We start from the raw sequence: 751,583 nt of genomic DNA, 5'->3' as shown, positions 1-751,583 counted from the left end.
GGCGGACTCCACTCGAACAAAGTCGATAAAAGACGAAGACTGAAACATTCATGATTGTTGACACATGCGGGTCAAACCCCGAAACGGGAGGCATGCGAACCGCTATTTGCGGTTTTAACCCGAGGCTGTCGATCCGGGGATCGCGATCGGGACCGCGGATCATAGCCTAAAGCGAGCCAGAGATCTTCTGTTTCTCACAGATTCTTCATGATTTATCCACAGGGACGCAACGGGCCGATTAAGTGTAAACGATCCTGTTGCCCCTGCGGCGCGATTTAGACGGCATATCGGAAAATTAAATGACGATCGCCAGAAAAAGCCTCGTCTGATCGCATTAAGATCCCGCTGGATCCTTGCGCTTTGCCCCTGAGGCCGTATAATTTGCCACCCGCTGCGGTTCCCGCAGCTTGAGGGCTTAATTTCTGCGCGTTTACTGCTCAAAAAACGGGCGCGACGGCGCGGGAAATAAGGAAAGTGAATTGACTCCGGAGTGTACAATTATTACAATCCGGCCTCTTTAATCATCCTTGACTTCGCCGCCAGACGTTCGGCTGTCCGTTCGCCCTTATGCAAAGTCAGTGAATTTATTCAAGTTTAGGTAGAAATCGCCATGAAACGCACTTTTCAACCGTCTGTACTGAAGCGCAACCGTTCTCACGGCTTCCGTGCTCGTATGGCTACTAAAAATGGTCGTCAGGTTCTGGCACGTCGTCGTGCTAAAGGCCGTGCTCGTCTGACCGTTTCCAAGTAATAAAAGCTAACCCACTAGTGGTTAAGCTCGCATTTCCCAGGGAGTTACGTTTGTTAACTCCCACTCATTTCACTTTCGTCTTCCAGCAACCACAACGGGCTGGCACGCCGCAAATCACCATTCTCGGCCGCCTTAATTCGCTGGGGCATCCCCGTATCGGTCTTACCGTCGCCAAAAAGAACGTCAAGCGCGCCCATGAACGCAACCGGATTAAACGTCTGACGCGTGAAAGCTTCCGTTTACGTCAGCATGAACTGCCGCCAATGGATTTTGTGGTGGTGGCGAAAAGGGGTGTCGCCGATCTCGATAACCAGGCGCTTTCGGAAGCGTTGGAAAAGTTATGGCGTCGCCATTGTCGCCTGGCTCGCGGCTCCTGATAGCCCTCATTCGGGTCTATCAACGATTTATTAGCCCCTTGCTTGGGCCACATTGTCGTTTTCAACCCACCTGTTCGCAGTATGGAATTGAGGCCTTACGCAGGTTTGGGGTGATAAAAGGCAGTTGGTTGACAGTGAAACGCGTATTAAAATGCCACCCTTTGAACCCGGGTGGAGACGACCCCGTCCCGCCAGGACCTTTTGATACCAGAGAACACTAACGATGGATTCGCAACGCAATCTTCTTGTCATCGCTTTGTTGTTCGTGTCTTTCATGATCTGGCAAGCCTGGGAGCAGGATAAAAATCCTCAGCCTCAGACGCAGCAGACCACGCAGACAACGACCACCGCAGCGGGTAGCGCCGCAAGCCAGGGCGTACCGGCCAGTGGCCAGGGGAAACTCATTACCGTTAAGACAGACGTTCTTTCTCTTACCATCAACACCCGTGGTGGCGATGTAGAGCAGGCGCTGCTGTTGACCTACCCGAAAGAGCTCGGCTCTAACGAACCTTTCCAGCTGCTGGAAACCACGCCGGAGTTTATCTACCAGGCGCAGAGCGGCCTGACTGGCCGTGACGGCCCGGATAACCCGGCAAACGGCGCGCGTCCGCTGTATAACGTTACCCAGGATGCTTTCACCCTGGCGGACGGTCAGAACGAACTGGCTATCCCGATGACGTACACCGACGCGGCGGGCAACACCTTCACCAAAACGTTCGTCCTTAAGCGCGGCGACTATGCAGTGAACGTGGGCTACAGCGTGCAGAACACCAGCCAGAAGCCGCTGGAAGTCTCCGCTTTCGGTCAGCTGAAGCAATCCATCAACCTGCCCGCTCACCGCGATACCGGCAGCAACAACTTTGCGTTGCACACTTTCCGCGGCGCGGCTTACTCCACGCCTGACGAGAAGTATGAGAAGTACAAGTTCGACACCATTGCCGATAACGAGAACCTGAGCATCAGCTCCAAAGGCGGCTGGGTGGCGATGCTGCAACAGTATTTCGCTACCGCCTGGGTTCCGCGTAACGATGTAGACAACAACTTCTACACCTCCAACCTTGGCAACGGCGTTGCGGCTATCGGCTACAAATCGCAGCCGGTACTGGTGCAGCCGGGCCAGACGGGCCAGTTGACCAGCACCCTGTGGGTCGGCCCGGAGATTCAGGACAAGATGGCCGCCGTTGCGCCGCACCTTGACCTGACGGTGGATTACGGCTGGCTGTGGTTTATCTCTCAGCCGCTGTTCAAGCTGCTGAAGTGGATCCACAGCTTCCTCGGCAACTGGGGCTTCTCCATCATCGTTATCACCTTTATCGTTCGTGGCATCATGTACCCGCTGACCAAAGCGCAGTACACCTCCATGGCGAAAATGCGCATGCTGCAGCCGAAGATTCAGGCGATGCGCGAGCGTCTGGGTGACGACAAACAGCGTATGAGCCAGGAGATGATGGCGCTCTATAAAGCAGAGAAAGTCAACCCGCTGGGTGGTTGCTTCCCGCTGCTGATTCAGATGCCTATCTTCCTTGCGCTGTACTACATGCTGATGGGCTCCGTAGAGCTGCGCCACGCGCCGTTCGCGCTCTGGATCCATGACCTGTCCGCGCAGGACCCGTACTACATCCTGCCGATCCTGATGGGCGTGACGATGTTCTTCATTCAGAAGATGTCGCCGACCACCGTGACCGACCCGATGCAGCAGAAGATCATGACCTTTATGCCGGTCATCTTCACGGTCTTCTTCCTGTGGTTCCCGTCCGGTCTGGTGCTGTACTATATCGTCAGCAACCTGGTGACCATCCTTCAGCAGCAGCTGATCTACCGCGGTCTGGAAAAACGCGGTCTGCACAGCCGCGAGAAGAAGAAGTCCTGACAGCGCACGCGCTAACGTGGAAGGCGGTCATCTGACCGCCTTTTTTATTTTCACCGGACGGGTAAGCGAAACCTGCCCGCCAGTAAGAACCAACAACAGAGAACGACCATGAGCCATAGCGATACCATCGTCGCCCAGGCCACCCCACCCGGACGCGGCGGCGTGGGCATTCTGCGCATTTCCGGTAAGCTTGCCCGGGACGTCGCGCAGGCCGTGCTGGGCAAGCTGCCTAAGCCGCGTTACGCCGACTATCTGCCGTTTAAAGATAGCGATAACACCCCGCTCGACCAGGGCATCGCGCTGTGGTTCCCGGGGCCGAACTCCTTTACCGGCGAAGATGTACTGGAGCTGCAGGGCCACGGCGGCCCGGTGATTCTGGATTTGCTGCTTAAGCGCATCCTGACGCTTCCCGGCGTGCGTATCGCCCGCCCCGGCGAGTTCTCCGAGCGCGCATTTCTTAACGATAAGCTCGACCTCGCTCAGGCGGAGGCGATTGCCGACCTGATTGACGCCAGTTCCGAACAGGCGGCGCGCTCGGCGCTTAACTCGCTTCAGGGCGCCTTCTCCGCCCGCGTTAACCACCTGGTGGAAGCGCTTACTCACCTGCGCATCTTTGTGGAAGCGGCCATCGACTTCCCGGATGAAGAGATAGATTTCCTCTCGGACGGCAAAATCGAAGCGCAGCTCAACACGGTGATTGGCGATCTCGACGCGGTGCGCGCCGAAGCGCGCCAGGGCAGTCTGCTGCGCGAAGGGATGAAAGTGGTTATCGCCGGGCGTCCTAACGCCGGAAAATCAAGCCTGCTGAACGCGCTGGCGGGCCGTGAAGCGGCGATTGTCACCGATATCGCTGGCACCACCCGCGACGTGCTTCGCGAGCATATCCACATCGACGGCATGCCGCTGCACATCATCGATACCGCAGGCCTGCGCGAAGCGAGCGACGAAGTAGAGCGCATCGGCATCGAGCGCGCCTGGAAAGAGATAGAACAGGCGGACCGCGTACTGTTTATGGTGGACGGCACCACTACCGACGCCGTGGACCCGGCGCAAATCTGGCCGGACTTTATGGCGCGCCTGCCGCAGGCCCTGCCGATTACCGTCGTGCGCAATAAAGCGGACGTTACCGGCGAAGCGCCAGGCCTGACAGAAGTAAACGGTCACTCACTTATTCGTCTGTCGGCCCGTTCCGGCGAGGGTGTGGAGGTGCTGCGCGACCATCTGAAAAGCAGCATGGGCTTCGACACCAACATGGAAGGCGGCTTCCTGGCGCGTCGTCGCCATCTGCAGGCGCTGGAAGAGGCGGCTAATCACTTGCAACAGGGCAAAGCGCAGCTGCTGGGCGCCTGGGCAGGCGAGCTGCTGGCGGAAGAGTTAAGGCTGGCGCAGCAAAGCTTAAGCGAGATAACCGGCGAGTTTACCTCTGACGACCTGCTGGGCCGTATTTTCTCCAGCTTCTGTATTGGCAAATAACGGCCTCAATAAAAAAACCCGCTTCGGCGGGTTTTTTTATGTCTGTTGATTGAACGCTTAGCGCTTGCTGAAAGCCAGCTTCGCGGCGAAAGCCATAAACAGCAGTCCGGTTGAGCGATCCATCCACTTCACCACGGCCGGTTTGCTGAGCGCGCCGGAAACCGAGCGCGTGGTGAGGATAAGCGTTAACGACCAGAGCGTGCCGATAAGCACGTGGATAGCCACCAGCAGAAAAGTCCACTCCATCGGCGCGTGGCCTGCCGGAATAAACTGCGGCAGGAACGAGACATAAAAGACGCCCATCTTCGGGTTAAGCACGTTGCCGAGCAGGCCGCGCAGAAACCAGTTCGTGCTCTTCGAACCGTTAGCCGCAGAGGTAGTAAAAGACGCTCGCGGGCGGAAAAGCAGCTGCACGCCCAGCCACAGCAGGTACGCCGCGCCGCACCATTTCAGGATGTTATAAGCCACTTCGGAAACGGCAATCAGCGCGCCCAGGCCAAACGCCACCAGCGCGCCCCAGACAAAGCAGCCGGCGTCGATGCCCAGCGCGGCATGAAACGCCTTTTTCCCGCCTTCGGCGGTCGCGGTGCGCAGGATAAGCGCGGTGTCGAGGCCAGGCGTTAGTGTTAAAAGGGTAGCGGCCAGGCAGTAGGCAAGCAGGGCGTCGGTTACGGACATGTTTCTCTCCTGAAAGAAGTGAAAAATGCCAAATGCCGCCGCGATGATCAATCCCTTTCGCCCTGCCCCGCCTGATTTTGGGGTAGCCTGGACGAATGAGATAAAATACGTTTCGTTAATAGCGCGCGATAAGGGCTATCCTTTCCGCCATCGTTAATTTCAGGGAAAGCATTATGCCGCACGCCGCTTTAACCACGCTTTATGAAGAGACCAGCGCGCGCACGCTGGCGCTCTGGCGCAACGCGCCGGGCATCGGCGAAGCCATGCAGAGCGACTATTACGACAAGGCTCGATTTGCGCCCGCTACCGGCATTCAGCCCCCGCTTTCGGCTGCGTTGCGGGTATTGCTTGAAGACGTCAATGCGCTTGCCGAAGGCGACCCGCTGGCGGATGCGATGCCGCTTAATGGCCTGCACTTTACCTTTCTGGCCGTTACCCTTCCGCTTTACCAGCGCCAGCAGCGGCCGGAAAAGCTTGCCGAGCTGCTTGAGATTTGGGAGGCGTACCGCGCTCGTCCTACCCGCATCAGCGAGCTGCGGCTGGTGGCGCTGCCGGGGCAGTTATTGCTGGCGGGCATTCCGGACAGCGACAGCGAGGCGGCGCGCAAGGCGCTGGCGCAGCGCCTGTTACGTTCCGGCTGGCGGGATGAAATCACCGCCCGCTACCACAACACGCCGCTGCCGCCGCCCTTCTGGCACAGCACCCTGCTGCGCTACCGGGCGCAGCGGCTGCCCGCGCAGTGGCGCGATTTTTTCTTAAACCGCCAGCGCCTGCGCTACGGCTCGGTCAGCGCTGCGCGCCAGCTGGTGATGGCGAACTATAACTGGACCCAGGTTGAGCCGCTCGCCTGACCTCCTGACCGCAGGCGACATAGCCGATACGGTAATAATCGCATTCCGCCTGTAATACTGCAGGCGGCTGGCTGAGAAATTGCGCGCTGAGCCACATCCAGCGGCTGACATCCCAGGCGCAGAGCGCGCCTTCCGGCAACCGCGGTTCGCTGAATGGCGCAATGGGCTGGCGCGTCAGGGCGATGATTTTCGCCGCTTTTACCTCTGTGAGCTCCGGCAACCGGCGCGCCAGCCAGACATCGATATGCGGCCAGCCAAACTGGCGGGTCAGCGCGGCAAAGCCCGGGCTTTCCAGAAAGCGCGCCATGGAATCCGCGTCGCGCCAGCAGTAAAGTGGCGCGTAACGGTTCTCACGGCTCGCCAGCGCCGCGTCATCTCGCCGTGACCAGAGGTACGTTTTAAAGATAAGACCGGGAAAGCCATCGAGCCTGGCCCCGTTATCGGCAATGCGCTGCTCGATTTTCGCCATTTCATAATCGGCGGGCAGGTTGAAGCGGTATTGCATGACTATCATAACGCCTCCGGAGTGAACATGCGGCCGCCGCCGAAGCTCCAGTCGTCAGCGGTGGTGAACTGAATCACGATCATCACATCATCAGAATGAATGCCCAGCGATTCGTGCAGACGCGACGCCAGCGCGCGATACAGATTTTGCTTCTGTTCGCGGCTGCGCGGTTTTCCGGCGGTAATCAGAAACAGGATAAAGTTATCGCTGCGCGTCCCGGTCAGGTAATGACGGTCATAAATCAGCCGCCCGGCAGGCAGCGTTTCAATCACCTGAAAGCAGTCATCGGGCGGTACAGCGAACTCCGCCACCAGCGTGTCGTGCAGCAGCGTCGAGAGGGTGCGCAGCGCCTGCTCGCTGCGCCCTTCCTGTAAAACGATACGGGTCAGCGGCATCAGCGCGGCTCCTCTTCAAGGCAGCCGAGCGCGGAAACCGCTGCCGGCCAGCCGGCATAAAAAGCCAGATGGGTAAACGCTTCGACGATTTGCTCGCGCGTAAGCCCATTACGGGCGGCGAACGCCAGATGCCAGGGAAGCTGCTGCGTACGGCCCAGGGCGGCAAGCGCGGCGAGCGTTATCAGGCTGCGTTCGCGGGGCGTCAGTTCCGGCCGTTGCCAGATATCGCCGAACAGCACCTGCTGGCTAAGCTCAGCGAGTTTCGGGGCGACATCCGCCAGCGTGTGTTGATCAAGGCGTTGCGGCATAGCTTTTCTCCTCTGCTTACGATGACGCCATTGTGCGCAGCTGATACGATTTAAAAAATCGCAATATTCAGAACCCATCATCCCGAAAAACAGGACCGTTATGGATAAGCTTCCCGTCGCGCTGGATACCGATGCCCTGCGCAGTTTCGTGACCGGCATTGAGCTTGGCAGCTTCGCGCTGGCGGCCGGGCGCCTGTGCCGCTCCACTTCCGCCGTCAGCGCGCAGCTACGCAAGCTGGAACAGCAATGCGGCACGACGCTTGTGACAAAACAGGGGCGCGGGCTTGCGCTTACGCCGGGCGGCGAGCTGCTGTTGAGCTACGCCAGAAGGCTGCTGGCGCTGAATGACGAAGCGTTGCTGGCGGTGAAAGGCGAACTGTTGCAGGGCGAGATAAGCCTGGGGATGCAGGAAGATTTTGGCGAAACGCTGATGCCGGAAATTTTAGGGCAGTTCAGCCGCCAGCACCCCGGCCTGCGTCTTACCGCACACGTGGAGCGCAATAAAGCGCTGGTGGAAGGCATAGCGCGCGGCGAGCTGGACCTGGCGCTGGCCTGGCAGCCGGAAACGCTGCCAGCCGGGGCTTGTCTGTTAAAACAGCTGGAGCTGCAATGGATAAGCCACCCGATGCTGGATCTTAGCGCTTACCTTAACGGAAACGCGCCGCTGCCGCTGGTCGTCTTTGACGCCCCCTGCCTGATGCGCAGCCGCGCCATCGCCGCGCTCGATCGGGCGAACATTGCCTGGCGCATCGCCTTCACCAGCCGCAGCCTGAGCGGCATCTGGGCGGCGGTGAGCGCCGGTCTTGGCGTAACGGTGCGCACGCGGCTGGGGATGCCCGCTTCGCTTATGCCGTTGCCTGCGTTAACGCTTCCTTCTCCGGGTTCGCTTGGCGTGGCTCTGTTGAAGGCGGATAACCGCGCTTCGCCGCCGCTCACTCAGCTAAGCGACGTGGTGAAAAAGGCGGTGCAAAGCAGCATCTGAAGCGTGTCGCGCGCCTCACGGCAAAGATATATTTGTAAAGATGGTGCAACTGGTCTGTTCAGCTTCCCTTTTTCGCATTAAAACCTAAGCATAAGTTTGCTGACTGGATTCTGATCTACCATTCACAGATTCTATGTTCTAAGCCTTATCATTATCTGACCATTATCACGGAGCGACGAATGGCAACGCATTTCGCACGAGGGACGTTTAACGCCGATCACCTTATCTCGCCCAGGCTCTCCGAGGAGTGCCATAACGAAGCGCGGGAGCTGCCTGAACATCGCCGTCACCGCTTTCTGGCTTCTCGCTCGCTGCTGGCGGAGCTCGTGTTCATGCTTTATGGCTTAAAAACGTTGCCCTCTTTAAGCCGCGACGAGCAGGGGCGTCCGCACTTCAGCGATGCGGGTCTTGCGGATTTTTCTCTCTCTTACGCCGGAAATCTGGTCGGCGTGGCGCTGACGACCGACGGGCGCTGCGGTCTGGGAATGGAGCTGCAGCGCGCCGCGCGCACCCTTTCGCACCCGCTCGCCTCGCGCTGCGAGCCCGGATTAACCAGCAATGAAACCATCTGGATAGCCAATCAGAACGATCCCGTCGAGGCGAAATCTCAACTGATGACGCTGCGCCGCAGCGTGCTGAAACTCACCGGCCAGCCGAAGCAGGAGCTGCAACTGCTGCCTGGCGCCGGCAGGCTGCGCGTGGCCGATACGCCCAACGTCGAAGCGGTCTGCGATGCGGAAGACGTGCTGGTCTGGGCGATAGCGGTATCGCCGACCACGGATAAGCTCAAAGTCTGGGAATTCGATATGCAACAAGGCTGGCGCGGCCTGCCGGATACGCAAAAGCGCACCCAGGGGGCCGACGCGCGCCTGATGCGCTTCACCAGCCTGCCCGCCGAGAAAGCGCTTATACTCAACTGATTGTTTATCGCTTACCGAAGGAGAGACCATGTCCGAAACGCTGAAAGTCGTCACGCTGCTGGGCAGCCTGCGCAAAGGTTCCTTTAACGCCATGGTGGCGCGCACGTTGCCGAAAATCGCCCCGGCGGGGCTGGAAGTAAGCGCGCTGCCCTCAATCGGCGATATCCCGCTGTATGACGCCGACATCCAGCAGGAAGAGGGCTTTCCGCAGAGCGTGGAAGCAATAGCGGAGCAGATCCGCCAGGCGGACGGGCTGGTGATTGTGACGCCGGAGTATAACTACTCGGTGCCAGGCGGCCTGAAAAACGCCATCGACTGGCTTTCGCGTCTGCCGGAACAGCCGCTGGCGGGCAAACCGGTGCTTATCCAGACCAGTTCCATGGGCGCCATCGGCGGCGCGCGCTGCCAGTATCATCTGCGCCAGATCCTGGTCTTTTTAGACGCCATGGTAATGAACAAGCCGGAATTTATGGGCGGGGTGATTCAGAACAAAGTCGACCCACAGACGGGCGAAGTGATAGATCAAAGCACGCTGGACCACCTCACCGGTCAGTTGACCGCCTTCGCCGACTATATCCAGCGGGTGCGCAACTAACAAAAAGGGCCAGCGATGCTGGCCCTTTTCTTTTAACGCTCAGGCTTTAGTGCGCGTCGATAAAGGCAATCTTCAACACGAACAGCAGCGCGACAACCACGACGCAGAGGCTGAGGTCTTTAAAGCGACCGGTGAAGATCTTCATGATGCAATAAGAGATAAAGCCCAGCGCGATGCCTTCGGTAATCGAGAAGCTAAACGGCATCATCACGGCGGTGATAAACGCCGGCACCGCTTCCGTCAGGTCATCCCACTTCACGCGCGACAGGCTGGAGGTCATCAGCACGCCGACGTAAATCAGCGCGCCAGCGGCGGCGTACGGCGGCACCATGCCCGCCAGCGGCGAGAGGAAAATTACCAGCAGGAACAGCAGGCCCACCACAATCGCCGTCAGGCCGGTGCGCCCGCCAATGGAGACGCCGGAAGAGGATTCGATATAGGCGGTCACCGAAGAGGTGCCGATAAACGACCCCGTTACGGAAGAGATACTGTCTACATACAGCGCCTGCTTCATGCGCGGGAACTTGCCCTGCTCGTCGGTAAGGCCCGCTTTGTCGGTCACGCCAATCAGCGTGCCGGAGGAGTCGAACAGGTTTACCAGCATGAAGGAGAAAATAACGCCCGCGAGACCAATATTCAGGGAGCCGGCGAGATCAACCTGGCCTACCACGGAGAGCACGCTCGGCGGCGCAGAAACAATGCCCGTGTAATGCACGTCGCCCAGCATCCAGCCCAGCAGGGTGGTGACGATGATGGAAACCAGCACCGCCGCATGAATGTTACGCGACGCGAGAATGGCGATAATGAAGAAGCCGAGCGCGCCCAGCAGCGTGCTATGGGACGTGAGGTTGCCGATGCTGACCAGCGTTTCCGGGTTTGCGACAATCACGCCTGCGTTTTTCAGGCCCATCATGCCGATAAACAGGCCGATGCCGCTGGTGATGCCGACGCGCAGGCTCAGCGGAATATTGGCGATCATCCAGTAGCGCACGCGGAAAATCGTCAGCAGCAGCAGGCCAACGGCGCCCCAGAAAATCGCGCCCATACCCACCTGCCAGGAGAGACCCATTGCGCCTACCACTACAAAAGCGAAAAAGGCATTCAGCCCCATCGCCGGCGCCAGCGCGACCGGCAGGTTCGCGAACAGGCCCATCAGGATGCTGCCGAAGGCGGCAATCAGACAGGTGGTGACGAAGACCGCGTGGGTGTCCATCCCCGCCGCGCCCAGGATTTGCGGGTTAACGAAGACGATGTAAACCATCGTCAGGAAGGTAGTAAAACCGGCAATTACCTCGGTGCGCGCCGTCGTGCCGTGCGCGCGCAGTTTAAACACGCGCTCAAGCAGCCCCTGGCCGGAGCCCTGGGCAGTGTGTTGTTGGCTCATTCTCAATTCCGTGCAAAAGGAGGGAAAATTCGTCGCTATCCTATACCAAAAATCGGCGATGTTGACGCCCGTCACAGACTTTTTTTCATTGATTTTGCTTATACGGCATCGATTGCGTGGCGTAAACCGCTTAGAGTAAACGTTCAACTTGCGATAACAGGAAACGGCATGTCCCGTATTGAAGCGATCTTTTTCGACTGCGATGGCACGCTGGTGGACAGCGAAGTCATCTGCTCACGCGCCTATGTTCATATGTTTGCGCAGTGGGGCATTCAGCTTGAGCTGGACGAGGTGTTCAAACGGTTCAAGGGCGTAAAGCTCTATGAAATCATCGATACCATCAATGGCGAATATGGCGTAAGCCTGCAAAAGGCGGATCTGGAGCCGGTTTATCGCGCCGAAGTGGCGCGGCTCTTTGAAGCCGAACTGGTGGAGATCCCCGGGGCGGCGGCGCTGCTTGATAAGGTCACGGTGCCGATGTGCATCGTATCCAACGGGCCGGTGAGCAAGATGCAACAGTCGCTTGGCAAAACCGGCATGTTGCGCCATTTTCCCGATAAGCTTTACAGCGGCTACGACATTCAGCGCTGGAAGCCCGACCCGGCGCTGATGCACTTTGCCGCTGACGCGATGCAGGTAGAGGTGAAAAACTGCATTCTGGTGGATGATTCCGCCGCGGGCGCAAAGGCCGGCATCGCCGCGGGCATGCAGGTGTTCTATTTTTGCGCCGACCCGCATAATCCGCCACTCGATAATCCCAACGTCACGGTGTTTACTGACCTGGCGGAGTTGCCTGCCCTGTGGCGGGCACGCGGCTGGGAAGTCACGCTTTAACTGTTTTCCCCCTCTTCTCAGTGCGAGGGGGAAAGGCGCGCTTATTAACGTGCCGGGCGGCTCCCTCTTGCGTGAGCCACCCGGGGGTTAGCGCAACAGCTACCTTAAAAGATCTTCTGCACCCACGCGGCGTAGGCCGGACGCCAGACATCCATTTCATGACCCAGCCCCGGGTATTCGACGTAATCAAACTTCACCTTCTGGCGCTCAAGCTCGGTTTTAAGCCCGGCGATATCCTTCCCGGTCACGCTGTCTTTATCGCCCACCACCAGCGTGAAGTTACGCAGCTGCTGGTTGATCTCGTCGGCGCGCGAAAGCTGCTTTGTTACCTCATCATTGGGCACCGTTGCGGTGGTCACGCCGCTGAAAGAAGCCAGCCAGCCGAAACTTTGCAGATGGCTCATGCCGGAGACCAGCGCCTGGTAACCGCCCTGAGATAGCCCGGCCAGCGCGCGGCCTTCGGCGTCTTTGCGCACGTTAAAACGCTGCCCGATCAGCGGAATGATATCGTTCATCAACTCGTTGTCCGCAGTCTGGGCGTTAATCGGGTAGAAATCCTTGCGCCGGTCGGCGGGCGGGAAATTTTCCGGCACCGCTTCGCTGATGTCCGTTTCGGTATCCGGCACCACGACCAGCATCGGTTTGATTTTGCCTTCAGCCAGCAGGTTATCCATGATTTGTGGAATACGCCCCTGGGTAATCGCCGAAAGCCCGGTATCGCCGAAGCCGTGATAGAAGTAGAGCACCGGCAGCGGGTCGCTCTCCTGGCTGTAGCCCGGCGGCGTCCAGACGTAGACTTTTCGCTCCGATTTCAACGCGCCAGAGCGGTAGCTTAGCGTGATGAGATCGCCGTGCGGCACCGCCCGGTCATCAATAATGCTGCCTGGCACCAGGATAAGCGAGGTATTGGGCTGGCGCTGGGGCTTAACGTAGGGGTTGCCGGTATCAATAGAGCGGAAGCCGTCAACGTCGAAAAAGTATTCATAAAGGTTGGGCTTCATCGGCTCGCTTTTCCATGTCCAGGCGCCGTTCGCCTCTTTTTTCATCTCATGGGACACCTGGCTGTCCGCCGTTGATCCAGTCACCACGGCGACGCGCTTCGCCGCAGGCGCGAACAGGCGGAACGTGACCGATTTGTCGTCATTGACCTGCGTGATGAACTGGTTTAGCGGCACCGCCTGGTCAGGCGCGGCGGGCAACGGCGACGCGTGCAGCGGCATAACGGCGGCAGCGATAAGCAAAGCAAGCGGGCTAATCAGACGTTTCACAAGCGTGTTCCTTTTCACAGGTAGCGGAGTGGCAGTAAAAGTATTGCGTAAAATCAGCCGCTTCGGGAAAAAGTTCAGCCTCATTTCCGCATAAGCAAACTGTATTCATGATAACAGTCGCCTTCCCGCTTCGTAGTGTCAGCTTTTCGCTTTTCTGTCGCTTCATTGTGCCAGGTTCCCGGTTTTTAGTGCCAACAACTCCATTTAACTCGCTGATAAATAATGATTTAAATTTATGGCACAGCTTTTGCTCTTTTTAGCTTAGCCCAACACGCTAACCCAAAAAGAGGATGAACAGGTGAAACATGTTTATGTAGCCAGCCACGGTAATTTCGCCACCGGCGTGGTGGAAAGTCTGGCGCTGCTGATTGGCGAAGAGCATGGCGTAAAGCCTGTGTGCGCCTATCAGGGTGAGATAACGACCACGGAGCAACTCGAACGGGTGTTCGAAGAGCTGGTGGTTCAGGCAAAAGGTGAAGACGTGGTGATTTTCACCGACCTGCTGGGCGGCAGTGTCAATAACAGCGCAGCCAGAACGGTGCTGCTCCACGACAACGTCTATGTCGTGGCGGGCGTTAACCTCACTCTGCTGCTGGAGTTTTTGCTCTGCGAAGCGCAGAGCGTTAAGGAAGCGATTAACTACGCCACGGCGACCGCCAGAGAATCCATCGTTTTTATCAATGCCGTATTGCAATCCCCCACTGAAATTGCCGGAGACCACCCATGATCAAACTCGTTCGTATTGATTACCGCCTGCTGCATGGTCAGGTTGTGTTCGCCTGGACGCGCGCGCTGGATATCGACTACATCATCGTCGCGGATAAAAAAGCCGCCAGCGATCCTTTTGTCACCATGTCTCTTAACCTCGCCAAACCTGCGGGCGTAACGCTGGATATCGCCACCGTCGACCAGGCGGCGGCAAAGCTCAACAGCGGCAAGCTGGACCACAAGAAAGTGATGATCGTACTGGGAAATACCCGCGAAACCCTGGAGCTGGTGGAAAAGGTGCCGGGCATCGACGCGGTGAATTTCGGCGGCATCGCCCAGAAAGAGGGGGCGCAGCAGTTCGGCAAGGCCATTTACCTGACGTCGGATGAGATAGCGGACAGCCGGCAAATGAAAGAGAGAGGCATCCGCATGGAGATGCGCCAGGTTCCGGCGCACTCTGCGGAGCTGCTCAACGAGAAAGTGTGAGGAGAAGACCATGTTGCTGACAGCAACCCTGCTGGGGCTTATCGCCGCGCTGGGCATTCTCGAAGGGCGTCTGCTGGGGGTGACGATGATCGATCGCCCGCTGGTAATGTGCACCCTGACGGGCCTGGTCTGCGGCAATCTGACGGAAGGCATTCTCATCGGCGCCACGCTTGAGCTGATTTTCCTCGGCAACGTGGCGATTGGCGCGGCCCACCCGCCCGATATCGTCACCGGCGCGATCCTGGCGACCGCATTTTCAATTATGTCCGGCCGTGGACCGGAAGCGGCGCTGGCTATCGCTATTCCGGTTTCCATGCTGGCCCAGACGCTGGGGATTCTGGTGCGCGTCGCCAATGCCCGCTTCGGCCATCTGGCAGACCGCTACGCAGAGCAAGGCAATACCCGCATGGTGGCCTTTATGCATCTTGGGGGACCGACGGCGCTCTATTTCCTGAGCGGCTTTCTGCCGGTTTTCTTCGCCATCCTGCTGGGTTCGTCTGCCGTCACCTGGTTTCTGGACGCTATCCCGCCGGTCATCACCAATGGGCTGGTCATCGCCAGTAAGATTTTGCCCGCGCTTGGCTTCGCCTTGCTTATCAACATGATGCTTAGCACCAAACTGATGCCCTACCTCGGTCTCGGCTTTCTTATCGCCGCCTATACCGGGCTGGATATCATCGCGATTGCGCTGTTCTCGGTGGTGCTGGCCTTCATCATCAGCCAGTTCCTCAATAACCAACAGCCAGAGGCATAACCATGAGTCAGTTAACGGAACATCTCGACGACAAGGCGACGGCAGAGACGCAAACGCCGGCGGACACCGAAGGGAAAGTCACGGCACGGGAGTTGCGCAGCGTCTTCTGGCGTTCATTTACCCTGCAGGGGTCATGGAACTACGAGCGTCAGCAGCATATGGGCTGCGCGTTTATCATGAGCCCGGCGCTGCGCCGCATTTATAACACGCGAGAAGCGCTAAGCCGGGCGCTCCAGCGCCATCTGGTGCTGTTCAATACCACGCCGCACCTCTCCACCTTTATCTTCGGGCTGGCGATTGCGATGGAAGAGGAGAACCGCCGTAATCCGGAGTTTAACGAAGAGTCGATTAACGCAGTGAAAACCAGCCTGATGGGGCCGCTGGCGGGCATCGGCGACTCTATCTTCTGGGGCTCGCTTAAGGTTATCGCCGCCGGGATGGGCATCTACTTCGCCCAGCAAGGCAGCATTCTGGGGCCTATCGTGGCGCTGCTGGTCTATAACCTGCCGCACCTTTTCTGCCGCTGGTACGGGCTGAAGCTTGGCTACCGCGCCGGCACCACCTGGCTTATGCGCATTTACCAGAGCGGGCTCATGGACAGGGTGACCTACATCGCCTCGATTGTGGGCCTGATGGTGGTCGGCGCCATGACCGCCAGCATGATTGATATTCACACACCGCTGAGCTTCACCACCGGCAATACCACCGTCAAGGTGCAGGATTTTCTCGACAAAATTCTGCCTTCGCTGCTGCCGCTGCTCTTCACGCTTGGGATGTACAAGCTCATCCGCAAGGGCGTCAGCATTAACTGGGTTCTGTCAGGCACCGTGGCGTTTGGCCTGCTGGCCAGCGCCCTGGGCATTCTTTAACTGAGGGTTTTGATAATGCAGATGGAAGATTACATGAACGAAGCGCCGCAGCGTCTGCTGGCGATGCTGGAACAACGCCGCGACGACCTGGCGCAGGCCGCACGCGCCGTATTGAACCAGGGGGTGACGCGAATCATTCTTACTGGTTCCGGCACCTCTTACCACGGCGCGTTGACCGCACGCCGCTTTATGCAGCAGTGGTGCCACGTGCCGGTAGAGGTCAGCTATCCGTTCTTGCTCGACAGCGCCACGCTGGCCCAGGGCGGCAAGGCGTTGCTGATTGGCATCTCCCAGGGCGGCGGCAGCCTCTCTACGCTTGAAGCGATGACCCGCGCCAGGGAGGCGGGACATATAACGGCGTCGATGGCGGGCGTAGAGAACGCGACGATTGACCGCGTCGCGGATCACGTGCTGACCGTGCCCTGCGGCGAAGAAAAAGCGGGAGCGAAAACCAAGGGCTATCTCTGCACCATGCTGAACCTGATGCAGCTGGCGCTCACCCTCGCCGAACAGCGCAACGCGATTACGCCAGCGCAACAGGAGGCGGTGAAAGCGCGCATGGCGAACACGTTCCGCCATCTGCCTGCGGTGATTGACGCCGCCGCCGCGTGGGCGCAGGGCCCGGCGCGCCCGCTTGCCGAAAGCCAGGATCTGCGGCTGGTGGCGCAGCCTGAGCTCTACGGCACAGTGCAGGAGGGCGCGCTGAAGCTGCTGGAAACGCTGCGCTGCCCGGTTTCCGGCTATGAATTCGAAGAATTTATCCACGGTATCTATAACGCCTTCAACAGCGGCTCGGCGCTTATCATGCTGGATAACCGTCCGGATGAGCGCAGCGAAAATCTGGTGGCGATTCTCTCGCAGTGGACAACGCATATTTACCGCATAGGCAGCCAGGTGGAAGAGAACGGGAAAAATATGCGCTTCCCGTTTATTAACGATAAAGACTTCAGCGTCTTTGAATACATTATTCCGCTGCAAATGCTGTGCGCGAAACTGGCGCCGGAAAAAGGCATTAACCCGGCCATTCCGAAAGATCCGCAATTTCATCAGAAAATGAAAAGCAAACAAGCCGCTTAATTAAATCAGAACGTTAACGCCATCCGCGCCGCGCGGAGGCCCCCCTACGCCCGAAGGAGAAGAAAATGTCACATCCTCATCAGCAGTCCCGTCAAATTATCAGCGCTATTTTGCAAAACAGGCCTGCGATTGAACGCGTCTATTTTGTTGGCTGCGGCGGTTCGTTAACCGGTTTTTATCCGGCGAAATATTTCCTCGATTGCGAAGCGAAAAAGCTGGCGGTGGGGTATATCACCAGCAATGAATTTGTTCACGCCACGCCGCAGGCGCTCGGTGAAAATAGCCTGGTTATCCTGGCTTCCCAGCAGGGCAATACGCCAGAAACGGTGGAAGCGGCGCGGGTGGCGCGAGCAAAAGGCGCCGCCACGGTAGGCCTGACCTTCGCGCCGGCCTCGCCGCTTTGCGAGCACAGCGATGAAGTTATCGAATATCGCTGGGCGCGCTACCCGGAAACGGTCAACCCGGCGCAGCAAAAGGCGGCTTACGGCTTATGGCTGGCGCTTGAGTTGCTGCAACAGACAGAAGGCTATGCCCATTACGAAGCCATGGTCAGCGCGTTTGAGCAGTTTGAAGGGGTGGTGCGCGAAGGGCAGCGCAAGGTGCAGGAGGACGCGCAGCGCTTCGCCCAGGCTTACAAAGATGACAAGGTGATTTATATGATGGGCAGCGGTCCATCGTTCGGCGCCGCGCATCAGCAGTCTATTTGCATCCTGCTGGAAATGCAGTGGATCAACTCCGCCAGCGTGCACAGCGGCGAGTATTTTCATGGTCCGTTTGAAATCACCGAGGAGGGCACGCCGTTTGTGCTGCTGCAAAGCGAAGGCCGCACCCGCGCGCTGGATGACCGCGCCATCCGCTTCATTCGTCAGTATGGCGGCAAGCTGCAGCTGATTGACGCCAGAGAGCTTGGCATTAGCGCCCTGCCGGAAACGGTGCGCGACTATTTCTGCGGCCTGTTCCACACCGCGTTGCTGGACGTTTATAACCTCGCGCTCTCGCAGGCGCGCCATCATCCGCTGACGACCCGCCGCTATATGTGGAAAGTCGAGTATTAAGGCTAACGGGGCGGTTCACCCGCCCCGCTTTTACTGGCTGAACTCCGCCACCCGCAGCTCAAAGATATCGTGGATATACCCTATTTCCGCCACCGGCAGGGCGATGTTATAGAGCGATTTAAAACGCTGGAAGGAGCGGTTCACCATCGCGATAAAATCGCCGTGCCGTTCGGTAAAGCTGTCCAGATTGCGGTAATGGGTTATCTCATTACGCATTACCAGCCGCTCAATCATGCAGCTCAGGTGCACGTAAAGGCCGATAATCAGGTTGTTAGAGAAGGTAAACCCCAGCGCCTGCTGCCACTCCGCAATAATCTCTTCGATATAGCTCAGCGTCTTGCTGGCGTTGAGAATGGTCAGCGAGTTCACCACATTATGCAGCGAAAACTCGCGCACCATGTTCTGGTTAATGGCGTTAATCTGTTTCTCGGTTAAATAGCCGCTCAGCAACTGCGTTAAATTGGCGTGACCCTGCTCGCCGAGCAGCTCCTCAATGCCCATATAGGGTACGCCTTCTACCTGCGGGTCGAGCGTGCCGATAATGGCAATCACATCATATTGTGTGAAAAGCGCGTTAGGCTGATGCTTCAGGCGGGTAAATTCGCAGGCGATGATATTGATGTTGAAATCGGCCAGCAGGCTTTTTTCCATCAAACTCTTAAACTTAAATGCCGTACCAATGCCGGTAATGCAGGTAACCAGCAACGCTTTCTCTTTTTTATGGCGCGGATAGTGAATGTCCCAGCTTGAGCGGTTAAGCGGCACAATCTCTTCGGCTATCGACTCAATGCTTTTCGACAGGGCGATTTCGCTGGCGATATTCAAAGCGAGGCGCGTCGTGACGTTATCAATCACCACCAGCGGCCCGTAAATAGCGTCAAGCAGCGTGTCCGCTATTTCGCGGCTGTAACCCATATCAATCAGGATCATCACCCCGGCGCTGGTGTCGGTGTGCTGTAAATAATCGAGAATGGCGCGGCTAACGTCGCTGAAGGCGACATCAACCGGCATATCTATCGCGTGATAAATCTTCTCGCCGATAAGCCGGTTCGCCACGCTTGCGATACTGCTGGCGGTAGAGTAACCGTGCGCCACAATCACCGCTTTGATTTTGCTGTTCACGGTGGCGTCGATGGCGTTGCTGACAATCGCGGTAATGGCCACGCGATCCAGCACGGTAATTAACAGATCGTATTTCGCCACAATCACTTCAATGAGCTTTTGCGCCACCCGGTGCGCGAGCCCCGCCTCCTGCGCAAGCCAGCTCGTCATTATCTGCTGTGAAGCTTCGTCCGGCTCACGCAGCGTCAGCGGCAGGCTGGTGAGATAGCGCCCGGTAAGAAAAGCGAATTCGCCGCTTAGCGACAAATCATAATTGGCGGCGATAAGCTTGCCGGCATCTTCAATAAAACGCAGCCGTTTTTCCTGCTGCGCCATTTCGCTCTCTTTGTTCATCAACGCGTCCAGGTACTGGGTGACGTTCTGATAAACCAGCTTGCCAAAAGCGCGCGAGCTGATGTTCTCACGCGTTAACTCAAGACAAAGCCCGCAGACATTGCGGGTTAGCCGCTCATATTCCTGCTGCCTGCCCGGAAGCGCCGGCACGCCCTGGCTGTCGCGCAGGATAATGACTTTTTCCTGGTTGAGCAGCGGCAGCAGCGGACGGCCCGGCAGCAGTTTATCCGGTATATGTCCGGCCTTTACCTCAAGTATCCCTTCCCGACGCAGCCCAAACGCCCAGGCGTTAGCGCAGACGTTTTTAATCAGGTTCTCCAGCCCGCCTACGTTGCCCTCTACCGGCTCCTCCAGCAGCAGTTGCATGATTTCGCCATCCACCGCGAGATCGTGTTTAAGCTGGCGCGCCTGGGTCTGGAAGAAGTGCCAGATAAAGGCCATGCGTTCATACTGGCCGCGCTCCGCCACCGGCAGGATTTTCACTATCATGGGAATACGGCGGATAAAGGTGGCGAGGAAATGTTTATCCGGCGCTTCTGTGGTGGCGAAAATAAGCCGCACGCAGGCCCGCCGTTCCTGGCTGCTTTCGCCAAGCCGCCGCCAGGTGCCGTTATCCATAAAGTGGAACAGCTTTTCCTGGCCTTCCGGCGTAAGCCTGTGCACCTCATCGATAAACAACACGCCGCCGTCGCTGGCCTCAATTAACCCCTCGACGTTCCTGTCGGCGCCGGTAAACGCGCCCTTAACGTGACCAAAAAGCTTGGAGGTGAGTAGCTCAGGGTTGTTGGCGTATTCCGCGCAGTTAAAAACCTGGAAGGGAGCGTCTGGCGCGAGGATGTGTTGTTCGATAGCGTAGCGCCAGAGGCGCCCGGCCAGAAAGCTTTTACCGGTGCCCGTCGGCCCTTTCAGCAGAACCGGCAGGCCGCTGCCAGGGTAGCTGATAGCCGCTTTACACTGGCGAATGGCCTCCTGCAGGCTGCCCTGCGCGCCAATCAGCGTCTCCAGGCAGTCCTGTCGGTCCTCCAGCAGCCCGGCAAGCGAGGCGTATTCCATCTGACGCACCGCCAGGCCGTGCCGCTCCCGAAGCTGGTTTACCGGTAGAAAAAGCACGGGACGACTGTTTATTTTAACGACCCGCTGCTCGCGGTGCAGATTATTCAGATGATGGCTGACGATATTGCGCTTCTGACGAAAGTGGCTGGCAATCTGCATGGCGCTGAAATCGCTGGTATCCGCCGCTGTTAATTGTCGCTGGCCGCACTCCTTTTCAAGCCATTGAAAGATCAAATCCTTGTTCATGGATCTGGAAACTCCGTTCACTAACAGGGTTTCCTAAAATAGCCACATTACTGCATGAAAAATAGCCTTCGCATGGTGAAAACGGGCGAACGGTCAAAGGAAAAATGCATGCTTGCTGTAACGGCGAACTTTTCGGGCGAGCGGCGGATAAAAAAACGCCTCTGGCCCGACAGGCAAGAGGCGTTCAGGTTGTTAACGCGCGCCGCTGTTTTGCAGCCGCGCTTGTTTACTCTTTCGGGTCTTTGCCCGCCAGCAGCTTGTCCAGCTCATCGCCGCCCACGTGGCGGAAATCCTGGCCTTTGACAAAGTAGAAGATGTATTCGCAGATGTTCTGGCAGCGGTCGCCGATACGCTCGATAGAGCGGGCGCAGAACAGCGCGGTGAGCACGCTCGGAATCGTGCGGGAATCTTCCATCATGTAGGTCATCAACTGACGCACAATGCCTTCGTATTCCTGATCCACTTTTTTATCTTCGCGATAAATTCGCACCGCTTCGTCGAGATCCATGCGCGCGAAGGCGTCCAGCACGTCGTGCAGCATCTGCACCGTATGGCGGCCCAGCGACTCCAGGCTCACCAGCAGCGGCTGGTGCTGCTGGGAGAATTTCTCCAGCGCCGTACGGCAGATTTTATCCGCCACGTCGCCGATGCGCTCAAGCTCGGCGATAGTTTTGATGATAGCCATCACCAGACGCAGGTCGCTCGCGGTCGGCTGACGCTTGGCGATGATGCGCACGCAGGCTTCATCAATCGCCACTTCCATCATGTTGACCTTCTGATCGCCTTCGATAACCCGTTTGGCCAGCTCGCTGTCCTGGTTGTGCATGGCGGTAATCGCGTCGGAGAGCTGCTGTTCAACCAGCCCGCCCATGGTCATCACCTGAGTACGGATGTACTCCAGCTCCGCGTTAAACTGACCAGAAATATGTTTATTAAGATTAAGGTTGTCCATTTAGCACTCCGCATGCCCGGATAGATTCAAAAGCGGCTTACCTGAAATATCAGGGCATATCAGCCGTAACGACCCGTGATGTAATCTTCAGTCTGTTTCTTCTTCGGCTTGGTAAAGAGATCGTCCGTGTTGCTGAACTCGATCAGCTCGCCGAGGTACATAAACGCCGTGTGATCCGAGCAGCGCGCCGCCTGCTGCATGTTGTGCGTGACTATCACCACGGTGTAATCCTGCTTAAGCTCGGTGATAAGCTCCTCGATGCGCCCGGTGGAGATCGGGTCCAGCGCGGAGCAAGGCTCGTCGAGCAGCAACACTTCCGGGCGAATAGCGATACCGCGCGCGATGCACAGACGCTGCTGCTGACCACCGGAAAGAGAGTACCCGCTCTGGTGCAGTTTATCCTTGGTTTCATTCCATAATGCGGCCTTGGTCAACGCCCACTGCACGCGTTCGTCCATTTCCGCACGGGAGAGCTTTTCGAACAGGCGCACGCCGAAAGCGATGTTGTCATAAATCGACATCGGGAACGGCGTCGGCTTCTGGAACACCATACCGACTTTAGCGCGCAGCAGAGCGATATCCTGCGCGTGCGTCAGAATGTTTTCGCCATCCAGCAGGATTTCGCCTTCCGCGCGCTGCTCCGGGTAGAGCTCAAACATTTTGTTGAAGGTGCGCAGCAGCGTTGATTTGCCGCAGCCAGACGGACCGATAAACGCCGTCACCTGGTTTTTGGCGATATCCAGGCTGATGTTTTTCAGGGCATGGAATTTCCCGTAATAAAAGTTCAAATCGCGAACCTGAATTTTGCCCGGGGCAGTGTCAACCATACTCATTGCAATCTTTTCCTTATCCGGCGCCGCGCTGTGCCGCGCCGCATCAATTAACCGTGTTTACGTTTAGCGAACAGCACGCGCGCCAAAATATTCAGCAACAGCACGCACAGCGTAATAATCAGCACACCGGCCCAGGCAAGCTGCTGCCACTCGGCAAACGGGCTCATGGCGAATTTGAAAATCGTCACCGGCAGGTTGGCGATAGGCTGCATCATGTCCGTGCTCCAGAACTGGTTGGAGAGCGCGGTAAAGAGCAGCGGAGCGGTTTCGCCTGCGATACGCGCCACCGCCAGCAGCACGCCGGTCAGGATGCCGGAAACCGACGCCTTCAGCGTAATGGCGGAAATCATCTTCCACTTCGGCGTCCCGAGCGCGTAAGCCGCTTCGCGCAGGCTGTCCGGCACCAGTTTGAGCATGTTCTCGGTGGTGCGGATAACAATCGGCACCTGAAGCAGCGCCAGTGCAATCACGCCCGCCCAGCCGGAGAAGTGCTCCATCTGCGCCACGACGATGGTGTAGACGAACAGGCCCACCACGATGGAAGGCGCAGAGAGCAGAATGTCGTTAATAAAGCGGATAACTTCGGCAAGCCAGGACTTGCGTCCGTACTCCGCGAGATAAATCCCCGCCATGATGCCAAGCGGCGTACCAAACACGGTCGCCCAGAGGATAAGCAAGCCGCTGCCCGCCAGCGCGTTCGCAAGCCCCCCGCCCGCCGTGTTGGGCGGCGGCGTCATTTCGGTGAACAGGGCAAGCGACATGCCGTCGAAGCCGCGCGCCACCGTTGAGAAAAGGATCCAGATAAGCCAGAACAGGCCGAACGCCATGGTCGCCATGGAGAGCGTCAGGGCGATGCGGTTTTTGTTGCGGCGCTTCGCCTGCATCTTACGGCGCGACTGCGCCAGCTCCTGGGAAGTTTGCAGTTCCAGAGTGGTCGCCATTATCGTGCCCCCTCGTTTTTCGCCAGACGCATAATCATGACTTTAGAAATCGCCAACACGATAAACGTGATGACGAAGAGGATCAGCCCCAGCTCCATCAGCGCCGCCACATGCAGGCCCGACTCCGCTTCGGCGAATTCGTTCGCCAGCGCCGAAGTGATGCTGTTGCCGGGCATATAAAGCGACGGACTGTCGAGCTGGTAAGTGTTGCCGATGATAAAGGTGACCGCCATGGTTTCGCCCAGCGCACGGCCAAGGCCGAGCATTACGCCGCCAATCACGCCATTTTTGGTGAACGGCAACACGATGCGCCAGATAACTTCCCAGGTGGTGCAGCCGATGCCGTAGGCTGACTCTTTCATCATCACCGGGGTTTGCTCGAAGACATCGCGCATCACCGCCGCAATGTAAGGAATAATCATGATGGCGAGGATGACGCCCGCCGCGAGAATACCGATGCCGAACGCCGGGCCGGAGAAGAGCGCGCCGACAAACGGGATAGTGGAGAGCACGTTGCCCACCGGCTCCTGAAAATACGTGGCGAACAGCGGCGCGAAAATAAACAGCCCCCACATGCCGTAAACGATACTCGGGATAGCGGCCAGCAGTTCAATCGCGATGCCGAGCGGACGCTTTAACCAACCCGGGGCCAGCTCCGTCAGAAACAGGGCGATGCCGAAACTCACGGGAACCGCAATCAGCAGCGCAATAAACGAGGTGACCAGCGTGCCGTAAATCGGCACCAGCGCGCCATAAATGTCGTTAGGGGCATCCCATTCTTTAGTCCAGAGGAAGGAGAAACCAAATTTCTGGATGCTGGGCCAGGAGGAAATAATAAGGGAGACGATAATGCCGCCCAGCAGCAAAAGCACAATCAGCGCAGCCAGACGAACCAGCGCGCTGAAGATCATGTCACCCTTTTTCCCCGGAGGGTTAAATGCAGGCTTTGTCGCAGCCATAAGTCACTCTTTCAGTTTGGGCCAGGAAGCGCGCATTTTATCGTTCTTCCTGGCTAACGTAATGCTATACCCTAAATAATTCGAGTTGCAGCAAGGCGGCAAGCTTGTGCATCCCCGGCAGCATAGACTCACTATGTGACTGGGGCGAACAAGCGCAGCCGACACGGCTGCGGCTCGAGTATGACGGGTATTTAGTACAACGCTTTACCGCTGCTGTCTTTCACGCTGGTCTTCCATGCCGCGCGAACTTGCTCAACCACGCTATCCGGCAGAGAAGCATAGTCCAGGTCGTTAGCCTGCTTCGCGCCTTCTTTATAAGCCCAGTCGAAGAACTTCAGCACTTCAGCGCCCTGCTCAGGTTTCTTCTGCTCTTTGTGGACCAGAATGAAGGTGGTGGAGGTAATCGGCCACGCATTGTCGCCTTTCTGGTTAGTCAGGTCCTGCGCGAAGGATTTGCTCCAGTCCACGCCTTTCGCCGCGTTGGAGAAGCTCTCTTCGGTCGGGTCAACCGGCTTGCCGTCGGCGGAAACCAGTTTGGTGTAAGTCAGGTTGTTCTGCTTGGCGTAAGCGTATTCCACATAGCCGATGGAGCCCGGCAGGCGCTGTACGAACGCGGCGATGCCGTCGTTGCCTTTACCGCCGAGACCGGTCGGCCAGTTAACGGTAGAGCCGGCGCCGATTTTGGATTTCCACTCGTCGTTCACTTTAGCGAGGTAGCTGGTGAAAACGAAGGAGGTGCCGGAACCGTCAGCGCGACGCACTACAGCGATATTCTGTGAAGGCAGTTTTTTGCCCGGGTTCAGCTTAGCAATCGCTTCGTCGTCCCACTTCTTGATTTTGCCAAGGTAGATATCGCCAAGCGTTTTGCCATCAAGCACCAGTTCGCCCGCTTTGAAGCCCGGCAGGTTAACCGCCAGCACCACGCCGCCGATAACGGTCGGGAACTGGAACAGGCCTTCCTGCTGCAGTTTTTCCTCAGACAGCGGCGCATCGGAAGCGCCGAAATCCACGGTGTTGGCAATGATTTGCTTCACGCCGCCGGAAGAGCCGATCCCCTGGTAGTTCACTTTGTTACCGGTGGATTTCTGGTAAGTGTCAGCCCACTTGGCATACACCGGCGCCGGGAAGGTTGCACCGGCGCCAGTCAGGCTTGCGGCCGCGTTAACGGCGAAAGCGCTCATCGATAAGGTCGCGGCGACAACAGTTGCGACGGTGGTACGCATAACTTTCATAATGTCTCCTGCATGAGGTAAACGTAATTCATTGTTAAGTGGCTACGCTCTGCAAAATAGGACAATTGGGTGACAGTTAAATGTACGAATTATGACAGTTTTATGACAAGGCGGAATCCGGGCGTTTGCGTTAAGTAATAGATAATAAATTCAATTGGTTAAATAACTTTATGACGAGGAGATGAAAGAAAAATTTTCTTTATATGACAGGGTAAACATAGCCCCGCAAGCGTAGTTTGTCATAGACGTCGGTCGTTTGGCCGGACGGGAATCGGGGGATGATCACTCATAAAAAAGCGTCTCAACGCCCTTTTTTAACGGCGCGGCGCTGAAGCTGACGCGCATGTTCTTGCTGCATTTTGAGCCGCAGACACCAGCGGACCAGGTTAGCCATCTCCCGGCTGTTTATCATTCGCCAGGCAAGCCATAACAGCACAACGCCTGCGGCCCAGCTCAGCCCAAAGAGAAGCGAGAGCGGCTGAAAAATCAGCCCGCAAACCAGCGTCGCCAGGCTTATCGCCAGGTGTAAAAACCAGCCATAAAACAGCGTAAGCAGGCCGCTGCGCCAGCCTTTTGTAATAGCCAACGTGCTGGTCATGAGCAGCGCCAGCCAGACGATGCCTGCGATTATCCACAAGAGAGAAAAAGCCGGACGCAGCGCGACGACGTTTGCCACTGCGCTGAAGAATAATGCGTAGCCGCTCGCCACCAGCACATGATAGTAAGACGATGTGCCGAAATAGCGGGATGTGGGCGCATCGCTACACTGCGCTATGTTCAGCTTCAGCTTGTGCAGCCTGCGATGCGAGATATCGTCTTCAACCTCGGCGCTGAACGCCAGCAGTTGCGAGAACCGCGAGCCGGAAATCCATGCAAACAGGGCCATAAAAGCGTGTTTTCCATTACGTGCTGAAAAAAAAGAGGTTGCCGTCTGGCAACCTCTTCAGAGGATAACACGAGTCAGAAGGGATTATTCTACCGTAACCGATTTTGCCAGGTTGCGCGGCTGGTCCACATCGGTGCCTTTAATCAGCGCCACGTGGTAAGCCAGCAGCTGCAGCGGCACGGTGTAGAAAATGGGGGCAATCACCTCTTCCACATGCGGCATCGGGATGATGTGCATGTTTTCGCTGCTGGTGAAACCGGCGTCCTGATCGGCAAAGACATAGAGCTGGCCGCCGCGGGCGCGCACTTCTTCGATATTAGACTTCAGTTTTTCCAGCAGTTCGTTGTTAGGCGCCACCACAATCACCGGCATATCCGCATCGATAAGCGCCAGCGGGCCATGTTTCAGCTCGCCTGCGGCATAGGCTTCCGCATGGATATAAGAGATCTCTTTGAGCTTTAACGCCCCTTCCAGCGCGATGGGGTATTGATCGCCGCGGCCCAGGAACAGCGCGTGGTGTTTCTCAGAGAAGCCCTCTGCAAGCTGCTCAATGCGTTTGTCCTGGGAAAGCATCTGCTCGATGCGGTTCGGCAGCGCCTGCAGGCCGTGAACGATGTCATGCTCAATGGAGGCATCCAGCCCTTTCAGACGGCTCAGCTTCGCCACCAGCATCAGCAGTACGGTTAGCTGGGTGGTGAACGCTTTGGTCGAAGCCACGCCGATTTCGGTGCCCGCTTTGGTCATCAGCGCCAGCGAGGACTCACGCACCAGCGAAGAGCCCGGGACGTTACAGATGGCGAGCGAACCGAGGTAACCCAGCTCTTTCGACAGGCGCAGCGCCGCCAGCGTGTCCGCCGTTTCGCCAGACTGCGAAAGGGTAATCATCAGGCTGTTGCGGCGCACTGCGGATTTGCGGTAGCGGAATTCAGAGGCGATTTCCACGTCACAAGGCACGCCAGCCAGCGATTCAAACCAGTAGCGGGAAACCATGCCGGAGTTGTAAGAGGTGCCGCAGGCCACGATCTGGATGTGCTCAACCTGCGACAGCAGCTTATTGGCGTCCGGGCCCAGCTCGCTGAGATCCACTTCGCCGTGGTTGATGCGCCCGGTCAGGGTGTTCTTAATGGCGTTCGGCTGCTCGTAAATCTCTTTCTGCATGTAGTGACGATAAATGCCTTTATCGCCCGCATCGTATTGCAGATTGGATTCGATCTCTTCACGCGTTACCTGGTCGCCCGATTTTTCAAAAATGGTCACGGAACGGCGGGTCACTTCGGCGATGTCGCCCTCTTCCAGGAAGATGAAGCGACGGGTCACCGGCAGCAGCGCCAGCTGGTCAGATGCGATAAAGTTCTCGCCTACGCCAAGGCCAATGACCAGCGGGCTGCCGGAACGGGCCGCCAGCAGTACGCTCGGGTCGCGGCTGTCCATAATGACGGTACCGTAGGCGCCGCGCAGCTGAGGAATAGCGCGCAGCACTGCTTCACGCAGCGTACCGCCTTTCGCCAGCTCCCAGTGTACGAGGTGCGCGATAACTTCGGTGTCGGTCTCGGAGATAAATTCGTAGCCGCGAGATTTCAGTTCTTCGCGCAGCGGTTCATGGTTTTCGATAATGCCGTTATGCACGACCACAATGTGGCCGGAAACGTGCGGGTGCGCATTGCCTTCAGAAGGCTCGCCATGCGTTGCCCAACGGGTGTGAGCAATACCGGTACCGCCACGCAGCGGTTGTTCTTCCGCCGCCTGAGCCAGCATCTGGACTTTGCCAAGGCGACGCAGGCGAGTCATATGCCCTTCGCTGTCAACCACCGCCAGCCCCGCAGAGTCGTAACCGCGGTACTCCAGACGACGTAAGCCTTCAAGCAAGATTTCAGCAATATCACGTTGCGCGACTGCGCCAACAATTCCACACATAGTTAATGGTTCCTGATTATGGCTTTTCGCCATACGTTGTCGACGACCTGTATTGCCCTTTTTGGGCGCCCCGAGCCTTGTAGAGAGTGGGGTTATTTTTATGTATCCCTTACGGGACAAGAGCGGGGGCGGTTTATTATGTGCCCCTCTGCCCGAACCGCTTCCCGCAGGAAGCGACAGAACTTACTTTTTCTTCACCGGGCGCTGCCAACCCTGGATATGGGTCTGCTTCACACGGCTGATAACCAGTTCATCTTCAGCGATATCACGCGTGACGGTCGTGCCCGCGCCGATAGTCGCGCCACGCGCCACGCTTACTGGCGCCACCAGCTGTGTATCGGAACCGACAAAGACATCATCGCCGATAATGGTTTTGTGTTTGTTCGCGCCATCGTAATTACAGGTAATGGTGCCCGCGCCGATATTCACATTGGCGCCGATTTCCGCATCGCCGAGATAGGTCAGATGGCCCGCCTTGGAGCCTTTCCCCAGACGCGCTTTTTTCATTTCCACGAAGTTGCCGACGTGGGCGCCCTCTTCAAGCTCCGCGCCTGGACGCAGGCGAGCAAACGGACCGATGGTGCATGCCGCCTCCAGACGCGCCTCTTCTACTACGGAGTAAGGACTGATTTCGCAGTCATCACCGATGATGCTGTTTTTAATAACGCAGCCCGCGCCGATTTTTACGCGATTGCCAAGCGTTACGCGCCCTTCGATAACGACATTCACGTCAATTTCTACATCGCGGCCGTGCTCAAGCTCGCCGCGCAGGTCAAAACGGGCCGGGTCGCGCAGCATTACGCCTGCCAGCAGCAGTTTTTCCGCCTGCTCGGCCTGGTAAACGCGCTCCAGACGCGCCAGCTGCAGACGGTTGTTAACACCTTCCACTTCGCTTAAGCGATCCGGATGTACCGCAGCGATATCGTGGCCTTCCTGATGAGCCATGGCGATAATATCGGTGATGTAATATTCGCCCTGCGCGTTGTTGTTGTTCAGCTTCGCCAGCCAGCGTTTGAGATCCGCACCGTTCGCGATCAGGATGCCGGTATTGATTTCATTGATCAGACGTTGCTGTTCAGTGGCATCTTTATGCTCGACAATGCCGGTGACGTTGCCGTTATCACGCGTAATGCGGCCATAGCCTGTCGGGTCTTCAAGCTTAACGGTCAGCAGGCCAATACCGCCTTGCGGTTTGGCTGCGCGCAGGCGCGCAAGCGTCTCCACGCTAATGAGCGGCACGTCGCCGTAGAGCATCAGGATGTCTTCGTCGTCGCTAAAAAACGGCGCCGCCTGCTGCATGGCGTGTCCGGTGCCCAGCTGTTCCGCCTGCAGTACCCAGTTCAGCGAGTCATCACGAAGCGTTTGCTTCAGCAGTTCGCCGCCATGGCCATAAACCAGATGTACGCGCTGCGCGCCTACCTGTTTAGCGGCATCGATAACATGCTGCACCATGGCTTTGCCAGCCAGTTGGTGCAACACTTTCGGAAGGTCGGAATACATGCGGGTGCCTTTGCCTGCTGCAAGGATCACCACGCTCATCGCACTGTTTGACATACACGTCCTGACTTTTAAAAGTGAATGAAGTAAAGCGAGTTAATACCGAAAATTCTACATATTTTTCAGCATAAAAAGGATCGCTGTTAAATCCCGCATTTTTCCTCTCGCTCAACGCGTTTGGGTTTATAAAAGTACTGCAAAAACGGCTTTCTGCTGATTTAACTTTTCTAAAAAGATGAATAATCAGCGAGTTAGTTGTTTTTTCATTTATAAAATAAAGCGATGCTTCATGTATCTCAGCTTTAGCGTTTCAGATCAGTCATTCTTCTGAAATTGTAAGCGCGACCGCGCATTCCGCGCCCCATTCTCTGAAGCGTTTTGAGTCTGGCAGACCGCAGAATTTGATCAATCATCCGAATGAACTAGTCACGATATTGAAACACAAGGAATTCATAGCGAAAGAAGCGGATTAACAGATAAAAAGTATAATAAATAATCAAAGACAGGCGGTACCAGTAAAATGCAGATAAAAAAATGCCAGTCATCAGACTGGCATTTTCAATTACAAGCCGGTGTTACATCGCTTTTTTGGTCAACTCGATAACGCGCAGTTTGGCGATAGCTTTAGCCAGCTCAGCAGAAGCCTGAGCGTAGTCCACGTCGCCGTGAGAGCTGCTAATGTGCTCTTCCGCCTTACGTTTCGACTCCAGAGCTCGCGCTTCGTCGAGATCCTGGCCACGAATCGCGGTGTCCGCGAGCACGGTTACGTTGCCCGGTTGCACTTCCAGCACGCCGCCGGAGAGATAAATAAACTCTTCGTGGCCGTGCTGTTTCACGATGCGGATCATACCAGGCTTAATGGCGGTGAGCAGCGGGGCGTGGCCCGGGTAAATACCCAGTTCACCTTCACTGCCCGTAACCTGGATTTTCTCAACCAGACCAGAAAACATCTGCTGTTCTGCGCTGACGACATCCAGGTGGTAAGTCATTGCCATATCACCCTCCGATTAAGGCGTTAAAGTTTTTTGGCTTTTTCCACGGCTTCGTCAATGGAGCCAACCATGTAGAACGCCTGCTCCGGCAGGTGGTCGTATTCGCCTTCCATGATGCCTTTAAAGCCACGGATGGTGTCTTTCAGCGAAACGTATTTACCCGGGGAACCGGTGAACACCTCTGCTACGAAGAACGGCTGGGACAGGAAGCGCTGGATCTTACGCGCGCGAGCCACCACCAGTTTGTCTTCTTCAGACAGTTCGTCCATACCGAGGATGGCGATGATGTCTTTCAGCTCCTGATAACGCTGCAGGATAGACTGCACGCCGCGAGCGGTATCGTAGTGTTCCTGACCTACCACCAGCGGGTCCAGCTGACGGCTGGTGGAATCCAGCGGGTCAACGGCCGGGTAGATACCCAGAGACGCGATCTGACGGCTCAGTACCACGGTTGCGTCAAGGTGCGCAAAAGTGGTTGCAGGAGACGGGTCAGTCAAGTCATCCGCCGGTACGTATACCGCCTGAACGGAGGTGATAGAACCGGTTTTGGTGGAGGTGATACGTTCCTGCAGAACACCCATCTCTTCCGCCAGGGTCGGTTGGTAACCTACCGCTGAAGGCATACGGCCCAGCAGTGCGGATACTTCGGTACCGGCCAGGGTGTAACGATAGATGTTGTCAACAAACAGCAGTACGTCACGACCTTCGTCACGGAATTTCTCAGCCATGGTCAGGCCGGTCAGCGCAACGCGCAGACGGTTTCCCGGCGGCTCGTTCATCTGGCCGTAAACCAGAGATACTTTGTCCAGAACGTTGGAATCGGTCATTTCGTGGTAGAAGTCGTTACCTTCACGGGTACGCTCGCCCACGCCCGCAAACACGGAGTAGCCGGAGTGCTCAATCGCGATGTTACGGATGAGCTCCATCATGTTTACCGTTTTACCTACGCCCGCACCGCCGAACAGACCAACTTTACCGCCCTTAGCGAACGGACACATCAGGTCGATAACTTTGATGCCGGTTTCCAGCAGTTCCTGAGAGCTGGACAGCTCTTCGTAAGTCGGAGCGGAGCGGTGAATCGCCCAGCGCTCTTCTTCGCCGATGTCGCCTTTCATGTCGATCGGCTGACCCAGCACGTTCATGATACGGCCCAGGGTCGCTTTACCTACCGGGACTTCGATCGGGTGCTCGAGGTCTGCTACAGGCAGACCGCGACGCAGACCGTCGGAAGAACCCATCGCGATGGTACGCACGATACCGCCGCCGAGCTGCTGCTGCACTTCCAGCACCAGACGCTCATTACCATTTGTTACCTCAAGGGCGTCGTACACCTTCGGTACGGCATCCTGAGGGAACTCGACGTCCACCACGGCGCCGATTACCTGGACAATCTTTCCAGTAGCCATCTTGAATCCTCTACGAAATAACCTGGTTAAACCGCGGCGGCCCCCGAGACGATCTCGGTGAGTTCCTGAGTAATGCTGGCCTGACGAGCTTTGTTGTATACCAACTGCAGCTCTTTAATCAGGCTGCCGCCATTATCGGTTGCGGCTTTCATCGCCACCATTCGTGCGGCCTGCTCGCTGGCCAGGTTTTCAACCACGCCCTGATAAACCTGCGATTCCACATAACGGCGCAGCAGGGTATCCAGCAGCGCTTTCGGGTCGGGTTCATACAGGTAATCCCAGGATTTACGTTTCAACTCTTCATCTTCTGAAGCCGGTAGCGGCAGCAGCTGAGTGATGGTTGGAGCCTGAGACATGGTGTTAATAAATTTGTTGCTGACAATGTAAAGCTTGTCCAGACGACCTTCATCGTAGGCCTGCAACATCACTTTAACCGGGCCGATCAGTTCAGACAGCGAAGGGTTATCCCCCATGCCTGTCACCTGAGCGACAATGTTGCCGCCTACGGAATTGAAGAAAGAAACGCCCTTGGAGCCGATCATTGCGAGGTCGCACTGAACGCCTTTATCGGACCATACTTTCATATCCGCCAGCAGTTTTTTGAACAGGTTAATGTTCAAGCCACCGCACAGACCACGGTCGGTAGACACCACCAGGTAGCCCACGCGTTTAACGTCGCGTTCTTCCAGGTAAGGGTGCTTATATTCCAGATTACCGGTAGCAAGGTGACTAATCACTTTGCGCATGGTATCTGCATAAGGACGGCTGGCCGCCATGCGATCCTGCGATTTACGCATTTTGGAAGCGGCGACCATCTCCATCGCTTTAGTGATCTTTTGCGTGTTCTGGACGCTTGCGATCTTACTACGTATCTCTTTTGCGCCGGCCATGAGCTTCTCCTCAATGCCTTGCGGCTTGCCTTACGGCAAGCCGCCAGACGTTACCAGGACTGGGTTGCTTTGAAGGAGTCGAGGAGGCTTTTCAGCTTGCCTTCGATCTCATCGTTATAGCCACCGTTCTGGTTAATCTCTTGCATCAGCGGAGCGTGGTCACGGTCAGCGTAAGCCAGCAGAGCGGCTTCGAAGCTACCGATTTTCGCCAGTTCCACATCTTCGAGGTAACCGCGTTCCGCCGCAAACAGTACCAGGCCCTGCTGTGCAACAGACATCGGCGCATACTGTTTCTGCTTGAGCAGCTCGGTCACTTTCTGACCATGGCTCAGCTGCTTACGGGTCGCTTCGTCAAGATCGGAAGCGAACTGAGAGAACGCCGCCAGTTCACGATACTGCGCCAGCGCGGTACGGATACCACCGGACAGTTTCTTGATGATCTTGGTCTGAGCTGCGCCACCCACACGGGATACGGAGATACCCGGGTTAACCGCCGGACGAATACCGGAGTTGAACAGGTTGGTTTCCAGGAAGATCTGACCGTCGGTAATGGAGATTACGTTGGTCGGAACGAACGCGGAAACGTCACCCGCCTGGGTTTCGATGATCGGCAGAGCGGTCAGGGAGCCGGTTTTACCTTTCACTTCACCTTTGGTGAAGTTCTCAACGTATTCCGCGTTAACACGGGATGCGCGCTCCAGCAGACGGGAGTGGAGGTAGAACACGTCGCCCGGGAATGCTTCACGTCCTGGCGGACGGCGGAGCAGCAGGGAAACCTGACGGTAAGCGACAGCCTGTTTGGACAGGTCATCGTAAACGATCAGCGCATCTTCGCCGCGGTCGCGGAAGTATTCGCCCATTGCGCAACCGGCATACGGCGCCAGGTATTGCAGCGCAGCGGATTCAGAAGCGGTCGCGACCACAACGATGGTGTTGGACAGCGCGCCGTGCTCTTCCAGCTTACGAACCACGTTAGAAATGGTGGACGCTTTCTGGCCGATAGCCACGTACACGCATTTGATGCCGGAATCGCGCTGGTTGATGATGGCGTCGATTGCCATCGCGGTTTTACCGGTCTGACGGTCGCCGATGATAAGCTCACGCTGGCCGCGGCCGATTGGAATCATGGCATCGACGGATTTGTAACCGGTCTGTACAGGCTGGTCTACGGATTGGCGATCGATAACGCCCGGTGCGATAACTTCGATTGGCGAGAAGCCATCGTGTTCAACCGGACCTTTACCGTCGATCGGCGCGCCCAGGGTGTTAACCACACGGCCCAGCAGGCCACGGCCAACCGGCACTTCCAGAATACGGCCAGTACACTTAACCTTCATGCCTTCGGCGAGGTCAGCGTAAGGACCCATGACTACGGCACCTACAGAGTCGCGCTCCAGGTTCAGTGCGATAGCGTAACGGTTACCCGGCAGGGAGATCATTTCACCCTGCATACAATCGGCCAGGCCGTGGATACGGATAACACCGTCACTTACAGAAACAATAGTACCTTCGTTATGAGCTTCGCTCACAACATTGAACTGAGCAATGCGCTGCTTGATCAGTTCGCTGATTTCGGTGGAATTCAGTTGCATGCTCCAGTCCCCTTAAGACTGCAAGACGTCTGCAAGGCGCTCAAGACGGCCGCGAACGCTGCCATCAATGACCATATCACCCGCACGGATGATGACGCCTGCCATTACAGACTTATCGATTTTGCAATTCAGCTTCACTTTGCGTGACAGACGTTTTTCCATCGCGGCGCTGATTTTCGCGAGCTGTTCTTCGCTTAACGCGCTGGCCGAGGTGACATCCACCTCAACAGTAGCCTCAAGGGCTGCGCGCAGTTGCATGAACTGCTCAAGAACATCAGGAAGGACCTTCAGACGACCGTTTTCCGCCATCACCCGAATCAGGTTCTGGCCATTTTCGTCCAGCTGGTCACCGCAAATTGCGATAAACGACTCAGAGAGCGTTTCCGGCGCCAACGCGCCGGAGAGAAGCTCTGCCATTTGTTCGTTTTTAGCCACCTCAGCGGCAAACGCCAGCATGTTCTGCCAGCGGTCGAGGCTTTGGTGTTCGACGGCAAAGTCAAAAGCTGCTTTGGCGTAGGGGCGAGCTACCGTTACAAATTCAGACATCAGCCCCTCCCTCCTTACAGTTCAGCGACAAGTTTATCCACGATGTCGCTGTTAGCAGCTTCATCCACGGAACGTTCGATGATCTTCTCGGCGCCAGCAACAGCCAGCGTAGCGACTTGCTTACGCAGCTCTTCGCGTGCGCGTTTGCGTTCGGCTTCGATTTCCGCCTGCGCTTGCGCGACGATTTTGTTACGTTCCTGCTCTGCTTCAGCTTTGGCTTCGTCCAGGATCTGCGCGCGGCGTTTGTTCGCCTGCTCGATGATTACCTGAGCTTCCGCCTTCGCTTTTTTCAGCTGGTCGGTCGCGTTGGCCTGTGCAAGGTCCAAATCCTTTTTAGCTCGTTCAGCAGAAGCAAGGCCGTCAGCAATCTCTTTTTGACGCTTTTCAATGGCAGCCATTAAAGGCGGCCATACATACTTCATGCAGAACAGAACGAACAGGACAAACGCGATGGCCTGGCCGAGGATTGTTGCGTTAAGATTCACAGCACAATGCCTCTTATCTGGTTAATGTTCTGATATTGCCCGTTAATTCCAGACAACTTCGTTTACTACGCGACAGCGAACATCACGTACAGACCCAGACCCACAGCGATCATCGGGATAGCATCCACCAGACCCATTACGATAAAGAACTGAGTACGCAGCAGAGGAATCAGATCAGGCTGGCGCGCAGCGCCTTCCAGGAATTTGCCCCCGAGGATGCCGATACCGATCGCAGCACCGATTGCCGCCAGACCCATCATCACAGCGGCAGCCATGTACAGCAGATCCATATTCAGGTTTTCCATGACAGTCTCCAGTTTGTTTCAGTTAAAACGCAGTAGTGTTGAGTAAAAAAATCAATGCTCTTCAGACGCCATCGACAGATAGACGATCGTCAGAACCATGAAAATGAAGGCTTGCAGCGTAATGATCAGGATGTGGAAAATAGCCCAGGGCACGTTCAACACCCATTGCGACCACCACGGCAGCAGACCAGCAATCAGAATGAAAATCAGCTCACCGGCATACATGTTGCCGAACAGTCGCAGACCGAGAGAAACCGGCTTAGACAGCAGGCTCACGCCTTCCAGAATCAGGTTGATTGGAATGAACGCCCAGTGATTGAACGGCTGAAGCGTCAACTCTTTCGTGAAGCCGCCGATGCCTTTCATTTTGATGCTGTAGAACAGAATGAGAATAAACACGCCAAGCGCCATGGACAGGGTGATGTTCACGTCCGCAGACGGCACCACGCGCAGCGCAGGCAAGCCGAACACATGCTCGCCGATATACGGCAGCAGGTCGATTGGCAGTAAATCCATCAGGTTCATCAGGAATACCCAGACGAAAATCGTCAGGGCCAGCGGGGCAATCAGCTTGCTTTTACCGTGGTACATGTCTTTCACGCTACCATGGACAAAGCCGATGACCAGCTCTACCGCCGTCTGGAATTTACCCGGTACGCCGCTGGTCGCGTTTTTAGCAACTTTACGGAACAGCACCAGAAACAACAGACCCAGCACCACCGAGAAGAACATGGAGTCGATGTTGAGCGTCCAGAAGGTGGCCGGGGGGTTATGCGGATCCACCAGCGAGAAGGTACGCAGGTCAATCTGAAGGTTATTCAGATGGTGACCTATATACTCCTGCGGCGTCGAGATTTCTCCTGCAGACATGATGCCTCTTACCCTTTGTTGTTGATTACAGCTGGTGCCAGTATCTGAACCACCAGCACCGAAACCCACGTCACTATGAGCGGTACAAATTCCGCTTTGAATACCGCCAGCGCCACCACCAGCAGAGTAAAGGTCGCAACCACCTTAATCGCCTCGCCGAGAGCGAATGTCCAGGCCACGCGGCCTTGAGCGGGTGTATGCGCCTGATGGCGCCAGGCAAAAATCATAAAAAACACATTCGGCAGCAAGACTGCCAGGCCTCCGCTTACTGCGGAAGCGCCCCAGAAGGGGTCTTTGAGGCAAAACAGCAATCCAATTGCTATTGCCGCCAGCAGTTGAATGAACAGAAGCTTGCGAGCAACGTTTCTACTCAAAAGCGACACCGGCATAACGATTCCACTCCTGCTCCCTTTGAGGTATGTCGCGTGTCGTATAAAACTGTCTTTGCGGCTTAGAGTCAAGCTTCAAAAAGCGCTCAAATTATACGGGGCGGCCTCGTGATTTCAAACAATAAGTAGCTAAAAGGTGAATAAATGTTTAAATAATTTTCGGCATAGCGATTTTCTCACTTTTTTATGAAACGCCAGCGTGAGAAGCGAAATCGGCGTAATGCGCGTAATAACGGCAATTAAAGCGTGCTTTGGATCACATTATTAACATTTGCGCTTACAGAAAATTTATTTCATTTAAGAATGTAAGCCACCCATCCCACTGAAATATAAACGCTTTAAATTCGCTATTTTTCAAAACAGCGAAAAACATGATAAAAACCTTTTATTGACATCCGCGACAAAAATTTAACATTTAAAACTTTGCTGACGCACACTTTTAGCAGGCTGATATTTTCACTGTTGATTATTTAAATTGGCATACAAAACGTGCGCCGTTAAGAAACAGAAAACCCACAGTAAATAAAGGGTAAATTCGCAACGGAGTAATTGCTTATTTTTAAAGCCCCACTTAACAAAATGGAAACATCCCTATTTCCACTTTTTTTGATAAAAATTAAATTTTGTTTGGTTTAATCGTAACCAGATGACGTTCGCCTTCAAGGGAAGGCACCTTCAGCGGCACAATTTCCTCAACGCTGAAGCCTGCAGGTAACGAAGCGATTTCATCATCGGGGCGAAGTCCTTTCAGGGCGTAAAAACGCCCCTCCCCTGCCGGCAGGTGATGGCACCAGCTCACCATATCCGATAACGAAGCGAAGGCGCGGCTGATAACGCCGTCAAACGGCGGCTCGGCGGGAAACGCCTCGACGCGGCTTTGTACCGGCGTGATATTTTCCAGCTTCAGCTCATGCTGCACCTGTTTTAAAAAGCGAACGCGCTTGCCGAGGCTATCCAGCAGCGTGAAATGCGCCTGCGGCATCACTATCGCCAGGGGTATGCCCGGTAGCCCTGGTCCCGTGCCGACATCGATAAAGCGAGAGCCTTTCAGGTAAGGCGCCACGACAATGCTGTCGAGGATATGGCGCACCAGCATCTCCTGCGGGTCGCGAACGGAAGTCAGGTTATAGGCCTTATTCCATTTGTTCAGCATATCGACATAGGCCAGCAGCTGTTCTTTCTGGCGATCGGGCAGCGAAATGGTCGCCGCATCCAGCAGACGATTGAGTGAATTGAGCACAACGGTATCCCAAAAAAAGGGCCAGCCTGGCGCTGGCCCATGTTTAACATGCTCAGGCGCTGCGGCGCAGCAGCCCTTGTTTTTTCAGCCAGACCAGCAGAATGGAGATGGCGGCAGGGGTGATCCCGGAGATGCGGGACGCCTGACCGATAGACGCTGGCTTATGGTCGTTTAGCTTGGCGATAACCTCATTGGAAAGGCCGTTCACCTGGCGGTAGTCGAGGGTTGCCGGCAGTAACGTGTTCTCATTACGCTGCTGCTTTTCAATCTCGTCCTGCTGGCGAGCGATATACCCTTCGTACTTGACCTGGATCTCGACCTGTTCGGCCGCCTCTGCATCAGCCAGACCGGGGCCGAAGTTTTCCAGTTTCACCAGCTGCGCGTAAGTCATTTCCGGGCGACGCAATAAATCTTCGCCGCTCGCTTCACGGGAGAGCGGCGCCGTTAAGTGAGCATTCACTTCGGCTACATTTTCTGCGTTCGGGTGTACCCAGGTCTCTTTCAGGCGCTGGCGCTCGCGTTCAATGTTCTCCAGCTTCTCGTTGAAGCGCGCCCAGCGTTCGTCATCCACCAGTCCCAGTTCGCGGCCAATAGTGGTCAGACGCAGGTCGGCGTTATCTTCACGCAGCATCAGGCGATATTCTGCGCGGGAGGTAAACATGCGGTACGGCTCTTTGGTGCCGAGGGTGCAGAGATCGTCCACCAGCACCCCAAGGTAAGCCTGATCGCGACGCGGCGCCCAGCCCTCTTTTTCCGCAGAGTAGCGGCCAGCGTTCAGCCCTGCCAGCAGACCCTGCGCGGCGGCTTCTTCATAGCCCGTCGTGCCGTTAATCTGCCCGGCGAAGAACAGCCCCTGAATGTATTTGCTTTCAAGCGTAGGTTTTAAATCGCGCGGGTCGAAGAAATCATATTCGATAGCGTAGCCCGGGCGAACGATGCGCGCGTTTTCCATTCCCTTCATGGAGCGGACAATCTGCATTTGTACGTCAAACGGCAGGCTGGTGGAGATGCCGTTCGGGTAAATTTCGTTACTGGTCAGCCCTTCCGGCTCGAGGAAAATCTGGTGCGCGTTGCGATCGGCGAAGCGCATTACTTTGTCTTCGATAGAAGGACAATAACGCGGGCCGATCCCCTCAATGATCCCGGCATACATTGGGCTGCGGTCGAGGTTATTGCGGATCACGTCGTGCGTTTTTTCGTTCGTGTGCGTGATGTAGCATGGCACCTGCGCCGGATGCTGGGAAACAGACCCCATGAACGAGAACACCGGCATCGGGTTATCGCCGTGCTGCTGCGCCAGCTCGCTAAAATCAATGGTGCGGGCGTCAATGCGCGGCGGCGTACCGGTTTTAAGGCGGTTTACGCGCAGCGGCAGTTCACGCAGGCGGCGGGCCAGCGGAATGGACGGCGGGTCGCCTGCGCGGCCGCCGCTGTAATTATCAAGACCAATATGAATTTTGCCGTCGAGGAAAGTGCCGACCGTCAGCACGACTGCTTTAGCGCGGAACTTCAGGCCCATCTGCGTAACCGCGCCGACAACGCGATCGTTTTCCACGATCAGGTCGTCTACCGCCTGCTGGAAGATCATCAGGTTGGGCTGGTTTTCAAGCGCAGTGCGCACCGCCTGCTTATAAAGCACGCGGTCTGCCTGAGCGCGAGTGGCACGAACCGCCGGCCCTTTGCTTGCGTTTAGTATCCTAAACTGAATACCGCCCCGATCGATCGCTTTCGCCATTAACCCGCCGAGGGCGTCCACTTCCTTAACCAGATGTCCTTTACCAATACCGCCGATCGCCGGGTTGCAGGACATCTGTCCCAGCGTGTCGATATTGTGTGTCAGTAGTAGGGTCTGTTGACCCATACGTGCAGCGGCCATCGCGGCCTCGGTACCTGCATGACCCCCGCCAATGATGATGACGTCAAAAGGATCCGGATAAAACATGGTGGTGTAACCTCGCGGTGTTGCGAATGAGGATGGGAAGTCCCGGGCCGTGGATTCTACTCAACTTTAGCGTATCGAGAAAGCATCGGGATCGTTGGTATTAAAAAGAAGATCTTTTATATAGGGATCTTTTTTACTGTGATCTCTTATTAAGATCGACCTGTCCTGTGGATAACCGTAAAGCCCCTTTCAGGATCAACGCGTTATCCAGGATCGCTTGCTGTGAATGATCGGTGATCCCACACCGTATAAGCTGGGATCAGAAACGAGGGTTATACACAACTCAAAAAGTAAACAAGGGTTATACTTTGGATAACTACGGCTTGATCCAAGCTTTTCAGCAGGTTTATCCACAGAAAAAATTCGATCTTTGTCGTAATCAGAGTAAATTTTTCCAGGATCCCAGCCAGATTTCGGCCGGATCTTCCGGAATGTCGTGATCGAGAATGTTGATTTTCAGCAGATCGCCGACGCGTTTTGCTCCACAGGCGGTAAGCAGTTCGTCCATTTTCTCAATGGCGCCGCAGAAGGTGTCATACTCCCGGCTGCCGATGCCAATAGCGCCGTAGCGTAGACCGCTCAGATCGGGGCGCTGCTCGTTCAGCTCGTCATAAAGCGGCTGAAGGTTATCCGGCAGATCCCCTGCGCCATGAGTCGAACTCACCACCAGCCAGACGCCTTCTTTATTTAGATCATCCAGCAGTGGTCCGTGGAAGGTTTCTGTAGAAAAGTTGGCCTCTTCCAGCTTTTCCGCCAGATGCTCGGCCACGTATTCCGCGCCGCCCAGGGTGCTGCCGCTGATCAGGGTAATGTCTGCCATGGTGTCCCGCCTTTAGTAAAACGATTTGCATTGTACGCTGTGAGCGGGCTGGGATCTACCTGTGGATAATATGGGTATCAAAAAAGAGGCCTATGGCCGGATAGTGCGCATGATGGGGTTTTGTAAGGAGATCAGCGTCTCCGTGGATTGAATTTCATCAATTGTCTGGATCTTGTTGATAAGTACCTGCTGCAGCGCGTCAATGGAGCGGCACATTACCTTAATAAAGATACTGTAGTGCCCGGTAGTGTAATAAGCCTCCGTGACTTCCTCCAGGCTTTCCAGCTTCGCCAGCGCCGCCGGGTAATCTTTCGCGCTCTTGAGAATAATGCCGATAAAGCAACAAACGTCATAGCCAAGCTGTTTCGGGCTTACGTCTATTCGCGCGCCAGTAATAATGCCTGCCTGCTTCATCTTCTCAACCCGTACGTGGATTGTGCCGGGGCTTACGCCGAATTGTTTGGCCAGTTCCGCATAGGCGGTGCGGGCGTTTGCCATTAAAGCGTCGAGAATGCCGCGGTCCAGATTATCGATCTGATAATTTTCCATCACTTTTTCCTATGACTAATAGAGAATCCCGATTTTTAAGCCATTCATTTTAGCGAAACGAAAACCTGAACGGCTTTTTTATTATTGATTATTGAATAGTAGCCGTTTTCTGTTGCTTAATCATTGGCATTGGACGCACAGGAGCCGCAAAAAAATGAAAACCGCTTATATCGCCAAACAACGCCAGATCAGCTTCGTAAAATCCCATTTCTCTCGCCAGCTCGAAGAAAAGCTAGGCCTGATTGAAGTCCAGGCGCCGATCCTGAGCCGCCTCGGGGATGGCACGCAGGATAACTTATCCGGCAGCGAGAAAGCGGTGCAGGTAAAAGTGAAGACGCTGCCGCAGGCGCAGTTTGAAGTGGTGCATTCGCTGGCGAAATGGAAGCGCAAGACGTTAGGGCAACATGACTTCAGCGCAGGTGAAGGGCTTTATACGCATATGAAGGCGTTGCGCCCGGATGAAGACCGGCTGTCGCCCGTGCACTCAGTCTATGTGGATCAATGGGACTGGGAGCGCGTAATGGGTGACGGCGAACGCCATCTCGGCACCCTGAAGCAGACGGTCGAAACGATCTGGGCGGCGATTAAAGCCACCGAAGCGGCAGTGAGCGAGCAATTTGGCCTGAAGGCCGCCCTACCGGAGCAGATCCACTTCGTACACAGCGAAACGCTGCAAAGCCGTTTCCCGGAACTGGATGCCAAGGGACGCGAGCGCGCCATTACCAAAGAGCTGGGCGCCGTCTTTCTTATCGGTATTGGCGGCAAGTTGGGCGACGGCAAACGCCACGACGTGCGTGCGCCCGATTATGATGACTGGACGACCCCATGCGAAGGCGGTTTCGCCGGGCTGAACGGCGATATTCTGGTCTGGAACCCGGTGCTGGAAGACGCTTTCGAAATCTCTTCTATGGGGATCCGCGTAGACGCCGAAGCCCTGAAACGTCAGCTGGCGTTGACCGGCGATGAAGACAGACTGGCGCTGGAATGGCATCAGGCCCTGCTGAAAGGCGAAATGCCGCAGACTATCGGCGGCGGTATTGGCCAGTCTCGCCTGACCATGCTGCTGTTGCAGTTGCCGCATATCGGTCAGGTGCAGTGCGGCGTATGGCCTGCCCAGGTGCAGGAAAGCGTCAGCGGTCTGCTGTAAAGTTTAACGCCGCCAGCGCCGAAGCAGGCGGCTGCGCAACCCGGTATCAAAGCGCCAGATATGGTCGAAGATGCGCATGATGCCGGGTTTGCCATGCGCCGACATCGCCACGGCATGAAACCGGTGCTGGTTTATCCGCTGCAGCGCTTTTACTTTATTCACCACTTCATCCGGCAACCGCTGGGCGATAAAGTCTGAAATGACTACCGCGTCGGCATCACGCCATTCGCCGCCGTGCATCTTCTCAATAATGGCGCGAAAGCAGCTCGCAAGATCAGTACCGCCGCGAAAACGCTGGCTTAAGAAGCGGATCGCCTGCTCAATGCCGTCGCGTCCCGCCAGCTCATAGCGCACCACTTCGCTGGAAAACAGCATAATAAAACAGCGCCGGTTATCAGCGAGCGCGATGCGCATCAGCGCCAGGCAAAACGCCTTAGCGCACTGTTCGTTAAAGCCGCCCATGGAGCCGGAGGTGTCCACGCAGACGATAAACGGGCCGCGCGGCTGCTCCTCAACATCCTTATGGGTGACGGGACGCTGCATTACTTTCTCCCGCCAGGCATCGCCCTGTAATCGGTAAGTAAGCAATTGCTTCTCTGCCAGTCTGCGATAGAAGTCAAACTCCAGTTCCGTCAGCCCGAGCGTTGCCAGCTCCGGCGGCAGCAGGCGAAGAATATCGTCGCTGTGCTGTAAGCCTTCCACCTGTTCCGGGACGGTCGCCGGTTCGCGGACCAGCGTGCGGAACGTCTCCAGCGGCGCATCGTTCTTCGGCACCGATTTGGCTTCCCGTGAGCGGCCAAGCTGCTCTGCCAGATGAAGAAGCTCCGGCTGCTGCGTCAGGAATTCGCCATAGTTGACGATAAGTTGATAGTCGCCGCGCTTGAGCTTGCCGGCGCTCATATCCCACAACCTGCCGGCGGAAGCGTCATTTTCCGTTAGCACCGGCGCAAGCTGCCCGCTCAGGGTGAGACGTTCCTGCATCTCAGTCAGCAGCTGTTCCCTTTCGTTTTCAAGCAATTGCTGATTCAGCGTGGTGGCCTGCACCACCAGACTCAAACGCCAGCGCTGGAGGAAAAGCGTATGCAGCGCTGGCGTGAAGGTGGTGTTTTCAGCCACCAGCTGCGCGGCTTGCGCGGCGAAAGGGGAGTTAACCGCGTTGAGCTGGCGAAGCGTCTGCGGCAGTTGGACAATAAACTGCGTGGTGGAGAGCAACTGGCTTTGCTGATAACAAACCACCTCCTGCGCCAGCTCAGGCGGCACATGCGCTTCTCGCAGCCGCGCTTTAAGCTGCTCCCGCCAGCGTGGGATATCCTGAGTAAGGGCATGCTTCAGACGGGGAAACTTTTCAAAAAAAATGGCGAGTTGCGGCGAGGCCAGCAGGGTGAGGATCAACTCCTCTATCATCTCCCCTTCGCTCACCGCCAGCATCACGTTGAGCGTATCAAGCGTCAGCATTGGCGCGCCTGTTTGATCTGAGCGCCCACGTCCTGCAGGCTCGCTTCAATCCGACCAAGCCAGTCGCTGTGAATAAAGAGGCACTTTTGCTGTTCGCTAAAGCGGTTGTGCTGCTGGTGCCATTCGTTATCGAGCGCGTCGAGCTGTTGCTTAACCTCTTCCGGCACGCTCTGTTCCTGCGCGCCCGGCAGCGCCAGCGCGGTGCCCTGCAGGCTTACGTCACGAATGATAAGGTGCTGGCGATTGTCCACTTCCAGGTTAAGCGGCTGAGCAAAACCAATGCCGTTAAGCTTGCCGCGGATCTCGCCGCCCTTTTGCAGCCAGGCGTCCAGCGTTTCGCGCGCCAGAGTGATATGAATAACATCCATATCGTGCAGCCGTAGCGGTTTTTGCAGCAGCAAGGTAAGGGTTTCGCCCTGTACGCCCTCCGGCAACTGATAATGCGGTCGGCGGCTGAACATGCTGCCCTGTTTTATCACCGTCAGCGCCTGTTGGTCGCTCTGCTGCTGTTGAAGCTGCAGACGGCGCTGTTCAATTGCGCCGAGTTTAGTCAGCATGGCGTGCTGCTGCCAGGCGTGGCCGGTCATCAGCGCTTCAATTTGCTGCTGCATCAGGGTCATGGCGCTGGCGTCGTGCCACAGACAATCTTTCAGCAGAATAATATCGATGGGAGCCACCGCCTCGCGACCGCTGAAAAAGGCGCTCGCCTGCAGCAGACGTATCGCTTTTTTCCAGCGGCGGTCGGAGACATACGGCGCCTGCGGCAGATTTTCCAGCTGCTGGCGTAAAAGGAAGACGAGTTCAAAGACGTTATCAGGCAGCGCGACTTTCCCTATCTCCTGCTGCCAGCGTTCATACTCTTCGTCGGTAACCTGAAGCCCTTTCGGCACCGGGTTTTCATTTTCATCCTGCTGGCTAATCAGCATAGCGCGGAAGTTATTCTTCTCATGCACTTTATCGAGCCACAGGCGAATCAGCATACGGTCGTAAAGCGCCTCCAGGCTGCTGTCGGCTTCCGGCAGTTCGTTGGAGGCGGTAACCAACAGGCGCATCGGGATTTTCTCTTCCCGCGCGCCGTTGCGAAAACGCCGTTCGTTGATGGCGGTCAGCAGCGTGTTAAGAATGGCCGGACCCGCTTTCCAGATCTCATCAAGAAAAACAATTTCCGCCTCGGGAAGATAGCCCTGCGTCAGGCGCTCGTAGCGTCCTTCATCTTTCAGCGCCTGAATGGAGAGCGGCCCGAAGACCTCCTCCGGCGTCGAAAAGCGGGTCATTAAATACTCAAACGCGCGGGCATGCTCAAAAGCGAATTTCAGGCGGCGGGCTATCAGGCTTTTGGCGATGCCGGGCGGGCCGAGCAGGAATACGCTTTCGCCGCTAAGCGCCGCCAGCAGGCAAAGACGAATTGCGTGGCTGCGTTCAAAGAGCCCTTTTTCCAGCGCTGCGCTGAGCCGCGAAATTCTTTCTGCCAGAAGATGTGTTTGAGCCATAATAGTTACTCTGATCCAGACGCTGCCATCCGATGAAAGGGCGAGTATAAACGTTCCGCTTATTCGCTAATAATAGATTGATGCTTCGGTTAATTCCGGTTGACGTAGATAAAGGCATGGCCATTTAGGGGTACGATTTTTTGGTGAATCGTGCATACTGTGCGCTTTTTGTGGGCCAAGGGACTAAGCACACCCATTTCTCCCAACGAAAGATTAGTCTATGAGCACTGACAATAAGCAATCGCTGCCTGCCATAACGCTGGCCGCAATCGGGGTGGTTTACGGTGATATCGGCACCAGCCCGCTTTATACCCTAAGAGAGTGTCTGTCAGGACAGTTCGGGTTTGGCGTTGAACGGGATGCCGTTTTCGGTTTTCTTTCTCTTATTTTCTGGCTGTTGGTTTTTGTTGTCTCCATTAAATACCTCACCTTTGTTATGCGGGCGGACAACGCCGGCGAAGGGGGGATCCTGACGCTTATGTCGCTGGCGGGCCGCAACACGTCGGCGCGCATGACGTCGGTACTGGTCATCCTGGGGTTAATTGGCGGCAGCTTCTTTTATGGCGAGGTGGTTATCACCCCGGCTATTTCGGTGATGTCGGCGATAGAAGGCCTGGAGATAGCCGCGCCCTCGCTGGACGCCTATATCGTTCCGCTTTCCATTATCGTTCTTACGCTGCTGTTTATTATTCAGAAGCATGGCACCGGCATGGTGGGCAAACTTTTTGCGCCGATTATGCTTGCCTGGTTTCTCGTCCTGGCGGTACTGGGCGCGCGCGGCATTATAGGCAACCCCGAAGTGTTGCAGGCGCTGAATCCGGTCTGGGCGGTACACTTCTTCCTGGAATATAAAACGATCTCTTTTGTCGCGCTGGGCGCGGTGGTGCTGTCCATTACCGGCGTGGAAGCGCTGTATGCCGATATGGGGCACTTCGGCAAACTGCCGATTCGCGTGGCATGGTTTAGCGTGGTGTTGCCTTCGCTGGTGTTGAACTATTTTGGCCAGGGCGCGCTGCTGCTGAAAACGCCGGAAGCGATTAAGAACCCCTTCTTTTTGCTGGCGCCGGACTGGGCATTGATCCCTATGCTGATTCTGGCGACGCTGGCTACCGTTATCGCTTCGCAGGCGGTTATCTCCGGCGTCTTCTCATTAACCCGCCAGGCGGTGCGCCTCGGTTACCTGTCGCCGATGCGCATCATTCACACCTCTGAGATGGAGTCCGGGCAGATTTACATCCCGGTGATTAACTGGACGCTCTATTTCGCCGTGGTGATTGTCATTATCAGCTTCGAACATTCGAGCAACCTCGCTGCGGCTTACGGCATCGCGGTGACCGGCACCATGGTGCTGACCTCGATTCTTTCCTGCACCGTGGCGCGTAAAAACTGGAACTGGAATAAGCTGTTCGTCCTGCTTATCGCCACCGCCTTTCTGTGTGTGGATATCCCGCTCTTCTCGGCGAACCTGGATAAACTCTTCTCCGGCGGCTGGCTGCCGCTGAGTCTCGGCATCGTGATGTTTATCATCATGACCACCTGGAAGAGCGAGCGTTTTCGCCTGTTGCGCCGTATGCATGAACATGGCAACTCGCTGGATGCGATGATCGCCTCGCTGGAGAAATCACCGCCGGTGCGCGTGCCGGGCACCGCGGTGTATATGTCCCGCGCGCTTAACGTTATTCCTTTCGCCTTGCTGCATAACCTGAAGCACAACAAGGTGTTGCATGAAAGGGTTATCCTGCTGACGCTGCGCACCGAGGACGCGCCGTATGTACATAATGTTCGACGGGTGCAGATTGAACAGCTTTCGCCGACGTTCTGGCGCGTGGTGGCAAGCTACGGCTGGCGCGAAACGCCGAACGTAGAAGAAGTGTTCCACCGCTGCGGGCTTGAAGGCTTAAGCTGCCGAATGATGGAAACCTCTTTCTTTATGTCGCATGAATCGCTGATTATCGGCGACCGGCCCTGGTACCTGCGGCTGCGCGGCAAGCTGTTCCTGCTGCTTCAGCGCAACGCCCTGCGGGCGCCGGACCAGTTTGAAATCCCACCTAACCGGGTTATCGAACTGGGCACTCAGGTTGAAATTTAACGTCTTTTTAACGCCTCGCTGCAACGCGGGGCGTTTTTCTTTTCCTTCCCCGCAAATTTACGTTAGCGAAACGTTTCGATAACGATCACAAATTCGCTACGTCGCGATTGTTTTCTGAACATGCTCTTCACTACACTGCCGACAGCGAAACGTTTCGCTAATGGAGCATAAAATGAAAAAAGGCACCGTACTCAACGCAGGCATCTCTTCCGTCATCGCCCGTCTCGGTCATACCGATACGGTTGTGGTGTGCGACGCAGGCTTACCCATTCCCGGCTCGACTGAGCGAATCGATCTTGCGTTAACGCAGGGCGTTCCTGGTTTCATGCAGGTTGTGGAAGTGGTCACGAAGGAGATGCAGGTCGAGGCGGCATACCTGGCGGAGGAGATTAAGCAGCACAATCCGCAGCTCCACGAAACGTTGCTTGAGCACATCAGGCAGCTGCAGCAGCACCAGGGAAATCATATTGATGTACGTTACATCACACACCAGCAGTTTAAAAAACAAACCGCAGACAGTCAGGCGGTCATTCGCAGCGGGGAGTGTTCCCCGTATGCGAATATCATTCTCTGTGCCGGCGTAACCTTCTGAGGCCGTCATGGAAGCGTTATTACAACTCAAGGGGATCGATAAAGCGTTCCCCGGCGTAAAAGCCCTCTCCGGCGCGGCGCTTAACGTTTACCCGGGCCGCGTAATGGCGCTGGTGGGGGAAAACGGCGCCGGTAAATCCACCATGATGAAAGTGCTGACCGGCATCTATACCAAAGATGCGGGTTCGCTGATGTGGCTTGGTAAAGAGACCGCCTTCAGCGGCCCGAAATCCTCGCAGGAGGCGGGCATCGGCATTATTCATCAGGAACTCAACCTTATTCCGCAGCTCTCCATCGCGGAAAACATCTTTCTCGGCCGCGAGTTCGTTAACCGTTTCGGCAAAATCGACTGGAAAACGATGCACGCCGAAGCGGATAAGCTGCTTAAAAAGCTTAACCTGCGCTTTAACAGCCACCGCCTGGTGGGCGATCTCTCTATTGGCGACCAGCAGATGGTGGAGATAGCCAAAGTGCTGAGCTTCGAGTCTAAAGTGATCATTATGGATGAACCGACCGATGCGCTGACCGACACCGAAACCGAGTCGCTGTTTCGCGTGATCCGCGAACTGAAAGCGCAAGGGCGCGGCATTGTTTATATCTCCCACCGCATGAAAGAAATTTTCGAGATTTGCGACGACGTGACGGTTTTTCGCGACGGCCAGTTTATCGCCGAGCGCGAGGTTGACACGCTCACCGAAGAGACGCTTATCGAAATGATGGTGGGACGCAAGCTCGAAGACCAGTATCCCCGTCTTGATAAAGCGCCCGGCGAAACCCGCCTGCGCGTATCAAACCTCTCCGGCCCTGGCGTGCATGATGTCAGCTTTACCCTGAAGAAAGGGGAAATTCTCGGCGTGGCCGGGCTGATGGGCGCCGGGCGCACCGAACTGATGAAAGTGCTTTATGGCGCCCTGGCGCGTACAGGCGGCCGCGTTGAGCTGGACGGACGCGAAGTGGTGACTCGCTCACCGCAGGACGGGCTGGCGAACGGCATCGTTTATATCTCTGAAGACCGCAAGCGCGACGGGCTGGTGCTCGGCATGTCGGTAAAAGAGAACATGTCGCTTACCGCGCTGCGTTATTTCAGTCGCGATGTCGGCAGCCTGAAGCATAAAGACGAGCAACAGGCGGTAAGCGATTTCATCCGTCTGTTTAACGTAAAAACGCCTTCGATGGATCAGGCGATTGGCCTGCTCTCCGGCGGCAATCAGCAGAAAGTGGCGATTGCCCGCGGTCTGATGACGCGCCCCAAAGTGCTTATTCTTGATGAGCCGACGCGCGGCGTGGACGTAGGGGCGAAAAAAGAGATTTATCAGCTCATCAACCAGTTCAAGGCCGAAGGGCTGAGCATCATCCTGGTCTCCTCCGAAATGCCGGAAGTGCTGGGAATGAGCGATCGCATCATGGTGATGCATGAAGGGCATCTCGGCGGTGAATTCACACGCGAGCAAGCCACCCAGGAAGTACTGATGGCGGCAGCCGTCGGCAAACTGAATCGCGTGACTCAGGAGTAAAAGACATGACTACCCAGACCGTGGCGACACGTCGCTATTTCAGCAAAGCGTGGCTGATGGACCAGAAATCACTGATAGCCCTGCTGGTGCTGATTGCGATTGTCTCAACCCTGAGCCCGAATTTCTTCACCCTGAACAACCTGTTCAACATCCTGCAGCAAACCTCCGTCAACGCCATCATGGCGGTGGGGATGACGCTGGTCATTCTTACCTCCGGGATCGATCTGTCCGTCGGTTCCCTGCTGGCGCTGACCGGAGCGGTGGCCGCCTCGATTGTCGGCATTGAGGTTAACGCGCTGGTGGCGATTGCCGCCTCGCTCGCCCTCGGTGCCGCAATCGGGGCAGTGACCGGCGTGATTGTCGCGAAAGGCCGCGTGCAGGCGTTTATCGCCACGCTGGTGATGATGTTGCTGCTGCGCGGGGTCACGATGGTTTACACCAACGGCAGCCCGGTAAATACCGGCTTTACTGAAAACGCCGATCTGTTTGGTTGGTTTGGCATCGGCCGCCCGCTCGGCATCCCGACGCCAGTCTGGATTATGGCGATTGTCTTTATCGCTGCCTGGTACATGCTGCACCATACCCGCCTTGGTCGTTATATCTATGCGCTGGGCGGCAATGAAGCGGCGACACGCCTTTCCGGCATCAGCGTAAACAAAGTTAAGGTGATTGTTTACTCTCTGTCCGGCCTGCTGGCGGCGCTGGCGGGCGTTATCGAAGTGGCGCGTCTCTCCTCGGCGCAGCCGACGGCGGGTACCGGGTATGAGCTGGACGCGATTGCTGCGGTGGTGCTGGGCGGCACCAGTCTTGCCGGCGGCAAAGGTCGCATTGTTGGGACACTGATCGGCGCTTTAATTCTTGGTTTCCTGAATAATGGTTTGAATTTATTAGGAGTTTCTTCCTATTACCAGATGATCGTCAAAGCGGTGGTGATATTGCTGGCGGTGCTGGTAGACAACAAAAAGCAGTAACTCATTACTCAACAGGACATCTGACTATGAACATGAAAAAGCTGGCTACCCTGGTTTCCGCCGTTGCGTTAAGCGCGACCGTTAGCGCGAACGCGATGGCGAAGGAGACCATCGCGCTGGTTGTCTCCACCCTTAACAACCCGTTCTTCGTTTCGCTGAAAGATGGCGCGCAAAAAGAAGCTGACAAGCTCGGCTATAACCTCGTGGTGCTGGATTCCCAGAATAACCCGGCGAAAGAGCTGGCTAACGTGCAGGACCTGACGGTGCGCGGCACCAAACTGCTGCTGATCAACCCGACCGATTCCGACGCGGTGGGCAACGCCGTGAAGATGGCTAACCAGGCGAAGATCCCGGTCATTACGCTGGACCGCATGGCGGCAAAAGGCGAAGTGGTAAGCCACGTCGCTTCTGATAACGTGGTTGGCGGCAAAATCGCAGGCGACTATATCGCTAAAAAAGCGGGCCAGAGCGCGAAAGTTATCGAGCTTCAGGGCATTGCCGGCACCTCCGCCGCGCGTGAGCGTGGCGAAGGTTTTCAGCAGGCCGTAGCGGCTAACAAGCTGAACGTGCTGGCAAGCCAGCCTGCCGATTTCGACCGCACCAAAGGCCTGAACGTGATGCAGAACCTGTTAACCGCGCATCCGGACGTGCAGGCAGTGTTCGCTCAGAACGATGAAATGGCGCTCGGCGCGCTGCGTGCGTTGCAAACCGCAGGCAAATCCGATGTGCTGGTTGTAGGCTTTGACGGCACAGCGGACGGCGTGAAAGCGGTTGAAGACGGCAAGCTGGGCGCAACCATTGCGCAGTTGCCGGAGCAAATTGGCGCAATCGGCGTACAAACTGCCGATAAAGTGCTTAAAGGCGAGAAAGTTCACGCTAAAATTCCGGTCGACCTGAAACTGGTCGTCAAACAATAAAGACATCATAAGAAATGCAGGGCAACGCGCCACAGGATGTGGCGCACTTTAACCAGACAAATAACGGTGAACAGCGTGGGCAAACTCGTCGTTCTCGGCAGCATTAATGCCGACCATATCCTTAATCTTGATGCTTTCCCCTCACCCGGAGAAACCGTAACCGGCAGCCATTACCAGGTGGCGTTTGGCGGCAAAGGCGCTAATCAGGCTGTAGCGGCCGGGCGCAGCGGCGCGGATATCGCTTTTATCGCCTGCGTGGGCAGCGATGATACTGGCGCCCGGGTTCGTCAGCAGCTTGTTCAGGACAAGGTCGACGTCGCGCCGGTTAGCGTCATTGAGGGCGAGTCCACTGGCGTGGCGCTTATTTTCGTTAACGGCGAAGGCGAAAACGTGATTGCCATCCATGCCGGCGCCAATGCGGCGCTGACGCCTGCGCTGGTAGAAGCCCAGCATGAGCGCATCGCCCAGGCTTCCGCCTTGTTAATGCAACTGGAATCGCCGGTAGAGAGCGTGCTGGCGGCGGCGCGCATTGCGCAGCAGAACCAGACCCGCGTTATTCTTAACCCCGCGCCAGCCCGCAAGCTTTCTGATGAACTGCTTGCGCTGGTGGATATCATTACTCCCAATGAAACCGAAGCGGAGAAGCTGACCGGCATCGCCGTAAAAAATGACGACGACGCGGCGAAAGCGGCGGCGGCGCTGCATGCTAAAGGTATTAGCACGGTTATTATCACGCTTGGCAGTCGCGGCGTCTGGGCAAGCGTTAACGGTGAAGGTCAACGGGTTCCTGGTTTCAAAGTAAAAGCTATCGATACTATCGCAGCGGGCGACACCTTTAACGGCGCGCTGCTTACGGCGCTGCTGGAAGAAAAACCGCTGGCGGAAGCTATCCGTTTCGCGCATGCGGCGGCGGCTATCGCCGTAACGCGACCTGGCGCGCAGCCTTCCGTACCGTGGCGCAAGGAGATTGACGACTTTCTTGCGCAGCAGGAGTAGCTTGTGGCGACCATGAAAGATGTCGCCCGCCTGGCGGGCGTTTCAACCTCGACCGTTTCACACGTCATTAATAATGACCGCTTCGTCAGCGAAGCTATTCGCGAGAAAGTCGAGGCGGCCATTCAAAGCCTGAACTACGCGCCCTCCGCGCTGGCGCGCAGCCTCAAAATCAACCAGACCCGAACCATCGGCATGCTGATCACCGCCAGCTCCAACCCTTTCTTCTCCGAACTGGTTCGCGGCGTAGAGCGCAGCTGCTTTGAGCGTGGTTACAGCCTGGTGCTCTGTAATACCGATGGCGATGAGCAGCGAATGAACCGCAATCTGGAAACGCTGCTGCAAAAGCGCGTTGATGGCTTGCTGCTGCTCTGTACCGAAACGCATCAACCTTCGCCGGAAATCATGCGCCGTTATCCTGCTATCCCTACGGTTATGATGGACTGGGCGCCGTTCGGCGGCGAGGGCGATCTGATTCAGGATAACTCGCTGTTGGGCGGGGATATCGCCACGCAGTATTTGATTGATAAAGGCTATACCCGCATCGCCTGTATTACCGGGCCGCTCGATAAAACCCCGGCGCGTCTGCGTGTGGAAGGGTATCGCAACGCGATGGCGCGCGCCGGGCTTGCCGTAAAAGAAGGATATGAAGTTAACGCAGACTTCGAGTTTCGCGGCGGTTTCGATGCCATGCAGGCGTTGCTGGCGTTGCGTGAACCACCGCAGGCGGTATTTATGAGTAACGATGCCATGGCTGTTGGCGCCTATCAGGCGCTCTACCAGGCGGGGTTACGCATTCCTCAGGATATGGCGCTGGTGGGTTATGACGACATAGAGCTGGCGCGCTACATGACGCCGCCGCTGACCACCATTCATCAACCGAAGGACGAACTGGGCGAGCTGGCCATCGATGTGCTGATTCATCGCATGGCGCAGCCCGATTTACAGCAGCAGCGGCTCCAGCTAACGCCGGAGCTGGTGGAGCGCGGTTCGGCTTAAGCCTTATGCCGCTCTCTTATCAGGTTGTTGCCATCTTTGGCGCGCAGCAGCATAAAGACCGCTGCGGAAATAACGGTTATCACGCCCATCGTAATAAAGGTGTAGTGGAATTGCTCGATGGTATTGGCGTTTTCAAACCCTTCATAAAAGCGTAGCACTGCGGCGCTGACCGCCACCCCAAGGCTGATGGAAAGCTGCTGCGTCACTGCCAGCACGCTATTGCCGCCGCTGGCGTTCTCATCTGAAAGGTCTGCAAGCGTAATGGTATTCATCGCCGTAAATTGGGTCGACATCGCCATACCGAGGATAAACAGCGGCAGGATCAGCATCCACACCTCTTTCCCCGGCGACTGGATAGCGAACTGCGCAATCATCAGACCGATAAAAATCGTAATGCCTACCAGTGTCTTACGATAACCAAAACCGCGCAGCACCTTTGTGACTACTGATTTCGCGAGAATCGAGCCTACCGCCGTCGGCGCCATCATGCAGCCCGCAATAAATGCCGGATAGCCGAACCCTACCTGTAACATCAGCGGCATCAGGAAAGGGACGCACCCTGTGCCGAGGCGTGAGGCAATATTACCGGCAATGCCAACTGAGAAGGTTCGCGTCTTAAACAGCGGCAGGGCGATAAGCGGCGTTGGGTGACGACGAGTGTGCCAGATATAAGCCAGCAAAAGCAGCAGCCCGCCCACAATGACCAGCAGCGCCAGCCAGGTGGCGACGATGCGCTCGCCAAAAAGCTCCATGCCGCTGGAGATAAAGACCAGACTCAAACCAAACAGGAAGAAGCCAGATAAATCAAAACGGCGGCGCGGCGTGGTGAAGTTCGGCATATACTTACGCGCGTACAACAACCCGGCGATGCCAATCGGAATATTAATAAGGAAGATCCAGTGCCAGCTCGCCCAGGTGACCAGCACCCCACCCAATAGTGGCCCCAGAATCGGTCCTACCAGACCTGGCATGGTGACGAAGTTAAGCACTGGCAAGAGTTCGCTGCGCGGGTAGGCGCGAAGCAGAGCCAGACGCGCGACTGGCATCATCATTGCTCCGCCAATCCCCTGCACTACACGAAAGATAACCAGTTCGCCTAGCGAACCAGAGAGGGCGCACGCCAGCGACCCCAGCGTGAAAAGCGTTACTGCCAACATAAAGACGCGACGGGTGCCGAAGCGGTCTGCCAGCCATCCGCTGACGGGAATCAGCATGGCGACGGTCAGGGTATAACTGATAATCGCGGACTGCATCGCCAGAGGGGAGCGGTTAAGGCTTTGGGCGATGGCTGGTAGAGCGGTGTTAAGAATAGTGGCGTCCAGCGCCTGCATAAAAAAGGCCATGGCCGCTATCCATGGCAGGCCTGCCATACTGCGCGCTTTTTTGGTCATGCGGATCCTGTTTTTTAGTTATTGCTCTTGAGTATCGTTATCCCGCAAAAGCGTCTGACAGGCGGTAGAAGCAGCTTCGCTCTTTCCTGTCAGTATCGCTTCGACAATGGTTTGATGAAGCTCAAGCTTAATCACCTCATTATGGGTAATCGCGGTAAAGTAGGTGTAATAGATGGAGCGAAACAGACTGGCGAAAGAGGTCATAAAAGGATTGCCGCTCATCTCGTAGATTTTCTCGTGATAAGCCATATCCGCTTCCACCCAACGTTCACGGTCGAACTTTGCTTTCAGTGAGAGCATTTCATCGAGCGTCGCTTTTAGGTCGCGCTTCTGGTTTTCATTGCCGTGACGCGCGGCAAGGGCGCAGGCTTGAGGTTCAAGACTGTGTCGCATGACAAGAAAGTCTTTCACCACATTATTGAAATCTTCCACGGTCATCCACCAGGCGAGCAGTTCTTTATCAAGGAAGTTCCAGTGGTTTTGCGGCATTACTCGTGTGCCGATACGCGGACGGGGTAAAACCATGCCTTTAGCGGTTAAGGTCTTAACCGCCTCCCTGACAGCCGTACGGCTAACGCCAAATTGCTCGCCCAGCTCTATTTCACCTGGCAATATGCTCCCCGGTGCGTACTCACCTTTTAATATGCGCTGCGCCAACTTCCCGGCAAGAACATAAGAGAGGTTTTTTTGGGCCGCCAGTTGTTGAGTGGATAACGACATGCGAGCAGTTCCTTTAGCTTTATCTCGCTAAGTAGTATGCCATTGGGCAGAGAAATGAGGTGCAAAAAACGGCAAATATCACAATATATAAGCAGTTATGATATGTTTTGGTTGAAAAGTGTGCGGTTGAGCGTTTTTTTTAAATTTACTCTTGTCAGTTCGCGAGAACTCCCTATAATGCGCCTCCACTGACACGGCACAACGGCATACACGCCGGCCTGACAGCAAGAATCAAAACGGAATCAAGCGTAAATTAACGCTTGACTCTGAAGCGGGAAAGCGTAGTATACGCAACCCGCGCCGCTGAGAAAAAAGCGAAGCGGCACTGCTCTTTAACAATTTGTCAGACAATCTGTGTGGGCACTCAGGGCTGCGATATCTTAACGTCTTCGGACGATAAATGATTAGCAAGTCTCATGAGTGAACACGTAATTCATTACGAAGTTTAATTCATTGAGCATCAAACTTTAATTGAAGAGTTTGATCATGGCTCAGATTGAACGCTGGCGGCAGGCCTAACACATGCAAGTCGAGCGGTAACAGGGATCAGCTTGCTGATTCGCTGACGAGCGGCGGACGGGTGAGTAATGTCTGGGAAACTGCCTGATGGAGGGGGATAACCACTGGAAACGGTGGCTAATACCGCATAACGTCGCAAGACCAAAGTGGGGGACCTTCGGGCCTCATGCCATCAGATGTGCCCAGATGGGATTAGCTTGTAGGTGGGGTAACGGCTCACCTAGGCGACGATCCCTAGCTGGTCTGAGAGGATGACCAGCCACACTGGAACTGAGACACGGTCCAGACTCCTACGGGAGGCAGCAGTGGGGAATATTGCACAATGGGCGCAAGCCTGATGCAGCCATGCCGCGTGTATGAAGAAGGCCTTCGGGTTGTAAAGTACTTTCAGTGAGGAGGAAGGCGTGATGTTTAATACACATCGCGATTGACGTTACTCACAGAAGAAGCACCGGCTAACTCCGTGCCAGCAGCCGCGGTAATACGGAGGGTGCAAGCGTTAATCGGAATTACTGGGCGTAAAGCGCACGCAGGCGGTCTGTTAAGTCAGATGTGAAATCCCCGGGCTCAACCCGGGAACTGCATTTGAAACTGGCAGGCTTGAGTCTCGTAGAGGGGGGTAGAATTCCAGGTGTAGCGGTGAAATGCGTAGAGATCTGGAGGAATACCGGTGGCGAAGGCGGCCCCCTGGACGAAGACTGACGCTCAGGTGCGAAAGCGTGGGGAGCAAACAGGATTAGATACCCTGGTAGTCCACGCCGTAAACGATGTCGACTTGGAGGTTGTGCCCTTGAGGCGTGGCTTCCGGAGCTAACGCGTTAAGTCGACCGCCTGGGGAGTACGGCCGCAAGGTTAAAACTCAAATGAATTGACGGGGGCCCGCACAAGCGGTGGAGCATGTGGTTTAATTCGATGCAACGCGAAGAACCTTACCTGGCCTTGACATCCAGAGAACTTTCCAGAGATGGATTGGTGCCTTCGGGAACTCTGAGACAGGTGCTGCATGGCTGTCGTCAGCTCGTGTTGTGAAATGTTGGGTTAAGTCCCGCAACGAGCGCAACCCTTATCCTTTGTTGCCAGCGGTCCGGCCGGGAACTCAAAGGAGACTGCCGGTGATAAACCGGAGGAAGGTGGGGATGACGTCAAGTCATCATGGCCCTTACGGCCAGGGCTACACACGTGCTACAATGGCGCATACAAAGAGAAGCGACCTCGCGAGAGCAAGCGGACCTCATAAAGTGCGTCGTAGTCCGGATTGGAGTCTGCAACTCGACTCCATGAAGTCGGAATCGCTAGTAATCGTGGATCAGAATGCCACGGTGAATACGTTCCCGGGCCTTGTACACACCGCCCGTCACACCATGGGAGTGGGTTGCAAAAGAAGTAGGTAGCTTAACCTTCGGGAGGGCGCTTACCACTTTGTGATTCATGACTGGGGTGAAGTCGTAACAAGGTAACCGTAGGGGAACCTGCGGTTGGATCACCTCCTTACCTTAAAGATACCTCCCTGAAGTGCTCACACAGATTGTCTGACAGATGTAAGAAGCAGGGTGTCTGCGAAAGATATATGTCCCTTTCGTCTAGAGGCCCAGGACACCGCCCTTTCACGGCGGTAACAGGGGTTCGAATCCCCTAAGGGACGCCACCTGCTTGGTTAACGCAAGTGAAAGGTGCGCGGCCACAATATCTCAAAACTGACTGTAAAGTCACGTTTGAGATATTTGCTCTTTAACAATCCGGAACAAGCTGAAAATTGAAACGACACACGAAAGTGTGTTCGAGTCTCTCAAATGCTTGCAGCACGATGATGATTCTCAGGAAACATCTTCGGGTTGTGAGGTTAAGCGACTAAGCGTACACGGTGGATGCCCTGGCAGTCAGAGGCGATGAAGGACGTGCTAATCTGCGAAAAGCGTCGGTAAGCTGATATGAGGCGTTATAACCGACGATGTCCGAATGGGGAAACCCAGTGCAATCCGTTGCACTATCGTTAGCTGAATACATAGGCTGACGAGGCGAACCGGGGGAACTGAAACATCTAAGTACCCCGAGGAAAAGAAATCAACCGAGATTCCCCCAGTAGCGGCGAGCGAACGGGGAACAGCCCAGAGCCTGAATCAGCTTGTGTGTCAGTGGAAGCGTCTGGAAAGTCGCACGATACAGGGTGAAAGTCCCGTACACGAAGGCACACAGGTTGTGAGCTCGATGAGTAGGGCGGGACACGTGATATCCTGTCTGAAGATGGGGGGACCATCCTCCAAGGCTAAATACTCCTGACTGACCGATAGTGAACCAGTACCGTGAGGGAAAGGCGAAAAGAACCCCGGCGAGGGGAGTGAAACAGAACCTGAAACCGTGTACGTACAAGCAGTGGGAGCCTTCGTAAGAGGGTGACTGCGTACCTTTTGTATAATGGGTCAGCGACTTATATTCTGTAGCAAGGTTAACCGTATAGGGGAGCCGAAGGGAAACCGAGTCTTAATTGGGCGTTAAGTTGCAGGGTATAGACCCGAAACCCGGTGATCTAGCCATGGGCAGGTTGAAGGTTGGGTAACACTAACTGGAGGACCGAACCGACTAATGTTGAAAAATTAGCGGATGACCTGTGGCTGGGGGTGAAAGGCCAATCAAACCGGGAGATAGCTGGTTCTCCCCGAAAGCTATTTAGGTAGCGCCTCGTGAACTCATCTCCGGGGGTAGAGCACTGTTTCGGCTAGGGGGCCATCCCGGCTTACCAACCCGATGCAAACTGCGAATACCGGAGAATGTTATCACGGGAGACACACGGCGGGTGCTAACGTCCGTCGTGAAGAGGGAAACAACCCAGACCGCCAGCTAAGGTCCCAAAGTCATGGTTAAGTGGGAAACGATGTGGGAAGGCCCAGACAGCCAGGATGTTGGCTTAGAAGCAGCCATCATTTAAAGAAAGCGTAATAGCTCACTGGTCGAGTCGGCCTGCGCGGAAGATGTAACGGGGCTAAACCATGCACCGAAGCTGCGGCAGCGACGCGCAAGCGTTGTTGGGTAGGGGAGCGTTCTGTAAGCCGTCGAAGGTGGACTGTGAGGTCTGCTGGAGGTATCAGAAGTGCGAATGCTGACATAAGTAACGATAAAGCGGGTGAAAAGCCCGCTCGCCGGAAGACCAAGGGTTCCTGTCCAACGTTAATCGGGGCAGGGTGAGTCGACCCCTAAGGCGAGGCCGAAAGGCGTAGTCGATGGGAAACAGGTTAATATTCCTGTACTTGGTGTTACTGCGAAGGGGGGACGGAGAAGGCTATGTTGGCCGGGCGACGGTTGTCCCGGTTTAAGCGTGTAGGTGGGTGTTCCAGGTAAATCCGGTTCACTTTAACACTGAGGCGTGATGACGAGGCACCACGGTGCTGAAGCAACAAATGCCCTGCTTCCAGGAAAAGCCTCTAAGCATCAGGTAACACGAAATCGTACCCCAAACCGACACAGGTGGTCAGGTAGAGAATACCAAGGCGCTTGAGAGAACTCGGGTGAAGGAACTAGGCAAAATGGTGCCGTAACTTCGGGAGAAGGCACGCTGGTGCGTAGGTGAAGCGACTTGCTCGCGGAGCTGAAACCAGTCGAAGATACCAGCTGGCTGCAACTGTTTATTAAAAACACAGCACTGTGCAAACACGAAAGTGGACGTATACGGTGTGACGCCTGCCCGGTGCCGGAAGGTTAATTGATGGGGTTATCGCAAGAGAAGCTCCTGATCGAAGCCCCGGTAAACGGCGGCCGTAACTATAACGGTCCTAAGGTAGCGAAATTCCTTGTCGGGTAAGTTCCGACCTGCACGAATGGCGTAATGATGGCCAGGCTGTCTCCACCCGAGACTCAGTGAAATTGAACTCGCTGTGAAGATGCAGTGTACCCGCGGCAAGACGGAAAGACCCCGTGAACCTTTACTACAGCTTGACACTGAACATTGAGCCTTGATGTGTAGGATAGGTGGGAGGCTTTGAAGCGTGGACGCCAGTCTGCGTGGAGCCAACCTTGAAATACCACCCTTTAATGTTTGATGTTCTAACCTGGCGCCGTGATCCGGCGTGGGGACAGTGTCTGGTGGGTAGTTTGACTGGGGCGGTCTCCTCCCAAAGTGTAACGGAGGAGCACGAAGGTCAGCTAATCCTGGTCGGACATCAGGAGGTTAGTGCAATGGCATAAGCTGGCTTGACTGCGAGAGTGACGGCTCGAGCAGGTGCGAAAGCAGGTCATAGTGATCCGGTGGTTCTGTATGGAAGGGCCATCGCTCAACGGATAAAAGGTACTCCGGGGATAACAGGCTGATACCGCCCAAGAGTTCATATCGACGGCGGTGTTTGGCACCTCGATGTCGGCTCATCACATCCTGGGGCTGAAGTAGGTCCCAAGGGTATGGCTGTTCGCCATTTAAAGTGGTACGCGAGCTGGGTTTAGAACGTCGTGAGACAGTTCGGTCCCTATCTGCCGTGGGCGCTGGAGAATTGAGGGGGGTTGCTCCTAGTACGAGAGGACCGGAGTGAACGCATCACTGGTGTTCGGGTTGTCATGCCAATGGCACTGCCCGGTAGCTAAATGCGGAAGAGATAAGTGCTGAAAGCATCTAAGCACGAAACTTGCCCCGAGATGAGTTCTCCCTGAGACTTCGAGTCTCCTGAAGGAACGTTGAAGACGACGACGTTGATAGGCCGGGTGTGTAAGCGCAGCGATGCGTTGAGCTAACCGGTACTAATGAACCGTGAGGCTTAACCTTACAACGCCGAAGATGTTTTGGCGTGATTTGAGAAATTTCAGCTTGTGACGGATAACCACTCATGGCGAAAGCGGTGGGTGAACAGAATCTGCCTGGCGGCCGTAGCGCGGTGGTCCCACCTGACCCCATGCCGAACTCAGAAGTGAAACGCCGTAGCGCCGATGGTAGTGTGGGGTCTCCCCATGCGAGAGTAGGGAACTGCCAGGCATCAAACAAAGCAAAAACCCGGTCATCAGACCGGGTTTTTTGCTTTTCAGCGGTACAGCCACGCCTTTTCCTGCCCGCTAACATCAGCTACTGAAAATATCCCACCCTCAGAACGAAAGGCCGTAGGTTTTTATGGATAGCTCGCTTTACCCGTGAAGCCCCGCAAGCTTCCCTCAAAGCCCCTGTTCCTCTCTCTGCGCCTTCAGCCATAAATGAATAAACCTGGCAATCTGTTCAACGTTATTAATATCAAATTGTGGAAGGGCGCTGTTAAGTTCAGTGTCTGTAGCAATAGCGATAACAAACTCATCAAGCCGCAGTTCATCAATCCTGTATCCGGCAGCTTGTCGAAACAGAAGTAGTTTTGGCAGAGCTTCCTGTTTAAACCCCTCCACCAGAATAAGATCTAATGAAGCGGCGTCCATACGACTGGCAAGATAGCTTAGATCAAGCTCCGGTAACTCCGGAGTTTCAGTCATCAACGCCCAGCGTTTTTGGCTGGCGACCAGCGTCTGATACGCGCCGGCATGACGTAATTCATAACTGTCTTTACCAGGCTTATCGACATCCATCTCGTGATGGGTATGTTTGATAATCCCAACGCGAATGTTCTGCTGACGCAGCAAGGGAATAAGCTGTTTGAGTAACGTGGTTTTCCCCGTCCCGCTCCATGCGGCAATACCCAGTAGTGGAACCATTATTTGTCCTGCCAGTAAGCCAGATCGTCAGTCGTATTAACGTTAATAAAACAGGCTGCTTCGTGATGAAAAGAGACACTATGTCCGCCTCTCTCGCGCAGGAACTGCATTACGCGACGTTCGCCTTTCACAAGATAATCGTAGAGCGGTTTTTCCAGTGAGCAATGAAGCAGTGCAAGAGTAGGATGATCTCGCTCTCCATCATGCACCCAGACGGCGCAAGCGTCCTGTCGCCCTTGCCATAACCTTTCGGCCAGGTCTGGCGGAATACGCGGCGTGTCGCAGGGGCAAAAGAGATACCATTCGCTTTTCATTTTTTGCATCGCAGCAAGCATGCCTGCCAGCGGTCCCGGGTAGTCTGGCAGCGTATCGCTGATAACCTGTAGACCGCTTTGTCGGTACTCTTCTGTATTACGATTGGCATTGATAGCGACTTGTGAAACCTGCGGAGATAAACGCTGAGCAACATGCTGCCAAAGCGGCATGCCTCTTAATAGCTGTAAACCTTTATCCTTTCCCTGCATGCGTCTTGCCTGCCCACCCGCCAGAATGACACCGGATATTGGGTTATTTCTCACAATGTATATCACCTCTTTTCTTGTGGGTTTGAGCCTGCTAACGTGTCATTCTTAAGCAAAAGGAGCCTATTATGAAATGCAAACGCCTGAATGAAGTTATCGAACTGCTGCAGCCAGCCTGGGAAAAAGAACCCGACCTCAACTTGCTGCAATTTTTACAGAAACTGGCGGCTGAGTCAGGCTATACCGGCGATCTCGTTGATCTCTCTGATGACATTCTGATCTACCATCTCAAAATGCGCGACAGCGCTAAAGACGCCGTCATTCCTGGCATTCAGAAAGATTACGAGGAAGATTTTAAAACCGCTCTGTTGCGCGCCCGTGGCGTAATTAAAGAGTAAAACCTTGTAAGCGGATCCACCACGAAGGTCACAAGATGCTATCCTGAGCCATTCGCTTTGCTTTGCGGCTTTTGGAATGACAGATAAAGCTTTTACTTTCCAGACATTACATCCGGATATGATCATGGACGCCCTGTTCGAACAGGGTATCCGTGTTGATTCGGGCCTGACCGCGCTTAACAGCTATGAAAACCGCGTTTATCAATTTCAGGATGAAGATCGTAAACGCTACGTAGTGAAATTCTATCGTCCGCAGCGCTGGAGTGCAGAACAGATAGGCGAAGAGCACCAGTTTGCGCTGGAATTGCAGCAGGATGAAGTGCCGCTCGCCGCCCCGCTGCGCTTTCATGGAGAGACGCTGCTTACCCATCAGGGATATTATTTTGCCGTGTTCCCAAGCCTTGGCGGACGTCAATACGAAGCTGATAACCTCGACCAAATGGAGTGGGTAGGACGCTATCTTGGCCGTATTCACCAGTGTGGACGGCGCATGCGTTTTCAGCATCGCCCTGATATCAGCACTCAGGAATATTTGATTGAGCCCCGGCAGGTTTTTGAACAACACGCGCTTATTCCCGCTTCGCTCAAAGCCGCTTTTCTTAATGCAACGGATAAGTTAATTGAGGCTGTGACAGCCCAATGGCATACCCGTTTTGAATCGCTTCGTTTGCACGGCGACTGCCATCCGGGCAATATCCTCTGGCGCGATGGTCCTTTGTTTGTTGACCTTGATGATGCGCGTAACGGTCCCGCTATACAGGATCTCTGGATGTTGCTCAACGGCGATAAAGCCGAACAGCGTATGCAGCTTGAAACCATCATTGAAGCGTATGAAGAATTTATGCCCTTCAGCCTTAACGAGTTGTCCTTGATAGAGCCTTTGCGCGCCATGCGCATGGTCTATTACCTGGCGTGGCTGCTCCGCCGTTGGGACGACCCCGCTTTTCCCAGAAGTTTTCCCTGGCTTGCCGAGGAGGACTACTGGCGCAGACAGACTGCCATTTTTACCGAGCAGGTCAGGGTTCTTGGTGAGCCCCCACTACAATTAACGCCAATGTATTAATCAGTAACATTCAGGAGAAAGTTGATTATGAAAAAAATTTGGCTGGCGCTGGCAGGCATGATCCTGGCTTTTAGCGCCTCGGCGGCGCAAGTTACCGATGGCAAAGAATATATTACTTTGCAAAAACCGGTAGCTGGCGAACCTCAGGTGCTGGAGTTCTTTTCCTTCTATTGCCCGCACTGCTACCAGTTTGAACAAGTGCTGCATGTCTCCGACACGGTGAAGAAAAAACTGCCGGAAGGCACCAAAATGACCAAGTACCATGTCGAGTTCCTGGGCCCGTTGGGTAAAGATCTGACTCAGGCGTGGGCGGTAGCAATGGCGCTGGGCGTGGAAGACAAAATCACTTCTCCGATGTTTGAAGCCGTACAAAAAACGCAGAGCGTTCAGACTGTCGCGGACATCCGTAAGGTGTTTGTCGATGCAGGCGTGAAGCCGGAGGAATACGACGCGGCATGGAACAGCTTTGTGGTGAAATCTCTGGTCGCGCAGCAGGAAAAAGCGGCTGCCGATTTACAACTGCAGGGCGTGCCGTCCATGTTTGTTAACGGCAAATATCAGCTGAACCCGCAGGGCATGGATACCAGCAATATGGACGCGTTTGTCCAGCAATATGCGGATACCGTGAAGTTCCTCGTCAGCCAGAAATAATCTTTATAACAAAACGCCGGTCAGTGACCGGCGTTTTTGTATTTCTCTGCAATGCGTTCCAGCATCGCATCCTTCTCATTCCACAGACTATTCAGCCAGAGCTGGAAACCACGCTTGAAATTTTTATCGTTTACATAGTCTCCATGTAATTCTTCAGCAATGGGCAGTAAATTTACACGTACTACGATCCGCGTAAGTTTACCGCTGAGCATGTCATAGAAAGGTCTGTCGTTATTTTCCGGATAGCTCAGCGTCACATTGAGTAATTTATCAAACTGCCTACCCAGGACATTCAACGCCATAGCGATCCCTGCCGCTTTCGGTGGGAGTAGGCGTTTATAAGGGGAACGTTGTTGCTGACGTTTTTCTTCCGTAAAGCGCGATCCTTCCACAAAATTAACGATAGTCGTGGGATGGTAACGAAATTTTTCACAGGAACGGCGAGTGGTTTCCACGTCCTTGCCACGCCTTTCCGGATGACGCAGGAGATAGCTGCGTGAATAACGGCGCATAAAAGGCATATCCAGCGCCCAGCAAGCCAGACCAATAAAAGGGACCCAGGCAAGCTGCTGTTTCAAAAAGTATTTATTCATCGGAATATGCTTACGGAATAATACGCACAGCACCACGATGTCGGCCCAGCTGTGATGATTGCAAATAAGCAAATACCAGTTCTTCTTGTTAAGCCCTTCTAATCCTTCTACATCCCATTTCAGATGCGGATTTAAATGGAGCAGTATGGCCAGCCCCTCGCACCAGCAATACATCATAAAATTGCAAAAAGCGGAGACGGAACGCCAGACCGAGGGAACAGGCAGAATAAGCTTAACGATGCCCGCCGTAATGATAGGGATAGAGCAGAAAATGGTTACCAGAAAGGTAAGCGCGATACTAAGAACCAGCGTTATCGCGGCGAGTAATCTCGGCATAATGGCTTTTTCAATGAGTAATAATAGAGAATATGGGCAGTAAGCAGGAGGGACCGATCTTACCAGAAAACCGCAGGCAGCAAGGCACCTAAACGTAACCGGGTTTAAAAGAGATAAATTTGTAAATGAAAATAGCAGCTTAATAATCCGCCTAATCTTTTTATATCCACATTAATATCTTACCTTACTGAGATAGTTAACTCATTTATTAATAACATAAACAATTGATCCACATGGATTTTTCGCTTGCGAAGCGGGAAAATTATATTTCTTTATTAATAGCTTAGAAAACTGTACACAAAGTTATCCACAGGCGGGCTCTGGAAGCGATCTCGCGGATCGACAATTCTTTCGCCTCCGGCGGCCTGAAAAGTTCATGTTTTTTGCCAGGCTATGGCATCCTTTATCCATAACTTGATAATCAGGCACGGACACATGGTTCAGATTCCAGAAAATCCCCTTATCCTCGTTGACGGCTCTTCTTACCTCTACCGGGCTTATCACGCTTTTCCACCGCTGACCAACAGCGCAGGCGAACCGACAGGTGCGATGTATGGCGTACTGAATATGCTGCGCAGCCTGTTATTGCAGTATCAACCAACGCATGCTGCGGTGGTGTTTGATGCTAAAGGAAAAACGTTCCGCGACGAACTTTTTGAGCATTATAAATCCCATCGGCCGCCCATGCCGGACGACCTTCGCGCGCAGATAGAACCGCTGCATGCGATGGTGAAGGCGATGGGGTTGCCGCTGCTCGCCGTAAGCGGTGTAGAGGCGGATGACGTTATCGGCACGCTGGCGAAAGAAGCTGCTGCTGCAGGCCGCGCGGTACTCATCAGCACCGGCGATAAAGACATGGCGCAGTTGGTTACGCCGCAGGTCACCCTTATCAACACGATGACCAACACGATCCTGGGTCCGGAAGAAGTACAGACCAAATATGGCGTGCCGCCGGAGCTTATTATCGATTTTCTGGCGCTGATGGGGGACTCCTCGGACAACATTCCAGGCGTGCCGGGCGTCGGTGAAAAAACCGCGCAGGCGTTATTGCAGGGGCTGGGTGGGCTTGATTCGCTTTATGCTAACCCGGAGAAAATCGCTGAGCTTTCATTCCGTGGCGCGAAAACCATGGCGGCGAAGCTTGAACAGAGCAAAGAGGTTGCTTATCTCTCCTATCAGTTGGCCACCATCAAAACGGATGTGCCTCTGGATCTGAACAGCGAGCAGCTTGAAGTGCAGCAACCGCTGGTGGATGACCTGCTGGAACTGTTCAAACGCTATGAGTTCAAACGCTGGACCTCAGATGTCGAGGCCGGGAAGTGGCTGCAGGCCAAAGGGGCTAAGCCCGCCGTTAAGCCGAAAGAGACTATCCAGATAGAGGCGGAGCCGGAAGAAGAAGCGGTAGCGCTCTCTTTTGAAAATTACGTCACCATTCTTGATGAAGATACGCTGCAGGAGTGGATTGGGCGTCTGAAAAAAGCGCCGGTTTTCGCTTTTGATACCGAAACCGACAGCCTGGATAACCTGACCGCCAGCCTGGTCGGTCTCTCTTTCGCCACCGAGCCGGGGCTCGCCGCCTATGTACCGGTAGCGCATGATTATCTTGATGCGCCTGATCAGCTCCCACGCGAGCGCGTGCTTGAGCTGCTTAAGCCGCTGCTGGAAGATGAAAAGCTGCTGAAGGTAGGACAGAACCTGAAATATGACCGGGGCGTGCTGCAGAACTATGGCATTGAACTGCGGGGCATCGCGTTCGACACCATGCTGGAGTCTTATATTCTCGATAGCGTCTCTGGCCGTCACGATATGGACAGCCTCGCCGAACGTTGGCTTAAGCACCAGACCATCACTTTCGAAACCATTGCCGGCAAAGGTAAAAACCAGCTCACCTTTAACCAAATAGCGCTTGAGGAGGCGGGGCGTTACGCGGCGGAAGATGCTGACGTTACCCTGCAACTGCATCTGAAGATGTGGCCGAAGCTGCAAAAATACGCGGGCCCGCTCAATATCTTCCAGAATATCGAAATGCCGCTGGTGCCGGTGATTTCGCGCATTGAGCGTAACGGCGTGAAAATCGACCCGGCCGTGCTGCATGCGCATTCGGAAGAGATAACGCACCACCTGGCGGAGCTTGAGCAAAAAGCGCATGAAATTGCAGGCGAGCCGTTTAATCTCTCTTCAACCAAGCAGCTGCAAACCATTCTGTTTGAGAAGCAGGGTATTAAACCTTTGAAGAAAACGCCTGGCGGCGCGCCGTCCACTTCCGAAGAAGTGCTGGCGGAGCTGGCGCTGGATTATCCATTGCCGAAAGTTATTTTGCAGTACCGCGGTCTCGCTAAGCTCAAGTCGACGTATACCGACAAGCTGCCGCAAATGATCAACCCAAAAACGGGCCGCGTTCACACCTCTTATCACCAGGCTGTGACAGCGACCGGACGGCTCTCCTCAACCGACCCGAACTTGCAGAACATCCCGGTGCGTAATGAAGAGGGGCGCCGTATCCGTCAGGCGTTTATCGCGCCAGATGACTATCTCATCGTCTCCGCGGACTACTCGCAGATTGAACTGCGTATTATGGCGCATCTTTCCCGCGATAAAGGTCTGCTGAAGGCGTTTGCCGAAGGCCAGGATATTCACCGCGCCACCGCCGCGGAGGTATTCGGTCTGCCGCTGGAGAGCGTTTCTGCTGAACAGCGCCGTAGCGCTAAAGCGATTAACTTTGGTCTGATTTACGGCATGAGCGCTTTTGGTCTTTCTCGTCAGCTGAATATTTCTCGTAAAGAATCCCAGAAGTATATGGATCTCTATTTTGAGCGCTATCCTGGCGTGCTCGAGTATATGGAGCGCACCCGTAAGCAGGCGAAAGAGCAAGGCTATGTTGAGACGCTGGAAGGGCGTCGCCTCTATCTGCCGGATATCAATGCCAGCAACGCCGCGCGGCGTGCGGGCGCGGAGCGCGCGGCTATCAACGCCCCTATGCAGGGCACGGCGGCGGATATCATTAAGCGCGCCATGATAGCTGTGGACGCCTGGCTGCAGGAAGAGCAACCGCGGGTGAAAATGATCATGCAGGTGCATGATGAACTGGTGTTTGAGGTGCATAAAGATGACCTTGAGGCGGTGTCGCAGAAGATCCATCATCTGATGGAAAGCAGTACGAAACTGGATGTGCCGTTGCTGGTGGAAGTAGGCAGCGGGGAAAACTGGGACCAGGCGCATTAACGGCGGTCGCGTTATAGCCGTTTTATGTAACTAAGCAACATAACTCATATCATTTTGTGATGATCATTAGAATTCGCTATGTAAAGAGTGAAAAAAAACTACAAAAAATGCTTTGTAGGTCCGTCAAAAAAGAGTAGAGTTAAAGACGTAGGGTACAGAGGTAAGATGTTCTATCTTTCAGACCTTTTACTTCACGTAATCGGATTTGGCTGAATATTTAGCCGCCCCAGTCAGTAATGACTGGGGCGTTTTTTATTGTCTGAAGAAAAGGCGGCGCGGGGCAAACCCGCACGCTATCACGCCTCTTCGGCGTCCTCGTCAGCCGTCGCGGGCGGCATCTCATTAAACCAGCTATCCAGCTTGTGACGCAGTTTATCGACGCCCATTTTCTTCAGCGAAGAGAACATCTCTACCTGCACGTCGCCGTTAAACGCGATAACCGCTTCGCGCACCATATTTAGTTGCGATTTTCGCGCGCCGCTCGCCAGTTTATCCGCTTTAGTCAGCAGCACCAGCACCGGGATCTGACTGTCCACTGCCCATTCAATCATCTGCTGATCGAGATCCTTAAGCGGATGGCGAATATCCATCAGCACAACCAGCCCCTTCAGGCACTGGCGTTTCTCCAGGTATTCGCCCAGCGCGCGCTGCCATTTGCGCTTCATCTCTTCCGGGACTTCGGCATAGCCGTAGCCTGGCAAGTCCACCAGCCGCTTGCCTTCTGCAACTTCAAACAGGTTAATAAGCTGGGTGCGCCCCGGCGTCTTACTGGTGCGCGCCAGGCTCTTCTGGTTAGTGAGCGTATTTAACGCGCTGGATTTCCCCGCGTTAGAGCGACCGGCAAAGGCGACTTCAATGCCGCTGTCGGCAGGAAGGTGGCGGATATCTGGCGCGCTGGTGACAAAGTGCGTCAGTTGATAATTCCAGTTAGTCAAAACGGTTTTCTCCGTCAGAGGATAAGCAATTGCCGGGATTATACCTGAACATGGCCGAAAGGCTGTGTTAATCCTGGCGGCAGGCTTACAGCGGTTCCCCGGCGGTTTGTAAGCGATCGGCTATTCCTGCTTTAAGATTTCTTAGGAAAAATCAGTAACATGCAAAATTTAAGTTAAGTAAAACAGCAGGTTATGCGTACAGAACTTTCTGAAAGTCCTCCCGTAATGGCTTCGCTTGCTTGTGAGACGGCGAGATCCTGGTAAAGTAGACAGCACAGGCAAGGCAGCCTCAGGGAGAGGATTTCCGCAAGAGGATGCTGATGCGTCAGGATGACGAGAAAAGGATTATGGCCAGGCTGGCCCGCCCAGGGAAGCGGCGTTAAAAGGGAAAAGGAAAGCAACACGGAGCGTTGCAGGCTTAGGGAAAGACAGGGGTTGTCGAAAAGCTACAGGGACGGGAAAACCGGTGACCGGTATAGAGTCAAGAAAAAGGGCGACAGGTAAATAACCTGTCGCCTTTTTTCTTTGCTTGCTTTCTGCTAGATTCCGCCGCAATTCTATACTGATCAAAACGGCTCAAGACGATATCCCATGAAGCAACCAACCTCTGCAGGGCGCAGCAAAAGCGGCGCAAAAGCGCATCGTAAGACACGCGAAGAAATTAACCAGGAAGCTCGCGACCGCAAGCGCGAGAAAAAGCACCGCGGCCATGCGCCGGGTAGCCGCGCCACAGGGGCGACCGCAGGCTCAAAAGGTAAAGGCGGCGCGCAGGCGAAAGATCCGCGTATCGGCAGCAAAAAGCCGATTCCTCTGGGCGTAACTGAAGCGCCTGCCAAAAAGCAGCCTAAACCGAAGAGCGAGAAACCGATGCTTTCACCGCAAGCCGAACTGGATATGCTGGAAAACGACGAACGCCTGGATTCCCTGCTGGAGCGCCTGGAAGAGGGCGAAACCATCAGCGCTGAAGATCAAGCCTGGGTGGATGCAAAACTCGATCGCATCGATGAGCTTATGCAGCAGCTTGGCCTCTCGTATGACGACGATGACGAAGAAGAGGAAGAGGGCCAGGAAGATATGATGCGTCTGCTGAAGGGCGGCAACTAAGATCCGATGGGCCTGCCGGTTCTGCTCATACTCCTTCCAATAGTATGTTATCTGGTGTGGTTATTCGTTAAACTACAGCGGCTGTCGCGGCGGCAAAAATGGCTGCGCAGCCGGCTTATCCCTCATCAGGCGGGTAGGCCAGTTCGCCGAACGCGTCGGCGACACCGTCGGAAGGAGTGAGCATGTCTGAGCAGTTAATCGACTGGGATCTGGCCCTTATCCAGAAATATAACTATTCCGGGCCGCGCTATACTTCGTATCCCACCGCCCTTGAGTTCTCCGAATCGTTTGGCGAGCAGGCGTTTGCCGAAGCGGTGGCGCGCTATCCAGAGCGCCCGCTTTCGCTCTATGTTCATATCCCGTTTTGCCACAAGCTCTGCTATTTCTGCGGCTGCAACAAGATAGTGACCCGTCAGCAGCATAAGGCGGACCAGTATCTCGATGCGCTTGAGCAGGAAATTGTCCATCGCGCGCCGCTTTTTGCTGGTCGTCGCGTCAGCCAGCTGCACTGGGGCGGCGGCACGCCAACTTATCTGAACAAAGCGCAAATCAGCCGCCTGATGGCCCTGCTGCGCGGCCATTTCCGCTTTAACGAAGATGCGGAAATCTCCATTGAAGTGGACCCGCGCGAAATCGAACTGGATGTGCTCGACCATCTGCGTGCCGAAGGCTTCAGTCGCCTCAGCATGGGGGTGCAGGACTTCAATAAAGAGGTGCAGCGGCTGGTAAACCGCGAGCAGGACGAAGCGTTTATATTCGCTCTGCTTAAACATGCGCGTGAGATTGGCTTCACTTCCACCAATATTGACCTGATTTACGGCCTGCCGAAGCAGACGCCGGAAAGCTTCGCCTTTACCCTGAAGCGTGTGGCGCAGCTCAACCCGGATCGCCTCAGCGTCTTCAACTATGCGCACCTGCCAAACCTCTTCGCGGCGCAGCGTAAAATCAAGGAAGCGGATCTCCCTTCCGCGCAGCAGAAGCTCGACATTCTGCAGCAAACTATCCAGTCGCTGACGCAGGCGGGCTACCAGTTTATTGGCATGGACCATTTCGCCCGTCCGGATGATGAACTGGCGATTGCCCAGCGCGAGGGCGTGTTGCACCGCAACTTCCAGGGCTACACCACCCAGGGCGATACGGATCTGCTGGGGCTTGGCGTCTCCGCCATCAGCATGCTTGGCGATTGCTATGCGCAAAACCAGAAAGAGCTGAAGCTTTACTACCAGCAGGTGGATGAGAAAGGGAATGCGCTATGGCGCGGCCTCGCGCTTACGCGCGACGACTGTATTCGCCGCGATGTCATCAAGGCGCTGATTTGCAACTTCCAGTTGTCGTTTGCTGAGGTTGAAGAGGCGTGGGCGCTGCACTTTGCTGAGTATTTTGCTGAAGATCTGGCGCTGTTAAAACCGCTGGCGCAGGACGGGCTGGTGGATATCAACGAGCAGGGCATCCGGGTGACGCCGAAGGGCAGACTGCTTATTCGCAACATCTGCATGTGTTTTGATATTTACCTGCGTCGCAAAGCGCGGCTTCAGCAGTTCTCTCGGGTGATATAAAAAAGGCGGGTTTAAAACCCGCCTTTTTTAACTAAAGAAATTGACCAGCGCCGCACAGAGCAAAGCCGCTATCGCCGTTTGCGGCGTATGGCTTGCTGCCGCGCCGGCTTCGGCGCTGTGCGACACCAGTTGAATTAATGATTCCAGCATGTTGATCCCCCCGCGTGAACGCGCACGATCATACTGAACTCATTATCACAGTAAAGTACAAAATTAACGCACTTTGCGCGAAGTGGCGGTTTTTTACACAGCGCCACCGCGTTACTCCATGCCCAGCTCTTTAAGCTTGCGCGTCAGGGTATTTCTTCCCCAACCAAGCAACCGCGCCGCCTCCTGCTTATGCCCCTGAGTATGACGTAAAGCGGTGGTCAGCAACGTACGCTCCATCTCCGGCTGCGCTTCTGAAAGCAAGTTTTGATGACCGGAACGCAACGCCCGATCGGCCCACTGCGCAAGCAGCGTCGCCCAGCTGTCCGGCAGGCTCTGGGAGGGGCTGTCCGGCACGCTGGTTTCAAACAGTTCGCTGGGCAGATCCTGAATCAGAACCTCCTGACCCGCCGCCATCACCGTTAACCAACGACAGGTGTTTTCCAGCTGGCGTACGTTGCCAGGCCAGGCGAGGCGGGTCAGCGCCGCTTCGGTTTCCTGATGGAGCTGTTTAGCCTCTACACCCAGTTCGCGTGCCGCCACCTGCAGGAAGTGGCGCGCCAGACGCGGAATATCTTCCCGGCGTTCGCGCAGCGGCGGCAAATGCACGCGGATGACGTTCAGACGGTGGAAAAGGTCCTCACGGAATTTCCCCTCCTGTACGCGCAGCTCCAGGTTCTGGTGCGTTGCGGCGATAATGCGCACATCGACCTTCACCGGCGCGTAGCCGCCGACGCGGTAAAACTGGCCATCGGCCAGCACGCGCAGCAGACGCGTCTGCACATCAAGCGGCATATCGCCGATTTCGTCTAAAAACAGCGTGCCGCCGTCGGCCTGCTCGAAGCGACCCTGGCGAATCTGGTTAGCGCCGGTAAACGCCCCTTTCTCATGGCCGAATAGCTCAGACTCAATAAGATCCTTCGGTATCGCCGCCATATTCAGCGCGATAAACGGCGCCTTCACTCGTGGGCTATGGCGATGCAGCGCGTGAGCGACCAGCTCTTTACCGGTGCCCGATTCGCCGTTAATCAGCACGCTGATTGAGGAGCGGGAAAGGCGGCCGATAATGCGAAACACATCCTGCATTGCCGGCGCTTCGCCGATGATATCCGTGGTAGGCCCGAAAACCTGCACGTTACGCGGCTGCTGTTGCTCCTGATAGTGGCTGATGGCGCGCTCTACCAGCGCCACCGCTTCGTCGATATCAAACGGCTTCGGCAGATAATCAAACGCGCCCTGCTGATAGGCACTAACGGCGGCGTCCAGATCGGAATGCGCCGTCATTATGATGACCGGAAGCATGGGATGACGCTGTTTGATCTGCTTGAGCAGCGCCAGGCCGTCCATGCCTGGCATGCGAATATCCGAAAGCAGGACGTCGGGCGTTTTGGTCGCCAGCGCGTCCAGCACTTCGCTTGCGCTTTCATACGTGGTGCAGCTTAAGCCTGCGCCGGTAAGCGCGCGTTCCAGAACCCAGCGGATGGAGCTATCGTCATCAACGATCCAGACTATCCCTCGTTGCATAGAGACCTCTACTTCCGAATAGGCAGGTAAACCGAAAACTCGGTATGACCCGGCCAACTGTTAAATTCGATTTTTCCCGAATGCTGATCGATAAGATTTCGGGCGATGGAAAGCCCCAGACCGGTGCCGCCTTCGCGGCCACTGACCATTGGGTAGAACAGCGTATCCTGCAAGTGAGCCGGGATGCCCGGCCCGTTATCTTCCACATCAATTCTGGCGGCAAGGCGATAGCGAACGCCGTGTAAAGTCAGCTGGAAGGCGGTGCGGGTGCGCAGCACGATTTCGCCGCCTTCCTCGCCCAGCGCCTGCAACGCGTTGCGCACAATGTTCAGCAACACCTGCTCAATCTGGTCCGGGTCATGGGCGAACTCGGGTAAGCTTGGGTCGTAATCACGTACCAGCGTTACGTTTTCCGGTAGCTCCATCGACACAAGCTTCACCACGCGCTCCGCGACTTTGTGGATGCTTTCCGTCACGTGCATACCGGGCTGCTGCGGGCCGAGCAGTCTGTCCACCAGATTGCGCAGGCGATCGGCCTGCTCAATGATCACTTTGGTGTATTCGGTTAACGTCGGGTCCGGCAAGGCTTTACTTAACAGCTGCGCCGCGCCGCGCAGGCCGCCGAGCGGGTTTTTAATTTCGTGCGCCAGTCCGCGGACTAAATCGCGAGCCGCTACCTGCTGCGCATGCTGCAGTTGTTCCTGGCTCAGGCGGCGCTGGTTATCCATCGGCGCCATTTCCAGCAGAATAAGTCCTTCCGGCAGCCGTTGCGCCGTGAGGGAGAGAATATGCGAGCGGCCATCAATCACCAGCGTGACTTCATTATCAGTAAAGCCCTGGCCTGCGTTCAGGCTCTCCTGCATCAGGCTGATGTTAAGAGAAAAATAGCTCAACAGCTCCGGCAGCGGGGTGCCGTAAAGCTTGCGGGAACTTTGCGCCAGCAGCTGTTGCGCCGCCGGGTTCGCGTAATGCACCGCGAGTTCGTCATCAACCAGCAAAATACTGTTGATGAGTGAATTGAGGATCTGCCCAGCATCGGGCAGCGTGCCTGTTGCCATTCAGCAGTCTCCCTGGTTGCACCAATTTAGTGCAGTATAACGTTTTGCGACATAAAATCGCCTGAAAACAGCGCCAGCATGGAGAAAAAAGCCCATCCGAAGATGGGCTGAAAGTTTCCACGGCAACAAAAAATGACTTCGGATTAAACGCTGTAATACAGTTCGAACTCTACCGGGTGCGGCGTCATGCGAACACGGTCGTTCTCTTCGATACGCAGCGCGATGTACGCATCGATGGCATCGTCGGTGAATACGCCGCCTGCGGTCAGGAACTCGCGGTCCTGATCCAGCGCCTGCAGGGCTTCTTCCAGAGAGCCAGCAACCTGCGGGATCTCTTTCGCTTCTTCCGGCGGCAGATCGTAGAGGTTTTTGTCCATTGCTTCGCCCGGGTGGATTTTGTTCTTAATACCATCCAGACCCGCCATCAGCAGCGCGGCGAAGCACAGGTACGGGTTAGCCGCCGGGTCCGGGAAGCGGACTTCGATACGACGCGCTTTCGGAGAAGCCACCACCGGAATACGGATAGAAGCGGAGCGGTTACGCGCGGAGTAAGCCAGCATAACCGGCGCTTCGTAACCCGGAACCAGACGCTTATAAGAGTTGGTGGTCGGGTTGGACAGGGCGTTGATCGCTTTAGCGTGTTTGATTACGCCGCCGATGTAGTAAAGCGCCTGCTCAGACAGACCCGCATATTTGTCGCCAGAGAACAGGTTGGTGCCGTTCTTGGACAGAGACATGTGGCAGTGCATGCCGGAGCCGTTGTCGCCGAACATCGGTTTCGGCATGAAAGTCGCGGTTTTGCCGAAGCGGTGAGCCACGTTGTGCACGACGTATTTGTAGATCTGAATTTCGTCCGCTTTTTTGGTCATGGTGTTGAAGCGGGTTGCCACTTCGTTCTGGCCAGCAGTTGCGACTTCGTGGTGGTGAGCTTCAACAACAAGGCCCATCTCTTCCATGGTCAGACACATCACGGAACGGATGTCCTGCGAAGAGTCGACTGGCGGAACCGGGAAGTAACCGCCTTTCACGCCCGGACGGTGACCTTTGTTGCCACCTTCGTATTTGGTGGAGGAGTTCCACGCGCCTTCGATATCGTCGATAGCCACGTGAGAACCAGAAATTGAGCTGCCGAAGCGAATATCGTCAAACAGGAAGAATTCCGGTTCCGGCCCGAACAGCACGGTGTCCGCGATGCCGGTAGAGCGCAGGTATTCTTCAGCGCGTTTCGCGATGGAGCGCGGGTCGCGGTCATAGCCTTGCAGGGTGCCCGGTTCCAGGATGTCGCAACGAATGATAAGCGTCGGCTCTTCATAGAACGGGTCAATGACAGCGGTGGAGGCGTCCGGCATCAGCACCATGTCGGATTCGTTAATGCCTTTCCAGCCACCGATGGAAGAGCCATCAAACATTTTGCCTTCTTCAAAGAATTCGGCGTTTACCTGGTGAGCAGGGATAGTGACGTGCTGTTCTTTACCTTTGGTATCGGTGAAGCGCAGATCGACAAACTTCACCTCATGCTCGTTCAGCATCGTCAAAACGTGTTCAGCGGACATACTTAACTCTCCCGGATTTGTCATTGTCGTCGTGGTAACGAGGTCTTCAAATACTGCTTAAAAAAGGCATTGGCGCCATGACTAAGATAAAGCGAAAAGTGTGCCAACTTTTAAAATGCCTGCAAAAGGCGCTATGATGCGCACCATAGTGCAAAAGGGATGCACCATTGTGGATAAATTGCACCAATATAGTGCTTGCATGTAAAAATAAAGCACTGTGTTGGTGCAATTTGCGTTATGTCTCCCTTTTATCGCTCCGTGAAAGCGATCACAAAGCCCGGCAGCTAAACTTGTTTGGGAAGGAAGTCTGTGATCCTGTTTAGTCCTTCGATTAATACGTGTACAATAACGCGCTATTTCTAATGCCTGAGGCAAAGTTGTGATCGAAAATCTGCGTAACATCGCCATCATTGCGCACGTTGACCACGGTAAAACTACCCTGGTTGACAAACTGCTCCAGCAATCCGGTACGTTCGACGAGCGTACTGAAGCACAAGAGCGTGTGATGGACTCCAACGATTTGGAGAAAGAGCGTGGGATTACCATCCTCGCGAAAAACACTGCCATCAAATGGAATGATTACCGTATCAACATCGTTGATACCCCAGGGCACGCCGACTTCGGGGGTGAAGTAGAGCGTGTCATGTCCATGGTTGACTCCGTGCTGCTGGTGGTTGACGCTTTTGACGGCCCAATGCCGCAAACGCGCTTCGTGACCAAGAAAGCATTTGCCCATGGCCTGAAGCCTATCGTCGTTATCAACAAAGTCGACCGTCCGGGCGCGCGTCCTGACTGGGTTGTCGATCAGGTCTTCGACCTGTTCGTAAACCTGGACGCTACCGACGAGCAGCTGGACTTCCCGATCGTTTACGCTTCCGCGCTGAACGGCATCGCAGGTATGGACCATGAAAACATGGCTGACGACATGACCCCGCTGTACCAGGCGATTGTCGACCATGTTCCGGCGCCGGACGTGGACCTTGACGGCCCGCTGCAGATGCAGATCTCCCAGCTTGATTACAACAACTACCTGGGCGTTATCGGCATCGGTCGCATCAAGCGCGGTAAAGTGAAGCCGAACCAGCAAGTCACCGTTATCGACAGCGAAGGTAAAACTCGCAACGGTAAAGTGGGCAAAGTGCTGGGTCACCTGGGCCTGGAGCGTATCGATACCGATCTCGCGGAAGCGGGCGATATCATCGCGATTACCGGCCTTGGCGAACTGAACATCTCCGACACCATCTGCGATCCGCAGAATGTCGAAGCGCTGCCGGCCCTGTCTGTCGACGAGCCGACCGTAACCATGTTCTTCAACGTCAACACCTCGCCGTTCTGTGGTAAAGAAGGTAAATACGTTACCTCTCGCCAGATCCTGGACCGCCTGAACAAAGAGCTGGTGCACAACGTTGCGCTGCGCGTTGAAGAGACCGAAGACGCTGATGCGTTCCGCGTTTCTGGTCGCGGTGAACTGCACCTCTCCGTGCTTATCGAAAACATGCGTCGTGAAGGTTTCGAACTGGCGGTTTCCCGTCCGAAAGTTATCTTCCGCGAAATCGACGGCCGTAAACAAGAGCCGTTCGAGAACGTAACGCTGGATGTTGAAGAGCAGCATCAGGGTTCTGTCATGCAGGCTCTGGGCGAGCGTAAAGGCGATCTGAAAAACATGAATCCGGATGGCAAAGGCCGCGTACGTCTTGACTACGTGATCCCAAGCCGCGGCCTGATTGGCTTCCGTTCTGAGTTCATGACCATGACCTCCGGTACTGGTCTGCTCTACTCCACCTTCAGCCATTACGACGACGTTCGTCCGGGCGAAGTGGGCCAGCGCAACAACGGCGTGCTGATCTCCAACGGTCAGGGTAAAGCGGTAGCGTTCGCGCTGTTCGGTCTGCAGGATCGCGGCAAGCTGTTCCTGGGTCACGGGGCGGAAGTTTATGAAGGCCAGATCATCGGTATTCACAGCCGTTCTAACGACCTGACGGTAAACTGCCTGACCGGTAAGAAACTGACCAACATGCGTGCGTCTGGTACAGACGAAGCCACGGTTCTGGTTCCGCCTATCAAGATGACTCTGGAGCAGGCTCTGGAATTCATCGATGATGACGAACTGGTGGAAGTAACGCCGCAGTCTATCCGTATCCGTAAGCGTCACCTGACGGAAAACGATCGTAAACGCGCTTCGCGCGGTTCGAAAGAAGACTAATAGCTGCGTAATGGTAGTTGCTATGAAAAAGCCGCTGAGTTTAGCGGCTTTTTTTATTGCTTCACGTCATTGCTTTTCAAACGTCGGTTAATAACTTCAGAAGGAATATCTCAATCCTAAACGAATACGATACTGTTCCTTGTTATACGCATTCCATCTGTCGAGCCACTGAAGCTCCAGGTAAGGCAGCCAGTGTTGATCCACTTTATATCTAAAACCATTGGTAATTTCCCAGTGATGATCTTTACCATTTTTGCTGTGGTAATCATTCACCCGCTGGAAGAAATGCGGCTCAAAGATATAAGTGAATTGATCGGTTAATTTAAAACTCCAGTAGTTTGCAAACTCATGGGTGTCATTTTTATCCATGTTCCCATTAAAGTCGGGCGTATCATAATTTGTGCGGTTGTAACGATAACGGAGCGTCAGATTAAACCAGTCAGTGAATTTATATTTAGTATCTAAATAGACAGCGCCACCTGAACCGCTTCGATTGTCATTAATAAGCGCGCCAGGCTGGAATGTTAATCTGTCGGTGGGTTTGAACAGCGGATACCATGCTTCTATCTCATTATAGCTGTGCTTCAGCTCATCCCATCGGCCGACATTATAGGCATTTGTCGCCATAATGCCTGCGCCCATGTCAAAGTTATAGCCAGCCCGAAGAATAACCTCATGTAAATCAGAGGCGGTGTTGTAAGCCTCGCGTGTTTCGACATATGCGCCTGCCAGAACAGAGCAGGACACGGAAGAAAAAAGCATAACGGTAACGACTCTTTTCATAGTTTTTCCATGTATAAAGTACAGAAAGGCCTCCCCTCCTGTTTAACAGGAGAGAATTCATGGCCGGGTTTATAGTTATAAAGTGACTGCTGACGCTTTATTTTCAGTATTAGTTGCAGATTGCTGGCACGATTTGTTTTTACGCGTACTTATCTCCTCAATAATAAAAGCGAAGCGTTTTTCATTAAGTTTATAAAAGAAGCCCATAGTTAATGCGGCTATTATCGCCAGGCCGCAGGGCCAAAGAAATATAAGCTGGCGCAGACCAAGCAACGTCGTCGCGCTTTGAAGCGTATTTGGAACATAACCAATCTGCGCCAGCATAATGCCGGGTAAAAAACCGGCCAGCGCTGCGGAAATTTTTCGAGAAAAAGTATAACCGGTGTAAACCGACCCTTCGGTGCGGATCCCGGTTTTCCATTCGCCATAATCAACCGTGTCTGGAACCAGCGCCCAGTTCAGGCTATTAACAAATGCCGTCCCGAAAAAAGCCATACAGGAAAAAAACACAAACATCAGCGAGCTGCTGCCCCAAAGAAAGTTCAGCACGTCGCCGGTTGCCCATAACGTTAGCCCGCCAAGATAAACCTGCTTTTTACCAAACCGCTTTGCCGCGCCAGGCACCAGGAAAACGCCGATCAGAATGCAGCCCATGCTGAAAAAGCCCATCCATGAAAGCAGATGAATATCATTCAGCACGTACTGGGTGTAATAAACCTGAATGGCGAGTTTGATATTAAAAGCAGCCAACGTACAGAGATTGGCGATACACAGCACCAACAGCGGCGGGTTACGGAAAATGGCGCAGAACGATTTAATCATGCTGGGTTTATGATGTTCAGGCGTTACCTCCACATAGCGCTCTTGCACCCCGTTATAGCACCACCACATGCAGAGTAATCCGCAGAGGGCGAACAGCAGCGCAGCGAAAAAATAGCCCTGCGAAGGGTTGGCGTTAAAAAGCGACTGCACTGGCATAAAACCTACCGTACACAACAATAACCCAAGCGTTGCGCCTCCCTGACGCCATGCAGCAAGCTGCGCGCGTTCGTCAGGGTTTTTAGTGATGGCGGGCACCATGGCGCCATAGGAACAGTTCATCAGACTGTAAAAAAGGCCAAACATCATAAACAGGACGGTAGCAATGGCGGTTTTTACCGTCAGGCTAAAGTCGTTAGCCATAAATTGCGCCGTGGCGACCAGCGCAACGGGTACGGAAGCATAAAGAATAAAGGGCCAGAATTTGCCGTTCTCACCAATATTGCGGCGGGAATCTAACAGCACCCCGGTCAGCATATCGGTAAAAGCGGTAAAAAACTTCGCCACCAGGAAGATAACTCCGCCATAAAATGCGGGCATGCCCAGTTCATCGGTATAAAACTTCAAAAGATAAAGCGTACCGATGCAAAGCATCAGGTTTGAGCCAAAATCACCCATTCCATAGGCGCATTTTTCACGCAGGCTCAGTTTTAGCGTCAGCGGATCAGCGTTACGGTTCATCATCGCCCCCACAGCGCCCTTGCGGGCGCTCTGTCAAAAACGTTCAGGCCATACGTTTACGCATTTGTATCTCTTCAACGATGCGGACATACATCTTCTCGTTGAGGTTATAGAAGCATCCCATCGCGACTATGGTGATAACCGCCAGCACGCAGGGGTAGATAAAAATCAGCTGTCGCAGACCTTCGACTGTGCCTGCGGATTGCGCCACATTAGGCACATAGCCTATCTGCGTGAGCATTATGCCAGGGAAAAAACCGGCCAACGCCTGAGAGACTTTGCGAAAGAAGGTAAAGCCGGTGTAAACCGTGCCTTCTGACCGTATGCCGGTGCGCCATTCCCCATACTCCACCGTATCGGAAACCAGCGCCCAGTTCAGGCTGTTGACGAAAGCCGAACCAAAGAATGCCAGGCAGGAAAACGCGACAAAGCTCACCGAACCGCCGCCCATCGTGTAGTTGAGCAAATCCCCCGCGATCCATATCAACAGGCCGCTGATATAAACTTTCTTTTTGCCGAAGCGGCGCACCGCGCCAGGCATTAAAAAGACGCCGATGAAAATGCATCCCATGCTGAAGAAACCCATCCAGGAAAGCAGTATCGGATCGTTAAGTACGTACTGGGTGTAATAGACCTGAATGGCCAGCTTGACGTTGAATGCCCCCAGCGTGCAGAGGTTGGCTATACAGAGAATGAAAAGCGGTCGGTTGCCCGCAATGGCGCGAAAAGATTGTAAAAGACCAGGCTTGTGCGCCGGGCTTGCAGGCTGCGCTTCTACGTAGCGCTCTTTCACCCCGGCATAGCACCACCACATAAAAAACAGGCCGCACAATGAGAACAACGTAGCGGCGAAGATATAGCCCAGTTGCTGATTGCCTTCGATAAGGTTCATTACCGGTACGAAGCCAACCGTACAGAGCAGCAGCCCAAGCGTCGCGCCGCCCTGGCGCCATGCCGCCAGCGAGGCACGCTCATTGGGATTTTTGGTTATAGCGGGCACCATCGCGCCGTAAGAGCAGTTCATCATGCTGAAAAACAGCCCATAGAGCATGAACAGCACAGTCGCCATCACTGTTTTGCCGGTGATTTCAAAAGGCGTGCCGACAAAATTAGCGATAGCCAGCAGCGTCACGGGAAAGGCCGCATACAGAACGAAAGGACGGAATTTGCCTTTAGGGCCGATTTTACGCCGCGAATCCAGCATGATGCCGGTACCCATGTCGGTAAACGCGGTAAAGAACTTGGCTATCAAAAAGATAATGCCGCCGTAGGTGCCAGGGAGTCCCAGTACGTCAGTATAAAATTTCAGTAAATAGAGCGTGCCGATATCCAGCAGGATATTGGAACCTAAGTCGCCCATGCCATAGGCGACTTTTTCCTTGAACGGCAGGCGCAGGGTAGCCGGGTCGGATACGTGTTGACTCATTATATTTCTCCTTCTGCCCGCAGGAGAGTGTCCTGCGGGCGAGCCTTATCAGATAAGACGTAACACATTGAACAGCGAAGCCCATTCGCTTTGCGCGCGGTAAAAGACCGGTGGTTGACCGAGAGGCGCGTTGACGGTGATCTCTCCGCCGCCGCACTCTTCGCCCGTCCAGAGGTTGACCCAGCTATCCTGAGGCAGGTAAAGCGTCCAGTCGCGTCGCCCTTCCTCATAAACGGGAGCGACCAGCAGATCGCGGCCAAAAAGATACTGGTACTTGATCGTATAAGCGCGAGGGTCGTTCTCGTAATGAAGGAACAGAGGCCGCATTACCGGCAAGCCGCTTTTGGCGTTTTGCGCAACCGCCTGTTTGATGTAGGGCTTAAGCGTTGTGAAGACTGTTGTCATTCGTGCGAAATGGGCAATAGTTTGCGCATCGCTGTCGAACTGCCAGTTGTCGCCCGGGCGGTTCCCTTCGTGGGTGCGCATCATTGGCGTAAAAGCGCTGAAATCACACCAGCGAAGCAGAAGCTCTTTGCTGCGTTTCATATCAAACAACGTGGTGTAGCCGCCAATATCGCTGTGGTGCAGGCCATGGCCGGACATGGCTAAAGAGAGCGCGGCCGGCACCACCGACGCCAGCCCGTCATCCAGGCTCCAGTCAACGTTCTGATCGCCTGCCCACATCATCAAGGAATGTTTCTGGCTGCCGGTGTAGCCTGCGCGCATGAAGAAAAGCACCTCACCAAGCTTGCCTGTCTCTTCCAGCGCTTCGTAGTTGCATTTTGCCCACAGCGCAGGCCAGGCGTTATGCATGATCTCCGCGCTCACGCCGTTATGCAGGAAGGTATCGGTGGGCAGATATTCGCCAAAGTCCGCCATCCAGCCGCCGCACCCCAGCGCAATCAGGTTTTGCTTGATAACGCCTTTGTACCAGTCGTACGCCTCTGGATTAGTCAGATCGATAACGCCTGCGTAAAATTCGCCAAACTCAACGTGGTAGTCTTTGCCCTGCGCATCCTTTGTCAGATAACCGCGTTTCGCCGCCTCCGCACATAAGTCGCGATCGCTTGCGACATAGGGATTGATATAAGAGAGAAACTGGACGCCTTCGCGGTTCCACTGCTGGATTCGTTCAGCAAGGTGCGGGTAAAGCTCGCCATTCCATTTCCAGTTCCACATCACGCGCTTACCAAAAGAGGTCATACGGATGCCCGACCAGTCCTGCGCCCATATGCCGTTAACTTTCACGCCGCCGTTGCGCATCGTTTCCAGCTTCTGCTGACAAACTTCGGTGCCGCCCTGAATGCCCAGCGTCACGCCGTCATAGACCCAGTCGGGTAGCTCCGGCTGGCGTCCCAGCAGGTTGGTCAGTTTTTCCAGAAGCGCAACATAGGTTTGCGCGCATTCGAAACGCAGCGTGGCGTTATCCTCCCAGAATGCCAGTTCGTGAAACTCCGGCGCGCTGAAGTCGAAGTTCATGTAACAGCTGTTATCAACGTGGCAGTAGTATTTTTGCGTGCTGACAAAGGTCGGCTGCGGAAAGAAGGTCCAGTAATAGTCGCCTCCCGCATTTTCCTTGCAGTCTGCAAGCCATGTTACATAGCTCTGTTTGTTGCGACCGACGCCCTGTTCGCTGGTCCAGAGCGGGAACGGCTTGCCGCGCAGGTCAAAGCAGGAGAACTGTTCGCCGCAGCCGTAAATATGATCTTCCGGCTGCGCCGCCAGACGCAGCCAGATGCGGTTATGGCTGCTGGCCTCATTTTGCAGGCGCAACTGAAGACGGCCTGCGGCATCGGTATCGATAATCAACGTCGCGCTGACGGCATCGCCGCGAGTAAAATGGATAGTCCAGCCTGTGCATTGTTTCGTGACAGACGCGTTAGTCAGGGCGATCTTTTCGTTTAGCTTATCTTTAATGCTGAAGTTGCCGCGAAACATCGCGATGTCCGCCTCGCCCGCGCCAGTCCACAAGCAGGGCGCCTGAGCGGTATGGCGCAAAATGAGACGCTGTTGCCAGATAAGCGTAAAGCCGTCGCTTTGTTCAATAAGCTCAAGGTCATCTGAACCCGTTTGTTGAGAAGTCATAACGATCTCCGTTGTAAGGTAGTTCGGTAAGTTGTTCGTTTCTGTTTTTGTTATTCGCCGCCGATGGAAAAACGCAGCTGATGCGTCTGGCCTGGCGCCAGCGAGAGTAAGTCCAGGCCGGAATTAAACGCGTCGGGCGGACAACTCATCGGCTCAACGGCAAGCCCAATCCGGTTTAGCTTGTCGCCGGTATAAATTTGCAGCCAGGGTTGATCGGAACGCAGAAAGGTGGACATGGCCTGACGCTGGCTGGTTAACCTCACCTCCCACGCCTTCCCATTTGCGAGCGTTTTAAAGGTATGATCGACAAGCGTCGCGCCGATTTTCCGGGGCGTTGAGAACAGCAAGCCCAGCTCATGCGCATCGACTAAATGCAGAGGATGACGTTGTGCATCCACACTGAACGCCTGTTCGGCGGGTATAACGACCGTGCAGCTGTCTACTTTTTCCAGATTGCAGGTTAAATAAGGGTGTGCGCCCGCACCGTAAGGCGCAGGCTCGTCCCCTAAATTTTGCGTAGCGATGCAGGCGCTCAGGCCCGCATGCGCGTCTAATCGCCAGGTCACTTCGCAGGCAAGCATAAAAGGGTAGCCATAGGTCGGCGGTAAGAAAGCCGTTAAGGTGACTTCAGAGGCCGACTGATGCGCAACCTGCCAGTTTTGCCACGCCAGCAGCCCATGTATCGCCGAGCCAGACTCGCTATCGTTAATCGCGGGCGTAAAGATTTTTCCCGCGTAGTGATAACGACCGCCAGCGATACGGTTAGGCCAGGGAAGTAAAACTTTTCCCATATGGGCCGGGGGCATCTCTTCCGGCTTATGCGGAACGACCAGATGTCGCCCGAGGTAAGTCAGCTCAGCGAGGCCTGCGCCCACCGTAACGATTTTTGCCTGATAGCGCCCGGCGTTCAGCACAAGGGTTTTTCCGCTTTTATGCATGCCTGTTCTCCCTGCGTGTTGCTTATTTAGCGTTCTTATCCAGCAGCCCGGCGGCAACGGCGGGCGCTAAGCCTGGCGCGAGGGGCAGGCGGGGGATAACAAGGCAGTGCAGCAGATGGTAAATATCCTGTTTTCCGTCCCAGACTTTAGTGGTGACCTGATTATTAGTGTCCAGCTCTTGCCACCAGGAGCCGTTTTCATAATCCATCAGGTACTTAATGCAGTAGTCCCACCATTTCTGATACCAGGCTTCGTATTGCGGATCGCCGGTTACGGTATAAAGGGCATAGGCGGTACCCATCGCTTCAACAATCGGCCAGCGAACACGTTCGCGAACAATAGGCGTGCCATCCCAGTCTACGGAATAGACGAAACCGTCTGCGCCGTCTGGCGCCCAGGCATCGCGAATAGTGGCGTGAAAAAGCCCTTTTGCATCTTCCAGCAACCATGCTGGCGGCGTTTCAAAACGGGCTTCGAGAGCAGCGCGAAGGTGCAGCATCAGCCGTCCCCACTCAATCCAGTGACCCGGCGTGCCGCCGTAAGCGCGAAAACGATGGGCGGGGTTTTCTTTGTTGTAATCGCGGATAGGATTCCAGCTGGCGTCAAAATGTTCGTTAACGCGATATTCGCCTTTGCGGGCTACGTCATGAATAATTACCGAAGCGATGCGTAATGCCCGGTCGAGCCATTTCTTGTCATGAGTAACGTCATAAACAATTAAAAACGCTTCCACGGCATGCATGTTGGCGTTTCCACCGCGGTAATCCTCCGTTTTGCTGAACGCCTCGTCCCATGACTCGAGGCACATCTGCTCCGTTTCGCTCCAAAAATAGTTTTCGATAACTTCGATGGCTTCATCCAGTAAAGGGCGGGCGGCAGGATGACCAGTGGTCACCGCGCTGGCGGCGCCAAGCAAGACGAAGAAGTGTTGGTAGCCCTGTTTTGAGGCGTCTACAACGCCTTCATCATTCACACAGGCATACCAGCCGCCGTATTGCTTATCTTTCAGCGCGCCGTTAAGGGCGTTGATGCCATGCTCCACCAGCGCCAGCGCGCCAGGGCGGCCCATCGCGGCGGCAACGGCGTAAACGTGCAGCATACGGGCAGTTATCCATAAATGCGTGCCCATATCCGTTCTGACCTGGCCGTTGTTGCCCAGCCAGCCGAAGCCGGTTGGCACCGCCGCCTTTTTGCCGAAATCAAAAATGCGATCCGTTTCCTGCTCCAGCCAACGGTTATGGCTCAGCGTATTAAACCATTTCATGTTCTGTTCCTTTTCTCAGCGGCCTGCCATCATTTCGTCAACAATCTCGCCTAAGCGCTGTAATTTCGGGACGGAGATATCTCGCAGCATTGCTTGCGCGTCGGGTAAGCCGATGACGGATGACCAGACGGCACGGCCTGCAAGAAAACCTGAGGCGCCAGCGGTCATCGCCACCCGGACGGCGCGTGGAAAGAGCTTTTCATCCACGCCCGAAGAGAGAATGACCCAGGGCATATTGATGTGTTCGTTGAGCCTTTGCGAAGCGGCGAGCAACGCCTGTTGAGGGCCTTTACCATAGAGCGGCATCTCGACTTTATAGAGATCCGCGCCGCTATCTCCCAGCTCTTTTGCCGCGTCGATAATCGCCTGCTCGCGATCAAACTTGTCGCCGCGACGCGGCGGACGAACAACGGGTTCGATGATGCTTAACAGACCGCTGGCGTGGCATAGCTGATTAAATGCGTTGACCATCTCCAGCCGCTGCTGCGGGTCCTCGTCGCTACGCCATAGCACCAGCAGTTTTAGCGCTTTCGCGCCATCGCGCTTCACCGTTTCCGGGTCGATCTTTTTATCAATAATCACGCTATCGACGGGAATCCCGTTGCCGGGAATAAACTCATCGGCGGCGACAATAGTGGCGCAGCTCTTCGCGATAGCCTTTTCCTCAATGACCTGGCGGTAGCAAAATTGCTGATCCACCAGAATTGCAGAGGCATAGGGCGACAGGATCCTGGCGGCGTTAACTTTAAAGTCGGTGAGCACCCGATCGCCTACAGGGGCAGGTTCGCCCGCCGCAGCAAACATTAAACGCATGGCTTCGCGCTGATCGACAGCCAGCATGGCGAAGCCGCCGGAAGGTCGGGTGATATCGTTAAGCGTGTAGTGGGACATATCTTGTTCCTTTTACTGGTTAAATTTTGCGGGCCAGGCCAGCTGACGTTCGCACCTGTTCAAGAATGGCTGTCCAGTCCTCGCGTCCGCGTCCGGCAGCACGCGCCTGGCTGTAGACTTCGCGAGAAGCGGCGCCGAGCGGCATCGGCACCTGCAGTTGATTGGCGACGTCCAGCGCGATCCCGAGATCTTTATGGGCGAGGTCGATCATGAAGGCGGGGGAAAGATCGCCTTTCAGCACTTTATTCGGCCAGGAGGTGGTGAAGTGCCCTTTACCGGCGGGCGTACCGCTCATGACTTTCAGCGCGACATCGAAAGAGAGACCAAGCGCCTCACACAGTACGGCGGCTTCTGCCGACAACGCGTTAAGCGCAATACTCATGTAGTTGTTGATAAGCTTGACGCGAATGCCCATCCCCGGTCCGCCCGCGTTAACCAGCTCGTTGCCCATCGCCATTAAAACCGGCCTGGCGCGTTCTACCTGCTCTGGTGTGCCGCCTGCCAACAGCAGCAGCGTGCCGGCGATAGCATGATCGGAAGTGCGGCCTACGGGCACATCCATCATGCTGAAACCGCGCTGCTTCATGTCAGTAATCAACCGATCGGTCTGCAAGGGATGAATAGTGGACATATCAATGACCAGCGCTTCGCGGGATAGCCCCTCGCAGACGCCGTTTTCATCAAACAGTACGGAGCGGACCAGGTCGCCGTTAGGCAGCATGGTGATAACAAATTCTGCATCGATAGCGGCCTGCGCCGCCGTAGGCGAAGCGGTTGCGCCTTGTTTTGCAAGCTGCTCGACCGCCTGTGGGTTTACATCAAACACCTTAAGCTGGTGGCCATGCTTAAGCAGGTTGCTCGCCATCGGCGCGCCCATCTGTCCAAGCCCTATAAAAGCGATTACCGGCATGTTTCTCTCCTGAAAGATGTTGATGTCAAATTGTGTCAATAATTGAGCGTTTGCTCTGGTTATTTTTGATCGTATTTGTAATTTATGGTCAAAAAATTGACAGTCGTCACTTTTTAAACATTTGATGAACTTAAAATGGCGACATTCGGAAAAGCAGAAAGGAAACCTTATGGCTCGTATCGCTTGTGTCGGTATTACCGTTTTGGATCGCATCTGGTATCTCAATGATTTACCAGGCGAAGGGGGGAAGTATGTCGCTAACAATTACAAAGAAGTCGGTGGCGGGCCTGCTGCGACAGCGGCCGTAGCCGCAGCAAAACTGGGCGCAGAGGTCGATTTTATTGGCCGTGTTGGTGACGACGACACGGGGAAAAGCGTGCTCAGCGAGCTGGAGTCATTGGGGGTAAAAACACGTTATACGCGCGTATTTTCCGGGGCGCGATCGTCGCATTCTGGCGTTTTTGTGGATGCCCATGGTGAGCGGATTATTGTCAATTATGCTGGCCCGGAACTTCCGGCCTGCGCCGACTGGCTGCAGGCGATTGACTTTTCTCAATGGGATGTGGTGCTGGCGGATGTGCGCTGGCACGATGGCGCGAAACAAGCTTTTACTCAGGCCCGCCAGCATCACGTTACCACGCTGCTGGATGGCGATACTACCCCACAGGACATTTCTGACCTGGTTGCTTTAAGCGATCACGCTGTCTTTTCTTCCCCGGGTTTACAGCGGCTGACCGCAAGCAAAGCGCCTGCGGAGGCGCTTAAAAGAGCGCAAACGCTCACAGAGGGTCTTGTTTATGTCACGCAGGGAAGTGACGGTTGCTACTGGCTGAAAAATGGGACGCTGTGTCATCAGCCTGGGTTTTCCGTCAAGGTTATCGATACCACTGGCGCGGGCGACGTTTTCCATGGCGCCATGGCCGTGGGGCTGGCGCAACAGGCGCCAACGGAGGAGGTCGTTCGCTTCGCCAGCGCAGTAGCGGCATTGAAATGCACCCGGCCAGGCGGACGTGACGGTATCCCTGATTGTGATCAAACCCGCTCTTTTCTGTCACTTTTTGTATAAAATGCGGGGCGTGATGGTTTTTAGAGGACAGCCTATGAGCCTTACCGAACTAACCGGTAATCCGCGACACGATCAATTGCTGACGCTGATTGCCGATCGCGGTTACATGAATATTGACGAACTGGCGCAACTTTTGGACGTTTCAACCCAGACGGTGCGTCGGGATATTCGCAAACTCAGCGAGCAGGGTTTAATAACCCGGCATCATGGCGGTGCAGGACGTGCGTCCAGCGTGATAAATACGGCTTTTGAGCAGCGCGAAGTCTCTATGACGGAGGAGAAACGCGCGATCGCAGAAGCCATTGCCGACTATATCCCTGATGGCTCGACGGTGTTTATTACCATTGGCACCACGGTTGAGCATGTGGCGCGGGCGTTGCTCAATCATAACCATCTTCGCATTATCACTAACAGTCTGCGGGTCGCGCATATTTTGTTTAAAAACCCCCGGTTCGAAGTGATGGTGCCGGGCGGCACGTTGCGCCCCCATAACGGCGGAATAATAGGGCCGGCCGCAACGGCGTTTGTGTCAGGGTTTCGCGCCGATTATCTGGTGACAAGCGTAGGGGCGATTGAGAATGATGGCGCAATGCTGGAGTTTGATGTTAACGAAGCAAGCGTTGCCAAGACCATGATGGCGCATTCCCGTCATATTTTGCTCGCCGCCGATCACACCAAATATCATGCTTCGGCAGCGGTAGAGATAGGCAATGTCGTGCAAGCCGCCGCGCTTTTTACGGATGAGCTTCCCGGCCCGGCATTGCATAACTTGCTCAAGGCGGGGCATGTTGAAATTGTGCAGGTCAGCGCCCTTGGCGAGCAGGAAAAGCGTTAATTTTTTATGCCGGAGAGCGTTATGCTATCCGGCCGCATGCGCCGAAAATTCCCCTTTATTCCTTTCTGTTTTGCAAGCCATGCGCTTGTGCGTAGTCAAATATCGCCTTTCCCGCTACAGTTACCTCTCCATGGCCGACAGGGGAGAGTGTCATGCTCTATATCTTTGATTTAGGTAACGTCATTGTCGATATCGACTTCAATCGCGTACTGGGTGTCTGGAGTGATTACAGCCGCGTGCCGCTGGCGAATCTGCAAAAAAGCTTCACCATGGGCGAAGCGTTCCATCAGCATGAACGCGGCGAACTCAGCGACGAAGCGTTTGCCCGTAAGCTTTGCGAAGAGATGGCGCTGCCGCTGAGCTTCGAGCAATTTTCCGCTGGCTGGCAGGCGGTGTTTGTCGCCCTGCGCCCGGACGTTATCGACATCATGCATAAGCTGCGCAAGCAGGGGCATCGCGTGGTGGTGCTTTCCAATACCAACCGTCTGCATACCACTTACTGGCCGGAGCAATATCCGGAAATTCGCGCTGCTGCGGATAATATTTACCTTTCACAGGAGATGGGCCTGCGTAAGCCCGAGCCTGCTATCTACCAGCAGGTGCTCGAACAGGAAGGCTTTCGCCCCAGTGAAGCGGTATTTTTCGACGATAACGCCGATAATATTAAAGGAGCCCAACAGGCTGGCATCACCAGTATTTTGGTGACGGGAAAAGAAACCGTGCCGGACTACTTTGCGAAGCTGTCATGTTAAAAACCGTTCATCAAAAAACCCGGCCCCTTGTGGCCTGGTTGAAGCTGCTCTGGCACCGTATCGATCAGGACAATATGACGACGCTTGCCGGTAACCTGGCCTATGTGTCGCTTCTGTCGCTGGTGCCTTTAGTGGCGGTTATTTTTGCGCTGTTCGCGGCGTTTCCGATGTTTTCGGATGTTAGCCTGCAACTGCGGCACTTTGTGTTCGCTAACTTTATGCCCGCGACTGGCGATATTATTCAGCGCTATATTGAGCAGTTCGTCGCTAACTCTAACAAGATGACGGCAGTCGGGGCGATTGGGCTTATCGTCACTTCTTTGCTGCTGATGTACGCCATCGACAGCGCGCTTAACACCATCTGGCGCAGCCAGCGGACGCGGCCGAAAATCTACTCTTTCGCTGTCTACTGGATGATCCTCACCCTTGGTCCTTTGCTGGCGGGGGCGAGCCTTGCCATCAGCGCCTGGGTGCTCTCCCTGCGCTGGGCAAGCGGCTTTGACAGCATGATTGACGAAGTGCTGCGTATCTTCCCGCTGCTGCTCTCGTGGCTCTCTTTCTGGCTGCTTTACAGCGTTGTTCCGACGACTCGCGTCCCGGCTAAAGATGCGCTGATAGGCTCGCTGGTAGCGGCGCTGCTGTTTGAACTGGGTAAGAAAGGTTTTGCCCTCTACATCACCATGTTTCCTTCCTATCAGCTTATTTACGGCGTGCTGGCGGTTGTCCCGATTCTGTTTCTTTGGGTTTACTGGACCTGGTGCATCGTCTTGCTTGGCGCGGAAATAACTGTCACTCTCGGCGATTACCGAAAATTAAAAGAAGCGGCAAAAGAAGAAGCTGAGGAGCCATGATTGCATTAATTCAACGGGTCACGCAGGCAAGCGTCAGCGTGGCGGGCGAGGTGACGGGGGAAATCGGCCCGGGACTTTTGGTGCTGTTAGGTGTCGAAAAGGATGACGACGAGCAGAAGGCGAACCGTCTGTGCGAACGCGTGCTGGGATACCGTATTTTCAGCGATGACGCGGGCAAGATGAACCTTAACGTGCAGCAGGCGGGCGGCAGCGTGCTGGTGGTGTCGCAGTTCACCCTGGCGGCGGATACGGAGCGCGGCATGCGCCCGAGCTTTTCGCGCGGCGCGCCGCCGCAGGAAGCGCAGGCGCTGTACGACTATTTTGTCGGTCGCTGCCGTGAACAGGGCATCACGACCCAGACCGGACGTTTCGCCGCCGATATGCAAGTGTCGTTGACCAATGATGGGCCGGTAACCTTCTGGTTGCAGGTATGAGCCAGATTGCCGCATGGCCGCGGGTAACCAGAGAGAGTACAGCTATGTATCACCTTCGCGTACCGCAGACTGAAGAAGAACTTGAGCGCTACTACCAGTTTCGCTGGGAGATGCTGCGTAAGCCGCTGCATCAGCCGAAAGGCTCCGAGCGCGACGCTTACGATGCCATGGCGCATCACCAGATGGTGGTGGACGAAGAGGGCAATCCGGTCGCCATCGGCAGGCTTTATATCAATGCCGACAATGAAGCGGCTATCCGCTTTATGGCGGTGCATCCTTCCGTTCAGGATAAAGGCCTGGGCACGCTGGTGGCGATGACGCTGGAGTCGGTCGCCCGCCAGGAAGGGGTTAAACGCGTGGTGTGCAGCGCCCGCGAGGATGCGGTAGATTTTTTCGCCAAGCTGGGGTTCGTCAACCAGGGCGAAATCACCACGCCGCAGACCACGCCGTTGCGCCACTTTCTGATGATAAAACCGGTGGCGACGCTGGATGATATTCTGCACCGCGCGGACTGGTGCGCCCAGCTTCAGCAAGCCTGGTACCAGCATATTCCGCTCAGTGAAAAGATGGGCGTGCGCATTCTCCAGTACACCGGGCAAAAATTTATTACCACCATGCCGGAAACCGGCAACCAGAACCCGCACCATACGCTGTTCGCTGGCAGCTTGTTTTCCCTCGCCACCCTTACGGGCTGGGGGCTTATCTGGCTGATGCTGCGCGAGCGCCACCTTGGCGGCACTATTATCCTCGCCGATGCCCATATCCGTTATAGCACCCCGATCACCGGAAAGCCGGGCGCCATCGCCGACTTAGGTTCCCTGAGCGGCGACCTCGACCGCCTGGCGCGCGGGCGCAAAGCGCGGGTGCAGTTACAGGTGGAGTTGTTTGGCGACGATACGCCGGGCGCGGTGTTTGAAGGTATTTACATCGTTCTGCCAGCCAAACCCTTCGGGCCGCTGGAAGAAGGCGGCAACGAAGAGGAGTAACGCTTTTCGTGCTTCGCCGTGAACTGAAGAGAGAACAGGGCCGGTGACGCGTTGCTTGCCGGCGCTGTTCGTCCATTCGTTGACGTCTCGCCTCTCCCCGTTGAAATGAGGCGCAAAGCGGCTTACGCGCCCGGCACCACGCCGCCCTGCATCACTTGCTGAACCTGTTGCCCATTGGCGCCTGTGATTTGTAGCTGACCGTTTACGCTCGGGCGCAGCGGCGAGCCCGCCGCCAGGCTGCCGCTGGCGGTCAGTTGCAGGTTGCCGTCGCCTTGCAGCGGCACCGGCGCCCATCCCCAGTTGCGCAGCACGTTTACCGGCACCGCGCGTCCGTTCAGGCTGAGTGTGACCTGGCGCTGCGGCAATTGCGAAATAGCGGCTGTGGCCTCCAGCATGCCTTGCCCGGCAAACGCGCTCAGTTCGGTAACGTTGATCGTTGAAGCGTTCGCGTTAAGCGTAATGGAAGGGCGACGCACGTCGATGCGGTTAAATGTGCCGGCGGCGGCGTTAAGCGTGGCGTTGCCGCCCCAAATTCCCCACTGGCTGTTGCGCGCCAGCTGCAAATTATTGCCATAGCCATCCAACGCCGTGAGCTGAAAGGGGAAGAGTGGGTCGATATCGATAATCAGGTTGCGGCTGGCGGCCAGCCTTTTTACCGTGATGCTGTTAAGCCAGTCAGGCAGCTTCTGCTGCCACTGCTTTTTCCAGTCTGCCGGCAGGGTGTATTCCAGCCCCGCCAGCGCCACTTCATCGAGCACCAGCGCGCGTCCATCGCGCAGCCAGTTGCCGGAAGCGCGCGCCATGCCCCCTTCCCAGCGGGTCGTAAACTGACGCAGCGCAATGCCCTGCGGCGAAAAATCAGCGTTAACTATCGGGTCGAAAAAGTGGAGCGAGCCGGAGATAAACTCGCTGGCGTTCATAGAAAGCCTGCCTTCTTCGCTCTGCCAGTCGCCCTTCGCAATCGTCAGGTTGCGCACGCTAACATCAAGATCCGTCGCCGCCCAGCCGGGGCCTTCCAGCCTCGCGTCGGTGATTTCAAGGCGGCCCAGCGCCAGAGAAGGGATTGTAGTGAGCGGTTTGAAAAAATCGCTCAGGCTTTTATCGCTCTGCAGCCGAACATCGCTGATACGAAGACTTTCCACCACCCAGCTGCCGTCGGCATTGCGCCGGGCGGTGCCGGTCAGCGCGCCGCGCGCCACGTCTGCGCCAATGTTGGAGAGCGTAACCTGGTCTTTATTAATCGCGCCCTGAATAAAAACGTTGCTGAACGGCACGCCGTTTAGCGTCATCGACCCCGCGCTTAATTGTATGTTCGCCTGAGTGCCCAGAATTTTACCGGCTTGCGGCAACCAGGGGCTGAGACCGCCGTTTACGCGCTGCGCGCTCAGGTCCCAGTCGGTATTAGGGCTGTTAAAGGCCATCTCGCTGAGCCGTAAGTTATCGGCGCGGAAAGGCAGCGGAGCGGTGGAGGGCGAAAAGTTCAGCGTGCCTTTTTGCAGCAGAATGGTGTCCACATGGGAAGGCTCCGTGAGCTGGCGACTGCTGAGGCCAATATCCACCCTCTGCGCCACTAGCGTGGCGGGCTGACCGTTGCGGCCAAAAGTGACGTTTTTCAGCACCAGATGCGAGGGCGAAGAGAAGCTGTGATCCATTTCATCAAAGGTGATGTGGTAGTCACTGTGGCCGTTAACCCAACTGGTTATCCATCCGGCGCCCCAGCGTGTCTGCAGCAGGATATAAAACGCCAGCAGAACAATCAGAACGGCCGCCAGCAGGGTAAGAATGAGCTTTCCAAGAAATTTCATTATCTTCCATCCTGTGAAGTTCCGGTGATGGAGTTATGCCCCATTTAGGCATATAGCTCAAGGCAGGGATTGTCAAAGAGGGTAACAGCGATGGCGGCAGGGCGCCGCCATCGGAAAGTATTACGCTTTTTCGGGCGGGAAAATCAGGTTCAGTACGATGGCGGTAATGCCGCCTGCGGCGATGCCGGAAGAGAGCAGGTTTTTCACCCAGTCCGGCGCGAACTGCAGGATAAGCGGCTGCTGGGAGACACCCAGACCCACCGCCAGAGACAACGCGATAATCATAATGGCGCGGCGGTTGAGCGGCTCGCGGGAGACAATACGCACGCCGGAGGCGGCGATGGTGCCGAACATCACAATCGTCGCGCCGCCCAGCACCGGTTCCGGAATATGCTGCACGAAACCGCTGACGGCCGGGAAGAGTCCCAGCACAATCAGCATCAGCGCCACCACAAACCCCACGTAACGGCTGGCAACGCCGGTCAGCTGGATGACGCCGTTGTTTTGCCCGAAACAAGAGTTCGGGAAGGTGTTGAAGATGGCGGAAACGCAGGAGTTGAGGCCATTCGCCAGCACGCCGCCTTTCAGACGCTTCATGTAAAGCGGGCCGGAGACCGGTTGCTCAGAGACATCAGACGTTGCAGTGATATCGCCGATGGTTTCCAGCGACGTCACCATAAAGACCAGCATCAGCGGCACCAGCAGGTTCCAGTCAATGCCGAGGCCGTAGTAGAGCGGCGTGGGCACCATAATGAGCGAGTCGTTCGCTGGCGCACTGCTTTGCGGCAACATGCCCATCGCCCACGCCAGCAGATAACCCACGGCCATGGCGATAACCAGCGAGGCGACGCGCAGATAGGGGTTGCGCTGGCGGTTAAGCAGGATGATCACCGCCAGTACCGCGCCAGCTAATAATAGGTTTTTCGGCGCGCCGAAGGTGTGATCGTTCATTGCCGCGTAGCCGCCGCCGATAGAGGTCAGCCCTACCTGAATCAGCGAAAGACCGATAATCATCACCACCACGCCGGAAACCAGCGGCGTGATAATGCGGCGCGCCAGGTGCAGTACGCGGGAAAGCAGCATTTCTGTGCAGCTTGCCAGCATCAGCGTGCCGAACAGCGCCGCCATCATCGTCGGCACATCCGCGCCGCCGTTTTTCAGCGCCAGACCGCCCATGATAAGCGGTGAAACAAAGTTGAAGCTGGTGCCCTGAATAGAGAGCAACCCGGAGCCCACCGGTCCCCAGGCTTTAATCTGGATAATGGACGCCACGCCGGACGCAAACAGGGACATGCTGATGATGTGCTGCGTATCCTGCGCCGGTAAACCGAGCGCCTGACAAATCAACAGCGCGGGCGTGATGACCGCGACAAACATCGCCAGCAAATGCTGACAGGCGGCGAACAGCGTTTGCGGCAGGGGCGGCCTGTCTTCAAGACGGTAAATCAGTTCACTGGCACGAGCAGGCGCAACCGATTGCGATTTTTCAGACTCTACGGTATCAACGGACATCAACGGCAATCCCACGGTGGAAAAGCGGCCATTTTATCGGACTGAATGGTAAAAGCAAACGATTGCATACAGGGCGTGGCTATATTTAAAAGCACCAAAAAGGGGTTTTATATAACGCTTTCACAGCCAGGAGAGGCAAAAGCAGAGTCACTGCTGGAGCGCCTAAAAAGCCAGCAGGGAAATCTGGTAAGAGAGGGGGCCGCAACGCTGCGCCTGCGGCGTAGTCATTCTTATTTTTTCCGGCTTGAATGCATAGCAACAAAAACGCCCACCTTGCGATGGGCGTGATGATTAAAGCCGTTCAATCTGGAAAGTCACATCACCTGTTACTTTGCCTTTTGTCGCCGTCTGCCCGTTAAGTTCAACGAGCTGGAGCCCTAAGTATTTCACAGCAACAGTTGACTTATCACCCAGCAGATAGGGCTGGTTAATATCAACAGGCGTGTTATTGGTTTCAAAGATACCGATACCGACGCCACCGGCGGCTTCCTCGCCAGTCGCTGTATTAGCAAATGTGGTGCCATCAGCGTTGTCGTGCGTGCCAACGAACCTGACCGCTATTTTGCCTTTCCACAATTTTTGAGCGCAGGTTGAGTTGTTATCCACGCCCCAGACAGACATTGAAAAGGGTGCAATAGAGGTAGATTTAGCGCCTTGCTTGATGATATTGCTGGTATCAGCAGTTAGATTGATGCTGCTTTTATTCAATTCAATCTGGCATGCCGTAGAGATTGCGGTCACCGTACCTGAGACAGAAAGCACAGAGCTCGAATCTTCGGCATGCGCCGTACTTAGAGCAATGAACGATATTAGCGAGAAACCGATAAGTTTATTTTTCATTTTGATCACCTTAAAATTGATAAAAGATAATAAATGCAGATCCGTATGGTTATGCCTGCCACCTCCTTGTTCGTTAATTGCGTTTTTTATTAAAATTTTGAATTGTTATTAAACAGGCTTTAAGTCTTTTTTGAGGCAAAGATAAATGTCCGGGCCGTCAGCTTTTAGCTAACAGATAACGTAATTGATTTTTTTGTTACATAACCGATAGCCAGCTTGCGGTAATAAAAAACCTTATTGAGCAAATCTATTAATAAACCTGATGGCCAGCTTGCGTCAGCCACGGGGAAATGCCTGTCCAGGACAGGCATGTGTTTTTAAAGACGCTCAATCTGCACAGTTACAGTGCTATTAATATTACCCGCAACCGCTTCCTGATTGGTTAACTGCACCATTTGCAGACCGAAAGTGCTTCCGCCTTGCGCACCCAGGCGACCTGTATTTAATGGCACCGGCTCATTCTGGCTATTAAAAATGCCGATTCCCACACCTTTTGCCGCGGTTTCATCAGTCAGAGAGTTTGCCAGCACCGTGCCGTCGGCATCGTCGGCAACCCCCATGAATTTGTAGGCAATTTTACCCTGATCCGCCAGTTTGTCGCATTCCGGGCCGCCATCAACGCTGGCCTGAACGGTAACGGGAGAGGTAGCATTGTCGCCTTGTTTAATGAGCGTATCTGAGTTTTCCAGCACAGATACGGAGCTCTCACTCAGCGCCACGCTACAGGTAAATTCGGCTGGTTTCAGCTTCCCAGAAATGATGATATTAGCCGACATATCTTTAGCCTGAGCTGTGCCAGCCATAAGCAGCGTTGCGCTTATCAGGCCCGACAATAATTTTTTCATATCATGATGTCCTAATTAATGAGTACGTACGGTCTGGTATTAATGGATTAACCCAAACCGCGCCCTTTACAGACGTTCAATTTGCACCGTCAGGTTTGTCGAGACGTTACCCTGCGTCGACTCCTGGCCTTTCAGACTCACCAGTGAAAGATAAAGCGGGAAAGAAGCCGTTAAGTTGCTTGCGTCACCGCTTTTATTAGCGCCTGGGAATGTGGCGACCGTCACGTTGGGCGTGATGAGTTTGTGCTCAAAGTCGGTGAGTTGAATGCCAATACCCTGTGCGGCAGTACTGCTGGTATCGGTATTCGCGAGGGTATTTCCTTCGACGCTATCCGCCGTGCCAAGGAATTTCAGGCCGATATTTTTATAGCCTTCGTCGGCATCGCAGTTTTTGCCGCCCAATTGCACATAAACATGGTCGTCTGCATTGAAGGGATTAATATCGCTGCCCTGCACAGGCAAACTTTCATTTTCATGATGAAGAGTAAGCACATATTTGCTCATTAATACGGTGCAGCCGCTTGCCGCTGTTTGTAGCCGACCGTAAATCACCATATCGTGCCCGATATCCTGCGCCTGCACCGGAACCGAACCGGCGATAAGCGTAGCGCCCAGAGCGAGTGTTAATGCCAGTTTTTTCATAAAAGTCTTCTCATTTAAAAAACCTGATAAACGTATTCAGCGGGTTTTTTATTTCAGAGGCGCACAACTTCAATCGTCAGTGCGCTATGAATATTGCCTGCTTCCGGCGTCTGGCCATTAAGCTGAACCATATGTAAGCCCAGGCTAATTGGCATCGCGCTATTTATAACTGGACGGTAAGTATTAATGTTGAGCGGACTGCCGTCAGTAGCATACAGACCAATCCCTACACCCTTAGCTGCGGCTTCGCTGGTATCCGTATTGGCAAGCACCGTTCCATTGGCATTATCAACTGTGCCTGTGAATTTAATCCCTACGCGCCCGGCTTGAATTTTATCGATGCAAACCAGGTCGCCTCCAACCGTAACGGTAAACGTACTGTTGATATGGGCCGCAGCGCCATCCTGTATGGGGAGTTTATCGATTGAATCTTCAAGCGCGATGGAGGTGGTTGAAGGAAGGACCGTACAATCCCCTTCGCTTGGCGCGCTTAACACACCATTAATATCCACCACAGCGGAGCGATCTTCCGCGTGCGCTGCGCCTGCCACGAAAAAGGAAGAGAGTAATAAACCCAGTATCGCTTTTTTCATTTAAATATCCTTATAAGTATTAATTGGATAAAAGTGAATTAATCCGAAAGCGCACCGGCTTACAGACGCACCAGGTCAAGGGTCAGGGTGCCATGAACGGTTCCTTCGGTCGGCGTTTGTCCATTTAATTTTACCAGTTGTAAATTAATTTCACTGATTGCTCCGTTAACCGGAATCACACCGCCGTTAATATTCAGCGGTGTTTTATTTTTATCAAAAACACCAATGCCAACGCCTTTTGCGCCATTTTCGCTTACATCATTATTGGCGATTACCGTCCCATCGGCATCATCCGCAACCGCATGTAATTGAATGGAAACCTTTTCAGGCGCCGGGCAATAACCCCCCACATTGCCGATGGAGATAGGCAAATTTTTCGGTGCTGTAGCATTGGTCCCTTGTGGAATAAGCTGATCAGTTTGACCACTCAAGGAGACAGACGATTCGACGTAAATATAGCAGTCAGAATTACCGTTCATAACGGTACCGCTAATCTGCAGCGAAGCTGAATTATCTTCAGCCCATGCAGCGCTGGCGGCGAATAAAGAAGAGAGCATCAAGGCCATTAATGCTTTTTTCATTTCCACTATCCTTATACAAAGCAAAAAAGCCTTCGTGACACGACGAAGGCTTTAGTTATGCTTACAGACGTTCGATCTGAACGGTCAGAGAGCCCTGAACGGCGCCTACGGTTGGTTCCTGGCCTGCCAGTTTCACCAGACCCAGTTGAAGTGTGTAAGCAGAAGTGGTTGCGGTTACGGTATCTTCATTAATATTCATCGCTTCGCCAGCAATGGTGTAAAGTCCGATGCCGACACCTTTTGCAGCCGTTTCCTGGCTGGCGCTGTTTGCAAGCGTAGTGCCGTCAGCATTGTCAGCGGTGCCGAGGAATTTATAAGCCAGCTTGCCCTGGGCCAGCATATCGGTGCAGTTATTATCGCCGCTGACGCTTAAATTAACGCCTTTCAGCGTGTTCGGTTTTTGCCCGGCTTCAACCATTGTAGAAATATCTTCGGTCAGGTTTACCGTTGCATTAGAGAGCGTTACAGAACAGGCAGACTCGGTTGCAGTAACGCTACCCGTAACAGCCAGGGTGGCAGAAACATCATTCGGATTTGTTGTTGCCTGAGCAGCGCCAACCATGAACAGTGCGGAAACAGCCAAACCTAATACAGTCTTTTTCATAATAAATATCCTTATATTTTCCTTGAATGTGAAATAGGCGAAGCGCACTCCCCCTTTATGAAAAAGGGTAATAGCACTTCCATATTTCTTATTTGGTTGTGAATCTTTTAAAGATAATTGATGCGTAGCGTTATTTGCGCCTTTACATTTCCCTTTGTGATTTTCTCATCGGTTTTGGCATAGCGCACAGCAAGGGGCAAAGCGAACCCGTTTTGCTGTTGCGGCAATATTATTTCCATCGGTCGGCCCGGGAACAGGACGCTACTGTTATAGAGCATCTCAATCCCGACGCCGGATGCCGGGTTATCTGGCGCAACATTTTTAAATATTGACGGTATTTGAGGGTCATTCGCGCCTTCAACATTAATGCTGGCCTTTTTGGTATTCAGGCATAACAAATTAACGCTCACGGGATAAGGCTTTTTAGCTCCGCTGCTGGCCAGTTCTTTCGCATCAATAGGCGGCAAATCAATTTGCGGATTTGGCACCTGAATAGCGCAGTGCGCTTTCGCCGTTAATACATTTACCGCCATATTCACTACCAGCGAGTTATCATTAAGGGAAAGCAACGATGGCAATCGCAGGTTCAGCGTTCCGCTCTGGATAGCACCCGTTTTCACTGCTTCAAAGCGAAGTGTTAAATCATCGGTAGTAATAGCGGCCTGGGATAAATCAGCAACCGGGGCGCTGAAAGGCAAAACCCATTCTTTGCGCGTGGCGCCCGGTTTGTTATAAATCACCGTCAGGCGCAGGCCCAGCCCGGGTAGAGCGGTGGCGAAAGTGTTAAACCCGCTCTGTCGCGCCGTCATTCTCCCGTTCAGCACTTTCCTGATTTTCTCCAGACATTCGCCGGTAATGGGGCGATGTGCGCCGGTTAATTGCGCCAGCGAAGCCTCTTTTTTATAAAGCACAGCTCCGGTCGGCTCTGCCGCCACGCGAGCCGGCAACTGCACCGTAACCGGCACGGTTAAATTAAGCGGTTCGCTTCGCTTTATGCCCTGGCAATCTCCCGCTATGGTCACGGCGCTGTGAAAAATCGTCGTTAAAATTGCTGCCTTAGCCAGGCGAGAAATGGTTTTCTTCATGATTATCAATGGCACTCCACAGCCAGTAAGGCGACCGGCAGTTTTGCGCCGCTTTTCGCGGGTAATTCCACGGGCGCGGAGCACTGTTGTTTATCACCCCAGGTAAAACGCACCACGCCTTTATCCGGCGCAGTGTTCAAATAGACTTGTCCCGCATCGCCGACATAATACGTTTCGTCATTACCTTCAATGCGCGCCCGGGCGCCAAAGGGCAAATAGTCGCCGTTGTGTTTAACCGTGAGCACCGCTTTACGCCCGCTTACCGCCGCAAACCGGGCCATTACAATCGCGTCTTTCGTCGGCACGACCTGGGTAGAGGTGCTGGTAAAATCGACCTCTTTACTGGCTCGTGTATCAATGCTTAACGGGTTGCGGTGATACGCGCGTAAATCCGGTACCAGCGCATAGCCGCGCGAATCGGTCGCGATATTCTGTCCGCCCTCCAGCGCCACATCCGGCGTGTCGGGAATGGCGACCAGCGCGAGGCTATTATTCGAGTAGCGGCCAGCGGTAATGCCATGACGATGGGCGACCAGACTGCCCGACGCGTTCCACGTCATGTACTGGTTCTCATCGGCGTTATAGGTGATGTTCATATCGCCGTATCGGCCCTGATAGTCGAGGCCTGCCGAACCGCTCTGGGTATCGCTCTGGTCATGCTGCGAAGCATAAGAAAGCTGCGTATTCCAGCTCAGATCCTGGCGATCGCCTACTTTTCCGGTGATCCCGACCTGGTTCGACAGGTCGCCCTGCAAACCGGATGTCGCCGTGTAGTTCACCATCGGCTGAGCGCGCGGGAACGCTTCGCTAAGCGGCAGCGAAAGCGTCAACGCCAGTTGTTTATCCCATTGCGGATCGCCTTCGTTACGCGTCATGCTGTAAGCCAGCGAAAAACTGACCATTTTATACGAGCCGTTCCAGCCCACCTGCCACATCCGGGAAACGGCGTTATCCCTGTTTTCGCTGCGGCTGAGGGTGGCGAAGAAACTGTGTTCGTCAGTCACCGACTGGTTAACCGTCAGGTTGTACTCGCGACGTTTGCGGGTGTCGGCAAACGGTGTTTCCGAATCCGCCCAGTCGCTGAACGACAGGTAATCACTCAGGTAGTAGCGATTGTCCAGTTGGATCTGCGTATCCGTTTCCGGGATGTCATTACGGTAAGTCAAACGCACCATATCGCCGGTATATTCCGGCGAGTTTTCCCGGCGCCCTCTACTGCGCGTAACGTCCAGAGCAATGCCGCCCAGGCTCTGGAAATCAAAGCCCAGGCCAAGACTGAAGGCTTTAAATTTATCCTGATACTGACTGCCGCCATACACGGTGGCGTTAAGCGGTAACCCCCAGGACAGCGCGGCCTGCAGAATTTCAGGCTTTTCATTGCCAGAGTCTGAAGACGAAAGGTAGCGGCCCGCCGTCAGGTTATATTTTATCTGCCAGGTGCGCAGCAGCTGCGGAACGCTGGAGTACGCAACGGTGCTGCGCGACTCGGAGCCATCCGCTTCTGTCACCACCACCTCGAGCTTACCGCCATTGGAAACCGATGACAGATCGCCAATCATAAAAGGTCCTGGCGGCACAGAACGCTGATAAATCACGTTGCCGTTTTCACGCACCGTTACGCGCGCATTGCTTTTGGCAATGCCGCGAATAATCGGCGCGAACCCCGTGAGCTGATCCGGGATCATGTCATTGTCAGAGCTTAGCTGCGCGCCGCGAATCAGCAGGCTGTCAAATATGTCACCAGGCGTGCTGGCATCGCCCAGCGTTAATTCGCCTTTAAGGGCATGGATAGCGGTTTCGACATAATTACTGATGCTCTTCCAGCCTTCATCTTTACTCACCGTTGCGTTATTACGGTAGCGCCAGCGGCCAATATTGAGGCCATTGGTCAGGTTGGCGTAGACCGAGTCCGATACGCTGTCATTACGCGAAAGGTATTGCTGACCAGAAAGCTGGTACATCGTGAGAAGCGCAGGAATACCGTCGTCCCACTCTTCCTGGGGAACGCCCATCAACGATTCATCACGCAATACCGTCTGGGGAATCGCAATCTCCAGCGCCAGTTTTGAAAAATCAAAACTGGCTTTTGTGCCGGGGATTTGCTCTTCCATGGACTCGCAGGTGTTCTTAAGCTCATTATCCTGCGCTTTTGAATCCACTTTGCTCATATCCACCCCCAGTTTCTGGTAAGTTTTAAAAGAGAGGCACGGAACCAGCTGCTTCTCTTTGTTCAACTCAAACCTGACGCTGCTAACCGTCACTACGCTGCCATTTACGCTGATGTGCACCCGATAAATGCCAGGCGGCTGATAACCCTGGCTCAGCAGGCTGGTATCGCTGATGGCTGCGCTGCCATTCACCGCCTGCAACAGACCCGGGTCAAAATATTCACCTGCTAATACTGAGCGAGCGAAAATCGCCGTTGCTACAAAAGAGGCAAGCCACTTAATCCTTGTGCCGCGCATAACGTCCTGTTAGTTAATTAAGACGTTGTGTAAATGTTTTGGACTCAACACCAAAGTCGTTAACAGCGCTCCATTCCACACCTGCGCCAGTCGACGGGGCGTGCTTAAGCCGATAAGTCTTGTTTCCAAAAGGCGGGATAACGGTGTTGTTGTCGATAACGGATACCGGTATGGCTTCTTTATCAACAGAAATATCACTCAGCACGACATAAAAAGGCGACGCGTTATCCACTTTCGCCGTATTACCGGAAAGCGACCAGTGCAGGTTTTTAACCGCGTCGCCCGGATCGCCTTTCAGGCTGGCAGGGCGGAAGAAAAATTTAATGCGGTTGTTAATCGCCAACACCATGCGGTTTTCAACTTTAGACTCTTCATCGTTTAAACCCGGCACCCCTTTCACATCCAGCCAGAAAAGGCTTTCGCGATCGGCAGGCAAACCATTTCCCAGATAAACAACACGAATGACGTTATCGCTTTTAGGCGCGAGGCGAAATAAAGGCGGTGTTACAACAAACGGTAAATTCTTTTTAACCGTGCTGTCGCCTGCATCCAGCCAGGACTGAATAAGATAAGCGCGGTCTTCATTACTGTGAACCGTAACAGAAGCATCGCCATCTTTTTCGTTGTAAATCAACCTGTCGGCATTTAAAGTTAATGCCGCATGAGACATTCCTGACCAGCAAGCCGCAGTCAAAAGAGTTGTCAGGAGTAATTTTTTCATTTTAAATCCATAAGAACGCAGTAAGAAATAACCTGCGAAGTAATTAAAAAATTACCTCACAGGTGGGTTTTTACATTAACTAAAATTAGAGTCTTTCAATTTGCACGGTTAATGACGATTGTACTGAGCCAGCACCAGGCGCCTGGTCTTTTAATTTCACCATACCCACCCGAAAGAGCAGCGGCCTTCCAGCGTCGGTTTCAGGGTAATATTGGGAACAATAACTTCACCTCCCATACCGTCATAAACGCCAACGCCTGCTGCTAATAGGTAATAATCATGTACTGCACATTATTTTTACATCCGGTCAATCTGCACGGTTACTGAACTTTGTACTGAACCGGGGGTAGGTTCCTGATTTTTTAACTTAACCATCGCCAGATGAAATGGGTAACTATTAACACCTTGCATAATGTATCTGGCGCTAACGTTCGGCGTAATAATTTCGCCTGACGCGTCATAAACGCCTATGCCCACGCCTGTTGCGGCGGCGCTACCCTCATCGGCATTGCTAAGCGCAGAACCATCTCCGGCGACGGTACCCATGAAATTGAGCGCAATGCCTTTACAGTTGTCTCCCGTTAAAAAGGCCGACACGGCATCCCGGGAAATGGCATCAGAAAGCGGTTGTCCCTGTTCCGGCAAAGCAGCAACATCCTGGCTTGCCAGATGCACCAGTGAACGGCTCAACTCAACGGCGCAACCACTGGTGCTGTCCTGTATTGACCCACTAATATCCAGCACGGCCGGAATATCATTAGCGGAAATAGCTGTAGCAGACGTTAATATGCTGCTTACAGCGATGATTAAGGCTAATTTTTTCATCATGGAACCCTATATTTTAGAATAACGAACATTCTGTCGCGTGAGTTATTTAATCCAGATGACAACGTAGAGCTTTCGCGGTTACCAGGTTATTTTGATCATAGAATGGCCGCTTAAAAACAGTCAAACCTCTGCCTGCGATGTTACTTTCCAGGTGGCTTTAATTTATTCTTTTTTTGAATGTGTTTTATTTTTGGTTTTTCGTGCGAAAGTTCTTTTATAGGAATATAGCCCGGGTTAATGGGCTGAGTTAACAATTAATAGGTCTGCATCATTTTAAAATATAATGGATGCAACAGATCCATTTATAGAAAAAATGAATAATATGATAAGTGGACAGAAGGTGATTGACGGAGTGAATTAATTCTTATGCCGAAAAAAGTGTAATTTATTATTTATGCATTAGAGTATTTTTCCGTTTCGGGCATCCAGCGCTCAATCAAAGCGGCAGCCTGCTCAGGGAAATACTCGTGAATATGGCGGGCGATGCGCTGCACTTCAGGAATAAGCGCCTGATCGCGCAGCAGATCCGCCACTTTAAACTCCGCGTTACCCGTCTGGCGGGTACCAAGCAGTTCGCCCGGACCGCGGATTTCTAAATCTTTTTGGGCGATGACAAAGCCATCATTGCTGTCGCGCAGCACCTGCAGGCGCACCTGCGCCGTTTTTGACAGAGGCGCTTTATAAAGCAGAACGCAATGCGAAGCGACGGCGCCCCGCCCAACGCGTCCACGCAGCTGATGAAGCTGCGCCAGGCCGAGGCGCTCGGGGTTTTCGATTATCATCAGGCTGGCGTTTGGCACATCCACGCCTACTTCAATGACCGTGGTCGCTACCAGCAGATCAACGTCGCCCTGTTTAAAAGAGAGCATCACCGCCTGCTTTTCCTGCGGCTTCATGCGGCCATGCACCAGCGCCACTTTTAGCTCCGGCAGGGACGTTTTTAGCTCTTCCCACGTCGCTTCAGCGGCCTGTGCTTCTAATAAGTCTGACTCTTCAATCAACGTACACACCCAGTAAGCCTGACGGCCCTCCTGAGTGCAGGCGTGCCGTACGCGATCGATAATATCGCTACGGCGCGTATCAGGAATGGCGACGGTGGTCACTGGCGTACGCCCTGGCGGCAACTCATCAATGACAGAGGTATCGAGATCGGCGTAAGCGGTCATCGCCAGCGTTCGCGGAATAGGCGTCGCGGTCATGATGAGCTGATGGGGATGAAAGCCCTGCTGCTGGCCTTTTTCCCACAGCGCAAGGCGCTGGTGAACACCGAAGCGATGCTGTTCATCAATAATAACCAGCGCGAGGTTTTTGAACTGGACCTGTTCCTGAAAAATGGCGTGCGTCCCCACGACCATCGGCACCTGCCCGCTGGCGATGGCTTCCTGTTGCGACAAACGCGCTTTCCCTTTCTGTTTGCCAGCCAGCCAGCCTACTTCGATACCGAGCGGCGCAAACCAGTTGCGAAAGTTATTCGCATGTTGTTCGGCGAGCAGTTCCGTTGGCGCCATCATGGCTACCTGTTGGCCATGAGATATAGCCCGCAAAGCGGCAAGCGCCGCAACCAGCGTCTTACCGGAGCCAACATCCCCCTGCACCAGGCGCATCATGGGGATATCGAGCGACAGGTCGTGTTCAATTTCCGCAACCACGCGGTTTTGCGCCGCCGTTGGGGTAAATGGCAGCGAGCTAAGGAACTGACTTTTTAGCTTATCTTTAGCATCAAGCGGCAGGGCGCGATAGCGCTGCGCGCCCGCCCGCAGCGCCAGCATGCTCAGGTTGTGCGCCAGCAGTTCTTCCAGAATCAGGCGCCGCTGCGCCGGATGTTTTCCGCTTTCGAGGTCGGTCAGCTGTAGCGAAGGTGGGGGACGATGCAGCGTGCGGATGGCTTCCGGCAGGCTCATTAAGCCTTGCGACAGCTCTACGGGCAGCAATTCAGCAACGGGACAGGTATCCAGCACTTCCAGCGCCTGGTCTGTGAGTTTGCGAAGCGTAGCCTGTCGAACCCCTTCGGTGGTCGGGTAAACCGGCGTAAGCGTCTCCTGCAGCTCGGTTGTTTCCAGATCGCCCTGAACGCGGTATTCGGGATGTATCATCTCCGCGCCGTACTGTCCGCGCTTCACTTCGCCATACGCCAGGACCCGGCGGCCATGCGCAAGGTTATTCTTCATGCCCGCGTTAAAGTTGAAAAAGCGCAGCGTCAGCACCCCAGTGCCATCGCTAAGCTGGCATACCATCATACGCTTACGGCCAAAGACAATATTGCAGTTCAGCACTTCGGCTTCTACGGTGGCGTATACCCCCGGCAGTAAGTCGCTAATAGTGGAAAGTTGAGTGCGGTCTTCGTAACGCAGCGGGAAATGGAACAGCAGATCCTGAACTGTATGCAGGCCGAGCTTCGCCAGCTTCGCGCTCTGGCTGGCGCCGACGCCGGTAAGCGAGCTTAACGGAACCGCATCCAGCAGACGGCCTTTCATGGTTTACTCCGCCGCCTGCATTGTCGCCCACCAGCCCGCGTCAGCTTCGATTTCACCATGCTGATTAACGTGGGGGTAAGCAAGTCCTTTGCGCTTAGCGACTTTTGCCAGCACCGGATAGCCGCCTTCAAACAGCAGGCGCTGTTGCTCTGATTGCGGCAGGGTACTGTTTTCACGTTCGTACATGCCGGCGTTTTGACGCTGGCGCTGCGCTTCATAAAGAATTAACGCGGAGGCGACTGAAACATTAAGCGATTGCACCATGCCGATCATCGGAATGATGATGTCCCGATCGGCAAGCGCCAGCGCTTCCTCGGTGATGCCCGTCTTTTCCTGGCCCATCAAAATACAGGTAGGCCGGGTATAGTCGATTTCACGAAAATCCACCGCTTTATCGGAAAGGTGGGTCGCCAGCACTTGCATGCCCTGCGCTTTGAGTTCGCCAACCGCATCGCCAATAGTGCGATGTGTTTTCACCTCTACCCAGCTGTTGCTTCCTGCGGCCGAAGAGGCCATGGTGCGCATCCGGCTGCTCGGCCAGACGGCATGTACCTCGTGCACGCCAACGGCGTCTGCCGTGCGGATAATAGCCGAGACGTTATGAGGTTTATGCACCTGCTCCATGCAAACCGTCAGGTCTGGCTGACGGAGGGCAAGCATTTCACGGATTCGCGCATAACGCTGAGGATTCATAACGCTAGTTTCTGTTGCGGTTAACTTTAATGACATCCGGCATCACGCGGATCTTGCGCATAATATTCGCCAGATGGATACGGTCGCGCGCCGTCAGGCGAATGAAAGCGCTGTAAACGCGGCCATCTTTCTCTTCTGTGTTCAGACTCTGGATGTTACTGCCAGCAGTATTGATTGCCGCCGTCAGGTTCGCCAGCGCGCCCTGGTGGTTGAACATGTCCACCTTAATTTCAGTGATAAATTCCTGCTCGGTCTCTTTATCCCACTCGACCGCCATGAATTTTTCTGGCTCTTTCTGGTAGCCGCGGATATTTCGACATGACTCATGGTGAATCACGAGCCCCTTGCCCGGGCTGACATGCGCCACTATGGGGTCGCCAGGAATAGGACGGCAGCATTTCGCAAAGGTGATAAGCACGCCGTCCGCGCCTTTAATAGGCAGGTGGCTGTGACTGGCCGAGCCGCTTTGCGAGCCTGTAGCCGACGTTTCGCCTTGCAGCAGATTCTTCGCTACAACGACGCTCATAGCATTGCCAAGACCAATCTCCGAGAGCAGATCGTCGAGGGTAGCGAGCTTCATACGCTCAAGCTCACGATGGATATTCTCTTGCGGGATTTCGGCAAGCTTGCGGCTGCCGCCGAGCGCATGGTTGAGCAGACGGCGGCCCAGGCTTACCGAATCGTCGCGCTTTAAGTTTTTCAGCATCTGGCGAATCTTGGCGCGCGCTTTTGAGCTCACGACAAAGTTCAGCCAGGCGGCGTTCGGACGAGCACCCGGCGCGGTGATGATTTCAACTGTCTGACCGCTGGAAAGCGATTGCGAAAGCGGATAAGGCTGGCGGTCGACGCGGGCGCCAACACAGGCGTGGCCAATATCTGTATGTACCGCATAGGCGAAGTCGACTGGCGTGGCGCCAGCAGGCAATTCGACAATGCGCCCTTCCGGGGTGAAAACGTAAATCTCATCCGGGAAGAGATCGGATTTAACGCTCTCAATAAATTCAAATGAGCTGCCGGCGCTCTGTTGAAGTTCCAGCAGGCTTTGCATCCAGCGCTGCGCGCGGATTTGCGCGGTGGTGCTGCTCTCGTTGCGCTCTTTATAAGCCCAGTGCGCCGCGACACCCATTTCCGCCATCTGGTCCATATCTTCCGTGCGGATCTGGACTTCAACTGGCACGCCGTGAGGGCCAATCATGGAGGTATGCAGAGACTGATAGCCGTTCGCCTTGGGGATAGCGATGTAGTCTTTCATGCGCCCCGGGCGCGGCTTATAGAGGCTGTGCATCTGTCCGAGCACGCGGTAGCACGTATCCACATCCTTAACGATTACGCGAAACGCGTAGATATCCATAATGGAGTGGAAACGTTGCTCTTTGAGCACCATCTTGCAATAGATGGAGTAAAGATGCTTTTCGCGACCGCTGACGCGGCACGGAATCCCCGCTTCCTGTAAACGTCCTTCGATCTCGGAGAGGATTTTCTGAATCATCTCTTTGCGATTGCCGCGCGCCGCTTTCACTACCTCTTTGATAACGCGGTAGCGGTTGGGGTAAAGCGCTTCAAAGCCAAGCTCTTCCAGCTCCGTCTTCAAATGATGAATACCGAGACGGTGAGCCAGCGGGCTGTAGATTTCGAGCGTTTCACGGGCGATGCGGCGACGTTTATCCGGGCGCAGAGAACCCAGCGTACGCATATTGTGGGTGCGGTCGGCAAGTTTGATGAGAATGACGCGGATATCCTGCACCATCGCCATAATCATCTTGCGAAAGTTTTCGGCCTGCGCCTCTTTCTTATCGCGGAACTTAAGCTTGTCGAGCTTGGAAACCCCCTCCACCAGTTCGGCAACGCTTTTGCCAAACAGCTGTTCCATATCCTGGTAGGTGGCAGGGGTATCTTCAATCACGTCATGCAGTAGCGCAGCCATCAGCGTTTCATAGTCGAGTTTCATCTCGGCCAGAATACAGGCCACCGCCACCGGGTGAGTGATATAGGGTTCGCCGCTTGAACGTGTTTGTCCCTCGTGAGCATCACGTGCAACGAGATAAGCCTGCTGCAGGCGCTTAATCTGGTCCTGCGGCAGGTATTGTTGAATCAGCTGATTCAGGCTTTCAAACAGATACAAGGGCTACCCGCAGCGTTATTAACGACGACCTTCAGCAATAGCGGTGACGGCCTGCAGTTCTGCGGCTTCCTGCTCCTGCTGCTCCTGGCGCTCACGTACGTCGAGGATCTGATTGTTAATCAGGCCTTCTTCGATTTCGCGCAGCGCGATAACGGTAGTTTTATCGTTTTCTTCCGGTACCAGCGGATCCTTGCCGCCTACCTGCATCTGACGAGCGCGACGAGCGGCGACCAGCACCAGATCAAAACGGTTACCAATTTTCTCTACAGCGTCCTGAACAGTTACGCGTGCCATACTAAAAATGCTCCACAGATGAAGAAATGACTGGGCATAATACTGAAAGTGGCTTCAGTCTGCCAATAGTTTGGTGATTAATGCGTCATGTCGCTGCTTCTGGCGGCTCATGCGCAGACGTTCCGCGCGAAGGATGGTTTTCAGATCGGCGAGCGCCATATCGAAATCATCATTCACAATAAGATAATCATATTCAGCGTAGTGGCTCATTTCCGCTACCGCCTGCGCCATGCGCTTTGCGATAACTTCTTCGCTGTCCTGACCACGACCGCGCAAACGTCGGTCCAGCTCTTCTTTTGAAGGCGGCAGAATAAAAATGCTGCGCGCTTGCGGCATTTTTTTACGGATCTGCTGCGCGCCTTGCCAGTCAATATCCAGGAATATATCTACGCCAGTAGCGAGCACCTGCTCAATCGACGCGCGTGAAGTTCCATAATAATTGCCAAACACTTCCGCATGTTCAAGAAAAGCATCTTCGGCGATCATTTTTCTAAATTCATCATGATTGACGAAGAAGTAATGTTCGCCGTGAACTTCGCCCGGGCGCGGGCCGCGAGTAGTGTGCGAAACAGAGACCTGCGAATCGTAAAGCGGTTGTGTCTTTAAAAAAGCCTGAATAAGACTGGACTTACCTGCGCCGCTGGGGGCGGAAATAATATAAAGCGTGCCTTGAGCCATGAGTGTGTTTACGTCCTGGTGTGCCAAAAGAGGAGGCGTATACGGGCTTATTATACACGTAGCGGCTGCGCGACGTAGCCTTTGTCACATTTTTCATCTTCAGCTTTTGATATTTGCGCGTTTTCATCCAGCACGGCGCAATTTTTGCAACTTCACGGCAATTTCTCTGAAAGCCTCTCCAGAAACGCGCATCACGCTATAGCGTGGGTTCGCCACCGGGCTTATGTTCCAGCGAAAGCGTACAGGAGAGCGGATGATGATAAGAAAAGCGAGCTGGCTACTGGCAGGGCTGGGGTGTTTTGGCGTTCAGGCGGCTTGCCCGGACTGGCCATTATCACGTGCGAAAGAGGAGATGGCGCAGCTACAGGCGCAGCTAAAGCGTTGGGATGAAGCCTACTGGCAGAAAGGCGAAAGCCAGACCAGCGACGCGGTGTATGACCAGCTCAGCGCGCAGCTAGCCCAGTGGCGACGTTGTTTTCATCATGAAACCATTCCTGCGCTCCCGCCTGCGCTGGCGAGAGGCCGCCTGCCTCATCCTGTTCCACATACCGGGGTGCGAAAACTAAGCGATGCGAACGAACTCAGTGAATGGATGCGCCAGAAATCGGCATTATGGGTGCAACCTAAAGTAGACGGCGTAGCCGTAACGTTGGTTTATCGTTCCGGCTTACTACAGCAGGCCATCAGCCGGGGTGATGGCCTGTATGGGGAGGACTGGACAGAAAAAGTACGGCGTATTCCGGCTATTCCTCGTCAGGTTTCCGGAGCCCTGGAAAACAGTGTCTTACAGGGTGAGATCTTCTGGCGGCGTAACGGACATCAACAAAAAGCGGCTGGCGGCATTAACGCACGAGCCCTGGTGGCGGGAGCGATGATGCGCCGTGAGGCTTCACCTTTGCTTAGCGAACTGGATATTTTTATCTGGGCGTGGCCGGATGGGCCGGCTGGCATGGAGAGTCGGGCAACCGCGTTGGCTGCGGCTGGTTTCACGCTGACCAGTGCGTGGACAAAACCTGTCGCTACCAGTAAGGAAGTGGCCCAGTGGCGAGACCGATGGTTTAATTCGCCGCTGCCCTTCGTTACGGATGGCGTTGTCGTACGCGCTGAAAAGGAGCCTTCCGGCAAAAACTGGCAGCCAGGACAAGGCAACTGGGTAGTCGCCTGGAAATATCCGCCAGTAAAGCAGGTCACAACGGTCAATAGCATTCGCTTCGCGGTTGGACGCACGGGGAAAGTGAGCGTAGTTGCGGAGCTGGAGCCCGTGTTGCTGGATGACAAATGGGTGCGCCGTACGAATATTGGCTCTGTTTCAAAATGGGACCAGTGGGATGTCGCGCCCGGCGACAGCGTGGCAGTGAGCCTGGCGGGACGGGGTATTCCTCGGCTGGATGAGGTCGTCTGGCGTGTAGCGAAACGCGATAAACCCCAACCGCCTGTTAAACAACCGCACGCAGCCGTAAGTTGCTTTTATGCATCCGCCGGGTGCGAAGCTCAGTTTCTCGCCCGGCTTGCGTGGCTAAGCCAGAAATCTGTGCTCGACCTGAGCGGGTTGGGCGAAGCCACTTGGCAGCAGTTGCACCGCGTTCAACGTTTCGAACACCTTTTCTCCTGGCTTGCGCTTACGCCCGAAGCTTTATCACAAACGCCTGGGTTTTCACCACAGCGCGCCGTTCAGCTCTGGCATCGTTTTTCGGTTTCTCGCAAATTACCGTTTCACCGTTGGCTAAAAGCGATGGGCCTGCCGCTGCCCGCCAACGCCCTGCGGACGTTGCCAGACCAAAACTGGCGGGAGCTTACCATGCGCAATGAAGCCAGTTGGCAGCAATTGCCGGGCGTTGGCGCTGGCCGCGCGCGGCTGCTTGTAAAATTCCTCCATCACCCCCAGGTAAGTTCGCTGGCAGAGTGGCTGGCAAAACAGCAGGTAACGGGGTTTACCGTTCCTGCGCTATAGGGAATTTTGGCCAGCCTCTTTTACGGCAATCTCTGGTTTAAGGTCATTAAAATGAGTCCTGAGCGTTTGATATTCAAAAATATGCCGTCCGCCGTCCATGACCGGGAACGTTTTATCCGGGTGAAAGCAAACGTCCAGTATTGACCGGCAGTTTTTCTCTGCTGTTGAAATACCCATCCAGCTCAGCATCAGGAAATAATTGTTGGCGGTAGACCACGGCGCCTCAACTTTTCCTGTATTACGAGGTTGGCTGCCAAGCGCTTTGTCGCTATACCAGATAAACTGAGGAACATCATAGGCTTCTTTACTTGGGAAGCGTGCGCCATGCATATAAATCGACTCAAGCTCAGCATTTTTTTCCAGCCCATGATCGGAAAAATAGAGCAATGACGCGGAGCGGTTAGCCAGGCGCGCCATAACTTCACCCAGAAAATAATCGGTGAAGCGAATAGCATTGTTATAACAATCTTCGTATTTATTGCCGGTATGATAATAATCATGAGTTTTGGGATAGCGCGTACAAGCCAGTTCATGGCTACCGTTGATATGCAAAAAAATGACTTTTTTGCCGGGCTGTTTTAGGGCGTTATCGAACCAGGGTAATAATTCATCATCGTAATGACTCTCCACCCAGTTCAGATGGTGGCTTGTGGCTGCAATCGCAGCCACATAATTGTTGCTTTTACCGCTGTTTCCTTGCGCGCTTATCCAGTAAGTATTAAAGCCCGCTCTATTCGCTGCGTTGACAATATTGTCTGAGAGGTTATCAATGGTGAAATGTTCCGCATCTGCGCGGCTTAAGATCATAGGCACCGCCAGTACGGTAGCCGAAGCAGGCGCGATAGCGTGTTCGAAAATGAGCGCATTATGGTTAAGTTTCGTTTCGACAGGCGTAGTGTCCAGCGAGAAGCCATAAAGTTGCATATTGTTACGTCGCGCGGATTCGCCAATGACCACGACATACGTCTCTATGCCTTGATCCTGCCAGGTCAGATGAGCGTCATTTTGCCCGCCCTGGCTGATTTTGGCTGCCAGTTGATTGTCCCGATTCGCGATAATGAAATCCGAGACGACGTAAAAAGGAGTATTAACTAATATACGCGATGCCAGAGGGTAATAGACTTCTTTATCCTTTTGCTTTTTGGACCAGCAAGCAAAAGAGAACCAGGCAATAAAAATAGCCAGCAGAGCGAAAGAGAGAATACCTTGCTTGCGGGTTAGCTTTTTCGACAGCAAATGTATTGCGGTAAGCGTAATAGCAAAGTGAGCAACCGCGACGGGCATATAATAAAGATAGATGCCCGCCATGCTTTTAACTTCACGTAGATGCGTGGTTAATATGCTCATCGCAAAGGCGACGTTAAATTCACTCTGGTAAATACTATAGGTACTAAAATCAATAGCAAAGTTGAGAGACAGAAAAGCGCAAAGCACCAGTGAAATAGCCTTCCCGGCCATACTTCTGTAAATTGCTGCAGCGCTGGCAATAAGCAAAACATTACAAACTGCAATGCGTAAAATGAAGCGGGGCGGCTGCGTGAACGCCACGGGCCACAATAACAGTAAAAGAGAAAGCACAGTGCACAGGAGAAATGCGCTACGTTGCTCTTCGCGTAACTTTGTAGTAATAATGCTGACAAAAGACATAATCTAAATTTTTGTGGCGACCACAAGTGGTCCTGAATTTAATGCGCTAGTTTACATAATCTGGCGATTAATGAGTAAACATATCCTGCTAAGTATAAATGCTGGCCGATTATTGAATGATTTTCATACGGTAACCCGCTTGTTTTTGAACGTTACCGGAATGGTAACATTTGTAACGAGTCTCGTTGACATTAATAATATTTATTAATTGTACGAAATTGGAGCATTATATTTATCACTATCCGAAACAGAACTCCATATTTTCAGTATGTACACGTCTATGTACACAGAAAACAGACGCTATGTTAAAAATGCCGCTTGGTTGAGCAACAAATTGTGACTTGCTGCCCTCAATTGCATCCTTGTTAAGTCATTCGCTCTCATGTTTAAAAATTATGCTAATAATCGCACTAAGCAAACGTGAGTAGAGTAAACCTGACATAACCTAACGGTATTGGCTGTGACGATTTGTATGCCTCAATTAGGTAAAATCATGAATATTTATTTTAAAAATCATGGTTATAGGTCTGGTGAGTTATATAGCGATGGTAGTGATGGGATATGTTAATGTAGTGAATAATGAGAGCATTTATTGTGCCTTTTTTATTTTCACTACTCTCTATAGTCTCTGATTTGAGCTTTCAATTACCATATCAGTTAATGGTACTTGGTGGTGGCTGGAGAAAGTTGCACGGAAGAGGTTTAGGCTATGTCATTCGAATGGACTGCTTTTATCACGCCAGGAGCTAGCGTTATTGCGGTCTGGCTTGGTGCTAGCTTTGCGATACGTAATGAGATTAAAAAGAAGGCTCTCGAACTCGAAACCGAGAGACTGGAGCGTTTGGCACAGGAATGCGACAGCTGTTTACGTAATCTGCATAAGTATGGCATGAGGTTGGCTACTCTGCTTCATGACTTGTCAGAAGGTTTTGAAAAAAGGATCACTCTTGCCGATGTTACAGATGCTCTAAGTAAATCGGCCAAATTCGGTATTGCAATAGATTTTGAAGCCGCTGGTAATTTACAGAACACACTGGAATTACACCGCCCAGATGATTTTCGTGTATGGGTAGGGCTTATAGCCCCACTGATGAAACACATTGATGAGCTAATCGCTTCCCCATCCTTGGCCACCGAGGACTGTACTGAAGAACTTACTCGCCTGTACAAGGAACCTGAACAGGTAAGGATTTATGTTGAAAAGCTTGCTAAACTTACTTCGCCACTCCCAGTCTATAGACAACAACTTTTTGAACGAGTAGCGACTGACTACCAAGCTTTACTCCATCCGGTACCATTGAATATTTGGATATTGCTTGAGCAAATTAAAGCTGGGGCTAAAAACTTCATTACCAAAAAAACAACTTCTCGCTCCTGACTCATTATCGATGGCAGTACCATTGTTTGGCTGGGATCTAAAAAAATGTATGGAAATAAAACGGGTCTATTTACAAGTGAAACTGGATGTGTTTCGAAAAAAATTTTACTGTAACTTCTTCGGGGCTGGTATCAAATATTTTAATGATTTCATTCATTCCAACATCTATTGTTATTAATTACTTTAAGGGCTGGCAAATATTTATGACAGAGCTAAATATGAGAAGGCATATAGACGTAAAGCCAACCAGATAATATATTCTATGTCTGATTGGTTTTATATTTACCCTAAATTTCATAACGGAAAAAGGACTTGTTTTGCCTAAACATTAGTCAACCATTCCATCGGAACCAATTTAATTCCATCACGCCACTCTGGTAATCCAAAAACACCATCAATTTCTCCCCAAACTTCGCGTGGTGCATGATCCAAAACGATTAGTTGAAGTTTACCTTTTTCCTTGATTACCACACTGCTCATTGCTTTAAATGCCTGTCTAACAGCTTCAACGTCTTCATCACGAAGTTTTGGCTCATCTTCATTAGCAATATTTGGAAACTGAGTAGATTTAGGGAAATAGACCTGGCTTGGTTGGTCAAGAATAAGAAAACTAGGAACTGGGTTATTTTTTTGACTTAAATAAAACTGGTGGAGGGAAAGCAACACTGCCAAATGGTAGGAGAGCCAATTTGACCCACTTCCTATCTCCGAAAGATAATCATCACGCTCATCTCCTAACACCTTTATTGTTAGATCATTAATTTCTAAAGAAATAGGTGCATTTGGGTCTTCAACATCTAAACCCTGAAGAATTTTACCGGCTTGAGCATTAATAACTTTTAATGCTTGTTTTTTACGCAATTCGATATCTTTTTCACGTAACTCTTTTTCCAAGGTCAGTACTATTTCTTTAAGTTTTCCTACTTCTTCAACAAGTTCACTGTCGCTGCCTAATTTTCTATGTAACTCTAGCGCAGCTTCGACATTGCCGATAAAACGCTCAGCACGCCTAGCAGAAAACTGCTGCTCACGAGCCTCCTTCGATCTACTCGTTAGGGTTCGCTTACGTGACTGTATGGATTTTAAATGCTCAGTAGCGTTAGCCACTTCAGTAGTTACACGTTGTAGCTCTCTATCAAATGCGGCTGGAACTTCCTTATAGGTATCAGCCCCTACCGTAGCCTCAACATCTGTCAGACGTTGGACAAGGCCTTGTAGTTTTTGCTTGGCAGAAGCAGTATGACTACCACACATGGGGCAATCCGACTCATCATTCGTATTAGATAATAGCCAGCCAGAAATTTGAAGCCGGTCTCGTTGCATTGATAGGGCATTTTCATATTGATGCATTCCAACTCGTAGACGATTCATCTCTTCAAGACGGTGACGCATTGTAGTTAATTCACGAGAAACTAATCGCTCTTCGCTTTCGAGAGTATTTAATTCACTCAAAGCATCTGAAATAGTTGATACTGTTACCTTCAATGTTAGATCGGTTCGCGAAATGACTTCTTCAAGCTGCCTAATCATCTGCTCTCGAGATAACTGTTCCTGTGGTTTAGGAACCAAGCCAAGTTCTTGGGCCTCACTATACTTAGATTTTAAATCAGCAAGCCATTGAGCTGATATATCCTGGGCATCTTTAAGCTCTCGCTCTTTGCGGCGTAAAAATAGGCGAGTTCTATTCAGTTCGAACTGTTTAGCCATTAATCCAGATGTTATTGCGCCAAGGACATAGGGAAAAATCTTCCGCAATTTTTCCCTATGCTCATAGGTATTGGTTTTGAAAAATAAAACATCTGGGTTGGCAACAACGTTTTGCGGTTGAAATGTGAAAGCAGCCAAATCGCGAAAAGCTGGGCGACCATCAAATCCTGAGTTTTCATCACCACCTGAAAAGTCAAGGTTAGAAAGGTTAGCCAAATCATCAAGCATTCTCTTTACCGCAATAACGTTAGTATTTTTTTCCAGTCGCCTAGGGATTGAGGTAATATTTTCAGCCTCTAGCACATACATATCAGTGGTATTACGTTGGTTTCCCGGTTCTTTTCGTGCCAACAGTTTTTCACCTTGCTCTGTTGCCACTACGATTCCAAACCATTCACAATATTTACGAATAGTCTTTACTGGAATTGAACAGGTATTGGCTCCCAAACAATAATCGATGATGGGGATAACTGCCGATTTACCAGTACGTGAGGCGCCACTAATAACATTTACTTTGCCGAGTTCAAAACGAATGGTATGAGGCTGAAAATTTTTATTTCGTGGCCAGAGTATGATACCTCGAATCTGGAAATACATTAGAGTTTCACCTTTAAAGTTGTTACAACTTCATGAACTGAGAGCTCGGCAAACCAAGACCCCAGTTTTTCTGCCAAATTTATGAGTGTCTTTACCTCGTCCGGTAACCCTCTCGCCTTTGGTTTCGATAAAGGAATTACATCACCCGCATCTTGTAGTTTGAGTAGATTGCCTGCGACTGCAAGCTCAATTGATTGCAGGCTGAGCTGACGCCAACGAATTGAACGTTCATGAATTTGGAACAGCAAATCCTGCTTACATACTGATGAGTCACCAAACTTTGCTGCAAATGCCCGTAGCCCTGAACTTTTATAGGTTCGTTTTACAAATTCAGAAGTCTCTTGATGCAGAATAATAGGAAGCACAAGAAAGAGAAAAGGAAGAGGAGGGGGAGAGCTTACGTGATGAGTTTCGACATAACCGCAACAAAACCGCCATATAAGTGCAGCACCTAACGCTGGGTTTTGAACATTTTGGACTTCTCTTGCCAGCATCTTATGCAACCTTCTTATTCTTCAGCTGTAACTCATAGTTTGGATGCCAACCTACGGCTAAGCTATCAGCCAAAATATGGTAGCAACCAGGGATAAAATGGCTTGGCGTAGACATTGCCTGCACTGGTGTATTGAACTGCATACATTCAAAGTACAGTATTTGACCTTGATCCTGTTCTGATCGTTCTTTATACGTTAATTTACATGTTCTCTGTTTATTCTTCCAAGTTCGCTGTAGCACAGCGTCCAAATCATCAAATGAGGTTTCGTCAATTTCTCCCCGTGCAGCCCAGTCAGTTCGGTCGAATGAAGCCATTAAATAATCGCTTACAGCGCCGAGTAAGTCTTCGTAAGGTAGGCCAATAATCTCTAATTGTTGCACGAATTTATCAGGTAAATACTCCCGGGAGATCTCCTCTACGGGAGCCTGAGCACGGCTAGAAAGGACTACCTGGCGATCAATTTTCTGAACATATGCTCTGTACCAGCTGTAAAAATCATCGCGGGCAATGACAGCAGGTTTTCCCGCCTCTAGAAGCATATCTATGTGGCGTTTCACTTTTCCGCAAAGATAATTAGTAATATCGCTAACCTTTGAAGGAGATACTGGATGACTTCTCACGCATGCTTCAAGGTCTGCTTGTGGGCTACCACTACCAAGTGTCAGTTGAAAGTTGCAAATAAGTTGTTGAAGAAGGTTTGGGTCTGCAGTAAAGACTTTTTCGACGTATTTTGAAATCTCTTTAGAAACTCCATTCTTCAAAGTGAAATGTGGTGACTCTCCCCATAATTCAGTTCGGGCTTGGGCAATGGCTTTCTGAGCATCCTTTAGCGTTTTAGCTTCATTAAGCTTTTTAACAATATCCCCTTCAACTGGGCGTGATACATATAGCTCAAAAATGGCTTTTTCTACTTCGAAACCCTGAGAGGTAACAAGATCGATCCAATTAGAAAGCGTTTTCCATAATGATTTTGCACGATCAGTTACAGGATTAGCTGTAAGAGCGCTTTTACTTTGGATGAATGTGATGTCACCTGAATTACTTTCTTGGGCAACATCATCAAGTAGCTCCAAACTGCATAAACTACCCTCAGGAGCTTCGAGCAACAAATGAGTCAGTCGTGTAAATTGTAGGCTGTAGCCTAGCGCTTGGCCCGGAACTTCAGTTTTACGCTTGGACTTAGATTGACCATTCGTTTTTGAAATTGCCATATGGTTCCATCCAAAATAGAAGGTGCTGTTTCACCCTTTTTGGCATATTACAAGAAGATAATGGTGAAAATCTAAACTATTATCCAGAATCCTGTGCCAGTTCACATTCGAAACCATTATCTTGAAATATCTAATATTTTTAACACAAAACTGGATGCGTTTTCCTTTATGCCATAGCTTTTCTCAACGGCATCACGTTATAGCTACAGCCCTGACCTCTTTTTAAGGATGTAAGCAAATTAGCCCACATCTCTAATGCATGCTTCCTCTCATCGAAGCACTGAGAAAGGTTGTAAGTCCCCTCAACACCTTTGATTCTATAATTCAGGCTGCGCTCTGCAACTACCGGCTCAACATATAACGCTGCCAGATGTGAGCGTGCAGTACGCCGAAAATCATGTTGAGTAATTCTTGGGGAAGCATAGATACACCCCCTTACCATCAGTACGCCCATCAAAATGTTCGCCCGACTTTATCCATGCTCTGATTTGTAGATCTGTCAGTTTTGCCATGCTTATCTTGTCTCATTGCTGTATACATAAACTTGCGTGTCATGAATGCCAATATGTACACGTCTATGTACACATTAAACACGCGCTTTAGTGATACGATATGAGACTACATAAAACAAAAAAGCCATGATTTACAATGGCCTTTTTGTCCTGATGTGACTTAGTGAGGCAATGCCAGATCGCGTGAAACGTTACTCAATATTCTGAATCTGTTCACGCATCTGCTCAATCAGCACTTTCAGTTCTATAGCTGAGTTGGTCACTTCGGCGTTAATTGATTTAGACGCCAGCGTATTCGACTCGCGGTTGAATTCCTGCATCATAAAGTCGAGACGGCGACCCACCGCCTCTTTTTTCTTCAGGATGTTGTAAGTTTCTTTAATATGCGCATCGAGGCGATCCAGCTCTTCGGCCACGTCGATGCGCTGCGCCATCAGCACCAGTTCCTGCTCCAGGCGGTTATTTTCAAGCTGTACCTGCGCTTCTTCAAGCTTCGTGACCAGCCTTTCACGCTGCCATTGCAGGACGGCGGGCATTTGCGCACGGACTTTAGTCACCTCCGCGCTTACCCCTTCCAGACGCTGCTCAATAAGCGTTTTGAGCGCCTGACCTTCGGTTTCACGCGCCACGATAAAGTCATCCAGCGCGCCGTCCAGCGCCGACAGGATATCAGCGGCGATAGCGTCCAGATCCTGTTCCTGCGCGGCCATTACGCCTGGCCAGCGCAAAATATCGAGCGGGTTTATCTCGCCTTCATCGCTTTGCATTTTCACCCAGTTCGCGGCGCTGACCAACTGCTTCGCCAGTTTTTCGTTGAGGATGAGTTCCCCTTGCGCGCTGGCGTCAGGCTCAAAGCGCAGCGTGCACTCAATTTTACCGCGAGTCAGACGATTACGGATGCGCTCGCGGGCTACAGGTTCCAGGCTGCGGAACTGTTCCGGCAGGCGAATATAGGTTTCCAGATAGCGCTGGTTTACCGAGCGTAATTCCCAGGCGGCGCTACCCCAGTTACCCTTAATTTCACGCCGGGCGTAGGCGGTCATGCTGCGGATCATAGTCATACCTGTTTTTAAAAAGAGTGATGCGATTATAGCTACCCCTGGCCTGCCAGGATAGGAATAAGCGCCTTAAGCCCGTATAATGCGCAGCCACATCTGTTACAAGCCGGAGAGAAATTCATGCGTCCATCAGGCCGTAGCGCTACCCAAGTGCGCCCAGTTACCCTGACCCGTCACTACACTAAACACGCTGAAGGCTCCGTGCTGGTTGAGTTTGGCGATACCAAAGTGCTTTGCACCGCCACCATTGAAGAAGGCGTGCCGCGCTTTCTGAAAGGGCAGGGGCAAGGATGGATAACTGCCGAATACGGCATGCTGCCGCGTTCAACCCATACCCGTAACGCTCGCGAAGCCGCAAAAGGCAAACAGGGCGGCCGCACGCTGGAAATTCAGCGGTTAATCGCGCGTTCGCTGCGCGCTGCGGTAGATTTAAAAGCGCTGGGCGAATACACCATTACGCTTGACTGTGATGTTTTGCAGGCGGATGGCGGCACCCGCACTGCCTCTATTACAGGCGCCTGCGTGGCGCTGGCAGACGCGCTTAACGCGATGGTCGCTGGCGGCAAGCTGAAAACCAACCCGATGAAGGGCATGGTGGCGGCGGTTTCCGTAGGCATCGTGAATGGCGAGGCGGTTTGCGATCTGGAATATGTGGAAGATTCCGCTGCGGAAACCGACATGAATGTCGTAATGACCGAAGATGGCCGCATTATTGAAGTGCAAGGCACAGCGGAAGGTGAGCCGTTTACGCATGACGAGTTGCTCTCGCTGCTGGCGCTGGCCCGCGGGGGGATTGAATCCATTGTCACGTCGCAGAAGGCGGCGTTAGCAAATTAATTTTTAAGGCGACTGTGAAGTCGCCTTTTTTATGCCTGAAAAAACGCTATTGAGGAGCAAAGCCATGAAACCGTATCAGCGCCAGTTTATTGAATTCGCCCTTAACAAACAGGTGTTAAAGTTTGGGGAATTCACGCTGAAATCCGGGCGCACGAGCCCCTATTTCTTCAACGCCGGGCTATTTAACACGGGGCGCGATCTGGCATTGTTGGGCCGTTTTTATGCAGAAGCGCTGGTGGATTCCGGCATTGATTTCGACCTACTTTTCGGCCCGGCTTATAAAGGCATTCCCATCGCCACGACTACCGCTGTGGCGCTGGCAGAGCACCATGAACGCGACGTGCCTTACTGCTTTAACCGTAAGGAGGCGAAAGATCATGGCGAGGGCGGCAACCTGGTGGGTAGCCCGCTGCAGGGGCGCGTGATGCTGGTGGATGATGTGATAACCGCCGGGACGGCTATCCGTGAGTCGATGGAAATTATTCAGGCTAACGGCGCCACGCTTGCTGGCGTGCTGATTTCTCTCGACAGACAGGAGCGCGGACGCGGTGACATTTCTGCTATTCAGGAAGTGGAACGTGATTACGGCTGCAACGTTATTTCCATCATCACCCTCAAAGACCTTATTGCTTATCTGGAAGAAAAACCGGAGATGGCGGTTCACCTGGCGGCGGTGCGCGAATATCGCGAGCAGTACGGGGTATAAAACAAAAAAGGGCCGAGCGGCCCTTTTTTGTTTATTGAAGCTGCGCGGCGAGCAGCGGCCAGCGAGAGTCAAACTCGTCGGTGGGGCTGTAGCGGAATTCGCTGCGCACAAAACGCGACAGCATGCCTTCACAAAACGCCAGCAGCTGGCTCGCCAGCAGGGTTTCATCGGTTACATACCCTTCGCCTTCGCGCATTCTGCGTTCACGCAAAACCTGCCTCAACTGCGCTTCGATACGTTCAAAAAGTTGATTAATGCGACCTTGTAAACGGTCCTGTTCAAACATCAAAGCATGACCGGTAAGAATGCGCGTTAGCCCCGGGTTGCGTTCGCCAAAGCCGAGAATGAGCTGCACAATCAGCCGCAGGCGTGTGGTCGTATCTTTCTCATCCTTCAGGATAAGGTTGATACGGGTAATAAGGCTGTCTTCGATAAACTCAATGAGGCTATCAAACATCCGGGTTTTGCTGGGGAAGTGACGATAAAGCGCCGCTTCGGAAACGCCAACGGAAGCCGCCAGTTTCGCCGTGGTGATGCGCTGACTGCCATCGCTGGATTCAAGCATCTGGGCCAGAGACTGAAGTATTTCTTCGCGACGATTCCTTTTCGCAGTTTGTTTTTCTGACATGTTCTGAAAGACCCCTGAGAATACATTCTTGCCAGGCGAGCATCCACAAGCGACCACAGGCGTAATGCCTGTGGTAATTTATTCGCTTTATTTTGCTTAAGGGATGCGTTTAAACCGGGGGCTTATCGCCGCCCGGAGTGACCGAAACCGCCTTCACCGCGTTCGGTCTCATCAAAGGCTTCAACCAGGTTGAATTCTGCCTGTACTACTGGCACAAACACCATCTGCGCGATGCGTTCGCCAGGTTCAATAATGAAGCTTTGTTGGCCGCGATTCCAGACGGAAACCATCAATTGACCCTGATAATCAGAATCAATCAAGCCCACCAGGTTACCCAGAACAACGCCATGCTTATGGCCAAGCCCTGAGCGCGGCAGGATGACCGCTGCGAGCGACGGGTCGGCGATGTGAATCGCAAGGCCAGTCGGCAGAAGCGTCGTTGCGCCAGGCGCCAGCTCTACAGCGTCATCCAGACAAGCGCGCAGGTCAAGGCCGGCTGAGCCGGCGGTAGCGTAAGTCGGCAGTGGGAACTGCTGGCCCACGCGCGGGTCCAGAATCTTAACGTCGATTTTTTTCATCATAACGGGTAACGATTTCGTCCAATAAAAGATGGCCAAGGCGTTCTTTCCGCTCAAGCGGTAAGCGTTTATCGCCCTCCTGCCAGAAAAGATGCAGAGCGTTGTTATCGCTGTTAAATCCTTGATTAGATTTAGAAACGTCGTTCGCGCAAATCAAATCAAGGTTTTTACGCTGGCGTTTTTGCCGCGCATATTCTTCCACATTATTCGTTTCGGCGGCAAACCCGACGACATAAGGGCGGTTAAGGGTAAGCGCAGCTACGCCCGCCACAATATCAGGGTTTTTCACCATGGTCAGGGTGAGTTCATCGCCCTGCTTTTTAATTTTTTCACTGGCGATTTCAGCCGCACGGTAATCCGCCACGGCAGCGCAACCAATGAAAATATGCTGCTGCTGCGCGCGTTTTTGCACTTCCGCTTCCATCTCCAGCGCGGTAGTGACATCCACACGCTGCACAAACGGCGGCGTAGATAACGATACGGGGCCTGAAACCAGCGTGACGTTGGCGCCTCGCGCCGCCGCTGCCGCAGCAATGGCGAAGCCCATCTTGCCGGAGCTGTCGTTGGTAATATAACGCACTGGATCCAGCCGCTCGCGGGTAGGGCCTGCGGTAATCATGATGTTGAGATGTTGCAGATCTTTGACAGGCGCGAAATGCAGCGCGGCCATTTCCACTATCGTCATCGGGTCAAGCATACGGCCCGGCCCTATGTCGCCGCAGGCCTGGCTGCCGCTGTCCGGCCCCCAGAGTTGCAACCCGCGCGAGGCCAGTACTTGCAGATTATGCTGGGTTGCGGCGTTGCGGTACATCTGCTGATTCATGGCGGGCACTACGGCAACAGGCGAAGGTGTGGCAAGACAAATAGTCGTAACCAGGTCGTTCGCCATACCGGCGGCTACGCGGGCGATAAGATCGGCAGTCGCGGGCGCAAGGATAACCAGGTCTGCCCATTTGCCAAGCTCGATATGGCCCATCGCCGCCTCGGCCGCCGGGTCAAGCAAACTGTCGGAAACGGGATAACCCGACACCGCCTGCAAACTCAGCGGCGTAATAAACGCCTTTGCCGCTTCTGTCATGGCGACTCTCACTTCCGCGCCGCGATCGCGCAGGCGCCGCACCAGCTCAGGCGCCTTATACGCAGCAATACCTCCGCTGACGCCCAGAACGATTTTTTTTCCGGAAAGCCCAGTCATGATTTTTTCCGCTAGCAACAAATAAGGCGGCCATTTTACCACAATCAAAAAAACGGCGGAGCAGTACAAAAAATCAACTTTGCGAGATGGCGCGCAAGCGTGGCAAACCAGCCTTCCAGCCAAACTTATCTGTGGCAGGATAACGCCGTCGTAACGCAGAGGAGGTGTGATGGAGGTTGAAAAGACGCAGCCGGCGGGGCCGCGCGAAAAGCTGCTTACTTATGGCGCAAAAGAGCTAAGCGATGCGGAACTGTTGGCGATTTTCCTGCGCACAGGCAAGCGCGGGGTTTATGTCGTTACGCTGGCGGAACAGTTGCTCGGGCATTTCGGCTCGCTGCGTCGTCTGTTATCGGCAACGCTTGAGGAACTGGGCGCGGTAGGGGGCATCGGCGTGGCGAAATACGCGCAGCTTAGCGCGATTGCTGAGTTAGGCAGGCGTTACGCCGCCTCCTGGGTGCAGGACGAACAGCCATTATTAAACCCTGATATGACGCGTGAATTCCTTATGAGCCAGCTTAGCGATGAGCAACGCGAGATCTTTATGGTGATCTTCTTAGACAATCAGCACCGCGTCATTAAAAACAGCCAACTTTTTTCAGGCACGCTTAATCATGTAGAAGTACACCCGAGGGAAATTGTGCGGGAGGCTATAAAAGTTAACGCGGCGGCGGTAATCCTTGCGCATAATCATCCTTCCGGTCACGCCGAACCCAGCAAGGCGGACAAAATGATTACCGAACGCATTATAAATTGCTGCCAGTTTATGAATATCAGAGTGCTGGACCATCTGGTTATTGGCCGCGGAGAATGCGTTTCTTTCGCCGAACGTGGCTGGATATAAGCCAGACGAGGCGATCCATGGCGATCTTTTCTGTTCGGGACTTGAGCAGACGGCCCCGGCAGCGTATACTACGCCACCTTTGAGAATCTCGGGTTTGGCATTTGGGCCTGGCATACGCGAGTTCACATTGAACCGCCAGACCGGGCTTTAGGCCTGACGAGGCGCCAATACCCTATACGAAGCTCGAGCTAATTTGATTTTTGGAGAATAGACATGTCCCGAGTCTGCCAAGTTACTGGCAAGCGTCCGGTGACCGGTAACAACCGTTCACACGCACTGAACGCGACTAAACGCCGTTTTCTGCCGAACCTGCACTCTCACCGTTTCTGGGTAGAGAGCGAAAAGCGTTTCGTTACTCTGCGCGTATCTGCTAAAGGTATGCGTGTTATTGATAAAAAAGGCATCGACGTTGTTCTTTCTGAACTGCGTGCCCGTGGCGAGAAGTACTAAGGAGCTAAATCATGGCTAAAGGTATTCGCGAGAAAATCAAGCTGGTTTCTTCTGCTGGTACTGGTCACTTCTATACCACCACGAAGAACAAACGTACTAAGCCGGAAAAACTGGAACTGAAGAAATTCGATCCGGTTGTTCGTCAGCACGTTCTTTACAAAGAAGCTAAAATTAAATAATTTTAGTGGATTGTACAAAAACCCCGCCTCGGCGGGGTTTTTTGTTTTCCGGCTACCCTCATATTAAGGTTATCCGATAAACACAAGGTCACGAGAGAAAGCATGCCTGAATTACCCGAGGTAGAAACCAGCCGTCGCGGTATTGAACCGCATCTGGTTGGCGAAACCATTCTTCACGCCGTGGTGCGTAATGGCCGCCTGCGCTGGCCCGTCTCTGATGAAATCCATGCCTTAAGCGATAAACCGGTTTTGAGCGTACAACGCCGGGCTAAATACCTGCTGCTGGAATTACCGGATGGCTGGATCATTATCCATCTGGGTATGTCCGGCAGCCTGCGCGTGCTGCCGGAAGAGCGGCCCGCCGAGAAGCACGATCACGTTGACCTGGTGATGAGCAACGGCAAAGTGCTGCGCTATACCGACCCGCGCCGCTTTGGCGCCTGGCTCTGGACCAAAGAGCTGGAAGGCCATAACGTCCTGGCGCATCTGGGGCCGGAACCGCTTAGCGAAGTGTTTAATGGCGAATATCTGCATGCGAAGTGCGTGAAAAAGAAAACCGCCATCAAGCCCTGGTTGATGGATAACAAGCTGGTGGTGGGCGTGGGTAATATCTATGCCAGCGAGTCGCTGTTTGCGGCGGGGATCCACCCTGATCGCCTTGCCTCGTCGTTATCGAAAAAAGAGTGCGAGCTGCTGGCGCAGGCGATCAAGACTGTACTGTTACGATCGATAGAGCAGGGCGGCACGACACTGCGCGATTTCCTGCAAAGTGACGGCAAACCTGGCTATTTTGCGCAGCAGCTACAGGTTTATGGCCGCGAAGGGGAACCCTGTCGGGTCTGCGGTACGCCGATACAGGCGGGAAAACATGCTCAGCGCAGCACCTACTGGTGCCGCCGCTGCCAGAAATAATCAGGCCAGTCTTTCGAGCAGGGCCTGATGCACATGCTGCGGAAGGAAGTGGGAGACGTCGCCCTGGTGGCGCGCCACTTCCTTTACCAGCGAAGAAGAGATAAATGACCACTCTTTAGCGGGCATCAAAAAGACGCTCTCCAGCTCCGGCATCAGATGACGGTTCATATGCGCCAGCTGCATTTCATACTCGAAATCACCCGAAGTACGCAGGCCCCGCACCAGAATAGTGGCGTTTTGCGCTCGCGCGAAGTTAGCCATCAGATCGCTGAATCCTGCTACCTGCACGTTTTCCAGATGCGAAGTCGCCTTCTGCGCCAGCGCTACGCGCTCTTCCAGCGTAAACAGTGTCTTTTTATGCGGGCTGGCGGCAATCGCCAGGATCACTTCGTCAAACAGGCGGGAAGCGCGGGTAAGAATATCGATATGGCCGTTGGTGATAGGGTCAAACGTGCCGGGATAAATAGCGCGAGTGGTCATAGCGGTCTCTTTTCCGTATAGCCATGGTTTAACGCCCACAGCTCGGTGTATTTGTTAAAGGTGTACTGTGCGTTCACGACGGCAAGCAGCCAGCCTTGTTTGCCATCCAGTACGCCGCCCCGCAATAACAGCGTCTTACAAAAGGCGCCCAGCGTGTGGCCGAAAATGGCCGCTGCCGAGACCTTCTTTCCTTTCTGATGGCGTTCCTGCGCCCAGGCGGCGGCGTACGCCAGCTGCTTACGCTGAAAGCCTGCGAAATCCCGGCAGGTCAGGTGCTCCAGATCGCCCTGTAGCGCTACCACGCGCGCGCCGGACGCTTCCAGCGATTCATGGACCCGGTTGTCATTATAGCGGTAACGCTCGCGAGCATAGAGACGGGTTACGCGATCGGGATACCAGCCGCTGTGACGCATAAAGCGTCCAAGGAACAGATTCCGGCGTGCGATGCTGTAGACTGTGTCAGGCTGCGGGTTAGCAAGCACCTGCCGAATGGCGTGCGCCAGTTCTGGCGTCACACGCTCGTCGGTATCGATCATCAAAACATAATCGCCGGTGGCGTACTGTTGCGCTCGCTGGCGCTGAATGCCGTAGCCTTGCCAGTCGGCTGAGGTAAATACGCGAACGCCCGCCGCTTCGGCCAGCGCGACGGTGTTATCTTCGCTGCCGGAATCCAGCAGCACAATCTCATCCGCCCAGCTTACCGAAGCCAGACAATCCGCCAGCACGTCCGCCGCGTTTTTGGCGATCATCACCACTGAAAGACGTGCGGTCATCAGTGGCTCCGCTGCGGCAGATAAGGCTGCAGAAGCTGCAAAAGACGTTGCAACGCGCCCTGATTCTGATGCAGAACCTCCACCGCGTGGCGGCCATACCAGAGGCGATAATCTTCGTCCGTCAGCAGCGTTGAGATCTCTTTTACCAGCGAGTCTGCACCAGTGACGGTGATAAGCCCGTCCGCTTCCTGCAGCTTCGCGCAGATATCTTTGAAATTGAACGTATGCGGGCCCATCAGCACCGGAATAGCGTGCGCCGCCGGCTCAAGCGGGTTATGACCGCCGCGCTCAACCAGGCTGCCGCCGACAAAGGCGAGGTCGGCAATACCATACAACAGCATCAGTTCGCCCATGGTATCGCCGATAACGACCTGAGTGCTGCCAGAAGGTATTTCGCCAGTGCTGCGCAGCGTGAAGCTGAACCCTGCTTTTTGCACCATCTCCCGCGCGTCTTTGAAGCGCTCCGGATGACGCGGCACCAGAATCAGCAGCAGGTCAGGAAAGGTTTCCAGCAGCGTGCGGTGGGCTTCAAGAATAATGGTTTCTTCGCCGTCGTGGGTGCTGGTGGCTATCCAGACTTTGCGGTGCGGCGCCCACTGCCGACGCAGCGTCACGGCGCGGGCCGCCAGCTCCGGCGTAACCGAGATATCAAACTTCAGGCTGCCTGTGACGGCCAGTTGATTGCGTTTGAGCCCAAGCGCAATAAAACGGCTGCCATCTTCCTCGTTCTGAGCGGCGATAAGCGTGATCTTGCTTAACAGGCGACGCATAAAGCCGCCCAGTTTCTGGTAGCCGCGCGCTGAACGTTCGGAAAGGCGCGCATTGGCGATGACCAGTGGAATTTTACGCTGATGCAGCGCCGAAACCATATTTGGCCACAGTTCCGTCTCCATGACGATAACCAGCTTCGGATTCACCGTGTTCAGAAAGCGGTTCATCGCGCCCGGTAGATCGTAAGGCAGATAGACGTGATGCACATCTTTGCCAAAAGCGGAGAGTACGCGCTCAGAGCCGGTCGGCGTCATGGTCGTGACGGTAATGGGCAGCCGCGGATAACGGTGACGCAGCGCGCGAACCAATGGGATCGCCGCAAGCGTCTCTCCTACGGAAACGGAATGAAGCAGAATGCCGTCTGGCTGGACTTTGCCCTGGCAATAGCCATAGCGTTCTCCCCAGCGCTTGCGGTAGGCCGGGGCTTTGCGGCTGCGAAGCAGCAGACGCAGCCAGACAAAAGGCTGTATAAGGTAGAGTAAAGCGGTATACAACGATTCCAAGCGAATATCCGTTATTTTCTTTATCGGCGGGCAAATTCTAAGCATTTAGCGTAGCTAAAGCTATCCTTTTGGCGTCGTGGGCGCGGTTTTGCCCCGCCAGGGCACAAAGAGAGCGGATTCTGATGATTAAGCGGGCAGCACAGGTCTGCCCGCAGTAAGAAAAGCGTCTGCTAAAGAGGTTATCAGCGCTTATTTTCCGGCAAGGAATCAAGATGATAGGTTATACGCTCCGACAAGCCGCGAATATCACCGCCGGTGATAAAGAAACTATCGTCTTTGAGATTAGGGTTGGTGACCTCAAAGCCCAACATTTTGTTGATGAGCGTCGCGAGCTGGAAATGGTTTTTCGGCTGCGCCGCCGCGATGTCATCAAAGCGATACGCTTTTCCGTTGCTGAAGTAGATAAACGGCACCTGAGCGATTGGCATTTCCACCACCGAGTGGCCAAACAAGCCGCCGTCGCCCACGCGTTCGCCATGGTCAGACGTGATAAAGACCAGCACCGGCAGCTTCGATTTCGCCATGACCGTGCGAATAGCCGAGGCCAGCTCTTTGTCGTACAGACGGATAGCATCGTCATACTCGTTTTTCTTCTGCGCAACGCTATCGGCAACCTTTGGCGTGGAGAACTTCGCAAAACCCGCCGGAATGTTACGCTCATAAGGAATATGCGGCGCGCGGCTGTTCAGCACCATGAAAAACGGCTTCGCGTAGTCGAGGTCCGCTTTTTCTACGGAAGGGGTCAGCACGCTGTCCGCGCCCACTTCCGGCGCAGGGCGAACCTGCGTGTCTTCCCACAAATTGATATTGTGCACGCCTATCCAGTTGCTCAGGCCTTCCAGCCCCTGGGCGGAGATAAACGCGGTCTGGTAGCCCTGTTTCTGCGCATTGGCAAACAGGTTAGTGGATTTTGATTTATAAGCGTAATAGTTATCCGGCTCACGCAGGTTGTTCACCAGCATCGGGATCGCCACGCGCGTAGAGACCGCGTTAGAAACGATAATGCGTGACGTGCCCTGATACTGTTTCATCAGCGCAGCGAGCTCCGGCGTCGTCTCACGGTCATAGCCAATGGCGCTGACGTGATGCGGATTCAGGCTTTCGCCAATGGCCAGAATGATGGAGTATTTACCGCTCTGGTAGCCCGGTACGGGTTTCACGGTGTAGGGATCATAATGCGCGATGTTCTGGTTTTCGCCGGAGATAGCCTCTGGAATAAGGCGAATAGCGCTAAAGCTCATCGCTGAAAGGCCGTTGCGCAGCAGCGAATGGCGCAAATCCGGGTTGAACTTATACATCTGGCCGTCAATGGCTTTATAAAACTGCCCGGCAAACATCACCACGATAGCCATCAGGCAGGGGATCGTCAGCCATTTTTTCCACGCTGGCGCAAAGCGGCGGGCAACGCCGAGCGAGAAAACCACCGCCGCCAGCATAAAGACAAAATAGATGCCAAGCGTGCCGATGCTGTCGCTTATGCCGCTGGCGATATCTTTGGTCTCGACAAATGCCAGCCACACCTCGCTTGGGCCATAAAACTGGCCATAGAAGGTGTAATAGATGGCTTCGCTGATCTGCACGATGAACGTCACGGCCAGCAACAGGCGCGTCAGGAAGAAGCGCGCGCTGGCGGCCGCCAGCAAAGAGATAATCACGTAGAGCAGCAGATCATCCGGCTTAGGATGATACACATTATCTTTCAGCAGGATGCTGATTTCAGAAAGCGAAAACAGCAGCATAAACGCAAGCGTCAGGCCCAGCGTACGCAGCAGGTTACTGCGTCCTGTTTTGGACGCAGTGAAGGTAGCAACAGACATGGAATAACCTTAAAACATTACATTTTTCGGGTAAGCGGACGGATCGCTTTGCCGAAACCAAAGCGCAGCGCGCGGACGGCAGCGGGGCGCTGGTGCAGCCCTTTTTGCCAGATAGATTCAAAAAGAGCGAACCAGCGTGCGGCCACCGCTTCACGCGAGTAAACCAACAGCCGTTTTTCTCCCTGCTCCAGCATGCTGCGAAACAGCGTCGGATCGTTTTTAAGACGCATAATCGCCGCAAAGGCTTCATCCGGATTTTTCGCAATTAAATAATCGAGTTCGCTTTCACGAATAGCGCGGAAAGAGGGCTCGTCATCACAGACCATGACCGTTTTGCCAAGCCAGCCGTTAATCAGTTTGCTGGCGGGTTTGCGTGCAAGCTTGTGATCGTGAGATTTGCGGAAACTCACGCAAACATCCACGTCGCGATAGTCGGTCCAGTTATTGAAAGAGATACGCAGGTCAATGCCTTCAGCCGCCAGGCGCTGTTTAAACTCCTCGCTGGCATATTCCGGCGGGAAGCTGTCAACGCGGCCAAAGTAGGCGACGGTGCGTACGGTGTTATCAGTGCGCTCGCGCGGCTGTACGCCCGGCTGCGGCCAGTAAGGCACGAAGAGTCGGTTGCCATGACCTGCCACTTCCGGATTCTGCTCAACGACGTAGTCTGCACCAATAATCGGCGGCCGATCGGCGCGTGCGACTACCGTTACCCCTTTCCAGGGCTTAACGCGGGAGCCAAAATCATCGTTGTGCATCAGGTTAATGGCGTCGGGGCGGCACTGCGCGCCGAACGAACACTCAATCAGATCCGGATAGTAATGATTAAGGGTTAACGCCGTCTGAAAGGTCCAGCCGCCGCGCCCGCCGCAATAAAAGCGTTCTGGAATGGTGTCCGGGTTCACACGGGCGTCAAGCAATGCCTGAAAGTCGGCATAATTTTTTGCGATAAAATCGGCGCGCGAGACAGCGTGCAGTTTAATTTTCTTCATCATGAGGCTTTATAAATCTTCTTAAGACGAAAATAACGACGACCCAGACGCCAGCGCTGCTTGAAGCCGCGCGCGTTACGCCAAATCATCTCCCAGATCCCCCGCTCAAACAGTTCGCGGGTAATTTCACGCTTCTTATCCGGATTTTCGATATTGTTGATGCTGTGCAAAATGCCCAGGCCCTCTTTAGCGATTTGCCAGTGGCAGGCCGGGACGCGTTTTACCTGTTCCGGGTAGCGCTCATTAATGGCGTTAAGCAGCTCCAGAATCTTCATGTAGTGACGTGCGGAACGCATACGTGTGTCATCGGTGCCGGGGGTATGCGAGACCGAAGCGGAGTGAATCAAATAGTCATACAGCGCTTCGTCAATATATTGCACCCGCTCGGCGGTAAGTAAGACTTCTGTCGTCCAGGGAATATCCTGGTGCCGCAAACCCGGTTCGAAAGTAAAACCCTGGCGTTTGATAAAATCATGCCGATAAATATTAAGCCAGGTGACGTGCAGGAATTTGCGGGAATCCAGCGCCATCTGCAGCCAGGTTGGGCCATCAATCACGCCGGTTGAAGCCAGACGGTCGGACGGAAATATCTTTTTGGCCGGGCGACCGTCGTCATAGATATAGGTGCCATTGCAGGTCGCTACATCAAGACGGTTCTGCGTGGCGATTTCCAGCAGCCGGTTGTACATGCCCGGGTAAATCACATCATCAATATCAGGGAAAGCAAGGTATTCGCCGTTCGCCAGCGCCAGTCCACTGTTGCGCGCCACTGACACGCCCTGATTTTCCTGAGTCACTACGCGAAAACGCGCAAACTCACTGGCATAGCGGCCAATGATTTCCGCGGAACGGTCCGTCGAGCCATCATCAACGACAATCAGTTCAACGCTGTTGAGATGCTGGTTTTTGATACTTTCAAAAAACGCGCTCAGGAACTTCTCGCCGTTATATACCGCGATAACGAGACTCAGAAGAGGGGTGTCAGACATACTTTCTCCGTAAAAACCGGGCCGTGCGAAAAATGCGTCAGTTTGACTGAATGGCCGTTGGACCGCAACGCTTAAGCAGAGTTCGCGCGCCAGCTTTTCCGACTGCAAGTGAAGAAAGAAAAGCTGGCTATCCGTGAAGGGGATTAAGAGACGTTGTGCGTACGGGAGTCGCGAGGACGCAGACAACAGATGCCGATAAGCAGGCCCGTCAGCATCATATACTGCTCCAGATAATGGTCCTTCAGGTTATGGTCAACCATGGTGCGCGAGAAGAAACCGATAGTGAAGAGCAGTAAAAACAGTCCCGGCATGGTCTTGTCGTGACGATAATGCCGCCAGCCGATATACCAGCATGCCGCAAGCAGCGCCAGCCAGCCCGCAATGCCCAGCACACCGTTCTGTAAGCCGAATTCAATCAGGCCATAATGGCTGTGTGGAATGGTGACTTTATCGGTTTGAAGGTCACGGCGTAAGATGAAGCGGAAAGCTTCTTTACGGGGGCCAATGCCAAAGGGGTGTTCTGCCACAATCTCCCAACCCCGATGGAAGAAGCTGGCGCGACACCCATTGGAATGGTTCATTGGTTGTCCTTCCGCATTAAGCGGGATAGCGCCGCCATTAACGTTATAGCAGTAGCTGGTAAAAGGCGCGTTCCAGCCCGTTTCGGCATCGCTTCTAAGACTTTGCCAGCGTGGGTCCGTTTTCCATGAGGCGATGCCCAGGGCGATAGCGGCAACCAGCAGCACAAGGAAAATAGAGCCTATTTTCAAAATGTTGCCGCGGCGCATTCTGTGCAGCCCCAGCAGGATAAAAGTGGAAAACAGGCTGCCTACCAGGCCAATCGTGCCCCAGCGGGTATCGACCAGCGCGGTACACACCAGGTTCGCCAGCAGCATAAAGGCCAGGAAGGGCGTTTTCAGGGTCAGAAAACGCTGGTGAATCAAGGCGCGAGCCAGCAGTTCTGCAATCAGAAAGCCGGTTATCATGTTGATCTGAAAGCTCATCCGCGTGCGGTTAAAAACAATGCGGGTTTCGCCCCAGTGAATAATCCCGTCACGCCAGTAGAGCCAGGCGGTATCCAGCAGATGAACGCAGATGACGCCCCAGAAGCAGAGCACAATCGCGGTAAACAGACGATCAGCAGTAATCGAAGGAAACTGGGATTGAATAACGGGCGCCAGCACCAGGCCACAGCAAAAAAGCAGCACCGGGCGCAGCCACTGGCCGTCCCAGGAATCCAGCATCTCTTTGATGTCTGGCGCAAAAATAAAACCGTTGATAAGAATAAACAGCGTCAATAAGAGCAGAATCAACAGCGTCGGGCGAGCCTGACGCTCATTAATCATTGCGCGAATCTGAGGCGTGCGGATAAATAAGCCCAGCGCCAGCAAAATGGCGGGATAAATAAAGCCGTTACGGTGAAAAAGCAAGAGGTCGTTAGGAATCGGCCAGACAAAACAGAGCCCCATAACGCAAAAAAGCAACAAACCCGCCAAAGACTTACGAATATTCATCATAAAATTTATAAAGCTAAAATGTACGCTTGTAATTTGCTGGAAAGAACAATCAGTAAAGCAGCTGAATGCTAAGCTGGGTCTAAGAATAAAGATGAAAACGCCCGGCAAATTACCATAATTGCCCCCTCTACAGAAGAATAAAGTTTGTAACGTCTTATAAAGCAAACGCTATAATTCCGCCTTTTCAGACGGGTTCGCGAAGGAATAAAAGCTATGCATATCGTTCATACAGAGGCGGATGGCGGAAAGGGCGGCCAGCCTCTGCGCATCATTAATGAATCGCTCGGCATGGTGGAGCGCGGCCATCAGGTGACGCTTCTGTGTCCGGAGGAGGCGCCGCTCAGCGAGCTTGCCCGCAAAGCGGGTCTCACGGTGGTTAACCTTCCGCTGAAACGTAAGAATATCAGCAACTTGATGGCCTTGCGCCGCTGGCTTAACAGCCATCAGGTTGACGTTATTAATAGCCATAATTCGGCGGATACCTGGCTCGTGGCGCTGGCGAACCTGTTCTTGCCCCGGGCCGTGCCGCTGGTGCGTACGCGCCACGCTTCCGGCAAACCGCGCAACAACCGCGGCACCCGCTGGCTGTTTGGCACCGCCTGTACGCATGTCGTGACCACGGGCGAAGCTTTACGCTATCAGTTGGTTGATATCGGCGTGCCGCTCGAGCACAGCACCTCGGTGCCAAGCGGTGTGGACACGGCGCGCTTTAAGCCTGGCGATAAAACCGAAGCGCGTCGTCACTGCGGGTTGAGCGTCGATGATTTCTGGCTGGGCGTGGTGTCTCATCTGCGACCTAACAAAGGGCACAGCGTGTTGCTGCAGGCGCTGGCGAAAATCGATAACCCGCGTATTAAGCTTGCTATCGTCGGCGAAGGCCCGCACCGCGAAACGCTGGAGCAAGAGATAGCGGCGCTTGGGTTGCAGGAGCGCGTCGTCATGGCGGGCCATCGCAGCGACCCGGAGCAGTGGTTTCCGGCCTTTGATATTGCGCTGAGCCCTTCGCACGATATGGAAGGGGTGCCGCAGGGCGTATTGCAGTCGCTCGCGTCACGCGTGGCGACTATCGCCACCGATGCCGGCGGCACGGGCGATGCGATTAAGAATAACGAAACGGGCTTGCTGATCCCTCAGCGTAATGCTGATGCGCTAATGGCGGCGATTGTACGGCTCTATAATGACGGCGCGCTGCGCAAACAGCTTGCGCAGCAGGGATATGATTTTCTGTGCCGCCACCTTACCCGTGAATGCATGCTGGATGCGATGGAAAACGTCTTTACCAACGCCTGCCGCGCGGGACAGGCGCGATAAACTAGCCCAGCAGTTCGCGGTAGAGCGCGTTTAACTCTTGCGCCATGCGGTCGAGCGTAAAAGGCTCGGCGGTATGGCGCGCCGCCTGACGATAATTTTCGCCGCGTGCGCGGCCCGCCAGCCAAAGCGAGATAGCCTCGCGATAGCCGTCTACATCCAGCGCATCGCGCACCCAGCCGTTTTTGCCTTCTTCAATCCATTCCGCCGCGCCGCACTGGGTACTGGTCAGCAGCGGCAGCCCGCAGGCCAGCGCTTCTACGCAAACGTTCGGAAAGGGATCGTAAAGCGTAGGCAGAATGAGCGCATCGGCGCTGCCATAGACCTGCTTAACGTCGGCGACCGGGCCGAGAAATTTTACCCGCTCCGCCACGCCAAGTTTCGCCGCCAGCGCCTCAAAACGCTTCGCATGTTTGTCGCGGCCCGCAACGACCAGCCAGACGGACGGATGCGCGGCGATAGCCTTGAGCGCCACGGCGATCCCTTTACGGGTGAAGCCGGAGCCAACATAGGCCAGCACGGGCGCCTGCGCCGGTATTCCCCATGCTTCACGCTGCGAAAAACGCTGCACGTCCGGGTGAAAAGCGGCGGTGTCGACGCCGTTATAAATTACCGTAAGCTTTTCAGCGCCCAGCCCAAAGCGACGGGCGATATCGTCCCGCACCAGCCTGGAATTACAGATGACTTTGCGCAGCTGCGGATGAGTAAACATCTCACGCTCCGCCTGCAAAATGTAGCGGTGGTAAGCGCTGAAGGCCTGCGTCCAGCGGCGCAGCGGCGAAAGGATACGGTTGTATTGTTCAAGCCAGGCGGCATGTACGCCGTCGCCGGCGCGAAAGAGAGTGGCGCCGGGAATGCGCTCGTGGCTTTGCACTATGTCGAACTGCGAAAATTGCTTCGCCGCTTCGCGGGCAAATCCCTCTTCACGCGCCCGGCGATTGCGAAACGGCGGATTTACGGTCAGCGTCTGCCAGCCTGCGGCGTCTTCCCACTGGCGGGCTATTAACGTGACGTCCAGCTCGCCGCTTTGCGACAGCACGTTCAGCGCGCGCGAAACAAAACGCTCGGCCCCGCCGTTGGGGTTGTAGGTCTGGCGAACGATCGCAAGCTTCATGGTTTGCTTTCCAGCAGCAGGGTATCGATAGCGCTCAGCACCTGCTGCGGCGTAATGGCCATGATGCAGTCGGAAACGCCGCTGCCGCCGCAACCATCTTTGCCGCACGGCTGGCAGGTAAAGCCAGCCGTAATAACGCGATGCGGCACGCCCCAGGGCGCCCATTTAATCGCCCCGGTAGGGCCGAAAATGGCGACCGTCGGCGTACCTACGGCGCTCGCCAGGTGCATCGGCATCGAATCGACGCCGAAATAAACACGGGCGTGCTTCATCAGCGCGCCAAGCTGCTTAAGGTTCAGTTTGCCGCTGAGATCGAACACCGGCTGGGTAATCGCAGCGCGCAGTTTATCCATATACTCCGTCTCTTCACGCGATGGCGCGGCGGAGAGAATAACTGGCAGCCCCCGGCTGGCAAGCGCGTCCACCGTGGCCGCAAGGCTTTTGATATCCCAGGATTTAAACATCCAGCGCGAGGTGGGATGGACAAGAATATAAGCCCCGCTGGTCAGGCCGAACGCTTTCAGGCGCTCCTGAACAAACGCTTCCGCTTCCTCACCCGGCACAAACAGCGTGCGCTTGTCGTCGCTGGTGGCAGGATGAATGCCGATACGGCGCAGCGCGTCGAGGTTGACCTCCACCATATGACGGGTGTTGTCCTGTATCGCCGGGTAAAGCGTGGTAAAGGAGTTGACCCATCGCCAGCGCGCCAGGCCGGTGCGCTTGTCGGGACGAAAACCCACCGAAATACGCGGTTTGAGACGGCGCGCGAGCCGTGCGCCGTGCCAGTGTTCGGTAAGGTTAATCAGCACGTCATACTCGCGCGCTTTCAGCGTTTTCACCAGGCCGCGATAAAGGCTGAACTGTTTAAAATAGCCCTGCTTGCGCCAGTTGCGCCCGATGGTATGCACCTGGTCGATATAAGGGTGACTGGTGAGCATCGCCTGCGTGTCGTCATAAACCAGCGCGTCCACTTCCACGTCTGGCCACGCTTTTTTCAGCACGGTGAACATCGGCGAGGTCAACAGGACATCGCCATGGTGGCGCAGCTTAATAATCAGCACCCGACGTGGCGGGCGCTCGGGAGTAAAAAATTCAGCCATGGACATCACCGGATTCAGAAGGCTTGTTGCCAAGCAACGGCGCAACGGCGGCGAAAACCGCCTCCGCGCTCAGATCGTTAAGTTGTTGAGAGTGCTCAGGCTTGCAGGTGTGTTGGTTTTGCCCGTAGCCGCCAATCAGCCCGGGGTCAGTCGGACCGTAAAGCGTGACGTTAGGCCTGTCCAGCGCGGCGGTCAGATGGCTTAACCCTGTATCAACGGAAACCACTGCGCGAGCGCCCGCCAGCACGTGAGCAATTTGCTCAAGGCTCATGCGCGGCAACACCTCGACCAGACTTGCGCCGTCAGCCAGGCGCCTGGCCCGCGCTTCTTCATGCGGTGCGCCCCACGGCAGCTTGATGCGCAGCCCTGTTGGCGCCATTAGCGCAATCAATTGCCGCCAGTGGCTCTCCGGCCAGTGTTTATCGTCGCGCGTGGTGGCGTGTAAAAACACCACATAACGGCCCGCATCGGCAGGCAAATGATGTAAAAAATGCTGAGCGATGGCGTAATCGCCTTTGGTTTGCGGTTTCGCATAACCCAGGCTTTTAGCGAACAGCTCTCGCGTGCGCTCAACGGCGTGCTGCTGTTTTTCAACAGAATGTCGCTTGCGGTAAAAAAGGCTCGCGAGCGGCTCGCGCGCGCTGCGCCAGTCCATGCCATGCTTGACGCCATGGGCCAGACGCGTCACCAGCGCGGCGCTTTTGATAAGCCCCTGGGCATCGATCACCGCATCGTAATGCACCGCCTGCAGCGCTTCGCGAAACGCGCGACGCTCGGCTTTTACCGGCGCGGAGAACCAGTCTTTGCGCCAGCGGCGAATCGCCACCGGCAAAACACGCTCTACCGCCGCATGCCAGGCGGGAATTTGCGCAAAGCCTTCTTCCACCACCCAGTCGAAATGGATGCCGGGAATAGCGCGCATGGCGTCCGTCAGCGCAGGCAGCGTGTGCAGCACATCGCCCATCGAAGACGTTTTAACGATAAGCACCCGCATCCGTCAGGCTTCCTCGTCCATCAGCAGCGCGTTTAGCGCTTCAAGCACGCGGGCAGGGGTAATATCGATCAGGCTCTGGTGATAACCTTCCGCTGCATCGCCTTTGCGCATTTTGTGATAGCCAGTGATCAAGCGAATGACCTTCGCCTTGTGCGACAGAGGCGGCGTAAAATCAGGGCTGCTGGGGCCGTACAGCGCCACTAACGGGCGGTTTAAAGCCGCCGCGACGTGCATCAGACCCGAGTCGTTCGTCACCACCGCTTTGCAGGCGGCAATCAGCACCACGGCTTGCTCAAGCTGGGTCTCGCCCGCCAGGTTGCGGCACCAGGCCTGCTGTTCGACGCTTAACGAGGCGAGGATTTCATTACCCGCTTCGTGGTCTTTCGCGGAGCCGAACAGCGCCACCTGATACCCCTCGTCAATCAGCTGCTTCGCCAGTTCCGCATAGTGATAATGCGGCCAGCGCTTGGCCGGCCCGAACTCCGCGCCCGGACAAAAACCGATAATGGCGCGCTCGGCAGAAAGCGAAAACGCGGCGCAGGTTTGTGCCTTCTCGCCTTCGTTTACCTGAAGCTGCGGCCACAGCAACGGCTGCGGCAGATCCTTCGCCGACTGCACCACGCCTTTGTCATAAGCCAACGCCACGTAGCGCTCCACCATCAGCGGCCAGGCCTGTTTATCAAGTACGCGCGCATCATTCAGCAGGCCGTAGCGCATTTCGCCGCGCCAGCCGGTGCGCTGAGGGATGCCGGCAAAAAAGGGCACCAGGGCGGATTTAAAGGAGTTGGGAAGCACATAAGCGCGGTCGTAACGCCGCTCGCGCAGGCTTTGACCTAGCTTGCGTCGTTCCGCCAGCGCCAGCGCGCCGTGGCCGAGCGGCATCGGGATCGCGTCGTTGACTTCCGGCATACGCGATAAAAGCGGACGGCACCACGCGGGTGCCATCACATCGATTATCGCCTGGGGATAGCGCGCCCGGAGCGTGCGGTAAAGACTTTGCGACATCATCATGTCGCCCACCCATGACGGGCCGATCACCAGTATCTTCATGCATTAACCTGCTTATGCATCGCGGTTCAGCCAGGCCATATATTCCGTTACCCCTTCGGCAACGGTTTTAAACGGCTTGTCATAGCCCGCAGCGCGCAGGTTGGTCAGGTCCGCCTGCGTGAACGCCTGATAGCGTCCTTTCAACTTATCCGGGAACGGGATGTACTCAATGCTGCCTTTCTTATGGAAAGCGAGCGTTGCATCCGCCACCGCCTGGAAAGATTCCGCACGGCCAGTGCCGCAGTTAAAAATGCCGGACACGCCATTCTGCCAGAACCAGAGGTTCACAGCGGCGACATCGCCTACGTAGATGAAGTCGCGCTTAAAGTTGTCGCTGCCTTCAAACAATTTCGGATTTTCACCGGCGTTCAGCTGGGTGTTCAGATGATACGCCACGCTCGCCATGCTGCCTTTATGGTTTTCACGCGGTCCGTAAACGTTGAAATAGCGGAAACCTACGATTTGTGAATCCGCTTCCGGCAGGATTTTGCGCACATATTCGTCGAAAAGGAATTTGGAATAGCCGTAAACGTTCAGCGGCTGTTCAAACTCGCGGGATTCTTTGAAATCGCTGGTGCGACCGCCGTAAGTCGCGGCGGAAGAGGCGTACAGGAAAGGGATCTGACGCTCAAGGCAGTAGTGGAGAAGCTCTTTGGAGTACTGATAGTTGTTATCCATCATGTACTTACCATCCCACTCGGTGGTGGAGGAGCAGGCGCCTTCATGGAAAACGGCGTCGATGTCGCCGAACTCTTCGCCTGCCATGACCTGAATCAGGAAGTCTTCTTTATCCATGTAGTCTTCGATATTCAGATCCACCAGGTTCGCAAACTTGGTGCCGTCTTTCAGGTTGTCGACCACCAGGATGTCGGTACGGCCGATATCATTCAGGGCCTTGATAATGTTGCTGCCGATAAAGCCGGCGCCGCCGGTAACAATGATCATAATCCTGTCCTTCAAAAGTGAGCCGGGCGCAATCTCCGGCATGAATGGTTCTAATCATACCATCACATCGGGTGCCCTTCAGCCATCCCCTGTTTTATCCGCCGCCGCGATGCGACGCCAAGCGTGATTTATGCTGCAAAACGGAGAATCCCTGAATCGTCGTCTCGTCTGTTTGGGAAGCTTTGGGTAATAATATGTGCCGAATTGGCCCCTGCCTGGAGAATCGCAATGCGAGGGAATTTTTACCAACAGTTAACTACCGAGCTGGAAAACGCCCGCTCGGAAGGGTTGTTTAAAGAAGAACGCATCATTACTTCTGCCCAACAGGCAGATATCACGGTGGCGGATGGCAGCCATGTTATTAACTTCTGCGCTAATAACTATCTTGGCCTCGCCAATCATCCGGCGCTTATCGACGCCGCGAAAGAGGGGATGGACAGCCACGGTTTCGGCATGGCTTCCGTGCGCTTTATCTGCGGCACGCAGGACAGCCACAAGCAGCTGGAAAACAAACTGGCTGCGTTTCTCGGTATGGAAGACGCCATTCTTTACTCTTCCTGCTTCGACGCCAACGGCGGCCTGTTTGAAACGCTGCTCGGCGCGGAAGACGCCATCATTTCGGATGCGCTGAACCACGCCTCCATCATCGACGGCGTGCGCCTGTGCAAGGCGAAGCGTTACCGTTATGCCAACAACGATATGCAGGAGCTGGAGGCACGCCTGAAAGAGGCGCGCGAAGCGGGCGCTCGCCATATTCTTATCGCGACTGACGGCGTTTTCTCTATGGATGGCGTTATCGCCAACCTGAAAGGCGTTTGCGACCTGGCGGATAAGTATGATGCGCTGGTCATGGTGGATGATTCTCACGCCGTTGGCTTCGTGGGCGCGAATGGCCGCGGCACGCATGAATATTGCGAGGTGATGGGCCGGGTGGACATTATCACCGGCACGCTCGGCAAGGCGCTGGGCGGCGCGTCCGGCGGTTATACCGCTGCGCGTAAAGAGGTGGTGGAGTGGCTGCGTCAGCGCTCTCGCCCTTATCTGTTTTCTAACTCGCTCGCTCCCGCTATTGTCGCCGCCTCCATCAAAGTGCTGGAGATGCTGGAATCCGGCGTGGAACTGCGCGAGCGCCTGTGGGCGAATGCCCGTCTGTTCCGCGAAAAAATGACCGCGGCGGGTTTCACGCTGGCGGGCGCCGACCACGCCATTATTCCGGTGATGCTCGGCGATGCGGTCGTGGCGCAAAATTTCGCCCGCGAACTGCAAAAAGAGGGCATTTACGTGACCGGCTTCTTCTACCCGGTTGTGCCGAAAGGGCAGGCGCGTATTCGCACCCAGATGTCGGCGGCGCATTCGCCGGAACAAATTGAACGCGCGGTGGAAGCTTTCACCCGCATCGGTAAACAGCTTGGCGTGATTGCCTGAGGGTGTGAGATGAAAGCATTAGCGAAACTGAAAGCGGAAGAAGGCATCTGGATGACCGATGCGCCGAAGCCGGAGATGGGTCACAACGATCTGCTGATCAAAATCCGTAAAACCGCTATCTGCGGCACCGACGTGCATATCTATAACTGGGATGAGTGGTCGCAGAAGACCATTCCGGTGCCGATGGTGGTAGGGCATGAATATGTCGGTGAAGTGGTCGGCATCGGTCAGGAAGTGAAAGGCTTCGAAATTGGCGACCGCGTTTCCGGCGAAGGGCATATTACCTGCGGCCATTGCCGTAACTGTCGCGGCGGGCGCACGCACCTCTGTCGCAACACCGTTGGCGTAGGCGTAAACCGTCCGGGCTGCTTTGCTGAATATCTGGTGATCCCGGCTTTTAACGCGTTCAAGATCCCGGACAACATTTCTGACGACCTGGCGTCGATTTTCGACCCGTTCGGCAACGCGGTGCATACTGCGCTGTCCTTTGACCTGGTGGGCGAGGATGTGCTGGTTTCTGGCGCAGGCCCGATTGGCATCATGGCTGCCGCTGTCGCGAAGCACGTTGGCGCGCGGCATGTGGTCATCACGGATGTGAATGAATATCGCCTTGAGCTGGCCCGCAAGATGGGCGTAACGCGGGCGGTAAACGTCTCTCAGGAAAACCTGAAAGATGTAATGGAAGAGCTGGGCATGACCGAAGGGTTCGACGTGGGTCTTGAAATGTCTGGCGCGCCGCCGGCGTTTCGTTCGATGCTGGATACCATGAACCACGGCGGTCGTATCGCCATGCTGGGCATTCCGCCTTCGGATATGGCTATCGACTGGAATAAGGTCATCTTCAAGGGACTTTTCATCAAAGGCATCTATGGGCGGGAGATGTTTGAAACCTGGTATAAGATGGCGGCGCTGATCCAGTCCGGTCTCGACCTGACGCCGATTATTACCCATCACTATTCTATTGATGATTTCCAGAAAGGCTTCGATGCGATGCGCTCAGGGCAATCAGGTAAGGTGATCCTTAACTGGAATAAGTAATTTTTATGACAAAGCGCCTGCGGGCGCTTTTTTAGCGTTAATTATGATTCCTGTCACAACCCATCCGTAATCGCACAAAATCAGCATCGCTTTTTAAGAAGTTGCTTAATATAGTCTGTTCAGGCTTTGTTTAAATTTGTTAAAACTATGTTTAAGCTATCCGTCTGTCTGCTCACTCATAATTCTGCCCGCTTATTGCGTGAGGTATTGCCTCCCTTAATCATCGTGGCTGACGAAATCGTGGTGCTTGACTCCGGCAGCACTGACGAAACGGTGGAAATATGTCGGGAATATGACATCACTCCCCATACACATCCTTACGCCATGCATGGTCAACAGATGAATTATGCTGTTGATCTTGCTAAAAATGACTGGGTTTTGTGTATGGATAGCGATGAAATTCTTGACCGGGAGACCGTGGATTTTATTCTCGCGCTTAAGGCAGGTGAAACGCCTGCGCCTGATAAAGCCTGGCGTATTTCCCGTTACTGGCATGTATTAGGCCAACCGGTAAAAACGATATATCCTGTATCGTCTCCCGATTATCCCGTACGCCTTTTTAATCGGCGCCAGGCGCGTTTTAACGATCGCCCGGTGGATGATAAAGTGGAAGGAAATATTGAAACCGTGAAAATACCCGGTTATGTTCGCCACGACACGTTTTACTCCATCCATGAAGTTTTTAACAAGCTAAACGGCTATACCAGCCGGCTGGTGAAATATAAATATGTTAAACCTTCGCTCTGGCGCGGAGTGATAAGCGCTATCGGCGCCTTTTTTAAATGGTATCTGTTTAGCGGCGCGTGGCGCGAAGGAAAAGTTGGCCTGGTGACCGGGCTGTATGCGACTTTTTATAGTTTTCTTAAATATTTCAAAGCCTGGTACGCATACGATAAAAAAAGCGCCAGAATAAAAACGGCTTCCGATTCTCAATTTATTCGCTAAAAAAAAGACCAGCATAAGCTGGTCTTTTTTTAATTTGCTTTAATTTTTCCCCAGCCTTGCCACTGGTGCCGGAAATAAGCCACTACATTGCTCTGGCTGACGCTTTCGCTAATCACGCTAAAGAAGCGCGTGGCGTAAATCGGCTCTGGCGTATGTTTAGGCTTGCATAACTTCACGCCGCGGAAAGGGTTTCTCGGCGCGGACTGGCCGGGGGGCGTGAGATTAGGCGTCGAGGTGTCCGTCTGCGGCTCATTAAGCAGGCTGCTCGGGCGCACCAGCGTGATGTCCGGCGGCAGGTTATAAACCATTTGTTGCAACACCCGCACGGTAGTCGGGTGCGGATGCCCGATAGCAATGGCCGAGCCGCTGCGCCGGGCAACGGCTATCGCCCGGTTAAACTGGAAGCGAATATCCGCCTCGTTTTGCGAATCGTCGAGAAAGACCTTGCGTTTGATGACTTTCACGCCCGTGCCTGCGGCGGCGCGCATCGACTGGCTGTTGCCGATGGTCATGCTGTCGAGGAAGTAAAGGTTATAGCGCTCAAGCGACTGCATCACTTTCTGCATGCCGAACAGGCTGGAGGTCATGGCGCTGCCCATGTGGTTGTTCATTCCCACAGCATAGGGCACTTTATTTACCGCTTCCCGGACGATGCGGTCGATCTCATCGCTGCTCATCTCCGGGCGCAGCGTATCTTTTTCCAGCGGCTGCTTGCTGAGCGGCGCCATGGGCAGATGGATTAACACTTCGTGGCCATCGTTATGCGCTTTGGTCGCCATTTCACGGGCATGAGGCGCGTTTGGTAAGACGGCGACGGAAACGGCAGGCGGCAGCGCCAGAACCTGATTTTCATTATGGGGACGATAACCGAAGTCATCGATAACGAGGGCGAGTTTACCGGCGTAAACCGGAGCGACGAGCGCCAGCGTACCGGCAAAAGCAACAACGAGACGACGCAAATAAAGCAAAACTTATCTTCCCAACCACGGTTGTGGATTGACTGCCTGACCCTGGCGACGAATTTCAAAATAGAGCGAAGGTCGGCCCTGACCGCCGCTGCTACCGACCAGCGCGATAGGTTGGCCGGCGCGCACCTGGGCGCCCACGCTCACCAGCGCGCTTTGGTTATAGCCATAAAGGCTCATATCGCCTTTGCCGTGCTCCACCACGACCACCAGGCCGTAGCCCTGAAGCCAGTCGGCAAGGATGACCCGCCCGTCCGCCACAGCTTTCACTTCCGTGCCTTCCGACGCGCCAATAACGATACCCTTCCACCGTAGCTCACCCTGCAACTGTTCGCCATAGCGATGCAGCAACGGACCGCGAACCGGCCAGAACGCCTGGCCATTGGGGGAGCCAAGACCGCCCGTGCGCGCCATAAGTGAGCGCTCGCTTTCAGAAGGCTTGTAGGTCGTGCCTTTGCGGGAGGCCTCTTGCTGGCGGCTTCGTACCTCTTCGGCTTCGCGCGCCTCCTTTTCTGCCCGGGCGCGGGCCGCCGCTTCAGCGCGGGCGAGGCGATCGCGCAGGCGCGATTCGTTCTGTCGCAATTCGCTCAGCTGCGCCTGACCCTGCTGTATAGAGGATTCCAGCCCTGACAGCGTCTTTTTACGCTCATTGCGCGCCTGCTCAAGCTTCGCCTGCTGCGCTTGCTGCTCATAAAGCAGCGTTTGCTGCTGGCTCTGCTTCTCTTCCAGCTCCGCTTTTTGCGAGGCGACCTCTTCGCGGGTTTGCTTTAGCTGCGCGATAGTCTCCTGACGCGCCTCGTTAAGGTAGCCGAAATAGGCCTGCAGCCGTTGACCGCGCTGGCTCTCCTCACCGCTCAGGATCATCTGTAAGCCGCTGTGCTGGCCCTGACGGAACGAAGCGTCAAGCTGGGCCGCCAGGTTGCGTTCCTGCGAGGCTTTTTGCTGTTCGAGTTTCGCTATGGAGGCGTTCATCTCGTCAATCTGGCGATTGAGCTGCGTCAGGGTGCTTTGCGTTTCACGCAGTTTGCGGGTTGCGGCGGCAATCGCCTGCTCCTGCTCTTTTAACTGGGCGAGCAGCTTAGCGCGTTGCTGCTGCTGTTGACGTACCGCGCGCTCTTTGGCGGCGATATCCTGCTGAATGGATTTAAGTTGATCGCGGTCATCCGCGTGGGCGGAAAGCGGACATGACAATACGCCAGCGCTGAGCGCGCTGGCGTAGATCAGAGACCGCAGCGAATGCCGTTTCGGCTGTGCGGTCCATGTTATTGAAAAAATCGCCTTTCCCCTCATGGGGAGGGATTATTCCACGATGAACAGCGGCTTGCCAGTCATCTCTTGCGGGATTTCCATACCCATCAGGGCGAGCATGGTCGGCGCGATATCGGAAAGCTTCCCGCCTTCCACTGCTTTCAAGCGCTTATCGCCAACGTAAATCAGTGGCACCGGCAGGTTTGTGTGCGCCGTATGCGCCTGGCCGGTAGACGGGTCGCGCATCTGCTCGGCATTGCCGTGGTCGGCAGTGATCAGTAACTGGCCCCCTGCGGAGCTGACAGCGTCAGTCACCTGCGCAATGCAGCGGTCCAGCGCCTCTACTGCCTGCACGGCGGCGTCGAATACGCCGGTATGCCCGACCATGTCGCCGTTCGGGTAGTTACAGATGATGGCGTCGTAGTTGCCGCTCTTGATGGCAGCGACCAGCTTTTCCGTCAGCTCTGCGGAACTCATCTCCGGTTGCAGGTCATAGGTAGCGACTTTCGGTGAATTGATCAGCGTGCGGTCTTCGCCCGGGAACGGCTCTTCCACGCCGCCGTTAAAGAAGAAGGTGACGTGCGCATATTTTTCCGTTTCAGAGATACGCAGCTGCGTTTTGTTATGCTTAGCCATCCATTCGCCAAAGGTGTTGGTAAGGGAGGCGGGAGGATAGGCGCAGGCGGTTTTGATATCCGCTGCGTACTCGGTAAGCATGACAAACTCGCTGAATTTGACCACTTTTTTACGGGCGAAACCGTCGAAGTTAGCGTTTACAAACGCACGGGTGATTTGTCGGGCGCGGTCGGCGCGGAAGTTCATGAAAATCAGCGCGTCGCCATCTTCCATGGCGGAATCGCTATCGCCTGCTTTGCGAATGACGGTTGGTTTAACAAATTCGTCGTTCTCGTCGCGGGCGTAAGCCGCCGCCAGTCCCGCCACCGCGCTTTCCGCCTGATACTCGCCCTGCGCCTGAGTCAGCAGGTCATACGCCAGTTCAACGCGCTCCCAGCGATTATCGCGATCCATCGCGAAGTAACGACCGATAATCGTCGCTACGCGACCTTTGCCCAGCGAGGCGAATTTCGCTTCAAACGCTTTCAGGGAGGATTCGGCGCTGCGCGGCGGCGTATCGCGTCCGTCCAGGAAGGCGTGCAGGAAAATTTTCTCTGCGCCGCGCGCGGCGGCAAGCTCCGCCATCGCCATAATATGATCTTCATGGCTGTGCACGCCGCCCGCCGAGAGCAGGCCCATGATATGCACCGCTTTGCCTGCGGCGACCGCTTTGTCCACCGCGCCGGTCAGCGCCGGGTTGCTGAAGAAGGTGCGTTCTTTGATTTCAACGTCGAGACGGGTCAAATCCTGATAAACGATGCGGCCCGCGCCGAGATTAACGTGACCGACTTCAGAGTTGCCCATCTGGCGGTCCGGCAAGCCCACTTCCAGCCCGGAGGCGTCGACAAGCGTATGCGGGCGAGTGGCCCACAGCGCGTCCATAACCGGCGTTTTGGCGTTAAAAATAGCGTTATCCTGCTGATCTTCACGGTAGCCATAGCCATCCAGAATCACCAGCACCATTGGTTTTTTAGAACCCGACATTGTGACAACCTCATGCGCTAAAGACAAAAATTGGCGTAACTTTACTACACCGCAACGCGCCGGATAGCCGCAGGAGATCAAAGAAAAGGGCGAGGCGACGAGCGCTTTTCGGCGCTTTTTGCCATTTTTTTCGTAACGCGCCGCAGAAAACGCAGAACCTCTCTTCCACTGGCTGTAATTGCCACAACGCGCAGGTATACTCCTCACCTGATTTTTTTTTCACTCACATCGGGAGTCCGTACCCCCCATGCAAGAAATTATGCAATTCGTTAGCCGTCACCCCATACTTAGTATCGCGTGGATTGCGTTACTGGCGGCGGTGATCTACACCACTTTCAAAGGGCTGACCTCCAAAGTGAAGGTCATCACCCGTGGTGAAGCCACACGTTTAATCAATAAAGAAGATGCTGTTGTGGTGGACATTCGCCAGCGCGACGACTTCCGCAAAGGGCACATCTCCGGCGCCGTTAACGTGCTGCCGAACGAGATTAAAGCCGGCAACGTTGGCGAACTGGAAAAGCATAAAGCTAAACCGATTATCGTCACTGACGCCAGCGGAATGGCGGCCCAGGAATCCGCTTCGTTGCTGAACAAAGCAGGCTTCGAGCAGGTCTACGTGCTGAAAGAGGGCGTAGCGGGCTGGAGCGGCGAAAATCTGCCGCTGGTGCGTGGTAAATAACTTACAAGAGGTAACGTCATGGCCAACATTGAAATGTACACCAAAGCCACCTGTCCTTACTGCCACCGTGCAAAGGCGCTGCTGACCAGCAAGGGAGTGACTTTTATCGAGTTGCCTATTGATGGCGATGCCGCAAAGCGCGAAGAGATGATTAAGCGCAGCGGACGCACTACCGTGCCGCAGATTTTTATTGACGCGCAGCACATCGGCGGCTGCGATGACTTGTATGCACTGGACGCACGTGGTGGACTCGATCCGCTTCTGCGCTGATGCGTTTTAGCCGTGACGGCAATTTTAAGGACATAACGTAAAAGGGTTCACTCATGTCAGAACAAAACAACACTGAAATGACCTTTCAGATTCAACGTGTTTACACCAAGGATATCTCTTTTGAAGCACCCAATGCTCCGCACGTGTTTCAGAAAGACTGGCAGCCGGAAGTCAAACTGGATCTGGATACCGCTTCCAGCCAGCTGGCTGACGATGTGTTTGAAGTGGTGCTGCGCGTCACGGTAACGGCTACGCTTGGCGAAGAAACCGCTTTCCTGTGTGAAGTGCAGCAGGCGGGCATCTTCTCCGTAGGCGGCATTGAAGGCACGCAGATGGCGCATTGCCTCGGCGCTTACTGCCCGAACATCCTGTTCCCGTACGCCCGCGAGTGCATCACCAACCTCGTTTCCCGCGGCACTTTCCCGCAGCTGAACCTCGCGCCGGTTAACTTCGATGCGCTGTTCATGAATTATTTACAGCAGCAGGCTGGCGAAGGTGCGCAAGACCATCAGGATGCCTGATGAACACCATTAATGCGTCAATGACAGTGATCGGTGCCGGCTCGTACGGCACCGCTCTCGCCATCACCCTGGCGAGGAACGGCCACCACGTTGTGCTGTGGGGCCATAACCCGGATCACATCGCTACGCTGCAGGCAGAGCGCTGCAACGCGGCTTTCCTTCCCGATGTGCCTTTTCCTGATACGCTCCACCCTGAAAGCGACCTGGCCGCCGCGCTGGCCGCCAGCCGCAATATTCTGGTGGTGGTGCCAAGCCATGTCTTTGATCAGGTGCTGCGCCAGATAAAACCGCTGATGCGCCCGGATGCCCGTCTGGTATGGGCAACTAAAGGGCTGGAAGCGGAAACAGGGCGTCTGTTGCAGGATGTCGCACGCGAAGCGCTCGGCGATGACATTCCGCTGGCGGTGATTTCCGGGCCGACCTTTGCAAAGGAGCTGGCCGCGGGGTTGCCGACCGCCATTTCTCTCGCTTCTACCGATGATGCTTTTGCAAACGATCTGCAAGAGTTGCTGCACTGCGGTAAAAGCTTCCGCGTTTACATCAATCCCGATTTTATCGGCGTGCAATTGGGTGGCGCGGTGAAGAACGTTATCGCTATCGGCGCCGGGATGTCTGACGGCATCGGCTTTGGGGCGAATGCGCGTACGGCGCTTATCACGCGCGGTCTGGCGGAAATGTCCCGTCTGGGCGAGGCGTTAGGCGCCGACCCGAGCACCTTTATGGGCATGGCTGGTTTGGGCGACCTGGTGCTGACCTGTACTGACAACCAGTCACGCAACCGCCGTTTCGGCATGATGCTCGGCCAGGGGATGGACGTGCAAGGCGCGCAGGCGCAGATCGGTCAGGTGGTCGAAGGTTATCGCAATACCAAAGAGGTGCGTGAACTGGCGGCCCGTTATGGCGTCGAAATGCCAATAACCGAGGAAATTTATCAGGTATTGTATTGCGGAAAAAATGCTCGCGAGGCAGCATTAACGCTGCTGGGTCGTGCGCGCAAGGATGAGCGAAGCAGTCACTGACGGAACGTCCGTAATTATAAAGCGCGCCGGTAACATAGCTTACCGGCCGCCGTTTGTTTGTCTGGAGAAAGCAATGCCGTGTGAAGAACTGGGTCTGGTCTGGAATAACATCAAAGCCGAAGCGCGCGCGCTTGCCGACTGTGAGCCGATGTTGGCCAGTTTCTATCATGCTACCTTGCTCAAGCATGAAAATCTCGGCAGCGCCCTGAGCTACATGCTCGCCAACAAACTGGCTTCGCCCATTATGCCCGCTATCGCCATTCGTGAAGTGGTGGAAGAAGCGTATGCCGCCGACCCGGAAATGATCGCCTCCGCCGCCTGTGATATTCAGGCTGTCCGCACTCGCGATCCGGCGGTAGATAAATACTCGACGCCGCTGCTTTATCTTAAAGGCTTTCACGCCCTTCAGGCTTACCGCATTGGCCACTGGTTGTGGAACCAGGGGCGCCAGGCGCTGGCGATTTTCCTGCAAAACCAGGTATCGGTTTCTTTCCAGGTGGATATCCACCCCGCAGCGAAAATTGGCCGCGGCATCATGCTCGACCACGCGACAGGCATTGTGATCGGCGAAACGGCGGTCGTGGAAGATGATGTCTCCATTCTGCAATCCGTCACGCTCGGCGGTACGGGTAAAACTACTGGCGATCGCCACCCGAAAATCCGCGAAGGGGTAATGATTGGCGCAGGCGCGAAAATTCTCGGTAATATCGAGGTGGGCCGCGGCGCGAAAATCGGCGCCGGTTCAGTCGTGCTGCAACCTGTTCCACCACACACTACGGCGGCAGGCGTGCCGGCGCGCATTGTGGGTAAACCGGAAAGCGATAAGCCGTCCATGGATATGGATCAGCATTTCAATGGCATCAACCACGGTTTTGAATACGGCGACGGTATTTGAAATTCAGTTCTGAGCGCCTGAAAGAAAAGGCGCTCATCCTTTACCGGCTAGCTGCGTAAAACCGCGCCCGGATAACCCATCTGGCGCCACGCTTCATAGACGACTACCGAAACCGAATTCGACAGATTCATGCTGCGGCTGTCCGGCATCATCGGAATGCGAATTTTTTGCTCTTTCGGCAGCGCGTCGAGAATCGTTGCGGGGAGCCCGCGTGTTTCCGGACCAAACAGCAGATAATCGCCTGCCTGATAGCTCACCGCGCTGTGCGCAGGGGTGCCCTTGGTTGTTAAGGCAAACAGGCGCTGCGGCTTTTCCGCGTCGAGAAACGCAGCATAATCGTGATGGCGGGTGACGGCGGTAAATTCATGATAGTCCAGTCCGGCGCGGCGCAGGCGTTTGTCATCCCAGGTAAACCCCATCGGCTCAATAATATGCAACCGAAAGCCGGTATTGGCGCACAGGCGGATAATGTTGCCGGTATTAGGCGGGATTTCAGGTTCAAACAAGACGATATTCAGCATACAACTCCCCTTTACGAGGGGCGCAGAATAACAGAATTGACGGGTGGGAGACACACGCGACGGCGAACGACCGCTTTCTTCAAAGGCAAAGGTTAATGGCTCCCTTCCGGCTTTGAAAGGGAGCTGCGCCTCAGGATCGTTGGTAGAGCGGTAGCCAGAGCGTCAGACGCAAGCCGCCAAGCGGGCTGTCGTCCGCTTTCACCCAGCCGCGATGCTGCTGAATCGCCGTTTCGACAATCGCCAGACCCAGACCGGTACCGCCCGATTCGCGGTCGCGTGCCTCATCGGTACGATAGAACGGCCGGAAGATTTGCTCCCTGTCTTCGGGGCTCACGCCAGGGCCATCGTCATCAACGTTAATGGTGATGCCCTGTTTATCTACCGAAAACGCCACGGCAATCTTGGTGTGCGAGTAGCGCAGCGCATTGCGGACAATATTTTCCAGCGCGCTTTCCAGCGCGTTCGGGTTGCCATAAAGCAGCCAGGGGCCCGGCGGGTAGGTCACTTCAAACGTTTTACCCATCTGTTCAGCTTCAAACGCCGCATTATCAAGAACTTCGTTCCAGAGCTGGTTCGCCTTCATGGTTTCGCTAACCAGCGCGTTCTTCTGCTGATTACGCGACATCACCAGCAGATCGTTAATCATGCTGTCGAGTCGCTGGGCTTCGGTCTCTATGCGCTCCAGCTCTTTGCTTTCGCCGCTGCGACGGCGCAACAGGGCGGTGCCAAGCTGCAGTCGCGTGAGCGGCGTACGCAGTTCGTGCGAGATATCGGAAAGCAGGCGTTGTTGGGTCGTCATCATGCGCTCCAGCGCCGTGACCATCTGGTTAAAGCTGGCCCCGGCAGCGATAAATTCCTGCGGGCCTGCTTCAAGCTCCGGATGCTGGCGCAGGTTGCCGCGGGCTACCTCGTCGGCTGCGTTTTTGAGCTTGCGAGCCGGACGCGCCAGGCTCCAGGCGAGCCATAACAGCAGCGGCGCGCTCACCAGCATCGTCACAATAAGCAGCAGCAACGGCCTGTCGAACAGCAAATTAATAAAGTCAGATTGCGAACTGCTTGCCGGGCGAATGAGGTAAAGCTGATAGTTATCTTCGCCATCGCGCACCGAAAACGGCCCAACCAGCTCAACGCGGCCATATTTTTTCTTTTGCGGATGATCGGCGTTATCCGACTGACCAATAAAGTTGCGAATTATCTGCATCTCATTGCGTTCTGCGCCGATGACGCGGCCTTCGCTGGTCACCAGCAACAGACGCTGCCCCGGTGGCGCCCATTTATCGATGGCGCGAAAAAGACGGCGCCACCACATCAGATCGTTCGGCGGGTCGTTTTCCAGCTCGGCTTCAACATGCTGCTCAATCATTACGCCCTGACGCTGTTCGCTTTCCAGCAGTTCCGTCATCTGACGGGTGTCCAGCTTTGGCAGCATCAATACCAGCATCAATACCAGCGCCAGCGTTAACCAGAAAATGGCGAAGATGCGGGCGGTAAGGCTGCCTATCATGAAGTCGCCACCATCAGGTAGCCGCGACCGCGCAGGGTTTTAAACCAGGGATGACCATCTTTGCGATCCGGCAATTTACGGCGCAGGTTGGAGATATGCATATCAATGGCGCGGTCGAACGGCGTCAGGCGCTTGCCAAGCACTTCCTGGCTTAAATGTTCGCGCGAAACCACCTGGCCCAAATGCTGAGCCAGCAGGTAGAGCAGGGTAAATTCGGTGCCGGTCAGCTCCAGGGTCTGGCCGTCGAAACTCGCTTCCTGGCGTCCAGGATTGAGGCTTAACGCGTCAACTTCCAGCGTCGGCGAGCCGCTGTCGCTGTTTTGCTGCTGCTCGCTCCAGTGCGAGCGGCGCAAAATAGCGCGGATGCGTGCGACCAGTTCACGGTCATTAAACGGTTTAGGCAGATAGTCATCGGCGCCGAGTTCAAGGCCCAGCACGCGGTCCAGCTCGCTGCCGCGGGCGGTGAGCATAATTACAGGAGTCTGGTGGGTCTGGCGCAGTTCTTTAAGCGTATCGATACCGTTTTTTTTCGGCATCATTACGTCAAGCAAAAGCAGGTCAATGCTGTCATCCAGGAGGTCGAGCGCCTGCTCCCCGTCATGGGCAACGAGTACGTTAAAGCCTTCCATGTCGAGCAATTCCTTTAACAGGGAAGTCAGCTCGCGGTCATCATCAACTAACAAAATTTTATTCATTGTTAAGTACCTCCGAGGCAGAAATTACGTCATCAAGGCTCGCTAATCCATGACTTTACGTTGTTTTACACCCCCTGACGCTTGTTTGCAGCCCAAATCGTAGACTCATTTTCGTGGAATCGCAGCACACACGTTTTTCAGGAGTCAGTGATGCGCAAAGTTACTATTGCCGTCATGGCCTCAACACTGGCGTTAGGTGCGTTAGCCAGCCAGGCTGCTGAAGTCGTAAACGGCGATAACTGGCATCCGGCTGAAGCGCTTTCACAACGTAATAGTGTGCAGAGCCATATGTTTGACGGCATCAACCTGACAGAGCAACAGCGTCAGCAAATGCGGGACCTGATGCAGCAGGCGCGGCACGAGCAGCCCCCTGTTAATGTTAGTGAAATGGACACCATGCACAGGCTGGTGACCGCAGAAAATTTTGATGAAAACGCTGTACGCGCTCAGGCAGAAAAGATGGCGCAGGAACAGGTCGTCCGCCAGGTCGAAATGGCGAAGGTGCGAAACCAGATGTTCCGCCTGTTAACGCCCGAGCAGCAAGCGGTTTTAAACGAGAAGCATAAGCAACGTATGCGACAGCTTCGTGAAGTGGCGCAGGTCCAGAGGTCCAATACGCCGCCTGACATTTTTAGTAGCAGTACCCGTAGTAACCAGTAACAACCCTGTTTTCCTTGCCATAGACACCATCCCTGTCTTCCCCCTCATGACGAGGGGGTTTTTTTTGTCTTTTTTCCGCACCCGGCATGGCCTTAGCCTGTTAAGTTCATAAAAGATCGCGGCGGCCGTGCGTCATAGATGAAAAATACAGCAAGAAGGGTATGTTTCCTTCGCAAGAACAGACGTACTGCAGTGCGCTTTTTTTCACCTTTGTTTGCAAGGCTATCCGTTATACTTGCCGCTTAAGGTGCTGGAGTCGTTATGGTTCATAATTATGCGCAACTGGTAAACCGGGCCGCTGTCGCCGCCACGGTCATGGCTTCGCTGTTGCTGATCATCAAAATTTTCGCCTGGTGGTATACCGGATCGGTCAGCATTCTGGCGGCGCTGGTGGATTCGCTTGTGGATATCGCCGCCTCGCTGACTAACCTGCTGGTGGTGCGCTACTCCCTGCAGCCCGCGGATGAAGAACATACCTTCGGCCACGGGAAAGCGGAGTCTCTGGCGGCGCTGGCGCAAAGCATGTTTATTTCCGGATCCGCCCTGTTCCTCTTTTTAACCAGCATCCAGCATCTGGCGCAGCCGGAGCCTATGAACGAACCGGGCGTGGGGATGGTCGTCACCCTTATCGCGCTCGTTAGCACCTTGTTGCTGGTGACGTTCCAGCGCTGGGTTGTGCGTAAAACCCGCAGCCAGGCGGTACGCGCGGATATGCTTCACTATCAGTCTGATGTTATGATGAATGGCGCGATTCTGGTTGCGCTGGCGCTGTCGTGGTATGGCTGGCACCGTGCCGATTCGTTGTTCGCGCTCGGTATTGGCATCTATATTTTGTATAGTGCTTTACGAATGGGGTATGAGGCGGTGCAGTCTTTGCTGGATCGCGCTTTACCCGATAACGAACGTCAGGCAATCATTGATATCGTCTCCTCCTGGCCCGGCGTCAGAGGAGCTCACGATCTTCGCACGCGGCAGTCAGGGCCGACCCGCTTTATTCAACTTCATCTGGAAATGGAAGATAATTTACCGCTGGTTCAGGCGCATCTGGTTGCTGAACAGGTGGAACAGGCGATTCTGACGCATTTTCCGGGGTCAGATGTGATTATTCACCAGGATCCTTGCTCGGTAGTACCCCAGCCGCAGCAGGGCCAGTTTGAACTTAAGTAAACCGCTGTTAACGCCTTCAGGCGCAGCCATTTTTGGTAAAAGTCAGAATCCAGTGGCCTGACCTGAATCAATTCAGCAGGAAGCGCTTAAGTTACTATTTACAGCATTGGTCGGCCGTTTCGCCTGAGCGCGGCGGTATTCGGCAACAGAATTCATTTTGTATTCTACGTTCAGAGGTAGTCATGATTAAGAAAATCGGTGTGTTGACGAGTGGCGGTGATGCGCCGGGCATGAACGCTGCTATTCGTGGCGTGGTCCGTGCGGCTTTAACAGAAGGGCTGGAAGTATTCGGCATTTATGATGGCTATCTGGGCCTGTATGAAGACCGTATGGTTCAGCTCGACCGCTACAGCGTTTCCGACATGATCAACCGCGGCGGCACCTTCCTGGGCTCTGCGCGTTTTCCGGAGTTCCGTGAAGAGCACGTCCGCGCCGTGGCTATCGAAAACATGAAAAAACGCGGCATCGACGCGCTGGTGGTCATCGGCGGCGACGGTTCCTACATGGGCGCCAAGCGCCTGACTGAAATGGGCTTCCCGTGCATCGGCCTGCCGGGCACCATCGATAACGACGTAGCGGGCACGGATTACACTATCGGCTACTTCACCGCGCTGCATACCGTTGTGGAAGCGATTGACCGCCTGCGCGATACCTCCTCTTCCCACCAGCGTATCTCCATTGTGGAAGTAATGGGCCGTTACTGCGGCGACCTGACGCTGGCGGCAGCCATTGCGGGCGGCTGCGAGTTTATCGTGTTGCCGGAAGTGGAGTTCAACCGTGAAGATCTGGTCGCGGAAATCAAAGCCGGCATCGCGAAAGGCAAAAAACACGCTATCGTCGCCATCACCGAGCATATCTGCGATATCGACGAACTGGCGAAGTATATTGAATCGGAAACGAAGCGCGAAACCCGCGCTACCGTGCTGGGCCATATTCAGCGCGGCGGCTCTCCGGTGCCTTACGACCGTATCCTGGCTTCCCGCATGGGCGCTTACGCTATCGAACTGCTGTTGCAGGGCCACGGTGGTCGCTGCGTGGGCATTCAGAATGAGAAGATGGTGCATCACGACATCATCGACGCTATCGAAAATATGAAGCGTCCGTTCAAAGGCGACTGGCTGGAGTGCGCCAAGAAGCTCTACTAAGTTAGCGAAAAGCCGGGGGAACCCGGCTTTCTTTTTCTTTGTGATATTCCTCGCAGTTATAGCCAATCTGTTTTTATTCTTTAATCAACGCAGCGCTTTCTGGCACGCTCTTTTCATCACAACATAACTTTTGAGAGAACGTGCGATGAACAAGTGGGGAGTAGGGTTAACATTACTGTTGGCGTCGACGAGCGTACTGGCGAAGGATATCCAGTTATTAAACGTCTCCTATGACCCAACTCGTGAACTGTACGACGCTTATAACAAAGCGTTCAGCGCGCACTGGAAGCAAGAAACCGGCGATAACGTCACTATTCGACAGTCGCACGGCGGTTCCGGCAAACAGGCGACGTCGGTAATTAACGGTATTGAGGCGGATGTGGTTACTCTCGCGCTGGCCTATGACGTAGACGCCATCGCAGAGCGCGGCCGCATTGATAAAAACTGGATCCAGCGTCTGCCGGACAACTCGGCGCCTTATACCTCTACCATCGTTTTCCTGGTGCGTAAGGGCAACCCGAAACAGATCCACGACTGGAACGACCTGGTTAAGCCGGGCGTTTCGGTGATTACGCCGAACCCGAAAAGCTCCGGCGGCGCTCGCTGGAACTATCTGGCTGCATGGGGCTATGCCCTGCATCAGAACAACGGCGATCAGGCCAAAGCGCAGGATTTCGTCAAAGCGCTCTATAAAAACGTTGAAGTGCTCGATTCCGGCGCGCGTGGTTCGACGAACACCTTCGTCGAACGCGGCATTGGCGACGTGCTGATTGCCTGGGAGAACGAAGCGCTGCTGGCGGCCAACGAGCTGGGTAAAGATAAGTTTGAAATCGTCACGCCGAGCGAGTCTATCCTTGCTGAACCGACCGTTTCCGTCGTGGATAAAGTGGTCGATAAAAAAGGCACCAAAGCGGTGGCGGAAGCTTACCTGAAATACCTCTACTCGCCGGAAGGCCAGGAGATTGCGGCGAAGAACTTCTATCGTCCGCGTGATCCGGCGGTGGCGAAGAAGTATGAAAATGAATTCCCGAAACTGAAGCTGTTCACCATTGATGATGTCTTCGGCGGCTGGACAAAAGCGCAGAAAGCGCACTTCGCTAACGGCGGCACCTTCGATCAGATCAGTAAACGTTAAGCATCACGGGCCACAGGGAAGTGGCAATCCAGAAAACAAGGCGGGTAAGCGTAGCGCTACCCGCTTTTTCTTGCCCTGCGCCCTGTAAAACCATCAATTGCCGCCTTAAGCGTTTATTTCGCTCATGCCTGCGCCGTTTTTGCGCTACGCTCTTTCTCTTAAAAAGAAAAAGGACGACGCATGAAGCGAACGCTGTACGTCGCCGGCGTGCTCTTTGCGCTACTGGCAGCAGGGGGTGCGCTGGCCTGGCATTTCTTCAAACCTGATAACCCCGATGTGCTGCGGCATATTGTGACCGCACAGTGCGTGCCCCATCAGCAGCACGAAAATAATCCGGCTCCCTGCGCGCAGGTCAATCTTGCGGATGGCTATGCGGTGCTGAAAGACCGCAACGGGCCGCTTCAGTATTTATTGTTGCCGACATATCGCGTTAATGGCGTGGAAAGCCCGCTGCTGCTTGAGGCGCAAACGCCTGATTTTTTCTGGCAAGCCTGGCAGGCGCGACGTTTCATGAGTGAAAAACGCGGCGAGAAAGTGCCGGATGAAGCGATATCCCTGACCATAAACTCCCGGTTGGGGCGCACGCAAAACCATCTGCATATTCATATCTCCTGCCTGCGCCCGGACATTCGCCAGCGTCTCAATGACAACCTTCACCAGATAAGCAGCCAGTGGCAACCCTTTCCAGGCGGCCTGCGCGGCCACGATTACCTGGCGCGGCGCGTGACGGAGCCTGAACTCTCAAGGCGCAGCCCGTTTATGATGCTGGCAGAAGAGGTGCCGCAGGCGCGAGGCCATATGGAGCGTTACGCGCTGGCGGTGGCGAAGCAGAACGATGGCTCGTTTATCCTGCTGGCGACGGCGCGTAACCTGCTCGACTTCAACCTGGCTTCGGCGGAAGAAATTCAGGATCACGACTGCGCCATCCTTAATTCTCAGGGGTAAAGCTGCATTTACTTAGCAGTGCGGCAGTGTAAACTTGCCTGAATTTTCAACAGGAGACAGGTATGTCGCACTGGTTTTCTCACCCTCTGTTCCTGCCCACGCTGGTTATTTTTATCACTATTATCCTGTGGGCGACCTCGCTGCTGGCGGAGTTTATTACCGCGCTGCTGTTTTTCACGGTAGCGATGATGTTAAAAATCGCCCCGCCGGAGACCATCTTCAGCGGTTTTGCCTCCTCCGCTTTCTGGCTGGTGTTCAGCGGCTTCGTGCTCGGCGTGGCTATCCGTAAAACCGGTCTGGCTGACCGGGCCGCGAGGGCGTTGTCGGCGCGGCTTACCGGCGAATGGTGGCAGATGGTCGGCAGCGTTGTGTTGCTGAGCTACGCGCTGGCGTTTGTGATGCCTTCAAACATGGGGCGCATCGCGCTGCTCATGCCGATTGTGGCGGCGATGGCGAAGCGCGCCGGCGTGGAAGAGGGTACGCGCGGCTGGTACGGGCTGGCGCTGGCGGTGGGGTTCGGCACTTTCCAGCTCTCCGCCACCATTCTGCCCGCCAACGTGCCGAACCTGGTGATGAGCGGCGCGGCGGAAGGCTCTTACGGCCTGCACCTTAATTATCTCCCCTACCTGCTGCTGCATACGCCGGTGCTCGGTCTTCTCAAGGGAATGATATTGGTTGCGCTTATCTGCTGGCTGTTTCCAGGGAAAGCGCAGCCTCCGCAGCGCTTGCCGCCCACGCAGCCCATGAGCGGCGCGGAAAAGCGGCTCGCCTGGCTGCTGCTGGTGGTATTAGCGCTGTGGGTGACCGAAAGCTGGCACGGCATCGGCCCTGCCTGGACGGGCCTTGCCGCAGCGGTTGTTACGCTGCTGCCGCGCGTGGGTTTTATTTCAGGCGAAGAGTTTTCCAGCGGCGTGAATATGCGCACCTGCATTTACGTTGCGGGCATTCTCGGGCTTGCTACCACGGTAACGCAAACCGGGCTTGGCCGCGCGGTGGGCGAAGCGCTGCTGCATGTGATGCCGCTTGATCCCGACAAACCTTTCACCAGCTTTGCGGCGCTGACGGGCATTACCACGGCGCTGAACTTCATTATGACTGCGAATGGCGTACCGGCGCTTTATACCACGCTCGCGCAAAGCTTTTCGCAGGCGACAGGTTTTCCGCTGCTGTCAGTGATTATGATTCAGGTGTTGGGCTATTCAACGCCGCTGCTGCCTTATCAGGCTTCGCCAATAGTGGTGGCGATGGCGCTAGGCAAAGTGCCGGCCCGGGCGGGCATGAAGCTCTGTCTGTGGCTGGCGGTCGCGACCTTTCTGATTCTGCTGCCGCTGGATTACGGCTGGTTTCAACTGCTTGGCAAGCTCTGAAATAAAAAGCCCGGCAGCGATGCGCTTGCCGGGCTTTAAGCCGTGGGGCGGATAAGCGACGCGCTTACGCTTGCTTAGCTTCCGCCGCGGCTTTCACGATGACGGCGAATGCATCCGCTTTCAGCGACGCGCCGCCTACCAGCGCGCCGTCGATATCCGGCTGCGTGAACAGCTCTGCGGCGTTAGCGGCGTTTACGGAACCGCCGTACTGAATGATGACCTGTTCAGCGATTTTAGCGTCGGCTTTAGCGATATGGTCGCGGATGAACTTGTGTACCGCCTGCGCCTGCGCTGGAGTAGCGGATTTGCCGGTACCGATAGCCCATACCGGTTCGTAAGCAATCACTACGCCTTCGAAAGCGGCTGCGCCCTGCGTTTTCAGCACGGCGTCGATCTGGCGAGCGCAAACTTCTTCGGTTTTACCCGCTTCGTTTTCCGCTTCGGTTTCACCGATGCACAGCACCGGCACCAGACCCTGCTCTTTCAGCACGGCGAATTTTTTGGCGATGAATTCGTCAGACTCCGCGTGGTAGGTGCGACGCTCGGAGTGGCCGATAATGATGTACTTCGCGCCGATATCTTTCAGCATTTCAGCGGAAGTTTCGCCGGTGAAAGCGCCGGACAGGTTTACGTCAACGTTCTGCGCGCCAAGGATGATATGGCTGCCTGCAGCGGCCTGCTTAGCCAGATCCAGGTACATCGCTGGCGGGGCGATTGCCACGTCGCAGCCGGTTACGCCCGCCAGTTCTTTACGCAGGTTGCCGATAAGCTCGTTAACCATGTGGCGGTTGCCGTTGAGTTTCCAGTTACCCATCACTAAAGGATGTCGCATTTTTATTCTCCACGCGCTAGGCGAATTAAGGAATATTGCTGCCCTTCAGGGCAGCGCGGTCTGTGAAACAGTATAGAGATTCGCGTACGGAAAGGCTTTGCTTTTTGTCATTTATTGTTCCCTTCGAGAGCATCCGTAAGCGCAAGCTTAATCGGTTCAACAGCGAAAGTTAGCCCCTTTTCGCCGCTATCTGAAACCACATAGCGAATCGCCCCTTCCGTCTGGCTAAAGTAGCGCTGGTTTTTTCCGGCGCTCAGCAAACGCGTCAGCCGCGCCTGACTTTGCGCAGCCGATAGCCCCGGCGTAAAGCTTCTTAACACCGCCGCCATATACTGCAACGCTTTCGCCCTGGCGGCTTTCTGTTCCGGCCCCTGAATCGGCAGCCAGGTTATCTGCATGCTTTTAATTTTTAACGTGCCGCGCTCAAGCGCCGTTGAGGCATACAGGTTTTCATTGATTTTGGTCGCCGCCCGGGTGAGGTTCGCTTTGTCGCGGCTGGTTTCAATGGCGCGAAATTCATTCAGCGGTAAACCAGGGTTGGTAGTATTGAAACTTTCCCGGAAGCGGGAGATGGTGATATCAAACACGGGCGCGCCTGGCAGCAGATAGGGCGCGGCGGGCGTCTCGCTTTCTTCCGGCGTTAGCGGATCGGCATGGCCTGCCGCCAGCGGCAGCACCAACAATAAGGCATAAGGCAAAAACTTCATGACACCCACTCCCGGTTGCTTGTCACAGCGATTAAAACGAGAAGCGGCGGCCTTGTCAAAAAGGCGTCGCGCCAGGGTAAACTACGCGGCATTACGATAAAAGGAAGATGGCATGACCTTACAGCAATGGTTATTTTCGTTTAAGGGCCGTATTGGCCGCCGTGATTTTTGGGTATGGGTCGTTTTATGGCTGGTCGCCATGACGGTGCTGTTTATGCTGGCAGGCAACGATATGCTGAATTCGCAAACGGCGGCGTTTATGCTGGTTTGCCTGCTGTGGCCAACCGCGGCGGTGATGGTAAAACGTCTGCACGATCGCGGGAAATCGGGCGCGTGGGCGTTTTTATTCATCCTTGCGTGGATGCTGCTGGCAGGCAACTGGGCCATACTGGCCGGCGTCTGGCAGTGGGCCGTGGGGCGCTTTATCCCCACGCTGATTATTGTGATGCTGGTTATCGAACTGGGCGCCTTTATCGGCACCCAGGGCGAAAACAAGTACGGTAAAGAGACGCTGGACGTGAAATACCGCTGAGATTACCAGTAATGCTCGGCCGTCATGTGGCCCGGACGACGACGCAAATGTTTGGTCATCTGCCGGGTATCTTTTAACAGCTGTTGGGTATCGCGCACCATTTGCGGATTGCCGCAGAGCATCACATGGCTGGTTTGCGTATCCATCGGCAGCCCGACCGCGTCTTCCAGCGCGCCGCTGCTTATCAGCGCAGGCACGCGCCCTGTAAGCGACCCGGCGACCTCTTCGCGGCTCACCACGGTCTGAATGCGCAGCTTGCCTTCATAGCGCTGCTGTAGCGCCAGCATCAGCGGCAAATAGCTTAAATCTTGCGCATAGCGCACCGCATGCACCAGCACGATATTGTTAAAGCGGTCTAGATCCTTGCCTTCCTGCAAAATAGAAAGATAGGGGCCGATGGCCGTCCCCGTGGCCAACATCCACAGCGTTTCGCATTGCGGCACCTCTTCCAGTACGAAAAAGCCCGCCGCGTCGCTGACCAGCATCACTTCATCGCCAGGCTTCATGGCGTGCAGGCGCGGACTGAGCTTGCCCTCCGGCACGGTGACCAGATAAAACTCAAGGTCCGGGTTGCCCGGCGCGTTGACGTAGGAATAGGCGCGCTGCACGCGTTCGCCGTCAATCTCCAGCGCCAGTTTGGTAAATTGGCCAGCAGTAAACGGCGCCACAGGCGCATGAACAATGAGAGAAAAAAGAGCATCGGTCCAGTGCTCAACCCGTACAACTTTACCGGTGACCCAATCCGCCATCTTGCACTCCTGTCATTACTTTTGCTTTATCTTCGCCAGGGGGGGCGGAGATTTCCAGCCCGCCGGGGCCGGAAAGCTCATTCAGACAAATGTCTTAAAGTATATGCGCTTGTACGTTCGGGTCTTTGCGATCCAGGTAATGGATTGATTTTATGCGGCGAATGGTGCGGGATTTGCCCCGGATCAGCAGCGTTTCGGTGGTAGCGATATTGCCCTTGCGGCTGATGCCGTCAAGAAGATCGCCTTTAGTGATGCCGGTGGCGGAAAAAATCACGTTGTCGCTGCGCGCCATCTCATCAAGCCGCAGTACCTTATCCGCTTCGATGCCCATCTGTCGGCAACGCTCCAGCTCCTGCTCGCCAATGGCGCGGTTTTCCGGCGTATCGCCTTTTACCTGATGACGCGCCAGCAGGCGGCCCTGCATATCGCCATCCAGCGCGCGGATAACGGCGGCGGAAACCACCCCTTCGGGCGCGCCGCCGATGCCGTAAAGCACATCCACTTCGCTGTCCGGCATACAGGTGAGGATAGAGGCCGCCACATCGCCATCGGGAATCGCGAAAACGCGCACGCCCAGCTGCTGTAGCTCAGCGATAACCGCATCATGACGCGGTTTCGCAAGCAGGGTGACGGTCAGTTCGCACAGCGGCTTATGCAGCGCGCTGGCGACGTTATAGAGATTTTGCGCAAGCGGCAGGTTAAGGTCGATAGCGCCTTTCGCGCCGGGGCCGACAACCAGCTTTTCCATATACATATCCGGCGCGTTCAGGAAGCTGCCTTTATCGCCCACCGCCAGCACCGCCAGTGCGTTAGACTGGCCCATCGCCGTCATGCGGGTGCCCTCGATAGGGTCGACGGCGATATCCACCGCGTCGCCTTTGCCGGTGCCCACCTGCTCGCCAATGTAGAGCATTGGCGCTTCGTCTATCTCTCCTTCGCCAATCACGATCCGCCCGTCGATGTTGACCTGGTTGAGCATAATGCGCATGGCGTGCACGGCGGCGCCGTCAGCGGCGTTTTTATCGCCGCGGCCAAGCCATTTATAGCCCGCCAGCGCGGCGGCTTCCGTAACGCGGGAAAATTCGATAGCAAGCTCTCGTCTCATAACTCATTCTCACAAAGTAAATTGCGACGGAGTGTAGCACAGCGTGGGAAAGGCCTGTCATTGGGCAGGACAAGCGCTGGGTGACGAGGTTACGCCACCGCCGGAGTCACTTTTTTTGAAATGCTTTTTTTAAGCTGATTTTAGAAATCAGCTCAGTCAGGGAGAGCACCATGGTGGAGCGCAGGATCTGCTGATAACGCTGCTTTTGCATCGCCAGCAATTCCGTGTCGCCGCCTTCAATCAGGGTCGGCGCTGGCGGCAGCGCGGCTACGCAGTGCAGCTCGCCAAAAGGGCCGAGGATCTCGTCATCGGTAAAGAGATATTCATTACCGTCATGATTCAGCTCTTCGCGCAGCGCCATCAGCAGCTCGCAATCTTCATATTCCGCGCGGCTAATCACGCCAAGACCATAGATGAGCTTAAGGCGAACGGAGAGATCGCCCAGCGGGCCATCGCCATCAAGCAGCGGTTCGACGGCATATTTCACCGCGTAGTCATCTTTGCGGAACACCTGAAGCACCAGGATATTTACCGCCTCGGTCAAAAGCTCCACGGCGGCAATCAACAGGCTTCTTACGGTTTTGCCAGCATTCAGACGCTCAAGCACTCGGTTTTCAAAGGCCTGTGTTTCTTCCATCTTTGCCTGCATATCTGACAATAAAACGCCGGGCGCAGACTCAGCCGCGCCCGGTACTCATTACGCTTTCGCGTTGTATTCTTTAATGATTTCAGCGACCACGTCGCTACCTGCGTCGAGGCCGGAAATCTGCACCAGCGTCTCTTTCGGGCCCTGTTTCTCGATAAGCTCAGCCAGCTCTTGCGCTTGCGGATCTTGCTCGCTGCGGTAGTGCATCGCGGCGGCAATCCCTTTCACCAGATTATGGTGAGGCAGATTGTATTCCAGCGTGCCGAGCAGCGGTTTAATTAAGCGATCCCCGGCGTTCAGCTTGCGCAGCGGCTGACGGCCTACGCGCTCCACATCATCTTTCAGATACGGGTTTTCGAAGCGGCCAAGAATTTTTTCGATATAGGCCGCGTGCTTCGCGTCGTCAAAACCGTAGCGCGCGATCAGCACCGCGCCGCTCTCTTCCATCGCGCCTCTGACCACAAGGCGAATTTTCTCGTCCAGGATGGCGTCGCGAATGGTCTGATGACCGGTCAGTTTTCCGAGGTACGCGGTTATAGCATGTCCGGTGTTTAGCGTGAAGAGCTTACGCTCGACAAAAGCCATCAGGTTCTCGGTGGGCTCCATACCCGCAATGGCCGGCAGTTGGCCTTTGAATTGCGTTTTATCGACAATCCACTCGCTAAAAGTTTCTACGGTCACTTCCAGCGGGTCGTTGCTGGCGGACGCGGCTGGCGGCACGATGCGGTCCACGGCGGAGTCGACAAAGCCTACGTGCTCTTCCATCCAGGCGATATCTTCCTGCGACAGCGCTTTCAGCACATGATCTTTTAACTGCGAAGTGCCGCGCACCATGTTTTCACACGCGATGATATTGAGCGGCTGGTTGTTGCCCTGCGCTTTGCGCTTCGTCAGGCCTTTGGCAATCGTCGGCGCGATACGCTCCAGGATTACCGGGCCGACGGCGGTCGTCACCAGGTCAACCTGCGCGATAAGCTCGACCACTTCTTCGCCCGCGCTGCTGACTGCGCTTACGCCCGATACGGTCTCGACCTGCTCCTGTTCGCCGACCACGTGAACCTGATAGCTGCGCCGTGCGTTCAACGCGTCCAGCACCGCCTGGTTTACGTCAGCGAAAGTCAGTTCAATGCCCGCGTCCGCTAACAGTTTGCCGATAAAGCCACGTCCAATATTACCTGCGCCGAAATGTAATGCTTTCATTGTCTGAACCCTTCTTAAACTTGAGTCGTTCGCCCGAGAGGGCTGGGGAAAGAGGTGTTGCAGAAACTCCCTTTCCCTTGCCCTCTCCCGAGGGGGAGAGGGAAGGGTTGCCCTGGTGCAGGCAAAACCTTCAACGCTAAAAGGGAGAGGGGCCGTCGCCCTCTCCCTGATACATCAGGCCGCTTTTTTACCGGCCAGCAGATCAAGCACTTCCTGAACGTTGGTGGTGTGCGCCAGACGCTCAATTACGCTCTCGTCATCCAGCGCGTTAGTCAGGCTGGTGATAACCTGGATATGTTCATTGTTACGCGCCGCGATGCCGATCACCAGACGGGCGATATCGTCTTCTTCTTCGCCGAAGCGTACACCCTGCGGATACTGGCAGAAGACGACGCCGGTTTTCAGTACGCGATCTTTCGCTTCAACGGTGCCGTGCGGAACGGCGATAGACTCGCCAAGGTAAGTCGGGGTCAGCTTTTCACGCTCCAGCATCGCCTCAACATATTCCGGCTGCACATAACCGCCTTTCACCAACTGCTCGCCTGCGAAACGGATGGCTTCTTCTTTGGTCGCCGCGGTACGGCCGAGGAAGATGTTTTCCGCGCCCAGCCTGAAGAGGTTGCTGCTGCTGTCGTCAAAGCTGTCCTGCAGACTGGTGCGCACTTTCGCTTCGTTGTCAGTATGGCGCTGCGCGGCAACCAGACGTTCGGTCAGGTTGGTGTACAGGCCGCTGTCGAGGAAGTTGGTCAGCGAAATGTGTTGCGCCTGCGGCGCCTGGCGCATAGCGCGCTCGGTCAAGTCGCGGTGGGTAATGACCACGTCCACGTCCGACGGCAGGCTGTTAATCGCGCTGTTGGTGACAGAGATATTGCTCAGGCCAGCATCCTGCACTTTCTTACGCAGCACGCCCGCGCCCATGGCGCTGGAGCCCATACCGGCGTCGCAGGCGACGATGATTTTACGCACGTGGCTCAGGTCGTTACTCACGTCGCCAGCCGCCAGCGGGGTGGCTGCCGTCGCGCCTTTGGACTGCGCTTTCATATCGTGCATGCGACGGGTCGCCGCTTCCAGATCGTCTTCTTCTTTCACCTTGCTGGTTTTCAGCAGGATAGCGGAGATAACGAAGGAAACCGCCATGGCCGCAAAGATAGCCGCGAGGTTCGCGAAGTAAGCGCCTTTCGGGGTCATCGCCAGCACCGCCAGGATAGAACCCGGAGAAGCCGGAGAAACCAGGCCGCCGTTCAGCACGCTCAGGGTGAACACGCCAGTCATACCGCCGAGAATAACGGCGATCAGCAGACGCGGGTTCATCAACACGTACGGGAAGTAAATTTCGTGGATACCGCCCAGGAAGTGGATGATAGCCGCGCCGCCAGCAGACTGTTTAGCGCTGCCGCGACCGAAGAAAATGTAAGCCAGCAGCACGCCCATCCCCGGACCCGGGTTAGCTTCAATCAGGAAGAAGATAGACTTGCCAAGTTCGTGAGACTGCTGAATGCCCAGCGGCGAGAAGATGCCGTGGTTGATGGCGTTGTTAAGGAACAGGATTTTCGCCGGCTCAACAAAGATGGACGCCAGCGGCAGCATGTCGTGAACCACCATGAAGTTTACGCCCGCAGCCAGCGCTTTGGAGAGAACTTCAACAGCCGGACCGATGCCAAGGAACGCCAGAATCGCCAGGATCATGCCGATGATGCCAGCGGAGAAGTTGTTCACCAGCATTTCGAAACCGGATTTGATTTTGCCGTCAACCCAGCTGTCGAAATGTTTAATCGCCCAGCCGCCCAGCGGGCCGGCGATCATCGCGCCGAGGAACATCGGCATGTCGGCGCCAACGATAACGCCCATGGTGGTGATAGCGCCTACTACGCCGCCGCGGTCGCCGCCAACCAGACGGCCGCCGGTATAACCGATAAGCAGGGGCAGCAGATAGGTGATCATCGGACCCACGAGCTTCGCCAGCGTCTCGTTCGGCAGCCACCCAGTCGGAATAAATAATGCGGTGATAATACCCCACGCGATAAACGCGCCGATATTGGGCATTACCATATTGCTGAGAAAACGACCAAAGCTTTGCACTTTGATCTTGATATCGGATGACATAAAACACCCCTTCTTATGGTTACGCGCAGGCCAGCAGCCCGAGGTTTATTGTTAACGTGGCGGCAGAGGTAGCCGGCCGAATGCTCTGGATGACGCGAATCTGGCACCGAATAAGGCAACTGTCCAGATGGTGGGTTTAAGTGTGATCCATATCACATGAAGCGAGGGGTATCAGGGGCTTATTTAGTGATGTCCATCACAAAACATTCGTGTAAAAAAAGAACGATGGCGAATTTATGAACGTAAAAACGATGAAAACGTGAATATAGTCACATTTTTATGTGGCGTTTTTGTTTTTATTTTGTGATCTGAATCACATGCGATTTTTCCTTCTTTTTATGCTCTGTGATCGACCGCAAACTGCCTGGCGGCGCATTGCCGCGCTGTAATTTTATTACGCATGTACCCGGCCTCCGTATAGCGCGTTCCCGCCCGCCTGCTTTTAACGTAACCTGAGCCATACTTAGCCACTGTCGGCGTTGACGCATAAAGGAGCAGGCCATGAAGCTTATCGGTAGTTACACCAGCCCGTTTGTCCGGAAAATCTCGGTCATTCTGCTGGAGAAAGGCATTACCTTCGAGTTTGTTAATGAATCGCCTTACGCGGAGCAAAGCGGAGTGGCGCAATACAACCCGTTAGGCAAGGTGCCTGCGCTGGTGACCGACAGCGGCGAGCAGTGGTTCGATTCGTCGATTATCGCCGAATACCTGGAACTGCTCGAGGCTGAGCCAGCCCTGCTGCCGCGCGACCCGCATGAGGCGTTGAAAGTGCGTCAACTGGAAGCGCTGGCCGATGGCGTGATGGACGCCGGGCTGGTCCATGTACGTGAACTGCAGCGCCCGGCAGCGCAACAGTCGGAAACGGAGCTGCTGCGCCAGCGGGAGAAAATCAGCCGTGCGCTTGATGCGCTGGAGCAGCATGCCGCCAACGGCACGCTGAGCGCGGATAACCTTTCTGTCGCGACCATCGCGGCAGGCTGCGCCATCGGCTATCTTAACTTCCGCCGCGTTTCGCCGGGCTGGTGCGTTAATCGACCTCATCTGGTAAAGCTGGTGGAAACCTTATTCCAGCGCGAAAGCTTCGCCCGTACCGAGCCGCCGAAAACCTGAAGCTCTCCTTTCCCTTACCTCCCGGCGTAAACGCGCCGGGCTTCGCGTAAAGCGCTACGGCAACTGAATCTCCCGTTATTTGGTGGTAGATTAGCGCTAAATTCAGCCAACCTACATTTTTCATGACAAGCCAGACTTCTTCACTTTACAGCCAGCTGCCCGCCACGGACCGGCTGCTGCGCGCTGCGGCGTTTCAACCCGTGCTCGACAGCTACGGACACAGCCAGGTCGTGGGTATCCTGCGCACATTGCAGGATGAAGCGCGGCAGACCATTCGCGAAAGCCAGACGCTGCCCGACTGGTGCGCCGACTGGGCGAAAGAGACGGTTGCTCGCCTCCAGAGCCGCACGCAAAGCGCGCTACGCCCGGTTTACAACCTCTCAGGCACGGTGCTGCATACCAATCTTGGCCGCGCTTTGCAGGCGCAGACGGCGGTAGACGCCGTTATGCAGGCGATGCAGTCCCCCGTTACGCTGGAATACGATCTCGACGGCGCCGGACGCGGCCACCGCGACCGGGCGCTGGCCGACCTGCTTTGTCAACTCACCGGCGCGGAAGACGCCTGTATCGTCAATAACAACGCGGCGGCGGTGCTGCTGATGTTGGCCGCCACGGCGGCAGGCCAGGAGGTGGTGGTTTCCCGCGGCGAGCTGGTGGAAATTGGCGGCGCGTTCCGTATTCCGGATGTCATGCGCCAGGCGGGGTGCAGGCTCGTGGAAGTGGGCGCCACTAACCGCACGCACCTGAAAGATTATCGCCAGGCGGTGGGAGAAAATACCGCGCTGCTGATGAAGGTGCATACCAGCAATTACGTTATTGAAGGCTTCACCAAAGCGGTGGAGGAGACCGAACTGGCGGCGCTCGGCGAAGAGCTTGGGGTGCCGGTGATTGCCGATCTCGGCAGCGGCTCACTTATCGATTTAAGCGAGTACGGCCTGCCGAAAGAGCCGATGCCGCAGGCGCTTATCGCGGCGGGGGTAAGCCTGGTGAGTTTTTCCGGCGACAAGCTGCTCGGCGGCCCGCAGGCGGGAATCATCGTCGGCAAAAGGGCACTTATCGAACGTCTGCAGGCGCACCCGCTCAAGCGCGCGCTGCGCGCCGACAAGATGACGCTGGCGGCGCTGGAGGCGACGCTTCGTCTTTATCTGCACCCTGAAACGCTGACGGAAACGCTGCCTACGCTGCGCCTGTTAACCCGCAGCGCCGACGCAATCAATGAGCAGGCGCGGCGGCTGTTGCCAGCTTTGCAGGCGCGGTATGAGGCGGAGTTCACCGTCCAGGCGGTGCCTTGTCTGTCGCAGATTGGCAGCGGTTCGCTGCCGGTTGACCGGCTGCCGGGCGCGGCGCTGGCTTTTACGCCGCGCGATGGGCGCGGCAGTCGTCTGAACGCGCTGGCCGAGCGCTGGCGCGCGCTGCCAAAACCGGTAATCGGCCGCATTTATGACGGCCGCTTATGGCTTGATTTACGCTGCCTTGAAGATGAGGCGGGACTGATGGAGATGTTGTTGCAATGATTATCGCCACCGCCGGGCATGTGGACCACGGCAAAACCACGCTGCTTGAACGGCTCACCGGGGTTAACGCCGACCGTCTGCCGGAAGAGAAAAAGCGCGGGATGACCATCGATCTCGGCTACGCCTACTGGGCGCAGCCGGATGGCCGCGTTATCGGCTTTATCGACGTGCCGGGGCATGAGAAGTTTCTCGCCAATATGCTGGCAGGCGTGGGCGGCATCGATCACGCGCTGCTGGTCGTGGCGTGCGACGACGGCGTGATGGCGCAAACCCGCGAGCATCTCGCGATTTTGCAACTCACCGGGCAACCGGCGCTGACCGTGGCGCTCACTAAAGCGGACCGGGTGGATAAGGCGAGAGTGGAAGCGGTACGTGAAGAAGCGCTCGCTACGTTGCGGGCGTTCGGCTGGCGGGAGGCGAACGTGTTTGTCACCGCCGCCACGCAGGGGAGCGGCATCGACGCGCTGCGCGCGCACCTGAGCCAACTGCCGGAGCGGGAGCGCCTGACCGCGCACCGATTCCGGTTGGCGATAGACCGCGCTTTCAGCGTTAAAGGCGCGGGGCTTGTGGTCACCGGCACTGCGCTTTCCGGCGAGGTTAACGTGGGCGATACCCTGTGGCTTACCGGCGCGGAAAAACCGATGCGCGTGCGCGGAATGCATGCGCAGAATCAGCCCGTTGAACAGGCGCATGCGGGGCAACGTATCGCCCTGAATATCAGCGGCGAGGCGGAAAAGGCGGATATTACGCGCGGCGACTGGCTGCTTTCGCAAAAGCCGCTGGCGGCGGTCGAACGGGTCATTGTTGAGCTACAGCGCCACGCCCCGTTGCAGCAGTGGCAGCCGGTGCATATTCATCACGCCGCGAGCCATATCACCGGGCGCGTATCGCTGCTGGAAAACGATCTGGCGGAGCTGGTGCTGGATTCCCCGCTGTGGCTTGCCGACAACGACAGGCTGGTGCTGCGCGATATCAGCGCTCGCGTGACGCTGGCGGGCGCGAAAGTCGTGCTGCTGGAGGCGCCAAAGCGCGGCAAACGCCAGCCTGAATTTTTAGGCTGGCTGGCAAAGCTTGCCCGGACGCAAAGCGATGCGGAGGCGCTGGCGCGCCATCTTGAGCGCGGCGCCGTTTCGCTTTCCGCCTTTGGCTGGGCGCGTCAGCTCACGCAGGCGGGGCTGCGGGACCTTATTTCCACGCAAAGCGTGCTCCAGGCGGGTGACTACGCGTTGAGCGAAGCGGCGGCGCAACGCTGGCGGGAAAAATTGCTCGCCACCCTTGCCCGCTATCATGAAAGCCACCGCGAAGAGCCAGGGCCGGGACGCGAGCGGCTGCGCCGCATGGCGCTGCCCTCTGAAGCGGAGCCGCTGGTGCTCGCGCTCATTGAACAGATGCGCCGCGATGGCGCGCTGGCCAGCCGCGAAGGGTGGCTGCACCTGCCGGGCCATGAAGCTGGCTTTAACGCCGCTCAGCAGGCCGTCTGGGAGAAAATCGCGCCGCTGTTTGGCGACGAACCCTGGTGGGTGCGCGACCTGGCGCGCGAGGCGGGAGAAGAAGAGCAGGCGATGCGTCAGCTGTTGCGGCTGGCGGCCCAGCAAGGGTTTATCACCGCGATCGTTAAAGATCGCTACTATCGCCACGATCGCATTGTGGCCTTCGCCGACATGATCCGCGATCTGGATCGGGAGAAAGGGACGACGGTTGCCGCTGATTTTCGCGATCGCCTTAATGTTGGCCGCAAACTGGCGATTCAAATCCTCGAATATTTTGACCGTATCGGCTTTACCCGTCGTCGTGGCAATGAACATCTGTTACGCGACAGCGCGCTTTTCCGCCTCGCGGAATAAACCTGAAAGTGTGGAAATAACGGCTTGTTTATTTTCACACTTTTTTGCTGTTATTACTGGAAATGCTATTGATTTTTATCGTTTTTATTTGAAGGCATACCGTTTTTCTATTCCTTTTTCCTAAAAGTCTCTTCTTTTCTTTTTCCCTGCTGATAACAGGGCTATTTTCGGCGGTGCTTACTTCACTACCAGGGAAAAGATGATGACTACTGCGACTTTTTATATCCCCTCCGTCAATATCATTGGTACGAATGCATTAGAGGAAGCGCTGGACGCGATGCATGGTTACGGCTATCGCAGCGCGCTGATCGTAACCGATATTATGCTCAGCAAGCTCGGCATGGCGGATAACGTGCAGCGCCTGCTGGCGGTCCGCGATATCAAAAGCGTTATTTTTGACGGCACGCACCCTAACCCCACCACCGCGAACGTAAAAGCGGGGCTGGATTTATTGAATCAGTATCGCTGCGACTGCGTGGTTTCGCTGGGCGGCGGCTCGCCGCACGACTGCGCGAAAGGGATAGCGCTGGTCGCCACCAACGGCGGCCATATTTGTGATTATGAAGGCGTGGACCGTTCCACGAAGCCGCAACTGCCGATGATAGCCATCAACACCACCGCAGGCACCGCTTCGGAGATGACCCGTTTCTGCATCATCACCGACGAGAGCCGCCATGTAAAAATGGCGATTGTCGATAAACACGTTACACCGGTGCTTTCGGTAAACGACCCGGCGCTTATGGTCGGCATGCCCGCCTCGCTGACGGCGGCGACCGGCATGGACGCGCTTACGCACGCCATTGAAGCGTATGTTTCCACCGCCGCCACGCCCATAACCGACGCCTGCGCGCTGAAAGCCATCGCCATGATTAGCCAGAACCTAACGCAAGCGGTAGCGCAGGGCAACAACATGCAGGCGCGCGAAGCCATGGCGTATGCGCAGTTCCTTGCCGGCATGGCTTTTAACAACGCGTCATTGGGCTATGTTCATGCCATGGCGCATCAGCTGGGTGGTTTTTACGATCTGCCGCACGGGGTATGCAATGCGATTCTGCTGCCGCATGTGCAGCGCTTTAACAGCGCGCTGGCGGCCGGGCGCTTGCGGGAGTGCGCGCAGGCGTTGGGATGCAACGTGACCGGGCTTTCAGATAAAGAGGGCGCCGCGCTTTGCATTGAGACCATCCAGGCGCTGGCGCGACAGGTTCACATTCCGGCTGGCCTGCGTGATCTGAACGTGAAGGAAGAGGATATTCCGGTGCTGGCGGCTAACGCGTTGAAAGACGCCTGCGGCCTGACCAACCCGATTCAGGCCACGCATGAGGAGATTATGGCGATTTTCCATGCCGCTATGTAAGTTCCTGGCCCCGCCGTTCGGGCGGGGCTACTGTTTGCGTACGGCCTGCCACACCGCGCCAAGACGCCCGGCCTGGTTGCCCAGTTCACACGGTTGAATTGGTACGCGCAGCGCATCCCAGAAGGTGTATTTTTCCAGCGCGCGCTCAAGCATGGGATAAAGCTTCTGCTGGTGACAGACGCCGCCGCCAATCAGCACCACTTGCGGATCGAACATCGAAACCACGCTGTAAATACCGCGCGATAAATAGCTCACCCATTTATCCACCACTTCGCGCAGGTGCACATCGTTCTCCATGCGCTCAAAGATCTCCTTACCGTGCAGCGGCGCGTCGGCCGGGAGCGACAGCGCCTGACGGCTCGCTTCAATCAGCCCGCGCGCCGAGGCAATCTCATGCATATTCTCGCCGTTATCCCCTACCGGCATAACGCCGAATTCCCCGGCGCGAAAGTGCGAACCGCGCAGCAGCTGGCGCTCCAGGATAATGCCGCCGCCGATGCCGGTGCCAATAGTCATGCAGATAAGCGATTCGTACTGCTTGCCCGCTCCGCGCCACATTTCGCCCAGCGCCGCGCAGTTGGCGTCGTTTTCAATAGTAATGGGCAGGTCGGTCAGCTCGCCAAACATCTCCAGCAAGTTGACGCCGTCGAGAAAATCGAGCGCGCCCGCTTTAGGCACATCGCCGGTATAAGGATTGATATAACCGGGAAAGCTGATGCCGATGCCCGCTATCTCCTGCTCTTTCTTATACGTTTCCACCACCTGTTTCCAGGCGCTTTTAAACGCCTCTTTGTCGTAGGACGTATCAAATTCGTCGCTGCTGAGTTCCTCGCCCTCTTCGGTAATCAGGCCGTGCTTAATATGTGAGCCGCCCACGTCAAAGCCAATGAAATGTCGCATCATCTTTCCTTATCTGACCCGTCTCTACTCTTGAGTATGGCTGAAAACAACGGGCGAAACGTAAAAGAACGTAATCCGTGAGGCGTGTCGTAAAGCAGGCAGAAGGCGAACATAAAATGAGCGGTCGCCGTCTACGCTTGAAGGGTACCCCGACCAGGAGAAAACCATGACTAATAATCCTCCGAACACCCGCATTAACCCCGCCGAATATGGCTACCCCCTGAACCTGAAAGCCCGCTATGACAACTTTATCGGCGGCGAATGGGTGGCGCCCGTGGAAGGCGACTATTACCAGAACCTGACGCCGGTGACCGGCCAGCTGCTGTGCGAAGTGGCAAGCTCCGGCAAAAAAGATATCGACCTGGCGTTAGATGCCGCCCACGCGGTGAAAGAGCAGTGGGGGAAAACCTCGGTGCAGGAGAGGGCATCTATCCTGCTGAAAATCGCCGACCGGATGGAGCAAAACCTGGAACGGCTGGCGACGGCGGAAACCTGGGACAACGGCAAGCCTATCCGTGAAACCAGCGCCGCCGACGTGCCGCTGGCGATTGACCATTTCCGCTATTTCGCCTCCTGCATTCGCGCGCAGGAAGGGGGCATCAGCGAGGTGGATAACGAAACCGTGGCGTACCATTTCCACGAGCCGCTCGGCGTTGTCGGACAAATTATTCCGTGGAACTTCCCGCTGCTGATGGCGAGCTGGAAAATGGCCCCGGCGCTGGCGGCAGGCAACTGTATTGTGCTCAAGCCTGCTCGCCTGACCCCGCTTTCGGTTCTGCTGCTGATGGAAATTGTCGGCGATCTGCTGCCGCCCGGCGTGGTTAACGTGGTCAATGGCGCAGGCGGCGAGATTGGCGAATATCTGGCGACCTCAAAACGCATCGCGAAAGTGGCGTTTACCGGCTCGACCGAAGTAGGCCAGCAGATCATGCAGTACGCGACCCAGAACATCATTCCGGTCACGCTGGAGCTGGGCGGGAAATCTCCCAACATCTTCTTTGCAGATGTGATGGACGAAGAGGATGCTTTTTTCGAAAAAGCGCTGGAAGGCTTCGCGCTTTTCGCCTTTAACCAGGGGGAGGTCTGCACCTGTCCGAGCCGTGCGCTGGTGCAGGAATCCATCTACGAGCGCTTTATGGAGCGCGCCATTCGCCGCGTGGAAGCCATACGCAGCGGCAACCCGCTCGACACCCTGACGCAGATGGGCGCGCAGGTTTCCAAAGGCCAGCTCGACACCATTCTTAACTATATCGATATCGGTAAAAAAGAGGGGGCGGATGTGCTGACCGGCGGGCGACGCAAGGCGCTGGAAGGCGAGCTAAAAGAGGGATATTACCTTGAGCCCACCATATTGTTCGGCCAGAACAGCATGCGCGTTTTCCAGGAGGAAATTTTCGGGCCGGTGCTGGCGGTAACCACTTTCAAAACCATGGACGAGGCGCTGGAAATCGCCAACGATACCCAGTACGGCCTGGGCGCAGGCGTCTGGAGCCGCAACGGCAACCTTGCCTATAAGATGGGCCGCGGCATCCAGGCGGGCCGCGTCTGGACTAACTGCTATCATGCCTATCCCGCGCATGCCGCTTTTGGCGGCTACAAGCAGTCCGGCATTGGGCGTGAAACCCACAAAATGATGCTGGAGCACTACCAGCAAACCAAATGCCTGCTGGTGAGCTACTCCGATAAGCCGCTGGGGCTGTTTTAATCGCATCGCAGGCTGCGCCCGCAGCCTGCTTTTTTCCTGTCTGATTACTCCACGACTTTAATATCCAGACGGCGGAAGCGGCTGTAAATCCACAGCCCTGCACAGGTCAGCGTGCCGATCAATGCCGTAAATATAACGGAGAAAAAGACGCCCATCGCCAGTGATGCTGGCAGCGCCAGCAAGCCATGTATCGGCTTATTATTCCAGTTCAGCGTGTCGTAGCCAAAGCAGGCCAGCAGACCAAAAAGCAAGCAGAGCAGCGTCAGAGAGGTGCCAAGTCCGGTTAACAAAATCCGGTAGATGCTGCCGGGCTTAATCTGCTTTACGCTGACAACGGCGGCGATGTCCTTATTCATAGGGAGGTCCAGAAAGGGAAAAAGTGCGCCGAGTATCGGACATCTTTATGTTAAGCGCCAGATTGCCCTACAAAAAATGGCGGGGCGTTGAAAATGAAAAAGCGCCGGCAAGCGGCGCTTTTTGGTGTGCTAAAGCGGCTTATTGCCCGGCTTCGCGCCAGGCCAGCTCTACTTCTTCCGCCAGGATCTTTACCCCCGCTTCGATTTTTTCCGGCTCCGGCACATAGTTCATGCGCATGCACTGATGCGTGTGCGGCCAGGGTTTATCAAGGCCCGGGAAGAAGTAATCACCCGGCACCATCAGCACGCCGCGCTTTTTCAGGCGCTGATAAAGCAGTTCGGTGGAAATCGGTAAATCTTTAAACCACAGCCAGAGGAAAATCGCGCCTTCCGGTTTGTGGATCAGGCAGCGCTCCGGGGATAAATAGCGGCGAATGGTCGCGATCGTTTCCTGAACGCGCTGCTGATAGAACGGCTTAATGACGGTTTCAGAAAGACGCAGCAGGTCATTACGTTTAATCATTTCGCAGGCCATCGCCGGGCCGATGCCGCCGGGCGCCAGGCTGATAATGCCGTTCATATTGCTGATAGCGGAAATGACTTTCTCATTGGCGACGATAATGCCGCAGCGACTGCCCGGCAGACCCAGTTTCGACAGGCTCATGCACAGGATAATGTTCGGGTTCCACAGCGGGCGCGCCTCGGTGAAAATAATGCCCGGGAAAGGCACGCCGTAAGCGTTGTCGATAACCAAGGGGATATCGTGCTGGTTTGCCAGCGCATCGAGCTTCATCAGCTCATCGTCTGTAATAACGTTACCGGTAGGGTTAGTCGGGCGGGATACGCAAATCATACCCGTCTCTTCACCGATATGCAGATGTTCGAAATCGACGTGATATTTGAACTGGCCATCCGGCAGCAGTTCGATGTTGGGCCGCGCCGAAACAAACAGCTCTTCTTCCAGCCCCGCATCCGCGTAGCCGATATACTCCGGCGCCAGCGGGAAAAGCACCTTGCGCGTCGTGCCGTCGGCGCGTCGACCCGCGAAGAGGTTAAATAAGTAGAAAAATGCGCTCTGGCTGCCGTTTGTTAGTGCAATATTTTGTGGTTCGATATCCCAGCCGGATGTTTCACGCAGCATCGCCGCCAGCGCCGCGAGAAGCTCGCTCTTGCCCTGCGGACCGTCATAATTACAAAGCGCGTCAGTCACTTTGCCGCTCTGCAGCATGTCGGTAAGCAGTTGCTGGAAGTAGTCATTCATGGCGGGAATTTGCGCCGGGTTTCCACCGCCCAGCATGATGGCGCCGGGAGTGCGCAAACCGTCGTTGAGATCCTCCATCAGGCGCGTGATGCCTGCATGGCGGGTAAATTTGTCGCCGAAAAGGGAAAACGTCATAACCGTATTGTGTCGCATTTCTTTTAAAAGAGGCTAACGATAACGCTACATATATCGCGGTGCAAATGGTCGTAAAGCCAGACGAAGCGGAGGATATGTTTTCCTGAGTTTAATTTTTAGTATGAAATATCGCTTCGCTGGCTTTCTTCATCACACCTGCCGGAGCGGCTTATTCAGGGTTGCCCGCCCAGACGACGATGACCTTGTCGTCGCCCTGTTCACGCGCGAAACCGTAGCCCTGACCCAATGCAAGCGTGGTTTGTTTGCCCGCGCCGATAGCGGGATGACGGGCGCGGAACTGGCTTATTCGCTGCCAGTGCTCAAGCATGGCTGCGTTTTTACCCAGGGCGTCCTGCCAGTTCATGTCTGAACGCGTCCCCTGTAGCGGATCGGAACCGGTCGGGCCGAAGGGGCGCGCCGTTTCATCGCCATAAAAAATCTGTACGGCGCCGGGCGCGAGCAGCAGCAATTCCGCGGCACGCTGCCCGCCTTCCCGGAACAGGCGCGTGTCATGCGAGGAGAGATAGCTCAGCACGTTGAATTGCTGCAGTTTTTCCGCCATCTGCTGCCAGGTGGTATTTATCTCCGCCAGGCAGTCCGCCGCCTTCGCCGCCTGCTCCTGATAATCGAAATTAATCATCGCGTCGAAGCCGTGCTGGTAGTATTCGCTCTGCATCACGCCGTGGCCCCAGGCTTCGCCGGTCATCCAGAAGGGGGCGTCATCCAGCTTTTTGTCCGGGTTGGCGGCTTTCCAGGCCTGTAGCGCTTCGCTGGCCTGGGTTTTGAGCTGCCGCCAGGCGCCCATCTCCACATGTTTTGCGGTATCTACGCGAAAGCCATCAATGCCGAACTCTTTCACCCAGCGGCTAAGCCAGTGGGTGAGATAGTCCCGCGGCGTGAAGTCCGCTAATTCCCGGGCGGCGGTATCGGGCTTGTGGCGGTAGAAGCCAGGCAGCCCGGAGGGCTCGACGGATTCGGTTTTCAGGTCCGGCAGAAAAGAGAGCGACATAGTGAGGTCGTCAAAGCCCGGGTTGTCATAGTCGCCAATATCGGTGCGGATCCATTTCTTACCCCACCAGTTTTCCCAGGCGGGGCCGTCATTGAAATTAATATAGTCGTTAAAGCTATGCCAGCTCTGGCCGGGCCCGGGCCGCCAGTCGGTCCAGCGGTCGCCCAGCGTCTTTTTTATTTCGTCATCTTTAAGGTAAAGCGCGCCAAATTGAAACTCCTGCATATCCGCAAGCGTGGCGTAGCCGGTATGGTTCATCACGATATCGAACAGAACGCGGATGCCGCGCTTATGCGCTTCATCCACCAGCTTGCGCAGGTCTTCTTCGCTGCCCATGTTGGCGTCAAGCTTCGTCCAGTCCTGCACGTAATAGCCGTGGTAAGCGTAATGCGGGAAGTCGCCTTTGGTGCCGCCGCCCACCCAGCCATGGATTTGCTCAAGCGGCGAGCTTATCCATAAGGCGTTTACACCAAGCTGCTGCAGGTAATCGAGCTTGCCGGCAAGGCCCTGCAGGTCGCCGCCATGGAATGTGCCAATCTCCTCCAGCCCGTCTTTGTGACGACCGTAGCTGTTGTCATTCGCCGGATTGCCATTGACGAAGCGGTCGGTCAGCACAAAGTAAACCGTGGCGTTTTGCCAGCTAAATGGCGCTTTACTGGCCGCTTGCGCGGGTTCGAGCAGCAGCAGGCCGTCGCTGTTAGCGGCAGGCGTCAGGGTGATGGCGCCATTCGTTACCGTGGCGGTCTGGCCGCTGTAAAAATCACGCACTTCGCTGCCTTCAGGGAAAACGCTGTTTACCTGCACCGTTAACGGCTTGCCGTCCCATTTCGGGCACTGGCGCGCGACTTCCTGCGTTGTGTCGTCCGCTTCCTGCTGCACGCTTAACATCAGCGTGGGCGTGCCGGAGCGGGTATCAATCTGCACGCGGTAATTGCCGTCGCGAAACAGGCGCCACTGCGGCGGCGAGCCGTCGCAGGGTTTTAGCGAAAGCATCTGGTTGAGTTTGATGGCGTCTGCCGGCTGCCAGCACGCCTGGTCAAACGTCAGGGTGAGAGGAAGCGTACCTTTTGCGAGCGTGGCGTCGCTGATAAATATCCCGGCGGGCTGTTCGTGAAATTCAGGCAGTCCTGGCGCAGACCAGTTGGCCCAGACAAGGCCTGGCATAGCCAGCAGGGCGAGGAGCGAAAGTTTCATTAAGCGGCGTCCTGTGCGGTTTTTTCTCCATTTTCGCCTGGCTGTCATGAAAGTAACTCATCCTTTATTCGTAGTGAAAGGGGAGGACGATCCGGGCTGAGTTTTGAGGTCAGTCATTGGTATTATCACGTAAAAAATTGACGACTTTTATTTTTAATAATCAAAGAGTTGTAAAAATCATACGTGACAGTTTTTAGGATTTGGACTATTTCTTTTGATGTTATCGACCGGTATTTTTGATACGATTTCAAATTCGTTTCTTAAATATTTGTGAAAAATAAGGTGTTGGAATGCTTATATCCGACCAGGAGAGCTGATGATATCGACTCGATTACACCGATTCGGGGCCGCGATATTCATGTTGATCACCCTTGGCATATCGGGTGAGGTGCTGGCAAAAGAGCACACAACTAAGAAGACCCACACAGCCCACGTAACAGCAATAAAAGACGGTAAAAATCTGGCGAGCAGTAAAAAAGAGTATTCTCGCAATAGTGAAAGCGGTTCACTTCCTGACTTGCGAAAATACCCTTCCGGGACACCAAGGAAAAAGGCGTTTCTCCGGACAGTAATGCCCTATATTACCAGTCAAAACGCGGCAATTACGGCAGACCGTAACTGGCTTATCTCTAAGCAGTATGAAGGTCGTTGGTCGCCGAGTGAACGCGCGCGCCTGAAAGATATCACGAAGCGCTACAAGATTAGCTGGAGCGGCAATACCAAACGCATTCCGTGGAATACGCTGCTTGAGCGCGTGGATATTATTCCAACCAGCATGGTAGCGACCATGGCGGCGGCGGAAAGCGGCTGGGGCACCTCTAAGCTTGCGCGCAGTAACAATAATCTGTTCGGCATGAAGTGTGCGAAACGCCACTGCAATAATGAGCCGGGCAAGGTGAAAGGTTATTCGCACTTTACTTCGGTAAAAGAATCCGTGAATGCTTATGTAGTAAATCTGAATACGCACCCGGCTTACAACTCCTTCCGTAAATCACGCGCCCAGCTGCGCAAAGCGGATCAGGAAATTACCGCGAGCAATATGATTCATAAGCTCAAGGGCTATTCGACGAAAGGTAAGAGCTATAACAATTACCTGTTTGCCATGTACCAGGATAATGCCCGGTTGCTTTCGGCAAACTAAGCGGGTAGATAAAACGCCTTCCAGCCGGAAGGCGTTTTGTATTGCTTAAATCAGCACTTCGCTATACCTGTCCCGATAATCTTTCGGGGTCGACTCGTAAGCCTTTTTAAACACCGAGTAAAAATATTGCAGCGAAGGGTAGCCGCACATTTGAGAGATCTCGTTAATGGTTAACGAGGTAGAAATAAGCAGGCTGCGCGCTTTATCCAGCTTTTCCGCATGAATAACCGCGTGAATGGTTTCGCCCACCTCTTCTTTAAAGCGCTTTTCCAGATTAGAGCGGGAGATGCCTACGGCATCCAGCACCTGTTCAACTTTAATGCCTTTGCAGGCGTGATTGCGGATGTAATGCATCGCCTGGATAACTGCCGGGTCATGCAGTGAACGGTAATCCGTGGAGCGCCGTTCTACGACACGCACGGGCGGCACCAGCACGCGCTGCAACGGCATCGGCTCATTATCGAGCAGGCGATGCAGTAACTTAGCTGCCTGATAGCCCATCTGTCGCGTACCCTGCGCCACTGAAGAGAGCGCCACGCGCGACAAATAGCGCGTCAGCTCTTCGTTATCAATGCCGATAACGCACAGCTTTTCCGGCACGGGAATGTGCAAATGTTCGCAAACCTGTAGAAGGTGGCGCGCCCGCGCATCCGTCACGGCGATAATGCCGGTCTGGGGCGGCAGGGTTTGCAGCCAGTCCGCCAGTCGGTTTTGCGCGTGTTGCCAGTTTTCCGGCGCGGTCTCCAGCCCCTGGTAGATGACGCCCCGGTATTTCTCCCGCGCCACCAGCTGGCTGAAAGCGTGTTCGCGCTCCGCCGCCCAGCGTTTGCCGCTGGAAGCGGGCAGGCCATAAAAGGCGAAGCGATTGACGCCTTTTTCTTTAAGGTGCAGGAAGGCGCTCTCTACCAGCGCCTGGTTATCGGTAGCGATGTAATGCACCGCCGGATAGTGCTCAGGCAAATGATAAGATCCGCCGACGCCGACAATCGGCACGTCAACGTCGGCCAGCAGCGTCTCTATCTCCCGGTCATCAAAGTCGGCGATGACGCCATCGCCTAACCACTCTTTGATATTGTCGATACGGGCGCGGAAATCCTCTTCGATAAAAATATCCCACTCCGATTGTGAAGCCTGTAAATACTCACCCACACCCTCAACGACCTGGCGGTCATACGCTTTATTCGCGTTAAATAACAATGTAATGCGGTGACGCTTCTCAAACATAGTGTTGATTTCCAGGCCCATAACCTGTGTCTGAATACCATATTCCGGCGGCGAGCGGCGAACCCCGCGCTGACATTGTGATCTGCCGCCGGGTTTGTTCAGGCGCGACGCTTGGTTGCCGAATCCATCCAGACGGCGAGCAGCAGAATGGCGCCTTTAACGATGTACTGCCAGAAGGTGGGCACATCCATCATGCTCATGCCGTTATCCAACGAAGCCATAATAAATGCGCCCATCACCGCGCCGGCCACGCTGCCGATACCGCCTGCCAGGCTGGTGCCGCCAATCACGCAAGCGGCGATGGCGTCCAGTTCCGCAATATTCCCGGCCGAAGGCGAGCCTGCGCCCAGGCGGGAGCTGAGAATTAACCCTGCGATAGCGACCATTAAGCCATTGATGGCAAAGACGGCAAGCTTGGTGCGCTCCACGTTAATACCGGAGAGGCGCGCCGCTTCCAGGTTGCCGCCAATAGCGTAAATGCGCCGGCCAAATGCGGTACGGGTCGCCATAAACAGGCCGCCCAGCAGCAGAAAGGCCAGGATCAGCACCGGGGTCGGCACGCCGCGATAGTCATTCAGCAGCCAGATAGCGCCCAGCACAACGATAGCGGTAATAGCCTGGCGTCCCACTACGCCGCCTGAGGCGGGCGCGCTGAGACCCAGCGCCTGACGACGCATACGTCCCCGCCACTGCCAGACGATAAACGCGCCTAAACCCAGCGCGCCTACCGCAAAACCGACGCCATCCGGCAGGTAGCTCTGCCCGATTTGCGACATCGCCGCGCTGGTGGGCGAGACAGTAGTACCGTTAGTGATGCCTATCAGCACGCCGCGAAACGCCAGCATGCCGGCGAGCGTGACGATAAACGAAGGGACTTTGCGGTAGGCGACCCACCAGCCGTTCCAGGCGCCAAGCAGCAGCCCCAGCAACAGAGTGACGACCACCGTCAGCGGCAGCGGCCAGCCCAGCCAGACGTCAAAAATCGCCGCCGCGCCGCCAAGCAGGCCCATCATCGAGCCCACAGAGAGGTCGATTTCGGCCGAGATAATCACAAACACCATCCCTACCGCCAGAATGCCGGTAATGGCGGTCTGGCGCAGCAGGTTCGAAACGTTCCGGGCGCTCAGATAAGCGCCGTCGGTCATAAAGGTGAAAAAGAGCATGATGGCGACGATGGCGGCAATCATGACAAAAACTTGTAGATTCAGCGCGCGCAAGTTGCCGAGCGGCGTCGCCAGCGGCGCGGCCAGTTTCATTTCAGACGGGTTGCTTTTCGACATGGCTGTCGCTCCTCAGTGCGGCTTCCATCACCTGCTCCTGGGTCAGGTTATGGTTGATAAGATTGGCTTTCAGGCGGCCTTCATGCATCACCAGTACGCGGTCGCTCAGGCCCAGCACTTCCGGCAGTTCGGAAGAGATAACGATGACCGCGATCCCCTGTTGCACCAGTTGGTTAATCAGTTTGTAGATCTCATATTTGGCTCCGATATCGATGCCGCGGGTGGGTTCATCCAGAATCAGCACCCGGGGGTTAAGCAGCAGGCAGCGCGCAAGAATCGCTTTTTGCTGATTGCCGCCGCTTAAGCGGCCGATAGCGAGCATGGGCGAGGCCGTTTTCACCTTCAGCCGCTGTAGCGACTGTAAGATGCACTGCTGCTCGGCCGCGTCGTCCAGCGCGCTTAGCGCGCCGGAAAAGTTATCCAGCGCCGCCAGCGTAATGTTCTGTCCGACCGCCATTACCGGCACAATGCCGTCTCTCTTGCGATCCTCCGGCACCATGGCGATGCCGTGCGCGATGGCCTGCTTGCAGTTAGCTATCGTCACCGGTTTGCCGTCGATAAAGATTTTGCCTTCATGACGGCCAGGCCAGACGCCGAACAGGCACTGCACCGCTTCTGTGCGTCCGGCGCCCACCAGGCCTGCGATGCCAAGAATTTCACCGCGGCGCAGTGAAAAAGAGACATTATTCACCCGTTTGATGTGCCGGTTAACCGGATGCCAGGCGGTCAGGTTTTCCACGCGCAGGATCTCTTCGCCCGCTGTGTGCGGCTCGTTAGGGTAGAGCGCTGTCAGCTCCCGGCCGACCATCATGGTGATGATATCCTCCTCGCGCATCTGTTCGGCTTCCCGCGTGCCGATGTGCTGTCCGTCGCGGATAACGCAGATGGTGTCGGAAATCGCCTTTACCTCGTTCAGCTTGTGGGAGATATAAATGCAGGCGATGCCGTGGTTTTGCAGGTCGCGGATAATCTCCAGCAGCACGGCGGTTTCCTGTTCGGTGAGCGACGCGGTGGGCTCATCCAGAATCAACAACCGCACTTGCTTATTCAGCGCCTTGGCGATTTCAACCAGCTGCTGTTGGCCGAGACCTAAATCGCCGACCCGGGTATCGGGTGAGATAGCGAGGCTGACCTGGGCGAGCAGCTTCTGGCAGCGCAGCGTCATGGTGTCGTAATCCAGTACGCCGCGGTGCGTTATCTCGGCGCCAAGAAAAATGTTTTCCAGCACCGTCAGGTGCTTCACAAGAGCCAGCTCCTGATGAATTATCGCGATGCCTTTACGCTCGGTATCGCGAATGTGGTTCGCCTCCAGTTTTTCTCCGGCGAACCAAATTTCGCCCTCGTAGCTGCCGTGCGGGTAGATGCCGCAGAGCACTTTCATCAACGTTGATTTACCAGAGCCGTTTTCGCCGCACAGCGAAAGCACCTCGCCCGGATTCAGCGAGAGCGTGACGTTATCCACCGCTTTCACCGCGCCGAACGCTTTAGTGATGTTTTTCATTTCGAGTAAGTAAGGCATAGCACCCTCGCCCGACGTTCATACAGCAGCAAAGCGCCCATGGCGAACCATGAGCGCCGCCAGGTTAAAGCTCGCTTTTCTTATGAAAACCATCTTTGATGACGGTGGTTTCGATATTGCTTTTATCCACTTCGATAGGCGTCAACAGGCGCGCCGGCACCTCTTTCAGACCGTTATTGAGCGTGGCGTCCGATTTCGGTTTTTGATCGTTGCCAAGCTCTACCGCTATTTCTGCCGCGGTATTAGCAAGTTGCGTAATAGGTTTATAAACCGTCATGGTCTGCGTGCCGGCGATAATACGCTTCACGCCCGCAAGGTCCGCATCCTGCCCGGAAATAGCCACTTTGCCCGCGAGCCCCTGAGCGCTCAGCGCCTGAATAGCGCCGCCCGCCGTGGCGTCGTTGGAGGCGACCACCGCGTCAATTTTGTTATTGTTCGCCGTCAGCGCGTTTTCCATGATTTTCAGCGCGTTTTCCGGCAGCCAGCCATCGGCCCACTGATCGCCGACAATTTTAATTTTGCCTTCATCGATATAAGGCTTTAATACTTTCATTTGCCCGGCGCGGAATAACTTCGCGTTATTATCTACTGGCGAGCCGCCCATCAGGAAATAATTTCCCTGAGGCACTTTGTCGACCAGGCTTTTAGCTTGTAATTCACCGACTTTTTCATTGTCGAAAGAGATATAGAAATCGATATCGGCATTATTAATCATGCGGTCGTAAGCGAGAACTTTAATTCCTTCGCGTTTCGCTTCCGCCACAACATTGCTTAATACCTGGCCGTTGTAGGGAATAATAACCAGCACATCCACGCCGCGGTTAATCATGTTTTCAATTTGCGACATTTGCGTCTCTTCGTTGCCGTTGGCCGACTGCACGAAAACTTTCGCGCCTAACGATTCCGCTTTGCTGACGAAGATGTCGCGATCCTTTTGCCAGCGCTCAAGGCGCAGGTCATCAATAGCCATGCCGATTTTGACTTCTTTAGCGATGCCGCTGAAGCTCGAAAGCATCAGCGAGGCGCACAGGGTAACGAGTAGGGTTTTCATTTTCATAGCGTTAATACCTGTAGTAGGGGTGAGAAAGGTCGTACAACCATTAAGGCTAAAGGCAAAGAGATACTTTCAGACGCTGGCAATTTTTAGCGCAGACTCGCCTGTTATCAATTACAGATTTTTATCTTCTGATTATGATTTTTTGTTTATTTTTGCTTTTATGACGGCGATCGAATTTCAATTTTCAATGCATAGCGCAGTTTCAAGAAAGTGGAATAAGCCTCGAAGATGTTTATTTCATTTTGCACGCTATTTTGCGAGCCGCCGCACATTTGCGCATTCTCTTAATCGCAGTGTGAAATAACGTAATTGAGCAGAACGAAAGGTAATTCCAGGATAAAGCCATCCTCGCTGGAACGGTCCCTGATTACGGAGTCAATTATGCAAAATTATTTCGACCAACTTGAGCGCGTGCGTTACGAAGGTCCGACGACCACCAACCCGCTGGCGTTTCGCCACTACAATCCTGACGAGAAGGTGATGGGCAAGCGCATGGAAGAGCACCTGCGCTTCGCGGCGTGTTACTGGCACACCTTCTGCTGGAATGGCTCGGATATGTTCGGCGTGGGCGCCTTCGACCGCCCGTGGCAACAGCCGGGCGACGCGCTGGCGCTTGCGAAACGCAAAGCGGACGTGGCGTTTGAATTCTTTCACAAGCTGAACGTGCCCTATTACTGCTTCCATGATGTGGACGTCTCGCCGGAAGGCGCATCGCTGAAAGAATACCTGAACAATTTTGCGCAGATGGTCGACGTGCTGGCGGAAAAGCAGCAGCAAAGCGGCGTGAAGCTCTTGTGGGGCACGGCGAACTGCTTTACTAACCCGCGCTACGGCGCCGGGGCCGCCACCAACCCGGATCCGGAAGTCTTCTCCTGGGCGGCAACGCAGGTTGTAACGGCGATGAACGCCACGCATCAACTGGGCGGGGAAAACTATGTGCTGTGGGGTGGACGCGAAGGGTATGAAACGCTGCTCAACACCGACCTGCGTCAGGAGCGCGAGCAGATTGGCCGCTTCATGCAGATGGTGGTGGAGCATAAACACAAAATCGGCTTTCGCGGCACGCTGTTAATAGAGCCGAAACCGCAGGAACCGACTAAGCACCAGTATGATTATGACGTCGCGACGGTTTACGGCTTCCTCAAGCAGTTCGGCCTTGAAAAAGAAATTAAGGTAAATATCGAGGCGAACCACGCCACGCTCGCGGGTCACGCCTTCCATCATGAAATCGCCACGGCTATCGCGCTCGGCATCTTCGGTTCGGTAGACGCCAACCGCGGCGACCCGCAGCTTGGCTGGGATACCGATCAGTTCCCCAACAGCGTGGAGGAAAACGCGCTGGTGATGTATGAAATCCTTAAAGCGGGCGGCTTTACGACTGGCGGGTTGAACTTCGACGCCAAAGTGCGCCGCCAGAGCACCGATAAATACGATCTCTTTTATGGCCATATCGGCGCGATGGACACCATGGCGCTTTCGCTGAAGATTGCGGCGCGGATGCTGGAAGAGGGCGAGCTGGATAAGCGCGTCGCTAAACGCTACGCGGGCTGGAATGGTGAGCTGGGCCAGCAAATTTTGAAAGGGCAGCTGACGCTCGCGGAGCTGGCGAAGTACGCTGAACAGCATAATTTCGCGCCGCGTCATCAGAGTGGCCACCAGGAGCTGCTGGAAAACCTGGTTAATCACTATCTGTTTGATAAATAAAAGCCAGCGCCGCCACGAGGCGGCGCTTTTTTAAGGAGTCGCCGCTATGTATGTCGGAATCGATCTCGGGACATCGGGAGTCAAAGCGATACTGCTGGATGAGCAAGGAACGCTGTTAGCCTCGCATACGGCGCCGTTAAGCGTGTCGCGACCGCATCCGCTCTGGTCTGAGCAAGATCCGCAGGCGTGGTGGCAGGCAACGGACGACGCCATGAAGGCGCTGGGCGCTAAGCAGAGCCTGCGCGGCGTTAAGGCGCTTGGTCTGACCGGGCAGATGCACGGCGCCACGCTGCTGGATAAGCAACAGCGCGTGCTGCGCCCGGCGATTTTATGGAATGACGGCCGCAGCGGCGAAGAATGCGCGCTGCTGGAAGCGAACATTGAAACTTCCCGCGCGATCACCGGCAACCTGATGATGCCGGGCTTTACCGCGCCGAAGCTGCTGTGGGTGGAGCGTCATGAGCCGGAAATTTTCGCTCAGGTAGACAAAGTTTTGCTGCCAAAAGATTATCTTCGCCTGCGCATGACGGGCGACTTCGCCAGCGATATGTCCGATGCGGCGGGCACAATGTGGCTTGATGTGGCGAAGCGCGACTGGAGCGACCTCATGCTGGAGGCGTGCCGGCTTACGCGCGACAACATGCCCGCGCTGTTTGAAGGCAGCGAAATTACCGGCGTGCTGAAAGCGGATGTGGCTGAGGCGTGGGGCATGCCAGCCGTGCCTGTGGTGGCGGGCGGCGGCGACAACGCGGCGGGCGCCGTCGGCGTCGGTATGGTGGATTCCGGCCAGGCGATGCTGTCGCTCGGCACCTCCGGCGTCTATTTCGCGGTGAGCGACGGCTTTCGCGCAAAGCCGGAAAGCGCGGTGCACAGTTTCTGCCACGCGTTGCCCAACCGCTGGCATCTGATGTCGGTCATGTTAAGCGCCGCTTCCTGCCTCGACTGGGCCGCAAAACTGACCGGGCTTCACAGCGTGCCGGCGCTGCTTGAAGCGGCGCAAAACGCGCGCGGCGATGCGGGCGTTATCTGGTTTTTACCCTACCTTTCCGGCGAGCGCACGCCGCACAACAACCCACAGGCGAAAGGGGTCTTTTTCGGTTTGACGCATCAGCACGGTCCGGCGGAGCTGGCGCGCGCCGTGCTGGAAGGGGTGGGTTATGCGCTGGCGGATGGCATGGACGCGGTGCATGCCTGCGGCATCGAACCGCAAAGCGTAACGCTTATTGGCGGCGGCGCGCGCAGCGGTTACTGGCGGCAAATGCTGGCGGATATCAGCGGCAAAACGCTGGATTACCGCACCGGTGGCGACGTGGGGCCAGCTCTTGGCGCGGCGCGGCTGGCGCAAATCGCCCTTTCGCCCGGACAATCCCTGCACCAGCTTCTGCCGCAGCTGCCGCTTGAGCAGCAACACCTGCCCGATAACGAGCGCTATCAGCGCTACGCCGGGCGGCGGGAAACCTTCCGCCAGATCTATCAGCAACTGCTGCCGCTGATGTCATAGCGAAGAGACTGCAAGCGTATCGCGCAAGGCGAGAGGTTAAAAATCCCTTTTTTTGTCGTATAAGCGCGCCAGCAGGCGCGCTTTTTCGTTGTCCTGAACCAGCCTGTTTCTGTCCTTTTCTGGTCTGCTCACGGCGGCGAACCTCGCGCACAATGGCTACGAATCCCCTTTACCGGAGTCCGAAAATGACACGTAGCGCATTGCTTAATATCGATACCCAGTGTTCCTTCTTTCACCGCCATTACTGGCAGGAAACGGAGTTTCCGGCCTTTCAGCAGGCGCTAAGCGAGCTTATTCGCGGCTGCGAAGCGCTTCAGGTGCCGGTAGTGGATATTTTTCACGTGGACGGTGACGATGTCTTTACGCTGGAGTCCGGCTTTGTCACGCCGATGCCCTTTTTAACCCATCGTCCGGCGGTCGCTTTTCATAAGCATGTGCATAACGCTTTTACCGACACCGGGCTGGATCGCTGGTTGCGCGGGCGTGATATTAATCATCTGATAATCGCTGGCATCCGCACCGAACAGTGCTGCGAAACCACTGCGCGAGTAGCTTCCGACCTTGGCTATAAGGTAACGTTTGTCAGCGAAGCCACGCTGACTTTCCCGATGACGTGGCAGGGTGTGACGCTGGACGCGCAAACCCTGCGGCATCGTACCGAAACGGTGCTGCAGGGCCGCTTCGCTTCCATTCTCACCGTAGCGCAAACGCTGGAGCAGCTTGCATGATGACAGATGTCTGGTTTGTGGTGTTGCCGGGTGTACTCGCGCTGGATATGACCGGCCCGGCGGAGACGCTGCGGCTGGCGGGCGGGCGCTTTCGTCTGCGCTACATTGGGCCGGACGCAGAGGTGGAAACCTCAATTGGGCTGAAAATAAGCGGCATTGCGCCGCTGCCGGAGCACCTGCCCGCAGGCAGCCTGCTGGTGGTGCCGGGCGCGGAAGATTCAGCCCGCTGGTTCGCCACGCCGCAGGCGGAAACGGTACGCCGCTGGCTGACGCGCCAGCAGCCGCAGATCCACAGCCAGCAGCTTACGCTGGTCTGCATCTGCTCGGGCGCGTTGCTGGCCGCCCGCGCCGGGCTAATGCACGGCGTCGCCTGCACCACGCACCACGACGTGCTGGAGCGGCTCAAAGCTGCCGCGCCGGGCGCGCTGGTGCGGGAAAACCGCATTTTTGTCGAGGACCGAGGGATCTGGACCAGCGCCGGCATTACTTCCGGCATTGACCTCTCGCTGCACCTGATTAACCGGATCTGCGGGCCGCAGACGGCGCTGGACGTGGCGCGAGAGATGGTGGTCTGGCTGCGCCGCTCCGGCGACGATCCGCAGCTTTCGCCCTGGCTGCGTTATCGCAACCATCTGCATCCGGCCATTCACCGCGCTCAGGATCTGCTGGCGGCCGCGCCGCAGCGCGCCTGGAGCCTGCCCGTATTAGCGGAAAAAGTACACGTCAGCCCGCGTCATTTGTCGCGGCTTTTTCAGCAGCACCTCGGCATTAGCGTGCGGGATTATCTGGAGCACCTGCGCCTCGCCGTGGCGGAACAGTGCCTGCTGCAAGGGCAGAGGACCGAGCAGGCGGCGCTGGCGGCCGGGTTCTCCTCGCCGCGCCAGTTTCATCGCGCCCGCGGTCGCGCTAGCTGACCAGCCGTCGAGTGTCGATGCGCTGCAACAGCATGGAAAGCAGCAGCGAGCCTGCCAGCGTTGCGCCGAATATCCACGCGAGATCCAGCACCGGCCAGGCGGTGAATTCAATATCATGCGTGCGCAGAAAATGAATAAACAGCGCATGAAAGCCGTAAATGCCCAGCGAATGGCGGGAAATAAAGCCGAGTACCGGCAGCGGGCGTCCATTGAGCGTATTTTTCACCAGCACCAGCAGGCTGATAGCGGCGATAAACACCAGCGGGCCGCAGTAGATGTAAAAGATATCTGAGAAATTGCCCTGGATTTCCAACTGCGTATGGGTGCCGGTTGAAATCATCACCACGCACAATACGAATAAAAACGCCGCCACCGCGCTGACCACGCCGTTTTTCGTCTCCAGCATGCCGATAGCCCGGCCAAGCAGACCATAAAGCACGTAGTAAAAGGTATCGCCGCGAATATAAAGGTTGATCGGCAGCCATTTCACATCGTGGATGACCTGCGGCACGGTATTCGGATTGGCGATGACCCCCAGCAACACCATCAGTCCCAGAATCGTTGTGGCGTTGACCGTTTTTACGCAGATAAGCGGCGAAAGCAGGTAGATGACCGTAATCGCGAAGAAAAACCACAGGTGATAAAAAACCGGCTTCTGAAACAGATAGATAAGCGAAAGCCGCGGGCTGATGGGCGTTAAGAGCGAAATGTAGATAAACGCGACCGTGCTATAGAACAGCAGACAGAGCGCGATGCGCAGAAAGTGGCGCTGTCCGGCGCTGCGCTCGCCGAAAAAAAGATAGCCGGAAATCATAAAAAAGAGCGGCACGCTGACGCGCGAAGCGGAGTTCAGCACGTTCGCTAAATCCCAGCTCCAGGCGCTGACCTGGCCTGAATTGGTGATGTACCAGGTGGTGGTGTGAATCACCACCACCATCAGGCAGGCGATGCCGCGCAGGTTATCTATCCAGTTAATTTTTTGCTGCATGCCATCCTCTGTACCATCTTTATTCTCTGGTGGCGTTATCCGCCCGGAACAATCTGAGTTTAGCGTTGGCCGGTTGCCTGCGGTTGCGGGGTTTCGCACAATGCGGCCCCTTTCTGTGACGGACCACGGCATAAACGCGGAAAAGTCGATACCTTAACATGGAGATAACAAGTAATGGCGAAGCGGTTTCTCTGTATGGTGCTGGCGACTTCTGTTCTGACGACGGGCTGCATGATGCAGCAATCAGAGCCGCAGCATGCCCAGAACGCGCAAAAGACGCACTTAACCGCGGCGCGTTCGCTGGATATGGAGCAACTGTGCAAAGGGGAAGCCGCGCACCGCTACAACACCGGGCCGCAGCAGGTTAACGTCGTCGGGTTCGATACTTTTCAGGGAAGCTATGAATTACGCGGCTATACCGCTCGCGAAGAAGGTTTTACCTGCTCTTTTGACGCTGACGGTCGCTTTTTACACCTTTCCATGCGCTAGCACCTCACTCTTCCTTCAACAGCCGGGTTTTGTACGCGGATCCGGGCTGTATATCTTGCGGTCAATGGGTATACTGACCGCTTCCCTATAAAACCACTCGTATCGCGTGCGAAATTATATGCAAAAGTTTGATACCAGGACCTTTCAGGGCCTGATTCTGACGCTTCAGGATTACTGGGCTCGCCAGGGCTGCACCATCGTTCAACCTTTGGACATGGAAGTCGGCGCCGGAACGTCTCACCCCATGACCTGCCTGCGGGCGCTCGGACCTGAGCCTATCGCGGCGGCCTACGTACAGCCTTCCCGCCGTCCCACCGACGGCCGTTACGGCGAAAACCCGAACCGCTTACAGCACTACTACCAGTTCCAGGTGATCATCAAGCCGTCGCCGGACAACATTCAGGAGCTTTACCTGGGCTCGCTGAAAGAGCTGGGCATGGACCCGACCATTCACGATATCCGCTTCGTTGAAGACAACTGGGAAAACCCGACGCTGGGCGCCTGGGGTCTTGGCTGGGAAGTGTGGCTCAATGGTATGGAAGTCACCCAGTTCACCTATTTCCAGCAGGTAGGCGGTCTGGAGTGCAAGCCGGTTACGGGTGAGATCACTTACGGTCTTGAGCGTCTGGCGATGTATATCCAGGGCGTCGACAGCGTTTACGATCTGGTGTGGAGCGACGGTCCGCTGGGTAAAACCACCTACGGCGACGTGTTCCATCAGAACGAAGTAGAGCAGTCCACCTACAACTTTGAATACGCGGATGTGGATTTCCTCTTCACCTGCTTTGAGCAGTACGAGAAAGAAGCGCAGCAGTTGCTGGCGCTGGAAACGCCGCTGCCGCTGCCAGCCTACGAACGTATTCTGAAAGCCGCGCACAGCTTCAACCTGCTGGATGCCCGCAAAGCCATCTCGGTAACCGAGCGCCAGCGCTACATTCTGCGTATCCGTACGCTGACCAAAGCTGTGGCTGAGGCCTACTACGCTTCCCGCGAAGCGCTGGGCTTCCCGATGTGCAACAGGAATAAATAAGAGGCTGCCATGTCTGAAAAAACTTTTCTGGTGGAGATTGGCACTGAAGAGCTGCCGCCAAAAGCCCTGCGCAGCCTTGCGGAATCTTTTGCTGCGAACTTCACGGCTGAACTGGACGCTGCGGGCCTGACCCATGGCGAGGTGAAATGGTACGCGGCGCCGCGCCGCCTGGCGGTGAAAGTGGCGAGTCTCGCCGCTTCTCAGCCCGACCGCGAAGTGGAAAAGCGCGGCCCGGCCGTGTCGGCGGCGTTTGACGCTGAAGGCAAACCGAGCAAAGCAGCGGAAGGCTGGGCGCGAGGCTGCGGCATTACCGTCGACCAGGCGGAACGCCTCACCACCGACAAAGGCGAATGGCTGCTTTATCGCGCCCATGTGAAGGGCGAAAGCGTGCAGGCGCTGCTGCCAGCGATGGTCAACACTGCGCTTGCTAAGCTGCCGATTCCAAAACTGATGCGCTGGGGCGATTCCGACGTCCAGTTCGTGCGTCCGGTGCATACCGTTACCCTGCTGCTGGGCGACGAGGTCGTGCCCGCCACCGTGCTCGGCATCGATTCTGACCGCGTGATCCGCGGCCACCGCTTTATGGGCGAGCCGGAATTCCCGTTGGATAACGCCGATCAGTATCCGGAAATCCTGCTGGAGCGCGGCAAAGTCATCGCGGATTACGAAGCGCGTAAAGCGAAGATTAAAGCGGATGCCGAAGCGGCGGCCCGTCAGATTGGCGGCAACGCCGACTTAAGCGACAGCCTGCTGGAAGAAGTCGCCTCGCTGGTGGAATGGCCGGTGGTGCTGACGGCGAAATTCGAAGAGAAATTCCTCGCGGTGCCTGCCGAGGCGCTGGTCTACACCATGAAAGGCGACCAGAAATACTTCCCGGTTTACGGCAACGACGGCAAGCTGCTGCCGCACTTCATCTTTGTGGCGAACATTGAGTCTAAAGATCCGCAGCAGATTATCTCCGGTAACGAAAAAGTGGTGCGCCCGCGTCTGGCGGATGCGGAGTTCTTCTTCAATACCGACCGCAAAAAGCGTCTGGAAGATCATCTGCCGCGCCTGGAAACCGTGCTGTTCCAGCAGCAGCTCGGCACCCTGCGCGATAAAACCGACCGCATTCAGGCGCTGGCCGGCTGGATTGCCGGGCAGACGGGCGCAGATGTCAACCACGCGACCCGCGCAGGCCTGCTCTCTAAATGCGACCTGATGACCAACATGGTGTTCGAGTTTACCGACACCCAGGGCGTGATGGGGATGCACTACGCGCGTCACGACGGCGAAGCCGAAGATGTGGCGGTTGCGCTGAACGAGCAGTACCAGCCGCGCTTCGCGGGCGATGACCTGCCTTCTAACCCGGTCGCCTGCGCGCTGGCGATTGCCGACAAAATGGATACCCTGGCGGGCATCTTCGGCATCGGTCAGCATCCGAAAGGGGATAAAGACCCGTTCGCGCTGCGCCGCGCCGCGCTTGGCGTGCTGCGTATTATCGTTGAGAAAAACCTGCCGCTCGATCTGCAAACGCTGACCGAAGAAGCGGTGCGCCTCTACGGCAGCAAGCTGACCAACGCTAACGTGGTGGATGACGTTATCGACTTCATGCTGGGCCGCTTCCGCGCCTGGTATCAGGAAGAAGGCCACAGCGTGGATACCATCCAGGCGGTGCTGGCGCGTCGTCCGACCAAACCGGCGGATTTCGACGCCCGCATGAAGGCGGTATCGCACTTCCGCACGCTGGAAGAGGCCGCTGCGCTGGCCGCCGCCAACAAGCGTGTTTCTAACATCCTTGCGAAGTCGACCGAACAGCTGAACGAGACGGTTCACGCTTCGGTGCTGAAAGAGCCGGCGGAGATTAAGCTTGCGGGTAACCTTGTTGTGCTGCGCGATAAGCTGCAACCCTATTTCGCCGAAGGGCGTTACCAGGATGCGCTGATTGAGCTTGCCGCCCTGCGCGAGCCGGTGGATGAGTTCTTCGACAAGGTGATGGTGAACGCGGAAGAGCACGAGGTGCGCATCAACCGCCTGACGCTGCTTGCAAAACTGCGTGAGCTATTCTTGCAGGTGGCGGATATCTCGCTGCTGCAATAAGCCTGATGAAACCCGCCGCAAGGCGGGTTTTTTTATGTGAGGGCTAACATGAAATTAGCGTTAACACTGGCGCTGGCAGGCATTTTCAGCGCGCCACTGTATGCGGCGGACGATGCCGCGCCCTTTATCAACCAGCATTACCAGCCTGCCTCTGCCGGGGAGTGGCGCAAAACCGATACGCCGGGTTTTGTTTATCGCCGCTGTCTTGATAAGCCCATCAGCGCGCAGCAGCGAATCCTTGTGATGTGCGGCGAAGGCGATAACGATAACAGCGCCGGCGCCGACAGCGGCTATTTCGATATCTGGTATCTGACCGGGAATGAAGCGATAAGCCTGCCGGGCGAGCAGGGCGCGGGGCGTTACGGCCAGTCTGGCGACGTGCAGGCGGTGCGAATGGGCGACCAGTGGGGCGTTGTGACGAAAACCGCCTATTCGCTTCAGGGCTTTACCCAGGATTTTGAGCGTTACTACGTTCGGCTTGGCGAGCGAATCGCCAACGTGGCGACCGTAACAGTGTACTCCGATAACCTTGGCTTCTGCGATCCCACGGAAAAAGCGGGCTGCAAGCCGGATGAGCTGGAGGTAAAGGTGACGTTTGGCGAAATGCAGCCCGGCAAACGCTTGCCGGACATGCAGCTTACGGCAAAAGGCAAACTTGCAGGCGAAGCGATGAATAAACGCTGGTCGCTGCCTTTTGATGAAAAAACGCAGCGCTATCCTGTTCCGGAAGTGCTGAATATCGGCTACTAAAAACAGAAAACCCCGCTTCAGATGGCGGGGTTTATTTTTTACTTTTTTTTAAACGTTAAAATCAAACAGACCGGATTATTCCATCAGTTGCTGACTTAGCTTCGGGTTGGCCTGAATCAGGCGCATCAGCTTAAGTTCAGTACTGGAAGGTTTTACTCGTTTTGATTCCCATTCCTGCACCATGGCGACGCTGACGCCCATCACACGGGCAAGTTCAGCCGTTTTCAGCCCCATGCTCTTACGCAGTTTTTCAAATTCTGAGAAGGCATTAGGTTTCTGCGCCGGGGTAACTTTTTGTGGTACGTCCTTAAATACAATCTGCTCAAGGCTGCTGAGCAGCTCAGCCATAGGCTCTTTATATTCCATTGAGAACTCCTCATACATCACACAGCGGGATCGTGAACTTCTAAGAAGCTTCTTAAGGATAGTTCGGAAAATATAAATTGCGCCTGCGTCTGCTAATTAATTTTGCAATTGATGCTTTTTTATGCTTATTGAACGACTGGTTAAGCACATCAGGTGGGGTTAACTGCCTGAATAATCAGTTAACCCGTTGAGCTAAGTATAATTTTGTAAATCGTTATGCGGGCGGCGAATAACCGCCCGCCGCGTTAGCGTTACGCTTTTTGCGCCGCTTTATTGAGTGGATTGTCAGCTACCCGCTCTTCTTTCGGGCGTCGCAGGCTGGCGTAATATTTCACCATCAGCGCCAGCGCGGAAAGCGCCGCCGGGATCGCCAGCAGCATAAAAATTGTGCGGAAAGCGAGTTCGGCCTGCATTAAAAATGCGCCGCTGAAAGCGCCCAGGATACCGCCGAAGCGGCCCAGACCGAGCATCCAGGCCACGCCCGTCGCACGCCCCTGCGTCGGGTAAAAGCCCGCCGCCAGCGCCGGCATGGAAGACTGCGCGCCGTTCATGATGGTGCCGGCGATAAACACCATGACGCCCATCAGCGCCAGGCTGCTCGTCGAGAAGCCCACCAGGCAGACGAACAGCCCGGTCAGCAGGTAACCCACCGCCACCACTTTGTTCGGGTTCAGCCTGTCCATCAGCGCGCCGATAATCAGCACGCCAATCCCGCCGCCAAGCGGGAAGAGGGCGGTAATGATCGACGCCTGGCTTAAGCTCGCGCCGGTTTCGCGGATCAGCAGCGGCAGCCAGGAGGTCAGCAGATAGAAAATCAGCAGGCCCATAAAGTAGGTGAGGCAGAGCATCAGCGTGCCGACCAGATAGCGCGGCGAGAAGATAACGCCGAGCGCCGATTTCTCCTTCACCTGGCCGGGCTCATGCAGCACGAAATGGCTTTGTTCCGGCAGGGGCGCGATGCGCCGGAGAATGGCGGCTACCTGCGGCTGCGGTTTATTGTGCGCCACCAGATAGCGCGCCGATTCCGGCAGCAGGAAAATCAGCACTACGGCGAGCATCAGCGGCATCACGCCGCCCAGCACCAGCACGCTTTGCCAGCCGTAATGGGGGATAAGCCAGGCGGAGATAAAGCCGCCCATCGATGAGCCTATCGGGAAGCCGACAAACATCAGGTTAACCAGCAACGCGCGTTTGCGCTCCGGCGCATATTCCGACATCAGCGTGGCGGCGTTCGGCATCGCTGCGCCAAGCCCGAGGCCGGTTAAAAAGCGCAGCAGCGCCAGCTGGTTAAGCGAACTGGCGAAGGCGGTGAGCAGGCTGAAGCCGCCAAACACCAGAATGGAGAGCACCAGCACCTTCTTGCGTCCGATGCGGTCCGCCATCGGCCCGGCGGTAAGCGCGCCGAAAGCGAGCCCGACCAGGGCTGCGCTCATTACCGGGCCGAGCGCCGATTTTTCCACCCCCCACTCCTGCACAAGGTCGGAGGCGATAAAGCCGATAATGGCGGTGTCGAAGCCATCCAGCGCCACGGTAATAAAGCAGAGCACGAGGATCATCCACTGGTAACGGGAAAAGGGATGCTCGTTGATAAACGTCTGAATATCAGTAGTCGTTTTGTTTGTCATAGGGCACGTCCTGCTGGGGCGGGCGCAGGCAACAGAGGTAAGGGTGTCGGGCGCCGCCGGAGTTGACCTGTTATGTTCGATTATCGAACAGTTATTCGTTAATCGTTCATTTAATCAAACCATTGCGCTGGCGTTCCGGCAATCATGCGCGCCGCGTAAGCGTGCGATAATCGTACGATCCGGCGCCTGAACGACGATGTTAAACGGTTATCCTGTTGATAACTAAAATATTAAAACATAAGCGAGGCGGTAAAACCGGGAGGCGGATTTGTGATGGACTTAACGAACTATTAACATTTTACGCCAGGCTTCCCTGCCCGGCGAAAAAGCGCGTTAGGCGGCGCGCTCAATCAGCATCAGCAACTGACCGGCCTGAACCTGATGCCCCTGCTGACGCTGGAGCGCATGCACCGTGCCGTCCACCGGTGCGGTGACGGGGATTTCCATTTTCATCGACTCCAGGATGCCGATAATCTGCCCCTCGCGCACCTGCTCGCCCGGCTGCACCAGCCACTGCCAGACGCTGCCCGCCACCTGGCTCTCCACGCCATGACAGCTTTCCGGGATAGCTTCATCGCCGAGCGGCTGCTCATCCAGCGTACTGTCGAAAGTGAACTGCCCCTCGGCGCGCCAGCGCGCCAGCTCCTCATCAAACGCCTGCTGGCGGCGCTGCTGAAAGGCCTCGATGGTCTGCGCCTCGTCCTGCAACATCTGCTGATAAGCGCTCAGGCTGAACTCGCCCTCTTCAACGCGCAACGGGTAATCGCCCCACGGGAAGCGCTCGCGAATATCGAGCAGTTCCTCATGGCTGACCGGGTAGAAGCGGATCTGGTCGAAGAAGCGCAGCAGCCACGGCTGGGTGAAGGCTGCGGTCTGGCGGTCGCGGTTCCACATCTGCATCGTGCGGCCGATAAACTGGTAGCCGCCTGGTCCTTCCATGCCATACACGCACAGATAAGCGCCGCCGATGCCCACCGAGTTTTCCGCAGTCCAGGTGCGCGCCGGGTTGTACTTGGTGGTGACCAGCCGGTGGCGCGGGTCGAGCGGCGTCGCCACCGGCGCGCCGAGATAAACATCCCCCAGCCCCATCACCAGGTATGAAGCCTCAAACACAATCGCTTTCACCTGCTCAACGCTCTCCAGCCCGTTAATACGGCGGATAAATTCGATGTTGCTCGGGCACCATGGCGCGCCCGGGCGCACCGACTGGGTATAACGGGTAATGGCTTCGCGGCAGGCCTCGTCATCCCACGAGAGCGGCAGCCAGACGGTGCGCGAAGGGACGCGGGCGTCATGCAGATCGCCAAGCGACAGATCCGCTTCGATCACCGCGTTTAACAGGATCGAACGCGGGCAGATCGTCGGGTCGAAATGAATCTGTAGCGAGCGGATCCCGGGCGTCATTTCCAGACGGCCCGGCTGTGGTTCGCTTTCAAGCCGTTGCATTAGCGCGTGTACGCGAAAACGTAGCGCGATATCCAGCGTCAGCTCGCCATATTCCACCAGCAGGAAGCTATCGCCCGCCGCGCGCACGGTCATGGCGGGCATGCCGTCACGCGCCGCGTCTTGCCAGAGAATGGGCGAGGGAAGGGAGGCGACGGCGACAGCCGGGGCGACTTCATCGGTGCTGTCGGCTTCTTCAAGCGTGACCGGCACAAACGTCAGCGTATCGCCCGCTTTCAGCTGGCCGAGCTTCCAGAGATCTTTTTGAATCACCGTCGCCGGACAGACAAAGCCGCCCAGCGAAGGGCCGTCCGGGCCGAGAATCACGGGCATGTCGCCGGTGAAATCGACGGTGCCGAAGGCGTAGGCGTTATCGTGAATATTGGAAGGGTGCATGCCCGCCTCGCCGCCGTCGGGGCGCGCCCACTGCGGTTTCGGGCCGATCAGGCGAATGCCGGTGCGGCTGGAGTTGTAGTGCACCTGCCAGCGCGCGGCGAAAAAGGCCTCAATGTCCTCTTCGGTAAAAAAGGCGGGCGCGCCGTGCGGGCCGTAAATCACCCGCAGCTGCCAGTGGTTCGTTATCGCCGGATAAGCCGTCGCAGGCAGCGAGGCCTGTGGACGCCGTTCCGGCGCCCCAAGGTGCAGCACATCGCCGGTGCGCAGCGCGCGCCCGACATGACCGCCAAATTTACCCAGGGTGAACGTGCTGCGGCTGCCCAGATAACGTGGGCAATCCAGCCCGCCGGCGAACAGCAGGTAGCTGCGACAGCCCGCGCCGCTAATCGCGCCGAGCTTCAGCGTCTCGCCTGCGGCGATGTCTACCACCTGGCCCATCGGCAGCGGCGCTTTCTCGCGCATCGCTTCGATGGGCGCGCCGGTTAACACGACCGAGCACGCCTGGTTGAAGCGCAGCGTCGGTCCGCGCAAGGTGATTTCAAGACCGGCGGCATCCGGCGCGTTGCCGAGCAGCGCGTTGCCCAGGCGAAACGCCAGGCTGTCGAAGGGGCCGGAAGGCGGCACGCCGACGTGCCAGTAGCCGGTGCGGCCTGGCAAATCCTGAATGGTGGTCATTGTGCCGCCGCCCAGCACGTCGAGCGTGGCGGGCCGCCAGCTGACCTGGCCTAACGTGGCGGTGATCACCTCGCCTTGCCGCACCTCTGGCAGCGTCAGCAGGTGGCGCAGCCAGACAAGGTTGTTCTCAATGCCGTAAAGACGGCTCTCATCAAGCGTCGTTTGCAGGGCCGCCAGCGCCGCCGGGCGATCGGCGGCATGAACAATCACTTTCGCCAGCATCGGGTCGTAGAAAGGCGAAATCTCGCAGCCGCTGGAAAGCCAGTGGTCGATACGCAGCTGCGCGCCATCCACCGACGTTGGGAATGCCACTTCGCTTAACGTTCCCGCCACTGGCTGGAAGTTTTTCGCCGGATCTTCGGCGTAGACGCGCACCTGGATGGCGTGGCCCTGCGGCGTAGTGCGAAGCGTTTCCAGCGGCGGCAGCGTCTGCGCGCCCAGCTCCACCATCCAGCGCACAATATCGACGCCATAAACCATCTCGGTGACGCCGTGCTCCACCTGTAAGCGGGTGTTCACTTCAAGGAACCAGAACTGCTGCGCCTGGTCGTCATAAACGTACTCAACCGTGCCCGCGCTGCGGTAGTTAACCGCCTGGCACAGGCGCACCGCCGTCTGCTGCAGGGCCTGACGGGTAGCGTCTGAAAGGCGGGGCGCGGGCGTCTCTTCAATCACTTTCTGGTTGCGGCGCTGGGCGGAACAGTCACGCTCGCCGAGCGCAATCACGTTGCCTTCGCCGTCGCCAAAGACCTGCACCTCAATGTGGCGCGCCCGGGCGATAAATTTCTCTAAGAAGACGCCATCGTCGGCGAAATTGTTGCCTGCGAGACGTTTTACGCGCTCAAAAGCATCCAGCAGCGCCTGCTCGTCGTCGCAGCGCTGCATGCCGATGCCGCCGCCGCCCGCCGTGCTTTTCAGCATCACCGGATAGCCGATTTCCTGCGCGGCGGCGGCGGCCTGCGCCACATCGCGAAGCAGACCGCTGCCGGGCAGCAGCGGCACGTTGTTCTGTTCCGCCAGCTCGCGGGCGCGGTGCTTAAGGCCGAAGGCCGCCATCTGCTCTGTGGTGGGGCCAAGGAATATCACCCCTTCGGCGGCGCAGCGTTCAACAAAGCGGGCGTTTTCGCTAAGAAAACCATACCCAGGGTGAATCGCCTGCGCGCCGCTTTCGCGCACGATGGCGAAAAGTTTGTCCTGATCGAGATAAGTTTCCCGCACGTTGCCTTCGCCCAGCGGGAAAGCGGCGTCGGCGAGACGGACATGCTCGGCATGTTTATCGGCTTCGGCATACACCGCGATGGCGGTAATGCCCATTTTTTTCAGGGTACGGATGATGCGCACCGCGATGGCGCCGCGGTTGGCGATAAGAATTCGGCTTAACATAACCGGCTCTCCGGCGGGCAGGTCGTCCTGCGTTAACGTTGCGCTCTGTTGCGGGTCGTCCCGCAGCGCCGGGTATTACCAGATGGCCACTTCAACCGGGGTCGGGTTGTAGCCGTTGCAGGGGTTATTGAGCTGCGGGCAGTTGGAGATAAGCACCAGAACGTTCATTTTCGCCACCATTTCCACATATTTTCCCGGCGCGGAGATGCCGTCGGCGAACGTCAGGCCGCCTTCGCCGGTAACCGGCACGTTCATGAAGAAATTGACGTTATGGGTGATGTCGCGGCGCGTCAGGTCATATTCCGGGTGCGCCGCCACCGCCAGCATCCACGAGTCGCGGCAGGCGTGCATATGGCGTTTTTCCAGGTCATAACGCACGGTATTGCTTTCACAGGAGCAGGCGCCGCCGAGCGTGTCGTGGCGACCGCAGGTATCGGCGACGATCTCCAGCATCGGTCGGTCTTCATTTGAGCGCAGCACCGTGCCGGTAGAAAGAAAGACGTTGCGCTGGCCGCGCAGGGTGTCGGTCATGCTGTAGCGTTCGGCGGTGTCGTCGGCGTTAAAGAAGAGGGTATCCGCCGCCTGGTTGCCTTCGAGATCGGTGATGCGCAGCGTCTGTCCTTCGCCAAGGCGATAAAGCCAGTAATCTCCGGCGTTAACGGTGGCGCGGTACAGGGCGTCCGTGGTCTGGCGTGGGCTTTCGGTCAGCATCGTCACACTCCTTCGCTCAGGTAGTAGAGGTGGTTATTGCGCAGGCCGCGCTGGTTCTCGGCGCGCGCGAGGCAGATTTCCGGCAGCGGCTCACGCTTACCGTCGAGGGTTATCGCCAGCGGCGCGGTGGGGTAGCGGCTGGCTTCGCTTAACGGATGAGGGCAGGTATGAAGCACCACCAGCGTATCCATCGCAAAGCGCAGCGTAACGCTCGCGCCGGGCTTGCCCTGCTCAATCAGCCGCAGCTCGCCTTCATCGCTGGCGGCCACTTTGGCGAAAAAGTTAATGTTTGCTGCGATATCGCGCTTACCCAGGCCATATTTCGCCAGTTCAGTCAGGAAACTGTCATAGCCGTTCTGATGGCGTGCGTTACGCGCCTGCTGGTAGTTGAGCGCGCCAAACTGTTGTTCTGTCAGCGACGCATTGCTGGTGCCGCAGACGGTGTCGTGCCAGCCGAACGTGTCTTTTTCGATGCCGCAAAAAATGCGGCCCATGTCCGAGTAGAGGCAGTGGCCTTCCGTCAGCCGGAAAGTGTGCTGGCACTTCAGCGTATCCGGCGCGTTATAGCGCTCAAGCAGGTTTTCCGGGTTATAGAAGAGGACGGCGGCGTTCGCGCCGCCCTCTGCGTCGGTGAGCGTCAGCGCCGTGCCCCGGCGCATCACCAGCGACCAGTGGCTGCCAGCGGGCAGGCGGGTTTCATAAACGGTTTCCATTGCGTCTCCTTGAGTTAGCCTTCGCTGATTAAGGCCAGCGGGCGTTGCGTGGGGTCTGAACCGGGAAAGGGGCGCACCACGCCGTTAATCGGCCTGACTTTGCCGGCGGGCGGGCGATCCAACGGAATGTCATAGGTGATGCAGGCGCCGTACGCGTCAGGGGCCTGCGGGTCGTGGCGTACTTTATCGAACACCCACAGCCGTGAGCCGAGCGAAAAGCCCTCTTTCAGGTCGTGGGTTATCATGAAAATCGTCAGGCGGTGGCGCTGCCAGAGATCGCTTATCAACTGGTGCATTTCACCGCGAATGCCGGGGTCGAGCGCGCCGAAAGGTTCATCCAGCAGCAGGATGCGCGGCTGTTTTACCAGCGCCTGCGCCAGCGCCAGACGCTGCTGCATGCCGCCGGAGAGCTGGTGCGGGTATTTATCCTGCGCCGCCAATAGCCCAACCTGGTCGAGCATAGCGCGGGCGCGTTCGCGAATGGCGTGGCGCTTGCGTCCCCACACCCGACCGAACCAGCGCGCTTCGCTAAACTCATCCGCCAGCATCACGTTGCCAAGCACGGTCAGGTGCGGAAAGACGGAGTAGCGCTGGAAGACGATGCCGCGCTGGGCGTCCGGCTCCTGGGCGAGCGGTTCGCCGTCGAGCAGCAGTTGCCCTTTGCTTTGCGCTTCGGTGCCGAGCAGCATCTTCAGAAAGGTGGTTTTGCCGCAGCCGGACGCGCCGACGATAGAGACAAACTCGCCCTCTTCCACCTGTACGTTCAGCCGCTCCAGCACCACCTGATTGCCGTAATGCTTTTCAAGGTTTTTCAGTTCCAGCAGTGGCATAACGGCCTCCTTATTTGGCGTAGTACCAGGGGAAACAGCGGCGGCTGAGCGTGCGCAGCAGCCAGTCGAGCAAGAAGGCGAGCAGCGTTATCCAGGCGACATACGGCAGAATGACGTCCATCGCCATGTAGCGGCGCATCAGGAAGATGCGATAGCCCAGCCCTTCGGTGGCGGCGATGGCTTCGGCGGCGATAAGAAACAGCCAGGCGGCGCCGAGCGACAGGCGCAGCGCGTCCAGCAGGCGCGGCAGCAGCTGCGGCAAAATCACCCGCACCAGGATTTGGCCGCTGTGGCCGCCGAGCGTTTGCGCTTTCACCAGCTGTTCATGCGGAATGGCCATCACCTGCATCTGCAGGTCGCGAATAAGAAAGGGGGTGATGCCGATAATAATCAGCATCACTTTCGACAACTCGCCAAGCCCGAAGCAGATAAACAGAATCGGCAGGATAGCCAGCGGCGGAACCAGCGCTACCAGGGTTACCAGCGGCGAGAGCACGGCGCGTACCGAGGGCAGCGCGCCGCAAAAGAGGCCCAACAGCAGCGCGGTGACCGCGCTCAGCAGCGCGCCTGTGAGCAGACGCAGCAGGCTTGCGGCGGTATCGGTCCATAACAGGTATTCGCCAGTGCGCGGGCTTGGCGTAAACGCCATGCGGTCAACGGCGGCGCGCATCGCGTCCAGGCCCGGCAGCAGCTTATCGGCGCTGTTGGCCGCCAGACGCGCGTCGGAGGCAATCAGATAAAACAGCGCCAGCGCCAGCAGCGGCAGGGCCCCCAGCAGCACGCGGCTCATCGGCTGCGGTTGGAAGTTAATCACTTTGCGCATCGCCCACCTCCGTTATCAGAGTTTGTTTTCTGCGGCGAGCCGGACAAACTCGTCGCTGAAGCGTAATTTCAGGTTGCCCGCGTCGCCCCAGCTGCCAGCGGGCGTCGCGATGCCCACCACATCGGCGGAAGGCGCGGCGTCGCCCAGCAGGCCGTGGGCGAAGGAGAACTCCGCCACCTTCTGCATGGTGGTTTTAAGCTGCGGACTGACGGTGAAGTCGAGCGCCGCTTGCGGCGTGGCGAAAAGGTGCGTGGCGGCGAGCTGGGCGTCAAAACCCGCCAGATCGGTGCCTGCCGCCTCACCCATTTGCTTGCGGGCGGCTTTTGCTGCCTCACTGTCGCCCTGCATGGTTTTCAGCGTTTCAAACCAGGCGCCGGTCAGCGCTTTGCCAAGCTCCGGGTGCTGTTTCAGCATGGCGGTGTTGACCACCAGCAGGTCGAGGATTTCGCCGGGGATTTGCGCTGAAGTGAAGAGCGTTTTGGCTCCCGCCTGCTTTTGCGCCTGCGCCAGCAGCGGGTTCCAGGTCACGATAGATTTCACATCCGGGGTGCCGAAAGCAGCCACCAGGTCGGCGTCCGCCGTGTTCACCACTTTCACATCCCTTTCGCTAAGCCCGGCTGTTTCCAGCGCGCGAGCCAGCAGGTAGTGGGAAACGGAAAGCTCGACGAGATTGATGTCCTGCCCTTTGAGCGCGGCGACGGACGGGACGGTTTTCGACACGATGCCGTCGTTGCCGTTGGAGTAGTCGCCGATAATCAGCGCAGTGCTGTCGACGCCGCCTGCGGCAGGCAGGGTCAGGGCATCCATGTTGGTCATGGTGCAGCCGTCGAAACCGCCAGCGGTGTACTGGTTAACCGACTCGATATAGTCGTTTACCTGCACGAACTGGATGTCGATGTTGTATTTGTCGGCCCACTTTTTGATGATGCCGCTCTGTTGAGCGTAATCCCAGGGCATCCAGCCTGCGTAAATAGACCAGCAAAGTTTGAAGGCGGGTTTTGCCGCATCGGCACCCACGCTAAAGAGCGCAAGGGCGATAAGCAGTATTCCTTTCCGGCAGGCGTTGAGCATGGCGTTTCCTCTGAGGTTAACGGGGAACAAAGCAGGAGGAGGCGCACCTTCGTCGCTTATCCTCCCGGGCTTTTGTCCCGCCGTGTAACCGCCAGAGGGCGGTCGGCCACTCTCGGACCAGCGTCTTGCGACCGGAACCCTAGTGACCCATTGAATTTGTCTGGCGACGACGGCGAAACGCCCGTCACCCCTGCGGGTTTGATAAAGCAAGCCGCGTGCCAGGTAAGGGATGCGCTTTGCATTCAGCGTCTTAAAAGAACGCGTAACAGAAGCGGCCTGCGCGTTTGTGCAACAACGGGGCAGTCGCACTCAGGGCTGCACTTCAATGGGGCAAGAAGGGCGGGGCGCGGTAATACAACGCGGATAGTTTCAGATTAAGGCTGCGGAAAAAGACGCGCTGCATCTTCTGAAAGTTGGCCGGGACTGGCTGGGCAAGGAACGCAGAGGCGTATAGTGGCGCTGGCGCTTGAGGCTTTTTGCCTCATGCGATCGGCATAAAAGCGGATGTGCGGTGAGGCAGAAAGAAGAAAGCCCCGAAGGTCAATTTTCATTAACCAACGAGGCCTACTCCGACGCCTAGACACCGTCAGCGTAGCCTCTTACCCGCCGCAAGGCAAGGAGAAGAAAGCGATGAAGCTGCCGCAAAACCCCCGGGTCTGGTACTTATTAATCGTCTGCAGCACGCTGTTAATAACGCTGTTCCTGACGAGAAATTCATTCTGTGAAATTCGCTATAAGGACGGGCCTCTGGAGGTTGTTGCGCTTATGGCCTACGAATCCGGTAAGTAAGCAACCTGAAGGCGGGGGAGCATTCCCGCCTTTCAGGCCTGAGGTGGACGGGCGTACCGCGAGCGCCTTTATAAGGGCTGTCAGCGCAGGCTGACAGCCCCTTTTTTCTCACGGACGTGATGTTAATAAAAGGCGCGCAAGCCTGCATTGCGAAGCAATAAAGGGTATCCTGCGAGGCGCGCGTGGACTATTCTTGTCAGCGTTGAAAGCACGCTGGTGGCAGGGTGCGTAATTCGTGGTGAAAGGAGTAAAAAAATGGCGACAGGTAAGTCCTGCTCTCGCTGGTTTGCGCCGCTGGCGGCGTTACTGATGGTGGTTAGCCTGAGCGGGTGCTTTGATAAAGAGGGCGATCAACGCAAAGCGTTTATCGATTTTCTGCAAAACACGGTGATGCGTAGCGGCGAACAGCTGCCGACGTTGACGGCGGACCAGAAAAAGCAGTTCGGCCCGTTCGTTTCTGATTACGCCGTGCTTTACGGCTATTCCCAGCAGGTGAATCAGGCGATGGACGCCGGCATTCGCCCGGTGGTGGACAGCGTTAACAGCATCCGCGTGCCGCAGGATTACATGACCCAGCGTGAAGCGCTGCGCCAGGCTAACGGCTCGCTCGGCGTGCTAAGCCAGCAGTTGCAAAACGCTAAAATGCAGGCGGATAACTCGCGCTCGACGCTGAAGCTCGCAGACGATCTGAAGCCGGTCTTTGATAAAGCCTATGAGAAAGTGGTGACCGGCCCGGCGAACGCGCTGCAGCCGCTGATCCCGGCCGCTCAGGTGTTCACGCAACAGCTGGTGCAGGTTGGCGATTTCATTGCTCAGCAGGGCACGCAGGTGAGCTTTGTGTCAAACGGCATTCAGTTCCCTACCTCTCAGCAGGCAAGCCAGTACAACTCGCTGATTGGCCCGCTCGCTTCCCAGCATCAGGCCTTTATGCAAGCTTACAGCGCCGCGACTAACGCGATGCAGTAATAAAAAACGGCTCTTACGAGCCGTTTTTTTTATTTCACCGCCTGTGGGTTTACGCAGTTCTTTTCTACGTTGCCGTTTAGCGCGTCAATCAGGTTATCCACCGCGCAGGCCGACATGTTGTAACGCGTTTCGTGGGTTGCTGAACCGATGTGCGGCAGCGCCACGACGTTTGGCATTGAAAGCAGCGGCGAATCCGCTGGCAGCGGCTCCTGCTCAAACACATCCAGACCCGCCGCATGGATTTTGCCTGCTTTTAGCGCGTCAATCAGCGCCGGTTCATCCACCACCGGGCCGCGTCCGGCATTGATAAGAATGGCGGAAGGCTTCATCAGCGCGATTTTTTCGGCGTTAATAAGATGATGCGTTTCCTCTGTTAACGGCAGCACGATGCAGACGAAGTCCGATTCGCGCAGCAGCGTATCCAGGTCGCAAGGACGTGCGTTGAAACGCTCTTCCGCCTCCTGGTGCTGGCGGCGGGCGTTATACAGGATGGGCATGCCGAAACCGAAGTGCGCGCGCTGCGCCAGCGCAAGGCCGATACGGCCCATGCCGACAATGCCCAGCGTTTTATGGTGTACGTCAATGCCGAACCAGTCCGGACCGATGCTCTTCGTCCATTCCCCTTTTTTCACGCGCTCCGCGACTTCCAGCGCGCGGCGTGCGGTGGTCAGCACCAGCGTCATCAGGGTATCCGCCACCGTTTCGGTCAGCACGGTTGGCGTATGCATCAGCGCGATGCGACGGGCGTTCAGCGCGTCAACGTCAAAGTTGTCATACCCCACGGAAACGGTGGAGGTAGCGCGAAGCTTAGGCATTTTCGCCAGCAGCGCTTCATCGACCTTTTCGCTCGAGCCCAGTAGCCCTTCGGCATTGGCAAACGCCTCGGCGTGCTGTTCTACCGTTTCCGGGCTTAAGTTTTTAACCTGAGTAACGGTGAAGCGGCTTTCCAGGCGGGCGAGCAGGTCGTCGGGGAGGGATTTATAGAGAATGACGGACGGCTTCATGCAAATCTCCTGCGTTTAGCGAAGTTTCAAGCGTAGACGAAAGGGCGGCATCATGCCGCCCTGCGCGTTATGCGTGGCGAGCGCCGGCTGGCATCCGCTGGCTCACCGTGGGTTTAACGATAAGCGTGAGCCATACGGAGGCAAAAAGCGCCACACCCATAAAAATGTAGGAGGCGGCCGGGCTGCCCGTGGCGCCGTTGAGATAACCCACCACCCAGGAGCCGACAAACGACCCGAGCGCCCCCATGCTGTTGATTAACGCCATCGCGCCGCCCGCGACGTTTTTCGGCAGCATCTCCGGGATAATCGCGAAGAACGGGCCATACGGGGCATACATCGCCGCACCGGCGATCACCAGCAGCGTATAGGACGCCCAGAAGTGGTTCGCGCCCAGCGCCCATGAGCCGATAAACGCCAGCCCGCCAATCAGCAGCAGCGGCCAGACAAACAGCTTGCGGTTCTGCATCTTATCAGACGCCCAGGAGACCACGATCATGGCGATGGTCGCCGCCAGATAAGGCACGGACGAAAGCCAGCCCACTTCCACCATGCCCATGTTTTCGCTGCCGCTGCGGATAATGGAAGGCAGCCACAGCACGAAGCCGTAAACGCCGATGCTCCAGGCGAAGTATTGCGCGCACAGCAGAACAACGTTGCGTGAGCGGAACGCTTCACTGTAGTTGCGCACCGCTTTAATGCCCTGCTGTTCCTGGTCGAGCTGCGCCTGCAGCGCCGCTTTTTCATCTTCCGCCAGCCATTTCACCTGGGTCGGTTTATCTTTCACCAGCACCCACCAGCAAAAAGCCCAGATCACCGCCGGCACCCCTTCGATGATGAACATTTCACGCCAGCCGAAAGACTGGATCAGGTAGCCGGAGACCACCGACATCCACAATACCGTGACCGGGTTGCCGAGGATAAGGAAGGTATTCGCACGCGAACGCTCCGATTTGGTAAACCAGTTGCTGATGTAAATCAGCATGGCGGGCATCACCGCCGCCTCCACCACGCCGAGGATAAAGCGGATGGCCGCGAGCATCGGGATATTGCTCACCACGCCGGTGAGCGAGGCGCAGGCGCCCCATAAAATCAGGCAGATAAAGATAAGCTTGCGCACGCTGCGGCGTTCGGCGTAGACCGCGCCGGGGATCTGGAAAAAGAAATATCCCAGGAAGAAGAGCGCGCCCAGCAGGGAAGAAACCCCTTTGGTAATGCCCAGGTCTTCGTTGATGCCCGCCGCGGAGGCGAAGCTGAAGTTAGCGCGGTCGAGGTAGGCCAGGCTGTACGTGATAAACACGATAGGCATGATGTACAGCCAGCGTTTTGATGCATTAGTCGGGCTTTTCATAAGCTTCCCTCTATGGTTGAGGTTAGGGCAACGCGTCGATGTAGGGGGCGACGGATGCTGTTAATACTGACTCGCTTTCAGGTGGGTGAGGCCTGCTCCCCTCACCCCGGCCCTCCCCCCAAAGGGGCGAGGGAGAAAACCACTTACTTTTTGCGTTCTGCTCTTTTTCTCTCGCCGGAACGGCGGAGGGAAAATCGCTTACTTTTGCGTTCTGCTCTTTCCCGGCGCAGGGGAGGGCGAGCTTACCTATGACCTGCCCGCTTTTACCCCCCTCTCTTGCAGGGAGAGTGGGGTAAAGGTGTTACTCGCCCAGTTGCTCACGGGTGGGCAATCCTTCGCTGTCGCCGGGCACCTGAATCGCCAGCGAGCCGATTTTATTGCCGCGGCAGACCGCCTGATGCAGGGTTTTGCCTTCCAGCAGGGCGCTGATTACGCCTACCGCAAAGCCGTCGCCTGCGCCGACGGTATCCACCACGTTATCCACCTTCACTGCTGCCACGGCGCCTTGCTCACCGCTGGCGGTTTTGAACCACGCGCCATCGGCGCCCGTTTTCAGCACCACCGCGTTTACGCCGCGCTCGAGATAAAAATCGGCGATGCCTTCCGGCGTGGTTTTCCCGGTCAGAATGACGCCTTCCTTCAGCCCTGGCAGCACCCAGTCCGCCTGGAAGGCGAGCTGGTTAAGTTTCTCTACCATCTCCGCTTCGCTTTTCCACAGCACCGGGCGCAGGTTCGGGTCGAAGGAGATAGTTTTGCCTTCGGCTTTCATCATGCGCACCGTGTGGTTAAGCAGCTCCAGCGAAGAAGCCGAGAGCGCCGCCGCCACGCCGCTGACATGCAGGTGGCGGGCGCTGTAAAACAGCGGCGCGTTAAAATCTTCTACGGAAAGGTGGCTGGCGGCGGAACCTTTACGGAAATACTCCACAGTGGGATCGGTTCCATCTTCAACCTTCGATTTCAACTGGAAACCGGTCGGATAGCGGTCGTCAATGGTGACGCCCTGGGCGCTAATCCCTTCTTTCGCCAACTGTTGCAGCACAAAGCGGCCAAAGGAGTCGTTGCCGACCCGGCTTACCCAGCTCACCTGCAGGCCGAGCCGGGCAAGGCCTGTCGCCACGTTCAGTTCCGCCCCGGCGACCCGCTTCATAAAGCGTTCAACGTCGGCCAGGTCGCCGGTTTCGGTGGCGACGAACATTGCCATCGCTTCGCCAATGGTGATGACATCCAGCGTGTTCGGCATGGCCTTTACTCCTCGCGTAACAGGTTGACGTAATGACGGGTGACGGCGGTGAGATCGCGCCCTTCCAGCGGGAACTCAATGCCGCGCGGCGCGTCGGCAGGCAGCTGATTCAGCAGCGCGCGCCAGCGCGGCTCTGCGTCATCCAGCGCAATGGCGCGGTAGTGATAGTGGTGCGGCACGGCGGCCTTCACGTGAATGTAGCTGACGGAAGGCGCCAGAAAGCGCGCGGCGTCTTCCGGCGAGTCGCCCACCCACAGCCAGTTCGCCATATCAAAAGTCAGTTTTACCGGCAGATTGAGCACCTTGCTGGCGGCCTGAAAGCGCTGCATCGGTTTAAGCTGGCCGCAGTCGGTCTGGTCGTTTTCCACCACCAGCGCCACGTTGGAGAGGGCGAGCAGGGAAAAGAGCGGCTCCGCCTGGCGGTTATGACGAAAGTGGCCAAGCGAAACCTTCAGCCAGCGGGCGTTCAGCTCGTGCGCTTCCGTCAGCAGATTGGGAAGCTGAGGGTTAAGTTTGCCGTCGGTATCGAAAAGCGGCTCTGGCGCGGAGTAGCAGGCGAACAGCCCTTTCTCTTCAATGGTGCGAGCAAGGGCGGGGAGGTTGTCGCGCTCTTCAGGGCTTAACAGTTCGCGGCGAATTTCCACGCCGTCGGCCCCGGCTTCGGCGATAATCGGCAGGACTGCCTGCTGCCCGCCGAGGGATTTAACCCGGTCGTTACCGTAAGCTGCGGTAACAACGATAATTTCTCTCTCCATCGATTTCTCCGGAGTGGTTACATCTGCATAACATAGTTATTACGCTAGATGGAACCGGTTCCAAAGAGAAGGCCAGGATGTTGAATTTATGATCGCCATCACGAACAGTCGATCAGCGCGCCGTGGAGCCCCGGACAATCAGCTCGCCGGAAAAAACCTGCTCCCGCACCGTTTCTTCATGCCCTTCAATACGTTTTACCACCTGCTCAAGCGCGGCGTAGCCAATCTGCCAGGTGGGCTGTTTTAAGGTCGTGATGCCAACGCCTGCGAGCTCCGCCCATTCCAGTTCGTCGAAGCCAAGCAGGCCGATGTCCGCGCCCCAGTGCAGGCCGATGCGCTTAAGCGAGCGGGCTACCTGCAGCGTCAGCGCGCCGTTGGCTGAGATAACCGCTTTGCGCATGCCGCGATACTGCTGGTGAAACTGACGCAGGATATTGTCCAGCCGCTCCGTCTCATGCAGCGGCGTTTCTTCATTCTGCGCCACAATGCCGGGATAACGCGCGGCAGTGTGGCGAAACGCTTTCAGCCGCTCCTGACGGGTGTTTACCGTACCGAGCGGCTCGCTGAGAAACAGCAGCGCTTCAAACCCCTGCTCGATTAAATGCTCCGTGGCGGTAGTGGCCGCCTGGTTGTTATCAAGCCCGACGACATCGCAGGCGAAGTCGGGGATCTTACGGTCAATCAGCACCATCGGCAGCGCCGACTGCTGCAGGCGGCTCAACCCCTCTTCACGCATTCCCACGGCGTTCACCACAATGCCTTCCACCTGGTAGCTGCGCAGCAGGTCCAGGTAATGCAGCTCCTGATCAAGCTCGTTATTGGTGTTGCAGACCAGCGGCGTAAAGCCTTTTTCCCGGCACGCGGCTTCGATGCCGCTCAGCACGTTAACGGAATAGGGATTGGTGATGTCCGCGATGATAAGACCAATAAGCCGCGTGCGCCCACGCTTGAGGCCGCGCGCCATCTGGCTGGGGCGGTAATCCAGGTCGGCTATGGCGCGCTCAATGCGCTCAAGCAAGGCTTCGGAAAGCAGGTGTTTTTCGCCGTTGAGGTAGCGCGAAACGCTGGTTTTGCCGGTATTCGCCGCTTTCGCCACGTCGCTGATGGTGGCGCGAGACGCTTTTATGGTCATGGAGCTTCCTTCTGAGTGCTGTAACGCCTGCCGGTCAGGTGGCTGTTTTTATTATTAGATTATTTAGGGGGCAGGCGTAAAGCGGACCGTTGCCGGGCGCGGCGCGTCATTCATCGCTTGCCGGTTGGTTATCGCGCTTGAGCGGCTTTGCAGAACCGTTAATTATTATGTTATAACGTATCAATTAATAACTATGCTTGCACAGGAGAGTGAGAGTAATGAATAAGTTAGCCTTGTTACTGGGAATAGGGCTTGTACTGCCTGGCGCTCAGGCGTTTGCCCATGCGCATCATCATGGCGCGCCGCTGACAGAAGCGGAGCAGAAAGCCAGCGAAGGTATTTTTGATGATAAAGCGGTTAAAGATCGCCCGCTAAGCGACTGGGACGGTGTGTGGCAATCGCTTAACCCTTATTTATTAAACGGCGATCTCGACCCGGTTTTAGTAAAGAAGGCGAAAGCGGCCAATAAAAGCGTGGAGGAGTATCGGGCTTATTATAAAAAAGGTTACGCCACGGATGTGGAGACAATCGGCATTGAAAACAATGTGATGGAATTCCACACCGGTAAAGCCGTAAACGCCTGCCAGTACAGCTATAACGGTTTTAAAATTCTGACTTATGCTTCCGGTAAAAAGGGCGTGCGCTATCTTTTTGAATGTAAAGACGCCGCGTCAAAGGCGCCGAAATATGTCCAGTTCAGCGACCACACCATCGCCCCGCGCAAATCACAGCATTTCCATATTTTTATGAGTAATACTTCTCACGAGGCGTTATTAAAAGAGATGGATAACTGGCCGACTTATTATCCCTACCAGTTAAGCAAAGCGCAGATTGTGGATGAGATGCTGCACCATTAACTTTTCTCAGCGAGTAAACCGGCTAAATACGCCTCACCGGAAAAGCGCGGTGAGGCGTGCTGCCTGTTACTGCAACGGGCTTAAGGTAATTTCTACGCGACGGTTCTGCGCTTTACCCTCTTCAGTGCTGTTGCTGGCGATAGGGTTCGCCGGGCCCATGCCGCTGGTGCGGATGCGGTTGGCCGCCACGCCCTGCGTAATGAGCGCGCTGGCCACGCTGTCTGCGCGCTGTTGCGACAGACGCATGTTGAGATCCTGGCCGCCAGTGCTGTCGGTGTAGCCCACCACGTTAACCGCGGTTTTCGGATACTCTTTGAGCACCATCGCCACACCGGTCAGGGTGTTGGCGCCCGCTGGTTTCAGGTTCGCCTGATTGCTGTCGAAGGTCACATTGTTAGGCATGTTGAGGATAATGTTGTCGCCGCTGCGGGTGACGCTTACGCCGGTGCCCTGCATTTTGTCGCGCAGCTTAGCTTCCTGCACATCCATGTAATACCCCACGCCGCCGCCAAGCGCCGCGCCCGCCGCCGCGCCAATCAGCGCGCCTTTGCCGCGATCTTTCTTCGAAGAGGAGAGCGCGCCGACGCCTGCGCCTACCAGCGTGCCGAGGCCGGCGCCGATACCCGATTTCCCTGCTTCACGTTCGCCGGTGTAGGGGTTAGTTGTACAGCCGGAAACGGCCAGTGCGCCGCTGACCAGAGCGGCAATCATCATTACGCGTTTTTTCATCGCATATCCTTATTCAATTTATTTCTTGGCCGCATACAACGGCGGTGATTGATTATGCCGGGTGTTTATGTTGAAAATTTCAGGAACTCTTCCGATTTTGTAAGCAATAGTGAGTCGAGTGGCGATAAAGTAAACACAATCACGCCACGTTATCTGCAAATGCCAGTCAGGAGCCCGTTTTGGCGAACTCATCCTCTTTAAAACAAATTGTCACGGCCGCCCACTGGGGACCGATGGTGGTGGAAACCGACGGTGAGACCGTCTTCTCCTCCACGGGCGCGCTTGAAACCCGCCACCCCAATTCCCTGCAAACGGCGGTGCCCGATCAGGTACACAGCAAAACCCGCGTGCGCTACCCGATGGCGCGCAAAGGCTTTCTCGCCTCGCCAGACAAACCGCAGGGCGTGCGCGGGCAGGATGAATTCGTTCGCATAAGCTGGGACGAGGCGCTCGCGCTTATCCATCAGCAGCATCAGCGCATTCGCACCAGTTACGGTCCGTCGGCGATTTTCGCAGGCTCCTACGGCTGGCGTTCTAACGGCGTGCTGCACAAGGCGGCGACGCTGCTGCAGCGCTATATGAGCCTTGCGGGCGGCTATACGGGCCATCTGGGCGACTATTCCACGGGCGCGGCGCAGGTGATAATGCCTTACGTGGTGGGCGGCAACGAGGTCTATCAACAGCAGACCAGCTGGCCGCTGGTGCTTGAGCACAGCGAAGTGGTCGTGCTGTGGAGCGCCAATCCGCTCAACACGCTGAAAATCGCCTGGAACGCCTCGGACGAGCAGGGCATCGGCTATTTCGAACAGCTGAAGAAGAGCGGCAAACGCATTTTCTGCATCGACCCGATGCGCTCGGAAACGGTGGAGTTTCTTGGCGACAGCGTGACGTGGATTGCCCCGCATATGGGCACCGACGTGGCGCTGATGCTCGGCATCGCCCACACGCTAGTGGAGAATGGCTGGCAGGATCGGGCGTTTCTGGAACGCTGTACCCATGGTTACGAGATTTTCGCCAATTACCTGACCGGCAAAAGCGACGGAACGGCGAAAACGGCGGAGTGGGCCGCGGAAATTTGCGGCGTTGAAGCCGCCGTCATTCGCGAGCTGGCGCAGCTTTTCCATGAAAACCGCACCATGCTGATGGCGGGCTGGGGCATGCAGCGCCAGCAGTACGGCGAGCAGAAACACTGGATGCTGGTGACGCTTGCCGCCATGCTCGGGCAAATCGGCCTGCCGGGCGGCGGTTTTGGCCTCTCTTACCACTTCGCCAACGGCGGCAACCCGACGCGCCGCGCCGCGGTGCTCGCCTCTATGCAAGGCTCGCTGGCGGGCGGCGTGGACGCGGTGGACAAAATTCCGGTGGCGCGAATCGTCGAAGCGCTGGAAAACCCGGGCGGCGCTTACCATCACAACGGCGAACAGCGCGCGTTTCCCGATATCCGCTTCATCTGGTGGGCGGGCGGCAGCAACTTTACCCATCATCAGGATACCAACCGGCTGATTAACGCCTGGCAGAAGCCGGAGCTGGTGGTGATTTCCGAATGCTTCTGGACGGGCGCGGCGAAGCACGCCGATATCGTGCTGCCTATTACCACCTCGTTTGAGCGCAACGACATGACCATGACCGGCGACTACAGCAACCAGCATCTGGTGCCGATGAAGCAGGTTGTGCCGCCGCAGTATGAAGCGCGTAATGATTTCGACGTTTTTGCAGCGCTCAGCGAACGGTGGGAAGAGGGCGGGCACGCACGGTTTACCGAAGGCAAAACCGAGCTGGAATGGCTGGAGACGTTTTATAACATCGCCCGCGAGCGCGGCGCGCAGCAGCAGGTGATGCTGCCGCCCTTCAACGATTTCTGGCAGGCGAACAACATTATCGAAATGCCGGAGAGCCCGCAAAACGCTGAATTCATCCGCTTCGCCGCGTTTCGCGACGACCCGGCGGCAAACCCGCTTAAGACGCCAAGCGGCAAAATCGAGATCTATTCTGAGCGCATCGCCCGCTACGGCTATGCCGACTGCCCGCCGCACCCAACCTGGCTTGCGCCGGACGAATGGCAGGGCAACGCGCGGGAAGGGCAACTGCAGTTGCTTTCCGCGCACCCTGCGCACCGCCTGCACAGCCAGCTTAACTACGCGAAACTGCGCGATCGCTACGCGGTGGCCGGGCGCGAGCCGCTGACGCTGCATCCGCAGGACGCCAACGCGCGCGGCATTGAAGATGGCGACCTGGTGCGCGTGTGGAACGAACGCGGCCAGGTGCTGGCGGGCGCGGTAGTCACCGACGGCATTAAGCCAGGCGTGATTTGCCTGCATCAGGGCGCATGGCCGGATCTCGATAAAACGGCGGACGGCATTTGCAAAAATGGCGCGGTTAACGTGCTGACGCTGGATATTCCTTCGTCACGCCTTGCCAACGGCTGCGCTGGCAACACGACCCTTGTGTGGATGGAAAAATACCGGGGACCTGCGCTTAACGTAACGGCGTTTGATCCGCCCACCAGCGCATAATCCACGTCGGGTGGTGAGTCTCTTCCTGCCAGGCGCTCGCTTCAATGCGAAAGCCCTGCGCGTGATAGAACGTCACCGCCCGCTCGTTTTGCTGGTAAACCTCAAGACTCAGGTTGTCGTAGCGCTGCTTAACATGGCTGAGCAGCGCGGCGCCGATACCCCTGCCAAGCTTTTGTGGCGCCACGAACAGCGCGCCGATAAACCGTTCGTCCAGCACGCTGATAAACCCCTCCGGCTCGCCGTTACGCTCCGCAATCCAGGTTTGCGCCCGCGGCAGCCAGGCGTCGCGCACCATCGGCAGGCTTTCCAGCCAATACTCTGCCGGGATAAAAGGATGCCCCATCGTCGTGCTGGCAAGCCACAGGGGCAGCAGCGTCGGAATATCGCGCTGGTTTCCCTCGCGGATCATCGCTGATAGTCCGGGTGGCAAAAGCAGCCGGTGAGGTGATCGTTCACCAGCCCGCACGCCTGCATGAAGGCATAACAGGTGGTGGCGCCGACAAATTTAAAGCCGCGCTTTTTTAACGCTTTTGAGAGCGCTTCAGAGGTGGCGGTGCTGGCGGGCACGTCAGCAAGGGTGGCGTAGTGGTTAATCTGCGGCTCGTTATTCACAAACGACCAGACGAATTTTGAAAATTTTTCTCCCTCGGCTTCCATCGCCATATACGCCTTCGCGTTATTGATGATGGCCTCAATCTTGCCGCGGTGACGAATGATGCCCGGCTCCAGTAAAAGTTTCTCCACCTCTTCTGGCTGTATCAACGCCACGGCTGAAGGATCAAAATCGTGAAAGCATCGACGGTAATGAACTCTTTTTTTCAGTACGGTTATCCACGAAAGGCCCGCCTGCTGTCCCTCCAGGCAAAGCATTTCAAAGAGTTTTTTACCGCTGGTTTGGGGTATGCCCCATTCTTTATCGTGATAATCAAGATAAAGGGGATCCTGGGTGACCCAACCGCAACGTTGCATAAATACGTCCTCTGTTTCTGGTGAAGTAAAGTCTTGCTTAACCCTGCTTGACGTAGCGGATAAAGAGACAATAGTTAACTCAGGGTTATACGCAAATCCGTTTATAAAGCGAACAACAATACGCCGGAACCGGCTCTCTCCTGGAGTCGCCTGATGATTATAACTTTACGCAGTGGGCGCCATGTTATTCAGCGCATGGCGTGGTTGTCGTGGTGTCTGGCTTTTTCACACACAGCGCAGGCCTGGCAACAAGAGTATATCGCTGAAGAGAGTTACACGCCTGGCTCGCAGCGTTATACCTGGGATAATGACAAGCGGCCCAGCTACAACGATATTCTTGCTGAACGTATTGAGTCTTCGCAGCGTCAGGGCGACGCTGCGGGGCTCGCTATACTCTCGTACCAGGAGAGCGCGGCGGAACCGGCGACGCTGGGCGTAGGCTGGAATATCACCCTGCCAGCGCACATCTCCACCGGTCCGGTGGCAAGCTGGCGCTGGGACGGCAGCAACCCGGCCAGCTACAACGACTATGGCGATAGCGCTATTGCGGCGGGCAGCAGCGATAAGCTCTGGCACGCCAGCGTCAGCACCTTCGGCTGGCGCGTCGACTCGCGGCTCGGCTACCTGCGGCCCTGGGCGCAAATCAGCTATAACCAGCAATACGGCGACAATATGTGGAAAGCGCAGTCCGGCATGCACATGACCGCTTCCAGCAACCAGGACGGCAGCTGGATGGACGTGACGGTGGGCGCGGATATGCCCATTAACCGGCATATGGCGGCCTACGCCTCGCTTTCCCAGGCCGATGGCATGGCGGAAGGCGAGGTTTACTTATATAGCCTCGGCGTTAATGCGCGTTTTTAAACGCTTAACGCGCGTCGATTTCATCCAGCGCCTTCGGGCGATAAGCAGTACATGTCGGGCATTCTTGTCCGCCCTATCACCTGTAAGTGAATATTGCTGAGGAAATCAGCGTTCTCTTCGCAGAGAGCCGTCAGCATGCCCTGCGGTCGTCGGGGCGTCACCATTCGCATAAAAGCGTGGAAAATGCCGCGCAATCTTTTTTCCGTGTTACGAATAGCGCACGAAATGGCATCAACCTGACTTCATTTTTGTTACCTGCGTTACAACATCATTTTACCTTTTGTTTACTGGAGTGACGCGGCTTGTAATAAGAGTGTGTACTCACATACGAGTTTTCTTACCAGGCGCGATGCAAGATTCAAGGCCGTTCATTCCTCCTGACAGGCATTTCATTCCACCCTGACTGCATTTCATGCCGTTTTCGATCCGCCATGAAATGCGCTTCGCTATTGTTTGAGGCAGTTAACTTCCTTAATTTTTCTGCGGGATTTCTGCCATGAACACATCACTTAACCACCGCACCCGCTGGCTAACGCTGGTCGGCACCATTGTGACCCAGTTCGCGCTGGGTTCCGTTTATACCTGGAGCCTGTTTAACAGCTCCCTGTCGCAGAAGCTGGATGCGCCCATCAGCCAGGTGGCGTTCTCCTTCGGCCTGCTGAGCCTGGGGCTTGCGCTCTCTTCCTCCGTCGCCGGGAAACTGCAGGAGCGTTTCGGCGTGAAGCGGGTCACGATGGCCTCTGGCGTGCTGCTGGGGCTTGGTCTGTTTCTGACCGCGCACTCAAATAACCTGATGATGCTCTGGCTGAGCGCGGGCGTGCTGGTGGGGCTTGCGGACGGCGCTGGTTATCTGCTGACGCTCTCTAATTGCGTGAAATGGTTCCCGGAGCGCAAAGGGCTTATCTCTGCGTTTTCCATTGGCTCTTACGGTCTGGGCAGCCTCGGTTTTAAATTTATCGACAGCCATCTGCTGGCGACCGTCGGCCTTGAGCACACCTTTATCATCTGGGGGGCGCTGGTGATGGTGATGATTGTGGCGGGCGCCACGCTGATGGTTGATGCGCCGAAACAGACGGTGGTTAACGCAAGCGGCGTGAGCGAGAGGGATTTCACGCTGGCGGAATCGATGCGCAAACCGCAGTACTGGATGCTGGCGGTCATGTTTCTTACCGCCTGCATGAGCGGCCTGTATGTGATTGGCGTGGCGAAAGATATCGCCCAGGGAATGGTGCGTCTGGACGCGGCGACCGCCGCAAACGCCGTGACGGTGATTTCCATCGCTAACCTTTCGGGCCGCCTGGTGCTCGGCATCCTCTCCGACAAAATCTCCCGTATCCGCGTGATTACGCTCGGCCAGGTTATCTCGCTGGTAGGGATGGCGGCGCTGCTTTTCGCTCCGCTCAATGAAATGACGTTCTTTGCCGCTATCGCCTGCGTGGCCTTTAACTTCGGCGGCACGATTACCGTTTACCCGTCGCTGGTAAGCGAATTCTTTGGCCTGAATAACCTCGCCAAAAACTACGGCGTAATTTATCTCGGCTTCGGTATCGGCAGCATTGTAGGCTCGGTGATCGCCTCGCTGTTCGGCGGCTTCTATGTCACCTTCTGCGTGATTTTCGCTCTGCTGATTGTTTCGCTGGCGCTCTCCACCACTATCCGCCAGCCGCAGCGTGAAGCGCTGAAACACGCCCACGCATAACCTTGTCCTGACCCATGCCGCCGCGCCTGCGTGGCGGCTTTTTTATTTGTCACGGCTAACAAGACCCCGGCGCATTGCGTCTATCCTTTGATAACACTCACAACAGAAGGAGAAAGCCATGTCCTTAGAAAAAGTGGTCTACCGCGCCAAAGCGAAAGCGACCGGTGGCCGTGACGGTCGTGCAACCTCTGATGATGGCGTACTTGACGTGAAGCTTGGCGTGCCGAAAGAGATGGGCGGTATGGGCGGCCAGGTGACTAACCCCGAGCAGCTTTTTGCGGCAGGGTACTCCGCCTGCTTCCTGGGCGCGCTGAAGCATGTCGCCGCGCAGGAGAAGAAAACCGTGCCGCAGGATGCCTTTATCGAAGGTCAGGTAGGCATCGGCCCCTTGCCGACCGGTTTTGGCATTGAAGCGCAGCTGGATATTCATCTGCCGGGTATGGAGCGGAGCGAAGCGGAAGCGCTGGTGCAAAAGGCGCATATCGTCTGCCCGTATTCCAACGCCACTCGCGGCAATATTGATGTGAAGCTCAACGTCATCACCTGACTTGCTTACTTCTTGACCGTTTGTGACAGCCTGTTTCCGGCCCGGGTATTTTGTAAATATCCGGGTCTGCCCGTGTAATTTTTCTAACTTTTTCCCGCCGCTATGGTCTACTAGCGCACGTCTGAGATAAGAATCTGTCGATTCCTCTTGTTTTTTACGAATGAGTTTTCTCTTTGAACGAGGGAAAGCGTTATTGCACCTGTGTTGCCGGGGCGGCTTGCATGAGATATATCCTCTCTATGACGCAGCAGAAAGTCAGCTTTCTGCTCGCGCTCTATATTGGTCTTTTTTTCAACTGCGCGGTGTTTTACCGTCGCTTTGATGGATATGCGCAGGATTTCACTGCCTGGAAGGGAATTTCCGCCGTGGTCGAGCTGTTCGCGACCGTTTTAGTCACCTTTTTCCTGCTACGCGTGCTTTCCTTATTTGGCCGGCGCGTATGGCGTATTCTGACAACGCTTATCGTGCTGTTTTCCGCCGCCGCCAGTTATTACATGACGTTCCTGAACGTGGTGATTGGCTATGGCATCATCGCCTCGGTAATGACCACGGATATCGACCTCTCAAAAGAGGTGGTGGGCTGGCAGTTCTTCGTCTGGATGATTGCCGTCAGCGCGCTGCCGATGGTGCTTATCTGGCGCAACCGCTGCAGCTTTACTCTGTTACGCCAGCTGCGCAGCCGTGAGCAGCGTTTGCGCAGCGCCATTGTGGTGGTGGTGGCAGGCGTGCTGGTCTGGGCGCCGATTCGCCTGCTCGACCTGCATCAAAAAAATGTGGAACGTACCTCTGGCGTGGATATGCCGAGCTACGGCGGCGTGGTAGCGAACTCCTACCTGCCCTCTAACTGGCTTTCAGCGCTGGGTTTGTACGCCTGGGCGCAGGTGGATGAATCAAGCGACAATAAATCACTGATGAACCCGGCGAAGAAATTTACGTACGACGCCCCAAAAGGCATTGATGATACGTACGTCGTGTTCATTATTGGTGAAACCACGCGCTGGGATCACATGGGCATGCTCGGTTACGACCGCGACACCACGCCGAAACTCGCGCAGGAGAAAAACCTGGCGGCGTTCCGCGGCGAGTCGTGCGATACGGCGACCAAGCTCTCCCTGCGCTGCATGTTTGTGCGCGAAGGCGGAGCGGAAGATAACCCGCAGCGCACCCTGAAAGAGCAAAACGTTTTCGCCGTGCTTAAGCAGCTCGGTTTTAGCTCCGATCTCTATGCCATGCAGAGCGAGATGTGGTTCTACAGCAACACCATGGCGGATAACATTTCGTACCGCGAGCAGATTGGCGCCGAGCCGCGTAACCGCGGCAAGCAGGTCGATGACATGCTGCTGGTGGAAGAGATGCAAAACTCGCTGAGTGAGCATCAGAAAGGCAAGCACATCGTTATTTTGCATACCAAAGGGTCGCACTATAACTATGTGCAGCGCTATCCGCGCAGCTTCGCTCGCTGGCAGCCGGAGTGCATGGGCGTAGACAGCAAGTGCAGCAAGCAGGAGCTGATTAACGCCTACGATAACTCGGTGCTCTATGTTGACAGCTTTATCTCGAAGGTGATTGACCAGGTGCGCGATAAGAAGGCCATCGTCTTTTACGCCGCCGACCATGGCGAATCGATTAACGAGAAAGAGCATCTGCACGGCACGCCGCGCAACATTGCGCCGCCGGAACAGTTCCGCGTGCCGATGATGGTCTGGATGTCCGATAGCTATCTGGCGGAGCCGGAGCACGCGCGCGCTTTCGCCCAGCTTAAAAAGCAGGCGCAGGATAAGACCGCGCACCGCCACGTCGAGCTTTACGACACCATTATGGGGTGCCTGGGTTACACCTCGCCGGACGGCGGAATCGACCAGAACAACAACTGGTGCCGCGCTCCCGCGACGCAGAAATAGCCAGCGGCGCTGGCTTTCCAGGCGATCGCGTGGCTTTTTGAAATAAGGTATTGACGCTGGGGTAGCACGGCAGTAATATGCGCCCCGCATTCGGTGATTGGCGCAGCCTGGTAGCGCACTTCGTTCGGGACGAAGGGGTCGGAGGTTCGAATCCTCTATCACCGACCAAATTCGAAAAGCCTGCTCAACGAGCAGGCTTTTTTGCATTTAACGCCTGCGAGGATGAGAACCTCCGGGGGTGGAGGTTCGACTCGAGCGCAGCGAGAGAACGTTGCTTGTGCAACGGCCCGCAGGGCGCGTCACGCAGTGACGTGTAATCCTCTGGCACCGACCAAATTCGAAAAGCCTGCTCAACGAGCAGGCTTTTTTGCATTTAACGCCTGCGAGGATGAGAACCTCCGGGGGTGGAGGTTCGACTCGAGCGCAGCGAGAGAACGTTGCTTGTGCAACGGCCCGCAGGGCGCGTCACGCAGTGACGTGTAATCCTCTGGCACCGACCAAATTCGAAAAGCCTGCTCAACGAGCAGGCTTTTTTGCATTTAACGTTCGCGCTTTTATCACAAGCGGCGAATAAAACCGCCAATAAAACAGGCGGCGAGACTTAAGCGCGAAAAATTCATTTCAATTCTCTTTTTTTATAAACGCTATTTGCCAGATTATTTGCGTTATTTAAACAGGGCTAAAAAAGCCTCGTTTTAAATACGCTATTTTTGTTTCTTTTATCTTTTAGTCCAACGCGCCAGCACGCAACGCATCCGTTCATAAAAAGCAGTTTTTAACCAAACGGCAGATGGCGACGAGAGGCTCTATTTTTTGCGGCGCTCTGACGGTTTTGTGAGATATTCCATTGAAAATAGTTATGAAAAAGGGTGGATACTTTTCCCTCCGCTTATAGATGCTGCCAGCATTTTTAGCTGAACCCCTACGCGTTTACAGCATGAATCGTTCATTACTTCGCCAGCTCGCCACTAATTTTACAGAAATGGCGCAAATCATAACCGCTGGATGTTGAAAATTATTAAGAGGATTATTCTGGCATCAGGGCAGTAGCATAAATTTCCCTGCTGGAAATAGCGGCTTGAACTTTTTTTAATCTTTGTTTGCGGTTTCTCACCCCGCTTGTAAATCCCGGTGACCTGTATTGACGTTTTCCTAATCTGTTGACAGATTGTAGGGCGTGAGGGGCCCTTTACGGACAAAATGCACTGCTTCCTGGTCAACCTTACGAAAGGAATCCCCATCCTCACAACGCCCAGCGGGCACCCCGATCGGACCGGGTAAAAAACAAAAAAAGGTCTGACGGATAACACAACACCCACCACATTGGAGCAGAAGAATGAGTATTTCCTTGAAAAAGTCAGGGATGCTGAAGTTTGGTCTGAGCCTGGTAGCCATGACCGTTGCAGCAAGCGTACAGGCAAAAACCCTGGTTTACTGTTCAGAAGGCTCGCCGGAAGGCTTTAACCCACAGCTCTTTACCTCTGGCACCACCTATGACGCAAGCTCAGTGCCAATTTATAACCGCCTGGTAGAATTCAAAACCGGCACCACCGAAATCATTCCGGGCCTGGCTGAGAAGTGGGAAGTCAGCGAGGACGGCAAAACGTACACCTTCCACCTGCGCAAAGGCGTGAAGTGGCAGGACAATAAAGAATTCAAACCGACGCGCGATTTCAACGCCGACGACGTCGTCTTCTCTTTTGACCGTCAGAAAAACGATCAGAACCCGTACCATAAAGTTTCTGGCGGCAGCTACGAGTACTTTGAAGGCATGGGCCTGCCGGCGCTCATTTCCGAAGTGAAAAAAGTGGACGACTCCACCGTTCAGTTCGTGCTGACCCGTCCGGAAGCGCCGTTCCTGGCTGACCTCGCCATGGACTTCGCGTCGATTCTTTCCAAAGAATATGCCGACAACATGCTGAAAGCCGGTACGCCGGAGAAAGTTGACCTGAACCCGATCGGCACCGGTCCGTTCCAGCTGCTGCAATACCAGAAAGATTCGCGCATTCTCTACAAAGCGTTTGAAGGCTTCTGGGGCACTAAGCCGAAGATCGACCGTCTGGTCTTCTCTATCACGCCGGACGCTTCCGTGCGTTATGCCAAGCTGCAGAAAAATGAATGTCAGGTGATGCCGTACCCCAACCCGGCCGACATCGCCCGCATGAAGCAGGACAAAAACATCAATCTGATGGAGCAGGCCGGCCTGAACGTGGGCTATCTCTCCTTCAACACCGAGAAGAAGCCGTTTGACGACGTGAAAGTGCGTCAGGCGCTGACTTACGCGGTGAACAAAGAAGCCATCATCAAAGCGGTATACCAGGGCGCGGGCGTTGCCGCGAAAAACCTGATCCCGCCGACCATGTGGGGCTATAACGACGACGTTAAGGACTACACTTACGACGTTGAGAAAGCAAAAGCGCTGCTGAAAGAAGCGGGCCAGGATAAAGGCTTTACCGTTGAGCTGTGGGCGATGCCGGTACAGCGTCCGTACAACCCGAACGCGCGCCGCATGGCGGAGATGATCCAGTCTGACTGGGCGAAAATCGGCGTTCAGGCCAAAATCGTGACCTATGAGTGGGGTGAATACCTCAAGCGCGCGAAAGCGGGCGAACACCAGGCGGTGATGATGGGCTGGACCGGCGACAACGGAGATCCGGATAACTTCTTCGCCACGCTGTTTAGCTGCGACGCGGCGAAAGATGGTTCCAACTACTCCCGCTGGTGCTACAAGCCGTTTGAAGATCTGATTCAGCCGGCGCGCGCCACCGACGACCACAACAAGCGTATCGAGCTTTACAAACAGGCTCAGGTAGTGATGCATGACCAGGCGCCTGCGCTGATTGTCGCTCACTCCACCGTTTATGAGCCGGTGCGTAAAGAGGTCAAAGGCTACGTTGTGGACCCGCTGGGTAAACACCACTTCGAAAACGTATCTGTCGAATAATAAGCAAGTAAGATACCCGACTCCCTCTCCCTGACCGGGCGAGGGGCGGGGTGGGGAGCCGCGGCGAAATCCGCCTCCTCACCCGCCCCTTTCCTGGCGGGGGAGGGGAAGGGTGTATTCCCTCCCGAACGGGAGCGTGAAACACATTTGTGAGCAATACAGACGTACTGTCACCAGGCCGTGCGTCATTACAGAGAATCCGGGTTATGTTGCAGTTCATCCTCCGACGTCTGGGGCTTGTCATTCCGACGTTTATCGGTATTACCCTTCTCACTTTTGCCTTCGTCCATATGATCCCCGGCGACCCGGTGATGATCATGGCGGGCGAACGTGGCATTTCCCCCGAGCGCCATGCGCAGCTGCTGGCTGAACTGGGCCTGAACAAGCCGCTGTGGCAGCAGTACCTCAATTACATCTGGGGCGTATTGCACGGCGATTTAGGCGTCTCGTTGAAAAGCCGCCTGCCGGTGTGGGAAGAGTTCGTTCCGCGTTTCAAAGCAACGCTGGAACTTGGCATTTGCGCCATGATTTTCGCCGTTGCGGTCGGTATCCCGGTTGGGGTTCTGGCGGCCGTGAAGCGCGGCTCTATTTTCGACCATACCGCCGTGGGTCTGTCGCTCACCGGTTACTCCATGCCTATCTTCTGGTGGGGCATGATGCTTATCATGCTGGTGTCGGTGCAGTGGAACCTGACGCCGGTTTCCGGGCGCGTCAGCGACATGGTGTTCCTCGACGACACGAACCCGCTCACCGGCTTTATGCTGATAGACACCGCTATCTGGGGCGAGGAAGGCAACTTTATCGATGCGCTGGCGCACATGATCCTGCCCGCCATTGTGCTGGGCACCATTCCGCTGGCGGTCATCGTGCGTATGACGCGCTCCTCCATGCTGGAAGTGCTGGGCGAGGACTACATCCGCACCGCGCGCGCTAAAGGGTTAACCCGCATGCGCGTGATTGTGGTGCATGCGCTGCGCAACGCCATGCTGCCGGTCGTCACGGTTATCGGTTTGCAGGTCGGCACGCTACTGGCGGGCGCTATCCTCACCGAGACGATTTTCTCCTGGCCGGGTCTTGGCCGCTGGCTGATTGACGCGCTGCAACGCCGCGATTATCCGGTGGTGCAGGGCGGGGTGCTGCTGGTGGCGACGATGATTATTCTCGTCAACCTGCTGGTCGATCTGCTGTACGGCGTGGTGAACCCGCGTATACGTCACAAGAAGTAAGGGGCCATCATGTCTCAAGTTACAGAAAACAAAGCCGTTGCGGCCCCGGTGCCGATGACGCCGATGCAGGAATTCTGGCACTACTTCAAGCGCAACAAAGGCGCGGTAGTAGGCCTGGTCTACGTCGTGGTGATGATTATTATCGCTGTGTTCGCCAACTTTCTGGCGCCGCATAACCCCGCCGACCAGTTCCGCGACGCGCTGCTCGCGCCGCCGGTGTGGCAGGACGGCGGCAGCTGGGCGCATATCCTCGGCACCGATGACGTAGGCCGCGATACACTCTCGCGTCTGATGTACGGCGCGCGCCTGTCGCTGCTGGTAGGCTGCCTGGTGGTGGTGCTGTCGCTCATCATGGGCATCGTGCTTGGACTTATCGCCGGTTACTTCGGCGGCGTGGTGGATGTCATCATCATGCGCGTGGTTGATATCATGCTGGCGCTGCCGAGCCTGCTGCTCGCGCTGGTGCTGGTGGCGATTTTCGGTCCGTCGATAGTCAACGCGTCGCTGGCGCTCACCTTTGTGGCGCTCCCCCACTATGTGCGTTTAACCCGCGCCGCAGTGCTGGTGGAAGTGAACCGCGACTATGTGACCGCCTCCCGCGTGGCGGGCGCAGGCGCCATGCGCCAGATGTTCGTCAACATTTTCCCCAACTGCCTTGCGCCGCTGATTGTTCAGGCGTCGCTCGGTTTCTCCAACGCCATTCTCGACATGGCCGCCCTTGGCTTCCTTGGCATGGGTGCGCAACCGCCGACGCCGGAGTGGGGCACGATGCTCTCCGACGTGTTGCAGTTTGCGCAGAGCGCCTGGTGGGTAGTGACCTTCCCGGGTCTCGCTATTCTGCTGACGGTGCTGGCATTTAACCTGATGGGCGACGGCTTGCGCGACGCGCTCGACCCCAAACTCAAGCAGTAAAGAGGCACGAGATGGCGTTATTGAATGTAGATAAATTATCGGTGCACTTCGGCGACGAAGACGCGCCGTTCCGCGCCGTAGACCGCATAAGCTACAGTGTGAAGCAGGGTGAAGTGGTGGGCATCGTCGGCGAATCCGGCTCAGGGAAGTCGGTCAGCTCGCTCGCCATTATGGGCCTGATTGATTACCCCGGCCGCGTGATGGCCGATAACCTGGCATTTAACGGCCAGGACTTAAAGCGCATCTCTGAAAAAGAGCGCCGCAACCTGGTGGGCGCCGAAGTGGCGATGATTTTCCAGGACCCGATGACCAGCCTGAACCCCTGCTACACCGTGGGCTACCAGATTATGGAAGCCATCAAGGTGCATCAGGGCGGCAACAAGAAAACCCGCCGCCAGCGGGCTATCGACCTGTTAAACCAGGTCGGCATTCCGGACCCGGCGTCGCGTCTGGATGTCTACCCGCACCAGCTCTCCGGCGGGATGAGCCAGCGCGTGATGATAGCGATGGCCATCGCCTGCCAGCCGAAGCTGCTGATTGCCGACGAACCGACCACCGCGCTGGATGTGACCATCCAGGCGCAAATCATCGAGCTGCTGCTGGAGCTTCAGCAAAAAGAGAACATGGCGCTGGTGCTTATCACCCATGACCTCGCGCTGGTGGCCGAAGCGGCGCACAAAATCATCGTGATGTACGCAGGCCAGGTGGTGGAGACGGGCGAGGCGAAAGATATTTTCCGCGCGCCGCGCCACCCTTACACGCAGGCGCTGCTGCGCGCGCTGCCGGAATTCGCGCAGGACAAAGCGCGTCTGGCCTCGCTGCCGGGCGTGGTGCCGGGCAAATATGACCGCCCGACGGGTTGTCTGCTGAACCCGCGTTGCCCGTACGCCACGGAACGCTGCCGCGTTGAAGAACCGGGCCTGAACCTGGTGGACAACGGTCGCCAGTCGAAATGCCACTATCCACTCGATGATGCCGGGAGGCCGACAAATTATGAGCACGCATGAGGCCACCTTACAGCCGCAGCCGCTGCTGCAGGCTATCGATCTGAAAAAACACTATCCGGTGAAGAAAGGCTTCTTCGCCCCGGAGCGTCTGGTGAAAGCGCTGGACGGCGTGTCGTTCACCCTTGAGCGCGGCAAAACGCTGGCCGTGGTCGGCGAATCGGGCTGCGGCAAATCGACGCTGGGCCGCCTGCTCACGATGATCGAAACGCCGACCGGCGGCGAGCTTTACTATCAGGGGCAGGATCTGCTCAAGCACGATCCGCAGGCGCAAAAGCTGCGCCGCCAGAAAATTCAGATTGTCTTCCAGAACCCGTACGGTTCGCTGAACCCGCGCAAAAAAGTGGGGCAGATTCTGGAAGAGCCGCTGCTTATCAACAGCGATATGAGTAAAGAGGCGCGCCGCGAGAAAGCGCTGGCGATGATGGCGAAAGTAGGGCTTAAAACCGAGCACTACGACCGCTATCCGCACATGTTCTCCGGCGGTCAGCGTCAGCGTATCGCTATCGCCCGCGGGCTGATGCTGGACCCGGACGTGGTGATTGCGGACGAACCGGTCTCGGCGCTGGACGTGTCCGTACGCGCGCAGGTGCTGAACCTGATGATGGATTTGCAGCAGGACCTGGGACTTTCCTACGTCTTTATTTCTCACGACCTCTCGGTGGTGGAGCATATCGCTGATGAAGTGATGGTGATGTACTTAGGCCGCTGCGTAGAGAAAGGGACGAAAGACCAAATCTTCAATAACCCGCGTCATCCGTACACCCAGGCGCTGCTGTCCGCCACGCCGCGTCTGAACCCGGACGATCGTCGCGAGCGCATAAAGCTGACCGGCGAGCTGCCAAGCCCGCTCAACCCGCCGCCGGGTTGCGCCTTTAACGCTCGCTGCCGTCGCCGCTTTGGCACCTGCACCCAGATCCAGCCGGCGCTGAAGAGCTACGGCGGGCAACTGGTGGCCTGCTTCGCGGTAGACCAGGATGAGAACGCGGAAAAGCGCTAACGCCTGACCCATAAAAAAGCCGACGCATGCGTCGGCTTTTTTTTATCTTCTGCCTTTATCTTCTGACTCAGTGCAGCCGGTCCTCTTCCACCAGCGAAGCCGGCACCGTTTCGCCGGCGGGCAGCAGAGGGAGCCTGCCTTGCTCGGTCGGCGCCGGCAACAGGCTTTCGCCGATAGCGCGGTTGACTTCCACATGGTCGATGCCGCCGTGGTCGTCGTGAAACACCGTCTGAACGCGTCCTTTGTTCATCTCCGTAACCAGTTTTGGCGTTATCTGGAAGCTCTCCGCGACCTCTTCATGCTCAAGGTCAGGGCGGCGTTTGCGCCGCTCCACGCGAAAGCGAAACTGGTTGTATTTTGCCCAGATAAGCAGCGCGACGCCGTTAAGCATCGCCATCAGAATATAGATAGCGATGGTGCCAAGCGTGGCGTAAAACGGACGCGGTCCGGTTGTCGCAGGCAGCATTAACTCTTTCATCAGATCAAAATAGATAAGGTAAGTAAATGCCGCCCAGGCCAGAATCGTCAACAGGACGTCGAATACGCGCGGCGCAAGGCGCTGCTCGGTGAAAATTAACGGCTGCATCATCACTAGATCCTCCCTATACCACGATCGGGGCTGACCCAACGCGCGCGGGCGCGCTGGCGTTTAAGCATCACTTTCGGGAAGGCGACCAGCGTGGTGAACAGGCTTAACATCCAGTACACCACCGGGAACCAGATAACCCAGAACAGTGAAGCGCCAATGTTCTTCTCATAGCGTCGCTCAATGAGCAGGCTCACCATAAACTGCAGCAAACAGACCACGGCCAGAATTAACCCGGTGAACTCTGGCGGGAACAACCGCTGGATGAGAAGTGAATCGGGCAGCGGGAAAATAAAGCCCAGCACGAAAAGCACGATGCTGGCGGCGTAGGCAAACGCCCACGTTGTCGAAAGACAAAACTCGGCAAACAGCGGCCACATGCGACGGTATTCCCACGACCACAGGCGACGCATGTTGACCAGGAACACTTCCGCGCCGCCCTGCGCCCAGCGCAGACGCTGCTTCCACAACCCTTTCATGGTCTCCGGCATCAGGATCCAGCACAGCGCGCGCGGTTCAAAAAATATCGACCAGTGACGCAACTGCAGCTTCCAGCTGATGTCGATATCTTCGGTGATCATATCCGGGCTCCAGTAGCCCACTTCCGCCAGCGCGCGGCGGCGGAAGGCGACAATCACGCCAGAGACGGTAAAGACCTGGCCGTAGATACGCTGGGTGCGTTTGATAAGGCCGATAATTGAGGAGAACTCGCCCACCTGCACGCGGCCCACAAGCGTTGAGCGGGTGCGAATGCGCGGGTTGCCCGTCACCGCGCCGACGCGCGGATGTTGCAGCAGCGGCGCCACCATGTAAGCGGCGGTATCGCGGTCCAGCAACGCGTCGCCGTCGATGCAGACCAGATACTCACTGCGGGCCGCCGCCGCGCCGGTTTTCAGCGCCACCGCTTTGCCCTGGTTTTCCGCCAGGTGAATCACGCGCAGCCGCGGATACTCTTCCGCCAGCTGGTTAAGCACGTCGGCGGTGTTGTCCTTCGAGCCATCGTTAATGGCGATGACTTCCGTATTGGCGTAACGCTGCGCCAGCGCCGCCTCTACAGTCTCCCGCGCGTTCAGCCCTTCGTTGTAGCAAGGGATGAGAATGGAGATAAGCGGGTTGCCCGGCAGCTCCGGCGGCGGCGCGTCGTCGCCCCATTTCCACTTGCGCTCCCGGTAAAACCAGAAGTAAAGCCCGCCCGTAATCCACAATGCAGACATAAACAGCGGCCAGAAGAAAACGAAGTTCAGCATCACTTCACCCGTGAAGATAGCGGCGACCCCCAGCGGGATACTGAACACCAGGCACAGAATTAAAAAAGCTATGATGCGATCGGTCATTTTTGCGGGTACCAGTATGCGGAGAATGCCGGTCGAACTTCGGACATCTCAGGTTGATCGTTAATGAAATCATCGGGGTAGTAGCCAAAGTTGAAGGCGCCGCTCATCTGGAGCTGTTGCATCCACTCTTTCAGCTGATCGCCGCTGATTTCCGCGTGATTTTCCTGTTTGCGCCAGTCGCGCGCCTGCAATTCAAAAACGGTTCTGTTTAACGCGCCCGGATGTTCCGCCACCGCATGCACCAGCTTCTCGAGCCAGGCGTTGCTTTCGTTGAGCGGCACGCCTTCCATCAGCGGCATCGCCATCGGCGCCGTCCAGTCATAGGTGGTAAGGAAGTCATTCAGGTTCTGCGCGAACCAGGATTCGCTTTTCGGATCCAGCACCGGCATGGCGTAGATATTGCGCGCCGTTCTGACTTGCGGGCCGCGAATCGTGCGCACGGTCTCGGTTAACGATTTCGTAAAGTCGATAAGTTCCCGGCTCTTGTAACGCGTCCAGCGTTCAAACTCCTGCGGGTTGTTGCGAATGTCCGTAATCGTCCCTTTAAAGCCCGCCTTGTGGTACGCCGCCATGGCGTCCGGGCTGGCGTCTTCAAAGTCCGTCAGCAGCGCGTCGTCATGGAACAGCACGCCGTTGAAGTTGGAATAACGGGCCAGGTCTTCATAGATTTCAGTGATGCGCTGGCGCGCCACCGGGTTCCACGGCGAAAGACGCTGATACTGTTTCGGGTCCACTTTCGCGGTGCCGCTTTCCGTGTCCCAGACCTGCACGCGCGGCAGGGATTTATCGAGATCGAAAGCCAGCACCGGCATCCAGGCGTACACCTTCACGCCGCCGCGAGTTTGCAACTGCCAGGCCAGGAAGTTAAAGAGATCGGAACGCACCGGCAGCCAGCGGTTCTTGAAGTAGAGCTCTTTGACGGTGCCGTCGCCGGTCGGGTCCGCGTAAGCCTGCAGGAAAACGTGGCTTATCTTCATGTCAAAGACGCGCTGGATAAGCTTGTCGATGTTCTTCTGCTGCTGTTTCGGGTCCTTGTCGTAGACGTAGTCCAGGTCCACGTGCATCACCCGCATTTTATTCGGCTCCTGCGCGTCGATAACCGCGTTGGCGAAGTTGTTGATAGACGGGTTGCCCGACACCAGATAGCGCGGAATGCTGTCGAGGTTGTTGACGTTGCCAAGGCCCTCGTTAAGGGTGAACACCATCTGATAGCCATGCTTTTTGATTATCGACAGCGACACGCCATTGGCCGCGCCATAAGGCCAGACCCAGGCGCGCGGCGCCTTGCCGGTCGTTTCCTTGAGTTTGGCGGTGATGGTGGCTACGTCCTTATCGATACGCGCCCGGAACTCTTCGTCCGTCTCATACTGGCCGGTCTTTTTGTTGAACATGCGGTTCGCGACCGCAGGCTGCGAGCTGCCCTGCGGGTTAGCCACGCCGCCATAGTGCGAAGCCCAGGTATGCGAACCGATTTCCACCAGCGGCGAGCGGCTCACTTCACGCACCATATCCCAGGTGGCGAACTTCTCGCGGGCGGTCGGCAGGCCGCCGAAGTCGACCTTTTTGTTCTCCGGCGTGCTGACCCAGATGCCGACCGGCGCCCACAGGGCGGGCCAGTTATAGGCTTTCAGCAGCGGCCAGACGCGGGTATAGAAACTGCTGTAGCCGTCATCGAAGGTCAGCAGCACCGCTTTCGGCGGCAGGGGCGCGCCGCCGTTGCGGGCATCCAGGATCTGTTGCACGCTCACCGGCCGGTAGCCGTTGCGCTTAAGCCAGACCATCTGATCGTTGAGCGCGCTGGTGCGCACTGACATGTAGCGCTGGTCCGCCCCGTCATCTTCCACATCGTGATAGGCAATCACGAGGAAGCTGTTGTGCGGCCAGGGTTGGTTAGATTCTGGCATAGGTCTTTCCGCAGGTGGCGTAAAGCGAGGGTTTTCCGCGTTGCCGCAAGCGGTCATCAGTAACCAACCAGCGAGCAACAGGCCCATACGCAGGAAATGTTTCAACATGAAAAGTCCTTAAAACCTGACGTTTAAATCGAAGGAGACGGAGATATTTCTTTCACGCTCGCCGTCGTAGGGACGTCTGTCCCAGGTGAGCATGAATCCGCCTTCCACCACGTTGTTCCACTGGACACGCTGTCCGTACCCAACAGTCGTAATCAGCCCGCTGCCCTGACCTTTTTGCATGTAGCTGCCGGCGCCTGCGTAAAGCTGCTGTGTCCAGGCGTTGTCATAGTGGTGATAGAGCAGGTGTTCGGCGGTAAGCCCCGGCACCAGCGAGAGATCCCGTTTCGGGTTGTAATAGTTCACGTCTTCTTTGTTGTTAAAGCTGCCGCTAATGCTGGGGGTAAAATCCAGCGTGAAGCGGGGGCGGGAAAAGAGACGTTCATGGCCGCTCAGGCTGTATTCAAAACGGTCGTTGCCGTCAGAGAACCAGGACGGCGCCACGCTTAGCTGGTATTCACGTCTTTCGTTTTGATACCAGCGCACAAACGCATCGCCGCCGTTGGCCGTTACGCCGCTACGCAGCGCACGCAGTGGCGTATTGCGCGAGATTCGCTCGGCTGAGCCGCCCACGCGCCAGTTGTCGTTGAAGTCGTGCCAGCCGGAAAGACGAGCGCCAATCTTCTGGCCGTCGTTAAAGTTACGCCCGGAGATCTCCGCTTCAGCCCAGTTGTCGCGCGAGCGCCACTCCACGCCGCCCAGCACGTCGCGGTTATAGCCTTTACCCTCTTCAAACTCGCCGGTGGCGAAGTTAAAACCAGCAAAGAGCCGCACGTTTTCGTTAATCGGCGGGCTATAAAGGGCGCTCTGGAAAGTAAAGTCGTGCTGACCGCTGATGGGGCTGTCAGAGTCGATACCCTGGCTGCCCGCGATGCGCAGTTCCATTTTGTCATGCACGTCGCGCAGGCGCGCCAGACGCTGCGAGTCCTGGTCTTGCGGGCTGCGGGCCATGACGTCGTCAATCAGCAGGCGTGCCTGTTCCCACTCATAAAGATCCATCGCCACGTAAGCCTGCTGACGCTCCAGCTCGAGGTTATTCGGCTCCAGCACTTCAGCGATTTTCAGTTCCCGCTCCGCCCGACGGGGCAGGCCGCGCGTTTCCAGCACGGAGGCGTAACCGATGCGCAAACCCTGGTTGCCGGGACCGGAACGGGCCAGGCGTTCAGAAAGCTCCTCCGCCGCCGGCAGGTCGTTGGTCATCGCGCGATACTGCGCCTGTAATGTCTGACCGAGCAGCCAGTAGTCGTTCGGTTCCGGCGTCGGCGAGCCGTAATAACGGCGCAGATAAGGGGTGTTCTTAACCAGCTCGTCTATTTGCGCCTTCGCCGCTTCGTAATCGCCGTTTTCCATCCGGGTGTAGAAGAGCGCCTGGGTGTCATCCTGTGAAAGCGAGGTGACGCTGAAGGCTTTCGGGTTGTCGCTGCGAAAGACTTCGTTCATCAGCACTTCCGCTTTGTCGGGGCGCTGTCTGGTCAGGTAGGCGGAAGCGACCCAGCGTTTGGCGTAGGCGGGCACCGGCTGGCCGTCGGCGCTGATCGCCTCATACTCGCTAATGGTTTCGTCAACCCTGCCGCGCGCCATCAGGGCGCCGAGGCGGTCAACGCGCGCGCGACGATAATCCGCCTGAGCGGCCGGATCGTTGCGCCAGGTATTGAGCAGGCGGTCATAGCGAGACAGCGCTTTGTCAGCCAGCAGGTAGCGCTCTTGCTCAGTGCGGGTAGGCATAAAGGCGGTGCGCACCATTTCGGCTGCCGCGTCGGTCTGCAAGCGGCGGCCCATCTCCGGGGAGACAGCAGCGCTTTCGGAAAGCTCCAGCGCAGGCGAAGAGACGCGGTTGGCCGAGAGCGAGCCGGTCAGGAACTGCGCGGTGCCTTTGTTCTGCGGGTTCTCTTCCTGCGCGCGCGAGGCGGCGAACAGCGCATCCCAGCTCTTGCCCTGAGCGCGGTAGGCGTAAGCCAGCGCTTCGTAGTTAGCCGACGTCGGGGCGCGGGCGACCATCTGACGCGCCTCCGACACCGCCGCGTTATAGTGGCGGGCGTCCGCCATGGTCATCACCCAGCCCGCGCGGATATCGTCGTTTTGCGGCTCCATCGCCAGCGCGGACTCCCAGCGCGCCAGCGAGGCGGGATATTGTTTAAGGTTGCGGTAAGACCGGGCGACCGCCACCTCACCGCGCGCCGGGATAGCCAGCGTGTCGTGATAGCGTTGCCAGACCTTAACGACTTCAGTATCCTGGCCGGCCCAGTTCGCTACCTGCAGCCAGTCGGCCACCTGGTTGGCGTTAAGGGGGTTTTGCTGCTCATGCTCACGCAGATAGCCAAGCAAGGCGGTGGTATTGCCACTGCGTGCTTCCTGCACCAGCGTGTCATAAACAGGGTCAGCGGCAAGTCCTGCCAGCGGAAACGCCATTGCCAGGCTGGCGGCAAGACAGGTTCTGAGCCGGATACGCAAAACGGCTTTATGATGTAGATGCGGGCTACGCATAACTCTCCTTAATATATCTACCCTGATTATTGAGCGGCCGATATCCTGGATTGCCTAAGCAATTCATTTCAGCGAGCCGTGCCAGGTAGTTTCTTAATATTTTGTTGCGACGTAACTCATGCGAAAGTCTGATTGGTCGGTAAATAAAAAATAATAAGCAATGAGCTCGGATTTAAACCTTGAGGCATATCGGTAACGCCAGCAGGGCAGTTACTGAATAAATCCTCAGGCAAAATAAATTAACGGTGTTCAGGCGTCTTGTGGTGAGCGCTTTTATTGCTTATTTAAGTCTGACCATTATGAATAAGTTGCCATCATGAATAAGTGCTAATTTGTCAGGGTGAAAGTGAAAATCTAATTCTTTCGTGTGGGTTTTATTTAATTTGATGATTTATATGGTTTTTAATGGCGGGGTGCGGCGGCTTCTTGAGGAGTAATCTGAAAGTTAGCCTGGAAACTAATCATTGTGCTTGTGGTCTCTGGCGTTTTACAGAATGATAGCCTTTAGCGTGCAGAAGCAACAAGTTAAACCATGGATTAAACCAACGGATATATATTTTTCTCACCCTTTTGCGGGAATAAAGAATGATAAAGATAATACTTCGCAAAGGAACATGAAATATCCGTTATAGCGGGGGCATAAGCGGTCATACGCGAATTAGTTAAATAAGAAAAATTAAAGCGGTGAAATAGCCCCGCGATATTATGCACAGCCAGATTGAACAAATAATGACGCTAATGAGACAGTTCATTGTTTCTTATGCGCTCTTGTTGCGTGCAAGAACTGAGCAGCGGGTTTGCGGGCGCCGTCTTTCACAGGGAAGAACGGCGCCCGGGAGAGGCGTCGCAGCGGTTACTGCGGGTAGGGCACCCAGTCGCCGCCGCTCAGGCGGACGTAGGGTTTGCCCTGGTACTGGATTACCACGGCGTTAGCGTTTTCAGACACCGGCGCGGTTTGCGGCAGATTTTTTGTCAGCGCGTCCCAGTCCACCTGGTCGGCGACAAAGTTTTTGCCATCCACTGAACGCGCCACCAGTTCCGAAATAGCCAGGAAGCTGCTGGGCTGATCGATTTCAATGGCGCTGCCCTGATGCGGCGCTTTCATGCCGACAAACTTCACCCCTACCGGCACGTGGGTGATGGCGGTGCCTGGAATATCACGCAGGCCGGAAACCTGCATTCTGTCGCCCTGCAGCGCCGCGCCATGTTCCGGCACGATAACCACCATCACCCGACGGTTCTCTTTTTCTATCTGCGTCAGGAACGCGTCCAGTTCATCAAACAGTTTCTGCGCCCGCAGCTTGTAATCCGCGGGTTTGCTGTTGCCAGGGAAATGGTTGCCGTCGTGCAGCGGCAACATATTAAAGAAGGTCGCGCTGCTCTTCGTATTATCGCGTCCCTCCTGTTCCAGCCAGCGGTTCAGTACGGCGGTATCGTTATAGACGGGCGAACCGTCGAAGGAGAGCAGGTTAACAGGCAGGTCCGCCTGGTTCATCAGCGGCGCTTTCATGCCGCCAAAGTCGCGCACTTCTTTAAGAAAATCGCCGAACAGGCCGTTATGGTCCATCATCAGATGCTGGGTGAAGCCCAGCTTCTCCAGGTTATCGAACAGATAACAGGCTTCGCTGGCAGGCTGGTAAAGGTTCTTATGCGATGGCTGGCCGCAGCTTGCGCGCAGCAGGCGAATCGCCGCCGGGCCGCTGTAAGAGGTGCCGGAGTTAAAGTTTTTAAAGACGATATCAAAATGCGACCACAGCGGATGGTTCATCAGCCCGGTGGCTTCAATGTCGGACCAGGCGAGCGAGCAGATGTTGATCACTAACAGTTCAAACGGCTGCGCGTCGGCAGGCAGGCTGGCCGGAAGCGGAGTCTGACGTTTGGCTTCGCTGGCGTAAAAGCTGCTGAGCCACGCATTCAGGTTGGCGGTGGTGGGCGGGCCGTCCTGGGCGGGAATATCGCCTGAGACCAGCGCGCCGCCCGTACTGGCGCGCGCGACCGTATTGTCCGCGCCGCCGCCGGTCGCGGTGACCGTGGCGGCGGCGTTCTGGCCTGCAGGCCACAGCGAGATAACCGGGCCGGTCAGCGTAAGTACGTTCAGCCAGAGCATTATCGCCACCACAAAAACGGTAACCCGCAACCACTGAGAGAGAAACAGCCAGGCGACCAGCAGCACAAACGCCGCGCCGACCATCTGCCAGTTAATAAAGCGCGTAATAAGGTCGAGAACATAGTCGCTGCTAAAGCCCGCGATTTGCGAGCCCTGGCTGACCAGGCTCTGCGGCCCCGGCAGCCAGGTATCCCGCCAGAACAGCGCGAAGCCCACAGGCAGCGCCAGCCAGTGGCGCAGGCGGTGCAGGTTGCGGTTCGGTATTGGGAACAGCAGGAAAGCCATAAAAACCAGGTTATCCAGCGCGTGGAAATTGAGATAACCGGCCCACAGCAGGCCAAACTTCAGTAAAAAATAGTAATTCCAGCCGGAAAGGCCGCGCCAGTATTGCCAGCCAGAGACCGACGCCGGTGCGGAAGAGATATGATTAGTCATGTCGTTGGTCTGCCTTGACGTCGGTGCGGCGGTGGAGCGTGCCGACCGGTTTCAGATAGCGGGGTTTAAAAAAAATCGGCCGTACCAGCGCCGTTAATCGCCTGACGGAATGGCGGGCCGCATAGCCCAGCGGGAAGAAAATGACGGCGCACAGCGCGACAAGCTGCAAAATATCGCTGACAGACATCATAAACGGGGCTCCCCTTCGGGCTCGCTTAATAAGATGATGGGCGTCGGAACGCGGCGCCGGGCGTTGTCGTCATGGCGCAGGCTGACGGCAGGGGCGGCGTCGGCGGTCATTTTTAACGGTTTGCTCCACTTTTCTGGCTGCATGGCGCGCATCTGGACGATTTCCGCGGTTATCTGCGCATCTTCATACCAGACCATTCGGTTGGAAAAAATATCGGCGACAGGCAGCGGGAAGATATGCTTCAGCGCGGTATCGAGATCGGGAAGGCGGCAAAAAGAGAGAAACAGCACCAGACGATTTTCGCCCAGCGTAACAATATCCCCCGCTCTCGGCGGACGGCATAACGTTAGCGCCTGCTCTACGCGGATCCCCGGCACCGGGCGCAGGGCCACCAGGATGCCCTTGCCGTCTTTCGGCAGAAGCGTGTTATTCATCAGTGCCGCGACCGAGTCACAAAACGTTTCCCACGGCTGATACCCTCGCAGCTTCAGCGGCTGCATCGAGTCCAGCAGGATGGCGATCTCTTGCGGCACCTGACGAGAAAAAGTTTGCCCCTGCACGCTTTCAATCAGCGTCAGACAGCGTGAAAGCGGCGCGTTCCACGGGATCACGATGTTGGCGCCGCAACCCAGCAGCAAACGCTCATCCGTCGCGCGCACGCTGCCCTGGCTCTCGCGTACAATGATTTTCATCGCCGAGCCGCGTTGCCGGCGCAGCGCATGGATTTGCCGCGCCACGCTCTCCACCTGGCTGTTGCTGGTCAAGGCGAAAATGACGGTAGCGGCCTGCGCCTGCCGCGCTTCGGTGAATAACGCGTCGTTGCTGTCGAACAGGCTCCAGTTTTCAGACAGCGGCGGGGCGCCTTCGAGTACGGAAAAGTGGCTCAGCACGCGGCGCTCATCGTTGCGCGATTGCGGCGCAATCTCCTGCTGCGGCGGCAGCGTCCAGTGCTGCCCGGTCTCAACCAGGCGCAACTGCTGACGCGCGCTCACGCCTTTCTGGTTGAACCAGAAAGCCACGTCATAAAGCCAGGTATCGCCCTCATAGCGCAGCGTAGTAAGTCCGGACAGCAGCGCATACTGATTCGCCAGCGCTGAAATATAGCGGTCGGGATCGGCGCTGGAATTCAATAAAAGCAAGGTACAGCGGTGATATTTCGCCCAGGCGTTAGCAGCTTTAACCCAGCGGCGCAAGTGAGCAGCTGATATATTTTGCAGGCTATTTTCGTCGCACAAGATAATAACCATGCAGTGATGCGGATGGAGACTGCATAATAAGTCCTGCGTCAATCCATCAAAGGCCTTAGAATCATGTGGTAATGCAAATAAAAATAATCTTTTTGGACCGTGATCGCCTTCTAATTTTATGTGCTGATGCTGCATTTCGCCTGTGGTAATAACCGCGACTTTTGCCCTTTCATTTTGTGCAGCGACAGTTCGATTTACCAGCTTTATGGCGTCTTCATACCTGTCTATGTTTACCCACCAGAGTCCTCCGGCGGGCAGCAGGCGCAATTCATCCCATAATGAGTTGATACCAAGATAAAAAACCGGATCCATCGCGCCCCTCATGAAGCAAATAGTCTCTTATTAGCTTACTAGCAAAATTCAAAAATATACCTACCATTGAAATTATAGGCAGCAGATTAGCAATGGGATTAATTTCGTTGCGCGACAGTATGTTTCTTCCCTTATTGACCTGAATGAGCTACAGGAGTTTATGCAAATAGCCGGGATAAATGCTAACCCTTTGTCGACGCCGGAGCAGGGGTACACTTTTCAGAATGATTTAGCGACGCTAAAACACGTATTTCATCTGCCTGAAATTAACTATTCGGATATTTCGCAGCAGGAAAACCTTAAAGCGGCAATTAATCGCTGGCCGCTGCTGGCTGAATTAGCTGAATTAAATAAACGTCAGTGACCGGAGCTGCGGATGACAATACTGGGATTACAAGGCGTGCGCGGCGGGGTTGGAACCACCTCTTTAACGGCGGCGCTTGGCTGGGCATTGCAACAGCTTGGCGAGACGGTACTGGTTGTCGACGCCTCCAGAGATAACCTGCTGCGGCATTTTTTTAACGTCGACTTTTCCCATGAGCAAGGCTGGGCGCGCGCCATGCTGGAAAAACAGTCATGGCGCGCCTGCGCGTGGCGTTATACCCCTCATCTTGATCTGCTGCCCTTTGGGCAGTTAACCCAGGCCCAACTGCAACGCTGGGCGGAAACAGAACACTCTCTTATTGAGTTTGCCGCTGCGCTGCAAATGTTAAAGGCCAGCGGGCGCTACCGCTGGATTCTGCTCGATTTGCCAGCGGATCACAGCCCGCTTACCCGCAGCCTGGTTAGCGTAACGGATAACGTGCTCAGCATCGCCGCGCCTGACGCCAACTGCCATATCCGTCTTCATCAACAGGCGCTGCCGGAGGGCGCGGATTTGCTGGTGAACGGGCGCGCCCTGAACAGTCAGCTGCAGGATGATATTTATCAGCTCTGGCTGCAAACCCAGCGTAACCTGCTGCCGGTAGTGATTCATCGCGATGAAGCGGTGGCGGAAGCGCTGGCGATAAAGCAGCCGCCGGGCGAATACCGGGCCGACGCCCTGGCCTCAGAGGAGATCCTGACGCTGGCGAACTGGTGCATTCTTCATTACGGCGAAGAGGCGTTGCATGAGGGTCGCTAATTGGCTACTCGTCCCGCCGGTCGGCGCCCGCCTGAGCGAGCGCTACAGGCTTTACCGCCGTCATGGCACGCCCGCCTTTAGCGCGGTCGTAGGCTGCCTGCTGTTTGTTATCGGCTGGATGTTTTTGCCGCTGGAAAATCGCCGCTGGCAGGCCATCCGCGCGCGGCATGATGCGCTGTTTCCTCATATTAATTCTCTGCGCCCGCGCCCGCTGGACTGCGCCCGTTATCTGTTGCAAAGCCTGTGGCTGCTGCTGGTTAAGCCGCAAGGGTTGCTGACGACGCCGCGCTGGCGTTCGGTGTCCGGGCTGCAACGATTACGCACCCGCTATCATCTGTGGCTGGAAAACCTGCCGCAGCGCTTTAGCGAAAACACGCAGCGCCATGACGACAAAAAGGAGCTTGGGCATCTTAGCGCGCACTGGCGGCGAATAATTCTTGGCGTGGTGATTGTTTTCTCCCTGCTGCTGGCGGTGCTCTGCATCACGCAGCCCTTTAACCCCCTGTCGCAGTTCATCTTCCTGCTGCTGCTGTGGGGCGTGGCGCTCATGGTGCGACGGCTGCCGGGGCGCTTCTCCGCGCTCATGTTGATAGTGCTTTCGCTCACGGTCTCCTGCCGCTACATCTGGTGGCGCTACACCTCGACCCTGAACTGGAACGATCCGGTAAGCCTGGTCTGCGGCCTGGTGCTGCTCTTTGCGGAAACCTATGCCTGGGTGGTGCTGGTGCTCGGCTATTTTCAGGTGGCCTGGCCGCTTAACCGCCAGCCGGTTCCGCTGCCAGAGAACATGGCGCAGTGGCCTTCCGTTGATATCTTTGTGCCGACTTACAACGAAGATCTCAACGTCGTGAAAAACACGATTTACGCCTCGCTTGGCATCGACTGGCCGAAAGACAAGCTCACTATCTGGATCCTCGACGATGGCGGAAGGGAGGCGTTCCGCCGGTTCGCCAAAGAGGTCGGCGTGAACTATATCGCCCGCACCACGCATGAGCATGCCAAGGCGGGCAACATTAATAACGCCCTCAAGCACGCCACCGGCGAATTTGTCTCTATCTTTGACTGCGACCATGTGCCCACGCGCTCGTTCCTGCAGATGACCATGGGCTGGTTTGTGAAAGACAAAAAGCTGGCGATGATGCAGACGCCGCACCATTTCTTCTCGCCGGATCCGTTTGAGCGCAACCTGGGCCGTTTTCGTAAGACCCCGAATGAGGGGACGCTGTTCTATGGTCTGGTGCAGGATGGCAACGATATGTGGGACGCCACCTTCTTTTGCGGCTCTTGCGCGGTTATTCGCCGCAAGCCGCTGGACGAAATCGGCGGCATTGCGGTGGAAACCGTGACGGAAGACGCCCACACGTCGCTGCGCCTGCATCGCCGGGGGTATACCTCTGCGTATATGCGCATTCCCCAGGCGGCGGGACTGGCGACAGAGAGCCTCTCGGCGCATATCGGCCAGCGCATCCGCTGGGCGCGCGGCATGGTGCAAATTTTCCGCCTTGATAACCCCTTATTTGGCAAAGGGCTGAAATTCGCGCAGCGGCTTTGTTACGTGAACGCCATGTTCCACTTTCTTTCCGGCATCCCGCGGCTTATTTTCCTGACCGCGCCGCTGGCGTTCTTAATGCTGCACGCTTACATCATCTACGCCCCGGCGCTGATGATTGCGCTCTTTGTCTTGCCGCATATGGTTCACGCCAGTCTCACTAACTCCAAAATTCAGGGTAAATATCGCCACTCTTTCTGGAGCGAAATCTACGAAACCGTACTGGCCTGGTACATTGCGCCGCCGACCTTCGTCGCTTTAATCAACCCGCACAAAGGGAAGTTTAACGTGACGGCGAAAGGGGGGCTGGTGGAAGAAGAGTATGTCGACTGGGTTATCTCGCGTCCCTACATCTTCCTGGTGCTTCTGAACGTGGTCGGGCTGCTGGTCGGCGTCTGGCGCTACGTCTATGGCCCGCAAAACGAAACGTTGACGGTTATCGTTTCCATGGCCTGGGTTTTCTACAACCTGATTATTCTCGGCGGCGCGGTGGCGGTTTCCGTAGAGAGCAAACAGGTGCGGCGCGCCCACCGTGTGGAAATGGTCATGCCGGCGGCTATCGCCCGTGAAGATGGCCATCTTTTCTCCTGTACGGTGCATGACTACTCGGACGGCGGGCTGGGGATAAAAATCCATGGCCAGGCGCAGGTGCGGGAAGGGCAAAAAGTAAAGCTGCTGCTTAAGCGCGGCCAGCAGGAGTACGCCTTCCCGGCCCGGGTAGCCCGCGTGTTCGGGGCGGAAGTAGGGCTGCATCTGGACCAACTGAGCACCCGTCAGCATATCGATTTTGTGCAATGCACGTTTGCGCGCGCGGATACCTGGGCGCTCTGGCAGGACAGTTTCCCGGAAGATAAACCGCTGGAAAGCCTGCTGGATATTCTCAAGCTCGGTTTTCGCGGCTACCGCCATCTCGCGGAGTTCGCGCCGTCCTCATTAAAAATGGTTTTCAGGGCACTCACTGCGCTGGTCGGCTGGGTAGTGTCGTTTGTTCCTCGCCGTCCGGCGCGTGTGGTTGCCGGGCAAGCTCCGGCCCCGGTTATGAGTCAACGATGATGAAAAGGCAATGAAAAGAAAATTCTTCTGGAGTTGTGCAGTAGCAATAAGCGCGCTATCGACGCTGACGGTTCAGGCGGCGCCCGCTGTGAATCCCCAGGCGACCGCCGCGCCGACGGTGCCGACGGTCGCGCCCGCAACGCAGGGCGTGGTGACGGCGCAGCCGACGCAGGCGGAGCAGGTCACGCCGGACGTGCCGCCGCCGGCCGGGCAGGCGCCGGTGCCTGCCGCAGGCGACCCCATCGTCGGCCAGGTGATGCCGGGCGTCAACGGCGCGGGCGCACCGGTTGCGCAGAGCGACACCCCTTCCCGGGAGGTCAAGCTCAGCTTCGCCTCTATTGCGCCTGCGCCAGGCAGCCTGGTGCTGCGCGGCGTCAAGCCTGACGGGGCGGTGGAGTTCGGCATGCGCAGCGATGAGGTGGTTTCTAAAGCGATGCTGAATCTGGAATATACGCCATCGCCTGCGCTGCTGCCGGTACAGTCCCAGCTCAAGGTTTATCTTAATGATGAACTGATGGGCGTGTTGCCCGTAACCAAAGAGCAGCTTGGCAAAAAAACATTCGCGCAGATGCCGGTCGATCCGCTCTATATCAGCGATTTTAACCGCGTGCGGCTGGAGTTTATCGGCCATTATCGCGATGTCTGCGAAAACCCGGCCAGCAGCGCGCTATGGATGGATGTGGGGCGCAACAGCTCTGTCGACCTGACTTTCCAGAAGCTTCAGTTGCAAAACGACCTGTCGCATTTCCCGGTGCCGTTCTTTGACCCGCGGGACACGCGCCCGCTGGTGCTGCCGGTGGTTTTCGCCGCCTCGCCGGGCCTGGCCCAGCAGCGCGCCGCAGCGATAGTCGCCTCCTGGTTCGGTTCGCGCGCGGCATGGCGCGGACAAAATTTCCCGGTGCTCTTTAACCAGTTGCCGCAAAGCAGCGGCATTGTTTTCGCCACCAATGATAAGCGCCCCGACTTCCTGCGCGATCGCCCGCCGGTAAACGCGCCGACTATCGAGATGGTAAACCACCCGCAGCACCCCTGGATGAAGCTGTTGCTGGTGCTCGGGCGCGATGACAACGATCTCCTGCAGGCGGCGAAAGGCATCGCGCAGGGCAATATTCTGTTCCGTGGTTCAAGCGTGGTGGTCGATAACGTTAAGCCGCTGCTTGCAAGGCAGCCTTACGATGCGCCGAACTGGGTACGTACCGACCGCGCTATCACCTTCGCAGAACTGAAAACCTATGAAGAGCAATTGCAGTCGAGCGGTCTGGAGCCAGGCTCCATTAACCTGACGCTGAATCTGCCGCCGGACCTGTACCTGCTGCGCAGCAACGGGATCGATATGCGGCTAAATTACCGCTACAGCGCGCCGGTAGCGCGCGACAGTTCGCGGATGGACATCAGCCTTAATAACCAGTTCCTGCAGTCGTTTAGCCTGCAACCCAAAGAAGAAACTAACCGACTGCTGCTGCGCCTGCCGGTGTTGCAGGGGCTGCTGGATGGCAAGACCGATGTCTCTATCCCGGCGCTGAAACTGGGCGCCGTTAACCAGCTGCGTTTTGATTTTCAGTACATGAACCCTATGCCGGGCGGGTCGGTGGACAACTGCGTTACCTTCCAGTCGGTGCGAAATAATGTGGTCATCGGCGATGACTCCACGCTCGACTTCTCGCGTTATCACCACTTTATCGCCATGCCCGATCTACGGGCGTTCGCCAATGCGGGCTTCCCTTTCAGCCGTATGGCCGATCTCTCCGATACGCTGGTGGTGGTGCCGTCTGAACCGCAGGCCGCGCAGGTGAGCGCGCTGCTCAACACGCTGGCGTCCATCGGCGCGCAGACCGGCTTCCCGGCGGTTAACGTCACGGTGACCGATAAGGGCGACGACATAAAAAATAAAGACGCCGATATTTTGATAATCGGCTCGCTGCCGACGCGCTTTAAAGACGATCAGCATCTGGATCTGCTGGTGCAGGCGAATGAAAGCTGGGTAAAAAGCCCGACGCGGGAGTATCAGTTGCCGACGGCGATACCGGATGAGCATGACCGGCAGGCGAAAAGCCAGTCCACTATTATCTCCAGCGCGCCGATGGCGGCCGTTATCGGCTTTCAGTCGCCTTACGATGACCAGCGCAGCGTCGTGGCGCTGCTGGCGGACAGTCCGCGCGGCTACCAGTTGCTTAATGATGCGCTGAATGACAGCGGCAAACGCGCGGCCATTTACGGCTCGGTGGCGGTCGTCAGGGAGTCCGGCGTCAATAGCCTGCGGGTCGGCGATGTTTACTATGTCGGTCATCTGCCGTGGTTTGAGCGGGTCTGGTACGCCTTCTCTGGTCACCCCATCATGCTGGCGATTTTCGCCGTGGTTATCGTGGTGCTGCTCGCGTGGGTGTTATGGCGTCTGCTGCGCATCCTGAGCCGCCGCCGTCTGGGCTCAGAGGAGTAAGCGCCAATGACGCGCCTGAGCAAAGGAGCGATAGCGGGACTGCTGCTGGCGGCGACCACCACGCACGCCGCCTGCGGCTGGCCTGCCTGGGAGCAGTTTAAAAAAGAGTATGTCAGCGAGGGAGGCCGGGTTATCGACCCGAGCAGCGAGCGCAAAATCACCACCTCTGAAGGACAGAGCTATGCGCTGTTCTTCGCGCTGGCGGCTAACGATCAAAAGGCGTTCGACAGGCTGCTTGCGTGGACCGAAAACAACCTCGCCGGCGGGTCGCTGAAAACGACGTTGCCTGCCTGGCTATGGGGCAAAAAGGCGGAAAACGACTGGTCGGTGCTGGATACCAACTCCGCCTCCGACGCCGATGTCTGGATAGCGTGGGCGCTGCTTGAAGCCGGGAGAATATGGCGAACGCCGCGCTATACCGAAACCGGCAAGGCGCTGCTTGCGCTTATTGCTAAAGAGGAAGTGGTTAAGGTGCCGGGACTCGGGTTGACGCTGCTGCCGGGCAAAGTCGGTTTCGCTGAGCACAACGCCTGGCGCCTCAATCCGAGCTACTTGCCGCCCCAACTGGCCCGTTACTTCGCCCGCTACGGCGCGCCCTGGGCCGCCGTTCAGGAGAGCAACTTTCGGCTGCTGACCGAAACCGCGCCGAAGGGTTTTTCGCCCGACTGGGTCAACTGGACAGGCGCAAGCTGGCAGATGAAGCCGGAAAAACCGCTGGTGAGCGGCTATGACGCCATTCGCGTCTATTTATGGGTCGGCATGCTGCATGACGGTGATAAGCAAAAAGCGGCCTTGCTGCAACGCTTCAAACCCATGGCGGCGCTGACGCAACAGCGGGGCGCGCCGCCAGAAAAAGTGGGCGTGACGGATGGCAAGCCGCAGGGGCAGGGGCCGGTGGGCTTTTCCGCGTCGCTGCTGCCCTTTCTTCAGGGTCGCGATGCCCAGGCGATTCAGCGCCAGCGCGTGGCCGATAACTTTCCCAAAAATGACGCTTATTACAGCTACGTCCTTACCCTGTTTGGCCAGGGGTGGGATGAGCACCGTTTCCGTTTTTCAGCCCAGGGAGAAGTAGAGCCTGGATGGGGAGAAGAATGTCGAAGTTCTCCATAAGCCTGCTCGGCCTGACGCTCGGCCTCGGCCTGATGCCGCAGGCCTGGGCGCAGGCTGACGTTCGTCAACAATTGCTTGAGCAGATCCGCCTTGGCGAAGCGACACAGCGCGACGATCTGGTGCGCCAGTCGCTCTATCGCCTTGAGCTGATGGACCCGGATAATCCGCAGACGATTAGCGCGCGCCTGCGCTACCAGTTGCGCCAGGGCGATATGGCGGGCGCGCAGAGGCAGCTCAACAGATTAGCGACGCTCGCGCCGGGGTCTGACGCGCTGCGCCAGGCGCAGTTAACCATGACGCTCGCTTCGCAAGAAGGCCGCCAGCAGCTTCAGCAAGCCCGCCTGCTCGGCGCCACCGGCCATGTCCCACAGGCGCTGGCGGCTTACCAGAAACTGTTTAACGGCAAGCCGCCTCAGGGCGATCTGGCCGTGGAGTACTGGTCGCTCGCGGCGAAGCTGCCCGCGCAGCGCAACGAGGCGTTAAGCCAGCTTCAGGCGATTAACCGCAAGGAGCCGGGCAACGTGCAGGTCGGCGGCACGCTGGCGCAGCTGTTTTTCGCCAGCGACCGCGATGAAGAAGGGTTCGCCGTTCTTGAACAGCTGGCGAAATCAGCCGCCGGCAGAGAGACCGCGTCGCGACAGTGGTATCAACGCATTCAGTCGATGCCGATAAGCGACGCCAGCGTAAAAGCGTTGCAGCGCTATTTATCGGTATTTTCTTCCGGCGACAGCGTCGCCAAAGCGCAGATCCAGCTGGCGGAGCAGCAGGCGAAGCTCGCCGACCCGGCGTTTCGCGCCCGCGCGCAGGGGCTGGCGGCGGTGGCTGGCGGCCAGGGTGGCGGCGCGCTGCCTGAGCTTGAGCAGGCGCGGCGCGCCAATCCGCAGGATAGCGAAGTGCTGGGCGCGCTGGCGCAGGCTTACGCCCGCCAGGGCAACCGGGCGAAGGCGGTGTCGCTGCTTGAACAGGCCATTGCTATCGACCCGGCCAGCGACAATCGCAGCAAATGGGACAGCCTGCTGCAGACTAACCGTTACTGGCTGCTCATCGAGCAGGGCGACGCGGCCCTGAAGGCCAACAACGTCACGCTTGCGAAGCGGAAATACCAGCAGGCGCGGGCGGTGGATAAGCGCGACAGCTACGCGGTGCTGGGGCTTGGCGATGTGGCGGTGGCGCAAAAGGATGACGCGGCGGCGGAGCGCTATTATCAGCAGGCGCTGCGCCTGGACAGCGGCAACAGCAACGCGGTGCGCGGCCTTGCCAATCTTTACCGTCGCCAGTCGCCGGTACAAGCCAGCGCTTTTATTGCAGGCTTAAGCGCCAGCCAACGGCGCAGCATTGATGATATCGAGCGCAGCCTGACTAACGACCGGCTGGAGCAGGAGGCTGCCGCGCTGGAAAACCAGGGGCGCTTTAGCGAGGCGGCGGCGCGTCACCGCGAACGGCTGGCGCTCTCGCCCGGCGATGTCTGGATAACATACCGGCTGGCGAAAGACTTGGCGGCGTCCGGTCGGCAAACAGCGGCTGACGCCGCTTTTGCCGACCTCGCCCGCCTTAAGCCGCAGGACGCTGAACAGGTATACGCTCGCAGCCTCTATCTTTCCGGCCAGGACCGCGACCAGGAGGCGCTGGCGCAAATCGCCGCGCTGCCGCAGGCGAAATGGAGCCCGTCTGTCCGTGAACTGGCGCAGCGGCTTGCGAGCAACAGGCTTATTAACCAGGCTAACCGTCTGCGCGACGCAGGCCAGGAGCGGCAGGCCATCACGCTGTTGCTAAGCCAGCCGCCCGCCACCCGCATTGATTTAACGCTGGCGGACTGGGCGCAGCAGCGCGGCGACGATGCCGACGCGCGCGCGCTGTATCAGAAAGTGCTGCAACGGGAGCCGGACAACGCCGACGCGCGTCTGGGACTTGCGGAGGTGCTGGCGGGCGAAGGAGATGGTGCAGGCGCCCGGGCGCAGCTTGCGCAACTGCCTGTAGCGCCCCCGGGTGAGACGCCCGCGCTAAATGCCGAACGCCGCGCCGCCAACGTGCTGGCGCTGGCAGGTGATAAAACAGCGGCGCGCGAAGGCTTTCGCAAGCTTATCCCGCAGGCGACGTCGCAACCGCCCTCACAGGCAACCGCCCTGGTTTTGCGCGACGCGGCCCGTTTTCAGGCGCAGGATGGCGAGCCGCAGCAGGCGCTGGAAACGTATCGCGACGCCATGGTGGCGTCGGGCATTACTCCTTCGCGGCCGCGGGATAACGGCGACTTCACCCGGCTGACGCGCAACCATGCAAAAGATGACTGGCTTAAGCGCGGCGTGCGCAGCGACGCGGCGGCGCTTTACCGTCAACAGGATGTGAACGTCACGCTCGGCCACGACTACTGGGGCTCCAGCGGTACGCCGGGCTATTCGGATTTGAAAGCGCACACCACCATGCTTCAGGTGGACGCCCCGCTCAGCGACGGACGAATGTTCTTTCGCACCGACGTGGTGAATATGAACGCCGGAAGCTTTAAAAGCGAAGACGGCGTATATAGCCCCAGTTGGGGAACCTGCGAGGCAACGCCGTGTTACGGCAGCGCCTCGCAAAAAGCGCATGGCGTAAGCGTCGCGACGGGCTGGCGCAACGACACCTGGGAAGGGGATATCGGCACGACGCCGATGGGCTTTAAGGTCGTCGATATCGTAGGCGGCCTGAGCTACAGCGACGATCTCGGCCCTGTTGGCTATACGCTTAACGCGCACCGTCGCCCCCTCTCCAGCTCGCTGCTCGCATTTGCCGGGCAGAAAGACGCCAGCGCCAATACCGGCACGACCTGGGGCGGGGTTCGCGCCACCGGCGGCGGGGTGAGCCTGAGCTATGATAAAGGCGAGGCGAACGGCGTATGGGCGAGCCTTAACGCCGATATGCTGACGGGCAAAAACGTTCAGGACAACTGGCGCGTGCGCTGGATGACGGGCTATTACTATAAGTTTATCAATGAGGACAATCGCCGCCTGACGCTGGGCCTGAACAACATGATCTGGCACTACGAGAAGGACCTGAGCGGCTATAACCTCGGTCAGGGCGGTTATTACAGTCCTCAGGAGTATGTGTCGTTCGCTGTGCCGCTGACCTGGCGCCAGCGCACGGAAAACTGGTCATGGGAAGTGGGCGGTTCCGCCTCCTGGTCGCATTCGCGCACCCGCAGCGGGCCGCGTTATCCGCTTTCCGGCCTGGTTCCTTCGCCGCAGGACACCGACGGCGACGGCGTTTTTGACCGTTATGGCGATAAGGCGGAGCCGGAATCCGGCGGCACCGGGTCCGGCTTCGGCTACACGGCGCGCGCGCTGGTGGAGAGACGCATCAGCAAAAACTGGTCGATCGGTGCGGGCATTGATATCCAGCAGGCGAAAGATTACACCCCAAGCCATGCGCAGATATTTATACGCTACTCCCAGGCGGGCTGGCAGGGCGATATGGATATGCCGCCGCAACCGCTGGTGCCATATGCGGACTGGTAGTCTGAATAAAGGGTTAGCGCCGAGAGTTCGCGGTCAAAATTCTACACAATGCAGTATACTCTGCCCGCAAAGCGCATTATTTGCAGCGGGCAGAGGCACAGTGGAGAGTTAACTTGCGAGTCAGTCGTTCCTTAACGATTAAACAAATGGCGACGGTGTCAGCCGTCTCCCTGGTGTTTATTTTTGTTTTTGTTGTGATTTTGCTGTTTCACTTCGCGCAGTCCAATCGCTATAACGTCGCCATGCAGATGGAGAGCGTGGCGCGCTCGGTGCGCCAGCCCCTCTCCGCCGCTATTCTGAAAGCCGATATTCCCGAAGCGGAAGCCATATTGCAGCAGATCAAACCGGCGGGCGTCATCAGCCGCGCCGACGTGGTGCTGCCAAACCAGTTTCAGGCTTTAAGGGTGCGTTTCACGCCCGATCGCCCCATCCCGATGATGATTTCGCGCATTTTTGAGCTGCCGGTGCAGATTTCCCTGCCGCTGTACTCCCTTGAACGCCCGGCGAACCCGCAGCCCCTGGCTTATCTGGTTTTGCAGGCGGACTCGTGGCGCGTTTATCGCTTTATCATGCACCTGGTTTCAACGTTGCTTACCGCCTGGCTGCTGCTCTCGCTGATTCTTTCCGTGGCCATTACCTGGTGCGTTAACCGGCTTATCGTCCACCCGCTGCGTAAAATTGCCCGCGAGCTTAACGAGCTGGACGCGGCGAAAGTGCTTCCTCACCAGCTTAAGCTGGCGCGGCTGCATAAAGATGATGAGATAGGCATGCTGGTGCGCAGCTATAACCGCAACCAGCAAACGCTGATGCGCCTGCAGGAAGAGACCACGGCGCTAAGCACCCACTCGCCAATTACCGGCCTGCCGAACCGGGCGCTGCTGATGTCACTGCTGGAAAAGGTCGTCTCGGGCGGCAAAACCACGGCGCTGGTGTTTATCGCCTGTGAAACCTTGCAGGAAGCGGCGGCGGTGCTGAGTGAAGAAGAACGCAGCCGCGTGCTCGTCACGCTGGTGGAAAGAATGCGGTCGGCGCTGTCGCCGAGAATGGTTATCGCCCAGGTCAGCCATTATGACTTCGCCGTCATTGCCCACGGCGTGAAAGAGCGGGGGCATGCGTTAACGCTTGCCCAGCAGCTACTTGCCGCGATCGGTGAAAACCTGCCTGGCGGCGAGCTGCATTTGCGGCCTACCGCCAGTATCGGCATCGCGATGTACCATGGCGAACTCAGCGCAGAGCAGCTTTATCGTCATGCCGTGGTGGCCGCCTTCAGCGCGCGACGCAAGGGTAAAAACCAGGTGCTCTTTTTCGACCCCGAGCAGACGCTTCAGGCACAGCGGCGGCTGACCGAAGAGAGCGATATCCTCAATGCGCTCGACAGCCATCAGTACGCCATCTGGCTTCAGCCGCAGGTCGATTTGCGCACCGGCAAAGTGGTCAGCGCCGAAGCGCTGCTTCGCCAGCAGCAGGCGGACGGCAGCTGGGCCTTGCCGGAAGGGTTGATTGAAACCATTGAATCCAGCGGCCTGATGGTGCTGGTGGGCAACTGGGTGCTTGAGGAGGCGTGTCGGCTGCTGGCGGCCTGGCAAAGCCGCAACATCACGATGCCGCTGTCGGTAAACCTGTCAGCGTTGCAGCTGCTGCACCATGAGATGGTGCCCTCGCTGCTCGCGTTGCTTGAGCGCTACCGCATTGCGCCGGGCACGCTGGTGCTGGAGGTCACGGAAAGCCGCCGTATCGACGACCCGGACGCGGCGGTTTCCATTCTGCGCCCGTTGCGTAACGCCGGGGTGCGTATTGCGCTGGATGATTTCGGTATGGGTTACGCCAGCCTGCGTCAACTGCACCATATGAAAACGGTGCCGGTGGACGTGATGAAAATGGATAAAAAATTCATTGAAGGGCTGCCGCAGGAGCATGGCATGGCCGACGTGATTATTCAGTTGGCGGCGAGTTTGTCGCTGGACGTGGTGGCCGAAGGGGTGGAAACCGACGCGCAGCGCGACTGGCTCGCCAGCGCCGGCGTGAGCCTGGCGCAGGGCTACCTGTTCGGTAAGGCGACAACGGCGCAGGAGTTTGAGCGTCTTTATCTTTCTCGCTCCGGCCCTGCGGCGTAAGCGCTGCGATTCAGCGCGACTTATGCGAGCCAGCTCATAATTTTTAACATTAATGTTAACAAGCTGGTGTGTTGTTATTTCTGTGATGTATACCGGGTGTTACTTTTAGCCAACAGGATTGCTAAACAAGCACTTTTATTGTGGTTATTACCTTCAAGGACACCCTATGAAACTCTCACTCTTCAAGAGCCTCTATTTTCAGGTTTTGACCGCCATCGCTATCGGCATTCTGCTCGGCCACTTCTACCCGGAGCTGGGCGCGCAGATGAAGCCGCTGGGCGACGCCTTCGTTAAGCTCATCAAAATGATTATCGCCCCGGTGATTTTCTGTACCGTGGTGACCGGCATCGCCGGCATGGAAAGCATGAAGGCGGTTGGGCGCACCGGCGCGGTCGCGCTGCTCTATTTTGAGGTCGTCAGCACGCTGGCGCTGATTATCGGCCTGGTTATTGTGAACCTGGTGCAGCCGGGCGCGGGCATGAACGTCGACCCGGCGACGCTGGACGCGAAAGCGGTGGCGGTTTACGCCGAACAGGCGCAGCAGCAGGGCGTGGTCGCCTTCCTGCTGGACGTTATCCCCGGCAGCGTCATCGGCGCGTTCGCCAGCGGCAACATTTTGCAGGTGCTATTGTTCGCCGTGCTGTTTGGCTTTGCGCTGCACCGTCTTGGCAAAAACGGCCAGCTGATTTTCAACGTTATTGAAAGCTTCTCGCAGGTTATCTTCGGCATTATCAATATGATCATGCGCCTTGCGCCGATTGGCGCGTTTGGGGCGATGGCCTTCACCATTGGGAAATATGGCGTCGGCACGCTGGTGCAGCTCGGCCAGCTGATTGTCTGCTTCTATATCACCTGTATTCTGTTCGTGGTGGTGGTGCTGGGCGCCATTGCCCGCGCGACGGGCTTCAATATCTTTAAATTCATCCGCTACATCAAAGAAGAGCTGCTGATTGTGCTGGGGACGTCGTCTTCAGAGTCGGCGCTGCCGCGCATGCTCGATAAAATGGAGAAGCTGGGCTGCAAGAAATCGGTGGTAGGGCTGGTTATCCCGACCGGATACTCGTTTAACCTCGACGGCACCTCCATTTATCTGACGATGGCGGCGGTGTTTATCGCCCAGGCGACCAACAGCCATATGGATATCTTCCATCAAATCACGCTGCTGGTGGTGCTGCTGCTCTCCTCGAAAGGGGCGGCGGGGGTGACCGGCAGCGGGTTTATCGTGCTGGCGGCGACCATTTCCGCGGTAGGCCACCTGCCTGTCGCGGGGTTGGCGCTGATCCTTGGCATCGATCGCTTTATGTCGGAAGCGCGTGCGCTGACTAACCTGGTCGGCAATGGCGTAGCGACAATCGTTGTGGCGAAGTGGGTTAAACAGCTTGATGAAAAGCAGCTCAAAGAGACGCTGAACCCGAAAAAACGCGACGCCCGTCCGCACCAAATCTCCTCCTGATCTCACTCTTCTGCCCGCTGCCGCTTGCCTCGGCTGCGGGCCCCTGCGCATAATTGGCTTTTATTTCACTTTATTGCGTGACGTTTTGTTATTTTCGCGGTCAAACGAAAAGTTCTGACGTCACCTTTGATGGCCGTAGATGCGCGACAGGCCATCGTTTGAATGATTTTTAACCAGGAATGTTGATCAGGGGTACACATGCAGGGCACTAAAATTCGTCTTTTCGCCGGGAGCCTGCTGATGATAGCGGCCACTGGCTACGTGCAGGCAGAAGCGCTCCAGCCCGACCCGGCCTGGCAACAAGGCACGCTGGCGAACGGTTTTCAGTGGCAAGTGCTGGCGACGCCGCAACGCCCCAGCGACCGAGTGGAAATCCGCCTCTCCATTAATACCGGTTCGCTTGCGGAAAGCACCCAGCAAAGCGGTTACAGCCGCTTTCTGCCGCGTCTTGCGCTGACCCAGAGCGGCAGTCTGCAAGCCACGCAGGCCCGCTCCTTATGGCAGCAAAGCATCGATCCGAAGCGCCCGTTGCCGCCGGTTATTGTCTCTTACGACACCACGCTGTTTAATCTGAGCCTGCCAAATAACCGCAACGATTTACTCAAAGAAGCGCTGACTTACCTTGCCGACGCGGCGGGACAAACCAAAATCACCCCTGAGAGCATTACAAAAGCGCTGCAGGGGCAGGATATGGTCGTCACGTCGCCCATCGATACCAAAGAGGGCTGGTGGCGCTACCGCCTGAAGGGATCGACGCTGCTCGGTCACGACCCGGCGGATGAGATTCGCCAACCGGTGGATGCTAACCAGCTGAAAGCGTTTTACCAGAAGTGGTATACGCCGGACGCGATGACGCTTATCGTCGTCGGCAACATCGACAGCCGCGCGGTGGCGGAGCAGATCAACAAAACCTTTGGTGACCTGAAAGGCAAGCGCGAGACGCCTGCGCCGGTGCCGACGCTCTCTCCGCTGCGCCATGAGCCAGTCAGCATCATGACCGATATGGTGCGCCAGGACAGGCTCTCCATCATGTGGGACACCCCCTGGCAGCCTATCCGGGAATCCGCTGCGCTGCAGCGCTACTGGCGCGCCGACCTCGCTCGCGAGGCGCTGTTCTGGCACGTTCAGCAAAATTTAAGCAAAAACAGCATCAAGGATATCGGCATCGGCTTTGACTGCCGTGTGCTGTTCCAGCGCGCCCAGTGCGCCATTAACGTGGAATCGCCGACCGACAAGCTCAACAGCAATCTGGCGCTGGTCGCCCGTGAACTGGCGAACGTGCGCGGCAATGGCCTTTCCGGGGATGAGTTCAACGCGCTTATCGCGCAGAAAAAGCTGGAGCTGCAAAAGCTTTTCGCCACCTATGCGCGCACAGATACCGACATCCTTATCAACCAACGGATGCGTTCTTTGCAAAACCAGGTGGTGGATATCGCGCCGGAGCAATACCAGAAGCTGCGTCAGAGCTTTCTGGACAGCCTGACGCTTGAGCAGCTAAACCAGGATCTGCGTCAGCAGCTTTCGCAGACGATGTCGCTGATTCTGCTGCAGCCGAAGGGCGAGCCTGAGTACAGCATGCAGGAGTTGCAAACGACGTGGGATAAGATAATGACGCCTGCCGTGACGCCAGCCGCCGCCGACGACACCCATCAGGATGTGACAGATATTCCGCCTGCGCAGTAAGGCGCGTTGCAGACAAAAAAAGCGCCTCGCGGCGCTTTTTTTATGGCCTCAGGCTGGCATCGCCGAGGCGGGGATAATCGCGCCGCGATACTGGATGACGGTGCTGGCGGTCAGGTGACCGCGTTTTGCCGCCTCTTGCGCGCTGCCGCCGGTCAGGCGCACCGCCAGATAGCCGGCGCTGAAGGAGTCGCCCGCGGCCGTCGTATCAATCACTTTTTCTTTTGGCAGTTTCACCGCCGGCACGTCCAGCACCGTCTCGCCCTGAATGGCGACGAGGCAAGAATCCGCGCCGCGCTTGATAACCACCTCCTGCACGCCCGCCGCATGGGTGCGCGCAATCACCTCTTCTACCGGCTTTTCACCCCACAGCGCGTCTTCATCATCCAGCGTCAGAAAGGCGATGTCGGTGCAGCTTAACATCTGCTGATAAACCTGCTGCGTCTCTTCGCGGCTGGCCCACAGGCGCGGGCGATAGTTGTTGTCGAAAATCACCTTGCCGCCCCTTGCGCGGCAGTCGCGCAGCAGACCAAGCAGCTTTTCACGGCTTTGCGGGCTAAGAATGGCGAGGCTGATGCCGCTCAGATAGAGGTAGTCAAAGCCTGCCAGCTCGGCGCAGATGGCGTCCGCCTGCTCGCTCTCCAGCCAGTAGCGGGCCGCCGCTTCATTACGCCAGTAGTAAAACGTACGCTCGCCGCTGGCGTCGGTCTCAATGTAATACAGGCCCGGCAGCCGGTTCTCCATGCGCTGCGTCAGGTCGGTCTTCACATATTCTGCCTGCCAGGCGTCGATCATCTGCTGGCTGAAATTGTCCTGGCCCAGCGCGGTGACGTAGTGCACGGAGAGGGCGGTCGGCGCGACCTGACGGGCAATATAAACCGACGTGTTAAGGGTATCGCCGCCAAAACCACGGTTTACCTCCGTGCCTTTTTGCGACAGTTCAATCATGCATTCGCCAATGACGGCAATTTTTTGCAAAGACATAGTGAAGAACCTGTACAGAGAAAATGAAAGCTAGTGTGTGCTCCGCTGATAAATCCGTCAAACATTTTAAAACATCGTTCCGATATTTATTTGAGCCAGACAGGTATTTTGAAAGCGTCAGAAAAACAGTGATTCATAAACAGGCAGAGATTGAACATAAAGTTCTCACCTGGCGGGCCGATAATTCGTTGGCGAGTCCAGGACAGCCATCACGTTTAACAGGACGACTACGATGAAGTTAAAACAGGTCACTCAACGGCTACCTCTGCCTGCCGCGAACATTGAAAATCTCCAGGAGCGGCGTTTCTGGTTGCAGTGTGAGCGTGCCTATACCTATCAACCCATATATAAAACGGATGGGCGACTGCTGGCGGTAGAACTGCTGACGGTGGTCACGCATCCTCGCGAGCCGGATCGGCGCATTCCGCCTGACCGCTATTTTTCAGAACTGCCCGTGCGCCAGCGGCTGATGGTGATTGACGAACAGCTGTCGGTGCTGGAGGCGCGCGCCGACTTTTTCCAGCAAAACCAGGTGCTGGCCTCGGTGAATATTGACGGCCCCACGCTGCTGACGATGCGTGAACACAGCGAACTGCTGGAGCGAGCCAACCGGCTTGAGTGGGTGCGCTTTGAGCTGGTGGAGCATATCCGCCTGCCGCAGGACTCCTCTTTCGCCAGCGTTTGTGAGTTAGGGCCGCTCTGGCTGGATGACTTCGGCACCGGCATGGCGAATTTCTCGGCGTTAAGCGAAGTACGTTACGACTATATCAAAGTGGCGCGCGAGCTCTTCACGATGCTGCGTAAAACGCCTGAGGGCCAAAACCTATTCACGCTGCTGCTGCAACTGATGAATCGTTATTGCGAAGGGGTGATTGTCGAAGGGGTGGAAACCGAAGAGGAGTGGCGCGACGTACAGGCGTCGCCCGCGCTTGCCGCTCAGGGATATTTCCTCTCCCGCCCGGTCTCTTTTGATACGCTGGAGCGCGTAATGCTAAGACTTTCCTGATGTTGTTTCCGTTTCCCTAAACTATCTTTACTTAAGGCAAGGTAGAAAGGGAAGGCGCGGAAATGACAAAAACAGGCAAAATAATCAGTGCGGTAGCAGGGATCTTCTTGTTGCTGATCGTGATTTTAATCATTGTTATCGCCACTTTTGACTGGAACCGGTTAAAACCGACCATTAACGAGAAAGTCTCCACAGAGCTGAACCGTCCTTTCGCTATTCGTGGCGATCTGGGCGTGGTGTGGGAGCGCAGCAAAGAGGAAACCGGCTGGCGCAGCTGGGTACCGTGGCCGCACGTCCATGCTGAAGACATTATTCTCGGCAACCCGCCTGAAATTCCCGAAGTCACCATGGTGCATCTGCCGCGCGTGGAAGCCACACTCGCGCCGCTCGCGCTGCTGACCAAAACGGTCTATATCCCCTGGATTAAACTGGTGCAGCCGGATGCGCGCCTGATTCGCCTGTCGGAAAAAAACAATAACTGGACCTTTAACCTGGCGAACAGCGATAAAAAAGAGGAGAACGCCCAGCCTTCCGCCTGGTCTTTTAAGCTCGACAATATCCTGTTCGATAAAGGCCATATTTCTATTGATGACAAGCTCAGCCGCGCCGATGTGAAAATCACCGTCGATCCGCTCGGCAAACCGCTGCCTTTCAATGAAGTGACCGGCGCGGACGATAAAGAGAACAAGGGCAACGTCGGCAACTATGTTTTTGGCCTGAAAGCGGACGGGCGCTACAACGGCCAGGCCGTTGAAGGCACCGGGAAAATCGGCGGCATGCTGGCGCTGAGAAGCGAAGGCACGCCGTTCCCGGTGCAGGCGGATTTGCGCTCCGGCAATACCCGCGTGGCCTTTGTCGGCACCGTCAACGACCCGATGAACATGGGCGGGGTGGATTTAAAGCTGAAATTTGCGGGCGATTCGCTGGGCGAGCTTTACGAGCTGACCGGCGTACTGCTGCCGGACACCCCGCCGTTTGAAACGGATGGCCGTCTGGTGGCGAAAATCGGCGATAAAACCTCTACCTATCATTATCGCGGTTTTAACGGTCGCATCGGCGACAGCGACATTCACGGTTCGCTCACTTACACCAAAGGCGAACCGCGGCCGAAGCTTGAGGGCGATTTAGAGTCTCGCCAGCTGCGTCTGGCGGATCTGGGGCCGCTCATCGGGGTCGATTCTGGCAAAGACGCTGACAAGAGCAAACGCGCCGAACAGCGCAAGGGCGAAAAATCGTCGCAGCCGGCGGATAAAGTGCTGCCGTACGATAAATTCGAAACCGATAAATGGGATGTGATGGATGCGGACGTGCGCTTTAAAGGCCGCCGCATTGAACACAGCGCCAGCCTGCCGTTAAGCGATCTCACTACGCATATTATTCTGACCAACGGCGACCTGCGCCTGAAGCCGCTTAAGTTCGGCATGGCGGGCGGCACAATTAATTCCACCATTCATCTGGACGGCAGGAAAAAACCGATGCAGGGCGCGGCGGATATTCAGGCGCGTCGCCTGAAGCTTAAACAGCTGATGCCGGATGTGGAGCTGATGCAAAAGACGCTCGGCGAGCTGAACGGCGATGCGGATTTCCGCGGCAGCGGCAACTCGGTGGCGGCGCTGCTCGGCAGCAGCAACGGCAACCTGAAGCTGCTGATGAATGATGGCTTGATTAGCCGCAACCTGATGGAGATTCTCGGCCTCAACGTGGGTAACTTTGTCGTCGGCCAGATTTTCGGCGATGAGGAGGTGCGCGTGAACTGCGCGGCGGCGAACCTCGATCTGGTGAACGGCGTGGCCCGTCCGCAGATTTTCGCCTTCGATACGGAAAATGCGCTGATTAATATTACCGGCACGACCAGCTTTGCCAACGAGCGGCTCGATCTCACCATTAACCCGGAAAGCAAAGGGGTGCGTATTGTTACGCTGCGCTCGCCGCTTTACGTGCGCGGCTCTTTCAAGAACCCGGATTACGGCGTGAAGCCGGGGCCGCTCATCGCCCGTGGCGCCGTAGCCGCCGCGCTGGCGACGCTGGTGACCCCGGCCGCCGCGCTGCTGGCGTTGATTTCGCCGTCTGAAGGCAGCGAGAATCAGTGCGGCACGATTTTGTCGCAAATGAAGAAGTAAGAAGGGCGGCCGGTTCGTCAGAACCTTCTGCGGCGGGAAGCAAAGCGTTACCCGCCGGGCCCGGTGTCACAGAGATAAAAAAGGCTGCCCGAAGGCAGCCTTTTTCATTAACGCGATAGCGAGATTACAGCGCCTGCTCGCGCGTCTCATGGGTTGCCACCAGCGCAATCAGCGTTAACGCCGCCATTGCCGCAAGGTAGATGCCAACGTAAGTCAGGCCATAGTTCGCCTGCAGCCAGGTAGCGATGTAGGGCGCAACCGACGCCCCCAGAATCGACGACACGTTATAGGAGAACGAGGCGCCGGTGTAACGCACTTCCGTCGGGAACAGCTCCGGCAGCAGCGCGCCCATCGGACCGAACGTCAGCCCCATCAGGCTTAAGCCAATCAGCAGGTAAGCCATCACCATCGCCTGGTTGCCGGAACCGAGCAGCGGCGGGAAGACAAACAGCGCGAACAGCAGAATCAGGCTGGTAATGGTAATCATGCTCTTGCGGCGGCCAAAACGGTCCGCGAGCAGGCCCGCTACCGGCACCATGACGCCAAAGCCAATCACCGCCAGCATCAGCATCCACAGCACGCTGTTGCGCGAGAAACCAAGGCCGCCTTGCGCCGCTGGCGTGGTGCTGAAGGTCATGGAGTAGACCGTCATGATGTAAAACAGCGTGTAGGTCGCGAGCATAATAAAGGTGCCGAGCACCGTCACGCGCACGTGTTTCGTTAGCAAGGTGCCAAGCGGAATTTTCACCTGTTTCTTCGCTTTGGCGATTTTGGCGAACACCGGCGTTTCATGCAGGGAAACGCGCACGTAGAGGCCAATCAGCACCAGCACGGCGGAGAAGATAAACGGCACGCGCCAGCCCCAGTTCATGAACTGTTCGTCGGTCAGCAGCCAGGAGAGCAGCAGGAAGGTGCCGTTGGCGAAGAAGAAACCGATCGGCGCGCCAAGCTGCGGGAAGGAGCCGTAAAGCGCACGCTTGCGCGGCGGCGCGTTTTCGGTGGCGAGCAAGGCTGCGCCGCCCCATTCGCCGCCAAGACCGAGGCCCTGACCAAAGCGCGCCAGCGCCAGCAGCAGCGGGGCAAGCACGCCGATGCTCTCATAGCCTGGCAGCAGGCCGATCAGCACCGTCGAAATGCCCATGGTGAGCAGCGAGGCGACCAGCGTCACTTTGCGGCCCACGCGGTCGCCGAAGTGGCCAAACAGGGCGGAGCCAATCGGGCGCGCCACAAAGGCGATAGCGAAAGTAGCAAGCGATTGTAGCGTAGCGGCGGTCGGGTCGCCCTGCGGGAAGAAAATGTGCGGGAAGACAATCACCGCCGCAGTGGCGTAAATGTAAAAGTCGAAGAACTCGATGGCGGTGCCAATGAGCGAGGCTATAACCACTTTACCGCGAGAGTTTACCGGCGTGGCGTCCTGGTCGTTTTCCAGAGTCGTTGCGAGTGATGCTTGCATAGATATTTCTTATTCTTTACCGTCGGACAGCCATATTAGTCACAGCAAAAGCGACATTTCAACGCGCTGCCTGGCGTGGCTTCGCGCAAAAAACAGGCAAAAAGCGAATAATTTTCGGGCTCGCCGAATATCTTCTATGAAATGCTTCACGGTTTTTGAAAATTAGAAGATAAAACTGGTTTTTGGTTAAACAAAAGTTACAGGCTGGATTTATATGCTGAAGTAGCGGCGGCGGGTGAAAAAAACAGAGGTTTTTCAACCCGCCAGCCGGTTTAGTCGAAGTGTTTGCCCGGCATTTTCGGGTCGTCTTTATATTCCGCGGTGGCTATCCAGGCCGCGCAGAAGAGCGTCAGACGGGCAAAGAAGTAGAAGAACGCCAGCAGTCCCAGTACCGAGCCAAAGGCAGCGCCGGAAGGCGACGTTACCAGTGAAGGCAGGGTATAGGTCATGATGACTTTGATGACTTCAAACCCTATCGCGGCGATAAGCGAGCCGCGCACCAGCGCTTTACGGCGCGGACGATGGCGCGGCAGCCGCCAGAAGATCCAGAAGAAAAGCAGGAAGTTGGCGCAGATGGAAATCGCAAGGCCAATCAGATGCCAGACGGGCTTCAGCCAGGGAATGTAATCAAGGTAAAGCCAGCGAATAATCGCCTCCTGCGCGGAGCCGGCGACCGAGGTGATAGAGAGGGTGATAACCAGCGCCACCAGCAGGCCGATGAGCGAGATAAAATCGCGCAGGTATTTCACCCACCACTTCTCTTCGTCCTGCGCGCCGCGCTCCCACACCTCGCGGGACTGGGCGCGAATGGCTTCGCGCAGGTTGCCCATCCAGCTCACCCCGGAATAGAGCGCCACGCCAAGCCCGACAATCCCCACCGTGGTGCGCTGCTGCACGGCGGCATTGATGCTGCTTTGCAGCGTCTGGGCAAGCGTCGGGTCGCTCACGTTCATCAGGATTTTGCTGAAGATGTCCTGCAAAAGCGTAGGATGCGAGGCGAGAATAAACCCGGCGGCGGCGAATGAGACCATCAGGATGGGGATCATCGACAGAAACGAGAAATAGGTGATAGCCGCGCCGAACTGGCTGCCAAGCCGGTCGTTAAAGCGCTCCGTCGCGCGGATGAGATGCGCCACCATCGGGCGACGCTCCAGCTTTTCCACGGTTTCCGTAACGGCGGCGACGGGCCCTTCGCCTTTCTCCTTTGGCTCCGCTTTTTTCTCCTCAGGCGGGCGGGTGTCAAGTTGCGGCACGGGTTTGTAATCCAGGTCTTCCGTTGGCCGTTTTGCAGGCTTCTCCGGTGTCGTCATCAGAAGCGGTTCCTTATGGGTGTTAATCGACATAAATAAAAGTATAGCCTGACGCTAATCAACGTAACTTTTCATCACCCCGCTGAGCCACTCCATGAAGAGATGTACCCGCCGCGACAGGTTGCGGCGGTGAGGATAAATCAGCGAGACCGGCATCGGCGCGCCGCGGTATTGCGGCAAAATTTCTACCAGCGTACCGCTGCGCAGCGCTGCTTTTACCCCGACGCGCGGCACCTGAATAATCCCAAGACCCGCCACGCAGGCGGCATGATAGGTTTCGGTGCTGTTGACGGTCAGCACGCCGCCGGTTTTGACCCAGCGGGTTTCGTTATCGCTCCATACTTCAAACCCCTGCGGGCGCGTGCCGAGGTTGGCGGCGTAATGCACCAGCGCGTGGGTGGCGAGGTCTTCCAGCGTTTGCGGGTAGCCAAACCGGGCAAGGTAGTCGGGGCTTGCGCAGTTCACCAGCGTCAGTTTGCCTAGCGGTCGCGCCACCAGCCCCGATTCTTTTAGCTGGCCGACACGCACCACGCAGTCAAAGCCTTCGCGCACGACATCCACCAGCCGATCGCTGCTGCTAAGCTCTACTTCAATGCCGGGATAGTGCTGCAAAAAGGCGGGCAGACGCGGGATGACCAGGTTTTTCGCCACGCCTACCGGCATATCGACGCGCAGCCGCCCGCTGACGCTTGCCGGGTCGTGCAGGAAGAGGCTGTCCAGCTCATCCAGGTTCGCCAGCAGGTCGCGGGCGCGTTCGTAATAGACCATACCGTCCTGAGTGAGCTGCACCCGGCGCGTGGTGCGGTGCAGGAGCCTTGCGCCAAGCGTCGCTTCCAGCGCCTGGATCTGGCGGGACACGCTGCCTCTGGGCAGGCCGAGCGTTTCGGCGGCGCGGGAAAAGCTCTCCAGCTCCGCCACCCGTACGAAAAGTTGCATTGCGTGAATTTTATCCATCGGAATGGCTCATTGTTGTTGTTATTGAAACAGTGAAACGCAATTCAGCACATTTATTGTTTTTTTATCAGCTAATAAGCTTTCTCTCAATCACTGCAACGGTAAAGAGGGGGTTTTTATGACGCAACGTATCGCAATCGTAACGGGCGGCAGCCGCGGCCTGGGGAAAAACGCAGCGCTGAAGCTGGCTGAACGAGGAACGGGCATTATCCTGACGTACAACAGCCAGCGTCAGGAAGCGGAAAAAGTAGTCAGCGAAATTGAGCTAAAAGGAGTAAAAGCGGTGGCATTGCAGTTGAACGTCGCCGAAAGCCACACTTTTGCCGATTTTGTTAAAGAGGTGAAGGCGCAGCTGAAAGATGTCTGGCAGCGCGACAGCTTCGATTATTTATTAAACAACGCCGGAACAGGCATTGATGTCCCGTTTGCTGAAACCAGCGAGGCGCAGTTTGATGAGATGATGCGCATCCATCTCAAAGGGCCTTTCTTCCTGACTCAGCAACTGCTGCCGTTGATGAAAAACGGTGGGCGGATCCTGAATGTGTCCAGCGGGCTGGCGCGCTTCGCGCTGCCGGGCAAGGCGGCCTACGCCATGATGAAAGGGGCGATGGAAGTGCTGACGCGTTATCAGGCGAAAGAGCTGGGCGAGCGGGGCATTTCAGTGAATATCATCGCGCCAGGCGCGATTGAAACGGACTTTGGCGGCGGCGTCGTTCGCGACAACGAACAGATGAACCGCGCTATCGCGTCGCAAACGGCGCTGGGCCGGGTTGGCCTGCCGGATGATATTGGCGACGCTATCGCCGCATTGCTCAGCGATGAGTTGCGCTGGATGAACGCGCAGCGCATTGAGGTCTCTGGCGGAATGTTCCTGTAAGAGGCACGGCATCGGGCAGTCTGCTTGTGGCGTTTGAGTGTGTCATCGAACGTGAAAAAGAGAGTAAACAGGGGGGCGGGTCTTAACCGATGCGCTAACTGGCCCCTCTCCTCGCCGGGAAGAGGGGCGAAAAAACCTGAACCTTACTCTTTGATGATGCGGTCGATGCGCGCCACGGGCGGCTGCTGTTTTTTATCCAGCGTACCGTTAATCGTAATCAGCTGATCGGGTTCGATCTGACGGTCCTGGAACACCGCCATTGGGATCATCACATCAATTTGATCCGATTTATCGCGAAATACATAGATATCGTTGCCTTTCTTCTGAATCAGGTTGCCCTGAAACGAAATGGAAGCGCCGTCATGCATCTCTTTACCTTCTTTGATAGACATGGTTTTGTGCGTTTCCGCGCCGCGATAGCCGCTATCGATTTTATGCGGCGGCGGCGGCGCATCGCCCGTTTTCAGTCCCGGCTGGTCTTCAGCGACGGCGGGCAGCGTAACCAGGGTAGTAAATGCAGCGATGATAAGTGCCTTTTTCATACTTCTCCTTAGCATTGGCTTAGGGTCACATGTTTTAAGCCTGGCACAAGGAGAAGAAAACGCCGATTAACAATATTCCTGGTTTAACAGGCCAAATACCCAGTCATCCTGCCAGCGGCCGCGCAGAAAGTAATTTTCCCGCAGCGTGCCTTCAAGCATAAAGCCCGTTTTTTCAAGCAGCCTGCGCGAAGGCGCATTGCCCACCGTAACCGTGGCGATAAGCTTACGCATGCCGCATTGCTTAAACGCAAGGTCGCAGACCGCGCGCAGCGACTCGTAGCCATAGCCTTTCCCCTGATGCTGCTTCGCCAGCAGATAGCCCACTTCGGCTTTATCCTCTTCACGGCGGATGAATCCCGTTACGCCCACCGGCTCGCCGCTTGCCTGCTCGCTTATTAACAGGCCGAGCCAGTGGCTGCTTTCCGGCGTCCAGAGAGGCAGACGCGTGGCGAACGCCTCGTAAATTTCCTCTTCGCTGCCCTGATCCGCCATAAAGCGCATCACCTCTTCGTCGCGCTGCAGGGAGAGGAAAAAGGGCCAGTCTTCGGCGGTAAGCTGGCGGTAAGCGAGGCGGGAGGTGGTGAAAGTCGTCAGCATGGCGTCAATCCACAATAAACAGCGTGGCGCCGGTCGGCGTGGAAGAGCGGTGCGCTTCGGCGTTGTCCGCGACCTGATAACTGACGCCCGGCGTCATAACGAAACGGCGGCCGTCTTCCAGCTCCGTATGCAGCTCGCCGCTCAGGCAGAGCAGAATGTGCCCTTTGTGACACCAGTGATCGGCCAGATAACCCGCCGTGTATTCCACCATTCGCACGCGCACCGCGCCAAATTGCTGAGTGCGCCATAGTGCTTTGCCGCTGATGCCGGCGTGTTCGGTGACCGGTACAGTCGCCCAGTCTGTAATGCCAAAGGGAATATTATCAAGCTGCATGGTTATCCTTTTAATTCTCTGAAGCGGCGGCGGGTCTTTTACTCTCGCATCAAAAAAAGGTTTACGCAGCAGATTATTACAACGCAGAGGCTCCCTATTATTGAGGATCGATATCGTCCCGCGTCAGGCCGATATCCCGCAGCTTCGCGTCGTCCAGCGTGCGCAGTAACCGGCGCGTCTGGTAGCATCGCCATGCGCTGCGGATAAAACGTCCCAGCAAAACAAAACCATAAAAGGGACGTACCGGGCGGTTTTCGTGAAATTCCATGATCAAGCTCCTCTTCATCAACGAGCTTTCATGGTCGACTTTTACAGGGGCGCAATACAGACGCACAAAATCCTTTTCTTTACCATACAGAAGCGGCATAACAGAGGCTGAATCGCATACCGGGCGCGCCATCTGTACTGGTTAACGACCCTGTATGATGAAAAGAGAGGATACAGCATGACGCGCTATCAGCATTTGGCGGATTTATTGACGCAGCGGATCCGGCAGGGGCTTTATCAACAGGGAGAGCGGCTGCCTTCCGTTCGCAGCTTAAGCCAGGAGCATGGCGTAAGCATCAGTACGGTACAGCAGGCCTATAGTTTGCTTGAAGAGCGGCGGCTGGTGCTGCCGCAACCGCGTTCGGGCTATTTCGTCGCGCCGCAGAAAGCGGAGCCGCCCGCGCCGCGTCTCACTCGTCCCGAGCAGCGCCCTGTAGAAATTTCACAATGGAACGAAACGCTGGCGTTGCTGGAAGCGCGCAAGGATAAAGCCGTCTTTCCTTTTGGCGGCGGTTCACCGGATATCTCCCACCCTACGCTTAAACCGCTGTGGCGAGAAATCAGCCGCGTCGCCTCACCTCAACGGGTAGAAGCGATGTTCGGCTATGACGAACTGGCGGGCAACCGCGAACTGCGCGAACAGATTGCCCGCCTGATGCTTGATGGCGGGGCGCAGGTTAACAGCGAAGAGATTATCGTGACCCCTGGCTGTCATGGCGCGCTGTCTCTGGCCGTTAGCGCGCTTTGCCAGCCTGGCGATATTGTGGCGATGGAATCCCCGTCTTATTACGGCACCATGCAGATGTTGCGCGGGCTGGGTCTCAAGGTGATTGAAATTCCTACGGATTCGCAGACCGGCATTAGCGTGGAGGCGCTTGAGCTGGCGCTGGAACAGTGGCCGATTAAAGCCGTGCTGCTGGTGCCCACCTGTAACAATCCGCTGGGTTTTACCATGCCGCTTGCCCGCAAGCGCGCGGTGCTCAACCTCGCCGCGCGGTTTGATATCGCGCTCATCGAGGATGACATCTATGGCGAAACCGCCTGGCAGTATCCTCGTCCGGCGACGATTAAATCAATGGATGAGGAAGGGCGAGTGCTGTTGTGCAGCTCCTTTTCTAAAACCGTGGCGCCGGGGCTGCGCGTGGGCTGGATTGCGCCAGGCCGTTACTATGACCGCGTGCTGCACCGTAAATACATCGCCACGACCTCTTCTCCTCCGGCAACGCAAACGGCGATCGCCGCCTTTATTCGCGAAGGCCATTATCATCGGCACTTGCGGCGCATCCGCCAGCATTATCAGCGCAACTATGACGTATTAAGCTGCAAGGTGCGTTCCTTGTTCCCCTGTGGGATTTGCGTCAGCCGTCCGCAGGGCGGTTTTATGATGTGGGTGGAACTGCCGGAAGAAATAGATTTAACGCGCTATACCGCACAGATGCAGCAGAGGCGCCTCCACCTGGCTGCAGGCCACCTTTTTTCCGCGTCAGAAAAATACCGTAATTGTCTGCGTCTGAACTTCGCCGCGCCGTTTGATGAAAAGAGTGAAAACGCGCTGCGTAACATGGGCGAGTTCTTTCATGAAGTGATGCGCAAGGGATGATTTCATAACGGGTGCTTTGCCATCACTTTTTTTCCCGCTATTTTCAGCTATGTTATTTAACTGACTGTAAAACGGTAAAAATCGGTAATAACAATAAGCCTGAAAAAGGCGAGCAACCGCCGTTAGCGAAACGGCAAAGAGTGCTCCGCAAAAGGACGCGGTATGTCATATTCCACACAGCAATCTATACGTGATGAGTTTGAAACCGCGCTTGGCATTATACGCCAGGCGTCGGTGGGTATTCTCGCGCTGCTCAATATTCGGGTGGCCGAAGGCAAGGATCCACACTGGTTTTCACAACAGCTTGAGCAGGCCCGCCAGAATCTGGGGAGCTGGGCGGTGGTAGGGCGGAAGCTCAATCTCGATGATGTGGAAATGTCCCGCTTCAGCCTGCGGCTACGCCATTTGCAGCAGTTGGTTCCGCACTATGAAAGCGGCCAGGCGATAAGCCAGAACCAGCTGCTTGCCGCGCTGCGCTTTGTGGCCTGCCTGGAGCGGCTGCGCGAAAACCAGCCGAAGCTCGAGTACTCAACCGATCTTGTCGCGAATAACGACGCGCAGCAGCGGCATGCGCTGCAACAGTTACGGGCGCTGGAGTTAACCCTGAAAGGCCTTATCACAAACGCCTGGCCCGATCAGCAGCAACTCATAAACCACCTGAAGCAGCGCATTGGCGGCGACAAAGTGCGCCGCTGGCTGAAGCTTGGCAAGCAAGGCGATGTGCTGAGCGGCATGCTGTTCAGCGAGCTGGCCTTGTTAGTCATCGATAAAAAAGAGTATGCGCAGCATTACGAACGCCTGTTCAACGCCGCCGATTCGCTGACGCTGTTTGTCGAGCCGCGTAAAACGCTGCAAACCTTCCTGGATGACGTTCGCGTTATCCGCAACGCCGCCGTGCAGCAACAGCCATTGACGAGCGCGCAGATGACTCTGCTGGATGCGTTTTATTCAGCTATTGCGGGGCCGGTGCAGGAGGCGTATGCGAAAGGGCGCGTTGGTGTTAATCCGCAGGCGTTTATGTCGCTGGATACCGCGAAGCTCGACGCCTTCTTTGAAGAGGCGGCGCAGAAAAACCGCGCCGTTGGCGGCGATATTTTCGACCTGCGCGATACCATTGAACGACCCGGCGCCCAACGCCATGGCGCGGAGCGTGATACGCAACAGCTTCTCGTCAGCGTACTCTGGGGCGTTACGGGCGTTGCTTTTATCGCGGTAGCGCTGGGCGCGCTCTATCTTGCCAGCGATCGGGTTAACCCGCCCCAGACGGCGCAAAGCGTTAATCACGCATCATCCCAGGCGGTGGGGATTTCGCAACCGGTAAAAATCAACGAAACGCCGCGTGATAAGCTGAGCCGCAGGGGAATACGCTGGGATGAGAGCCACTTTCGCGCGGCAATCGATCGCAACGAGACGGATGTGGTTCAGCTCTTTCTGGACGGCGGCATGAACTGGCAGGTCGCCTGGACCGAGCAGGCGCTGGCGGCAAAACAGGATGATTCGCTTAATCTGCTGCTGCGCCACCGGGCGCAGATGGATGAAATCAAGCCTTGCCGGCGAATGATCGCGACCTTAAGCCATGCGCTGGCGCAGGGCGAAACCTTCACGTCCATGCGCAAGCAGTTCCTGAAAAGCTTCTGCGTTACGCCGGGCGTGGTGAAAAGACAACAACATGCTCTCGACCAGGCGGAATTACGTGCGCAGGCTAACCCGGATGCGAATACGAAAAAGTGGGCCGCGATTCAGCGTTCAATCTACCAGGAAATAAGCTCAGGCGCTTAAGCTGATTCTTAAGTGCATAAGTTTTAGTGCTGCCGGGGCCATGCCCCGGCGTTATTTCAGGCGGATTAAAACATCAGCGTAGGTTACGTGGGCAGGAAGAAATCGTGCACCGGGCTCCCAAAGTGCAGCGTTCATCCGTAATATATTTTTCGCAGCCCGCGTGTTTTTTTATATTTTCCCAAAGGTTACTGCAATAAAGCGTAACCCGGTAAATCTGGATGCGGTCAATCCGCTCGCCCTGATAGACCCAGGCCATGCCTGCGTGGACATAAAGAGGCTTCCGGGACGTTATCCGGGCGCAGTAAAGGTGCCAGAGAATAAATTTGTTATTGTTAGCGGAAACGACAAGCGTAAAGGCCATGCCGGTTTCCGGGCTAACAAGCGTTTCGAGTACAGTCCATTTCAAACCTTAATCTCCCTCCATTTGATTAAGCAGCCTTATCAAATTAGCGAGAGTGATTATTTCAGGCAACCTTTAAAATTAGAATTCATTCAATATTTTTTCAATTAGCTGAAACTTAAGTAAATAATTGTGTAAGTTGCTAAGTTTACTGTTTCATGGGGTTTTATTGTTAGCCATAATTTTATTTTGCGGAAACTTTAAATAAAAGTAATAACGTAAAAAAAGTAAGCGACATTAATGAGAAAGGTTGTAAAAGATAAACTTCCTGTATCACGAAATTTAAAAAATTCTCTTTTTATGCAAAAAGGAGGCCTGCCGCTTCGTTAAGGCGCGCGCCTTCCTACCTGAAACTGCCGTACTTCCGCGCATCACTTGCCTGCCCGCCGCAGCGCTTCTCTTAACGTGAGTAACGATCACGCCTGTGACCAAATAAAACAAAATGTTGCTAAATGTATTGCCAGCGCTTTGTAAATAATTATCATGTCGAGAATTATTATCATTAAAACGGCCCGGCTGGCGGAGGCGCGGCATCAAAGGAAGCCTTTTCCGCTGTGCTCTATCTGACAATATGGAAATAAAAACAATGAAAATTCAGAAACTTTGCTTGTTGTCGCCTTGCCTGCTGGCGCTTAGCGGCCCGGCTGTTTATGCAGCGCAAACGCAAAGCGACAGCATCGTGGTATCGGCCAGCCGCGCTCACCGCAGCGTAACGGAGCTTGCGCAAACCAACTGGGTAATTGAAGGGCAGGAGCTACAGCAACAGGTTCAGGGGGGCAAAGAATTTAAAGAGGTGCTGGCGCAATTGATACCCGGCATGGATGTCAGCAGCCAGGGACGCACAAATTATGGCATGAATATGCGCGGCCGCTCGATGATGGTGATGGTCGACGGCGTACGTCTTAACTCGTCGCGCACGGATAGCCGCCAGTTGGACGCTATCGATCCGTTTAATATCGAACGAATCGAAGTGATTTCAGGCGCCACCTCCCTGTATGGCGGCGGCAGTACGGGCGGCCTTATTAACATTGTGACCAAAAAAGGACAGCCGGAAAAACAGGTCGAACTCACTGTCGGCGGCAAAAGCGGATTCAACAGCCATAACGACCATGATGAGAATGTCGCGGCGGCGGTAAGCGGCGGCAACGAACACGCTTCCGGTCGGCTTTCGGTCGCTTATCAGCGTTTTGGCGGCTGGTATGACGGTCGCGGCGAGGAGGTTATCATCGATAACACGCAGACCGGGTTGCAGTACTCCGACCGGCTGGATGTGATGGGAACCGGCACGCTGGACATTGACGATCATCAGCAACTCCAGCTCACCACGCAGTTTTATAAAAGTCAGTCTGATGGCGAGCATGGCCTTGACCTTGGGGAAAATTTTTCTGCGGTCACCGGACAAGGGCAGGCGCGTAACGGCAGTAACTTCTCTTCAGACCGCATACCCGGCACCGAGCGTCATCTGATTAATCTGCAGTATTCCAACACCGATGTCTGGGGTCAGGACCTGGTCGCGCAAATTTTTTACCGTGATGAAAAGCTGGCCTTTTATCCCTTTCCTACGCTTGGCCGCACAGGGGTAACCAGCATTGGCGCCTCGGAGCAGAACACCCATTTCTGGGGCGGCAAACTGACGCTAAACAGCAATCCGTTCGACGGGCTGGGTCTCACCTGGGGTGTGGATGCGGAACATGAAACGTTCGACGCCAATCAGCAGTTCTTCGACCTGGCGAAAGCGAGCCAGTCTGGCGGGATGCGTCTTGAGAATGCTTATAACGTAGGGCGTTATCCGGGCTACTCGGTCACTAACCTGGCGCCGTTCCTGCAAGCTAACTATGACATTAACCCTGTCTTTACCCTGAGCGGCGGCGTGCGTTATCAATACACCGAAAACAAGGTGGATGACTTCGTCGGATACGCCCAGCAGCAGGGGATCGCCACGGGGCTCGCGAGCTCGGCCGATGCGGTGCCGGGGGGAAAAACCGATTACAACAACGTCCTGTTTAACGCAGGCGTGCTTGCGCACCTGACGGAGCGTCAGCAAGCGTGGCTTAATTTCTCTCAGGGCTTTGAAATTCCGGATCTCGCAAAATATTACGGCTCCGGCACCTATCAGTTACGCAACGGCCACTACCGCCTGTTAAACAGCGTCAACGTGAACGACTCCCGGCTGGATGGCATTAAGGTTAACGCATGGGAGCTTGGCTGGCGTTATACCGGCGATGCGGTTCGCGCCCAGCTCGCCGCTTACTATTCGCTTTCTGACAAAACGATCTCCATCAACAAAACGGACATGACCATCAATCTGGACGATGACAAGCGCCGCATTTACGGTCTTGAAGGCGCGGTGGACTACTTCGTGCCGGATACGGACTGGAGCGCTGGCGTTACGTTTAATGTTATTCGTTCAGAAACGCGCGTGGCCGGGAAATGGGAAAAACTCACGGTGGATTCCGCCAGTCCTTCCAAGGCGACGGCCTATATTGGCTGGGCGCCCGACGACTGGACGCTGCGTTTGCAGTCCCAGCAGGCGTTTGATCTCTCCGATGAGGCGGGGAATAAAATTGAGGGCTACAACACCATTGATTTCCTGAGCAGCTATGCGCTGCCGGTGGGCAAGCTCAGCTTCAGCGTGGAAAACCTGCTGGATAAAAACTACACCACCGTCTGGGGACAGCGCGCGCCGAAACTCTATAGCCCAACCTACGGCAGCGCGGACCTTTACGCTTACAAGGGTCGTGGCCGCACCTTTGGCCTGAACTATTCGCTGCTCTTCTGAGGATGACCGGCGCGCAGAAATAAAAAAGGCTAAGCGCGTTGCGCTTAGCCTGATTTAACGCCGGAACGGCCTTAGCGCATAGTGACGAACTCTTCCGCCGCGGTCGGGTGGATAGCGACCGTGTTGTCGAAATCTTTTTTCGTCGCGCCCATCTTCAGCGCTACGGCGAAGCCCTGCAAAATCTCGTCCATGCCGAAGCCGATGCCGTGAATGCCGACGATTTTCTCCTCTTCGCCAACGCAAACCAGCTTCATGCGGCACGGCTGGCGGTGCGAGGTCACGGCGGTGTACATGGCGGTAAAGGACGATTTATACACCTTCACCTTTTCATCGCCATACTGTTCGCGCGCCTGCGGCTCGGTGAGTCCCACGGTGCCGATAGGCGGATGGCTAAAGACCACGGTTGGGATGTTGCTGTAGTCCAGATGCTCTTCCGGCTTGTTGTTGAACAGGCGTTCTGAGAGGCGACGGCCCGCGGCCACGGCAACCGGCGTTAGCTCCACCGCGCCGGTATTATCGCCCACCGCATAAATGCCCGGCACGCTGGTGTTCTGGAATTTATCGACAACGATGTAGCCGCTTTCGGTGGTTTTAACGCCGGTCACCGCCAGGTTGAAGTTATCGTTCGACGGCTCGCGGCCAATGGCCCAAATCAGGCAATCCACGGTTTGCGAACGGCCATCCTCCAGCTCCAGCGTCAGGCTGCCGTCGCTGTTTTTTACCACGGCTTTCGGCGTGGCGTGGGTGTGCAACTGCGGCCCTTCGGCCTGCATAACCTCCACCAGCGTTTCGGAAATCATCGGGTCGAACGTGCGCAGCGGCGCGTGTTTGCGCACAAACAGGTGCGTTTGGGCGCCCAGCGCGTTGACCACGCCTGCAATTTCTACCGCAATGTAGCCTGCGCCAACGACAGCGACGCGTTTTGGCATCTCCGGGAGTGCAAAGAAGCCGTCGGAATCAATGCCATATTCCGCGCCGGGGATGTCCGGCTGTACGGGACGGCCGCCGGTGGCGATCAGGATATGGTCGGCGGTGATCGTCTCGCCATTCACCTCAACGGTATGCGCATCCACAAAACGGGCGAAGCCGTGGATAACATCAACGTTGTTTTTCCCCAGCACGTTCTCATAAGAGGTGTGGATGCGGTCGATATACGCGGTGCGGCTGTTAACCAGCTTCTGCCAGTCGAAATGGTTGACGGTGGTATCGAAGCCGTAATCGGGTCCGTAAAGGTGAATCGCTTCGGCGATTTGCGCCGCATGCCACATCACTTTTTTCGGCACGCAGCCCACGTTTACGCAGGTGCCGCCCAGCGCTTTCGCTTCGATTAGCGCGCATTTCTGGCCATACATGGCCGCCCGGTTAATGGATGCAATGCCGCCGCTGCCGCCGCCGATAGCGAGGTAGTCGTAATGTTTGCTCATGGCCGTTTCCTTGAATTGCGTCGAAAAAGTTAGCTAAGTGTACGCCCTGGGCGTCTGGCTTGCGCCTATGGTTGCAATAAGCAACTTATTCCGGAACCACCCAACTTAGCGTGGTGTGGCCTGTACCGGCCGGCACCAGCGTTTTATGCAGCCATGGCAGCACGTTCGCCATCTGCTGCTCAAGCTTCCACGGCGGGTTGATAACAATCATGCCGGAGGCGGTCATGCCGCGCTGATCGCTGTCCGGGCGCACCGCCAGCTCAATTTGCAAAATGCGGCGAATGCCGGTCGCTTCCAGGTCGTTCAGCATGCGTTTGATCTGCTGGCGCAGCACAACCGGATACCACAGCGCGTAAATGCCGGTCGCAAAACGCTTATAGCCTTCGCTGATGCCGCTCACCACCGCCTGGTAGTCGGTTTTGATCTCATAAGGCGGGTCGATGAGGATTAATCCCCGGCGGGAAACCGGCGGCAGTTTGGCTTTTAACTGCTGGTAACCGTCGGCGCGCTCCACGCGGGCGCGTTCGTCTTTCTGGAATTCAGAGCGCAACAGCGGAAAATCGCTCGGGTGCAGCTCCGTCAGTTGCAGGCTGTCCTGCGGACGTAAAAGCTGGCGGGCGATAAGCGGCGAACCCGGGTAATAGCGCAGCTGCCCGCTGCGGTTGAAATGCTGCACCACGCTGATATAAGGCTCCAGCTCGGCAGGCAAGTCGTCCTGCTGCCAGATGCGGGCGATGCCTTCCAGGTATTCGCCGGTGCGTTCGGCATGCTCGCCGCTGAGCTGGTAGCGTCCGGCGCCCGCATGGGTATCCAGGTAGAGAAAAGGTTTCTCTTTCTCTTTGAGCGACTCAATGATGAGGCTCTGGACGGTATGTTTGAGGACGTCGGCGTGGTTGCCGGCGTGAAAGCTGTGGCGATAACTGAGCATGCGGGATGAATTCCGGAATAAAAGAGGTCAGGCGATAGTTTATCGCAGATCGCAACGGATTACCGCAGAAGCCATCCCAACGTCGGCATCCCAATGCGTAATCGTGCGCCGGATGGTTAAGCGCATCGCAGCAATAAGCGCTTGCGAGCCCCTCGCGCCATTGAAATTCACTACACTTAACCCCATGCTAAGACGCACAGGCAAAGCGCTGGAACGCGCGCTTCATTCACCCTTTTCGACAGGACTGCGCTTATGACCAATCCGTTACTCACGCCTTTTGAACTGCCGCCTTTTTCCACGATTAAACCTGAGCATGTGGTGCCTGCCGTTACAAAGGCGCTGGAAGATTGCCGCGCGCAGGTAGAGGCCGTGGTCGCCAAAGGCGCGCCTTACACCTGGGATAACCTTTGCCAGCCGCTGGCGGAAGTGGACGACCGTCTGGGACGTATTTTCTCGCCGGTAAGCCACCTGAACTCCGTACAAAACAGCCCGGCGCTGCGCGAAGCTTACGAGCAAACCCTGCCGCTGCTCTCTGAATACAGCACCTGGGTCGGCCAGCATGAAGGGCTTTATCAGGCGTACCGCAACCTGCGCGACGGCGAGCACTATCAGGCTCTCGACACCGCGCAGAAAAAAGCGGTGGATAATGCGCTGCGCGACTTTGAGCTTTCCGGCATCGGCCTGCCAAAAGAGAAGCAAAAACGCTATGGCGAAATCGCCGCGCGCCTTTCTGAGCTGGGGTCGACCTACAGCAACAACGTGCTCGACGCCACGATGGGCTGGTCGAAGCTGATTACCGACGACGCTGAACTGGCCGGCATGCCGGAAAGCGCGCTGGCGGCGGCCAAAGCGCAGGCGGAAGCTAAAGAGCAGCAGGGCTATCTGTTGACGCTCGATATTCCAAGCTACCTGCCGGTGATGACCTACTGCGACAACCAGCCGCTGCGTGAAGAGATGTACCGCGCGTACAGCACTCGCGCGTCCGATCAAGGCCCGAACGCCGGTAAATGGGATAACAGCCCAATCATGGCGGAAATCCTTGCGCTGCGTCACGAGCTGGCGGAGCTGCTGGGCTTTGAAAACTACGCGCAAAAGTCCCTCGCCACCAAGATGGCGGAAAACCCGCAGCAGGTGCTCGATTTCTTAACCGATCTCGCTAAACGCGCCCGCCCGCAGGGCGAGAAAGAGCTGGCGCAGCTGCGCGCTTTCGCCAAAGAGAACTTTGGCGTGGACGATCTGCAGCCGTGGGATATCGCGTACTACAGCGAAAAACAGAAGCAGCATCTCTACAGCATCAGCGATGAACAGCTGCGCCCGTACTTCCCGGAGCAGAAAGCGGTTAGCGGCCTGTTTGAAGTGGTGAAACGCATTTACGGCATCACCGCCAAAGAGCGCAAAGATATCGACGTCTGGCACCCGGATGTGCGCTTCTTCGAGCTGTATGACGAAAACAACGAGCTGCGCGGCAGCTTCTATCTCGACCTCTACGCCCGCGAAAACAAACGCGGCGGCGCGTGGATGGATGACTGCGTCGGCCAGATGCGCAAAGCGGACGGTTCGCTGCAAAAACCGGTGGCTTACCTTACCTGTAACTTCAACCGCCCGGTGAACGGCAAACCTGCGCTCTTCACCCATGATGAAGTGATTACGCTGTTCCACGAGTTTGGCCATGGCCTGCACCACATGCTGACCCGCATTGAAACCCCAGGGGTGGCGGGCATCAGCGGGGTGCCGTGGGATGCCGTCGAGCTGCCGAGCCAGTTTATGGAAAACTGGTGCTGGGAGCCGGACGCGCTGGCCTTTATCTCCGGCCACTTTGAAACCGGCGAGCCGCTGCCGCAGGCGCTGCTCGACAAAATGCTGGCGGCGAAAAACTACCAGGCGGCGATGTTTATTCTGCGCCAGCTGGAGTTCGGCCTGTTCGATTTCCGCCTGCATGCCGAATTCAGCCCGGAGCAGGGCGCGAAGGTGCTGGAAACCCTCGCGGAAATCAAAAAACAGGTGGCGGTGCTGCCGGGGCCGTCGTGGGGCCGTTTCCCGCACGCCTTCAGCCATATCTTCGCAGGCGGCTACGCGGCGGGTTATTACAGCTATCTGTGGGCCGACGTGCTGGCGGCGGATGCGTATTCCCGCTTCGAAGAAGAGGGGATTTTCAACCGCGAAACGGGCCAGGCGTTCCTGGATAACATCCTGACCCGCGGCGGTTCCGAAGAGCCGATGGAGCTGTTCAAACGCTTCCGCGGCCGTGAACCGCAGCTCGACGCGATGCTGGAACACTACGGCATTAAAGGCTAAAGCATCACGTGAACATTTGCTTAATTGATGAATCAGGCGCCGGAGACGGCGCCTTATCTGTTCTTGCCGATCGCTGGCGCTTACAGCACGACGCGGAGAACCCGATGGCGCTGGTCATGACGACAACGCATCTGGAGTTGCGCAAGCGCGATGAGCCAAAACTTGGCGGTATTTTTGTCGATTTTGTCTCCGGCGCGATGGCGCACCGCCGCAAGTTTGGCGGCGGGCGCGGCGAGGCGGTGGCGAAAGCCGTAGGTGTGAAGGGAGACTATTTACCGGACGTGGTGGACGCCACGGCGGGGCTGGGACGCGACGCCTTCGTGCTGGCCTCGGTGGGCTGTCGGGTGCGCATGCTTGAGCGCAACCCGGTCGTCGCGGCGCTGTTGGACGACGGTTTGCGTCGCGGTTATGAAGACCCGGAGATTGGCCCCTGGCTGCGCGAGCGGCTCACGCTTATTCACGCCTCCAGCCTGACGGCGCTGGAGCGCATTACGCCGCGCCCGCAGGTGGTCTATCTCGACCCGATGTTTCCCCACAAGCAAAAAAGCGCGCTGGTGAAAAAAGAGATGCGGGTGTTTCAGTCGCTGGTCGGGCCGGACGAAGACGCTGACGGTCTGCTGGCTCCGGCTCGCCTGCTTGCCACAAAACGCGTGGTGGTGAAGCGCCCCGACTACGCGCCGCCGCTTGCGAACGTCGCTACGCCGAATGCGGTAGTGACCAAAGGGCACCGGTTTGATATTTACGCCGGCACGCCATAACGGTCAGTCTCGTCGCCAGGGCCGTTGAAGATTTACACAAACGGCGCCAACGGGTCTGCAATCCCGAATGCGACGGCTTTATCCGCCTTTGGCGGGTAGATAAGCTCGCTGGTGATCGACCGCTTCAGCTTTTTCGCTTCCGCACGCATCAGTTTCACCTGCTGATCCCAGCCTTCTGTGTAGACCGCGCCCCACGCGCCCAGATCGAGACAGGTCACGTAGTTTTCCTGGCGATACGGTAGGGGAGCCACGCCCAGCAGGCCGGCAGCGGCGTTGTTGCCGGCAAACTTGCCCAGCAGAATGGCGTGCTGGCAGGTCATTAATGCGTAGTGGCCTTTGTCGTCGGTCGCGGCGTACGCCACGTCGCCGGTGGCATAAATATCGTCATACCCTGTCACCTGCAGCTGGCTGTTCACATGCAGACGACCTTGCGGATCGCGTGGGGCGTCTATCTGCGCCGTCAGGCCGTTTGCCTGTACCCCCACCGTCCAGATGACGGTCTGAGAGGCGATTCTCTGGCCCCCTTTCAGCGTGATGCCGCAGGCGTCCACGCTTTCCACTTCTACGTTCACTAACCACTCTACGCCCAGCTCCGCCGAGGCTTCCACAATCACGTCGGGCAGGGCGTCGCTATACCGTGCGCCAGGCTGCGGGCCGCGTTCAACTACGACTACTCTGGTCTTAGCATCTCTCCCCAGTATCTCCCGCAAACGTGCTGGCAATTCCAGCGCCATTTCAATACCGGTAAAGCCGCCGCCGCACACCACAACGGTATTGCGCGCATCGCTCTCTTCTTTGTGCGCCAACGCTTTCAAATGCTGCTCCAGTACCGCAGCGCTTTCCAGCTGATCCAGGTCGAACGCATGCGCATGCGCCCCGGCGACGAAGGAACGATTGACGTGGCTGCCGCTGGCCAGAATCAGGCGGTCGTAGCGCTGTGAATGCGCTTCGCCGCAAGCGTCTGTCCACATTACCGCTTTTGACGCGGGCTGGATCTGCGTAACGGTGCCTTGCAGGAAAGAGATGCCGGTTGCATCAAACAGCGGTTGCAGAGGGGCAACCAGCGTCTGGACCGCACTCTCATAAAAACGGGGACGCACGCGCAGCTCAGGCTGCGGAGCGATAACGGTGATATCGACGGTCTGGTACGGGTGCATATCCGCAAGTCTGGCCGCGCTGAGCGCCGCCCACATGCCTGAAAAGCCGGCTCCAACGATCAAAATTTGTTTACGCATTATAGTTTCACTCGTGTCATTACGGTATTTACTCGGATTTTATTGATCGTAGTTAATGAGCGCAATCCGATTTATCTTCCGCAGCGCATAACGTGGCGCTATTGTTAATAACACGTTGATTTAAATATAATTAAAAATCATAACAGGAATTGCTAATTTTTGACTTCTGGCACGGATATGCTGGAAAAGCTACAATAACTCAGAATTAATTAAGCTGAGATTCAACGATGGCATTTTACAGCTCTGGAGTGGAGTACGGCATTCATAGCCTGATGTGTATGGTCGACAGCAAAGGCGATGCCCGCGATATGAGCGTACGGGAAATTGCTGACCTGCAAAGCGTGCCTTACGACTATCTGGCCAAGATTTTTACCCGCCTGTCGAAAGCGGGGCTTGTGCGCAGCATTGAAGGTAAAGGCGGCGGTTTTCAGTTAGCCAGGCCTGCGGAGCACATCACGGTGCTTGATGTGGTGCAGGCGATTGATGGCGAAAAGCAGATCTTCGAGTGCCGTGAAATTCGTCGTCGGCTGGCTGTGTTTGACGAACAACCGCCAGCGTGGGCTTGTGAAGGAGTTTGCAGCGTACGTGCGGTAATGGACAGCGCGCAACAGAGAATGGAGGAGGCGCTGGGACAGCATACGATTCTGGATCTGGCGCGTAAAATGTATCGTAAGGCGCCTGATACTTTTGTGGTTGAAGTACAGGAATGGATTGCCGCGCGTAAGGCATAACCCCACCTGCGCTGGCTGAGGTTATGCCTCGTTTCAACCAGGGACGGGTACGCGTAGCGCCCCCGCCCCCGACGCGTTACTCGTCGTCTTCGTCACGCAGCGGCACAATCAGCATATCGATATGCACCGTGTTGATGAGCTGGCGAGCAGAAGACATCAGTTTGCTCCAGAAATCCTGGTGATGACCGCAGACGACCAGGTCGACGTCATATTTTTTAATGGCGTCCACCAGCACCTGGCCTAAATCGCCGCTGCCGCTTAAGGTTTCGGTAATCGGGTAGCCTGCGCTGGTGGAAAGCTCGCTCAGCGCGTTGTGGGTCTCCTCGGAGATGCGCTTTTGCATATCGCCAAGGTTCACGTCGATAAGGCCGGTATAGAGATCGGAGTAATTCACATCGACATGAATCAAAGAAATTTTCGCGTTGTAAGGACGCGCCATGGATACCGCTTTTTCTACCAGCACTTTGCTTTCCGGTGACAGGTCGACCGCGATAAGAATATGTTGATAAGCCATAGTGTTACTCCTTCCATAAGATGTCGATGACCAGTGGACTGAACGGCGTTTTTGCTTTGCCGCTCGCGTGCCGGCGTCCTGCGTACCACCCTTGCGGGAGCTGACTCCAGCGTAAGGACTTCAATTATAGAGGCTATTTGTACCTTATAGCGCTCTGATTTATCCGTCAATTGACCCTGGTCACCCTTATTCAAATGAAAAATAGCTCGACTGGCATTGATAAGGATTAACGTTGTGGTAAAAAAATTAACGGATCTCCTACACTATTTAATGAGCCGTTCGGGTGAATAAATGTGATCCCCGGCGGGTTTTACTGCATCCATTTACTGAAATGTCAGACTGGGCATCCGGTGCGTTCGCGCCGGATAGCGTTGCCGGGGGTGGGGTATGGTCAGCACTGTTGCGCTGTTTTGGGCCTTGTGTGTGGTATGTGTTGTCAATATGGCGCGCTACTTCTCGTCGTTGCGCGCGTTGCTGGTAGTGCTGCGTGGTTGCGATCCCTTGCTTTATCAGTATGTCGACGGCGGCGGATTCTTTACCGCCCACGGCCAGCCCAGCAAGCAGATCCGCCTTGTCTGGTATATCTACTGGCAACGCTACCTCGACCATCATGATGATGAGTTTATCCGCCGCTGCGAGCGGGTACGCCGCCAGTTCATCCTGACCAGCGCCCTGTGCGGGCTGGTGGTGGTAAGCCTGGTGGCGCTGCTTATCTGGCACTGAGCATAAAAAAAGCGGGCCAGTTGCCTGACCCGCTTTATTCTTCTTAAGCCTGACGCTTACACAAAGCGCAGCGCTATCCAGTACAGCACGCCGGAAAGCATAATCGACGCAGGCAGAGTAAAGACCCAGGCCATCAGGATGTTGGTCACGGTTTTACGCTGCAGACCGCCGCCATCCACAATCATGGTGCCCGCCACGGAAGAGGAGAGCACATGGGTGGTGGAAACCGGCATCCCGGTGTAGCTGGCGATACCGATAGAGACCGCCGCCGTCATCTGTGCGGACATGCCCTGCGCGTAGGTCATGCCTTTCTTACCGATTTTTTCGCCGATGGTGGTCGCCACGCGGCGCCAGCCGATCATGGTGCCAATACCCAGCGCCAGCGCTACGGCCATGATTATCCAGACCGGCGCATACTCGATAGTGCTAAGCATGTCGCCTTTCAGGTTATTCAGCAGACGTTTGTCATCCGCGCTGGTCTCCGGCAGCTTAGCGACTTTATCCGTCGTGTCGGAGATACAGAGCATAATGCGGCGCAGCTGGCTGCGCTGGTCAACGGTCAGCTTGTCATAGCTGTCGATGGAACCCAGCATCGCTTTAGCGCGGTCCAGCGCGATAATGGCGCGGCTGGCGTCGCAGTGGAACTCTTTCGGGCTCTCTGTCGAGTTCACCTGTTCCGGCGTCGGGATCAGCGGATCGACCCCTGCCACCTGGCGGACCGCTGCCGGGTGCTGCTGGAAGTAAGTTTCGACATTGTTGACCGCATCGCGGGTACGCGTAATGTCGTAGCCGGAGGCGTTCATGTTAACCACGAAACCCGCAGGCGCCACGCCAATCAGCACCAGCATGATAAGACCGATGCCTTTCTGGCCGTCATTCGCGCCGTGGGAGAAGCTGACGCCGATAGCTGAAAGGATGAGCGCGATACGCGTCCAGAACGGCGGCTTCTTCTTGCCGTCTTTCTTTTCACGCTCGGCCGGGGTCAGGTGGATACGGGCGCGTTTTTTCGTGCCGCTCCAGTAGCGGCGCAGCAAAAACACCAGCCCGCCCGCAAAGACCAGGCCGACAATAGGCGAAATGATTAGCGAGCCGAAAATATTAATGACTTTCGGGATGTTCAGCGCGTCCACCACTGACGTGCCGGTCATCAACGCATTGGTGAGGCCAATGCCGATGATAGCGCCAATCAGAGTATGGGAACTGGAAGCCGGCAGGCCGAAATACCACGTGCCCAGGTTCCAGATGATGGCCGCCAGCAGCATGGAGAAGACCATCGCCAGGCCGTGCGCGGAGCCAACGTTCAGCAGCAGATCGGTGGGCAGCATATGCACGATGGCATAAGCCACGCTCAACCCGCCTAACAGCACGCCGAGGAAGTTAAAGATTGCCGCCATCGCCACCGCGAGTTGCGATCGCATAGCGCGAGTGTAGATAACCGTTGCTACTGCGTTTGCCGTATCATGGAAGCCGTTAATGGCTTCATAAAACAGTACAAATCCCAGAGCAAGTAATAACAACAGGCCAGTATGCAGATCCAGCCCGGCAAACAAATGTAGCATAGGACGTTACGCCATTTTGAGGACATGAACGCGGCGCATTATCTAAGACAACCGCGGCGCGGGCAAAGTGAAATATAGACTTTTTTAAGGATTTACGTGCGGTTGTCATTTTTATTAATAATTTTATCTTTTAAATTCAAAGATATAAATTTTGAAACAGGTGTTACGCTGGTGCGACCAGCGCCGAATATTTACAATCGCGGCCCAGTCATTAAGAGGAAAAGGCAGTGGAACAGTTTGATGCCGTCATTATCGGGGCGGGCGCAGCGGGGCTTTTCTGTGCGGCGCAGGCCGGGCAGGCGGGCTGCCGGGTGTTAGTGCTGGATAATGGTAAAAAGCCAGGACGTAAAATTCTGATGTCAGGCGGCGGGCGCTGCAACTTCACCAACCTCTATGTCGAGCCCGCCGCCTACCTGAGCGAGAACCCTCACTTTTGTAAATCGGCGCTGGCGCGTTATACCCAGTGGGATTTTATCGATCTGGTGGGTAAGCACGGCATCGCCTGGCATGAGAAAACCCTCGGCCAGCTTTTCTGCGATGATTCCGCTCAACAGATAGTCGATATGCTGATGGCGGAATGCGATAAGGGGAACGTCACGCTGCGCCTGCGCACCGAGGTGCTCAGCATTGAACGTGACGACAATGGCTATACCCTGCAGCTTAATGGCGCGGAAGTAAAAACGCCGAAGCTGGTTATCGCCACCGGCGGGCTTTCCATGCCGGGCCTGGGCGCCACGCCGTTTGGCTATAAGGTCGCGGAACAGTTTGGTTTAAACGTCTTGCCGACGCGCGCAGGCCTGGTGCCCTTTACGCTGCACAAGCCCTTGCTGGAGCAGTTACAGACGCTCTCCGGCGTGGCGGTGCCGTCGGTGGTCACGGCGGAAAACGGCGTCACCTTCCGCGAAAATATTCTTTTTACCCATCGCGGACTTTCCGGCCCGGCGGTACTGCAAATCTCCAGCTACTGGCAGCCGGGCGAATGGGTCTCGGTAAACCTGCTGCCCGATACGGATCTTTCTGCGTTTCTTAACGCGCAGCGTGAAGCGCACCCCAACCAGAGCCTGAAAAATACGCTTGCCATGTTGCTGCCAAAGCGGCTGGTGGAGTGTTTACAGGAGCTCAAACAGATCCCGGATGCGACGCTTAAGCAACTCAATGGCCGCCAGCAGCAGGCGCTTGAAGAGACGCTGCAAAACTGGCGCGTACAGCCTAACGGCACGGAAGGCTACCGCACTGCGGAAGTGACGCTTGGCGGCGTGGATACCCATGCGCTCTCCTCGCGCACCATGGAAGCGCGGGACGTGCCGGGGCTCTATTTTATCGGCGAGGTGATGGACGTGACCGGCTGGCTGGGGGGCTACAATTTCCAGTGGGCGTGGGCCAGCGCCTGGGCTTGCGCACAGGCGCTGGCGGAAAGCCGTCGCTAAACGCGCTTCTTCGCGCCGGTAAAAGTCATTTACCGGCGCGTTTTTATTTTATTTGTTAGCCCAACAGAGAATAAATTATCCGTGCCGTCACTGGTCCTTTTTTATTAATTTAAAACCGCTACTGGTTAATTTTATTGGGTCAATGGCTTTAATTTTCGTTGCGTTTGTTTAACGCGGAATTTTATATTTTTACTATTGACCGAAGCGGTATTGATTATTTATTCACGATTTTAGATTTATTTTTCCCGCGCCGCTGCGTTTTTGTTTTTTCCCTTCCTTCAGGCCCATTGCAGCGAGGCGTACAGGCTATGACAGTAAATTAACGAAGCGTGGAATAACGCCTTCAGGGCACTGCTTTTATTGTTGCTGGCTGCATAACCTTGCAGAAAGAGTGACGTTACCTATACTTTTCACTGATGGATTTCTGCGAGCAACTATTCATTATTAAATTATAAATAAACGTGACTGGGCGATATTTCGCCCGTCTTTTTCTTTCGCCTGCGCGATATTTTTCACCCGGCGCAGATACATATTTCCGCTTCGTTTAATAAGGCTCGGTCGGGTATCCGGCGAAAAGGGTCGGCCACCTTAAGGCGCGCCGCTTTCGCCACGCTTTCGGTATTTTTTACGCTGCTGAACCATCCCTTACGGGTGGGTTTGGTAGGGAGGTTTTGTCTGTAATAAACAGGGGAGTGGGAACGCGTGGCGATATTCTCAACGTTCTGGCAGGCAGGTTATGAAGGGGCGGACCATATCAATCCGCAGGGTATCCCGCTCTCACTGAATACGACGACGGGCCATCTGCTTCGCGTGCAGGAAGATTATGCCGCGCTCGCCCCTTTTTCTATCGCCACCGTGCGGGAAAGCGTGGGATGGCGGCTTACGGAAACGCCGCAGGGTTATGATTTCACCGATGTCGCGGCCCGCATGGAGGCGGCGCGCGAGCATGGCGTGCAGGTGTGCTGGACGTTATGCCACTACGGCTGGCCTGATGGCCTGAGTCTTTTTTCCGCTGACTTTGTTCCTCGCTTCGCCCGTTTTTGCGGCGCGCTGGCGCGCTTTCTTGCCCCTTACTACGACCAGCCGCCGGTCTATTCGCCGGTTAATGAAATCTCTTTTATGAGCTGGGGGATTGAGGTGGGGGTGTTTCCCTGCCCGGACCGGCCGGAAAGCGGCGTTGCCGATGCGGCCAAACGCCAGCTGATCCGCGCCGCTATCGCCGCGTGTGACGCCATCTGGGAGGCGGACAGCCGCGCCCGTATTCTGCATTGCGACCCGATTATCCATGTCATCTCCCGGGATGCCGACCCTGAGGCGCAAGCCGCGGCCAGGGCATGCTCTGACGCGCAGTTTCAGGCATGGGACATGCTGAGCGGCCGCCTTGCGCCGGAGCTTGGCGGCGCGCCGCGCTATCTCGATATGATTGGCGCGAACTATTACCACAGCAACCAGTGGGAAGACACAACCCACTACCGCCTGCCCTGGCATCTGGGCGACAGACGGCGTAAGCCGCTCCACGAAATGCTTTACGAACTTCATCAGCGTTACCAGAGGCCGATATTGCTGGCGGAAACCAGTCATGTCGGCAGTGGGCGCAGCGCCTGGGTTCGCCATATCACCGCGCATGTGGCGCAGGCGCAGCTTTCCGGCGCTGATATTTGCGGCATCTGCCTTTACCCGATTGTAGACCGACCTATGTGGGAGGACCCCACGCACTGGACGCAAAGCGGCTTATGGGATCTCGACCTGAGCGGGCCGGACCCGACCGCTCGTCGTCTCCACGCGCCCTACGCCGCCGCGCTCCTTCAGGCGCAGCGCACGCTACGCCATTTTCAATCGTTTATTCACCCGGCGAACCGGGTCGAGGAGAAGGGTATGCATCAGAAAACACTGCTTGTATTCAGCCACTTACGCTGGGGTTTTGTTTTCCAGCGACCTCAGCACCTGTTAAGCCGTCTGGCGGAATATTATCGGGTGTATTTTATTGAGGAACCGGTGTTTGAAGCTGGCCCTGCCGGGTTATACCAGACCGCTCCCGCCCCTAACGTGACGGTTATTCAGCCCCACACGCCTGTGGAAGCGCATGGCTTTCATGACGATCAGATTGCCGTGTTGCAGCCGCTGCTGAGCGAGTTGCTGAGCGAAGGACAACAGCCGGTCGTCTGGTTCTACACGCCGATGGCGCTGCCGCTGCTGACCACGTTTAAGCCCGCCGTGGTGGTGTATGACTGCATGGATGAGCTTTCCGCTTTTCATCAGGCGCCTCGCCAGCTGCAACAGCGCGAATCGGCGCTGCTTGGACGAGCCGATCTGGTCTTTACCGGCGGTTCGAGCCTCTATGAAGCCAAGAAAAACCGCCACAGCAGCGTTCACTGTTTTCCGAGCAGCGTTGATGCCGCGCACTTTGAGCAGGCGCTCGACCGCGGCAACGGGCATCCGCTCCAGCAGGCCGTGCCGGGTCCCCGGCTTGGCTATTACGGCGTGATAGACGAGCGTATGGACCTGGGGCTTATCGCCGCGCTCGCCGATAGCCATCCGGAGTGGCAAATCGTGATGGTGGGGCCGGTGGTCAAAATCGACCCGCAAAGCCTGCCCCAGCGCGACAATATTCACTGGTTCGGCCAGCAGACTTACGAAGCATTGCCGCATTTTCTTGCCGGCTGGGATGTTTGCCTGATGCCTTTCGCGATTAACGCGTCGACTAAATACATCAGCCCGACCAAAGTGCTGGAATATATGGCGGCGCAGTTGCCTGTGGTGAGTACCGCCATTACGGATGTGGAGCGCCATTATGCAGGCCTGGTGGCGATTGCCCGCAGCGAAGAAGAGTTTATACGCGCCTGTGAGCAGGCGCTCGGCTTAACGTCTGAGGTGCGTGAAACCATGGCGCGGCAGATGGCCGACGTGGTGACGGCCACCTCCTGGGATGACACCGCGAAGCGTATGCACTCGCTGATTGAAAATGCGCGCAGCGCCGGGCAGACGCCCGCGGCGCAGACGACGCCTGATGGCGAACCGCAAACGCGGGAGAGCGCGGTGGTGCGGCTTAAAACGCTGGCGGCCGATGATGACATCATCCCCTGTCTGGTTATCGGCGCCGGGCCGACCGGGCTTAGCGCGGGCTATCACTATGGAGAAGGGGCCGTACTGCTGGAGAAGAACGCCGCCCCAGGCGGCTGGTGCCGCTCGATAACCGATAAAGGTTTCACCTTCGACTATGCCGGGCACATTATGTTTTCTGACGACGCTTATGTGCTGGAGATGTATAAACTGCTGCTCGGTAACAACCTGCATTGGCAGATGCGGGAAGCCTGGGTTTATAGCGAGGGCGTGCATACTCGCTACCCATTCCAGGCCTCGCTGTTCGGTCTGCCGCCGGAGGTGATAAAGGAGTGTATCCTGGGGGCTATTGAAGCGCGCTATGGCGCGACGCAGAAAAGCGGCGTAGCCGCTGTGAGCGGGCCTAAGCTCGCCGAAGCCTCCGCGCAATTCCGCGATTGCTGCGCCGACGGCGCGGTGCCGGACGGCGAAGCGTGCCGCGCGGCGAATGAAAGCGAAGGCGAAGAGAACTTCGAGCGCTTTATCCTGAAAACCTGGGGCCGGGGCATCGCCAAATATTTCGCCATCCCCTACAACAAAAAGCTCTGGACGGTGCCGCTTAGTGAGATGGAAACCTCCTGGCTCGGCGGGCGCGTGCCGCTGCCGGATCTCGGCCAGATTATCGAAGGAGCGCTCGCGCCGCTCGCCAAACCCATGGGGCCCAACGCCCGCTTCGGCTACCCGCTACGCGGCGGCTTTCAGGCGCTGATGTCAGGGTTCCTTCCGCATCTCAAGTGCAAGCTTGAAACCAATACGAAGCTGGTAAAAGTGCAGCCGCGCGAACATATCGCCGTGCTTTCCGATGGCCGCCGCTACCGCTACGAGCAGCTCATCAACACCATGCCGCTGCCGGAACTCATCAACCTGATGGGCGACGAAGCGCCGGAGGCGGTCCAGGAGGCGGCGAAAGGGTTGCGTCACGTCTCGATACGCTGCGTCAATCTGGGCGTCGGCCGCGCGGATCTCACCGAGAAGCACTGGATCTATTACCCCGGCGACACGATCTTCCACCGGATTTTCGTGCAGGGCAACGCCAGCCCGTTTTGCAATCCGCCGGGCGGCTGCGGGTTGACGTGCGAAATAAGCTACTCGCCCGAAAAACCGCTGCCGGTGGATGGCGATGCGCTTATCGCCCGCTGCGTGGAAGAGTGTATTGCGGTGGGAATGATAACGCGGGAAGACCCGATCCTGACGGCGAACATGGTTGATATCCCTTACGCTTACGTGGTTTATGACCATGCGCGCAAGGCCAACGTTTCGCTGATTCGCGAGTGGCTGCTGGGGTATGACATTCATCTGTCAGGGCGTTACAGCGAGTGGGAATATTACAATTCCGACCACGCTTTCCTGGCCGGGAAGCGGGCGGCGGAATATGTGAAAACCCGGGTGAAAACCCGCGGCACGCTGGCCTGAAAGGTGGTTCAGGTGTGTAAAAATAACCAACAGGCCGTGGGCCTGTTGGTTGCTTTTCAGAAGCGGTATTGAATACCGGCAGTTATCATATAGCTTTCGTTTTCGATTCCTGAGGTGTTGCTTCCATAATATTCACGTTCGCCAGTGCGGTAATTGGCAACTTCCATGCTGCCTTTTTCTTTTTCATATTTAGCCCAGCTTAATTCAGTAAAGACTTTTACGTTTGGCGTGACGTAATAGCCCGCATCGACAGAGGCAAAATAATAGCGTGAGTTTTTAGTATTAGAGCGGAAAGTGGTATCGCCAAGATAGTGCTCATCATTATCTTTAGCTTCAACCCAGGGGCTGAACTTAAACAAAGCGTTAAATTCAACGTCCTTATAGCGGTACATTCCCGCTACGCCCATATATGGCGCGCTAAATTTTTGCTGATAGCCGATGCCGATTTCACCGCGGGGAAACTCGCCTTTGTCCGTACCGTTATCGTAATTGTACGTGCCGCCATACGAGGTCCAGCTATAACGAGTCTGTTGATAACCAACTACGCCGCCAAAGCGGTAGTTGGGCTGGTTAAAAACCCAACCTTTGATATTAATATCAAACTCATTGGCGTAATTAAGAGGCGTATCAGGGTGGGTGGATTTATCTGTCCAGTGCGACTGGCTTTCATCCTGCCAGTCATAGTCTTCCATTCCGCCGCTGCCCGAAGCAAGGGTCGTCCAGCCACGCGCGTTAAGTGTTATATAAGACACCGGCGTCCATGAAATGTCGCCTTTAATAATCGCCGCGTTTTTTATCTTCCAGTCAAGCTGGCTGACTTTATGTCCTTCATCATAAACATATTCTTTAGATTCGCCGCCAAGCCAACCCAGACTGGTATTAAACGTAACTTCATTATTTATAGACTGCCAGTTTTGTGCAGTTGCAGGAAAACATACGATAAAAGTAGTCATTCCAAGAGGAAAGATATATTTCTTAAGCATCAATAAATTCCTTTTGATAAGCGTGGGTCAGTCCGGTTCGATTAACGAGCTTAACCTGTATATTTTGTATATCTAAAAAAAGACAGAGCATCCTCGATTTGGCGGCGGTACTATAACCAAACTAAACAACATTAAAAATTGCGCAGGTCTACATATTTCCTTAATGCATTTTTTTATTCTTCTTGATACTTCTTCATTGGTGGATTATTTCATTGTAATTGAAGCGGTTAATCATTCATGAGCGGCAGTTGCGGAAAAAAAAGATTTTATCAATTTATGCAGAGAATCAATAAGCATTCTGTAAAAGTTAAAGCGGGCAATTGCCCGCTTTAACCTACTCTTTATTTTTATGCTATCCCGGTAAGCGGCTTTTCGGTCTGCCGGGCCCCAGCAGAATCGCGAGTTTGGCGCCGCCGGTGGTGGTTTCCATCCAGATTTTACAGACGCTGGTGAGCGGCACGGAGAGCAGCATGCCCACCGGGCCGAGCAGCCAGCCCCAGAAAAGCAACGAGAGAAAGACCACCAGCGTCGACATGCCGAGGCGGTGTCCCATCATGCGCGGCTCCACCATATTCCCCAGCACCATATGTACCGCCAGGAAAAGCAGGCCCACCATCACGCATTCGTAAAAGCCGTTAAACAGCAGCGCCTGGATCATGGGCGGAATGGCTGAAAGCACAGAGCCGATGTTAGGAATGTAGTTAAGCAGGAAGCCGAGCACGCCCCACATCAGCGCGAACTGCACGCCAAGCAGCGTTAACCCGAGCCAGATAATGGCCCCGGTCCAGAGGCTAATGAGCGTCTTAAGCGCCAGATAATGGGTCACTCCCTTCAGCGCGCGGTGCAGCCCGGCGATATGAATCTGCGGGTTGGAAAGCGCGAAGCGCAGTTTGTAGGGCAGGTGGCGCACCTCAAAAAGCATAAACACGACAGTCATCACCAGTAGCACGACGCTCGCCATCGCGCCGGAAAGCTGCGTCATCAGCATGGTGGCATAGCCCATCATCTTTTCGGAATCCATTCGCTGCAGCATGCGTTCCGGCGAGAGATGCAAATGCATAAACGGCACCATCCGTTCCAGACGCATTATTTTGCGTGAGAATTCGTTCGCATATTTTGGCAGCAGCGCAACGAACTCATTGAGCGAAGCGGCCAGCAGGCCGAGCAGCAGCGTGAGCACGAAAAGCATCGCGATGACCACAATAGTAATGGCGAACGAGCGTTTAAAGCCCCGGCGCACAAACCACGTGACCAGCGGGTTAAGCACGATGGCGAAAAACAACGCCAGCAATAATGGAACAATAATGTCGGCGGCGGCGTGGATGCCGGCCAGAATAATGACCAGCGCCGCCAGCTTTTGCAGCATATGCAGGCCAGCCTTCTGCGTGGCCGCAACCTCGTTGCTGCTGCCCGTCTTTCTGAGCATGGTGAAGTCCTTTTAAGTAGTCGCCCGTACTGTGTGGTTGTTTACAGTGTAGCCCTTTGCAGAAAGCGCGCCGGAGTAGAGCGTTCTGAAAGTGAAGGCTGATTTTCCGGGGTCGACATGTTTATACTGGCGCACTGTTGTTAATTTCCGGTGATTTCCATGCCCGACCGCGCCGCTGAACCGGCTATTAGCGGATTACGCCTTAATCTGCGCATCGTATCTGTTGTTATCTTTAACTTCGCCAGCTTCTTAACCATTGGTCTGCCGCTTGCGGTGCTGCCCGGCTATGTGCACGACGTGATGGGCTTTAGCGCCTTCTGGGCGGGGCTGGTTATCAGCCTGCAATACTTCGCCACCCTGTTAAGCCGTCCGCACGCCGGACGCGCCGCCGATACGCTCGGGCCAAAGCAAGTCGTGATTCTTGGCCTGTGCGGCTGTTTCTTAAGCGGGCTTTGTTACTGGCTGGCGGCAGAAACGCAAGCCTGGCCGCTGGCGAGCCTGGCGCTGCTCTGCCTTGGACGACTCATCCTTGGCGTAGGACAGAGTCTTGCAGGAACCGGGGCGACGCTTTGGGGCGTAGGCGTTGTGGGTTCGGTGCATATCGGTAAAGTGATTTCGTGGAACGGCGTAGTGACTTACGGGGCGATGGCGGTTGGCGCGCCGCTGGGGGCGCTGTGCTACGCATGGGGCGGGCTGCGGTTGCTGGCGGGCGTGATTATGGGCGTATCGCTGCTGGCGGCGCTGCTGGCGCTGCCAAGACCTAAAGTGACGGCCAGCAAGGGCAAACCGCTGCCGTTTCGCGCGGTGCTGGGGCGCGTCTGGCCCTATGGCATGGCGCTGGCGCTCTCTTCGACCGGCTTTGGCGTTATCGCCACCTTTATCACGCTCTTTTATCAGGCCAAAGGCTGGGATGGCGCGGCTTTCGCGCTGACGCTCTTCAGTGCCGCGTTCGTCGGCGGCCGCCTGCTGTTCCCCAACGGCATTAACCGTCTCGGCGGGCTGAACGTGGCGATGATCTGCTTTGCCGTGGAAGCGCTGGGGCTGCTGTTGGTGGGGCTCGCCGTCACGCCGCTGATGGCGAAGATGGGCACGCTGCTCGCAGGCGGCGGGTTCTCTCTGGTCTTTCCGGCGCTTGGCGTGGTGGCGGTGAAAGCGGTGCCGCAGCATAACCAGGGCAGCGCGCTGGCGACCTACACGGTGTTTATGGACTTGTCGCTCGGTATGACCGGGCCGCTGGCGGGCGTGATGATGGCTTACGCGGGCGTGCCGATGATTTATCTGGCTTCGGCGGCGCTGGTGCTGGCAGCGCTGGGGCTGGCGTGGCGGCTAAAAAAACGGCCTCTGACGCAGGCGCCAGAGGCCGGTGAAACGCGGCAGTGATTACTTCAACACAATGGTGTTGATGATATTTTCCGCCGCGCTCTGCGCCTGCTGCTGATTGTCGGCAGGCAGGGTGATTTGCATGGTCAGCAGTTTGTTATCCACATGGCCCAGCACGACAGACGAGTACGCGGTCTGGCCTTTGGCGGAGATAATGCTGTCAAGCTGCTGCAGCTTCTGGCCTTTGATCTCAACGGTTTTGTTGGTGACCACTTGCAGGTTCGGATCGCGGCTGCGCTGCTGATCTTCCAGTCGTTTAGCCAGCACATCGAGCGGCTCCTGGGTGTTATCGCCAAGAATGACGATAACCGCTTTCTCGCCGGTGGTGTCCGAGTAAACGTGCATGTTATTCGCCTGGGTGCCGAGTTTGCCGCTCTGGTCGGACATATCCGCCGGCAGGGAGAAGCTCAGCTTGCCATCCAGCAGGCTTACCGGCTGACCGCTGGCGGCGCTGCTTTCGGCCGCGTTGCCGGCAGCAGGCGCTTTGCTGTCGTTGTTGTCACAGGCCGCCAGCCCCATTACCAGCAGGCCAATACCGACATATTTTACCAGGTTGCGCATTGACTTATTCCTTTACATAAACGGTCATAACGACCCATCCCTGCATCTTAACACAAGAAATTCCGCGAACGTTTAACCGTGCTGCAACGCGGAGAAATCGGATTTATCTGCCAGTTTTTTCAACAGCATATTCAGCAGCACGCCATACATCGGCAGGAAGAAAATAATGCTGATAAGCACCTTAAAGCCGTAGTCCACCGCAGCGATTTCCATCCAGTGCTCGGCCATGAACGGATCGGGGCTTCGCCAGAAGGCGATAAAGAAGAACGACAGCGTGTCGCTGATATTGCCAAGCAGCAGGGAGGCGCCGGGCGCAAGCCACCACTGGCGGCTCTGGCGCAGACGGTTAAAGACATGCACATCCAGAATCTGCCCAAGGGCGTAAGCCATAAAGCTCGCCGTGGCGATACGGGCAACGAACAGGTTAAAGTGCGCAAGCGCGCCGAACCCTTGCCAGCTTCCCATGTAGAAAAGCGACGAGACCACGTAAGAAATCAGCAGCGCCGGCACCATTACCGCGAAAATAATGCGCCGAGCCAGCGGCGCGCCAAAAATGCGCACGGTCAGGTCGGTTGCCAGAAAAATAAACGGGAAGCTGAACGCGCCCCAGGTGGTGTGAAAACCGAAAATGGAAACCGGCAGTTGCACCAGGTAGTTACTGGACGTGATAACCAGCAAATGAAACAGCGAAAGCCAGACGAGCGCACGGCGGCGCTGGCTTGAAGTAAAGGGCGTCATATTGTGACCTTTTTGTTAGTTGGGGTGAGGGAACCCAGTTCATTCTTGCTTGAGGGCAGACGCGGCGCGTTTGCGCAAAAGCCGCCGCATAATACTGCTTTACGTCGTCAATGCAATGGTTAATTTTAACGCAATCGTTAAGCTCGCTTGCGCCCCTGACGTCTGCGCGTAAACTAAGGCGGTTTTTGACTGATCCGAGAATAAAATGACCGACCTGTTCGCCAATCCCGACCATACGCTGGACGCTCAGGGGCTGCGTTGCCCGGAACCGGTAATGATGGTGCGTAAAACCGTTCGCCATATGCAGGCAGGCGAGACGCTGCTTATTATTGCCGATGACCCGGCCACCACCCGTGATATTCCGGGCTTTTGCCGTTTTATGGAACATGAATTGCTTGCCCAGCAGACGGAAACGCTGCCCTATCGCTATATCTTGCGCAAAGGCCACTGATAATGCGTGGGCAGTCCCGATTAAGCGGCTGCCCTGAACCTTCGTCACATTCTTTTTAAAACCTTGTTTCAAAGCTTTCACTTTTGTGAGGCGCTTCACCTCCGTTTTACCAGGCTTAAGCTAGTTTTAAGCGGCAAATCAAAACAGCGTTTTATATCTTGCCTCTTACTCTGCTGGAGCTGACCCGATGAAAAAGACCTTATTAACAGGCCTGGCTGGCCTGTGCCTGTCCACCGCGTCACTGATGTTTGCGACCGCCGCGTCGGCGCAGGTGATCAAAGCTGCCGATGTTCATCCGCAAGGGTACCCGAATGTCGTCGCCGTCCAGCATATGGGCGATAAACTCAAACAGCAGACTAATGGCGAGCTGGAGATTAAAGTGTTTCCGGGCGGCGTGCTGGGCGATGAAAAACAGATGATTGAACAGGCGCAGATGGGCGCCATCGACATGATTCGCGTCTCGATGGCGCCCGTCGCCGCCATCCTGCCGGAAATTGAAGTCTTCACGCTGCCTTACGTTTTCCGCGATGAAGACCATATGCATAAGGTTATCGACGGCGACATCGGCAAGCAGATTGGCGATAAACTCACCAGCAACCCGAAATCTCGCCTGGTTTTCCTGGGCTGGATGGATTCCGGCACCCGCAACCTCATTACCAAAAACGCCGTGGCGAAGCCTGAAGACCTGAGCGGGATGAAAATCCGCGTACAGGGCAGCCCGGTAGCGCTCGCCACGCTGAAAGACATGGGCGCGAGCGCGGTCGCGATGGGGGTGAGCGAGGTTTACAGCGGCCTGCAAACCGGTGTGATTGACGGCGCGGAGAACAACCCGCCGACCTATATCGCCCACAACTACCTGCCGGTCGCTAAAAACTACACCCTGAGCGGCCACTTTATCATTCCGGAAATGCTGCTTTATTCCAAAGCGAAGTGGGACAAACTCAAGCCCGAACAGCAGCAAACCATCCTGAAGCTCGCCCGCGAAGCGCAAATGGAGCAGCGCGAGCTCTGGAATGCCTACAACAAGCAGGCCCTCGACAAGATGAAAGCGGGCGGCGTGCAGTTCCACGACATCGACAAAGCCTGGTTTGTGAAGGCCACTGAGCCTGTGCGCCAGCAATACGGCGCGAAGCACCAGGATCTGATGAAAGCGATAGCGGACGTTCAGTAATTCCCTGCGCCGGACAACCGGCGCTGCACCTTTTCCCGGAGGCGTTATGTCCCGCTTTTACTTATCCTGTATGGACAAGCTTTACCTGTTCGCCATGGCCGTCGCCGGGCTGGCGCTGGTGGTGATGACCGTTATCATCCCGATTAACGTTTTCTCCCGCTATGTTCTCAACCGTGCGGAGTCCTGGCCGGAGCCGGTCGCCATTATCTGCATGGTGACGTTCACGTTTATTGGCGCGGCCGTGGGGTACCGCGCCGGGTCGCACATCGCGGTGAACATGCTGACCGACCGTCTGCCGCCGTTCTGGCAGGGCCTGCTGGCGCGCGTTGTGGACGCCCTGATGCTGGTCATCTCGCTGGTGATGTTCTACTACAGCTACTTTCTTTGCCTCGAACTGTGGGAGCAGCCTGTCGCGGAGTTCCCTGTCGTCACCTCCGGGGAAACTTACCTGCCGCTGCCCATCGGCGCGGCGATCTTAATCCTGTTCGTCATTGAACGCCTGCTGTTCGGTTCCCAGGAGAACCGCCCGGTAGTGCTGATTGGCAACCACAGCTGACGGGGTGACATACCAATGGACGCATTCATTTTACTGGCCACCCTGGCGGTGTTGCTGGCGGTGGGCATGCCGGTGGCTTTCGCCGTAGGGTTAAGCGCTGTGGCGGGCGCGTTGTGGATCGAGCTGCCGCTGGAAGCGCTGATGATTCAAATCACCAGCGGGGTGAATAAATTCACGCTGCTGGCTATTCCGTTCTTTATCCTCGCGGGCGCCATTATGGCGGAAGGGGGCATTGCGCGCCGTCTGGTGAACTTCGCCTACCTGTTTGTCGGATTTGTGCGAGGCGGCCTGTCGCTGGTGAACATTGTCGCTTCCACCTTTTTCGGCGCCATTTCCGGCTCGTCGGTTGCGGATACGGCCTCTATCGGCAGCGTGATGATCCCGGAGATGGAGAAAAAGGGCTACCCGCGCGACTACGCGGCGGCGGTGACAGCGAGCGGTTCGGTGCAGGCTATCCTCATTCCGCCAAGCCATAACTCGGTGATTTATTCACTGGCGGCGGGCGGCACGGTCTCCATCGCCACGCTGTTTATCGCTGGCGTATTGCCGGGCGTGCTGCTTGGTCTGAGTCTCATGACGCTCTGCCTGGCTTTTGCGCGTAAACGCGGCTACCCGAAAGGCGAGGCTATCCCAATGAAACAGGCGTTGAAGATTTTTGTCGACGCGCTCTGGGGGCTGATGACGGTAGTGATTATCCTGGGCGGCATTCTGACGGGGGTATTTACCGCGACGGAATCGGCGGCGGTCGCCTGCGTCTGGGCCTTCTTCGTCACGATGTTTATTTACCGCGACTACAAATGGAATGAGCTGCCGAAACTGCTTTGCCGTACGGTAAAAACCGTCACTATCGTCATGATCCTGATAGGCTTCGCGGCGGCGTTTGGCGCGGTAATGACCTACATGCAGCTGCCGACGCGCATCACCGAGTTTTTTACGTCGCTCTCGGATAACAAGTACGTCATTCTGATGTATCTCAACATCATGCTGCTGCTTATCGGCACGCTGATGGATATGGCGCCGATTATCCTGATCCTCACCCCCGTGTTGCTGCCGGTGACCAACTCGCTTGGCATCGATCCGGTGCATTTCGGCATGATCATGATGGTGAACCTCGGGATCGGCCTGATTACCCCGCCGGTGGGTTCGGTGCTGTTTGTGGCAAGCGCGGTCAGCAAGCAGAAGATTGAAGCGGTGGTGCGCTCCATGCTGCCCTTCTACGTCGTGCTGCTGCTTGTGCTGGTGATGGTGACCTACATTCCGGCGATATCGCTCTGGCTGCCGAGAGTGTTGGGAATGATGTAAAGGGTTGGTTAACGTTGCGCTTAGCCGCCCTGGATACGCTGTTGGGGCGGCGGAAGGGCCTGTTTGCCGAAGCGCGGGCTTTCCATGACGCGCTCCCTCACGCGATGATATTAAGAGGGCTCGCCGCCCCCTTAACTATCCCGGTTCGCGGCAAAAGGGCCGCCGCCATAAACCACAACCACCGCACCGACGGTGGTTTGTTGTCGTATGGGTAAGCGCAGCGCCACCCCGTTTTACCTGTATACCCCTCACCGCCCTTTACGCAGCAGCCGCAGGGCGTTGGCGGTTACCAGCACCGTGGCGCCCGTATCCGCCAGCACCGCCAGCCACAGGCCGGTGATGCCGAGCAGCGTGGTGACCAGAAAAATGCCCTTTAACCCCAGCGCGATAGCGACATTCTGCCGGATGTTGCGGTGAGTCGCGCGAGCGAGTTTTATCACCGACGGCAGTTCCGTCAGGCGACTGTGGGTCAGCGCCGCATCGGCGGTTTCCAGCGCTACGTCGGTGCCGTTGCCCATGGCGATGCCAATGGCGGAAGCCTTCATGGCGGGCGCGTCGTTAATGCCGTCGCCCACCATCGCCAGCGGCGCGCGGCGGTTAAGCTCGTTGATGGCCGCGACCTTATCGCCAGGCAGCAGGTTTGCGCGGTAATCCATGCCTGCTTCACCGGCGATGGCTGCCGCAGCGCGCGGATTATCCCCCGTCAGCATTACGCTCTGAATGCCCAGCGCGCGAAGGCGTTCTACCGCCTCGCGAGCGTCCGGGCGAAGCGTATCGCGCAGCGCCAGCGTGCCGAGCAGTTCGCCTTCACATTCTACAAGCACCACCGTCTGCCCCTGCGCCTCTTGCTCGCGGATCCGCTGTCGCCAGCGGTCCGGTATCTCCAGCAGGGTTTTATCCGGCGCGCTAAGGCGCACGACGCGTCCTTCCACTTCGGCTTCCACGCCTACGCCCGCCAGCGTACGCTGCGCCCGGGTTCGCAACGGCGCCACGTTACGCTGCTCCGCCTCATGAATGATGGCCTGCGCCAGCGGGTGCGTGCTGCCCTGTTCAACGGCGGCGGCAAAGGCCAGCAAGGCGGCCTCTTCCAGGCCTCGCTCGGCGGTTATCGCCGTGACGTGCGGCTTTCCGGCGGTCAGCGTGCCGGTTTTATCAAACGCTATCTGCCGCACGCGGCCTAACATCTCCAGCGCCGCGCCCCCTTTTATTAGCACGCCACGCCGCGAAGCGGCGGCAAGGCCCGACGTGATAGCCGCAGGCGTGGAGATAACCAGCGCGCAGGGGCAGCCAATCAGCAGCAGTGCCAGCCCTTTATAAATCCACTCCTGCCAGGCGGCGGCAAAAAAGAGTGGGGGGATAACCATGACCAGCAACGCCAGCAGCATGATCGCGGGCGTATAGAGGCGGCTGAAGCGGTCAATGAAACGCTCGATGGGCGCGCGGCGCTCTTCCGCTTCTTCAATCAGCCGAAGGATACGGTCTATAGCGCTGTCGCCCGGTTCGCTCGTCACCTCAAGCTGCACCAGCCTGTCCACGCTGGTGGCGCCCGCCGCCACTTTTTCCCCCTGTTGACGCTCAACGGGCAGCGACTCACCCGTCAGGGCGCTTTCATCAAAGCTTGCGAAAGGAGAAAGCAGCCTGCCGTCCGCGGGCAAGCGCCCGCCCGCCGCCACCTCTATCACATCGCCGGGACGCAGAGTTTCCAGCGCCACGCTTTCACGCTGGCCGTTGCGCAGACGCACGGCGGTCTCCGGGCGCAGCGCCACCAGCGCGCTGACGCCTTTTCTCGCGCGCTTCGCCGCCCAGCCTTCCAGCTGCTCGCCAATGAGAAACAGCAGCAGCACCATCGCCGCTTCGGCGGTCGCGCCGATGATTAAGGCGCCCGTCGCCGCCACGCTCATCAGCGTCTCTATGGCAAACCAGCTGCCGCTGCGCATCAGCCGGAACGCCTGCCGCGCCACAGGCCACAGGCCGACCAGCGTGGTCGCCACGAAAGCCAGCTTGCCGTAAGGGTGGTTGAAACGCTCAAGGCCCCAGCTGATAAGCATCAGCGAGAGGAGGGTGATAATGGGCAGGTAATCGCGCCAGTTGGCGGTGTCGACCACCGGCGCGCGGGTGTCGCGCAGCGTGTAACCCGCCGCGCTGACGGCGCGCGCTATCGCTTCACGGGCTTCATCCGGCGCGTCTACCAGCAGTTTTTCGGTGGCGAACGCAACCTGTACCTGGCGTACGCCGGGAACCTGTCGCACGGCATTCTCTACCTTGCGCGCGCAGGCGGCGCAGTCCATCCCCTCCACGCGCCAGCTCAGACGAGCGGCGATGTCCGGCGTGGCTTTCGGCGCATCCGCCGCGCACGTACCCTCTGAGCAGCAGGGCTTCGCTTCAGGCAATGGATTGAGCTTCAGCTTCGCGAATTGCGGCGTTTTAACGGGGCCAGGAGAAGAAGAGGGCATGGCATCCTCCGGTAACGATAATTTTCTCATTACCGGAGGATACACTCTGGAGTCGGCTCCAGAGTCAAGGGAGAAAAGCGAGTTTTCGCTGGTTATCAGAGATAAAGCGAACGCACGATCATGAAGTGGCCGGCGAAGTAACAGGCCGCTGCGATGGCGCTGTCGGCGGTAAAGCGCTTACGGTAATGGCTGCCGAGCCAGACGATAACGCCGAGCAGCAACAGCGACGCGCCCACAAAGCCGGAGAAACTGGTATCGGTCGGGCGGAAGAAATAAAGCTCGCCCGCAAGCCACACCATGACCAGCGTCATGCCGATATACGTGCAGACCGGCCAGCGCAGCGTATCAAGCCGCGTCCAGATGGTGGCGATAAGCGCCGCGCCAATCACCAGCAGCGCCAGCGGCAGCGGCCAGAAGAAAGACATCGACATCTGGCTGGCGAAATAGATGGTGTAAAGCAGGTGCGAAAGGAAAAACGCCCCGGTGGCATAGAGCAACTGTTGGCGCGGCAACAGCGTCAGCGCATCGCCCGCAAGCGTCGCGACCAGCCCGGCAAGCACCAGATAGCCCACGGGTTCCGCCAGCGGCGCCTGCCAGGCGAGCAACAGCAGCAAGAGCAGCGTAAGCGGCTTAAATACCCAGCGTTGCCACGCCGGACCACGGTAGGAGGCATCCACATACAGCCAGCCGGAAAGAAGGACAGCAATAAACGACCAAAGCATGATAAGTCCCTGAATCAGTTATGGTAACGGGTGCGCTCAGCGCACGGCTCTACCTTTCAGTCTAGTGGTCGAAGCGTCGGGATGACAACGTCAGGCGCTACGGGGTATTCTTAAAATGTATCCGCAATTCAGGCAGCCAGCATGAGTAAACCACCGCTTTTTTTCATTATTATCATCCTCTTAATCGTTGTTGCCGCTTCATTCCGCTTTATGCATCAGCGGCGCGAAAACGGTGCCAATGACGCCGCGCCGGTGGTGGAAAAGCGTATGAAAGTGATGAACAAACGTGAAAAAGCGGCGAACGAGCAGCGCTCTCGCCAGCGCGAGGTGGCGCCGCCTGCGCAGACGATGCGTTATGAGGCGAGCTTTCGGGCGCCAGACGGCGGGCTGGCGATGACGTTTCGTCTGGAGGCGGGGCAATATCATGCGTTAACGGTGGGAGAGACCGGCACGCTCAGCTATCAGGGGACACGCTTTATTCGCTTCGTCCCCGACCCGGCCCGTTAACGCGGGCGCTTTTGCTGTTTCTGCCAGGCGAGAAGTTCAAACACGCCAAAGATAAAAATGCGCAACTGCTGCGCGCGGCTCAGCGCCGGTCCCTCTTTCGGCTGTGTCGCTTTCAGCAGGCTCAACTGCAGTCCGTGCATCAGCACCATAAAGATCAGCGCCACGTTGACGAAGATATTGAGCGGCCGCGGGAAAGGCTGAACGATATTCAGAATAAGAAAGGCCCAGACGCAGAGCATCAACAGGCGACCCAGATTAATCAACATCTTCTTCTCCTTGCGTTTCAAGCGAATAAAGGCGGTAAGCAACCTGTCCCGCGACTTTTTCGCGATGCAGCCGCCAGTTTGCCGGCACTGGCGGCAGGCCGTTTTCCACTTCGCTTTCAACATAGACCATCGCGCCGTTGGCAAGCCAACCCCGCGTTTCCAGCAGTTTCAGCGTCTCTTCCAGCAAGCCTTTACGAAAAGGCGGGTCGACAAAGACGATGTCGTACGGCTCGCCCGGCTGGTTAAGGTAATTAAGTGTGTTAGTGTTCACTACCTGTGCGTTGCTCGCCTTAAGCGTAGCGAGGTTCTTTTGTAACTGCTGCGCGACGCCGCGCTCCATCTCAAGCAGCGTGGCTTTTGCCGCATAGCGCGAGAGCGCCTCAAGGCCCAGCGCGCCGCTGCCGGCGAAACAGTCGAGGCAGCGGGCGTCCACCAGATAAGGGGCGAGCCAGTTAAACAGGGTTTCGCGCACCCTGTCAGTGGTGGGACGAAGGCCGGGGCTGTCGGGGACCGGAAGTTTCCGGCCGCGCCACTGCCCGCCAATAATGCGGATCTGTCCGCTGCCGGAGGTGGTGGGTTTCTTCATTATGCTCACTGCGCTCAACAATCTGGCCTGCTATTCTAGCGGCGCAGAGGGGCGGACGAAACCTCAATCCCCTCGCGTGCCGCCCCGCAGGGAAAGTGGTAGACTAACGTATTCATTTGCAATTTTTTCAGTACCCGCGCGGTGACGACGGGACTGCGCCATGACTTAACCGCGAGGAGTGTATTCGCCAATGGCAAAAGAGAAAAAACGTGGCTTTTTTTCCTGGCTCGGTTTTGGCCAGAAAGACGAGGCGCCAGCGCAGGAAGAACAACAAGTAGCAGAGCAGCAGGCGGTTGAAGAAAAACCGGCTGAAGCCACGCCCGTCGCGCCTGAAGAAGCGCAGCGCGAAGAACAGGCCGAGCCGCACACGCTCGCGGAATCGGAGACGTTTGCGCAGGATGTGGTGGACGTCAGCGAGCAGATAGCGCAAGAGCAAGAGGCGGCCGCCGCTCATGAAGAGCAGGAAACTGTCCAGCAAGCTGCGCCGCTTGAGGCGGAACCCGAGGTCGTGGCCGCCATTGAGCCAGAGCCCATCGCTGAGGTTGAGCATGAAACGCTGCCGTTGCCGGAAGAGATAACCGCAGAAGCGGAGCCGGAAGCCTGGCAGCCGGAGCAGGAAATCGAGTCGCAGGAAGAGGCCATCGACGAGGAAGAGCTCGCGGCGCTGGCCCTGGCGGCGCAGCCGGAAGCGGAAGAGGTTCTTGATGACCTCGAGGCGCAAGACGCGCCGGAAACCGCTGAAGAAGCGGCGCCCGTTGAGCAGGAGAAACCGACCAAAGAAGGTTTCTTCGCCCGACTTAAGCGCAGCCTGCTGAAAACCAAAGAGAATCTCGGTTCCGGATTTATCAGTCTGTTCCGCGGCAAAAAAATCGACGACGATCTGTTCGAGGAACTGGAAGAACAGCTGTTGATTGCGGATGTCGGCGTGGAAACCACGCGCCGCATCATCAACCATCTCACCGAAGGGGCCAGCCGTAAACAGCTGCGCGACGCCGAAGCGCTCTACGGTCTGCTGAAAGAAGAGATGGGCGACATTCTCGCGAAAGTGGATGAGCCGCTTAATATTGAAGGCAAGAGCCCGTTCGTGATTCTGATGGTTGGCGTAAACGGCGTGGGTAAAACCACCACCATCGGCAAGCTGGCGCGCCAGTTCGAGCAACAGGGCAAGACCGTCATGCTGGCGGCCGGGGATACGTTCCGCGCGGCGGCGGTTGAGCAGCTTCAGGTTTGGGGCCAGCGCAACAATATTCCGGTTATCGCTCAGCACACCGGCGCGGATTCCGCCTCGGTTATCTTCGACGCCATCCAGGCGGCGAAAGCGCGTAATGTTGACGTGTTGATTGCCGACACCGCAGGGCGTTTGCAGAATAAAGCGCACCTGATGGAAGAGTTGAAAAAGATTGTGCGCGTGATGAAAAAGCTCGATGTGGACGCGCCGCATGAAGTGATGCTCACCATCGACGCCAGCACCGGGCAGAACGCGGTAAGCCAGGCGAAGCTGTTCCACGAAGCGGTTGGGCTGACCGGCATTACACTGACCAAGCTCGACGGCACCGCCAAAGGGGGCGTTATCTTCTCGGTGGCGGACCAGTTCCACATTCCGATTCGCTATATCGGCGTCGGTGAACGTATTGAAGATTTGCGTCCGTTTAACGCGGGCGATTTTATTGAGGCACTTTTTGCCCGAGAGGATTAACAATGATTCGCTTTGAACACGTCAGCAAAGCCTATCTCGGTGGGAGACAAGCGCTGCAGGGGGTGACTTTCCACCTGCAGCCGGGCGAGATGGCGTTTCTGACCGGCCATTCCGGCGCCGGGAAAAGCACCCTGCTCAAGCTCATTTGCGGCATTGAGCGGCCCAGCGCCGGCAAGATTTTTTTCAGCGGTCATGAAATCAGCCGTCTGAAAAACCGCGAAGTGCCGTTCCTGCGCCGCCAGATTGGCATGATCTTTCAGGATCACCATCTGCTGATGGACAGAACGGTTTACGATAATGTGGCGATCCCGCTGATTATCGCCGGCGCCAGCGGCGAAGACATTCGTCGTCGCGTGTCGGCGGCGCTGGATAAAGTGGGGCTGCTGGACAAAGCGAAAAACTTTCCGATTCAACTCTCCGGCGGCGAGCAGCAGCGCGTCGGCATCGCCCGTGCGGTGGTGAACAAACCGGCGGTGCTGCTGGCGGATGAACCGACCGGCAACCTGGACGACGCGCTCTCGGAAGGGATTTTGCGTCTTTTTGAGGAGTTTAATCGCGTAGGGGTAACTGTACTGATGGCGACGCATGACACCGGGCTTATCTCCCGCCGTGCGTACCGCGTGTTATCCCTGAGCGACGGGCATTTGCATGGAGGCCTGGCTGGTGAATAAACGCGACGCGCTTAATCAGATTCGCCGCTTCAGCAACAAGCTGAACGATTACAACCAACAGCGGCGCGGGGGCGAACCGGGCAAGCCTTCGCCAAAGCGTGCGAAGGCGACGAGCGGCAAAGGTAAATCCCGTAAGGGCGGCATTAACGAGCAGATGCGTTACGCCTGGCAGGGCGCGCTGGCGGACCTGAAAAGCAAGCCGTTCGCGACGTTTCTGACGGTGATGGTTATCGCCATCTCTCTGACGTTGCCAAGCGTCTGCTATATGGTTTACAAAAACGTCAACCAGGCGGCCTCGCAGTATTATCCTTCGCCGCAAATCACCGTCTATTTCGACAAGACGCTGGATGATGATGCTGCGCAACAGGTGGTGGGGCAGCTTCAGGCCGAGCAAGGCGTGGAAAAGGTGAATTACCTGTCGCGCGATGAGGCGCTTGGCGAGTTCCGCAACTGGTCGGGCTTTGGCGGCGCGCTGGATATGCTGGAAGAAAACCCGCTGCCCGCCGTGGCGGTCGTCGTGCCGAAACTGGATTTCCAGGGCACCGAAGCGCTCACCACGCTGCGCGATCGCATCTCCCGTATTCACGGCATTGATGAAGTGCGTATGGACGACAGCTGGTTCGCCCGCCTGGCGGCGCTGACAAGCCTTGTGGGCCGCGTGTCGGCGATGATCGGCGTGCTGATGGTCGCCGCGGTGTTCCTGGTTATCGGCAACAGCGTGCGTCTGAGCATTTTCGCCCGGCGCGACACCATCAACGTGCAGAAACTGATTGGCGCAACGGATGGGTTTATCCTGCGTCCGTTCCTGTATGGCGGGGCTTTACTTGGCTTTTCGGGCGCTTTACTTTCACTGATTCTTTCAGAAATTTTGGTGCTGCGGCTCTCCAGCGCGGTCTCTGACGTGGCGAAGGTTTTCGGAACCACTTTTGAAATCAACGGTTTGTCTTTCGATGAGTGCCTGTTGTTGCTGCTGGTTTGCTCGATGATCGGCTGGCTGGCCGCCTGGCTTGCCACCGTGCAACATTTACGTCACTTTACCCCCGAATAAAAAATATTTGTTATAATCATCCCCTGCTACGAGTTCCCGTTGCAGGGGATGCAGTAACGCTTATCACCGCTGTACCTCTTGCCGCGTTTTTCATTGCTCTGTCACAGAATGTGTGTAATTTATTCACAGTTCCGCATGGAACTTGTGGATAAAATCACTGTCATAGTGATGAGCGAATGGTAGTCTCGTTGCTCACAACGCCGGTGCGTCTGTTGCCTGATGGGGACATACCAACGCCGGTAAGATGTCGAATGAGAGGATTTGAATGACCAAAGAAATGCAAAATTTAGCTTTAGCCCCGGTAGGTAACCTGGAGTCTTATATCCGGGCCGCCAACGCCTGGCCGATGTTGTCGGCAGACGAAGAGCGGGCGCTGGCTGAAAGGCTGCATTACCAGGGCGATCTGGAAGCAGCTAAAAAGCTGATCCTGTCTCACCTGCGCTTTGTTGTTCATATTGCCCGTAATTACGCAGGCTATGGCCTGCCGCAGGCGGACCTGATTCAGGAAGGCAATATCGGCCTGATGAAAGCCGTGCGTCGCTTTAACCCGGAAGTGGGCGTGCGCCTGGTCTCTTTCGCCGTGCACTGGATTAAAGCGGAAATTCACGAGTACGTGCTGCGCAACTGGCGCATCGTGAAAGTCGCTACCACTAAAGCGCAGCGCAAGCTGTTCTTTAACCTGCGTAAAACCAAGCAGCGTCTGGGCTGGTTTAACCAGGACGAAGTGGAAATGGTGGCCCGCGAGCTGGGCGTTTCCAGCAAAGACGTGCGCGAGATGGAGTCGCGTATGGCGGCGCAGGACATGACGTTTGACATGTCCTCCGATGATGACGCTGGCGAAGGTCAGCCTATGGCGCCGGTACTCTATCTGCAGGATAAATCGTCGAACTTCGCCGATGGCATCGAAGACGATAACTGGGATGAGCACGCTGCGGACAAACTCACCTACGCGATGCAGGGCCTGGACGAGCGCAGCCAGCAGATCATCCGCGCCCGTTGGCTGGATGAAGACAACAAGAGCACGCTGCAGGAGCTGGCCGACCGTTACGGCGTTTCCGCCGAACGCGTACGTCAGCTTGAAAAGAATGCGATGAAAAAACTGCGCGCCGCTATCGAAGCGTAACCCGCGTCAGTCCCGTGAACGCCCCGCTGAGCCTCCGGCCGTGGGGCGTTTTGTTTTTATAGCCCTTCGGCTGCCTGCGGGCAGATTTCATTAATGCATTGCATCAATGCCTTAAACGCCCCCTCCATTTTCTCCTCTGGCACGCAGGCAAACCCCATCAGCAGGCCGCGCCGCCGGTTTTCCGTCAGGTAGTAACTGGAGAGCGGCCGCACCAGGATATCGCGAGCGTTGGCACGCTTTGCGATGGCGATATCGTCCGCCTCTGGCGGCAGGTTCAGCACCAGATGCAGCCCGGCGTTATCGCTGAAGTCGGAAAGCGCCTGCGGGCCAAGATAACGGGTTATCAGCCCGGTGAGGAAGGCGCGCCGCCGCCCGTAAAGCAGGCGCATGCGCCGGATGTGGGCGCTGTAATGGCCCGCTTCGATAAACTCCGCCAGCGCCGCCTGGATAAGCGAATGGCCGCCGCGATAAAGCTCGGCGTGCGCCGCTTTCATCTCCTGCGCCAGCGCGCGCGGCAGCACGACATAGCCCAGCCGCAGCCCCGGATAGAGCGTTTTGCTGAAGGTGCCGATGTAAATCACCGGCGGGTCGGGCATTAGCCCCTGTAGCGCCGGAATTGGCTGGCCGGAGAAGCGAAATTCGCTGTCATAATCATCTTCCACAATCCAGCTGCCGTTCTGGCGCGCTAATGCCAGCAGCCGTTGACGGCGCTCCAGGCTCATCACCGCGCCGAGCGGGTACTGGTGAGAAGGGGTAACGAAGATCAGGCGCGGCGCGGCGTTTGTGCGCTCCGGCGGAACCAGGCCGGCGGAGTCCACCGGCACCGGACAAATTTTCACGTCGTTCATCTGGAGAACGTTGCGTATCCCCCAGTAAGAAGGCTCTTCCACCCAGGCTTCATCGCCGCGGTCGCACAACATGCGCGCCACCAGATCGATGGCCTGATGAATGCCTTCGGTGATCAACACCTGTTCCGGCGAGCACTGGACCGAACGGGCTACCCGCAGATAATTCGCCAGCGCATGTTGCAGCTCCGGCGTGCCGCCCTGGCTGCTGTAGGTGAGGCGCTGCGGCGTAGGACGGCGGCTGATGCGCGCCTGCATTTTACTGAAAAGCTGATGGGGAAAAGCGTTCACATCCGGCACGCCGGGAATAAAGGCTCCCCACTGGCGCGGGCTGGCGCTGATGTGATCCAGCAGCCATTTCCCTCGGGAAGAGTAGCTGGCAGGGGGTGCGTCAATATGCTCCCCAGGCGCCATTACCGGCGCAGATAACAGTTTGTCCGGCGCCACATCGGCGACGAATGTTCCGCTTCCCTGACGAGACAAAACATATCCTTCCGCCAGCAATTGTTCATAAACTGTTAAAATTGTGTTGCGTGAAAGGCCAAGTTCACGGGCAAGATCCCGGGTGGGAGGAAGGCGGCATTGCGGCGGCAGGCTGCCGTCCAGAATCGACAGGCGGATAGCGTTATAGAGTCGCTTGTGTAGCAATTCGTCCTGCTGCTCGCCGAGCCGGACGGCTAAGAGGTCGGCCACTAAAGAACGCAATTGGATCCCTCAATTAAACCAGACTGGTACTCGATTATAGGGCCATAGACTGGGTAAATAAACGTCACTGTTTCAGGTTTGTTGCTAAAAAGTGACGTTTATCAGCAGGAGATTGAGGGTGAAAAATTCAGATTTGAATCAACGTCGTCAGAGCGCCACCCCACGCGGTGTTGGCGTCATGTGCGGTTTTTACGCCGAGAAAGCCGAAAACGCGACCCTGTGGGACGTGGAAGGCAACGAAGTTATCGACTTTGCCGCGGGCATCGCGGTGCTGAACACCGGTCACCGTCACCCGATGGTCGTCGCGGCGATTGAAAAACAGCTGCAGGCGTTTACCCATACCGCCTACCAGATCGTTCCTTACGAAAGCTATGTGTCGCTGGCTGAGCGCATCAACGAGCGCGCCCCGGTCAACGGCCCGGCGAAAACCGCGTTTTTTACGACCGGCGCGGAAGCGGTGGAAAACGCCGTTAAAATCGCCCGCGCTTATACGCGCCGCCCGGGGCTGATTACCTTTGGCGGCGGGTTCCATGGCCGTACCTTTATGACCATGGCGCTTACCGGCAAAGTGGCGCCTTATAAAATCGGCTTCGGGCCGTTCCCCGGTTCCGTTTACCACGGTCAGTACCCGAACGAGCTGCACGGCGTTTCGGTTGACGACGCCATGGCGAGCCTTGAGCGCATCTTCAAAGCGGATATCGCCCCGGATCAGGTGGCGGCCATTATCCTCGAGCCGGTGCAGGGCGAAGGGGGCTTTAACGTGGCGCCGCCCGCCTTTATGCAGGCGCTGCGCGCGCTGTGTGACGAGCACGGCATTCTGCTGATTGCCGACGAAGTGCAGACCGGCTTCGCCCGCACCGGCAAGCTCTTCGCCATGGAGCATTACGGCGTGAAGGCAGACCTTATCACCATGGCGAAAAGCCTGGCGGGCGGCATGCCGCTCTCCGGCGTGGTAGGGCGTGCCGACGTGATGGATGCGCCCGCGCCGGGCGGCCTTGGCGGCACCTATGCCGGCAACCCGTTAGCGGTAGCGGCGGCCCACGCCGTGCTGGATGTCATTGAGCAGGAAAACCTGTGCCAGCGTGCCCAGGGGCTCGGCCTGCATCTGGTTGAAGTGCTAAAGCAGGCGCGCGAGCGCTGTCCGGCCATTGCCGATATCCGCGCGCAGGGCTCAATGGTGGCGGTGGAGTTTAACGATCCGCAAACCGGCAAGCCTTCGCCGGAATTCACTCGCGAAGTGCAGGCCCGTGCCCAGCAGGAAGGGCTGCTGCTGCTGAGCTGCGGCGTTTACGGCAACGTCATCCGTTTCCTTTATCCGCTCACTATTCCCGACGCGCAGTTCAGCAAAGCGCTCGACATTCTCTCCCGCGCCTTAACGCGCTAAGGGAACCGGACATCCCGAGGGCGCCTGCGTTATGGCCTGTTATCGTTCGACAGGCCATGACAGCGCGCCTTTGGGCTCTCAGGCAGGGACCGCGCCTTTAAGCCGGACGCTTAACTCTCATTAAAAGCAAAAAAGTCAAACACGTGAACACACTCGCTACCGGCGCCTTCAGCCGTCGGATATTTAAGGAAGAATTATGTCTGAAAACACGACTCCCGCCTCGCTCTGGCGCGCCCGCGAACGGACCGCCGCACCCGCTAAATCGTTAAGCTTCGTGGAAGGCGTCGCGATGATCGTCGGCACTAATATTGGCGCCGGGGTGCTTTCCATCGCTTACGCCTCCAGCAAAGCAGGCTTTTTGCCGCTGCTCTTCTGGCTGGCGCTCGTCGGCACGCTGACCACCATCACCATGCTCTATGTTGCGGAAGCCACGCTGCGCACCCGCTCGCACTTACAGCTGAGCGGCCTGGCGGCGCGCTATGTCGGGCGGTTCGGCGCCTGGATGATGTTCGCCTCGGTTTGCGTCAACAGCGTAGGGGCGCTCACCGCCTACATGACCGGCAGCGGTAAACTCCTTCACTCGCTGTTTGGTTTGTCGCCCGCCATGGGCAGCCTGCTCTTTTTTATCCCGGCGGCGGGCGTGCTCTGGCTCGGCCTGAAAGCCATCGGCCGCGGCGAGAAATTTATCAGCATCGGCATGGTGGTGATGATAAGCGTGCTGGTGGTGGCCACGCTGCTAAAAGAGACAACGCAGGTTCGTTACCTGCTGGATGGCGACTGGCGCTACATGGTGCCGGTTTTTAACGTCACCGCCTTTTGCTTTGCGGCGCAATATATCGTGCCGGAGATGGCGCGCGGTTTTGCCGATAAGCCGGAAAAGCTGCCGAAGGCGATTATCGTCGGCATGGCGTTGACCTTCGCGCTGCTTACCGCTGTGCCGCTTTCGGTGATTGCGCTCAACGGGCTGGAGCAGGTTTCAGAAGTGGCGACTATCTCCTGGGGACGCGCGCTGGGCGAGTGGGCTTTCTTCTCCGCTAATATTTTCGCGCTCTGCGCCATGCTCACTTCCTACTGGGGGCTTGGCGGCAGTTTCCTGACCAATATCTTTGATAAATTCCGCCTGGGCGACGACGCGCAGCCGCTTAAGCGCGTTGGCGTGCTGCTTATTGTGGCGCTGCCGCCTTTCGCGCTGGCCTACAGCGGCATGGTCTCCTTTGTGAACGCCCTCTACTTCGCCGGGGTATTCAGCGGAGTTATCCTCTCCATCATGCCTATTCTCATTCTTAAAGGCGCCCGCCGCAGAGGGGAGCTTACGCCGCGCTGGCAGTGCAGCTGGAGCACACATCCGCTGATTCAGGCGACCATCGTGTTGCTCTATCTTGCGAGCGCGGTTTATGCCGTGCTCTCCGCCCTCGGTTATCTGCCCGCAGGCTGGTAAACCCCGATATCACGCCGCCCGACTGGCGCGGCGTATATTTTTTCGCCATATCCTGCCGATATTGACGTGAAAAATAGTGATTCCAAATTCAAAAAAATGGGGTATGTTTTAGCAGAGTATGCTGCCAGGACACGGGTGGTATTCGCCGTATATGGCATTAAATGCTGAACTCTATTGTGAAGCTAAAATAAAGTGTCAAAACAAAACAACAACACAACTGCAAAAACCATAACAATGGGGAAGCTCAGGATGAAAATGATGGGTAAAGCCTTACTGGCGGGATGTATCGCTCTGGCAATGAGCAGCGCGGCGATGGCGGAAGATATTAAAGTCGCGGTGGTCGGGGCGATGTCCGGTCCGGTAGCGCAGTACGGCGACCAGGAGTTTACTGGCGCTGAGCAGGCGATTAAAGACATCAACGCCAAAGGCGGCATTAAGGGCAATAAGCTCGTAGCGGTAAAATATGACGACGCCTGCGACCCGAAACAGGCGGTCGCGGTAGCGAACAAAGTGGTCAACGACGGCATTAAATATGTTATCGGCCACCTCTGTTCCTCTTCCACGCAACCTGCGTCTGACATTTACGAAGACGAAGGCATTCTGATGATCACCCCGGCCGCCACCGCGCCGGAGCTGACCGCTCGCGGCTACCAGCTGATCCTGCGCACCACCGGTCTGGACTCCGATCAGGGGCCGACGGCGGCAAAATACATTCTGGAGAAAGTGAAGCCGCAGCGCATCGCCATCATCCATGACAAACAGCAGTATGGCGAAGGCCTGGCACGCGCGGTGCAGGACAACCTGAAAAAAGGCAAAGCGAACGTGGTCTTCTTTGACGGCATTACCGCGGGCGAGAAAGATTTCTCCACCCTGGTGGCGCGCCTGAAGAAAGAGAACATCGACTTCGTTTACTACGGCGGTTATCACCCGGAAATGGGGCAGATCCTGCGCCAGTCTCGTGCAGCGGGCCTGAAAACCCAGTTTATGGGGCCGGAAGGGGTAGCGAACGTGTCGCTCTCGAACATCGCAGGCGAATCTGCTGAAGGAATGCTGGTTACCAAGCCGAAGAACTACGATCAGGTGCCGGCGAACAAACCGATTGTAGACGCTATCAAAGCGAACAAGCAGGATGCGAGCGGCGCTTTCGTCTGGACCACCTACGCCGCGCTGCAATCGCTGGCGGCAGGCCTGAACCAGAGCGACGACCCGGCGGCTATCGCCAAATACCTGAAAGGCAACTCCGTAGAAACGGTGATGGGCCCGCTCTCCTGGGATGAAAAGGGCGACCTGAAGGGCTTTGAGTTCGGCGTGTTTACCTGGCATGCTAACGGCACGGCCACCGACGCCAAATAATTTCCCCGGCGTCTTTCGCACTACAGCGGCGTTAGCTGCACCCTTCAACCCTGGTCACTTACGGATGTAAGCTCCCGGGGATTTCAGGGTTTGCCGCCTTGCTGTAGCACGAAATCCCTGGGGAAATATGTTGCTGCGTCTTTCGCGCTACAGCGGCGTTAGCTGCACCCCTCAACCCCGGTCACTTACGGAGGTAAGCTCCCGGGGATTTCAGGGTTTGCCGCCTTGCTGTAGCACGAAATCCTTGGGGAAATATGTTGCTGCGCCTTTCGCGCTACAGTGGCGTTAGCTGCACCCTTCAACCCACGACGGCGGGTGTGCAAGCTTACCCGTCCTGCAATGGCTGGGGTGCGAGCGGTTTTATAGGGTGGATAAGCGAAGCGCATCCACCTTTTAACAGCGACGCCGCCGCCATCACGCCTCTAAGCGCTTCACCCAGCAATCCTGCTGTGCGGTAAAGCCCAGCGCCGCCATAAACGCATTCATCACGTTGCGGTCTTCCACGCCGGTATCCGTTACCCGCCAGTCGGTAATCGATGGGTTATCGCGAATCGCTTCTTCTATCAGATAATGCCCGACGCCACGGCGGCGCGTAACTTCACGCACGCGCAGCGAGTCCATCGTCCCTTCGGTGCCGTTTAGCAACACGCGCACAGCCCCAAGCAGACGGTCGTTAAAACGAGCGGCGTAAATACGGTGCGTTTCATCCACGCGCAGCGAGTCAGCGGGGTATTCAGGCCAGATTTTGCCGAGGTCGAGATAGTCCTGCTCGCTAAAGGTGTCGAGGCGAATAATGGTAAGTTTCATGACGGGCGTTTCCGCAAACAGAAATAAAGCTAAGTTTACCTAATTTCTTTTACTGGCGGCTTTTACTTTCTTATCTATTCACTAGCTGATTACTTTTTGTGTTAACAGCAAAGCAGTAGTAACCGTTGCGGATCGAAAAAACACCCGCAGATAACGCTGAAAGGCAGCGATTTATCTGGCTCATAATATCGATATTTTATGCTAATCGCTGCGCTTTTTTTTGTTTATCTCCGCATTAATACAGAATATTATCTCTGCTTAATCGCCTGAAAAATAGAGGATTTAGTTAGTATTCTCCGCAAATACTACGCTAAGCCATTAAAGAAACAGGCAAAAATAGCGTTGTCTATAAAATCAACAGAATAATTTTTAACCATAATAAAACCAATTAGCAACACACGTCACAAATGGGGTATTTGAGAATGAACAGGAACGCGAAGTCATTTATCGCGGGGATGATTGCACTGGCGGTATCGCAAACGGCTTTCGCTGAAGAAATTAAAGTGGCCGTTGTCGGCGCAATGTCCGGGCCGGTAGCGCAGTGGGGCGATATGGAGTTCAACGGCGCGCGCCAGGCGATTAACGATATCAATGCCAAAGGCGGCATCAAGGGCGACAAACTGGTGGGCGTGGAATATGACGACGCCTGCGATCCAAAACAGGCCGTGGCGGTGGCGAACAAAATCGTCAACGACGGTATTCAGTATGTGATTGGTCACCTCTGCTCCTCTTCCACGCAGCCTGCGTCAGACATCTATGAAGACGAAGGCATTCTGATGATAACGCCGGGCGCTACTAATCCGGAGCTGACGCAGCGCGGCTATAAGATGATTATGCGCACCGCAGGCCTCGATTCCGCTCAGGGGCCGACCGCCGCGCAATACATTCTGGGGACGGTCAAGCCGCAGCGCATCGCCATCATCCATGATAAGCAGCAGTACGGCGAAGGGCTGGCGCGTTCAGTGCAGGACGGGCTGAAAAAAGGCGGCGCCAACGTGGTTTTCTTTGACGGCATTACCGCAGGCGAGAAAGATTTCTCCGCGCTGCTGTCGCGCCTGAAAAAAGAGAATATCGACTTCGTTTACTACGGCGGCTACTACCCGGAGATGGGCCAGATGCTGCGCCAGGCGCGCGCCACCGGTCTGAAAACGCAGTTTATGGGGCCGGAAGGGGTAGGCAACGCTTCGCTTTCTAATATTGCGGGCAAGGCGGGCGAGGGGATGCTGGTCACTATGCCGAAACGCTACGACCAGGAGCCTGCCAACCAGGCGGTGGTGGAAGCGCTGAAAGCGCAGAAGAAAGATCCGAGCGGACCGTATGTCTGGATAACTTATGCCGCCGTACAGTCGCTCGCTGCCGCGCTTGAGCGCGCCGACAGCCGCGAACCGGCGGAGCTGGTTAAAGATTTAAAAGCGCACGGTGCGAATACCGTGATTGGGCCGCTGAACTGGGATGAAAAAGGCGATCTGAAAGGATTTGAGTTTGGTGTCTTCCAGTGGCACGCCGACGGCTCGTCCACAGTGGCGAAATAAGGCGAGGCGCTTGTTCATCCCCCCTGCGGGGCAACCCCGCAGGATTGAAGAAGGTTACGTTATGTCCGAGCAGTTCCTCTATTTTCTCCAGCAGATGTTTAACGGCGTCACGCTGGGCAGCACTTATGCGCTGATAGCCATCGGCTACACCATGGTTTACGGCATTATCGGCATGATTAACTTCGCCCATGGCGAGGTTTATATGATTGGCAGTTATGTGTCGTTTATGATCATCGCCGCGCTGATGATGATGGGCATCGACACCAGCTGGCTGCTTATTAGCGCCGCGTTTGTGGGGGCGATTGTTATCGCCAGCGCTTACGGCTGGAGCATCGAGCGCGTGGCCTATCGCCCGGTGCGCAGCTCCAAGCGCCTGATTGCGCTGATCTCTGCGATTGGCATGTCTATCTTTCTGCAAAACTACGTCAGCCTGACGGAAGGCTCGCGCGATATCGCGCTGCCAAGCCTCTTTAATGGCCAGTGGACGGTAGGCAGCAGCGAAAACTTCTCCGCCAGCATCACCACCATGCAACTGGTTATCTGGGTCGTGACCGTGCTGGCGATGCTCGCGCTGACGCTGTTTATCCGCTACTCCCGCATGGGCCGCGCCTGCCGCGCCTGCGCGGAAGATTTAAAAATGGCGAGCCTGCTTGGCATCAACACCGACCGCGTTATTGCGCTCACCTTCGTGATTGGCGCGGCGATGGCGGCGGTAGCGGGCGTGCTGCTCGGCCAGTTCTACGGCGTTATCAACCCTTACATCGGCTTTATGGCCGGGATGAAAGCCTTCACCGCCGCGGTGCTGGGCGGCATTGGCAGCATTCCGGGCGCGATGATCGGCGGGCTCATACTCGGCGTGACCGAAGCGCTCTGCTCTGCTTATCTGAGCACCGAATATAAAGATGTGGTCTCGTTCGCGCTGTTAATCGGCGTGCTGCTGGTAATGCCTACCGGCATCCTGGGCCGTCCGGAGGTGGAAAAAGTATGAAACCGATGCATTTTGTCGCGGCCATTCTTTCCGCCGCCATGTTCTTCGTGCTAGCGTCCGTTTTCATGGGCGTGCAGTTAAGCCTCGACGGCACCCGTCTGGTGGTGGGTTCCGCCGCCGACGTGCGCTGGGAGTGGATCCTCATCGGCACCGCCGTGGTCTTCTTCTTCCAGCTGCTGCGTCCGTTCTTCCAGCAGAGCCTGAAAAAAGTCTCCGGGCCGAAGTTTATTCTGCCAGCCATTGATGGCTCGACGGTGAAGCAAAAGCTGTTCCTGCTGCTTCTGCTGCTGATTGCCGTCGCCTGGCCGTTTATGGTTTCGCGCGGCACGGTGGATATCGCCACCCTGACGATGATTTATATCATCCTCGGCCTTGGCCTGAACGTGGTGGTGGGGCTTTCCGGCCTGTTGGTGCTGGGCTACGGCGGTTTCTACGCCATCGGCGCGTATACCTTCGCATTACTGAACCACTATTACGGCCTGGGCTTCTGGACCTGCCTGCCGCTCGCGGGCCTGGTTGCGGCGGCGGCGGGTTTCCTGCTCGGCTTCCCGGTACTGCGTTTGCGCGGCGACTACCTGGCGATTGTGACGCTGGGCTTCGGCGAGATTGTGCGCATCCTGCTGCTCAACAACACGGAAATCACCGGCGGCCCGAACGGCATCAGCCAGATCCCGAAACCGACCTTCTTCGGGCTGGAGTTTAGCCGCACCGCGCGCGAAGGCGGCTGGGATACCTTCAGCAACTTCTTCGGCGTGAAGTACGACCCGTCCGACCGGGTTATCTGGCTTTATATGGTGGCGCTACTGCTGGTGGTCTTTTCGCTGTTTGTGATTAACCGTCTGCTGCGTATGCCGCTGGGTCGCGCCTGGGAAGCGCTGCGCGAAGATGAAATAGCCTGTCGCTCGCTGGGCCTGAACCCGACGCGCATCAAGCTGACCGCCTTTACCATCAGCGCCGCGTTCGCCGGTTTCGCCGGCACCCTGTTCGCTGCGCGCCAGGGCTTCGTCAGCCCGGAGTCCTTCACCTTCGCGGAATCCGCGTTTGTGCTGGCGATTGTGGTGCTGGGCGGCATGGGCTCGCAGTTCGCCGTGATCCTCGCGGCCATTCTGCTGGTTGTTTCCCGTGAACTGATGCGCGACCTGAATGAATACAGCATGCTGGTGCTGGGCGGCCTGATGGTGCTGATGATGATCTGGCGCCCGCAGGGGTTGTTGCCAATGACGCGCCCGCAGCTGAAACTGAAAAGCGGTAAAGGAGAGCAGGCATGAGTCAGCCATTATTATCCGTCAGCGGCCTGATGATGCGCTTTGGCGGTCTGCTTGCCGTGAATAACGTCTCGCTGGAGCTGCGCCCGCAGGAAATCGTCTCGCTGATTGGCCCCAACGGGGCGGGCAAGACCACGGTGTTTAACTGCCTGACCGGCTTTTACAAGCCCACCGGCGGCACCATCCTGCTGCGCGACCAGCATCTCGAAGGCTTGCCGGGCCAGCAGATCGCCCGTATGGGCGTGGTGCGCACCTTCCAGCACGTTCGGCTGTTTCGTGAAATGACGGTGATCGAAAACCTGCTGGTGGCGCAACACCAGCAGCTTAAATCGGGCCTCTTTTCCGGCCTGCTGAAAACCCCGGCGTTTCGTCGCGCCCACAGCGACGCGCTGGATCGCGCCGCCGCCTGGCTTGAGCGTATCAACCTGTTGCAGCACGCCAACCGCCAGGCGGGCAACCTCGCCTACGGCGACCAGCGACGTCTGGAAATCGCCCGCTGCATGGTGACGCAGCCGGAGATCCTGATGCTCGACGAACCGGCGGCGGGCCTCAACCCGAAAGAGACCAAAGAGCTGGACGAGCTTATCGTTGAGCTGCGTAATCATCACAACACCACGATTTTGCTGATTGAGCATGATATGAAGCTGGTGATGGGGATTTCGGACCGAATCTATGTGGTGAACCAGGGGACGCCGCTTGCCAACGGCACGCCGGAGCAGATCCGCAACAACCCTGACGTTATTCGCGCTTATCTCGGTGAGGCTTAAGATGGAAAATGTGATGTTGTCTTTTGACAAGGTGAGCGCGCACTACGGCAAAATCCAGGCGCTGCACGAGGTGAGCCTGCACATTAAGCAGGGCGAAATCGTCACGCTTATCGGCGCCAACGGCGCGGGGAAAACCACGCTGCTCGGCACGCTGTGCGGCGACCCGCGCGCAAGCCAGGGCAAAATCGTCTTTGATGGTAAAGACATCACCGACTGGCAGACGGCGCGCATCATGCGCGAGGCGGTGGCGATTGTGCCGGAAGGCCGCCGCGTCTTTTCCCGCATGACGGTGGAAGAGAACCTGGCGATGGGCGGCTTCTTCGCCGACCGCTCGCAGTATCAGGCGCGTATTCAACGCGTTTATGAACTCTTCCCGCGCCTGCACGAGCGCCGCATCCAGCGCGCCGGCACCATGTCTGGCGGCGAGCAGCAGATGCTGGCGATTGGCCGCGCCTTGATGAGCCAGCCGCGCCTGCTGCTGCTGGATGAACCGTCGCTGGGGCTTGCGCCCATCATCATTCAGCAGATTTTCGACACCATCGAACAGCTGCGCAAAGAGGGCATGACCATCTTCCTGGTCGAGCAGAACGCCAACCAGGCGCTGAAGCTCGCCGACCGCGGCTACGTGCTGGAAAACGGCCACGTGGTGCTGGAGGATACCGGGGAGGCGCTGCTCGCCAACGAGGCGGTGCGCAGCGCCTATCTCGGCGGGTAAAGCACTATTCTGTAAAAGGGGCCGCAAGGCTCCTTTTTACTTTCCGCCGTGCTAATTTCTCGGGCGTTTATTTATCGCGCGCCCGGTCAGGGCAGGGAGGAAATATGCGCCTGGCAACATATCATCTGCTGCCTCTGTTCATGTTTTACAGCTCGCTTACCGCTGCGGGCGTTGAACTGGCCCCGCCGGGAAAGCGGGATCTACGCGACCCTGCTGTCTGGCAAGAAAAAACGCCGACGCCCACCGCCCGCGATATGGATGAACAGTGCCGCCGCGTGCGTTACTCCCCTTGCGACTACGAACAGCGAGCCCTGTCTGATGGCGAAAGGGAGGCGGAACGCCGCGAGATCAACCGCACCTATAACCAAATCAAAAACGGCGAATGGCAGAAGGCTAAAACGCGATAGCTGGCTGGCGGCTAACGCAGCGGCTGAATGTCTCTCGCCTGAAGACATCGCCGCCCGGCTACGCGGGTGAAACCCGTCACCCGGGTATCACGTTAGCGTCATCTCTGCGCCGTTTGAATGTAACAATTTCGTAACTTAGCAGTTATTTTTCTGTCATACGCGCATGTCATGTTACCTCGCGAGCATAAAACGCGTGATTTCGCGCATCTCAAACGACGCATAATCAGAGAGATAACAGACATGACAGCTTCGTTACGACGTACAGCAATTTGTGTGGCTCTGGGATGGGCGCTGAGCGGCCCGGCAATGGCCGCAACCACCATTCCTTTCTGGCATTCCATGGAAGGCGAACTGGGTAAAGAGGTCGATTCGCTGGCGCAGCGCTTCAACCAGGCGCACCCGGAATACAAAATCGCACCGGTTTACAAAGGCAACTATGAGCAGAGCCTGGCGGCAGGCATCGCGGCTTTCCGCACCGGCAACGCCCCGGCGATTTTACAGGTGTATGAAGTGGGCACCGCCACCATGATGGCTTCCAAAGCCATTAAGCCCGTATACGAAGTTTTTAACGACGCTGGCATTAAGTTCGATGAAACCCAGTTTGTGCCGACCGTCGCCGGTTACTACACCGACGCCAAAAGCGGGCACTTACTCTCTCAGCCATTTAACAGCTCCACCCCGGTGCTCTACTACAACAAAGATGCGTTCAAAAAAGCGGGCTTAGACCCGGAGCAGCCGCCGAAAACCTGGCAGGATCTCGCCGCCTACACCGCGAAGCTGAAAGCGGCAGGGATGAAATGCGGCTACGCCAGCGGCTGGCAGGGTTGGATCCAGATTGAAAACTTCAGCGCCTGGCACGGTCTGCCGGTCGCCACCCAAAATAACGGCTTCGACGGCGCCGACGCGGTGCTGGAGTTCAACAAGCCGGAGCAGGTGAAGCACATCGCGCTGCTGCAGGAGCTCAACAAGAAGGGCGATTTCAGCTACTTCGGGCGTAAAGATGAATCAACCGAGAAGTTTTACAACGGCGACTGCGCCATTACCACGGCCTCTTCCGGTTCGCTTGCGGATATCCGCCACTACGCCAAATTCAACTACGGCGTAGGCATGATGCCTTACGACGCCGACGTGAAAGGCGCGCCGCAAAACGCCATTATCGGCGGGGCGAGCCTGTGGGTGATGCAGGGCAAAGACAAAGCGATGTACAAAGGCGTGGCGGAGTTCCTGAACTTCCTTGCGCAGCCGGAAATCGCCGCGGAATGGCATCAGAAAACCGGTTACCTGCCTATCACCACCGCCGCTTACGACCTGACGCGCGAGCAGGGCTTCTATGACAAGAACCCAGGCGCGGATATCGCCACTCGCCAGATGCTGAACAAGCCGCCGCTGCCGTTCACCAAAGGGCTGCGTCTGGGCAATATGCCGCAGATCCGCACCATTGTTGACGAAGAGCTGGAAAGCGTCTGGACCGGTAAGAAGTCGCCGCAGCAGGCGCTGGACTCCGCCGTTGAGCGCGGCAACCAGCTGCTGCGCCGTTTCGAGCAGTCGACGAAGTCCTGATAACGCGACGCCCCTCACCCTAACCCTCTCCCTGACGGGGAGAGGGAACCGGCTGGCTTCGGTTGCCTTGTAAATAACGCGAAGGCCATCGTCACGGAACGATAAACGGTTTCCTCGCCCCTTCCGGGAGAAGGAGCCGGACGGTTCCAACGTAAGAGACCTCCCGCAAGCGAAAAGTGCCGCCGCGAAAGGATAAACGGTTTTCTCCCTCGCCCCTGCGGGGAGAGAGCCGGGGTGAGGGATAAAGCCAGAACGCGCCGTTGAATAACGCCATTGTCGGGCGGATAAGCGAAACGCCTCCGCCTTTAACGTTTTTCCGCAACGTTGGGCGGCCTGTCCGCCGCCCGCTGCTGTTAAAGAGTTACGCTATGTCTTCATCTCGTCCGGTGTTTCGCTCAGGCTGGCTGCCCTATGTACTGCTGGCGCCGCAGTTGATTATCACCATTATCTTTTTCATCTGGCCTGCCGGCGAAGCGCTCTGGTACTCCGTGCAAAGCGTTGATCCGTTTGGTCTCTCCAGCCAGTTTGTCGGGCTGGCGAATTTCACCCAGCTCTTCCACGACAGCTACTATCTGGACTCCTTCTGGACGACTATTAAATTCAGCGCGCTGGTCACCGTCAGCGGCCTGCTGGTGTCGCTCTTTTTCGCAGCTCTTGTGGATTACGTGGTGCGCGGCAGCCGTTTTTACCAGACGCTGATGCTGCTGCCCTATGCGGTGGCGCCCGCCATTGCCGCGGTGCTCTGGATCTTCCTGTTCAACCCGGGGCGCGGGCTGATTACCCACGTGCTTGAGCAGATGGGCTACTACTGGAACCACGCGCAGAACAGCGGCCAGGCGATGTTCCTGGTGGTCTTCGCCTCGGTCTGGAAGCAGATAAGCTACAACTTCCTTTTCTTTTTCGCCGCGTTGCAGTCCATCCCGCGTTCGCTGGTGGAAGCCGCCGCCATTGACGGCGCAGGGCCCATTCGCCGCTTCTTTATGCTGGCGCTGCCGCTTATCGCGCCGGTGAGCTTTTTCCTGCTGGTGGTGAACCTTGTTTACGCCTTTTTCGACACCTTTCCGGTTATCGACGCCGCCACGGCGGGCGGACCGGTGCAGGCCACTACCACGCTTATCTACAAAATTTATCGCGAAGGCTTCGCCGGGCTGGACCTCTCCGCGTCCGCCGCGCAGTCCGTGGTGCTGATGCTGCTGGTTATCGTGCTGACGGTCGTGCAGTTTCGCTATGTGGAAAAAAAGGTGCGCTACCAATGATTGAGAACCGTCGCGGGCTGGATATCTTCTGTCATGTGATGCTGATTATCGGCATCACCGTTATCCTTTTTCCGCTCTACGTCGCGTTTGTGGCGGCAACACTCGATAACCAGGCGGTGTTCGCTACGCCGATGACGCTTATCCCGGGCGGCCACCTGTGGGAAAACATGAGCAACATCTGGCGCAACGGCGTCGGCGCCAACAGCGCGCCCTTCTGGCTGATGCTGCTTAATAGCTTCATCATGGCGTTCAGCATCACCGTGGGCAAAATCGCCGTCTCCATTCTTTCCGCTTTCGCCATCGTCTGGTTTCGCTTTCCGCTGCGCAATCTCTTCTTCTGGATGATTTTTATCACCCTGATGCTGCCGGTGGAGGTGCGTATTTTCCCGACGGTGGAGGTGATTGCGAACCTGAAAATGCTCGACAGCTACACCGGGCTGACGCTGCCGCTGATGGCGTCGGCTACCGCCACCTTTCTGTTCCGCCAGTTCTTTATGACGCTGCCGGATGAACTGCTGGAAGCGGCGCGCATAGACGGCGCCTCGCCGATGCGCTTTTTCCGCGACATCGTGCTGCCGCTGTCGAAAACCAACCTGGCGGCGCTGTTTGTCATCACCTTTATCTACGGCTGGAACCAGTACCTCTGGCCGCTGCTGATAGTCAGCGACCCGAGCCTCGGCACGGCGGTGGCGGGCATTAAGGGGATGATTTCGCTTGGCGAGGGGAGCACCCAGTGGAACCAGGTGATGGCGGCGATGCTGCTGACCTTGATCCCGCCGGTAGTGATTGTTTTGGCAATGCAGCGCGCCTTTGTTCGCGGGCTGGTGGATAGCGAGAAATAAGATGGCAGGTTTAAAACTTCAGGCAGTGACCAAAAGCTGGGATAACGGCAAAACGCAGGTTATCCAGCCGCTGACGGTGGACGTGGCGGATGGCGAATTTATCGTGATGGTCGGCCCGTCCGGCTGCGGCAAGTCCACGCTGCTGCGCATGGTGGCGGGGCTTGAGCGGGTGACGAGCGGCGATATCTGGATAGACCGCCAGCGCGTTACGGAAATGGAGCCGAAAGCGCGCGGCATCGCCATGGTGTTCCAGAACTACGCGCTCTATCCGCATATGAATGTGGAAGAGAACATGGCCTGGGGGCTGAAGATTCGCGGCATGGGCAAAGCGCATATCGCCGAGCGGGTGAAAGAGGCGGCGCGCATTCTGGAGCTGGACGGGTTGCTCAAGCGCCGCCCGCGCGAGCTCTCCGGCGGCCAGCGCCAGCGCGTGGCGATGGGCCGCGCCATCGTGCGCGACCCGGCGGTATTTCTCTTCGACGAGCCGCTCTCCAACCTCGACGCCAAACTGCGCGTGCAGATGCGTCTTGAACTGCAACAGCTGCACCGCCGTCTGCGCACCACGTCGCTGTACGTCACGCACGACCAGGTGGAGGCGATGACGCTCGCCCAGCGCGTGATGGTGATGAACAAAGGCGTGGCGGAGCAGATAGGCACGCCGGTGGAGGTCTACGAAAAGCCCGCCAGCCGCTTTGTGGCGAGCTTTATCGGCAGCCCGGCGATGAACCTGCTGGAAGGGCGTGTTAACGCCGACGGCGCCCATTTCGACGTGGACGGCGATCTCTCTCTGCCGCTGGGGCGGCTGCATAAATCGCTCGCCGGGCGTAAGGTGACGCTGGGTATCCGCCCGGAACATATTGCGCTAAGCTCACAAACCGCAGGCGGCGTGCCGTTGCCGCTGGATACGCTTGAAATGCTCGGCGCGGATAACCTCGCGCACGGCCGCTGGGGGCAGCAGAGCGTAGTGGTGCGTCTGGCGCATCAGGAGCGCCCGCAGCCGGGCAGCACGCTGTGGCTGCGCCTGCCGGAAAATCATCTGCACTTTTTTGACGGTGAAACAGGACAACGACTATGAGCAACTGGCCTTACCCTCGCATCGTCGCCCACCGCGGCGGCGGCAAGCTGGCGCCGGAAAACACGCTGGCGGCGATTGACGTCGGGGCGCGCTTCGGTCACGCCATGATTGAGTTTGACGCCAAGCTCTCACGCGACGGGCAGATCTTCCTGCTGCATGACGATACGCTTGAGCGTACCAGCAACGGCTGGGGCGTGGCGGGGCGCCTGACGTGGGATGAATTGCTGAAAGTGGATGCGGGCGGCTGGTATAGCGGCGAGTTTAAAGGCGAGAAGCTGCCGCTGCTTTCAGAGGTGGCGCAGCGCTGCCGCCAGCACGCGATGATGGCGAATATTGAGATCAAGCCGACGACCGGCGCGGATGCCGAAACGGGGAGCGTCGTGGCGCAGGCCGCCCGCGCGCTGTGGCAGGGAATGACCGCGCCGCTGCTCTCCTCATTCTCCATTGAGGCGCTGGCGGCGGCGCAGCAGAGCGCGCCGGAACTGCCGCGCGGACTGCTGCTGGATGCGTGGCGCGACGACTGGCGTGCGCTGGCCTCCCGGCTCGGCTGCGTTTCCCTGCACCTTAACCATCGCTTGCTGGATGAAGCGCGGGTGGCGCAAATTAAATCCGCCGGGCTGCGCATTCTGGTTTATACCGTGAATGACCCGCAGCGCGCCGCGCTATTGCTGAGCTGGGGCGTAGACTGCATCTGCACCGACCGGATTGACCTCATTGGCCCCGGTTTTCACGCTTAAGGCCCGATAGTTTTCAGCGGCACGTTGGGCTGCGGCATCGTACCGGTGCTGTTGTTGTTCAGCGTGCCGTTGTTCTGTTGCAGCATATCGCCGTTGCTCCTTTGCGGCAGCATATGGCTCTCCTGCGTCATGCTGGCGCTGTTGTTCAGCATGCGATCCTGACCGCCGCCGCTCGTCATCCCGCTCTGGTTCACAGAGGAATTCAGCATTCGCTGTTCGCCGCCGCTGCTTAGCATGCTGCCGCTGGTGTTGGGCAGCACCTGCTGCGTTTGCGGGTTCAGCTCGCCCGGCTGCGACTGGCGCATCCGCTGCGTGTTGTTGTTAATTTGCGATTCCAGATGTTGCTGCTGCAGGCGAGTTTGCGACTGCACCTGCTGGTTAAGCATGGTTTGCCGCTGATTTTGTTCTATCTGCATTTGCGTTTGCAGCCGCTGCTGGGCAGGGATCTGATAGCCGGGCAGGTTTGGGTTATTGGTCACATTTAAAGGCTGCGCCAGCGCGCAGCAGGGCAGCAGAGCCGCCAGTAGCCATGTTCGTTTCATGCTCACTTCCTCCGTCTCGGGGGCATTCTTTTAGTGTATCTCCTTTAGCGCAGTACGATGATTTTTTAAGCATTGTGAACCAGGCTTAAGCGGGGGCTGGCCCCGTTTGAGCAGGAGAGCAGCAATGACGATGAGGTGGAACACGGCACGCTGGGCCGTCATCCCGGCGCTGGTGGCAGGGCTATGTTTATCGGTGACGGCCGCGCCGCCGCCTACGGCAGCCCCTGCTCCGGTTTCTTATGGCGTCGAGCAGGATATCTTTCATCCGGTGCGCGCCCAGCACGGCATGGTGGCGTCGGTAGACGCTACCGCCACCCAGGTGGGCGTGGACATCCTTAAGCAGGGCGGCAATGCGGTGGATGCGGCGGTGGCGGTGGGCTTTGCGCTGGCGGTCACGCACCCGCAGGCGGGTAACCTGGGCGGCGGCGGCTTTATGATGCTGCGCACCAAAGAGGGCAAGGTCACCGCCATTGATTTTCGCGAAATGGCGCCGGAAAAAGCCACGCGGGATATGTTCCTCGACGACCAGGGGAACGCCGACAGCAATAAATCCCTGACGTCGCATCTGGCGACCGGCACGCCGGGCAGCGTGGCGGGCTTTACGATGGCGCTGGAGAAGTACGGCACGCTGCCGCTTAACAAGGTGATGCAGCCTGCCATTAAGCTCGCGCGCGACGGGATAACCATTAACGAGGCGTTGGCCTCGGACCTGAAAACGTACGGCACCGATATCCTGCCCAAACATGAAAACAGCAAGGCGATTTTCTGGAAGCAGGACGGCACGCCGCTACAGCAGGGCGACAGGCTGGTGCAGACCAATCTGGCGAAAAGTCTGGAGATGATTGCCGAAAACGGCCCGGACGCCTTTTATAAAGGCCCGATTGCCGACCAGATAGCGCAGGAGATGGAAAAAAACGGCGGGCTTATCACCAAAGCCGATCTCGCCAACTACCGGGCGGTGGAGCGTACGCCGATTAGCGGCGACTATCGCGGCTACCAGATCTACTCCATGCCGCCGCCTTCATCCGGCGGGATCCACATCGTGCAGATCCTGAATATTCTGGAGAATTTCGATTTGCATAAATATGGTTTCGGCAGCGCCGACGCCATTCAACTGATGGCGGAAGCGGAGAAATACGCCTATGCCGACCGCTCGGAGTACCTTGGCGACCCCGACTTTGTGAAAGTGCCGTGGGAAGCGCTCACCAGCAAGGGTTACGCGAAGTCGCTTGCGCAGCAAATCGATATCAACAAAGCGAGGCCGTCAAAGGAGATTAAGCCTGGCAATATCTCGCCCTATGAGAGCAACCAGACCACCCACTTCTCGGTGGTGGATAAAGACGGCAACGCGGTGGCGGTGACTTATACGCTCAACACCGATTTCGGCAGCGGCATCGTGGCGGGCAATACCGGCATCTTGCTGAACAACGAAATGGATGACTTCTCCGCCAAGCCCGGCGTGCCGAACGTTTACGGGCTGGTGGGCGGCGACGCCAACGCCGTGGGGCCGAAGAAGCGCCCGCTCTCTTCCATGTCGCCGACCATTGTGGTGAAAGAGGGCAAAACCTGGCTGGTGACCGGCAGCCCGGGCGGCAGTCGCATCATCACCACCGTGCTGCAGATGATAGTCAACACCGTGGATTACGGCATGAACGTGGCGGAAGCGACCAGCGCGCCGCGCTTCCACCACCAGTGGTTGCCGGACGAGCTATGGCTGGAGAAAGGGTTTAGCCCGGACACGCAGCGTCTGTTAAAAGAGAAAGGGCAGAACGTGGCGGTGAAAGAGGTGATGGGCAGCACGCAGAGCATCATGGTCGGCCCGGACGGCATGCTCTATGGCGCTTCCGACCCGCGCACGGTGGAGGATTTAACGGCGGGGTATTAATAGCGGCATTAAGCCGCAGGCGGTGTGTCGCCTGCGGCTTAAAGAAGAGAAAGGATGGCCGCTTAACCTGCGGCTATCTTTTTTCGCTTAGTTATTTACCGGAATGACCGCGCCTTTATATTTGGTGCGGATCCAGTCCTGAATTTCTTTAGAGTGCAGTACGTTCACCAGCGCGACGATATCTTTTTTCTTCTCGTCGCCGCGGTGTACGGTAATGATGTTGGCGTACGGGTTATTTTCGCCGCTTTCCACCGCGATTGGGTCTTTCACCGGATCCAGACCAGCGTCGATGGCGTAGTTAGCGTTAATCACCACCGCGTCGCCTTCGTCGTTGGCGTACATCTGCGGCAGCAGGGAGCCTTCAACGTTCGGCAGGAACTGCAGTTTTTTCGGGTTTTCCACCACGTCGCTGATGCGTGCGGCGACTTTATCCACGCCCGGCTTCAGCTTAATCACGCCTTCTTTTTCAAAGATAGAGAGAATGCGGCCCTCTTCCGCCACGGCGTCACGCATAATCACTTTGCCGCCCTGAGGCAAATCTTTCAGCGATTTGTATTTTTTAGAGTAAATGCCGATCGGCTCAATATGGATAGCGCCCGCGCTGACAAAGTCATAAGACTTATCGTCGGCGTGATCTTTCAGCACGCTGTTCAGATACGGGATGTGCTGGAAATAGTTAGCGTCGATATCATGGCTCGCCAGGGCGGTATTCGGCAGGATGTAATCCTGGAACGGACGGATTTCGAGATCGATGCCCTGTTTAGCAAGAATAGGTTTCGCCTGCTCCAGAATTTCCGCATGCGGAACGTTAGACGCGCCAACGGTTAAGGTATCAGCCCAGGCGGAAAAGCTTAATGTGGCGGCGGCAATCAGTGTCAGAACTTTTTTCATGTGGTTAATTCTCTGTTGTGTGTGTTTAACGTTTGTCTAAATACTTCGTCAGCGCGTCGCCTATAAACTGAATAATGAAGACGATGACGAGTATGGTTACCGTTGCCACCAGAGTGACATCGTTGTGGTTGCGCTGGAATCCTTCCAGATAAGCCAGGTTGCCTAAACCGCCTGCGCCAATAACGCCAGCCATCGCGCTGTAGCTCACCAGCGCGATAAGCGTAACGGTAATGCCGGAGACCAGCGCCGGTGAGGATTCAGGAATTAATACCCGGAAAATAAGCGTGCTCAGGCGAGCGCCCATAGAACGCGTGGCTTCAATCACGCCTTTGTCCACTTCGCGCAGCGCGATTTCAACGAGACGCGCATAAAAGGGCGCCGCGCCGACAATCAACGCTGGCAGCGCGGCATTGGCGCCGAGAATGGTGCCGATAATCGTTTTGGTAAACGGGATCAGCAGCACAATCAAAATAATAAAAGGAATAGAGCGGAAGACGTTTACCACAATAGAAATAACGCCATAGAGCGTCCGGTTCTGGAATAAGCTGCCTCTGGCCGTTAAAAATAACGCCAGCCCCAGAATCAGCCCGAGAATAAACGTCGCAATACCCGACAGCGCCGTCATATAAAGCGTTTCCTGCGTGGCCGCAATAAGCTGGTCCCATTTCAGATGGGGGAAAAATGAATCAGCCACGTTTAATTACCTCACTCTGAATATCATGCTGGCGTAAGTCGTTAAGAATGTTGTTAAGCTGCTCTTCGCTGGCGTCGACATGCAGCCAGAGCTGGCCGAATACCCCCTGCGCGGTTTGCGTCATCCGCCCGTGGAGAATATTAAACGGCACGCCGTAGCGCAGCGTCAGTTCGCCCACGACCGGCTGGTGAGTGCTGTGGCCGACAAACGTGAGTTTGATAATGGTGCCGCGCAGGTTATCGGCCAGTTCCGGCTGAAACGCGTCGTCGTCGTCATGCTGGCTAATCTGGCGCACAAACTGCCGCGTAATTTCCTTTTGCGGGTGGGTAAAGACCTGCAATACGTCGCCTTCTTCCACCACTTTGCCGTTTTCCATCACCGCCACGCGATCGCAAATTTTGCGTACCACGTGCATTTCATGGGTAATCAAAACGATGGTCAGGTTGAAGCGCTTATTGATGTCCTTTAGCAGGTCGAGAATTTGATCGGTGGTTTGCGGGTCAAGCGCCGACGTGGCCTCGTCGCACAGCAGCACGTCGGGGTTGTTGGCCAGCGCCCGCGCAATGCCCACGCGCTGCTTCTGCCCGCCGCTCAGGCGGGAAGGGTAGGCGTTTTCGCGTCCTTTCAGCCCAACCAGTTCAACCAGCTCCGCCACGCGCTTTTTGATGTCCGCTTTTGGGACCCCGGCAATCTGCATCGAAAAAGCGATGTTCTCGCTGACGGTTCTCGACCACAGCAGGTTGAAGTGCTGGAACACCATGCTGATTTTCAGACGCGCGCGGCGCAGCGCTTCGCCCTTCGCCGCCGAAATATCGTGGTCGGCAATCACAACGCTGCCGGCGGTCGGCTTCTCAAGGCCGTTCAGCAGGCGTATCAGGGTGCTTTTCCCGGCGCCGCTGTAGCCGATAATGCCGTAGATCTGCCCGCGCGCGATGGACAAGCTAACGTCATCAACGGCGGTCAGGCTCTCTTTTCCCGTGTGAAAAATTTTGGATATGTTTTTTAGAACAATCATTAACTTTCTTTATCCTGCAAACCGTCATGAGCGCTAAAAGGGCGGGTATGGCGTATGAAGTTTTTTGCCTGGGGCGTTTTTCAGACAAATATATAGAGAGGGTTTATAGCTTTAAAATGACCAAAAAATATTTCATATGAATTTTGGCTATATGCCAAACGGTATGGTCATAAAGCGTAAGAGACCGGGGAAAGAGAACGGCGCTGTCAGGCGACAGCGCCGAAAAAGGTTTACGGCGGAATGTGAAGCAACAAGGTTAACGCGTCTTCATGCGCGCCATGTAGTAAGCGTCTACATATTCGCCGTTGCGCAGGGCGAATTGCTTACCGGTGCCTTCCAGCACAAACCCAAACTTCCGGTAGACCGCCAGCGCGGGCGCGTTGTCGGCAAAGACGGTCAGTTCGATGCGCTCAATGCGCAGCCAGTTATCGCAGAGGTTCACCATCTCCGCCATCAGCGCGGAAGCGACGCCGCGGTTGCGCTGCGCCGGGTGAACGCTCATGCCGAAGGTAGCCACGTGGCTGCGGCGCGGGTTTTGCTCCACCGTCAAAGCAAGATGGCCTGCCACCACATCGTCGATGCAGGCCACTAACTGACGCCGCCCGGCGGGCGGCTGGCTCATGCGCGCCTGCCACATCTCAAAAGAGGGATGAGGAATTTGCAGCGTGTCGTGGTAGACCTCCGGCAGGGCGTTGAGCTGGCGCAGGGCTTCGGTATCCCGGGCTTCGGCGTGACGGACAACCACTTGTTCAGACATGCTTTTCTCCTCATTGAGTGACGGTAATTACCACCTTCCGGGGTTTCGCTTTTGGGGTCAACTGCCATTTTTTGCTAAAAATCGCTGGACACATGCGAATGATAATGATTATTATTGCCGTGCGTTCAGGGAGTCCCCAACGGAGAACCTGAAAGCACGACATTGCTCACATTGCTTCCAGTATTTCTTAGCCAGCCGGGTGCTGGCTTTTTTTTTGCCTGAACGCCGCGGGGTGGGTTAACGTTCAGGCCTGCTTTTTCTCTTTTGCGGGTTTTTGCGGCCCGACTATCGCCTCGTCTGGCGCCGCTTCCGCCGCTATCGGTTGCTCGGCGCTGAAATCAAGGATGTTGGTCTGCGCTTCAACCGGCGTCCAGATCTCCGACTGGCCTACCAGCGCGCCGCCTTTTTTAATCGAAAGCGTCGCATAGGCAATCGCGCCGTGGATTTTGCCGTGCTCGTAAATATCGATGGCTTCAGAGCGGCACTGGCCGTTGACGGTGCCGTCGACAATCAGTTCGCGGCTGGTGATGTTGCCTTCCACCAGCCCGCTGCGCATGATTTTGATAATGCCGCCGCTGGAGTCGATGTTGCCGTACACCGCGCCGTAGATATAAACCTGCCCGGCGGCGGTAATATTGCCTTCAAAGCGCACGTCGGCGGCAACCACAGTATTGTTTTGCTTCTCTTCGCGCGCCGGCTCTTTCTCAACCGCCTGCGGGGCGGTAACCACTTTGTTCTGCGGCGTCTCTGCCGTCGTTTTCATTTTTCCAAACATAATAATAACCTGCTGTTGTAAGGGATGAAGGGTAAAAGCCAATAAGGTCAGGCAGGCGAGCGGCAGCGCCCAGTTCCGGGCGTGATAACACCAGGCCGCCAGCGTCAGCGACCAGAAAAAGAGTCCCGCATTGAAAAAGAGAAAACGCCGATCCATGGTGGTTTGCCTGCGGCTCCGTTGCCCGCCTGTGAAAAGATAAAAGCGCCGGGTTATCCGGGCCGCGCATACTACCACGCACCCGTAACGCTTCAGGGCTAAACACATTCCTGGTTTACAGCAGCGGTCAAAATTCCTCTGCGGAATCAACGAGCCAGGAATAGTGTGCTTTTCGCATTCAGAAAAGCGCCCGGACTGGCGCATGCCCGCATCGGGAGTTAAGGTAAATTGAGTGTCTGAAATAAGGAAAAGAGTATGACCCTCAACTGCGCTTTTATCGGCTTTGGCAAAAGCACCACCCGTTACCATCTGCCTTACGTGCTTATCCGTAAGGATAAATTTCACGTTGCCCATATTTTCCGCCGCCACGAGAAACCGGCGCTGGAACAGCAGCCGGAATATCAGCATATCCACTTCACCAGCAATCTTGACGAGGTGCTGGGCGACGATTCTGTAAAGCTGGTGGTTGTCTGCACTCACGCAGACAGCCATTTCGACTACGCGAAGCGCGCGCTGGAAGCGGGCAAAAACGTGCTGGTGGAGAAGCCCTTCACGCCGACGATTGCCGAGGCGCGGGAGTTGTTCGAACTGGCGCGCAGCAAAGGGCTGACCGTCACGCCTTACCAGAATCGCCGCTTCGACTCTTGCTTCCTCACCACCCGACAGGTGATTGAGAGCGGCAAGCTTGGGCAGATTGTCGAAATCGAAAGCCACTTCGATTACTACCGCCCGACGGCGGAGACCAGGCCGGGCCTGCCGCAGGACGGCATGTTCTACGGCCTTGGTGTGCACACGATGGACCAGATAATCTCGCTGTTCGGCCGACCGGACCATGTCAGCTACGACATCCGCAGCCTGCGCAATAAGGCGAACCCGGACGATACGTTTGAAGCGCAGCTTTTCTATGGCGATATGAAAGCCATCGTCAAAACCAGCCACTTCGTCAAAATCGATTACCCGAAGTTTATCGTGCACGGCACCCAGGGCTCGTTTCTGCGCTATGGCATCGACCAGCAGGAAACCAGCCTGAAAGCGGGCGTCATGCCGGGCGAACCGGGCTTTGCGGCCCATGAAGGCGAAGGGGTGCTGGAGTATGTCAACGGCGCCGGGGAAACCGTGCGTGAGAAGGTCGACGCGGTGCCGGGCGACTACGGCCGCGTCTACGATTCGCTCTATGAAACGCTCGTTAACGGCGCGCCAAATTACGTCAGAGAATCTGAAGTGCTGACCAATCTGGAAATCCTCGAACGCGGTTTCGAACAGGCCTCACCCGCTACGGTAACCCTTGCGAAATAAGGCTTTCTGACTCCTCTGAGCTTATTCATATTTTTTGAACAGAGGAGTCAATTTTCACCCTCTATGATCCTCATCGTTCTCGGTCCACACTACATCCATCGAAACGAACATGGCCTGATGGCTCAGGCGCAACGAGGGTATAAAAGATGATTTTCTTACGCAAAGCAGAAGAACGTGGTCACGCAAATCATGGCTGGCTGGATTCCTGGCACACCTTTTCCTTCGCCAACTATTACGACCCGAACTTTATGGGCTTTTCCGCGCTGCGGGTGATTAACGATGACGTCGTGGCGCCCGGACAAGGGTTCGGCACCCATCCGCACAAAGACATGGAAATCCTGACTTATGTGCTGGAAGGGGCGGTGGAGCACCAGGACAGCATGGGCAACAAAGAGCAGGTGCCTGCGGGCGAGTTCCAGATTATGAGCGCCGGGACCGGGGTGCGTCACTCCGAGTACAACCCGAGCAGCACTGAACGCCTGCGTCTGTACCAGATCTGGATCATTCCGGAAAAAACCGGCATTGAGCCGCGCTACGAGCAGCGCCGCTTCGACGCCGCCCAGGGCCGCCAGCTGGTGCTGTCGCCGGACGCCCGCGACGGTTCGCTGAAAGTTTACCAGGATATGGAGCTTTCCCGCTGGGCGATGGCGAAAGAGGAGCAGTCGGTTTATCCGATAGCCGCCGGGCGCCGCGTCTGGATCCAGGTAGTGAAAGGCGAAGTGACGATTAACGGCACGAAAGCGAAAACCAGCGATGGTCTCGCCATTTGGGATGAGCAGGCGCTCTCCATTCATGCCGACAGCGAAAGCGAAATTCTGCTCTTCGATCTGCCGCCAGTTTAATAACTTAACGCACTTCTCAACCTTCCCTGAAACTGGGGAAGGTTGAGCGTCGTCCGTGCTAGACTGAGCGACAATTTTCACCTCACGCTTATTCAGGACGATGAAAAAGAAAAGACCGGTTCTTCAGGACGTAGCCGATCTCGTCGGCGTTACCAAAATGACCATCAGTCGTTATCTGCGCAACCCTGAGCAGGTTTCGACGGCGTTGCGTGGGAAAATCGCCGTGGCGCTGGATGAGCTTGGCTACATTCCCAACCGGGCGCCCGATATCCTTTCCAACGCCACCAGCCGGGCGGTGGGCGTCTTGCTTCCCTCTTTAACCAATCAGGTGTTCGCCGAGGTGCTGCGCGGTATCGAAAGCGTGATTGACGCGCACGGCTACCAGACCATGCTTGCCCACTATGGCTATAAGCCGGAGCTGGAAGAGGAGCGGCTGGAGTCGATGCTCTCATGGAATATCGACGGCCTGATCCTGACCGAGCGCACCCATACGCCGCGCACGCTGAAAATGATTGAGGTGGCCGGCATTCCGGTGGTGGAGCTGATGGACAGCGTGTCGCCGTGTCTGGATATCGCCGTGGGGTTTGATAACTTCGACGCGGCGCGGCAGATGACCGCGGCGATCATCGCGCGCGGCCATCGTCACGTCGCCTATCTGGGCGCGCGCCTTGATGAGCGCACCATCATGAAACAAAAAGGGTATGAGCAGGCGATGCGGGACGCGGGGCTGACGCCTTACAGCGTCATGGTGGAGCAATCGTCGTCTTATTCCACAGGCATTGAGTTGCTGCGTCAGGCGCGGCGCGAATACCCGCAGCTCGACAGTATCTTCTGTACTAACGACGACCTCGCCATCGGCGCGGCGTTCGAGTGCCAGCGTATGGGCTTGCGCATTCCGCAGGATATGGCGATTGCCGGTTTTCACGGCCACGATATCGGCCAGGTGATGGAGCCGCGCCTCGCCAGCGTCCTGACGCCGCGCGAGCGGATGGGGCGTATCGGCGCCGAGCGTTTACTGGCGCGCATTCGCGGCGAAACGGTAACGCCGACGCTGCTGGATCTCGGTTTTACCCTGTCGACGGGCGGATCGATTTGATCGTGCAAATTTGAAGTAGTTCACACTTATCCACTCTCAAAAGCTATGGTTATTGCTAATTAAGGATATGAGCCAGACAATGTTACCGATAACAGTTACCCGTAACAGTCTTGCCCGTAACGCTTTGTGTAATCTGTGCCACCAGGAGCCACGCGATGAGCACAACCAATAACGATCACCATATCTTTGTTCTGATGGGCGTTTCCGGCAGCGGCAAATCCGCCGTGGCCGCTGAAGTGGCGCACCGTCTGAACGCCGCCTTTCTGGATGGCGACTTTCTGCATCCGCGCCGCAACATCATGAAAATGGCGGCGGGCGACCCGCTAAACGATGACGATCGTAAGCCCTGGCTGCAGGCGCTCAACGACGCCGCTTTCGCCATGCAGCGCACCAATAAAGTCTCGCTGATTGTCTGCTCGGCGCTGAAAAAGCGCTATCGCGACATTCTGCGCGACGGCAATCCGAATCTCTCTTTTATCTACCTGAAAGGCGATTTCGAGGTGATTGAAAGCCGCCTGCGCGCGCGTAAAGGCCACTTCTTCAAGCCGCAGATGCTGGTGACCCAGTTTGAAGCGTTAGAAGAGCCGAAAAACGACGAAGGCGATGTGCTGATTGTCGATATCAACCAGACGCTGGATGAGGTGGTGGAGAGCACCATTGCGCTAATCAATCAAAAATAAAAGGCTATAAAAGTTGTGAATACATTAACCCTCGTGTTAACGGCTGTAGGGTCGGTTCTCCTTTTGCTGTTTTTGGTCATGAAGGCAAGGATGCATGCGTTTGTGGCGCTGATGGTGGTCTCTATCGGCGCCGGGCTTTTCTCCGGCATGCCGCTCGATAAAATCGCGGCGACAATGGAAAAAGGGATGGGCGGCACGCTCGGCTTTCTGGCTGTGGTGGTGGCGCTTGGTGCGATGTTCGGCAAAATCCTGCATGAAACCGGCGCGGTGGACCAGATTGCCCTGAAGATGTTGAAATCTTTCGGTCATAACCGGGCGCATTACGCCATCGGCCTTGCCGGGCTTATCTGCGCGCTGCCGCTCTTCTTTGAAGTGGCGATTGTGCTGCTTATCAGCATCGCCTTCTCTATGGCGCGCCACACCGGCGCCAACCTCGTAAGACTGGTGATCCCGCTGTTTGCCGGCGTGGCCGCCGCCGCTGCCTTCCTGCTGCCGGGGCCCGCGCCTATGCTGCTCGCCTCCCAGATGCACGCTGATTTCGGCTGGATGATTTTGATTGGCCTGTGCGCCGCCGTTCCAGGCATGCTTATCGCCGGTCCGCTGTTCGGCAATTTTATTAGCCGCTATGTGGAACTGCGTATTCCGGACGACATTAACGAGCCTGACTTTGGCGCCAGCAAGCTGCCGTCGTTTGGCTTCAGCCTGTCGCTTATCCTGCTGCCGCTGGTGCTGGTGGGAATGAAAACCATCGCCGCCCGCTTTACGGAGCAGGGCTCCCGCCTGTATGAATGGCTGGAGTTTATCGGCCATCCGTTTACCGCGATTCTCGTCGCCTGCCTGGTGGCTATTTATGGCCTGGCGATGCGCCGCGGCATGCCGAAAGATAAAGTGATGGCGGTATGCGGCCAGGCGCTGCAGCCGGCGGGCATTATCTTGCTGGTGATCGGCGCAGGCGGCGTGTTTAAACAGGTGCTGGTCGATTCTGGCGTCGGCCCGGCGCTGGGCTCAGCCCTGACCGGCATGGGGCTTCCCATTGCCCTTACCTGTTTCGTGCTGGCGGCGGCGGTGCGCATTATTCAGGGTTCCGCCACCGTTGCCTGCCTGACGGCGGTAGGCCTGGTGATGCCGGTTATCGAAAATTTGCACTACTCCGGCGCGCAGCTTGCCGCGCTGTCCATCTGCATTGGCGGCGGCTCGATTGTGGTGAGCCACGTTAATGACGCCGGGTTCTGGCTCTTCGGCAAGTTTACCGGCGCGACGGAAGGGCAGACGCTGAAAACCTGGACGATGATGGAAACCATTCTCGGCACCACCGGCGCCCTCGTCGGGGCGATAGCCTTTACGCTGCTTTCCTGAAAAAAAGGGCTTCCCTGCGGAAGCCCTTTTTCTTATCCCTTCATCCACGCCCTGATGCCGTCCAGGAACATCTGGGTGGCGAGCATCACCAGCACTAACCCCATCAAGCGCTCCAGCGCGTTTACCCCTTTTTCGCCAAGCAGCCTTAAGAAAAGCGAGGACTGCAACAGAATGACGAAGGTGCCGCCCCAGGCGAGCAGCAGCGCGATAACCAGGTGGCCCATCTGGTTTGGATATTGATGCGAAAGCAGCATCAGCGTGGCGAGCAGCGTCGGCCCCGCCACCAGCGGAATGGCGAGCGGCACGATGAACGGCTCTTCGCCCGCTGGCAGCCCGGTGCTGCTGCCCTCGTGGCTTGGGAAAATCATTTTAATGGCGATTAAGAAAAGGATAATGCCCCCGGAAATAGAGACGGTTTCCGCCCGCAGATTCAGGAACGCCAGAATTTTTTCGCCCGCAAAGAGAAAGATGAGCATCAGCAGCAGCGCGATAAACAGCTCCCTGACCATAATGGCCCGCCGACGTTTAGGCTCGGTATGTTTCAGCACCGACATGAAAATCGGCAGGTTGCCCAGCGGATCCATAATCAGGATCAACAACACGGCGGCAGAGGTAATTTCATTCATGAATTATTTTCCTGATAATCAATCGAGCGATGCGGCTCAATAAGCGGCTTTTCTAATGGTCAGGCGATCATTGATTAATTTCACTTGCGACTTTAGCTGCATTTTGTAAGGTGAGGGAATGTCCCGGTGGGCTCACCGGACGCACAACACGCATACACCTCTGCAGGAATGACTCGCTATGAAAAATGTTGGTTTTATCGGCTGGCGCGGTATGGTCGGCTCCGTCCTCATGCAACGCATGGTTGAGGAGCGCGATTTCGACGCCATTCGCCCCGTCTTCTTCTCCACCTCTCAGCACGGTCAGGCTGCGCCCGCTTTTGGCGGCAAGGCCGGTGGTACGCTCCAGGACGCCTATGACCTGGAAGCTCTGAAGGCGCTCGATATTATCGTCACCTGCCAGGGCGGCGATTATACCAACGAAATCTATCCAAAGCTTCGTGAAAGCGGCTGGCAGGGGTACTGGATTGACGCGGCCTCTTCGCTTCGCATGAAAGATGACGCCATCATTATTCTTGACCCGGTCAACCAGCATGTGATTAACGAAGGGCTCGACAAAGGGGTGAAAACCTTTGTCGGCGGCAACTGCACCGTTAGCCTGATGCTCATGTCGCTGGGCGGCCTGTTTGCCAACGATCTTATCGAGTGGGTCTCTGTCGCCACCTATCAGGCAGCTTCCGGCGGCGGCGCGCGCCACATGCGCGAACTGCTGACCCAGATGGGCCTGCTGCATAACTACGTTGCCGATGAACTGGCCAACCCGGCTTCCGCCATTCTGGATATCGAGCGCAAAGTCACGGCGCTTACCCGCAGCGGCGACCTGCCGGTAGATAACTTCGGCGTGCCGCTGGCGGGCGGTCTGATCCCCTGGATTGACAAACAGCTCGACAACGGCCAGAGCCGCGAAGAGTGGAAAGGTCAGGCGGAGACAAACAAAATTCTCAACACGGCGCACACCATTCCGGTGGACGGCCTGTGTGTACGCATCGGCGCGCTGCGCTGCCACAGCCAGGCCTTCACCCTTAAATTGAAAAAAGATGTTTCTATTGCAACGGTTGAAGAGATGCTCGCTGCGCATAACCCATGGGCGAAAGTGGTGCCGAACGACCGTGAAATTACCATGCGCGAACTGACGCCGGCCGCCGTCACCGGCACGCTGACGACGCCGGTAGGCCGTCTGCGCAAGCTTAACATGGGGCCGGAATACCTCTCGGCGTTCACGGTGGGCGACCAGCTCCTGTGGGGCGCAGCGGAGCCGCTACGGCGCGTGCTGCGTCAGCTGGCTTAAGCGTTGATATTAAGGGAGCGATTATCGCTCCCTTTTTTGTGTCTGTAAGCGAAGGATTAACGCTGATGATCACTATTTTTAGCAGGAGTAAAATTACGCGTTGGCTATGCTTAGGGTAAGGCGGAATTAACGCGCCAAACCTCAAGGTGGAACGGAGCAGAAAAGGGCCATTTATCTCTGCCCGTTCAGGTCAATAAAAAAGTGCCGCTACCGGACGCGAAGGCGTAAGGCTGGAGAGGGGCGGCACAAAAAAACAGGATGAATGCCATGTCTGATCGTGTAGATAGAGACGTGATTAATGCGCTTATCGCAGGCCACTTTGCGGATCCCTTTTCCGTACTCGGCATGCATAAAACCGAAGCTGGACTGGAAGTCCGCGCGCTCCTTCCCGACGCCACCGAAGTGTGGGTCATTGAACCAAAAACCGGACGCAAGGTAGGCAAGCTTGAATGCCTTGATTCCCGAGGTTTTTTTAGCGGCGTCCTGCCGCGACGCAAGAATTTTTTCCGCTATCAGCTGGCGGTTATCTGGCACGGGCAACAGAACCTGATCGATGACCCTTACCGTTTCGGACCGCTGCTGCAGGACCTGGACGTCTGGCTGCTTTCTGAGGGCACCCACCTTCGCCCTTATGAAACGCTGGGCGCGCATGCGGAGACGATGGACGGCGTCACCGGCACGCGCTTTTCAGTATGGGCGCCTAACGCTCGCCGCGTTTCGGTCGTGGGACAGTTTAACTACTGGGACGGCCGCCGCCACCCGATGCGTCTGCGTAAAGAGAGCGGCATCTGGGAGCTTTTCATTCCCGGCGCCCATAACGGCCAGCTCTATAAATTCGAGCTGATTGATGCCGAAGGAAACCTGCGCATTAAAGCGGACCCGTATGCGTTTGAAGCACAAATGCGCCCGGAGACCGCCTCGCTGATTTGCGGTCTGCCGGAAAAGACGCCGATTACTCCGGCGCGCCAGAAGGCGAATCAGTTTGACGCGCCCATCTCCATTTATGAGGTTCACCTGGGTTCATGGCGTCGTCACCCGGAAAGCAACTTCTGGCTGAGCTATCGCGATCTGGCGGAGCAACTGGTGCCTTACGTTAAAGGCATGGGCTTTACCCATATTGAACTGCTGCCGATTAACGAGCACCCCTTCGATGGCAGCTGGGGCTATCAGCCCACCGGCCTCTACGCTCCGACCCGCCGCTTCGGCACGCGCGACGACTTTAAATACTTTATTAACGCCGCGCATGCCGCCGGCCTGAACGTGATCCTCGACTGGGTGCCCGGTCATTTTCCTTCCGATGATTTCGCCCTCGCCAAATTCGACGGCACCGCGCTGTATGAGCACAGCGACCCGCGTGAAGGCTACCATCAGGACTGGAACACGCTTATCTACAACTATGGCCGCCGCGAGGTGAGCAACTTCCTGGTGGGCAACGCCCTCTACTGGATTGAGCGCTTCGGCATTGACGCGCTGCGCGTGGATGCGGTGGCCTCGATGGTCTATCGCGACTACAGCCGCGCGCCGGGCGAGTGGATCCCGAACCAGCACGGCGGGCGTGAAAACCTTGAAGCGGTTGAATTCCTGCGCAACACCAACCGCATCATCGGCGAGCAGGTCTCCGGCGCCGTCTCAATGGCGGAAGAGTCGACCGATTTCGGCGGCGTGACCCGTCCGCCGTCAACAGGCGGCCTCGGCTTCTGGTACAAGTGGAATATGGGCTGGATGCATGACAGCCTGAATTACATGAAGCTCGATCCGGTTCACCGCCAGTACCATCACGACCAGATGTCCTTCGGCATGGTCTACAACTACTCGGAAAACTTCGTGTTGCCGCTGTCGCACGATGAAGTGGTGCATGGCAAAAAATCGATTCTGGACCGCATGCCGGGCGACGCCTGGCAGAAGTTCGCTAACCTGCGCGCTTACTACGCCTGGATGTGGGCCTTCCCTGGCAAAAAACTGCTGTTTATGGGTAATGAATTCGCCCAGGGACGCGAATGGAACCACGACAGCAGCCTGGACTGGCACCTGCTGGAAGGGGGCGATAACTGGCACCACGGCGTACAGCGCCTGGTGCGCGACCTGAACTTCGCTTATCGCCACCATAAGGCGCTGCACGAGCTGGACTACGACCCGTATGGCTTTGAATGGCTGGTGGTGGAAGACCGCGCGAACTCCGTATTTGTTTTCGTCCGCCGCGACAGGCAGGGCAACGAAATTATTGTCGCCAGCAACTTTACCCCGGTAGTGCGCCACAATTACCGCTTCGGCATTAACCAGCCTGGCCGCTGGCGCGAAGAGGTTAATACCGACTCCATTCACTATCATGGTAGCAACGCCGGGAATGGCGGGGCGGTAGAGAGCGAGGCGATTCCAAGCCATGGTCATGATCATTCCCTTTCCCTGACGCTGCCGCCGCTGGCCACCATCTGGCTGGTACGGGAGGGTGAATGACGCAGTTGCAGGAGGGGCAACCCGCGCCATTGGGCGCGCACTATGACGGCCATGGCATTAATTTCACCCTCTTTTCCGCTCACGCGGAAAAGGTGGAGCTTTGTGTCTTCGACGACGACGGCAACGAGCAGCGTTATGCGTTGCCTGAACGCAGCGGCGACATCTGGCATGGCTATCTGCCGAAGGCCAGGCCTGGCGTGCGCTACGGCTATCGCGTACACGGTCCCTGGGATCCGCGCAACGGGCATCGCTTCAACCCGGCCAAGCTGTTGCTGGACCCCTGCGCGCGGGTAGTGGTTGGGCGTACCGCCGACGAGCCGCGCCTGCACGGCGGCCATGATGAGCCCGATCTTCGCGATAATGTCGATGTCATGCCGAAAGCGGTCGTCGTGCAGGATCGTTACGACTGGGAAGACGATGAGCCGCCGGGCACTTCCTGGTGCAGCACAGTCGTTTATGAAGCGCATGTGCGCGGCCTGACGCTGCGCCATCCGGCTATTCCGCAGGAGATTCGCGGCACCTATGCGGCGCTCGCGCATCCCGTCATGCTCGACTACTTTAAACGCCTGGGCATTACGGCGCTGGAGCTGCTGCCTGTTCAGCACTACGCCAGCGAAATGCGTCTGCATCGGCTCGGCCTGACGAACTACTGGGGCTATAACCCGCTGGCGCTCTGGAGCGTGGAGCCGCGTTACGCCGTCAACCAGAACCCTTTCGGCGCGCTGGATGAGTTTCGCGACGCCGTGAAAGCGCTGCACAAAGCGGGTATCGAAGTCATTCTCGATATTGTATTGAATCACAGCGCGGAGGCCGACCTTGACGGGCCGACCTTCTCTCTGCGCGGAATCGATAACCGTAGCTATTATTGGTTAAGGAGCGACGGCGATTATGAGAACTGGACCGGCTGCGGCAATACCCTCAACCTCAGTAATCCAGGGGTGGTCGACTATGTGATGGGGTGCCTGAAGTTCTGGGTCGAAGAGTGCCACGTCGACGGTTTCCGCTTCGATCTCGCGACGGTGATGGGGCGCACGCCTGAGTTTCGCCCCGACGCGCCGCTGCTGGAAGCGATTAAAAACGATCCGCACCTTTCTCGCGTCAAGCTTATCGCCGAAGCGTGGGATGTCGGGCCGAATGGCTATCAGGTAGGCGCCTTTCCGGCCTCTTTCATGGAGTGGAACGACCGCTTTCGCGACGCCATGCGCTGCTTCTGGCTGCATGACGCGCTGACGCTTGGCGATTTCGCTGAAAGCTTCGCGGGCTCCAGCGCGCTCTTTCGCCGCAACGATCGTCCTGCCTGCGCTTCCGTTAACTTCATTACGGCGCATGATGGTTTCACGCTGCGCGACTGTGTCAGCTTTAACCATAAGCACAACGAAGCCAACGGCGAAGATAACCGGGACGGCCATAACCATAACCATACTAACAACCATGGTTATGAAGGGCTTGGCGGTAATCTGGATACGATTGAACGGCGGCGGGTGAGCACTCACGCGCTGCTGCTTTCGCTTTTGCTGTCACGCGGCACGCCGATGCTGCTGGCCGGGGACGAGCACGGCCATAGCCAGCACGGCAATAACAACGCCTACTGCCAGGATAACGAACTGACCTGGATGGACTGGGAGCAGGCGGATGAGGGATTAATTAATTTCACGGCGGCATTGATACATCTGAGGAAGAGTATCCCGGCGCTTACCTGCCAGGCATGGTGGGATGAGGATGACGGCAATGTTCGCTGGCTAAACAACGAGGCGCAGCCTCTGAGGACCGACGAGTGGCAAGGCGGAATTCGTCGCATGCAGATCCAGCTTTCCGATCGTTGGTTAATTACGATTAACGCCACCGCAGAAGTCGGCGACATCGTATTACCCGAAGGGGAATGGCGTGCTATCCCCCCATTTGCCGGAGAGGATAATCCGGTCGTAATGGCTGTATGGCATGGGCCCGCGCACGGTGTGTGCGTATTCCAGAAGTCATAAATAAGGAGTCAGTCATGGTAAGGTTTGAGAAGAACGATCCTCTGATGTTGGCAAGACAGCTGCCCTTAAAATCTGTCGCACTTATTCTGGCTGGCGGGCGTGGCACACGACTGAAAGACCTCACTACGACTCGCGCCAAACCTGCCGTTCACTTCGGCGGGAAATTCCGCATCATCGATTTTGCCTTATCTAACTGCATTAACTCAGGCATTCGACGTATCGGGGTTATCACTCAGTACCAGTCTCATACGCTGGTGCAGCACATTCAGCGCGGCTGGTCGTTTTTCAGCGAAGAGATGAACGAGTTCGTCGATTTGCTGCCCGCCCAGCAGCGCGTCCATGGAGAAAACTGGTATCGCGGCACGGCGGACGCCGTGACGCAAAACCTCGACATCATCCGCCGTTATAAAGCGGAATATGTCGTTATCCTCGCAGGCGACCATATCTATAAACAGGACTATTCGCGCATGCTTATCGACCACGTCGAAAAAGGCGCGCGCTGCACGGTAGCCTGTTTGCCGGTCCCCAAAGCGGAGGCGACGGCGTTCGGCGTCATGGCGGTGGATGAAAACGACAGGGTTATCGACTTCGTTGAGAAGCCGGCTAACCCGCCCACCATGCCTGGCGACGACACGAAATCACTCGCCAGCATGGGGATTTACATCTTTGATGCCGACTATCTCTACGAGTTGCTGGAAGAAGATGACAAGGATGAGAAGTCCAGCCACGATTTCGGTAAAGACATTATTCCGAAAGTGACCCGCTCGGGCGAAGCTTTCGCCCATCCGTTCCCGCTCTCCTGCGTGCAGTCTGACCCGGACGCCGAGCCGTACTGGCGCGACGTAGGGACGCTTGAAGCTTACTGGAAAGCGAACCTCGACCTGGCCTCGGTCACGCCGGAACTGGATATGTACGACCATAACTGGCCGATTCGCACCCATATGGAATCGCTGCCGCCGGCGAAATTTGTGCAGGACCGCTCCGGCAGCCACGGCATGACGCTTAACTCGCTGGTTTCCGGCGGCTGCATTATTTCCGGCTCTGTTGTCGTGCAATCCGTGCTTTTCCCCAGAGTGCGCATAAACTCATTCTGTAACATCGACTCGGCGGTGCTGTTGCCCGATGTCTGGGTAGGCCGCTCCTGTCGCCTGCGTCGCTGTGTTATCGACCGGGCCTGTGTTATCCCTGAAGGCATGGTGATAGGTGAAAACGCTGAGGAAGACGCTCGCCGTTTCTACCGTTCCGAAGAGGGAATTGTGTTAGTGACGCGCGAAATGCTGGCCCGTTTACCGGGTTGATTCGCGCAGGGAGGTAAACCGCGCGCGGAAGGCTCCGCGCGTTGTGTTTTTCACGTTCGGCGCGCTGTTCGCGCTGAATCTTTGAACGGGAGCGATAATGCAGGTCTTACATGTATGTTCTGAAATATTCCCTCTGCTGAAAACCGGCGGACTGGCAGACGTTATCGGCGCATTACCTGCTGCGCAAATTGCCGGGGGGGTAGATACTCGTGTGCTGTTGCCCGCGTTTCCTGATATTCGTCGCGGCATTACCGATGCCCGGATTGTGGCGCGCAGGGATACCTTCGCGGGTGAAATCACGCTTTTGTATGGACACTTCAACGGGGTTGGCATTTACCTTATTGACGCCCCGCACTTATACGATCGTCCTGGAAGCCCGTATCACGATACCAACCTTTACGCCTATACCGACAACGTGATTCGCTTCGCGCTGCTGGGGTGGGTAGGCAGCGAAATGGCCTGCGGGCTGGACCCGTACTGGCATCCTGACGTGGTGCACGCGCACGACTGGCATGCGGGGCTGGTGCCTGCTTATCTGGAGCTGCGCGGTCGTCCGGCGAAATCGGTCTTCACCGTACATAACCTGGCCTATCAGGGGATGTTCTTCGCGCAACACATGGATGACATTCAGCTGCCGTGGTCTTTCTATGATGTGGAAGGGCTGGAGTTCAACGGTCAAATCTCCTTCCTGAAAGCGGGACTATACTATGCAGACCATATCACAGCGGTAAGCCCGACCTACGCGCGCGAAATTACTGAGCCGCAGTACGCTTACGGGATGGAGGGGCTGTTGCGCCAGCGCCACCGCGAAGGCAGGCTTTCCGGCATTCTCAACGGCGTGGATGAGAACATCTGGGACCCGGCGCACGATCTCTTGCTCGCCTCGCGCTATACCCGCGATACGCTGGAAGAGAAGGCGGAAAACAAACGCCAGTTGCAGATTGCGATGGGCCTGAAGGTTAACGACAAAGTGCCGCTGTTCGCCGTGGTGAGCCGCCTTACCAGCCAGAAAGGGCTGGACCTGGTGCTTGAGGCGCTGCCGGGGCTGCTCGAGCAGGGCGGCCAACTTGCGCTGCTCGGCGCGGGCGACCCGGTGCTTCAGGAAGGGTTTCTCGCCGCCGCCGCGGAACATCCGGGGCAGGTGGGCGTGCAAATCGGCTATCACGAAGCGTTTTCTCACCGCATCATGGGCGGCGCGGACGTCATTCTGGTGCCGAGTCGTTTCGAACCGTGCGGTCTTACACAACTTTATGGCCTGAAGTATGGAACACTGCCGCTTGTGCGGCGCACAGGGGGTCTTGCGGATACCGTTTCCGACAGCTCGCTGGAGAACTTAGCAGACGGAATCGCCAGTGGATTCGTCTTTGAGGACAGTAATGCCTGGTCGCTGTTGCGGGCGATTCGGCGTGCTTTCGTGTTGTGGTCCCGCCCCTCGCTCTGGCGCTTTGTTCAGCGTCAGGCGATGGGCATGGATTTTAGCTGGCAGGTCGCCGCGCAGTCTTATCGCGATCTCTATCAACGCTTGTTGTAACCATCCAGGAATCACGTAAATGAATGCACCGTTTAGCTATGCGTCACCTACGCTGAGCGTCGAGGCGCTAAAACATTCCATTGCCTATAAGCTGATGTTCACCATAGGCAAAGACCCGGCCATCGCCAATAAACACGAGTGGCTGAACGCCACGCTGTTCGCGGTGCGTGACCGCATGGTTGAACGCTGGCTGCGCTCTTACCGGGCGCAGCTGTCGCAGGAAGTGCGCCAGGTTTATTACCTGTCAATGGAGTTTCTGATTGGCCGCACCTTGTCTAACTCGCTGCTTTCGCTCGGCATTTATGAAGATGTGAAAAACGCGCTGGAGGAGATGGGGCTGGATCTGGAAGAGTTGATTGACGAAGAGAACGACCCCGGGCTTGGCAACGGCGGCCTGGGACGTCTCGCCGCCTGCTTCCTCGACTCGCTCGCCACGCTCGGCCTGCCGGGTCGCGGCTACGGCATTCGCTACGATTACGGCATGTTCAAGCAGAACATCGTCGACGGCCAGCAAAAAGAGTCGCCGGACTACTGGCTCGAATATGGCAACCCCTGGGAGTTTGAGCGCCACAATACCCGCTACAAAGTGCGTTTCGGCGGGCGTATCCAGCAGGAAGGCAAACGCACCCGCTGGGTCGAGACCGAAGAGATCCTCGCCGTCGCTTATGACCAGATTATTCCTGGCTACGACACCGACGCCACCAATACGCTGCGCCTGTGGAGCGCCCAGGCGAGTAGCGAAATCAACCTTGGTAAATTCAACCAGGGGGATTACTTCGCGGCGGTGGAAGATAAAAACCACTCGGAAAACGTATCGCGCGTTCTCTACCCGGATGATTCCACCTATTCGGGGCGTGAACTGCGCCTGCGTCAGGAGTACTTCCTGGTGTCGGCCACTATTCAGGACATCCTGAGCCGTCACTATCAGCTACACAAAACCTACGCCAACCTGGCGCAGAAAGTCGCCATTCACCTTAACGACACGCACCCGGTGCTCTCCATTCCGGAGCTCATGCGGGTGCTGATTGACGAACATAAGTTCGGCTGGGACGAGGCGTTCGAGACGACCTGCCAGGTTTTCTCTTACACCAACCATACGCTGATGAGCGAAGCGCTGGAGACGTGGCCGGTGGATATGCTGGGTAAAATCCTGCCGCGCCATCTGCAGATTATTTTCGAAATTAACGACTACTTCCTGAAAACCCTTCAGGAGCAATACCCCACGGATACCGGCCTGCTGAGCCGCGTGTCGATCATCGACGAATCGGGCGGTCGCCGCGTGCGCATGGCGTGGCTTGCGGTAGTGGTGAGCCATAAAGTGAATGGCGTATCCGAGCTGCACTCCAACCTGATGGTGCAGTCGCTGTTCGCCGACTTCGCGAAAATCTTCCCGATGCGCTTTACCAACGTCACCAACGGCGTGACGCCGCGCCGCTGGCTGGCGCTGGCCAACCCGTCGCTTTCGGAAGTGCTGGATAAAAACATCGGCCGCACCTGGCGCACCGATCTCAGCCAGCTAAGCGAGCTTGAGCAGCATATCGATTATCCATCGGTGAACCAGCAGGTGCGCAACGCCAAGCTCGCCAACAAGCGCCGGCTCGCCGTCTGGATAGCGCAGCAGCTCAACGTGGTGGTGAACCCGAAAGCGCTGTTTGACGTGCAGATTAAGCGTATTCACGAATATAAGCGTCAGCTGATGAACGTGCTGCACGTTATCACTCGCTACAATCGTATTAAAGCGGACCCGGAAGCCAACTGGGTGCCGCGCGTGAATATCTTCGCCGGGAAAGCGGCGTCGGCCTATTACATGGCCAAGCACATCATTCACCTGATTAACGACGTGGCGCAGGTCATCAACAACGACCCGCAGGTGAAAGACAAGCTGAAGGTGGTCTTTATTCCTAACTACAGCGTCAGTCTTGCGCAGCTTATCATTCCGGCGGCGGATCTTTCTGAGCAGATCTCGCTTGCCGGGACGGAAGCGTCCGGCACCAGCAACATGAAATTCGCCCTTAACGGCGCGCTGACCATTGGCACGCTGGATGGCGCGAATGTTGAGATGCTGGAGCATGTCGGCTCGGAAAATATCTTTATCTTCGGCAACACCGCCGATGAGGTGGAAGCGCTGCGTCGCCAGGGCTATAACCCGCGCGATTACTACGATAAAGATGAAGAGCTGCGCCAGGTGCTGACGCAGATTGGCACCGGCGTCTTCAGCCCTAACGATCCGGGCCGCTACCGCGACCTGGTGGATTCGCTGATTAACTTTGGCGACCATTATCAGGTGCTGGCGGATTACCGCAGCTATGTAGACTGTCAGGATAAAGTGGATGAGCTTTACAACCAGCAGGAAGAGTGGACCACGCGGGCGATGCACAACATCGCCAACATGGGTTACTTCTCCTCTGACCGCACCATTCAGGAATATGCCGATAACATCTGGAATATTAAGCCGGTGCGCCTGTAACTGCTGAGAACGTAAAAAAGCCAGAGCATTCGCTCTGGCTTTTTTTATGCCTCCAGCGGAGAGGGCGGCAGGTCGCAGCGTCCGCTTTGCGTTGCGATACAGTCGCGACCCGCGTGCTTGGCCTGATAAAGCGCCTCGTCGGCCATATTCTTCAGCGTGGCGACGCTGGCTGATTCGCCAGCTACGGTGCCCACGCCCGCGCTTATGGTCAGCAATTTATTCGCAAGCTGCGTCGCCGGGTGCGGCAGCGCCGCGTTGCGAACCGCCATTACCGCACGCAGCGCAACCTGTTCCGCCGCATATTCGCTGGCGCCAGGCAGAATAATAGCGAACTCCTCGCCGCCGTAGCGGGAAACCCGATCGGTATTGCGCAGCGGCAGATAACGCAGGATTTCGCCTACCGCCGCGAGGCACTGATCGCCCGCCACATGGCCTAAAGTATCGTTATAAGCCTTAAAGAAATCGATATCGCACAGGATGAGCGAAACCGGGACGCCGGTTTTCGTCGAGCGCGCCACGCACTGCTCAAGATAGATATCGAACTGGCGGCGGTTGCCAAGGCCGGTTAAGCCATCCACCAGCGCCAGGTCCTGCAAAATATGGTTGGAGCGGGTCAGTTCGTCGCGCAGCACGATGAGTTCGCGCTGATAGCGCAGACTGGCGCGGATTTGGCGCAGCACCAGAATGCCGAAAACAAACACCGCGCACAGCAGGACGCCGTTGAGCGCCAGCACCGGCAGGTTATTGCGCCACCACACCGCCCGCAGCGAGCTGCGGTCATAGCCTGCGGAGACGACCAGCGGATAGCGCGCCAGGCTCGCGTAGCCAAAAATGCGCGTTACGCCGTCCAGCGCCGAACGCCAGGTGCCGCCGCCCACCGGGCTGATTTTAAGCATGCGGGTGAAAAGCGGGCTGGAGGCCAGCGTCTTGTTGATAAACGCGTCGGAGAAAGGGCGGACGTACAGCACGGTGCTGTCGGCAAGCGTCAGCCCCAACGTGTCGCTGGGGCCCATTTCGTAATAGCCGTAAAACTGACGGAAATAATCCACGCGGATAGTGGCCAGCGCTACGCCGCGAAAACGTCCCTCATTATTATTAAGCCGCACGGAAACCGGAATCACCAGATCGCCCGTTGAGCGGCTGCGGATGACCCGGCCGATATGCAGCCTGTCGTCATTATGCTGGCTATGCCAGGTGAAATAATCTCTGTCGGCGTTGTTTGCCAGCGCCGGGACATAGCTGCTGGAAGTGGCGAGCCAGTTGCCCTGCGTATCGTAGACAAAAAGGCCGTGCAGCTGCGGAAGCTGCCGCTGCTGCTGGGCGAGCAAGCCGCGGATGCCGCGCCAGGCGGCCGGGTTATTGAAAATGTCATCCGCCCGCCGCGACATTTCGTCCAGCGTTAACTGCACCTGCAAAAAGGTATCTTCCGCCTGACGCGCCAGCGAAATAGACTGGTTTCGCGCCTGACGCTCCGTCTCTTCAACGTTATGTTGCCACGACTGCCAGAGCGACCAGCCGCTGATAACCGTCACCGCGAGCGTTATCAGCAGCAGGAAAGTCAGCATCACCGTATCCGGCGCGCGCATAGTTTTCGACCGCAAAATCTTCTCCCTCTCTTTAAGCGGGAAAGTATAAGCGCAGGGACGATTTTTTATACCTAACCGTTACGGTAAGCATGAACTACAGCGGAAAATCCGGCGTCCGGGCGGGGTGCCCGAACGCGCTTTTCGGATAAACCTCAGGAGGCGAGAGAGAGGGCGACGCGGCCTTTCGAGTGATGCGCTTCAAGCCACTGCGCCACGCGGGATTGCTCCTCCGCGTTCAGCCACATGCCAAGCTTGGTGCGACGCCACAGCGCGTCATCCAGCCGGCGCACCCATTCGTGTTCGACCAGATAACGCAGTTCGGCCTCATACAGCTCATGGCCGAAATGCTCGCCCAGCGCGCTGATGTCGGTTGCGCCATTAAGAATAAGCTCGCTGTTGCTGCCGTAGGTGCGCGCAAAGCGACGGGCCAGCGACTCGCTGATAAACCCGTAGCGGCGGCGCAGCTGCGCGGCATAAGCGTCGCGATCGCCGTTGATCTCGCCGCCCGGCAGTACGCCGTTTTTCGTCCAGGCTTCGCCCATCGTCGGGTACCAGGGTTTCAGCTTTTCCAGCGCATGCTCGGCAAGTTTACGGTACGTGGTGAGCTTGCCGCCAAACACGGAAAGCAGCGGCGCTTTGCCGTTTTCGTCGCGGATATCCAGCGTGTAATCGCGGGTGATAGCCTGCGGCGAATCCGACTCGTCGTCGCAAAGCGGGCGCACCCCGGAATAGGTCCAGACCACGTCGTCGCGGCCCAGCTGCTTTTTAAAGTGCGTGTTATAGACCTTCAGCAGGTAGCTGATTTCGCTTTCATCAATGGCCACCTGTTTAGGGTCGCCTTTGTACTCCACATCGGTGGTGCCGATGATAGAAAACTCATCCATCCATGGGATAACAAAGACAATGCGCTTATCTTCGTTTTGCAGGATGTAAGCCTGCTTCTGGGTATGGACGCGCGGCACCACGATGTGGCTGCCTTTGATAAGCCGGATACCGTAAGGAGAAGGCAGCTCCAGGCCGTTGTCAAAGAAGCTTTTCACCCACGGCCCGGTGGCGTTCACCAGTCCCCGGGCGCGCCAGGTAAAGGTTTCGCCGGTATCAACATCTTCGCCCTGCACGATCCACTCGCCGTTTTCACGCTTCGCGGAAGTGGCGCGAGTGCGGGTTAATACCTCGCCGCCTTTTTTCTGCACCATCTGCGCGTTCGCGAGCACCATGCGCGCATCGTCCACCCAGCAGTCAGAATATTCGAATCCGCGCGTTATCTCCGGCTTGAGGACCGAATCCGCGCCAAAACGCAAACCGGTAGAGCCAGGCAGGCTGGTGCGCTTGCCCAGATGATCATACATAAACAGGCCAACGCGGATCATCCACGCCGGGCGCAGGTGGGGACGGTGCGGCAGGCGAAAGCGCATCGGGAAAGCGATGTGCGGGGCCATTTTCAGCAATACTTCACGCTCGGCGAGCGCTTCGCTCACCAGGCGGAACTCGTAGTGCTCCAGGTAGCGCAGGCCGCCGTGAATAAGTTTAGAGCTGGCGGAGGAGGTAGCGCAGGCGAGATCCTGCGCTTCCAGCATCAGTACGGAAAGCCCGCGCCCGGCGGCGTCTGCCGCGATACCGGCACCGTTGATGCCCCCACCTATCACAATCAGATCTTTGGTTTCCATACTGCCCTCATTCACTTTCGTTAAAGCTCAAAAATGTTCGATATCGCTCATAATAGCAAACAAACGCGCTTTTGGTAACAGTAAAAAAACAATTCAATGTGATATGAATAACAATATGGCGTCCTGACAGGATTCCCACGTAAACTTAAGGCCGAGAGCCTTTGTCCTGTATCAACGATGAGAAGCACCATGGATCAATTTGAATGTATTAATGTGGAAGAAGCGCACCAGAGACTTCACCAGGGCAGCGCGGTTCTGGTCGATATCCGCGATCCGCAGAGTTATGAGCTGGGCCATACGCCGGGCGCGTTCCACCTGACCAACGCCACGCTGGTTAACTTCATGCAGAACACCGATTTTGATACGCCGGTAATGGTGATGTGCTATCACGGCAACAGCAGCAAAGGCGCGGCGCAATATCTCCTGCAACAGGGGTACGACCAGGTCTACAGCGTGGACGGCGGTTTCGACGCCTGGCACCGTCATTTTCCGGCGGAAGTGGCGCGCGGCGAGGAGTAATTGTCGGTAGCGGCCCTTTTACCCGGTATACTCATCGCATTTTCCGATAACGAAAGAGCAGGCGATGTTAATTACCTCTTTTGCTAATCCGCGCATGGCGCAGGCGTTTGTCGATTACATGGCGACGCAGGGCGTCACGCTGACCATTAAGCCGCAGCAGGAGTATGAAGTCTGGCTTGCCGATGAGAGCCAGGCGGAACGGGTGCAGGCTGAACTGGCGCGCTTTCAGCAAAACCCCTATGACCCGCGCTATCTGGCCGCCAGCTGGCAGACCGGGCAGGCGGGCAGCCATTTGCAGTATCGACGCTTTCCTTTTTTCGCCACCGTGCGCCAGAACGCCGGACCGCTCACGCTGCTGGTGATGGCGGCGTGCATCGTGGTCTATCTGCTGATGCAGGCGGTCGGCGACCAGATAATAATGGTGTGGCTGGCCTGGCCGTTCGACCCTTCGCTGAAATTCGAGGCGTGGCGTTATTTCAGCCACGCTTTGCTGCACTTCTCCATACTGCACATCACTTTCAACCTGTTATGGTGGTGGTATCTGGGCGGCCCGGTGGAAAAGCGCCTCGGCAGCGGCAAGCTGCTGACGCTGTTTCTTATCGCTGCGCTGTTAAGCGGTTTTATCCAGCATTACTATAGCGGCGCGTGGTTTGGCGGCCTTTCCGGCGTGGTTTACGCGCTGATGGGCTATGTCTGGCTGCGCGGCGAGCGCGATCCGCAAAGCGGGCTGCATATGCCCCGCGGGCTGCTCGCTTTCGCCATTATCTGGCTGATTGCGGGCTGGTTTGATCTCTTTGGCCTTTCTGTCGCCAACGCGGCGCATGTCACCGGGTTGCTGGTTGGGCTGGCGATGGCGCTGACGGATACCCTTCATGCGCGAAAACGAACATAAAATCCGGGGATACTTCAGGAGAAGAGTGTGAAGCAAACACAACGTCATGACGCGATTATCGAACTGGTAAAAAAGCAGGGCTATGTCAGCACGGAAGAGCTGGTCGAGCAGTTTGCGGTTAGCCCGCAGACTATTCGCCGCGACTTAAACGATCTGGCCGATCAGAACATGATCCTGCGCCACCACGGCGGCGCCGCCTTGCCTTCCAGTTCGGTCAATACCCCCTGGCACGATCGTAAAGCGACGCAGACGGCGGAAAAAGAGCGTATCGCCCGGCGCGTGGCAAGCCAGATCCCCAACGGCGCCACCCTGTTTATCGACATCGGCACGACGCCGGAAGCGGTGGCTCACGCACTGCTTGACCACAGCAACCTGCGTATCGTGACGAATAACCTGAACGTGGCGAACACGCTGATGGCGAAAGAGGATTTCCGTATTATCCTTGCGGGCGGCGAACTGCGCAGCCGCGACGGCGGCATTATCGGCGAAGCGACGCTCGATTTTATCTCTCAGTTCCGTCTCGACTTCGGCATTCTCGGCATCAGCGGCATCGACAGCGACGGCTCGCTGCTGGAGTTTGACTACCACGAAGTGCGCACCAAGCGCGCCATCATCGAAAACTCCCGCCACGTGATGCTGGTGGTGGACCATTCCAAGTTCGGCCGTAACGCGATGGTTAACCTCGGCAGCATCAATCTGGTGGACGCGGTATATACGGATGTGATGCCGCCGGCGGGAGTGATGAAGGTGATTAGCGAGAATAATGTGCAGCTGGAGCTGTGCTGAGAATGGAGTAACGGCGGGCGGCGCTCTGGTAAACCAGGCATGACGGGGGAACGATTACGTTCGCCAGAGCGCTGACTGACTCCCTTTATTCGCTATGCAGCGGGATACCGTTAAACCCCATACCCCATCATCTTTAGCAACTGCTGGGCATGCTGTACGGCATCCTGGCGGTGCGCTACGCCGAGCTTCTGGTACAGGTTGCGGATGTGCGTCTTGATGGTGGTCGCCGCCACTTCAAGCTCGCCGGCTATCTGATCGTTGCTGTAGCCGGAATAAATCAGCCCCAGCACCTGCCATTCGCGCTGGGTAAGCGGGCTGGTGCGGATAAGCTCCGGCACCTCCGGGTGCGTCAGCAGGCGGTTAACAAAGCTCTCGTCGAAATGGGCGAATTTATGGCGATGATGCTGGTTAATTTCACGCAAAATGCGCTGCGCGCGGTGTTGCTCCAGCTCCGGCAGCGTATTGAGCTGAATGAGCTGGCGAAGCTGCTGCGCCATCGCTTCGCCCTCAATCACAAAGTGGCTGATGAAGCCGGTGCGGTTGGCGAGCGTCAGCGCTTCCATCAGCACCCGCTGGGCGTCGCTCTTGCGTCCTGCCTGCCAGTAGAGCTGGTTAAGCAGCAGCAGGTTGCGGTTGATGTCGCTCATCAGCCGCAGGCCGCGGGCGTTTTCGTTCAGCTCTTCCAGCACCATCTCCGCCGGGTCGTAATCGCCAAGCAGGATCTGCACCCGGGCGATGTTGCGCCACTGGCTTTGCAAAAAATGATTATTCGCGAAAGCGGGTTTCGGCGTCTGACGCAGCCAGTTGGCGGCCGATTTTTTATCCCCCGTCATCTGCCAGTAAATGACGCGAACCTTATCGGCGTTCGACACCCAGTCTGTGTGGTAAGGGCCATTGCCAAGCAGGTTTTCCAGGCGATTCAGGTGGCTGCGAGCGTTGTCGAGATCCCCGCGCGCCAGCGAACACTGCACGAGCAGCGCCAGGCACTGAAGCTGCTGCTGCGGCTGATAGCCCGACAGCACGTCCATGCCCATGCGCGCCGACGCTTCGGCTTCATCAAGGCGCGACCAGGCCCACAGCAATTGTGCGCGAATGCGCAGCAAAAATTCATGCAGCGGCAGTTGCTCAAGATGCTGCTCGCGGATAAGCGTGAAGGCTTTATCCTGCGTCTCCCAGGCGGCCTGCAAAAAGCCCTGGGCGAAAAGAATTTCGCTTTGCTGGATAAGACTCCAGAGCGCGTAATGCCAGACGTCGTGTCGGCGCGCCATCTGCTCCGTTTGCTGCATCGTCGAGAGCGATCTCGTGAGTTCGCCTTTGCAGTGCAGCACTTCGCCGTGCACCGAGGTCGCCACGATGCGGCTGTAAAAACTCGCCAGCGGCAGGGTGTCGAGCGCGATCATCGCCAGCCGCTCCGCCTCTTCCGGGTCGCCGTCGTTGATGGCGACCTGCGCGCGCAGGGCGTTGAACTCGCCATGCAGCGTTTCGTCCATCGCCTCATGCATCTCCTGTTCGGCGCGCGCCAGCAACGTATTCACTTCGCTATAACGATGCTGGCTTTGCATCAGCCAGGCCTGCAACAGCACCAGCTTGGGATTAGCGAGCAGGCTCTCCCACGGCAGCGCCTTGAGCGACTCTTCAAGCAGCGCCAGCTCGCTGTGGTTAAACAGCCCCCACGCATGATTAAGCAGAATATCGCGCAGCATGCGGGAATCGCCCGCCGCCAGCGCGTGATGAATCGCCTCGCTCGGGAAGCCTTGCGCCATCCAGCTTTCCGCCGCCGCACGATGAATATCCGGCAGCTCTGTTGCCAGTTCCCACTGACAACGCTGGCGTAAAAAGCCGCCAAACAGCGGGTGATAGCTAAACCATTCGCCCGAGTCGTCCATGCGCTGCAAAAACAATCCCTGGCGTTCAATCTCTTCCAGCCGCATCTGGCCGTTCTCTTCACCCGTTACGCGCACGATCAGCGCGTCGTTCATCGAGCGCAGCAGCGAGCTTTTCAGCAGGAACTGGCGCGTGCTGTCATCTACGTTATCCAGCACTTCATCCACCAGATAATCGGAGAGGTGGGAAGCGTTAATGCCCGCCAGGCGGCGTGCGGAGTGATGCGCGGAACTGGCGCTCTGGCGCGCCGACAGGGCGATAAGCTGCAGAGCGGTGGCCCAGCCAGCCACATCGTCGCACAGGCGGCTGCTTTCAGCAGGCTCGATAGGGGCGTTCAGGCGGCAGTCGAAAAACTGTTTCGCCTCCTGGTGCGTAAAAGCGAGCTGCTGGCTGCCGATTTCCAGCAGCTGGTCGCGTACGCGCAGGTTAGCGATGCCAAGCTGCGGCAGATTGCGTGAGAGCACCACCAGCGTCAGGTTTTCCGGCTGATGACGCAGGAAAAAGCGCATCGCCTCGTGGATAACCGGGTTAGAGATGAGGTGGTAGTCGTCTATCACCAGATAGAGCGGACGCTCCCACTGCGCAAGCTCGATAAAGAGTTGCGAGAAAAGCGATGAGAGGCTGGCGTACTGGCGCTTTTGCGCCATCACCTCGCTGCTGACACAGTGTCCGCCCGTCGCCTGTTGCACGGCGGCAATGAGATAGCTGGCAAAACGTTCCTGCTGATTATCGCCTTCGTCAAGCGAGTACCAGCCCAGCTCGTTTTTACCTGCGGCCCACTGGGAGACCAGCGTTGTTTTACCGTATCCGGCCGGGCTGGTAATCAGCGCCAGACGATAATTGTTGGCGCCGGATAATTTAGCCAGCAGACGGTCGCGTACTACGGTGTGCTCCAGACGAACCGGGCGACTTAATTTAGACGGTATCAACATAATCGGTCACTTCACTGTGCAGGAATCAGGAGGAATGGAGAATTTTTTTGTGCCTCGTAATTAATGCTGATTATAAGGTCGTTCAGAACGGGAATTATTGCAAGTTATGTCCGGTTTCTGAGAGCCTAAAGTTGCTCTCTGTCACACTTCTATTTATTAGTTCAATAAATCTCACCCGATAGTAGCAAAGCGCCGTCTGGTGCGGCCTGGCGCGCAATGTGGGTCGTTATGGGCAAAGGGAGAATAAAGACTTCGCGCCACCAGATTACCGCTATTTGCGTATTTACTGATGCAAAAACAATCAATTTTCTGAAATCAGTAAATTCTACTTACTTTATTTAAAACGGTGATTAATTATTTCCGTTCATTAAATGTTTTTCAAAACGTTATTTCATAAAAATAAAACGTAAATGTTTAGGTCCATTTTTTGCCTTTTTCATCCATCCTTAAAAAGAAATAAGCGCAGGGCGCGTCAGCAAAGAAGAGCGCTATTTTTTGGTGTTTCCGGAGTGATGATTTGCACGGTTTTTTGCCGTTCCGGGCGGCTTTAAGTGCCGCCGATCACAGTTTTCGCTACTCCCCGCTACTCCTCCCCGTCTAATACCTGGCAGGATGAGGAAGTTAGCCAAGGGGCGCGGCACACTACTAAAAAAGATGTTTATTTTGCTACAGGATCCCGATTCCCTATGTCACAGCCTATTTTTAACGAAGAACAATTCCAGGCCGCCCTGACGCGCCAGTGGCAGCAGTTTGGTTTAACGTCTGCAAAGGAAATGACCACGCGCCAGTGGTGGCACGCGGTAAGCGGCGCGCTGGCGGAAATGCTCGCCGCGCAGCCTGCGGTAAACAACGCCTCTGCTCAGCGCCACGTTAATTACATTTCCATGGAATTCCTGATTGGTCGCCTGACCGGTAATAACTTGTTGAATCTTGGATGGTATTCGCAGGTTGCAGGACTGCTTGAGGCCCATGATGTTAACCTGAGCGATTTGCTGGAAGAGGAGATCGATCCGGCGCTCGGCAACGGCGGGCTTGGCCGCCTCGCCGCCTGCTTTTTGGATTCGATGGCGACCGTCGGCCAGCCCGCCACCGGTTACGGCCTGAACTATCAGTACGGCCTGTTCCGCCAGTCCTTTGATGACGGCAAGCAGATGGAGGCGCCGGACGACTGGCATCGCGGCAGCTATCCGTGGTTTCGCCACAATGAACAGCTGGATGTGCAGGTAGGCATCGGCGGCAAGGTGGTGAAAGAAGGCAAAACGTCGCGCTGGCAGCCTGGTTTCATCATTACCGGCCAGGCATGGGATTTGCCGGTGATAGGTTATCGCAACGGCGTGACGCAGCCGCTGCGCCTGTGGCAGGCCACGCACGCGCATCCATTCGATCTCACGCGCTTTAACGACGGCGACTTCCTGAAGGCGGAGCAGCAGGGCATCGACGCCGATAAGCTCACCAAAGTGCTCTACCCGAACGACAACCATCTGGCCGGTAAAAAGCTGCGCCTGATGCAGCAATATTTCCAGTGCGCTTGTTCGGTTGCGGATATCCTGCGTCGTCATCACCTGGCGGGGCGTAATCTGCACGATCTGGCGGACTATGAAGTTATCCAGCTTAACGATACGCACCCCACCATCGCGATTCCCGAACTGCTGCGCGTCCTTATCGATGAACACCAGTTAAGCTGGGATGAGGCCTGGGCTATCACCAGCAAAACGTTCGCTTACACCAACCATACGCTGATGCCGGAAGCGCTGGAGACCTGGGACGAACGCCTGGTGCGCACGCTGCTGCCGCGCCACATGCAAATCATCAAAGAGATTAACGCCCGCTTTAAGAAGCTGGTGCAGAAGACCTGGCCGAACGATGAAACCGTATGGGCGAAACTGGCGGTGGTGCATGCCAACCAGGTGCGCATGGCGAACCTGTGCGTGGTCAGCGGCTTTGCGGTAAACGGCGTGGCGGCGCTGCACTCCGATCTGGTGGTGAAAGATCTCTTCCCGGAATATCACACGCTCTGGCCGAACAAATTCCATAACGTCACCAACGGCATTACCCCTCGACGCTGGATTAAGCAGTGCAACCCAGCGCTGGCGGCGCTGATTGATAAAACGCTGAAAAAAGAGTGGGTGAACGACCTCGATGCGCTGTCAGGGCTGGAGAAGTATGCCGACGACGCGGCTTTCCGCAAGGCTTACCGCGCCATTAAGCAGGAAAACAAAGTTCGCCTGGCGGCTTTTGTGAAAGCCCGCACCGGCATAGAAATTAACCCGAATGCTATCTTCGACGTGCAAATTAAGCGCCTGCACGAATACAAACGCCAGCACCTTAACCTGCTGCATATCCTCGCGCTGTATAAAGAGATCCGCGAGAACCCGCAGGCGGACCGCGTGCCTCGCGTGTTCCTGTTCGGCGCAAAAGCGGCGCCGGGCTACTACCTGGCGAAAAACATTATCTTCGCCATTAATAAAGTGGCGGAAGCGGTAAACAACGACCCGCTCGTGGGCGACAAGCTGAAGGTGGTTTTCCTGCCGGATTACAACGTGTCGGTAGCGGAGAAGATGATTCCGGCGGCGGACCTTTCCGAGCAAATCTCCACCGCAGGCAAAGAAGCGTCCGGCACTGGCAACATGAAGCTGGCGCTAAACGGCGCGTTGACTGTCGGCACGCTGGATGGCGCCAACGTTGAAATTGCCGAACAGGTTGGCGAAGAGAACATTTTTATTTTCGGCCATACCGTGGAAGAGGTGAAAGCGCTTAAGGCCAAAGGCTACGACCCGGTGAAATGGCGCAAAAAAGACAAGCTGCTCGACGCAGTCCTTAAAGAGCTTGAAAAGGGCGTTTACAGCGACGGCGACAAACATGCGTTCGACCTTATGCTGCGCAGCATGGACAAACAGGGCGGCGATCCTTACCTGGTCATGGCGGATTTCAGCGCCTATGTGAAGGCGCAGCGGGAGGTGGATGTGCTCTATCGCGATGAGGAAGCCTGGACGCGCGCGGCTATACTCAACACGGCGCGTTGCGGCATGTTCAGCTCGGACCGGTCGATTCGCGATTATCAACAACGTATCTGGCAGGCGAAACGCTAAGGATAATTCATGGATAGCAAACGCCTGGATAATGCCGCTCTGGGAGCGGGCATTGCAGCGAGCTACATCAATGCGCACGGCAAACCGCAGGCTATTGGCGCTGAAACCAAGCAGCGTTTGCTGGACGCGATGAACCGTACCGCCGTCAGCGCGAATAAACGCGTGGCGGCGACGCCGGTGCCAAATGTGAAAGTGTTCATCCGGGGCAACCGGATGCAGTTTTCCCTCGAGGGGAAAGGGGACTATCAGTGGCTGCTCGCCACCGAACAGGGGCAGCAGCACACCGGCGAGGCGAAAGGCGGTGAAACGCTTGTCCTGCCCACGCGTCTGCCGCTGGGCTATCACACGCTCACGCTGACGCAGCAGAAAAAGCGCTGGGAATGCCGGGTCATCGTCGCGCCTAAGCGCTGTTATGAACCGCAGCCGCTGCTGGACGGCAAGAAACTCTGGGGCGCCTGCGTGCAACTTTACACGCTGCGCTCAGAGGCCAACTGGGGGATCGGCGATTTTGGCGATCTGAAAAAGATGCTGGCGGAAGTCGGCGAGCGGGGCGGGGCGTTTATCGGCCTCAACCCGATCCACGCGCTTTACCCGGCGAACCCGGAAAGTGCCAGCCCCTACAGCCCCTCTTCCCGCCGCTGGCTCAACGTAATTTATATCGACGTGAACGCGGTGGAAGATTTCCACTTAAGCGAAGAGGCGCAGGCCTGGTGGCGGCTTCCTACCACGCAGCAATCGCTGCAGGCGGCCCGCGACGCGCAGTGGGTGGATTACGCCACCGTCACGGCGCTAAAACTCACCGCGCTGCATATGGCGTGGAAACGCTTTTCCACCCGCAGCGAGGAGGATGAGCAGGCCCTGGCGTTTCACGCTTTTGTCGCCGGGCAGGGGGAGAGCCTTTACTGGCAGGCGGCGTTCGACGCGCTGCACGCCGCGCAGATGAAAGAGGACAAAATGCGCTGGGGCTGGCCTGTCTGGCCCGAGGCTTACCGGGATATTCACAGCCCGGAAGTCAACGCGTTTTGCGAAGCGCAGGCTGATGAGGTTAATTTTTACCTCTGGCTGCAATGGCTGGCTTACACCCAGTTCGCCGACTGCTGGCAGACCAGTCAACAGCATGAGATGCCGATAGGCCTTTATCGCGACCTTGCGGTAGGCGTAGCGGAAGGGGGCGCGGAAACCTGGCGCGATCGGGAACTCTATTGCCTGAAAGCGTCCGTCGGCGCGCCGCCGGATATTCTCGGGCCGCTTGGGCAGAACTGGGGTCTGCCGCCGATGGATCCGCACATTATTGCCGCGCGCGGCTACGAGCCTTTTGTTGAGCTGCTGCGCGCTAATATGAAGAACTGCGGCGCGCTGCGCATCGACCACGTTATGTCGATGTTGCGCCTGTGGTGGATCCCCTACGGCGAGACGGCGGATAAAGGCGCCTATGTGCACTATCCGGTAGACGATTTGCTCGCTATCCTGGCGCTGGAAAGCCAGCGTCATCGCTGTATGGTTATCGGCGAAGATCTCGGCACCGTGCCGGCGGAAATTGTCGGCAAGCTGCGCAGCACCGGCGTTTACTCTTACAAGGTGCTCTATTTCGAGAATGACCACGAGAAGCAGTTCCGCGCGCCGAAAGCCTGGCCGGTGCAGTCAATGGCGGTCGCCACCACCCATGATCTGCCGACACTGCGCGGCTACTGGGAAAGCGGCGACCTGACGCTTGGCAAAACGCTTGGCCTGTATCCGGATGCCGAAGTGCTGCACGGCTTGTATGAAGATCGCGAGCGCGCCAAACAGGGCCTGCTGGAAAGCCTGCATAAATATGGCTGCCTGCCGAAGCGAACCGGACATAACGCGTCGTTAATGAAGATGACCGCCACGCTAAACCGCGGGCTGCAACGCTACATCGCCGACAGCAACAGCGCGCTGCTTGGCCTGCAACCGGAGGACTGGCTGGATATGGCGGAGCCGGTGAACATCCCCGGCACCAGCTACCAGTATAAAAACTGGCGGCGCAAACTCTCGACAAGCCTTGAGCAGATGTTCGCCGATGAGGGCGTTAACCGGCTGATAAAGGATCTCGATAATCGCCGTAAAAAAGCGGCGATGGCGAGCCCGCCTGCCGGTAAGCGCAAGAAATAAAAAAAAGCCCGCGCAATGCGGGCTTTTTTATAACTGGACGCCGGGGGTAAAGGTGGATGGCGCTGCGCTTAGCCACCCTGGCGTTAAAGGTGCGGTAAGGCAAGCGCAACAGCGCTCGCCATCTACAGCCGCGCTCTGTTAGTAGTAAGAGTGCTCGCCGCGCTGGTGCTCGGTGAGATCGCGCACGCCTTTCAGTTCCGGGAACTCATTCAGCAGCTGTTTCTCAATACCTTCTTTCAGCGTCACGTCCACCATGGAGCAACCGTTGCAGCCGCCGCCGAACTGCAGAATGGCGTAGCCTTCATCGGTGATTTCCATCAGCGTGACACGACCGCCATGGCCTGCCAGTTGCGGGTTGATCTGCGACTGCAGCAGGTACTCGACGCGCTCCATCAGCGGGGCATCGTCAGAAACTTTACGCATTTTGGCGTTAGGCGCTTTCAGCGTCAGCTGGGACCCGAGCTGGTCGGTCACGAAATCGATTTCCGCATCTTCCAGATACGGGGCGCTCAGCTCATCCACGTAAGCGGTAAGCTGGTCGAATTTCAGGGCAGTGTCCGTTGCTTCCACGGCGTCCGGCGGGCAATAAGAAACGCCGCATTCGGCATTCGGGGTGCCTGGGTTGATGACGAACACGCGGATTTGCGTCCCTTCTTCCTGATTTGCCAGCAGTTTGGCAAAGTGTGATTGGGCAGCATCGGAAATACGGATCATAACAATGGCCTAATAGTTGACTATTTTAGTCGGTTATAATACGCCCATCATCGAGGCTCTACAAGGTTCGACACAGGCACCATACCTGGACAGTCGCCGCGCCGTGCTGCAAAAGCAGGCGCGCGATTTGGGCGACCGTACTGCCGGTCGTAACGACATCATCCACAATAACGATATGGAGTCCTTTAACCGGCAATTCAAGCCGGAAGGCGTTTTTCAGGTTCCGTCGGCGCAGACGGGCGCTCAGATGATGTTGAATGTCCGTTGCGCGCACCCGGCTGACGGCGCGGGCTTCATACTGACAGCCAAGCCAGCGCGCCAGCCAGCTGGCGAGCAAATCGCTCTGGTTATAACCGCGGCGCCAGGCGCGGCGGCGATGCAGCGGCACGCTAATAATCCTGTCTGCCGGCGGCAGCCCTGCCGTTCTCCTTTCCTGCAACACGTTCAGCAGCAACAGGCGCGCCAGTGCGGCGGCAAGCGCGGTCTGGCGCTGAAATTTGAGCCTGTGCACCAGCGAACTCAACGGCGCGGCGTAATCGCTGATATACACCAGCCGCTGCCACGGCGGCGGCTTTTGCAAACAGCGCCCGCACGGCAACCGGCTGTGCGCGGCAGGTAAACCGCACTGCGGGCAGTGAGGCGGCGATTTCAGGCTCCTGGCGCAGCGCGAGCAGACCCCCCAGCCCGAACGGGCAAGCGGCATCCGGCATAGCCAACATATCCCCGGTATTGTTAGCATGACGACCTCCTTGTACATCAATCATGAGAAGAGTAACGGATGAACGACATCTGGTGGCAGACCAAAGGGAAGGGAAATTGTCATCTTGTGCTGCTGCACGGATGGGGGCTGAACGCCGAAGTGTGGCATTGCATTTCTGAGGAATTAAGCTCGCATTTTACGCTGCACCTGGTAGACCTGCCGGGCTTTGGCAGAAGCCAGGGCTTTGGCGCGCTTTCGCTTGACGCAATGGCGGAAATCGTACTGCGTCAGGCCCCGGAGCGGGCCGTGTGGCTTGGCTGGAGCCTGGGCGGGCTGGTGGCGAGCCAGATTGCGCTTACACATCCGCAGCGCGTGCAGGCGCTGGTGACCGTGGCGTCATCGCCCTGTTTCAGCGCCCATGGCGAATGGCCTGGCATCAAAGCCGATGTGCTGGCCGGATTCCAGCGGCAGCTGCGCGAAGATTTTCAGCGCACGGTAGAGCGCTTCCTGGCGCTGCAAACGCTCGGCACGGAAACGGCGCGACAGGATGCCCGTACGCTTAAGGCGGTGGTGCTGGCTCAGCCGATGCCGAAGGCGGAGGTGCTGGACGGCGGGCTTGAGATCCTGAAAACCGTTGATTTGCGCGAGCCGCTCGGCGCGCTTTCGCTGCCGTTTTTGCGTATTTACGGCAGGCTCGATGGGCTGGTGCCGCGCAACGTCGCAGCCTTATTAGACGAAGCCTGGCCGCAAAGCGATTCTCTGGTGTTTCCAAAGGCGGCGCACGCCCCGTTCATTTCGCACCCGGCGGAATTTTGTCTGGCCTTACGAGAATTTTCTTCACCATTTTTATAAAAATACGACTGCTTAAGCGCGCCCGCCGGTAATACTTAAAAGGTAACTGGCTGCTGACGTTTACGAGGTAGTCAGGGCAGGGGCAAAAGGAGTCTGCGCCTGTCCTGCGTCGGTATCTTTTACTCCTTCGATTGTTTTCAGGAGAGTCATGGCTATGAAAATCATCACTGGCGTAACTACGGCTTTGTTTATCGGTTCTGTTTCCTTCGGCGCGCTGGCGGCGGAAGAGATTCAGAAAGAGAAAGTGAAAGAGATGAATCTGACCAAAATCGGCACCATTGTTACGGACGACGCCACGGCGCCGATGGATGCCAGACAGGACCTGTCGAAAAAGGCCGATGCGATGGGCGGCAAGTATTATGTTGTCATCAGCGCGCAGAAACCGGGGCAGGATATTCACGCTACGGCGGACGTGTATAAATAAAAAAAGGCGGGGCGACCCGCCTTTTTAATGCGTTAGCATCCACAGCTCGCGCTGGCAGCCCTGGCTCTGCGGACAACCTTTGCAACTGCCGCTGAGGCAGGCGTCCGGCTCCGCCTGCACCCTTTGCGCTTTGCCCATTCTTTCCAGCTGCGCCAGCATTGCCGCCACCCGGGGCAGGGGCAGCGCCAGCATCTTGCCGATGCGCTGCGCCTCCATGCGCCCCTGGAGCGCCAGCAGATCGCGTATGTCAACCAGGCTCGCCATCGCGCCTCCTTAGTGGCACTCGCCTGCCGGGCTTTCGCAGCAGGCGGCAGGCGTACGGCGGCGGGCAAGCAGTGAGATATCCACACGGCTGCGGACGCGTCGCAGCCCAGTCAACAGCAGGGCGTTAAACAGCGCCACCGCCAGAATGCAAATCAGGCTGTACTGCGGATGTTGATGAAACGTCACGCTCTGGTAGAAGAGCGTTGCCAGCGAGTAAGCCACATTCAGCCCCCACAGGATGGAGAAGCCCATCCAGCCGCGGCTCGATTCACGGGCAATAGCGCCCATCACGGAAATGCAGGGGATATAAAGCAGCACAAAGATGAGATAGCTGTAGGCGGCCGCTTCGCTGCCAAATTTGCTGCTCATGACGCCCATCGCCCCCGTCGCCATCTCGCCGTCGCCTTTGCTTGCTTCAATGGGGTTAGCGAGCACGCTCAGGCTGAAGGTCTCTTTGAGACTTTGCCCGGTTTCCCGGACCGCGCTCTTTAATTCTTCCGCCAGGTTGAACGTCGTCGCGTCGAAGGCATCTTCATGGATGTTTTCTGCGGTGTAGAGGGTGTTCAGCGTGCCGACGACAACCTCTTTCGCCATCGCGCCGGTGAACAGGCCGACCGTCGCCTGCCAGTTATCGTCCTGCACGCCAATCGGCTGGAGCAGCGGCGTCAGCGCCTGGCTTACTGAGGCCAGCGCGGAGTCGTTAATGTTATTTACCGGTTTGCCGCTGAAAGAGAAACTGTTTAGCGCGCCAATGAAAACGCTTACCACCACAATCACTTTCCCTGCGCGCAGGGTGAAGGCTTTCAGGCGCTGCCAGGTTTGCAGCAGCAGGCTTTTCAGATGCGGCACATGGTAAACCGGCAGTTCCATCACGAACGGCGTGGCTTCGCCGCGCATGATGGTGTGTTTCAGCATGAGACCGGTGAGAATCGCCATGACGATGCCGAGCAGATAAAGCGAGAAGACCACCAGCGCCCCCTGCTGGCCAAAAAAGGCGGCGGCGAAGACGGCGAAAATCGCCAGCCGCGCGCCGCAGGACATAAAGGGCGCCATCATCACCGTCATCAGTCTTTCGCGCGGCGCGTCAAGCGTGCGGGCGCCCATCACCGAAGGAACATTGCAGCCAAACCCGACAATCAGCGGCACGAAGGATTTGCCCGGCAGCCCCAGCGACTGCATCAGGCGGTCCATGACAAACGCCGCGCGGGCCATATAGCCGGAGTCTTCCAGAAAAGAGAGGAAGAGGTACATCATGCCAATCTGCGGCACCAGCGGCAGGACGGTATTAATGCCGCCGCCAATCCCCTGAGCGAGGAAAATGGTCAGCCAGTCCGGAAAGTGGAGCGTGTATCCTACCCATTGCAGGCCATGAATAAACAGGGCGACGGAGCCGGCGTCGAAGATGGGCTGCAGTGCGCCGCCGATATTAATCGCCAGTAAAAACATCAGGTACATCACTAGCAAAAAGACCGGCAGGCCGAGAACGCGGTTGAGGATAATTTTGTCCATCGCCACGGTCAGGCGGTGCGGCTCGGCGGTGAGGCTGTTGCTGACCGCATCGCAGATGGCGGCGATGCTCTGGTAGCGCGCGTCGGCGATAAGCAGCGCCGGGTCGTCCAGCTCGTCAGCAAGACGCGCCTGCGCGGCGGGGAGCAGGCTTTCCGCTTTGCCTGCAAACGCGCGGCTGTAGATGTCGCCTTCCAGCATTTGCAGGCCCAGCCAGCGGCGCTGGCGCGGCGGCAGCTCGCCCGGCATAACGGCTGCCAGCGCATCGGCTTCGCGCAGCAGCGGGGCGGGGTAGCGCACCAGCTCAACAGGCAGGTTTTGCGGCTGGCGGTCAATGGCGAGCCTGAGGCTTTCGATGCCGCGGGCGCGGGTGGAGACCAGCGGCACCACCGGGCAGCCCAGGCGGGCGGCCAGCGCGTCGATATCGATATGGATATTTTGCTTTTCGGCAATATCGAGCATGTTAAGCGCTACCACGCAGGGAATGCCGAGCTCCAGCAGCTGTAGCGTGAGATAGAGGTTGCGCTCAAGGTTCGAGGCGTCTACCACGTTGATGAGCATATCCGCTTCGCCGCCAAGAATGTAATGACAGGCGATCTGCTCATCCAGCGACGTTTGAGAAGAGATAGTGGTGAGCGAGTAGGTGCCCGGCAGGTCCACCAGGGTGACGTGATGCTCAAGGGTGGAGAAAAACCCCTCTTTACGCTCGACCGTCACGCCTGCCCAGTTTCCCACGCGCTGGCGCGCGCCGGTCAGCTGGTTGAAAAGGGTGGTTTTGCCGGAGTTAGGGTTGCCAATTAAGCCAATGGTTAACTTTTTCATAGTAGCGTGAACTCAATAACGGGTCGCCGTCAGGCGGCTTCAACCTGCAACAGCGCCAGATCTTTTTTTCTCAGCACCAGATTTACGCGTCGGGTTTCAATATGAATGGGGTCGCCAAGCGGCGCCACGCGCACCACGTTAAAAGAAGAGCCTGGCAACATGCCCAGCGACAGCAGTTTTTGACGATATGCCGGGCTGATGGCTGGCGCGAAGCCGGTAATTTTCCACGTGCTGTTAAGAGTGAATCGCATAAAGCCTACTTATCTTTCAGTTGCGGACGGGCTTTTCGGCATGACCGGCAGCCGACAATAAGCCGGTAATCACGCAGGAGAAGGGAATCGATTTATATGGCAGGATGATAATGATAATGGTTTTTATCTTCAACGCTCCGATAAAGCGAAAGGGCGCTTATTTACGGTTTATTTGTTCTGGCGCAAAAAAGAGAAAATAAGCGGCTGAATATTTTACCTTTTTTATTTTAATTATTACTTTTCAATGTATTAGCCTGGATTAAGTCGCCCAATAATTACATTTTTAGCCTGAATGTTATTATTTGGTTTCATCTGTTATTCGAATGAGAGAATAGCGACGGCTGGAAATGTCAGCGGCAGTCGCGACAAAAACGTGATGGTTATTTCATACCGTTCTTTATTGCCGTTACTTTTATTGAGTCATTATCGGTTGTAGCCGTGGCGCCGATTCCTGGTCAAAAAATGGGCGAGCGGCGCTACGTTTATTCGTGCAGATAACAGGAAACCAATTCGTAAGCGGGGGGCTTCGGCCAGCCTTCTGCCGGGAACCGAAAGGGTAAAGGGGGCAGTAAGCCCCCTTTACACATTCACAGGATGAGAAGCGACATGGTCATGCAACGCTTTGGTGAAATCGCCATCCGCCTTGCACTTCTCATTTCCGCCGCCTCCCTGGCACAGGGAAGAGACCGCGGCGTTTACCGCTTCTTGCCAAACGCCGCGGCGAGCGCGTCGCTCATCGCGCTGTTGCCGCTGGCGGCGTTGTCGCGCGGCGGCTTGCGGTTTTGCGCGGGACGATTGCCCTGCTCACGGCTATTGCCGCCGCCGCGACGGGCGTTGCCTTCGCCAGGCTGTTCATCCAGACGCATGGTCAGCGCAATACGCTTGCGTTGCAGGTCTACCTCCAGCACTTTCACCTTCACGATATCGCCCGCTTTCACCACTTTATGCGGATCGTCTACGAACTTATCGGCAAGAGAAGAGATATGCACCAGGCCATCCTGATGTACGCCGATATCAACAAACGCGCCGAAATTGGTGACGTTGGTTACCGCGCCTTCCAGCACCATGCCAGGCTGGAGATCGTTCATTGTCTCCACTCCTTCGGCGAACTGCGCGGTTTTAAATTCCGGACGCGGGTCGCGGCCCGGTTTTTCCAGCTCTTTGATGATGTCGGTTACCGTCGGCACGCCGAAACGCTCATCGGTGAAATCCACCGCCTTCACGTTACGCAGCGCATTGCTGTTGCCCATCAGGTCGCGCAAAGACTGCTCGGTCGCCGCCAGGATGCGCTCCACCACCGGGTAAGCCTCCGGGTGAACGGTGGATGCGTCGAGCGGGTTGTCGCCGTGATTGATGCGCAGGAATCCGGCGCACTGCTCAAATGCTTTCGGCCCGAGGCGGCTAACTTTCAGCAACTGCTGGCGGTTGCGGAACTGCCCGTTCTCGTCGCGCCAGGCAACGATATTCTGCGCCATCATGCGCGTCAGTCCCGCTACGCGGGTCAGCAGCGGCACCGAGGCGGTGTTGAGGTCAACGCCCACGGCGTTCACACAGTCTTCCACTACTGCGTCGAGCTTGCGGGCAAGCTGGCTCTGGCTCACGTCATGCTGATACTGGCCCACGCCGATGGATTTCGGGTCGATTTTTACCAGCTCCGCCAGCGGGTCCTGCAGACGGCGGGCGATGGAAACCGCGCCGCGTAAGGAGACATCAAGGCCCGGAAACTCCTGCGCCGCCAGTTCGGAGGCGGAGTAAACAGAAGCGCCCGCTTCGCTAACGATCACTTTCTGCGCCGTCACTTTCGGGAACTGCTTCTGCACGTCAAGGAAGAAACGTTCGGTTTCACGCGACGCGGTGCCGTTACCGATGGCGACCAGCTCCACGTTATGTTTTTCACACAGCGCGGCCACGACTACCGCCGCTTTCGCCGCCTGTCCGGTGTGCGGATAAACCGTATCGGTGGCGACCAGCTTGCCGGTGGCGTCCACTACCGCCACCTTCACGCCGGTGCGCAGGCCTGGATCAAGGCCCATGGTGGCGCGCAGGCCCGCCGGCGCGGCCATCAGCAGATCGTGCAGGTTGCGGGCGAAGACATTAATGGCTTCCTCTTCCGCGCGCTCGCGCACGGTGCTCATCAGCTCGGTTTCCAGATGCATCAGCACCTTGATGCGCCATGTCCAACTGACGACGCCTTTGCGCCAGCTATCCGCCGGGGCGTTGTTCAGGCGCAGGCCGAGGTGGTCAATGATGATCTGCTCGCAGTGGCTTTCGCGCGGCGGCTCGTCAAACTGCGGGTCGGCATTCAGGGAAAGCTGTAAAACGCCTTCGTTGCGTCCGCGGAACATCGCCAGCGCGCGGTGCGACGGCACCGTAGAGATCGGTTCGTGATGGGCGAAATAGTCGCGGAATTTGGCGCCTTCTTCCTCTTTGCCCGGCACTACGGTTGCAACGAGGTGCGCGTTCTTCCACAAATAGTCGCGAACGCGAGCCAGCAGCGTCGCGTCTTCCGCGAAACGCTCCATCAGGATATAACGCGCGCCGTCGAGCGCCGCTTTGGTATCGGCCACGCCATTATCGGCGTTGATGAATTTCGCCGCTTCCGTCTCCGGCTCGTGGGACGGGTCGTTCCACAGCAGATCCGCCAGCGGCTCGAGGCCTGCTTCGATGGCTATCTGCCCGCGGGTGCGGCGCTTCGGTTTGAAGGGAAGGTAGAGGTCTTCGAGTTCGGTTTTGCTGAGCGTGCCGTTGATGGCAGCGGAGAGGTCGTCGGTGAGTTTGCCCTGCTCGGCGATAGATTTCAGAATAGCCTGGCGACGCTCTTCCAGTTCGCGCAGGTAGCCCAGACGCGTTTCAAGCTGGCGCAGCTGCGTGTCGTCCAGGCCGCCCGTCACTTCCTTACGATAACGTGCGATAAACGGCACGGTGTTCCCTTCATCAAGCAGGCGAACGGCAGCTTCTACCTGTTCCGTCCTGGCCTGAAGTTCGCCGGCGATAATGCGGCTGAGCGAATCATTCATCATGGCAATGTCATCTGTTGAGTACGAAAAGTCAGGGCACAGTTATACGGATTGAGCGGGGAAAATGCCAGCCACAGCCGCGCCGGGGGGAGGAATCGGACACTTCTGTGGCGCAGGATTATTTAACGTATTCGATCTCGTTCACATACCAGGTGGCAAGGCCTGCCGGGGTCTGAACGGTCGCCACGTCGCCAGGCTCTTTTTTCAGCAGCGCGCGCGCCATCGGGGAGTCGATAGAGATGTAATCTTTGCGGCCGAAAATTTCGTCATAACCGACGATGCGAAAGCGCTTTACGTCGCCGTCGTCGTTTTCCACTTCCACCCAGGCGCCAAAGAAGACTTTGCCTTCCTGCTGCGGCGAGTAATCGACGATTTTAAGCTGCTCCAGACATTTGGTGAGGTAGCGGACGCGGCGGTCAATTTCCCGCAGCCGCTTTTTGTTGTACTGGTAGTCGGCATTTTCGCTTCGGTCGCCAAGGCTTGCCGCCCAGGTCACTTTTTTTGTGACTTCCGGACGCTCTTCGCGCCAGAGATAATCGAGCTCTTTTTTCAGCTTTTCATAGCCTTCGCGGGTGATTAAGGGCGTTTTCATCTGCGGATTTTCCAAAGTAACCTTGCACCGGCGTACCTTAACGAGCGCTGCCGACAAAGGGAAGCGCCGCTGTTAAGAAATGCGCGCCGCAGGCGTGGCGGTTTTCGGTTCGAGCGGCAACCCGGTTTGCAAAAGCGAACAGGGCGGCGAGCGACTTTCATCTGTTTTGCTTTATCCGGGGAAAAGCGTTATGAGGAAAATAAAGACGCCTTAACTGGGAAAACTCCCTTTGTTATTCCAGATCATGCTTTAACAAATAAATAAGCACGGATAATGTGCAAACAGAACGTGAATAACAGGACGTTATTTTATGGCAATGGCAACCTTCCCCTTAACGATTTATCAAACACGCCGCGGCTTTAATGATGTTGGCGCGGATGACATGCGTTACGGGGATTTATCTCAGGAACAACTTATAAAAAGATTCCGCCTCACTGCGGTATCGAACGTCGTCGATCCTTATACTCTGACGCGATTAACGCCTTTTAATACGCCGCAGTCGCGCTTTGCTGGCGTATATGGCAACAGCAACGGCGGCCAGCTTAGCGCGCATGAGTGCGCCAGATTACTGTTTGAAGAACTCCAGACCACCTCTTTACCTTTCGCTTTTTATGGGCCTTACCGGCAGCTTATCAATCAGATGCTGACGCACCTTTATCGCTCCACCGGCGCGCCCTGGCGCGACGCACGGTTAGATTTGGCCTACCGTAATCAAATCCTTAGTGATAACTCAAAAAACAGTACCCGGATTGCGATTAAAAAAATCATCGACGTGAATATAGATTACGAAAACAAGGGGTACCCATTAAGCTTACTTGCTGAACTTACAAACAATATCAAGCAAAGCGTTTTGCCAAAGTTTGATCTGCCGATACTGGATAAAATCAATGGGATGGGTATCTCAGTACATGATGTTCATGCGACACGTATCGATATAGTCAGCCTGGAGGTAAAAGGAACGCACTGGCGGGCGCGAATCTTATACAAGGGGCAAGACCATTTTGGTCTCGGTATTGAAGACATTCAAAAACAGAAATTTATGCAGTTCCAGTTTTTTAAGATATGGTTTGTTCTTCAACGTTTCAATCGTTTCGGATTTTGTCCCTTTTTTACCAATATGGAAGCGATCATTGACCTTGAAGGAGGCTGCTAATGAAAAAAATAGTGTTTGTACTGGCGGCTCTCATTGTTATGGGTACGAGCCTGAATCTTTACCTGAATCGGGGAGGCGTGAAAGTTATTGATGGCCATGGTAATAAGTGGACAGCTTCGATCATCGTTGACCGGTTACCATTATCTGAACCAAGCAAAATTGAATGGTGGCTGCAAAATAAGGAAAGTATCGTAGCAAAATACCATTTTAAGCCTGACAACCCCGCCGATCGCCTAACTTATTACATTTATTCTTTCGGCGACGGTTATCAGGAAGAGGAGAACGAAGACAGGTTATGCTTTGATAACATGAAGCCACCCAAAAATTGCATAGATAAGAACTTGCTGATGGTGGTTTCGAAAACACGTAACGGCGACACTGAATTTCGGTTTGATAACGCGGTTTATATTCGTAATAAAGCAGGGCGAATTTATCAATCTGAAGAGAAATAAACGGCCTGCGCGCATTCCCGGCGTTTCTCCTGCCTCACCAACCTTTTCTGCCCAGCCTCTTTTTCTCAGCCTCTGGCGGCGCTTTTTTAGCCGCGCCGCGCAGGCAACGCGGCGCGCTTGCGACGTCACGATACTGATATGATTCCCGCTGCCCTTCGCGTACCCTCTTCCCAACAAGTTTTCCGCTTTTCCGATACCCAACGCAGCGCAAGGAAGCTTACTCTTTATGACAAAGCGCGTATTTAAGCTGCTGTTAAATATGCTTTGTAACAATTTAGGCTAGAATATATACCAGATTTAATTCACCCCGTGGACGCTCAGTTTCTTAGAATACGCCCACCACTGTCCGAGCCTTTGGGAGTAAACACATGCAAGAAAATTATAAGATTCTGGTTGTTGATGACGATATGCGCCTGCGCGCGCTGCTGGAACGTTATCTCACCGAACAGGGCTTCCAGGTTCGCAGCGTAGCCAACGCCGAGCAGATGGATCGACTGCTGACCCGCGAGTCTTTCCATTTGATGGTGCTCGACCTGATGCTGCCAGGAGAAGACGGGCTTTCTATCTGCCGCCGTCTGCGCAGCCAGAGCAACCCGATGCCGATAATCATGGTCACCGCAAAAGGGGAAGAGGTGGATCGCATCGTGGGGCTGGAAATCGGCGCCGACGACTATATTCCCAAACCTTTCAACCCGCGAGAGCTGCTGGCCCGTATCCGCGCCGTGCTGCGTCGCCAGGCGAACGAACTGCCGGGCGCGCCTTCGCAGGAAGAGGCCGTTATCGCCTTCGGTAAATTCAAGCTCAACTTGGGCACCCGCGAAATGTTCCGCGAGGATGAGCCGATGCCGCTTACCAGCGGCGAATTCGCCGTACTGAAAGCGCTGGTCAGCCATCCGCGCGAGCCGCTCTCCCGCGACAAACTGATGAACCTGGCGCGCGGTCGCGAATACAGCGCCATGGAGCGCTCTATCGACGTGCAAATCTCCCGCCTGCGCCGCATGGTGGAGGAGGATCCGGCGCATCCGCGCTATATCCAGACCGTCTGGGGACTGGGCTACGTCTTTGTGCCGGACGGTTCTAAAGCATGAAGCGAGTGCGCTTCTCGCCCCGAAGCTCCTTTGCCCGTACGCTGCTGCTCATCATCACTCTGCTGTTCGTCAGCCTGGTGACGACGTACCTGGTGGTGTTGAACTTCGCTATTCTGCCGAGCCTTCAGCAGTTTAATAAAGTTCTCGCCTACGAAGTGCGTATGCTGATGACGGATAAACTGCAGCTGGAAGATGGCACGCAACTGGTGGTGCCTCCGGCGTTTCGTCGGGAGATCTACCGGGAACTGGGCATTTCGCTCTATTCCAACGAAGCGGCAGAGGACGCGGGCTTGCGCTGGGCGCAGCACTACGAATTTTTAAGTCAGCAGATGGCCCAGCAGCTTGGCGGCCCGACAGAAGTCCGCGTCGAGGTGAACAAAAGCTCGCCGGTGGTGTGGCTGAAAACCTGGCTGTCGCCCAACATCTGGGTACGCGTGCCGCTAACGGAAATTCATCAGGGCGACTTCTCGCCGCTCTTCCGTTACACGCTTGCCATCATGCTGTTGGCGATAGGCGGCGCCTGGCTCTTTATCCGCATTCAGAACCGGCCGCTGGTGGATCTGGAACACGCCGCCTTACAGGTAGGGCGGGGGAATATTCCGCCGCCGCTGCGTGAGTATGGCGCTTCTGAAGTGCGCTCGGTAACGCGCGCCTTCAACCACATGGCGGCGGGGGTGAAGCAGCTGGCGGACGATCGCACTTTGCTGATGGCGGGCGTAAGCCATGACCTGCGCACGCCGCTGACGCGTATTCGCCTCGCTACTGAGATGATGAGCGAAGGCGACGGCTACCTCGCCGAGTCCATTAACAAGGATATCGAAGAGTGCAACGCCATCATCGAACAGTTCATTGATTACCTGCGCACCGGTCAGGAGATGCCGCTGGAGATGGCGGATCTCAACGCGGTGCTGGGCGAGGTGATTGCCGCGGAAAGCGGCTATGAGCGTGAAATTGAGACAGCGCTGGAGAGCGGCGAAATTATGGTGCGTATCCATCCGCTTTCCATCAAACGCGCCGTCGCTAACATGGTGGTCAACGCCGCTCGCTATGGCAATGGCTGGATCAAAGTGAGCAGCGGCACCGAGCTCAACCGCGCCTGGTTCCAGGTGGAAGATGACGGGCCGGGCATTAAACCCGAGCAGCTTAAACACCTGCTCCAGCCGTTTGTGCGCGGCGACAGCGCCCGCAGCACCAGCGGCACCGGGCTGGGACTTGCCATCGTGCAGCGTATTGTTGATAACCACAACGGCGCGCTGGATATCGATACCAGCGAGCGGGGAGGTTTACGCATCCGCGCCTGGTTGCCCATTCCGGTGATGAAAAGCCCGCAGCTGAGCAAAAACAGCGTTACCGCGTAAGCATAAAAAAACCACCCGAGGGTGGTTTTTTTTCGCCTTGCGGCTTCAGAGCCGCGGCCCGGCGCTCACCAGCGCGGCGCCAGCCGGCGTGTCGGTGTACTTCTCGAAGTTGGCGATAAACAGCTTCGCCAGCTGCTGCGCTTTCTCCTGCCACTGCTCCGGCGAAGCGTAGGTGCTGCGCGGGTCGAGAATGCGTTCATCCACCCCAGGCAGGCTGGTTGGGATCGCCAGATTAAACAGCGGCAGAGTAAAGGTTTCCGCATCATCGAGCGAACCATTCAGAATGGCGTCGATAATGGCGCGGGTATCCTTAATGGAGATGCGCTTGCCGGTGCCGTTCCAGCCGGTATTCACCAGATAAGCCTGGGCGCCCGCCGCCTGCATGCGTTTCACCAGCACCTCAGAATATTGCGTTGGATGCAGCGACAAAAACGCCGCGCCGAAGCAGGCGGAAAAAGTAGGCGTGGGTTCTGTTACGCCGCGCTCGGTGCCTGCCAGTTTGGCGGTGAAGCCGGAAAGGAAATGATACTGCGTCTGGCTCGCGGTCAGGCGTGAAACCGGCGGCAGCACGCCGAAGGCGTCGGCCGTCAGGAAAATCACTTTGGTCGCGTGACCAGCTTTTGACACCGGCTTCACGATATTGTCGATGTGATAGATAGGGTACGAGACGCGGGTATTTTCCGTTTTCGACGCATCGTCGAAATCGATGCTGCCGTCGTCGCGCACGGTGACGTTTTCCAGCAGCGCGTCGCGACGGATAGCGTGATAAATATCCGGCTCCGCCTCTTCAGACAGGCGAATGGTTTTGGCGTAGCAGCCGCCTTCAAAGTTAAACACGCCGTCATCGTCCCAGCCGTGTTCATCATCGCCAATCAGGCGGCGTTTCGGGTCGGTGGAAAGCGTCGTTTTACCGGTGCCGGAAAGGCCGAAGAACACCGCCACATCGCCCTTCTCGCCCACGTTTGCCGAGCAGTGCATCGAGGCGACGCCTTTCAGCGGCAGCAGGTAGTTCATCACCGAGAACATCCCTTTTTTCATTTCGCCGCCGTACCAGGTGCCGCCAATCAGCTGGATGCGCTCGGTCAGGTTAAAGGCGATGAAATTCTCGGAGTTCAACCCCTGCGCCTGCCAGTCCGGGTTGGTGCACTTCGCGCCGTTCATGACCACGAAATCCGGCGTAAAGTTCTCCAGCTCCTCGTCGGTAGGTCGAATAAACATGTTCTTGACGAAGTGCGCCTGCCAGGCGACTTCGGTAATAAAGCGTACCGACAGGCGCGTATCGGCGTTCGCGCCGCAGAACGCATCGATGATAAAGAGGCGCTTGCCGGAGAGTTGTTGGGTGACGAGATGCTTGAGATGCTGCCAGGTTTCAGGGGAGAGCGGTTTATTGTCGTTCTTGCCTTTGCCTTTATCCGCCCACCAGAGCGTATCACGGGTAGTTTCGTCGCGGACGATATATTTATCTTTTGGCGAACGGCCCGTGAAAATACCCGTGTCGACGGCAACAGCGCCGAGATTCGTCAGGACGCCGCGCTCATAGCCTTCAAGGCCAGGCGCCAGTTCTTCCTGATACAGCGTATCGTAATCGGGGTTGTAGACCACGTCGTGGGCGTTACAAATACCATAAGCTTCGAGATCCTGGGGAGTTATACCTTTAACACGCATATCACTGCTCCTTAGCCATTTTTTACTGCCATAAATTGTAGGGGTGTTCAGAGAGAGTTAACCGCGATGGGCTTCATATATTTACTTCTTCAATAGATAGCCACAGCGGAAAATACTGTCAGACCGGTCACGACGCGAGACAGAGTATGGCAGGAGTGTATATCGTAAAGCGGGGATTGTTCCGAATATGTTAAAAAAGGTGGGCGGTAAACGAACAGTTTGTGAGTGTAACCGCTTTCTCAGGAAACGGTTGCGCGCAGCTGGTGGCAAAACCCGGAAACGATCGCACTCTTTTGCCGGCTGACCGATAACGGCCAACGGAAAACGCAGGCCCGTTGTGGCCATAAAAAAAGCGCCGCCCGGACGGGAAGCGCTTTTTATGAAGAGGCAGGGGAATTAATGTACCTGCGGGTCCGCCGGAGAGGCGTTATTGCGAATAGCGACGATATCCATTGCATCGAAAACGTAATGGTTGCCGCAGTAATCGCAGTGCATATCCACTTCACCATCTTCAGCGATGATGGTATCCACTTCTTCCGCAGGCAGCGTTTTCAGCGCTTCGGCGCAGCGCTCGCGGGAGCAAGTGCACTTAAACTCCACCTCTTGCGGATCGTAGAGCGTCACTTCTTCTTCGTGATAAAGGCGCCACAGCACGTCGTTGGCCGGCAGCGTCAGCAGCTCTTCTGCGGTGATGGTTTCGGTAAGCGTCGCCAGGTGCGCGAAGTCGTCCGCCTGGGCGTTTTGCGCTGGCAGCACCTGCAACAGCATACCGCCCGCCGCCGGGCGTCCTTGCGCTTCACCCGTGCGGATGAAAAGGCGCGTCGGCAACTGCTCAGAGCGCAGGAAGTAATCTTCCAGGCATTCCGCCAGCGTATCGCCTTCCAGCCCTACCACGCCCTGATAACGTTCGCCTTCGCTCGGGGTGATAGTGATAACCAGGTAGCCGTTGCCCACCAGCGTTTTCAGATCCGCATCAGCCGGAACGTCACCCTGTACACGAGCCACGCCGCGCATCTGCTGATTGTTATCGCCGTTGATGACCGCAAGACTCATCGGGCCGTCGCCCTGCAACTGCACGGTGATATCGCCAGAGAATTTCAGCGTAGCCGTCAGCAGGCTGGTGGCGACCAGCAGCTCGCCCAGCACGTTTTTCACCGGCTGCGGGTAGTCATGGTTTTCAAGGATCCGCTTCCAGGTGTCGGAAACTGTCACCAGTTCGCCGCGTACGGCATAGTTTTCAAACAGATAGCGGTGTAATTGGTCGTGTTGGGCCATAATTGTCTCTCTTGTCGCGACGGTTATTCATTGTCGCTGTATTTAAATTTCATCAGATCGCGGCGCTCTTTTTTATCCGGGCGGCGGTCCGGATGCGGCATGGAGAGCGCGTTGAGTTTGCGCGCCAGAGCGAGTTTCTCGCGCTTCTCAATGCTTTCCGCCGTCTCTTCATAAAGCTGTACCGCTTCGGCTGCCGGGCGACGCTGGTCGGTAATGGCTTTCACCACTACGGTACGTTCGTCGTTGCCCTGGCGCAGCACCAGCACCGCGTTCAGTTCAATTATCTTGCTGGGTTTGGCGCGCTGTCCGTTGTAGTGCACCTTACCGCCTTCAATCATCTCGCGCGCCAGCGCGCGGGTTTTGTAGAAGCGAGCCGCCCAGAGCCATTTATCCAGGCGCACCCCTTCTGCGGTTTTCTCTTTCATGGCGACTCCCTGAGTTGCAGTGCGGGGATCAACCGTCGGTAGTCATTGAGCGCCGGATGACGCTGATAAAGTTTATCCGCCATCCCCGAGTCGGGATTGGTCACGCCCAGGCAGTAGCGAATGCCAAACTTCGCGGCGGCATCCAGAATCGGTTCGCTGTCGTCAATAAACAGCGTTCTCGCCGCTTCCAGACCGGTATGGCGGGCGACCGCCTGCCACAACCGCTGATCCTCTTTGGGATAACCAAATGTGTGGGTGGAAAGTAATAAATCAAGGTGCTGAGCAAGGCCGGTATGCTCAAGCTTCACCGCCAGATTATGAGGATGCGCGTTGGTCAGCAAAATACGGCGCTTGCCGCGGGCCTTCAGGGCGTCGAGAAACGGCACGGTATCTTCACGCAGCACGGCTTTCGGCCCCTGGGCGGTGGTCATCGCGCAGATATCCAGCCCCAGACGTTCGCTCCAGTAATCCAGACAATACCAGTTTAGCGTATGCTGCACCGCGTGATACTCCTGGCGGATATAGCTGTGGGCTTCGTCGAGCGTAATGCCGCGTTCGGCGCTCAGGGTTTCCGGCACCAGCTGGAGCCAGAAATGGCTGTCAAACGCCAGGTCGAGCAGCGTGCCGTCCATATCCAGCAAGACGGTATCAACGTCCTGCCAGGCGATATCTATATGCATGGTTTCTCCAGCCGGAAGAGGAAAGGGCGTCAGGGTATCATACTCCTGACGCCCTTTTTCATCAGAACAGAGAGCGGACCTCGGGGGAGGGGACTAACTGCGGATTCAGACAGCTTTCATAGTAGTGCTGAATTTGCGCCAGTCGGCTGCGGTTGCGCTGCCAGCGGCGCAGCGCCATAAAGCCGTTATAAATTACGCAAACCAACATGGCGACCATCAGCAGGGTGGTGCCGATGTAGCGCCACAGGCCCGCGCTGTCGGGAATACTGTGCAGCGCCACGTGTTGCGTGCCGTTCGCATCGGTGCGGATGCTGGTGATAATGCCTTCCGCATGGAAAGGCGTTTGCATCAGCATTTCCGCCAGCCGCTGGAACTCTTTCCATTGCTCCTGCGCCGGATAGTCATAGAGCGACATCGGCGGGTAGGGCTGGTCGACTAAATCTTCGCCTTCATCGCTGACTATCATAAAGCCGCCCGGCGGCGGGCTATTCAGCGCCTGCGCCGCCCGGTTGGTTTCACGCTGGAAGAACGGCGCGGTGGAGGTCGTGACCAGACTATCCAGCGACTCCGCGCTGACCGGGCGCAGCAGGACGTTAATACCGTCGAGCTTGCCGGCGCTGGCGCGGTGGGTCAGCGTCTCCCAGTCTTTCGTATTGCCAAGGTTCACCAGCGCGTTTTTAAGGCGAACACACTCATCTTCGCCGGTACAGAGCGCTTCGGTCAGCAGCACGATTTCCGAGAAATCATCCAGCAGGATCATGCCCGATTTCTGAATAGCGGAGGCCAGTTGCGGGTTGATTTTACTTTCGCCCGCCATCGGATGAAGCTGGCGGTTCACCGCTTCAGTCAGCGCCGTGGCTTTGGCGACCACATCAGACTCCGGCAGCGGTAGCAGCCGTGCGTTATTCCAGAGTATTTGCGAACAGTCGAACGGCATGAACGGATAGTTTTGCCGCGGCGAATAGCTGCCCGGCAGATGAATATTACACATTCCGGTGCCGTTGACGCGCAGGGTATCGCCAACGCGCAGGCCCGCCTGCTCCAGTTGCTCTACGCTTGTCGCTTCAACGGTTTGCGCGCCCTTAAGCCAGGAAACGGTCAGCTTGAACGGCATATCGAGCGGCACCCAGAGCGTGAGCAGCGTTAATACCGCCAGCGCGCCCAGCGAGATAATGGCGTTGCGCAGCCAGGGCTGCAGCGGGAAGTTTTTCACCTCTTCATGCAGGGAGAGAAAACGCCCCTGCCGCACGACATGGCGGTCAAGGTAGATATCAATATCGGTTTTCTGGCCTAAATCCTGGTGAATAAACGGCTGCCAGTGCGGCGGATAAACGAGGTCGATAATGCCAAGCGAAATATTATTGATTTGCTCCTGGTCGGACTCGCCAAACAGCCCCCAGCGCTTTGGCGTGCCGCGCAGGCAATGAATTTCCCGCAACGCGGTTTTCGCAGGCGGCGCGAAAAGCCCCCACAGCCCTGCCGCCAGCAGCATAATGCCGCCGCCCAGCAGCCACGGCAGAAACATTTCTGGCGTCACCAGACAGAGGAAGAAAAGCATAAACGCGCCGCAGATGAGCAGCGCTTCGCGCAGGCCGTCCGGCCGCCCCAGGGAGTGCTCCTCGTGAGTCTCCTGGCGAATATTAAGCAGCTCTATCTGCTCGCTCTCTTCGCCGCGAATCGAGGCCTGGCGAGAGGGGTTGTGCTCCAGCGCATAGCCACGCGTTTCGGGCGCCGAATTCTCCAGGCTATAGCCATTTAGCGAGATAACCAGCGGCAGCGTTGCGGTAAGGATAAGCTCGACGCTGTTGTCATCGGTGATGTGCTGTTCCCAGAAAGGCGGCAGGTGCACTTCCACCGAGTCCAGGTAGTAACGCCATTTATTGGGGTCGTCAGTGCTCAAACCGTAACGCGTAATGGAGCGCGTTAACGCATAGACCGTATTGCTTTGCGAAGTAAGCGTCAGGCTAATGGGCGCTTTGCTGGCGCCCGTCGGGCCAGGGGCGTCCTGATAGCGAGCCAACGTCTCAAGATAGCTTTCTACTGCGCTGCGCTCGTCCGCAGACAGTTTACGGGTGGTAGCGCCAGTAAAAGTTTGAGCGGACAACCTGCCGCCGCGGTGATGTTTTTTACGCTTCAACCACCACCCTGCAATCACCATACAGGCCAGCATAGCAGCTACGAAAATCAATAAGGTGCTCATGCTTTCCCCATCAAACTACGGTTCCTGGTACAGATATCGACAAACGTCACCAGCAAAAAGCAAGTGTGCAAAAGAGCTTTATCGGCAGGTATGAGGTGCAACTTGAGTGAAATTACTGAGGCATACCAGCGGCTGTGAAATGGTAGCAAAGGCGGATCGGCCTAAATATCAGCAAATTCTTATTTCAATTTCAGCCTCTTGACAATTGTTCGCAATTGCGAAATATCTCGTAACAAGGTTACAAAAATGTAAATAACAGCCAATTCACATTGCTCAAACCGTGCGGCATGTCGCACAATGAAGACTATTTCTTACCTCTGTGATCCATGCGATGAGTAAACCATTACAAAAACCCACCATTCTCCGTGTTGAATCTGTAGCCCGTTCCCGTCTGTTTAATGTGGAAACCGTGGATCTGGAATTCAGCAATGGCGAGCGCCGGGTCTATGAGCGTATGCGCCCCTCCACCCGTGAGGCGGTAATGATTGTGCCCATTATTGATAATGAACTGGTGCTGATCCGCGAATACGCGGTGGGCACAGAGTCTTATGAGCTGGGCTTTCCCAAGGGGTTGATTGACCCGGGCGAAACGGTGTTTGAAGCCGCTAACCGCGAATTGAAAGAAGAGGTGGGCTTTGGCGCGCATGAGTTCACCTTTTTGAAAAAGCTCACCATGGCGCCGTCTTATTTCTCCAGCAAAATGAACATCGTGATAGCGGAAAACCTCTATCCCGAATCGCTGCAGGGCGATGAGCCGGAGCCATTGGTGCAGGTGCGCTGGCCGCTTGCGGAAATGATGACGCTGCTGGAAGACCCGGATTTTAGCGAGGCGCGTAACGTTAGCGCGCTGTTCCTGGCGCGCGAATGGCTCCAGTCCCAGGGCCGCTTTTAACCCCGTCGCACCATAAAAAAACGCCCCTTTGCAGGGGCGTTTTTGTTTCCGCCATCAGAACAATTCGTGCGTTTCGCCATTATCGATGAGCGTGGTGCCCACCTCATGCACAGCGTGCTGCGTGGGCTGCGTACCTTCAATAAAGTACTCTTCGCGGCTGTTGCCGCCGTTCGCTAACTGCCCGGTGCTGCGGTCGATATTCACCGTCACGATGCCCGGCGGCGGCGTCAGCGGCTCCTCCGGCACGCCCTCGAGCGCGGCTTTCATATAAGCGTCCCAGGCGGGCTGCGCGCTCTTGGCGCCGCCTTCGTAGCCGGAAATCTGTTCCGCAATCGCGCCGGAAGCGCTGGTGCGTCCAAGATCGCGACGATGATCGTCAAAGCCAATCCAGACCGAGGTCACTACGCCCGGGCCATAGCCGGAGAACCAGGCGTCTTTGGAGCTGTTGGTGGTGCCGGTTTTACCGCCGATATCACGACGCTGCAAGTCCCGGCCCGCGCGCCAGCCCGTACCCTGCCAGCCCGGTTCGCCAAAGATATTGGTATTCAGCGCGCTCTTAATCAAAAACGACAGCGGCGTATTGATGACATGCGGCGCGTACTGCGGCGCAGGACTCTGCGCGACCAGCGCTTTGTTGGCCTGTTCAAGCTGCGGCATCGGCACGGTGGCGTTCTGCTGCTCCTGCGACGTCGCCACCTCTTCTACGTCTTTATTTTCAAGCACATTTGATTTCGGCGTATCGCCGTAAATCACCGGAATATCGCAATCCGCGCAGGCCACTTTCGGCATTGCCTGGAAGAGCGTATCGCCCTGTTCATTGAGGATTTTAGTAATGAAGTAGGGGTCAATCAGGTAGCCGCCGTTCGTCATTACCGCATAGCCGCGCGCCACCTGCATCGGCGTAAAGGAGGCGGAGCCGAGCGCCAGCGATTCGGTATGGACAATATTCTGCGCCGGGAAGCCGAAGCGCTGCAGGTACTCCGCCGCGTAATCCACCCCCATGGCGCGCATGGCGCGCACCATCACCACGTTTTTGGACTGTCCCAATCCCTGGCGAAGACGAATCGGGCCATCATATTGCGCGGGCGAGTTTTTCGGTCGCCAGTCGGAGCCTGCGCCCGCATCCCAGCGCGAAATCGGCACATCGTTGAGGATGCTGGCAAGCGTTAGCCCTTTATCCATCGCCGCAGTATAGAGGAAAGGCTTGATGTTGGAGCCTACCTGACGCAGCGCTTGCGTGGCGCGGTTAAACTTGCTCTGGTTAAAGTCGAAGCCGCCCACCAGCGCCATGACGGCGCCATCTTTCGGGTTGATGGAGACCAGCGCCGAGTTCACGTCCGGCACCTGGCCAAGCCACCAGCTGTCGCCGACTTTACGCACCCAAATTTGCTGGCCGGTCTGCACCACATCGGTCACTTTACGCGGCGTTGGGCCCTGCGCGGTGTCGGAGCGGTAAGGGCGCGCCCAGCGCATGCCGTCCATAGAGAGCGTAATGGACGAACCATCCGCCAGCAGCGTCGTCGCCTCCGCAGGCGACGCCTGCGTAACCACCGCGGGCAGTAACGGCCCGTAAGTCGGCAGGTTTTTCAGCGAATCCACGATACGTTGTTGATCCCACGCCGCTTCGCCCACTTTCCACAACACGTTTGCCGGGCCGCGGTAGCCGTGGCGCATGTCGTAATCCATCACGTTGTCGCGCACCGCCTGCTGCGCCGCCTGTTGAAGCCGACGGGTAATCGTGGTGTAGACCTTGTAGCCGTCGGTGTAGGCGTTTTCGCCGTAGCGATTCACCATCTCCTGGCGCACCATTTCAGAAAGATAAGGCGCGGAGAAGGCGATTTCCGGAGCGTGATAAGCCGCGTCGATAGCTTCATCGCGGGCGCTATCGTACTGCGTCTGGGTGATATAGCCCTCGCTCAACATGCGCGAAAGCACCACGTTGCGCCGCGCCGTCGCGCGGTCAAGCGAATAGAGCGGGTTAAAGGTGGAGGGCGCCTTTGGCAGGCCGGCGATGACGGCCATTTCGCTTAAGCTCAGCTGGTCGATAGTCTTGCCGAAATAGACCTGCGCCGCCGCCCCGACGCCATAGGCGCGGTAGCCGAGGTAAATCTTATTCAGGTAGAGCTCAAGGATTTCATCCTTGCTCATGAGTTGCTCAATGCGTATCGCCAGGAACACTTCCTTGATTTTACGCACCAGCGTGCGTTCCGGGCTTAAGAAGAAGTTACGCGCCAGCTGCTGCGTGATGGTGCTCGCCCCTTGCGAAGCGTGGCCGGAAAAGAGCGCCACGCTTGCCGCACGAAATATCCCTACCGGGTCGACCCCGTGGTGTTCGTAAAAGCGGCTGTCTTCGGTAGCGATAAACGCTTTCACCATCACAGGCGGGATCTGATTAAGCGTTAGCGGAATACGGCGCTTTTCACCGTACTGGGCGATAAGTTCGCCGTCGGCGCTGTAAACCTGCATGGGGATCTGAAGCCGCACGTCTTTCAACGTGGCGACATCGGGTAACTGTGGCTCTATGTACTTGTAAAGGCCATAGATCGAGCCGGCTCCCAGCAGAATGCAAAAGACTGCAAGGATGAATAAATACTTTACGAACTTCACCGGGAATTTCTCATTTGGTTTCGTTTGGGCAGTTTATAAACAATCGCGCGGTAGTATAAAGGCAAGCCTGAAGCATTGATATGTCATTTTCACCCGGCACGATAAGGAGATCGGCAATCATGACAAACGGCAGATGGCAAATTGGCATGCATATTCAAGAAGATAGCGTAAAGGCTGTGGCGCTGAGCCGCAGGCGCGGCGGATGGGCGCTGTGCCGCTGGTGGCACATTCCTGCCCGTGAATCTCTCTGGCGCGAAGGGGTAATAACAGGCGATAGCGCGCTGGTGTCGGCGTTGCGTCAGTGGCGCGCGCAGTTGCCGCGCGGACATAGCCTGCGCATCGCTTTCCCGGCTCAGCGCACCGTGCAACGTGACATTCCGCGTCCGGCCGCCACGCTGTGCGAATCGGAATGCGAAACATGGCTGGCGAGCGCGACCGCTCGCGATCTTCATCTCCCGGCAGACACGCTCTGGCTTGACTACGCGCTTGCTGAAGAGCCTGCCCGGTTTCAGGTAACGGCTGCGCAGAAGCGGGAAGCCGAAGCGCTGTTAGCCAACCTCCGCGCGGCAGGGCTCCAGCCCGAAGCGCTGACGCCGGACGCCTGCGCATTAACGGCCTTCTGGCCTTACGCGCCCGATAATGTAGCGCTTATCGCTTGCGAAGCCGCAGGGCAGTGGCTATGGGCTTCCCGCTCGCGCTGGGGGGTAATCGAGCGGGGCGGTCTGCTGCCCCTGGCCAAACAACTGGAAATAAGCGCCCAACGCTTAGCGGTATGCGGTCCGTTGCCAACAGAAGCGGAAGGTTGCCTGCGTCTGGATCCGCTTGTTTTTATCACTTTTCAGCAGCCGCCGTTATTAAAAGCGCCTGAATGTTACGCGGTGGCGCTTGGCCTTGCGATGGGCGAGGTCGTGCGATGAGCGCGCTTATCAACCTGCTTGCCTGGCGCGCCCGGCGACGCAAACGACGCATGCGGCTCTGGGGCGGGCTGTTTGTCGGCGGCGCAATGGCGGTGGGAGCCGCAACGCTGCTCTGGTTCTGGCTTCTCATACAGGCGCAGGCGCAGTGGACAGCCCGCACAGAGGCCGCGCAGCTTCAGCAGCGCGCCCAGGCAAGCCGGCTTGCGAACATCGCGGCGCTTAAGCAGCGCATAGAGACGTTACGGCAACAGCTTGAGCGGCGCGTCGCCCGGCAAACGAGCCTTGCGGCGTGGGAACCTCGTTTGCTTGCGCTCGCGGAGTTCACGCCGTCGGTTCTGTGGTTCACAAGCCTGAGCCTCACCGAAAAGTCATTGCTGTTGCAGGGCAAATCGCGCGATCCCGAAGCGATAGCGGCGCTACAGCAAAGCCTGCGCCAGTTGCCCGGTTTTCCGGCCAGCGAGATGGGGGAGACGGCGAAAGAGCGTCATCGCGAATGGCGTTTCTCCATTGCGCTTTATCCGGAGGTGAAGCATGACGCCGCACCTTGAACGCTGGCTCGCGGCTCCCATTAGCGTGCGCCTGCTGTGCTGGTTGGCGTGGATGACGGCATGGTTTGTCGTTGGCTGGCTTGCGCTGGCCCCGGCCCGGCAGGAAAACGCGGCGCAGGCGCTTCGCTATCAGAAACTCGTGCAGACGGTGGAGCAGCAGCGTCAGCGGCTTGCGGGCCAACAGGATGAAGCGCAGCGCAATCGCCAGATTGCGGCGCTGGAGGCGAAGCTCAAACCGGAACCCTTCTCTGCGCTGGAGCTGGTGCAGGCGCATGGCGGACGCCTGGCGCGCTGGTCGCCGGATGGCCTGCGCGGCGAACTGGTAATTGATCTTGCGTGGCCGCAGGTGCCCGCTTTTTTTGCCCGACTGGCGCGCTACGACATTGAGGCGATGGCGTTTACGTTAGCGCCTCATGAGAAATCGTTGCGCCTTTCGCTACAGCTGGAGATGAAACATGCGCAGTGAATGGCTGCTTATCGCGGCGTTAATGCAGCCCGCTATCGCCAGTCGCAATCCTTTTGAACCTCCCGCCGGAGATTGCGATACAGAAAACACGGAGCGCTGGCGTTATCTCGGCATGGTTGGCCGTGAAGAGGCGGTACGCGGAATTGTCAGGACGCCGGAGGGAAAGTCGCTTCGGGTCAAGGTGGGAAACAGGCTGTACGAAGGCTGGCGCGTTAGCGCTATCACTGCCGCGCAAATCACGCTTGTGGCGGATGGCGTCTGCGAGGAAGCGCCGCAACACTGGAAGCTTAAGGAGCAATCCCATGGTAAGGAAACTTCTTCTTTTATTAGCATTGAGCGCGGCGGCAACTCAGAGCCCGGGCGCAACGGTCAGCCCGCCGCTTTCCGTGGTGGTGGACGAAGCGCCGGTGGCGCAAGTGCTGCAGGCGCTGGCGGAGAGCGAAAAGCTGAATCTCGTCGTGGCGCCAGGCGTTGAGGGCACGCTCTCTTTGCACCTTATTGATGTGCCATGGCGGCAGGCTTTTCAGGCGGTCATCGACAGCGCCAGGCTGCACTGGCAAAAAGAGGGCGCTATCTTGCGCGTCTATCCGCAGGATTGGGAAGCGCAGCAGCAGGCGCGGCTTTTAGCGGCGCGCCAGCAGCGACAGCGTAGTCAGCCTGTCGGGAACGAGACTTTTACGCTGGGGCATGCAGACGCGACAGAGCTGGCCGCCGGCATCGGCGCGCTGGGCGATAAGCTCTTAAGCCCGCAAGGAAGCGTGACGGTAGATAAACGCACTAACCGGCTGCTGGTGAGCGATAACGCCGCCGCGATGAAGCGGGTGCGCGACTGGATAGCGCGGATGGATATCCCGGTAGGGCAAGTGGAACTGGCCGCCCATATTGTCACCATGAATGAACAAAGCCTGCGCGAGCTGGGCGTGAAATGGGGGCTGGCGGAGCCGGAAGGGGATATCAAACGCTGGCACCCCACAAGCCTTTCTGCCGATCTTAGCGTGGCGAACGCGACCACGCATGTGGGTTTTAACGTCGGGCGCATCGATGGACGAATGCTGGACGTTGAGCTCTCGGCGCTTGAGCAGAAAAACCAGGTAGAAATTATCGCCAGCCCGCGACTGCTGGCGGCTCATCAACAGCCCGCCAGCATCAAACAGGGCAGCGAGATCCCGTATCAGGTCTCCAGCGGCGAAAGCGGCAAAACCTCGGTCGAGTTTAAAGAGGCGGTGCTGGGTATGGAAGTGACGCCCACTATCGGCAACAAAGGCACCATTCGCCTGAAGCTGCGCATCAGCCAGAATATGCCGGGGCAAGTGTTGCAGCAGGCGGATGGAGAAACGTTAGCCATTGATAAACAAGAGATCGAAACGCAGGTAGAAGTGAAAGATGGCGAAACCCTGGCGCTGGGCGGCATCTTTCAGCAAAAAAATAAATCCGGCAAAGACAGCGTGCCGTGGCTTGGGCAAATTCCATTATTGGGAAGGGTATTTAGCCATGACGGCAAGGGAAACGAGCGGCGGGAGCTGGTGGTTTTTATTACGCCGAGGATTGTTAAGAGTCGTTGATGTATTAGCGTGAGCTATGATTTTTACGTTTTAAGTCCTCCGGATGTTTGACGAAGGGGTGGAATTAGCATACAAGGAGTACCGATTTGAGAGTCGGTAAGAAACGGTGCTTCCCGTGATGTTTTTTCACTCCCTCGCACCCGGTACGGTAATTTATTCGGTTGCCAAACTACCTGGAGTGTTGAGATAATTTTTGATCTGACTCTCGCACTATCGCATAAGAGGTTTCAGTTCATTTCCCGTGACGCAGGGTTGTGGCGCACCGGGTTTATCATCAACGAATTGTCTTAGTAGTACCGAAAAAATGGCAGAAAAACGCAATATCTTTCTGGTTGGGCCTATGGGCGCTGGCAAAAGCACCATTGGGCGTCAGTTAGCTCAGCAGCTCAATATGGAATTCTACGATTCTGATCAAGAGATTGAGAAACGGACGGGCGCTGACGTGGGCTGGGTCTTCGATGTCGAAGGCGAAGAAGGTTTCCGCGATCGTGAGGAAAAGGTTATCAACGAGCTGACGGAAAAACAGGGTATTGTGCTCGCGACGGGCGGTGGTTCTGTCAAATCCCGCGAAACCCGTAACCGTCTTTCCGCCCGTGGCGTCGTGGTTTATCTGGAAACGACCATCGAAAAGCAGCTCGCCCGTACCCAGCGTGATAAAAAACGCCCCTTGCTTCAGGTAGAGACGCCGCCGCGCGAAGTGCTCGAAGCGTTAGCTAACGAACGCAATCCGCTTTATGAAGAAATTGCCGACGTGACCATTCGCACCGACGATCAAAGCGCGAAAGTGGTGGCTAACCAGATTATCCATATGCTGGAAAATAACTGATTCCAGTTAACCCAATACTCGTCTGCGGGTACTAGCACATAAGGTTACTGAGCGTCATGGAGAGGTTGACAGTCACTCTCGGGGAACGTAGTTACCCTATCACCATCGCGGCCGGATTGTTCAACGATCCGGCTTCCTTTTGGCCCTTGCGCGCGGGTGACCAGGTCATGCTGGTAACCAACGAAACGCTGGCGCCGCTTTACCTCACCAACGTTCGCCAGGTGCTGGAACAGGCGGGAGTGAAAGTCGACCAGGTTATCCTGCCCGACGGCGAGCAATACAAAAGCCTGGCGGTGCTTGATACTGTCTTTACCGCGCTGCTGGAAAAACCGCATGGCCGCGATACTACACTTATCGCTTTGGGCGGCGGCGTAGTGGGCGACCTGACCGGTTTTGCTGCAGCTTGCTACCAGCGAGGCGTGCGCTTCATTCAGGTGCCGACCACGCTCCTCTCGCAGGTGGATTCCTCCGTTGGCGGCAAGACGGCTGTAAATCATCCGCTTGGCAAAAACATGATCGGCGCTTTCTACCAGCCTGCTTCGGTGGTTATCGATCTCGATTGTCTGAAAACCCTTCCTGCGCGTGAACTCTCTTCCGGCCTTGCTGAGGTCATTAAGTACGGCATTATCCTTGACGGCGATTTCTTCAACTGGCTTGAAGAAAACCTGGATGCGTTGCTGGCGCAGGATGGCGCGGCGATGGCTTACTGCATTCGCCGTTGCTGCGAGATAAAAGCGGAAGTCGTGGCGGCGGATGAGCGTGAAAGCGGCTTACGTGCTTTACTCAATCTTGGCCATACTTTCGGCCACGCTATCGAAGCGGAAATGGGCTATGGCAACTGGCTGCACGGCGAAGCGGTCGCGGCGGGCATGGTCATGGCGGCGCGCACGGCGCAACGGCTGGGCAATTTTAGCGACGCGGATACGCAGCGCGTTATCGCTCTGCTCAAACGCGCAGGCTTGCCGGTAACGGGGCCGGAATCTATGGCTCCGGAAGCCTATTTACCGCACATGATGCGTGATAAAAAAGTGCTGGCGGGAGAGCTGCGTTTAGTGCTGCCGCTGGCTATAGGGAAAAGCGAAGTGCGCGGCGGAGTGCCGCACGAGGTAGTTATTGGCGCTATTGCTGACTGTCAGCAGGCGTAACGATTAGAACGGCCTGTCGCCAGTTTTTGGCGGCGTTTTTTTTCGGGCGATGTGCGTAGCCGCGGGCCGCAATAAGCCTTAGTGTGGGGTGTTAAATGGATGAATTCAAACCAGAAGACGAGCTGAAACCCGATCCCAGCGATCGTCGTCCTGGTCGTTCTCGTAAATCTGCCGACTATGATAACGAGCCGCAGCTGAACATTGATGACGTTGAGCTGGACGCTGAAGATCCGCGCCCTTCGCGCGCCCGTCGCGCTCGTGATGAAGACCGCGTACGCGAAGAGGAAGAGTACGAAGCGGAGGCAGCGGCAGACGAAGAAGTGGTTGAGCGTCGTCCGCGCAAGCGTAAAAAAGCGCCGGCGAAAGGGCCGGTTTCTCGTCAGCACCTGATGATGGCGCTCGGCATTTTGGTGCTGCTGGTGCTGATTATCGGCATTGGTTCCGCATTGCAGGGGCCGTCGACAGATTCCAGCGCGCAAAATCAGTCAGCGGAAAAAAATATCGATCTCGCAGGCGGCGCCAATAACGGCGACACGCCAGCCAATCAGGCTAACGGCACGCAGCCGCAGCCAGGCGAAACCTCTGCGGTAAACGCGGCGCCCGGCAACAACCCGCAGGATGTCTCTTTGCCGCCTATTTCTTCCACGCCGACTCAGGGTCAGGCTCAGCCGCAGCCTGCCGGTCAACAGCGCGTTGAAGTGCAGGGCGACCTGAATAACGCGCTGACCCAGCAGCAGGGACAAATTGATAACGCCGCAACCGGCTCTTCTACGCTGCCGACCGAACCTGCAACGGTTGCCGCGGTAGGCAACAACAATGCCGCTTCCCGTCAGGCCACGCCGCAGGAGCCTGCTACACGCCAGGCTGCCGCGCCGCAGCGCCATGAGCGCAAGCAGGTAGTGATTGAGCCGGAACCGCGTAATGCGCAGCCGACCCAGAGCAAACCGCAAACGACCGCGAAAGCGCCGACGAACGAGCAGAAACCTGCCACGACGGCGAAGCGCAGCGAACCGGTTTCCGCGCCTGCCAGCGGTACGGCCTCCGAACCGGTGAAGGCGCCTGCCGCGACTACCGCCGCGCCGAAGGCTTCCGCTCCGGCAGCCACGGCGACGACCAGCGCGCCAAAAGCGGCCGCGCCTGCGCAATCTTCCAGCGCGCCTGCCGCCGCGACGGGCAACGTCGGCTCGCTGAAGTCAGCGCCGTCCAGCCACTACACGCTGCAGTTGAGCAGTTCTTCGAACTACAACAACCTCAACGCGTGGGCGAAAAAAGAGAACCTGAAAAACTACGTGGTTTATCAGACGACCCGTAATGGTCAGCCGTGGTATGTGCTGGTAAGCGGCGTTTACGCTTCTAAAGATGAAGCGAAGCGCGCGGTTGCCACGCTGCCTGCCGATGTCCAGGCGAAGAACCCGTGGGCGAAGCCGATTCACCAGGTTCAGTCCGATCTGAAGTAATGAGTAAAAGCGCAGTATGCTGTCGGAGCCTTTCTCCACAGCGGGGAAAGGTAAAGTCACAAGCAGCATGAAAAAACATCGCGCTTTTCTGAAATGGGCAGGGGGGAAATACCCCCTGCTCGACGAAATCAAACGTCATCTCCCGGAAGGGGAGTGTCTTATCGAGCCTTTTGTCGGCGCAGGCTCGGTATTTCTCAACACAGACTATTCAAGCTATATCCTCGCGGATATCAACAGCGACCTGATAAGCCTCTACAATACGGTGAAAGACCGCCCGGACGACTACGTTAACGAGGCGCGTTTGTTGTTTACGTCGTCCAATAACCAGTCTGAAGTGTACTATCAGTTGCGTGAAGAGTTTAACCAGAGCGCCGATCCTTTTCGTCGCTCGCTGCTCTTTTTGTACCTCAACCGCCACGGCTACAATGGGCTGTGTCGGTACAATATGCGCGGCGAATTTAATGTGCCGTTTGGCCGCTATAAAAAGCCCTACTTCCCGGAAGAGGAGCTGTACCGGTTTGCCGAACGGGCGCAGAATGCGCTGTTTATTTGCGAATCGTATGATGCGAGCATGGCGCGGGCGGGCGCGGGATCGGTGGTTTATTGCGATCCGCCTTACGCGCCGCTTTCCGCGACGGCGAACTTTACCGCTTACCACACCAATAGCTTTAACCTGGAGCAGCAGCAGCATCTGGCCCAGCTTGCCGAGCAGCTGCACAGCAACCGCATTTCGGTGCTTATCTCCAACCACGATACGGCGCTGACGCGTCAGTGGTATCAGCAGGCGAAGCTCCATAAGGTGCGGGTAAGACGCAGCATTAGCAGCAACGGCGGCACGCGTAAGAAGGTGGACGAACTGCTGGCGCTCTATAAAGCCTGAGCCGTTTCGCCCGCCGTAAAACACTTTTAATGGAGAAGCGGATGAAACAGTATTTGATTGCCCCCTCAATCCTGTCGGCAGACTTCGCTCGCCTGGGCGAAGATACCGCCCGCGCCCTGGCCGCTGGCGGCGATGTCGTCCATTTTGACGTTATGGATAACCACTATGTGCCTAACCTCACCATGGGGCCGATGGTGCTGAAGGCGCTGCGCGATTACGGCATTACCGCGCCTATCGACGTGCATCTGATGGTCAAACCCGTCGACAGAATTATCCCGGACTTCGCCGAAGCGGGCGCAACCTACATTACCTTCCATCCGGAAGCCTCCGAACACGTTGACCGGTCGCTGCAGCTTATCAAAGAGCATGGCTGCAAAGCAGGCCTGGTGCTGAACCCCGCCACATCGCTCAACTGGCTCGATCACGTTATGGACAAGCTGGACGTTATTCTGCTGATGTCGGTGAACCCGGGTTTTGGCGGTCAGTCGTTTATTCCGCACACGCTGGATAAGCTTAAAGAAGTGCGTAAGCGCATCGACGCTTGCGGGCGCGATATCCGTCTGGAAGTGGATGGCGGCGTGAAAGCGGACAATATTGGCGAAATTGCCGCCGCGGGCGCTGATATGTTTGTCGCAGGCTCCGCTATCTTCAATCAGCCCGATTACAAAAAAGTGATTGAGGACATGCGCAGCGAACTGGCGAAGGTAAGCCATGGATAAATTACAGACCATTCGCGGCGTGGCGTTTGACCTTGACGGCACGCTGGTGGACAGCGCGCCGGGGCTGGCGTATGCCGTAGACAGCGCGCTTTATGCGCTGGAGCTGCCGCAGGCCGGCGAGGCGCGGGTCATCACCTGGATTGGCAACGGCGCGGATGTGCTGGTGCAGCGCGCGCTGAAATGGGCGCGTGAAGAAAAAGCGGCGCAGCGCATTGCTGCCGGGAAACCTGCGCTGGATGCGATGGATATTCCTGAAGAAGAACAGGCTCGCATGCTGCGAAAACTCTTCGATCGTTACTACGGCGACGTGGTCGAAGAAAGCAGTTTTCTTTTCCCGGATGTCGAGCAGACGCTGCATGCCTTGCATAACAACGGCATGCCGATGGCGCTGGTGACCAACAAGCCGACCCCTTTCGTGGCGCCGCTGCTGGAAGCGCTGGGCATTGCTAAGTTCTTCACCGTGATTATTGGCGGCGATGACGTGACGAACAAAAAGCCGCATCCTGAGCCATTGCTGATGGTGCTGGAAAAGCTTGGGCTTGCCGCGCCGGAATTGCTGTTTGTCGGCGATTCGCGTAATGATATTCTGGCCGCTCAGGCTGCGGGCTGCTGCTCGGTAGGCCTGACTTATGGCTATAACTATGGCGAAGCGATAGCGTTAAGCAAACCCGATATTATCTTCGACCACTTCCGTGATCTTTTGCCCGCTCTCGGGCTACCCCACAGTGACAATCAGGAATTGAAAAATGAGTAAGCCCATCGTTTTTAGCGGCGCACAGCCATCAGGTGAATTGACCATTGGTAACTACATGGGTGCGCTGCGTCAGTGGGTTAACATGCAGGACGACTACCATTGCATCTACTGTATCGTTGACCAGCACGCCATCACTGTGCGTCAGGACCCGGCGGCGCTGCGCAAAGCCACCCTCGATACGCTGGCGCTCTACCTCGCCTGCGGCATCGATCCGAAAAAGAGCACCATCTTCGTTCAGTCCCACGTACCGGAGCACGCGCAGCTCGGCTGGGCGCTGAACTGCTACACCTATTTCGGCGAGCTGAGCCGTATGACGCAGTTTAAAGATAAATCCGCCCGCTATGCGGAAAACATCAACGCCGGTCTGTTCGACTACCCGGTGCTGATGGCGGCAGACATCCTGCTGTATCAAACGAACCTCGTGCCGGTAGGCGAAGATCAGAAACAGCACCTGGAGCTGAGCCGTGATGTGGCGCAGCGCTTCAACGCTATCTATGGCGATATCTTTAAGGTGCCGGAGCCGTTTATTCCGAAATCGGGCGCGCGCGTCATGTCGCTGCTGGAGCCGACGAAGAAGATGTCCAAGTCAGACGATAACCGTAACAACGTCATCGGCCTGCTGGAGGATCCGAAATCGGTCGTGAAGAAGATCAAACGCGCGGTAACGGACTCCGACGAGCCGCCGGTTGTGCGTTATGACGTGGCTAACAAAGCGGGCGTGTCTAACCTGCTGGATATCCTTAGCGCTGTAAACGGCCAGAGCATCGCCGAGCTGGAGCAGCACTTCGAAGGCAAAATGTACGGTCACCTGAAGGGCGAAGTGGCGGATGCCGTCTCCGGCATGCTGACTGAGCTTCAGGAGCGCTACCACCGCTACCGTAACGATGAAGCCTTCCTGCAGAGCGTGATGAAAGAAGGCGCGGAAAAAGCCCGCGCCCGCGCGTCTGAAACGCTGAAAGCGGTTTATGAAGCCATCGGGTTTGTCGCCCAGCCGTAAGAAACAAAAAAACCGGGAAATTTCCCGGTTTTTTTATGCCTGCGCTTAGCGCTTGTCTGTTACTGGTCTGCCGCCGGACCGCAACCGCCAATGATTCTGGAGATTGAAATCGCCGGGTGGAGCAGATACTCATAGCTGCAATCTTTCTTTTTGTTTTCAACGTGCCCGGAGCAAGCGGTGAGAGTAGAGAGCGCGACGGCCAGAACAGCCAATTTCATCATACGATTCATCATGTATCCCTTTAGATTAAGTAGTCCTGAGAGTGGCTATGAATTACTCGGTAATGCATAGCGGAAGAGATATAAACGCTTTGCAGGGTTATCCGTCAATGTCCCCTGAAATGCTGCCCACAACATAAAAGACTGCGTTCTCTTCATCATCTGGCACAGGAAAAGGGATAAGCGAAACGCGCTGGCTTAAAGCTTCAGCGGCGCTGGTTATCAATAGTCAGGCTGACGCGGTTGGCCCGGCAGAACAATTCGGAAATGTGCACGGGACGATCGTGCTGATCGAAAGCGATTTTGCTGATGCGAAACAGCGGCTCGCCCAGTTCGCATTTGAGCCACTGCGCTTCAGATTTGGTGGCAGTGAAAATATCGATGGTTTTTTTATCGCTCACCACGCGCGTATCGAACCGCTCCTGAAAAAGCTGGTAAGTCGACGCGCCCGCAGTATAAATCTCGTCGAAACCCGGGTAGCGGGCAAGCGGGATCCAGGAGCCGTCAATAAACAGTGGCTCGCCGTCAAGATACATGACCCGGCGCAGCAGGAACATCTCGCTGCCGCCCGGAATGTTCAGCCTTTCGCAAAACGGGTCGGCGCCCACGCGCGCCTGCTCAATCACCTCTTCTTTGGTCGGCTTGCCCTGCGATACGCCGAAATCGGTGAAGCCGCTCACCGTCAGCAGCGCGTTCTCCACTTTCTTGCTCTGCACAAACGTGCCTTTTCCCTGCCAGCGGATCAGTACGCCATCTTTAACGAGGTCGCTGATGGCCTTGCGGATAGTAATGCGGCTAACGTTGTAGAGTGCGCAAAGCTCGCTTTCGGTTGGGATCTGCTGGCCTGCCTGGTAGACGCCCTGCGCTATCTCATCAAGCAGGCGCTGGCGCACGGTGGCGTAGAGAAGTTGGTGGGAGTAGCGCTCCGTAGCTGGCATGAATCGACCCTGAAGTTGTAAAAAGCGTGGGGTTGATTATAGGAGCCTTTATTGTGGAGTAACAGGGCGTTGGCGTGAGGCTCGTCACGCCAACGCAGACCTCACCACGCGCCGTGGTAGCCGATGGTCCTTGCGGCGCACTGCGTGCCCTGCTTCATGGCGTCGTGCAGCGGCAGGCCTTCGGCGATGGCGCAAAGGAAACCGGCAATATAAGAGTCCCCGGCGCCCATGGTATCGACCACCTCCACTAACTCCGGCGGCATCCGCCAGAACTGTTTACCGTCCCACGCCAGGCTGCCGTTTTCGCCGAGGGTGGCGATAGCCGCGCCCGCGCCGCACTGCACCACCGTTTGCAGCCGATCGCGCAGCCACGGCGTGTCGTCGTTCGCGGAGGCGAATACGTAATCAAGATGCTCCGGCAGCGTGCGCCACAGCGGGCTTTCCCATTTGTCGGCGAAATCAAACGAGAGGATTTTCCCGGCGGCTTTCAGGGCGGGGAAGGCCGTTTCGGCATGGCCCCAGATGGCGGAGTGGATGATGTCAAAGCTGTTCAGCCAGGCCAGATCCTCTTCATTGAGCGCAAAATTCGCCATTACGCCTTCGGTATAGTCGCCGAGGATGCGGTCGTTGTTGCGCAGCTCCACCTGGGTTTGCGCCGTCACGCCCGGCTTCACGCGCAAGCGAAACGTATTAACCCCCTTTTGCTCCAGGTCGCGCCTGAGCATTTTGCCGTAATCGTCATCGCCTACCCAGCTTACGCAGGTGGGCTGCATGCCGTAACGGGTGCTATAGACCGCCACGTTCACGGCGTTGCCGCCGGAGAAAGCCTTGCCGAGCTGCGGATAGATATCGACGCAGTTATCGCCTACCGTCGCCAGCTTTTTCATTGCGCCTCCTGCGTCAGCAGTTCGCGAAAGCGCGACAACGCCTTGCGGGCATACAGCCGCGGCTCGTTCATATACATCGTTACAAGTTCGATGGTGCAGTAGCCGTCATAGCCCCGGTCGAGGATATCGCGCATCAACTCACGCAGCGGCATTTTGCCTTCGCCTGGAATGTAGTGGCTGTCGCTGGCGCCGTCGCTGTCGACGATATGCAGATGACGCAGTTTATCGCCAAGCTTGTCGAAATAGCTCATTACCGGCTCGCCCTGCACAAACGGCGCGCAGATATCGACCATGCTGTAAAGGCGCGGCGAAGGCACGAGCGAGAGCGCGCGCAGCACATCGTTAGCGTTGCAAACCACGTTGGATTCATACGGCGTGAGCGGCTCCAGCAGCAGATCCATGCCGATATCTTCCGCGAAATCGCATAATTCGCGCAGGTTGTCAGCAAGCCGCTGCCAGATGGCGTCCGGCGTGGCGAGGTAGCCCGCATGAGCGGCGGAAATCAGCGTAAAGCCCGCCTCCATCTCTTTAGCCATCTCCATGGCGAGCTTAATCATGTCGAGGCTTTCCCGACGCATCCGTTCATCGCCCAGCATCATGTTATACGGATAGCCGTTAGTTTCCGGCGTATAGCCGATGATCGGCATCTGATAGACGCGGGAGAGTTCTTTAACGTGGCGGATGCCGCCCGCATTTAAGTCCGGCGCGAAGGCGTGCGGCCTGCCGCCCCACAGCTCCAGCCCGTCGTAGCCCAGTTCGTGCGCGTCGCGAAAGGCGTGCTCCAGCGGTAAACGCTGATGCCCGCAGGTAAACATACCCGTTTTCATACCCTTCTCCTTGCATGAATGTCCCGGCCTCCGCAGAGGCCGGGCGGGGGATTAATACTCGACAATGCCGCCGTAGTAGCGACGGTCGTCCGGGTTGTGGTCTTTGTAAATAGAGAGGTAGTAGCAGAGCCACTCCATCGGCACGAACATCAGGAACGGCGCGAGCCACGGGTGCAGCCCCTGGGCAATCTCTTCGTAGTCGATAACGATGACATTATCGGTACGCTCGCGCACGAAGCGGATAGCGCGCTCGGTGGTGTGGCGGCTTTCATCGTTGCCCAGCAGGAAGAGGAACGGCACGCCCGGCTCGACAATTTCCAGCGGGCCGTGGCGGAACTCGCCGCTCTCAATCACCGAGCCGTGAGTCCAGGTAAACTCCATTAGCGTGACGATGCCCTCTTTGTAGCCGAGCGGGCGCAGCGGGCCTGCGGAAACGGTGTAGATCATCGGCCACTGCGACGCCTGCTCGCCAAGCTGACGGCCCTTATCTTCCCAGGTGCGCACCAGGTGGCCCAGCGCCTGCGGCAGCTTGCGCAGGTCGTTTTTGATTTTGCCGATTTCGGCGTGCGGCGCGAGACGGGTGATCATCTCCAGCACTACGCTGTAGCAGAGCAGCAGATGGATTTCCCAGATGCAGTCCGCTTCATACGCCACCACATGTTCAGCCGCATGAACAATCGGGCTGTCCGGACGTTTAGTGAAGGCGGCGGTGAGCGCGCCGCAGGCGGCGCCCAGCTCCAGCGCCTTGATCACCTCTTCGGTTTTGCCGTAATCGGACACGCCGATAACCGCGCATTTTGCGTCGAGACGGTAAGGCGTGTTGTCGCAGAACTCCCAGCCGGAAAGGGCGTAAACCTGCAGGCTGGAGAAGCGGTCCGCCAGATGCTTCGCTGTCTGCGCGGCGTTGAGCGGCGAGCCGCAGGCGACGAAGTAGATGCGGTCAATGCCGCGCTTGATCATCTCATCGACGATAGCGTGCACGCGCGGCACATCCTTCTCCATAATCTTTTCCACTTCCTGCACCATATTTTCGGTTACCAGGAAATCCACGGTGCTTTTATCGATATTCAGCATGAAACAACTCTCCAGACAGGGTTAGGAAACATGAGCCAGACGGCGGTTGCGCTTTTCCCAGAAGGCGTAAGCGGGCAGGCCGGTGGCGATAACAATCAGGGCGCAGATAAGGCCCGGGACGGGCGCCCATACGAAGGTAGAAGCGACCAGGATGAGGCTTGACGCGATGGCGGCGAAGGTCATCAGACCAAAGGCCGGGGTGCGCCACAGCGGTTTGTAATCCTCACGTTTGCGACACCAGATGATGGAGCCGAAGGTGAGGGTGTTTTTGAAGCACATCACCAGCGTGAAGTAGCCGAGCAGGCTGGTGAGGTCGGAAACAAAGATAAAGAAAATGCCGAGCGCGCATTGCAGGATGATGGAGACATCCGGCGTGTTGTATTTCGGGTGTACGTGGCCGAAACATTTGAAGAACAGGTTATCTTTCGCCATCGCATACTCGAGGCGCGGCTGGTACATCACGCAGCTGGAAAGCGAGCCCAGAATAACGATCATCGCGGTGACGGCGACGAAAACGCCCGCCACGCTGCCAAGCGCCGGAATATAAGTCAGCGCGTCAGAGATAGGCGTGCCGGAGGCGGCGAGCTTGTCAAACGGCATCAGGCCGGAGATAACCAGCGCCAGCAGCGAGTAGAGCACCAGCACCAGCAAACAGGAGCCGATCAGCGCCCGCGGCATGGTTTTGCCGGGGTTTTTGATTTCGCCGGTCATGTAACAGATGGACGCCATGCCGGTATAAGACCAGCTGGTGGCGGAAATGCCCGCCAGCAGCGCCATGATGCCCGCCGCCGCGCTGGTCGCCGCCGCTGTCGCAGGCGCCGCAAAGTTATCGCCTTTCAGCCAGAAAATGCCGACGCCGATAACAATGGCGAAGGGGATGATTTTGGCGATGGTGATAAGCGTCTGGAACGTCGCGCCGCCTTCTACCGAACGCAGGTGCAGCAGCATAAACACGAGTATTAACCCGGTGGCGATAAGCTTGCCGGTGAACGGGTCTATCGCGACCAGAAAACCGAGGTTGCTGACTATCGCCAGCGCCATAATCGAGAGCGAAGGCGCATCGTTCGCCCAGAAGCTCGCCCAGCCGGAGAGAAACGCCAGCGGCCGGCTGCCGGCGTTTTTCAGGTAGACATAATCTGCGCCGTTTTCGGGATAGGCGGTGGAGAGCTCCGCATAAACGCACATCTGCGGGATCACAATCAAACCGCCAATGACAAAAGCGAGCACCGTGAGCCACGGGGAGCCTGCCGCTTTCGCCACTTCACCAACCGAAACGAAAATACCGGAACCGACGGTCGTTCCGACGGAAATGGCCAGCACGGCCCAGAAGCCGAGCTTGCGTTGGAGTTCCTGGCCTTCCATATCGTTACCTTTTTTAGTTTTCAAACAGGGTTGTAGGGGTTCAGAGCGCGTCGCCTGGATGAAGGCAGCAGGAGGCCGCATGACCCGAAACGGCGCGGGTCATGGAGAAATCGCTATGCTGTTTTCATAATGAGATGACGCATAACGAATATAACAACATATGATGAATTGTATTGGCGAGATAGATCACAAAATCGCCACTTGTTAGCGGCATGTAACGCTTTATGGCGACATCTTATTGAAAGATAAGGAAAGAAAGTAGCGGGCAAGCACAGGTTGCCCGCACAGGGAGGCTTATTTCGAAGAGAACCAGTTGAGTTTATTACGCAGCGCGACCACGCGCCCGACGATAATCAGGCTCGGGCTTTCAACCTGCTGCGCCAGTTTGCCAAGCTGCATGAGCGTGCCGTCGACCACGCGCTGTTTGACGCTGGTGCCATTTTCGACCAGCGCAACCGGCATAGCGGCATCCATCCCGTGTTCCAGCAATTTTTCCTGAATGGCGGCCGCCTGGTTTAAACCCATATAAAACACCAGCGTCTGTTTTTCCGCCGCCAGGTTATGCCAGTCCAGCTCGCCGCCAGTTTTCAGGTGACCGGTGACCAGCCTCACGCTCTGGGCGTGATCGCGGTGGGTGAGCGGAATGCCCGCATAGGCGGAGCAGCCAGAGGCGGCGGTAATGCCCGGCACCACGGAGAAGGGAATGCCTGCGTGACACAGGGTTTCCAGCTCTTCGCCGCCGCGCCCGAAGATAAACGGGTCGCCGCCTTTCAGGCGCACCACGCGTTTGCCGCGCTGGGCCTCGCGCAGCAGGATCTGGTTAATCTCTTCCTGCGGCACGCAGTGGTAGCCGGCGCGTTTGCCGACAAACACGCGATCGGCGTCGCGGCGCACCAGATTCATGATCTCATCGGAAACCAGGCGATCGTAAACCACGATGTCCGCCTGCTGAATCTGCTGCAGCCCTTTTAGCGTCAACAACCCCGGGTCGCCGGGACCTGCGCCCACCAGCACCACTTCACCGCGGTTTTCCAGCGGTTCGCTGAACAGCGTTTCGGTAATATCCGCCACGTTGGGTTGGTCATTATTGGCGAGCGACTGGGCGAGGCGGTCGTTAACAAACAGTTTTTCCCAAAAACGGCGACGCTCGCTCATGGTGGCGAACGTCTCTTTTACACGCTTGCGCAGGTTGCCTGCATAGCGCGCCAGTTCGCCGATGTGCTGCGGCAGCAGCGCTTCGAGCTTTTCCCGCAGCAGGCGGGCGAGCACCGGCGAGGTGCCGCCGGAGGAGATCGCCACCATAAGCGGTGAGCGGTCGATGATAGAAGGCATGATGAAGCTCGCCTGCTTGGGCGCATCCACTACGTTGCAGAAAATTCGGCGCGCTTCAGCAGCGTCGCTCACCTGTTGATTAACGGCGTCGTCGTCCGTGGCGGCTATCGCCAGCCAGCAGGTATCGAGCAGGCGGGCGTCGAATTCGCCCGCCGCCAGCTGCAGCATGCCCTGTTCCGCCCAGACCTGAAACTGCGGCGTGAAATCCAGGGCGTTAACGGTGACGATGGCTCCTGCCTCCATCAGCAGACGCGCCTTGCGTTCTGCCACATCCCCGCCGCCAACCAGCAGGCAAGGACGATTGCGTAACTGACAAAATATGGGCAGGTGATCCACGGCTTATCCTTCTTATCGGGCTTATCGGGCGGTTTCAGGAGCGGTCTGCGCGGCAGGCTGCGGGCGCTCTGCGCGCGGGGTAGCATACCAATAACCTAACCCCATGAATACGACGCCGGAAAGGGTATTCCCGAGGGTTACCCACAACAGGTTATGGCCGATGCCGGAGAGGGTATACGCTTCGCTGTGATGACCAAACCAGGAGAGCGCGAAGAGCGTCATGTTGGCGACGGAGTGTTCGTAGCCGGAGGCGATAAAAGCCAGCAGGCACCACCAGATAGCGATGAATTTCGCCGCGCCTTCGGTGCGGATAGCCATCCAGATAGCAAGACAGACCAGCCAGTTGCAGAGCGCGCCTTTAAAGAACAGCACGGTGGCGGGCGCGGTGGTTTTGGCGAGCGCCACGGTGTGGACAAGACTGGTATCCACCGGCAGCAGGCTGCCGCCGCCCCAGCTGTAGAGCAGGGCGACAAACACCGAACCTACGAGGTTGCCAAGCCAGGTTTGCGGCAGAATGGCCCACATCTGGCCATGGCTAATTGCGCCCGCTTTAACGCCAAGCGTCAGGAACATGGTGTGGCCGGTGAAAAGCTCGGAGCCTGCGATGATAACGAGCGTGAGCGCGATGCCGAACGTGGCCCCCATCACCAGCGGACGCACAGACGGGTCAAGCAGGTTGCCGAGCGTGAAAATCAGGATGATGCCAAGCCCGACATAAGCGCCCGCCATGGCGGAACTGACCCAGAAGCCCAGCGGATTATTTGCCGAGAGGCGAGCGATGCGGGCGGCATTCGCTGCGCACTTGTTGATCGTATCGGTAAACATAGTGGTTATCCTAAAAAGTGAGTGAAATTAAAACGTAAAAAAGTTCGCCTTGTGGCGGCGCGGCGGTTTTCCGCACGCGTAATCGTTGTTGTCCTTAACTGACGCTCCGGTAAGCAGAACGCCGATGGAACATTTTTAATGAGCGGAGGCTTGTGCCTCTCTGCTTTACTGCTTTTCTTCGCGTGGCGCGCAGGTGCGGGAAAGAACCGGGTGGGCGCTTATTCATCCTGCCTGGCGGTTGCCCCTCATCCAGGCCCTCTCCCGGACGGGAGAGGGAACCGGGCAGTGCCGAGCCTGGCGTAAAATTTCGCGCGCCCCGCTGTCTCTACATCAGAGCGCGCGAAGCGAAGCGTCACCCGCCTGAAACCCGGAAAGCGTTGTTGTGACCTTTCTGGGTTACGCCTTCACCTGCACCTGACCGTCCTTCACGCGCGCCTCAAAATGCGTTACGGAGCGGTTTTCATCTTCCATACACAACCCGTCGCGCAGGCGGAAACGCTGCTTTTTCAGCGGGCTCGCCACCCACAGCTCGCCCTGATGTTCGGCGATGATGCCGCGGGAGAGGACGCTCGCTTCAAAGAACGGGTCGATATTGCTGATGGCGTAAACCTCCTCGTTGGCGCGAGGGCGGAAAATCGCGACCTGTTTAGTGCCAAGCAGGGCGCAGACGCCGGTTGCCGGGATAATGTCATCAAGCTGGCAGACGGTGTTCCACTGGCTCATACAGTTTCCTCCTCCACGAAGGTGACCGGAATGCGCTCATACGGCGTGGCCGGACGATGTTGCTGACGCTCCGCCACGACCTGCACGTTCGGGTCGCGACGATCGCTGTTGATAAAGTGTTTGAAGCGAACCTGCGCCTGCGGGTTGTTGACCGTTTCCGTCCATTCGCAGATAACCGCTTCGCGCAGACGAGTCATCTCCGCTTCCAGCTGTGCGTTCAGACCCAGCTTGTCGTCGATGATGACGCTCTTCAGGTAGTTGATGCCGCCTTCCATCGCGTCCAGCCATGGCGCGGTGCGGGTCAGCTTATCCGCGGTGCGGATGTAGAACATCATGAAGCGGTCGAGGTAGCGCACCAGCGTGTCGCGATCGAGATCCGCCGCCAGCAGATCCGCGTGGCGCGGTTTCATGCCGCCGTTGCCGCACACATACAGGTTCCAGCCTTTCTCGGTGGCGATAATGCCGACATCTTTGCCCTGCGCTTCCGCGCATTCGCGGGTGCAGCCGGAGACGCCGAATTTCATCTTGTGCGGGGTGCGGATGCCTTTATAGCGGTTCTCAAGCTCAACCCCCAGACCTACGCTGTCGCCGACGCCGTAGCGGCACCAGGTGCTGCCGACGCAGGTTTTCGCCATACGCAGCGCCTTAGCGTAAGCGTGGCCGGTTTCAAAGCCCGCGTTGATAAGCTGGCGCCAGATCTCTGGCAGGTCGTCTTTGCGCGCGCCGAACAGGCCGATGCGCTGGGAACCCGTGATTTTGGTGTAGAGGTTAAACTCACGGGCGATGCGGCCTACTTCCATCAGCCCCTCGGGGGTAATTTCGCCGCCGGCGGAGCGTGGAATGACTGAGTAAGTGCCGTCTTTCTGGATATTCGCCAGGAAGTTGTCGTTGGTGTCCTGCAGCGGAGTGTGCTGCGGTTTCAGCACATATTCGTTCCAGCAGGAGGCGAGCAGCGAACCGACGGTGGGTTTACACACTTCGCAGCCATAACCGCTGCCGTATTTCGCCAGCAGTTCGTCGAAGGTTTTAATGCCTTCTACGCGAATGAGGTGATACAGCTCCTGACGAGAAAAGGCGAAGTGTTCGCACAGGTTATTGGTTATCTCAATACCCTGTTTAGCCAGTTCGGCGTTCAGCACCTGCGTCACCAGCGGGATACAGCCGCCGCAACCGGTGCCGGCTTTGGTTTCCGCTTTCAGCGCCGCCACGGTGTGGCAGCCGCGGCCGATGGCGGCGACCAGGTCGCCTTTGGTCACATCGAAGCAGGAGCAAATCTGCGCGCTGTCCGGCAGTTTATCCACACCGATGGCTGGTTTGCCCTGGCTTGCATGTGCGGGCAGGATGAGCGAATCCGGGTTTTCCGGCAGTTCGATGGCGTTCAGCACCAGCTGCAGCAGGTTGCCGTAGTCGCTGGTGTCGCCCACCAGCACGGCGCCGAGCAGGGTTTTGTTGTCCGCGCTTACCACGAGGCGTTTGTAAACCTCTTTGCTTTCGTCGAGAAAGACGTAGCTGCGGGAGTTCGGCGTACGGCCATGCGCGTCGCCGATGCCGCCCACGTCAACGCCGAGCAGCTTCAGTTTGGCGCTGAGATCCGCCCCTTCGAAGGCGTTCGCGTTGCCAAGAATATGGTCGACCGCGACCTGCGCCATTTTGTAGCCCGGCGCCACCAGCCCGTAAACACGGCTGTTCCAGCTGGCGCATTCGCCGATAGCGTAGATATCCGGGTCGGAAGTCTGGCACTGGTCGTTGATCATGATGCCGCCGCGCTGGGCGATAGCGAGATCGCACTGTTTCGCGAGCTTATCGCGCGGGCGAATACCGGTGGAGAACACAATGAAGTCCACTTCCAGTGCGCTGCCGTCGGCAAAACGCATGGTTTTACGCGCTTCAACGCCTTGCTGAACGATCTCTTGCGTATTTTTGCTGGTGTGAACTTTCACGCCCATGCTTTCAATTTTGCGACGCAGCTGTTCGCCGCCCATCTGATCAAGCTGTTCGGCCATCAGCATCGGCGCGAATTCGATAACGTTCGTTTCCACGCCTAAGTTTTTCAGCGCCCCGGCGGCTTCCAGACCGAGCAGGCCGCCGCCCACGACCGCGCCGCGTTTACTGCGACGCGCGCAGGCTTCAATGGCGTTCAGGTCTTCAATAGTGCGGTAGACGAAGCAATCCTGGGTTTCCGCGCCTTTGATAGGCGGGATCCACGGATAAGAGCCGGTCGCCATGATCAGTTTGTCGTAATAAACGCTGCGCCCGGAGCTGGAGTGAATCACCTTCTCCTGACGGTTAATGGTAATGGCGCGTTCGCCCACCAGCACTTTCACGCCGTGTTTTTCATAAAACCCTTCACGGACAAGAGAGAGTTCTTCAGCGGTATGGTGGGAGAAGTAGGAGGAGAGATGCACGCGGTCATAGGCGATGCGCGGCTCTTCACAGAAGACGGTAATGTCGAACTGGCCCGGTTCGGCTTTGTCGAGAAGGTCCTCGATAAAGCGGTGGCCGACCATGCCGTTACCGATAATAGCGAGTTTGACGTTGCTCATTTTTGCCTCGATTTCTTTTCTATTACTGCCTACCTTAACGATTCAGCACCCCCGCTTATTGATGTGGATCAATTGCCCTCTTATATACCCCTTAAGAGGTATATGTTTGATTTTCCTTTTATTTTCTAAGTTATGGAAATTTCTGGAAATTCGCGCTTGAGGATTTTCTGAACAAAAAAGAACGGTCGAGGCAGCGAGGCGCTGATTTTTTCACAAGGCATTAACAACTAAGGAAACGGACTGGAAATAGTTACGAAGGGGTGCCATGCGGAAGAGGAAAAGCGTTAACCGGGGGCGGAGCGGCGTTCATGGCTGAACGCCGGAATCTGAACAATGTCCCCTTCCAGACGGAAAGGGACATTAGGCTTATTAGTGCGCGGCGGCGGCAGCCGAGTGCTGGCGATGACGAGTCACAAAGCCCAGCGCGAAGCACATAACAAACACGACAGCGTAAAGGCCGTTAGCGGTAAACAGCGCAGCCTGCGCGCCGTGATTCGCCACAATCGGGCCGGTTACGATAAAGGTCAGCATGGTGCCGACGGTGCCGCAGGTCAGGATAAAGTTAACCAGCTTCGGCGAGGCGACTTTGGTCTGCAGCGAGCCCAGCGTAATGATGGTAGTGTAGATAGCGCTGGAGAAGAAGCCCAGCGCCAGGATGAACCACGACATGTGCTCCGGTTTGCTGGTGATGAAAAAGTACATCAGCACCGTGGCGAGGCCCGCCAGCACGGTCAGGATACGCTGCAGGTCAAAGAAGCGCAGCACGAAGCTGAACACCCACATGCCTATCATGTAAGACATCCAGAAGTTGCTCACCAGCGTACCGGCGTCATTCAGGTTCATGCCGAGGCCTTTGGTGGCGTACTCCGGCACCCAGCCGATAAAACCGAGCTGACCCAGAATGTAGCAAAGCGCGGCGATGGAAAGAAACAGCACGCCGACGCCCCATTTTTCTTTCGCAACCGGCTGATCGGCTTTCGGCGCATGTTTGCCGAGCACCGGGAAATCGCAGCCGAAAGTCAGGATGAAGATGGCGACGTAGACCAGACCGATGCAGGCATACACCCAGTACCACTCAATGGCGCGCGCCAGCAGGAAGGCCGCCACCATTGGGAAGATCATCCCGGCCATACTGAAGAAGGAGTCGGTAAACAGCAGGCGGGAACCGCGCTGACGTCCTTCATACATATGGGTGATAAGGAAGGTGCCGATAGACATGGTGATCCCGCTGACCAGGCCCAGTACGAACATCGCCGCCGAGAACAGCGCGAGGCTCTGGCTGTACATCAGGGCGGCAACGGCGACAACCATCAGCAAAAAGCCGAAACGCAGTTGGGTTTTCAGCGGCACGATCTCCATCAGCCAGGCGTTCAGGAAAATAGAGATAAGAATGCCGGCGTTAAGGAACGTAAAGGTATTGCTCATGCTGGATACAGGCAGATGGAAATACTCTGCAATGTTGCCCATCACCATGCCGGTGACGATAACCAACGCGCCGGTTAACGCGTAGGAGAAGAAACTGATCCATGTGAGTCTGATGCGGTTACTGTTAGTCATGGGGAGCCTGTGCATAGATATGTAAAGCGCGTTGACAGCGCCGTAAGCATGCGCATTTTATGCTCGAACGTGATCCAATTAAACATTGAGATACTTTTTTGCTGCAACTTATCTGTTATTACTTGAGATCTATCACATAAATTAACCGGTCAGGCTTAAGTGATAGCGACAAAGCGGGCTTTTAGCGTTACGTAAAGCCTGGTAAATCGCTGGCACGTTAAACAAACGCTCTTTAGAATCGATCCACTTGCATTCATCACTGCCCACGTAAGGAATTTTTCATGTTTAAAACGACTCTGGCGGCTGTCGCGGCTGTGTTTGCTCTCTCTGCGCTTTCTCCGGCCGCACTGGCGGCGAAAGGCGATCCACGCGTACTGCTCACCACTTCAGCAGGCAACATCGAGCTGGAGTTAAACAGCCAGAAAGCCCCTGCAACGGTGAAGAATTTTGTCGATTACGTGAACAACGGTTTTTATAACAACACCATTTTCCATCGCGTTATTCCGGGCTTTATGGTCCAGGGCGGCGGTTTTACGGCGGACATGCAGCAAAAAACCACGAACCCGCCGGTGAAAAACGAAGCGGACAACGGCTTGCCTAACACGCGCGGCACCATCGCCATGGCCCGTACCGCCGATAAAGACAGCGCCACCAGCCAGTTCTTTATCAACGTGGCCGATAACGCTTTCCTGAACCACGGCCAGCGCGACTTTGGCTACGCCGTATTTGGTAAAGTTGTGAAAGGCATGGATGTAGCCGATAAAATCGCTCAGGTGCCGACGCACGACGTGGGCCCATACCAGAATGTGCCGTCAAAACCGGTAGTTATCCTCTCCGCGAAAGTCCTGCCTTAATCTTTCCTGACGCGGGTGGCCCACACCCGCGTTTCCTCCTGCTTTCTGCGCATCTGCCAATTGCTGCTTATACTTGTGGCAAATACGGTTACGTTCAGGGAGGCGTTATGGCGAAAAAACTTACCGACAAACAGAAGGCCCGGCTGTGGGAGCGGCAAAAGAACGCCAACTTCCAGGCCAGCAACCGTCTGGAAGGGATCGATATCCCTCTTATCACCCTGTCGCGCGAAGAAGCGCTGGCGCGTATCGACGAACGGAGGGGGCACTATGAGCGATAAATTTGGCGAAGGGCGCGACCCCTATTTCTGGTCGGGCAGCGAAGTGCTGCGCAACCGGCTGAACATCCATTCTTTGCAGGACTTGCAGCACGCCGAGCGCGAGCTTACCTCGCTGCGAGCCGCCACCCTTGAGCTGGGGCCTTTGCCGCGCGGGTTGCCGCACCTGTGCGCCATCCACCGCCAGCTTTTTCAGGATGTCTATGAATGGGCGGGCGAGCTGCGCGAAGTGGATATCTACCAGGGCGATACCCGCTTCTGCCACTTCGAATACATCGAAAAAGAGGGCAACGCCCTGATGCAGGAGCTGGAGGACGAAAAGTATCTGGTCGGCCTGGAGCCTGAAGCTTTCATTGAGCGCCTTGCCCACTACTATTGCGAGATAAACGTCCTGCACCCGTTTCGTATCGGTACCGGCCGCGCCCAGCGGGTTTTCTTCGAACAGCTGGCGCTGCATGCGGGTTACAGCCTCGACTGGCGCGACGTGGATGTAACGGCCTGGAATGCGGCCAACCAGGCGGGCGCTATGGGCGACCTCGCGCCGCTGCGCGAGATCTTCAGCAAAGTGGTGAGCGAGGCGCGCGAAAGCGAGTAGAATGACGCGGTTCTTTTTTCCGGAGCCGCCATGCTACTGCTTATCGACAACTACGACTCGTTTACCTGGAACCTCTATCAGTACTTTTGCGAGCTGGGGGCGCAGGTGGTGGTGAAGCGCAACGACGAGCTAACGCTTGCCGACATCGCGACGCTGGCGCCGCAAAAGCTGGTTATCTCTCCCGGTCCCTGTACCCCCAACGAAGCGGGTATTTCGCTTGCGGCCATTTCCCACTATGCGGGCAGGCTCCCAATCCTTGGCGTTTGCCTCGGTCATCAGGCTATCGGGCAGGCCTTTGGCGCTTCGGTCGTGCGGGCGGAAAAAGTCATGCATGGCAAAACGTCGCAGATTCAGCACACCGGAGAAGGCGTCTTTGCCGGGCTGAATAATCCGCTTACCGTTACGCGTTATCATTCGCTGGTTATCGACCCGCCGACGCTGCCGGATGATTTTACCGTCACCGCCTGGACCGATCGTCAGGAGATCATGGGCATTCGGCATAAGCGATGGGATCTCGAAGGGGTGCAGTTTCACCCGGAGAGCATTCTGAGCGAGCAGGGGCACCAACTGTTGGCAAACTTCCTTAATCGCTGAATTTTCATTGCCATTAATTGATTTATTATGCATATTTTATGCTTATCTTTTCATATGCGGTTTCGCATTAACTGGATGGGCATGACATGGCGACTGAACAAACTGCAATTACCCGCGCGACTTTTGATGAAGTGATCCTGCCGGTTTATGCACCGGCGGAGTTTATCCCGGTGAAGGGCAAGGGCAGCCGGGTGTGGGATCAGCAGGGTAATGAGTATGTGGATTTTGCCGGCGGCATCGCGGTGACGGCGCTGGGTCATTGCCATCCTGCGCTGGTAGAGGCGCTGAAAACGCAGGGTGAAACCCTCTGGCATACCAGCAACGTGTTTACCAACGAACCGGCGCTGCGCCTCGGTCGTAAAATCATTGAAGCCACCTTCGCTGACCGCGTACTGTTTATGAACTCCGGCACCGAAGCCAACGAAACGGCGTTCAAACTGGCTCGTCATTACGCGATTACCCGCCACAGCCCTTACAAAACGAAAATCATCGCGTTTCATAATGCCTTTCATGGCCGCTCGCTGTTTACCGTTTCGGTCGGCGGGCAGCCGAAATATTCCGATGGCTTCGGCCCCAAGCCAGCCGACATCATCCACGTGCCTTTTAATGACCTGAGCGCCGTTAAAGCGGTAATGGACGACCACACCTGCGCGGTGGTGGTTGAGCCCGTGCAAGGAGAAGGTGGCGTTACCGCCGCCACGCCAGCGTTTTTACAGGGGCTGCGCGAACTCTGCGACCAGCATCAGGCGCTGCTGGTGTTTGATGAAGTACAGAGCGGCATGGGCCGCACCGGCAAGCTTTTTACCTACATGCATTACGGCGTGACGCCAGACATTCTGACCAGCGCGAAGGCGCTTGGCGGCGGTTTCCCGGTAAGCGCGGTGCTGGCGACGCAGGATGTGGCCTCGGCATTTCACGTCGGCTCGCATGGCTCCACCTATGGCGGCAACCCGCTGGCCTGCGCGGTGGCGGGCGCGGCGTTTGATATCATCAACACGCCGGAGGTGCTGGATGGCGTTAACGCGAAGCGCGAGCAGTTTGTACGCCACCTGCGCGCTATCGACGAGCAGTACAACCTTTTCAGCGACATTCGCGGAATGGGCCTGCTGATTGGCGCGGAGCTGAAGCCCGCTTATAAAGGCCGTGCGCGGGATTTCCTCTACGCCGCCGCCAGTGAAGGGCTGATGGTGCTGAACGCCGGGCCGGATGTGATGCGCTTCGCGCCGTCGCTGGTAGTGGAAAGCGAGGATATCGACGAAGGGATGGCGCGCTTCGCGAAAGCCGTAGCGCGCGTAACAGGCTAATCAGCCCAGACGGCGCTTAAGCCAGATGCCGTGATGCGGCCGCTGACGCCATGCCACCGAAGAGATTGTGTGCATGGTGTTCAGGTGGCCGAGAATACGGTGCACATGCTGTTCCATGACGCTCAACGCAGTATCCGGCAGCGTCTCTGGCCCCTCCAGAATGTTCGCGTCGTGGGATTCCCCCGGCGCATCATATTCCAGCCGTTGCTGGCAGCGCTGCAACGCAATTTCACAGGACTCCAGATAACGCGCCGCCAGTTCCGGCGTCAGCATATGGTGCTCGCGCGCCATCGTCGTCATGGCGTTGATATGCTCAACGATAAACTGGCTGTGCGTAACCCAAAGCTTCATATCATCCAGGTAGTGGGCGTTGAAGCCAGGTTCCTGCATCGCCTGGTTCAGCGAGTTATAAAGTGCGTTATGCGCCTGGTTGACGCGCATCCGCTGCCAGGCAAGCGGCGCAGGCTGCGGGTCGCCGCTCAGGATAAGGCGCAGCGCCTCCTGGTCCGCCTCCAGCGCGTCGTGGGCGTTCTGGCGTAGCAGCCCGCTTTGCCATTGCGGCCACAGCCAGACCATACCGCCGAAAGCGATAAAGCAACCAATCAACGTGTCGATAAGCCGGGTGACGATAAACTGTTCGCCGTTCAGCGACAGCAGCTGTAAGGAGTAAACCGCCGTCACCGTGAAGCCAATCATCGCCCAGCCGTAGTTTTTGCGGATGATAAGGTAGCTAATCAGCGTGATAGCCAGCATCACCAGCAGCATGTAGCCCTGCGGCACATGCAGGTGCAGCGTGACGCCCGCGATGATTAACCCCGCCAGCGTGCCGGCCGCTCGCTGGAGAATGCGCACCCGCGTCGCCCCGTAGCCATTCTGCGTCACAAACATCACGGTCATGAGGATCCAGTACGGTTTTGGCAGATGGAATGCGTTGCCGACGAGGCTTGCGATGCTCAGCATCACTCCCAGCCGCGCGGCGTTGCGCAGAGCGGCGGATTTGAGCGAAAGGTAGCTTTTCAGCGCCGGGAATAGCGGCAGCCGTTTCTGCCGGTCGGCCATCAGGTCGCGGGCATAGAGCGGACGCTGGGTGCGCAGGATGCGGGCGATGCGGCTGAAGTGGTATTCGCAGAAATGACCGACAAGGTTGTCCGGGTGCTGACGGGCGATTTTCTCCAGCGCGGCGATTTGCTTATCCATGGCGAAACGCTGCGGATAGCGATGGTAGAGGATGTCGTCGGCCATAACGCGCAGGCGCGCGCTAATGGTCTGTGCGTTCCAGCGGATCACCGCCTCGGCGTGGCTGCGCTCCACCAACTTTTGCACCTCCTCCGGCTGATGCAGGCTGACCGAAATATGCTCCTGCAAATCCAGCGCCATCTGGAAGGTGCGCAGCAGACGCTTATAGCCGCTCTGTTTCCCGGCCGCCAGCATGTGCAACTGTTGATAGCACTGGCTGATAAGGTCCACTACTTTTTGTTGATGCGTAAGCAGCGGGGGCAGGGCAGTTTCCGGGTCGGTATGCTGCGTCAGCAGGTTATATTTCGCTTCGCAATAGTCCGCCAACTGGCGATACAGCAGGCTTAGCGACTCGCGAAGCGGCTGCTCGCGCCACAGCCAGAACCAGAACCAGTTAAACAGCCCGTACCAGAGCGTGCCGAAAATATAGAGCAGGATAGGCTCCCAGACTGGCATGTTCCCCGCGAGGCTTAGCGTAAAAATGGCGGCGATAAGCGAAGCGGGCAGCAACCGGGCATGCAGCGAGCTTATCTCCGCCGTCACGCCAAGCAGCAGCGCCATGCCTAAAAAGATAAGCGGCAGCGGCAGATTGTTCGCCAGTAACAGTTGCACGGTAAAACTGCTGACGGCAAAGAGCGAAGCGCCGACCGCCAGACGTTTGAAAAAGCGCTTGTGGGGCGTGTCGAGCCCGGCGATGTTGCAGCAGGCAGGCACCAGCGAAAAAAGCAGGCCCTGTTGCAGATGGCCCAGCAGCAACCCAACCGCCACCGGCAGACACAGGATCAGCGTCTGACGCAGGGCGTAGTTCACTTCCGGGTGATAAATGAGACGGCGAAACATAGAGGTAAGTGTAGAAACAAAAACGGCGTGTTACCGAAGCGACACGCCGTTTTTTTATGGCGGTTTAGCGGGTGCCGTAAACCACGATGGTCTTACCGTGCGCGGAGATCAGGTTTTGATCTTCGAGCATTTTCAGGATGCGACCGACGGTTTCGCGGGAGCAACCCACAATCTGGCCGATTTCCTGACGGGTGATTTTAATTTGCATGCCGTCGGGATGGGTCATGGCGTCCGGCTGTTTCGCCAGGTTGAGCAACGTCTGGGCGATGCGGCCCGTCACGTCGAGGAACGCCAGGTTGCCGACTTTTTCAGAGGTGACTTGCAGACGACGCGCCATCTGCGAAGAGAGGCGCATCAGGATGTCCGGGTTCACCTGGATAAGCTGGCGGAATTTCTTATAGGAAATCTCGGCGACTTCGCAAGCAGTCTTGGCGCGAACCCAGGCGCTGCGCTCCTGGCCCTCTTCAAACAGGCCCAGTTCGCCGATAAAGTCTCCCTGATTCAGATACGAGAGGATCATCTCCTTGCCCTCTTCGTCTTTGATCAGCACTGCCACTGAGCCTTTAACGATGTAATACAACGTTTCCGCTTTTTCACCCTGGTGAATCAGCGTGCTCTTCGATGGGTACTTATGAATGTGGCAATGTGACAAGAACCATTCGAGAGTCGGGTCTGTTTGCGGTTTGCCAAGCACCATGCGCTGTTATCCTCTGTTTAAACTGGCTCCAAAGACGGGGCGCGGGTCCCCCATCTGGCTTTGCAATCATTATCTTCCCGCATCCCGGGAAGTTGGCTGTCCATGTCGTCGCAGCCGGTAAATTGTCTTGTCCTCTGCATACATGCATAACATCAATGTATCGCCGCAGCATCCAGACTGTTTTAGCATAGCTTTTCATGGGTGTCTTCTATTGTCTCGTTTCAGCTTGACGCAGGTCGCCCTTCCGTTGCCTCTTTCGTAACTGGCGCGTAATCTGTCAAAAATTTTTATACATCGGAGTGATGATTATGCAGGCACGAGTAAAGTGGGTTGAGGGATTGACGTTTCTGGGCGAATCCGCTTCAGGGCACCAAATCCTGATGGACGGTAATTCCGGCGATAAAGCGCCAAGCCCGATGGAAATGGTGCTGATGGCGGCAGGCGGTTGCAGCGCTATCGACGTGGTGTCTATTTTGCAAAAAGGGCGTCATGACGTTCAGGATTGCGAAGTGAAACTGACCTCAGAACGCCGCGAAGAGGCGCCGCGTTTGTTCACTCACATTAACCTGCACTTTATCGTAACGGGTAAGGCGCTGAAGGAGGCGGCTGTGGCGCGCGCGGTGGATCTCTCCGCTGAGAAATATTGCTCTGTGGCGCTGATGCTCGGCAAAGCGGTCAACATCACCCACTCTTATGAAGTGGTGGAAGCCTGACGCGGGGCGGCGTCAGCCGCCTTATTCAATTTTTTTCCCTTCCATCAATCGCTGCACCAGCGGCAGCATAATTAATTCCATCGCCAGCCCCATCTTGCCGCCGGGAACGACAAGCGTATTGATGTGAGAAATGAAAGAACCCTGAAGCATGGCGAGCAGCCAGGGGTAATCAATCCCTTCAAGGTTGCGAAAGTGGATAACCACAAAGCTTTCATCGAGCGAAGGAATGCCTTTCGCCGCGAAGGGGTTAGACGTATCCACCGTCGGCACGCGCTGGAAATTAATATGGGTGCGGGAAAACTGCGGCGTGATGTAGTTAATGTAATCTTCCATTGATCGCACCACGGAATCCATCACCGCCTCGCGTGAATGCCCTCGCTCGCTGGTATCGCGAATCAGCTTTTGGATCCACTCAAGGTTGACGATAGGCACTACGCCCACCAGCAAATCTACATGCTGCGCCACGTTGTGATGCGGCGTGACCACGCCGCCGTGCAGCCCTTCATAAAACAGCACGTCGGTAGGCTCCGGCAGCGGCTGCCAGGGCGTAAAGGTGCCCGGCACCTGGTTCCACGGCACCGCTTCATCATAGGTATGCAGGTATTTGCGCGATTTCCCCTGGCCGCTGCGGCCATACTCGATAAAGGTTTGTTCAAGCAGGCCAAAGTCGTTGGCGTCGGGGCCAAAATAGCTGATATGCCGGCCTAAATCGCGCGCCTTGCGGATAGCCATATCCATTTCCGGGCGCGTATAGCGGTGAAAGCTGTCGCCTTCCACTTCCGCGGCATGAAGGTGTAGTTGAGCGAAGATCTTACGAAACGCAAGGCTGGTGGTGGTCGTGCCTGCGCCGCTGGAACCTGTAACGGCGATAACCGGGTGTCTTGATGACATAGCGAGAACTCCATGGATACGCGAAAAAGGTACGCCACTGACGCCAGCGTTCCGGCGCTGGCGGAATAGTCTGCTTCGCTCTGGCGTCAGCCTGACAAAAAGCCAGGCTGACCATCAGCCACGGAACTGCCCGCGCGGCATGATATTGACCGTTTCGTGCAGTTCAGACCACACCAGAACGGCTTCGCCGTTCTGTAATTGCCGCTTAACATCGGCCACTTTTTGTTCGAGCGAACGTTCATGTTCACCATAATCGGTGCCTTCGCGCAAGACAAACGCTTCAATCAGGTTGTCCAGCGTCTCGGGCGGCAGCTCTTGCCAGGGAATGATCATTTATCGGTCCAGATATGTCGTTAACCAGTCGGGAATACGCTTTTCCAGCCACATCTGCGGGCGTCGCAGCGTGCCGCCAACGAAGCCTACGTGTCCGCCATGATCGGTCAGTTGATACTCGATATTAGCAGGCAGCGTTTCACGTTGCGGGATCACGTGATGATCCATAAACGGGTCATCTTTGGCATGGATGATAAGCGTAGGTCGCGTTATCTGGTTCAGTAAAGGCAGAGCGCTACACTGGCGATAGTAGTCGATGGCGTCGCGAAAGCCGTGGATTTTCGAGGTAATAGCGTCATCGAAATCGCGAATGCGGCGCAGGCGCTTGAGCTGCGCCAGGTCTATCGGCAGCGTGCCGGGCCACGCCTTAAGCTTGCGGCTCGCGTTCGCCTTCAGCAGGTTCAGCAGGTAGCGCTGATAAACGCGGGAGAAGCCTTTATCCATGTGGTAGCTGCACGCTTCCAGCATCAACGGCGCGGAAACCACCACGCCCGCCGCCAGCGGAAAGTCTGCGTTCAGCTTCGCCATCAGGCAGGCCAGCATATTGCCGCCCAGCGAAAAGCCCACCGCCGCAGTCGGCGCCTCGCCGAAGCGCCGGTTCAGCCAGTGCAGAAACCAGGTGCCGTCTTCGGTTTCGCCAGAATGATAGATGCGCGGCATTTTGTTCGGCACGCCGCTGCAGCCGCGAAAATGCATCACGACGCCAAGCCAGCCACGCTGCTTCGCCGCATGGATAAGCCCATGCGCGTAGGGGCTGTGCAAGCTGCCTTCCAGCCCATGGAAAACGACCAGCCGGGGCTTGTGGCGAGCGGCTTGCGGTTCTTCGCTAAAGGCGAGATCGACAAAATCGCCGTCCGGCAAGTCGAGACGTTGCCAGTGCGGCGTAAACTGTAGCCGACGGCGCAGCAGCCGCGGCAGCATGGTTTGCAGATGCGCGTTGCTCAGACCCGGCATCGGCTGAAAATGTTGCGAGCCGGTGGGCGGAGCGGTCAGTTCTGCAGGGGTTATTTCGGCCATAGCACCAGATTAATGTAATGAGTTCGCGAATGACTATAACGATTGTTATTCATATTGTTGATGATTTGGTGCGGCGGGGCACGATAACGAACCGGGCGTTTAGAAAAAGACTATTCCGTCAGCAGATTACGCGAGAAAAGGTGAATGTTAGCATCTGGCTTGCGTCGCCAGAGCCGCGCTTTGCGGGCGCCAGTCGCCACGCTTTCGCCGGTTTCTTCAAACATGCCGGAGGCTTCAAACCGGCGAATCAGGCTTTTACGCTGGATTGGCTGGCCAAGAATGATTTCCGTCGCCTCATGCAACTGCGTCAGGGTAAAGCGCTCCGGCAGACAGTAGACCGGCAACAGCGAATACATGGTCTTCTGGCGCAGGCGATGAAGGGCTGCCTGGATAATCTCGCTGTGATCGAAGGCGAGTTCCGTATTCGGCAGCGCCGATACTGGCACCCACTTCGCGTCGCTCACCGAGGCGATATGGGGTTGGCAATCGACCCAGGCGATAAGCGCAAACCAGGCGGCGGTGAGGCTCCAGCCGCGCGGGTCGCGCGTCGGGCCAGAAAACGTCTCCAGCTGCTCCAGCCAGGAAGGGCTGACCCCGGTTTTTTCGGTAAGCTTACGCAGCGCCGTGGCGTGGGTTGAATCATCCTTTTCGATATCAATAAACCCGCCGGGCAGCGCCCAGCGCCCCTGCTGCGGCTGTCTGGCGCGCTGTACCAACAAAACGCTTAGCGCCTGATCCGCAATCGTGAATAGCACACTGTCCACCGTCACCAGCGGCGAAGGAAAACGCGAAGGATCGTATTGCTGCAGGTATTCCGCTTCTGTCGTCATAGCTGGTCCGGGTTAATTGTCGGAGGGACAAGTTTAACAGCCTCGCTCTGTCGGGCAAGATAAACCTTTATTTCATTAATAATCATCGTGTTAACTTCGTAGTGAGGAAAGCGTGAAAATTATCGCTTGCCATTTAATGTCTCATGGACAATATTAAATGTGTCGCACGGACAATAACTAAATTTGAGGAGCGAACCATGATGCAGCCGCAACTGAAACTGGATGGCAAAGAGATAGAGGTTGAAACCGGGCGTTTTCCTGACGGCGCCGTCTGGGCGAAAGTGGCGGGCGAGCTGCCTGCTACGGCTTCGCTGATGCAGATTCGCGCCGCCGCCATGAAAAACATGGATGACTTCATGCTGCTGGCGCAACTGACCGAAGCGGTACGTCACGGCTGCGATGTCCGCTTCAGCCATCTTGAACTGCCGTGGCTGCCGTATGCCCGTCAGGATCGCCATATGCAGCAAGGCGACAGCTTCGCCCTGAAGGTCTTCGCCAGCCTGCTTAATCAACTGGCGTTCGACAAAGTTTTTGTGCTGGACCCCCATAGCGAAGCGGCGGCCGCGGCTATCACTAATCTGGTAGCTATTCCTCAGGAGCGCTGCCTGCTACAAAGCGAAACGCTGAGCGCCGCGTTGCGCGCCGGGGAACTGATACTGGTAGCGCCTGACGCGGGGGCGCTGAAAAAAATCCACGCCGTGGCGCAGGCTGTCGGCGCAGACGGGTTCGCTACACTCACGAAACAGCGCAACGTAGCGACCGGCGAGCTAACCGGTTTCCGCCTGGTTGAAGGCGAGGTAAAAGGCAAGGCGGTGCTGATTGTTGACGACCTGTGCGACGCAGGAGGCACCTTCATCGGTTCCGCTCAGGTGTTGCGCGATGCCGGCGCTCTTAGCGTCAGCCTGTATGTCACCCACGGCGTTTTCTCTAAAGGCGTGGAGAACCTGTTAAGCCAGGGAATCGATCGGATCTATACCACCACCTCGCTCGCCAGCGCTGAGCTTGCCGCGAATAATATTGACGTTATTGATATCAATAAAATTTATAACGCTTAAGGAGAGAGAAAATGATGAACCCGATTCTGGCTATCGATGGTTACAAAGTTTCACACCGCGAGCAGTACCCGGCAGGAACGACAAAGGTTTATTCAAACTTTACGCCGCGCAGCGATCGTCATTTTCATTCTCCGGTAGCGGACGGCAAGCTGGTCTTTTTCGGCCTGCAGGGCTTTTTGCAGTGGTTCCTGGTTGATCTCTTCAACGAGCGCTTCTTCGCCCGTGACGAGCAAGAGGTGGTAGCGGAATACCAGGCGGTCATGGACAGCTACATGGGCAAAGGGGCGGTCAGCGCTGAGCATATCCGCGCTCTGCACCAGTTGGGTTATCTGCCGCTGCACATCAAAGCGCTGGATGAAGGCAGCAAAGTGGCGATGAAGGTGCCGGTCCTTACCATTACCAATACCCGAGATGAGTTTTTCTGGCTGGTAAACTACCTGGAGACGGTGCTTTCCGCTGAGCTGTGGAAAGCGTCGACCAACGCCACCATCGCACACCACTATCGCCTTATCTGCGAGCGCTGGGCGAAGGAAACCTGCAGTGATGCGAGCCATCTCGATTTTCAGTGCCATGACTTCTCGTTTCGCGGCATGTCCGGGCTTCAGGACACCGCCCAGGCAGGCTGCGGCCACCTGCTGAGCTTTAAAGGCACCGACAACATCCCTTCCGTACTTTACGCCCGCGATTACTACACCCAGGGCGAGGACTACTTTATCGCGGCGTCGGTACCGGCGACCGAGCACAGCGTAATGTGCATGGGCGAGCAGGCCGGGGAAATCGAGACCTTCCGCCGACTGATTTGCGACCTTTACCCGAACGGTATTGTCTCGATTGTTTCTGATACCTGGGATTACTGGCGCGTTTTGACCGAATACACCCGCGAGCTGAAGGGTTCAATCATGGCGCGGGAAGGCCGCGTGGTGTTTCGCCCGGACAGCGGCGACCCGGTAGATATTCTGTGCGGCACGGCGGCGGATGACGATACGCGTGCAGAACGCACGCCCGAAGAGAAAGGGTCGGTGGAAGTGCTGTGGGAGATTTTCGGCGGCGCCGTGAATGAGAAAGGATTTAAGGTGCTCGACCCGCACGTCGGGCTGATTTACGGCGACTCCATTACCCTTGAGCGCGCCGATGAGATTTTGCGCCGTCTGGCGGCAAAAGGTTTCGCCAGTTCTAACGTGGTGTTTGGCGTGGGCTCTTTTACCTACCAGTACAACACCCGCGACACGTTCGGTTTTGCAATGAAAGCCACTTACGGCGAGGTCAACGGCGTCGGGCGCATGATTTTCAAAGAGCCGAAAACCGACAATGGCCTGAAACGCTCCGCGCGCGGTCTGCTGCGGGTTGAGCGCAACGAGGCGGGGGATTATCAGCTCTTTGACGAGCAAACCTGGACGCAGGAGCAGCAGGGTGAGCTAAAAACCCGTTTTCTGGACGGTAAGCTTTATCACACCGAACATCTGGAAACGCTGCGCCAGCGCCTGGCGGCAGAGCAATAACGCCACTGTGCCTGGCTGATTAATCGCCCTGGGTCATCGCTTCGAGGCGTTCATGGGCATCCAGCCAGGCCATTTCACACTCTTCCAGCGTCGCTTTCGCTTTGGCCTGCGTTTGCAGGCACTCCGTCAGTTCCGCCTTACGGCTCTGATCGTAAAGGGCGCTGTCGCTCAGCTTCTCTTCCACCTGCGCCAGCTCGGCGTTGAGCTTCTCCATCTGTTTTTCCAGCTGGGTTATCTCTTTACGCAGCGGCTGCGTGAGAGTGCGCAGTTCCGCCTCGCGGCGTTTTTGATCTTTACGCGCCTGAGCGCTGTTGGCGTTCTCTTTCGACGACTCCGCAGGCTGACTTTCCTGTTTTTGCAGGTCGCTCAGCCACTGCTGGTAATCCTCCAGATCGCCGTCGAACGGCTCTACTTTGCCGTCGTGAACCAGATAGAGATCGTCGGTGGTGGAGCGCAGCAGGTGGCGGTCGTGCGATACCACGACCAGCGCGCCTTCAAATTCAATCAGCGCTTCGGTCAGCGCCTGACGCATATCCAGGTCGAGGTGGTTAGTCGGTTCGTCGAGCAGCAGCAGATTAGGGCGCTGCCAGACGATCAGCGCCAGCACCAGGCGCGCTTTTTCACCGCCGGAGAAGCGTTCGGTCATTTCCGTGACTTTATCGCCCTGGAAGCCAAATCCGCCCAGATAATCGCGCAGCTGTTGCTCCAGCTCACGCGGCGCGAGGCGCGCCAGATGCTGCAAAGGCGACTCGTCCGCTCGCAGGAACTCCAACTGATGCTGGGCGAAGTAGCCAAGCTTGATGCCCTTCGCTAACCCGATTTCGCCGCTTACCGGCGCCAGTTCGCCCGCCAGCAGCTTGATCAGCGTGGATTTACCCGCGCCGTTGCGGCCAAGCAGGCCGATACGCGAGCCGGGCACCAGGTTAAGCTTAATGGAGTCGAGAATGATGCGCTCGTTGTAGCCTGCGCTGACTTTCTCCATTTTCAGCAGCGGGTTGGGCAGGCTTTCCGGCGCGCGGAAGCTGAAGTGGAACGGGTTATCGACATGCGCCGGGGCAATCAGCTCCATACGCTCCAGCATCTTCACACGGCTTTGCGCCTGTTTGGCTTTGGAGGCTTTGGCTTTAAAGCGGTCGATAAAGCTCTGCAGATGCGCGACGCGCTGCTGCTGGCTTTCATACATCGACTGTTGCTGGGCAAGGCGCGTGGCGCGCTGGCGCTCAAACGAGCTGTAGTTGCCGGTGTACTCGAACAGCGTCTGCTGCTCGATATGAATAATTTTGTCCACCACCGGGTCAAGGAAGTCGCGGTCGTGGGAAATCAGGATCAGCGTGCCCTGATAGCTCTTCAGCCATTTCTCCAGCCAGATCACCGCGTCGAGATCGAGGTGGTTGGTCGGTTCGTCGAGCAGCAGCAAATCGGAGCGGCAAATAAGCGCCTGCGCAAGGTTGAGGCGCATGCGCCAGCCGCCGGAGAAGTCGCTTACCGGGCGCTCCAACTGCTCATTGCTGAAGCCCAGACCGTGCAGCAGGCTCGCGGCGCGGGAACGGATGCTCCAGGCGTCGATGGCGTCGAGCTTGCCGTGCACCGTGGCGATGGCGTGACCGTCGTTGCGTTCGTTAGCCTGATTCAGCTCGCTCTCCAGCTGGCGATATTCACGATCGCCGTCAATCACATATTCCATGGCGGGCTGCGGCAGGGCGGGCGTCTCTTGGTTTACCCAGGCGAGTTGCCAGGTGCCCGGATAGCTGAAGCTGCCGCCATCGGCGCTCATCTCGTTTTTTAACAGCGACAGCAGCGTGGATTTGCCGCAGCCGTTTTTACCCACCAGCCCCACTTTCTGACCGGGATTAATGGTGGCGGTGGCATTGTCCAGCAGCACGCGCGTGCCGCGGCGGATTTGTAACGAGGAGAAAACAATCATAAGGCGCCGTATGTTCAGACTATGTTAAGTTGTCATTATAATCAGGTAACGTAGCGCTAAGCGCGCCGCGTGGGGCCGCCATGGTAGCCCAAAATAATGACAATGACGACGCCCTGGAGGGGAATGATGTCACAGACAGCGAGAGTTTTGCTGCTGTATGCCCATCCGGAATCTCAGGACTCGGTAGCCAACCGGGTTTTGCTTAAGCCGGCTTTACAGCTTCCAAATGTCACGGTGCATGACCTCTATGCACACTATCCCGATTTTTTTATCGATATCGCCCATGAACAGGCGTTGCTGCGCGAGCACGACGTGATTGTTTTTCAGTTTCCGCTTTATACCTATAGCTGCCCGGCGCTGTTGAAAGAGTGGCTTGACCGCGTGCTAAGCCGCGGCTTCGCCAGCGGGACTGGAGGCAACCAATTGGCGGGAAAGTACTGGCGTAACGTCGTCACCACCGGCGAGCCGGAGGGGGCGTACCGCTACGACGGCGCTAACCGCTATTCCCTTAGCGATATTCTGCGGCCTTTTGAGCTGACCGCCGCCATGTGCCGCATGCAGTGGCTGACCCCCATCATTGTTTACTGGGCGCGCCGCCAGACGCCGGAAGCGCTGGCAAGCCATGCCAAAGCCTACGGCGACTGGCTGGCTTCGCCGCTGGCAGCAGGAGGCCGCTGATGGAAGGGTCTGATTTGTTGCTGGCGGGCGTGCTGTTCCTTTTTGCCGCCGTCGTGGCGGTGCCGGTTGCGGCGCGCCTCGGCATCGGCGCCGTGCTGGGCTATTTGCTGGCGGGGATCGCCATCGGCCCGTGGGGGCTCGGTTTTATCAGCGACGTGCAGGAAATTTTGCACTTCTCCGAGCTGGGCGTGGTCTTTCTGATGTTCCTCATCGGCCTTGAGCTTAATCCTTCGAAACTCTGGCAGCTAAGGCGCTCAATATTTGGCGTGGGGGCGGCGCAGGTTGTTTTCAGCGCGCTGATTCTGGCCGGGTTGTTAATGCTGACGGAGTTTTCATGGCAGGCGGCGCTGGTAGGCGGCATTGGTCTGGCGATGTCCTCCACTGCTATGGCGCTACAGCTTATGCGCGACAAGGGAATGAATCGCAGCGAGTCGGGGCAGCTTGGCTTCTCTGTTCTGCTGTTTCAGGATCTGGCCGTGATCCCGGCGCTGGCGCTGGTGCCGCTGCTTGCAGGCAACAGCGACGAGCATCTCGACTGGATGAAGGTCGGTATGAAGGTGCTGGCTTTCGCCGGCATGCTGCTGGGCGGACGCTACCTGTTGCGTCCGCTGTTTCGTTTTATCGCCGCTTCCGGCGTGCGGGAAGTGTTTACCGCCGCCGCGCTGCTGCTGGTGCTGGGTTCGGCGCTGTTTATGGATGCGCTGGGCTTTTCTATGGCGCTTGGGACTTTTATCGCTGGCGTGCTGCTGGCGGAAAGCGAATACCGCCATGAGCTGGAAAGCGCTATCGAGCCGTTTAAAGGGCTGCTGCTGGGGCTCTTTTTCATCTCGGTGGGCATGGCGTTGAACCTTGGCGTGCTCTATACCCATATTCTGTGGGTGGTGATGAGCGTCGCGGTGCTGGTGGCGGTAAAAATGCTGGTGCTTTACGTGCTTTCGCGCATTTATGGCCTGCGTAACTCCGAAAGGCTGCAGTTTTCCGGCGTGTTGAGCCAGGGCGGGGAGTTCGCGTTCGTCCTCTTTTCCACCGCCTCTTCGCAACGGCTGTTTCATGACGACCAGATGGCGCTGCTGCTGGTCACCGTCACCCTGTCGATGATGACGACGCCGCTGGTGATGAAAGGCATAGATAAGCTTCTGGCGCGCCAGTTTAATTCGCCCGATGAAACGGATGAAAAGCCCTATGTCGAGGACGATCAACCGCAGGTGATTATTGTCGGCTTTGGCCGTTTCGGACAGGTTATTGGGCGCTTGCTGATGGCGAATAAAATGCGCATCACGGTGCTGGAGCGGGATATCAGCGCGGTGAATCTGATGCGCCGGTATGGTTATAAAGTTTATTACGGCGACGCCACCCAGGTTGATTTGCTGCGGGCGGCTGGCGCGGAGGCAGCCAAATCCATTGTGATTACTTGCAACGACCCGGAGGACACGATGAAAATAGTCCATCTGTGCCAGCAGAACTTTCCACAGCTAGAAATCCTGGCGCGCGCAAGAGGGCGTGTGGAGGCGCATGAGCTTCTGCAGGCGGGCGTGAAGCAATTTTCTCGTGAGACGTTTTCCAGCGCGCTGGAGCTTGGGCGCAAGACGTTGATGTCGCTTGGCATGCATCCTCACCAGGCGCAGCGCGCACAGTTGCATTTTCGCCGCCTTGATATGCGCATGCTGCGAGAGCTTATGCCTGTGCATACTGATAACGCGCAGATTTCCCGCGCGCGGGAAGCGCGACGCGAGCTGGAGGAGATCTTCCAGCGGGAGATGCAGCAGGAGCGGCGTCAGCTTGATGGCTGGGACGAATTTGAATAGAAGGTGAGTTATGGCGGTTCGTAAACGTTTTATTGCCGGGGCGCGCTGCCCTGCCTGCCAGGCCCAGGATTCGCTGGCGATGTGGCGGGAAAATAATGTCGATGTGGTGGAGTGCGTGAAATGCGGACACCAGATGCGTGAAGCGGATAAAGAAGCTCGCGAGCATGTACGCAAAGAAGAGCAAGTGATTGGGATTTTTCATCCCGACTAGCGATATGCCCCAGCTTTCTTTAAGCTTAAGGGTACACGGGCGTTGATTTGGGCTACAATCGCGCCTGACATTTTTTTCCGCTCAGGAGATATCATGAAAGTAGCAAAAGACCTGGTGGTCAGCCTGGCCTATCAGGTACGTACAGAAGACGGTGTGTTGGTTGATGAGTCTCCGGTGAGTGCGCCGCTGGACTACCTGCATGGTCACGGCTCCCTGATTTCAGGGCTGGAAAAAGCGCTGGAAGGTCACGACGTTGGCGATCGCTTCGACGTTAGCGTCGGCGCGAACGACGCTTACGGTCAGTATGACGAAAACCTGGTGCAGCGCGTACCGAAAGACGTCTTCATGGGCGTTGACGAACTGCAGGTTGGCATGCGCTTCCTGGCGGAAACCGATCAGGGTCCGGTACCGGTAGAGATTACCGAAGTGGAAGACGACCACGTTGTGGTTGACGGCAACCACATGCTGGCGGGCCAGAACCTGAACTTCAACGTAGAAGTGGTAGCGATTCGCGAAGCGACCGAAGAAGAGCTGGCTCACGGCCACGTTCACGGCGCGCATGGCCATCATCACGACCACGACCATGATCACGACCACGACGGTTGCTGCGGCGGTCACGGCCACGATCACGGCAGTAAAGGTGGTTGCGGCGGCGGTGGCTGCGGCTGCCACTAAGCACAAAGAAAAGGGCGTTGAAGACGCCCTTTTTTATTGCCTTTAATAATGCGGCGGCGGTGTCTCTTCCGCCTGCGACGCAATCATCGATGTCTGGCTCGCTTTGACTTTTTCTATCAGAAGCCGTTGCTGCTCACGCAGTTTCACCATTTCGAGTTCGTGAGCCGTCACGGTCTGGTTCAGCTCTTCGATAGTGATCTCCTGAAATGCCAGCCGGCTTTCCAGCTCCGCCAGACGCGCTTCTAAAGACTTATGCTGCATGATGTTCCTCCGTCAGAGCGGCGATTTTACGAAAAATTTGCCGCGCTTGCTGAACTTTGCCGTCAGGAAACGTATTTAAACAAAAATAATCTGAAATAAATCGATTACCGGTGGGGAGGGTGTGTAGATTTCCCCCGCAACGTTTTATATTAGTTTCCTTATTTTATATAACTCTGGGGTGAGAGGCCCCGGTCCTGGAGAAAATGGATGAAATCACTGTTTAAAGTCACGCTGCTGGCGACCACCATGGCCGTTGCGCTGAATGCACCGCTGGCCTCCGCGGCCGCACCGGCGAAAGATGCGCCTGCCGCAGCAAGCGCAAATGCGGCATTCAAAAATGACGATCAGAAATCGGCTTATGCGCTGGGCGCATCGCTGGGTCGTTACATGGAAAACTCGCTGAAAGAGCAAGAGAAGCTGGGCATCAAGCTGGATAAAGCGCAGCTGATCGCAGGCGTGCAGGACGCGTTTGCTGACAAGAGCAAACTTTCCGACCAGGAGATCGAACAGACCCTTCAGGCTTTCGAAACCCGCGTGAAGACCGCCGCACAGGAAAAAATGGAGAAGGACGCGAAAGAAAACGCCGATAAAGGCAAAGCCTTCCGTGACGCCTTCGCCAAAGAGAAAGATGTGAAAACCTCTTCTACCGGCCTGATGTATAAAGTCGAGAAAGCGGGCAGCGGCGACGCGCCGAAAGACAGCGATACCGTAGTGGTTAACTACAAAGGTACGCTTATCGATGGTAAAGAGTTCGATAACTCTTACACCCGCGGCGAGCCGCTCTCTTTCCGTCTGGATGGCGTTATCCCGGGCTGGACTGAAGGCCTGAAGTACATCAAGAAAGGCGGCAAAATCAAGCTGGTCATTCCGCCTGAGCTGGCTTACGGTAAAACCGGCGTTCCGGGCATCCCGGCTAACTCCACGCTGGTGTTCGACGTAGAGCTGCTGGATATCAAACCGGCGCCGAAAGCGGATGCGAAGCCGGAAGCCGCAGCGGGAGATAACGCTGCCGCTGACGCGAAAGCTAAATAAGTCGCTTCGAGCCGCCGCCCAATTGGGCGGCGGTTTTTTATTTTGAGCACGATATAATAAAAACTGGAAAGCACATCTTACGCTGTATTACTTTAGCGGTCTGTGTAACAACTGAGTGATGAGTCTGCCCTGACTGAAAACGACAGGCTCTCTGTAGAGGGTGGTATTTTTTCATGTCCAATTCGCTTTTAACCAATGAAACCAGCGAACTTGATTTGCTGGATCAACGTCCTTTTGATCAAACCGACTTCGATATCCTTAAATCTTATGAAGCGGTGGTGGACGGGTTAGCGATGCTCATCGGCTCCCATTGTGAAATCGTCCTGCATTCGCTTCAGGATCTTAAATGCTCGGCGATCCGCATCGCCAACGGTGAACACACTGGCCGTAAAATCGGCTCGCCGATTACCGATCTCGCGTTGCGCATGCTCCATGATATGACCGGCGCAGACAGCAGCGTCTCCAAATGCTATTTCACTCGCGCTAAAAGCGGCGTGTTGATGAAGTCGGTGACCATCGCTATTCGCAATCGTGACCATCGCGTCATTGGCCTGCTGTGCATCAATATGAACCTGGACGTCCCTTTCTCGCAGATCATGAGCACCTTCGTTCCGCCTGAAACTCAGGATCAGGAAGTGCCTTCTTCCGTTAACTTCGCCTCGTCGGTAGAAGATCTGGTGACGCAGACGCTGGAGTTCACCATTGAAGAGGTGAATGCGGACCGTAACGTGTCTAACAATGCCAAGAACCGCCAGATTGTGCTCAACCTGTATGAGAAAGGCATCTTCGATATTAAGGATGCGATAAACCAGGTCGCAGATCGGCTGAATATCTCCAAGCACACGGTCTACCTTTATATCCGCCAGTTCAAGAACGGGGACTTTCAGGGGCAGGATCGCTGATGCGTTTTGCCCTGATGGTGACAGGACCGGCCTATGGAACACAGCAGGCCAGTTCCGCTTACCAGTTCGCCGAGGCTTTACTTGCCGAAGGCCATACGCTTGTCAGCGTCTTTTTTTATCGGGAAGGGGTGTACAACGCCAACCAGTTGACCTTGCCGGCAAGTGACGAGTTTGATTTGGTTCGCGCCTGGCAGCAGCTTCATAACCGGCATGGCGCTGAATTGCATATCTGCGTAGCGGCTGCGCTGCGACGTGGCGTAACGGATGAAAGCGAAGCGAAGCAGGCGGGTCTGCCGGCTGCCAATCTCCAGCCCGGCTTTACCTTAAGCGGTCTTGGCGCGCTGGCGGAAGCGACGCTGACCTGCGACAGAGTGGTGCAGTTCTGATGAAACGCGTGGCTTTTCTGTTTACCTCTGCTCCTCACGGCTCTTCCGCCGGCAGAGAGGGGCTGGATGCGCTATTAGCGACTTCCGCGCTGACGGAAGATATCGGCGTCTTTTTTCTGAGCGACGGTGTGATGCAAATCTTGCCTGGTCAGAATCCGAAAAAAATCCTCGCGCGTGACTACATTTCGACGTTTAAAGTACTGCCCCTGTATGACATCGACCAGTGCTGGGTGTGCGCGCAGTCGCTGCGTGAACGCGGCATCCCCGCCGGGCAGGATTTTGTTATCGAGGCAGAGGCGCTGGAGCCAGAGGCGCTTCGCACCCGCCTCGATGAGTTTGATGTGTTGTTAACTTTCTGAGGCTGGCATGCTGCATACGCTTTCTCATTCTCCCTGGCAGTGCGACGTTGAGGCGTTGCTGCGTACGCTTAGCGCTGGCGACGACCTGCTGCTGATTCAGGATGGCGTGCTGGCCGGTATTAAAGGCAGCCGCTTCCTTGAATTATTGCTTAGCGCCCCCATCTCTGTGTACGCGTTGAACGATGACATCGAAGCGCGTGGCTTGTCCGCTCAATTTTCGAACAGTATCGACAGGGTTGGCTATACTCATTTCGTCAGCCTCACGGTAAAACATCGCAATCAAATCGCCTGGTAACGCCGGGATCGCTGTATATTTCTTGACACCTTTTCGGCTCAGCCCTAAAATTCCGCGTCCTCATATTATATGGGGACGATTTATTACGTGTTTACGAAGCAAAAGCTAAAACCAGGAGCTATTTAATGGCAACAGTTAACCAGCTGGTACGCAAACCACGCTCTCGCAAAGTTGCAAAAAGCAACGTGCCGGCGCTGGAAGCATGCCCGCAAAAACGTGGCGTATGTACTCGCGTATATACCACCACCCCGAAAAAACCGAACTCCGCGCTGCGTAAAGTATGCCGTGTTCGTCTGACTAACGGTTTTGAAGTGACTTCCTACATCGGTGGTGAAGGTCACAACCTGCAGGAGCACTCCGTGATCCTGATCCGTGGCGGTCGTGTTAAAGACCTCCCGGGTGTTCGTTACCACACCGTTCGTGGTGCGCTTGACTGCTCCGGCGTTAAAGACCGTAAGCAGGCTCGCTCCAAGTACGGCGTGAAGCGTCCTAAGGCTTAATGGTTCTCCGTTAAGTAAGGCCAAACGTTTTATTTTTAATGTCAAACTAAACTCGTAGAGTTTTGGACAATCCTGAATTAACAACGGAGTATTTCCATGCCACGTCGTCGCGTCATTGGTCAGCGTAAAATTCTGCCGGATCCGAAGTTCGGATCAGAACTGCTGGCTAAATTTGTGAACATCCTGATGGTAGATGGTAAAAAATCTACTGCCGAAGCAATCGTATACAGCGCGCTGGAGACCCTGGCTCAGCGTTCTGGTAAATCTGAACTGGAAGCTTTCGAAGTAGCTCTCGAAAACGTGCGCCCGACTGTCGAAGTTAAGTCTCGCCGCGTTGGTGGTTCTACTTATCAGGTACCAGTTGAAGTCCGTCCGGTTCGCCGCAATGCTCTGGCAATGCGTTGGATCGTTGAAGCTGCTCGTAAACGCGGTGATAAATCCATGGCTCTGCGCCTGGCGAACGAACTTTCTGATGCTGCAGACAACAAAGGTACTGCAGTTAAGAAACGTGAAGACGTTCACCGTATGGCAGAAGCCAACAAGGCGTTCGCACACTACCGTTGGTAATCCCTTCGGCATGTTAGTCACCAGACGGGCGCTTGAGATAAGTCGCCCGTTCTGGGTAACTTAATCTGAGCGCCTAAAGAAACAAACGAGGAATCAAATGGCTCGTACAACACCCATCGCACGCTATCGTAACATCGGTATCAGTGCGCATATCGACGCCGGTAAGACCACTACTACCGAACGTATTCTGTTCTACACCGGTGTAAACCACAAAATCGGTGAAGTTCATGACGGCGCCGCAACCATGGACTGGATGGAGCAGGAGCAGGAGCGTGGTATCACCATTACCTCCGCTGCGACTACCGCATTCTGGTCTGGTATGGCTAAGCAGTATGAACCGCATCGTATCAACATCATCGACACCCCGGGGCACGTTGACTTCACCATCGAAGTAGAACGTTCCATGCGTGTTCTTGACGGTGCGGTAATGGTTTACTGCGCAGTTGGTGGTGTTCAGCCGCAGTCTGAAACCGTATGGCGTCAGGCTAACAAATACAAAGTTCCGCGTATCGCGTTCGTTAACAAAATGGACCGTATGGGCGCGAACTTCCTGAAAGTCGTTAACCAGATCAAAACCCGTCTGGGCGCGAACCCGGTTCCGCTGCAGCTGGCGATTGGCGCTGAAGAAGGCTTCACCGGTGTTGTTGACCTGGTGAAAATGAAAGCCATCAACTGGAACGACGCAGACCAGGGCGTAACCTTCGAATACGAAGATATCCCGGCTGAGATGCAGGACCTGGCTGACGAATGGCACCAGAACCTGATCGAATCCGCAGCTGAAGCTTCTGAAGAGCTGATGGAGAAATACCTGGGTGGTGAAGAACTGACTGAAGAAGAGATTAAATCCGCTCTGCGTCAGCGTGTTCTTAACAACGAAATCATCCTGGTAACCTGTGGTTCTGCGTTCAAGAACAAAGGTGTTCAGGCGATGCTGGATGCGGTAGTTGACTACCTGCCGTCCCCGGTAGACGTTCCTGCGATCAACGGTATCCTGGACGACGGTAAAGACACTCCGGCTGAGCGTCACGCAAGCGACGACGAGCCGTTCTCTGCACTGGCGTTTAAAATTGCTACCGACCCGTTCGTTGGTAACCTGACGTTCTTCCGCGTGTATTCTGGCGTGGTTAACTCCGGTGACACCATCCTGAACTCCGTGAAAGCTGCTCGTGAGCGTTTCGGTCGTATCGTACAGATGCATGCGAACAAACGTGAAGAGATTAAAGAAGTTCGTGCAGGCGACATCGCTGCTGCTATCGGTCTGAAAGACGTGACTACTGGTGACACCCTGTGTGACCCGAATGCGCCGATCATTCTGGAGCGTATGGAGTTCCCTGAGCCGGTAATCTCTATCGCGGTTGAACCGAAAACCAAAGCTGACCAGGAAAAAATGGGTCTGGCTCTGGGCCGTCTGGCTAAAGAAGACCCGTCTTTCCGTGTATGGACTGACGAAGAATCTAACCAGACCATCATCGCTGGTATGGGTGAACTGCACCTGGACATCATCGTTGACCGTATGAAGCGCGAGTTCAACGTTGAAGCTAACGTAGGTAAACCTCAGGTTGCTTACCGCGAAGCGATTCGCAGCAAAGTTACCGATATCGAAGGTAAACACGCTAAGCAGTCTGGTGGTCGCGGTCAGTATGGTCATGTTGTTATCGACATGTACCCGCTGGAGCCGGGCTCAAATCCGAAAGGTTACGAGTTCATCAACGACATCAAAGGCGGCGTAATTCCTGGCGAATACATCCCGGCCGTTGATAAAGGTATCCAGGAGCAGCTGAAGTCTGGCCCGCTGGCTGGTTATCCGGTAGTTGACATGGGCGTGCGTCTGCACTTCGGTTCTTACCACGACGTTGACTCCTCTGAACTGGCGTTTAAACTGGCTGCTTCTATCGCCTTTAAAGAAGGCTTTAAGAAAGCAAACCCAGTTCTGCTTGAGCCGATCATGAAGGTTGAAGTAGAAACTCCGGAAGAGAACACCGGTGACGTTATCGGTGACTTGAGCCGTCGTCGCGGTATGCTGCGTGGTCAGGAGTCCGAAGTAACTGGCGTTAAGATCCACGCTGAAGTTCCGCTGTCTGAAATGTTCGGATATGCAACTCAGCTGCGTTCTCTGACCAAAGGTCGTGCATCATACACTATGGAATTCCTGAAGTATGATGATGCGCCGAACAACGTTGCTCAGGCCGTAATCGAAGCCCGTGGTAAATAAGCCGCAGGGTTAAAAACAAAGTCCCGTGCCCCCTCGATGAGGGGGCGCTATAGTAAGGAATATAGCCGTGTCTAAAGAAAAATTTGAACGTACAAAACCGCACGTCAACGTCGGTACTATCGGCCACGTTGACCATGGTAAAACTACCCTGACTGCTGCCATCACTACCGTTCTGGCTAAAACCTACGGTGGTTCTGCTCGTGCATTCGATCAGATCGATAACGCGCCGGAAGAGAAAGCTCGTGGTATCACCATCAACACCTCTCACGTTGAATACGACACCCCGACCCGTCACTACGCGCACGTTGACTGCCCGGGCCACGCCGACTACGTGAAAAACATGATCACCGGTGCTGCTCAGATGGACGGCGCTATCCTGGTTGTTGCTGCGACTGACGGCCCGATGCCGCAGACCCGTGAGCACATCCTGCTGGGTCGTCAGGTAGGCGTTCCGTACATCATCGTGTTCCTGAACAAGTGCGACATGGTTGATGACGAAGAGCTGCTGGAACTGGTAGAGATGGAAGTTCGCGAACTGCTGTCTCAGTACGACTTCCCGGGCGACGACACCCCGATCGTACGTGGTTCCGCTCTGAAAGCGCTGGAAGGCGACGCTGAGTGGGAAGCGAAAATCATCGAACTGGCTGGCTTCCTGGATTCCTACATCCCGGAACCGGAGCGCGCAATTGACAAGCCGTTCCTGCTGCCGATCGAAGACGTATTCTCCATCTCCGGTCGTGGTACCGTTGTTACCGGTCGTGTAGAGCGCGGTATCATCAAAGTGGGTGAAGAAGTTGAAATTGTTGGTATCAAGGATACCGCGAAATCCACCTGTACCGGTGTTGAAATGTTCCGCAAACTGCTGGACGAAGGCCGTGCGGGCGAGAACGTTGGCGTTCTGCTGCGTGGTATCAAGCGTGAAGAAATCGAACGTGGCCAGGTACTGGCGAAGCCGGGCACCATCAAGCCGCACACCAAGTTCGAATCTGAAGTGTACATTCTGTCCAAAGATGAAGGCGGCCGTCACACTCCGTTCTTCAAAGGCTACCGTCCGCAGTTCTACTTCCGTACCACTGACGTGACTGGCACCATCGAACTGCCGGAAGGCGTGGAGATGGTAATGCCGGGCGACAACATCAAAATGGTTGTTACCCTGATCCACCCGATCGCGATGGACGACGGTCTGCGTTTCGCAATCCGCGAAGGCGGCCGTACCGTTGGCGCGGGCGTGGTTGCTAAAGTTCTGGGTTAATTCTCCTGAACGGAAAAGGGCGCTTCGGCGCCCTTTTTTATTGCCCTGACTTCTTTAAACAGGCCACTTTCACAGAGTGCCGTATCTGTCACATTTGTTCGCACTTATCTTAAATTTCCCCTACGGGCAGCCGCCGCTGTGCTATTGTAATCATAACTATTCTCATTTACACTTTGAGCATAAATTAAACGGGAGCCATCATGTACGTTTGTTTGTGTAACGGTGTAAGTGATAAAAAAATTCGTGAGGCGGTACGCCAGTTTCACCCCCAGTCTTTTCAGCAGCTTCGGAAATTTATCCCGGTCGGCAACCAATGCGGTAAATGCGTGCGAGCTGCGCGTGAAATAATGCAGGAAGAGCTGATACAGATCCCGGAATACAAAGAGATTGCCTGAAGCTTTATCTTTTTTTTGACTTACTCCGCAGCGCATCTACGCTTCAAGTAGTGGAAGCGGAGGGAAGAAAAATGAAAGGTGATATTAAGATAATAACTTATCTCAATAAATTATTGGGAAATGAGCTGGTCGCAATTAATCAGTACTTTCTCCATGCGAGAATGTTTAAGAACTGGGGCCTGATGCGCCTCAATGATGTTGAATACCACGAATCAATCGATGAAATGAAACATGCCGATCAATATATTGAGAGGATTTTGTTTCTGGAAGGTATTCCCAATCTGCAGGACCTGGGAAAACTTCACATCGGTGAGGATGTTGAAGAGATGCTGCGCTCAGACCTCGCACTTGAGATGGAGGGGGCGAAGGATCTGCGTGAAGCTATCGCTTATGCTGACAGCATCCATGACTACGTCAGCCGTGACATGATGATCAAAATTCTTGCCGACGAAGAGCATCATATTGACTGGCTGGAGACGGAGTTAGACCTCATCAGCAAGATTGGTCTGCAAAACTACATCCAGTCCCAAATCAAAGAAGAGTCTTGATGCTTTGCTCTACCGGTGCGTAAAAAGTTCGGCAACTGACAATCAACCCCGCAGCGACCAGAAAAGGTCCAAATGGCTGCGGGGTTTTTAATATCTGTTGCCGATGGAAGAGTGTCGCGCCCGCAATAAGGGCGATAAGTCCGCCGGCGGCGGCAAGAAAAACAATGGCTGCGATCTCCTGCCAGCCATGCCAGGCTCCGAGAGCGGCGAGTAGCTTCACATCGCCAAACCCCAGTCCTTCATAACCTCGCCATCTTCTAAAAACCCAGGATACAGTCCAGAAGAAAAGATAGCCTGCTATCGCTCCGCTTACGGCAGCCTGTAAAAATTCGTTCTTCCAGAGCAGATAAAAAGCCAGACCGCTCCAGAGAAGAGGGCAGGTGAGGCGATCCGGTAAGAATCCCGTTTTATAGTCCGTCCAGGCCAATCGCAGACTCAGCAGGTAATAAAGGCTAATAAATAGAAGAGCTACCATAACAACGCCTCGCTTTGTTTTGCGCTCATCCTAGAGGCGTTTCTGGAAGAAAAAAGGGTGATGAAAAAAAAGCACGGCGCTCCTTCTGATATTTCTCCAGATGTTGCACCGCATTGCAGCGATGAACGAGAAAGCTCCCGTGCGCTTATTTTATAATCACTACTTGCGCCTGCGTGAGATTTACGTATAATGCGCGGGCCTGTCATTAATGACGGCCGGTTCAATCAGAACCCTGGCAACGTCTTTTTTGTTGCCAACAATGTTCCCAATCGGGGAACTACGCAAGAACGGTTACACTCCCCCATCAATCGTAATGGGTGCGAGGAGTAATCATTTTCGTCTATAAAATAATTGGAGCTCTGGTCTCATGCAGAACCAAAGAATCCGTATCCGCCTGAAAGCGTTTGATCATCGCCTGATCGATCAATCAACTGCGGAAATCGTCGAGACTGCTAAGCGCACTGGTGCGCAAGTCCGTGGTCCGATCCCGCTGCCGACCCGCAAAGAGCGCTTCACCGTTCTGATCTCCCCGCACGTTAACAAAGACGCGCGCGATCAGTACGAAATCCGCACTCACAAGCGTCTGGTTGACATCGTTGAGCCAACCGAGAAAACCGTTGATGCTCTGATGCGTCTGGATCTGGCTGCCGGTGTAGACGTGCAGATCAGCCTGGGTTAATCAGGTCATTGAGCGATTGAGAGGTTGAAACAATGATTGGTTTAGTCGGTAAAAAAGTGGGTATGACCCGCATCTTCACTGAAGAAGGCGTTTCTATCCCAGTAACCGTTATCGAAGTTGAAGCAAACCGCGTTACTCAGGTTAAAGATCTGGCTAACGATGGCTACCGCGCTGTACAGGTTACCACCGGTGCTAAAAAAGCTAACCGCGTAACCAAGCCGGAAGCGGGTCACTTCGCTAAAGCTGGCGTAGAAGCCGGCCGTGGTCTGTGGGAATTCCGCCTCGCTGATGGCGAAGAATACACCGTAGGTCAGAGCATTAGCGTTGAGCTGTTTGCTGAAGTTAAAAAAGTAGACGTAACTGGCACCTCTAAAGGTAAAGGTTTCGCAGGTACCGTTAAGCGCTGGAACTTCCGTACCCAGGACGCTACTCACGGTAACTCCTTGTCTCACCGCGTTCCGGGTTCTATCGGTCAGAACCAGACTCCGGGCAAAGTGTTCAAAGGCAAGAAAATGGCAGGTCAGCTGGGTAACGAGCGTGTAACCGTTCAGAGCCTGGACGTAGTACGTGTTGACGCTGAGCGCAACCTGCTGCTGGTTAAAGGTGCTGTCCCGGGTGCGACCGGTAGCGACCTGATCGTTAAACCAGCTGTGAAGGCGTGAGGAGATAGCAATGGAATTAGTACTGAAAGACGCGCAGAGCGCGCTGACTGTTTCCGAAACTACCTTCGGTCGTGATTTCAACGAAGCGCTGGTACACCAGGTTGTAGTTGCTTACGCAGCTGGTGCTCGTCAGGGTACTCGTGCTCAGAAGACCCGTGCTGAAGTGACTGGCTCCGGTAAAAAACCGTGGCGCCAGAAAGGTACTGGCCGTGCGCGTTCCGGTTCCATCAAGAGCCCGATCTGGCGCTCTGGTGGCGTAACCTTCGCTGCGCGTCCGCAGGACCACAGTCAAAAAGTTAACAAAAAGATGTACCGCGGCGCGCTGAAAAGCATCCTGTCCGAACTGGTACGTCAGGATCGTCTGATCGTAGTCGAAAAGTTCTCTGTAGAAGCGCCGAAAACCAAGCTGCTGGCACAGAAACTGAAAGACATGGCTCTGGAAGATGTGCTGATCATCACCGGTGAACTGGACGAGAACCTGTTCCTGGCTGCGCGCAACCTGCACAAGGTTGACGTACGCGATGCTGCAGGTATCGACCCGGTTAGCCTGATCGCCTTCGACAAAGTCGTAATGACTGCTGATGCTGTTAAGCAAGTTGAGGAGATGCTGGCATGATTCGTGAAGAACGTCTGCTGAAGGTGCTGCGCGCACCGCACGTTTCTGAAAAAGCGTCTACTGCGATGGAAAAAACCAACACCATCGTTCTCAAAGTTGCTAAAGACGCGACTAAAGCAGAAATCAAAGCTGCTGTGCAGAAACTGTTTGAAGTCGAAGTCGAAGTCGTTAACACCCTGGTTGTTAAAGGGAAAGTTAAACGTCACGGACAGCGTATCGGTCGTCGTAGCGACTGGAAAAAAGCTTACGTCACCCTGAAAGAAGGCCAGAACCTGGACTTCATCGGCGGCGCTGAGTAAGTCGGAGGAGTAATACAATGGCAGTTGTTAAATGTAAACCGACATCTCCGGGTCGTCGCCACGTTGTTAAAGTGGTTAACCCTGAGCTGCACAAGGGCAAACCTTTTGCTCCGCTGCTGGAAAAAAACAGCAAAAGCGGTGGTCGTAACAACAATGGCCGTATCACCACCCGTCACATCGGTGGTGGCCACAAGCAGGCTTACCGTCTGGTTGACTTCAAACGCAACAAAGATGGTATCCCGGCAGTTGTTGAACGTCTTGAGTACGATCCGAACCGTTCCGCGAACATCGCGCTGGTTCTGTACAAAGACGGCGAGCGCCGTTACATCCTGGCCCCGAAAGGCCTGAAAGCTGGCGACCAGATTCAGTCTGGCGTTGATGCTGCAATCAAACCTGGCAACACCCTGCCGATGCGCAATATCCCGGTTGGTTCTACCGTTCATAACGTAGAAATGAAACCAGGCAAAGGCGGTCAGCTGGCTCGTTCCGCTGGTACTTACGTACAGATCGTTGCGCGTGATGGTGCTTATGTCACCCTGCGTCTGCGCTCTGGCGAAATGCGTAAAGTAGAAGCTGAGTGCCGTGCAACTCTGGGCGAAGTTGGCAATGCTGAGCATATGCTGCGCGTTCTGGGTAAAGCAGGTGCTGCACGCTGGCGTGGTGTTCGTCCTACCGTTCGCGGTACTGCGATGAACCCGGTAGACCACCCACATGGTGGTGGTGAAGGTCGTAACTTTGGTAAGCACCCGGTAACTCCGTGGGGCGTACAGACCAAAGGTAAGAAGACCCGCAGCAACAAGCGTACTGATAAATTCATCGTACGTCGCCGTAGCAAATAATTTTAGAGGATAAGCCATGCCACGTTCTCTCAAGAAAGGTCCTTTTATTGACCTGCACTTGCTGAAGAAGGTAGAGAAAGCGGTGGAAAGCGGTGACAAGAAGCCCCTGCGCACTTGGTCCCGTCGTTCAACGATCTTTCCAAACATGATCGGTTTGACCATCGCTGTCCATAATGGTCGTCAGCACGTTCCAGTATTCGTTTCCGACGAAATGGTCGGTCACAAACTGGGTGAATTCGCACCGACTCGTACTTATCGCGGCCACGCTGCTGATAAAAAAGCGAAGAAGAAATAAGGTAGGAGGAAGAGATGGAAACTTTAGCTCAACATCGCCATGCTCGTTCTTCTGCTCAGAAGGTTCGCCTTGTTGCTGACCTGATTCGCGGTAAGAAAGTGTCGCAGGCTCTGGATATTCTGACCTACACCAACAAGAAAGCGGCTGTACTGGTCAAGAAAGTTCTGGAATCTGCCATTGCTAACGCTGAACACAACGATGGCGCTGACATCGACGATCTGAAAGTCGCGAAAATCTTCGTAGACGAAGGCCCGAGCATGAAGCGCATTATGCCGCGTGCGAAAGGTCGTGCAGATCGCATCCTGAAGCGCACCAGCCACATCACTGTGGTTGTGTCCGATCGCTGAGACTCTGGAGACTAGCAATGGGTCAGAAAGTACATCCTAATGGTATTCGCCTGGGTATTGTAAAACCATGGAACTCTACCTGGTTTGCGAACACCAAAGAATTCGCTGACAACCTGGACAGCGACTTTAAAGTACGTCAGTACCTGACTAAGGAACTGGCTAAAGCGTCCGTATCTCGTATCGTTATCGAGCGTCCGGCTAAGAGCATCCGTGTGACCATTCACACTGCTCGCCCGGGCATCGTTATCGGTAAGAAAGGCGAAGACGTAGAAAAACTGCGCAAGGTCGTAGCGGACATCGCTGGCGTTCCTGCTCAGATCAACATCGCTGAAGTTCGTAAGCCTGAACTGGACGCAAAACTGGTTGCTGACAGCATCACTTCTCAGCTGGAACGTCGCGTTATGTTCCGTCGTGCTATGAAGCGTGCTGTACAGAACGCAATGCGTCTGGGCGCTAAAGGTATCAAAGTTGAAGTTAGCGGCCGTCTGGGCGGCGCGGAGATCGCACGTACTGAATGGTACCGTGAAGGTCGTGTTCCGCTGCACACCCTGCGTGCTGACATTGACTACAACACCTCTGAAGCGCACACCACTTATGGTGTAATTGGCGTTAAAGTGTGGATCTTCAAAGGTGAGATCCTGGGTGGTATGGCTGCTGTTGAACAACCGGAAAAACCGGCTGCTCAACCGAAAAAGCAGCAGCGTAAAGGCCGTAAATAAGGAGCGTCGCTGATGTTACAACCAAAGCGTACAAAATTCCGTAAAGTGCACAAAGGCCGCAACCGTGGTCTGGCGCAGGGTACGGATGTTAGCTTCGGCACCTTCGGTCTGAAAGCTGTTGGCCGTGGTCGTCTGACTGCACGTCAGATCGAAGCAGCACGTCGTGCTATGACCCGTGCAGTTAAGCGTCAGGGTAAGATCTGGATCCGTGTATTCCCGGACAAACCGATCACCGAGAAGCCGCTCGAAGTGCGTATGGGTAAAGGTAAAGGTAACGTGGAGTATTGGGTTGCCTTGATTCAGCCGGGTAAAGTCCTGTACGAAATGGACGGTGTGCCGGAAGAGCTGGCCCGTGAAGCATTCAAGCTGGCAGCAGCGAAACTGCCGATTAAAACCACCTTTGTAACTAAGACGGTGATGTAATGAAAGCAAAAGAGCTGCGTGAGAAGAGTGTTGAAGAGCTGAACACCGAGCTGCTTAACTTACTGCGCGAGCAGTTCAACCTGCGTATGCAGGCTGCAAGTGGCCAGCTGCAACAGACTCACCTGTTGAAGCAAGTGCGTCGTGATGTCGCACGCGTTAAGACTTTACTGACTGAGAAGGCGGGTGCGTAATGACCGATAAAATCCGTACTCTGCAAGGTCGCGTTGTTAGCGACAAAATGGAGAAATCCATCGTTGTTGCTATCGAGCGTTTTGTGAAACACCCGATCTACGGTAAATTCATCAAGCGTACGACCAAACTGCACGTACATGACGAGAACAACGAATGCGGTATCGGCGACGTGGTTGAAATCCGCGAATGCCGTCCGCTGTCCAAGACTAAGTCCTGGACTCTGGTTCGCGTTGTAGAGAAAGCGGTTCTGTAATACAGTAAGCGCTCTCAACAGATAAACGGCTCAGCGATGAGCCGTTTATTTTTTCTACCCATATCTTGTGAGTGGTGTTATAATGCCGCGCCCTCGATTATGGGGTTTTTTAACGACCTGAATTTCGGGTCCCGAAGTAGTAGTTGACATTAGCGGAGCACTGAAATGATCCAAGAACAGACTATGCTGAACGTCGCCGACAACTCCGGCGCGCGTCGCGTAATGTGTATCAAGGTTCTGGGTGGCTCGCACCGTCGCTACGCAGGCGTCGGCGATATCATCAAGATCACCATCAAGGAAGCAATTCCGCGTGGTAAGGTCAAAAAAGGTGATGTGCTGAAGGCGGTAGTGGTGCGCACCAAGAAGGGTGTTCGTCGCCCTGACGGTTCTGTCGTTCGCTTCGATGGCAATGCTTGTGTTCTTCTGAACAACAACAGCGAGCAGCCTATCGGTACGCGTATTTTTGGGCCGGTTACTCGTGAACTTCGTTCTGAGAAGTTTATGAAAATCATCTCTCTGGCACCAGAAGTACTCTAAGGAGCGAATCATGGCAGCGAAAATCCGTCGTGATGACGAAGTTATCGTGTTAACCGGTAAAGATAAAGGTAAGCGCGGTAAAGTAAAAAATGTTCTGTCTTCCGGCAAAGTTATTGTTGAAGGCATCAACCTGGTTAAGAAACATCAGAAGCCTGTTCCGGCTTTGAACCAGGCGGGTGGCATCGTTGAGAAAGAAGCCGCTATTCAGGTTTCCAACGTTGCACTCTTCAATGCGGCAACCGGCAAGGCTGACCGTGTAGGCTTTAGATTTGAAGACGGCAAAAAAGTCCGTTTCTTTAAATCTAATGGCGAAACTATCAAGTAATTTGGAGTAGTACGATGGCGAAACTGCATGATTACTACAAAGACGAAGTAGTTAATAAACTCATGACTGAGTTTAACTACAATTCTGTCATGCAAGTCCCTCGGGTCGAGAAGATCACCCTGAACATGGGTGTTGGTGAAGCGATCGCTGACAAGAAACTGCTGGATAACGCAGCAGCTGACCTGGCAGCAATCTCCGGTCAAAAACCGCTGATCACCAAAGCACGCAAATCTGTTGCAGGCTTCAAAATCCGTCAGGGCTATCCGATCGGCTGTAAAGTAACTCTGCGTGGCGAACGCATGTGGGAGTTCTTTGAGCGTCTGATCACTATTGCTGTACCGCGTATCCGCGACTTCCGTGGTCTGTCTGCGAAGTCTTTCGACGGTCGTGGCAACTACAGCATGGGTGTCCGTGAGCAGATCATCTTCCCGGAAATCGACTATGACAAAGTCGATCGCGTTCGTGGTTTGGATATTACCATTACCACTACTGCGAAATCCGACGAAGAAGGCCGTGCTCTGCTGGCTGCCTTTGACTTCCCGTTCCGCAAGTAAGGTAGGGTTACTTCATGGCTAAGCAATCAATGAAAGCACGCGAAGTAAAACGCGTAGCTTTGGCTGAAAAATACTTCGCTAAACGCGCTGAACTGAAAGCGATCATTTCTGATGTGAACGCCTCCGACGAAGATCGTTGGAATGCCGTTCTCAAGCTGCAGACTCTGCCGCGTGATTCCAGCCCGTCTCGTCAGCGTAACCGCTGCCGCCAAACTGGTCGTCCGCACGCTTTCCTGCGGAAGTTCGGGTTGAGCCGTATCAAGGTCCGTGAAGCCGCTATGCGCGGTGAAATCCCGGGTCTGAAAAAGGCTAGCTGGTAATTGTCACCAATTGAATCACGGGAGTAAAGACAGATGAGCATGCAAGATCCGATCGCGGATATGCTGACCCGTATCCGTAACGGTCAGGCCGCGAACAAAGCTGCGGTCACCATGCCTTCCTCCAAGCTGAAAGTGGCAATTGCCAACGTGCTGAAGGAAGAAGGTTTTATTGAAGATTTCAAAACTGAAGGCGACACCAAGCCGGAACTGGAACTGACTCTTAAGTATTTCCAGGGTAAAGCTGTGGTAGAAAGCATTCAGCGTGTCAGCCGCCCTGGTCTGCGCATCTACAAACGTAAAGATGAGCTGCCGAAAGTTATGGGTGGTCTGGGTATTGCTGTCATTTCTACCTCTAAAGGTGTTATGACTGATCGTGCAGCGCGCCAGGCTGGTCTGGGCGGCGAAATTATCTGCTACGTAGCCTAATCGGAGGAAAAAATGTCTCGTGTTGCTAAAGCACCGGTCGTTATTCCTGCCGGCGTAGAGGTAAAACTCAACGGTCAGGTTATTTCGATCAAAGGTAAAAACGGCGAGCTGACTCGTACTCTCAACGAGGCTGTTGAAGTAAAACAGGCAGATAACGCTCTGACCTTCGGTCCGCGTGATGGTTACGTGGATGGTTGGGCTCAGGCTGGCACCGCTCGTGCCCTGCTGAACTCAATGGTTATCGGTGTTACCGAAGGCTTCACTAAGAAGCTGCAGCTGGTTGGTGTAGGTTATCGTGCGGCAGTCAAAGGTAATGTAGTAAACCTGTCTCTGGGTTTCTCTCATCCTGTTGACCATCAGCTGCCTGCTGGGATCACTGCGGAATGTCCGTCTCAGACTGAAATCGTACTGAAAGGTGCGGATAAACAGCTGATCGGCCAGGTAGCAGCTGACCTGCGCGCCTACCGTCGTCCTGAGCCTTACAAAGGCAAGGGTGTTCGTTACGCCGACGAAGTCGTGCGTACCAAAGAGGCTAAGAAGAAGTAAGGTAACACTATGGATAAGAAATCTGCTCGTATCCGTCGTGCGACCCGCGCACGTCGCAAGCTCAAAGAGCTTGGTGCGACCCGCCTGGTGGTACATCGTACCCCGCGTCATATTTACGCACAGGTAATCGCATCGAACGGTTCTGAAGTTCTGGTAGCTGCTTCTACTGTAGAAAAAGCTATCTCTGAGCAACTGAAGTACACCGGCAACAAAGACGCCGCTGCAGCTGTAGGTAAAGCTGTTGCTGAACGCGCTCTTGAAAAAGGCATTAAAGATGTCTCTTTCGACCGTTCCGGTTTCCAATATCATGGTCGTGTCCAGGCACTGGCAGATGCTGCCCGTGAAGCTGGCCTTCAGTTCTAAGGTAGAGGTGTAAGATGGCTCACATCGAGAAACAGGCTGGCGAACTGCAGGAAAAGCTGATCGCGGTTAACCGCGTATCTAAAACCGTTAAAGGTGGTCGTATTTTTAGCTTCACCGCTCTGACTGTAGTGGGTGATGGCAATGGCCGCGTTGGTTTTGGTTACGGTAAAGCACGCGAAGTTCCGGCAGCGATCCAGAAAGCGATGGAAAAAGCCCGTCGCAACATGATTAACGTCGCGCTGAACCACGGCACCCTGCAGCACCCGGTTAAAGGTGCTCACACGGGTTCTCGTGTATTCATGCAGCCGGCTTCCGAAGGTACCGGTATCATCGCCGGTGGTGCAATGCGCGCCGTTCTGGAAGTCGCTGGGGTTCATAACGTTCTGGCTAAAGCCTATGGTTCCACCAACCCGATTAACGTGGTTCGTGCAACTATCGACGGCCTGGAAAGCATGAAATCTCCAGAAATGGTCGCTGCCAAGCGTGGTAAATCCGTTGAAGAAATTCTGGGGTAATTGACCATGGCAAAGACTATTAAAATTACTCAAACCCGCAGTGCAATCGGTCGTCTGCCAAAACACAAGGCAACGCTGCTTGGCCTGGGTCTGCGTCGTATTGGTCATACTGTAGAGCGTGAGGATACTCCCGCGGTTCGCGGTATGGTCAACGCGGTTTCCTACATGGTTAAAGTTGAGGAGTAAGAGATGCGTTTAAATACTCTGTCTCCGGCCGAAGGGTCTAAGCACGCGTCTAAGCGTCTGGGTCGTGGTATCGGTTCTGGCCTCGGTAAAACCGGCGGTCGTGGTCACAAAGGTCAGAAATCTCGTTCTGGCGGTGGCGTACGTCGTGGTTTCGAGGGCGGCCAGATGCCTCTGTACCGTCGTCTGCCGAAATTCGGTTTTACTTCCCGCAAAGCGATGGTTACGGCAGAAGTTCGTCTGTCTGACCTGGCTAAAGTGGAAGGCGGCGTAGTTGACCTGAACACGCTGAAAGCAGCAAACATTATCGGTATTCAGATCGAGTTCGCGAAAGTGATCCTGTCTGGTGAAGTAACTGCTCCGGTAACTGTTCGCGGTCTGCGTGTCACTAAAGGCGCTCGTGCTGCTATCGAAGCTGCTGGCGGTAAAATTGAGGAATAAGTAGCAGATGGCAAAACAACCGGGATTAGATTTTCAAAGTGCTAAAGGCGGCCTTGGCGAACTGAAACGCAGACTGATGTTTGTTATCGGTGCGCTGATAGTGTTCCGTATTGGCTCTTTTATTCCGATCCCTGGTATTGATGCCGCTGTACTTGCCAAACTGCTTGAGCAACAGCGAGGCACCATCATTGAAATGTTCAACATGTTCTCTGGTGGTGCTCTCAGCCGTGCTTCTATCTTTGCTTTGGGTATTATGCCGTATATTTCGGCATCGATTATTATCCAACTGCTGACAGTCGTTCATCCGACTCTGGCGGAAATGAAGAAAGAAGGGGAGTCTGGTCGTCGTAAGATCAGCCAGTACACCCGTTACGGCACTCTGGTGCTGGCAATATTCCAGTCAATCGGTATTGCTACCGGTTTACCGAATATGCCTGGTATGCAAGGCCTGGTAATGAACCCGGGCTTTGCATTCTATTTCACCGCTGTTGTGAGCCTGGTTACCGGAACTATGTTCCTGATGTGGCTGGGCGAACAGATTACTGAACGTGGTATCGGTAACGGTATTTCGATCATTATCTTCGCGGGTATCGTTGCGGGGCTTCCGCCGGCCATTGGCCATACCATCGAGCAAGCGCGGCAAGGCGACCTGCACTTCCTCCTGTTGCTGTTGGTTGCAGTATTAGTATTTGCAGTGACCTTCTTCGTTGTTTTTGTTGAACGTGGTCAACGCCGCATTGTGGTGAACTACGCTAAGCGCCAACAAGGTCGTCGTGTCTATGCTGCACAGAGCACACATTTACCGCTGAAAGTGAATATGGCTGGCGTTATACCAGCAATCTTCGCTTCCAGTATTATTCTGTTCCCGGCAACCATCGCATCATGGTTCGGGGGCGGTACTGGTTGGAACTGGCTGACAACAATTTCGCTGTATTTGCAGCCTGGGCAACCGCTTTATGTGTTACTCTATGCGTCTGCAATCATCTTCTTCTGTTTCTTCTACACGGCGTTGGTTTTCAACCCGCGTGAAACAGCAGATAACCTGAAGAAGTCCGGTGCATTTGTACCAGGAATTCGTCCGGGAGAACAAACGGCGAAGTATATCGATAAAGTAATGACTCGTCTGACTCTGGTCGGTGCGCTGTATATTACCTTTATCTGCCTGATCCCGGAGTTCATGCGTGATGCAATGAAAGTACCGTTCTACTTCGGTGGGACCTCACTGCTTATCGTTGTCGTTGTCATCATGGACTTTATGGCTCAAGTGCAAACTCTCATGATGTCCAGTCAGTATGAGTCTGCATTGAAGAAAGCGAACCTCAAAGGCTATGGCCGTTAATGGTCGCTTGAGAAGTTACGGAGAGTAAAAATGAAAGTTCGTGCTTCCGTCAAGAAATTATGCCGTAACTGCAAAATCGTTAAGCGTGATGGTGTCATCCGTGTGATTTGCAGCGCCGAGCCGAAGCATAAACAGCGTCAAGGCTGATTATCTCGCATATTTTTCTTGCAAAGTTGGATTGAGCTGGCTAGATTAGCCAGCCAATCTTTTGTATGTCTGTGCGTATCCATTTGAGTATCCTGAAAACGGGCTTTTCAGTATGGTGCGCATTTATCAAATAGTAGGAGTGCATAGTGGCCCGTATAGCAGGCATTAACATTCCTGATCATAAACATGCCGTAATCGCATTAACCTCGATCTACGGTATCGGCAAAACCCGCTCTAAAGCTATCCTGGCTGCAGTAGGTTTCGCTGAAGATGTTAAGATCAGTGAGCTGTCTGAAGAACAAATCGACACGCTGCGTGACGAAGTTGCCAAATTTGTCGTTGAAGGTGATCTGCGCCGTGAAGTTAGCATGAGCATCAAGCGCCTGATGGATCTTGGTTGCTATCGCGGTTTGCGTCATCGTCGTGGTCTCCCGGTTCGCGGTCAGCGTACCAAGACCAACGCACGTACCCGTAAGGGTCCGCGCAAACCGATCAAGAAATAATCGGGGTGATTGAATAATGGCAAAGGCACCAATTCGTGCACGTAAGCGTGTAAGAAAGCAAGTCTCTGACGGCGTGGCTCATATCCATGCTTCTTTCAACAACACCATCGTTACTATTACTGATCGTCAGGGTAACGCTCTGGGTTGGGCAACTGCCGGTGGTTCCGGTTTCCGTGGTTCTCGCAAATCCACTCCGTTCGCAGCTCAGGTTGCAGCAGAGCGTTGCGCAGAAGCCGTGAAAGAATACGGTATCAAGAACCTGGAAGTTATGGTTAAGGGACCGGGTCCGGGCCGCGAATCTACTATTCGTGCTCTGAACGCCGCTGGTTTCCGCATCACTAATATTACTGATGTGACTCCGATCCCTCACAACGGTTGTCGTCCGCCGAAAAAACGTCGCGTATAACGCGCTCGTTTTCTAGGATTGTTGGAGAAAGAAAATGGCAAGATATTTGGGTCCTAAGCTCAAGCTGAGCCGTCGCGAGGGCACAGACCTGTTCCTTAAGTCTGGCGTTCGCGCGATCGATACCAAGTGTAAAATTGAACAAGCTCCTGGCCAGCACGGCGCGCGTAAACCGCGTCTGTCTGACTATGGTGTGCAGTTGCGTGAAAAGCAAAAAGTTCGCCGTATCTACGGTGTGCTGGAGCGTCAGTTCCGTAACTACTACAAAGAAGCCGCACGTCTGAAAGGCAACACCGGTGAAAACCTGTTAGCTCTGCTGGAAGGTCGTCTGGACAACGTTGTATACCGTATGGGCTTCGGCGCCACTCGTGCAGAAGCACGTCAGCTGGTTAGCCACAAAGCGATTATGGTAAACGGTCGTGTTGTTAACATCGCTTCTTATCAGGTTAGTCCGAATGACGTAGTCAGCGTTCGTGAGAAAGCGAAAAAGCAGTCTCGCGTGAAAGCCGCTCTGGAGCTGGCTGAGCAGCGTGAAAAGCCAACCTGGCTGGAAGTTGATGCTGGCAAAATGGAAGGTACGTTCAAGCGTAAGCCGGAGCGTTCTGACCTGTCTGCGGACATTAACGAACACCTGATCGTCGAGCTTTACTCCAAGTAAAGCTTAGTACCAAAGAGAGGACACAATGCAGGGTTCTGTGACAGAGTTTCTAAAACCGCGCCTGGTAGATATCGAGCAAGTGAGTTCGACGCACGCCAAGGTGACCCTTGAGCCTTTAGAGCGTGGCTTCGGTCATACTCTGGGTAACGCACTGCGCCGTATTCTGCTTTCATCGATGCCGGGTTGCGCGGTGACTGAGGTTGAGATTGATGGTGTACTGCACGAGTACAGCACCAAAGAAGGCGTTCAGGAAGATATCCTGGAGATCCTGCTCAACCTGAAAGGGCTGGCGGTGAGAGTTCAAGGTAAAGATGAAGTCATCCTTACCCTGAATAAATCTGGCATTGGCCCTGTGACCGCAGCCGACATCACCCACGACGGTGATGTTGAAATCGTCAAGCCGCAGCATGTGATCTGCCACCTGACCGATGAAAACGCATCTATTAGCATGCGTATCAAAGTTCAGCGCGGTCGTGGTTATGTGCCGGCTTCTGCCCGAATTCATTCGGAAGAAGATGAGCGCCCAATCGGCCGTCTGCTGGTCGACGCATGCTACAGCCCGGTAGAGCGTATTGCCTACAATGTTGAAGCAGCGCGTGTAGAACAGCGTACCGACCTGGACAAGCTGGTCATCGAAATGGAAACCAACGGCACAATCGATCCTGAAGAGGCGATTCGTCGTGCGGCGACCATCCTGGCAGAACAACTGGAAGCTTTCGTTGACTTACGTGATGTACGTCAGCCGGAAGTCAAAGAAGAGAAACCAGAATTCGATCCGATCCTGCTGCGCCCTGTTGACGATCTCGAATTGACTGTCCGCTCTGCTAACTGCCTTAAGGCAGAAGCTATCCACTATATCGGTGATCTGGTACAGCGTACCGAGGTTGAGTTGCTGAAAACGCCGAACCTCGGTAAAAAATCTCTCACTGAGATTAAAGACGTGCTGGCCTCCCGTGGTCTTTCTCTGGGCATGCGCCTTGAGAACTGGCCGCCGGCAAGCATTGCTGACGAGTAACCGGATCACAGGTTAAGGTTTTACTGAGAAGGATAAGGTCATGCGCCATCGTAAGAGTGGTCGTCAACTGAACCGCAACAGCAGCCATCGCCAGGCTATGTTCCGCAACATGGCAGGTTCTCTGGTTCGTCATGAGATTATCAAGACGACCCTGCCGAAAGCGAAAGAGCTGCGTCGCGTAGTTGAGCCGCTGATTACTCTTGCCAAGACTGATAGCGTTGCTAATCGTCGTCTGGCATTCGCCCGCACTCGTGATAACGAGATCGTGGCAAAACTGTTTAACGAGCTGGGCCCGCGTTTCGCGAGCCGTGCCGGTGGTTACACTCGTATTCTGAAGTGTGGCTTCCGTGCTGGTGACAACGCTCCGATGGCTTACATCGAGCTGGTTGATCGCGCCGAGCCGAAAGCAGAAGCAGCTGCAGAGTAATCTGCAGAAATTTAAAAAAGCCGGGTTCGCCCGGTTTTTTTATATCTTTTTTTCCCCTTTCATCTATATATCTCCTTAATTCTCACTTACTCCTCTGGAGAAGGCTTATGTGGTTGTTAGACCAATGGGCAGAGAAGCATATTCTTGAAGCCCAGCGTAAAGGCGAACTGGACGGGCTGCCTGGCGAAGGCAAGCCGCTTGAGTTAGACGATGATTCAAATGTTCCTGCTGATTTACGCGCCGGTTATCGTTTGTTGAAAAATGGTGGTTACCTCCCGCCAGAATTACAACAGAGAAAAGAAGCGCTAGAGCTCGCCGATTTGCTTAAAAGCGTTGAAAAAACCGATCCGCAACACCAGCTAATCGAAAAGCGTTTGGCGCTACTGGAGCTAAAACTGCGTCAGGCGGGACTGAACACGGATTTTTTACATGGTGAATATGCCGGGCGTTTCGCTAACAAAATGCATCAGGAGTAACTATGTACCGTATTGGGGAACTTGCGCGCCTGGCTGACGTAACGCCTGACACTATCCGCTATTACGAAAAACAGCAGATGATGGTTCATGAAATCCGAACGGAAGGCGGTTTTCGGCTTTATAGTGATGAAGATTTACGGCGCTTGAAGTTTATTCGCCACGGCCGACAGCTTGGCTTCAGCCTGGAGGCTATTCGTGAACTGCTTTCTATCCGCGTCGACCCGGAACACCATACCTGCCAGGAATCGAAAAGCATTGTACAAGCCCGACTTGAGGAAGTTGAAGCGCGTATCACTGAACTACAAATGATGCGACAGTCATTACAAAGGTTGAATGATGCGTGCTGCGGTACAGCTCATAGCAGCGTTTATTGTTCCATTCTCGAGGCGCTTGAGCAGGGCTCAAATGACAAAATTATGCCATGTTGATTTTTCACACAACGCATCCTACACTCTCAGCGTTTTTACTAAAGGAGTCACTATGAGTCGCTATCAGCACACTAAAGGTAAAATTCAGGACAATGCCATCGAGGCTTTATTACACGACCCGCTCTTTCGTCAGCGAATAGAAAAAAGTCAGAAGGGCAAGGGCAGCTATCAGCGTAAGGCCAAACATGGTAAGAAGGGGAACTGGGAGGCCAGTGGCAAACAAGCAAAATGCTTTTTTACCACTGGCCTTCCGCTTTAAGGACGCGTGTTTTTTTCTTTCAGCAGATCGCGAATTTCTGTCAGCAGCACCTCTTCTTTACTCGGACCAGGCGCTTCCTTAGGCTTCTTCTGATGCAATTTGTTGATGACCTTAATGGCCAGGAAGATAGCGAACGCTACAATGAGGAAATCAAACACGTTCTGAATAAAAACGCCGTAATGCATGATGACTGCTGGCGTATCACCGATTGCCGGGCGCAGCGTCCAGGCAAATTGTTTGAAATCAATCCCCCCGATAAGCAGTCCCAGCGGCGGCATAATAATATCTGCAACTAACGACGAAACGATTTTACCGAAGGCTGCACCGATAATGACACCTACCGCCAGGTCGACCACATTCCCGCGCATCGCGAACTCGCGAAACTCTTTAAAAAAACTCATTTTTTTCTCCTTATCACTACGAAACCTGTTAAGTCTAACAAAGGATGTCTCATTTTCCATGACAAGCTTGTGATATCCGGAGTAATACTCCTTATTAAAACAGGGGGTTAACAGGAGTGAATGAGGGCGGCCGAAAACCGCCCGACGTTTACAGGAAGAAAGGGCTGGGTTGGAAAAGACGTTCAACGTCAGTTACATATTTCTTGTCAGTCAGGAACATAATGACATGATCGCCCTGCTCAATGCGTAGATTGTTATTTGCAATCATCACATCGTTACCACGCACTACGGCGCCGATGATAGTGCCAGGCGGCAATTTAATATCATCAATGACTCTGCCCACAACCCGTGATGTGGTTTCATCGCCATGTGCTACGGCTTCGATCGCTTCAGCCACGCCGCGGCGCAGCGATGACACGCTGACTATATCCGCTTTACGCACATGACCCAGCAGAGCGGAGATAGTAGCTTGTTGAGGAGAGATAGCGATGTCGATAACGCTACCCTGAACAAGATCTACATACGCTTTACGCTGAATAAGCACCATCACTTTTTTGGCGCCCATTCGTTTGGCCAGCATGGCGGACATAATATTCGCTTCGTCGTCATTCGTAACGGCAATAAACAAATCGACCTGATCGATATGCTCTTCCGCCAGTAGTTCCTGATCCGAAGCGTCGCCGTAGAAAACAATAGTGTGCTGAAGCTTTTCCGCCAGTTCTGCCGCGCGCTGCTGGTTTCGTTCAATCAGCTTCACGCTGTAATCTTTTTCAAGCTTATGAGCAAGGCCTGCGCCGATATTCCCGCCGCCAACCAGCATGATTCGCTTATAGGGTTTTTCGAGGCGCTGGAGTTCGCTCATGACTGCGCGGATGTGCTGCGAAGCGGCGATAAAAAATACTTCATCTCCAGCCTCCACAATGGTTGAACCTTGCGGGCGAATAGGGCGGTCATGACGGAAAATGGCAGCAACACGCGTATCGATATGCGGCATGTGTTCGCGCATTGTTGAAAGCGCGTTACCAACCAGCGGCCCGCCATAATAGGCTTTCACTACGGCAAGGCTAACTTTACCTTCAGCGAAATTGACTACCTGTAATGCGCCAGGGTATTCAATCAGACGATAAATATTGTCGATAACCAGCTGCTCAGGCGCAATCAGGTGATCGATAGGCACTGCGTCGGGATTAAACAGTCGTTCCGCATCGCGTACATAATCTGGCGCCCGAATACGTGCGATACGATTTGGCGTATTGAAAAGGGAATAGGCGACCTGACAGGCTATCATGTTTGTTTCGTCGGAACTGGTTACCGCAACAAGCATATCTGCATCGTCTGCTCCCGCTTCGCGTAAAACCCGTGGATGTGAGCCGTGCCCCTGCACCACCCGCAAATCAAACTTATCCTGAAGGCTGCGCAACCGGTCACCATTGATATCAACAACCGTGATATCGTTATTTTCACCTACCAGGTTTTCAGCCAGCGTGCCGCCCACCTGGCCGGCTCCTAAAATGATTATCTTCATGGTCAGCGCTTCACGACTCGTTTACCCGCAGGGGCGTTACTTTTTAATGAGCTTAGCGTAAAAGAAACCGTCGCCTTCATCCGCCGCAGGCAGATTCTGTATACCAGGGTTAGCTGGCGTGCCGGTTTGCTTCAGTTCAGCATCAGGCGTACGGCTCAGGAAAGCGGCTACCTGCTGGCTGTTCTCTTCAGGCATGATAGAACAAGTTGCATACAGTAAAGTGCCGCCCTGTTTCAGGTGAGGCCAGATAGCATCCAGAATATCTGACTGCAGCTGTGCCAGTTCCTGAATATCCGCATCGCGGCGCAGCCACTTTATATCCGGGTGACGACGAATCACACCTGTCGCAGAGCAAGGGGCGTCCAACAGGATACGGTCAAACTGTTGCTCGCCGCACCACTGCTGAGGATAGCGCCCATCGCCGGTTTTTACTTCAGCTTGCATGTTAAGGCGCGCAAGGTTTTCATGAACGCGTTTGATGCGGGTTGCATCGACATCTACCGCCAGGACTTTCGCTTGCGGCGCGGCTTCGAGAATATGCGTTGTTTTGCCGCCAGGCGCCGCGCAGAGATCGAGGATCGCTTCGCCGTTCTGCGGATCGAGTAGATCGACACACCCCTGCGCTGAAGCGTCCTGAACGGTTACCCAACCTTTTTCGAAGCCGGGCAGGGCTGAGACAGGCATCGGCGTTTCAAGACGTACCGCATCCGGGTAATGAGGATGAGCAAAGCCGGTAATACCGCTTTCATCCAGCAGGGTTAGCCATTCATCACGGCTGTGATGCTGACGATTTACGCGCAGCCACATAGGCGGGCGCTGGTTATTGGCTTCAACAATGTTTTCCCACTGTTCAGGCCAGGCTTTGCGTAACCGCTGCAGCAGCCAGGCTGGGTGCAGATAGCGACTTTCATGGCGGCTAAACTCCGCCAATAACGTTTCCTGCTGGCGCTGGAACTGACGAAGCACGCCATTAATCAGCCCTTTAAATTGTTGGCGCTTGATAGCTACCGCGCCTTCCACCGTTTCGGCCAGCGCGGCGTGAGGTGGAATACGAGTGTGCAGCAGCTGATAAAGCCCGACCAGGATAAGGTAGTGCACCGTCCGCTGCTTTCCCGCCATAGGACGCGACATTAATTTGCTGACCAGCCAATCGAGTTGAGAAAGGGTACGCAGCACGCCGAAGCAAAGCTCCTGCAATAGGGCTTTGTCTTTATCGGAGACCTTACTCTGCATCGGCGGCAGAACGTTACTAAGCGACTGGCCGTTTTCGACAACCTGCTCGACGGCCTGCGCAGCCAGGCTGCGAAGATTAATGGATTTTTTCATAGCTATGAGCAGTATTTGCCTGCTGAATAAATAAAAATGCCCGACGCAAGCCGGGCTGGATAGCTTTCTGCCTCAAGTTCAGGCAAGAACAGTACCGGGCTCGAACCATTCCCGGCGAGAGTTTAACAGATCCTGCGCGGACATCGCTTTTTTGCCCGCAGGCTGCAGAATTTCGAGGTTCAGCACGCCTTCAGCAGTAGCAACCTGAATGCCCTGTTTATTCGCTTCGATAATCGTGCCTGGCGTATTTGTTCCTGACGCAGGGATAACTGATGCCTGCCAGACTTTCACCGGTTGCTCGTCGATAAGAAAATAGCTCATCGGCCAGGGGTTAAAAGCGCGAATACAACGCTCAAGCTGCGCCGCAGAAAGCGACCAGTCCAGCTTCGCCTCTTCTTTGCTAAGCTTTTCCGCGTAAGTTACCAGCGCTTCATCCTGCACTTGCGGTTGAGCGCGACCTTCGGCCAACTGAGCCAGAGTTTCAAGCAAGCCCTGCGGGCCAAGCTGCGCTAACTTATCGTAAAGCGAGGCGCTGGTGTCCTGGGCCGTAATAGGGCAAGCCAGCTTATACAACATATCGCCAGTATCAAGACCCACATCCATTTGCATAATGGTTACGCCGGTTTCTTCATCACCCGCCCAGAGCGAACGCTGAATTGGCGCCGCGCCGCGCCAGCGAGGGAGTAAAGAGCCATGCACGTTGATGCAGCCAAGCCGCGGCATTTCCAGCACCGCTTTTGGCAGGATAAGGCCATAAGCGACAACGACCATTACGTCCGCTTCCAGATCGGCGATGAGCTGCTGATTTTCTGCAGCGCGTAACGAGGCGGGTTGAAACACCGGAAGATTATGCTGCTGCGCAAGAACCTTCACCGGGCTCGGCATGAGCTTCTTACCCCGGCCAGCAGGGCGGTCAGGTTGAGTAAACACTCCCACTACCTGATGAGCAGATGACAACAGCGCGTCAAGATGACGCGCTGCGAAGTCCGGCGTACCGGCGAAAATAATGCGTAATGAATCCGACACGTTATTCCTTGTCTTTAGCTTGCCGCGCGGGCTCTCATGCGATCCAGTTTTTCAACTTTCTGGCGAATACGGGTTTGTTTCAGCGGCGATAAATAATCAATAAACAGCTTACCTACCAGATGATCCATTTCGTGCTGAATACAAATAGCCAGCAGGCCGTCGGCCTCCAGCTCAAACGATTTGCCATCGCGATCGAGCGCGCGAATTTTTACCCTTTCAGCACGCGGTACAAAGGCGCGCTGTTCAGGAATAGAGAGACAGCCTTCCTCAATGCCGGTTTCGCCGCTTTTTTCGAGCATTTCAGGGTTAATCAAAACCAAACGTTCGTCGCGGTTTTCAGAAACATCAATAACGATAATGCGCTGGTGAATATCTACCTGAGTAGCGGCAAGACCAATACCTTCTTCGGCGTACATCGTTTCGAACATATCATCGACGATACGCTGAATTTCTTCATTCACTTCTTTAACCGGCTCGGCGACAATGCGAAGTCGCTCGTCCGGGATATGCAACACTTGCAAAACAGACATATTTATCCAGAGCTAGATTCAGTAGTTGGGAAGATCATTACTTCCATTCTAGACAAATCCCCCCTTGATTGACAGCATCAGTAGCGAATCGCAAGGATAGATCACGCCGCTTACGGCAAGGGAGAAGCTATGTCGCCAGAAGAATTTTGGTTACGTTTGATGAGCGTCTTGAGCCTGAGCGGTGAAAAGATGGCGCAGGCCGCGCGCTATTATCGTTTAACCCCTGATGAACCCGCAACCGTACTGCGTCTTGCCCATTTTAATGAAAACCAAAAAAAGCAGTTTTTGTCTTTCCCCGCAAACCAGGTTGAAGCGACGTTACGTTGGCTTGAACAGCCGCATCATCATTTGCTGACAGTTGAAGACCATGCCTACCCTGAGCCGCTTCGGGCGATTAGCGATTATCCCGGCGCTCTTTTGATTACGGGCAATAAGGCTGCGTTAACCACGCCGCAGTTAGCCGTGGTCGGCAGCCGGGCGCACTCATGGTATGGCGAACAATGGGGCCATGCATTCTGTGAAACGCTGGCGCGCAGCGGCCTGACATTAACCAGCGGGCTTGCCGTAGGCATTGACGGCGTGGCGCACAAAGCCGCATTAGCCGCAGGCGGCACCACGCTTGCCGTTCTGGGGAACGGGTTAGGACAAATTTATCCAAAGCGGCATAAGGCGTTGGCTGAGCAGATTGTTGCCAATAATGGCGCGCTAATTTCGGAATTCCCCCTCTCAGTCGGGCCTCGTCCCTGCCACTTTCCCCGTCGTAACCGGATCATCAGTGGCTTAAGCCGCGGCGTATTGGTTGTGGAAGCGTCGTTGCGTAGCGGATCGCTGGTGACGGCTAACTGCGCGCTGGACCAGGGGCGGGAGGTATTCGCTTTACCGGGCCCGTTGGGCAACCCTGGCTGCGAAGGTCCGCACTGGCTTATCAGGCAGGGCGCAGTTCTGGTAACCAGCGCGCAAGACATACTTGATTATTTGCAAAACGAGCTTACCTGGCTTGCAGAGACAAAATATTCACCCAATCAAGATGAAGCTGCATTGCCATTTCCTGAGCTGTTGGCTAACGTAGGAGATGAGGTTACACCTGTTGACGTCGTCGCTGAACGTGCCGGCCAACCTGTGCCATTGACGGTAGCCCAGCTACTCGAACTGGAGTTAGCAGGATGGATCGCAGCTGTACCCGGCGGCTATGTCCGATTAAGGAGGGCAGGCCATGTTCGACGTACTAATGTATTTGTTTGAAACCTACATCCATAACGAGGCGGAGATGCGGGTCGATCAGGATAAGCTGACGCGAGACCTGACCGACGCAGGTTTTGATCGTGAGGATATCTACAACGCGTTACTATGGCTTGAAAAACTAGCGGACTACCAGGATGGGCTTGTCGAGCCGATGCAGTTGGCTTCCGATCCGCTCTCAATGCGTATCTACACCCTTGAAGAGAGCCAACGTCTGGATGCCAGCTGTCGTGGTTTTCTGTTATTTCTTGAACAAATTCAGGTGCTAAACCTCGAAACCCGGGAAATGGTTATTGAGCGTGTTACGGCGCTGGATACCGAAGAGTTCGATCTTGAAGATTTAAAATGGGTTGTGCTCATGGTGTTGTTCAATATTCCGGGTTGTGAAAACGCTTATCAGCAGATGGAAGAATTACTCTTCGAAGTAAATGAAGGTATGCTGCACTAATATTTTTTGCGGCATAGAGCATTATGGTCAAAGCAGCACTTTTCACAGTGCGTAATCAAGAGCCCTGCCCTGAGTGCGGGGCTGAATTAGTTATCAGAAATGGCAAACATGGTCCATTTCTGGGCTGTTCCCGTTATCCGGAATGCGAGTATATCCGTCCCCTGAAAAGCCAGGCGGATGGGCATATCGTAAAAGTGCTGGAGGGGCAGGTATGCCCGGTCTGTCAGGCTACGCTTGTGCTTCGCCAGGGACGCTTCGGCATGTTTATTGGTTGCAGCCGTTATCCCGAGTGTGCTCATACCGAGCTAATCGATAAGCCGGATGAAACAGCGGTTGCCTGCCCGCAGTGCCATAGCGGCAAACTTGTCCAGCGCCGCTCCCGGTTTGGCAAAACGTTTTATTCCTGCGACCGCTACCCGGAGTGTCAGTTTGTCCTCAATTTCAAACCTGTAGCGGGAGAATGCTCCCTCTGCCGCTATCCCTTACTTATCGAAAAGAAAACCGCGCAGGGCGTTAAACGCTTCTGTGCCAGTAAACAATGTGGAAAGCCGGTAACGGCGGAACAAAATAGTGAACAATAATCTGCCTGCAGAAGAGATTTCTTATCTCGTCGAAACTCTTAAACAACAACAAGTCATCGCTTATCCCACAGAAGCTGTCTTCGGCGTAGGTTGCGATCCCGATAGCGAAGTTGCCGTAAATCGTCTGTTAACGCTGAAGCAGCGTCCGGTTGAAAAGGGATTAATTTTAATTGCCGCCAGTTTTGAACAGCTGAAACCCTACATTGATGATACGGCGTTAAACGAAGAGCAACGAGAAACGGTATTTAGTTGTTGGCCCGGGCCGGTGACGTTTGTCTTTCCTGCTAAACCTTCAACGCCTCGCTGGCTGACAGGAAAATTCGATTCGTTGGCTGTGCGGGTAACCGATCATCCGCTGGTGGTTCAGCTCTGTGAAGCGTATGGCAAGCCGCTGGTTTCAACCAGTGCTAATCTTACGGGGTTGCCGCCTTGCCGTACGGCGCAAGAAGTGCTCGAACAGTTCGGCGACGCGTTCCCTGTCCTGAAAGGGGCAACCGGCGGGCGGCAGAACCCTTCAGAAATTCGCGACGCTCTTACGGGCGAACAGTTCCGCCAGGGGTAAGCAATGGAACATTTTGCTGTCTTCGGGAATCCGATTGCTCATAGCAAGTCTCCCTTCATTCATCAGCAGTTTGCGGAACAGCTGCAAATTCACCATACCTATGGTCGCGTACTGGCGCCGGTAGATAATTTTATCGAAACGCTGGAATCGTTTTTTGCCGCCGGAGGAAAGGGTGCGAACATTACCGTGCCCTTTAAAGAACAGGCGTTCGCCCGGGCGGATGAACTCACGGAACGTGCAACATTGGCTGGTGCCGTAAATACGCTGAAGCGTCTTGAAGATGGCCGCTTACTGGGCGATAACACCGACGGCATAGGATTGTTAATGGATTTACAGCGGCTGGCGCTAATTAAACCAGGCTATCGAGTCTTATTGATTGGCGCAGGCGGCGCGGCGCGCGGTGTACTTATGCCGCTGCTTTCTCTGGACTGTGCGGTAACCGTCACAAACAGAACTTATGCCCGCGCTCAGGAACTGGCTGCGCTATTCGCTCATGTCGGAAGCGTGACAGCGACGCCAATGGACGCGCTGACTGGTCATGAGTTCGATCTTATTATTAACGCAACGTCCAGCGGAATGGGGGGGGAGATCCCGGCAATTCCTCCTTCGCTGCTGACACCAGAAGTCCGCTGTTATGACATGTTTTATCAGAAAGGCCTCACCCCCTTCCTGACATGGTGCACCAGGCACGGCGTGCATCACTATGCCGACGGTGCGGGGATGCTGGTAGGACAGGCGGCCCACGCCGTTCTGCTCTGGCATGGTGTGCTGCCTGATATCGCCCCGGTTATTGAGAAGCTTAAGCAGGAGCTGGCAGCGTGAACCAGGCTATTCAGTTTCCGGATCGTGAAACGTGGGCGTCTGAATTTCAGGCGGTCTGTTTCCCCGCTCTGGTAAATGGAATGCAAATAACTTGCGCCATTGCTGCCAGAACGCTGTCGAAGCGATATGGCGGCGATACGCAAGAAGCCTGGCTGAAAGCTTTTCGCGAGCACCGCTGGGATCTGGAAGAAGAAGCGGAAGCGCTTCTTAAAGCGCAACAGGAAAACGATCAGGGCTGGCTCTGGTTATCCTGAGCCAGATATTCATCTTTCCATCGCACATAGTTATTCGCAGAGTACTTCAGACCTTCAATTTCCGCTTCTTTTAAAGGACGGATTTGTTTGACTGGGCTGCCAAGATAAAGGTAACCGCTTTCCAGGCGCCTATTTTGCGGCACAAGGCTGCCTGCCCCGATCATCACGTCGTCTTCTATAACGGCACCATCCAGAATAATAGATCCCATACCAACCAGAACGCGGTTGCCAATGATGCAGCCGTGCAGCATCACCTTATGCCCGACAGTAACCTCTTCACCAATAATGAGGGGATTGCCTTCAGGATTGTATGAAGATTTATGCGTCACGTGTAATACGCTTCCATCCTGAATATTTGTCCGGCTTCCTATTTCTACATAATTCACATCACCACGGATCGCGACCAGCGGCCAGATGCCCACGTCATCGGCTATACGCACATCGCCAATAACCACGCTGGACGCATCAATCATGACGCGATTGCCCAGTTGGGGAAAAAACGTTTGATAAGGACGGAGAACGGCGGCCATAGCAACCTCATATATGAACGAATGTATTGCAGACTTTGAGTCCAATTTTTCGCTCATGCAAGGGGAGAGGCTGTCATAATTTGCGCAGATCGAACGCGATCACACCAATAAGGATGAAAAATCGGCAGTCAGAAAAAAAGATCGAAAAAAGGCTTGTGCTAAAAAGCGGGATCCCTATAATGCGCCTCCATCGAGACGGCAACGTGAATCACTTCACAAAACAGACCGAATCGAAAAGAGAAAATCCTGAAATTAAGGGTTGACTCTGAAAGAGGAAAGCGTAATATACGCCACCTCGCGACAGCAGGCTGAATGCCGCGTCGCACCGCTCTTTAACAATTTATCAGACAATCTGTGTGGGCACTCAGATGGACTGGATTCTTAACGTCGCAAGACGAAAAATGAATACCAAGTCTCAACGAGTGAACACGTAATTCATTACGAAGTTCTTTTCTTTAGAAATAAAGAAACATTGAGCATCAAACTTTAATTGAAGAGTTTGATCATGGCTCAGATTGAACGCTGGCGGCAGGCCTAACACATGCAAGTCGAGCGGTAACAGGGATCAGCTTGCTGATTCGCTGACGAGCGGCGGACGGGTGAGTAATGTCTGGGAAACTGCCTGATGGAGGGGGATAACCACTGGAAACGGTGGCTAATACCGCATAATGTCGCAAGACCAAAGTGGGGGACCTTCGGGCCTCATGCCATCAGATGTGCCCAGATGGGATTAGCTAGTAGGTGGGGTAACGGCTCACCTAGGCGACGATCCCTAGCTGGTCTGAGAGGATGACCAGCCACACTGGAACTGAGACACGGTCCAGACTCCTACGGGAGGCAGCAGTGGGGAATATTGCACAATGGGCGCAAGCCTGATGCAGCCATGCCGCGTGTATGAAGAAGGCCTTCGGGTTGTAAAGTACTTTCAGTGAGGAGGAAGGCGTGATGCTTAATACGCATCGCGATTGACGTTACTCACAGAAGAAGCACCGGCTAACTCCGTGCCAGCAGCCGCGGTAATACGGAGGGTGCAAGCGTTAATCGGAATTACTGGGCGTAAAGCGCACGCAGGCGGTCTGTTAAGTCAGATGTGAAATCCCCGGGCTCAACCCGGGAACTGCATTTGAAACTGGCAGGCTTGAGTCTCGTAGAGGGGGGTAGAATTCCAGGTGTAGCGGTGAAATGCGTAGAGATCTGGAGGAATACCGGTGGCGAAGGCGGCCCCCTGGACGAAGACTGACGCTCAGGTGCGAAAGCGTGGGGAGCAAACAGGATTAGATACCCTGGTAGTCCACGCCGTAAACGATGTCGACTTGGAGGTTGTGCCCTTGAGGCGTGGCTTCCGGAGCTAACGCGTTAAGTCGACCGCCTGGGGAGTACGGCCGCAAGGTTAAAACTCAAATGAATTGACGGGGGCCCGCACAAGCGGTGGAGCATGTGGTTTAATTCGATGCAACGCGAAGAACCTTACCTGGCCTTGACATCCAGAGAACTTTCCAGAGATGGATTGGTGCCTTCGGGAACTCTGAGACAGGTGCTGCATGGCTGTCGTCAGCTCGTGTTGTGAAATGTTGGGTTAAGTCCCGCAACGAGCGCAACCCTTATCCTTTGTTGCCAGCGGTCCGGCCGGGAACTCAAAGGAGACTGCCGGTGATAAACCGGAGGAAGGTGGGGATGACGTCAAGTCATCATGGCCCTTACGGCCAGGGCTACACACGTGCTACAATGGCGCATACAAAGAGAAGCGACCTCGCGAGAGCAAGCGGACCTCATAAAGTGCGTCGTAGTCCGGATTGGAGTCTGCAACTCGACTCCATGAAGTCGGAATCGCTAGTAATCGTGGATCAGAATGCCACGGTGAATACGTTCCCGGGCCTTGTACACACCGCCCGTCACACCATGGGAGTGGGTTGCAAAAGAAGTAGGTAGCTTAACCTTCGGGAGGGCGCTTACCACTTTGTGATTCATGACTGGGGTGAAGTCGTAACAAGGTAACCGTAGGGGAACCTGCGGTTGGATCACCTCCTTACCTTAAAGAACCTGCCTCTGCAGTGCTCACACAGATTGTCTGATAGATGTAATGAGCAAGACGGCTGCGAAGTCGTGACATTCGTGTCCCCTTCGTCTAGCGGTTAGGACTCCGCCCTTTCACGGCGGCAACAGGGGTTCGAATCCCCTAGGGGACGCCACTTGCTTGGCTGTGGGTGAAAGGCACAACCAACCGATATCTCAAAACTGACTGTAAAGTCACGTTTGAGATATTTGCTCTTTAACAATCCGGAACAAGCTGAAAATTGAAACGACACACGAAAGTGTGTTCGAGTCTCTCAAATGCTTGCAGCACGATGATGATTCTCAGGAAACATCTTCGGGTTGTGAGGTTAAGCGACTAAGCGTACACGGTGGATGCCCTGGCAGTCAGAGGCGATGAAGGACGTGCTAATCTGCGAAAAGCGTCGGTAAGCTGATATGAGGCGTTATAACCGACGATGTCCGAATGGGGAAACCCAGTGCAATCCGTTGCACTATCGTTAGCTGAATACATAGGCTAACGAGGCGAACCGGGGGAACTGAAACATCTAAGTACCCCGAGGAAAAGAAATCAACCGAGATTCCCCCAGTAGCGGCGAGCGAACGGGGAACAGCCCAGAGCCTGAATCAGCTTGTGTGTCAGTGGAAGCGTCTGGAAAGTCGCACGATACAGGGTGAAAGTCCCGTACACGAAGGCACACAGGTTGTGAGCTCGATGAGTAGGGCGGGACACGTGATATCCTGTCTGAAGATGGGGGGACCATCCTCCAAGGCTAAATACTCCTGACTGACCGATAGTGAACCAGTACCGTGAGGGAAAGGCGAAAAGAACCCCGGCGAGGGGAGTGAAACAGAACCTGAAACCGTGTACGTACAAGCAGTGGGAGCCTTCGTAAGAGGGTGACTGCGTACCTTTTGTATAATGGGTCAGCGACTTATATTCTGTAGCAAGGTTAACCGTATAGGGGAGCCGAAGGGAAACCGAGTCTTAATTGGGCGTTAAGTTGCAGGGTATAGACCCGAAACCCGGTGATCTAGCCATGGGCAGGTTGAAGGTTGGGTAACACTAACTGGAGGACCGAACCGACTAATGTTGAAAAATTAGCGGATGACCTGTGGCTGGGGGTGAAAGGCCAATCAAACCGGGAGATAGCTGGTTCTCCCCGAAAGCTATTTAGGTAGCGCCTCGTGAATTCATCTCCGGGGGTAGAGCACTGTTTCGGCTAGGGGGCCATCCCGGCTTACCAACCCGATGCAAACTGCGAATACCGGAGAATGTTATCACGGGAGACACACGGCGGGTGCTAACGTCCGTCGTGAAGAGGGAAACAACCCAGACCGCCAGCTAAGGTCCCAAAGTCATGGTTAAGTGGGAAACGATGTGGGAAGGCCCAGACAGCCAGGATGTTGGCTTAGAAGCAGCCATCATTTAAAGAAAGCGTAATAGCTCACTGGTCGAGTCGGCCTGCGCGGAAGATGTAACGGGGCTAAACCATGCACCGAAGCTGCGGCAGCAACACTGTGTGTTGTTGGGTAGGGGAGCGTTCTGTAAGCCGTCGAAGGTGGACTGTGAGGTCTGCTGGAGGTATCAGAAGTGCGAATGCTGACATAAGTAACGATAAAGCGGGTGAAAAGCCCGCTCGCCGGAAGACCAAGGGTTCCTGTCCAACGTTAATCGGGGCAGGGTGAGTCGACCCCTAAGGCGAGGCCGAAAGGCGTAGTCGATGGGAAACAGGTTAATATTCCTGTACTTGGTGTTACTGCGAAGGGGGGACGGAGAAGGCTATGTTGGCCGGGCGACGGTTGTCCCGGTTTAAGCGTGTAGGTGGGTGTTCCAGGTAAATCCGGTTCACTTTAACACTGAGGCGTGATGACGAGGCACCACGGTGCTGAAGCAACAAATGCCCTGCTTCCAGGAAAAGCCTCTAAGCATCAGGTAACACGAAATCGTACCCCAAACCGACACAGGTGGTCAGGTAGAGAATACCAAGGCGCTTGAGAGAACTCGGGTGAAGGAACTAGGCAAAATGGTGCCGTAACTTCGGGAGAAGGCACGCTGGTGCGTAGGTGAAGCGACTTGCTCGCGGAGCTGAAACCAGTCGAAGATACCAGCTGGCTGCAACTGTTTATTAAAAACACAGCACTGTGCAAACACGAAAGTGGACGTATACGGTGTGACGCCTGCCCGGTGCCGGAAGGTTAATTGATGGGGTTATCGCAAGAGAAGCTCCTGATCGAAGCCCCGGTAAACGGCGGCCGTAACTATAACGGTCCTAAGGTAGCGAAATTCCTTGTCGGGTAAGTTCCGACCTGCACGAATGGCGTAATGATGGCCAGGCTGTCTCCACCCGAGACTCAGTGAAATTGAACTCGCTGTGAAGATGCAGTGTACCCGCGGCAAGACGGAAAGACCCCGTGAACCTTTACTACAGCTTGACACTGAACATTGAGCCTTGATGTGTAGGATAGGTGGGAGGCTTTGAAGCGTGGACGCCAGTCTGCGTGGAGCCAACCTTGAAATACCACCCTTTAATGTTTGATGTTCTAACCTGGCGCCGTGATCCGGCGTGGGGACAGTGTCTGGTGGGTAGTTTGACTGGGGCGGTCTCCTCCCAAAGTGTAACGGAGGAGCACGAAGGTCAGCTAATCCTGGTCGGACATCAGGAGGTTAGTGCAATGGCATAAGCTGGCTTGACTGCGAGAGTGACGGCTCGAGCAGGTGCGAAAGCAGGTCATAGTGATCCGGTGGTTCTGTATGGAAGGGCCATCGCTCAACGGATAAAAGGTACTCCGGGGATAACAGGCTGATACCGCCCAAGAGTTCATATCGACGGCGGTGTTTGGCACCTCGATGTCGGCTCATCACATCCTGGGGCTGAAGTAGGTCCCAAGGGTATGGCTGTTCGCCATTTAAAGTGGTACGCGAGCTGGGTTTAGAACGTCGTGAGACAGTTCGGTCCCTATCTGCCGTGGGCGCTGGAGAATTGAGGGGGGTTGCTCCTAGTACGAGAGGACCGGAGTGAACGCATCACTGGTGTTCGGGTTGTCATGCCAATGGCACTGCCCGGTAGCTAAATGCGGAAGAGATAAGTGCTGAAAGCATCTAAGCACGAAACTTGCCCCGAGATGAGTTCTCCCTGAGACTTCGAGTCTCCTGAAGGAACGTTGAAGACGACGACGTTGATAGGCCGGGTGTGTAAGCGCAGCGATGCGTTGAGCTAACCGGTACTAATGAACCGTGAGGCTTAACCTTACAACGCCGAAGATGTTTTGGCGTGATTTGAGAAATTTCAGCTTGTGACGGATAACCACTCATGGCGCAAGCGGTGGGTGAACAGAATCTGCCTGGCGGCCGTAGCGCGGTGGTCCCACCTGACCCCATGCCGAACTCAGAAGTGAAACGCCGTAGCGCCGATGGTAGTGTGGGGTCTCCCCATGCGAGAGTAGGGAACTGCCAGGCATTAATTTTAGCGTGCTGATATGGCTCAGTTGGTAGAGCGCACCCTTGGTAAGGGTGAGGTCCCCAGTTCGACTCTGGGTATCAGCACCACTTTTTCGGTTAAAGTTCGGCGCTTAGAAAAGAATTTGCCTGGCGGCCGTAGCGCGGTGGTCCCACCTGACCCCATGCCGAACTCAGAAGTGAAACGCCGTAGCGCCGATGGTAGTGTGGGGTCTCCCCATGCGAGAGTAGGGAACTGCCAGGCATCAAACAAAGCAAAAAACCCGGTCTGATGACCGGGTTTTTTGCTTTCTGTAACCTGCCTGCCGTTATTTTGAATAACATTTACCGTGTGGTAACCCAACAAACAAAGCGCCAGGCGAACTAATGTAATGAATAGTAAAAGGCCATCCCTGAGGATGGCCTTTTTATATTGGAGAAGGGGTTAATGGATTACCTGAGACAGGAACGCCCGGGTGCGCTCCGATTTAGGATTAGCAAAAAATTCATTCGGCGGTGCCTGTTCAACAATCTCTCCGCGATCCATAAAAATGACCCGATCGGCGACAGTACGGGCGAACCCCATCTCATGTGTCACACAAAGCATCGTCATGCCCGATTCTGCCAGACCAATCATCGTATCTAACACTTCTTTCACCATTTCTGGATCAAGGGCAGAGGTTGGCTCGTCGAAAAGCATAATTTTAGGCTTCATGCATAACGAACGCGCAATGGCGACACGCTGCTGCTGCCCACCTGAAATCTGACCCGGAAATTTATGGGCGTGTTCCGCAATACGTACACGCTCCAGGTAATGCATAGCAAGCGCTTCAGCCTCTTTCTTCGGCAATTTTCGCACCCAGATAGGCGCAAGCGTACAGTTTTGCAGCACGGTAAGGTGAGGGAACAGATTGAAATGCTGAAAGACCATGCCGACTTCGGTCCGTACGCGCTCGATATTGCGCAGATCATCGTTCAGTTCAATACCGTCTACTACAATTCGCCCCTGCTGATGTTCCTCCAGATGGTTAATGCAGCGGATAGTGGTCGATTTACCCGAACCTGAAGGGCCGCATAGAACGATGCGCTCGCCTTGTTTAACTTTAAGATTAATATCCTTCAGCACATGAAACTGCCCATACCATTTATTCACATTTTCGAGCGTAATCATCGCATCGGTAGCTGGCGTGGTTATATGGCTCATAAATTTCCTTAGTGCGGTGTACGCCCGGTGTTAAAGCGCTTTTCCAGATGCTGGCTGTAGCGCGACATGCTGAAACAGAAAATCCAGTAAACCAGCGCGGCAAAAACATAGCCTTCGGTCGACATTCCCAACCAGGCCGGGTCGACCGTTGCCTGCTGCACGCTGCTGAAAAGATCGAACAGGCCGATGATGATGACCAGACTGGTGTCTTTAAATAACGCGATGATGGTATTCACGAGGCCCGGGATAACGAGCTTTAACGCCTGCGGAAGAATGACCAGCCCCTGCGTTTTCCAGTAACCCAGCCCCAGCGATTCCGCGGCTTCGTACTGGCCTTTCGGCAATGCCTGCAGCCCCCCGCGCACGACTTCCGCAACATAGGCGGACTGAAATAAAATGACGCCTACCAGCGCACGGACCAGCTTGTCGATGCTGGTGCCTTCAGCCATAAACAGCGGCAGCATAACGGAGGACATAAAGAGCACGGTGATTAACGGCACGCCGCGCCAGAACTCAATGAAGATCACCGACAGTATTCTCACGACTGGCATACGTGAGCGTCGCCCCAGCGCCAGCAGAATACCTAGCGGCAGCGCGCCGGCAATCCCGACAGAAGCGATAATTAGCGTAAGCGTAAGTCCGCCCCACTGGCGCGTTTCCACCCGCTCCAGCCCAAGGAAACCACCGTACAGCAAGCCCCATACCAATAACGGGTAAACCACCGCCCAGCAGGCAATATAACGTCCGCGTGAAGGAAGCCCCTTCCAGAACATCAGTGCGATAGAAAACAGGCCGATAATCAGCGCCACGTTAATTCGCCAGCGCTGATCGTGTGGATAAAGCCCATACATGAACTGTCCAAAGCGGGCGTGGATAAATACCCAACACGCGCCTTCTTTGGTGCAATCCGCTCGCGTTTCGCCGGTCCAGTTAGCCTGAAAAAGTGCCCAGTTCAGCAGCGGCGGGATAAGCTCCCACATCAGCCATAGACAAAAAATCGTCAGCAGGCTATTGCTCCAACTGGAAAAGAGATTCTTACGCGCCCAGGCAATAGCGCGTCCAGAGCCTGCCGGCGTTGCCGGGGCATCCGGCGACAATAAAACTTTCGACATAGGATCCTCAGCGCTCTATCAGGGCAATACGTCGGTTGTAGATATTCATCAGTAATGAAATCGTCAGGCTGATGATCAAGTAAACCGACATGGTAATAGCGATGGTTTCAATCGCCTGGCCAGTCTGGTTAAGCACTGTGCCGGCAAACAGCGACACCATATCGGGATAACCGATAGCGGCCGCCAGTGAGGAGTTTTTTACAATATTGAGATACTGACTGGTTAACGGCGGAATAATCACCCGCAGCGCCTGCGGTATGATGACCTGGCGTAGCGTTACCGGATTAGGCAGGCCGAGCGAGCGAGCCGCTTCATGCTGGCCGTGCGGTACCGACTGAATGCCGGCGCGGATGATTTCCGCTATGAATGCAGAGGTATAAACCGAAAGCGCCAGCGTCAGCGCCGCAAGCTCGGGAATCAACGCAAGCCCGCCGCGAAAGTTAAAACCGCGTAGCTCCGGCACGTCCCAGTGCAGCGCCGGGCCATAGGCAAGATGCGCTGCTATCGGCAGCCCTATGATAAGCCCAAGAGCAATGGGCCATGTACGACGCAACTGACCCGTCTTTATTTGATGCTTGCTGTTAAAGCGATAAAGACCCACAGTCACCACGACGGCAATCACCAGCGCGACGAAAAACGCCATAAGTCCTTCACCCATCATGGGCGAAGGCAGATAAAGCCCTCGGTTGCTAAGGAACATCAGATCAAAAGCATTGACCGCCTGGCGAGGCCCTGGAAGGTTACGCAACACGGCAAAATACCAAAAAAAGATCTGTAGCAGCGGGGGGATATTGCGGAACGTCTCAATATAAATCGTGGAGAGTTTTCGCAGCAGCCAGTTTTCGGAAAGGCGAGCCAGCCCGAGGAAGAAGCCCAGAACAGAAGCGAAGACAATACAGAGTGCGGAAACCAGCAGCGTATTAAGCAAGCCGACTAAAAACACGCGGCCATAGGTATCGCCTTCCTGGTAGTCAATTAAGTGTTGGACGATACCAAACCCCGCTCCACGCTCAAGAAAAGCGAACCCTGAAGTAATCCCACGGTTATTCAGGTTAGTAACAGTGTTGTGGATCAGATAAGCGACAATAGCAAGAACAACGGCAACGGCGAGGATCTGGAACAGCCAGGCGCGAACCGCAGGATTGGAAAAGGATAAATCACCTTTTACGGTTGGGCGGCGATGGGACATAGATAAACCTCAGTGACCATAACTCCGGACTGGACGCCGCAATGCGGCGCCCGTAACAGCAAACAGTTAGCGTACCGGCGGAGCGTACTGGATCCCGCCTTTGTTCCAGAGGTTGTTCTGACCACGTTTGATCTTCAACGGGCTTTCCGAACCTACGTTGCGCTCGAACACTTCCGCGTAGTTGCCTACCTGCTTCACAATGTTGTAGGCCCATTTGTTATCGAGCTTAAGATCCTTGCCGTAATCGCCTTCTTTGCCCAGCAGATGCGCCATATCCGGCGTGGTCGGGTTAGCCGCTTTCGCATCAACGTTTTTCGAATCCACACCCATCTCTTCGGCGTTCAACATGGCGAACAGCGTCCAGCGCACCACGGAGAACCATTCGTCATCGCCACGGCGCACGACCGGACCGAGCGGCTCCTTGGAGATAACTTCAGGCAGAACGAGCCATTCGGCGGGGTTGCTCAGCTTAATGCGCAGCGCATACAGCTGTGACTGGTCGGAAGCAAGGGTATCGCAACGACCGGATTCCAGTGCTTTGGCGGATTCATCAGAGCGGTCAAAAGTGACCGGGGTGTACTTCATATTGTTCGCTTTAAAGTAGTCCGCCACGTTCAGCTCAGTATCAGTCCCCGCCTGGATACAAACGGTAGCGCCATCGAGTTCTTTCGCGCTCTTCAGGCCTGCTTTGTTATGCGTGAGAAAGCCGATACCGTCGTAATAGGTGACCCCGGTAAACGCCATGCCCATGCCCGTGTCGCGAGAAGAGGTCCACGTCGTGTTCCGGGAAAGCATGTCGACTTCGCCAGACTGAAGCGCGGTAAAACGCTCTTTAGCGGTCAGCGGCGTGTATTTTACCTTAGAGGCGTCGCCAAACATGGCTGCGGCCACGCCACGGCAAACATCCACATCAATCCCGGTAAATTTGCCGCTGGCATCGGCATAAGAGAAACCCGATAACCCGTCGCTAATACCGCACTGCACAAAACCTTTCTTTTTTACCGCATCGAATGTCGCGCCGGCGTGGGCTTGATTGGCAACAGCAAACAGCGCGGCCGCTGCGGCCAGAGTGGCTATCACTTTTTTCATAATGCATCCTGTGTGGCGAAAATTATCGTTATAAGTTTCAGGTCGTCCGGGAGGCGCCTGTTTCCTGTCTGTGGCATCAGCCATTGTGGGTAAAGCAAACGGAGTGCCAGGTTTGCATTCGCTACAGAAAGGGGCATGCGGATGCAATAAGCGAAGTGTAGCCGTGAAAAAAAGAGTTAAGCGCTCTGAAATGGTGCGAAACTGAAACCTGCGCCACATTTTGGCGCAAAAAAGTTTCATCACTTTATTAAAAGGAAAGAGAGTGGTTTCGAGCGTGAATATTGGCCTGCTCAGTATCGGAGCGGCTTGTGAGTTAACTCACGAAGCGTAATGAAATAAAACGAAACGAGCTTACAAAACGTGAGTTGTTTCAGCGGTGGAGTTATTTCCCTGCTCCGTTGTGATGCCAGAAAAGTGCCTTTCACAAGGCAGTTGCACCCTAATAAAGCAAAAAGCGCGGCCAGGCCGCGCTTTATTTAATAAAATGAGTTATTTACTCAGGGCGATGATGCCCATCGTCAACCCTGCCACCGCAGCAGCGCCGCCGGCAATGGCGCCAGCCGTTTCCCAGTTATCCTGAGTCGTGCCTTTCATGCAGGTATTAGTGTGCACCAGACGGCCCTGATCGTCATAAACGGGTACGCAAGGCGAGTCGTGGGCGCAGCCAGCCAGCAGGGTGGAAAGCAGTGCGATAGCGATAATGTTTTTCATGATATTACCTCAGCAAGATACTCCTTCAGCAACCCACTGCTTTTACGCTTTTCATTTCAGGTTAACTGAATCAGATGGCGCTATTTTATCATTCGGCGGTTGCGTCAGGCACCGGGAAATAATTGCAATCCATGTGCATTGTAAAAATTATGGAGGGAAAAATGGGGTTAAGGCGAAATAGTGAGAAAATTATGGAGAGCGCAAAGACAGAACGCTAAAAAGTAAATAATTTGAAAGCAAGATGGCTTATCGGAACACGACCTGAGCGAAAGCGTAAAAAATCTTAATATAAAATCTCAGGCTTTTAAATGTTCTTTTATGTAACGCCTTGTTTATTTAGTGAAAGGCGACAAGCGCCGCCTTTCGTTTATCTTTTAGCCGTGGCTTTTGCCAAACCGTCGACGGATGACGACAAAGAACACCGGGACAAAGAAAATGGCAAGCAACGTGGCGGAAAGCATGCCGCCCATCACGCCGGTGCCTACGGCATTCTGGGCACCGCTGCCCGCGCCGTGATTCAGCACCAGCGGCAGTACGCCAAGAATAAACGCCAGCGAGGTCATCAGAATCGGGCGTAAACGAAGCCGTACAGCTTCGAGCGTCGCTTCGATAAGCCCTTTGCCTTCTTTCTCCATTAAGTCCTTGGCGAATTCGACAATCAGGATGGCGTTTTTCGCTGAAAGACCAATGGTGGTTAACAAACCCACCTGGAAATAGACGTCATTATTCAGTCCGCGCAGCGTCGCCGCCAACAGCGCGCCGATAACGCCAAGCGGCACCACCAGCATGACCGAAAACGGTATTGACCAGCTTTCATAAAGCGCTGCAAGACACAGGAAAACCACGATTAACGAGATGGCATACAGCGAGGGCGCCTGGTTGCCTGAGAGCCGCTCCTGATAAGAAAGCCCCGTCCAGTCATAGCCGATGCCCGCTGGCAGTTTCGCGGCCAGCGCTTCCATCAACGCCATCGCCTCGCCGGTACTTTTGCCGGGCGCCGCTTCGCCAAGGATCTCCATAGACGGTACGCCGTTATAGCGCTCCAGGCGCGGCGATCCGGTCATCCAGTGAGAAGAGGAAAAGGCGGAGAAAGGCACCATTTGTCCATTGCTGCCGCGGACATAAAGGTTGTTAATATCGCCAGGCAGCATGCGAAAATGCGCATCTGCCTGTACATAGACTTTCTTCACGCGTCCGCGGTCGATAAAGTCATTTACATAGGTGCCGCCAAGCGCAGTGGAAATCGTCTGGTTGATGTCGGAAACCGACACGCCCAGCGCCTGCGCCTTATCCTGGTCCACTTCCAGCTTAAACTGCGGCGTGTCTTCAAGGCCGTTGGGGCGCACGCGAACCAGCAGGTCGGGGCGTGCTTTCACCATGCTAAGTAACTGGTTGCGTGCCTGCGTCAGCGCGTTATGTCCCAGGTTGGCCTGATCTGTCAGTTCGAAGTCAAAACCTGTTGCGGTACCGAGTTCAAGAATAGCGGGCAGGTTGAAGGGGAACACCATGCCGTCCTGAATTTGCGAGAAAGCGCCGGTAGCGCGGCCAACAATGGCTTCGACATTGTTTTCACTGCCCGGCCTTTCCTCCCAGGGTTTCAGGCTAACAAAGGCAATACCTGCGTTTTGCCCCTGACCGCTAAAGCTAAAGCCGCTAACGGTAAAGACTGATTCGACATTCTCTTTCTCTGCTGTCAGGTAGTAATGTTGCACTTGATCCAGCACCTGCTGCGTGCGCGCCTGCGTTGCCCCGGCAGGCAGTTGCACCATGGTCATAAAGACGCCCTGATCCTCCTCCGGCAGGAAGGCGCTGGGCAGGCGCAAAAACAGGACGGCCATGCCGCCGACAATCAACAGATAAAGCAGCAAGTAACGCCCGGTATTCGCAAGAATGCCGCTCACGCTCTGCGTATAGTGGTGCGTGCTGTCGTCGAACTTTTTGTTGAACCAGGCGAAGAAGCGTAGCTGGCGGGCCTGATGTTCAGGATTGTGCGGCTTAAGCAGCGTGGCGCACAGCGCAGGCGTCAGAATCAGCGCCACCAGGACCGAAAGCGCCATCGCCGCCACGATAGTCACCGAGAACTGGCGATAAATCGCACCGGTTGAGCCGCCAAAAAACGCCATCGGCACAAACACGGCGGAGAGCACCATGGCAATCCCCACCAGCGCGCCCTGAATCTGCTGCATCGACACCTGCGTCGCTTGTTTCGGCGGCAAATGTTCCTCCGCCATAACGCGCTCGACGTTTTCCACCACCACGATGGCGTCGTCAACCAGTAGCCCTATCGCCAGCACCATGCCGAACATCGTCAGGGTATTAATGGAATAGCCGAAGGCCGCCAGCACAGCAAACGTGCCAAGCAGTACAACCGGGACGGCGATAGTGGGAATGAGCGTGGCGCGGAGGTTTTGCAAAAAAAGATACATAACGAGGAACACCAGAATGATGGCCTCGAACAGCGTTTTAACCACCTCATGAATTGAGATCTTCACAAATGGCGTGGTGTCATAGGGATAAACGACCTTCATGCCCTGAGGGAAGAAGGTTTGCATCTGTGCCAGCTTCGTTTTAATCGCTTCGGCGGTATCCAGGGCATTCGCGCCGGTGGCGAGCTTGATACCAAGACCCGTTGCCGCCTGGCCGTTGATTTTAGTCACCATATTGTAGTTTTCGCCGCCAAGCTCAATGCGCGCCACATCTTTCAGCCGCACGACGGAACCATCCTGATTTACCTTGAGCGTTACGCGGGCGAATTGCTGCGGATCCTTTAGCCTCGTCTGAGCGATGATAGAAGCGTTCAGCTGCTGACCTGGTATCGCAGGCGTGCCGCCAAGCTGGCCTGCCGCTATCTGGTCGTTCTGCGCCTTGAGCTGGTTGATAACGTCCAGCGGCGTAAGTTGATATTTATTGAGCAGGTTAGCATCGAGCCAGATACGCATCGCGTACTGGGCGCCGAAGAGCTGGACGTCGCCCACACCGCTGGTGCGGCTGATGGCATCCTTCACATTGGATGCTACGTAATCGGAAATATCTTCCTGGGTCAACGCCGGGTTGCTGGTAATAAAGCCTGCAACCAGCAGGAAGCTGCTGCTTGCTTTTTCTACACTGATGCCCTGCTGCTGCACTTCCTGCGGCAGCAGCGGCATCGCAAGCTGAAGCTTGTTCTGTACCTGCACCTGGGCGATATCCGGATCGGTACCGGAGGTGAAAGTCAACGTGACGGTTACATTGCCTGCGGAATCGCTGGTGGAGGACATATACATCAGGTTGTCGATACCGTTCATGTTCTGTTCGATAACCTGCGTTACCGTATCCTGCACCGTTTGCGCATCCGCGCCCGGGTAAACCGCGGTGACGGCGATAGCCGGCGGGGCGATGGTGGGATATTGGGCAACGGGAAGCTGCAAAATAGCCAGACCGCCCGCCATCATCAGGATAATCGCCAGCACCCAGGCGAAAATAGGCCGTTGAATAAAGAAATTAGCCATAGCGCCGCCTTAACTCGCTGGTTTCGCTGCACTGTCGGGCGTGGCGTTAACCGTGACGCCCTCCCTTGCGCTTTGCAGCCCGCTGACAATGACCTTCTCGCCCGGTTTTAGTCCGGCGGTCACAAGCCATTTATCGCCTACCGCTTGCCCGGTAATCACCGTGCGCACCTCGACCTTGTTTTGCGCATTCACCACCATGACGGTAGCCTCGCCGCGCGGCGTGCGGGTTAACGCCTGTTGAGGAACCAGAATGGCGTCCGGACGAACGCCTTCGTCAATGCGCGCGCGCACAAACATGCCTGGCAGCAGAGTATGTTGTGGGTTTGGGAAAACCGCGCGAAGCGTAATAGAACCCGTGCTCTCATCCACCGTCACGTCGGAAAATTGCAGGGTGCCTTTAAGCGGGTAGGGTTGACCATTTTCCATCACCAGCTCTACAGCGCCTTGCCCATTCTGCTCAAGCTGCCCGTGAGTAAGGGCGTTCCTGAGTTGCTGGAAATCGGTGCTCGACTGGGTGACATCAACGTACATCGGATCGAGTTGTTGCACCGTTGCTAACGCGGTGGCCTGACCGTTTGTCACCAGGGCGCCTTCCGTCACGTTTGATTTGCCGATACGGCCGCTGACTGGTGAGGTTACGCGCGTATAAGCAAGATTTATCTCCGCCGTTTTGACTGCCGCCTGGGCGGCTTTCACGCTGGCGTCCGCCTGGTTAGCGCTCGCCAGCGCCTGGTCATATTCTTGCTTGCTAATGTATTGCGTGCCCGCGAGCGGGGCATACCGCTTAACCGTAAGATGGGCGATAGCGGCGGCGGCCTGCGCTTTCGCCAGTTCGCCTTTAGCGCTCTGCCAGGCGGCCTGATAGGTTGCCGGATCAATTTGATAGAGCGATTCACCGGCACGGATGTCGCTGCCTTCGGTGAAGTTGCGCTTGAGAATAATGCCGCTCACCTGGGGACGAACCTCCGCAACGCGAAAAGCGGAGGTCCTGCCTGGCAGTTCTGTCGTGATAGTTAACGGCGCGCTTTTTATGTTATGTACAGTGACGTGCGGAACCGCTGCCTGATTATGGGCGCCGTTATCGTCGTCGCATCCCGCCAGCAACGTGGCGCTGATAATAAAAGAAAGAGGCCAATATAAAAGCCCGACACGTTTCGTCATTGCTGTTCCTTTAAAAAACGCTAACACGCCATTCACCCTCAGGTGGGCAGCAGGAATAGGCGTGAACGAGAAAATAACAAGGTGCTATCCTACAAATAATAAAGCGGCGATGTAAGCAGTCCTTATTTTTCGAGGGGATTGAAAGCACGCAAACGCAAAAAAATAAGATTATGCCAGGCCCGCTTATTCATGCAGGAGGTCGTCGATAGGTATAATATATTGCCTGCTTGTTTATTATTTATAATCTGAATTCATTCTGTTGATGCATTCACAGCATTTATTTATTTCGATGTGCGTTAGTGTGTTGCCGGTTAATAAAAAGCATAAGTTCGCATGACGAATTAAACATTCAAAAAATAAATATCGTTAATTTTACTATTTAATAAATCTATGGCTCGAAAAACAAAACTTGATGCGCTTAAAACGCGTCAGCAGCTTCTCGACGCTGCCATTACAGAATTCGCTACACGCGGGTTTAACAGCACCACGCTTACTGACATCGCCCGAGCGGCAGGCGTCACGCGCGGCGCAGTTTACTGGCATTTCGAAAGCAAAGAGGCGCTTTTTAATGAAATCTGGAAAGAGCAGTTGCCCGTACGACAGCTCATTGCGCCGCTGCTTTCTTCTGAGACGCTGCATAATCCGCTCCAGTTGCTGCGTGAAACATTAACGCTTGCCTTGCAATATGTTTCCTGTAATCCGCGCTGGCGCGCATTAATGCAGATTCTGTATCAAAAATGTGAATTTAATAGCGAGATGATCCCGGAGCAGGAGATTCGTAGCCAGCTTGGTTTTAATAAAGAACGCATGGCTGCGCTCATTCGGCAGTGCATAGCGAGCGGGCAGGTATCGCAAAGCATAAATATTGACCTTACGCTTACGCTTTTTTGTGGTTGTCTGAGCGGTATTGTTAAAAATTGGTTATTAAAGCCTGACTCAATAAACTTATACAGTCAGGCCCAGCAGATAGTTGATAATATGTTAATGATGCTGCCGCAGAATAATAAGGAAAACGTGGCGACATTATCCGCGACAAGCGTTGAATTTACGCCCGCCGCAGAGAATAACGTTCCGATTACTCTTCCTGAAGTTGAGGCTGCGTTTCGCCATGGTGGGCTAAATCCGCGCCCAGGCGAGTGATAGTGTCAGGCGGCAGAGGCTTGCCAAGTAAATAGCCCTGCAGCGTATTACAGCCGAGCCGGGTCAGGAATTGCTGCTGCTCCACTGTCTCCACGCCTTCAGCCACAACCTTCAGATTGAGCGTTTTAGCCAGCGCGACAATGGCGGATACGATCGTCGCATCTTCGCCGTCGGCGCTTAGCTCATTAACGAAGGCGCGGTCAATTTTCAGCTCGCTGGCGGGCAGACGCTTAAGATAAAGCAGGCTGGAGTATCCCGTACCAAAATCATCAATAGAAGCTCTTACACCAAGATCGGTCAGGCGCGTGAGCATACGTACGCTCTCATCCGGGTTGTTCATCGCCGTGGTTTCAGTGACTTCCAGAATGAGTTTATCCGGCGGAATAGTGTACTTCTCAAGGCAGCCGGTAATGGTCTCAATCAGCGAAGGTTGTTCAAACTGTAGCGTAGAGAGATTAACCGCGACTGACCATTGCGTATGCCCCTGACGGTGCCATTCGCTTAACTGGTGGCAGGCCTCATCCAGAACCCAGTCGCCGATGGGAATGATCATGCCGGTTTTTTCCGCCAGCGGCAGAAAAAGATCGGGCGACAGCAGTCCGCGTTTCGGATGCTGCCAGCGCAGCAGGGCTTCAAAACCGATAACCGGTCCGGCAGGCGCCTGAAACTTTGGCTGATAAACCAGCCGCAGCTCCTGACGCTCCAGGGCCATCCACAGGTCATTCATCAATTGCAGCTGGGCTTGCGCCATCGTATTCATCGAAGGCTGGAAGAAGTTATAGCCATTACGCCCGGTATGCTTGGTGTGGTACATCGCCGCATCGGCGTTAAACATTAATTCACGTTCGTTATTGCCGTCATGAGGATAAAAGGCAATGCCTACGCTCAGCGTGACCTGCAGTTCATAATGTTCAATTGAGAAGGGCGTATCGATAGCGCGCACCATCGCACTGGCAAGCGTCGCCGCATCGTCCGGCTCTGCTGTTTCCACCAGCAGAACAAACTCGTCGCCGCCAATACGGGCCAGGGTATATTGTCCTTTCAGAAGCTCTTTTAGCCGCTCGGTAACGGCGATTAACAGTTGGTCGCCAATATCATGCCCGTAAGCATCATTCACCGCTTTAAAACCGTCGAGGTCCATAAACATCAGCGCGAAACGCGAGTCCTCGCGGTTCGCTTTGTGTATGGCCTGGTCGAGACGGTCTTCCAGCAAAATACGGTTCGGCAGCCGCGTCAGGGTATCCTGTAACGCCAGTTGAGCAAGTTCGCGATTGGCCTCGGCAAGAGAAGAGGCGAGCAGCGAAGTGCGGGCCTGCAGGCGGGCATCGAACATAGAAACCAGCAGCGTAATGCCAAGAATGAATAGCGTAACCATAATGACCAGTACAGCCAGCCAGTCGTTATTAACGCCGCTATGCATGCCGTGAGTGCCATCAGGAAAGTGAGCCGCCATCATGCCGGTATAATGCATCCCGGCGATAGCGATGCCCATCACTACCGCCGCGCCGGCGCGCATCAGCGCCATTTGCCCGCCATCGCGACGCAAATGAAAGGTCAGCCACAGCGCGGCGACAGACGCCAGCAGCGCGATGGCAATGGACAGCGCAACCCAGGGCCAACTCCAGACGATGCCAGGCTGCACCAGCAAGGCCGCCATTCCGGTATAGTGCATGGCCGCTATTCCGCAGCCCAACACCAGCGAGCCCGGTAATAAGCGGGACATTTGTAATTGATTGCCGCACACCAGCCAGAGCGCGAAAAACGAAGAGCCTATCGCAATCAGCATAGAGACAGCGGTAACCAGCGGATCATAGCTGAGCGCGATCGGCAGGTTCATGGCCAGCATGCCAATGAAGTGCATCGCCCAGATGCCGATGCCCATGGCAATACTGCCGCCGCAGAGCCAGACGCGCGCTGCCGTGCCGCTACTGGTGGTTACCCGGGCAGCCATATTAAGCGCAGTATACGAAGCCAGGATGGCCACAATAAAAGAGATCACGACCAGGATCTGGTCATAATGACTAACCAGCATGGCGTTGTTATCCATAGGGGTCACAGCGTCTCGCAGTTTTACTTAATAGAATAGATGTGAATTAAAGCGCCGACATTATCATTGCCAGAATTGTCGGGAAAGTGATTTAAGGCCCTTATTTTCAGATGGATTTGATAGACATTGCCAGTGATTACGTAGAGGTGTGTAAAAACGGAAAATATATAATACAGATGGTGTAATTTTATTATTAACTCTCGGCGATTTCAGGAGAGACATTTTTCAAAAAAGGCTAATTAATCAAAGTATTGATGCGTTTTCAACACGCCTGCGCGGTAAGCTTAAAAGGGCAGGTGATAAAAAGAACGCTCACCCTTCCGCTTTCGTTGAGCACGCCAGCGGTCGCTATTTTTATGATTTGCCTCCAGCCCGATAAAAAGAACAGGCAACGCGAAAGAGAAATAATAGCGGCGGCTTAAGCCAAATTTTTCTCGTCTGTAAATAACGGACAACAAAAAAGGCGCTTCCCCATGCCGGTTAGCGCCTTTTTATTCAGCAAGTTAACTGATTATTATCAGTTCATGCCGTATTTTTTCAGTTTCTTACGCAGCGTGCCGCGGTTGATACCCATCATCAGCGCCGCGCGAGTCTGGTTGCCGCGGGTGTATTGCATCACCATGTCCAACAGGGGCTGTTCTACTTCAGCCAGTACCAGCTCGTAGAGGTCGTTCACATCCTGACCATTCAGTTGAGCAAAATAGTTCTTCAGTGCCTGTTTTACCGAGTCACGCAGGGGTTTTTGGGTTACCTGATCCTGAGAGTTAACGGTAGAAACGGTCAGTACGTCAGAATTTACGCGTTGTTCGAACATAGTTCTGTCAGCTCTTTATTTCTGTTTACGCAAAATTTTCGAAGTATGCCTCCAACGCCTCCAGCTGTTCGCTGGCGTCTTCTATGGCGTTGAATGTGCGCCGAAACTGGTCATCCGGAGCATGTTCCTGAAGATACCAGGAAACGTGTTTACGCGCGATTCGGTACCCTTTTGCCTGGCCGTAAAAGTCATGCAGTTCCCGAACGTGCGCGCAAAGCAAGCGCTTAACCTCTACCAGCGGCAGGGGGGGCAGCAACTCTCCAGTGTCCAGATAATGCTGGATTTCCCGGAAGATCCAGGGTCTTCCCTGAGCGGCTCGTCCTATCATCAGGGCATCCGCCCCTGTATAGTCGAGCACAGCTCTGGCTTTAAGCGGGTCAGTAATGTCGCCATTCGCGATAACCGGAATGGAAACCGTCTGCTTAACTGTCCGAATGCTGTCGTATTCTGCGTTACCCTGAAACAAACAGGCGCGTGTACGGCCGTGAATGGTCAGCGCCTGAATACCACAATCTTCAGCCAATTGGGCAATCTCTACACAGTTACGGTTCGCCGGATCCCAACCGGTGCGAATCTTCAGCGTAACGGGAACGTCCACTGCATTCACTACCGCGGTAAGGATAGACTTCACCAGATCCGGGTATTGCAGCAGGGCTGAGCCCGCCAGCTTGCGATTCACCTTTTTGGCCGGGCAACCCATATTGATATCAATAATCTGGGCGCCGCTTTCCACGTTAATGCGTGCGGCTTCCGCCATCTCTTCCGGCACGCTACCTGCGATCTGCACGGTGCGAATACCGGGCTCATCCACATGGACCATCCGCAAACGAGATTTGTCGCTCGCCCACACTTCCGGGTTGGAGGACATCATCTCTGAAACGGTTAACCCCGCTCCCATCTCGTAACACAGCGTCCTGAATGGTCTGTCAGTGATGCCAGCCATAGGTGCTGCAATCAGGCGATTTCTGAGCTGGTGGTGTCCGATACGCATGAGTTAAGAAATGACCATACTGTGCCTGCAAGGCGGCGTATATTACGCATTTTTTGCACGAGATGAAAGGCCAAACTTTGAACAATCGGCTGTTATAGATCAAAGAACAAGCGGCTGGGCAGCGAGTGTGAATTAATAAGTCTTATAAATCATTTAGTTGAGAGGATGGCATAAACGCTAATTTCTTACGTTTGGCTTATAACTTCTTTCATTTCGTTGCTTCCGCACCCTGGTCATTGTGGCTGACTTGCTGGTTTAATGCACAACTGAACGGGAATTCGTGCGGACTAACTCACATTTTTAAGAAAATAATGCGCTCAAAAGGGCGAGACGCAGCGTCTCGCCCTGAAGCATTATTCGTCAATAACGACGCGCCCGTGAGGCGCCTGTACCGGACGGTTATTAGCGTGATGCATCACAGATTTGAATTTATCAAGCTGCGCCGGAGAAAGGGTAAGCGGATGTTTTAATACAAGCCAGGCCACCCCTTCAGAGCAAGGCGGCGTAGTAAGCGAGCCGCTAAAGCGGTAGTGCGTTTTATCCTGAGGCAGCAGTTTATTGATATCCACGTTGGCAGTCAGTGGCTGGCTCGCCTCCGCTTTCGCGGGCATCGCCTGCCAGAGCTTCTCCAGCTCGTCGTTGGCTTTGCCTGTTTCAAACATCACGGCCACCACGGCAACGTCGCCAGCCGCGTTTTTATGCACCAGGTGCATCTCCATCGCATAATGTTTGCCGTGCAGCGTATTTTCGCTCGGCGCATGGAAATGGAACTGCTGAAGCGAGAAAGACTGGCCATCAAGCGTGAGGGTATCCTGGGTTTTCCCGTTTACGCTTGCCTGAATGGTGTGGCCATTGTTCAGAACGAGACTGGGCCCATCAACGTAATGGATTTGCAGCGGAGTAGGCTGCGCTTTAACTGTGCGATCGATATCGATAGGTGACTGATTCATCCCTTTCTGGCAGAGCGAGTATTGCGGATCCAGTTCGCCCCAGTGTTCCGGAGCGCCTTCGCCTTCATAGCTCCAGTGCGAAGCCATGGCCAGAGTGGGCAGCATGCTCAGGGCGAGCAGCGCCGATTTAACGTGTGCGGTAGTCATAAAACATTCTCTGAGTGGATATTTCAACAACTTATATTTGTGAAATTTATGATTTCACTCAGTTATTATATGGGTAAAAGCGAAGGGGCAGTTGATAAAAAAAGCGAGACGGAAAAGGAAACGGCGCGAGCGTGGCCCGCGCCTGAAAATTACTGCTTAACGCCAGTAATGCGGCACCACTCTTCTTTTTCAACCACCGGGTCAAGCGCAAAGGTCCCGGCATACGCTTCGCATACGCTCTGCGCCTGGCTTGCCAGAATGCCGGACAGGCCGAGCTGGCCGCCTTTGACCGGCAGCACGCTGATAAGCGGCGCCAGTTCGCGCAGAGGACCCGCCAGAATGTTCGCGACCACCACATCGGCCTGCATATCGGCGGGCTGATCCTGCGGCAAATAAAGCGCCAGACGGTCAGATACGCCGTTGCGTTCGGCGTTGTCGCGGCTCGCCTGAATCGCCTGCGGGTCGATATCAATGCCGATGGCTTGCGCGGCGCCTAGCTTCAGGGCGGCGATAGCAAGGATGCCGGAGCCGCAGCCGAAGTCGATAACCGTCTTGCCGGTTAAATCGAGGCTGTCCAGCCATTGCAGGCAGAGCGACGTGGTGGGATGGGTGCCGGTGCCGAAAGCAAGGCCTGGGTCGAGCATGACGTTTACCGCATTCTCATCCGGTACCGGACGCCAGCTTGGGCAAATCCACAGCCGCTCGCCAAAGCGCATCGGGTGGAAGTTGTCCATCCATTCGCGCTCCCAGTCCTTATCTTCCAGTTGTTCAATTTTGTGGCGAAAGCCCGCGCCCAGCAGCGGATGATTTTCCAAAATCGTAACCACTTCCTGCATATCGGTTTCGGCGTCATACAGACCGATAACGTCGGTATCGCCCCACAGGCGGGTTTCGCCAGGCAGCGGTTCGAACACCGGCGTGTCGTGGGTATCCTGAAAAGTGATGGAGACTGCACCGCTTTCCATCAGCGCGTCGCTCAACTCTTCGGCGTTTGCCCCGGTGGTGTTAATTTTCAGTTGGATCCATGGCATGGCAAAACTCTTTATTTATCGACAGATGAAACGGCTGCGGCTTGCATTACGGGGCGACCAAAACGGTTACCTACAAGGAAAGCCAGCAAACTTAAAAGCAGGGATGGCACAATCGGGTGAAAACCCAGGTAGTGTATCTTTAGCGTAGCCAAAACGGCGTAGAGCACCGCGCCGACGATCATCGCGCTGAGCGCGCCGGTCGCGTTCGCTCGCTCCCAGTACAGCCCCAGCACCAGCGGCCACAAGAAAACCGCCTCCAGGCCGCCAAAGGCCAGCAGATTGAGCCAGATAATCATTTCCGGCGGACGCCAGGCCGCCAGCAGCAGCAACGCGCTCAACACCAGCGTGATGACCGAAGACATGCGCTTAAGGCGTTTTTCGTTATGGATCTGATCCGGGTGCAGGTTCAGCCAGAGATCTTTTACGATCGTGGCGGAAGATTGCAGCAGCTGCGCGTTAATGGTCGACATGATCGCCGCCATCGGCGCAGCGAGGAAGATCCCCGCCGCCACCGGCGGCAGCACGGTGACCATCAGTGTAGGGATAACCAGATCCGGCACGTTCAAATCGGGCAATACGGCACGTCCCAGCGCGCCCGCGAGATGCATGCCGAGCATCAGGATAGCGACCACGATAGTGCCGATGATAATACCGCTGTGCACCGCTTTGCTGTCTTTATAAGAGATGCAGCGTACCGCCGTATGCGGCAGGCCAATGACGCCGAAGCAAACCAGCACCCAAAACGAGGCCATGAAGGTTGGCGAGAGGATATCCTCTGCGCCCTGCGGCGCGACCAGCTTCGGATCGATATGCTGAAGCTTTTCTACCGCGCTGTGCAGGCCGCCTGCGGCGTGAATAATGCCCACCAGCAGCAGAATGGTGCCAATCAGCATGACCAGCCCCTGCATCGTGTCGTTAAGCACGCTGGCGCGAAAGCCGCCAAATGCGGTATAGAGCGCAATGCTGACGCCGAAAATCAGCAGGCCGGTTTCGTAGGGAATGCCTGCCGCGGTTTCCAGCAGGCGCGCGCCGCCAATAAATTGCACCGTCATGGCGCCAATAAAAGCCACCAGCAGGCTCAGGCTGGCAAGCCATACCAGCAGACGGCTTTGGTAGCGCGCATAAAGCATGTCGTTAAGCGTGACGGCGTTATAGCGGCGGGCGAGAATAGCGAACTTCTTGCCCAGAATGCCGAGAGAAAGCCAGACGGCGGGGAGTTGAATCATCGCCAGCAGTACCCAGCCCAGACCATATTTATAGGCTGCGCCCGGGCCGCCGATAAATGAACTGGCGCTGATGTAAGTCGCCGTCAGCGTCATTGCCAGCACAAACCCTCCCATGGAGCGGCTGCCAAGGAAGTATTCGTTAAGGAAGTTTCCCGTCGTGCGCTTGCGCATGGCGTAGAGCGAAAGGCCAAATACCACCAGCAGATAGGCGACAAGAGGAAGGATCACTTCATGCTGCATCGTTATCCTCCAGCGGAATATCGCGATAAATCAATTTCACCATCAACCAGCAGAGCAGAATAAACAGCAGCGGTACCAGCAGACAGGCCATTTCGAACCAGTGCGGCAGGCCCGTTACGCCTGTTGCTGAATCAGGTAAGTAAGCAGCCACTAACCATGCGGCGAGATAGAGAAGGGTCAGCCACAGCGCCCAGCGCGCCTCTTTATGGGCCTGAACAAAACGGTTGTCCATTTTTATCCCTTGTGACGTAAGAAAGCGGCGATTGTACCGCAGCAGCAGGGGGAGGCGACAAAAAATAAAGGCCAGCGGAAGCTGGCCTTATTAATGAAAGCAGGGCTTATTTTTCGTTCAGGCCCAGCTTCTTCTCCAGATAGTGGATGTTGGTGCCACCGTGCTGGAAGTTCTCATCGTTCATGATGCGCGTCTGCAGCTCGACGTTGGTTTTGATGCCGTCGATGATCAGTTCCTGCAGGGCGTTCCTCATGCGGGCAATCGCCACGTCGCGGTTTTCACCGTAACAGATGAGTTTGCCTATCATGGAATCGTAATACGGCGGTACGGTATAGCCCGCGTAGATATGCGATTCCCAGCGAACGCCAAAGCCGCCCGGCGCGTGGAAGCGCGTGATTTTACCCGGGCTTGGCAGGAAGGTATTCGGGTCTTCGGCGTTGATACGGCATTCCACCGCATGGCCTTTGATCGTCACTTCTTCCTGCTTAATGGAGAGCGGCTGGCCTGCTGCGATACGCAACTGCTCTTTGATCAGGTCAACGCCGGTGATCATCTCGGTAACCGGATGTTCTACCTGAATACGGGTGTTCATCTCAATGAAGTAGAACTCGCCGTTTTCAAACAGGAACTCAAAGGTGCCCGCGCCGCGATAGCCGATATCCACACAGGCTTTGGCGCAGCGCTCGCCGATGTAGCGACGCAGTTCCGGGGTAATGCCCGGCGCCGGCGCTTCTTCGACGACTTTCTGGTGACGACGCTGCATGGAGCAGTCGCGCTCGGCGAGATAAATGGCGTTACCCTGGCCGTCCGCCAGCACCTGAATCTCAATGTGGCGCGGGTTTTCCAGGTATTTCTCCATGTAGACCATGTCGTTATTGAAAGCGGCTTTCGCTTCCGCACGGGTCATGGAGATGGATTGCGCCAGGTCGGCGTCGCTGCGCACCACGCGCATGCCGCGGCCGCCGCCGCCGCCGGAAGCTTTGATAATCACCGGATAGCCGATGCGTTTCGCATGGGCGCGGTTCTTATCCATATCGTCGCCCAGCGGGCCGTCGGAACCCGGCACCGTCGGGACGCCTGCTTTCTTCATCGCCGTAATCGCAGACACTTTGTCGCCCATCAGGCGGATGGTGTCCGCTTTCGGACCGATGAAGATAAAGCCGGAGCGCTCAACCTGCTCGGCGAAGTTGGCGTTCTCGGACAGGAAGCCATAGCCCGGGTGAATCGCGACCGCGCCGGTGATTTCCGCAGCGGAGATAATGGCCGGGATGTTCAGATAGCTTTTTACTGACGGCGCCGGACCGATACATACAGTCTCATCCGCCAGCAGTACGTGTTTTAGATCGCGGTCCGCGCTGGAGTGCACGGCGACGGTCTTGATGCCCAGTTCTTTACAGGCACGAAGAATACGCAGTGCAATCTCGCCGCGGTTAGCGATAACAATTTTATCCAGCATGTTCGCCTCGTTATTCGATGACAACCAGCGGCTCGTCAAACTCTACCGGCTGACCGCTTTCAACCAGGATCGCTTTTACTACGCCCGCTTTATCGGCTTCGATCTGGTTCATCATTTTCATCGCTTCAACGATGCACAGGGTGTCGCCCACGTTGACTTTCTGGCCTACTTCAATAAACGCTTTGGCGTCCGGGCTCGGGGTACGATAGAAGGTACCAACCATCGGGGAACGTACGATGTGACCACTGACTTCTGCTGCAGCTGGCGCTTCCAGCGCCGGCGCGGTTGCCGGTGCGACAGCAGTAGACAGCGCAGGCTGCTGCTGCGGGGCATACATCGGCGCAGCATAGGCCTGCTGCATAACCGGGATGCCTGCATTGGCCGGCGCGCGGCTGATGCGTACAGACTCTTCGCCTTCAGAAATTTCCAGTTCAGCGATGCCTGATTCTTCAACCAGCTCGATCAGTTTTTTAATCTTACGAATATCCATGAGTGGGTTCCGTACTCTTTGTTTAGTGTGATTGTGACAGGCGTTTTACCGCCGTCTGTAGTGCATAGCTATAGCCGTCAGCGCCGAATCCGCAGATAACGCCGGCGGCGACATCAGAAAGGTATGAATGATGCCGGAACGGCTCGCGGGCATGCACGTTGCTCAGGTGGATCTCGATAAACGGGATGCTCACCGCCAGCAGGGCATCGCGCAGCGCGACGCTGGTATGCGTAAAAGCGGCCGGATTAATCAGGATATAGTCGACATTGTCTTTAGCCTGATGAATACGGTCGATAAGCGCATACTCCGCGTTAGATTGCAGGTGATCGAGCGAAACGTTTAGCGATTCAGCTTGCGCCTGGAGGCCGCTCACAATTTCATCCAGCGTCTGTTTGCCATACTTCTCGGGCTCACGGGTGCCGAGCATATTAAGGTTTGGGCCGTTCAAAAGCAAAATCTGAAATTTGTTCGCCATTGTGACGCTATCTCCTGCAATTCTCCGGTAAAAAACAAAATATACCTTCGTTGCGAGGTTGTCACCCTTAACGCCATGAAAATGGCCGGGCGAAAAACCAAAGTCGCACATTATAACGATTTCGTGGCATTTGGCAGCTAAATACTGGTCTTATCAGGGAAGATTATCAACCGGTATCAGCCAATCGATACCGGTTAATAACAGAAGTGGATTAAATGACACAGAACAGCGCATTATCTCAGCCACTGACGGAACTTCTTATAGCGCCATGCCAGCAGGACAAGCGCGATAAAGGCATAAATTAACGGCTGCGGTGAGAGGATCTTGACCGACCAGAGGTAGTGGATGGGCGCCAGGATCGCTACCAGATAAATGAAGTTATGCACTAATTGCCAGCGGCGGCCAAGTTTTCGCTGCGCCGCCTGCGTCGAGGTAAACGCCAGCGTCAGCAGCACCAGCCAGCTAAGGATGCCGAGCGTCAGATAGGGACGGCTTACCAGCTCCTGGCCGAGCAAAGAAAGGTTACTGATGCCCAATTCCAGCAGCGAATAGCTAATAAGATGAAGCGTTGCCCACGCAAAACACCATAATCCCAGCAGACGTCGGGTGCGGATCAGCAGCGGTTGCTTGAGCAAACGGGTCAGCGGCGTGACCAGCAGCGTGGCAAGCAGCAGCTTAAGCGCCATGCGGCCGGTAAAATGCTGAATATCTTTCGCCGGATCGGCGCTGAAGTATCCCTGGCTTGCCGCGTAAAACAGCCACACCAGCGGCAGGAAAGCGGCCAGATGCAGCGCCACTTTCAGCCAGACAATCTGTTTCGCCGTCAAACGCACTTAGAAATTCTCCCGCAAATCGAGCCCCTTATAGAGCGAAGCGACCTGCTCGCCGTAGCCGTTGAACAGCAGAGTAGGCTGGCGCTTCACATCAAGCACGCCGCCGGAACCGATAACGCGCTCGGTGGCCTGTGACCAGCGGGGATGATCGACATTGGGGTTCACATTGGCGTAAAAACCATATTCGCCCGGCGCGGACAGGTTCCAGGTCGTCGGCGGACGTTCGCGGGTCAGCTTAATGCTGACGATCGACTTAATTCCCTTAAATCCATACTTCCACGGCACAGTAAGGCGCACAGGGGCGCCGTTTTGCGGCGGCAGCGCCTTGCCGTAAACGCCGACGGTCAGCATAGTCAGCGGGTGCATCGCTTCATCTATACGCAGCCCTTCTACATAGGGGTAATCCAGACCGCCGCCAATAAAGCGGTCCTTCTGGCCCGGCATCTGTTCCGGCGCATAGAGCGTGGTGAAAGCGACATATTTCGCCGCACTGGTAGGTTCGACTTTTTTCAACAAGCTGGCGAGCGGGAAGCCTATCCACGGCACGACCATCGACCAGGCCTCTACGCAGCGCATCCGATAAATACGCTCCTCCAGCGGGAAAAGCTTATACAAATCATCATGATCGAGCGTCAGCGGCTTCGCCACTTCGCCGTCGATGGTCAGCTTCCAGGGCGTAGTCTGCAGCGTGCCTGCATTGGCGGCCGGGTCTGCTTTATCCAGACCGAATTCGTAGAAATTGTTGTAGCCGGTCACTTTATCTTCCGGCGTCAGCGGCAGCTTCGCCTGCCATTCGGCAGGCTTAGAAAAATCAAGGGGTTGACCCGCGGGGGCTTTGGGTCTGTCGTTGCCCTTAAACCAGTCCAGCAGATCCGCCTGGGCGACCGGGGAAAGCGAAAGCGCGGCGGCGCCGATGCCTAATGTTTTTAAGATCTGGCGGCGCTGCATAAAGAAAGCCGATTCGGCAGTGACATCGGCTTCAGTTAAACGGCTGACTTTTTTCATGACCGACTCTCTGGTGATGCGATGATAACGCTACGCCTTAATCATGACAGGGAGTCGGTCAGGCTGCGAGGTATCCGGTTAAAATTGTGTAAAAAAATCTCTCACTTCACTTTAACCAGGGTGCGGCCCTGCGCCGTGTTGTTAATGATGGCTTCGGCGAATTTCGGCGCATCGGCAAGCGCAATCTCCGTTGCGCTTTGCTCGTAGAAATCAGCAGGCAGATCCCGCACCAGTCGCTCCCAGGCTTCTTTGCGCCGAGCCGCCGGCGTCATCACAGAATCTACCCCTTGCAGACGAACGTTACGCAGAATAAAAGGCATGACCGTCGTCGGCAGCGCGAAACCGCCCGCCAGCCCGCAGGCCGCCACGCAACCGCCGTAGTTCATCTGCGCCAACACTTTCGCCAGCACTTTATCGCCCACGGTGTCGACGGCGCCTGCCCACAGCTGTTTTTCCAGCGGGCGGCTGTCGGCGAACTCGTCACGGCCCAGAATGCGGCTGGCGCCGAGACGCTTAAGATACGCATGCGTGCTTTCGCGGCCGCTGACCGCCGCCACCTGATAACCCAGCTTATGCAGCAACGCCACCGCCGTGCTGCCTACGCCGCCGCTTGCGCCGGTTACGACCACTTCGCCGCTTTCCGGGCGCACGCCTCCTTCTTCAAGCGCCATAACGCACAGCATGGCGGTAAACCCTGCGGTGCCGATAATCATCGCTTTACGTCCGTCCAGCCCCTGCGGCATCGGCACCAGCCAGTCGCCTTTTACCCGCGCCATTCCAGCGAGGCCGCCCCAGTGATTCTCGCCGACGCCCCAGCCGGTAAGCAGCACGGTCTGGCCTGCATGAAAGCGCGGGTCTTCGCTTTTACGCACGGTACCCGCAAAATCAATGCCCGGCACCATCGGGAAGTTGCGAATAATTTTGCCTTTGCCGGTAATCGCCAGCGCATCTTTATAGTTAAGGCTCGACCAGTCGATATCGACGGTTACGTCGCCCTCAGGCAGGGCGCTTTCGTCAAGGGGTTTAATAGCGGCGAGCGTCTTCCCATCCTGCTGTTCAAGAATCAAAGCCTGCATACGTTACTCCTCAATGGGTCGCTTAAGATTGGAAAAAAAACTCTGAAGACTATACTCGCATATTGAAACGCTATGCCGACTTATCGCAATAAAACCTCTGAACGTCCCGCCGGGTTTGGTAGTATGCGCGGCGGGTCTGTGTAGTTAGTACTTACTATATATATGTGGCCCCGGCACTCATGCAGCGCCGTTTGCTCGTGCCGATAACTGACGGAGTTAACACAAGGATGCGATTAACGACGAAATTTTCCGCCTTTGTCACCCTGCTGACGGGGCTTGCCATCCTTGTCACGCTGCTGGGATGTTCGCTGAGTTTCTTTAATTCCATTCAGCAAAAAGTCGCCTCCCGCGTGGTGTCAGTCGCCTCCATTATTGATAACGACCTCGTAAGCCATTCCCCCGAGGCGTTGGTTCATCGTCTCGATGAGCTAATGGTGCCGGTCGATATTGTGCGCATCGACTTCAACAGCGATGCCGGAAGGCTTTACAGCCATACGCGACCGCAAAGCTATCATCCGGCGGGCACCCAGCATCAATACCGCACTCTTGAAGTGCCGCTGCTAAAGCACCCGGGCATGTCGCTGAAGCTGACCTGGCAGGATCCGCTTGCCAACTACTACCGCTCTTTGCTCACCACCGCGCCGCTCAGCATCGCCATTGGCTTTATGGTCGTGGTGATTTTCTTTGCAGTGCGCTGGCTTAAACGTCAGCTTGCCGGGCAGGAACTGCTGGAAACCCGCGCGGCCCGCATTCTTAACGGTGAGCGCGGCGTGCGCGTGCGCGGCAGCGTGCATGAATGGCCGACCCACGTCAGCAGCGCGCTGGATGTGCTGCTTTCCGAAATTCAGAGCGCGGGCGAGCAGCGTAGCCGCATGGACACGCTTATTCGCTCCTATGCCGCGCAGGATGTGAAAACCGGCCTCAGCAACCGTCTCTTTTTCGACAACCAGCTGGCGACGATGCTGGAAGATCAGGAGAAAGTCGGCACGCATGGCGTGGTTATGATGATCCGTTTGCCGGATTTTGACATGCTGCGGGAGAGCTGGGGCAAAACCGCCGTCGAGAACTACCTCTTCACCCTCATTAATATGCTTTCGACCTTTGTGATGCGTTACCCTGGCGCGCTGCTGGCGCGCTATTTTCGCAGCGACTTTACCGTGTTGTTGCCGCATCGCACCTTAAAAGAGGCGGACAGCATCGCCACCCAGTTGCTGAACGCTGTCGACTCGCTGCCGCCTACCCGCATGCTCGACCGCAACGATATGCTGCACATCGGCATTTGCGCCTGGCGCAGCGGGCAGACGACAGAGCAGGTGATGGAGCATGCGGAAATAGCCACCCGCAACGCCGTGCTGCAGGGCGGAAACGGCTGGGCGGTGTATGACAATTCGCTGCCCGAAAAAGGTCGCGGCAACGTGCGTTGGCGTACGTTGCTTGAAGGCGTTCTCCAGCGCGGAGGTCCGCGCATTTATCAGAAACCCGCCGTTTTACGCGACGGCCGGGTGCACCATCGGGAGCTAATGTGCCGTATTTTCGATGGCGAAGAAGAGGTGCTGGCGGCGGAGTATATGCCGATGGTGCAGGTGTTTGGCCTGGCCGAACAGTATGACCGCCAGATGGTGGCGCGCGTGGTGCCGTTTTTACGCTTCTGGCCTGAAGAAACGCTCGCCGTGCCGCTTACCGTCGAGTCGCTCATCCGCCCGCCGTTCCAGCGCTGGCTGCGCGATACCTTGATGCAATGCGAAAAATCGCAGCGAATGCGCATTCTTTTTGAACTTGCTGAGGCAGATGTTTGTCAACACATCAGCCGGTTACAACCGGTGATTCGGTTAATCAAAGCGCTGGGCGTCCGCATCGCGGTCGCGCAGGCGGGATTAACGGTGGTTAGCACGGCCTATATCAAGGAACTGGATGTAGAAATTATCAAGCTGCATCCGGGTCTGGTGAAGAACATTGAAAAGCGTACCGAAAACCAGCTCTTCGCCCAAAGCCTGGTGGAAGCTTGCAACGGTACGCAAACACGGGTTTTCGCCACGGGTATAAAAACCCGAAGCGAATGGCAGACGCTGGTGGAAAGGGGCGTTGCGGGCGGGCAGGGCGATTTTTTTGCTGCTTCCCAACCCCTCGACACGAGCGTGAAAAAATATTCTCAAAGATATTCGGTTTAGCCTGCCGTTTAATTTGTTTTCACGTAGAATAACGCGCGCTGCATCTCAAGGGGGCGAGCGCGCCTGCCGGCCGGATTGTCGCAGCGTAGCGAAGCCAGTTTTGCTTTCGTGCGCGTTTTACCTTGTCAGCTCTGAACTGGTCGCTTTTTCAGCAAACCGTCCGGGCGGGAGAACGTAAAACGCAGGAGGCGAGAACTGCACTATTTTTCACCGATGCAGAACGTTTTTGCGCCTTGTCGCTGCATCGTGTGGTTGGTAAAGTAAGCGGATTTTATTTTTCCGCCCCAGCTTTCAGGATTATCCCTTAGTATGTTGAAAAAATTTCGTGGCATGTTTTCCAATGACCTGTCCATTGACCTGGGTACCGCGAATACCCTGATTTACGTAAAAGGACAAGGCATCGTATTGAATGAGCCGTCCGTTGTGGCCATTCGTCAGGATCGTGCCGGCTCGCCGAAGAGCGTCGCTGCCGTTGGTCATGAAGCGAAACAGATGCTGGGCCGTACGCCGGGCAACATCGCCGCAATTCGCCCGATGAAAGACGGCGTAATCGCCGACTTCTTCGTTACCGAAAAAATGCTGCAGCACTTCATTAAGCAAGTACACAGCAACAGCTTTATGCGCCCAAGCCCGCGCGTGCTGGTGTGTGTGCCGGTTGGCGCGACGCAGGTTGAACGCCGCGCGATTCGCGAATCCGCGCAGGGCGCAGGCGCTCGCGAAGTTTTCCTGATTGAAGAACCGATGGCCGCCGCGATTGGCGCAGGCCTGCCGGTTTCCGAAGCGACCGGCTCCATGGTGGTGGATATTGGTGGCGGTACCACTGAAGTGGCCGTTATCTCCCTGAACGGCGTCGTTTACTCCTCTTCCGTACGTATCGGCGGCGACCGCTTCGATGAAGCGATCATTAATTATGTACGCCGCAACTACGGCTCTCTGATTGGTGAAGCGACCGCTGAGCGCATCAAGCACGAAATCGGCTCCGCTTACCCGGGCGATGAAGTGCGCGAAATCGAAGTTCGCGGCCGTAACCTGGCCGAGGGCGTGCCGCGCGGTTTCACCCTCAACTCCAACGAAATCCTCGAAGCGCTGCAGGAACCGCTGACCGGCATCGTCAGCGCGGTCATGGTGGCGCTGGAACAGTGCCCGCCGGAACTGGCTTCCGATATCTCCGAGCGTGGTATGGTGCTCACCGGTGGTGGCGCATTGCTGCGTAACCTTGACCGTCTGCTGATGGAAGAGACCGGCATTCCGGTCGTGGTGGCGGAAGATCCGTTGACCTGCGTGGCGCGCGGCGGCGGCAAGGCACTGGAAATGATCGACATGCACGGCGGCGACTTGTTCAGCGAAGAGTAACAGCCGCAAGCAAGGGCAACTCCGGTTGCCCTTCTTGTTGGTTTGGGAATACGCATAGCCTATGAAGCCAATTTTTAGCCGTGGCCCGTCGCTACAGATTCGCCTTATTCTGGCGGTGCTGGTGGCGCTTGGTGTCATTATCGCCGACAGCCGCCTCGGTACGTTCAGCCAGATTCGAACGTACATGGATACCGCCGTCAGCCCTTTCTACTTTGTCTCGAATGGTCCCCGTGAATTGCTGGATAGCGTGTCGCAAACGCTCGCATCGCGGGATCAGCTTGAGCTTGAAAACCGGGCGCTGCGCCAGGAACTGCTGCTGAAGAATAGCGAATTGCTGATGCTTGGGCAGTACAAGCAGGAAAACGCGCGTCTGCGCGAACTGCTTGGCTCGCCGCTGCGTCAGGACGAACAAAAAATGGTCACTCAGGTGATCTCCACCGTTAATGACCCTTACAGCGACCAGGTGGTTATCGATAAGGGCAGCATCAACGGCGTTTACGAAGGGCAGCCCGTCATCAGCGATAAAGGCGTCGTCGGACAGGTTATCGCCGTCGCGAAACTGACCAGCCGCGTACTGCTGATTTGCGACGCCACCCATGCGTTGCCAATCCAGGTGCTGCGTAACGATATTCGCGTGATTGCCGCCGGCAACGGCTGTACGGACGATTTACAGCTGGAGCATCTGCCCGCCAATACCGATATTCGCGTAGGCGACGTGCTGGTCACCTCCGGCCTTGGCGGACGCTTCCCGGAAGGGTATCCGGTGGGCGTGGTGTCGTCAGTAAGACTGGATACCCAGCGTGCTTATACCGTGATTCAGGCGCGTCCGACCGCTGGCCTGCAGCGCCTGCGCTATCTGCTGCTGCTGTGGGGCTCGGATCGTCAGGGGGTTAACCCCATGACGCCGGAGGAAGTGCACCGCGTGGCGAATGAACGCCTGATGCAGATGATGCCGCAAGTACTGCCGTCGCCTGATGCGATGGGGCCGCCTGCGCCAGTGCCCGCGCCTGCGACCGGCATCACCACGCCGACGACAGGCGTTACCGCGCCTGCGGCTGGTGCGACAACGTCTGCGCCAGGCGCGGCGGCGCCCGCATCGTCCTCTGACGCGGCGCCCGCCGCCCGGGGAGGACCGTAGTGGGGAGCTATCGTAGCCAGGGGCGCTGGGTCATCTGGCTCTCTTTCCTTGTCGCATTGTTATTGCAGATCATGCCCTGGCCGGACGACATTCTGGTTTACCGGCCAAACTGGGTGTTGTTAATCCTGCTTTACTGGATCCTGGCGCTGCCGCATCGCGTAAATGTCGGTACGGGTTTCGTGATGGGTGCCATACTGGATCTCATCAGTGGTTCAACGCTCGGCGTACGCGCGCTGTCGATGAGCATTATCGCTTACCTGGTCGCCCTGAAATTCCAGCTTTTCCGTAACCTGGCGCTCTGGCAACAGGCGCTGGTTATTATGTTGCTCTCTCTGGCGGCCGATATTATTGTTTTCTGGGCAGAGTTTTTAGTTATCAACGTCTCTTTCAGACCGGAAGTGTTCTGGAGCAGCGTAGTGAACGGCGTGCTCTGGCCGTGGCTTTTCCTGTTGATGCGTAAAATCCGTCAACAGTTTGCGGTGCAATAAGGGTTTTTATGACTGCAGTTTATCTCGCCTCCGGTTCGCCTCGTCGTCAGGAACTGCTCGCTCAACTGGGCGTGACGTTCGAACGTCTCATTACCGGCCTTGAAGAAGTGCGCCGTGAAAACGAAAGCGCGCAGCACTATGTGTCGCGTCTGGCGCGGGAGAAAGCGCAGGCGGGCGTCGCCCTGGCGGCGCGCGACTGGCCGGTGCTTGGCGCAGACACCATCGTCATTCTCAATGGCGAAGTGCTGGAAAAGCCGCGGGATAAAGCCCATGCCGGCGCCATGCTGCGCCAGCTTTCCGGGCAAACGCATCAGGTGATGACAGCCGTCGCGGTGGCGGATAAACGTCAGGTGATGGATTGTCTGGTGGTGACCGAGGTCACTTTCCGCGCGCTATCGGAAGCGGATATCGAAGCGTATGTGGCAAGCGGCGAACCCATGGATAAAGCGGGTGCGTATGGCATTCAGGGGCTGGGCGGCTGTTTTGTCAGGAAGATCAACGGCAGCTACCACGCCGTGGTCGGCTTGCCGCTGGTAGAGACGTATGAACTGCTGAGCAATTTTAACGCCTTGCGTGAGGGATAAGGAAAAGATGACGGCTGAACTGTTAGTCAACGTAACCCCTTCGGAAACCCGGGTGGCGTATATCGATGGCGGTATCCTGCAGGAGATCCATATCGAGCGCGAAGCGCGCCGCGGGATCGTAGGCAATATCTACAAAGGTCGGGTAAGTCGCGTTCTGCCAGGAATGCAGGCGGCATTTGTAGATATTGGCCTCGATAAAGCGGCATTTTTACATGCTTCGGACATTATGCCGCATACCGAATGCGTGGCGGGCGAAGAGCAGAAAAACTTCACGGTGCGTGATATCTCCGAACTGGTTCGCCAGGGGCAGGATCTCATGGTGCAGGTGGTGAAAGATCCGCTCGGCACCAAAGGCGCGCGCCTGACCACCGATATTACACTGCCTTCCCGCTATCTGGTCTTTATGCCCGGCGCGTCGCACGTGGGCGTGTCCCAGCGTATTGAAAGCGAAACCGAGCGCGAGCGGCTGAAAAAAATCGTCGCCGATTACTGCGACGAGCAGGGCGGATTTATCATCCGCACCGCAGCGGAAGGGGTCTGCGAGGCCGATCTCGCCTCTGACGCCGCCTACCTCAAGCGGGTATGGACCAAGGTGATGGAGCGCAAAAAGCGCAATCAGACCCGCTATCAGCTCTACGGCGAACTGGCGCTGGCGCAGCGCGTGCTGCGCGATTTCGCTGTGGCCCAGCTCGACCGCATTCGTGTCGACTCGCGGCTGACTTATGAAATGCTGCTGGAATTTACCGCGGAATATATGCCGGAAATGACCAGCAAGCTTGAGCACTACAGCGGCAAGCAGCCGATTTTCGATCTTTACGACGTAGAGAACGAAATCCAGCGCGCGCTGGAGCGCAAGGTAGAGCTGAAGTCCGGCGGCTATCTGATAATCGATCAGACCGAGGCGATGACCACTATCGACATTAACACCGGCGCGTTTGTCGGTCACCGCAACCTCGACGATACCATCTTCAATACCAATATCGAGGCGACGCAGGCGATTGCACGCCAGCTGCGGCTGCGTAACCTGGGCGGCATCATCATTATCGATTTTATCGACATGAATAATGAGGACCACCGCCGTCGCGTGCTGCATTCGCTGGAGCAGGCGCTCAGTAAAGACCGCGTGAAAACCAGCATTAACGGTTTTTCGCAGCTGGGTCTGGTGGAGATGACCCGCAAACGCACCCGCGAAAGCATTGAGCACGTACTTTGTAATGATTGCCCGACCTGCCATGGACGCGGTACGGTAAAAACCGTTGAAACCGTCTGCTATGAGATCATGCGTGAAATCGTCCGTGTGCATCACGCCTATGATTCCGACCGTTTCCTGGTTTATGCTTCCCCTGCGGTGGCGGAAGCGTTGAAAGGCGAGGAGTCGCACGCGCTGGCGGAAGTGGAGATTTTCGTCGGCAAACAGGTGAAGGTGCAAATTGAACCGCTCTACAACCAGGAGCAGTTCGACGTGGTAATGATGTAACGCGCGACGGCAGCTTCGCAAGTAAAGGGTACCGCTACGGCGGTTGACAAGGAGAGAAGGGTGAGGCGACTGCCGGGCATTTTACTACTCACAGCCGCAACGCTGATTGTTATCGTCGCACTGCTGGTGAGTGGCCTGCGGCTCGTTTTGCCTCATCTGAACAACTGGCGCCCGGCGCTGCTGGAGAAAATCGAAGCCGCCACCGGCATGCCGGTAGAGACCGGGGCGGTAGAAGCCTCCTGGCAAAACTTCGGCCCGACGCTTGAAGCGCTGGACATCAAAGCGGGCCTGAAAGATGGCGGCGAGTTGAGCATCAAGCGCGTCACGCTGGCGCTCGACGTCTGGCAAAGCCTGCTGCACCTGCGCTGGCAGTTTCGCGATCTCACCTTTTATCAGCTCCATTTTCGCACCAATACCCCGCTTCAGCAGGATCAAAACCAGGAAAAGCTGGAAACCAGCAAATTCACCGATCTCTTCTTTCGCCAGTTCGATCACTTCGATCTGCGCGACAGCACCGTCAGCTTTATTACGCTTTCCGGCCAGCGCGCCGAGCTGGCTGTCCCGCAATTAACGTGGGTGAACGGTAAAAATCGTCACCGCGCTGAAGGCCAGGTCAGCCTCTCGAGCTTAACGGGCCAGCATGGCGTAATGCAGGTGCGCATGGACTTACGCGACGATAACGGACTGCTGAACAACGGCACGGTCTGGATGCAGGCGGATGACGTCGACGTGAAACCCTGGCTCGGCCAGTGGATGAATGAAAACGTGGCGCTGGATACCGCGAAATTCAGCCTGGCGGCCTGGATGACCCTGAAAGATGGCGATATCGCAGGCGGCGATCTCTGGCTGAAAAAAGGCGGCGCCAGCTGGCAGGGCGGCGCAGACGCCACCCACCGCCTGTCTGTCGATAACCTGACGGCGCACGTCACGAAGCAGCAGGGCGGCTGGCAGTTCGCCATTCCCGCCACCAATATCACTATTGATGACAAGCCCTGGCCGCGCGGCGCGCTGACGCTTGCGTGGATCCCGCAGCAGGATGTCGGCGGCGCGGGCAACACGCGTAGCGACGAACTGCGCGTTCGGGCAAGCAATCTGGAGTTGAGCGGGCTGGATGGCCTGCTGCCGCTCGCCGCCAAATTCTCCCCCGCGCTTGGCGAAGTCTGGGCCAGCACGCAGCCGCACGGGTATGTCGAATCGCTGGCGGTTGATATTCCCTTACAGGCGACCAATAAAACCCGCTTTCAGGGCAACTGGAAAAACCTCTCCTGGAAACAGTGGAAGCTCTTGCCGGGCGCCGATCATTTCTCGGGTTCGCTCGCTGGCAGTCTGGAGTACGGGCGGCTGCAGGCGCAGATGAATAACAGCAAAATGCCGTACGAAACGGTGTTTCGCGCGCCGCTGGAGATCAAACAGGGCGCGGCGACGCTGGAATGGCGTAAAAATGAAGAGGGCTTCACGCTGGATGGCAAGGATATCGACGTGCAGGCCCATTCGCTCTGGGCGCGCGGCGATTTCCGTTGGCAGCAGCCCACCGGGCAGCAGCCGTGGCTTTCTATTCTTGCCGGCATTCGCACTAACGACGGCAAACAGGCGTGGCGCTACTTTCCGGAAAACCTGATGGGCAAACATCTGGTGGACTACCTGAGCGGCGCCATCCAGGGCGGCCAGGCGGATAACGCCACGCTGGTTTATGCCGGTAATCCGCATAATTTCCCCTATAAGCACAACGACGGCCAGTTTCAGGTTTATGTTCCGCTGCATAACGCCACTTATGCTTTCCAGCCCAACTGGCCTGCGCTGGAGAATTTCGACATTGAACTCGATTTTCGCAACGACGGGCTGTGGATGTCGGCGCCGGAGGTGAATCTCGGCGGCGTGAAGGGGCGTCATGTCGAAGCGGTGATCCCGGACTACTCGCAGGACAAACTGTTTATCGACGCCGATATCGCCGGGCCGGGCAAAGCCGTCGGCCCTTACTTCCAGAAGACGCCTTTAAAAGATTCGCTTGCCGCTACGCTTGAAGAACTCCAGCTCGACGGCGATGTGAATGCTCGCTTACATCTTGATATTCCGCTTGATGGCGAACTGGTCACCGCGAAAGGCGATGTGGCGCTGAACAATAACTCGCTTTTCATCAAGCCGCTGGACAGCACGCTGCATAACCTTTCGGGCAAATTCAGCTTCGTTAACGGCAACCTGCAAAGCGAGCCGCTGCGCGCCACCTGGTTTAACCAGCCGCTGAATGTCGATTTCTCCACCGAAGAGGGGCAGAAGTCTTATAACGTGGCGGTGAATCTGGACGGTGACTGGCAGCCCGCCCGTACAGGTCTGCTGCCGGAACCGGTGAATAACGCGCTGAAAGGCAGCGTGCCGTGGCAGGGTAAAGTGGCTATCACGCTGCCTTATCGCGGCAGCGCCAGTTACAAAATCGATGTGAACGGCGATTTAAAGAATGTGAGCAGTCGCTTACCTTCGCCAGTGAATAAAGCGGCGGGCGAGCCGTTGCCCTTTAAGGTGAATGTGACGGGCGACCTGAAAAGCTTCGCGCTGACCGGCAACGCCGGCACGAATAACCATTTCAACAGCCGCTGGCTGCTTGGCGAAAAGCTGACGCTCGATCGCGCCATCTGGGCTTCCGACAGCCGTACGCGGCCGCCGCTGCCTGAAAATGCGGGCGTGGAACTGAACCTGCCGGCGATGGACAGCGCGCAGTGGCTCGCGCTCTTTAATCAGGGCGCGGCGGATAAAGTGAGCAGCGCCACGCGCTTCCCGGAAAATGTAACGTTACGTACCCCTTCGCTGACGCTGGGCGGCCAGCAGTGGAACAATCTCAGCATCCAGATGCGCCCGACGCCTGGCGGCAAAGAGGTCAGCGCTCAGGGCCGCGAGATCAACGGTACGCTGACGATGCGCGAGCGCGCGCCGTGGCAGGCAAACGTTCAATACCTTTACTTCAACCCGAGCGCCAGCGCCAATAGCGGTTCGGCAAAAACCGCCTCGCCGCTTGCGGGTATGGATAGCATTGATTTCAGCGGCTGGCCCGATCTCCAGCTGCGCTGCGCCGAGTGCTGGCTGTGGGGACAGAAATATGGCCGTATTGACGGCGACTTCAACGTACGCGGCAACACGCTTGCCCTCAGCGACGGCCTGATCGATACCGGCTTTGCCCGGCTGACCGCGCAGGGGGAATGGGTCAATAAACCGGGCGAGCTGCGCACCTCGCTGAAAGGCGCCCTCAAGGGAGGCAAGCTGGACGCCGCCGCCAACTTTTTCGGCCTGACAACCCCGTTGCAAGGTTCCTCATTTAACGTTGATTACGACCTCCACTGGCGTGATGTGCCCTGGCAGCCGGATGAAGCTTCGCTCAACGGCGTTATACATACGCGCCTTGGCAAAGGACAGATAGCCGATCTCGGCACCGGCCACGCCGGACAACTGCTGCGGCTGCTGAGCTTCGACGCGCTGTTGCGCAAGCTGCGCTTTGATTTCAGCGACACCTTCGGCGAGGGCTTCTACTATGACTCCATCCGCAGTACCGCCTGGATAAAAGACGGCGTGTTGCATACTGATGATACGCTGGTTGACGGGCTGGAGGCGGACATCGCCATGAAAGGCTCAGTAGATCTGCCGCGCCGCCGGCTAAATATGGAAGCGGTCGTCGCGCCGGAAATCTCCGCTACGGTCGGCGTGGCGACCGCCTTCGTGGTTAACCCTATCGTGGGCGCGGCGGTGTTTGCCGCAAGCAAGGTGCTCGGTCCGCTGTGGAGCAAAATTTCCGTGCTGCGCTACCAGATAACCGGCCCGCTTGATAAACCGCAAATTAACGAAGTGCTGCGCCAGCCACGGGCAAATAAGGCGCAATGATTTGACGCGGACAATGAATTGCCGCAAGCTCGATAGATATCACCATTGTCCTCGCCCGTCAGGGCGCAAGTCAGAAGAGTAGCGAAACGATGAGTCTGAACCTGGTAACTGAGCAACTGCTGTCTGCGAATGGCCTGAACCATCAGGATCTGTTTTCCATCCTTGGCCAGCTGTCCGAGCGCCGTCTCGACTATGGCGACCTCTATTTTCAGTCCAGCTACCATGAATCCTGGGTTTTAGAAGACCGCATCATCAAAGACGGCTCGTGGAATATCGACCAGGGCGTCGGCGTACGGGCGGTCAGCGGCGAGAAAACCGGTTTCGCCTATGCCGATCAGATAAGCCGCCTGGCGCTGGAGCAAAGCGCCGGTGCGGCGCGCAGCATCGTGCGTGAAATGGGCGAAGGCCGCTCTCATACCTTAGGCGCGGTCGAACATAAATCGCTCTATACCTCGCACGATCCGCTGCAAAGTTTAAGCCGCGAAGAGAAGCTCGACATCCTCAAGCGTGTGGATAAAGCGGCTCGTGCTGCGGATACCCGCGTGCAGGAGGTGACGGCCAGCCTCACCGGCGTTTATGAGCTTATCCTGGTCGCGGCCACCGACGGCACGCTGGCGGCGGATGTACGCCCGCTGGTGCGCCTGTCGGTAAGCGTGCAGGTGGAAGAGAGCGGCAAGCGCGAGCGTGGCTCTAGCGGCGGCGGCGGCCGTTTTGGTTATGACTGGTTCCTTGAAGAGAGCGACGGTGAAGTGCGCGCGGAAGCCTGGGCGAAAGAGGCGGTACGCATGGCGCTGGTCAACCTTTCCGCCGTCGCGGCGCCAGCGGGCACGCTGCCAGTCGTGCTGGGCGCAGGCTGGCCGGGCGTGCTGCTGCATGAAGCGGTGGGTCATGGTCTGGAAGGCGATTTTAACCGTCGCGGCACTTCCGTGTTTAGCGGGCAGATGGGACAGCTGGTGGCTTCCGAGCTCTGCACCGTGGTGGATGACGGTACGCTGGTGAATCGTCGCGGTTCGCTTGCCGTTGATGATGAAGGCGTGCCCGGGCAGTACAACGTGCTTATCGAAAACGGCGTACTCAAAGGCTACATGCAGGACAAGCTCAACGCGCGTCTGATGGGCGTAGCGCCAACCGGCAACGGGCGGCGTGAATCCTATGCCCACCTGCCGATGCCGCGTATGACCAACACCTACATGCTGGCAGGCAAATCCACGCCGCAGGAGATTATCGAATCGGTGGATTACGGGATCTTCGCGCCGAACTTTGGCGGCGGACAGGTGGACATCACTTCCGGTAAGTTTGTCTTCTCTACCTCGGAAGCTTATCTGATTGAGAAAGGTAAAGTGACGAAGCCGGTGAAGGGCGCGACCCTGATTGGCTCCGGCATTGAAGCGATGCAGCAGATCTCCATGGTGGGCAACGATCTCGCGCTGGATAACGGCGTGGGCGTGTGCGGCAAAGAGGGGCAGAGTCTGCCGGTGGGCGTGGGCCAGCCGACGCTTAAGGTTGATAACCTGACGGTGGGTGGTACCGCGTAAAGTCGTAAGGAATGGGCCATGAAAAAAGGATACGTGCAGGCGTATCCTTTTTTTTGTCTGATGGCGAGTTAGGTTACTCCGCAATCGACAGACTCTCGTTGTCCAGCTGCAACGCGATATAGAGCAAAATGCGATCGTCGAAGCTGTCCAGATTGAGGCCGGTTATCTCCGAGATCCGCTTCATGCGGTATTCGAGCGTGTTACGGTGGATAAACAGCGCTTTCGCCGCGAGGCTCGCCTGGAGGTTATTGGCATACCAGCCTTTCAGCGTGCGCAGCAGCAGACCGTTGCTGTCCATCTGCTTTAAGCGGGCCACCGGGCGGGTCAGCTCTTTCGCCTGCCAGTCCTCTTTAATGCTGTCTAACAGCAGCGGCAAGATCAGATCCTTATAAAAGTAGATTCGCTTCTGCGGCTGATTGCTCTTACCGACAGTCATGGTGGTGGAGGCCGTGCGGTAAGAGCGGGCGATGCCCCCCGCGTCGGGGAAATAGTTGCCCATGGCGAGGCGGATCTTCAGGCGGCTTCGCGCGCTTATCTGCTCCATCAACGCATGCATATATTGCCTCTGCTCATCGGGCGCCCACATGCCGCGCGCGTTGAGCGCGGGTTTCAACAACACGATTTGCGTCATCGAAACAATGGCGATAAGCGGCGATTTCTCTGTCGACGTCAGCAGCGTCTGAAGCTGCTGTAGCTCTGTCATGGCGGTATCGACGCCAAGCTGGCCGCTGTCTATCTCCACCACCAGCGCCACGCGCGGCTGGCTAAGATCGATGCCGAGACGGTGCGCCCATTCGCTCAGCATCGGCGAAGTCTGTTCCGAACGGATAAGGTTCAGCACCAGCTCTTCACGCAGGCGAACATCGCGCGCCATCATGTGCATAAGCTGCGCCTGCTCAAGCATCATTTCAGCCGTCATACAAACCAGCTCGCCGTACTGGCGCAGTTGCCCCGGGTCGCCTGTCAGACCGATGACGCCGACGATATTGCGGTTAAGGCGCAAAGGCAGATTGATGCCAGGTTTTACCCCCTGCAAATGACGCGTGACCGCATCGTCGATATCCACAATCCTTCGCTGGGAGATAGCCAGCAACGCCCCTTCGTGCAATTCGCCAATACGCTCTGGATCGCCGCTGCCGATAATGCGGCCTTTACCATCCATGACGTTGATATTGCAGTCGATGATTTTCATCGTGCGGTCAACAATATTTTGCGCCAGACGGGCGTCGAGATGGTAATCGTCCATAACATTTCCTGTACAAAGTGGTTATCGAATCTGAATGAGCATAACTGTGAAAATGTCGTGCGGCGTTGTGCAACTGCCCAGTCGGGAAACTAAATGTAAACTCTTCGGCGAGCGTCACGTTTTGCGGTTCAGTCGCAATGAAACGCACGGCGCAGACAAAAAACCGGATGCGGAAATCCGCATCCGGTTGAGGCATAGCGCGAGGCGTCAGGTCACCGGCGCCGGGTTAAAGACCGCGAGCTGGTTATGCAGTCCCCACTGGTCTGAAAAGGTTTTGCGACGACCGCTCGCCACATCAAGAATAAAGTGGAAAAGCTTCCAGCCCACCTGCTCAATGGTTTCCTCGCCGGTAGCGATGGTGCCGGCGTTAATATCCATCAGATCAAACCAGCGGTTGGCCAGCTCCGTGCGCGTCGCCATCTTGATAACCGGCACCGCCATCAGGCCATACGGCGTGCCGCGACCGGTGGTAAATACCTGCAGCGTAATGCCGGAGGCCACCTGCTGTGTGCCGCAAACAAAGTCGCTGGCGGGCGTGGCGGCATAAATCAGGCCGCGCTTCGTCGGGCGCTGGCCCGGCGACAGCACCTCGACAATAGCGCTTTTACCCGACTTGGCGATAGAACCGAGCGCTTTTTCCACCACGTTCGCCAGCCCGCCTTTTTTATTGCCGGGAGAAGGGTTGGCGCTGCGGTCGGTCTGGCCCATATCCAGGTAATTATCGTACCAGGCCATCTCTTCCAGCAGCCGTTTGCCCACCTCTTCGTTTACCGCGCGCGGCGTTAACAGGTGGATGGCGTCGCGCACCTCGGTGACTTCTGAGAACATCACCGTGGCGCCGCAGCGCACCAGCAGGTCAGAGGCGTAGCCCACCGCCGGGTTGGCGGTCACGCCGGAGAAAGCGTCGCTGCCGCCGCACTGCATGCCCACCACCAGCTCCGAGGCCGGGCAGGTTTCGCGCTTGCGCTGGTTGAGCTTAGCCAGATGCTGCTCCGCCACGCGCAGGATGTCGTCCACCATCGAGCGGAAACCCACGTGCTGCTCATCCTGCAGGCGGACAATGCTCGCGGAATCCACCGCGATTGCCGCCACATCTTCCGTGCCCTGCAGCAATCTTTCCGGCTGCAGTTTTTCACAGCCGAGGCCAATGACCATTACTTCGCCGCCAAAGTTAGGGTTCAGCGCGATGTTATGAATGGTGCGGATAGGGATCACGGCAGCGGGAGCGTTAATCGCCACCCCGCAGCCGTAAAGATGATTAAGGCCGACTACGCCGTCGACGTTCGGGTAACGCGGCAGCAGGTCACGCTCAATTAATTTGATAACGTAATCCACCACCCCTGCTACGCAATGCACGCTGGTGGTAATGCCGAGCAGGTTTTTCGTACCCACGCTACCATCGGCATTACGGTAACCTTCAAAGGTGTAGCCTTCCAGCGGCGGCAACGGTTCGGGCACCCGGGTCGCCAGCGGCAACGTGTTGAGCGGCGGCGCTTTGGGCAGCTCCACCAGCGATTCGTCAATCCAGCTGCCGCGCGCAATGGCGCGCACGGCGTAGCCAATAACTTCGCCATAGCGAACGATTTCGCCATGAGCGGGAATGTCGACCAGCGCGACTTTATGCCCCTGAGGGATATGCTCTATCAACTCGAGCCCATCCGGAAAACGCGCGCCCGCCTTGAGCCCATTATCGTTGACAATAATTGCTACATTATCGTTGTCATCGACTTTTATATAAAAATTGCCCGTCTCAAGGTTTTTAATTTTTATATCAGTCATTGTCCAGTATTCTCCGAAATTACGGTAAAGGCGTTGCTTAAATAAAAAGAACAATACGTATAAAGGCCCGCTTGAGATTAATACTGTCAGGATTATCTAAAACCGAATGTGACGCGGATCACTGAAACTGGTGGGCTCGCCCAATGCCCTGTGACTCTTTCCCCATTTTGTGGAATCAAGCGGCTGATATTGTGCATTTATACAAAAATATAGCGAAAAAAAGCGCAGGAATTGTGTGAGTCTCTAATGATTAGCGTGATGAGCCGAGTCTATACTGAGCTGCATAAAAAAGAGCAAAACCTGTGAAGGCCCGGTTATTGCTTTATCAAAACGAATATCTACCGCTACCAGATTTACTTTCAGGCTGTACTCATACATGGGGAAATAAAAATGTCTGTGCAATCAGAAGCTGCTGTATCCAGCAACAGAGTCCCTACCCGTTTTTATATATTGCTGACGATTTTTATTGTTACTGCTATTAATTATGCCGATCGCGCTACGTTATCTATTGCCGGAACGGAAGTCGCTAAAGCGCTTCAGCTTGATGCGGTTTCCATGGGCTATATTTTTTCGGCGTTTGGCTGGGCCTATTTGCTGATGCAGATCCCGGGCGGCTGGCTGCTTGACCGCTACGGCTCAAAAAAGGTCTACACCTGGAGCCTGTTCTTCTGGTCGCTGTTTACCTTTACCCAGGGTTTTGTCGATATGCTGCCGCTCGCCTGGGCCGGCATTTCTATGTTCTTTATGCGCTTTATGCTGGGCTTTTCCGAAGCGCCGTCCTTCCCTGCCAACGCCCGCATCGTTGCGGCCTGGTTTCCGACCAAAGAGCGCGGCACCGCTTCGGCGCTGTTTAACGCCGCACAATATTTCTCGCTCGCCATTTTCTCGCCGCTGCTCGGTTGGCTTACCTTCGCCTGGGGCTGGGAGCATGTCTTTACCGTTATGGGCGCCATCGGCTTTGTGCTGACGCTGGTATGGGTGAAGTTTATCCATAACCCGGGCGAGCATCCGCGCATGTCGAAAGAAGAGCTGGATTACATCAGCAACAACGGCGCGGTGGTGGATATGGACCACAAAAAAACGGATAGCCAGCAGAGCGGGCCGAAGCTGCACTACATTAAGCAGCTTCTGACCAACCGCATGATGCTCGGCGTCTTTTTCGGCCAATATTTTATCAACACCATTACCTGGTTCTTCCTCACCTGGTTTCCTATCTATCTGGTGCAGGAAAAAGGAATGTCGATTCTGAAAGTGGGTCTGGTGGCCTCTATCCCGGCGCTGTGCGGTTTCGCGGGCGGCGTGCTGGGCGGCGTCTTCTCCGACTACCTGGTGAAGCGGGGCGCGTCGCTAACGCTTGCCCGTAAGCTGCCTATCGTGGTCGGCATGCTGCTCGCCTCCACCATCATTTTGTGCAACTACACCGACAGCACCGTAATGGTCGTCTCGCTGATGGCGCTGGCATTTTTTGGTAAAGGTTTTGGCGCGCTGGGCTGGCCGGTTATTTCCGACACCGCACCGAAAGAGATTGTGGGCCTGTGCGGCGGCGTGTTTAACGTCTTCGGCAACGTGGCTTCTATTGTTACTCCGCTGGTCATCGGCTATCTGGTGAGCGAGTTGCACTCCTTTAATGCTGCGTTGATTTTCGTAGGGTGCTCCGCGCTGATGGCGATGGTCTGTTACCTGGTGATTGTCGGCAACATCAAGCGTATGGAACTGGCGAAGTAAGCCATACAGTCAGGGTTTGAACACTTTAGGGTCTGAACAATGAACGATATTTTTCCGAACAAATTCAAGGCCGCGCTGGCGGCTCACCAGACGCAGATCGGTTGCTGGTCGGCGTTAGCGAACCCCATCAGCACCGAGGTGCTGGGCCTCGCGGGCTTCGACTGGATTGTGCTGGATGGCGAGCATGCCCCTAACGACGTCACCACCTTTATTCCTCAGCTGATGGCGCTTAAGGGCAGCCACAGCGCCCCGGTGGTGCGCGTGCCGACCAACGAGCCGGTCATTATCAAGCGCCTGCTGGATATCGGCTTTTACAACTTCCTCATCCCGTTTGTGGAATCAGAAGAGGAAGCGGTGCTGGCGGTGGCCTCCACCCGCTACCCGCCAGAGGGCATCCGCGGCGTTTCTGTCTCGCACCGCGCCAATATGTTCGGCACCGTGCCGGATTACTTCGCCGCTTCCAATAAAAACATCACCATTCTCGTGCAGATAGAGAGCCAGCAAGGCGTGGATAACGTCGACGCCATCGCCGCCACCGAAGGCGTGGACGGCATTTTTGTCGGCCCGAGCGATCTTGCGGCGGCGCTGGGTCATCTTGGCAACGCCTCGCACCCGGAAGTGCAGCGCTGCATTCAGCACATCTTTGCCCGCGCCAAAGCGCACGGCAAACCGGCGGGCATTCTGGCGCCGGTGGAAGCCGACGCTAAACGCTACCTGGAGTGGGGCGCGACGTTTGTCGCCGTCGGCAGCGACCTTGGCGTATTCCGCGCCGCGACGCAAAAGCTGTGCGACGCCTTTAAAAAGTAATTCGCTAATTAACGAGAGATAAGAGCTATGACGATGAAAGTTGGATTTATTGGCCTTGGCATCATGGGTAAGCCGATGAGTAAAAACCTCATCAAAGCGGGTTATTCACTGGTGGTTGCCGATCGCAACCCGGAAGCGATCGCCGAGGTTATCGGCGCGGGCGCAGAAACGGCGGCGACCCCAAAAGAGATTGCCGCGCAGTGCGACGTCGTTATTACCATGCTGCCCAACTCTCCGCACGTTAAAGAGGTGGCGCTGGGCGAGAACGGCCTCATTGAAGGGGCGCACGCGGGCCTGACGCTTATCGACATGAGTTCTATTGCGCCGCTCGCCAGCCGTGAAATTAGCGAGGCGTTACAGGCGAAAGGCGTGAGCATGCTGGATGCGCCGGTCAGCGGCGGCGAGCCAAAAGCTATCGACGGCACGCTGTCGGTGATGGTGGGCGGCGATAAAGCGTTATTCGATAAATACTATGATCTGATGAAAGCGATGGCAGGCTCGGTGGTGCATACCGGCGATATCGGCGCAGGCAACGTCACAAAACTCGCAAACCAGGTGATTGTGGCGCTGAACATCGCGGCGATGTCGGAAGCGCTGGTTCTGGCGACCAAAGCGGGCGTCAACCCGGACCTGGTTTATCAGGCGATTCGCGGCGGCCTCGCGGGCAGCACCGTGCTTGATGCCAAAGCGCCGATGGTGATGGAGCGCAACTTCAAGCCAGGTTTTCGTATCGACCTGCATATTAAAGATCTGGCGAACGCGCTGGATACCTCGCACGGCGTGGGCGCGCAGCTGCCGTTGACGGCAGCGGTTATGGAAATGATGCAGGCGTTGAAAGCGGATGGCCTGGGCACCGCCGACCACAGCGCGCTGGCGTGCTATTACGAAAAACTGGCGAAAGTCGAAGTCGCAAAATAGCGATGAAATAACGACAGGGGCGCCACTGGCGCCCGGTTATCTCTCCGGTCTGGATTACTTATGAAAATAGTCATTGCACCCGATTCATGGAAAGAAAGTCTCTCCGCCGCCGAAGTGGCGCAGGCGATTGAAAAAGGTTTTCGCGAAATTTTCCCTCATGCTGACTATGTCCGCGTGCCGCTTGCCGATGGCGGCGAGGGAACGGTGGACGCGATGGTCAGCGCCACGCAAGGCACAACGATCACCACCCGCGTGACGGGGCCGCTCGGGCAGCCGGTGGAAGCCAGCTGGGGGATTTCGGGCGACGGCGACACCGCGTTCATTGAGATGGCGGAGGCGAGCGGTCTGGCGCTGGTGCCGCCTTCGCAGCGCAACCCGCTGCTAACCACCTCCCGCGGCACCGGCGAGCTTATCCTGGCCGCGCTGGATCGCGGCGTGCGTCATATTCTTATTGGTATCGGCGGCAGCGCCACCAATGACGGCGGAGCGGGCATGGTGCAGGCGCTCGGCGCGAAGCTCTGCGAGGCCTCCGGCCAGGAGATTGGTCCGGGCGGCGCGTCGCTTGCGAAGCTCGCCCGCATCGATCTCTGCGCGCTTGATAGCCGTTTGCAGGAGTGCGATATCAAAGTCGCCTGCGACGTGACAAACCCGCTTACCGGCGAGCAAGGCGCTTCGTTTATCTTCGGGCCGCAGAAAGGCGCGGACCCGCAGATGGCGCGCGAACTGGATGAATGCCTGGCGCACTACGCGCAGGTTATCCGCAGCGAGTTGCAAAGGGACGTGGATGCCATACCCGGCGCGGGCGCGGCGGGCGGAATGGGCGCGGCCTTGATAGCTTTCCTCAATGCGGAACTTCGCAGCGGCATTGAGCTGGTAACGGAAGCGCTGCATCTGGAAAATCATATCCATAACTGCACGCTGGTGGTGACGGGGGAAGGGCGCATCGACAGCCAGAGCATTCACGGCAAAGTGCCGGTGGGCGTGGCGCGCATCGCGAAAAAGTATCATAAGCCCGTTATCGGCATCGCCGGCTCGCTGACGCCCGACGTGGCGGTGGTCCACCAGCACGGGCTGGATGCGGTGTTCAGCGTGCTCAACAGTATCGGCACGCTGGACGAGGCGCTGCGCAACGCCGCTGACAACGTTTATCGCTCGGCGAGGAATATCGCCGCCACGCTGCAGGTTGGAATGAGCGTGGCGGAAAAGCAGAGCCAGACGGTGAAAGAGTGCGAGCCTGGCGTGCTGTAAACCCCATAGATTTCAGGCTGGCGGCAGCGGCGGCGTTTCCGCGCCGTTGCCGGTTCCCCGTATCGTCTGGTAAACCTGCGCCACCTTCACAAAGTATTCGGTCAGGTAGTTGATGCACACCTGCACCTTCAGCGGCATTTTGTCTTTCTCGGTATAAAGCGCATAAACCGGACGCGGGTCGGACTGGTAGCGCGGCAATAAGATCTCAAGCTCGCCGCTGTTGATCTCATCGATCACCCACATTAGCGGCACATACGCGATGCCCGCTCCGGTTTTCACCCAGCGCGACAGCGTCATCGGGTCGTTGGTGACAAACCGTCCTTGCGGGATCAGGCGCGTTGAAATCCCCTCCGGGGCAATCAGTTCAAACTCGTTGTCGGGGCGCACGCTGTATTCAAGCCATGAATGGCTGGCGAGATCGGAAGGCTTTTCCGGCGCGCCGTTCAGGGCCAGATAGCTTTTGGCGGCGCAGAGCACCATCGGCATAGAACCCAGGCGACGCGAGAAAAGGCTGGAATCCTGCAATGCGCCGACGCGGATCACCAGGTCCAGGCCGTCGGCTATCAGATCCGGCGCCGGGATGCCGGTTACCAGATTAACCGTCAGGCCCGGGTACTCTCTGAGCATGTCCGCTGTCATGGTCGCCAGCACGTTTTGCGCCATGGTGGAGGAGCTGCCGATGCGCAGGGTGCCGATAGGCGTATTATTAAACGCATAGAGTTGTTCATGCACTTCCCGCACTTCATGCAGCATGCGGCGGCAACCCTGATAATAAATTCTTCCCGCTTCGGTCAGTCCGATGCTGCGGGTGCTGCGGTTGAGCAACTTAACCTGCAGTTCATCCTCAAGTTTTGATACCGTCTGGCTGATAGAAGAGACGCTCATCTGTAGCTGTCTTGCCGCGCTGGTAAAGGAGCCGAGCTCCACCACCCTTGCGAATACGGACATGCGTTTTAGTCGTTCCATTATTCACTCTGGCTTAAAAGTGATTTAGATCACATATCGTAGATAACTTATTATCAGTTACGTTAATATATTATTACTAAGATAACCAACGCCGCGCTCTCTCCCGGCCATCCAGGCCACCCGGTTGCGGTCTATCGTTAATAATCGTCGCCTGCACAGTAATCAGAGTCATCATGAGTCTATTTCCCGTTATCGTGGTGTTCGGCCTCTCGTTTCCGCCGATCTTCATCGAGCTTATCTTATCACTGGCGATTTTCTGGCTGGTGCGCCGCCTGCTGGCCCCTACGGGGCTCTATGATTTTGTCTGGCATCCGGCGCTCTTTAATACGGCGCTTTATTGCTGCCTGTTTTATTTAATATCGCGTCTGTTTGTCTGAGGTTGATGTGAAAACGCTTACAAGAACACTCTCCCGTACTGCGATTACCCTGGTGCTGGTCATCCTGGCCTTCATCGCAATTTTTCGCGCCTGGGTTTATTACACCGAATCCCCGTGGACGCGCGACGCCCGCTTTAGCGCCGACGTGGTGGCCATCGCGCCCGACGTCGCCGGGCTTGTCACCGCCGTTAACGTCCACGACAACCAGCTGGTGAAAAAAGGTCAGGTGCTGTTTACCATCGACCAGCCGCGCTACCAGAAAGCGCTGGAAGAAGCCGAGGCGGATGTCGCCTATTACGACGCGCTGGCAGGCGAAAAGCGCCGCGAAGCGGGCCGCCGCAACCGTCTTGGCATACAGGCGATGTCGCGTGAAGAGATAGACCAGTCTAACAACGTCTTGCAGACCGTGCTGCATCAACTGGCGAAAGCGCAGGCGACCCGGGACCTGGCGAAACTCGATTTAGAGCGCACGGTTATCCGCGCGCCAGCCGACGGCTGGGTTACCAACCTGAACGTCTACGCCGGCGAGTTTATTACCCGCGGCTCTACCGCCGTGGCGCTGGTTAAACAGAACACATTCTATGTGCTGGCCTATATGGAAGAGACCAAGCTTGAAGGCGTGCGCCCAGGCTATCGCGCAGAGATCACTCCGCTTGGCAGCAACTCGGTGCTGCATGGCACCGTCGACAGCGTGGCGGCAGGCGTAACCAACGCCAGCAGCACGCGTGACGACAAAGGCATGGCGTCGGTGGACTCCAACCTGGAGTGGGTGCGTCTTGCGCAGCGCGTGCCGGTGCGTATCCACCTCGATCAACAAGCGGGGAATCTCTTCCCGGCGGGCACGACCGCAACGGTAGTGATCACCGGCGAAAAAGACAGGGACCGCAGCCAGGAATCGCCTTTTAACAAGCTGATGCATCGGCTGCGCGAATTCGGTTAATTGTTATGGGCATCCTCTCTATCGCGCCGCAGCATGTGCGCTTCGCCATTAAGCTCGCCACCGCCATTGTGCTGGCACTTTTTGTCGGCTTTCACTTCCAGCTTGAGACGCCGCGCTGGGCGGTGCTGACCGCCGCCATCGTCGCGGCGGGGCCAGCCTTCGCCGCAGGCGGCGAGCCGTGGTCTGGCGCTATCCGCTATCGCGGCATGCTGCGCATCGTCGGCACCTTTATCGGCTGTATCGCGGCGCTGGTGATTATTATCTCGATGATCCGCGCGCCGGTGGTGATGCTGATGGTCTGCTGCATCTGGGCGGGCTTCTGTACGTGGATCTCATCGCTGGTAAAGGTGGAGAACTCTTACGCCTGGGGGCTGGCGGGCTACACGGCGCTCATCATCGTCATCACTATTCAGACTGCGCCGCTCTCCACGCCGCAGTTTGCGGTGGAGCGCTGCAGCGAGATAGTGATAGGTATTTTTTGCGCCATCGTCGCCGACCTGCTCTTTTCTCCGCGCTCCATTAAGCGTGAAATCGACCGCGAGCTGGACAGCCTGCTGGTGGCGCAGTTCCAGCTTATGCAGCTTTGCATTAACCACGGCGACAGCGAAGAGCTGGATAAAGCCTGGGGCGCGCTGGTACGCCGCACCACCGCGCTGGAAGGAATGCGCACCAACCTGAAGATTGAATCGTCGCGCTGGGCGCGGGCTAACCGCCGGTTGAAGGCGCTTAACACCGTGTCGTTGACGATGATTACTCAGGCGTGCGAAACCTGGCTTATTCAGAACAGTCGGCCGGAGGCTATCGCGCCCGAGTACCGTGAGCTGTTCGCCGAGCCGGTGGAAACGGCGGCTGACGTGCATAAGCGGCTTAAGTTTATGCGTCGCGTCATGGCCTGGACTGGTGAGCACGATACGCCGGTCACTATCTATAGCTGGATCGGCGCCGCGACCCGCTACCTGTTGCTTAAACGCGGGGTAATTACCAACGCGAAAATCAGCGCGGTGGAAGAAGAGGTGCTGAGCGGCGAAGTGGTGGTGAGACCGGTTTCGGCAGAACGTCACCACGCCATGATTAACTTCTGGCGTACTACCGTTTCCTGCCTGCTGGGCGCGCTGTTCTGGCTGTGGACTGGCTGGACCTCCGGCAGCGGCGCGATGGTGATGATTGCCGTCGTTACGGCGCTTGCCATGCGTCTGCCGAATCCGCGCATGGTCGCGCTCGACTTCGTCTATGGCATGCTGGCGGCGTTGCCGCTCGGGGCGTTCTATTTCCTTGTGCTTATCCCTGCCACCCAGCAAAGCATGCTGCTGCTCTGCATCAGCCTCGCGCTGCTTGGCTTTTTCATTGGCGTTGAAGTGCAGAAGCGGCGGCTCGGGTCGATGGGGGCGCTTGCAGGAACGATTAACATCATTGTGCTGGATAATCCGATGACCTTTCACTTCAGCCAGTTCCTCGACAGCGCCCTGGGGCAACTGGTGGGCTGTATGCTGGCGATGATGGTGATTCTGGTTATCCGGGATAACTCACAAGCGCAAACCGGGCGTACGCTGCTTAACCAGTTTGTCTCGGCGGCGGTCTCGTCGTTAACCACCAATAAGGCGCGCCGCCGCGAGAACCATCTGCCGGCGCTTTATCAACAGCTTTTTCTGTTGCTGAATAAATTCCCTGGCGATGTGGCGAAGTTCCGCCTGGCGCTGAACCTGATTATCGCGCATCAGCGTCTGCGGGAGGTGCCCATTCCTGTGAATGCGGATCTCTCCGCTTTTCACCGCCAGTTGCGCAATACCGCCGATCGGGTGATTGCCGCAAGAGGCGTAGATAAGCGTCGTCAAACCTTTAAGCAACTGCTGGATGAGCTGGATATCTACCAGGAGAAGCTGCGCGTCTGGGAGGCGCCGTTGCAGGTTACCGAGCCGGTGAAGCGTCTTACCACGATGCTGCATAAGTATCAGCATGCCCTGACGGACCGCTGATTTTCACTCGTATTCCCCTCCGGACCGACGCCAGAAGCGTCGGTTTTTTTGTAGCTATACTTACGCAAGACGACAGGACACAACGGTCAGGAGGAGAAGATGACGATGCAAACCCTGGCGGATAACGCCCTTTTTCAGACAGGCTATCTGGTTGACGGCACATGGCATACCGCAGCAAGCACCTTCGACGTGCTTAACCCGGCCACAGGCGAGGTGGTAGCGAAAGTCGCTAAGGCAGGCAAGAAAGAGACCGAAGCGGCGATCGCCGCCGCGAGCCGCGCTTTTCCGGCCTGGCGGGCAAAGACGGCGAAAGAACGCTCAGAAATCCTTTACCGTTGGTATCAACTGATCATTGAGAACAAAAGCTGGCTTGGCGAGCTGATGACCACCGAGCAGGGGAAACCCCGCAAGGAGGCGGAAGGCGAGGTGGAGTACGCCGCAAGCTTTATTCAGTGGTTCGCCGAGCAGGCCAAGCGCGCCAACGGCGAGATAATCCCGCCCATTAAGCCAGGCTCCCGCATTCTGGCGACCCGTGAGCCGGTGGGCGTCGTGGCGGCCATTACGCCATGGAACTTCCCGATGGCGATGCTGACCCGCAAGCTTGGTCCGGCGCTCGCCGCAGGCTGCACCGGGGTGATTAAGCCTGCCAACAATACGCCGCTTTCCGCTTTCGCGCTGCTGGCGCTGGCTAAGCAGGCCGGAGTGCCGGACGGCGTGCTCAATGCCGTGGCGGGCAACACCTCGGAAATCAGCGACGCCATTATGGCCAGCCCGCAGGTGCGTAAAATCTCCTTTACCGGTTCTACTGCCGTGGGTAAAACGCTGATGCGCAACGCGGCGGAAACCATGAAGAAGGTTTCCATGGAACTTGGCGGCAACGCGCCTTATATCGTTTTTGACGACGCCGATATCGACGCGGCGGTAAAAGGGGCTATTGCCAATAAATTCCGTAATGCAGGCCAGGTATGCGTAAGCGTGAACCGCTTTTTTATTCAGGACGGGATTTACGAGCGCTTCGTGAATCAGCTGGCGGAAGCGGTTAAGGCGCTTAAAGTCGGCAACGGCATGGAAGACGGCGTGGTCGTCGGCCCGCTGATTGAACAATCCGCCGTGGATAAAGTACGTGAACACGTCGAAGACGCGGTAGCGAAAGGGGCAAAAGTGCTGGTGGGCGGCAAGCCGCACGAACTGGGCGGCAACTTCTGGCAACCTACCGTCCTGATTGACGCCAACGACGAGATGAAGCTTTCGCAGGAAGAGACGTTTGGTCCGCTGGCGGCCTGCTTCCGTTTTAAAACGGAAGAGGAGGTGATTCAGCGCGCCAACAATACCCCTTATGGCCTTGCGGCTTACTTCTACACGCAAAACCTGCAGCGCGTTTTCCGCGTTTCCCAGCAGATTGAGAGCGGCATGATAGGCATTAACGAATGTGCGGTATCAACGGAACTGGGGCCGTTTGGCGGAGTGAAAGAGTCCGGTCTGGGACGCGAAGGGTCAGTGCTGGGGCTGGAAGAGTTTATGGAAGTGAAAACCCTGCATCTGGGCGGACTCTGAAACAGAGGGCGGCCTGCGGGCCGCTCCATAGACCGGTGACGCAGCATGAAAATCTACACCTTCGATTTCGATGAAATTACCGATCAGGCGGATTTTTACCGGGAGTTTTCCCGCACTTTTGGTCTGGCCAAAAATCAGGTAAGCGATCTGGATGCGCTATGGGAGGTGGTAACCGAAGGGGGATTGCCGCTGCCGCTGGAGATAGAGTTTGTGCATCTGGGAGAGGAGCAGCGTCGGCGTTATGGGGCGCTGATTTTGCTGTTTGACGAAGCAGAAGAGGAGCTGGAAGGTCAGCTCCGCTTCAATGTACGTCATTCAACATAGGACAGGCACTTAAAAAGGCCCCTGCGAAAACAGGGGCAAGTCGTCAGACAAGACGACGAGGGTTACTTATACAGTTCAGCGGTGGCGTGCCAGTGGTCACCCTGAGTCAGTTCAGTGATGCGATAGCTGCTGGCGCCTTCTTTTTCCGCTTTTTCCGCCAGCTGCTGGCGAATATCCATCGGCGCGCCCGTTACCTGAGTTACAGAAACGCTGCCCATCGGCTGGAGGTTTTGCGCCTGCTGGGCGTTAACTTGTTGTACTGCGGCGCTGGCGCCAAAAGAGATAATTGAGGCCAGGCCCAGAGCTGCGATGGTAAATGGGGTTTTCATTGTCTTAACTCCTCGTCAAGGCACCCAACGGCCGGAAGGGTTGGAACGCTATTTTTCTGCTTAAGGCCGTTGCGTGCGTTTATGGCTATTCAGAACTTTTACTTTTAACGCTTTGTTTATTTGTAGAGCTCAGCGGTAGCGTGCCAGTGGTCGCCGGTACGCGCTTCGATGATGCGATAAGCAGACGCGCCTTTTTCCTGCGCTTTCTGATCCAGCATGTCGTGCATATCCATCGGGACGCTGCCTACCGCGTCAACGGTGACAGTACCGATAGCCTGGCGGTTTTGCGCCTGGTCGGCGTTGATGGAAGATGCTGCGAAAGCACCGAAAGAAAGCATAGAAAGGACAGTTGCGGCTGCTACGGTAGATTTAATGTTCATATTGTTTACCTCGTCGTATTTATTATTACTGGTCACTGTTCCGTGACCCTCATCACAAAAACAAGTATACACTAGTCACCCGAAAAATTAATAACAGGCTAATGGTTTCCTATGAAACTTTGAGCCTGGAGTGATGATTATTTATTACCGAACGTTATAAAAATGGCTGTAATTTAGCCAATATTTTTCTTTATTTCATATAAATCAATAGCATATTTGATTTTCGCAATTTGTGCGGTTTTCTTTGTCTAATACGCTGGGTGAATGGTTTTTAGCAGACGAAGCGACTGGTTAAGCGGGAGATGACAGAACAAGGTAAAAGAAGGGAAGAATGCTCCCGCTACGATATAGCGGGAGCGGGGCATCAGAGTTCCTGTTCGAAAAGCACCAGGATGGCTTCGTAAAGCTCTTTGACCGTGAAGCCGCGCGCGGGCGTAGTGAAGATAGTATCGTCCCCTGCGATGGTGCCGAGGATGCCTTCCGCTTTGCCGAGGGAATCCAGCAGGCGAGCAATCAGCTGCGCCGCGCCTGGGCTTGTGTGAATGACAACCACGGCGTCGTTATAGTCGATATCCAGCACCAGGTTTTTAAGCGGGCTGGACGTGGTCGGTACGCCAAGTTCAACCGGCAGGCAGTAAACCATCTCCATTTTGGCGTTGCGGGTGCGCACGGCGCCAAACTTGGTCAACATGCGGGAGACTTTTGACTGGTTGATATTCTCAAAGCCTTCGTCCTGCAGCGCCTGGACAATTTCACCCTGTGAACTGAATTTTTCTTCTTTGAGTAATGCTTTAAAAGCTTTAACTAACTCTTCTTGTTTTGCGGAGCTGCGCATACGTCACCCGTGGTCAGGCCAATAAGAACAACATTATTATGCATAAAATTGAATTTTTATGCAAATTATCTGCCGTAAACGGGGCTGAAATAATGTTATGAAAGCGGCGGATTTTATCAAATTTTGTTATCAAGGAACATGCCTGCGTCACGACTCGAAAATAAGCGATAAAGTAAAACAATTGTTATCAAAATGATGTTGTTTTGCTGTCGCGAGAGGGTGTAATGTAACCGCCTGTTGATATGTTGCTCCGGTAGTGACCCGGCGAGCCCGATAGTCTCCATGCACCGGTAAAGCCGCCGCATCGCTTTCAGTAAAGCGCGTCAGGAGTCGCAAACTGAAGGCCAGAAGATTGTACTCATTTCAGCTCTGAATGATTATGGTCGCCACCAATGGAGTAACGGCACACTTTTGCTCACCATAATAAGGAGTTTAGGATGAAAGTTGCAGTCCTCGGCGCGGCAGGTGGTATTGGCCAGGCGCTTGCCCTTCTACTCAAGACCCAACTGCCTTCAGGTTCAGAACTCTCTCTGTATGACATCGCACCGGTTACCCCAGGGGTAGCGGTTGACCTGAGTCATATCCCTACCGACGTAAAAATCAAAGGCTTCTCCGGCGAAGACGCCACCCCTGCGCTGGAAGGCGCCGACGTGGTGCTGATCTCCGCAGGCGTGGCGCGTAAGCCGGGCATGGACCGTTCCGATCTCTTTAACGTGAACGCTGGCATCGTGAAAAACCTGGTTCAGCAGATAGCGACGACCTGCCCGAAAGCCTGTATCGGCATCATCACCAACCCGGTTAACACCACCGTGGCGATTGCTGCGGAAGTGCTGAAAAAAGCGGGCGTGTACGATAAGAACAAACTGTTCGGCGTGACCACGCTGGATATCATTCGCTCCAATACCTTTGTGGCGGAGTTGAAAGGCAAGCAGCCGACCGATATCGACGTACCGGTTATCGGCGGTCACTCTGGCATGACCATTCTGCCGCTGCTGTCGCAGATCCCGGGCGTCAGCTTCTCCGAGCAGGAAGTGGCCGACCTGACCAAACGTATCCAGAACGCGGGCACCGAAGTGGTGGAAGCGAAAGCGGGCGGGGGCTCTGCAACCCTCTCTATGGGCCAGGCGGCGGCGCGCTTTGGGCTTTCGCTGGTGCGCGCATTGCAAGGCGAGCAGGGCGTAGTCGAGTGCGCTTATGTGGAAGGCGACGGCGAATACGCTCGCTTCTTCTCTCAGCCGCTGCTGCTGGGTAAAAACGGCATTGAAGAGCGTAAATCCATCGGCACCCTGAGCGCGTTCGAACAGCAGGCGCTGGAAGGCATGCTGGATACGCTGAAAAAAGATATCGCGCTGGGCGAAGAGTTTGTTAACAAGTAAGAACGCTAGCCTGAAAAAAACCGGAACACAGGTTCCGGTTTTTTTATGTCTGCCGTTTAGTTGGTGGCGGGGTATTCCTGAATCGTCACCTGCAGCGTAATGCGCTGGTCATTACGCATGACCTCTACCGGGATAACTGAGCCGGGACGAATCTCCGCAACCTGGTCCATGGTTTCCAGCGCAGAGACCGCGGGCTTGTTATTCACTGAGACAATAACATCATTCACCTGAATGCCCGCGCGCGCCGCCGGGCCATCCGGCGCCACTTCATTCACTACAATGCCCTGGATCTGGTCAATGCCTGCTGCCGGCGCATGCAGCGGCGTGATTTCCCGTCCGCCGATGCCGATATAGCCACGAATAACGCGGCCATCGCGGATAAGCTTATCCATTATCTTGGTGGCAAGCTGCGTGGGAATCGCGAAGCCCAGCCCTTCTGGCGTTTCGCCGTCATTACTTTTATCAAACGACAGGGTGTTGATGCCCATCATCTCGCCGAGTGAGTTCACCAGCGCGCCGCCGGAGTTGCCGTGGTTGATGGAGGCGTCAGTCTGCAGGAAATTCTGCCTGCCCGTAGGGTTCAGGCCCACGCGGCCGGTGGCGCTAATAATCCCCTGGGTGATGGTCTGCCCGAGGTTATAGGGGTTGCCTATCGCCAACACCACATCGCCAATATGCGGCGTACGTCTGGGGTTAATCGGGATAGTCGGCAGGTTCGCGGCGTTGATTTTCAGCACCGCAAGGTCCGTCAGGCTGTCGGAGCCGACCAGCAGCGCCTCAAAGACGCGGCCATCCTGCAACGCGACGATAATCTGGTCGGCGTCATTAATGACGTGCTTATTCGTAATGATGTAGCCGCGTTGATCCATGATAACGCCGGAGCCGAGCGTGCGAATTTCCAGCTGGTTGCGCCCGCCGTTGCTGACGCCGCGGTTATAAACATTAACGACCGCTGGCGCGGCGCGCTTCACCGCCGCATTGTAGCTGACCGGCGTTTCATCGGCGCTGTCATAGACCGGCGTCGACAGCGGGTTAACCTGGCGCAGCGAGGGCATGATCGCCAGCAGTATCGCCGCGACAATCAGGCCGAGCACTATCGGGCGTAAAAACTTAAGAAACATGGGCATGGGTTAGTTAATCAGGGAGACGACCGCAGCATAGCATGAGTTATGCGGACATCCCACGCAGGCGGGATGTCCTGCACAGCTTTTAGCGCAGCAGTAAATAGATGCTTTCGTTGCCGCGCACCACATGGAGCGCAATAACGGCGGGCTTGCTCTCCAGAATTTTGCGCATCTCGGCGATAGAGCGTACGCGGTCGCGGTTCACGCCGATTATCACATCATCTTTATGCAGGCCGATTTGCGCCGCCGCGCTGCCTTTTTCCACCTCGGCTATGGTAACGCCTTTGGTGCCGTCTTTCAGTTGACCATCGCTCAGGGTGGCGCCTTGCAGGGCCGGCGCGATCATCTCCGCGCTGGCGGAGGAGGCGGTGCTTTTATCCAGCGTCACTTCCACTTCCTGAGGCTTGCCGTCGCGCAGCAGGCCAAGCTTTACTTTGGTTCCCGGTTCGGTGGTGGCAATGCGCGAACGCAGCTCGGCAAAGCTGCTCAGCGACTTGCCGTTCAGGCTGATAATAACGTCGCCTGGCTTGATGCCCGCTTTTGCCGAACCCGAGTTAGCCAGCACTTCGCTGACGAATGCCCCGCGCTGCACGTTGAGATTGAAGGCTTTGGCGATATCGGCGCTCATCTCGGTGCCTTTAATGCCAAGCAGGCCGCGGCGGATTTCGCCGAACTGGATAAGCTGGTTCGCCAGCGTTTGCGCCATATTGCTGGGGATAGCAAAACCAATGCCGATGCTGCCGCCTCCTGGCGCCAGAATCGCGGTGTTAATGCCTATTAGTTCGCCGTTGAGGTTCAACAGCGCGCCGCCGGAGTTGCCGCGGTTAATGGAGGCGTCGGTCTGGATGAAATTCTCCAGTCCCTCAAGGTTTAGCCCGCTGCGGCCCAGCGCCGAAATAATGCCGGAGGTCGCCGTCTGGCCGAGGCCGAACGGGTTGCCGACCGCAATAGCGAAGTCGCCCACGCGCAGGCTGTCGGAGTCGGCGATTTTAATCTGGGTCAGATTGGTGGCGTTCTGCAGTTGCAGCAGGGCGATGTCGCTCTGGTCGTCGCTGCCGATGAGTTTGGCGTCGAACTCACGGCCATCGTTAAGCTGAACGCTGATTTTCTCGGCATGATTTACCACGTGATTGTTGGTCAGCACGTAGCCTTTCGCCGCGTTAATAATGACGCCGGAGCCCAGCCCTTCAAATGGCTGCGCCTGCTGGTCCGGCAGTTCGTCGCCGAAATATTTTTTCAGCTCTTCCGGCACCTTCTGGCCTTCCGGCGCGGCGGTTCCTTCCACCTGCACGCTGACCACGGCGGGCAAGACTTTTTCCAGTACCGGCGCGAGGCTTGGCAATGCGGCCTGGCCTGGAACTTGCGAAGGCAATGCGGCTACTGCCTGAAAGGGCGTCGAGAGAGATAACCCGACACTTAACGCTAATGCACTCAACAGCAGGGTTTGTTTTTTCATCGATGCTGGCTCTCGCAACCTGGAAGAAGGAAAGGATACCCAAAACGTACTGATATTATTGAATTCCCTGTCGGGTAACAATGGGGGCATAAGCCGGAGTCTGATTACCATAATCATAGCCAGCCCATAAAGAAAGCGGGCGCGAAAAACGCGCCCGGAGGAAAATATTTACTGCCGCCTTAATCGCGGCGGGCGCCGTTGCGCAGCAGGCCGGATGCGCCTTCAGAATAGTCACGCGGCATCTGCACCGGCGCCTGATCGTTGCTGGCTTCCGATTCCGCCAGACGATTACGGAACGGATTAGACTCAGCGGACATCTCCGGCAGCAGGTTGCTGGAGCTTTTCGCCATATGTTGATAAAGCTGGCGATAGTCGTGCGCCATGTTGTCTAACAGTTCGGCGCTGCGGGCGAAGTGGCTGACCAGTTCCTCGCGGTACTCTTCAAGCTCCGCTTTGTTCTTTTCCAGCTCGTACTGCAAAGCCTGTTGCTGGCGTAATTTGCGGTTGCCGAAACGCATGGCGACGGCACCAATAATGATACCGACCACTAACCCGATTAGCGCATATTCCCAGGTCATGTACATCTCCCGTTGTCTTGTGTTTCCGTAGGGTGGTAACGGCGAGGCTTGCTTGTCTCGTCAGTGCCGTCGCCCAGTTATGCCACTATAACCGCTATTTCAGGAGAAGTGGAATCCTGCTGCGGCATGGCGTAGTGTAGAACGGCCTTTTTTTCGACAGCCGCGGCTCGCGGCGCACCGATATCCAGGGAATAACTATAACATCATGCAAAGCTTCTCTCCGACATCGCGCTATCAACAGGCTCTTAACGAAGGTTCACATCAGCCAGACGATGTACAACGCGAGGCGGTCAGCCGCCTTGATACGATTTATCACGAGCTGACCGGCAATAAAACCGCTCCCGTGGAAAGCGGCGGCATGCTGGCGAAAGTGGGCAAGCTGTTCGGCAAACGGCCCCAGCCGGAATCCATTGCGCCGGTACGCGGCCTTTATATGTGGGGCGGCGTCGGGCGTGGGAAAACCTGGCTGATGGATCTTTTTTATCAGAGCTTGCCGGGCGAGCGGAAACAGCGGCTGCACTTTCACCGCTTTATGCTGAAGGTGCATAAGGATTTAACGGCGCTGCAGGGGCACAGCGACCCGCTGGAAATTATCGCCGATCGCTTTAAAGCGCAGACCGACGTGCTGTGCTTCGATGAGTTTTTTGTCTCCGACATTACCGACGCCATGCTGCTGGGCGGCCTTATGCAGGCCCTGTTCGCGCGCGGCATTACGCTTGTGGCGACCTCCAACATTCCGCCTGACGAGCTTTACCGCAACGGACTGCAGCGCGCCCGTTTTCTTCCTGCTATTGAGGCAATTAAGCGCCACTGCGATGTCATGAATGTAGACGCGGGCATTGATTACCGCTTGCGCACCCTGACTCAGGCGCACCTCTGGCTGTCGCCGCTTAATGAAGAAACGAAAGGGCGCATGGAGCAGCTTTATACCGCGCTTGCCGGGGCGAAGCGTCAGGGCGAGCCGGTGCTGGAGATAAACCATCGCCCGCTGCCGACGCTTGGCCTGGAAAACCAGACGCTCGCCGTGGCGTTCCGCACGCTCTGCGTCGACGCCCGCAGCCAGCATGATTACATCGACCTCTCCCGACAGTTTCATACCGTACTGCTGTTCGACGTGCCGGTCATGACCCCGCAAATGGAGAGCGAAGCGCGCCGCTTTATCGCGCTGGTGGATGAGTTTTATGAACGGCACGTGAAGCTCGTCGTTAGCGCGGCTGCGCCATTAATGGAGATTTATCAGGGGCAAAGGCTGAAGTTTGAGTTCCAGCGCTGCCTTTCCCGTTTGCAGGAAATGCAAAGCGAGGAGTATCTGAAACGGGCGCATAAGCCCTGAGCGGGTTTTTCCCCTGTAAAACCGAAAAGCCGGAAAGCCGCAGAAATCCCGCTTTCCATCACAAAAAGGGGTCGATCTTTATACGCGACTTCTCTATAATCCTGCGACCCCACGTTACAACAAAGTTTTTTTCCCAAAACTTTTGTGTGCCGGTGAAACATATCCGAGGGGGTAGGTTTACTGGACAATGTCGTGTGAACCTCAACAGATTATAGGCGTTTGGGTGTTCACCAACGTGTAACTATTTATTTGGGTAAGCTTTTAATGAAAACTTTTACAGCTAAACCAGAAACCGTAAAACGCGACTGGTACGTTGTTGACGCGACCGGTAAAACTCTGGGCCGTCTGGCTACTGAACTGGCACGTCGCCTGCGCGGTAAGCATAAAGCGGAATACACTCCGCACGTTGATACTGGTGATTACATCATCGTTCTGAACGCAGAAAAAGTTGCTGTAACCGGTAACAAGCGTTCTGACAAAATGTACTACCACCACACTGGCCACATCGGTGGTATCAAAGAAGCGACCTTCGAAGAGATGATCGCCCGCCGTCCTGAGCGCGTAATTGAAATCGCGGTAAAAGGCATGCTGCCGAAAGGCCCTCTGGGTCGTGCTATGTACCGTAAACTGAAAGTTTACGCAGGCAACGAGCACAACCACGCGGCGCAGCAACCGCAAGTTCTGGACATCTAATCGGGATTATAGGCAATGGCTGAAAATCAATACTACGGCACTGGTCGCCGCAAAAGCTCCGCCGCTCGTGTGTTTATCAAACCGGGCAACGGTAAAATCGTTATCAACCAGCGTTCTCTGGAACAGTACTTCGGTCGCGAAACTGCCCGCATGGTAGTTCGTCAGCCGCTGGAACTGGTCGACATGGTTGAGAAACTGGATCTGTACATCACCGTTAAAGGTGGTGGTATCTCTGGTCAGGCTGGTGCGATCCGTCACGGTATCACCCGCGCTCTGATGGAGTACGACGAGTCCCTGCGTGGCGAACTGCGTAAAGCAGGCTTCGTTACCCGTGACGCGCGTCAGGTTGAACGTAAGAAAGTCGGCCTGCGTAAAGCACGTCGTCGTCCGCAGTTCTCCAAACGTTAATTCTGTTCTGCTTTTGCAGAATGGCATTATGCAAAAAACCCGGCTCTGCCCGGGTTTTTTTATTGCTGCTTTTCTTTGGCGTTCTAATCCCCTGAATCTGCTTCCTTTTAGGGCAAATCAGGAATCCCTTCACCACAAACCCCGCAAAATCTGGTAAACTATCATCCAATTTTCTGCCCAAATGCTGGTAACTGTTCACGTTTTGGTCAATTAACAGACTGGGATGTCAGTACGGCAGGGAAGGGTAACCCATAAAGGCCGGTCGCCGTGCGGCTGGTAGCAGTATTTTTCTGAATATACCTGGAGGTTTTCATGGCTGTCGCTGCCAACAAACGTTCGGTAATGACGCTGTTTTCTGGTCCTACTGATATCTACAGCCATCAGGTGCGCATCGTGCTGGCTGAAAAGGGTGTCAGCTTTGAAATTGAGCATGTGGAAACGGATAACCTGCCGCAGGATCTGATTGACCTCAACCCAAATCAAAGCGTGCCGACGCTGGTAGACCGTGAGCTGACTCTGTGGGAGTCGCGCATCATTATGGAATATCTTGACGAGCGTTTCCCGCATCCGCCGCTGATGCCGGTTTATCCGGTCGCGCGTGGTGAAAGCCGTCTGTACATGCATCGTATTGAGAAAGACTGGTACTCGCTGATGAACGTCATCGAGAAAGGTTCTGCTCAGGAAGCTGACGCAGCCCGTAAGCAGCTGCGCGAAGAGCTTTTGGCTATCGCGCCGGTGTTCACCCAAAAACCGTTCTTCCTGAGCGACGAGTTCAGCCTGGTGGATTGCTACCTGGCGCCGCTGCTGTGGCGTTTGCCGCAACTGGGCGTTGAGCTGGTCGGTGCGGGCGCGAAAGAGCTGAAAGGCTATATGACTCGCGTTTTTGAGCGTGATTCGTTCCTTGCTTCGCTGACCGAAGCCGAGCGTGAAATGCGTCTGCAAAGCCGGGGTTAAACCATGGATATGTCACAGCTGTCTCCACGTCGTCCTTATCTGCTGCGAGCCTTCTATGAATGGCTGCTGGATAACCAGCTCACGCCGCACCTTGTCGTGGATGTGACGTTGCCGGGCGTCTCCGTGCCGATGGAGTATGCGCGTGACGGGCAGATCGTACTGAACATCGCGCCGCGTGCGGTAGGCAATCTGGAGCTGGCCAATGACGAAGTGCGCTTTAATGCGCGCTTCGGCGGGGTGCCGCGTCAGGTTTCGGTGCCGCTGGCCGCTGTGCTGGCTATCTACGCGCGTGAAAACGGCGCGGGCACCATGTTCGAACCGGAAGCCGCCTATGACGAAGCGTTAGCGAGTCTTAACGACGAAATCGTTTCGGAAGAGCCGGAAACGGTGATGTCCGTTATCGACGGCGATAAGCCGGATCACGAAACGGGCGACGATAACCCGGATGACGACCCGCCGCCGCGCGGCGGCCGTCCGGCGCTGCGCGTCGTCAAGTAAACAAAACGGGGCCGCTGGCCCTGTTTTTGTTTACAGCTCCTTGTTTCGCCAGCAAAGACCCGGTGTGTTATGCTGAGCCAATCCGCCCTTGTTCGTTATTTCATCTTTTGTGACCGCCTATGAGCACCTTTGATCCACAAGACGAAACCCGGGACAGCTTCGGCCATACGCTGCACCGCCGCCCGCTGACGCGCAAAAAGCTCTCCGAAATGGTGGAGGAGGAGCTTGAACAGATGATTCGCCGACGCGAATTTGCTGAGGGGGAACAACTGCCTTCCGAGCGCGAATTAATGGCTTTCTTTAATGTTGGGCGCCCTTCGGTACGTGAAGCGCTGGCGGCGCTTAAGCGCAAAGGCCTGGTGCAAATAAGCAACGGCGAGCGCGCCCGCGTTTGCCGACCTTCTGCCGACACTATCATCAGCGAACTTTCCGGCATGGCGAAAGATTTTCTCTCGCGCCCCGGCGGTATCGCCCATTTTGAGCAATTGCGCCTGTTCTTCGAATCCAGTCTGGTGCGCTACGCCGCAGAACACGCTACCGATGAGCAGATAGCAAAGCTTGAAAAGGCGCTGGTAGTGAACAGCCAGTCGCTGGATGACAACACGCTGTTTATTCGCTCCGATGTCGCTTTTCATCGTGTACTGGCGGAAATTCCCGATAACCCTATTTTTATGGCGATCCATGTCGCGCTGCTCGACTGGCTTATTGCCGCCCGTCCGACCGTGCCGGAAAAAGCGCTTCATGAGCATAATAACGTCAGCTATCAACAGCATATCGCTATTGTAGAAGCGATCCGCGCCCGGGATGCTGATGGCGCCGACCGCGCGCTAACGGCGCATTTGCAAAGCGTTTTCGCCGCCTGGCACGCTTTTCAGCAAAAAAGCAAAGCACATCAGTAGCCTGCCTGCGACTGCCTGAAACGATCTACGAACGATCGTTTAGTGAACCAGATCCCATTCTTTGATATCACTCGCCCGCTGCACGCTTTTCGTACTGGTATAACAGGTATAAAGGTATATAGTTCATTCATCCTGAATACCTTTGCGAGGTGAATATGTTTGATCCATTACGCGGCGTGATGACGGCACTGCTAACGCCCTTTGATAACAACCAGCGGCTGGATGGCGACAGCCTGCGTCGGCTGGTGCGTTTTAACTTAAGTCAGGGCGTGGATGGGCTTTATGTCGGCGGCTCAACGGGTGAAGCCTTTATGCAAACGGCGGCAGAACGTGAAGAAGTGCTTGAAATTGTTGCAGATGAGGCAAAGGGCAAAGCCACGCTGATTGCCCATGTCGGCACGGTGAGCACGACTGAAAGTCAGCAGCTTGCCCGTTCAGCCAGCCGCTATGGCTATGATGCCGTTTCTGCCGTAACGCCTTTTTATTACCCTTTTAGTTTTGAAGAGCACTGTGACCACTACCGTGCAATCATTGACTCCGCAGAGGGTTTGCCGATGGTGGTATACAACATACCCGCCCTGAGCGGCGTAAAGCTTTCGCTTGAGCAAATTAATACGCTGGTCATGCTGCCGGGGGTGGCGGCGCTTAAGCAAACCTCGGGCGATCTCTATCAAATGGAGCAGATTCGCCGCGCGCAGCCGGAACTGGTGCTTTATAACGGTTACGACGAAATTTTCGCCTCTGGCATTCTGGCCGGAGCGGATGGCGGCATCGGCAGCACTTACAACGTGATGGGCTGGCGCTACCAGCGCATTGTCAGGGCGATCGAGGCAGGCGATATCGCCGGGGCGCAGCGCCTGCAAAGCGACTGTAATGAGGTTATCGACCTGCTTATCAAAACCGGCGTATTCCGTGGCCTGAAAACGCTGCTTCACTATATGGATGTGGTGTCGGTGCCGCTGTGTCGCAGACCTTTCGCCCCGGTCGATGAAGCCTGGCTGCCGCAGCTTAAAGCGCTGGCGCAGCGGCTGCAGGAAGAAAAAGCACAACAGTGATCGCCGCCGCCCGGCGGCCAAAAACCTCTCTACCCTACACCTTAAAGCGCGGGCAAAGACCTGCGCAGGGAGTCTCCTGTGAACGCTTCCTCACATGCTCTGCCGTGGTACAAGCATCTTAATAAAGCCCAATGGCGCGCCTTCTCGGCGGCCTGGCTGGGCTATCTGCTGGATGGTTTTGACTTTGTCCTGATAGCGCTGGTTCTGACGGAAATTCAGGGAGAGTTTGGGCTGACCACCGTGCAGGCCGCGAGCCTGATCTCCGCCGCCTTTATCTCCCGCTGGTTTGGCGGTTTGCTGCTGGGCGCGCTGGGCGACCGTTACGGCCGTCGGCTGGCGATGGTCACCAGTATTATCCTCTTTTCTATCGGCACGCTCGCCTGCGGCCTGGCGCCCGGCTACGTCACCCTGTTTATCGCTCGCCTGGTGATCGGCATGGGGATGGCGGGCGAGTATGGCTCCAGCGCCACCTACGTTATCGAAAGCTGGCCGAAGCATTTGCGTAATAAGGCCAGCGGCTTTCTTATCTCCGGTTTTTCCGTCGGCGCGGTTGTCGCCGCGCAAGTCTACAGCCTGGTGGTGCCAGCCTGGGGCTGGCGAGCGCTGTTTTTCATTGGCATTTTGCCGATTGTTTTTGCGCTGTGGCTGCGTAAAAACATTCCGGAAGCGGAAGATTGGAAGGCGCGACAGGGCGAAGCCAGGCCGGTGCGCACGATGGTCGATATTCTTTATCGCGGCGAGCACCGCCTGATGAATATCGCAATGACTCTCTTTGCGGCAGGCGCGCTCTGGCTCTGCTTCGCCGGGGAGCTCGGCAATGCCGCGCTTATCGCCGCGCTTGGGTTGGCGTGCGCTGCGATATTTATCAGCTTTATGGTGCAAAGCAGCGGGTCGCGCTGGCCGACCGGCGTTATGTTGATGGTCATTGTGTTGTTCGCTTTTCTCTATTCATGGCCGATTCAGGCGCTGCTGCCTACCTATCTGAAGACGGAGTTGGCCTACACGCCAACAACAGTTGCACAGGTGCTGTTCTTTAGTGGTTTTGGCGCCGCGGTAGGTTGCTGCGTCGGCGGTTTCCTTGGCGACTGGCTTGGTACCCGCAAAGCCTACGTTTACAGCCTGCTGGCGTCGCAACTGCTGATTATTCCCGTGTTCGCCATTGGCGGAACAAATATCTGGGTGCTGGGCCTGCTGCTCTTTTTTCAGCAAATGCTGGGGCAAGGCATTTCCGGCATCCTGCCAAAGCTTATCAGCGGCTATTTTGATACTGACCAACGTGCGGCGGGGCTGGGCTTCACCTATAACGTCGGCGCGCTTGGCGGTGCGCTGGCGCCAGTGATTGGCGCCACTATCGCTCAGCGGCTGGATCTTGGCACTGCGCTGGGATCGCTCTCCTTCAGTCTGACATTTGTGGTGATCCTGCTGATTGGTCTGGATATGCCGTCGCGGGTGCAGCGCTGGCTGCATCCCGAAGCGCTGCGCACTCATGATGCCATCGATGGCAAACCGTTCAGCGGCGCCGCTGTTCCGGGTATGCGCAAGCGAGGGCTGGTCAAAAGTAAAAGCTAACTATGCAGCCCGGCGGTTCGCCGGGCTGCATCACCATCAGGGAGTCTTTTATGTCTTTGCTCGAACAAATTAACGAGGCGATTGCCGCTCGCGGCGGACTCATTGTCTCCTGCCAGCCTGTGCCTGGCAGTCCGCTGGATAAGCCCGACATTGTCGCTGCGATGGCGCAGGCGGCGGAGCAGGCTGGGGCAGTCGCGGTGCGTATTGAAGGCCTTAAAAATCTGCAGGCAACGCGCCGTGTGGTCAGCATCCCGATAATTGGCATCATCAAGCGCGATCTGCCCGATTCTCCGGTGCGTATTACGCCGTTTCTGGAAGATGTGGACGCGCTTGCGCAGGCGGGAGCGGATATCATCGCTTTCGACGGCACAGAGCGCCCGCGTCCTGTACCGGTGAAGGCGTTGCTAGAGCGTATTCATTCCTGTCAGCGCGTGGCGATGGCCGACTGCTCGTCGTTGCAGGATGGGCTGTATTGCCAACAGTTGGGCGCGGAAATTATCGGCACGACGCTTTCCGGCTACCTCACCCGCGAAACGCCTGAAGAGCCCGACCTGCCGCTGGTGAGCGCGCTGCGCGACAGGGGCTGCCGGGTTGTTGCCGAAGGACGCTTTAATTCGCCTCCATTGGCCGCGCAGGCGATGCAGCATGGCGCGTGGGCGGTGACAGTGGGCTCCGCCATCACCCGGCTGGAACACATCTGCCAGTGGTACCGCGAAGCGATGCAAAAGGTAGCGGAATGAATGTACTGGCGATTGATATTGGCGGCACCAAACTCGCTGCCGCTTTAGTGGATGAAACGCGACATATTACGGAGCGCCGGGAGTTGCCGACGCCTGCCAGCAAAACGCCCCAGGCGCTTGGCGCGGCGCTGGAAACCGTGGTTGCGCCGCTAAAGGCGCGGGCGCAACGCGTTGCTGTCGCCTCCACCGGCATTATCCATGATGGCGTGCTGACCGCCATCAATCCGGAGAACCTTGGTGGACTTGCGCGCTTTCCGTTAGTCGAAACCGTGACCCGTCTGACCGGCTTGCCCTGTATCGCAGTAAACGATGCGCAGGCGGCAGCCTGGGCAGAATACCAGGCGCTGCCGGAAGGGATAAGCGAGATGGTGTTTTTGACGGTCTCGACCGGCGTGGGCGGCGGGGTAATTTGCCAGGGGAAATTGCAGACCGGTATCGGCGGGCTGGCGGGGCATTTCGGTCATACGCTGGCCGATCCGCATGGCCCGCGCTGCGGCTGCGGGCGCACCGGCTGTGTGGAGGCTCTCGCTTCCGGGCGTGCTATTGCGGCGGCGGCAACCGGAGAGTTAGCCGGGCTTGACGCCAAAGCTATTTTCGCCCGCGCAGAAGAGGGCAATTCTCAGGCGAGGGCGCTGGTGGCTCGCTCGGCTCAAACGCTGGCGAGGCTTATCGCGGATATCAAAGCCGTTACGGACTGCCAGCGAGTCGTTATTGGCGGCAGCATTGGTCTCGCGCACGGCTATCTGCCTCAGGTGCAGGACTTTGTGGCGCAGGAACCCGCAGCGTTTCACACCCGGCTTGCCGCCGCACATTATCGCCACGATGCCGGTTTGCTGGGGGCTGCGCTGTTAGCGCAAGGAGAAGAAGCATGATCGCAGGAAAGATCCAACACGCCTACGCCGCAGGACTGCCGCTGGCGATGGCGCAAGCGCTTGCTCAGGCGCTGGCGGCAAACCCGGCGCAGAAAGCGCCCGGCAGCTATGTCCTGCAAGAGGAAAGGCTTTTTATGAATGTGATGCAGTTTGCTACGCAAAATGCGCAGGAAAAATGCGCCGAACTGCATCGCGACTATATAGACATTCAGATCTTGCTGGAGGGTAAAGAACAAATACGCTATGGCGTGGCGGGTAGCGAACGCGAGTGCGGCGAGTGGCATAAAGAAGAAGACTATCAGCTCTGTAAGTACATTGAGGCGGAGCAGGTGCTGTTAATGGAGCCAGGAATGTTCGCGGTTTTTATGCCCGGCGAACCGCATAAACCAGGATGTTTTGCAGAGAAAGCAGGTGAAATCAAAAAAGTGGTGTTAAAGCTTCACCGTAGCGCGTTACAGGCATAAAAAAGCCCGGTAGTTCATCTACCGGGCAGGTTAATCGTGAATAGCGGCAGGGATTACCAGCGATAGTTCACTAACATATGGCCTGTATAGGCATTGTAGGTGTTATCACCCCATTCGCCGCCAAGACGGAAGGAGAGGGTCGTTGCTTCGTTGATTTTACCGGTTACGCCTGCTTCCAGCTGGAAGCGGTTATCCGGTACGTCGGAACCAATGGTATCGCCGTTAAAGCTTAAATCGCTCATGCCGTTGCCGGTTAACCAGTTTACCGCGCCATAAGGCTGCCAGGCTTCGACCTGTTTCTGGTCGACGTAACTCATTTTTACCCCAACGCGGCCGAGCACGGCATCATCTTTCGGCGTGGTCACCCGCGTACCATTGTATTCAACATGGTCGTCTTGCTTAAGGTTGCTGTACACCACCTGACCTTGCGGTTCAAACTTCATGGTACGAGCTTTTTCTGAAGGCACCAGCCAGGCGTGACCCACTTCCAGCGAAGCGGCCATACCTTTGCTGTCATACTCTTCGCCAGGCATATCGTCGCCGTTTACTCTGCTGTTGTACCAGCTGTAAGAAGCCCAGCTGTCGATATAGCTGCCCAGGCGCAGTTTTTGATCTTCCTGCCAGGTGGCATAGAGTCCCACGTTGTAGCCATTAACGCGGCCGTCGGCGGAGCGGCTGTTGTGCCTTGCATCGGCGCTGGTATCGCTATAGCCAGTACCTATCATAAAGCCAGTATGCAGCGTGCCGGTGGAGAGGTTTCTGCTGATAACATCGCTGCCAAGCTGAACCACCGCCGAGCGGATGTCATAGCTCAGGTTGCTGCGGGCGAAATTGCCGTCGGCATACTGGCCTTTGACGTACATCCACGTATTCAGATCATCTTCGTCACGCAGCATTAACTGATCGCGATCGTCGCGTTTATGGATGAACATCTGTTGAGCAGCCAGGTAGTTCGCCATGTAAACGCCAATTTCCGGACGATAGACTTCCGGGGCGGGTGCCGGGGCGGGATCCGGCGTTGGGTCTGGTGTTGGATCGGGAGTCGGTTCTGGGTCCGGCGTAGGGGTCGGATCTGGCTGCGGCGCAGGTTCAATTTTGGATTCCAGATACCAGTTGCCGTCATCATGCTTATAGAGATCATATTCCCACATGCCAGCGACAACGGGCTTATCAAGCGTAAAGGTCGCGTCAGATGCGCCACCGATGTCAATTAACTCAATCCCGTTGAGCGTTTGTGCGCCCATGCCGCCTACATTAGCCACTTCCAGTGAAGATGTGCCCGCGCTGTTGCCGGTAATCGCCAGGTGGTCAGTCAAAGAGCTATCGTCACCCGCAACAGTATTCATGACGATTTTGCTGCCTTGCTCGCCTGTGTAATTACCATTAATGGTATAGCTATTGCCAACGGAATTATCCGCGGCGGCAAGTTGTAAAGTGCCCGCGTTCGAGACGTTGCCGTTAATGGTGTTGCCTGTCGTGGGCGTCGTTGCGCCGATATTGCTGCTAACGGCGTTCCAGGCAGCCAGCGTACCGCCTGCTGCAACAGCGACGTTATTATTTACCGTACCTGCGGATGCGAAGGTCGCGCCGCTGCCAATGGAAAGCGTGGCGCTGTTATTCGCCGGACCGAGCGTCGCGCCTTCGGCGACCAGCGTAGTGCCGCTTTTCAATTGCGTATCGCCGGTATAGCTGTTTGTGCCGCTGAGCGTCAGCGTTGAGGCATCTTCTTTAATAACGGCGCCAGTGCCTGAAATATCGCCTTTGAAGGTGAAATCGGCAGCCTGGTTAAAAATGAGCGTGCCATCGTCCTGAATATTTCCTTCGAGCGAGGCGTTGCTGCCGCTGCCGGTACCGAGCTGGAGCGTAGCCCCGCTGTTAATAAGCGAGGAGCCCTTATTGGTGACATCGCCACCCAGGGTCAATTTACCCGTTTTTACGATCAGGCTGGCGTCGGTGCCGATAAGATCGATATCGCCGCTCATTACCCAATCCACGCCATCCATGGTTAATGATTTAAAGCCATCCGTGCCCGCCGTTACGCCTTTAAAATTGCTGTCTTCGTTGCCTGAATCATTCAGCGTAATGGTATTGGTGGAAGAACCCGTAGAAGTGACATCGCCCTGCAGATCGGAGCCGTTTTTTAACACCAGCGCGTTACTGCCTGCGCTTGCAAAAGCGATAGCGCTGTCTTTACCTGCAATCGTGCCGGTGTTGATAATGGTTACATTTTTAGAGTCAATTATATTCAAGCCTATATTAGCGCTGTTGATGCTTCCTTTATTTTCCAGGGTGAACATCGTTGAGGTTTGCCCATCGATTTCAACCTGCATGGCATTGCCATTATCGTTTTTGATCGTACCATTATTGACGAAGCTGACAATATCTTCACCCTGAACCGAAACGCTGGGCTTCGCTTTAGGTGAGGACATAGTTACGTCTGAATTGACGATATAATCGGTATCGCCACTGACTACATAACTGCTGTTTGTATCATTAGAAATAATCGTTTCTGCGTTTACTAATGCGGGTGAAGATAAAGCAAGCAATGGGAACAATGTTACCATCATTTGCGAGATGCTATTTCTTTTAAAGATTCCTGTCTTATTCATAGCTGCTTCCAATTGAAAGGTGAAAAAAAGAACGCTTTAGCAATCTGCAAGCTTAATTAATTGTTTTTATAAATGAAATTACATGGCAGCAGATACAGAATTAATAAATACATAAAAGATTATGATTTTATATTATTTATTTGTTTTTTGTATTATTCAGGGCGGGTTGATGAATGTCAGATTAATACTGATTCTTTAAATTAGCGCGATGCCGCTGCGAATAAAAAATAATCTATTTGGGGAATTCAGCAAAAAATAAGGGAAGCGTTACGCTTCCCTTATTTCATAAGGCGGGGTGCTTATACTTCGAGATAGTTCATGATGCCGTCGGCGGCTTTACGGCCTTCGGCAATCGCCGTTACCACCAGGTCAGAGCCGCGTACGATATCGCCACCGGCGAAAATCTTCGGGTTGCTGGTCTGGAAAGCGTTTTCGCTGCCCTCAGGCGCGATAATGCGTCCCTGAGAATCCAGTTCTACGCTGTGCTGCGCCAGCCATTCCATGCTGTGCGGGCGGAAACCAAACGCCAGCACCACCGCATCAGCAGGCAGCACATGCTCTGAACCCGCCACGATTTCCGCGCGACGACGGCCATGAGCATCCGGCGCGCCCATTTCGGTACGCGCCATTTTCACGCCGCACACTTTGCCGTTAGCGTTAATTTCAATGCCGAGCGGCTGCACGTTAAACTGAAACACGACGCCTTCCTCGCGCGCGTTTTTCACCTCGCGGCGGGAGCCTGGCATGTTCTCTTCATCGCGACGATAAGCGCAGGTTACATGCGTTGCGCCCTGGCGCACCGAAGTACGTACGCAGTCCATCGCGGTATCGCCGCCGCCCAGCACCACGACGCGCTTGCCTTCCATATTGATGAATGGCTGCTGCGCATCTTCGCTAAAGCCCATGATCTGACGGGTGTTGGCGATAAGGAACGGCAGGGCTTCATACACGCCCGGCGCATCTTCGTTCTCCAGCCCGCCGCGCATGGACTGATAAGTGCCGACGCCCAGGAACACTGCATCGTAATCCTTCAGCAGATCGTCAAGCTGTACGTCGCGGCCCACTTCGGTATTGAGTTTGAACTCAATACCCATGCCGGTGAAGATTTCGCGGCGGCGGGTCATGACCTCTTTTTCCAGCTTAAAGGCCGGAATGCCGAAGGTCAGCAGGCCGCCGATTTCCGGATGACGGTCAAATACTACCGCTTTGACGCCGTTGCGGGTCAACACGTCGGCGCAGGCGAGGCCCGCCGGGCCCGCGCCAATGATGGCCACGCGCTTGCCGGTCTGCTTCACGCCGGTGAGGTCCGGGCGCCAGCCCATTTCAAACGCTTTATCGTTGATATAACGCTCAATGTTGCCGATGGTCACTGCGCCAAACTCATCGTTCAGCGTGCAGGAACCTTCACACAGGCGATCCTGCGGGCAGACGCGGCCGCAGACTTCCGGCAGCGTGTTGGTCTGATGCGACAGTTCCGCCGCTTCAAAAATACGCCCCTCGTTGGCAAGCTTCAGCCAGTTAGGGATGTAGTTATGGACCGGACATTTCCATTCGCAGTAAGGGTTGCCGCAGGCGAGGCAGCGGTCTGCCTGCGCCTTGGCCTGACCTTCCGAGAAAGGCTCATAAATTTCTACAAACTCAATTTTACGGATCTTCAGCGGTTTCTTTGGCGGATCAACGCGCTGTAAGTCGATAAACTGGTAAACGTTCTGACTCATTAAAACCCCTTACTGCGCCTGCACCCGCAGCTCTGCTGCGGAACGACTACGGTGACCCAACAATGCTTTGACATCACTGGACTTCGGTTTAACCAGCGCGAATTTCGAGGCGAAGGCCGGCCAGTGGGCCAGGATCTCTTCGCCTCGCTGCGAACCGGTATGGTGAACATGCTCGGTAATAAGGCCGCGCAGATGCTCCTCGTGAATCGCCAGCTCGTCTACGCCCAGCACTTCCACCAGTTCCGGGTTCACGCGTTTGCGGAACTCGCCATCTTCATCCAGCACGTAGGCGAAGCCGCCCGTCATACCCGCGCCGAAGTTGACGCCGGTTTTGCCGAGGATACAGACGATGCCGCCGGTCATATATTCACAACCGTTATCGCCGATGCCTTCCACCACGGTGATCGCGCCGGAGTTACGCACCCCGAAACGCTCGCCCGCGCGGCCTGCGGCATACAAGCGGCCGCCAGTTGCGCCGTACAGACAGGTATTGCCAATAATGCTCGCTTCATGACTGCGGAAGGCGGAACCCACCGGCGGACGAATAGCGATTAAGCCGCCCGCCATGCCTTTGCCGACGTAGTCATTGGCGTCGCCAGTCAGGTGCAGCTCCACGCCGCCTGCGTTCCAGACGCCGAAGCTCTGGCCCGCGGTGCCGCTGAAGTGCGCTTTGATTGGGTCGGAAGCCAGCCCCTGGTCGCCATGCGTCTCGGCAATGTATCCCGAAAGCGATGCGCCCACCGAACGGTCGGTATTGCGGATATCAAACCAGAACGTTTTGCTCTGCTTTTCATCCACATACGGCTTCGCCTGGTTCAACAGCTGCGCGTTGAGCACGCCATTATCGAACGGCGGGTTATGCTCGGTGCAGTAAACCGCTTTGCCCGGCAGCGGCTCGGCGGTCTCCAGCAGACGCGCCAGGTCGAGCTTCTGCTGTTTCGCGGTAAAGCCTTCCAGTTCTTTGAGCAGCTCCGTGCGGCCGATCAGGTCCACCAGGCGGGTAACGCCAAGCGAGGCCATGATTTCGCGCGTTTCACGAGCGATAAACTCAAAGTAGTTGGTTACCTTGAACGGCAGGCCGTGGTAGTGGTTTTTACGCAGTTTGTCATCCTGCGTCGCTACGCCGGTCGCGCAGTTGTTCAGATGGCAAATACGCAGGTATTTACAGCCGAGCGCCACCATCGGGCCGGTGCCGAAGCCGAAGCTTTCCGCGCCCAGAATGGCCGCTTTAATGATATCGAGGCCGGTTTTCAGGCCGCCGTCCACCTGCAAACGAATTTTGTGACGCAGGCCGTTAGCCACCAGCGCCTGCTGGGTTTCAACGAGGCCCAGCTCCCACGGACAGCCCGCGTATTTCACGGAGCTGAGCGGGCTTGCGCCAGTGCCGCCGTCGTAGCCGGCGATGGTGATGAGATCCGCGTAAGCTTTCGCCACGCCGGTCGCAATGGTGCCCACGCCCGGTTCGGAAACCAGCTTCACGGAGATCATCGCCTTCGGGTTGACCTGTTTTAAGTCGAAAATAAGCTGCGCCAGATCTTCAATCGAGTAGATGTCGTGATGCGGCGGCGGGGAGATAAGCGTCACGCCCGGCACCGAATAACGCAACTTAGCGATATAAGGGGTGACTTTGTCGCCCGGCAACTGGCCGCCTTCGCCCGGCTTCGCGCCCTGAGCGACTTTAATCTGAATAACGTCAGCGTTAACCAGGTAAGCCGGGGTCACGCCGAAGCGGCCGGAAGCCACCTGCTTAATGCGCGAGACTTTGTTAGTGCCGTAGCGCGCCGGGTCTTCGCCGCCTTCGCCGGAGTTCGAGTTGCCGCCGATGCTGTTCATCGCTTCGGCCAGCGCTTCGTGCGCTTCCGGGCTCAGCGCGCCGATAGACATCGCCGCCGTATCGAAGCGTTTGAACAGTTCGCTTGCCGGTTCGACTTCATCCACGCGAACCGCTTCGCCCTGCGGGTTGAGGGCCAGCAGGTCGCGCAGCGTCGCCGCCGGGCGCTCGTTCACAAGCCTCGCATACTGCTGATAATCGCTATACTCGCCGCTCTGAACCGCCTGTTGCAGCGTACGCACCACATCCGGGTTGTACGCGTGGTATTCGCCGCCGTGTACGTATTTCAACAGGCCGCCTTGTTCCAGCGGTTTGCGGGCAAGCCACGCGCGCTTCGACAGGTTCAGCAGATCCTGTTGGAAATCTCCGAAACCGGCGCCGCCGATGCGGCTCACCACCCCCTGGAAGCAGAGGCTGGAGACTTCATCGTGCAGGCCCACCGCTTCAAACAGCTTCGAACAGCGGTAAGAGGCGATAGTCGAGATGCCCATTTTGGACATTATCTTATACAGGCCTTTGTTGATGCCGTTACGGTAGTTCAGCATCACGCTGCGGTAGTTCTTCTCGATAGCGCCGGTATCCACCAGCCGCGCCAGGGTTTCATAGGCGAGGTAAGGATAGACAGCGGTCGCGCCGAAGCCCAGCAGCACGGCGAAGTGGTGCGGGTCGCGGGCGCTTGCGGTTTCCACAATAATGTTGGCGTCGCAGCGCAGGCTCTTCTCAACAAGGCGAGTCTGAATGGCGCCCACCGCCATCGGCGCAGGCACCGGCAGACGGTTTTTGGCGATGTTACGGTCGGAAAGCACCAGCAACACGGTGCCGTCGCGCACCATCTGTTCGGCTTTGTCGCACAGCGCTTTTACCGTCTCTTCAAGCGAGGCTTCGGTCACGTCGAACGTAATATCCAGCGTGTCGGCGCGATAGTGCTGCTCTTCAAGCGTAGTCAGCTGTTTAAAGTCGGAGTAGAGCAGGATCGGCGATTTAAAGCTCAGGCGGTGCGCCTGGCCTTCGGCCTCGCAGAAGACGTTCATCTCGCGGCCAATGCTGGTGGCAAGCGACATTACGTGCGCTTCGCGCAGCGGGTCGATAGGCGGGTTGGTCACCTGAGCGAACTGCTGGCGGAAGTAATCATAAATAATGCGCGGCTGGCTGGAGAGCACGGCGAACGGCGTGTCATCGCCCATGGAGCCGACCGCTTCCTGGCCGTTTTCGCCCAGCACGCGGATAACGGAATCCAGCTCTTCGTTACTGTAGTTAAACTGCTTCTGGTAGCTGGCGAGCAGATTGTCGTCCATTTCACGGGTGCCGACCTGGTCATCCGGCAAATCTTCAAACGGCACCAGACGACGCACGTTTTTCTCCATCCACTCTTTATAAGGGTGGCGGCTTTTAAGATCGTTGTCCGTTTCCGCCGAGTGCAGAATGCGCCCGCCGCGGGTGTCGATAACCATCAGTTCGCCCGGGCCAACGCGTCCTTTCTCTACCACTTCATCCGGCTGATAATCCCAGATACCTACTTCAGAGGCGCAGGTGATGAGCTTATCTTTGGTGATGACATAGCGCGCCGGGCGCAGGCCGTTGCGGTCGAGGTTACAGGCGGCGTAACGACCGTCGGACATAACGATGCCCGCCGGGCCGTCCCACGGCTCCATATGCATGGAGTTGAAGTCGAAGAACGCGCGCAGCTCCGGATCCATATCCGGGTTGTTCTGCCATGCTGGCGGCACCAGCAGACGCATAGCGCGCACGATATCCATCCCGCCCGCCAGCAGCAGCTCCAGCATATTATCCATGGAGCTGGAGTCGGAGCCGGTTTCGTTTACGAAAGGCGCGGCATCATGAAGATCCGGGATCAGCGGGGTTTTAAACTTATACGTACGCGCGCGCGCCCACTGACGGTTGCCCGTAATGGTGTTGATTTCGCCGTTATGCGCCAGGTAGCGGAACGGCTGGGCCAGCGGCCAACGCGGCACGGTGTTGGTGGAGAAGCGCTGGTGGAAAAGGCAGATAGCCGATTCCAGACGCAGGTCCGCCAGGTCCAGGTAAAAGCGCGGCAGGTCTGCCGGCATACAGAGACCTTTATAAATATTGACCAGGTTAGACAGGCTACAGACATAGAAGTCTTTGTCATCCTGGAGACGTTTTTCGATACGACGACGGGCGATAAACAGGCGGCGTTCCATATCGCGCGGACGCCAGCCCGCCGGGGCGTTAACGAAAATTTGTTCAATGCGCGGCAGAGAGGAGAGGGCGATTTCGCCCAGCACGCCTTCGTTGGTCGGCACGTCGCGCCAGCCCACAATGGAGAGGGTTTCCTGTTGCAGCTCTTCTTCAACGATACGACGGCTACGGGCCGCCAGTTCCGCATCTTTATTTAAGAACAGCATGCCGACGGCGTAGTTCTTCGCCAGACGCCAGCCGCGCTCTTCGGCAACAAGGCGGAAGAAACGATCCGGTTTTTGCAGCAGCAGGCCGCAACCATCGCCAGTCTTGCCATCGGCAAGGATAGCGCCACGGTGCTGCATACGGGCCAGTGCGTGAATGGCGGTACGCACTACCTTGTGGCTAGGTTCGCCTTCTATGTGGGCGATCAGGCCGAAACCACAGTTATCCCTCTCAAGGGATTTATCGTACAACATATAAGTGAACCTCCCCAGGCTCTGCGAGACTCTCTCTTGTTCTGACGGCGCGCGGGCGTAAAAAGGGTGCGGCGACGGGGGTGGCGTTATAACGCGTTCCTCGTATGTCGCCCTCTTTCATCCTTTTCGCATCGATACACGGTCGTTGAGAACTTACTTAAGAGGGAATCTCAATTACTGCATAAATATGATGAGCAGAACACTCATCCAGAAAGCTTCCAGCGGATTCTCAACTTATCGGGAATCACCAGGCAGGTCAAATGTCATTCTTATTTATGCTGAAATGTGCTATGCATTGGTTAACTAATTGTTTTTAGTATCTATTTATTGTTTTTTACAATGCATGAAGCGGCGGCTGCACCAAAATGGAGTGTGATCTCTCTCACTATTGGCGCTGGCTATAAACCCCAATGGTCACTGCCGTTACGGGAATTATCAGCGGAAAATGCTAAAAATCAGGTGCGGCTTGCAGCATGGTACTGTTTTTCACTTGTCGTCATATTATTTAAATAAAAGGCGGCGACATAAGGAAAAGTAATCAGCCGGTCAATGACTGAAATTGCGTTTATTTTGAATGATTATTCATGATGTAAAAGGGTGCCCTGGCGCTTGATCCACATCATCGCCGTGGGGAAGGAAAACTGGCAGGCTTGGCCCTTTTCGCAGGGCGGCCTTCCAGATTATGCAGTTACAGAAATTAGTCAATATGTTTGGCGGCGACCTGGCCCGCCGGTATGGGCAAAAAGTCCATAAACTTACGCTACACGGCGGCTTCAGCTGCCCAAATCGCGACGGCACGATTGGCCGCGGCGGATGCACTTTTTGCAATGTCGCCTCTTTTGTTGATGAAACGCAGCAGTATGCCTCAATAGCCGATCAGCTTGCCTGCCAGGCGAAGCGGGTTGATCGGGCGAGGCGTTATCTCGCCTATTTCCAGGCATACACCAGCACCTGGGCTGAAGTGCAGCAATTGCGCGCCATGTATCAACAGGCGGTAAGCGAGGCGAATGTCGTGGGCCTGTGCGTGGGAACGCGCCCCGACTGCGTGCCGGAGAGCGTGCTCGATTTGCTCAGCAGTTATCGCGAACAGGGTTATGAGGTCTGGCTGGAGCTGGGGTTACAGTCGGCCCACGATAAAACGCTGCGCCGTATTAACCGCGGCCATAACTTCACGGCTTACCAGAAGACGGCGCGGCTGGCGCGTGCGCGCGGGCTTGATGTCTGCTGTCATCTCATCGTCGGGCTGCCTGGCGAAACGCAAGGCCACTGTCTTGAGACGCTGGCGCGCGTAGTGGATACCGGCGTGGATGGCATTAAGCTGCATCCGCTGCACATCGTCAGCGGCAGCATTATGGCGAAAGCATGGCAGGCGGGCAGGATTGCAGGCATTGCGCTTGAGGAGTATGCCGCCACGGCGGGGGAGATTATCCGCCATACGCCGCCGGAAGTGATATATCACCGCATCTCCGCCAGCGCACGCCGTCCCACGCTTCTCGCGCCGCTGTGGTGTGAAAACCGCTGGACCGGTATGGTGGAGATAGACCGCTACCTTAACGCGCACGGCGCGCAGGGGACCGCCCTCGGCACACCCTGGACGCCACACTTTTACGTTCAACCCTGAGCGTTCTCGCCGGTTTTGGGTATTATTGAGCGGAATATCAGCGAAGGAATAATTCATGAAGCAAATCCGGTTGTTGGCGCAGTTTTACGTTGATCTGCTGGTCAAGCTGGGCCTGGTGCGGTTCTCTCTGTTACTGGCCCTCGCCCTGGTGGTGCTGGCGATGGCGGTGCAGATGGCGGTAACGATGGTGCTGCACGGCCAGGTGGAGAGCATCGACGTTATCCGCTCTATCTTTTTCGGCTTATTGATAACGCCCTGGGCCGTTTACTTTCTGTCTGTGGTGGTAGAACAGCTGGAAGAGTCGCGCCAGCGGCTCTCGAAGCTTGTCGACAAGCTCGAAGAGATGCGCGAGCGCGACCTGAAGCTTAATGTGCAGCTTAAAGATAACATCGCCCAGCTTAATCAGGAGATTGCCGAGCGCGAAAAGGCGGAGGCTGAGCGCCAGCATATGCTGGAGCAGCTGAAAGTCGAGATGAAAGAGCGCGAAGTGACGCAGATCCAGCTTGAGCAACAATCTTCCTTCCTGCGTTCGTTTCTGGACGCCTCGCCGGACCTGGTTTTCTATCGCAACGAAGATAAAGAGTTCTCCGGCTGCAACCGGGCGATGGAATTGCTGACCGGAAAAAGCGAAAAACAGTTAATTAACCTTAAGCCGCAGGATGTTTATTCGCCGGAGGCGGCGCAAAAGGTTATCGAAACCGATGAAAAGGTATTTCGCCACAACGTTTCGCTCACTTACGAGCAGTGGCTCGACTATCCGGATGGCCGCAAAGCCTGTTTTGAAATTCGTAAAGTGCCTTACTATGACCGGGTGGGTAAACGCCATGGGCTGATGGGGTTCGGCCGCGATATTACCGAGCGCAAGCGCTATCAGGACGCGCTGGAGCGCGCCAGCCGCGATAAGACCACCTTTATTTCCACCATCAGCCATGAACTGCGTACGCCGCTCAACGGCATTGTCGGCCTAAGCCGTATTCTGCTCGATACTGAACTGACAGCCGAGCAGGAGAAATACCTGAAAACTATTCATGTTTCCGCCGTTACGCTTGGCAATATCTTTAACGATATTATCGATATGGACAAAATCGAGCGGCGCAAAGTGCAGCTTGATAACCAGCCGGTCGATTTCACCAGCTTTCTTGCCGACCTTGAAAATCTCTCCGGCCTGCAGGCGCAGCAAAAAGGGTTACGCTTTGTGATGGAGCCGACGCTGCCGCTGCCGCACAAGGTGGTGACCGACGGCACCCGCCTGCGTCAGATCCTGTGGAATCTCATCAGCAACGCGGTGAAATTTACGCAAAAAGGGCAGGTGACGGTGCGCGTGCGCTACGAAGAGGAGCGCCGCCTGCGCTTCGAGGTGGAAGACTCCGGTATCGGTATTCCGCAGCAGGAGCTGGATAAGATCTTCGCCATGTATTATCAGGTCAAAGACAGTCAGGGCGGTAAGCCCGCTACGGGCACCGGCATTGGTCTTGCGGTATCGCGTCGGCTGGCGAAAAACATGGGCGGCGATATCACCGTTTCAAGCAAACCGGGCAAGGGCTCTGTCTTCACGCTCACCGTCGAGGCGCCACGCGTGGCGGAAGAGGTTAAGGATGAACAGGAAGACGACGATATGCCGTTGCCAGCGCTGCATGTGCTGTTGGTGGAAGATATTGAACTTAACGTGATTGTCGCCCGCTCCGTGCTTGAGAAGCTTGGCAACAGCGTGGATGTGGCGATGACCGGCAAAGCGGCGCTGGAAACGTTCCAGCCCGGCGAGTATGACCTTGTGCTGCTCGACATCCAGTTGCCGGACATGACAGGCCTGGATATCTCCCGCGAACTGACGCGCCGCTATGCGAAAGAGGATTTGCCGCCGCTGGTGGCGTTAACCGCCAATGTGCTTAAGGACAAGCAGGAGTATCTGGATGCGGGGATGGATGACGTGCTGAGCAAGCCGCTGGCCGTCCCCGCGCTGACCGCAATGATTAAGAAATACTGGGATACCCAACCGGACGAGAATGAGGGCGAAACGATGAGTGAAGATAAGCACAAGACGTTATTCGATCTACCCATGCTTGAGCAGTACATGGAGCTGGTAGGGCCGAAGCTGATTCTGGATGGCCTGGCGATGTTTGAAAAGATGATGCCGGGCTACCTGAGCGTGCTGGAGTCGAACCTGACGGCGCGTGACCAGAAAGGCATCGTAGAGGAAGGGCATAAAATTAAAGGCGCAGCGGGCTCCGTCGGCCTGCGTCATTTACAACAGCTGGCCCAGCAGATTCAGTCGCCAGACTTGCCGGCATGGTGGGATAACGTTGGTGAATGGGTAGAAGAGCTTAAGCAGGAGTGGCCGCAGGATGTGGCAGCGCTGAAGGCGTGGGTGAGCGAAGCTGAAAAAAAATGACCCCGGATTAACCGGGGTGCGCGAATACTGCGCCAACACCAGGGAAATTAAGGCATCGCCTGTTCTTGGTGTGGTTTTTTCGTTCATGGCGGGGCCTGAGAATATGTTCCGCTCGAGCATAAGATAGCAAAACTTAAAAAAATTGTTACGCGAATCAGTTAAATGTGTGAAGCATAGCGTTTAAATTACAATTTTTTATATTGTTCAGTAGTTTAGGTAAAGGGATGAATTCATGAAGAAAATTGGCGTCGTACTTAGCGGTTGTGGCGTTTATGACGGAAGCGAAATTCATGAGGCGGTTATTACGCTGCTGGCGATTGCACGAAGCGGTGCGCAGGCGGTCTGCTTTGCGCCTGATAAACCGCAGGCGGATGTGCTTAACCATCTGACCGGCGAGAAAATGGTGGAAAGCCGTAACGTACTGGTGGAAGCGGCGCGTATCGCTCGCGGCGAAATTCAGGCGCTCGGTCAGGCCCGGTTCGAGACGCTGGACGCGCTGGTGGTGCCGGGCGGCTTTGGCGCGGCGAAGAATCTGAGCAATTTTGCAAGCCAGGGGGCGGAGTGCGTTGTCGACCCGTCGCTTAAGGCGTTGGCGCAGGCGATGCATGCCGCAGGCAAGCCGCTTGGCTTTATCTGCATCGCCCCCGCCATGCTGCCTAAAATTCTGCCGCCGCCGCTGCGCCTGACCATTGGCACCGATATCGATACGGCGGAAATTATTGAGGAAATGGGCGGCGAACATGTTCCCTGTCCGGTGGACGATATCGTGGTGGATGAAGATAACAAAGTGGTCACCACGCCCGCCTACATGGTAGCGAAGCGCATTGACGAGGCGGCAGCCGGTATAGAGAAGCTGGTCGCCCGCGTGCTGGAACTGTGCGAATGAGGAAAGGCAAGGCGTCGCTGTGGCGAAAGGGGTGGCGCTGGCTTTGGCGTGGCTGCGCCGCCGTGCTGGCGTTCTGGATAGCCGGTATTTTGCTGTTCGGCCTGCTGCCGGTGCCTTTTTCCGCGGTGATGGTAGAAAGACAAGCGTCCGCCTGGTTTAGCGGTAATTTTAGCTATATAGCGCATTCTGACTGGGTAGGAACCGACGATATTTCGCCATGGATGGGACTGGCGGTCATCGCGGCGGAGGACCAAAAGTTCCCTGAACACTGGGGCTTTGACGTCGCCGCCATAAAGAAAGCGGTCTCTCATAACGAACGGCACGAGAATCGCATTCGCGGCGCTTCGACGATTTCGCAGCAGACGGCTAAAAACCTTTTTCTGTGGGACGGGCGCAGCTGGCTGCGCAAGGGGCTGGAAGCGGGGCTGACGGTAGGTCTGGAAACGGTCTGGAGCAAACGGCGCATTCTCACGGTTTATCTGAATATCGCTGAATTTGGCGAGGGCACCTTTGGCGTAGAGGCGGCGGCGCAGCGTTATTTCCACAAGCCCGCCAGCCGTCTTACCGCAGCGGAAGCCGCTATGCTGGCGGCAGTGCTGCCAAACCCGCTGCGTTTGCGGGCGGACGCGCCTTCAGGTTACGTACGCGCGCGTCAGGCGTGGATCCTGCGCCAGATGCGCCAGCTGGGCGGCGAAACGTTTATGACGCAGCACAAGCTGCGCTAAAAGGCATAACCGCCTGAGCGACAAAAAAGGCGGGTTAGCCTGGAGCTGACCCACCTTTTGCATGCGCCAGAGCAAAGCCGTTAATCTTCGTCAAAGCCGGCTTTAAACAGGGCGATAACCGCTGACAGGGCCTCTTGTTCCTGTGGACCCGTCGCTTCCACTTCAATCTGACCGCCCTGGGCGGAATCCAGCATCAGCAGAGCGATTACGCTACTCGCCTCCGCTTCCGTGCCTGCTTCATTACGCAGCAGCACTTCCGCATCAAAACTCTGCACCAGCTCGAACAGCTTCATGGCCGGCCGGGCATGCATGCCGAGCCTATTGGTTATCTCAACGGTTTGTTTTACGGTCATGATTTGCGTTTTTCCAGCGTGCGGTGACGGGACTGGACGTTTTTACCGCGTGAACGGAAATAGTCGGCCAGCTGTTCCGCAATGTAGACCGAGCGATGTTTACCGCCAGTACAGCCAATAGCGACCGTAAGGTAGCTACGGTTGTTGGTTTCCAGCATCGGCAACCACAGTTCCAGATAGCTGCGGGTTTGATAGATAAAGTTATGCACTTCGGTATGGCGGTCAAGGAAGGCGGCCACCGGTTTATCAAGCCCGGTCATAGGGCGCAGCTTCGGATCCCAGTGCGGGTTGGGCAGGAAGCGAACGTCGAAGACGTAGTCGGCGTCGATAGGAATGCCATGCTTAAAGCCAAAGGATTCAAACACCATCGTTAATTCACGCTCGCGTTTGCCGAGCAGGCGCGTGCGCAGCATTTCCGCCAGCTCATGCACGGACATTTCCGAGGTGTCGATAATCAGATCGGCCCGGGAGCGTAACGGCTCCAGCAGGTTATTCTCTTCGTCGATGGCGCTCTCCAGCGAGAGGTTGCGGCCAGAGAGAGGGTGCAGACGGCGAGTGTCGCTGTAACGGCGGATGAGCGTATTGCGATCGGCATCCAGAAACAGCAATTGCGGAGAAAACGCATCCGGCAGGTTATTCATCGCCTGCTCGAAGATCTCCGGCGACTCGGGCATATTGCGCACGTCGATACTGATGGCGGCGGAAATCTGTCTGTCCGCCAGCGTCCGCGCCAGCTCAGGCAGCAGCACTACCGGCAGGTTATCCACGCAGTAGAATCCCATGTCTTCCAGCGCGCGCAGAGCTACCGATTTTCCGGAGCCCGAACGCCCGCTGACGATCATCAGCACCATCTCCAGTCTCTCCCTGGGTCAATATGGGCGGCAAGCGCCCCTCTTATCGAGCTTTGCAGCCCGTTATTCGCTCTCATCGCCGCCTTCGGTGATGATTTGATAAAGCTCTTCATCGCTTTGCGCCGCGCGCAGACGACGACAGATCGTTTTATCCGCCAGCCGCCTTGCCACGAGCGAGAGCGTATGCAAATGCGTTTTGGTCTGATCGGCCGGCACCAGCAGGGCGAAGAGCAGATCAACCGGCTGATTGTCGATAGCGTCAAAAGCAATAGGCGTTTCCAGTTGTACGAATACGCCTACGGCGCGCAGGGTATCTTCTTCAAGCTTACCATGCGGAATGGCGATGCCGTTGCCGATGCCGGTACTGCCCATTCGCTCGCGCGTGAGAATGGCTTCAAACACCACCTGCGGCGGCAGACTAAGCTGCTTCGCGGCCAGTTCACTGATGATTTCCAGTGCGCGTTTTTTACTCTGGCAATGCACCCCGCTTCGGGTACATTCCTGGTTCAGGACATTGCTCAGTTGCAGAGCGGAATCATTATTCATCATAAGTTCACCTAAGCATTCTCTGTGCTAACGGCCCGCTATTCGGTGAATAACGAGCCGTTAATACATCAGCTAAACGCCCGGACAATCAGTGTTGTTTCAGTTTATCTTTATGTTTAGTAAGTTGCCGCGCCAGTTTATCAATTAAACCGTCGATGGCGGCGTACATATCCTGACCTTCCGCACTGGCATGAAGCTCGCCGCCGTTAACGTGCAACGTGGCGTCCGAGATGTGAGTGACTTTCTCCACTTTCAGCACTATGTAAACCTGGTTAATCCTTTCGAAGTACTGCTCCAGCTTAGCGAACTTCGTGTTCACAAATTCACGAAGGGAATCAGTGATTTCGACGTTATGTCCAGTAATGTTGAGCTGCATAGTGTCTTCCTTATCGGTTGAGTCAAACCAGCTGCTTGCGCTGATTAGACGGCGGAATAGATAAAGACTCTCGATACTTCGCCACAGTACGGCGGGCCACCATGATGCCCTGATCGGACAGCATGGATGTCAGCTTACTGTCGCTCAGCGGCTTCGCGGGATTTTCCGCGGCTATTAATTTCTTCACCAGCGCGCGGATGGCGGTGGATGAGGCTTCGCCGCCGCCCTCCGTATTTACATGGCTGGAGAAGAAATACTTCAGTTCAAAAATGCCTCGCGGGCTGTGCAGATATTTTTGCGTTGTGACGCGGGAGATAGTTGATTCGTGCATCTCTACCGCCTGGGCGATGTCCGCCAACACCATCGGCTTCATGTACTCTTCGCCCTTGTCAAAAAAAGCCTGCTGTTGCTCGACGATACAGCGGCTTACGCGAAGCAGCGTATCGTTGCGGCTCTCCAGGCTTTTAATCAGCCATTTCGCTTCCTGCAAATTGCTGCGAATAAACTGGCTGTCGGACTCATTGCGCGCGGTAGTGCACATCGCGGCGTATTGTTGGTTAATTTTAAGACGCGGAATGCTGTCGGCATTAAGCTCTACCGTCCAGCGACCGTTATGCTTACGCACCAGCACATCCGGTATGACATATTCCGGCTCGCCGGTCTGAATCGACTGGCCGGGACGCGGGTCGAGCGACTGTATCAGCGCGACCGCCTCTTTCAGCACCTCTTCTTTCAGCCGGGTGACCCGCATCAGGCTGCGGAAGTCGTGGTTCGCCAGCAAATCAAGATGGTTGCTGATGATAAGACGAGCCTCTTCAATCCATGGCGTCTCTCTGGAAAACTGCGAAAGCTGCACCAGCAGACAGTCGCGCAGATCGCGCGCCGCCACGCCGACAGGGTCAAAGCGCTGCACCCGCTTTAATACCGCCTCCACTTCGTCGAGACTTATCTCCTCATCGCCCATGCTTTCCAGGATATCTTCCAGCGCGACGGTGAGATAACCGGTTTCATCGACGGCGTCGACAATCGACGTGGCGATGGCGCGGTCGGTATCGGAGAAGGGGGTCAGCTCAACCTGCCACATCAGGTAATCCTGCAGCGACTGGGTGGTTTCACCCTGATAAACAGGCAGCTCATCATCCTGATAATCCACGCCGTTGCCGGAGGGGGTGCCTGCCGTATAGATCTCGTCCCAGCTGGCGTCGAGCGGTAACTCTTCCGGCATCTCTTTTTGTTCGAGCGCTTCGGCGGTATCCAGCCCTTCGCTGCTTTGCGCTTCCTGAGTGGCTATCTCATCATGAAATTCGGTTTGCTCAAGCAGTGGGTTATTTTCCAGCGCTTGCTGAAGTTCTTGCTGCAGTTCCAGCGTCGACAACTGCAACAGGCGGATGGCCTGTTGCAACTGGGGCGTCATGGCAAGTTGTTGGCTAAGCCTAAGTTGCAAACCTTGCTTCATATTCAGAGCAAATTTCCTCAGGTGATAAGTATTAGTATACCTGTCCTGGCAGGGCGCGACGCCGGAATACGATGGCGCGGGCTCGCTGTCCGTTGCTCTACCCTATCAGAGTCTGAACTCTTCCCCAAGATAGACGCGCTTAACTTGCTCGTCTTGCAGGATCTCATCGGGCGTGCCGTGGGCGATAAGGTGCCCCTGGCTGACGATATAAGCGCGTTCACAAACGGCCAGCGTTTCACGGACGTTGTGGTCGGTGATGAGAACGCCCAGGCCGCTGTCGCGCAGGTGTTCAATGATGCGCTTGATGTCGATAACAGAAATAGGGTCTACCCCGGCGAAAGGTTCGTCGAGCAGGATGAATTTCGGGTTGGCGGCCAGCGCGCGGGCGATCTCCACACGGCGACGTTCACCGCCGGAAAGCGCCTGGCCGAGGCTGTTGCGCAGATGATCGATATGAAACTCTTCCATCAGCTCTTTCGCGCGATCTTCGCGCTGCTCGCTGCTGAGATCGTCGCGGATCTGCAGTACCGCCATCAGGTTGTCGTACACGCTCAGACGGCGAAAGATAGAGGCTTCCTGCGGCAGATAACCAATACCGCGGCGGGCGCGGGCGTGCAGCGGCAGCAGGCTGATATCCTCTTCATCAATTATGATATTGCCGGCATCGCGCGGCACAATGCCGACGACCATGTAGAACGTGGTGGTTTTACCGGCGCCGTTCGGGCCGAGCAGGCCGACGATTTCGCCCGATTTCACCGTCAGGCTGACATCTTCAACGACGCGTCGGCCTTTGTATGCTTTAGCGAGGTTTTTCGCGATTAATGTTGCCATAAGAAGTTAGTTGCTCTTTTTCTGCGCTGGCGCCTGGGAGTTGTTTTTATCCTGCAGCTGCGACGGCACCAGCACCGTGGTCACGCGCTTGCCCTTATCGCTGAAGGCCTGCATTTTCTGCTCTTTCACCAGATACGTGATTTTGTCGCCCTGGATATTGCTGTCGAGCTGCTCCAGATAGGCTTTGCCGGTCAGCACGACAAAATCGTTTTGCAGTTCGTAATGCATCTGCGAGGCGTGGCCTTTCACCGGCTTGCCGTTATCCTGCATCTGGTAGAAAGTGGCCGGATTGCCGTAGCCGTCGATAACTTCTTTGCCCTGCTCGCCGCCCGGACGGGTGACCACCACCTTATCGGCGTTGATCTTAATGGTGCCCTGGGTGACGACGACATTACCGGTGAAGGTGACGACGTTGCCCTGCATATCCAGCGACTGCTGATCGGACTCGATATGGATCGGCTGTTCAGTATCGCCTGTTACGGCAAACGCTGAGCAGCTGGCGGCCAGCAACACGCCGGAGAGGGCGAGATTAAGGCTGAGTTTGTTTGTTCTGAATTTCATACGAGGTTCTAACCTTTTCAATCAGCTCGGCGTTTTTATTGCGTAAGTTTCCGCGCATTTTCAGGCCGCTGGAGTTAAAGCTGGTGCCGTATAACGTGACGAGCTTGTCTGACGAGACATCCTGAGTTATCAGGTTGATTTGCGCTTCGTCCGTTGTAATTCGGCGCAACTGCGAATCCGCAGTCAGCGCGTTGACCTCAACGTGACCGTAAAGGTACAGCATCCTGTCATTAGTCAGTTTGGCTTTATCTGCCTTAACTGACCAGGTGGGCGTTTTGTCAGCGCTCTGGGTATCGAAGGTGGTCATCACTGGTTGTGTAAACCAGGAGACGCCGTCGGCGGAGTAGTACTCCACGTGTTGCGCCACAAGCCGGTAGTTCATCGCGCCTTCCGGGCTGTAAACCAGCGTGCTGGAATGTTCACTCTGGTAAGTTGGCTCGTTGTCACTTGTCGCCACTGGTCCGGTTTCCTCCTGGTCGGCGAGGTTAATGCCAATCAGCACCAACGCCGCCAGCGCCAGCAGGATAATCACCCAGCGTCTGGTTTTACTCATATCGATTGCCCTTTGGCCTCATCAAGCTTGCCCTGCGCCAGCAGAAGAAGATCGCAGACTTCCCGCACTGCGCCGCGTCCGCCATGAATGCGGGTAACATAATCGGCGCGCGGAATGAGCAACGGATGCGCGTCGGCCACCGCCACGCTCAGCCCGACCTCCGCCATGACCGGCCAGTCAATCAAATCATCGCCCACATAAGCCACATTGTCGGGTGCCAGCGCCAGTTTTTCCAGCAAGTTACGGTAAGCGATTAACTTATCGGATTGCCCCTGGTAGAGATGGGTTATGCCGAGCGTTTCGCAGCGGTCTTCCAGCAGTTTCGCTTTGCGGCCGGTAATAATCGCCACCTCAATGCCGGAGGTGAGCGCGCAGCGAATCCCGTAGCCATCTCGCACGTTGAACGCCTTGAGCTCTTCGCCGCTGTTGCCCATATAAATCAAGCCGTCGGACATGACGCCGTCGACATCAAGAATGAGCAGACGAATCTGCTCCGCCCGCGCCATAACCTGCGCGCTCACCGGCCCGTAACAGGTCTCGACCGCGCCATCTGCGTTACTCATCAATGCTTTCCTTTTTTAGACTACGCCCGCGCGCAGCAAATCATGCATATGTACCACACCGAGCAACTGGTCGCCATCGGCAACCAGGACAGAGGTTATATGGCGCGACTGCATCAGATTCAAGACTTCAACCGCCAGCGTCCCGGGCCTTACGCGAATGCCGCCGCGGGTCATAACATCAACGATATGCAATTTGTGCAGATCAACGCCCATATCAAAGACACGACGTAGATCGCCATCCGTAAAAATGCCTTCGATTTTCAGCAGATCGTCGCAAATAACCGTCATGCCGAGGTTTTTGCGGGTGATTTCCAGCAGCGCGTCGCGAAGCGTCGCCTCTTTGCTGACGCGGGGGATCTCATCGCCGGTGTGCATGATATCGTTCACGCGCAGCAGCAGCTTGCGGCCCAGCGCGCCGCCTGGGTGAGAAAGCGCAAAATCTTCAGCGGTAAACCCGCGCGCTTTCAAAAGCGCCACCGCCAGCGCGTCGCCCATGACAAGCGTTGCGGTTGTGCTGGAGGTGGGCGCCAGACCAAGCGGACAGGCCTCTTTCGGCACTTTCACGCAAAGATGAATATCCGCCGCGCGCGCCATGGCGCTTTCGGGGCGGCTGGTGATACAGATGAGCGGCACCTGCAAACGCTTTAGCACGGGGATAAGCGCGAGGATTTCATTAGATTCGCCGGAATTAGAGATAGCGATAACGATATCCTGCGCCGTAACCATGCCCAGATCGCCATGGCTCGCCTCGCCTGGATGAACAAAAAAAGCAGGCGTGCCGGTGCTGGCGAAAGTCGCCGCCATTTTTTTCCCGATATGGCCTGATTTGCCCATGCCCATGACGACCACCTTGCCCTGGCAGTAGAACATGCTTTCACAAGCCTTACTGAAATCTGTATTAATGTACTGGTCGAGCTGCGCCAGGCCTTCACGTTCAATTTCCAGCACATCTCTGCCGGCCTGCTGAAAGTCAAAGCCCGGCGGCAAATCTATCTGCGACATAATCTGTTTCCGATTCATCCTGTAAGACGGGGCGAGAGCCAGAAGAGCATCGCCATCCATACGACAAAGCCGCACAGCAATCCGACGCCGGCGCGTTTACCAATATGACGAGCGCGCCGCCAGCAGAGCAGGGCGAAGATAACGCTGACCAGCAACGTCACGCCATAATCCCGGGTAAACAGCAGCGGGTTGATTTCACCCGGCGCGAGCAATGCAGTCAGACCTGGCACAATAGCAATATTATAAATATTCGAACCTATGATATTGCCGATAGCTATGTCATCCTCGCCTTTGCGGGCGCCGGCGATGGCGGTTGCAAGCTCCGGCAGGCTGGTGCCTATGGCAATAAAAGTCAGGCCGACAGTCAGCTCGCTGATGCCGAAGCTATTCGCCAGCACGGTGGCGTTATCAATCACTATCTGCGTGGCCATTGGCATAATGATAAGCGCAACGCCGAGCCATAAAAAGGCAACCGGCCGACTGCCTTCGCGCGGCAATTCCGCCTGCTGTTCGCGAGTGAGGCTATCATTACCCTTACGCTCCGCTATTCGAGCGACTTTAACGATGAGCCAGATATAGGCCGCCGCCATGCACAGCAATACTGAACCATCAAGGCGCGAGAGCGCGCCATCATAAAAGAAAACGCCTGCCAGCGCGCTGACCAGCAGCATGATCGGCAGTTCACGGCGCAGCACGCCTGAGTGAACATAAAAAGGGTGCAGCAACGCCGCCAGGCCGAGAATCAATAAAATGTTCGTGATATTTGAGCCGAGCGCCGTACCCAGTGCCAGGTCCGCCTGGCCATGCAGCGCGGCGGCGGTGGCGACCAGAATCTCCGGCAGAGAGGTGCCGATGCCTACTACCGTCATGCCGATGATCAGCGGGGGAACGCCCAGACTGCGGCAGAGCAGGGAGGCGGCAAATACCAGGCGGTCAGCGCTGTAGACGACCAAAAGTAAACCGATAATTAACAGCGCCGTAGCTAAAAGCATGCAAAGTCCTTTATTCAGGTATAATCGCCGGTCCACTTCGCCTGAAGCCCTGGCTGCGCACGGATCTTATAAGGAAAGTGCAAAATCCTAATTCTGACTTTATGCGCCCAAAAAGTAAAACAAATGCCAGCTTTCGCTAACTCTGGCGGGTAATTATCTGTAAAAATGTTTCGTTTGTGGCGATTAAATACGCCGCGTTGAATCATAACTCACTCCGGCTAAGGATAAATTGATGAGCCAGACCGAGATGAACCTGGTCGACATTCGCGGTGTCAGCTTCACACGCGGTAATCGGTGCATCTTTGATAATATTTCTCTCAACGTGCCGCGGGGAAAAATCACGGCCATTATGGGGCCGTCAGGGATCGGAAAAACCACGCTGCTGCGGCTAATCGGCGGACAAATCCAGCCCGATCGCGGAGAGATCCTCTTCGATGGCGAAAATATTCCCGCCATGTCACGCTCGCGGCTTTATACCGTGCGTAAGCGCATGAGCATGTTGTTTCAGTCCGGCGCTTTATTTACCGACCTGAACGTTTTTGAAAACGTGGCCTGGCCGCTGCGTGAACATACCCATTTGCCTGAGGCGCTACTGCACAGCACGGTAATGATGAAGCTTGAAGCGGTTGGGCTTCGCGGCGCCGCGAAGTTAATGCCTTCGGAGCTTTCCGGCGGCATGGCGCGCCGGGCGGCGCTGGCGCGGGCGATCGCGCTGGAACCAGACTTAATTATGTTTGACGAACCTTTCGTCGGTCAGGACCCCATTACAATGGGCGTGCTGGTGAAGCTTATCTCAGAGCTAAACAGCGCACTTGGCGTCACCTGCATCGTGGTTTCTCATGATGTGCCGGAAGTGTTGAGCATCGCGGATTACGCCTATATCGTGGCGGATAAACGCATCGTTGCCCACGGCAGCGCCCAGGCGTTGCAGGAAAACCAGGAGCCGCGGGTGCGGCAGTTCCTCGACGGAATAGCCGACGGACCAGTGCCTTTTCGCTTCCCGGCCGGGGACTATCAGCAAGATTTATTATCAGGAAAAGGGAGTTAATCCACAGATGCTGTTAAATGCGCTGGCGTCGTTGGGACGTCGCGGGTTGGAAGTGAGCGCCTCCTTTGGCCGCGCCGGATTAATGCTGTTTAATGCGGTGGTCGGCAAGCCGCAGTTTCGCAAGCAAGCGCCGCTACTGATGCGCCAGATCTATAACGTCGGCGTACTGTCGATGCTTATCATCATCGTTTCCGGTCTTTTTATCGGTATGGTGCTGGGCCTGCAGGGCTATCTGGTGTTAACCACTTACAGCGCGGAAACTAGCCTTGGCATGATGGTGGCCTTGTCGCTGCTGCGTGAACTGGGACCCGTGGTGTCGGCGCTGCTTTTTGCCGGGCGCGCAGGTTCGGCCCTGACGGCGGAAATCGGCCTGATGAAAGCCACCGAGCAACTCTCCAGCATGGAGATGATGGCAGTTGACCCGCTGCGCCGCGTCATTGCGCCGCGCTTCTGGGCGGGTATTATCACGCTGCCGCTGCTGACCATTATTTTCGTCTCGGTCGGCGTCTGGGGTGGGGCGCTGGTCGGCGTGAGCTGGAAAGGCATCGACGCGGGCTTTTTCTGGTCCGCCATGCAGGACGCCGTCGACTGGCGCCTCGATTTAGTAAACTGTTTGATTAAGAGTGTGGTGTTTGCCGTGACGGTAACGTGGATTGCGTTATTTAACGGCTATGATGCGATTCCGACATCCGCAGGGATCAGCCGGGCAACTACACGTACCGTTGTGCACGCATCGCTGGCCGTTCTGGGCCTGGATTTCGTGCTCACTGCATTGATGTTTGGGAATTAATTCATGCAAACGAAGAAATTTGAAATTTGGGTCGGCGCTTTTATGCTGGTGGCGCTGCTGGCGGCGCTCTTTTTGTTTCTTAAAGTCGCGAATGTCACCTCCATGCGCACAGAACCGACCTATCAGCTCTATGCCACTTTCGATAATATCGGCGGCCTGAAGGTGAGCTCGCCGGTGCGTATTGGCGGCGTGGTGATCGGCCGCGTGGCTGATATTTCGCTCGATCCGAAAACCTATCTGCCGCGCGTAACCATGGATATAGAACAGCGTTACGATCATATTCCCGATACCAGTTCGCTCTCTATCCGCACGTCCGGTTTGCTGGGCGAGCAATATCTGGCGCTGAACGTCGGGTTTGAAGACCCTGAACTGGGCACTTCCATTCTTAAGGAAGGGGGAACCATTCAGGACACCAAGTCCGCCATGGTGCTTGAGGATTTGATTGGCCAGTTCCTCTACAAGAGCAACAGCGGCGACAATCAGAATAACGACAGTGCGCAAACGCCGACTGCCAACCATACTGATTCGACGCCGCAACCTGAAACGACGAAATAACTCAGGAGAAAAAATGACTTTATTTAAACGCTTTTTAATGGTCGCGATGTTGGTTATTGCGCCGCTTGCTAACGCCGCCGATCAGACCAACCCGTATACCCTGATGAATGAGGCGGCAAAGAAAACCTTTGACCGTCTGAAAAATGAGCAACCGAAAATTCGTCAAAACCCTAACTATCTGCGTGACGTCGTTGATCAGGAGCTGCTGCCTTATGTACAGGTGAAATACGCCGGCGCGCTGGTGCTCGGCCGCTATTACAAAGAAGCGACTCCCGCGCAGCGTGAAGCCTATTTCGCCGCTTTCCGCGAGTATCTGAAGCAGGCTTATGGTCAGGCGCTGGCGATGTATCACGGTCAGACTTACCAGATTGCGCCAGAGCAGCCGCTCGGCAATGCCGATATCCTGCCGATCCGCGTCACTATCATCGACCCAAATGGCCGCCCGCCGGTACGCCTGGACTTTCAGTGGCGTAAGAACAGCCAGACCGGCAACTGGCAGGCTTATGACATGATCGCGGAAGGGGTGAGCATGATCACCACCAAACAGAACGAGTGGAGCGACATTCTGCGTCAGAAAGGGGTTGAAGGTCTGACCGCGCAGCTGCAATCGATCTCTCGTCAACCGATTACGCTGGATCAGAAACAGTAATGGCGCAGCAGTTTAGCTGGCAGCGCAGCGGCGATATCCTGCGTTTGCAGGGGGTGCTTGAGGAAGAGACGCTGGCGCCGCTGTGGGAAGCACGCCATGAAGCCACGTCTGGCTTGCGGGTCATTGAGCTAAACGGGCTGGAAAGGGTGGATACCGCCGGGCTGGCGCTGCTTATTCAGCTGGTGGCGCTGGTGAAGAAGCAAGGCGTAGCGCTGAGAATGGAAGGCGGAAGCGAAAACCTGATGACGCTGGCGAAGCTCTATAACCTGCCGGAAAATTTGATGCCTTTACCGGCAAGCTAATATTTTCAGTATGTTACTAAAAAAGCCCCGCAGTCTATAGCTTGCGGGGCTTTTTGCTTATTTAAGCGCGCGTCACTTTGCTCTAAGATGTTGGGCTGTTTTCACTAAACGACGAATCAAGATCCCATGGAAAATCATGAAATCCAGTCAGTGCTGATGAATGCACTGCCCCTCCAGGAAGTCCACGTCTCCGGCGATGGCAGCCATTTTCAGGTAATTGCGGTGGGTGACCTGTTCGCCGACATGAGTCGCGTTAAGAAACAGCAAACTGTCTATGGCCCACTGATGGCGTATATCGCCGATAACCGCATTCATGCGGTATCCATCAAAGCCTATACCCCACAGGAGTGGGAGCGCGACCGCAAACTTAACGGTTTTTGAGCTGTGGGCCGGCGGCCGACAGCGACTATGAATAACTAACAGAGAATACTTTTGATGGATAAATTTCGTGTGCAGGGGCCTTGCCGCCTGAACGGCGAAGTCACGATCTCCGGGGCGAAGAACGCCGCGCTGCCGATCCTCTTCGCTGCGCTGTTGGCCGAAGAGCCGGTTGAGATCCAGAACGTACCGAAGCTGAAAGATATCGATACCACCATGAAGCTGCTCAGCCAGCTGGGTACGAAGGTTGAACGCAACGGTTCCGTCTGGATCGACGCAAGCCAGGTCAATATCTTCTGTGCGCCGTATGAGCTGGTGAAAACCATGCGCGCCTCTATCTGGGCGTTGGGTCCTCTGGTGGCGCGCTTCGGCCAGGGGCAGGTTTCTCTGCCGGGCGGTTGCGCTATCGGCGCCCGCCCGGTGGATCTGCACATTACCGGTCTTGAGCAACTGGGCGCGGAGATCAAACTGGAAGAAGGCTATGTGAAAGCATCCGTCCAGGGCCGCCTGAAAGGCGCGCATATTGTGATGGATAAAGTAAGCGTAGGCGCGACCGTTACTATCATGAGCGCAGCTACGCTTGCGCAAGGCACTACGGTTATTGAAAACGCCGCGCGCGAGCCGGAGATTGTCGACACAGCGAATTTTCTCAACACGCTGGGCGCGAAAATTACCGGCATGGGCACCGATCGCATCACTATCGAAGGCGTTGAGCGTCTGGGCGGCGGCGTGTATCGCGTCCTGCCGGACCGTATTGAAACCGGCACCTTCCTGGTGGCGGCAGCCATTTCCGGCGGCAAGGTGATGTGCCGCAACACCCAGCCGGATACGCTGGACGCGGTACTGGCGAAGCTTCGCGAAGCGGGCGCGGACATCGAAATCGGCGAAGACTGGATTAGCCTTGATATGCACGGTAAACGCCCGAAAGCGGTTAATGTGCGCACTGCGCCGCATCCGGCTTTCCCGACCGATATGCAAGCGCAGTTCACCCTGTTGAACCTGGTGGCGGAAGGGACAGGCGTTATCACCGAAACTATTTTCGAAAACCGCTTTATGCACCTGCCGGAGCTGATCCGTATGGGCGCTCACGCAGAGATTGAAAGCAATACCGCTATCTGTCATGGCGTAGAGAAACTCTCCGGCGCGCAGGTAATGGCGACCGATCTGCGTGCTTCTGCAAGCCTGGTGCTGGCGGGGTGCATTGCGGAAGGCACAACCATTGTCGATCGCATTTACCATATCGATCGTGGTTACGAGCGTATCGAAGACAAACTGCGTGCGCTGGGCGCCAATATTGAGCGCGTAAAAGGCGAATAAACGCGCATGAAATGAAAAATAAAAAACCGGGGCATGCCCCGGTTTTTTTAACGTTCCCGAATCAAAAGCCCGCGATTAATAAACGCATGCGTCTTTGGATCGAAGTAGCGTGACGGCCAGATAACCCAGGGGTCGGTATCCAGCGCCATGGCGATAAGGTATTCGCCTTTTGGCCAGGGGCGGCTTAACGCATTGGCCAGGGTTGAAGAGCTCAGTCCGGCTTTGCGCGATTCCGCTGCCAGCGAAGTGCCCTTTTTACGTAAGCCGGCAATGATGTCGGCAGGATGCCAGTCCACAAGTTTACGTTCCATTTATCCTCCCTGTAAGCGCCTGTAACATCCGGTTGGCTGAAATAGCGCAACATCTGAAATGTACACTTATCGGGCAAAATTTTCTAAATGGTTCTTTTAAGACGACGTAAGAATCGGAAATTTACCAAAAACTGGCGCTGCCCAGGCCTGAGCCCAGACAGACGGGGAAAGGAAAAGCTGACGTTAAGAAATATTCCGCGCCTGCTGGCGCGGAAAGGGATCAATAATCGCGCTGTACGGCAGTATGAGCCAGCGCAATCAGCGCTTCACGATAAGGGGAGTCCGGCAGGATCGCCAGTGCGGAAATCGCTTTATCCGCCTCTTCTTCAGCGCGCTGGCGCGTCCACTCCAGCGATCCGCACGCCGCCATTGCCGCCAGCACGGGCTCCAGAAGATGACGCCCGTTGCCTTGCTCGATAGCTTCCCGGATCATTTTCGCCTGCTCCGGGGATCCGTTGCGCATCGCGTGCAACAACGGCAGCGTAGGTTTGCCTTCGTTAAGATCGTCGCCCACGTTTTTGCCCAGACGTTCGCCGTCGGCGCTGTAATCCAGAAGATCGTCGATCAACTGGAAAGCGGTGCCGAGATAGCGGCCATAATCCTGAAGCGCCTGCACCTGCGCGTTATCGGCGTTCGCCAGCAGCGCGGCGCATTGCGCGGCGGCTTCAAAAAGGCGGGCCGTTTTGCTGTAAATAACGCGCATGTAGCTTTCTTCGGTGATATCGGGATCGTTGACGTTCATCAGCTGCAGGACTTCGCCTTCAGCGATAACGTTCACGGCTTCCGACATCACTTCGAGCACAGGAAGCGAGCCCAGGCTTGTCATCATTTGAAATGCGCGGGTGTAGATAAAATCGCCTACCAGAACGCTTGCGGCATTGCCGAACGCGGCGTTGGCCGTCGCTTTGCCGCGGCGCATGTCGGATTCGTCCACCACGTCGTCATGTAGCAGGGTAGCGGTATGGATAAACTCAATCAGCGCGGCGAGCGTAACGTGCGCGTTACCCTCGTAACCCAGCGTGCGCGCAGCAAGTACGGCTATCATCGGACGGATGCGCTTACCGCCGCCGCTGACGATGTAATAGCCCAACTGGCTGATAAGTTGCACGTCGGAATTGAGCTGTTCAAGGATAGTCGCGTTGACACCCGCCATATCTTGCGCGGTTAACTCATTAATTTTTTCTAAATTCATCGCAAAAGTCTGGCTATCGTCCTGTTTACCACAAGGCTGTAATGGGAGAACGTAAGGATAATGGATTGTAAATGTAGTACAGATTGTACCGGAAAAATGCGGCAGATAAACGCTGCCGTAGGAGTTGCGTTTTTTTTCCGCGTTGATTAACGATCAGACTTGTCAAAGCCTCACGATTTGCGTAATATTCGCGCCCTATGTGAATATTTATAGCGCACTCTGAACATACAGAAGGCGTGCGCGGAAAGCGGAGTTTTATATGTACGCGGTTTTCCAAAGTGGTGGTAAACAACACCGAGTAAGCGAAGGTCAAACCGTTCGCCTGGAAAAGCTGGACATCGCAACTGGCGAAACTGTTGAGTTCGCTGAAGTTCTGATGATCGCAAACGGTGAAGATGTCAAAATCGGCGTTCCTTTCGTTGATGGCGGCGTAATCAAAGCTGAAGTTGTTGCTCACGGTCGTGGCGAGAAAGTTAAAATCGTTAAGTTTCGTCGTCGTAAACACTACCGTAAGCAGCAGGGCCATCGTCAGTGGTTCACTGATGTGAAAATCACTGGCATCAGCGCTTAATACAGGGGAGCAGATTAAATGGCACACAAAAAGGCTGGCGGCTCAACTCGTAACGGTCGCGATTCAGAAGCTAAACGCCTGGGCGTAAAACGTTTCGGCGGTGAAGCAGTACTGGCTGGCAGCATCATCGTTCGTCAGCGTGGCACCAAGTTCCACGCAGGCACCAACGTTGGTTGCGGCAAAGACCACACTCTGTTCGCTTTGACTGACGGTAAAGTTAAGTTCGAAGTTAAAGGCCCGAAAAACCGTAAATTCATCAGCATCGTTGCTGAATAAGTTTTTCGTGTCCCGGTAACGGATAAAGCCCCGCAACGTGTTGCGGGGCTTTTTACATTCCGCATCCGGCAAATTTGCGCAGGGACCCAGACATGAAACAGCAGGCGGGAATAGGCATTCTTCTGGCCCTCACCACAGCGATGTGCTGGGGAGCGCTGCCTATCGCGATGAAACAGGTACTCACGGTAATGGCGCCGCCGACGGTGGTGTTTTACCGATTCCTGATGGCCTCTATTGGTCTTGGGATCATTCTTGCGCTGCGAGGCAAGCTTCCGCCGCTGCGGATGTTCCGCAAGCCGCGTTGGCTGGTATTACTGGCTATCGCGACGGGAGGGCTGTTCGGTAACTTTATTCTGTTCAGCTCTTCCCTGCAGTACCTGAACCCTACGGCGTCTCAGGTTATAGGGCAGCTTTCGCCGGTTGGGATGATGGTGGCGAGCGTCATCATTCTAAAAGAGAAGATGCGCGGCACGCAGGTCATCGGCGCCATCATGCTGCTTTGCGGGTTGGTCATGTTTTTTAATACCAGCCTGATTGAGATCTTTACGCGTCTGACCGACTACACCTGGGGTGTTATCTTTGGCGTCGGCGCGGCGACAGTGTGGGTCAGTTATGGGGTCGCGCAAAAAGTTTTATTGCGTCGTCTGGCTTCGCAACAGATCCTGCTTTTGCTGTACACTTTATGTACTATCGCGTTATTGCCGCTGGCTGAACCTTCGGTCATTTTTGCTTTAAGCCCGTGGCAACTGGCCTGCCTGATTTTTTGCGGGGTAAATACGCTGGTAGGGTACGGTGCGCTGGCGGAAGCGATGGCGCGCTGGCAGGCGGCGCAGGTTAGCGCATTGATTACGCTGACGCCGTTGTTCACCCTGTTGTTCTCAGATTTGTTATCTGTTGCCTGGCCCGACTTCTTCGCCAGACCGATGCTTAACCCGCTGGGTTATCTCGGCGCGTTTGTCGTGGTTGCGGGCGCGATGTATTCCGCCATCGGTCACCGTCTCTGGGGACGGTGGCGCAAAAACGAAGCGGTAGTGACGCTACCCCGTTCGGGCGAATGATTTACGGAGAAGTAAAATGAAGTTTGTTGATGAAGCAACGATTCTGGTCGTAGCAGGCGATGGCGGCAACGGCTGTGTGAGCTTCCGTCGCGAAAAATATATACCTAAAGGCGGGCCGGACGGCGGCGATGGCGGCGATGGCGGCGACGTATGGCTGGAAGCGGACGAAAACCTCAACACGCTTATCGACTACCGTTTTGAGAAATCATTCCGCGCCGAACGCGGGCAGAACGGCCAGAGCCGCGACTGTACCGGCAAGCGTGGGAAAGATGTCACAATCAAAGTCCCGGTCGGCACGCGCGTTATCGATCAGGGCACTGGCGAAACCATGGGCGATATGACTAAGCATGGTCAGCGCCTGATGGTGGCGAAAGGCGGCTGGCATGGTCTTGGCAACACGCGCTTTAAATCATCGGTTAACCGTACGCCGCGTCAAAAAACGATGGGTACGCCGGGTGAAAAGCGTGACTTGCAGCTTGAGCTGATGCTGCTGGCGGACGTCGGCATGTTGGGTCTGCCTAACGCAGGCAAATCAACCTTTATCCGCGCGGTTTCCGCAGCCAAACCGAAAGTCGCAGACTATCCGTTTACCACCCTGGTGCCAAGTCTTGGCGTGGTGCGTATGGATAATGAGAAAAGCTTTGTCGTTGCTGATATCCCGGGCCTGATTGAAGGTGCCGCGGAAGGCGCTGGCCTGGGTATCCGCTTCCTCAAGCACCTTGAGCGCTGCCGCGTGTTGCTGCACCTTATCGATCTGGCGCCTGTTGATGAATCAGACCCGATCGAAAACGCCCGCATTATTATTGGCGAGCTGGAAAAGTACAGCGAAAGCCTGGCGAAAAAGCCGCGTTGGCTGGTATTCAACAAGATTGACCTGTTGGATCGCGAAGAAGCGGAAGCGCGTGCGAAAGCTATCGCGCAAGCGCTGGGCTGGGAAGGGAAGTACTACCTTATCTCGGCTGCAAGCCAGCTTGGCGTGAAAGATCTCTGCTGGGATGTGATGTATTTCATCATTGAGAACCCGATCAAGCAGGAAGAAGAGGCGAAGCAGCCAGAGAAAGTCGAATTCATGTGGGACGATTACCACCGTCAGCAGCTTGAAGAGATAGAAGAAGAAGCTGAAGAAGAGTGGGATGACGACTGGGATGAAGACGACGACGAAGGCGTTGAGTTTATCTACAAACGTTAAAGAAAAGCCGGGATATCCCGGCTTTTTTTATGAGCTGTGGCTGAACTCGCCCCGCGCAAGCAAGCCCTGCGCTAGTTTTCTATATCCAGCCTGTAACCCACGCCACGAACGGTTTTTATCGCCGCTTTGCCAAGCTTGCGACGCAAATTGTGAATATGCACTTCAAGCGTGTTAGAACCCGCCTCATCCCGACCGCGCATCTCTTCCAGCAGGTTTTCGCGACTGACGGTTTCGCCCGGCAGAGCCGTCAGTCGCGCCAGCAGCGCATATTCAAGCGGCGTAACGTCGACAGGCTGCGTTTTAAAGAGAACCTGCTGCGTTTGCGGGTTCAGCGTTAATCCTTCGCTGCGTGAAGAGGGGGCGGGCTGCGTAATGGTTTCGGTTTGCGCCGGATAGCGCCGTAAAATTGACTGTACCCGGCCCCACAACTCATCGTGTTCAAAAGGTTTCGTCAGGTAGTCGTCCGCGCCCGCGTCCAGGCCATAGACGCGTTCCGCCAGCGCGCCTTGCTCCGTGAGGATCAGCACAGGGGCGCGAATTCCGCTACGCCGCCACTGAGCAAGCAGGGCAATCCCATCCCTGTCCGGCAAACTCAGGTCGAGGATAATCAGCCCGTAAGCGTGCTGCTGCACCAGGATATCCGCTTCAGCGGCGGACGCCGCGCAGACAGGTTGATCGCCCTCGGTCACAAACGCCAGCGCCATGCTTTCCTGCAACGGCAAATCATCTTCAACTATCAGCAGATTCATAAATTAATTGTTCTGATAAATATCCCTGTAGAGACGACTCTCGAAGCGCGCCAGAGGCACGCGACGCGTACGCTGGTCGGCTGGCTCCACGGCGTACCCGGAAAGGTACTGGATGAAAGCCATACGCTGACCGCTGGCGGTGGTAATGAAACCCGCCAGGTTGTAAACCCCTTGCAGCGACCCCGTTTTTGCTGAAACTTTACCGTCAACACCAGCTTCGTGCAGGCCGGCACGGTATTGCAGCGAACCGTCATGGCCCGCCAGCGGCAGCATGGAGATAAAGTTAAGCTGGCTGTCGTTCTGCGCAATATATTGTAGCGCCTGCATCATGGTGGCTGGCGAAATAAGATTATGGCGAGACAAGCCGGAGCCATCCACTACGATACTGTTGCCTAAATCAACGCCGGCTTTCTGACGCAGGATCTGGCGCACGGCATCCGCTCCTGCGCGCCAGGTGCCTTGTACCCCATAAAAGTTTCGGCCAATGGTGCGAAACACCGTGTCGGCAATCATGTTGTCTGACTTTTTGAGCATGATTCTGAGCAAGTCATGCAGCGGCGCGGATTGCTTGCTGGCGAGCACCGTTCCTGGCTGATTCGCCTGCGTTTGTCTGAGCAGCGTGCCGCTATAGCTGATGCCCGCTTCCTTCAGTTCCGCCTTCAAAATAGCGCCGGCATAACTGGCGCCATCCTGAATAGCGAAAGCAAGCGGCAGCGGGTCTGCGCGCTGCACCATACAGCCTGTCAGCGTGTAACGGTTAAGATCGCCCGGCACCACATCCAGTTCGCAGTATTGCGCGTCAGATGAGCCGCGGGGCAGAGTGCGCACCTGGCTGAACATCGTCACGGGGTAATAAGAGGCGATACGGATGAAGGCAAGATCGTTAGCTTTCGGGGCGCTGTAGAGCGAAACCGAAAAACAGTTGCGATCGACAATTGCGGCGGCGGGCGGCGCGCTGAAGCACTGCGTCATGTCATTCCACGGCCAACCAGGCGCCTTGTCATGACTCGCAAAAACCGAGGTGTCGATCAGGACATTGCCTTCGATTTTTTGTATGCCGGCGCGCTTAAGCGCCGCCACCATATTACGAAGATCCTGACGTTTGAATGTCGGATCGCCATCAAACCGCGCGATAAGATCGCCTTTAAGCACGCCATTATCTACCTCGCCGCGGCTTTCAAGCGTCGTGGTAAAACGATAATCCGGGCCCAGCTGTAGCAAGGCCGCCAGCGCAGTGATCACTTTTTGCGTACTGGCCGGCAAAGCCATCTGCTGGCTGTGATAATCAATCTGCGGAGCGGATGCGCCGATTTTCTGCACCATCAGGGCGAGATTCGCGCCAGCGGGTAACTGATTGATATATTCTTCTACATTGGCGGCACTGGCATTCAACGCTACACTTGTGGTTAATCCGATAACAAATCTGGAAAATCGCATAATCTCGCGGTTACAACCTGAAAACGTGCCGCCATACTAAGGCGCTTCGCCCTGGAAAGTAAACGATGACCCCCAGGGAACTTCAGGTTAAAATACGTATCAAATTGCAAAACTGATGCTGACCTGGAGCTTTGTCTCCGGGTCAGTTTTCTTTTGTTTCTCGCCCGGGAAAAGCAGGATCTGCCGGGCTGACGTGCAGCCGGAGCGGGCTGTGACCGTTTCGAACAGGACAGTGAGAGGTATAACAAATGCAACCTATTCCGATGACCTTACGTGGCGCTGAAAAATTGCGCGAAGAGCTGGATTTTCTGAAATCGGTTCGCCGCCCTGAAATCATCGCTGCTATCGCCGAAGCGCGTGAGCATGGCGATTTGAAAGAGAACGCTGAATATCACGCCGCGCGTGAACAGCAGGGGTTCTGCGAAGGGCGCATCAAGGATATTGAAGCCAAGCTCTCGAATGCGCAGGTAATCGATATCACGAAGATGCCAAACAATGGGCGCGTAATTTTTGGCTCGACGGTAACCGTGCTTAACCTTGATAACGATGAAGAACAAACCTATCGCATCGTTGGCGATGATGAGGCGGATTTCAAACAGAACCTGATCTCTGTGAACTCGCCAATCGCGCGCGGTCTGGTAGGCAAAGAGCTGGACGATGTGGTGGTGATCAACACCCCTGGCGGCCAGGTTGAATTTGAAATCGTGAAGGTAGAGTACCTCTGATTTCTGCTACGCTCAGAAAAAGCGAAGCATTGTAAAGAAAGGAAAAAGGCCGCAAAGCGGCCTTTTATCAACAAACGGAGCGTGGCATTTTGCTCGTTCGCCACCAAAAAAAACTATTTTCGCTTACTTTTTCAGCAAAAATAATTTTTTAGCGCGGCAGTGAAATTTTACGTTCCGCAGTCGGGCGATAAAGCACCAGCGTTTTACCGATGACCTGTACATTACAGGCGCCGGTTTCACGCACGATGGCTTCCACGATCAAGGTTTTGGTTTCGCGATCTTCAGTGGCGATTTTCACCTTGATTAACTCATGGTGCTCAAGCGCTTGTTCAATCTCGGCCAGCACCCCCTCGGTTAAACCATTGTTGCCAAGCATGACCACTGGCTTGAGCGGATGGGCTAACCCTTTCAGGTGCTGTTTTTGTTTAGTACTCAGATTCATCGTATTTTTTGCTTACGTTGGGATTGAAAACGGTTCATTCTACCGCCATCTCCCAAATATCGCCAAATGGCAACGTGGGTTTTTGAGCCTGCGGCTCACGATGAACCCGGATGGAATGTGAAATGACAGGTAAAAAGCGTTCTGCCAGCTCCAGTCGCTGGCTTCAGGAACACTTTAGCGATAAATATGTTCAACAGGCTCAGAAAAAAGGGTTGCGTTCCCGAGCCTGGTTTAAACTTGATGAAATACAGCAGAGTGACAAGATTTTTAAGCCAGGAATGACAGTAGTCGATCTTGGCGCAGCTCCCGGTGGCTGGTCACAGTACGTGGTGACGCAAATCGGTGGCACGGGCCGCATCATCGCCTGCGATCTTTTACCTATGGATCCTATTGTTGGTGTGGACTTTCTTCAGGGCGATTTTCGTGATGAATTAGTCATGAAAGCGCTTCTGGAACGTGTAGGTGACAATAAAGTACAGGTTGTCATGTCAGATATGGCACCGAACATGAGCGGAACGCCGGCTGTCGATATCCCCCGCGCTATGTATTTGGTGGAATTAGCGCTCGAAATGTGTCGGGATGTATTGGCACCGGGCGGAAGTTTTGTTGTGAAGGTGTTTCAGGGCGAAGGTTTCGATGAGTACCTGCGGGAAATTCGCTCCCTGTTTACGAAGGTCAAAGTTCGTAAACCGGACTCTTCTCGTGCCCGTTCACGTGAAGTGTACATTGTAGCGACCGGGCGTAAACTATAGTACCCTGACGCTGTTTGTTAACACAGTTGTAATATGAGGTTAATCCCTTGAGTGACATGGCGAAAAACCTAATACTCTGGCTGGTCATCGCAGTTGTGCTGATGTCAGTATTCCAGAGCTTTGGGCCCAGCGAGTCGAATGGCCGTAGGGTGGATTACTCTACCTTCCTGCAAGAAGTGAATCAGGACCAGGTTCGCGAAGCGCGTATCAACGGACGTGAAATCAACGTTACCAAGAAAGATAGTAACCGATACACGACTTACATCCCTGTAAACGATCCCAAGCTGCTTGATAACCTCCTGACTAAAAACGTTAAAGTGGTTGGCGAACCGCCTGAAGAGCCGAGCCTGCTGGCTTCTATCTTCATCTCCTGGTTCCCTATGCTTCTGCTGATTGGGGTCTGGATATTCTTCATGCGCCAGATGCAGGGCGGCGGTGGCAAGGGTGCCATGTCGTTCGGTAAGAGCAAGGCGCGCATGCTGACGGAAGATCAGATCAAAACCACTTTTGCAGACGTTGCGGGTTGCGATGAAGCGAAAGAGGAAGTCGGCGAACTGGTGGAATACCTGCGCGAGCCGAGTCGTTTCCAGAAGCTGGGCGGTAAAATTCCAAAAGGCGTTCTGATGGTGGGCCCGCCGGGTACCGGTAAAACCTTGCTGGCAAAAGCTATCGCCGGTGAAGCTAAGGTGCCTTTCTTCACGATTTCCGGTTCTGACTTTGTTGAAATGTTTGTGGGTGTGGGTGCTTCCCGCGTTCGCGACATGTTCGAGCAGGCTAAAAAAGCCGCGCCGTGCATCATCTTTATCGATGAAATCGACGCCGTAGGCCGCCAGCGTGGCGCAGGTCTTGGCGGCGGTCACGACGAACGTGAACAGACGCTGAACCAGATGCTGGTAGAAATGGACGGCTTCGAAGGCAACGAAGGCATTATCGTTATCGCCGCGACTAACCGTCCGGATGTGCTGGACCCGGCGCTGCTGCGTCCCGGCCGTTTCGACCGCCAGGTTGTGGTTGGTCTGCCGGACGTACGTGGCCGCGAACAGATCCTGAAAGTGCATATGCGTCGCGTGCCGCTGGCGCCGGATATCGATGCCGCGATCATCGCGCGTGGTACGCCTGGTTTCTCCGGTGCGGATCTGGCGAACCTCGTGAACGAAGCTGCGCTGTTTGCCGCACGCGGCAATAAGCGTGTTGTTTCGATGGTCGAGTTCGAGAAAGCGAAAGACAAAATCATGATGGGCGCGGAACGTCGCTCCATGGTGATGACGGAAGCGCAGAAAGAGTCAACCGCGTATCACGAAGCCGGTCATGCCATTATTGGCCGCCTGGTGCCGGAACATGATCCGGTGCATAAAGTCACGATTATTCCACGTGGCCGCGCGCTGGGCGTGACCTTCTTCCTGCCTGAAGGCGACGCTATCAGCGCCAGCCGTCAGAAACTGGAAAGCCAGATCTCTACGCTGTATGGCGGCCGTCTTGCAGAAGAGATTATTTACGGCGCTGAGCATGTCTCTACGGGTGCGTCTAACGACATTAAGGTCGCGACCAACCTGGCGCGTAACATGGTTACGCAGTGGGGCTTCTCAGACAAACTCGGTCCGCTGCTTTATGCGGAAGAAGAGGGTGAGGTATTCCTCGGCCGCAGCGTGGCGAAAGCCAAACATATGTCCGATGAAACTGCGCGGATCATCGACCAGGAAGTGAAAGCGCTGATTGAACGTAACTACAATCGCGCGCGTCAGATCCTGAACGATAACATGGATATCCTGCACGCCATGAAAGATGCGCTGATGAAGTATGAAACCATCGACGCACCGCAGATTGACGACCTGATGGCGCGCCGTGACGTGCGTCCGCCAGCAGGCTGGGAAGATCCAGGCGCTAACAATAACGACAGCAGCGGTACGCCTCGCGCGCCGCGTCCGGTTGATGAGCCTCGTACCCCGAACCCAGGCAATACTATGTCTGAACAATTCGGCGATAAGTAAGTGGTTAGAAACGCGCTGTCGCAGTAAATTAAAACCCCGGCTTGTCCGGGGTTTTCGTTTTTGTAAACCTCTAGTCTCAAGGGACCAGCAATGAAACTCTTCGCTCAGGGTTCAACCCTCGATCTCTCACATCCTCATGTCATGGGCATCCTTAACGTTACGCCAGACTCCTTTTCTGACGGCGGACAGCACAATACGCTGGTGGAAGCGGTAAAGCATGCCAACGCTATGATTAACGCCGGCGCGACCATTATTGACGTGGGGGGCGAGTCAACGCGGCCCGGGGCGGCGGAAGTGAGTGTGGAAGAAGAGCTTGCTCGCGTGATTCCGGTGGTGGAAGCGCTGGCGCAACGGTTTGAAATCTGGATCTCTGTCGATACCTCTAAACCTGAAGTGATCAGGGAAGCGGCGAGAGTAGGCGCTCACATTATTAATGACATCCGCTCACTCCAGGAGCCCGGCGCGCTTGAAGCCGCCGCAAAGACAGGTTTGCCGGTTTGCCTGATGCATATGCGGGGACAGCCAAAAACTATGCAGGAGGCGCCGCGTTACGAAGATGTGTTTGCGGATGTAGAAGAGTTTTTCCAACAACATATCGCTCGCTGCGAGGCGGCCGGGATCACACGCGATAAAATCCTGCTCGACCCGGGGTTCGGTTTCGGTAAAAATCTCACCCATAACTACGAGCTTCTTGCCCGTCTCGGTGAATTTCATCACTTTGGGTTACCGCTGTTGGTGGGAATGTCGCGTAAAAGTATGGTGGGTCAATTGCTTAATGTCGGACCCGATCAGCGGCTTTCCGGCAGCCTTGCGTGTGCAGTCATCGCGGCGATGCAAGGCGCACAAATCGTGAGGGTTCACGATGTAAAAGAAACCGTGGAAGCGATGCGCGTGGTAGAAGCTACTCTTTCAGCGAAGGATAAGAAACACTATGAGTAACCGTAAATATTTTGGAACTGATGGTATCCGTGGCCGCGTGGGCGACGCGCCGATTACGCCGGATTTTGTTCTGAAACTGGGTTGGGCTGCCGGAAAAGTGCTGGCGCGTCACGGCTCGAAGAAAGTCATTATTGGTAAAGATACGCGCATCTCTGGCTATATGCTGGAATCCGCACTGGAAGCCGGGCTTGCCGCGGCAGGCTTATCCGCCTCTTTTACCGGCCCAATGCCAACGCCTGCGGTGGCCTATCTGACCCGCACCTTTCGTGCCGAGGCGGGTATCGTCATTTCTGCCTCGCATAACCCCTTCTATGATAACGGCATTAAATTCTTCTCTATCGACGGTACTAAGCTGCCGGATGAAGTAGAAGAAGCTATCGAAGCGGAGATGGAAAAAGAGATCAGCTGCGTCGATTCCGCGGAGTTGGGTAAAGCCAGCCGTATCGTGGATGCGGCGGGGCGCTATATTGAATTTTGCAAGGCGACGTTCCCGAATGAACTGAACCTCAATCACCTGAAAATTGTGGTGGACTGTGCGAACGGCGCGACTTACCACATTGCGCCGAATGTCTTTCGCGAGCTGGGTGCTCAGGTCATTACTATTGGCTGCGAGCCCGATGGCGTGAATATCAACGAGAAATGCGGCGCAACAGACGTGCGCTTGCTGCAGGAAAAGGTGATTGCAGAAAAAGCGCATCTTGGCATCGCCTTTGACGGCGATGGTGACCGTGTCATTATGGTTGACCATGCCGGTAATAAGGTCGACGGCGACCAAATCCTTTATATCATTGCCCGCGAAGGGCTGCGTCAGGGACAGCTTCGCGGCGGCGTGGTAGGCACGCTGATGAGCAATATGGGTCTTGAGGTTGCGCTGAAGCAGCTTGGCATCCCGTTTGCGCGCGCGAAAGTAGGCGACCGCTACGTGCTCGAGAAAATGCAGGAGAAAGGCTGGCGCATCGGTGCGGAAAACTCCGGCCACGTTATACTGCTGGATAAAACCACTACCGGCGACGGCATTGTGGCGGCGCTGCAGGTATTGACGGCAATGGCGCGTAATCACATGAACTTGCAGGATCTTTGCAGCGGCATGAAGCTCTTCCCGCAAGTATTGGTTAACGTACGCTTTACGGCAGGCAGCGGCGATCCGCTGGAACATGAACGCGTTAAAGCCATTACTGCTGATGTTGAGTCTACCCTTGGCAATCGTGGGCGAGTGCTGCTTCGTAAATCCGGCACCGAACCGCTTATCCGCGTCATGGTGGAAGGCGAAAACGAAGAACAAGTGACTGAATTTGCCCACCGCATCGCCGATGCTGTAAAAGCGGCTTAACGCGTTCAACGGTTAAAAAGACGGCTGCGGTCGTCTTTTTCTTGTTCAATTACAGCGCTTTTGCCGTTTTTTTCCGCAGTTGATTCAATAACAAAAAAATGCCCTTGCACAGGTCATTCGCTTTCGTTAGTATTCACACCCGCTTCAGGAGGGAATGACAAATACCTCCGCGCTATTGGTTTGAAGCAATTGGCTGCGGTTACCCCGCAAGGAACAGGTTAATTATGTACGAAGCTCTTTTGGTAGTTTTCCTTATTGTAGCGCTGGCCCTGGTTGGTCTGATTATGCTGCAACAAGGTAAAGGCGCTGATATGGGAGCCTCCTTTGGTGCAGGCGCTTCCGCCACGCTGTTCGGTTCAAGTGGTTCTGGTAACTTCATGACCCGTATGACAGCTATCCTGGCGACGCTGTTCTTCATCATCAGCCTGGTACTGGGTAACATTAACAGCAACAAAACCAATAAAGGAAGCGAGTGGGAAAACCTGAGCCAGCCAGCAAAAACTGAGCCGACTCAGCAAACCGCACCGGTTCAGCCGAGCAGCGATATCCCGCGTTAATTTGTCAGCTTCGCGCAGTAAACAGAATACTGCGCACATAGTGCCGAGGTGGTGGAATTGGTAGACACGCTACCTTGAGGTGGTAGTGCCCGATTGGGCTTACGGGTTCAAGTCCCGTCCTCGGTACCAAATCCCAGCAAAATTTGCTTTTTTCACGTAATAGGCGTAGTATTTGCCACGTTTTCGGACGCGGGGTGGAGCAGCCTGGTAGCTCGTCGGGCTCATAACCCGAAGGTCGTCGGTTCAAATCCGGCCCCCGCAACCACTTTCCCTGAGAGTTGTTTTTCAAATATCCTGTGGAGAAGCTATACTTCTTCACTTCCGTTTTTGAAAAAAATTCTCCGGAAGGTAGTCCGGGCCGCAGTTGCGGTTTACAGGGTTCAGTTATTAAAAGCCCCGATTTATCGGGGTTTTTTGTTATCTGACTAAAGAATAACTGGGCTATAGGCCCTTTTTTTATGTCTTGGGGGTGGGCTTGTCCACATTAGAGCAAAAATTAACAGAGATGATTACGGCACCAGTGGAAGCGCTGGGCTATGAACTCGTCGGCATCGAATTTATTCGCGGTCGCACATCGACGCTGCGCATCTATATTGATAGTGAAGATGGCATCACTGTTGACGATTGTGCTGATGTCAGCCACCAGGTAAGCGCCGTACTGGATGTGGAAGACCCCATCACAGTAGCTTACAACCTGGAAGTCTCCTCGCCGGGTCTCGAGCGTCCGTTGTTCACTGCCGAACACTACACCCGTTATATTGGCGAAGAAGCCACGCTTGTACTGCGCATGGCGGTTCAGAACCGTCGTAAATGGCAGGGCATCATCAAAGCCGTAGATGGCGAGATGATTACCGTAACGGTCGAAGGCAAAGATGAAGTGTTCGCGCTGAGCAATATTCAGAAAGCGAACCTGGTTCCCCACTTTTAATAGTCTGGATTGAGGCGAAGGCCCCCGATGAACAAAGAGATTTTGGCTGTTGTAGAAGCAGTTTCTAACGAAAAAGCGGTTCCGCGCGAAAAAATTTTTGAAGCGCTGGAAAGTGCCCTGGCCACGGCAACCAAGAAAAAATATGAGCAAGAGATTGATGTGCGCGTAAGCATCGATCGCAAAAGCGGTGATTTCGACACTTTTCGTCGTTGGGTAATTGTAGAAGAAGTGACCCAGCCGACCCGCGAAATCACGCTGGAAGCTGCGCGTTTTGAAGATCCGAGCCTGAATGTCGGCGATTACGTGGAAGACCAGATTGAATCTGTGACTTTTGACCGCATTACTACTCAGACCGCCAAGCAGGTTATCGTTCAGAAAGTCCGTGAAGCGGAACGCGCGATGGTGGTGGATCAGTTCCGTGAGCACGAAGGCGAAATCATCACCGGCGTGGTCAAGAAAGTAAATCGCGACAACATTACACTTGATCTGGGTAGCAACGCTGAAGCGGTTATCCTGCGTGAAGATATGCTGCCGCGTGAAAACTTCCGTCCGGGCGACCGCTTACGCGGCGTGCTTTACGCCGTTCGTCCGGAAGCGCGCGGCGCGCAGCTTTTCGTAACCCGCGCCAAGCCGGAAATGCTGATTGAGCTTTTCCGTATCGAAGTGCCAGAAATCGGCGAAGAAGTTATCGAGATTAAAGCAGCTGCCCGCGATCCGGGTTCCCGCGCCAAAATCGCAGTAAAAACCAACGACAAACGTATCGACCCGGTTGGCGCTTGCGTTGGTATGCGTGGCGCGCGCGTTCAGGCGGTTTCCACGGAGCTTGGCGGCGAACGTATCGATATCGTGCTGTGGGACGATAACCCGGCTCAATTCGTGATTAACGCGATGGCGCCGGCCGATGTCGCTTCTATTGTTGTTGATGAAGACAAGCACACCATGGATATCGCTGTAGAAGCGGGCAACCTGGCGCAGGCTATCGGTCGTAACGGTCAGAACGTGCGTCTGGCTTCTCAGCTGAGCGGCTGGGAACTCAACGTCATGACCGTTGAAGATCTGCAGGCTAAGCACCAGGCGGAAGCCCATGCGGCGATTGATACGTTTACCCGTTACCTCGATATCGACGAAGATTTCGCGACCGTCCTGGTGGAAGAAGGTTTCTCCACGCTCGAAGAACTGGCTTATGTGCCGATGAAAGAGCTGCTGGAAATCGACGGCCTCGACGAGGATACCGTGGAAGCTTTACGCGAACGCGCCAAAAATGCGCTCACTACCCTGGCGCTTGCGCAGGAAGAGAGCCTCGGCGACAACAAACCAAGCGAAGATCTGCTGAACCTTGAAGGTATGGATCGCACTTTGGCCTATAAACTGGCCGCACGCGGTGTTTGTACGCTGGAAGACCTCGCCGACCAGGGCGTGGACGATCTGGCTGATATTGAAGGCCTGAGCGATGAGAAAGCCGGTGAGCTTATCATGGCGGCCCGTAATATTTGCTGGTTTGGCGACGAAGCGTAATAAACTGTAGCAGGAAGGAACAGCATGACTGATGTAACCGTAAAAGCGCTGGCCGCAGAGATTCAGACCTCCGTGGACCGCCTGGTACAGCAATTCGCTGATGCAGGGATCCCGAAGTCGGCTGATGATTCTGTGACAGCACAAGAGAAACAAACTTTACTGGCGCACCTGAACCGCGAACATGGTTCAGGGCCAGATAAATTGACGTTGCAGCGCAAAACGCGCAGTACACTAAATATTCAGGGTACCGGTGGGAAAAGTAAATCGGTACAGATCGAAGTCCGCAAAAAACGCACCTTTGTAAAACGTGATCCGCTGGAGGCTGAACGTCTCGCCGCGGAAGAACAGGCGAAGCGTGAGGCGGAAGAGAATGCCCGTCGTGAAGCAGAGGAAGCTGCCAAACGTGAGGCAGAGGAAAAAGCAAAGCGTGAAGCCGCCGAAAAAGCGAAGCGCGAAGCTGAAGAACAGGCTAAACGCGAAACTGCTGATAAGGCGAAACGCGAAGCTGCGGAAACGAGCAAAGTGAGCAATCAACAATCTGACGAAGTGACCAAAAGCGCTCAGGCGGAAAAATCCCGCCGTGAAGCGGAAGCCCTTGAGCTTAAGCGTAAAGCTGAGGAAGAGGCGCGTCGAAAACTCGAAGAGAACGCCCGTCGCGTAGCAGAAGAGGCACGTCGCATGGCGGAAGAGAATGCCAATCGTTGGGAAGAGTCCAGCGAGCCGGAAGATACCAGCGACTATCACGTCACTACGTCACAGCATGCTCGCCAGGCTGAAGATGATAATGACCGTGAAGTAGAAGGTGGTCGTGGTCGTGGTCGCACCGCTAAAGCGCCGCGGCCGAAGAAAGGCAACAAACATTCCGAATCTAAGGCCGATCGTGAAGAAGCGCGTGCAGCGGTTCGCGGCGGTAAAGGCGGAAAACAGCGTAAAGGCAGCTCTCTGCAGCAAGGTTTCCAGAAACCTGCGCAGGCTGTTAACCGTGACGTTGTGATTGGCGAAACCATCACCGTTGCCGAACTGGCGAACAAAATGGCGGTGAAAGGCTCTCAGGTCATCAAAGCGATGATGAAACTGGGCGCCATGGCGACCATCAACCAGGTTATCGATCAGGAAACCGCGCAGCTGGTTGCTGAAGAGATGGGCCACAAAGTTATCCTGCGTCGTGAAAACGAACTGGAAGAAGCGGTAATGAGCGACCGCGATACTGGGGCTCAGGCTGAGCCGCGTGCGCCGGTTGTGACCATTATGGGTCACGTTGACCACGGTAAAACCTCTCTGCTTGACTACATTCGCTCTACTAAAGTAGCGTCTGGCGAAGCGGGCGGCATTACCCAGCACATCGGTGCGTACCATGTACAGACCGACAACGGCATGATCACCTTCCTGGATACCCCGGGCCACGCCGCGTTTACCGCGATGCGTGCGCGTGGTGCGCAGGCAACGGATATCGTGGTACTGGTTGTGGCGGCAGACGACGGCGTAATGCCGCAGACTATCGAAGCTATCCAGCACGCGAAAGCGGCGCAGGTGCCGGTAGTGGTTGCGGTAAACAAAATCGATAAGCCGGAAGCCGATCCGGATCGCGTGAAAAACGAACTTTCCCAGCACGGTATCATTCCGGAAGAGTGGGGCGGCGATTGCCAGTTCGTACACGTTTCTGCGAAAGCGGGTACCGGTATTGACGACCTGCTGAATGCTATCCTGCTGCAGGCGGAAGTTCTGGAACTGAAAGCCGTGCGTAAAGGCATGGCGAGCGGCGTCGTTATCGAATCTTTCCTCGATAAAGGTCGTGGTCCGGTTGCTACCGTTCTGGTTCGCGAAGGCACGCTGAACCGTGGCGATATCGTGCTGTGTGGCTTTGAATACGGCCGCGTGCGTGCGATGCGCAACGAATTAGGCCAGGAAGTGCAGGAAGCGGGTCCGTCCATTCCGGTGGAAATCCTGGGCCTTTCCGGCGTTCCGGCGGCAGGTGATGAAGTCACCGTCGTTCGCGACGAGAAGAAAGCACGTGAAGTTGCGCTGTATCGTCAGGGCAAATTCCGCGAAGTTAAGCTGGCGCGTCAGCAGAAATCCAAACTGGAAAACATGTTCGCCAACATGACTGAAGGCGAAGTGTCTGAAGTGAACATCGTGCTGAAAGCCGACGTTCAGGGTTCTGTGGAAGCTATCTCCGACTCGCTGCTGAAACTGTCTACCGACGAAGTGAAAGTGAAAATTGTCGGCTCCGGCGTAGGTGGCATCACCGAGACCGACGCCACTCTGGCGGCTGCGTCCAACGCTATTCTGGTTGGCTTTAACGTGCGTGCTGATGCGTCTGCTCGCCGCGTGATTGAAGCGGAAAGCCTGGATCTGCGTTACTACTCCGTCATCTATAACCTGATCGACGAAGTGAAAGCGGCGATGAGCGGCATGCTTTCTCCGGAACTCAAACAGCAGATTATCGGTCTGGCCGAAGTGCGTGATGTCTTTAAATCACCGAAATTCGGCGCAATCGCTGGCTGTATGGTTACCGAGGGCGTGGTTAAGCGTCACAACCCAATCCGCGTACTGCGCGACAACGTGGTTATCTATGAAGGCGAGCTGGAATCCCTGCGCCGCTTCAAAGATGACGTCAACGAAGTCCGTAACGGTATGGAATGTGGTATCGGCGTTAAGAACTACAACGATGTCCGCACTGGCGATATGATCGAAGTCTTCGAAGTCATTGAGATCCAGCGCACCATCGCCTGATAGCGACCGCGCAACAGCATTATCAGGGGGGCCAGGTGCCCCCCGCTTTGTCTGGAGAATTAACTATGGCAAAAGAATTTGGCCGCCCGCAGCGCGTAGCGCAGGAGATGCAAAAAGAGATCGCCATTATCCTGCAGCGTGAAATCAAAGATCCGCGCCTGGGCCTGATGACGACCGTTTCCGGTGTGGAAGTCTCCCGCGATCTGGCTTATGCCAAGGTCTATGTCACCTTCCTCAACGATAAAGATGAAGCCGCCATTAAAGCGGGTATTAAAGCGTTGCAGGACGCTTCCGGCTTTATCCGCACGCTGCTGGGTAAAGCGATGCGTCTGCGCATCGTGCCGGAACTGACTTTCTTCTACGACAACTCGCTGGTTGAGGGCATGCGCATGTCCAACCTGGTGACAAATGTCGTTAAGCACGACGAAGCGCGTCGTGTTAACTCGGACGACGACAAGGAGGAGTAATGAGTCGTCCTCGTCGTCGCGGCCGTGATATTCATGGCGTGTTGTTGCTGGATAAGCCGCAGGGGCTCTCCTCCAATGACGCGTTGCAAAAAGTAAAGCGCATCTATAACGCCAACCGCGCCGGGCATACTGGCGCGCTGGACCCGCTGGCGACCGGCATGCTGCCGATTTGCCTCGGAGAAGCGACGAAGTTCTCTCAGTATCTGCTTGATTCAGATAAGCGTTATCGCGTCATCGCTCGCCTTGGGCAGCGTACCGACACCTCTGATGCTGATGGCAACGTGGTGGAAGTGCGGCCGGTAACGTTCAGCGATGAGCAACTCGCCAGCGCGCTGGAAAGCTTTCGGGGCGATACGATGCAAGTGCCCACTACGTTTTCGGCACTAAAATATCAGGGTAAGCCGCTTTACGAATATGCGCGTCAGGGCATAGAAGTGCCGCGCGAGCCGCGTCCGATTACCGTCTATGAGCTGCTGTTCATTCGTCACGAAGGGGATGAGCTGGAGCTGGAAGTGCATTGTTCGAAGGGCACTTACATTCGTACTATCATTGATGATCTCGGCGAAAAGCTCGGCTGCGGCGCGCATGTGATTTTTCTGCGCCGCCTGGCCGTAAGCAAATATCCGATAGATCGGATGGTTACGCTTGAGCAACTGACATCACTGGCCGAGCAGGCAGAGGCGCAGGGGACTCCAGCGTCCGAACTGTTGGACCCGTTGCTGATGCCGATGGACAGCCCTGCCGCCGATTATCCGGTAGTAAACATCCCGTTAACGTCAGCTGTTTACTTTAAGAATGGTAATCCGGTACGTACAGCGGGCGCGCCGCAGGAAGGTCTGGTACGTGTCACCGAAGGCGAGGAAGGAAAGTTCCTCGGCATGGGTGAAATTGACGATGAAGGCCGTGTCGCGCCGCGCCGTCTGGTGGTTGAATATCCGGCGTAGGATTTCGGCTTACCTTGCGATACGCAGGGGAGGCGAGTAGAATATTGCCGCTTAACGTTGTGCAAATTGTTTAACAATTTACAGGCGTTAAACATGGGATTGCTGAATTAGAGATCGGCATCCTTTCATTCTTTTTACTTTGGAGTTTTAAAATGTCTCTAAGCGTTGAAGCTAAAGCTAAAATCGTTTCTGAGTTTGGTCGTGGTGCTAACGACAGCGGTTCTACCGAAGTTCAGGTTGCTCTGCTGACTGCACAGATTAACCACCTGCAGGGCCACTTTGCAGAGCACAAAAAAGATCACCACAGCCGTCGTGGTCTGCTGCGCATGGTTTCTCAGCGTCGTAAACTGCTCGACTACCTGAAACGTAAAGATGTTGCACGCTACACCGCGCTGATCGAGCGTCTGGGTCTGCGTCGCTAATTCTTGCGAGTTTCAGAAAAGGGGGCCTTTACGGCCCCTTTTTTCGACCCGGCGGCAGCAATTCTCTGGAAACTAATGTATTGTTGCTAAGAATGATCTTCATTGCAGAGGTTCGCGCGGCTAATGAGAGGCTTCATCCGCAAAGGCGGATTAGGGTTGTCATTAGTCGCGAGGATGCAAAGAAGGTCGGGTATAATCAGCACGGCCCTGGGCGTGCTGTTGTTCATTAAGAAAGGGTATAATTTTGCTTAATCCGATCGTTCGTAAATTCCAGTATGGTCAGCATACCGTCACGCTTGAAACCGGTATGATGGCCCGCCAGGCGACAGCCGCCGTTATGGCGAGCATGGACGACACTGCGGTATTCGTTACCGTTGTCGGCGCCAAAAAAGCCAAACCCGGTCAGGATTTCTTCCCGCTGACCATCAACTATCAGGAACGCACCTACGCTGCAGGCCGTATCCCTGGCGGTTTCTTCCGTCGTGAGGGTCGTCCGAGCGAAGGCGAAACGCTGATCGCGCGCCTGATTGACCGCCCGCTTCGCCCGCTGTTCCCGGAAGGGTTCGTTAACGAAGTTCAGGTCATCGCGACCGTCGTCTCTGTTAACCCGCAGGTTAACCCGGACATCGTAGCGATGATTGGCGCGTCCGCCGCGCTGTCGCTCTCCGGCATTCCGTTCAACGGCCCGATTGGCGCCGCTCGCGTTGGTTATATCAACGATCAGTATGTGCTGAACCCAACCCAGGAAGAGCTGAAGTCCAGCAAACTGGATCTGGTTGTTGCCGGTACTGAAAGCGCCGTGCTGATGGTGGAATCCGAAGCTGAACTGCTGAGCGAAGACCAGATGCTGGGCGCGGTGGTATATGGCCACGATCAGCAGCAGGTTGTGATTCAGAACATCAACGACCTGGTGAAAGAAGCGGGTAAACCGCGTTGGGACTGGCAGCCGGAAGCGGCTAACGAAGCGCTGAATGCGCGCGTTGCAGCCCTGGCGGAGTCGCGTCTGAGCGACGCTTACCGCATCATCGACAAGCAAGAACGTTACGGCCAGATTGACGCTATCAAAGCGGACGTTATCGCTACGCTGCAGGCTGAGCAGCCGGAAGGCGAACAGCTTGACGAGAACGAGCTGGGCGACATCCTGCACGCTATCGAGAAAAACGTCGTGCGCTCTCGCGTGCTGGCTGGCGAACCGCGTATCGACGGTCGTGAAAAAGATATGATTCGTGGCCTGGATGTGCGTACTGGCGTACTGCCGCGTACTCACGGCTCTGCGCTGTTCACCCGTGGCGAAACGCAGGCTTTGGTTACCGCAACCCTGGGTACCGAGCGCGACGCGCAGAACATCGATGAGCTGATGGGCGAGCGTACCGACCGCTTCCTGTTCCACTACAACTTCCCTCCGTATTCTGTGGGCGAAACCGGTATGGTGGGCTCACCGAAGCGTCGTGAAATTGGTCACGGTCGTCTGGCGAAGCGCGGCGTGCTGGCGGTTATGCCTGCGGCGGACCGTTTCCCGTACACCGTACGCGTAGTGTCTGAAATCACCGAGTCTAACGGCTCTTCCTCCATGGCTTCCGTATGTGGCGCTTCTCTGGCGCTGATGGACGCAGGCGTGCCGATTAAAGCGGCCGTTGCGGGCATCGCGATGGGTCTGGTGAAAGAAGGCGACAACTTTGTCGTGCTGTCTGACATCCTGGGCGATGAAGACCACCTTGGCGATATGGACTTTAAAGTTGCGGGCTCTCGTGAAGGTATCACTGCGCTGCAGATGGATATCAAAATCGAAGGCATCACTAAAGAGATCATGCAGGTTGCACTGAACCAGGCTAAGGGCGCGCGTCTGCACATCCTCGGCGTAATGGAACAGGCAATCAACGCGCCGCGTGGCGATATCTCTCAGTTCGCACCGCGTATTCACACTATTAAGATTAACCCGGACAAGATCAAAGACGTGATCGGCAAGGGCGGTTCTGTGATTCGCGCGCTGACTGAAGAGACCGGCACCACCATCGAAATTGAAGATGACGGTACCGTGAAGATCGCAGCGACCGACGGTGAAAAAGCGAAGCATGCTATTCGTCGTATTGAAGAGATCACGGCTGAAATCGAAGTGGGCCGCGTCTACAACGGTAAAGTGACCCGTATCGTCGACTTTGGCGCTTTTGTCGCTATCGGCGGCGGCAAAGAAGGTCTGGTACACATCTCTCAAATCGCAGACAAGCGTGTTGAGAAAGTGACTGACTACCTGCAGATGGGTCAGGAAGTTCCGGTTAAAGTACTGGAAGTTGACCGTCAGGGCCGTGTTCGTTTAAGCATTAAAGAAGCAACTGAGCAGACTCAGGAAGCCGCTGCAGCACCGACTGCGCCGGAAGCCGAATAAGGTTTGCCATTTAGCTCTCCGCAGCGATGCGGAGAGCTGTTTGTTACCGGGCAGGACGCCTTGTTTGCAGCCGGGGGACAGGACGTTCATCCAATTGTTGTCTTCGGGAGTAGGAAATGAAGCCTTTTTTGCGCTGGTGTTTCGTTGCGACAGCTCTAACGCTGGCAGGATGCAGCAACTCTGCCTGGCGTAAGAGCGAAGTCCTCGCGGTGCCATTGCAACCGACATTGCAGCAAGAAGTCATCCTGGCCCGTATGGAACAGATACTCGCAAGTCGGGCTTTAACCGATGATGAACGCGCACAGCTTTTATATGAGCGCGGAGTGTTGTATGATAGTCTCGGTTTGAGAGCACTGGCGCGGAACGATTTTTCGCAAGCGCTGGCTATCCGACCGGATATGCCTGAAGTATTCAACTACTTAGGCATTTATTTAACGCAGGCAGGCAATTTTGATGCTGCCTATGAAGCGTTTGATTCTGTACTTGAGCTTGATCCAACTTACAACTACGCGCATTTAAATCGCGGTATCGCCCTCTATTACGGCGGACGTTACCGGTTAGCGCAAGATGATCTGCTGGCGTTTTATCAAGACGATCCCAATGATCCTTTCCGTAGTCTGTGGCTCTTCCTTGCTGAAAGCAAAATGGATGAGAAACAGGCTAAAGCCGCGTTGCAACAGCGTCTGGATAAATCGGATAGAGAACAGTGGGGATGGAACATCGTCGAATTCTACCTTGGCACCATTAGCGAAAAGACGTTGATGGAGCGCCTGAAGGCAGACGCAACGGATAACACCTCGCTCGCTGAGCATCTCAGTGAAACCAACTTCTATTTAGGTAAGTACTACCTAAGTCTGGGGGATAAGGACAGCGCCACGGCACTGTTCAAGTTAGCGGTTGCTAACAACGTACACAATTTCGTTGAGCACCGTTATGCATTGTTGGAATTAGCGCTCTTGGGCCAGGAGCAAGAAGACCTGGCAGAATCGGACCAGCAATAGCTGACGGACATCTATCAGCCCAAACATTTTTTAATGTCATCACCTTCGCGGGTGAGGGCTTTTTTGTTCCGTTAAACCATCTACTTTGAGCCGGTTCACACTTTTCAATGAAATTTGCTGATCAATTTCACGATGAGTTATGTAGACTGGCCGCCATTGATATTGAGGCACTCGTACTACATGGCTGAATTCGAAACCACTTTTGCAGATCTGGGCCTGAAGGCTCCTATCCTTGAAGCCCTTAACGATCTGGGTTACGAAAAACCATCCCCGATCCAGGCAGAATGTATTCCGCATCTGCTTTCTGGTCGTGACGTCCTGGGCATGGCCCAGACCGGTAGCGGCAAAACCGCAGCGTTCTCGCTGCCGCTGCTTAACAACATCGATCCGGACCTGCGCGCGCCGCAGATCCTCGTACTGGCTCCGACCCGTGAACTGGCTGTTCAGGTTGCGGAAGCTATGACTGAATTCTCTAAACACATGCGTGGCGTAAACGTCCTGGCCCTCTATGGCGGTCAGCGTTACGACGTGCAGCTGCGCGCCCTGCGTCAGGGACCGCAGATTGTTGTCGGTACCCCGGGGCGTCTGCTTGACCACCTCAAACGCGGTACCCTGGACCTCTCTCGCCTGAGCGGTCTGGTTCTGGATGAAGCTGACGAAATGCTGCGCATGGGCTTCATCGAAGACGTTGAAACCATTATGGCTGAGATCCCGGAAGGTCATCAGACCGCGCTGTTCTCCGCCACCATGCCGGAAGCTATCCGTCGCATTACCCGTCGCTTTATGAAAGAGCCGCAGGAAGTGCGCATTCAGTCCAGCGTCACCACGCGCCCGGACATCAGCCAGAGCTACTGGTCTGTTTACGGCATGCGTAAAAACGAAGCGCTGGTGCGTTTCCTCGAAGCAGAAGATTTTGATGCGGCGATTATCTTCGTGCGCACTAAAAACGCGACGCTGGAAGTGTCCGAAGCGCTGGAGCGCAGCGGTTACAACAGCGCGGCGCTGAACGGCGACATGAACCAGGCGCTGCGCGAGCAGACGCTGGAGCGCCTGAAGGATGGCCGTCTCGATATTCTGATCGCAACCGACGTGGCTGCTCGCGGTCTGGATGTTGAACGTATCAGCCTCGTTGTGAACTACGATATTCCGATGGATTCGGAATCTTACGTTCACCGTATCGGCCGTACCGGTCGTGCTGGTCGCGCTGGCCGCGCGCTGCTGTTCGTTGAGAACCGCGAGCGTCGTCTGCTGCGCAACATCGAGCGCACCATGAAGCTGACCATTCCGGAAGTGGAACTGCCGAACGCAGAACTGCTGGGCAAACGTCGTCTGGAAAAATTCGCCGCTAAAGTTCAGCAGCAGCTGGAAAGCAGCGATCTGGACCAGTACCGTGGCCTGCTGGCGCAAATTCAGCCGAGCGCTGAAGGCGAAGAGCTGGACATCGAAACGCTGGCTGCTGCGCTGCTGAAAATGGCGCAGGGCGAACGTCCGCTGATCCTGCCGCCGGATGCGCCGATGCGTCCTAAGCGTGAATTCCGCGAGCGTGACGATCGTTTTGAGCGCCGTGGCGAACGCGGTGAGCGTGGCGAACGTAGCGACCGTCCGAAACGCGAGCGTCGCGATGCTGGCGAAATGGAACTCTACCGCATTGAAGTGGGTCGCGATGATGGCGTTGAAGTTCGTCATATCGTTGGCGCTATCGCTAACGAAGGCGACATCAGCAGCCGTTACATCGGTAACATTAAGCTGTTTGCTTCGCACTCCACTATCGAACTGCCGAAAGGCATGCCGACTGAGGTTCTGCAGCACTTCACCCGCACGCGTATTCTCAATAAGCCGATGAATATGCAACTGATGGGCGATGCGCAACCGCGCGGCGAACGTCGTCCGGGCGGTCGCAGCTTTGGCGGCGAAGGTCGCGAAGGCGGTCGCGGTGAAGGCCGTCGCTTTGGCGGCGAACGTCGCGAAGGCGGCAACGGCCGTTTTGCCGGTGAACGTCGCGAAGGCGGCCGTTTCAGCGGTGAGCGTCGTGAAGGCAGCCGCGGTCCGCGTCGCGAAGAGGGCGCCACCACGGGTCGCCGTCGTTTCGGCGACGCATAAGGCCAGTCGTTAAGCGCGTCTGACAAAGCGTAAAGTAAATAAGACAGCCCCGGTCAAAACGATCGGGGCTTTTTTTATCCGCTCCGTACTCATGTACTGGTACAATGCTGCATGCAATTTTGCCGTTCAGTTACAGGAATACCCATGTCGACTCTTGCTACCACTCGCGCCACGCCCTCTATCTGGGGCGGCGTTATTATCATCGCTGGCACCATTATTGGCGCAGGCATGTTTTCTTTGCCGGTAGTGATGTCGGGCGCATGGTTTTTCTGGTCGCTGCTGGCGCTGGGCTTCACCTGGTTTTGTATGCTGCACTCCGGGTTGATGCTGCTTGAGGCGAACCTTAACTATCGTATCGGGGCAAGCTTCGACACGATGACGAAAGACTTGCTCGGCAAAGGGTGGAACGTCATCAACGGCGCTTCGGTCGCCTTCGTGCTTTATATCCTGACCTATGCCTACATCTCCGCCAGTGGATCGATTATTCAGCATACGCTGGGTGAAATGGCGATAGCGTTTCCGGCGCGGATGGCGGGGCTTTTGTTCGCGCTGGCGGTGGCGTTTATTGTCTGGCTGTCGACCCGCGCGGTAAGCCGGATGACGGCCATTGTGCTTGGCGCGAAGGTCATCACTTTCTTTCTCACATTCGGCAGTCTGCTGGGGCACGTTCAGCCCGCTGTGCTGTTTAATACCGCCGAAGCGCACGCCAGCTACACGCCATATCTGCTGATGACGCTGCCGTTCTGTCTGGCCTCGTTCGGCTATCATGGCAACGTGCCCAGCCTGATGAAATATTATGGGAAAGATCCGCGCACGATTGTTCGCTGTCTGACGGGCGGCACGCTGATTGCGCTGGGGCTGTATGTGGTCTGGCTGCTGGCGACCATGGGTAATATTCCGCGCCCCGGGTTTATCGCCATTGCGCAGCAGGGCGGCAATATCGACGTGCTGGTCGGGGCGTTAAGCGGCGTGCTGCACAGCCGTTCGCTGGACCTGTTGCTGATTGTTTTTTCTAACTTTGCCGTCGCCAGCTCGTTCCTGGGCGTTACGCTTGGGCTGTTTGACTATCTGGCGGATCTGTTTGGTTTCGATGATTCGCCGCGAGGGCGTTTTAAGACGGTGCTGCTGACTTTCGCGCCGCCGATGCTGGGCGGGCTTATCTGGCCGAATGGTTTCTTATATGCCATTGGTTATGCGGGGCTGGCGGCGACTGTCTGGGCCGCTATTGTGCCTGCGCTGCTTGCTAACGCGTCTCGTAAGCGTTTTGGCAGCCCCCATTTTCGCGTGTGGGGCGGCAAGGGAATGATAATGCTTATCCTGCTTTTCGGCGTAGGCAATGCGATGGTGCATCTGCTTTCAAGCTTTAATCTACTGCCGGTCTATCAGTAAAAAAAGAGGCGGGAAAACCGCCTCTTTTGCGTTTTACAGGAGTTCTTCGCGAACCTGCATCGCCAGGTCGAACGAGTGCAGTCGCGCGTCGTGATCGAAGATCTGGCCGTTGACCATGATCTCGTCCGCTTCGGTCTCCCGCAGCACGGAAAGCAGGCCGTGGCGAACTTTTGCTTTATCGCCCACCAGCGACATACCGAGCGCCTGTTGCACGCCGTACTGCTCGGCAGGGCTCCAGAAGCCGTCCATGCTTTCAATCGGCGGCGGCAGCTGGCCCGTTTCGCCGCGACGCAGCTTCACAAACGCCTGCTGCATCGAGGTGAAGAGAAACTCCGCATCCCGGTTGCTGTCAGCGGCGACAATGTTAATGCACACGGTGGCGTACGGTTTTTCCAGTCGCTCTGAAGGCTTGAAGTGAGTGCGGTAGAGGTGCAGCGCCTGGAGGAGCATATCCGGCGCGAAGTGCGAAGCGAAGGCGAAAGGCAGGCCCATTTGCGCAGCCAGCTGTGCGCTGTAAAGGCTTGAACCCAGCAACCAGACGGGAATTTTCGAGCCGTAGCCCGGCACCGGACGCACAGCCGGGTTCGGGTCGCGAGCGTCAAACCACTCCACCAGCTCATTTACATCCCGTGGGAAATTATCGATATCGGCGCTCATATGGCGGCGCAGCGCCATCATGGTGCGCTGGTCGCTTCCTGGCGCGCGGCCCAGCCCCAGCTCAATGCGGCCCGGATAGAGCGCATTCAGCGTGCCGAACTGCTCGGCAATCACCAGCGGCGCATGGTTCGGCAGCATGACGCCGCCGGAGCCCAGACGCAGCGTTTGGGTATTCGCCGCCAGGTAGCCTATCAGCACCGAGGTGGCGGCGCTGGCGATGCCGGTCATATTGTGGTGTTCCGCCAGCCAGTAGCGGTGATAGCCGCGCTTTTCAGCGAGGCGGGCTAAATCCAGCGAATGGCGAAAAGCGTCCTGCGCGGTGGACCCCTGCGGGATCGGCGCGAGATCCAGCACCGAGAAGGGCACTACAGATTTATCAGACATAACGGCTCACTTTGTTACAGCATAGTCATCAGATTGAAGGTCTTCTTCCAGCCTGGCTGCCGGAGCGGATTTGTCCAGCGAGCCGCCAGAAAGCTGTACTTTAATACTGCAGTAAAAACCGCCGATCGTTGTTAACAAAGCGAGCCTTTTCTCAGGGCTGCAGCGCCAGCCCGGCGAGACGTTTCCAGTAGCCGTTGCAGTCGTTCTGTTCGGTCAGCGGCAGCGGCGCCGCGCCCGACTCGTTGGCGCGGAATGCGTCTATCATTGCCAGCGTCTCATGCCCCATCGGCGAAAGCCGCACCATGTCCACCAGCCCTTGCATGGAAGCAAGTTCATTGCCCAGGTTGTAGACGTAGCCGCTCATGGTCTGAATGCCGTTGAGCACGAACACCTGCTGGTTTTCCTGAGAATCAACGCGACGTCCCTGCGGATACTTGATGCAGCAGGTTTCGCACTCATCTTTCGGCCGGTCTTCCGAGCGGGCGGTAAAACAGCGGGCGGAGTAAGCGAGCGGCAGATGGCCGTAGCTTAAGACCTCGACCTCGAACTGGTGACGAATGCCCAGCTCATCGCACTGCCGGAGCACGTTGCTGAGCCAGTCGCGGGAAAGTTCGACTGGCATACACCAGCGCACCATGCCCTGTTTTCGCAGCAGGCGCAGGGTAACGGCGTTGTAGCAGTTAAGCGCATGCCCGGCGACAAACGGCAATTTGCGCTCGGCGGCGAGATTAACCGCGCCCAGGTCGTTGGCTTCAATCAGAAATTCGCCGTTATCCACGTAGCGCCTCAGCTCGTTGAGCTCAGACGGCGCCTGCACCAGCGCAAGGGTGGAAAGCACCACCTGTTTGCCGCTGGCGGCGAGCGTTTTCGCCATGGCCAGCCAGTCGCCTGCTTTGGTTTCACGACGCTTGCTGCAGACCGCTTCCCCCAGATAAATAACGTCGGCGCTGCTTTGCGCCGCCGCCTGATAAAAACTCTCCAGTGTCGCTTTCGGCCAGTAGTAAAGCACCGGCCCTAAGGAATATTGCATTACGGCTCCTTTACTGCCATTTACGGTGATAAGCGCCAAGGGTGGTCTGCGCGCCTTCCGCCATTGCGCCCAGCGCGTCCATCCATGCCTGCTGCGGGACGTAGTTGCGCGGGTCCGCCTTGCAGCTATCAATAGCCTGACGCCATACTTTCGCCACCTGGCTAACATAAGCCGGGCTGCGCTGGCGGCCTTCGATTTTCACCGACGCGATGTTCGCGGCGAGCAGCTCCGGCAGCAGCTCAAGCGTATTGAGGCTGGTGGGTTCTTCCAGCGTGTGATATCGCTGGCCGTCTACCAGATAACGGCCTTTGCACAGGGTTGGATAGCCCGCGTTTTCCTCTTCCTGATAGCGGTCGATCAGTACGTCGTTCAGACGAGATTCCAGCCCCAGAGGGGTCTGCTGCCAGCGGACAAATTTCGCCGGCGAGCAGGCGCCTACGGTGTTGGGCGACTCGCCGGTCAGCCATGAGGAGAGATAGCAGCGGCCTTCTGCCATAATACAGAGGCTGCCGAAGGCGAAGACTTCCAGCGGCACGGGGGTAACGCGCGCCAGCTGTTTCACCTGATGAATGGAAAGCACGCGCGGCAGCACAACGCGCGCCACGTCAAAGTGGCGATGATAAAAGCGAATCGCTTCTTCGTTAGTGGCGGAAGCCTGTACGGACACGTGGCGCTCAACGTGGGGATAGCGCGTGGCGGCGTATTCCAGCATCGCGATATCCGCGAGGATCAGCGCGTCGGCGCCCAGCTGCGCGGCCATATCCACCGCGCGTTCCCAGCGGGCGTAGCCGTCCGGATGCGCAAAGGTGTTGATAGCGATATGCAGCTTGCGGCGATGCTGATGCACAAAGCTCACCGCCTCCTGTAACTTTTTCTCGGTGAAATTGAGCCCGGCGAAGTGGCGGGCGTTAGTATCATCTTTCAGGCCGATATAAACCGCATCCGCGCCGTTTTCAATGGCCGCCTTGAGGGCCGGAAGGTTGCCGGCAGGGCAAAGCAATTCCATAGGATTTCCTGACCAGTAGGATGGCTGCTGAGGTGCAGCAAAATTGTTAATGAAGCGGGATTTTAGTTAACCTGCCTGCGACAATTTTTGATTTGAGGCAGTTAAAGGCGTATTGATGGCATCTATAAATGGGTACGCAAACCCGTGGAAAGCTTGATTTGAGCCGCTATGTCACCTGCCTGATATGGCACAATGAACGGGACTTTTTTATCAAGGAGTAAAGCTCGTGTTGGATATACTGCGTTCGCGCCTGGTTCAGCTTGGCCCTTCTGTGATGAGAACGCCGGTGAGACTGGCGCCCTTTGCCCTCAAGCGTCAGGTGCTGGAGCAACTGCTGGGCTGGCAGTTTCGTCAGGCGCTGGAAGATGGCGAACTGGACTTCCTGGAATCGCGCTGGCTTGGCATCGAGGTGCGGGATATCGGCCTGACATGGTATACCTCCGTGGAAGACAACAAGCTTATTGTGCGCCAGGAGGCTGAAGCGGATGTGACGTTCCGCGCCGATGCCGCCGATTTGCTGATGATAGCCGCCCGCAAGCAGGATCCGGATACGCTCTTTTTCCAGCGTCGTCTGGTCATTGAAGGCGATACCGAGCTTGGGCTTTACGTCAAAAATCTGATGGACGCCATCGACCTGGACGCGATGCCGAAGCCGCTGCGCGTCACGCTGCTGCAACTGGCGGATTTCGTTGAGGCCGGGCTTAACACCCCGCCGCAAACAAATGTAACTTCCATAGGTGAGCCATGCTGATTCGTGTAGAAATTCCCATCGACGCGCCGGGCATCGACGCACTGCTGAAACGCGCCTTTAAAGGCGATAAAGAGGCGGAGCTGGTGCGCGAGTTGCGTGAAGATGGCCAGCTGACGCTGGGCCTTGTCGCTACTGATGACGAAGGGCAGGTCGTCGGCTATGTCGCCTTCAGCCCGGTGACGGTAGAGGGCGAAGAGCTACAGTGGGTCGGGCTGGCGCCGCTGGCGGTGGATGAAGCCTGGCGAGGGCAGGGCATTGGTCGCCAGCTGGTTTATGAAGGACTCGACTCGCTCAATGAATTTGGCTACGCGGCGGCCGTCGCGCTTGGCGACCCGGCGTTTTATAACCACTTAGGCTTTGAACCTGCCGCCCGCTACGGCCTGCACTGCCGCTGGCCTGGCGCCGAAGCCGCTTTCCAGGTGCATCGTCTTGCGGATGATGCGCTCAACGGCGTGAGCGGCCTTGTGGAATACCACGCGCATTTTAACCGTTTCTAATCGGCTGGCGTCTGCAGCTCTGGCAGCAGCGCCTCAAACGCCACGCTTCCCGCGACAAGCGCCTCTTTCTGGCGCTTGGTCAGTTGCTTAATGCGATACTCCGCGCGCAGCGCCTGCGAACGGTCGCCTACGAGGACGCTAAACACCAGCGTCAGCTCGCCTTTACCGCGCAATGCCTTCGCCCCTTTGCCCGCCTGATGCTGCGTAAAGCGGCGCGCGACATCCGTTGTGATGCCGGTATAGAGGCGGTTATCCGCCGTACGAATCAGATAAAGAAACCAGAACGTCATAATAGTGCGAGAGAGTCACCGTGCCCGCACCTTACCACGCTTTGCTGTGGTAGTCTTTCTGCCATCATGCGAACAATGCAGGAGAAGCGTATGGATGCCCTTGAGGCCATAAGCCGCTGGCTAACAAAGCAGCACGTGGTGACGTACTGCGTGGGTCGGGAAGACGATTTATGGTGCGCAAACGCCTTTTACGTTTACGACAGCGAGCGGGTAGCGTTTTATCTGTTAAGCGATGAAAAGACGCGACACGGCCAACTGGCGGGCGCCCGAGCGCGTGTGGCGGGCACGGTAAACGGCCAGCCTAAAACCGTGGCGCTGATTCGCGGCGTGCAGTTTCGCGGGGAGCTGCGACGGGTAGAAAAGCCGGAAAGCGAGGCGTGGCGTGAACGCTATAACCGCCGCTTCCCGGTCGCCAGAGTGATGTCATCCCCGCTATGGGAAATCCGTCTTGATGAGATAAAGTTTACCGACAACACTCTGGGCTTTGGCAAAAAGCTTCACTGGTTGCGGGAGCCGTCAGGCCCCGAGCAGGCGTAAGGCCTCACGGTTAAAGGCGGGCAGGTCGTCCGGCGTACGGCTGGTGACCAGTTGGTCTTTATCCACCACGACTTCCTGGTCAAAGAACTCTGCGCCCGCGTTTTTCACATCCACCACAATGGGCTTCACCGCAGTGAGCTTACGCCCGCGGATCACATCTGCGCTGATAAGCAACTGCGGGCCGTGGCAGATAGCGAAAACCGGCTTGCCGGTATTGACGAAATCACGGGTAAACGTGACAAAACGGTCATCGCCGCGCAGGGAGTCCGGCGAGTGGCCGCCTGGCAGCAGCAACGCGTCAAAATCCGCCGGGCGGACTTCATCGATCGCTTTATCGATGCTCACGGTCGCTTCGCCCTGTTTGCCGGTTATCGTTTTACCCGCCTCTTTCTCAATGGTGATAACTTCGTGTCCCGCTTTGCGGAACTCTGCTGCCGGAGAAGTGAATTCCGAATCTTCAAACTCGTCGGTGATCAAGACTGCAATCTTCTTGCTCATAGTTCCTCCGTTCTTATTCCAGATGTCAGTAGCTTAGTGGTCGTTTTCACCGCAGATGGTGAATACTTAAAGCACGGACTATTAAGCCTGGTAGAAGGGCGCGACATTGCAAGGCAGAGAATTCTGCAAAGGGGGAAGAGATGAGCCGAGTGTTGATTACCGGAGCGACCGGGTTGGTGGGCGGTTACCTGCTGCGAATGCTTGTGGAGGAGCCGCGCGTTACCCAAATCATCGCCGCCACGCGCCGTCCGCTGCCGCCGATGCGTAAAGTGCTCAATCCTCACGACCCGCAACTGACCGACGTGCTGACGCAGCTCACCGACCCGGTGGATATCGTCTTTTGCTGCCTCGGCACTACCCGGCGCGAAGCGGGCAGCAGAGAGGCGTTCGTGCTTGCCGACTATACGCTGGTGGTGGATACCGGCATCGCCGGGCTGCGCCAGGGCGCGAAGCATATGCTGGTGGTCAGTTCCGTCGGCGCCAATGCCCAGTCGCCATTTTTCTACAACCGGGTAAAAGGCAAAATGGAAGAGGCGCTGAAAGCGCAGCGCTGGCCGCGCCTCACTATCGCCCGGCCTTCGCTATTGCTGGGTCACCGGGAGAAACAGCGTCTGAATGAATCGCTTTTTTCGCCCCTTTTTCGCGTACTGCCGGGACGATGGCGGGCGATTCACGCACGCGATGTCGCGCGGGCTATGTTGAGTGAAGCGCTGTCGCCGGGGCACAGCGACGTCACCATTCTTGATTCCGGTCAATTGCGTGAGAAAGCCGAACAATCATCCATCTATTGAGCTTTCCCAACCCGCGCCGCGGGCGTAGTATTGACGCCGCTTATTTAACCTCGTCTTAAATTCCAGAGGAATGCTATGGCTGGTCAGTCTTCGTCTCTGGCGCTGAAACCTCACGCCTTGTGGAAACCTGCGCTTTTCTTTCTCGTGCTGATTGTGGGTTTATGGTACGTAAAATGGCAGCCCTATTACGGCAAAGCCTTTACCGCGGCCCAAACGCACAGCATCGGCAAATCGCTGCTGGCGCAGCCGGAAACCAACCCGCTATGGGCGGCGCTGGATTATGCGCTGGTCTATTTTCTTGCGGTCTGGAAGGCGGCGGTGCTGGGCGTGCTGCTTGGCTCGCTGATTCAGGTGCTTATTCCGCGCGACTGGCTGATGCGCACGTTAGGGCAGGCCCGTTTTCGCGGTACGCTTATCGGCACGCTTTTCTCGCTGCCTGGCATGATGTGTACCTGCTGCGCAGCGCCCGTGGCGGCGGGGATGCGCCGACAGTCGGTTTCCATTGGCGGCGCGCTGGCCTTCTGGCTGGGCAACCCGCTGCTGAACCCGGCTACGCTTGTGTTTATGGGCTTCGTGCTGGGCTGGCATTTTGCATTGGTGCGTTTGCTGGCGGGGCTGGTGACGGTGGTGGGCGTCGCCTGGCTGGTGCAGCGCTGGGTTAAAGATAATGGCGCCCCAACGCTGCCGCTGCCTGAGTCGCAGCCGCAGCCGCAAGGTGCGTTTCTGGCCCGCTGGGGCAAGGCGCTGTGGACGCTCTTCTGGAATACCATCCCGGTCTATGTGCTGGCGGTACTGGCGCTGGGGGCGGCGCGCGTCTGGCTTTTCCCGCACGCGGACGGCGACGTGGGCAACACGCTGTTGTGGGTTATCGCCATGGCGATCGTCGGCTGCCTGTTTGTCATTCCGACCGCGGCGGAAATTCCGATTGTGCAGACCATGATGCTGGCGGGAATGGGCGTCGCCCCTGCGCTGGCGCTGCTGATGACGCTGCCTGCCGTCAGCCTGCCTTCGCTCATTATGTTGCGTAAGGCATTCCCGACGAAAGCGCTGTGGCTTACCGGAGCGCTGGTGATTTGTTCAGGCGTAATCGTGGGGACGCTGGCGCTGCTGTAGGTTTTGCTGTGGCCCTCTCCCGGGCGGGAGAGGGCTGAAGCGCAGCTATTTAATGTAGGTAAAAGCGGTGGTGACGTGCTTAACGCCGCTTACGCGACTGGCGGTATCCGCCGCGGCTCGCCCTTCACGCTCGGTCACCAGGCCAAGCAGGAACACCTCGCCATTTTCCGTGGTCACTTTTACGTTCGACGATTTCACCTGATCGCTCGCCAGCAGTTGGGAGCGGACTTTGGTGGTAATCCAGGTATCCGTTGAGGCGGTACCGAGGCTAATCGGCTGGCCGTTGCGGATCTCGTTATAGACTTCTGTTGTGCCTTCAACGCCCATCGCTATCTGTTTAGCGCGGGAAGCGAGCTCGGTGTTCGGCGTCTGGCCAGTCAACAGGACTTTGCCCTGATAGGCGGTGACCTTCACGCGAGCTTCTTTTTTCAACTGCTCGTCTTTATCCAGCGCGCTGTTTACGCGCAGCTCCAGCGTGCCGTCATCCACTTGCGTGCCTACCGTACGCGGGTCGGTGGCGGCTTTGGTTCCCACGGCGGCCGTACCCACTACCGCTGCAGCGATGCAGCCCTGCAACAGTAACGCGGTGATAATGACAGCGAGGGGCTTAATAGCCTTCATGAGTGCTCCTTAGTCATCCTGGTGTGGAAAAAGCGTGTTATCGATGAGATCGCATAAGCAGTTCACCGTCAGCATATGCATTTCCTGTATGCGCGCGCTGCGATGGGAAGGGATGCGAATTTCCACATCCTGCGGGCCAAGCAGACCCGCCAGCTCGCCGCCGTCGTAACCCGTGAGGGCGACGATGGTCATATCGCGCGTGACCGCCGCCTCGACGGCTTTGACGATATCCCGGCTGTTGCCGCGGGTGGAAATAGCCAGTAAAACGTCGCCAGCGTGCCCCAGTGCGCGCACCTGCTTGGCATACACCTCATCGTGCAGCCTGTCGTTAGCGATAGCCGTTAAGACCACGTTATCGGTATTAAGTGCAATAGCGGGCAAGCTTGGGCGCTCGGTTTCGAAGCGATTGATCATGCTGGCAGCAAAATGCTGTGCGTTGGCGGCGGAAGTGCCGTTGCCACAACAGAGAATTTTGTTGCCGTTCAGCAGCGACTGAACCAGCGTCATGGCCGCACGGGAAATGGCATCCGGGAGCGCCTCTGCGGCTGCTATCTGAGTTTGAATGCTTTCCGTAAAGCAAACTTTGATTCTTTCGAGCACGATTATCCTTTGCATTACGTCGTGTTAGGAGTGGCTGGAAAACGCGTCTACAATCCACTCGATTTCATTGCCGGTGAAGGCTAACACATCAAACCGGCAATCCACAGTATCAAAACTCGCATTATGGCGGGCGAGCCACAAGCGAGCAGTTTGTAATAATTTCTGTTGCTTGTTACGGGTGACGCTGGCGGCGGCCCCGCCGAACAGAGAGGATTTACGATAGCGCACCTCCACAAACACCGTGACGTGTTGCTGGCGCATTATCAGGTCTATCTCGCCGCAGCGCTCGCGGACATTGGCTGCGACGAAGCGCAGCCCCTGGCGTTCAAGCCACTGACGCGCCCGGTTTTCCCAGTGCGCGCCTGCGGTCTGTCGGTTTAGTTGACCGGAACGATTTGTCCTTGCTGGTATTTGAGCCACATTAACTTCCTGTTAATGACGCAATCCTGATTTGCCGTGAGCGCGCCGGTATTGCCGTTGATCTGGAATCCGGGCACCTGGCGCATTTGCGAGAAGTGATTAGCCAGCGACCATGCATCCACGCCCATGGCGTAAAGGCGCGCCAGCGAGTAATCGTTGTTGACGCTGGAAAGCGCCTGCTGCTGCAGCGACGGGTTGCCGCCCGCGAGCATCGGGATTTCGCTATATTGCAGCCCTTCCATTTCCAGACGGAAATCGGGGCCAGCGCTGCTCTGGGCGCTGCGGGAGCTGGCATAAAGCGCCGCGCCGCCGTGACTGCCGTTGCGCATGGCGATCATCGGTTTGATCAGGGCGACTTCATCCTTCGTGGCGACGATATAGACAGCGTCCACATTGCCGCTGCTGCCGGCGGTAATCTGAGCATCCGTCGGCGGCGCCGGGATAGTCAGGCCGCCGATAGTAACGCCCTGCTGTTGCGGCAGGCTGGTGGTCACAGGGCTGCCGGTCAGCGCAATGCCGGAGCCGCCGTTGATGTTCATTTTCAGTTCCGCGACAGAGCCGAATTTCTGCTGCAGCACCGTGCCGCCGCCCAAATGCTGCCATTGCGCGGCGAAAGCGTTGGTGACGCGGTCGCCCAGCGCGCTTTGCGGCACCAGCACCAGCGGCGCGCGATGGCCTTCTTGCCAGATATGGTTGGCGGCGTCGCGAGCTTCATCTTCCGGGGAAAGCGCGAAGTAACAGATGTTGGCGCGGTTTTGCACCGACTCCGGCTGGTTAAGCGCCAGTACATTCAGCGGCGTGTTGCTGCGGATAACTTCATCCACTTTATCCTTCAGCAGCGGGCCGACTACGATGCTTGCGCCATCCTGCTGTACTTGATTGAGGATTTGAGTAAGCGGCTGCGAGCTGGTGTCGTAAACCTTCAGCTCTGCCGAAGGGTTAGCTGGCGTTGACGCTGCGGTTTGCTGCGGCGAAGGTTGCCCGCCAGTGCTAACCTGCTGCTGAGCTTCTGTTGCAGGCTGCCCTTGCGCGGCTGGCTGCTCTGCGCCCGGGCCGGGTTCAAGCGCAGGTTGTTCGGCGGCAGGCTCATTCGTTAAATCGTTAACTGGCGCGCTGGCCGGGCTTGCAACGGCACCGGCCGCGGCAGGGGTTGCCTGAGGCGTGGAAACAGACGCGGGTTGCGCTGCAGGCGGCTGGGACTGCGCAGGCGCGCCAACCGGCGCGGCGCCTGCGTTTTTCGCTGCTTCAAAGCCTTGCTGGATGGCGCGGCCAAAGACAGCAGCCTGGCCGTTCAGCGGCAGCAGCAGCGCGATTTTTTCGGTAGAGGCGGGTTTGAAGTTCTCTACATTCGCCAGTTGGGTTGGCAGCATCTTCGCGCCTGGGTTTTGCGGATAGCGGGTTTGCCAGTCTTTAATGCCCGCCTTCATCATGTTCGGATCGTTGCGGTTATCAAACCAGACGCGCTGTAAGTCGAGCCAGCCTTGCAGCGTATTCTCATCGGCATTAATCACCAGCGCGCGCGCTTGTTCGGGAGTCATTTGAGACAGCGCCTGCCAGGTGGCGTCGATATTCTTCTGCTTATCCGCGCCCTGAAGCAGCGGCTCCTGGGCTATCAGCGCGCGCAGCAGGGCGAGAGAAGGGCGGCCCTGACTGACGGTAATTTGCGCCTGGTAGTAACGCGCCTGCTGCGATGGGTTAAGGTCAGCCGGGTTGAGGTTGCCCAGCAGCGTGCTGGCGGCGGCGAAATCTTGCTGAGCGACTTTAAGCTCCACCGCCAGCAAAGCCTGTTCGCGGCCCTGTTCGTCGGTCAGCGTCTGGGGCAACTGGTTAAACAGCTCCAGCGCATGTTGGCTTTTGCCCTCTTTAAGCAGGGCACGTATGGCGAGTAATTGCCAGTTGGTCTTGCTATCATCTGTGCTCTGCTGCATTTGATGCAGGTAGTAGCCAGAATCCGCCTGCGTTTCCCCCTGCATATGCGCGGCGGTTTGATCCGGCGTCTGGGTGCCGCAGCCTGCAAAAAACAACGCTGCCAGCACAACGGGCAGGCAGCGCGCGGCCTTCGAACGAACAAATTTAGACGGTACCATACTGTATCCAGTGAGTTTTTTTATCGCTAATGTTCAATTTTAAATCGGCAATACGGACTAAACAATGAAACAACACGATTCGGCGGAGAATTCTCAAGGCCAGCTCTATATTGTCCCGACGCCAATCGGCAATCTCGGCGACATTACGCAACGCGCCCTGACTGTGTTGCAATCCGTCGATCTGATTGCCGCAGAAGATACTCGTCATACCGGCCTGCTGTTACAGCATTTTGCGATTAATGCGCGCCTGTTCGCACTCCACGACCACAATGAGCAGCAAAAGGCGGAAACGCTGATAGCGAAATTGCGTGAAGGGCAGGCTATCGCGCTGGTTTCCGACGCCGGAACGCCGCTGATTAACGACCCGGGCTACCATCTTGTGCGCGCCTGCCGCGAAGCGGGGATCCGCGTCGTGCCGCTGCCGGGACCCTGTGCGGCTATCGCCGCGCTTTCCGCCGCCGGCCTCCCTTCCGATCGCTTTTGCTATGAAGGCTTTCTGCCTGCAAAACCAAAAGGCCGCCGCGATGCGCTGAAAGCGCTTGAGCAGGAGCCGCGCACCCTGATCTTCTACGAATCCACCCATCGCCTGCTGGACAGCCTGCAGGATCTGCGCGACGTATTGGGGGAGAACCGTTACGTGGTGCTCGCCCGCGAACTCACTAAAACCTGGGAGTCGATTCACGGCGCGCCGGCGGGGGAGCTGCTCGCCTGGGTGCGGGAAGATGAAAACCGCCGTAAGGGTGAAATGGTGCTGATTGTTGAAGGATTTAAAGCGCAGGAAGAAGAACTTCCCGCCGACGCGCTGCGCACCCTGGCGCTGCTTCAGGCCGAACTGCCACTAAAAAAAGCCGCTGCGCTGGCCGCGGAGATTCACGGCGTGAAGAAAAACGCGCTTTACAAGTACGCACTGGAGCAGCAGGAGTAATCCTCTGCCCGCACAAGCCGCCGCGTAGCGCCCGCAACGCGGCGGCGGTAAAAGCGTAACGAGTTACACGATTTTCAGTTCAACGCCGGTTTTCTTCAGCGCAGCTTTATCTTTTTCACTGATGCCTTCATCGGTAATAACGCAATCAATCTCCTCCATCGGCAGCACCTGATTAAACCCTCGACGGTTAAACTTGGTGGCGTCCAGTACAGCAATGACTTTATGGGCGGCGGCAGCCATCGCACCGCTGATAGAGTAGCCTTCATTAAAGGTCGTGATGCCGTTGGCGGCGTCGATGCCGTCAGCGCCCACGAACATCAGGTCGGCGCTGATGCCCTGCAAGGAAAGCTGCGCGATAGTGCCATGCATAGAGAGCGTTTTATGCCGCACGGTGCCGCCGCAGACCACCAGCGTAATGTCCTTGTTATTGGCGAGGAGAGAGGCTGCTGGCAGGCTATTCGTAATCACGGTGATATTGGCCATTTTCACCAGCTCTCCGGCAATCAGCAGCGTCGTGCTGCCGCTGTCGAGTATCACTGTCATTCCTTCGTTGATCAGGGCGGCAGCGGCGTGCGCAATGCGTTTTTTCGGGTCGCTCGCCAGCTGGTAACGCTCTTCCAGCTTCACTTCCTGGTTCTCGCTTTCTGCCAGATTGCTGCCAGGCTTCGCCGCGCCGCCGTGAAAGCGCGTCACCAGCCCTTTTTCTTCGAGAAAGCGCAGGTCGGCGCGAATAGTCACTTCAGAAATGCCAAAAGCATTCGAAAGATCCAGCACCATAACGCTACCTTGCGCATTCACCAGATCGATAATTTTGTTCCTTCGCTCAAAAGAGTTCATATTGATTTGCCTGATAATTAACTGTTATCAGTGTAATCGAAGGCATGCGAAAGATGAACGCCTAATCCCGAAAGCAAATGTGAGCCAGCTCAGGTTGCTGGCTCAATGTTGTCAGGGAAAACGCAGCAGGATTTTGCCCTGCATCGGCGCGCCGTTTAACGCCTGCACGGCCCGGGAAAAGCTCTCTGCATCGCCCTGGTGCGCGATAAGCGGCCCCAGCGCCAGCCGTTTTTCAGCAAGCAGACGCGCTGCCGCTCGCCACTCTTCGCCCGGCCAGGGCGCCGAATAGTTCATCCAACTGCCGAGCAGGGTCAGCTCTTTGCGCAGGATTTTGCCAAAGACCGCAGCGGAAAGGGTAAGGTCATGATGCAGCGTGCCGACCAGCGCAACCTGAGCGCGAGGGCCTGCTATCTCTATTGATAAAGAAACTGTCTGCGGCATACCGGCCGTCTCCAGCACCAGTTGATCGAAACGTTGCTCTTCCAGCGCTGCGCTTATCTCCGCCGCAGACATGGCCTTACTGTTAAAGACATGCGTCGCGCCAAGCGATTTCGCCAGCTGCAGCTTCTCCGGGTTGATGTCGATCGCCGTAACGCTGTTGGCGCCCAGCGCTCGCGCGCACTGCATCGCCAGCAGGCCGATAGTGCCCGCGCCTACGATAACCACATTCTTGCCTGAGCACCCTTGCGCCAGATGGAAGGCGTGCAGCCCGACGGTAATAGGCTCGATAAACGCGCCATCCTCAATGGCCATCTCTTTGGGCAACAAGAACAGATTGGCGCGCTTGACGACAATATATTCGGCATGACCGCCCTCGCGGCGCGAACCGACAAACTGGTAGCGTTTGCAAATAGAAAAATAGCCTTTAGCGCATTCATCGCATTCAAAACAGGGCAGCAAGGGAACGCAGGCCACCGCATCGCCGGGCGCGAGATCGTCAACCGCGCTGCCGCACTGTTCGACGTAGCCGCTAAACTCATGGCCCAGCGTGACAGGATAATAATGCGCGCCCCCGGCGAAGATGCGAGGGATATCTGAACCACATAATCCCGAGCTGACTACCTTCACCAGCACGTCGTCCTCAGCCTGAATGCCCGGGACCGGGCGTTCTTCAACGCGCACGCTGCCCTCAGCATGAATTACCACTGATTTCATTCTTCTCTCCAGGAATAGTCGGGGAGCCAGGCTCCCCCTGTATCACGAAACGGTTTGGCTCGTCTGATCGGCTGCCGTTTTTTCTTCAGCCACAAAAGCGCGCGCCCGGCGCCATGTCAGCAGCACACCGGCAAAATAGATGGCGCCAATAACCACGAATCCGGTGACGTTCTGCCAGGTGCAGAGCTGGATGAGCAGCCAGGTAACGGGAGAGCCGCCCTGATCCATGGATGCCACCATGCCGCCCGCTTTAAGCGCGCCCGCGTTTGCGGCCAACTGGGTATGCAGGCTGATAGTCTGCGTGGCAATCCACAGCGTTATGCTCATGATGATGACGCCAGAGATTAACGTGCGGAACAGGTTGCCCTGATGCACAGCCACTGCCATGGCGACGAAGAAGCCGATTGTCGCCAGGTCGCCAAAGGGCAGGACCTGATTCCCGGGCACCGCTACGGCGATAAGAATGGTTAAAGGAATAAAAATCAGACTGGCGGAGACCACCGAGGTATGGCCCAGCAGCAGCGCTGGGTCGAGGCCGATTAAAAATTCCTGACTGCCGAATTTCGCCTGCAGGCGTTTACGCGCCTGTTTCGCGATAGGGGTCAGGCCATCCATTATCGGTTTGATAACGCGCGGCATCAGCAGCATAACCGCCGCGGTCTTGACCGCCAGCTGTAATACGCCTTTCACGTCATAGCCCGCAAGCACGCCAATAACGATCCCCATGACAAAGCCTACCGTCACCGGCTCGCCAAAAGGACCAAACCGCTTCTGCACGTCGTCAGCGCTAAAGTGGATGCGGTTAAGCCCCGGGATTTTTGCAATTACCGTGTCTACAAGCACGGCTATCGGGCCGAGGTAGGCGGAGGTGCCGTGCGGGATAGCCATGCCTTCGAGACCGAAAAAGTCGCGGGTGTCTTTGGCAAACCAGTCGCCCAGCTTGTAAACAAAGGCGGCATGTATTACTACCCCAAGGATGCCTATCCAGTAGGAGCCGGTAGCGAGGTGCAGCATCGCGCCGGTAAAGGTCATATGCCAGATATTCCAGATATCAACGTTGACCACCCGCGTCATGCGCGTTAGCAGCATCGCGACGTTAACGGCAATCGCGATGGGGATAGCTACCAGCGCGATTTGCGAAGCCCAGGTCATGGGCGAAGAGCCCGGCCAGCCTACGTCCACCACATGAAGATTGATCTCAAAGTGCTCCGCCATGGCCTTCGCTGCCGGGCCAATGGAATCGAGCATTAACCCAATGACGAGCCCGATGCCGACAAAACCGATGCCGATATGCAAACCCGATTTAAAACAGTCGCCGAGTTTCATTCCCAGCAGTTTCGAGAAAATGATGATGACCACCGGCAGCATAACGGTAGGGCCAAGGTCGAGAACGTAGCGCATGATTTCGCTAAACATGGCGTCACCCCATCAGCACGGTCAGAATTTTTTGCTGCAGCGCTTCAATGCCCACGCCAGAGACAAAGGGCATACCGTGCACGACAGGAATATCGCCAAAAGCGCGATCCACTTTCGCCGTAGTGCAGATGAGATCGGCGCCATCCATATAGGTTTCGATTTCATTGACGCGACACTGCACCAGGTCGAGTTCGATATGGTGTGACTCACAGAGTTCTTTGATTTCCTCCGCCGCCATCGTTGAGGTGGCGACCGCGCCGCCGCAAGCGACAATCACTTTTCGTTTCATAGGGTACTCCTTTTATTATCAGTGGATTAGGAAAGCTGCGTGCAAGGTTCAGGCTCAAGAATGGTGTTCTGAAAAAGCGTCGCCAGCGCGTTGTCGGATGAACGCAGTAGCGCTTCCAGCGTTTCCGGGTCCTGCAGCTTGCTGAATAAACGACGCAGCAGCGTGAGCTGCGCCGTGGGGTTTTCAACGATCAGCGCAATGATGAGCGAGACGGCTATCTCGCCATCGTCATCGGCGCGTTGAAACAGCACGGGCTTATCGGGACGGATAAGATAAATGGCCGCCGACTTCGCGTGCATCGCTTCGCAGTGGGGAATCGCGACAGCGTGCCGCTCCAGCGCGATGCCTGTAGGGAAAGCGGCCTCCCGTTCCAGCAGCGCGGCGGGGTAGGTTTCATGCACCACCCCTTCGGCCAGCATCGCTTCGCCTATATGGGCCAGCGCATGCTGACAGGACGGAAAATCGATACCGGTGCGAACGAATAATTGGCTCATGCGTTTTCTGCCTCATTCAGCATCAGGGGAACAGCCGTAGCGATAAGCGCGCAGCACGTCCTGAATTTTGTCGATAATCAGACTGTGCGGCGTGGCCGCCAGCGTGCCGGCGTTAATGCTCTCGAATTGCCCGGACAGGAACTGGCTGATAAGGCCTGGCGGGAGCGCGACCTCGTTAAGGTTGGCGATAAGTTTTTCCACGCTCTGCTGAATGCGCGGATGCGGCCAGTAGTAGCGGATACGGTCCGAAAGACTGAAATGAATATCGACCATCGCCTGGCTCCATGTGGGGCGATAGTACTTCTTCCAGTATCCAGGCTCGTTGAGCATCACTTCGTCAATCACCTCCAGCACGCGGCTGCGCCGCTCGGGGGCGATAAGCGCCTCTTCCATATGCGCCAGCCCGAAGATGGCCTCACGGAGTGCGAAGGTAAGCGCAGGCCCCACTTTCAGGATGGCGAAATGATCTTTAACTAACGCCCGGTAAGCCTCTCGCGACTGGTAATCGGTGGAGTGCGCCTCATAAACCAGCGTTGTCTGGTTAATCCAGGCGGAGAGCGCCTTCGCGGCCTGCGGCTGATAGTGAATTATCTGGGTGTGATCAAACTCCACGCCAGGCTGCACCACCATGGCGATGACCCGGTTAAACGCCGCTTCGAGCCCACGCCGATAAAAAGCCTCGCGGTGGGTTTCAAGCGTTAACGCGGCATCTTCCACGCGGGTGACGTGTACGCTGCCGATGGTGCTGGCTTCGCCGCCAGGCACCGGCACCTCTGTGCCGATGACATAGGTCAAACGTGATTTTTGCTCCAGCGTCGCTACGTTTTCCGCCGCCTCGCAAAGCCGCGCCGCCCGCTCAGCCACCGTTTGCGGCGCCAGAGGGGTTGGGTCGTCCGCGCAGGACATCGACGCGTCCAGGTGAATTTTGCTAAAGCCCGCCGCAACGTAGGCTTGAATCAACTCGACCGATTTTTCCATCGCCGCTTCGGCGCTTTCGTTCTGCCAGCAGTTTGGTCCCAGGTGATCGCCGCCAAGGATAATACGCTGGTGGGGAAAACCGACTTTATCTGCTATTTGCAAAACAAAATCGCGAAACTGGTGCGGCTGCATGCCGGTATACCCGCCATACTGGTTCACCTGATTAGAGGTCGCTTCAATCAGCACCTTCCGCTCTGTATTCAGGTCAAAACGCAGCGCGGCTTCTATCACCAGCGGGTGGGCGGAGCAGACGGAACATATTCCTGCCTGCTCGCCCGCTTTATGTCGGGTTATTAAATCCTGCATTTTCCCTCCGTTTTCGTTTAGTTTCATTAGTTTTTGTTTTTGTGGCAAAGGTCATGCTTCGCTTTCGCGAACTGCCTCGAGAATCTCATCAAACATTGCCAGAAAGAGGCGGAGAACGAGCCAGGCGGCGCGCTATTTCTCGGGCATCTCCTTTTTTGTCAGAGCTTGCCTTCGCACCCGCAATGAAGGATGGCCTTACGAACCACCTCTTTCATGGCGAGCTTCGCAGGCTGCATGTAATGGCGCGGATCGCTGGCTTCGGGATGTTCATTGAAGTAGCGCTTAAGCTCCGCCGAGAACGCCATCTTAAGTTCAGTGGCGATATTGACCTTGCAAATGCCAAGCGCGATGGCTTTTTGTATGTCGCCTGCAGGCAGACCGGAAGCGCCATGCAGCACCAGAGGCACCCCGACGACCGCACGGATTTTCGCCAGCCGTTCAAAATCGAGCTTTGGCTGGGCGCGGTAGAGGCCGTGCGCGGTGCCTATCGCCACAGCGAGTGAGTCAATGCCCGTGCGGGCGACAAATTCGCTTGCCTGCGCCGGATGGGTGTAGAGCGCATTTTTGCTTTCAACGATAAAATCGTCTTCTTGCCCGCTGAGCCGGCCCAGTTCCGCCTCAACGCTGGCATCGTAACGATGGCAAAAGTCCGTCACGCTTTTTACCAGCGCCACGTTCTCTTCAAAGGGAAGGTGTGAGCCATCAATCATGGCGGATCGTACGCCTGCCATCACTTTGTGCTGAATATCCGCAAGCTTTTCATGATGATCGAGGTGGACGGCGAGAGGGTGGTTATAGTGATGGGCCATATCGTTTGCCAGTGCCAGCAGGTTTCCCGTACCGGCATAAACGAACGTCCCGGGCGTGCCCGCGACAATCAGCGGCGCGCGCATTTCGCTGGCGGTTTCTACCACGACCTGCAGGGTTTCAAGGTTATGAATATTAAAAGCAGGCACGGCGTAGCCTTCCCTTTGCGCTTTAAGCAGCAGGTTTTTACTGGAAATAATAAACATCCTCTTCCCTCTTTTTCGGAATCTTTTGTTTCGAAGGAATGTATAACTTATCGAAAGTTTTGGTTGTGATTAGGATCGCAAAAGAGAGATTTCGGAGGTTATCGAAAGTAAATGAAGATTCGCTTCTGAAGGCAATGCGCAAAGAGAACGGGCCGCGCGTGACAGGCGAGCGTAAACCCTCTATACTCCTGCGCCGAAGCTGACCAGACAGTCGCCGCTTCGTCGTCGTCCTTTTGGGGAGACGGGCGGAGGGGAGGAAAGTCCGGGCTCCATAGGGCAGGGTGCCAGGTAACGCCTGGGGGGCGCAAGCCCACGACCAGTGCAACAGAGAGTAGACCGCCGATGGCCCGCGCAAGCGGGATCAGGTAAGGGTGAAAGGGTGCGGTAAGAGCGCACCGCGCGGCTGGCAACAGTTCGCGGCACGGTAAACTCCACCCGGAGCAAGGCCAAATAGGGGTTCGCATGGTACGGCCCGTACTGAACCCGGGTAGGCTGCTTGAGCCAGTGAGCGATTGCTGGCCTAGATGAATGACTGTCCACGACAGAACCCGGCTTACCGGTCAGCTTCACACATTAAAGACCCCGCTCCGGCGGGGTTTTGCTTTTTCCGCGGCTGGAAGATGAATGACTGTCCATGACGCTATACCCAAAAGAAAGCGGCTTACCGGTCAGCTTCACACATTAAAAACCCCGCTCCGGCGGGGTTTTGCTTTTTAAGCGGGTGGAAGATGAATGACTGTCCACGACGCTATACCCAAAAGAAAGCGGCTTACCGGTCAGCTTCACACATTAAAAATCCCGCTCCGGCGGGGTTTTGCTTTTTAAGCGGGTGGAAGATGAATGACTGTCCACGACGCTATACCCAAAAGAAAGCGGCTTACCGGTCAGCTTCACACATTAAAAACCCCGCTCCGGCGGGGTTTTGCTTTTTAAGCGGGTGGACGATGGCGGCGGGGTTTTCTTTCAGTGTCTGAAAGAGTACGGAGGGGGGGACTGGTTCGGTCGTACTTATCCGGATTATTTCTGGCTTGAGTTTGAACGCCCTGTTTCTCTCTGAGGGTTTAACTTATCTGATAAGTAGAACTACTGTGGCACGGCAAACCAATGAATTCGATGATGATTTCCAGCTTGAATAATATGGGCTTGGCTCAGTCAATAAAGCGCTTACGACGGATATCATTCCTGCCATGGGGCGAGAACTCTTCAGGATTCCCTACCCGTCTTTTTGAACTTGTGCACTGTGCAGGTGTGCAGGTGTGCGTTAATATGGCCTTAATTCCACAACAGTAGGGACGAAGATGAATTGATGAAGAACATCGGAAGTTTTCGTGACCAGTGGCTAAAAGACTTCTACCTTTACGGTAAGTCGCATAAAAAGATTCCATCAGATATTGAGTCTGCCCTGGCAAGGAAGCTGGACATCATAAACGCAGCGACGGATTTTAGAGATCTCCGTTCGCCACCTGGAAACAGGTTTGAAAATTTAGAACCACCGCTTGAGGAATATTCATCCATTCGAATTAACGACCAATACCGGCTAATTTTCAAATGGGTGGATGGGAAGGCTGAGGATTTATACTTAGACCCCCATAAATACAAGAAGCATCAATAGAGCCTCGGCAGGGGGCTAACCATCCCCGCCAGGCTGCTCTTAGGCAGTTATAAAGTAATCTTGAGGTAAACAATGGCTATTCATCAAGCAATGAGGAAACCAACCACGGTAGGGGATGTATTACTGTACGAATATCTTGAGCCGCTGGATCTTAAAATCAACGATCTGGCTGAAAAGTTAAATGTACACCGTAATTCCGTAAGCGCTCTGGTGAACAACAACCGCAAATTGACAACTGATATGGCGTTTCGTTTAGCTAAAGCTTTCGATACCAGTGTCGATTTCTGGCTTAATCTTCAACAAAACGTGGACATTTGGGAAGTTCAAAACGACGCCCGGACTCAGGAGGAACTGAGCCGAATCACCACTATTGTAACGGTGACCGCTGAACGAGATGACCCCGCAGAAGTTGCATAATTACCGAATTCTTTCAGAGAGGCCCGCTGGTGAGCGGGCCTTTTTGCGTTTATGAGGGATTCATTTAATCGGGCTTTGCATCCCATAAATGACCGATTTCACCCACATATGGACGGTCGTTTTTTTGAAATAGGGCATAGCGTGGTGTTGCTCATGCTCATGCTCATGCTCCTGCCAGGCCTGTTTAATCACCTTCCTGGGGCTTTACTGCGCATTATTCCGCTCCGTTTATTTTGTTAATAGTGACAAGACCCCGCTCCGGCGGGGTTGTGCTTAACTGGCGCACAAGACGGATGAGCGTCCGCGTAGCGCCTTCGCGTTACGTATGGCGAGCGAAGCGTTATGCGCTCACTCATAATGGTGCGGCTTTGACCAATGACAAAGCGGCTCAACGCTTTGCCTCTCTATAATCGGGCCCGTTTTTCTTCTTACTGGTCTAAAGCGATGGCTTATCAACTCAACCTTAACTGGCCCGAATTCTTAGCAACTTACTGGCAGAAAAAACCTGTCGTCCTGAAGCGCGCGTTTGCGAATTTTATCGACCCCATCACGCCGGACGAGCTGGCCGGGCTGGCTATGGAGGCGGAAGTGGATAGCCGGCTGGTGAGTTTTAAGCACGGCCAGTGGCAGGCCAGCAACGGGCCGTTTGAAAATTTCGATAATCTGGGCGAAACAGGCTGGTCGCTGCTGGCGCAGGCCGTCAACCACTGGCACGCGCCGTCTGCTGAGCTGGTGCGCCCGTTCCGCGTGCTGCCCGACTGGCGTCTGGATGACCTGATGATCTCTTTCTCGGTTCCCGGCGGCGGCGTGGGTCCACATATTGATCAGTATGATGTGTTTATCATTCAGGGGATGGGCAGCCGCCGCTGGCGCGTGGGTGACAAGTTGCCGATGCGGCAGTTTTGTCCGCACCCGGCGCTGCTTCACGTTGACCCGTTCACCCCGATTATTGATGAAGATCTGGAACCGGGCGACATCCTCTATATTCCGCCTGGCTTTCCACACGACGGCGTCACGCATGAAACCGCGCTGAACTATTCTGTCGGTTTCCGCGGGCCAAACGGCAGGGATCTGGTGAGCAGCTTCGCCGACTACGCGCTGGAAAACGACCTCGGCGGCGAGCATTACAGCGATCCGGATTTAACCTGCCGGGAACATCCGGGCCGGGTGGAAGCGTATGAGCTGGATCGCCTGCGTGAAATGATGATCGCCATGATCAACCAGCCCGCCGATTTTAAACAGTGGTTTGGCCGCTTCATCACCACGCCGCGCCACGAACTGGACATCGCGCCTGCTGAGCCGCCTTACGAAACGCAAGAGATTGTCGAAGCCCTGAAGGCCGGGGAAGTGCTGACACGCCTGAACGGGCTGCGGGTCCTGAACGTTGGCGAGACGATTTTTATCAATAGCGAGCGGCTGGATACGGTTGACCTGAAAGCCGCCGATGCGCTGTGCCGCTACACCTTTATCAGCCAGCAAGAGCTTGGCGAAGCGGTTGATAACCCGGTATTTATGGCGGAGTTAACCGAACTGGTAAACCAGGGGTACTGGTACTTCGACGAGTAACAGCAACATAACGCCATGAGAAACCCCACCCCACCGCAGCGCCGCGGGGTGGGGTTTTTTCTTATTACGCCGGCGTCAGTTCAGCGGCGTGCTGTTGCAATTCGCTGGCGAACTTTTCTTGCCAGGCGGTGGGCGAAACGATGCGGATTTCCGGCAGCCAGTAGCGTACCCAGCGGAACAGCAACTGCGGATCTGTCACTGAGGTCGATAACGTAACGCCGCCGTTGGGGTGGGTGCGTTCAATCTGCTGATGCGGAAACAGGGGACGACGTTGCAGATAACTTGCCGCTTTGGGCGTTGCTTCCAGCACAACGGTGGTGCGTTCGCCAAACCAGATGCCGTTCTCTTCATGGATAGCGTTAAGCCGCGCCGTCTCCATTTCAAAGGTTTGCGGGTAAACCTGTAGCCGTTGAATTTTCGCCAGTTCGAACGCCTTCATTCTTTCCGCTTCGCAGGCGGCCAGGTACCAAAGCCCGCTTTGATTAATCAGCTTATAAGGCTGCGCCAGCCGGGGTTTGCTTTTATAGGTAAATCCCACCAGCTGCCGCCTGGCGATGGCTTGTTTTAAATCGTGCAGAACGCTTTCAACCGCGCTGTTATTGCGCGTGCTGTTGCCCTTAATCATCAGGGTCTCGCGGTGGTTAAGCGCTTCGCGCAGCTTTTTGCCGTCAGCGTCGGGAAAGAGTTTCGCCACATCGGTAAGCTGGGCGAACTCGCTTAGCTGGGAGTAGCTCAGGCCGGGCTGAAGCGTCGCCGCCAGACGATATTTGCCGGGCGAAATCTCATCCACGAGGTGGGCAATGCGGGAAATATCCCGGTAGGCAGTGCGGGGGGTGATGGCGTACGTTTCGCACAGCCAGTTTTTATCCAGCGTTTTTCCCTGGTAAAGCCGCTCGAAAATGCCAGACAGCCGCTCAATCAGAATCTGATGCTTCGCTGCTTTCGCTTCGCTGCTCATACTTTTCCTTACTCTGTGTTCGGCGCAAACAAATGTCCGCAGCGTTAATCTCGTCGTCACAAAAGGGAACTATAACGGCGACGAATGACAGGCCGCGTCACTCAGAAATCTATATCGACACAAAAGAGTAAAAAGATGAGGGATTTTTGATGCTGTCATAGAAACAGGCAAGCCACAGAGGTGGCTTGCCTGGGAAGGGAATTACGCCGCCGCTTCTTCTTCAGCAAGGCGTACCTGCGCGTCTTCAACAATCGCTTCCAGTTCGCTGAGCATGTGTTCGACATTAAATTCGCGATGTTCAGGCAACGGTGCGGCAAGCGTAGCCGGTTGATGAGTCTTCATTTCTGAGCTTTTCATGGTTTTCATAATCTATTCAATGCGTTTGAGCGGTGAGTTACACCGGTAAATCAATCAATAATGCGCGCAGCGGCGTATCGGCAACGATGGTCAAATTAGCCTCGTCGCGAATAAACGCGCCGTCGCCGCAGGCGAGCGCTTTTTTCTCTTCCGCAGGCGTCACGGCATGAAACTGGCCGTGGATAGACTGCAAATAGGCGCGCGGTCCGTGCAGCGTAAAATCGAGCCGTTCGCCTTTATCCAGCTCAATGTGATGCAGCCAGACCTGCTGGCGCAACTGCAGGCTCTGCTCCGCGCCGTCTGGCGAAGCGATAAGCTGACGCGCCGCCTCTGCCAGCCTTATTTTCTGCACCGCCGGGTTTTCCCGCTCGGGGCAGGCATCCAGCCAGAGCTGCATACGGGTGAGCGATTTATCCTTGCTCAGGTTATGTTCGCTGTAGCTGATGCCGGGCTGCGTGGAGAGCAGCAGCGCATCGCCGGCTTTCGCCTGCACATGGTTGCCTTCGCTGTCGCGGTATTCCGCTTCGCCTTCCAGAATGAGGTTCAGAATATCCACTTTCGGGTAGGTGCGCGGCTGGAAGGCGGCGCCGGGCGCCAATACCTCCTGATTAAGCACGCGCAGGGAAGCGTAGCCCAGCAGTTTCGGGTCGAAGTAGTGTCCAAAGGAAAAGGTATAGCGAGCCTGCAGCCATCCATAGTCAGCTTGCCCGCACTGTTTGGCTGTTCTCGTCGTAATCATGTTCTTGACCTCTCTTTACTTGCTTTTATGGTAAAGGTCTGGACGGTGCAATGTTAGCCAGTTAATCTGCTGCCTATATTCAAATTTCCTGAACGAGAACCCGATGGCTAAAGAAAGGGCGTTGACGCTGGAAGCATTAAGGGTAATGGACGCTATCGACAGGCGCGGCAGCTTTGCCGCTGCGGCGGATGAGCTGGGGCGCGTGCCGTCCGCGCTAAGTTATACCATGCAAAAGCTTGAAGAAGAGCTCGACGTAGTGCTGTTTGACCGCTCCGGCCACCGCACCAAATTCACCAATGTCGGCCGGATGCTGCTTGAGCGCGGTCGCGTGTTGTTAGAAGCGGCGGATAAGCTCACGACCGATGCCGAAGCGCTGGCCCGCGGCTGGGAAACCCACCTGACGATAGTCGCCGAGGCGCTTGTTCCCACCTCCACGCTCTTCCCGCTGGTGGATAAGCTTGCGGAAAAGGCTAACACCCAGCTCTCTATTATCACGGAAGTGCTGGCGGGCGCGTGGGAGCGGCTGGAGCAGGGGCGGGCGGATATCGTCATTGCGCCGGACATGCATTTCCGCTCTTCGTCGGAAATCAACTCCCGCAAGCTTTATAAAGTGATGAACGTGTATGTCGCCGCGCCGGATCATCCTATTCATCAGGAGCCGGAGCCGCTCTCGGAAGTCACTCGCGTGAAGTATCGCGGCGTGGCGGTGGCGGACACCGCGCGGGAAAGGCCGGTGTTGACGGTACAGCTGCTCGATAAGCAGCCGCGCCTGACGGTGACGTCGATTGAAGATAAACGCCAGGCGTTGCTGGCGGGGCTGGGCGTAGCGACGATGCCTTATGCGATGGTGGAAAAAGATATCGCAGAAGGCCGACTGCGCGTGGTTAGCCCGGAATACACCAATGAAATCGATATCATCATGGCCTGGCGGCGCGACAGTATGGGCGAAGCCAAGGCCTGGTGCCTGCGTGAAATTCCGAAGCTGTTTTCAGGAAGACACTGACGCAGAATGACGCCATTGCAGCGTGGCCGGAAGGTGGCGCTGCAGCGGCGTCGGGTCATTCTCATCCACCAGTTGGGTCAGCATTTCAAAGCAGTGGTACGCCAGCTGGCGGCAGTCCTGCTGTACCGTATCAATCCGCACCGAAAGCGAATCATAAAGATAGTGATCGTCAAAGCTGGCGAGATGGATATCGCTTTCCAGTAAACCGTGCTGGCTCATGTAGCGCAGCACCCCTTCCAGCAAGCCGCAGGCGGCGGTAAACAACGCTTTGGGCGGGCGCCCCAGCCTGGCGCACAGGGCGGCGAACATCTCGTAACCGCTGCTTGGGTGATAATTGCCGTGGATAATCCACTCCGGTCGCAGCGCCACGCCCGCCCGCTCAAGCCCCTGCTTAAAACCTTCAAGCCGGTCTTTCGTCGGCGAAAGCCTGGGCTGGCCGCCGAGAAAATAGATCTCATCAGGATGGGCGCGCGCTACCCGCTCAACCAGTTCGGCGGTGGGCGTCACGGAATCGGTCATCACCAGCGGCAGGCGAGTGTCGCTCATGTGACGGTCAAACAGCACGACCGGCAACTGCTCGCTGAGTTTCACGTAATCGCTGTCGCTTAGCATGCTGGAGGCGACAATCAGCCCGTCTACCTGGCGCGCGACAAGGTTATTCACCACCACCGTTTCCTGACCGGGGTTCTCATCGGTACAGGAGATAAGCAACTGCAGGCCCGCTTCGCGGCAGAGGTTTTCCAGTTCGTAAGAGAAAACGGCGAAACCATAGTTGGTGATTTCCGGCACTACCAGCCCCAGCGTATGACTGCGGTTTTCTCGCAGCAGGCGAGCATGAATGCTGGGTTGATAGTGCTGCTGCTGGGCGATGGTAAGCACGCGCTCACGTGTCTCTTGCGCGACGCGCAGCTCTTTGCCCCGTCCGTTGAGCACCAGGCTGGCGGTGGCTTTGGAGACCCCCGCCAGCGCGGCGATATCACTAATAGTAACGCGTTTGGTTTTTCTCACGGCGATGCACTGGTCAGGAAAAAGGGACCGTCATTCTACCATGCAGGGGCGCAACGACCAGTAGCGGGCCCGCAGTTCTGCGCTGCCGCTGAAAGTAAGCTGCGCCGGCTGCGTGGGAAAATAGCGGCTGCTCATGACCCCTTCGCCTTCGTTGATAAAGATCTCGACGCTGGAGCTATCGCACAATATTTGCAGTTTATGCGCGTCGCCCTGCCAGTAGCGGTAAAGCCATTCGCCGGTTTGCAGGCTTCTGCGCGCAAGGCGCAACGCGTCGCGTCGCCATTCCAGGAGTAAGGTATCGGCGAAGTTAAGCGTGACGTCGCCCGCGCTTTCCAGCTCCAGCTCAAGGCGTTGCGCGTTAAGCGCAGGCGCCGCAGCGGCGTTGCCCTGGTAACGCTCTTCTTCGCCGCGCAGCGCCTGAAGCTCGCGCACCGGCTGCTGATAAAGCTTGCCGTTTTGCTCAGAAAGCTCGCGCACGCAGGTCATCTGGTGGATCCAGCCATACGCGGTCGTGGGCTGGCCCATCTCTTCGCCATCCGGCACCCCCATCCAGCCCACCAGCAGCCGTCTGCCGTCGGCCGTCAGCGTGGTTTGCGGCGCGTAAAACTCAAACCCGGCGTCAATCTCATTCAGCGGGCCGTGCTGAAACGAGGCGCGTTCATAGTCAAACTCGCCGCTCAGATAAGCGCTGGGGTGAGCGTTCAGAAAGCGCTTTTCCTCACGCTCAACGCCCTGCGGGCAGCAGATAAGAAACGTTTTTCCGCCGAGGGCGAAAAGATCCGGACACTCCCACATGTAACCCGCATCACCAATGCCGTTCAGGCCGCTGCCGGCGATTTCGCCCAGGCTTTGCCAGTTCCACAAGTTGTCCGAGCGCAGCAACAGCACTTTGCCCTGCAGTTCAAGGTCCTGCGCGCCCAGCACCATGTACCAGTGATGTTCATGGCGCCACACTTTCGGGTCGCGGACGTGGCCGGTATAACCGCCCGGCAGCGGCACCACCGGCCCCTGTTTATCGAAGCCCCCGTCGGCGTTTTGCACCGCGAGACACTGCCAGGCGGTGCGTCCGCCGTCATCGAACTTCACGTTGCCTGTATAGCACAGCGTAAGCTTGCCCTGGTTATCCACCGCGCTGCCGGAGTAGCAGCCGTTGCGGTCATACTCTTCATCGGGCATCAGGGCGATGGGCTCGTGCCGCCACTGCACTAAATCCGCCGAGCTCCAGTGACCCCAGCATTTATACTTATGCTCACAGCCAAGCGGGTTCCACTGGTAAAACAGGTGATAACGCCCCTGGAAGTGGATAAATCCGTTCGGGTCGTTTAACAGCCCGGTGACCGGGGCGAGATGCCAGGCCGGGTAGTGGTTGTCCCGCAGCGCCTGCGGCTGGCCTTTCATTACGGCCTGCAAAATCGCAGGCAGTCGCGTTGTCGAAGCCATTATTCAGAATCCGTTTTGTATTTCAGCAGGTAAGAAACGACAAAGGCGACGCAAAAAGCGATAACCATGCCGATGGCGTAGTTCAGCAGCGAGCTGGCCTGCACAATGGCCATGCCGGGAATGCCGGTCAGACCCACAGCGGTCATGTAGACGTGAACGGAGACGACCCACGCGCCGCCCGCCGCGCCGCCGATAAGCCCGGCGATAAAGGGCTTCATAAAGCGCAGGTTGATGCCGAAAATCGCCGCTTCGGTAATGCCGAGCAGCGCCGAGAACCCGGAAGGCAGGGTAATGGCTTTGATTTTAGGATCTTTCGTTTTAAACCACACCGCCAGACAAGCGCCGCCCTGCGCCACGTTCGCCATCGCCCAGATGGGCAACAGGAAATTCACGCCGATAGAAGGGTTGCCGAGCAGCCCCGCTTCGATAGCGTGAAAACTATGGTGCACGCCGGTAATGACGATAACGGAATAGAGCCCGCCGAAGAGCAGACCCGCCAGCCAGCCGGCGTGGGCGATGAGCGTGCTTAGCACGAAAGAGATGCCGTCGCCCAGCGCCCGGCCCGCCGGGCCGATCACCAGCAGCGCGATAAAGCCGGAGATAATCACGGTAAAGAAGGGCGTTAAGATAAGATCGAGCGCATCCGGAATAACGCGGCGCAGCTGTTTTTCCACCAGACTCATAAACCATACCGCCAGCAGCACCGGAAAAACCGTGCCCTGGTAGCCTATCATCGCCACCTCAATGCCGAAGAAGTTCATGGTGTGGAAGCCTGCCGCCACGCCCCAGGCGTTAGTCAGCGCCGGGTGGGTGAGGATACCGCCGAGCGTCGCGCCAAGGTAAGGGTTGCCGCCAAACTCACGCGCCGCGGTAAAGCCAATCAGGATCGGCAGAATAATAAACGCCGCCGAGCTGCACATATCCAGCATGATGTAGAGCGCGTTATCCGGGTTGACCCAGCCGTAGGTTTTCACCATGCCGAGCAGGCCCATCAGCAGGCCGGAGGCGACAATCGCCGGGATTATCGGTACGAAAATATTAGAAAGCAGGCGCGCCGCGCGCTGGAACGGGTTGAGCTTGCGCGCGGCGGCGTTCGCGGCTTCCGTTTTGCTCGATTCGTTAATGCCCGCGACCTGAATAAACGCGGCGTAAACTTTATTCACCACGCCGGTGCCGAAAATGACCTGCAGCTGGCCGGCATTGCGAAAGCAGCCTTTCACCCCGTCCACTTTGCCGATGGCGGCGGTATCGGCTTTCGCGTCGTCCGCCAGCACCAGACGAAGGCGCGTGGCGCAGTGGGCTGCGCTGGCGATATTTTCCTTGCCGCCCAGCAGCGGCAGCAGCGCGCGGGCGATCTGTTCAAAATCCATAACAACCTCTGTCTTATCGTTTTGGTAGTCTCAGCCCTGGAGAAGCGGCCCCGGGAGGGGCCGTGCTGTCAGAACCAGGTTTCCATCTGTACGCCGAAGTTCCACTCGCCGCCGGCGGCGAAACCACTGCTGCCGAAAGCGTCACCGCTGGCATAGTTATCCAGACGGTGATCCCAGTCCATCCAGGTGGCGAAAAGACGCAGTTCGGGGCGTTTGAGGAATTCGCCCACGTCGCTGGCTTTAAGCGTCGGGGCGACGGTGAATTTATAGAAGTTACCGCTGACGGCGTTGCGGCTGTTGTAACCTTCCGGCCGCAGATCCATGTACTGGTAGGTGCCTTCGTACTGCATCTCGAAATTCTGGGTTATTTCCTGAATCAGGCGTGCGTTGACGGTCGCCCATTCGTAGCTGTCGCCCTTCACGTAGCGGTCCTTGCTGCTCTGCGCCAGCACCGCCGGTGCGATGTGCCAGCCGCCGCCGAGCGGCGTGATGCCGTAGCTTGCCAGCCGCCAGGTGTCCGCTTCCGGCAGCAGCGCGCCGTCGGCGCCAATGGTTTTCACCTCGGCGCCCAGCCCGTGGCCATACAGCAGCGCGGTTTTCGAGGAGCCTTCACGCAGGCCGTAGAAGCTTTCGTTATGCAGGCCGAGCAGCGCATGAACGCCATGCTCCGCCGCATCGCCCTTCACTTCGTTGCCTTCCAGATCGAGGCGGTCTTCATTATCTTTGGCGCGCATGCCGCTTACCATCAGTTGCACCGGGCCGAAGTAGTTATTCAGCGTCAGGATGTAGTTCTGGGCGGTGTTTTCGCTGTTTTCGGTATCGCCGAAGGTGCGGCCATAGAGCGAGAAGTTGCTGCGCGCCTCGTCGCTCCACGTCATGTCATAAATCCCGGCGCCGGTACCGGCGAGGAACACCACGTCAGAGTCGAGCCAGTGAATATCGTAGTTATCACGGTCAAAGCGTTTGCCCGCCCAGACGGTGGCGTCTTTGAACGCGCCGGTGAAGGTGGGCAGATGGCCGAGTTCCGTAAAGACCTGGCGGACGTTGAGATCGCTGCTTTCGGCGGTCCAGTCGTTGTAAGTGCGCTGCCCGTCGGCAAGCATGACCTTAAAGCGCGTAGTGGCGCCGTTTGCGAGCGTTTGTTTATGCTCAAGGTTCATCTCGACGTAGGTATCCGGCTCGTTGCCCAGACGGCCTACGTGGCCGCCGGTCTCCCCGGCAGGCGTGACGGTCGGGCCGCCCTGGGTTTTGGTGGCGGAGTCGTTCATCAACAGGCCGGAGCGGGCATAGCCGTGGAATTCAAAACCGCCTTCGTCGCTCGCTTTTTGCTCAAGCTTTGCGGTGCGCTGCTCGACTTGCGCGGCGGCGGTACGGGTCTGCAGCTGCGAGGCGGCCAGTTCGCGAGCCTGTTTTTCTGCCGCTTCGGCGCGGGTTTCCGCAGCGTTGGCTCGCTGTTCCGCTGCCTGGAGACGCTGCTCCAGCGCGGCGAGGCGCGCTTCAATGCTGCTCATGCTGGCGTCGCCCCAGGCCGGACCGGAACCGAGCAGCAAGCCAAGGGTGACGGCAAGCGTGGTTTTTTTCATCGTTTTGCATCCGTGATAAAGAGGTATCGTCATTATGTAAATTTGCTAAACCGGTTTAGGTTTAAATCATAATCACGGTTAATTTTGCAGAGCAATGAAAAGCGCTAAACCGATTTAGTGAATGTGAGGCGAGTCGCAAAACGAGCCGCGAACGCGGCCCGGCGTCAGGCAAGCTGTTGCTGAAGCTGCTGAAAATAAGGCAGGGCGGTCATAGCCCCTCTGGCGGTCGTGGCGAGCGCGCCGCAGATTTGCGCGCTGGCGAGACAGGCGGAGAGCTCCGCTTCGTTTTGCGGCAGGCCGCGTTCCGCCAGGCCGGACAACAGCCCGGCGACAAACGCATCGCCTGCGCCCGTCGTATCGACGCTTACTACCGGCAGCGTTGGATAATGGCGCACGTCGTTGCGGTGCCAGGCCAGCACCCCGGCTTTGCCCTGCGTCACCAGCAGAAGTTCAATAGCGTAAGTCTCAGCAAGGCGCGCCATGCTGGTTTTTATCTCCGTCGACCCGGCGATAAGCCACAGCTCTTCTTCTGAAAGCTTAACCACATGCGCCTGCTTCAGCGCCTGCGTCAGGCACTGGCGTAACAAGGCTGGGTCCTGCCAGAGGTCTTCGCGGATGTTCGGGTCGAAAGAGACAAAACCGCCCGCCGCGCGCATGCGTTCCATCGCCGTAAAAGCCGCGGTGCGAGAAGGTTCGGCGCTCAGAGCAATAGAGCAACAGTGCAGCCACTCTCCCGCCTGGAAAGGCGGCAAGTCGCTTGTTTCCAGAAACAGGTCGGCGCTCGGTCGCACCATAAAAGTAAAGGAGCGCTCGCCTTCATCATCCAGCGCCACGACCACGGTGGAGGTGCGATGAGACGCATCGGTACGCATAAAGCTGATATCCACATTTTCATGGTTAAGCGTGCGCTGCATAAAACGGCCAAAAGGATCGTCGCCAACCCTGCCGATAAATCCGCTGCGGCCGTTAAGCCGCGCCACGCCGACCGCCACATTCGCCGGCGCGCCGCCCGGGCACTGTAAAAGCCGCCCCTCGCCATCCGGCAGTAAATCCACTACTGCATCGCCGAGCACCCATACTTTCGCCGTCATAAATTTGCTCCTTACAAGATTGCCGCTAAACATTAATTAAACCGTTTTAGCAAATTAACTGGCTTTCAGCGAGTGGGGAATAACACGAGAGGGGGAAACGCCGCAGAAAAAGCGGCGTTGGGAGATCAGGTGATGTGTTTAGGATTCGGTCCGAAGCGGTTTTCGCCCGGGGTGCTGTCCTGGCAGTTAAACGCCAGTATGATAAGCCAGCCTACAATCGGGATGATAAGCAGCAGCAGCCACCAGGCGGAACGATCGGTGTCATGCAGCCGCCGGAACTGTACCGCCCACCAGGGGAGGAACACCAGCAGACCATAAATCGCGGTAAGAACGCCTTCATCGCCCGCCATCCGCAGCCCCAGCATTTTGTCTATCATGCTAAGCACCCCGGTCAGGATGATGTTGACCAGAATAAACATCCAGTACTCTTTGCGGCGCGCCCGGCCACTGAAGCCAATGTAGTTTCTTAAAACTTTAAAATACCAGTCCATCATATGCTTTCGCCTCGTCTGAACATCAATCGCTTGTTTTATAAGCGATAGTGAAAGCGTAGACGGGAATCAGCGGCGGGTAAATGAGACGCGGGGAAGGAAAGCGGCGCCCGTGACGGCGCGCCGGAAAGTTTAGCGGAATCGTTCGTCGCGACCGTGCGGTTCGTCGAGATCCTGCCATGGCCCGATGGAAATAATCCCCGTCGGGTTAATGGTTTTGTGGCTGCGGAAATAGTGGTTGCGAATATGGTCGAAATTAACCGTCTCCGCCACGCCCGGCATCTGATAAATATCGCGCAGGAAGCCGTGCAGGTTCAGGTAATCGCTGATGCGGTGCTTATCGCATTTAAAATGCGTGACATAGACCGGGTCGAAGCGCACAAGCGTCGTCCACAGGCGAATATCCGCCTCGGTGAGCTGGTTGCCGGTCAGGAAGCGGTGCTGACCGAGAATTTGCTCCAGGCGCGAAAGTGAAGCGAAAACGCCGTTCACCGCCTCGTCATAGGCTTCCTGGCTGGTGGCGAAGCCCGCTTTATAGACGCCGTTATTGACCGTGTCGTAGATCCAGCCGTTCAGCTCGTCAATCTGCCCGCGCAGGGCCTGCGGGTAGTAGTCCCCGGCGCGTGCGCCCAGCGCGTCGAAAGCGCTGTTGAACATGCGGATAATGTCCGCCGATTCGTTGCTGACGATAGTCTGCGTCTTTTTATCCCACAGCACCGGCACCGTTACGCGCCCGGTGTAATGCTCGTCGGCGTGCAGATAGAGTTGATAAAGAAACTCGTTCTGATAAAGGCTGTCGCCGGTGGCATCAGGGAAATTGTCGTCAAAGGTCCAGCCATCCTGCAGCATCAGCGGGTGCACGACCGAAACGCCGATAAACGGTTCAAGCCCTTTGAGCTTGCGCATAATCAGCGTGCGATGCGCCCAGGGGCAGGCGAGGGAGACATACAGGTGATAGCGATCTTTCTCGGCGGCAAAACCGCCTTTGCCGGTCGGCCCCGGCTCGCCGTCGGCGGTAAGCCAGTTGCGCCAGGCGGATTCAGAGCGTTTAAAACGCCCGCCGGTGGATTTGGTGTCATACCACGTGTCGTGCCAGACGCCGTCGATAAGTTGTCCCATCTCTTTTCCTCCCGTTTTCCTTCGCTTTGCCTGTCGCATCGCTTCAGCGTAAAAGTGAAAAGCGAGGAAGAAACTCCTCGCTTTTGATGATTTCAGTATAGAAGCGTTACCACTTTTTATTCAGCACGCGGTCAAGGCTGAATGCGCCTGGCCCGGTGATGGCCAGCAGCAGGAAACCGCCAGCAATGGTCAAGTTTTTCATGAACATAATCGAGTTCGGCGCCTGCGAGAAGTCGATGTGGAAGATAAAGGCCGTCATCAGCGTGAACAGGGCGGTGATGATGGCGGTGGTGCGCGTCAGGAAGCCGAAAATAATCGCCAGACCGCCGCCGAACTCAAGCAGGATAGTCAACGGCAGGAAGAAGCCCGGCACGCCCATCGCTTCCATATACTGCTGTGTGCCCGCATAACCGGTGATTTTGCCCCAGCCCGCCACGATGAACAGAATCGGCATCAGAATACGTGCTACCAGAACACCAACATCTTCGAATTTTTTCATTTCTCTCTCCAGTGCGCCTTATTACAGATGCTTAATACAATCTATTGATTAAATAAGATTTTTTGTTTTGATTACCGAAGTAATTCTGATGGAGAGAATCATAAGCGGCGGCGAAAAAGATTGTTAGCAAGGAAAACTGTTAATCTTTTTCAAATTAGATGAACAAGGCGGGTGGGGAGGGCTTCCTCTCCCGCAGGAGAGGAAGCGTTAGTGGATTTGCTTGTGCATGGTGTTTTTAAGCAACCGCCATGCGCTCCAGCCGGCAAAGGCGCGTTTGCCCCAGCGCAGCAGAAAGTTCGGGTTGCGGACGCTCCAGATAGCCATAAAGCTGCTGCCCACCAGCAGCCACGATCGCAGGCTGAGAATCGTATTCCAGCCGCGGTCGTAAGCGCCGGTTGACTCCAGCCACTCGCGGCGGCTGGCGGAGAGATCCAGCCGCTGTTGCTGGATCTGGCTTAACAGGAACGCTTTACGTCTTTCACGTTCCTTTTTACTCATGGGGTTTATCCTCAAGCAGCGCGCGGTCGTTCGCCAGCTCGCCGCGGGTATGCCGCAAAAGCGTCGACTGGCGTGATTTCTTCAGCGCCCATACTCCGCATATTATCGCGAGAATGAACAACACGGCGGTGGTTGCGATAATCGCGTTAAGTCGATACTGCGCATCGACTGCCCAGATAATCAATACCATCAGGCTCATCAGGCCAAAAGCGGCGAACAGCATGGTCAGCCCTAACATCAGGAGAAGCTGGATGACGTTTGCTTTCTCTTCTTCCAGCTCCACCACGGCGAGACGTAGGCGGGTTTCCACCATCTCGACGATGATGGTGACCATACGCTGTCCAATGCCAAGAACGCTTTTTCCTGGGCCCTGAGGCGGTACGTGACGAGTCTCAGCCATAATCAACGACGCGTCAGCAGCATGCCCAGCACGACGCCCACAGCGGCGCCAATACCGACGCCGGTCCACGGGTTCGCACGAACATAATCTTCAGCCCGGGCCGCCGCTTCACGGGTCTGTTTCGCGATAATATCGCCGGTATCGCTCAATTGAGAGCGGGTATCTTTCAGCGCGCGTTCTGCTTTGCTGCGCAGTTTGCTCATCTCTTCTTTCGATTTATCGCCTGAGGAAGAGAGCACCTCTTCCAGCGTGTCAGCCAGGGATTTCAACTCAGCGCGCAGATGATCTGTGGTTGTATCTTTTGACATAATTCTCTCCAGTGAGTGAGGGGTATCCATAAACTCAGTAGTCACGAGCTTTTAACGCTTTAAGCTCCTGCTCAGCCTCGTGAAGCTTCTGCTGGCGCCGGGCGATCTTCTCGGCATCGCCTTTTTGCTTCGCCTCGCTAAGCTCCGCTTTACGTTCCGACACTTCCGCTTCTTTCTCGGCCACCGCTTTACGATGGTCGGCGCGAAGATTGCTGTCACGGCAATTCGCGCGAACCTCGCTTAGCGCTTTGTTCAGTCCATCGATGCGGCTCTGGTTGTGGTGCTTCTCCGCATAGTGGATTTCACGCTGTATTTCCTGTTCCTTTTCCTGGCACAGGGAGACGGCGTGGCTTGCCGTGGCGACTGAAAAAAGGGCTAATGTCAGTACGGTGCGGTAATGCATAGTGAAAACTTTCCTTTGTGTCACAGCGCCGGTAAAGGCCTGTGATTATCCAGTTGCGTATTCTGCGCAGGGAAACCAAAGGGATGCGCTGACTTAAGCATAGTAAGTAATAGCGCAAACCCCAAAGTCAGTGAAAAGATTCAGATTAATAGCGAAGGGCTAGCCAAGCTGGCGAAAATCATGGCGCAGGCGGTTAAGCCAACCCGGGACCGGCGCGTCTTCATCCTGTTGCGCGATGATAAAACCGCGCGGCAGGGTGCGGTAAAGCACCTCGCGGGCGGCGGCGCTCTGGTCGCTGGAGTCAAACTTAATCAGCAGCGTATCTTTTTGCGGGGTAATGCTTTTGAAGCGGATGCCGTTGGCGTCCAGATGATGCCAGACGGAAAAGCCATCGGGGATAACGGCGCCTTGCGCCGCAGCGCGGATCTCAAGCGTCGACTCCTGCTTCTGCATGGCCAGAAACAGAAGCGCGCTGATTGCCACCGCGGCGGCAACCAGCGTCACAGAGAGACATCGTAGAAAAATCCTTTTCAGCGCCATTCCTTAGCCTCGGTTTCCGTATTTTTTCTTCCACAATACCACCAGCGAGCCCACCAGGCCGAACACCAGCAGCACCACCGGCAGCAGCATCAGGCAGGACATCAGCGCGTCTTCATACTTCAAAAAGACCGGCGTCTTGCCAAGCAGGTAGCCAAGGGTAGTAAGGATAAGCACCCACAGCAGACCGCTTATCCAGTTGAAGAACTGAAAGCGCGCGCTGTTCAGCCCCGAAAGGCCGGCAATGGTCGGCAGCAGCGTGCGGACAAACGCGATAAAGCGGGCAATCAGCAACGCGGACAAACCGTGTTTGTGAAACAGATGATGGGCGCGCTGATGATAGTGAGCGGGCAGATGCGAAAGCCAGTTCTGCACCAGCCGCGTGTTGCCGAGCCATCGTCCCTGAATGTAGCTAAGCCAGCAGCCGAGGCTCGCCGCCGCGGTTAACAGCAGCACGGTTTGCGGATAGCCCATGGCCCCCTTGGCGATAAGCACGCCCACCAACACCAGCAGGCTGTCGCCCGGTAAAAACGCGGCGGGCAGCAGGCCGTTTTCAAGAAACAGGATCATAAACAGCACGAAATAGAGCATGCCAATCATGGATGGATTGGCGAGGGTTTCATAATCCTGGCTCCACAAGGCGTTGAGTAATTGGGTCAAAAGTTCCATTCAGTGTTCCTGGCAACAGCGGTTAAAGCCAATGGTTACAGTTGAAGAGAACAGCGCGGCGACAGAAGTTATTTTGTAATGGCGTCGACACGGGCTGTACTGATTCTGATGCCTTCACATTTCCTTGTGAACCTGGCACGGTGAGTGGGTACTTACCCGCTCAGCCACAATTTGCGTCTAATTGTAACAAAGCCCAAGGTTTTACGTCACAGAATTTGTGCTTTGTTAAAGATTGATTTTGCTTACCGAAGAGAAGGGTGGCGAGGGTATTTACAAACGCTGACACTATATACGTTTTGCTTACCCTCGTCTTAAGAGCGGCTATTTTACGCCGTTAGCGGCAGTATCGAGATGGACAACCGGGTTTTCGGCAAAAAGATAGCGGTCGGCATTGAATTCAAAGTCGTCGCTGGTTTCGTTGAACAACATCTGTTTGGTGTTTTCCAGATGCTGCCACATCGCGACTTTGGCGCCATGTGGGTCTTTACGAATCAACGCCTTAAGAATTTTATCGTGATCGTCGCACCAGTTATCTACGGTGCGGGCGTCAATGTGTTCGTGCAGTTTTTTCCAGTACGGGTTATGAACGCGCTGAGTCCACATTTTTTCAACGATGGCGGCAAGCGCAGAGTTTTGCGTGGCGAGCGCAACCTGAACATGGAATTGCAAATCCCATTCAGAGTCGCGAAAGCACTGCTCTTTGCGCGCCATCTCCTGAATTTCCATCAGCTTGATGATGTCCTGCTTGGTCACCTGCGTGGCGGCAAACTCAGCGATATTGCTCTCGATAAGCTGACGCGCCTGAAGCAGTTCGAACGGACCGTAATTAGCGAACTCCAGCTGTTGCTCATCGACGGCGTTGTGATACTTCGCCTGGTTTGAGATGACGTGAATGCCGGAGCCTTTGCGCACCTCCACGTATCCTTCCACTTCCAGCATAATGATGGCTTCACGCACCACGGTGCGGCTGACATTTTTTTCATCAGCGATAAAACGCTCGGCGGGCAATTTCTCCCCAACCTGATAAACACCATCTTCAATGCGCTGTTTAAGTTCAGCGGCAAGCTGTTGATAAAGGCGACGAGATTCGGTGAGCTCCATAGACCACTCCAGTGAACAGCAGGACTGCTTAGATTTGTTATACCACTTTTGGCCTCTGCGCTCCACAACGCCAGAATGAAAAAGCCGCCCGGAGGCGGCTTTCGCGACGATTTATCAGGGTTGTGTGACGGGACCGCCAGTTCGCTGCTCTTGCTGCAGCTCAGCGGCAGGTTTGTTTTTCAGTACCGTCCAGATAACCAACGCACCCATCAGGTCAAACACGGCCAGTACGGCGAACAGCGGGCTGAAGCCGATGGTGTCGGCCAGCGCGCCCACGACCAGCGCGAACAGGGTGCTCGCGGTCCAGGCCGCCATACCGGTCAGGCCGTTGGCAGTCGCCACTTCGTTACGGCCAAACACGTCGGAAGAGAGGGTAATCAGCGCGCCAGAGAGCGACTGGTGGGCAAAGCCGCCGATGCACAGCAGGCCGATGGCCACATAGGGGCTGGTGAACAGGCCGATCATGCCAGGGCCAATCATCAGCAGCGCGCCCATGGTCACCACCATTTTGCGCGAGACAATCAAGTTCACGCCGAACCAGCGCTGGAACAGCGGCGGCAGGTAGCCGCCCACGATGCAGCCGAGGTCGGCGAACAGCATCGGCATCCAGGCGAACATCGCAATCTCTTTCAGGTTAAAGCCGTACACTTTAAACATGAACAGCGGGATCCAGGCGTTGAAAGTACCCCAGGCCGGCTCCGCCAGGAAACGCGGCAGCGCGATGCCCCAGAACTGACGGGTGCCAAGGATCTGCCACGGCGTCATCTTTTTCGCGTTATTGGTCTGGTGCTGCGCTTCCTGACCGCCAATGATGTATTCACGCTCTTCCTGGGTCAGCTTTTTCTGGTCACGCGGGTGCTTGTAGAAAATCAGCCACGCCATCGCCCAGGCAAAGCTCAGCACGCCGGAGATAATAAACGCCATTTCCCAGCTGTGCATCACGATGGCCCACACGACCAGCGGCGGAGCAATCATCGCGCCGATAGAGGAACCTACGTTAAAGTAGCCTACGGCGATTGAACGCTCTTTCGCCGGGAACCATTCGGAGCTGGCTTTCAGGCCCGCCGGGATCATCGCCGCTTCCGCAGCGCCTACCGCGCCGCGCGCCAGCGCCAGACCGCCCCAGCTTCCCGCCAGCGCCGTGGCGCCGCAAAAGACAGCCCAGGTGACGGCGAAGAAGGCGTAGCCGATTTTCGTGCCCAGAATATCAAGGATATAACCCGCAACCGGCTGCATCACGGTGTAGGCCGCGGAATACGCAGCGATAATATAAGAGTATTGCTGTGTGGAAATATGCAGCTCTTCCATCAATGTGGGCGCAGCCGCCGCCACGGTATTACGGGTCAGGTAGCCCAGCACGGTGCCCAGCGTCACCAGCGCAATCATGTACCATCGTAACCCTTTAATTTTACGCATTTCGAACCTCATCGTTGTGTCGTTTACCGTGCGTGACACGGTCGATCGCCTGACCTGTGGCGTTGCATGTTTTAGGAGTGGGCGTGGGCGGGAGAGATTTCCCGGTACGGCCGACCCTGCCAAAGCGTTTATGAGTAAGTCCGGTATCCGTACCGTTAAATCCGGTGCATCTTCACCGGTAAAACATTCCGTGGGTTTATGTATCGCGACGGCAGCAAAGATAACTTGTCATACAGCTTTAAAAGTTGAGTGACATCACAAAAGCATTTTTCTTTGTAAGGGTACGTAAAGGCGGGCGGCAAGCCAGAGCTGGCGCGGTCTGGAGCGGGTTTTACTCCTAAAAAGGTAGATTATTTGTGAGGGATAATTGATCTAACTCACGAAATTATCCTCCGTCTATAGAAATTGGTGTGATAACTTTGTCAGCATCATGCTAACGCATCTGAATAACTCGCTCAGAGGAAGCATAAAATGACCCCGTTTATGACTGAAGATTTTCTGTTAGATACCGAATTTGCCCGCCGTCTGTACCATGATTACGCGAAAGATCAGCCGATTTTCGACTATCACTGCCATCTTCCGCCGCAGCAAATCGCCGAAAACTACCGTTTTAAAAACCTGTATGACATCTGGTTGAAAGGCGACCACTATAAATGGCGCGCCATGCGCACGAACGGCGTGCCGGAGCGCCTGTGTACCGGCGACGCCAGCGATCGTGAGAAGTTTGACGCCTGGGCCGCCACGGTGCCGCACACCATCGGCAACCCGCTTTATCACTGGACCCACCTGGAGCTGCGTCGCCCGTTTGGCATTACCGGCAAGCTGCTGTCGCCGAAAACGGCGGATGAAATCTGGACGCAGTGCAACGAACTGCTGGCGCAGGATAGTTTCTCCGCGCGCGGAATCATGCAGCAGATGAATGTGAAAATGGTCGGCACCACCGACGATCCGGTGGATGATTTAAGCCACCACGCCGCCGTCGCCAAAGACAGCAGCTTCAGCATCAAGGTGCTGCCGAGCTGGCGCCCGGATAAAGCCTTCAACATTGAACTGGCGACGTTTAACGATTACATGGCGAAGCTTGCTGAAGTGTCCGATACCGATATTCGCCGCTTCAGCGACCTGCAAACCGCGCTGACTAAGCGTCTGGATCACTTCGCCGCGCACGGCTGTAAAGTGTCCGACCATGCGCTGGACGTCGTGCTTTTCGCCGAAGCGAGCGAGGGTGAACTCGACAGTATTCTGGCGCGCCGTCTGGCGGGCGAAGCCTTAAGCGAGCACGAAGTGGCGCAGTTCAAAACCGCCGTGCTGGTATGGCTGGGCGCGGAATACGCCCGTCGCGGCTGGGTGCAGCAGTACCATATCGGCGCGCTGCGCAATAACAACCTGCGCCAGTTCAAGCTGCTGGGGCCGGATGTGGGCTTCGACTCCATCAACGACCGCCCGCTGGCGGAAGAGCTTTCTAAACTGCTCAGCAAGCAGAACGAAGAAAACCTGCTGCCGAAAACCATCCTTTACTGCCTGAACCCGCGCGATAACGAAGTGCTGGGCACCATGATTGGCAACTTCCAGGGCGAAGGCATGCCGGGCAAGATGCAGTTCGGCTCCGGCTGGTGGTTCAACGACCAGAAAGACGGCATGGAGCGTCAGATGACCCAGCTTGCGCAGCTCGGCCTGCTGAGCCGCTTTGTGGGCATGCTGACCGACAGCCGCAGCTTCCTCTCTTATACCCGCCACGAATATTTCCGCCGCATCCTTTGCCAGATGATTGGCCGTTGGGTGGAAGCGGGCGAAGCGCCGGGAGATATCGAGCTGCTGGGCGAGATGGTGAAAAACATCTGCTTCAACAATGCGCGCGACTACTTCGCCATTGAACTGAACTAACCACTGATTACATCAGGCCTTTGAGGTTGATATGCAATACATCAAGATCCATTCGCAGGACAATGTCGCGGTAGCGCTTGCGGATCTGGCGGAAGGGACCAGCGTGACGATCGACGATCAGACCGTTACGCTGCGCCAACCGGTGACGCGCGGCCATAAGTTTGCGCTGCGCGCCATCGCTCAGGGAGAGAACGTCGTTAAATATGGCTTGCCGATCGGTCATGCGCTGGCGGCTATCCAGCCGGGCGAGCACATTCACTCTCACAACGCCCGCACGAACCTGAGCGATCTGGACGAGTACAGCTATCAACCTGATATCCACGCGCTGCAGGCGCAGGCGGGCGATCGCGACGTGCAGATCTACCGCCGCGCCAATGGCGACGTGGGGATCCGCAACGAACTCTGGATCCTGCCGACGGTGGGCTGCGTTAACGGCATCGCCCGTCAGATCCAGAATCGTTTTCTCAAAGAGAGCAACGACGCACAAGGCATTGATGGCGTATTCCTCTTCAGCCATACCTACGGCTGCTCCCAGTTGGGCGACGACCACATCAACACCCGCACCATGTTGCAGAACATGGTGCGTCACCCTAACGCGGGCGCGGTGTTGGTCATCGGCCTGGGCTGCGAGAACAACCAGGTAGACGCCTTTCGCGAAACGCTGGGCGACTTCGACCCGCAGCGCGTTCACTTCATGGTCTGCCAACACCAGGAAGACGAAGTGGAAGCGGGGCTTGAGCGCCTGCGCGAGCTTTACGCGGCGATGCGCAACGATAAGCGCGAAGCGGGCAAGCTCAGCGAGCTGAAGTTTGGGCTGGAGTGCGGCGGTTCCGACGGGCTTTCGGGCATTACCGCAAACCCGATGCTCGGCCGCTTCTCCGATTACGTCATCGCCAACGGCGGCACCACGGTGCTGACTGAAGTGCCGGAAATGTTCGGTGCCGAGCAAATCCTGATGAGCCACTGCCGCGATGAATCGACGTTTGAAAAAACGGTCACCATGGTGAACGACTTTAAACAGTACTTCATCGCTCATAACCAGCCGATTTACGAAAACCCGTCGCCGGGCAACAAAGCGGGCGGTATTACCACGCTCGAAGAGAAATCGCTGGGCTGCACGCAGAAAGCGGGGCAGAGCCAGGTGGTGGACGTGCTGCGCTACGGCGAGCGGCTGAAAACGCCGGGGCTGAATTTGCTGAGCGCGCCGGGCAACGACGCCGTCGCCACCAGCGCATTAGCGGGCGCGGGCTGTCATATGGTGCTGTTCAGTACCGGCCGCGGCACGCCGTACGGCGGCTTTGTGCCGACGGTAAAAATCGCCACCAACAGCGAGCTGGCGGCGAAGAAACCGCACTGGATCGACTTCGACGCCGGTCAACTGCTGCACGGCACCGCCATGCCGCAGCTGCTGGAGAAGTTTGTCGATGTGATTGTCGATATCGCCAGCGGCAAGCAAACCTGCAACGAGCGTAACGACTTCCGCGAACTGGCGATTTTTAAAAGCGGCGTCACGTTGTAAGTTCACCCGGCACCTTTCGCGCTACGGCGGCGGGCCTTGCCGTAACGCGAAAAAGTTGGGTAAATGCGGGTATCGTGACAAAACGGCGCTTTATTTCTAAGCGCCGTTTCTTTTTTAATAGCAAGGACTCCTCATGACCGCGTATTGGCTGGCCCAGGGCGTTGGCGTGCTCGCCTTTTTGATAGGCATCACCACGTTTATTAACCGCGACGAACGACGGTTTAAACTGCAGCTCGCGCTCTACAGCGCCACTATTGGCGGCCACTTCTTCCTGATGGGGGCGATTCCTGCGGGCATGAGCGCGGAACTAAACGCCCTGCGCACGCTTATCTCCATGCGCACCCGCAGTCTGTGGGTGATGGCCATTTTTATTTTCCTCACGCTCACCCTTGGTCTGGTGAAGCTGCATCATCCCATCGAACTGCTGCCGATTATTGGCACCGTCGCCAGCACCTGGGCGCTGTTTCGCTGCAAGGGGTTAACTACCCGCTGCGTGATGTGGTGCTCCACCGCCTGCTGGGTCACGCACAATTTCTGGCTGGGCTCTATTGGCGGCACGCTGATTGAAGGCAGCTTTCTGGTCATGAACGGCGTCAATATCATTCGCTTCTGGCGCATGCAGAAGCGGGGGATCGATCCGTTTAAGATTGAAAAAGAGGTCGCTGAGAAGAGATAAAGGCTGGCGACGAACGCCGCCAGCCGCAGAGGTTAGCTACGCAGTGCGTTCTGCGCCAGACGCTGGTCTTCCGCCTGGCAGGCCGCCGCCGTGAAGAGCACATCCGTTGAGGAGTTGAGCGCGGTTTCGCAGGAATCCTGCAGCACGCCGATAATAAAGCCTACCGCCACCACCTGCATCGCTACCTCGTTCGGGATGCCGAACATGTTGCACGCCAGCGGGATCAGCAGCAGCGAGCCGCCCGCCACGCCCGAAGCGCCGCAGGCGCACAGCGACGCCACCACGCTCAGCAGCAGCGCGGTGGGCAAGTCCACCGCAATACCCAGCGTATGCACCGCCGCCAGCGTTAGCACCGTAATGGTGATAGCCGCGCCCGCCATGTTGATCGTCGCGCCAAGCGGAATGGAGACAGAATAGGTGTCGCGATCCAGATTCAGCTTCTCGCACAGCGCCATGTTGACCGGAATATTGGCGGCGGAGCTGCGGGTGAAAAAGGCCGTGACGCCGCTTTCGCGCAGGCAGGCGAAGACCAGCGGGAACGGGTTGCGGCGAATTTTAACAAACACAATCAGCGGGTTAATCACCAGCGCCACCAGCAGCATGCAGCCAATCAGCACCACCAGCAATTGCGCGTAGCCCCACAGCGTGGCGAAACCCGTCGTGGCGAGGGTGGAAGAGACCAGGCCGAAAATGCCGATTGGCGCAAAGCGAATCACCAGTTTCACCATAAAGGTGACGGCGTCCGACATGTCGTTAATCAGGTTTTTGGTCGTGTCGTTAGCATGGCGCAGCGCGAAGCCCAGACCCACCGCCCAGACCAGGATGCCGATATAGTTGCCTTTCAACAGCGCATCCACCGGGTTAGAAACCATGCTCATCAGCAGGTCGCGCAGCACCTCGACGATGCCAGTCGGCGGCGTAATGTCTGTCGCGCCGGTGGTTAAATGCAGCGTAGAGGGGAAAAGAAAGCTAAAAAGCACCGCCGTCAGCGCAGCGGAGAAGGTGCCCAGCAGATAAAGCCAGAGAATAGGGCGAATGTTGGTTTTTTGTCCGTGCTTGTGGTTGGCGATAGAAGCCATGACCAGCATCAGCACCAGCACCGGCGCCACGGCTTTCAGCGCGCCGACAAACAGCGTACCGAGCAGCCCGACCGCGACGGCGGCAGGTTTAGAAAGCCAGGCGAGCAGGATGCCGAGTACCAGACCGACAAGAATTTGTTTTACAAGGCTGCCGTGCGCCAGGCGCTGCAACAGACCCCTCGATTGGGATTGCGTAGTCATGCGTATTTCCTTCAGGTGTGATGTCGTTCCATCCCGTTCGCTCTCTTGGGTAACGTTTAATCAGGATGTAACAAAAGTTTGCATGGAGGAGTATAGGGATTTGCCGCGGCGAGGAAAGGGGATAGTGCTGGATTTTCAGCATTGCTCCCGTTTTTTAACTAGCTATTAACGTTATTGTGACAATATCAACACTTCTACCGTCGGGAATATTGCAAAAAAAGGGGATTGCGGCAGGAGATTCTTCCCGCCAAAAGCGGGAAGAAGAGAGGATTATTCCGTCTGCCCTTTTTTATCGTTACGGTGGTTAACCCAGGCGTTGATCAGCAGCGTCAGCGTCAGGATGCCGCCCACCACGCCAAGGGAGATGGCGATGGGGATATGGTAGAAGTCGACAATCAGCATCTTCACGCCGATAAATACCAGGATCACCGACAAGCCATATTTCAGCATGGAGAAGCGCTCCGCTACGCCCGCCAGCAGGAAGTACATGGCGCGCAGGCCCAAAATCGCAAACAGGTTAGAGGTCAGCACGATAAACGGGTCGGTGGTCACCGCGAAAATCGCCGGGATGCTGTCGACCGCGAAGATAACGTCGCTCAGCTCAACCAGGATAAGCACCAGCAGCAGCGGTGTGGCGAACAGCAGGCCGTTTTTGCGCACAAAGAAATGTTCGCTTTCGATGCTATCGGTCATGCGCAAGTGGCCGCGCAGCCAGCGCACCAGCGGCTTGTCGCCAATGCCCGCTTCATCCTCTTTCGCCAGCGCCATTTTCACGCCGGTAAAGAGCAGGAAGGCGCCAAACACATAGAGCAGCCAGTCAAACTGAGAAATCAGCCAGCTACCGGCGAAGATCATCACCGTTCGCAGCACAATAGCGCCCAACACGCCGTAGATCAGCACGCGGCGCTGCAATGCAGGCGGAATAGAAAAATAGCTGAACAGCATTAACCAGACGAAGACGTTGTCTACCGCCAGCGCTTTTTCAATCAGGTAACCGGTCAGGAAGGCGAGCGCCTGAGCATCAGCGACCGCACGGCCTTCAGTGCCGGAGAGATACCACCAGAAGGCGGCGTTAAACAACAGGGAGAGCGAGACCCAGACAATCGACCAGACGGCCGCCTGCTTCATGGACATCGTATGGGCGCCACGGCGGCCCTGAAGCAGAAGGTCGATAGCCAGCATGATAACAACGACGACTGCGAAACCGCCCCACAGCAGGGGAGTGCCGACACTATTCATAGTCAAAATTCCTTAAAAACAAAAACGGCTAACGTCGGAAGACGTTAGCCGCGTTGCTTTTCGCTGCGCAGACCTTGCCTTCCGGCAAGGTCTCACTTACAACCTGAATCCCGTCATACTGCGCGCCGCAGCGGCGTTGGCCGCGCTCGTTCACCCCAGTCACTTACTCGTGTAAGCTCCTGGGGATTCGCTCGCTTGCCGCCTTGCTGCAACACGCATTATTCGGGATTCTCCCGCTTTTTTTGCGCACCGCAGCGGCGTTGGCCGCGCTCGTTCACCCCAGTCACTTACTCGTGTAAGCTCCTGGGGATTCGCTCGCTTGCCGCCTTGCTGCAACACGCATTATTCGGGATTCTCCCGCTTTTTGCGCGCCGCAGCGGCGTTGGCCGCCTTGCTGCAACACACATTATTCGGGGTTCTCCCGCTTTTTTGCGCGCCGCAGCGGCGTAGCTGACTCTGAATTCAAATTGCCCGGCGACCGGAAGCGTAGCTTCGTAATGACGATCGGCCGGCAATGAAGTTACTCCCCTTTGCTGGTAACAAAATATGTCGAAATATTCATACGATCAATTTTGTCACGCCGCTTTTACATTGCTTTACGCTGTCACTGGCTGTCGGCCGGGAATACCACGCCGGTCTGGGCGCGAATTTCCGTCAGCAGCTTCGCTGTAATGAGGCTCACTTCAAGCGCCGGGTGCTCTACCTGGTTGGCGCTTACCAACCCAGCGAAAGTCTCCGCTTCATAAAGCATAGTATTGATATGCTGCCCCTGAGTCAGTTCCTGCACTCTGCCGCCGCGGGGCACAAAAGTCAGGCGCTGGCATTCCGAAAGCTTCTCGATAACCAGCGAGCCCGCCTCGCCCTGAATTTCGCTCGGCAGGGTGGAGTCGCTCACTTTGGAATGCAGCAGCGTAACGTCCGCCTCGCCATAGCGCAGCACCACCGTGCCATGCGCATCCACGCCGCTTTCCAGCAGGCAGGCGGAGGCGATAACGGCGTCCGGCTCGCCCCACAGCGCCACCGCCGAGGCCAGGCAGTAATAGCCAATGTCCATGATCGAGCCGTTGGAAAACGCCGGGTTAAAGGTATTGGGGTTCTCACCGTCCAGATAGCGCTGGTAGCGCGAAGAGTACTGGCAGTAATTAAACAGCGCCTTGCGTAAGCGGCCCACTTTCGGCAGCGCCTGTCGCAGGGCGAGGAAGTTAGGCAGGCTGGCGGTTTTAAACGCCTCGAACAACACCACCTGGTTTTCCCGCGCGCAGGCGATAGCGGCCTGCACTTCGCGTAAGGTGGAAGCCAGCGGCTTTTCGCAAATCACATGCTTTTTATGATTCAGGAAGAGGCAGGTTTGTTCGGCATGCAGAGCGTTGGGGCTTGCGATATAGACGGCATCCACCGCGTCGCTCTGCGCCAGCGCCGCGAGCGAGGTAAAGAGATGCTCAACCGGATAGTCGCTGGCGAAATGCTGCGCCTGCTCAAGCGTACGGGAATAAACGGCGGTGAGTTGGTACTTGCCCGTCTCATGGGCGGCATCAACGAACTGGCGGGTGATCCAGTTTGTTCCTACAACGGCGAAACGTATCATAGACGTCTGGTTGCTCCGAAGGCTGAATAACGGCCAGAGCGTAACACGACAACGTTTAAAAAGTAGCGGTCTGCCGCGCAGAACCGCTATTCATTGCCCGTACTGGCGGGGCAGCCATGCTGCGCGTGCGCGTCGATAACCACTTTATCGCCGAGAAAATGGGGTGTGCGGCGCAGCAGCGTTGCATCCAGCAGCGCGCGAACCCGGGCGAACCGCTCGCGAAACTGCGTGTATTTACCGTGTTGAAAGTCGAGATCTTCTGCGTTCAACGCAATCGCATCAATACCATAATGTTGCGCCAGGTAAATCGCCCGCTGGTTATGAAACGCCTGCGAGACGATGATAATGCGGTCTTCGCCGAAGACATCGCGGGCGCGCACAACCGAATCCAGCGTTGTGAAACCCGCGTAATCACAAAAAATAGCGCTGGAAGGTACGCCTTTGCGCATAAGTGCCTGCCGCATCGCCGCGGGTTCATTGTAATCCGCATGGCGGTTATCGCCGCTTACCAGCAGCCAGGACGCTTTGCCTTCGTGCCAGAGCGCCGCCGCCGCGTCAATGCGCCGCGTAAAATAGCGGTTTCCCGGTTTTGCGCCCAGCACCAGCGCCACCTTGCGGGCCGGAATAGCGCTAACGTCATCAAACAGCCTTGCTTTGCTGGCGGCGGTGACGTGTTGGTTTGCGTAAAACACCAGCCCCGCCAGCAGCGCAGCCAGCAGTAAGCCCAGCAAGAAAAGATGACGCAGCGTGCGCCGGTAACGGTAAAACATCCTTGTTATGCGCATAACATCTCCTTTTGGGGCGCGAGCGGCGATAGCGATATGGCGTAAAAGCGTATGACATTATAACCGCTTAGCGATTTTTCAGCGCCTGGTAAGTCAGCCACAGCCGGGTATCGAACTCCAGCTGATGGTACTGCGGCTCCATATGGCAGCAAAGCTGGTAAAACGCCTTGTTATGCTCTTTCTCTTTCAGGTGCGCCAGTTCGTGCACCACGATCATGCGCAGAAAATCTTCCGGCGCGCTGCGAAACACCGTGGCGACGCGGATTTCCGCCTTCGCCTTCAGCTTGCCGCCCTGCACGCGCGACACGGCGGTATGCAGCCCGAGCGCGTTTTTTAACACGTGAATTTTATTGTCATACGCCACTTTATTGACCGGCGGGGCGCTGCGCAGATAGCGGTTTTTCAGCCCCTGCACGTAATCATAAAGCGCTTTGTCGGTGGTGACGGCGTGCGCCTGCGGGTAGCGTTTTTCCAGCACTTCGCCGAGGCGGTTCTGCTCAATCAACTGGCGTACCTGGGCAAGCAGCGATTCAGGATAGCCCTGCAGGTAGATAAGTGCGGTCATGGCGGCCTCGGTGGGTGAAAAAAAGGTTTACTCGCGGATGCAATTAAGGGATAAAACGCGCGGATTTTACCATTCGGGAGGGCCGATGAGCCAGGTGGACTTATTTAATCAAACACTCACGTTGCAGCGCTTTCCGCCAATGCCGGAAGAGACGCCGCTACAGGCCTGGGACGCGGCGGACGACTATCTGCTGCAACAGGTCGGCGAGTGCGACGGCCCGCTCCTGATTTTCAACGACAGCTTCGGCGCGCTCGCCTGCGCGCTGGCGCAAAAACGCCCCTGCAGCGTCAGCGATTCGTTTATCGCCCAACAGGCTACGCGCCACAACCTGCGGCTGAACGAGATTGACGAGGCGCAAGTGACGCTGCTGGACAGCTTAAGCCCGCTGCCCAACGCGCCTGCGCTGGCGCTGATTAAAATCCCTAAACAGCTCGCCCTGCTGGAACAGCAACTGCGTGCGCTGCGTCGCGTCGTCACGCCGCAGACCCGCATTATCGCCGGGGCGAAGGCGCGCGATATTCATAATTCCACGCTGGCGCTGTTTGAAAAAATTCTCGGCCCCACCACCACCACGCTCGCCTGGAAAAAAGCGCGGCTTATTCATTGCGCTTTCAGCGAGCCTGCGCTGGCCGAGGCGCCGGAAACGCAGAGCTGGAAGCTCGACGGCACGCCGTGGTTGATTCACAACCACGCCAATGTCTTTTCACGGGCGAGTCTGGATATCGGCGCGCGCTTCTTCCTGCAGCATCTGCCGGAGAAGGTGGAAGGGGAGATAGTGGATCTCGGTTGCGGCAACGGCGTAATTGGCCTGAAGCTGTTAGAACAAAACCCGCTGGCGCGGGTGCGGTTCGTGGATGAGTCTTATATGGCTGTCGCCTCAAGCCGCCTGAACGTCGAAACCAACCTGCCGGACGACCTCGCGCGCTGCGACTTTATGGTCAACAACGCGCTGACGGGCGTAGAGCCGGAAAGTTTCCACGCTGTGCTGTGCAACCCGCCGTTCCATCAGCAGCACGCCATTACCGATCACATCGCCTGGCAGATGTTCCAGGACGCGCGCCGCTGCCTGAAGTGGGGCGGCGAGCTGCGCATTGTCGGCAACCGCCATCTGGATTATTTCCGCAAGCTGAAGAAGATCTTCGGCAACTGTACGACCGTTGCGACGAATAATAAGTTTGTCGTGCTCAGGGCGGTGAAACTACGTAAGAGCCGATAACAGGTCAGCGCAGCGCGTAGGGTTTCGCTTTCGTTAACCATGCCGGGCGGCGGTCTATTCCTCTGCCCTGGCGCGCATCCTGTTGTGTCAGCCATCACATTAAATCCCCATCGCCAGCCGCGTGCCCTGGGCGATGGCCCGTCGGGCGTCCAGCTCCAGCGCCACGTCGCAGCCGCCAATCAAATGCACCGTTTTGCCCGCGAGGCGCAGCGGCTCCGCCAGCTCGCGCTGCGGCTCCTGACCTGCGCAAATCACCACGTTATCCACTGCCAGCACCTGCGGTTCGCCGTTAACCAGAATGTGCAGCCCTTCGTCATCAATCCGTTCGTAGCTCACCCCCGGCACCATTTTCACCCCGCGGGAAAGCAGCGTAGCGCGGTGGATCCAGCCGGTGGTTTTGCCAAGCCCGTCGCCCGGTTTGCTCGCTTTGCGCTGAAGCATCACTATCCGGCGCGGGCTTTTCGGCAGCCTCGGCCCTTCCGGGCGCAGGCCGCCCGGCATCGTCAGGCTGGTGTCGATGCCCCACTCCTCACAAAAGGTCGTCAGATTCTGGCTGGTGGGTTCTCCTGGCTGACTTAAATACATGGCGGTATCAAAACCAATGCCGCCGCAGCCGATAATCGCCACCCGCTCGCCCACCGGCGCTTTGTCGCGTAACACATCAAGATAGGTCAGCACGCTCGGGTGATCGATGCCGGCAATCAACGGCACGCGCGGGGCGATGCCGCTGGCGAGGATCACCTCGTCGTAGCCGGCGAGCATTTCACCGTTCACCCGCTCGTTAAGCCGCAGTGCAACGCCGGTAACCTGCAACATGCGGCGGTAGTAGCGCAGCGTTTCGTAAAACTCTTCTTTGCCGGGGATTTGCTTTGCGATATTGAACTGTCCGCCAATGTCGGCGGCGGCCTCGAAAAGCGTAACGCGATGGCCGCGCTGCGCGGCGTTTACCGCAAACGCCAGCCCAGCCGGGCCTGCGCCCACTACCGCCAGGTTTTTAGGCCGGGCGGCGGGCGTCATTACCATCAGCGTTTCGTGACAGGCGCGCGGGTTGACGAGGCAGGAGGTCACCTTGCCTGCAAAGATCTGGTCCAGGCACGCCTGGTTGCAGCCGATGCAGGTGTTGATTTCATCCTCGCGCCCCTGCGCTGCCTTGCTGAGGAGTTCTGCATCCGCCAGAAATGGCCGCGCCATCGAGACCATATCGGCGTCGCCCGCCGCCAGAATCTGCTCCGCGACGGCGGGGTCGTTGATGCGGTTAGTGGTGACTAAGGGCAGCTTCACATGGCCGCGAAGCTTACGCGTCACCCAACTGAACGCCCCGCGCGGCACAGGCGTGGCGATGGTGGGAATACGCGCCTCGTGCCAGCCGATGCCGGTGTTGATAAGCGTAGCGCCAGCCGCTTCGATAGCCTGCGCCAGCTGCGCGGTCTCTTCAAAAGTGGAGCCGCCCTCTACCAGGTCGAGCATGGAAAGGCGATAAATAATGATGAAGTCGTCGCCCGCCCGCTCACGCACCGCCCGCACCACTTCAACGGCGAAGCGCATCCGGCGCGCGTAGTCGCCGCCCCATTCATCCTCGCGTTGGTTAGTGCGCGCAGCGAGAAACTGGTTTATCAGATAGCCTTCAGAACCCATGATCTCTACGCCGTCATAACCCGCCTCGCGGGCCAGCAGCGCGCACTGCGCAAAATCGTTAATCAGCGTCAGAATGTCGTCGTGCGTCAGCGCATGGGGTTTAAAGCGGTTGATGGGCGCCTGTAGGGCGGAAGGGGCGACCGGATGAGGCTGATAGCTGTAACGGCCAGTGTGGAGAATTTGCAGGGCGATTTTTCCCCCTTCGTGATGCACCGCTTCCGTCACTACGCGGTGCGGCGCAAGCTGACTTGCGTCGTTCAGCATCGCGCCGCCCTCCAGCGCTACGCCGCAAGCGGAAGGCGCCACGCCGCCGGTGACAATCAGCGCCACGCCGTGACGTGCGCGCTCGGCGTAAAAGGCCGCCAGCCGTTCGGCGCCGTCCGGGCGCTCTTCCAGACCGGTGTGCATAGAGCCCATCAGCACGCGATTTTTCAGCTGCGTAAAGCCAAGATCCAGCGGGGCGAACAGCGAAGGGTAGCTCATCATTGCGCTCACTAATGTAAAATAATTGTTATGTGGTCGGATGAGTTAATGAATAATCGATCGCTGGATAAAAGGGAAAAGGGCGATCGAATGATTGTGATGGGATTCAAATTTCATCGCCAGGCGCTTGCCGTGCAGGAAAGCCTATCGACGGTGCGGTGAAGTATTCCGTTCGCCTGAAAGTGCTCGAGCAAGGGCATCTTCGCTTACGCGAACGTGCAAAGGAGGCTCGCCGCGAAAAAGCCGCCGCAGAAAAACAGTTCCCGGTTGCGTTATTTTTTGATTTTTAAAGGGCGGGTTAGCGAAGCGCCACCCGCCATTCTTGCAAACGTTATGCCCGCGCCGCCGCCTGTTTCGGCGCCAGTCCCGGCGCGCGCCAGAGCGAGGTGGTAAGCCCGCTGTCCACCAGCCCCAGCTGGTCGGCGTAGACTGCCTGCCACTTTCGCATCATCTGGTCGTAAAGGTCGCGGTGCGCCGGGTTCGGCGTAAACTCGCGGCTCCACTGCACCAGCCGCTCGCCGGTGGCGGCAAGGTCGTCATAGAGCCCCGCGCCCACGCCTGCGGCTATCGCGCAACCGAGCGCCGTCGCCTCTTTCACCTGGGGCACCCGCACCGGCAGGCCGGTCACGTCGCTTAAAATCTGGCTCCAGAGCGCGCCTTTCGCGCCGCCGCCGGCAAAAACCAGCGAGTCAAACTTCACCCCGGAAAAGCCGGAGATCTGCGCAAGATTGCAGGCGGAGACTATCGCTGCGTTCTCTTCCAGCGCCCGGAACAGCGTGGCTTTGTTGCATTTCTCCGGGTCGATGGAGAGGTTAATAAACGACGGCGCGGCGTGGTACCACTCTTTAAAATGCATGGCGTCGGAGAATATCGGCATCACGCCGTGGGAGCCCGCCGGCACCCGGCTCGCCATTTCTTCAAGCAGGGCGTAAGTGTCTGTGCCGAGCCGCTCGGCAATCAGTTTTTCCTCAGCGCAGAAGGCATCGCGGAACCAGCGCATGGTCAGCCCGGTGAAGAAACTTATCGATTCCGCCTGCACCATGCCGTGGATCACGTGCGGGTTGATGCGGATGTTCATCTCCGGGTCGGTGCGAATGGCGGGCAGGTTGACCACCTGCTGCCAGAAGGTGCCGCCAAGGATAGCCGTTTGCCCGGCGCGCACCACGCCCAGTCCCAGGCAGCCAAGCTGCACGTCGCCGCCGCCCATCACCACCGGCGTGCCTTCCCGCAGGCCGCTTTGCGCCGCCGCCTGCGCCGTGACGCGCCCAAGCACCGTGCCGGTCTCTTTGACCGGCGAGAGCAGGTCGGCGCGCAACCCGGCCATATCGAGCAGGGCGGGGCGCCAGTCGCGGGTGTTAAGGTCGAGCATGCCGGTCGTACCCGCGTTGGAAGGGTCGACCGCCAGCTCGCCGGAAAGCTTCGCCGCCAGCCAGTCGCTTATCATGGTGACGGTGGCGGCCCGGCGATAAATGTCGGGGCGATGATGGGCAAGCCAGAGCAGGCGCGGCATGGCGCTCAGGGCGAGCGTCTGGCCGGAGACGTGATAAACCTCCGATTCAAACTGGTTATCGTGAAGCGCTTTCAGCTCCGCCACCTCCTGGCTTGCGCGGGCGTCGACGTTGGCGCAGGCCCAGATGGGCTCGCCGTTGCGGTCATAGAGCACAATGCCTTCACGCATGGAGCAGCAGGCGATAGAGGCGATATCGCTGGCGTTGAGGCCTGCCTGCTGCAACGCCTGGTGTACGCAGCGGCAGGCGAGCTGCCAGTTCGTGTCGAGGTCAAACTCCATGGAGCCCGGCACGTCCGCTACGCTCAGGTGCTTCCACTCCGCCTGACCGACCACCACCTGGCGGCCTGATAGGTCGAAAATCACGGCGCGGATGCTCCCTGTTCCGGCGTCTAACGCTAAAAGATAACTCATCGACTTGCCTCGCTGTTGTGGCGGCGCGGCAAGCCTCGGGCGTTTATCCCGCCAGGGCAAGCACAGCGCGCGCTGTCGCTTCTTCCGTCACCAGGCCGTTGATCCGCTGGCCCCGCAGTGCGGCGTAAATCGCTTCCGCTTTCTCTTCGCCGCCCGCCACGCCGATGATGGTGGGCAGCTGCGCCAGCTCGTCGAGCGTGACGCCGAGCAGTTCGCGGTGGATCTCAAGCCCCTCCACTTTCTGGCCGTCGGCCTGCAGGAAGTAGCCAAGAATGTCGCCCACCGCCCCTTTACGGGCGAACATCAGCTGTTCGCCTTCGCTGATATAGCCCGAGCGTAAAATCGTGGCGTCGCGCTTCTGGTTGACCGAGCCGATGCCGACCACCGCCACATCCGCCGCCGTGGCGGCGAGGATCACGTCGCGCACGCTGGATTCGCGCTTGAGGATCCCGGCTACGTCGGCGGAAGAGACCCGCAGCGGCGCCGGGATCATGCTGACGCTGCAGGCGGCGTCGAGCTGGCCGATGCCGGTCATATACGGCCCTACGCCGCCGGAGAGCGTCACCAGGCGGATCTGCTGCGATCCGATAAAACCGCTTAAATGCTGCAGGCAGCTCATGGTGGTTTCGCCAAAGCCCACCGCCAGCAGCTGGCCCGGCTGGAGCACGCCCATCAACGACTGCGCCGCGCCAATGCCGAGGCGAGTCGTCATCGGCGGCGTATTCAGCGCTGGCAGCACGCGGGCGAGCTTCAGCGCAAAGCGTTCCGCCAGCGCCGTTTCCAGCGCAAGGCAGCCCTCATAGCGCGAGTTTATCTGCACGCGGATCACCCCGGACTGCCGTCCTTTTTCCAGCAGGCGGGAGATCTTCAGCCTCGGCAAGCCAAGCCGCTCGCCGATGTCGTTTTGCGTCAGCCCGTCGTGGTAATAAGACCAGGCGACCCGCGCCAGCAGTTCTTCTTCCGCCATCGCCAGCCCGGCGAACTTTCCTTCTTCTGCTTTTTTCTCGCTCATAACTGAACTCTTATCAAAATTTAGATCATATGTTCGACCCTGCCCGGTGAGAATTTGTGAAGCGCCCGACAAAAAGATCATTTTGCTGGCGCTATCTCCGGGAGACGATCTAATGCACGAAAGTGTGATCCCTGCACGGTTGTAAATATAGTTCACCGACTACGCTTTTGAACATTATTAAATTTAAAAATCTTTTGTTCAACGCGGAGCGAAGATGATCAATCCGATTCCCCTGCTCGAAGCGCGCGCCATCAGTAAGCAATTCTCCGGCGTTCCGGTGCTGAAAGGCATCGATTTTACGCTGCTGCCGGGACAGGTTCACGCGCTGCTTGGCGGCAACGGCGCCGGGAAGTCGACGCTGATGAAAATCATCGCCGGGGTGGAAACGCCGGATAGCGGCGAACTGGTGATTAACGGCAAAGCCTGGCCGCGACTGAAGCCTTCTCAGGCGCATGAGCAGGGCATTTATCTGGTGCCGCAGGAGCCCATGCTCTTTCCCAACCTCAGCGTAAAAGAGAACATTCTGTTTCGGCTTTCGCAAAAGCCCGAGGTGATGACGCGCCTGAACGAGAAACTCGCGCAGCTTGACTGTCATCTGAACCTGCAGGCCAGCGCCAGCACGCTGGAGGTGGCGGACCAGCAGATGGTGGAGATCCTGCGCGGGCTAATGCGCGAGGCGAAAATCCTCATTCTCGACGAGCCCACCGCGTCGCTCACGCCGGGCGAAACCGAGCGGCTTTTCCGCCAGATCCGCGCCCTGCAAGGGCTTGGCGTCGGCATCGTCTTTATCTCCCACAAGCTTCCTGAAATTCGCGCGCTGGCAAGCCATATCTCGGTAATGCGCGACGGCGCGGTGGTGCTTGAGGGGGAAACCACGGCGTTGACCAACGAGCAACTGATTAACGCCATGACGCCCGTCAGCCGCGAGCGGCAGTTGAGCGACACGCAAAAGCTCTGGCTGGCGCTGCCCGGCAACCGCCGCACCCAGCCGCAGGATTTCCCTGTGCTGCGGGTGGAGTCGCTCACCGGCGAAGGGTTTCTCGACCTGAGCTTTGAGATTTACGCCGGCGAGATAGTCGGCCTGGCGGGCCTCGTGGGCTCCGGGCGCACCGAGCTTGCCGAAACGCTCTACGGCCTGCGGCCCGCCCGCGCCGGACGCATATGGCTTGAAAACCGCGAGCTTGGCCGCGACGCCACCAAAGCCCGCCTTGAGCGCGGGCTGGTCTACCTGCCGGAAGACCGTCAGGTCTCCGGGCTATTTCTTGATGCGCCGGTGCGCTGGAACACCGTGGCGCTAAATGAGCCTTCTCTCTGGCAGCAGCACCAGCGCGAAGCGGCGGTGGTGGAGCGTTATCACCGCGCGCTCGGCATCAAGCTCAACCATGCCGACCAGCCGGTGCGCACGCTCTCCGGCGGCAACCAGCAGAAGGTGCTGCTGGCCCGCTGCCTGGAGGCGAACCCGCTGCTGCTGATTGTCGATGAGCCGACGCGCGGGGTGGATGTCGCCGCCCGCGCCGATATCTATCAGCTCATCAAAAGCGTCGCCGCGCAGAACGTGGCGGTGTTGATGATCTCAAGCGATCTCGATGAGTTTCCGGGGCTGGCGGACCGGGTGCTGGTGATGCACCAGGGGGCGCTCAGCGGGGAGCTTGCGAAATCGGCGGTGTCGGTAGAAAGGATGATGAAGCTCGCTTTCGGAGGAACTCACGCATGAAAACCCTGCTGCGCAACCGCGAGCTAAGCGCCTTTCTCGCCATCCTTGCGCTGTTTGTCGTACTGGTGGCGCTCAACCACAGCTACTTCAGCCTGCAAACGCTGTCGATGATTTTCAGCAGCGCGCAAATCCTGATTCTGCTGGCGATGGGCGCGGCGCTGGTAATGCTGACGCGCAATATTGATGTTTCTGTCGGCTCCACGCTTGGGCTGTGCGCTATTGCCGTCGGCGTGGCGCTCAATAACGGCTACAGCCTGCCGCTCGCCATGCTGTTCGCGCTTGGCATCGGCGCGCTGTGCGGCTTTTTTAACGGCGTGCTGGTGGTGGGGCTGCGCATCCCGGCGATTGTCGCCACCCTCGGCACGCTGGGGCTTTATCGCGGCGGCATGCTGCTGTGGACCGGCGGCAAATGGATAGAAGGGCTGCCGGCGAGCCTGAAATCGCTCTCTGAACCGCTCGCCTTCGGTATTTCGCCGCTCGGCGTGATGGTGCTGGCGCTGCTGGCCGTGGGCGCGTGGGCGCTCTCGAAAACCGCCTTCGGGCGCGATTTCTACGCCGTGGGCGATAACCTCGCCGCCGCGCGCCAGCTCGGAGTGGCGGTGAACCGCACCCGGCTGCTGGCCTTCACCTTCAACGGCATGCTGGCGGCGCTCGGCGGCATCCTCTTCGCGTCGCAGATTGGCTTTGTGCCAAACCAGACCGGCAGCGGACTGGAGATGAAAGCCATCGCTGCCTGCGTGCTCGGCGGCATTTCGCTGCTCGGCGGCACCGGCACGCTGATTGGCGCCTTTCTCGGCGCGTTCTTCCTCACGCAAATCGACACCGTGCTGGTGCTCTTTAAGCTGCCCGCCTGGTGGAATGACTTTATCGCGGGCCTGGTGCTGCTCGGCGTGCTGGTGCTCGACGGCCGCCTGCGCCAGGCGCTGGCGCGCCATCAGCGGGCGCTGAAGTACAGCCGCTTTGTGCCGGGCAACGCAGGGGCGAAAAACGTGACCCCGTTTCCCCGGCGCAAAAGCAAAAAGGAGGTGGCGTAAATGAAGCTTAACTGGGAAGGGGCGCTGCTCGCGCTGCTGGTGGTGGAGATCCTGCTGTTCGGCGCGTTCAACCCGCGCATGCTGGATCTCAACATGCTGCTCTTCAGCACCAGCGATTTCATCTGCATTGGCATTGTGGCGCTGCCGCTGACGCTGGTCATCATCAGCGGCGGCATCGATATTTCGCTTGGCTCCACCATCGGCCTTTGCGCCATCGCGCTCGGCGTGATGATGCAGGCGGGGCTGCCGATGATGGCGGCGGTGCCGTTAACGCTCGCGCTCGGCCTGCTCTGCGGGCTGCTGAACGCGGCGCTTATCCACTACACCGGCATCAGCCCGCTGGTGATAACCCTCGGCACGCTCTACCTCTACGGCGGCGGCGCGCTGCTGCTTTCGGGTTTCGCTGGGGCGACGGGCTTTGAGGGCATCGGCGGCTTCCCGGACGCCTTCACCGCCTTCGCCAACCTGACGCTGTTCGGCCTGCCGGTGCCGCTGGTGCTGTTCCTGATAATTACGCTGCTTTTCTGGGTGCTGGCGCATAAGGCGCGTTTCGGCCGCCATCTCTTTTTATTAGGGCAGAACCCGCGCGCGGCGCGCTACGCGGCGATGCCGGTAAACGGCATGCTGTATGGCGTCTATGGCCTGGTGGGGCTTGCTTGCGCCATCGCCGCGCTGGTGCTGGTTTCCTATTTCGGCTCGGCGCGCTCCGATCTGGGGCGCGATTTGCTGATGCCAGCGCTGACGGCGGCGGTGCTGGGCGGCGCGAATATTTATGGCGGTTCCGGCTCCGTCATCGGCACCGCGGTTGCGGCGCTGCTGGTGGGCTATTTGCAGCAGGGGCTGCAGATGGTGGGCATTCCCAATCAGGTGTCGAGCGCGTTATCCGGCGCGTTGTTGATTGTGGTGGTGATTGGCCGTTCGGCGAGTTTGCACCGTGAAACCCTGCGTGCGGCCTGGCGCCGCTGGCTGGCGCGACGCGGTGCGGTTAACCAATCAGGAGCTTAATATGAAAACAGCAAAACGTGCCCTGCAACTGAGCGTGCTGGCGCTGGCGCTGGGCGTCGCCTCCGCGCAGGCGGCCGACCGCATCGCCTTTATCCCGAAACTGGTGGGGGTGGGCTTTTTCACCAGCGGCGGCAACGGCGCGATGGAAGCAGGCAAGGCGCTCGGCGTGCCGGTGACCTACGACGGGCCGACGGAGCCGAGCGTTTCGGGGCAGGTGCAGCTCATCAACAACTTCGTCAACCAGGGTTACAACGCGATTATCGTCTCCGCCGTGTCGCCGGACGGCCTCTGCCCGGCGCTTAAGCGCGCCATGCAGCGCGGCGTGAAAGTGCTGACGTGGGATTCAGACACCAAACCGGAGTGCCGCAGCATTTACATCAACCAGGGCACGCCGGAGCAGCTTGGCGGCATGCTGGTGGAGATGGCGCAACAGCAGGTGACGAAGCCGGACGCCAAAGTCGCGTTTTTCTATTCAAGCCCTACCGTGACCGACCAGAACCAGTGGGTGAAAGAGGCGAAGGCGAAAATCGCCAAAGATCATCCGCAGTGGCAAATCGTCACCACCCAGTTTGGCTATAACGACGCCACTAAATCGCTGCAAACCGCCGAGGGCATCCTGAAGGCTTACCCGGACCTCGACGCCATTATCGCGCCGGACGCCAACGCGCTGCCCGCCGCCGCGCAGGCCGCCGAAAATCTCAAACGCACTAACGTGGCCATTGTCGGTTTCAGCACGCCGAATGTTATGCGCCCCTACGTTGAGCGCGGCACGGTGAAAGCCTTCGGCCTGTGGGACGTGGTGGAGCAGGGGAAAATCGCGGTCAACGTGGCGGATACGCTTTTGAAGAAAGGCGATCTAAACGTGGGCGACAGCATTGAGGTGAAAGATATCGGCACGCTGAAAGTCGAGCCTAACAAAGTGCAGGGCTACCAGTATGAGGCGAAGGGCAACGGCATCGTGCTGCTGCCGGAGCGCGTGGTCTTCACCAAAGAGAACATCAGCAAATACGATTTCTGAGGAGGGAGCATGGCGGATTTAGACGATATCAAAGACGGGAAAGATTTCGGCATCGGGCGGCCGCAGCAGAACACGCCTTATACGCTGAAGGGTTGCGGCGCGCTGGACTGGGGCATGCAGTCGCGCCTGTCGCGCATCTTCAACCCGAAAAGCGGGCGCACCGTGATGCTGGCTTTCGACCACGGCTATTTTCAGGGGCCGACCACCGGCCTTGAGCGCATCGACCTCTCCATCGCGCCGCTCTTTGAAGAGACCGACGTGCTGATGTGTACGCGCGGCATTCTGCGAAGCCAGGTGCCGCCCGCCGCCAACCGGCCGGTGGTGCTGCGCGCCTCCGGCGGCAACTCTATTTTAAGCGAGCTTTCGCGCGAGAGCGTGGCGGTGGCGGTGGAAGACGCGCTGCGCCTGAATGTTTGCGCGGTGGCGGCGCAGGTTTATATCGGCTCTGAATATGAGCACCAGTCAATCAATAACATCATTAAACTGGTGGATGAAGGCACACGCTACGGCATGCCGACGCTTGCGGTGACAGGCGTGGGTAAAGAGATGACGCGCGATGCCCGCTATTTCTCGCTCGCCAGCCGTATCGCCGCCGAGATGGGGGCGCAGTTTATCAAGACTTACTTCGTGGAAGAGGGGTTCGAGAAGGTCACCGCGAGCTGCCCGGTGCCGATCGTTATCGCCGGCGGTAAAAAGCTGCCGGAGCACGAGGCGCTGGAGATGTGCTGGCGCGCTATCGATCAGGGCGCATCAGGCGTGGACATGGGGCGCAATATTTTCCAGTCCGAGGCGCCGCTCGCCATGCTCAAAGCGGTGAAAAAGGTGGTGCATGAGAACCTGAGCGCTCGCGAAGCGTATCAGTTCTGGCAGGAAGAGAAAGCGCAGGGGGGAAGGGGATGAATGTGACGCTGGTGGAAATCAACATTAAACCCGAGCGGGTGGATGAGTTTCTGGAGGTATTTCGCGCCAACCACGAAGGGGCGCTGAAAGAGCCTGGCAACCTGCGCTTCGACGTGCTGCAGGACCCGGAAACCCCGACGCGCTTTTTTATTTATGAAGCGTATAAGGACGAAGAGGCCGTGCAGGCGCATAAAAAGACGCCGCACTATCTCGCCTGCGTGGAGAAGCTGGAGGCGTTAATGTCCGGCCCGCGCCAGAAGCGGAGTTTTATCGGGCTGCTGCCGGAGGTGAAGTAAGGAGAAGTGCAGGGCGGGTAAGCGAGGCGCTAACACGTTCGCGGAAAAACGGCGATACAGGCAGCCGTCGTTCTGGCGAACGTCACCTTTCACCGCCCTTTTCGTGCGCTGAAAATAACAACTCTCTCTGGGGGCTGATAAGGGCTCCGGCGGGCTAACCCGCACCACACGCTGCATCCGCCTGTTTGCCAATGCGATACCCAAAAACAAAGCCCCCTTAACGGGGGCTTTAACTTAAAGAGATGACTCAGAGGGATTCATTTTCTTCGGCGGTTGCCGCTTTGCTGCGGGCTACGCACAAACTCTCCAGTGCCTTGCGCGCGGCGCTTAACACCTGTTCACACTGCTCAATCGTTAGCGTAAGCGGCGGCTCGATGCGGATGGTTTTCGCGTTATTCAACGTGCCCGCCACCAGCACATGCTGGCGGAACATTTCGCTCGCGAACTGATAGCCGATTTCGTTATTGGTAAACTCAATCGCCATTAGCATCCCTTGCCCGCGCGCCTCCACGACCAGCGCCGGGAATTCCAGCGCCAGCTGGCGGAAGCCGTCGAGCAGCATGTTGCCTTTCTGCTCCGCCTGCTGCGGCAGGTTTTCTTCCAGCAGCACGTGAATGGTGGCGAGCGCCGCGGCGCAGGCCAGCGGGTTGCCGCCAAACGTAGTGGTATGCAGGAAGGGGTTATCGAACAGGACGGAAAAGACCTCTTCCGTCGCCACCGTCGCGCCAATCGGCATTACGCCGCCGCCCAGCGCTTTGGCAAGACAGAGAATGTCGGGCTGCACATTCTCATGCTCGCAGGCGAACATCTTACCGGTGCGGCCCATGCCGGTTTGCACTTCGTCGAAAATCAGCAGCGCGCCGAATTCATCACACAGCTGGCGCACCGCAGGCAGGTAGCCCGGCGGCGGCAGGATCACGCCCCCTTCGCCCTGAATCGGCTCCAGGATCACGCCAGCGATGTCGTCTCCGGTTTTACGGCATTCGGTGAAAAGCTCGCGCATAGCCTCAATATCGCCATACGGCACATGACGAAAGCCTGGCAACAACGGCATAAAAGGCTTACGGAACGCCGCTTTCGCAGTGGCGGAAAGCGCGCCGAGCGATTTGCCGTGGAAGGCGCCGGTGGCGGCCACAAAGGTATATCTGCCGCGCGGGGCCTGGTACGCTTTGGCGAGTTTAAGCGCCGCCTCTACCGATTCCGTGCCGCTGTTGCAGAAGAAGCTATACTTCAGTTTGCCTGGCGTCAGCGTGGCGAGGGTTTTCGCCAGCATGGCGCGCAGTGGGTCGAGCAGCTCCTGGCTATGCAGGGGTTGTTTGGCAAGTTGGTTCTGTACGGCGGAAACCACTGTTGGATTACGGTGCCCCACGTTAAAGATGCCGAATCCACCCAGACAATCGAGGAACTCCTGTCCCTGGGTGTCGACAAGCGTATTCAATCCTCCCGCTTGCCATTCTACGGCTCCGTAATCCCCGCCGGCGGTTACAGACTTGCGATATTCTAAGAACCCTGGATTGACGTGCTGCTGAAAGTAGTCGATGACCTCCCGGTTCAGTGCTTTCATCTCCTCATGCGAAAGCGTCTGCTTTTCGATGAGATTCAGTGCGTGCGCGGTACAGGCAAGAGCCGAGGCGCTGTTAGGTAACCTGTTCAAAATATGCTCCTGGGGATCGCGTATCACATGATACCGATTTAAGTATTGCAGTCTTTACGCCACATCGAGAGCGTTAACAAAAATCGGGATAAAAGCCAGGCGACTTCGTGAAAGCGCGAAACTAAATCGTCCCCATAAGCGATAAGCGAGCGTTAATGCTGCCCTTTGATTGACGAGGCGGCAGGAAAGCGTGGCGCGGGCGCATCATAAAAGCGCAGACTGCGCCAGGATGGTGCGTAATAACGCAGCGCGGCAAAATATATTCACATGCTGAATATTTGATATTAAATTTAATGACTCCGTGAATTAATTATACTGAAAATTGATTTCGTATATTTTCATCCCTGTCTGGTGTTAGATGCGTTATTCTTTCCCTCTTCTTTATTTAATTAATACGCAGCGCTGTTAAAAAACGGTGTGATGAAACGATGAATATTGCCGATTTGGATATCGCTTTAATTGAATTAAGCACAGCGCAGAAAGCGCATTTTCAGTGGCTTGGAAAATTGCTGGAGCTTAGTCTGCTGGGCGGCGAGCCGGATGCAGAGCTCACCCATCCCCATGCGCATGAGCTATGCCGCTTTAGCCACTGGCTGCGTCATGACCAGAACCGGCAGGCGCAGCACAGCGGCTACGTTTTTAACATCGAGTCTGCCCATAAAGCGATGCATGACCGCGCCCGCGAACTGATGCTGGCTATCCATCAGCAGGCGGTTACCGCCAGCCTGCTGCGCCGTTTTCATCAGGCCCAGCAGGAATTTATGGGCCATATTGATAAATACCGTGAATGCTTGCTGGTGTTTCGCAATATGCACGACACCTTAACCGGCCTGCCGCTGCGCCATTTGCTTTATCAGGATTTTGATTTTATTCGCACCCGCTGTGAAAAAAATCATCGGGCGTTATGGCTGCTTATGATGGATATCGATCGTTTTAAAACTATTAATGACAGCTGGGGACATAACGCCGGCGACGATGTATTACGCAGCGTGGCGGCAACATTTAAAACGTGCGCGCGGGAGAATGAGCGTATTTATCGTTTCGGCGGCGAGGAGTTTATTATGCTGCTGGAAGTCACTGGTGAAATAGAAGCGCAGCAGGCGGGCGTGCGTATTTGCGATTATCTTTCACGCCATCCCATCATTATTAAAGAGCACGCCATAACGGTGACGGTAACGGGGGGAATAACGCAGGTAGAAAGTAATGAAACGTTACATCAGGCCATCGGCCGCGCCGACAAAGCGATGTATTTTGGCAAAAATAATGGACGCAACCAGTGCGTGATGATTCGCCAGAATGGGGAGATGAGGCGGCTTGCGTAAACGAAATGCGGCACAGTTAACCGGCAATAATTACTAACCTAAATAATATCGCTAAGGGATTATCTGGCTAATCCTCATGAAAAATGTGGCTGATAGCACAAATTGCGACCTGCAGCGGCCTTTATCGTTAAAGTAAATTTACGTCGCGCCGACATTACAAGGCAGAAAAATATATTAACAATTGGATAACCTGCCTAAGGAAGCTGCTATGCCTTCACAGCCCTCCGTCACCCAGCGTGAGCTGACGCTGGATGACAATACCACCCTCATGTCCACCACCGATCTGCAAAGCTATATTACCCACGCTAACGATACCTTTGTGCAGGTGAGCGGCTACACGCTGCATGAACTGACCGGCAGCCCGCATAACCTGGTTCGCCATCCCGATATGCCGAAAGCGGCGTTCGCCGACATGTGGTACACGCTCAAACAGGGCGAGCCCTGGACCGGCATCGTGAAAAACCGCTGCAAAAATGGCGATCACTACTGGGTGCGCGCGAATGCGGTGCCGGTTGTGCGTAACGGGAAAACCACCGGCTATATGTCTATCCGCACGAAAGCTACGCCGGAGGAGATTGCCGCGGTCACGCCTTTATATAAAGCCTTAAACGAAGGCAAAACGAACCGCCGTCTTTTTAAAGGGCTGGTGCTGCGGAAAGGCTGGCTCGGCAAACTGCCGACGCTGCCGCTGCGCTGGCGCGTGCGCGGCGTGATGAGCGCCATCTTCCTGGCGTGGCTTGCCGCGATGCTGCTCGCCGGGCAGAGCGGCGGCGGCCTGCTGCTCTCCGGCATTGTCTGCGCGCTCGTGATGACGCTCGGCTGCGCCGCGTTTGAGTGGCAGATTGTCCGTCCGGTAAGCAACGTGGCGCGTCAGGCGCTGAGCGTGGCGACCGGCGAACGACAGAGCATCGACCAGCTTAACCGCGCCGACGAGATTGGCGTGACGCTGCGCGCCGTCGGGCAGCTTGGCCTGATGTGCCGCTGGCTGATTAACGACGTTTCAAGCCAGGTGATAAACGTGCGCAGCGGCAGTGAAACGCTGGCGCGCGGTAATGATGATTTAAACGAGCGCACCCGCCAGACGGTGGTCAACGTGCAGCAGACTGTCGCCACCATGAACCAGATGGCGGCCTCGGTGCAGAGCAACTCCGAAACGGCGGTCGCGGCGGATAAACTCTCCAGCGCCGCAAGCGAAGCGGCCCGTCACGGCGGCCAGGCGATGGAAACGGTGGTCAGCACCATGGACGAGATTGCCGACAGCACCCAGCGTATTGGTTCTATCACGTCGCTTATCAACGATATCGCTTTCCAGACCAATATCCTCGCCCTGAACGCGGCGGTGGAAGCGGCGAGGGCGGGCGAGCAGGGCAAAGGGTTTGCGGTGGTGGCAGGAGAAGTGCGCCATCTGGCGAGCCGCAGCGCCAACGCCGCCAATGACATTCGCAAACTGATTGAGGCGAGCGCCAGCAAGGTGGAGTCAGGCGCGGTGCAGGTGCACGCCGCAGGCCGCACGATGCAGGATATTGTCAATCAGGTGCAGAACGTCACGCAGCTTATCGGCCAGATAAGCCAGGCGACCTCCGAGCAGGCGGGCGGCCTTGCCGATCTCACCCGCGCCGTCACCGAGCTGGACGCCATTACCCAGAAAAACGCCGGGCTGGTGGAGGAGAGCGCGCAGGTTTCCGCGATGGTTAAACACCGCGCCACCCGTCTGGAAGATGCCGTAACCGTACTGCACTGATCCTGTCGCAACGTTCCCCCGGGCGGCGCTCCGTCGCCCTTATTTTCTTTTCATCTTCTCTCATCGTTGCCGCTATTTCATACAACCGCGCGCTTAATTGTGAATATACTATTTTTGTTTTGTTAATAATTTATTAATTAAAACGGAAGCGTCGAAAAAATAAGCGTGACGACGCATCAGAAATAATAAACAGACTCTCTTTAAGTCCGGCTAATTAATACTTAAATAACCCTTCATTGATTAGACAAATAGAGAAAGCGGTCGATCAATAACCAAAAATTAATAGTTTACATCTATCAAAGCGAAGCGGTAAGCAAGAAAAAAACGATCAAAAAGGTAAAGTCAGGCGCGATGTTACCGATAAACCTTCTGTCGCTCCCCTCGTTCGGTGAACTGCCGCCTCTCTGACTGCATGTCTTATGCGGCATTCCCGTTCCGTCAGCTTAATTAACCCGCTTAACGGAGAAAATATGTCTTTCCGCGATGTAAAAATAAGCACGAAATTAATACTAGCCTTCGCTTTCTTTATTATCCTGCTGATTGTGAGCGCCTCTCTTTCAATGCTGAGCCTCAGTCAGGCGAATAATAATATTCAGGGCATCGTTAATAAGGATTATCCCGCCACGGTAAAAGCCAACCAGCTAATTGAAACCTTCCAGAGTTTCGTCAGCACCCAACAGCTGATGCTGCTTGATGAAAACCGCCGCTGGGCGCAGGATTCGGAAAAGCAGCTTAACGCGCTGAGCGCCCGCATTAGCGCACTGCTTGCCGACCTGCAAAAGAGCCTGCCGGATGAAGCCTCGCAACGCGCGCTGGCGCAAATCCGCGAGATTCGCCAGCAATATATCGATTCCCGCATGCGCATCCTGACCGCCATACAGAACAACAACCGCGACGCGGCGCTGGCGGAGATGATGTCCACCACGCTGAACCTGCAAATAAGCTACAAAGAGAAAGTGCAGGCGCTGATCGCCATTCAGAACCAGAACATGGCTGATGCGGGCAAGCATGTCGCGAAGAGCTATAGCAATAACCGCGCCATGCTGATTGCCCTGGCGCTGCTCTCCGTCGTGCTCGGCACGGCTATCGCTGCGCTTATCATTCGCGCCATCACCGCGCCGCTCGGCCAGGCGGTAAGCTTTGCCGAAGCCATTGCCGAGGGGGATTTAACCCGCAACGTGGAAACCGGACGCCGTGATGAAACCGGGCTGCTGCTGAGCGCCCTGATGGAGATGAAAACGCGCCTGCAGGCGATTGTCGAAGAGGTGCAGAACGGCGCGGAAACCATCTCGTCCGCCGCTTCGCAGATTGTCGCCGGCAACCAGGACCTGGCGGCGCGCACCGAAGAGCAGGCAAGCTCGGTGGAAGAGACCGCCGCGTCCATGGAGCAGATGACGTCAACCATTAAAAACACCTACGACAACACCAGCGTCGCCACGCAGCTGTCGACCGAGGCCGCTAACACGGTGAAAAATAATGGTCAGATGATGCGTCAGGTTACCGATAAGATGCGCCTGATTAACGAAACGTCGAACCGGATGTCGGAAATTATCAACCTGATCGACGCCATTGCTTTTCAGACGAATATCCTGGCGTTGAACGCAGCGGTAGAGGCGGCGCGCGCCGGCGAACATGGCCGCGGGTTTGCGGTTGTCGCAGGCGAAGTGCGCCAGCTGGCGCAGAAAAGCGCGGCTTCGGCGAGTGAGATTCGCACGCTGATTGAAAACTCCACCAACCAGACGCGCGAAGGAATGGGGCTGGTCGAGCAGGCGAGCGGGTTGATTAACGGCATGGTGACGAACGTGGAAGAGATGAACCACATCCTGCATGAAATCGCCCAGGCGAGCCGCGAACAGACCGACGGCATTACGCAAATCAACACCGCTATCGGCATGATTGATACCACCACCCAGCAGAACTCAAGCCTGGTGGAGGAGTCGGTCGCCGCCGCCGCATCGCTCAGCGATCAGGCGAATCAGCTCAAAACGCTGGTGAAAGTGTTCCGCCTGCGCGAGGCGTAAAAGCGAGGCAAAACGCCGCCGTAGGTGTAATGGCGCGGCGGCGTAACGCATCAAAGGGCGGTGAACCCGCCCTTTAATCGAGCTGCGAAATCTCCAGCGCCGCTTTATCGATTATCCCGACAATCTTTTTCAGCAGCGCGGGTTCGATGGGCGCCTGGTTTACTTTTAAATCCAGCACCGCCTTGAGATTCTCCAGCGCTCGCTTCATCTCCGGGTTTTTACGCAGCTCGTGGCCGATAATGCGCGCCTTTACGCGGGCGTGGATGTGCGCCAGATGGTCGCTGTTTTCTTCAAGCCAGGCAGTGCCCGCTTCGGTGATAACAATCTTCTTGCGTCCGCTTTCCTCTTCGCTCAGCGAGATAAACTGCTGGTCTTGCAGGAAATCGAGCGTCGGGTAGATAACGCCCGGGCTGGGCGTATAGTTGCCGCCGGTCAGCGCTTCTATCTCTTTGATTAACTCATAACCGTGGCTGGCGCCGCGGGTCAGAATGTCCAGCATCACCAGGCGCAGTTCGCCGTGGCCGAAAAAGCGCGGGCGGCGCGCGTGGCCCTCTTCATGATGGCCATGTCCGTGACGGTTGCGGCGCATGCCGTGCGCGTCGCTATGGAGATCGTGGTAACGGTGAAAGTGTCGCATGGTCGTCTGCTCTCGCGATATTTAGATATATCTATATATATCGAATAGTAATACTTTTGCAAAGCGCAAGCGGTAAAGAAAAATCATGATTCATTCAATCTATTGATTATTAAATATTTTATTCGGAGCGTTGTCATTCTGTGCCGCAGCGCCTGAATGCTATCTAAAAAAACTTGCATTAACGCTTAATAGCAACCATTATCATTTACGAAAATTTTAGATATATCGTAAACTCTTTACCTTCACACTGGCAGGTTGAACATGACTCAGGTCACTACTTATCCGCAGCGCGTGCGCAACGAGCTGCGTTTTCGCGAGTTAACCGTGCTCAGCAGCGAGCGCGTGAGCGGCTTTCAGCGCATTGTCTTCGGCGGCGAGTCGCTGACGGGGTTTACCTCCCGCGGCTTTGACGACCATATCAAACTCTTTTTCCCGACGCCGGGAACGGACTTTGTTCCGCCTCAGGTGACGGACGAGGGCATCGTCTGGCCTGACGACGTGCGCCCGCCGTCGCGCGACTACACGCCGCTCTTCAACGCCGCGCGTCAGGAACTGACCATTGATTTCTACGTGCACGAGGCTGGCGCGGCCAGCGACTGGGCGGTCAACGCGAAGCCTGGCGACACGCTCTGCATTGGCGGCCCGCGCGGCTCGCTGGTGGTGCCGGAAGATTACGGCTGGCAGCTCTATGTCTGCGATGAGTCCGGCATGCCGGCGCTGCGCCGCCGCCTGGAAACGCTGAGCGCGCTGAACAAGGCGGTGAAGGTGAAAGCCCTTGTCACTATCCGCGATGAAGCGCTGAAAGGTTACCTGGCGCATCTGGCGCAGTTTGATATCGAATGGCTTGTCGGCCACAACGAGCAGGCGGTGGCGGAAAGGCTGGCGGCGCTGAAGCTGCCGCAGCAGGATTATTTCCTCTGGATAACCGGCGAGGGCAAAGTGGTCAAGCGCCTTTGCGAGCCGTTTGAAGGCAGAGTGGACGCCCGGTTGCTGCGCGCGCAGGCCTACTGGCACAGCAAAAACGAGTAATGTCACAGCGGGAAAGAGCCGCACGCTTTTTCCCGTGAATATCCCTTCTTTTTTTGCCGCTTCCGGACGTATAATCGCCGCCCTTTGCTAATTTTTGACCACTTCCCGGAAGCACTATGAGTTCCCTTAGCCTCATCCAACCCGACCGCGATCTTTTTTCCTGGCCTCAATACTGGGCTGCCTGCTTTGGTCCGGCGCCGTTTTTACCCATGTCGCGTGAAGAGATGGATCAACTTGGCTGGGACAGCTGCGACATTATCCTGGTGACGGGCGACGCCTACGTCGACCATCCAAGCTTCGGCATGGCTATCTGCGGCCGCATGCTGGAGGCGCAGGGCTTTCGCGTGGGCATCATCGCCCAGCCGGACTGGTCCAGCAAAGAAGAGTTCATGCGTCTTGGCAAGCCGAACCTCTTTTTCGGCGTCACCGCCGGCAATATGGATTCGATGATCAACCGCTACACCGCCGACCGTAAGCTGCGCCACGATGACGCCTACACCCCGGATAACGAAGCGGGCAAGCGTCCCGACCGCGCCACGCTGGTCTATACCCAGCGCTGTAAAGAAGCCTGGCGCGACGTGCCGGTTATCCTGGGTGGCATCGAGGCGAGCCTGCGCCGCACCGCGCATTATGATTACTGGTCCGACACGGTGCGCCGCTCGGTGCTGGTGGATTCCAAAGCGGATATGCTGATTTTCGGCAACGGCGAGCGCCCGCTGGTGGAAGTAGCGCACCGCCTGGCGGCGGGAGAGGCGGTGAGCGAAATTCGCGACGTGCGTAACACCGCCATCATCCTGAAAGAGGCGCTGCCGGGCTGGGCAGGCGTTGATTCCACCCGCCTCGACACGCCAGGGCGCATCGATCCTATCCCGCATCCTTATGGCGAAGATTTACCCTGCGCGGATAAAGGCAAACCGGCGGTGCAAAAGCAGGAGGCGAAAGCGGTAGTCGTACAGCCGCCGCGCCCGAAGCCGTGGGAGAAAACCTACGTGCTGCTGCCGTCGTTCGAAAAAGTCAAAGCGGACAAGGTGCTTTACGCTCACGCTTCGCGCATTCTGCACCATGAGACAAACCCTGGCTGCGCCCGCGCGCTGATGCAAAAGCACGGCGACCGCTATATCTGGATAAACCCGCCCGCTATCCCGCTCTCCACCGAAGAGATGGACAGCGTCTTTGCGCTGCCTTACCAGCGCGTGCCGCATCCGGCCTACGGTAAAAAGCGCATCCCGGCGTATGAGATGATCCGCTTTTCTGTGAACATCATGCGCGGCTGCTTCGGCGGCTGTTCGTTCTGCTCTATCACCGAGCATGAAGGACGCATTATCCAGAGCCGCTCGGAAGAGTCGATAATCAACGAGATTGAAGCCATTCGCGACTCGGTGCCGGGCTTTACCGGCGTTATCTCCGATCTTGGCGGCCCGACGGCCAATATGTATATGCTGCGCTGCAAATCGCCGCGCGCCGAGCAGACCTGCCGCCGTCTGTCGTGCGTTTATCCCGATATCTGCCCGCACATGGATACCGACCATACGCCGACGATCAACCTCTATCGGCGCGCCCGCGATCTGAAAGGCATCAAGAAGATCCTGATCGCCTCCGGGGTGCGTTACGATCTGGCGGTGGAAGATCCGCGTTACGTGAAGGAGCTGGCGACCCACCATGTCGGCGGCTACCTGAAGATTGCGCCGGAGCACACTGAAGAAGGCCCGCTTTCTAAAATGATGAAGCCGGGAATGGGCAGCTACGATCGCTTCAAAGAGCTGTTCGACACCTATTCAAAGCAGGCGGGGAAAGAGCAGTACCTGATCCCGTATTTTATCTCCGCGCACCCCGGCACGCGGGATGAAGACATGGTGAACCTGGCGCTGTGGCTCAAGCAGCGCCGTTTCCGTCTCGATCAGGTGCAGAACTTCTATCCTTCGCCGCTCGCCAACTCCACCACCATGTATTACACCGGCAAGAACCCGCTGGGGAAAATTGGCTACAAGAGCGAAGAGGTGGTGGTGCCGCGCGGCGACCGCCAGCGCCGTCTGCATAAAGCGCTGCTGCGTTATCACGATCCGGCCAACTGGCCGCTTATCCGCGAAGCGCTGGAGGCGATGGGCAAGAAGCATTTAATCGGTTCGCGCCGCGACTGCCTGGTACCCGCGCCTACGCTTGATGAAATGCGCGAAGCGAAGCGCCAGAACCGCAACACCCGGCCTGCGCTGACGAAGCACACGCCGATGGCTATCCAGCGCCAGAAGCCAGCAGTGAAGAAAGCGCGCCGCGATAAAGCGCAGTAATAAAAACCCCGCTCCGGCGGGGTTTTTTGTGGGTTTAATACAGCCCGAACAGCTTCCACCAGGCAAGGCCGAGCGTCAGGAAAATCGCCTGGTTAACGAGGCTGATGATAAATCCGGTGCGCCACCAGACGCCGGTCGGCACATAGCCCGCGCCGAACAGGATCGGGCCGCGGGCATGGGTGTACTGGGTAAGCGAGCAGTAAAGGCTGCTGGTGAAGGCGAGCATCAGCGCCATCGGCGCCGGCGGGATGTTCAGGTTCAGCCCCACCCCGAGGAACACCGCATACAGCGCGGCGATTTGCGCGTTGCCGCTGGCGAAAAAGTAGTGCGTGTAGAAATAGGCGGCGTTCAACAACAGCAGCACCAGCACCCAACTGGTGCCCTGCATCATGTGACCGATGCTGTCGCCAATCAGGTTGCCAAACCAGCTGGTGAAGCCGAGCTTTTTCAGTTGGTTCGCCATCATCAGCAGCGCGGCGAACCAGATAAGCGTATCCCACGCGCCTTTTTCGCTTTTCACATCCTCCCAGCTCAGCACGCCTGAGAGCAGCAACACCGACAGCCCGACAAACGACGCCGTGGTCGGGTCCACGCCGAGCTGTCCGCCAAAGATCCAGAGCACCAGCAGCACGACGACGGTGGCGAGCATCAGCCATTCGCCGCGGGCCATCGGCCCCATCTGCGCCAGCTCACTCCGGGCGATGCGGGGCGCATCCGGCGTATGGGTGATTTCCGGGCGGGTGAGCCAGTAAACCAGCAGCGGCGCCAGAATCAGCGACGCCAGGCAGGGCAGGAGCGCGGCAATAAACCAGCCGCCCCAGCTTATGGTCACGCCCGCATTGGCGGCGAGCTTCACCGCCAGCAGGTTGCCGGTATAGCCGGTCATAAACAGCGCGGCGGTGACGTCGTTCACGTTGCCGATGCAGGTGATAAGAAAGGTGCCGATTTTTTTACGCGACTCATCCTCCGGGCGGGAGTCGAAGCTGCGCGCCAGCGAGTCGGCGATAGGATAAATCACGCCGCCGCAGCGCGCCGTATTGCTTGGCATGGCAGGCGAGAGGATGAGATCGGCGAAGGCGAGGCCGTAGGCCAGACCCAGCGTGCGCTTGCCGAGCAGGCGTATCATTTGCAGGGCGATGCGCCGCCCGAGGCCGGTTTTAATAAAGCCGCGGGCAATCATAAACGCCACCACGATAAGCCAGATAAGCGAACTGTTCAGGTCGCTTAGCGCCGTGGCGATGGCGTCGCTGGCTTTGCTGTCGCCTGCGGCATAGGTCAGCGCGAACACGGTTATGCCGATAATGCCGACGGCGCCTATCGGCAGCACTTTAGCGACAATGGCGGCGATGGTGCCGACAAAAATAATGGCCGAGTGCCAGGCCGGCGCGCTGAGTCCTTCCGGCGGCGTTACCCGCCAGAGGACGGCGACACAGAACGTAATGATGATTAACGGCAGCCAGCGTACGCCAGCCGGTGATGAGTGAGCCACAATCGTACCCCTATTCATGCAAATTATTGGAAAGTGTTTAAAAATTCATTTATTAAATAAGTTCTTGTTTAAACAAGGCTTTTCAATTGTGCGCCGCATCACTTTCCAAATACACACTTATTTTGTGGTTTAAGAAGATGGCTATTGAGAAGGGGAGGAGGGCTAACCGTTTGTCATTGCTCTGCTTTCGGGATTAAGCCTTTTTTATGATGGTCAAAATTTCGCCAGCTTATAGAAATAGAGATATGTTGAACGGTTCCGGGCGAAACAAATGTACCTTTCATGGTGGTTAATCGCGCCGCTGCTGCTGGCGGTGGTAGTGCTGTTTAAAATGGTCTCCCGGCTTTCGCGGGAGGTGGACAAACTGGAAGGGGAGCTGGAAGAGAGCAAAGGAAAAGTCGAACTCTTCCGGCAGTACGCCCATCGCTTCAAGCTGGTTAACCTGAAAATGGCGGCGGGGCTTGCGCAAATCAGAACGCTTTCCCACAACATGGCGGGCGGCGACGAGGCGGAAAAGGCGCGGCTGCTGGCGGAAATTGATGAGGCGTTGCACAGGGCGACCGAAGAGGAGCCCTTTGTGGACAGGCAGACGCTGAGCGTGCCAGCGCAAGAGGCGCCGACGGAACGAAAGCTTCAGCCTCAACAGGCGAGCAATTAACAGAAAAATAAAAAGCGCCGCCCGCGCATAACGGGCGGCGCTTTTTGCTGCGCTTAACCGCCGAACTGATCCGGGTCCGGCCCCAGCCGCGTGCCTTTATCCAGCTTCGCAATCTCGCCCAGTTCATCTTTATCGAGGCGGAAATCCCAGACGTTGAAGTTTTCCACGATGCGCGCTGGCGTGACCGATTTCGGGATAACCACCAGCCCGCTGTCGAGATGCCAGCGGATAACGATCTGCGCCGGGGTTTTACCATATTTATCCGCCAGTTCACGGATAATTTTCTGATCAAACACCCCCTGGCCGCCCTGCGCCAGCGGGCTCCAGGATTCGGTCTGGATCTTATGGGTGGCGTTCCAGGCATTCAGCTGGCGCTGTTGCAGCAGCGGGTGCAGCTCAATCTGGTTGATAACCGGCTTTACGCCAGTCTCGTCAATGATGCGCTGCAGGTGGCTTACCTGGAAATTACAGACGCCGATGCTTTTCGCCAGCCCTTTTTGCTGCAGTTCAATCATTCCCTGCCAGGCTTCCACATAGTGGTCGATGGCGGGAACGGGCCAGTGCATCAGATAGAGATCCACATAGTCGAGCTGGAGTTTTTCCAGGCTCTCCTGCAGGGCCTCGTGAGGACGCTGCTGATCGTCATTCCACAGCTTGGTGGTAACGAAAATCTCTTCGCGCGGCACACCTGCGCTTTTTAACGCTTTACCGACGCCTTCTTCGTTTTTATAGGCCGCTGCGGTATCAATGGAGCGATACCCCACTTCCAGCGCCTTGTGGATTGCGTTCACCACCTCTTCGTTGCCCGCTTTCCACACACCGAGGCCGAGCTGAGGCATGATTGTGCCGTCATGCAGCTTGATTACGGTCGGATTTGCCATGCATGTCTCCTTCTGAGCTAACACGCCGGGGAAGCCCCGGCGAAAGTCACGTGAGATTAAGTCTGGACGAAATAGTCAAAAACGAAAGGCCGAGGGCGAAAAGCTTAACGCGCCGCTTCGTAAATGCGACGGCTGACCTCAAGCGTAATGTCCCTGTGCTCGCCAAGCTGCGTCATGCCGTGCTCTTCAAGCTTGGCAAGCAGCGCCGGAATGGTGCTGCCATCAAGGCCCCAGGCGGAAAGGCGGGTCGGCGTGCCCATTTGCTCGAAGAAGTGACGCGTCGCGTTAATGGCGGCGTCGATGCGCGCCTCTTCGCCGCCTTCGCGGAGGTTCCAGACGCGTTCGGCGTACTGCAACAGCTTCTCGCGCTTCTGCTCGCGCTTTTCGTTCAACAGCGCAGGCAGCACGACAGCGAGCGTCTGGGCGTGGTCGAGGCCATGCATGGCGGTCAGTTCATGGCCGAGCATATGGGTTGCCCAGTCCTGCGGCACGCCTGCGCCAATCAGGCCGTTCAGCGCCATGGTCGCCGCCCACATCACGTTGGCGCGCACGTCATAATTTTCCGGCTCTTTAAGCGCTTTCGGGCCTTCTTCAATCAGGGTCAGCAGCAGCCCTTCGGCGAAGCGATCCTGCACTTTCGCATTCACCGGGTAGGTCAGGTACTGTTCGATGGTGTGAACAAACGCGTCCACCACGCCGTTCGCCACCTGGCGCGGCGGCAGGCTATAGGTGTAAACCGGGTCGAGAATCGCGAAGACTGGCTGCACGAAAGGCGATTTAAACGCCTGCTTGTCGCCCGTGGTGCGACGGGAGATGACCGCCCCCTGGTTAGATTCGGAGCCGGTGGCGGGCAGCGTCAACACGGAGCCCATCGGCACAGCGGCGTTGATATCGCGGCCATAAGTTTGCAGGATATGCCACGGGTCTGTCTCCGCCGGATAGCGGGCCGCCGCCGCGATAAACTTGGTGCCGTCCAGCACGGAGCCGCCGCCGACCGCCAGCAGAAACGTCACGTTTTCTTTACGCACCACTTCCACCGCTTTCATCAGCGTTTCGTAGGTTGGGTTCGGCTCGATGCCGCCGAATTCCAGCACGTCGATGCCCGCCAGCGCCTGGTAAACCTGGTCCAGCACGCCGGTCTTTTTCACGCTGCCGCCGCCCCAGGTAATCAGCACGCGGCTGCCTGCCGGGATCTGCGCGGGCAGGTCGGCGATGGCGTTTTTACCAAACAAAATACGGGTGGGTGTATGGAGATTAAAATTATTCATTAGCAGATACCCTTATCACAGGTAAAGAAGTGGCGGCGAGGCGCAGCCTGTTGGCGGTTATTGTCCGCCCCGGCGGGCCGCGCGCTCAATGCTCATTTCTGCCTTTGTCTTGCCTGTTCCTCCTGGGCTCTGGAGAAAACGGCGGTTTTTACGCACACTGTCAGCGCTGAAATAGAGAAGCGGAGCAGCGCGAAATGAATCGTCAGGCAATCTGCCAGCAGCTGGCGGAGAAAATTAAGGTATTGAAATATAAAGAGTCTATGCCGGATGGCCTGGCTTCAGAGGTGCGTTTACTCTATGGCACGGAGCCGCATCCGCGAACGCCGGTGATGTACCAGCCGGGCGTCATATTTCTCTTTTCCGGCCACAAAACGGGTTATCTCAATAACCGCGTTTTCCGCTACGACGCTAACGAGTATCTGCTGCTGACGGTGCCGCTGCCTTTTGAATGCGAAACCTTCGCCACGCCGCAGGCGCCGCTTGCCGGGCTGCGCATTAACGTTGACCTTTTACAGCTGCAGGAGCTGGTGATGGAGATTGGCGAGGATGAGCGTTTTCGTCCGGCTTCGTCGTCCAGCGGCATTAATTCCGCCACCCTTTCCGACAAAATCCTCTGTGCGGCTGAACGGCTGCTGGATGTGCTTGAACATCCGCTCGACGCCCGCATTCTCGGCAAACAGATTATTCGCGAAATCCTCTACCACGTGCTGATGGGGCCGCGCGGCGGCGCGCTGCTGGCGCTGATAAGCCGCCAGACGCACTTTAGCCTGATAAGCCGCGTGCTCCGACGCATTGAATCGCAATACACCGAAACGCTTTCGGTCGATCAGCTGGCGGCGGAGGCGAACATGAGCGTGTCGGCGTTTCATCATAACTTCAAAGCGGTAACCAGCACGTCGCCGTTGCAGTACATCAAAACCTTCCGGCTTCATAAGGCGCGAATGCTGATGCTGCACGACGGTATGAAGGCGAGCGCGGCGGCGCTGCGGGTCGGATATGAAAGCGCCTCCCAGTTCAGCCGGGAGTTTAAACGCTACTTCGGCGTAACGCCGGGGGAGGATATTGCGCGGATGCGGCTGTCGCCAGGGATGGAGCTGCCGCCCCGTTAAGCAGCGCCCCGCGCGGTGAGGCGGGGCGGGAACATCAGGCGGCGCGTTTCTTCAGCACCACTATCACGGCGCTGAGCAGGCCAACGACCAGCAGCACGATGGGCAATACCATCAGGAACGTCATCACTTCGTCTTCATGGCGCTTCACGAAAGGGATCATGCTCAACGCATAGCCGAGGCTCGTTACCACGCCGACCCACAGCAGGGCGCTCAGCCAGTTGAAAAGCTGAAAACGGCGGTTGGAAAGGCCGGAGATGCCCGCCATGGTGGGCAGCAGCGTGCGCACAAACGCGAGAAAGCGGCCAATCAACAGCGCCAGCAGGCCATGGCGGTCGAACATGCAGGTGGCCCGCTGATGATATTTTTGCGGCAACTGCGCAAGCCACCCTTTCACCAGTCGCGTATTGCCCAGCCAGCGCCCCTGCACATAGCTTAGCCAGCAGCCGAGGCTGGCGGCGGAGGTGAGGATAATCATGGTGGGGACAAAGTCCATCACGCCTTTGGCTATCATCGCGCCCGCCAGCAGCAGCAGGCTGTCGCCCGGCAGGAAAGAGGCCGGCAGCAGGCCATTTTCCAGAAACAAGGTCGCAAACATCACGAACCAGACAACGCCGACAATATGCGGGTCCGCCAGCGCGGCAAAATCGTGTTGCCAGAGCGCAGCGATAATATTTTGTATAACAGCCATGAATAATCCTGTGGAACAGCCTGTGTCGTCTTATTGTACTCGCAAACGCCCGCAACATCTTGATGCAGGCGTATTAAACGCCGGAAATTCCGTCAGCCTGGGTGTCCACATTCATTGAGAAATGTTATGCAATACGCTGGAAACCGGCTTCCAGATCGGCGATGAGATCGTCGACGTTTTCCAGACCTATATGCACCCGCACCAGCGTGCCGGTGAAATCCACGCCGCCTGCGGGGCGGAGCGCGGCTATCTCTTCCGGCTGGTTGGCTAGAATAAGCGATTCATAGCCTCCCCAGGAATAGGCCATGCTGAAATAGTGGAAATTGTCGAGGTAGCTCGCAAATTCCGTCTCGTTCAGGCGCTTTTTAAGAATGAATGAGAAGAGGCCGCTGCTGCCGGTAAAGTCCCGTTTCCAGAACTCATGCCCTTTGCTGCCTGGCAGCGCCGGGTGATTCACGCGCGCCACCTGCGGATGCTGCGAGAGCCATTCGGCAATTTTCAGACTGCTTTCCTCATGCTGGCGCAGACGCACGCCAAGGGTGCGCAGGCCGCGGCTGGTCATATAAGCGGTATCGGCATCCAGCATCTGGCCCATCAGATAGGCGTTTTCACGAAGCTGCGGCCAGCAGCGCTCGTTAGCCACCGCGGTGCCCACCATGCCGTCGGAGTGGCCAATCAGATACTTGGTGCCCGCCTGAATGGAGATATCAACGCCGAAGTCGAGCGCGCGGAAAAGAATGCCGGCAGCCCAGGTGTTGTCGATCATGATGATGGCTTGCGGCGCCACGCGGCGCACCGCCTCAACAATCGCAGGGACATCATGCACTTCCATGGTGATGGAGCCGGGCGATTCCAGAAACACCACGCGGGTGTTGGGCTGAATAAGCGTGGCGATATCCGCGCCAATCAGCGGGTCGAACCAGCTGGTGGCGACGCCAAGCTTGCCGAGGATTTTGGTGCAAAAATCCTGAGTGGGTTCATAGGCGCTATTGGTCAGCAGCACGTGGTCGCCTTGCTCGACAAACGCGAGGAGCGTGTTGGCGACAGCCGCCGCGCCGCAGGGAAACAGCGCGCAGCCCGCGCCGCCTTCCAGTTCGCACATCGCTTCTTGCAGGGAGAAGTGGGTGAGGGTGCCGCGACGGCCATAGAAAAGCTCGCCCTTAGCGCGGTTCGCGGTAGCGTGCTTTTTGGCTTCCACGCTCTCAAAAACCAGCGATGAGGCGCGCTGGATAACGCTGTTTACCGATCCCTGCGTGTAACGCTTACCGCGCCCGGCGTTTATCAGCGTCGTCTCGATGTGCTTTTCTGTCATGTGGCTTACCCTGTTTATACGTCTGGATGTCTAAACATACGTTACCACGGTTCACCGTCGCTGTTTCGTCTCACAGTAAAAAAAGCGGAAAAATCGCCAGCGGGCCTGCTTTACTGCGTGAGCGCAAAGAAATTTTCCCTTCGCCAGGGCATTCTGTAAATACTAATGAGAACTACTATCAATTCGACGTCGTTTTGGTATTATTACGACAGTTTTGGTGTTTTTTCGTCCTGGAGATGAAGAGTGGGAAATAATTTGATGCAGACGGACCTTTCCGTCTGGGGCATGTATCATCACGCCGATATCGTGGTAAAGATTGTCATGATCGGCCTGATTCTGGCGTCAGTGGTCACCTGGGCTATTTTCTTCAGCAAAAGCGCAGAGCTGCTGAGCCAAAAGCGCCGCCTCAAGCGCGAGCAGCAGCAGCTGGCTTCCGCCCGTTCCCTGAACGACGCTTCAGAAATGGCGGCCTCCTTCCACAAAAAAAGCCTCAGCCAGCAGCTGATTAACGAAGCGCAAAACGAGCTGGAGCTTTCCGCAGGCAGTGAAGATAACGAAGGCATTAAAGAGCGTACCGGTTTTCGCCTGGAGCGCCGCGTGGCGGCCGTTGGGCGTCACATGGGCCGCGGCAACGGTTATCTTGCGACCATCGGCGCGATTTCGCCGTTTATCGGCCTGTTCGGCACCGTGTGGGGCATTATGAACAGCTTTATCGGCATCGCCCAGTCGCAGACCACCAACCTCGCCGTTGTGGCGCCAGGCATCGCCGAAGCGCTGCTCGCCACGGCGATTGGCCTTGTCGCCGCTATCCCGGCGGTGGTCATTTACAACATTTTCGCCCGTATGATCGGCAGCTATAAAGCCACCCTCGGCGACGTCGCCGCGCAGGTGCTGCTGCTGCAAAGCCGCGACCTGGACTTAGGCGCCAGCTCCCAGGCTCATCCGGTGCGTCCGGCTCAGAAACTGCGCGTAGGTTAATACCCCATGGCGATGCGTCTTAACGAAAACCTCGACGATAACGGCGAAATGCACGAAATCAACGTCACGCCGTTTATCGACGTGATGCTGGTGCTGCTGATTATCTTCATGGTGGCCGCGCCGCTTGCCACGGTGGATGTGAAGGTGAACCTGCCCGCCTCCACCAGCCAGCCGCAGCCGCGCCCTGAAAAACCGGTTTATCTGTCAGTAAAAGCGGACAAAACCATGTATCTCGGCAACGATCAGGTGACGGAAGACACCATGATTACTGCGCTGAACGCGGCCACCGCGGGCAAGAAAGACACCACCGTCTTCTTCCGCGCGGATAAAACCGTGGATTACGAAACGATGATGAACGTGATGGATACGCTGCATCAGGCGGGGTATCTGAAGATTGGCCTGGTAGGTCAGGAAGTCACGAAAAAGTAATCTGGTGAAAAATGAAAAGGCGCGGCGAAGGTCGCGCTTTTTTTATGGGCGCTTTTGGCGGTGGGGGTAAGCGCGAAGAGGCGGGGGCGCTGCGCTTGTTCACCTCTATAAACACCAGCCCTCTTTTTCAAAGGGAGAGGGGGGACTCAACGCGCCACCCGCCGTGTATGTGGTACTGCTTAGCCGCAATGATAACCGCCCGTCACGCCGTGCACTTCAGCGGTCACATAGCTTGATTCCTGGCTTGCCAGATAAACATAAACCGGCGCTACTTCCGCAGGCTGGCCCGCACGCTTCATCGGCGTCGGCTGGCCGAAGCTGGGTATCGCCTCCTGAGTCTGCCCGCCGGTAACCTGCAGCACCGTCCAGATGGGGCCGGGCGCCACGATGTTTACGCGAATGCCTTTTTCCGCCACCTGTTTTGCCAGCCCGCGGCTGTAATTCATGATGGCCGCCTTGGTCGAAGCGTAATCCAGCAGGTTGGGGTTCGGCTGGTAAGCTTCAATGGAGGAGGTAGTGATAATGCTGGCGCCCGGTTTCAGGTGCGGAATTGCCTCCTGCGTTATCCAGAACAGGGCGAAAACATTAGTGGCGTAGGTGCGCTGGAACTGCTCGCTGGTCAGGTCCGCAATACGGGTGACGGCGGTCTGCTTGCCTGCCACCAGCGCCATAATATCAAGCCCGCCCAGTTCCTGAACCGCGCGCTGCACCAGCTCGCGGGCAAACGCTTCCTCGCAGATATCGCCGGGGATCAGTATCGCCCTGCGGCCTGCTTGCTCAATCAGCGCTTTGACCTGGTCGGCATCTTCCTGCTCTTCAGGCAGATAGTTTATCGCCACGTCCGCCCCTTCCCGGGCGAAGGCGATGGCGGCGGCGCGCCCGATGCCGGAATCGCCCCCGGTCACCAGCGCTTTGCGGCCCGTTAATCTTTCCCGCCCCACATAGGTTTTCTCACCGCAGTCCGGCACGGGACTCATTTTGCATTGCAGGCCCGGCGCGGGTTGCTCCTGGTTCGGATAGTCGCCGTTAAAGTATTGCGTGGTGGGATCCTGAATCTGCGTCTGGTCATTAGGCATATGGTGTCTCCACTTCTCAGAGTGTAAAAGCGTCCTCTTAAGGGTAGTGCGTTCTTCTGGGGTTGATGGTATTGATGGGTGATAATTATTTTCGAGTCGCTTAAGCCAGACGTTTATTCTAAAAAAGGTTTTACGGCGCGTTAATGAAAAAAGGGGGCCTGCCGCCCCCTTTATGTCGCATCGTTACCCGGCTGCAGGGCAGCGCGGGTTTTCAGTCGTTAGCTCAGGTGTTCGCCACCGGTTACGCCATGCACTTCGGCGGTCACGTAGCTTGACTCCTGGCTTGCCAGATAGACATAAATCGGCGCCAGTTCCGCAGGCTGACCGGCGCGCTTCATCGGCGTCTGCTGGCCGAACTGCGGGATTTTCTCCTGCGGCTGTCCACCGCAAATTTGCAGCGGCGTCCAGATGGGGCCCGGCGCCACGATGTTTACGCGAATGCCTTTTTCCGCCACCTGCTTCGCCAGGCCGCGGCTGTAGTTCAGGATAGCCGCCTTGGTGGAGGCGTAATCCAGCAGATGCGGGCTTGGCTGGTAAGCCTGAATGGAGGAGGTGGTGATAATGCTGGCGCCCGGCTTCAGGTGCGGGATAGCCTCCTGGGTTATCCAGAACAGCGCGAACACGTTGGTGGCGTAAGTTTTCTGGAACTGCTCGCTGGTCAGCTCGGAAATCTGCTCGACGGCGGTTTGCTTGCCAGCGACCAGCGCCAGAATATCCAGGCCGCCCAGTTCCTGAATGGCGCGACGCACCAGGTCGCGAGCGAACTGTTCGTCGGTTAAATCGCCCGGGATCAGCACCGCCTTGCGGCCAGCTTCCTCAATCAGCTTTTTCACCGCTTCGGCATCTTCCTGCTCGGCAGGGAGATAGTTGATGACCACATCCGCGCCTTCACGCGCATAGGCGATGGCGGCGGCGCGTCCGATGCCGGAGTCGCCCCCGGTGACCAGGGCCTTGCGACCTTTAAGGCGTCCGCTTCCGACGTAACTCTGCTCACCACAATCCGGCACCGGATCCATTTTTGCCTGCACGCCCGGCGCGGGCTGCGTTTGTTTAGGATATTCGCCGGTGAAGAACTGGGTGGTGGGGTCCTGAATTTTCGTCTGATCGTTTGCCATTAGATCGCTCCTCTGTTTAAAAGACTCCTCTTAAGGGTAGTGTCTTCTGCTGCGCTGTCGAAAATTCTCGGGATATTCCGGTTATCCCGGTTATTCGTCAGGCTGACGCGTGTCTTCAGGAAAGAGATGCCGCCGCTTAAGAGCGGAGAGAGGGGACTTTCAGCAGAGGTTACGGCTTTGACGGGGGAACTGGCGCAACCCGCGGCGGCGCGACCATCGGTTTTGAATAGGTGGCGCTCCAGGGCGCCTGAGGCGCAGGCTCTACGTTCGCAGGCGGCATCGCTTCAGGCGCGGCGGGTTCAACGCGTGAAGGAACCACGGCCTGCGCGGCCACCGTTTGCGGCGTAATCGTGGCGGCGGGCGGCGTTTCGCTGGCGGGCGCGGTGGGTTTTACCGTGGAGGTTTTGCAGGTGCCGTCGGCGAGCGTTCGGCTTAACATCAGCGTCAGCGCTTCCTGCGCCTTAATCTGCTGATAATTTTCCTCTAACTGCACCATAATTTGCGATTTAAGCTCGGGATAGCGGTGAATAATCTCCAGCAGCACCGCGCCGTACACCTCTTCTTTAACCCGCAGCGGGTAAATTTCACGGCGATTCTGCCACTTAAGCTGCACCAGCGCGGAGGGAATAGTCACCATGGCGCGCGTATACTCGGCAATAGCCTGGTCGCGGGCATATATTAACGCCTGCTGGTTCTGACTTAAGATAAATTTCTGCTCAACTTGTTTATCTAAAGCGAAATAAATATCGTTATGGGTTATTTCGGCCACGCCCGTTAATCCTCGAACTGATAAAATAGCGGCGTCGCTTTTTCCCTGGTAATGAGATTAAGCCAAATTTTATTACCCGCTTCATTGATGTGCGCCGTTTTCGCCGCAATCAGTTCCGCCAGTTCTTCCGCGTTTATGGTTTTATCTTCGACCAGGCCGTTCAATACTTTAGCGAAAGTTTCGATTTTAACCACACAGAACAAACGTTCTTTTATATGACGATCATGTTCTTCAAGCAGCATGTTGCCGCTTTGCCCGGCTCGTGATTTACTGGTTAAAATATCACTTTCATAATCGGCGAGCGTCGGCTTTCCTTTAGTTAAATTTTCACTGCTTTCATCGGTCGCCGGCTGCGTGTCAGGAGTGGGAATATGATAGCGCGCCGGCACAATATTGTCGGGCAACATAATAATATTTCCTTTAATTTCAGAAAGGTAAATTAGAAGGCAGGGCGGTTTGCGTTGACAATAACATGCCGCAAAATTAAAATCAAAGAAAACGGAGCCTGCGCATGAGCACTATTTTTTATTGTGTCATCACCTTGCTGTTACTTTTATGCGTCGTCCTTTTATTAATGAAAGAGAGCGAGCGCAATACTATCGAAAACAGCGATGCCGCGAACCCACCCTCGCCACAAAACCGACAAAAGGGTGAGGAACATTTCTCCGTATTGCTTAACGCCATTACGCCGGGCTGGTATTGGCGTGTCAATCACGAATATAGCGACTTTATTAACGCCACCATTAAAAAAATGAGTTTTGAAGAACTTAACGCAACGCCAGGCTTATTTGAGGCGCAGCGTCGGTGCAGCAATCTTAATTCCGCGGTGTATAAATATTACGATAATTTAAAAAAACGCTGCCTGAATGGCGAGCTGGTGATGTTCTCCGATATCGAAGTGTTGAATTTACGTCATTGTTTCCATGAGTTTAGCATTGAGGCCTACCCGGCGCTGGTCGCTATCGTCTGGCCGCAGTATCAACGCCCGCAGGTCTCCCTGTCTGACGTGTAGCGGCGGGCGTGGTTGCCAGCCGTGAACCTTTCTGCGTTATACTTAGCGTCTTTGGGTCAACTTTCAGGACGCTATGGAACGCTTTTTAGAAAACGCAATGTACGCCTCGCGCTGGCTTCTCGCCCCGGTCTACTTCGGTTTATCCCTGGCCTTGCTGGCGCTGACCATCAAGTTCTTTCAGGAAATTATCCACGTTCTGCCCAATGTGCTCACCATGGCGGAGGCGGATCTCATTCTGATGCTGCTGTCGCTGGTGGACATGACGCTGGTTGGCGGGCTGCTGGTGATGGTGATGTTTTCAGGCTATGAGAACTTCGTTTCGCAACTGGATATCGCCGACCATAAAGAGAAGCTGAGCTGGCTTGGCAAAATGGACGCCACCTCGCTGAAGAACAAAGTGGCGGCGTCGATTGTCGCTATCTCTTCCATTCACCTGCTGCGGGTGTTTATGGACGCCAAAAACGTGCCGGACAATAAGCTGATGTGGTATGTCATTATTCACCTCACCTTCGTACTCTCCGCCTTCGTGATGGGCTACCTCGACAAGCTCACGCGCTACGAGCGCTAAGCAAAAACCCACGGCCCGCGCCGTGGGTTTTTGCTTTCTGCGGCCTGCGTTTATTTATCGGACGACGCCTGCCAGAGGTTCAGTTCGCCGTCGGCGACATGCTCGTCGATTTTCGCAAGCTCCTCAGCGCTGAACGCCAGGTTCGCCAGCGCCTGCACATTCTCCTCAATCTGCTCGGGGCGGCTTGCGCCAATCAGCACCGAGGTAACGCGCGCATCTTTTAAAAGCCAGCTCAGCGCCATCTGCGCCATGCTCTGACCGCGGCGCTGCGCCATCTCGTTCAGCAGCCGCAGGCTGTTGAGGTTCTGCTCCGTCAGCATGTTTTCCGTCAGGCCGCGCGCTTTTTTGCCTTCATACTGCATGCGCGAGCCTTGCGGAATGCCGTTGAGGTATTTACCGGTCAGCAGCCCCTGCGCCAGCGGGGTGAAGGCGATGCAGCCCGCGCCGTTGCGCTCAAGCGTCTCCAGCAGCCCACTTTTATCCACCCAACGGTTCAACAAGTTATAGGAAGGCTGATGAATCAGCAGCGGCACTTTCCATTCGCGCAGCAGCTCCGCCATCTTTTGCGTACGCTCCGGCGAATAAGAGGAGATGCCGACATAGAGCGCCTTGCCGCTCTGCACCGCCTGCGCCAGGGCGGCGGCGGTCTCTTCCATCGGCGTGCTTTCATCAACGCGGTGCGAGTAGAAGATATCGACATAGTCCAGCCCCAGGCGTTGCAGGCTCTGGTCGAGGCTCGCCAGCAGGTATTTACGCGACCCGCCAGCGCCGTAGGGGCCCGGCCACATGTCGTAACCCGCTTTAGTGGAGATAATCAGCTCATCGCGATAGGGCGCGAAGTCGGTTTTCAGCAGGCGGCCGAAATTCTCTTCCGCGCTGCCGGGCGGCGGGCCGTAGTTGTTGGCGAGGTCGAAATGGGTAATGCCCAGGTCGAACGCTTTATGCAGCAGCGCGCGCTGGGAATCGAGCGTGCTGCCATGGCCGAAGCTGTGCCACAGGCCAAGCGACAGCGCAGGCAGCTGCAGCCCGCTGCGGCCGCAAAAACGGTATTGCATCCGCTCGTAGCGGGCAGGGTCGGCAAGGTACGGCATGGTTTCTCCTTATTCCAGAGCTATTATTTGAAACGTTGTTTCTATATTAGCGAGTCGCCGCGAGAGGACAAGCGCGCGGCATCATACATTTGGTTGATAATGTGCCGCGTCTTTAGGCAATTTCCGGCGCGTGTGCTTCGCTTATAGGGCCGAATCGCACGAAGAAAAGGGAGCGCCCATGACCCGCCTGACCGCCAAAGATTTTCCCCAGCAACTGCTCGATTACTACGACTACTACGCCCATGGCAAAATCACCAAGCGTGAATTTTTGCAGCTGGCGGCGAAATATGCCGTCGGCGGTATGACCGCGCTGGCGCTGTTCGACCTGCTCAAACCCAACTATGCGCTGGCCCAGCAGGTGGAGTTCACCGACCCGGATATTTATCCGCAATATATTCACTACCCTTCACCCAATGGCCACGGGCAGGTGCGCGGCTATCTGGTGCTGCCGAAGAAGGCAAACGGCAAAGCGCCCGCCGTGGTGGTGGTGCATGAAAACCGCGGTCTGAACCCCTACATTGAAGATGTGGCGCGTCGCGTGGCGAAGGCGGGTTTTATCGCGCTGGCGCCGGACGGGCTCTCCTCGGTGGGCGGTTATCCGGGCAACGATGATGAAGGGCGGGAATTGCAGCAAAAAGTCGATCCGCAAAAGCTGATGAACGACTTTTTCGCCGCCATTGAATTTATGATGCAGCACGAAGGGGCTACCGGAAAAGTCGGCATTACCGGCTTCTGCTATGGCGGCGGCGTGGCGAACGCGGCGGCGGTGGCGTATCCGGAGCTGGCCGCCGCAGTGCCTTTTTACGGCCGACAGCCGCCCGCGCAGGATGTAGCGAAAATTAACGCGCCGCTGCTGCTGCATTATGCCGAACTCGATACCCGCATCAACGAAGGCTGGCCGGCTTACGAGGCGGCGCTGAAAAAAGCCGGGAAAACCTACGAAGCTTATATCTACCCTGGCGTTAATCACGGTTTTCATAATGATTCCACGCCGCGTTATGACAAGGCGGCGGCGGATCTCGCCTGGAGCCGCACCATTGCGTGGTTCCATAAATACCTTGCCTGAAATATCTCCTCTCGCGCCTGTCATATAACCGAAACAGGCGCGAAATAATTACGTGACGTTATTATGACAATCCTGCGTTTATCCCTGGAATAAGCCGAGTCTCAACGGCAGGCAAATCGCATTGTCTATACTGAAAGGCGCGTTTGGCCTGAGTTTTATATTTTTCATTAAGGGAGAACAGAATGGAGATACTTCAGCAAACCAATTTTATACGGTTACTGACCTCGCCGTCATTCTGGACCAATGTGTTGCTGGTTGTCGTTATTACGGCGGTGACCTACTGGGTGGCGAATAAGATCCTGGCGGTGCTGCACAAAAGAATCGCCAACTGGACGAAAGACCATGAGAGCGCCGCGCTTTACCACGTTTTTCTCGACGTTATCAGTAAAACCCGCAAAGCGTTAATTCTCGTCGCCGCCTTCTTATTCAGCCTTCAGTTTGTCACGCTTTCCGACCGGTTGCACAGCCTGATATCCCACGCCTGGTTTCTGGTGCTGGCGCTGCAAATCGCCATGTGGCTCGATCAGGCCGTTCAGTCGTGGATGCGCCATTCGCTGCTGCGGCCCGGCCTGCACCGCAACCCGGTGACGCTGATTATTCTGGGATTGATGATCCGCGCGCTTATCTGGTCCATCATGCTGCTCTCTATTCTGGCCAATGCCGGCGTGGATATTACCGCGCTGGTGGCAAGCCTCGGGGTTGGCGGTATCGCCATTGCGCTGGCGGTGCAGACGGTATTAAGCGACGTATTCGCCTCGCTCTCTATCGGCTTTGATAAACCGTTTGAAATTGGCGACTTTATTGTCTTTAACGATGTTTCCGGCACTATTGAACATATCGGTTTAAAAACCACGCGTATTCGCAGCTTAAGCGGCGAACAAATAGTTTGCGCTAACGCCATTCTGCTCCAGCAGACAATTCACAACTATAAGCGCATGCAAACCCGCCGAATTGTTTTCACCTTCGGCATTGCCTATTCCACGCCGCCGGAAAAAATCCGTAAAATTGGTCCGATGGTAAAAAGCGTTATTGAAAGTATTAAAGAGACGAAATTCGACCGCGCCCACTTTTCGGTATTCGATCAGGATCGCCTGACCTTCGAAGTGGTGCATATTCTTAATACGGCCGATTACAATAAATATATGGATATTCAGCAGGAAATTAACCTGCGTATTATGGAAGAACTGGAAGCGTTGGGCGTGAAGCTCGCTATTCCAAGCCGGATTATTATTCCGGCCGAACAGCCGGAAGACGAGCCGCAGGAGCAGGAACGCCTGCGCGCTTAAAACATGCAGGGCGGCAACCGCCGCCCTGTTTTAGTCCGCCAGCGCCACGCCGTTTTTCCCGGCGTGTTTTACGCGGTACATCGCCTCGTCGGCGTGGCGCAGCGCCTCGTTAAAATCCTCATCCCGCCGCACTTCATAAATGCCAATCGATGCGCCAATCTGCGCCGTGCCGTTATCCAGCTCAAACGGCGTAAGCGCGGCCTCCAGGCAGCCGCGCGCGGCGCTGTCGGTCAACGGATGGCGCAGCGAGAAGGGCAGCAGCAGGACAAATTCGTCGCCGCCGAGCCGGCCGATTTCCGCCTCCGGCGGGCAGGCTTCGCGCATGCGCTGGGCAAGCTGAATAAGCACCACGTCGCCGCTGCGGTGGCCGAGCGTGTCGTTCACATGCTTAAAATTATCGAGATCGATAAACGCCACGCTGAGCGGCCCCTGCGGCTTTAAGGCGTCAAAGCGGGTTTGCAGCGCGTGACGGTTGGTAAGGCCGGTCAGCGGATCGTGGTTCGCAAGCTTCGCCAGCTGCGCTTCATACTGTTTTTCTTTGGTCATGTCGATGTGCGTGCCGGTCACTTTCAACGGGCTGCCTTCGTCATCCCACTCAGTGACCCGCCCGCGATCGAGCACCCAGGTAACGGTGCCGTTTTTATGCTGCATGCGGTGCAGCGCCTCATAAAAAGGCGCTTTACCCTCAAGATGGTTATAAAACGCCGCCAGCACCATCGCCCGGTCTTCCGGGTGCAGATGCTCGCGCCAGACGTCAAAGTGGGCGCTCAGCTCTTTAGGCTGATAGCCGAGCATCGAGCCCCAGCGGCGGTTATAGATAATCAGCTTGCCGCTGGGAATGTCCAGTTGCCACAGGCACAGGCCGGTGCCGTCCAGCGCCGCGCTTAGCTTGTGGCGGGCGTCATGGGCGATTCGCTTTAACCGGGCGTTGTGTTTTTTCAGGTTCTGGATCTGCTGTTTGAGCGCGAGTTCGGACATCGATAAGCATTGTGAATAAATAATGCCCATTTTTGGCAGGAGTGATTGAGCTTGTAAATATGGCGTGAAAAATAAGATACCCCCGCCCGCAGGCGAGGGTCAGGCGCGGACGTGACGCTCTCTGGCGACCGTCAGCGCCAGCAGGATAAGCAGCGCGCCGCCCACCTGCGACAGCGTCATCACTTCGCCATACCATAGCGCCGAGAAAACGGCCGCCCACACCGGCTCCATCAGCATGATGAGCCCGCCGTTGGGCGTATAGGCCAGCCGCTGCGCATAGTTTTGCAAAAAGAAGCGCAGGCAGGTGGGAATGAGAATGCTGAGCGCAAGCCATGTCCAGGCGGGGGCGTTGAGCGCGGTGGGCCACGGCTCGAGCCACAGGCTCACCGGCAACGCCAGCAGGCCCACCGCCATCATCTGCATGGCGGCGAACAGCACCACCGGCTGGTCGGCGGCGAAGCGGTTATTCAGGCTGAAGTAAAAGGCGAAAATCGCCGCCGCGCCAAAAAACCAGAGCTGGCCCGCCTCGAAACGCCACTGGAAAAAGCCGTTGCCCACCAGCAGCGCAATGCCGGGCAGGGCGAGCAGCAGGGCGAGCCCGATGCGCTTCGACAGCGCCTGGCGGAACAGCAGCCACCCTGCGAACGGCACCATCAGCGGCCCGAGGCAGGTAAGAAACGCGCCAACGCCCAGCGCGGTCGTAAGATGCAGCGCCACAATCCAGCACATCATCGAGCCGCAAATCAGGCTGCCGATGGCGAAGGCGGGCCACAGGCTGCGCCGCCATTCGCGCCGGTCGGCGGCGGGCGCCGCCAGGCCCAGCAGCAGGCCGCCCGCCAGAAAGCGCACGGCGATAAAAAAGACCGGCGGCAGCGCGCCGAGCGCCTCTTTAGAGAAGATCCAGCCCGCCCCGGCGCAGAGCGTCACCAGCAGCAGCAGGCTCTCGCTTTTGCGTGCAGGTAGCATGGCCGCGCCGCTTCGCGCCATCATGCGAGCGCGTCGCGCAGGAACGCAATGCTCTGGCGCATCGGCTCAAGCGGCTCCTGCCAGTAGCGCCCGCCGGCTATCTCAAGCGACAGCAGACCGTTATAGCCGCCTTCGCGAAGGGCGCTGAGGTAGCTTTTCAGCGGCAGGTTGCCGTCGCCGAGCGCCAGATGGCCCGCAGGCGTGCCGTCGATAAAATGGCAGTGGCGCAGCTTTGGCCCGAAGGCGTTGAGGTAATCGGTCACGCTGTCGCCGCCCACCGCCATGCCGACGATATCCAGCGCCGCGTCGAGCGCAGGCGAACTGATTTCGTTAACCAGAGACGCCAGCTCATGCACGGTGCTGGCGAGGTTGCTTTCGCGCGGCTGCAACACCTCCAGCACCAGCGTCACGCCGCGGCTTTCCGCGAGGTGCGCCAGCTGCGCCAGGGCGTCCACCGCGCGGCTGCGCGCCCCGGTTCGCTCATCCTCTTCATAACCCCAGCCTGGCGTCATAAACAGCAGCGGCGACTCAAGGCTTTCGCATATCTCCAGGCTGCGGCGGAAATAGTTAATGCTGTACTCCCGCTGCTGCGGGTTTTCGGCGGCGATATTGACCGGGTAGACGCACTGCTCCGGCGTGAAACAGGCGAGCTTAAGCTCGCGCGCTGCCAGTTCCCGCCTGAGCGTCTGCAGGTCCGCTTCCTGCACGGTGTCGATATGCAGGTGCGGCGCGACGCCCCACAGTTCAAACCACTGCACGCCGAGCGCGGCGACATCGTCCAGGCAGTGGTTCAGCCGGTAGTGCGAATAGGTAAAGTTGGTGGCGCAGATATGGCTGGCGTTAAGCATGATTATTCCTCGCTGATGGGGTTGAGCACGCGTTGTAAAAACTCGCGGGTGCGCGGGTGGGAAGGGTTGGTCAGCACCTGGCGCGCCGGGCCTTCTTCGGTCACCACGCCGCCGTCGATAAACACCACGCGGTCGGCCACTTCGCGGGCGAAGGCGATTTCGTGGGTTACCACCACCATCGTCATCCCCTGGTTCGCCAGCTCGCGCATCACTTTCAGCACATCGCCCACCAGTTCCGGGTCGAGCGCCGAGGTGGGTTCGTCGAACAAAATGGCCCGTGGGCGCATCGCGAGCGCGCGGGCTATCGCCACGCGCTGCTGCTGGCCGCCGGAGAGATCCTGCGGGTATGAATGCGCCTTGTGGTCCATCCCCACCTGTTTAAGCAGCTCCATGCCATATTCCCGGGCGGGGCCGGGGCGCTCGCCTTTGACGTAAATCGGCCCTTCGGTGACGTTCTCCAGCACCGTGCGGTGCGGGAAGAGGTTAAAGCGCTGGAAGACCATCGCCACCTCACCGCGCACCTGGCTTAGCGCGCGCTCGCTGCCATCTACCCGCACGCCGTCGAAAATAATCTCGCCGCTCTGGTAGTTCTCAAGCCCGTTGATGCAGCGCAGCAGGGTCGATTTGCCGGAGCCGGAAGGGCCGATGATGCAAACCACCTCCTGGCGGTTGATGGTCAGGTTGATGCCGTTCAGCACGTGCACCGCGCCGTAACTTTTATGGACGTTGCGATATTCAATCATCAGTGGCTCCGACGCTTGTTCATGGCGTGTTCCACCCGGCGGCACAGCCACATCAGCGGCCAGCACATCACCAGATAGAGCAGGGCGACCAGCGTGAAAACGGTGGTGTTCTGGAAGGTCGCCGAGGCGAGCAGCTTCCCTTGCAGCGAAAGTTCCGCCACGGTAATGGTGGAGGCGAGCGAGCTGTCCTTGAGCATCATCACCATGGTGTTGCCGTAGGAGGGCCAGATAATCTTGATGGCCTGCGGCAGAATAACGCGGCGCATCATCAGGCGCTTCGACATGCCAAGCGTCTGCGCCGCCTCGATCTGTCCCTTGTCGATAGCCTGAATGCCGGCGCGAAAATCCTCCGCCTGGTAAACCGAATAGGCGATGCCGAGGCCGATAATGGCGGCGGTCAGCGCCGACATCTCGATGCCGATATCGGGCAGCACAAAGTAGATATAGAAGAGCTGCACCAGCATCGGGATGCCGCGCAGCACGTTAACCACCGCGCCGCTCACCAGGCGCAGCGGACGGTGGGCCGAAAGGCGCATCAGCGCCCACGTCAGCCCGAGCAGGGTCGAGAGGATAAGCGAACAAAAGGTAACCAGTACCGTGTATTTCACCCCCTCCACCAGAATGGGGAGGGCGGTGGCGCTGAAGGTAAAAAAGTCGTTCATCGCGGTTCCTGTCACGGGGTATCAGGGGCTGCGCCCCCTTGTTTTAATTAAGCTTCCACTTTTCCAGCAGCGCCGTAATCTCGCCGTTGCTCTGCATGGTGGCGATGGCTTCGTTAAGCTTCGCTAACTGCTGCGCTTCGTCCTTGCGCACGCCAAGCCCGAGCGAGCCCGGCAGCACCGGCTTGTAGCTCTTCACCAGCCGCACGTTGGGATATTCGCCAAGCGAGAGGTAATAGGCCATGGAAGGGGTATCGCCAAAGCCCGCTTTGATGCGCCCGGCGTTCACGTCTTTCATGATGCCGGTGAGGGTGTCGTAAGCTTTCACATCCTTAAAGATGTTGGCCTGCTTGAGCGGCTCGATAAAAATCGTGCCCATCTGCGCGCCCACTACCGCGCCCGGCAACTCTTTAAAGGAGGTGTAGTCTTTGGTGTCCTCTTTACGCACGATCATCCCTTCGCCGTAGCTGTACACTGGCGTGGTGAAATCGATCACTTTCTTGCGCGGCTCGGTGATGTACATGCCGGTGGCGATAAGGTCTATCTTGCCGGTGCGCAGCGCCGGAATAAGCGCCGAGAAATCCATCGCCTTAAATTCCACCTCATAACCCGCGTGCTTTGCGGCCTGGCGGGCGATATCCAGCATAAAGCCGTCCAGCTCATGGGTTTTCGGGTTCAGAAAGGAGATGGGAATGCCGTTGGCTTCGGTGCCGACCACCAGCTTTTCGGCGGCCCCGGCGGGTAAGGCAAGCGAGAGTGCGGCCAACAGCGCTACTGAACAGGCTAAGGTTTTCATCTTCATGTCTTGCTCCACGTAAAAAAGGTTGGATGCAGCCCGCCTGCGGCGGCGCGTTATGGCATTGCGACTACGGTTGTTGTTTTGCCTCCGGCGGCAGCGGCGTTAGCGGCACGCCGCTGCCGAATGCGCCGAGGCGTTCGCAAACCCGCGCCGAGGCGAGAGCCGCATCGTGCGCGGCGTCGGCAAGCGTCGCCCCCTGACCAAGCTTCACCAGCAGCGTGGCGATAAACGCATCCCCCGCGCCGAGGCTGTCGACAATCTGCGTCGGCAGCGCGGGCTGGCGGTGGCGTTCACCCCGGTGGCTGATAATCGCGCCGTCCGCGCCCTGCGTGACCAGCACGGTGGCGACGCCCGCCGCGTGCGCGTTGGCGATCAGCGTTTCAATCGCCTGCGGCGCGCTGCCGCTGCGCGAAAAGGTGGCGACCTGCACCCAGCGAAGCAGCGGCTCGGCCCAGGCGTCGTCGCGCGAGCCGAAGTCGAACGAGAGCGGCGCGCAGGCGGCAAGCTCAGGAAGCTGCGCTTCCAGCCCGCTGTAATCACTGGTGTGCAGCAGGTCAAAGCCCGCAAGCCACGCCAGGTCCGCCTCGCTCAGCCGCAGCTGGTAAGGCGGCGGCACGGAGCCGACGAAAAAGCGGTTGCCGTCGGCGTCGATATCGATTTGCGAAAGCGCGTTAAAGCTTTCGTTGATCCGCACGCGGCTGATGTCCACCCCTTCAGCGCAAAGCGCGTGGCGAATCACGCCCGCCGGAATATCGTTACCGGTGATGCCGAGGTAGGCGGCCTGCGCCCCGGCCTGGCGGCCAAAAACCGCGAAGTTGAGCGCGTTGCCGCCCGCGAACATCAGGTCGCAGTGCAGGTAGCGGTCAATCACGTTGTCACCCACTCCACAAATTCGCATAGCTATCAATATTCCACTTTGTACATGTAACGGCGGTCGTCGAGAGAGTGGCCGGTGTGATGCTCCAGGTGATCTGCAAGACGCGTGCCCATCAGGCCCAGCGCGATGGCGGCGAAGCGCGCTTTCACTTCTGGCGCCGCGCCCGGCAGGGTAAAGCCAGCGGCGTCAAACACATGGACGTTTTCGGTGTAGCGGCGGGCGAAGTCGATAGCGCGCTGCGTCATGGCGCGGCTGTCGTCATCGGCATGGAACACCACCAGGTGCGCGCCCGGCAAAATCATCTCAAACGGGCCGTGGCAGAAATCTCCCGCCAGCACCGGGGTGGCGTTGCGCCACTGCATCTCCATCAGATAGCAGTAGGAAAGCGTGTAGGCCGCGCCGTAGTTAGCGCCAGCGGCGGTAACGTAAATATCGCCGCCCTGAGCGATGGATTTCGCAATGGCGTCGCCGACGGCTTCTTGTTTATCGAGGTACTGTTGCAGCGCCGCAGGCAGGGCGGGCAGGGCGTCGCGCCAGGCGCTGACGTTCAGGTTATCCACGCGCTCCAGCAGCTCAATCACCAGTTGCAGCAGCAGAAGCTGTTTGCCCGGCGTCACGGTGCGCGGACTGTGGTAAACCAGCGCGGTGTCGGCGGTATTGGCGAGCGGCGTGTTCAGCTCCTGGCTTAGCGAAACCACATACGCGCCGTAAGATTTCGCAAAGTCCGCCGCCTGCGCCGTTTCCGGCGTGGCGCCGGAGTGCGAGGAGAGGATCACCAGCGACGACGCCCCCAGACGGGCAGGCGGCAGCGCCATAAACTCCGCCGCGTTCAGGTTCCACGCCTGAAGCGTTTTGCTGTGGCGGCAGAGCAGGGCGTGGGCATGCACGGAAGAAGAGAACGAGCCGCCGCAGCCGACGAAATAGATATCTTTCAGCGGGCGGGAGGCGACGGCCTCCGCGATGCCGGCGATGGCGTTTTTCTGCGCCAGCACTTTCTCAAGCGTCGGGATGAAGTCCGCTTCCAGCGGGCGCAGCGGCAGTGAAGCTGTGGTGTTTTGCGTCATGTTGGTTTACCTGTCCGTCTCGGTTGTAATGGGTGTGATAACGTTATCAGTCCATCTGCAAAATAAACCCGCGATTTACAGCAGCGGGTGGATTATCCTAAAATGAGAGAACGTTATCACACGGTGAATAATTCGCCGGTGTTAAAAAATTGTCAATGATCTTTTTCTTATGATTTCGCCGGAAATCGATAACCTCCGGGAACAGAAAAGCGGAGCAGACAAGACGTCTTATGAACAAGAAAAATAATCGAATCACCGTGAAAGACGTGGCGCGCAAGGCGGGGGTTTCCACCGCAGCAGCGGGCCGGGCGCTGGGAGGTTACGGCTACGTCAGTGAGGAGCTGCGTGAAAAAATCATGCGCGCCGCCGAAGAGCTGGGCTATGTGGCAAACCAGGTGGCGCGGGCGATGATCACCGGCAAAAGCCAGACCATCGGCGTGGTGGGCGCGGACATCAGCAACCCCTTTTTCGCCGAGGCGCTGCGTGGCATCAGCGATATCGCCCGTCGCCACGAGTTCGGCGTGCTTATCACCAGCAGCGACGAAGACGTGCCGCGTGAGCAGGAGGCGGTGCGCATTCTGCTGGAGAAACAGGTGGACGGGCTTATCGTCTCGCCTGCCGACATCAACAATTGCCGCCACCTCGACCAGGCTATCGCCCAGGGCATTCCGGTGGTGCTGCTCGACCGTAAGCTGCCGACGCTCGCCGCCGACGCGGTGCTTATCGACAACGTGCACGCCAGCCGCGAAGCCACGCGCTACCTGCTAAGCTGCGGCCATCGCCGCATCGCCATCATCACCGAGCTAAGCTCGGACTACGATACGCAACTGGCGCTGGAGCCGGAAAAGTTTGCGACGATCAACGCCGACCGGCTTAACTCCAGCGGCGCGCGCCTGCTCGGCTACCTGCTGGCGCACCACGAAGCGGGCGTGACGGTAGAGAAAACCTTAATCCGCCGCACCGGCAAATACTGCGCCCAGCGCGCGTTTGAAGAGACGCTGGCGGTGCTGGACGCCGCCGCGCCCACGGCGGTTTTCGCGGTGGATAACGTCATGACCCAGGGCGCGTGGCGCGCGGTGCGCAAGCGCGGCATCGCCGTGCCGCAAAATCTCTCTTTCTTCGCCTTCGACGAACTCGACTGGCTGACGCTCACCACCCCGCGCATTTCCACCGTCGCGCAGCCGATTCATCACATGGGCGTACATGCCGCCGAGCTGCTTTTCAGGCGCATACGTGAGACAGATTTGCCTGTCTCCTGGCAAACGTATCAGGTGGAGATGAAGCTGCGCGAGTCGGTGGCAACGATTGCGGTGAACGTGAAAGGATAACGTTCTCCGACGCGCTTAGCGCCGGTGCGTGTTCACCACCTGGCCGATGCCTTCGCCTTCCAGCGCGTGCGCCGGGTCGGCGAAGAAGTCGATGTTGAAGTACGTCTCATCCGTCAGCAGCTCGATGCGGTGCCAGTACTGCGGCGGGCTAATACCGAAATGCCCGGCTTCGATAACCACTTCGATTTCCGGCGTTTCGTCATGCTGGTTGTGAAAGCCGATGTATTTCACCGCGCCCGCCATCACCGAAAGTCGGCCGTAAACCCCTTTTTTGGTGTTGTGGTGGGTAAGCAGCGCCTGCGGCACCGTCTCTTTATTCCAGAACGGGGTGGAGCGGGTATGACGAAAGTGGAAGGGAATTTGGTGTGCCATAATTTTCTCCTCGGGAAAAAGGCCCTGCATAAAGCCGCAGGGCAAGCCGTGCTGCGCCTTTCGACGCAGCGAGGTTTCTACGGTTGCAGCTCTCTGAGCAGGGCGAAGGCCTGCGGCATGCACGCTTCGCTCACCACGAAGGCCCTGAGCCTGCCCTCGCCGTCGATGCCTTTCGCCACCATGCCCTCGCCGCCGAGCGCGATATGCCAGGCGAGATCCGCGCTTCGCGTATCGCCCGCCAGGTGCAGCGGCAATTCCGGCGTTTTTACCTTCACCAGCATCGCCGGCAGGACGAGGGGCTGACCGCCGCCTGTAAGATTTTTCGCCGCCGTCATGGCGCTTAGCTGTATGGGTTGCAGGAACGGCAGCAGCTGGCCGTTGATTTCCGCGCAGTCCCCCAGCGCGTAGATGTGCGGGTCGCTGGTCTGCAACTGGCTGTTGACCACAATGCCGCGGTTCACTGCCAGCCCCGCACGTCGGGCGAGGTCAATGTTCGGGCGCAGGCCAATGGCGGCGACAGCGGCGTCCACTTCCAGCGTGCGGCCGCTGGCGAGCGTCGCCTGGAGACCGCCTTCGCCCGGGCGTAAGGCTGCAAGCTGCTGGTTTAGCGCCAGCTCCACGCCCATCTGCGTTAATCTGTATTGTAAGCGAGCGCTCACTTCTGGCGGCATCAGCGAGGCGAGCAGGGAGGCGGCGCTGTCCACTATCGTCACCTGTTTCCCGGCGCGCTTGAAATCCATCGCCAGCTCGCTGCCAATCAGTCCGCCGCCCAGCATTAACACCCGCTGCGCGTCTCGCAGTTGTGATTCGCACGCCTGATACTCTTGCTGGCTGTTGAGCGTCAGCATCAGCTCGCGTCCTTCCACCGGCGGCGTAACGGCGCTGGCGCCGGTCGCCAGCACCAGCTGGTCGTAGCGCCAGCTTTGCGTCTGGCTTTTCACGATACGGGCTTGCGGGTCGATTTCCGTCACCCAGGTAGCGGGGAAAAGGCGCAGCTGATATTGCTCAGCAAACTCCCCGGCGCGCTGGCGGGTTAAGTCATCCGCCCGCTGCTGCTGGCTGATAACATGGCTCAGGTCCGGCTTGTTGTACTCGTCCATGCTGTCGGCGGCGATAAGCGTTATCGCCACCTTTGGGTCTAGCTTGCGCAGGTTTTTCACCAGCTGGCGGGCGGCGAAGCCCGAGCCGATAATCACAATGCCGTCGCTCATACCGCCTCCACCGCCAGCGCTTCAAACACCTCTTTGCCCAGCGAGCATTCCGGGCAGAGGAAGCTATCCGGCACGTCGCTCCACGGTGTGCCGGGCGCGACGTTCTGCATCGGTTCGCCTTTTTCCGGGTCGTAGATCCACTGGCAGACGCTGCACTGCATGCAGCCGCCGGTGTCGGCGCTTTCCGCCTGCGGGGCGGCGGCTTGCGGGGCGGCAGCCTGAAGCGGCGGGACGTCAGTCGTAACGGGCCGCGCTTTTGTCGGCAGCGGCGAGAGCGCCCATTCGCGGGCGATTTTCCGCCCATGCTCGCGGCACGCTTCCAGCCCGTCGAGGTCCGGACGCCATGTGGCCTTCAGGCTTAGCGACATCTCGAACCCGGCGTCCTGCAGGCGCGTGGAGAGACGGTCCACCGCGCCGCCGCTCCAGCCATGCGAGCCGAAGGCGCTGGCGCGCTTGTTGCGAAAGCGCAGTCCGGTCATCTCCTCCACCAGCCCGGCGATTTTCGGCATCATTACGTTGTTCATGGTGGAAGTGCCGACCAGCACGCCTTTGGAGCGGAAAACGTGAGTGAGGATCTCGTTTTTATCGCTGCGGGCGACGTTGAAGATTTTCACCGCCACGCGCGGGTCCACTTCCGCGATGCCCTGGGCGATGGCGTCCGCCATCATGCGGGTGTTGTTGGACATGGTGTCGTAGAAAATCGTGATGCGGTCTTCCTGATAGTCCGCCGCCCATTTCAGGTAGAGCTCGACGATTTGCGTCGGGTTGTCACGCCACACCACGCCGTGGGAGGTGGCAATCATATCCACCGGCAGGTTAAAGCCGAGAATTTCGGTGATTTTCGGCGTGACCAGGCGGCTGAAGGGCGTAAGGATGTTGGCGTAGTAGCGCTGGCACTGCTCGAACAGTTCCGCCTGATCCACTTCGTCATTAAACAGGTGCTCGTCGCAGTAGTGCTGGCCGAAGGCGTCATTGCTGAAGAGCACCGCGTCGCCGGTGAGGTAGGTCATCATGCTGTCCGGCCAGTGCAGCATCGGGGTTTCAACGAAAATAAGCTGTTTGCCGTTGCCGATATCCAGCGTGTCGCCGGTTTTCACCACATTGAAGTTCCATTCCGGGTGGTGGTGGTGACCGTTGATGGAGTCGATGCCGTTGGCGGTGCAGTAGATGGGCGTATCCGGGATGCAGTTCATCAGTTCAGAGAGCGCGCCCGCATGGTCCTCTTCGGCGTGGTTAATCACGATGTAGTCGATATCGGCAAGGTCGATTTCCGCACGCAGGTTCTGCACAAAATCGCGGCTGAACTTGTGGTCGACGGTGTCGATTAATACATTTTTCTCTTCGCGAATAAGGTAGCTGTTATAGCTGCTGCCCTTGAGCGTCTTGTATTCGGTGCCGTGAAAATCGCGTACTTCCCAGTCGCGCTGCCCAACCCAGTGGATGTTGTTTTTAACGTGAATAGTCATTTGTGTTTCTCCGCAAAATGTAAGCTTTGAAATGACTATTACAAGAGGCGTGCCAGTTTTTTATCTTGTTGATTAAATTATAAATTAATGAGTTGGCGGTTTCTTTGTTTGTCTTTTTGACTATTAATTTATTGGTCTTTTTGACACTGATGAAAGTCATTTTGACTATGTCAGCCTTTTTTCAGCCCGTCTCACCGGCGGGTACGTTTCATCGCTTTTTCAATCTGCCTGTCATGCCAGCGGCCCAGCGCAAAGACGGTGAACATGGCGCCCAGCAGCGCGCAGAGCATATCCGCCTGCGTATCCCACTCGTCGCCCTGAGTGCCGAGGAAGTCATCCGCGTCCTGACCAAGCAGCAATGCCACCCACCACTCAATCAGCTCGTAAAAGGCGCTGATGGCGAGCGTGATGCAACAGACGATAAAGGCCAGCATTTTTCCCCCGCGCACGCGGTTGTCGCGAACCAGCACCTCCCGCGCCGCCAGCGACACCACCAGCCCCTGCAATACATGGCCGATTCTGTCGTAAGGGTTGCGCTCAAGCCCCAGCCACGCCTGTATATGAAAGCCTGCGGGCACCCGGGCGTAGGAGTACATGCCGCCGACGATAAGCGAGGCGCAGCCGACAAAGATAAACGCATAGAGCAGGGGTGTGAGCGGGTAGCGCTTTGCCGTCGCCCAGAGGATGGGCGCGACGATAAACACCGGCAGTACTTCCATCAGCCAGGTAAGCTTACGGGCGGTGGCGATGCCGGTAATGATGAGCAGCAGCGCCAGCAGCGCAACGCCTGCGGAAAAATAGAGCGGACGGGTTTTCATCAGCGATCCTTCACTCAGGTAAAAGTACTGTTTAGTTGAAAAGAACGTGATTGCAAGGCGTTACAGAAAGAACAGGCGCGCCTGGAAGAAGAAAAGGATTAGCGTTCCGCGGGTTAAATTATTCATATCGCCCTGCACAGACGCCCGAATGGCGCGGTCGCTTCACTAAAGCTTTCAGGTTTCCTGTCGATAGTCGTTTTATTTAAGGAGAAAGGTTATGGAAACGATCTATATCGTTGAAGACAGTGATGGCGGCGCATCAGAAGAATATAAGCCAAACTTTATTATTCCCGGCTGGAAGACCTCATCGGTTACCACGACAAGCGTCATCACGTCTGTGGCGGCCGCGTCCCTGATACCTGGGTTTTTATTTCCTTCTGTTGTCGGGCTGGGGCTGCTTAAGGCGTTAGGTGTTGGCAGTGGAAATAAGCAGGATAAAAAGCAAACGGATAATAAAGACGCTGAGCAAGGGCTTTCTGAAATAGATGAGATGATAAAAAGGATCACGCTGACAAAAAGCGAAGCCCGACGCAGACAATATCGTTTCCCGCCAGGACATCCCCAGGCCGCGGTAACGTATAAACTCCACCCTTTAGCAACCTTCGATATTGACGGAAAAAAGGACCTGTATATCCCGGAAGAGAATTATGCCACCGTTTTGCTGGAGGAGCGCGAGTCCGAACTGCTGAGGCTGTTGGTTGACTTAGGCGCGAAACGCATTGAGGTGCGGAAAAAAGAGCAGCAGAAAAATGAAGGGCAGCTGGCTGTTAACGTCAGCGGCGAGATAACGGGATTATCCAGCGTCAACACCGACGTTAAACACCATTCAACCGCCGAAGAGGTGAATGATAATGTCAGGCTGTTCGAGCTGAAAGGCAAACCCTGGAAGCAGGGCGATAAAATTGACCGGCAGCTTTATTCCTGGCTCGGCTATGAAGCGTCCTGGCAATCGTTAATTTTAGCCCGGGAAGTCGGCGGCTGTACTAAAGCAACCATTGAAATAAAAGAAAATACCGTTTATTCATCCGAGCTGGAATTCCAGCTTGGCATGAAATATAAAATCTTATCCGCTGAAACCGGACTGGCTTATGATAAAAAGCATGACAAGGTTTCCAGTTATATTGTTTCCGTTGAATTTAATGAGCCCGCCTGAACGTGAGGTTAAAACAGCGGTTGAAAGCAAGCAACGCTGTATGTTCCGCCGCAGAAAGCCTGGTTTTTATCGATAAGAAGACGGAAAACAGCCGCGAGTAGCGCTGAATAAGTCAACCGCGCCCGGCGGCGGGTTGACTTATTATCTGCTCAGCTATAACGCTTGTGTGCCAACGGCTTACGCCGTTACACGGGTGAACTCCGCATCAATGGCTTCGGCTTGTTCACGCCAGGCGGCAAATTTGCGCTGACGGTTCTGGCTGTTCTGCAGGCTTTCATCAAGTTCAGCCACTTGTTGTTGCAGGCGGAGGTAGCCTTCGAAGAAGCGAGACACAAAGTCATCAGCATTGATTAATGCCAGCAGTTCTTCGCTTTGTTCCCGGAAATTACTGACCATTTTTTGGATGCTTTCAGCGAAAAGCTTCTCACGTTTTACCTGCTCGTAGCTGTCCCAGGCCTCCAGTAGCAGTCCCGCCACGGAGAGCGCGCCGTTAAGGCCTTTCGCCAGATTGACCGCCCCCCAGGGTTTGAAATTGAGCATTTTTCCCAGATCCAGACCGACAGTTTTCGCCAGCGAAACCACCCCGTCACGCGCCGCGATCACGGTCGTGTTATTGATCATTTTGCTTTTGACAACATAATCCAGCCCCTGTTTGCCCATGGCGGTCAGCGTGCTGTTGTAATGGCTGACTTCCGCATCGTAGCCCAGTTGCATTTTCCCGATAGCGAAATTAACAGACTGCAGGCGACGGTCGAACTCGTTTTGCAAACGGGTATTCAACATAATGCCTTTATCGCCAATCTCACGTTCAAAAAATTCCGGAAAGGTTTCCATGCTTAAGCCTTTAGCCTGAATGATCAGATCGCTAAAGTATTCAGCGACAAACGTACGCAGCCCGCGACGGGTTTCTTCAATGCTCCTGTAGGTGATGCTCATTTCATTACGCATACGCTGGCTAATAACGGCGAGGTCGGCCACTTCGCTTTTGATCTTTTCGTCGTTAGCAATCGCGACCGGTAATTTGCGGGTGAGAATATCGCGGATCACGCTCTTTTTCGTTTCTTCTACCAGCGCCATCGCGCCGCCGCTGCGCTCAATTTTTTCGCTGGTGGCGCTTTGCAACGCGCCAATATGAGAAAGCGCCCGGAATTTATCCGGGTTCGCCAGCCAGTAGTCTGTTCCCATATCAAAAGGATTGGCGGCCACGGCGACGATGCTTAAGGCATCCCGCTCTGCGGGCGTAAGCGCAATTAAATCCTGTAAGCGGGAGGCCACGTTCTGATATTTAATGCTGGCATTAGCGTGATAATCCGCGTCGTCCTCAACGTCGGCGACTTCATCGAAGCGGCTGAGGACAAACACGGTGCGGTCGAGCAAATTCAGCGTGCGGAAAAGCCATAACAAATCTTCTTTGTGGCTCTCTTTTACCGGGTTGGTTGAGTTCATCACGTAAAGGACAAGGTGAGCCTCACTGATGTACTTCTTAGTCATGTCTTTATATTTTTCTATCGACCGACTGTCTTCGTTAAATTGTTCTTTAAATCCAAACAGCCCTGGCGTGTCAATCAGCACGAAGTCCGAACTGACATCATAAACCTTTACCTCGTTAGACGATTCCTGGTGGCTAATCTTCATACTCGCCTTGTCCAGTTTTTCCATCCAGGCGGCGGCAATCGAGGTTTTGCCTTCAGAGAACCCGCCAATTAACGCAATACGCAGTTTGCTGTCGGCGGCGCTTTGCTTTGCCATTTGCAGTTTATTCAGCAGTTGCGTATCCAACTGAATACCGACTTCTTCGCCCTGTTGTAAAAATGCGCTCAGGTTATTGAGGATGTCCAGGGTCCTTGCTTGTTGCGTTTTAAACGCATCCAGTGTCTTTTCCATTATTTTGCTCCCGAAGGGATAAGGCTGTTTGATAACTGACTTAATTCTGCTGTGGCGTTAATAAGGATGCGGTTAATTTGCGACGCCTGGCGGGCTGGCTCATCCAGCATAGATTTAAGTTCCGTGATTTTTTCCTGTAGCTCAGGGAAGACTTTTTCAATACCGTCTTCCAGGGACGATTTCATTTTCCTGGCCACTTTGCTCAGGTTTTCATCGGCGGACTGGCGCTGCTGCGACATCTTATAATTTGAGCTAAAGAAGCTGCGTACGGCTTTATAAACAGCAAAAACCATTCCCGCCAGCGCGGGCGCCAGAACCAGCCATCCTGCCGGGTTCCAGAAGAGCAGGGCGCCGCCCGCAAGCGTCGCCAGCAGGCTGGTGAGCTTCACGCCGTTATCAATATTGATTTTGAGTTCGAAATCCGTATCGAATTTGCTCTGTTGCAGACGAGAATAGGTCGCCAGGATTTCCTTCGCGTATTCCTGAAAACGACGAACGATGCTCTCGATTTCATCCTTAAATCCATCCAGCTCCCGCTTGAGCAGCGCAGGCAGCTTTGTTTCAAGCTCCGCATGCTGCTGCCTGATACAGCTTTCCAGCTTGTCTTTAAAGCGATCGTTACTAATATCGTATTCAATCTCACTGTAAATCTGCTGGCGCGCTTTACTGCGAAAGGCGTCGACCGCCTCTTCCCCAAGGTTAATTAACCGCGTTTTTAAAGCGGCGAGCGCCATATCCAGTTGCTGACTGGCGTTGAGAGTGTCGTCCTGTAATTTAGCCGCCAGCTTGCTGTAAGTTCCTTTCTGTAAAACAGCCACTTCAGCAGTTAACTCTTCGACGGTAGTACGGGCTTTATTAAAATTAGAACGGGCGATTTTTTGTTTGTTATTTGCAACCAGCTGCTCCGTCAGCAGCGTCATAAAGTCAGCCAGGCCCGTTTTCTCAAGGACGTCTTCGGTCGTTAACTTCTCCAGCAGCTTTTCACGTTTTTTGGCATTTTCCGAACCGGGGACTAAATGCGCCGCCACGCTAAGAAAAGCGGGCATCGCGCTGAGCGAATACGCGTTGCTGTAATTGTCGCCCAGCTGTTCGCGCATTTTATCATTGAGATCTTCCAGACTCGTTTTTTCATCGTCGGTGAGCAAGGCCGGGCGGTTTAATTGCATCGGGTTAGTAATGCGTTTATTAAAAAGCGTCCAGACCTCGGTTTGCGCGTTTAAATGCGCTTTGATTTTTTCCAGCGTGCCGGGGGCATTTTCATCGCCTTTCTGTGGCGCGGTGGCTTTGCTGGTAACATAAAACACCGCATGCGCTTTCTGTACCGCCTGATGGATCTGCGCGCTGACTTTTTCCTCTTTGCCTTCAATACCCGGCACATCCAGTAAAGCAAAGCGCTGCTGATTCGCTTCGAAGGCATAGTGCGTTGTGTCTATGGTAAAGTCAGAACGGCCATCGCCAATAATTTCACCGTCCGCCAGCGGGGCGAGTTCCGCGAGCTTATTATGCGCAGCGGTTTGTTGCTGTTTAATCGCCGCCGCCTCCGCTTCGTATTTTTTCTGTTTTTGCAGCAGTTCGCTTAGCGCCTGAGATTTCTCAATGGCCAGCGCCTGCTGGTGAATAAGCTGGCTGGCTCTTTCCTTCTGCGTGGGGGTTTTTACCCACAGATTGATAAACTTCTTCCACAGAGAGCTTTGCTGGCGTTGAGCCATAATGAGGGCATTCAGCGAGGCGATATGACGTGCGAATTCTTTTTCCCGCTCAACATACCCGGCGTTGATGGCTTCGATAGCCTGGGTAATTTCAGCCGTTTTCTTTTCATGCTCGCTCAACGCCAGGTTTAACTGCGCCAGATGTTCATCGGTAAGATTATGCTGCTGCTGAAACTGGCGAAATGCCTGCTGGCGTTGAGTCTTACTTTCTTCATTAAGCAGAATACGCAGCGTTTCAATCAGCGTGGACTTGCCTGCATTGGTTTCGCCATAAAACGCGATGGTGAACGTATTCCACTCGGCGTTTTTTTCCAGGCTGCTGATATTCTGGTCGAGAATGTGCTGAAAGGCTTCCAGCTGCTGGCGCGCGCTGTCGTTAGCCTCCTGCAGCTTCTCATCAGAAGCGGACCCGGTCAGGTTGCTGAGAATACGTTCCACTTCCTGGGAAATTTTTCGGTAAATAATGCTGGGTGTGTCAACTGCAACGGTCATAAAGCATCCTTTTAAAAGCACCGACTTCCTTATCCGCAACGACGCAACGCAAGCCGCTTTCGTTTACAGAATAAGGGCGGATGTTCCAAAACAGGTTTACCGCTACGCGCATCTGTCGGCGCTTTAATCGGTAGCCTGTCGTTTTTTACTGTTTTTGTAAGTGTTATGGCATCAATGAACGGCGCTTTAATAGCGGCTGCGTTTGACCGCAGCAGGCGCCTCTGCCTCTGTCTGGCGTGTTTCTGATGCCACGCCGCAAGGTTATCGCTCAGCCCTGACAGGTCGTGTCACAGCGAAGCCGTGTTAATGCCTTTTAGTGATCGGCAGTAAAAAGCGTTACTTTACAGTTTGTTATTGGGTTTTAGCTGTTTAAGCCTGGGTAAAGCGGCGTTTAATGCCTGATTCGCCCTATATTCTGTTGGGACAAAGAGCAGGGGAAGGGGAGACGGAAAGCGCGGCCGAAAAATGCGCGTACCCGCGAGCGGTAGGGGAGATATCAAAAAAAACGGGGCCGTACGCGGCCCCGTTGGTTTATCTGCGTTAGCGCTTAGAACGATTTGTTCAGGCGCAGGCTGAAGGTGTGCGCCTGGTAACGCTCGCCCGCCTGCAGGTCGTAACGGGCGTCAATGCTCAGGTTGCTGACGTTATACAGCGCGCTGCCCACTGACAGGCCCGCCATGTCCTCAACCGGAGACGCGCCTTTGGTGGTGAATTGCGTTTCACCCAGGGTGTCGGCGGCGTAAGAGGCGGTGTTGCTCATACGGCGGTTGTCGTACTGGTGGATCCAGGAAAGCTGTGCGAACGGCGTCAGGTTGCCAAGCGCGGTGTCGAAGGTTTTCTCTACACGCGCGCCAAGGTCGCTGATAACCGACTGCGAGTGTGAGGCGCCAACGTTAAGCGCCATGCCGTTGCCGCCGCTTTCTTTATAGTCATCCACGTGCTGATAGCCATAAGCCAGGCTTGCCAGCGGCGTGATGACAACGTCAGCAGGCAGCGTGAACGGGTAGCCGAATTCGCTTTGCAGCGTGACGGACTGACCGTTGAACTTGCCGTGCGCCGCGCCGGAGAAGCCGGTGAAATCGGCGCGACGGACAGACTCGTAGTTCTGACGGGTCAGCGCCGCCGACAGGTTCACAAACCACGGCTCGCCGGAATAGCCTGCGTAACCAATCACGCCATAGTTATCGGCGGTTGAGGTGTTGCCATTCAGGTTATCTTTGCCGTGTACGGAGGTGTTGCTGTAGTTCAGGGCCGCACCTACACGCCAGTTGTCAGCGACCGCGCGGTCAGCGCCAAACAGCAGGCCGCCGAATTTCGCACTGTAACCGCTCACGTCGTCGCTGCTGTCCTGACGGGCATAGCCACCGTAAGGACGAGCCCAGACGATCCAGTCGTTGTACGCGTCGCCCGTCGCCACGCCGCTCAGGCCTGCGGTCTGCGGGTTGCGCAGGGTATCCAGGTGGGTGCCGACCACGGACATCGCCGTTGAGGTCGCCACGCCGCTTGCCGTGCTGGCGCTGATATTCTGGCCGGTTGACAGCCGTTCGCCCACGCGGTTGGCTTCTTTTTTGCCTTCAATCGCCAGCGAGGCGTTGTACAGCTCAAGCAGCTGCGGGGAGATACCGGAGTAGCTGCTCAGGCCGCCCAGCGATGCGGTGGCGTTCCGGATGGTCGCACGGCCCGGTTTGGTTACCGGCGTGGTCGGCGCTGTTGGCGGCGTTTCGACTACAGGCGGCGTTTCAACGACCGGCGGGGTTTCGACTACCGGCGGGGTTTCGACTACCGGCGGCGTCGGCGCTTCCGTCAGCGTAACAACCAGCGCGCTGTTGGTTTCGTCAACATAGGTTGAGCCGGTTACCTGGCCGTTGTAGCCCACGGCGCTGTAATTAAGCTTGTCGGCGTTGTAGTTGGTGCCCGTGCTGTTGGCATCAATCACCACATAACGCTGACCTGCGGCAAACTGGTAGGTGTTGCCGGTACGGGCAAGCGATACGGTAGAGCCCGCGTCCACGTTAGCCGAGCCGGTAACCGTCAGACGACCGTAGCCAGTGTCCGCCGCTTTGTCGCCATTGGCGACCGCCGTGTCGTTAACGCCCAGAATCAGCGATGCCGCTGCGTTCTGCTGGTAGTTGCCGGCGATGGTCAGCGGGTTATTAACCTGCAACTTAGCGGCGTCGTTAATCACGGTGCCGTTGGTGTTGATGCTGCCGCTCTCAAGCGGCGTAATGCTGTCAGCGCTGAGGCTGCTGACGATCAGCTCCTGAAAGCCGATATTGTCATTAAGCAGGACAGAGCCGGAACGGAAGATAACATCTCCAGCGCTGGTAATATTACCCACGCTCTCAGTGCCGGACGCCGTATTTTCGTCACCAACGCTGGCAAGGTTAATCACCTGACCGTTGCCTGTCAGCACGCTCTGTTTATCTGAATCATTAATAAATTCCAGCGTAGCGCCGTTGCGAGAGCGAATGTCGCCTTTAATCACGCCGGTATTGTTTATTATAACGCTGGAACCATAGTTGCCTGACATATTAACAGCGTAACGGGTGCCAGAGATCGTGCCGTTATTCACAAGCGTAGTGGTATTGGCGCTGTTGCTGTCATAGACACTTACACCGTAATAGCCGCTGATCGTCCCGTTATTAATAATGTTCTGGCTGGAGATAACCGAATTACCATTCAGATAGTTATCATATAAAATACCGTATCTGCCGCCTTTGATTTCACCATTGTTTGTTAAGGTGCCAATCTGCCCTATGTTATAAATGCCGGAGTAGGCACCGGAGATCTTCCCATCGTTCGTCAGCGTATTGATAACACCGGGATAGGTGTTGTAAATGCCTGAATCGCTATAAACATAGGAGTTTTCAGTGGCGTTAGTGATAATGCCAGTGTTATGCAGCGTATTAATGGTGCCGGTGTTGTAAATAGCGCCGGTGTTATAGTAATTTCCGGTGTTATTATTATTTGCCGAGTTGATTGTCCCGTTATTTTCCAGAACGTCGATAGTGCCGCGGTTATTAACCCCGGTTCTGCCTGAAATAACACCTGTCGTCACGTTCTTTAACGTGCCCAGGGTGCCGCTGTTGCTAATGCCGCCGCCCTGATCGTAGCCACTATTGCTGTAATAGGTGCCAGCGGCTGGCCCGGAAATAGTTCCGCTGTTAATCAGCGTACCGACAGTGCTGGTCACAGTCAGGTTAATAGCGCTGCTGGCGTAATTACCGTTTTCGCCAGTAACTGTAATGCTGCCCTTATTATCGATGGTATCGATAGCGCCCTGGTTTTGCAGGCCGTAGAGATAAGTATTGGCAAGCTCGCCGTCTCTCGCCGTAATCGTCCCTTCGTTAGTTAATGAGGTCAGGGCACCATTCTGGCCGACATTCAGCGCGGTTTCTCCGTCACCAGTTGCGGTGCCTTCGCTGGTCACATGCACTGTCTGATATTCAGCGGGGATCTGAACGTTATATTGCTGGCTGGAAATGACATAGTCGCTTGTAACCGCAAAGGCATAGGGCGCCAGCAGTCCTTGCGCAGAGGTTAACGCTACCAGCAAGGTTCCTTGCTGGCTAAACCGTGATTTCTTCATGATGTACCGTGCGATGTCGCGCTTATGGTTAACGAAAAGAGCCGTTGTGTGTTACGTTCAGATTTATCTGATTACATTTCGTTGCGAAATATACATCTGCTTGCAAAGAAAACAATCAGCGAAGCTAAATTATTTTCGGCTCAGGCCGCGCGGAACTTTAGAGTTTCACTTAAATAAATATGTGAAGAGCGAATGAAAAAGATAAAAAAAGGCCTGACTTTTACGTGTGTAATATTGATTAGTATGACTTTTTTGTTAACGGGATGTGTCAGCAAAAATTCGCGTGAAAGCGCCGATATATTGGCGAAACAAAGTGGTCTTACCAGTGAAAATTTTTCTGCGAACGGAATATATTTTCGTACCTGGCATCGTATTACGCCGCCGGCTACGCTGTTGCGGGTTTATGTGGAAGGGGACGGATTCGCCTGGGTGAGCCGTACGCGTCCTTCAGACGACCCAACGCCGCACAATCCCGTTGGCCTCGCGTTAGCCGCGGCGGATCAATCCGCTAACATCCTTTACCTTGCGCGACCGTGTCAGTTTATCGGGCCGCCGTTACCCGCCGCCTGCAATGTCCACCTCTGGACAGATAAGCGCTTCTCATCAAACGTTATTCAGGCGATGAACGATGTATTAAGCCAGGTAATACAACGCTATCCGCAGGCGAAAGTTGAGCTGGTGGGATATTCAGGCGGCGGCAACATTGCCGCGCTGCTTGCGGCGCGGCGGACGGATGTGGTTTCGCTGCGTACGGTGGCGGGGAACCTCGACGTCGCGTACGTGAATGCACTGCACCGTGTTTCCGCCATGCCGGATGCGCAAAGCGCGACAGACGTTGCGCCAGAACTGGCGAGCCTGCCGCAAATCCATTTCAGCGGCGCGGATGACCGCACGGTGCCGCCCGCTGTCGCGGCGCGTTTTCAGCAGGCGACTGGAACGCGCTGCGCGCAGGTTGAAGTGGTGCCGGGCATGGCGCACGGCTCCGACTGGGCGGCGCGCTGGCCGGGTTTGCTGGCGAAAGCGCCGGTTTGCCGGTGAAGGGGCGGGAGCGTTTGTAGGCTGTGAAAATAAACGTGCGAACCAATAAATGTTTTATCGCCACAGCCATTTCAAACTGCGCGTTTATTTCCATTCAGGAGGTTGGTTCCGGAAATAAAAGGGGCCAGCGGGGTTGAGAGGGTTACGTTATTTGGTTAATTAACTCTGCATCACGGGGTATGTTGGGCTTGCGGAAATAAGCGTTATTTAATGGCTTAAGGATTAGCGATTATCTCGTTTATGATCTTTTAATATATATATCAAGAAGTTATTCGTGCCATCTATGGCATTTTTTGCCTGGCATTATTATCTGCCTCGGGGTTTATTATTTAGCAGTATTTCTTCCAACTAATAAAGGAACATTGGAAATGGCTATCCCGGCGTACTTATGGCTTAAAGATGATGGCGGTGCAGATATTAAAGGCTCTGTTGATATAAAAGACCGAGAAGGAAGCATTGAAATACTATCATTTGGGCACGGGCTGCATCTGCCTACTGATACCGCAACAGGAAGGATTACGGGAACGCGTCAGCATTGTGCACTGAGTTTTCAGAAAGAATTTGATTCCTCCAGCCCCTATCTTTACAAAGCGATAGCGACGGGCCAGACGCTTACAATGGCTGAAATAAAATGGTATCGCATCAACGATGCAGGGCAGGAAGTGGAATATTTTAATATGTTGCTTGAGAAAGTTAAGGTTGTCAGTTGTTGCCCCTGCATGCTGGATATAAAAAACCCGGCCACTGAAAAGCATAATCATTTGGAAAATGTATCGCTGCGTTATGAGCGGATTACCTGGAAATATTGTGACGGCAATGTCCAGTTTACTGATGCGTGGAATGAAAGATGATCCGCTGTACTTTTCATCTGAATGGTGGACAGTTATCAACATTAAGTTGCCCAGGCGTGGGTTTCTTTTCCGCCTATTCCGGTAACGCTGGCCCGCACCGTAATAATCCCGACTCGATAGCAATCCCGAAAAAAGGCCCTATTCCACCGGGAAATTATTACATCGTTACGCGCCCGCGCGGCGGCTTCCGCACGCGCTGGCAGGATATGATCCATGGCCTGGAAAGCGGCTCAGATCGTGATCTGTGGTTTGCCTTATACCGGGAAGACAGCGCAATAGATGACTTCGCATTTATTGAAGGTGTGGAAAGGGGACACTTTCGGCTACATCCTGCAGGCCAGTCCGGGATCAGTAACGGTTGCATTACCTTACCCAGCCATGCTGAATATGACATTTTGCTAAACGCGCTGTTGAAAACACCATCAATAATGGTAACCGCGCAACTTAAAGCCTTTGGCACTATACAGGTGTATTAATGAAGCCCATTCACTATGTTTTTATTTGGCTGCTTGAGCTTTTATCGCTGTCTGTTATTTATAGCCTGCTTTGTTATGTTATGCCGGATGAAGCATTATTTTTATGGTATGAAGAAAGATATGGCATGGTAATGGAGAATCAGTGGTACGACGCGTATACATTAATACTGATGCTAATAGCCATTTTTATTAATTGCGTGTTGATATGGCTGATTGTTGCTGCCTGCAACAGGAAAAAATTAACATAATAAAAACGGCGCAGAGTGAGATTCAGCCTGCGCCGTTTTGGTCTGGATTAAGCAAGAATCGCAGCGGCCAGTGGGTTAACCGCGTTAACTCCAAAGGATTTTAAATCCCTCGTTATGCTTCAGTGGAAAACGGAATGCGTGAAACATATTTTGCGAGCTGAATTCCATATCCCGATGAAAGGCGTGGCAACTGTCCAGGAAGCGGTAAACGCAGGCGCTTAAGTTCTTGAAGCGCATAACCTCTCGTTGTATCGTTCACCCGCGCCTGCAAAATCAGGCGCCGGGATTAGCCTCCTGCCAAACTTCACTGGCGACACATGATGCTTAGCGTCTTTTTTTGTGTCGTTCGCTCGGCTACACCTCAATGGTGGGCCGGGCGGGGGCGTCGCAAGACGCGCCGGTGTCAGTGAGGCCGGTAAGGCTAACCCCGCCCGGTTCCACCACCCGCGAGATTAGCCTCTCCAGTGGTGGGATAGTTTTTACTCACTGGAGGCTGCCTTATGGCTACAACCCTTACCCCTGCTCACGCTTCTGCTAATGTCTCTGCGCATTTACCCGGGCTTTCCGCTGCTTTTCCTTCGCGTTTTATTCATCTTCTCAACCCGGCATTAGCAAGGGAGTCGCGATCATGACTATCAGGGAGGACTGGCATACTGCCGACATCATCGCCGGGCTGAAAAAGAAAGGAACCTCGCTCGCCGCCGAATCCCGCAAAGCGGGCCTCGCCTCCTCAACCCTCGCGAACGCGCTGACAAAACGCTGGCCGAAAGGCGAGCGCCTCATCGCCCAGGCGCTGGGTGTTAAGCCCGAGGAGGTCTGGCCTTCGCGGTATAAGACGGGGGAAAGCAAGGGAGGTAATGCTGATAATTGAAATTAAAACCCGCCTGTGGGCGGGTTTTTTAAAAGATAAATTATTTATTACGGTTCAAGTACAAAACGGGCTTTCAATTCACGGAGAAATTGAAATGTATTCATGCAGGGTAGAAGATCAGCGTGTTGCAAATTATCAAAAAACGCTTGAAGGGTTCCCATTCAAATAACTATTTTAAACACATTCGTCATCTCATTAATCATCTTACTGAGTGGTTGCACATTGGGTGACAATCTGGAACAGCGATATACTCAAGAAACATCCGTTCCTGCTCACGTCAGAAATAGCGATGTATGCCTTTCCTTACCAATGCAAAGCAATGAAACGGTAGTATCCGCAATGGCTTACAATGTTGTAAAACCCTCAGAACAGATTATTTTTCCCTCTGACAAGCAACCAATATCGGGTCTTTTTTGCATTCTGCCAGATGAATTTACATTTAAAACGGGCGAGGAGTATCTTACGCAAATCGAAGTGAATTTAAGAACAGAGGGGGAGGATAAAAAATCCACACGAAAAGCCTGTGTCTCAACCTTCAAGGTCGTACAAAAAGGCGACAGCTTCGATATTATTCAAGCGGTTCATAAATAAAAAAGTCCCCGCACTCACTCAGTGCGGGCTGGTTTATCTAAAACAGTTTTAAATATGGCTAAGCGGGCGAACGCCGTTCGATGAAGAGTCCGGAACCCCCAAAAGCAAAAACCCCGCCAAAGGCTGGGTTCTTTGAATAAGAGGTGCCGGACTCGGAATCATATCCACGATTAAGGCGTTGTTTGTTATTGGTTTTGTTGGTATTTCTCGTAAATAACGCCCCACGAAGGCCCCCACATAAAATCGCTGTGGTTTTGTGAGGGTTATCACGAAAAATCGTTGTTTTGCGAGTGGGGGCCGTTATGTGTGGAGTCAGGTCCACATATAACGGTCTGAGGTCCACATATAGCGGATGGAACTCCACACATAACGACTCAAGGTCCACATATAACGTCCGGAACCCTACACACTAGCGGCGTTGAAAATACATGCTGCATTAGCCCCATCACCCTTCGCATTGAACATCTTTCAAACTTACATTTGAGATGTTCGAACAATGTTTTTTGAGATAATCAGAAAAGACGCTCTTTCTAATTTATAGATTCTATTAGTATTTTTGCTATACTTTTGAGATGTCATCATGCACAAGTTGAGATAGCTAAACATCATGGCTCAATTTCATCACTTTGACCTTTCGCTTTTAAATCCCAGCTTTGACTCTCCTTTAGTCGACGCGCTGACGGAGCTGGAATTACTCCGGCATCTGCGGCTGGAAACCGATGTTCACCCTATCCTGTTTGCGCAATTGAAGGCTGTTTTCCACATGCTGGAGAGTCTGGGTTCTGCAAGGATTGAGGGAAACCACACCACGCTTGCCGACTATGTTGAAAGCAAGGTTGAAGGAACGCAGAGTTCGACGGACCAGCTAAAAGAAATCAATAATATTGAAGCCGCGATGGAGTTCATCGACGAATACTTGAGCAACGGTGATGAGATAACTGAATATTTTATTCGCGAGCTGCATATTCTGGCAGTGGTCGGGCTGCAACGGGAAGGCGACAGAACGCCCGGCGCATATCGGCAACATAACGTCAGCATCGCTCAGTCTGACCATTTGCCGCCAGACCACGTCTACGTTCCTGATTATATGGCGGAACTGACTGCCTTTATTAACCATGCCGATAAGCCAAAGTACGATCTGATGAAGATTGCGCTGGTGCATCACCGTTTTGGCTGGATACATCCCTTTGGCAACGGTAATGGCAGAACGGTCAGATTGCTGACCTATGCGTTGCTTATCAAGTATGGTTTTAACGTTCAGGCTGGTGGCAGGGTTCTCAATCCGACAGCGGTATTCTGTAACGATCGAGAACGTTATTACGCCATGCTTTCGTTAGCCGATAAGGGAACAGAGCAGGGGTTAGAAGAATGGTGCTTATATGTGCTTTCGGGGATCTCGTCTGAGCTGAAGAAAGTCGATCAACTGACAAACCACGCTTTTCTGAGTGAAAAGATCCTCTATCCGGCTATCGATTTTTCGTCGGAGAGAGGACTGATAAACCCTCTGGAATCAAAGGTTCTGAAACGTGCCGTCGAATTGGGTACGATAAAAGCGGGCGATCTGCGCGCTGTTTTGCCTGATCTGAAACCGACGCAGGTAACTTACCAGCTTGGTAAATTGATTGAGCGGGGACTGCTCCAGCCAGTAGAAGAGGGGGCGCGTACCTATACGGCGAAATTTTCTAACTCATATCTGATTCGTGGGGTAATTAAGGTTCTGCGGGAAGAAGGGTTTATTCCTGATTTGTGATATTAAGAATATATTAGTGGATTATTTACAATTTTTTATGATTATTTTTGACGAAACATAGCAGCTACTAATATAGCTGCTATATTTCTGGTTTCATCAGGTTTTGAAATTTAACTTTAATTAGATAATTCATTCAATATAGTTGAGGTGGCCCCTGCTGGTTCTGTTTTTTCAACGTCATTCATTAGTAGGTTCATATAATGAATATCAAGAAAATGGCCTTGTGCAAATGAACTGAAAATTGAAAAAATAAATGAAATAAATCCTTGAGGATATATGCGGTCATCAATAATAAGCTTAGTAAATGTTACTAATCGCTCCTCTGCGGTGCGTCCATCAGAAGCATTAACGATACCCTGGCAAAAAGTATTAAATAATACAATTATAGCGTTGTCCAGAGATGATGGTCTGCTTTTCTTATAATGGTTGATATAAACTAAAAATAATGGTAAAGAGATGGCCTGTGTAAAAAATGAACATAAACTATTAAAGTTATTAAATGGATTAGAGTGTATTTGAAATATTTTAGTTACTAAAGCGACATGTTTTTCATCATCTGAATTTGCCAATGCAATACAATCCTTGTAGCTTATATGCATAGGAAGATAAGTTTCTACATGAAATTGGAAATTGTTTAACTTAATAGGTAGTGGTAGATGCTCTAAGAGATGGGATGTAAACACTATCGCATTTACTATTTTCATTTCAGAATCTAAAGATTTTATCAAGGCGCTAAAGGTGGCATCAATAATAAAATATGGTGTTTTTGTGAACAGAACATATTTCATAGTAGAATAAACTGATGTGTCTAAAAACTCTTTTACATTTAATAATGTATCTGGCGTATTATCTACCGGAACTGAGTGAACTTCGCAGTAGCCCAGTAAATTATTCAGAGCTTCGCGAATGGATGTTGTTGAACTTTGAATATCTTCTGCGGTTATTCTAAAAAGATGATCATCACGTACACCGATAGATAAATAAGAAGGATCTTCAACTTCAGTTAACCAATTATCAATACAATTTTTAGTCTCATTAGTAATTATTAGTTTATATCTACCTTTGCATAATATTATGTCTGCACGAGTTAAAGCGAAATAAATGATGCCATGAATATCCGTAATGAATTTTTCTGGATGCTCTACTTCTCCTTCAGGGAAAGATAAAGATTTGTTGACTATCTGAGAGGTTAGCAGCTGCAAAATAGATTTTACAGGCTTTCCTTTTTCAAGTTCATTAGCTTTAAGATATAAAGGTACATTCTCACAATTGATAATATGTTCTTCTCTTGATGGAAGATCATATAGAGAAAACTCTTCTTTTATTTTTTGAAAAAATAATTCTGGATCTGAAGGAACTGTAATCCGTTTAATCGGAAAGTTAATGTCTGGTTTTTCAGAAATAATATTCAGTGCATACCTGAATATAACATGATAAGGATTCAATTCTTCGATTATTTTTACTCTATCCATGACATAAACAGCTTCCTCATCTATCGCTAAATTAGCAAGGAGATCCCCATATTCAGTGTGAACAGACAATAGGGCTCCCTGTTCTTGGTTAGGCATTATATCAACAATAACCTTTTCTTCTTCCTCCCCATTACGGCTTAATTTTATAGCTCTGATTATATTATTTGGATATTGTGTGTTTATTTCGTTAGCTTTTTTATTTTTCTGACCGTTTAAAGAGGTAAAATGTATCTTTAAAAGAATAGGGGCAAATTCTTTAGGTGAGTTAATAAATTGTTCGGTAACGATTTTTTCTGAAAAATGGGGGTCTATTTTGTTTGAGATGAGTCCTAATAATGATAAGGCATGAGCATCAAAAGATAAGAAAACGGTTTTCGGTATTCTGTCCAGGATAGTAATGGTTGTAGCTGGAGCAATTTTTAAAGTGCAACGGATCAATAGAATCCAGGGGTATGAGTTAGTATTATTTTTCTTAATGGCTTCTTCCAACGCTATTATTGCCTGAGGCCAACTGTTATATGCAATATCTATTCTGGCCTGAAACATCCATGTGTAGTGATCCCATAATGTTTTATCTATCCTGCTCAGGCATTCTGTTAACGTAGTTAGCTTTTCTGCACGAATTAGTGACTCAAAATAGGCTATAACTAAGCGTGACGGCCATAAATTTTCAGGTAAACGAGGTTCAAGAAGATCACAACACTCCTTAGCAAGATCTAACCAAAGTAGATCATCGCATAAATTAACTAGCCCATTGCCGGAAAGAGATGTTTTATCTTTATGTGCTAATGGGATGAAAATAGAAAGATCTTCTTTGATTCTTTTTTTGTTAATATGATCATTACTATCATTTAATAATAACTTAGCTTTCAGCGATATGAGTTGATAGTTAAAGGGCAAATTGTTAATATAGTCATCTTGTTTTAAATTAGTATTCAGAATAAGCTTCTTTATATTCTCCTTAATATACGATTCTTTTGCTGCGGCCTCTAGCAATACAATCAGGCTGTCTGATGTTAACTCATCATCTTCTTTAATGTCCCGTAAAGTGAGAGTTGTTGTTTTATCAATTGAGAATAGCAAATCCACAAAGTCAGTAACAGATGGGTTAATGGCTGATATTTTATCTTTATATTTAATTATTGTGTGAATAAGCTGATAATGATTTGCTTTAACCAACATAACTAAATTACTTAAAGAGTAAAGCAACCATTTGTTGTCAGGGTGTGTTTCTGTGAATGAGAGCGTATCATTAATACAATTGATTATTTGGTCATAGACGTCTTTATTCAGAGACAGTAAATCTATATGATGATATTTTTCTGTAAGCTCCAATACGGTAACATAATTAAGAAGAATCGAATTTGTAGGTGTTGGTGCTTTTTCAACTAAGAGAGTTGCGAATTTTCTGGCTGATGCTTGATTCTTTACTCGACTGATACCTATAGATATTGCATAAAGTTCATCCACACCAATTAGAGGTCGGTTCCGGTTCCAGAACTCATTGATTTCATCTTCATTTGCAAGGCACTGAAGATAAAACATGAGTGAATATTTTTTCTTTGGCGATTGTGAATATATAGCTATCGCATTTTCATTATTATTGTTTTTGAACTCTATAAGCATAATAACGGAAAACACAATATCCCTTAACTTGTCCGATAAATCATCCTCTCTGGCAAGTGAATACAGTTCATTAAAATCAGAAGGAAAAGTATTTTCTGATGCAAGAATAGCTGTATTTAATACATCTACAAACTGTTTTGCGACAGGTGTGGCAGGTAATTTTTTTATAGTTTCTATAACAGTCTTTGCTGAAGAAATATTATTATCACGGATCATTCTGAAAATATCTTCTGCGATAGGGAATATATTTTCAGGATTAAGGTCTGATGGGTATATAAATTTATTGCCAAGAACAATGTCACCAGAACCGTGATGTGAAGAGTGAAATTCGTTATTCATTTCTGATGACCTTACTCTTAGCTATTAATAATTTTATCACCATGCACAATATCACCATTACCATGATGTGTACTGATATGGGTGATGGTTTGTGGCGCTGTTTTAATTTCCATTAATAGTTTTAGAAACTCAGGGTTGTTATCAATACGAGTTTTTATTGCCTTTCTACTGAGATCATCGTTTATATCCAGTTGAGTGACTTTATCTGCCATTATCTGAGCAATATTATCGTCAACGATCCAGTTTTTGAGAGAATCTTTCAGCCAGGCTGCGCTAATCGTAGCTCCTACCTTTAATCCATCATAAAGTAACCCTGATAGAATGGTACTTGTTAAAAAGTCCATAATCGTTTCTCTATAGTTAAATCATATAGTTAACTATACCTGATGTGCGCGCTTGACTACCAGAGTCTGACGGCATGAAAAGTGCGGTTGAGAGGATTTATTGCCGCCATAAACCAATAGTTGTATTTTTGTCCTGCGTCTGCAAAACCAGGCCTCGGGCTTGACCTCCTGAAATCCTTCACTGACGACACAATGGCGCGCCAGCGTCTTTTTTGTGTCGTGCGCTCTGCTACACCTCAATGGCGGGCCGGGCGTGGGCGTCGCAAGACGCGCCCCTATCCGATGGAACCGGTAAGACCAATTCCGTTCAGTTCACCGCCCGCAAGATTAATCTCTTCGGTGGTGAATAAATATCTACTCATCAGAGACTGCCTTGTGGCTACAACCCTTACCCACGCTCATGCTAATATCTCTGCGCATTTACCCAAGTTTTCCGCTGTTTTTCTTCCGCGTTTTATTTACATTCTCAACCCGGCATTAGCAAGGGAGTAGCGAACGACATATTGGAAGGTCGGACGTAGGTTTCTTGCACGAAATGGACTCTTATTAAGTAAAGGAATGGCACATAGCCACTGAAGGATAGAGAAATGCCAAAGAGAAAGTTCATGCTGGATGCAAAAGTGAGCACAGCGAAACTGTAACGCCCGGTAACGTATCACCCCAAAAGCAAAAACCCAGCCATAGGCTGGGTTCTCTGAATAAGTGGTGCTCGGACTCGGACAAAAACGCCGGGAGCGTTTTTGTACAGCGCGAACCGCGCTGGCCCCGCAGGGGTGAGCCACAGGGAGGTGGCGAACAATCGAACGCCGTTCGATGAAGAGTCCGGAACCCCCAAAAGCAAAAACCCCCGCCAAAGGCGAGGGTTCTCTGAATAAGTGGTGCCCGGACTCGGAATCGAACCAAGGACACGGGGATTTTCAATCCCCTGCTCTACCGACTGAGCTATCCGGGCAACGGGGCGCATTAAACCTGAATCGTCCATGCTCGTCAAACATTTTCACCCAAATCCGCGCCGTCCGCACATTCCCTCAGCAGTTTGCTGCGTTTATGAACGCTTACGCGAAGAAATGGGTCCAGAGCGCTGAAACCGGCATCGAAAGCAGCAGGGCGGGGAGCATATTCACCACCGCAAACATCTTAATGCCGCAAATGCGCAGCCCCGTAGCGAGCAGCAGCAGGCCGCCGGTGGCGGTAAAATCCGCCATCATCGCGGGCGTGGTGAGCGGCAGGATAAACACCGCGCAGTACGCAAGCGTGAGCTGAATCAGCAGCATCGGCACGGCGATAGACGCCACCGCAATGCCGAGCGACGTCGCAAAAATCGTGGCGGTGAAGAAATCGAGAAACGCCTTGGCGATAAGCACGCTGTTATCACCCGTCATCCCCTCGCGCATGGCGCCGAAAATCCCGGTGCCGCTGGCGCAAAACAGAATAATAATGGCGACGAAGTTCTGCACGTAGCTCTCCTGCGCCGGGTTCGCCTTCTTGCCGGGCCGTAGCCGCTGCGCAATATGGCTTGCGTTCTTCACCGCCTTGCTGATGCCGCCTTCCAGGTAACAGAGCTCGCCAATCAGCGCGCCGAGCAGGGTGGAGAGCACCATCACCGGCAGGTTGGCGCACTTCACCACCAGCAAAATGCCAATGCCCATCGACGCCAGCCCAAAGATAGAGGGCATCGAGGTGCGCAGCCGCTCCGGCAGCCGTTGACTCAGCGCCGCGCCGAGCACGCCGCCCAGCAGCACGGCGGCGGCGTTGATAAAAGGCCCTGTTACCATAGCTGTCTCCCACAAACTGTGTAAGCTGTAAGCATAAATCGCATCTGTTTTCCTCGCGTTTCGCCCGCCCGAAACCCCTTGTTACGCATTTTTATGCGAAAAAATGATGAATTTATTCGAAGGGATAAAAATAGTTATTTGAATTTTAAAGGATTACGCTTGCGAGGCAAAATCGCGCTGCGTAAACCTCTTCTTACGGGTTGCCCGTCCCGGCAGAAGGTGCCATTATTGCGCGACTTTTCTTCACAACACGGGGTGCTTTTATGCTGATTATCGCCACAGCTCCTGCTCTGCGAAGCCTTTCGCAGCCGCACGCCCGTTGTTTCTCCCGGCCGTTCTCTACGCTCGCCATGCGGTGAGGTTAACGCACGCTCACTGCAGGACAACAGTAAGACCAGAAACGCTCTGTTTTTACTGATGTCTGGCGGTCGGAGCTGGAACCCAGTCGGACCACGCAAGCCATCTTCGCCGGGATATTCCCGATGCTGTGCCTGAAGGCGCTCACCCCTTTGTTACGGGTTTTTGTGCTTATGAATTCATTAAAAATCGCGGCCAGCCACACTCTGGCGACTGCACTCTCCACACACCGCGAAGTGGTGACGCTGGATAACACCGATTTCACGGACGTAGCGGCCGTGGTGCTCACTGTTGCCGATACGCGCAGCGGCATTCTGGCCCTGCTCAAACGCACCGGGTTTAACCTGCCGGTTTTCGTGCTGACGGAAGAGGGAACGGCAAGCGCGGAAGTGACGGGCGTTATCACCGGCAACGCGCAGGGTTTTCTGGAGCTGGAAGCGGCGGCGGTCGCTTATGAAGAGAACCTGCTGCCGCCATTTTTCGACACGCTCTACCAGTACGTGGAGATGAAAAACAGCACCTTCGCCTGTCCGGGCCACCAGCACGGCGAATTTTTTAAAAAACACCCGGCGGGGCGGCAGTTTTATGATTTCTTCGGCGAGAATCTCTTTCGCGCCGATATGTGCAACGCAGACGTCAAGCTTGGCGACCTGCTCATCCATGAAGGCTCGGCGAAGCACGCGCAGAAGTTCGCAGCGAAAGTCTTTAACGCCGATAAAACCTACTTCGTGCTGAACGGCACGTCGGCGGCGAATAAAGTGGTGACCAATGCGCTGCTGACGCGCGGCGACCTGGTGCTGTTCGACCGCAACAACCATAAGTCGAATCACCACGGCGCGCTGATCCAGGCGGGCGCCACGCCGGTTTATCTGGAGGCGGCGCGCAACCCGTTCGGTTTTATCGGCGGCATCGACGCCCACTGTTTTGATGAAGATTACCTGCGCGAGCGGATCCGCGACGTAGCACCCGATCGCGCCGATCAACCGCGTCCGTTCCGCCTCGCGGTGATCCAGCTCGGCACTTACGACGGCACCGTCTATAACGCGCGTCAGGTGGTGGATAAGCTGGGGCCGCTGTGCGACTACATCCTGTTCGACTCGGCGTGGGTCGGCTACGAGCAGTTCATTCCAATGATGGCCGACTGCTCGCCGCTGCTGCTCACGCTCAACGAGAACGACCCGGGGATCTTTGTCACCCAGTCGGTGCACAAGCAGCAGGCGGGCTTCTCGCAGACGTCGCAAATCCACAAAAAGGATAACCACCTGCGCGGCCAGGCGCGTTTCTGTCCGCATAAGCGGCTGAACAATGCGTTTATGCTGCACGCTTCCACCAGCCCTTTTTATCCGCTGTTCGCCGCACTTGACGTGAACGCCAAAATCCACGAAGGGGAGAGCGGGCGACGCCTGTGGGCGGAATGCGTGGAGAAAGGCATTGAGGCGCGCAAGGCGATTATCGCCAACTGCAAGATGATCAAACCGTTTGTGCCGGAAGAGGTGGCGGGGCGGCCGTGGCAGGATCACCCAACGGAGGTGATAGCCCGCGAGCGCCGCTTCTTTACCTTCGAGCCGAACGCCTCGTGGCACGGCTTTCACGGCTACGCGCGCGAGCAATATATGGTCGACCCGTGCAAGCTGCTGCTGACCACGCCGGGCATCGACGCGGCGACGGGCGAGTACAGCGATTTCGGCGTGCCAGCGGCGATACTTGCCAACTATCTGCGGGAAAACGGCATTGTGCCGGAGAAAGCGGATCTCAACTCGATCCTGTTCCTGCTGACGCCTGCCGAAAGCACCGAAAAGATGGCGCAGCTGGTGGCGATGCTTGCGCAGTTCGAGCGCCACATTGAAGACGACACGCCGCTTGCCGACGTGCTGCCGACCATTTACCAGAAATACCCGGTGCGCTACAAAGGCTACACCCTGCGCCAGCTCTGTCAGGAGATGCACGACCTCTACGTGAGCTTTAACGTGAAGGATCTGCAAAAGGCGATGTTCCGCCGCGAAAGCCTGCCGCCGGTGGTGGTGAACCCGCAGGACGCGAACATTGAGTTTATTCGCGGCAACGTAGAGCTGGTGCGCCTGGCTGAGGCCGAAGGGCGCGTGGCGGCGGAAGGCGCGCTGCCGTATCCGCCGGGCGTGCTCTGCGTGGTGCCGGGCGAAGTGTGGGGCGGCGCGGCGCTGCGCTATTTCCTCGCGCTGGAAGAGGGCGTCAACCTGCTGCCGGGTTTCTCCCCGGAGCTGCAGGGGGTGTACAGCGAAACGGATGCCGACGGCATTAAGCGGTTATATGGGTATATGCTGCGCCAGTGAGTGGGCGCCTTCACGTTAACGGCCTGGCGCTAACTTTTCGTATGACGCTGCGTGGGGCGCCAGAGCCGGCTTGTTGCCCCTCACCCTCACCCTCTCCCCCGGCGGGGAGAGGGGAGCGGCAAGCAAGGTGCGGCAAGCGCGGCGCAGGCCGGTACGCTTTTCCCCCTCTCCCTTCCAGGGAGAGGGCCGGGGTGAGGGTGCAAGCGCATCAACGAAACCGCGAAATAGCGGGTGGCGCTGGCCGAACCGCGCTACGCCACTATCACCCTCTGCCGCGCCGGTAAGATTTCTGCGCGGTATCCACCTTGTAGAGATAACGGCGCGACTCAGCGGACGGATGCCGCGTCGTCAGCATCTGGTAAACCTCGCCCGGGTCCATGTTGTTGATGATCGCCGCCGCCTCAATCTTGTCGCTCGCAAAGGTGCGCAGCACGCTGCCCGCGCCGCCGTTGTAAGCGGTGATAACCGCATAGCGGCGCGATGTCGGGTTGCTGATGTCAGAGAGGTAAACGTTGTTCAGCATCGCCAGGTAGGCGGTGCCGGTGTCGATATTGCTCTCCGGGTCAAACAGGAAGTTGCGGCTCGGCATGCCCCAGCGGCCCTGGGCGCGGAACACATCTTTACCGGCGCTGTGCTGCACCACCTGCATCAGCCCCAGCGCGTCGGAACGGCTGACGGCGTACGGGTTGAAGGACGATTCGGTCTGCATGATAGCGAGAATAAGCGACTCATCCACGCCATATTTGCGCGCCGCTTTGCGCACCATGCCAATATATTTATGCGCACGCTTATCAAGGTGGTTCGGCACCAGGCTAATCGTCACGCTGTAGATAATATGCAGGCCGTTGCTGCGGCTTTTCAGGCGGTTTTGCAGCAGGTAGTCAGCGAAGCTGTTCGCGCGCCCCTGCCAGCGGATCGGCTGACCGGTCTGGTCCACCACCTGGCCATAGAGGAACGGCTGCTTTGAGATCTGAATGTCGTTAACGTCGGAATAGAGATCGATAGAGCCAGGATCGTCGCCCATCAGCAGGGTGGTGACGATCGCCTTGCGCAGACGATCCGCCGGATCGGTGCCGGCGATGGTTTCAACGGTGATCGTTCCTTCGTCGAAGTTAATGTGGCTGCGGGTCTGATATTGATCCGTGTATTTCACGTAATCTTTCGGCCCCGCAATCAGAACCTCGTTAAATCCCCAGATGTTTTCAATGTTATGAGCGAACTGGCCCATCAGAATGTCAAAACCGTTGGTATCCTTAATCCAGGCCTCGTTATAGGCGTTTTCAGCTTTTTTATTACTGGAACAGGAAACTAATAACGGCGCGACCAGAGCAAGCGCGAGTAATTTTTTATTCATTCCTGAAGTGCGTCCTGGCTTAGGCAAAAGGGCCGAAGCCCTTACTGTTTTTCTGGCGGCGTGTAGCCTTCGATATGTACGTCTTTCCCTTCGAACAGGAAGTTCACCATCTCCTGCTCCAGCAGTTTGCGGTGCTCCGGGTTCATCATGTTGAGCTTTTTCTCGTTGATGAGCATGGTCTGCTTCGTCTGCCACTGCGCCCAGGCCTCTTTCGAGATTTCGTTATAGATGCGCTTGCCCAGCTCGCCCGGGTACAGCTGAAAATCCTGGCCTTCGGCCTCGCGTTGCAGGTAAGTGCAAAAAATCGTTCTGCTCATAATGTCCTCTGTTGCGGCGCGACGCGGCTTAAGCCAGCGCCCCGGCGCGTAATTGTTGTAACAGGCGCTCTACAGGCGCCGCCAGCCCGACGGCGGGCGGCTGGGCTAAGTTATACCAGAGACCCGTTCCCTCATCCATGCATGCGCCGCTGCCGGACACGGAAAGCCACATCGGCACGATGTCCAGGTGGAAGTGGCTGAATGTGTGGCGAAAAGCGGTAAGCTGCGTCAGCCCGTGCGCTTCAAGGCCGCGCTCATGCAGCCAGTCGTGCAGCGCCGCTTCGTCGCCAAACTGCGGAAAGCAGAAAAGACCGCCCCACAGCCCGCTTGGCGGACGCTGATTCAGGTAGACCTCATTCTCGTGCTGCATCAGCAGGAAGTAGCCTACCTTCTCCGGCAACTGCTGTTTGGGTTTTTTACCGGGGTATTTCGCCCATGTGCCCTGGGCATACGCCACGCAGCCGTTATTCAGCGGGCAAATCTCGCATTTCGGCTTTGAGCGGGTGCAGACCAGCGCGCCGAGATCCATCATCGCCTGGTTAAAGCGCTCCACTCCCTGGGCCGGGGTCACGGCGTCGCTTATCTCCCACAGGCGCTTTTCCACCTCTTTCCTGCCCGGCCAGCCCTCTACAGCGTAGCAGCGCGCCAGCACGCGTTTGACGTTGCCGTCAAGAATCGGAAAACGCTGACCAAGCGAGAGCGATAAAATCGCGCCCGCCGTGGAGCGGCCCACGCCCGGCAGCGCCGAAACGTCGTCGAAGTTTTCCGGAAACCTGCCGCCGTGCTGTGAAGCCACCTGCTGCGCCGCTTTATGCAGATTGCGGGCGCGGGCGTAGTAGCCAAGCCCGGTCCACAGGTGCAGCACCTCGTCGAGCGGCGCGTTGGCTAAATCGGTCACCGTCGGAAAGCGCGCCATAAAGCGTTCAAAGTAAGGTATTACCGTCGTCACCTGGGTTTGTTGCAGCATCACCTCGGAAAGCCATACTTTGTAAGGCGTTTTTTCCTGCTGCCAGGGAAGGGTTTTGCGCCCGTATTTATCGTACCAGTCGAGCACCTGGCGGGAGAATTGCTGTGGCTGCATCATTAACGCGTGGGGTCCGGCTTAAAAAAGAAGAGGGGCAGATTGCAGCACAGCGCCTGAGGGCTGTAAACAGGAACTTTCCGGCGCTTGCATCGAACCCCTATCTTTGGATAATGCCCGTTTTCCGAACACTAACTCAGACAGATGAATCGCCATGAATAACGACGTCATTTCACCGGAATTTGATGAAAACGGCCGCCCGCTGCGCCGGATTCGCAGCTTTGTCCGCCGCCAGGGACGCCTGACCAAAGGGCAGCAGCACGCGCTGGACCACTACTGGCCGGTGATGGGCGTTGAGTTCAGCGATGAACCGCTCGACTTCGCCGCGCTGTTCGGCCGCGAAGCGCCGGTGACGCTGGAGATTGGCTTCGGCATGGGCGCCTCGCTTGTGGAGATGGCGAAGAGCAATCCGCAGCAGAATTTCCTCGGCATTGAAGTGCATTCGCCGGGCGTCGGCGCCTGCCTGAGCTCCGCCCACGAAGAGGGCGTGGAGAACCTGCGCGTGATGTGTCACGACGCGGTGGAAGTGCTGCACAAAATGATTCCTGACAATTCTCTCGCCATGGTGCAGCTCTTTTTCCCTGACCCATGGCACAAAGCGCGCCATAATAAACGCCGTATCGTTCAGGCGCCGTTTGCGGAGCTGGTGAAAAGCAAGCTCAAGCTCGGCGGCGTGTTCCACATGGCGACCGACTGGGAACCTTATGCGGAACATATGCTCGAAGTGATGTCTTCTCTGGAGGGTTATAAAAACCTTTCCGGGAGCAACGACTACGTACCGCGCCCGGCTTCACGCCCGGTGACCAAATTTGAACAGCGTGGCCATCGTCTTGGCCACGGCGTATGGGACTTAATGTTCGAGAGGGTGAAATAATGGCAAAGCACCGCAGCCGCCGCTTGCGTAAAAAGATGCACATCGACGAATTCCAGGAGCTGGGATTTTCGGTCGCCTGGCGTTTCCCGCAAGGCACCACGGAGGAGCAGATTGATAAAACCGTTGATGATTTCATCAACGAAGTGATTGCGCCCAACGGCCTTGCCTTTGACGGCAGCGGTTACCTCTCCTGGGAAGGGCTGGTCTGCAAAGAGCAGATTGGCAAATGCACCGAAGAAGATCAGGCTATCGTGCGTAACTGGCTTGAAGAGAAAAAGCTTGAAGAGATCCGCTTAAGCGACCTCTTCGACGTGTGGTGGGATTAATGCCGTTTAACGGGTCGGTTTAACCGGCCCGTTTTGTCTTACAGGAGTCACTATGATGCGTAAAGCCCTGCTGGGGGCGTTGCTGATTACCGCAGCGCAGGCCCACGCGGACTACCAGTGCAGCGTCACGCCGCGCGACGACGTGGTGCTAAAACCCCAGACCGTCCAGGTGGTGGGGGAAAACGGCGACCTGCTTATCGGCCCCGACGGCAGCGTAACCTTTAACGGCAAAACGCAAAGCCTGAACGTCGCCCAGCGCCAGCAGGCGCTCGACTACCAGAAACAGCTGCGCGCCACGCTGCCGTGGATTGATGACGGCGCGCGTTCGCGAGTGGAAAAAGGGCGCGTGGCGCTCGATAAAATCATCACCGAGCAGGTGGGCGAGAGCAGCAACATGCGCAACCGCCTGACGCAGCTTGATAAGCAGCTTAAAACGCAGATGAACCGCATCATTGAGCATCGCGCCGACGGCCTGACCTTCCACTATAAAGCCATCGATCAGGTGCGCGCCGACGGCCAGCAGCTGGTGAACCAGGCGATGGGCGGCATCCTGCAGGACAGCATCAACGAGATGGGCGCTAAAGCGGTCATCAAAGGCGGCGGCAACCCGCTGCAGGGCGTGCTGGGAAGCCTGGGCGGCCTGCAAACCGCCATTCAGAATGAATGGAAAAACCAGGAAGCGGATTTCCAGCAGTTCGGCCGCGACGTCTGCAACCGCACTATCCAGCTTGAAGAGCAGCGCCAGGCGCTGGTCGGCAGCCTGAAATAATCTTCAGGGGGCGTTCGCCCCCGCTTTAGCTGAGTTTATCGACCAGCGTTTGCCAGCGAAATGGCGCAAGATCGGCGTAGCGTAGCTGCTGCTGCGCCATTTTATCGACCAACTGCTGCTGCGTTTCCACCGTTCCCCGGCTCATCCAGCCCTCAAGCCCGGCGTCATTCAGCATGCTGACCACTTCGCGCACTTCGGCGGCGCGGCGCGCGCCATGTTCCGCCACGCGGCTAATCAGATAATCCGGCAGGTCGCCGTTCCAGCCAAGCGAAGGGAAGCTTGCATGCAGCGAGGCCAGCACTTCGTTCTCTACGTTATAGCTGCGCGCGGCGCTCAGGCATTCGGTCGTCAGCGCCTCCAGACCTTTTATCATCACGCTGCGACACATTTTGATTGCCGAAACGCGACCAATCTCTTGCGCGCCATACCGGGCGTTCAACCCCAGCGCGTTTAGCTGCGCCGTTAAGGCGTCGCCGTCGCGTCCGCCGATAAGCAGCGGCGTGGCGAGCCGGGCTGGGGGAACCGGCGCCATTACCGCCACGTCGATATAGCGTGCATGCGTAAAGCTTTGCGCGGCGCGGCGCTTGGTATCAGGCGCGACCGAGTTCAGGTCGAGAAAGGTCTGTTGCGCCTGCAACAGCGGCGCGGTCTCCTGCGCCACCTCCAGCGCGGAAGAGGCGGTAACGGTGGAGAAAATCAGCGTGGCGTCGGCCACCGCTTGCGCAAGCGTTGAAGCGGCGTGGACGCCCGCCGCCCGCGCTTTCTCCAGCATCGCTTCGCGTGCTTCCCCGTTAAGCTTTTTGTCCCAGATAACGACGCGGCAGCGGGCCGCCAGGTCACGGGCCAGAATGCCGCCCGCTTCACCAAAACCGATAAAGGCAATCTGCGTCATGATGGTTCCTTATGTTGTCGGCGGCCACACGCTGGCCGGAATAGCCACGCGCCCGTCAAACAGCAGCCGCGCGCTGCGCAGCAGGCCGCTGCCGGTCAGTTCGCCTTGCGCGTTACGACCTATTAGCACGCTGAATTCGCCGCCTGGGTGTTCGACGCTGACGCGTTGCCGCTCGCCCTGCGCCGCTGGCGGGCGATAAAGCCCGGCGGCGACCGTGCCCGGCATAATGCAGGCGGTGGCGACGCTGACCGCGCCAAAGACGCCGATGGAGGCGTGGCAGCGGTGGGGGATAAACGTCCGGCTGGAGATAGCGCCGCCGCTGCGCGGTTCCGCCAGCAGCGTCACTTTTGGCACCGTGCGTTGCGAGACGTCGCCAAGGTTCATCTTCGGCCCTGCCTGTAAGCGGATGGACTCAAGGCGCGCTTTGAGTTCGTGGTCGTTATCCAGCGCTTCGCGGCTCTCATAGCCGCTGCGGCCTACGTCCGCCGCACGCAGCAGGATAACCGGCATGCCGTTATCGATGCAGGTGATCTCCACCCCGTCAACGCGGTCGAGGGGCTGGCCGGTGGGGAAGAGGGCGCCGCAGCTTGAGCCTGCGATATCCAGGAAATTGAGCACTATCTCGCTCGCCGTACCAGGCACGCCGTCGATATGCAGTTCGCCTTCGTACTCCACGCCTTCTGCGCTGGCAGGCACTGACGCCACAGCTATCTGCCCGGTGTTTTCCATGTAAATACGCACGGTGGTGAGCGGCGCGTTTGCCTGTACCAGCCCTTTTTCAATGGCGAAAGGGCCGATGGCGGCGAGCACGTTGCCGCAGTTCTGGCCGTAATCGACCACCGCTTTCTCCACGTTCACCTGGGCGAAGAGATAGTCGACATCCGCATCCGGTCTCGTCGACGGTTTAACGATAGCCACTTTGCTGGTGAGCGGGTCCGCGCCGCCGATGCCGTCAATCTGGCGCGGGTCGGGCGAGCCCATCACCGCCAGCAACACGCGGTCGCGAAGCGCCGGGTCGGCGGGCAAATCCGCCGCCAGAAAGCAGGCCGCTTTGGAGGTGCCGCCCCGCATCAGCAGACAGGGGATGTTGCGCTGCCTCATCTCACTCCTCCACCTCTTCCGGTCGGTCGTAATAACGCAGCCCTTTTTCCGCGAGGCGCGGGCGCATGTTATAGATATCCAGCCCCAGCTCACCGTTGCGCATGCGTTCGCGCTTGCGGGTTTCGTTCTCTTCGCGGGCCAACGCTTTCGTCAGTACCGCTTCGCCTTGCGCGTGAGGAACAATCACCACGCCGTCGTCGTCCGCCACCACAATATCGCCAGGCGTGACCAGTTGATTGCCGCACAGGACCGGCACGTTCACCGAGCCAAGCGTCTCTTTCACCGTGCCCTGGGCGTAAACCGCGCGGGACCAGACGTGAAAGCCCATTTCGCGCAGCGTCTGCGAATCGCGGATGCCGATGTCGCCCACAAGGCCGATGACGCCGCGCGACTGCAACGACGTGGCAAGAAGATCGCCAAAAAAGCCGTCCGTGCAGGGAGAGGTGGGCGCCACGACCAGAATGTCGCCCGGCTGACAAAGCTCCACCGCGACGTGAAACATCCAGTTATCGCCTGGCGTCACCAGCACCGTGACGGCGTTGCCTGCCACGCCGACGCCCTGCTGAATGGGGCGAATTTCCGGGCTGAGCAACCCCTGACGCTCATGCGCCTCATGCACGGTTGCGACGCCAAGCCGCGCGAACTGGCGCAAACTGGCGGCGTCAGTACGAGGAAGCGTGCGGATAGCAATGCCTTTTTTGCCGAGCAGGTTCATGCCAACTCCTCCGTTACGCGTGGGAAAATGCTCATAAAGCCTTCGGCATGCGTGATGACGCGCGAGCCGGTGATGCCGATGTTGCGCTTAGCCTGAACGCCGCGCTGCAGCGCTACGCGGGTGTAGTACTCCCATAAGTGTTCCTGGCCCTGCATGCACTGGATGGCCTGATATTTTTTGTCCCAGACGGAAGTGATATCGAGCAGCACGTCCGGCTTCCAGTTGCATTGCTCGGGCTGATGCGGCTCGAAACAATATACCGGCGGCGCTTCCACTACTTTCTCGCCAGGACGATAGCCTTCCGCCTGGGCGATGATGCGCGCCTCCTGAGCGAGGTTCGAGGCCAGCGGGTGATCGTAGTTGTAAGGGTCCTGCATCGAGTGCGTCAGCACAAAGTGCGGCTGCACGCGGCGGTAAACGTCCACCAGGCGGAACAGCGCTTCTTTGTCGGCGCGCAGCGGGTAATCGCCGAGGTCGAAGAACTCAACGCTCGCGCCAAGAATATCGGCAGCGGCCATCGCCTCTTCGCGGCGGGCGGCTTTTACTTTTTCCTCCGTCATATTGCCTTTGCGCCATAATTTGGCTGACTCGCCTCTTTCGCCAAAAGAAAGGCAGACAATATGCATGTCATAACCCTGCGCATTATGCAGCGCGATAGCGCCGCCCGCGCGCCAGACAAAATCCGCGGAATGGGCGCTAACCACCAGGGCACTTTTTTTCGTAACGGAACTGGACATTGTTTTTTCCTCTGCGCTTTTTTTAAAGCGTGTCACAGCGGCTTTATTTGCGGTAATCATTTTATTTGCGCAGCCTATGATTTTTATTTATGTTCATTACAAATCGGGCTGTCAGAGAAAGGGCGATAATGGAAAGCGAAAAGGGTATTAATTACATTAATATCATGCAGATAAGGTCATTTTGTCAGGTGGCGAAACGGGGTTCGGTATCGCAGGCAGCCAATGATTTATTTCGCACCCAGTCTGCCATTACCCGTTCGATTCGTGATCTCGAGCACGTTTTATCGGTGCCCTTATTTGAGCGCCATTTTAGCGGCATGGTATTAACGGATTACGGAAAATGTATTTTGCCGCGCGCGCAAAAAGCGATTGAGGAATTAAATGAAGTGCCGCTTATTCTGGCGCGGCTAAAAAATAAAGAGAACAAAGAATTTGTTGAGCCGATTTATTTATTTAACGTCCGCCGCTTAGAAATATTTTTACAGCTTTACCATGTTAACCATACCCAGACGGTGGCCCGTCTGCTTGGCATTACCCAGCCAGCCGTCAGCGCCGCGCTCAAAATGCTGGAGAAGGGCAGCGGCGTCGCTTTCTTTCGTCGCAGCCCGGAAGGCGTTATGCCCGGTCAGGCGGCGACGCTTATCTACCCCAACCTCAGCCGCTGCATGAACGAGTTGCAGCACATCTATGCTGATATCGCCGCCCGTCGCGGCGTGCTGGAAGGAACCGTGCGCATCGGCGCGCTGCCGCTTAGCCGGACCCGGTTGCTTCCACAGGCGGTAAGCGCATTTCTTGCTGAGCATCCGGGCATCCAGGTCCTGACTAACGAAAGTCCCTTCGACGCGCTGGTGGCGGAAATGCGCGCCGGCAACATCGACTTTATCATCGGCGCGCTACGTAACGCGGGCCAGGCGTCAGATCTGGCGAATGAAGTGCTGTTTGAAGAGGAGATGGTTATCCTGGCGCGCAACGACCACCCGTTGCACAACGCAGGCGATCTCCGCGCCGGGCTGGCGCAGGCCCGCTGGGTGTTGCCGCGCGCCGGTACGCCTGCGCGGCGAATGCTGGAAGACGCTTTTACGGCGCTGGGCGTCAGCGCGCCTTGTCCGGTGGTGGAAACCGGCGATCTCGCGATGGTGCGCGGCTTGCTGCTGCACTCCGACATGCTGGCGGCCGTCTCAAAAAGCCAGCTTGCCTGGGAGCTGGAAGCGGGCGTGCTGACCCCGTTGCCAGTGACGCTGCCGCAAACCCGTCGTGCTATCGGTCTGACTTTTCGCGCTGGCAGCCTGCCTTCCCCCGCTACCGAAGCGCTGCTGGGTTATGTGCGCCACTGCGCGCGGGCTGAAATATTTCCTTACACACAACCTTAAACACTTCCATTTTGCCTGACGTTCTTGCATCAGGCTTAGAGGCATAACAACACAAAATGGAGTGGGGGAGATGGCAAGATTTATGACGGCAGGGCGCGCGCTCTGTCTTTTTTTGCTGGCTATCGCGGGCCTTAATATGGCTGTGCTGTGGGCGCAAACCCGAAGCGCGGACGAACCGCAGGTCATGTTGCCGGTCATGGACTGTAGCGCGTTAAAAGGCAGTGATTTAAGCCGCATTGGCGGGGCGGGCAGCAAGGTGCTCTCTGCTGAAGAAAAAACATTGAACGACGTGCGTTTTTGCGCGGTAACCAGCCGGCTGGCGCCGGCCATCACCCTTCAGACGTTACTGCCCACAGAGAGCTGGAGCGGCCGCTATTTACAGATTGGCTGCGGTGGGCTGTGCGGCGACATTTCGCTTAACGTGGGGGCGGCGGCAGGTTGCGCGACGCTCGATACCGGCGGTTTTGTGGTGGCGGCGACGGACATGGGCCATACGCGGGATGAAGCGGATTTCGGCAACGACCCGCAAAAGCGTCAGGACTTCGCCTTTCGCGCCCAGCACCTGACGGCGGTCGCTTCAAAAGCGCTTATTCAGCGCTACTACGGCCAGCCGGCGCAGAAATCCTATTTTAACGGCTGCTCAGATGGCGGACGCGAAGCGCTGGTGGAGGCGCAGCGCTATCCGGACGATTTCAACGGCATTATCGCTGGCGCGGCGGCGATGAACTTTCAGGCGCAGAACGCGCTCTATCACGCCTGGCTTGCGGTCTCTAACACCGGTCCGGACGGCAACGCCATTATTACAGCCGACCGGCTGCCGCTTATCCATCGGGCGGTGCTGGCCCAGTGCGACGCGCTGGACGGCGACCGGGACGGGCTCATCAGCACGCCGCACCGCTGCCGTTTCAATCCCCAGGCGCTGCAGTGTAAAAACGACCCGGACAGGCCGCAGGAACAGTGCCTTTCCCGCCAGGAGGTGACAGCGGTTGAGCGTTTTTATCAGGGGCCGGTGGATCCCGTCACAGGCGAGAAGCTGACCATCGGCGGGCCGCTGCCGGGCTCCGAACTCGCCTGGGCGGGCGTGTTTGTGCCGCGCGCCCACGGCGACCCGATCTTCAGCGCCCAGGCGGCGCTTTCGGCGCTGCGTTATATGAGCTTTGAGCACAACCCACCGCCCGGTTTCTCGCTCCACGACCTCTCGTTCACAGCCGCCACGTTCGACAAGCTCCGCCCGCTGCACTCGCTTTACGACGCCACCAGTCCGGATCTTTCCGCGTTTGAACGGGCAGGCGGCAAACTGATCGTCTGGCACGGTCTGGCGGACCCGCACATTTCGCCGCTCAACAGCATCGCTTACCATCAGGCGGTTGGCAGAATGCTTGGCGAGGCGCAGCGCGAGCGCTTCGAGCGTCTCTATCTGTTGCCGGGGGTGTATCACTGTTCTGGCGGTGAAGGACCGAGCCTGGTGGATTTCCTGACGCCGATGATGGACTGGGTGGAGCATGGGCGCCCGCCGGGCGAGGTCCCCGTCTGGCGACCCGCGCCGCAGGAACATAACCGTTTTGGCCAGCCGCAGGGCGGGCCGTCCGGCGGGCGCGAAGAGATGGCGCTGCGGTTGCAGTCTGTACCGCCAGACGCCCCTTCGCGCCCGGTTTACCCGTACCCGCAGATTGCGGTTTACAACGGTCAGGGCGATAAAGCGCAGGCGGGGAACTATCACCCTGAAACGCTGCATGACTTGCCGCCAGGCTACCCGTGGCGCGGCGAGGATTTCTATCAGCCGCCGCCAGGAACCGGCGGGCCTGAGCACGACTAAGCCCTGGTTGCGGATGTAAGCGTTGCGGGCTACGCCGCATTTTAAGGGAAGGCATTGCGCCTTCCCTTTTTTCTTGTGTCTATGCGGCGCAGCCGGATTATGCCGCTTACGACAGCTGGTTTGTTATTGATGTGGATGTGTTGGGGCTTGAGGGCAAACCGCAACGCATTAACATTACGCTGCTTCAGCGAATTGATAACTGGGGCAGGACAGATAAAGCGTACCGCGACCGTAGCCATTTTCTGGCGCAGGCGGCGCGGCGCAAGTTAAAAGCGCGATAACGCGCAAGGCCAGCCTGTGGGCTGGCCTGGTTATCAGGCGGTCGGCGATTTGTCGCCCGCCACCGAGTAAAGCACCTGCTGATTGCGGGTTTGCTGGAATTCCTCCAGCGAAACGCCGCGCATCGCCGCGTAGATATGCAAGTTAGAGACGCCCACCACCGCGCCCATCTTCTCCAGTAAAAAGAAGCTGGCGCCGTAGTGAATCAACCCGCGCCAGTCGCGATCGGCTATCAGCCGGCGCTCTTCTTCCGTAAGCCCTGCCTCCTCAAACAGCGCGTCCGGCGCGGCCCTGAAGCGTTCGCGCCAGGCCGGTTCAATCAGCTTATGCAGGAAGCTGTTGAGGCGAATGGCGTTAAGGCTGCGCTCGTGAGTGAAGGGATAAGTGCCCGGCAGTTTTTCTACGCCGCTGAGCTGGCGCGCGATATGCTCGCGGTGGCGGGAGAGCGTGTCCACTGGCGGCGTGCGCGCATTATTCTCCAGAATCAACGTGGCGATGCCGGTCATCGACGGCAGGTAGTAGTCTCGCCAGGTTTCAGTGACGTTAGCCGAAAGCGCGCCGCGCATAATCAGCCACATAATCACCTCCGAGCCTTCCATGCCGCCAAGCGTGGCGTATTCGGCAAGCGTCATCTCGGCGAGTTTTTCCGGGTCGTTGACGATGAGATCGATAAACTGTGCGTCCCATTCCGTATTGTTGAAACCGCAGCGTTCGCCGTGCACCTGATGGGAAAGCCCGCCGGTCGCCACCAGCGCCACGCTGATATCTTCCGGATAGCTCTCAATAGCGCGGCGCAGCGCCTGACCAAGCTTGTAGCAGCGACGCGCGCTCGGGATAGGGAATTGCAACACGCCCACCTGCAATGGGATAACTTTCGTCGGCCAGCCCGCGTCAAAGGGCAGCAGGGCGGAAAGCGGCGAGAAGAGGCCATGGTCGAGCTTTTTGTTCATAAAAAACGACATATCGAACTCATCCGCCATCAGGCTGGCGCCGATATGTCGCGACAGCGCGGCGTCGCCTTTTACCGGCGGCAGATGGCGCGGGCCGCCCCCTTCGTCCGCCACGCCATATTCGTTATCGATGCCTAACGAAAAAGCGGAGTAGTGGTCGAAAAAAAACGAGGTGACGTGGTCGTTGAAGATATAAACCAGCGCGTCGGGCTTTTTCTCATCCAGCCAGCGGCGCATCGGCTCGAAGCTTTTAAAGATAGGCGCCCAGGCGCTCTCTTCCTGTTTGTTATGGTCAACGGCGAAACCAATCGTCGGGGTATGGGATACGGCGATGCCGCCAATGATACGGGCCATGAGCTTACTCCACTTAGCGGTTATTTAAACTTTGCGACAGGGCGGTGACATCGCCTGGGGTAATGCCGGTCATACGGGTATTGAACTTAAGCATACGATGCAAAAGGATACAGAGCCCGGCAAGCAGGGCGGGCAGCGCCAGCACCAGATAAATTGAAGCGTGGCCCGGCACAGAGAGCATTATCACGCCGCCGAGCGTGGAACTTAAAATCGCGCCGATGCGCCCCATGCCGTGCATCCAGCTTACGCCGGTGGCGCGGATTTCCGTCTGGTAATAGGCGGGCGAATAGGCCTGCAGGCCGTTTTGCGCGCCGTTGATGCACATGCCGCTGATAAAGACCAGCACCGAGAGCATCGCGGAGCCGAAATCCATCATCCCCTGGGTAAAGAGGCACAGGCAGCCCAGGAAATAGGTGACGGCGATAACCACTTTCGCCTGCATGCGGTCCATCAGGCAGCCGACGATAACGCCGCCAATGGGGCCGCCGAGCTGGAACAGTCCGGTAATAATGGCCGCCTGCTGCAGCGAAAAACCGCCGGAGCGCAGAATGGTGGGCAGCCAGCCGTTGAGCAAATAAATTACGAACAGCCCCATAAAATAGGTGAGCCACAACGCCAGGGTGCCGCGCGTGTAGCCGTTGCGAAAAAGCTGCGTCACTTTGCCATGCTTTTTGATTTCCGGCGATTGCAGCGTAAATACGGTGTTCGCCGTGAAGTTGCCGCCAAGGCGATTAAGCGTATCGGCGATAGCGCCGCGCGGCGCTTTGCGCACCACCATATTCATCGCCGACTCCGGCAGTTTCCACATCAGCACCGGCAACAGCAGCAGCGGCACCGCGCCGCCGAAAATCAGCGCTGAATGCCAGCTGTAGTGCGAAAGCAGAAAGGCGGCGATAAACCCGCCGAACCCGGAACCGAAATTAAAACCGCTGTACATCAGCGTGATCATCACTCCCCGGCGGCGCTCCGGCATATATTCTGAAACCAGCGTCACGCAGTTCGGCATCACCGCGCCCAGACCAAGCCCGGTGCAAAAGCGCAGCAGCGCCAGCTCCGCGGGGGAGCGCGCCATCGCGCCCGCCAGGCTAAAGCCTGCAAACATGAGTACGGAGAAAAGAAGAATTTTTTTACGGCCGAAATGGTCGGAGAGGGGGCCGGCAATCAGCGCGCCCAGCGCCACGCCGAACATGGCGGCGCCCAGGATAGGCCCCATCTCCGCACGGCTGATGCCCCAGTCTTCAATGAGCGCCGGAGCGATAAAACCCATCACGGCGGCGTCGTAGCCGTCGAGCATGATGATGACAAAGCAGAGCAGCAGAACGCTCCACTGAAAGCGAGAAACCGGACGGGCGTCGATCCACGCTTTTACGTCAATAACCTCAGATTGACTCATAGGGTGACTTCCTTAAGCAGGCGGTAAGGATGTAGGCGGCTATTGTTGTTGTGAAACCGCCATCCCAACTTAAGGCACCCCGGCAGAGGTGTCCGGCAAAAAACAGTTTTACCCCTATGAGTAATTTTTATTGTGTGACGAAGCTGGCAAAAGAAAGGGGAAGAAATAAGGCGCAATTCAACAAGATTAGCTGGCTGCGCTATGCAGGCAGGGCGCGATGCCTATGCGTTTTATTTATGGCTCTTTAAAAAGCCTCCGCCCCGGCGGGCGAAGGCTTTTAGCTCAGCGTATCGATCCACTCGCTCTGGCGCGGGTTCTGGCGGCGGTAGCAGTGCACCGACACCGAAAGCTGCACGAGGTCGGTGAAGACCATCGGGTCGAGCTGGATCTGCTTTTTAATCTGCGCCAGGCGGTAGGCCAGCGTGTTGCGGTGAATGCCGAGCTGCTGGGAGGTTTTCCCCACTTCGGCGTTGTTATTGATAAAGCAGTCGAGGGTGTCGAGCAGCGCCTCGCCGGAGTCGTGCTCCAGCAGCTGGCGCACGTTGTTATTAAAGAAGTTGAACATGTAGCTGTTTTCCAGCACCCGGAACAGGCAGAGCATCGCCATCTCGCGGAAATAATAAACCTGCCGCTGCGGCTGCACCTTGCTGCCCACCTCAATCACCGAACGGGCAAACTGAATCGCCTCGCGGATATCTGGCGCACTGTCGGCCCGCACGCCCACGCCGATGTGGTAATGGCTTATCTGGTTACTGAGGATAAAGCCGATCCGGTCGAGCAGCGCCTCCTGATCCTCTTTCACCGATCCTAAAATCAGGATCTCGTTGCTGCCGAGCAGGATCACCTCTTTCACGCCCGTAAGCTGCGAAAACTCGCTCAGCAGCGTGCCCAGCACGTCGCTTAAGTGCTGCTGCGCCACTTCCACCATCACCACCACCGGCACCACCGGCGTGGCGAGGGTGAAGCCCAGCTCGGCGAGGCGCCGGAGCGCTTCCTGGCCCTGCGGCGCCTCGCCGTGCTCCAGATACTGAGTAAACAGCGTGTCGCGCAGGCGCTGGCGCCAGTTCACTTCGCGCATCTCCAGCGACTGGCGCACCAGCAGCTCGGCGGTGAGGATAGCCAGCTCCGCATAACGGCTGATGACCGCCGGGTCGCCGCTCACGCCCACCACCATCACCACCTGGTCGTCCACCAGGATCGGGTGGTTAATGCCCGGATGCACATTCTCAAAACGCGCCGCTTCCGCGGCGTTGTGGATGCTGATGCGCTTGCCGGTGCGGATCACCTCGCGGGCGATCTCATGCTGTTCGCCAAGGCGGTGCCGCTCGCCGGAGGCGATGACCTGCCCGCGGTGGTCAATCACGTTGACGTTATGATGAATAATCGCCATCGCCCGGGAGACAATCTCATTGGCCAGCGCTGTGGTAATAATCATGCTGATGTCCGCCCGTTATCGTCAGGTTCGCCCCGTCAGGCGGACGGGGCGAGGGGTCAGTTCTTCTGCGCCTGCGCAAAGCAGGCGTCATGCTTGTTTAATGGCCGTGGCGCGGCGTTTTATCCACCGTCATCAGCTGCAGCAACACGCCCAGCAGCGCGCAGCCCGCCATGGTGAAGAAGGTGTAGACATAGCCGGTCGCGCTCTCCCAGCCGCCGCCCAACTGAATCAGCCAGCCCATCAGCAGCGGCGAAATCCCGCCGCCGATAAACATGGCGGTAGTGATAATGCCGTTGGCGGTGGAGGTGGCGCTCTCTTCGGCGGAATCGGATGCCATCGCGTAGTAAATCGGCCACACCGCGTTCGCCACCAGCCCGAAAAAGAGCTGGATGGCGACAAGGCGCGGCATGTTGGTGGCGAAGTAAAAGAGCGCGATGCCGATGCTCATCCACAGGCCGCACAAAATCAGCGTGCGCTTGCGCCCCAGACTGTCCGACAGCCACGGCCAGATAACCTGGCCAAGCGTGCCGGTGAGCGTAAAGATAATGCTAAGCCCGGCGGAAGCGGCCAGGGAAAGTCCGGAAACGTGATACAGGTACGGCGGCAGCACCACATTGATGCCCATATAGACGATTTGGGTGAGCAGCGTGTTGCCGGCGGTCAGCGAGATATTGCGGTTGCGCAGCGTCTTGACGAAGGTCTTCATGCCGTCGCCTTTCTGTACGCGGTTACTCTCCTGCGTCGCCGGGCGGGTAAAGCCCTGTTCGTCCATATGGTTATAAAGCGTGTTGATGCGCGCGGCGGTAGAGTACTTCGCCCAGAAGATCATCAGCGGAATGGCGACAATCAGCGCCACCAGGAAGCAGTAGCGCCAGCTGCCTTCGCCAAAGGTGGTAAGCACGATGCTCGCCACCACGCCGCTTAGCAGCGCGCCAATCGGGTAGCCGGTGTGGTGCACGCCAAGGGCGAAGCCGCGCTTCTCTTTCGGCCACCACTCGGCGGTGTTGCTCACGCCGACCGGCTCGCCCCAGCCCGCGCCGAGGTTTACCCCCACGCGCAGCAGCACGAAGCTCGTCAGCCCGTGGCTGATGGCTTTAATGCCGGAGATAAATGAGAGCGCGGTGTAGCCTATCACCAGCGGCACCTGGAAGCGGGCGCGCTTCCAGCCGGAGCCGTAGCGGTCGCTCCAGACGGAGCCGGGAATATCCAGCACCGCCAGCGCCACCATAATCAGCGCCACGATGTTGCCCCACTGCTCGGGTGAAAGCGAAAACTCGCGAGAGATAACCGGGCCTAAGCGCAGGATCATCTCGCGGTCGTAGGCGTTGAGTACCCAAATCAGCCAGCAGACCAGCAGGGATACCCAGGAAAAACGATGTATAGCTTGCCGTTTCCCGCGTTTTGCCGCCGCGGGAGAAGAGTTAATAAGGCTCATGTTGTTATCTCCACGGCCACGCCTTTGCGGGCCGCTGATGGTCAGGGTCAGAGAAACGCCGCGTGTTAGGTTTGTTTTTCGCGGCGAGGGCAGTTAACCGGCGAAGCGGCGCTCAGGCACGCCGGTGATGCCTAAGCCGTAAATCGCAAACAGGCTGCCGCGCAGCTGGTTGTCTTCCGGGAAGCGCGGCAGGGGCGGCTGCGCCATGGAGGTGACGTAGAGCACGTCGAGGTTTTCACCGCCGAACATCACGCTGGTCACTTTTTTCACCGGCATGTCGATGATGCGGTCCACTTCGCCGTCCGGCGTATAGCGCACCAGCTTGCCGGCGTAGACCAGCGCGTTCCACAGGCAGCCTTCGCTGTCCACCGTCGCGCCGTCCGCCGCGCCGCCTTCGCTGCGGTCTACCTTGCAGAAGACGCGCTCGCGGGAGAGGTTGCCCGTGGCGGTGTCGTAATCCCAGGCGCGGATCTCGCCCGTCCAGGTGTCGGCGAAGTAAAACGTCTCGCCGGACGGGCTCCAGCACGGCGCATTAGAGCAGATGATGTTGCGCTCAAGCGTGTGCAGGGTGAGGTCGGCGTCCAGCCGGTAGAGCGCGCCGCTCGGCTCCTCTTCGCGCATGTCCATGGAGCCGAACAGAAAGCGCCCCTGGCGGTCCACCTTGCCGTCGTTTAAGCGGTTGTGCGGCTTATCCGCCTCCGGGTTATGCAGCAGCTCCAGCTCGCCGCTGGCGAAATCAAGCAGGTGCACGCCGTGCGCAAGCGCCACCACCGCCCCTTCGCCGTTCTGGCGTAAGGCCATGGAGCCGATTTTCTGCCGCACGTCCCAGCTTTTTATCGCCGTGCCCTGGGCGTTGCAGGAGAAAACGCGCCCGTCCTGGCTGTCCACCCAGTAGAGCCTTTGCTGTTCCACGTCCCAGAGCGGGCTTTCGCCAAGCCGGGTTTTCAAATCGACTAACACTTCAATACGCATGATGTTCTCCTGCTCAGACTTTTTCGCCGCGCGCCACCGGGCCTGCGGCAAGGGAAGGGGAAACCTGGCTGCGGATAAGCGTGGCGACCAGCGCGCCGACCACCAGCAGCCCCACAGCGAACCACAGGCCGGAGGTGGCGGAGCCGGTGCGGTCTTCAAACGCGCCGAGGATAAACGGCCCGAGGAAGCCGCCGCACAGGCCGAGGCAGTTAAGCAGGCCGAAGCTGCCCGCCAGCAGGCTGCCGCTCATGATGGAAGGCAGCCAGCTAAAGATGATCGATTGCACGGCGAAGAACATAAACGCGGTGATGGAGAAGCCGAGCATCGCAAGCGTCGGGCCGCCCGTCGCGCCAATCACCATGCCTACCGCCATCACCAGGTAGCCCACCATCAGCATGCGCCGCGAGCGGTTCTCCGTGCGGGCGAAGCGCGGCAGCAGCACGCCGCCGCAGGCCGCCGCAATCCACGGAATGGCGGTCAGCAGGCCCACCTGCAGCGGGGAGAGGCTGCCCCAGCTGCCGATAATGCCCGGCAGGAAGTAGCTCAGCCCGTACACCGAGAACTGGTGGGTGAAGTAAATCAGCACCAGCAGCAGGAAAACGCGGGTGGAAAGGGCTTTTTTCAGCGAGAACGCGGAGGGCGCATGGCTCGCCTCGCGCGCTTCGCGGGCCAGGGTGGTTTCAATAAACGCCACGTCCTGCTTATCAAGCCACTTCGCGTCGGCGGGTTTATCGGGCAGCATGCGCCAGACCACGAACGCCAGCGCCACCGCCGGTAAGCCTTCGATAAAGAACATCCACTGCCAGCCCGCCCAGCCCGCGACGCCGTCCATGTTCAGCAGCAGGCCGCCGAGCGGCGCGCCGATAATATTGGCGAAGCAGACGCCGAGCAGAAACAGGCCGGTGGCTTTGGCGCGCTCTTCACGGCCAAACCAGAGCGTTAAATAGTAAATAATGCCGGGATAAAGCCCCGCTTCGGCGGCGCCCAGCAGCAGGCGCATGGCGTAGAACGACCACGGGCCGGTGACGAAGGCCATCGCGCAGGAGATGACCCCCCAGGTAATCATGATGCGGGCTATCCAGCGCCGCGCGCCGATCTTCGCCAGAAAGAGGTTGCTTGGGATCTCCAGCACCGAATAGGTCAGGAAGAACAGCCCGGCGCCCAGGCCAAACGCCGTGGCGGAGAGGCCGAGATCCACCGACATGCTGGCTTTCGCCATGCCGATGTTGGTGCGATCGATAAAGCTGATGATGTAAGCCACGATCAGTAACGGCAGCAGGTGGCGGTAGATCTTTTTATGGGTAATGCGCGCCTGCGCGCTTCCCGTCGCCTTTTCATTTATTGCGGACATGGTTACTATTCTCCCGTTGTAACGGTCAAAGACCTTTGCCGGGATCGGCGAGATCCCGCTGTGTCAGCTCACGTTGTCGCAGGGGCGATGACCCGCACGACGTCCCGGCCCGATGCCCCACATCGGGCCGTTCTTCTTAAGCGCCTTCGCGCTCAAACAGCATCGAAATCCCTTGTCCGCCGCCGATGCACATCGTCACAAGCCCGGTGCGCGCGCCGCGGCGTTCCATCTCATACATCAGTTTTACCGGCAGGATAGCCCCGCTCGCCCCCACCGGATGGCCGAGCGCGATAGCGCCGCCGTTGACGTTAACCCGCGCCGGATCGAGCTTCAGATCGTTCATCACCGCCAGCGCCTGGGCGGCAAAGGCTTCGTTCAGTTCGATCAGATCGACGGACTGAATATCCAGGCCGAGCTTGTCCATTAAACGGCGGGTGGACGGCGCCGGGCCAAAACCCATGATCTCCGCGCCACAGCCCGCCACCGCCCAGTCTTTAATGCGCATGCGCGGCGTTAAGCCCCGTTTTTCCGCCTGATCGCGGGTCATCAGCACCAGCGCCGCCGCGCCGTCGTTAATGCCGGAGGAATTCGCCGCCGTCACCACGCCCTCTTTTTTAAAGGCCGGGCGCAGGCTGGCGAGCTTTTCACGCGGGGTGTTGCGCGGGTGTTCGTCGGTATCGAACAGGCGAGTCGCTTTCTTGCCGTCCGGCACCTCAATGCCCAGAATCTGCTCGCGGAAGTAGCCTTCAGCGATGGCCTTCAGCGCTTTCTGCTGGCTCGACCAGGCGAAGTCGTCCATCGCGTCGCGGCTGATGTTGAAGCGTTCAGCGACGTTTTCCGCCGTCATGCCGTTGTGGTACGGTCCTTCCGGCCAGGTGAGGATGGAGATAAGGCCGTCTTCCAGCACGCCGTTGCCCATGCGATAGCCGTCGCGGGCCTGGCGCAGGTAGTAGGGAAGCTGGGTCATGTTCTCGGTGCCGCAGGCGACCACCACGTTCGCCTGGCCGGTCTGGATAGCCATCATGCCGTCGGCTATCGCCTGTAAACCGGAGCCGCACTGGCGGTTGACGGAATAGGCGGTGGTCTCTTTGGGCAGCCCGGCGCGCAGCTGGCAGACGCGGGCGATAAAACCGCTTTCCGCCACCTGGCCTACGTTGCCCACCACCACTTCGTCCACCTCTTCGGGCGCGATGCCCGCACGAGCGACCGCTTCGCGAATCACCGCCGCGCCCAGGTCGTGCTGGTGGGTGTGGGCGAAGCTGCCGTTAAACGCGCCGATAGCGGTGCGAACGCCGCTGACAATCACAATATCGTTTGGGTTTTTCATCTCTGCTCCTTACAGCACCATGCCGCCGCCGACGTTAATCACTTCGCCGTTGATGTACCGCGCGCCGTCGGAGGCGAGAAACGCCACGCATTCGCCCACGTCTTTCGCTTCGCCCGCAAAGCCCGCCGGAATTTTGTTAATCATCATCTCCCACACTTTTTCCGGTACGCCGCGGGTCATGTCGGTGTCGATAAAGCCCGGGCAGATGGCGTTCACCGTCACCCCTTTTTTCGCCAGCTCCCGGCAGGCGGTTTTGGTCATCCCCACCACGCCCGCTTTCGAGGCGGCGTAGTTGGTCTGGCCGACGTTGCCAAGCCAGCTTGCCGACGCGATGTTGATGATGCGGCCAACGCCGCGCTCGCGCATGCGAATGGCCGCCTGCTGCATGCAGAAGAAAGTGCCCTTGAGGTTAACGTCGATAACCGTGTCCCAGTCCGCTTCCGTCAGCTTGTGTAGCATGGCGTCGCGGTTAATGCCTGCGTTGTTCACCAGAATATCGACCTGGCCGAAGGCCGCTTCGGCCTGTTCGAACAGCGCTTCCACCTGCGTTTTGTCGCTGATGTTGCAGGTAATGAATAGCGCCTCGTTGCCCCACTGACGCAGGGCGGCGGCGGACTCTTCGCCGCGCGGGTCCATATCGGCGATAACAACCCGCGCGCCCTCGCGCGCGAGCACCTGGGCGATGCCGAAGCCGATGCCGCGGGCGGCGCCAGTCACAATGGCGGTTTTACCGGTGAGTTTCATTTGTCGTTTCCTTGCTGGTCTGAAGAGGCGTGGCGGGCGAGCGCGGCGGCGAGGCCACAGGGGGCTTCTTCAAACAGCGCGCTGTCCATCACAGTTAAATCCGACGCGATAAGCGGGCGGAACGCCATCTGCGCGAGCACGTCGCGCTCAAGATCGATGCCCGGCGCAATCTCCACCAGCACCGGCCCTTCGGGGCGCAGCTCGAACACCGCGCGCTCGGTAACGTAGTGCATCGTCTGGCCTTTTTGACGGGCCAGCTCGCCGTTATAAGAGATCTGATCGACGGCGTTGACGAACTTGCAGACTTCACCTTCCTGCACGATGCGCAGTTCGCCATTTTCACAGGCGATCTCCAGGCCTTTGGCGGTGAAAGAAGAGCAGAAGACCACGTGACGGGCGTTCTGGGTGATATCGATAAACCCGCCTGCGCCGGGGCAGGATGCGCCCAGGCGGGTGGCGTTGACGTGGCCGTTGGGGTCCATTTCGCCCGCGCCCATAAAGGTGATATCCACCCCGGCGCCGTTGTAGTAAAGCATCTGATCCTGGTGGCTTATCATGGCGGTGAGGTTGCGCCCGATGCCGAAATCGGTGCCGCCTGCCTGCAAGCCGCCGTAAATGCCGGATTCCACGGTAATGGTGACAGCGTCGCCGACGCCTTCTTCGTGGATAACGGCGCCAATGACGTCGTTGGGAATGCCGGTGCCGAGGTTAATCACGCAGCCCGGCGTCAGGTAGCGGCAGGCGATGCGGCCAATCAGCTTGCGAAGGCTGAGCGGCAGCGGCGCGCTTTCGCTCACTGGCAGGCGGATATCGCCGCACAGCGACGGGTCGAAGGCCCAGCCGGAAGTCTGGCGATGGTCGGTTTCCGGCTCGTCGCACACCACGATGGCGTCAATTAATGTGCCGGGCACGGTGACGCTTTTCGGGTGCAGCGAACCGCGCGCCACGCGGTATTTCACCTGCGCCAGCACTGTTGCGCCGTAGCGCTTCGCCGCCAGCACGGCGGGCAGCACTTCGAGCTTCATCGCCTCTTCGTCGGTGGTCAGGTTGCCGTCTTCGTCAGCGTGCGTGCCGCGCACAATCACGACATCCAGCGGAATAGCCGGGTAGAAAAGAAACTCTTCGCCGCGAAAGGTATGGTGCTCAACGCGGTTCGGCTGCTCGCGGGTGCGGCGGTTCATGCGCCCGCCTTCAATGCGCGGGTCGACAAAAGTGCCTAAGCCCACCTGCGAAAGCCGTCCCGGCAGCCCTGCTGCCATCGCGCTGTAAAGGTGCACCATCTGGCCCTGCGGCAGGCACCAGGCTTCCACTTCGTCGTTATTGATCATCGCCATCCAGCGCGGGGCAAGGCCCCAGTGGGAGCCGATAATGCGCGTCACCAGCCCCGGATGGGCGAAGTGCTGGTTGCCGCGCTGGCGGTCGCTCTGGCCTGCGGCGTGTACAAGCGTCAGGTCGCGCGGCGTATTTTCCGTCAAAAAGCGCGCTTCGATGGCTTTGAGGATCGATTCCGCCGCGCTGATGAGCGTCATGCCGACGGTGCACACCGTGTCGCCGTTCTTAACCAGGCGCGCGGCGTCGGCGGCGCTGATGAATGTCGCTTTCACTTTCTCTCCTCCGTGGCGAAATAAGGGATGTATTCAGCAAGCCGCGCGCGCAGCTGGCGCTTACTGATTTTGCCGTTGTGGGTGCGCGGCAGGGTGCGGGTGAAAATAATGCGCGCCGGCAGCTTGAAGCGGGCCACCTTCGCCTTCAGCCAGCCCAGGATCTCCTCGCTGGTCAGGCTCTGCTGGCTGTCGGCGACGATAAACGCCACCGGCTCTTCGCCATAAACCGGGCTGGGGGCGGGGATAACGGCCACCTCTTTCACGCCGCGGTAGGTAGAAAGAATGTTTTCCAGCTCAATGGAGTAAATTTTCTCGCCGCCGCGGTTAATCATGTCTTTGCTGCGATCTTTAATGAACAGGTAGCCATCGGCGTCGAGATAGCCAATATCGCCGGTATTAAACCAGCCCGCGTGATTACAGGCGGGGCGGCGCTCGCTGCGCTGCCAGTATTCGTTTACCACCACATCGCCCTTAAGCCAGATGTGGCCGATTTGCTCCGCGCCGAGCGGTTGCTGGTTATCGTCGCATACCGCGATTTCCAGCCCCGGGATCGCCTGCCCGGAGCTGCCGCTTTTGGCGCTGCCCCAGACATCCTGCGGAAAAATGGTGGCGGGGGAGGTGGTCTCCGTCAGGCCATAGATGGGGTGAATGGTGGTGCGGGGAAAGCGCTCTTTAAGCTCGCGCACCAGCCCTTCGTTAAGGTGTCCTGCGCCGCAGGCGACGGCGCGCAGCGTCGGCCAGGTTTGCGGCACGCCCTCGCTCTGCGCCTTCGCCGCCTGGCAGAGCAGAATAAAGACCGTGGGCGAACCGTGCAGAAAGGTGATGCCCTGGTCGCGCACAGTGTTCATCACCTCTGTCGCATTAAAACGCAGCTGGAGCCAGATGGCGGCACCCAGATAGACGAACAGCGCCAGCAGGGCGGAAAGGCCGGTGATGTGATAAATGGGCACCGCCAGCACGGTGCTGTCATTTTCGCCAAGCGAAAGCCCGTGAGCGTAAGCGTCTACGGCGCACAGCAGATTGCCGTGGGTGATCACCGCGCCTTTCGGCTCGCCGGTGGTGCCGGAAGTAAACATAATCACGGCGGTATCGTTGCGGCTTACGCGCGCCTCTGGCGCCGGAACCCCAGCGGGCAGCGCGAGCGCATGCCACTGCGACAGGGAAACGCAGCGCGCCCCTTCGGTGCGGGAAAGCCAGTCCTGGCCGTTGGCGTCATAAAAAACCGCCTGCGGCGCGATATGCGCCACCAGCCCTTCGCCCTCTTCCTGTTTGAGCTTGGTGCTGAAGGGCACCACCTCAATGCCAAGGCCCATCGCAGCGAAGAAAATTTCGCAGAAGGCGGGACGGTTGCCAAAGGCGAGCACGATGCGGTCTCCTTTGTGCAATGACCAGACGTGGGCAAGTTGCGCCATGGTCTGTTGAACCCGCTGATAAAAATCGCGGTAGCGGTAACGCTCGTTTTCAAACGCCAGCGCCAGCGCGTCCGGGCGGCGCTCCGCGCTGCGGCGCAGGGCCTCATACAAATTCTGGAAGTCGGCGGAGGTGCTGCTCATGGGTCTCTCCTGACAAAGCTCAATGGCGATGACAGCAGTCTAGAGGAGGGAAGCCTGAGCAAGTTGCGGGCTTATTCACAACAAAAAATCAACAAAACAACATCATCGTTGTAACTTCGCACAATGCGGCGCGAGCAGGGTCATGATTTTTAGTAAGGATCAACGTGCGGCGGCGGCAAACGTTGCAAAAGCCGGTTATTTAATTGCGGTATAACTCGCAGGCCGCGATAATTTATTTTGCGCCGCCAAAACGGTTTACGTAATATTATCGGGAAGCGGTCACTCTCTCATTATTTAAGGAGGTCATATGAAAAAGGCATTTGATGAATTTGATGGTTTCTGACTGGCTTTAACGACTTCAGGGCGGGTTCTTCCCGCCTTTTTTATGGATGAACAGAATAATTATGGAAACCGGTAATTTACATTTAATCAATACCGCTCTCGTATTTATTAGCGTTATCGTTGCCACGATAGCTATTGTCTATAACGTCCGGACGGCAAAGAAAACACAAACGGCCGCTTTTCTTTTCGAAAGCAGAAAAGATCAAGAATATCTTGAAGCGCTTCATGTCCTGAAAAAGGTTCACTCTTCTGAAAAATCCCTCCGGTCGTATGTCTTTCCGCCGCCGGATTCCCCTGTGACGCCGGAAGAACTGAACGATCGACGTAAGCTGCAATACATTCTGAATTTTTATGAGCGGGTCGCCGTCAGCATTCGGGAAGGTATTTATAATGAAAATATGATTAAGCGAACCTCTTACGCCACCGTCATGGAGACATGGAATAATGCCGAGCCATTAATTAAAGCTGTACGGGAATATATTCATTCTGAAACCACCTGGCAGGAGTTTGAATGGCTGGTGAGCCGGTGGCGTAAGTCGCCGTTAAAAAGAACGCGTTAAACGCACTGCTAAAAATTCGTCGTTATTCTTTTCTTCCGCGTTGCGCTTTTCGCCTTGTTGCGGTTTTTATTAACAGGTTTAAACGCAGCGCAACGAATATTAATTAAACGCGTAATAAAAAAGGCGGCCCGTAAGCCGCCGCGATTATAGTATTTCGCCGTTAACCTTTCGGCTCCAGCGCCGCGAAGGCTGCGCGAATTTGCTCTTCCGGCAGTTGAAGCCCGATAAAAACAATCGTGCTCTGGCGGGGTTCATCCTGCGCCCATTCGCGGTCCCAGTCGGCGCTGTAGAGGCGCTGCACGCCCTGAAAGAGCAGGCGGCGCGGCTCGCCTTCAATAAAAAGCATGCCCTTGTAGCGCAGCAGGCGATCGGCGAAATCGAGCAGCAACCCTTCCATGGTGCGCGAGGCCGCATCCAGCGCCAGCGGATAGTCCAGATTCACCACAATCGATTCGACCTCGTTCTGCGCCGGGGCGATAAAGCGAAAGCGCGGCGTTTTCTCCACGATGCGCTCTTCCAGCATAAAGCCCTGCACGTTAAAGAGCAGGCTGAGGTCGATGTCGCCATGATTGACGGTATAAATGGGCGCGCGGGCGTTGATGCGCGCAAGCCGGGCGAGCAGGGCGTCGTTTTCCCCCGCCACGTCGGTTTTGGTGAGCAGAATGCGGTCGGCATAGCCAATCTGCGACTGCGCCAGGGTGAACTGGTCCATTTGCTGCTCTGCATGCGCCGCGTCAACCAGCGTGAGTACGCCGTCTAACACATAGCGTTCGCACAGCGTTTCATGGGCGAAAAAAGTCTGAATGATAGGGCCGGGGTCCGCCATGCCGGTGCATTCAATGACCAGCCGGTCGAAATCGATTTCGCCGCTGTCGCGCTTGTCGAGCAGGTCGAGCAGCGCATCTTCCAGCTCATTGGAACGGCTACAGCAGATGCAGCCGTTGCTCAGGGTTTTAATCTGCGTGGCGCGGTCGCCGATGATGGCGTTATCAATCGGCACCTCGCCGAATTCGTTTTCGATAACTGCGATTTTCTGGCCGTGATCGGCCTCAAGAATATGGCGCAGCAGCGTGGTTTTTCCTGCGCCGAGGAAGCCGGTCAACAGCGTTACCGCTACAGGTTGCATCATCTCTCTCCTGTTAATTTCAGCAGCAGCGCATGCCGCCTTTACCACTCCCGCCGTAGCGCGCCTCCTGACGCTCCTGGAAAAACTCATCATACGTCATGCAGGGCTTATCCGGGTGGTTCGCTTTCATGTGTTCTACATAGGTATCGTAGTCGGGAATGCCGATCAACATGCGGGCCGCCTGGCCCAGATATTTTGCCGCTTCGCCTAATTGACCAAACATAGCGTTATCCTGATAAAGCACGCGCCCCGCAGGAGGCGGGGCGCGTTACGGTCGCGATTAATGACCTGAGGAGATTTTCACCCCTTCGGCAGGCACCGGCACATAGGGCGTCTCGTTCGCCACAGGCCTGTCGGCGCGCAGCGCTTTCAGCGCGGTGCGGATGCCATAGAAAAGGATGCTGTAAACCACGATCAGGAAGAGAATGCTCAGCCCGGCGTTGGTGTAGTTGTTAACGATAATGTGGTTCATTTTGGCGATCTGCTCCGCGGTCAATTCCGCGCCGCCTGCCAGGATTTTCGCTTTGTAATCACTGGCCATGAAGAAGAAGCCTTCCATCTTCGGATTGGTGCTAAAGAGCTTCAGGCCAAGCGCCCAGGTGGTGCAGATAAGCAGCCAGATAGCCGGCAGCATGGTCACCCAGACGTACTTCGTACGCTTCATCTTCACCAGCACCACGGTGCCGAGCATCAGCGCTACGGAGGCGAGCATCTGGTTGGAGATGCCAAACAGCGGCCACAGGCTCTTCACGCCGCCCAGCGGATCCACCACGCCCTGGTAGAGCAGGTAGCCCCACAAACCCACGCAGCCCGCCGTGCCCACAATGCCCGCCACCAGCGAGTCAGTCTTCTTCAGGAACGGCACGAAGTTGCCCACCAGATCCTGGAACATAAAGCGTCCGGAGCGGGTGCCTGCGTCCAGCGCGGTGAGGATAAACAGCGCTTCGAACAGAATGCCGAAGTGATACCAGAAGCCCATGTCGGCCGCCGGAATGATTTTGTGGAACACGTGCGCGATGCCTACCGCCAGCGTCGGCGCGCCGCCTGCGCGGTTCAGCACGGAAGGCTCGCCGATGTCTTTCGCGGTTTGCAGGATCTGTTCCGGAGAGATAACAAAGCCCCAGGAGCTGACGGTCGCCGCCGCGTGGGCCGTGACGTCCTGCAACTGCGCCATGATCGCCGGACCGTTGGCGCTGCCCAGTTCATGCAGGTTTGGCATGGTGAAGCCGAGGCCCGCAGGCGGGGTGTTCATGGCGAAGTAGAGACCCGGTTCGATGATAGACGCCGCCACCAGCGCCATCACCGCCACGAACGATTCCATCAGCATCGCGCCGTAGCCGATAAAGCGCGCATCGGTTTCGTTGGCGAGCAGCTTCGGCGTGGTGCCAGAGGCGATCAGCGCATGGAAGCCGGAAACCGCGCCGCAGGCGATGGTGATAAACAGGAACGGGAACAGCGCGCCTTTCCACAGCGGGCCAGTGCCGTCAATAAACGGCGTCATCGCCGGCATTTTCAATTGCGGGTTCAGAATGACGATGCCAATCGCGAGGCCGACAATAACGCCGATTTTCAGGAACGTCGCGAGATAGTCGCGAGGCGCGAGGATAAGCCACACCGGCAGCAGCGCGGAGATAAACGCGTAGCCTATCAGCGCATAGGTGATGGTGGTGTCTTTAAAGGTCAGCGCCGGGCCCCAGTACGGGTCATGGGCAATCACGCCGCCAAACCAGATGGAGGCGACCAGCAGCACGATGCCGATAACGGAAACTTCGCCCACGCGGCCCGGACGCAGGAAGCGCATGTAGATACCCATAAACAGCGCGATCGGCACCGTTGAGCAGACGGTAAAGACGCCCCACGGGCTTTCCGCCAGCGCTTTCACCACAATCAGCGCCAGCACCGCCAGGATAATAATCATGATAAGGAAGCAGCCGAACAGCGCGATGGTGCCGGGCACCGGGCCCATCTCTTCTTTAATCATTTCGCCAAGCGAAGCGCCGTTGCGGCGGGAGGAGATGAACAGCACCATGAAGTCCTGCACCGCGCCCGCCAGCACCACGCCCGCCAGCAGCCAGAGCGTGCCGGGCAAATAGCCCATCTGCGCCGCCAGCACCGGCCCTACCAGCGGGCCCGCGCCTGCGATAGCGGCGAAGTGGTGGCCGAACAGCACGTAGCGGTTGGTCGGCACGTAGTTCAGACCGTCGTTATTGATAACCGCAGGGGTGGAGCGCGTCGGGTCGAGCTTCATCACCTTGCTGGCGATATAGAGGCTGTAGTAGCGGTAAGCCACCAGGTAGACGGAGACCGAAGCCACCACAATCCACAGCGCGCTCACGCTCTCGCCGCGCCGCAGGGCGACGATAGCGAGGCAGAACGCACCGATTATTCCCAGGACAAGCCAGGGCAAGTGCTTAAAAAGTGTTTTTGCGTTCATGGAAGAACCTGTTTGTCAGACGTAAGTACATTCACGGCAGAAATCCGTTGCCGCACCGGAGGTAAGAAAAAAAGCGAGGCTTTTGCCATGCTGTCTATGATGACAAAACGACCGGGGCGGCGGGGTGAGAAATCCTTAAGCGGCAATATAGCCAGACTGAATGGTCGTATAGCCGGACAAGCGGTTAATCAGCCGCAGAACGGGGGTAAGTAATGTGATTCATATCACGCGAAAAAGCGTCAAAATGCGCCGTAAACGGCCGGAACAGGCCGTTACGGCCGCTTTTTAGGAAATTGACAGGGGGGACGCTTTTTTCTGAGCGACAGGACAAGGCGGCGCGAAGGCTTCGCTCACCGCGTTGACAAAACTGCGGATTTTCACCGTTTGCCGCCTGCCGGGCGGCACCAGCACGTGCATGGGGCGGGCAGGGCCTTCATAGTCGGGCAGCACCTGCACCAGCCGCCCGGCGTTTATCTCCGCCTGCAGCACGTCCACAGGACCCAGCGTAACGCCATATCCTTCCACCGCCGCATGCAGCAGCGCTTTCCAGTCATTGGCCCGAAAACGGCCTGCCGGGCGAACCTCCTCTGTTTTGCCCGCTTTCTGAAACCGCCAGCGGCAGGGCTGGGCGGAGGACCAGGCGCCGTAAACGAGACAGGCGTGACGGGCAAGGTCGGCGGGCGTTTGCGGTACGCCTTCTTGCGCAAGGTAAGCAGGCGAGGCGCAGGCGATAAGTTTCCATGGCCGCAGCGGCCAGGCGATAAGCGAACTGTCGGCCAGCTCGCCGATGCGAATCACCACCTCAAATCCCCCTTCCAGCGGGTCGATAATGGCGTCGCTCAGCGTGAGATCAATTTGCGTGTCGGGATACTGGCGTAAGTAGCGGGTAATAAAAGGCGCCAGCGCCGTCGCGCCGAAAGTGACCGGAGCGTTAACTTTTAAGGTGCCGGAAGGGGTCGCCTTCATCTCCAGCGCCACCATGTCGGCGGCTTCCGCTTCCGCCAGCACCGCTTTGCAGCGTTCATAGTAGCTGCGGCCGATATCCGACAGGCTCTGACGGCGCGTGGTGCGGTTCAGCAGGGTGGCGCCGAGCCGCGCTTCAAGCCAGGCGACGTGCTTCGCCACCATCTGCGGTGAAATGCCGAGCGCTTCGGCCGCCGCGGCGAACGATCCCAGTTCCGCCGCCCTGACAAAAACATGCATGCTGGTCAGCCTGTCCACTATTGCCTCTCATTTGTTGTTTTTCTCTTGTCTGAAACCTAATTTATTAACTACGAGTGTTCAATTAACTTTTTCTCACTCCACTACACGAGGAAAAGCAGATGAAGATCGGAATTATTGGCGCAGGCTTTGTCGGACGGGCGGTGGCAAAGCTGGCGATTAAGGCGGGGCATCAGGTGATGCTCAGCAATTCACGCGACCCCGGCACGCTGTTCAGTCTTCGCGCGATGCTGCACTGCGAAACGGGCACCGCCGCTCAGGCCGCGGAGTTTGGCGACGTGGTTGTCATCGCCGTTCCCCTTACCGCGATAGACAATCTCCCTGTGGCGCAGATAGCCGGTAAAGCGGTGATAGACGCCGTTAACTACTACCCGGCTCGCGATGGTCATATCGCAGAGCTGGATTCGCGAACCGCCACCATCAGCGAGCTGCTGGCAAGCCACCTGCCGCAGGCGAGAGTCACCAAAGCCTTTAACGCTATCCCCATGGCGGAGCTTGAAAGCGATGGCTTGCCCGCCGGTACGCCAGGCCGCCGGGCGCTGCCGCTGGCGGGTGATAACGAAGAGGATAAAAAGCGGGTGGCTGCGCTTTATGAGGCATTTGGCTTTGACGCGGTGGACGCCGGACCGCTGGCGGAAGGCTGGCGATTCGAGCGCGGCATGCCAGCCTACTGTGTGCGGATGACGCAAGAAGCGCTGCGCGCTGCGCTGGATAACGCAAAACGCACGCCGGTGTAATAGCGAGACGCCTGCCGGGCGGTTCGCTGCCGGCAGGCGCGGCCGTTTATTCCGCCGCGCGAGCGTTCATCACCCGAAAGTGGGTTTTTATTGTTTTTTCTGAAAAAAGATTGGTATACCGGCCCGTTGCTGAGGCAAGATTTTTGCTTCTCATCCTGGCGGCGAAAGTTGTCTTTTTGCGGCTGACGCCCCGCCAATAAGGAAGGCCGATGTTGTCAGCGGTATACCGCCTCTGTTTTTTTCGGTTAGCAGGTGCGCGCCTGTGACGCTGCTTGCCTGGTTCATCGCGTTCGCCCTCGATCTGCTGCTTGGCGACCCGCCGCGCTGGCCTCACCCGGTACGCTGGATGGGCGCGCTTATCTCCTTTACGCAAAACCGCCTTCGCGCCCGTTGCCATTCGCCGCGAGAGCTTCGGGCAGGCGGCGCGCTGCTGTGGCTGGTGGTGGTGGGCGTAACTTTCGCCGCGGCGTTCGGCGCGTTAAAAGCGGCGCAGGCCGTCCACCCGTGGCTCGGCTGGCTGCTGGAGGTCTGGATGATCTACACCTCGCTTGCCGCCCGCTGCCTTGCCGATGAAGCGCGCGGCGTGGAACGGGCGCTGCGTTCAGGCTCGCTTGCGCGCAGCCGCCAGCAGCTTTCACGTATCGTCGGTCGCGACACCTCGCAACTCGACGCGCCGTACATCACCCGCGCCGTGGTAGAGACGGTGGCGGAAAACAGCGTCGACGGCGTTATCGCGCCGCTCTTTTTCCTGCTGCTTGGCGGCGCGCCGCTGATGATGGCCTACAAAGCGGTAAACACGCTTGATTCAATGGTGGGTTATAAAAATGAAAAATATCGCCATATCGGCATGGTCTCCGCCCGCATGGACGACGCGGCGAACTTTTTCCCGGCGCGGATAAGCTGGTTATTGCTAACCTGCGCCGCCGCCCTCTGCCGCCTTAACCCGGCCGCCGCGCTGCGCATCGGCTGGCGCGATCGTTACCAGCACAGCAGCCCTAACTGCGCCTGGCCCGAAGCCACGGTCGCCGGGGCGCTCGGCATTCGCCTCGGCGGGCCGAACCGCTACTTCGGCGAATGGGTGGAAAAGCCGTGGATAGGCGACGCCCGGCGCGAGGTGGCGGTAGAGGATATTCCCCGCTCGGTGCGGTTAATGCTTATCGCCTCGACGCTGGCGCTGCTGCTGTTCGCCCTGCTGCGCCTGACCTTCAGCGGCGCGTAATATAATAAGGAGCGCAAGCATGCGTGATGTTACCCGGGAGGCGCGATGAGCCTCGCCATCATGTTGCAGGGCACCGCCTCGGACGTCGGCAAAAGCGTGCTGGCCGCCGGGCTGTGCCGGATTTTTTACCAGGACGGCCTGAAGGTGGCGCCCTTTAAAGCGCAAAACATGTCGCTCAATTCCGGCATCACGCCGGATGGCAAAGAGATGGGCCGCGCGCAAATCTTCCAGGCGGAAGCGGCGAACATCGCGCCGGACGTGCGCATGAACCCGGTGCTGCTCAAGCCCACCAGCGACCGCCAGGCGCAGGTGGTGCTGATGGGGCGGGTGGCGAAAAACATGGACGCGGTGAGTTATCACCATTTTAAAACCGAGCTGCGCGCCCGGGTGCGCGAGGTCTATCAGTCGCTGGCGGCGGACTATGACGCGATAGTGCTGGAAGGGGCGGGCAGCCCGGCGGAGATCAACCTGCGCGACCGGGATATCGTCAATATGGGCATGGCGGAGATGGCCTGCTGCCCGGTGCTGCTGGTGGCGGATATCGACCGCGGCGGCGTGTTCGCCGCCATCTACGGCACGCTGGCGCTCTTGCAGGAGCATGAGCGCTGGCGAGTGAAAGGCGTCATCATCAATAAGTTTCGCGGCGACGTGGCGTTATTAACGTCCGGCATTGAACAAATCGAAGCATTGACCGGCGTGCCGGTGGTGGGCGTGATGCCCTGGCTGGATATTGACCTTGAAGACGAAGACGGCGTGGCGCTCCAGCGCGGCAAATATACGTATAGCGACAAGCGCGAGCTGAATATCGTCGTCGTGCAGTTGCCGCACATCGCCAACTTTACCGATTTCAACGCGCTGGCGGCGCAGCCGGATGCGCGGGTGCGCTATGTCTCCCGCGCTCATGACCTGGCGGGCGCGGACTTACTCATCCTTCCCGGCAGCAAAAATACCCTTGGCGACCTGCAATGGCTGCGCGAAAGCGGTCTTGCCGACGCGCTAATGGCGCAACATGAAAAGCGCGTGCCGGTCATCGGCATCTGCGGCGGCTACCAGATGCTGGGCGGGGAGATTATTGATGAGGTGGAATCAGGCCTCGGCGCAGCGCAGGGGCTTGGGCTGCTGGATGTCACTACCCGTTTCGCCCATGAAAAAACCACCCTGCGGGTTTATGGCGAGAGCCTGACGCTGCCGGGGATGTTGGCTTGCGCCAGCGGCCTTGCGCTGCAGGGCTACGAAATCCATATGGGCGAAACCACCCTCGGTAAAACTACGCAGCCCTTCGCCCGGCTGGAAGCAGACAAACGCGACGGCGCGGTGAGCGCAGACGGTCTGGTGATGGGCAGCTACCTGCACGGCCTTTTCGATAGCGGCGCTTTCACCCGCGCCCTGCTTGACGGCCTGCGGCGGCGTAAAGGGCTTGCGCCTTTTGACGGCGACGCGCCGGACTACGCCGCCTGGAAGTCGCAGCAGTTCGACCGGTTGGCGAGCGCCATGCGCGAGCATATTGATATCACGAAAATTTATCAGATCATGCGCGAGCATCAGGAGCCAGAATGATGAAGCTGATTACCGGCGGCGCGCGAAGCGGCAAAAGCCGCCACGCCGAAACGCTTGCCGCCCAGGCGGGCGAGCGGGTGCTTTACATCGCCACCTCGCAGGTGATGGATGAGGAGATGGCGGCGCGGGTGCGTCATCACCAGCAAAGCCGCCCGGCTCACTGGCGCACGCTGGAGGCCTGGCGCGAGCTGGACCGCGTCATTACGCCGCGCAACGACCCGCAGGAAGTGGTGCTGCTGGAGTGCATTACCACGCTTATCAGCAACCTGTTGTTCGCATTTGTCGGCGATACGGCAGAAGAAACGTGGGATTACGCAGCCATCGAGGCGGAAATCGAGCGTGAGATAACGGCGCTTATTCACGCCTGCGAGCAGTGTCCCGCGCCGGTCATTCTGGTGACGAATGAGGTGGGGATGGGCATCGTGCCGGAAAACCGGCTGGCGCGCCATTTCCGTGATATTGCAGGCAGGGTAAACCAGCGGCTGGCGCAGGCGGCGCAAGAGGTCTGGCTGGTGGTTTCCGGGATTGGAGTCAAAATCAAATGATGCGTCTATTTTTTGCCACGCTCGCGTTTATGAGTCGTTTGCCGGTGCCCGTGCGCTGGTCGCAGGGGCTGGAGGCGGACCAGTATGTACGCGGCGTCTTTTTCTTTCCGCTGGTGGGATTGTTGCTCGGCGCTATCGGCGGCCTGGTGTTTCTGTTGCTGGAGCACCTGTGCGGCACGCCGCTGGCGGCGCTCTTCAGCGTGCTGGTGCTTGCCTTGCTCACGGGCGGGTTTCACCTCGACGGGCTGGCGGATACCTGCGACGGCGTTTTTTCCGCCCGCAACCGCGAACGGATGCTGGAGATCATGCGCGACAGCCGTCTTGGCACGCATGGCGGCCTGGGGCTGATTTTCGTGCTGCTCGGCAAAGTGTTGGTGGTAAACGAGCTGGCGCTGCGCGGCGGCGCGATGCTGCCTGCGCTGGCCTGCGCCTGCGCGGCGGGCAGAAGCGCCTGCGTGCTGCTGATGTATCGCCAGCGCTACGCCCGGGAACAGGGGCTCGGCAATCTGTTTATCGGCAAGATAACGGGCAGGCAGAGCGGGATTACGCTTGCGCTCGGCGCGCTGCTCTGCGCGCTGCTGTTGCAGGGGCCCGGGCTTATCGCCTTTGCGCTGACGCTTGTCATTGTTTATCTGCTCGGTCTTGCGCTTAAACGCACGCTGGGCGGACAGACGGGCGACACCCTCGGCGCGGCCATTGAGCTGGGCGAACTTTTCTTTTTACTGGCGCTGCTGTGAGCCAGCGCGACGGGCAGACTTATGCAAACTCTCGATTCACTGATTAACGCCATTCCCGCTCCCGACCACGAGGCCGCCCTGCGCGCCCGGCGGCATATCGACGGCCTGCTGAAGCCTACCGGCAGCCTTGGGCGGCTGGAAGATCTGGCGGTGCAGCTGGCGGCGATGCCAGGCTTTGGCGCGCGTCCCGATGTGTCGCAAAAAGCGATTGTGGTGATGTGCGCCGACCACGGCGTTTATGAAGAGCAGATAACCGTGTCGCCGCAGGCGATCACCGCCATTCAGGCGCTGAACATGATGCAAAACCACACCGGCGTCTGCGTACTGGCGGCGAATGTCGGCGCGAAAGTACACGTGGTGGATATCGGCATCGACTGCGAGCCGCTGGCGGGCATCGCCTGTCTTAAAGTGGCGCGCGGCAGCGGCAATATCGCCCGCGGCCCGGCGATGCGGCGTGAGGTGGCGGAACAGTTGCTGCTGGCGAGCGCAAACCACGCTCGCGAACTGGCGGCGCAGGGCGTGCGGCTGTTCGGCGTGGGGGAGCTCGGCATGGGCAACACCACGCCCGCCGCCGCTATCATCAGCGTACTGGCGAACCGCGACCCGGAGGTCGTGGTGGGCATTGGCGCTAACTACCCGCAGGAGAGGCTGCATCATAAAGTCGACGTGGTGCGCCGGGCGATTGCAGTCAACCAGCCGGACGCGCGCGACGGCGTGGAGGTGCTGGCGAAAGTGGGTGGGTTTGACCTGCTCGGCATGGCGGGTGTCATGCTCGGCGCGGCCTCGTGCGGGCTGCCGGTGGTGCTGGACGGCTTTCTCTCGTATGCCTCGGCGCTCGCCGCCTGCCGCATTGCGCCCGCGCTGCATGACTACTTAATTCCTTCCCATCTGTCGGCGGAAAAGGGGGCGCAAATCGCGCTTGATGAGCTGTCGCTCACGCCTTACCTCAATATGGATATGCGCCTTGGCGAAGGCAGCGGCGCGGCGCTGGCGATGCACCTGGTGGACGCCGCCTGCGCGGTATACGACAACATGGGCACGCTTGCCGGCAGCAACATTGTGTTGCCGGGTTAGCCTGCCACCACTTGCTTAAGCGCCGCGATCAGCGCCGCGTTGGCCTCACGGGATTTCACGGCGACGCGATAGTAGCGGGCGTCGAGCCCCGGATAGTTGGCGCAGCTGCGGATTAAAATGCGCTTTGCCAGCAGCGCGGCCTGTAAGTCCAGCCCGGGTGCGTCGCAGCGCAAAAAGAGGTAGTTGGCCGCGCCCGGCCAGACCGTTATCCCTGCAAGCTTCGCCAGTTCTGCATAAAGCCAGGGACGCTCGCGGTTGAGCCATGCAAACGTCGCGGCGAGGTATTCGCTATCTGCAAACAGCACTTCGCCCGCCAGCGCGGCGAAAGCGTTAATGCTCCAGGGTTCGCGGCGGGCGCGAAGGGCGGCGACCGCCTGCTCGTCGGCGCAGGCGACATAACCGAGCCGCAGGCCGGGAATGGCGAAGAATTTAGTCAGCGAGCGCAGCACCCAGACGTGAGGAAATTC

General features: G+C 56.3%; 692 protein-coding genes, 7 tRNA genes, 7 rRNA genes, 3 other RNA genes, 4 pseudogenes and 1 riboswitch (1 of these 714 cut by a window edge). Of the genes and pseudogenes, 365 read left to right on the top strand and 348 right to left on the bottom strand.

All coding sequences use genetic code 11. The annotated features are described in order from the left end of the window. Positions 1 to 610: 610 nt before the first annotated feature. The 5 genes from rpmH (at position 611) to mnmE (ending at position 4,471) form a co-directional block, all read left to right on the top strand. Positions 611 to 751 (top strand): 50S ribosomal protein L34, encoded by a 141-nt coding sequence (gene rpmH, locus ACU4F7_RS22085; protein ID WP_000831330.1) that lies wholly within the window; start codon positions 611 to 613, stop codon positions 749 to 751. 17 nt (positions 752 to 768) lie between these two features. Next, positions 769 to 1,128, top strand: coding sequence for a ribonuclease P protein component (gene rnpA, locus ACU4F7_RS22080; protein ID WP_035887025.1), 360 nt, complete (start codon positions 769 to 771; stop codon positions 1,126 to 1,128). Next, entirely contained in the window at positions 1,092 to 1,349 is a 258-nt protein-coding gene (gene yidD, locus ACU4F7_RS22075; protein WP_071788459.1) for a membrane protein insertion efficiency factor YidD, read from the top strand. The genes rnpA and yidD overlap by 37 nt, the downstream gene beginning before the upstream one ends. Before the next feature lie 2 nt (positions 1,350 to 1,351). After that, on the top strand, positions 1,352 to 2,998 hold the full coding sequence (gene yidC / locus ACU4F7_RS22070) for a membrane protein insertase YidC (RefSeq protein ID WP_024556827.1): 1,647 nt from the start codon (positions 1,352 to 1,354) through the stop codon (positions 2,996 to 2,998). Between the two features lie 108 nt (positions 2,999 to 3,106). Continuing rightward, positions 3,107 to 4,471 carry a tRNA uridine-5-carboxymethylaminomethyl(34) synthesis GTPase MnmE gene (gene mnmE / locus ACU4F7_RS22065; protein ID WP_481637775.1) on the top strand — a complete coding sequence of 455 codons (1,365 nt, stop codon included), beginning with the start codon at positions 3,107 to 3,109 and terminating at the stop codon, positions 4,469 to 4,471. 57 nt (positions 4,472 to 4,528) lie between these two features. On the opposite strand, the gene ACU4F7_RS22060 is transcribed toward mnmE, so the two are convergent. Beyond that, positions 4,529 to 5,149, bottom strand: a complete 621-nt coding sequence (locus tag ACU4F7_RS22060; protein ID WP_481637774.1) for a LysE family translocator — start codon at positions 5,147 to 5,149, stop codon at positions 4,529 to 4,531. A 173-nt stretch (positions 5,150 to 5,322) separates the two neighbouring features. On the opposite strand from ACU4F7_RS22060, the gene ACU4F7_RS22055 reads away from it, so the two are divergent. Then, positions 5,323 to 6,000 carry a hypothetical protein gene (locus tag ACU4F7_RS22055; RefSeq protein ID WP_481637773.1) on the top strand — a complete coding sequence of 226 codons (678 nt, stop codon included), beginning with the start codon at positions 5,323 to 5,325 and terminating at the stop codon, positions 5,998 to 6,000. Here the strand turns inward: ACU4F7_RS22055 and ACU4F7_RS22050 are convergent. From ACU4F7_RS22050 to ACU4F7_RS22040, 3 genes are read right to left on the bottom strand one after another with little or no spacing between them, the layout of a single operon-like run. Then, on the bottom strand, positions 5,936 to 6,514 hold the full coding sequence (locus ACU4F7_RS22050) for a DUF4865 family protein (RefSeq protein WP_481637772.1): 579 nt from the start codon (positions 6,512 to 6,514) through the stop codon (positions 5,936 to 5,938). The two genes, ACU4F7_RS22055 and ACU4F7_RS22050, sit on opposite strands and share 65 nt — an antisense overlap. Next, positions 6,511 to 6,900 (bottom strand): tautomerase family protein, encoded by a 390-nt coding sequence (locus ACU4F7_RS22045; protein WP_481637771.1) that lies wholly within the window; start codon positions 6,898 to 6,900, stop codon positions 6,511 to 6,513. The genes ACU4F7_RS22050 and ACU4F7_RS22045 overlap by 4 nt, the downstream gene beginning before the upstream one ends. Next, positions 6,900 to 7,208, bottom strand: a complete 309-nt coding sequence (locus ACU4F7_RS22040; RefSeq protein ID WP_029590044.1) for a carboxymuconolactone decarboxylase family protein — start codon at positions 7,206 to 7,208, stop codon at positions 6,900 to 6,902. Before ACU4F7_RS22040 ends, ACU4F7_RS22045 begins: the two co-directional genes overlap by 1 nt. A 100-nt stretch (positions 7,209 to 7,308) precedes the next feature. Here ACU4F7_RS22040 and ACU4F7_RS22035 point away from each other — a divergent pair, with 100 nt between their 5' ends. The 3 genes from ACU4F7_RS22035 (at position 7,309) to ACU4F7_RS22025 (ending at position 9,705) form a co-directional block, all read left to right on the top strand. Next, the gene (locus ACU4F7_RS22035; protein ID WP_481637770.1) at positions 7,309 to 8,190 is read left to right on the top strand and encodes a LysR substrate-binding domain-containing protein; all 882 of its coding nucleotides are present in this window, start codon (positions 7,309 to 7,311) and stop codon (positions 8,188 to 8,190) included. Between the two features lie 179 nt (positions 8,191 to 8,369). Further along, the gene (locus tag ACU4F7_RS22030) at positions 8,370 to 9,110 is read left to right on the top strand and encodes a 4'-phosphopantetheinyl transferase family protein (RefSeq protein ID WP_481637769.1); all 741 of its coding nucleotides are present in this window, start codon (positions 8,370 to 8,372) and stop codon (positions 9,108 to 9,110) included. Positions 9,111 to 9,138: 28 nt separating this feature from the next. Beyond that, complete coding sequence (locus tag ACU4F7_RS22025) at positions 9,139 to 9,705, top strand: NADPH-dependent FMN reductase (protein WP_024556835.1); 567 nt, start codon at positions 9,139 to 9,141, stop codon at positions 9,703 to 9,705. Positions 9,706 to 9,751: 46 nt separating this feature from the next. Here the strand turns inward: ACU4F7_RS22025 and ACU4F7_RS22020 are convergent, their stop codons facing one another. Then, on the bottom strand, positions 9,752 to 11,089 hold the full coding sequence (locus ACU4F7_RS22020; protein ID WP_029590040.1) for an NCS2 family permease: 1,338 nt from the start codon (positions 11,087 to 11,089) through the stop codon (positions 9,752 to 9,754). Between the two features lie 168 nt (positions 11,090 to 11,257). On the opposite strand from ACU4F7_RS22020, the gene yieH reads away from it, so the two are divergent. After that, on the top strand, positions 11,258 to 11,923 hold the full coding sequence (gene yieH / locus ACU4F7_RS22015) for a 6-phosphogluconate phosphatase (protein WP_029590038.1): 666 nt from the start codon (positions 11,258 to 11,260) through the stop codon (positions 11,921 to 11,923). A 104-nt stretch (positions 11,924 to 12,027) separates the two neighbouring features. Here the strand turns inward: yieH and ACU4F7_RS22010 are convergent, their stop codons facing one another. Next, positions 12,028 to 13,143 carry an esterase gene (locus tag ACU4F7_RS22010; protein WP_481638766.1) on the bottom strand — a complete coding sequence of 372 codons (1,116 nt, stop codon included), beginning with the start codon at positions 13,141 to 13,143 and terminating at the stop codon, positions 12,028 to 12,030. 346 nt (positions 13,144 to 13,489) lie between these two features. Here ACU4F7_RS22010 and ACU4F7_RS22005 point away from each other — a divergent pair, with 346 nt between their 5' ends. From ACU4F7_RS22005 to ACU4F7_RS21980, 6 genes are all read left to right on the top strand, one after another. Then, positions 13,490 to 13,918 (top strand): PTS sugar transporter subunit IIA, encoded by a 429-nt coding sequence (locus tag ACU4F7_RS22005; RefSeq protein WP_024556839.1) that lies wholly within the window; start codon positions 13,490 to 13,492, stop codon positions 13,916 to 13,918. After that, a complete protein-coding gene (locus ACU4F7_RS22000; protein ID WP_024556840.1) occupies positions 13,915 to 14,385 on the top strand; it encodes a PTS sugar transporter subunit IIB in 471 nt (156 codons plus the stop codon). The genes ACU4F7_RS22005 and ACU4F7_RS22000 overlap by 4 nt, the downstream gene beginning before the upstream one ends. A 10-nt stretch (positions 14,386 to 14,395) precedes the next feature. After that, positions 14,396 to 15,139 carry a PTS mannose/fructose/sorbose/N-acetylgalactosamine transporter subunit IIC gene (locus ACU4F7_RS21995; RefSeq protein WP_481637768.1) on the top strand — a complete coding sequence of 248 codons (744 nt, stop codon included), beginning with the start codon at positions 14,396 to 14,398 and terminating at the stop codon, positions 15,137 to 15,139. 2 nt (positions 15,140 to 15,141) lie between these two features. Beyond that, positions 15,142 to 16,008, top strand: coding sequence for a PTS system mannose/fructose/sorbose family transporter subunit IID (locus tag ACU4F7_RS21990; protein ID WP_029590033.1), 867 nt, complete (start codon positions 15,142 to 15,144; stop codon positions 16,006 to 16,008). A 15-nt stretch (positions 16,009 to 16,023) separates the two neighbouring features. Beyond that, the gene (locus ACU4F7_RS21985; RefSeq protein ID WP_481637767.1) at positions 16,024 to 17,085 is read left to right on the top strand and encodes an SIS domain-containing protein; all 1,062 of its coding nucleotides are present in this window, start codon (positions 16,024 to 16,026) and stop codon (positions 17,083 to 17,085) included. 65 nt (positions 17,086 to 17,150) lie between these two features. Next, positions 17,151 to 18,140, top strand: coding sequence for an SIS domain-containing protein (locus ACU4F7_RS21980; RefSeq protein ID WP_481637766.1), 990 nt, complete (start codon positions 17,151 to 17,153; stop codon positions 18,138 to 18,140). A 30-nt stretch (positions 18,141 to 18,170) separates the two neighbouring features. On the opposite strand, the gene ACU4F7_RS21975 is transcribed toward ACU4F7_RS21980, so the two are convergent. From ACU4F7_RS21975 to asnC, 22 genes are all read right to left on the bottom strand, one after another. After that, positions 18,171 to 20,894 (bottom strand): sigma 54-interacting transcriptional regulator, encoded by a 2,724-nt coding sequence (locus ACU4F7_RS21975; RefSeq protein ID WP_029590030.1) that lies wholly within the window; start codon positions 20,892 to 20,894, stop codon positions 18,171 to 18,173. A 226-nt stretch (positions 20,895 to 21,120) separates the two neighbouring features. Then, a complete protein-coding gene (gene phoU / locus ACU4F7_RS21970; RefSeq protein ID WP_029590029.1) occupies positions 21,121 to 21,846 on the bottom strand; it encodes a phosphate signaling complex protein PhoU in 726 nt (241 codons plus the stop codon). Positions 21,847 to 21,905: 59 nt separating this feature from the next. Further along, positions 21,906 to 22,679: a phosphate ABC transporter ATP-binding protein PstB gene (gene pstB, locus ACU4F7_RS21965; protein ID WP_024556847.1), complete on the bottom strand. Its 774-nt coding sequence runs from the start codon at positions 22,677 to 22,679 to the stop codon at positions 21,906 to 21,908. 47 nt (positions 22,680 to 22,726) lie between these two features. Beyond that, positions 22,727 to 23,620 (bottom strand): phosphate ABC transporter permease PstA, encoded by an 894-nt coding sequence (gene pstA, locus ACU4F7_RS21960; RefSeq protein WP_035887023.1) that lies wholly within the window; start codon positions 23,618 to 23,620, stop codon positions 22,727 to 22,729. After that, positions 23,620 to 24,579 (bottom strand): phosphate ABC transporter permease PstC, encoded by a 960-nt coding sequence (gene pstC, locus ACU4F7_RS21955; RefSeq protein WP_029590027.1) that lies wholly within the window; start codon positions 24,577 to 24,579, stop codon positions 23,620 to 23,622. Before pstC ends, pstA begins: the two co-directional genes overlap by 1 nt. 191 nt (positions 24,580 to 24,770) lie before the next feature. Next, positions 24,771 to 25,811, bottom strand: coding sequence for a phosphate ABC transporter substrate-binding protein PstS (gene pstS, locus ACU4F7_RS21950; protein ID WP_029590026.1), 1,041 nt, complete (start codon positions 25,809 to 25,811; stop codon positions 24,771 to 24,773). A 301-nt stretch (positions 25,812 to 26,112) separates the two neighbouring features. Further along, positions 26,113 to 26,697 (bottom strand): hypothetical protein, encoded by a 585-nt coding sequence (locus tag ACU4F7_RS21945; RefSeq protein WP_029590025.1) that lies wholly within the window; start codon positions 26,695 to 26,697, stop codon positions 26,113 to 26,115. 84 nt (positions 26,698 to 26,781) lie between these two features. Continuing rightward, on the bottom strand, positions 26,782 to 28,611 hold the full coding sequence (gene glmS / locus ACU4F7_RS21940) for a glutamine--fructose-6-phosphate transaminase (isomerizing) (protein ID WP_029590024.1): 1,830 nt from the start codon (positions 28,609 to 28,611) through the stop codon (positions 26,782 to 26,784). Between the two features lie 183 nt (positions 28,612 to 28,794). Further along, positions 28,795 to 30,165, bottom strand: coding sequence for a bifunctional UDP-N-acetylglucosamine diphosphorylase/glucosamine-1-phosphate N-acetyltransferase GlmU (gene glmU, locus ACU4F7_RS21935; RefSeq protein ID WP_024556853.1), 1,371 nt, complete (start codon positions 30,163 to 30,165; stop codon positions 28,795 to 28,797). Between the two features lie 518 nt (positions 30,166 to 30,683). Then, positions 30,684 to 31,103 (bottom strand): F0F1 ATP synthase subunit epsilon, encoded by a 420-nt coding sequence (locus ACU4F7_RS21930; RefSeq protein WP_024556854.1) that lies wholly within the window; start codon positions 31,101 to 31,103, stop codon positions 30,684 to 30,686. A 20-nt stretch (positions 31,104 to 31,123) separates the two neighbouring features. After that, positions 31,124 to 32,506 carry a F0F1 ATP synthase subunit beta gene (atpD, locus tag ACU4F7_RS21925; protein WP_024556855.1) on the bottom strand — a complete coding sequence of 461 codons (1,383 nt, stop codon included), beginning with the start codon at positions 32,504 to 32,506 and terminating at the stop codon, positions 31,124 to 31,126. A 26-nt stretch (positions 32,507 to 32,532) separates the two neighbouring features. Then, the gene (gene atpG, locus ACU4F7_RS21920) at positions 32,533 to 33,396 is read right to left on the bottom strand and encodes a F0F1 ATP synthase subunit gamma (RefSeq protein ID WP_024556856.1); all 864 of its coding nucleotides are present in this window, start codon (positions 33,394 to 33,396) and stop codon (positions 32,533 to 32,535) included. A gap of 50 nt (positions 33,397 to 33,446) precedes the next feature. Then, entirely contained in the window at positions 33,447 to 34,988 is a 1,542-nt protein-coding gene (gene atpA / locus ACU4F7_RS21915; protein ID WP_024556857.1) for a F0F1 ATP synthase subunit alpha, read from the bottom strand. Positions 34,989 to 35,000: 12 nt separating this feature from the next. Beyond that, positions 35,001 to 35,534 carry a F0F1 ATP synthase subunit delta gene (gene atpH, locus ACU4F7_RS21910; RefSeq protein ID WP_029590022.1) on the bottom strand — a complete coding sequence of 178 codons (534 nt, stop codon included), beginning with the start codon at positions 35,532 to 35,534 and terminating at the stop codon, positions 35,001 to 35,003. Positions 35,535 to 35,548: 14 nt separating this feature from the next. Then, the gene (gene atpF, locus ACU4F7_RS21905) at positions 35,549 to 36,019 is read right to left on the bottom strand and encodes a F0F1 ATP synthase subunit B (protein WP_024555015.1); all 471 of its coding nucleotides are present in this window, start codon (positions 36,017 to 36,019) and stop codon (positions 35,549 to 35,551) included. A 65-nt stretch (positions 36,020 to 36,084) separates the two neighbouring features. Further along, positions 36,085 to 36,324 carry a F0F1 ATP synthase subunit C gene (gene atpE / locus ACU4F7_RS21900; protein WP_000429386.1) on the bottom strand — a complete coding sequence of 80 codons (240 nt, stop codon included), beginning with the start codon at positions 36,322 to 36,324 and terminating at the stop codon, positions 36,085 to 36,087. Between the two features lie 51 nt (positions 36,325 to 36,375). Further along, complete coding sequence (gene atpB, locus ACU4F7_RS21895) at positions 36,376 to 37,194, bottom strand: F0F1 ATP synthase subunit A (protein ID WP_024556859.1); 819 nt, start codon at positions 37,192 to 37,194, stop codon at positions 36,376 to 36,378. Positions 37,195 to 37,202: 8 nt separating this feature from the next. After that, positions 37,203 to 37,583 carry a F0F1 ATP synthase subunit I gene (atpI, locus tag ACU4F7_RS21890; RefSeq protein ID WP_024556860.1) on the bottom strand — a complete coding sequence of 127 codons (381 nt, stop codon included), beginning with the start codon at positions 37,581 to 37,583 and terminating at the stop codon, positions 37,203 to 37,205. A gap of 616 nt (positions 37,584 to 38,199) precedes the next feature. Further along, positions 38,200 to 38,823 carry a 16S rRNA (guanine(527)-N(7))-methyltransferase RsmG gene (rsmG, locus tag ACU4F7_RS21885; protein ID WP_029590021.1) on the bottom strand — a complete coding sequence of 208 codons (624 nt, stop codon included), beginning with the start codon at positions 38,821 to 38,823 and terminating at the stop codon, positions 38,200 to 38,202. A gap of 52 nt (positions 38,824 to 38,875) precedes the next feature. Next, a complete protein-coding gene (gene mnmG, locus ACU4F7_RS21880) occupies positions 38,876 to 40,765 on the bottom strand; it encodes a tRNA uridine-5-carboxymethylaminomethyl(34) synthesis enzyme MnmG (protein WP_481637765.1) in 1,890 nt (629 codons plus the stop codon). Positions 40,766 to 41,144: 379 nt separating this feature from the next. Beyond that, positions 41,145 to 41,585 (bottom strand): FMN-binding protein MioC, encoded by a 441-nt coding sequence (mioC, locus tag ACU4F7_RS21875; protein WP_029590019.1) that lies wholly within the window; start codon positions 41,583 to 41,585, stop codon positions 41,145 to 41,147. Positions 41,586 to 41,675: 90 nt separating this feature from the next. Beyond that, the gene (gene asnC / locus ACU4F7_RS21870; RefSeq protein WP_024556864.1) at positions 41,676 to 42,134 is read right to left on the bottom strand and encodes a transcriptional regulator AsnC; all 459 of its coding nucleotides are present in this window, start codon (positions 42,132 to 42,134) and stop codon (positions 41,676 to 41,678) included. Positions 42,135 to 42,288: 154 nt separating this feature from the next. Between asnC and asnA the strand changes: the two genes are divergently transcribed. Then, positions 42,289 to 43,281 (top strand): aspartate--ammonia ligase, encoded by a 993-nt coding sequence (gene asnA, locus ACU4F7_RS21865; RefSeq protein WP_024556865.1) that lies wholly within the window; start codon positions 42,289 to 42,291, stop codon positions 43,279 to 43,281. A 3-nt stretch (positions 43,282 to 43,284) separates the two neighbouring features. On the opposite strand, the gene viaA is transcribed toward asnA, so the two are convergent. Both viaA and ravA read right to left on the bottom strand, forming a co-directional pair. Beyond that, a complete protein-coding gene (viaA, locus tag ACU4F7_RS21860; protein WP_481637764.1) occupies positions 43,285 to 44,736 on the bottom strand; it encodes an ATPase RavA stimulator ViaA in 1,452 nt (483 codons plus the stop codon). Next, positions 44,730 to 46,226 (bottom strand): ATPase RavA, encoded by a 1,497-nt coding sequence (ravA, locus tag ACU4F7_RS21855; protein WP_481637763.1) that lies wholly within the window; start codon positions 46,224 to 46,226, stop codon positions 44,730 to 44,732. Before ravA ends, viaA begins: the two co-directional genes overlap by 7 nt. Before the next feature lie 220 nt (positions 46,227 to 46,446). On the opposite strand from ravA, the gene kup reads away from it, so the two are divergent. The 7 genes from kup (at position 46,447) to rbsR (ending at position 54,300) form a co-directional block, all read left to right on the top strand. After that, complete coding sequence (kup, locus tag ACU4F7_RS21850) at positions 46,447 to 48,315, top strand: low affinity potassium transporter Kup (RefSeq protein WP_024556868.1); 1,869 nt, start codon at positions 46,447 to 46,449, stop codon at positions 48,313 to 48,315. 172 nt (positions 48,316 to 48,487) lie between these two features. Next, on the top strand, positions 48,488 to 48,907 hold the full coding sequence (gene rbsD / locus ACU4F7_RS21845) for a D-ribose pyranase (protein ID WP_029590016.1): 420 nt from the start codon (positions 48,488 to 48,490) through the stop codon (positions 48,905 to 48,907). A gap of 7 nt (positions 48,908 to 48,914) precedes the next feature. Beyond that, positions 48,915 to 50,420: a ribose ABC transporter ATP-binding protein RbsA gene (gene rbsA / locus ACU4F7_RS21840; RefSeq protein WP_029590015.1), complete on the top strand. Its 1,506-nt coding sequence runs from the start codon at positions 48,915 to 48,917 to the stop codon at positions 50,418 to 50,420. Positions 50,421 to 50,425: 5 nt separating this feature from the next. Beyond that, on the top strand, positions 50,426 to 51,391 hold the full coding sequence (rbsC, locus tag ACU4F7_RS21835; RefSeq protein WP_024556871.1) for a ribose ABC transporter permease: 966 nt from the start codon (positions 50,426 to 50,428) through the stop codon (positions 51,389 to 51,391). 26 nt (positions 51,392 to 51,417) lie between these two features. Next, positions 51,418 to 52,308: a ribose ABC transporter substrate-binding protein RbsB gene (gene rbsB / locus ACU4F7_RS21830; RefSeq protein WP_024553605.1), complete on the top strand. Its 891-nt coding sequence runs from the start codon at positions 51,418 to 51,420 to the stop codon at positions 52,306 to 52,308. A 36-nt stretch (positions 52,309 to 52,344) separates the two neighbouring features. Beyond that, entirely contained in the window at positions 52,345 to 53,304 is a 960-nt protein-coding gene (rbsK, locus tag ACU4F7_RS21825) for a ribokinase (protein WP_481637762.1), read from the top strand. Positions 53,305 to 53,307: 3 nt separating this feature from the next. Beyond that, positions 53,308 to 54,300 (top strand): ribose operon transcriptional repressor RbsR, encoded by a 993-nt coding sequence (rbsR, locus tag ACU4F7_RS21820; protein WP_029590012.1) that lies wholly within the window; start codon positions 53,308 to 53,310, stop codon positions 54,298 to 54,300. Here the strand turns inward: rbsR and mdtD are convergent. Both mdtD and ACU4F7_RS21810 read right to left on the bottom strand, forming a co-directional pair. Next, entirely contained in the window at positions 54,297 to 55,691 is a 1,395-nt protein-coding gene (mdtD, locus tag ACU4F7_RS21815; RefSeq protein ID WP_481637761.1) for a multidrug transporter subunit MdtD, read from the bottom strand. The genes rbsR and mdtD overlap by 4 nt on opposite strands. A gap of 18 nt (positions 55,692 to 55,709) precedes the next feature. Then, entirely contained in the window at positions 55,710 to 56,411 is a 702-nt protein-coding gene (locus ACU4F7_RS21810) for a FadR/GntR family transcriptional regulator (RefSeq protein WP_481637760.1), read from the bottom strand. A gap of 468 nt (positions 56,412 to 56,879) precedes the next feature. Here ACU4F7_RS21810 and ACU4F7_RS21805 point away from each other — a divergent pair. The 4 genes from ACU4F7_RS21805 (at position 56,880) to rrf (ACU4F7_RS21790) (ending at position 61,881) form a co-directional block, all read left to right on the top strand. Next, positions 56,880 to 58,421 (top strand): 16S ribosomal RNA (locus ACU4F7_RS21805). Between the two features lie 78 nt (positions 58,422 to 58,499). After that, a tRNA-Glu gene (locus tag ACU4F7_RS21800) sits at positions 58,500 to 58,575 on the top strand. 193 nt (positions 58,576 to 58,768) lie between these two features. Further along, a 23S ribosomal RNA gene (locus ACU4F7_RS21795) occupies positions 58,769 to 61,674 on the top strand. Between the two features lie 91 nt (positions 61,675 to 61,765). After that, positions 61,766 to 61,881 (top strand): 5S ribosomal RNA (gene rrf, locus ACU4F7_RS21790). Together the 16S, 23S and 5S rRNA genes with 1 tRNA gene alongside form the textbook arrangement of a ribosomal RNA operon. Before the next feature lie 173 nt (positions 61,882 to 62,054). On the opposite strand, the gene mobB is transcribed toward rrf (ACU4F7_RS21790), so the two are convergent. Together mobB and mobA are read right to left on the bottom strand one after the other, a co-directional pair. Further along, a complete protein-coding gene (mobB, locus tag ACU4F7_RS21785) occupies positions 62,055 to 62,579 on the bottom strand; it encodes a molybdopterin-guanine dinucleotide biosynthesis protein MobB (protein ID WP_481637759.1) in 525 nt (174 codons plus the stop codon). After that, positions 62,579 to 63,103: a molybdenum cofactor guanylyltransferase MobA gene (gene mobA / locus ACU4F7_RS21780; RefSeq protein ID WP_481638765.1), complete on the bottom strand. Its 525-nt coding sequence runs from the start codon at positions 63,101 to 63,103 to the stop codon at positions 62,579 to 62,581. Before mobA ends, mobB begins: the two co-directional genes overlap by 1 nt. A gap of 125 nt (positions 63,104 to 63,228) precedes the next feature. Here mobA and ACU4F7_RS21775 point away from each other — a divergent pair, with 125 nt between their 5' ends. The 3 genes from ACU4F7_RS21775 (at position 63,229) to dsbA (ending at position 65,212) form a co-directional block, all read left to right on the top strand. Beyond that, positions 63,229 to 63,498: a YihD family protein gene (locus ACU4F7_RS21775; protein ID WP_024559173.1), complete on the top strand. Its 270-nt coding sequence runs from the start codon at positions 63,229 to 63,231 to the stop codon at positions 63,496 to 63,498. A 76-nt stretch (positions 63,499 to 63,574) separates the two neighbouring features. Then, complete coding sequence (locus tag ACU4F7_RS21770) at positions 63,575 to 64,561, top strand: serine/threonine protein kinase (RefSeq protein ID WP_481637758.1); 987 nt, start codon at positions 63,575 to 63,577, stop codon at positions 64,559 to 64,561. A gap of 27 nt (positions 64,562 to 64,588) precedes the next feature. Then, on the top strand, positions 64,589 to 65,212 hold the full coding sequence (dsbA, locus tag ACU4F7_RS21765) for a thiol:disulfide interchange protein DsbA (protein ID WP_024559171.1): 624 nt from the start codon (positions 64,589 to 64,591) through the stop codon (positions 65,210 to 65,212). A gap of 20 nt (positions 65,213 to 65,232) precedes the next feature. Here dsbA and ACU4F7_RS21760 read toward each other — a convergent pair whose 3' ends face one another. Beyond that, on the bottom strand, positions 65,233 to 66,141 hold the full coding sequence (locus ACU4F7_RS21760) for an acyltransferase (RefSeq protein ID WP_029589960.1): 909 nt from the start codon (positions 66,139 to 66,141) through the stop codon (positions 65,233 to 65,235). Between the two features lie 435 nt (positions 66,142 to 66,576). Between ACU4F7_RS21760 and polA the strand changes: the two genes are divergently transcribed. Beyond that, entirely contained in the window at positions 66,577 to 69,363 is a 2,787-nt protein-coding gene (gene polA / locus ACU4F7_RS21755) for a DNA polymerase I (protein ID WP_029589959.1), read from the top strand. Positions 69,364 to 69,528: 165 nt separating this feature from the next. After that, positions 69,529 to 69,576, top strand: coding sequence for a small protein SpfP (gene spfP / locus ACU4F7_RS21750; protein ID WP_071892919.1), 48 nt, complete (start codon positions 69,529 to 69,531; stop codon positions 69,574 to 69,576). An 83-nt stretch (positions 69,577 to 69,659) separates the two neighbouring features. On the opposite strand, the gene yihA is transcribed toward spfP, so the two are convergent. Next, positions 69,660 to 70,298, bottom strand: a complete 639-nt coding sequence (gene yihA / locus ACU4F7_RS21745) for a ribosome biogenesis GTP-binding protein YihA/YsxC (RefSeq protein WP_481637757.1) — start codon at positions 70,296 to 70,298, stop codon at positions 69,660 to 69,662. 591 nt (positions 70,299 to 70,889) lie between these two features. Between yihA and yihI the strand changes: the two genes are divergently transcribed. Then, positions 70,890 to 71,402: a Der GTPase-activating protein YihI gene (yihI, locus tag ACU4F7_RS21740; RefSeq protein WP_024559167.1), complete on the top strand. Its 513-nt coding sequence runs from the start codon at positions 70,890 to 70,892 to the stop codon at positions 71,400 to 71,402. 182 nt (positions 71,403 to 71,584) lie between these two features. Next, a complete protein-coding gene (gene hemN, locus ACU4F7_RS21735; protein ID WP_481637756.1) occupies positions 71,585 to 72,958 on the top strand; it encodes an oxygen-independent coproporphyrinogen III oxidase in 1,374 nt (457 codons plus the stop codon). A 27-nt stretch (positions 72,959 to 72,985) separates the two neighbouring features. On the opposite strand, the gene ACU4F7_RS21730 is transcribed toward hemN, so the two are convergent. The 4 genes from ACU4F7_RS21730 to glnA all read right to left on the bottom strand — a co-directional run bounded on the left by ACU4F7_RS21730 (position 72,986) and on the right by glnA (position 77,240). Next, positions 72,986 to 73,108: a YshB family small membrane protein gene (locus ACU4F7_RS21730; protein ID WP_139025660.1), complete on the bottom strand. Its 123-nt coding sequence runs from the start codon at positions 73,106 to 73,108 to the stop codon at positions 72,986 to 72,988. 111 nt (positions 73,109 to 73,219) lie between these two features. After that, a complete protein-coding gene (gene glnG, locus ACU4F7_RS21725; protein WP_481637755.1) occupies positions 73,220 to 74,629 on the bottom strand; it encodes a nitrogen regulation protein NR(I) in 1,410 nt (469 codons plus the stop codon). Between the two features lie 8 nt (positions 74,630 to 74,637). Next, positions 74,638 to 75,687, bottom strand: coding sequence for a nitrogen regulation protein NR(II) (gene glnL, locus ACU4F7_RS21720; protein WP_024559164.1), 1,050 nt, complete (start codon positions 75,685 to 75,687; stop codon positions 74,638 to 74,640). Positions 75,688 to 75,830: 143 nt separating this feature from the next. Further along, positions 75,831 to 77,240 carry a glutamate--ammonia ligase gene (gene glnA, locus ACU4F7_RS21715; RefSeq protein ID WP_024559163.1) on the bottom strand — a complete coding sequence of 470 codons (1,410 nt, stop codon included), beginning with the start codon at positions 77,238 to 77,240 and terminating at the stop codon, positions 75,831 to 75,833. Between the two features lie 379 nt (positions 77,241 to 77,619). Here glnA and typA point away from each other — a divergent pair, with 379 nt between their 5' ends. Then, positions 77,620 to 79,443, top strand: coding sequence for a ribosome-dependent GTPase TypA (gene typA / locus ACU4F7_RS21710; RefSeq protein WP_024559162.1), 1,824 nt, complete (start codon positions 77,620 to 77,622; stop codon positions 79,441 to 79,443). Positions 79,444 to 79,539: 96 nt separating this feature from the next. Here the strand turns inward: typA and ompL are convergent, their stop codons facing one another. From ompL to yihU, 8 genes are all read right to left on the bottom strand, one after another. After that, on the bottom strand, positions 79,540 to 80,226 hold the full coding sequence (ompL, locus tag ACU4F7_RS21705) for a porin OmpL (protein ID WP_024559161.1): 687 nt from the start codon (positions 80,224 to 80,226) through the stop codon (positions 79,540 to 79,542). Positions 80,227 to 80,301: 75 nt separating this feature from the next. After that, positions 80,302 to 81,726, bottom strand: coding sequence for an MFS transporter (locus ACU4F7_RS21700; protein WP_481638764.1), 1,425 nt, complete (start codon positions 81,724 to 81,726; stop codon positions 80,302 to 80,304). A 43-nt stretch (positions 81,727 to 81,769) separates the two neighbouring features. Then, on the bottom strand, positions 81,770 to 83,152 hold the full coding sequence (locus ACU4F7_RS21695; RefSeq protein ID WP_481637754.1) for an MFS transporter: 1,383 nt from the start codon (positions 83,150 to 83,152) through the stop codon (positions 81,770 to 81,772). A gap of 48 nt (positions 83,153 to 83,200) precedes the next feature. Next, entirely contained in the window at positions 83,201 to 85,237 is a 2,037-nt protein-coding gene (locus ACU4F7_RS21690; protein ID WP_481637753.1) for an alpha-glucosidase, read from the bottom strand. 50 nt (positions 85,238 to 85,287) lie between these two features. Further along, positions 85,288 to 86,175 (bottom strand): aldose-1-epimerase, encoded by an 888-nt coding sequence (locus ACU4F7_RS21685; protein ID WP_481637752.1) that lies wholly within the window; start codon positions 86,173 to 86,175, stop codon positions 85,288 to 85,290. Positions 86,176 to 86,197: 22 nt separating this feature from the next. Continuing rightward, the gene (yihS, locus tag ACU4F7_RS21680) at positions 86,198 to 87,439 is read right to left on the bottom strand and encodes a sulfoquinovose isomerase (RefSeq protein WP_481637751.1); all 1,242 of its coding nucleotides are present in this window, start codon (positions 87,437 to 87,439) and stop codon (positions 86,198 to 86,200) included. A gap of 15 nt (positions 87,440 to 87,454) precedes the next feature. Then, the gene (gene yihT / locus ACU4F7_RS21675; RefSeq protein WP_481637750.1) at positions 87,455 to 88,330 is read right to left on the bottom strand and encodes a sulfofructosephosphate aldolase; all 876 of its coding nucleotides are present in this window, start codon (positions 88,328 to 88,330) and stop codon (positions 87,455 to 87,457) included. Positions 88,331 to 88,349: 19 nt separating this feature from the next. Continuing rightward, positions 88,350 to 89,240, bottom strand: a complete 891-nt coding sequence (gene yihU, locus ACU4F7_RS21670) for a sulfolactaldehyde 3-reductase (RefSeq protein WP_029589949.1) — start codon at positions 89,238 to 89,240, stop codon at positions 88,350 to 88,352. 169 nt (positions 89,241 to 89,409) lie between these two features. Here yihU and ACU4F7_RS21665 point away from each other — a divergent pair, with 169 nt between their 5' ends. The 6 genes from ACU4F7_RS21665 to fabY all read left to right on the top strand — a co-directional run bounded on the left by ACU4F7_RS21665 (position 89,410) and on the right by fabY (position 94,164). Further along, positions 89,410 to 90,306: a sugar kinase gene (locus ACU4F7_RS21665; RefSeq protein ID WP_481637749.1), complete on the top strand. Its 897-nt coding sequence runs from the start codon at positions 89,410 to 89,412 to the stop codon at positions 90,304 to 90,306. A 34-nt stretch (positions 90,307 to 90,340) separates the two neighbouring features. Continuing rightward, entirely contained in the window at positions 90,341 to 91,141 is an 801-nt protein-coding gene (locus ACU4F7_RS21660; RefSeq protein ID WP_029589947.1) for a DeoR/GlpR family DNA-binding transcription regulator, read from the top strand. Positions 91,142 to 91,293: 152 nt separating this feature from the next. Continuing rightward, positions 91,294 to 91,893 carry a glucose-1-phosphatase gene (yihX, locus tag ACU4F7_RS21655; protein WP_029589946.1) on the top strand — a complete coding sequence of 200 codons (600 nt, stop codon included), beginning with the start codon at positions 91,294 to 91,296 and terminating at the stop codon, positions 91,891 to 91,893. Continuing rightward, the gene (locus tag ACU4F7_RS21650) at positions 91,887 to 92,744 is read left to right on the top strand and encodes a virulence factor BrkB family protein (RefSeq protein ID WP_024560797.1); all 858 of its coding nucleotides are present in this window, start codon (positions 91,887 to 91,889) and stop codon (positions 92,742 to 92,744) included. Before yihX ends, ACU4F7_RS21650 begins: the two co-directional genes overlap by 7 nt. Continuing rightward, on the top strand, positions 92,741 to 93,178 hold the full coding sequence (gene dtd, locus ACU4F7_RS21645; RefSeq protein ID WP_029589945.1) for a D-aminoacyl-tRNA deacylase: 438 nt from the start codon (positions 92,741 to 92,743) through the stop codon (positions 93,176 to 93,178). The genes ACU4F7_RS21650 and dtd overlap by 4 nt, the downstream gene beginning before the upstream one ends. A 44-nt stretch (positions 93,179 to 93,222) precedes the next feature. Further along, positions 93,223 to 94,164 (top strand): fatty acid biosynthesis protein FabY, encoded by a 942-nt coding sequence (fabY, locus tag ACU4F7_RS21640; protein WP_481637748.1) that lies wholly within the window; start codon positions 93,223 to 93,225, stop codon positions 94,162 to 94,164. A 122-nt stretch (positions 94,165 to 94,286) separates the two neighbouring features. Here the strand turns inward: fabY and ACU4F7_RS21635 are convergent, their stop codons facing one another. The 17 genes from ACU4F7_RS21635 to gmk all read right to left on the bottom strand — a co-directional run bounded on the left by ACU4F7_RS21635 (position 94,287) and on the right by gmk (position 112,946). Next, positions 94,287 to 95,969 (bottom strand): AsmA family protein, encoded by a 1,683-nt coding sequence (locus ACU4F7_RS21635; RefSeq protein WP_481637747.1) that lies wholly within the window; start codon positions 95,967 to 95,969, stop codon positions 94,287 to 94,289. Between the two features lie 120 nt (positions 95,970 to 96,089). Next, the gene (locus ACU4F7_RS21630) at positions 96,090 to 97,481 is read right to left on the bottom strand and encodes a nucleobase:cation symporter-2 family protein (protein WP_481637746.1); all 1,392 of its coding nucleotides are present in this window, start codon (positions 97,479 to 97,481) and stop codon (positions 96,090 to 96,092) included. A 291-nt stretch (positions 97,482 to 97,772) separates the two neighbouring features. Further along, positions 97,773 to 98,321 carry a fimbrial protein gene (locus ACU4F7_RS21625; protein WP_029589941.1) on the bottom strand — a complete coding sequence of 183 codons (549 nt, stop codon included), beginning with the start codon at positions 98,319 to 98,321 and terminating at the stop codon, positions 97,773 to 97,775. A gap of 317 nt (positions 98,322 to 98,638) precedes the next feature. Then, entirely contained in the window at positions 98,639 to 99,166 is a 528-nt protein-coding gene (locus ACU4F7_RS21620) for a fimbrial protein (protein ID WP_481637745.1), read from the bottom strand. A gap of 66 nt (positions 99,167 to 99,232) precedes the next feature. Continuing rightward, positions 99,233 to 99,808 carry a fimbrial protein gene (locus tag ACU4F7_RS21615; protein WP_029589939.1) on the bottom strand — a complete coding sequence of 192 codons (576 nt, stop codon included), beginning with the start codon at positions 99,806 to 99,808 and terminating at the stop codon, positions 99,233 to 99,235. 53 nt (positions 99,809 to 99,861) lie between these two features. After that, complete coding sequence (locus ACU4F7_RS21610) at positions 99,862 to 100,401, bottom strand: fimbrial protein (protein WP_481637744.1); 540 nt, start codon at positions 100,399 to 100,401, stop codon at positions 99,862 to 99,864. A gap of 59 nt (positions 100,402 to 100,460) precedes the next feature. Next, positions 100,461 to 100,982, bottom strand: a complete 522-nt coding sequence (locus tag ACU4F7_RS21605) for a fimbrial protein (RefSeq protein ID WP_029589938.1) — start codon at positions 100,980 to 100,982, stop codon at positions 100,461 to 100,463. 61 nt (positions 100,983 to 101,043) lie between these two features. After that, positions 101,044 to 101,586 (bottom strand): fimbrial protein, encoded by a 543-nt coding sequence (locus ACU4F7_RS21600; RefSeq protein WP_029589937.1) that lies wholly within the window; start codon positions 101,584 to 101,586, stop codon positions 101,044 to 101,046. 107 nt (positions 101,587 to 101,693) lie between these two features. Then, a complete protein-coding gene (locus tag ACU4F7_RS21595) occupies positions 101,694 to 102,671 on the bottom strand; it encodes a fimbrial protein (protein WP_029589936.1) in 978 nt (325 codons plus the stop codon). Between the two features lie 5 nt (positions 102,672 to 102,676). Beyond that, positions 102,677 to 105,136, bottom strand: a complete 2,460-nt coding sequence (locus ACU4F7_RS21590; protein WP_481637743.1) for a fimbria/pilus outer membrane usher protein — start codon at positions 105,134 to 105,136, stop codon at positions 102,677 to 102,679. Between the two features lie 13 nt (positions 105,137 to 105,149). Further along, positions 105,150 to 105,857, bottom strand: coding sequence for a fimbrial biogenesis chaperone (locus tag ACU4F7_RS21585; protein ID WP_481637742.1), 708 nt, complete (start codon positions 105,855 to 105,857; stop codon positions 105,150 to 105,152). A gap of 297 nt (positions 105,858 to 106,154) precedes the next feature. Continuing rightward, positions 106,155 to 106,685, bottom strand: a complete 531-nt coding sequence (locus ACU4F7_RS21580) for a fimbrial protein (RefSeq protein WP_051237731.1) — start codon at positions 106,683 to 106,685, stop codon at positions 106,155 to 106,157. A gap of 392 nt (positions 106,686 to 107,077) precedes the next feature. Beyond that, entirely contained in the window at positions 107,078 to 109,159 is a 2,082-nt protein-coding gene (gene recG, locus ACU4F7_RS21575) for an ATP-dependent DNA helicase RecG (RefSeq protein WP_481637741.1), read from the bottom strand. 3 nt (positions 109,160 to 109,162) lie between these two features. Further along, the gene (trmH, locus tag ACU4F7_RS21570) at positions 109,163 to 109,852 is read right to left on the bottom strand and encodes a tRNA (guanosine(18)-2'-O)-methyltransferase TrmH (protein WP_029589931.1); all 690 of its coding nucleotides are present in this window, start codon (positions 109,850 to 109,852) and stop codon (positions 109,163 to 109,165) included. 4 nt (positions 109,853 to 109,856) lie between these two features. Continuing rightward, on the bottom strand, positions 109,857 to 111,974 hold the full coding sequence (spoT, locus tag ACU4F7_RS21565) for a bifunctional GTP diphosphokinase/guanosine-3',5'-bis pyrophosphate 3'-pyrophosphohydrolase (protein ID WP_029589930.1): 2,118 nt from the start codon (positions 111,972 to 111,974) through the stop codon (positions 109,857 to 109,859). A gap of 18 nt (positions 111,975 to 111,992) precedes the next feature. Further along, positions 111,993 to 112,268 (bottom strand): DNA-directed RNA polymerase subunit omega, encoded by a 276-nt coding sequence (gene rpoZ / locus ACU4F7_RS21560; protein WP_000135058.1) that lies wholly within the window; start codon positions 112,266 to 112,268, stop codon positions 111,993 to 111,995. 54 nt (positions 112,269 to 112,322) lie between these two features. Beyond that, positions 112,323 to 112,946 (bottom strand): guanylate kinase, encoded by a 624-nt coding sequence (gmk, locus tag ACU4F7_RS21555; protein WP_024557861.1) that lies wholly within the window; start codon positions 112,944 to 112,946, stop codon positions 112,323 to 112,325. Between the two features lie 256 nt (positions 112,947 to 113,202). On the opposite strand from gmk, the gene ligB reads away from it, so the two are divergent. Further along, positions 113,203 to 114,897 carry an NAD-dependent DNA ligase LigB gene (ligB, locus tag ACU4F7_RS21550; RefSeq protein WP_481638763.1) on the top strand — a complete coding sequence of 565 codons (1,695 nt, stop codon included), beginning with the start codon at positions 113,203 to 113,205 and terminating at the stop codon, positions 114,895 to 114,897. On the opposite strand, the gene ACU4F7_RS21545 is transcribed toward ligB, so the two are convergent. Then, on the bottom strand, positions 114,892 to 116,544 hold the full coding sequence (locus ACU4F7_RS21545) for a phosphoethanolamine transferase (RefSeq protein WP_481637740.1): 1,653 nt from the start codon (positions 116,542 to 116,544) through the stop codon (positions 114,892 to 114,894). The genes ligB and ACU4F7_RS21545 overlap by 6 nt on opposite strands. 709 nt (positions 116,545 to 117,253) lie before the next feature. Here ACU4F7_RS21545 and ACU4F7_RS21540 point away from each other — a divergent pair. Then, positions 117,254 to 117,922: a hypothetical protein gene (locus ACU4F7_RS21540; protein WP_481637739.1), complete on the top strand. Its 669-nt coding sequence runs from the start codon at positions 117,254 to 117,256 to the stop codon at positions 117,920 to 117,922. 321 nt (positions 117,923 to 118,243) lie between these two features. Here ACU4F7_RS21540 and ACU4F7_RS21535 read toward each other — a convergent pair whose 3' ends face one another. The 5 genes and pseudogenes from ACU4F7_RS21535 to ACU4F7_RS21515 all read right to left on the bottom strand — a co-directional run bounded on the left by ACU4F7_RS21535 (position 118,244) and on the right by ACU4F7_RS21515 (position 123,500). Continuing rightward, positions 118,244 to 120,226 (bottom strand): DUF3732 domain-containing protein, encoded by a 1,983-nt coding sequence (locus ACU4F7_RS21535; protein WP_481637738.1) that lies wholly within the window; start codon positions 120,224 to 120,226, stop codon positions 118,244 to 118,246. Further along, complete coding sequence (locus ACU4F7_RS21530; protein ID WP_481637737.1) at positions 120,226 to 120,720, bottom strand: three component ABC system middle component; 495 nt, start codon at positions 120,718 to 120,720, stop codon at positions 120,226 to 120,228. The genes ACU4F7_RS21535 and ACU4F7_RS21530 overlap by 1 nt, the downstream gene beginning before the upstream one ends. Position 120,721: 1 nt before the next feature. Next, entirely contained in the window at positions 120,722 to 121,933 is a 1,212-nt protein-coding gene (locus ACU4F7_RS21525) for an ABC-three component system protein (RefSeq protein ID WP_481637736.1), read from the bottom strand. 166 nt (positions 121,934 to 122,099) lie between these two features. Further along, positions 122,100 to 122,348 (bottom strand): annotated as a pseudogene (locus tag ACU4F7_RS21520) (tyrosine-type recombinase/integrase); the annotation flags it as partial. A gap of 288 nt (positions 122,349 to 122,636) precedes the next feature. Further along, the gene (locus ACU4F7_RS21515; RefSeq protein WP_029589926.1) at positions 122,637 to 123,500 is read right to left on the bottom strand and encodes a YicC/YloC family endoribonuclease; all 864 of its coding nucleotides are present in this window, start codon (positions 123,498 to 123,500) and stop codon (positions 122,637 to 122,639) included. 123 nt (positions 123,501 to 123,623) lie between these two features. Here ACU4F7_RS21515 and rph point away from each other — a divergent pair, with 123 nt between their 5' ends. Both rph and pyrE read left to right on the top strand, forming a co-directional pair. Then, on the top strand, positions 123,624 to 124,340 hold the full coding sequence (gene rph / locus ACU4F7_RS21510; RefSeq protein ID WP_029589925.1) for a ribonuclease PH: 717 nt from the start codon (positions 123,624 to 123,626) through the stop codon (positions 124,338 to 124,340). Between the two features lie 64 nt (positions 124,341 to 124,404). Continuing rightward, positions 124,405 to 125,046 (top strand): orotate phosphoribosyltransferase, encoded by a 642-nt coding sequence (gene pyrE, locus ACU4F7_RS21505; RefSeq protein ID WP_024557866.1) that lies wholly within the window; start codon positions 124,405 to 124,407, stop codon positions 125,044 to 125,046. 31 nt (positions 125,047 to 125,077) lie between these two features. Here pyrE and slmA read toward each other — a convergent pair whose 3' ends face one another. From slmA to coaBC, 3 genes are all read right to left on the bottom strand, one after another. Further along, entirely contained in the window at positions 125,078 to 125,674 is a 597-nt protein-coding gene (gene slmA / locus ACU4F7_RS21500; RefSeq protein WP_029589924.1) for a nucleoid occlusion factor SlmA, read from the bottom strand. 122 nt (positions 125,675 to 125,796) lie between these two features. Next, positions 125,797 to 126,255 (bottom strand): dUTP diphosphatase, encoded by a 459-nt coding sequence (gene dut / locus ACU4F7_RS21495; RefSeq protein ID WP_024557868.1) that lies wholly within the window; start codon positions 126,253 to 126,255, stop codon positions 125,797 to 125,799. Next, positions 126,233 to 127,447, bottom strand: a complete 1,215-nt coding sequence (gene coaBC / locus ACU4F7_RS21490; RefSeq protein ID WP_024557869.1) for a bifunctional phosphopantothenoylcysteine decarboxylase/phosphopantothenate--cysteine ligase CoaBC — start codon at positions 127,445 to 127,447, stop codon at positions 126,233 to 126,235. The genes dut and coaBC overlap by 23 nt, the downstream gene beginning before the upstream one ends. Before the next feature lie 169 nt (positions 127,448 to 127,616). Between coaBC and radC the strand changes: the two genes are divergently transcribed. The 4 genes from radC (at position 127,617) to mutM (ending at position 129,829) form a co-directional block, all read left to right on the top strand. Next, the gene (radC, locus tag ACU4F7_RS21485) at positions 127,617 to 128,288 is read left to right on the top strand and encodes a RadC family protein (protein WP_029589923.1); all 672 of its coding nucleotides are present in this window, start codon (positions 127,617 to 127,619) and stop codon (positions 128,286 to 128,288) included. A 213-nt stretch (positions 128,289 to 128,501) separates the two neighbouring features. Continuing rightward, positions 128,502 to 128,738 carry a 50S ribosomal protein L28 gene (rpmB, locus tag ACU4F7_RS21480; protein ID WP_004388471.1) on the top strand — a complete coding sequence of 79 codons (237 nt, stop codon included), beginning with the start codon at positions 128,502 to 128,504 and terminating at the stop codon, positions 128,736 to 128,738. An 11-nt stretch (positions 128,739 to 128,749) separates the two neighbouring features. Further along, positions 128,750 to 128,917 (top strand): 50S ribosomal protein L33, encoded by a 168-nt coding sequence (gene rpmG, locus ACU4F7_RS21475; protein ID WP_003024094.1) that lies wholly within the window; start codon positions 128,750 to 128,752, stop codon positions 128,915 to 128,917. Positions 128,918 to 129,019: 102 nt separating this feature from the next. Further along, positions 129,020 to 129,829, top strand: coding sequence for a bifunctional DNA-formamidopyrimidine glycosylase/DNA-(apurinic or apyrimidinic site) lyase (gene mutM, locus ACU4F7_RS21470; RefSeq protein ID WP_481637735.1), 810 nt, complete (start codon positions 129,020 to 129,022; stop codon positions 129,827 to 129,829). Here mutM and coaD read toward each other — a convergent pair whose 3' ends face one another. From coaD to ACU4F7_RS21435, 7 genes are all read right to left on the bottom strand, one after another. After that, complete coding sequence (gene coaD / locus ACU4F7_RS21465) at positions 129,830 to 130,309, bottom strand: pantetheine-phosphate adenylyltransferase (RefSeq protein ID WP_481637734.1); 480 nt, start codon at positions 130,307 to 130,309, stop codon at positions 129,830 to 129,832. Next, the gene (locus tag ACU4F7_RS21460; protein WP_481637733.1) at positions 130,306 to 131,082 is read right to left on the bottom strand and encodes a glycosyltransferase family 2 protein; all 777 of its coding nucleotides are present in this window, start codon (positions 131,080 to 131,082) and stop codon (positions 130,306 to 130,308) included. The genes coaD and ACU4F7_RS21460 overlap by 4 nt, the downstream gene beginning before the upstream one ends. Next, positions 131,082 to 132,356 (bottom strand): lipid IV(A) 3-deoxy-D-manno-octulosonic acid transferase, encoded by a 1,275-nt coding sequence (waaA, locus tag ACU4F7_RS21455; protein ID WP_029589919.1) that lies wholly within the window; start codon positions 132,354 to 132,356, stop codon positions 131,082 to 131,084. The genes ACU4F7_RS21460 and waaA overlap by 1 nt, the downstream gene beginning before the upstream one ends. Positions 132,357 to 132,538: 182 nt before the next feature. Then, positions 132,539 to 134,173: a sulfatase-like hydrolase/transferase gene (locus tag ACU4F7_RS21450; RefSeq protein WP_481637732.1), complete on the bottom strand. Its 1,635-nt coding sequence runs from the start codon at positions 134,171 to 134,173 to the stop codon at positions 132,539 to 132,541. Between the two features lie 17 nt (positions 134,174 to 134,190). Next, a complete protein-coding gene (locus tag ACU4F7_RS21445; protein WP_029589917.1) occupies positions 134,191 to 135,162 on the bottom strand; it encodes a glycosyltransferase family protein in 972 nt (323 codons plus the stop codon). After that, positions 135,162 to 136,151: a glycosyltransferase gene (locus tag ACU4F7_RS21440; RefSeq protein WP_024557877.1), complete on the bottom strand. Its 990-nt coding sequence runs from the start codon at positions 136,149 to 136,151 to the stop codon at positions 135,162 to 135,164. Before ACU4F7_RS21440 ends, ACU4F7_RS21445 begins: the two co-directional genes overlap by 1 nt. Before the next feature lie 143 nt (positions 136,152 to 136,294). Next, on the bottom strand, positions 136,295 to 137,668 hold the full coding sequence (locus ACU4F7_RS21435; protein ID WP_029589915.1) for an O-antigen ligase family protein: 1,374 nt from the start codon (positions 137,666 to 137,668) through the stop codon (positions 136,295 to 136,297). Between the two features lie 213 nt (positions 137,669 to 137,881). Between ACU4F7_RS21435 and ACU4F7_RS21430 the strand changes: the two genes are divergently transcribed. Beyond that, positions 137,882 to 138,979: a glycosyltransferase family 4 protein gene (locus ACU4F7_RS21430; RefSeq protein ID WP_481637731.1), complete on the top strand. Its 1,098-nt coding sequence runs from the start codon at positions 137,882 to 137,884 to the stop codon at positions 138,977 to 138,979. 1 nt (position 138,980) lies between these two features. Here ACU4F7_RS21430 and ACU4F7_RS21425 read toward each other — a convergent pair whose 3' ends face one another. Genes ACU4F7_RS21425 through rfaD form a run of 5 tightly spaced genes read right to left on the bottom strand, consistent with a single transcriptional unit; the run spans position 138,981 to position 144,179 of the window. After that, positions 138,981 to 140,090 carry a glycosyltransferase family 4 protein gene (locus ACU4F7_RS21425; protein WP_481637730.1) on the bottom strand — a complete coding sequence of 370 codons (1,110 nt, stop codon included), beginning with the start codon at positions 140,088 to 140,090 and terminating at the stop codon, positions 138,981 to 138,983. After that, positions 140,087 to 141,190, bottom strand: a complete 1,104-nt coding sequence (gene rfaQ / locus ACU4F7_RS21420; RefSeq protein WP_029589912.1) for a putative lipopolysaccharide heptosyltransferase III — start codon at positions 141,188 to 141,190, stop codon at positions 140,087 to 140,089. The genes ACU4F7_RS21425 and rfaQ overlap by 4 nt, the downstream gene beginning before the upstream one ends. Continuing rightward, on the bottom strand, positions 141,183 to 142,184 hold the full coding sequence (gene rfaC, locus ACU4F7_RS21415; protein WP_481637729.1) for a lipopolysaccharide heptosyltransferase RfaC: 1,002 nt from the start codon (positions 142,182 to 142,184) through the stop codon (positions 141,183 to 141,185). The genes rfaQ and rfaC overlap by 8 nt, the downstream gene beginning before the upstream one ends. 3 nt (positions 142,185 to 142,187) lie before the next feature. After that, entirely contained in the window at positions 142,188 to 143,234 is a 1,047-nt protein-coding gene (gene rfaF / locus ACU4F7_RS21410) for an ADP-heptose--LPS heptosyltransferase RfaF (protein ID WP_481637728.1), read from the bottom strand. Between the two features lie 12 nt (positions 143,235 to 143,246). Then, positions 143,247 to 144,179 (bottom strand): ADP-glyceromanno-heptose 6-epimerase, encoded by a 933-nt coding sequence (rfaD, locus tag ACU4F7_RS21405; RefSeq protein ID WP_024551577.1) that lies wholly within the window; start codon positions 144,177 to 144,179, stop codon positions 143,247 to 143,249. A 228-nt stretch (positions 144,180 to 144,407) separates the two neighbouring features. Between rfaD and kbl the strand changes: the two genes are divergently transcribed. From kbl to ACU4F7_RS21390, 3 genes are all read left to right on the top strand, one after another. Then, positions 144,408 to 145,604 (top strand): glycine C-acetyltransferase, encoded by a 1,197-nt coding sequence (kbl, locus tag ACU4F7_RS21400; protein ID WP_481637727.1) that lies wholly within the window; start codon positions 144,408 to 144,410, stop codon positions 145,602 to 145,604. Between the two features lie 9 nt (positions 145,605 to 145,613). Then, the gene (tdh, locus tag ACU4F7_RS21395; RefSeq protein ID WP_481637726.1) at positions 145,614 to 146,642 is read left to right on the top strand and encodes an L-threonine 3-dehydrogenase; all 1,029 of its coding nucleotides are present in this window, start codon (positions 145,614 to 145,616) and stop codon (positions 146,640 to 146,642) included. Between the two features lie 147 nt (positions 146,643 to 146,789). Next, on the top strand, positions 146,790 to 147,587 hold the full coding sequence (locus tag ACU4F7_RS21390) for a glycosyltransferase family 2 protein (protein ID WP_481638762.1): 798 nt from the start codon (positions 146,790 to 146,792) through the stop codon (positions 147,585 to 147,587). A 29-nt stretch (positions 147,588 to 147,616) separates the two neighbouring features. Here the strand turns inward: ACU4F7_RS21390 and ACU4F7_RS21385 are convergent, their stop codons facing one another. From ACU4F7_RS21385 to gpmM, 3 genes are read right to left on the bottom strand one after another with little or no spacing between them, the layout of a single operon-like run. Continuing rightward, complete coding sequence (locus tag ACU4F7_RS21385; protein ID WP_481637725.1) at positions 147,617 to 148,555, bottom strand: divergent polysaccharide deacetylase family protein; 939 nt, start codon at positions 148,553 to 148,555, stop codon at positions 147,617 to 147,619. Between the two features lie 3 nt (positions 148,556 to 148,558). After that, a complete protein-coding gene (gene envC, locus ACU4F7_RS21380) occupies positions 148,559 to 149,842 on the bottom strand; it encodes a murein hydrolase activator EnvC (RefSeq protein ID WP_481637724.1) in 1,284 nt (427 codons plus the stop codon). 9 nt (positions 149,843 to 149,851) lie between these two features. Continuing rightward, positions 149,852 to 151,399, bottom strand: a complete 1,548-nt coding sequence (gpmM, locus tag ACU4F7_RS21375; protein ID WP_481637723.1) for a 2,3-bisphosphoglycerate-independent phosphoglycerate mutase — start codon at positions 151,397 to 151,399, stop codon at positions 149,852 to 149,854. A gap of 247 nt (positions 151,400 to 151,646) precedes the next feature. Between gpmM and ACU4F7_RS21370 the strand changes: the two genes are divergently transcribed. The 5 genes from ACU4F7_RS21370 to cysE all read left to right on the top strand — a co-directional run bounded on the left by ACU4F7_RS21370 (position 151,647) and on the right by cysE (position 154,783). Continuing rightward, on the top strand, positions 151,647 to 152,078 hold the full coding sequence (locus ACU4F7_RS21370; RefSeq protein WP_024557890.1) for a rhodanese-like domain-containing protein: 432 nt from the start codon (positions 151,647 to 151,649) through the stop codon (positions 152,076 to 152,078). A gap of 18 nt (positions 152,079 to 152,096) precedes the next feature. Then, positions 152,097 to 152,348, top strand: coding sequence for a glutaredoxin 3 (gene grxC / locus ACU4F7_RS21365; RefSeq protein WP_024557891.1), 252 nt, complete (start codon positions 152,097 to 152,099; stop codon positions 152,346 to 152,348). A gap of 53 nt (positions 152,349 to 152,401) precedes the next feature. Further along, positions 152,402 to 152,869, top strand: coding sequence for a protein-export chaperone SecB (gene secB / locus ACU4F7_RS21360; RefSeq protein ID WP_024557892.1), 468 nt, complete (start codon positions 152,402 to 152,404; stop codon positions 152,867 to 152,869). Continuing rightward, the gene (gpsA, locus tag ACU4F7_RS21355; RefSeq protein WP_481637722.1) at positions 152,869 to 153,888 is read left to right on the top strand and encodes an NAD(P)H-dependent glycerol-3-phosphate dehydrogenase; all 1,020 of its coding nucleotides are present in this window, start codon (positions 152,869 to 152,871) and stop codon (positions 153,886 to 153,888) included. Before secB ends, gpsA begins: the two co-directional genes overlap by 1 nt. A gap of 73 nt (positions 153,889 to 153,961) precedes the next feature. Next, a complete protein-coding gene (gene cysE, locus ACU4F7_RS21350; protein ID WP_024557894.1) occupies positions 153,962 to 154,783 on the top strand; it encodes a serine O-acetyltransferase in 822 nt (273 codons plus the stop codon). Positions 154,784 to 154,830: 47 nt separating this feature from the next. Here cysE and trmL read toward each other — a convergent pair whose 3' ends face one another. From trmL to cpxR, 3 genes are all read right to left on the bottom strand, one after another. Continuing rightward, positions 154,831 to 155,304 carry a tRNA (uridine(34)/cytosine(34)/5-carboxymethylaminomethyluridine(34)-2'-O)-methyltransferase TrmL gene (trmL, locus tag ACU4F7_RS21345; protein WP_029589902.1) on the bottom strand — a complete coding sequence of 158 codons (474 nt, stop codon included), beginning with the start codon at positions 155,302 to 155,304 and terminating at the stop codon, positions 154,831 to 154,833. 130 nt (positions 155,305 to 155,434) lie between these two features. Beyond that, positions 155,435 to 156,808 carry an envelope stress sensor histidine kinase CpxA gene (cpxA, locus tag ACU4F7_RS21340; RefSeq protein WP_481637721.1) on the bottom strand — a complete coding sequence of 458 codons (1,374 nt, stop codon included), beginning with the start codon at positions 156,806 to 156,808 and terminating at the stop codon, positions 155,435 to 155,437. Then, on the bottom strand, positions 156,805 to 157,503 hold the full coding sequence (cpxR, locus tag ACU4F7_RS21335; RefSeq protein ID WP_024557897.1) for an envelope stress response regulator transcription factor CpxR: 699 nt from the start codon (positions 157,501 to 157,503) through the stop codon (positions 156,805 to 156,807). The genes cpxA and cpxR overlap by 4 nt, the downstream gene beginning before the upstream one ends. Before the next feature lie 150 nt (positions 157,504 to 157,653). On the opposite strand from cpxR, the gene cpxP reads away from it, so the two are divergent. The 6 genes from cpxP to ACU4F7_RS21305 all read left to right on the top strand — a co-directional run bounded on the left by cpxP (position 157,654) and on the right by ACU4F7_RS21305 (position 163,922). Next, complete coding sequence (gene cpxP, locus ACU4F7_RS21330; protein ID WP_029589900.1) at positions 157,654 to 158,163, top strand: cell-envelope stress modulator CpxP; 510 nt, start codon at positions 157,654 to 157,656, stop codon at positions 158,161 to 158,163. A gap of 261 nt (positions 158,164 to 158,424) precedes the next feature. Continuing rightward, positions 158,425 to 159,330: a CDF family cation-efflux transporter FieF gene (gene fieF / locus ACU4F7_RS21325; protein ID WP_024557899.1), complete on the top strand. Its 906-nt coding sequence runs from the start codon at positions 158,425 to 158,427 to the stop codon at positions 159,328 to 159,330. A gap of 182 nt (positions 159,331 to 159,512) precedes the next feature. Beyond that, entirely contained in the window at positions 159,513 to 160,475 is a 963-nt protein-coding gene (pfkA, locus tag ACU4F7_RS21320) for a 6-phosphofructokinase (RefSeq protein ID WP_029589899.1), read from the top strand. Between the two features lie 145 nt (positions 160,476 to 160,620). Then, the gene (locus ACU4F7_RS21315; RefSeq protein ID WP_029589898.1) at positions 160,621 to 161,610 is read left to right on the top strand and encodes a sulfate ABC transporter substrate-binding protein; all 990 of its coding nucleotides are present in this window, start codon (positions 160,621 to 160,623) and stop codon (positions 161,608 to 161,610) included. Positions 161,611 to 161,790: 180 nt separating this feature from the next. Next, a complete protein-coding gene (locus ACU4F7_RS21310) occupies positions 161,791 to 162,555 on the top strand; it encodes a CDP-diacylglycerol diphosphatase (protein WP_481637720.1) in 765 nt (254 codons plus the stop codon). Between the two features lie 62 nt (positions 162,556 to 162,617). Beyond that, positions 162,618 to 163,922, top strand: a complete 1,305-nt coding sequence (locus ACU4F7_RS21305) for an SLC13 family permease (protein WP_481637719.1) — start codon at positions 162,618 to 162,620, stop codon at positions 163,920 to 163,922. A gap of 64 nt (positions 163,923 to 163,986) precedes the next feature. Here ACU4F7_RS21305 and tpiA read toward each other — a convergent pair whose 3' ends face one another. Beyond that, complete coding sequence (gene tpiA / locus ACU4F7_RS21300) at positions 163,987 to 164,754, bottom strand: triose-phosphate isomerase (protein ID WP_024557904.1); 768 nt, start codon at positions 164,752 to 164,754, stop codon at positions 163,987 to 163,989. A gap of 107 nt (positions 164,755 to 164,861) precedes the next feature. Then, positions 164,862 to 165,461, bottom strand: a complete 600-nt coding sequence (locus tag ACU4F7_RS21295; RefSeq protein ID WP_029589895.1) for a DUF1454 family protein — start codon at positions 165,459 to 165,461, stop codon at positions 164,862 to 164,864. A 112-nt stretch (positions 165,462 to 165,573) separates the two neighbouring features. Between ACU4F7_RS21295 and ACU4F7_RS21290 the strand changes: the two genes are divergently transcribed. Further along, entirely contained in the window at positions 165,574 to 165,993 is a 420-nt protein-coding gene (locus ACU4F7_RS21290; RefSeq protein WP_029589894.1) for a DUF805 domain-containing protein, read from the top strand. Between the two features lie 2 nt (positions 165,994 to 165,995). Here the strand turns inward: ACU4F7_RS21290 and fpr are convergent, their stop codons facing one another. From fpr to ACU4F7_RS21265, 5 genes are all read right to left on the bottom strand, one after another. Continuing rightward, a complete protein-coding gene (fpr, locus tag ACU4F7_RS21285) occupies positions 165,996 to 166,742 on the bottom strand; it encodes a ferredoxin--NADP(+) reductase (protein WP_029589893.1) in 747 nt (248 codons plus the stop codon). A gap of 94 nt (positions 166,743 to 166,836) precedes the next feature. After that, positions 166,837 to 167,847, bottom strand: coding sequence for a class II fructose-bisphosphatase (glpX, locus tag ACU4F7_RS21280; protein WP_029589892.1), 1,011 nt, complete (start codon positions 167,845 to 167,847; stop codon positions 166,837 to 166,839). Between the two features lie 106 nt (positions 167,848 to 167,953). Further along, positions 167,954 to 168,496 carry a mannitol operon repressor MtlR gene (gene mtlR, locus ACU4F7_RS21275; protein ID WP_029589891.1) on the bottom strand — a complete coding sequence of 181 codons (543 nt, stop codon included), beginning with the start codon at positions 168,494 to 168,496 and terminating at the stop codon, positions 167,954 to 167,956. Between the two features lie 48 nt (positions 168,497 to 168,544). After that, positions 168,545 to 169,693, bottom strand: a complete 1,149-nt coding sequence (mtlD, locus tag ACU4F7_RS21270) for a mannitol-1-phosphate 5-dehydrogenase (protein WP_029589890.1) — start codon at positions 169,691 to 169,693, stop codon at positions 168,545 to 168,547. A gap of 174 nt (positions 169,694 to 169,867) precedes the next feature. Further along, positions 169,868 to 171,796: a PTS mannitol transporter subunit IICBA gene (locus ACU4F7_RS21265; RefSeq protein WP_029589889.1), complete on the bottom strand. Its 1,929-nt coding sequence runs from the start codon at positions 171,794 to 171,796 to the stop codon at positions 169,868 to 169,870. Between the two features lie 501 nt (positions 171,797 to 172,297). Between ACU4F7_RS21265 and ACU4F7_RS21260 the strand changes: the two genes are divergently transcribed. The 4 genes from ACU4F7_RS21260 to yiaY all read left to right on the top strand — a co-directional run bounded on the left by ACU4F7_RS21260 (position 172,298) and on the right by yiaY (position 177,618). Next, positions 172,298 to 172,906: a glutathione S-transferase gene (locus tag ACU4F7_RS21260; RefSeq protein WP_029589888.1), complete on the top strand. Its 609-nt coding sequence runs from the start codon at positions 172,298 to 172,300 to the stop codon at positions 172,904 to 172,906. A gap of 122 nt (positions 172,907 to 173,028) precedes the next feature. Then, positions 173,029 to 174,420, top strand: a complete 1,392-nt coding sequence (gene selA, locus ACU4F7_RS21255) for an L-seryl-tRNA(Sec) selenium transferase (protein WP_029589887.1) — start codon at positions 173,029 to 173,031, stop codon at positions 174,418 to 174,420. After that, entirely contained in the window at positions 174,417 to 176,264 is a 1,848-nt protein-coding gene (gene selB / locus ACU4F7_RS21250) for a selenocysteine-specific translation elongation factor (protein WP_029589886.1), read from the top strand. The genes selA and selB overlap by 4 nt, the downstream gene beginning before the upstream one ends. Positions 176,265 to 176,466: 202 nt before the next feature. Beyond that, positions 176,467 to 177,618, top strand: a complete 1,152-nt coding sequence (gene yiaY / locus ACU4F7_RS21245; protein ID WP_481638761.1) for an L-threonine dehydrogenase — start codon at positions 176,467 to 176,469, stop codon at positions 177,616 to 177,618. 27 nt (positions 177,619 to 177,645) lie between these two features. Here the strand turns inward: yiaY and ACU4F7_RS21240 are convergent, their stop codons facing one another. Beyond that, positions 177,646 to 178,518, bottom strand: a complete 873-nt coding sequence (locus tag ACU4F7_RS21240) for an ROK family protein (RefSeq protein ID WP_481638760.1) — start codon at positions 178,516 to 178,518, stop codon at positions 177,646 to 177,648. A 166-nt stretch (positions 178,519 to 178,684) separates the two neighbouring features. Here ACU4F7_RS21240 and exaC point away from each other — a divergent pair, with 166 nt between their 5' ends. Then, entirely contained in the window at positions 178,685 to 180,223 is a 1,539-nt protein-coding gene (gene exaC, locus ACU4F7_RS21235; protein ID WP_024560068.1) for an acetaldehyde dehydrogenase ExaC, read from the top strand. A gap of 44 nt (positions 180,224 to 180,267) precedes the next feature. Here the strand turns inward: exaC and ACU4F7_RS21230 are convergent, their stop codons facing one another. From ACU4F7_RS21230 to ACU4F7_RS21220, 3 genes are all read right to left on the bottom strand, one after another. After that, on the bottom strand, positions 180,268 to 180,579 hold the full coding sequence (locus tag ACU4F7_RS21230; protein WP_029589882.1) for a hypothetical protein: 312 nt from the start codon (positions 180,577 to 180,579) through the stop codon (positions 180,268 to 180,270). A gap of 139 nt (positions 180,580 to 180,718) precedes the next feature. Next, positions 180,719 to 181,975: a valine--pyruvate transaminase gene (gene avtA, locus ACU4F7_RS21225; protein ID WP_029589881.1), complete on the bottom strand. Its 1,257-nt coding sequence runs from the start codon at positions 181,973 to 181,975 to the stop codon at positions 180,719 to 180,721. A gap of 169 nt (positions 181,976 to 182,144) precedes the next feature. Next, positions 182,145 to 184,178, bottom strand: coding sequence for an alpha-amylase (locus ACU4F7_RS21220; RefSeq protein ID WP_481637718.1), 2,034 nt, complete (start codon positions 184,176 to 184,178; stop codon positions 182,145 to 182,147). A 316-nt stretch (positions 184,179 to 184,494) separates the two neighbouring features. Here ACU4F7_RS21220 and ACU4F7_RS21215 point away from each other — a divergent pair, with 316 nt between their 5' ends. Continuing rightward, positions 184,495 to 185,319 carry a protein bax gene (locus ACU4F7_RS21215; RefSeq protein WP_071809072.1) on the top strand — a complete coding sequence of 275 codons (825 nt, stop codon included), beginning with the start codon at positions 184,495 to 184,497 and terminating at the stop codon, positions 185,317 to 185,319. 45 nt (positions 185,320 to 185,364) lie between these two features. Here the strand turns inward: ACU4F7_RS21215 and xylR are convergent, their stop codons facing one another. The 4 genes from xylR to xylF all read right to left on the bottom strand — a co-directional run bounded on the left by xylR (position 185,365) and on the right by xylF (position 190,399). Next, positions 185,365 to 186,543: a D-xylose utilization transcriptional activator XylR gene (xylR, locus tag ACU4F7_RS21210; protein WP_481637717.1), complete on the bottom strand. Its 1,179-nt coding sequence runs from the start codon at positions 186,541 to 186,543 to the stop codon at positions 185,365 to 185,367. Positions 186,544 to 186,641: 98 nt separating this feature from the next. Beyond that, complete coding sequence (gene xylH, locus ACU4F7_RS21205; protein ID WP_029589878.1) at positions 186,642 to 187,823, bottom strand: xylose ABC transporter permease XylH; 1,182 nt, start codon at positions 187,821 to 187,823, stop codon at positions 186,642 to 186,644. Next, positions 187,801 to 189,342 carry a xylose ABC transporter ATP-binding protein gene (locus ACU4F7_RS21200; protein ID WP_029589877.1) on the bottom strand — a complete coding sequence of 514 codons (1,542 nt, stop codon included), beginning with the start codon at positions 189,340 to 189,342 and terminating at the stop codon, positions 187,801 to 187,803. The genes xylH and ACU4F7_RS21200 overlap by 23 nt, the downstream gene beginning before the upstream one ends. Positions 189,343 to 189,406: 64 nt before the next feature. Further along, on the bottom strand, positions 189,407 to 190,399 hold the full coding sequence (xylF, locus tag ACU4F7_RS21195) for a D-xylose ABC transporter substrate-binding protein (RefSeq protein WP_024557803.1): 993 nt from the start codon (positions 190,397 to 190,399) through the stop codon (positions 189,407 to 189,409). A 381-nt stretch (positions 190,400 to 190,780) separates the two neighbouring features. Here xylF and xylA point away from each other — a divergent pair, with 381 nt between their 5' ends. The 4 genes from xylA (at position 190,781) to ACU4F7_RS21175 (ending at position 195,246) form a co-directional block, all read left to right on the top strand. Continuing rightward, positions 190,781 to 192,103, top strand: coding sequence for a xylose isomerase (xylA, locus tag ACU4F7_RS21190; protein ID WP_024557804.1), 1,323 nt, complete (start codon positions 190,781 to 190,783; stop codon positions 192,101 to 192,103). A gap of 46 nt (positions 192,104 to 192,149) precedes the next feature. Further along, positions 192,150 to 193,604 carry a xylulokinase gene (gene xylB / locus ACU4F7_RS21185; protein ID WP_481637716.1) on the top strand — a complete coding sequence of 485 codons (1,455 nt, stop codon included), beginning with the start codon at positions 192,150 to 192,152 and terminating at the stop codon, positions 193,602 to 193,604. 185 nt (positions 193,605 to 193,789) lie between these two features. After that, entirely contained in the window at positions 193,790 to 194,332 is a 543-nt protein-coding gene (locus ACU4F7_RS21180; RefSeq protein WP_481637715.1) for an isochorismatase family protein, read from the top strand. Beyond that, the gene (locus ACU4F7_RS21175; protein WP_029589874.1) at positions 194,329 to 195,246 is read left to right on the top strand and encodes a GlxA family transcriptional regulator; all 918 of its coding nucleotides are present in this window, start codon (positions 194,329 to 194,331) and stop codon (positions 195,244 to 195,246) included. The genes ACU4F7_RS21180 and ACU4F7_RS21175 overlap by 4 nt, the downstream gene beginning before the upstream one ends. Here the strand turns inward: ACU4F7_RS21175 and ACU4F7_RS21170 are convergent. Continuing rightward, on the bottom strand, positions 195,239 to 196,234 hold the full coding sequence (locus ACU4F7_RS21170; protein ID WP_481637714.1) for an acyltransferase: 996 nt from the start codon (positions 196,232 to 196,234) through the stop codon (positions 195,239 to 195,241). The genes ACU4F7_RS21175 and ACU4F7_RS21170 overlap by 8 nt on opposite strands. A gap of 174 nt (positions 196,235 to 196,408) precedes the next feature. On the opposite strand from ACU4F7_RS21170, the gene ACU4F7_RS21165 reads away from it, so the two are divergent. The 4 genes from ACU4F7_RS21165 to ACU4F7_RS21150 all read left to right on the top strand — a co-directional run bounded on the left by ACU4F7_RS21165 (position 196,409) and on the right by ACU4F7_RS21150 (position 200,582). Continuing rightward, positions 196,409 to 196,723, top strand: coding sequence for a YsaB family lipoprotein (locus ACU4F7_RS21165; protein WP_029589872.1), 315 nt, complete (start codon positions 196,409 to 196,411; stop codon positions 196,721 to 196,723). A 118-nt stretch (positions 196,724 to 196,841) separates the two neighbouring features. Beyond that, on the top strand, positions 196,842 to 197,753 hold the full coding sequence (gene glyQ / locus ACU4F7_RS21160; protein WP_024554918.1) for a glycine--tRNA ligase subunit alpha: 912 nt from the start codon (positions 196,842 to 196,844) through the stop codon (positions 197,751 to 197,753). 9 nt (positions 197,754 to 197,762) lie between these two features. Continuing rightward, positions 197,763 to 199,832 carry a glycine--tRNA ligase subunit beta gene (glyS, locus tag ACU4F7_RS21155; RefSeq protein WP_481637713.1) on the top strand — a complete coding sequence of 690 codons (2,070 nt, stop codon included), beginning with the start codon at positions 197,763 to 197,765 and terminating at the stop codon, positions 199,830 to 199,832. A gap of 48 nt (positions 199,833 to 199,880) precedes the next feature. Beyond that, positions 199,881 to 200,582: a hypothetical protein gene (locus ACU4F7_RS21150; protein ID WP_481637712.1), complete on the top strand. Its 702-nt coding sequence runs from the start codon at positions 199,881 to 199,883 to the stop codon at positions 200,580 to 200,582. 75 nt (positions 200,583 to 200,657) lie between these two features. Here the strand turns inward: ACU4F7_RS21150 and ACU4F7_RS21145 are convergent, their stop codons facing one another. From ACU4F7_RS21145 to ACU4F7_RS21110, 8 genes are all read right to left on the bottom strand, one after another. After that, positions 200,658 to 200,948: an HTH-type transcriptional regulator gene (locus ACU4F7_RS21145; protein WP_029589869.1), complete on the bottom strand. Its 291-nt coding sequence runs from the start codon at positions 200,946 to 200,948 to the stop codon at positions 200,658 to 200,660. Positions 200,949 to 201,199: 251 nt separating this feature from the next. Next, on the bottom strand, positions 201,200 to 202,573 hold the full coding sequence (locus ACU4F7_RS21140; RefSeq protein ID WP_481637711.1) for an aromatic acid/H+ symport family MFS transporter: 1,374 nt from the start codon (positions 202,571 to 202,573) through the stop codon (positions 201,200 to 201,202). A 333-nt stretch (positions 202,574 to 202,906) separates the two neighbouring features. Further along, a complete protein-coding gene (gene uca / locus ACU4F7_RS21135) occupies positions 202,907 to 206,470 on the bottom strand; it encodes an urea carboxylase (protein ID WP_481637710.1) in 3,564 nt (1,187 codons plus the stop codon). A gap of 75 nt (positions 206,471 to 206,545) precedes the next feature. Next, entirely contained in the window at positions 206,546 to 207,181 is a 636-nt protein-coding gene (locus tag ACU4F7_RS21130) for an urea amidolyase associated protein UAAP2 (protein ID WP_481637709.1), read from the bottom strand. Positions 207,182 to 207,183: 2 nt separating this feature from the next. Continuing rightward, the gene (locus ACU4F7_RS21125) at positions 207,184 to 207,894 is read right to left on the bottom strand and encodes an urea amidolyase associated protein UAAP1 (RefSeq protein WP_029589865.1); all 711 of its coding nucleotides are present in this window, start codon (positions 207,892 to 207,894) and stop codon (positions 207,184 to 207,186) included. Positions 207,895 to 207,908: 14 nt separating this feature from the next. Beyond that, a complete protein-coding gene (locus ACU4F7_RS21120) occupies positions 207,909 to 208,724 on the bottom strand; it encodes an ABC transporter ATP-binding protein (protein ID WP_024557817.1) in 816 nt (271 codons plus the stop codon). A gap of 10 nt (positions 208,725 to 208,734) precedes the next feature. Continuing rightward, complete coding sequence (locus ACU4F7_RS21115) at positions 208,735 to 209,547, bottom strand: ABC transporter permease (protein ID WP_029589863.1); 813 nt, start codon at positions 209,545 to 209,547, stop codon at positions 208,735 to 208,737. Between the two features lie 15 nt (positions 209,548 to 209,562). Continuing rightward, positions 209,563 to 210,618, bottom strand: coding sequence for a putative urea ABC transporter substrate-binding protein (locus tag ACU4F7_RS21110; protein ID WP_481637708.1), 1,056 nt, complete (start codon positions 210,616 to 210,618; stop codon positions 209,563 to 209,565). 59 nt (positions 210,619 to 210,677) lie between these two features. Beyond that, a riboswitch (guanidine-I (ykkC/yxkD leader) is annotated at positions 210,678 to 210,772 on the bottom strand. A 515-nt stretch (positions 210,773 to 211,287) separates the two neighbouring features. Here ACU4F7_RS21110 and ACU4F7_RS21105 point away from each other — a divergent pair. After that, entirely contained in the window at positions 211,288 to 211,407 is a 120-nt protein-coding gene (locus tag ACU4F7_RS21105) for a Hok/Gef family protein (RefSeq protein WP_229701864.1), read from the top strand. A 255-nt stretch (positions 211,408 to 211,662) separates the two neighbouring features. Further along, the gene (locus ACU4F7_RS21100) at positions 211,663 to 212,373 is read left to right on the top strand and encodes a DUF3053 domain-containing protein (RefSeq protein WP_024557821.1); all 711 of its coding nucleotides are present in this window, start codon (positions 211,663 to 211,665) and stop codon (positions 212,371 to 212,373) included. A gap of 29 nt (positions 212,374 to 212,402) precedes the next feature. Here the strand turns inward: ACU4F7_RS21100 and ghrB are convergent, their stop codons facing one another. The 5 genes from ghrB to ACU4F7_RS21075 form a co-directional block, all read right to left on the bottom strand. Next, positions 212,403 to 213,377, bottom strand: coding sequence for a glyoxylate/hydroxypyruvate reductase GhrB (gene ghrB, locus ACU4F7_RS21095; RefSeq protein ID WP_029590693.1), 975 nt, complete (start codon positions 213,375 to 213,377; stop codon positions 212,403 to 212,405). 67 nt (positions 213,378 to 213,444) lie between these two features. Beyond that, positions 213,445 to 214,725 (bottom strand): MFS transporter, encoded by a 1,281-nt coding sequence (locus ACU4F7_RS21090; RefSeq protein WP_029590692.1) that lies wholly within the window; start codon positions 214,723 to 214,725, stop codon positions 213,445 to 213,447. Positions 214,726 to 215,026: 301 nt separating this feature from the next. After that, positions 215,027 to 215,965: a sugar kinase gene (locus ACU4F7_RS21085; RefSeq protein ID WP_029590691.1), complete on the bottom strand. Its 939-nt coding sequence runs from the start codon at positions 215,963 to 215,965 to the stop codon at positions 215,027 to 215,029. Positions 215,966 to 215,970: 5 nt separating this feature from the next. Then, positions 215,971 to 216,720 carry a sugar phosphate isomerase/epimerase family protein gene (locus tag ACU4F7_RS21080; protein ID WP_029590690.1) on the bottom strand — a complete coding sequence of 250 codons (750 nt, stop codon included), beginning with the start codon at positions 216,718 to 216,720 and terminating at the stop codon, positions 215,971 to 215,973. Positions 216,721 to 216,832: 112 nt separating this feature from the next. After that, positions 216,833 to 217,852 (bottom strand): LacI family DNA-binding transcriptional regulator, encoded by a 1,020-nt coding sequence (locus ACU4F7_RS21075; RefSeq protein WP_029590688.1) that lies wholly within the window; start codon positions 217,850 to 217,852, stop codon positions 216,833 to 216,835. A 218-nt stretch (positions 217,853 to 218,070) separates the two neighbouring features. Between ACU4F7_RS21075 and zinT the strand changes: the two genes are divergently transcribed. Then, complete coding sequence (gene zinT / locus ACU4F7_RS21070) at positions 218,071 to 218,709, top strand: metal-binding protein ZinT (protein WP_481637707.1); 639 nt, start codon at positions 218,071 to 218,073, stop codon at positions 218,707 to 218,709. 66 nt (positions 218,710 to 218,775) lie between these two features. On the opposite strand, the gene ACU4F7_RS21065 is transcribed toward zinT, so the two are convergent. Beyond that, positions 218,776 to 219,438: an OmpA family lipoprotein gene (locus ACU4F7_RS21065; protein ID WP_029590684.1), complete on the bottom strand. Its 663-nt coding sequence runs from the start codon at positions 219,436 to 219,438 to the stop codon at positions 218,776 to 218,778. 179 nt (positions 219,439 to 219,617) lie between these two features. Here ACU4F7_RS21065 and ACU4F7_RS21060 point away from each other — a divergent pair, with 179 nt between their 5' ends. After that, a complete protein-coding gene (locus tag ACU4F7_RS21060) occupies positions 219,618 to 221,951 on the top strand; it encodes a molybdopterin guanine dinucleotide-containing S/N-oxide reductase (RefSeq protein WP_481637706.1) in 2,334 nt (777 codons plus the stop codon). Here the strand turns inward: ACU4F7_RS21060 and ACU4F7_RS21055 are convergent. Both ACU4F7_RS21055 and ACU4F7_RS21050 read right to left on the bottom strand, forming a co-directional pair. Further along, a complete protein-coding gene (locus ACU4F7_RS21055) occupies positions 221,914 to 222,360 on the bottom strand; it encodes an N-acetyltransferase (RefSeq protein WP_481637705.1) in 447 nt (148 codons plus the stop codon). The genes ACU4F7_RS21060 and ACU4F7_RS21055 overlap by 38 nt on opposite strands. Beyond that, positions 222,357 to 222,920: a DNA-3-methyladenine glycosylase I gene (locus tag ACU4F7_RS21050; RefSeq protein ID WP_024557831.1), complete on the bottom strand. Its 564-nt coding sequence runs from the start codon at positions 222,918 to 222,920 to the stop codon at positions 222,357 to 222,359. The genes ACU4F7_RS21055 and ACU4F7_RS21050 overlap by 4 nt, the downstream gene beginning before the upstream one ends. A gap of 153 nt (positions 222,921 to 223,073) precedes the next feature. Between ACU4F7_RS21050 and ACU4F7_RS21045 the strand changes: the two genes are divergently transcribed. From ACU4F7_RS21045 to dppF, 12 genes are all read left to right on the top strand, one after another. Then, on the top strand, positions 223,074 to 223,784 hold the full coding sequence (locus tag ACU4F7_RS21045; RefSeq protein WP_481637704.1) for an autotransporter domain-containing protein: 711 nt from the start codon (positions 223,074 to 223,076) through the stop codon (positions 223,782 to 223,784). Between the two features lie 496 nt (positions 223,785 to 224,280). Beyond that, positions 224,281 to 225,483, top strand: a complete 1,203-nt coding sequence (locus ACU4F7_RS21040; protein ID WP_481637703.1) for an L-lactate MFS transporter — start codon at positions 224,281 to 224,283, stop codon at positions 225,481 to 225,483. Positions 225,484 to 225,601: 118 nt separating this feature from the next. Beyond that, positions 225,602 to 226,030 (top strand): organic hydroperoxide resistance protein, encoded by a 429-nt coding sequence (locus tag ACU4F7_RS21035; protein WP_029590674.1) that lies wholly within the window; start codon positions 225,602 to 225,604, stop codon positions 226,028 to 226,030. 221 nt (positions 226,031 to 226,251) lie between these two features. Next, positions 226,252 to 227,931 carry a kdo(2)-lipid A phosphoethanolamine 7''-transferase gene (gene eptB / locus ACU4F7_RS21030; RefSeq protein ID WP_481637702.1) on the top strand — a complete coding sequence of 560 codons (1,680 nt, stop codon included), beginning with the start codon at positions 226,252 to 226,254 and terminating at the stop codon, positions 227,929 to 227,931. A gap of 91 nt (positions 227,932 to 228,022) precedes the next feature. After that, positions 228,023 to 228,099, top strand: a tRNA-Pro gene (locus ACU4F7_RS21025). Positions 228,100 to 228,131: 32 nt separating this feature from the next. Then, positions 228,132 to 228,265, top strand: a non-coding RNA gene (locus ACU4F7_RS21020) — RtT sRNA. Positions 228,266 to 228,297: 32 nt separating this feature from the next. Continuing rightward, positions 228,298 to 228,431: non-coding RNA, RtT sRNA (locus ACU4F7_RS21015), on the top strand. Positions 228,432 to 229,267: 836 nt separating this feature from the next. Continuing rightward, positions 229,268 to 230,875, top strand: coding sequence for a dipeptide ABC transporter periplasmic-binding protein DppA (dppA, locus tag ACU4F7_RS21010; RefSeq protein ID WP_029590673.1), 1,608 nt, complete (start codon positions 229,268 to 229,270; stop codon positions 230,873 to 230,875). A gap of 206 nt (positions 230,876 to 231,081) precedes the next feature. After that, positions 231,082 to 232,101, top strand: coding sequence for a dipeptide ABC transporter permease DppB (dppB, locus tag ACU4F7_RS21005; RefSeq protein ID WP_481637701.1), 1,020 nt, complete (start codon positions 231,082 to 231,084; stop codon positions 232,099 to 232,101). Between the two features lie 9 nt (positions 232,102 to 232,110). Continuing rightward, positions 232,111 to 233,013: a dipeptide ABC transporter permease DppC gene (gene dppC, locus ACU4F7_RS21000; protein WP_024557838.1), complete on the top strand. Its 903-nt coding sequence runs from the start codon at positions 232,111 to 232,113 to the stop codon at positions 233,011 to 233,013. Between the two features lie 11 nt (positions 233,014 to 233,024). Next, the gene (gene dppD / locus ACU4F7_RS20995) at positions 233,025 to 234,020 is read left to right on the top strand and encodes a dipeptide ABC transporter ATP-binding protein (RefSeq protein ID WP_029590670.1); all 996 of its coding nucleotides are present in this window, start codon (positions 233,025 to 233,027) and stop codon (positions 234,018 to 234,020) included. Then, complete coding sequence (gene dppF, locus ACU4F7_RS20990; RefSeq protein ID WP_024557840.1) at positions 234,007 to 235,017, top strand: dipeptide ABC transporter ATP-binding subunit DppF; 1,011 nt, start codon at positions 234,007 to 234,009, stop codon at positions 235,015 to 235,017. The genes dppD and dppF overlap by 14 nt, the downstream gene beginning before the upstream one ends. Positions 235,018 to 235,084: 67 nt before the next feature. Here dppF and pgaD read toward each other — a convergent pair whose 3' ends face one another. From pgaD to bcsE, 7 genes are all read right to left on the bottom strand, one after another. Continuing rightward, positions 235,085 to 235,606 carry a poly-beta-1,6-N-acetyl-D-glucosamine biosynthesis protein PgaD gene (gene pgaD / locus ACU4F7_RS20985; RefSeq protein WP_481637700.1) on the bottom strand — a complete coding sequence of 174 codons (522 nt, stop codon included), beginning with the start codon at positions 235,604 to 235,606 and terminating at the stop codon, positions 235,085 to 235,087. Positions 235,607 to 235,608: 2 nt separating this feature from the next. Beyond that, positions 235,609 to 236,937, bottom strand: coding sequence for a poly-beta-1,6-N-acetyl-D-glucosamine synthase (pgaC, locus tag ACU4F7_RS20980; RefSeq protein WP_029590667.1), 1,329 nt, complete (start codon positions 236,935 to 236,937; stop codon positions 235,609 to 235,611). Then, a complete protein-coding gene (gene pgaB / locus ACU4F7_RS20975; RefSeq protein WP_481637699.1) occupies positions 236,934 to 238,949 on the bottom strand; it encodes a poly-beta-1,6-N-acetyl-D-glucosamine N-deacetylase PgaB in 2,016 nt (671 codons plus the stop codon). Before pgaB ends, pgaC begins: the two co-directional genes overlap by 4 nt. 9 nt (positions 238,950 to 238,958) lie before the next feature. Beyond that, positions 238,959 to 241,430, bottom strand: a complete 2,472-nt coding sequence (gene pgaA / locus ACU4F7_RS20970) for a poly-beta-1,6 N-acetyl-D-glucosamine export porin PgaA (protein WP_481637698.1) — start codon at positions 241,428 to 241,430, stop codon at positions 238,959 to 238,961. A gap of 853 nt (positions 241,431 to 242,283) precedes the next feature. After that, positions 242,284 to 243,972, bottom strand: a complete 1,689-nt coding sequence (gene bcsG, locus ACU4F7_RS20965) for a cellulose biosynthesis protein BcsG (RefSeq protein WP_029590662.1) — start codon at positions 243,970 to 243,972, stop codon at positions 242,284 to 242,286. Further along, positions 243,965 to 244,162, bottom strand: coding sequence for a cellulose biosynthesis protein BcsF (bcsF, locus tag ACU4F7_RS20960; protein WP_481637697.1), 198 nt, complete (start codon positions 244,160 to 244,162; stop codon positions 243,965 to 243,967). Before bcsF ends, bcsG begins: the two co-directional genes overlap by 8 nt. Next, positions 244,159 to 245,721 (bottom strand): cellulose biosynthesis protein BcsE, encoded by a 1,563-nt coding sequence (bcsE, locus tag ACU4F7_RS20955; protein WP_481637696.1) that lies wholly within the window; start codon positions 245,719 to 245,721, stop codon positions 244,159 to 244,161. Before bcsE ends, bcsF begins: the two co-directional genes overlap by 4 nt. Positions 245,722 to 245,881: 160 nt before the next feature. Between bcsE and bcsR the strand changes: the two genes are divergently transcribed. The 9 genes from bcsR (at position 245,882) to ACU4F7_RS20910 (ending at position 261,731) form a co-directional block, all read left to right on the top strand. Continuing rightward, entirely contained in the window at positions 245,882 to 246,085 is a 204-nt protein-coding gene (bcsR, locus tag ACU4F7_RS20950; protein WP_029590659.1) for a cellulose biosynthesis protein BcsR, read from the top strand. Positions 246,086 to 246,097: 12 nt separating this feature from the next. Beyond that, complete coding sequence (gene bcsQ / locus ACU4F7_RS20945) at positions 246,098 to 246,844, top strand: cellulose biosynthesis protein BcsQ (RefSeq protein WP_481637695.1); 747 nt, start codon at positions 246,098 to 246,100, stop codon at positions 246,842 to 246,844. Next, a complete protein-coding gene (bcsA, locus tag ACU4F7_RS20940; RefSeq protein ID WP_481637694.1) occupies positions 246,831 to 249,446 on the top strand; it encodes a UDP-forming cellulose synthase catalytic subunit in 2,616 nt (871 codons plus the stop codon). Before bcsQ ends, bcsA begins: the two co-directional genes overlap by 14 nt. 10 nt (positions 249,447 to 249,456) lie before the next feature. Continuing rightward, positions 249,457 to 251,883, top strand: coding sequence for a cellulose biosynthesis cyclic di-GMP-binding regulatory protein BcsB (gene bcsB / locus ACU4F7_RS20935; protein WP_481637693.1), 2,427 nt, complete (start codon positions 249,457 to 249,459; stop codon positions 251,881 to 251,883). Between the two features lie 6 nt (positions 251,884 to 251,889). Next, positions 251,890 to 252,993, top strand: a complete 1,104-nt coding sequence (bcsZ, locus tag ACU4F7_RS20930) for a cellulose synthase complex periplasmic endoglucanase BcsZ (protein WP_481637692.1) — start codon at positions 251,890 to 251,892, stop codon at positions 252,991 to 252,993. Then, the gene (gene bcsC, locus ACU4F7_RS20925; RefSeq protein WP_481637691.1) at positions 252,975 to 256,481 is read left to right on the top strand and encodes a cellulose synthase complex outer membrane protein BcsC; all 3,507 of its coding nucleotides are present in this window, start codon (positions 252,975 to 252,977) and stop codon (positions 256,479 to 256,481) included. The genes bcsZ and bcsC overlap by 19 nt, the downstream gene beginning before the upstream one ends. Before the next feature lie 113 nt (positions 256,482 to 256,594). After that, the gene (gene hmsP, locus ACU4F7_RS20920; protein WP_029590655.1) at positions 256,595 to 258,595 is read left to right on the top strand and encodes a biofilm formation regulator HmsP; all 2,001 of its coding nucleotides are present in this window, start codon (positions 256,595 to 256,597) and stop codon (positions 258,593 to 258,595) included. A 166-nt stretch (positions 258,596 to 258,761) separates the two neighbouring features. Next, on the top strand, positions 258,762 to 260,048 hold the full coding sequence (locus ACU4F7_RS20915) for a dicarboxylate/amino acid:cation symporter (protein WP_029590654.1): 1,287 nt from the start codon (positions 258,762 to 258,764) through the stop codon (positions 260,046 to 260,048). Positions 260,049 to 260,246: 198 nt separating this feature from the next. Continuing rightward, positions 260,247 to 261,731, top strand: coding sequence for a M16 family metallopeptidase (locus ACU4F7_RS20910; protein ID WP_029590653.1), 1,485 nt, complete (start codon positions 260,247 to 260,249; stop codon positions 261,729 to 261,731). Positions 261,732 to 261,779: 48 nt separating this feature from the next. Here ACU4F7_RS20910 and kdgK read toward each other — a convergent pair whose 3' ends face one another. Further along, entirely contained in the window at positions 261,780 to 262,712 is a 933-nt protein-coding gene (gene kdgK / locus ACU4F7_RS20905) for a 2-dehydro-3-deoxygluconokinase (protein WP_029590652.1), read from the bottom strand. Between the two features lie 232 nt (positions 262,713 to 262,944). Between kdgK and pdeH the strand changes: the two genes are divergently transcribed. Continuing rightward, entirely contained in the window at positions 262,945 to 263,718 is a 774-nt protein-coding gene (gene pdeH, locus ACU4F7_RS20900; RefSeq protein ID WP_029590651.1) for a cyclic-guanylate-specific phosphodiesterase, read from the top strand. A 62-nt stretch (positions 263,719 to 263,780) separates the two neighbouring features. Continuing rightward, positions 263,781 to 265,838, top strand: coding sequence for an AsmA family protein (locus ACU4F7_RS20895; RefSeq protein ID WP_481637690.1), 2,058 nt, complete (start codon positions 263,781 to 263,783; stop codon positions 265,836 to 265,838). A 124-nt stretch (positions 265,839 to 265,962) separates the two neighbouring features. Here the strand turns inward: ACU4F7_RS20895 and ACU4F7_RS20890 are convergent, their stop codons facing one another. The 3 genes from ACU4F7_RS20890 to ACU4F7_RS20880 form a co-directional block, all read right to left on the bottom strand. Beyond that, complete coding sequence (locus ACU4F7_RS20890; protein ID WP_481637689.1) at positions 265,963 to 267,291, bottom strand: MFS transporter; 1,329 nt, start codon at positions 267,289 to 267,291, stop codon at positions 265,963 to 265,965. 272 nt (positions 267,292 to 267,563) lie between these two features. After that, a complete protein-coding gene (gene yhjD, locus ACU4F7_RS20885) occupies positions 267,564 to 268,601 on the bottom strand; it encodes an inner membrane protein YhjD (protein WP_029590648.1) in 1,038 nt (345 codons plus the stop codon). Between the two features lie 54 nt (positions 268,602 to 268,655). After that, positions 268,656 to 269,555: a LysR family transcriptional regulator gene (locus ACU4F7_RS20880; protein WP_029590647.1), complete on the bottom strand. Its 900-nt coding sequence runs from the start codon at positions 269,553 to 269,555 to the stop codon at positions 268,656 to 268,658. 118 nt (positions 269,556 to 269,673) lie between these two features. Between ACU4F7_RS20880 and ACU4F7_RS20875 the strand changes: the two genes are divergently transcribed. Then, positions 269,674 to 270,432 carry an SDR family NAD(P)-dependent oxidoreductase gene (locus ACU4F7_RS20875; protein ID WP_481637688.1) on the top strand — a complete coding sequence of 253 codons (759 nt, stop codon included), beginning with the start codon at positions 269,674 to 269,676 and terminating at the stop codon, positions 270,430 to 270,432. A gap of 143 nt (positions 270,433 to 270,575) precedes the next feature. Here the strand turns inward: ACU4F7_RS20875 and ACU4F7_RS20870 are convergent, their stop codons facing one another. The 4 genes from ACU4F7_RS20870 to ACU4F7_RS20855 form a co-directional block, all read right to left on the bottom strand. Then, positions 270,576 to 270,974: a YdeI family stress tolerance OB fold protein gene (locus ACU4F7_RS20870; RefSeq protein ID WP_029590645.1), complete on the bottom strand. Its 399-nt coding sequence runs from the start codon at positions 270,972 to 270,974 to the stop codon at positions 270,576 to 270,578. Positions 270,975 to 271,040: 66 nt separating this feature from the next. Further along, the gene (locus tag ACU4F7_RS20865) at positions 271,041 to 271,571 is read right to left on the bottom strand and encodes a GNAT family N-acetyltransferase (RefSeq protein ID WP_035887349.1); all 531 of its coding nucleotides are present in this window, start codon (positions 271,569 to 271,571) and stop codon (positions 271,041 to 271,043) included. 4 nt (positions 271,572 to 271,575) lie between these two features. Next, positions 271,576 to 271,905 carry a DHCW motif cupin fold protein gene (locus ACU4F7_RS20860; RefSeq protein ID WP_029590643.1) on the bottom strand — a complete coding sequence of 110 codons (330 nt, stop codon included), beginning with the start codon at positions 271,903 to 271,905 and terminating at the stop codon, positions 271,576 to 271,578. A gap of 97 nt (positions 271,906 to 272,002) precedes the next feature. Further along, positions 272,003 to 272,173 carry a DUF1127 domain-containing protein gene (locus ACU4F7_RS20855; protein ID WP_071809115.1) on the bottom strand — a complete coding sequence of 57 codons (171 nt, stop codon included), beginning with the start codon at positions 272,171 to 272,173 and terminating at the stop codon, positions 272,003 to 272,005. Between the two features lie 177 nt (positions 272,174 to 272,350). On the opposite strand from ACU4F7_RS20855, the gene ACU4F7_RS20850 reads away from it, so the two are divergent. Together ACU4F7_RS20850 and ACU4F7_RS20845 are read left to right on the top strand one after the other, a co-directional pair. Next, positions 272,351 to 273,772 (top strand): aminotransferase-like domain-containing protein, encoded by a 1,422-nt coding sequence (locus ACU4F7_RS20850; protein ID WP_029590642.1) that lies wholly within the window; start codon positions 272,351 to 272,353, stop codon positions 273,770 to 273,772. A gap of 162 nt (positions 273,773 to 273,934) precedes the next feature. Then, the gene (locus ACU4F7_RS20845) at positions 273,935 to 275,551 is read left to right on the top strand and encodes an STY4199 family HEPN domain-containing protein (RefSeq protein WP_481637687.1); all 1,617 of its coding nucleotides are present in this window, start codon (positions 273,935 to 273,937) and stop codon (positions 275,549 to 275,551) included. Between the two features lie 73 nt (positions 275,552 to 275,624). Here the strand turns inward: ACU4F7_RS20845 and ACU4F7_RS20840 are convergent, their stop codons facing one another. Next, positions 275,625 to 275,912, bottom strand: a complete 288-nt coding sequence (locus tag ACU4F7_RS20840) for a hypothetical protein (protein WP_029590640.1) — start codon at positions 275,910 to 275,912, stop codon at positions 275,625 to 275,627. Between the two features lie 625 nt (positions 275,913 to 276,537). On the opposite strand from ACU4F7_RS20840, the gene ACU4F7_RS20835 reads away from it, so the two are divergent. Then, positions 276,538 to 278,730, top strand: coding sequence for a TonB-dependent siderophore receptor (locus ACU4F7_RS20835; protein WP_029590639.1), 2,193 nt, complete (start codon positions 276,538 to 276,540; stop codon positions 278,728 to 278,730). Between the two features lie 71 nt (positions 278,731 to 278,801). Here ACU4F7_RS20835 and gorA read toward each other — a convergent pair whose 3' ends face one another. Together gorA and ACU4F7_RS20825 are read right to left on the bottom strand one after the other, a co-directional pair. Further along, positions 278,802 to 280,154 carry a glutathione-disulfide reductase gene (gene gorA, locus ACU4F7_RS20830; RefSeq protein ID WP_481637686.1) on the bottom strand — a complete coding sequence of 451 codons (1,353 nt, stop codon included), beginning with the start codon at positions 280,152 to 280,154 and terminating at the stop codon, positions 278,802 to 278,804. Between the two features lie 85 nt (positions 280,155 to 280,239). After that, positions 280,240 to 281,082, bottom strand: coding sequence for a 23S rRNA (adenine(2030)-N(6))-methyltransferase RlmJ (locus ACU4F7_RS20825; protein ID WP_029590637.1), 843 nt, complete (start codon positions 281,080 to 281,082; stop codon positions 280,240 to 280,242). Positions 281,083 to 281,334: 252 nt separating this feature from the next. Here ACU4F7_RS20825 and prlC point away from each other — a divergent pair, with 252 nt between their 5' ends. Together prlC and rsmJ are read left to right on the top strand one after the other, a co-directional pair. Continuing rightward, positions 281,335 to 283,377: an oligopeptidase A gene (gene prlC / locus ACU4F7_RS20820; RefSeq protein WP_481637685.1), complete on the top strand. Its 2,043-nt coding sequence runs from the start codon at positions 281,335 to 281,337 to the stop codon at positions 283,375 to 283,377. Positions 283,378 to 283,385: 8 nt separating this feature from the next. Then, positions 283,386 to 284,135 carry a 16S rRNA (guanine(1516)-N(2))-methyltransferase RsmJ gene (rsmJ, locus tag ACU4F7_RS20815; protein ID WP_481637684.1) on the top strand — a complete coding sequence of 250 codons (750 nt, stop codon included), beginning with the start codon at positions 283,386 to 283,388 and terminating at the stop codon, positions 284,133 to 284,135. A gap of 32 nt (positions 284,136 to 284,167) precedes the next feature. Here the strand turns inward: rsmJ and ACU4F7_RS20810 are convergent, their stop codons facing one another. Beyond that, the gene (locus tag ACU4F7_RS20810; protein ID WP_481637683.1) at positions 284,168 to 285,370 is read right to left on the bottom strand and encodes an NAD(P)/FAD-dependent oxidoreductase; all 1,203 of its coding nucleotides are present in this window, start codon (positions 285,368 to 285,370) and stop codon (positions 284,168 to 284,170) included. A 227-nt stretch (positions 285,371 to 285,597) separates the two neighbouring features. Here ACU4F7_RS20810 and ACU4F7_RS20805 point away from each other — a divergent pair, with 227 nt between their 5' ends. Continuing rightward, complete coding sequence (locus ACU4F7_RS20805) at positions 285,598 to 286,101, top strand: RrF2 family transcriptional regulator (protein ID WP_029590633.1); 504 nt, start codon at positions 285,598 to 285,600, stop codon at positions 286,099 to 286,101. 76 nt (positions 286,102 to 286,177) lie between these two features. Here the strand turns inward: ACU4F7_RS20805 and uspA are convergent, their stop codons facing one another. Then, positions 286,178 to 286,615, bottom strand: coding sequence for a universal stress protein UspA (uspA, locus tag ACU4F7_RS20800; RefSeq protein ID WP_029590632.1), 438 nt, complete (start codon positions 286,613 to 286,615; stop codon positions 286,178 to 286,180). A gap of 387 nt (positions 286,616 to 287,002) precedes the next feature. Between uspA and uspB the strand changes: the two genes are divergently transcribed. Further along, on the top strand, positions 287,003 to 287,338 hold the full coding sequence (gene uspB, locus ACU4F7_RS20795; RefSeq protein ID WP_024553139.1) for a universal stress protein UspB: 336 nt from the start codon (positions 287,003 to 287,005) through the stop codon (positions 287,336 to 287,338). 56 nt (positions 287,339 to 287,394) lie between these two features. Here uspB and pitA read toward each other — a convergent pair whose 3' ends face one another. Next, positions 287,395 to 288,897 (bottom strand): inorganic phosphate transporter PitA, encoded by a 1,503-nt coding sequence (gene pitA, locus ACU4F7_RS20790; RefSeq protein ID WP_481637682.1) that lies wholly within the window; start codon positions 288,895 to 288,897, stop codon positions 287,395 to 287,397. A gap of 227 nt (positions 288,898 to 289,124) precedes the next feature. On the opposite strand from pitA, the gene ACU4F7_RS20785 reads away from it, so the two are divergent. Both ACU4F7_RS20785 and ACU4F7_RS20780 read left to right on the top strand, forming a co-directional pair. Further along, entirely contained in the window at positions 289,125 to 290,324 is a 1,200-nt protein-coding gene (locus tag ACU4F7_RS20785) for a BaiN/RdsA family NAD(P)/FAD-dependent oxidoreductase (protein ID WP_481637681.1), read from the top strand. A 702-nt stretch (positions 290,325 to 291,026) separates the two neighbouring features. Continuing rightward, entirely contained in the window at positions 291,027 to 294,836 is a 3,810-nt protein-coding gene (locus tag ACU4F7_RS20780; RefSeq protein WP_481637680.1) for an NAD(P)-binding protein, read from the top strand. 56 nt (positions 294,837 to 294,892) lie between these two features. On the opposite strand, the gene ACU4F7_RS20775 is transcribed toward ACU4F7_RS20780, so the two are convergent. Together ACU4F7_RS20775 and ACU4F7_RS20770 are read right to left on the bottom strand one after the other, a co-directional pair. Beyond that, positions 294,893 to 295,819 carry an omptin family outer membrane protease gene (locus ACU4F7_RS20775; protein ID WP_481637679.1) on the bottom strand — a complete coding sequence of 309 codons (927 nt, stop codon included), beginning with the start codon at positions 295,817 to 295,819 and terminating at the stop codon, positions 294,893 to 294,895. Positions 295,820 to 296,171: 352 nt separating this feature from the next. Next, on the bottom strand, positions 296,172 to 297,245 hold the full coding sequence (locus ACU4F7_RS20770; RefSeq protein ID WP_152977078.1) for an AI-2E family transporter: 1,074 nt from the start codon (positions 297,243 to 297,245) through the stop codon (positions 296,172 to 296,174). A 159-nt stretch (positions 297,246 to 297,404) separates the two neighbouring features. Between ACU4F7_RS20770 and ACU4F7_RS20765 the strand changes: the two genes are divergently transcribed. Then, a complete protein-coding gene (locus ACU4F7_RS20765; protein WP_029590626.1) occupies positions 297,405 to 298,625 on the top strand; it encodes an MFS transporter in 1,221 nt (406 codons plus the stop codon). On the opposite strand, the gene ACU4F7_RS20760 is transcribed toward ACU4F7_RS20765, so the two are convergent. Further along, the gene (locus ACU4F7_RS20760; RefSeq protein WP_029590625.1) at positions 298,626 to 299,186 is read right to left on the bottom strand and encodes a DcrB family lipoprotein; all 561 of its coding nucleotides are present in this window, start codon (positions 299,184 to 299,186) and stop codon (positions 298,626 to 298,628) included. Between the two features lie 72 nt (positions 299,187 to 299,258). Next, positions 299,259 to 299,924: a 7-cyano-7-deazaguanine/7-aminomethyl-7-deazaguanine transporter gene (locus tag ACU4F7_RS20755; RefSeq protein ID WP_481637678.1), complete on the bottom strand. Its 666-nt coding sequence runs from the start codon at positions 299,922 to 299,924 to the stop codon at positions 299,259 to 299,261. Positions 299,925 to 300,129: 205 nt separating this feature from the next. Here ACU4F7_RS20755 and tusA point away from each other — a divergent pair, with 205 nt between their 5' ends. The 4 genes from tusA (at position 300,130) to ACU4F7_RS20735 (ending at position 303,404) form a co-directional block, all read left to right on the top strand. Then, entirely contained in the window at positions 300,130 to 300,375 is a 246-nt protein-coding gene (tusA, locus tag ACU4F7_RS20750; protein ID WP_024557076.1) for a sulfurtransferase TusA, read from the top strand. A gap of 187 nt (positions 300,376 to 300,562) precedes the next feature. After that, positions 300,563 to 301,546 (top strand): TRAP transporter substrate-binding protein, encoded by a 984-nt coding sequence (locus ACU4F7_RS20745; RefSeq protein ID WP_029590623.1) that lies wholly within the window; start codon positions 300,563 to 300,565, stop codon positions 301,544 to 301,546. Positions 301,547 to 301,592: 46 nt separating this feature from the next. After that, a complete protein-coding gene (locus tag ACU4F7_RS20740; RefSeq protein WP_481637677.1) occupies positions 301,593 to 302,102 on the top strand; it encodes a TRAP transporter small permease in 510 nt (169 codons plus the stop codon). A 15-nt stretch (positions 302,103 to 302,117) separates the two neighbouring features. Further along, positions 302,118 to 303,404 carry a TRAP transporter large permease gene (locus ACU4F7_RS20735; protein WP_481637676.1) on the top strand — a complete coding sequence of 429 codons (1,287 nt, stop codon included), beginning with the start codon at positions 302,118 to 302,120 and terminating at the stop codon, positions 303,402 to 303,404. 248 nt (positions 303,405 to 303,652) lie between these two features. On the opposite strand, the gene zntA is transcribed toward ACU4F7_RS20735, so the two are convergent. Both zntA and ACU4F7_RS20725 read right to left on the bottom strand, forming a co-directional pair. Further along, a complete protein-coding gene (zntA, locus tag ACU4F7_RS20730; RefSeq protein ID WP_481637675.1) occupies positions 303,653 to 305,857 on the bottom strand; it encodes a Zn(II)/Cd(II)/Pb(II) translocating P-type ATPase ZntA in 2,205 nt (734 codons plus the stop codon). A gap of 95 nt (positions 305,858 to 305,952) precedes the next feature. After that, positions 305,953 to 306,579 carry a lysoplasmalogenase gene (locus ACU4F7_RS20725; RefSeq protein WP_029590618.1) on the bottom strand — a complete coding sequence of 209 codons (627 nt, stop codon included), beginning with the start codon at positions 306,577 to 306,579 and terminating at the stop codon, positions 305,953 to 305,955. A 141-nt stretch (positions 306,580 to 306,720) separates the two neighbouring features. On the opposite strand from ACU4F7_RS20725, the gene ACU4F7_RS20720 reads away from it, so the two are divergent. Continuing rightward, positions 306,721 to 307,086, top strand: a complete 366-nt coding sequence (locus ACU4F7_RS20720) for a DUF2500 domain-containing protein (RefSeq protein WP_029590617.1) — start codon at positions 306,721 to 306,723, stop codon at positions 307,084 to 307,086. Here ACU4F7_RS20720 and ACU4F7_RS20715 read toward each other — a convergent pair. Next, positions 307,083 to 307,352 carry a DUF1145 family protein gene (locus ACU4F7_RS20715; protein WP_024557069.1) on the bottom strand — a complete coding sequence of 90 codons (270 nt, stop codon included), beginning with the start codon at positions 307,350 to 307,352 and terminating at the stop codon, positions 307,083 to 307,085. The genes ACU4F7_RS20720 and ACU4F7_RS20715 overlap by 4 nt on opposite strands. Further along, positions 307,342 to 307,938 (bottom strand): 16S rRNA (guanine(966)-N(2))-methyltransferase, encoded by a 597-nt coding sequence (gene rsmD / locus ACU4F7_RS20710; RefSeq protein WP_481637674.1) that lies wholly within the window; start codon positions 307,936 to 307,938, stop codon positions 307,342 to 307,344. The genes ACU4F7_RS20715 and rsmD overlap by 11 nt, the downstream gene beginning before the upstream one ends. Positions 307,939 to 308,128: 190 nt before the next feature. On the opposite strand from rsmD, the gene ftsY reads away from it, so the two are divergent. From ftsY to rpoH, 4 genes are all read left to right on the top strand, one after another. Continuing rightward, positions 308,129 to 309,634, top strand: a complete 1,506-nt coding sequence (gene ftsY, locus ACU4F7_RS20705) for a signal recognition particle-docking protein FtsY (protein WP_481637673.1) — start codon at positions 308,129 to 308,131, stop codon at positions 309,632 to 309,634. A 2-nt stretch (positions 309,635 to 309,636) separates the two neighbouring features. After that, complete coding sequence (ftsE, locus tag ACU4F7_RS20700; RefSeq protein ID WP_029590614.1) at positions 309,637 to 310,305, top strand: cell division ATP-binding protein FtsE; 669 nt, start codon at positions 309,637 to 309,639, stop codon at positions 310,303 to 310,305. After that, positions 310,298 to 311,353: a permease-like cell division protein FtsX gene (gene ftsX, locus ACU4F7_RS20695; RefSeq protein ID WP_035887361.1), complete on the top strand. Its 1,056-nt coding sequence runs from the start codon at positions 310,298 to 310,300 to the stop codon at positions 311,351 to 311,353. Before ftsE ends, ftsX begins: the two co-directional genes overlap by 8 nt. 265 nt (positions 311,354 to 311,618) lie before the next feature. Next, positions 311,619 to 312,476 carry an RNA polymerase sigma factor RpoH gene (gene rpoH, locus ACU4F7_RS20690; protein WP_024557064.1) on the top strand — a complete coding sequence of 286 codons (858 nt, stop codon included), beginning with the start codon at positions 311,619 to 311,621 and terminating at the stop codon, positions 312,474 to 312,476. Between the two features lie 56 nt (positions 312,477 to 312,532). Here the strand turns inward: rpoH and pdxR are convergent, their stop codons facing one another. Then, complete coding sequence (gene pdxR / locus ACU4F7_RS20685; RefSeq protein WP_481637672.1) at positions 312,533 to 314,026, bottom strand: MocR-like pyridoxine biosynthesis transcription factor PdxR; 1,494 nt, start codon at positions 314,024 to 314,026, stop codon at positions 312,533 to 312,535. A gap of 118 nt (positions 314,027 to 314,144) precedes the next feature. Between pdxR and ACU4F7_RS20680 the strand changes: the two genes are divergently transcribed. The 3 genes from ACU4F7_RS20680 to ACU4F7_RS20670 all read left to right on the top strand — a co-directional run bounded on the left by ACU4F7_RS20680 (position 314,145) and on the right by ACU4F7_RS20670 (position 318,201). Next, positions 314,145 to 315,410: a 4-aminobutyrate--2-oxoglutarate transaminase gene (locus tag ACU4F7_RS20680; protein ID WP_481637671.1), complete on the top strand. Its 1,266-nt coding sequence runs from the start codon at positions 314,145 to 314,147 to the stop codon at positions 315,408 to 315,410. Positions 315,411 to 315,606: 196 nt separating this feature from the next. Beyond that, positions 315,607 to 316,848 (top strand): aromatic amino acid transport family protein, encoded by a 1,242-nt coding sequence (locus tag ACU4F7_RS20675; protein ID WP_481637670.1) that lies wholly within the window; start codon positions 315,607 to 315,609, stop codon positions 316,846 to 316,848. 249 nt (positions 316,849 to 317,097) lie between these two features. Continuing rightward, complete coding sequence (locus tag ACU4F7_RS20670; protein ID WP_152977077.1) at positions 317,098 to 318,201, top strand: branched-chain amino acid ABC transporter substrate-binding protein; 1,104 nt, start codon at positions 317,098 to 317,100, stop codon at positions 318,199 to 318,201. Between the two features lie 414 nt (positions 318,202 to 318,615). Here the strand turns inward: ACU4F7_RS20670 and panM are convergent, their stop codons facing one another. Further along, positions 318,616 to 319,008 carry an aspartate 1-decarboxylase autocleavage activator PanM gene (gene panM, locus ACU4F7_RS20665; protein ID WP_481637669.1) on the bottom strand — a complete coding sequence of 131 codons (393 nt, stop codon included), beginning with the start codon at positions 319,006 to 319,008 and terminating at the stop codon, positions 318,616 to 318,618. A gap of 422 nt (positions 319,009 to 319,430) precedes the next feature. Here panM and livK point away from each other — a divergent pair, with 422 nt between their 5' ends. The 11 genes from livK to ugpQ all read left to right on the top strand — a co-directional run bounded on the left by livK (position 319,431) and on the right by ugpQ (position 330,152). Beyond that, a complete protein-coding gene (livK, locus tag ACU4F7_RS20660; RefSeq protein WP_029590608.1) occupies positions 319,431 to 320,540 on the top strand; it encodes a high-affinity branched-chain amino acid ABC transporter substrate-binding protein LivK in 1,110 nt (369 codons plus the stop codon). 61 nt (positions 320,541 to 320,601) lie between these two features. Beyond that, positions 320,602 to 321,528 (top strand): high-affinity branched-chain amino acid ABC transporter permease LivH, encoded by a 927-nt coding sequence (gene livH / locus ACU4F7_RS20655; protein ID WP_024557057.1) that lies wholly within the window; start codon positions 320,602 to 320,604, stop codon positions 321,526 to 321,528. Continuing rightward, positions 321,525 to 322,796 (top strand): high-affinity branched-chain amino acid ABC transporter permease LivM, encoded by a 1,272-nt coding sequence (locus ACU4F7_RS20650; RefSeq protein WP_481637668.1) that lies wholly within the window; start codon positions 321,525 to 321,527, stop codon positions 322,794 to 322,796. Before livH ends, ACU4F7_RS20650 begins: the two co-directional genes overlap by 4 nt. Further along, complete coding sequence (gene livG, locus ACU4F7_RS20645; protein ID WP_024557055.1) at positions 322,793 to 323,560, top strand: high-affinity branched-chain amino acid ABC transporter ATP-binding protein LivG; 768 nt, start codon at positions 322,793 to 322,795, stop codon at positions 323,558 to 323,560. Before ACU4F7_RS20650 ends, livG begins: the two co-directional genes overlap by 4 nt. A 1-nt stretch (position 323,561) precedes the next feature. Next, positions 323,562 to 324,275 carry a high-affinity branched-chain amino acid ABC transporter ATP-binding protein LivF gene (gene livF / locus ACU4F7_RS20640; RefSeq protein ID WP_029590606.1) on the top strand — a complete coding sequence of 238 codons (714 nt, stop codon included), beginning with the start codon at positions 323,562 to 323,564 and terminating at the stop codon, positions 324,273 to 324,275. Positions 324,276 to 324,379: 104 nt separating this feature from the next. Then, positions 324,380 to 324,682, top strand: a complete 303-nt coding sequence (locus ACU4F7_RS20635; RefSeq protein ID WP_481637667.1) for a hypothetical protein — start codon at positions 324,380 to 324,382, stop codon at positions 324,680 to 324,682. A gap of 240 nt (positions 324,683 to 324,922) precedes the next feature. Further along, positions 324,923 to 326,242 (top strand): sn-glycerol-3-phosphate ABC transporter substrate-binding protein UgpB, encoded by a 1,320-nt coding sequence (gene ugpB / locus ACU4F7_RS20630; protein ID WP_029590604.1) that lies wholly within the window; start codon positions 324,923 to 324,925, stop codon positions 326,240 to 326,242. A 368-nt stretch (positions 326,243 to 326,610) separates the two neighbouring features. Continuing rightward, positions 326,611 to 327,498, top strand: a complete 888-nt coding sequence (gene ugpA / locus ACU4F7_RS20625; RefSeq protein ID WP_029590603.1) for a sn-glycerol-3-phosphate ABC transporter permease UgpA — start codon at positions 326,611 to 326,613, stop codon at positions 327,496 to 327,498. Continuing rightward, a complete protein-coding gene (ugpE, locus tag ACU4F7_RS20620) occupies positions 327,495 to 328,340 on the top strand; it encodes a sn-glycerol-3-phosphate ABC transporter permease UgpE (RefSeq protein WP_024559789.1) in 846 nt (281 codons plus the stop codon). The genes ugpA and ugpE overlap by 4 nt, the downstream gene beginning before the upstream one ends. A 1-nt stretch (position 328,341) precedes the next feature. Next, on the top strand, positions 328,342 to 329,415 hold the full coding sequence (locus ACU4F7_RS20615) for a sn-glycerol-3-phosphate import ATP-binding protein UgpC (protein ID WP_481637666.1): 1,074 nt from the start codon (positions 328,342 to 328,344) through the stop codon (positions 329,413 to 329,415). Next, a complete protein-coding gene (gene ugpQ, locus ACU4F7_RS20610; protein WP_481637665.1) occupies positions 329,412 to 330,152 on the top strand; it encodes a glycerophosphodiester phosphodiesterase in 741 nt (246 codons plus the stop codon). Before ACU4F7_RS20615 ends, ugpQ begins: the two co-directional genes overlap by 4 nt. On the opposite strand, the gene ACU4F7_RS20605 is transcribed toward ugpQ, so the two are convergent. Continuing rightward, complete coding sequence (locus tag ACU4F7_RS20605) at positions 330,149 to 330,694, bottom strand: DUF2756 family protein (protein WP_029590600.1); 546 nt, start codon at positions 330,692 to 330,694, stop codon at positions 330,149 to 330,151. The genes ugpQ and ACU4F7_RS20605 overlap by 4 nt on opposite strands. Before the next feature lie 124 nt (positions 330,695 to 330,818). Between ACU4F7_RS20605 and ggt the strand changes: the two genes are divergently transcribed. Beyond that, complete coding sequence (gene ggt, locus ACU4F7_RS20600; protein ID WP_481637664.1) at positions 330,819 to 332,579, top strand: gamma-glutamyltransferase; 1,761 nt, start codon at positions 330,819 to 330,821, stop codon at positions 332,577 to 332,579. 87 nt (positions 332,580 to 332,666) lie between these two features. On the opposite strand, the gene ACU4F7_RS20595 is transcribed toward ggt, so the two are convergent. The 5 genes from ACU4F7_RS20595 to ACU4F7_RS20575 form a co-directional block, all read right to left on the bottom strand. Then, a complete protein-coding gene (locus tag ACU4F7_RS20595) occupies positions 332,667 to 333,470 on the bottom strand; it encodes a MetQ/NlpA family ABC transporter substrate-binding protein (RefSeq protein WP_029590598.1) in 804 nt (267 codons plus the stop codon). Between the two features lie 25 nt (positions 333,471 to 333,495). After that, positions 333,496 to 334,164 (bottom strand): methionine ABC transporter permease, encoded by a 669-nt coding sequence (locus ACU4F7_RS20590; protein WP_029590596.1) that lies wholly within the window; start codon positions 334,162 to 334,164, stop codon positions 333,496 to 333,498. Further along, on the bottom strand, positions 334,157 to 335,179 hold the full coding sequence (locus ACU4F7_RS20585) for a methionine ABC transporter ATP-binding protein (RefSeq protein ID WP_024557043.1): 1,023 nt from the start codon (positions 335,177 to 335,179) through the stop codon (positions 334,157 to 334,159). The genes ACU4F7_RS20590 and ACU4F7_RS20585 overlap by 8 nt, the downstream gene beginning before the upstream one ends. A gap of 256 nt (positions 335,180 to 335,435) precedes the next feature. Beyond that, positions 335,436 to 335,936: an N-acetyltransferase gene (gene yhhY / locus ACU4F7_RS20580; RefSeq protein ID WP_481637663.1), complete on the bottom strand. Its 501-nt coding sequence runs from the start codon at positions 335,934 to 335,936 to the stop codon at positions 335,436 to 335,438. A gap of 244 nt (positions 335,937 to 336,180) precedes the next feature. Beyond that, a complete protein-coding gene (locus ACU4F7_RS20575) occupies positions 336,181 to 336,867 on the bottom strand; it encodes a bactofilin family protein (RefSeq protein ID WP_481637662.1) in 687 nt (228 codons plus the stop codon). A 255-nt stretch (positions 336,868 to 337,122) separates the two neighbouring features. Here ACU4F7_RS20575 and ACU4F7_RS20570 point away from each other — a divergent pair, with 255 nt between their 5' ends. The 5 genes from ACU4F7_RS20570 (at position 337,123) to gntU (ending at position 342,137) form a co-directional block, all read left to right on the top strand. Next, positions 337,123 to 338,163 (top strand): oxidoreductase, encoded by a 1,041-nt coding sequence (locus ACU4F7_RS20570; RefSeq protein ID WP_481637661.1) that lies wholly within the window; start codon positions 337,123 to 337,125, stop codon positions 338,161 to 338,163. A gap of 146 nt (positions 338,164 to 338,309) precedes the next feature. Beyond that, a complete protein-coding gene (locus tag ACU4F7_RS20565; protein WP_029590591.1) occupies positions 338,310 to 339,005 on the top strand; it encodes a pirin family protein in 696 nt (231 codons plus the stop codon). A gap of 100 nt (positions 339,006 to 339,105) precedes the next feature. Beyond that, positions 339,106 to 340,101 (top strand): gluconate operon transcriptional repressor GntR, encoded by a 996-nt coding sequence (gene gntR, locus ACU4F7_RS20560; RefSeq protein WP_029590590.1) that lies wholly within the window; start codon positions 339,106 to 339,108, stop codon positions 340,099 to 340,101. Positions 340,102 to 340,256: 155 nt separating this feature from the next. Further along, the gene (gene gntK, locus ACU4F7_RS20555; RefSeq protein ID WP_029590589.1) at positions 340,257 to 340,781 is read left to right on the top strand and encodes a gluconokinase; all 525 of its coding nucleotides are present in this window, start codon (positions 340,257 to 340,259) and stop codon (positions 340,779 to 340,781) included. Between the two features lie 15 nt (positions 340,782 to 340,796). Further along, positions 340,797 to 342,137, top strand: a complete 1,341-nt coding sequence (gene gntU, locus ACU4F7_RS20550) for a gluconate transporter (protein WP_481637660.1) — start codon at positions 340,797 to 340,799, stop codon at positions 342,135 to 342,137. Positions 342,138 to 342,169: 32 nt separating this feature from the next. Here gntU and ACU4F7_RS20545 read toward each other — a convergent pair whose 3' ends face one another. Further along, positions 342,170 to 342,763, bottom strand: coding sequence for a YhgN family NAAT transporter (locus ACU4F7_RS20545; protein ID WP_481637659.1), 594 nt, complete (start codon positions 342,761 to 342,763; stop codon positions 342,170 to 342,172). Positions 342,764 to 342,941: 178 nt separating this feature from the next. Between ACU4F7_RS20545 and asd the strand changes: the two genes are divergently transcribed. From asd to glgP, 6 genes are all read left to right on the top strand, one after another. Beyond that, entirely contained in the window at positions 342,942 to 344,048 is a 1,107-nt protein-coding gene (gene asd / locus ACU4F7_RS20540) for an aspartate-semialdehyde dehydrogenase (RefSeq protein ID WP_029590587.1), read from the top strand. A gap of 267 nt (positions 344,049 to 344,315) precedes the next feature. Further along, positions 344,316 to 346,502 (top strand): 1,4-alpha-glucan branching enzyme, encoded by a 2,187-nt coding sequence (gene glgB / locus ACU4F7_RS20535; protein WP_029590586.1) that lies wholly within the window; start codon positions 344,316 to 344,318, stop codon positions 346,500 to 346,502. Beyond that, on the top strand, positions 346,499 to 348,481 hold the full coding sequence (gene glgX / locus ACU4F7_RS20530; RefSeq protein ID WP_481637658.1) for a glycogen debranching protein GlgX: 1,983 nt from the start codon (positions 346,499 to 346,501) through the stop codon (positions 348,479 to 348,481). Before glgB ends, glgX begins: the two co-directional genes overlap by 4 nt. 14 nt (positions 348,482 to 348,495) lie before the next feature. Further along, positions 348,496 to 349,779: a glucose-1-phosphate adenylyltransferase gene (gene glgC / locus ACU4F7_RS20525; protein WP_029590584.1), complete on the top strand. Its 1,284-nt coding sequence runs from the start codon at positions 348,496 to 348,498 to the stop codon at positions 349,777 to 349,779. Positions 349,780 to 349,876: 97 nt separating this feature from the next. Continuing rightward, positions 349,877 to 351,310, top strand: coding sequence for a glycogen synthase GlgA (gene glgA / locus ACU4F7_RS20520; protein WP_029590583.1), 1,434 nt, complete (start codon positions 349,877 to 349,879; stop codon positions 351,308 to 351,310). A gap of 19 nt (positions 351,311 to 351,329) precedes the next feature. Then, positions 351,330 to 353,777 (top strand): glycogen phosphorylase, encoded by a 2,448-nt coding sequence (gene glgP, locus ACU4F7_RS20515; protein WP_029590582.1) that lies wholly within the window; start codon positions 351,330 to 351,332, stop codon positions 353,775 to 353,777. A gap of 44 nt (positions 353,778 to 353,821) precedes the next feature. On the opposite strand, the gene ACU4F7_RS20510 is transcribed toward glgP, so the two are convergent. Both ACU4F7_RS20510 and glpD read right to left on the bottom strand, forming a co-directional pair. Beyond that, positions 353,822 to 355,378, bottom strand: a complete 1,557-nt coding sequence (locus ACU4F7_RS20510) for a sensor domain-containing diguanylate cyclase (RefSeq protein WP_481637657.1) — start codon at positions 355,376 to 355,378, stop codon at positions 353,822 to 353,824. Between the two features lie 137 nt (positions 355,379 to 355,515). Beyond that, a complete protein-coding gene (gene glpD / locus ACU4F7_RS20505) occupies positions 355,516 to 357,030 on the bottom strand; it encodes a glycerol-3-phosphate dehydrogenase (protein WP_481637656.1) in 1,515 nt (504 codons plus the stop codon). Between the two features lie 189 nt (positions 357,031 to 357,219). Here glpD and glpE point away from each other — a divergent pair, with 189 nt between their 5' ends. The 3 genes from glpE (at position 357,220) to ACU4F7_RS20490 (ending at position 359,227) form a co-directional block, all read left to right on the top strand. Next, positions 357,220 to 357,549 (top strand): thiosulfate sulfurtransferase GlpE, encoded by a 330-nt coding sequence (gene glpE / locus ACU4F7_RS20500; RefSeq protein WP_024557026.1) that lies wholly within the window; start codon positions 357,220 to 357,222, stop codon positions 357,547 to 357,549. A 64-nt stretch (positions 357,550 to 357,613) separates the two neighbouring features. Further along, positions 357,614 to 358,441: a rhomboid family intramembrane serine protease GlpG gene (gene glpG / locus ACU4F7_RS20495; protein ID WP_029590580.1), complete on the top strand. Its 828-nt coding sequence runs from the start codon at positions 357,614 to 357,616 to the stop codon at positions 358,439 to 358,441. A 27-nt stretch (positions 358,442 to 358,468) separates the two neighbouring features. Beyond that, on the top strand, positions 358,469 to 359,227 hold the full coding sequence (locus tag ACU4F7_RS20490) for a DeoR/GlpR family transcriptional regulator (RefSeq protein ID WP_029590579.1): 759 nt from the start codon (positions 358,469 to 358,471) through the stop codon (positions 359,225 to 359,227). Positions 359,228 to 359,337: 110 nt separating this feature from the next. Here ACU4F7_RS20490 and malT read toward each other — a convergent pair whose 3' ends face one another. Continuing rightward, the gene (gene malT, locus ACU4F7_RS20485) at positions 359,338 to 362,043 is read right to left on the bottom strand and encodes an HTH-type transcriptional regulator MalT (protein ID WP_481637655.1); all 2,706 of its coding nucleotides are present in this window, start codon (positions 362,041 to 362,043) and stop codon (positions 359,338 to 359,340) included. Positions 362,044 to 362,729: 686 nt separating this feature from the next. On the opposite strand from malT, the gene malP reads away from it, so the two are divergent. Together malP and malQ are read left to right on the top strand one after the other, a co-directional pair. After that, positions 362,730 to 365,132, top strand: coding sequence for a maltodextrin phosphorylase (malP, locus tag ACU4F7_RS20480; RefSeq protein ID WP_481637654.1), 2,403 nt, complete (start codon positions 362,730 to 362,732; stop codon positions 365,130 to 365,132). Positions 365,133 to 365,141: 9 nt separating this feature from the next. Further along, a complete protein-coding gene (malQ, locus tag ACU4F7_RS20475) occupies positions 365,142 to 367,265 on the top strand; it encodes a 4-alpha-glucanotransferase (protein ID WP_481637653.1) in 2,124 nt (707 codons plus the stop codon). Positions 367,266 to 367,403: 138 nt separating this feature from the next. Here the strand turns inward: malQ and nfuA are convergent, their stop codons facing one another. Both nfuA and gntX read right to left on the bottom strand, forming a co-directional pair. Beyond that, the gene (gene nfuA, locus ACU4F7_RS20470; RefSeq protein WP_024554015.1) at positions 367,404 to 367,979 is read right to left on the bottom strand and encodes a Fe-S biogenesis protein NfuA; all 576 of its coding nucleotides are present in this window, start codon (positions 367,977 to 367,979) and stop codon (positions 367,404 to 367,406) included. 58 nt (positions 367,980 to 368,037) lie between these two features. Then, positions 368,038 to 368,718, bottom strand: coding sequence for a DNA utilization protein GntX (gene gntX, locus ACU4F7_RS20465; RefSeq protein WP_481637652.1), 681 nt, complete (start codon positions 368,716 to 368,718; stop codon positions 368,038 to 368,040). 39 nt (positions 368,719 to 368,757) lie between these two features. On the opposite strand from gntX, the gene bioH reads away from it, so the two are divergent. Then, positions 368,758 to 369,531, top strand: a complete 774-nt coding sequence (gene bioH / locus ACU4F7_RS20460; protein WP_029590574.1) for a pimeloyl-ACP methyl ester esterase BioH — start codon at positions 368,758 to 368,760, stop codon at positions 369,529 to 369,531. A gap of 154 nt (positions 369,532 to 369,685) precedes the next feature. After that, entirely contained in the window at positions 369,686 to 369,955 is a 270-nt protein-coding gene (locus ACU4F7_RS20455) for a YdgH/BhsA/McbA-like domain containing protein (protein WP_481638759.1), read from the top strand. A 24-nt stretch (positions 369,956 to 369,979) separates the two neighbouring features. Here the strand turns inward: ACU4F7_RS20455 and feoC are convergent, their stop codons facing one another. The 5 genes from feoC to greB all read right to left on the bottom strand — a co-directional run bounded on the left by feoC (position 369,980) and on the right by greB (position 376,407). After that, on the bottom strand, positions 369,980 to 370,219 hold the full coding sequence (gene feoC / locus ACU4F7_RS20450; RefSeq protein ID WP_481637651.1) for a [Fe-S]-dependent transcriptional repressor FeoC: 240 nt from the start codon (positions 370,217 to 370,219) through the stop codon (positions 369,980 to 369,982). Positions 370,220 to 370,228: 9 nt separating this feature from the next. Beyond that, positions 370,229 to 372,547, bottom strand: a complete 2,319-nt coding sequence (gene feoB, locus ACU4F7_RS20445; RefSeq protein ID WP_481637650.1) for a Fe(2+) transporter permease subunit FeoB — start codon at positions 372,545 to 372,547, stop codon at positions 370,229 to 370,231. A 29-nt stretch (positions 372,548 to 372,576) separates the two neighbouring features. Next, positions 372,577 to 372,798, bottom strand: coding sequence for a ferrous iron transporter A (feoA, locus tag ACU4F7_RS20440; protein WP_024557015.1), 222 nt, complete (start codon positions 372,796 to 372,798; stop codon positions 372,577 to 372,579). Between the two features lie 695 nt (positions 372,799 to 373,493). Then, the gene (locus tag ACU4F7_RS20435) at positions 373,494 to 375,818 is read right to left on the bottom strand and encodes a Tex family protein (RefSeq protein ID WP_481637649.1); all 2,325 of its coding nucleotides are present in this window, start codon (positions 375,816 to 375,818) and stop codon (positions 373,494 to 373,496) included. A 115-nt stretch (positions 375,819 to 375,933) separates the two neighbouring features. After that, complete coding sequence (greB, locus tag ACU4F7_RS20430; RefSeq protein ID WP_029590569.1) at positions 375,934 to 376,407, bottom strand: transcription elongation factor GreB; 474 nt, start codon at positions 376,405 to 376,407, stop codon at positions 375,934 to 375,936. Positions 376,408 to 376,717: 310 nt separating this feature from the next. On the opposite strand from greB, the gene ACU4F7_RS20425 reads away from it, so the two are divergent. The 4 genes from ACU4F7_RS20425 to envZ all read left to right on the top strand — a co-directional run bounded on the left by ACU4F7_RS20425 (position 376,718) and on the right by envZ (position 380,458). Further along, positions 376,718 to 377,560: a DUF3289 family protein gene (locus ACU4F7_RS20425; protein ID WP_481637648.1), complete on the top strand. Its 843-nt coding sequence runs from the start codon at positions 376,718 to 376,720 to the stop codon at positions 377,558 to 377,560. After that, positions 377,560 to 378,012, top strand: coding sequence for a DUF943 family protein (locus tag ACU4F7_RS20420; RefSeq protein ID WP_481637647.1), 453 nt, complete (start codon positions 377,560 to 377,562; stop codon positions 378,010 to 378,012). The genes ACU4F7_RS20425 and ACU4F7_RS20420 overlap by 1 nt, the downstream gene beginning before the upstream one ends. A gap of 368 nt (positions 378,013 to 378,380) precedes the next feature. Then, the gene (gene ompR / locus ACU4F7_RS20415; protein ID WP_001157751.1) at positions 378,381 to 379,100 is read left to right on the top strand and encodes an osmolarity response regulator transcription factor OmpR; all 720 of its coding nucleotides are present in this window, start codon (positions 378,381 to 378,383) and stop codon (positions 379,098 to 379,100) included. Beyond that, a complete protein-coding gene (gene envZ, locus ACU4F7_RS20410; protein WP_024558205.1) occupies positions 379,097 to 380,458 on the top strand; it encodes a two-component system sensor histidine kinase EnvZ in 1,362 nt (453 codons plus the stop codon). The genes ompR and envZ overlap by 4 nt, the downstream gene beginning before the upstream one ends. A 45-nt stretch (positions 380,459 to 380,503) precedes the next feature. On the opposite strand, the gene pckA is transcribed toward envZ, so the two are convergent. The 5 genes from pckA to ACU4F7_RS20385 form a co-directional block, all read right to left on the bottom strand. After that, on the bottom strand, positions 380,504 to 382,123 hold the full coding sequence (gene pckA / locus ACU4F7_RS20405) for a phosphoenolpyruvate carboxykinase (ATP) (RefSeq protein WP_481637646.1): 1,620 nt from the start codon (positions 382,121 to 382,123) through the stop codon (positions 380,504 to 380,506). 396 nt (positions 382,124 to 382,519) lie between these two features. Continuing rightward, positions 382,520 to 383,398, bottom strand: a complete 879-nt coding sequence (gene hslO / locus ACU4F7_RS20400) for an Hsp33 family molecular chaperone HslO (RefSeq protein WP_024558203.1) — start codon at positions 383,396 to 383,398, stop codon at positions 382,520 to 382,522. Between the two features lie 23 nt (positions 383,399 to 383,421). Beyond that, positions 383,422 to 383,823, bottom strand: a complete 402-nt coding sequence (hslR, locus tag ACU4F7_RS20395; protein ID WP_024558202.1) for a ribosome-associated heat shock protein Hsp15 — start codon at positions 383,821 to 383,823, stop codon at positions 383,422 to 383,424. Beyond that, on the bottom strand, positions 383,820 to 384,503 hold the full coding sequence (yrfG, locus tag ACU4F7_RS20390) for a GMP/IMP nucleotidase (RefSeq protein WP_024561145.1): 684 nt from the start codon (positions 384,501 to 384,503) through the stop codon (positions 383,820 to 383,822). The genes hslR and yrfG overlap by 4 nt, the downstream gene beginning before the upstream one ends. Before the next feature lie 61 nt (positions 384,504 to 384,564). Beyond that, on the bottom strand, positions 384,565 to 386,703 hold the full coding sequence (locus ACU4F7_RS20385; protein WP_029590565.1) for an intracellular growth attenuator family protein: 2,139 nt from the start codon (positions 386,701 to 386,703) through the stop codon (positions 384,565 to 384,567). 331 nt (positions 386,704 to 387,034) lie between these two features. On the opposite strand from ACU4F7_RS20385, the gene nudE reads away from it, so the two are divergent. Beyond that, a complete protein-coding gene (nudE, locus tag ACU4F7_RS20380) occupies positions 387,035 to 387,595 on the top strand; it encodes an ADP compounds hydrolase NudE (RefSeq protein ID WP_481637645.1) in 561 nt (186 codons plus the stop codon). A gap of 54 nt (positions 387,596 to 387,649) precedes the next feature. Here nudE and mrcA read toward each other — a convergent pair whose 3' ends face one another. Then, complete coding sequence (mrcA, locus tag ACU4F7_RS20375) at positions 387,650 to 390,202, bottom strand: peptidoglycan glycosyltransferase/peptidoglycan DD-transpeptidase MrcA (protein ID WP_481637644.1); 2,553 nt, start codon at positions 390,200 to 390,202, stop codon at positions 387,650 to 387,652. 119 nt (positions 390,203 to 390,321) lie between these two features. Between mrcA and pilM the strand changes: the two genes are divergently transcribed. From pilM to trpS, 12 genes and pseudogenes are all read left to right on the top strand, one after another. Next, complete coding sequence (gene pilM, locus ACU4F7_RS20370) at positions 390,322 to 391,119, top strand: type IV pilus biogenesis protein PilM (RefSeq protein WP_029590562.1); 798 nt, start codon at positions 390,322 to 390,324, stop codon at positions 391,117 to 391,119. After that, on the top strand, positions 391,116 to 391,667 hold the full coding sequence (locus tag ACU4F7_RS20365; protein WP_481637643.1) for a PilN domain-containing protein: 552 nt from the start codon (positions 391,116 to 391,118) through the stop codon (positions 391,665 to 391,667). Before pilM ends, ACU4F7_RS20365 begins: the two co-directional genes overlap by 4 nt. Beyond that, positions 391,651 to 392,133: a HofO family protein gene (locus ACU4F7_RS20360; RefSeq protein WP_481637642.1), complete on the top strand. Its 483-nt coding sequence runs from the start codon at positions 391,651 to 391,653 to the stop codon at positions 392,131 to 392,133. The genes ACU4F7_RS20365 and ACU4F7_RS20360 overlap by 17 nt, the downstream gene beginning before the upstream one ends. After that, positions 392,123 to 392,395, top strand: a pseudogene (locus ACU4F7_RS20355) (HofP DNA utilization family protein); the annotation flags it as partial. The gene ACU4F7_RS20360 and the pseudogene ACU4F7_RS20355, both read left to right, overlap by 11 nt. A 40-nt stretch (positions 392,396 to 392,435) precedes the next feature. Then, positions 392,436 to 393,695, top strand: coding sequence for a DNA uptake porin HofQ (gene hofQ / locus ACU4F7_RS20350; RefSeq protein WP_071809106.1), 1,260 nt, complete (start codon positions 392,436 to 392,438; stop codon positions 393,693 to 393,695). Positions 393,696 to 393,999: 304 nt separating this feature from the next. Next, positions 394,000 to 394,521: a shikimate kinase AroK gene (aroK, locus tag ACU4F7_RS20345; protein WP_024552823.1), complete on the top strand. Its 522-nt coding sequence runs from the start codon at positions 394,000 to 394,002 to the stop codon at positions 394,519 to 394,521. Between the two features lie 56 nt (positions 394,522 to 394,577). Further along, complete coding sequence (aroB, locus tag ACU4F7_RS20340; RefSeq protein WP_029590557.1) at positions 394,578 to 395,666, top strand: 3-dehydroquinate synthase; 1,089 nt, start codon at positions 394,578 to 394,580, stop codon at positions 395,664 to 395,666. Positions 395,667 to 395,761: 95 nt separating this feature from the next. Further along, positions 395,762 to 397,123, top strand: coding sequence for a cell division protein DamX (gene damX / locus ACU4F7_RS20335; protein ID WP_029590556.1), 1,362 nt, complete (start codon positions 395,762 to 395,764; stop codon positions 397,121 to 397,123). Positions 397,124 to 397,190: 67 nt separating this feature from the next. Then, positions 397,191 to 398,003, top strand: coding sequence for an adenine-specific DNA-methyltransferase (gene dam, locus ACU4F7_RS20330; RefSeq protein WP_024558190.1), 813 nt, complete (start codon positions 397,191 to 397,193; stop codon positions 398,001 to 398,003). Positions 398,004 to 398,044: 41 nt separating this feature from the next. Beyond that, a complete protein-coding gene (gene rpe, locus ACU4F7_RS20325) occupies positions 398,045 to 398,722 on the top strand; it encodes a ribulose-phosphate 3-epimerase (protein WP_029590555.1) in 678 nt (225 codons plus the stop codon). After that, on the top strand, positions 398,715 to 399,476 hold the full coding sequence (gene gph / locus ACU4F7_RS20320; protein WP_481637641.1) for a phosphoglycolate phosphatase: 762 nt from the start codon (positions 398,715 to 398,717) through the stop codon (positions 399,474 to 399,476). The genes rpe and gph overlap by 8 nt, the downstream gene beginning before the upstream one ends. Beyond that, the gene (gene trpS, locus ACU4F7_RS20315) at positions 399,469 to 400,473 is read left to right on the top strand and encodes a tryptophan--tRNA ligase (protein ID WP_024558187.1); all 1,005 of its coding nucleotides are present in this window, start codon (positions 399,469 to 399,471) and stop codon (positions 400,471 to 400,473) included. Before gph ends, trpS begins: the two co-directional genes overlap by 8 nt. Positions 400,474 to 400,532: 59 nt before the next feature. On the opposite strand, the gene ACU4F7_RS20310 is transcribed toward trpS, so the two are convergent. The 11 genes from ACU4F7_RS20310 to tsgA form a co-directional block, all read right to left on the bottom strand. Next, entirely contained in the window at positions 400,533 to 400,703 is a 171-nt protein-coding gene (locus ACU4F7_RS20310; RefSeq protein WP_481638758.1) for a YhfL family protein, read from the bottom strand. Between the two features lie 194 nt (positions 400,704 to 400,897). After that, a complete protein-coding gene (locus tag ACU4F7_RS20305) occupies positions 400,898 to 401,629 on the bottom strand; it encodes a GntR family transcriptional regulator (RefSeq protein ID WP_029590553.1) in 732 nt (243 codons plus the stop codon). A gap of 101 nt (positions 401,630 to 401,730) precedes the next feature. Next, positions 401,731 to 402,516, bottom strand: coding sequence for a fructoselysine 6-kinase (frlD, locus tag ACU4F7_RS20300; protein ID WP_024558184.1), 786 nt, complete (start codon positions 402,514 to 402,516; stop codon positions 401,731 to 401,733). Further along, positions 402,513 to 403,343: a fructoselysine 3-epimerase gene (gene frlC, locus ACU4F7_RS20295; RefSeq protein ID WP_029590551.1), complete on the bottom strand. Its 831-nt coding sequence runs from the start codon at positions 403,341 to 403,343 to the stop codon at positions 402,513 to 402,515. The genes frlD and frlC overlap by 4 nt, the downstream gene beginning before the upstream one ends. A 51-nt stretch (positions 403,344 to 403,394) precedes the next feature. Then, positions 403,395 to 404,417 carry a fructoselysine 6-phosphate deglycase gene (gene frlB / locus ACU4F7_RS20290; protein ID WP_481637640.1) on the bottom strand — a complete coding sequence of 341 codons (1,023 nt, stop codon included), beginning with the start codon at positions 404,415 to 404,417 and terminating at the stop codon, positions 403,395 to 403,397. A gap of 21 nt (positions 404,418 to 404,438) precedes the next feature. After that, entirely contained in the window at positions 404,439 to 405,779 is a 1,341-nt protein-coding gene (gene frlA, locus ACU4F7_RS20285; protein ID WP_481637639.1) for a fructoselysine/psicoselysine transporter FrlA, read from the bottom strand. Between the two features lie 294 nt (positions 405,780 to 406,073). Continuing rightward, positions 406,074 to 407,447, bottom strand: a complete 1,374-nt coding sequence (gene cysG, locus ACU4F7_RS20280) for a siroheme synthase CysG (protein ID WP_481637638.1) — start codon at positions 407,445 to 407,447, stop codon at positions 406,074 to 406,076. A 21-nt stretch (positions 407,448 to 407,468) separates the two neighbouring features. After that, entirely contained in the window at positions 407,469 to 408,272 is an 804-nt protein-coding gene (gene nirC / locus ACU4F7_RS20275; RefSeq protein ID WP_029590547.1) for a nitrite transporter NirC, read from the bottom strand. Between the two features lie 396 nt (positions 408,273 to 408,668). Beyond that, positions 408,669 to 408,995 (bottom strand): nitrite reductase small subunit NirD, encoded by a 327-nt coding sequence (nirD, locus tag ACU4F7_RS20270; RefSeq protein ID WP_481637637.1) that lies wholly within the window; start codon positions 408,993 to 408,995, stop codon positions 408,669 to 408,671. Continuing rightward, positions 408,992 to 411,538, bottom strand: a complete 2,547-nt coding sequence (gene nirB / locus ACU4F7_RS20265; RefSeq protein WP_481637636.1) for a nitrite reductase large subunit NirB — start codon at positions 411,536 to 411,538, stop codon at positions 408,992 to 408,994. The genes nirD and nirB overlap by 4 nt, the downstream gene beginning before the upstream one ends. Before the next feature lie 369 nt (positions 411,539 to 411,907). Continuing rightward, entirely contained in the window at positions 411,908 to 413,095 is a 1,188-nt protein-coding gene (gene tsgA / locus ACU4F7_RS20260; protein ID WP_029590544.1) for an MFS transporter TsgA, read from the bottom strand. Positions 413,096 to 413,376: 281 nt separating this feature from the next. Here tsgA and ppiA point away from each other — a divergent pair, with 281 nt between their 5' ends. The 5 genes from ppiA to argD all read left to right on the top strand — a co-directional run bounded on the left by ppiA (position 413,377) and on the right by argD (position 416,717). After that, positions 413,377 to 413,949 (top strand): peptidylprolyl isomerase A, encoded by a 573-nt coding sequence (ppiA, locus tag ACU4F7_RS20255; RefSeq protein ID WP_024558175.1) that lies wholly within the window; start codon positions 413,377 to 413,379, stop codon positions 413,947 to 413,949. 107 nt (positions 413,950 to 414,056) lie between these two features. Continuing rightward, positions 414,057 to 414,227, top strand: a complete 171-nt coding sequence (locus tag ACU4F7_RS20250; RefSeq protein ID WP_071788492.1) for a YhfG family protein — start codon at positions 414,057 to 414,059, stop codon at positions 414,225 to 414,227. After that, positions 414,217 to 414,819 carry a putative adenosine monophosphate-protein transferase Fic gene (locus ACU4F7_RS20245; protein WP_481637635.1) on the top strand — a complete coding sequence of 201 codons (603 nt, stop codon included), beginning with the start codon at positions 414,217 to 414,219 and terminating at the stop codon, positions 414,817 to 414,819. Before ACU4F7_RS20250 ends, ACU4F7_RS20245 begins: the two co-directional genes overlap by 11 nt. A 30-nt stretch (positions 414,820 to 414,849) precedes the next feature. Beyond that, a complete protein-coding gene (pabA, locus tag ACU4F7_RS20240) occupies positions 414,850 to 415,413 on the top strand; it encodes an aminodeoxychorismate synthase component 2 (protein ID WP_029590542.1) in 564 nt (187 codons plus the stop codon). An 86-nt stretch (positions 415,414 to 415,499) separates the two neighbouring features. Beyond that, on the top strand, positions 415,500 to 416,717 hold the full coding sequence (gene argD / locus ACU4F7_RS20235) for a bifunctional acetylornithine/succinyldiaminopimelate transaminase (RefSeq protein ID WP_481637634.1): 1,218 nt from the start codon (positions 415,500 to 415,502) through the stop codon (positions 416,715 to 416,717). Here the strand turns inward: argD and ACU4F7_RS20230 are convergent, their stop codons facing one another. Together ACU4F7_RS20230 and crp are read right to left on the bottom strand one after the other, a co-directional pair. Beyond that, positions 416,718 to 418,793 (bottom strand): YccS/YhfK family putative transporter, encoded by a 2,076-nt coding sequence (locus ACU4F7_RS20230; RefSeq protein WP_481637633.1) that lies wholly within the window; start codon positions 418,791 to 418,793, stop codon positions 416,718 to 416,720. 64 nt (positions 418,794 to 418,857) lie between these two features. Beyond that, entirely contained in the window at positions 418,858 to 419,490 is a 633-nt protein-coding gene (crp, locus tag ACU4F7_RS20225) for a cAMP-activated global transcriptional regulator CRP (RefSeq protein ID WP_000242758.1), read from the bottom strand. A gap of 308 nt (positions 419,491 to 419,798) precedes the next feature. Between crp and ACU4F7_RS20220 the strand changes: the two genes are divergently transcribed. After that, positions 419,799 to 420,203: an OsmC family protein gene (locus tag ACU4F7_RS20220; RefSeq protein ID WP_029590539.1), complete on the top strand. Its 405-nt coding sequence runs from the start codon at positions 419,799 to 419,801 to the stop codon at positions 420,201 to 420,203. 21 nt (positions 420,204 to 420,224) lie between these two features. On the opposite strand, the gene ACU4F7_RS20215 is transcribed toward ACU4F7_RS20220, so the two are convergent. The 4 genes from ACU4F7_RS20215 to ACU4F7_RS20200 form a co-directional block, all read right to left on the bottom strand. Beyond that, positions 420,225 to 421,094 carry a phosphoribulokinase gene (locus ACU4F7_RS20215; RefSeq protein WP_029590538.1) on the bottom strand — a complete coding sequence of 290 codons (870 nt, stop codon included), beginning with the start codon at positions 421,092 to 421,094 and terminating at the stop codon, positions 420,225 to 420,227. 114 nt (positions 421,095 to 421,208) lie between these two features. Further along, positions 421,209 to 421,427: a YheU family protein gene (locus tag ACU4F7_RS20210; RefSeq protein ID WP_029590537.1), complete on the bottom strand. Its 219-nt coding sequence runs from the start codon at positions 421,425 to 421,427 to the stop codon at positions 421,209 to 421,211. Beyond that, a complete protein-coding gene (locus ACU4F7_RS20205; RefSeq protein ID WP_029590536.1) occupies positions 421,428 to 422,444 on the bottom strand; it encodes a hydrolase in 1,017 nt (338 codons plus the stop codon). A 110-nt stretch (positions 422,445 to 422,554) separates the two neighbouring features. Beyond that, on the bottom strand, positions 422,555 to 423,274 hold the full coding sequence (locus tag ACU4F7_RS20200) for an NUDIX hydrolase (RefSeq protein ID WP_481637632.1): 720 nt from the start codon (positions 423,272 to 423,274) through the stop codon (positions 422,555 to 422,557). Between the two features lie 197 nt (positions 423,275 to 423,471). Between ACU4F7_RS20200 and prs the strand changes: the two genes are divergently transcribed. Together prs and ACU4F7_RS20190 are read left to right on the top strand one after the other, a co-directional pair. Then, positions 423,472 to 424,329, top strand: a complete 858-nt coding sequence (gene prs / locus ACU4F7_RS20195; RefSeq protein WP_481637631.1) for a ribose-phosphate diphosphokinase — start codon at positions 423,472 to 423,474, stop codon at positions 424,327 to 424,329. 11 nt (positions 424,330 to 424,340) lie between these two features. Next, the gene (locus ACU4F7_RS20190) at positions 424,341 to 425,828 is read left to right on the top strand and encodes a nicotinate phosphoribosyltransferase (RefSeq protein ID WP_481637630.1); all 1,488 of its coding nucleotides are present in this window, start codon (positions 424,341 to 424,343) and stop codon (positions 425,826 to 425,828) included. Between the two features lie 19 nt (positions 425,829 to 425,847). On the opposite strand, the gene ACU4F7_RS20185 is transcribed toward ACU4F7_RS20190, so the two are convergent. After that, complete coding sequence (locus ACU4F7_RS20185; protein WP_029590533.1) at positions 425,848 to 427,752, bottom strand: ABC transporter ATP-binding protein; 1,905 nt, start codon at positions 427,750 to 427,752, stop codon at positions 425,848 to 425,850. Positions 427,753 to 427,875: 123 nt separating this feature from the next. On the opposite strand from ACU4F7_RS20185, the gene kefG reads away from it, so the two are divergent. The 4 genes from kefG (at position 427,876) to slyD (ending at position 431,121) form a co-directional block, all read left to right on the top strand. After that, on the top strand, positions 427,876 to 428,430 hold the full coding sequence (gene kefG, locus ACU4F7_RS20180; protein ID WP_029590532.1) for a glutathione-regulated potassium-efflux system ancillary protein KefG: 555 nt from the start codon (positions 427,876 to 427,878) through the stop codon (positions 428,428 to 428,430). Further along, entirely contained in the window at positions 428,430 to 430,235 is a 1,806-nt protein-coding gene (gene kefB, locus ACU4F7_RS20175) for a glutathione-regulated potassium-efflux system protein KefB (protein ID WP_024560253.1), read from the top strand. Before kefG ends, kefB begins: the two co-directional genes overlap by 1 nt. A gap of 10 nt (positions 430,236 to 430,245) precedes the next feature. After that, positions 430,246 to 430,446, top strand: coding sequence for a YheV family putative zinc ribbon protein (locus tag ACU4F7_RS20170; protein WP_024558549.1), 201 nt, complete (start codon positions 430,246 to 430,248; stop codon positions 430,444 to 430,446). A gap of 93 nt (positions 430,447 to 430,539) precedes the next feature. Beyond that, positions 430,540 to 431,121, top strand: coding sequence for a peptidylprolyl isomerase (slyD, locus tag ACU4F7_RS20165; protein ID WP_029590531.1), 582 nt, complete (start codon positions 430,540 to 430,542; stop codon positions 431,119 to 431,121). Positions 431,122 to 431,163: 42 nt separating this feature from the next. Here slyD and ACU4F7_RS20160 read toward each other — a convergent pair whose 3' ends face one another. Continuing rightward, on the bottom strand, positions 431,164 to 431,382 hold the full coding sequence (locus tag ACU4F7_RS20160; protein ID WP_024558551.1) for a protein SlyX: 219 nt from the start codon (positions 431,380 to 431,382) through the stop codon (positions 431,164 to 431,166). Between the two features lie 207 nt (positions 431,383 to 431,589). On the opposite strand from ACU4F7_RS20160, the gene fkpA reads away from it, so the two are divergent. From fkpA to bfr, 11 genes are all read left to right on the top strand, one after another. Continuing rightward, the gene (gene fkpA / locus ACU4F7_RS20155) at positions 431,590 to 432,414 is read left to right on the top strand and encodes an FKBP-type peptidyl-prolyl cis-trans isomerase (RefSeq protein ID WP_029590530.1); all 825 of its coding nucleotides are present in this window, start codon (positions 431,590 to 431,592) and stop codon (positions 432,412 to 432,414) included. 173 nt (positions 432,415 to 432,587) lie between these two features. After that, positions 432,588 to 433,316: a helix-turn-helix transcriptional regulator gene (locus ACU4F7_RS20150; protein WP_024558553.1), complete on the top strand. Its 729-nt coding sequence runs from the start codon at positions 432,588 to 432,590 to the stop codon at positions 433,314 to 433,316. Further along, complete coding sequence (gene tusD, locus ACU4F7_RS20145; RefSeq protein ID WP_029590529.1) at positions 433,316 to 433,702, top strand: sulfurtransferase complex subunit TusD; 387 nt, start codon at positions 433,316 to 433,318, stop codon at positions 433,700 to 433,702. Before ACU4F7_RS20150 ends, tusD begins: the two co-directional genes overlap by 1 nt. Beyond that, positions 433,702 to 434,061, top strand: coding sequence for a sulfurtransferase complex subunit TusC (gene tusC / locus ACU4F7_RS20140; protein WP_481637629.1), 360 nt, complete (start codon positions 433,702 to 433,704; stop codon positions 434,059 to 434,061). The genes tusD and tusC overlap by 1 nt, the downstream gene beginning before the upstream one ends. 7 nt (positions 434,062 to 434,068) lie before the next feature. Further along, on the top strand, positions 434,069 to 434,356 hold the full coding sequence (gene tusB, locus ACU4F7_RS20135; RefSeq protein WP_481637628.1) for a sulfurtransferase complex subunit TusB: 288 nt from the start codon (positions 434,069 to 434,071) through the stop codon (positions 434,354 to 434,356). 125 nt (positions 434,357 to 434,481) lie between these two features. Next, positions 434,482 to 434,856: a 30S ribosomal protein S12 gene (rpsL, locus tag ACU4F7_RS20130; RefSeq protein WP_002436309.1), complete on the top strand. Its 375-nt coding sequence runs from the start codon at positions 434,482 to 434,484 to the stop codon at positions 434,854 to 434,856. A gap of 96 nt (positions 434,857 to 434,952) precedes the next feature. Next, positions 434,953 to 435,423 carry a 30S ribosomal protein S7 gene (gene rpsG, locus ACU4F7_RS20125; RefSeq protein ID WP_024558557.1) on the top strand — a complete coding sequence of 157 codons (471 nt, stop codon included), beginning with the start codon at positions 434,953 to 434,955 and terminating at the stop codon, positions 435,421 to 435,423. A gap of 97 nt (positions 435,424 to 435,520) precedes the next feature. Beyond that, positions 435,521 to 437,635 (top strand): elongation factor G, encoded by a 2,115-nt coding sequence (gene fusA, locus ACU4F7_RS20120; protein WP_024558558.1) that lies wholly within the window; start codon positions 435,521 to 435,523, stop codon positions 437,633 to 437,635. A 67-nt stretch (positions 437,636 to 437,702) separates the two neighbouring features. Next, entirely contained in the window at positions 437,703 to 438,887 is a 1,185-nt protein-coding gene (gene tuf / locus ACU4F7_RS20115) for an elongation factor Tu (RefSeq protein ID WP_048888810.1), read from the top strand. A 200-nt stretch (positions 438,888 to 439,087) separates the two neighbouring features. Next, complete coding sequence (bfd, locus tag ACU4F7_RS20110) at positions 439,088 to 439,282, top strand: bacterioferritin-associated ferredoxin (RefSeq protein ID WP_029590164.1); 195 nt, start codon at positions 439,088 to 439,090, stop codon at positions 439,280 to 439,282. Between the two features lie 71 nt (positions 439,283 to 439,353). Beyond that, positions 439,354 to 439,830: a bacterioferritin gene (gene bfr / locus ACU4F7_RS20105; RefSeq protein ID WP_024558309.1), complete on the top strand. Its 477-nt coding sequence runs from the start codon at positions 439,354 to 439,356 to the stop codon at positions 439,828 to 439,830. On the opposite strand, the gene ACU4F7_RS20100 is transcribed toward bfr, so the two are convergent. Then, positions 439,814 to 440,305: a prepilin peptidase gene (locus ACU4F7_RS20100; protein ID WP_029590163.1), complete on the bottom strand. Its 492-nt coding sequence runs from the start codon at positions 440,303 to 440,305 to the stop codon at positions 439,814 to 439,816. The genes bfr and ACU4F7_RS20100 overlap by 17 nt on opposite strands. A 367-nt stretch (positions 440,306 to 440,672) precedes the next feature. On the opposite strand from ACU4F7_RS20100, the gene rpsJ reads away from it, so the two are divergent. The 31 genes from rpsJ to ACU4F7_RS19945 all read left to right on the top strand — a co-directional run bounded on the left by rpsJ (position 440,673) and on the right by ACU4F7_RS19945 (position 455,494). Further along, positions 440,673 to 440,984: a 30S ribosomal protein S10 gene (gene rpsJ / locus ACU4F7_RS20095; protein ID WP_001181005.1), complete on the top strand. Its 312-nt coding sequence runs from the start codon at positions 440,673 to 440,675 to the stop codon at positions 440,982 to 440,984. Between the two features lie 32 nt (positions 440,985 to 441,016). Next, a complete protein-coding gene (gene rplC / locus ACU4F7_RS20090; protein ID WP_007681261.1) occupies positions 441,017 to 441,646 on the top strand; it encodes a 50S ribosomal protein L3 in 630 nt (209 codons plus the stop codon). A gap of 10 nt (positions 441,647 to 441,656) precedes the next feature. Further along, positions 441,657 to 442,262, top strand: coding sequence for a 50S ribosomal protein L4 (gene rplD / locus ACU4F7_RS20085; RefSeq protein ID WP_024558311.1), 606 nt, complete (start codon positions 441,657 to 441,659; stop codon positions 442,260 to 442,262). After that, the gene (gene rplW, locus ACU4F7_RS20080) at positions 442,259 to 442,561 is read left to right on the top strand and encodes a 50S ribosomal protein L23 (protein WP_004388606.1); all 303 of its coding nucleotides are present in this window, start codon (positions 442,259 to 442,261) and stop codon (positions 442,559 to 442,561) included. The genes rplD and rplW overlap by 4 nt, the downstream gene beginning before the upstream one ends. Positions 442,562 to 442,578: 17 nt before the next feature. Beyond that, positions 442,579 to 443,400: a 50S ribosomal protein L2 gene (gene rplB, locus ACU4F7_RS20075; RefSeq protein ID WP_029590162.1), complete on the top strand. Its 822-nt coding sequence runs from the start codon at positions 442,579 to 442,581 to the stop codon at positions 443,398 to 443,400. 16 nt (positions 443,401 to 443,416) lie between these two features. After that, positions 443,417 to 443,695: a 30S ribosomal protein S19 gene (rpsS, locus tag ACU4F7_RS20070; protein WP_001138115.1), complete on the top strand. Its 279-nt coding sequence runs from the start codon at positions 443,417 to 443,419 to the stop codon at positions 443,693 to 443,695. 14 nt (positions 443,696 to 443,709) lie between these two features. Beyond that, positions 443,710 to 444,042, top strand: a complete 333-nt coding sequence (gene rplV / locus ACU4F7_RS20065) for a 50S ribosomal protein L22 (protein WP_002919773.1) — start codon at positions 443,710 to 443,712, stop codon at positions 444,040 to 444,042. Positions 444,043 to 444,059: 17 nt separating this feature from the next. Next, the gene (rpsC, locus tag ACU4F7_RS20060; RefSeq protein ID WP_000529945.1) at positions 444,060 to 444,761 is read left to right on the top strand and encodes a 30S ribosomal protein S3; all 702 of its coding nucleotides are present in this window, start codon (positions 444,060 to 444,062) and stop codon (positions 444,759 to 444,761) included. A gap of 12 nt (positions 444,762 to 444,773) precedes the next feature. After that, positions 444,774 to 445,184, top strand: a complete 411-nt coding sequence (gene rplP / locus ACU4F7_RS20055; RefSeq protein ID WP_002438716.1) for a 50S ribosomal protein L16 — start codon at positions 444,774 to 444,776, stop codon at positions 445,182 to 445,184. Next, positions 445,184 to 445,375 carry a 50S ribosomal protein L29 gene (gene rpmC, locus ACU4F7_RS20050; RefSeq protein ID WP_004388609.1) on the top strand — a complete coding sequence of 64 codons (192 nt, stop codon included), beginning with the start codon at positions 445,184 to 445,186 and terminating at the stop codon, positions 445,373 to 445,375. Before rplP ends, rpmC begins: the two co-directional genes overlap by 1 nt. Continuing rightward, on the top strand, positions 445,375 to 445,629 hold the full coding sequence (rpsQ, locus tag ACU4F7_RS20045) for a 30S ribosomal protein S17 (RefSeq protein ID WP_000130100.1): 255 nt from the start codon (positions 445,375 to 445,377) through the stop codon (positions 445,627 to 445,629). Before rpmC ends, rpsQ begins: the two co-directional genes overlap by 1 nt. Before the next feature lie 165 nt (positions 445,630 to 445,794). Then, positions 445,795 to 446,166: a 50S ribosomal protein L14 gene (gene rplN / locus ACU4F7_RS20040; RefSeq protein ID WP_004388611.1), complete on the top strand. Its 372-nt coding sequence runs from the start codon at positions 445,795 to 445,797 to the stop codon at positions 446,164 to 446,166. A 10-nt stretch (positions 446,167 to 446,176) separates the two neighbouring features. Next, positions 446,177 to 446,491 (top strand): 50S ribosomal protein L24, encoded by a 315-nt coding sequence (rplX, locus tag ACU4F7_RS20035; protein ID WP_024551595.1) that lies wholly within the window; start codon positions 446,177 to 446,179, stop codon positions 446,489 to 446,491. A 14-nt stretch (positions 446,492 to 446,505) separates the two neighbouring features. Then, on the top strand, positions 446,506 to 447,045 hold the full coding sequence (gene rplE / locus ACU4F7_RS20030; protein WP_007702494.1) for a 50S ribosomal protein L5: 540 nt from the start codon (positions 446,506 to 446,508) through the stop codon (positions 447,043 to 447,045). Between the two features lie 14 nt (positions 447,046 to 447,059). After that, positions 447,060 to 447,365 (top strand): 30S ribosomal protein S14, encoded by a 306-nt coding sequence (rpsN, locus tag ACU4F7_RS20025; RefSeq protein ID WP_004388614.1) that lies wholly within the window; start codon positions 447,060 to 447,062, stop codon positions 447,363 to 447,365. A gap of 33 nt (positions 447,366 to 447,398) precedes the next feature. After that, on the top strand, positions 447,399 to 447,791 hold the full coding sequence (rpsH, locus tag ACU4F7_RS20020; protein ID WP_024558312.1) for a 30S ribosomal protein S8: 393 nt from the start codon (positions 447,399 to 447,401) through the stop codon (positions 447,789 to 447,791). Positions 447,792 to 447,803: 12 nt separating this feature from the next. After that, positions 447,804 to 448,337 (top strand): 50S ribosomal protein L6, encoded by a 534-nt coding sequence (rplF, locus tag ACU4F7_RS20015; protein ID WP_029590161.1) that lies wholly within the window; start codon positions 447,804 to 447,806, stop codon positions 448,335 to 448,337. Positions 448,338 to 448,346: 9 nt separating this feature from the next. After that, positions 448,347 to 448,700, top strand: coding sequence for a 50S ribosomal protein L18 (gene rplR, locus ACU4F7_RS20010; protein WP_017460073.1), 354 nt, complete (start codon positions 448,347 to 448,349; stop codon positions 448,698 to 448,700). A gap of 14 nt (positions 448,701 to 448,714) precedes the next feature. Further along, entirely contained in the window at positions 448,715 to 449,215 is a 501-nt protein-coding gene (gene rpsE / locus ACU4F7_RS20005) for a 30S ribosomal protein S5 (protein ID WP_024551601.1), read from the top strand. A gap of 6 nt (positions 449,216 to 449,221) precedes the next feature. Next, complete coding sequence (gene rpmD / locus ACU4F7_RS20000; protein WP_004846568.1) at positions 449,222 to 449,401, top strand: 50S ribosomal protein L30; 180 nt, start codon at positions 449,222 to 449,224, stop codon at positions 449,399 to 449,401. A gap of 3 nt (positions 449,402 to 449,404) precedes the next feature. Further along, positions 449,405 to 449,839: a 50S ribosomal protein L15 gene (gene rplO, locus ACU4F7_RS19995; protein ID WP_024558314.1), complete on the top strand. Its 435-nt coding sequence runs from the start codon at positions 449,405 to 449,407 to the stop codon at positions 449,837 to 449,839. Between the two features lie 7 nt (positions 449,840 to 449,846). Further along, a complete protein-coding gene (secY, locus tag ACU4F7_RS19990; protein WP_024551603.1) occupies positions 449,847 to 451,178 on the top strand; it encodes a preprotein translocase subunit SecY in 1,332 nt (443 codons plus the stop codon). 30 nt (positions 451,179 to 451,208) lie between these two features. After that, entirely contained in the window at positions 451,209 to 451,325 is a 117-nt protein-coding gene (gene rpmJ, locus ACU4F7_RS19985; RefSeq protein ID WP_000868187.1) for a 50S ribosomal protein L36, read from the top strand. Positions 451,326 to 451,471: 146 nt separating this feature from the next. Then, positions 451,472 to 451,828, top strand: coding sequence for a 30S ribosomal protein S13 (rpsM, locus tag ACU4F7_RS19980; RefSeq protein WP_004388620.1), 357 nt, complete (start codon positions 451,472 to 451,474; stop codon positions 451,826 to 451,828). A 16-nt stretch (positions 451,829 to 451,844) separates the two neighbouring features. After that, the gene (gene rpsK / locus ACU4F7_RS19975; RefSeq protein ID WP_002919257.1) at positions 451,845 to 452,234 is read left to right on the top strand and encodes a 30S ribosomal protein S11; all 390 of its coding nucleotides are present in this window, start codon (positions 451,845 to 451,847) and stop codon (positions 452,232 to 452,234) included. A gap of 34 nt (positions 452,235 to 452,268) precedes the next feature. Next, positions 452,269 to 452,889 carry a 30S ribosomal protein S4 gene (gene rpsD, locus ACU4F7_RS19970; protein ID WP_024551604.1) on the top strand — a complete coding sequence of 207 codons (621 nt, stop codon included), beginning with the start codon at positions 452,269 to 452,271 and terminating at the stop codon, positions 452,887 to 452,889. A 25-nt stretch (positions 452,890 to 452,914) separates the two neighbouring features. Further along, a complete protein-coding gene (locus ACU4F7_RS19965) occupies positions 452,915 to 453,904 on the top strand; it encodes a DNA-directed RNA polymerase subunit alpha (protein WP_002438685.1) in 990 nt (329 codons plus the stop codon). A gap of 40 nt (positions 453,905 to 453,944) precedes the next feature. After that, on the top strand, positions 453,945 to 454,331 hold the full coding sequence (gene rplQ / locus ACU4F7_RS19960; protein WP_002919206.1) for a 50S ribosomal protein L17: 387 nt from the start codon (positions 453,945 to 453,947) through the stop codon (positions 454,329 to 454,331). A gap of 107 nt (positions 454,332 to 454,438) precedes the next feature. Then, complete coding sequence (locus ACU4F7_RS19955; protein ID WP_481637627.1) at positions 454,439 to 454,807, top strand: DnaJ family domain-containing protein; 369 nt, start codon at positions 454,439 to 454,441, stop codon at positions 454,805 to 454,807. A gap of 2 nt (positions 454,808 to 454,809) precedes the next feature. Further along, on the top strand, positions 454,810 to 455,235 hold the full coding sequence (gene zntR / locus ACU4F7_RS19950; RefSeq protein ID WP_029590158.1) for a Zn(2+)-responsive transcriptional regulator: 426 nt from the start codon (positions 454,810 to 454,812) through the stop codon (positions 455,233 to 455,235). Between the two features lie 52 nt (positions 455,236 to 455,287). Next, positions 455,288 to 455,494, top strand: a complete 207-nt coding sequence (locus tag ACU4F7_RS19945) for an alternative ribosome-rescue factor A (RefSeq protein ID WP_481637626.1) — start codon at positions 455,288 to 455,290, stop codon at positions 455,492 to 455,494. Here the strand turns inward: ACU4F7_RS19945 and mscL are convergent. From mscL to def, 5 genes are all read right to left on the bottom strand, one after another. Further along, positions 455,491 to 455,895: a large-conductance mechanosensitive channel protein MscL gene (mscL, locus tag ACU4F7_RS19940; protein ID WP_029590156.1), complete on the bottom strand. Its 405-nt coding sequence runs from the start codon at positions 455,893 to 455,895 to the stop codon at positions 455,491 to 455,493. The two genes, ACU4F7_RS19945 and mscL, sit on opposite strands and share 4 nt — an antisense overlap. A gap of 148 nt (positions 455,896 to 456,043) precedes the next feature. Beyond that, positions 456,044 to 457,420, bottom strand: a complete 1,377-nt coding sequence (gene trkA, locus ACU4F7_RS19935) for a Trk system potassium transporter TrkA (protein WP_024558319.1) — start codon at positions 457,418 to 457,420, stop codon at positions 456,044 to 456,046. Between the two features lie 36 nt (positions 457,421 to 457,456). Beyond that, complete coding sequence (rsmB, locus tag ACU4F7_RS19930; RefSeq protein ID WP_481637625.1) at positions 457,457 to 458,746, bottom strand: 16S rRNA (cytosine(967)-C(5))-methyltransferase RsmB; 1,290 nt, start codon at positions 458,744 to 458,746, stop codon at positions 457,457 to 457,459. Positions 458,747 to 458,824: 78 nt separating this feature from the next. Then, positions 458,825 to 459,772 carry a methionyl-tRNA formyltransferase gene (gene fmt / locus ACU4F7_RS19925; protein WP_481637624.1) on the bottom strand — a complete coding sequence of 316 codons (948 nt, stop codon included), beginning with the start codon at positions 459,770 to 459,772 and terminating at the stop codon, positions 458,825 to 458,827. Between the two features lie 14 nt (positions 459,773 to 459,786). Next, the gene (gene def, locus ACU4F7_RS19920) at positions 459,787 to 460,302 is read right to left on the bottom strand and encodes a peptide deformylase (protein WP_029590153.1); all 516 of its coding nucleotides are present in this window, start codon (positions 460,300 to 460,302) and stop codon (positions 459,787 to 459,789) included. Positions 460,303 to 460,431: 129 nt separating this feature from the next. Here def and dprA point away from each other — a divergent pair, with 129 nt between their 5' ends. Genes dprA through ACU4F7_RS19890 form a run of 6 tightly spaced genes read left to right on the top strand, consistent with a single transcriptional unit; the run spans position 460,432 to position 464,208 of the window. After that, on the top strand, positions 460,432 to 461,544 hold the full coding sequence (gene dprA, locus ACU4F7_RS19915; RefSeq protein ID WP_481637623.1) for a DNA-protecting protein DprA: 1,113 nt from the start codon (positions 460,432 to 460,434) through the stop codon (positions 461,542 to 461,544). Then, on the top strand, positions 461,516 to 461,989 hold the full coding sequence (gene smg, locus ACU4F7_RS19910; RefSeq protein ID WP_481637622.1) for a DUF494 family protein Smg: 474 nt from the start codon (positions 461,516 to 461,518) through the stop codon (positions 461,987 to 461,989). Before dprA ends, smg begins: the two co-directional genes overlap by 29 nt. 23 nt (positions 461,990 to 462,012) lie before the next feature. Further along, entirely contained in the window at positions 462,013 to 462,570 is a 558-nt protein-coding gene (locus ACU4F7_RS19905) for a DNA topoisomerase family protein (RefSeq protein ID WP_481637621.1), read from the top strand. After that, the gene (tsaC, locus tag ACU4F7_RS19900) at positions 462,560 to 463,132 is read left to right on the top strand and encodes an L-threonylcarbamoyladenylate synthase type 1 TsaC (protein ID WP_029591735.1); all 573 of its coding nucleotides are present in this window, start codon (positions 462,560 to 462,562) and stop codon (positions 463,130 to 463,132) included. The genes ACU4F7_RS19905 and tsaC overlap by 11 nt, the downstream gene beginning before the upstream one ends. 3 nt (positions 463,133 to 463,135) lie before the next feature. After that, positions 463,136 to 463,954 (top strand): shikimate dehydrogenase, encoded by an 819-nt coding sequence (gene aroE / locus ACU4F7_RS19895; RefSeq protein ID WP_481637620.1) that lies wholly within the window; start codon positions 463,136 to 463,138, stop codon positions 463,952 to 463,954. Further along, complete coding sequence (locus tag ACU4F7_RS19890; protein WP_481637619.1) at positions 463,951 to 464,208, top strand: DUF1488 family protein; 258 nt, start codon at positions 463,951 to 463,953, stop codon at positions 464,206 to 464,208. Before aroE ends, ACU4F7_RS19890 begins: the two co-directional genes overlap by 4 nt. Here the strand turns inward: ACU4F7_RS19890 and ACU4F7_RS19885 are convergent. Continuing rightward, entirely contained in the window at positions 464,184 to 464,738 is a 555-nt protein-coding gene (locus ACU4F7_RS19885; protein ID WP_481637618.1) for a gamma carbonic anhydrase family protein, read from the bottom strand. The two genes, ACU4F7_RS19890 and ACU4F7_RS19885, sit on opposite strands and share 25 nt — an antisense overlap. 487 nt (positions 464,739 to 465,225) lie before the next feature. On the opposite strand from ACU4F7_RS19885, the gene ACU4F7_RS19880 reads away from it, so the two are divergent. The 6 genes from ACU4F7_RS19880 (at position 465,226) to rrf (ACU4F7_RS19855) (ending at position 470,473) form a co-directional block, all read left to right on the top strand. Then, a 16S ribosomal RNA gene (locus ACU4F7_RS19880) occupies positions 465,226 to 466,767 on the top strand. An 85-nt stretch (positions 466,768 to 466,852) separates the two neighbouring features. Further along, a tRNA-Glu gene (locus tag ACU4F7_RS19875) sits at positions 466,853 to 466,927 on the top strand. A 190-nt stretch (positions 466,928 to 467,117) separates the two neighbouring features. Continuing rightward, positions 467,118 to 470,022 (top strand): 23S ribosomal RNA (locus tag ACU4F7_RS19870). 91 nt (positions 470,023 to 470,113) lie between these two features. Continuing rightward, a 5S ribosomal RNA gene (gene rrf, locus ACU4F7_RS19865) occupies positions 470,114 to 470,229 on the top strand. 14 nt (positions 470,230 to 470,243) lie between these two features. After that, positions 470,244 to 470,319 (top strand) — tRNA-Thr (locus ACU4F7_RS19860). Positions 470,320 to 470,357: 38 nt separating this feature from the next. After that, positions 470,358 to 470,473, top strand: a 5S ribosomal RNA gene (gene rrf, locus ACU4F7_RS19855). 180 nt (positions 470,474 to 470,653) lie between these two features. Here the strand turns inward: rrf (ACU4F7_RS19855) and ACU4F7_RS19850 are convergent. The 7 genes from ACU4F7_RS19850 to ACU4F7_RS19820 form a co-directional block, all read right to left on the bottom strand. Then, complete coding sequence (locus ACU4F7_RS19850; protein ID WP_024558882.1) at positions 470,654 to 471,412, bottom strand: amino acid ABC transporter ATP-binding protein; 759 nt, start codon at positions 471,410 to 471,412, stop codon at positions 470,654 to 470,656. 8 nt (positions 471,413 to 471,420) lie between these two features. Next, positions 471,421 to 472,524 carry an amino acid ABC transporter permease gene (locus ACU4F7_RS19845; RefSeq protein WP_481637617.1) on the bottom strand — a complete coding sequence of 368 codons (1,104 nt, stop codon included), beginning with the start codon at positions 472,522 to 472,524 and terminating at the stop codon, positions 471,421 to 471,423. A gap of 7 nt (positions 472,525 to 472,531) precedes the next feature. After that, entirely contained in the window at positions 472,532 to 473,713 is a 1,182-nt protein-coding gene (locus tag ACU4F7_RS19840; protein WP_481637616.1) for an amino acid ABC transporter permease, read from the bottom strand. A gap of 66 nt (positions 473,714 to 473,779) precedes the next feature. Continuing rightward, a complete protein-coding gene (locus ACU4F7_RS19835; RefSeq protein WP_481638757.1) occupies positions 473,780 to 474,805 on the bottom strand; it encodes an amino acid ABC transporter substrate-binding protein in 1,026 nt (341 codons plus the stop codon). A 486-nt stretch (positions 474,806 to 475,291) separates the two neighbouring features. Beyond that, positions 475,292 to 475,513, bottom strand: coding sequence for a hypothetical protein (locus tag ACU4F7_RS19830; protein ID WP_481637615.1), 222 nt, complete (start codon positions 475,511 to 475,513; stop codon positions 475,292 to 475,294). A 374-nt stretch (positions 475,514 to 475,887) separates the two neighbouring features. Further along, entirely contained in the window at positions 475,888 to 479,001 is a 3,114-nt protein-coding gene (locus ACU4F7_RS19825) for an efflux RND transporter permease subunit (RefSeq protein WP_481637614.1), read from the bottom strand. 9 nt (positions 479,002 to 479,010) lie between these two features. After that, on the bottom strand, positions 479,011 to 480,162 hold the full coding sequence (locus tag ACU4F7_RS19820) for an efflux RND transporter periplasmic adaptor subunit (RefSeq protein WP_029590169.1): 1,152 nt from the start codon (positions 480,160 to 480,162) through the stop codon (positions 479,011 to 479,013). 390 nt (positions 480,163 to 480,552) lie between these two features. Here ACU4F7_RS19820 and envR point away from each other — a divergent pair, with 390 nt between their 5' ends. Next, the gene (envR, locus tag ACU4F7_RS19815; protein WP_481637613.1) at positions 480,553 to 481,302 is read left to right on the top strand and encodes an acrEF/envCD operon transcriptional regulator; all 750 of its coding nucleotides are present in this window, start codon (positions 480,553 to 480,555) and stop codon (positions 481,300 to 481,302) included. On the opposite strand, the gene ACU4F7_RS19810 is transcribed toward envR, so the two are convergent. The 13 genes from ACU4F7_RS19810 to acuI form a co-directional block, all read right to left on the bottom strand. Continuing rightward, positions 481,238 to 483,334, bottom strand: a complete 2,097-nt coding sequence (locus tag ACU4F7_RS19810; RefSeq protein ID WP_481638756.1) for a putative bifunctional diguanylate cyclase/phosphodiesterase — start codon at positions 483,332 to 483,334, stop codon at positions 481,238 to 481,240. The genes envR and ACU4F7_RS19810 overlap by 65 nt on opposite strands. Before the next feature lie 532 nt (positions 483,335 to 483,866). Next, positions 483,867 to 484,163 (bottom strand): DNA-binding transcriptional regulator Fis, encoded by a 297-nt coding sequence (gene fis / locus ACU4F7_RS19805; protein ID WP_000462905.1) that lies wholly within the window; start codon positions 484,161 to 484,163, stop codon positions 483,867 to 483,869. Between the two features lie 25 nt (positions 484,164 to 484,188). Beyond that, positions 484,189 to 485,154 carry a tRNA dihydrouridine synthase DusB gene (dusB, locus tag ACU4F7_RS19800; RefSeq protein WP_024558873.1) on the bottom strand — a complete coding sequence of 322 codons (966 nt, stop codon included), beginning with the start codon at positions 485,152 to 485,154 and terminating at the stop codon, positions 484,189 to 484,191. A gap of 353 nt (positions 485,155 to 485,507) precedes the next feature. Continuing rightward, positions 485,508 to 486,251 carry a carbonic anhydrase gene (locus ACU4F7_RS19795; RefSeq protein WP_481637612.1) on the bottom strand — a complete coding sequence of 248 codons (744 nt, stop codon included), beginning with the start codon at positions 486,249 to 486,251 and terminating at the stop codon, positions 485,508 to 485,510. Positions 486,252 to 486,400: 149 nt separating this feature from the next. Then, positions 486,401 to 487,282 (bottom strand): 50S ribosomal protein L11 methyltransferase, encoded by an 882-nt coding sequence (prmA, locus tag ACU4F7_RS19790; protein ID WP_481637611.1) that lies wholly within the window; start codon positions 487,280 to 487,282, stop codon positions 486,401 to 486,403. An 11-nt stretch (positions 487,283 to 487,293) separates the two neighbouring features. After that, positions 487,294 to 488,748, bottom strand: coding sequence for a sodium/pantothenate symporter (gene panF / locus ACU4F7_RS19785; RefSeq protein WP_029590178.1), 1,455 nt, complete (start codon positions 488,746 to 488,748; stop codon positions 487,294 to 487,296). Beyond that, complete coding sequence (locus ACU4F7_RS19780; protein WP_029590180.1) at positions 488,738 to 488,980, bottom strand: YhdT family protein; 243 nt, start codon at positions 488,978 to 488,980, stop codon at positions 488,738 to 488,740. The genes panF and ACU4F7_RS19780 overlap by 11 nt, the downstream gene beginning before the upstream one ends. Before the next feature lie 106 nt (positions 488,981 to 489,086). Next, positions 489,087 to 490,436, bottom strand: a complete 1,350-nt coding sequence (gene accC / locus ACU4F7_RS19775) for an acetyl-CoA carboxylase biotin carboxylase subunit (RefSeq protein ID WP_029590181.1) — start codon at positions 490,434 to 490,436, stop codon at positions 489,087 to 489,089. A 10-nt stretch (positions 490,437 to 490,446) separates the two neighbouring features. Then, on the bottom strand, positions 490,447 to 490,926 hold the full coding sequence (accB, locus tag ACU4F7_RS19770; protein ID WP_024558867.1) for an acetyl-CoA carboxylase biotin carboxyl carrier protein: 480 nt from the start codon (positions 490,924 to 490,926) through the stop codon (positions 490,447 to 490,449). A gap of 22 nt (positions 490,927 to 490,948) precedes the next feature. Beyond that, on the bottom strand, positions 490,949 to 491,401 hold the full coding sequence (gene aroQ, locus ACU4F7_RS19765) for a type II 3-dehydroquinate dehydratase (RefSeq protein ID WP_024552370.1): 453 nt from the start codon (positions 491,399 to 491,401) through the stop codon (positions 490,949 to 490,951). A 233-nt stretch (positions 491,402 to 491,634) separates the two neighbouring features. Further along, positions 491,635 to 492,234, bottom strand: coding sequence for a protein-methionine-sulfoxide reductase heme-binding subunit MsrQ (gene msrQ, locus ACU4F7_RS19760; RefSeq protein WP_481637610.1), 600 nt, complete (start codon positions 492,232 to 492,234; stop codon positions 491,635 to 491,637). Continuing rightward, positions 492,235 to 493,239: a protein-methionine-sulfoxide reductase catalytic subunit MsrP gene (gene msrP, locus ACU4F7_RS19755; RefSeq protein ID WP_029590185.1), complete on the bottom strand. Its 1,005-nt coding sequence runs from the start codon at positions 493,237 to 493,239 to the stop codon at positions 492,235 to 492,237. A gap of 101 nt (positions 493,240 to 493,340) precedes the next feature. Then, positions 493,341 to 494,315, bottom strand: coding sequence for an acrylyl-CoA reductase (NADPH) (acuI, locus tag ACU4F7_RS19750; protein WP_029590186.1), 975 nt, complete (start codon positions 494,313 to 494,315; stop codon positions 493,341 to 493,343). Positions 494,316 to 494,542: 227 nt separating this feature from the next. Between acuI and csrD the strand changes: the two genes are divergently transcribed. The 8 genes from csrD (at position 494,543) to tldD (ending at position 506,922) form a co-directional block, all read left to right on the top strand. Then, positions 494,543 to 496,483, top strand: a complete 1,941-nt coding sequence (gene csrD, locus ACU4F7_RS19745; RefSeq protein ID WP_029590187.1) for an RNase E specificity factor CsrD — start codon at positions 494,543 to 494,545, stop codon at positions 496,481 to 496,483. 309 nt (positions 496,484 to 496,792) lie between these two features. Continuing rightward, positions 496,793 to 497,836: a rod shape-determining protein MreB gene (gene mreB, locus ACU4F7_RS19740; protein ID WP_006818047.1), complete on the top strand. Its 1,044-nt coding sequence runs from the start codon at positions 496,793 to 496,795 to the stop codon at positions 497,834 to 497,836. A gap of 61 nt (positions 497,837 to 497,897) precedes the next feature. Further along, positions 497,898 to 498,974 carry a rod shape-determining protein MreC gene (gene mreC, locus ACU4F7_RS19735; protein WP_481637609.1) on the top strand — a complete coding sequence of 359 codons (1,077 nt, stop codon included), beginning with the start codon at positions 497,898 to 497,900 and terminating at the stop codon, positions 498,972 to 498,974. After that, the gene (mreD, locus tag ACU4F7_RS19730) at positions 498,974 to 499,462 is read left to right on the top strand and encodes a rod shape-determining protein MreD (RefSeq protein WP_024558860.1); all 489 of its coding nucleotides are present in this window, start codon (positions 498,974 to 498,976) and stop codon (positions 499,460 to 499,462) included. Before mreC ends, mreD begins: the two co-directional genes overlap by 1 nt. An 8-nt stretch (positions 499,463 to 499,470) precedes the next feature. After that, positions 499,471 to 500,046 carry a Maf family protein gene (locus ACU4F7_RS19725; protein WP_028019961.1) on the top strand — a complete coding sequence of 192 codons (576 nt, stop codon included), beginning with the start codon at positions 499,471 to 499,473 and terminating at the stop codon, positions 500,044 to 500,046. A gap of 7 nt (positions 500,047 to 500,053) precedes the next feature. Continuing rightward, positions 500,054 to 501,523, top strand: a complete 1,470-nt coding sequence (gene rng / locus ACU4F7_RS19720) for a ribonuclease G (RefSeq protein WP_024558859.1) — start codon at positions 500,054 to 500,056, stop codon at positions 501,521 to 501,523. 60 nt (positions 501,524 to 501,583) lie between these two features. Beyond that, positions 501,584 to 505,387 (top strand): AsmA2 domain-containing protein YhdP, encoded by a 3,804-nt coding sequence (yhdP, locus tag ACU4F7_RS19715; protein ID WP_481637608.1) that lies wholly within the window; start codon positions 501,584 to 501,586, stop codon positions 505,385 to 505,387. An 89-nt stretch (positions 505,388 to 505,476) separates the two neighbouring features. Then, a complete protein-coding gene (gene tldD / locus ACU4F7_RS19710; protein WP_481637607.1) occupies positions 505,477 to 506,922 on the top strand; it encodes a metalloprotease TldD in 1,446 nt (481 codons plus the stop codon). Positions 506,923 to 506,995: 73 nt separating this feature from the next. On the opposite strand, the gene ACU4F7_RS19705 is transcribed toward tldD, so the two are convergent. Further along, positions 506,996 to 508,168, bottom strand: a complete 1,173-nt coding sequence (locus ACU4F7_RS19705; RefSeq protein WP_481637606.1) for a CdaR family transcriptional regulator — start codon at positions 508,166 to 508,168, stop codon at positions 506,996 to 506,998. A 207-nt stretch (positions 508,169 to 508,375) separates the two neighbouring features. After that, positions 508,376 to 509,947 (bottom strand): galactarate dehydratase, encoded by a 1,572-nt coding sequence (gene garD / locus ACU4F7_RS19700; protein ID WP_024559691.1) that lies wholly within the window; start codon positions 509,945 to 509,947, stop codon positions 508,376 to 508,378. Between the two features lie 390 nt (positions 509,948 to 510,337). Between garD and ACU4F7_RS19695 the strand changes: the two genes are divergently transcribed. Genes ACU4F7_RS19695 through ACU4F7_RS19680 form a run of 4 tightly spaced genes read left to right on the top strand, consistent with a single transcriptional unit; the run spans position 510,338 to position 514,645 of the window. After that, positions 510,338 to 511,672, top strand: a complete 1,335-nt coding sequence (locus tag ACU4F7_RS19695; RefSeq protein WP_481637605.1) for an MFS transporter — start codon at positions 510,338 to 510,340, stop codon at positions 511,670 to 511,672. Between the two features lie 39 nt (positions 511,673 to 511,711). Next, positions 511,712 to 512,479: a 2-dehydro-3-deoxyglucarate aldolase gene (gene garL, locus ACU4F7_RS19690; RefSeq protein ID WP_481637604.1), complete on the top strand. Its 768-nt coding sequence runs from the start codon at positions 511,712 to 511,714 to the stop codon at positions 512,477 to 512,479. Positions 512,480 to 512,506: 27 nt separating this feature from the next. Continuing rightward, the gene (gene garR / locus ACU4F7_RS19685; RefSeq protein ID WP_029590196.1) at positions 512,507 to 513,397 is read left to right on the top strand and encodes a 2-hydroxy-3-oxopropionate reductase; all 891 of its coding nucleotides are present in this window, start codon (positions 512,507 to 512,509) and stop codon (positions 513,395 to 513,397) included. Between the two features lie 60 nt (positions 513,398 to 513,457). Beyond that, on the top strand, positions 513,458 to 514,645 hold the full coding sequence (locus tag ACU4F7_RS19680; RefSeq protein WP_029590197.1) for a glycerate kinase: 1,188 nt from the start codon (positions 513,458 to 513,460) through the stop codon (positions 514,643 to 514,645). A 12-nt stretch (positions 514,646 to 514,657) separates the two neighbouring features. Here ACU4F7_RS19680 and aaeR read toward each other — a convergent pair whose 3' ends face one another. Further along, entirely contained in the window at positions 514,658 to 515,611 is a 954-nt protein-coding gene (gene aaeR, locus ACU4F7_RS19675) for an HTH-type transcriptional activator AaeR (RefSeq protein ID WP_029590198.1), read from the bottom strand. 173 nt (positions 515,612 to 515,784) lie between these two features. Here aaeR and aaeX point away from each other — a divergent pair, with 173 nt between their 5' ends. The 5 genes from aaeX to ACU4F7_RS19650 all read left to right on the top strand — a co-directional run bounded on the left by aaeX (position 515,785) and on the right by ACU4F7_RS19650 (position 520,779). Then, complete coding sequence (gene aaeX, locus ACU4F7_RS19670) at positions 515,785 to 515,988, top strand: p-hydroxybenzoic acid efflux pump operon protein AaeX (RefSeq protein ID WP_024558849.1); 204 nt, start codon at positions 515,785 to 515,787, stop codon at positions 515,986 to 515,988. 7 nt (positions 515,989 to 515,995) lie between these two features. Beyond that, positions 515,996 to 516,928, top strand: a complete 933-nt coding sequence (gene aaeA / locus ACU4F7_RS19665) for a p-hydroxybenzoic acid efflux pump subunit AaeA (protein WP_029590199.1) — start codon at positions 515,996 to 515,998, stop codon at positions 516,926 to 516,928. 5 nt (positions 516,929 to 516,933) lie between these two features. Continuing rightward, the gene (gene aaeB, locus ACU4F7_RS19660; RefSeq protein ID WP_029590201.1) at positions 516,934 to 518,901 is read left to right on the top strand and encodes a p-hydroxybenzoic acid efflux pump subunit AaeB; all 1,968 of its coding nucleotides are present in this window, start codon (positions 516,934 to 516,936) and stop codon (positions 518,899 to 518,901) included. 99 nt (positions 518,902 to 519,000) lie between these two features. Continuing rightward, positions 519,001 to 520,455, top strand: a complete 1,455-nt coding sequence (locus ACU4F7_RS19655; RefSeq protein WP_029590202.1) for an NAD-dependent succinate-semialdehyde dehydrogenase — start codon at positions 519,001 to 519,003, stop codon at positions 520,453 to 520,455. Between the two features lie 45 nt (positions 520,456 to 520,500). After that, complete coding sequence (locus ACU4F7_RS19650) at positions 520,501 to 520,779, top strand: barstar family protein (RefSeq protein WP_029590205.1); 279 nt, start codon at positions 520,501 to 520,503, stop codon at positions 520,777 to 520,779. A 62-nt stretch (positions 520,780 to 520,841) separates the two neighbouring features. Here the strand turns inward: ACU4F7_RS19650 and yhcN (ACU4F7_RS19645) are convergent, their stop codons facing one another. The 3 genes from yhcN (ACU4F7_RS19645) to argR form a co-directional block, all read right to left on the bottom strand. Then, positions 520,842 to 521,108, bottom strand: a complete 267-nt coding sequence (gene yhcN / locus ACU4F7_RS19645) for a peroxide/acid stress response protein YhcN (RefSeq protein WP_029590206.1) — start codon at positions 521,106 to 521,108, stop codon at positions 520,842 to 520,844. A gap of 116 nt (positions 521,109 to 521,224) precedes the next feature. Continuing rightward, positions 521,225 to 521,488 (bottom strand): peroxide/acid stress response protein YhcN, encoded by a 264-nt coding sequence (gene yhcN, locus ACU4F7_RS19640; protein WP_481637603.1) that lies wholly within the window; start codon positions 521,486 to 521,488, stop codon positions 521,225 to 521,227. A gap of 364 nt (positions 521,489 to 521,852) precedes the next feature. Beyond that, complete coding sequence (argR, locus tag ACU4F7_RS19635; RefSeq protein ID WP_024552571.1) at positions 521,853 to 522,323, bottom strand: transcriptional regulator ArgR; 471 nt, start codon at positions 522,321 to 522,323, stop codon at positions 521,853 to 521,855. A 437-nt stretch (positions 522,324 to 522,760) separates the two neighbouring features. On the opposite strand from argR, the gene mdh reads away from it, so the two are divergent. Further along, positions 522,761 to 523,699: a malate dehydrogenase gene (mdh, locus tag ACU4F7_RS19630; RefSeq protein WP_481637602.1), complete on the top strand. Its 939-nt coding sequence runs from the start codon at positions 522,761 to 522,763 to the stop codon at positions 523,697 to 523,699. Positions 523,700 to 523,755: 56 nt separating this feature from the next. Here the strand turns inward: mdh and degS are convergent, their stop codons facing one another. From degS to zapG, 3 genes are all read right to left on the bottom strand, one after another. Beyond that, a complete protein-coding gene (gene degS, locus ACU4F7_RS19625) occupies positions 523,756 to 524,820 on the bottom strand; it encodes an outer membrane-stress sensor serine endopeptidase DegS (protein WP_029590217.1) in 1,065 nt (354 codons plus the stop codon). 88 nt (positions 524,821 to 524,908) lie between these two features. Continuing rightward, positions 524,909 to 526,279 carry a serine endoprotease DegQ gene (gene degQ, locus ACU4F7_RS19620; protein ID WP_481637601.1) on the bottom strand — a complete coding sequence of 457 codons (1,371 nt, stop codon included), beginning with the start codon at positions 526,277 to 526,279 and terminating at the stop codon, positions 524,909 to 524,911. Positions 526,280 to 526,458: 179 nt separating this feature from the next. After that, positions 526,459 to 526,857: a Z-ring associated protein ZapG gene (zapG, locus tag ACU4F7_RS19615; protein WP_024558839.1), complete on the bottom strand. Its 399-nt coding sequence runs from the start codon at positions 526,855 to 526,857 to the stop codon at positions 526,459 to 526,461. A 205-nt stretch (positions 526,858 to 527,062) separates the two neighbouring features. On the opposite strand from zapG, the gene zapE reads away from it, so the two are divergent. From zapE to nanQ, 11 genes are all read left to right on the top strand, one after another. Continuing rightward, positions 527,063 to 528,190: a cell division protein ZapE gene (zapE, locus tag ACU4F7_RS19610; protein WP_481637600.1), complete on the top strand. Its 1,128-nt coding sequence runs from the start codon at positions 527,063 to 527,065 to the stop codon at positions 528,188 to 528,190. 264 nt (positions 528,191 to 528,454) lie between these two features. Then, on the top strand, positions 528,455 to 528,883 hold the full coding sequence (rplM, locus tag ACU4F7_RS19605) for a 50S ribosomal protein L13 (RefSeq protein ID WP_002437467.1): 429 nt from the start codon (positions 528,455 to 528,457) through the stop codon (positions 528,881 to 528,883). Between the two features lie 15 nt (positions 528,884 to 528,898). Further along, entirely contained in the window at positions 528,899 to 529,291 is a 393-nt protein-coding gene (gene rpsI / locus ACU4F7_RS19600; protein ID WP_000829815.1) for a 30S ribosomal protein S9, read from the top strand. A gap of 312 nt (positions 529,292 to 529,603) precedes the next feature. Further along, positions 529,604 to 530,245 (top strand): stringent starvation protein SspA, encoded by a 642-nt coding sequence (gene sspA / locus ACU4F7_RS19595; protein ID WP_024558837.1) that lies wholly within the window; start codon positions 529,604 to 529,606, stop codon positions 530,243 to 530,245. A gap of 3 nt (positions 530,246 to 530,248) precedes the next feature. Then, entirely contained in the window at positions 530,249 to 530,743 is a 495-nt protein-coding gene (gene sspB / locus ACU4F7_RS19590) for a ClpXP protease specificity-enhancing factor (RefSeq protein WP_029590236.1), read from the top strand. 119 nt (positions 530,744 to 530,862) lie between these two features. Continuing rightward, positions 530,863 to 531,642: a transcriptional regulator NanR gene (gene nanR, locus ACU4F7_RS19585; protein ID WP_029590238.1), complete on the top strand. Its 780-nt coding sequence runs from the start codon at positions 530,863 to 530,865 to the stop codon at positions 531,640 to 531,642. Positions 531,643 to 531,797: 155 nt separating this feature from the next. Continuing rightward, a complete protein-coding gene (nanA, locus tag ACU4F7_RS19580; RefSeq protein ID WP_029590239.1) occupies positions 531,798 to 532,697 on the top strand; it encodes an N-acetylneuraminate lyase in 900 nt (299 codons plus the stop codon). A gap of 78 nt (positions 532,698 to 532,775) precedes the next feature. Further along, positions 532,776 to 534,266 carry a sialate:H+ symport family MFS transporter gene (locus tag ACU4F7_RS19575; protein ID WP_481637599.1) on the top strand — a complete coding sequence of 497 codons (1,491 nt, stop codon included), beginning with the start codon at positions 532,776 to 532,778 and terminating at the stop codon, positions 534,264 to 534,266. A gap of 50 nt (positions 534,267 to 534,316) precedes the next feature. After that, the gene (locus ACU4F7_RS19570) at positions 534,317 to 535,006 is read left to right on the top strand and encodes an N-acetylmannosamine-6-phosphate 2-epimerase (protein WP_481637598.1); all 690 of its coding nucleotides are present in this window, start codon (positions 534,317 to 534,319) and stop codon (positions 535,004 to 535,006) included. After that, a complete protein-coding gene (nanK, locus tag ACU4F7_RS19565) occupies positions 535,003 to 535,878 on the top strand; it encodes an N-acetylmannosamine kinase (RefSeq protein WP_481637597.1) in 876 nt (291 codons plus the stop codon). Before ACU4F7_RS19570 ends, nanK begins: the two co-directional genes overlap by 4 nt. After that, on the top strand, positions 535,875 to 536,342 hold the full coding sequence (gene nanQ / locus ACU4F7_RS19560) for an N-acetylneuraminate anomerase (protein WP_481637596.1): 468 nt from the start codon (positions 535,875 to 535,877) through the stop codon (positions 536,340 to 536,342). The genes nanK and nanQ overlap by 4 nt, the downstream gene beginning before the upstream one ends. Positions 536,343 to 536,395: 53 nt before the next feature. Here the strand turns inward: nanQ and ACU4F7_RS19555 are convergent, their stop codons facing one another. The 3 genes from ACU4F7_RS19555 to gltB form a co-directional block, all read right to left on the bottom strand. Beyond that, entirely contained in the window at positions 536,396 to 538,906 is a 2,511-nt protein-coding gene (locus ACU4F7_RS19555) for an autotransporter family protein (protein WP_035887185.1), read from the bottom strand. Positions 538,907 to 539,250: 344 nt separating this feature from the next. Beyond that, positions 539,251 to 540,669 carry a glutamate synthase small subunit gene (locus ACU4F7_RS19550; RefSeq protein ID WP_029590252.1) on the bottom strand — a complete coding sequence of 473 codons (1,419 nt, stop codon included), beginning with the start codon at positions 540,667 to 540,669 and terminating at the stop codon, positions 539,251 to 539,253. A gap of 9 nt (positions 540,670 to 540,678) precedes the next feature. After that, positions 540,679 to 545,139 carry a glutamate synthase large subunit gene (gene gltB, locus ACU4F7_RS19545; protein WP_481637595.1) on the bottom strand — a complete coding sequence of 1,487 codons (4,461 nt, stop codon included), beginning with the start codon at positions 545,137 to 545,139 and terminating at the stop codon, positions 540,679 to 540,681. 682 nt (positions 545,140 to 545,821) lie between these two features. Between gltB and mnmL the strand changes: the two genes are divergently transcribed. The 4 genes from mnmL to mtgA all read left to right on the top strand — a co-directional run bounded on the left by mnmL (position 545,822) and on the right by mtgA (position 550,760). Next, complete coding sequence (gene mnmL / locus ACU4F7_RS19540; protein WP_029590256.1) at positions 545,822 to 546,760, top strand: tRNA modification radical SAM protein MnmL/YtqA; 939 nt, start codon at positions 545,822 to 545,824, stop codon at positions 546,758 to 546,760. A gap of 55 nt (positions 546,761 to 546,815) precedes the next feature. Beyond that, on the top strand, positions 546,816 to 549,149 hold the full coding sequence (gene arcB / locus ACU4F7_RS19535; protein ID WP_481637594.1) for an aerobic respiration two-component sensor histidine kinase ArcB: 2,334 nt from the start codon (positions 546,816 to 546,818) through the stop codon (positions 549,147 to 549,149). 232 nt (positions 549,150 to 549,381) lie between these two features. Next, positions 549,382 to 550,035 (top strand): isoprenoid biosynthesis glyoxalase ElbB, encoded by a 654-nt coding sequence (gene elbB / locus ACU4F7_RS19530; protein WP_481637593.1) that lies wholly within the window; start codon positions 549,382 to 549,384, stop codon positions 550,033 to 550,035. After that, positions 550,032 to 550,760 (top strand): monofunctional biosynthetic peptidoglycan transglycosylase, encoded by a 729-nt coding sequence (gene mtgA / locus ACU4F7_RS19525; RefSeq protein WP_024560089.1) that lies wholly within the window; start codon positions 550,032 to 550,034, stop codon positions 550,758 to 550,760. Before elbB ends, mtgA begins: the two co-directional genes overlap by 4 nt. 80 nt (positions 550,761 to 550,840) lie before the next feature. On the opposite strand, the gene npr is transcribed toward mtgA, so the two are convergent. From npr to ACU4F7_RS19470, 11 genes are all read right to left on the bottom strand, one after another. Then, complete coding sequence (npr, locus tag ACU4F7_RS19520) at positions 550,841 to 551,113, bottom strand: PTS phosphocarrier protein NPr (protein ID WP_024558822.1); 273 nt, start codon at positions 551,111 to 551,113, stop codon at positions 550,841 to 550,843. Further along, positions 551,110 to 551,964, bottom strand: coding sequence for an RNase adapter RapZ (gene rapZ, locus ACU4F7_RS19515; protein ID WP_024558821.1), 855 nt, complete (start codon positions 551,962 to 551,964; stop codon positions 551,110 to 551,112). The genes npr and rapZ overlap by 4 nt, the downstream gene beginning before the upstream one ends. A 63-nt stretch (positions 551,965 to 552,027) precedes the next feature. Beyond that, positions 552,028 to 552,513: a PTS IIA-like nitrogen regulatory protein PtsN gene (ptsN, locus tag ACU4F7_RS19510; protein WP_024558820.1), complete on the bottom strand. Its 486-nt coding sequence runs from the start codon at positions 552,511 to 552,513 to the stop codon at positions 552,028 to 552,030. 85 nt (positions 552,514 to 552,598) lie between these two features. Next, a complete protein-coding gene (gene hpf / locus ACU4F7_RS19505) occupies positions 552,599 to 552,886 on the bottom strand; it encodes a ribosome hibernation promoting factor (RefSeq protein WP_024558819.1) in 288 nt (95 codons plus the stop codon). A gap of 22 nt (positions 552,887 to 552,908) precedes the next feature. Continuing rightward, on the bottom strand, positions 552,909 to 554,342 hold the full coding sequence (gene rpoN / locus ACU4F7_RS19500) for an RNA polymerase factor sigma-54 (protein WP_048888013.1): 1,434 nt from the start codon (positions 554,340 to 554,342) through the stop codon (positions 552,909 to 552,911). Positions 554,343 to 554,447: 105 nt separating this feature from the next. Beyond that, positions 554,448 to 555,173 carry an LPS export ABC transporter ATP-binding protein gene (gene lptB / locus ACU4F7_RS19495; RefSeq protein ID WP_024558817.1) on the bottom strand — a complete coding sequence of 242 codons (726 nt, stop codon included), beginning with the start codon at positions 555,171 to 555,173 and terminating at the stop codon, positions 554,448 to 554,450. A 6-nt stretch (positions 555,174 to 555,179) separates the two neighbouring features. Then, entirely contained in the window at positions 555,180 to 555,734 is a 555-nt protein-coding gene (lptA, locus tag ACU4F7_RS19490; protein WP_024558816.1) for a lipopolysaccharide ABC transporter substrate-binding protein LptA, read from the bottom strand. Continuing rightward, the gene (gene lptC, locus ACU4F7_RS19485; RefSeq protein WP_029590266.1) at positions 555,703 to 556,287 is read right to left on the bottom strand and encodes an LPS export ABC transporter periplasmic protein LptC; all 585 of its coding nucleotides are present in this window, start codon (positions 556,285 to 556,287) and stop codon (positions 555,703 to 555,705) included. The genes lptA and lptC overlap by 32 nt, the downstream gene beginning before the upstream one ends. After that, positions 556,284 to 556,850, bottom strand: a complete 567-nt coding sequence (gene kdsC / locus ACU4F7_RS19480) for a 3-deoxy-manno-octulosonate-8-phosphatase KdsC (RefSeq protein ID WP_029590268.1) — start codon at positions 556,848 to 556,850, stop codon at positions 556,284 to 556,286. The genes lptC and kdsC overlap by 4 nt, the downstream gene beginning before the upstream one ends. A 15-nt stretch (positions 556,851 to 556,865) precedes the next feature. Next, positions 556,866 to 557,852, bottom strand: coding sequence for an arabinose-5-phosphate isomerase KdsD (gene kdsD / locus ACU4F7_RS19475; protein ID WP_029590270.1), 987 nt, complete (start codon positions 557,850 to 557,852; stop codon positions 556,866 to 556,868). Between the two features lie 14 nt (positions 557,853 to 557,866). Continuing rightward, a complete protein-coding gene (locus ACU4F7_RS19470) occupies positions 557,867 to 558,844 on the bottom strand; it encodes a calcium/sodium antiporter (RefSeq protein WP_481637592.1) in 978 nt (325 codons plus the stop codon). 232 nt (positions 558,845 to 559,076) lie between these two features. Between ACU4F7_RS19470 and mlaF the strand changes: the two genes are divergently transcribed. The 7 genes from mlaF to murA all read left to right on the top strand — a co-directional run bounded on the left by mlaF (position 559,077) and on the right by murA (position 563,883). Beyond that, a complete protein-coding gene (gene mlaF / locus ACU4F7_RS19465) occupies positions 559,077 to 559,892 on the top strand; it encodes a phospholipid ABC transporter ATP-binding protein MlaF (protein ID WP_029590273.1) in 816 nt (271 codons plus the stop codon). Positions 559,893 to 559,899: 7 nt separating this feature from the next. After that, positions 559,900 to 560,682 carry a lipid asymmetry maintenance ABC transporter permease subunit MlaE gene (gene mlaE / locus ACU4F7_RS19460; protein WP_024559275.1) on the top strand — a complete coding sequence of 261 codons (783 nt, stop codon included), beginning with the start codon at positions 559,900 to 559,902 and terminating at the stop codon, positions 560,680 to 560,682. A gap of 3 nt (positions 560,683 to 560,685) precedes the next feature. Further along, positions 560,686 to 561,237, top strand: coding sequence for an outer membrane lipid asymmetry maintenance protein MlaD (mlaD, locus tag ACU4F7_RS19455; protein ID WP_029590274.1), 552 nt, complete (start codon positions 560,686 to 560,688; stop codon positions 561,235 to 561,237). 13 nt (positions 561,238 to 561,250) lie between these two features. Beyond that, the gene (gene mlaC, locus ACU4F7_RS19450) at positions 561,251 to 561,886 is read left to right on the top strand and encodes a phospholipid-binding protein MlaC (protein WP_024559277.1); all 636 of its coding nucleotides are present in this window, start codon (positions 561,251 to 561,253) and stop codon (positions 561,884 to 561,886) included. Next, positions 561,886 to 562,188: a lipid asymmetry maintenance protein MlaB gene (mlaB, locus tag ACU4F7_RS19445; protein WP_029590276.1), complete on the top strand. Its 303-nt coding sequence runs from the start codon at positions 561,886 to 561,888 to the stop codon at positions 562,186 to 562,188. Before mlaC ends, mlaB begins: the two co-directional genes overlap by 1 nt. Positions 562,189 to 562,314: 126 nt before the next feature. After that, positions 562,315 to 562,569: a BolA family iron metabolism protein IbaG gene (gene ibaG / locus ACU4F7_RS19440; protein ID WP_024559279.1), complete on the top strand. Its 255-nt coding sequence runs from the start codon at positions 562,315 to 562,317 to the stop codon at positions 562,567 to 562,569. A gap of 54 nt (positions 562,570 to 562,623) precedes the next feature. Beyond that, complete coding sequence (gene murA, locus ACU4F7_RS19435) at positions 562,624 to 563,883, top strand: UDP-N-acetylglucosamine 1-carboxyvinyltransferase (protein ID WP_024559280.1); 1,260 nt, start codon at positions 562,624 to 562,626, stop codon at positions 563,881 to 563,883. A 47-nt stretch (positions 563,884 to 563,930) separates the two neighbouring features. On the opposite strand, the gene sfsB is transcribed toward murA, so the two are convergent. Next, positions 563,931 to 564,194: a DNA-binding transcriptional regulator SfsB gene (sfsB, locus tag ACU4F7_RS19430; protein WP_028019966.1), complete on the bottom strand. Its 264-nt coding sequence runs from the start codon at positions 564,192 to 564,194 to the stop codon at positions 563,931 to 563,933. A 220-nt stretch (positions 564,195 to 564,414) separates the two neighbouring features. After that, positions 564,415 to 565,386: an octaprenyl diphosphate synthase gene (gene ispB, locus ACU4F7_RS19425; RefSeq protein ID WP_029590278.1), complete on the bottom strand. Its 972-nt coding sequence runs from the start codon at positions 565,384 to 565,386 to the stop codon at positions 564,415 to 564,417. A 259-nt stretch (positions 565,387 to 565,645) separates the two neighbouring features. On the opposite strand from ispB, the gene rplU reads away from it, so the two are divergent. The 4 genes from rplU to cgtA all read left to right on the top strand — a co-directional run bounded on the left by rplU (position 565,646) and on the right by cgtA (position 568,480). Beyond that, positions 565,646 to 565,957, top strand: a complete 312-nt coding sequence (gene rplU / locus ACU4F7_RS19420) for a 50S ribosomal protein L21 (RefSeq protein ID WP_004385077.1) — start codon at positions 565,646 to 565,648, stop codon at positions 565,955 to 565,957. An 18-nt stretch (positions 565,958 to 565,975) separates the two neighbouring features. Then, entirely contained in the window at positions 565,976 to 566,233 is a 258-nt protein-coding gene (gene rpmA / locus ACU4F7_RS19415; protein ID WP_024549632.1) for a 50S ribosomal protein L27, read from the top strand. Between the two features lie 92 nt (positions 566,234 to 566,325). After that, positions 566,326 to 567,291 (top strand): DMT family transporter, encoded by a 966-nt coding sequence (locus ACU4F7_RS19410; RefSeq protein WP_029590296.1) that lies wholly within the window; start codon positions 566,326 to 566,328, stop codon positions 567,289 to 567,291. Positions 567,292 to 567,307: 16 nt separating this feature from the next. Continuing rightward, positions 567,308 to 568,480, top strand: a complete 1,173-nt coding sequence (cgtA, locus tag ACU4F7_RS19405; protein ID WP_481637591.1) for an Obg family GTPase CgtA — start codon at positions 567,308 to 567,310, stop codon at positions 568,478 to 568,480. A gap of 71 nt (positions 568,481 to 568,551) precedes the next feature. On the opposite strand, the gene ACU4F7_RS19400 is transcribed toward cgtA, so the two are convergent. Further along, entirely contained in the window at positions 568,552 to 569,229 is a 678-nt protein-coding gene (locus ACU4F7_RS19400) for a response regulator (protein WP_481637590.1), read from the bottom strand. Positions 569,230 to 569,232: 3 nt separating this feature from the next. After that, positions 569,233 to 570,666: a serine-type D-Ala-D-Ala carboxypeptidase gene (gene dacB, locus ACU4F7_RS19395; RefSeq protein ID WP_481637589.1), complete on the bottom strand. Its 1,434-nt coding sequence runs from the start codon at positions 570,664 to 570,666 to the stop codon at positions 569,233 to 569,235. A 248-nt stretch (positions 570,667 to 570,914) separates the two neighbouring features. Here dacB and greA point away from each other — a divergent pair, with 248 nt between their 5' ends. Further along, entirely contained in the window at positions 570,915 to 571,391 is a 477-nt protein-coding gene (gene greA, locus ACU4F7_RS19390) for a transcription elongation factor GreA (protein WP_024559286.1), read from the top strand. A 148-nt stretch (positions 571,392 to 571,539) separates the two neighbouring features. Here greA and yhbY read toward each other — a convergent pair whose 3' ends face one another. Continuing rightward, positions 571,540 to 571,833 carry a ribosome assembly RNA-binding protein YhbY gene (gene yhbY, locus ACU4F7_RS19385; RefSeq protein ID WP_024554655.1) on the bottom strand — a complete coding sequence of 98 codons (294 nt, stop codon included), beginning with the start codon at positions 571,831 to 571,833 and terminating at the stop codon, positions 571,540 to 571,542. Positions 571,834 to 571,955: 122 nt separating this feature from the next. Here yhbY and rlmE point away from each other — a divergent pair, with 122 nt between their 5' ends. The 18 genes from rlmE (at position 571,956) to mtr (ending at position 591,281) form a co-directional block, all read left to right on the top strand. Then, entirely contained in the window at positions 571,956 to 572,585 is a 630-nt protein-coding gene (rlmE, locus tag ACU4F7_RS19380) for a 23S rRNA (uridine(2552)-2'-O)-methyltransferase RlmE (RefSeq protein WP_024554656.1), read from the top strand. A 56-nt stretch (positions 572,586 to 572,641) separates the two neighbouring features. After that, a complete protein-coding gene (gene ftsH, locus ACU4F7_RS19375) occupies positions 572,642 to 574,573 on the top strand; it encodes an ATP-dependent zinc metalloprotease FtsH (RefSeq protein WP_024559287.1) in 1,932 nt (643 codons plus the stop codon). 90 nt (positions 574,574 to 574,663) lie between these two features. Continuing rightward, positions 574,664 to 575,512 (top strand): dihydropteroate synthase, encoded by an 849-nt coding sequence (folP, locus tag ACU4F7_RS19370; protein WP_481637588.1) that lies wholly within the window; start codon positions 574,664 to 574,666, stop codon positions 575,510 to 575,512. Further along, the gene (glmM, locus tag ACU4F7_RS19365) at positions 575,505 to 576,842 is read left to right on the top strand and encodes a phosphoglucosamine mutase (protein WP_481637587.1); all 1,338 of its coding nucleotides are present in this window, start codon (positions 575,505 to 575,507) and stop codon (positions 576,840 to 576,842) included. The genes folP and glmM overlap by 8 nt, the downstream gene beginning before the upstream one ends. A gap of 224 nt (positions 576,843 to 577,066) precedes the next feature. Further along, the gene (secG, locus tag ACU4F7_RS19360; protein WP_029590313.1) at positions 577,067 to 577,399 is read left to right on the top strand and encodes a preprotein translocase subunit SecG; all 333 of its coding nucleotides are present in this window, start codon (positions 577,067 to 577,069) and stop codon (positions 577,397 to 577,399) included. 42 nt (positions 577,400 to 577,441) lie between these two features. Continuing rightward, positions 577,442 to 577,528, top strand: a tRNA-Leu gene (locus tag ACU4F7_RS19355). Between the two features lie 59 nt (positions 577,529 to 577,587). Then, positions 577,588 to 577,664 (top strand) — tRNA-Met (locus ACU4F7_RS19350). A gap of 210 nt (positions 577,665 to 577,874) precedes the next feature. After that, the gene (gene rimP, locus ACU4F7_RS19345; RefSeq protein WP_024559291.1) at positions 577,875 to 578,327 is read left to right on the top strand and encodes a ribosome maturation factor RimP; all 453 of its coding nucleotides are present in this window, start codon (positions 577,875 to 577,877) and stop codon (positions 578,325 to 578,327) included. A 27-nt stretch (positions 578,328 to 578,354) separates the two neighbouring features. Beyond that, positions 578,355 to 579,842 carry a transcription termination factor NusA gene (gene nusA / locus ACU4F7_RS19340; RefSeq protein WP_029590315.1) on the top strand — a complete coding sequence of 496 codons (1,488 nt, stop codon included), beginning with the start codon at positions 578,355 to 578,357 and terminating at the stop codon, positions 579,840 to 579,842. A gap of 24 nt (positions 579,843 to 579,866) precedes the next feature. Next, positions 579,867 to 582,575, top strand: coding sequence for a translation initiation factor IF-2 (infB, locus tag ACU4F7_RS19335; protein WP_029590317.1), 2,709 nt, complete (start codon positions 579,867 to 579,869; stop codon positions 582,573 to 582,575). 65 nt (positions 582,576 to 582,640) lie between these two features. Then, positions 582,641 to 583,042, top strand: a complete 402-nt coding sequence (gene rbfA, locus ACU4F7_RS19330) for a 30S ribosome-binding factor RbfA (RefSeq protein ID WP_024559294.1) — start codon at positions 582,641 to 582,643, stop codon at positions 583,040 to 583,042. After that, positions 583,042 to 583,986, top strand: coding sequence for a tRNA pseudouridine(55) synthase TruB (truB, locus tag ACU4F7_RS19325; RefSeq protein ID WP_481637586.1), 945 nt, complete (start codon positions 583,042 to 583,044; stop codon positions 583,984 to 583,986). The genes rbfA and truB overlap by 1 nt, the downstream gene beginning before the upstream one ends. A 152-nt stretch (positions 583,987 to 584,138) precedes the next feature. After that, positions 584,139 to 584,408, top strand: coding sequence for a 30S ribosomal protein S15 (gene rpsO / locus ACU4F7_RS19320; protein WP_024552689.1), 270 nt, complete (start codon positions 584,139 to 584,141; stop codon positions 584,406 to 584,408). A 244-nt stretch (positions 584,409 to 584,652) separates the two neighbouring features. Beyond that, complete coding sequence (pnp, locus tag ACU4F7_RS19315) at positions 584,653 to 586,791, top strand: polyribonucleotide nucleotidyltransferase (RefSeq protein ID WP_024559296.1); 2,139 nt, start codon at positions 584,653 to 584,655, stop codon at positions 586,789 to 586,791. Positions 586,792 to 586,907: 116 nt separating this feature from the next. Next, positions 586,908 to 587,792: a lipoprotein NlpI gene (gene nlpI, locus ACU4F7_RS19310; RefSeq protein WP_481637585.1), complete on the top strand. Its 885-nt coding sequence runs from the start codon at positions 586,908 to 586,910 to the stop codon at positions 587,790 to 587,792. Between the two features lie 107 nt (positions 587,793 to 587,899). Next, positions 587,900 to 587,980, top strand: a complete 81-nt coding sequence (gene yrbN, locus ACU4F7_RS19305) for a protein YrbN (protein ID WP_125454242.1) — start codon at positions 587,900 to 587,902, stop codon at positions 587,978 to 587,980. Beyond that, on the top strand, positions 587,973 to 589,892 hold the full coding sequence (locus tag ACU4F7_RS19300; protein WP_029590323.1) for a DEAD/DEAH family ATP-dependent RNA helicase: 1,920 nt from the start codon (positions 587,973 to 587,975) through the stop codon (positions 589,890 to 589,892). Before yrbN ends, ACU4F7_RS19300 begins: the two co-directional genes overlap by 8 nt. A gap of 144 nt (positions 589,893 to 590,036) precedes the next feature. Then, positions 590,037 to 591,281, top strand: coding sequence for a tryptophan permease (gene mtr / locus ACU4F7_RS19295; protein ID WP_029590325.1), 1,245 nt, complete (start codon positions 590,037 to 590,039; stop codon positions 591,279 to 591,281). Positions 591,282 to 591,314: 33 nt separating this feature from the next. Here the strand turns inward: mtr and ACU4F7_RS19290 are convergent, their stop codons facing one another. From ACU4F7_RS19290 to ubiU, 3 genes are all read right to left on the bottom strand, one after another. Beyond that, positions 591,315 to 592,322, bottom strand: a complete 1,008-nt coding sequence (locus ACU4F7_RS19290; RefSeq protein WP_481637584.1) for a luciferase-like monooxygenase — start codon at positions 592,320 to 592,322, stop codon at positions 591,315 to 591,317. Positions 592,323 to 592,473: 151 nt separating this feature from the next. Continuing rightward, the gene (locus tag ACU4F7_RS19285; RefSeq protein ID WP_029590328.1) at positions 592,474 to 593,352 is read right to left on the bottom strand and encodes a U32 family peptidase; all 879 of its coding nucleotides are present in this window, start codon (positions 593,350 to 593,352) and stop codon (positions 592,474 to 592,476) included. A gap of 10 nt (positions 593,353 to 593,362) precedes the next feature. Then, on the bottom strand, positions 593,363 to 594,358 hold the full coding sequence (ubiU, locus tag ACU4F7_RS19280) for a ubiquinone anaerobic biosynthesis protein UbiU (protein ID WP_481637583.1): 996 nt from the start codon (positions 594,356 to 594,358) through the stop codon (positions 593,363 to 593,365). 226 nt (positions 594,359 to 594,584) lie between these two features. Between ubiU and ubiT the strand changes: the two genes are divergently transcribed. Then, positions 594,585 to 595,109, top strand: a complete 525-nt coding sequence (ubiT, locus tag ACU4F7_RS19275; RefSeq protein ID WP_481637582.1) for a ubiquinone anaerobic biosynthesis accessory factor UbiT — start codon at positions 594,585 to 594,587, stop codon at positions 595,107 to 595,109. After that, complete coding sequence (locus ACU4F7_RS19270; protein WP_481637581.1) at positions 595,103 to 595,606, top strand: GNAT family N-acetyltransferase; 504 nt, start codon at positions 595,103 to 595,105, stop codon at positions 595,604 to 595,606. The genes ubiT and ACU4F7_RS19270 overlap by 7 nt, the downstream gene beginning before the upstream one ends. Here ACU4F7_RS19270 and ACU4F7_RS19265 read toward each other — a convergent pair. Next, on the bottom strand, positions 595,603 to 595,896 hold the full coding sequence (locus tag ACU4F7_RS19265; RefSeq protein WP_029590334.1) for a GIY-YIG nuclease family protein: 294 nt from the start codon (positions 595,894 to 595,896) through the stop codon (positions 595,603 to 595,605). The genes ACU4F7_RS19270 and ACU4F7_RS19265 overlap by 4 nt on opposite strands. A 90-nt stretch (positions 595,897 to 595,986) precedes the next feature. On the opposite strand from ACU4F7_RS19265, the gene ACU4F7_RS19260 reads away from it, so the two are divergent. After that, positions 595,987 to 596,433 carry a YhbP family protein gene (locus ACU4F7_RS19260; RefSeq protein WP_481637580.1) on the top strand — a complete coding sequence of 149 codons (447 nt, stop codon included), beginning with the start codon at positions 595,987 to 595,989 and terminating at the stop codon, positions 596,431 to 596,433. On the opposite strand, the gene ACU4F7_RS19255 is transcribed toward ACU4F7_RS19260, so the two are convergent. Beyond that, positions 596,413 to 596,931, bottom strand: a complete 519-nt coding sequence (locus ACU4F7_RS19255; RefSeq protein ID WP_029590336.1) for a type 1 glutamine amidotransferase domain-containing protein — start codon at positions 596,929 to 596,931, stop codon at positions 596,413 to 596,415. The two genes, ACU4F7_RS19260 and ACU4F7_RS19255, sit on opposite strands and share 21 nt — an antisense overlap. 140 nt (positions 596,932 to 597,071) lie before the next feature. On the opposite strand from ACU4F7_RS19255, the gene ACU4F7_RS19250 reads away from it, so the two are divergent. Further along, positions 597,072 to 597,722, top strand: coding sequence for an NAD-dependent epimerase/dehydratase family protein (locus ACU4F7_RS19250; protein ID WP_029590337.1), 651 nt, complete (start codon positions 597,072 to 597,074; stop codon positions 597,720 to 597,722). Between the two features lie 75 nt (positions 597,723 to 597,797). Then, on the top strand, positions 597,798 to 598,835 hold the full coding sequence (locus tag ACU4F7_RS19245; RefSeq protein WP_481637579.1) for a permease: 1,038 nt from the start codon (positions 597,798 to 597,800) through the stop codon (positions 598,833 to 598,835). Between the two features lie 45 nt (positions 598,836 to 598,880). Here the strand turns inward: ACU4F7_RS19245 and dolP are convergent, their stop codons facing one another. Genes dolP through ACU4F7_RS19225 form a run of 4 tightly spaced genes read right to left on the bottom strand, consistent with a single transcriptional unit; the run spans position 598,881 to position 602,563 of the window. After that, complete coding sequence (gene dolP / locus ACU4F7_RS19240) at positions 598,881 to 599,456, bottom strand: division/outer membrane stress-associated lipid-binding lipoprotein (RefSeq protein ID WP_024559310.1); 576 nt, start codon at positions 599,454 to 599,456, stop codon at positions 598,881 to 598,883. A gap of 9 nt (positions 599,457 to 599,465) precedes the next feature. Continuing rightward, the gene (gene diaA / locus ACU4F7_RS19235) at positions 599,466 to 600,056 is read right to left on the bottom strand and encodes a DnaA initiator-associating protein DiaA (RefSeq protein WP_024559311.1); all 591 of its coding nucleotides are present in this window, start codon (positions 600,054 to 600,056) and stop codon (positions 599,466 to 599,468) included. Between the two features lie 24 nt (positions 600,057 to 600,080). Beyond that, positions 600,081 to 600,476: a YraN family protein gene (locus ACU4F7_RS19230; protein ID WP_029590339.1), complete on the bottom strand. Its 396-nt coding sequence runs from the start codon at positions 600,474 to 600,476 to the stop codon at positions 600,081 to 600,083. After that, the gene (locus ACU4F7_RS19225) at positions 600,434 to 602,563 is read right to left on the bottom strand and encodes a penicillin-binding protein activator (protein WP_481637578.1); all 2,130 of its coding nucleotides are present in this window, start codon (positions 602,561 to 602,563) and stop codon (positions 600,434 to 600,436) included. The genes ACU4F7_RS19230 and ACU4F7_RS19225 overlap by 43 nt, the downstream gene beginning before the upstream one ends. Positions 602,564 to 602,627: 64 nt before the next feature. On the opposite strand from ACU4F7_RS19225, the gene rsmI reads away from it, so the two are divergent. Further along, complete coding sequence (gene rsmI, locus ACU4F7_RS19220) at positions 602,628 to 603,488, top strand: 16S rRNA (cytidine(1402)-2'-O)-methyltransferase (RefSeq protein ID WP_029590341.1); 861 nt, start codon at positions 602,628 to 602,630, stop codon at positions 603,486 to 603,488. 63 nt (positions 603,489 to 603,551) lie between these two features. Here rsmI and ACU4F7_RS19215 read toward each other — a convergent pair whose 3' ends face one another. From ACU4F7_RS19215 to ACU4F7_RS19185, 7 genes are all read right to left on the bottom strand, one after another. Next, positions 603,552 to 604,325, bottom strand: coding sequence for a DeoR/GlpR family DNA-binding transcription regulator (locus ACU4F7_RS19215; protein ID WP_481637577.1), 774 nt, complete (start codon positions 604,323 to 604,325; stop codon positions 603,552 to 603,554). A gap of 111 nt (positions 604,326 to 604,436) precedes the next feature. Continuing rightward, positions 604,437 to 605,480, bottom strand: a complete 1,044-nt coding sequence (gene gatD, locus ACU4F7_RS19210; protein WP_481637576.1) for a galactitol-1-phosphate 5-dehydrogenase — start codon at positions 605,478 to 605,480, stop codon at positions 604,437 to 604,439. A 42-nt stretch (positions 605,481 to 605,522) separates the two neighbouring features. Next, on the bottom strand, positions 605,523 to 606,896 hold the full coding sequence (locus tag ACU4F7_RS19205) for a galactitol-specific PTS transporter subunit IIC (protein WP_029590344.1): 1,374 nt from the start codon (positions 606,894 to 606,896) through the stop codon (positions 605,523 to 605,525). 4 nt (positions 606,897 to 606,900) lie between these two features. Beyond that, a complete protein-coding gene (gatB, locus tag ACU4F7_RS19200; protein ID WP_029590345.1) occupies positions 606,901 to 607,185 on the bottom strand; it encodes a PTS galactitol transporter subunit IIB in 285 nt (94 codons plus the stop codon). Between the two features lie 26 nt (positions 607,186 to 607,211). After that, positions 607,212 to 607,679 carry a PTS galactitol transporter subunit IIA gene (gene gatA / locus ACU4F7_RS19195; protein ID WP_029590346.1) on the bottom strand — a complete coding sequence of 156 codons (468 nt, stop codon included), beginning with the start codon at positions 607,677 to 607,679 and terminating at the stop codon, positions 607,212 to 607,214. A 12-nt stretch (positions 607,680 to 607,691) separates the two neighbouring features. Then, positions 607,692 to 608,963, bottom strand: coding sequence for a tagatose-bisphosphate aldolase subunit GatZ (gene gatZ / locus ACU4F7_RS19190; protein ID WP_481637575.1), 1,272 nt, complete (start codon positions 608,961 to 608,963; stop codon positions 607,692 to 607,694). Positions 608,964 to 609,121: 158 nt separating this feature from the next. After that, a complete protein-coding gene (locus ACU4F7_RS19185) occupies positions 609,122 to 609,976 on the bottom strand; it encodes a tagatose bisphosphate family class II aldolase (protein WP_029590350.1) in 855 nt (284 codons plus the stop codon). Positions 609,977 to 610,171: 195 nt separating this feature from the next. Between ACU4F7_RS19185 and rnpB the strand changes: the two genes are divergently transcribed. From rnpB to ACU4F7_RS19165, 4 genes are all read left to right on the top strand, one after another. After that, positions 610,172 to 610,548, top strand: an RNA gene (rnpB, locus tag ACU4F7_RS19180) — RNase P RNA component class A. 734 nt (positions 610,549 to 611,282) lie between these two features. Next, a complete protein-coding gene (locus ACU4F7_RS19175) occupies positions 611,283 to 611,588 on the top strand; it encodes a type II toxin-antitoxin system RelE/ParE family toxin (protein WP_481637574.1) in 306 nt (101 codons plus the stop codon). A gap of 72 nt (positions 611,589 to 611,660) precedes the next feature. Continuing rightward, complete coding sequence (locus ACU4F7_RS19170) at positions 611,661 to 612,005, top strand: HigA family addiction module antitoxin (protein ID WP_481637573.1); 345 nt, start codon at positions 611,661 to 611,663, stop codon at positions 612,003 to 612,005. Positions 612,006 to 612,449: 444 nt separating this feature from the next. After that, positions 612,450 to 613,571 carry a ribosomal protein uL16 3-hydroxylase gene (locus ACU4F7_RS19165; RefSeq protein WP_029590351.1) on the top strand — a complete coding sequence of 374 codons (1,122 nt, stop codon included), beginning with the start codon at positions 612,450 to 612,452 and terminating at the stop codon, positions 613,569 to 613,571. Between the two features lie 64 nt (positions 613,572 to 613,635). On the opposite strand, the gene ACU4F7_RS19160 is transcribed toward ACU4F7_RS19165, so the two are convergent. The 3 genes from ACU4F7_RS19160 to ACU4F7_RS19150 form a co-directional block, all read right to left on the bottom strand. After that, a complete protein-coding gene (locus ACU4F7_RS19160; RefSeq protein ID WP_029590352.1) occupies positions 613,636 to 614,529 on the bottom strand; it encodes a helix-turn-helix transcriptional regulator in 894 nt (297 codons plus the stop codon). 201 nt (positions 614,530 to 614,730) lie between these two features. Then, positions 614,731 to 614,886: a hypothetical protein gene (locus ACU4F7_RS19155; RefSeq protein ID WP_411815193.1), complete on the bottom strand. Its 156-nt coding sequence runs from the start codon at positions 614,884 to 614,886 to the stop codon at positions 614,731 to 614,733. A 37-nt stretch (positions 614,887 to 614,923) separates the two neighbouring features. Further along, entirely contained in the window at positions 614,924 to 615,625 is a 702-nt protein-coding gene (locus ACU4F7_RS19150) for a pirin family protein (protein ID WP_481637572.1), read from the bottom strand. A gap of 103 nt (positions 615,626 to 615,728) precedes the next feature. Here ACU4F7_RS19150 and ACU4F7_RS19145 point away from each other — a divergent pair, with 103 nt between their 5' ends. Next, the gene (locus ACU4F7_RS19145; protein ID WP_024556478.1) at positions 615,729 to 616,628 is read left to right on the top strand and encodes a LysR family transcriptional regulator; all 900 of its coding nucleotides are present in this window, start codon (positions 615,729 to 615,731) and stop codon (positions 616,626 to 616,628) included. On the opposite strand, the gene ACU4F7_RS19140 is transcribed toward ACU4F7_RS19145, so the two are convergent. The 16 genes from ACU4F7_RS19140 to ACU4F7_RS19065 form a co-directional block, all read right to left on the bottom strand. Continuing rightward, positions 616,614 to 617,636 (bottom strand): substrate-binding domain-containing protein, encoded by a 1,023-nt coding sequence (locus tag ACU4F7_RS19140; RefSeq protein ID WP_029590354.1) that lies wholly within the window; start codon positions 617,634 to 617,636, stop codon positions 616,614 to 616,616. The two genes, ACU4F7_RS19145 and ACU4F7_RS19140, sit on opposite strands and share 15 nt — an antisense overlap. Positions 617,637 to 617,666: 30 nt before the next feature. Continuing rightward, entirely contained in the window at positions 617,667 to 619,076 is a 1,410-nt protein-coding gene (locus ACU4F7_RS19135; RefSeq protein WP_481637571.1) for a sucrose-6-phosphate hydrolase, read from the bottom strand. After that, on the bottom strand, positions 619,076 to 620,446 hold the full coding sequence (locus ACU4F7_RS19130) for a sucrose-specific PTS transporter subunit IIBC (protein WP_024556481.1): 1,371 nt from the start codon (positions 620,444 to 620,446) through the stop codon (positions 619,076 to 619,078). Before ACU4F7_RS19130 ends, ACU4F7_RS19135 begins: the two co-directional genes overlap by 1 nt. Before the next feature lie 68 nt (positions 620,447 to 620,514). Then, positions 620,515 to 622,029 carry a carbohydrate porin gene (locus ACU4F7_RS19125; RefSeq protein ID WP_481637570.1) on the bottom strand — a complete coding sequence of 505 codons (1,515 nt, stop codon included), beginning with the start codon at positions 622,027 to 622,029 and terminating at the stop codon, positions 620,515 to 620,517. A gap of 164 nt (positions 622,030 to 622,193) precedes the next feature. Continuing rightward, a complete protein-coding gene (locus ACU4F7_RS19120; RefSeq protein ID WP_029590357.1) occupies positions 622,194 to 623,120 on the bottom strand; it encodes an aminoimidazole riboside kinase in 927 nt (308 codons plus the stop codon). 125 nt (positions 623,121 to 623,245) lie between these two features. Further along, the gene (locus ACU4F7_RS19115) at positions 623,246 to 623,611 is read right to left on the bottom strand and encodes a DUF805 domain-containing protein (RefSeq protein WP_481638755.1); all 366 of its coding nucleotides are present in this window, start codon (positions 623,609 to 623,611) and stop codon (positions 623,246 to 623,248) included. Between the two features lie 132 nt (positions 623,612 to 623,743). Beyond that, positions 623,744 to 624,730: a glutathione S-transferase family protein gene (locus tag ACU4F7_RS19110; protein ID WP_029590359.1), complete on the bottom strand. Its 987-nt coding sequence runs from the start codon at positions 624,728 to 624,730 to the stop codon at positions 623,744 to 623,746. A gap of 106 nt (positions 624,731 to 624,836) precedes the next feature. Continuing rightward, the gene (locus ACU4F7_RS19105; protein ID WP_029590360.1) at positions 624,837 to 625,229 is read right to left on the bottom strand and encodes a DoxX family protein; all 393 of its coding nucleotides are present in this window, start codon (positions 625,227 to 625,229) and stop codon (positions 624,837 to 624,839) included. A 207-nt stretch (positions 625,230 to 625,436) separates the two neighbouring features. Beyond that, the gene (locus ACU4F7_RS19100; RefSeq protein ID WP_024556487.1) at positions 625,437 to 625,727 is read right to left on the bottom strand and encodes a YqjK-like family protein; all 291 of its coding nucleotides are present in this window, start codon (positions 625,725 to 625,727) and stop codon (positions 625,437 to 625,439) included. Beyond that, complete coding sequence (locus tag ACU4F7_RS19095; RefSeq protein ID WP_024556488.1) at positions 625,720 to 626,127, bottom strand: phage holin family protein; 408 nt, start codon at positions 626,125 to 626,127, stop codon at positions 625,720 to 625,722. Before ACU4F7_RS19095 ends, ACU4F7_RS19100 begins: the two co-directional genes overlap by 8 nt. A 2-nt stretch (positions 626,128 to 626,129) precedes the next feature. Further along, positions 626,130 to 626,435, bottom strand: coding sequence for an ElaB/YgaM/YqjD family protein (locus ACU4F7_RS19090; RefSeq protein ID WP_024552653.1), 306 nt, complete (start codon positions 626,433 to 626,435; stop codon positions 626,130 to 626,132). 34 nt (positions 626,436 to 626,469) lie between these two features. Then, positions 626,470 to 626,838, bottom strand: a complete 369-nt coding sequence (locus ACU4F7_RS19085; protein ID WP_024556489.1) for a DUF1090 domain-containing protein — start codon at positions 626,836 to 626,838, stop codon at positions 626,470 to 626,472. 159 nt (positions 626,839 to 626,997) lie between these two features. Continuing rightward, positions 626,998 to 627,378 (bottom strand): EnvZ/OmpR regulon moderator MzrA, encoded by a 381-nt coding sequence (mzrA, locus tag ACU4F7_RS19080; RefSeq protein WP_029590361.1) that lies wholly within the window; start codon positions 627,376 to 627,378, stop codon positions 626,998 to 627,000. 3 nt (positions 627,379 to 627,381) lie between these two features. After that, positions 627,382 to 628,044: a DedA family general envelope maintenance protein YqjA gene (gene yqjA, locus ACU4F7_RS19075; RefSeq protein ID WP_029590362.1), complete on the bottom strand. Its 663-nt coding sequence runs from the start codon at positions 628,042 to 628,044 to the stop codon at positions 627,382 to 627,384. 321 nt (positions 628,045 to 628,365) lie between these two features. Continuing rightward, complete coding sequence (gene exuR, locus ACU4F7_RS19070) at positions 628,366 to 629,145, bottom strand: transcriptional regulator ExuR (RefSeq protein ID WP_024556492.1); 780 nt, start codon at positions 629,143 to 629,145, stop codon at positions 628,366 to 628,368. A 114-nt stretch (positions 629,146 to 629,259) separates the two neighbouring features. Then, entirely contained in the window at positions 629,260 to 630,561 is a 1,302-nt protein-coding gene (locus ACU4F7_RS19065) for an MFS transporter (protein ID WP_029590363.1), read from the bottom strand. Between the two features lie 471 nt (positions 630,562 to 631,032). Here ACU4F7_RS19065 and uxaC point away from each other — a divergent pair, with 471 nt between their 5' ends. The 3 genes from uxaC (at position 631,033) to ACU4F7_RS19050 (ending at position 634,640) form a co-directional block, all read left to right on the top strand. Then, on the top strand, positions 631,033 to 632,445 hold the full coding sequence (gene uxaC / locus ACU4F7_RS19060; protein ID WP_481637569.1) for a glucuronate isomerase: 1,413 nt from the start codon (positions 631,033 to 631,035) through the stop codon (positions 632,443 to 632,445). A 31-nt stretch (positions 632,446 to 632,476) separates the two neighbouring features. Continuing rightward, positions 632,477 to 633,964, top strand: coding sequence for a UxaA family hydrolase (locus ACU4F7_RS19055; RefSeq protein WP_029590365.1), 1,488 nt, complete (start codon positions 632,477 to 632,479; stop codon positions 633,962 to 633,964). Positions 633,965 to 634,097: 133 nt separating this feature from the next. Next, positions 634,098 to 634,640: a YgjV family protein gene (locus tag ACU4F7_RS19050; RefSeq protein WP_029590366.1), complete on the top strand. Its 543-nt coding sequence runs from the start codon at positions 634,098 to 634,100 to the stop codon at positions 634,638 to 634,640. A 32-nt stretch (positions 634,641 to 634,672) separates the two neighbouring features. On the opposite strand, the gene sstT is transcribed toward ACU4F7_RS19050, so the two are convergent. The 5 genes from sstT to ACU4F7_RS19025 all read right to left on the bottom strand — a co-directional run bounded on the left by sstT (position 634,673) and on the right by ACU4F7_RS19025 (position 640,094). Further along, positions 634,673 to 635,920 carry a serine/threonine transporter SstT gene (gene sstT, locus ACU4F7_RS19045; RefSeq protein WP_481637567.1) on the bottom strand — a complete coding sequence of 416 codons (1,248 nt, stop codon included), beginning with the start codon at positions 635,918 to 635,920 and terminating at the stop codon, positions 634,673 to 634,675. Positions 635,921 to 636,190: 270 nt separating this feature from the next. Then, the gene (locus ACU4F7_RS19040) at positions 636,191 to 637,159 is read right to left on the bottom strand and encodes a TerC family protein (protein ID WP_029590368.1); all 969 of its coding nucleotides are present in this window, start codon (positions 637,157 to 637,159) and stop codon (positions 636,191 to 636,193) included. 604 nt (positions 637,160 to 637,763) lie between these two features. Further along, positions 637,764 to 638,744: a Gfo/Idh/MocA family protein gene (locus ACU4F7_RS19035; protein ID WP_481637566.1), complete on the bottom strand. Its 981-nt coding sequence runs from the start codon at positions 638,742 to 638,744 to the stop codon at positions 637,764 to 637,766. An 86-nt stretch (positions 638,745 to 638,830) separates the two neighbouring features. Further along, positions 638,831 to 639,514 carry a SanA/YdcF family protein gene (locus ACU4F7_RS19030; RefSeq protein WP_481638754.1) on the bottom strand — a complete coding sequence of 228 codons (684 nt, stop codon included), beginning with the start codon at positions 639,512 to 639,514 and terminating at the stop codon, positions 638,831 to 638,833. 82 nt (positions 639,515 to 639,596) lie between these two features. Next, positions 639,597 to 640,094, bottom strand: a complete 498-nt coding sequence (locus ACU4F7_RS19025; RefSeq protein WP_029590371.1) for a M48 metallopeptidase family protein — start codon at positions 640,092 to 640,094, stop codon at positions 639,597 to 639,599. Between the two features lie 85 nt (positions 640,095 to 640,179). Here ACU4F7_RS19025 and rlmG point away from each other — a divergent pair, with 85 nt between their 5' ends. Then, entirely contained in the window at positions 640,180 to 641,310 is a 1,131-nt protein-coding gene (gene rlmG / locus ACU4F7_RS19020; RefSeq protein WP_481637565.1) for a 23S rRNA (guanine(1835)-N(2))-methyltransferase RlmG, read from the top strand. Positions 641,311 to 641,409: 99 nt separating this feature from the next. Here the strand turns inward: rlmG and ACU4F7_RS19015 are convergent, their stop codons facing one another. The 3 genes from ACU4F7_RS19015 to lsrR all read right to left on the bottom strand — a co-directional run bounded on the left by ACU4F7_RS19015 (position 641,410) and on the right by lsrR (position 646,361). Beyond that, positions 641,410 to 643,431 (bottom strand): oxidoreductase, encoded by a 2,022-nt coding sequence (locus tag ACU4F7_RS19015; protein ID WP_481637564.1) that lies wholly within the window; start codon positions 643,429 to 643,431, stop codon positions 641,410 to 641,412. A 328-nt stretch (positions 643,432 to 643,759) separates the two neighbouring features. Next, positions 643,760 to 645,349, bottom strand: a complete 1,590-nt coding sequence (gene lsrK, locus ACU4F7_RS19010) for an autoinducer-2 kinase (protein ID WP_481637563.1) — start codon at positions 645,347 to 645,349, stop codon at positions 643,760 to 643,762. A gap of 43 nt (positions 645,350 to 645,392) precedes the next feature. Continuing rightward, positions 645,393 to 646,361 carry a transcriptional regulator LsrR gene (gene lsrR, locus ACU4F7_RS19005; RefSeq protein ID WP_029590375.1) on the bottom strand — a complete coding sequence of 323 codons (969 nt, stop codon included), beginning with the start codon at positions 646,359 to 646,361 and terminating at the stop codon, positions 645,393 to 645,395. 214 nt (positions 646,362 to 646,575) lie between these two features. Between lsrR and lsrA the strand changes: the two genes are divergently transcribed. The 6 genes from lsrA to lsrG are packed head-to-tail and all read left to right on the top strand — an operon-like array spanning position 646,576 to position 652,328. Continuing rightward, on the top strand, positions 646,576 to 648,075 hold the full coding sequence (gene lsrA / locus ACU4F7_RS19000) for an autoinducer 2 ABC transporter ATP-binding protein LsrA (RefSeq protein ID WP_481637562.1): 1,500 nt from the start codon (positions 646,576 to 646,578) through the stop codon (positions 648,073 to 648,075). After that, positions 648,072 to 649,109, top strand: a complete 1,038-nt coding sequence (gene lsrC / locus ACU4F7_RS18995) for an autoinducer 2 ABC transporter permease LsrC (protein WP_029590378.1) — start codon at positions 648,072 to 648,074, stop codon at positions 649,107 to 649,109. The genes lsrA and lsrC overlap by 4 nt, the downstream gene beginning before the upstream one ends. After that, positions 649,110 to 650,114: an autoinducer 2 ABC transporter permease LsrD gene (lsrD, locus tag ACU4F7_RS18990; RefSeq protein WP_029590379.1), complete on the top strand. Its 1,005-nt coding sequence runs from the start codon at positions 649,110 to 649,112 to the stop codon at positions 650,112 to 650,114. A 1-nt stretch (position 650,115) separates the two neighbouring features. Next, positions 650,116 to 651,132, top strand: coding sequence for an autoinducer 2 ABC transporter substrate-binding protein LsrB (gene lsrB / locus ACU4F7_RS18985; RefSeq protein WP_029697666.1), 1,017 nt, complete (start codon positions 650,116 to 650,118; stop codon positions 651,130 to 651,132). Positions 651,133 to 651,141: 9 nt separating this feature from the next. Then, a complete protein-coding gene (gene lsrF / locus ACU4F7_RS18980) occupies positions 651,142 to 652,032 on the top strand; it encodes a 3-hydroxy-5-phosphonooxypentane-2,4-dione thiolase (protein WP_481637561.1) in 891 nt (296 codons plus the stop codon). Further along, entirely contained in the window at positions 652,029 to 652,328 is a 300-nt protein-coding gene (gene lsrG, locus ACU4F7_RS18975; protein WP_029590382.1) for a (4S)-4-hydroxy-5-phosphonooxypentane-2,3-dione isomerase, read from the top strand. The genes lsrF and lsrG overlap by 4 nt, the downstream gene beginning before the upstream one ends. A gap of 247 nt (positions 652,329 to 652,575) precedes the next feature. Here lsrG and ygjG read toward each other — a convergent pair whose 3' ends face one another. Beyond that, complete coding sequence (ygjG, locus tag ACU4F7_RS18970; RefSeq protein ID WP_029590383.1) at positions 652,576 to 653,982, bottom strand: putrescine aminotransferase; 1,407 nt, start codon at positions 653,980 to 653,982, stop codon at positions 652,576 to 652,578. A gap of 428 nt (positions 653,983 to 654,410) precedes the next feature. Between ygjG and ACU4F7_RS18965 the strand changes: the two genes are divergently transcribed. The 3 genes from ACU4F7_RS18965 to ACU4F7_RS18955 all read left to right on the top strand — a co-directional run bounded on the left by ACU4F7_RS18965 (position 654,411) and on the right by ACU4F7_RS18955 (position 659,066). Next, on the top strand, positions 654,411 to 655,304 hold the full coding sequence (locus ACU4F7_RS18965; RefSeq protein ID WP_481637560.1) for a diguanylate cyclase: 894 nt from the start codon (positions 654,411 to 654,413) through the stop codon (positions 655,302 to 655,304). A gap of 208 nt (positions 655,305 to 655,512) precedes the next feature. Further along, positions 655,513 to 657,045: a methyl-accepting chemotaxis protein gene (locus ACU4F7_RS18960; protein ID WP_481637559.1), complete on the top strand. Its 1,533-nt coding sequence runs from the start codon at positions 655,513 to 655,515 to the stop codon at positions 657,043 to 657,045. 470 nt (positions 657,046 to 657,515) lie between these two features. Next, entirely contained in the window at positions 657,516 to 659,066 is a 1,551-nt protein-coding gene (locus ACU4F7_RS18955; RefSeq protein WP_029590388.1) for a methyl-accepting chemotaxis protein, read from the top strand. Positions 659,067 to 659,139: 73 nt separating this feature from the next. On the opposite strand, the gene ACU4F7_RS18950 is transcribed toward ACU4F7_RS18955, so the two are convergent. After that, positions 659,140 to 659,703 carry a PadR family transcriptional regulator gene (locus ACU4F7_RS18950; RefSeq protein WP_029590389.1) on the bottom strand — a complete coding sequence of 188 codons (564 nt, stop codon included), beginning with the start codon at positions 659,701 to 659,703 and terminating at the stop codon, positions 659,140 to 659,142. 261 nt (positions 659,704 to 659,964) lie between these two features. On the opposite strand from ACU4F7_RS18950, the gene ACU4F7_RS18945 reads away from it, so the two are divergent. Together ACU4F7_RS18945 and ACU4F7_RS18940 are read left to right on the top strand one after the other, a co-directional pair. Beyond that, a complete protein-coding gene (locus ACU4F7_RS18945; protein WP_029590390.1) occupies positions 659,965 to 660,732 on the top strand; it encodes a siderophore-interacting protein in 768 nt (255 codons plus the stop codon). 116 nt (positions 660,733 to 660,848) lie between these two features. Continuing rightward, the gene (locus ACU4F7_RS18940) at positions 660,849 to 663,017 is read left to right on the top strand and encodes a YgiQ family radical SAM protein (RefSeq protein WP_029590391.1); all 2,169 of its coding nucleotides are present in this window, start codon (positions 660,849 to 660,851) and stop codon (positions 663,015 to 663,017) included. Positions 663,018 to 663,051: 34 nt separating this feature from the next. Here the strand turns inward: ACU4F7_RS18940 and ACU4F7_RS18935 are convergent, their stop codons facing one another. After that, positions 663,052 to 664,506 carry a DASS family sodium-coupled anion symporter gene (locus ACU4F7_RS18935; protein ID WP_481637558.1) on the bottom strand — a complete coding sequence of 485 codons (1,455 nt, stop codon included), beginning with the start codon at positions 664,504 to 664,506 and terminating at the stop codon, positions 663,052 to 663,054. Between the two features lie 271 nt (positions 664,507 to 664,777). Between ACU4F7_RS18935 and ACU4F7_RS18930 the strand changes: the two genes are divergently transcribed. Next, positions 664,778 to 665,164 (top strand): hypothetical protein, encoded by a 387-nt coding sequence (locus tag ACU4F7_RS18930; RefSeq protein WP_481637557.1) that lies wholly within the window; start codon positions 664,778 to 664,780, stop codon positions 665,162 to 665,164. Positions 665,165 to 665,217: 53 nt separating this feature from the next. On the opposite strand, the gene dkgA is transcribed toward ACU4F7_RS18930, so the two are convergent. After that, positions 665,218 to 666,045 carry a 2,5-didehydrogluconate reductase DkgA gene (gene dkgA, locus ACU4F7_RS18925; protein ID WP_029590394.1) on the bottom strand — a complete coding sequence of 276 codons (828 nt, stop codon included), beginning with the start codon at positions 666,043 to 666,045 and terminating at the stop codon, positions 665,218 to 665,220. A gap of 104 nt (positions 666,046 to 666,149) precedes the next feature. Further along, positions 666,150 to 667,313 (bottom strand): alcohol dehydrogenase, encoded by a 1,164-nt coding sequence (gene yqhD / locus ACU4F7_RS18920; protein WP_481637556.1) that lies wholly within the window; start codon positions 667,311 to 667,313, stop codon positions 666,150 to 666,152. Positions 667,314 to 667,507: 194 nt separating this feature from the next. Between yqhD and ACU4F7_RS18915 the strand changes: the two genes are divergently transcribed. Beyond that, entirely contained in the window at positions 667,508 to 668,422 is a 915-nt protein-coding gene (locus ACU4F7_RS18915) for an AraC family transcriptional regulator (protein WP_481637555.1), read from the top strand. Positions 668,423 to 668,456: 34 nt separating this feature from the next. Here the strand turns inward: ACU4F7_RS18915 and yghB are convergent, their stop codons facing one another. Then, entirely contained in the window at positions 668,457 to 669,110 is a 654-nt protein-coding gene (yghB, locus tag ACU4F7_RS18910) for a DedA family general envelope maintenance protein YghB (RefSeq protein WP_024556878.1), read from the bottom strand. 124 nt (positions 669,111 to 669,234) lie between these two features. Then, on the bottom strand, positions 669,235 to 670,422 hold the full coding sequence (metC, locus tag ACU4F7_RS18905) for a cystathionine beta-lyase (RefSeq protein ID WP_481637554.1): 1,188 nt from the start codon (positions 670,420 to 670,422) through the stop codon (positions 669,235 to 669,237). Positions 670,423 to 670,665: 243 nt separating this feature from the next. On the opposite strand from metC, the gene exbB reads away from it, so the two are divergent. After that, complete coding sequence (gene exbB, locus ACU4F7_RS18900) at positions 670,666 to 671,400, top strand: tol-pal system-associated acyl-CoA thioesterase (RefSeq protein ID WP_029590398.1); 735 nt, start codon at positions 670,666 to 670,668, stop codon at positions 671,398 to 671,400. A 6-nt stretch (positions 671,401 to 671,406) separates the two neighbouring features. Then, positions 671,407 to 671,829: a TonB system transport protein ExbD gene (exbD, locus tag ACU4F7_RS18895; protein WP_029590399.1), complete on the top strand. Its 423-nt coding sequence runs from the start codon at positions 671,407 to 671,409 to the stop codon at positions 671,827 to 671,829. A gap of 179 nt (positions 671,830 to 672,008) precedes the next feature. Here exbD and ACU4F7_RS18890 read toward each other — a convergent pair whose 3' ends face one another. The 4 genes and pseudogenes from ACU4F7_RS18890 to ACU4F7_RS18875 all read right to left on the bottom strand — a co-directional run bounded on the left by ACU4F7_RS18890 (position 672,009) and on the right by ACU4F7_RS18875 (position 675,196). Further along, positions 672,009 to 672,905 carry an SDR family oxidoreductase gene (locus tag ACU4F7_RS18890; protein WP_029590400.1) on the bottom strand — a complete coding sequence of 299 codons (897 nt, stop codon included), beginning with the start codon at positions 672,903 to 672,905 and terminating at the stop codon, positions 672,009 to 672,011. Between the two features lie 218 nt (positions 672,906 to 673,123). After that, positions 673,124 to 674,020, bottom strand: coding sequence for an SDR family oxidoreductase (locus tag ACU4F7_RS18885; RefSeq protein ID WP_024556883.1), 897 nt, complete (start codon positions 674,018 to 674,020; stop codon positions 673,124 to 673,126). A gap of 352 nt (positions 674,021 to 674,372) precedes the next feature. Further along, positions 674,373 to 674,789, bottom strand: a pseudogene (locus ACU4F7_RS18880) (cytoplasmic protein); the annotation flags it as partial. A gap of 5 nt (positions 674,790 to 674,794) precedes the next feature. Continuing rightward, the gene (locus ACU4F7_RS18875; RefSeq protein ID WP_029590402.1) at positions 674,795 to 675,196 is read right to left on the bottom strand and encodes a hypothetical protein; all 402 of its coding nucleotides are present in this window, start codon (positions 675,194 to 675,196) and stop codon (positions 674,795 to 674,797) included. Between the two features lie 104 nt (positions 675,197 to 675,300). Here ACU4F7_RS18875 and ACU4F7_RS18870 point away from each other — a divergent pair, with 104 nt between their 5' ends. Then, positions 675,301 to 675,801: an ESA_00282 family adhesion-associated protein gene (locus ACU4F7_RS18870; protein ID WP_029590403.1), complete on the top strand. Its 501-nt coding sequence runs from the start codon at positions 675,301 to 675,303 to the stop codon at positions 675,799 to 675,801. Between the two features lie 73 nt (positions 675,802 to 675,874). Continuing rightward, a complete protein-coding gene (locus ACU4F7_RS18865; protein WP_024556887.1) occupies positions 675,875 to 676,369 on the top strand; it encodes a TIGR00645 family protein in 495 nt (164 codons plus the stop codon). A gap of 50 nt (positions 676,370 to 676,419) precedes the next feature. Here ACU4F7_RS18865 and ACU4F7_RS18860 read toward each other — a convergent pair whose 3' ends face one another. Further along, entirely contained in the window at positions 676,420 to 677,460 is a 1,041-nt protein-coding gene (locus ACU4F7_RS18860) for an aldo/keto reductase (RefSeq protein WP_024556888.1), read from the bottom strand. Positions 677,461 to 677,638: 178 nt separating this feature from the next. Here ACU4F7_RS18860 and yghX point away from each other — a divergent pair, with 178 nt between their 5' ends. Together yghX and ACU4F7_RS18850 are read left to right on the top strand one after the other, a co-directional pair. Further along, entirely contained in the window at positions 677,639 to 678,526 is an 888-nt protein-coding gene (yghX, locus tag ACU4F7_RS18855) for a YghX family hydrolase (RefSeq protein WP_029590405.1), read from the top strand. Positions 678,527 to 678,708: 182 nt separating this feature from the next. Then, complete coding sequence (locus ACU4F7_RS18850) at positions 678,709 to 679,812, top strand: mechanosensitive ion channel family protein (protein WP_029590406.1); 1,104 nt, start codon at positions 678,709 to 678,711, stop codon at positions 679,810 to 679,812. Between the two features lie 30 nt (positions 679,813 to 679,842). Here ACU4F7_RS18850 and ACU4F7_RS18845 read toward each other — a convergent pair whose 3' ends face one another. From ACU4F7_RS18845 to ACU4F7_RS18810, 8 genes are all read right to left on the bottom strand, one after another. Continuing rightward, entirely contained in the window at positions 679,843 to 680,790 is a 948-nt protein-coding gene (locus ACU4F7_RS18845; protein ID WP_481637553.1) for a diguanylate cyclase domain-containing protein, read from the bottom strand. Positions 680,791 to 680,889: 99 nt separating this feature from the next. Further along, positions 680,890 to 681,756: a DMT family transporter gene (locus ACU4F7_RS18840; RefSeq protein WP_481637552.1), complete on the bottom strand. Its 867-nt coding sequence runs from the start codon at positions 681,754 to 681,756 to the stop codon at positions 680,890 to 680,892. Between the two features lie 20 nt (positions 681,757 to 681,776). Beyond that, complete coding sequence (locus ACU4F7_RS18835) at positions 681,777 to 682,604, bottom strand: sugar phosphate isomerase/epimerase family protein (protein WP_481637551.1); 828 nt, start codon at positions 682,602 to 682,604, stop codon at positions 681,777 to 681,779. Between the two features lie 2 nt (positions 682,605 to 682,606). After that, entirely contained in the window at positions 682,607 to 683,347 is a 741-nt protein-coding gene (locus ACU4F7_RS18830) for an amino acid ABC transporter ATP-binding protein (protein WP_024556894.1), read from the bottom strand. Continuing rightward, positions 683,347 to 684,009, bottom strand: coding sequence for an amino acid ABC transporter permease (locus ACU4F7_RS18825; RefSeq protein ID WP_003031955.1), 663 nt, complete (start codon positions 684,007 to 684,009; stop codon positions 683,347 to 683,349). Before ACU4F7_RS18825 ends, ACU4F7_RS18830 begins: the two co-directional genes overlap by 1 nt. A 43-nt stretch (positions 684,010 to 684,052) precedes the next feature. Beyond that, positions 684,053 to 684,808 (bottom strand): substrate-binding periplasmic protein, encoded by a 756-nt coding sequence (locus tag ACU4F7_RS18820; RefSeq protein WP_024559997.1) that lies wholly within the window; start codon positions 684,806 to 684,808, stop codon positions 684,053 to 684,055. A gap of 64 nt (positions 684,809 to 684,872) precedes the next feature. Next, complete coding sequence (locus tag ACU4F7_RS18815) at positions 684,873 to 685,703, bottom strand: PfkB family carbohydrate kinase (RefSeq protein ID WP_029590410.1); 831 nt, start codon at positions 685,701 to 685,703, stop codon at positions 684,873 to 684,875. Between the two features lie 5 nt (positions 685,704 to 685,708). Continuing rightward, the gene (locus tag ACU4F7_RS18810) at positions 685,709 to 686,746 is read right to left on the bottom strand and encodes an SIS domain-containing protein (RefSeq protein ID WP_481637550.1); all 1,038 of its coding nucleotides are present in this window, start codon (positions 686,744 to 686,746) and stop codon (positions 685,709 to 685,711) included. A 230-nt stretch (positions 686,747 to 686,976) separates the two neighbouring features. Here ACU4F7_RS18810 and ACU4F7_RS18805 point away from each other — a divergent pair, with 230 nt between their 5' ends. Next, on the top strand, positions 686,977 to 688,074 hold the full coding sequence (locus tag ACU4F7_RS18805) for a LacI family DNA-binding transcriptional regulator (protein WP_481637549.1): 1,098 nt from the start codon (positions 686,977 to 686,979) through the stop codon (positions 688,072 to 688,074). A 15-nt stretch (positions 688,075 to 688,089) separates the two neighbouring features. Here ACU4F7_RS18805 and ACU4F7_RS18800 read toward each other — a convergent pair whose 3' ends face one another. The 4 genes from ACU4F7_RS18800 to ACU4F7_RS18785 form a co-directional block, all read right to left on the bottom strand. Then, positions 688,090 to 688,446, bottom strand: coding sequence for a TehB family protein (locus tag ACU4F7_RS18800; protein WP_024556899.1), 357 nt, complete (start codon positions 688,444 to 688,446; stop codon positions 688,090 to 688,092). A 77-nt stretch (positions 688,447 to 688,523) separates the two neighbouring features. Further along, the gene (norW, locus tag ACU4F7_RS18795; RefSeq protein WP_481637548.1) at positions 688,524 to 689,657 is read right to left on the bottom strand and encodes an NADH:flavorubredoxin reductase NorW; all 1,134 of its coding nucleotides are present in this window, start codon (positions 689,655 to 689,657) and stop codon (positions 688,524 to 688,526) included. Then, positions 689,654 to 691,123, bottom strand: coding sequence for an anaerobic nitric oxide reductase flavorubredoxin (gene norV, locus ACU4F7_RS18790; RefSeq protein WP_481637547.1), 1,470 nt, complete (start codon positions 691,121 to 691,123; stop codon positions 689,654 to 689,656). Before norV ends, norW begins: the two co-directional genes overlap by 4 nt. 191 nt (positions 691,124 to 691,314) lie before the next feature. Beyond that, positions 691,315 to 691,941, bottom strand: a complete 627-nt coding sequence (locus ACU4F7_RS18785; RefSeq protein ID WP_481637546.1) for a DUF2238 domain-containing protein — start codon at positions 691,939 to 691,941, stop codon at positions 691,315 to 691,317. 217 nt (positions 691,942 to 692,158) lie between these two features. On the opposite strand from ACU4F7_RS18785, the gene ACU4F7_RS18780 reads away from it, so the two are divergent. Continuing rightward, positions 692,159 to 693,094 (top strand): hypothetical protein, encoded by a 936-nt coding sequence (locus ACU4F7_RS18780; RefSeq protein ID WP_024556907.1) that lies wholly within the window; start codon positions 692,159 to 692,161, stop codon positions 693,092 to 693,094. Positions 693,095 to 693,271: 177 nt separating this feature from the next. Here ACU4F7_RS18780 and ACU4F7_RS18775 read toward each other — a convergent pair whose 3' ends face one another. The 3 genes from ACU4F7_RS18775 to ACU4F7_RS18765 all read right to left on the bottom strand — a co-directional run bounded on the left by ACU4F7_RS18775 (position 693,272) and on the right by ACU4F7_RS18765 (position 700,768). Continuing rightward, a complete protein-coding gene (locus ACU4F7_RS18775) occupies positions 693,272 to 694,978 on the bottom strand; it encodes a LeoA/HP0731 family dynamin-like GTPase (RefSeq protein ID WP_024556908.1) in 1,707 nt (568 codons plus the stop codon). Beyond that, positions 694,978 to 697,179 (bottom strand): AAA family ATPase, encoded by a 2,202-nt coding sequence (locus ACU4F7_RS18770; RefSeq protein WP_481637545.1) that lies wholly within the window; start codon positions 697,177 to 697,179, stop codon positions 694,978 to 694,980. The genes ACU4F7_RS18775 and ACU4F7_RS18770 overlap by 1 nt, the downstream gene beginning before the upstream one ends. A 547-nt stretch (positions 697,180 to 697,726) precedes the next feature. After that, positions 697,727 to 700,768: an autotransporter family protein gene (locus ACU4F7_RS18765; protein ID WP_481637544.1), complete on the bottom strand. Its 3,042-nt coding sequence runs from the start codon at positions 700,766 to 700,768 to the stop codon at positions 697,727 to 697,729. A gap of 192 nt (positions 700,769 to 700,960) precedes the next feature. Here ACU4F7_RS18765 and ACU4F7_RS18760 point away from each other — a divergent pair, with 192 nt between their 5' ends. From ACU4F7_RS18760 to ACU4F7_RS18725, 8 genes are all read left to right on the top strand, one after another. Next, entirely contained in the window at positions 700,961 to 701,806 is an 846-nt protein-coding gene (locus ACU4F7_RS18760; protein ID WP_481637543.1) for an alpha/beta fold hydrolase, read from the top strand. 368 nt (positions 701,807 to 702,174) lie between these two features. Next, positions 702,175 to 702,657 carry an Hcp family type VI secretion system effector gene (locus ACU4F7_RS18755; RefSeq protein ID WP_481637542.1) on the top strand — a complete coding sequence of 161 codons (483 nt, stop codon included), beginning with the start codon at positions 702,175 to 702,177 and terminating at the stop codon, positions 702,655 to 702,657. Continuing rightward, positions 702,654 to 703,133: a DUF2778 domain-containing protein gene (locus ACU4F7_RS18750; RefSeq protein ID WP_481637541.1), complete on the top strand. Its 480-nt coding sequence runs from the start codon at positions 702,654 to 702,656 to the stop codon at positions 703,131 to 703,133. The genes ACU4F7_RS18755 and ACU4F7_RS18750 overlap by 4 nt, the downstream gene beginning before the upstream one ends. Beyond that, positions 703,133 to 703,381 carry a hypothetical protein gene (locus ACU4F7_RS18745; RefSeq protein WP_481637540.1) on the top strand — a complete coding sequence of 83 codons (249 nt, stop codon included), beginning with the start codon at positions 703,133 to 703,135 and terminating at the stop codon, positions 703,379 to 703,381. The genes ACU4F7_RS18750 and ACU4F7_RS18745 overlap by 1 nt, the downstream gene beginning before the upstream one ends. Positions 703,382 to 704,009: 628 nt before the next feature. Next, positions 704,010 to 704,252 (top strand): helix-turn-helix domain-containing protein, encoded by a 243-nt coding sequence (locus ACU4F7_RS18740; RefSeq protein ID WP_481637539.1) that lies wholly within the window; start codon positions 704,010 to 704,012, stop codon positions 704,250 to 704,252. After that, positions 704,239 to 704,421: a hypothetical protein gene (locus ACU4F7_RS18735; RefSeq protein ID WP_481637538.1), complete on the top strand. Its 183-nt coding sequence runs from the start codon at positions 704,239 to 704,241 to the stop codon at positions 704,419 to 704,421. The genes ACU4F7_RS18740 and ACU4F7_RS18735 overlap by 14 nt, the downstream gene beginning before the upstream one ends. A 53-nt stretch (positions 704,422 to 704,474) precedes the next feature. Next, on the top strand, positions 704,475 to 704,843 hold the full coding sequence (locus ACU4F7_RS18730) for a putative T6SS immunity periplasmic lipoprotein (RefSeq protein ID WP_481637537.1): 369 nt from the start codon (positions 704,475 to 704,477) through the stop codon (positions 704,841 to 704,843). Between the two features lie 607 nt (positions 704,844 to 705,450). Further along, positions 705,451 to 706,593 (top strand): Fic family protein, encoded by a 1,143-nt coding sequence (locus ACU4F7_RS18725; protein ID WP_481637536.1) that lies wholly within the window; start codon positions 705,451 to 705,453, stop codon positions 706,591 to 706,593. A 116-nt stretch (positions 706,594 to 706,709) separates the two neighbouring features. Here the strand turns inward: ACU4F7_RS18725 and gapS6b are convergent, their stop codons facing one another. The 4 genes from gapS6b to ACU4F7_RS18705 all read right to left on the bottom strand — a co-directional run bounded on the left by gapS6b (position 706,710) and on the right by ACU4F7_RS18705 (position 712,149). Beyond that, complete coding sequence (gapS6b, locus tag ACU4F7_RS18720) at positions 706,710 to 710,030, bottom strand: GapS6b family protein (protein ID WP_481637535.1); 3,321 nt, start codon at positions 710,028 to 710,030, stop codon at positions 706,710 to 706,712. Positions 710,031 to 710,047: 17 nt separating this feature from the next. Next, complete coding sequence (gene gapS6a / locus ACU4F7_RS18715) at positions 710,048 to 710,374, bottom strand: GapS6a family protein (RefSeq protein ID WP_481637534.1); 327 nt, start codon at positions 710,372 to 710,374, stop codon at positions 710,048 to 710,050. Positions 710,375 to 711,250: 876 nt separating this feature from the next. Further along, positions 711,251 to 711,326: transfer RNA gene (locus ACU4F7_RS18710), tRNA-Phe, on the bottom strand. A 103-nt stretch (positions 711,327 to 711,429) separates the two neighbouring features. Continuing rightward, entirely contained in the window at positions 711,430 to 712,149 is a 720-nt protein-coding gene (locus ACU4F7_RS18705) for a DUF554 domain-containing protein (RefSeq protein WP_481637533.1), read from the bottom strand. A 530-nt stretch (positions 712,150 to 712,679) separates the two neighbouring features. On the opposite strand from ACU4F7_RS18705, the gene ACU4F7_RS18700 reads away from it, so the two are divergent. Then, positions 712,680 to 714,815, top strand: coding sequence for an ornithine decarboxylase (locus ACU4F7_RS18700; protein WP_024556916.1), 2,136 nt, complete (start codon positions 712,680 to 712,682; stop codon positions 714,813 to 714,815). 262 nt (positions 714,816 to 715,077) lie between these two features. On the opposite strand, the gene mltC is transcribed toward ACU4F7_RS18700, so the two are convergent. Genes mltC through mutY form a run of 3 tightly spaced genes read right to left on the bottom strand, consistent with a single transcriptional unit; the run spans position 715,078 to position 717,567 of the window. Beyond that, the gene (gene mltC, locus ACU4F7_RS18695) at positions 715,078 to 716,169 is read right to left on the bottom strand and encodes a membrane-bound lytic murein transglycosylase MltC (RefSeq protein ID WP_029590426.1); all 1,092 of its coding nucleotides are present in this window, start codon (positions 716,167 to 716,169) and stop codon (positions 715,078 to 715,080) included. A 41-nt stretch (positions 716,170 to 716,210) separates the two neighbouring features. Continuing rightward, positions 716,211 to 716,486, bottom strand: coding sequence for an oxidative damage protection protein (locus tag ACU4F7_RS18690; RefSeq protein ID WP_481637532.1), 276 nt, complete (start codon positions 716,484 to 716,486; stop codon positions 716,211 to 716,213). Positions 716,487 to 716,514: 28 nt separating this feature from the next. Continuing rightward, the gene (gene mutY, locus ACU4F7_RS18685) at positions 716,515 to 717,567 is read right to left on the bottom strand and encodes an A/G-specific adenine glycosylase (protein WP_481638753.1); all 1,053 of its coding nucleotides are present in this window, start codon (positions 717,565 to 717,567) and stop codon (positions 716,515 to 716,517) included. Positions 717,568 to 717,721: 154 nt separating this feature from the next. Here mutY and trmB point away from each other — a divergent pair, with 154 nt between their 5' ends. The 3 genes from trmB to ACU4F7_RS18670 are packed head-to-tail and all read left to right on the top strand — an operon-like array spanning position 717,722 to position 719,536. After that, positions 717,722 to 718,441: a tRNA (guanosine(46)-N7)-methyltransferase TrmB gene (gene trmB / locus ACU4F7_RS18680; protein WP_024556919.1), complete on the top strand. Its 720-nt coding sequence runs from the start codon at positions 717,722 to 717,724 to the stop codon at positions 718,439 to 718,441. Continuing rightward, positions 718,441 to 718,767 (top strand): YggL family protein, encoded by a 327-nt coding sequence (locus ACU4F7_RS18675; RefSeq protein WP_024561221.1) that lies wholly within the window; start codon positions 718,441 to 718,443, stop codon positions 718,765 to 718,767. The genes trmB and ACU4F7_RS18675 overlap by 1 nt, the downstream gene beginning before the upstream one ends. 52 nt (positions 718,768 to 718,819) lie before the next feature. Beyond that, complete coding sequence (locus ACU4F7_RS18670; protein ID WP_024556921.1) at positions 718,820 to 719,536, top strand: YggN family protein; 717 nt, start codon at positions 718,820 to 718,822, stop codon at positions 719,534 to 719,536. 25 nt (positions 719,537 to 719,561) lie between these two features. Here the strand turns inward: ACU4F7_RS18670 and ACU4F7_RS18665 are convergent, their stop codons facing one another. Genes ACU4F7_RS18665 through galB form a run of 4 tightly spaced genes read right to left on the bottom strand, consistent with a single transcriptional unit; the run spans position 719,562 to position 722,981 of the window. Next, positions 719,562 to 720,428, bottom strand: coding sequence for a DUF1932 domain-containing protein (locus tag ACU4F7_RS18665; RefSeq protein ID WP_029590429.1), 867 nt, complete (start codon positions 720,426 to 720,428; stop codon positions 719,562 to 719,564). Positions 720,429 to 720,437: 9 nt separating this feature from the next. Further along, positions 720,438 to 721,529: a 4-oxalomesaconate tautomerase gene (locus ACU4F7_RS18660; RefSeq protein WP_029590430.1), complete on the bottom strand. Its 1,092-nt coding sequence runs from the start codon at positions 721,527 to 721,529 to the stop codon at positions 720,438 to 720,440. Between the two features lies 1 nt (position 721,530). Then, positions 721,531 to 722,244: a 4-carboxy-4-hydroxy-2-oxoadipate aldolase/oxaloacetate decarboxylase gene (locus ACU4F7_RS18655; RefSeq protein WP_029590431.1), complete on the bottom strand. Its 714-nt coding sequence runs from the start codon at positions 722,242 to 722,244 to the stop codon at positions 721,531 to 721,533. Further along, positions 722,241 to 722,981, bottom strand: coding sequence for a 4-oxalmesaconate hydratase (gene galB / locus ACU4F7_RS18650; protein ID WP_481637531.1), 741 nt, complete (start codon positions 722,979 to 722,981; stop codon positions 722,241 to 722,243). Before galB ends, ACU4F7_RS18655 begins: the two co-directional genes overlap by 4 nt. Before the next feature lie 128 nt (positions 722,982 to 723,109). Between galB and ACU4F7_RS18645 the strand changes: the two genes are divergently transcribed. The 3 genes and pseudogenes from ACU4F7_RS18645 to ACU4F7_RS18635 all read left to right on the top strand — a co-directional run. Further along, positions 723,110 to 724,351 carry a LysR substrate-binding domain-containing protein gene (locus ACU4F7_RS18645; protein WP_481637530.1) on the top strand — a complete coding sequence of 414 codons (1,242 nt, stop codon included), beginning with the start codon at positions 723,110 to 723,112 and terminating at the stop codon, positions 724,349 to 724,351. A 70-nt stretch (positions 724,352 to 724,421) separates the two neighbouring features. Next, positions 724,422 to 726,167, top strand: a complete 1,746-nt coding sequence (locus ACU4F7_RS18640) for a tannase/feruloyl esterase family alpha/beta hydrolase (RefSeq protein ID WP_152977067.1) — start codon at positions 724,422 to 724,424, stop codon at positions 726,165 to 726,167. An 80-nt stretch (positions 726,168 to 726,247) separates the two neighbouring features. Beyond that, positions 726,248 to 726,448, top strand: a pseudogene (locus ACU4F7_RS18635) (type II toxin-antitoxin system HicB family antitoxin); the annotation flags it as partial. Between the two features lie 33 nt (positions 726,449 to 726,481). Here ACU4F7_RS18635 and ACU4F7_RS18630 read toward each other — a convergent pair. The 10 genes from ACU4F7_RS18630 to ACU4F7_RS18585 form a co-directional block, all read right to left on the bottom strand. Next, a complete protein-coding gene (locus ACU4F7_RS18630; RefSeq protein ID WP_481637529.1) occupies positions 726,482 to 727,750 on the bottom strand; it encodes a gallate dioxygenase in 1,269 nt (422 codons plus the stop codon). Positions 727,751 to 727,763: 13 nt separating this feature from the next. Further along, a complete protein-coding gene (locus ACU4F7_RS18625) occupies positions 727,764 to 729,143 on the bottom strand; it encodes an MFS transporter (protein WP_481637528.1) in 1,380 nt (459 codons plus the stop codon). 277 nt (positions 729,144 to 729,420) lie between these two features. Continuing rightward, positions 729,421 to 730,578, bottom strand: coding sequence for a CdaR family transcriptional regulator (locus ACU4F7_RS18620; protein WP_481637527.1), 1,158 nt, complete (start codon positions 730,576 to 730,578; stop codon positions 729,421 to 729,423). A 97-nt stretch (positions 730,579 to 730,675) separates the two neighbouring features. Beyond that, entirely contained in the window at positions 730,676 to 732,013 is a 1,338-nt protein-coding gene (locus ACU4F7_RS18615; protein ID WP_029590438.1) for an MFS transporter, read from the bottom strand. Positions 732,014 to 732,106: 93 nt separating this feature from the next. Next, positions 732,107 to 732,985 carry an SMP-30/gluconolactonase/LRE family protein gene (locus tag ACU4F7_RS18610; protein WP_029590439.1) on the bottom strand — a complete coding sequence of 293 codons (879 nt, stop codon included), beginning with the start codon at positions 732,983 to 732,985 and terminating at the stop codon, positions 732,107 to 732,109. 13 nt (positions 732,986 to 732,998) lie between these two features. Further along, complete coding sequence (locus ACU4F7_RS18605) at positions 732,999 to 734,336, bottom strand: MFS transporter (protein WP_481637526.1); 1,338 nt, start codon at positions 734,334 to 734,336, stop codon at positions 732,999 to 733,001. 136 nt (positions 734,337 to 734,472) lie between these two features. Beyond that, positions 734,473 to 735,663 (bottom strand): thiolase family protein, encoded by a 1,191-nt coding sequence (locus ACU4F7_RS18600; protein WP_481637525.1) that lies wholly within the window; start codon positions 735,661 to 735,663, stop codon positions 734,473 to 734,475. Positions 735,664 to 735,672: 9 nt separating this feature from the next. Then, positions 735,673 to 736,407, bottom strand: coding sequence for a 3-oxoacyl-ACP reductase FabG (fabG, locus tag ACU4F7_RS18595; RefSeq protein WP_024558988.1), 735 nt, complete (start codon positions 736,405 to 736,407; stop codon positions 735,673 to 735,675). After that, a complete protein-coding gene (locus tag ACU4F7_RS18590) occupies positions 736,404 to 738,011 on the bottom strand; it encodes an acyl CoA:acetate/3-ketoacid CoA transferase (RefSeq protein ID WP_481637524.1) in 1,608 nt (535 codons plus the stop codon). The genes fabG and ACU4F7_RS18590 overlap by 4 nt, the downstream gene beginning before the upstream one ends. Next, positions 738,008 to 739,564: a class I adenylate-forming enzyme family protein gene (locus tag ACU4F7_RS18585; protein WP_029590443.1), complete on the bottom strand. Its 1,557-nt coding sequence runs from the start codon at positions 739,562 to 739,564 to the stop codon at positions 738,008 to 738,010. The genes ACU4F7_RS18590 and ACU4F7_RS18585 overlap by 4 nt, the downstream gene beginning before the upstream one ends. Positions 739,565 to 739,968: 404 nt before the next feature. Between ACU4F7_RS18585 and ACU4F7_RS18580 the strand changes: the two genes are divergently transcribed. Further along, entirely contained in the window at positions 739,969 to 740,466 is a 498-nt protein-coding gene (locus ACU4F7_RS18580) for a DUF4760 domain-containing protein (RefSeq protein ID WP_481637523.1), read from the top strand. A gap of 160 nt (positions 740,467 to 740,626) precedes the next feature. On the opposite strand, the gene yjiA is transcribed toward ACU4F7_RS18580, so the two are convergent. The 4 genes from yjiA to ACU4F7_RS18560 form a co-directional block, all read right to left on the bottom strand. Next, a complete protein-coding gene (gene yjiA / locus ACU4F7_RS18575) occupies positions 740,627 to 741,592 on the bottom strand; it encodes a GTPase (protein ID WP_481638752.1) in 966 nt (321 codons plus the stop codon). A gap of 19 nt (positions 741,593 to 741,611) precedes the next feature. Further along, the gene (locus ACU4F7_RS18570) at positions 741,612 to 741,815 is read right to left on the bottom strand and encodes a YbdD/YjiX family protein (protein WP_029590446.1); all 204 of its coding nucleotides are present in this window, start codon (positions 741,813 to 741,815) and stop codon (positions 741,612 to 741,614) included. A 57-nt stretch (positions 741,816 to 741,872) separates the two neighbouring features. Then, entirely contained in the window at positions 741,873 to 744,026 is a 2,154-nt protein-coding gene (locus ACU4F7_RS18565; protein WP_481637522.1) for a carbon starvation CstA family protein, read from the bottom strand. 285 nt (positions 744,027 to 744,311) lie between these two features. Then, positions 744,312 to 745,247: a LysR family transcriptional regulator gene (locus ACU4F7_RS18560; RefSeq protein WP_029590448.1), complete on the bottom strand. Its 936-nt coding sequence runs from the start codon at positions 745,245 to 745,247 to the stop codon at positions 744,312 to 744,314. Between the two features lie 101 nt (positions 745,248 to 745,348). On the opposite strand from ACU4F7_RS18560, the gene ACU4F7_RS18555 reads away from it, so the two are divergent. From ACU4F7_RS18555 to cobT, 6 genes are all read left to right on the top strand, one after another. Further along, positions 745,349 to 745,984 (top strand): NAD(P)-binding domain-containing protein, encoded by a 636-nt coding sequence (locus ACU4F7_RS18555; RefSeq protein ID WP_029590449.1) that lies wholly within the window; start codon positions 745,349 to 745,351, stop codon positions 745,982 to 745,984. A 262-nt stretch (positions 745,985 to 746,246) separates the two neighbouring features. Further along, positions 746,247 to 747,203 (top strand): adenosylcobinamide-phosphate synthase CbiB, encoded by a 957-nt coding sequence (gene cbiB, locus ACU4F7_RS18550; RefSeq protein WP_481637521.1) that lies wholly within the window; start codon positions 746,247 to 746,249, stop codon positions 747,201 to 747,203. 45 nt (positions 747,204 to 747,248) lie between these two features. Beyond that, the gene (locus tag ACU4F7_RS18545; RefSeq protein ID WP_481637520.1) at positions 747,249 to 748,760 is read left to right on the top strand and encodes a cobyric acid synthase; all 1,512 of its coding nucleotides are present in this window, start codon (positions 747,249 to 747,251) and stop codon (positions 748,758 to 748,760) included. Further along, the gene (gene cobU / locus ACU4F7_RS18540; protein ID WP_029590452.1) at positions 748,757 to 749,305 is read left to right on the top strand and encodes a bifunctional adenosylcobinamide kinase/adenosylcobinamide-phosphate guanylyltransferase; all 549 of its coding nucleotides are present in this window, start codon (positions 748,757 to 748,759) and stop codon (positions 749,303 to 749,305) included. The genes ACU4F7_RS18545 and cobU overlap by 4 nt, the downstream gene beginning before the upstream one ends. Beyond that, on the top strand, positions 749,302 to 750,042 hold the full coding sequence (gene cobS, locus ACU4F7_RS18535; RefSeq protein WP_481637519.1) for an adenosylcobinamide-GDP ribazoletransferase: 741 nt from the start codon (positions 749,302 to 749,304) through the stop codon (positions 750,040 to 750,042). Before cobU ends, cobS begins: the two co-directional genes overlap by 4 nt. Positions 750,043 to 750,063: 21 nt before the next feature. Continuing rightward, a complete protein-coding gene (gene cobT, locus ACU4F7_RS18530; protein ID WP_481637518.1) occupies positions 750,064 to 751,116 on the top strand; it encodes a nicotinate-nucleotide--dimethylbenzimidazole phosphoribosyltransferase in 1,053 nt (350 codons plus the stop codon). Here cobT and cobD read toward each other — a convergent pair. Next, on the bottom strand, positions 751,113 to 751,583 hold the 3' portion of the coding sequence (cobD, locus tag ACU4F7_RS18525) for a threonine-phosphate decarboxylase CobD (RefSeq protein ID WP_481637517.1). 609 nt of this gene lie beyond the right edge of the window; only the last 471 of its 1,080 coding nucleotides appear in the window; the start codon falls outside the window, past its right edge; it ends in the stop codon at positions 751,113 to 751,115. The two genes, cobT and cobD, sit on opposite strands and share 4 nt — an antisense overlap.

The organism is Franconibacter pulveris, assembly GCF_056780215.1.
Note: the sequence above shows the minus strand (reverse complement) of the source record. Positions and strands in the feature narration are given on the sequence as shown.

What these genes read in the sequence shown, in the direction of transcription:
- rpmH (WP_000831330.1), top strand. Translation starts at nt 611, where the DNA reads ATGAAACGCACTTTTCAACCGTCTGTACTGAAGCGCAACCGTTCTCAC.
- yidD (WP_071788459.1), top strand. Translation starts at nt 1,092, where the DNA reads ATGGCGTCGCCATTGTCGCCTGGCTCGCGGCTCCTGATAGCCCTCATT.
- yidC (WP_024556827.1), top strand. Translation starts at nt 1,352, where the DNA reads ATGGATTCGCAACGCAATCTTCTTGTCATCGCTTTGTTGTTCGTGTCT.
- mnmE (WP_481637775.1), top strand. Translation starts at nt 3,107, where the DNA reads ATGAGCCATAGCGATACCATCGTCGCCCAGGCCACCCCACCCGGACGC.
- ACU4F7_RS22060 (WP_481637774.1), bottom strand. Translation starts at nt 5,149, where the DNA reads ATGTCCGTAACCGACGCCCTGCTTGCCTACTGCCTGGCCGCTACCCTT.
- ACU4F7_RS22055 (WP_481637773.1), top strand. Translation starts at nt 5,323, where the DNA reads ATGCCGCACGCCGCTTTAACCACGCTTTATGAAGAGACCAGCGCGCGC.
- ACU4F7_RS22050 (WP_481637772.1), bottom strand. Translation starts at nt 6,514, where the DNA reads ATGATAGTCATGCAATACCGCTTCAACCTGCCCGCCGATTATGAAATG.
- ACU4F7_RS22045 (WP_481637771.1), bottom strand. Translation starts at nt 6,900, where the DNA reads ATGCCGCTGACCCGTATCGTTTTACAGGAAGGGCGCAGCGAGCAGGCG.
- ACU4F7_RS22040 (WP_029590044.1), bottom strand. Translation starts at nt 7,208, where the DNA reads ATGCCGCAACGCCTTGATCAACACACGCTGGCGGATGTCGCCCCGAAA.
- ACU4F7_RS22035 (WP_481637770.1), top strand. Translation starts at nt 7,309, where the DNA reads ATGGATAAGCTTCCCGTCGCGCTGGATACCGATGCCCTGCGCAGTTTC.
- ACU4F7_RS22030 (WP_481637769.1), top strand. Translation starts at nt 8,370, where the DNA reads ATGGCAACGCATTTCGCACGAGGGACGTTTAACGCCGATCACCTTATC.
- ACU4F7_RS22025 (WP_024556835.1), top strand. Translation starts at nt 9,139, where the DNA reads ATGTCCGAAACGCTGAAAGTCGTCACGCTGCTGGGCAGCCTGCGCAAA.
- ACU4F7_RS22020 (WP_029590040.1), bottom strand. Translation starts at nt 11,089, where the DNA reads ATGAGCCAACAACACACTGCCCAGGGCTCCGGCCAGGGGCTGCTTGAG.
- yieH (WP_029590038.1), top strand. Translation starts at nt 11,258, where the DNA reads ATGTCCCGTATTGAAGCGATCTTTTTCGACTGCGATGGCACGCTGGTG.
- ACU4F7_RS22010 (WP_481638766.1), bottom strand. Translation starts at nt 13,143, where the DNA reads ATGCCGCTGCACGCGTCGCCGTTGCCCGCCGCGCCTGACCAGGCGGTG.
- ACU4F7_RS22000 (WP_024556840.1), top strand. Translation starts at nt 13,915, where the DNA reads ATGATCAAACTCGTTCGTATTGATTACCGCCTGCTGCATGGTCAGGTT.
- ACU4F7_RS21995 (WP_481637768.1), top strand. Translation starts at nt 14,396, where the DNA reads ATGTTGCTGACAGCAACCCTGCTGGGGCTTATCGCCGCGCTGGGCATT.
- ACU4F7_RS21990 (WP_029590033.1), top strand. Translation starts at nt 15,142, where the DNA reads ATGAGTCAGTTAACGGAACATCTCGACGACAAGGCGACGGCAGAGACG.
- ACU4F7_RS21985 (WP_481637767.1), top strand. Translation starts at nt 16,024, where the DNA reads ATGCAGATGGAAGATTACATGAACGAAGCGCCGCAGCGTCTGCTGGCG.
- ACU4F7_RS21980 (WP_481637766.1), top strand. Translation starts at nt 17,151, where the DNA reads ATGTCACATCCTCATCAGCAGTCCCGTCAAATTATCAGCGCTATTTTG.
- ACU4F7_RS21975 (WP_029590030.1), bottom strand. Translation starts at nt 20,894, where the DNA reads ATGAACAAGGATTTGATCTTTCAATGGCTTGAAAAGGAGTGCGGCCAG.
- phoU (WP_029590029.1), bottom strand. Translation starts at nt 21,846, where the DNA reads ATGGACAACCTTAATCTTAATAAACATATTTCTGGTCAGTTTAACGCG.
- pstB (WP_024556847.1), bottom strand. Translation starts at nt 22,679, where the DNA reads ATGAGTATGGTTGACACTGCCCCGGGCAAAATTCAGGTTCGCGATTTG.
- pstA (WP_035887023.1), bottom strand. Translation starts at nt 23,620, where the DNA reads ATGGCGACCACTCTGGAACTGCAAACTTCCCAGGAGCTGGCGCAGTCG.
- pstC (WP_029590027.1), bottom strand. Translation starts at nt 24,579, where the DNA reads ATGGCTGCGACAAAGCCTGCATTTAACCCTCCGGGGAAAAAGGGTGAC.
- pstS (WP_029590026.1), bottom strand. Translation starts at nt 25,811, where the DNA reads ATGAAAGTTATGCGTACCACCGTCGCAACTGTTGTCGCCGCGACCTTA.
- ACU4F7_RS21945 (WP_029590025.1), bottom strand. Translation starts at nt 26,697, where the DNA reads ATGGCCCTGTTTGCATGGATTTCCGGCTCGCGGTTCTCGCAACTGCTG.
- glmS (WP_029590024.1), bottom strand. Translation starts at nt 28,611, where the DNA reads ATGTGTGGAATTGTTGGCGCAGTCGCGCAACGTGATATTGCTGAAATC.
- glmU (WP_024556853.1), bottom strand. Translation starts at nt 30,165, where the DNA reads ATGTCAAACAGTGCGATGAGCGTGGTGATCCTTGCAGCAGGCAAAGGC.
- ACU4F7_RS21930 (WP_024556854.1), bottom strand. Translation starts at nt 31,103, where the DNA reads ATGGCAATGACTTACCACCTGGATGTCGTCAGCGCAGAACAGCAGATG.
- atpD (WP_024556855.1), bottom strand. Translation starts at nt 32,506, where the DNA reads ATGGCTACTGGAAAGATTGTCCAGGTAATCGGCGCCGTGGTGGACGTC.
- atpG (WP_024556856.1), bottom strand. Translation starts at nt 33,396, where the DNA reads ATGGCCGGCGCAAAAGAGATACGTAGTAAGATCGCAAGCGTCCAGAAC.
- atpA (WP_024556857.1), bottom strand. Translation starts at nt 34,988, where the DNA reads ATGCAACTGAATTCCACCGAAATCAGCGAACTGATCAAGCAGCGCATT.
- atpH (WP_029590022.1), bottom strand. Translation starts at nt 35,534, where the DNA reads ATGTCTGAATTTGTAACGGTAGCTCGCCCCTACGCCAAAGCAGCTTTT.
- atpE (WP_000429386.1), bottom strand. Translation starts at nt 36,324, where the DNA reads ATGGAAAACCTGAATATGGATCTGCTGTACATGGCTGCCGCTGTGATG.
- atpB (WP_024556859.1), bottom strand. Translation starts at nt 37,194, where the DNA reads ATGTCTGCAGGAGAAATCTCGACGCCGCAGGAGTATATAGGTCACCAT.
- atpI (WP_024556860.1), bottom strand. Translation starts at nt 37,583, where the DNA reads ATGCCGGTGTCGCTTTTGAGTAGAAACGTTGCTCGCAAGCTTCTGTTC.
- mnmG (WP_481637765.1), bottom strand. Translation starts at nt 40,765, where the DNA reads ATGTTTTATCCGGATCCTTTTGACGTCATCATCATTGGCGGGGGTCAT.
- mioC (WP_029590019.1), bottom strand. Translation starts at nt 41,585, where the DNA reads ATGGCAGACATTACCCTGATCAGCGGCAGCACCCTGGGCGGCGCGGAA.
- asnC (WP_024556864.1), bottom strand. Translation starts at nt 42,134, where the DNA reads ATGGAAAATTATCAGATCGATAATCTGGACCGCGGCATTCTCGACGCT.
- asnA (WP_024556865.1), top strand. Translation starts at nt 42,289, where the DNA reads ATGAAAACCGCTTATATCGCCAAACAACGCCAGATCAGCTTCGTAAAA.
- viaA (WP_481637764.1), bottom strand. Translation starts at nt 44,736, where the DNA reads ATGCTGACGCTTGATACGCTCAACGTGATGCTGGCGGTGAGCGAAGGG.
- ravA (WP_481637763.1), bottom strand. Translation starts at nt 46,226, where the DNA reads ATGGCTCAAACACATCTTCTGGCAGAAAGAATTTCGCGGCTCAGCGCA.
- kup (WP_024556868.1), top strand. Translation starts at nt 46,447, where the DNA reads ATGAGCACTGACAATAAGCAATCGCTGCCTGCCATAACGCTGGCCGCA.
- rbsD (WP_029590016.1), top strand. Translation starts at nt 48,488, where the DNA reads ATGAAAAAAGGCACCGTACTCAACGCAGGCATCTCTTCCGTCATCGCC.
- rbsA (WP_029590015.1), top strand. Translation starts at nt 48,915, where the DNA reads ATGGAAGCGTTATTACAACTCAAGGGGATCGATAAAGCGTTCCCCGGC.
- rbsC (WP_024556871.1), top strand. Translation starts at nt 50,426, where the DNA reads ATGACTACCCAGACCGTGGCGACACGTCGCTATTTCAGCAAAGCGTGG.
- rbsB (WP_024553605.1), top strand. Translation starts at nt 51,418, where the DNA reads ATGAACATGAAAAAGCTGGCTACCCTGGTTTCCGCCGTTGCGTTAAGC.
- rbsK (WP_481637762.1), top strand. Translation starts at nt 52,345, where the DNA reads ATGTGGCGCACTTTAACCAGACAAATAACGGTGAACAGCGTGGGCAAA.
- mdtD (WP_481637761.1), bottom strand. Translation starts at nt 55,691, where the DNA reads ATGACCAAAAAAGCGCGCAGTATGGCAGGCCTGCCATGGATAGCGGCC.
- ACU4F7_RS21810 (WP_481637760.1), bottom strand. Translation starts at nt 56,411, where the DNA reads ATGTCGTTATCCACTCAACAACTGGCGGCCCAAAAAAACCTCTCTTAT.
- mobB (WP_481637759.1), bottom strand. Translation starts at nt 62,579, where the DNA reads ATGGTTCCACTACTGGGTATTGCCGCATGGAGCGGGACGGGGAAAACC.
- mobA (WP_481638765.1), bottom strand. Translation starts at nt 63,103, where the DNA reads ATGCAGGGAAAGGATAAAGGTTTACAGCTATTAAGAGGCATGCCGCTT.
- ACU4F7_RS21775 (WP_024559173.1), top strand. Translation starts at nt 63,229, where the DNA reads ATGAAATGCAAACGCCTGAATGAAGTTATCGAACTGCTGCAGCCAGCC.
- ACU4F7_RS21770 (WP_481637758.1), top strand. Translation starts at nt 63,575, where the DNA reads ATGACAGATAAAGCTTTTACTTTCCAGACATTACATCCGGATATGATC.
- dsbA (WP_024559171.1), top strand. Translation starts at nt 64,589, where the DNA reads ATGAAAAAAATTTGGCTGGCGCTGGCAGGCATGATCCTGGCTTTTAGC.
- ACU4F7_RS21760 (WP_029589960.1), bottom strand. Translation starts at nt 66,141, where the DNA reads ATGCCGAGATTACTCGCCGCGATAACGCTGGTTCTTAGTATCGCGCTT.
- polA (WP_029589959.1), top strand. Translation starts at nt 66,577, where the DNA reads ATGGTTCAGATTCCAGAAAATCCCCTTATCCTCGTTGACGGCTCTTCT.
- yihI (WP_024559167.1), top strand. Translation starts at nt 70,890, where the DNA reads ATGAAGCAACCAACCTCTGCAGGGCGCAGCAAAAGCGGCGCAAAAGCG.
- hemN (WP_481637756.1), top strand. Translation starts at nt 71,585, where the DNA reads ATGTCTGAGCAGTTAATCGACTGGGATCTGGCCCTTATCCAGAAATAT.
- ACU4F7_RS21730 (WP_139025660.1), bottom strand. Translation starts at nt 73,108, where the DNA reads ATGCTGGAATCATTAATTCAACTGGTGTCGCACAGCGCCGAAGCCGGC.
- glnG (WP_481637755.1), bottom strand. Translation starts at nt 74,629, where the DNA reads ATGCAACGAGGGATAGTCTGGATCGTTGATGACGATAGCTCCATCCGC.
- glnL (WP_024559164.1), bottom strand. Translation starts at nt 75,687, where the DNA reads ATGGCAACAGGCACGCTGCCCGATGCTGGGCAGATCCTCAATTCACTC.
- glnA (WP_024559163.1), bottom strand. Translation starts at nt 77,240, where the DNA reads ATGTCCGCTGAACACGTTTTGACGATGCTGAACGAGCATGAGGTGAAG.
- ompL (WP_024559161.1), bottom strand. Translation starts at nt 80,226, where the DNA reads ATGAAAAGAGTCGTTACCGTTATGCTTTTTTCTTCCGTGTCCTGCTCT.
- ACU4F7_RS21700 (WP_481638764.1), bottom strand. Translation starts at nt 81,726, where the DNA reads ATGAACCGTAACGCTGATCCGCTGACGCTAAAACTGAGCCTGCGTGAA.
- ACU4F7_RS21695 (WP_481637754.1), bottom strand. Translation starts at nt 83,152, where the DNA reads ATGAGTCAACACGTATCCGACCCGGCTACCCTGCGCCTGCCGTTCAAG.
- ACU4F7_RS21690 (WP_481637753.1), bottom strand. Translation starts at nt 85,237, where the DNA reads ATGACTTCTCAACAAACGGGTTCAGATGACCTTGAGCTTATTGAACAA.
- ACU4F7_RS21685 (WP_481637752.1), bottom strand. Translation starts at nt 86,175, where the DNA reads ATGCATAAAAGCGGAAAAACCCTTGTGCTGAACGCCGGGCGCTATCAG.
- yihS (WP_481637751.1), bottom strand. Translation starts at nt 87,439, where the DNA reads ATGAAATGGTTTAATACGCTGAGCCATAACCGTTGGCTGGAGCAGGAA.
- yihT (WP_481637750.1), bottom strand. Translation starts at nt 88,330, where the DNA reads ATGTCCCACTACACGCTTAACGATATCACCCGACCTTCCGGCGGCTTC.
- yihU (WP_029589949.1), bottom strand. Translation starts at nt 89,240, where the DNA reads ATGCCGGTAATCGCTTTTATAGGGCTTGGACAGATGGGCGCGCCGATG.
- ACU4F7_RS21665 (WP_481637749.1), top strand. Translation starts at nt 89,410, where the DNA reads ATGGCTCGTATCGCTTGTGTCGGTATTACCGTTTTGGATCGCATCTGG.
- ACU4F7_RS21660 (WP_029589947.1), top strand. Translation starts at nt 90,341, where the DNA reads ATGAGCCTTACCGAACTAACCGGTAATCCGCGACACGATCAATTGCTG.
- yihX (WP_029589946.1), top strand. Translation starts at nt 91,294, where the DNA reads ATGCTCTATATCTTTGATTTAGGTAACGTCATTGTCGATATCGACTTC.
- ACU4F7_RS21650 (WP_024560797.1), top strand. Translation starts at nt 91,887, where the DNA reads ATGTTAAAAACCGTTCATCAAAAAACCCGGCCCCTTGTGGCCTGGTTG.
- dtd (WP_029589945.1), top strand. Translation starts at nt 92,741, where the DNA reads ATGATTGCATTAATTCAACGGGTCACGCAGGCAAGCGTCAGCGTGGCG.
- fabY (WP_481637748.1), top strand. Translation starts at nt 93,223, where the DNA reads ATGTATCACCTTCGCGTACCGCAGACTGAAGAAGAACTTGAGCGCTAC.
- ACU4F7_RS21635 (WP_481637747.1), bottom strand. Translation starts at nt 95,969, where the DNA reads ATGAAATTTCTTGGAAAGCTCATTCTTACCCTGCTGGCGGCCGTTCTG.
- ACU4F7_RS21630 (WP_481637746.1), bottom strand. Translation starts at nt 97,481, where the DNA reads ATGTCCGTTGATACCGTAGAGTCTGAAAAATCGCAATCGGTTGCGCCT.
- ACU4F7_RS21625 (WP_029589941.1), bottom strand. Translation starts at nt 98,321, where the DNA reads ATGAAAAATAAACTTATCGGTTTCTCGCTAATATCGTTCATTGCTCTA.
- ACU4F7_RS21620 (WP_481637745.1), bottom strand. Translation starts at nt 99,166, where the DNA reads ATGAAAAAATTATTGTCGGGCCTGATAAGCGCAACGCTGCTTATGGCT.
- ACU4F7_RS21615 (WP_029589939.1), bottom strand. Translation starts at nt 99,808, where the DNA reads ATGAAAAAACTGGCATTAACACTCGCTCTGGGCGCTACGCTTATCGCC.
- ACU4F7_RS21610 (WP_481637744.1), bottom strand. Translation starts at nt 100,401, where the DNA reads ATGAAAAAAGCGATACTGGGTTTATTACTCTCTTCCTTTTTCGTGGCA.
- ACU4F7_RS21605 (WP_029589938.1), bottom strand. Translation starts at nt 100,982, where the DNA reads ATGAAAAAAGCATTAATGGCCTTGATGCTCTCTTCTTTATTCGCCGCC.
- ACU4F7_RS21600 (WP_029589937.1), bottom strand. Translation starts at nt 101,586, where the DNA reads ATGAAAAAGACTGTATTAGGTTTGGCTGTTTCCGCACTGTTCATGGTT.
- ACU4F7_RS21595 (WP_029589936.1), bottom strand. Translation starts at nt 102,671, where the DNA reads ATGAAGAAAACCATTTCTCGCCTGGCTAAGGCAGCAATTTTAACGACG.
- ACU4F7_RS21590 (WP_481637743.1), bottom strand. Translation starts at nt 105,136, where the DNA reads ATGCGCGGCACAAGGATTAAGTGGCTTGCCTCTTTTGTAGCAACGGCG.
- ACU4F7_RS21585 (WP_481637742.1), bottom strand. Translation starts at nt 105,857, where the DNA reads ATGAAAAAATTACTCCTGACAACTCTTTTGACTGCGGCTTGCTGGTCA.
- ACU4F7_RS21580 (WP_051237731.1), bottom strand. Translation starts at nt 106,685, where the DNA reads ATGATGAAAAAATTAGCCTTAATCATCGCTGTAAGCAGCATATTAACG.
- recG (WP_481637741.1), bottom strand. Translation starts at nt 109,159, where the DNA reads ATGAAAGGCCGTCTGCTGGATGCGGTTCCGTTAAGCTCGCTTACCGGC.
- trmH (WP_029589931.1), bottom strand. Translation starts at nt 109,852, where the DNA reads ATGAATCCTCAGCGTTATGCGCGAATCCGTGAAATGCTTGCCCTCCGT.
- rpoZ (WP_000135058.1), bottom strand. Translation starts at nt 112,268, where the DNA reads ATGGCACGCGTAACTGTTCAGGACGCTGTAGAGAAAATTGGTAACCGT.
- gmk (WP_024557861.1), bottom strand. Translation starts at nt 112,946, where the DNA reads ATGGCTCAAGGCACGCTTTATATTATTTCCGCCCCCAGCGGCGCAGGT.
- ligB (WP_481638763.1), top strand. Translation starts at nt 113,203, where the DNA reads ATGATAAGAAAAGCGAGCTGGCTACTGGCAGGGCTGGGGTGTTTTGGC.
- ACU4F7_RS21545 (WP_481637740.1), bottom strand. Translation starts at nt 116,544, where the DNA reads ATGTCTTTTGTCAGCATTATTACTACAAAGTTACGCGAAGAGCAACGT.
- ACU4F7_RS21540 (WP_481637739.1), top strand. Translation starts at nt 117,254, where the DNA reads ATGTCATTCGAATGGACTGCTTTTATCACGCCAGGAGCTAGCGTTATT.
- ACU4F7_RS21535 (WP_481637738.1), bottom strand. Translation starts at nt 120,226, where the DNA reads ATGTATTTCCAGATTCGAGGTATCATACTCTGGCCACGAAATAAAAAT.
- ACU4F7_RS21530 (WP_481637737.1), bottom strand. Translation starts at nt 120,720, where the DNA reads ATGCTGGCAAGAGAAGTCCAAAATGTTCAAAACCCAGCGTTAGGTGCT.
- ACU4F7_RS21525 (WP_481637736.1), bottom strand. Translation starts at nt 121,933, where the DNA reads ATGGCAATTTCAAAAACGAATGGTCAATCTAAGTCCAAGCGTAAAACT.
- ACU4F7_RS21515 (WP_029589926.1), bottom strand. Translation starts at nt 123,500, where the DNA reads ATGATCCGCAGCATGACCGCCTACGCCCGGCGTGAAATTAAGGGTAAC.
- rph (WP_029589925.1), top strand. Translation starts at nt 123,624, where the DNA reads ATGCGTCCATCAGGCCGTAGCGCTACCCAAGTGCGCCCAGTTACCCTG.
- pyrE (WP_024557866.1), top strand. Translation starts at nt 124,405, where the DNA reads ATGAAACCGTATCAGCGCCAGTTTATTGAATTCGCCCTTAACAAACAG.
- slmA (WP_029589924.1), bottom strand. Translation starts at nt 125,674, where the DNA reads ATGTCAGAAAAACAAACTGCGAAAAGGAATCGTCGCGAAGAAATACTT.
- dut (WP_024557868.1), bottom strand. Translation starts at nt 126,255, where the DNA reads ATGATGAAAAAAATCGACGTTAAGATTCTGGACCCGCGCGTGGGCCAG.
- coaBC (WP_024557869.1), bottom strand. Translation starts at nt 127,447, where the DNA reads ATGACTGGGCTTTCCGGAAAAAAAATCGTTCTGGGCGTCAGCGGAGGT.
- radC (WP_029589923.1), top strand. Translation starts at nt 127,617, where the DNA reads ATGGAGGTTGAAAAGACGCAGCCGGCGGGGCCGCGCGAAAAGCTGCTT.
- rpmB (WP_004388471.1), top strand. Translation starts at nt 128,502, where the DNA reads ATGTCCCGAGTCTGCCAAGTTACTGGCAAGCGTCCGGTGACCGGTAAC.
- rpmG (WP_003024094.1), top strand. Translation starts at nt 128,750, where the DNA reads ATGGCTAAAGGTATTCGCGAGAAAATCAAGCTGGTTTCTTCTGCTGGT.
- mutM (WP_481637735.1), top strand. Translation starts at nt 129,020, where the DNA reads ATGCCTGAATTACCCGAGGTAGAAACCAGCCGTCGCGGTATTGAACCG.
- coaD (WP_481637734.1), bottom strand. Translation starts at nt 130,309, where the DNA reads ATGACCACTCGCGCTATTTATCCCGGCACGTTTGACCCTATCACCAAC.
- ACU4F7_RS21460 (WP_481637733.1), bottom strand. Translation starts at nt 131,082, where the DNA reads ATGACCGCACGTCTTTCAGTGGTGATGATCGCCAAAAACGCGGCGGAC.
- ACU4F7_RS21450 (WP_481637732.1), bottom strand. Translation starts at nt 134,173, where the DNA reads ATGTCTGTTGCTACCTTCACTGCGTCCAAAACAGGACGCAGTAACCTG.
- ACU4F7_RS21445 (WP_029589917.1), bottom strand. Translation starts at nt 135,162, where the DNA reads ATGAAGAAAATTAAACTGCACGCTGTCTCGCGCGCCGATTTTATCGCA.
- ACU4F7_RS21440 (WP_024557877.1), bottom strand. Translation starts at nt 136,151, where the DNA reads ATGTCTGACACCCCTCTTCTGAGTCTCGTTATCGCGGTATATAACGGC.
- ACU4F7_RS21435 (WP_029589915.1), bottom strand. Translation starts at nt 137,668, where the DNA reads ATGATGAATATTCGTAAGTCTTTGGCGGGTTTGTTGCTTTTTTGCGTT.
- ACU4F7_RS21430 (WP_481637731.1), top strand. Translation starts at nt 137,882, where the DNA reads ATGCATATCGTTCATACAGAGGCGGATGGCGGAAAGGGCGGCCAGCCT.
- ACU4F7_RS21425 (WP_481637730.1), bottom strand. Translation starts at nt 140,090, where the DNA reads ATGAAGCTTGCGATCGTTCGCCAGACCTACAACCCCAACGGCGGGGCC.
- rfaQ (WP_029589912.1), bottom strand. Translation starts at nt 141,190, where the DNA reads ATGGCTGAATTTTTTACTCCCGAGCGCCCGCCACGTCGGGTGCTGATT.
- rfaC (WP_481637729.1), bottom strand. Translation starts at nt 142,184, where the DNA reads ATGCGGGTGCTTATCGTTAAAACGTCTTCGATGGGCGATGTGCTGCAC.
- rfaF (WP_481637728.1), bottom strand. Translation starts at nt 143,234, where the DNA reads ATGAAGATACTGGTGATCGGCCCGTCATGGGTGGGCGACATGATGATG.
- rfaD (WP_024551577.1), bottom strand. Translation starts at nt 144,179, where the DNA reads ATGATCATTGTTACCGGCGGCGCCGGCTTTATCGGCAGCAACATTATC.
- kbl (WP_481637727.1), top strand. Translation starts at nt 144,408, where the DNA reads ATGCGAGGGAATTTTTACCAACAGTTAACTACCGAGCTGGAAAACGCC.
- tdh (WP_481637726.1), top strand. Translation starts at nt 145,614, where the DNA reads ATGAAAGCATTAGCGAAACTGAAAGCGGAAGAAGGCATCTGGATGACC.
- ACU4F7_RS21390 (WP_481638762.1), top strand. Translation starts at nt 146,790, where the DNA reads ATGTTTAAGCTATCCGTCTGTCTGCTCACTCATAATTCTGCCCGCTTA.
- envC (WP_481637724.1), bottom strand. Translation starts at nt 149,842, where the DNA reads ATGAGGGGAAAGGCGATTTTTTCAATAACATGGACCGCACAGCCGAAA.
- gpmM (WP_481637723.1), bottom strand. Translation starts at nt 151,399, where the DNA reads ATGTCGGGTTCTAAAAAACCAATGGTGCTGGTGATTCTGGATGGCTAT.
- ACU4F7_RS21370 (WP_024557890.1), top strand. Translation starts at nt 151,647, where the DNA reads ATGCAAGAAATTATGCAATTCGTTAGCCGTCACCCCATACTTAGTATC.
- grxC (WP_024557891.1), top strand. Translation starts at nt 152,097, where the DNA reads ATGGCCAACATTGAAATGTACACCAAAGCCACCTGTCCTTACTGCCAC.
- secB (WP_024557892.1), top strand. Translation starts at nt 152,402, where the DNA reads ATGTCAGAACAAAACAACACTGAAATGACCTTTCAGATTCAACGTGTT.
- gpsA (WP_481637722.1), top strand. Translation starts at nt 152,869, where the DNA reads ATGAACACCATTAATGCGTCAATGACAGTGATCGGTGCCGGCTCGTAC.
- cysE (WP_024557894.1), top strand. Translation starts at nt 153,962, where the DNA reads ATGCCGTGTGAAGAACTGGGTCTGGTCTGGAATAACATCAAAGCCGAA.
- trmL (WP_029589902.1), bottom strand. Translation starts at nt 155,304, where the DNA reads ATGCTGAATATCGTCTTGTTTGAACCTGAAATCCCGCCTAATACCGGC.
- cpxA (WP_481637721.1), bottom strand. Translation starts at nt 156,808, where the DNA reads ATGATAGGCAGCCTTACCGCCCGCATCTTCGCCATTTTCTGGTTAACG.
- cpxR (WP_024557897.1), bottom strand. Translation starts at nt 157,503, where the DNA reads ATGAATAAAATTTTGTTAGTTGATGATGACCGCGAGCTGACTTCCCTG.
- cpxP (WP_029589900.1), top strand. Translation starts at nt 157,654, where the DNA reads ATGCGCAAAGTTACTATTGCCGTCATGGCCTCAACACTGGCGTTAGGT.
- fieF (WP_024557899.1), top strand. Translation starts at nt 158,425, where the DNA reads ATGGTTCATAATTATGCGCAACTGGTAAACCGGGCCGCTGTCGCCGCC.
- pfkA (WP_029589899.1), top strand. Translation starts at nt 159,513, where the DNA reads ATGATTAAGAAAATCGGTGTGTTGACGAGTGGCGGTGATGCGCCGGGC.
- ACU4F7_RS21315 (WP_029589898.1), top strand. Translation starts at nt 160,621, where the DNA reads ATGAACAAGTGGGGAGTAGGGTTAACATTACTGTTGGCGTCGACGAGC.
- ACU4F7_RS21310 (WP_481637720.1), top strand. Translation starts at nt 161,791, where the DNA reads ATGAAGCGAACGCTGTACGTCGCCGGCGTGCTCTTTGCGCTACTGGCA.
- ACU4F7_RS21305 (WP_481637719.1), top strand. Translation starts at nt 162,618, where the DNA reads ATGTCGCACTGGTTTTCTCACCCTCTGTTCCTGCCCACGCTGGTTATT.
- tpiA (WP_024557904.1), bottom strand. Translation starts at nt 164,754, where the DNA reads ATGCGACATCCTTTAGTGATGGGTAACTGGAAACTCAACGGCAACCGC.
- ACU4F7_RS21295 (WP_029589895.1), bottom strand. Translation starts at nt 165,461, where the DNA reads ATGAAGTTTTTGCCTTATGCCTTATTGTTGGTGCTGCCGCTGGCGGCA.
- ACU4F7_RS21290 (WP_029589894.1), top strand. Translation starts at nt 165,574, where the DNA reads ATGACCTTACAGCAATGGTTATTTTCGTTTAAGGGCCGTATTGGCCGC.
- fpr (WP_029589893.1), bottom strand. Translation starts at nt 166,742, where the DNA reads ATGGCGGATTGGGTCACCGGTAAAGTTGTACGGGTTGAGCACTGGACC.
- glpX (WP_029589892.1), bottom strand. Translation starts at nt 167,847, where the DNA reads ATGAGACGAGAGCTTGCTATCGAATTTTCCCGCGTTACGGAAGCCGCC.
- mtlR (WP_029589891.1), bottom strand. Translation starts at nt 168,496, where the DNA reads ATGCAGGCAAAGATGGAAGAAACACAGGCCTTTGAAAACCGAGTGCTT.
- mtlD (WP_029589890.1), bottom strand. Translation starts at nt 169,693, where the DNA reads ATGAAAGCATTACATTTCGGCGCAGGTAATATTGGACGTGGCTTTATC.
- ACU4F7_RS21265 (WP_029589889.1), bottom strand. Translation starts at nt 171,796, where the DNA reads ATGTCATCCGATATCAAGATCAAAGTGCAAAGCTTTGGTCGTTTTCTC.
- ACU4F7_RS21260 (WP_029589888.1), top strand. Translation starts at nt 172,298, where the DNA reads ATGAAGCTTATCGGTAGTTACACCAGCCCGTTTGTCCGGAAAATCTCG.
- selA (WP_029589887.1), top strand. Translation starts at nt 173,029, where the DNA reads ATGACAAGCCAGACTTCTTCACTTTACAGCCAGCTGCCCGCCACGGAC.
- selB (WP_029589886.1), top strand. Translation starts at nt 174,417, where the DNA reads ATGATTATCGCCACCGCCGGGCATGTGGACCACGGCAAAACCACGCTG.
- yiaY (WP_481638761.1), top strand. Translation starts at nt 176,467, where the DNA reads ATGACTACTGCGACTTTTTATATCCCCTCCGTCAATATCATTGGTACG.
- ACU4F7_RS21240 (WP_481638760.1), bottom strand. Translation starts at nt 178,518, where the DNA reads ATGCGACATTTCATTGGCTTTGACGTGGGCGGCTCACATATTAAGCAC.
- exaC (WP_024560068.1), top strand. Translation starts at nt 178,685, where the DNA reads ATGACTAATAATCCTCCGAACACCCGCATTAACCCCGCCGAATATGGC.
- ACU4F7_RS21230 (WP_029589882.1), bottom strand. Translation starts at nt 180,579, where the DNA reads ATGAATAAGGACATCGCCGCCGTTGTCAGCGTAAAGCAGATTAAGCCC.
- avtA (WP_029589881.1), bottom strand. Translation starts at nt 181,975, where the DNA reads ATGACGTTTTCCCTTTTCGGCGACAAATTTACCCGCCATGCAGGCATC.
- ACU4F7_RS21220 (WP_481637718.1), bottom strand. Translation starts at nt 184,178, where the DNA reads ATGAAACTTTCGCTCCTCGCCCTGCTGGCTATGCCAGGCCTTGTCTGG.
- ACU4F7_RS21215 (WP_071809072.1), top strand. Translation starts at nt 184,495, where the DNA reads ATGATATCGACTCGATTACACCGATTCGGGGCCGCGATATTCATGTTG.
- xylR (WP_481637717.1), bottom strand. Translation starts at nt 186,543, where the DNA reads ATGTTTGAGAAGCGTCACCGCATTACATTGTTATTTAACGCGAATAAA.
- xylH (WP_029589878.1), bottom strand. Translation starts at nt 187,823, where the DNA reads ATGTCGAAAAGCAACCCGTCTGAAATGAAACTGGCCGCGCCGCTGGCG.
- ACU4F7_RS21200 (WP_029589877.1), bottom strand. Translation starts at nt 189,342, where the DNA reads ATGCCTTACTTACTCGAAATGAAAAACATCACTAAAGCGTTCGGCGCG.
- xylF (WP_024557803.1), bottom strand. Translation starts at nt 190,399, where the DNA reads ATGAAAATGAAAACCCTACTCGTTACCCTGTGCGCCTCGCTGATGCTT.
- xylA (WP_024557804.1), top strand. Translation starts at nt 190,781, where the DNA reads ATGCAAAATTATTTCGACCAACTTGAGCGCGTGCGTTACGAAGGTCCG.
- xylB (WP_481637716.1), top strand. Translation starts at nt 192,150, where the DNA reads ATGTATGTCGGAATCGATCTCGGGACATCGGGAGTCAAAGCGATACTG.
- ACU4F7_RS21180 (WP_481637715.1), top strand. Translation starts at nt 193,790, where the DNA reads ATGACACGTAGCGCATTGCTTAATATCGATACCCAGTGTTCCTTCTTT.
- ACU4F7_RS21175 (WP_029589874.1), top strand. Translation starts at nt 194,329, where the DNA reads ATGATGACAGATGTCTGGTTTGTGGTGTTGCCGGGTGTACTCGCGCTG.
- ACU4F7_RS21170 (WP_481637714.1), bottom strand. Translation starts at nt 196,234, where the DNA reads ATGCAGCAAAAAATTAACTGGATAGATAACCTGCGCGGCATCGCCTGC.
- ACU4F7_RS21165 (WP_029589872.1), top strand. Translation starts at nt 196,409, where the DNA reads ATGGCGAAGCGGTTTCTCTGTATGGTGCTGGCGACTTCTGTTCTGACG.
- glyQ (WP_024554918.1), top strand. Translation starts at nt 196,842, where the DNA reads ATGCAAAAGTTTGATACCAGGACCTTTCAGGGCCTGATTCTGACGCTT.
- glyS (WP_481637713.1), top strand. Translation starts at nt 197,763, where the DNA reads ATGTCTGAAAAAACTTTTCTGGTGGAGATTGGCACTGAAGAGCTGCCG.
- ACU4F7_RS21150 (WP_481637712.1), top strand. Translation starts at nt 199,881, where the DNA reads ATGAAATTAGCGTTAACACTGGCGCTGGCAGGCATTTTCAGCGCGCCA.
- ACU4F7_RS21145 (WP_029589869.1), bottom strand. Translation starts at nt 200,948, where the DNA reads ATGGAATATAAAGAGCCTATGGCTGAGCTGCTCAGCAGCCTTGAGCAG.
- ACU4F7_RS21140 (WP_481637711.1), bottom strand. Translation starts at nt 202,573, where the DNA reads ATGACAAACAAAACGACTACTGATATTCAGACGTTTATCAACGAGCAT.
- uca (WP_481637710.1), bottom strand. Translation starts at nt 206,470, where the DNA reads ATGTTAAGCCGAATTCTTATCGCCAACCGCGGCGCCATCGCGGTGCGC.
- ACU4F7_RS21130 (WP_481637709.1), bottom strand. Translation starts at nt 207,181, where the DNA reads ATGCTGACCGAAAGCCCACGCCAGACCACGGACGCCCTGTACCGCGCC.
- ACU4F7_RS21125 (WP_029589865.1), bottom strand. Translation starts at nt 207,894, where the DNA reads ATGGAAACCGTTTATGAAACCCGCCTGCCCGCTGGCAGCCACTGGTCG.
- ACU4F7_RS21120 (WP_024557817.1), bottom strand. Translation starts at nt 208,724, where the DNA reads ATGCCACTGCTGGAACTGAAAAACCTTGAAAAGCATTACGGCAATCAG.
- ACU4F7_RS21115 (WP_029589863.1), bottom strand. Translation starts at nt 209,547, where the DNA reads ATGCGCAAAGTGATTAACTTCCAACCGCAGCCGATGAGCCGCGTGCTG.
- ACU4F7_RS21110 (WP_481637708.1), bottom strand. Translation starts at nt 210,618, where the DNA reads ATGCTCAACGCCTGCCGGAAAGGAATACTGCTTATCGCCCTTGCGCTC.
- ACU4F7_RS21100 (WP_024557821.1), top strand. Translation starts at nt 211,663, where the DNA reads ATGGCGACAGGTAAGTCCTGCTCTCGCTGGTTTGCGCCGCTGGCGGCG.
- ghrB (WP_029590693.1), bottom strand. Translation starts at nt 213,377, where the DNA reads ATGAAGCCGTCCGTCATTCTCTATAAATCCCTCCCCGACGACCTGCTC.
- ACU4F7_RS21090 (WP_029590692.1), bottom strand. Translation starts at nt 214,725, where the DNA reads ATGAAAAGCCCGACTAATGCATCAAAACGCTGGCTGTACATCATGCCT.
- ACU4F7_RS21085 (WP_029590691.1), bottom strand. Translation starts at nt 215,965, where the DNA reads ATGCCGAACACGCTGGATGTCATCACCATTGGCGAAGCGATGGCAATG.
- ACU4F7_RS21080 (WP_029590690.1), bottom strand. Translation starts at nt 216,720, where the DNA reads ATGGAGAGAGAAATTATCGTTGTTACCGCAGCTTACGGTAACGACCGG.
- ACU4F7_RS21075 (WP_029590688.1), bottom strand. Translation starts at nt 217,852, where the DNA reads ATGACCATAAAAGCGTCTCGCGCCACCATCAGCGACGTGGCGAAAGCG.
- zinT (WP_481637707.1), top strand. Translation starts at nt 218,071, where the DNA reads ATGAATAAGTTAGCCTTGTTACTGGGAATAGGGCTTGTACTGCCTGGC.
- ACU4F7_RS21065 (WP_029590684.1), bottom strand. Translation starts at nt 219,438, where the DNA reads ATGAAAAAACGCGTAATGATGATTGCCGCTCTGGTCAGCGGCGCACTG.
- ACU4F7_RS21055 (WP_481637705.1), bottom strand. Translation starts at nt 222,360, where the DNA reads ATGATCCGCGAGGGAAACCAGCGCGATATTCCGACGCTGCTGCCCCTG.
- ACU4F7_RS21050 (WP_024557831.1), bottom strand. Translation starts at nt 222,920, where the DNA reads ATGCAACGTTGCGGTTGGGTCACCCAGGATCCCCTTTATCTTGATTAT.
- ACU4F7_RS21045 (WP_481637704.1), top strand. Translation starts at nt 223,074, where the DNA reads ATGATTATAACTTTACGCAGTGGGCGCCATGTTATTCAGCGCATGGCG.
- ACU4F7_RS21040 (WP_481637703.1), top strand. Translation starts at nt 224,281, where the DNA reads ATGAACACATCACTTAACCACCGCACCCGCTGGCTAACGCTGGTCGGC.
- ACU4F7_RS21035 (WP_029590674.1), top strand. Translation starts at nt 225,602, where the DNA reads ATGTCCTTAGAAAAAGTGGTCTACCGCGCCAAAGCGAAAGCGACCGGT.
- eptB (WP_481637702.1), top strand. Translation starts at nt 226,252, where the DNA reads ATGAGATATATCCTCTCTATGACGCAGCAGAAAGTCAGCTTTCTGCTC.
- dppA (WP_029590673.1), top strand. Translation starts at nt 229,268, where the DNA reads ATGAGTATTTCCTTGAAAAAGTCAGGGATGCTGAAGTTTGGTCTGAGC.
- dppB (WP_481637701.1), top strand. Translation starts at nt 231,082, where the DNA reads ATGTTGCAGTTCATCCTCCGACGTCTGGGGCTTGTCATTCCGACGTTT.
- dppC (WP_024557838.1), top strand. Translation starts at nt 232,111, where the DNA reads ATGTCTCAAGTTACAGAAAACAAAGCCGTTGCGGCCCCGGTGCCGATG.
- dppD (WP_029590670.1), top strand. Translation starts at nt 233,025, where the DNA reads ATGGCGTTATTGAATGTAGATAAATTATCGGTGCACTTCGGCGACGAA.
- dppF (WP_024557840.1), top strand. Translation starts at nt 234,007, where the DNA reads ATGAGCACGCATGAGGCCACCTTACAGCCGCAGCCGCTGCTGCAGGCT.
- pgaD (WP_481637700.1), bottom strand. Translation starts at nt 235,606, where the DNA reads ATGATGCAGCCGTTAATTTTCACCGAGCAGCGCCTTGCGCCGCGCGTA.
- pgaC (WP_029590667.1), bottom strand. Translation starts at nt 236,937, where the DNA reads ATGACCGATCGCATCATAGCTTTTTTAATTCTGTGCCTGGTGTTCAGT.
- pgaB (WP_481637699.1), bottom strand. Translation starts at nt 238,949, where the DNA reads ATGTTGAAACATTTCCTGCGTATGGGCCTGTTGCTCGCTGGTTGGTTA.
- pgaA (WP_481637698.1), bottom strand. Translation starts at nt 241,430, where the DNA reads ATGCGTAGCCCGCATCTACATCATAAAGCCGTTTTGCGTATCCGGCTC.
- bcsG (WP_029590662.1), bottom strand. Translation starts at nt 243,972, where the DNA reads ATGACTAATCATATCTCTTCCGCACCGGCGTCGGTCTCTGGCTGGCAA.
- bcsF (WP_481637697.1), bottom strand. Translation starts at nt 244,162, where the DNA reads ATGATGTCTGTCAGCGATATTTTGCAGCTTGTCGCGCTGTGCGCCGTC.
- bcsE (WP_481637696.1), bottom strand. Translation starts at nt 245,721, where the DNA reads ATGGATCCGGTTTTTTATCTTGGTATCAACTCATTATGGGATGAATTG.
- bcsR (WP_029590659.1), top strand. Translation starts at nt 245,882, where the DNA reads ATGCAAATAGCCGGGATAAATGCTAACCCTTTGTCGACGCCGGAGCAG.
- bcsQ (WP_481637695.1), top strand. Translation starts at nt 246,098, where the DNA reads ATGACAATACTGGGATTACAAGGCGTGCGCGGCGGGGTTGGAACCACC.
- bcsA (WP_481637694.1), top strand. Translation starts at nt 246,831, where the DNA reads ATGAGGGTCGCTAATTGGCTACTCGTCCCGCCGGTCGGCGCCCGCCTG.
- bcsB (WP_481637693.1), top strand. Translation starts at nt 249,457, where the DNA reads ATGAAAAGAAAATTCTTCTGGAGTTGTGCAGTAGCAATAAGCGCGCTA.
- bcsZ (WP_481637692.1), top strand. Translation starts at nt 251,890, where the DNA reads ATGACGCGCCTGAGCAAAGGAGCGATAGCGGGACTGCTGCTGGCGGCG.
- bcsC (WP_481637691.1), top strand. Translation starts at nt 252,975, where the DNA reads ATGTCGAAGTTCTCCATAAGCCTGCTCGGCCTGACGCTCGGCCTCGGC.
- ACU4F7_RS20915 (WP_029590654.1), top strand. Translation starts at nt 258,762, where the DNA reads ATGAAACTCTCACTCTTCAAGAGCCTCTATTTTCAGGTTTTGACCGCC.
- ACU4F7_RS20910 (WP_029590653.1), top strand. Translation starts at nt 260,247, where the DNA reads ATGCAGGGCACTAAAATTCGTCTTTTCGCCGGGAGCCTGCTGATGATA.
- kdgK (WP_029590652.1), bottom strand. Translation starts at nt 262,712, where the DNA reads ATGTCTTTGCAAAAAATTGCCGTCATTGGCGAATGCATGATTGAACTG.
- pdeH (WP_029590651.1), top strand. Translation starts at nt 262,945, where the DNA reads ATGAAGTTAAAACAGGTCACTCAACGGCTACCTCTGCCTGCCGCGAAC.
- ACU4F7_RS20895 (WP_481637690.1), top strand. Translation starts at nt 263,781, where the DNA reads ATGACAAAAACAGGCAAAATAATCAGTGCGGTAGCAGGGATCTTCTTG.
- ACU4F7_RS20890 (WP_481637689.1), bottom strand. Translation starts at nt 267,291, where the DNA reads ATGCAAGCATCACTCGCAACGACTCTGGAAAACGACCAGGACGCCACG.
- yhjD (WP_029590648.1), bottom strand. Translation starts at nt 268,601, where the DNA reads ATGACGACACCGGAGAAGCCTGCAAAACGGCCAACGGAAGACCTGGAT.
- ACU4F7_RS20880 (WP_029590647.1), bottom strand. Translation starts at nt 269,555, where the DNA reads ATGGATAAAATTCACGCAATGCAACTTTTCGTACGGGTGGCGGAGCTG.
- ACU4F7_RS20875 (WP_481637688.1), top strand. Translation starts at nt 269,674, where the DNA reads ATGACGCAACGTATCGCAATCGTAACGGGCGGCAGCCGCGGCCTGGGG.
- ACU4F7_RS20870 (WP_029590645.1), bottom strand. Translation starts at nt 270,974, where the DNA reads ATGAAAAAGGCACTTATCATCGCTGCATTTACTACCCTGGTTACGCTG.
- ACU4F7_RS20865 (WP_035887349.1), bottom strand. Translation starts at nt 271,571, where the DNA reads ATGCTGACGACTTTCACCACCTCCCGCCTCGCTTACCGCCAGCTTACC.
- ACU4F7_RS20860 (WP_029590643.1), bottom strand. Translation starts at nt 271,905, where the DNA reads ATGCAGCTTGATAATATTCCCTTTGGCATTACAGACTGGGCGACTGTA.
- ACU4F7_RS20855 (WP_071809115.1), bottom strand. Translation starts at nt 272,173, where the DNA reads ATGGAATTTCACGAAAACCGCCCGGTACGTCCCTTTTATGGTTTTGTT.
- ACU4F7_RS20850 (WP_029590642.1), top strand. Translation starts at nt 272,351, where the DNA reads ATGACGCGCTATCAGCATTTGGCGGATTTATTGACGCAGCGGATCCGG.
- ACU4F7_RS20845 (WP_481637687.1), top strand. Translation starts at nt 273,935, where the DNA reads ATGTCATATTCCACACAGCAATCTATACGTGATGAGTTTGAAACCGCG.
- ACU4F7_RS20840 (WP_029590640.1), bottom strand. Translation starts at nt 275,912, where the DNA reads ATGGCCTTTACGCTTGTCGTTTCCGCTAACAATAACAAATTTATTCTC.
- ACU4F7_RS20835 (WP_029590639.1), top strand. Translation starts at nt 276,538, where the DNA reads ATGAAAATTCAGAAACTTTGCTTGTTGTCGCCTTGCCTGCTGGCGCTT.
- gorA (WP_481637686.1), bottom strand. Translation starts at nt 280,154, where the DNA reads ATGAGCAAACATTACGACTACCTCGCTATCGGCGGCGGCAGCGGCGGC.
- ACU4F7_RS20825 (WP_029590637.1), bottom strand. Translation starts at nt 281,082, where the DNA reads ATGCTCAGTTATCGCCACAGCTTTCACGCCGGCAACCACGCCGACGTC.
- prlC (WP_481637685.1), top strand. Translation starts at nt 281,335, where the DNA reads ATGACCAATCCGTTACTCACGCCTTTTGAACTGCCGCCTTTTTCCACG.
- ACU4F7_RS20810 (WP_481637683.1), bottom strand. Translation starts at nt 285,370, where the DNA reads ATGCGTAAACAAATTTTGATCGTTGGAGCCGGCTTTTCAGGCATGTGG.
- ACU4F7_RS20805 (WP_029590633.1), top strand. Translation starts at nt 285,598, where the DNA reads ATGGCATTTTACAGCTCTGGAGTGGAGTACGGCATTCATAGCCTGATG.
- uspA (WP_029590632.1), bottom strand. Translation starts at nt 286,615, where the DNA reads ATGGCTTATCAACATATTCTTATCGCGGTCGACCTGTCACCGGAAAGC.
- uspB (WP_024553139.1), top strand. Translation starts at nt 287,003, where the DNA reads ATGGTCAGCACTGTTGCGCTGTTTTGGGCCTTGTGTGTGGTATGTGTT.
- pitA (WP_481637682.1), bottom strand. Translation starts at nt 288,897, where the DNA reads ATGCTACATTTGTTTGCCGGGCTGGATCTGCATACTGGCCTGTTGTTA.
- ACU4F7_RS20775 (WP_481637679.1), bottom strand. Translation starts at nt 295,819, where the DNA reads ATGCTTAAGAAATATATCTTTCCTCTTGGAATGACTACTTTTATCGTA.
- ACU4F7_RS20770 (WP_152977078.1), bottom strand. Translation starts at nt 297,245, where the DNA reads ATGCTCAGAAAGACGGGCAGCAGCAACGAGGTTGCGGCCACGCAGAAG.
- ACU4F7_RS20765 (WP_029590626.1), top strand. Translation starts at nt 297,405, where the DNA reads ATGCCCGACCGCGCCGCTGAACCGGCTATTAGCGGATTACGCCTTAAT.
- ACU4F7_RS20760 (WP_029590625.1), bottom strand. Translation starts at nt 299,186, where the DNA reads ATGCGCAACCTGGTAAAATATGTCGGTATTGGCCTGCTGGTAATGGGG.
- ACU4F7_RS20755 (WP_481637678.1), bottom strand. Translation starts at nt 299,924, where the DNA reads ATGACGCCCTTTACTTCAAGCCAGCGCCGCCGTGCGCTCGTCTGGCTT.
- tusA (WP_024557076.1), top strand. Translation starts at nt 300,130, where the DNA reads ATGACCGACCTGTTCGCCAATCCCGACCATACGCTGGACGCTCAGGGG.
- ACU4F7_RS20745 (WP_029590623.1), top strand. Translation starts at nt 300,563, where the DNA reads ATGAAAAAGACCTTATTAACAGGCCTGGCTGGCCTGTGCCTGTCCACC.
- ACU4F7_RS20740 (WP_481637677.1), top strand. Translation starts at nt 301,593, where the DNA reads ATGTCCCGCTTTTACTTATCCTGTATGGACAAGCTTTACCTGTTCGCC.
- ACU4F7_RS20735 (WP_481637676.1), top strand. Translation starts at nt 302,118, where the DNA reads ATGGACGCATTCATTTTACTGGCCACCCTGGCGGTGTTGCTGGCGGTG.
- zntA (WP_481637675.1), bottom strand. Translation starts at nt 305,857, where the DNA reads ATGCCCTCTTCTTCTCCTGGCCCCGTTAAAACGCCGCAATTCGCGAAG.
- ACU4F7_RS20725 (WP_029590618.1), bottom strand. Translation starts at nt 306,579, where the DNA reads ATGCTTTGGTCGTTTATTGCTGTCCTTCTTTCCGGCTGGCTGTATGTG.
- ACU4F7_RS20720 (WP_029590617.1), top strand. Translation starts at nt 306,721, where the DNA reads ATGAGTAAACCACCGCTTTTTTTCATTATTATCATCCTCTTAATCGTT.
- ACU4F7_RS20715 (WP_024557069.1), bottom strand. Translation starts at nt 307,352, where the DNA reads ATGTTGATTAATCTGGGTCGCCTGTTGATGCTCTGCGTCTGGGCCTTT.
- rsmD (WP_481637674.1), bottom strand. Translation starts at nt 307,938, where the DNA reads ATGAAGAAACCCACCACCTCCGGCAGCGGACAGATCCGCATTATTGGC.
- ftsY (WP_481637673.1), top strand. Translation starts at nt 308,129, where the DNA reads ATGGCAAAAGAGAAAAAACGTGGCTTTTTTTCCTGGCTCGGTTTTGGC.
- ftsE (WP_029590614.1), top strand. Translation starts at nt 309,637, where the DNA reads ATGATTCGCTTTGAACACGTCAGCAAAGCCTATCTCGGTGGGAGACAA.
- rpoH (WP_024557064.1), top strand. Translation starts at nt 311,619, where the DNA reads ATGACCAAAGAAATGCAAAATTTAGCTTTAGCCCCGGTAGGTAACCTG.
- ACU4F7_RS20675 (WP_481637670.1), top strand. Translation starts at nt 315,607, where the DNA reads ATGTCTGAAAACACGACTCCCGCCTCGCTCTGGCGCGCCCGCGAACGG.
- ACU4F7_RS20670 (WP_152977077.1), top strand. Translation starts at nt 317,098, where the DNA reads ATGAAAATGATGGGTAAAGCCTTACTGGCGGGATGTATCGCTCTGGCA.
- panM (WP_481637669.1), bottom strand. Translation starts at nt 319,008, where the DNA reads ATGAAACTTACCATTATTCGCCTCGACACCTTTAGCGAGCAGGACTAT.
- livK (WP_029590608.1), top strand. Translation starts at nt 319,431, where the DNA reads ATGAACAGGAACGCGAAGTCATTTATCGCGGGGATGATTGCACTGGCG.
- livH (WP_024557057.1), top strand. Translation starts at nt 320,602, where the DNA reads ATGTCCGAGCAGTTCCTCTATTTTCTCCAGCAGATGTTTAACGGCGTC.
- ACU4F7_RS20650 (WP_481637668.1), top strand. Translation starts at nt 321,525, where the DNA reads ATGAAACCGATGCATTTTGTCGCGGCCATTCTTTCCGCCGCCATGTTC.
- livG (WP_024557055.1), top strand. Translation starts at nt 322,793, where the DNA reads ATGAGTCAGCCATTATTATCCGTCAGCGGCCTGATGATGCGCTTTGGC.
- livF (WP_029590606.1), top strand. Translation starts at nt 323,562, where the DNA reads ATGGAAAATGTGATGTTGTCTTTTGACAAGGTGAGCGCGCACTACGGC.
- ACU4F7_RS20635 (WP_481637667.1), top strand. Translation starts at nt 324,380, where the DNA reads ATGCGCCTGGCAACATATCATCTGCTGCCTCTGTTCATGTTTTACAGC.
- ugpB (WP_029590604.1), top strand. Translation starts at nt 324,923, where the DNA reads ATGACAGCTTCGTTACGACGTACAGCAATTTGTGTGGCTCTGGGATGG.
- ugpA (WP_029590603.1), top strand. Translation starts at nt 326,611, where the DNA reads ATGTCTTCATCTCGTCCGGTGTTTCGCTCAGGCTGGCTGCCCTATGTA.
- ugpE (WP_024559789.1), top strand. Translation starts at nt 327,495, where the DNA reads ATGATTGAGAACCGTCGCGGGCTGGATATCTTCTGTCATGTGATGCTG.
- ACU4F7_RS20615 (WP_481637666.1), top strand. Translation starts at nt 328,342, where the DNA reads ATGGCAGGTTTAAAACTTCAGGCAGTGACCAAAAGCTGGGATAACGGC.
- ugpQ (WP_481637665.1), top strand. Translation starts at nt 329,412, where the DNA reads ATGAGCAACTGGCCTTACCCTCGCATCGTCGCCCACCGCGGCGGCGGC.
- ACU4F7_RS20605 (WP_029590600.1), bottom strand. Translation starts at nt 330,694, where the DNA reads ATGAAACGAACATGGCTACTGGCGGCTCTGCTGCCCTGCTGCGCGCTG.
- ggt (WP_481637664.1), top strand. Translation starts at nt 330,819, where the DNA reads ATGACGATGAGGTGGAACACGGCACGCTGGGCCGTCATCCCGGCGCTG.
- ACU4F7_RS20595 (WP_029590598.1), bottom strand. Translation starts at nt 333,470, where the DNA reads ATGAAAAAAGTTCTGACACTGATTGCCGCCGCCACATTAAGCTTTTCC.
- ACU4F7_RS20585 (WP_024557043.1), bottom strand. Translation starts at nt 335,179, where the DNA reads ATGATTGTTCTAAAAAACATATCCAAAATTTTTCACACGGGAAAAGAG.
- yhhY (WP_481637663.1), bottom strand. Translation starts at nt 335,936, where the DNA reads ATGTCTGAACAAGTGGTTGTCCGTCACGCCGAAGCCCGGGATACCGAA.
- ACU4F7_RS20575 (WP_481637662.1), bottom strand. Translation starts at nt 336,867, where the DNA reads ATGGATCGGCGTTTTCTCTTTTTCAATGCGGGACTCTTTTTCTGGTCG.
- ACU4F7_RS20570 (WP_481637661.1), top strand. Translation starts at nt 337,123, where the DNA reads ATGACCCTCAACTGCGCTTTTATCGGCTTTGGCAAAAGCACCACCCGT.
- ACU4F7_RS20565 (WP_029590591.1), top strand. Translation starts at nt 338,310, where the DNA reads ATGATTTTCTTACGCAAAGCAGAAGAACGTGGTCACGCAAATCATGGC.
- gntR (WP_029590590.1), top strand. Translation starts at nt 339,106, where the DNA reads ATGAAAAAGAAAAGACCGGTTCTTCAGGACGTAGCCGATCTCGTCGGC.
- gntK (WP_029590589.1), top strand. Translation starts at nt 340,257, where the DNA reads ATGAGCACAACCAATAACGATCACCATATCTTTGTTCTGATGGGCGTT.
- ACU4F7_RS20545 (WP_481637659.1), bottom strand. Translation starts at nt 342,763, where the DNA reads ATGAATGAAATTACCTCTGCCGCCGTGTTGTTGATCCTGATTATGGAT.
- asd (WP_029590587.1), top strand. Translation starts at nt 342,942, where the DNA reads ATGAAAAATGTTGGTTTTATCGGCTGGCGCGGTATGGTCGGCTCCGTC.
- glgB (WP_029590586.1), top strand. Translation starts at nt 344,316, where the DNA reads ATGTCTGATCGTGTAGATAGAGACGTGATTAATGCGCTTATCGCAGGC.
- glgX (WP_481637658.1), top strand. Translation starts at nt 346,499, where the DNA reads ATGACGCAGTTGCAGGAGGGGCAACCCGCGCCATTGGGCGCGCACTAT.
- glgC (WP_029590584.1), top strand. Translation starts at nt 348,496, where the DNA reads ATGGTAAGGTTTGAGAAGAACGATCCTCTGATGTTGGCAAGACAGCTG.
- glgA (WP_029590583.1), top strand. Translation starts at nt 349,877, where the DNA reads ATGCAGGTCTTACATGTATGTTCTGAAATATTCCCTCTGCTGAAAACC.
- glgP (WP_029590582.1), top strand. Translation starts at nt 351,330, where the DNA reads ATGAATGCACCGTTTAGCTATGCGTCACCTACGCTGAGCGTCGAGGCG.
- glpD (WP_481637656.1), bottom strand. Translation starts at nt 357,030, where the DNA reads ATGGAAACCAAAGATCTGATTGTGATAGGTGGGGGCATCAACGGTGCC.
- glpE (WP_024557026.1), top strand. Translation starts at nt 357,220, where the DNA reads ATGGATCAATTTGAATGTATTAATGTGGAAGAAGCGCACCAGAGACTT.
- glpG (WP_029590580.1), top strand. Translation starts at nt 357,614, where the DNA reads ATGTTAATTACCTCTTTTGCTAATCCGCGCATGGCGCAGGCGTTTGTC.
- malT (WP_481637655.1), bottom strand. Translation starts at nt 362,043, where the DNA reads ATGTTGATACCGTCTAAATTAAGTCGCCCGGTTCGTCTGGAGCACACC.
- malP (WP_481637654.1), top strand. Translation starts at nt 362,730, where the DNA reads ATGTCACAGCCTATTTTTAACGAAGAACAATTCCAGGCCGCCCTGACG.
- malQ (WP_481637653.1), top strand. Translation starts at nt 365,142, where the DNA reads ATGGATAGCAAACGCCTGGATAATGCCGCTCTGGGAGCGGGCATTGCA.
- nfuA (WP_024554015.1), bottom strand. Translation starts at nt 367,979, where the DNA reads ATGATCCGTATTTCCGATGCTGCCCAATCACACTTTGCCAAACTGCTG.
- gntX (WP_481637652.1), bottom strand. Translation starts at nt 368,718, where the DNA reads ATGCTAACAATACCGGGGATATGTTGGCTATGCCGGATGCCGCTTGCC.
- bioH (WP_029590574.1), top strand. Translation starts at nt 368,758, where the DNA reads ATGAACGACATCTGGTGGCAGACCAAAGGGAAGGGAAATTGTCATCTT.
- ACU4F7_RS20455 (WP_481638759.1), top strand. Translation starts at nt 369,686, where the DNA reads ATGAAAATCATCACTGGCGTAACTACGGCTTTGTTTATCGGTTCTGTT.
- feoC (WP_481637651.1), bottom strand. Translation starts at nt 370,219, where the DNA reads ATGGCGAGCCTGGTTGACATACGCGATCTGCTGGCGCTCCAGGGGCGC.
- feoB (WP_481637650.1), bottom strand. Translation starts at nt 372,547, where the DNA reads ATGAAAAAGTTAACCATTGGCTTAATTGGCAACCCTAACTCCGGCAAA.
- feoA (WP_024557015.1), bottom strand. Translation starts at nt 372,798, where the DNA reads ATGCGATTCACTCTTAACAGCACGTGGAAAATTACCGGCTTCGCGCCA.
- ACU4F7_RS20435 (WP_481637649.1), bottom strand. Translation starts at nt 375,818, where the DNA reads ATGATGAATGATTCGCTCAGCCGCATTATCGCCGGCGAACTTCAGGCC.
- greB (WP_029590569.1), bottom strand. Translation starts at nt 376,407, where the DNA reads ATGAAAACGCCCTTAATCACCCGCGAAGGCTATGAAAAGCTGAAAAAA.
- ACU4F7_RS20425 (WP_481637648.1), top strand. Translation starts at nt 376,718, where the DNA reads ATGGCAATGGCAACCTTCCCCTTAACGATTTATCAAACACGCCGCGGC.
- ACU4F7_RS20420 (WP_481637647.1), top strand. Translation starts at nt 377,560, where the DNA reads ATGAAAAAAATAGTGTTTGTACTGGCGGCTCTCATTGTTATGGGTACG.
- ompR (WP_001157751.1), top strand. Translation starts at nt 378,381, where the DNA reads ATGCAAGAAAATTATAAGATTCTGGTTGTTGATGACGATATGCGCCTG.
- envZ (WP_024558205.1), top strand. Translation starts at nt 379,097, where the DNA reads ATGAAGCGAGTGCGCTTCTCGCCCCGAAGCTCCTTTGCCCGTACGCTG.
- pckA (WP_481637646.1), bottom strand. Translation starts at nt 382,123, where the DNA reads ATGCGTGTTAAAGGTATAACTCCCCAGGATCTCGAAGCTTATGGTATT.
- hslO (WP_024558203.1), bottom strand. Translation starts at nt 383,398, where the DNA reads ATGGCCCAACACGACCAATTACACCGCTATCTGTTTGAAAACTATGCC.
- hslR (WP_024558202.1), bottom strand. Translation starts at nt 383,823, where the DNA reads ATGAAAGAGAAAACCGCAGAAGGGGTGCGCCTGGATAAATGGCTCTGG.
- yrfG (WP_024561145.1), bottom strand. Translation starts at nt 384,503, where the DNA reads ATGCATATAGATATCGCCTGGCAGGACGTTGATACCGTCTTGCTGGAT.
- ACU4F7_RS20385 (WP_029590565.1), bottom strand. Translation starts at nt 386,703, where the DNA reads ATGAGCACCTTATTGATTTTCGTAGCTGCTATGCTGGCCTGTATGGTG.
- nudE (WP_481637645.1), top strand. Translation starts at nt 387,035, where the DNA reads ATGAGTAAACCATTACAAAAACCCACCATTCTCCGTGTTGAATCTGTA.
- pilM (WP_029590562.1), top strand. Translation starts at nt 390,322, where the DNA reads ATGACAAACGGCAGATGGCAAATTGGCATGCATATTCAAGAAGATAGC.
- ACU4F7_RS20365 (WP_481637643.1), top strand. Translation starts at nt 391,116, where the DNA reads ATGAGCGCGCTTATCAACCTGCTTGCCTGGCGCGCCCGGCGACGCAAA.
- ACU4F7_RS20360 (WP_481637642.1), top strand. Translation starts at nt 391,651, where the DNA reads ATGACGCCGCACCTTGAACGCTGGCTCGCGGCTCCCATTAGCGTGCGC.
- hofQ (WP_071809106.1), top strand. Translation starts at nt 392,436, where the DNA reads ATGGTAAGGAAACTTCTTCTTTTATTAGCATTGAGCGCGGCGGCAACT.
- aroK (WP_024552823.1), top strand. Translation starts at nt 394,000, where the DNA reads ATGGCAGAAAAACGCAATATCTTTCTGGTTGGGCCTATGGGCGCTGGC.
- aroB (WP_029590557.1), top strand. Translation starts at nt 394,578, where the DNA reads ATGGAGAGGTTGACAGTCACTCTCGGGGAACGTAGTTACCCTATCACC.
- damX (WP_029590556.1), top strand. Translation starts at nt 395,762, where the DNA reads ATGGATGAATTCAAACCAGAAGACGAGCTGAAACCCGATCCCAGCGAT.
- dam (WP_024558190.1), top strand. Translation starts at nt 397,191, where the DNA reads ATGAAAAAACATCGCGCTTTTCTGAAATGGGCAGGGGGGAAATACCCC.
- rpe (WP_029590555.1), top strand. Translation starts at nt 398,045, where the DNA reads ATGAAACAGTATTTGATTGCCCCCTCAATCCTGTCGGCAGACTTCGCT.
- gph (WP_481637641.1), top strand. Translation starts at nt 398,715, where the DNA reads ATGGATAAATTACAGACCATTCGCGGCGTGGCGTTTGACCTTGACGGC.
- trpS (WP_024558187.1), top strand. Translation starts at nt 399,469, where the DNA reads ATGAGTAAGCCCATCGTTTTTAGCGGCGCACAGCCATCAGGTGAATTG.
- ACU4F7_RS20310 (WP_481638758.1), bottom strand. Translation starts at nt 400,703, where the DNA reads ATGAATCGTATGATGAAATTGGCTGTTCTGGCCGTCGCGCTCTCTACT.
- ACU4F7_RS20305 (WP_029590553.1), bottom strand. Translation starts at nt 401,629, where the DNA reads ATGCCAGCTACGGAGCGCTACTCCCACCAACTTCTCTACGCCACCGTG.
- frlD (WP_024558184.1), bottom strand. Translation starts at nt 402,516, where the DNA reads ATGAAAAAGCTGGCGACGGTAGGCGATAACTGCGTCGATATCTATCCG.
- frlC (WP_029590551.1), bottom strand. Translation starts at nt 403,343, where the DNA reads ATGAAAACGGGTATGTTTACCTGCGGGCATCAGCGTTTACCGCTGGAG.
- frlB (WP_481637640.1), bottom strand. Translation starts at nt 404,417, where the DNA reads ATGCTGAATATCGATAAAAGCACCGTGGATTTCCTGGTAACCGAAAAT.
- frlA (WP_481637639.1), bottom strand. Translation starts at nt 405,779, where the DNA reads ATGGAAGGCCAGGAACTCCAACGCAAGCTCGGCTTCTGGGCCGTGCTG.
- nirC (WP_029590547.1), bottom strand. Translation starts at nt 408,272, where the DNA reads ATGTTTACCGATACGATCAACAAGTGCGCAGCGAATGCCGCCCGCATC.
- nirD (WP_481637637.1), bottom strand. Translation starts at nt 408,995, where the DNA reads ATGAGCCAGTGGAACACCGTCTGCCAGCTTGATGACATTATCCCGGCA.
- nirB (WP_481637636.1), bottom strand. Translation starts at nt 411,538, where the DNA reads ATGAGCAACGTCAAACTCGCTATTATCGGTAACGGCATGGTCGGCCAC.
- tsgA (WP_029590544.1), bottom strand. Translation starts at nt 413,095, where the DNA reads ATGACTAACAGTAACCGCATCAGACTCACATGGATCAGTTTCTTCTCC.
- ppiA (WP_024558175.1), top strand. Translation starts at nt 413,377, where the DNA reads ATGTTTAAAACGACTCTGGCGGCTGTCGCGGCTGTGTTTGCTCTCTCT.
- ACU4F7_RS20250 (WP_071788492.1), top strand. Translation starts at nt 414,057, where the DNA reads ATGGCGAAAAAACTTACCGACAAACAGAAGGCCCGGCTGTGGGAGCGG.
- ACU4F7_RS20245 (WP_481637635.1), top strand. Translation starts at nt 414,217, where the DNA reads ATGAGCGATAAATTTGGCGAAGGGCGCGACCCCTATTTCTGGTCGGGC.
- pabA (WP_029590542.1), top strand. Translation starts at nt 414,850, where the DNA reads ATGCTACTGCTTATCGACAACTACGACTCGTTTACCTGGAACCTCTAT.
- argD (WP_481637634.1), top strand. Translation starts at nt 415,500, where the DNA reads ATGGCGACTGAACAAACTGCAATTACCCGCGCGACTTTTGATGAAGTG.
- ACU4F7_RS20230 (WP_481637633.1), bottom strand. Translation starts at nt 418,793, where the DNA reads ATGTTTCGCCGTCTCATTTATCACCCGGAAGTGAACTACGCCCTGCGT.
- crp (WP_000242758.1), bottom strand. Translation starts at nt 419,490, where the DNA reads ATGGTGCTTGGCAAACCGCAAACAGACCCGACTCTCGAATGGTTCTTG.
- ACU4F7_RS20220 (WP_029590539.1), top strand. Translation starts at nt 419,799, where the DNA reads ATGCAGGCACGAGTAAAGTGGGTTGAGGGATTGACGTTTCTGGGCGAA.
- ACU4F7_RS20215 (WP_029590538.1), bottom strand. Translation starts at nt 421,094, where the DNA reads ATGTCATCAAGACACCCGGTTATCGCCGTTACAGGTTCCAGCGGCGCA.
- ACU4F7_RS20210 (WP_029590537.1), bottom strand. Translation starts at nt 421,427, where the DNA reads ATGATCATTCCCTGGCAAGAGCTGCCGCCCGAGACGCTGGACAACCTG.
- ACU4F7_RS20205 (WP_029590536.1), bottom strand. Translation starts at nt 422,444, where the DNA reads ATGGCCGAAATAACCCCTGCAGAACTGACCGCTCCGCCCACCGGCTCG.
- ACU4F7_RS20200 (WP_481637632.1), bottom strand. Translation starts at nt 423,274, where the DNA reads ATGACGACAGAAGCGGAATACCTGCAGCAATACGATCCTTCGCGTTTT.
- prs (WP_481637631.1), top strand. Translation starts at nt 423,472, where the DNA reads ATGATGCAGCCGCAACTGAAACTGGATGGCAAAGAGATAGAGGTTGAA.
- ACU4F7_RS20190 (WP_481637630.1), top strand. Translation starts at nt 424,341, where the DNA reads ATGATGAACCCGATTCTGGCTATCGATGGTTACAAAGTTTCACACCGC.
- ACU4F7_RS20185 (WP_029590533.1), bottom strand. Translation starts at nt 427,752, where the DNA reads ATGATTGTTTTCTCCTCGTTACAAATCCGCCGCGGCACGCGCGTGCTG.
- kefG (WP_029590532.1), top strand. Translation starts at nt 427,876, where the DNA reads ATGATGTCACAGACAGCGAGAGTTTTGCTGCTGTATGCCCATCCGGAA.
- kefB (WP_024560253.1), top strand. Translation starts at nt 428,430, where the DNA reads ATGGAAGGGTCTGATTTGTTGCTGGCGGGCGTGCTGTTCCTTTTTGCC.
- ACU4F7_RS20170 (WP_024558549.1), top strand. Translation starts at nt 430,246, where the DNA reads ATGGCGGTTCGTAAACGTTTTATTGCCGGGGCGCGCTGCCCTGCCTGC.
- slyD (WP_029590531.1), top strand. Translation starts at nt 430,540, where the DNA reads ATGAAAGTAGCAAAAGACCTGGTGGTCAGCCTGGCCTATCAGGTACGT.
- ACU4F7_RS20160 (WP_024558551.1), bottom strand. Translation starts at nt 431,382, where the DNA reads ATGCAGCATAAGTCTTTAGAAGCGCGTCTGGCGGAGCTGGAAAGCCGG.
- fkpA (WP_029590530.1), top strand. Translation starts at nt 431,590, where the DNA reads ATGAAATCACTGTTTAAAGTCACGCTGCTGGCGACCACCATGGCCGTT.
- ACU4F7_RS20150 (WP_024558553.1), top strand. Translation starts at nt 432,588, where the DNA reads ATGTCCAATTCGCTTTTAACCAATGAAACCAGCGAACTTGATTTGCTG.
- tusD (WP_029590529.1), top strand. Translation starts at nt 433,316, where the DNA reads ATGCGTTTTGCCCTGATGGTGACAGGACCGGCCTATGGAACACAGCAG.
- tusC (WP_481637629.1), top strand. Translation starts at nt 433,702, where the DNA reads ATGAAACGCGTGGCTTTTCTGTTTACCTCTGCTCCTCACGGCTCTTCC.
- tusB (WP_481637628.1), top strand. Translation starts at nt 434,069, where the DNA reads ATGCTGCATACGCTTTCTCATTCTCCCTGGCAGTGCGACGTTGAGGCG.
- rpsL (WP_002436309.1), top strand. Translation starts at nt 434,482, where the DNA reads ATGGCAACAGTTAACCAGCTGGTACGCAAACCACGCTCTCGCAAAGTT.
- rpsG (WP_024558557.1), top strand. Translation starts at nt 434,953, where the DNA reads ATGCCACGTCGTCGCGTCATTGGTCAGCGTAAAATTCTGCCGGATCCG.
- fusA (WP_024558558.1), top strand. Translation starts at nt 435,521, where the DNA reads ATGGCTCGTACAACACCCATCGCACGCTATCGTAACATCGGTATCAGT.
- bfd (WP_029590164.1), top strand. Translation starts at nt 439,088, where the DNA reads ATGTACGTTTGTTTGTGTAACGGTGTAAGTGATAAAAAAATTCGTGAG.
- bfr (WP_024558309.1), top strand. Translation starts at nt 439,354, where the DNA reads ATGAAAGGTGATATTAAGATAATAACTTATCTCAATAAATTATTGGGA.
- ACU4F7_RS20100 (WP_029590163.1), bottom strand. Translation starts at nt 440,305, where the DNA reads ATGGTAGCTCTTCTATTTATTAGCCTTTATTACCTGCTGAGTCTGCGA.
- rpsJ (WP_001181005.1), top strand. Translation starts at nt 440,673, where the DNA reads ATGCAGAACCAAAGAATCCGTATCCGCCTGAAAGCGTTTGATCATCGC.
- rplC (WP_007681261.1), top strand. Translation starts at nt 441,017, where the DNA reads ATGATTGGTTTAGTCGGTAAAAAAGTGGGTATGACCCGCATCTTCACT.
- rplD (WP_024558311.1), top strand. Translation starts at nt 441,657, where the DNA reads ATGGAATTAGTACTGAAAGACGCGCAGAGCGCGCTGACTGTTTCCGAA.
- rplW (WP_004388606.1), top strand. Translation starts at nt 442,259, where the DNA reads ATGATTCGTGAAGAACGTCTGCTGAAGGTGCTGCGCGCACCGCACGTT.
- rplB (WP_029590162.1), top strand. Translation starts at nt 442,579, where the DNA reads ATGGCAGTTGTTAAATGTAAACCGACATCTCCGGGTCGTCGCCACGTT.
- rpsS (WP_001138115.1), top strand. Translation starts at nt 443,417, where the DNA reads ATGCCACGTTCTCTCAAGAAAGGTCCTTTTATTGACCTGCACTTGCTG.
- rplV (WP_002919773.1), top strand. Translation starts at nt 443,710, where the DNA reads ATGGAAACTTTAGCTCAACATCGCCATGCTCGTTCTTCTGCTCAGAAG.
- rpsC (WP_000529945.1), top strand. Translation starts at nt 444,060, where the DNA reads ATGGGTCAGAAAGTACATCCTAATGGTATTCGCCTGGGTATTGTAAAA.
- rplP (WP_002438716.1), top strand. Translation starts at nt 444,774, where the DNA reads ATGTTACAACCAAAGCGTACAAAATTCCGTAAAGTGCACAAAGGCCGC.
- rpmC (WP_004388609.1), top strand. Translation starts at nt 445,184, where the DNA reads ATGAAAGCAAAAGAGCTGCGTGAGAAGAGTGTTGAAGAGCTGAACACC.
- rpsQ (WP_000130100.1), top strand. Translation starts at nt 445,375, where the DNA reads ATGACCGATAAAATCCGTACTCTGCAAGGTCGCGTTGTTAGCGACAAA.
- rplN (WP_004388611.1), top strand. Translation starts at nt 445,795, where the DNA reads ATGATCCAAGAACAGACTATGCTGAACGTCGCCGACAACTCCGGCGCG.
- rplX (WP_024551595.1), top strand. Translation starts at nt 446,177, where the DNA reads ATGGCAGCGAAAATCCGTCGTGATGACGAAGTTATCGTGTTAACCGGT.
- rplE (WP_007702494.1), top strand. Translation starts at nt 446,506, where the DNA reads ATGGCGAAACTGCATGATTACTACAAAGACGAAGTAGTTAATAAACTC.
- rpsN (WP_004388614.1), top strand. Translation starts at nt 447,060, where the DNA reads ATGGCTAAGCAATCAATGAAAGCACGCGAAGTAAAACGCGTAGCTTTG.
- rpsH (WP_024558312.1), top strand. Translation starts at nt 447,399, where the DNA reads ATGAGCATGCAAGATCCGATCGCGGATATGCTGACCCGTATCCGTAAC.
- rplF (WP_029590161.1), top strand. Translation starts at nt 447,804, where the DNA reads ATGTCTCGTGTTGCTAAAGCACCGGTCGTTATTCCTGCCGGCGTAGAG.
- rplR (WP_017460073.1), top strand. Translation starts at nt 448,347, where the DNA reads ATGGATAAGAAATCTGCTCGTATCCGTCGTGCGACCCGCGCACGTCGC.
- rpsE (WP_024551601.1), top strand. Translation starts at nt 448,715, where the DNA reads ATGGCTCACATCGAGAAACAGGCTGGCGAACTGCAGGAAAAGCTGATC.
- rpmD (WP_004846568.1), top strand. Translation starts at nt 449,222, where the DNA reads ATGGCAAAGACTATTAAAATTACTCAAACCCGCAGTGCAATCGGTCGT.
- rplO (WP_024558314.1), top strand. Translation starts at nt 449,405, where the DNA reads ATGCGTTTAAATACTCTGTCTCCGGCCGAAGGGTCTAAGCACGCGTCT.
- secY (WP_024551603.1), top strand. Translation starts at nt 449,847, where the DNA reads ATGGCAAAACAACCGGGATTAGATTTTCAAAGTGCTAAAGGCGGCCTT.
- rpmJ (WP_000868187.1), top strand. Translation starts at nt 451,209, where the DNA reads ATGAAAGTTCGTGCTTCCGTCAAGAAATTATGCCGTAACTGCAAAATC.
- rpsK (WP_002919257.1), top strand. Translation starts at nt 451,845, where the DNA reads ATGGCAAAGGCACCAATTCGTGCACGTAAGCGTGTAAGAAAGCAAGTC.
- rpsD (WP_024551604.1), top strand. Translation starts at nt 452,269, where the DNA reads ATGGCAAGATATTTGGGTCCTAAGCTCAAGCTGAGCCGTCGCGAGGGC.
- ACU4F7_RS19965 (WP_002438685.1), top strand. Translation starts at nt 452,915, where the DNA reads ATGCAGGGTTCTGTGACAGAGTTTCTAAAACCGCGCCTGGTAGATATC.
- rplQ (WP_002919206.1), top strand. Translation starts at nt 453,945, where the DNA reads ATGCGCCATCGTAAGAGTGGTCGTCAACTGAACCGCAACAGCAGCCAT.
- ACU4F7_RS19955 (WP_481637627.1), top strand. Translation starts at nt 454,439, where the DNA reads ATGTGGTTGTTAGACCAATGGGCAGAGAAGCATATTCTTGAAGCCCAG.
- zntR (WP_029590158.1), top strand. Translation starts at nt 454,810, where the DNA reads ATGTACCGTATTGGGGAACTTGCGCGCCTGGCTGACGTAACGCCTGAC.
- ACU4F7_RS19945 (WP_481637626.1), top strand. Translation starts at nt 455,288, where the DNA reads ATGAGTCGCTATCAGCACACTAAAGGTAAAATTCAGGACAATGCCATC.
- mscL (WP_029590156.1), bottom strand. Translation starts at nt 455,895, where the DNA reads ATGAGTTTTTTTAAAGAGTTTCGCGAGTTCGCGATGCGCGGGAATGTG.
- trkA (WP_024558319.1), bottom strand. Translation starts at nt 457,420, where the DNA reads ATGAAGATAATCATTTTAGGAGCCGGCCAGGTGGGCGGCACGCTGGCT.
- rsmB (WP_481637625.1), bottom strand. Translation starts at nt 458,746, where the DNA reads ATGAAAAAATCCATTAATCTTCGCAGCCTGGCTGCGCAGGCCGTCGAG.
- def (WP_029590153.1), bottom strand. Translation starts at nt 460,302, where the DNA reads ATGTCTGTTTTGCAAGTGTTGCATATCCCGGACGAGCGACTTCGCATT.
- dprA (WP_481637623.1), top strand. Translation starts at nt 460,432, where the DNA reads ATGTCGCCAGAAGAATTTTGGTTACGTTTGATGAGCGTCTTGAGCCTG.
- smg (WP_481637622.1), top strand. Translation starts at nt 461,516, where the DNA reads ATGTTCGACGTACTAATGTATTTGTTTGAAACCTACATCCATAACGAG.
- ACU4F7_RS19905 (WP_481637621.1), top strand. Translation starts at nt 462,013, where the DNA reads ATGGTCAAAGCAGCACTTTTCACAGTGCGTAATCAAGAGCCCTGCCCT.
- aroE (WP_481637620.1), top strand. Translation starts at nt 463,136, where the DNA reads ATGGAACATTTTGCTGTCTTCGGGAATCCGATTGCTCATAGCAAGTCT.
- ACU4F7_RS19885 (WP_481637618.1), bottom strand. Translation starts at nt 464,738, where the DNA reads ATGGCCGCCGTTCTCCGTCCTTATCAAACGTTTTTTCCCCAACTGGGC.
- ACU4F7_RS19850 (WP_024558882.1), bottom strand. Translation starts at nt 471,412, where the DNA reads ATGAGCCATATAACCACGCCAGCTACCGATGCGATGATTACGCTCGAA.
- ACU4F7_RS19845 (WP_481637617.1), bottom strand. Translation starts at nt 472,524, where the DNA reads ATGTCGAAAGTTTTATTGTCGCCGGATGCCCCGGCAACGCCGGCAGGC.
- ACU4F7_RS19840 (WP_481637616.1), bottom strand. Translation starts at nt 473,713, where the DNA reads ATGTCCCATCGCCGCCCAACCGTAAAAGGTGATTTATCCTTTTCCAAT.
- ACU4F7_RS19830 (WP_481637615.1), bottom strand. Translation starts at nt 475,513, where the DNA reads ATGAAAAACATTATCGCTATCGCACTGCTTTCCACCCTGCTGGCTGGC.
- ACU4F7_RS19825 (WP_481637614.1), bottom strand. Translation starts at nt 479,001, where the DNA reads ATGGCTAATTTCTTTATTCAACGGCCTATTTTCGCCTGGGTGCTGGCG.
- ACU4F7_RS19820 (WP_029590169.1), bottom strand. Translation starts at nt 480,162, where the DNA reads ATGACGAAACGTGTCGGGCTTTTATATTGGCCTCTTTCTTTTATTATC.
- envR (WP_481637613.1), top strand. Translation starts at nt 480,553, where the DNA reads ATGGCTCGAAAAACAAAACTTGATGCGCTTAAAACGCGTCAGCAGCTT.
- ACU4F7_RS19810 (WP_481638756.1), bottom strand. Translation starts at nt 483,334, where the DNA reads ATGCTGGTTAGTCATTATGACCAGATCCTGGTCGTGATCTCTTTTATT.
- fis (WP_000462905.1), bottom strand. Translation starts at nt 484,163, where the DNA reads ATGTTCGAACAACGCGTAAATTCTGACGTACTGACCGTTTCTACCGTT.
- dusB (WP_024558873.1), bottom strand. Translation starts at nt 485,154, where the DNA reads ATGCGTATCGGACACCACCAGCTCAGAAATCGCCTGATTGCAGCACCT.
- ACU4F7_RS19795 (WP_481637612.1), bottom strand. Translation starts at nt 486,251, where the DNA reads ATGACTACCGCACACGTTAAATCGGCGCTGCTCGCCCTGAGCATGCTG.
- prmA (WP_481637611.1), bottom strand. Translation starts at nt 487,282, where the DNA reads ATGCCATGGATCCAACTGAAAATTAACACCACCGGGGCAAACGCCGAA.
- panF (WP_029590178.1), bottom strand. Translation starts at nt 488,748, where the DNA reads ATGCAGCATGAAGTGATCCTTCCTCTTGTCGCCTATCTGCTGGTGGTA.
- ACU4F7_RS19780 (WP_029590180.1), bottom strand. Translation starts at nt 488,980, where the DNA reads ATGGACAACCGTTTTGTTCAGGCCCATAAAGAGGCGCGCTGGGCGCTG.
- accC (WP_029590181.1), bottom strand. Translation starts at nt 490,436, where the DNA reads ATGCTGGATAAAATTGTTATCGCTAACCGCGGCGAGATTGCACTGCGT.
- accB (WP_024558867.1), bottom strand. Translation starts at nt 490,926, where the DNA reads ATGGATATTCGTAAGATTAAAAAACTGATCGAGCTGGTTGAAGAATCA.
- aroQ (WP_024552370.1), bottom strand. Translation starts at nt 491,401, where the DNA reads ATGGCGAACAAATTTCAGATTTTGCTTTTGAACGGCCCAAACCTTAAT.
- msrP (WP_029590185.1), bottom strand. Translation starts at nt 493,239, where the DNA reads ATGAAAAAAGTCAGCCGTTTAACTGAAGCCGATGTCACTGCCGAATCG.
- acuI (WP_029590186.1), bottom strand. Translation starts at nt 494,315, where the DNA reads ATGCAGGCTTTGATTCTTGAACAGCAGGATGGGAAGACGCTCGCCGCT.
- csrD (WP_029590187.1), top strand. Translation starts at nt 494,543, where the DNA reads ATGCGATTAACGACGAAATTTTCCGCCTTTGTCACCCTGCTGACGGGG.
- mreB (WP_006818047.1), top strand. Translation starts at nt 496,793, where the DNA reads ATGTTGAAAAAATTTCGTGGCATGTTTTCCAATGACCTGTCCATTGAC.
- mreC (WP_481637609.1), top strand. Translation starts at nt 497,898, where the DNA reads ATGAAGCCAATTTTTAGCCGTGGCCCGTCGCTACAGATTCGCCTTATT.
- ACU4F7_RS19725 (WP_028019961.1), top strand. Translation starts at nt 499,471, where the DNA reads ATGACTGCAGTTTATCTCGCCTCCGGTTCGCCTCGTCGTCAGGAACTG.
- rng (WP_024558859.1), top strand. Translation starts at nt 500,054, where the DNA reads ATGACGGCTGAACTGTTAGTCAACGTAACCCCTTCGGAAACCCGGGTG.
- tldD (WP_481637607.1), top strand. Translation starts at nt 505,477, where the DNA reads ATGAGTCTGAACCTGGTAACTGAGCAACTGCTGTCTGCGAATGGCCTG.
- ACU4F7_RS19705 (WP_481637606.1), bottom strand. Translation starts at nt 508,168, where the DNA reads ATGGACGATTACCATCTCGACGCCCGTCTGGCGCAAAATATTGTTGAC.
- garD (WP_024559691.1), bottom strand. Translation starts at nt 509,947, where the DNA reads ATGACTGATATAAAAATTAAAAACCTTGAGACGGGCAATTTTTATATA.
- ACU4F7_RS19695 (WP_481637605.1), top strand. Translation starts at nt 510,338, where the DNA reads ATGTCTGTGCAATCAGAAGCTGCTGTATCCAGCAACAGAGTCCCTACC.
- garL (WP_481637604.1), top strand. Translation starts at nt 511,712, where the DNA reads ATGAACGATATTTTTCCGAACAAATTCAAGGCCGCGCTGGCGGCTCAC.
- garR (WP_029590196.1), top strand. Translation starts at nt 512,507, where the DNA reads ATGACGATGAAAGTTGGATTTATTGGCCTTGGCATCATGGGTAAGCCG.
- ACU4F7_RS19680 (WP_029590197.1), top strand. Translation starts at nt 513,458, where the DNA reads ATGAAAATAGTCATTGCACCCGATTCATGGAAAGAAAGTCTCTCCGCC.
- aaeR (WP_029590198.1), bottom strand. Translation starts at nt 515,611, where the DNA reads ATGGAACGACTAAAACGCATGTCCGTATTCGCAAGGGTGGTGGAGCTC.
- aaeX (WP_024558849.1), top strand. Translation starts at nt 515,785, where the DNA reads ATGAGTCTATTTCCCGTTATCGTGGTGTTCGGCCTCTCGTTTCCGCCG.
- aaeB (WP_029590201.1), top strand. Translation starts at nt 516,934, where the DNA reads ATGGGCATCCTCTCTATCGCGCCGCAGCATGTGCGCTTCGCCATTAAG.
- ACU4F7_RS19655 (WP_029590202.1), top strand. Translation starts at nt 519,001, where the DNA reads ATGACGATGCAAACCCTGGCGGATAACGCCCTTTTTCAGACAGGCTAT.
- ACU4F7_RS19650 (WP_029590205.1), top strand. Translation starts at nt 520,501, where the DNA reads ATGAAAATCTACACCTTCGATTTCGATGAAATTACCGATCAGGCGGAT.
- yhcN (WP_029590206.1), bottom strand. Translation starts at nt 521,108, where the DNA reads ATGAAAACCCCATTTACCATCGCAGCTCTGGGCCTGGCCTCAATTATC.
- yhcN (WP_481637603.1), bottom strand. Translation starts at nt 521,488, where the DNA reads ATGAACATTAAATCTACCGTAGCAGCCGCAACTGTCCTTTCTATGCTT.
- argR (WP_024552571.1), bottom strand. Translation starts at nt 522,323, where the DNA reads ATGCGCAGCTCCGCAAAACAAGAAGAGTTAGTTAAAGCTTTTAAAGCA.
- mdh (WP_481637602.1), top strand. Translation starts at nt 522,761, where the DNA reads ATGAAAGTTGCAGTCCTCGGCGCGGCAGGTGGTATTGGCCAGGCGCTT.
- degS (WP_029590217.1), bottom strand. Translation starts at nt 524,820, where the DNA reads ATGTTTCTTAAGTTTTTACGCCCGATAGTGCTCGGCCTGATTGTCGCG.
- degQ (WP_481637601.1), bottom strand. Translation starts at nt 526,279, where the DNA reads ATGAAAAAACAAACCCTGCTGTTGAGTGCATTAGCGTTAAGTGTCGGG.
- zapG (WP_024558839.1), bottom strand. Translation starts at nt 526,857, where the DNA reads ATGACCTGGGAATATGCGCTAATCGGGTTAGTGGTCGGTATCATTATT.
- zapE (WP_481637600.1), top strand. Translation starts at nt 527,063, where the DNA reads ATGCAAAGCTTCTCTCCGACATCGCGCTATCAACAGGCTCTTAACGAA.
- rplM (WP_002437467.1), top strand. Translation starts at nt 528,455, where the DNA reads ATGAAAACTTTTACAGCTAAACCAGAAACCGTAAAACGCGACTGGTAC.
- rpsI (WP_000829815.1), top strand. Translation starts at nt 528,899, where the DNA reads ATGGCTGAAAATCAATACTACGGCACTGGTCGCCGCAAAAGCTCCGCC.
- sspA (WP_024558837.1), top strand. Translation starts at nt 529,604, where the DNA reads ATGGCTGTCGCTGCCAACAAACGTTCGGTAATGACGCTGTTTTCTGGT.
- sspB (WP_029590236.1), top strand. Translation starts at nt 530,249, where the DNA reads ATGGATATGTCACAGCTGTCTCCACGTCGTCCTTATCTGCTGCGAGCC.
- nanR (WP_029590238.1), top strand. Translation starts at nt 530,863, where the DNA reads ATGAGCACCTTTGATCCACAAGACGAAACCCGGGACAGCTTCGGCCAT.
- nanA (WP_029590239.1), top strand. Translation starts at nt 531,798, where the DNA reads ATGTTTGATCCATTACGCGGCGTGATGACGGCACTGCTAACGCCCTTT.
- ACU4F7_RS19570 (WP_481637598.1), top strand. Translation starts at nt 534,317, where the DNA reads ATGTCTTTGCTCGAACAAATTAACGAGGCGATTGCCGCTCGCGGCGGA.
- nanK (WP_481637597.1), top strand. Translation starts at nt 535,003, where the DNA reads ATGAATGTACTGGCGATTGATATTGGCGGCACCAAACTCGCTGCCGCT.
- nanQ (WP_481637596.1), top strand. Translation starts at nt 535,875, where the DNA reads ATGATCGCAGGAAAGATCCAACACGCCTACGCCGCAGGACTGCCGCTG.
- ACU4F7_RS19555 (WP_035887185.1), bottom strand. Translation starts at nt 538,906, where the DNA reads ATGGTAACATTGTTCCCATTGCTTGCTTTATCTTCACCCGCATTAGTA.
- ACU4F7_RS19550 (WP_029590252.1), bottom strand. Translation starts at nt 540,669, where the DNA reads ATGAGTCAGAACGTTTACCAGTTTATCGACTTACAGCGCGTTGATCCG.
- gltB (WP_481637595.1), bottom strand. Translation starts at nt 545,139, where the DNA reads ATGTTGTACGATAAATCCCTTGAGAGGGATAACTGTGGTTTCGGCCTG.
- mnmL (WP_029590256.1), top strand. Translation starts at nt 545,822, where the DNA reads ATGCAGTTACAGAAATTAGTCAATATGTTTGGCGGCGACCTGGCCCGC.
- arcB (WP_481637594.1), top strand. Translation starts at nt 546,816, where the DNA reads ATGAAGCAAATCCGGTTGTTGGCGCAGTTTTACGTTGATCTGCTGGTC.
- elbB (WP_481637593.1), top strand. Translation starts at nt 549,382, where the DNA reads ATGAAGAAAATTGGCGTCGTACTTAGCGGTTGTGGCGTTTATGACGGA.
- mtgA (WP_024560089.1), top strand. Translation starts at nt 550,032, where the DNA reads ATGAGGAAAGGCAAGGCGTCGCTGTGGCGAAAGGGGTGGCGCTGGCTT.
- npr (WP_024558822.1), bottom strand. Translation starts at nt 551,113, where the DNA reads ATGACCGTAAAACAAACCGTTGAGATAACCAATAGGCTCGGCATGCAT.
- rapZ (WP_024558821.1), bottom strand. Translation starts at nt 551,964, where the DNA reads ATGGTGCTGATGATCGTCAGCGGGCGTTCGGGCTCCGGAAAATCGGTA.
- ptsN (WP_024558820.1), bottom strand. Translation starts at nt 552,513, where the DNA reads ATGATGAATAATGATTCCGCTCTGCAACTGAGCAATGTCCTGAACCAG.
- hpf (WP_024558819.1), bottom strand. Translation starts at nt 552,886, where the DNA reads ATGCAGCTCAACATTACTGGACATAACGTCGAAATCACTGATTCCCTT.
- rpoN (WP_048888013.1), bottom strand. Translation starts at nt 554,342, where the DNA reads ATGAAGCAAGGTTTGCAACTTAGGCTTAGCCAACAACTTGCCATGACG.
- lptB (WP_024558817.1), bottom strand. Translation starts at nt 555,173, where the DNA reads ATGGCAACATTAATCGCGAAAAACCTCGCTAAAGCATACAAAGGCCGA.
- lptA (WP_024558816.1), bottom strand. Translation starts at nt 555,734, where the DNA reads ATGAAATTCAGAACAAACAAACTCAGCCTTAATCTCGCCCTCTCCGGC.
- lptC (WP_029590266.1), bottom strand. Translation starts at nt 556,287, where the DNA reads ATGAGTAAAACCAGACGCTGGGTGATTATCCTGCTGGCGCTGGCGGCG.
- kdsC (WP_029590268.1), bottom strand. Translation starts at nt 556,850, where the DNA reads ATGAGTAACGCAGATGGCGCGGTCGAGACCTGTTACGGGCCGGTGAGC.
- kdsD (WP_029590270.1), bottom strand. Translation starts at nt 557,852, where the DNA reads ATGTCGCAGATAGATTTGCCGCCGGGCTTTGACTTTCAGCAGGCCGGC.
- ACU4F7_RS19470 (WP_481637592.1), bottom strand. Translation starts at nt 558,844, where the DNA reads ATGCTTTTAGCTACGGCGCTGTTAATTATCGGTTTACTTTTGGTCGTC.
- mlaF (WP_029590273.1), top strand. Translation starts at nt 559,077, where the DNA reads ATGAGCCAGACCGAGATGAACCTGGTCGACATTCGCGGTGTCAGCTTC.
- mlaE (WP_024559275.1), top strand. Translation starts at nt 559,900, where the DNA reads ATGCTGTTAAATGCGCTGGCGTCGTTGGGACGTCGCGGGTTGGAAGTG.
- mlaD (WP_029590274.1), top strand. Translation starts at nt 560,686, where the DNA reads ATGCAAACGAAGAAATTTGAAATTTGGGTCGGCGCTTTTATGCTGGTG.
- mlaC (WP_024559277.1), top strand. Translation starts at nt 561,251, where the DNA reads ATGACTTTATTTAAACGCTTTTTAATGGTCGCGATGTTGGTTATTGCG.
- mlaB (WP_029590276.1), top strand. Translation starts at nt 561,886, where the DNA reads ATGGCGCAGCAGTTTAGCTGGCAGCGCAGCGGCGATATCCTGCGTTTG.
- ibaG (WP_024559279.1), top strand. Translation starts at nt 562,315, where the DNA reads ATGGAAAATCATGAAATCCAGTCAGTGCTGATGAATGCACTGCCCCTC.
- murA (WP_024559280.1), top strand. Translation starts at nt 562,624, where the DNA reads ATGGATAAATTTCGTGTGCAGGGGCCTTGCCGCCTGAACGGCGAAGTC.
- sfsB (WP_028019966.1), bottom strand. Translation starts at nt 564,194, where the DNA reads ATGGAACGTAAACTTGTGGACTGGCATCCTGCCGACATCATTGCCGGC.
- ispB (WP_029590278.1), bottom strand. Translation starts at nt 565,386, where the DNA reads ATGAATTTAGAAAAAATTAATGAGTTAACCGCGCAAGATATGGCGGGT.
- rplU (WP_004385077.1), top strand. Translation starts at nt 565,646, where the DNA reads ATGTACGCGGTTTTCCAAAGTGGTGGTAAACAACACCGAGTAAGCGAA.
- rpmA (WP_024549632.1), top strand. Translation starts at nt 565,976, where the DNA reads ATGGCACACAAAAAGGCTGGCGGCTCAACTCGTAACGGTCGCGATTCA.
- ACU4F7_RS19410 (WP_029590296.1), top strand. Translation starts at nt 566,326, where the DNA reads ATGAAACAGCAGGCGGGAATAGGCATTCTTCTGGCCCTCACCACAGCG.
- cgtA (WP_481637591.1), top strand. Translation starts at nt 567,308, where the DNA reads ATGAAGTTTGTTGATGAAGCAACGATTCTGGTCGTAGCAGGCGATGGC.
- ACU4F7_RS19400 (WP_481637590.1), bottom strand. Translation starts at nt 569,229, where the DNA reads ATGAATCTGCTGATAGTTGAAGATGATTTGCCGTTGCAGGAAAGCATG.
- dacB (WP_481637589.1), bottom strand. Translation starts at nt 570,666, where the DNA reads ATGCGATTTTCCAGATTTGTTATCGGATTAACCACAAGTGTAGCGTTG.
- greA (WP_024559286.1), top strand. Translation starts at nt 570,915, where the DNA reads ATGCAACCTATTCCGATGACCTTACGTGGCGCTGAAAAATTGCGCGAA.
- yhbY (WP_024554655.1), bottom strand. Translation starts at nt 571,833, where the DNA reads ATGAATCTGAGTACTAAACAAAAACAGCACCTGAAAGGGTTAGCCCAT.
- rlmE (WP_024554656.1), top strand. Translation starts at nt 571,956, where the DNA reads ATGACAGGTAAAAAGCGTTCTGCCAGCTCCAGTCGCTGGCTTCAGGAA.
- ftsH (WP_024559287.1), top strand. Translation starts at nt 572,642, where the DNA reads ATGGCGAAAAACCTAATACTCTGGCTGGTCATCGCAGTTGTGCTGATG.
- folP (WP_481637588.1), top strand. Translation starts at nt 574,664, where the DNA reads ATGAAACTCTTCGCTCAGGGTTCAACCCTCGATCTCTCACATCCTCAT.
- glmM (WP_481637587.1), top strand. Translation starts at nt 575,505, where the DNA reads ATGAGTAACCGTAAATATTTTGGAACTGATGGTATCCGTGGCCGCGTG.
- secG (WP_029590313.1), top strand. Translation starts at nt 577,067, where the DNA reads ATGTACGAAGCTCTTTTGGTAGTTTTCCTTATTGTAGCGCTGGCCCTG.
- nusA (WP_029590315.1), top strand. Translation starts at nt 578,355, where the DNA reads ATGAACAAAGAGATTTTGGCTGTTGTAGAAGCAGTTTCTAACGAAAAA.
- infB (WP_029590317.1), top strand. Translation starts at nt 579,867, where the DNA reads ATGACTGATGTAACCGTAAAAGCGCTGGCCGCAGAGATTCAGACCTCC.
- rbfA (WP_024559294.1), top strand. Translation starts at nt 582,641, where the DNA reads ATGGCAAAAGAATTTGGCCGCCCGCAGCGCGTAGCGCAGGAGATGCAA.
- truB (WP_481637586.1), top strand. Translation starts at nt 583,042, where the DNA reads ATGAGTCGTCCTCGTCGTCGCGGCCGTGATATTCATGGCGTGTTGTTG.
- rpsO (WP_024552689.1), top strand. Translation starts at nt 584,139, where the DNA reads ATGTCTCTAAGCGTTGAAGCTAAAGCTAAAATCGTTTCTGAGTTTGGT.
- nlpI (WP_481637585.1), top strand. Translation starts at nt 586,908, where the DNA reads ATGAAGCCTTTTTTGCGCTGGTGTTTCGTTGCGACAGCTCTAACGCTG.
- yrbN (WP_125454242.1), top strand. Translation starts at nt 587,900, where the DNA reads ATGAAATTTGCTGATCAATTTCACGATGAGTTATGTAGACTGGCCGCC.
- ACU4F7_RS19300 (WP_029590323.1), top strand. Translation starts at nt 587,973, where the DNA reads ATGGCTGAATTCGAAACCACTTTTGCAGATCTGGGCCTGAAGGCTCCT.
- mtr (WP_029590325.1), top strand. Translation starts at nt 590,037, where the DNA reads ATGTCGACTCTTGCTACCACTCGCGCCACGCCCTCTATCTGGGGCGGC.
- ACU4F7_RS19290 (WP_481637584.1), bottom strand. Translation starts at nt 592,322, where the DNA reads ATGTCTGATAAATCTGTAGTGCCCTTCTCGGTGCTGGATCTCGCGCCG.
- ACU4F7_RS19285 (WP_029590328.1), bottom strand. Translation starts at nt 593,352, where the DNA reads ATGCAATATTCCTTAGGGCCGGTGCTTTACTACTGGCCGAAAGCGACA.
- ubiU (WP_481637583.1), bottom strand. Translation starts at nt 594,358, where the DNA reads ATGGAATTGCTTTGCCCTGCCGGCAACCTTCCGGCCCTCAAGGCGGCC.
- ACU4F7_RS19270 (WP_481637581.1), top strand. Translation starts at nt 595,103, where the DNA reads ATGCTGATTCGTGTAGAAATTCCCATCGACGCGCCGGGCATCGACGCA.
- ACU4F7_RS19265 (WP_029590334.1), bottom strand. Translation starts at nt 595,896, where the DNA reads ATGACGTTCTGGTTTCTTTATCTGATTCGTACGGCGGATAACCGCCTC.
- ACU4F7_RS19260 (WP_481637580.1), top strand. Translation starts at nt 595,987, where the DNA reads ATGGATGCCCTTGAGGCCATAAGCCGCTGGCTAACAAAGCAGCACGTG.
- ACU4F7_RS19255 (WP_029590336.1), bottom strand. Translation starts at nt 596,931, where the DNA reads ATGAGCAAGAAGATTGCAGTCTTGATCACCGACGAGTTTGAAGATTCG.
- ACU4F7_RS19250 (WP_029590337.1), top strand. Translation starts at nt 597,072, where the DNA reads ATGAGCCGAGTGTTGATTACCGGAGCGACCGGGTTGGTGGGCGGTTAC.
- ACU4F7_RS19245 (WP_481637579.1), top strand. Translation starts at nt 597,798, where the DNA reads ATGGCTGGTCAGTCTTCGTCTCTGGCGCTGAAACCTCACGCCTTGTGG.
- dolP (WP_024559310.1), bottom strand. Translation starts at nt 599,456, where the DNA reads ATGAAGGCTATTAAGCCCCTCGCTGTCATTATCACCGCGTTACTGTTG.
- ACU4F7_RS19225 (WP_481637578.1), bottom strand. Translation starts at nt 602,563, where the DNA reads ATGGTACCGTCTAAATTTGTTCGTTCGAAGGCCGCGCGCTGCCTGCCC.
- rsmI (WP_029590341.1), top strand. Translation starts at nt 602,628, where the DNA reads ATGAAACAACACGATTCGGCGGAGAATTCTCAAGGCCAGCTCTATATT.
- ACU4F7_RS19215 (WP_481637577.1), bottom strand. Translation starts at nt 604,325, where the DNA reads ATGAACTCTTTTGAGCGAAGGAACAAAATTATCGATCTGGTGAATGCG.
- gatD (WP_481637576.1), bottom strand. Translation starts at nt 605,480, where the DNA reads ATGAAATCAGTGGTAATTCATGCTGAGGGCAGCGTGCGCGTTGAAGAA.
- ACU4F7_RS19205 (WP_029590344.1), bottom strand. Translation starts at nt 606,896, where the DNA reads ATGTTTAGCGAAATCATGCGCTACGTTCTCGACCTTGGCCCTACCGTT.
- gatB (WP_029590345.1), bottom strand. Translation starts at nt 607,185, where the DNA reads ATGAAACGAAAAGTGATTGTCGCTTGCGGCGGCGCGGTCGCCACCTCA.
- gatA (WP_029590346.1), bottom strand. Translation starts at nt 607,679, where the DNA reads ATGAGCCAATTATTCGTTCGCACCGGTATCGATTTTCCGTCCTGTCAG.
- gatZ (WP_481637575.1), bottom strand. Translation starts at nt 608,963, where the DNA reads ATGCAGGATTTAATAACCCGACATAAAGCGGGCGAGCAGGCAGGAATA.
- ACU4F7_RS19185 (WP_029590350.1), bottom strand. Translation starts at nt 609,976, where the DNA reads ATGTTTATTATTTCCAGTAAAAACCTGCTGCTTAAAGCGCAAAGGGAA.
- ACU4F7_RS19175 (WP_481637574.1), top strand. Translation starts at nt 611,283, where the DNA reads ATGAAGAACATCGGAAGTTTTCGTGACCAGTGGCTAAAAGACTTCTAC.
- ACU4F7_RS19170 (WP_481637573.1), top strand. Translation starts at nt 611,661, where the DNA reads ATGGCTATTCATCAAGCAATGAGGAAACCAACCACGGTAGGGGATGTA.
- ACU4F7_RS19165 (WP_029590351.1), top strand. Translation starts at nt 612,450, where the DNA reads ATGGCTTATCAACTCAACCTTAACTGGCCCGAATTCTTAGCAACTTAC.
- ACU4F7_RS19160 (WP_029590352.1), bottom strand. Translation starts at nt 614,529, where the DNA reads ATGAGCAGCGAAGCGAAAGCAGCGAAGCATCAGATTCTGATTGAGCGG.
- ACU4F7_RS19155 (WP_411815193.1), bottom strand. Translation starts at nt 614,886, where the DNA reads ATGAAAAGCTCAGAAATGAAGACTCATCAACCGGCTACGCTTGCCGCA.
- ACU4F7_RS19150 (WP_481637572.1), bottom strand. Translation starts at nt 615,625, where the DNA reads ATGATTACGACGAGAACAGCCAAACAGTGCGGGCAAGCTGACTATGGA.
- ACU4F7_RS19145 (WP_024556478.1), top strand. Translation starts at nt 615,729, where the DNA reads ATGGCTAAAGAAAGGGCGTTGACGCTGGAAGCATTAAGGGTAATGGAC.
- ACU4F7_RS19135 (WP_481637571.1), bottom strand. Translation starts at nt 619,076, where the DNA reads ATGGCTTCGACAACGCGACTGCCTGCGATTTTGCAGGCCGTAATGAAA.
- ACU4F7_RS19130 (WP_024556481.1), bottom strand. Translation starts at nt 620,446, where the DNA reads ATGGATTTTGAACAGATCGCCCGCGCGCTGCTGCCGCTGCTGGGCGGC.
- ACU4F7_RS19125 (WP_481637570.1), bottom strand. Translation starts at nt 622,029, where the DNA reads ATGAAAAAAACCACGCTTGCCGTCACCCTTGGCTTGCTGCTCGGTTCC.
- ACU4F7_RS19120 (WP_029590357.1), bottom strand. Translation starts at nt 623,120, where the DNA reads ATGACGGCGAAAGTATGGGTGCTCGGCGATGCAGTAGTGGATTTACTG.
- ACU4F7_RS19115 (WP_481638755.1), bottom strand. Translation starts at nt 623,611, where the DNA reads ATGGACTGGTATTTTAAAGTTTTAAGAAACTACATTGGCTTCAGTGGC.
- ACU4F7_RS19110 (WP_029590359.1), bottom strand. Translation starts at nt 624,730, where the DNA reads ATGGGACAACTTATCGACGGCGTCTGGCACGACACGTGGTATGACACC.
- ACU4F7_RS19105 (WP_029590360.1), bottom strand. Translation starts at nt 625,229, where the DNA reads ATGAAAAAATTCGAAGATGTTGGTGTTCTGGTAGCACGTATTCTGATG.
- ACU4F7_RS19100 (WP_024556487.1), bottom strand. Translation starts at nt 625,727, where the DNA reads ATGAGTAAAAAGGAACGTGAAAGACGTAAAGCGTTCCTGTTAAGCCAG.
- ACU4F7_RS19095 (WP_024556488.1), bottom strand. Translation starts at nt 626,127, where the DNA reads ATGGCTGAGACTCGTCACGTACCGCCTCAGGGCCCAGGAAAAAGCGTT.
- ACU4F7_RS19090 (WP_024552653.1), bottom strand. Translation starts at nt 626,435, where the DNA reads ATGTCAAAAGATACAACCACAGATCATCTGCGCGCTGAGTTGAAATCC.
- ACU4F7_RS19085 (WP_024556489.1), bottom strand. Translation starts at nt 626,838, where the DNA reads ATGCATTACCGCACCGTACTGACATTAGCCCTTTTTTCAGTCGCCACG.
- mzrA (WP_029590361.1), bottom strand. Translation starts at nt 627,378, where the DNA reads ATGGCGCTGAAAAGGATTTTTCTACGATGTCTCTCTGTGACGCTGGTT.
- yqjA (WP_029590362.1), bottom strand. Translation starts at nt 628,044, where the DNA reads ATGGAACTTTTGACCCAATTACTCAACGCCTTGTGGAGCCAGGATTAT.
- exuR (WP_024556492.1), bottom strand. Translation starts at nt 629,145, where the DNA reads ATGGAGCTCACCGAATCTCGTCGCCTTTATCAACAGCTTGCCGCTGAA.
- ACU4F7_RS19065 (WP_029590363.1), bottom strand. Translation starts at nt 630,561, where the DNA reads ATGCGTAAAATTAAAGGGTTACGATGGTACATGATTGCGCTGGTGACG.
- uxaC (WP_481637569.1), top strand. Translation starts at nt 631,033, where the DNA reads ATGACCCCGTTTATGACTGAAGATTTTCTGTTAGATACCGAATTTGCC.
- ACU4F7_RS19055 (WP_029590365.1), top strand. Translation starts at nt 632,477, where the DNA reads ATGCAATACATCAAGATCCATTCGCAGGACAATGTCGCGGTAGCGCTT.
- ACU4F7_RS19050 (WP_029590366.1), top strand. Translation starts at nt 634,098, where the DNA reads ATGACCGCGTATTGGCTGGCCCAGGGCGTTGGCGTGCTCGCCTTTTTG.
- sstT (WP_481637567.1), bottom strand. Translation starts at nt 635,920, where the DNA reads ATGACTACGCAATCCCAATCGAGGGGTCTGTTGCAGCGCCTGGCGCAC.
- ACU4F7_RS19040 (WP_029590368.1), bottom strand. Translation starts at nt 637,159, where the DNA reads ATGAATAGTGTCGGCACTCCCCTGCTGTGGGGCGGTTTCGCAGTCGTC.
- ACU4F7_RS19035 (WP_481637566.1), bottom strand. Translation starts at nt 638,744, where the DNA reads ATGATACGTTTCGCCGTTGTAGGAACAAACTGGATCACCCGCCAGTTC.
- ACU4F7_RS19030 (WP_481638754.1), bottom strand. Translation starts at nt 639,514, where the DNA reads ATGTTTTACCGTTACCGGCGCACGCTGCGTCATCTTTTCTTGCTGGGC.
- ACU4F7_RS19025 (WP_029590371.1), bottom strand. Translation starts at nt 640,094, where the DNA reads ATGACCGCACTTATCTACCTGCAGGGCTATCCTGAATCGCTGCTTGCC.
- rlmG (WP_481637565.1), top strand. Translation starts at nt 640,180, where the DNA reads ATGAGCCAGGTGGACTTATTTAATCAAACACTCACGTTGCAGCGCTTT.
- ACU4F7_RS19015 (WP_481637564.1), bottom strand. Translation starts at nt 643,431, where the DNA reads ATGATGAGCTACCCTTCGCTGTTCGCCCCGCTGGATCTTGGCTTTACG.
- lsrK (WP_481637563.1), bottom strand. Translation starts at nt 645,349, where the DNA reads ATGAGTTATCTTTTAGCGTTAGACGCCGGAACAGGGAGCATCCGCGCC.
- lsrR (WP_029590375.1), bottom strand. Translation starts at nt 646,361, where the DNA reads ATGAGCGAGAAAAAAGCAGAAGAAGGAAAGTTCGCCGGGCTGGCGATG.
- lsrA (WP_481637562.1), top strand. Translation starts at nt 646,576, where the DNA reads ATGATCAATCCGATTCCCCTGCTCGAAGCGCGCGCCATCAGTAAGCAA.
- lsrC (WP_029590378.1), top strand. Translation starts at nt 648,072, where the DNA reads ATGAAAACCCTGCTGCGCAACCGCGAGCTAAGCGCCTTTCTCGCCATC.
- lsrD (WP_029590379.1), top strand. Translation starts at nt 649,110, where the DNA reads ATGAAGCTTAACTGGGAAGGGGCGCTGCTCGCGCTGCTGGTGGTGGAG.
- lsrB (WP_029697666.1), top strand. Translation starts at nt 650,116, where the DNA reads ATGAAAACAGCAAAACGTGCCCTGCAACTGAGCGTGCTGGCGCTGGCG.
- lsrF (WP_481637561.1), top strand. Translation starts at nt 651,142, where the DNA reads ATGGCGGATTTAGACGATATCAAAGACGGGAAAGATTTCGGCATCGGG.
- lsrG (WP_029590382.1), top strand. Translation starts at nt 652,029, where the DNA reads ATGAATGTGACGCTGGTGGAAATCAACATTAAACCCGAGCGGGTGGAT.
- ACU4F7_RS18965 (WP_481637560.1), top strand. Translation starts at nt 654,411, where the DNA reads ATGAATATTGCCGATTTGGATATCGCTTTAATTGAATTAAGCACAGCG.
- ACU4F7_RS18960 (WP_481637559.1), top strand. Translation starts at nt 655,513, where the DNA reads ATGCCTTCACAGCCCTCCGTCACCCAGCGTGAGCTGACGCTGGATGAC.
- ACU4F7_RS18955 (WP_029590388.1), top strand. Translation starts at nt 657,516, where the DNA reads ATGTCTTTCCGCGATGTAAAAATAAGCACGAAATTAATACTAGCCTTC.
- ACU4F7_RS18950 (WP_029590389.1), bottom strand. Translation starts at nt 659,703, where the DNA reads ATGCGACACTTTCACCGTTACCACGATCTCCATAGCGACGCGCACGGC.
- ACU4F7_RS18945 (WP_029590390.1), top strand. Translation starts at nt 659,965, where the DNA reads ATGACTCAGGTCACTACTTATCCGCAGCGCGTGCGCAACGAGCTGCGT.
- ACU4F7_RS18940 (WP_029590391.1), top strand. Translation starts at nt 660,849, where the DNA reads ATGAGTTCCCTTAGCCTCATCCAACCCGACCGCGATCTTTTTTCCTGG.
- ACU4F7_RS18930 (WP_481637557.1), top strand. Translation starts at nt 664,778, where the DNA reads ATGTACCTTTCATGGTGGTTAATCGCGCCGCTGCTGCTGGCGGTGGTA.
- dkgA (WP_029590394.1), bottom strand. Translation starts at nt 666,045, where the DNA reads ATGGCAAATCCGACCGTAATCAAGCTGCATGACGGCACAATCATGCCT.
- yqhD (WP_481637556.1), bottom strand. Translation starts at nt 667,313, where the DNA reads ATGAATAATTTTAATCTCCATACACCCACCCGTATTTTGTTTGGTAAA.
- ACU4F7_RS18915 (WP_481637555.1), top strand. Translation starts at nt 667,508, where the DNA reads ATGAATCGTCAGGCAATCTGCCAGCAGCTGGCGGAGAAAATTAAGGTA.
- yghB (WP_024556878.1), bottom strand. Translation starts at nt 669,110, where the DNA reads ATGGCTGTTATACAAAATATTATCGCTGCGCTCTGGCAACACGATTTT.
- metC (WP_481637554.1), bottom strand. Translation starts at nt 670,422, where the DNA reads ATGACAGAAAAGCACATCGAGACGACGCTGATAAACGCCGGGCGCGGT.
- exbD (WP_029590399.1), top strand. Translation starts at nt 671,407, where the DNA reads ATGGCGATGCGTCTTAACGAAAACCTCGACGATAACGGCGAAATGCAC.
- ACU4F7_RS18890 (WP_029590400.1), bottom strand. Translation starts at nt 672,905, where the DNA reads ATGCCTAATGACCAGACGCAGATTCAGGATCCCACCACGCAATACTTT.
- ACU4F7_RS18885 (WP_024556883.1), bottom strand. Translation starts at nt 674,020, where the DNA reads ATGGCAAACGATCAGACGAAAATTCAGGACCCCACCACCCAGTTCTTC.
- ACU4F7_RS18875 (WP_029590402.1), bottom strand. Translation starts at nt 675,196, where the DNA reads ATGTTGCCCGACAATATTGTGCCGGCGCGCTATCATATTCCCACTCCT.
- ACU4F7_RS18870 (WP_029590403.1), top strand. Translation starts at nt 675,301, where the DNA reads ATGAGCACTATTTTTTATTGTGTCATCACCTTGCTGTTACTTTTATGC.
- ACU4F7_RS18865 (WP_024556887.1), top strand. Translation starts at nt 675,875, where the DNA reads ATGGAACGCTTTTTAGAAAACGCAATGTACGCCTCGCGCTGGCTTCTC.
- ACU4F7_RS18860 (WP_024556888.1), bottom strand. Translation starts at nt 677,460, where the DNA reads ATGCCGTACCTTGCCGACCCTGCCCGCTACGAGCGGATGCAATACCGT.
- yghX (WP_029590405.1), top strand. Translation starts at nt 677,639, where the DNA reads ATGACCCGCCTGACCGCCAAAGATTTTCCCCAGCAACTGCTCGATTAC.
- ACU4F7_RS18850 (WP_029590406.1), top strand. Translation starts at nt 678,709, where the DNA reads ATGGAGATACTTCAGCAAACCAATTTTATACGGTTACTGACCTCGCCG.
- ACU4F7_RS18845 (WP_481637553.1), bottom strand. Translation starts at nt 680,790, where the DNA reads ATGTCCGAACTCGCGCTCAAACAGCAGATCCAGAACCTGAAAAAACAC.
- ACU4F7_RS18840 (WP_481637552.1), bottom strand. Translation starts at nt 681,756, where the DNA reads ATGCTACCTGCACGCAAAAGCGAGAGCCTGCTGCTGCTGGTGACGCTC.
- ACU4F7_RS18835 (WP_481637551.1), bottom strand. Translation starts at nt 682,604, where the DNA reads ATGCTTAACGCCAGCCATATCTGCGCCACCAACTTTACCTATTCGCAC.
- ACU4F7_RS18830 (WP_024556894.1), bottom strand. Translation starts at nt 683,347, where the DNA reads ATGATTGAATATCGCAACGTCCATAAAAGTTACGGCGCGGTGCACGTG.
- ACU4F7_RS18825 (WP_003031955.1), bottom strand. Translation starts at nt 684,009, where the DNA reads ATGAACGACTTTTTTACCTTCAGCGCCACCGCCCTCCCCATTCTGGTG.
- ACU4F7_RS18820 (WP_024559997.1), bottom strand. Translation starts at nt 684,808, where the DNA reads ATGAAGATGAAAACCTTAGCCTGTTCAGTAGCGCTGTTGGCCGCACTC.
- ACU4F7_RS18815 (WP_029590410.1), bottom strand. Translation starts at nt 685,703, where the DNA reads ATGCGAATTTGTGGAGTGGGTGACAACGTGATTGACCGCTACCTGCAC.
- ACU4F7_RS18810 (WP_481637550.1), bottom strand. Translation starts at nt 686,746, where the DNA reads ATGACGCAAAACACCACAGCTTCACTGCCGCTGCGCCCGCTGGAAGCG.
- ACU4F7_RS18805 (WP_481637549.1), top strand. Translation starts at nt 686,977, where the DNA reads ATGAACAAGAAAAATAATCGAATCACCGTGAAAGACGTGGCGCGCAAG.
- ACU4F7_RS18800 (WP_024556899.1), bottom strand. Translation starts at nt 688,446, where the DNA reads ATGGCACACCAAATTCCCTTCCACTTTCGTCATACCCGCTCCACCCCG.
- norW (WP_481637548.1), bottom strand. Translation starts at nt 689,657, where the DNA reads ATGAGCGACGGCATTGTGATTATCGGCTCGGGCTTCGCCGCCCGCCAG.
- norV (WP_481637547.1), bottom strand. Translation starts at nt 691,123, where the DNA reads ATGACTATTCACGTTAAAAACAACATCCACTGGGTTGGGCAGCGCGAC.
- ACU4F7_RS18785 (WP_481637546.1), bottom strand. Translation starts at nt 691,941, where the DNA reads ATGAAAACCCGTCCGCTCTATTTTTCCGCAGGCGTTGCGCTGCTGGCG.
- ACU4F7_RS18780 (WP_024556907.1), top strand. Translation starts at nt 692,159, where the DNA reads ATGGAAACGATCTATATCGTTGAAGACAGTGATGGCGGCGCATCAGAA.
- ACU4F7_RS18775 (WP_024556908.1), bottom strand. Translation starts at nt 694,978, where the DNA reads ATGGAAAAGACACTGGATGCGTTTAAAACGCAACAAGCAAGGACCCTG.
- ACU4F7_RS18770 (WP_481637545.1), bottom strand. Translation starts at nt 697,179, where the DNA reads ATGACCGTTGCAGTTGACACACCCAGCATTATTTACCGAAAAATTTCC.
- ACU4F7_RS18765 (WP_481637544.1), bottom strand. Translation starts at nt 700,768, where the DNA reads ATGAAGAAATCACGGTTTAGCCAGCAAGGAACCTTGCTGGTAGCGTTA.
- ACU4F7_RS18760 (WP_481637543.1), top strand. Translation starts at nt 700,961, where the DNA reads ATGAAAAAGATAAAAAAAGGCCTGACTTTTACGTGTGTAATATTGATT.
- ACU4F7_RS18755 (WP_481637542.1), top strand. Translation starts at nt 702,175, where the DNA reads ATGGCTATCCCGGCGTACTTATGGCTTAAAGATGATGGCGGTGCAGAT.
- ACU4F7_RS18750 (WP_481637541.1), top strand. Translation starts at nt 702,654, where the DNA reads ATGATCCGCTGTACTTTTCATCTGAATGGTGGACAGTTATCAACATTA.
- ACU4F7_RS18745 (WP_481637540.1), top strand. Translation starts at nt 703,133, where the DNA reads ATGAAGCCCATTCACTATGTTTTTATTTGGCTGCTTGAGCTTTTATCG.
- ACU4F7_RS18740 (WP_481637539.1), top strand. Translation starts at nt 704,010, where the DNA reads ATGACTATCAGGGAGGACTGGCATACTGCCGACATCATCGCCGGGCTG.
- ACU4F7_RS18735 (WP_481637538.1), top strand. Translation starts at nt 704,239, where the DNA reads ATGCTGATAATTGAAATTAAAACCCGCCTGTGGGCGGGTTTTTTAAAA.
- ACU4F7_RS18725 (WP_481637536.1), top strand. Translation starts at nt 705,451, where the DNA reads ATGGCTCAATTTCATCACTTTGACCTTTCGCTTTTAAATCCCAGCTTT.
- gapS6b (WP_481637535.1), bottom strand. Translation starts at nt 710,030, where the DNA reads ATGAATAACGAATTTCACTCTTCACATCACGGTTCTGGTGACATTGTT.
- gapS6a (WP_481637534.1), bottom strand. Translation starts at nt 710,374, where the DNA reads ATGGACTTTTTAACAAGTACCATTCTATCAGGGTTACTTTATGATGGA.
- ACU4F7_RS18705 (WP_481637533.1), bottom strand. Translation starts at nt 712,149, where the DNA reads ATGGTAACAGGGCCTTTTATCAACGCCGCCGCCGTGCTGCTGGGCGGC.
- ACU4F7_RS18700 (WP_024556916.1), top strand. Translation starts at nt 712,680, where the DNA reads ATGAATTCATTAAAAATCGCGGCCAGCCACACTCTGGCGACTGCACTC.
- mltC (WP_029590426.1), bottom strand. Translation starts at nt 716,169, where the DNA reads ATGAATAAAAAATTACTCGCGCTTGCTCTGGTCGCGCCGTTATTAGTT.
- ACU4F7_RS18690 (WP_481637532.1), bottom strand. Translation starts at nt 716,486, where the DNA reads ATGAGCAGAACGATTTTTTGCACTTACCTGCAACGCGAGGCCGAAGGC.
- mutY (WP_481638753.1), bottom strand. Translation starts at nt 717,567, where the DNA reads ATGCAGCCACAGCAATTCTCCCGCCAGGTGCTCGACTGGTACGATAAA.
- trmB (WP_024556919.1), top strand. Translation starts at nt 717,722, where the DNA reads ATGAATAACGACGTCATTTCACCGGAATTTGATGAAAACGGCCGCCCG.
- ACU4F7_RS18675 (WP_024561221.1), top strand. Translation starts at nt 718,441, where the DNA reads ATGGCAAAGCACCGCAGCCGCCGCTTGCGTAAAAAGATGCACATCGAC.
- ACU4F7_RS18670 (WP_024556921.1), top strand. Translation starts at nt 718,820, where the DNA reads ATGATGCGTAAAGCCCTGCTGGGGGCGTTGCTGATTACCGCAGCGCAG.
- ACU4F7_RS18665 (WP_029590429.1), bottom strand. Translation starts at nt 720,428, where the DNA reads ATGACGCAGATTGCCTTTATCGGTTTTGGTGAAGCGGGCGGCATTCTG.
- ACU4F7_RS18660 (WP_029590430.1), bottom strand. Translation starts at nt 721,529, where the DNA reads ATGAGGCAGCGCAACATCCCCTGTCTGCTGATGCGGGGCGGCACCTCC.
- ACU4F7_RS18655 (WP_029590431.1), bottom strand. Translation starts at nt 722,244, where the DNA reads ATGAACCTGCTCGGCAAAAAAGGCATTGCTATCCGCACGCTTCCTCGT.
- galB (WP_481637531.1), bottom strand. Translation starts at nt 722,981, where the DNA reads ATGTCCAGTTCCGTTACGAAAAAAAGTGCCCTGGTGGTTAGCGCCCAT.
- ACU4F7_RS18645 (WP_481637530.1), top strand. Translation starts at nt 723,110, where the DNA reads ATGGAAAGCGAAAAGGGTATTAATTACATTAATATCATGCAGATAAGG.
- ACU4F7_RS18640 (WP_152977067.1), top strand. Translation starts at nt 724,422, where the DNA reads ATGGCAAGATTTATGACGGCAGGGCGCGCGCTCTGTCTTTTTTTGCTG.
- ACU4F7_RS18630 (WP_481637529.1), bottom strand. Translation starts at nt 727,750, where the DNA reads ATGGCCCGTATCATTGGCGGCATCGCCGTATCCCATACCCCGACGATT.
- ACU4F7_RS18625 (WP_481637528.1), bottom strand. Translation starts at nt 729,143, where the DNA reads ATGAGTCAATCTGAGGTTATTGACGTAAAAGCGTGGATCGACGCCCGT.
- ACU4F7_RS18620 (WP_481637527.1), bottom strand. Translation starts at nt 730,578, where the DNA reads ATGATTATTACCACAGCGCTGGCCAATGAGATTGTCTCCCGGGCGATG.
- ACU4F7_RS18615 (WP_029590438.1), bottom strand. Translation starts at nt 732,013, where the DNA reads ATGAGCCTTATTAACTCTTCTCCCGCGGCGGCAAAACGCGGGAAACGG.
- ACU4F7_RS18610 (WP_029590439.1), bottom strand. Translation starts at nt 732,985, where the DNA reads ATGCGTATTGAAGTGTTAGTCGATTTGAAAACCCGGCTTGGCGAAAGC.
- ACU4F7_RS18605 (WP_481637526.1), bottom strand. Translation starts at nt 734,336, where the DNA reads ATGTCCGCAATAAATGAAAAGGCGACGGGAAGCGCGCAGGCGCGCATT.
- ACU4F7_RS18600 (WP_481637525.1), bottom strand. Translation starts at nt 735,663, where the DNA reads ATGAAAAACCCAAACGATATTGTGATTGTCAGCGGCGTTCGCACCGCT.
- fabG (WP_024558988.1), bottom strand. Translation starts at nt 736,407, where the DNA reads ATGAAACTCACCGGTAAAACCGCCATTGTGACTGGCGCCGCCCGCGGC.
- ACU4F7_RS18585 (WP_029590443.1), bottom strand. Translation starts at nt 739,564, where the DNA reads ATGAGCAGCACCTCCGCCGACTTCCAGAATTTGTATGAGGCCCTGCGC.
- ACU4F7_RS18580 (WP_481637523.1), top strand. Translation starts at nt 739,969, where the DNA reads ATGGAAACCGGTAATTTACATTTAATCAATACCGCTCTCGTATTTATT.
- yjiA (WP_481638752.1), bottom strand. Translation starts at nt 741,592, where the DNA reads ATGCAACCTGTAGCGGTAACGCTGTTGACCGGCTTCCTCGGCGCAGGA.
- ACU4F7_RS18570 (WP_029590446.1), bottom strand. Translation starts at nt 741,815, where the DNA reads ATGTTTGGTCAATTAGGCGAAGCGGCAAAATATCTGGGCCAGGCGGCC.
- ACU4F7_RS18565 (WP_481637522.1), bottom strand. Translation starts at nt 744,026, where the DNA reads ATGAACGCAAAAACACTTTTTAAGCACTTGCCCTGGCTTGTCCTGGGA.
- ACU4F7_RS18555 (WP_029590449.1), top strand. Translation starts at nt 745,349, where the DNA reads ATGAAGATCGGAATTATTGGCGCAGGCTTTGTCGGACGGGCGGTGGCA.
- ACU4F7_RS18545 (WP_481637520.1), top strand. Translation starts at nt 747,249, where the DNA reads ATGAGCCTCGCCATCATGTTGCAGGGCACCGCCTCGGACGTCGGCAAA.
- cobU (WP_029590452.1), top strand. Translation starts at nt 748,757, where the DNA reads ATGATGAAGCTGATTACCGGCGGCGCGCGAAGCGGCAAAAGCCGCCAC.
- cobS (WP_481637519.1), top strand. Translation starts at nt 749,302, where the DNA reads ATGATGCGTCTATTTTTTGCCACGCTCGCGTTTATGAGTCGTTTGCCG.
- cobT (WP_481637518.1), top strand. Translation starts at nt 750,064, where the DNA reads ATGCAAACTCTCGATTCACTGATTAACGCCATTCCCGCTCCCGACCAC.